Here is a 913,673-nt window from a genome sequence, read left to right on the forward strand (position 1 = left end):
GGTGTTGAGGGTGATCAGCAGTTCCTTGAAGGACGGCAGCATCAGCGTGACTTCGGTCTGGCCCGAGGCCGAGCGCAGCGTGCTCATGCGCCAGGTCTGCCCTTCGAAATCTATGTCTTCGACCGTGTCCAGCACGCGGTTGCGCAGGGTGGGTGCCGGCGTGGGCGAGCGGTACAGGAGCTGGCCGCGCTGCCAGACCAGCAGCGTGGGCGTGAAGCGGATGTCGTCGTCTCCGTCGCCGTACTCATGGCGCAGGGCCGTGTCCAGCGCGGCCAGGCTGTGCTGCTGGCGGTCCGGAAGGTCGGCCAGGTCCTCGGCCACAGCCATGACGAGTTCGTAGACAGGCTTGCTGACGAGCAATTCATTGTGGAAGTGGGCCATGTAGATGGCTGCCACCAGCAACGCGGTCCAGATCGCGGTGAGCACGCCCATCTGGGCCAGCAGCATCCGCCGGCCCAGTGTCGGCCGCAGCCAGCGGCGCCATCTCGGGCTGGCCTGTTGCCCCTGCAGAGTGTGCGATGTCATGGTCAGGACAGGGGTGCCATCGGCTGCGAGTCGATGACATAGCCAATGCCGCGTACCGTGCGTATGAACCCCGGCCCGATCTTGCGGCGCAGGTTGGAGACATGGACCTCCAGCGCATTGCTGCCGTTGGCGCTGCCGCCCGGGATGACTTCCTCCTCGATGCCGCTGCGCGTGACCACGCGGTCCATGCGCCGCAGCAGCAGGGCCAGCAGGTCGAATTCGCAGCGGGACAGCTCGACGTTCTGGCCTGCAACGCTGACACGGCGCGTGGGCTCGTGCAGCGACAGGCCGCGCAGATGCAGCGTGCCGTCGCCCTGCCCATAGCTGCGGCGTGCCAGGGCGCGCACGCGTGACACCAGTTCGGCCAGGGCAAAGGGCTTGACCAGATAGTCATCGGCGCCGCTGTCCAGGCCGTGCAGCCGGTCGTGCAGGCTGTCGCGTGCGCTCAGGATCAGCACGGGCAGGCGGCGCCATTCGCGGCGCAGGCGCGTGAGCAGGCTGATGCCGTCGCCATCGGGCAGGCCCAGGTCCAGCAACACCATCTCGAAGCTTTGCTGCTCCAGCGTGCGCAGCGCATCGGACAGGCGGCGCACCCAGACCACGTCCATGGCGTGATCGCCCAATGCGATGCGCACGCCATTGCCCAGATCCAGATCGTCCTCCACCAGCAGCAGTCTCATCGTGTATTTCCTGTGCCGCTCCCATGCCGCGGACCGGCGCCTGCGGGAGGGCTGCCGCGAGTATCGGTCAAGGCGGGGACGATGCGCTTCAGCATCCCTTCAGGAAAGCCGGGGCAGGTCTTCAGGCTGGTTTGCCACAGTGGCCCGCTCGACAACTCCCACGAAGGCAAGGCACGCATGCCAAGACTCTCCCGCTGTTCCTTGCTGAGCCGTCTGGCGGTGCTGTGCGCGTTGGCTGCCTGGATACTGGTCGTGGCGGGTTTGCGTGCCTCGGCTTTGCCAGAGCACAGGGCTGCGGCGCCAGGCGCGCGGCCAGCGGCGGCCGGGCATGAGCCCGGAGCACTGCCTGCCGTGCGGGCGCTTCAGGGATTCAAGGGGCTGGCGCGCGGAGCGTCAGCGCATCGATGGCGCGCAGGTCGTCGTCGCTGAGCGTGCCGGCGGCCTGGCGCAGCTTGAGCTGGCCCAGCAGCACCTGGTAGCGCGCCAGGGCCAGGTCGCGCTGGGTTTGGTAGAGCTGGCTTTGCGCGTTGAGCACGTCGATGTTGATGCGCACGCCGACCTCGTAGCCGAGCTTGTTGGCGTCCAGCGCGCTCTGGCTGGACGCCAGCGCGGCCTCCAGCGCCTTGACCTGGGCCTGGCCCGACTGCACTCCGAAGAAGGCCGTGCGCGTGCTCTGCTCCACGTTGCGCTGGGCGTCGTCCAGCTGTGCGCGCGCCTTGTCTTCCAGCGCCAGGGTTTCCTTGATGCGGTTTTGAACGGCAAAGCCGGCAAACAGCGGCAGGTTCATGACCACGCCCACGCTGGCGGCATTGGTGCGGTAGCTGGTGCCGATCTGCGGCGTGACCGAGCCATTGGGATAGCGGTTGACCACGTAGCCGGCCTGCAGGTCCACGGTGGGCTTGTGGCCGGCCTCGGCTTTCTTCGTTTCCAGCTGGGCAATGTCCAGCGCCAGGCGGGCCTGGCGCAGCTGGGGCTGGCCTTGCAGTGCGGTGTCCACCCAGGCCTGGGCGTCGGAGGGCATCAGGGCCGGCAACTGCAGCGGCTGGGCCAGGGGGCGGGGCACGGTGCCCACGGCGCCAACGATCTGGTCCAGAACCAGGCGCTTGACGCGCAGATCGTTCTCGGCGGCGATTTCCTGCGCGCCGGCCAGATCGAACCGGGCCTGGGCTTCGCGCGAGTCGGTGATGGTGGCAGTGCCGACCTCGAAGTTGCGCTTGGCGAATTCCAGCTGCTGTGCAATGGCGGCCTTCTGTGCCTTGACCACGGCCAGGCTGTCCTGGGCGCCGAGGACATCGAAGTAGGCCTGGGCCACGCGCACCAGCAGGTTCTGCTCGCCGCTGTCCAACTGGGCGCGCGCCACGTCCACGCCGCGCTGGCCCTGGTCGTAGGCGATCTTGTTGGCCGGGCGGTACAGCGGCTGCTGGGCGCTGAGCTGCAGGTTCTGCTGGGGCGAGCGAAAGCTCCCCGGCAGCACGCTGACTTCCACATGCGATGTGTTGGCGCCCGCCTGCAGGCCCACGCTGGGCAGAAGGCCCGAGCGCGCCTGCTCGGCACGGCTGGCGGCGGCCTGGGCGTCGGCCTGCTGGGCCTGCCACTGGGCGTCGTAGCCGCGTGCCCTGGCGACCAACTCCGACAGGCTCTGGCCCGTGGCCGATGAGGCTGTCACGGCGGGCAAGCCCGAGGCCGGGGCGGCAGGGACGGTGGACTGGGCCAGAGCGGTTCCCATGCCGCAGGCACACAGCAGCAAGGCAATCTGGCGAAGGGGCCAGGCGTGTGGGCGGGGCGGGGCGTAAGCGACAGGGGCAAGGGGCCGAAGCAGGGGCATAGAGGTCCTCGAATCAAAACACAGTCGTCACGAAGCACCGGGGACGGCGGGTTGGCCGTGTCCCGGGCTTCTTTTGCGTCTTGCCGCTCAGTAGCGCGGCACGCCTGGGTCGCGCTCGCGCGACCAGGCATCGATGCCTCCGCTGATATTGGCCACGGTCTCGAAGCCGTTGTTCATCAGGAAGGCAGCGACATGCATGCTGCGTGCGCCGTGATGGCACAGGCAGGCTGTGGGGTGATCCGGATCGAGTTCCTGCAGGCGCGAGGGAATCTCGCCCATGGGGATGCAGCGCAGCTCGAAGCCCTCGGGGCGTACGCTGGCCTGGGCCACTTCCCAGGGCTCGCGCACGTCCAGCACCAGGGGCAGGGCATCGGAGCCGCTGGAGTGCTGGTTCAGCCAATCGTTGAGTTGCGCGGGAGGCACTTGGGGAAGCATCGGAAAGATCCTTGCGGAATGGAATGGGGTTGCGGCAGCGGCCATGGTCCTGCGGGCATCGGCCGCTGCAGAGGGTTTCAGAACGTGAAGCGCGAAGGCTCTTCGAAATTGGCCAGGCGGGCGGTCACCACGTCCCAGGGCTGGCTCGTCTCGAACTGGTGGCCGTTCTTGCGCACCAGCGTGAAACGCATCATGGGCAGCTGGCCGACGATGGCCGCCAGGCGGCCGCCGTCGTTGAGCTGGGCCAGCAGGGCCTGCGGCACCTGGGCGACCGAGCCGCTGAGCACGATGGCGTCGAACTGGCCCAGGGCAGCCGCTGCCGTGGCGCCATCGGCCAGCTTGACCTCGGCATTGGTGATGCCGGCGCCCAGCAGGTTTTCGCGGGCCATCTCGGCCAGCTCGGGCACGATTTCCAGCGTCACGACTTCCTTGGCCTGGGCGGCCAGCAGGGCGGCCATGTAGCCCGAGCCGGCGCCGATTTCCAGCACGCGGTCGGTGGGCTTGATCTTCAGGTCCTGCAGCATGCGCGCCTCGATGCGCGGGGCCAGCATGCACCAGCCCTTGGCGGCGGCTTCCTCGGCCGGGGCGACCAGGGGGATTTCCAGGTCCATGAAGGCCAGGCCGGCATGCTCGGGCGGCACGAAATTCTCGCGGTGCACCTTGCCCAGCAGCGCCAGCACTTCTTCATCAAGCACGTTCCAGGGGCGGATCTGTTGCTCGATCATGTTGTAGCGCGCGTGCGCTTGGGCGCTGTGGTGTTCGGGCAGGCTGTTCAGGGGCAGGCTCATGGGGTATCTCCGGAGAAAGACTTGTCAGGACAAACCTTTGATTCTACGAGTCTCGCGGCAGGGTGGGGGCGCTGGCGGCGCCTTGGCCGGGGGCCGCGTCGTGCCGGTTGCCGTTCCACAGACGCCGCAGCCACTGGGAGAAGTCGTCGAGGTAGCAATAGACCACGGGCACGACCACCAGGGTCAGCAGGGAGGAAGTCACCACGCCGCCGATCACCGACTGGCCCATGGGCGCACGCTGCTCGGAGCCCTCGCTGAGCGCGAAGGCCAGGGGCACCATGCCGAAGATCATGGCCAGCGTGGTCATCAGGATGGGGCGCAGCCGCACGCGCGCCGCCAGCAGCAGGGCCTGCTCGCGCGGCAGGCCGTCGCGGATCTGGCCGGTGTCCGGGTCGCTGTGCGGCCCGCGCGCACGGATGGCGAAGTCCACCAGCAAGATGGCGTTCTTGGTGACCAGTCCCATGAGCATGACCACGCCGATGATGGAGAACATGGACAGGGCCGAGCCGAACATCATCAGTGCCAGCACCACGCCGATCAGCGTCAGCGGCAGCGAGGTCATCAGCGCCAGCGGCTGCAGGAAGCTCTTGAACTGGCTGGCCAGGATCATGTAGATGAAGATGATGGCCAGCGCCAGGGCGGACACCGCATAGCCGAACGATTCGTTCATGCTCTTGGTGGCGCCGCTGAACTGCGTGCGGTAGCCGGGCGGCAGGGCGATGTCGGCCAGGGCCTTGCGGATGTCGGCCGAGACCTCGCCGCTGGAGCGCAGGTAGACGTTGCCGCTGAAGGCGACCTCGCGCGTCATGTCGCGGCGGTTGATCTGGCTGGGGCCGGTGCCGGGCGTGACGGTGGCCACCTGGTTCAGCCGCACGATGCGCATGTTGCCGTCGCCGGAGGTGGAGGGCAGGGCGAAGGGCAGGCGCTCCAGGTCCTGGGGCGTGCTGCGCGACTCGGGCGCCAGGCGCACCTTGACGTCATAGGTCTGGTCGTCGCTGGCGCGCCAGTTGCCCACGGTCTGGCCGGCCACCCAGGTGCGCAGCGCGGCGGCCATGGAGCCTACCGACAGGCCCAGGTCGGCGGCCGCATCGCGCCGCACGGTGATGTCGATCACGGGCTTGTCGGGCTTGAGGCTGCTGTCCAGGTCCACCAGTCCGGGAATGCCGCGCAGGCGTTCCATCACCACGCGGTTCAGGCGCTCCAGCTCGCCCAGGTCCGGGCCCTGCAGCGAGAATTCGACCTGTTTTTGCCCGCCCACGGGCTCGCGCTGGCCCACATGGGTGACGGTGATGCCGGGCACGCTTTGCATCTGCTCGCGCAGCACGCCCGACAGTTCGTCACCGCTGCGCTGGCGCAAATGGCGGTCCAGCAGGCGGATGTAGATGCTGGCGTATATCTTGCCCTGGGCCGTGCCGGTGTTGATGGTGGCCAGCGTGTAGCGGACCTCGGGCAGGGCGCGGATGATGGCATCGACCTGGCGGGCCTTGGCCTCCGTGGCCTCGATGGACGAGCCCACGGGCGTGTTGAAGCTCACCGTGGTCTCGGAGAAATCGGCCTTGGGCACGAATTCCGTGCCCAGCAGCGGCACCAGGAAGATGCTGGCCACGAAGATGGCCAGCGCCGCCGCCAGCGTGGCGATCTTGTGGCGCAGCGCCCAGCCCAGCACGTCCTGGTAGAAGTGGGACAGCGAGTCGGTGGCGCGCTCGAACCAGGCCGTGACCCGGCCCAGCGTGCGGTCGTAGAGGCTGCGGCCGCGCTGCTCGCCATGGGCGTGGATGGTCGGGTCGTGCCAGACGCTGGACAGCATGGGGTCCAGCGTGAAGCTCACGAACATGGAGATCATCACGGCCGCCACGATGGTGATGCCGAATTCGTGGAAGAACTTGCCGATGATGCCGCCCATGAAGCCGATGGGCAGGAACACCGCCACGATGGACAGCGTGGTGGCCAGCACGGCCAGGCCGATCTCCTGCGTGCCGTCGAGCGCGGCGGCATGCGCGTCCTTGCCCATCTGCACATGGCGCACGATGTTCTCGCGCACCACGATGGCGTCGTCGATCAGCAGGCCCACGCACAGCGACAGCGCCATCAGCGTGATCATGTTGATGGAGAAGCCGAACCAGTACATGAACAAAAAGGTGCCGATCACCGCAATGGGCAGCGTCAGCCCCGTGATCACCGTGGAGCGCCAGGAGTTCAGGAACAGGAAGACGATGAGCACCGTCAGTGCCGCGCCCTCGATCAGCGTCTGGCGCACGTTGTTGACGGCCACGCGGATGGGGCGGGCGCTGTCGGCAATCGGCTCCAGCCGCACGCCGGCCGGCACTTCGGCGGCGATCTCGCGCAGCGTGGCGTTCAGGCCGTCCACGACTTCGATGGTGTTCTCGTCCTGGGCCTTCTGCACGGACAGCAGCAGGGTGCGGCTGCTGTTGTACAGGGCCACGGTCTCCAGTTCGCCCGCGCCGTCCTGCACGCGGGCCAGCTGGCCCAGCCGCACGGGAGCGCCGCCGCGCTGGGCGACGATGATGCGCTCGAAGTCCTGCGGGCGCTTCATGCGTGCGTCGATCTGCACCACGCGCTCCTGCTCGCGCGAGCGGATGGCGCCCAGCGGCAGGTCCTGGTTCTCGCTGCGCACGGCGTTCACGATCTGTTCGGGCGTGATGGCATAGGCTTCCAGCGCCTCGGGCTGCAGGTAGATGTTGATCTCGCGCGGCGTGGCGCCCACCAGGTTGACGGCGCCCACGCCGCGCACGTTCTCCAGCCGCTTCTTGAGGACCTGGTCGGCCCAGCTGGTCAGCGCGACGGCATCGGGCGCCTTGGCGCCGGCATCGGCCTGGGGCAGCACGGCCACGGACCAGATGGGCGAGCTGGCCGGATCGAATCGCAGCACGCGCGGCTCCTTGACCTCGTCGCGCAGGGTGGGGCGCACCGAGGCCACCTTCTCGCGCACGTCTTCGGCAGCGCGGCGGCCATCGACATGCAACTGGAATTCGATGATGACGACGCTGGTGCTCTCATAGCTGCGCGAGGTCAGCGCGTTGATGCCGGCAATGGAGTTGACGCCTTCCTCGATCTTCTTGGTGACCTCGGACTCCACGATCTCGGGCGAGGCGCCCGGATAGTCCACCGTGACCACGACCACGGGGAAGTCCACATTCGGGAACTGGTCCACCTTGAGTCGCTGGTAGGAAAACACACCCAGCACCATGAGGGCCAGCATGAGCATGGTGGCGAACACAGGGTTGGCCAGGCTGACGCGCGTGAACCACATGGTCAGCGGGCTCCGGGGGCTGGCGCAGCCTGGGGCTGCGGGGCCTGCTGCATTTGCTGCATCTGCACCGCCGTGCCTGCGCGCAGGCCGCCCACACTGCCGGCCAGCACCCTGTCACCGGCCTGCAGGCCGGTGGACACGGCAATCCAGGTGGCCCCATCCTGCGCGCTCTGGCTGCCCAGCGTGACCGGGCGGTGCTGCACGCGCAGCAGGCTCTTGTCCGCTTCGGACTCGCCCGCCGGCTGCAGCAGCTGCACATAGGGCTGGGGCTGGTCGGTGCGCACGGCGGTCAGGGGCACGGCCAGCTGTTCGGTCTGCCCCGTGACGATGCTGCCCTGCAGGTACAGGCCCGGGCGCACGATGGGGATGGATCTGCCGGCGGCGCCTGCGTTGACCGGTGCAGCCTGCACACGCAGATAGACGGCCACGCTGCGTGAACCTGCCTGGGCGCTGGGGTTGATGCGTACCACGCGCGCGGGCACGGCGGCCACATCGTCGCCCGCGCCCTGGACCTGCAACAGGGCCTGCTGGCCGACCTGCACACGCACCGAATCGGCGGGCGCGAGCTGGGCCACCACCTCGAGCTCGGAGGGATCGACGATCTCCAGCACCCGCGTTTCCACGCCCACGCGCTCGCCGTCCTGCACCAGACGCTGGGCGACCTGCCCGTCCATGGGGCTGCGCAGCACGCTGTCGGTCACGCTCTTGCGTGCCACATCGGCGGCGGCCTGGGCGGCGGCCAGGTTGGCGCGGGCGGCGTCAAGATTGGATTGGGACGTGGCCAGTGCCGTGGTCGAGATGAAGCCCTGGGTGACCAGGGCCTGGTTGTTGTCGTGCTGGCGCTGGGCCAGCTGCAGCTGTGCCTGGGCCGCGTCGGCCTGCTGGCGGGCCTGCCGCCAGCGGGCCTCGACCTCGGTGGCGTCCACGCGGGCCAGTTCCTGGCCCTTGCGCACGCTGTCGCCCTCGCGCACCTGCAGGCCGCGCAGCTCGCCGGCCACATAGGCCTTGACCACGGCGCTGCGCACGGCCTGCACCACGCCGCTGACGGGCACGGTCAATTGCAACTGGCGCGGCTGCAGCTGCACCACCTCCTGCGGGCCCACGCGCACCGGCATCTCGCGCGGCTGGGTGGCCGCGGCAATGGCGGCCTGCTTACTATGCCGGGTGGATGCGGCGCGCCATGCGCTGGCGCCGATGGCGATCAGTAAGGCCAGGCCGATCAGCCAGCCGGTGCGACGCTTCATGGTGTGGGCGGGGAGGAGGGTGGTGTGGTGGCTGCAAGGGGCTGGCACATGCCATGCAGCAGGTAGTCGATCTGGGATTCCAGAAACCGCTCGGGATCGAAGTCGCCGTGCGGCAGGCAGCCGCCCAGCGAATGCTTCCAGATCATCAGGAACATCATCGGGGCGACCACGCAGTGCACGGACAGGTCCAGATCCATGGGCCGGAACTCGCCGCGCTCCACGCCGCGCTGCAGGATGCGCCGGATCAGCTCATGGCCTGGAAGAACCACCTCCTGGTGATAGAACTGCGAAAGCTCGGGAAAATTACCCGCCTCGCTGAGCATGAGCTTGGTGATGCCCGACGCCTTGGTGCTGCCGATGCGCTCCCACCAGGACTTGAAGCAGTAGCGCAGCAGATCGGTGGACGGTGCGCAGTAGTTGTCGAGCTCCTCGCTCCACTCGCCGAAGCGGCCCGCGATGCTGTGGCGCACCACGGCCTTGAAAAGCTCCTGCTTGCTCGCGAAATAGAGGAACAGCGTGCCCTTGGAAACCCCGGCCCGGGCGGCGACCTCTTCGACGCGGGTGGCGGCGTAGCCCTTTTCCACGAAGAGGTCGAGCGCGGCTTCCAGCAGCTCGCCCGGACGCTCGTGCTTGCGGCGGCTGCGCTTTCCGGAAGGCTCGGCGGGGGCGGGGGAAGAGGCGGGGGAGTCGGTCACGGAAAATTAATGACTGATGGGTTAGTTATCGTAACCGCAGAACCGTTCGTCGTCACCTGGCTTGTGCATGGGCTAACCTGTAGGCACAACGGCCTGCATGCATTGCGTGTGGTCATTTTTTCGATTTCTCACAGAAAAGGCGCATATGACGACTGAAACCATTTATCTGGGCGGCGGCTGTTTCTGGTGCACCGAAGCCGTTTTCGACCGCGTGCGCGGCGTGAGCGACGTGCAAAGCGGCTACGCCAATGGCGATCTGGACGATCCCAGCTACGAAGACATCTGCACCGGGCAGACCGGCCATGCCGAGGTCATCCGCGTGCAGTTCGACCCTGCTGTGATTCCGCTGCGCGACCTGTTGACCGTGTTCTTCGGCACGCACGATCCGACCACGCTCAACCGCCAGGGCAACGACGTGGGCACGCAGTACCGCAGCGCGATCTACACCACGAATGACCATCAGGCGGAGGTCGCACGTACGCTGATCTCCGAGCTGGCCCAGGCGGGCGCGTATGACGCTCCCATCGTGACCGAGGTCCAGCCCCTGGCCAGCTACTGGCCCGCAGAGGACTATCACCAGGACTACTTCCTGAACCATCCCAGCCAGGGCTACTGCGCCTTCGTGGTGGGGCCCAAGGTGCAGAAATTCCGAGGTGCCTTTGCGCGCTGGGTCAAGCAATGAGCCCAGGTGGGCGGGTTGTGTAAGCGGTTGTGATTTGCGGGCATAATGCAACCCGGTTGCGATAACGGTGTCCTGTCGCGCTCTGCAGCCCGCTCTTGCATTGCCCATGTCATCGCCGACTCCCTCCCCCTTGCTCTTGCCTTGCGGCATGCGTTCGACCCGCGCCATGCGGGCCGTGCTGGCGCTGTGGGAGGCGCGCGCCGATGCGCTGTTGAGCGAGGCGGATGTGGAAGCCGCCCTGCATGCCCAGGGCGTGCAGGTCAACCGCGTCACCGTCTACCGGCTGCTGGACCGGCTGGCCGCAGCCGGCGTGTTGCGCCGCAGCGTGGATGCGGCACGCGTGGCCCGGTACGGCAGGCCCCTGCAGGGCGCGGCCTGCGAAGGCGACGCCGCTGCGCACTTCGAGTGTGCGGATTGCCACAGCGCCTTTCGTCTGGGCGGCGAGGCAGGCGGGGGCGGTGAGCAACTGCAGGCCGCCTTGCTGCAATTGCGGCAGGCGCTGGCAGCCAGCGGCCTGCAGGGCCAGGCCATCGATGTGTCGGTGACGGGGCGGTGCCAGGTCTGCAGCGGCACCGGGCACTCCCGGAATGATCCGTCCGTGTGAGGTGGCCGTCTTCCCCTTTTTCTCTTGCATAGCCCTTCAGGATCTCGCATGACTTTTTCCCCCTTCCGTTCCGTTTCCCTGATCCTGGCCGCTGTCTTTCTGGCCGCTGCGGCCCAGGCGCACGATCACGGCCAAGACCATGACCATGCCAAGACCCCGGCGGACGCCAAGGCACAGGGTGGACCGGTGCAACTGGATGCCCATGCCCGTGCCGACATGGAGCGCCACCGCTTGATGGCCAAGGCCCACGAGGCCGCCGCACAGTGTCTGGCGGCAGGGCGTGACCATGCGCAATGCCACAAGCAGCTGCAGGCCGACTGCAAGGGCCTGGCGCTGGGCAAGTTCTGCGGCATGCGCCATGCGCATTGAGCGCGGCATTGCCCGCCGTGCACTGCTGTGAGCAGTCGCCCGTCTTTGTGACGGGATGCTGGAACCTGCCCCGCCAATTGGCGCATACACTCTGCGCTGCCTGACCCGCTCCTGATTCATCCATGCCCTTCAAACTCCCGAGTCGCCACTCGCCTGCGCCCGCCTCACGGCTTGCGTTGCGCGGTGCCGTGCCGAATCGGGGTTGGCTTTTGGCCTGGTTGCTGGTCTGGTCCATCGCACTGGCGCCGTTGCTGGGCCAGATGCACCGTGTGGTGCATGCTGGCGGCCTGGCCTCGGCCACGGCCCATGGCCCGGTCGAGGTGGTGGCCACCTCCTGCGCTGCACCCGTCGACTGGGTGCACGCGCTGTTCTCGGGCCACGGCCCGGCGGACTGCCAACTGCTGGACCAGTTGCACGAAGGCATGGCGGGGCCACCGCCCGCCGTGGCGCTGCCGCCTTTCTGGGGCGAACAGGCCGAGCCCGCCCAGCCGCCCATCGTGCGCGATGGCCGCGTGCTGGCGGCTTTCTTCGATGCGCGTGGTCCCCCGCATCCCATCACTGCCCGCCTGGCGGCTTGAACCTTGGGCGGCGGCGCTGCATGCGCCCGCCCATTGAAGCTGTTTGCGCGCGCCTTCCTGCATTGCACGCAAGAGGCGCTGTGCCCAGGTTGGACAGATCCTGAATGCATATCCGATCGGATGGCTGCGTGCGCCTGCATGGCGCACCCCGGTTGTCCGTTTCCGACGCCATTTTTTGCAGCGCCCGCATTCCCACGTCCCCGGGCCGTGGCCGGCCGCTGCCGGGAAGACCAGTGATGAGAGTGACAACAAAGCAATACCACCAGGACGCCAAGGTGCAGGGGGAGAGGATGAAGCTGCGCCCGCTGCTGCAGCAACTGCTGCTGGCGGGCGTGCTCGGCCCCGCGATGGCAGGGCTGGCCATGGCAGCAGAGCCTGCGGAGGCTGGAGTCGCCGCCGCGCCCGGAACTGCCACCGGCGCCCAGGCGGATGCCCCGCGCAGCGACACGCCTGTGCTCAACGAGGTGACGGTCAAGGCCAGCGGCCTGGGCCTGACCTCGGCCGATATGTCCACGCCAGCCACGGTGCTGGAAGGCGATGTGCTGACGCTGCGCCAGGCCGCCACGCTGGGCGAGACGCTGGACGGCGAGCCCGGCATCCACGCCAGCCATTTCGGTGCGGGCGCAAGCCGCCCCATCATCCGCGGCATGGACGGCCCGCGCGTGCAGATCCTCAGCGATGGCTCGGAGCTGCATGACGCCTCCACCATCAGCCCCGACCATGCCGTGGCCAGCGAGCCCATGCTGGCCACGCAGATCGAAGTGCTGCGCGGCCCTTCGGCGCTGATCTACGGCGGCGGCGGTGCCATGGGCGGCGTGGTCAACATCCTGGACGACAAGATCCCCACGTCCATTCCCAAGAACGGCATCACGGGCTCGGCCCAGCTGCGCGGCAGCACGGGCGCGGGCGAGACGGCCGGCGCGTTCTCGCTGACGGGCGGCGCGGGCCAGTTGGCCATCCATGCCGAGGGCATGGCGCGCGATGCCGGCGACTACCGCGTGGGCAGCGGCTGGGCGCCCAACGGCCAGTCGCAGGGGCGCGTGGGCGGCAGCTTCAACCGCACGGATACGGGCAGCCTGGGCCTGTCCTGGATCGGCACGCAAGGCTACCTGGGTCTGGCCTACACGCGCCAGACCGCGCGCTATGGCCTGCCGGGCCACAACCACAGCTTCGAGGGCTGCCACACCCATGGCGACCATCTGCACTGCGGCGGCCATGACCACGGCGACGAGGACGGACATGACCATGGCGACGAAGAACACGATCACGACCATGGCAGCGTGCCGGTGGTCGACCTCAACAGCGAGCGCTGGGATCTGCGCGGCGAATGGCGCAATCCGACGGCAGGCATTGCGGCGTTGCGCGTGCGCGGCGGCTGGACCGACTACCGCCATGACGAGATCGAGGACGGCCAGGTCTCGACCACCTTCAAGAACCGCGCCCATGACCTGCGCGTGGAGGCCGAGCTGGAGCCCATCGCCGGCTGGCGCGGCGTCATCGGCCTGCAGACCGTGCAGCGCAAGTTCAGCGCCGAGGGGGAGGAGGCCTATGTGCAACCCACCGAAACCCGCCGCAACAGCATCTACCTGCTGGAGGAATACCGCTGGCAGGACTGGCGCTGGCAGGCTGCGCTGCGCCATGAGCGCCAGACCGTGGATGCCCAGCAAAGCGCCATCTCTCGCAGCCACAGCGGCACATCGTTCTCGCTGGGCTCGGTGTGGAAGTTCACCCCGGGCTACAGCCTGTCGGCCTCGCTGACGCAGGGCAACCGCCTGCCCACGGCCGAGGAGCTGTATGCCAATGGCCTGCACATGGCCACATCCACCTATGAGCGCGGCAATCCCGACCTCAAGCGTGAACGCTCCCAGGCACTGGACATAGGCCTGCGCAAGACCTCGGGCGACACCACGTTCAGCGTCAATGCCTTCCACCATCGCGTCAAGGGCTACATCTACGGCGCCACGCTGGACGAGCATGACGGCCTGCAACTGCTGCAATACACCCAGGCCGATGCACGCTTCACCGGCGTGGAGGGCCAGGTGCGCCAGAAGCTGTCGCGCCAGTGGGGCGTGACCCTGTTCGGTGACGCCGTGCGTGCGCGGCTGGAAGACGGCTCCGCCTTGCCGCGCATTCCCGCGGCGCGCGTAGGCCTGCGCGTGGACACCTTCTACAAGGGCTGGGATGCCCAGGCCGAGTGGGTGCAGGTGCTGCGCCAGAACCGCGTCACCGCCTACGAGACCGAGACGGACGGCTACGGCATGCTCAACCTCTCGGCCAGCTACACGCTGCGCACCTCGGGTGGCACGCCCTGGCAGTTCTTCATCAAGGGCAACAACCTGACCAACCGCCTGGCCTTCGCCCACACATCGTTCATCAAGAACGCTGCGCCGCTGATGGGGCGCAATATCACCGTGGGCGTCAAGGTGTCGTTCTAAGGCGGGTTGCCCGCGCTGCGCTCCCGCGCCGTCTGCTACAGGTAATGCTGCAGATGGCGCAGGGCGCGTGCGCTGTCGACGCCTATCCACTGCACCACTTCGGTCTCGGCACGGCCCGCGCGCAACCACTGCACGATGGCCGTGTTGCGCAGCACCTGCGGCCCGACCCGGTGCAGCGGCGCCTTCTGGGCAGAAGCGGGCTGGGCCGCATGGGCACGCTGTATCAGCTGCGAGGCCACATGGAACAGCACGCGCACCGACAGCGGCTGCCCCTCGCGCGAATAAAAGACCGGGGCATCGGGTTGAACGGCCTCCGGCCCGCGCTGGCCGGCGCTGAAACCTTTCCAGTCCTGCAGCGCCTTCACCACCGTTTCCGACAGATCCAGCGTGCGCTGCTGCGCGGCGCGTGCGCCATCGATATGCAATTGACAGGGAAGGCCATCGCCTGGGATGGCGCATTGCACATCGCGCCAGCACAGGCCGCGCACCTCCTCGGGCGCCAGCGCCAGTTCGTACAGCAGCAGCAAGATGGCGCGGTCGCGCGCCGACTGAAAGCCGTCGGCCACCGGAATGTGGCGGGGCAGGGCATTCCACAGCGGAGCGGGAAGGCAATGGCCCTGGCCGTCTTCGGCAGGGGGGCGCTCCTGTGGCGCCAGCCCTGCGGCGGGATTGGCGCTGACCCAGCCGTGGTCCAGCGCATGGTCGTAGATGCGTTCCAGCAGGCGCCAGTAGCGCCTGCGCGTGACCTCGCTGATGCGGCGGCCGGGCTGGTGGCCCGACAACTGGCCTTCGCGCGGGCGCAGGAAATTCTGGACATCCACGGCGGTGGCCTGTTGCCAGGCGCGGGCCTTTGCATTGACTTTGCCTTTCGGCGTGGTGGGGGAGGGGGAACTTTCTCTGGCTGGCATGCCAGCATCGCCCAGACTGCGCAGCCAGGCACGCCATACCTTTTCGTAGCCGCTGTCGGGCGCCGTGTCCAGGGCATCCCAGCCCTTGGTGCCCTCGGTTTCCAGCCAATGCCGGAACAGGGCCAGTCCGTCGGGGACAGTGGACGGCGGCTTGCCGGCAGCGGGTGCCTGGGATGGTGATGAAGTCATGGGCGTCTAGAGCAAAACGAATCAACCAATAGGGATGTTTAATGTAACTTACATGAAGTTGAGTGGCAACCTTGTTATCGGCTGATGAATGTCAGTGGCGACAAGTCGCCAGAAAAGGGGGCTGTTCGGCATGAATCTGAGCCTTGGCACGTCCGTGGAGGCTGGCCGGGCCTTCGAGGCCCGGGACGATGCCTGAACGAGGCAGGGCCGGGTCTGCGGCGCATAATCTGCGCGCGCCGCAAGCCTGCGCAGGCGCAGCTTCCCGGTCCTGCTTCAGTGAACTCTCCCGTCTTTGCCTCCCTCATCCCTGTCATTCTTTGCATAGGCGCAGGCTTTCTTGCCGCCCGGCTGGCCTGGGTGCGTGCCACAGCCATCAAGGATTTGTCCAACCTTGTGTTTCTGGTGCTTACGCCGGCGCTGTTGTTTCGCACCATGGGTGCGGTGCGGGTACAGGAGCTGGACTTTCAGCCCGTGGCCCTGTATTTCCTGGCGACTGCTCTGATCTTCGTGGTGTCCATGGTGCTGGGCGGCTTTTCCACGCGCTCGGCCGCGCGGGGGCTGGCCAATATGTTCAGCAACACCGTCATGATCGGCGTGCCGCTGGTGGGGCTGGTCTACGGGGAGGAAGGGCTTGTCACGTTGTTCACCCTGGTCTCGCTGCATGCGCTGATCCTGCTGACCGCAGCCACCATCGTGTTCGAGCTGGCCGAGGCCCACGAGCGCCAGCGCTGCGGCCAAAGCGCACCGCGCCCCATGTGGCGCACGGTGCTGCAGGCCGTGCGCAACGGCATCGTGCATCCTGTGCCGCTGCCCATACTCGCCGGCCTGCTGTTCGCACAGACCGGTCTGGCTCTTCCTGGCGTGGTGGATCGCTCCCTGCAGGTCTTGGGCCAGGCACTGGGCCCCATGGCGCTGCTGCTGGTGGGCGTGACCCTGGCCTATACCAAGGTGGGCCAGAACCAGCGCGAGGCCGTGGGCATCGCGCTGGTCAAGAACCTGGTGCATCCGCTGCTGCTGCTTGCGCTGGCCTGGGCCTTCGGCCTGGGTGGCCTGCCCGTGGCCGTGATGTTCACGGCGGCGGCGCTGCCGGTGGGCGCCAATGTGTTCCTGTTCACGCAGCGCTATGGCGTGATGCAGGACGAGGTGTCCGCCAGCATTGCGGTGTCCACGGCGCTGGCCCTGCTTACCGTGCCGCTGATGCTGTGGCTGGCCCAGCGTCTGCCGGGCTGATGGGTTTCAGCAGCGCCAGCAATCGAGGGGATCAGGGCGCCAGGCGCTGGCGCAGCCAGGTTCCAGCTTCAAGCTGGTAGCAAAGGCGGTCGTGCAACCGGCTCTTGCGGCCTTGCCAGAATTCCCAGCGCTCGGGTACCAGCCTGAATCCGCCCCAATGTGGCGGGCGTGGCGGGTTCAGCAGGAACTGCGCGCCGTACTTGGCTGCATTGGCCACCAGCACGCTGCGCCCGCTGATGACCTGGCTTTGCGGGCTGGCCCAGGCGCCAATGCGAGAGTCCAGCGGGCGGCTGTTGAAGTAGGCGTCGCTTTCGGCCTCGCTGACCTTTTCCACCCGACCTTCGATGCGCACCACGCGCTCCAGCTCCACCCAGTGAAACTGCAGCGCGGCAAAGGGGTTGCCCGCCAGTTGCTGGCCCTTGCGGCTGTCGTAGTTCGTGTACCAGACCAGGCCGCGCTCGTCATAGCCCTTGATGAGCACGATGCGTGTGCTGGGCCGCAGGTCGCCGCCCACGGTGGCCAGCGTCATGGCATTGGGCTCGGGCACCTGGGCGCTCAGGGCTTCCTGCAGCCATTGGTCAAACTGCTGCAGCGGATCGGCCAGGGAGGCCGATTCGCTGAGTTCCGCGCGCTCGTAGCTTTTGCGCAGATCGGCGATCGAGGTGGAAATGCTGCTCATGGCCTGCATTGTGCCTGCGCCCGACCTTCCATTTGCTGCGCTAGAGTTGCGCATGCTCAGAGACTTCAAAGGCCGCCCCTGCGTGCTCATCCTCGCCTCGGGCCGTGGCGAGCGTTTCCGCGCGTCGGGCGGCGCCATGCACAAGCTCGCCGCCCCGCTGGGCGGCAGCACCGTGCTGGAACACACACTGGCCGCCGTCCGCGCCAGCGGCCTGCCCTGGCATCTGGAAGATGCGGGCCACCCCGGTATGGGCGATTCGCTGTCTGCGGCCGTGCGTGCCACAGCCGATGCGCCAGGCTGGCTGGTCTTGCCGGCCGATCTGCCGCTGGTGAGTCCACAGACCTTGCTGAAAGTGGCCGATGCATTGCATGCGGGGGCCCGAGCCGCCCAGCCTGTCCATCAAGGCGAGCGTGGACATCCCGTGGGTTTCGGCGCCGCATGCGGCGCGGCGCTCATGGCGTTGAGCGGAGAGAAGGGCGGGGCGCCTGTGCTGAAGGCGCTGCGCGAAGCCGGACATGTGGTTCAGGTCGATGTGGACGATGCTGGTGTGCTCACCGACATCGATACGCTGGACGATCTGGCGCGCGCTGAGGTGTTGCTGCAGAACCGGCCTGAAGTGGGCTGAATTCAGGCTTCGCCGTCTGCCGTAGCGGGGCCGCCTTCGGTCGCTGGGTCGGCTTGGCTGCCTTGGCAATAACCGCGCAGTTTGAGCAAGGCCCGATACATCACCTCCCGTTCCTCCTGCGTCAGCGCCAGCAGAGCAGCGGCCTGGTGTTGCCGGGCCACGGGCATCACCTCGTCATGCAACTGCCGGCCCGCAGGCGTGATGGAGCACAGGATCTTCTTGCGTGGAGTGGAGCCTTGCGCCAGCAGGGCCACCAGGCCGCGTTCCTCGAGCAGCCGCAGCGCCCGGCTCACCAGGGCCTTGTCCGAAGTGGATTGCACCACCAGCGCGCTGAACGGCAACTCGCCTGCATGCGCGACAAGGGCCAACAGCCGCCACTCCGAAACCGTCAAGCCCGCCGTATCGGCATAGGGCACGGTGATGGTGCGCCGCAGCGCATTGCCCACCTGGCTCATCAGCGTGGTCAGAAAGGCATCGACGGTCAGGCTGCTGCCTGCCTCGTCAAGGTGGGTCCAGGGATTGCCTGCGGGCGTGCTGGGCACGGGGAGAGGAGAAGGTGGGATGGACATGTTCCCATCAATTGTTTCACAGGCTGCCTGACGTTTGTCTTGTGGAATTTCTTTAGAGAAATCAATAGAGGTCAATTGGTGTTTTCGGTAAGTTGATCCATCAACTTACTGGAGAAAATCGTCATTGATTCTTTTAAGGATCAATGTTTCATGGGTAAATCATATGAATTCATCCCATAGCCAGCCCCAGCTGCCATGCCCGTATCTGACCGATGCATGTCCGCGCTTTCAAAGGAGCCAGTGATGACCCCCCATCGTCGGCAAGGCCTGACCATTGCAGCATTGGCTTTTGCCACCGCTGTCTGTGGTCCGGCATTTGCACAGGACTACCCCGCCAGGCCGATCACCGTGGTGGTCGCCTATCCCGCAGGTGGTGACACGGACGCCATGGCGCGCCTGTTCGCCGAAAAGCTCACGGTGCGTCTGCGCCAGCCCGTGGTGGTGGACAACCGGCCCGGGGCGGGCGGCACCGTGGGCAACAACCTGGTTGCGCGGGCCGTGCCCGATGGCTACACGCTGCTGTTCACGCCCAACCCCTTCACCATCGCCCCCATGGTGATGAGGCTCCCTCCTGCCGCGACCTATGACCCCTTGAAAGGTTTCGCCCCCGTGGTGCAGACCGCCAGCCAGGCCGTGCTGCTCGTGGCCCATCCCTCCACGGGATTCAAAAGCGTGGCCGACATGGTGGCTGCGGCCAAGGCCGGCAAGACGCTCAGCTACGCCAGTCCCGGCGCAGGCTCGCCCATGCACATAGGTGCCGAGTGGCTGAACCGCGCTGCCGGAGTGAGCATTCAGCATGTGCCCTATCGCGGCGTGGCACCGGCCGTCAACGATGTGGCAGCGGGCCATGTAGGACTGGCCTACGTCACGCTGGGGCCGGTGGCCCAGTACATCCAGGCGGGCAAGCTGCGCGCGCTGGCCGTGACCGACCCGAAGCGTTCGCCCCTGCTGCCCGATGTGCCTTCGCTGGCGGAACTGGGCTACAGGGACATCGCCGCGGGTGCCTGGAATGGCTTCTTCGCGCCCAAGGGCACGCCGGCCGCCGTGGTGCAGACCTTGAACACCCATCTCAACGAGATCCTCAGGATGCCGGAGGTGGCGGCAAAGATGGCCACCTTCGGTGCCGTGCCCGTGGGCGGGTCGCCGCAGGTGCTGGCCGATGTCAACGCTGCCGACTACGAGCGCCTGGGCAAGGTGATCCGCGAACTGGGCATCACCGCTGAATGACATGAATACCTCGAATTCCACGCTGGGCCGCGAGACGGCCCAGGTCACGGCGCTGTCCAAGGTACTAGGTCGTGCCCAGTACGCGGGCGACCTCAAGCTGCCGGGCATGCTGCATGCCAAGCTGTTGCGCAGCCCCTATCCGCATGCGCGCATCGTGCGCATCGACATTGCTGCAGCGCGTGCGCTGCCCGGTGTGAAAGCCGTGCTGACCGGGGCAGATGCACCGCGCACGCCCTGGGGCGTGAGCCACAAGGAGCGGCGCATCCTGGCCGATGGCCTGGTGCGCTTTGCGGGGGAAGAGGTGGCAGCCGTGGCTGCCGCCACAGAAGAGATCGCCCGCGATGCGCTGGACCTGATCGAGGTCGAGTACGAAGAACTGCCCGCCATCCTGTCGCCCGAGGAAGCCCTGGATGAAGAAGCGCCCGGCGTTCATCCGGGCCGGGGCAACATCGCCCACGAGATCCGCTTCGAGCGCGGCGATGCAGATGCCGGATTCGCCGCAGCTGATCTGGTTCACGAAGCCACGTACACCACGCATGCGCAGTACCCGGGCTACCTGGAACCCATGGCCACCCTGGCCTCCATCGACGCCGATGGCCGCCTGTTGGTACAGACCTCCACGCAGTCGGTTTTCCTGGCGCGTGCCCGGCTGGCGGCGGCGCTGGAGCTGCCGGTGTCCGCCATCCGCGTGGTGCAGGCCACCACGGGCGGCGGCTTTGGCGGCAAGATCGTCGAGGACGACAACCAGCTCGTGGCGGGCCTGCTGGCCATGCGCACCGGGCGGCCCGTGCGCCTGGTCAACAACCGGCTGGAGGACTTCCTGGCCTGCTGCTCCAGCGTCCCCGAGCGCATCACGCTCAAGCTGGGCATGGCGGGTGATGGCCGCATCCTCGCCAAGCAGGTGCACATCGTTGCCGAGTGCGGTGCCTATGCGGGTCTGTCGGCCGAGGTCATGCACGTCAGTGCCATGCGCAGCGACAACATGCACAGGCAGGGCAACGTCCGATCGCACGCCACCCTGGTCTATACCAACAACCCGCCGCACGGCGCGTTCCGCGGCTTTGGCGGTACGCAGATGCTGTTCGCGCTCAACAGCCACATCCACATCATGGCCGAGCAGCTGGGGCTGGATCCGGCCGAAGTCCACAAGCTCAATGCAGTGCAAGCCGGCGACGTGACAGTGCATGGCTGGAAGATCGGCAGCGCCGGCCTCAAGGAGTGCATAGACCAGGCCACCGATGCCATCGACTGGCGCGGCAAGCGCGCCCGCCCCCGCCAGGCCCTTGGCGCCCGCCGCAGGGGCGTGGGCATGGCCGCGGCCATGCATGTCAGCGGCAACCGCACCATGGGCAACTGGGACGGCTCCACCGTGGTGGTGCGCATCCATGAGGATGGCCAGGTGCTTGTGCTCAGTGGCGAGTGCGACATGGGCCAGGGCGCGGCCACCATGCTCAGCCAGATCGTCGCCCATGAACTCACGCTGCCGTTGTCGCAGGTCCGCGTGGCCGCACCCGACACGGACAGCACGCCCTTCGCCATAGGCTCGCTGGCCTCGCGCGTGACCATGGCTGCAGGCAATGCCGCCATAGGTGCCGCGCAGGCGGCCCGCAGCAAGCTGCTGGCCCTGGCCGCCGTCGTGCTGGAGGCGCAGGTCGACGACCTGGAGCTGGCCGATGGTCAGGTGCGCGTGCGCGGCACCGACCGTGCGGCAGGCATGGCCGAGCTCGCTCGCCAGCACATCTGGCGCCATGGCGGCGAGGGCATACAGGTCAGCCACACCTGGGATGCCCAGACGCAGATGCACGACGCCCAGCTGCACGGCAACATCGCGCCGGCCTATTCCTTCGCGGCCCAGGCAGTGGAGGTCGAGGTCGATACGGAAACCGGCCAGGTCCTGGTGCTTGACAGCTATGTGGCCGACGACTGCGGCAAGGCGCTGAACCCCGTCGCCATCCATGGGCAGACCAACGGGGCCACCGTCCAGGCCATGGGCTGGGCCCTTTACGAGCAACTGCACCTGGAAGGCGGGCGCCTGGCCAACGGCAACTTCGCCGACTACACCATGCCAACGGCCGACGCCGTGCCCTTGCTGCGCGGCGGCTTTGTCGAGTCCAACGACCCCAACGGCCCCTATGGCGCCAAAGGGGCCAGCGAAACCGCCATCCTGCCGGGAGCGCCTGCCATCGCCAACGCCGTGTACGACGCCATCGGCGTGCGCATATGCGATCTGCCGATCACGCCCGAAAAAATCCTGGCGGCGCTGCGCGCACGCGCCGAGGAGGGCCGTCATGCATGACTTCGACTTCCTGGAGCCCACCTCGGTGGCGGAGGCCAGCCGGTTGCTGGCCGAACTGGGCGAGGACTGCCGCGTGATCGCCGGCGGCACGGCCTTGATGCTGGGCATGCGCCAGCGCATGCTCGCGCCCACGCACCTGGTCTCGCTGGCTGGCATCGATGCGTTGCGCGGCCTGGACTTCGACCCGGTGCGTGGCCTGCGTATCGGCGCCCTGGTGCGCCATGCCGAACTGGCGGCCTCGCCGCTGGTGTCGCATCACTATCCTGTCCTTGCCGGCATGGCGCAGCGCATGGCCAACCCGCAGGTGCGCAATCAGGGCACGGTGGGCGGCAATCTCTGCTATGCCGACCCCTCCACCGACCCGCCCGGCTGCCTGATGGCATTGGGCGCCCAGATCGTGCTGGCCAGCTCAAGAGGCGAGCGCCTGTTGGACATCGAGGACTTCCTGGTCGACTACTACGCCACGGCGCTGGAAGGCGACGAGATCGTCAGCGAGATCCGCGTGCCGCCCATGGGGCAAGGAGACGACCGGCGCAGCGGTGTGTACACGCGCTTTCTGCGCACAGCGGCCGAACACCGGCCGCTGGCCAGCGTGGCCCTGGTGGCGCACACCGCCGGGGGCATCTGCCGCGACGCGCGTCTCGTCGTGGGCGCCTCTACGCCCATACCCGTGCGCCAGCGGCGCGCCGAGGGCTTTCTTGAAGGCCGTGCCCTCACTTGGGCCTTGGCGGCCGAGGCGGGTGACATCGTCGCGGCCGACATCACACCGGTTTCGGACCTGCGCGGCTCGGCGGATTTCCGCCGAGAAATGGTGCGCGTCAACGTGCGGCGCACCGTGGCCGAACTGTTTGGCCTGGACCTGGCACTGGAACAAGGAGAGCTGGCATGAGCCGACATCGCATCGAATGCACCGTCAACGGCGAGCCCTGCAGCGTGGACGTGCCTGCGCGCCGGCTGCTGTCGGATTTTCTGCGTGATGACCTGCACCTGACGGGCACCAAGCGCGGCTGCGAGACGGGCGTGTGCGGCGCCTGCTCGGTGCTGCTGGATGGCGAAGTGGTGAAGTCCTGCCTGCTGCTGGCCGTGCAGGTCCAGGGCCGCGCGCTCACCACCATCGAAGGCCTGGCCGACCGTATTGCTGGGGGTGCGGGCGCAGACCCGTCACAACGGCTGCACCCGCTGCAGCAAAGCTTCATGCAATGCGGCGGCCTGCAGTGCGGCTACTGCACACCGGGCTTCATCATGGCCGCCTGCGATCTGCTGGGGCGCAACCCCCTTCCCGGCGCGGACGAAGTTCGCCATGGCCTCAACGGCAACCTGTGCCGTTGCACGGGCTACACCCAGATCGTGGAATCGGTCCTTGTGGCCGCGGAGAAAATGCATGGAAATTGAGAAAACCCTGACTGTTTCGGCATCGCGAGAGCGGGTATGGGCGTTGTTGCTCGATCCCCAGGTCATGGGAGGTGCCGTGCCGGGCATGCAGTCCATCGAAGTGGTCAGCCCCACCGAATACGTGGCGGTGATGCACCAGAAGATCTCCTTCATCAGCGCCAGATTCAAGCTGCGCACACGCATCGTCGAGCAACGCGCTCCCGAGTATCTGCGCGTGGAAGGAACGGGAGAAGACACCTCGGTGGCCAGCTCGCTCAAGCAGCGCAGTGAAATCTTCCTGAGCGCCACGCCGGACGGAGGCACCGAGCTGCGCATCAAGATCGACGTGGACCTGCTGGGCCGTCTGGGCGCCTTCGGCCTGAGCGTGATGAAGACCAAGGCCGACCGAATATGGGAGGAGTTTGGTAACAATCTGGCCGCGCGGCTCGAAGGCGGGGGAGGGGAGCCCGCTGCGGGCAAGGCGACCATGCAGGCGCCTGCACCTGTCGCGCCCGCGCCGGCCTCCGAGCCAGCCGGGGAAACGGTGGTGCAAGCCCGGAATTCGCCAGCACCAGCGCCAGCTTCGGAGCTCTCCTCCACGGCCCAAGACCTGCGGGGCCGTGGCTGGTGGGGGCGGCTAATCGGCAGCTTGAGCGGAGAGGGCAGCGCGGGCGCTGCCGACACCATTCATGTCGAGCTGCGCCGTGGCGATACCACGGTCAGCGTCCAATGGCCGGGCGCGCGCGCCGAGCAGTGCGCGGCGTGGCTGCGCGACTGCCTGCGCTGAACGCAGACCCGGCCGAGCACATCATCCGCGCGTGATCACCGCACAGGCCAGGCGCGCCCCGGAATTGCCGGTGGGCTGCGTGGTGTAGTCGTCAGGGTCCTTGTGCACGATCAGGCCGCGGCCCACCACGCTGTTGGGACTCTGATCCAGTGCCAGGCCGCGCGAAACGAAATCTATGCTGGCCATGCCTTGCGCGTCGGACCGCAGGCTGGGCAGATCCCCTGCGTGGTGGACAGCGGAATCGAAGCGGCCATGGGCGTGGCCGGTGGGGTTGAAATGGCCGCCCGCGCTCAGGCCATCAGGGCTGGAGCAATCGCCTTTCTCATGGACATGAAAGCCATGCTCGCTGTTGGGCGCCAGCCCCTGAACCGAGCCCTGAACGCGCACGCTGCCATCGGCCTGGGCAGTGAACTGCAGGCTGCCGCTGACCTTGCTGCCTTGCGTGGGCTGCAGCTGGGCCATGGCCACGTTGCGGGCGGCAGGGGCTGCGGTGACGGCTGCCGGGGTGGACGCCGCGGCTGCGGCAGGAGGCTTGGCCTGGCTGCCGCAGGCCCCAAGGGCCAGCACCATGCCGGTTGCCATCAGCAGCTTCACGGCGGTGGACGGGGTGGATGGGGAAGCGTTCAAACGCATGGTGGCAATCTCCTGGTTGATATCCGTGCTGGAAAAGTTGTGAGGCGCATTGCGCGCAGCCGCCATCTTGCAGCGTGCAATACGGTGGATATGTCGGAGAGGGCAGCGTTGTGCGCCTGCGCGCATCAGCGTATCAATCGCATCAAAGCGTCAGCGCGCGGCTTGCGCACCCGCTTCAGGCTGGCCCGCGTAGCTGAGCAGGCGCTGCAAGGCGCGGTCCCGGATGCCGAGGCGCTTGAGTTCATCGAAGGTTGCGCGCGCATAGTCATGCGTGCTGCCATAGATGCCCTTGGCCTCGCTGAAGATGCGGCGATAGTCTTCGGGCGCCAGCTCGCCCGTGTGATTGGGGCTTTGCCGGGACAGCGTGAACGCCAGCGCCTGCACCGTGCCCTGGCCGGTGCGGCAGGGCAGCCAGCGTGGGTCATAGACGGCATTGGCCATCTCGCGCTGCCACAGCTTTCTCATGACGTCATGGCCGTGGTGCCGGGGAATGCGGAACACCATGCCCTGGCAACTGCCGCCGGACAGCATGCCAAAGACCAATCCAGGATTCTGGGGCGTGCCGCGGTTGATGGTGCTCCACATCTTCAATGCCCGGTGCCAGCCAAAGACACGGGCCGTGCGGCGTTCGCAGAAATCGAAATCCGGCCGCCAGATCAGCGAGCCGTAGCCAAAGATCCAGAGGTCATCGCTTCCGCCCCATCGGTGCAGCGCCTCGTCCAGCATGGGCTGGGACTCTCGGCGGGCAAATGAGAATTCTGGCAGGGCGGACATGGGCGCTGTGGCGTGAAGGAACAATGACGTTTTAACGCCTGTCGGCCCAAACGGTGCACAAGCGCCTGCGTTGCACTTGCACGGCCGGTCTTTTGTCTCTGCGGCGCCACAGTTCGTGCCGGGTGGCATCACGGGGCTTGGGCGGTGCGCAGGGTCGTTGGCGGCGGCCCTCTACAATCGGCCGGTTTTTCGCAGTCTTTCTGGTTTCCTTCAACAGTTCATTCACGGAGAGTGCTTCATGTCCTTCAGTCAATCCGACGACGACAGCCAACAACGTTTTGCCCTGGGCTTTTTGTTTGCGCTGATTGCGCTCGTCGTCTCCACGGTCGTGGGTGTCGTGGTCTACCAGCGCGGTATTGCGCATGGTCCTGCAAAGACGACAACCGGCGCCACACCTGTGCCGGCGATGGCGCCTGTGGTCCTGGAGGAAGACGTGGCGCGTGTCGTTGTCGAAAACGGCGTGGTCAAGTTCTACTTCGCATCGGCCAAGGCCGAGCTGGCGGCTGGCGCCAATGAAGCGCTGGCCGATGTGGTGGCTGGTGTGCAGGGCGGCAAGCGCGCCGTGATCTCTGGATACCACGACGCCACCGGCAGCGCCGAACTCAACGCCGAACTGGCCAAGAAGCGCGCCCTGGCAGTCCAGGCTGCCCTGTCGGCACTGGGCGTGGCCGAGGAAAAGGTCGAACTCAAGAAGCCCGAACAACTGCAGGCCGATGGCAGCAATGCCCAGGCCCGCCGGGTGGAAGTGATCCTGGTGGATTGAACCGAATCAGCAGTGCGGCTGGCAGCAGCCGCAGCTAAAAACAAAGGCCCGGAGCGATGAACGCTCCGGGCCTTTGTTTTTGGGGCTGCGTGGATCAGGAATTGCGCAGGGGATCGAACTTCTCGCCGCCAGCTGGCTGCACGCCGGCATGGGCGCGTGAGTTCTCCTGTATGAGTTCTATCTTGTAGCCGTCCGGATCCGTCACAAAGGCAATCACCGTGGTGCCGCCCTTGACGGGGCCGGCCTCGCGCGTCACGTTGCCGCCGGACGCCTTGATCTTCTCGCAGGCGGCATAGGCATCAGGCACGCCAATGGCGATATGGCCGTAGGCCGTGCCCATGTCGTAGGACTCCGTACCCCAGTTGTAGGTCAGCTCGATCTCGGCCTGGCCAGGGTTGCCGCCCTCGAAGCCCAGGAAGGCCAGCGAGTACTTGTACTCGGGGTTCTCTGAGGTTCGCAGCAGCTGCATGCCAAGAACCTGGGTGTAGAAATCGATGGAACGCTGGAAATTGCCAACGCGCAGCATGGTGTGAAGGATTCGCATCCACGGATTGTGCCGGGATTTGGCGGTCTCTTCACGCGCTCGGCCATGGGGTGAGGTCGCTTCAGCCCCACCGCGGCATCGGTCGCGGGCTCCTGCCCGGGCGCGTGCATCTCATCCACAGACTCCCGTGTGGTCCGGATGCTTGGCCTGCAACGCATTCAACCACCGATTCAACTATCTGTTGAATTCTAGGAGTGCTCCCTAGGACTGACGCCCGAATTCGCAGCAATTGGGCCAAAAAATCAGACAAATCTTAGATTTTGAAGTGGAAAAATCAGATTAATCCAATTAAATCCTAGTGCGCCACTGCCTAGAATAGGAATGTTCTTCTTGCTAATTTTTTGAGTCATGAAAAATTTCGTCTTGCGGATACTGATTGCCGATGACCATCCGGCAGTTCTGGCAGGCATAGAAAGTGTTTTGGAGGAAAAAAATGAGATAGAGATTGTGGGTCGAGCGAAAAACTCCACGGAAATCATCAATTTTCTCAGGCAGAACGAATGCGATGTGCTGGTGACTGATTATTCAATGCCCGGCGGAACCTATGGTGACGGCCTGGTCATGCTGAATGTCATCCGGCGACGATTTCCCGGCGTCAAGATCGTGATGCTGACCATGATTGAGAATATTGGGATCATCAAGTCGCTTGCCAATCAGGGGATCTACAGGATAGTCCATAAAACAGATTCTTTGGGGAGCCTGGTGCCGGCGATCTATGCGGCATACACAGATGGTCAATTCATTTCGCCGAGCGCAAGCAAACTGCTTGGCGGCGAATGGCTCGGGGCGGTACGAACATCGATAGAACTGTCAAAGCGTGAAGAGGAAGTTCTGCTCCTTTTCATTTCTGGAATGACAGTGTCTGAAATAGCGAAAAAACTCTATCGCAGCATCAAGACGGTCAGTACGCACAAGGTGGCGGTCATGAATAAACTGGGCATCCGCAAGGACATTGACCTCATTCGCTATGGAATAGAGATGGGATGGATTGATGCCAGAAAATAGTCCCGATCATGGCAAAAGAATGATCGTTGCCACAAACGATCCGATGGCCCCATATTGGATACAGCAATGTTGCAAACAGCAAGGAATTTTTCACGGCATTCAATGGATCAGCAATACGGATGAGCTTCTGGCGGAACTGAAGAAATCCAATGCGGATGCGGCCTTTGTGGATATGGATTTCATCGGCGAAAAGCTGATGAGGTTCCTCAATGATCTGGCACTGTCTGAAGTGGATGTTCCCATCATCCTTGTCAGCAGCTGCGAACCAAGAATATTCCATGCGGTCGCTGACTATGCCCGGAGCCTGGCACTCAACATCGTCTGTGCAATATCTCGCTCCAGAATGGCAAGAGAGGTGCCGGTCAACGGGGATTTCCTGCTGCGTATCCTGGGGCGGACCAAGACGGAGGGTCAGCCCAGGACGATCTTGCCGATCCCGAGAGCAAGGTTGACGAACGCTTTGCACAGCGGCGAAATCGTTGCCCATTTTCAACCCTTGCATCATGCAGGCTCGGGCAGGATCATCGGGGCGGAAGCCTTGGCCCGGTGGCCTATTTCGGCCACGGAACTGTTGCCACCTGCTGCGTTCATGAAGGCCATCGGAGACCATGGATTGATGCATGAGCTCACTCTCCAAATGCTCCTGCAGTCCATCTCTTTCATCAAATCGGCAGCACCTTCAGGGCAGTTCATCTGCAGCATCAATGTATCCGCCTCCCTGGCGGCATCCTGGGAGTGGATGGATTCGGCATTGCGCGTGATCAGGGATGCAGGTGTCTCCCCTGAAAATATCGGTTTTGAGGTGACGGAAGATGGGGCGGATGATCTCGACAAGTCTCTGGGCGGTGTCATTGCGAATTTACGAATGAGTGGCTTTCAGTGCGCAATGGATGACTTTGGCGTGGGCGGCTCGACCCTAGGGCGCCTGCTTAGCGTTCCTTTCAACCAGATCAAGATTGACAAGGCTTTGCTGCATGCTGCAAGAAACCAGGCCCATGCAAAGAGAGTGCTGAGCAAAGCGGTGTCGCTTGCGAAAGATGTTCGGGCACAGGTGGTTGTTGAGGGAGTGGAGGACGTTGATGATCTGGGAATGATCAGGAGGATGGATGCCGATGTCGCCCAGGGATTCTTGTATTCCAGAGCACTTTCCTGCAAAGATTTTATCGACTACATGAGGCGATCATTGGCCTGAGCAATGGCTGTATATCGATGTCCAGATGGAAATCCATAAAAAAGAAATTGCAGAAAAGGAAGATCTTCTGCTTCTGGCTAGATATAACAAGAGACTGCTTTTTGGTGGGGGGCTGATCTTTTCTTTCCTTGTGATCATTGTCGCGTTATTTGCGGCATCGTTCGAGTTCAATGATTTCATGGAGGAAAGAAGGTCAATTTTTCAGAACAAGAGAACTAGAATTCTGGTGGAGATAGAAACAAAGCAGGTCATCATGATGCGTGGAATAATCGCATCAGAATTGCTTTGGGGGCAAGCGCATATATCGCAACCGGCGGGAGTTGGCAGGCCGGGCGCTATGATCACGGGTGTGAGTCCGGTGGTTTTGCTCGAGGATAAGGGCGACAAGCCTGCATGCAGGCGATACAGGGATATGCTGGAGGAGCTTGCATACCTGGCAAACTCGAGTTTTCTTCAGGATGGAAGAGCCATATCTGTATATGCCTTCAGTCCGGATGGCGGGTTCATCGGTGCTCTCCTGCCTCAGATTCCAGATGAGCCTGAGCGGGAACGGATGCTTTTGGAGCTTCAGCAACAGATTGCCGGGCTGCCGAAAGACAAAGGCGTTCCACTTCATTCCGGACAAGTGCGCCACCCCATTTGGCTTCCCCCGACCAAAAGTATTCTGACGGGTGAAATGTCGTTCCAGGTTGTTGTTTCTGCATTCCACAGGGGTAAGCCATTTCTCACCGTGGTGAGTGACATGCCTACCCAGCATATTGAGAATCTGATGCAGCAAGGTGAGGATAGAAGTTCCTTTCTGATCATGGACTCCCAGGGGAGCGTTGCCCTGGGTGTTGAACCAGAGGGCTACAGCAAAGCGGATTTCTTTGATATTGAATCATCGAAATTCCAAGGCAACCTGGTGAGCCGCTATCTTCTGTTCAAGTATGGTGCTGTATACAAGGATGGTTTTTTTCATTACTACTCGAGGATATCGAATACAAACATGATTCTGCTCCACGTGTTTTCGTGGAAGGATGCGGTTTTTCTAAAGGGAAAATCGTTCGTATATTTGATTCTTTCGTTGATATTCATTGTCTTGTTCTGGTGTTTTTTGATATATTTCTACGAAAAGGTATTTATTCCAATCTATGAAAAGGCAAAGAATGTTTTCGATACCGAGCAGCTGAGTCGAACCATTATTGCCATGGCTCCTTACGGACTTGGTCTTCTTGATTTCAAGGAGAAAAAGATGCTGTTGGAAAACAGCATGATGTTCAAATACAAGGAGAGTGCAGTACTGCGTGGCCCGGTCCCTGGCGAGCTATTGATCGGCTATTTCCACAGAGTTTATGTGGAGAAATATCTTGGTGGCGGGAAAAGTGACTATGTGCCCGTGTCCAGCGAGGTGGTGATTTCCAACGATGGAACCATTGCAGAGCTCTCCATGATCATGGTGAAGGCAAAATACCAAGGTCGGAACGTGCTGTTGTGCGGGTTTGCCGATATCACGGCTCACAAGCAGGTCCAAAGAAGCCTGGAGGATGCAAAGAAGGCTGCGGAAGAGGCAAACCATGAAAAATCATCTTTTCTCGCCGTAATGAGCCACGAGATACGCACTCCACTCAATGCGATACTGGGGAATCTGGAAATACTGGGAAGAAGCATTCTGTCCATGGAGCAGAAAACACGGCTGGACATCATTTCGAATTCCTCACATTCTCTTTTGTCTCTGTTGAATGATGTCCTCGATTTCTCGAAGGTCGAGTCTGGTCAGATGAGTGTCGAGATGGCCGGATTCGATCTCAAGTCTGTGATCAGGCAGGTGGCATCCATCTATAAACCCTTGGTGACAGAGGCAAAAATTGAATTTTCCCTGACCATCGATGATTCGCTGAAGTCTGGATATCTTGGCGATGCTGAGCGCATCAAGCAAATACTCAACAATCTTCTCAGCAATGCCTTGAAGTTCACCAAGAGTGGAAAAATAGAGGTATATGCATCCGACAGATCCGGCGAGCTGAACATCAAGGTATCCGATACTGGAATAGGTATTCATCATTCGCAGCATGCGTTCATCTTCGATGCATTCAAGCAGGCCGGTTCGGAAATCGCCACGAAGTTTGGAGGAACCGGACTTGGGCTGACGCTGTGCCAGCGGATGGCCCACCTCATGGGAGGGGAGATCCGGTTTTCAAGTGTCCTTGGAAAAGGCAGCATTTTCGAGCTGGTGCTGCCCGCATACCATGCGCAGCCCGCATCATCCGCTGTCGCTTGGGAGGATGGCGATGTCCTGCTTTCGGAGGACGAGCGAGAGGATTTCTCGGCAAGGATTCTGGTGGTGGATGACCACCCTGTTAACAGAATGCTGTTGCTGGATCAGCTGAGGATCATTGGGTATGAGGCCGATTCTGCAGAAGGAGGGGAATCTGCCTTGAGCATGCTGGCACAGCTGGCCTATGACCTGGTTCTAACCGACCTGCAGATGCCCGGCATGAACGGTTATGTGCTTGCACAGCACATCCGTAAGGATTACCCCGGGATTAGAGTGGGGGCAATAACGGCAAACGCAGGCAAGCATGAAAGGGATAAATGTGCCAAATTCGGTATATCTGACATCATCGTCAAACCAGCCTCCCTGAAAAGCATCAAGGAATTCATTGATAGAAATATCGGCAAGTCCGGGGTTTGCCAAGTGGATGCATTGCCGGCAAGAACAAGCAAGATTTCTGGCTACCGTGACATTCTTGTCTCAACAACACAAGCATCCTTGATCTCCTTGAAGAAATCCTTGGAAAAAAGAGATCTCGTGGCTGTGCATAGGGAAATTCATGCCATGAAGGGGGCATTTGCAGTGGCAGGGTTCAATGACATAGTCCAGGCGCTTGATAGGATTTCTTCTCTTGTCAATGCGCGAGATTTTCGAGCGGTCGATGTGGAGCTCGTGAATTTCATGGACGTTCTGAAAGATTTGTGAGAAAGGTTGAAAGCCGGCTGGTGTCAGGTTATTCATATTTACGCGCAATGGACTATAAAAAATACCTGAAAATATCCGTATTGTTGGCGGACGATCATCCTGGGATAATATCAGGTGTCAGGCATGAATTGTCTGGTGAGTCAGAAATTGCATTGAATGGGAGTGTTTCAAATTCAACCGATCTGATTAAAAAGCTGGAAGAGGGAGGTTTTGATGTGCTTGTATCCGATTACTCCATGCCGACCGGGCAATATGGAGATGGACTGCATCTATTCGGATATATATCGAGAAGATTCCCAAAATTGGGTCTGGTGGTCCTGACCATGCTGGATAACTCGGCAATACTGCAGGCTCTGGGTCGTGTCTCGAACATCAGTATTGTCAGCAAGGCCGATCCGGTGCTGCATCTTGTTCCCGCGATCCACGCGGCATTCACTGGCGGAGTTTATTTTTCGCCAGCCATCGCCGAGCGGCTGGAAAGAGGTGGTGCGGGCGGGTTGGGCGGAGTGCAGGGGGAGAGAAGAGTGCCTGCCGAGCTGAGCCCCAAGGAGTCCGAGGTAGTCCGGTTGTACGCTGCTGGCCTGCGCATTGATGAAATTGCAGCCAAGCTCAACAGGAGCAAGAAGACCATCAGCACGCAAAAAGTCAAGGCCATGCAAAAGCTCGGCATAGAGCGAGACATAGACCTTATGAAATATGCCTTGGAATGTGGGTGGGTGACATCATCGAGATCTCAATGATGCATGTTCATTCCACCTTCAGTGCCTGTATGTCCTGGATGACTGCTTCAAGCTGGAGCTCCAGCAGCGAGAGCGAATGTCTGTGATATGCCAGCCCATCATGGCCCATGCGGCTTTCCAGGTCGGCGCACCGTATTGACAACTCGACCAGATCAAAGAATCTCAGTGAGCCAGACAGGTTGTGAAGCTCTCTTTGCACATCTTCGCAGTTTGGGCTGGATTTGATGGTTGCCAGAGAAGAGCGCGCAGATTCCAGGAAGGCATTTCTGATGGTTGGCGCAATTTTCTCGAAATGAACGACTTCGTCAGTCGGCAGGAGGCTGTCGGGGTTGGCATGCGTTGAATGGATCGCCATCGTCAGCGCATCAAAAATCCCCTGCGGTGAATGCCAGGATACCGCGATGATGCGGGCATTGATCACTCTGGGCTGCATGGGATGGCTGGCTTCACATTCGATGATGCGTGCCGCTCCTGCCACCAGGCGGTTTTCGTCCTTGGCATTCCATAAAGTCTTCGGCCCGCACAGCACGACAACGTGGAACTTCTGTAGCCGATCCTGGCGAATCGCGGTGGGATGGCGGCATGCCGTGGTCACCAAACCCCACTCCTTGAGCAAAGGGAGCAGATGGGCGTGCTGATCGTCGCATGACGAGATGAACAGAATCTGCTGTCCTGAAAATGGCAGATGGGGCCGCAAGAGTGCATCTGCGACAGGTGTCGTTCCAAAGGCGGTCGGTAGCTTGTCAGGACGGCGTGCGGTGGGGGCACTGTCCAGGGCGGAGATCTGTTTTGTCATGGAAGGCCGAACGTCGGGGGCCGGTCTCTACAGCGAGAAATTTCAAGATGCAGATCAGGCCGACTGATTGAACCACGGCATCCATCCACAGTGCATGTCTAAGGGCATGTGCGCGTGCTTGCCGCGATTGCACGGGGCCAGGCCTGGGCAATGCCGCCCTGCAGAAGTGCAGGCACGCCAATTCAGGTGCACGTTCCAGGTGGGGCCAGAATGAAAAAAGCCTGCAAGTGACTGCAGGCTGTTTTCATGGAGGCGTTTATCCAGGGCTTCAGATGGCGAACTGGGCGCGATCCTTGTCCTTGATCCAGGCGGGCGGCTTGCCGCGTCCGGTCCAGGTGTCACCTGTCTCTGGATTGCGGAACTTGGGGGCCACGGTGGAGGAGGCGCGGCGTGCCGTGAAAATGTCGTCGGCTGTCAGGCCGTAATCCTGAACCAGACCGCGAATCTTGGCGATCACATCACTGACTTCTTGCTTGCGTGCTGTCTGGATCTGGGCCTCAAGTGCTTCGCGCTGCGCCAGAAGTTCTTTGTATGTGTTGCTCACGGTAGTTTGCCTTTCATGGATTGAAGCGCGAATATTAACTGTTTTTTAAGAACCGGTTTGCATGCTTTCGATTATTTCCCCCTATGACCACCATTGCCCGTCCCGAATGCGTTCAAACTGCCAGGTAAACCTTGGGTAAAGAGCCGTTGCGCAGTATGGCGCTGTATGTTCTGCGGGTTTTCAAAATCCTGTGCACCCTCGCTTTCGGGCTGGGCGGAACTGGATAAGCCGTGACTCCGGGTTCTTGGCCGGCGGTGCTGGTATTGAGCGATGCAAGGGCCGCGATTTACCCAAACTCCGGTGCGGATTCGGAATCCTTCAAGTCCAGTCTGTACGCTGCTTGCCAGATGAGATGCGAACAAATCAGAGGGTGTGGCCGTCCCGTCGACGTGCCTTGTGCAAGCGTCTGGATTTTTCTGTGCAATGCTGTTTATTTGTACAGTATGATGCAGTCATGAGCATCGATCAGATCGCCTTCGCACTCCCCGCAGCCCTTGCCGTCTGGCTGTCCCAATCCCGTTCCGCCGCGCTTCGGCGATGGGCCTGCCTCTTCGGCCTGGGGGGCATGCCGTACTGGATTTACAGCGCGCTGTCTGCCGGGCGCTGGGGCATGTTGGCCTTGGCCTGCGTGTTTGCGCTGGGGTGGCTTTGGGGGCTGTGGGTGCATTGGCTGACTCCCCGGCGGCGTGTGGCCATGGATTCGGGCCTTGGCACGATCCAGATCACGCCGGGCACCCGCTGATGCTAGGGGTTGCAGCCAGCAGCCTTGCGTGGTGCCGATCCTGCAGACGAGCATGTGTTTTGCAGGCGCTGCGCATGATGCGTTCGTGAATTTCAAGCGTTCTCACTGGAATTTGATGCAGGTAAAAGCCGAGTGTTTTGCTGGGTTGGTGTGATTTTCGAGCCGACGCGTTGAACGCCTGGACGGGCTGCGATCTCTATGCCCGGCCGTGCATGGCTGAAAGATCCGGACCGGAATTGCTGCAGCGTGTTCTGCCCTCCTGTGCACTGCGGTGGTGCACTCCTTTTCGCTCTTGGTGCAGGCTCACTGATCAGCCTGCTGCGCTGTGCTTTCGTGGATATTTCCGATGGATGAGTTTGGTCTTGTGCATAAAAAGCCACGGAAATCCGCAGTCTGTGCGGGTGCCAGGATGGCGGCACGCTGGCAGCGGCGAGCAAGTGCGAGGCATAGAATCGTTTGCATACAACAGGCAGCCAGCCATCCGACTTGCCTCTAAAAACCACGTGAAATAGCCCACCCCGCCGGCGGTGGGCTTTCTTTTTCGGGCCCTGCTGCGGCGTGCCTGACGCCTGATTTTTCAGTGCGCACCTATGGTTTGCACCTGTTGTCAACCACAAGGTTTGCACACGATGAAATTCACTCTCAACCAACAAGAGGTCGAGATCCAGGGCGTCAGCCCGGAGACGCCGCTGCTTTATGTGCTGCGCAACGACATGCAGCTCAATGGCCCCAAGTTCGGCTGCGGCCTGGGCGAATGCGGCGCATGCGCCGTGCTGATCGACGGCAAGGTGGCACGTTCCTGCTCCGTTCCCGTGAGCGTGGTCCAGGGCATGAAGGTCACGACGCTGGAAGGCCTGTCCCAGGACGCGACCCAGGCCGAGCACGCCCGGGTGGCGCGTGACTGGGAAGCTGCCCATCCGGCCGCCGTGCCGGGAATGCCTGCCGGCAAGCCGTCGGCTGACACGCATGGCAAGACCGTCCACACACTGCACCCCGTGCAGCAGGCGTTCATCGACGAGCAGGCCGCCCAGTGCGGCTACTGCACCAACGGCATGGTCATGGCCCTGGTGGCCTTGTTCGACCACAAGCCCGCGGCCACCGACGAGGAAGTCACCCAGGCCCTGTCCGGCCACCTGTGCCGCTGCGGCACGCATGTGGAAATCATGCGGGCCGCCGCCCGCGCCCGCGTGCTGATCGCTCAGGGAGGTGCAGCATGAGTGCATCCAACCCCCTTCAACTGACGCGCCGCAACCTGCTCAAGCTGGGCGGCATGGTCATGGTCAGCTCGGTGGCAGCCGCTGGCCTGGTGGCTGAAAGCACGGGTACGGCGCCCGCCGTGGCCGGCGCCTTCCCCATACCCCCCATCGACCGGGTGAGCAGCTTCATCGCCATTGGCGCGGACGGCAGCGTCACGGCCTACCACGGCCACGTGGACCTGGGCACGGGCATCCGTACCTCGCTGGCGCAGCTGGTGGCCGATGAGCTCGATGTGGAGTTCGAACGCATCACCATGGTGCTGGGCCACACGGGCCGCACGCCCAACCAGGGCCCGACCATTGCCAGCAACACCATCCAGGTGGATGCCATCCCCATGCGCAAGGCCGCCGCGCAGGTGCGCCAGCTGCTGCTGGGCCTGGCTGCCGAGAAGCTGCAGCAGCCCGTGTCCGCACTGACCACGTCCAAGGGCGCGGTGGTGGCCAAGGGCGGGCGACGCATCGGCTACGGCGAACTGGCCCAGGGCCAGGACCTGAACATTGCGCTGGACAAGGAAGTGCCGCTGCGCACCGGCGGTTTCAACTACATCGGCAAGTCCGTGCAGCGCGTGGACATTCCGGCCAAGGTGCTGGGCGCGCTGGCCTATGTGCACGATGTGCGCGTGCCGGGCATGCTGCACGGCCGCGTGGTGCGCCCGCCCTATGGCGGTGCCGATGCGTCGGCGCCGCTGGGCAGCAGCCTGATTTCGGTGAACGAACAGTCCGTGGCGCATCTGCCGGGCATCGTCAAGGTAGTGGTGCAGGGCGATTTCGTGGGCATCGTGGCCGAGCGCGAAGAGCAGGCCATTGCCGCCATGCGCCAGCTGGAGGTGAAGTGGAAGGACTGGGCCGGCGTGCCCGACCTGTCGCTGAACGCCATGCACGACACCCTGGTCAAGCACGAGAAGACCGACCGCATGCTGCGCGAGGACGCGGGCATTGACGAGGCCTTCTCGGGCGCCAAGAAGGTGATCGAGGCCGACTACGTCTGGCCTTACCACCTGCATGCCTCCATCGGCCCGTCCTGCGCCGTGGCCGAGGTGTCCGCCAGCCAGATCCAGGTCTGGACCGGATCGCAGAACCCGCACGACGTGCGCAAGGACATCGCCACGCTGACCGGTATGGCGGCCGACCAGATCAATGTGACGCGCCTGGAAGCCTCGGGCTGCTACGGCCGCAATTGCGCGGACGACGTGGCATCCGACGCCGTGCTGCTGTCGCAGGCCGTGGGCCGCCCGGTGCGCGTGCAGCTGATGCGCGAGCAGGAAGCCGCCTGGGAGCCCAAGGGCACGGGCCAATTGATCCGCGTGCGCGGCGGCCTGGACGAGAACCATGCCGTGCTGGGCTATGAGCTCAAGACCTGCTACCCGTCCAACGACGCGGCGGCCCTGGCCCTGATCCTGACGGGCAAGGTGCCCAACAAGCCCAAGGTGCTGCAGATGGGCGACCGTACGGCCATCCCGCAGTACGAGTACCCCAAGATGCGCGTGGTCTCGCAGGATGCGGCGCCCATCGTGCGCGCTTCGTGGATGCGCGGCGTCTCGGCCCTGCCCAACGTCTTTGCCCATGAATGCTGGATCGACGAATGCGCCTACCTGGCCGGTGAAGACCCGCTGGCCTACCGCCTGCGCTACCTGAAGGACCCGCGCGCCGTGGCGCTGACGCACGCTGCGCACAAGCAGGCCGGCTGGCAGGACGGCCCGGCCCACCGCAACCCCGCGCCGGCCGACCAGCGTCTGGTCAAGGGCCGCGGCTTTGCCTATGCCCGCTACTACCACAGCAAGTTCCCTGGCTACGGCGCGGCCTGGGCCACCTGGATCTGCGACGTGACCGTGGACCGCGAGACCGGCGTGATCAAGGTGGACAAGGTCTTCGTGGCCCATGACTGCGGTGAGATGGTCAACCCGGCCGGCGTGCGCCACCAGGTGCACGGCAACATCATCCAGTCCACCAGCCGCGTGCTCAAGGAGTACGTGACCTTCGACAGCAAGGGCGTGACCTCGCTGGACTGGGGCGGCTACCCCATCCTGCGCTTTGACGAGCTGCCCGAGATCGACGTGCAACTGGTCGAGCGCCCGGGCGAAGACCCCATGGGCGCGGGCGAATCGGCCTCCGTGCCCAGCGCCGCCGCTGTCTCCAACGCCGTGTTCGACGCCACCGGCGTGCGCCTGCGCGAAGTGCCGTTCACCCCGGCACGCGTGCTGGCCGCACTCAAGGCACAGGCTGCCGATGCAGCCCCGGCCGACAAGGCACAGAACTGAGAGCGGAGGACCGGAACATGCACACACTCAAGAAAATCACCCTCGGCGTGGTCGGCCTGGCCGCCGTGGCCGGCGCCGCCTTCTGGCTGGCCACGGGCCGCAGCGAAATCGCGCCTCTGCAGCAGATCCCGGTGCAGGAATTCAGCCAGCAGCAGATCGACCAGGGGCGCCGCCTGGCGCACATGGGCGACTGCGCTGTCTGCCACACGGCACCGGGCGGCCAGCGCAACGCAGGCGGCCTGGCCATGCCCAGCCCCTTCGGCACCATCTACTCGACCAACATCACGCCCGATGCCGAAACCGGCATCGGCCGCTGGTCGTACGAGGCCTTCGAGCGCGCCATGCGCCATGGCGTGGACCGCGAGGGCAACTACCTGTACCCCGCCTTCCCGTACACGGCATTCACCCGCGTGACCGATGAGGACATGAAGGCGCTGTACGCCTTCCTGATGACCGAGCCGGCTGTCTCCAACGAGGCACCCAAGACCGCGCTGAACTTCCCGTTCAACGTGCGCCGTGGGCTGGCCCTGTGGAATGCGCTGTACCTGGAGCCGGGCGAGCAGCCCGCGCCCGCCAACCAGTCGGGCGAGTGGATTCGCGGCGCCTACCTGGTCGAAGGCCTGGGCCACTGCGCGGCCTGCCACTCGCCGCGCAACCAGTTCGGCGCCGAGAAAAAGGGTGCCGACCACCTGGCCGGCGCCTTCATCGACGGCTGGGATGCGCCCGCGCTCAACGACAAGGCCGTGGCTCCGCTGCCCTGGACGCGCGAGGACCTGGTCCGCTACATGCAGACCGGCTTCTCGGAGCGCCACGGCGTGGCCGCCGGCCCCATGGCGCCCGTGATCGAAGGCCTGTCCCACCAGTCGGCCGAGGACATCAACGCCATGGCCACCTACCTGATGTCGTACCGCAAGCCCGTGGCAGACGCCGCTGGCGCAGGGGACGCCCAGGCCCTGGTGAAGGAAAAGACCGAGGTTGCCAAGCTGCCGGTCGACGCCCAGGGCTACCGTCTGTACCAGGGCGCCTGCATGGCCTGCCACCGTGCCGATCCCAGCGGCGTGCTGGCCGGCAGCAGCTTCGGCGTGCGCCCCCAGCTGTCGCTGAACACCAACCTGTACAGCGACTCGCCGACCAACGCCATCCACGTGGTGCTCAACGGCATCACGCAACCGGCGCGCCCGCAACTGGGCACCATGCCCGCCTTCCGCCACAACCTCAGCGACGATCAGATCGCCACGCTGCTCAACACCATGCGCAGCCAGTACGGCCTGCAGCCCTGGGCCGGCCTGAGCGACAAGGTCAAGGCCCTGCGCGAGGAAACACGCCCCGGCAAGGTGGCGGCGCACTGAGGCTGCGCTGCGTCATCTGCGCAGCCTGTGCGCTGCGCTAGGATGGCAAGGGACCGCTGTGCCCACAGCGGTCCCTTTTTTTATGGTGACCCGCAAGATGACAAGCCACATACCCGATTTCCCCCTGCTGACCGGCGCCAACCGCCAATGGCTGGATGCACGTGCCCAGGCGCTGGATGCCGGCAACGGCGAGGCCACGGCCGCCGTCGTGCCCTATCTGGCCGAAGCCGGGCTGCTGGGCCACGGCTTGGCTGATGCCTTGGGCGGGCAGGGCGGCCGCGCCGGCAATGCCATCGAGGCGATTGCCCAGGTGGCCGCGCACTCCATGTCCGCCGCCTTTGCCTTCTGGGGCCAGCGCGTGCTGATCGAGATGCTGGCGAACACCGGCAATGCGGCCCTGCGCGAGCGCTGGCTGCCCGCGCTGCTGGCGGGCGAGGCGGCCGGTGCCTCGGGGCTGTCCAACATCATGAAATTCCTCAGCGGGCTGGAGGCACTCAACATCCGCGCCACGGCCCGGGAAGGCGGCGGCTGGCTGCTCAACGGCAGCGTGCCCTGGTGCACCAACCTGCGCGGGCCGCGCTTTCTGGCCGCCATTGCCGTGGCGCGTGACGACGGCGCGCCGCCCATGATCGTGGCCCTGCCGTCCGATCGTCCCGGCCTGGAGCGCTCGCCGGATCTGGAGTTGATTGCCCTGCGCGGCACCAACACCGCCGCCTTGCAGCTCAAGGACGTGGCCATCACCGAAGACGATCTGCTGGCCGAGCGCGCCGGCGGATTCCTGCCGCGTGTGCGGCCGGCCTTCCTGGGCATGCAATGCGGCCTGTCCATCGGGCTGGCGCGCGCGGCCTGTGCGCAGGCCGCCTCGCGCATGGGGCAGGGCGGGCATGTGCTGCAGCAGCCGCTGGACGATACCCGCAGCCATCTGGAGCAGGCGGTGGCGGCACTCAAGGCCGGTGTCGAGGCCGGCGATTTCGTGGAGGCGCCCGAGCGGCTTTTCGCGCTGCGCCTGGCCCTGCACGACTGCGTGCAGCAGGCCATGCAGCTGGAGCTGCAGACGGCCGGTGGCCGCGCCTACAGCCTGGATGCGGACGATGGCTTTGCCCGCCGCTGGCGTGAATCGGCCTTCATCCCCATCGTCACGCCCAGCGTGATCCAGTTGCGCGCCGAGCTGCAAAAACTGCAAAAGCTCGGCGCCTGACGGCTCAGCCCGCCTTGGCAGCGGGCTGCAGCGCCGGCTCCAGCGCCGTGTCCAGCAGCAGCAAGGCGGTTTGCACTGCAGCCAGCAGCCGTTCGCGCGGCACGCCATCGCGGGCCTGCACGGAGATGCCGTGCAGTTGCGTGGCATAGAAATCCCCCAGCGCCTGCACGTCGGTGCCGGCGCGCAGCTCGCCTTCATCCAGCGCGCGCTGAAGGCGGTCGATCAGGGACTGCGTGCGCTGGCGGCGGTGTTCGGCCAGCCAGGCGGCGACTGCCTCGTTTTCCTCGGCGCAATTGGTGGCGGCGGTGACCACCATGCAGCCCAGCGGATGGGCATCGTCCGTGTAGGTGGCCACGGCATCACGCAGCACGCGGGCCAGGGCGTCGCGCACGCGCGGCTCCTGGGCCATGGCGCGGTCGGCAAAGCCGCCATCACCGGCCTCGTAGCGCTGCACGGCCTCGCGGAACAGGTCCTGCTTGCTGCCGAAGGCCGCATAGATGCGCGCTGACGCAATGCCCAGCGCCTGCACCAGGTCAGCCATGGACGTGCCCTCGTAGCCGCGCCGCCAGAACGCCAGCATGGCGCGCTCCAGCGCCTGGTCTCGGTCAAATTCCCTGGGTCTTCCGGCCATCTTCCTCATCCTTCTCAACAGTCAGGGCGGCATCTTAGCGGCGCCGTGATGCTGTCTTGCATCGGCTTCGCAAAAGCAGCCGCGTTGGCGTGATACTATTCTTTGTCGATCAGCAAACAATAGCTCAACGCAAGGAAACCACATGCAGACCATCAAGGGCCCAAGCCTTCATCTGGCGCAGTTCGCCGACAACAAGGCGCCGTTCAATTCCCTGGAAGACATCGCGCGCTGGGCAGCCGGCGTAGGCTTCAAGGGCCTGCAGATTCCCGCCTGGGACCAACGCCTGTTCGACGTGGCCACGGCCGCCAGCAGCCAGACCTATTGCGACGATGTCAACGGCATGCTGGCCTCGCACGGCCTGGTGGCCAGCGAGCTGACCACACACATCTTTGGCCAGCTCGTGGCCGTGCACCCGGCCTACGACGCCATGTGCGACAGCTTTGCGCCCGAGGCGCTGCGCGGCAATCCGGCCGCACGCACGGCCTGGGCGCTGGAGCAGCTCAAGCTGTCGGCCAGTGCATCGCGCCGCATGGGGCTGAGCGACATGGGCACGTTCTCGGGCTCGTTCGCCTGGCCCTATCTGTTCCCGTTTCCGCAGCGCCCGGCCGGCCTGATCGAAACCGCCTTCGAGGAGCTGGCGCGCCGCTGGCGCCCCATCCTCGACGCCTGCGACGAGCAGGGCGTGAACCTGTGCTACGAAATCCACCCCAGCGAAGACCTGCACGACGGCACCAGCTTCGAGCGCTTCCATGAGCTGGTGGGGCAGCACGCGCGCTGCAAGATCCTGTTCGATCCCAGCCACTTCGTGCTGCAGCAGCTCAACTACCTCGACTACATCGACATCTACCGCGAGCACATCCGCATGTTCCATGTGAAGGATGCGGAGTTCCTGCCCAGCGGGCGCCAGGGCATTTACGGCGGCTATTCCTCGTGGCTGGAGCGGGCAGGGCGCTTCCGTTCGCTGGGCGACGGGCAGGTGGACTTCAAGGCCATCTTCTCCAAGTTCGCCCAGTACGACTACCAGGGCTGGGCCTCGCTGGAATGGGAGTGCTGCCTCAAGGACCAGGAAGACGGTGCGCGCGAGGGCGTGGACTTCATCAACCGCCACATCATCCGCGTGACCGACAAGATCTTTGACGACTTCGCCGGCGCCCCCGTGGACCAGCGCCAGATCAACGCCATGCTCGGCATCGCCTGAGCACGCCCGCAGCCAAAGAACCTCAAAAAGAATCCAACAATGAACGCTTTCACATCGAACGCCCTGCGCAAGCAGGAAGACCAGGCCCACGAGTTCTCGCACGACTACGTGCGCATCGACGGCCGCCGTATCCACTGCATCACGGCCGGGCAGGGCGCGCCCGTGCTGCTGATCCCGGGCTGGCCCCAGACCTGGTATGCCTGGCGCCACGTCATGCAGGCGCTGGCGGCGCAGGGCTTCCAGGCCGTTGCCGTCGATCCGCCGGGCACGGGCTTTTCCGACCGGCCCGACACCGGCTACGACACGGGCTCCATCGCGCTGACCCTGCACCGCACCATGCTGGCGCTGGGCCATGAGCGCTACCAGGTCGCCGGCCACGACGTGGGCATGTGGGTGGCCTATGCGCTGGCCAGCGACCAGCCGCAGGCCGTGCAGTCCCTGTCGCTGACCGAGGCCGTGATCCCTGGCCTGGCTCCCGAGCCCAGCATCTTTGCGCCGCCAGAGCAGAACATCTTCCTGTGGCACTTCATGTTCAACCAGCTGGCCGACCTGCCCGAGACCCTGATCGCGGGGCGCGAGCGTGCCTACCTGGAATTCATGTTCAACCGCTGGTCGTTGCGGCGCGACCGCGTGGCCGTCGACGTCTATGTCGATGCCTATGCGGCGCCCGGTGGCCTGCGCGGCGGCTTTGCCTACTACCGCGCCATTCCCGAAACCATCCGCCAGAACCGCGAGCGTGCGCTGCGCCCGCTGGCCATGCCCGTGCTGGCCATTGGCGCCGAGCATGCCACGGCCGATGCGCCGCTGGCCACGCTGCGCGGCCATGCCGATGACCTGTCGGGCGTGATCGTGCCGGGCTGCGGCCACTTCATCATGGAGGAAGCCGCCGAGCCCTTCATCGCCGAGCTGCTGCCCTTCCTGCAAAGAACGCTGTGACCATGGGCCTGGACGCTGACATTGCGCGCTATCTCGCCGAGCTGGCGCAGGCAACCCAGGCCCCGCCCACGCCGCCCACGCTGGCGGCGCTGCGCGAGGCCACCGACGCCGGGCTGCGCGCCCTGCACGGCCCGGCCGAGGCCATGGCCCGCACCGAAGACTTCACGCTGCCCGCGCGCGACGGTGCGCCGCTGCGCGTGCGCATCTACCGGCCGCTGGCCTCGGACACACCCACGCCCCAGCCCGCCCTGGTCTTCGCCCACGGCGGCGGCTGGTGCCTGGGTTCGCTGGAGGTCTACGACAACCCCTGCCGCGCACTGGCCATGGCAACGGGCGCCGTCGTGGTCTCGGTGGACTACCGGCTGGCGCCCGAGCACCGCTTTCCCGTGCCGCTGCATGACTTCTGCGATGCCATTGCCTGGACCTTTGAGCAGGCCGATGCGCTGGGCCTGGACCGCAGGCGCATCGGCGTGGCCGGAGACAGCGCGGGCGGCAACCTCGCGGCCGCCGCCTGCCTGCTGGCGCAGGAAAAGCAAGGCTGGGGAGCGGCGGGCGCACCGGCCATCGCCCACCAGCTGCTGCTGTACCCGGCCCTGGACGCGGCCATGGACTCGCCGTCGTTCCACCAGTTTGGAGAGGGCCACTACCTCACGCGTGCGGCCATGGAGTACTGCTATGGCGCGTACCTGGGCGATGCGGCATCGGGGCGGCACGAACTCGTCTCTCCGCTGCGCGCCGAACACCTGGCAGGCCTGCCCCAAGCCACGGTGATCAGCTGCGAATACGACCCGCTGCGCGACGAGGCCGAAGCCTATGCGCTGCGGCTGGCGCAGGCCGGTGTGGCGGTGCAGGCCGTGCGCCTGCCCGGCATGGTGCACGCCTGCATGCACATGCTGGGGCTGGCGCCGGCATCACGCCGCCTGTTTGACGAAGCGGGTGCCGCCGTGCGCCAGGCTTTGGGCACGGCCATCGGCTGAGGGTTGCCGGGTGCAGGTCAGGCCTGTGCCAGGAACACGGCCACCAGCGCATTCGCATGGCCGTGCCCCATCTGGTGCTGGGCCTTGAGCCAGCCCACCAGTTCCATGTGCTTGCGGGTGTCCTGCTGTTGCAGCAGGTCCATCCAGTGCGCAATCGGCTGGCCGTAGGTCTTCTCGATGGAAGGGAAATACGAGGCCGGTCCCTTGACCTTGCTTGTCTCCGTCATGGCGCTTGTCCTTTTTCTGTGATGCGGGTGGCAGATTGTGCCGCTGGCGCTGTCCGGGCCGGCAGGCAGGGTCAGGTCAGGAACAGCACGTCCTTGTGCTGCGGCGCAGGGGGCAGCACCTCGCCGGTCAGCTCGCGCAGCGTGGCCTCGATCATCTGCGACATGGCGTCCAGCGCCAGGTCGTTGGGTGCCGTGCCGAAGGGCTCCTCCAACTCGGCGCCCAGCGCCTCCAGCGCAAAGAAGGTGTAGGCGATGAAGGCCACGATCACCGGCGTCATGAAGCCGATGGAATCCACCAGGCCGAAGGGCAGCAGCAGGCAGTACAGGTAGATGGTGCGGTGGATGATCACCGCATAGGTGAAGGGGATGGGCGTGCCCGCAATGCGCTCGCAGCCGCCCAGTGCCTCGCCCAGCTTGCACAGCGGCGCCTCCATGGCGGGCACCAGCACGGGCTGCAGGCTGCCGTCGTGGCGGCGCGCCTGCAGCCATTCGCCGGCCATGAGCAGCAGCACGGCAGGCTTGAAGCGCGCCGTGGCCAGGCGTTCGCAGTCGGCGGCGGGCAGCAGGCGGCGCATGTCGGCCGCGGCATCGGTGCCGCGCAACTGGTGGCGCAGCGCGTGCACAAAGGCCGCCAGCACCATGGCCAGGGCCGGGGCGTGCTGCGGTGCGTCGGTCAAGGTCCGGGCCTGGCGCACCAGAGAGCGCGTCTCGTTGAGCAGGGTGCCCCACAGCGTGCGCGCCTCCCAATAGCGCGCATAGCTGGTGCTGTTGCGAAAGCCCAGGAAGATGGCCAGCGTCAGCCCGATCAGCGAAAACGGCACGAAGTTCAGCGGCACCTTCCACGCGAACAGCTGGCCGTGCAGGGCCGTGACCAGCACGGCGAACAGGGTGGCGGCCATCAGCTGGGGCAGGATGTCGGGCAGCACCGAGCCGCGCAGCACGAAGAGCATGCGCAGCCAGTGGGGGCGGGGCCGGATGATCATGAAAGCTTGTTCCGTGATGGAAAAGAGGGCGCAGCAGCCCCGCAACTCTAACCGCCCCGCGCAGTCAGTGCGCCACCTGCGCGCCACTTGTGCGCCACTTGTGCGCCAACCTGTACGCGCTGGCTGCGGCTTCAAAGATCGCTGCCGTGGCTGTCGTGGTTGCCGTCTGGCTGGAGAAGGGCCTGTGCCGTGACCGCTGCTGCCTGCTCCGCCTGCCATGCCGTGCGCATGGAAGAGGGCGCCACCGTTGCGCGCGGGGATGGCTGGCTGGTGATGGTGCCCAGGCTGATGAAGCCGGCCAGGTGCTCGCCCTCGCGCAAACCCAGCGCTGAATGCAGGGCCGGGTCAAAACAGCGCTCGCCACTGAGCACGATGGCACCAAAGCCCAAATGGTTGGCGGCATTGAGGAAGTTGCCCAGGGCCGCGCCCGCGGCCAGCCATTGCTCACGCACCGGCACGCGCGAGCGCGGCCGGGGCGAGATGATGAAGGCGATCAGCGCCGGCGCGCGCGTTGCATGCTCGCGCGCACGGCGGATATCGTCGGCCGGGGCCAGCGGGTCGCGGCGCAGTTTTTCCTGCTCGAACAGGCAGGCCAAGGCCTCGCGCTGGTGGGCGGGAAACTCCAGAACCCGCCAGGGGTGCAAGGCACCGTGGTCCGGAGCGCATAGCGCCGCCTCGATCATCAGGTCCATGTCGCCGCCGGCCAGGCCCGGCATGGCCAGCCGCCTGGGCGAGACGGAGCGCCGCGCCAACAGGGGCGCCAGGCCCGCCCGCTTGCGCGTGTCGGCAAAGCAGTGCTTGAGTGCATCCACCGCCTGGGCGAACTGCCGGGCCCAGGCCAGCACCTGTTCGCCTTCCTGCGTGAACCCCTGGAAGGGTCGGCCCGCGCGCACCAGCGCGTGGCCGAACTCCGCCTCGGCCGAGCGTATGGCCTGGGCCAGCGTGTTGTCGGAGATGCCGCAGGCCTGCGCTGCGCGCGCCCAGTCACGCTCGCGGTCCAGGGCCAGCAGATGGGGGATGTATTTTTGCGTCAAGTCGGTTCTCCAGCACAGCCCGGCGGACTCCGGCGGGCTCCGAGGGGGCGAAGTGCTCCATGAATGGCTTCGTTATATCCGAAAAAATACAATGAAATCCGTCACTCCAGCTTGAACCGAGGCCTGGTGCGGCTTGCGGGCCTGCCGCGATGGCGGGGGCTTGCTTTGGTATGTGACAGGTGCATGTGCCCTTGCCGAACTGCGGGATTGAACCGATTGCGCAGGCACCGGCACTACAATCTCCGGCCATGTTGCATGCCATCCGGAGCCTATCCATGCGGAGTGCCTTGCTGCTGCTCATCATGGTGGCGCAGCTGCTGATACCGCTGCTGCACAGCCATTTCGGCACTCCGAACCAGGCCGGCCTGCACATCCATGCGGCGCCGTCGCGCGTGGCCGACTCGCATTTCCACCTGTTCGTGGCCCACGGCTCCTTCACCGATGTGGATGAAGACCATGTCGAGCCTTTCGAGGTCGATGTGCAGGACGCCATACAGCCGCTGGACCTGCTGCCCATGCCCTTGCTGGCCGTGGTCGGCCTGGTCTTGCTCACCCTGGGCCTGCGTGCCGCGCGCATGCGCTGCATTGCGCCCCGGCCCGCCCTGCCGCTGCAGCCCATGCGCCTGAGTCCGCGCTGGCGCGGGCGCGTGATACGGCCTTCTCCCGCCCAGGCACCGCCCCTGGCTTCCTGACCTCCCCGGCCTGGTCCACAGGCCCGCCTCAGTCCTTCTTCGCCCGCGCGCCGCGAACCGCCTGCGCGTGGACGGCGTTCGTCTTTTTTCCCGGAGTCAGGAATGATGTTTTCCCCATGGCTGCTGGCCGGCGCACTTGCGCTGCCAGCCGTCGGCATGGCCGCCCAGGCCCAGGCCGCACCCGCAAGCCCGTCCAATCCCCCGTCCGCATCCGTTGCCTTGTCCGCCGAACAGGCACAGGCGCTGGGCGTGCGTTTCGAACCCATTCAGGCGGCACAGCGCATCGAGGTCTCGGCCCACGCGCGCGTCGTGCTGCGGCCCGATGCCCAGGCCGTGGTGGCCGCCCCCTATGCGGGCGCGGTGCCGCGCGTGCTCGTGGCCCTGGGCCAGACGGTGCGCACCGGCCAGCCGGTGGCGGTGTTCACCAGCCCGCAGCTGTATGAGGCGCGGCGCGCGCTGCTGGAGGCCGAGTCCCAGTCGCGCCTGGCACGCCAGGCCCTGGCGCGCGACCAGGCGCTGCATGAGGACGGCATCATCGCCGCCAGCCGCTGGCAGGCCACGCAGGCCCGCGCCGCCGAGGCCGCGGCCATGGCACAGGCGCGGCGCGCCGAACTGGCCGCCAGCGGCCTGCAGTTCGTGGGCAACGAGGCGCACCTGGTGGCGCCCCGCGCAGGACTGGTGACCGAGGTGCTGGCGGTGCCGGGCGCGCGCGTGGAGGCCTCGGCGCCGCTGCTGCGCGTGGCCGACCCCAAGGCGCTGGAACTGGACCTGCTGCTGGGCCGCGAGGTGCCGCTGCCCGGCGTGGGCGACCGCGTTCAGGTGGCGGCGCGCGGTGCGCAGGGCAAGGTGGCTGGCATGGCCCCGGTCGGTGATGGATCGGCCGGCATGCGGGTGCGCGTTGCGCTGGAACGCGCTGGCGACCTGCGCGTGGGCGAAAGCGTGACCGCGTCGCTGGCCCTGTCTGGTGCGGACGCCGGGCCTTCCGGTGGATCTACCGGTGGCTTTGGCGGTGCACGCCTGCGCGTGCCCGCTGCGGCGCTGGCGCATTGGAACAACCGCACCGGCGTCTTCGTCGCCACCGGGCAGGGGGCACGCTTCATGCCGCTGTCCGTGGAGGCCAGCGACGAGGCCACGGCCGTGGTGCGCGGCACGCTGCCGCCCAAGGCGCGCATTGCCGTGACGGGCATTGCCGCGCTCAAGGGCCTGCTGGGCGGGGGTGAGTGATGCTGGCGCGCCTCATCGATTTTTCGCTGCGCCAGCGCGCGCTGGTGCTGATGGCCGCCTGCGCGCTGGCCCTGGCCGGTGCCTGGGCCTATGTGCACCTGCCCATCGATGCCTTCCCCGACATCTCGCCCACCCAGGTCAAGGTGATCCTGAAGGTGCCCGGCATGACGCCCGAGGAGGTGGAGCAGCGCGTCTCCACGCCTGTCGAGCAGGAATTGCTGGGCCTGCCGCACAAGACCATGGTGCGCTCGGTGTCCAAGTACGGCATCAGCGACGTGACCGTGGATTTCAGCGAGGGCACGGACGTGTACTGGGCGCGCCAGCAGGTGTCCGAGCGGCTGGCCGGCCTGCAGCGCGAGCTGCCCGCCACGGCCGAAGGCGGGCTTGCCCCCATCACCACGCCGCTGGGCGAGATGTTCATGTTCACCATCGACGGTGAGCAATGGTCTCTGGCCGAGCGCCGCCATGTGCTGGACTGGGTGATTCGCCCTGCGCTGCGCACCGTGGCCGGCGTGGCCGACGTGAATGCCCTGGGCGGCATGGTGCGCGGCTACGAGGTGATCCCCGACCCCGCCCGGCTGCGGGCGCGCGGCGTGACGCTGGACCAGCTGCGCCAGGCGCTGGAGGCCAACAACCGCAACGACGGCGCAGGCCGGCTGGACCGCGGGGAAGAGCACTGGGTGGTGCGCGTGGAAGGCGGCGTGCGCGGGCTGGACGACCTGCGCGCCATTGTCGTGGCGCCCGCCCATGAGGGGCGCGTTGCCGCCACCGTGGGCGATGTGGCCACCGTGCGCCTGGGCGAAGCCACGCGCAACGGCGCCGTCAGCCGCGACGGGCGTGGCGAAGCCGTGCAGGGCCTGGTGCTGGGACTGCGCGGGGTGGATGCGCGCAGCCTGGTGGACGCCGTGCAGGCGCGGCTGGACGAACTGGCTCCCCGGCTGCCCAAGGGCATGAGCACCCAGGTCTTCTACAACCGGGGCGACCTGGTCTCGCGCGCGGCGGGCACCGTGGTGCGCGCCCTGGTCGAGGCCAGCGTGCTGGTGCTGGTCACGCTCTACCTGTTCCTGGGCGGGCTGCGTGCGGCCCTGGTGGTGGCGGCCACGCTGCCGCTGTCCATGCTGGCCACCTTCCTGCTGATGCGCCATGCGGGCCTGACGGCCAACCTGATGAGCCTGGGCGGCCTGGCCATCGCCCTGGGCATGCTGGTGGATGCTGCGGTGGTGGTGGTGGAGAACATAGAGACCGCGCTGGCGAATGAGTCTGCCGGCGCAACGGCCATCGAAACGGCAGGCAGCTCCCCGCCGCAGGACCGGGCCGTGCTGATCCGCCAGGCGGTCTCGGCGGTCTCCGTGCCCATGCTGGCCGGCGTGTCCATCATCGCCATTGTGTTCCTGCCGCTGCTCACGCTGCAGGGGCTGGAGGGCAAGCTGTTCGCGCCCGTGGCGCTGACCATCGTGCTGGCGCTGGGGGCCTCGGTGCTCATCGCCTTCACCGTGGTGCCTGCGCTGGCCTCGCTGCTGCTGCGCTCGCATGGCGGCGATGAACCCTGGCTGATGCGGCGCGTGGCCCGGGGCTTCGAGCGCATGCAGCGCTGGAGCCTGGCCCACCGGCCTGCGGTCTTCGGCATCGCCGGGGCATCGCTGGCCGGGGCGGCCGTGCTCTACCTGTCCGTGGGCAAGACCTTCATGCCCACCATGGATGAGGGCGACATGATCGTGCAGCTGCAAAAGACGCCCTCCATCTCGCTGGCCGCTTCGCTGGACATGGACGGGCGCGTGCAGCGCGCGCTGCTGGAGCAGGTGCCCGAGATCCGCTCCATCGTCGCGCGCACGGGCTCGGACGATCTGGGCCTGGACCCCATGGGCCTGAACGAGACCGATACCTTCCTGGTGCTGCGCCCGCGCGAGGAGTGGCGCGGCAGCAAGGAAGACATCGCCGAGGCCATACGCCACGTCATGCAGGGCTTTCCGGGGCTCATCTACGGCTTCACCCAGCCCATAGAAATGCGCGTCTCCGAAATGCTGACCGGCACGCGCGGCGACGTGGCCATCAAGATCTTCGATCCCGACCTGGCGCGGCTGGACACAGCCGCCCAGGCCGTGGCCGCGCGCATGCGCGCGGTGGCCGGGGCCTCCGAAGTCATCGCGCCCAGCAACAGCGGCGTGCAATACCTGCAGGTGGCGCTCAACCGCGCGGCGCTGGGCCAGTCCGGGCTCAGTGGCGATGGCCTGCAGGCGCAACTGCGCGCCCTGGTGGAAGGCGAGCGCATTGGCATCGTGCCCGAAGGCGTGGCGCGCACGCCGCTCATCCTGCGCGGCGGCACGGCGCTGCGCCAGTCGCCCGAAGGCCTGGCCGGGCTGCTGGTGACGGCGGCGGACGGCAGCAGCTGGCCATTGACCTCCCTGGCCACGCTGGCGGCCCGCGACGGCCCCGTGCGCGTGGACCACGAAAACGGCGCACGCTTCGCCGTGGTGCAGGTCAACGTCGAAGGGCGCGACCTGGCCAGCTTTGTGCGCGATGCCCAGGCGGCCGTCGCCGGTGATGCCGGCCTCAAGGACATGCGCATCGTCTGGGGCGGCCAGTTCGAGAACCAGCAGCGCGCCGCCGCGCGGCTGGCGCTGGTGGTGCCGCTGGCGCTGGGCGCCATCTTCGTGCTGCTGGTGCTGACCTTCCGCTCGCCCAGGCAGGCGCTGCTGGTCATTGCCAACATCCCGTTCGCGCTGGTGGGCGGCATGGCGGCGCTGAGTGCGGCGGGCGAGTACCTGTCGGTGCCTGCCTCCGTGGGCTTCATCGCGCTGCTGGGCATTGCGGTGCTCAACGGCGTGGTCCTGGTCTCTCACTTCAACAACCTGCTGGCTGCGGGCCAGCCCCTGTCCCAGGTGGTGCGGCACGGCGTGCGCGACCGGCTGCGGCCCGTGCTGATGACGGCCTGCATCACCGCGCTGGGCATGGTGCCGCTGCTGCTGGCCAGCGGGCCGGGCTCGGAGATCCAGCGGCCGCTGGCCATCGTGGTGGCGGGCGGGCTGGTCAGTTCCACGGCGCTGACCCTGCTTCTGCTGCCCTTGCTGTTCGAACGCTTCGGCCTGCCGCGCCGCCAGAGGAAGGCCCGGCCATGAACGCCACCCGCACCCACACCACTTCCCCCCACTGCAGGGCGCAAGGCCTTGCCGGACTCTCTTTCAGGAACATGCCCATGAAACCCCTGCTGCATGCCTGGGCCGCTGCCTTGCTGTGTGCCTGCGCTGTCCAGGCCCAGGCCCAAAGCCATCTGCCGCCCGAGGCCGCCGTGCGCGAGGCCGTGGCCCGCTCTCCTGCCGTGCAGGCGGCCGACGCCGCGCAACGCGGCGCTGCGGCGCGCGCCCAGGCCCTGCGCGCCGGCCCGCATGAAACCGTGGTGCGCGCCAGCGGCCAGCGCCGCTGGGTGCACGACGGCTCGGGCCAGCGCTTTACCGAGGGGCAGATCGCCGTCGAGCGCCCCCTGCGCCTGGGTGGCAAGGCCGAGTCCGATGCGCAGCTTGCCGAAGCGACCCAGGCCGCATCGCGCGTGGCGGCCCAGGATGTACGGCACGAAGCCGCACGCCAGTTGCTGGCGCTGTGGTTTGCCGCACAGCGCGCAGGCCAGGCGCAGCAGACCGCCCGGGACAATGCCGACGCTGCCGCCGAACTGGCCCGCGTCACCGAACGCCGGCTGCGCGCAGGCGATGCCGCCAGGCTGGACGCCGAACTGGCCGCCGCCGAGCACGCGCGCATGCAGGCCGCGCTGGCAACGGCCCAGGCCGCGCACCAGGCGGCCCAGGCCGACCTGCAGGCACGGTTTCCGGGCCTGGAGGCTGCCCGGGCGAAGGAGGGGGAGGCTGCGCCACCGCTGCTGGATCTGCCACCGCTGCCCGATCTGCCACCGCAGCCACCGGCCCAGTTGCGCCTGCGCTACATAGAGCACAGCCACGAATACCTGCTGGCCCAGGCCGAGGAAACCCTGGCACTGCGCCAGGCCCGCCGTGCCGACCTGGAGCGCCGGCCCGACCCCACCGTGGGCGTGTTCGCCACCAGCGAGCGGGGCGGCAGCGAGCGCATCGCGGGCGTCAGCCTGTCCGTGCCCCTGGGCTCGGTGCACCGCCAGGCCCAGGCAGACCAGGCCCTGGCCGATGCCGACGCCGCGCTGTCCCGCCGCCTGGCGGCCGAGCGCCGCCTGGGCGCGGAGTTCGACGTTCTCTGGAGCCTGCTTGCCGGCAAGCGTGCCGCCGCCCAGGCCCAGGCCCGCGCCGCCACGCTGCAGCAGGGCGCCGCCGACCGCGCACTGCGCGCCTACCGCGCCGGTGAATCGGGCCTGACCGAACTGCTGGCCGTGCGCCGCACCCTGGCCGAAGCGCTGCTGGCCGAACGCCTGGCCCGCAGCGAGGCGCTGGAGGGCGACAGCCGCTTGCGGCTGGATCTGCATGAGCTGTGGGATTTTGATGACTGAGCGAGCAGAAGCCGCTGCGGATTTCTCAGGCAACTCCAGACTTGCTCTGCGCCTGGCCCAGCGTCGCAATCAACTGCCCGTACATGGCATCCACGGCCGCCGAGCCCTGCGAGGCCTTGCTGCGCAGGGCCGACACTTGCATGGACACCAGCGGCGGCAGCTCGAAGCCGGCCGGCAGGTTTTGCAGCACCTGCAGGTGCGGGGGCACGCTGCAGCGCGTGAACACGGCCACGGCCAGGCCGCTTTCCACGGCGGCCAGCTGGCCGGCAAGGCTGGAGCTGTGATAGACCACGCGGTGCGCGCGCCGCTGGGCCGCCAGGCTGGACAGCGCGGCCGTGCGCGCCAGGCTGGCGGCCTCGTAGACGGCAATCGGCAGGGGATTCTTCCTCCACACCTCGTGCTGCGGCGCGCCCACCCAGACCAGGGGCTCGTGGAACAGCAGGCGCCCGCGCTGGGGCCTGTCGCGCGAGACCAGGGCCAGGTCCAGCGTGCCGCGCACCACCTGCGGGATCAGCGCGGTGGACTGCTCGCAGGTCAGCTCGATCTCCACGCCCTGGTAGCGGCCTGCAAAGCTGCGCAGCACCGGCGTCAGATAGGTGGATGCGTAGTCGTCCGGCACGCCCAGCCGCACGCGTCCGGACAGGTCGGGGCCGAACAGGGCCGCCTGCGCCTGGGCTTGCAGCTCCAGCATGCGCCGCGCATAGCCCAGCAGCTCGGCGCCTGCGGGCGTGAGCTGCAGATGGCGAGGGCCGCGCAGCAGCACGGGCCGGCCCAGGGTGGTCTCCAGCTTCTTGATCTGCATGCTCACGGCGGCCTGTGATCGGTGCAGCAGCGGCGCGGCAGCCGAGAGCGAGCCCGCATCCACCACGGCCACCAGGGCGCGCAGCCAGTCGATCTGCAGGTCGGGGTGGTTCACGGCATGCTCCATGGATTCGAATATCGAATACTAAACCTGCAAACTATTTGCTTTACGAGAATTTCCTGCCACGAGACGATCGTGGCCATGCAAGACAGAACCCATTCGTTACAGGCCGCATCCGTAGCCTCCACCGCGCCCGCTCCCGCTCCCGCGCCCGCGCAAGCCGCTTCCACAGCGCAGGAGACACGCGGCCAGTGGCTGATGATCGCGGGCGGCGTGCTGCTGGGCACGGTCGGCGTATTTGTGGAAGAAGCCCGCCAGCACCCGTTGGTCACCGTGCTGTTTCGCTGCGCCTTCGGCGCGCTGGCGCTGCTGGCCTGGGGCCTGGCGACCGGCCGCGTGCGGGAGTTGCGCGTACGCGGCAGGAGCTGGCCGGTGGTGTTGGCCACCGGCGTCCTCATGGTGCTGAACTGGGCGCTGTTCTTTGCGGCCATACCGCGCACCTCCATTGGCGTGGCCACCATCGTGTTCCACATCCAGCCGGTGTGGATCATGCTGTTCGGCACCCTGGTGCTGCGCGAGGCCGTGGCGCCACGGCAGGCGATGGCCGTGCTGGCGGCGTTGCTGGGACTGGTGTTGACCACGGGGCTGCTGGGTGGCGATGCGGCGGCCTGGGGACCGGACCATGTGTCCGGACTGCTCATGTGCCTGGCCGGCTCGCTGTGCTATGCGGCCGTGACCATCCTGGCCAAGACCGAGAAAGTGGTCACGCCGTTTGCGCTGGCCTGGTGGCAGTGCGCGGTTGGCACCGTGCTGCTGCTGTGGGTGCCGCTGGTTCATGGCTGGCCGCAGGCGCCGTCATCCTGGGCCTGGCTGGCAGGGCTGGGCGTGCTGCACACGGGCCTGGCCTACGCCATTCTCTTTGCGGGCATGGCCCGCCTCACGCTGGGCCGCATCGCCGTGCTGCAGTACGTCTATCCGTTGACGGCCATCGTGCTGGACTGGGCCCTCTACGGGCGCGCGCTGGGCGCCGTGCAACTGGCCGGTGTGGGCCTGATGGCCGGGGCGCTGTTGGTGGTCAAGGCCCGACAGCTGCGATGAGCCGTGCGGGCGATGAGCCGTGCGGGCCTTGTGCGCAGGGCCTACTCCTTGCCCAGCGCCTTGTACTGCTCGTACAACTCGTCGGCCAGCCGGCGCAGGGCGCGGCCTATGGCTGCGTACTCGTACTCGTTGAGGTTGGCCAGCGAGGCACGGCCGGAAGGCCGGTCGGACCCGAAGCCCCGGCCCGGCAGCAGCACGATGCCGGTCTCGTCCGCCACGCGGAACAGCATGTCGCCCGTGGACGACTGCTGCACGGCCCATTGCGAGAAGGCCTCGCCGTAGAGCCGGCAGGTCACGTTCTGCAGGTCGATCAGCGTGTAGTAGTTGACCGAGTTGGGGTTCTCCAGCGGGGGCATGCCCAGCTCGCGGTACAGCGTGGCCTCGCGGCGGCGGATCAGCTGCTTGAGGGCCTGCTTGTAGGCGTCCGCTTCATCCATGAGCGCAAACAGCGAGAACAGCACCATCTGCACCTGCTGCGGCGTGGACAGGCCGGCCGTGTGGTTCAGCGCCACCACGCGGCTGTCGGCCACCAGGCGGTCGATGAACTTGAGCGAGCGCACATCGGGCAGCAGCGAGCGGTAGCGGTGGTCCAGCGCCTTCTTGGCGGACTCGGGCAACTGCGTCAGCGCATGGTCGAACACGTTGTCCTTGTGCGCCGCGATCACGCCCAGGCGCCAGCCCGTGGCCCCGAAATACTTGGAGAACGAATACACCAGCAGCGTGTTCCGGGGGCAGACCGAGAACAGGGACTGGAACTCATCGGCAAAGGTGCCGTAGACATCGTCGGTGAGGATCAGCAGGTCGGGCCGCTGCTCGGCCACGATGGCGCGCACGCGGTCCAGGCTGCGCTGGTCCATCTTCACGGACGGCGGGTTGCTGGGGTTCACGCAGAAGAAGATCTTGACGTCCGGGTCCTTGAGCTTGTCCAGCTCGGCGTCGGAGTACTGCCAGCCGTTGTCGGGGTCGGCGTGGATGGGCACTTCCTTGAGGTCGTACTGGGCCAGTTCGGGAATCTCGATATACGGCGTGAACACCGGCATGCCGATGGCCACCTTGTCGCCGGCCTTGAGCAGGCCGCTGATGCGCAGGCTCTCGAAGATATAGGCCATGGCCGCCGTGCCGCCCTCGACCGCGAACAGGTCCACCGACTCGGGCGGCACGGCGCCGCCTGCCATCTCGCGCACGATGTACTGGCGCACGATCTGCTCGCTCACGGTGAGCATGCGCGGCGGCACGGGGTAGTTGCAGCCCAGGATGCCGTCCACCATCTCGTGCAGGAAGGCGGCGGGGTCCAGCCCCAGTTGGTCGCGCACATAGCTCAGCGACTTGCCCAGGAACTTGACGCCCTCCTGGTCGCGGTGCTCGGCGATGAAGCGCTCGAAGCGCCCCTCGATGCCGTCGAGCTTGGCCAGCCCGCCCACGCCCACCGTCATGTAGGAATACGACAGCTCCGACTCCGCCGCCGCGAACAGCCCCAGCCGGAAGAAGGCCCGGCGCGGCGTGGTCGCCAGGAAGTTGGGATTGCCGCGCCCCGCATTGAGCATGAGGCGGTTGGCCTTGCCCGAGGCCACCTTGATCAGTTCGTCCTTGAGTTCGAACGGGCTCAAATTCGCCAGACTCCGATAATCCTTGCTCATTGCGCAGCTCCTTGTGATGGTCCTTGGTGGTCCTTGGGGATCGGTCAGGGGTGATCAGGGGTGATCAGGCAAAGGCGATGACCAGCGGCCCCAGCAATGTGAGGAACACATTGGCCAGCGCATAGGTGATCGCGAACGGTGCCGTGGGAATCGAGTTGCCGGCCTTGTCCAGAATCTCGCCAAACGCCGGGTTGGCGCTGCGCGCCCCCGACAGCGAGCCCGCGAACACGGCCACGTTGTCATAGCGCAGCACGTACTTGCCGAACAGCATGGCGATCAACAGCGGCACGATGGTCACCACCACGCCCAGCAGGAACAGCGTCAGGCCCTGCTGCATCACCGTGGTCACGGCCTGCTGGCCTGACTGCAGGCCCACCATGGCCACGAAGCCGGCCAGGCCCAGGTCGCGCAGCAGCGTGGAGGCGGCCGTGGGCATGTTGCCGAAAGTGTGCTTGCGGCTGCGCCACCAGCCGAACAGCAGGCCCGCCAGCAGGGCGCCGCCGCCGCTGCCCAGCGTGATGGGAATGGAGCCCAGGCGCAGCACCAGCAGCCCGATCAGCAGGCCCACCGTGATGCCCAGGCCGTGGAAGACAAAGTCCGTCTTGTCGCTGGGCACGATGATGGGGCCCACCGACTGCGCAGCCTTCTGCACATCCTGCGGCGTGCCGAACAGCGTCACCACATCGCCCGGCATGACCATGGTGGCCGGCGCAATCGGCACCGGCGTGCCCGCGCGCATCAGCGCCACTGCGTACACGCCGTGCTTGAACTCCTGCGACAGGCTGTCCAGGATGTCCTTCACGCTGCGGTTCAGGTACTGGTTGTTGGAGATGGCCACGTCGCGCCGCACCATCACCACGTCCATGCCCTCGGCGCCCTGCAGCTCCTCGCCCACCGAGGCGCCCAGCGCCACCACGGCCGCGCGCCGGCCCACCAGCAAGATGATGTCGCCGGCCTCCAGCGCCAGGCTGCCGTCCACGCCCACCATCGCGTTTTTGCGCTGTATGCGCTCCACCGTGACCGTGCCGCCGTTGGCGGTGGCGCTGGCTTCCAGCTCCGCCACGGTGCGGCCTGCCTGTCCCACGCGGAAAATGCGGCCCACCAGATCCGGCACGGCCGGTGACTCGCCGGTTCCGTACACGCGCACGCCCTTGAGCAGCTCCTGCTCGGCCTGAATCGCGTCCTCGCGGATCTTGCGGCCCGTCAGCCACTGCAGCACGTTCACGCACATGATGATGGCGCCGAAGGAGCCGAAGATATAGGTCACCGCATAGCCGATGGCCACATTGGCCTGCATGCGCTGCACCTCGTCGGGCGCCAGCCCCAGCTTCTCGATGGCCGAGCCCGCCGTGCCGATGATGGCCGACTGCGTCAGCCCGCCCGCTGCCAGCCCCGCCGCCAGCCCCTTGTCCAGATGGAACACCCGGGCGATCACCACCACCGTGACCAGCCCCGACACGGCCACCACCAGGGCCATCAGGATCTCCTTGACCGACTGCCGCCCCAGCGAACGGAAGAACTGCGGCCCGCTCTCGAAACCCACGGCATAGATGAACAGCGCAAACAGCACCGCCTTGATGCCCGAATCAATGGTCACCCCCACCTGGCTGATCAGCACCGCCGCCAGCAGCGACCCCGCCACGCCCCCCAGCTGGAACGACCCGAACCTGAACTTGCCCACCCAGTAACCGAGCGCCAAGGCCGCGAACAGCGCGATTTCCGGAGCCTGATGAAAGATGCTTCTGAGAAAGTCCACAGCCACCTCTGCTTCTGGGTTGAGGTCCACGGCGGTGCAAGGCAACGAGGAAACGGGAACGGCTGCCCGCGAAGGGCAGGGGGCTTGCGTGCGCGTGGACCTGGGGGAAACGGTGTGTCGCTATTAGAAAATGCCTATCGATATCTGATGAATGCGGCGGTTTTCGTATTCATCAATATTCAATTGGATATGGCGTTTCCATTGGCTTGCTTGAATCAGTATCTTGTGGAAAACAGAGCCACTATTCATGACAAAAAGGAGTGGCGATGTAGGACTTGGCCGTCAGCCTGGAGGCGGCTTATATCGTAGGAACTGGACAGGCAGGGCTGCACGGGCCGCCCTGCGCCTGGGCAGACCCTGTGCCATTCACGCTCTCAAAAAATATCCGGCTCCGGCACAGCGCTCCCAAAACCCGTCTCCAGAAAATCAAAATCGCATCCCTCATTGGCCTGCAGGATATGGCGGCCGAACAGCCAGCCATAGCCGCGCTCGTAGCGCGCGGGCGGGGTCGTCCATGCGGCGCGGCGGGTGGCGAGTTCTGAGTCGCTGACCTCCAGGTGGATGCGGCGGGCGGGCACATCCACCGTGATGCGGTCGCCCGTGCGCACCAGGGCCAGCGGCCCGCCCACGGCGGATTCGGGTGAGCAATGCAGCAGGCAGCCGCCGTAGCTGGTGCCGCTCATGCGGGCGTCGGACAGGCGCAGCATGTCCTTCACACCTTGCTTGAGCAGCCTGGTGGGAATGGGCAGCATGCCCCATTCGGGCATGCCCGCGCCCTTGGGGCCGGCGTTGCGCAGCACCAGGATGTCTTCGCCGTTCACATCGAGATGGGGGTCGTCCACGGCCTGCTTGAGGCTGGGGTAGTCGTCGAATACCAGGGCGCGGCCCGTGTGGCGCAGCAGGTGGGGGGCGCAGGCGCTGGGCTTGATGACCACGCCGTCCGGCGCCAGGTTGCCGCGCAGCACGGCCAGCGCCCCTTCGGCGTAGATGGGGCTGGACAGGGGGCGGATCACGTCGTCCTGGTGGACCTGGCTGCCCGCAATGTTCTCGCCCAGGGTCTTGCCGTTGACCGTCATGGCCCCGGTGTCCAGATGCGGGCGGATGCGTTCCAGCAGGGCGCGCAGGCCGCCTGCATAGAAGAAATCCTCCATCAGATAGCGGTCGCCGCTGGGCCGGATGTTGGCGATCACGGGAACGCGGCGGCTGAAGGCGTCGAAGTCATCGAGGCTGACCGGATGGCCCGCGCGCCGCGACATGGCGATCAGGTGAATGATGGCGTTGGTGGAGCAGCCCATGGCCATGGCGCAGGCAATGCCGTTCTCGAAATGCGCGCGCGTGAGCATGCGGGCGGGCGTGAGGCCTTCCCACACCATCTGCACGATGCGGCGGCCGCACTCGGCGCTCATGCGGATGTGGTTGGCGTCGGCGGCCGGGATGGACGAAGCGCCCGGCAGCGCCAGGCCCACGGCCTCGGCAATGCCCATCATGGTGGCCGCCGTGCCCATGGTCATGCAGGTGCCGTGGCTGCGGGCAATGCCGGCTTCCATCTCGCGCCAGGCCTGCTCGTCCAGCCGGCCGGCGCGGCGTTCATCCCAGAACTTGAAGGCGTCCGAGCCCGAGCCCAGCATCTGCCCCTTCCAGTTGCCGCGCAGCATGGGGCCGGCCGGCAGGTAGATGAAGGGAAGGCCCATGGAGATCGCCCCCATGGTCAGCCCCGGCGTGGTCTTGTCGCAGCCGCCCATGAGCACGGCGCCGTCCACCGGGTGGCTGCGCAGCAGCTCCTCCGTCTCCATGGCCAGGAAATTGCGATAGACCATGGTCGTGGGCTTGACCATGCTTTCCGACAGCGAGATGGCCGGCAGCTCCAGCGGAAAGCCGCCCGCCTGCAGCACGCCGCGCTTGACGTCTTCCACGCGCTGCCTGAAGTGGGCATGGCACTGGTTGGCATCGCTCCAGGTGTTGACGATGGCGATCACGGGCTTGCCCATCCAGTCCTCGTAGCCATAGCCCATCTGCAGCACGCGCGAGCGGTGGCCGAAGGAGCGGAAATCATCGGGAGCAAACCAGCGTGCGCTGCGCAGGGATTCGGGGGAACGTGTCATGGTTGTGGGGCTCCTCAGTAGCTGCCGGCAGTGGATGCGGGCCCTGGCAGGTTCGCGGCCAGCGGCCCTTTCCTGAAGCGCGCCGCCGCTGCATCCAGCCCGTCGCGCAGCAAGAGCGTGTCCAGCGCCACGGCCACGAACTGCGCGCCCAGCTCCAGGCATTCGCGCGCCCGTGCCTCGTCCACCATCAGGATCCCCGGCGCCTTGCCGCAGGCGCGGATGCGGGCAATGGCCTGGTCGATGGCCCGGTTCACCACAGGGTGGCGCGCCTGGCCCGGATAGCCCAGGCTGGCCGACAGGTCGGCGGGGCCGATGAAGATGCCGTCCACGCCATCGACGGCCGCAATCGCCTCTATCTGCTCCAGCGCCTCGGCCGTCTCCACCTGCACCAGCAGGCACAGCTCGTCGGCCGCACGTGCCACATAGTCGGCCGTTCGCCCGAAGTTGGCCGCGCGAGTGGAACCGCCCATGCCGCGCATGCCCTGGGGTGCATAGCGCATGGCGCGCACGGCATCCCGCGCTTGATGCGCGTTCTGCACAAAGGGCAGCAGCAGGGACTGGGCGCCCAGGTCCAGGTAGCGCTTGATCAGCACCGCATCGTTGCAGGCGGGCCGCACCACGGCATGCACGGGCAGGGCGCCCGGTGCGGGCAGGGCGGCGGCCACGGCCTGCAGCTGGCCCAGCATCAGCGGCACGTCGGTGGGCGTGTGCTCGGTATCGAGCAGCACCCAGTCGTAGCCAGCGCCGCCGATCATCTCGCAGACAAAGGGGGAGGGAATGGTGGACCACAGGCCGATCTGCGGGCGGCCTTCGCGCAGCGCGCGCTTGAACGTATTGGCGGGCAGCATGCTCATGGGGACTCTCCTGACGCTGTTCATTGGACCTGGATGTTTCCCTTGCGCACCACCTCGCTCCAGCGCGCCACCTCGGCGGCGATGAAGCTGGCGGCCTGGGCGGGCGTGCCTGGCGTGGGCTCGTTGCTCATGGCGGTCAGGCGGGCCACCACCTCGGGCTCGGCCAGGAGGGACTGGCAGGCCTGGTTGAGCCGCTCCACCACATCGGCCGGCATGCCCGGCGGCCCCGCCAGGCTGGTCCATGAATAGTTGACGACCTGCGGCTGGCCGGCCTCGGCCATGGTGGGCACATCGGGCAGGGCCGCCAGGCGCCGCTCGCCTGCCACGGCCAGCGCACGCAGCTTGCCCGCCTGCGCAAAGCCCACGGCCGAGGTGGCGGGCACGAACAGCAGGTCTGCCTGGCCGCCCATCACATCGGTCATGGCGGGCACATCGCCCTTGTAGGGAACGTTGTTGAAGCTCACGCCGGCCGCCTGGCGCAGCAGCTCCGTCGTCACATGGCTGGACGAGCCAATGCCCGTCAGCGCCACATTCACCGTGCCTGGGCTGGCCTGGGCCAGGGCCACCACATCGGCCACCGAAGCGATCTTCAGCCTGGGCGAGGCCAGCAGCAGCATGGGCACGCGCCCCAGCATGGCAATGTGCGTGAAATCCCGCCGCGCGTCGTACCTCACGTTGGAATTGACCAGCTGGTTGATGGCATGCGTGCCCGGCCCGCCAATCACCAGCGTGTAGCCATCGGCCCGCGCCCGCGCCACGGCCTCGGAGGCCAGAGAGCCATTCACGCCGGGCCGGTTCTCCACCACCACGGGCTGGCCCAGGCGCTGCGACAGGCGCTCTCCCACCAGCCGGCCCACCACATCGGTCTGGCCACCGGGAGGGAAGGGAATCACAAGGGTGACAGGCCTGACCGGCCAGGCGGCCTCGGCCTGCGCGTGCGCGGCAGTCAGGATCGATGCTGGAGCCAGGGCCGCAGCCAGCAGGCGCGCCATGGCGCTGCGGCGGTTGGAAAGGGAAGGACGCATGCTTGTCTCCTCTTGAATGATTGCGCAATCATTTCAAGCAAAGGCAGCGTTCTCCATTCGGACGTACGAGGGGAAACAATCAGACCGTGCTGATGGACATCATCGTTAACATGACCACGCAATCATCCTCAAGCCGCCTCTCCATCGCCATTCCAGGCAAAGGCCCCGCATGACCCTCCGCACCCTGCGCAACGCCAATGCGCCCACGCTCAAGGACCTAGCCCGCATTGCCGGCGTGTCGCCCATCACCGCCTCGCGCGCGCTGCACCGGCCTGAACTGGTGGCCGAGGCCACACGGCTGCGCGTGGCGCAGGCCGTGGAGCAATCGGGCTACGTGCCCAACTCCCTGGCGGGCGGGCTGACCTCGCGCCAGACGCGGCTGGTGGCGGCCATCGTGCCCTCGGTAGGGCACTCGCTGTTTTCCGACATGCTCGATGCGCTCATCCACACCCTGGCCGCGCAGCGCTATGAAACCACGCTGGGCATCTCCAGCTATGACCCGGAGCATGAGGAAACCTGGCTGGCCGCCATGCTCAGCCGCCGGCCGGACGGCATTGTGCTCACCGGCACCGAGCACACGGCACGCACGCGGCGCCTGCTGGTCAATGCCGACGTGCCCGTGGTCGAACTCTGGGACTACCAGCCCCATCCGCTGGACATGGTGGTCGGCTTCTCGCAGGAAGACGCGGGCCGCGCCGCCTTCCGCCACCTGGCCGCCTGCGGCTACCGGCGCCCGGCCATCCTGCGCGCCGATGACAGCCGCGCCGCCCGCCGCGCCCTGGGCTTCACCCGCGCCGCCGCGGAAGCCGGTGCCCCGGTTCCTGCGCAAATCGTCTTCTCGGAAGCCATCCCCCAATCCGGCCGTGGCCGCGATGCCCTGAGCGCCCTGCGCGCCCAGGCACCGGAGGCCGATGCCGTCTTCTGCAGCTCCGATGCGCTGGCGCAAGGCGTGCTCTCCCACGCCCACGCGCTGGGCCTGCGCATGCCCGAGGAATTCGGCGTGCTGGGCTTTGGCGACCAGGCCCTGGCGCTGGACGCCTGGCCCGCCCTGTCCACCGTGCGCGTGGACGGCGCCGCCATCGGCCGCCTGGGCGCAGAGGCACTGATTGCGCGCATGGCCGGTGGCGTGGCGGCGGTAGCGCAGGATGTGGGGTTTGAGGTGGTGGGGAGGGGGAGTACGCGGGGGCACCAAGATGCGCGCTGAACGCCAGCGTGAGGCGATGGCCGGGCAGCGGCAGGAAGACCGGCTTTATCTCAGTATCAGCAAGACGCCGCGCTTGTCCATAACCGGGCCCAGCCCAGGCCCAGCAGGCCGGCGCCCAGTACCAGCCAATGCTCGCCGGCAAGGCCGGGCCGGATCCTGTTCCCCTGCCATGAGCGCGGGCGCCAGGGCGACGGCGGTCCGGCCCGGGCGCCTGCGCCAAGGGTAGGCGTATTACGACGCACAGGAAGGCGTTGGCCCGATGGCTGTACCTAGGGCCACACCGCATCCTGAAGGCGTTACGGACCAAAGCCCCACCATGAACACAGAACTGCTGGACCCCCCACGTACCGAACTGGCCGCTGGCGCAGGCACGCTTGAGCCTTCTTTCCTGCATGTGCCGCTCTACGAGCGCCTGGCCAACCATCTGCCCACCGAACAGGAGCGCCAGGCTGCTGCGGACTTCCTGCACGGCGTGATCGCCGAGACCTCTGCCGATGCCGATGGCCTGCCGGACAACCCGGAGCACCTGACCGACTGGATGCGTGCCAATGTCGAGAAAGTGCACGCCCAGTACCAGGCCTACCTGGCAGAGCGCAAGGCGGGTGCGGCACGCCGCTACTTCGGCAACCGCGCACATGCCCTGTACTTCCTGCGCAATGTGGCCCCTACCAAGCTGGTGGACGGTTCCTGGCTCTACGGCCTGTGCGCGCACGCGGGCAACTCACGCATGTCGGACCTGGTCACCACCTATGTGGAAGAACTGGGCGACGGCATGGCCGACAAGAACCACGTCAAGCTCTACCGGGAACTCCTGGCCAGGTATGGCCTTGATCCCGTGGAGGACCTGCCCGACGAGCTGTACCGGCAGGGGCTGGTACAGCTGGCGTTGGGCTGGAATGCGCAGCAGTTCCTGCCCGAGATCGTGGGATTCAACCTGGGCTATGAGCAATTGCCGCTGCACCTGCTCATCACCGCCTACGAACTCAATGAACTGGGAATAGATCCCTACTACTTCACGCTGCATGTGACCGTGGACAACGCCGACACCGGCCATGCCCGGCGCGCCTGCATTGCCGCCTGGGAGAACGCGCCGCGCATTGACGATGGCGGCGAATACTGGCGCCGCGTACGCGCAGGCGCCCGGCTGGCAGACACGGGCACCAGCACACTGGACGTGATCAGGTCGTTCGACATCGAAGCTGAGGTGGTGCGCATCCTGGCGCGCAAATCGCCTTCCGGGCATGGCGCGCACTCGGACTTCTGCAAGGTGGCCGGCCGCAGCGTCAATGACTGGCTGTCCCGTCCGCAGGACATGCCTGCCTTCTTGGCCGCGCTGGAGCAGGCACGCTGGATACAACGCAATCGGCCTGCTGAGGAAAGCCGCTTCTGGCAGCTGCTGCAGGGCGAGCGGGCAGAGATGTTCGGTGTTTTCTCTCCCTATGAGCTGCAAGTCATTCATGACTGGCTGCGTGGGCCGGCCAGTGCGGATGGCGCCTCCTTCGAATCCGTGGCCGAGCCCGGCAAACCGGCGCGGCGCATGAGCTTTCGCGTGGCCGAACGCCTGCGCACATCCCGTGGCGCGCGGCCGGACCCGGGCCGCAGCGCGCAGGAACTGGACACCGACCTGATGCTCTTCGAGCAGCGCTACCCCATGCTAGATCCAGCAGCCCAGCATGAGTTGCTGGTACAGGCCATGTCACCGGGCCTGCACTGGACGCCCCTGGGCCTGCGCGCCACCCGCCTGTTCCTGGGCCGTTAGGCCATTCGACCCCTCTTTACCTACCCGGGAAAAATCATCTGGTCATTGGGCAAGACTGGCTTGCTCTTTGACCCATTCCCGGCTTTTGCCTCGCACGCACCAGGCGGGATTCTTTACCCAGTCTGTGAAATAAATGGTGGGGTGGTCTTCCAGAATATTGCAGCGTGTATAGCCTAATTTTGGCATGGCATAGTATTGCAAAGGAGTTATTACAAGAAGACAAGTAATCATGATCACTACTCCCGTGATTGTGGTAATCGTGAAAATGCGCTCTGAGATTTTCAGGATACTTGATCTGCAAGGAATTGATCTTTGTACAAGAAAAATAATTCCTGTGATTGACATTATTGGGAAATACGCCACTAGCAAACTGGATGGTGTAATTCTTACGGATGGAGCGGAATTTTTCAGATCAATTATTGTGTTTAGAAATGAGTATTTTGTACTCCATATTGATAGTGCTGAAACCAATAGAAGGGAAGGAATGCCATGGATTAAAGATTTTCTGAACTCGGTCAGATTATTTTCTTCCACTTAAATGTCCATATTTTTTTGGCTAATAGGTGCCAGCAGATTGCTGGACTTTCCCGAGAGTTTGTCTTGTTTTTCTTCTTTTGCTTCTGTTGCTTAACTCTCTCAGGTTGATGGCGCTATCTCTGATTTCCCTTTGTCATACCACCACTCAGGTGGATACGCCTTGGACGACATTTCACCGAGATCCATGGTCCGAATCATTGGGCAGGCGAGCTTGCTCATTGACCCATTCCCGGCTTTTGCCTCGCACACACCAATCGGGATTTTTGACCCAGTCAGTGAAATATATGGTGGGATGATCTTTCAGAATGTTGCACCGCGTATAACCAAGCTTTGGCATGGCATAGTATTGCAGAGGGGTGATGACAAAGAAACAAAGAAGCACAACGCCAGTCCCTGTGAATACTGAGAAGGCAAAGATACGCTCCGCTATTTTTAAAGTGGGCTCTTTGCAGGGAATTGATTTTTGTATCATGGCAATAATTCCTGTGACTGAAATTACTGGGAAATATACAATTGCCAGATGAAGTGGTGTAATTCTCACTGACGCAGAAGAACTCTTTAAGTCAATGATGGTGTTGAGAAAGGAGTATTTTATGCTCCAGATTGATAGAGCCAAAATCAGTAAAAATGATGAAATACTCCATATTAGAGATTTTCTGATTTGGGCTATGTCTGTTGCTTGCATTTAAGTTCCTGCTAATTTTTTAATAAGCGCTAGCCTATTGATTAGGGTGAACAGGTACGCGTCATTGGCCAGCATGGAGGCGGGGATGGTCCAGGGTTTGCCGGCATTGGGGCTGGCCGTCTGCGTCCAATACCGGCCCAGGGCGCTTTGGGCCAGGATGGCGCGCAGGCTGGCCTCCAGGCGTGGGTCATTGCGCGACCTGTCTTGCAGGACGCCTATGAACTCTTGCGGCGTGAGTACCACCACGTCCACCTGCTGGCTGTCCATGGCACGGGTGATCTGCCTGTTGAAGGCCTTTTCATAGCTGATATACGGGCGGGTGAGATCGGTGGATGTTGCCATGGCCTGCAAGCGAATGGTTAATGGAATGAATAAGGAAATGGTGGTTTGCCAAATGCCAGAAAAATCACAAACGCAGGCCTACCTCGGTCCTGTGAGAAATCAGGTCCGATCAAGGTATGGGAGTGGGAATTGCGCGTTCGCAATCATTCCCAAGGCCAATGTCAATCAATGGCCTGGGAATTCCGTTGTGGGAGTCAGGCTATTTGATTTCTTGGGTATCTGGAAGTCAAGCAGAAAGGCTTGTGGCTGATTATTTTCAGATTATTCCTAGATGCATATACGAGATGCATGCCTTGAGTGCAGTCGATATGGATTTGGAATGGGGAAGAGGGCGGTGACAAGGCTTTGCCAGTCAATACAGCCATTTGCCCCAGTGGACGCAGGCCATCCGACACCGCCGTGCTGCAGGCCTTTGCGGCCACAGGCACGGCGCCGTGGCGATACGGACATGAAGACCCGGTACAAGGAAACCGCGCGCAGCGCGGCTGGCGTTCCATATCATCGAGTTCTGCGCGGGCCTGGCGGCGCAGCACCAACGGCAACAGCCGGCCGCCATCATCCAGCCCGTTCACAACCTCGTATATCCATGACAGCCAGTGAAAGATTGAAGGCCTGGGCACGACGCATCAAGCGCGATGGCGTCACCCTGTGGTTTGCCTGCAAGAGCCCCCAGACGCCCTGGTACGGTAGGGCCTGCTCACACTAATGTGGGGTCGCGAAGCTGCCTGCCAGCCCGCCAATCAAGGCGCGCGACGCCGTGCGTGTGCCCACACGCACAAGGAGCGCAACGCCGAGTGGCGGGCTGGCAGGCAGCTTCGCTTCGGGTTGCCCGGCTGCGGGGCCGTCTGCGGCGTTGCACGCGCTTGCAAGGCACGGGCCTTGCTGCGCACGTGCGCCTTGCATACGACCCCGCAGCCGGGCAACGCGATCCCCAGATTAGTGTGAACAGGCCCTAAGACCCTGGGCGCCTTCGTAGTCGCCTACGCCCTGAGCCCCATCGACCTGATCCCTGACTTCATCCCCGTGCTGGGCTATGTGGATGACGTCCTGCTGCTGCCCGCGCTGATCTGGCTCACCGTGCGGCTGCTTCCCCCGGCCGTGCTGGCCGACAGCCGCCAGCAGGCCGAAGCCTGGATGCAGGCCCAGGGCCGCAAGCCCCGAAGCCATGCCGGAGTCGCCTTGGTGGTGGGCGTCTGGCTATGCGTTTGCGTGGGGGCCTTCCTTGTGTTCCGAGGGCGCTGGGGTCTTTGAGCGCGGAGCCTTGTCGGGCTGAGCGGCGGCGGGCGGGCAACACAAGGATGCGGGAGCTGTGCCTGAGCGCTGTATCATCTCGCCCAGGTGCTGAACACACCTTCACAGGCGGTCCCGCCACACTCCCGAAAGCAGTTGGACGTACTCACAGGAGGCCTCATGGCTGCTTTCTTTGCGGGCGTATCAATGCCCGAACCCTCTCCCAATCCTTTGCGTGGTCCCGTGCTTCGAGCACATGGGCATTCCTTTGCGTCAGCCGCCAAGCGTGCTCATTGAGGAGTTGCCATGCTGTACTTTCAACTTTCCGAGCCGGAGTACAACAGCCTGCGGCGCGTGCAGGATCAGTTGGGGCTGATTTCCAGTTTGATTATTGGCGCTTATCCGGGGCATGCCTTGGAGCCGGTGACTCCTGGGCAATTGCTTGCATTTATTCAGGCGCAGGAAGAGGCGCTTGAGGGGGTGATGGGGTGAGTTAGTGAGCGCGGGGTGGTGCGGGGGACAGATTGACTGGGGTGCTGTACTGGGAGGCCACGCTTGAGATGCGTGGCCTTTCTGGGTGGTTTGGGGGCTGCTAGCGGAGTTTGGAGCACGTGGACAGTCAGTCTCTTGAGGCCTGCTCTCGGCCAGGAGCAGCTGGTCGCTGCGAGTAAAAGCGGACGCTCATCTAAGCTCAGGGGTGTGCCCCCGATAGACAGAGCGTCCCTTGCAACGATGGGCTAGTCATTTATCATCTTCTCCGCAAGGCGCTCAAGATTATCGAAGCGACCATCGCTACGTCCTTTATACAAGTAGCTTTGTTGAGGGCTTGGACGTAGGCACTGAGCCACCGTTGCCCCCAAGGCACGGCCTGTGGCGCCAGATAGCCTAAATCCTGGATGGCCGAAGCAGCGGCCATCATTGACGGTGATTTTTCCATAGGCAATTTCGGAAAGAACTAAGCCGATGCTTACGTCGCCAGACGCGACATAGCAGAAATTGAACTCAGACGTTTCATGGTTGAAGAATATCTCAGCAGGCGCCGTGAACAGCATGAGGTCAGAGGCCAGATTTCTCAGGTGAGACCTTTCTTTTTCCTTTTGCGGGTGTACGCACATGTCACTTTGCACTTTACTGATAACGGCAGAAGAGAACTGCTGTGGGTTTTCGCGGACGTAGAAGTAAGAGCAACCGAGTAGGAACGCAAACGCCAGCACAGGTACGTTTTTCTCATGTATCAAGTCGGCAAATTCCTTCACCTTACGCTCTGCAGACCAACGCTTGTGGTAGAAGTATTTAATCAGAACATAGTAATGCGCGATAAATTGAACGTTTTGTGCAATTGCCGGCGAATGTTTTGAAAAAACGCTGAGTAGCCTTTCGACCTCTTGCTGAGGTAGGTTATATAAGTAGTCTTCGCGAAGGGCCTCAACGTAGTGTCTAAATGCCCTATCTGGAGCGCCATGAGTTCGATGTTGTTCGGCTACAGCAACAATAGGCGTAACCTCGAGCTCTTGGCTCGCTGCCCACGCAAATAGACTTCGAATGTTTCCTACATTCTTCCGTTCTCGAATTGATCCAAGAATGTTTACGTCGAGCAATAGCAATCGATTGAGAGGCGAGACAGGGGTAAAACGATCCGGCTCAGTAGAAGGAAGTCCCATAAAGGGCGATCCAACAAAAATTGGAACTTCGTCGGCGGAAGAATTAATACATCCCAAAGTTATTGAATCGGAATGCCAGACTGTATGATATTGAAGCATATGCATTCTAAAAATGGATAATGACCGGCCCCGTTTTGGGCTGCTATAGATCAATTATCAATTAATGACCGCTTTGTGGAGAAAAGTTGACCGGCTGGTTAGGGTCGGTCTGCGACAGTCTCGGATCGGCCAGTAGCAGCCAATCAGGCTAAGGGAAATCAGTCGTTAACCATTTGAATTAGCAGTCCAGTCATCTACGCTGACTCAATGAACAGTTGGGATTATTACGAGAATTCAACTGAGAATTTGAAAGGGTGCGATGTCAATCCAAGATACCGACCCTTCTTATTAAGCGTAAAGTAGACGGTAAACCCTGTGTAACTATATTCGTTTTTATTTCTGTCTGCCTCAAAACCAAGTTCCACGCGAAAGTCAGCGTCCTTCTCTGATTGAAATGGACCAACAACTATCGAGTTGAGAAACCATTCCCCACTGTCTTTCATAAAAGACTCCAGTAGTGCAATCGATTTTTTCTTTATTAAAAAATATTCAGAAATTATTATCTTCGCGTCTTCAAGAGCCACGATACTTGGCGCCTCATCGGTACCATAAAGAAATAACTCTGTCCCATCTTCTGTTTGCGAAAACCATGCATTTGTTCCTTTTTCTTTTTTCAATTTATCAAGATCAAACATGCAGAGGTGATTTTAGTAGTAAAAGATGAAGAATAATACATTGCACTGGCCCCTAACGCCATACAAGTCTAGTCGGCGCTCTTTCTATGCCTTCACAATGACTGCTTAACGGCGGCCCAATGAAGGTCTCCTGTGGGTCGGTCTGAGACATTCGCAGATTGGCCAGGAGTCGATGGCAGTCGCAAGAAGAATCGTTTACTCAGCGCTTGAGGGAACTATTAGCGGCCAGCAAGCCATTAAGCTCGTCCATTTTTAACCAAGGCCTTTTGCGATGCAGCATTCTGTGGCAGTTGGAACAAACCAACGCTAGGTCTTCAATCTTGGTTTCTTCACCACCTTCGTGAAGCTCACTTATTGGTTTCGTATGATGGGCCTCAATAAAACCACGCCCAACTTCGCCGTAAATTTCAAGAAAATCAAAGCTGCAGCACGCGCATTTGAGTGAGCCGACCCTGGCCATTGCCTGCGCTTTTGCTTGCCTGATCAACGTCTGATTGCGCTCTCTGGCCAAGTGAAGCTTCTCTTTAAATTTCCCCTCCGGAAAGCCGGTACGTATTACAGGCCTATCAGGGTCCAGCCTGTTTGCTTTTTCCTTGCCCTCCGCGAGGACAAACAGGTCATCAATAAAATCATCTACTTCAGTAAAAATCTGTGGGATCGATATCTGCACGTTAGTGGAAAGAAAAATCTCTGCAAAGTATGCCCTACGCTCTTCATTTTTTTTGTCGTGCTTACTTGGCGAGTAACGCCAGTGCAAAAAAGATTCGCCGTGTGATTTTACAACATGGTGGATTTCAGCAATTGGACCAGATTTAGACTCGGGAAACAGGACAACATAAAAGTTATCACTATTTCGCCAATCGATTAGAATAATCCAAATGCCCTTCCCCGCAGAATTTTTGAATAAAAACGCGCCTTCGCATGGGCGATCGTTGGCCCACTGATGAAATCCCGAAAGATTTTTCTGCTTTATGTGTTTTTCAAGATGGTACTTTCCAATTTCCTCGTGCCCTGTCTTTACAAGCAGACTCGCTATTTTTTTGGCTGTTTGAACTTGCATCTAACTCCCCAGATCGCGAACGTACTGTAGATAACACTAAGCATCAGGTTATCTTGAACCTGTGGTCTAAATTGGCATGTAAAAGACGCAGCAAGGGGCTTGCAGCGAAGCTCTGTGTTATACGCCACCAATGAGACATGAATCCAATTCGGTGATGCAGGTAGCCGCCCTTCTGTCGTAGTCGCACACGGTGACTAGAGCAGGTCCACTTGCCAATTTTTTTAAAACACTAACTATAACTGAGACAGGACAGACCGATATGCATTACGCATAGATGTTTATTCATTGAATGACCACTTTGCGGCTTTTACTTATGTGTCAACTGAGGGTCGAAAGCAGGCCATCTACAAAATCAATTCTCATCCCCAACCCCAACCATCTCCCGTGTCCCCCGACACCCCGCACCAAACGCCGAACACCCCCAAAACGCCTTCCCAGCCGCAGGCCCTCGCTTAGCAACCCTCTTAACCATGGCTTTCCCGCATTGAGGACAGCCGGGTATTGGGGCAGCAGCCGGTTGCACTGTGTCAAAAGCAGGCTCCGTCTTGACGGGCTCGACCACAGGCACAGGGCTCGCCAAAGGTGCAGAAGTCCGGGCCTTGGTTGTTGAAGCCGCTCCTGTCTGGGCCTTTGCTTCCTTCAGCAATTTCATGAGCGCGGCGCCGTCCATGAGGTGGATATTTCTCCCCGCAGCAAAGGCCACAGCCTCCTGAGTAAACCGGCCAGAAGTCACCACAAAGCCGGCAGCGGCCCCATCAGCCGCCATGACGCCATATAGCTCGCGTACCGTGGAAACGCCTACCTTGAAGGCTTTCCACTGCTTGCATTGCACCAGTGTCTTTTCGCCATTCTTCGAGAGGACCAGGTCCACGCCACCATCGGGCCCGCCGCCACCGGTTTCCTTGACGCTGTAGCCGCGCCGCCGAAATCCCTCACCTACCAGCGTTTCAAACTCTCGCCATGACATGTTCTGCAGCGCATCCGCGCTGGAGCTGGCCGAGGTGGTTTCGAACAACCGGCTGCGGCGGCGCTTGCGCACGGCGGAAATGGCCGCGCCGGCCAGGCAGATGAGGGGCAGGATGTACTGGCCACCGGTAGCCAAGCCCTGCCATATGGCCGTGGTGGCCAATTGGCCTATTTGCTGCGGGTTTTGCGCTGCAGGCAGGGGACGGATGGCAATGGAGTGCAACACCATGTAGCTGGTGAGTGCCAATGCAATGCCGGCCCACCAGGGCAGCATGGCGATCAGATCCATGAGGTCTTCTGCCGTGCTGGTCTTTCGTTTTCTTGCCACTCCTGCGCCTCCATCGTGCAAATTGCCGAACATTTTGCAACATTTATGGGTGAGGCGAATTCCTGTGCCAATGGGTGCGGTGAAATCAAGAGAAATTGACACTGATGGTGTCTTCTGGTTGGCAATGAAAGTGCGCAATGCGCTATTGATTGCATAGCAGGTGGTGTATGCCTGGTCTGCGAAATTCCTTGCCTTGTCATTTGGGGCAATGGATTGATCGTGCTCATTGCCATGGGTCGCGCAGGGGACAGGCGCCATTGGGTGTGTGAGAGCAATCCGGTTGCTGTCCTTATCCCCAGTGCTGTATGAATTTGTGTCACTTGTTTGGGGGACATACAGGGCCATGGCGGCTACCTAGCATCCGGTCGACTGGAGCGCAAAAGTAGGGCGGGCGATGACTGCGGTGCGGTCATTTCTTCAACGCCGCCGCTTGTTTGCACACCGATTCGAGGCCGAATCCGGCCTTTCACCTTCAGGAGCCTTCGCCATGTCCGACGCTGCAAATTCAACGAATGCCTTCACTCCGTCTGCCGATATCTACAAGGGAATCTCCGTTCTCAGTTCAGAGGACTGGATCGGGCTGACGACGTTCTTCGAGTCTGCAGTCACCGACAACCCGACCACCACGGAGCTGATGCGCGCCATGCTGGGCATGCAGAAGCAGGATGCTTTCAGGCCGGAGTTTTCCGAAGCGGTGGAGCTGTTCGTCACGCTCAAGGGTGTCGGCCAGAAGTTCAAGGCCGATGTGCAGGACAAGATGCTGACCCTTGCCGACGATATCGTTCAGTACAACGATGTGGCGGCAACCACCTATGAACGGCTGATCGAGCTGGTGGACCGTTTCGATCTGGAGGGAGTGCCCACCCCATCGGCGGAGCCGGCGGTGGAAGCGAAATGGAAGGCCCTGGTCAAGGTTTGGGAAAGCGATACGCCCAGCGGGCGGTCGGAGCAGATCAAGCGCAATTTCAGCAGCGCGCTGGAGCAGTTGATTGAAGACGCCAATGCGCGCTCGGTGCGTGCCTTCGCGCTGCAGAACTCCATTCTTGACAACGGCAACGGAATACTGATGCGCCTGAATGCCTGCAAGACCGCATTCAATGGACAAAAGCAGAAGTTCACGACCACGCTGGGCGCCGAGGGTGCTGCCAACCAGAAGCTGAAGGCCGCTGTGGAGAAGCTGGAGAACGATTTGAAGGCCCTGCGCCGCAAGGAAAAGGATGAAGTCATCGTGCTGTCCACGTCTCCGGCCTATCTGGCCATTCCGCTTTTCGGGCCGCTGATTCTGGCGGGGGTGGATATCGGTGTGGGTGCGGACCTTGCGGTCACGCGCAGGAAGATTGCCGAGAAGGTCGATGAGGTGAGAACCATCCAGGCCACGATGGCCACGAACGAGCGCTTCATCGGCTACTACAACCGAAGCAATGATCGCTTTGACAGTATCAGCAAGAGCATTGAAGACCTGGGTCCCAAGCTCAAGACGCTGGGCGAGGCATGGCGTGCGATTTCTGCCGATCTGGGCAACATACACAAGGTCTTGAGCACCACCGGCCGCAAGTCCCTGCAAGGGGAAAACTGGTTCAGCCTGACGGTGGTGCTGGGCACGGCCAAGAAGGGCTGGGCGCGTGTCGCCGGACAGGCAGACCATTTCCGCCGTTTTGGCGGCACGCCCAAGAAGGCGCAGAGCGTGGACCAACTGGTGGAGCTTGCCAGCAAGAAGGCAGCCTGAGCGATCTGCTCCGGCCTTTGTCCAACCGCTGCACAGGTGCAGTGCCTTACCTGGAACCACCCGCCATGACTTCAGCAATGACTCCCGCGCTCACTGCCGCGATGACTCCCATTGAATTGCGAACCCTGATCGATCGCTACCGAGCCGAGGGCCTGGTGCCGCCAGGGCCGCTGGTCTGCAGCGGTGGCCGGGCGCCGGACGGCAGCTTCAATCCCTTCGGCATCGTGGCCGATCTGGTGGTGGACCTGAAGGTGTTGCTGGACGAGGCCGACGCGGCTGGCCTGCAGGCGCTGGACATCCATGCCGATACCGTGGTGGTGCCCGAGGGGTTCGACAGGCGGCTTGACGGTGCGGTGCGGCGGCTGACGGTGGTTGCCCGCCGCATTGTTTCCGAAGGCACGACGGTGCTGCGCATGCTGCATGACGAGGACAACGAGCTCAGCAGGGTGCGCATTTTCGTGGAAGCCGTGGAGGGCCGGTTCACGCTGTACGGCGGCCCCACGCGCGACACCCCTTATGCGCTGGAGGAGGCCTGGGACACGGTGGCGCGGCCACAGTTCAGCAATTTCCTGTGGCAGGACAACCGGGCTGTGGTGAAGCACACCCCCGTGCCGCCCGGCCTGCTGGAGCATGGCGAGCCGATGCACAGGGTGCTGGCCGCGCTGTTTGCCCTGAGCGCCGACATGGCAGGCAGGCCCGGCCACAGCGTGGCCGAGCTGGCGTTGTGCCATGAGGCGCTGGCCTGGATCACGCGTTGGTCAGGGGTCGAGTCCGGGTTTGGCGAGTTGATCCAGGCGGCGGGTTCGCTGCAGCGTCTGCTGCCGGTCATGGGCGTTGACGGGCTGGCCAGGCCGATTCCTGATCTGAGCGCCGGCAGCTACCTGTCGCTGGCCAAGGCCCGGCAGGAGGTGATGGCGGCCATGGAGGCCCACCTGCGCAGCCTGCGCGCCAGCGGCGAGCTGGCAGGTGCCGTGGGCAGCGTCGCGCAGGCGTTTGCCGACCGGGATACCTTGGACCTCAAGACGCTGGAGGCACGTTGCACCGAGCTGGAGCAGCGGTTGATTCAGCAGATCGAGGCCCTTGACCGCGCCGCACGCACGGTGCGCCAGGAGGAGCTTGAAGCGGAACTTGCCGCCATGCGGCTCAAGCTTGAAAGCGACGTTGCCCAGATCGTGCGCACCGTGAAGATGAGCCTGGAAATCGCCTTTGGCGTCATCGCAGTCGCGGGCAGCGTGGCCGCCCTGTGCGTGGGCGTGCCGCCCGACCCGAAGGCGCTGACCGAGACCGGTCAGAAAGGCGTGCTCGGCCTGAAGGATTTGTACGGGCAGGCCAAGACGCTTGGCGGCAGCATAGACGGCCCGCTCAAGGCGCTGAAGGCCCTGGGCCAGTCGTTTGCCATTCCACTGCAATGGGCCAGGCACAACTCCAGCACGCACATGAATCTGGTGGATCCCGCCAAGGGCGCATTGAATGCGGTGCTGCCGGTGATCCGTGGGCCGCTGGGCGGGCTGGATGTCGAGGGGATTTCCCGGGAGCTGGGCGACACCATGCGTGCACTTGCGCTCATGCCGGATGCCAATGAAGCCAAGGCCGCCTGGACGGTGCTGGAAAACGATGCAGTCAACAGGCTGGATCTGGTGCTTGCCACGGAAGGCACCGAGGCGGCCGTGCGCAACGCTGCCAACACCCTCAAGACACAGGTGCAGAAAGTGGCCGTCTATGGCCGCCTGCTGGCAGAGCAAAGCGCATCCAAGAATGCCATTGCCCGTGAGCTTGCCACGCTCAAGCTGGAGTACGTTGCGGTGATCGGCAAGCGCAAGCGCCTGCAGGCGCTGGAGCAGCAGGCGTTGACAGAGCTGGAGCGCAGCGCGCGGCTGCAGGGGGAAATCACCCTCAGGGCAGAAAGTGCGCGCCGCGGTTTCTTCGTGGACTGCTTCGGGGTCCGCGCCGCACAGGCCTACGAGACCGGCAAGCAGCCCGGCCACCGTCTGTCGATGCCGGGCACGGCCGCTGCCATGGCAGATGCACACGCCACCCTGCTGGCAGACCACGCCAGCGCGCAGGCGGCCAATGCCAGAACCCAAGGGGATCTGCGGCGGGAATTGCGGGTCACTGACGTCGCGCTGCTGCAGCAGCTGGCGCATGGACAGCCCATCAGCCTGTCCATTGCCACCAGCCATCCGGCACTGGCCAGCTACCGCCGCATCCGCCTTTCGTCGGTGCAGGCCTGGCTGGAGTTTGCCGATGCCTCGGCCCAGCGCATCAATATCGACATGGTGACCGGCAGCGACTTTCACGACAGCACAGGCAACGGGGTCGAGAGGCTTTTCTGCTCGCCCCTGAAGATCAACTTCACCTACGCCGGCGACCAGATCGAGTTCTCGCAGCATCTGGGAGACGTCTGCCCGACGCCGTTCACGACGTGGCTGATCGAAGTGCTGGAGCCCCGACAGATGCCGGCAGCGCCTCGGGCCCTGCGCCTGTTGATGGCCGGCACTGCCGCCAAATGAGCCGGCTTCTGTGGCTGCCCGCCGCTGCCACGGCGCTGTGCTGCGGTGGCGCTCTGGCATCAAGCTGCCGCGTCGAAGCCGAGCCCGCGCGTGAGCCAGTCGCAAGGCAGGTATGGACCGATATCGCCGAGTTCTCGTTCCTGACCGGGCTTGATCTGGACGATGCCAGCGGCCGCATGACGCTGGTAAGGAGCCTGGAGAGCATGCAGTCGTTCCCTGCGCTGAAGGCGGCATCGGCCGCTTGGGGCACGCTGCGTGCCCGTATCGACGGGCTGGCCGACACGGTGCAAAAGCTGGGGCAGGCCGTCGGGCGTTTGCAGCAGCTGTGTGACCAGCTGGATGCCGTTTCGCTGACCCCCGACGCACCGCTGGACGAGGCCCGATGGAATGCGGGTGTCGCAGCCGTCGAGACGGAGATGGATACGGCCATTGCGGCGGCTGCACCCGTCGTGGCGCAGCTGGAAAGTCATGCCTCGCTGCTTCGCGTGGCCGCCGCGCACCATGCCAGGCAGCCGCCACCGGCAAACGCGGTGGTCCGCCTTGGGCCCGCGCCGCAGGCGATGGCAACGGAATTCAGCAACCTGGCATTGCGCTGGCGGGCCGTGGCCTCCGACCTTGCAAATGCTCGCCGCATCTTGCCGGTGAGGCCGGTGCGCGGCTCGTCCGCGCCCCTGATCGCCATGACGGCCGCCATGCGGGAACTGGCACGGATCTACGCCGAGGCGCACGCGCTCTCGGCCCAGCGGCTCAGCGATGCGGATTTTCGACGCTACGAGACGGGCGACTACCTGTACGACCAGTGCCCCATGCTCAAGGACCGCCAATGGGTCGGGCTGCAAAACCTGTATTGGAGCGAAAGGCGCAATGCGGTAGCGCTGCTGCAGGGCACGGGCCTTGTGTCTCCCCCCGGGCTGTACAACCTCAAGCCATGGCAGATTTCCGTCCCGGCCATGATTCTGGGCGCCGACAGATGGAGGTTCATGCGCACCGGCAAGGGCTACTGGCTTGTCCAGAATGCGGCGTTCGGACCGGGCACCATGGCGCTCGATGTCACCAGCGTGGCCGGGAAACCGCATCTTGAGCTGAAGATGACGGCGTCGGCGGGAGACTCCCCACGCTTCAGCGGCCAGCAATGGCGCTGTGCGCCCAGTGACCTGCCGGGCCAGTTCCATCTCTACAACCGCTTCCTGTCGGATGCCGTCGTGCTGGACACGGCCAATGACAATGGCATTGCCGTCATGCTGCCGGCCACCAGCCGCTCCTCTGGCCAGTATTGGCGCGTGATCGAGCGGTAAGAGGTACTTGGGGGCAGGACCCCTTGATCTCAACCGCACTTGAGGTTGCATGCTCCAGGCTTCTCGTCGCCATGGCACTGCGCCATGGCCGGCGCAGACCCTGCAACCAAGAAGCATCCATGCCCCATCAAGATTCCCTCACGCTGGACGATCAGGTCCGGCCGACGACCACCGAGAGCTGGTCCATCCTGTCCTCCCCCTACCGCCTGACGACGATCGGCATCGTCTCGCTGGTGGCCTTGATTGCCTTTGAGGCCCTGGCCGTGGCCACCGCCATGCCGGCCGTGGCCCGCGCGCTCGATGGGGTGCCGCTGTATGCGGTTGCCTTTGGCGTGACCCTGGCCACCAGCGTGGTGGGCATGACGGTGGCGGGCGGCTGGTGCGACGCGCGCGGGCCGGCGGCGCCGCTGTGGTCTGGCATGGCGTGTTTTGTGGCGGGGCTGCTGCTGGCGGGCTTTGCGCCGTCCATGCCGGTGTTTCTGGCGGGGCGGCTGGTTCAGGGGCTGGGGGCCGGTGGCATGTCGGTGGCGCTGTACGTGCTGGTGGGCCGGCGGTATCCCGAGGCACTGCGGCGGCGCATTTTTGCGGCGTTTGCCACGGCCTGGGTGGTGCCCGCGCTGGTGGGGCCGGCGTTGAGCGGCCTGGTGGTGGAGCACCTGGGCTGGCGCTGGGTATTCCTGGGCGTGCCCCTGCTGGCCTTGCCGGCCGGGGCGATGCTGCGCCCGGCGCTCCAAGGCCTGGGCGGCCATGGCCAGGGCATGCAGGGCGGTGTGCGGCGCGGGCTGTGGGCCCTGGGCGCGGCCACGGGCATCTGCCTTCTGTATGTGGGCGGGCAGAGGCAATCGGCGGGCGCCTTGGGGGCGGTGGCGGTGGCCGCGGCCTTGTCGCTGGTCTGCACCTGGAAGCTCTTGCCGGCCGGCACGCTGCGCGCCGGGCGCGGGCTGCCCAGCGTGATCGCCCTACGCGGGCTGGTGTTTGCAGCATTCTTCGGGGCCGAGGCGTTCCTGCCGCTGGTGCTGGCGCGCGAGCACGGGCTGTCAGCGCCCATGGCGGGGCTGGTGCTGAGCGCGGGTGCGCTGGGCTGGTGTTCCGCCTCCTGGTACCAGGGACACAGCCGCAACGGGTGGAGCCGTCACCGCTTCCTGCGCGTGGGCACCAGCGCGGTGCTGGCGGGCGTGCTGCTGACGGCATCGGTGGCCTGGCCGGCCGTGCCCGTGTGGGTGGCGGTGGGGGGCTGGATCGTGTCGGGGCTGGGCATGGGCCTGCTGTCGGCAAGCCTGTCGGTGCTCACGCTGTCCATGTCCGCGCCTGGCGAGCAGGGCGCCAACAGCTCGGCCCTGCAGCTGTGCGAGGCCATTGCCGTGGCGGCCACCCTGGCCATTGGCGGATCGCTGTTCGCGGCCTTGCTGGAGATTTCGGCCCAGGCGGCCTATCTGGCGAATTTTGGGGTTGCGGCCGGGGCGGCGGTGCTGGCGGCGGTGATCGTGGGGCGAACGGATACGCGGCAGGTGTTTGTGGGGTGAGGAGGCAGGAGGCTGATCCAGCCGCAGGAGTGGGTATCCACAGTCTTTTTAGTGCCATGGGGTGGCGGGGCCTGGGCTCGGGTTTGGCGCAGGCACCGCTGCGCGGACGGGGCGCCGATCACTCACGCGATTGAGCGGCAGAAGGAGCGACAAACCGTGGGCTATCATCATCCGTCAGGTCCATCCGCGTAACAGCCGTCTGTTGCGCTGGCAGTGCGGCCTGCAACGTCTGGAGAGCGGCTATGACCACCACTACGCACTATGAGAACGCCAATTTTCTGCGTGAACTTGCGGAGAACCTGCCACGTATCCTCCCCACCAGTGGCTCCGACAAGATGGAGCTGCTGCAGCGCCTGGCGGATGAGGAACTGGCCCAGGCGGAATATGACGATTGGGTGCGCGCGAAGGTGGCAGCCGCCCGTTCGGACAAACAGACCGGGATGAGTACGGATCAGGTGCGGCAACTCCTGCGGGCTCGTGCCGAGGAGTTGCGTGGTGGCGCATAGGGTCGACTGGCGTCCGCCTGCAATTGAGGATATGCGGGCGCTTTTTGAATATTTGCTCGAGCATGCTTCGCTGTGGGACGCGGAGAACGTCACGGAGCAAGTGCTGCGCTCCACAGACCGCCTTGCCGAGTTTCCGCGCTTGTATGAAGCCGATCCGCGCTATGGCGATGGTGTCCGCCGCGTCAGTGTTGCCGGTCAGAACCTTTTGTATGAAGTGGATGACCAGGCGCAAACTGTCAATATCCTCGCCGTAGTTGGGCAACGCCAGCAACCTCGGCTGAGGAAGTGCTGATCGCCCGAATGGGGTCGGCAATGCACCCGGCCGACTTGATGCCGCATCCCTACGCCCCGTCTCCTCACCGCAATTTGAAGATGGCCTTGTTCGTGTTGAATAGGGAGGAACGCCCGGGACAGGGTCGTCGATTCTGTCTCTGTAGGACGTGTGCGCAGGGGCTGGCGCGCCCCGGGACCACGCCTTGCCCCGTGGCGCCTGTGCTGTGATGGCGGCTTGTCCAACCAACGCACAGGAGAAACACATGTCCGAGAAAACCGCTTCCGTCCATTGGGAAGGTGCAGGCAAGACCGGCCAGGGCCGCATCAGCACGGAGACCGGCGCGCTCAAGGACCATCCCTACGGATTCGGCAGCCGCTTCGGGGATGACCGCAAGGGAACGAATCCCGAGGAGATCGTGGGCGCCGCACATGCGGCCTGTTTCACGATGGCCTTTGCCTTTGCCTGCGAGAAGGCGGGCATCGCCACCGAGATGCTGGACACCACGGCCAAGGTCCGGCTTGCCAAGGATGGCGAGGGCTTCAAGATCGACCGCATCGCCCTCACGCTGCAGGCCAAGGTGCCCGGCATCGACGATGCGCAGTTTCAGAAAATCGCCCAGGAGGCCAAGTCCCAGTGCCCGCTGTCCAAGGCGCTGGCAGGCGTGCCCGAGGTGACCTTGGCGGCGACGCTGCTGCATTGAACGCGCAGGCCCTTTGGGCCTTTGCCGCGCGGTGACGCGGCCTCAATCCTCCAGTACCAGCCTTCCCCGCATGGGCAGCGCATGCGAGGGATACGAGCAGAAGTAGGTATAGCTCTCGCCCTTGCGCAGGCGCGCCACGGGGAAGGTGACCGAGGCATGCTCACCGCCCGACAGCATTTGCGTGGCGGCGATGACGCGTGCGTCGGCGTGGTCCACCCAGGCCCGGTCGGGGCCGGCGCGCAGGCCGTTGGCGATCACGGCGTCGATGTCGGCGCTGCGGGCCAGCACCCAGTTGTGCCCGGCTTCCTGCCAGGGCTTCCTGCCGGTGTGGACCAGGTGGACGGTGAAGTTCTCGCAGCGCACGCTGACGCGGATTTCGGCCAGGCTGAAGCGTTTGCCGGGCTGGCCTTCAATGGTGGTTTCGCAGGCGGGATGGGCCACGCTGGATGCGGGCGTGGGGTGGGCATGCTGGGCCTGGGCGTTCAGGCAGAAGGCGGCCAGCAAGGCAGCGGCGGCGGTGATGCGGGTATGCATTCGGAATCTCCAAAAAAGCGGATGGATCTGGAATCGGGGACCGGGCTCAGGCCGCAGCCGTCAGCCCGTCTACGATGACCTGGGGAAGGCCCTGGGAGCAGGGCTCCACCCGGGCCTGCACGCCGTAGACGTGGGCCAGCAGGGCGGGGGTGATGGCCTGGGCGGGCGGGCCGTCGGCCAGCAGCTGGCCTTGCTTGAGCACGATGACGCGGTCGGCGTGGCGCAGGGCGGCGCCCAGGTCGTGCAGCACGACCAGGGTGGTCATGCCGTGGCGGCGCGTTTGCTCGCGCACCAGCTGCATGACGTGGAACTGGTGGTTGAGGTCCAGGGCGGACAAGGGTTCGTCCAGCAGCAGCACGCGCGGTTCGCGGATCAGGGCCTGGGCCAGGCCTGCAAGCTGGGACTGGCCGCCAGACAGCTCATCCAGGTGGCGCATGGCCAGGTGGGCGATGCCCAGGTGCTCAAGCAGGGCGGCAGCCTGGGTGACCGCATCCGGGGAGCCGGCCTGCTGCGGGCGCGTGGTGTGTGGCGAGGCCTTGCGCGCGGCCAGCAGTGATTCGATGACGCGCAGGTGCACGGCGGCCGGCAGGGCCTGGGACAGGTAGACGATGCGGCGCGCGCGCTCGGCCAGGCTGGCGTGCTGCAGTTCCTGGCCTTCCAGCGTGATGCTGCCCTGGGCGCGCACCAGGCCGGCCAGGGCACGCAGCAGGGTGGACTTGCCGCTGCCGTTGGGCCCCAGCACCACGGTGAGCGTGCCGGCGCGCAGCGGGGCGATGTCCAGCGATTCGATGACGCGTCGGCGCCCGTAGGCGACGCTGAGACCCTCGATCTGCAGACCATCTTGCGTGAGAGGTGGCAGATAGGTGGGTGCGAAGTGCGGGGTATTCAGGGAGGTGTTCAGGGTGGTGCTCATGTCCGCCCCCGCGTGCGCAACACGATGGCCAGAAAGAAGGGAATGCCCACCAGCGAGGTGACGATGCCCACCGGGATGATCACGCCCGGGATCAGCGTCTTGGACGCCACCGAGGCCAGCGACAGCACCAGCGCGCCGATGAGGGCGGCGGCGGGCAGGTAGAAGCGGTGGTCATCCCCCACCATGCGGCGCGCGATGTGCGGTGCCACCAGGCCGATGAAGCCGATGCTGCCCACAAAGGCCACGGACAGCGCGGCCAGCAGGCTGATGTGCAGCAGGGCGCCCAGGCGCAGTCGGCGCACGTCCACGCCAAAGCTGGCGGCACGGTCCTCGCCCAGGCGCAAGGCGGTGAGGCGCCAGGCGTTGAGCAGCGAGAACGGCAGCACCAGGGCCAGCGCGGCGGCCAGCCCGGCCACCTTGGGCCAGGTGGCGCGCGAGAGGCTTCCCATGGTCCAGAAGACCAGGCCCTGCAGTGCCTCGGCCGTGGCCACGAACTGGAGCAAAGAGACCAGGGCGTTGAAGCTGAACACCAGGGCAATGCCGAACAGCACCACGCCCGATGCGCTCATGCCGCCCCAGCGCGCCACCAGGTCCAGCAGCAGGGCCGAGGCCATGGCGAACAGGAAGGCGTTGGCAGGCACTGCCCAGGCCGTGGGCACGCCGGGCAGGCTCCAGTCCAGCACGATGGCCAGGGCCGCGCCAAAGGCGGCGGCCGAGGACAGGCCCAGCGTGAACGGGCTGGCCAGCGGGTTGGCCAGCACGGTCTGCATCTCGGCGCCGGCCAGGCCCAGGGACAGGCCCACGGCCACGGCCATCAAGGCGTAGGGCAGGCGAATGTCCCAGACGATGACGCGCAGCGCAGGCGGCGCCTGGTCGGCATGGCCCAGGGTGGCGATCAACTGGTCCAGCGCCAGCCCGGAGGGGCCGGTGGTGAAGTCCAGCAGCAGCGCGCCCACGATGGCCGCAGCCAGCAGGGCCAGCACCAGCACGCGCATGGCGGTCAGGCGCCGGTAGCCCCTGGCCAGCGGTGCTGCATTGGCGGCCGGGCTGGCGAGCTCCACGGGCAGGTCGGCGGCCATGTTCATCGCGCGGCTCCGCTGGCCGCTGTGGCCGCTGCCTTGGCAGGTGCATCGCCCCAGAAGGCGCCGTGCATGGGCAGGACGGGCAGGAAGCGGCGGTTGATCTCGTCCAGTGTGGCCTGGGGATCGATGTCGCCAAAGCGCTCTGGGTAGAACCACTTGGCCATGGCCTCGATGGCCAGGATGTTGGTGGGCGCGTCGTAGAAGTTGTGCCACAGGCCGTGGGCGCGGCCCTGGCGAACGGCGCTCAGCACCTCGAAACCGGGGCGCGCGGTCAGCGTCTGCAGGCTGGCCGAAAGGTCGGCCGGCGCCACGCCGCTGCCGGCCTTGAGCATGAGGCGGTTGCTCTGCGGGCGGCTGCCGGTGGCGATGTAGACCTCGGGGTCGGCGGCGATCAGGGCTTCCTGGTGCATGTCGCCTATGGCGCCGGGCACCTTGCCGGCCGCGACGTTGATGCCGCCGGCCGCCTCGATGAATTCGCCCATGTTGCCCTTGCCCACGGTGTGGCAGCAGCCGTCCCAGACGCCGGCCAGCAGCTCGGCGAAGACGCGCGGGCGCTGGCTGGTGGGAATGCCCTCCACCCGCTGGCGCACCTGCTGCAGGTGCTGCTCGTAGAAGCGCGCATAGGCCTCGGCCTGTTCCTCGCGGTGCACGGCCTTGCCCAGGATGCGCATGCTGGCCAGGGTGTTGCGCACGGGCTGGGCGCGAAAGTCGATGAAGACCACGGGCACGCCGGCCTTCTTGAGATCGTTGACCAGGCCGCTCTGGCGCCCCGGACCATGTCCGCCCAGGCCGAAGATGGCGATGTCGGGCCGGGTGGAGACCGATTGCTCGGCGCTGACGCTGTCTTCCGAGGTGCGGCCGATGACCGGGATGCGGTCTATGGCCGGGAAGCGGCGCCGGTAGTCGGCATAGCCGTTGGGGTCGGCGAAGGGCAGCTCGCCCTGCCACCCGGCGATGCGGGCCAGCGGCTGGTCACCCTCGATCAGGGCCAGGGCGTAGAGGAAGCGGCCCTCGCCCAGCAGGATGCGCTCCACCTTGGCGGGGATTTCGACCGTGCGGCCGACGATGTCGACCACGGTGGCGGCCGGTGCATTGGCAGCGGTGCCGGCAGGCGAGGCCGCAAGCGCGGAGGCGGACAGCAGGGCGGCGGCGCAGGCTGCGGCCAGCGCCAGCAGGGCGCGGCGTGTGGTGAGACGTTGGATGGATGTCATGGTGTGGCCCCTGCTCAGAAGGACAGGTCCAGGCCCGCCGTGTAGGTGCGGCCCGCGCCCGGCACGCCGTAGAGCTGGAAGCCGTCCAGCGAGGCGCCGATGCGGCTCCAGTAGAAGCGGTTGGTGAGGTTGTTGATGTTGAAGCGGGCCGTGAGCTGGCGGTTGATGCGCCAGCTCAGCGCCAGGTTCTGCACGAAGTAGCTGGGCGCTTTCTCGTGGTCGGCCACATAGATGGGGTGCACGCCGTTGGGACCGTTGACGGTGCTGGACGTATTGTTCTGGCCGCCCACCATGACGTTGTCCGTATAGCGGCGCTCGCCCACGTACTGCGCGCCCCAGCTCAGGGTGACGGCGGGCGTGACCAGGAAGGAGGTCCAGACGCTGCCGCTCCAGTCGGGCACGTTCCTGGCCTCGGCACCTTCGTTCGCGCCCTTGGTGAGGCGGCTCTTCAAGTGGGACAGGCCGGCGTACACCGACCAGCGCGGCGTGATCTCGCTCTGGGCGCCCAGCTCGAAACCCTGCACCCGCTTGGCGGGCAGGGCGCGCACGGGCGAGACGCTGTCGGGGCTGTACTCCCACGATTCGCTCAGCTCGGTGCGGAACACGGCGCCGGTCAGCGACAGGCGCCCGCCCAGCACGTCCCACTTGCTGCCTGCCTCCCAGGTTCGTGACAGGGCCGGCGCATAGGCCAGCTGGGCGGCCGTGCCGTAGACGCCGTTGTTCGTGGTCACGCCCATGGCCGAGGGCTGGGCCGCGCGGCTGTAGGAGACATAGATGGAGCCCTCGCTGGCCGGCTTGTAGACCAGGCCCAGGCGGCCGCTGAGCGCGCCGTCCGTGCGGCTGGCGCCGCCGTTGTTCGCCTGCCAGCGGTCGTAGCGCAGCGCCGTCTGGGCCTGCCAGCGCGGCGAGAAGGTGATGGTGTCGTTCACATACACGCCCGCGTTCTGCACCGTGGCGCGCGCGCTGCCCGCGCCCACCACCGTGGGCGTGCCCGGGAAGATGGTGGCCGGGTCGGCCATGTCGAAGCCCAGCGTCCCGGTGGGCAGGTCCATGCTGCGCTCGCGGTCGCCATAGGTCTCGCGGTACAGCTCCAGCCCTGCCGTGAGGTCGTGCTTGAAACCTGCCGTCTCGAAACTGGTGCGCACATCGGTCTGGTTGTTGGCGATGGTGTAGCGCTTGGACACGGACACCGAGGCCAGGCGCAGCGAGGCATTGGCGCCCGTGGTGTCCACCAGGCCGTAGTCGCCATAGGACAGGATGCCGCCCGGCGCCGTCACCAGCCCGCCCAGGCCCACATAGCCCAGCGAGTTCTTGCTGCTGCCGCTGTTGAAGCGCGCGGGCGCCAGCACGCTCCAGTTGTCCGAGCGCTCGTAGCGGAACTGGTTGCGCACCGTGGTCGTGGGCGAGAGGTCATGCTCCACGCGGGCCGTCGCCATATCCGTGCGCGACTGCTGGGTGTAGAGGTTGGAGGCGCCGTACCAGGCATTGCGCGGCACGCCCGGCATCAACTGGCCGCCCGTGCCGCGCTGAATGGGCAGGCCGCCATCGGGCATGTTGTCGTCCACCTGGTGGAAGACGTTGACCACGGTGCGCGTGGAAGTGCCCAGGCCGTGGGCGAACGAGGCTGCCACGCCGTAGCGGTCATAGTCCACCACGTTGCGGCCGGCCACGTCGTTCTGATGCTTCATGAGGTTCAGGCGCACGGCGCCGGTCTCGCCCACGCTGCGGTTCAGGTCGGCCGTGGCGCGGCGGTAGCCATCGCTGCCCACGCCCACCGAGCTGTTGTAGAACGTGTCGCGCCTGGCTTCCTTGCTGACCAGGTTGACGCTGCCGCCCACGGCGGACACGCCAGACTCCACCGAGCCTGTGCCCTTGTAGACCTCGGCCTGCTCCAGGTTGAAGGTGTCGGTGCGGCTGGCCATGCCGCCGTCGCGCACGCCGTCGATGGTGATGGCCTGCTCGGCCGAGAAGCCCCGGATGGTGAAGAAATCTCCCCAGCCCAGATTGCCCTCGCCCGAGGTGAAGGTGATGCCGGGCACGTTCTGCAGCACCTCCTGCAGGCTCTGGGCGTTTTGCTCGCGGATCAGCTCGGCCGGCACCACGTTGATGCTTTGCGGCGTGTCGCGCAGCGGCTGGGTGAGCTTGGGCGACTGCACGGCGGCGGGCTGGTAGGCAGGCGCCTCACGCGTGGAGCGGACCTCGACCGTGCCCAGGGGCGATGCCGGAGCGGCCGCAGTCTGGGCCACGGCCAGGGTGGAGAAGGCGCCCAGCGTCAGCGCAAGGCTGGTGGACAGGGCCGGAGGGAAACTGTTGGAGTGCTGAGAAGACATGGCGACGAATCACTAGAATGAAAATCGTTCTTATTGACGAGCAGGACTCTAGTGACGCGACAGCGCAGACAGGGCAGCGACCGCCGGGCAAATGCAATGCTCCATTGCACAGGCTGCCGCCACAACATTCCATTACAAAACGCCGTGCGCCAATGCAATCCATGAGCGCACCAGCCGCCGCATCCCCGGCCGCCCAGGGTCCGCGCATCCTGGTGGTGGACGACGATCCCGACATCCGCGAGCTGCTGTGCGACTACCTGCGCGCCTCGGGCATGCGCCCGGCCGCCGTGGGTGACGGCCAGGCCATGTGGGACTGGCTGGGCCGGCATGCGGCCGACCTCATCGTGCTGGACCTGATGCTGCCCGGCACCGACGGCCTGGCCCTGTGCCGCAGCCTGCGCGAACGCACCCACATCCCCGTGGTCATGCTCACGGCGCGCGGCGCCTTGCTGGACCGCATCCTGGGCCTGGAGATGGGGGCCGACGACTACCTGCCCAAGCCCTTCGATCCGCGCGAGCTGCTGGCGCGCATCAAGGTGGTGCTGCGCCGCGTGGCCCAGGCACCGGCGCCGGCCAGCGAGCCGGAGCATCTGCCCGTGCTGCGCTTTGCCGGCTGGACGCTGGACATGCGCGCGCGCGAGCTGCGCTCGCCCCAGGCCGTGCTGGTGCCGCTGGCCCAGTCCGACTACCGCGTGCTCTGCGCCCTGGCCAGCAACCCGCACCGCACGCTGAGCCGCGACTACCTGGCCGACCATGTGTTCGGTCGCGAGCGCCAGGCCCAGGACCGCGCCATCGACGTCTGCGTCAGCCGACTGCGCCAGCACCTGGAAGACCCCGCGCGCCAGGCCAGCCTGATCCGCACCGTGCGCAACGCCGGCTACGTGCTGACCTGCGATGTGGTGCCGCAGGCATCGTGATGGCTTGGGCACAGACCGGCGCGCTGCTGCGACGCCTGTGGCCGCAGACGCTGTCGGGGCGCGTGGCCCTTATCCTGGTGGCCGGCATGCTGGCCGCCCAGGCGCTCACGGGCACCATCTGGTGGGAAAGCCGGCGCAGCCAGCTCCTGGAAGTGCCGTTGCGCCTGCTGGGCGCGCGCGCCGCTGATTCGCTGCTGCTGCTGTCCTCGCTGCCGCCCGAGGCGCGCGCCGCCGCCGTGGGCACGCTGAGCACGCAGGGCTACCAGCTGGCCCTGCTGGACGGCGCCCAGGCGCGGCACCTCATGGACCGCCAGCAGACCGACGCTGCCGATGCAGCCGACGTCATGGCCGGCGAGTTGCTGGCCGATGTGCTGGCGCGGCGCGTGGGCGCTGTCGTGCCTTTTCACCTGCTGGCGCTGGAGCTGCATGGCGGCGCAGAGACCCTGCTCACTGCCCATGAGCCCGAAGCCCATGTGCGCATGCTGCTGGGCCTGGGCAACGGCCAGTGGCTGCAGGTGCAGGCGGTGGAGGGCGAGGCTGGCTACCCCGTCAGGCCCTATTGGGCGTTGGCCGACTATGTGCTGCGCATCTACCTGCTGCGCATCATCGTGGTCGTGGTGGTGGCCCTGCTGGCCGTGCGCCTGGCCATGCGCCCGCTGGCGCGCATGGCCAGCGCGGCCGACGCGCTGGGCAAGGACCTCAAAAGCCCGCCCCTGCCGCTGGACGGCCCGCGCGAGGTGCGCCAGGCGGCCCAGGCCTTCAATGCCATGCAGCAGCGCATCGCCGATGGCGTGGCCGAGCGCACGCGTTTCTTTGCAGCCGTCTCGCACGACCTGCGCACGCCCATCACGCGGCTGCGCCTGCGCTCGGAAATGCTGGAGCCCGAAGCCCTGCGCGACAAATTCCGCCGCGATCTGCAGGAGATGGAAGCCATGGTCACCGCCACGCTGGACATGCTCACCGGCGCCGACGCGCGCGGCGAGCACCAGGCGCTGGACATCAACGCCCTGGTACAGGGCGTGGCCCAGGACCTGGGCGAGGCGCATGGAGTGCACATCCCCATCACGGGCCGCGCCCTGGGCCCGCTCGATTGCTATCCCCACAGCCTGCGCCGCTGCCTGCAGAACCTGCTGGAGAACGCGCTGCGCTATGGCCGCGACGCCGAACTGCGCATCAGCGACAGCGACGATTTGCTGCGCATCGACGTGCTGGACCGGGGGCCGGGCATTGCCCAGGAGCAACTGGCCCAGGTGCTGGAGCCGTTCTACCGCCTGGAGGCCTCGCGCAACGCGGGCTCTGGCGGGTTTGGCCTGGGCCTGTCCATTGCCGATGCCGTTGCCAAGGCGCACGGCGGGCGCATTGTGCTGGCCAACCGCGAAGGAGGTGGTTTGAAAGCGGTGTTACATTTACCGCGCTCCAATGGGCGGGCGTACTGACCGACACGCAACAAACCTCTTTATGTGCTTCCTGAAACGGGCCTTTTATGGCCTTTTGCTCTTGTGCGCCTGTGCCGGCAACGGCTTTGCGACACCGCTTTTCATTCAAAGCGGTACCTGGATTGTGGATTCCGAGCTCAATGGCCTGCCGGGCAGGGGCATGGCTATCGACGTGCAAAACCAGCACTTGGTCATGCAGGTCTACAACTACAACCGCGCGGGTCGGCCCACGTTCCATCTGGCTTCCGGTCCGCTCAATGGTCTGCAATTCAAGGGCCCCCTGAGCCAGTACCGGGGAGGCCGGTTCTTTGGCAGCGGTGAACGCGTAGGCTGGGAGGATGAGGTGGCCGGCGAGGTGCGTATCCGGTTCGAAAGCTCCACCTCGGGCTTTATCCAGTTTCCCGGCGAGCCGGAGGTGGCCATGTCTCGCTTTCGTTTCGACGCCGAGCCCGAGGGATTTGCTCTGAAACCGGGCTCGTTAGAGGGTTGGCTGGCCATGGAGTACGACGAACAGGGTAGCCCGTATGCCGCATGGCATTTGGAACTGAGGCAGGGCGCCGGTCCTGATAAAAAACTGTCGCTGACAGTGGCATCCGCCCCGGTGATCGAAAAATCCATGTCCACCGTCAACCCTTGTACCCTGAAGAAGGACGGCTGGATACGGTGCGATGTCATGTTCGAGCAGGGAGAGTCTTGGCAAAGGCCTGCGGTATTTGAAATCAGAAGATCCGTGAATGGACTGGAGGGTTTCATTACCCGCACTGCATTGCCAAATTTGATCAGAAAGCTGCGCGGGAATAAATATCATTTCTACGATGACGCTAATTCTGTAGACCATCGGCTGGTACATACAAAGAATCTGCATGGCAAGTACACCTATGTGCCGGAGCCCGGCACTTGGATCGTTAGCAGCGAACTCAACGGCAAGCCTGGGCGTGGAATGGCGCTGGACTGGCAAAACGGAGTAATTGTCATGCAGGTCTACAACTATGAAGAAAATGGTGACCCCAGTTTCCATCTGGGGGTTGGCAAGGTTTCCGATAATCCATCATCTGGGACCGGCACTATGGATGTCACGACTCGGCTGAAACGCTACGCCGGTGGGCGTTACTTTGGTAGTGATGGCATGAGCGGTCATGAGGACGCCGATGTGGGCGAAGTACAAATGGTCTTTCTGTCGCCTCTGAAGGGTCGGGTGAAATTTCCTGGGGAGTCTTGGAAGGATATGGAAAAATTTCAGTTTGGCTATGGAGAAAAAAATCCGCAGGCGCTTCTCGGGATATGGGCTTTGCAAAATGTGTTGGACCAAAGATGGTGGCTGGAATTGTTCAAGGTTGAAGGAAAATATGCCTTAGGTCAAAGTGTGATGTGCCATTTTGATGACCCCGATGAGAAAATTTTAGAATATCGTGGAACCGTTCGTTGTGTGACGAATTATCAAAATGAAGATTTTCAGCAAATTTTCACTTTTGATTTTTCACCCGAGTACCGGGCAGTTCCCGCATTCTCGTATCAAAGATCTTATGGAAAAACTCATTTCCCAGAGAAAGGATTTGCTGTGCAGGTTTTCGATAAAAATCGTACTCCCATAGGATTTGACAGTATTCTCCATTGAGAAAATCAGGGCATCTAAAGTCATCTGCGATGCCTGGATTTGGCGGACTTCCGGTCAACCCACCATTTGGTGGACAAAGGCACCAGCTGCCAAAATTTAATGGGCAGATTTAGGCCATAAAAGAATCATCATGAATTTTTTGAAACAGGCATTTTATGGCTTCGTACTTTTGTGCGCCTGTGCCACTAACGGCTTTGCGACCCCCATTTTCATCCAAAGCGGCACCTGGATCGTGGACTCCGAGGTCAATGGCCTGCCGGGCCGAGGCATGGCCATTGACGTGCAGAACCAGCATCTGGTCATGCAGGTCTATAACTACAACCGCGCAGGCCAGCCCACGTTCCACCTAGCCTCCGGTCCTCTCAATGGAGTGCAATTCCAGGGCCGGCTGGTTCAATATCGTGGTGGCCGCTTTTTTGGTAGCGGCGAACGCGTAGGCCGGGAGGATGAGGTGGCCGGCGAGGTGCGTATCCGGTTCGAAAGCTCCACCTCGGGCTTTATCCAGTTTCCCGGCGAGCCGGAGGTGGCCATGTCCCGCTTCCGGTTCGATGGAGTGGCCGATGGGTTTTTGCTCAAGCCCGATTTCCGCGAGAGCTGGGTGGCCATGGAGTTCGATGAGGCCGATCGACCCACATCGGCATGGCATATTGACATGTACCGCGATCCTGCGAACGGGGACGTGGAGTCTCTGCTGCTGGCGTCCTCCCCCTGGTATGAAAGCTCTCTGGCCACCTCCAATCCTTGTACCTCCATGGGCTCCGGCGGATGGGTGCGGTGCAACGTCACCTTCGAGCGCGGCGCACCCGAGCAGCAGCGCGCCGTCTTTGAAATCCGCAAGTCTGTGCACGGCCTTGAAGGTTTTGTTACACGAGCGGCCTCGCCACAGACGCGCACCAGGCTGCGTGGCAGCAAATACGCCAGCTACGACGCCGCCGCTGATGTGAGCCACAGGATGTTGCACCAAAGGTTCCAGGGAATCCGCTTTAGCGAAATGCGCGATTCCGGCATGCACTTTTATGTGCCAGAGCCTGGCACCTGGATCGTCAGCCAGGAGCTCAACGGCAAGCCTGGACGCGGAATGGCCATCGATGTCCAAAATGGCAACTTTGTCATGCAGGTCTACAACTATGAAAGCAATGGAAGCCCCAGTTTTCACTTGGCTGTGGGGAAGATGACGTACGACCTCCGAATGGGTGTCGGAACCACGGCCAGTCCCGATGTCAAGGCCCGGCTCAAGCGTTATGCGGGAGGCCGCTATTTTGGGGGCCCTGCCCTGACCGGGCGGGAAGTGGCCGATGTGGGCGAGGTCCAGCTCGCCTTTCAATCCCCTTTGCGGGGCCAGATCAAGTTTCCTGGGGAAGACTGGGTGGCCATCGAGAAATTCCAGTTCGGTTATGGCGCGGCCAACCCGGAGGCGCTTTTGGGACTCTGGGCTTTCCAGGCCATGGGTGAAGGAAATCTGATGTTCGAGCTGAGTCGGGTGGAAGGGGAGTTTGCCAAAGGCGACAGCGCGAGCTGCCACTACTATCAACGTGAGCCTGGCGACTCGGAGTATCCCGGAATCGTGCGCTGCTACCTCCGGTTCCTGGGATCGCCGACCAGCCAGTTCATCTTCAACTTTGATGCATCTGTCGAGAACCGTGCCGTGCCGGCCTTTTCCACCTACCAATCCATGGGGTTCACCTACTATCCCCACAAGGGATTTGCGGTCCAGGTGCGGGACAAAAATGGCACGCCCATAGGATTCGATCGCGTTCGCCATTGAAGGGCGCCCGGGCTGCTGCACCCACCTGGCAATTGCGCTGCGCAAGCAAGTGCATCTATCGCTGGGCGACCTCATGAGGCAGTTCCTGGAGATCGCCCCCAAGCTCAGCCGCAGCGCTCTGCATCGATGCCTGCAGTGGCATGGAATCAGCCGACAGCCGGCAATGCCGATGCTACGAAGGCGCGGAAAGTTCGAAGAAACGACGTTGGGCTCCGCGCATATCGATAGTGCAGGAATGAAGATCTCCAGCGGCAACTGGATCGCCACTGCCAGGCGGCCATCATCGCTGCGCGCGGTGCCATCGCGTTCGCCTGTGGTGCGGATCTTGCCGGGGTAGTGTGCTTGTTAGCCATGAGGACATGGAGATTCCTTGGATCGTGGGTGGAAAGCTAGAGGCTGGTGCGATTGTGGCGACGGCATGCCGGGCCATCGCGGCCTTGCGTGCGGTTTTGTATGGTCTCGGCCGGTATACACCTGCGATACAAATGCCCTGCCAGGCAAGGTGTGCCAGCTATTGCGCGGCGAAGCTTTGCTGGCATTCCCCGCAGATCAGGTTCAGCCCCGGCTTGCCCCAGACATTGACGGGCGCCGCGCAACCGCCGCACCGGTACTTGACGCGCAGGGACTTGTTGAAGGGCTGCACGGTGGTCTCGCCTGTGGTGGAGCCCGGCACCGCCACCGAGGTGCCCACGGGCCGTACGGCTTCGGCCAGGGCGGGCACGGATGACATGGGCGGCTGGGTGCCCTGCATGCCCTGGAGCTGCGTGGCCATGCTCCACTGGCCCGTGACCACATGCTCGATGGCCGGGAAGCGGTCGTACCAGCTCAGTTGGAAGCGCGTGGTCAGCAACTGCTCGCAGGCCGCGAGGAAGGGGCCGCCTGCCATGGCGTAGTCGGCCATCATGTCGCCCGTGCGCCGGCCGCCCGGCCGGCCCGTGGACGAGGGCATGAGGCCCAGCGATTCCAGCTTGTCCGCCCATTCCTCGTTGTGATACCGCGCGCGGCCCGGCTTGCCGAAGTGGTGCTGCCACAGGTGCGTCATCTCATGCACCAGGGTCTGCAGCGTCTCGATGATGGGCACGGCCGCGAAGTAGGCGGGGTTGAGCGCAATCTCGTCCGTGGTGCTGCCATCCAGCGACGCAAAGCGCGCCGCAGAGAAGTAACCGCAGGTGCGTTTCTCGCGCTGCAGCGTGATCAGGCAATGGGGCAGGGCATCGTCGAACAGGCGCTGGTTGAAGTGCTCGTAGGCCTGCTGCAACTCGGAATAGGTTTCGCGCGTGGGGACTGCGCGCGAAGAGGCAAGGGAAGATGCAAGGGAAGAGGCAGTGGCCGAGAGCATGGCTGGATTGTGCAATACAGTCATGCCGCCATTGGCGAGTTTCAGGGCGATCCGTCCTGCACGTTCAACGCCTGCCCAATCGCATAAAACTGCCCACCCGCCACGTAGTGCAGGCTGCGCAGCGCGGGGTCGGCGTTCTCGAAGTGCCAATGGCCGTCCCGGAATACGCGGGTGTCGGACCAGGCGCCCACGATCTCGCCGATGAACAGGTCGTAGGTCTGCTGGTTGTGGGGCTCGGGGATCAGCCTGCAGGCCAGCCAGCCGGCGCAGCCGTCCACAAAGGGCAGGTCGAACCCTTCCATGCCGAACAGTTGAACGCCGCTGATGGCGAGCTTGCCGGCATCGGTGGAAAGGGTGCGCGTGCCGACCTGGTGCGTGAGCTGCAACTGGGCGGCCGTGGGCACCTGGATCACGAACATGCCGCTGTGCTCGACCAGGGCGCGCGTGGCCGTGGCCTTGTCCAGCACCACGGTGAGCTTCGGGGGCGCAAAGTCCAGCGCGCAGCACCAGGCTGCGGCCATGACGTTGTCCATGCCGCCGTGGCGTGCCGAGACCAGGACGGTGGGGCCGTGGTTGATCAGTCGGTAGGACTTGGCGAGATCGACCGGGGCAATATGCGGGTTCATGCAATGGTTCCTGAAGGGTTCTGTTTTTGCGCGTGCAGGCGCCGGGCTCATTCGGCCAGCGCCTCGGAACCCACGATATGGACACCGGGCCTGGCGTTGACAGCTGCCTCTATCAAGGCATGGGCGATGCGGTGTGCGGGGTTGAGCCGCCAGCGCCGGGGCAGCAGCGGGCCCAGGGCGCCAAGAACGCCGACCATGGCGCGCTCGCCCGCCCGGTGCTCGGTGCGCGGGCCGCTGATCAGGCCGGGGCGCACGAAGGTGAGGGAGGCAAAGCCTTGCGCCTGCAGGTCACGCTCGAGTTCGCCCTTGACGCGGTTGTAGAAGATGCGCGAGCCGGCGTCGGCGCCCATGGCCGAGTTCAGCACATAGGTGGGCGTGCCGTGGCGCCGCGCCAGCTGTGCGGCCAGCAGCGGGTAGTCATGGTCCACGCGCTGAAAAGCCGGCTGGCTGCCGGCTTTCTTGATGGTGGTGCCCAGGGTGCAGACCAGGGCATCGGCCCGCCACCAGTCGGCGCCTTCGGGCAGGTGCTCGAAATCGACGATGGGGGCGAGCAGCCTGGGATGCGCCGGCAGCGCCCGGCGTACCGGGGCCACGACACGGGTGATGCGGCTGTCGGCCAGGGCCTGTTGCAGCACCTGGCTGCCCACCAGCCCCGTGGCGCCCACGATCAGCAGTTGCATGGCTTGGTCTTTCGCTTGGTCATTCGATGGGGACGCAAGTCAGCCAGTGTGCCGCAGATCGTGGGGCGGATGGCCGGCTCAGGCGGCCACTGGCCAGTCCGTGTAGCCCTGGGCACCGCCGCCGTAGTAGGCCTCGTGCGGGGCCACGGCCAGTTCCTTGCCATGGCGCAGGCGGGCCACCAGGTCGGGGTTGGCGATGAAGGGGCGGCCGATGGCCACGGTGTCGATCAGGCCCTTGGCGCGGCGGTCCATGGCCAGTTCCAGGTCATAGCCGTTGTTGCCCATGTAGGCGCCGTCAAAGAGCTTGCGCAGCGCGTCCAGGTCCACGCCCGGCGGCAGTTCGCGCGAGCCGCCGGTGGCGCCTTCCACGACGTGCAGGTAGGCCAGGCCGAAGCGGTTGAGCTGGGGGATGAGGTAGCCGTAGAGGGCCATCACATCGCTGTCCAGCGGCGTGTTGCCGGCGTTGGGCGTGACGGGCGACAGGCGGATGCCCACGCGGTCGGCGCCCCAGACCTTGGCCACGGTGTCGGTGACTTCCAGCGTCAGGCGGGCGCGGTTTTCGATGCTGCCGCCATAGGCGTCGCTGCGGTGGTTGGTGGAGTCGCGCAGGAACTGGTCGAGCAGGTAGCCGTTGGCCGAGTGCACTTCCACGCCGTCAAAGCCTGCACGCTTGGCGCATTCGGCCGCATGGCGGTATTGCTCGACGATGCCGGGGATTTCGCTGGTTTCCAGGGCGCGGGGCATGGACACCTCGGCCACGCCGTTGGGCGTGAAGGTGACGCCTTCGGCCTTGATGGCAGAGGGGGCGACAGGGGCCACGCCACCGGGCTGCAGGTCCACGTGCGAGTAGCGGCCCACGTGCCACAGCTGGGCCACGATCTTGCCGCCGGCCGCATGTACGGCGTCGGTGACCTTCTTCCAGCCGGCGACCTGTTCCTCGGTCCAGATGCCGGGGGTCAGGTTGTAGCCGCGGCCCTGGGCCGAGATGTTGACGGCTTCGCTGATCAACAGGCCTGCGCTGGCACGCTGGGCGTAGTAGGTGGCGTGCAGTTCGGTGGGCACGCCGTCGTCACCGGCGCGGCTGCGGGTCAGCGGGGCCATGACGAAGCGGTTGGCGAGCGACAGGCCGCCCAGTTGGGTGGGGGAGAACAGATCGGTGTGAAGGCTGTGGTCGGTCATGGTGTGCAGTGGTGGTGGTTGAACAAAAAGGAGGAGGGATGGGCGAAGGGTGAAAGGTTTGAAGTTGACCAGTCGTCTACAAAAAAGACAAATAAAAAGCAGCGTCCAGGCCTGCTCAGCCCAGCAGCCGCTTCGTGGAAACAAGGGCTGCGGCAAAGGGCTCCTCATGCCGGCCCAGCTTGGACAGCAGGGAGGCACCCAGCCACAGCTGGTACAGCGATTCGGCCAGCGTGGGGGCATCCATGGTGGAGGTGATGGAGCCGTCGGCCTGGCCTGCGCGCACGCAGTCGGTCAGGCGGGTGATGATGGCGTCGGTGCCGGTGCGCAGCACCGAGCGCATGTCGTCGGACAGGTCGCAGACCTCGGGGCCCAGCTTGACCACCAGGCACTGGCCTCCTGCATGGGCCGAGCATTGTTTCTGTGTCCAATGGCGGAAGTAGGTCATCAGCCGGGAGATGGCCGGATCGGGCGTCTCCATGAGCGCATCGATCTTGGCCAGGTACTCGTCGAAGTACTCCTGCAGCAGGGCCTGGCCGAACTCTTCCTTGGACTTGAAGTAGTAGTAGAAGGAGCCCTTGGGCACGCCCGCGGCCGCGACGACCTCGGCCAGGCCGACGGCCGTGTAGCCTTTCTGGGTCATCAACGCCTTGGCCACATCAAGGATGTGCTGGCGTGTTTCCTGTGCGGGTTTCTTCATGGGATCGAAGTCTAACGCAAAAACCGACCAGTCGTCTACAAACTTTGTTCCAGCGTCATTCCGGCGGTCGCAACGCCTGTGCCGTCGGGCAAGTGACCCGGCCGGATGACGCGCGCAAGGCCCATCCTGTCGCTCAGAAAGTCGATCAAGGCCCGGGCGGCGCCGGACTGGAAGCGGTTGGGCATGTACAGCATGAACATGCGGCCCTGGTTGATGCTGAATTCGTAGTCCTGCATGGCCAGCACGACGCGGCCATCTTCCACCTGGCGGCGCACCATGTAGTCGGGCACCAGCCCCACGCCCAGGCCGCCGGTGATGCAGTCGCACAGGAAAGGGTAGCTGCGCGACATCAGCGTGGGCGTGATGTCCAGCTCCTCCAGCGGCTGGCCGTTCCGCGCAATCTGCAGGCGCACCTTGCCGCTTTCGCCGCCCGATGTGATGAGCGGCGTGCGCGACAGCTCGGACGGGGTCTCCGGCAGGCGGTGGCTGCGCAGCCAGTCGCTGGAGGCGCACAGGCTGTAGCGCACCGGCCCCATGTCGCGCGCCACCAGCATGGGCGGCGGGTCGGACATGACGCGGATCGCGATGTCCACGCTGTCCTTGAGCAGGTTGTCGATGAAGTTTTCCAGGCGGATGTCCAGCACCACCTGCGGATGGGCGCGCTTGAACTCGATCAGCCACGGCGCCATGACCAGGTGGCCGTAGCCGGTGGGCACGCTCAGCCCGATCTTTCCCGAGATGTCGTCCGTGCTGCTTTGGGCCAGCTCGCGCACCAGCTCGGTCTCGTTGAGGATGTTGCGCGCATGGCGGTAGATGCGCTGTCCGACCTCGGTGGCCTCCACGCCCTGGGGCGTTCTGCGCAGCAGCGATGCGCCCAGGGACTTCTCCAGCCGGGCCAGGTGGTAGCTCACGTTGGCCCGCGACATGTTCAAGAACTTTGCCGCCTGGCTCAGGTTTCCGTGTTCGATGATCTGGACAAGGATGTTGAATGCCAGGAGATCCATGCGTTGCGGTCCAAGGGGGTGTCAATATTGTTTGACATGATGTCAACCGCCGCCGCCATTGTCAAAGAGGGTGCGCTGGGCAGAATGGGCCAGCCAGAACACATAAACATTCAAGGAGACAAGATGGCAGACATCACAAAAAGACAGGCGTTGGCCAAGGGCATGGCGCTGGGCGCCATCGGCGTGGCTGCGTTCGCATCGCTGTGCGGCGCGGCGCAGGCCAATACCGATACCGGCGCCTGGCCCGACAGGCCGATTCGCCTGGTCGTTCCCTTCCCGCCGGGCGGGCCCACCGATGGCGCGGCGCGCGTCTACGCCGAGGCGCTGGCGCGCCAGCTGGGCCAGCCCGTGGTGATAGAGAACAAGCCCGGCGCATCGGGCGCGGTGGCGGCAGGCCAGTTCCGCACGGCAGCGCCTGACGGCTATACGCTGATGATGATGGTCACGCCCACCATCATGGCGCCGCATTTCTTCAAGAACGTCAAGTTCCACCCGGCCACGGATTTCGCCTCGGTCACCAAGATCTATGACTTGCCCAATGTGATTGCGGTCAATGCGCAGTCCTTGCCCAAGGTGACGGACCTCAAATCGCTGTTCCAGTACGCCAAGGCGCAGCCCGCCACGCTGGACTACACCAGCTCCGGCGCGGGCAGCTCGGGCCACCTGAGCATGGAACTGATGAAATCCGCCAAGCTGCACACCATGCAGCACGTGGCCTACAAGGGCAGTGCGCCTGCCATGAACGACACGCTGGGCGGCGTGGTGCCGGTGATCTATGCGGACATGGTGTCTGCGCTGCCCCATATCCGCAGCGGGCGGCTGAGGGCGCTGGCGGTGGGCACGCCGCAGCGCGTGAAGGCGCTGGACGGCGTGCAGACCATGGCCGAGCAGGGCTTTGGCGGCTATGAGGCATCGTCCTGGGGCGGCCTGGTGGCACCCAAGGACACACCGCGCGCCATCATCGACAAGCTCAGCGCCACCTCGCGCCAGCTGCTGGCCACCGACGAGGTGCGCGACCGTTTCGAGAAAATCGGCGTGACGGCCGCCTACCTCAACCCCCAGGACACCGAGGGCCTGATCCGCAGCGACTACACGCGCTGGGGCGAGGTGGTGCGCACCAACGGCCTGGGTGCGGAGTGAATCCATGGCCATGAGTCCTATCCCTGTGCAATCCATGTTCCGGCCCCTGCGGGCTGTGCGTTCCCTGGCCGATGTGGAGGCCATCGAAAGCCAGCCCATGGCCGGGCTGATCACGGCGCAAACGGTCTACGACCTCTTTTGCAACTCCGCGCGTGAGCACGGCCAGGGCAGGGCGCTGAGCTTTCTACCCCAGGCCGGCAGCGTGGATGACGCCCGGCACCTGAGCTATGCCGAACTGCTGGGCAAGATTCACCAGACGGCCAACGCCCTGCATGCGCTGGGCATGGGTGCCAGCGACACGGTGGCCATCCTGCTGCCCGGCTGCATGGAGTACCACTTTGCGCTGTGGGGCGGCGAGGCGGCGGGCATCGTGCAGCCCATCAATCCTTTGCTGAGTGCCGAGAAGATCTCTGCCCTGATGCGGACCACGGGCGCGCGCTTTCTGATCGCCTGGGCGGACGAGGACGATGCCGGCATCCGCGAGAAAGTCACGGCGCTGGATGCGGACCTGGCGCATGTGCTCTGGGTCTCGCATGAAGGCCGGGTTCCCCAGGGGGATGGACAGCGCTGGCCCGCCAGCGATCTGAACGCCGCCCTGGCCGCCCAGCCCTCCGACCGGTTGGTGAGCGGGCGCCAGCCCCAGGCCGGCGACGTGGCGGCCTACTTCCATACCGGGGGCACCACGGGTGCGCCCAAGATCGCCGTGCAGACGCATGGCGCCCAGGTCTACACCGCCTGGGCCAGCGTGCAGATGCAGGGCTTGAACACGGCCGACCGCACCATCAACGGCTACCCGCTGTTCCATGTGGCGGGCGTGCTGCCGGGCTCGCTGGCCTGCTTCTCGGCCGGGGCCCACGTCATCATTCCGACCACGGGGCTGTTTCGCAACAAGGCCGTGATTGCCGGCTTCTGGCACATGGCGGCACAGTGGAAGCCCACGCTGATGTCGGCCGTGCCCACGGTGCTGGCCGCGCTGGTGGAGGTGCCGCTGCAGCGGGCCGATGTGTCCTCCATCCGCTACTTCCGCACGGGCGCCGCGCCGCTGTCGCCCGAGGTGGCGGCGCGCTTCAAGGCGCACAGCGGTTTTCATGTGCACGAGAGCCTGGGCATGACCGAGATGACGGGCATCTCCACCATCACGCCGCCCGGCCTGCACGCGGCGGCCGGCCATGTGGGCCTGCGCCTGCCGTTTGCGCGCCTGGCCGTGCGCCGCATGGAGCCGGACGGCAGGCCATCGGGCCAGGAAGCGGCGGCCGGCGAAACCGGCATGGTGGTGTTCCAGTCGCCCAACCTGTTTTCCGGCTACCTGGGCGGCATCGCGCCGTCCAGCTACCTCACCGATGACGGCTGGCTGATCACGGGGGACCTGGGCTCGGTCGGCGAAGATGGCCTGCTGCGGCTGCGCGGGCGTTCCAAGGACGTGATCATCCGCAGCGGCCATAACATCGATCCGCAAGTGATAGAGCAGGCGCTGGAGCGCCATGCCGCCGTCAAGGCCTGCGCCGCCGTGGGCGCGCCCGATGCCTATGCGGGCGAGGTGCCTGTGGCCTTTGTCGCGCTCCAGCCCGGCGCCCAGGCCGATGAGACCGAACTGCTGGCCTTTGCCGCAGCCGGCGTGGACGAAGCGCCCGCGCGCCCGCGCTATGTGCGCATCATCGATGCGCTGCCCACCACCAACGTGGGCAAGGTCTACAAGCCGCGCCTGCGCAGCATGGCTGCGGAAATCTACGCCCGCACCCTGGTGGCCCAGGCGCATGAGCGCATGGGCCTGCCGCTGCCGCCCGCGGCCAGCACCACGCACGCGGAGGGCGAGGGCTTTGTGCTGCGCCTGGCCAGGGCGGCTGACCGGAGCCCTTGGGAGCAGTCCGCCGAGGCGCTGGCCTTCACGGGCGAGCCGGTGCGCATCGAGGATGCCGCCTGAACGCTGGGCCGGACCCCATTGCAGCCACCTGGTGAACTGCGCCGGAGCGGTGTGCAATGCGCATAGAATGCAAACCATTCGCATTCAATAATCAATGCGGCGACATGCGGCCGCACCCCACTCCCAAGCACGTTCATGCCGTCGGCCCGTTATGGCGCCGATGGCTGTTTTTTTGTCCTTTGAGGAAGCTGCAATGAAGAAACACTGGATTCTTGTCTCCGCACTCCTGGCCGCCAGCGGCGCCAGCCAAGCCCACCAGATCTGGCTGGAGCAACCTGCCGGCGAAACCGCCGTAATCCGCTTTGGCGAGTTTGGCGACAACCTGCGCGAGACATCGCCGGGCCTGCTCGACAAGTTCGGCAAGCCCGTGGCCACCCTGGTGTCTGCCCAGGGCGAGAAGGCGGCCGATGGCCGCAAGACCGGCACTGGCTTTGCGCTGCCCTTCAAGGCCGGCCAGGGCGACAGCATCGTGGCCGAGGATGCCGGCTACCCGCTGTACACCAGCAAGAAGGGCGAGCAGGAACTGCGCAACTGGTACCACCCGGCCGCGCGCCTGATCACCGGCTTTGCCGCCCAGGCCCCGCGCCTCACGCTGGATGTCGTGCCCTCGGGCAAGGCCGGCGAGTTCAAGGTCATCTACAAGGGCCAGCCGCTGCCCAAGGCCAAGGTCGTGCTGACCGTGCAATCGGGCTGGAGCAAGGAAGCCCATGCCGACGAGCAGGGCCTGGTGCAGTTCGACATGCCCTGGAAGGGCACCTACGTGGCCGAAGCCACGCACGACGAGCGCAGCGGCGGCGAGCGCACCGGCCCGAACGGTGCAGAAAAATACGACGGCGTGCACTACGTGACCTCGGTCACCTACGTCAAGCCTGATGGCGTCGCCGCCATCCCGGCCGGCCCTGCAGCCAAGCCCAACAAATAGGCACTGCGGTCCTGCACGGCCCGCACCGCCCCGCACCGGCCGGTGCGGGGCACCGGTTTCCATGGCGTCCGGGCCTGCAGGCATACGGGCGCGACGCCAGCCACCAGGCAGGGCTCAGGGCAGGAACGGTGACGACAGCAGCCGCAAGCCAATGGAAAACCACCGCTCCTGCGTGCTGCTGCCCGCGCGGTTGCCGTAGGTGGCATCGACCTGCACATGATTGGGAACCAGCCAGTAGCGCAGGCCCATCTGGTAGAAGGGCTTGCCCTGGTTCTGGCCGAATGTCTCGGCAATCAGCCAGGTGCTCTGGCTCAATTGGGCCTCGGTGGCCAGGCCCCAGGTCATGAGGTTGCGATGCGCCTGCGCCGTGCGCAGCCAGCCCACGTTGGTGTGGAAGAACAGCCGGTCATCGCGCAGCGAGAACGTGACGGGCACATAGGCGTACAGGTCTCCCCGGCCCTGGCCCTCGTCATTCGGATGCCGGGCATTGCCCACGGCCAGGCCCCAGCCCCAGCCATTGGGCTGCAGTTCCTTGAACAGGGTCTTGCCCTGGATCACCACATCCGTGGTCCGGCTGCTGCCGTCCTCTCGCGTGCGTGCCGCGCCCAGCGTCAGCTCCAGATTGCCCGTGAAATTGCAGGCCGGCTGGGCCCAGAACTCCGTGCTGTCCTTCTTGGACTTGACCCAGCTTTCCAGCTGGCAGGACTTGGCATCGACGATGCGGGCATCATCCGTGATCATGGGCCGGGCTGCATGGGCCGGGCTGGTGCCGAGACAGGCTGCCAGGCCCAGGGCTGCCGCCGTCCAAAGGGAGTGGGAATTGCGCATGGCCCGCCATCCTAAAGCCGAAAAATGACGCCACCAGAACATTGTTGTGCCAGGAGCGCCACAACAACGGCTGTGCACGGATTTCCCCCATATGGCCCATATGGCCCTATATGCCCTTATATGGCTGGCACATCTAGGCACAGACGCAGACCCGCCATCTGGCCGGGCATGTTGGCCAGCGGCAGCTGAAGCTCCGTCAGCAGCATGGCCTGCTGCATGGGATGCTGAAACGGATAGAACGCCGCCGCACCGCCACGGATGCGCCACTCGTGCGGACTGGCCTGCAGCCGGGTGAACGTGGCCACCGCCAACGCCGCCATTCCCCAGGGATTGGCGGCCGCGCGGTTGAGCCGACCATCGCCAAACTGCGTCAGGCACACATCCCCGGACAGATCGCGCTGGGGAACTGCGTCCCCGCACACATACAGCCGCTCCGTGCCTGCCTTCGCAACGTACTCCCACTCATGGTCCCAAGGCAGGCGATAGCCCGTGGCGGCCAAAAAGCGCTGCGCTTCCCCTTGCGTGACATAGGCGGGAAACGGCCCGTCCTCGCTGGAGAAATCAGGCCGCTCCAGCCCATCGCACAGCTCCACATGCTCTTCAATCACCCACTCGAACGTGGGAAAGCGGCCCATCAGAAATGCGGGCACATACACGGGACCCGCCTCCTGCGCTGCATGAACCACTGGCGCAATCAAGGACCAGTCCTCAGCAGGGATCGAATCGCGCAGCTTATCCAACCGCTGCGCCGTTGCGCCGTAGGTGAAATCGCCGCCCAGGACCAGGGTCAGCGTTGTCTCATGCTGCGCGTCGTAAAAGCAAGGAACCTCCCATGCCGCGCCCTCAGCAGGTTCCGTAGAGACGAATGGTTTGGCGAACTCGAAGCCGCGCGGCAGCCCCTCCAGAATGGCTTGGGCAATCTCTGCGCGGCGGGAGGGCAGTGTGGATTGCCAGGATTGGGGGCTGGCGAGTTCAGGGATGGTGTGCATGGTCGGGACAAAAATCACATGACTTCAAACAGATGAAATTTGATGCTGTGCGGATTTTTGCCGAAATCTCCAGGCAGTTCGCCACGCATGGTCAGATCGCACCTCTTGTCTTGCCTGAAAACATCCATCTCGTAGCCCCAGCCTCCGTAATTCAATCGATAGACCCTGATTGAGGAATTTTCATCGTCGGCACAAATTTCATCTTTTTCCAGAACGAGCTGGCTACCTATTGGAGGAGGTGCAAGCGAGGTGAAATCGTCTTTGCCGAGATGATTTTCCAATGCTTCAAAAGCCTCATCCATTTGCAGTGGGCTGATACCGAAGTGGGCTTCAAGGGTTTTCAGATCTTGTTGAAAGAATGCGGTCGCCAGCAAGCGGATGGATTTCTCTGCGGTCTCCAGATTGAGTGTATGAAGATTTGGGTCGTATTCATATGAATGGGTAGATGCCATGTCTGGGATCTTAAATAAAGATTTTAGAACCATTGGTGGAAATTATTTCAATATATGGCCCGTGGCTACCAATATTTGTTTTATTTTTCTAAGCTTCCTGTTACTCCTTCTCGCCAGTACTGCAGATATTTCAGTGAAGTCATTTTCAACAGCCTTGGAGGAGATTTTTCTGTTTTTCATATCATCGATTATTGCGGCATTGGTTTCAAATGTAAGGGCTAGAGGGTTTTCCTTGTGGTATGAAAATCTACAAACGCATAGATCATTAATGATGAGTGCACCATCGGATTTTTTGTTGTCAAGGAACAATCTCATGTTGGCTGGCTTATTAATCATCTTAAGGATGGTGGATAACCTGAATCCATGGAAATCAAGGCCGCTGCTCCATATTTTCCCTTTGAACGTGTATATCTTGAAGTTGATTCCCTGGTTTTTATTCACTATGGAATAATATTTCTCGAATAATTCATGGTCATCCGGATCTCCCTCTCTGGAAAACCCCTTGGATGCCAGGTCTTCTATGCTTTCTGGCACCGTTGCTGATGTTTCAACATTCAGACATATTTCTCCAAATAAATATTTGTTTAAAATAATTCTTATCTTTTGGTAATCGATTGTCATAATGGAAGGGTTATGTATCCAACTGTATGGGCTTCAATAATACATTTGCCTTTTGCAAAGGTATCGTGTGGCAGCAAAGAAATTCAGGCAATCGGCTCTGATTCTTAAGATGTTCAGTCCCGCAGTGAGATGCCACGACCAGTAGTCCAAGAGTGGGCCGTGGTGCGGCCCAGGCCCCTTGGCCCTGTTCGTCGGTGATCCAGTGGCGACCGATCTGGTCGCACTGGTACCAGTAGGTGCTGTGCTCTTCGCCCGCTCCCTGAATGGTGGCCAGCGGCACAAAGCTCCCCGGCTCGTAAATATAGAGCGCCTGTCTTGTACCTCGCTGGCTGTGCACCATGAGGTCGCCATCCCAAAGGTAGTGGGTACTGCAGAAGGCATCGCTTTTGGCGACACATCGGCCCGTGGGGTCGTAGGCGTAGCGGGTGGCCTGGGTGACGCCGTGGCGCGTGGTGTTCGATTCGACGAGCTGGTGGTCTGCGTTCCAAGTTAGGTCCAGCACTTCCTGGGTGCCGGTCTTTTGGTTGCCGCGGGTGCGGCGGGTGACGTTGCCGCGCACGTCGTATTCAAAGTGCAGGTCCTGGTATAAGCGCAGGCGGCATACTAGGTCTGCGGATATGAATTATGGCAATGGTTCCAGTGAGATGCACGTAGCTTATATTTATGTGTCAATCTGGTGTTGCCCAAAGATCGGCGGATAGGTTATGAATAAACCTGGAGGCAATGGGTTTGCTTAGTTTTTGATGTACTAAGGTTTGGGTATCTGAAAAAACAAGGCCAAAAGTTAGAGTCCCCTGAAAACCACGATAGCTAGATACTCCTTGAGCATAGAAAGCTACCTGTTTGAGAATAAAATCGCCGTCCATATGGATGGAGTTATCTTTAAAGATTCGATTATAGTTGTCTTGATTTTCATAGATCAACGCAATGCTATGCTTCTCGTTTTCTTCAATCTAGCTATTTCTTGCATTTATAGCTGCTGCTTCAGTATCCTCTTCGTATTCTTCGTCTTGCTCTGCAAGATGAGGTCGTTCAAAGATTCGATGCTCCTGAAGCCAAGCATCGAAAGAAGGATCATTGGGAGATTTTCCAATGAATGAAACGAGAATTTTTCCATCCATAGAATATGAGATTCTATTTAAGGTTGAGATTCTTTGCGTCGAATTTGTTAATCTTTCTTATTCTTATGGTTTCTATGCCTTTCCACTTGTTTTTATAGAATATGATAATTATGTGGTTGTCCTTTTGATACGCTTGGACAAGGTCTTCCTGATTCTTGCTGACTGATTTTCCCAATTTTTCTTCAACCTGTGATTTGTCCATTGCAAAAGCGAGGTTGAATGGATTTTCTTTTTCAAAGCCTTTATTGATATCGAATGATTCAAAAGTGAACCAGCCATCCCCAATAGGTGGGGAAAGATATTTTTCCTTGTATGAATCTGTGGGGTCAAATTCCATGGAAATCAATTTGTCTTTGGTTTTTATTCTTGTTGTTGAATCTCCCTTTGGCATCTTTTTTATGTCATTCTCGAGAAGAAATGATTCAAAATCATCACTTGTCGAATTATGGCCCAGGAAGGATAGCAATCTTTCGGTATTCATCATATTTCCTTATGTTGATGGTAATTTTGGCTTCACGGCTTTATGGGATAAAGCCATGTCTTCGACATATTCGTCAAAATCAAAATCCTTTAGCTCTTCCACTGATTGCATGTACTCTTCAAGGTATCCATGGTCTTTCCCTTTCATCGCTTTTCTAGTGGCTTCTGTATCACGTTTGAAAGCGTCCTTCAGTCCTTTCGAGTTCCCCTGAATCAAAGGCTTGTTCTTGCTGCCATATGCTCGGCACTCTTTGTGAATATCTTCAGGGACAGTGATGGTCGGCGCATTATTGTAGACTCGTTGAGAACCGAATTTGCTGCTTTTCTGACAGGCTGTCCCATATGCCGTTTTCGACCAATAGATCTTTTGCCGCTTGCTTGAGAGCCCCTCCGGACGGGACATGAGCCGCATTCAGTTCTCCAAGTTTTTTAGGTGCCTTGTTGTAGGTCGATCTTTTACCGCAATCCCTGTGCTTCTTGGGCTTGCCTTTATCTTTTCCACCACCTTGCCCATCTGCCTTCTTTGCCGCAGCTTCTTCAGCCTCTTTGGCTGCTTTTTGTGATCCAGCTTCTGCCGCTTCGCGGCCGGCGTTCTTGCCTACGGCCTCTGTTGCCGCTGCTGCTGCCTTCTTCCCATACTTGGCTCCGGTGGCCGCCATCCCCGCGCCCGGGATCATGGCTGCCGCGCTCAAGGCAGCGTTGACTTTATCGCCCTCGGCAAGATAGATCAAAGCGTTGGCGCCGTCGGCAATTTCGCCTACGCCGGGGATGAGGCCCACGACATCCAGACCTGTGTGCACAACGTCGCTGCCTCAGCGCTGCCACCAGCTTTTTTCCTGGGCCACGGGCTTGATGGCGGGAGCCGTGGCTCCGTGGAGGTTGGGGGCCGTGTCGGGGATGACCAGTCCCGAGGTGTTGCCTATCGGCCCTGGAGAAGGGTAGGCGTTGGGCTTGACCTGTGCAGTTTGTGACTGCGCTGCAGGCCGTTGTTTTTCTGGTGGCCATGGCGCTTCAGGGCTTCTTCCAGTTCATCCAAATCTTGTCGCCGGTGCGCACGATGGCCCGGCCATTGACGTAGACGGTTTTGCTGTGGTCGATTTTGTGATGTTGGTTTGGCTAACCAAGCTATTGCCGTGCCCGGGTTCATCACCTATGACTTTGTCGACATAGCTCTAGTTGTGAAAGTAGACGGCGTGCCCTGCAGGAAGACATTGGGGTGCACTGTCTGTGCTGGTTCATCTGGTGCTTGATGGGGGGCTGACCTGACGCCTGGACCGATAGCTGAGGGTGGGCGATGTTGATCTGGTGCAGATGACCCGGGCCATAGAACGCCAGTGCAGGGTGCGGCCATCCGGCATCCGGATGTGGGTGCGGTTGCCCAGTTCGTCATAGCCGTGCGAGAGGCTGCGCTGCAGTTTCTGGCGGGCCTGGCCTGTGGCATTGCCCAGAGCCTGCAGGGTCTGGGTCTCGCTGAGCAAATGGCCCACGGGGTCATAGGCAAAGGCCAGGTGGGAGGCGGCGTTGCCGGCCTGGGTCAGGCGGCCCAGGGCGTCGTAGCGGTAGGTGGTTTCTTCCACGGGGCCGGTGTGGCCCATAGCGCGCTTGGCCAGCAGACGGCCCAGGGCGTCGCGCTCGAAGCAGGTGACCTTGCCGGGCCCGGCGTCGCTGCCGCCAGCTTCGATGACGTGGGTCAGTTCACCGGCGGCGTTGTAGATGTAGCGCTGCCAGCGGCCGTCGAAGCCGACTTCGTCGGTGAGCTGGTCGCGCAGGTCGTAGCGGAAGTAGGTGCGGGCGTGGTTCTCGTTGTCCAGGGCGATGAGACGGCCGGCTTGGTCGTAGTGGTAGGTGAGGCTGCGGCCTGCGGCGTCAATCCGGGTGAGCGGGCGGCCCATGCCGTCGTAGGTGTAGCGGGTGCTCTGGCCCATGGGGTCGGTGTAGGCCAGCAGGTGGCCTTCGCCGTTCCAGGCGTAGAGGTGGGTCGGGGTGGCGGGCTGGCTGCCTGGGGCTGCGGGGCTGGATGGCTCGATGACACGTATCAGCTGGCCCGCATCGTTGTATTCGTAGCGGGTCTGCTGGCCCAGCGCATCGGTGCGCAGCACGGGCTGGCCCAGGGCGTCGTAGGCGAAGCGCGTGGTCTGGCCCGAGCAGTCGGTGTAGGCCACAAGGCGGTCGGCCTCATCCCAGGCCAGGCGCTTGGAGCCTCCCTTGGCGTCAATGACTTCCACGGTGCGGCCCCGGGCGTCATGGCGGTAGCGCGTGGTGCGGCCCAAGGGGTCGGTGGCCTGCACAAGGTGGCCGCGGCCGTCGTATTCCTGATGCCATTCGTGGCCCTGGGCGTCGCGCAGCGTGGTGACCAGGTCCAGCGGGTTGTATTGCAGCGTGGTGGCATGGCCCATGGCGTCGATGATCTGGACCAGGTTGCCGCGTGCATCGCGGCGCAGGGTGGTGCGGCGGCCCAGGGGGTCTATGCGGCCTGTGGAGGCGCCGGTGGCATCGGTGGGGGTCTGCTCGATGATCTGTTCGGGCGTGCCTTCCGCGATGACGGTGGCGATGATGTTGAAGCGCGCATCCCAGTGGTAGGCGGTGGTGCGGCCCAGGCCGTCGGTGTGGCGCGTTACACGCTCATGGGGCAGGTAGGTGAAGCGGTCGTCGTCCTGGCCGGGCACCGGCGTGTCGGCGCACCAGGAGCGCAGCACGCGGCCCTGGGGTCCTTCGATGTCGTACTGGGCGAAGTAGCGATGCCCGCTGGATTTGCGGTAGCTCACCAGCACGCCGGAGCGCCAGGCGTATTGGCGGTAGGGCTGGCTGCCGTGGTGCGTGGAGATGAGCTGGCCCTGGGCGTCGTAGGCGTACTGGGCCAGGGTCTGCGGGGCGTGCTCCGGGGCATGCAGGACCACGGCAGTCAGGCGGGCGCCGGCAAAGGCGTCCAGCGGCAGTGTGCCTGGCGCGCTCCAGTGCAGGTGCAGGCGGCGGCCTGCGGTGTCGCTCAGGCCGGCGAGCAGGGGGCGGGCAAAGGGTGTGTGTGGCTTGCCCTGTGTGGCGGGGGCCGCACCCTGGCCTGCGGCGTAGCGTGCACTCCAGGTCTGCGTTGTGGCGGGTTCGTCCGAGCCCAGGGCGTATTTCCAATGCAATTGCACGGTGTTGCCGTCGCGGTCCTGGAGCGCGGCCAGCGGCAGGCGCCATTGCTCGGGTGCTTCGCGGCGGAAGAGGCGGGACAGGCCTTCCTTGTAGGTGATGGCCCAGAGGTCGGGTTCGGGGTGGCTGAGCGTGAACTTTTCATAGATGTCGAAATGCTCGGCTCCCACGGCCAGGGAGGGCAATGTGACGTACAGGCCTGTGTCGTCTGCCAGCACGCACCGCGAGTGGCAGATCAGATTCTGTAGTCAATAAAAATGACCATTTCTTAGCAGCTGCCTCTGGAATTAATTACTCGGAGAGAATTGCTGTTATGGAGTTATATTGGAAAAACTGTGAAACTTAAATGCGTAGTAAGGCTTAAAAATATAAAAGAAGCCGTTTTTATGATTTTGATGAATTATCTGGTAATACGGATTTGATATTTTCCTGTGCATGCAGTGTTATTCTGGCCAGTTGCCAATCTATTAAGCTGAAAACTGCCTGAATTATAATATTTGATGGTAGCCGCCAATACAGCGAAAAAAGCGTTTCGCTATCTGCTCTTCTGTCGAAGGGTATTGCCATTTTTCTCATCACTACATCAGGACTTTCCCCAAATGACAGGCGAAAAGGAAGCAGACCTTCATATCCGAAGGATCCGAGATCTCCTCGTCTTTTGTATGTAATGGCACTTATTGCATTTTTTGATGAATTCTTGCTGCCATCATTCATTTTTTTCAGGTAAATTATAATCCCTTGAGATCTGCTGAGAGATGAAAATTCTTCAGGGCAGTCATAGTCATCAATAGACTGATGTAGCCCATGTTTTGAAAAAAAATCCAGCACTTCCGGAGCATCGTATGCTTTTCCCAAATGAATGCTGCCAATCATGTCTGGGAACGATGCTGCTGCCGTATCAAAATTTGGTTTCAGCATAACCTTGTCATGTATATTTTTTTTTCTTATATGGACGTGAGCTAAGCATGAACTACCTTTTCCCATGAATCCAAAATTGACAATCAGGTCGTATATGTGAAAAAGCTCCACAGGAGTATCGTAAATTATTCTGCTAGCTATTGGATCTCCAAAAAAGGTGTACGCGGGATCATTTTTCTTTGTCTCCATTGTGATGCCCGACAGAAAACTGCCCTGAAATCCTTGATAGGTTTGTACGCCATTGGCGAAGAAGGCAATCTGCTCAAGCACAAACGGGTCAGAGAAGGTTATTTGCTCTGAGTGCGTTAGTTCATAATCCTCCCTTTTCTTGAAAATGAGGCAAAATCCATTCCGTTCTGATCCAATGATCAGCGAATCTTTGGACTTTTGATTTAATTCGTATTCGGCATCTGTATCCTCCTTGTCATCTGCGTCTTCTAGTAACTCCAATTCTTCCACTGTCATCGGGCGATCATGGATGTTATATTCTTCAAGAAAATCTTCCAAACGCTGATCTTTTGAAGAGCAACCAAGGAAATTAATTAGCGCCGAAGAAATTATGGAAGATGGGGTTTTCATGATCTGAGGCGGTTTATCTGATTTTTAGCAAGTCAGATTACTAGATATGGACGCATAAATATCCTGCTTAATCAGGGGCAAAGTCCATGTTTTCTTTTGCCATTTGTAGGAACGCCAAGCTGAAAGAATTCCAATTTATCCTCTTCGAAAGCGACTGTCCATACAACTCCGTCAAGAAAATAATTATCAATCTCCGGCATTCTGCGCTTAAGTTGTCCCAGTTTTTTTTCTATCGCATCCCTGCTGTCATTTGCGCTTAAACCATAAGGTAAAGGTCCGGTGTAAATTCCATTCTTTCCGACATCTCCAGATATTCTAATTTCAAGTTGACTAAATATGAATGCGCCTTCACTTTTGGGTGCTATTCCATTTCCTTTTGCATCGATTTCGAATGACATTGAAAGACCTTGTCCTTTTATTGGGATAAGCGTTTCCAATGACCGTCCTATTTTCGGTCGACTCTTAATGCCATTTTTGGTTAAAAACTCGTCGAACGGTTCATGCGTGCTACTATGGCCTAAAAAAATCATCAGTTCTATTGCATTCATTTCTTTGCCTTTGTTCCGTTGGTGATGGCGTCCTGAATATATTGATCCCAATTCATGTTTCTCAACTCTTGAGCAGCTTTGTCATAGGCATCCTTGCATCCATGATCCTTGTTTTCCATAGCCTTGGAGATGGCATCTGTATTCCTTTTTACAGCTTCATTGAGGTTTCCCGCATCCTGAGAGATTCTTTCAGGAGTGTTTTTATACCGCCAAGTTTGTCCTTCAGCATGAATATCTGGAGGAACAGCAATTGTTGGTGCATTGTTTCGGACAGATTTTCTGATTTCTGAAGCTTGAGCATCGCTAATTTTCACACCAGAATCCCTTAGTTCATTGATCTTGTTTTCGGCAGCTTTTTCGAGAGCGGCACCTGAAGGAGTATGGTCTTTCTCTAGCCCGCTGCCTTTGAGCGATTTTTTGTCGTTGTAAGGCACCTTTTTTCCACAGTCCTTGTGCCTTTTGGGCTTCCCTTTGTCCTTTCCTCCACCCTTACCGTCTGCTTTCTTTGCACCTGTTTCCTTGGCAGCCTTCCCTGCGGCTTCTTCGCTTGCTTCTCGTCCTATTTTTTTTCCTGCAGCCTCTGTTGCCGCTGCTGCTGCCTTCTTCCCATACTTGGCCCCGGTGGCCGCCATCCCCGCGCCCGGGATCATGGCTGCCGCGCTCAAGGCAGCGTTGACTTTATCGCCCTCGGCAAGATAGATCAAAGCGTTGGCGCCGTCGGCAATTTCGCCTACGCCGGGGATGAGGCCCACGACATCCAGACCTGTGTGCACAACGTCGCTGCCCCAGCGCTGCCACCAGCTTTTTTCCTGGGCCACGGGCTTGATGGCGGGAGCCGTGGCTCCGTGGAGGTTGGGGGCAGTGTCTGGGATGACCAGTCCCGAGGTGTTGCCTATCGGCCCTGGAGAAGGGTAGGCGTTGGGCTTGACCTGTGCAGTTTGTGACTGCGCTGCAGGCAGTTGTTTTTTTCTGGTGGCCATGGCGCTTCAGGGCTTCTTCCAGTTCATCCACATCTTGTCGCCAGTGCGCACGATGCCCCGGCCATTGACGTAGACGGTCTTGCTGTGGTCAATGTCGTGGCTGATGCGCATATTGGTCTGGCTGACCACGCCCTTGCCTTGTCCGGGTTCATCGCCCATGACGTTGTCGACATAGCTCTGGTTGTGCAGGTAGACAGGCTTGCCTTGCAGGAAGACGTTGGGAGAGCACTGCCTGCTCTGGTTCATCTGGTGCGTGATGGGGTAGGGCACCGGGACGCCGTTCTTGCTCGGTGTCAGGCATACATCTGGGGTGAGCGAAACGATGCGAAACCGCCCGTCCTTGGATGCGATGTTTTCGTCAGCCACGGCGTGCCTCCTGTGGTTTCGCGCGTTCGCTGGCTGCGCGCTGCATTTCGGCATCCAGTTCCATGCCTGTGCCTTTGGGCCAGGTGCCCAACTCCAGCTGCCTGACATCTGTCTTGGCGCTGATGATTGCCCGCCTGACGGTAGTCACAGTGCCGGTTGCCAAATCCAGGATCACCGTGTCTATGTTCATGGGCGCAAACATCACCACGCCCACATTCAGGCGTACCAGCAGTTGCAGCTCCTGCGTGGGTAGCTTGAAGCGGAAAATGCCCTGGTATTTGTCGGCTGGAATGAGGTTCAGGAGCATGACCTCTTCGCCACCCTGCGGGTAGTCGATCTGCTGGTCTTCCGGCGCACAGTTCCAGTAGCGGTAGTCATGATCCAAAGGACTTTTGGGCCACTGGGATTGCTTCCATGCGTCGTCATGCGTGCCAGCGAGGGAAACCCGAGGACTCCACCAGCGTCCGATGGCGCCCACGCCTACGACCGGATAGTCCTGCTGTCCGTCATAAGGCTGGTTCAAGGCCTCAATCTGCGGCGCTGCGTAGTGCTGCGCGGACTGGGGCTGCTGCTGTGTGTGGATTTCCAGTTTCGCAATGGCTTTGTCGGCGTCGTGGACCGCCTCGGGAAGCCTGCCGCAACCAATCGGATTGGGCGTGTAGAAGGCGGGGAGCGCGTCATGCGCCTGTTGGGCGATCTCGCGTTGGGACTTTGTGGTCCTGACGTCGTCCCTGTCATCCAGAAACTCCTGCAGAAGTTGCTCCTGGCGAATGACATTGGGGCCCCCGAAGGCCAGCTCATAGCACAGCGGCACCTGAGTGACCGGTTTCGGGGCGCCGGGACGCAGCGCTCCGAGGCTGGTCAGAGAGCGCTCGAATTGCCGCGGTCCGGTGACCTGAAGCGTTTTGATGATGCTGTCTGCAAACCTGAAGCCGGCCGGCCACCGCTCATGAGGCTTGCCGTCTGGCGTATATGCAAAGGCATTGGTGAGGATGACATCGCACTTTGGCTTGTAAGGAGCAAGATCGCTTTCCTGCAGCACGCTGCTGATGTTCACGTTTGCGTAGAACTCGTCTGCGGTGCAAAGCGGTGTCTGTTGCTCGGGCGGCAGGACAGTGGGCTCTATGAGATCGCCATTTTTCTGTACCGCGCGCAGCGTGTAGGAGATGCGGCTGACCATGACGTGAAAGATCTCGCCATGTGGGTCCACATGCTGGAAGTACTGGCTGGGCCAGGGCGTGTGGTTGACCACCTCCGGCAAGGGGGCGGACTCCACCGGACTGGGCATTGCGTGGGAAGGGCGCTCCATTCGGGACTCCTCAGTTCAGGTCAATACGCTTGGAGTCGAGGCCGATGTGCTTGCTGCCGACCACGTCGATGTTCTTGCCATTGATGGTGATCGTGCCGTCGCTTTTCATTACCAAGCTGGCAGCGCCCACGGTGATTGAGAGCTCGTCGCCGGCCTGAATGGCGTAGCGCTTTCCTACCGTGGTCTGCTGGTTGCCCTGGACCCTGACGGAACGGTCCACCAGCACCGTCGTGCTCTGGCTCAGCCCCACATTCACCACCATGGCCGCGCCCACGTTGACGTTGTAGGCGGCGCCGATGTTCACCATCTTGGCCAGGCCCACGTTCTGCATGTAGGCCAGTCCGATGGTCTCTGTCTTGAAGCTGCCCACCTTGATCGACCAGTTGTTGCCGATCTTGTCCTTCTCGTTGCGGCCTATGGTCTTGCTGCGGTTCTTGCCGATGGAGATGTTCTCGTCGATGCCAACGTCTTCATTGCGGTTGTCGCCGATGCTGATCTTCTCGTTGTGGTCCACCCGCTCCGTGCGGTTGTTGTGCACGGTGATGGTCTCGTCACGGTCCACGGTCTCGGTGCGGTCGCGGTGGATGACGTTGGTCTCGTCCCGGTCGATGGTCTTGCGCCGGTCGTTGCCCACCCATTTGTCCTCGTCGTTCTCGACCTCGGTGAGCTGGTCCTTTTGCGCATGCAGCCAAAGCTGCTCTTGCCCAGCCTTGTCCTCGAAGCGGATGGCGTTGGCGTCGCCCTGGCCGTTCTTCATGCCCGCGCCTGGGGCGCCGCCCTTGCTCGACCGGGTCTTGATGCCCGATTGCGTGGCGTTGGCCGGCAGTGCCCAGGGCGGCATGTTGGAGGCGTTGTAGACGCAGCCCATGACGATGGGGTGGTCAGGATCCCCGTTGAGGAAGTCCACGATGACTTCCATGCCGATGCGCGGGATGTGCACGGCGCCAAAGCCCGGCCCGGCCCAACTGGTGGCCACGCGCATCCAGCAGCTGGAGTTCTCGTTCATGCCGCCGATGCGATCCCAGTGGAACTGCACCTTGACGCGGCCGTACTGGTCGCACCAGATCTCTTCGCCTGCGGGGCCCACGACGACGGCGGTCTGCGGGCCCGTGGTACGTGGTTTGGCGGTGATGCGCTGGGGCTTGAAGGGAAGGCTGGTGGGCTGGGCCTGGAGCACGAATTTCTGCACCGACCCTTCGCCGCTGCCGCCGTCGCTGACGCGCGGGTTCTCCTCGAAGGCATAGTCGACCGCCGTGACCAGGTAGGCCTGGTTCTGGTCGCCGCGCGGATAGTTGTCCAGCGTGAAGGTGTAGCCCGGCGCCATGGCGCGGTGGTTGGAGCGGCCCTGCACCGTGCTCTGGCGCGTGAGGCTTTGCTGCAGGCGCACGCGGATATAGTCCTCGCCGTCGCCGGTCTCGGTGTAGCCGCCCGGCCATTCGTAGATCTCGTAGGCGTCGTGCGCGTGGCCGGGCGGGTTGCGGCGCATGTTGGACAGCTCGGCGCGGGGCTTCTTGAAGTCGTAGTCGTCGTTGTAGTGCCGGCCAGGCTTGACGCGCTGGTGCAGTTCCCAGGCGTGTATGCATTCCTCGCGCGCCACGGCGGCCTTGCCCGGCGGGTGGAAGGGGATGACGGCGCCGCCCTGCAGCGGGTCGTGCGAGGCGATGACATCGTCGCCCAATGTCAGCACATGCTGGCCCGCGCTGTGCTGGTGGTAGTAGCAGATGCCCTCGTGCTCCATGAGGCGCGAGACGAACTGGAAGTCCGTCTCGTTGTACTGCACGCAGTACTCCCAGGTGCGGTAGGAGCGCGTCAGGCGCTGCTGCATGGGGTGGCCGTAGATGCCCAGGACCTCGTTGATGATGTCCGGCACCGTCTTGTTCTGGAAGATGCGGAAGTCGCTGCGGCGCGTGGCCAGCCACAGCCAGGGCGACAGGCGTGCGCGGTACAGGAAGTTGCGGTGCTCGTCCTGGCCGCGCATGCCGAAGGCAGTGACCAGGCCGTCGATGTAGCGCTTGCCGCCGTCCTGGGTCTCCACCACCACGGTGGCGCCCTTGCCCAGCAGGGCCTTGGGGTCGATGCTGTCGTCCTCGCTGAGCAGGTCGATCTCCAGGGCGAACAGATGACTGATTTCCTCGCGCCCCTGCAGCCGGCGCAGCTGCAGCTGGTCTGCCAGGGGGGTGTTGATGGTGACTCTGCGTGTCATGGTGTCGGATCTCGCGGTGCTTGGGGTGGAAGAGGGGTCGGGGCTTCAGGCCTGGATGGCAGGGCCTGGGTGCGCCGGTCGATGAAGGGCTTGCATGGGGTGGCTGGAAGGTCCTTTGCTGCTATCGGGCTGCGTACACCAGCCCCGGACGGGCGCCGTCGGCGTCATCCTGGGCGCCATCCATGACAGGGGCGCTGTCGAAGGACTGGCCCAGCGCAACGAACTGGTAGTTGCCGCGCCGGTCTGTGAAAACCGCCAGACCGTCCGGCGTCAGGGCTACGTTGAACCAGTCGTTGTCTGTTCCGGGCTGGTCCGGGCCCAGCGTGTGGGACTGGCTCCGGGCCAGCACGCTGCCGGCCAGGCTTGCCTGGTTCAACACCCGGGTCTGCCGGCCATCCGCGCCATACAGCCGCAGCTCCCCGGTGGCTTCGACCTTAACTGGCGTAGCGAGGGCAACCCGCATCTGGTCGGTGCTGGACGAGCAGCCCGCTGCCAGCGCGCTGGCAGCCATGACTGCACAAGTCACGAAACGGGCGGGGGTCAGGTGCGGTGGCATGGCGGCAAGGGCTTGTGGGTCTAGCGCGACGCCTGCGCGGTGCGGCTGCGATCCAGGTGGAGCACGGCGGCGTCCAGCAGCGGGTCGCCGCCGGCCTGGATGGAGGCGGTGAAGGCCGCGTCCACGGGCACGCGCAGGCGCGGGGTCACGCCTTGGGCCTGTGCGGCGGGGTTGTTGCCGCCAGAGGGGCCGGTTTCTGCGAGCAGGGGGACTTGCACGATGAAGCCGGCCGGCAGGTGCACGCGCGTGGCGGGGCCGGTGGCGCCAGCCGTGGCGCTGGTGGCGACGATGTCGGCACGCTGGCTGTGCTGCAGCCAGGCGGCGAACAGTTCGCAGGGGCCTGCGCAGCCCGGGCCTGTGAGCACGGCGATGGGGGCCGTGAAGGGCGTGCCCGAGGCGGCCAGCGGCAGCTGGGCCGGCAGGCCCAGGCCGCCACGGCTGCGCCAGACGCGGGCGGCGGGGTCGAACAGGCGCTGGGCGGCGTCCTGCATGCGCAGCGGCTTGTCGCGTGTGTAGAGCGAGGCCAGCATGTGGGGCAGCAGCTGGTAGGCGTCGTCGCCCCGGTGGGCGCGCAGGTCGATGACCAGGCCCGTGACCCTGGCCTGGGTGGCTGCGGCAAGGGCGCCCTCCCAGCGGTTGAGCTGGCCGGTGGCGCCGTCGGCAAAGCTGTCGAGGGCGATGTAGGCCAGGTTGCCGCCCTGGGCGCTGCGCAGCAGGAAGGAGGCGAGGGCGGGCTCGGCCGCAGCCAGGGCCGTGGTTGCGGCGGGGGCGGCGTCCAGGCGCAGGGTCTGTTCCTGGCTGGCCGGGGGCGCGCCGGCTGCGGTGCGCAGGCTCAGCGTGGCGGGCGTGCCCAGGTCCAGCGCCAGCAGGTCGGCGCGGCGGGCGTCGGCACCGGCGCGCAGCGAGGCGGGGGCAATGCGGTCCAGGTAGCGAGCCGGGCTTTCCCCTTCGATGGCGAGGATGTCGCTGCCAGGCTGCAGGCCCGCCTTGGCGGCGGCAGAGCCTGGCGCCACGCCGGTGATGGCGATGCGGCCGTCCTCGCGCAGCCAGGTGCGCGGCATGGGCAGGTTGACGCTGCCGCGTGCCAGCAGCTGCGGGGACAGGCCCCGGTCTGTGCGGGCAGGCCAAGCCTGGCCGCCGGGCAGCAGAACGCGGTACTGGCCATCGCCCAGGCGCTGGCCCATTTCTGCCAGGGCCTGGGCCTGTGCGGCGCTGTCGCCGCGCTCGGCGGCGGTCTGCAGGCGCTGGCCGTAGTCGGCACGCAGCTTGCCGGCATCAAAGCCGCTGGCAGCGGCCAGCGGGTGGCGCTCGGCAATGAGGCCGATGAGGGCCTGGGCCGCATCGCCCGCGCCCAGGCGGGACAGGTCGATGTCCTGCGCGGGCTGGACGGCATGGAAGGCCAGGGCGATTTCCCGGGCGCGGTCGAAGCGCAGGCCCTGCGGCTCCAGCGTGACCACGGTGTAGCCGCGCGGCAGGGTGACCATGGGGTCGTCGGCGGTGAACAGGCGCCCGTCGGCGCCAAAGCCGGAAGGGAAGCGCTGCGTGGCATCGCTGGCCCAGACCAGCAGCTTGCCGCCCGTGGGCTCCAGGATGTCGCCGCTTTGGCGCGGCCATTCGGTGCGCACGGAGCTGGCGCGCAGCATGGCGTGCTGCTCTATGGCGTCCAGGCTGCGCCGGCCCGCGCGCTGGGGCACGTCGGCGTGGACGGACAGGGCGAAGATGCGCACGCCCCGGCCACCGGGGCGCGCGCGGCCGGTGGACAGGTCATAGGTCGTGCCTTCGGGGTCGCTGGGCAGTTCGATGGCCACGCCGGTGCTGTCGCCGCGCGGCAGGGCCAGCCATTGCGACTTGGCTGGCGCCACATGGGCGGCCTGGCGCTGCACGAGGTACGGCCCCTGGTCCATGAGCGCGACCACGGCCTGGCCGCGCCGGGCGCTGTCGGTCCAGGCATCGCCCAGCACGGCCATGACGCGGCGTGGGCCGCCCTGGTCGTCCTGCACGGGGGCGGCGCCGGAGGGCGGCGACTGTGCCGCCTCGGGCTGGGCCTGGTTGCGGTCCCACCAGGCACGGGCCTCGCTGGCGGCACCTGTGGCCGCGTTGGTGGCCGTGCTGGCTGCGCTGCGGCCGGCCTCCAGCGCCTGCTCGCCGGCCGTGGCGGCGCCCGAGGCCCGCTGCACGGTGTCGGCAGCCTGGCCGATGGCGCCCAGGTCCAGCGCCTGCGCGGCCGGGGCGGCCAGCAGCGCGGCTGCAATCACTGCCGTGGTGGCGCGTGGAAGACGGCGCCCGCTCATGCGGGTTCCGCAGCGCGGGTGCGCACGTCCAGCGTGAAGTCGTCGCCGCTGGCGCCGGCGTGCAGGCTTTGCAGTTCCTGGCCTTCCACGGTGGCCTGCAGGAAGTGGGTGGCCATGCGCGGCAGCAGGTTCTGGGTGAGGATGCCGTCCACCATGCGCGCACCGGACTCGACCTCGCTGCAGCGGCGGCGCACCAAGTCCACGGCGGCTTCGTCGAAGCTGAACTGCGCGCCGTGGCGCTCTTCGATGCGCCGCTGTATGCGCAGCATCTGCAGCCGGATGATCTGCTCCAGCATGGCGTCGGAGATGGGGTAGTAGGGCACGACGGTCAGGCGGCCCAGCAGCGCGGCCGGGAAGGTCTGCAGCAGCGGCTGGCGCACGGCCTGGGCCAGGCCTTCCGGCGTGGGCGCCAGGTCCGGGTCGCGGCACATGTTGGCGATCAGGTCCGAGCCCACGTTGGAGGTCAGGATGATGACGGTGTTCTTGAAGTCGATGTAGCGGCCCTCGCCGTCCTCCATCCAGCCCTTGTCGAAGACCTGGAAGAACATCTCGTGCACGTCGGAGTGGGCCTTTTCGATTTCGTCGAGCAGAACCACGCTGTAGGGGCGGCGGCGCACGGCCTCGGTGAGCACGCCGCCTTCGCCGTAGCCCACGTAGCCCGGTGGCGCGCCCTTGAGGGTGGAGACGGTGTGCGCCTCCTGGAACTCGCTCATGTTGATGGTGATGAGGTTCTGCTCGCCGCCATACAGGGCTTCGGCCAGGGACAGCGCCGTCTCGGTCTTGCCCACGCCCGAGGGGCCGGCGAGCAGGAACACGCCGATGGGCTTGCCCGGGTCGTCCAGCCGCGCGCGCGATGTCTGGATGCGGCGCGTGATGGCCTCCAGGCCGTGGCGCTGGCCGATGACGCGCTTCTCCAGCGTGTCTGCCAGCGAGAGCACGGACTGCACCTCGTCACGCACCATGCGGCCAACGGGAATGCCGGTCCACTCGGCCACGACGGCGGCGACCACGCCGGCATCGACCACGGGCTGCAGCAGCGGGGCATCGCCCTGCAGCTCGGCGAGCTGGCGGCGCAGCGCTTCCAGCGCGGCCACGCTGGGGGGCTCGGCAGGTTCGGTTGCGGTGGCTTCGGCGGCCGTTTCCGGTGCCGCAGCGGACGGGTCTGCGGCGGCGCCGGTGGAGAAGACGGGCGGCTTCAGGCCCATGAGGGCGGCCTCGGTTTCCAGGATGCGGCGGGCCAGCGCGCTTTCCTGGCCAAAGCGCTCGGCCAGCGTGGCCTGGCGCTCGCGCAGGCCGGCCAGGTCGGTTTCCAGCGCCTGCAGGCGCTCGGCCGTGGGCAGGCCGAGGGCGGCCTCGCGCAGCAGCACTTCCTGCTCCACGCCCAGGGCCTCGATGCGGCGCTGCACGGCTTCCAGCTGGGCGGGCGTGGCATGCAGGGCCATGGCCACGCGCGAGCAGGCCGTGTCCAGCAGGCTGACGGCCTTGTCGGGCAGCTGGCGCGAGGGAATGTAGCGGTGCGACAGGCTGACGGCCGCGGCCACGGCGTCTGCGGCAATGCGCACCTGGTGGTGGTTTTCCAGCTTGGCGGCCACGCCGCGCAGCATGTCCACGGCGCGGGGCTCGTCGGGCTCGTGCACCTGCACCAGCTGGAAGCGGCGGGTCAGGGCCGGGTCTTTTTCGATGTATTTCTTGTACTCGGCCCAGGTGGTGGCGCCGATGGTGCGCAGCGTGCCGCGCGCCAGGGCGGGCTTGAGCAGGTTGGCGGCATCGCCCGTGCCGGCCTGGCCGCCCGCGCCCACCAGGGTGTGGACTTCGTCGATGAAGAGCACGATGGGCGTGGTGCTGGACTGCATGGCGTCCAGCAGGCCGCGCAAGCGGTTCTCGAATTCGCCCTTCATGCTGGCGCCGGCCTGCAGCAGGCCGACGTCCAGCACGCGCAGCTCCACGCCCTGCAGCGGCGGCGGCACATCGCCCTGGGCGATGCGCAGGGCCAGGCCTTCGACCACGGCGGTCTTTCCCACGCCGGCCTCGCCCACCAGGATGGGGTTGTTCTGGCGGCGGCGCAGCAGGATGTCCACCATCTGGCGCACTTCGTCATCGCGGCCCGTGACGGGGTCCAGTTCGCCCGCCTTGGCGCGGGCCGTCAGGTCCACCGTGTACTGCTGCAGCGCACCGCCCTGGCCGGGTGCGGCGCCCGTGGCCTGGCTCGCTTCGCCCGGCGTGCCTTCCAGCCCGCTGCCATCGGCCGCGCGCATGCGTGCCTCGGGCGAGTCGGGCAGCAGGCGGGCGAAGGCATCGCTGAGCGCGGGCTCGGAGATCTTGTCGAATTCGCGCGAGATGGAGCGCAGCTCATTGGCCAGCGAGCGCGTGCGCACCATGCCCGACAGCAGATAGGCGCTGCGGATCTGGCTGTCGTTGAACATCAGCGTGGCATAGACCCAGCCGCGCTCGATGGCGGTCTCTATGTGCTCGGAGAAGTCGCTGATCGAGGTGGCGCCGCGCGGCAGCTGGTCCAGGCGGCGCAGCACATCGGCGGCCAGGCGGTCGGAGGCGATGTCGAAGTGGCGCAGGATGCGGATCAGGTCGCAATCGTTTTCCTGCAGCAGCTGGTGCAGCCAGTGCACCAGCTCCACATAGGGATTGCCGCGCAGCTTGCAGAACACGGTGGCGCCTTCCAGCGACTTGAACAGCAGCGGGTTGAGCTTGCCGAAGAGGGATTGGCGGCTGATTTCTGTCATGGGTCTTGGGTGCGGAAAAAGAGTGGATGAATGGGGGCCGGGCATGCCGGCTAGCGGCGGGGGCGGACTTCGACCTTGTGGCCCTTGGCCTGGCACTGCGCCAGCAGCCGGTCGACCCAGGCGCGTTCGACGAGGAAGCTGCTGCCGGTGATTTCCTGCGCCGTTTCACGGACGTCGGCGGCGAGGTGGATTGCCTTGGCTTCGGACAAGGCATCGCCATCCCATTGCGCTTCATCCGGCGATGGTTTGGCGGTGAAGCGGCGCTGTCCCAGATTGGCGATCTGGCCGCCTTCGAGCCAGACCATCCAGACCGACGAGCGCGCAGGGACTGCGCTGCGGTTGTGTTGTTGCACGAAGCAAAAGCGCTGGAGGGCTGAAGGCTTTCCGGGGCCAGTCGATGCCTGGCGGCTCTTCAAATAGATACGCAGGGCGGCTGGAGAAGGAATCAGGGATTGCGCCGGACGCGAGAAATCGGAAGCCCGCCCGCTTTCAGGCGCTGCCAGCAAAGGCAGGGCCGATCCCGCCAGGGTGGCCAGCAGACACCTTGCGAGCAGGCGACGGCCTTGCCTGACACGGCATGGGCCGGGAAAGCGGTTGCGTCCGATATGCGGCATGCGGCTATCGGGCAGGAGTCACTTTGATGGTGCGGCCCTTGGCCTTGCACTGCGCCAGCAGCATGTCCACCCAGGCGCGTTCGACGAGGAAGCTGCTGCCGTAGATTTCCTGGGCCGTTTCCCGCACGTCGGTCGCGAGCTTGATGGATTTCATTCTTGCCAGGCTTTCACCATCCGCTTTGGCGTCTTCTTTCGTCAGCGTTTTGGGCGAATAGAGATGCCAGCCCATATTGACGATCTCGCCGCCATTGAGCCAGACCATCCACACGTTCGGCTCGGGATCGGACGGATGGTCGGGACGCTGCTGCACGAAGCAAAAGGTATTGCTCTGGCGGGCTCTTTGGGTTTCCCAGACTTCATCCTTGAACTTCAGGTATTGCCGCAGCGCAGTTATGGACGCGACTCTTTCCTGCGCAGGCCGAGAGTAGTCGGCAGCCGTCGGCTGGGTTTGCTGGCTGCTGATTTCAGCCGGCGATGCCGGTGGCGGCGATGATTCGGAGGCTTGGGCACCTATCAAGCAGGCGCTCACTGCAATGGCAGTGGCAAGGCTGGCCATTGGAAAATGGCGATGCGGTTTCAAAGCGCTTGATCCGGTATGGGTTGGTGACATGGAGTGCCCTCCTTGGTTTTCGATGTGTTTGGGGATCAGTCGCGTTTGCGCAGCCGGGCATGTGTGTAGAACATGTTTCTAGCCAGCGCGGCGTGCTGAATGAAGTCGGCACCGGGAGAGCTGGATTTCGCAGTTCTCCAGGCGAACAGGCCTGTGGGGGTAGGGTCTGGCGGCACCGCGCCGGTGGCAACGTCCAGGGCCGCCTGCACAAAGTCCAGATAGGCCTTGCGTTTGGGATGCAGGCCGTTGTTGGCGTTGTCCACATAGTCGCGGAGGTTCTTGGCAATGTCGGGACCCAGCTTCGGATAGACGTTGAAGCCATGGAATTGGACCGATCCCCGGTCATCCGCCATGACGATGTCCTCGACGCTGGTGGCACCGCGGGCCATGAAGTCTTCAGGCTTTCCGCTTTTCAAGCGGTTCTCGATGACTCGGCGCATCCATTGCATTCCGGTTTTCACGTTGTCGAGATTCCAGGCCAGTGAGGTGTCGCCCGGCGAGACGCTTTCCGCCAGGAACAGCCTTGCCAGCATCCCCTCCGTCGTGCTCTCCGCAGGCAGCGAAATGCTCTTCTCCACCTGCACGGTGATGGCTGCGGGCATGACGCTGAGCCCGCTTCCCTGCACCGCCACGATGCTGAGCTTGGTGAGCCCGGGCTGCTGCGCCACGAAGTCGAATTGCCAGCTGTCGGCGCGGGCGTTGTGTACGGGGGGCTGGGCCGCAAGAATGCTGGGCGCATCGATCCTGGCGCCCAGCTTGTAGGTCTTTGCGACGGCCTCGATCTTGACGCGCAGGCGGTTGCCTTCGACCAGTGTCAGCGTGGAAGGGACCGGGGCGTTGTGCGGGAACTTGATCTGTACGGTGGGCATGTGTGCGAGCAGGGAAGTGGTGATTCAGTGGTTCGGTGATTCAGTGGTTCGAGGGCTGGGGCCGGGGCGCCGGCCCCGCACGGGCTGGCGGCGCTGGCGCAGCCAGGCTTCGGGGTCCAGGCGGAAGTCGCGCGCGTCCTGGGCGGGCTCGGCGTGGGTGAGCCAAGTGGTCCAGCCCAGCTGGGTGCTGCTGCCCAGCCGGGCGGCAGGCACTTCCCGGCGGCGCAGCACCAGCACGTAGTCCCAGGCGAATTCGATGCCCAGGTAGTTGCGCACCCAGTCCACCAGGGTCTGGAACAGTGCGGCCTGGGGCAGCAGCTGCTGGTATTGCGCCAGGCCCAGCGGGCCGAGCACCAGGCGGAACTTGCTTTGTGCATCGGGCACGCGCGAGCCCACGACGGCGTCCACGCCCAGGCGCGAGTTGCAGGGGCGGCCCTGCAGCCGGGTCTGCTGCTCGGGCTCCAGCTCCAGGTGGTGCAGGCAGTTTTCTTCCAGCTTCACGGGAATCTGGAAGTAGTGCGACAGGGCCTGGCACAGGCCTTCGGGGTTGCGCGTCCAGCGGGTCAGATGGCCGGCCATGAAGCGCTTGGCGTGGTCTGGCACGTCGTCGCGCGCGCGCTGGCTGGGCAGGCCGGCGCCTATGAAACTGTCTATGTAGCGGCCAAAGGGGTCTTCGCCCGGGCGGTCCAGTGATGCGGTGGGCTGTGCGTCCGACCAGGCGCGGAACAGCAGCAGCAGCATGCGGTGGTGAAAGATGTCGGAAAAGCGTGCCAGCGTGGCGTCGTCATGCTGGCGCAGGCGCTCGCGCACGTATTCGGTGATGTGCGTGGGCAGCGGTCCGTTGGGGCCGTAGAGGCCGAAGTTCCAGACCGTCATGCGCTCGGGCTCGCCGGCGCGCGAGGGCAGGATTTCTGCAATGGTGGCGGGGGCGAAGGCCAGCGACGGGTCCTGGCCCAGGCGCAGCGGCTCGTCCTTGGGGCGCGTGGCCTGGCCCAGGCGCGGCAGCGCGGGATGGCGTGCCTGCAGGTAGCGCAGGCTGTGCATCAGGTCGAACTGGTAGGGCTTGGCGCTCAGGCGCTGCCAGAACAGGCGCGCCCGGGCGTCGTCGGGCCCGGTGGCCTGCACGGGCGCACGCGCGGGCGCCGGAGCTGGAGCCGGAGCCGCCGACTGGAGGTGCTCCGGTTCGGGCAGGGGGGCGTGGGCGGCGTTGCTCATATGCCGGGCCTTTGTCCGGGGCGCGGAGTCCAGCGCGCGACGGGGCCGCGCTGGCGCGAGTGCAGCTGCAGCTCGGTGAAGCTGTTGACGCCCACATGGCGGGCGAAGAATCGCTCCAGCACATTGGACAGGGGCCAGGGGCTGACACCGGCCATGGCCGGCTCGTCCACGCTCAGGTGTACGCCCACGCCGCGGCCGTAGACCAGTTGGCGGTGCTGGGGCAGGCGGCGCGTGATGGGTTCGATGCGCATGCCCTGGATGGCGGCGATCTGCCCGGCCAGCTGGTGGTTGCCCAGGTCCAGGTACAGGCGCAGCAGCTCCTGCAGCGTGGCCGCGCCTTCCTCGTCGGACAGATCGGTCATGGCCAGGTAGTTCAGGCTCAGGTGGGAGATCAATCGCCAGGTCAGGCCTCCGTCGGCCACGGCGGGGATGGGCGCGCTGGGGCCGGCGATGGCGCGGGCCCATTCCACGGGTGCCGATTCCTGCAGTGCAAAGTCGCCGCCCGGCTGGTTGACGCGCATGAGCAGGGGCAGGTCGCGATTGGTGCACAGGGTATGCATGGACAGCTGCTTGAGCTCGTCGGAGAACGGCGCCTCGCGCTGGTCCACCAGCGAGATGAAGACTTCCGAGCCCAGGTACTGCGTGCGCGGGCCGCTGCGCAGGCTGCGTTCGGAAAACAGCCGGGGCTCGCGCCGCGTGGTGAAGTAGGCCTGCTCGGTGGAGTGCAGGCCGTGAGTGGATGCGTACAGCGGCGCAAATTCACGGTCCTGCGTCTTGCCTTCGTGGTGCCCGGTGACGGCCTGCACGCCGTAGACCTCGAAGTCCAGCGGCCGCATGCGGTCGGCAACGACGTGGTATTCGTGCACGTTGGAGGCCACGTGCAGGCGGTCCGCCGTGTACTCGAACAGGTTGATGGCCGGAATGCAGTGCATCAGCAGCTTGGCCGCGTCGATCTGCGGCTCCAGCGTGGGCGCGGCGCGGCGCAGCAGCAGCGTGATGCCCACGCCGTCGTGGGCAATGCGGCGCATGCTGCGCGACAGGCCGTTGATCGAGAAGAACCGCTGCCGCGCGGGAAACGCGAAGTACTCGTGCAGCAGCCGGTGGCCCTGGAAGGCGCGGTGCGAATAGGGAATCAGGGCCTGTTCGCTGTCATGGCCCTCGGCGCGCAGCGCATCGGGCGGGAGCACGTCCCAGACCTGGCGCGGGTCCTGCGGGTGGTGGACCACGATGGCCAGCGTCTGCGTGTGGATGAGCTCCTGCAGATGGGAAGCGACGACGTCGCCCGCATGGATATACACCCACAGCTGGTCCAGCGCCACCTGCATGCACTGCGAGGCATCCAGCGTGGCCAGCTGCAGCCGCAGGTGGCCGCCGGCCTCGCCCAGCTGGGGCACCAGCGCATGGGGCAGGTCCAGCGCCGGGCCGCCCAGGCGGGCCTGGCGTATCTCCAGCGGCCACAGCGTCAGCGGCCCGCCGGTGCGGAAATCGCAGATGGTCTGCTCTTCCTGCACCTTGTGGGTGCGCAGCACGCTGCCCGAGGGCAGGGTGAATCCATCGACCAGGTTGCCTTCCTTGGCACTGGGCTTGAGCTGGACCACCACCATGGATGGCGTGGGCGCCAGGTAATGGGGGCAGACCATTTCCAGCATGCGCTGGGACAGGCGCGGGAACTCCGCGTCCATCTTCAGCTGGATGCGTGCGCTCAGAAAGCTGAAGCCCTCCAGCAGGCGCTCCACATAGGGGTCGGCCACATCGGTGTCGTGCAGCGAAAGACGGCCCGCGACCTTGGGAAAGGCGGCAGCGAACTCGGCGCCCAGCTCGCGCAGATAGGCCAGTTCGCGGTTGTAGTACTCGACGAGGCGGGGATTCATGGTGTGTGTGGCGGCGTCCGGGCTCAGGCCCTGAGGTTTTGCAGCGAGACCTGGCCGGTCTCCAGGTCCAGGCTGGTCTTGAGCAACAGCTCCAGCGGATAGGGCATGGACCAGAACTGGCAGCGGATCTCGAACTGCAGCGTGTTGTGGTGGTTGAGCTGCTCGGTGGAGGCCAGCAGCGTCACGGCCAGCGTCTTGGGCAGGATGCGCGGCTCGAAGGCCAGGATGCTTTCGCGGATGCTGCGCTCCACATGGCCCCAGTCCAGCTCGGACAGCAGCTGGCCGGCCAGCGGCGGCATGCCGTAGTTGATGACCGAGCGCTGCACATGCTCCAGCCCCTCCATCTCCACGTGGTCCCAGGCATCACGCGCATTGAGCAGCCAGCCCAGGTCGCGCAGCAGGGCCTCGCGCAGGCGGGATTCGTTCACGAAGACCGCATCGGGCCGCTCGGTGCGCAGATGGGGCTCATGGTCGGTCAGCCGGTCCAGCAGGGCGGGCTGCAGCCGGTCCTTGGCTGCGGTCGCCTGGTTCTGGCGCGTGCGCAGCGTGGGCATGGGGTTGAGGGGACTGGGGCGCATGGCTTGTTTCTTCAGGAACCGGCCGGCCGGGCAGCCGCCAGGGGGGTCACGGGCTCCTTCGCCTTCAAAGCCGGGTCTTGGCGGCAGGCGGAAAGAGGGCGCGAACGTGCGGAGAAGATCTGCACGATCTGCTCCTTGTCATCGGTGGACACCTTCATGCAGGCGCAGCCATAGCCGTAGCTGCCATGGCCGGTACGCACCCAGTCACGGTTTGCAAAGCGGGGCCAGTCGCCCTGGGCCTGGTGGCCGCCCTGCACGCCAACGGTCCAGTCGGTATCGCGATCGGTCAGCGAGGCATTGGCGGGCGTGGGGTTGTCGAACCAGCCGCAGCGCAGGGCATTGGCCAGGCCGTGGCTGGAGGCCGATGCAGGCCACGGGCCCAGGCACAGCAAGGCGGCCAGCAGCGAGCACGGGCAGCGCAGCGCTTGCGGGGACGCGGGGGCGACTGTTCCGTGCATGGCCTGCTCCGTCATCGCGTGGGGGTGTCCAGCGCCAACTGGCGTACCTGCAGCATGGGAAAGTCCTCGGAGTCGGTGACCCAGGTGCGCTGGCCGTGGCCGGCCACGTGGCCTGCGGATTCGTCAGGATCGGAGGCATCTGTGTCCAGCGGGCTCCACTGCGTGCGGCGCGACATGCGGACGGCATCGTCATCGCCGGGCGCCAGCGGATAGCGCGCGGGCATGAAGCCCTGCAGCGCGCCGCCCTCGCGCAGCGTGACCTCGCAGGGCAGCCAGATCAGGTCGCGCAGGTCCTGCACGGGCTCGAAGCCGATCTGTGCAATGGCGTCGAAGGGCAGCCAGTAGTAGCTGCCGTGCGCCAGCAGCTCGCAGACGGGGCCCAGGCGGGTATCGCTGTCGGCCAGCCATTCGAAGCGGTGCTCGCCCATGTGGCCGGCCGTGGCGGGCGCTTCGTCCAGGGCGCGGGCGCGCAGGTCCTGGGCAGCTGCTCCTTCATGGGCCAGGGCGTCGATCAGGCAGGCCAGCCATTGCGCGGGCTCGCCCATGAGAAAGGGCTTTTTCTTGCCGGCGAAGACCTCGGCGCGCAGCACTTCGCAGCGGATGGCCTCGCGGTATGCGCGCGCCATGGGCTCGCACGAAGGGTCGAGCTGCGCGCACAGCTGCAACTGCTCCAGCGCCTTTTGCCATTCGCCCAGCACGCACAGCAGCTGGAAGTAGTAGACGCGCAGGGGCGCCGAGGCCGGGGCCTGGCGGATCTGGTCCTTCAGGGCCTTGAGTTGCTCGTCCAGGGAAAGCTGTGAGGTGAAGCTGGGCAGGGGCATGGTGAAAACGCAGGAAAAAGAGAGGGGCGGGGTGCGGCTGCGCCCCGGTCAGTCGTCGTAGGAGCGGCAGCCCCAGCGCACGGCGTCGGGCGCCTCGCCGGCCACATGGCCGATGACGATGCGCGGTGGCGTCTCGTCCAGGCCCTTTCTGAGCGGCATGGCGCGTGCGTACTGGGCGGGCAGCTCGCCAAAGCCTTCAAGATCCCAGCTGCTGCGCGCCTGCGGCCGGGCCTTGGTGCGCTGGACCAGCGCCTGCAGGCTGCCCGTGGCGTGCGCCGCGACAATGCTGCCACTGCCGCCGCGCACGGTGATGGAGGACACCTGCGTGCCATCGATCTCCAGCGGCGTGGCAAACAGGTAGAGCAGGTCCAGGCTTTCGCCGGGCGCGCGGTCCACCACGGTCACGCCCTGCGCGCGCAGGCGCTGGGCCAGCGCTTCGTCGCGGCCATCGGGAAACTCGATGCGGCAATGCAGGGCGTCGGTGAACAGGGTGGAGATGTCCGCTGCCGCTGCCGCCGTCGTTGTCGTGGCGGGGGCGGCCTGCACCGTGGCGCAGGCCGTGCCGGCCAGCAGCAGGGTGAAGAAGGTTTTGGAACAGGCGTTCATGGCGTGGCTCAATGGGCGCATCAGGGATGGCGGTAGATCTTGAAAGCGGGCTTGTGGGTGCGGTAGCCGGGGCCTGCCCAGAAGCCGTTCTGCTTGAAGTCCGAGATCCAGACGCTTCCGTCGAACATCTGCATGTGGCCGGCGGGCGATGAGGTGAAGCCCTGCATCACCGCCACATCGCCTTTCTTGTAGCCACCTTCGGGCATGGCGTCGTAGCGTGTGAAGCCGGCGGCCACCAGGCTGGTGCCGTAGTCCTTGGCATCACGCGTGCGCTGCAGTGCGATGCCGCCAGCGCCGATCGCATCGCGCACATAGCGCGCGCAGTAGCCGGCAGAACTGGCGCGGGCATTGGTCTGCAGGGTGGCGACGGCGTTGTCTACATTCCAGGGCATGAAAAGCCTCTCTGAGTTGGGTCCTGGAGGGGAAAGCTTCTCCAGGCCTGTTTCTTGTTATGGGGCCTGGCCCTGGTGCGAGCGTGTCGGCACCAGGAGCCAGGTGGACAGACAGTCTTACTTCGCGCCCTGCTTCACGGAAGGCAGCTTGGACACCAGGCGCAGCGACACCGTCAGGCCTTCCAGCTGGTAGTGGGGGCGCAGGAAGAACTTGGAGGTGTAGTAGCCGGGGTTGCCCTCGACTTCCTGCACCTGCACCTCGGCGGCGGCCAGGGGCTTGCGGGCCTTGGTTTCCTGCGAGGAGTTGGCCGGGTCGCCGTCCACGTAGTTCATGATCCAGTCGTTGAGCCAGCGCTCCATGTCGGTGCGCTCGCGGAAGGAGCCGATCTTGTCGCGCACGATGCACTTGAGGTAGTGCGCGAAGCGGCAGCAGGCGAACATGTAGGGCAGGCGCGCCGACAGGTTGGCATTGGCCGTGGCGTCGGAGTCGTAGTACTCGGCGGGCTTGGCCAGCGACTGGGCGCCGATGAAGGCGGCCACGTCCGAGTTCTTGCGGTGCACCAGGGGCATGAAGCCGTTCTTGGCGAGCTCGGCCTCGCGGCGGTCGCTGATGGCGATTTCCGTGGGGCACTTCATGTCCACGCCGCCGTCGTCGGTGGGGAAGGTGTGGGCCGGCAGGTTGTCCACCGCGCCGCCCGATTCCACGCCGCGGATGGAGGTGCACCAGCCGTAGTACTTGAACGAGCGGTTGATGTTGACCGCCATGGCGTAGGCCGAGTTGGCCCAGCAGTACTTGCCGTGGTCGCCGCTGTCGGTCTCTTCCTCGAAGTCGAATTCATCGACCGGGTTGGTGCGCGCGCCGTAGGGCAGGCGTGCCAGGAAGCGCGGCATGGCCAGGCCGATGTACTTGGCGTCGTCGGACTCGCGCAGGCTGCGCCAGGCGGCGTACTCGGTGTTGGTGAAGATCTTGGTCAGGTCGCGCGGGTTGGCCAGCTCCTGCCAGGATTCCATCTGCATGATGGCGGGCGCCGCGCCCGAGATGAAGGGGCAGTGGGCCGCGGCAGCCACCTTGGCCATTTCACCGAGCAGCTCCACGTCCGGCGGGCTGTGGTCGAAGTGGTAGTCGCCCACCAGGCAGCCGAAGGGCTCGCCGCCGAACTGGCCGTATTCCTCTTCGTACACCTTCTTGAAGACGGGGCTCTGGTCCCAGCCCACGCCCTTGAAGCGGCGCATGTTGCGGTGCAGCTCCTTCTTGGAGATGTTCATGACGCGGATCTTGAGCATCTCGTCCACCTCGGTGTTGGTCACCAGGTGGTGCAGACCGCGCCAGGCGCCTTCGAGCTTCTGGTAGTCGTCGTGGTGGATGATGCGGTTGATCTGCTCGGACAGCTTGCGGTCGATCTCGGCAATGATGGCCTGCACCGTCTGGTAGGCATCGTTGGACAGCGTGATCGCCGAGCCCAGGGCCTGCTGGGCCAGCGTCTGCACGGCCGCTTCCACGGCTTCGCGGGCCTGGTCGGTCTTGGGCTTGAATTCCTTTTGCAGCAGGCTGCCGAATTCGCTGCCGGCCAGCGCCTGGGTCGATTGTTCGAGTTGGGTTGCGGTATTCATGACGTGCTTGCCTTCCTGATGTGCTGCCTCAAGCCTCGGATGCAGGGCCCAAGGCCTGCGGGGCAGTGATGTTGGGCGCGGCGGCCAGCGACTTGAGCAGCGCAGGGTCCTTGAGCACCTTGCCGATCAGCTCCTCGGCGCCCTGCTTGCCGTCCATGTAGGACAGCAGGTTGTGCAGCTGGGTGCGTGCCTCCAGCAGCGAGTTGAGCGCGCCCACGCGCCGCGCGATGGCGGCGGGGGAGAAGTCCTCCATGCTCTCGAAGCTCAGGTCGATGTTGAGCTTGCCCTCGCCCGTCAGCGTGTTGTCCACCTGGAAGGCGACGCGGGGCTTGATGGACTTCATGCGCGCATCGAAGTTGTCGATGTCGATTTCCAGGAACTTGCGGTCGGCGATTTCGGGCAGCGGATCGACGGGCTTGCCCGACAGATCGGCCAGCACGCCCATCACGAAGGGGATCTGCACCTTCTTTTCCGAACCGTAGATCTCGACGTCGTACTCGATCTGCACGCGCGGCGCACGGTTGCGCGCGATGAATTTCTGACCACTCTTGCCGGTTTTGGTGAGCGACATGCGGGTGTTCCTTTCAAGAAAAAAATGGGTCGCAGAAGTAAAAAGCCTGGAGTCCCGCCTTGCGGCGGACCGAAGGGCTGAGGGCGCAAGAGGCCGTGTGGAAACGGTCAAAGCCGTGGAAAGGCGCAGATGTCATGGGGACGCTGGCTCCTTGAAGTCGAAGTCCGGCTCCAGCAGATCAGTGCAGGCTTCGCAATAGAGGTAGGACACGGAGCGTTTGCTCTCTGTGGTTCCCCAGCCGGTGCCGTCATCGATGGCCAGCCGGAATTCGCGGCCACCCTTGAAGCGCACGACGGCACTGGCGCTGCAACTACCGGTTTCATAGGCACGCGCGTAATTAAACTGGCTGCTGGGCCTGGCGTGGCGCAGGAAATAGCGCACACGCTTTTCGTCAATGCGCAGTGAATCGCAATGGATATTCGGATCTTCGCTTTTGGCGGCGCTGACCGGGATCGTGATGCGCTCTATGACGGGCTTGGAGCGTGTATCCGCAAAGGCCGCCACGGCGAAGCCAAACGCTACGGCGAGACACCATTTCATTGCCATGTCGCGGTCTCCGCTTCGGTAACGTTCTTGTAGCTGACTGCCGGGTGGCGATGAATTTCGGTTCCCGGAATCTGCAGGCTGTTCTTCAGCTCTTCCACCAGATAGCTCAACGCGCTTTGCTGAGGCCCGTTCACTGCCTCGTAGACGGCGTTTTCGTTGATGAACTCCTGCTGCTTCTTGGGCGTGAGATTCGGGGGCATCTTTTTGCTCGGAGGCAACGACGCGATGCCAACGATTTCAATGCCGATGCTGTCCAGGTTGGAGGGGTAGCGCTCAGGGACGCTCTTGGTCATCTCTGTGCGGCTAATAGCCTTGGGGCCGCTCTTGCTGTACTGCTTGATCTCCGCTGCAGTACACCGATGCTCTGCCAGGCAGCGTGCGCGCACATTGCCAACGTGGTTGGTCCGCCGATACAGCGAAGCTGTCTGGTAGATCGTGCCCTGCTTGCTGATGAGGAAGTGCGCCCCGTTGGCGCCAGGGACCAGGTAGCTGTTGAAAACAGCCTGCTCCGTGGAGGAACCCGTCTGGTGGACGATGATCCCTCGGACCGTGGGCATGGCCGCGCGCTCAATGGCCGTGGTGCGTCGCGGCAGGATGCGTGCGTTGTTGATCACCATCCCGTTCTTGTCGACTTCAAGCATTGCTTGCATCCTTTCGTTTAAACAGCGCCTCGTTCTTGGCGGTGGCCCTCATGTCTGCTGCTCCTGCAGGTGGGCGCCCGTGATCACTTCCACCTGGGCCAGGCTGTCGGGCGACAGTTCGCGCAGGATGTCCATGAAGCCCATGCGCATGAAGCGGGCGGCGCGGCGGATGAGCAGGGGGGCGGGGTTGGAGGGCTCGGTGCGCTCCACGAAGGCGGCGATTTCCAGCAACTGGGCAATCGCCTGTTCGCGGTTGCGTGCCGGGGTGTGGGGGGTGCCGGGCGCGGGCTGGGATGCCAGGCCGTCCCCGGTGCCGGCCTGTGCGGCCGGATCGGTTTCAGCGGCCGTGTCGGCGTCGCCTGTGGACTGGGGCAGCCATTGACCGAGGGCCAGCAGCAGCTGGCGCAGGCCGTCGAGCTCGGGCTGCTGGTGGCTGGGCAGGTGCTGTTCGCAGCAGGCGCGGATCCGGTCGAGTTCCTGCAGCGCGGGGGTGACGGCCAGCAGGGTTTCGTGGCCCTCGGCATGTGCGCGGGCCGAGGCCATGCGCAGCTCGTCGGCGGTCAGGTGCGGCAGGTCCTCGGGCACGTTGCCCCTGGCCATCAGTTCGGCGTCGCGCACGCTGATCTGGCCCAGGGCGCCGCGCAGGAAGTCGGCGTTGCGCAGGTCGCGCACAAAGCCCGTCACGTCCGACAGGGTGCCCAGGGCGTTCATGCGCATGAAGTAGTCGTCGCCGTCCTCGGGCAGGGGGTGGACATGCTCCCAGTGGCGCTCCAGCAGGGCGGCGCACAGCTGCAGGCCCTGCAGCGTGCCGGGCAGGCCGTGCAGGATGGTCCAGGCACGGCACAGCAGCACGGCCACGCGCAGGTCCTTGGTGCGCTGCATCAGGGCCGAGGCCTGGCGCTCCACGTCGCGCCAGTCCGGTGGCTCGGCGGGGATGACGGTGTCGCCGAACTGCTGTTCGACCTTGCCCTGCGCAGCGCTTTCCATGGACTGGAAGTCGTTGTCATAGGTGAGGTCCGGGCCGCAGGGGGGCTCGGCGGAGGTCTCGGTCAGCAGGTCCTGGATATTGGCCATGGGCGGGATTCGATGTGGCTTGGGGTTTGGTGTGCAGGGGCCGTGCGCTCTGTGCGGGTTCAGGCGCCCTTGAACAGCCGGGTGAACAGGCGGCGGTGCAGCACTTCGTGCTGGACCACTTCGTCAGGGGCGTGGCGCGGCGTGGCCGAGATCCACCAGACGGAGGTGGTGGAACCGGGGCGCATGCAGGCGCGCCAGTCCATGCGCGGCAGGCGCGCGGCGTTGCCTTGCGAGGCGCCCATGTCGAGGTCGGCCAGCAGGCTGTGGATGGAGGTGCTGTCCGGCGCGCTGCGCTCCTGCTGGAACGGCCATTGCAGGGTGGCCAGCCGCTCGTCGAGCTGCTGGGCCGACAGGGGCAGGCGTCGCGCGTCGATGAGCGCATCGCGTGCGCCGCTCAGAAAGCGTTCGATGTCCTGGTCCGACGCCGGCATGCCGGAGCTGCCGTCCACCGTGGCCATGATGGCCAGCGGAAAGAGCCGGCCGATGCGGTCGGAGCTGGGGCCAATCACGCCCACCATGGACTGGCCCAGGATGGAGGCAGGGCACAGGAAGAACCACAGCGGCGAGTGCACGAAGCGCGTGGACCAGCCATCGGCCGCATCGCTGCGCAACTGGTCCATGCCGTTGCGCAGCCATTCGTCCCAGCGCATGGTCAGTGCGTGGGGCATGCGCCGGCCGACGAAATCGCCCTGGCTGGGCAGCTTGCCCCACCAGGCGGCGCATGGCCGCTGGACAGTCATGGCGTTCACAGCCGGTCCGGACATTCGAATTCCTCCATGGCCTTGAGCCGGAATGGGTTGAGAACGCTGCTGGTGGTGACTTCCATGCGCAGCTTGCGCCCGTCGATGGTGAAGATGGCCGTGAAGCGCTCGGGCGAGTTGCCCGGCAGGATCTGGGCGCGGTCGAACAGGCGGTGCAGGGCCCAGGGGCCTTCGGTCACGATGCCGGTGTTCTGCGCGCCGGCCGCCGTGATCTGCAGCCGGGCCTGGCCGGTGCCGCGCGTGCCGGGCCAGGAGACGGCCTTGGGGATTTGCGGGCCGTGCTGGTAGCGCACGATCTCGCCGTCCACGTCCAGCACCATCTGGGAGATGGAGGCGTCCATGTCCAGCGGCTTGATCTCCAGCCGGATGCCGGGCGTGTTGCCGCCTGCGCGGAAGAACACGTCGCGGATGGAGGCCGCGCGCTGGAAGGCGGCCAGCGAGGCAGAGCCCCCCACCGGCGTGCCGTCCACACCCTGCTTGAAGGTCCAGGGCACGGTGGAGATGTCCACCATGGTCTGCAGCTGGGTGCGGAAGAACTCGTCCATGGTGCCGCCGGTGGCGAACAGGCGGGCGAAGTCGTCCGTGGTCACGTCGCGCGTGGCGCTGCGCGTGAAGGGGTAGCGGCCCAGGATGGCTCGGCGGCAGAAGTCGCCGATGGTGGCGTTGAGGTTGCCGCCCAGCGTGCTGCGCACGCTGCTTCCCACGAAGGACGAGGTGGAGGTGGCCAGGGCCTCGTACATGCTGTTGAGCGGAGGCGGCACGCGCTTGGCCTCCGAGCGCACTTTCTCCAGCGTGCCGCTCAGCGAGGGAGGCACGCCGCCGCCCTGGATCACCTGCTGGCGCGCCGAGGCGATGACGGCCGCCGCCTCGTTGAGCACCTGCAGGCTGGCGGTGATGGGCGCCGGGCCCGAGCCGTTGCTGGTGGCAAGGCGCCGGTATTCGCGGAAGCGGAAGTCCACGATGTCGGCCTCCAGCGTGCCGGTGGCCAGCATGCCGCCCACGTTCAGCGGCTTGCCGGTCAGGCGGCTGAGCTGGTGCTGTTCCTCGCGGATGCGCTGCAGTTTCTCGCCCAGCCAGCTGCTGGTGCTGCCCGAGCTGCCGCCTTCCTGCTGGTCCGGGCGGCGGGCCAGCGTGGTCTCGCGGGCCACGGCGCGGATGAACTGCTCCAGGCTGGAGTTGGCGGACGAGTACAGGCGGGCCTGCTCGCCGGCCTGCTCCAGCGAGGCCGTGCGTATGGGGCGGATGTCGGCCAGGAAGGTTTCCCACAGGCGCGCGTACTCCATCAGGTACAGGCGCTTGACCTCGTTGGCCAGTTGGCCCGTGAGCACTTCCTGGGCCACGCTGCGCCGGCCTTCGGCCTGGCCCAGCACCCAGGTTTCCTCCTTGGCCAGCAAGGTGGTGACCTTGGGCAGCTCGTGCAGGAAGAGGCCGTGGTAGCCGTCATAGGTGAACAGGCCGCTGATGCCCTGGGTGAGCGGCTTGCCGCTGGCACGCGCAAAGACCTGGGGCGCCTCGGGTCCGCTGGCACGCACCACGCTGAAGTCGGGCGGCAGCTTGTCGCCGGTGTTCAGCAGCTGCTTGAGGCGGCTGTAGGCACGCTGGGCGGGCGACATCTGGGCCAGGCGCTGGCGCACTTCGGCGACCAGGTTGGCGTCGATGGGCTGGGCGGAGACCACCACGCGGCCGTCGATGAGGCGGTCCAGGTGCTCGGACAGCTGGTCCACCAGGCCGGCCTGCACCAGATGCTGGGGCAGGGTGTTTTCCCAATCGCTGCGCAGCCAGGCCTTGACGAAGGTGGCGTCGAAGTGGTCGGGCTCGTAGAGCATGAGATAGGCCTTGAGCGTTTCGTAGCTGGCCTCGGGGCTGCCGGTGCTGACCTGGCGCAGCGAGCGCGCGACATGGCTGCTCAGGCGCGGCAGCCAGGCGTCTTCCAGCAGGCGCAGGTAGGTGGCGTGGGCGGCCGTCTGCACCTTGGGCACCTGCAGCAGGCCCCAGCGCCAGCCCAGCGGGGCCGATTCCTCGAAGCGGCTGCTCTGCGCCACGCGCGCCGCGTGGTTGAGCATGGGCACCAGGGCGACCACGTTGTCGGGATCGGTGGCCTTGGATTCCTCCACGGCCTGGCGCAGCGTGCCGGCGTTGTCGGCCACTTCGTTCAGGTAGCGCTGGTTGTTCTCGTAGCTCAGCGTCCAGGCCAGGGCCGCGCCGCCCAGGGCCAGCAGCAGGGCGCACAGGCCGGCGGCCTGCAGCAGGCGCAGCTGGCGCTCTTTCTTGGCGTTGCGCCCGGTCAGGCCGGACTCGTTGAACATCACGTCCTTGAACAGCGACTCCAGGAAGTAGCTGCGGCCCTGCTGGGGCACGGCATCGGCCGGCAGGCGGCCGCGCAGCGCAAAGCGGCGCGACAGGGCCGACATCACGCGGTCGAAGGGCATGCCCTCCTGCGTGCCGCTGGTGAAGTAGACGCCGCGCAGCAGCGGCTTTTCCTTGAAGCGCGAGGCGGAGAACGCCGCATCCAGCGTGTCGCGCACCACGTCCTTGAGGCCGGCAAACTGCTGGGGCAGGGCGTAGAGCAGGCTGCGGCGCGCAAGATCGGGCTCGGTCATCAGCCGCTGGGGCAGCAGGCGGTTGATCTGGGCGACCAGGGCGTCGAATTCCTCCATGTACAGGGCGCTGGCGGCCTGCGGGTCGCTGGCGGGCGAGCGCTGGGTCTTTTCGTCATAGGGGTAGGTGAAGCCCCAGACCTGGGCGCGCTCCTCGCGGCTCATGGCGCCGAAGAACTCGTTGAAGCCCGCCAGCAGGTCGCTCTTGGTGACCAGCACGTAGACGGGAAAGCGGATGGTCAGCTCCTCGCACAGCTCGCTCAGGCGCAGGCCGATCAGCTGGGCCAGCTGGGCACGCTCGGTATCGCTGCTGCTGAGCAGCTCCTGCACGCTGAGCGTGACGATGACGCCGTTGACCGGCTGGCGTCCGCGAAAGCGCCTGAGCAGCTGCATGAAGCCCTTCCAGGCAGCCTTGTCCTGCTCCGCATCGCTTTCCTGGGTGGTGTAGCGGCCGGCCGTGTCCAGCAGCACGGCCTGGTCGGTGAACCACCAGTCGCAGTTGCGCGTGCCGCCCATGCCGGGGATGGCGCGCTTGCCGAACTGGGCCGCCAGCGGGAAGTCCAGCCCCGAGTTGATCAGGGCCGTGGTCTTGCCCGAACCCGGCGAGCCGATGATCAGGTACCAGGGCAGCTGGTAGATGTAGCGCTTGTTCCAGCGCCCGAACAGGCCGCCTTCGGTCTGGCCGAAGCGGGTCTTGCTCAGCGTGTCGAGGGCTTCCTTGAAGCGGGACTCCAGCTCGGCCACTTCCTCGGAGCCGGCGGCGGGCGTGCCGTCCGCCTCGCGCGGCGAGGTCAGGCGGGACAGGCCGGTCATGAGGTGCTCGTTCATGCGCTGTGCACGCCACCATTTCAGCAGCAGGCGCAGGAACCAGAGGATGAACAGGCCGGCGATCAACCACCAGCGCACGGTGGGGCTGCCCAGCGGCTGGTAGGGCTGGATGAAGACGAGGGGGCCGACGAACCAGATGAGCAGGCTCAGGGCCACCAGGCCCAGAAGCTCCAGCATGTAGCGGTTGAACAGCCATGAGGCGATGCGACGGATCATGGGGGTCAGTTCCTGGTCTCGGGTGCGGCAGGCAGGGCCTGCAGTTGCTGGTCACGCTGCTGGGGCGCGACCAGCAGGACGATTTCCACCCGCCGGTTCAGCGCCCGGCCTTCGGCCGTGTTGTTGGGGGCGACGGGGTCGCTGTCGGCACGGCCCTCGGCATGCAGGCGCTGGCGGTCGCGCAGCGAGCCGCCCAGCATCTGGGACACGGCCTGGGCGCGCTCCTGCGACAGGTTCCAGTTGGACGGGAAGCGCGCCGTGCGGATGGGCAGGTTGTCGGTGTAGCCATTGACGATGACCTTGCCCGGCACTTCGTCCAGCGCCGCGGCCACGCGGTGGATGACCTGCACGTAGCGGGGCTTGACGACGGTGGCGGCCGGGTCGAACAGGCCGTCGCCGCGCAGGATGACGGTGCTGCGGTCGGCTTCGTCGCGCACGCTGACCAGGCCTTCGCGGATTTCGGGCTCCAGGAATTGCCGCAGCCGCGGCTTGATGGTGGCCACGGTGGCAGCCGCCGAGGTGCGCGGGAACCGGATCTCGTTGATGGCGGCGAACAGATCGTCCGAGCTGTTGGACAGCCGGTAGCTGAACCACAGGTAGATGAAGAACGCCAGCAGCAGCGTGATGGCTGCCGCCACCCACAGCGGCACCATGGCCCAGGGCGGCGAGGCCAGGCGCTGCACGCCGCGCCAGTGCACGGACAGCAGGCTGCTGCGGTCGCCGCGCGTCGATTCGATGAGCTGCAGCAGGCGCGCCTTGAGCGTCTCCAGCTGGGCGCGGCCGTTGTCGATCACGCGGTAGCGGCCTTCGAAGCCCAGCATCACGCAGTAGTACAGCAGCTCGATGAGGTCGATGTGCTGGTGCGGCGTCTGCACCAGCCGGGCCAGCAGCTGGAAGAACTTCTCGCCGCCCCAGGTTTCGTTGTGCAGGGCCACGAGCAGGCTGTAGTGAGGCCAGATACCTGCGCTGCCCCAGGGCGTCTGGGCGGCGGTTTCGTCGAGCACGGTGCAGATGCAGTAGCGCGCGCCGATGATGGTTTCCATGGGCACGCCGCTGGCGCCGGCACGCTGCTCGAACTCGCGTATGTGTTCGAGCAGCAGCTGCTGCAGCGCGCGCGGGTCTTCGTTGGTGACCATGGCGCGGATCTGGGGGATGAGGTTCAGCAGCTGGTTGGCGGCGGCCACCAGCGGGTTGCCGCCGCTGACCACGTCGGGCAGGTTGGAGCGCAGCGGCTCCTGACCGGCAGGCGCGGTTGCGCCGCTGGCTGCGCCTTCGGCTCGGCCCGCGTCGCCGTCTCTCCCCCAGGGCATTTGGTGGCTGATGTTGGAACTGTTCATGTCGGAAGATGCGTCGCGCCGTCAGCGGCGGATGGCCCAGAACTCCAGCTGCAGGTCGGGGAATTCACCGGAGACGTGCATGGCAAGGCCGCCGGAGCTTTGCAGCTGGTTCCACAGGTCGTGCGTGGTGTCCACCTCGAAATAGTTGTAGCCCGCGTGGTAGGGGATCTCGCGCGGGGCGATGGGCAGCGGCCGCAGCGTGACGCCGGGCAGGTGCAGGTTCACCAGGTCGCGTATGCGCTCCACCGGGCCCAGCTTGGTCTGGGTGGGGAAGTGGGTGCGCAGGAATTCCGGCGTGGTCTGGGCATGGGCGGCCAGCACGAAGTCGCAGGTGGTCAGCAGCTCGGTGGACGGGATCAGCGCCACGCGCACGCCGTACTGGCGGTCGTGCAGCGGGATCTGGATGGCGTTTTGCTCCAGCACCGAGGACAGGCTGCGCCGCAGCTCCAGCATCAGTGGCGGAAAGCTGCGCCGCAGGTCGTCGTGGTCATAGACGGGCAGCACCTCGGGGCGGCGGCGCTCGTGGTCGAAGGTGGTCAGCTCGGCGGCCAGGCGCAGCAGTTCCTCGAACAGGCGCTCGGGGTGGATGCTGCCGGTGCGCACCCAGTGCTGGGCGGCGCCCGTCCAGTGGTTGATGAGCTGCAGCAGCAGGAAGTCGCCGACCTCGCCGATGCCGCCGCGCTCGGGCTGGATCATGCGCTGGGCCAGAACCTCGCCGCGCTGGCGCAGCAGGCCGTGGATTTCCTTGCAGAAGGTGTTGAGCACCGAGCTGGGCCCGTTGTTGACCACGGTGGGAATGAAGCCGGGCTCCAGCAGCACGCCGCCGCTGGCCTGGCGCTCGACCACATGGGCCACGGGCAGGCTGACCCAGCCTTCGGTCAGCTCGTGGGCGGGGCGCAGGCTCAGGCGCAGCCGGCCCAGCTGCACCTCGGCGGGCTGGGCGCCCACGTCGTTGCTGTCCGCCACTTCGGTCACGTCACTGAGATAGCGCGCGGGGCTTTGCGTGCCTTCGCCAAAGGTGACCTCGCTGCCCGACAGGCGGCGCAGCGGCAGGGCCAGGTGCACCACCACGTCCTTGAGGTCCTTGCCGATGTCCAGCGGGGTGGGCGCCTCGTCGTCGCCCGGCAGCTGGAACGGCGTGCCGTCGGGCAGCACGCCGTGTGCCGAGCGTATGCCCAGCTTGCCCATGCGCAGCAGATCGGTGTCCAGCTCCAGTTCCGAGAAGCCCCAGAAAAAGGGCTGTCCCGGCAGGCTGCGCGACTGCAGTTGCCGGAACAGGAAGCGCTCCTGCTGCTGGAAGTGCTGGGGCCGAAGGAACATGCCTTCGGCCCAGATGACTTTGCGTTGCCAGACCATGGTGGATAGATGTGCGTTTATTGGGATGCGGGTTGGATGCGCACGGTGACCTCCTCGCGGGTCAGGTGCACCTGGTAGCGCACGGGCTGCAGCTTTTCGGTGGAGCCCATGCCCCACCACCGCCTGCGCAGCTCCACGGAGTTGGGCGCGGCGGCCGAGGCGCGCCAGGTGCTGCGCTCCAGATCGCGGTAGGCGGCGAACAGGCCGAAGGCGCGCACATCGGGGTTGCCCTTGCGCTCAATCACCTGGCGTTGGCCGGGCGCGATCAGGAATTCCTCGCGCCGCACGAAGTCGCTGCCCAGCTGGCCGTCGTCCTTGTCCTGCAGGTCGAAGAAGCCGGCGCGGTCGAAGGCGGCGGAGGCGCGCAGCTCGTAGATGCGCAGCAGCACGGGCTTGGGGATGCCTTCGCGGTCGGGGTTGATGTCCATGTCGGCCACCACCTCGAACACGGCGGCGGGCACGGCCGTGGGCGCCACTTCAGGCGCGCGGCTCAGGGGATTGAGGGAGCCGCAGCCGGCCAGGCCGGTCGCCATTGCCGTGCCCAGGCCCAAGGCGCCCAGCGTTTGCAGCGCCTGACGGCGCGCTTGCGGTACATGCGGTGCATGCGATTTCCACATGGCTTCTCCTGTCTCGATATCAGTCATTGGTGTCACGCGGGCAGATCCACACCGTCAGCGCGCTGAGGTTGTCCTGGTGCGGATTGCCGCTGGATACGACGCGGTCGACCATGCGCTGTATCCATTCGTCGGGGCGCTGGCTCGCGGCCAGCAGCTGCTCCATTTCCGACTCGTGCATGCCTTCCCACAGGCCGTCCGAGCACAGCAGGAAGACATCGCCGGGCTCCAGGGCCACGGCGGCGGAGCGGATGCTGGGCGGCACCTGGCCTTCGGCACCGATGGCGCCGGCCAGGACGTTGCGGTTGGGCAGGCGGCGCGGGTCGTTCTCTTCGTACAGGCCGGCGTGCAGCAGCTGCTGCACCAGGCTGTGGTCTTCGGTGCGCAGGTGCATGCGGCCTGCGCGGAACCAGTACAGGCGCGAGTCGCCCCAGTGCGCCCACAGGGCGCGGCCCTGCCCGGGGTCGATGCACAGCACCACCACGGTGGCGCTCATGTGCATGCGCGAGGCCGAGGTGGACTGCTGGCCGCTGACGCGGTGCTCCGCCTGGGAAATCAGGGAGGCCAGGCTGGCAGGGGCGAACAGCGGGTTCTCCCGGAAGCCCTCCAGCACGGCCTGGACCGTGAGCTGGGCGGCAAGTTCGCCATGCCCGTGCCCGCCAGCCCCATCGGCCAGGGTGCAGCACAGGCCGCCGGCGCCCAGGTCCATCAGGCCCATGGCGTCTTCGTTGCTGGAACGCCTGCCGCTGTGGGATGCGCTGGCCACCTGGATGCTGTAGCGGTGGCCGTCTCCGTCGAGGTAGGCGATCACGGCTGGCCTTTCACGGACTGCTCGGCGTTTTCGTAGGCCTCGACGAAGGTGCGGCCCGAGAAGGCCATCAGATCGTCCTCGGCATGGCGGCGCAGCACGTCGAAGTTGTGCTTGTAGTCGTCCCACAGCGCAGCCTTGCGGCCATTGGTCAGCAGCTTGTCCAGCAGGCCGGGGTTGGTTTCGGTGCGGCGCTCCAGCTCGGTCGGATCGAACCGGGTCAGGGCCTCGGCATAGGCGGCGCGGATGCCGGCCATCAGGGCCAGCTGGTGCACGTGCAGATCCTGGAAGGCGTCCTGCATGGCGGGCAGCGGCTTCATGAAGCCCGGGAAGGTCTGGTGGACCATCTGCATGAGCACGCCCTCGGAATTGGGCAGGAACTTGAGCGGATTGTTGGCGCCCGTGGCAATGATGGTGACGCCGGCACGGAACTCGCGCTTGATCTCGGAGCGCGCCGCCAGCAGGTCGATGGTGCCCTGCACGGCAATGCGCAGGGCTTCGCCGAAGGTGCGCATGAATTCGGGCGTGACCTCGAAATGGGTCTTGGCCGGGTTCAGGCCCGCGCCTTCCATGAAGGCCGTGGCCAGGGCCTGCAGGTCGGCGTGGGCGGCGCTGGCGGCCGGCTGGGGCTGCACCGGAGCATCGACAGGCGCGGCGGTGCAGGGCAGGGTGCCGACGGGAATGGCGGCGGCGCCCTGGCCGAGGATGCTGGAGGCTGCGTTGAAGTGGGCGCTGGAGCTGGTGTTGGCGGGAGCGGTGGCAGCGCTTGCGGCAGAAACGATGGCTGGCGCAGCTTGGCCTGCGCCGGACTGGAAGATGTTCAGGTCCAGCCCGTTGGTGGGCAGCAGTCCGTCGAGCACGACGGGCTCGGCGGGGATTTCGGGGGCCGTCGCAGCAGCGGGGGCCGTGGCCATCGGTGCAGCAACTGGTGCAGCGGCAGGTAAGGGAGCTGATACGGCAACTGGTACGGCAGCTGGTGCGGCCTGAACCTGTACAGGTTGCTGTGTCTGCGCCGCAGGCGCCAATGACTGCTCCAGGCCGGCCGGCTGGGCCGGCGCCGCTGCACCCTGTGCAGCAGGCTGCGCAGGCGGCTGCATGCGCGGCAGGTTGAAGGCCTGGCCCAGCTCGGAGCCCCGGCCCGATGCCTGTTGCAGCGGCGCTGCGTCGCCGGGCAGGCCGCCCTGGTCGAACAGCGCGAGCGGATCGAGCTTTTGCGATGCCTCGAAGCACGAAGGCAGGCCGGTATGGGAGGCGTCATGCAGTGCCTCGGTGCTCAGGCCCTTGAGGGGAAGCGTTTGGACCATGCCGTCATGGCGCTGATGAATCAGCTCGCCCTTGCCGTGCGAGGGCAGGCCGGCCCAGCCTTCTTCCTGCTGCCGAGCCTGCTCGGGCGGCGGTGCAAAGGGGTCGAAATCATTGGGAATCAGCAGCGGGCGGTGCTGCGGCCTGGCCGGCTGCGGCATCGCCATGGCCGCTTGCTCGGGGGGGATTGCACTCTCGGCAGAAGGCGCAGGCGGGGTCTGGATGTCATCCAGGCTCAGCGCCGTCAGGCCTTCCCAGGGATCGGCGATGCCGGCGGCGGCTGGAGGCAGAACGTCTGCCAGTGGCGCAGCTTCTGCCGGCCCCGTTGCTTGCGACTGCAGGGGGTTGTCAACTGCGGGGGGCTGCTGGATCGGTGGCTGCGGGATTGCCGTGACCGGCGAGGGAACCGATGGCGTTGAGGGTGCTGAGGACGCAGAAGGTGCTGAGGGCGTCACAGCCGCTGCAAATGCTGCGCTGGCAGGCGCCGGCACGGCTGCACCGGGCGAGGCCGGTGCTTCGAAAGGGGTGCCCGGCGCCACGGCGGCCAGGGTGTAGGCGCCGATGCGGATGCGCGCGCCCAGTGTCAGGGCCACTTCCTGGCCCGAGCGCACGGGCTGGTCTGCCACCCAGATGGGATCACGCTCGCTCAGGTTCGCAACAAAGGCTCCCTCGGAATCGAGTCTGACCATGGCGTGCACGCGCGCCACGGAAGCGTCCGGATCCGAGATGATGAGCTTGTTCTGGCCACTGCGTCCGATCGTGCCGCCTGCCATGCCGAATACGGCATGCCAGTGGCGGTCGACCGCAACGCCATCGTGGTCCACGACCCTGAGTTCGATTTTGTCCATGGAGTCTTAGGCTAGGCAGTTTTCAGGAAGCGTCGGGGGCCTCGGCAGGCCTCAGGAGGCCTTGCGCGCGGGCGCCGGGCGCTTGTTGCGCAGCGCGGCGCGGGCATTGTTGAATTCCCGGCCCCAGGTGGGATGGCCCTTTTCGGCCTCGGTCAGCTGGAAGGTGGGGTCCAGGGCCAGGGCCATGTCGAAGTGCTGCCGGCAGGGCTTGCGGCGGCCTTCCACGCAGTGGCTGAAGGCGATGTACTTGAGCGCCTTGACCTGGCTGCTCATCGGCAGCTCCTGCGCGGTGGACAGGGGCGTCAGGGCCGTGATGGCATCCTCGTAGCGGCCATCCACGTAGAGCTGGATGGCCTCGACCAGCTCCTGCTCCTTGATCACCACCGGGTCCACGGGCTTGACGGGCTCGACAGGCGCCTGCACGACGGGCGGTGCTGGCTCGGGCTCCACCGGCTTGGGTGCGGTTTCGCAGGCGGCCAGCCCGAAGGCAACGGCAAGGGCAAGGGTCAGGCGCTGGAGGGAGTGAGGGATATGCATGGACATGGTCATCGGGCATCAAAGTCATGGGAAAGGGTCACCGACTGGCCGTCGGTGATGCGGATCACCTGCCGATAGCTCTCGAAGCCGGGGTTGCGCAGTTCCACCGTGTGGGAGCCTGGCGCCAGCTTGAGCAGCACGACGGGAGGGGTGACGCCGGACGGCTTGCCGTTGATCAGCACGTTGGCCCAGGGGCTGACCCTCAGGCGCAGGTTGTGATCCGTCCGTGGCGTCTCAGGCCGTGCGGCCAGTGCGGCGGAGCGCACCGGGGCCGAGCCCGATGTCAGTGCGGTGATCGATGTGATCACGCGGCTGTTCAGTGCAAAGCCGCCGGCCGTGGGCGCTGCGGGTGCCACGCGCAGCCGTTGGGCGGCAGGGCAGCGCTGGGTCCAGCGTTCCTGGGCGCGGCTGTAGGCGTCCCGCCACGGCGTACCCGTGGTCTCGTAGGCCTGCAGCGCAAAGCCGGGGTGGGCGGCGAACGCGGCGTCGAAGGCGGCCTCGCAGCGCGCCCATTCCTTGTGCGTGCAATAGGTGTAGGCCAGGTACTTGTGGGCGGAGGCCCGCTCCATGGGATCCGCCAGCCCGCCAAACAGCGCAGCCTGCAGCGCACGCTCAGCCTGGGCCAGGTCGCGCGCCTCGAACAGCGCAATGCCCTGCGCCAGCTGCGGGCGTCCTGCCGAGCCGGTTTGGGCCGGCGCGGCCTCCTCGCATGCCGCCTGGGAATGCGCCAGGCAGGGCAGGCCGAGCACTGCAGTGCACAGCATCCATCGCCAGCGGTGGTTCATCAGTCGAGCCATGCGCCGCGCTCATTCGAAAAGATGGTTCACGGTCACCGACTCGCCCTTGGTGACCGTGATGGTCTTGGTCACCGTAGAGGCCGCACCCGGGTTGCTGATGTCGATGCGGTACTCGCCCTCCGGCAACTCCATCTGGGTCAGCGGCGGGCTGGTCCGTGCCGGGGCGCGGTTCACGGAGACATAGCCCCAGGGCACGACCCGGAACACCACCTTGCCCGTGGCCGCTGCGGGCTTGGCGGGGCGGGCTTCGGTCTTGGGCGGCTCGGTGGGCAACGGCTCGGGCACCGCGGCCACCGTGACGGGGGCGACGGGCGCGCCCTGCTCGGGCTGGGAAGGGGGGAGTTCAGCCAGCGCGGTCTGCTCCGGCGGGGTCATCGGCTGCACCTGCTCCGTGGAGGCCAGCGAGGCCTCATTGAGCAACTGCTTGAGCAGCGCCTGGGCCTCGGTGCGGTGCTGTCCTTCGGGGAAGCTGTCCAGGTAGTCCTGCAGGCGGGCCAGGCTGGACTGGCTTTGCGCCTGCTGCCATGCCAGGCTGTCGCGTGCTGCCAAGGTCTTGGCACGGGCCTGGTCCTGGGAATGGTCGTACCACAGCACGCCGCCGCCCGCGATGGCCGCCAGCACCAGGGCGCCGATGGCCATCGGCACGGCCATGCCGCTGCGCCTGGCCTTGGGCACTGCCTGGACGGCAGCGGCCGGAGGCTGCACCCCTGCGGGCGCGCCCTGAACGGCGGGTGCGGAGGCGGGCTGTTGGGATGCAGGCGCCTGCGCCTGAACCGGGGGCTGCGCAGGCTGAGCGGGGGGCAGTGCCTGGTCGATGTCGATGTACGGACCGTTGTCCAGGCCCATGGGATCGGCGGCAGATGCCTGAGGCGTCATCTGGGGCGCGGCTGCGGCTGCAGATGGCTGGACAGGGCCGCCTGTTGCCAAACCCCCAGGCGCGGTGGGAGCGGGCGGCACCGGTGCGACCGTGGCGACAGGAGGGACCGGTGCAACAGATGCAACAGGCGGGACCGCAGGCACGGGCATGGCTGTGGCCGCGGGCGCTGCCTGCGGCGCTGCTGCAGGAACGAAGATTTCCGTGATCGGCACGAAGCGCGGCGCCTGCACGGCTGCTGACTGGGTGGCCATGGCGGCCTGTACGGACGCAGGCGGCGTGATCGGGATGTAGATGGGGCTGGGCTCCCCCGGCGCAGGCGCTGTCCGGGCGTCGGTGGACAGGCCCAGCAGGCTGCGCAGCTCGGCAATGGATTGGGGGCGGTCCTGGGGGCGCACGGCCAGCGCCCGTTGCATGCCCTGCAGAAAAGCGTCGGAGTAGCCCGGGACCTGTTCGGAGGTCAGCGGCTGCATGGGATCGGTGACCATGCGCGCGACCGAGGTGGCCGGGATGCGGCCCGTGGCGGCCTGGTGGATCAGTGCGCCGACCTGGTAGATGTCGGTCCACGCGCCCTGGGGCATGGCGCCGTCGTCCACGTATTGCTCGATGGGCGCAAAACCGGGCTTGAGCACCATGGTCAGCGCCTGGGTCATGTCGCCGATGATGCGGCGCGCGGCGCCGAAATCCAGCAGCACGGGGCTGCCATCGCGCTGCACGAAGATATTGTCCGGCGCGATGTCGCGGTGGAAGCAGTCTTGCGCATGCAGCACTTCCAGCACGTCCAGCAAGGGGACCAGCAGCGCGCTGAGCCCGGCCTGATCCATGCGGCCGGACGATGCCTTCAGCACCTGGCCCAGCGTCTGGCCCTCGTAGTGGCGCATCACCATGTAGGCCGTGCCGCCGGCTTCGAAGAATCGGTAGACATGCACCAGGGTGGGGTGGGAGAAGCGCGCCAGCAGGCGGGCCTCGTTGATGAAGCTGCGCAGCCCGGCGTCGAAGGCGCCACGATGCTGCGAGCGCACATGCACCTGATGGGAGCTTTGCCGACCGGCCAGTGCCGAAGGCATGTACTCCTTGATCGCGACCTCGCGGTCCAGCGAGAGGTCACGGGCCTTGTAGACGATGCCGAAACCGCCTTCGCCGATGACATCGAGCACGCGGTATTCGCCAATCTGGACACCTGCCGGAAGGCAGTTGGTCGAACATGCTGCTTCGCTATCCATGCAATCCCACCCAAGATGTTGTTTCACACGCTGGCGGGCGAGGTCTGTCGCAGTGCCAGGGTGCCGAATCTGTTCGAGGCCATTGGACAAGCACAAAGCCGGCATCGCACCGGCAATCTGTCTATGCAACCGCTGGTTTTCCTCGATCAGCCAATTGTCTGAAGCCGGGGGCCAAAGACGAACGTCATGGACTCGTCATGAATACAAGATCGTATTTCAATCGGACTCCGAATGCGGCGTGAGTGTAGCTTGAGTTCTGCAAAAAGCCATGACACGTATCGAATGGATAAGCGATGGATACATTTTTTTTCAGATGTATCGGCCGTAACAATTCAGTCGGGCCAATTGTTTGTATTTTTCCGATCTTATCCACTATCATCGCGGCTCCAACAAAGGAGGGCGGTTCACGACAGTGAGGATTGCAGGCGATTGTCAATACATTCCTTGACCATCCAGGGTATGCGCCGCACTGATCTGAATCACATGTTCAGTGAATCGGTTTCGTGCGCTCTGCCCGGGAGTGGTTTTCCCCTTTGTTCGCGTGTGAACCATCCGATGCAGTCGGTCTATTGGGTTGCATGCGAACGTTTAATCCATTAATTCGAGAGGTGTGCAATGTCCGTTGATATGTTCATGAAGGTCGAGGGCGCCAGTGGCGAATCCCAGGATTCCAACCACAAGGGCTGGACCGACATCGACTCCTTCACCTGGGGCGCGACCCAGCCCAACACCATGGCCAGCGGCGGCGGTGCCGGCGCCGGCAAGGTGAGCTTCCATGACCTGAACGTCATCGCCAAGGTGGACAAGTGCTACCCCGCCGTGCTCAAGCACTGCGCCACGGGCAAGCACCTGGGCCAGGTCGACATCTCGCTGTGCAAGGCCGGTGGCTCGCAGATCGAGTTCACCAAGATCACCCTGACCGACGTCATGGTGACGAACGTGACCGTCAGCGGCGCCAACTCCTCTGACACCGTGACTGTCAACTACTCGTTCCAGGCTGCCAAGGTCAAGACCCAGTACTGGGAACAGACCAACCAGGGCGGCAAGGGCGCCGAGAGCCAGATGGGCTTCAACATCAAGGAAAACCGCGAAGCCTGAGTCTTCTTGCGCAGGCTTGCTGCTGCGGCAAACCCGCGTCGGATGCATCCGGCGTGGGTTTGCCGTGGATGCGCGGGAATATGGCCTCCATCCATCGATGGAGGCTTTCCAGTATGGAAAGCTGGAATCGAGCGGTGGATGGAATATCGGGCAGGACGTGCCTTGTCTCTGCACGCGCAAGGCCGCTGCTAGCAGATTCACATGTCAGTTCCTTGACAGAAAGCCGCCTTCCATTCCTGTCAGAGGCTGAATGCCTCAATATCTTGCAATATTTAACAAATACACAAACCCATGGCCGCAGGCATGGGGAAATTGATGTGCTCGTTGCACCAGGTGTGTGCAGAAACTCTCTGGAAAAAATGGATTGGCGCAAATATGCGCAGGATTACCGCGAGTGGGTTCCTGTTGGTGTTGGTCCAGTCACTTTGAATGCCTGGTGCCGGGGGTTGCCAAACGCTATGGTGTGTATGGCCTTTGCGGCGGCAAGTCGCGGAGCATACACGAAGATCGGCCGTTGTCGAGGATATTCTTGTAGGTCCAATTATTAAAACGCAATTCGTTTCTTTAATAAATCCCACTGCCAACTTGTGTACAAGAAAGAGTACTAAATGCGTGAATGGACCATTGCCCATTGCCTGATCGCAAATCAGGCAATGGTATTGCTGCTGCGGTCAGCGTATACCCTGTCTTCGGCCATGCGCGAGTCCGGTGTCGAAGGCAAGGCCTGGCCCTTCTTCAGGGCTCCGGGCATGTCGTTGCCAGGCCTTGGCGGCGGCCAGCGGCAAGGCCTGCGTGCTCCAGCGGGCGCGGCAGTCGCATGAGCATCGCGGTTGTTTCCTCGCCGGTGTGCGAGACGCGCCAGGGGCCTGCGAGCAGCGCGCATTCGCTGGCTGCGCAGATCTACGCCTGCCTGAAGAACGACATCTTCGATTTCCGTCTGCTGCCTGGCGACCGTTTCAGCGAAGGCGAGATCGCCACGCGCATGCAGGTCAGCCGCACGCCCGTGCGCCAGGCGCTGTTCTGGTTGCAGCGCGATGGCTATGTGGATGTGCACTTCAAGAGCGGATGGCAGATCAAGGCCTTCGACTTCAAGTACTTCGAGGATCTGTACGAGGTGCGCACCCTGATGGAGACCAGCGCCGTGGCCAGCCTGGTGGGCGAATCGCTGCAGTCATTGCAGCCGCTGCGCGAAGTCTGGTGCGTGCCCGAGGAGCAGCGCGAGACCGACCCCGCCGTCGTGGCCTCGCTGGACGAGGCCTTCCATACCGGCCTGGTGGCCGCGACCGGCAACCAGGAGATGGCGCGCATCCACCTGGACATTACAGAGCGCATCCGCATCATCCGCCGCCTGGATGTGATCAAGCTGCCGCGCGTCTCGGCAACCTATGACGACCATGCCGCCATTCTTGCCGCCATCGAGGCCGGCGATGCCGCGCTGGCCCAGTCCTGCCTGAAGCAGCACATCGCCGACAGCCGTGCCGAGGTCAAGCGCATCACCTTCTACATGCTGCAGACGGCGCGCGAGCGCTACGGAGCCCTGCAGCAGACGGCCTGATGGTCGGGATGTGTGGAACGGGCCTCTTCGGAGGCCCTTTTTCATGGGCGCACGGCTCGCTGGGCGAAGGCGGGCGTGCATCCGGCCCGGCAAAGGCTGCAAGTCGCGGGTAAGCGGCCCGCTTATCCCTGCATTGCGGCGGCGGCGTCCCGGTAGTCTCCCTGCCAAACCGTGGACGGGCCCTGCGCCCGCACCATCCGCAAACTTACAGGGAAGAGAACATGAGCATCAGAACCGACAACCTGAATGTGCAAAGCCTGTTGGCCCGAGCCCAGTCCAGGCTCAACAGCAGCACCACGGCGCAGACGGCTTCGGACTCGGCCATCAAGAAGAGCGATGCGCAGGCCGGCGCCACGAAGACGGACAGCACCAAGACGGAGACCACCGAAGCGGAGAAAGTCCGCAAGCTGGCGCCTTCGCTGTCCAAGGCGCACGAGCGCATTGCGGCCCAGGCCCAGGCGGGCTCTACCTCGCTGTCGGCGCTGGGGCAGTTCAAGTCGTCCCTGGTGGATCTGGCCACGGCGGGCAAGGAGATGGCGGCCCTCACGGCGACCAGCACCACCCAGTCGGTCCAAGGTGCGCTGGAAAAGCTGGTGGCGCGCTACAACGCCAGTGCGGCCAAGGGCAATGCCAGCGCGGCCGCCGGCTCCACCACCGATGTGGGGGCCACCCGCGCGCTGCGCGAGCTGCGTGCGGCCATCATGAGTGTCACGGGCAGCGCGACTTCGCCCAGCCTGGCCAGGATCGGCATCGTCCAGCGCCAGGACGGCACGCTGGCGGTGGACGCCAAGGCCCTGGAAAAGTCCATGGCCACAGATCCCGCAGGCGTGACCTCGGGCCTGGCCGGCATTGGCAAGGCGGTGGAAAACAGCGCCAACGATGCACTGTCCACGGGCAGCCGGCTGAGTTCGTCCATGGCAAGCCTGGGCGACCGGGTCAAGGCGCTGCAGCAGCAGCAAAGCGCCGTGGTGGCGACGGCCGAGAAGCTCGGCGATTCCCTGGTCGGCTCGGCCAACTGGAATCGCATGGTGCTGGACGCCTACCTCAAGAACTAGTTTTCGCCGCGTTTCCGTCCCGCATCCTGTTTCCCCATCATGAAAAATCTGCGCATAGGCCTTCGTCTCGGAGGCGGTTTCACCATTCTTTTGCTGATCATGCTGCTCATCAGTGTCACCAGCATCGTCAGCATGGGGCACATGGCCCGCTCGACCACGGAAATCACCGAGGTAGCCCTGGCCAAGGAGCGGATGATCAGCGACTGGTTCCGCAACATCCACTCGGGTTCGCGCCGCACAACGGCCATTGCCAAGAGCAGCGATCCCTCGCTGGCCACCTTCTTCGCCGAAGACGCAGCCGAGTCCTCGCGCCAGTCCAGCAAGCTGCAGGACCGCATCGAGCCGCTGCTGCAGACCCAGGAGGAAAAGGACATCTGGGTCGAGATCAAGAAGGCGCGCGCCGGCTATCTGGCGGGCCGCGACGTGGTGACCAAGGCCAAGGCCGAGGGCCGCGCCGAAGACGCCGAGCGCCTGTTCACCCAGCAATACCAGCCCGCCACGCAGCGCTATATCGACATGGTCCAGCGCCTGCTGGACATGCAGCGCGCGGCCATCGACAGCTCCGCCGCCGATGTGCTGGTGCGCTTCTCGGCCAGCCGAGCCGCCATCATCACGGTGGTCTCGCTGGCCTTTGTGCTGGGCGCGTTGGCCGCCTGGTGGATCACGCGCGGCATCACCAGGCCGCTTGCCGAGGCCCTGCGCGTGGCGCGCACCGTGGCCAACAACGACCTGACCAGCCGCATCACCGTCGATTCGCGCGATGAAACGGGCCAGTTGCTGCAGGCGCTGCGCCAGATGAACGACAACCTGGCCCAGGTCGTGGGGCAGGTGCGCTCGGGTGCCGACAACATTGCCACGGCTTCGGGCGAGATCGACGCGGGCAACCAGGACCTGTCCTCGCGCACCGAGCAGCAGGCCAGCTCGCTGGAGCAGACGGCCGCTGCCATGGAGGAGCTGACCAGCACGGTCAAGCAGAACGCAGAGAACGCGCGCCAGGCCAATCAGCTGGCCGCTTCGGCGTCGCAGACAGCCGTGCAGGGCGGCAAGGTGGTGGCGGGCGTGGTGGACACCATGGGCGGCATCAGCGAGTCCAGCCGCAAGATTGCCGACATCATCGGCGTGATCGACTCCATTGCCTTCCAGACCAACATCCTGGCGCTGAACGCCGCCGTGGAAGCGGCGCGTGCCGGCGAGCAGGGCCGCGGCTTTGCCGTGGTGGCCGGTGAGGTGCGCGCGCTGGCGCAGCGCAGCGCCTCGGCGGCCAAGGACATCAAGGACCTGATTGCCGACTCGGTCTCCAAGGTGGAGGCGGGCACGCGTCAGGTGGCCGAGGCCGGACGCACCATGGACGGCATCGTGCAAAGCGTGCAACAGGTCAGCGACCTGGTGGCCGAGATCACCGCCGCCAGCCAGGAGCAAAGCAGCGGCATCAACCAGGTGCACCAGGCGATTTCCCAGATGGACACGGTGACACAGCAGAATGCGGCGCTGGTCGAGGAGGCGGCCGCTGCAACCGGCTCGCTCAAATCCCAGGTGCACCAGCTGGCCGCTGCAGTGAGCGTATTCCGTATCGAGGGCGCGGCGTCTGCTCGTCCGGCGGTGGCCCCAGCCCCGGCCCCTGCCGGGCGTGCACAGCCTGCGGCAGCGCAGATGCGCGCTCCTGCCAGGCCGCTGGCCGCGCCTGCGGCTGCTGCGTCCCCGGGTGCACCCGCCGCCAAGCCTGCAGCCGCCAAGCTGCCGGCCTCCCGGCAGTCCGTGCCCGCCACTGGCAAGGACGATGGGGACTGGACCTCGTTCTGAGCCCGGCCAGGTTACTTGGGGGCGCCCAGCTCGTACTTGGAGCCCTCTCCCTGGCCGTCGGTGATGGCGGCGGCCTGGCCAGCGGCCGGATTCACGCCGCCTGCATCTTCCTTGTTGGTGGCACCTGACCCGCTTGCCGGTTCAGACGCCCGGGCGGGCAGCGGCGCGGCAGCCGGCAACGGCTCATGCGGGTCGCCCTTGGCATGGGGCATGACCTGCTCGGCCGTGATCACGGGCTGGCCCAGCAGGGGCTTGTCCGGTGGCGGCTGGTTGAAGCGCGGCACTTCGGCCATGGGAAATCCCGCGCGCTGCGACGAGGTCTCGCCCGAGCAGGCGGCCAGCGTCAGCAAAGAGCTTGCGGCGACGCCCAGGGCCAGCCGTCTGGCAAGTGTCGTGGTATGCACAAATTCATGGGGCATGGTTGTTCTCCGGTGGTCTATCTTCCGGCCGACATGCTCCCACGCGCCCAGGGCTGGTGGCGTAGGTCCATGCCGGATTCCCGGTCGCCGACCACCGCAATCCTTGCTCAGGGCTGGCTGCCGCTGGCCTTCCACGATCCGTCGGACTGCTTGCAGAACCAGAAGCGCCAGTTTTCCGAGGTCTTTTTCAGGCGCACATCGGCCGACAGCAGGCGGCAGCTTCCGGCCGTCCCGGTCTGCACGGTCTGCTGCGGCTGCAAGGCCAACGTCACGCGCTGGTTGGTTCGGTTCGGGCCGCTGGTCCATTCGGTCACGGAGCCGTCGGCGGCCTCGTTGAGCACCTTGGCCACGGCGGCCTTGGCATCGGGCAGGTCCCTGGCGGGAATGCGCGCGGCGATGGTGTCGTTGAGGAAGATCGAAGCCGCAGCGCTGGCGCTGGTGGACACCAGCGAAGCGGCAGCGGCCAGCGATGCGACGGTGATGGCAAAGGTTTTCATGCAATGGGTCCTGGAAAGTGGGCCGACGCCCGCAGCGGGGTGCCGGAAGGAGAGTATCGGGCCATGTTAACGGCTGCAATGGCGCCTGCGGGCGTCGCGCGCCGCCGAAACCAGCGCAAGCTGCGCCACAGTGCTGCCGAGGGCTGCGCAAAACGTTTACAGTCCTTGGCGGATTTCCCCGTCCCTTCCTGCCAGAAACTCCACTGCATGCCACGATCCTCCCGCAATCAGAGCACCCAGCGCTTTGCCATTCCATGGACACTTGTTGCCGGCTTTGGCGCGGCGGCACTGGCCACCCTGGTCATTGCCTTCGTCAATTTCAGGGCGTCTGAGACGCGAGGCCAGGCCGTGGTGGCCATGGACCGCACGACACTGGCCATGCGCCAGCTCAGCCAGCTCAATGCTTCGCTCAAGGACGCTGAGACCGGGCAGCGCGGTTTTCTGCTCACGGGCGACCCGGCCTACCTGCAGCCCTACCAGCAGGCACGCGATGTGCTGATGCAGCAGCTGGAGGCGCTCAAGGCGCGCACTTCCAATGACTCCGACCAGCACCGGCTGCTGGCGCAGATCGAGGAGATATCGGCCCAGAAGCTGCGCGAGCTGCAGGAGACCATAGACCTGCGCAAGTCCGGCGATCTGGACGCCGCCATGGCCCTGGTGCGCCTGGACGTGGGCAAGAACGCCATGGACCGGCTGCGCGAGCTGATCGACGACCTCTACACGCACCAGACACGGGAGCTGGCCCAGCGTCGCCAGCTGTGGGTGGAGGCATCCACCACCTCGACCTACTATTCCTGGGGCGGCTCCCTCATCCTGCTGGGCCTGATCCTGGCATCGGCCGCGCTGACGGTGCGCGAGTACCGCGTCAAGGCGCGCCAGTCGTGGGTGACGTCCGGTCTTTCCGGCCTGGGGCAGCAGTTGCAGGGAGACCACCGGCTGGAAGACCTGGGCCAGAAGGCGCTGGAGTACCTGGCCAACTATTTGCGTGCCGATGTGGGCGCCGGCTATGTGGTGGACTGCGCCGATGGCGGGTTGCGCCTGTTCGGCGGCTATGCCCTGCCGCGCGAGCGACTGCAGCAAAAGCTGCTGCCCGGCGAGGGGCTGGCGGGCCAGGCGGCCGCGTCGCGCAAGCTGCTGCATGTCAGCGATGTGCCTGCCCAGCATTTGCAGATTTCCTCGGGCACCGGCCAGTCCAGCCCCTTGCAGCTGATGCTGGTGCCCGCCATGGAAAACGGCGAAGTGTTCGCCGTGATCGAACTGGGCTTTCTGCGCCCCGTGGGCGAAGCCGAGCGCAGCCTGCTGGAGCGCGCCTCCGAATCGCTGGCCGTGGCCATTCGCTCGGGCCTGGACCGTTCGCGCCTGGAGACCTTGCTGGAGGAAACGCGCCGCCAGTCGGAAGAGCTGCAAGCCCAGCAGGAAGAGCTGCGCGTGAGCAACGAGGAGCTGGAGCAGCAAAGCCGCATCCTGCAGGAGTCGCAGACCCAGATGGAGCACCAGCAGACCGAGCTGGAGCAGACCAATGCCCACCTGGAAGAGCAGACCCAGCAGCTGGAGTACCAGCGCGAGCAGTTGCTGCGCGCCCAGGGCGCGCTGACCGACAAGGCCCGCGAGCTGGAGCTGGCCAGCCAGTACAAGAGCGAGTTCCTGGCCAATATGAGCCACGAACTGCGCACGCCGCTGAACTCCACCCTGATCCTGGCCAAGCTGCTGGCCGACAACAGGCCGGGCAATCTGCAGGCCGAGCAGATCAAGTACGCGCAGACCATCCACGCCGCAGGCAGCGACCTGCTGGCGCTGATCAACGACATCCTGGACCTGTCCAAGATCGAGGCCGGCCAGGTCACCGTGGTCGCCGAGCCCGTGACCATTGCCACGGCGCTGCAGACGCTGATGGAGCCGCTGCGCCCGATTGCCCGCGAAAAGGGCCTGGAGCTGACCTGGACGGTGGACCCGGGCGTGCCCGCCACCATGCAGACCGATCCCATGCGGCTGGCCCAGGTGCTCAAGAACCTGTTGTCCAACGCGCTCAAGTTCACGGCCAAGGGCTCGGTGGGCCTGCAGGTGTCCTGCGCGCCCCAGGGCATGCTGTCTTTCGCGGTGCGCGATACCGGCATCGGCATTGCCGAGCAGCAGCAGCAATTCATCTTCGATGCCTTCCGCCAGGCCGATGGCAGCACGCACCGCAAGTTCGGCGGCACGGGCCTGGGCCTGTCGATATCGCGTGATCTGGCGGGGCTGCTGGGCGGCACGCTGACCGTCTCCAGCACGCCTGGCCAGGGCAGCGTTTTCACACTGACCGTGCCCGTGAGCCTGGAGTCGGCCGAGTCCGGCCCGGCCACGGCCACGACTGCCGCACCGCAGCCTCAGCCGCAGGGGCTGCGAGAGGCCTTGGCAGCGTCGTCCGTGCCCGTGCTCGCAACGGCCAACGTTGCGCCCGCCGCACCTGCGTTCGCGCCGCCCATGTCGCCTGCCATGGCACCTGCCGCGTCGGCGGCAACGGACGCCCTGCGCAAGAGGGGTCAGAGCGGGCGCCGCATCCTCGTGATCGAGGATGACCTGCGCTTCGCGGACATCCTGTCGGAGCTGGCACGCGAGATGGATTTCGAGTGCGACGTGGCCAATACGGCGTCCGACGGCCTGTCCATGGCGGCCGACAATCAGCCCAACGCCATCGTGCTCGATATCAACCTGCCCGATTTCTCGGGCCTGGGCGTGCTGGACCAGCTCAAGCGCAACCCGGCCACGCGCCACATTCCCGTGCACGTGGTCTCGGTCGCGGACTATTCGCAGGAAGCCATGGGGCGGGGTGCCGTCGGCTACGCGCTCAAGCCCGTCAAGCGCGAGGAACTGGTCCACGCCCTGCAGCGGCTGGAGGCCAAGTTCACCCAGGACCTGCGCCGCGTGCTGGTGGTGGAGGATGACGAGCGCCAGCGCGAGAGCGTGCGCCACCTGCTCAGCCGCAGCGATGTGGACATCGTCTGCGCGGGCACGGCGGCGGCCGCGCTGGATCATCTGCGCGGCTCCACATTCGACTGCATGGTGATGGACCTGAACCTGCCTGACATCAGCGGCTACGAGCTGCTGCAGCGCATGACGGACCAGGACGATGTTTCCTTCCCGCCTGTCATCGTCTACACGGGCCGGGCGCTGTCGCGCGATGAAGAGCAGCAGCTGCGGCGCTTTTCCAAGTCCATCATCATCAAGGACGCGCGCTCGCCCGAGCGCCTGCTCGACGAGGTCACGCTGTTCCTGCACCAGGTGGAGTCGGAGCTGTCGGCCGAGCACCGCCAGATGCTGCAGGTCGCGCGCAGCCGCGAGTCTGCGCTGGAAGGGCGCACGGTGCTGGTGGTGGAAGACGATGTGCGCAACGTGTTTGCGCTGTCCAGCATCCTGGAGCCCACGGGCATCCGCGTGGAGATCGCGCGCAACGGGCGCGAGGCGCTGGAGGCGCTGGAGTCTCGCGGCGCGGCGCAGGCCGGTATCGACCTGGTGCTGATGGACATCATGATGCCCGAGATGGATGGCTACACCGCCATGCGCGAGATCCGCAACCGGCCGCAATGGCGCCGCCTGCCCATCATCGCCCTGACCGCCAAGGCCATGAAGGACGACCAGGAGAAATGCCTGGCCGCCGGTGCCAACGACTACATCGCCAAACCGCTGGACGTGGAAAAGCTGCTGTCGCTGGTGCGGGTGTGGATGCCCAAGTAGCAAGGAGGACGCGATGCCTCAGCTGAAAAATAGCCCCCACGCTCCCCTTGCTGCGCAAGGTCCGCTGCCCCCCAAGGGGGCCGCTTTTTCATCTTGGGGCGGCCCGGCGATGAAAAATGGCCCCCACGCTCCCCTTGCTGCGCAAGGTCCGCTGCCCCCCGAGGGGGCCGCTTTTCATCTTGGGGCGGCCCGGCGATGAAAAAAGCCCGCACCGCCGACATCGAGCAGCGCCTGCTGATCGACGCCATCTACCACCGCTACCACTACGACTTCCGGGGCTATGCCCAGGCCTCGCTCAAGCGGCGCCTGCAGACGGCCCTGGTGCAGTTCGGCTGCCAGACGCTGTCGCAGCTGCAGGACCGCGTATTGCATGATGCAAGCGTGTTCCCGGCGCTGCTGGAATACCTCACGGTCCAGGTCAGCGACATGTTCCGCGACCCGAGCTATTTCCGGGCGCTGCGCACCGAGGTGGTGCCGCTGCTGCGCACCTATCCCTCGCTCAAGGTCTGGGTGGCCGGCTGCAGCGCGGGCGAGGAGGTGTATTCGCTGGCCATCCTGCTGGAGGAAGAGGGCCTGCTGGACCGCACCCTGATCTATGCCACCGACATCAATCCGCATGCGCTGCGCGCGGCCGAGCAGGGCGTGTTCGACATGTCGCGCGTGGCGGCCTTCACCGACAACCATGCGCGCTCGGGCGGGCACAGCTCGCTGTCGCACTACTACACGGCGCGCTACGGCCGCGTGGTCTTCGACAAGGGGCTGCGCGAGCACATGGTGTTCTCCGACCACAGCCTGGCCACCGACAGCGTGTTCGCCGAAATGCACCTGGTGTCCTGCCGCAACGTGCTGATCTATTTCGAGCGCGAGCTGCAGGACCGGGCGCTGGGCCTGTTCCGCGATGCGCTGTGCCATCGCGGATTCCTGGGGCTGGGCTCCAAGGAGTCGCTGCGGTTTTCAGGGCATTCGGAGGCCTTCGAGGACTTCGTGCTCGAGGACCGCATCTACCGCAAGAAGGCCGGGCTGTGATGCCCGTGACCACGAACACACCCGCCTCCGACGCCGCCACAGCCTACGAGGCCATCGTGATCGGCGGCTCGGCCGGCGCGCTCGACGCGCTATCGGTGGTGCTGCCCGCGCTGCCGGCCAGCCTGCGCGCCTCGGTGCTGGTGGTGCTGCACCTGCCGCGCGATCGCCGCAGCCTGCTGGCCCAGCTCTTCGGCCCGCGCTGCGCCGTGCCGGTGCGCGAGGTGCAGGACCAGCAATGGATCGAGCCTGGGTGCCTGTACTTCGCCCCGGCCGACTATCACCTGCTGGTGGACAGCGGCCCCCGGCTGGCGCTGTCGCTGGATGCGCCCTGGCATTTTTCGCGGCCCTCCATCGACGTGCTGTTCGAGTCCGCTGCGGATTGCTATGGCGAGCGGCTGCTGGCGGTGCTGCTGTCCGGCGCCAATGACGACGGCGCGCAGGGCATGGCCAGCGTGCACGCCGCCGGTGGCCTGGCCGTGGTGCAGGCGCCCGACGGCGCCCGCATGCCCACCATGCCGCTGGCGGCGCTGGCCCGCGTGCCGCAGGCCCAGGCGCTGGCGCCCGAAGGCATTGCCTCCCTCATTGCATCGCTGCACCGCCAGGGAAGGCTTTGAATGTCCAGCCGGCACGCCCCCACAAGACTAAATACCGAGAGAGAATCCATGCCCCATACAGATCGCGTCAAATGCTTGATCGTCGATGACATCGCCGAGAACCTGATCGCCATCGAGGCGCTGCTGCAACGCGACGGCATCGAATTCCTCAAGGCCCAGTCCGGCCCCGAGGCGCTGGAGCTGCTGCTCAACCACAGCGACGTGGCCCTGGCCCTGCTGGATGTGCAGATGCCCGAGATGAACGGTTTCGAGCTGGCCGAGCTGATCCGCGGCAGCGAGCGCACGCGCCATATCCCGCTCATCTTCATGACGGCCGGCTCGCGCGAGCACAACTGGCAGTTCCGTGGCTATGAGAGCGGCGCCGTGGACTTCCTGTACAAGCCCATCGATCCCCACATGCTGACCACCAAGGCCAATGTGTTCTTCGAGCTGCACCAGCGCAAGCAGGCACTGGCCCATCAGCTGCAGGAACGCACTGAGGCGCTGCGCATCAACGAGATGTTCATGGCCGTGCTCAGCCACGACCTGCGCACGCCGCTGCAATCCATCAAGGCCGCCGCCACGTTGCTCACGCGCCAGCCCGATACGGGCAAGGTGGCCAGCATGGCCGAGCGCATGCTCAGCAGCAGCCAGCGCATGTCGCGCATGATCGAGGACCTGCTGGACGTCACCCGCATCCGCCAGGCGGAAGGCCTGCCGCTGTCACCGCGGCCTACCAGCTTGCAAGCGCTGCTGCAGCGCACGCTGCAGGAAGTGGAGACGGGTTTTCCGCAGCGGCGCCTGGACAGCGAGATGCTGGGCAATCTCGATGGCACCTGGGATGGCGAACGCCTGTGCCAGGTGCTCACCAATCTGGTGGGCAACGCCATGCACCATGGCGATCCGGCGCAGCCTGTGCAGGTGACGGCCGATGGCAGGCAGGACCATTGCGTGGTCATCACGGTGCGCAACGGCGGCACCATTCCTGCGGAGCTGATGCCTACCCTGTTCAACCCGTTTCGCGGAGGAGAGCGCAAGCCGGGCCAGCACCAGGGCCTGGGCCTGGGGCTTTTCATCGCGCACCAGATCGTGCGTTCGCACAACGGGCGCATCGATGTGCACTCCGCCGATGGCGTGACCAGCTTCAGGGTGGAGTTGCCGCGCGAGATGGCAGCGGGAGGCTCCAAGGCCGTGCTGTGACGGCGGGAGCCGATGGACCGGCAGGCCGGTCTCGGGAAAATGGGCTCAGTGGACGGGCCTGGTGTGCAGCGCTTCCTGTATGGAGTCCAGCAGCGTTTCCAGGTCCTCGATCTCGAAGGGCTTGAGCAAGGTCCGCACCTGGGGACCCCAGGCGGCCGGGTAGGGCCCCAGATCGTAGCCGGAGCACAGGATGATCCAGCGCTGCGCATCGGCCTGCAGCAGCTGCCGCGCCAGATCGGTGCCGGACAGGCCCGGCAGACTGACATCGGAGACCACCACGTCGAAAGGCTGGCCCGCATCCAGTTCCAGGGCCTGCTCGGCAGTGGCGCAACTGGTCACGAAACGGGATTCGCTCTCCATCAGCAGGCCAATGGTTTCTCGCAGGTCGGCATTGTCTTCAACGTACAGGATTCGCATATCTCTTTGTTGCAGTGCGTCATGCTGCTATCAAAAAGGCAGCATGGACGAGGGCTGATCATCCACACCCGCCGCCCTCCATCACGTAGGACAGCATGCAAACTTGGTCGACGGTTGCCTTCTGTGCGCGCCAGGCGATGGATTGTGCAATACAAAGGCAAGTCCCACGAACGGCCTGTGCGATCTCAAGTCTGGGCAGTGGGCAGGGGATCCAGCACATGCCTTTGCACGGGCAGGAATTCACCGGCCTGCCGCGAATAGTCCCAGCGCGTGAGCTGCCGGCGCCAGTCCTGGCCTGTGGCGCCATCCCGATGCTCCAGGGTGAACAGGCTGTTGGGCGCATGGGCGCGCAGCCGCACCGAGACCGCGGTGCCCGCCTGCGCTGCCCACAGCCCGGGCAGGGGCTGGACCAGGCCGGGGTCATGCCCATGGCCCGAGAGCACCAGTTGCGCTCCGGCATCGCGCCAGCGGGCCAGGGCCTGCGCGGCGCGGTGAGGACGGTGGCTGCGGTCCTCTTCGTGGGCCGCAGCCAGCGGGTGGTGGCTGACGACGATGCGCCAGTCGGCGGGGCTGGCCTGCTCCAGGCGCTGCGCCACGTGCAGGATCTGCCCGGCCGACAGGCTGCCGCGCTGGTGGCGCCACCAGCGTGTGGTGTCCACGCCGATCACGCAAAAGCCTGGCACGGCGCACCAGGGCTGCAGTTCGGAATCGATCCAGCGCACATAGCGGTCGTGGGCGTGGCCACCCAGCCGTTCCCACCAGGCGAGCAGCGGCAGGTCGTGGTTGCCGGGCACCACCAGTCGCCGGGGCACGGAAAGGCTGTCGAGAAACTCCCGCGCCTGGGCAAATTGCGCGGCCGTGGCGCGCTGGGTCAGGTCGCCGGAGACCACCAGCAGCGTTACCGGCAGCCGGGCCGCCAGTCTGGCCACGGCGGCGCACACGGCCTGATCGTGGGCGCCGAAATGCAGGTCCGACAAATGCATGAGCAAGGCCATGGGCGCTCCTTGTTCCTCATTCGGCGGTCAGGAGGAGGCGGGCTCTGCCGGGGCAGGCACCACCAGCCACAGCGGCTTCTCGCCCAGGCGAAAGCGGATGGGCGGCGCCATCCATTCGCGTTCGCCATCGAAGGCCACCTTCATGCGGCGAGGACGCCGTCCTGCTGGCTCCGCCACCAGCTCGGTACAGGCCAGGCTGGCGACGGCATCGTCCTGGGCCAGCCGTCCCATCACCGCATTCCAGACCACGCGCGCCGGGGCCTCGCTGGCCTGGGGCAGCAGCAGCACGGCGGCCAGATGCCGGCCATCGGCCACGGCGCGGGCCTCGTCAATCCCCACGCGCTCCAGCTGCAGCGGGTTGTTGCCGACGAACAGGGTGGTGGCCAGGTGCTCCTGCTGCTGCAACGGCGCATCCCGGTCGGGGCGCAGGGCCACGCGCCAGCGGCGCACGCTGCCGCCGCGCAGGATGCTCCAGATGGAGGCGGCAATGGCCACCAGCCGGGTGCGGCCGAAGCGGGTGGACGCGCGTTCGCGTTCGTCGAGCAGGCGGGGGTACAGGCCCAGGCTGGCGTTCACCAGGAAAAGCCGTTCGTTGACCAGGCCCACGTTCACGGCCCGCATCTGGCCGGCCTGCAGCGCCTGGAGAATGTCCTGCACGGCCTGGGCGGGCTCCAGTGACAGCGCCTGCTCGCGGGCGAAGTAGTTGAAGGTGCCCAGCGGCACCACGCCCATGGGCACGCCACGCGACCAGGCAGCCGAGGCCACGGCATTGATGGTGCCGTCACCGCCGGCGGCCACGACCAGGCCGCCGTCCCTGCGTGCACTGTCCACGGCGCTGGCGGCCAACTGCACGATGTCGGCCCTTGCGCCCGGCACATGCCAATGCACGCTGCGCTGCTGCAGCGCCGGCACGCCGGTCAGGCGGGCGCGCAGCTGCTCCAGGTCGGCGCCGGGGCGCAGCGGCACGATCAGGTGGATGGGGCCGGCGGGATCAAGCCTGGGCGGCTGGTTGTCGCAAGATGAGGGCGTCATGGAAGGAAGCGGGCTGGAACAGGCGCCGATTGTTCCGTGGATGGCACCTGCCGGTGCACCGGAACATGCAAGCGGTGCGCGTCAGCCAAAGCCGACAGTCTGCGGGCTGCTGACTGTACCGGCTCACTCGCGCCAGGGGGCGCGGTAGTCCAGCATCTGCGCCAGCGGCACGGGCCGCTCGAACAGATAGCCCTGCGCATGCTCGCAGCCGAGCTCGTGCAGCAGCTGCGCCTGGGCCTGTTCTTCCACACCTTCGGCGACCACCTTGACGCCAAAGCCCTGGGCAATGCGCAGCACGGCGGTCACGATGGCTTTGTCGGACTCGGAAGCCGGCAGCTGGCCCACAAAGCTCTGGTCGATCTTGATACAGTCAAAGCGCAGTCGGCTCAGGTAGGCCAGGGACGAGTAGCCGGTGCCGAAGTCGTCGATGGCGATCTTCACGCCCAGCGCGCGGATGGCGGCAATGCGCTGCAGCGTGGCGTCGCTGTCGTCCAGCAGCATGGACTCCGTCAGCTCCAGGGTCAGCACCCGGGCGGGCAGGCCGCTGGTGGCCAGCGCCTGCTCCAGCGTGCAGGCGAAGTCGGACTGGATCAGCTCGCGCGCCGACATGTTGACGTGCAGCTCGAAGTCGGCCGGCAGGTGCGCAAGGTGCAGGGCAATATCGTGCGCCGCCGTGCGCAGCACCCATTCGCCGACGCTCAGGATCAGGTCCGACTCCTCGGCCACCGGGATGAATACGCCCGGCGGCACCCTGCCGCGCGTCGGGCTTTCCCAGCGCACCAGGGCCTCGGCACCCACCATGCGGCCCGTGGCCAGATCCACCACGGGCTGGTAGAAAACGCGCAGTTCGTTGCGCTCCAGCGCCTGGCGCAATTCCATGGCCAATTGGGTGCGGCCCAGCATTTTCTGCGCCAGGCCTGGCTCGAACAGCACAAAGGGCTGCGCTGCGCCAGCATTGCGCTGCGCCTCGCCCAGCGCAATGCTGGCGTTGCGCAGCCACTCGGGCAGCGCGCCCGGCAGCAGCTCGCCGCTGACGGCGCCCGCGCAGGCGCGCAGCACGATGTCGTCCTTGCCCACGGAAAATGGCTGGTCGAAGATCTCCAGCAGGTGGCGGCATTTGTCCTGTACCTGCAGCGGCGTGCACTCGTGCAGCCACAGCACGGCGAATTCATTGCTGGCCGTGCGTGCCAGCAGGGCCGGAAATTGCAGATGGTGGTTGAGCAGCCGCTCGGCCACGGCCCGCAGCAACTGCTCGCCCGTGCCATGGCCCACATCGTCGCGCACGCTGCGGAAATTCTGCAGCTCCAGCAGGCACAGCGCGGCAGGGACGGGCGCGCCGGCGTTGGCGGCCGCGTCGGCCCGCTCGATCAGGCCGGCGCGCGTGAGCAGCTGCGTCAGGCTGTCGTACTGCAGCAGGGTGCGCATGTGCTCGAAGGATTCCTGCAGCCGCTGCGCCATGTTGTGGAATGCCGAGACCAGGGACGAGGTTTCCACCACGGACGTGTCCGGCAGCGCCTTCACCGCGCTCCAGTCACCCTGGGCCAGGCGGTTGGCCGCGTCGGCCGTCACGGCCAGGGGGCGCAGCGCCCTGCGCAGGCACCACAGGCCCAGCGCCAGCCCCAGCAAGGCCAGGCCGAAAGCCAGGAAAAGGGTCTGGCGGCTGTCCTCCCGCATGCTGCTGACCAGATCGGACTCGGGCTGCAGCACCAGGATCCGCCAGTCGATGCCGCGCACATCGTGGAAGGGGGTGACCTGCCCGTGGTAGATCTGGCCCTGCTCCGTGAAGCTCAGGTTGATGACACGGTCAGGGCCTGTCCGGGCTGGCGTCGAGCCCTCGCGCGCATGCCCGGGCAGGTGCTCGGGAAGCCGGGCTGCCAGCGAGCGCAGCGCCAGGTCGGGGCTTTCGGACAGGCGCAGGCGCACGGGCGGGTCGTAGGGGCCTTCGCGGCGTTTCAGCACCGACAGCTCGGAGGAGTGCGCCACCATGTAGCCCTGCGCATCGACCACGGCGATATGGCCATTGCCGCGCAGGGGCTCGTCGCGCAGAAAGCGGTTCATGCTGCTTAGCCGCACATCGGCGGCCAGCACGCCGGCCAACTGGCCGGACACACGCACCGCAGTGGCTGCGGAAATCGTGGCATCACCCCGGTCCCCCGTCACCGTGTAGATGGGCGACCAGTGCGGGCCGTCTTCGCGAATGGCGGGCTGGTACCAGGGACGCACGCGGGGGTCGTAGCCGGCAAGGCTGGACATGGGCGGGCCCGGCTGCAGTCCCTCGAAAATCTGCAAGGTTCCCTGGGTGCTGCGGTCCTGAAGAATAAGGCGGTAGTGGCCATCGGGCTCCAGCCGCACCCCCGTGTATTCGCCTTGCACGCCTCCAAAGCTCAACAGGCTGATCTGGTGGTGCTGGGCATAGAGCTCGGTGAATGAGCGTGTCAGATAGCCATAGATGGGCCGCAGGTCTCCGGGGGTGTAAAGCGCCTGCCGAGCCACGGTCTCGGCCAGGGCCTGCTGCACGCGCAGCGGAGTCTCCAGATAGTCGGCCAATTGGTGGCGCGTGGTGGTGGACAGGGAGTCGAGCAGCCGCAGACTTTCGCGATTGATGAGCTGGTCCACCTGGCGCTGCTGCCAAGCCGCCAATAGCCCGGCCGTGACCACAAACACCGCAATGAAGGGGGCCGTGACTGCCGTGCGAAGTGAGAGCCGAAAGGCGGGCATGCAGAGGTTTCCGTAGCGTGCGCCGGGCAGCCAAGGGCCGGGTCTGCCTGCGACAGCGGCCATTGTGCAGTGCCTCGGCAGACTTTCGCGGCAGCGGTCGCCCCCTGTGCAGGAGCTCTCCTGTGGGTGATAGGAAAAATTGTCGATAAATGATTTTCAGTAGAAAAAATGAATACTGAACGGTCATTTGCAGCAACGCAAAGGCATGGTCAGTGCGTCTGCAATGCCTTCCATTGCCGCACTCCTTTTACATATCCGTTTACAAATTGATCTTCATTACATGTAGACATCACATGTAATGGTTGCTATGGTATCCGCATGGAACAAAAGACATCAGCCCACTACCAGCGTCTGCACCGGCAACGGCTGCGCGAGCAGGGGCTGGTGAAAAAGGAGGTCTGGATTCTTCCAGAGTACGGTGCTGCATTGCAGCAATTGGAAAAGCAAATGCGCGTGTCCGGCTTGCAACCGGATTCAATGGTTCTCATCCACAAGGAGGGCAGCATGGACAACAGCAGACAGGCATATCGGGATATTCACGCCTTGGCGGGCGATCTGCAGCAATCAACGCTGGTGCAGGGCGGCCGGCTCCATATCGAGGTGCTTGAAGGCGCGGACGCCAGTCTGCTCATCAGCCTGCCCGAATTCGGCGATCTGCCGGTCCACGTGGCCCTGTCGGGCGACCAGCTCGTGGTGGAGGCCTTTCTCTGGCCCGCCGACCAGGTGCACGACCGCGCCGGCCTCAACGAGCAGATGCTGCGCCTGCAAAAGCTGTTTCCCTTCACCACCATGGCGCTGGAACCCCAGGCCCATGGCGGCGAGGGCTATGTGATGTTCGCCGCCCTGCATGCCAGCAGCAGCGAGGGCGACATCATTGCCGAAATCCTCACCCTGGCCGACAGCGTCATCCAGGCCACCGAGGCGCTGGCCCACTATCTGACCCCTGCGCCGGTGCCCGCGCCAGTGCAGGCCTGAAGCCTGCCCGTTGAAGACACTGAGCCCCAAGGAGATCATCATGACCATCTGGAACAAGCTGGTGACCGCGTTGCGCGGCGCAGCGCACGAGGCCGGCGAGGCGGTGACAGACAGCCAGGCCCTGCGCATCCTGGACCAGGAAATCCGCGATGCCGACAGCGACCTGAACAAGTCCAAGGAAGCGCTGGCCGACATCATGGCCAAGCAAAAGCTGGCGGCCGGCAAGCTCAAGCAGACCCAGGAACGCATTGCCGAGTACGAGGGCTATGCCGTCAAGGCGCTGGACACCAGTGACGAGGCGCTGGCGCTGGAAGTGGCCGGCAAGGTCTCCGTGCTGGAGACGCAGCGCGACGAGGAGCAATCTCAGCTGGATGCCTACACGCAAAGCGTGGAGCAGCTGCGCGTGGCCATACAGACGGCGCAAACGCATATCAAGCGCCTCAAGCAGCAGGCCGACACCGTCAAGGCCACGGAAAGCGTGCAGCGCGCCCAGGCCACGGTGGCCGGCCGCTATGCAGGATCGCAGACGCGCGTGCAAAGCGCGCTGGATTCGCTGGAACGCATCAAGCAAAAGCAGGCCGAGCGCGGTGCGCGCATGGAAAGCGCGGCCGAGCTGGCGCGCGACAGCAGCGAAGACGCGCTGGATGCCAAGCTGCGTGCCGCCGGCATCACGCCCCAGGCGGGCAATGCGCAATCGGTGCTGGAACGCCTGAAGGCGCAGCGCGCAGCCGCTGGCGGAAAAAGCGCTTGATGCGCGGCCGTGGTCCGGGCAGGCTGCGTCGTGCCCGCCGTCCTGGCTGCCGGGTTTGAAGGGAGGAGATAAAACATGTCTGCATTCCTGCAATACGCGTTCGGCTTTCCGACCTTCATCTTCGGCGCCTTGCTGCTGTTCATGCTGCTGTACTGGCTGATCGCCATGCTGGGCCTGCTGGAGGTGGACTCGCTGGACCACTGGGTGCTGTTCGACGGCAGCGACCATGCGCACGGCGTGGAGCACTCGGCCAGCGCGCTGGCCGGGCTGCTGCTCAAGGTGGGCCTGGGCGGCATTCCGCTCACGGTCATCCTCACCGCGCTGTTCCTGCTGTCCTGGCTGGCTTCCTATGTGCTGTGCCATTTCGTGCCCATGCCCCAGGGCTGGACCCTGGTGAACCTGCTGACCGGCACCTTGGTGGCCGTGGCGGCTGCCGTGCTGGGCTTTGCCGCCACGGTGCTGGTGCTGCGCCCGCTGCGGGGCATCGTCAACAAGGCGGCGCCTGCAGAGGAGCCCAAGGTGCTGCTGGGCCGCACCGGCCTGGTGCGCAGCGCCGTAGTGGACGGCACGCAGGGCTACGGCAGCGTGGAGGACGGCGGCGCCGGTCTGAACGTGCAGATGCGCTCGCCCGAGCGCGCACTGGGCCGGGGCACCGAGATCGTGCTCATCGAGCACCTGCCCGAGCACAACGCCTGGCGCGTGGTCAGCAAGGCCGAGTTCGACGGCACCGAGCTGCCGCGCTAGCTCCAGGAATTTCCAGGAATTCCTTCCTATTCGTTCCCATTGATTCCCATTGGCCCGGGCGCCCGTGCGGCGGGCGCGGCCTTTGCGTTTTTCAGCGTTTTCACAGATAGCAATTCACAGGGGAGATTCGCATGAACATGAGCAACATGGAGTGGTACATCGTCGCCGGGGTGGTGATCGGTTCCGTCTTCGTCGTCATCCTCGGGCTGTTCGCCCTGGTCAAGGCCTTCTACATCAAGGTCCCGCAGGGCACGGCGCTGATCATCAACGACACCACCTCGCAGCCCAAGGTCAAGTTCACGGGCGGCCTGGTGCTGCCGGTGATCCACAAGAAGGAATTCATGCAGATCTCGCTGCTGACGCTGGAGATCGACCGGCGCGGCAAGGAAGGCCTGATCTGCCGCGACAACATGCGCGCCGACATCACCGTGGCCTTCTACCTGCGGGTCAATGAAACGGCCGAGGACGTGCTCAAGGTGGCCAAGGCCATCGGCGTGGACCGGGCCTCGGACAAGACGGCCGTCAACGACCTGTTCAACGCCAAGTTCTCCGAGGCGCTCAAGACCGTGGGCAAGCAGATCGAGTTCGTGAAGCTGTTCGAGAACCGCCAGGATTTCCGCGACCAGATCATCCATGTCATCGGCAACGACCTCAACGGCTATGTGCTGGAGGACGTGGCCATCGACTATCTGGAACAGACTCCCAAGTCCTCGCTGGACCCCAACAACATCCTGGATGCCGAAGGCATCCGCAAGATCACCGAGCTGACGGCCAACCAGAACATCGTCACCAACGAGCTCGAGCGCAACTCCGACCTGGCCATCACCAAGAAGAACGTGGAGACCAAGGAAGCCATGCTGGCGCTGGAGCGCCAGCAGGCCGACGCCGAGGCCCGCCAAAAGCGCGAGATCGCCACCATCCAGGCCCGCGAGCAGGCCGAGACCCAGAAGGTGCAGGAAGAAGAGCGCCTGAAGGCCGAGCAGGCCCGCATCCAGACCCAGGAGCAACTGGACATCCGCGAGGAAAACCGCCAGCGCGAAGTGGCCGTGGCCCAGCAAAACCGTGAGCGTGCGGTGGTGATCGAGGTCGAGAAGGTCACGCGCGCCAAGGAGCTGGAGATCGTGGCCCGCCAGCGCGAGGTGGAGCTGCAGCGCATCGAGAAGGAAAAGGCCATCGAGGTCGAGAAGGCCAACATCGCCAACGTGGTGCGCGAGCGCGTGGTGGTGGAAAAGTCCGTGGCCCAGGAAGAGGAACGCATCAAGGAAGTGCGCGTGGTCTCCGAGGCCGAGCGCATGAAGCAGGTCACCGTGCTGACTGCCCAGGCCCAGGCCGAGGAAGACCTGGTGCGCCAAGTCAAGAAGGCGGAGGCCGAAGAGGCCGCCTCGCGCCACAAGGCCGTGGAAGTCACGACCATGGCCCAGGCCGAGCTGGAGGCGGCCAGCAAGACCGCCGAGGCCAAGAAGAAGCTGGCCGAGGCCATCGAGGTCGAGCGCGCCGCGCCCGGCCTGGCCGATGCCAAGGTGCGCGAAGTCACGGCCGCCGCCCTGGAAAAGGAAGGCCTGGCGCAGGCCAGGGTGATCGCCGAGAAGATGATGGCCGAGGCCAAGGGCCAGCAGGAAAAGGGCCTGGCCGAGGCGCGCGTCATCGAGGCCACGGCCGACGCCAACGAAAAGCAGGGCCTGGCCGATGCCAAGGTGCTGGAAGAGCGCCTGCTGGCCCAGGCGCGCGGCGAGGCCCAGGTGGGCGCGACCAAGGCCTTGGTCACCCGCGACGTGGGCACGTCCGAGGCCGATGTGCTGCGCGACAAGCTCTTCGCCGAGGCCAAGGGCCTGACCGAGAAGTTCACCGCGCTGGCCTCGCTGTCCGACCAGGCGCGCTCGCATGAGGAGTTCCGCATGCAGCTGGAGAAGAACTTCGAGCAGGCGCTGGCCGCCATCGAGGCCAACAAGAGCGTGGCGAAGGACCAGTCCGAGGTGCTGTCGGCCGCGCTCAGCAAGGCCAACATCGACATCGTGGGGGGCGAGGGAGCCTTCTTCGACAACTTCGCCAAGGCGCTGTCCGTGGGCAAGGCCGTGGAAGGCGTGGCGGGCAAGAGCCCCATCGTGCAGGACCTGATCAGCAAGTTCCTCAGCGGCAAGGGCGGCGCATCGCTGCTCAACGCGCTGGGCGACGGCAAGGGCCTGCCGCCCACGCAGAGGGTCGACTGAACGGTCGATTCAACGGCCGCCTGAACGGGGCGGCCGCCCGGCCGCTCCCTCCGCCGGCTGCCCAGCCTCCCGCATCCGCATTCGTCTTCGCCTGCCTGCCTGCCCGCTCGTCTGCCGGCCGGCGGGGAAAGGCGTGAATGGTCCCTGACACGCGAAAGCCCGTGACGCCCATGTCCCAACCGTCCCCATCGTCCACACCGTCCTCACCGCCCCTCTCTCCCGACACTGCCGCCTCCGCCGTGGACCAGGCAGTCGCCAGCGGCGGCTCCTACGAAGTGCTGGCCAAGCGCCTGGACGGCCAGGGGCAGGCGCTGGAGGCGCTGGTGCGCCAGCTCAACGAGGAGCGGCTGGAGGAATTCGGCCGCAGCCAGATGGAAGTCATCGGGCGCATGCGCGTGCGCACCGAAAACAACTGCCTGGGCCGCGACATCGCCCAGGTCGGCGGCTACCTGCTGTTCGGCTACAACGTCTTCATGGGCCTGAAGCAGTCCACGCGCGTGGAAGACGTGTTCGGCCTGTACCGCCTGCACGAGGGAGAGCAGGGCTACGAGGTCACTCCCGTGGACCTCAAGGACAGTTTCCTGGGCATACAGAGCTTCGTGCAGGACTTCCAGGAGCTGTACGCCTACTACAAGAACACGCGGCTGATGCAGCTGGCCGTGCGCGACGGCAAGCTGTTGGCGAGCTTCCAGATCGGCGAGCGCCTGTCCGATGTGCGCGTGTTCCGCTGGTCCGTGCCCGTGGACGGCCAGCCCATACGCTACATAGACAACCGCGGCGAGCGCGACATCGAACTGCCTGCGCCCCATGACTTCGAATGGCAGCGCGCCGGGCGCGAGCAACTCGTGCAGGGGCGCCACCCGCACATCAACGTGCTGGACAAGGTCTTCGTCGAGACCCTGGGCGGCACGCTGACCATCAAGGTCGAGAACAACACCAACGACGGACTGGGCATCTACAGCGAGCCCGTGCAGGAGAAGAACCAGTCGCTGGACGACGCCGTGTTCGAGTACGCCGCCGTCGGCAGCCTGATCCTGCTGAAGATCCTGCCCTACCGCGAAGAGCAGTGGCGCTACCTGATCTTCAATACCGTCTCCCGCCAGGTGCTGCGCATGGATGCCATCGGCGCGGCCTGCATCCAGCTGCCGCAGGACCACGGCATCATCTTCCCGGGCGGCTACTACCTGCAAAGCGGGGAGAACCGCTCGTTCGAGCAGAACATGCAGGGCATGCGCTACCGGCGCAGCATCCGATCGCCCAACGGCGAGGACGTGCTCTACGTGTTCTACGAGCCCGAGAGCGGGCGCATGGCGCTGTTCAAGTACAACCTGATCGAGCGCGCCCTGCAGCCGCCCATCATCGGCCACGGCCATGCGCGCATGGACGACGGGCGCATCGTCATCTTCGCGGCCGAGAGCAACGAAGCCTCGCGCGTGCACCCCATGCAGGTCTGGCGCACGCCCTTCGCCTCGGACGACTACGCGGCGCGCCAGCCGCAGCGCGACAGCTTCCTGGGCCGCATCGGCAATGCCGAGCTGGTCAGCGGCATCTCGGACCTGTACAGCGTGCGCAAGGAAATCGCGGCCACCGAGGTCTCGCTGCCGCGCTACGAGCGCCTGATCGACGCCGCGCGCCGCCTGTTCGAGCGCTACCACTGGCTGGGCGCGCCGCAGCTCAAGGGGGTGCACGAGACCCTGCTGGGCATCGTCGCCACGGGTGATGCGGTCATCGACGAGTACGAAAAGGTCGAGAGCATCCGCAATGCCTCGGCCAAGGCCATGGGCGAGGTGTCCGGCCGCCATGGCCGGTTGCTCAAGCAGTTGCGCCTGGCGGACTGGAAGGGCATTGGCGAATACGTGGATGCGCTCACCCAGCTGGGCCAGCTGCGCGGCCAGCTCATGGCCACGCGCGACCTGCGCTATGTGGACCAGGCCGCCATCGACACCATGGTGCAGGGCGTCAACGAGGCCCAGGCCGATGTCTCCCAGCGCACGGCCGCCTTCATTGCCACCGACGAGGCCATGCAGCCCTATGCCGAGCAGCTGCAGGCGCTGGACCAGGCTGCGCAGGCGGCAGCCACGGTGGCGCAGATCAACGAGCCGCTGGCGCGCATGGCCGACATGGCGGCCGCGCTGGACATGCTGTCCGAGCTGATGGGCAGCCTGTCCATCGACGACGCCACGCAGCGCACCCAGGTGGTGGACCGCATCTCGGCCGTCTATGCGCGCCTGAACCAGGTGCGTGCACGCGCCGAGCAGCGCAGGTCGGGCCTGGGCGGTGCCGAGAACGTGGCCCAGTTCGCGGCCCAGCTGGCGCTGTTCTCGCAAAGCATCGTCAGCGCCCTGGGCCTGGCGCAGACGCCCGAGAAATGCGACGAGCAGCTGGCGCGCCTGCTGGTGCAGCTGGAGGAAATCGAAAGCCGCTTCGGCGAGCACGAGCAGTTCCTTGGCGACATCATGGCCAAGCGCGAGGAAGTGCTGGAGAGCTTCGAGGCGCGCCGCCAGTCGCTGCAGGACGAGCGCCAGCGCAAGGCGCAGGGCGTGCTGGACGCGGCCCTGCGCATCGTGCAGAGCCTGCCCAAGCGCACCGAGAAACTGGCCAGTGCCGACGCGCTGCATGCGTTCTTTGCAGGCGATCCGCTGATCGGCAAGCTCAAGGAGCTGTCCCAGCGCCTGCGAGAGCAGCTGCACGACCCGGTCAAGGCCGACGATATCGACGGCCGCGTCAAGAACCTGCGCGACCAGGCGTTTCGCGCGCTGCAGGACCGCAGCGAGCTGTACGAAGGCGGCGGCGCCATCATCCGCCTGGGCCGCCACCGCTTCAGCGTGGGCAACCAGGAACTGGACCTGACCCTGCTGCCGCGCAACGGCGCATTGTTCCTGCACCTGGTCGGCACTGAGTATTTCGAGCCCGTGGACAACCCCGAGCTGGCCGCTTTGCAGGCCTACTGGGATGCCTCCACGCCGGCCGAATCGGCAGACTTCTATCGCGGTGAATACCTGGCCCTGGAAGTGGTGCAGGCCGCACGCCAGCGCCGTGACGGCTGGAGCGAGGCCCGGCTGGCCCAGTTGCTGCCCGACGAGGCGGCGCTGACCCAGGCCATCCGCGAATTCTCCGCGCCGCGCTACCGCGAAGGCTATGAGCGCGGTATCCACGACCATGATGCGGCCCGCATCCTGCAGGTGCTGCTGCCCCTGCGCGATGCCGCCGGCGTGCTGCGCTTTGCGCCCGACGCCCGCGCGCTGGCCCTGCTGTTCTGGAGCGCACAGGCCCAGGTGCAGCAGCCGCAGCTGGCTGCCGCCATGGCGCAGTGGCCGCTGCGCGCCCAGCAGGCCCAGGCCATGCAGCAGATGTTCGGCAGCGAGGCCGAGCAGCTGAGCCTGCGCGCCGACATTGCCGAGCGCCTGCGCGCCTATGCCGACGAGCGGGGCCTGCTGCGCGACCTGCTGCCAGGACAGGCGGCGCCCGCAGACAGCGATATCGACAGCCTCATCCACGGCGCCGCCGACTACCTGCAGGCCGAGCTGGCGCAAAAGGCCGTGCGCTTTTCCTTCTCCAGCTACAGCCAGTCGGCCATTGCCGCACTGCAGGCCGCCGTGCAGCAGCAGGCCCAGCCGCTGCAGCGCTGGGAGGAAATGCAGGCCTACTGGCAGGGCGAGGATCGGCACGACAAGCCTTTGGCGCCGCTGGACCAGCGCTGGCGCAGCGCGCTGCACTGGCTGCAGACCGCCTGCCGCGCGCTGGACGACGGGCAAGGGCAGGCCTGGCTGGCCTATTGCGGCGAAGCCGCCGCCTGGCTGTGCTGCGCCGGCCCACTGCCCTGCAAGGTCAGCAATGTGGACCTGCGCCATGAAGTGCCGGGCCTGCTGGGCCAGCATCCGCGCATTGCGGACGGCCGCATGTGGCTGCAGATCGACGACCTGGGCCAGCGCGCCGCGCGCCATTTCCGCAGCTTTGTCCCCGAATTCGGCCGCTACCAGGCGCTGCGCCAGCAGCTGCTGCAGGACTGGCGCTCGCGCGTGCGGGTGGACGAATTCAAGGCCCGGCCGCTGTCGTCCTTTGTGCGCAACCGGCTCATCAACGAGATCTACCTGCCCGTGATCGGCGACAACCTGGCCAAGCAGATCGGCGTGGCTGGCGAGAACAAGCGCACGGACCAGATGGGGCTGCTGATGATGATCTCGCCGCCCGGCTACGGCAAGACCACGCTGATGGAGTACGTGGCCAACCGCCTGGGCCTGATCTTCATGAAGATCAACGGCCCGGCGCTGGGCCACTCGGTGCGCTCGCTGGACCCGGCCCAGGCGCCGGACGCCACGGCGGCCAAGGAGCTGGAAAAGCTCAACCTGGCGCTGGAGATGGCCAACAACGTGATGCTGTACATCGACGACATACAGCACACGCATCCCGAGTTCCTGCAGAAATTCATCTCGCTGTCGGACGGCACGCGCCGCATCGAGGGCGTGTGGAAGGGCCAGACCCGCACCCACGACATGCGCGGCAAGCGCTTTTGCGTGGTCATGTCGGGCAATCCGTACACCGAGTCGGGGGAGGTCTTCAAGATCCCCGACATGCTGGCCAACCGTGCCGACATCTACAACCTGGGCGATGTGCTGGGCGGCATGCAGGAGGTGTTCAAGCTCAGCTACATCGAAAACAGCATGACCTCGAACGCTGTGCTGGCGCCGATGGCCACGCGCAGCCTGCAGGACCTGTACCTGCTGCTGGACAAGGCGCAGGGCAGGGATGTCTCGGGCAACGCGCTGTCGCACGACTATTCATCGGCCGAACTGCGCGAGATCGAGGCCGTGCTGGCCCGCATGGTGCAGGTGCGCGAGCTGGTGTTCAAGGTCAACCAGCAGTACATCCAGAGCGCCGCGCAGGACGACGGCTACCGCACCGAGCCGGCCTTCCGGCTGCAGGGCAGCTACCGCAACATGAACAAGCTGGCCGAAAAAATCACCCCGGTGATGAACGACCAGGAAATGCAGCAGATGCTGGCCGACCACTACCAGGGCGAAGCGCAGATGCTGACCACGGGCGCCGAGGAGAACCTGCTCAAGCTCGCCGAGCTGCGCGGGCAGATGAGCGACGAGGACAGCGCCCGCTGGCAGCAGATACGCCAGCAGTTCCTGCGCCGCCAGGCCGCAGGCGGCGCCAATGCCGACGCCGCCACGCGCGTGACGGCGCAGCTGGTCGACCTGGTCGCCGCCACGCGCGAGGTGGCCCAGTCGGTGGCCCAGCCCCAGCAGCAGGCGATGCAGGAAGGCGCCGCCGAACAGTCCCAGCTCCTGCAAGCGCTGCAGGCACTGCTGGCCCGGCTGCTGCAGACGCAAAGCGCCGCAGGCGACTCGCTGCACGGCATACGCGAGCTGATGGCGCAAAGGGCGGCCAGCGAGCCCGCCAGCACCCAGGCCGGCACCCCGTCAGAGGTGCAGGCCGCCCAGGACCGTCAGGCCCTGGTCCACATGCTGGGCCAACTGCTGACCCGGTCGCTGGCCCAGTCCCTGGAGCCCGTGGTCACGCACCTGGACCAGGCCCGCCGCCAGCAGCTGGGCTTGCACCGCGTGCTGATGCAGGTGGCCACGCGCATGCAGGAGCAGATCGATGCCCAGCGCGCGGGCCGTCCCGTGCCGGCTGCGGGCGCCATACGCTCCGAGGAAATCGACAAGGCCTTCGAGCGCATGCAGCGCGGCGACATGCCGCCTGCGGCCTAGGCGCTGCGCCGAGGCCGGGGCAGGGCCCATCGGCAAAGGCTGGGGCGCCTTGCTGGCGCTGCCTTTGCATGGGCCGGGGCCCTCGCACGTCTGCATGCGCTGATCCGTCATCGGACAACCCGATGTCCCGGACGTTGGACCATCACCTACAACCCGGGGCGCGTCCCGAACCGATGCTTGGAGTGGCGTGTTCGCAGCAGTGTGCACGCCCCACGAAGAGCCAACCCGATGGACGCCCCATGGAACACAACACCCAGCTTTCCGTTTCGCGCAGGGACCTGCTGATTGCAGGTGCCTCCACGGCTGCGGCAACGGCCGTGCCTCGATCGGCCGGCGCGCAAGTGCAGCCTCCCTCCATCCCCGAAGGGGTCCAACTGCCCGTCACCCTGCAGGTGAACGGCCAGGAACACCGCCTGGACCTGGACACCCGCACCACGCTGCTCGACGCCTTGCGCGAGCACCTGCACCTGACCGGCACCAAGAAAGGCTGCGACCATGGCCAGTGCGGGGCCTGCACGGTGCTGGTGAATGGCCGGCGGGTGGTGTCCTGCCTGAGCCTGGCCGTGATGAACCAGGGCACCGCCGTGACCACCATCGAAGGCCTGGGCACGCCGCAATCCCCGCACGCCATGCAGGCCGCCTTCGTGCGGCACGACGGTTTCCAGTGCGGCTACTGCACGCCGGGGCAGATCTGCTCTGCCGTGGGCATGCTCGACGAGATCCGGCAAGGCATGCCCAGCCATGCCAGCGAAGACATCGTGGCCCAGCCCCTGGTGTCGGCCCATGAACTGCGTGAACGCATGAGCGGCAACCTGTGCCGCTGCGGGGCGTATTCCAACATCGTCGATGCCATCACCGAAGTGGCGGTGGAGGGGCGGACATGATTGCCTTCACCTACGAACGCGCCCAATCCCCCGCGCAGGCTGCCGCCGCCGTGGCGGCCCGGCCGGGCGCCCGCTTCATCGCCGGGGGCACGAATCTGCTGGACCTGATGAAGCTGCAGATAGAAACCCCCGTGCATCTGGTCGATGTGAACGGCACCGGCATGGATACCGTGGAGTCCACCGCGCAAGGCGGGCTGCGGATTGGCGCATTGGTGCGCAACAGCGACCTGGCCGCCCATGTGCGCGTGCGCCGCGACTACGGCGTGCTGACGCGCGCCCTGGTGGCCGGCGCCTCGGGCCAACTGCGCAACATGGCCACCACAGGCGGCAATCTGCTGCAGCGCACGCGCTGCCCGTATTTCTACGACACCAATATGCCGTGCAACAAGCGCGTGCCGGGCAGTGGCTGTTCGGCCATTGCCGGCGTGAGCCGCCAGCATGCGGTGATCGGCGGCAGCGAGGCCTGCATTGCCACCCACCCCAGCGACATGGCCGTGGCGCTGCGCGCGCTGGACGCCACGGTGGAAACCATCCAGGCCGACGGCAAGGCCCGCGTCATCCCCATTGCCGACTTCCACCGGCTGCCCGGCAGCACGCCGCATGTAGAGACGGCCTTGCAGGCCGGCGAACTGATCACCTCCGTCACCCTGCCGCCGCCGCCGGGCGGCACGCACATCTATCACAAGGTGCGTGACCGCGCCTCCTATGCCTTTGCGCTGGTGTCGGTGGCCGCCATCGTGCAGCGCGACGGCAGCGGGCGCGTGGCCCTGGGCGGCGTGGCGCACAAGCCCTGGCGAGTGGAGGCGGCCGAAGCGTTGATGCCGCAGGGCGCCAAGGCCGTTGCCGACCGCCTGCTGGCGGGCGCCCGGCCCACGCAGGACAACGCCTTCAAACTCACGCTGGCCGAGCGCACCCTCGCCGCCGTGCTGCATCAGGCCAGGAACTGACGCCATGAAATTCGACACCCCCGCAACGGTCAATCCCATTGACCAGCTCAAGATCATCGGCCAGCCGATGAACCGCATCGACGGCCTGCTCAAGACCACCGGCACGGCGCCGTATGCCTATGAGCGGCATGACGTGGTCCAGCACCCGGCCTATGGCTATGTGGTGGGCTCGGCCATTGCCAAGGGCCGCATCCGCAGCATCGGGCTGGCGCAGGCAAGCCGCGCGCCCGGCGTGCTGGCCATCGTCACCGCACAGACCGCTGGCAAGCTGGGCCAGGGCAAGATGAACACCGCGCCGCTGCTGGCAGGCCCCCAGGTGGCCCACTACCACCAGGCCGTGGCCCTGGTGGTGGCGGAAACCTTCGAGCAGGCGCGCGCTGCCGCGCAATTGGTCCGTGTGGACTACGAGCCCGTGGCTGGCGCCTATGACTTGGCCAAGGCCAGGGACTCCGCCGTGCCACCCGACAGCATCAATGGCGATGCGCCGGACACGGCCATTGGCGATTTCGAAGGCGCCTTCGCCTCTGCCCCCGTGAAGGTGGACGCCACATACACCACGCCAGACCAGTCGCACGCCATGATGGAGCCCCATGCCACGCTGGCCGCATGGAAGGGCGACCAGCTCACGGTATGGACCTCGAACCAGATGATTGCCTGGGGGCAGGGCGAGCTGGCAAAGACGCTGGGCATTCCCAAGGACAAGGTGCGCCTGGTCTCGCCATTCATCGGCGGCGGTTTTGGCGGCAAGCTGTTCCTGCGGGCCGATGCACTGCTGGCCGCATTGGGCGCCCGCGCGGCAGGCCGGCCCGTCAAGGTCGCACTGCAGCGCCCGCTGATGGCCAACAACACCACGCACCGCCCGGCCACCATCCAGCGTGTGCGCATCGCGGCAGGGCAGGACGGCAGGATCACCGCCATCGGCCACGAAAGCTGGTCGGGCGACCAGCCCGGAGGATCGGCGGACGGTGCCGTGGACCAGACCCGCCGCATGTATGCCGGCACCCATCGCATGACCGCCACCCGCCTGGCCGTGCTGGACCTGCCCGAGGCCAATGCCATGCGCGCCCCCGGCGAAGCCACGGGGCACATGGCCCTGGAAGTTGCCATGGACGAGCTGGCGGAAAAGCTCGGCATCGATCCCGTGGAGCTGCGCATCCGCAACGACACCCAGGTGGTGCCGGACAGCGGCAAGAAGCCGCAACCCGAGGCGAAGGAGGGCACCCCTGCCCAGGAGCACAAGCCGTTTTCCCGCCGTGAGTTCGTGCAGTGCCTGCGCACGGGCGCCGAGCGCTTCGGATGGAGCCAGCGCAATCCCCAGCCGGCCCAACGGCGCGAAGGGCGCTGGCTGATCGGCCTGGGCATGGCCGGCGCCTACCGTGGCGCGCCTGTCATGAAGTCCGCCGGCCGCGTGCGCCTGGACAGGCAGGGCATGCTCACCGTGGAAACCGACATGACCGACATCGGCACGGGCAGCTACACCATCATTGCCCAGACGGCGGCCGAGATGCTGGGCCTGCCGCTGCAGCAGGTGCGCGTGCGGCTGGGCGACTCCGGCTTTCCCGTGTCTGCCGGCTCGGGCGGGCAATGGGGCGCGGCCAGTGCCACCTCCGGCGTCTATGCCGCCTGCGTGAAGCTGCGCGAGGCCGTGGCGCGCAAGCTGGGCATGGACCCGGGGACGGCCGAATTCGCGGATGGGCATGTGCAGGCGGGCGGCAAGCGCCGGGCCCTGGCCAGCGCTGCCGGCGACGGCGACCTGACGGCCGAGGATGCCATCGAATTCGGCGTGCTCGACAAGAAGATGCAGCAGTCCACCTTTGGCGCGCACTTCGTGGAGGTCGCCGTGGACGCATTCACTGCAGAGGTCCGCGTGCGGCGCATGCTGGCCGTTTGCGCGGCCGGCCGCATCCTCAATCCCAAGACGGCCCGCAGCCAGGTCATCGGCGCCATGACCATGGGCGTGGGCGCGGCCCTGATGGAGGAGCTGGCCGTGGACACGCGCCTGGGCTTGTTCGTCAACCACGACCTGGCGGGCTATGAGGTGCCCGTGCATGCCGACATCCCGCACCAGGAAGTGATCTTTCTGGACGAGGTCGATCCCATGGCCTCGCCCATGAAGGCCAAGGGCGTGGGCGAGCTGGGCATCTGCGGCGTGAGCGCGGCCATTGCCAACGCCATCTACAACGCCACCGGCGTGCGGGTGCGCGACTACCCGATCACGCTGGACAAGCTGCTGGCAGGCCTGGGGAGGCTGGCATGAGAGGGCACTGCACCTGAGGCAGCCCGCTCAGGCCCTGGATTCTTGATGAACGAAGGCCGGTCACCTCTGGGTGGCCGGCCTTTTTGCATGTAGCCATCAATAGAACGCATAGCTTGCGCGTCCGTCGGCATTGGCCTGGAGAGGCTGGCGTGGAGATACTTTTTGCACTGGGAAATGTCGGCGCTGTGCGCTCCGAACGCAGGCCACCCCCAGTTTCCCCACAACAGAACCTGGCCTGGGTGCAAAGCGCCTGCCAGGGCAAAGAGACAACCTGCTCCGACAAGGACTTGTATGAAAGATATCCGCAAGACGATGGACGAGGGCGCCATGGCGCCGTTCCAGTGGCTCGCCGTGGCCATCTGCATCCTGCTCATCATGCTGGACGGCTTCGATGTGCTGGTGATGGCCTTCACCGCCTCGGCCGTCGCTGCCGAGTGGAAGCTCAACGGGGCGCAGCTGGGCGTGCTGTTCAGTGCCGGGCTGATCGGCATGGCCATAGGCTCGCTGTTCCTGGCGCCCGTGGCCGACCGCCGTGGCCGGCAACCCGTCATCGTGCTGTGCCTGGTCGTGGTGTCCGTGGGCATGCTGCTGTCTGCCGCAGCGCGCAGCTATGTGGAACTGGCAGCCCTGCGCGCCATGACGGGCGTGGGCATTGGCGGCATGCTGGCCAGCGTGGGGGTGATCACCTCGGAGTATTCATCGAACAAATGGCGCAGCACGGCGATTGCGCTGCAGGCCACGGGCTATCCGATTGGCGCCACGCTGGGCGGGCTCATGGCCGCCTGGCTGCTGGCACACCATGGCTGGCGCTCGGTCTTTGTGTTCGGCGGCCTGGCCACGGCGCTGATGGTGCCCATCGTGCTGTGGCGGCTGCCGGAGTCGGTGGACTTTCTGTTGGGCCGCCGCCCGGCACGTGCGCTGGAAAAGCTCAACCGGCTGATGGCGCTGATGGGCCATCCTGCCTTGCTGCAGCTGCCTGCACAGGCCGGCGGCGAAGTCCGGCAGGGCAACACCGTGGCTGCCCTGTTCAGGAACGGCCTGGCGCGCCCCACGCTGATGCTCTGGGCCGGCTTCTTCCTGCTGATGTTCAGCGTCTATTTTTCGCTGAGCTGGACGCCCAAGCTGCTGGTGCAGGCCGGCCTGTCGGCACAGCAGGGCGTGACGGGCGGCGTGCTGCTCAACCTGGGAGGCATTGCCGGCGGCAGCCTGTTCGGCCTGCTGGCAGTGAAGGTGAGGCTGCGGCATCTGGCCATGGGCAGCCTGCTGCTGAATGCCTTGTTCACCGCGCTGTTCGGCCTGGCCTCGGCCAGCCTGGGCTGGGCGTTCGCCGCAGCGGTAGGCGTGGGCGTGTTCCTGTTCGCCTCCATGGCCGGGCTGTACGGGCTGGTGCCGGCCACCTATCCGGCCCAGGTGCGCGCCACCGGCATGGGCTGGGCCATAGGCATTGGGCGCATAGGCGCCATCGTGGCGCCCACCATGGCCGGCCTGCTGCTGGACGGTGGCTGGCAGCCTGCCTCGCTGTACTACGTCTTTGCCTTGCCGCTGATTGCCGCGGGGCTGGCCGTGTGGGCCACGGGCGCCGGCCGCACCCTGGCGCCGATGGGTGGCGCGCTGCGAGCGCCTGGTGCTTGATCCTTGAACCCCTATCCGTGAGCACGCGCCCAAGCGCAGGAGAAACACTTCCATGGCATTGGACAAACCCTATCTCGACGTACCGGGAACCACGGTCTTCGACGCCGAGCAATCCCGCCAGGGCTACTGGCTCAACCAGTTCTGCATGTCGCTGATGAAGGCCGAGAACCGCGAGCGCTTTCGGGCTGACGAGCGCGCCTATCTGGGCGAATGGGCCATGACGGCCGAGCAAAGACAGGCCGTGCTGGACCGCGACCTGAACCGCTGCATTGCGCTGGGTGGAAACATCTACTTCCTCGTGAAGATCGGCGCCACCGACGGCGTCAGCGTGCAGAACATGGTCTCGACCATGAGTGGCATGAACGAGGAGGACTACCGCCAGATGATGCTGGGCGGCGGACGCAGCATCAATGGAAACCGCTACCTGCATGAGCAGGAACGACAAGAAAAAGGCATCTGATGGCACGCATCACCGCATCCGTCTACACCTCGCATGTGCCCGCCATCGGCGCGGCCATGGACCTGGGCAAGGCGGGCGACCCCTATTGGCAGCCGCTGTTCAAGGGCTTCGAGCACTCGCGCCAATGGCTCAAGGACAACAAGCCCGACGTGATCTTCCTGGTCTACAACGACCACGCGACCGCGTTCAGCCTGGACTTCATTCCGACGTTTGCCATCGGCACGGCCGCTGAATACCAGCCCGCCGACGAAGGCTGGGGCCCGCGCCCCGTGCCCAAGGTCGTCGGCCATCCGGGGCTGGCCAGCCACATTGCGCAGTCGGTGATCCAGCAGGACTTCGACCTGACCATCGTCAACAAGATGGACGTGGACCACGGCCTGACCGTGCCGCTGTCGCTGATGTGCGGCGAGCAGGACGCGCGCACGGGCGCCTGGCCCGGTGATTCCGTTTGCCGTCAACGTGGTGCAGTACCCCGTGCCGTCGGGCCAGCGCTGCTTCAACCTGGGCCGGGCCATCCGCCGGGCCGTGGAAAGCTTCGACGAAGACCTGAACGTGCAGATCTGGGGCACGGGCGGCATGAGCCACCAGCTGCAGGGCGCGCGTGCGGGCCTGATCAACAAGGAGTGGGACAACCGCTTCCTGGACCTGCTGATCGAGAACCCTGCCGGCCTGGCCAAGATGCCGCATATCGACTACGTGCGCGAGGCTGGCTCCGAAGGCATCGAGCTGGTGATGTGGCTGATCGCGCGCGGTGCCATGGCCGATGTGGATGGCCCCGCGCCGCTGCCCAAGGTCAACCACCGCTTCTACCATGTGCCCGCGTCCAATACGGCCGTGGGACACCTCATCCTGGAGAACGCTGCATGAGCCGGCCTTGCGTGGTACTTCTGCCGGGCCTGCTGTGCGACGAGGCGGTCTGGCACGAGCAGCAGGCGGCCCTGTCCTTTGCCGGTGTTGCCGAGTGCATTGTTCCGTCCTATGGCGCGGCGGCCACCATCGAAGACATGGCGCGCCTGGTGCTGGATGGCGTGGCGGCCGAGCGGTTTTCGCTGGCGGGCCATTCCATGGGCGGGCGCGTGGCCCTGGCCATTGCCGGCATGGCTGCCCAGCGCGTGGAGCGGCTGGCCTTGCTGGACACCGGCATGGACCCCATCGCTCCGGGCGAGGCCGGCGAGAGCGAACGCGCCAAGCGCATGGCGCTCTTGCAGATCGCCCGGCACAGCGGCATGCGCGAGATGGGCCTGCAATGGGCGCGCGGCATGGTGCATCCGGACCGGCTCGATACGCCGCTGTTCAGTGAGGTGCTCGACATGGTGGCGCGCTTCACGCCCGAGGTGTTCGCCGCGCAGATCAATGCCTTGCTGAACCGCCCCGATGCGAGCGATGGGCTCAGGCAGCTGCGCTGCCCGACCCTGCTGGCCTGCGGTCGTCAGGATGCCTGGAGCCCGCTGTCACGCCATGAGCGCATGCAGGCCCTGTGCCCGGGCGCCGAGCTGGTGGTGATCGAGGACAGCGGCCATATGAGCACCATGGAGCAGCCGCAGCAGGTGTCGCGGGCACTGCTCGACTGGATGGGGCGCTGAGCGAGCGCTGCGCTCAGGCTAGGCCGGCAGATCGCCCACGGCCCGCCGGCAGGCCTGCATGAACAGCTCCAGGTCCTGCGAGGCCGTGCTCAGCGCACGCGTGGCCAGCCCGATGCGCCTGCGTGTGGAAGGCAGGTCCACGGGCACGATGGACAACTGCCCTCCGTGGTCATCCTGCAGGGCCTGTCCGCGCGAGGCCAGGGCCAGCCGGCCCGTCTGCAGCACAAAGGCCAGCGTCATGGTCGGGCTGCTGGCGCGCAGGCTGGCGCGCGGCGGCTCCAGGCCCTGGCTGCGGAACAGCTGGACCATGGCGCGGTCGGCCGGCGTGCCGGGCAGGGGCGACACCCAGGGCCATTGCAGCAAGTCCTCCAGAACCAGCTGGCCGCAGCCAAGGCAGGCATGGCCGGCCGGAGCCACCACGACCAGGTCATCGTCGAACAGGTGCAGCTGGCGTACCTCATCGGAGGGCATGTCGGCGCGCAGGGCGCCAGCGATGGCGTCGATGTCGGCGCTCAGCAGATGCTGCACCAGGCTCTCGTAGGTGCCGTCCACGATGCTGACCTCGATGTCCGGGTGGCTGACGGCCAGGCTGTCGACAGCGCGCGGCAGGAAGATTCCCACCGACAGCGGCAGCACGCCGACCACCACGCGCCCCCGGATCTCGCCGCGCCAGGCGGAAATATCGCTGTCCATGCCGCGCACCTCGGCCAGGGCCAGCTTGACACGGCGCAGCAGCGCTTCGCCGGACGGCGTCAGCTGCGTGCCGAAGGCCAGCTTGTAGAACAGCTGCATGCCCAGACTGGTTTCCAGCCCCTGCAGCGCCGCATGCACGGCGGGCTGCGTCAGGCCCAGCCACTGCGCGGCCAGGGATTCGCTGCCGCAGTCGGCAATGGCCATGAGGGCGCGCAGCTGGCCTGCCGGCACGGTCTCGGCAAAACGCTCGGGCAGGGGAGGGCGCCTGGCCGCCAGCGTGGCGGCGGCCTGGGCGTCGGCCGCGCCGCTGCCCAGATGCTGGAGCATGGCCTCGATGCGGGCGGCCAGCTGGCTGCCCAGCGGGGTCGGCATCATGCCGCGCGCACCGCGGATGAACAGCGGCATGCCGCAGGCCTCTTCCAGTTGCAGTACCGAACGCGCCACGGCCGGCTGAGAAAGATGCATAGCCTGGGCGGCCCGCGTGGTGCTACCGTGGCGCACCACGCCCAGCATGGCGCGCATGGCTCGCAAATGGCCTGCCAACTCGGGAAAACGCGAGGGATTGCTGCTGGCCCAGGGGGCAAGAGAATGGTTCATTGAAAGGCGCTTCGCGGTACGTTGGAAGAACGTGTTTTGATTGTCCCATAAGAAAAACGCATTGATGGCCGTTGCTCCGGCATTGGCCGGATCGGTGCCGGCATGGAATGCTTGGTGCCTGGATCAAGACAGCCCATCGCAGGCTGCGGATTCCGGGGAGACAAGAAACATGAACCATGAAATCGACCGGCTGCTGGCCCGCCAGGCCTGCATGGATCTGGTGCTGCGCGCTGCTGCCTTTGCGGATGCCGGTGATGCCCAGGCCCTGGCCCGGCTGTTTGACGAAGACGGCCAGCTGCAACGGCCCGGCGGCGAGGTACTGGGCGGGCGCACGGCCATCGCCGCTGCGTACTCCCGGCGTCCCGCGGGCCGCATGACCCGGCATCTGGTCACCAACACGCTGGTGGAACTGCAAGGCCCGGACCGCGCCAGCGCGCGCAGCCATGTGCTGCTGTGGTCCTGCGACGAGGCCGATGCCATCACGCCGCACGGCCGCCCGGCACAACCGCGCCAGCTCGTAGGCGAGTTCGATGACACCTTCGGCCGCAGTCCTGAAGGCCATTGGCTGATCACGCGCCGCGTGGCGCGCTTCGTCATGTACCGGGACCTCCCGGGCGCCTGAAGAGCAGGGCGCCCAGCCGCTTTCTCCCATTTCCCCGTGCCCGCCACTCTCGCCTTTCTCAAGGCGCAGCGTTGCGGCGTGCCGATTCCGCAACGACGACGACAGGAGACACAAGCATGAAACGCACTCTCAAGAGCATTCCCCACCCCCCAGCCAAGCGCCAACTGCGGGCTTGTCTGGCCCGCCTCGCCCCGCTCGCCATGCTGGCAGCAGCAGGCGGCGCCCAGGCCCAGACCGCCTCATCGGTGACGCTGTACGGCCATCTGGACACCGGCATCGAGCACCTGACGAATGTGCAAGGCGGCGGATCGCTGACGCGCATGCCCGGCCTCACGGGAACGGCACCGTCGCGCTGGGGGCTGCGCGGCAGCGAGGATCTGGGCGGCGGCCTGAGCGCCGTCTTTGCGCTGGAGTCAGGCTTTGGCCCGGATGCCGGCACCTTCAACCAGGGCGGGCGGGGCTTCGGGCGCCAGGCCTGGGTGGGGCTGTCCGGAGGCTGGGGCAGTGTCTCGCTGGGGCGCAACTACACCATGCTGTACTGGGCATTGTTCGATGCCGACCTGCTCGGCCCCAACGCCTTCGGCCTGAGCAGTCTGGACAGCTACATCCCCAACACGCGCACCGACAACTCCCTGGCCTACCGGGGACGCTTCGGCGCCTGGAGCCTGGGCGCCGCCTACAGCCTGGGACGCGATGCCGTCAACGCCGGCCCCAGCCCGGCCGGCACCAACTGCGCCGGCGAATCGGCCACGGACAGGCAGGCCTGCCGCCAGTGGTCGGCCATGCTGAAGTACGACACCGCGCCCTGGGGCTTTGCCCTGGCCGTGGACGAGATGCGCGGCGGCGCCGGCGCATTTGCAGGGCTCACGCGCTCGGACCTGAAGGACCGCCGCATCATGCTCAACGGCTATGCCGCGCTGTCACCCACCATCAAGCTGGGCGCCGGCCTCATGCGCCGCGACAACGACGCGGCCCAGGTGGCCTCGGCCAGCAACGGCGCCACGCCGCGCAGCACCCTGGCCTGGGGCGGCCTGTCCTGGTCCCCCAGCGCCGCCATCGTGGTCGATGGCCAGCTGCAGCAACTGCGCTATGCCCAGGGCGGCGACCGCTCCACTTTGCTGGCCCTGCGCGCCACCTACAGGTTCTCCAAGCGCACTGCGGTCTATGCCCAGGCCGCGCGCATTGACAACGGACAGCGCCTTGCCATCTCGGTCAGCTCGGCCGCAGCCGGCGGCAGCCCGCTGGTGGGCGCATCGCAGACCGGCCTGATGCTGGGCATGCGCCACTCGTTCTGAAACCGAAGGCAAATACAACAGGCCAGCTGGGCAAGTCGGCAATTTCCTGGCGCAGTTCGGCGAGCAGCCCGGCGTCGTCGCCGGGTGTGCGATGGCTGCGGCCATCGGCCCAGCCTCACCGCGCCCAGGCAGGTCGCGCACAGGCGAGCGCAATCCACTTTTTTCTGCGGCGTACCGCACGGCTTCCTTGAGGATTTCGTTCTCCAAGGTTGTCTTGCCGAGCACGCGCTGCAGCTTGGCTATTTCCGCACAGACACCGACAGCGGACTCCTTGATATCCGTACATGCCGAGTTGTGGACCGGAGATGTGCTCACGCGCATAAGTAGCAATTTCCTCAAATTAATAGAAAAATTTAATTCATATTTGATTAAATTGATATCTATGATGCAGCCATCGGATCAATTTTGGCATTCAATGGCAGCATGTGGCTGCGCCGATCCGGCCAGTTCAGGGTGACGCGGGACAGCGCAGGGCAGGGGGGCTGAAAAGTCGCAAGCCCCATGCTCTGCGCCAAGCCAGGTCAAGCCTGCATGGCGAACTCAACTCCATCGTCCTGGTCGAGGGCGAGAGCACAGTGGAAGGAACAACAATGAGACTCCAGATCAGACAAGCCTACAGTTTTGGTGCCGCTCTCCTGCTGGTTCTTGGCGCAGCCACCATTGGCGCAGCCATCATGAGCAACCGCAGCAGCGCTCTTGCCGACGAAACCGCCGCCAGGCGATACCAGTCGTACCTGCTGGCCGATGAGTTGCGGCAAAGCTCTGACGACCTCACCCGACTGGCACGCACCTACGTGGCCACCGGTGACGCCAAGTGGGAGAAGCAATACATCGAGATTCTGGATATTCGCAATGGCAAGCTGCCACGGCCTCAGGCCTACGAGCGGATCTATTGGGACTTCCGGGCAGCCGATGCGCAAAACGTGCGTCCCGCAGGCGAAACGGTGCCGCTGCTTGATCTGATGAAGCGGGCCGGCTTTGCAGACAACGAACTCGCCAAGCTGGCCGAAGCCAAGGCCAACTCAGATGATCTGGTGCGCACTGAAACCATCGCCATGAACATGGTGAAGGGCCTCTATGACGACGGCAAAGGTGGGTTCACGCGCCAAGCTGAACCCGACAAGGCCAAGGCTCTGGGGATGATGCACGACTTGGCGTACCACCAGTACAAAGCCAAGATCATGAAACCCGTGGACGAGTTCCTGATTCTTCTCGATGAGCGCACGTCAGCACAGCTGGCCGCAGCCGTGGCGGCGCGGCAGCAATGGTCGAAACTTGCCATGGCCTCGACGGCATTGCTCATCGTGAGCCTGCTCGCCGGGCTCCTTTATCTGCGTCGTCGCACCAGCGCCGTGCTTGGCGACGTCAGTCGTGTGGCATCGGGCATTGCGGCAGGGGAGCTTGATCAGTCGATCGATCTCGGAGTGAGGGGTGAAGAAGGTGACCTGCTGCGCACTATGGGCAGCATGCAGCAGCAATTGTCTAGCGTGGTGGGCGCCATTCGCAGTGGTGCCGACAGCGTGGCGACAGCCAGCTCCGAGATTGCACAGGGCAACCAGGACCTGAGCCAGCGCACCGAAGAGCAAGCCAGTGCCCTGCAACAAACGGCCGCCACGATGGAGGAGCTGGGCACCACCACCCGCAACAACGCCGACAACGCCAAGCAGGCCAATCAACTCGCTCAGGGCGCCTCGGCCGTCGCTGCGCAAGGTGGCGAGGTGGTCGGCAAGGTCGTCACCACGATGCAAGGCATCAGCGACAGCAGCCGCAAGATCGGCGACATCATCGGCGTGATCGACGGCATCGCCTTCCAGACCAACATCCTGGCGCTCAACGCAGCCGTCGAGGCGGCCCGCGCAGGTGAGCAGGGCCGCGGCTTCGCCGTCGTGGCGTCTGAAGTGCGCAGCCTCGCGCAGCGCAGTGCTGAGGCTGCCAAGGAAATCAAGGCCCTGATCGGCCGTAGCGTCGAGCAGGTGGAGCAAGGCACCGTGCTGGTGGACGAGGCCGGCAAGACCATGGGCGAGATCGTCGCCTCAATCCAACGCGTGAGTGACATCGTGGCCGAGATTACCTCGGCCAGCGTCGAGCAGAGCTCCGGCATCGGGCAGGTCGGCGAGGCCGTCAGCCAGATGGACCAGGTGACGCAGCAGAACGCGGCGCTTGTGGAAGAGAGCGCTGCCGCCGCAGAGAGCCTGAAGGGCCAGGCCCAGAAACTGGTGCAGGCCGTGGCGGTGTTCAAGCTGTCGCATGAAGGACTTGGAAGCTCGACCCACGCTGCGGCCCCAGCGGCCAACGCTGCTGCCGTCGAGCGTCGCGGCCCGGACCGTGCCAAGAACATCGCCCGGCCGGCATTCAAGGCGAAGGCTGCTGCAGCCCCAGCATCGACCTCTGAGTCGAGCCGGCTCGCTATCGCACCTGCCAAGACCGGCACTGACGACTGGACGTCGTTCTGAGCGCGGCTCGCCGCGCCAGAACCCGCCCGCAATCTCCAAGGAGTCGAAGATGACCGCCATGATTGAAGAGCGCCCAACGGTAGCACCGGTTACAGCGCAGACGACAGCCGCCTCATCAACCCGGGCTGCCAAGGCAGTGGCCTCCATGCCCAACGAGTTCCTCAGCTTCCGCCTGGGTGGCGAGGAATACGGCATCGACATCCTGCGGGTACAGGAGATCCGCATCATGAGCAGCGCCGAGATGGGGTTGATGGAGGCCGCGATGCTTTGATTGATACGATGTATATTATGTTAAATCACAGTTGCGATTAACACTGTCCAAACCCAGGTAAGGCACTCTTCCTGCACCAGGCCTGCCTGTCTTCCGCCTCTTTTTTTTCAGCTGTTCAACCCTCTTCCCAGGCTCTCCAGTTCCTGCCTCAACAACAACTCCGTCTCCTGCGGTTCGAATTGGCGTTGCAGCAGCGGGATGGTGAAGACGTAGCGTGCGTCGTGCACGCCGTGGGTTTCATCGCGGCGCAGGACGTAGGCCAGTTGCAGGCGGGCCAGGGATCGGCGCAAGGCCTGGGCCTGGCCGGTTGCGCCGTGGGCCTGGACCAGGGCGTCGAGCGCGGTCAGGCTGGTGTGACCTTGCTGGGCCGTGTGATAGACGGCGATGCGGTCCAGGCGGCAGGCCTGTTCGTCGGTGCTAAGGCGGCCCCAGCCGACCAGCGCATCCTGTACGGGCTGGGATTCCAGCGCCTGGCGCAGGTGGCGCTCTTCGATCACGCGTTCGTCGGGCCCCAGGGCTTGCAGGCATTCCTGGCAGAGGATGGCAACCAGATTGGCCCGCCTGCCGCTGGCCTCGATCAGGCGTTCGGCCAGCGCGTCGTTGGCGTAGCCCACGCGCAGCCTGCGCAGCGGCTCGGTGGCCAGTGCCTGGCAGGCGGATGGCTCCAGGCCACCGATGGCCAGGATGTCGCCGAAGTTGCGCAGCGGCGACTGGTAGTCGAGCAACGCGGCCGCATAGAGATCCCAGAATCCAGCCAGCATGAACCAGCAACGGCCCTCCTCGCTGAGCGCGCGCAAGGCGCTGAGCTGGGGATAGCCGTTGCGGGCCTCATCGCGGAAGAACAGGTCGGCCTCGTCGATCAGCAGGTACAGCCGCCTGCCCTGCGATTGCGACTGCAGGTGTTCGATGATGGCCTCCAGCGGTGTCTCCACGGGCAGGCCGAACTGGGTGGCCAGGCGCGGCGTAAGGCGGTGGTCGCGCAGCGAGAGGTAGTGGCAGGCAATGGACGGATGCTCCTGCAGGCGCCGTTGCACCGCCTTGAGCAGGCTGCTTTTGCCGAGCTGGCGCCCTCCCACGACCAGGTAGTTGGCAGGTTCGCGGTTGAGTACGCGCGCCAGCAGGCGCTCGCGGCCGAAGAACACGTCCTCGCGCGTCACGCCGCCGCGCGTCTGGTAGGGCGAGATGCGCGTGACCTGCAGCTGCGCGGCCAGCAGCCGCAGCAGCACCTGCGCGGGCTCGCCGCCCATCGGGGTTGTAGCGGGGCAAAAGTATGGCGGTGCCTATGAACAGCGTGAACAAGGCCAGCAGCGCGGCGCGCCAATAGGATCGGGGCAGCTGCAGAAGGCGGGCCGGGCCGCTCATGCCTGCAGCACTGCCATTGCGGCTTCGCGGGCGATGTCGCAGCGCCAGTGCAGGTGGGCGCCCTCGCCCGCTCCGCGCACCTGCAGCAGGTTGCCCCAGAACAGGCGCCGCAGCACGGCATCCTGCAGATAAGGCCGCGCACGGCCCAGCGATGCCGCATCCACCAGGCTTCGCAATTGATCGCGTGCGGCCGGCTCCTGCGCCAGGGGCAGCAGGGTCTGCCACAGGCGCGCACTGGCCACCAGATGGGCGCGCAGCAGTGGCGAGTGCACGGCAGCGATGCCCACACCCTGCTCCACCAGCCATTGCAGCGCCTCCTCGAAGAGCGCGGGATGCCCGCCCGTCAGGGCCTGCAGCGCCTCGATGACCTCGACCGGCCAGGCTGTTGCCGGCCAGCGCTGGCGCGCCATCAGGGCCAGGTCTTCCAGCGTGGGATCGGGCCAGTGGGCCACCTGGCCGATGTTGAGCAGCGACAGGTCACCGCTGCGGTACTTGAGGTCGGCCAGCGCCTCGCTGCCGCACAGCAGCAGGTGCAGGCGGCCGCTGTGCATTTCGCTGAGGCTGCGCAGAATGCCGGCCAGTGTCTCGCGCAGTGCGGCCGTGCCCTGCTCGAAGCGGCTGACCAGGCAGAACAGCCGGCCGCCGGCCAGCAGGCGCTTTTCCAGCAGGGCCTCGAATTCGTAGTCCGAGCCCACTTCGCCCAGCCCGCATTGCCGGCCCAGGGCCGCAAAGTAGTCGGCCGGGGCCGTGCTCACGCTGTACGGCGGCCAGCCGGTCGCGCGAGCGCGGATTGGGCAGGGAAACCCCATTCCTCCAGTTGTTGACGGCTTCCCGGCTCAGCCCGATCTCGGTGGCCACCCCCGAAGCGCTGGCACGGATGCGGCGCATGTACAGACCCAGAAGATGGCCGAAATCCTCGTGAACGCCTGCGGCCACGGCGGGGCCCTGCTCGATTGCGGTGGGCTGCATCAGCGTTGGCCCTGCTCAAAAAGACGGCGCCTGATGGCGCATGTCCATCCTGCGGTGACGACGGTCGGTATCCACATCCTGTTCACCCTCTCCTGGGAGTTTGCCGGATCTTGTGCAATTTGTTTCATTTTGCCGAGCGCGGATTGTCTCAGGATGCGGCATCCCCGCCACCCTGCCCCGCAAACTCCCGCCGCGCGCCGGCCATGCGGTACAGCGGCAGCACCACCGCCAGCACCAATCCCAAAGCCAGCCAGAGCCACAGTCCCTTGCCTCTGAAGGCCAGGGCCGCAATGACGGTGAAGGCCACGGCCTCGCACAGCCCGCGAAAGCCGGCCCGCAGCATGAACAGCCCCACGATGCCCTGCACGGGCGACACGCCGCTCTTGCGCAGGCTGGCCATGGTGTCCAGCAGGGCCTGCACGGATTCCTGGGCCTGGCGGTCACGCTCCTGGTCCCGCTCGCGCAGCCGGGTGATGGCCATGGGCTGGGCCGGATTGGTGAGGGCGGTGCCGTCGGCGCCCTCTTCCTGGCCGGGCTGCGGGTAGACCTCGCCATCCGTATCGACCAGCACCTGGCGCTCCGGGTAACGGGACAGCCAGGCGTGGTGGCTGACCCATTGGCCAGCATCGAAGTGGTAGCGCTCGCTCTCGCCCACCTGGTCGTAGAAGACATGCAGCACCGCCGCCTGCAGGCCGTGCTGGAACAGCGTCTCCAGCAATCGCCAGGGCATGCCGGCCGTGGTGCGGGTGTCAAAGCCCAGCTCCAGGTGCTGGGGGTGGCCCAGGGCGCTGGCATTGGCCCAGTCGTCATCCCACAGCGCGGATCGGTCCAGGGCGGGGTCCAGCTCATGGATCCAGCGCTCGGCCTGCTCCCAGGACTGCCGGGCCAGGTACTGGCAGATCAGTTGCACGCGGCGCAGCTGCAGGGGCGTATCGAAGAAAAGATAGAGGTGATGGACGTTGCTGGACATGGCGGGGCCTGAGGCGTTTGCAGGAATGCCGCGATTGTTCAATTGCAGCCGCCAGCCGGCCCTCCCAGGCCTGTCCAGCACGCGGCTGGCAGGCGCTCCCACCGGTTGACATTCTGTCCACTGCAAGAAGCGGGATGCAGGCGCTGCGGCGGCGTCCTAGACTGCGGCAATTGCCCACAGCGCCCATATTGCCAACCGCGCCCATACCGCCAACCCCGCCCGCCATGCTCAACCTCGGTCTTTTCGACAACGAAGCTTGCGAATCCGCCTCGCCCTGCCACTGGACGCAGATGGAGCACCAGCTCGATGAGCAAGGCTGCGCGCGCCTGCCCGGCCTGCTGGATGCGCAGCAGTGCCGCGACCTGGCCGCTCTTTACGCAAGGGAGGATGGCTTTCGCTCCCGCATCGTCATGGCACGCCACGGTTTCGGGCGCGGCGAGTACCAATATTTCGACTACCCCTTGCCACCGCTGCTGCAGCGCCTGCGCGAGCAGCTGTATCTGCGCCTGGCGCCGGTGGCCAATCTCTGGAACCAGCGCATGGGGCTGGAAGTGCGCTATCCGGACCGGCTGCACGACTTCCTGGCGCGCTGCCACGCGCAGGGCCAGTTGCGGCCCACGCCGCTCATCCTTCAATACGGTGCGGGCGACTACAACTGCCTGCACCAGGATGTCTATGGAGAGCATGTGTTTCCGCTGCAGGTGGTGCTGCTGCTGTCGCGGCCCGGGCGGGACTTCACGGGTGGCGAGTTCGTCATCACCCAGGCCGATGGCGACCGGCAGCGGGCCGATGTGATGGCACTGGACCAGGGCGATGCCCTGGTCCTGGCCGTGCGCCACCGGCCCGTGCCCGGGCGGCGCACCGGCTACCGCCGCGTGGCCATGCGCCATGGGGTCAGCCGCATCCACAGCGGCCATCGCCATACCGTGGGGCTGATCTTTCATGACGCACTTTGATGGATGGCCGGTATGAGCACGCTGGATCTTTTCGCCGATGAACATCCCACCGGGGCCGAATCCATAGGCCCCCAATCCGTGGTGCTGCGCGGCCATGCCCTGCCCCATGCCGCGCAGTTGCTGGAGGCGGTCGAAGGCATTGCGGCGCAGGCGCCGCTGCGCCATCTGGTCACGCCGGGCGGCTTCACCATGTCGGTGGCCATGACCAACTGCGGCGCGCTGGGCTGGACCAGCGACAGGCGCGGCTACCGCTACAGCGCCATCGACCCACTCAGCGGCCAGCCCTGGCCGGCCATGCCGGCCCTGTTTGTACGGCTGGCGGGCGAGGCGGCCGCTGCGGCGGGGTTCGATGGCTTTGTGCCCGATGCCTGCCTCATCAACCAGTACCTGCCCGGCACCCGGCTTTCCCTGCACCAGGACCGCGACGAGCGCGACCTGGGCGCGCCCATTGTCTCGGTGTCCCTGGGCATGCCGGCCACTTTTCTGTTTGGAGGACTGGCGCGCGCGGACAGCACGGCCAGGGTGCCGCTGCAGCATGGCGACGTGGTGGTCTGGGGCGGTGTGGATCGGCTGCGCCACCACGGCGTGTTGCCGCTCAAGGACCAGCCTCACCCGCTGCTGGGCGGGCGGCGCATCAATCTCACTTTTCGCAAGGCGGGCTGAATGGTTGGACGGTCTGAAATGGATAGGCTCAACAGCCAGGATCGCTTCGCCCGCCTGGATTGGGCGCGGATTGCCGCTGAGCTCGATGCCGAAGGCCATGCCCTGCTGCCGCAGTTGCTGACTGCGGATGAAAGCCGCGCCTTGGCCCGCGAGGCGGCCGCCGCGTCTGGCCTGCCGCCCTGCGTGCAGGCATGGCGCCCGGTGCTGTACGGGCATCTGCTGGCCCTGGCCAACCGCTGGCGCGAACACATGGGCATGCAGCCTGGGTTGCCGGGCTGCTTCGAGGATTTCATGCGTCCGGGCCGGCAAGCAGGCCAAACGCAGCCGCAGCCACAGCCACATCTGCTGCGCGTGCCGCAAGCGGGTCATGCCCCGCTGCGTTCATACAGCGAAGGTGCGGCGGTGTTTCCGCTGCAGCTGGTGGTGCTGCTGTCCCGGCCGGGCCAGGATTTCGAGGGCGGCGAATTCATGATGACCGAGCAGCGCCCGCGCATGCAATCGCGCCCCATGGTGCTGCCGCTGGGCCTGGGGGATGCGGCCATCATCGCCACGGGGCCGCGCCCGGTGCGCGGTGCGGCAGGCTTTTACCGCGTGCACCTGCGGCATGCCATCAGCCGCGTTCACCGTGGCGAGTGGCTGGGTCTGGAGCTGCTTTTGCACGACGTGCCCCAGGCGCCAAAGGCTCTGCAAACAGAGCGCTGGCTATAATGCCGCGCCTGCAAAGGCATCCGTGCAACAGGTGTCCGCATGCCAGCCATGGGGATGAAACGGGAACAAGGTGACTGCCAGCAAATGCTTTTTGCGCTGCCGGCACAGGCCTTGGCTGCCCCCGCAACGGTAAACAAGTCAAGGCGCTCCATGCCTGTCCCGCCAGACTCCGCAACCCTGCGGAGGGGCGATGACAGGCTGTCACTGGTCCATGGCGTGGTCTGCAACATGCAGCTTCTGCGGGTGGATTGGGAAGACGGAGAGCTGGGCGGAAGGCATGTCCTTGCGCCGCTTGTGAGCCCGGAGACCGGCCTGCTGCGTTTCGCGCCTGCTGTGCAGGCGTTTTCTTGACTGTCTGCGGGGTGCGGATGGCAACGTCCTGCTCCCCTTCCTCCCACGCTGGCTGGAGAGGTGGCAGTGCCTTGCTTTCGCATCAGACGGTCGAAGACCGATGTTCGAAATGCATTCTTCCTTTTCCAGGGTTTCCAGCGCTCGCGCTGCCCAGTCCCTTTCCGTGCGGCTGAGCCCGCTGGCCCTGGCCTGCGCCTTCATCTGCCTGCCGGCGCAGGCTCAAACCCAAACGCCCACGCCAACGCCAACGCCCCCATCAACCGCCCTGCCCGAGGTCCAGGTCACCGGCCAGGCCGAACGCATCGGCCAGCAACTGGCCCAGCCTGCGCGCTCTGCCAGCCATACCGGCGTCTCCAACCAGGAAGTGCCGGCCAGCGTGGATGGCGTCTCTGCCGAGCAGATGCAGGAGCGTGGCGACTACGCCCTGGTGGACGCCGTCACGCGCACCGTGGGCCTGACGGCCAGCAGCACGCCGGGCAACGGCGGCCTGGCCTTCAGCAGCCGTGGCTTTGCGGGTGTCAATTCCGTGGGCGTGGCCGAAGACGGCATGGTGCTGGGCGTGGCCGCCGGCACCACGGCCTATCCGGGGGACAGCTGGGGCTACGAGCGCATCGACGTGCTGCGCGGCCCGGCCTCGCTGATGTATGGCAGCGGCACCATGGGCGCTACCGTCAACGCCATCCGCAAGCAGCCCAGCCGCACCAGCTCGGCCGAGGTGCTGGTGGGCGCAGGCACGGACGACACGCTGCGCCTGGGCCTGGGCGTGACCGGCGCCCTGGGCGCCTATGCCAGCTACCGCATCGACAGCTACACCGCACGCAGCGCAGGCGAGCGCGCTCTGGACCAGTCGCGCAACGGCAAGTTCATGAGCGCGCTGCGCTTGGAGCCCACGAGCGACCTGCAGATCGACCTGATTGCCGACCGCAGCGTGCAAAAGCCCAGCCGCTACTGGGGCACGCCGGGCCTGGACGGCAAGGTGGTGGAGTCGCTGCGCGACCGCAACTACAACGCCGAAGACAGCGTGCTGCGCTATGCCGACGAGCGCCTGCGCGCCAAGGTGCAATGGAAGGCCAATGACTGGCTGACGGTGCGCAACGAGCTGTACCACGTGAAGTCCGACCGCCACTGGCGCAACATCGAAGCCTACGCGCTCAACCCCGCCACCTGGACCGTGGGCCGCTCCGACTACCTGGAAATCCTGCACGACCTGGAGCAGACCGGCAACCGCCTGGGCCTGAACGTGGACCGGGGCTCGCACAAGATCGCCATGGGCTGGGAGGCCGCGCGCATCAACCTGCGGCTATCCAACAACTCGCCCTATGGCGGCTCGTCCACGGTCTCGGCCTGGGACCCCGTGCATGGCAGCTGGGCCAGCCCCGATGCCACGGCAGCCAAGACAGAAACCGGCGTGACCCAGCATGCCCTGTACCTGGAAGATGCCTGGCGCATCAGCGACCGCTGGCTGGCCATGGCCGGCCTGCGCCGCGATGTCTACGACTTTGCCAGCCACTCGCTGGTGGGCGGCACGGATTTCAACAAGACGCTGGCCGCTACCTCCTGGCGCCTGGGCCTGACCTATGAGCTGGCCCGCAACACCCATGTCTATGGGCAGATCAGCTCGGGACACGATCCCGTCAACAGCCTGGTCTCGCTGAACCTGGCCAACACGGCTTACGCGCTGAGCAAGGGCCGCCAGGCCGAGATCGGCATCAAGCAACAGGTGGCCGGCGGGCGCGGCGAGTGGACGCTGGCCGTGTTCGACATCAAGAAGGACAACATCATCACGCGCGACCCCGACCGCCCGGCCATCTCCATCCAGGGCGGCAGCCAGTCCTCGCGCGGCGCCGAGTTCACCGCCGCCTTCCAGGCCACGCCCGCCCTGCGCGTGGAGGGCAACCTATCCTATGTGGACGCCCAGTTCGACAAGCTCATCGAGGCTGGCGGCAACCGCGCAGGCAACCGTCCGCAGAACGTGGCCAAGACCACGGCCAACCTCTGGGGCCACTACCGCGTGGGCGCCTGGCAGGCCTCGCTGGGCCTGCGCTACGTGGGTGACCGCTTTGGCAACAACGCCAATACCGTGAACCTGCCCGCCTACACCGTGGCCGACGCCGCGCTGAGCTGGCAGGTGGACCCGCGCACCACCCTGAGCCTGATCGGCCGCAACCTGGCCGACAGGGTCTATGTGGGATCGAGCTACGGCAGCCAGTTCCTGGTCGGGCAAGGCCGCCGCTTCGAGATCGCGGCCCATATCCGGTTCTGATGGCCATGGCGCGCTCCAAAAGCCTCCACGGCCTGTGCGCTGGCGCCCTGGCGGCCACCCTGCTGCTGGCCGGCTGCTCGCGCAGCGATTCCGGCACCACCAGTGAACTGCCGGCACCGGCTGCCGCACCGCAGGCGGCCGTGACCGTCAATGTCTGCGGCAGCCCCGTGACCTACGCCAACGCACCGCTGCGCGCCGTGACCCATGACGTGAACATCACCGAGATGTTTCTCTTTCTGGGCCTGGGCGATCGGCTGGTGGGCTACAGCGGTATCACGCAGGCCAAGCAGATCGACCCGGCCTTCCAGGCCCAGCTGGCCCGCGTGCCGCGGCTGGCCGAACGCGAGATGAACCTGGAGGCCATCCTGGGCGCCTCGGCCGACTTCGTCTTCGGAGGCTGGAGCTACGGTTTTCGCCAGGGCCAGGTCACGCCCGAGGTGCTGCAGCGCCACGGCATTGCCTCGTATGTGTTGTCCGAATCGTGCATCCGCGTGGGGCCGCGCAGCCAGGTGGCGCTGGAAGACGGCCTGACCGACCTGCGCAACCTGGGCCGCATCTTCCGCATCGACGCCCATGCCGAGCAACTGGCGCAGGGGCTGGAGCGCGACCTGAAGGACCTGCGCGAGCGCATGCAGGGCGTGCGGCAGCGGCCTTCGGTCTTTGTCTACGACAGTGGCCAGGACATCCCCGTGACCGTGGGCCGCTACGGCATGCCGCAGGCCATGATCGAGGAAGCGGGCGGGCGCAACATCTTCGACGACATTCCCAGCAACTGGCCTGCAGGCAACTGGGAGGACGTGGTGCAGCGCAACCCGCAGTGGATCGTCATCATCGACTACGGCCAGCCCCATGCCCAGGGCAAGATCGACTTCCTGCTGGCCAAGCCCGAGCTGGCCGGCGTCGATGCCATCCGCGAAAAGCGGTTTTTCGTGATGACCTATGCCGAGGCCACGCCCGGCCCGCGCAATATTGCGCGGACCCGCGCCCTGGCGCAGGCCCTGCACCCCGACCGCATGCCGGCGCCCAGCCATGCGGCCAACTGATTCCCGCTGGCCCAGGCGCCCGGGCGCCGCCCGCCTCTGGTGCCTGCTGCTGTTCGCGGCCCTGTTGTTGGTGATGACGCTGGCCATCACTTGGGGGCCAGTGGACATGCCGGCGGGCACGGTCTGGCGCATTGCCTGGAGCCGGCTGCTGCAGGTGCTGGGCATGCAGCCGCCGCCACTGGAGGGCATCACGCCGCAGCACCAGCAGATCGTCTGGCTGATCCGCATGCCGCGCGTGCTGCTGGCGGCCCTGGTGGGCGCGGGGCTTGCCGTGGTGGGCACCATCATGCAGGCCATGGTGCGCAATCCGCTGGCCGATCCCTATCTGCTGGGCGTGTCCTCTGGTGCGTCGGTGGGCGCCGTGGCCGTGCTGGCCTTCGGTGCGCTGGCCTCGGCCGGCATGTACGCCCTCACGGCCGGGGCCTTTGCAGGGGCGCTGGCGGCCACCGTCGCCGTCTACCTGCTGGCGCGCTCCCAAGGCCGCATCCATGCCACGCGGCTGATCCTGGGTGGCGTGGCCATCGGCTATGTGCTGGCAGGCGTGACCAGCCTGATCACCCTGTCATCGGGCCAGCGTGACCTGGCCAATGCCCTGCTGACCTGGACGCTGGGCAGCCTGGCCGGCACGCAGTGGGAGGAACTGGGCATTCCCGCTGCCGTGCTGGCTGCGGGAATGCTCTGGCTGGGGCTGCAGACGCGCCCGCTCAACGCCCTGCTGGCCGGTGACGAGGCCGCCGCCACGCTGGGCGTGGACACGGCACGGCTGCGGCGCGCACTGTTCCTGGCGGTGTCGCTGCTCACGGGCACCATGGTGGCGGTCAGCGGCGCCATCGGCTTTGTGGGACTGATCGTGCCGCACGCCGCGCGCATGCTGGTGGGCACGGACCACCGGCGCGTGCTGCCCGTGGCCGCCCTGGCCGGCGCCCTGCTGCTGGTGCTGGTGGATCTTGTTGCGCGCACGGCCTTTGCGCCCATGGAACTGCCCGTGGGCGTGATCACCTCGCTGATCGGCGGACCCTTCTTCGTCTGGATGCTGGTGCGCCAGCCGGTGCAGGGAGGGCGCGGCCCATGAAGCTGCAAGCCCAGGACCTGTGCTGGAGTGCCGATGCCCGGCGTGCCGACGCCCGGCGCATCGTGGAACAGGCCAGCCTTGCCCTGCACAGCGGCGAATGCGTGGGGCTCATCGGCCCCAACGGCAGCGGCAAATCCACCCTGCTGCGCATGCTCTACCGAGTGTTGCGGCCCGACGCAGGCTGCGTGCTGCTGAACCAGCGCGACATCCGGGACATGACGGCGCGCGAGTTCGCGGCCCAGGTCTCGGTCCTGGCGCAGGAGGCGCCGCAGAGCTTTGACTTCACCGTGCGCGAAGCCGTGATGATGGGCCGCATCCCCCACCAGTCCCCCTGGGCGGGCGACAGCGCCGAGGACCTCGCCTGCATGCGGCAGGCGCTGGCCCAGGTGAATGCCTTGGCGCTGGAGGAGCGGCGTTTCTCCAGCCTGTCCGGCGGCGAGAAGCAGCGCGTGCTCGTGGCCCGCGCGCTGGCCCAGCAGCCACGGCTGATGCTGCTGGACGAGCCCACCAACCACCTGGACATACGCCATCAGCTGGAGTTGATGTCACTGGTCAGGCGCCTGCAGATCAGCAGCATCGTCGCCCTGCACGATCTCAATATCGCCGCCCACTACTGCGACCGTCTCTATCTCATGGAACAAGGCCGCATCGTTGCCCATGGCACACCGGCCCAGGTACTGACCCCTGCCACCATCGGCCAGGTCTACGGCGTGGCTGCCGAGGTGGACATCCATGCCGCCACCGGCCGGCTGCGCATCAGCTTCATTCCCGATGAACTCCTCTGAAAAATCCATCCCGCCCGGGCCCGACGCCGTGATCGTGCTGGGCCGTGGCGGCACGGGCGCAGCCTCGCGCCAAAGCCTCATCGAACTGGCCGATGCCTTGCGCCAGACGCTGGAGCCGGCCTGCAAGGTCGTCACATCGTTCGTGGACAAGGCCGCACCCTCGCTGCCCGATGCGCTGCAGCAATGCCTGCCGGCGCGCTCCATCGTCGTGCTGCCCCTGTTCTCGCCCGACGAGCCTGCCCTGCTGCGCTGGCTGCACAAGCTGGCCATGCGCTGGCGCTCGCAGTTGCCGGACCAGGGCGTGCAGGTGCGGTTTGCCGACCATCTGCTGGGTGCTGCGACCATGCCCGCGCTGCTGCTGTCTCAGATGGCCCAGGCCCTTCAGGCCCCAGACATTGCCGAGACCGCTGGCGACCAATGGCAGCACGATCCCCAGGCCTGGTCCCAGGTGCCGGACCACCAGCACCACGCCCTGGTCTGCACGGGGCCGCGCTGCACCGCCCTGGGCGCCGTGGCCGTCTGGCAAAGCCTGGGCGAGGCCGTGCAGGCCAGCAGCGAACTGCGTGCCAGGCTGCGCCTGCTGCAGACCAGCTGCCAGTACCCCTGCAACCATGGCCCGCTGGCCATCGTCTATCCGGACGGCGTCTGGTACGGGCGGCTCAAGGCCGAGAATGCCGCCGAAGTGATCGAAACCCATGTGCTCTCGCGGCAGGTCTGCGCGGAGCACCATGTGCACGGGCCTGTGGAGCTGGGAACGCAGGCTTCGTGAAGTCTCAGGGCTGTGCCGCCTCCAGCTCGGCCAGCCTCACCGCCACAAAATCCCGCAACGCACGCACCAGCGGCGTGAACTGCCTGCGGCTGGGGGCGACCAGGAACAGCGGAACGCACTCGGTCGTCCAGTCGGTGCACAGCGCAAGAAGGCGGCCCCGGGCCAAGTCCTCGGCCACGTCGAAATACGATTTGTAGGCAATCCCCCGCCCGGCCACGGCCCAGCGCCGCACGGCATCTCCGTCATTGGCCACATTGCGGCCGCGCACCCGGACATGGACCGGCTCAGGTACGGCTGCCCCCTGCCCTGCCGGCCAGAAGCTCCAGCGGTCGTGCACTTCCTCGCCCAGCATGAAGCACAGGCAGTCATGGCCGGCCAGGTCGTGGGGGGTGGCGGGTGCGCCGCGTTCCTGCAGATAGGAAGGCGCGGCGCAGAGCACGCGGCGGTGCGTGTCCGACAGCGGCAAGGCCACCAGGCTGGAATCCTGCGGCCTGCCATAGCGAAAAGCCGCGTCCACAGGCTCGCTGTAGACATTGGCAGCGCGGTCGGACAGGTGCAGGCGCAGATCCACGCCCGCGTGCTGGCTCTGGAATTCGTCCAGCCAGGGCATGAGCACGTTGCGGCCCAGGTCGGAGGGGGCGGCCAGTTGCAGCGTGCCGCGCAAAGCGGCCTGGCCGCCAGCCAACTGGTCGCGCACCTGGCGCAGGCCGGCCAGCGCGGGGCGGCAGTGCTCCAGAAACAGCTCGCCCTCCTGCGTGAGCCGCAGGCTGCGCGTGGAGCGCACGAACAGGGTCACGCCCAGCTCTGCCTCCAGCCGCTTGAGCGCTGCGCTGGCCGCAGCCGGGGTCAGGTCCAGGGCACGCGCAGTGGCCGAGAGGCTGCCGCTGTCTGCGGTGCGCACGAAGATATCCAGGTCTTGCAGGCTTTTCATGGGCATTCGCCAGGCTTTGATTTTCAAAAACTATTTGAAGCTTAGTCCAACGAGAAAGCCATTTGTCGTGCTTGCGCCAACTGGGCGCAGGGCCTGGGATGGAAGCCGGCTTCCATCCTTTGGCAGCGGATCTTGGCGCCGCGGCAACCGTAGTATGGTTGCCGGCATGCAGCTCAAACATTTCGCCGGAGCCCTGGCTGGCAGCCTTGTGTTCGTCACAGCCACGGCAGGGGTCACCGCAGCCAAGACCCCCTCTTATCCCGATGCCGATGCCAGCGACCCCGCAAAGCTGGGCTGGATGGTGGGCTCGCCGCCGCCGCCGGACCGCATGCTGCGCTTCGACGACGGTTCCTATTTCCAGTTTCCCGCCATGCGCTGGAGCGTCTCGCACTTTCGCCAGCTCATGCCCACGGTGAATGTGTCGCGCGGCCTGGCGCCTGCAGCGCCGCTGGCCCAGGCGTTGCGCGAAGACATCGACGAGTTGCGCTTCACGCCATTGGGTGCCAGCCAGCCCATGACCTGGCGCGATTCGCTCAAGGCCAACTACACCGACGGCATCGTGGTGCTGCACAAGGGCCGCGTGATCTATGAGCGCTACTTCGGCGTGCTCAAGCCCGAAGGCCAGCACGGCGCCATGTCGGTGACCAAGTCCTTCGTCGGCACGCTGGCGGCCATGCTGGCTGCCGAGGGGCAGCTCGACCCCTCGCGCCGCGTGTCGGAATACGTGCCCGAGCTGGCGGCCTCGGCCTTCGGCAATGCCACGGTGCGCCAACTCATGGACATGACCACGGGCATACGCTTCAGCGAAGACTATGCGGACCCGCAGGCCGAGGTCTGGGCGCATGCAGCGGCCGGCAACCCGCTGCCCAAGGCCAAGGACTACACCGGGCCGCGCAGCTACTACGAATTCCTGCAGACCGTGAAGCCCGAAGGCGTGCACGGCAAGGCCTTCGGCTATCGCACGGCCAATACCGATGCGCTGGGCTGGGTGCTGGCGCGCGTGAGCGGCCAATCGGTGGCCGATCTGCTGTCCGAGCGCATCTGGAGCCGCCTGGGCGCCGAGCAGAATGCCTACATGTCGGTGGACTCCACGGGCACGCCCTTTGCAGGCGGCGGCCTGAACCTGGGCCTGCGGGACCTGGCGCGCTTTGGCGAGATGCTGCGCAACCGGGGCCAGTTCAACGGCCAGCAGATCGTTCCCGCAGCGGCCGTGGACGATATCCGCCGTGGCGGCGATGCGGCGGCCTTTGCCAAGGCCGGCTACAAGCTGCTGCCGGGCTGGACCTATCGCAACATGTGGTGGGTCACGCACAACGCCCATGGCGCCTTCGCGGCGCGCGGCGTGCATGGCCAGACCGTCTACATCGATCCCAAGGCACAGATGGTGATTGCGCGCTTCGCTTCCCACCCGGTGGCTGGCAATGCGGCCAATGACCCGACCTCGCTGCCCGCCTACGAGGCGCTGGGCAGGCTGCTGGCCGGGGAGCGCTGAGGCGCTGAAGGGGCGCGAATTTCCCGCATAGGCTTCGGCGGCCAGGGGGCACCGCCTGCAAGGACGCGTATTGTCAAGAAAATTTGCTAACGTATGTAGCATCTTCTTGCAATAAGTAATTCTTCTATGTTCCAGTCCCTGCGTGCGCGACTCATCGCGCTCAGCGTGGCCATCGTCACCGTGGCCATGCTGGCCCTGGCCATTGCCAACTTCCTCACGGTGCAGCGCCATGTGCTGTCCACCCTCGACGACCAGAGCCGCCAGCTCGTGAACGCCCAGGCCCAGGTTCTGGGCGAATGGGTGGCGACCAAGCGCCTGCTGACCCATACCCTGGCGCAGGCGGTCGATACGCCGGAGCCGCGTGCCGTGGTCCAGGCGCTGCGCGACGGCGGCGGCTTCTCCGACGCCTATTTCGGCTACACCGACAAGCGCATGTTCTTCCTCAACGAGATGGCTGCCGACTACGACGTGACGGCCCGTCCCTGGTTCAGGCAGGCGCTGAAGGAAGGCCGGCCCATCGTGACGGCGCCCTATCTGTTTGTCTCTCCTCCCGAAGTGGGCGTGACCTTTGCCGAGCCCGTGGGCCCGGCCGGCAATCCCGTCGCCGTGGTCGGCACTGACGTGCTGCTGACCACCGTGGTGCGCACCGTGGGCGCCATCCGGCCCACGCCGGGCAGCTTTGCCTTCTTGGTGGATGAGGCGGGCGCCATCGTCACCCATCCCGATCCGGCACTCACGCTCAAGCCCGTCTCCGCGCTTTCGCCCCAGTTGCGTGCCGACGCCATCCAGGCCCTGCCCAAGGCGGACACCGGCATGCGCACGGCCGTCGGCGGCAAGGACTTCCTGCTCTACGGCCAGGGCGTGCCCGGCACGAACTGGCAACTGGTGGTGGCCGTGCAGCGCGACGAGGCGCTGTCCGCGCTGGGTTCGCTGCTCAAGGTGTCGGGCGCCATCGTTGCCATTTCGCTGATCCTGGCGATTGCGCTGCTGGGCGCCGTCATCGCCCGCGTCACGCGCCGGCTGGCCGTGGTGCGCGATGCGCTGGAAGACATCGCCTCGGGTGACGGCGATCTCACGCGCCGCCTGTCGGTGCAAGGCAATGACGAACTGACGCAGATCGCACGCGCGTTCAACCACTTCACCGACAAGATCGCCTCGGTGCTGGTGCGCATCCGGGAATCGTCCGAGACCGTGCGCCATGCCTCCACCGAAATCGCCAGCGGCAACCAGGATCTGTCGGCACGCACCGAGCAGCAGGCCAGCTCGCTGGAGGAAACGGCTGCCGCCATGGAGCAGCTCACGGCCACCGTGCAGCACAACGCCGAGAATGCGCGCCAGGCGCGCCAACTGGCCAGCAGCGCCTCGGACATCGCCACGCATGGCGGCACCGTGGTGGACCAGGTGGTTCGCACCATGGGCGGCATCGAGCAGTCCTCGCACCGCATCGCCGACATCATCGGCGTGATCGACTCCATAGCCTTCCAGACCAACATCCTGGCGCTGAACGCCGCTGTGGAAGCGGCCCGCGCCGGCGAACAGGGCCGCGGCTTTGCCGTGGTGGCCTCCGAAGTGCGCACGCTGGCCCAGCGCAGCGCCACGGCTGCCAAGGAAATCAAGGCGCTGATCGACGACTCCGTGGGCCAGGTCGATGCCGGCAGCCGGCTGGTGCAGGACGCGGGCGCCACCATGGGCAAGGTGGTGGAAAGCGTGCAGCGCGTGACCGCCATCGTCACCGAGATCAGCAATGCCAGCCAGGAACAGAGCACGGGCATTGCCGAGATCGGCACGGCCGTCAGCCAGATGGACCAGTCCACCCAGCAGAACGCGGCCCTGGTCGAAGAGGCCACGGCCGCCGCCCAGTCGCTGCAGCAGCAGGCCGCGCAACTGGCGGATGTGGTGGCGGGGTTTCGGCTCCAGTCCTGACCGGGCCCAGCCAGGGGCGCAGGCCCTGACTGCTAGCCCCGCCTGTCCTTGAGGCGCGTCATGGAGCGGCGCGCCGCAGACAGGCTTGCGCGCCGGCCCACGGGCAGTCCAGCACCCGCCTCGGGCACGGCCGCACCGGCCAATCGCTGCTGCGCCTGCAGCAGGCTGCGAAGGTCCGCTGCCCGCTCCTGCGCCAGGGCGGCCGCATTCTGGGCGGTCTGCAGCTGGGAATGCAGGCTCAGCTGCTCCTCCTCGCTCTTTTCATAGCGGCTTTGCAGCTCTGCAAGGCGGGTCGCTGCCTTGCGCTCCTGCTCGGTGGCGGCCTTGCGCGCGGCCGCCAGTTCCTGCCGCGCACGATCCACCTCATTGAGCATGTGGCGCTCATTGCCCGCGTACTGCTCGGCCATGCGCTGGCGCTCCAGCGCGGCGGACTGCATTTCCTCGCCATGCTTTTGCTGCAACGCCTCGCGCTGGCGGGCGGCTTCGGCCAGCGCATCGCGCATTTCTTCCAGGCGTTCGTCGCGGTCCTGCAGCTGCTGCTGCATTTCATCCAGCCGGCGCGACAAGTCCTGCGACTGGGCCTGGGCCACTTGCAGGGCCTGGTCCATGGCCTCTTTCTGCGCTTGCATGGACGCCTCGCGCCGCGCCATTTGCTCCTGCTGCTCCTGCAGCTCGGCCTGCGTGGCCTGTGCCGCTTCCTCACGGGATTGCAGGGCGGCGCGGGCGGCCTCCATGGCCTCTTCCTGGGCAGCGTCCCACAGCTGCTGCGCCAGGCGCTGAACGGGATTGGGCACCGACGACGGCAGCAGCTCGCCCTGCCCTGCCGCCACGCCCAGGCGCTGGCCCAGCGTGGCAAACCAGGTCTCCAGCATGGGGCTGACGGTATTCGGCGAGCCCCGGCCAATGTGCTGGCGCACGCGCTCGATGGTCGGCCGCAGGCCCTGGGCGATCAGGGCGTCTGCCGCGGCCCAGACATCGGCTTCCTGCACGCCACGGGTGGATGTTTTCTGCATATCGTGAACTATTTCCAAGATTACCAACGATAAGTGATTGTTATCGTGACTTATTTTAATACTACGTAATACATCATATGTGTCATGTATTAAATATTACATATGAAATTTTCATACAGTATGGATACGTACATTACACGGCTTTGCCCAGGCAAAAACGCCGCTGCAGCCCTCTGGAAAGCTTGAAAACTGAACTTTGCATGGCCTGCATGGCCGCAGGCTCCGCGGCGGGCGGCCATGCTGCGCCGGGCGACAATCCACAGATGCGCAACGGCCCCTTTTCGCTGATTCCCCAAGACCAGCCTCCGGAAGACACACGGCAAGGCCGCACCCTGCCCTCTGCGGGGCTGGAGCCTGCCGCCCAGCAGGCCGTGCGCGAGTTGCTGCGCGAGGGCGAATCCACCAACACCAGAAACAGCTACCAGAGTGCGATGCGCTACTGGGCCGCCTGGCATGCGCTGCGCTTTGAGCGGCAGATGCAACTGCCGCTGGATGTGCCCTGCGTGCTGCAGTTCATCATCGACCACGCCCAGCGGCAGACCGGCGCGGGCCTGGCCAGTGAAATGCCGGCGAACATGGACCGCGCCCTGGTCGAGGCCGGATACAAGGCCCGCGAAGGCCCCCTGTCGCACAACACGCTGGTGCACCGCATGGCGGTGCTGTCCAAGGCCCATCAGGTGCACGGTTTGGCCAATCCTTGCCAGGACGGCGCGGTGCGCGAGCTGATGTCGCGCACGCGCAAGGCCTATGCGCGGCGCGGCGAGCAGCCCGCCAAAAAGGATGCGCTGACGCGCGACCTGCTGGAGCAATTGCTGCAGACCTGCGATGACAGCCTGCGCGGCCGCCGTGACCGCGCCCTGCTGCTGTTCGCCTGGTCCAGCGGCGGGCGCCGCCGCTCGGAGGTGGCCGGGGCCGACATGCGCCACCTGCGCGCCGTGGGGCCGCAGGAATTCATCTACACGCTGGCGCACTCCAAGACCAATCAGTCCGGGCGGGATGTGCCCGAGAACCACAAGCCCGTCACCGGGCGCGCGGCCCAGGCGCTGGCCGATTGGCTGCGTGCCGCCGCCATACAGGAAGGGCCGATCTTCCGGCGCATCCGCAAGGGCGGCCATGTGGGCGAGCCCCTGTCGCCAGCGGCCGTGCGCGACATCGTGAAGCAGCGCTGTGCGCTGGCGGGCGTGGAGGGCGATTTCTCGGCGCATTCCCTGCGCTCGGGCTTTGTGACCGAGGCCGGGCGCCAGAACGTGCCCCTGCCCGACACCATGGCGCTGACGGGGCACAGCAGCGTCAATACGGTGCTGGGCTATTTCCGTGCGGATTCCGCGTTGAGCAACCGTGCGGCCCGGCTGCTCGATGCCGGCGACGACGATGCGGCCGCCGCCGCGCAAGGCAGCGGCCGGCCGCAATCCTGAGTCGCTGGCTCAAAAGAGCTCAAACTCTCAAAAAGCTCACTCCTGTACCGAGGTCCGCGTGCCGCTCAGGCCCAGCTTGCGCAGCAGTGTGGTGTCGGCCTCCACATCGGGGTTGCCGGTCACCAGCAGCTTGTCCCCGTAGAAGATGGAATTGGCGCCGGCCATGAAGCACAGGGCCTGCACGGCGTCGCCCAGTTGCTGCCGGCCCGCCGACAGGCGCACGCGCGCCGTGGGCATGGTGATGCGGGCCACCGCGATCACGCGCACGAAGTCCAGCGGATCGACAGGCTCGCTGTCCGCCAGCGGCGTGCCGGGCACGCGCACCAGGCTGTTGATGGGCACCGACTCGGGATGCGGATTGAGATTGGCCAACTGGGCGATCAGGCCCGCGCGGTGCACGGGCGCCTCGCCCATGCCGATGATGCCGCCGCAGCACACGCTGATGCCTGCGCCGCGCACGGCCTTGAGCGTGTCCAGGCGGTCCTGGTACTGGCGCGTGCTGACCACGTCCTGGTAGTACTCGGGCGCCGTGTCCAGGTTGTGGTTGTAGTAGTCCAGGCCCGCTTCGCGCAGCGACTGCGCCTGGTGGGGCTGGAGCATGCCCAGCGTGGCGCAGGTCTGCATGCCCAGGCCCTTCACGGCGCCGATCAGCTCGTTCATCTTCTCGATGTCGCGGTCCTTGGGCGCGCGCCAGGCCGCGCCCATGCAAAAGCGCGTGGCGCCGGCATCCTTGGCCGCCTGGGCGGCGCGCGTGACTTCATCCACGCTCATGAGCTTTTCTGCCTTGACGCCGGTGTCGAACTCGGCCGCCTGCGGGCAGTAGCCGCAGTTCTCGGGGCAGCCTCCGGTCTTGACCGACAGCAGCGTGGCCAGTTCGATATCGCCCGCAGGCCAGTGCTCGCGGTGCACGCTGTGGGCCTGGAACATCAGGTCCATGAAGGGCTTGTCCAGCAGTTCCTGGATGGCCTGCACGCTCCAGGCGCCTTCAAACGGCAGCGTGTCGCTTTTGGAGGGGCGTGCATGCCATTGCAGGGGGCTGCCGGCCGCAGGCTGTGCGGAGGTGGCGGAAGTCGTCGGGGTGGTGCTGCAGGCGGTCATCAAAAACTCCTCTGTGGGTCTGCTCTTTTCATTCTGATGAGCAAAAAAAGCCTTGGGAATGAAAAAGCCGGCTCCTTGGCAAAAATAGTTGCCCCGTTTTCATGGCCTGCAAAAAAAGCGAACTTCGCTTATTTTTGAGCGATTTTGGGCATGTTTTGGCAGAAGTTCTTCTCGATGACTTCTTCTTGCCGCAAGCACGCAGCCATTGGCGGTCAACATCGCTCAATTGTCCGATGAGCGCTTCAAAAGATGCGTGGACAGGCGCGGCAACGGATTCCCAATACCTGCCAGATGCCTCTCCAAAACGACCACAATGGGTGCCCGCCGTCGTCGCCACAGCGGCTTTCAGCCCTGCCGGCCTGCGGCTGAACCGCTTCCCTCTGCTTTCGCCGCTTTTGCTCAGATTTCCCTCACATGTCCCTGCGCTCCCTGGAATTTCCTACCGATCACGGCAAGCCGCTGCTGCTCTCGCGCGAGCAGCAGGCCATCCTGGCGCATGAGGGGCGTTCGGCCATCGTGGCTGCGCTGGCGGGAGTGGGCAAGACCACGACGCTGGCCTGCAAGGTGGTCCAGGCCTGCCGCAGCGGCCAGGCGCAGCGCATTCTGGTGCTGGCGTATTCGCGCTCCGGCGTGGCGGCCTTCCATCACCGGCTGCAGCAACTGGTGCGCGAGGTGCCGCCCCAGGTGCAGATCACCACGGTGGAGCGCTGGGCGGCCCAGCAGATCCGCCGCCGCGACCCGGCGGCTCACTTTCTGGCCGACCGCGTGGCGCTGCAGGCCCGTGTGCGCGAGGCCCATGATGCGCTGCGCGAGCGACTGGCCTGGCAGCCCGACCCTTTGTTCGAGCAGCCCGGCGATCTGGATCTGGACGCCTTCTGGGACTTCAACCTCAGCGCCAAGAAGTCGTTGCTGCCCCAGCGCCTGGCCGAGGAAGGAATGGGACTGGCGAGTTTCTGCGAGGAGTATTTGCTCGACTACCGCCTGGCCTGCCTGTTCTTCGAGTACGAGCGCCGCCGCATCGACCACTGCGGCGACCCTCTGTACTACGCCGAAGGCGACTGCAGCCATGCACTGGCCAGCGACGCCCTGCAGGGCCAGGCGCTGGACCTGCCGCGCTACGACCTGGTGGTGTTCGACGAGATGCATGACCTGGATCCGGCCTCGCTGCAACTGCTGCGCGCCCTGGTCGGAACCAGCGGCTGCGCCTTCCTGGGCGCAGGCGACTTCAACCAGCACATCGAGGCGCAGGCCTGGTCCGTGTTCCGCGACAAGCTCCACCAGCTCGATGACTTCCTGCCACAGGCCACGGCCACGCTGGCGCTGACCCAGTCGCGGCGCTTTGGCCCGCAGATCGCCAAGGCGGTCAATGCGCTGTTCAACGTTGGCCTGACTGCGGCGCCCACGCGCTTCAGCACCGTGCACCAGCTGCAGCACTCCGACGACAGCGAGTGCATTGACCAGCTGCTGCAGATCCAGGCCAGCCTGGCACGTGCCACCGAACCCGCTGCGCCGGGCGAGCCGCCTTCTGGCAGCGCGCGCAATCCCTCGCTGACCGTGATCCTGCGCCACGAGCAGGACGCCTGCGCGCTGGAATGGGCCATCCACCGCGCCGGCAAGTCCGCCAGCTTCTACGGCTTCAAGCGTTTTTACCTGCAGCGCGAGATTGCCCTGCTGCTGGGCCTTTGCTATGCACATGGCATGCAGGCGCTGTCCTGGAAGGCCGAGACCAGCGTGCTGGGCAGCGAGATCCTGGCGGCCTTCGTGGAAGGTGCGCTGTTCTACGGCAAGGGCAGCGTGGATGGTGCCGACATGGCCGATCCGTCAAGCCGCCATACGCTGGCCCAGCGCATGGCGGGCGAGATGCTGCACAACCCGCAGATCATCTGGCGATTCCTGGGAAACCAATCCAGCCTGCAGGGCGGGCAACGCAACTTCCAGGCCTTTGGCAGCTTCTTGCAACTGCCTCTGGCGCTTCAGTCAGACGCACGCAGCCTGCTGGAGCAGGCCGATGTCTGGGGCCTTTTTGCTGGCGTGGCCCTGTCGCAGGCCCAGACGGCGGCATTGCGTCAGCGCGTGAAGGCTTTCATGGATTCGGTGGCGGGCATGGCCGTACCCGACATGCTGGCCCAGGTGGCAGCCATGGCCACGCGCTTCGAGCGTGCCGTGCGGACCGAGCGCGGATTCGACTTCCATCTCAGCACCATCGAGGAAGCCAAGGGCAAGGAGTACGACCACGTCGCCCTGCCCTTCATGGAGCCTGGCCGCTTTCCGGCGACGGCCCCGCACGCGCTGGCCTTTCTGGAGCGCAACCGCCTGTACGTGGCCATGACGCGCGCCAGAAAAAAGCTGTGGCTGCTGGAACATGTCCAGCGGCGCGTACAGCCTTTTGCCTGAGGCGCCTCAGCCCAGCGCGGCGATCACCTCGGCCGGCGCCTGCACCAGCTCGATCAGCACGCCCTCGCCAGCGATCGGGAACTCGTCATTGCTCTTGGGGTGCAGAAAACAGATGTCGTAGCCGGCCGCGCCCTTGCGAATGCCGCCGGGCGCAAAGCGCACTCCCTGCTCCGTCAGCCACTGCACGGCCAGCGGCAGGTCGTCGATCCACAGGCCGATATGGTTCAGCGGCGTGGTGTGGACGGCGGGCTTCCTGTCGATGTCCAGCGGCTGCATGATGTCCACCTCGACCTTGTGCGCGCCCTGGCCCATGGCCAGGATGTCTTCGTCCACGTTCTCGCGCTCGCTCTGGAAGGTGCCGGTCTGGGTCAGCCCCAGCATGTCCACCCACAGGCGCTTCATGCGCTGCTTGTCGGTGCCGCCGATGGCCACCTGCTGTATGCCCAGAACCCGGAAAGGACGCTGTTCGCTTGCCACTGTCTCGCTCCTGTTGATGTATGAAGAATCACATTGTGGAGGCAAACCGGGGCACGCAAGGCGCAGCGGGCAATGCCGCCATGGGGCTCAGAACTCCCCCAGCACCCAGCCGCTGATCACCGCAAAGTACTCGCGCAGCCAGGCGTTGGCGCGGATCGTCGCCGGCGTGGGCGCGCCCACGGTGAAGGCCTGGCCGTAGCCGCTGCGCTCGGCGATCCAGCCCGCGCGCAGCGTGTGGAAATCGCTGGTGACGATGGCAATCGCCGCGTCCGGGGCCACGCCGCGCTCCTGCAGCAGGGGCAGGCTCCACGCCAGGTTCAGCGCCGTGCTGGTACTGCGCTGCTCCATCAGCAGGCGTTCTGGCGCAATGCCGTGGCGTTGCTGCAGATAGCGCGCCATGACGGCGCCCTCGCTCTCGCTTTCCCCAAAGTCCACGCCGCCGCTGGTGACCACCAGCGCCTTGGGCTGGCTTGCAGCCAGTTCGGCGGCGCGGTCCAGCCGCTGGGCCAGCGTCAGCGACGGTTGTCCCTCACGCGTGGCGCTGCCCAGCACCACGATGGCCTGCACCGGCTGGTCAGGGGCCAGCCGGGAAGAAGCAGACAGCAGATGTGCCCAGAACAGCAGCAGGCTGGCCAGCCACATCGCCAACGCCGCCCAGCCCAGCCACCAGGCGCGCCGCAGCCAGGCACTGGCACGCAGCCTGCGCGCAATGGCCGCGCGCCAGAAGCTGCACGCCATGAACAGCAGGCCCAGCACCGCTGGCAGCGTCACGCCCAGATTGAACATGCCGCGTGCCATCAGCACCACGGCATCGCCCAGCAGCACGGCGCCAGTGATCAGGCCCAGCCACTGCAAGGGCTCCAGCCGCCGAATGCCCGCGACGGCGTTGCGTCCGGGCGCTGGCCCGGGCGCGGCAGAGAGCTTGTGCAACAAGCGTCCTCAGTTCCAGCGCTGGTTGGGGCCGCCGGCGCAGGACCACACGATGACGGGCTGGCCCGGCCGGGCATTGCCGCCTTCGATGTCCAGGCACTTGTTGGCAAAGCGGCTGCGGATCTGTCCACGGCTCCAGTCCCATTTCTGGTTGGGCTGGTTGCGGCATTGCCAGGCGATCACGCGCGCGCCATTGCGCGTGCTTCCGTCGGCGACGTCCAGGCACAGGTCGCCCACGCGCATCTCGCCATCACGCGTCAGCGTGAAACGCTGGTTTTCACCGCCGCTGCAGTGGTACACGATGAGGCCGTTGCCCGGGCGCAGGCCGCCCGACACATCCAGGCACAGGCCGTTCTGGCCCCGCACCTCCCGTCCGCCCCACGACGGGTAGCCGGGCTGATGGCCCGGGTAGCCCGGATAGTGGTCATCGTTCCATTGCTCTTCACGCTCACGTTCGCGGTCCTTGTCGCGCTTGTTCGCCAAAATGGCGGCGCCGGCAATGGCTGCCACGGCGGCACCGGCGATCCATGCGCCCGTGTTGTCGCTTCCGCCTTCCTGGCCCTGCGCGCCCTGGGGCAGGCCGGTCAGGATGCGAAAGCGCCCGCCGCAGCCACCCTTGACCCACATCTCCCGGCGGCCCAGGTCATAGCCCCAGTTCTGGTTGTAGCTGCAGTTGCCCGCCAAGGTCTCGACCAGTTGCACCTGCTGCGCGTCGTCGGGCAGGCTGTAGGTCTGATAACGACCGTTGGACATGAGCTGCACCGTCTCTTCGCCTGCATGCGCAGGCAGAACCGGCAGGATGAAGCTGCTGGTCAGCAGGACGGAAATGCATTTATTGATTTGCATGGGATTTCTCGGGCTGCGTTGATCTGAGGGGCGGCTACGCGCAGCAACCGGCCTTTTCTTTCAGGCCAAGAATGCAGCCACCGCCTCTTTCCAGGCTGTGGAGTTTAGCCAAGCAATTTGTAGGATTGCGCCAGATTCTGGCAAGGCTGGCTCAAATCATTGCCTGTTGAATCCCGCCACCCCCGCCCGAAACTCCCCACTCCCATACACCGCCGACACCAGATCCTCATCATCCAGCCGCTGCTCCACGACGATGCGCCTCAGGCTTTCCTTGACCGCTGACTGGGTGGTTGCCGACAAGGCCATGAGCTGCTCGGCCAGCGCCTGTGCCTGGGTCTGCAACCGATCTGCCGGCACCACCGTATGCACGAACCCGCAGGCCTCGGCCTGCTCGGCTGACAGGTAGTCCGCCAGCAGCAGCATGCGCTTGACGCGTGGCACGCCCAGGCTGGCCACCAGGCGGGCAATGTTGCGTGACGACAGCGTGTTGGATAGCGTCTTGGCAATCGGCGCACCGAAGCGCGAGCCGGTGCTGCAGATGCGAAAGTCGCAGGCCGTGGCCAGGGCCAGGCCGCCGCCCACGGCCCAGCCGTCGATGACGGCAATGGTGGGCACGGCGATGCGCTCCACGGCGTCGATCACGCGCTCCACGAAGGCTTCATAGGCAATGCCTTGCTGGCCGTCATGGAAGTCCTTGAAGTAGGCGATGTCCGTGCCCGAGATGAAGGATTTGCCGCCCGCACCGCGCAGCATCACGCAGCGGATGGCCGGGTCGGCCTGGCAGCGCTCCAGGGCCGTGAGCAAGGCCTCGTACATGGGCATGCTCATGGCGTTGTGGCGTTCGGGGCGGTCGATGAGGATCTCGGCCGCGCCCCCGGCGTGAACGGTCAGCGCCACGGATTCATGCAGGGCGGTGCTCATGCGGCGGCTTTCAGGGCACGGAGTTCGGCCATGATTTCCGCGTTGTGCTCGCCCAGCAGGGGCGGATGGCGGCGCACCTGCTGGGGGGTGCCGAGCATCTTGACGGGAAAGCCGATGTTCTTGACCTTGCCCTCGATGGGGTGGTCGATCTCCATGCACATGCCGCGGTGCCGGCCATGCTCGCCCTCGAAGGCTTGCGGATAGGTGAGCAGCGGGCCGGCGGGAATTCCGGCCTCCAGCATGCGGTCCACCCAGTCGGCGCTGTCGTGGTGGGTCAATTCCGCTTCCAGCTCGCCTATCAGTGCCTCGCGGTGCTTCAGGCGCAGCGCCACGGTGGCGTAGTCGGGGTGCTCGAGCAGATCGGGGCGCTCGATCAGCGCGCACAGCCTGGCCCAGAGTTTCTGGTTGGTGGCGCCCATGACGAAGTAGCCGTCGCGCGCCTTCACGGCCTGGTAGGGGGCGCTCATCTTGTTGCTGGTGCCCAGCGGCGCAGGCGGCACGCCGGTGCCCCAGTATTCGGACATGTCCCAGATCGAGAAAGCCATGGCCGAGTCGAACAGCGAGGCGTCTATGTGCTGGCCCTGCCCCGTTTTCTGCGCGCCGATGTAGGCGGCCAGCAGGCCGTAGGTGGCGAACAGCGCGCAACCGATGTCGGCCACGGGCACGCCGGCCTTGACGGGTTTCTCTCCCTTGTAGCCGGTGACGCTCATCACGCCCGACATGGCCTGGGCCATGAGGTCGAAGCCCGGGCGCTGGGCCCAGGGGCCGCTCTGGCCGAAGCCCGAGATGCTGACATAGACGATGCGCGGATTGATGCGGCGAATGCTTTCGTAGTCGATCTTCAGGCGCTGGACCACGCCTGGCCGGTAGTTCTCGACGATGACATCGGCTGTTGTGGCCAATTGGTAGAAGGCCTCACGCCCCTCCTCGCTCTTGAGGTCCAGCGTCAGCGACCGCTTGTTGCGGTTCATGTTCAGAAAGCCCATGCTGTCCGGGCCCTTCATCTTGAAGCCCATGGCGCCGCGCGTCTGGTCGCCGGTGCCCGGAGGCTCGACCTTGATGACATCGGCGCCCAGGTCGGCCAGCAGCATGCAGGCAAAGGGCCCGGCCATGACCTGGCTGACGTCAAGCACGCGTATGCCTTGCAGGGGCAGTTGTTGCGGGTTGGATTGGGGATTGCTCATGCCGGGTCCTCAGCTTTCTTCGGTCACTTTTGCGGCGCGCACCACGTCGCCCCACTTCTTGTATTCGGCAGCCATGAAGGCCGCGAACTTGTCCACGGAGCCGCCGCCGTCCTCCACGCCGTATCCGTCGAAGCGGCTGACCAAGTCGGGCATGGCCAGCACGCGGTTGATGTCGGCATTGATGCGCTGGGCCAGTTCCCTGGACATGTCGCGCGGGCCGACGACGCCGTACCAGCTCGATGCGTCAAAGCCCTTGAAGCCCTGCTCGTCCATGGTGGGCATGGCCGGGAATCCCTTGGCACGGTTCACGCGGGTCTGGGCGATGCCGTGCATTTTTCCGGCGCGCACCTGGGCAGTGGCGGCCGTCATGGTGTCGAAGCTGAAGTCGATCTGGCCGCCGATGAGGTCGGTCTGCATGGGGCCGGAGCCCTTGTAGGGCACGTGGATGCTCTTGACGCCGGCCGCCATGTTGAACATTTCGGCCGCCAGGTGCTGTACCGAGCCCGTGCCCGACGAGCCGAAGCTGATCTTGCCGGGGCTTTTGCGGCACAGCTCCACCACCTCCTGCACCGAGCCATGGCTGTTCCTGCTGCTGGTCACCAGGATGTGGGGCGTGGCGCCGATGAGGGCGATGGGCGCGTAGTCCTTGAGCGGGTCATAGGTGATGGATTTGAAGATCTGCGGCGAGATGGCATGGGTGTTCACATGGGCCATCAGCAGGTTGATGCCTTCGGTGAAGCGCGTCCTGGCGAAGTACTCGGCCGCCAGCGAGCCGGTGGCGCCGGGCTTGTTCTCCACGACCACGGGCCGGCCCCAGACCTCGGACAATTTCTGGCCCACGATGCGCGCGAACACATCGGTGCCGCCACCGGGCGCCCAGCCCACCAGGATCTTGACGGGGCCCTTGGGCAGGTCGGAGCCCGGGGGCGAGGCCCCTGCCCAGGGAGCGGCCAGCGCGGCGGCGCCGGCCGCGATGAAGTCGCGGCGTCTCATGTCTGTCTCCTGCACATCGTTGTTGTGCAGCCACTGTCGCCGCGCGCCGGATTCGCCGCAAGCCTGTGGAACGCATGCCTGGTTTCGCCATATGCGAAACCGTGACGCTCTCAATTCGCCTCGGAGGCGGGATGCAGCAGCGCCGCCACCACGTTGTGCAATGCCTGTTGCTGGGCCTGCCCTTCGATGAAGGACAGCACATAGCTGCGCTCGTGCCAGTCGCCTTCCAGCGCGGCCCAGCCCAGCTCCGGCCCGGGGTGGAAGCTGCGCAGCACGCCTGGCGGCATCAGGCCCACGCCCAGGCCTTCGCGCACCAGGGCCAGCATGGTGTCGAAGCCGCTGACCGTGAAATCATTGCGGAACACCCTGCCCCGGCTGTGATGGGCACGGCGCAGGGCATTCAGGATGGCCGAGCCCCGGCCCAGGCTGACGATGCGGCACTCCAGCAGCCGGTCCAGCTCCACGGGCTGGTCGCCGAAGCTGAAATGCCTGCGGCTGTAGACCAGCACCAGGCTGTCGCGCCGGTAGTCGGCGCGCGGCAGGTCCACGAATCCGCTGGTTTTCTCGAAGATGCCGATGTCGATGACCTTGTCGCGCAGCAGTTGCTGGACGATGCGGCTGTTTTCTTCCATCACCTGCAGCGTGATGTGGGGATAGCGGCGCTGGGTGGCCGCGATGTCGGCGGCCAGGAACTGCAGGATGACCGACTTGGGCGCGCCGATGATGATGCGGCCGTCACGGCCGCGGCCCAGGGCCTGGGCATCGCCCTCCAGGCGATCGACCAGGTTGCCGATCTGGCGGATATGGGCCAGCAGCTTGAGGCCGGGCTCGGTGGCCTGCACGCCATGGGGCTGTCGCTTGAACAGGCGCGTGCCGAGCTGGGCCTCCAGATCACTGAGCCGCCGCGAGGCCGCCGCCACCGCCAGCTGCAGCCGGTCGGCAGCGCGCGAGATGCTGCCCTCCTCGGCAATGGCCAGCACGAGCTGCACGGTGGTGGAGTCGATCTTCATCATGGCGGCGGCCTTCTCGTCTGGCTTCTCGTCTGGCTGGAGGGCGACGATTGTGCCGCAGCGCCCCGCTGCGTCCCACCGGCCCTTTCGTCAGGCTTTGCGCAGAGCCTTGGCCTGGCGGGCCAGCGCCGTGATGCGGCTCCAGTCGCCCTGCTCCAGCGCATCCGTGGGCACCAGCCAGGAGCCGCCCACGCAGACCACATTCTTCAGGGCCAGGAACTCCTGGGCATTGGCCGGCGACACGCCGCCCGTGGGGCAAAAGCGCACATCGCCGAACGGACCCTGCCAGGCCTTGAGCATGGCCGTGCCGCCCGCCTGCACGGCTGGGAAGAATTTCAGCTCGTTGAAGCCGTCGGCCTGGGCGGCCATGATCTCGCCGCTGGTGGCCACGCCGGGCAGCAGCGGCAACTGCAGGTCCTGGCAGGCCTGGCCCAGTGCGCTGGTGTAGCCGGGGCTCACGGCAAAGCGCGCGCCAGCATGGGCACAGGCGCGCGCATCGGCTGCGCTGCGCACGGTGCCGGCGCCGACGATGGCCTCGGGCACGGTGCGTGCAATGGCCTCGATGCTGGCCAGGCCCTGGGGCGTGCGCAGCGTGACTTCCAGCACGCGGATGCCGCCCGCGACCAGGGCCTGGGCCATGGGAACGGCATGCGCGAGGTCGTTGAGAACGATGACCGGGATGACCGGCGCGTCCTGCATGAGCTCCAAGGCCGTCAGTCGTTGATCCATGTGCAAGCTCCCTCTTCTGCGCTGAGCGCGTGGCGCCGGAATCCGGCAAACAGTTCGCGGCCGAAACCCCGGCCATTGGCTTGGCGCAGCGCCCGGGGCATGGTGGCCACCAGGCGTTGCTGCCATTCGGATTCATCGACCAGCACGGCCAGGGTGCCGGCCACGGCGTCCAGGCGCACCAGGTCGCCATCGCGCAGGCGCGCCAGCGGCCCGCCCACGCAGGCCTCGGGCGAGACGTGGATGGCCGCAGGCACCTTGCCCGAGGCGCCGCTCATGCGGCCGTCCGTGACCAGGGCCACCTTGTAGCCCTTGCCCTGCAGCACGGCCAGGGGCGGAGTGAGCTTGTGCAGCTCGGGCATGCCATTGGCGCGCGGCCCCTGCCAGCGCACAACGCAGATGACATCGCGGTCCAGTTCGCCGGCCTTGAAGGCCTGCTGCAGCGCTTCCTGAGAGTCGAAGACGCGTGCGGGCGCCTCGACCACATGGCGGTCCTCGGGCACGGCGCTGACCTTGATCACGCTGCGCCCCAGGTTGCCGGACAGCAGCTTGAGCCCGCCCGTGGCGCTGAAGGGCGCATCGGCCGGGCGCAGCACGGACAGGTCGCCGGAGACTTCGGCCGCGTGCCAGGCCAACTGGCCGTTGTCCACGGCCGGAATGCGCGCGAACTCCTGCAGGCCATCGGGCCGCACGGTGAGCACATCGCCATGCATGAGGCCGGCCTTGAGCAACTGGCCGATCACATAGCCCGGACCGCCTGCGGCCTGGAACTGGTTCACGTCGGCGCTGCCATTGGGATAGACGCGGGCCAGCAGCGGCACCACGCCCGAGAGCTCGGAAAAATCGTTCCAGTCGATGGTGATGCCCGCAGCGCGCGCCACCGCCACCCAGTGGATCAGGTGGTTGGTGGAGCCGCCCGTGGCCAGCAGGGCCACCATGGCGTTGACGATGCAGCGCTCGTCCACCACGCGGCCGATGGGGGCGAAGCGCTTGTTCCTGGTGATGGCCAGCACGCTGCGCATGGCCTCGCGCGTGAGCAGTTCGCGCTCGCCGTCGGCCGGGTTGATGAAGGCCGTGCCCGGCACGTGCAGGCCCATGGCCTCCAGCAGCATCTGGTTGCTGTTGGCTGTGCCGTAGAAGGTGCAGGTGCCTTCGCCATGGTAGGCAGCCGATTCGGCGGCCAGCAGCTCCTTGCGGCCCACCAGGCCCTGCGCGGCCTGTTCGCGCACCTTGGCCTTGTCGCCGTTGGACAGGCCCGAGGTCATGGGTCCCGCCGGCACGAAGACCGTGGGCAGGTGCCCGAAATGCAGGGCGCCGATCAAGAGGCCGGGCACGATCTTGTCGCAGATGCCCAGCATCAGCGCGGCGTCGAATACGTCGTGCGAGAGCGCTATGGCCGTGCCCATGGCAATGGCATCGCGGCTGAACAGGCTCAGCTCCATGCCGGGCGCGCCCTGGGTCACGCCGTCGCACATGGCGGGTACGCCGCCGGCGACCTGCGCCGTGGCGCCCAGCCTGCGCGCCTCGTCCTTGAGGATGTCGGGATAGCGTGCCAGCGGTGCGTGGGCCGACAGCACGTCGTTGTATGCGGTGACGATGGCGACGTTGGGCGCCTTCTCCTCCACGATGCGTATCCTGTCGCCGCCTGGAATGCCCGCAAAGGCATGCGCCACGTTGGCACAGCCCATGGACTGCGCGCCGGGCGGGCGCGCGGCCATGGCGTCCACCTGTTCCAGGTAGGCGGCACGTGATTCGGCACTGCGCTCGCGGATGCGGCGCGTGACCTGGTCGACGATGGGGTGGATGGTGCTCATGGGGTGTCCTGCGGATGCGCTGATGCGCGTTTTCTCTGTGTCGCGTTGTCTTTTTGGTGGATGTCGGCCGGGGCATCCCTCCCAGGTGCGTCCGGCCCTGAATCGAAGCTTACTTCACTGCGCGCGCCTGCTTGACGGCGGCCTGTACCTCATCCCAGGTACCCTGGCCCACGGTCTTGGCAATGCCGGCATTGACCGTGGCGAGCTTGTCGCGCATGCGTCCCACCTCGGCGGCGGGCAGCTCGTTGACCTGCATGCCCTTGGTCTTGATATCGGCCAGGGCCTTGGCCGCTTCCTCGCGCGTGTCCTTGCGCTCGAACTCGCGGCTCTTGACGGCGGCGTCCTGCAGCACCTTCTTCTCGGCCGGTGTCAGCGTGTCCCACCACTTCTTGCTGACGGTGACGATCCAGGGGCTGTAGACGTGGTTGGAGATGGTCAGGTACTTCTGCACCTCGTAGAACTTGCTGGACAGCACGGTGTTGAACGGGTTTTCCTGGCCATCGACGGCGCGGGTTTCCAGCGCGGTGAACAGTTCGGAGAACGGCAGCGGCACGGCGTTGGCGCCCAGGGCCTTGAAGCTGTCGAGGAAGACGTTGTTCTGCATCACGCGCAGCTTCACGTCGGCCAGATCTTCCAGCTTGGCGATGGGGCGCTTGTTGTTGGTGAGGTTGCGGAAACCGTTCTCCCAGTAGACCAGGCCCACCATGCCCTTGGGCTCCAGCGTGGCCTTGACCTTCTCGCCCACGGGGCCGTCGAGCACGGCGTCGGCCTCCTTGGTGCTGCTGAACAGGAACGGCGTGTCCCAGACCGCCATCTCGGGCGACAGGCCGACCAGGGTGGCGGTGGAGCCGACCATCATCTCCTGGGCACCGCCGATCAGCGCCTGCTGCATCTGCGTGTCCGATCCCAGCGAGGCATTGCCGATGGCGCGCACCTTCATCTTGCCGCCCGTGGCCTTTTCGACCTCCTTGGCAAAGAAGCGCGCCGCGCGGCCCTGGTTGGAGTCATCGACCAGGCCGTAGCCGAAGCGCACGATGCGCGGCTTGAAGTCCTGGGCCATGGCCTGGCCCGTGGCGGCCAGCGTGGTGATGGCGGCCATCAGGCCGGCGAGTGCAAAGGGAATACGCATGTTCATCTCCTTGGGTTGTAGTGGGGGGTCAGTGCATCCAGCGCAGAGGCGCCAGGATGATTTGCGGAAAAATCACGAAAAGCACGGCAAGCAGCACATAGACCATCAGGAACGGGTTCGTGCCCTTGATCACGGTCTCCATGCGCAGCCGGCCCACGCCGGCAATCACGTTCTGCACCGTTCCGACGGGCGGCGTGATCAGGCCGATGCAGCCCACGTAGATGAACATGAAGCCGAAGTAGATGGGGTCGATGCCCGCCTTGACGGCCAGCGGCGCGCACACGGGGCCGAAGATCAGGATGGTCGGCGTCAGGTCCATGGCCGTGCCCACCACCAGCAGGAACAGCATCATCGTGGCCATGAACAGCATGGGGTTGCCCAGCAGGCCGGAGAAGCTGTCGGCCAGCATGTTGGGCAGGTCGGCCAGGGTGATCATGTAGGCCGTCACCGTGGCGGCGCCACACAGCAGCATGACCACGGCCGTGGTCTTGGCGGCGGCCAGGAACACGGCGTACAGACGGCTCCATGTCATCTCGCGGTAGATCACCATGGACACGAACAGCGCGTAGACGGCTGCGACCACGGCCGCCTCGGTGGGCGTGAACACGCCGCCCTTGAGGCCGCCCAGGATGATGACCGGCATCATCATCGCCCAGAAGCTCTTGGCCAGTGCCTTCAGACGCGGGCCCCAGGCCATGCGCTCGCCGCGCGACAGGTCGAACTTGCGGGCGATGGACCACCAGGCAAAGATCAGGAAGACGCCCATGATCAGGCCCGGCACCACGCCCGACAGGAACAGCTTGCTGATCGAGGTGTTGGTCGTCACGCCGTAGATCACGAAGGGCATGGACGGCGGAATGATGGGCGCAATGATGCCGCCCGAGGCCAGCAGGCCCGCGCTGTAGCTGTCGGGGTACTTTTGCTCGCGCATCATGGGCAGCAGGATGGTGGCCAGGGCGGCAGTATCGGCAATGGCCGAGCCGCTCATCGAGGCCAGCAGCACGGCGGCGCCAATGGCCACGTAGCCCAGGCCGCCACGGATATGGCCCACATAGGCGCGCGCCAGGTCGATGATGCGGCGCGACAGGCCTCCCGCGTTCATCAGCTCACCCGCCAGGATGAAGAAGGGCACGGCCAGCAGCGGGAAGTTGTCGAAGCCGGCCTGCAGGTTCTGCGCAAGCAGCTGCGAGTCGAAGAAGTCCAGATGCCACATCAGCGCCACGCCGGTCAACACCAGCGCCTGGGCAATGGGCATGCCGATCACCATGCCGCCGATCAGCACGGCCAGAAAGATCAGGGTCACAACCATGGTGCCTGCTCCTTACTCGACCGAAGTCTCGCCATGGTTTTCTGCCGGCGCGCCGCGGCGCAGGTCGCGCAGCGACACCAACAGCAGGCCCACGGCCAGCACCAGGGTGGCCGCAGCGCCCAAGGCCAGCGGGTAGCCCAGCACCGTGCTGTAGCTGTTCAGCCCGGCCTGCACCTGGGCCCATGAGCCCCACAGCAGCAGGCCCATGCAGACCAGGACCAGCGCCTGCGACACCCAGAACAACACCTTGCGCGCGCCAGGGCCCACGCGGGATGTCACAAGGTCGAAGCCCAGGTGGCTGCCCTCGAAAGCGGCCACGATGGCCCCAATGGCCACCAGCCAGACGAAGAGCAGGCGCGAGATTTCCTCATAGGAAACGATGCTGGTATGAAACACATAGCGCAGCACCACGTTGACGAACACGGCAATGACCATGCCGGCCAGGGCCAGCACCATCAGCACCTCGGCAAAGTGCTGCAGGCGCGGCTTGGGCCGGACTGCGGGGGAATCGGATTGCATGGTTTTTGTCTCCTGGCGTTATGGGTTCTGGGAGAGAGGGGCGGCCTGCGGCGCCGGATGGACCAGCCAGTCCTGTGCGCGATGCACGATGTCGGCCAGCGGCAGCGTGGCGTCCACGGACAGCACGGCGCGCTCGCCTGCCGGGCTTTCCAGCGTGGCGAACTGGTTGGCCACCAGCTCGGGCGAGAAGAAGTGGCCGGCGCGCTCCTGCACGCGCTGCAGCGCCGTGCCGTAGTCCAGGTCCAGAAAAACGAAGCCCACGGCGCCGGCCGGGCCGGCGGCACGCAGGCGGTCACGGTACTTGCGCTTGAGGGCCGAGCAGGTCAGCACCACGCCCTGCCCCGGCATGGCCTGGGCCAGCAGCCGTGCCAGCCGGTCCAGCCAGCCGCTGCGGTCGTCGTCGGTCAGGGGGATGCCAGCCTGCATCTTGCGGATGCTTTCCTCGGCATGGTGGGCATCGCCCTCGTGCAGGGTCCAGCCCAGGGCATCAGCCAGGGCCTGCCCCACGCTCGACTTGCCGCAGCCGGAAACGCCCATGACGACCAGCGCCCGTGGGCGGCTGCCTGCGGCGGTGGCGTCGGTTGTTGTTGGGATAGCGCTATCCATGTTCTTGCAAAAATTGGCAGACCAGGGTCTGCCTTGGATTTCGGTGTGCTTCAGAGGCCTTCGTCCGGGTTTACACGCAGGACTGCGGGCCTTCGAATGATTGGGATAGCGCTATCATAATCTCCAACCCTCTCGCCACCGACCTAGGACATTCCCTTGGCCCGCCAGATTCCGCCTGCATCTCCAGAATCGTCCTGCGCCGATCCTTGCGACCCGGCCCTGCCCGCCACGGGCCGCGCCCGTTCGTCGCGGGCCAGCGGACGCATAACGCTCAGCGATGTGGCACAGGCGGCCGGCGTCAGCCCCATGACGGTCTCACGCGCCCTGCGCGGCGAGCGGCGCGTGGACCCCGCCCTGGTCGAGAAAATCCGCGCCGCCGCCGCGCGCATGGGCTACGTGCCCGACCCTGCCGCGCGCGCTTTGGCCTCCCAGAAAAGTGCCCAGGTGCTGGTGCTGGTGCCCATGCTGTCCAACACCTTGTTCGTGGACCTGATCGAGTCTGTGCACAAGGTGCTGTTCGCCGCCGGCTACCACGCGCTGATCGGCGTGACCCACTATGACCGGGCCGAAGAGGAGCAACTGCTGCGCACTTACCTGCCCATGCGCCCTGCCGGCCTGCTGCTCACCGGCTTTGACCGCAGTCCCGCTGCGCGCGAACTCGTGCAGGCCAGCAAGGTGCCCTGCGTGCACCTGATGGAGCTGGGCGGCGAGCCGGGCACGCCCAGCGTGGGGTTTTCGCAGGCCGAAGCCGGAGCCGCCATCACGCGGCATCTGATGGAGCGCGGGCACAAGCGCATTGCCTTTTGCGCAGGCCAGCTCGATGCCCGCGTGATGCAGCGCGCCTCTGGCTACCGCCAGGCCCTGCAGGACGCGGGCCTGCACGACCCGGCCCTGGAACTGCTGTGGCCCCGCCCCACTTCGATGGCGCTGGGCGCCGAGCTGCTGGACGCCGCCCTGCGGCTGGATCCATCCGTCGATGCCCTCTTCTTCTGCAACGATGACATTGCCCAGGGCGCCCTGCTCGAAGCCCTGCGCCGCGGCATCCGCGTGCCGCAGCAGATCGCCATCGCCGGCTTCAACGACCTGCCCGGCAGCGACCAGATGGTGCCGCCACTGACCACCATCCGCACGCCGCGCGGCCATATCGGAACCGAAGGCGCGCGCATGCTGCTGCAATTGATGCGCGGCGAGGCCTTGCCATTGCACAGCCTGGATCTGGGATATGAGCTGGTGGTGCGGCAAAGCAGTTGAAGCGACAGTGGAAATGAAAAGGCCGGGTCTGCTGCCCGGCCTTTTATCTGGTCGACGCCTGCGGCGCAGGAATCACGCGGACATCACTCGAATTCCAGGATCACATCATCCACGGCCAGCGAGTCGCCCTTGCCGGCGCTGATCTTGCTGACCACACCGTCCTGCGACGCGAACAGGATGTTTTCCATCTTCATGGCCTCGATCACGGCCAGCTTTTCGCCGGCCTGCACCTTCTGGCCCGGCTGCACGGCCACGTCCACCAGCAGGCCCGGCATGGGCGACAGCAGGAACCTGGACAGGTCCGGCGGTGCCTTGTAGGGCATGAGCCGGTGCAGTTCGCCGCCGCGCGGCGACAGCACCAGGGCGTCGATCTGCGTGCCGTTGTGGATGACGCGCAGGGCCAGCGGGTTCCTGGCCGTGCCGCGCTCGACCTGCGCCGTGAAGGGCTTGCCGTTGCAGCTGCCCTGCACGCACATGGCGCGCATCGGCGTCTCGCTGCGGAAGGTGTAGGGCTTGCCGTCCACGGTGACGGTGCTGGCGCGGCTTTCCGCGTCGAAGTCGGAAACCTGCACCTCGCGGTACTGGTGCTTGCCATCGGCCCCCAGCACGACCACGCAGTAGTCGGCCGAGACCTTGAGCTCATGACCGCGCATCTGGCCGCTGATGGTGGCGGCGCGCGCGCGGTAGCGGCGGTTCATGTGGCCTGCCAGGGCGACCAGGAAGTCGGGGTCGCCGTGCGGCACATCCTCGGCGTGGAAGCCGTGGGCGTAATGCTCGGCAATGAATCCGGTGTTGAACTCGCCGCTCTTGAACTTGGGATGGGCCAGCAGCGCGGCCTGGAACGGGATGTTGGAGCTGATGCCCCGGATCACGAAGGCGTTGAGCGCCTCGCGCATCTTGGCGATGGCGTCGTTGCGGTCGCTGCCGTGCACGATGAGCTTGGCGATCATCGAGTCGTAGAACATCGGGATTTCGCCGCCTTCATACACGCCCGTATCCACGCGCACGCCGTGCAGGTGGCCGGTGTCGGCCTGCCACATGGTCTGCTCGGGCGGCGAAAAGCGCACCAGGCGGCCGGTGGACGGCAGGAAGTTGCGGAACGGGTCCTCGGCGTTGATGCGGCACTCGATGGCCCAGCCATCGCGCTTGACGTCTTCCTGAGCGATGGCCAGCTTCTCGCCAGCGGCCACGCGGATCATCTGCTCGACCAGATCCAGGCCGGTGATGCACTCGGTCACCGGATGCTCCACCTGCAGGCGGGTGTTCATTTCCAGGAAGTAGAAATCCTGGTCCTTGCCCACCACGAACTCCACCGTGCCCGCGCTCTGGTAGCCCACGGCCTTGGCCAGGGCCACGGCCTGCTCTCCCATGGCGCGGCGCGTGGCGTCGCTGATGAAGGGGGACGGCGCCTCTTCGATCACCTTCTGGTGCCGGCGCTGGATGGAGCATTCGCGCTCGTTCAGGTAGATCACGTTGCCGTGGCCGTCGCCCAGCACCTGGATCTCGATGTGGCGCGGCTCCTGCACGAACTTCTCGATGAAGATGCGGTCGTCGCCAAAGCTGTTGCGTGCCTCGTTCTGGCAGCTGGCAAAGCCCTCGAAGGCTTCCTTGTCGTTGTAGGCCACGCGCAGGCCCTTGCCGCCGCCGCCGGCGCTGGCCTTGATCATCACGGGGTAGCCGATGCCCTTGGCGATTTCCACGGCGGCGTCGGGGCCGGCGATGGGATCGTTGTAGCCGGGGATGGTGCTCACGCCCGCCTTGTCGGCCAGCTTCTTGGAGGCGATCTTGTCGCCCATGGCCGCGATGGCCGCGTGCTTGGGGCCGATGAAGGCGATGCCCTCTTCCTCCACGCGCCGGGCGAAGGCCTCGTTCTCGGACAGGAAGCCATAGCCCGGGTGCACGGCCTGCGCGCCGGTCTGCTTGCAGGCGGCAATGATGCGGTCGGCCTGCAGGTAGGACTCGCGGCTGGGAGCGGCACCGATGTGCACGGCCTCGTCGGCCAGCTTGACGTGGCGTGCCTCGCGGTCCGCATCGGAGTACACCGCCACGGTCTGTATGCCCATCTTGCGGGCGGTGGCGATGACGCGGCAGGCAATCTCGCCGCGGTTGGCAATCAGGATCTTCTTGAACATCTTCTTAGCCCATTCTTGGAACTAAATCATGGGAACCGGAGCTGTCGTCAGCTTCGCTGTCCCTGTTTTGCGCTTCGCCAGCACTGTCAGTAACCGGCGCGACCAACGCGAGGGACACCTAGGAAGGGCCGCCCCGCACCGAGGGTGTCGTCCCCCTCCCTCGCGAAGCGAGTTAGAGAGGGGGAAGCGGCGGAGCCGCTCAGGGGGTGCTTCACAAGGGGATGTTTCCATGCTTGCGCCACGGATTTTCCAGCTGCTTGTTCTTGAGCATCTGCAGCGAGCGGCAGATGCGCTTGCGCGTCTCATGCGGCTGGATCACATCGTCGATGAAGCCGCGCGCTCCTGCCACGAAGGGGTTGGCGAAGCGGGCCTTGTACTCGGCCTCGCGCGCTGCCAGCTTGGCGGGGTCGTTCTTGTCCTCGCGGAAGATGATCTCCACGGCGCCCTTGGCACCCATCACGGCGATCTCGGCATGGGGCCAGGCCAGGTTGACGTCGCCGCGCAGGTGCTTGGAGGCCATCACGTCATAGGCGCCGCCGTAGGCCTTGCGAGTGATGACGGTGATCTTGGGCACCGTGGCCTCGGCATAGGCGTACAGCAGCTTGGCGCCGTGCTTGATGATGCCGCCGTACTCCTGGCTGGTGCCGGGCATGAAGCCGGGCACGTCCACGAAGGTGACCACGGGGATGTTGAAGGCATCGCAGAAACGCACGAAGCGCGCGGCCTTGATGGAGCTCTTGATGTCCAGGCAGCCGGCCAGCACCAGGGGCTGGTTGGCGACGATGCCCACGGTCTGCCCGTCCATGCGCGCAAAGCCCGTGAGGATGTTCTTGGCGTAGTCGGGCTGCAACTCGAAGAAGTCGCCGTCGTCCACGGTCTTGAGGATCAGCTCCTTCATGTCGTAGGGCTTGTTGGCGTTGTCGGGCACCAGGGTGTCCAGCGACTTGTCGGCGCGGTCCACGGGGTCCGAGGTGTAGCGCACGGGCGCCTTCTCGCGGTTGTTCAGCGGCAGGTAGTTGTAGAGGCGGCGCAGCATCATCAGCGCCTCCACATCGTTGTCGAAGGCCATGTCGGCCACGCCGCTGCGCGTGGTGTGGGTGATGGCGCCGCCCAGCTCCTCGGCCGTGACTTCCTCGTGCGTCACGGTCTTCACCACTTCGGGGCCGGTGACGAACATGTAGCTGCTGTCCTTGACCATGAAGATGAAGTCCGTCATGGCCGGCGAATACACGGCGCCGCCCGCGCAGGGGCCCATGATCATGGAGATCTGCGGCACCACGCCGCTGGCCAGCACGTTCTTCTGGAACACGTCGGCATAGCCGCCCAGGGAGGCCACGCCTTCCTGAATGCGGGCGCCGCCCGAGTCGTTGAGGCCGATCACAGGCGCGCCGACCTTCATGGCCTGGTCCATGATCTTGCAGATCTTCTCGGCATGAGTCTCGGACAGCGCGCCGCCGAAGACGGTGAAGTCCTGGCTGAAGACGAAGACCAGGCGGCCGTTGATCATGCCGTAGCCGGTGACCACGCCGTCGCCGGGGATCTTGCTGTCTTCCATGCCGAAGTCGGTGCAGCGGTGCTCGACGAACATGTCCCATTCCTCGAAGGTGCCGTCGTCCAGCAGCAGCTCGATGCGCTCTCGCGCCGTGAGCTTGCCCTTCTTGTGCTGTGCGTCTATGCGCTTTTGGCCGCCACCCAGGCGGGCCTGTTCGCGCTTTGTCTCCAGTTGATCCAGGATGTCTTGCATGCTGCGATTCCTCTAACGTCTAACGGTAAGGTTTGTCTGGTCTTGTCTTGTCGGCCGTCACTGCGGCGCCGCCACGGGGCCTGCCTGCGCCTGCAGCAGATTTCTGGCGGCCGTGCTGGCCGCGATGCGCCCTGCTGCCACGTCGGCCTGCAGCTGGGGCAGCAGCGCCCGCACCTGCGGATGCTGCCGGAAGGCCTGCTTGAGGCCGGAGTCGATGCGCTCCCACATCCAGGACAGCGCCTGGCGTTCGCGGCGCAGCGCCAGGCGCCCGTTGGCCTGCTGCAGGCGGCGGAATTCCTCCACCGCACCCCAGAAACCTTCAACGCCCTCCTTCTTGAGCGCGCTGATGGTGATGACCTGGGGCTGCCAAAGGCGCTCGTCGTGGTGGGCATGCTCGGGGTTGCCGTGCATGCCCAGCAGGCGCAGGCTGGAGGTGATCTGGGCCTGGGCGCGCGTGGCGGCATGCGGGTCGATGTCGGCCTTGTTGATGACCACCAGGTCGGCCAGCTCCATCACGCCCTTCTTGATGGCCTGCAGGTCGTCGCCCGCATTGGGCAGTTGCAGCAGGCAGAACATGTCGCACATGCCCTGCACGGCGATCTCGCTCTGGCCCACGCCCACGGTCTCGACGATGACCACATCGTAGCCAGCCGCCTCGCAGACCAGCATGGCCTCGCGGGTTTTCTCGGCCACGCCGCCCAGTGTGCCGCTGCTGGGGCTGGGGCGGATGTAGGCATCCGGATGAACGGACAACTGCTCCATGCGCGTCTTGTCGCCCAGGATGGAGCCGCCCGACACGGTGGACGATGGGTCGATGGCCAGCACCGCCACGCGAAGGCCGCGCCCAATCAGGAACAGGCCCAGCGTCTCGATGAAGGTGCTCTTGCCCACGCCCGGCACGCCGCTGATGCCCAGGCGGAAAGATCCGCCCGTATGCGGCAGCAGGGCCGTGAGCAGCCCATCTGCCGCAGCGCGGTGATCCGTGCGCGTGGATTCCAAAAGGGTGATGGCCTTGGCCATCGCCCGGCGCTGAACGGCAGGGTTGCCGTTCAGGATGCCGTCTTGCATTTGCTCGGGAGTCACTGCGGCGGGCTCAGAGGCTGTTGGCCTGGCGGATCTGCTCGAGCACGTCCTTGGCGCTGGCCGGGATGGGTGTGCCCGGGCCATAGACGCCCTTGACGCCGGCGTTGTAGAGGAAGTCGTAGTCCTGCGCGGGAATCACGCCGCCCACGAAGACGATGATGTCGTCCGCGCCCTGGCGGCGCAGTTCCTCGATGATGGCCGGCACCAGGGTCTTGTGGCCTGCCGCCAGCGTGGACACGCCCACGGCGTGCACGTCGTTCTCGATGGCCTGGCGCGCGCATTCCTCGGGCGTCTGGAACAGCGGGCCCATGTCCACGTCGAAGCCCAGGTCGGCAAAGGCCGTGGCCACCACCTTGGCGCCGCGGTCATGGCCGTCCTGGCCGAGCTTGGCGATCATCACGCGCGGGCGGCGGCCCAGCTGTTCGGACGATGCGTCGATTTCGACCTTGAGCTTTTCCCAGCCCTCGGCCGAGTCGTAGGCTGCTGCATACACGCCGGTCACCTTTTGCGTATCGGCGCGGTGGCGCCCGAAAACCTTCTCCAGCGCATCCGAGACCTCGCCCACCGTGGCGCGCAGGCGCACGGCCTGGATGGACAGGTCCAGCAGGTTGCCCTCGCCGCTTTGGGCGGCCTGGGTCAGGGCCTGAAGGGCGGCCTCGACCTTGGCGGCATCGCGGCTGGCCTTGATCTGGTTCAGGCGCGCGATCTGGCTGTCGCGCACCTTGACGTTGTCCACCTCGAGGATGTCGATGGCGTCTTCCTTGGCCAGCTTGTACTTGTTGACGCCGACGATAACGTCCTTGCCCGAGTCGATGCGCGCCTGCTTCTCGGCGGCGGCGGCCTCGATCTTGAGCTTGGCCCAGCCCGAATCCACGGCGGCGGTCATGCCGCCCATGGCCTCGACCTCCTCGATGATCTTCCAGGCGGCGTCGGCCATGTCCTGGGTCAGCTTTTCCATCATGTAGCTGCCGGCCCAGGGGTCGATCACATTGGTGATGTGGGTCTCTTCCTGGATGATCAGCTGCGTGTTGCGCGCAATGCGGGCCGAGAACTCGGTGGGCAGCGCGATGGCTTCGTCAAAGCTGTTGGTGTGCAGGCTCTGCGTGCCGCCGAAGACGGCGGCCATGGCCTCGATGGTGGTGCGCACCACGTTGTTGTAGGGGTCCTGCTCGGTCAGCGACCAGCCGGAAGTCTGGCAGTGCGTGCGCAGCATCAGGCTCTTGGCCTTCTTGGCGCCGAAGCCCTTCATGATGCGGCACCACAGCAGGCGGGCCGCGCGCATCTTGGCGATTTCCAGATAGAAATTCATGCCGATGGCCCAGAAGAAGGACAGCCGGCCCGCGAAATCGTCCACATCCATGCCCTTGGCCGTGGCGGTCTTCACGTACTCCTTGCCGTCGGCCAGCGTGAAGGCCAGTTCCAGCGCCTGGTTGGCGCCCGCCTCCTGCATGTGATAGCCCGAGATCGAGATCGAGTTGAACTTGGGCATGTTCTTGCTCGTGTACTCGATGATGTCGCCGATGATGCGCATCGACGGCTGGGGCGGGTAGATATAGGTGTTGCGGACCATGAACTCCTTGAGGATGTCGTTCTGTATGGTCCCCGACAGCTGGTCCTGGGCCACGCCCTGCTCCTCGGCCGCCACCACGTAGCCGGCCAGCACGGGCAGCACGGCGCCGTTCATGGTCATGGACACGCTGATCTTGTCCAGCGGGATCTGGTCGAACAGCACCTTCATGTCCTCGACCGAATCGATGGCCACGCCGGCCTTGCCCACGTCGCCCGTGACACGCGGATGGTCGCTGTCGTAGCCCCGGTGCGTGGCCAGGTCGAAAGCCACCGACACGCCCTGCCCGCCGGCGGCCAGCGCCTTGCGGTAGAAGGCATTGGATTCCTCGGCCGTGGAAAAGCCCGCGTACTGGCGAATGGTCCAGGGCCGGCCCGCGTACATGGTGGCCTGCGGGCCGCGGATGTAGGGCTCGAAGCCTGGCAGGCTATCCGTATGGGGCAGATCCGCCGTGTCGGCCGCCGTGTACAGCGGCTTGACGTCGATGCCGTCGGGCGTGGTCCAGTGCAGTGCCTGGATGTCGCCCCCTGGAGCGGCCTTGGCGGCCGCCTGGGCCCATTTCTGCAGGTCGGCAGTTGCGAATTCCTGGCCGTTCTGCGCTGTCGGATGGTCTTGTCTCATGTTCTCAGGCTCGTGAATGACAGGTGCCCTTGAGGGCATGCCCCAGAGCTGCCGCAGTTTACATCATTCATAATTATTCATTCAAAATATCTTTGCCGATACAATCCGGGCCACATGTCGACAAACACCCTCACTCCCCGCGCGCTCTACGAACAGGTGGCAGAGAAGCTGCGCCTGCGCATCTTCGCGCACGAACTGGCGCCTGGTGACTGGATCGACGAACTGAAGATTGCCGAGGAATACGGCATCAGCCGCACCCCGCTGCGCGAGGCCCTGAAGGTGCTGGCCGCCGAGGGCCTGGTCACCATGAAGGTGCGCCGCGGCGCCTATGTGACCGAGGTGTCGTCCAAGGACATTGCCGATGTCTATCACCTGCTGAGCCTGCTGGAATCCGATGCCGTGCAGGTCGTGGCCGAATCGGGCAGCGATGAGGAACTTGCCGCCCTGCAGCAGACCCATGAGGAACTCAAGGCGCAGATGCGCGATGCAGACCGCTTCTTCGAGCTCAACGAGAGCTTTCACATGCAGCTGCTGCAGATCGCCGACAACCGCTGGCGCAACCAGCTGGTGGCCGACCTGCGCAAGGTCATGAAGCTCAACCGCCACAAGTCGCTGTTCAAGCAGGGCCGCATCGAGGACTCGCTGGCCGAGCACGAGACCGTCATGCAGGCCCTGCTGCGCCGCGATGGCGCGGCCGCCGCGCAGGCCATGCGTCAGCACTTCAGAAACGGTCTGGCTGCAGCGTCCTGAACTCGGGTTCATCTGAACCCTGGCTGGCTGGGCAACAGTGGCGACGTAGGCGGGCATGCGGCTCCTGGTTCGCTTCAGGCGCATCGCCCGAGAACGCTGCAGTGCAGCATAAACCTCGCCGCCAACTCCGCACATGTCCGAAGCTGACGCCGGGGCCTGCGGTAACCGGCAGCTATCATCAGCGGCACCATCCACTTCGGTCCGCACCTCTTCGCATGAGCATCCAAGATCCAGCCCGCGCCCCTTCCCTGGCCATGAGCCTGCCTGCCGATGCCAGCATGGCCACGGCCGCCACCCTGGTGGAAATGCTGGCCCTGCGCGTGCAGCAGACGCCCGCAGGCGAGGCCTATCGGGCCTATGACGAGGATGCGCGCAGCTGGAAGTCCCTGAACTGGGCGCAGACCGGCGAGCGCGTGGCCCTGTGGGCGCAGGCCCTGGCCGCGCAGGAGCTGGCACCGGGCTCGCGCATTGCCATTCTTTTGCCCAACGGGCTGGATGCCATGTCCATCGACCTGGCCAGCCTGCGCTGCGGCCATGTGCCGGTGCCCCTGCATTCCATAGACAACGCAGGCAGCATTGCCTACATCCTGGCCAATGCCCAGGTGTCCATGCTGTTCGTGGCACAGCAATCCACCTGGGACAAGATCTGCGCCACGGGCCAGGCCCTGCCCGCGCTGCGCAAGGTGGTCGTGGCATCGGCCAAGCCGGCTTCCCGGGCCGCAGAGCCTGAAACCGAAGGCGATGCCGCCGTCCTGGAGGCCCTGGGGCAGATCCCCGTGCAACCGCTGGCCCAATGGCTGGCTGAGGGCGGCGCAGTCCCCCTGCCCCCGCCTCCCTCTGCCGGGGACCTGGCCGCCGTCGTCTACACCTCGGGCACCACGGGCAAGCCCAAGGGCGTGATGCTCACGCACCGCAACGTGGTCTCCAACGTACAGGCCGTGATGCAGCGGCTGCAGCCGCGCAGCGATGATGTTTTCCTGTCCTTCCTGCCGCTGTCGCACACCTTCGAGCGCACGGCAGGCTACTACCTGGCGATGGCCGTGGGCGCCTGCGTGGCCTATGCGCGCTCCGTGGCTCAGCTGGCCGAGGATCTCAAGACCCAGCGTCCCACGGTGCTGGTCTCCGTGCCGCGCATCTACGAGCGCGTGCACGCCAAGGTCATGGAGGCGCTGGCCCGTGCACCGCTCAAGGCCCAGCTGTTCGAACTGGCCCAGGCCAGGGGCTGGCAACGCTTTTGTGAAACACAAGGCATTGCCGATGCGCAGGCGCCCCAGCCCGACGTGCCGGGCTGGATGCAATGGCTGCCCTGGCCCGTGCTCAACCATCTGGTGGCCAAGCCGCTGCTGGCCCAGTTTGGCGGGCGTGTGCGCGTGGCCGTGAGCGGTGGCGCGCCGCTGTCGCCCACGATTGCGCGCTGTTTTCTCGGCCTGGGCCTGCCGCTGATCCAGGGCTACGGAATGACCGAGACCTCGCCCGTGGTCTGTGCCAACACGCTGGAGGACAACCACCCGGCCACCGTGGGCCGCGCCCTGCCGGGCGTGGAAGTGCGCATTGGCGAGAATCGGGAACTGCAGGTGCGCGGGCCCTGCGTGATGCGGGGCTACTGGCAACGCCCCGAAGACACCGCCAAGACCTTCACAGACGACGGCTGGCTGCGCACCGGCGACCAGGCCGTGATCGAGGATGGGCGCGTGCGCATCCAGGGCCGCATCAAGGAAATCATCGTCACCTCCACCGGCGAGAAGATTCCACCGGCCGACCTGGAGCTGGCCATCACCGGCGACCCGTTCTTCACCCAGGTCTTTGTCGTGGGCGAAGACCGCCCCTTCATCGCCGCCGTGGCCGTCATCGAGCGTGGTGAATGGCAGGCCATGGCCCAGCGCCTGGGCCTGGATCCCGAAGATCCCAAGAGCCTGAACCACGCCGCCGCCGAGCGTGAAGCGCTGGCCCGCATCGAGAAACAGGTGGCCAGCTTTGCCCGCTATGCGGTCCCCCGTGCCGTGCACCTGGAACTGGAGCCCTGGACCATTGAGAACGGGCTGATGACGCCCACCCTCAAGCTCAAGCGCAACAACCTCATGGCGCGGTTTGAATCGCAGATTGCCGCCATGTACACCAAGCCCGCCGAGCGCTGGCAAGGCCGCAACAGCGCGGGGTGACCCCCAGCCCTTGACAAGCCGCCGCCGGAAAACGGCGGCTTTCCTTATTTCTGATTTGAAAATGAAATTATGTAAGTTACATTGACTTGATCAAAAAGAAGGCAAGAGCGCCCTGTCCGCGCTCTTGCCTTGCCCGCTTCAGGCAACGGCCAATGCCCTGCCGGCGGGCGCCATGCCGATCTCCTTGAACTCGCTGATCCTGAACGTGGCCACCGCCTGGGCCAGCACGCGGGCCTGTCGCTCCAGGCTGGCAGCTGCGGCGGCAGACTCTTCCACCAGGGCAGCGTTTTGCTGCGTGACCTGGTCCATCTGGGAGACCGCCTCGCTGATCTGTCCCAGGCCGCCGCTTTGCTCCACGCTGGCGGCCGAGATGGCCTCAATCAACGACGCCACCTCGCGCACCTGGGATTCGATGGCGTCCATGGCCTTGCCGGCTTCCCGGACCTGGTTGCCGCCCATTCGCACCGTCTCGGTGGAGGCCATGATCAGCGCCTTGATTTCACGCGCCGCTGCGGCGCTGCGTTGGGCCAGGGAGCGCACTTCTCCGGCCACCACGGCAAACCCCCTGCCCTGCTCGCCCGCCCGCGCGGCCTCCACCGCTGCGTTGAGCGCCAGGATATTCGTCTGGAAGGCGATGGAATCGATGACGCCCGTGATCTCGGCAATCTTTCCACTGCTGGCCGAGATTTCGTCCATGGTGCCCACGACCCTGGCGACAGCGCCACCGCCCACGCCCGCCACCTCCTTGGCACGCACGGCCAGGGCGCTGGCCTGCCGCGCATTCTCCGAACTCTGGCCCACATTGCCTGCCAGCTGCTCCATGGAGGCCGCCGTCTCCTGCAGGCTGGAGGCCTGGTGTTCGGTGCGGCTGCTCAGGTCCTGGTTGCCTGCCGCGATCTGGCTGGATGCCGTGGTCACCGACTCCACCCCGCGCCGCACATCGCCAACGATGCTGGCCAGCGATTCGCGCATGGCACTCATGGAGCGCAGCAGGTCGCCGACTTCGTCGCGCCCCGTGGCCTGGATCTCGGAAGCCAGATCGCCCTGCTCGATGTGCCTGGCCACCTCCACGGCGGACTTCAGTGGAACGGTGATGGAGCGCGTGACCACATAGCCCAGCGCCACGGCGAGGATGACAGCGGCCGCGACAAAGCCGTAGATCAGCATCTGCGACTGCGCCAGAACCTGGCGGGAGTCCGCATACACATCCTCGGATGCCTTGAGCTGCAGCTCCACCAGTTCGCCGATCTTGGCGCTGATGGGGTCTACGCTGGCATACAGCGCGCCATCGAACTCGTCCAAGCTGCCGGCCCTTTTTCCATCCAGCGTCTTGAGCCGCTGCAGCAGCCGGTCGATGCTCTGGTTGGCAGGTGCGAACAGCGCCTGCGCCTGGCTGGCCAGCACGGCCTCCTGCGAGGTCAGCTGTGTGGACGAATAGCTGCGCCAGGCCGCGTCGATCGCGGGCAGCGTGCCGGAAATGCTCGCCGCTGCCTCCTGCGCCGTGATCAGGCCGGCATTCGCCTTGTTGACCGTATCTATGACGTTGACGGCGTAGGCGTCCGCAATCTGCTTGAGCTGCTTGAGCGGAACCACGCGGTCCTGGTACATGGTCTGCGTGCCCGAGAACACATGGCCCAGCGCCCTTGCGCCGACGGCGCCCACGGCCATCAGGCAGATCAGCAGAACAAGAAAAACACCGGTAAGCCGGGTACCGATACGCACATCGCCGAGTTTTTTCATCGCAGATCCCTCTGTCCCCGTGACGCCATCGGTATAGGCCATCGCTATCGCATCCAGGCAGTCACATTGCTTGCCTTATCGGTAGCAACCGCCGGTTTCTTGAGAGTCAAAAATCAATAAGTTCCATAGGAGTTGCGACGCTCGCGGCTACCGCCCCGCAGGCAAGCCCCCTTCCCCATCCGTGTTGCAGAGCCAACCCTCTCAAAGTCCGAACAGCCTTTTCATGTAAGTTACATTGAATGTCTTGAAAAACGGCCCGGGAAAACACGGGCCATCTCACTGGATCAGACGTAGACGTCGACCACGCCGCCCAGCCCGGGCGCCTTGCCGCCCTTCGATGGGGATTGCGATGGGTTCTCGGCGGCCTGCTGCTGCTCGCGCTGCTTGTCGAGCTGGGCCTGCTGCCTGGCGCGCATCAGCGCCTCGATCTGGTTTTGCACCATCATGATCTGCGTCTGCAGCAGCTTGGACTTCTGTTGCTTGGCCTTGGCGTCGATGTTCTCGGAGGCCACTTCCTTGAGCGCCTGCTGCAGCTCCTTGAGCTTGCGCTGCAACGCAGCGATGTCATTGCCGCCGGAGGATGAAGCGGCTCCCGAGGCGGAAGCCGAGGTGGAGGATGAGACTTGCATGCCCCATACATCGACCACTGGCGGGCGAACTGAAGACCCAAAACGCCCCACCCCCGGCCGCCATCACCCCAGCCAGTGCCGCAGCGCACCCGCCGACGCAATGCCGATCAGCACCGTCGGCAGAATGGGCAGCTGGCTGGCCGCCACCAGCGTCACCACCAGGGCCAGCAGATCGGCCGGACGCTCGGACACAAACGCCGGGGCAATCACCGAGATCAGCACGCAGCCCGGCAGGCTTTCCATCACGTACTGCATGCGCGGGCTCAGCGTGCGCCCGCGCAGCAGCAGGTAGCCGATCACCCGCGTGAAATACGTGCTGCACGCCATGAGCACCAGCGTCAGCAAGGTTGTGGCTTCCATCGCTCAGCTCCTGGGCGCCAGCAAGGCCGCGCAGATCAGGCCCGAGACGGCGCCGGCCGCCACATACCAGGCGCCAGGCACCAGCTTGTAGACCAGGGCCGCCGTCAGCAGGCTCACCAGCCAGGGCCGGCAAGGTCTGACGCCCTTCCACATGCCGCGCAGCAGCACCAGAAACACGGCAGTGAACGCCATGTCGAAGCCGTACTGCTCCAGGTCGCCAATGCGCGGCCCCAGAAAGGCACCGGCCGCCGTGCACGACACCCAGGCCATGTACAGGCCTGCCGACACGCCCATGTAGTAAGGCAGGCTCACGCGCCGCGAGGCACTGCGCTGGGCGTCTGCCAGGGCCAGCGCCCAGCTTTCGTCGCACATGAAGAACAGGGCCGGCAGCGCACGGCGCCTGGGCAGATGGCGCAGATAGGGCGCCAGCGCCGCACCCATCAGGATGTGCCGGCAATTGACCAGGAACGACATGGCGACGATCAGCAGCACATGCGGCGGCGAGGTCCACAGCCGTATGGCCGTGAGTTCCGAGCCGCCGCCGAAGTTCATCCCGGTCATGAGAGGAACCTCCAGCGGTGCCAGCCCCTTTTGCACGGCCTGCGCGCCCAGCACCAGGGCAAAGGGCACGAAGCCCAGCATCACGGGAATCGCATCCCTGAAGCCACGAAAGGCCTCGGAACTGCGGGAGACGGAATCTGCCGAAACGGCAGCGGGGGAAAGTGGAATGGATGAAGACATGGAGAGCGGCGATTGTCGGCCTGTGCCGCTGGAATTTGCTGCCGATTCATGCTTCCACCAGCCATTTTACGGATGTTTATGCCGATTTATTGGAGCAACTGGAAATAATCTGCCGCACACAGGCTGATCAAAGCATTTCCATGGCTGGCGGCGCTCCTCGGATGGCCGCGCCTGCCCTCCAGGCATTTCACGAAACCCAACGGCCATTGGCTCCCGCCATGCTGCAGTGCGTCGCAAACGGCTGTGCCGGCCAGGGCGGCAGCGGGACCATGAAGCCCTCCTCACTTCGCTTCACCTGAAAGGTTCCCCATGCGCACTTCCGACTTCACCCGCTTCATCGCCCTGGCCGCCCTCAGCCTGGGCCTGGCCGGCACCGCCCTCGCCCAGGACGCAGCGCCCTCCTCCACTGCTGCCCCCACCGACCTCAGCCGAGCCCAGGTGCTGGCCGACCTGGAAATGTGGCACCGCGCCGGACTCACCTATGTCTCGGACCGCGAGATCGATGTCCGCTCCACCGAATACCAGCGCGGCCTGGAGCGTTACCAGCAGTTGCGCGCCAGCCCCGCCTACCGCGAGGCCGTGGCTAGGCTGGAGAAAGGGCATGCGGTGGCCCAGGACAAGTGAGCGTTGTCGGTGTGGCCGGTGGTCGAACAGGGGTCAGGAAGCCACCGGCCCGATGGAAAACCCTTGCCTCGTCCCCGGCACCCGCGAGCCATGCGGCCATTCGGTGTTTCTGCAATAATTGCCGCAACAATCATTGCGCAGTCAATCATTTCACTTGCAAGACACCATGACCCAGCCACCCCTGCCCAACGGCCTGCAGCCCTCGGACTTCTACAGCCCTGGCAGCTACACGCCCTTCGAGAGCGTGGGGTTCCTCATGCGCAAGGTGCTCAGCTCCATCCTCCAGCAGGCGGATGCGCAGTTGGCCGAGCATGAGCTGACCTATGTGCAGTGGCTGCCGCTGTACAAGCTGCTGCTGTGCAGCGACGCCACGAATGCCGGCATGGCACGTGACCTGGGGCTGGACCCGGCCTCCATCACGCGGGCGCTGGACCGGCTCGAATCCAAGGGCATGCTGCGGCGCGAGCGCTCCACGGTGGACCGGCGCGTGGTCAAGCTGGTGCTGACCGATGAAGGCCGCGCCATGGCGGCCAAGGTGCCGCAGGTGCTGTCCAGCGTGATGAATGCCCATATGGCCGGCTTCAGCCATGACGAGTCGCGCCAGCTGCTGGACATGCTGCGCCGCCTGCTGGCCAATGGCGATGCGATGCGCGCGCCGGAAGCTGCGCCGCCAGCCCCTGCGCCTGCCACGCCCGCGGCCTGACAGCGCCAGCCCCTTTTTCCGCCCCGGTTTCCGATTTCCTGATTCTTGACCCCCAACAGGCAGACCACCATGCCCAACTCCTTTGTTTCCGTGTCCGCCGCGCCCCGCCGCGTGGCCGCCGCAGCGGCCACCCTGTGCGCCGCGCTGGCCCTGGCCGGTTGTGCTTCCCAGGGCCCGGCCCATGAGCCGCTGGCCCGGCTGGGCGCCTCCGACCTGGGTCTGACGGCCCAGTCCGAGACAGGCGCCAATACCAGCCTGCCCGCCGCCGATTGGTGGAAGTCCCTGGGCGATGCCCAGTTGGACGGCCTGATCGCCCAGGCGCTGCAGGGCAGCCCCAGCCTGGCCATGAGCCGCGCCCGCTTCGACAAGGCCGCCGCCCTGGCCACGGCCACCAGCACGGCCACCGATGTGCGCGGCACGCTCGGCGTCGACGCCACGCGCCAGCACTACAGCGCCAACGGCCTGGTGCCTGCTCCCATTGCCGGCCATACCTACAACACCGGCAACCTGCAGGCCGGGCTGAGCTGGACGCCGGATTTCTTTGGCCGCCATGCGGCCGACCTGCAGGCCGCCCTGGGTCAGGCCCGCGCCGCCAAGGCCGACAGCGCCGCCGCTGCCAACCAGCTGGCCGCCCAGGTGGCGCGCAGCTATGTGGCGCTGGCCCGGCTGATTGCCCAGAAGGAGGTGGCCGGCCGCACGCTGACCCAGCGCCAGTCTCTGCTGGAGCTGAGCCAGCAGCGCACGCGCGCCGGGCTGGACAGCCAGGTGGAGTTGACCCAGGCCCAGGCCGGCCTGCCCGATGCCGGCACCCAGATCGAGATGCTGGACGAGCAGATCACGCTGGCGCGCCGCACCATCGCCGTGCTCTGCGGCCAGGCGCCCGAGGCGCAGCTGCAGCTGGCGCCCCGTCTGGCCGCGCTGCAGATCCAGGCCATGCCCGGCCAGTTGGGCGCAGACCTGCTGGGCCGCCGCCCCGACGTGGTGGCCGCACGCTGGCGCGTGGAGTCCGCAACGCAGGGCATAGAGAGCGCGCGGGCGGATTTCTATCCCGATATCAACCTGACGGCCTTCATCGGCCTCAATGCCGTCGGGCTGGACAACCTGTTCAAGGGCAGCTCGCGCCAGATGGGCGTGACGCCCGCGCTGCGCCTGCCCCTGTTCGACGGCAAGCGCCTGCGCGCCCAGTTGCGCGGCACGCAGGCCGACCTGGACACCGCCATTGCCCAGTACAACGGCGTGGTGCTCGATGCGGTCAAGGAAGCGGGTGACGCCATCACTTCCGTGCAATCGCTGGTGCGCCAACAGCAGCTGCAGGCCGAGTCGCTGGAGAAGGCCGAACGCGCCTACGACTTTGCCGTGCAGCGCTACAAGGCCGGCCTGGCCAGCCAGGTGACGGTGCTCAACACCGAGACCCAGGTGATCACCCAGCGCCGCCTGGACGTGGACCTGCGCGCCCGTGCGCTGGACACGCGCGTATCGCTGATGAAGGCCCTGGGCGGCGGCTGGACCGATGGCACGGATGCCGTGCAGGTCAGCCAGCACTGAGATCGCAACCCGCACAGGAACCCACCGCACTCTTGACCCTCCACCGGGCAGACCGCCAGCCAGCGTGACAGACCGCCAGCCCCCTGCCCCGGCCGCACAACCACATTCACAGATAACAAAGCGCCGAACACCATGACCGATACCAACAAGCAAGCATCCAATGCACCCGCTGCCGCAGCCTCGCCCGTGGCCAACCCGCAGGGCCGCCGCAAGGGCCTGACCATCGTGGCCGCCGCCGTCGCGGTGGCCGCCGTCGCCTGGGGCGGCTGGCACTGGATGGTGGCCCGCAACTACCAGACCACGGACAACGCCTATGTAGCGGGCAACGTGGTGCAGATCACGCCGCAGGTCGGCGGCACGGTGATCAGCATCGGCGCCGACGACACCGACTACGTCAAGCCCGGCCAGCTGCTGGTGCAGCTGGACTCGGCCGATGCCCTGGTCGCCCTGTCCCAGGCCGAGTCGCAGCTGGCCCAGACCGTGCGCCAGGTGCGCACGCTGTACGCCAACAATGCCCCCCTGGTCGCCCAGGTGGCCCAGCGCGAGGCCGATCTGGCCCGCCTGCAGGCCGATGCCGCCCGCGCCCGCGAGGATGTGGAGCGCCGCCGCCCGCTGCTGGCCACGGGCGCCGTGGGCAAGGAGGAGTTCGACCACGCCCAGTCCCTGGCCCGCACGGCCGGCAATGCCGCCTCGGCAGCCGAAGCCGCCGTGCGCGCCGCCAAGGCGCAGCTGACGGCTGCCGAAGCCCAGACCAAGGGCAGCAGCGCCGAAGAGCACCCCAGCGTGATCGCCGCCTCCGCCAAGGTGCGCGAGGCCTATCTGGCGCTGCAGCGCACGCGCCTGGTCTCGCCCGTGGAAGGCTATGTGGCCAAGCGCGGCGTGCAGCTGGGCCAGCGCGTGGCCTCGGGCGCTCCCCTGATGACGGTGGTGGGCCTGCACAACCTCTGGGTGGATGCCAACTTCAAGGAAAGCCAGCTGGCCCAGCTGCGCATAGGCCAGAAGACCGAGCTGACGGCCGATGTGTACGGCGACAAGATCAGCTACCACGGCACCGTGGTGGGCATGGGCGCAGGAACCGGCGCGGCCTTCTCGCTGCTGCCCGCGCAAAACGCCACCGGCAACTGGATCAAGGTGGTGCAGCGCGTGCCCGTGCGCATTGCCCTGTCGCCGGAAGACCTGGCCCAGCACCCTCTGCGCGTAGGCCTGTCGATGGAGGCCAAGGTGGACGTGCGCGACCAGCAGGGCGAAGTGCTGGCAACCGCCACGCGCAATGCCCCCGTGGCCCAGACCTCCATCTACGACATGGCATTGCCCCAGGCGGAGGAACGCATCGCCCACATCGTGGCAGGCCAGAACGTGGCGCCGCTCAAGCAGCTGCCCGAGCTGCCGCCCGTCGCCATGGCCGATGCCCAAGACAGGGCACAGGGCAAGGCGCCAGCCGCCGTGGCCTCCGCGCCGGTTGACGCGCAGGCCATGCAGTCCAGGTAAGCAGGCATCGCTCCCCCGCCTTCCCAGAACCTACGCGGACTGCCTATGACTTCCTCTACCACCGCCGTGCCGGAGCCGGCGCCGCCGGTCGCCCCCTCGGCGCCGCCGGCCATGCCTGCACGGCCGGTCCCGCTCAAGGGCGCCCAGTTGGCCCTGGGTACGCTGGCCCTGTCGCTGGCCACCTTCATGAACGTGCTGGACTCGTCCATCGCCAACGTCGCCATTCCGGCGATTTCCGGCGACGTGGGCGTCAGCCCCAGCCAGGGCACCTGGGTGATCACCAGCTTTGGCGTGGCCAACGCCATCTCGGTGCCGCTCACGGGCTGGCTCACCCAGCGCTTCGGCGCCGTGCGCCTGTTCACCATGAGCGTGCTGCTGTTCGTGCTGACGTCCTGGCTGTGCGGCTTTGCCTCGTCGCTGGAGACGCTGGTGCTGTTCCGCGTGCTCCAGGGCCTGGTTGCCGGCCCCATGATCCCGCTGTCGCAGACGCTGCTGCTGTCCAGCTATCCCCCGGCCAAGGCCGGGGTGGCCCTGGCGCTGTGGGGGATGACCACCCTGGTGGCCCCCGTGGTCGGCCCGCTGCTGGGCGGCTGGATCACGGACAACATCTCCTGGCCCTGGATCTTCTATATCAATGTGCCGGTGGGCTTACTGTCGGCCCTGATGACCTGGAGCATCTACCGCAGCCGCGAGACCCCCACGCGCAAGCTGCCCATCGACTCCGTGGGCCTGGCCCTGCTGGTGCTGTGGGTGGGCGCGCTGCAGCTGATGCTGGACAAGGGCAAGGAGCTGGACTGGTTCGCCTCGGGCGAGATCATCACGCTGTGCGTGCTGGCCATCGTGAGCTTCGTGGTCTTCCTGGTCTGGGAGCTGACCGATGCCCACCCCGTGGTGGACCTGCGCCTGTTCATGCGCCGCAATTTCGCGGCCGGCACGGTGGCGCTGTCGATTGCCTACGGCCTGTTCTTCGGCAACGTGGTGCTGCTGCCCCTATGGCTGCAGCAGTGGATGGGCTACACCTCCACCACGGCCGGCATGGCATTGGCGCCGGTGGGCATCTTCGCCATCATCCTGACACCGCTGGTGGGCCGCAAGGTCACGCAGTGGGACCCGCGCAGGATGGCCACGGGCGCCTTCATCGTGTTCGCCCTGGTGCTGTGGATGCGCTCGCGCTTCACGGTGGAGACGGACTTCATGCACATCCTGGTGCCCACGCTGATCCAGGGCGCGGCCATGGCCTTCTTCTTCATTCCGCTGACCACGATCACGTTGTCGGGCATTTCGCCGGACCGTATCCCGGCCGCCGCCGGCCTGAGCAACTTCGTGCGGATCACGGCGGGCGCCATGGGCACCTCCATCGCCACCACGCTGTGGGAAAACCGCGCCGCGCTGCACCACGCCCATCTGACAGAAGGGCTGGTCCAGGGCCAGGGCGTGTTCGGCGTCACCCTGCAGGGACTGCAGGCCGCAGGCCTGAGCCAGGCGCAGGCGCTGGCCCAGATCAACCGGCTGGTGGACCAGCAGGCCTACACGCGCGCCGCCGACGACATCTTCCTGGCGTCGTCCGTGCTGTTCCTGGTGCTGATCGTGCTGATCTGGATGACCAGGCGCCCTGCGGGCCATGCCGGCGGTGCCGAGGCGGCCGGCGCCCATTGATGACCGGCCTCCGGGCCATCACCACAAGGAGCTGCCTGCAGGGGCAGCTCCTTTTTTGTTTACATGACGACACGCAAGGCGCCTTGAACGGGGCCGCCAAGACCACCATCTCGATAGGGCTGCGCCATCGGTTCCATGATGGCGGCGGCCTGAACACCGACGGAGCACCGTGAAAACAACCCGCATCTTCCGCGCCCCGATTGCCGACTACTCCCAATCGCCCCAATCGTCGGCCGGGCGCTTTCGCAACATCCATCCCCGCCCGGCCAATGCCCCCCAGCCCGACGCCAAGGTGATGTGGGACTTCTTCTTCAACAAGCCCAAGAACACCGAGCCTGCGGCGCCCCTGCCCGTGCAGCGGCTCACCCCGGCCGACCTGGCCGCCGCGCCCGAGCGCAGCCTGTATCGCCTGGGCCACTCCACGCTGCTGATGAAACTGCGCGGCGGCTGGTGGATCACCGACCCGGTGTTTGCCGAGCGCGCCTCGCCCTTTTCCTTCATCGGCCCCAAGCGCTTTCATGCGCCGCCCATCGCCCTGCATGAACTGCCCGCGCTGCGCGGCGTGGTGCTCTCGCACGACCACTACGACCATCTGGACCGTGCCACCATTCGCGCCCTGGCGCCCCGGGTCGACTTCTTCCTGTGCACGCTGGGCGTGGGCGACCGGCTCATGGCCTGGGGCGTGGCCCCCGAGAAGGTGCGCCAGTTCGACTGGTGGCAGGACGTGCAGGTGGACGGCCTGCGCTTCACGGCCACTCCGGCCCAGCATTTCTCGGGCCGGGGCCTGCGCGACGGCAACCGCACGCTGTGGGCGTCCTGGGTCATCGAGGACCTGGCAAGCGCCGACACGCTGCGTGTCTTCTTCAGCGGCGACGGCGGCTATTTCGACGGCTTTGCGGAAATCGGCCGGCGCTTCGGCCCCTTCGACCTCACGCTGATGGAGACCGGCGCCTACGACCCGCACTGGCCCTATGTCCACATGCACCCGGCCCAGACCGTGCAGGCCCACCGCGACCTGGGCGGACGCTGGCTGCTGCCCATTCACAACGGCACCTTCAGCCTGGCCATGCATGCCTGGTGGGACCCCTTCGAGCGCGTGCTGGCCCTGGGCGCCGAGCACGGCATTGCCGTGGCCACCCCCATGATGGGCGAGCGCGTGGACCTGGCCGCCCCCCATGCAGGCGAGCGCTGGTGGCGCGCCCTGGTATCTGAGGTCACGCAGGACGGGGCCGCGCCGGCACCCCGGCCCCAGCCGCGATAAACGCGTTTTTGCTGCATTGCGTCATCGGCCTACGCGGGCCGGCATGCATCTGGCTAAAGTGGAACCGGCAAGTGGATCTGGCAGGTAGATCCGGCAAATGGATCCAGAGCTTCAGGAGCGCACATGGCAAACCGCAAATCTTCCAAGGCCGCTTCGGTGGCCCGTCAGGCCACCGATCTGGCCATTGCCGCGCCGCAGGTGGTGGCGCACAGGCTCACCCGCATGGCGCTGGCCGGGGCCAATCCCTCCGCACGGGACCGGCGCGAATTCACGCGCATGGTGTCCGAGAAACAGACAGCCTTCCACCAATCCTGGGCCGCCATGGGCCTGCAGTCCATGGTCGCCAGCCAGGCCCTGATGCAGGCCTGGATGCGCATGTGGTGGATGCCCTGGAGCGCCTCCACCTGGAATGGGGGCGCACTGGCATTGCAGGCCTCGCAATGGAGCAACGCCATGTGGGGCGTGGTGGGCAAGGGCATGGCGCCCGTACACCGCACTGCAGTGGCCAACGCCCGGCGCCTGGCGCGCGGCTGATCCACCCATATCAAACCCGCTTCATTGACTGGAGCGGCACGGCGCGGCAGGGCTGATGCGGGGGCGAGGTTCAGGTATCCTCGCGGCCTTCGTTCCGTTTTGCTGCGCTGCCGCATTTCCAGGCATGGACTCCATGCAGAGACTGAAAACACGGCCGCGGCAGGCGGATTTCCCCCTTTCTGCCATCGCTTTGCCAGTCTTCCCCGGAGTTCTCTGATGACACACAAGGCCCCGCCAACCGGCCAGGGCCTGCACGGTCAAGACGACCTGCAGCGCAATCTCACCAACCGCCACATCCAGCTCATCGCCATCGGCGGTGCCATCGGCACGGGCCTGTTCATGGGCTCGGGCAAGACCATCAGCCTGGCGGGTCCGTCCATCGTCTTCGTCTACGCCATCATCGGCGTGATGCTGTTCTTCGTGATGCGGGCCATGGGCGAGCTGCTGCTGTCCAACCTGCAGTACCGATCCTTCATCGATTTCTCGGCCGATCTGCTGGGGCCCTGGGCGGGCTTCTTCACGGGCTGGACGTACTGGTTCTGCTGGATCGTCACGGGCATTGCCGACGTGATCGCCATCTCGGCCTACTCGCAGTTCTGGTTCCCCGACCTGCCCCAGTGGGCCCCGGCCATTGCCTGCGTGGGCCTGCTGCTGGGCCTGAACCTGCTGACGGTGAAGCTGTTCGGCGAGATCGAGTTCTGGTTCGCCATGATCAAGATCGTGGCCATCGTGGCCCTGGTGGCAACGGGGCTGTACATGGTGGGGGCCGCCTTCGTCTCGCCTGCGGGGCGTGCGGCCAGCCTGTCCAACCTCTGGAACGACGGCGGCATGTTCCCCAACGGGATGATGGGCTTTTTCGCGGGCTTCCAGATCGCCGTGTTCGCCTTCGTGGGCATCGAGCTGGTGGGCACCACGGCGGCCGAGGCCAAGGACCCCGAGCGCACGCTGCCGCGCGCCATCAATTCGATTCCCGTGCGCATCATCGTGTTCTACGTGCTGGCCCTGATCGCCATCATGGCCGTCACCCCCTGGCGCGACGTGGTGCCGGGCAAGAGCCCGTTCGTGGAGCTGTTCGTGCTTGCAGGCCTGCCGGCCGCTGCGGGCGTGATCAATTTCGTGGTGCTGACCTCGGCCGCCTCGTCGGCCAACAGCGGCGTGTTCTCCACCAGCCGCATGCTCTACGGCCTGGCGCTCAAGGGCGATGCGCCCAAGTCCTTCCACCGGCTGTCGCGCAGCAGCGTGCCCTCGCGCGGGCTGCTGTTTTCCTGCACCTGCCTGCTGGCCGGCGCCTTCCTGATGTGGGTGGTGCCCGATCTGGTGGAGGCCTTCACGCTGGTGACCACGGTATCGGCCATCCTGTTCATGTTCGTGTGGTCGCTGATCCTGCTGTCCTATATCGCCTACCGGCGCCAGCGCGCGGCCCTTCATGAGGCTTCGCGCTACAAGATGCCGGGCGGCGTGGCCATGTGCTGGGCCTGCCTGGCGTTCTTTGCGGCCATCCTGGGCCTGCTCACCCTGCAGGCCGACACGCGCCAGGCGCTGGTGGTGACGCCGGCCTGGTTTGCCCTGCTGGCCATTGCCTACCAGTTCGTGCGCCGCCGGGCATCGAGCCAACCCTCGGGCAGCTGCGCTGAGCCTTCCAGCGCCCTGCCGGGCGCCGTGGCCAAGCCGCGCTGACCTGGTTTCTGGCCGCCCCCTGCGCTCCGGGGCGGCCTTTGCACGGAGGCGCCGCACCCCGTGCTCCCTCTCAGCGCCCTGCCGCCCCCCGTCATTTTGTGCACCAGACTTGTGCACAACGCCTCAGGCGTGTCCAGCGATTAGATAACGCGTGAACAAAAAACAACTGTCTTTACGTGAAGAGAAATATGTAGATACAAATCGTTATCATTCGCACCTTGATTTTTAACCCATACGGAACTTTACAAAGATGGTCAGAATCTCGGTGCTCCGCCCTCTTCCACTTTGCGCTGCCCTGGCATGCACAGCCATGGCCCATGCCCAGACGGCCGACAGCAAGGCCGACACGTCCTTGTCCACGGTGGTGGTGACCGCCTCGGGCACGGCCGTGGACATCAAGGAGGCGCCGGCCAGCATCAGCGTGATCACGCGGGAAGACATCGAGCGCAAGCCCGTCACCAGCATCGGCGAGCTGCTGTCCACCATTCCCGGCGTGACTGGCGGCCTGTCGGGCACGGGTGCCCAGTCCAAGATCAAGCTGCGCGGCCTGCCCGAGAAGTACACGCTGATCCTGGTGGACGGCAAGCGCCAGGGCAACTCGGCCGGCATCAACTACCGCGACGACCTGGGCTCGCAGGATCTGGACTGGATCTCGCCCGAGATGATCGAGCGCATCGAGGTAGTGCGCGGCCCCATGTCCTCGCTGTACGGCTCGGACGCCATGGGCGGCGTGATCAATATCATCACGCGCAAGATCGGCAAGCGCTGGAGCGGCTCGACCACGCTGAACTACAGCAAGCCCTCCGACGGCGACCGCGGCGACACGCGCCAGCTGGGCTTCAACATCAGCGGCCCGCTGTCCGACAAGTTCGGCCTGCGCCTGGGCGGCAACTACACGGACCGCGCTGCCGACGAGAGCACGGGCGGCTTCCCGGGCACGTACCAGTCCACGGCCGGCTCGCGCAAGCAGAACCTCAACGCCCTGCTCAACTGGCAGCTCACGCCCGACCAGGTGATCGGCATCGAGGCCGCGCAAGGCATCCAGCGCGCCACGGGCTCCGACGCGCGCACGGCGTCGGGCGACCAGGTGGTCTATCCCTGGGGCCTGAGCAAGCTGGAGCAGACCAAGTTCGGCCTCAGCCATGACGGCCGCTGGGGCGACCTGACCTCCAAGCTCAACCTCGTGCACAACAAGTACGAGGACAAGGGCGACACCATCGGCAACAACTCCAAGGAAACCACGCTGGACGGCCGCATCGACAAGCCGTTGAAGCTGTGGGGCCTGGACCAGGCCATGACGCTGGGCATGCAGTGGCGCCGCGAGTCGCTGGACAACCGCGACACCATCGGCCTGGCTCCCATCGACTACGCGGGGCGCCCGGTCTCGGGCTCGGGCCTGAGCGCCACCACCTGGGCGCTGTTCGGCGAGGACCAGATCTTCCTGCGCGACAACCTGGCGCTGACGCTGGGCCTGCGCATGGACCACCACCAGAAATACGGCAACAACTGGAGCCCGCGCGCCTACCTGGTCTACCACCCGGCCTCGGAGTGGACGGTGCGCGGCGGCGTCTCGCGCGGCTTCCGTGCGCCCAACCTGAAGGAAAACTCGGCCAGCGCCGCCACGCAATCCGGGGGCAACGGCTGCCGCAGCCTGGCCGGCATGGGCTGGACCAGCACCAGCGTCAACGCCGACGGCACGCGCGGCTGCTACATGGCCGGCAACCCCGACCTGCAGCCCGAGACCAGTACCAACTTCGAGCTGGGCACGAGCTGGGACCGCAATGGCTGGGCGCTGGGTGCCACCTACTTCCACACCAACTTCAAGAACAAGATCGACTACCAGCCGCTGGGCTTCTACAACGGCTTCTGGTGGACCCGCATGGCCAACGCCCAGCGTGCCCGCACGCGCGGCCTGGAAGGCTTCGTGAACGTTCCCCTGGCAAAGGGCCTGACCTGGAACACCAACATCACCAAGATGTTCGAGTCCAAGAACCTGAGCACGGGCGCCTCGCTGCTGGCCGTGCCCGAGCTGTCCATCTACTCGTCGCTGCAGTGGCAGATCCGCCAGGGCTGGTCCGCCATGTTCAGCGCCCGCCACGTGGGCAAGGAAGTCGTGACCACGGGCACGGCCACCACCTTCGCCAAGGCCTATACGACGTTCGACGTGTCCATGAACTACAACGTGACCGACACCCTGACCCTGCGCGCCGGCATCATCAACCTGGCCGACAAGGAAACCCGCACCATCGGCGCCAACTACGACAACGGCGGCCGTACCTACTTCGTGGGGATGACGGCGCGGTTCTGATGGCGCGGTTCTGATAGCGCGTTATCGGCCCTTGCGCTGACCCAGACAAAGCGCCCGTTGTGACGGGCGCTTTTTTCATGGAGAGGAGCAAAGCCTCACTCCCAGACACCGCCCTGCGCAGGGGGCTTGCGCGTCAGCAATTCCTCGTCTGTCAAGGGCCGGCCTGTCCAGACATTCACCTTCGAGGCGCCGGCTGCATTGGCCAGCTCGCGCAAGGCCCTCAGTTCCACCTGGGTGAATCCGCCCTCGGGGTTGCCCAGCGGATGGATGACGATGTGCGGGGAGGCCGCCAGCCAGGCACGCCGATGCATGCGCCTGAGCTGGTACTTCAGAAGCTGCTCGGCCAGGATGAAGTCCGATATCAGCGAACGCGGGTGGGCGAAGGGATTGACGACTTCGGCAGGCTCCGATGCAGCCGCGAGCCTGGCCTGCGGGCCGGCCGCGAGAATCCGGCGCCGGGGCGGCGGACTCAGGGCCAGCTCGGGAACCTCCGAGAGGGTCTGCCCGGTCTTCGGATCCTTCAGCGTCAGGCGCTCGGGAGAAATCTGTACGTAGATGAGTGATATGAAGGCAGAGAGCATGGATATCCATCAATCGATTTTCTGAACCACGGTCTGGCCCGGCAGCAAGGCCCGGCCATCCCCGCTGCGCGGCAGCATGGGCGCGACAGGCTGGCCGGTCTGGCGGTCCAGCAGCAGCGAATGCGCCTCGCCCGGCGCGAACAGATGGCCTTCGCCCCACTGCCGCAACGCCACGATCACCGGGAACAGCTCAAGGCCCTGGGCCGTGAGCACGTATTCCAGGTAGGCCGAGCCTTCGGCGGCCGGTCGGGTTTCGAGGATGCCGGCCTCCACCAGCCGGCGCAGCCGGTCGGCCAGGATATTGCGGGCCGCGCCCAGGCTGCGCTGGAAATCGCCAAATCGGCTGATGCCGTCAAAGGCATCGCGCACGATGAGCAGCGACCAGCGGTCGCCGATCACATCCAGGGAGCGGGCCACCGGACAGGGCTGCGGTGTGTCAGGACGGATGTCTTCTTTCATGGCGCTATTTTGGTTGCATTTCAAAACTGGTTCAACTAGCATCAAACCAGTTTTGTTTTGCAACCGGATTCAACCCATGAACGCCTTCCCTGCCCCGGACACGGTCCGCATGCCGCGCAGCCTGGTGCTGCTGTTCGCCGCTGCCAGCGGCCTGAGCGTGGCCAATGTCTACTATGCCCAGCCGCTGCTGGAGGCGCTGGCGGCCGACTTCGGCATCAGCCATGCGGCCGTGGGCGGCGTGGTCACCGCCACGCAGGCCGGCTGCGCGCTGGCGCTGGTGCTGCTGGTGCCGCTGGGCGACCGGCTGGAGCGGCGGCGGCTCATGCTTTTGCAGTTGCTGGGCTTGGTGCTGGCCCTGGCGGCAGTCGGCACCGCGCGTTCGGCCGTTCTGCTGCTGGCGGGCATGCTGGCCGTGGGCCTGCTGGGCACGGCCATGACGCAGGGGCTGATCGCCTATGCGGCCAGCGCCAGCCAGGCGCATGAGCGCGGGCGCGTGGTGGGCGCAGCCCAGGGCGGGGTTTTCATCGGCCTGCTTTTGGCGCGCGTGTTTGCCGGCGCCGTGGGCGACCTGGCCGGCTGGCGTGGCGTCTATGCCTGCTCGGCCCTGCTGATGCTGGCCCTGGCCTGGCCCCTGTGGCGGCAACTGCCCCGGCTGGCGGTGCCCTTGCATGCACCCAGCTACACGCAGCTGCTCGCCTCCATGCTCCAGCTGCTGCGCCAGGACCGCATGCTGCGCACACGCGGCATGCTGGCCCTGCTGATGTTTGCCACCTTCAACATCTTCTGGAGCGCCCTGGTCCTGCCGCTGAGCGCACCGCCCTACAGCCTGTCGCTCACGGCCATCGGCGCCTTTGGCCTGGCCGGCGTTGTGGGCGCACTGGCAGCAGCCCGTGCCGGGCACTGGGCCGACCAGGGTTTCGCGCAGCGCACCAGCCTGCGCGCGCTGGTGATCCTGCTGCTGGCCTGGGTGCCGATTGCGCTGCTGGAGCAGTCGCTGTGGGCGCTGGTCGCCGGCATCGTGCTGCTCGACCTGGGCGGCCAGGCCCTGCATGTGACCAACCAGAGCCTGATCTTTCGCAGCAACCCGCAGGCGCACAGCCGGCTGGTGGGCCTGTACATGCTGTTCTATGCCGTGGGCAGCGGGCTTGGGGCGCTGATTTCCACCAATGCCTACGCGCGGTTTGGCTGGCACGGGGTCTGCGTTGCGGGGGCGGCGTTCAGCCTGGCGGCACTGGTGTTCTGGGCCATGACACGGGAGACGGCTGCCCAGGCCAGCGTTCCCGCCTAGACCCGGCTCACCAGCTCCGAAGGCACCCGGCCCAATGCCTTGCGGAACATGGTGGAAAACGCGCTGGGGCTGTCATAGCCCAAATCCAGCGCCACCTGGGTGACCGATGCGCCCGCAGACAGCCGCGACACCGCCGCCAGCAGGCAGGCCTGCTGGCGCCAGGCGCCAAAGGCCATGCCTGTGTGCTGCTGGAAAAACCGGCTGAAGGTACGCAGGCTCTTGTTCAGCGCCTGCGCCCAATCCTGGGGCGTGGCGCGGATGCTGGGCTGGGCCAGGAACTGCTTGCACAGGGCGGCCAGCTTTTCGTCGCGGGGAATGGGCGCGAACAGCGGCAGGCTGCGGGCCGAGGCCAGCTCGTGCAGCACCAGCGTGACCAGGGCGCCGTCGCGGCCCGCTTCGTCGTACAGCGCCGGCAGGTCGGCGCAGGACAGCAGCAGCTGGTGCAGCAGCGGGGTGACGACCAGGGCCTCGCAGTGCACACCCGGGCGGGGCGCAGCAGCCGGTTCGATGTACAGGCTGCGCGTGCTCACGCCCTGCATGCGCACGCTGTGCGGCTTGCTGGCCGGAATCCACACGCCGCTATAGGGCGGGATGGTCCAGGCGCCGTCGTCGGTTTCCACTTCCATCAGCCCGCTCATCCCGTAGAGAAACTGGGCACGCCGGTGGCTGTGCGTGGGCAGCAGCGTGCCAGGCGTGTAGTCGGTGCCGATGGCCAGCACATCACGCGCCACGGCGTCCACGGAATGCAGCGGGATGTTGAGCATGGGAATGTCCGGAAAACAGCCAACAGGCTTTGGCAGGAATTCGAGGATTATTGACCCATCCGCGAAAGCAGGCCAAACCGCGGCATCCTAAGGTTCAGTCCTTGCTCGTTTTTTCCAAAGGACTGTCTGTGTTCCCTCTCCTGCTGCTGGCTTTCGGTGTGCTTGCCGGCGTGACCACCGTGCTCTTCGGCTTTGGCGGCGGCTTCGTGGCCGTTCCGCTGCTTTATGCGCTGCTGACCTCCATCCACGGCGCGGACTCCGCCGTGGGCCAGGCTGCCATGCACATTGCCGTGGCCACCTCCACCTGCGTGATGATTTTTGGCGCCTCCATGGCCACGCTGCGCCAGCACCGCGCGGGCGCCCTGCCCTGGGATCAGGTGCGGCCACTGGCTGGCTTCATCGCGGCCGGCGCCGTGGCGGGCGCGGCGGCCGCCACCTGGATCAGCGGGGAATGGGTGCGCTGGGCCTTCATCGCCTACCTGGCCCTGACCATCGCCGACGCGCTGCTGCGCCCAGGCTTCGTGCACGGCACCGCCGCCGGCATGCAGCCCATGGGCCGGCAGGCCGCCGCCACGGCGGGCCTGGCCATTGGTGCGATCGCGGCCTTCCTGGGCGTGGGCGGCAGCGTGATGACCGTGCCGCTGATGCGCCGGCGCGGCGCCAGCATGGCGGCCGCCACGGCCATGGCCAGCCCGCTGTCCCTGCCCATGGCCGTGGCGGGCACCGCTGCCTACATGCTGGCATCGCGGGGCGCGGGGCTGGGCCCCTGGCATGTGGGCTATGTGGACCTGCAGGCCTTTGCGCTGCTGACGGTCGGATCGTGGACGGGCATCAGGCTGGCGGCCCCGCTGATCGGCCGCATTCCCGATGCCCTGCATGCCAAGGCCTACCTGGCCCTGCTGGGCCTGGTGCTGCTGGTCATGATCGTGGCCTGAGCGCTGCGCTCAACCCTCCTGGAAGATCGCCTCGATCCGGGTCTCGAACACCCGGGCAATGGCGAATGCCAGCGGCAGGCTGGGGTCGTAGCGACCCGTCTCGATCGCATTCACGGTCTGGCGCGACACGCCCAGCAGGTCCGCCAGCGCAGCTTGGCTCCAGCCGCGCTCGGCGCGCAGTTCACGGATGGTGTTTTTCATCGCAGGGCCGCCCCAAGATGAAAAGGCACCCCCTCGGGGGGCAGCGGACCTTGCACAGCAAGGGGAGCGCGGGGGTCATTTTTCATGGGAGGGGCACTTTGGCGGAACAGCTCATCGGCTGCGCAGCCAGTGAGCCACCGAAGCCGCCACCCAGAGCGCACCCATCAAGGGCCACACCATGAACATGCTGAGCTTGGGAAAACCTGCCATTTCCAGGAATCCGTAGGTGAAGGTGATGCCGGCCGTACCCGCCGCCGCAATCGCCAGCTGCTCCAGCATGGACTTGCGCAGGAACTCGTCGGTATCGCGCACCAGGCGCACGATGGCCCGCACGGCCAGCGCAAACGCCAGCATGGGGCTCAGCAGCAGCGCCGTACGCAGGGCCCCGGCCTGCATGTCGGCGCTGAGCAAAAGCGCCCCCACAAGCAGCGCCATGTAGAGCAGCAGCGCAAATCCCAGCTCCTTCTGGTAGCGGCGGTTGGTGACCGTTGTTTGATTCATGGAAGTCTCTCGCAATGTGTAAAGGATGCTTGACATTGTGCGATGCCATCCGCGGACATGTCAAGCAAGCTTTACATCGACACTGAACGCCCCGCCGTACAATCGCCGCCGTTGGTGCCAGCAGCCCCAGGGGCTGCGGTTAAACGGGAAACATGGGGCGGCCAGATAAAGCCGCCCGCATGTACTGCCCCCGCAACAGTGAGTGAAACGCCGCGTGCATGGCACCGGCCCCCGCCAAACCCGTGCCACTGGGCGTACAGCCCGGGAAGGCCTTGGCGAGTGCGTCACCAGTCTGGATACCGGCCAACAGGCGGCCGGCCGCGCATGCAGCGCAGCCGGTCTTTGTGGTTTCCGTGCCGGCGGGGTCGCTGGCGCGCAACTGGCTCGCATCCATGCACACCCTCGCCCTCGCGCGCGCCCCTGGCGCCGCTCTTCGCTCGCCCTCGGCGTTCCCCGTACTGCGCACGTTGTCCGCCCTGGCTGCGGCCTCGCTGCTGGCCTGCCAGGCCCATGCACAGGCACAACTGGCACAACAGGCGCAGCGGGCACAGACCTCCCAGCTCGATACCGTGGTCGTCACCGCCTCGCGCAGCGAGCAGCCCCTGCGCACCGTCACGGCCGACATGACCGTGATCGACGCCGAGACCATTGCCCGCAGCGGCGCCACGGGCGTGGCCGACCTGCTGGTGCAGGTGCCGGGCGTGCAGATCAACCGCAACGGCGGGCCGGGCCAGGTCACGTCGGTCTACCTGCGCGGCACCAGCAACCAGCACACTGCCGTATTCATCGACGGCGTGCGCTACAGCTCGCAGGAGCTGCAGGGCGGCGCGGTCTGGTCCACCCTGCCGCTGGCGCAGATCGAGCGCATCGAAGTGCTGCGCGGCCCGGCCGCCGCCATCTATGGCTCAGACGCCATGGGCGGCGTGATCCAGATCTTCACCAAGCGGGCGGACGGCCAGACCCGCGCCTATGCCGAGGCCGGCATAGGCAACCAGGGCACCAGCAAGCTGGCCACGGGATTTCAGGGCGGTGCCAACGGCTTCACCTACGGGCTGAACCTGGCTGACGAACGCAGTGACGGCTTCGACGTCTACCCCGGCAACACCTTCTCGCCCAACCCGGACAAGGATGGCTACAGCAACACCTCGCTGGGCCTGAACGCGGGCTACAAAACGGGCATCCACCAGATCGATGCCAGCCTGCTGCACAGCCGCCTGCGCACCCACTACGACCAGAGCCCGCCGCCGTTCGACGACTACGACGTGGTCAAGAACACCACCGGCAGCCTGCGCTGGCAGGCCGGCTGGAACGCCATGTACAAAAGCGTGGTCCAGGTCTCCCATACCGACAGCCAAAGCGACCGCCACACCCAGTCGCCCGAAAGCGCCAAGGGCCGCTCCACCAACTACCTGCTGCAGAACCTGTTCACGCTGGGCCAGCACCGTTTCAACATCGACCTGGAGCGCCGCGAGGACAAGCTGGACACGCAATACGCCTGGACGCAGAACACCGACAGCCGGCGCGTGCAGAACTCCCTGTCGGCCGGCTGGCGCCTGACGGAGGGACGCCACCAGTTCGACGCCAACCTGCGCCACGACCAGGTGCGCGACCAGCAGAACAAGACCACGGGCGGCCTGGGCTATGGCCTGCAGATCGACGAGCGCTGGCGCTGGGTGGCATCGGCCGGCACGGCCTTCCGCACGCCCACGCTGTACGAACGCTTCACGGGCCAGGCGGCGGCCGACCTCAAGCCCGAAAGCAGCACCAACGTGGAAACCGGCCTGCACTATGCGGCCGGTGCCAACCGCCTCTCGGCCGTGGTCTACCGCAACAAGTTCAAGAACCTCATCACCTACGACTGGAACAGCGCGGTTCCCTGCAACTGCTACCGCAACTGGCAGAGCGTGGAAATCACCGGCCTGACGCTGTCTGGCGGCACGCGCCTGGGCAGCGCCAACCTGGGCGCCTCGCTGGACTTCATGAACCCCGAGAACCTGGAGACCGGCAAGCTGCTGCCCTACCGCTCCAAGCGAATGCTCAAGCTCAATGCCGACACCCAGGCAGCCGGCTGGACGCTGGGCGGCGAAGCGCAGCTGTACAGCGGCCGCTACGCAGACGAGGCGAATACCTTCAAGCTGGGCGGCTACGGCGTGGTCAACCTCTACGCCCAGCGCCAGTTGACCAGGCAATGGACGCTGCTGGCCCGGGTCAACAACATCGCCGACCGCGACTACGCCCCCACGCGCGGCTATGCGAACGCAGGCCGCACCGTGTTCGTCAGCGTGCGCTGGACTCCCCTGCCCTGACCCCATGCATCTGCTTCTGCGCCTGCTTTCGCGCCTGCCCCGCATCCTGCTGCTGACCGCCGCCCTGGCCTGCGCAGGTGGCACGGGCAACGCCTTTGCGCAAAAGGCGGCGGATGGGGGAACGGGCGGGGCAACCACTGCCTACACCGTCACCGACATGCGCGGGCGCCAGGTGCGCCTGGAGCGGGTGCCGCAGCGCATCGTCTCGCTGCTGCCCTCGCTGACCGAATCGCTGTGCGCGCTGGAGGCCTGTGAGCGCATCGTGGGCGTGGACGAATTCTCCAACCACCCGGCCCGCGTGGCCGCTCTGCCCAAGCTGGGCCACACCTTTGCCCCGCTGGTTGAGGCCACCGTGCGGCTCAGGCCCGACGTGGTGCTGATGGCGTATTCCGCACCCGTCATCGCACAGCTGGAGCGCTTCGGCATTCCTGTGCTGGCGCTGGACGCCAACGACATGGCGCAGCTGGAGCAGGTACTGCACAAGCTCGACCAGTTGCTGCAGGTGCAGCGCGCCAACGCCCTGCTGGCGCGCATGCAGGCCGAGGTGGACCAGCAGGCCAAGGCGCTGGCTGCGCACACGCCCGCCGGGCAGAAGGTGTATTTCGAGGTGGACGCCACGCCTTATGCGGCGGGGCCGGACTCCTTCATAGGCCAGTTGCTGCAGCGCCTGGGCGCGCGCAATGTGCTGCCGCAGAACCTGGGTCCCTTCCCCCGCATCACGCCCGAATACGTGCTGCGCCAGCAGCCAGAACTCATCATCCACACGCCGCAGACGCCATCGGCCAGCTTTTCCACCCGCCCAGGCTGGAGCCGCATGCCCGCCGTGCGCTCGGGCCGCATCTGCGCATTGGACCTGGTCGAGACGGACGTGGTCTCCCGCCCCGGCCCGCGCCTGGGCGAGGCGGCGCGGGCGCTGGCCCGCTGCCTGGAGATGCGGGGCACGGCGCCGCGTTGACTTCTCTGGCCTGATTGACCCGCTTGGCCTGCTTGGCCGATGACTTGCCTACTCCAGCACCACGGCCGTGCCGCTGGCAGACACCATCAACATGCCGTTGCCCTGGCCCAGCACTTCGTAATCCAGGTCCACCCCCACCACGGCATTCGCGCCCAGTTCCTGGGCGCGTTCCTCCAGCTCCTTGAGCGCAATCTCGCGCGCCCGCTGCAGCTCACGCTCATAGGTAGCCGAGCGCCCGCCCACGATGTCGCGCAGCCCGGCAAACAAGTCCTTGAACACATTGGCGCCCAAAATTGCCTCGCCCGCGACCACGCCGCAGTAGCGGGTGATGCGGCGGCCTTCGATCTGGGGGGTGGTGGTGATGATCATGAGAAATCCTCGGTGAAGATGTTGAAGATGGATTTTGGCCGCCCAGCCTGCGCGAGCCCAACGCAAGGCAGGCCTGCAAGCTGCAGTCTGACATAGGCCTGCGCTATCATCTTTCGCCTTCAGATCTCGGAAGGTGGTTTCAAAAAATTCAATCGCGTGCAGGAGCCATTGGGACTCATCTCCATCTAGGTAGCGAAAAAATCAATGCGAGACCCACCTATTCGGCTCCACCCGCGTCGCAGCGCCCCATGGCAGTGCAAGGCGCCGCAAGCCGCAACATCTTCCCCGCGCCCCAGGCTTGCACGATCGATCCGGCACGATAGGTTCGGCAAGCGCGCGCCCCATCAGCCCCATAATCTGGCTTCAAAAATTTCGCACCCCCTATGACACAGTCCCTCAAAGAACTCCTTGCGGCCAAGGCCGCGCTGGACATGGAAATTGCCAAGGCCCGCACCTCGGCGGCCGACGCTGCCCTGTCCAAGGTCCAGAAGCTGGTGACCGATTTCGGATTCACCCAGCAGCAAGTGTTCCCCTACATCCCAGCAAAAACCAGCGCACCGGCGAAGTATCGCGATCCGTCTACAGGAGCAACGTGGACAGGTCGCGGCAAGCCTCCGAACTGGATCAAGGACCAGGATCGCGACGACTTCCTCATCGAACGCAAACCCGAGGCGGCCCAAGGCCCGTTCCTCGCAGAAATGGCGGCAGCGGCAGCTCGCAACTGAAGGCGCTGCACACGGCGGCACGCAGGATGCCGTGCGGTGCGGTGGGGTTCCGATGCGAAGGAATCTGTGCCGTCCGAAAAAAAGCCCTCTGAGCATTCAGCGGGCTTTTTTTCCGGCCTGGCGCCGGCAGCGTAGTCACTGCCGGCATCTTTCGATGGCGTGCATCGCGCTCCGGCATGGGGGACCAGCCGGGCCTTTGCGGCACCGCCAGCCCTCAGGCGTGGCTGACGGGGCAGCTGCCTGCCTTGCCCATGATGCTGTCCGCGGGCGCCTGCGCGCGGTCATTCAGGCCGTAGTCGCGCAGCACCTGGGTGACGCGCACGCGGTAGTCCTTGAAGATCTTGTCGCGGCCGGCGCGCTGGGCGCTGAGGTGGGCTTCCACGTTGCGCCACTGGACGACGGCTTCCTCGTCGCGCCAGGTGGTGACGGACATGACTTTCTCGGGGTTGAGCGTGCTCTGGAAGCACTCCACGGAGATGAATCCCTCCATGGGCTTGAGCATGGGGGTGAGCTTGTTGACCAGGTCCACATAGGTCTGGTTCTGGCCGGGCAAGGCCTGCAGTTCGAACAGTACGACAACCATCTTCAACTCTCCTTTTTTCGGGAACAGAGATTCCGGCGCCGCGCAGCGCGGCTCCGGCGTGGGGGGAAATGGGTGAATGGGCGGCGCCGCAGGTTCAGCGGCTGCGCTCCAGGTTGGCCAGCCAGGCGGCCAGCACATCGCGCGCGGCCAGCGCCAGCAGGCCGCCGTATTTCTGGGCATCGGCGCGCAGGGTGCGCGGGTCCACCTGGGCCATGCCGAGCTCGCAGGCATGGCCGACCAGCCAGCGCTCCAGCCGGGCCGCGTCGGCCTCCAGATGGAATTGCAGGCCCAGCACCTGCGAGCCGACTGCGAAGGCCTGGTTGGCGCCGATGGCGGTACCGGCCAGGTGCACGGCGCCTTCGGGAATGTCGAACTGGTCGCCATGCCAATGGAGCACGGGCACGCCGTCCAGCCTGGACAGGGGCGAGGCCAGGCCGGCATCGGTGAGCGTGAGCGGCGAGAAGCCGATTTCCTTGACGCCCAGCGGGTAGACCCTGGCGCCCAGCGCGCGCGCAATGAGCTGCGCGCCCAGGCAGATGCCCAGCAGCGGCTTGCCGCTGTCCAGCCAGCGGCGTACGGCCGCCAGCTCCTGGGCGACGAAGGGATAAAGCGCCTCGTCATAGGCACCTATGGGGCCGCCCAGCACGACAAGCAGGTCGGCACGGCCCAGGTCCAGGGTGTCAAGCTCGCCGATGCTGGGATCGACGTACTGCACTTCGTAGCCGCGGCTGGCGAACTCGGCATGCAGGGTGCCCAGGTCTTCGAAGTGGATGTGGCGCAGCGCGATGGCTTTTTTCATGGGAGGAACTCAGGTGGATACAGGAGGGTGGCTTGGAACGTGCGGAGCCAGTCAGGCGCCGGGCTTGAGATCGACGTGGATATGGCCTGCCGAGGGGAAGGTGCAGCAGGCCAAGGCATAGCCGGCTTCCTTTTCCCTGTCGCTGAGGCAAAAGTCCGCCTCCAGCCGTGAACTGCCTCCCGTGATGCGGATGCGGCAGCTGCCGCAGATGCCGGCCCGGCATTGGCTGCGGATGGCAATGCCCACGCCCTCCAGGATTTCGAGCAGGCTTTTGCCGGACGCGGCTTCGACAATCTGCCCGCTGTGCGCGATCTGCAGCTGGCATGCCTGCGCGGTCTCGCCTGGCTGGGCCGTGGATGCGGCAGCCGGCGTGAAGGCCTCGATGTGCTGTATGGCACCGGGAAAGCAGGCCCGCGCATGCTCGCGAAAGGTTTGCGCAAAGGCGTGGCCACCGCAGATGACCACGGCCTGGGGCTGGCCCAGCGCCAGCAGGGACTGCGGCGAGGGGCGGCCCGGCACGAAGGGGCCGTGGGCGGCAATGTCTTCACGCGTGATGTGGATACGCAGGTCGAACCAGGGGGCCGTTTCGCACAGCTGCTGCAGCTCCTGCAGGAACGGAATGTCGGCCACGCGCGCAAAGCACAGCAGCAGCGTGGTGCGGGGTACGCGCTGGCCCTGCTGTTGCAGCCGGTCCAGTTCGCGCAGCAGCGCCAGCGGCAGGGTCAGGCCGATGCCGCCGGCCAGCATGACCAGGGAGTCCAGGCCCAGCACCAGGTCGGCCGTGATGTCACCGGCCACGTGGCCGAGCGGCAGCGTGGAGCCTGCGCGCAGCACCGCATGCATGTGGTCGGAGACGCTGCCCCGGCCCGAGCTTTTGACGGCAATGTCGAACTGGCCGGCACCGTCGTGCTCGCTGCAGGGCTCGTAGCGGGTGATGGAGTACAGCCGCTGCTGCATGGTGCCACTGGCGTCTGCATGCTCGATGGCCACATGCCGGCCGGGCCGCAGGCCGCCGAGGAATTGCTCCGAGGCGCCCTGCACGCGCAGGGTGTAGACCATGACGCCGCCCGCCTCTGCCCGTGCAGCGGCGCAGCGCGCGAGCATGCTGCCTGCCTGGAGGGCGGCGCTCATGCCTGCATCTCCTCGAGGACCGACGACACCAGCGCCACGCTGCCGCCCAGGTTGCGGCCTGCCAGGCCGATGCGGTCGATCAGGCTTTGCACCGAGTCGGTGTAGACGCCGATCTCGTTGCTGTCGCCCACGTCGTGCAGGATGTCGCGCGCATGCGGCATGCCGACCATGGTGAAGACGGTGGACCAGGCGCCCAGTTCGTTGTTGGCGAACATCTGCACGGTCTTGAGGATGATGGAGCGCAGGTAGCTGCGCTCGCGGTTGCTCAGGCCCTGGACGATGTCGGTGGCCACCGAGCTGAAGACGCTGGAGTGGCTCCATTCGTCCACGGCGTGGGTGCGCGTGACCTCGTGGCAGATGGGCTGGATGCTGCGGTCCTCGGCCATGGTCTTGAGGTAGTCGGTGATCAGGGTCTCGCTGGCGCAGGCAATGGCGAAGCGGGCCAGGCGGCGTTCCCATTCCGCGCCGCACTGCGCCAGCACGCCGTTGCGCCAGCCGACGAGGTTGAAGTCCGCGTAGTCCAGCGGCGCCAGGCCGCGCATCTCGTAGATGTAGTTGCAGGCCATGATGGACATGCGGGTGTGCAGGGCCTCGTCCAGCAGGGCCTGGGACATGACGTCCTGCAGCAGCGCGCGGTTGGCGCTGGGCGGCGGGGTCTTGATGATGTCCTCGCAGGCCGGCGTGACCACGTTGCACTCGATGTAGATGGTCTTGAGGTTGTAGATGCCCCAGGCGTAGGACAGGCATTGGTCGCGCAGGTGCTGTGGCGCCTCCACCCATGCCTGGTGATCGCGAAACGGCAGCAGCGAGGCGGTGAAGTCCTGCCGGGCGGGGTCGAACGCCAAGCCGCAGTAATCAGGCAGGTCCTGATTCACGGCCGCTCTTGACTTCCAGAGCAGGGACAGCTTTTTGAGCGCATCGCGCACGGCGTCATCTGTCCGAGAGATATCGAGATTCATTTTTCAACTCCGTGTGATTGAACTTGATTGATCTGAGTCAAATCGCCTATTCCCTCCCCCCGCTTTCTCCATCCGCCGCAATCACCAATGGCGCCGCAAATGGCACTGCAATTGACGCTGCAGATGGCAGATACGTTGTCATGGATTTCTTCACTCTGTCATATTCCACCTTGAATCAATCTCCCCGACTGCAGATTGCGGATGATTCCTGGCGGTATTGGATCTCATGACTTTCAACGTCTGGCGGCGAATTCTATGGAGAGAGCGTGGATTCAAACAGACCTATTTTCGCCAATGAACCAGACCGCTTTTTCAACCGTTTACATTGGCATGCCACCTTAATTGGTCTGCTCACCCGCTGAAACATGGTCGGAATCAAGGCAGCTGCACTTTGTAGACTGCCCATTACCGATGCGCCCTGGTTTCCAAATCCTTCCATAACCCGGGTGCTGCCGATTCCCGTGCTTCAGCGCCTCCAAGACAGCCAATGCGACATGGACGATTTATCGCTCCCCAGAATCAATTCCCTGGATCTTCAACAGGCAGACAGCGAGGCCTGGGATGCCATCGCGGCCGAGCGGATTCGCCAGTCGCGCTCGATTGAATTGATTGCCTCTGAAAACTTCGTGAGCCGCGCGGTGATGGAGGCGCAGGGCTCGGTGCTGACCAACAAATACGCAGAGGGCTATCCCGGCGTGCGCTACTACGGCGGCTGCGCCAATGCCGATGCCGTGGAGAACCTGGCCATTGCGCGTGCCAAGGCGCTGTTCGGCTGCGCGCACGCCAACGTGCAGCCGCACTCGGGCAGCCAGGCCAACCAGGGCGTGTACCTGGCGTTCCTGGAGCCCGGCGACAAGATCATGGGGCTGGACCTGCGCTCGGGCGGGCACCTGACGCACGGCTCCAGCGTGAGCGTGTCGGGCAAGTGGTTCCAGTCCATCAGCTACGAGGTGGACGCCCGCTCCCAACTCATCGACATGGACCAGGTGCGGCGCATTGCGCTGAAGGAGCGGCCCAGGCTCATCATTGCCGGTGGCTCGGCCTATTCACGGCAGATGGACTGGGCCGAGTTCCGGCGCATTGCCGACCGGGTGGGCGCCATCTTCATGGCCGACATCGCGCACGTGGCGGGGCTGGTGGCCGCAGGCGTGTTCCCCTCGCCCGTGGAGCACGCCCATGTGACCACGACCACCACGCACAAGACGCTGCGCGGGCCGCGCGGCGGCATGATCCTCTCGGCCGACGCCGAGATCGCCAGACGCATAGACGCCGCCGTGTTTCCGGGCCTGCAGTCCGGGCCGCTGATGCATGTGGTGGCGGCCAAGGCGGTGGCGCTGGGCGAGGCGCTCAAGCCCGCCTTCCGTACCTATGCGCGGGCCGTGGTGGACAACGCCCGCGTGCTGTGCGACCGGCTGTCGCAGGGCGGGCTGTCCGTGGTGTCCGCAGGCACGGACTGCCATCTGGGCGTGATCGACCTGCGCCCCTGGGAGCTGACGGGCAAGGCCGCCGAAACGGCGCTGGAGCAGATCGGCATCACGGTCAACAAGAACGCCGTGCCCGGCGATGGCGCGCGGCCACTGGTGACCTCGGGCATCCGCGTGGGCAGCGCGGCCTGCACCACGCGCGGCATGGGCGCCGACGAGTTCCGCGAGATCGGCGACATGATTCTTGCCACGCTGGGCGGCATACGCAGCGGCACCATGAACGCGCGCACGCTCAAGTCCATCCACGAAGGCGTGTCCGACCTGACCGGGCGCTTTCCCCTGCCCTACTGAGGCATGCAGCGCCCGGCTTCTCCCAACCTGTCAGGGTTTTCGCAGCGCGTTGGCCAGGCGCAGCACGGCGGCCTCGATCTCGTAGGCCGTGAGCGAGGCATAGCCCAGCAGCCAGCCCGGCTGCCGCTGCTCGCCCGCGTACAGGCGGCTGAGCCCCTGCAGCAGCACGCCCGCCGCGGCGGCGCGGCGGATGGTGTCTTCCTCGGACCAGCCGGGCTCCAGCAGGCAGGGCACCTGCATGCCGCCCTGGGGCCGTGGCGCGGTGACGATGCCGGCCAGGTGCCTGCCTATGGATTCGAGGATGACCTCGCGCCGCCCCGCATACAGCTTGCGCATGGCCCGCACGTGGGAGTTGTAGTGGCCGTCCTCCATGAAGCGCGCCAGCGTCAGCTGCTGGATCTGGGGCGTGTGCCCGTCCATGATGCTGCGCGCCTGGACAAAGGCGCGCACCAGCTCCTGCGGCAAGGCCATGTAGCCCATGCGCAGGCCCGGGTACAGGGTCTTGCCGAAGGTGCCGATGTAGATGGTGCGCGCGTGCTTGTCCAGGCCTTGCACGCAGGCGGTGGGCATGCCGTCGTAGTGGAATTCGCTGTCGTAGTCGTCCTCGATGATCCAGCGCCCGCGCTCGAATGCCCAGCGGATCAGGTCCAGCCGCCGCTCCAGCTGCATGGTGACGCCCGTGGGGTACTGGTGCGATGGCGTGACATACACGCAGGTGGCGCCGCTGCGGTCGGCGTGCAGCAGGTCGGTGCGAATGCCTTGCGCGTCCACGTCGATGGGCAGGACCTTGGCCTCGGCCGACTCGAAGGCCTTGCGGGCGCCGAAGTAGCCCGGGTTCTCCAGCAGGATGGGCCGGCCCGCATCCACCAGCAGCTGCGCGCACAGGAACAGCGCCTGCCGCGTGCTGCTGAGCACCACGATCTGCCCGGCCTCCACCTTGGCGCCGCGCTCCAGGTTGAGGTAGGTGGCAATGGCCTTGCGCAGCGGCTCGGCGCCCTGCGGGTCGCCGTGCAGCAGGACGCTGGCCCGGTAGTCCTTGAGCGCCTGCCGCTGCAGCCGCTCCCAGACATCGGTGGGAAAAGTGCGCGTCTCGGGCAGGCCGGTGGCAAAGGCCCGAATGGTCTGCTGGTCGGCGATGCCGCCGCCATCGACGATGGCCTGGCCGCGCCGGCTCAGGCCGGCACCGGCCCTTATGGCACCGACAGCACCGGCAGCACCAGCCGCACCGGCCGCATGGGCGCTGCGCTCGTGCTCGGGCAAGCGGCCGCGCCGCGCCGCCCGGCCCCGCAGCTCGGTGCCGATGGTCTCGGAGACATAGCTGCCCGATCCCTGGCGCCGCACGATGAAGCCGTCGCGGTGCAGCTGGGTGTAGGCGTTCTCCACCGTGTCGCGGGCAATGCCCAGCGAGTCGGCCAGCGAGCGCGTGGCCGGCAGTTTCAGGCCCGGCAGCAGCGCGCCATCCAGGATGAGCGCACGCATGGCGCGCTGCACCCGCTGGTGCAGGTCCAGCTGGCGCAGGTCGGCATCTCCCATGCGGATCTTCAGGGTCTCAAGCTCGAAGGTCTTGCTCATGCGGTCTGCCGCCTTTCATCTCATTGCACCTCTTTGGCAGGCCATTGTACTGACGTAAATGCTGCGCGCCCATTGCAAAGTGGTCTGCAACAAGAGAGCGAAGTGTATGGATCATTCAGTCCACTTCGGCGCTCAAATACCCCTTTCCCAAGACAGCCAGGAATCCAACCCCCAAGGAAAACGAGAAGACCATGCCTTCATCAGACACACACTCACCCCTTCGCTTCAGCGACCTCATCCACCCCGTTGTGGCCGGGCTGATCTCGGTCATCGTCAACTACGGCGGCACCTTCATCCTGGTGTTCCAGGCCGCCAAGGTGGCCGGCCTGAGCCCGGAACTCACGGCTTCGTGGGTGTGGTCGATTTCGATTGGCGTGGGCGTCACCGGGCTGGTGCTCAGCTGGCTCTCGCGCGAGCCCATCATCACGGCCTGGTCCACGCCGGCCGCCGCCTTCCTGGTGACGGCCCTGGCCACCACGCCGTATGCCGAGGCCGTGGGCGCCTATGTGGTGTCGGCCGCGGCCTTCGTGGTGCTGGGACTGTCGGGCTGGTTCGAGCGCGTGATCCGGCTGATTCCGCCCGGCGTGGCCTCGGGCCTGCTGGCGGGCATCCTGCTGCAGTTCGGCATCAAGGCCTTTGGCGGCATGAGCGTGGACCCGGTGCTGGCCGGCCTGTTGATCGTGGCCTATGTGCTGCTCAAGCGGCTCACGGCGCGCTATGCGGTGGTCGGCATCCTGGCGCTGGGCCTGGCGTTCCTGCTGGCGCAGGACCGTGTGGACCTGTCCGGGCTGCAGCTGCAATTCGCGGCGCCCGTGTTCACGCGGCCGGAATTCACGCTCAACGCCCTGCTGAGCGTGGCCCTGCCGCTGTTCCTGATCACGCTGACCGGCCAGTACATGCCCGGCATGCTGGTGCTGCGCAACGACGGCTTCAGGACCAGCGCCAACCCCATCGTCACGCTGACGGGCCTGGGCTCGCTGCTGATGGCGCCGTTCGGCTCGCACGCCTTCAACATCGCCGCCATCACGGCCGCCATCTGCACGGGCAAGGAGGCGCATGAAGAGCCGTCCAGGCGCTGGATCGCAGGCATCGCTGCGGGCGTGTTCTACATCCTGGTGGGCGTGTTCGGCGTCACGCTGGCGGCCGTGTTCATGGCGTTCCCGGCCACCTTCATCACCACGCTGGCGGGTCTGGCGCTGCTGGGCACCATCGGCGGCAGCCTGGCCAATGCGCTGGCCGACGCCAAAACCCGCGAGGCCTCGCTGATCACCTTCCTGGCCGCCGCCGCCAACATTTCCATGCTGGGCATAGGCGGCGCCTTCTGGGGCCTGGTCATCGGTCTGGTGGCTCATGCCGTGCTCAACGGCCAGTGGCCGCGCCGGGCCGCCCGCAGCGAGGCGGGCACCGGCAACGTGCCCGCCGCCGATGCCGCCATCAAAAGGAGCTGAAACCATGCTTGCGACACAAGACACCACCGGCGGCACCGCCCAAGCCGCCGACACCCTGACCCGCCACGACCAGCACGGCCGCTACCCCCAGGCCGAGACGGTGGACGATTTCCGGCACAACCTGGCCACCGTGCAGGCGCGCATGACCGCTGCCTGCCGCCGCGCAGGGCGCGACCCGGCCAGCGTGCGCCTGCTGCCCGTGAGCAAGACCAAGCCCGAATCCAGCCTGCGCCTGGCCCACGCGGCGGGCTGCCGCATGCTGGGCGAGAACAAGGTGCAGGAAGCCTTCGGCAAATGGGAGGCCATGCAGGACCTGGCCGATCTGCAGTGGTCCGTCATCGGCCACCTGCAGACCAACAAGGCAAAGCTCGTGGCACGCTTTGCCAGCGAGTTCCAGGCGCTGGACAACCTGCGCGTGGCCGAGGCGCTGGACCGCCGCCTGCAGGCCGAAGGCCGGGCGCTGGACGTGTTCGTGCAGGTCAACACCTCGGGCGAGGCCAGCAAGTACGGCCTGCCGCCCGACGAGGTGCAGGGATTCCTCCAGGCCCTGCCCGCCTTCAGTGCGCTGCGCGTGCGCGGCCTGATGACGCTGGCCCTGTTCTCCAGCGAGGCCGAGCGCGTGCGCCAGTGCTTCGTGCTGCTGCGCAGCCTGCGCGACCAGCTGCGCCAGGGCGCGCCGGCGGGCATCTCGCTGGATGAACTGTCCATGGGCATGTCCGGCGACTTCGAGATCGCCATCGAGGAAGGCGCCACCGTGGTGCGCGTGGGCCAGGCCATCTTCGGCGCCCGCGCCCAGCCGGACAGCTTCTACTGGCCCGCCGGCGGCCCTGATCCCGCCGCCCTGGCGCTGCCCTGAACGCGCCCCCTCGCCACCCTTTTCGATTCAACCCTGACCCCGCTTGAGGACCTTGACATGCAAAAAGCCATGCAACCCCTTGATTCCCGCCTGATGAAGGCCTATGCCCGCCAGCCCGTCTCCTTCGTCCGTGGCCGTGGGGCCCGGCTCTGGGACGAGCACGGCACCGAATACCTGGACGCCATTGCGGGCGTGGCCGTGACCGCCCTGGGCCACGCGCACCCGGAGATCGCCGCCGTGATCGCCGAGCAGGCCGGCCTGCTGCTGCACACCTCCAACGTGTTCCGCATCGACTGGCAGGAACGCCTGGGCCAGCGCCTGTGCGCCCTGGCCGGCATGGAGACGGCCTTTTTCTGCAACTCCGGCGCCGAGGCCAACGAGGCCGCGCTCAAGCTGGCGCGCCTGCACGGCCACCGCAGGCAGGTGGCGCGGCCGCAGATCCTGGTGATGGACAACGGCTTTCACGGCCGCACGCTGGCCACGCTGTCGGCCACGGGCAACCCGGCCAAGCAGCGCGGCTTCGAGCCGCTGATGCCGGGCTTCGTGCGCGTGCCCTATGACGACATCGCGGCCGTGCACCACGCCGCCGCCCAGCATGGCGACATCGTGGCCGTGCTGATCGAGCCCGTGCAGGGCGAAGGCGGCATCCGCCTGGCAAGCCCCGACTACCTGCGCCAGCTGCGCAGCCTGTGCGACCGGCATGGCTGGCTGCTGATGCTCGACGAGATCCAGACCGGCCTGGGACGCACCGGCGCCTGGTTCGGCCACCAGCACGCGGGCATCGCCCCCGATGTGATGACCCTGGCCAAGGCCCTGGGCAACGGCATTCCGATCGGCGCCTGCCTGGCACGCGGGCCTGCGGCCGACCTGATCTCGCCCGGCCAGCATGGCTCCACCTTTGGCGGCAACCCGCTGGCCTGCCGCGTGGGCTGCACGGTGCTGGACATCATGGAGACCGAGGACATCCCCGGCCGCGCCAGGCAACTGGGCCGGCGCCTGCTCAACGGCCTGCAGCAGGCGCTGCACGGCCACCCCGACGTGCTGGCCGTGCGCGGCCAGGGCCTGATGGTGGGCATCGAGCTGAACCGCAACTGCCAGGACCTGGTGGGCCGCGCGCTGGCCCAGCAGCGCCTGCTGATCACGGTGACGCGCGAATCCACCATCCGCCTGCTGCCGCCGCTGATCTGCGACGAGCGCCAGATCGACGACATCGTCGCCCGCGTGGCCTGCCTGCTGGAGCCGGCCAGCGCCGCGCAGGCAGGCGCACCCGCCGCAGGCCAGCTGGCGGCTGCATGACCATCCCTCCCTACAGCCCTTGCCCCAATACAGGAACCATTCACCCATGTACGACGCATCCCTGACCCTGGCCGACTTCGACCTGCAGCTGGCCAAGGCCATCCAGAGCGAGAAACGCCGCCAGGAAGACCATGTGGAACTCATCGCCTCCGAAAACTACGCCAGCCCGCTGGTGATGGCGGTGCAGAACTCGGTCTTCACCAACAAGTACGCCGAGGGCTACCCCGGCAAGCGCTACTACAGCGGCTGCGAGAACGTGGACGTGGCCGAGCGCCTGGCCGTGGAACGCGCCATGGCGCTGTTCGACTGCGACTACGCCAACGTGCAGCCCCATGCCGGCGCCCAGGCCAATGCCGCCGTGTTCCTGGCGCTGGCCCAGCCCGGCGACACCGTCATGGGCATGAACCTGGCCCAGGGCGGCCACCTGACGCATGGCAACCCGTCCAACTTCTCGGGCCGCCACTACCGCATCGTCCCCTACGGCCTGGACCCCGCCACGGGCCTGATCGACTACGACGAGATGGAGCGCATCGCCCTGGAGCACCGGCCCCGCATGCTCATCGGCGGCTTCTCTGCCTACTCGCGCCACAAGGACTGGGCCCGCATGCGCGCCATTGCCGACAAGGTGGGCGCCGTGTTCTGGGTGGACATGGCCCATGTCGCAGGCCTGGTGGCCGCGGGCGAATACCCCAGCCCCCTGCCCCACGCGCATGTGGTCACCAGCACCACGCACAAGACGCTGCGCGGCCCGCGCGGCGGCCTGATCCTGTCCAAGGGACAGGACGAAACCTTCAACCGCCGCCTGAGCTCGGCCGTGTTCCCCGGCGTGCAGGGCGGGCCGCTGATGCATGTGATCGCCGCCAAGGCCGTCGCCTTCAAGGAGGCGCTGCAGCCCGGGTTCAAGGCCTATCAGCGCCAGGTGCTGGCCAACGCCCGCGCCATGGCCGCCGTGATCCAGCAGCGCGGCTACCGCATCGTCTCGGGCGGCACGGACAACCACCTGATGCTGATCGACCTGTCCGACCGCAGCTACACCGGCAAGGATGCCGACGCCGCGCTCAGCGAAGCGCACATCACCACCAACAAGAACACCGTGCCCAACGACCCGCGCTCGCCCTTCGTGACCTCGGGCCTGCGCATAGGCACGCCCGCCGTCACCACGCGCGGCTTCGGCCAGGCGCAGTGCGAACAGCTGGCCGGCTGGCTGTGCGATGTGCTCGATGCGCTCGATGCGCTGGACGCGCAGGAAGGCGCCCGCTTTGCCAAGGTGGCGGCGCAGGTGCGCGATCAGGTGACGGAGCTGTGCAGCCGCTATCCGGTGTACGGATAGCCCGCGCGCAGCCGTGGTGGATCAGGGGTTGGGGTTGGCGCAGGCGCCGTCCATCCCCGCCATCTCCGCCAGCTTCTGCATGCGCGAGCGCTGGTCCAGGCAGGCCTGGTGCTGGGCTTCGGCCGCCTTTTGCTGGGCCAGCTTCGCGGCCTTGACGCGCTCGGCCTGCAGCTGGGCGATGCGCTCGCGGATCTGGGGCATGGCGGCCACGGCGGCCTTTTCGCCCTCAAGAATGGCGCTGGCGCGCTGGGTGAAGTCGGCCGGGCCGATGTCCAGCACCTTGGGGCGGATGGTGATGTCGGCGCGGGCCAGCTCGGCCTGGCCCAGCTTCTGGCCCATGATGGCAATGGACTGGCCCAGGGCGCCCAGCATGTTCTCGGGCGCCTTGCCACGGGCCTTGTTGGAGATGTCCACGGCGATCACCAGATCGGCGCCCAGCTGGCGCGCGGCGTCCACGGGCACGGGGCTGGTGATGCCGCCATCGACGAAGTGGAACTTGCCGATGGCCACGGGCTGGAACACACCCGGAATGCTGCTGGAGGCACGCACCGCCTGCCCCGTATTGCCGCGCGCGAACACGGTGCGCTCGCCGTCTTCCAGCCGCGTGGACACGGCCACGAAGGGCTTGGCCAGTTGCTCCAGCGGCTTGCGGCCCACCTGTTCGTTCACATAGTCTTCCAGCTTCTGGCCCACCAGCAGGCCGCCCGAGGACAGCTGCAGGTCGCGGATCCTGGTCTCATCCAGCGCCACGGCCTTTTCCTGCAGCTCGAAGGCGTTCATGCCGCTCGCATACAGCGCCCCCACCACGCTGCCCGCGCTGGTGCCGGACACCACCGCAGGCGCAAGGCCATTGGCTTCCAGCATCTTGATGACCCCGATGTGGGCAAAGCCCTTCACGGCCCCGCCGCCCAGGGCCAGACCGATCCTGATAGGGGCCACGGGTGTGCCCGGCACGGTGGGCGTGGACTCGGGCGTGGCCGCCGAGGGGCTGGGCGGGTTGCTGCCGCAAGCGGCCAGCCCCGCCAGGCTCAGGTACACCAGTGGACGCAAAAGGGCTTGGAGGTGCATGCCGGAAGATCCTGCTGTCGGATGACGAGATTCGGGGCGGGCAGTATAGCGGCAGGGGCAAACCACCGCCGGAGACGCATCATGCTGCGGACGGCAGAGGGCGTCCTGAGGTCGCTCAGGGATGCGTGGGCTCAAACCGCTGGATTCGCGCCAGCACGTCCGCCATGGCATCGCGGGCTTCGGCAAGGTCGTAGTCGGACTGCAGGTTGAGCCAGCTTTGCGCGTCCGTGCCAAAGAAGACCGCAAGGCGCAGCGCCGTATCCGCCGTGATGCCGCGCATGCCCTTCACGATCTCGTTGATGCGCCGGGGCGGCACATCGATGGCCTTTGCCAACGCGTACTGGCTCAGGCCCATGGGTTCGAGCCACTCCTGCATCAGGATTTCTCCTGGGTGCGGCCATTTGACTTCGCGGGTCATGTTGTAGTCCTTTCAGTGGTAATCCACGATCTCGACCTGGCTGGCATGGCCATCTGCCCAGACGAAGCAAAGGCGCCATTGCTCATTGATCCGAATGCTGTACTGGCCCCTGCGGCTTCCTTGAAGAGCCTCCAGTCTGTTGCCTGGCGGAATGCGCAGGAACTCCAGGGAGGTCGCTGCGTTCAGCTGCACAAGCTTGCGCATGGCAGCGACCTCCAGGTTGGCGAACCGCGCAACGCGCTTGCCAAGCATCAATGCCTGGGTGTCTGCACATCTGAAATCGAGGATCATGGATCAATAATAACGACTCCCGTTATTAGCTGATGCTTACCCCGCCTGCAGTTAGGCCCTCTTGCATCAACTCCGGGGACTGAGCAGTTCCCGCATCCCCTGCACAGCCTCCCTCAGAAACCCCCAGACCGCCTCGATGCGCTGAACCTGCCGGGCATCCGAGGGCATGCTCATCCAGAAGGTGCGGGTGAAGCAGGCCTCGGCGGGCAGCACGCGGCTGAGCACGGGGTCGCGGTCGGCGATGAAGGCGGGCAGCACGGCCAGGCCGGCGCCGGCGCGCACGGCCTCGTACTGGGCGGTGATGCTGGTGCTGCGAAAGGCAAAGCGCTCGGGCTGGAACAGGGTGGACAGCAGCTGCAGCTCGCGCGTGAACAGCAGGTCGTCCACATAGTGGATGAAGCTGTGGTGGCGCAGGTCCTCGGTGCGCGCCACCAGCGGACGGCGCGCAAGGTATTCGCGCTGGCCGTAGAGGAACAGCCGGTAGTCCGTGAGCTTGGTGACCACGGCCGAGCCGCGCGTGGGGCGCTCCAGCGAGATGACGATGTCCGCCTCGCGCCGCGACAGGTGCAGCAGGCGCGGCAGGGCCAGCAGGTCGATGCTCAGCAGCGGATGGCGCTGCGTCAGCGCGGCCAGCTGCGGGGCCAGCAGCTGGGTGCCGAAGCCCTCCGTGGCGCCCACGCGCACCAGGCCGGACGGGCCCTGGCTGGTGGATTCCGCCGCCAGCGGCATGCGCTCCAGCCCGGCTGCGGCGCGCTGCATGGCGTCTGCCACGCCCAGCAGCTGTCGGCCGGCCTCCGTGGGCCGCCATTGGCCCGCTTCGCGCTCGAAGAGCACGGCCCCCAGCTGCTTTTCCAGGGCCTGGATGCGGCGCGACACCGTGGTGTGCTCCACGCCCAGCTGCCGCGCGGCGGCGGCCATGCTGCCGCTGCGCGCCAGCTCGCCAAAGAATCTCAGGTGGTCCCAGTCCATGGGTCGAGGCCGCCTCAGTCGGCTGCGGCGCGGCGCGCGGCCAGCGTGCTGGGCGCACGCGCCAGCTCGTCGTTTTGCCGCACCAGGACGGCCATCATGTCCATGAACAGGCCCCGCTGCTCCTGCGGCAGCGGCTCCAGCATGCGCTGCTGGGCCCGCAGCACCGAGGGCTCGGCAGCGGCCAGCAGCGCGGCGCCTTCCGCGGTGACCGACAGCAGGCGCACGCGCCGGTCGGCCGGGCTGGTGTTGCGCACCATGAGGCCGCGCGCCTCCAGCCGGTCGATGACGCTGCCAATGGTGGAGGTGTCGAAACCGATCATCCGCGCCAGCGTGCGCTGGTCCACGCCGGGCTGGCGCAGCACGGCAGACAGCGCCGCGTACTGCACGGGGGTCACGCCGAATTCCTGGGTCTCCTCCATGAAGACGGCTACCGCGATCTGCTGCAGGCGGCGGATGTGGTAGCCGGGGTAGTTTTCTAGTTCTGCGGGTTGGTAGTCCATGGCCATTGCGCTCTTTTCCGGGTCCCTGCGGGCAAGCGCAGATGTTCGCATGAACCGCGCCCTCCGTTGGCGTTGGCTGGCGGACAGGTGATTCACCCGGACACGCTGTCCACCGCCGTTTTGCCTGCATCCAGGGAAACCCCAGGCTGGCCTGATGCAAATCAACACTACACTCATCGTCAGCATACTGTTTAATTAGTCGCGACGCAGCTGACCCGCAGGCTGGCGACACGCACCACGAAGCACAGGACATCCATGAGCACCAGCATTTCTTCCCGGGCGCTGCCCGTTCTTGTGGCAGGCGGCGGCATTGGCGGCGTGGCGGCCGCGCTGGCCCTGGCGCGCCAGGGATTCGCCGTCAAGGTGCTGGAGCAGGCGCCGCAGCTGGGCGAGATCGGCGCCGGCATACAGCTGGGGCCCAACGCATTCGCGGCCTTCGACGCGCTGGGCATTGGCGAGCTGGCCCGTGGCCGCGCGGTCTATACCGACGAGATGGTGATGCACGACGCGCTCGATGAGCGGCTGGTCGGCCGCATTCCCACGGGCGAGGCGTTTCGCGCCCGCTTCGGCAACCCGTATGCGGTGATCCACCGCGCCGACATCCACACCTCGCTGCTCGAAGGCGCGCGCACCCACGGCCAAATCGAGACGCTGACGGGCACGCGCATCGAAGCCGTGCAGCAGGAGGGTGACACCGTCACCGTGCGCGACCAACACGGCCAGGTCCATGTGGGCCAGGCCCTGATCGGCGCCGATGGCGTGAAGTCCGTGGTACGCCAGCAGTACGTGGGCGATGCGGCGCGTGTCTCCGGCCACGTGGTGTACCGCGCCGTGGTGGAGAAGAACGACTTCCCCGAGGACCTGCGCTGGAACGCGGCCAGCATCTGGGTCGGCCCCAACTACCACCTGGTGCACTACCCGCTGCGCGGCGGCGAGCAGTACAACGTGGTCGTCACCTTCCACAGCCGCGAGCAGGAGGAATGGGGCGTGCGCGAAGGCAGCCGCCAAGAGGTGCAAAGCTACTACCGCGACTGCTGCCCGCGCGCACGCCAGCTCATAGACCTGCCCAAAAGCTGGAAGCGCTGGGCCACGGCCGACCGCGAGCCCATTGGCCAGTGGAGCTTCGGCCGCGCCACGCTGCTGGGCGATGCCGCACACCCCACGCTGCAATACATCGCCCAGGGCGCCTGCATGGCGCTGGAAGACGCGGTGACGCTGGGCCAGGCGCTCAAGCGCTGCGGCAACGACTGGCCGCAGGCGCTGCGGCTGTACGAGCGCTCGCGCATCGCCCGCACGGCGCGCGTGGTGCTGTCCGCGCGCGAGATGGGCCGCATCTTCCACGCCAGCGGCGTGGAGCGCCTGGTGCGCAACGACCTCTGGAAGGGCCGCACGCCCCAGCGTTTCTACGACGCCATGGAATGGCTGTACGGCTGGAAGGCCGAAACCTGCCTCGCCGAAGACTGAACACAAGGAGACCGCCATGCAAGAACTTGGCCGCCTGGAAGACCTGCCCCAGGACTACCGCGACGAACTCGCGCGCAACAACCTGGTGCCGCTGTGGCCCAGCCTGCGCAACGTGATGCCGCCGCACACGCCGCGCCCGCGCACCCAGCCGATTGCCTGGCCGTACCAGTCCATCCGCCCGCTGCTCATGCAGGCCGGCGAGCTGACGCCCATCGAAAAGGCCGAGCGCCGCGTGCTGGTGCTGGCCAACCCCGGCCATGGGCTGGAGAAGATGCAGGCCAGCTCCTCCATCTACCTGGGCATGCAGCTGCTGCTGCCCGGCGAGTGGGCGCCCTCGCACCGCCACACGCCCAATGCCGTGCGCATGGTGGTGGAAGGCCAGGGCGCCTGGAGCCTGGTCGACGGCGAGAAATGCCCCATGGAGCGCGGCGACCTGATCCTCACGCCCACGGGCCTGTGGCACGAGCATGGCCATGACGGCGACGAGCCCGTGGTCTGGCTCGATGTGCTGGACCTGCCCCTGGCCTACTACCTGGAAGTCACCTACCACGTGGACGGCCCGCGCCAGCCCGCCCTGCCCGGCCGTGGCGACCGGGCATATGCGCGCGGCGGCCTGGCGCCCACGCAGGTGTTCGCCCGCAGCGCCAAGGCCTACCCCATGCTGCGCTACCCCTGGAAGGACGCGCGCGCCGCCCTGCTGGAGCTGGCCGCCGACCGCCCCGATCTGGACTGCGTGCAGCTGGCCTACACCAACCCCGAGACCGGGGCCGACTGCGAAAACATCCTGGGCTTCTACGCGCTGATGCTGCGCCCGGGCCAGACGCTGCAGCTGCCCGCGCGCTCGCCGGCCTGCGTGTTCCATGTCATCGAGGGCGGCGCCAGCGTGGCCGCCGTGGACCGCCACTTCGACCTGGCCCCGGCCGACACCTGCTGCGTGCCCGGCTGGGCGCCCGCCACGCTGGCCAATGCCAGCGCCAGCGAGCCCGCCTTCCTCTTCCTGGCCGACGAGGCGCCTTTGCACCGAAAGCTGGGCCTCTACGAGGTCCGGCCTTGAATCCTCCGATGTCTCTTTACTCCCCCATCGCCAATACCATGACCGCCCCCCAATACCTCTGGACCCCGCCCCCCGTCCAATCCCTGCCCGTGCGCGGCAGCACGCAGCGCCTGCCCGTGAACCGCCTGTTCTTCGTGGGCCGCAACTACCACGCCCATGCCGTCGAGATGGGCCGCCCGGTGGACAAGAGCGTGGAGCGCCCCTTCTACTTCACCAAGGCTCCCTCCACCCTGACCGAGTCGGGTGCCACCGTGGCCTACCCGCCCGAGACGAACAACTACCACTTCGAGATGGAACTGGTGGTGGCCATCGGCAAGGCGGGCTTTCGCATTGCGGCGGACCAGGCCCATGAACACATCTACGGCTACGCCTGCGGCCTGGACATGACGCGCCGCGACCTGCAGCTGGTGGCGCGCGACAAGGGCCGGCCCTGGGACCTGGGCAAGGATGTGGAGCAGTCTTCGGTGGCCAGCGAGATCGTGCCCATGCCGGGCCAGGTGATCGAATCCGGCGCCATTGCACTGGCCGTCAATGGCGAGACAAAACAGCAGTCCGACGTGGACAAGCTGATCTGGAACATCCGCGAAATCATTGCCGACCTCTCGCTTTTCTATCACCTGCAGCCCGGCGACCTGATCTACACGGGCACGCCCGAAGGCGTTGGCGCCGTGCTGCCGGGCGACCGCATCACCGGCCATGTGCAGGGCGTGGGCGAGATCGCGCTCACCGTGGGCCAGCCTGAATAAGACCGGGGAGACCACCACCATGAAGCTCTACAGCTTTTTCCGCAGCGGCACCTCGCACCGCCTGCGCATCGCGCTCAACCTCAAGGGCCTGCGCGCTGACTACTTCCCCGTGGACCTGCGCGTGGACGAGCAGGCCCAGGCGCCGTTCAAGCAGGTCAACCCGCAGGGCCTGGTGCCGGCGCTGACGCTGGACGATGGCCGCACGCTGATCCAGTCGCCGGCCATCATCGAATGGCTGGAAGAGCGCCACCCCAAGCCGCCGCTGCTGCCCGCCGACCCCGAGGACCGCGCCCAGGTGCGCGCGCTGGCCGCCATCGTGGGCTGCGACGTGCATCCCATCAACAACCGCCGCATCCTGCAGACCCTGCGCCGCCAGTTCGGTGCGGACGAAGCCGCCATCAATGCCTGGTGCGCCACCTGGATTGCCGACGGCTTCGACGCCATCGAAGCCCTGCTGGCCCGCGACACGCGGCGCGGCGACTTCTGCTTCGGCCACGCACCCACGCTGGCCGATGTCTACCTGGTTCCCCAGATCGAAAGCGCACGCCGCTTTGGCGTGGACCTGGACCGCTGGCCGCTGATCAGCGCAGTGGACAGGGCCTGCGCGGCCCTGCCCGCCTTTGCGCAGGCCGCGCCCCTGGCACAGCCTGACGCCGGCTGAACCTCGCCTGAACCCCGCCGCACCTTTGCCGGCAGCCCTAACCCGCCCCGAGTCCTCGCCAGAAGGACCGGGGCATTGCAAGCAGTGAAAAAAGCAGATCCAACAGGAGACAGACTGTGAAAGCATCCCCATCCAACCGCCTCGACGCCGCCCCCTCCCGCCGCAAGGCCCTTGCAGGCGCAGCCCTGCTGCTGGCCTCCATCGCCCCGCTGCATTGCGCCTGGGCACAGGCAGGCTCCAGCAGCGCCACCAGCTTTCCCACGCGCCCCGTCACCGTGATCACGGCCTTTGCCGTGGGCAGCGGCCCTGACGCCGTGCTGCGCATCGTGGGAGAAAAACTGGCCGCGCGCTGGAAGCAGGGCGTGACCGTGGACAACCGCCCAGGCGGCGGCGGCTTTGTCGCCATCGAAGCCGCACGCCGCGCCAAGCCCGACGGCTACACGCTGCTGCAGCTCGACAGCGAACATGTCTCCGCCCTGCCCTACCTCTACAAGCAGCGCAACTTCCATCCGCTGCAGCACTTCGACCCGGTGGCGCCGCTGTTCCTCACGCCCTTCTTCGTGGCCGTGCCCACGAACTCGCCGTGGAAGAGCATGGGCGACCTGATCAAGGCGGCCAAGTCCGAGCCCGGCAAGGTCAGCTACGGCTCCTGGGGCGTGGGCAGCCCAGGCCACCTGGGCGGCGAATGGCTGGACTTCCTGACCGGCAGCAAGATGACCCATGTGCCCTACCGCGAGGTCAGCCAGCTCTACACCTCGGTGGCCAATGGCGATCCGGCCTGGAGCTTTGCCAGCCTCCCCTCCAGCCAGGGCATCTACAAATCCGGCAAGATCCGCTACCTGGCCGTGGCCGCGCCCCAGCGCATCGCCCAGATGCCCGACGTGCCCACCGTGGCCGAATCGGGTGGCCCCGCCGAGCTGATCGTGAACTCCTTCGTCTCCCTGCTGGCGCCCAAGGGCGTGGACGCCGCCCTGCGCGACAGGATCCATGCCGACGTGGTCGCCGTGCTGCAGGACCCGCAGGTGCGCGAGAAATTCGCCACCTTCGCCTTCCAGCCCATCACCTGGGAAGTGCCGGAAATGGAGAAATTCGCCAGGACCAAGGCGGACCAGTACAAGCTGCTGATCCAGAAGGCGAACATCAGCCTGGATTGAGAGCACCGAATAGACAAAGCAACGGGGCGTAGCGCCCTGTCGCCCCCGCCCCCCGGCCCCCGGCCCCCGGCCCCTCCTCCCCATATGCCCGTGCCTGCGTCGTGGCGGTTGCGGGGTTGCAGTCCTGCCGAAGGACAGGACTGCTTCGTCAACTGACTCGCCGTGATTGTCTGAACGTAGCGCGCAGCGCGAAGTGAGTTTCACGGCGAACCCCGCGACCGCCACGACGCAGGTTGCCCCGTAGCGAAGCGAAGGGGACGCGGGCATTTGGGCGCGTTTCTTTGCCGCCTTTCTTGTCGCGCGACAAGAAAGGAGGTCGGCCGCCGGGCCGAAACCCGGCCTCGAAAAACAACCGCCCGGCAGGGACCCAAAAAGAGTCGGGCTGCAATACTGAATACCTGCCAAGCCAGCTCATTGCCCAACCACTTCACCCTTGCGACTGCGGATTCGCAAACCCCGCCACCTGCTCGTAATGGCGGGCAATGGCGCGCAGCTCGTCCTGGCTGATCAGCTCGTCGATATGGCCGAAGGGCTGGCCGCCACTGAGTTCGTCGGCCTTCATGATGATGAAGTCGGGCGGCGTGGAGCGGTTGGTCAGCACCACCTGGCTGGTGGCGGGCAGGCGGCTGGCCTCATAGGCGGCCAGCAGCGCCAGCGGGTCGCCCTGCGGATCGGCGGCCAGCAGGTCGGCCAGCACGCGCGCATCGCGCATGGCCTGGGCCGAGCCGTTGGAGCCACGCGGATACATGGGGTGGGCCGCATCGCCCAGCAGGGTCACGCGGCCGAAGCTCCACTGGTCCACGGGGTCCTTGTCCACCATGGGGTACTCGAAGATGGTCTCGGCCGAGCGGATCAGGGCCGGCACATCCAGCCAGTCGAAGGTCCAGCCGCCGAAAATCTCCAGCACATCCTCCATGCGCCCGGCGCGATTCCAGTCGTTCATGCGCATCTGCGGGTCGCGGATCTCGGCCACCCAGTTAATGCGCTGCATGCCCTGGCCATCGACGTTGTCCTCGATGGGATAGATCACCATCTTGCCGGTATCGACCGAGCCGATGCGCAGATAGCTCTTGCCCGTGAGGATGGGCTTGAAGCGCGAGACCCCGCGCCAGGTGTTGATGCCGCCGAAGGCCAGCTCCTCCTGCGGATAGAACTGGCGCCGCACGGCGGAGTTGACGCCATCGCAGGCCACGACGATGTCGGCCGTGGCCGACGGCGGCACATGGCCCTGGGCATCCGGCGCGAAATGCACGGTGGCGCCATGGGCCGACTGGTCCACACGCACGCAGCGGTGGCCCGTGTGCACGGCACCCGGGCCCAGGCGCTGCACGGCGGCCTCGAAGAGAACGCGGTGCAGGCGGCCACGGTGGATGCCCAGCTCGGGTAGCTCATAGCCGGCATGGCGGCCGCGCGGCTCGCGGTAGACGAACTGGCCATAGCGGTTGAAGAACACGCTCTCCAGGTTCTCGATCGCCAGGGCCTCCAGCTGCGGCTGCAGGCCCAGGTCGCTGAGTTCGCGCATGGCATGCGGCAGCAGGGTAATGCCCGCGCCGATCTCGCGGACCTCGGGCACGGCCTCGAAGACTTCGCAGGCAATGCCTCTTTGATGCAGGGCCAATGCCAGGCACAGGCCTCCGATGCCGCCCCCCACGATCGCTACTTTCATCCGCTGACTCTCCATGCTTTCTCCAGGGGCGCTGTTGGCGCCCGCCCCGCCTACTCGGCGGTAATCCCCCGCGCCTTGACCAGATCGGCCCAGCGCCGGGCGTCCTTTTGCACCAGGGCCTTGAACTCGGCCGGCGTGCTGCCGGCCGGATCCATGCCCTGGGGCGCAAAGGCATGCCGGACTTCCTCCGACGCCAAAATCGCGCGGATCTCGCGATTGAGGGCATCGACCTGGTCCGCCGGCATGCCGGCCGGCGCAAACACGCCGTACCACATATCCACGTTCACATCGCCCGCCTTGGCCTCCTTGAGCGTGGGCACATCGGGCAGCAGCGGGTGGCGCCGCTGGCTGCCAATGCCCAGCGCGCGCAGCTTGCCGGCCTTCACATGCGTCAATGCCACATGAATGGGCAGGAACATGCATTCCACCTGGCCGCCCAGCAGGTCCGTCAGCGCCGGGCCTGTTCCGCGATAAGGGATGTGCGTGATCGATACGCCCGCCGTGCTCTTGAAAAGCTCCATCGCCATATGGTGCGGAGTGCCCACTCCCGGCGATGCGTAATTGATGCGACCCGGCGAGGCCTTGGCGGCCTTCACCAGATCGGCCGCCGTCTGATAGGCGGAGGCCGTGGGCGTCACCAAAATCAGCTGTCCCCAGCTGGTCAACGTTACAGGCTCGAGGTCCGTCAGCGGATTGAATGGCAATTTGGGATACAGCGATGCGTTCATCACCAGGGTATTCACTGTCACCAAAAGCGTCTGGCCATTGGCGGGCGAGCGCACAACGGCCTCGGTTCCGATATTTCCAGAGGCGCCCGGCTTGTTCTCCACCACCACGGGCCGGCCCTGGCGCTTGGCCAGCAAAGGCCCGATCGTTCGCGCAATCGTGTCGATTCCAGTCCCCGGAGTGAAAGGCACAATCAATTTCAGAGGCACACTCTCGGTGCTGGCGATGGCGCCTGCTACGGGTAAACCCAATACTCCCAATCCGCTTGTCTTCAAAAATTGCCGTCTGCCAACAAAATTTCGCATGTAGACCTCTTTTGTAGTTAGCATGCAAACGCATGGTAATCATGCACCAGAATGGGCACAATTGGTGGAAATCGAATGAATACTGGACATCTCTGCAAGAATACTAGACGCATATGGACACGATGACGCCTGCACCACTGCCGCTATATCAGCGCCCTGGCTTTTTGCTGCGGCGCGCCCACCAGATTTCGGTCGGCATTTTTGAAGAGCAATGCCGCCCCCTGGGACTGACGCCGCCACAGTACGGCGCCCTGGTGCTGATCGACGCCTCCCCCGGCTCCGACCAAAGCTCCCTGGCGCGCGCCATGGGCTTCGACAAGGTGACCACGCTGCGCCTGGTGCGCGGGCTGGAAGAGCGCGAGTACGTGCACCGCGCGCTGAGCACGCGTGACCGCCGCCAGCACCAGCTCACGCTCACCGAAAAGGGCCGGGCCCTGCTGGCCGCCAGCGTGCCGCTGGTGGACCAGGCCTATCACCGCCTGGTCTCTCCGCTGGAAGACGAGGAACTGCAGGAGCTTTTGCGCCTGCTGACCAAGCTGGAGTCCGGCCTGGGCGCCAGCGCCCGCGTGAAGCTGGAGCCGCTGCACAAGCCCGCCGCCCGCGCCGTACACCACTCCAGTCCCGCTGCAGCCGACCGCCTGCCGGCCACCGGTACGGACTGAGCCTTCAAGCCCTGAACCCGCATGGCCTGCGAACACCGCAGGCCATGTTTTTTTGGCGTGGCCGACTTGGCATGCCGATGTGCAAAAACGCACATGCATACTGCAAACATCTCCATTGCTTGCGAAAAACCGCACAGCTACCATGCAATGAACGCCCGGCGCACGGCATGCCGGGCCGACATCACCGCAACAGGAGACAAGCCATGAATGCATCCACGTCCGCCAAGGTTTTGGCGCCCACGGTCAAGCTGCTGATCAACGGCAAGCTGGTCGAATCCCAAAGCACCCAATGGCGCGATGTGGTCAACCCGGCCACGCAGGAAGTGCTGGCCCGCGTGCCCTTTGCCACGCCCGACGAGGTCAACGCCGCCGTCGCCAACGCCAAGGAAGCCTTCAAGACCTGGCGCAAGACGCCCATTGGCCAGCGCGCCCGCATCTTCCTGAAGCTGCAGCAGCTGATCCGCGAGAACATGAAGGAGTTGGCCGCGCTGCTGACCGCCGAACAGGGCAAGACCCTGCCTGACGCGGAAGGCGATGTCTTCCGCGGCCTGGAAGTGGTGGAGCATGCGGCCAACATCGGCTCGCTGCAGCTGGGCGAGCTGGCCAACAACGTGGCCAACGGCGTGGACACCTATTCCGTGCTGCAGCCCCTGGGCGTGTGCGCGGGCATCACCCCCTTCAACTTCCCGGCCATGATTCCGCTGTGGATGTTCCCCATGGCCATTGCCACGGGCAACACCTTCGTGCTCAAGCCCTCCGAGCAGGACCCCATGGTCACCATGCGCCTGTGCGAGCTGGCGCTGGAAGCCGGCATTCCGCCCGGCGTGCTCAACGTGGTGCACGGCGGCGAGGACGTGGTCAACGCCATCTGCGACCACCCCGACATCAAGGCCATCAGCTTCGTGGGCTCCACCAAGGTCGGCACCCATGTCTACAACCGCGCCAGCCTGGCCGGCAAGCGCGTGCAATGCATGATGGGCGCCAAGAACCACGCCATCGTCATGCCTGACGCCAACAAGGAGCAAACGCTCAACGCCCTGCTGGGCGCAGCCTTCGGCGCGGCAGGCCAGCGCTGCATGGCGCTGTCGGTGGCCGTGCTGGTGGGCGATGCGCAGAAGTGGATTCCCGAGCTGGTGGAAAAGTCCAAGACCCTCAAGGTCAGCGGCGGCACCGAGCCCGGTACCGACGTGGGCCCGCTGGTGTCCTGCGCGGCGCTGTCGCGTGTGGAAAGCCTGATCGAACGCGGCCTGGCCGACGGCGCCAAGCTGGAGCTGGACGGCCGCAAGCCCCAGGTGGCCGGCTACGACAAGGGCAACTTCGTCGGCCCCACCGTGTTCAGCGGCGTCAAGCCCGGCATGAGCGTGTATGACCAGGAAATCTTCGGCCCCGTGCTGTGCCTGGCGGCTGCCGACAGCCTGGACGAGGCCATCGAGTTCATCAACGCCAACCCCAACGGCAACGGCACGGCCATCTTCACGCAGTCGGGCGCTGCGGCGCGCAAGTTCCAGGAAGACATCGACGTGGGCCAGGTCGGCATCAACGTGCCGATTCCCGTGCCGGTTCCGCTGTTCTCCTTCACGGGCAGCCGCGCCTCCAAGCTGGGCGACCTGGGCCCCTACGGCAAGCAGGTCGTGCTGTTCTATACGCAGACCAAGACCGTCACGGCGCGCTGGTTCGACGACAGCACCACCAGCCAGGGCGTGAACACCACCATCAGCCTGCGCTGATGCATGGGTGGGCGGGCCTGGACTGATCCGGGGCAGGCCCCGGCTCTGGGATGATGGCGGCATGCGTTTTCCAATGACCGCCTCCCTCTCCCGGGGCCTGGGTGCCGCCTTGCTGACCGCCCTGGCCACCCTGCCCCTGCCCCTTCACGCGCAGGCCGGTGCAGCCTGCGACCCGGCCTCCACCGCCGCCGCCAGCCGCAATGCCTGCGCGGTCCAGGCCTTCCAGGAGGCCGACACCGCGCTCAACATCCGCTACCTGGACGTCATGCAGCAACTGCCCCAGGGCAAGCGCACGGGCCTGCGCCACGACCAGAACGGCTGGATCAAGGGCCGCACGGCACGCTGCAAGGCCGCCACGCGCGACAGCGAAACCCAGCCCGAAGGCCCGCGCCTGTACCACGAATGCCTCACGGCCGCGACACAGGAGCGCATGCAGGCGCTGGAGCGCTGGCTGCAGCACTGACCGCCGCACGCACCGACAGGTATCGACAGGCCCCCGCAGGCCCCGAAAGCCACCCCCAGAACAACAAGGGCCCCAGAGCCCAACGCAGGAGACAAGCCAGCCATGGACTTCGAACTCAACGACGACCAGCGCGCCTTTGCCGAATCGGCCCGCGCCTTTGCCCAGGCCGAACTCGCGCCCCATGCCGCGCACTGGGACCGTGAATCCATCTTCCCGCGCGAGGCCATCGCCAAGGCGGGCGAACTGGGCTTTTGCGGCCTGTACGCGCCCGAGAACGCAGGCGGCCTGCAGCTGCCGCGCCTGGACGCCACCATGGTCTTCGAGGAACTGGCCGCCGTCGATCCCTCCACCACCGCCTTCATCACCATCCATAACATGGCCACCTGGATGCTGGGCACCTGGGCCACTGACGCCGTGCGCGCCGAATGGGGCGAAGCCCTGACCAGCGGCCGCAAGCTGGCCAGCTACTGCCTGACCGAGCCCGGCGCGGGCTCGGACGCCGGCTCGCTCAAGACCCGGGCCGAACTGGCGGGGCATGAATACATCATCAACGGCGCCAAGGCCTTCATCAGCGGCGCGGGCAGCACCGACATGCTGGTGCTGATGGCCAGAACGGGCGACGCAGGCTCGGGCGCCAGCGGCATCTCCGCCTTTGCCGTGCCCGCCGACCTGCCCGGCATCAGCTACGGCAAGAAAGAAGAGAAGATGGGCTGGAACAGCCAGCCCACGCGCGTCATCAGCTTCGACAACGTGCACATTCCCGCCCAGAACCTGCTGGGCCGCGAGGGCGAAGGCTTCAAGATCGCCATGAAGGGCCTGGACGGCGGGCGCATCAACATCGCCACCTGCTCCGTGGGCGCCGCCCAGGGCGCGCTCACCCAGGCCCAGCAGTACATGCACGAGCGCAAGCAGTTCGGCAAGCCCATTGCCAGCTTCCAGGCCCTGCAGTTCAAGCTGGCCGACATGGCCACCGAACTCGTGGCCGCGCGCCAGATGGTGCGCCTGGCCGCCTCCAAGCTCGATGCCGGCGCGCGCGACGCTTCCACCTACTGCGCCATGGCCAAGCGCTTTGCCACCGATGCCGGCTTCATGGTCTGCAACGAAGCCCTGCAACTGCACGGCGGCTACGGCTACATCCGCGAATATCCGCTGGAGCGCCTCATGCGCGATGCCCGAGTGCACCAGATCCTCGAAGGCACGAACGAAATCATGCGCGTCATCATCGCGCGGCGCATGCTGGAAGGCGATGCGCCCGACATGATCCGCTGATTCATCCACATCCAGCCCGCGCCATGCCCGCCCGCCCGCTCTCCGACACCACGCTGCACCTCATAGACGCCGTGCGCGAAGCCCTGGCCGGCTGCGACGACGTGCAGGAAAAGCGCATGTTCGGCTGCCATGTCTTCATGGTCAACGGCAAGCTGTGCCTGGGCGTGGAAGACGACGAACTGCTGGTGCGGCTGCCGCCCTCGCAGCACGCGGCCGTGGCCGAGACGCCGGGCCTGCGCCCGCTCTCGTCCAAGGGCCAGATGGACGGCTACTTCTTCATCGGCCCCGCCGCCTACGCCACACGCCAGCAGTGGCAGCACTGGATTGCCCAGGCCCTGGCCTTCAACCCCCACGCCAAGGCCACGCCCCCGAAAAAGCGCAAGGCCCAGGCCAGCGAACCCGCGCCCGACGACGCAAAGACACCGCCGGCGCCCCCCGCCCCGGCCGGGCGCCGCACACGCAAGCACCCCATCTTCGGCGACGAATAAGCCCCCTTTGCAGGAGAGCCCCATGCCCATCCGCATCGTCCAGCTAGGCAGCCCCCGCCACGCCGATGAAGGCCTGCGCATAGGCACCGTGCGCCGCCCGCCGCGCGGCGTGCCCAAGGCCGAATTCGCCAGCCGCGACTACTACGACGTCTGGTACCCCGAACTCTCGCCCCAGCCCGACACCATGCACACCGCGCTCGAATCGCACCGGCTGCAGGACCACGGCCAGCAGGCCGAGGCCGACAAGCTCTGGCAGCAATTCGTGCGCAAATTCCGCAAGGAAATGGCCGAGCCCGCCGCCAGCCGCACCCTGGACCTGCTGGCCGCCCTCTCGCAGCACAGCGCCTTCGCCATCGGCTGCTACTGCGAGCAGGAGGCGCGCTGCCACCGCGGCATCCTGCGCTCCCTGCTCAAGGAACGCGGCGCCGACATTGCGAACGGTGACAAGGACACCGGCGACATGGACACCGGCGAAAACTACACCGACGACACCGGCCACTGAGACACACCACAAGCTTCACAACACAGGAGACAAGCACATGCAGATCGCATTCATCGGACTCGGCAACATGGGCGGCCCCATGGCCATCAACCTGCACAAGGCCGGCCACACGGTCAAGGCCTTCGACCTCTCCAAGGACGCCTGCGCCAAGGTCGCTGCAGAGGGCGTGAGCATTGCCGCCAGCGCCGAAGACGCCGTGCAGGGCGCAGAAGCCGTGGTCTCCATGCTGCCCGCCAGCCAGCACGTGGAAGGCCTCTTCCTCGGCCGTGACGGCGCAGCCGGCCTGCTGCAGCGCATTGCCAAGGGCGCGCTCATCATCGACAGCTCCACCATCGCCGCCGCCACCAGCCAAAAGGTCGCCAAGGCCGCACAGGCCGCAGGCATTGCCTTCATCGACGCCCCCGTCTCCGGCGGCACGGGCGGCGCCATTGCTGGCACCCTCACCTTCATGGTGGGCGGCAGCGACGCCGACCTCGAACGTGCCCGCCCCCTGCTCGAAAAAATGGGCGCCAACATCTTCCACGCCGGCGCCGTTGGCGCGGGCCAGACCGCCAAGATCTGCAACAACATGCTGCTGGGCATCCTCATGATCGGCACCAGCGAAGCCATCGCCCTGGGCGTGGCCAACGGCCTGGACCCCAAGGTCCTCAGCGAAATCATGCGCCGCAGCTCGGGCGGCAACTGGGCCCTGGAAAAATACAACCCCTTCCCCGGCGTCCACGAAAACGCCCCCGCCTCCAAGAACTACGCAGGCGGCTTCGGCACCGACCTCATGCTCAAGGACCTGGGCCTGGCCCAGGAAAACGCCATGGCAGTCAAGGCCTCCACGCCCCTGGGCGGCATGGCCCGCGCCATGTACGCCATGCACTCCATCGCAGGCAACGGCGCCCTGGACTTCTCCAGCGTCATCCGCTCCCTGCAAAAGAACGGCTGACGCCCCCGGCCCCGCCCCATCTCCCCGCCCCCAATCCCGTATGCCCGCGCCTGCGTCGGGCCGTCTGCGGGGTTGCAGTCCTGCCGCAGGACAGGACTGCTTCGTCAACTGACTCGCCGCAGTTGTCTGAACGGAGCGCGCAGCGCGCAGTGAGTTCTGCGGCGAACCCCGCAGGCGGCCCTACGCAGGTTGCCCCGCAGCGCAGCGAAGGGGTCGCGGGCATTCGGGTCGTCTTTCTTTGGCCTACGTTTCTTCGGCCGGCGTACCGGTGACGAATCAAAGAAAGGTAGGTCGGCCGCCGGGCCGAAACCCGGCCTCGAAAAACAACCACCCGGCAGGGTCAAAAACAAGAAACCCCGACCGGGGTTTTCTCTCTTCAGACCCATGGCAGCCCTACGTAAGCTGCCACCGCCAACATCCGCCATTCCACAGAACACCCGCCAGCATCCATGACCACTACACCCCCCACCTTCTCCCCCATGCCCACCGAGGAAGGCTACTTCGGCCCCTACGGCGGCCAGTTGGTCCCGCCCCACCTCAAGCAGGCCATGGACGACATCAACACCGCCTACGCCGAAATCACCAAACGCCAAGACTTCCAGCAGGAACTGGCCCAGCTCTTCGCCGACTACGTGGGCCGCCCCAGCCCCATCTTCCACGCGCGGCGCCTGTCGGAGCAGCTCGGCGGCGCACAGATCCACCTCAAGCGCGAAGACCTCAACCACACCGGCGCCCACAAGATCAACCACTGCCTGGGCGAGGCGCTGCTGGCCAAGTTCATGGGCAAGAAGAAGGTCATCGCAGAAACCGGCGCCGGCCAGCACGGCGTGGCCCTGGCCACGGCCTGCGCACTGGTGGGCATTCCCTGCGAGATCCACATGGGCCAGGTGGACATCGAGAAGGAACATCCCAACGTCACCAAGATGCGCATCCTGGGCTGCAAGCTCGTGCCCGTCACGCGCGGCGCGGCCACGCTCAAGGAGGCCGTGGACAGCGCCTTCGAGGAATACCTCACCAACCCCACGGACTACATCTACGCCATCGGCTCCGTGGTCGGCCCCCACCCGTTCCCGATGATGGTGCGCGACTTCCAGAGCATCATCGGCCGCGAGGCGCGCGAGCAATTCCAGGCCAAACACGGCAAGCTGCCCGACCATGTGGCCGCCTGCGTGGGCGGCGGCTCCAACGCCATGGGCATCTTCACGGCCTTCCTGGGCGATGCCTCGGTCAAGCTCGTCGGCGTGGAGCCCTCGGGCGAAGGCACGGACAAGCCCGGCCGCCACGCAGCCACCCTCAGCATGGGCAAGCCCGGCGAAATCCACGGCATGAAGTGCTACGTGCTGGAAAACGCAGACGGCACGCCGGCTGCCGTGCACAGCATTGCCTCGGGCCTGGACTATCCGGGCGTGGGCCCGCAGCACAGCTACCTCAAGGACCTGGGCCGCGTGCAGTACGAATCCGTCACCGACAAGGAATGCCTGGACGCCTTCATGCAGCTGTCGCGCGTGGAAGGCATCATCCCCGCCCTGGAAAGCGCCCACGCCGTGGCCTGGGCCATGCGCGTGGCGCCCGGCCTGCCCAAGGACCAGCACATCCTCATCAATCTCTCGGGCCGGGGCGACAAGGACGCCGACTACGTGGCCAAGGTGCTGGGCCTCTGAACGCAGAGCTTGCGCGGGATCAAACCGCAGCACGCGGGAGGGGGCAAAGGGCGCCCTCTCCGACAACCGCTCTCCGGGACGGTGGAGACAATGGCCCCGACCGTTGTCTTGTCCAACCCCATTCCCGGAAGGAGCCACACCCATGAAGCCTGCCCCGTTCGCACGCACCGCCGCCCTCTCCATCGCCCTGGCCCTGACCTGCGCCACCGCCGCCCTGCCCGCCGCAGCCAAATCGGTGGCCGAATGGCAGACCATCACCAGCCAGGCCAAGATCCCGCTGGAGCAGGCCATCACCCGCGCCACCCAGGCCGTGCCCGGCAAGGCCATCGAAGCCCAGCTGGACGACGGCGACGGCACGGGCCCGCGCTACGAAATCGAAGTCATCACCCCGGCCGGCGACAGCGTGGAAGTCTGGGTCAACGCCATCACCGGCCAGGCCGCCCAGCACAAGAATGACGGCGCCGCCAAGCGCAAGGACCGCCAGCGCCTGGAAAAGGCCAAGTCCACCATCGAGCAAGCCATCCAGGCCGCCACCCGCCACACACCGGGCACGCCCGTCAGCGCGGAACTGGACTCCCACTGGGGCCAGACCAGTTACCAGGTCGAAGTGCTGCAGGCCAACGGCACGCTCATGGAAGTCAAGATCGACGCCGTGGGCGGCGAAGTCATCCGGGCCAAGAAGGACTGACCCACGGTCCCAACCCGGCAGCGCGCTTCAACATGAGGCGCGCTTTTTTTTCGCCCATTTTTCGACTTTTTTGAGCCTTTCTCACCATGTCCGCAGGCCATCCGCGCCTGCAGCGCCCTTCAGGCCAACGCCACCGACACCCCCTCATCCGCAAACCGCTTCGCCGCCCTGAGCAGATAGCTCACGGCATAAAGAATGGGGTCGTCGGCCTCATCGCCATTGAGATGCTCCACCACCTCAATGGCATAGCCCAGGTTCACCGCCGTGTCGTGCAGCAGTCCCACCAGTTCCTTGTCTTCCGGCTCCAGAGAATGCGCCTCATCGGCCTTCACGTAGTAGATGCGCAGCAGATCGCGGCACACGCAATTGATGGCCGTGACCTTGTGGCGAGCGTGCAGGTCCAGCACATCCAGCGCAGCGCCCATGTGCAGGACGGCATCTATGGCGAGGTCTTCGAGTTTGGGTGGGGGTGTGGGGGCGGGAGTTGGCTGGGGCATTGGGGTTCCTGTCGAGCAGGTCTAGGTCTCCCTGGTTCACAGGACGTAGAGGGGAGCCAAATAGCAAAGCTTGGAGCTTTGCCAAGCCGTTGTCTGCCACCTTTAGTTGGAAATTTGTAAAGCGGTTGAGAGACTCTGCATGGAAGGCTGATGCACGACCAAGCCTTCTTTTTGCAAGAGTTGCAGGGTTTTGGTTTACTCCGCAGATGTGGATAGGCGAGCTGGTAGGCAGAAGCTTTCGATGGGAGCCTGCTTAGGCCAAAGGCCAGCTTCTTCGCCGCCCTCGAGTTTCGCGTTCAAAGGCTACGACTATTTGCTAGAAGCGCATGCACACCGGCCGTTGGCGGCGAGACAATCGTTCGCAACCAGCTATCCACCATAAGCAACCAAAAAATGGACATCACTCACATTCAGCGCTCGCTCTTTTACCGTTTTCAACACGTGACCGGACCAAAATGCGTCTTGGTTTCCGTTCGGTTTGGCAAAGCGCCGCCAAATGGACCGACAGTAATTCGGCTGCTCGCGATGGGTCAGACGGAAGCGACGATCCAGTTTGATCTGTCAAATCATGTGTCCGAGATACTTGCCGGAGTGGCCCGGGCAAACGATGAACTTGGAATTAGCCTTGAAGTTGAGGCGATTGAGGTCGTCCCGGACGACTATCCAGGAAGGGGACAGGCTGAGCACGTTGCCTACCGAATCGCCATGGCAGTGGGTCGAGGAGACGTATAGTTGGAGCCAGCCAAAGGCGGCCGGTCGCGACGACTCCTAGCCGTCTGTACCTCATACCCTGATTGAGCCATTCAAGGCCCTGTGCCTGAGCGGCGGCAACTGGACTACTACTAACTCTTAACCCCCTGTCAATTTGACTCAGTGGAGCCTTCGTTCTTCAGTTCAGCAAACTTAGCGGCCATGGTGGGGTTGCCACGTGTCAGCCTCTTGACGGTGAGATCTTCGGCTTTGTCGTTAGCTAGCCGCAGATTGTTGGCTGACTTGTAAAGCGCATCTTTAGTCTTTTCCAAGTCCTTGATAGCTTCGTCGATGCGCTTGACGGCTTCCTCGAAGCCCTCAGAGGCAAGGCGCCAGTTGCGGCCAAAGGAAGTCTTGAAGTCTTCCAGTTGGGTCTCGAAGCGAGTGATATCCACGTTCTGCGCTTTGACCAACGCCAGTTCAGACTTGTAGTGCAGCGAGTGCATGGCCGCATTGCGCAGCAGCGTGATCATGGGGATGAAGAACTGTGGCCGCACCACATACATCTTCGGATAGCGGTGCGAGACATCAACGATGCCGCTGTTGTAAAGCTCGTTGTCAGGTTCCAGCAGTGAGACCAGCACCGCGTATTCACAGCCTTTTTCCGCTCGGTCCTTGTCCAATTCTTTGAAAAAGTCCTCGTTCTTTTTCTTTGTAGCCGTTTGATCGTTCTCGTTTTTCATCTCGAACATGATTGATACGATCTCCGTCTGCGCACCGTCACTTTCGCGAAAGATGAAGTCGCCCTTGCTGCCGCTGCTGGCGTCGTTATCCTTCTCGAAATAAGCACGTGGGAATGCGCTGGCACGAATGCGGTTGAACTCGACTTCGCAATGCTGCTCCAGTGTCTGGCCCACCATCTTGGTCGAGAGCTTGGCTTTCATGTCACGCAGGCGCTCAATGGCTTCGTCACGGTCCTTGAGTTGGGTTTCGTACTTGTCCTTGAGCGATTTTTCGGCTAGCTCCTTTTCCAACGCGGCGCGATCCAAGTGGTTTTTAAAAAAGTCCCGTTCCTGCTGCACCTTGCCCACGGCCTCAGCAATCGCCAATTGGTGGTTGGTCGACGTCGCATCCAATTGAGATTTCAGATTTTGCAATGCCAGCTCTTTGCTGGCAGCGGCGTTCTTCAACTCGTTTTCCAACCGGGCCTGGGCCAGATCAGCTTGGGCTTTTTGTTCAATCAGGGCATGACGCAACTGCTGCGCCAGCTCGTCGCGCTGCTTCTGCGCATCGCTGATGGCATCGTTCACAGCCAACTGGCGCGCTACAACTTCGCCGTCTAACTGGGCTTTGAGTTTCAGGATTTCCGTCTCTTTGGCTGCAGCGGTCTTCTCCAGCTCAGCCTGAAGCCGCGCGTTAGCCAGCTTTTCGGAGCTTTGCTGCTCGTGTTGAGCGTGGGCCAGTTCGGCGAGCAGTCCATCACGCTCTTTTTCCAGCCCGCTCAGGGCTTGCGTCACGGCCAACTGGCTGGCCATAGCCGCCGCCTCAAGCTGATTTTTGAGGTGCTGGATTTCAGCTTCCTTCGTGGCAGTGCTGCTCGTCAATTCGCTGGCCATCCTAGCTTGTTCCAACGCGACAGCGCTTCGCTTTTCCCGCTCGGCCAACTGCAGCCGCTCGTGCAACTGCTTCTCAAGCTCTTCGCGCTGCTTGTCGAACTCGCTGTCACGAACCTGCTTTTGAATATCAGCGTAGCCAGCTTCATCAATCTTGAACGCTGTCTTGCAATGAGGGCAAATGATTTCGTGCATGGAATTTCCAAGTATGAAGAGCGTTGAAGTTATCCAGGATGTCGGATCCACTCAGAAGCAGCGATTGGGATACAGTATGTCACGGAACTCGAACTGGTGGTTGGCAGGTTGCTTCGAGGGAGTCTTTGATTGTGTTTGGTACCAAATTTCCCCTATCTCGCATACGTCCACAAGCTTTTATCGATCTTGCCCTTGCTGGTATGAGCCACTGCAGAGGAAACCCTATTGACAATGACAAGCTGTTAGCGCAACTTTGGTTACGACATCCGCGAACACAGCAAAGCATGCATGTATTTGCCTACAGTCACCTCATCAAATTTGCAATTCTGAATCACTAAGCCATTAGACTCAACATGCAACATCCTGTCGATGCAACGAGTAGCATAAACCAAAAACACTAGAGCGTTTTATGAACTCACCTTCAAAAAAAGTAGCTAAAGACAACAGTAGAAATGGGAAGACAAAAAGTAAAAGCAACTTAGAAGCTAATGACATACGCTTATAGTATCGCCACAGGCGGCAAAACCTCACTAGACACTCGAAGCTGTGCTCTCCACTCAAAATTGAGGAAGAAATACGAATTCATTCTTAAACCAGAACATTTTCACAATATGTAGATCAATTCTATTTCCGAGTTTACCAACGAGGCCTACTAGCCCGTGCAAACTGAATCCAACTAGACCGACTTCACAATGTGGTCAATAGCCTGCCGTATTTGAAAAAAAATCTCAGCCAAGGTGACTTCAATGACAACGTCAAGTGAATCCACGCCAAACACAAACTACCTAAAGTCTGCCATCTCCAAGATCTACGGCGACGAAGATGATTTTATAGTTATTGGACTCACCGGCCGCACCGGAAGCGGTTGCAGTACCGCTGCTCGAATTCTTCGGTCAAGCCGTGAATTTATTCGACACAGCCTGTTTATCGGTGACAACCCAACATCAAACGAGCAGCGAAAAGAACGGATAATATCCAAATACTTCAATACCAATTGGACTCCATTTTTATCACTACAAGTTAGATCAATTATAACTACATTTCTACTCGAAATAGAAATCAAAAATGTTCTAAATCTACTAGAGCATCCATTATTCTCAGATGAGAAAAAAATAATTTCACACATCTATTCAATGAACTCAAGGAACAATATCAACAAATAGCCGGCAAAGAAAATTCCGAAGATCAAATAAATTACTATACCGAAACTTTGCCTCAAAAATGCGAAGAAATAAGGGAAATCCTAGGGGAGAGCGGCTTCGTCCAGTTATATCAAACCATTGGCCGAAATATCCGTCTTTCGGGTAATGCCTACGAGCAGAAATTTAACGAAGGAAGGTTTTTCACTCTTGCAGAGAGGATTAATGATATTGTAAAAATAATTCATGCACATCAACAAACAATAGGAGCCCAAACATTTATTGTAATTGATGCCATCAGAAATCCTCTCGAAGCAATATTTTTCCAAGATCGCTATTCATCATTCTACCTTGCAGCTGTCTCATCTCCTGAGAATGATCGCGTCGGGCGACTACGAAGACTGAAGTATTCGGAAGATGATATCGCATCAATCGACAAGGCTGAGTACACATCTCACGATCTTAATGAGCCCGACTTTTATACGGTTCAGGACATACAAGCTTGCCTTCAACGATCAGATCTCTACATAAGTAACCCTGACGTCATATCGAAAGTAAATGAATATCAAAATTTAGCCAATCAACTCATTAGATTTGTATCTCTTATTAGAAGGCCTGGAATTGTCACCCCCAGTGCCATTGAGCGGTGTATGCAGATAGCCTACACAGCGAAACTTAATTCTGGGTGTATCTCTCGCCAAGTTGGAGCAGTTGTCACTGACGAAAACTACTCTATTCGCTCCGTTGGTTGGAATGATGCGCCGCATGGTCAAGTTCCTTGCAATTTACGCAGCAGAGACGATCTCATAAGCGGCGTTGACTCATCTGCATACAGCAATTTCGAGCGTACCGACGAAAGGTATTTAGGACATTTCATCAAAAGCACCGCACGATTCATACCAATCGATTTAAATGGCCGAAATAACGCATTCTGCTTCAAGTCGGAATACAACGAATACACGGGACATAAAAATCAAGTTCACACACGGTCACTACACGCCGAAGAGAACGCGTTTTTACAGATATCAAAATACGGTCTTGCTTCAGCTGAGGGATGTATACTTTTTACAACAGCCAGTCCCTGCGAGCTATGCGCCAAGAAGGCGTACCAGCTTGGAATTATTAAAATCTACTACATTGACCCATACCCTGGAATAGCGGTATCACACATTCTTCAAGGCGGCTCCAATAATCCTAGTCTACTGCTTTTCTCAGGCGCCATTGGCCGCGCATTTCATAGACTTTACACTCCAATAGTGGCATATAAAGATGAACTAACCGCTCTTATCAACTAACTGAAATATGAAATACCGCAATGGTCGCTTATTTATATCTATCAAACCCACCATTATCCACAATCGTTATCCATAACGTATGAAAAATTAAAAGAACCAAGCATTCAATGCTGCATTACCCTGACTCTGAAGATTAACGTATCCAATAACACCGTAGACTGATCCGCTCACCATAAATTAATCGGACCATCAAAGAATCCAGAATTAAGGGTACAAGGGTCTGAAGCAGCGAAGGGAACATATACAGGAATTCATTCAAAGCCACAACTTCCGCAAGCACTAGCTCAGTTCGAACCACCATTCCAAGCGATGTGCGAAGCATGGGAAAAATCCGAGCCGCTTTAAACTTCATCCGTACCACCTAACTGTAAGACTGAAAAATTAATTAAGAGGGAATGACAAATGCTGAATTTCTTACAAAAACTGCTACGGCTTTGCTGTGCAGGAACTGCTTTGATGTTGCTCAATGCATGCCAGACCGTCCCCTTCGAGAAGGGCGCTATCTGGTGTAACGACCCTCTAAATTATGGGCCAAATGACCCCTTTGATCGTCCGCATCTTGACGTGGCGCGTCGTGGTTATCTTTACGTTCTAGCAGCAGCTTACGTCCTTCAAAAAAATAGCGATGAAGACCACGACCATTGGTTTGTGTTGCCTTCTCGCATGAAAGAAGTAGATCATCCTCAGCGTGATTCATCGGGATTTGAGGTACGCACATTCGAGCTTCGATCTAAACCAGATGATAAAGAGCCTTCTGAGATCATCATAGCCTTCACCGGATCGAATGACAGCGCCGATTGGATACTAACGAATCTATTATTCAGTCGTGCTCAGTATGAATTGGCTAGCGACTACGTCGAAGAGACCGCCAAGCGTTACTCCGGAAAACGAATAGTCGTCACAGGATTCTCTCTTGGAGCAGCCTTAGCTGGTCACGTTACCAAGAGTGATCGCACGCGAAAGTTCGTGAGTGAGACTTGGCTATTCAACCCAAGCCCGAAGTTGTACGCGAACAACAAATACGACAAGCGCATCTGGATAGGTGCTCTGCGCGGCGAGATGTTACAAGTCATTCGTTCCCGCCCATTTGAATTACTTTGGCCTGGCATCAACCGTATAGGGGCACCTTGGCAACAAAATGCGCAAGACTACTACTTGATCTCGGCTTTTCCAATTTATGGCCACTACCGCTGGGCACTCACGCGGAATATCCTTTTCGTAGCCGATTATGCGCACCTGCAGAACCCTATCGGCCCGGTGGATCCACAACGTGCACGGGAACCTCGTGAAATCCTTGAAACTTCCAAATTCAAGGCGTGCGAGCGAGAAATGGCCCGAAGGGACCAAGTTCTTCGCAGCCAGAAAGTACAGCAGGAGAAGGCAACCGACGCTATTAAGGATGAGCAGTCATCGTCCGGCGATGCCATGTAGGCATTGGCAATTCATGGCAGTGGCAAACATCGCTACACTTAGAGTGGCTAACACCACCGATCCACGAAGCGCGCACAGATGATCGCCGCTGCCAGTTTCAGCAGCGCTTCGTGGATATCCAGTCGTCGTTCAAAGCGGATTCGCAGCTTGCCAAAGCCTGCAAACCGGCTGTGCGTCCTCTCCACCACCCACCGGTGTTTGCCCAGCCGCTCGCTGCTCTCAATGCCTCGTCTGGCAATCCGGCCAATGATGCCCCGCTGCCTCAGGTGGGCTCGGCATCGCTTGAAGTCGTAGCCTTTGTCGGCGTGCAGCTTTGCCGGTCTTCTACGGGGACGTCCTGGCAGGCCAGCAATCGCAGGAATCGCGTCCACGCACCTCTCGAACATCTTGGAGTCGTGCCGGTTCGCGCCGCTGACCAAGATCACCAGCGGGATGCCTCTGGCATCTACGACGATGTGCCGCTTGGAGCCGAGCTTTCCTCTGTCCGTGGGGTTTGGGCCCGTTTCCTGGCCGCCCGGGGGCTTGGTACCGAGGAGCCATCAATGCTGGCCCGGCTCCAATCGATCAAAAGATGCCGATGCGGGCGAATTCATCGCTAGCTGCGAACTTGTGCGCACCGGCTTTGGCAAAGGGAACGAAGGCAGGGATCAGGGGTTGTAACTGTCGCCACAGTTCTTTGCCTACGGGACGTCGTGCCATGAGGGCAACGAGCACAACTGCTTTGCGGTGGGCTCTGACCAAGTGGTGTGAGTCACTTTACGCGGTAGCCAAGTATTCCTGATGCTTAGGATTTCACTCTAATTCTTGGGTGTGATTGGCGCCACAATTGGCACCAAAACACGCCACACTTTTTTGTTGTGCAATGTCGATTTGCAGACGACTTGAACGCTTTTTCTGGCTAGTCCACCGTCCGATGAAGCCCAATCTGATTCAAGAGAAGTAGCGCATTGCTCAACTATTATCTTTGGATTGACACGCGCAGTAGTGAATTTCGTTTTTTGGCGTTTGTTTTCTTCTTTCAAAAATTCATCTGCGGATCTCTTTATTTCTTGCAAATCTTGAATTGGCGGCAAAGCATCTTCACCGGCAGACGTGATACCGGAAATCATCAATCCGACGAGTATGAATATAATTTTCATCATCATTTTTGCACCGTCAATTTACCCACATAGCGCCCTTCTGGCGTACGATGGCTAATCAAAGCCTTGTAGATCGCGTTCCACTTATTCAAATCCATGACCGTAACACATCCTTCTGATATATTTCCAAGGTGGATGAATCTGCTGTTATCCCCAAATTCGATCGGAAACCATACCTGATCTGAGCGCAGACTGGGTTCGACCTGTGTTCTATAGAATTCGGTCATATTCTTGTCGTGTGGATTTGGCGGCACAAGAATCTTATAGATTCCAGGGGGAATCGGTGTGAAGCCGCCCTCAATCGTAACTGCGCCAAGATCCGTGTTCAGTGTCACTAAAGCGCTGATGCCGTCAACAATCAAGGTGCCAGTTTGCTGTTTGTATTTCTCACCTCTCGCTCTGGAATACACCTCATCAATGGCCCCATATTTAACTATGACCTGAGCACCAGCTTGCTTTGGCGCATTTGATCCGAGATATTCTTTCGCGTTATTTTCACCAAGGCTGGCTATTTTATTCTTCTGACCTCCATCCAGAATTTTGAAATAGACGCGGTTATGAGAAATATCTGTGATTTGCAGTCTTGTATATTCCAGCAATGGAACCCAGACGCCAGATGACTTCAATGCAACTGATAACCAACCAGATGCCGGCACCTTATTGACGTAGACAATTTTTCCAATAGTAAAACCCATACTTCCTCCCTCATGATTCGTTTTCGCAAAAAATTCTGATATTGCCCTGCTTGCCACAGCATTGACTTTTTTCTGTAGTCTAGTTTGACGCAGTGGCCGCGCCAAATACGGATTCAATTTTTTACATTTCGGCATGAATGATCAGCACTTCGCTGATGCAGTGCTCTATGGATTGATCTTGACTAGCACCCAAAGTATCCTCGACTCCGCTCCGAGTCACTTCATATCGAACCCCGTCATTCGACATGAATGACGCTAGTGGCCTACCCGTCTTGAGTAGCCGCATTTGGCTATCCAGATGGGCGCTGTCGCCCATTGCTCGAAATGCTGTCTTCCATCTGCGTGCCCCAAAACGCTTGCTGGAGCTAAGGCTTTGAACGACTGCGTGGACTTGCTCCCGCATTTGCATCAAATCCTCGTACTCATACGCCTTGGTTGGAATCTTGGATAGTCGGCGCTGCGACTGAACCTGAGGGGCCTCGGCTGGACCAGTTGGGACAAGGACGAAACGGGAATAGCACACAGTTGGCATGGTTGCACCCGCACAACGCTGCGCATCCCCTCAGAACACCGGCAGGCGAGCGGCCCACATCGGGCTTTGCCCAGGCTCCACAGCGTCAACCCTGCATACAGCCCCCTGCAGCCCCTGCGCCGTATAACGTCTTGACACGCTTTTGGGCTGCAAGATGGCTGCGCACCTCCGAAATCCTTGGAACACTCTGCGCCACGCGCCGAAGAGCGAGGCAGTTCGTTGCCACGCCCCGGCCTCTGCCTGAAAGCCCACAATGCACCCCACACCACAGGCTGCAGCCTCCACGCTGCAGCCGCCCGACCGCGCGCCCGCGGATTCCTTGCCTGCCTGCGCAGAGCCCGGCCACCTCGGCCATGAACCGAAGAGCTCCCTGATTCCTCCCGCCCTGGCCTCCTCCCTTGCGGCCGCGCTGCTGGTGGCCTGCGGGGGCGGTGGGAGCGATTCAGCACCCGGCACCGGCACTGGCGGCACGGGCGCCGGCCCTGGTGGCGGAACCGGTACGGGCACCACGGCCACCCCCGCCAGCGATGAAGAAGCCGCGCGTTTCCTGCTGCAGGCGCAGTTCTCGGCCACCGACGAGGAGATCGCAGCGCTGCGCGCCAAGGGCTACGGCCCCTGGCTGGCCGAGCAGTTCGCGCTGCCCGTGGACACCACGGGCACGGCCTGGCTGATGCAGCGCGGCTACGGCGTGGCAGAGGCCGGCACGCGCTACGACAACGTTTCGTATCCCTCCGACTTCATGCTCTGGAGCCAGCTTTTCACGGAGCGCGACGCCGTGCGCAAGCGTGTGGCATTGGCGCTGTCGGAGATCATGGTGGTCTCCACCACGGGGCTGGAGCAGCCCTGGAGCATCTTCCTGGCCTCCGGCTACTGGGATCTGCTGAACCAGCATGCCTTCGGCAACTTCCGCACGCTGCTGGAGGCCGTCACGCTCAGCCCGGCCATGGGCATCTACCTGAGCACGCGCGGCAACCAGAAGGAAGACGCCCGCAGCGGCCGCCAGCCCGACGAGAACTACGCCCGCGAGGTGATGCAGCTGTTCACCATCGGCCTCTACCGCCTCAACCCCGACGGCACCGAGCAGCGCGACGGCAGCGGCAACCGCATCGATACCTATTCGGCAGCCGATGTGAGCAACCTGGCGCGCGTCTTCACCGGCTACGACTACGACACCAGCAAGAACCAGCCCACCAACCTGAGCGGCAGCACGGTGACGGGGCTGCAGCAGGCGCTGCTGCCCATGGCCTTCAACGCCGCGCGCCATTCCACGCTGGCCGCCACTTTCCTGGGCACCACCGTGGCTGCGGGCACGTCGGGGCCAGCGGCGCTGAAGGCGGCGCTGGATACGCTGTTCAACCACCCCAACGTGGGGCCCTTCATCGGGCGACAGCTGATCCAGCGCCTGGTCACCAGCAACCCCAGCCCTGCCTATGTGGGGCGCGTGGCCGCCGCCTTCGCCGACAACGGCAGCGGCACGCGGGGCGACCTGCGCGCCGTGATCGCCACCGTGCTGCTGGACCCGGAGGCGCGCGGCGCGGCAGGGCTTGCCAGCCCCCAGTACGGCCGCCTGCGCGAGCCCATGGTGCGCTTCGTGCAGTGGGGCCGCACCTTCGGGCTGCGGTCGGCACGCGGCACCTGGAAGATCGACAACCTGAGCGACCCGGCCACCCGCCTGGGCCAGAGCCCGATGCGCTCGGGCTCGGTGTTCAACTTCTTCCGCCCGGGCTACGTGCCGCCCTCCACGCCCCTGGCCACGACGGGCCAGGTGGCGCCGGAGTTCCAGATCGTCACCGAGACCAGCGTGAGCGGCTACCTGAACTTCATGCAGAACGTGATCCGCTTCGGCTACTACGTGAACGCGCCAGACCTGCCCCAAGGCGGCAGCAGCGCGGCCAACGGCTTCGACATCACCTGCAGCTATGCCAACCTGCTGCCCCTGGTGGCCGACGCCGCCGCGCTGGTGCGCAAGGTGGCGCTGCTGCTGTCGGCAGGGCAGGTATCGGCCGCCACGCAGGCGCGCATCGTGGCAGCGCTCAATGCCACGCCGGTGACGGCCACCAGCAACACCGCCACCCAGCTCAACCGCGTGGCAGCCGCCGTGCTGCTGGTGATGGCCAGCCCCGAATATCTGGTGCAGAAGTGACCGAACAAGCGACCGAACAAGTGACCGAACGTCTGCAAAGCAAAGCGATATCGCCATGAATTTCATCGACCCCGCCCGCCACACGCGCCGCGCATTCCTTCGCCGCAGCACGCAACTGGCCGCCGCCGGTACCGCCCTGCCCTTCGCCCTGAATCTTGCCGCGCTGGGCGAGGCCGCCGCCTTCGAGGCAAGCGACTACAAGGCGCTGGTCTGCGTCTTCCTCTATGGCGGCTGCGACTACGCCAACACCGTCGTGCCCTACGACAGCACCCGCTACGGGCAGTACTCCGCCATCCGCGGCGGCAACAGCGATGGCACGGCCGGTGGCATTGCCCTGGCCCGCGCCGCGCTGGGCAATACGCTGCTGCAGCCCCGCACGGCGCTGGCCGGTGGCATGCAGTACGCGCTGCACCCGTCCATGACGGGCCTGGCCGGCCTCTTCAACGCGGGCCGCGCTGCGGTGCAACTGAACGTCGGCCCGCTGCTGGTGCCGCTCACGCGGGTCCAATATGCCACCGGCGACCGGCGCAGCTACCCGCTGCCGCCCAAGCTTTTCTCGCACAACGACCAGCAGTCGGTGTGGCAGTCGCAGGGCGCAGAAGGCTCCACCCTGGGCTGGGGCGGCAACCTGGGCGACCTGGCGCTGTCGTCCAACGCCACGTCGCTCTTCACCTGTATCTCGGCCACGGGTAACGCCGTGTTTCTCTCGGGCGACCAGGCGCTGCAGTACCAGATCAGCCCGGGCGGCGCCGTGCCCATCAACGCCGTCAAGGGCACCAGCGTCTATGGATCGACCGCCGTGCGCGGCCTGTTGAGCGAGCTGGTGCAGACGGCCGGCAGCCACGCGATGGAGGCCGAGTACGCCCGCGTCACGCAGCGCTCCATCAGTGCCGAGGGGCAGATCTCTTCAGCCCTCTCCAGCGCCAGCCTGTCCACCGCCTTCCCTGCCAACAACCCGCTGGCCGACCAGCTCAAGGTGGTGGCCCGGCTCATCGCCGGACGCAACGCGCTGGGCACGCGCCGGCAGGTGTTCTTCGTCTCGCTGGGCGGGTTCGACCTGCACGACAACCTGATCGCCAACCAGCCGCAGCTGCTCGACAAGGTGAGCAGCGCCATGACGGCCTTCTACAACGCCACGGCCGAACTCGGCGTGGCCGACAAGGTCACGGCCTTCACCGCGTCGGACTTCGGCCGCACGCTGACGTCCAACGGCGACGGCTCGGACCATGGCTGGGGCAGCCACCACTTCGTGGTGGGCGGTGCGGTGCGTGGCGCGTCCTTCTATGGCGCGCCGCCGCCCATCAGCGTGGGCAACGGCAGCGGCAGCGAGGACCAGTGGCATGTCGGACAGGGGCGCCTGTTGCCCAGCACTGCCGTGGACCAGTACGCCGCCACCCTGGCGCGCTGGTTCGGCGTGGCGAATACCGAGCTGGCGGGGGTGCTGCCGCACATCGGCAACTTCGGCGGCTCGGCGTATCCCATCGATCTGGGGTTCATGGGCTGAAGCCGTGCGCGCCGGGCCTGCACGGCCGATTCGAGTCAGCCTCTGGGTGGCCCTGAGGGCGCCTTTGACAATTCCGAATTTTCAGGGACCGGGATTGCGAAGACGATGGGGCCACTCAGTTCAAGTGGAGACAAAAATGCGATTCGAATTCCGCCCAATTGCCACACCAATTGCCACCCCAATTGCCACGCTGGCCCGGCATGCACGGCATGGCTTGTTCATCGCAGCGGCCCTGTCCGGCGCGCTGGCGCAGGCGGCACCGCTGCCGTTGGACATGGCCACGACTTCCGAGCAGCGGTTTCAACTGGCCCTGGAGGCGCAGACTGCGGGTGACTACGCCTCCATGCTCGCGTTGCTGCGCCAGGCAGCCCGGGATGGCGAGCCACAAGCCCAGGAAACACTGGCATGGATTCTTCTGGCAGGCCCAACCCTGTATGGCACCGCGGTGAAAGCGGATCGCTGCGAAGCAGTGCACTGGCTGCGGCAAGCCGTGGCAAAAGGGAATCAAACGGCCAAAAGCCAGCTGGATTTCCTGAACCGCCTGCGCAATGCGCCGAGTGGCAAGATGGCTTGCACATCCGAGTGGGAAGGGTGATAGGCACAACATCCTTTTCGGATCGCAGCGCCATCCTCAAGAATGCGCTGCGGGTGCAACGCCACCGGGACCACGCCTGGAGCCCTGACCACCGCACCACGGACTTGTGTTCATCCTCGCCCTGCCTTCAACCCGCATTCAACCCGCATTCATCCCGCATTGACCAGCGCCTTTGCAAACGCCCCTTCACCCGCCACAGTCAATACCAGTTTCTGTGTCGCCCTAGTCGCAGCCACATAGAACAGTTTGGCCTCGTCCGCCGCATCTTCGCCTTCGCGCGGCATCTGCCCCACTCCTGCAACGGCCACGACCGGAAACTCCAATCCCTTGCTGGCGTGCATTGTCATCACTTTGATGGTGTCGGCCAGCGGATCGAAGTCACCTGAGCGATGTCGCACGCGATGCGGCAGTTTTCGGCGGCCAAGTGCCATGGCGCACTGGTTCATGGAGTCGTGATCGCGGCACAGGATGGCCATGTCACCCCAGGCGTGGCCTTCCTGATGCGCCGCAGCCAGCAGCTCGGCGATCTTGGCGGGTTCATCCCGCAAGCTCGGCAGGCGCACGATCAGCGGCTCCTGCCCTTCGCGGCCGCAGCTGATGGGCTGCACCAGCGGCACACCGTCCTCATCCTGGGCATTGGGTTGCAGGAACTCGGCGGCGACGCGGTTGGCGATTTGCAGAATCTGCCTGGTGTTGCGGTAGTTGATCTTGAGAATGGTCGTGCGCCCAGAGGCCTGGATTCCCACGCTTTTGAAGCTGAAGCCACGCGCCTTGCTCTTGCCATAGATGTTCTGGGCGCTGTCGTACAGGATCAACAGGCTGTTGGTTTCGGGGTCCACCATCTGGGTGACGAGCTTGAGCCATTCAGGCTGAAAGTCGTGCCCCTCGTCGACCATCACGGCCTGGTATTGCCCGGACGGAATCTGTTGCCGGTCCACGCCGCGAATCACAAACTCCACCATCTGATCAAACATGCCTGGGCCCTGAGCGGGTAGCGTCTGGCCATAGGCCACCAATTGCTGGCGACACCACTTGTGGAAGTTGCGGGCGTGCACCCGGTCGGCCAGGCCCTTGGCCGCAAACCAGGCATTGAGCTTCACGGCCAAGGGCTCGTTGTAGCAGAGCACGAGGATGGGCTTGGTCGAAGCGGTCTTGGCCAGGTGTTCCGCACGATAGCCAAGAATCATGGTCTTGCCTGAGCCGGCAACTCCGTGGATCACGCGATGCCCATCGCCCAGGCTGCGCGCGAGTTGCTCCTGCTGCAAGTCCATGACGCGCATGATGTCCGGCAGCTCGTCCGCGTCTTCCGGCAGAAGGCTGCCTTGCACCGGAACACGCACCTGCGGGAACATGATCCACCGCGTGCGCTCGAGCTGCGGCACCGACATGGCTTTGCCGAAAGCGTGGGGGAACATGTTCCACAGGCGCTGCTGAAAAGCCTCCGCATCAACGGACTCCAGCATCTCGTCCTTGCAGATAACGAGATGCGCATCAATCGTCTGGTCCAGTGCAGATTCTTCAAACTGCTTGCGCGTGATGTTGGTGAACACCACGCCGCTGCCCCAGGGAAATGCCAGCTTTCCCTGATGAGGGCCTTCGCCGTGAATGAGTTGCTGATCCCGCTCCAGTGCATTGACCACTTGAATGGCGCAGTGTCGCGCCTGAGCTGCCGGATTGATGACGACCTTGGGTCTTCCATCCACGATGAGCGTCCAGGCCTGTTTGGTCGCCTCTTGAACCGTCTCAAGCCGCCAATCCTTGGTCTCAAGAATCAGAACGCCCCTGCGTGGATGAATGACGACAAAGTCAGGATGCGTCTGCTTGGGGCCGATGGGCACGTCATACCAAAGCATGTAATCGTCTTCGAGCTTTTGCTCCAAACGCTCGGCCAGCCGTCGCTCGCCAGGCGTCATGCGCCCAACGCACGCCCCCATCGCAGGAATCAGTACCGCCACTTTCTTCTCCTCCACAGAGCGGCTGAGGATACCGCACGCACTATCTCTTCAGGAATTCGATGACTGGCCAATCCCAAGCCATCGAAAATCCGGAATTGAATTCTGAACGGCTCTCTGTTGAATTTCCTCGACTCGCGGGGAAACCAGTATGGAATTTGAAGGCGCTTCTGAAATGGCCAAGCAGATGGGCATTTGATTGTGGAAGTGATCGGCTCGGACGTATGCCTGCCATCTACGCACTCGACGACTACCGCTCTGGGCAATGCCGTAAGACTGCTGGAGGTCGAAAGGTCCAGCCATTGCGGCAACCCCGCACTTTCGCCGCAACGGCGGCGCTGCTCCGTGCAGGTGCCATAGGAGGCGACATCAGCGTTGCGGCCCGTCGCAACGCCTTCGCGCTGGACGAACCGCCCTGGATCGCCTTGGCCCCGTTGTCTTGCCTATGCCAAGCAGTCGCAGTCGTTCAGGGAGCGCCGTATTCGCTCAGTTTCTTGCTGAACTTAAAGGTCCAAAGTCGCTGCGTGCGATCGTTGACGTCATTGGTGGTAAAGCGAAGGCTCGCCGCGCCCTTGGCGCATTGGCCGTCGTTCACGATCTTGCCGTCGGCGTCCACCATGCATTTGGTGACGTTCGAGCCTTCGATTTCCTTGCCGCTGGCGTCCAGCACGGCCAGCGAAACACCGAAGTCGGTGTCGTTGGTCAGCGCCAGCGTGTAGTCATCGACCAGCGCCAGGCCTTCGGCCTTCTCGGCCACCCAGCCGGTGGCGTTCAGGTTGAAGAGCCGGGTCTTCTTGAGCGTCACGACCTTGGAATAGTCCGAGCCATTGACCGGCTTGCCAGTCAGGCTGCTCTTTTCCAGGTCGGAGCCCAGCGCGGTGATATCGGTGGCGTTGGCCGGAAACTCGATCAGAACCAGGTCGTTGAAGACTTTCTTGTCCTTGCCCGTGCCTTGCTCGATGGCGATGAATTTCCCCTTGCCCAGTGAGACCACATCACCCAGCTTGGCATTGCCGGTCTTGCCTTGGTTGTACCAGCGGCTGTCCACGGGCAAGGCAAACAGGCGGGTTTTCTCGGTGGTCGGGTCAAACTCCACCCAGCGCACAAAGCGAGCGTAGTCGCGCACGTTCTCCGACTTGCCAGTGGCGTCGGGAACGGCAGCGGTGGTGTAGTCGGCCTTGCCGTCGTCCAGGGGGCTTTGCAGGAAACCGTGCAGCTTGCCGCTGGCCACATCAATGCTCAGCCCCTCCATGCCACGGTTGGCGCGGCGCTTGGCGAGAATGGCCGGCAGATCGGCCGCGCCAGTGCCGGGCCCGTATTTCTTCTGGATGATGCCGGTCGCCGGGTCGATCTTCACGATGAAGGGTCCGTATTCGTCGGACACCCACAGCACATTGCGTGCGGCATCCACCACCACGGATTCTGTGTCCAGGCCGAATTCGCTGTAGCCCTTGGCCTTGCCGGGATAGGTGAAGGAGTCGTCCAGGACTTGCTCGCCCGTGTTGCCTGTGATGCCCCGTGGCTGCACGCGGCCGTTGGCGTTCTGTGTGGCGCTGAATCTGAGCGGCAGGGTGGAGACGAGCCTGGCTCCGTCCTTTCCGAGGGCGATCACGCCGATGGACGGAATGAAGTTGGGCGAGGGAAACACCGTGGAACTGGCAAAGCCCGCGGGATTGGAGCCGTCGGTGATCTGCGTGACCGGGCCGGTGGTCGCGTTCGGGCCGCGATCGGTGATGGCGTAGAACTCCAGCGTGCCGTCGGCACGCCTGCCCTTCAAGGCCAGGCCCGAACCGTAGGCTGGCAGAAAGCCCTTGGGGAAATCGGCCTTGGTGGCGGGGTGTTGGCCTTCGTAGGGGAAATAGAACCTGTCGTCGAACTGGACGTCCTGGCGCGTGACGATGGCGCGAATGCTGCCGACGCCGGTGGTCTGCGTCACCGTCTCGGAGCCGGCGACCTGGAGCGGGCGGGTGTCGGCGCAGGCGCTCAGCAAGGCAGCCGCGGCGGCGATCACTGCCATCAGGCAGGAAGAGGAAGTGGGGGGGCGCATGGCGAGTAGGTCTTGAGAAGAAGAGGCAAGCCTGACAAGCAGATCGGCAGATCGGCAGGCCCTGCGTGGCAAGGGCCTGCCCAAGCTTGAAGGCTTCGTTTCTGGAAAAGGCGCTGTGCCGCTCAGAACGAGTGGCTGATGCCCAGATCCACACCGGTCGAGCCGGCGTTGGCCACACCCGCAGGGCCGCCGATCAGGCCGACGCTGGCGCCGTTCTTGTTGTTCACACGCGCCAGCCCTGCGTACAGAGAGGTGCGCTTGGAGAAGTCGTAGACATATCCGATCGAATACTTGTCGGCCTTGCCGCCGCTGCGCGTGAGGGCAGAGGCGTTGCCGCTGAACTTGGCGCTGGCGTACTTGACGCGCAAGCTGCCTGGCCCCATGGGGATGGTCGCGCCCAGGTAGAAGCCGTCCACCTTCCCGGAGGTTGCGCCGTTGACGGGCTCCCACTTCAGGCTGTTGTATCCGCCATTGAGCAGGAAACTGCCGAAGTTGTACGAGGCGCCCAGCACCAGGTCTTCCAGATCGCTGGTTGCAGCGATGGCGCTGGGCGAAGCCACGGCTGCGGTACCGTCGATCCGGCCGTAGCCGATACCCACGTTCAGCGGGCCAGAGCGATAGCCCAGGTTGCCGCCTATGTACCTGCGGGCCTTGCTTGCGCCAGAGCCGGAGGCGTTCTCGTCGCCAAAGGAAACCGAGAACTGGCCATAGATACCGCCCAGGTCGCTCGGCAGAAAGTAGCCCACGGCGTTGCTGATGCGCGTGCGGTCGACCACGCCGCTTTGGCTGGCGGCGTTATAGGCAGTCTGGCGGATCGTCTGGAACAGATTGGCCTGCACACCGGTGGTGGTGTCGGGGCCCGCGAAAGCGGTGAAGATGTTGTAGCTGGGGGTGTAGTCGCGACCCAGCCGGATTTCACCCCAGGAATTGTTGCTCAGCCCGATCGTGGAGCGGCGCTCGAAGCCAAGGGAGCCGCTGCTGCCGCCAGTGCCGACGTCGGGGTTGAGGCCGCCTTCAAGCCAGAGCTGAGCTCTGTTGCCGCCGCCGAGGTCCTCCGTGCCGCGCAAGCCAAGCAGGCTGGTCTTGCCTTGGCTGGAGTTCAGTGCATTGAGCCTGTTGCTGCCGGACTTGGCAATGGTGACGCCGACGTCCACCACACCAAAAATGGTGACGGAAGATTGTGCCAAGGCCAAGCTGGAAGAAGAGGCGAAGAATGTGCCCATCGCGAGTCCCAGAATGCGCGAGCACGTTTTTTGATTTTTCATTGGCGAGATACGAACTGAACTTATTAATGAGAATGACGGTAGCCTCCTGCCACCGCTGCGGGAACTCTAGGCAACACATAAGTATTCTTCGTGACAGCTGTGCTGTGTGACATGAAAGTCACAGCAGCGGCAGTGCCTGCGGCACGTTTCCCGCAGGGAAGCCCTATCGCCGCCACCCTTCAGCCATGGCCTGCACGACGGGGCAGATCATTCATTGCCGATTTGTTTGATTCATATTCGAGAAATTGGCGAAAATATGCATTCTTTTGCCATTTTCTCAATAAGATTTTCGACTTCCATATTTTCAATGGCACATTTCGAGCGTTCGTCGACCGATTCATCGGTCATTGGGGACCCAAATTCAGCCCATTGCACAGCCAGTTCAACCCCATAGTCCCTGGGAGGGCGAAGTCCCACAAGAATTGCCGCACCGAGGACTGCAGCCTCAACATCGGTCGCACCAGCAGTCACAGCTATGATCTCCAGGCAGCATCGCCGTCCCCGCCAGCGGCGAGTTGCCCCCTCTCCTCCACCCAACGCCCCGCTCCATCCCCCCATGATCCAAGAGTCCGAAGAGATTGCCCTGCTTCGCGAGGAAAACGCCCGGCTGCGGGCGCAACTGGCGATTGCCACGGCGGGCCATGCCAGCGCCGTGCAGGGCGCGGGCGCCAGCGATCAGGACCCGTTCGATGCGCAGGTCGCGGACCAGAAGACGCTGTTCTCGGATTTCATCGAGCATCTGCCGATAGGCCTGTGCCTGGTGGGCAAGGGTGGCAAGGTGCTGATGTCCAACCCGGCCTACCGCCATTTCCTGCCGGACACCCCCATCCCTTCGCTGCTGTCGGCCGAGGAAGACCGGGGGCGCTGGCGCAGTTGGGACAAGGATGGCAAGCCCGTTCCCCGCGACCAGTTTGTGGCCGCCCGCGCGTTCCGCGGGGAGCTGGTGGTGCCGGGTGTTGACTGTGTCTATGACACGCCCCAGGGGCTCGAGGTATGGACGCGCGTTTTCGGGGTGCCGCTGCGCAATGCGGACAAGGAAGTCGTAGCCACGGCCATCGCCATTTTGGACATCGATGCGGAACGGCGGGCGCTGGACATGTTGCGCCAGAGCGAGGAAAGGCTGGATGCGCTGGTGCGCTCCTCCTCGGAGGTGCGCTACTCCATCAGTGCGGACTGGAGCGAGCTGCACCAGCTGGCAGGCGGCGGGTTCATCCCTGACACGCAGGCGTCCAACACGAACTGGCTGGAAGACTACATTCCCCCGGAGGACCGCGACCTGGTGCGCGCGGAGATCGCGCGGGCCATCCGCACGAAGACCGACTACGTGATCGAGCACCGGGTGAACCGGGTCGATGGCAGCGTGGGCTGGGCGTTCTCGCGCGCCGTGCCGCTGTTCGATGCCGCAGGCGCCATCACCGGCTGGCTGGGAGCGGCCTCCGACATCACCGAGCGCAAGCAGGCCCAGGCCGCGCTGGAGCGCTTGAATGCCACGCTGGAGGAACAGGTGGCAGAGCGCACGGCCGACCGCAACGCGCTGTGGCAGCTGTCTTCCGACATCATGATGCGCTGCACGTTCGAGGGCATCATCACTGCGGTCAACCCGGCCTGGACCGAGGTATTGGGCTGGCGTGAAGACGAGCTGCTGGGCACCACGCTTTTTCATCTCATCCATCCAGAGGATCTGGCGCGCACCATCCAGGACACGCAGGAGCTGGCCACAGGCATGGCGCATGCCCGGTTTGACAACCGGTACCGCCATCGGGACGGGAGCTACCGCTGGATCTCCTGGTCCACCCGTTCGGCGGCAGGCCGCATCAATGCCGTGGGCCGCGACATCACCTCCGAAATGGCCAAGGCCGAAGCGCTGGCCAAGGTGCAGGAGCAACTGCGCCAGTCGCAGAAGATGGAGGCGGTGGGCCAGCTGACGGGCGGTCTTGCGCACGACTTCAACAACCTGCTGGCGGCCGTCATGGGCAATCTGGAGCTGCTGCAGCGGATGCTGGCGCGCGGCCAGGTGGACAACCTCACGCGCTTCATCCATGGAGCGCAGGGGGCGGTGCGGCGCGCCGCCACGCTCACGCAGCGGCTGCTTGCGTTCTCGCGCCGGCAGATCCTGGACTCCAAGCCCACCGATATGGCCGCGCTCCTGGCCGATTGGGAGGACCTGCTGCGCAGGACCGTGGGCGCCAGCGTGGACATCGACATCGTGCCGGCAGCCCATCTCTGGCATGCGCAAATCGATGGAACGCAGCTGGAGAACGCCATCCTGAACCTGTGCATCAACGCCCGCGATGCCATGCCCGAAGGCGGCCGGCTGACCATCAGGACAGCCAATATCGAGCTTGAAGAGGCGGCAGCCCGGGAGTGGGACCTTCCGCCGGGCGGCTATGTATCGCTGTGCGTCACCGATACGGGCACCGGCATGTCTGAGCAGACCATGGCACGCGCCTTCGAGCCGTTCTACACCACCAAGCCGGTGGGCCATGGAACGGGGCTGGGGCTGTCGATGATCTACGGCTTCGCGCGGCAATCGGGAGGAGCGGTCAGGATCTTCTCCCAGCCGGGCCAGGGCACCACGGTCTGCCTGTATCTGCCCAGGTGCGACGCCGCGCCCGTTGCAGAACGCGCGGTCGATGCGGCATGGCAGGTGGTGGTTCCTGCCCAAAGGACCTTGCTGGTCGTGGATGACGAAGCCCCGATCCGCCATCTCATCGACGAGGCGCTTGTCGACCTGGGCTACACGGTGCTTGCCGTGGCCGATGCAGCCGCCGCGCTGCAGGTGCTGCGTGCCGGAACCCGGGTGGACATGCTGATCACGGACATGCGGCTGCGCGGCGGAATGAACGGCAAGCAGCTGGCCGACGAGGCACGCCTGGCCCGTTCCGACCTGCCGGTGCTCTTCATCACCGGGTTCACCGAGGCATCGCCCCTCAGCCAGGAAAACCTGCACCCCGGTACGCAGCTTCTGACCAAGCCGTTCACATTGGAGGCGCTGGCGCTCAAGGTGGCGGAGATTCTGGGCAGTACAGACGCTGTGCCATCGGACTGAGTCGTGTGGCTGGGGCCGTGGTGACCGGCAGATTCCGGGCGCCTGTCTCGCAGTTCAAACCCCGTCACATCGCATCTCCCTCGGCCCGCGTAGTGGCAATGTGGGCAGACTCGATCGGCGACGACGCAGGGGTACTGCCAAAGCGGCAAGAGCACTCAGATGTACGGCCCCAGAAACTCACGGATTCATCAAGCCTGCGAACCAGCAAAAGCCTTGCTCATCTTGAATCCGAATGCTTGTGTTTAGACCGCTGATCGTCAATTCACGCAAATTCCTAGGAAGTATCTTATTTTTCAGAAAAAATAGAAAACGACAGCAGTCTCCACTTGATCTGAAAATTCGAAAGAACTTAGACTGATAGCGCCAGTCACTGCCATGTGGCAGCAAAGGCCTATTAACATTTCAGCACAGAGGGAACTATGCCAAGTAAAATTCTGACCGGATCTATACTTTTTCTCGCATCAATCTCTGCAATGGCTCAAGATTTTCTGATAGGGAATGAGGAAATTGAAAAGAACGGCATGCCAATGGTCGCCAGAAGTATTTCTGGCAGCATGGCTGGAATGAGTGGTACCGTGACCATCAATCTAGTCAAGCTATCAAATGGATCATATCTCTACGAAACCACCAATCAAAATGATGAAGCGATTGAATTCAACAAGAGGCTGTGCGAGATATACGGAGACAAGCATCCAGAATCTCCCGGAAAAATGGTAATTGGTAGCGATGAAAGGAATATACCTCTTCACTGCGAACCAGCGTCCCCTCAAAAGGAAATGTCATTCAAACAACAATCTGACTACTATTACATGTCTGGTGGCCAATGGAACTACAGACCTGTTCTATCTCTAAGCTATGACCCTTACCCGCGTGCTGGCTCATACACAAGAGTATCTGCAAGTGCAGGCGTTGACTTTTCTGTACCAAAAGGCGGCGATCTTTCACTTGCCGTTGGAGTTCGAGGGATTCCAAATTGCTATAACAATGGTTTCACCATGGCTGGTAGCATTCCAGTAGCAAATCTGCAAGTTGCAGTTCTATGCTACATGTACCCACATTTGGCCGGCACAGGGGGAAAGGCCGTTTCTGCTCGAGCAGTTTCGGAAAGCAAATACTCAGCCAGTGAGAATGGGATAATGGAAATCTATTGAAGCAATAGCAAACCAGGTTTATGACCCCAGGAAGCCATGGTGCCTTCTTCAGCCTAAAACAGAAGAAAGTACCATGGCAACCCGTCTTTGATGATGGTGCCCGCACAACGCCGCACATCCGCACATAACTCCAGCCAGTATCCGGCCATCAACGGCTTTGGCCAATTACTTCACAGGCCGCTGATATGAACAAACCATGTCAAGATACAGTTTTTTGCGCAGTTTGTTGGCTGGCGCAGTCTTGCTGATCACCGCATGCGGGGACGCAAAAAACGCAACCGCTTGCGAAAACCATGACCTTAATCTGGTTCGAAAGAATGTACTGAAAAAACTGAAAGAGAAATTTCCTCAGTACGTATTCGATATCACCAAGGTGACGTTTTCTCCGGGAGAAAAAGTGCCTTTTTGGCACGTGGAGGCCATCACCCAATCGAATGGTAAGGAGCTGGTGGTTTTCGCCATGCACTATTGCGAAGGGTCTGTAGAGGTGACAGCCCTCAACCCCTACCACCCTTGACGGCGGTGGAGGCCATCGCCCTCACCCTCTCAATGAAAGCCTGCAGCACCGCCGCAGGCTGGTCCGCCCGCCAGGCCATAACGGCGGGCGTCATGGCCTGCTGCGGCCCGCGCAGCGGCACGAACACCACGCCGTTCATGCCCACGCGCTGCATGCAGCTGGGCACCAGGGCCACGCCCTGCTCTGCCGAGACCAGGGCCATGACGGTGAGCCACTGGCGCGCGGCGTGGCGGGTATGGGGGTGGATGCCGGCCTGCTGCAGGCAGGCGATGACGTTGTCGTAGTTGGCCGGTGCCACTTCGCGGGCGAACATGACGAAGGTGTCGCGGGCCAGTTCGCGCAGGTCGATGTCGGGCTGCTGCGCCAGCACATGCGTGGCGGGCAGGCAGCAGACAAAGGGTTCCTCGCCGATCGACAGGGTCTGCAGGCCGTCTGGCGGGTTGGCTATGTTGAGAAAGCCGCAGTCGATCTGGCCGCTGGCAATGGCCTGCAGTTGCTCGCGCGTGGACATTTCATGCAGGCAGACTTCGACCAGGGGGCGTTCTGCGCGGAAGGCGCGGCAGAAGTCGGGCACCTGGCGGTAGACCATGGAGCCGGTGATGCCCACGTCCAGCCGGCCCTGCATGCCTTCGGCCACGCCGCGCACCACGTCGGCAGCATGCTGCAGCTGGGCGAGCACCTTGCGTGCCTCGACCAGAAAGGCCTCGCCCGCAGGGGTGAGGCGCACGTTCTTGGCGTCGCGGTCCATGAGGCTGGCGCCCAGGTCCTGCTCCAGGGTCTTGAGCGCCATGCTCAGCGGCGGCTGGGTGATGCACAGGCGCTGGGCCGCGCGGCCGAAGTGGCGTTCCTCGGCCAGGGCGACGAAATAGCGCAGCAGGTGGGTCTTCATGAGGGGCGGCGGATGGGGAGCAAGCGAGATGGCATCTTGCACCATGGCTACCTCTGAAATACAGATTGATAAATCATGGGACTTCAGATGGTTCGCAGCCACAAAACCCGCGCACCTCAACTTTGAGACACCGAGGAAGGGCCGCCCCGCACCGAGGGTGTCGTCCCCCTCCGCGCAGCGAGAAGGGGGAAGGCGCGAAGCGACTCAGGGGGTCAATACGATTTAGGCAAGCCCAATACCTTTTCGGCGATGAAGCACATGATCAATTGGGGGCTGACGGGCGCCAGGCGGGGGATCCAGGATTCGCGCATGTAGCGCTCCACGTGGTATTCCTTGGCGTAGCCCATGCCGCCGTGCGTGAAGATGGCGGTTTCGCAAGCCTTGGCGCAGGCTTCGGCTGCCAGGTACTTGGCGGCGTTGGCCTCGGCGCCGCAGGGCAGGCCCCTGTCGTAGAGGAAGGCGGCCTTTTGCACCATGAGGTGGGCCGCCTCAAGCCCCATCCAGGCCTGGGCCAGCGGGTGCTGTATGCCCTGGTTCTGGCCGATGGGGCGGTCGAAGACCACGCGCTCCTTGGCGTACTGGGTGGCGCGCGCCAGGGCGGCGCGGCCCAGGCCCACGGCCTCGGCGGCGATGAGGATGCGCTCGGGGTTGAGGCCGTGCAGGATGTACGAAAAGCCCTTGCCCTCTTCGCCGATACGGTCCTGGGCGGGGATGCGCAGGCCGTCGATGAACAGCTGGTTGGTGTCCACGCATTTGCGGCCCAGCTTGTCGATCTCGCGCACCTCGATGCGTTCGCGGTCCAGGTCGGTGTAGAACAGGCTCAGCCCTTCCGTGCCCTTGCACTCTTCCACGGGCTTGGTGCGTACCAGCAGCAGGATCTTGTTGGCGACCTGGGCAGTGGAGATGAAGACTTTCTGGCCATGGACCACGTAGACGTCGCCATCGCGCACGGCGCGGGTCTGCAGCTTGAGGGTGTTGAGGCCCGCATTGGGCTCGGTGACGCCGAAGCAGGCCTTGTCCGTGCCCGCGATCAGCGGGGGCAGCCAGCGGCGCTTTTGCTCGTCCGTGCCGAAGACGACGACGGGGTGCAGGCCGAAGATGTTCATGTGCACGGCCGAGGCGCCCGACAGGCCCGCGCCCGTGGCCGAGATGGTGTGCATCATGAGCGCCGCTTCGCTGATGCCCAGGCCTGCGCCGCCGAATTCTTCGGGCATGGCAATGCCCAGCCAGCCCGCGTCGGCCAGGGCCTTGTGGAAGTCGTGCGGGAAGCCGCCTTCATGGTCCTTGCGCAGCCAGTAGTCGGCATCGAAGGGTGCGCAGGCGCGCTCGACGGCGTCGCGTATCTGTTCCTGTTCTTCGTTCCACAGAAAGTCCATGGTGTGTTCTCCGTTGCTTGTAGCTGTTCGCTTGTTGTGTCTGTGGGGTGACGGCGCTCAGGCTGCCGGTCGGCGCACGCGCTCGGGGTTCTCGCCGTACGGCGGGCTGTAGAAGACCAGCAGGCGCACGGGCTCGGCGCTGGTCACGCGGAAGATGTGCATGCAGTCCTCGGGGAAGAAGCAGGTGTCGCCGGGCTGCATGGCAAAGCGTTCCTTGCCGTCCGGGGTGTCGATTTCCACTTCGGCCGTTCCGGCCAGCAGGTAGCAGGCCTGCTCCATGCCGGGGTGGGCATGGGGCAGCGCGCCGCCGCCCTGCTCCAGCGTGCCCAGCACCAGCTCCATGTGGCGCGCGCCCACGTTGGCGGCGCTGACCAGGCGCCGGTTGACGGTGCCGTGGTGGTTGGCGGGGCTGTAGCCGGGCACGTCTTGTTCGCGGATCAGGTAGCGGGGCATGGGCGGTTTCCTTCGGTTTGTGTTTGTGCTTGCGCTTGTGTTTGTGGTGGTGTGTCTTGCAGCGCGGCAGCCTGGCTGCAGGCGCGGCTGGCCTGCAGGGCGGCCAGCTCGGCCTCGGTCAGGCCCGCGTCGCGCAGCACCTGCAGGGTGTGTTCGCCCAGGCGTGGCGCGGGGGCGGCGCGTTCTGCGGGCGGCGTGGCGCTCCAGCGCGTGGGGCTGGCCGTGGTGCGCAGCCGGCCTTCGCTGGGGTGGTCTATCTCGTGCACGAAGCCGGTGGCCTGGTGCTGGGGGTCGGCGATCAGGTCCTCGGGCGAGGCCATGGGCATGTTGGGCACGTCGGCCGCGTCCAGTAGCGTGCGCCATTCGGCGGTGGTGCGCCCTGCCATCAGCCGCGAGACTTCGGCATAGACGGCATCGATGTGCAGCGCGCGCTGGCTGTGGGTGGCGAAGATGGGCTCGGCCATGCGCTCGGGCTGGCCTATGGCGTTGAAGAAGCTGTGCCAGTGCTTGTCGTTGTAGATGAGAACGCACAGGTGGCCGTCGCTGGTGCGATAGGGCCTGCGGTGGGCCGTGAGCAGGCGCGCATAGCCGGGGCCGCCCAGCTGCGGCTCGAACGACAGGCCCGCCATGTGGTCGCCCAGGATGAACTGGCTCATGGCCTCGAACATGGGCACGACCACGGCCTGGCCCTTGCCGGTCTTCTCGCGCGCATAGAGGGCGGCAGTGACGGCGTAGACCGCGTGCAGACCGGTGACGCGGTCGCCCAGGGTCATGGGGGCATAGGCCGGCTCGCCGCCGCCGTATTGCTGCGCCAGCCAGGGCACGCCGGTGGCGCCCTGGATGAGGTCGTCATAGGCGGGCCGGGCCGCGTAGGGGCCGCGCTGGTCGAAGCCGCAGCAGCTCACGTGGATGATGCGTGGGTTGCGCGCCGCCACGTCCTCGTAGGCCAGGCCCAGGCGCGCCATGGCCTGGGGCCGCACGTTGCTGACCAGCACGTCGCAGCCTTCGGCCAGGCGCAGCAGGGCCTCGCGCGCGGCGCCCTGCTTGAGGTCCAGCACCACGGAGCGCTTGCCCTGGTTGGCCTGCAGGAAGATGTGGCCCATGGCGGGGTTGCGCATGGGGCCGACGTGGCGCATGTTGTCGCCCTCGGGCGATTCGACCTTGATCACCTCGGCCCCCAGGCCCGCAAGGATCTGGGTGGCAAAGGGGCCCATGACCACCGAGGTCATGTCCAGCACCTTCACCCCTGCAAGAGGGCCTTGCTGCCCTTGCTGCGCTTGTTCCATGCGGCTCTCCTTCACTGCGCCTCGATGCCCGCCTGCTTGACCAGTTGCCCCCAGCGGGCCATCTGGTCCTTCACATAGGTGGCGAACTCGGCAGGCGTGGCCGTGGGCCAGACCTCGAAGCCGACCTGGGCCAATTGCTCCTGCACGGCCTTGTCCTTGAGGATGGCCTGCAGCTCGGTGTTCAGCCGCTCGGTGATCTCGGCCGGCATCCCGGCCGGGCCGAAGATGCCGTTCCAGGAGGTGATGTCGAAGCCCGGCAGCGTCTTGCCGATGGCCGGCACATTGGGCAGCAGGGTGGAACCCTTGGCCGCCGTCACGGCCAGGGTGCGAACGCGGTCGGTCTTGATCGTGCCCCAGGCCGAGCCCAGGTCGGCCACGTAGACCTGGATCTGGTTGCCCATGAGGTCGGTCAGCGCCTGCGGGCTGGACTTGTAGGGCACCGAAGTGATCTGGGCGTGCGTGACGTACTTGAAGGTTTCCGAGGCCACCAGCGAGGTGCTGTTGGGCGTGCCGTAGGACAGGCGGTCGGGATTCGCCTTGGCGTAGTCGATCAGTTCCTGCACGGTCTTGGCAGGAACGGAGGGGTGGACCAGCAGCGCGAACGGCAGCTCGCCCACGCGCGCCACGGGCGTGAAGTCCTTGACGGGGTCGTACTTCAGACCCTTGACCAGCCAGGGGTTGGCCGAGTGCGAGGTGTTGGTGGTCATGAACAGGGTGTAGCCGTCCGGCTTGGCCTTGGCCACATGGTTGGCGGCAATCTGGGCATTGGCGCCGGCCTTGTTGTCCACGATCACGGGCTGCTTGAGCCGCTCGCCCAGCCGGGTAGCCACCACGCGCGCCACGGCATCGGTTCCACTGCCGGCCGCGAACGGCACGACCAGGGTGATGGGGTTGGAGGGATAGCTGCCCTGGGCCTGCGCAGCGGGCGCTGCAACGACGGCCATGGCACTGAGAGCGCCAAGGGCCAGGGCCCTGCGCAACGGGGAATGCTTCATTTGCTTGTCTCCTGTTTCCTATGGAAAGCGGCGCTGTGTATCCAGCGCTCGCCGCCATGGTGCGGGCGTCAATGATTCAAGTCCAATTCTTTAAAACCAAGCAAGGATTCGATTTATGAATCATTGAATCCTGCATCAGGCTCCATGTGTCGCCTCTTGCGCAAGGACTGCATCGGTGCGAGGCTGGCAGCCCTGCACGACACCACGCCAAGGAGTTCCGCATGTCACACACCGTCCACACCATCCGGCTGCACCGCGTCTTCAAGGCGCCGCCGCAGCGCGTGTACCAGGCCTTCACCACGGCCGCTGCCCTGGCCAAATGGCTGCCGCCCCACGGCTACATCTGCGAGGTGCCCGAGTTCGACGCCCGGGTCGGCGGGCGCTACCGCATGGCCTTCGTCAATCTGTCCACGGGCGGGCGCAGCGGCTTCGGCGGGGAGTTCCTGGACCTGGAGCCTGGCCGGCTGGTACGCCATACCGACCGCTTCGACGACCCGCAACTGCCTGGCGAGATGATCACCACCATCACGCTGCGCGAGGTGTTCTGCGGCACTGAAATGGATGTGACCCAGGAAGGCGTGCCCGCCGTCATTCCCGCCGAGGCCTGTCACCTGGGCTGGCAGGAGTCGCTGCAGTTGCTGACCCTGCTGGTGGAGGCCAGCGTGCCGGGCTGAGACCCTGCACAAGCCCCTGCTGTCACACAGCTGCGGTTGATGGATTGCGGTGCTTCGGAGGACAATGGCAGTATTGCCCGCCAACGCCTGGAGGTCCGCCATGGCCACCCCCTTTGCACTGACCGCTCAAGCCATCGATGTCCTGCCGTTTGGTGCGCGGCTGGCGGGCGCCCGGACCTGTGCCCTGTTCAAGTCCCAGGACATGGAGGTCATCCGCGTGGTCCTGCGCGCCAGCCAGTCGCTGCCGCCGCACAAGGTGCCTGGCAGCGTCAGCCTGCATTGCCTGGAAGGCGAGCTGGAGGTGATGCTCGGCGAAAGCCGCCAGTCCCTGCAGGCCGGCCAGCTGATGCACCTGCCGGCCAACATGGCACATGCGGTACGCGCCATCGAAGACACCTCCGCTCTGGTTACCATCGTTCTGTGTGACGAGTCCTGACGCCTGCCGCCTCAGCGCACGGGCAGGAACTGCATGAAGGGTCCCGCCACCAGTCCCTGCCCGTAGCCGATGAAGGAGCGCCTGTAGCGCTCGGTGGTGTAGTTGGCGATCAGGTCCAGCCGGCCGATGATCTTGCCCATCTCGCGCTCGAAGCTCAGGTTGCGCGCGTCGTCGCCCAGGTGGTTGGACAACAGCAGCGGCCCGCCAGCGGCATTGCGCCGTGAGTTGAGTATCCAGTTGGCCACTTCCACGTTGCGCGCGGCGTTGTAGATCAGCTGCGGGTCCAGCCCATGGACCAGGGTGAAGCTGGTGCGCCCGCCGTGGGCCGTGATGATGGTGTCGGCCAGCGCATGGACGAAGGCGGCCACGCGGTCGCCCTTGAAGTCGGGCTGCAGCGCCAGCGAGAGCGCGGCCACGTCCTGGGCGCCGCGCAGGTCGGCCCAGGGCTGGCGCTCGGTGATGGCGATGCGCACGTAGGCGGATGCGGCCTCGCGGCTTTCGGCGGTTTTCTTCCACTCGGCGGGGTTGCGCAGGTACAGCTTGTCCATGATGCGCATCAGGCTGTCCAGGTTCTCCTTCATGGCCAGCGTGGCCATGCGGTTGCTGTCGGACTGCACGATTTCGCTGGGCTCGAACGAGGCGCCCTCCACCTTGCCGCGCGGCGCGGGCGTGTCGGCGCAGCCCGCCGTCAGCAGCAGCGCCAGCACCGGCGCCAGGCGGCGCGCCGCACCGCCTCCCGGTCGGGGCCGGCTGTCATTCACCCCGGCTCTGCGGCCGGCCTCCCCTGGCAAGACAAGCTCAATAGTCATCCCGGAACGATAGCAGCGCGCTACCGGGGCGCCGAGGCCCGATGCCGTGTCTTACATGCCCTGGCGCCGGCAGCGTCAACCTCCCGTCAGGCAGTGTTGCTGCACCGTCCACTCATCCACCGCCGCCCCGGTGCTGCGCCAGCAGGTGGCCAAGGATCTTCCAGGTCTGGGGCTGCTCCACCATGGGCACGGGAATGCGCAGCATGCTGCCCGCGGCCTGCCTGGGCGAAAACAGCAGGCCCGGCGCCAGCAGCAGGCCCTGCGGCGCGGCATGGCGGGCCAGCACCTCCGAGTCCACGCCGCAGTCCACCCAGGCGAACATGCCGGCCTGCGGTTCGTGCGGGGCCCGGCAGTCCAGGGCTTCGAGCATGCGCAGGCAGCGGTTGCGCGCGCGGTCCACGCGCTCGCGCAGGCGGTCCACATGCTTGCGGTACTGGCCATCGGCCAGCACGCGGTGCACCACCTGCTCGCCCGGCAGCGCCGTGGTCAGGCCGCCCAGCAGCTTGAGGTCGGTCAGCCGCCGTATCAGGTCGGTGTGTGCCGCGACATAGCCCACGCGCAGGCTGCCGGCCAGGGTCTTGGAGTAGCCGCCCACCAGGAGCACGCGCTGCAGCCGGTCCATGGCGGCCAGGCGCACGGGCACGCCGGGCAGGAAGTCGGAGTAGGTGTCGTCCTCGGCCAGGTAGAAGTCGTGGCGCTCGGCAATGCGCAGCACCTCGTGGGCCACGCCGGCCGACAGGGTCTGGCCCGTGGGGTTGTGCACGGCCGTGTTCAGGATGAAAAGCCGGGGCTGGTGCTGGCGGGCCAGCCGCTCCAGCGCCTCCACGTCGGGGCCGCCGGGCAGGCGGGGCACGCCGACCACGTTCACCCCCAGGGCGTTGAGCCGGCCGAAGATGAGAAACCAGCCGGGGTCTTCCACCAGCACGGTATCGCCAGGGCGCACCAGGCTGCGCACGATGAGGTCCAGCCCCTGCGTGACACCGGCCACGGTCATCAGGTGGGCCTCGGGGTGGGCTGGCACGTCCTGGGCCTGCAGCACCGAGGCGATCTGCTGGCGCAGCGGCAGATAGCCCTGGGGCACGCCATAGGTCAGCAGGCTGGTGCCCGTGCTGCGGCCGACGGCGCGCAGGGCCGAGGCCAGCATCTCCTGGTCCAGCCATTCCGGCGGCAGCATGCCGGCGTCGCCCGAATGCTCCGTGCCTTCGCGGAACATGCTGCGCAACAGAAAGGCGGTATCGAAGGCTGCGCCCTGCTCCAGCGTGGGCAGGCCCTGGCTGGCGCGCGGCAAGGCCTGGGCCGCGCGCCGGGCGCTGACGAAGACGCCCGAGCCGCGCCGCGAATGCACCAGGCCCTGGGCGGCCAGCCGGTCGTAGGCCTGGACCACGGTATCGCGGCTGACGCCGGCCTGCTGGGCCAGCGCGCGCACCGAGGGCAGCCGCGAGCCCGCGCGCAGGCCATGGTGGCGGATGAGGCTGCCGTAGTGGTCCACGAGCTGCTCGACCAGCGAGAGATCGGAGGAGCGCAGCGGACGCCAGGGCGCAGCGGCCTGGAAAGCCGTAGCGGAGGATGCACTCGATGTCTGCGGTGTCTGCTGTGCCTGCGCTTGCTTCGGCGTGGCTGCGGGATCAAGTGTCAGGGTCATGTGGGCAGGCCAGTTGGCAAATTGTTCTGGCAAAGTGTACTGCCACTGTACCGAACACTGCCATTAGCATGGCCTGACGGCGCCGCGGCCTGCGGCATGCGCAGACAGGGCGCCGGATTCCCTGTCATGCCTGTTGCCACCATGCCCTTCGATACCGCCCACACCTCGTTCCTGCTGCCGCTGGCCATGTTCTCCTTCGTCAGCTCCGTCACGCCCGGCCCCAACAATGTGATGTTGACGGCCTCGGGCGCCACCTTCGGCTACCGCCGCACGGTGCCCCACATGCTGGGCATCACCCTCGGCGTGGTGGTCATGGTGCTGCTGGTGGGCGCGGGCCTGGGCGCGGTGTTCGAGCGCCTGCCGGTGATCTACACCGCGCTCAAGTACCTGGGCGCGGCCTACCTGGTCTGGCTGGCCTGGAAGATCGCGGGCAGCGGCGGCATCGACGGCGGCAACGCGGGTGCCCGGCCCTTCGGGTTCTGGCAGGCGGCGGCCTTCCAGTGGGTCAACCCCAAGGCCTGGATCATGGCCATCGGCGTGATTGCCACCTACACGCCGCGCGAGGATTTCTTCATCAACCTGGTGCTGGCCGCCCTGGTGCTGGGCATCGTGAACTATCCCAGCGTCAGCGTCTGGACGCTGTTCGGCAGCGCCGTGGGGCGCGCGCTGCGCTCGCCGCAGGCACTGCGCCGCTTCAACTGGTGCATGGCGGCCCTGCTGCTGCTGTCGCTGTATCCGGTGCTGGCCGACTCACACGGCTGATTCAAACGCCTGATTCACGCGGCCGATGCCCCATCCAGCGCCAGTATCTGGCGCGCCAGCGCGGTGATGCCGGCCTCGCTGAGGTCGTCGGCCTGCACCCTGCGGCGCGTGCGCCACTGCGTGAAATGCCGCTCCTGCGAGCGCTCGTAGTGCGGGTCGTAGTGCTGGGCCATGAGCTCGGAGAACAGCGGCGAGAGGCTGCGCTCATGCGCCCAGGCCTGCCAGCGCGAGATGGTCTCCTTGCCCTGCAGCTCCTTGAGCCAGCCCAGCTTGTCGGCCAGCATCTGCGGATCGTCGCCCAGGTAGGCGTAGTCGCGCAGCAGGTAGGCCAGGCGTGCCTCGGGCGTGGCATCGAGCGCAATCACGGGCGACTGGCGCATGTGCTCGACCAGCACCAGCGGCAGGGACACGCGCCCGATCTTGGCGCTCTCGCCTTCCACGTACACGGTGCGCGACGGATCGAAACTCTCCAGCTGCTGGGCCAGCAGCGTCTCGAAGTATTTCTGGCTGGGCTGCTCCACGCCGGGCAGGTTGCCCAGCAAGGAGCCCTTGTGGCTGGCATAGCCCTCCAGGTCCAGCACCTGCTCGCCGGCCTCGGCCAGGGCATGCAGCACGCGGGTCTTGGCGCTGCCGGTGGCGCCGCACAGCACCTGCAGGCGCAGCTGGGGCACCAGGCGGTCGATCAGCTCGATCACATGGCCGCGATAGGACTTGTAGCCGTTGGCCAGTTGCTGGGCATCCCAGCCGACCAGGCGCAGCCAGGTGACCATGGAACCACTGCGCAGGCCACCGCGCCAGCAGTAGACCAGCGGCTTCCAGTTGGCCGGTTTGTCGGCGAAGGTTTCCTGCAGATGGCGCGCCAGGTTGGCCGAGACCATGGCCGCGCCCAGGCGCTTGGCCTCGAAGGGGCTGACCTGCTTGTAGATGGTGCCGATCCGGGCGCGCTCCTCGTTGTCGAGCACGGGGCAGTTGATGGCGCCGGGAATGTGGTCCTGCGCGAATTCGGCAGGCGAACGGGCGTCGATCAGGGTGTCGAACTGGTGGCGGTCGGCGATGCGGATGGGCTGGCGGTGGGACACGGGCAAACGGTGATCTGGCGATCATGCGGGAGGCAGAAACAACCGGCGCCATGGCCTCTGGGGCTCATGGGCCGGCACCGGAACCAGGAAAGTGGATCGAGCCTCGACACGCACCGGCCCGCCCCGCTTCGCGCCCTGCTTGCGCGAGCCGGGCATGCGGCAGACCTTGGAAGCGGGGATTCTCGCACGCCCGCCGTGCCCGCGCACGGCTGTCAGGGCAAGGCTGTCAGCGCAAGGCAGTCACCGCAAGGCAGCGGCGACCAGGCCCTGCACGGCCGCCACGCGCTGCACCTGCTGGGGGCTGTCGTAGTTGCCCATGAAGACGGCATACACCAGCGAATGCTGGGGCACGATCACCAGCCGCTGCCCGCCCAGGCCGATGGCCATGTAGTACGCCAGGCCGGCGCGGGTCTGCCCCACGTACCAGTGGTGGCCGTAGCGCAGGCCGGGCCAGGCGTCCACGCGCGGCTGCATGGATTGCACAATCCAATGCCGGGGCACCAACGCCCGTCCCTGCCATTCACCCTGCTGCAGCACCAGCTGGCCAATGCGGGCCAGGTCGCGCGCCCGCAGGCGCAGGCCGGAGGCGGCGGCCGCCTCGCCGTTGGTGCCAGGCGTCCACTCGGCCTTGTCGATGCCCAGCGGAGCAAACAGCTTGTGCCGCGCATAGTCCAGCAGCGGCATGCCGCTGCCCTGCGCGATCAGATGGCCCAGCAGTGCCGTCGCCCCGCCGCTGTAGCACCAGCGTTCGCCAGGCGAGGCGACGATAGGCTGCTCCAGCACGTAGCGGTAGCGGTCGCTGCTGCGCTCCATGGCGATTTCGCTGTTGCGCGGGTCGGAATACGGAAGGTCCTCGTCCCATTGCAGGCCCATGGTCATGCCCAGGGCATGGGAGATGAGGATGGCGCGCCGGCGCCCATCGGCCGCCAGATCGCCGTAGGCGGGAAAAGCCTGGACAAGGGGCGTGTCCAGCGCGGGCACCTTGCCCTCGGCCAAGGCCATGCCGTACAGCAGGCCGACGATGCTCTTGCTGACCGAGCGCACATCGTGCAGGGAGTCGGCGTTGAAGGCCACCTTGCCCAGCGGCTCCCCCCAGCGTTCGTCCTCACCCTCGAAATAGCGCTCCAGCGCCAGCCGGCCGTGGCGCATCACGACGACGGCGTGCAGGTTCGCCAGTTCTCCGCTCTGCACGCCCTGGTCCAGGCGTTCGCCCAGGTCCTCGGCCAGGCCGGTGCCGGTGCCGGTGCCGGTGGAAAAGGCACCGCCCTGCCCCACGCTGGCACAGGCCGTGCAGCCCAGCGTCGCCAGGGCTGCGCCCGTCTGCAGCCATCTGCGCCTGTCGGTGCGAAAGCCGTTGTTTGTCATGTCCCTCTCCCTTGCTTAGCTAGTTAGTTACTTCGTTGCTTACGTACTTACTGCCTGGGCGAAGACCCGCTGCCGCGCGGATGGATCAGCATGCGGTCGCCGCGTATTTCCACATCGAACTGGCGCAGGAAGTTCTGGCCCAGCAGCGCATCCCTGTCCGTGCTGCCCGTATAGCCCGTACCCACGCGCAGGCCGCTGACCACCAGGGAGGCCACGCGCACCTGATCGGCCACCACCATGCGGCCGTCGCGCTCGCCATTGGCGGTGCGAAAGCGAACCGGCTCGCCGCCGTCCAGGCCTGCGCGCTCGGCCAGCGGCTCGGTCACGCCGACCATGCTGGCGCCCGTGTCCACCAGGAACAGCACGGGCTGCCCGTTGACGGCCCCTTCCACGCGGAAATGCCCGTCACGGTCACGCGCAATGGCCACCGTGCCATCAGCCTGGACCTTGACGCCGGCCGGCTTCAGGTACATCTGCATGGCCCAGTACAGCACTCCCATGACCAGCAGCCAGAACAGCAGAAAACCCAGCATGCCGCGCCGGGCGACGGACTGGACGCTGGGCTCGGCGGCCGGTGCAGAGGAAGCGGACGGGTCGGACGGATCGAACGGAGGCGGCGTGGACTTGAGGCGCATGGCAATGCAGACGGGATCGACGATGGCAGCACGGTGGCTGCACGGCGGCAGTCGCCCATTCTGCCTGCGGCCCTGCCCCGTCACGGGCAAGCCAATAGCCGCTACAGTGGGCGCCTTCATCACAGCCCGCTCCTGCCATGACCACGACCGCGCAGCCGCCCTTTGTCCTTCACTACATCTTCGACCCGCTGTGCGGCTGGTGCTATGCCGCCGCGCCCCTGGTCAAGGCCGCGCGCAGCGTGCCCGGCGTCACGCTGCAATGGCATGGCGGCGGCATGCTCACGGGCGCCCACACCCGCACCATCACGGCCGACTGGCGCGGCCATGTGATGCCGCACGACCAGCGCATTGCCGAGATGACGGGCCAGCCGTTCGGCCCTGCCTACTTCGACGGCCTGCTCAACGACCTGGGCGCCGTGCTGGACTCGGAGCCGCCCACCACGGCCCTGCTGGCCGCCGAGGAACTGGCGGGCCGGGGCCTGGACATGCTGGCGCGCCAGCAGCAGGCCCACTACGTGGAAGGCCGCCGCATCAGCGACCCCGCCGTGCTGCAGGAACTGGCCCGTGACCTGGGACTGGACGGCGAGGCCTTTGCCCAGGCCTTCCAGCGCTTGTCCGGCGCTGCCACCCAGGCGCATATCACCCAGGCGCGCGAATGGCTGAACCTGGCACAGGGCCAGGGTTTCCCGACCTTCGCGCTGGAGTTCGACCACCCCGAGGCCGAGCAGCCGGGCCAGCGCGCCATCCAGCGCATCGACATCGGTCCCTGGCTGGGAGATGCACAGGGCTGGGCAACGCAGCTGGGCGAGTGGGTGCAGCAGGTGGCGGCCATCACCGCCGGCGAGCAGACCGCGCCCCAAGGCGAGGACTGCGGGCCCGATGGCTGTGCGCTGCCCAAGAGCTGACCCGTCAACGATCACCAAAGAAAAACCGCGCCCTGGCGCGGTTTTTTCATGGAGCGCGGGCGCCCGTCAATCCATCTTGGAGATCATCACCTCACCAAAGCCGGAGCATGACACCTGGGTGGCGCCGTCCATCAGGCGGGCGAAGTCGTAGGTCACCTGCTTGCTCTGGATGGCCTTTTCCAGCGCGCTGATGACCAGATCGGCCGCCTCGCGCCAGCCCATGTGGCGCAGCATCATCTCGGCCGAGAGGATTTCGGAGCCCGGGTTCACATAGTCCTTGCCCGCGTACTTGGGGGCCGTACCGTGCGTGGCCTCGAAGCAGGCCACGGAGTCGGACATGTTGGCGCCGGGCGCAATGCCGATGCCGCCAACCTGGGCCGCCAGCGCGTCCGAGATGTAGTCGCCGTTGAGGTTGAGCGTGGCCACCACCGAGTACTCGGCCGGGCGCAGCAGGATCTGCTGCAGGAAGGCGTCGGCAATCGAGTCCTTGATGACGATGTCGCGGCCCGTGCGCGGGTTCTTGAACTTGAGCCAGGGTCCGCCGTCGATAGGCTGGGCGCCGAACTCGCGCGCGGCCAGCGCGTAGCCCCAGTCGCGGAAGCCCCCTTCGGTGAACTTCATGATGTTGCCCTTGTGGACCAGGGTCACGCTGGGCTTGTCATTGTCGATGGCGTACTGGATGGCCTTGCGCACCAGGCGCTCCGTGCCCTCGATGGACACGGGCTTGACGCCGATGCCCGAGGTCTCGGGGAAGCGGATCTTCTTGACACCCATTTCCTTGACCAGGAAGTCGATGAGCTTCTTGGCGTTGTCGCTGCGGGCCTCGTACTCAATGCCCGCGTAGATGTCCTCGGAGTTCTCGCGGAAGATGACCATGTTGGTCTTCTCGGGCTCCTTCAGCGGCGAGGGCACGCCCTTGAAATACTGCACGGGGCGCAGGCAGACGTAGAGGTCCAGCTCCTGGCGCAGCGCCACGTTCAGCGAGCGGATGCCGCCGCCCACGGGCGTGGTCAGCGGGCCCTTGATGGAGACCACGTACTCGCGAAGGGCCTGCATGGTTTCCTCGGGCAGCCAGACATCGGGGCCGTAGATGCGCGTGGATTTCTCGCCCGCGAAGACCTCCATCCACTGGATCTTGCGCTTGCCGCCATAGGCCCTGGCCACGGCGGCATCCACCACCTTGATCATCACGGGCGTGATGTCCACGCCGGTGCCGTCGCCTTCGATGAAAGGAATGATGGGCTGGTCTGGCACGTTCAACGACATGTCGGCGTTGACAGTGATCTTCTGGCCCTCGGCCGGCACCTGGATGTGCTGGAAGCGGTTCATGGGGACGGGTCTCCGTTGGCTGGTGCACGAGGCAAGAGTGAATGCCCGGAATGGGCACAAATTTGGTGCAGAAAATTCTAACGACAATCGGGTCGCCTTCCTGTCAACGGCGATACAGTCAGTGCGTTGAGCATCTGCGGTGCATCAACAATTTCGCACCGCTGTCTGGTTCAACTTGGCTTCTACCGCTTTTCTAGGAAATGGCATATATGAAAAAACTCCTCGCTGTCCTGGTCGCCGGTTCGTTTGCCGCAGGCGCCTTCGCACAGGCCGCCGCAGCACCCGAAACGCCGATGTCGGCTCCCACGGCCGCTTCCGCAGCTGCTCCCGCTCACACAGCCAAGAAGGCCAAGGTCGCCAAGAGCGGCAAGCATTCCGGCAAGAAGCACGCCAAGCGTTCCACCAAGAAGGCACACAAGGCCGTGGCCTGATCCAGGCGCCGGGATGCCCGCTGGCATCCCCTCAAAAAAAGCCCGCAAGTCAGCAATGCACTGCGGGCTTTTTGCCGCCCGCCCGGCCCTGATGGCCCGGCCAGGCCGATTTTTGCGTCCGGCCACGCGCCCCCTGCGACAGAATGTGCAAGATGACGAAGCCTTCGACACCCCTCCACACATCCCTTTCCCGCCGCGCGCTGCAGCGGTTGCTCATGGCCGCCTGCCTGGCTGGCGCCGCCGTATCGGCAGGCGCACAGCCCCAGGGCAGCCCCCAGATGAACCTGCGCCGCGTGGAGTTGACGGCCGGAATCCACCGCATCGATGCCCAGGTGGCCGCCTCGGACCGCGAGCGCGCCATCGGCCTGATGTTCCGCCAGGACATGCCCCAGCAGGAGGGCATGATCTTCGTCTTCGAGGTGCCTGCCGTGCAGTGCTTCTGGATGCGCAACACCCTGCTGCCGCTGACCGCCGCCTTCGTGGCCGATGACGGCACCATCGTGAACCTGGCCGACATGAAGCCCATGACCGAGGACTCGCACTGCTCGGCCAAGCCCGTGCGCTATGTGCTGGAGATGAACCAGGGCTGGTTCGCCAAGCGCGGCCTGAAGGCCGGCGTCAAGCTGGGCGGCAGCCTGTTCACGCCCGCGCCCGCCAAGCCATAATCACGGCCCATGCAAGCGCTTCGCTCCTCGTTCTGGCTCACCCGGCTGATATTGGCCTGGTTTGCCGTGACGCTGGGCGTTGCCGTGGCTTCGCCCCTGGTCCATCCCCAGGGATTCGAGCTGGTCTGCACGGCCAGCGGCGACGTCAAGCTGGTGGCGCTGGGCGACAGCGCAGCCCCGGGCATGGGCCACCACCAGCTTGACTGCCCCATGTGCCTGCCCGCTGGCGCACCGCCGCCGGCCCTGCCGCAGATGGCCGTGCCCCACCAGCAGCCGCTGGCCCACGCGCTGCTGCCGCTGGTGGCGGCGCACATTGCCTCCGTCACACGCGCGCCGCTGCCGGCGCGCGGCCCTCCTCCGCTGACTGCCGTGTTCTCTTGAATCGCCGCCGGGCCTGCTGATGCGCGCCCGGCCCGCCTGCGCCGCATGCGCGGCGCAAGACCCGGAGTCAGTTCGTGAATTCCCTCCCCTTCCCCGCGATGGCAGCGCCGCTGCGCCTGCCTGCAACCCTTTTTCGCCCCCATCCCCTGGCCGTAGCGCTGTGCTGCGCGCTGGGCACGGCCTGGACGCCTGGCGTGCAAGCGCAAGCGCAGGCACAGGCCGATATCCCGCTGGCTCCCGTCGAGGTCTCCGACCAGGCCACGGCCGACGCCAACGGACTGCTGCCGCTGAACAAGACCGTGGGCACGGCCAGCCGCCTGGGCCTGACAGCGCGCGAGACACCGGCCTCGGTGCACATCGTGGACCGCGCCGCCATTGAGGCGCGCGGCGCCCAGGACACGCAGGAGATCCTGCGCTCCATTCCGGGCGTCACGGCCTACAGCCCGCCCGGCAACATCGGCATCAGCTATCGGGGCTTCGGCACGGGGTCGGTCAGCCAGCTGTTCAACGGCATCAACCTGCAGTACTCCATTGCGGCACGGCCCGTGGACAGCTGGATCTACGACCGGGTGGAGGCCATTGGCGGCGCCTCCGGCTTTCTCTACGGCGCAGGCGGCGTGGGCGGCACGCTGAACTACATCACCAAGCTGGCCCAGCGCGACAGCTTCACCGAGGGCCAGCTGCGCCTGGGCAGCTACGGGCTCAAGGAAGCCTCCGTAGGGTTGAACCGCCGCCTGGGCGATGCCACTGACAGCCAGGGCACCACCCATTACCTGCGCCTGGACCTCAACCACCGCGATGCCGGCAGCTGGGTGGGCGGCACGCAGTCGCGCTCCACGCAGCTGGCGGCCTCGCTGCTGTCCGACCTGGGTGGCGGCCTCACGCACACTCTGGCCTACGAAGCCCAGCATGAGCGCGTGGACCGCCCCTACTGGGGCACGCCGCTGCTCAACCCGCTGCGCGGCCAGGCGCGCATTGACGAGGCCACCCTCGGCAAGAACTACAACAGCGCCGACGGCCTGTACGCCCAGCGCGTGCAGTGGCTGCGCTCCATCACCGAATGGCGGGCCAGCGACCGGCTCAAGCTGAGCAACACCTTCTACGCCTATGACGCGCTGCGCGACTACCGCAACGTGGAGACCTACCGCTTCACGCCCGACAACAGCGCGGTGGTGCGCTCGGCGGCGCTGCTCCAGCGCCATGACCAGCGCATGGTGGGTGACCGCATCGAAGGCAGCTACCTGGGCGAGCTGGCCGGCCGGCGCAGCGAATGGGCTTTTGGGCTGGATGTGAGCGTGAACCGGCAGACGCGCTTTCCGAACAGCCTGTCGGGCACGGTGAGCACGGTCAATCCCTACGATTTCACGACAGAGAACTTCTACGACATTCCCGGCATGGCGCCCGGCTTCAGGCCTGACCGCGACAACAAGGTCACCACCACCGCGCTCTACCTGGAAAACCGCACGGCCCTCACTCCTGCCCTGCACTTGCTGACGGCGCTGCGCCATGAACGCATCGAGGTGGACCTGACCAACCGGCGCGATGTGACGCCCGCGCTGCCCGCCAGCTACAGCCGCAGCTATAGCCCGACGACCGGGCGCGTGGGCCTGGTCTGGGATGCCACGCCCGAGGCCAATCTCTACGCACAGTTCTCCACGGCGGCCGATCCGCCGTCGGGCATGCTGATGGGCGCCTCGTTTGCCGATGCCATCAACAACACCGGGCTGACCACGGGCCGCCAGGTGGAGGCGGGCAGCAAGCTGTCGTTCTGGCAGGGCAAGGGAACGGCGGCGCTGGCGGTCTATCGCATCACGCGCCGCAACATCTCCACCCAGGACCCGCAGGACAGCACGCGCACGGTGCTGGTGGGCCAGCAGTCCTCGCGCGGGGTGGAGCTGTCCATGGGCCTGACGCCCACGCCGCGATGGTCCATCCAGGGCAACTGGAGCCATGTGGACGCGCGCTATGACAACTACCAGCAAGGCGGCGTGTCCCTGGCGGGCAAGCGACCCACGAACACGCCCGCCAGCGTGCTCAACCTCTGGACCAGCTACCGCATCACGCCGGCGCTGGAGGTCAACGCCGGGCTGCGCCGCGTGGGAGGCATCTATGCCGATGCGGCCAACACGCTGTCCTGGCCCGCCTACACCCTGCTGGACCTGGGCCTGAGCTACCGCATCGACCCGCGCATGACCGTGGTTGCACGGCTGCGCAATGCCACGGACCGCGTCTACGCCGCCAGCCTGACCAGCACCATGGCCTACCTGGGCGCGCCGCGCACGGCAGACATTTCGCTGCGCGTGGCCTTCTGAGCAGGAGACGCACCATGCGCCTTCACCTCAAACGCTGGCTGTTCCTGCTGCACCGCTGGCTGGGCATTGCCCTGTGCCTGTTCTTTGCGCTGTGGTTTGTCTCGGGCATGGTGATGATGTACGTGGGCTACCCCAAGCTCACGCAGGCCGAGCGGCTGCGCCACCTGCCGGCGCTCGATGGCAACGCCGCCCTGCTCGCGCCCGCCGAGGCGCTGCGCGCGGCCGGCATCGACGGCCCGCTCAAGGACCTGCGCCTGCATGCCGGCAGCGCCGGCCGTGCCAGCTACCTGGTCACGCCCGAGGGGCGGCGCCAGCCCGTGGCCATCGATGCGGCCAGCGGCCAGGTGTTGGGCGCCACCAGCCAGGCACAGGCCCTGGCCAGCGCGCGCGCCTTCGCGGGGGACGGCACAGGCCTGCACTACCTGGGCACGGTGGATGAGGATGCCTTCAGCCACTCGCGCGCGCTGGACATCCACCGCCCCCTGCACCGCGTGCAGATGGACGATGCCGAGGGCACGCTGCTCTACATCTCCGGCCGCACGGCCGAGGTGGTGCGCGATGCCACGCGCAGCGAGCGCGGCTGGAACTACCTGGGCGCCTGGCTGCACTGGCTGTACATGTTCAGGGGCAATGCCTTTGATGGCGCCTGGGCCGACATCGTCAACGTGCTGTCGCTGGTCGGCATTGCCGTGGCCATCACCGGCACCGTGGTCGGGGTGATGCGCTGGCGGTTCAGGCAGCCCTACCGCAGCGGCCTGCGCACGCCCTACCCGGGCCGCGCCATGCGCTGGCACCATGTGGCGGGCCTGCTGTTCGCGCTGACCACGCTGGCCTGGATCTTCAGCGGCCTGATGTCCATGAACCCCTGGCGCCTGTTCGACACGGGCACGCCGCCACTGCACATGGCCCGGTGGCAACAGGGCCCGCTGCGCCTGACCGGGGACGACGCCACGCCGCAGTCGCTGATCGCCGCGGCGGGCGGTCCCGTGCGCGAACTGCGCTGGCTGCGCACCGCAGGCCGCACCGAGGTGCTGGCCCAGCCCGCAGCCGGCACGCCCCTGGTGCTGGACAGCGCCAGCGCCGCGCCCGTGGCCCACTCGCGCGACGCCCTGCTGGACCGCGCGGCCGTGCTGATCGACGCACCCGTGCTGCGCAGCGAATGGCTGACCGCGCACGACCTGTACTGGTACGAGCGCGCCGAGCACACCATGATGGGCGGCCATGACAAGCCCCTGCCCGTTCTGCGCGTGGTCTTTGGCGATGCCGCGGCCAGCTGGGTGCACATCGACCCGCACACGGGCCAGGTGCTGGGCCGGCTGGACGGCATCCAGCGCCTCAAGCGCTGGCTGTTCGCCATGCTGCACAGCTGGGACTGGCTGCCGCTGCTGCAGCGCCGGCCGCTGTGGGATGCGCTGCTGCTGGCCTTCAGCCTGGGCGGCCTGCTGATGAGCGCCACGGGCGTGGTCATAGGCGTGCGCAGGCTGGGCCGCAAGCGCAGCCATCGCGCACAGACCACTGCTTGCCTGGAGGCGCAGCCACATGGTTAGCCGCCATACTGTATGCTTGCCGCATGCAACTCGAACAGAAATACCAGGCCCTGCTGGCCGAGGCCGAGCGCCGCAAGCTGGACGACGTGGACAGCATGCGGCTGTGCTTCCAGACCCTGTCCCTGGCTGCGCGCATCGACCGTGACTGCGCCGCGCTGCTGGCGCCGCACGGCCTGTCCGAAGGGCGCTTCGTGCTGCTGTTCCTGCTGGAATCCGCCAGCGAAGGGCTGGCCCCCAACCACCTGGCCGAGCAGGCCGGCATCACCCGCGCCACCGTGACCGGCCTGCTGGACGGCCTGGAACGCGAGGCCCTGGCCGAGCGCCTGCCCGACCCGGCCGACCGCCGCGCGCTGCGCGTGCAGCTCACCGCCAAGGGCCGCCAGCTGGCGCGCAAGCTGTTTGCCCGGCACAGCCAATGGATCGCCGGCCTGTTTTCCAACCTGTCGCCCGCCGAACGCGGCCAGTTGGGAAAGCTGCTGGCCAAGGCCGCCGCAGGCGTGGAGGCCAGCGCATGAAGGCGCCCGCCCACCGGCGCAAGGGCGCCAACCGCAAGGTCGATATCACTCCCGAACTGCTGCAGGCCCTGTCCCTGGGCGAGATCGAGACCGCCACGCTGACCGAAAGCCTGGCCGTGGACCAGGCCCGGCTGCTGCAGGCCGTCTTTCCCGACGCGTGGCCGCAACTGGAGGACACGGCGCAGGCGCTGGGCCAGCTGGGCATTCTCAAGCGCATGGAGTGCATTGGCGGCCTGCTGTGGCAGGCGCTGGGCCAGGCCGGCTGGCAGCGCTGCCTCACGCACCGCTCTGACACGGTGCGCGGCTGGGCCTGCTTCATGGCCGGTGCGCAGCCGGGCCTGACCCTGAGCCAGCGCCTGGAGCTGCTGCAGCCGCTGGCCGATGACCCGCATTTCGGCGTGCGCGAATGGTCGTGGATGGGCGTGCGCCCGCATCTGGCCAGCGACCTGCCGCAGGCCGTGGCCGAGTTGTCCCGGTGGACAAGGCGGCCCTCCGACCGCCTGCGCCGTTTCGCCAGCGAGGCCCTGCGGCCGCGCGGCGTCTGGTGCAGCCATATCGCGGCGCTCAAGCAGCAGCCGGAGATCGCCCTGCCCCTTTTGCAGCGGCTGCGCGCCGATGCCTCGCCCTATGTGCAGGACTCGGTGGCCAACTGGCTCAACGACGCGGCCAAGAGCCGGCCTGACTGGGTGCGCGCCCTGTGTGCGCAATGGCTCCAGGAATCGCCCGTGCCCGCCACGCGCCGCATCTGCGAGCGTGCGCAGCGCAGCCTCAAGGAGCGGTAGGCGCCTGCCGGCCCGCCAGCCGCTCGCAGTCGGGCTTGACGCAGCGCCCGTAGAGGATGTGGGAATGCTCCACGATGGCAAAGCCATGCGAGCGCGCCAGCAGCTTCTGGCGCTGCTCGATCACCGCATCGTGGAACTCCTGCACCAGGCCGCAGCGCGTGCAGATCAGGTGGTCATGGTGCTCGCCGTCGTCGAGTTCATAGACCGCCTTGCCCGCCGCAAAGCGCTGGTGCCGCAGCAGCCCGGCCTGCTCCAGCTGCGCCAGCACGCGGTAGACCGTGGCCAGGCTGGTGCCCCGGCCCTGGTCATGCAGCTGGCGATAGACCTCCTCGGCCGCCAGATGCCGGTCGGCCCCGTGGCGAAAGATGTCCAGCACCCACACTCGCGCCAGCGTGGCCTTCAGCCCCAGGTTCTTGAGGTCAGCGGAATCGGACATGCAGCCCTCCCGGCCGGTCAGAACTCATTGTGGATGGCCTTGTAGCCGCGCACCAGTTCGTTGTTGGTGCGGACCACGTCCTCGGAGAAATCGCTGGCGTCGGCGGGCACCTGGGCCAGCGTGGACAGGTCGGTCTCCGGGCCTATGCGCGCGGTGGACGGCACATAAAAGCCTGGCGGCAGGTGGCATCCATCGACCACGGCGTTGTAGCGCACCACGCAGCCGTCATCGACCACGCAGTTGAACAGCACGCTGTTGAAGCCGATGAACACGCCATTGCCCACGGTGCAGGGTCCGTGGACGATGGCGCGATGGGCGATCGAGGTGTGCTGCCCCACGCTGACGCGCGCGCCCGACTTGGAGTGGATCACCACCCCGTCCTGGATGTTGGAGTGGGCACCGATCACGATGGGGTCGATGTGGCCGTCCGCATCCATCTCGTCGGCACGGATCACCGCATAGGGGCCGATGAAGACGTTCTCCTCCACGATCACCAGTCCGCACAGGATGGCCGTGGGGTCCACGAAGGCGCTGGCATGGATGCGCGGCAGGTCGCCGCGCGGGTTCTTGCGGATCATCCCTTGCGCCTGTTCTTTGCGCCGCCCTGGCGGGCCTTGAAGCGCGGGTTGCTCTTGCAGATGACGTAGATGCGGCCGCGGCGGCGCACCACCTGGCAGTCTCGATGGCGCAGCTTGGCTTCCTTGAGGGACGAGAGCACTTGCATGGGAAACTCCTTGGGTTGTAGACAAACGGGGGCCGGCTCGCGGGTCATGCCCAGGACACGGCGTCGTGCGGATGCAGGCTCTCCATGTGGCGCACATGCACGCGCGGCTGGGCGTAGCTGCCTTCCAGCGCGGCCTGTATGCGGCGCGCCGCATCCTCGACAAACATCAGGTTGCGGCCGTTGAGCGCGGCAAAGGCCTGCTCGTCGGCGCGCTTGACGGCGGTCTGCACGGGCGTGCCCAGCGCCTGCTCCACGCGGGCGATCAGGGGCAGGATGCCCAGGTCGGGCGCATCACAGGCCAGGTCCACGCTGACCTGGGCCTCGCTGCGCTGGCTGTGTGCCGTGGCCAGCGTGCCGTGCCGGCGCAGCCAGGAAGCCACCTGGTCCGGCTCCACCAGCGGCTCGCCCGCAAAGGCCTGCAAAAAGCCCTGCTCCAGCAACTGGCGCGACAGTGCCGCCGAGCAGGGGCAGGTCGAGGAATAGCCCACGCCCACCTGCAGCCGCAGCTGGAACACGCCCTGCGCCAGCGTGGCGTCCAGGCGCACGGGATAGGACTTCCAGCCCGACAGATCGTGGGTGACCAGGGCGGGCCGCTGGGTCAGCAGGTCCAGCGACAGGCGCAGCCGGGCGCTGCGGCTTTGGCAGTCCAGGTGGCTGTCGATCATGGCCTGCAGCGCATGGCGCAGCGCCAGGGCAGACAGCGCGGATTCCTCGGCCAGGCTGTCCAGTTGCCGGTACAGCCGGGACATGTGTATGCCCTTGACATGGGCCGCAGGAAGATCGACCTGCACATCGGCGCGCGCATGCAGCTCGCGCCAGTAGCCGGGCTCGGCCACGGTCACGGGCAGGTCTATGCCCTGCATGCCCACCCATTGCAGCGGGCTGAGGCTGGGCGCGGGATCGGTCAGGGAAACATCGGGAAGAGGTGCAAGCATTCGGGGCTCCGGTGGCCGCGCCGACCCAGGCCGGCGCGGTATTCGTTCAATTCCAGTCGGGAAACGGGTTGTCCCATTGCACCCAGGCCTGCGGGCCCAGGGCCATTTCTGCATCGGTCAGCAGGCACTCGTCCAGGCGGGCGCGCAGCGCGTCCTCGTCCATGCCCATGCCGATCAGCACCAGTTCCTGGCGCGCGTCGCCCACGCCATCGACCCATTTGTCCAGGATGCGCTCCACGCTTTCGGGGTCGCGCGGCCAGCGCTCGGCCTCCACGGCGGCCCACCAGTGGCCGGCCGGCCCATGGCGGGCCACAGCGCCGGCCTGCGACCAGGAGCCGGCCAGCGCCGGATGGCTGGCCAGCCAGAAAAATCCCTTGGAGCGCACCACGCCCGGCCATTCGCTTTGCACCAGGCCGAAGAAGCGCCGGGGATGAAAGGGGCGACGGGCGCGGTAGACAAAGCTGGCAACGCCATAGGCCTCGGTCTCGGGCTGGTGCGTGCCACGCAACTGCTGCAGCCAGCCCGGCGCCCTGGAGGCCTCCTCGAAATCGAACAGCCCCGTATCGAGCACGCGATCCAGCGGCAGCTGGCCGAAGGACGCGATCTCCAGCCTGGCACGCGGGTTGAGCCCGCGCAGGATGGCCATGAGCCGGCTGCAGTCCTCGTCGGTGACCAGGTCGATCTTGTTGAGCACGATCACATCGCAGAACTCCACCTGCTCGATCAGCAGATCGACCACGGTGCGGCGGTCCTCCTCGCCCAGCGATTCGCCGCGCGAGCGCAGGCTGTCACGCGAGCCATAGTCGTGCAGAAAGTTGAAGGCATCGACCACGGTCACCATGGTGTCCAGCCGCGCCACATCGCCCAGGCTGCGTCCGTCCTCGCCCGCGAAGGTGAAGGTCTCGGCCACCGGCAGCGGCTCGGAGATGCCCGTGGACTCGATGACCAGCTGGTCGAAGCGGCCCTCGCCCGCCAGCCGCGCCACCTCCACCAGCAGGTCCTCGCGCAGCGTGCAGCAGATGCAGCCGTTGCTCATCTCCACCAGTTTTTCGTCGGTGCGCGACAGGTCGGCCCCGCCATCACGCACCAGGGCCGCGTCGATGTTGACCTCGGACATGTCGTTGACGATGACGGCCACGCGCCGACCTTCGCGGTTGTGCAGGATGTGGTTGAGCAAGGTGGTCTTGCCCGCGCCCAGAAAGCCCGACAGTACGGTCACCGGCAATCGGGCATGCGGCGGCTGAACCGGCGCTACGGTATGCATCATGGAATCTCTCAAGCAGGGAAAGGGAGCACGCTGCTGGCACTGCAGCCGCGTGCGGCAGGCAGGGCCTCAGGCATGCAGCGCAGTGCAGGCAGAGCACTTGCCATGCAGCTCGATGTTCGAATGGGCCAGCGCAAATGCATGGCCATGCGCCCAGCTGCCCAGGCAGCGGTTGAGCGCGTCGTCGACAAACTCGTCCACCTGCCCGCAGCTGTCGCAGATCGCAAAGGCCGAGAAGTCATGGCTGCCCTCATCCGGGTGCGAGCAGCACACATAGGCGTTCAACGACTCCAGGCGGTGGACCACGCCCTGCTCGGCCAGCTTGTCCAGCGCGCGGTAGACCTGCGTGGGGGCGCTCAGCCCGTGGTCACGCAGCTGGTCGAGCAGTGCATAGGCCGTGCGCGGTGCACCGGCCTGGCGCAGGGCGTCGAGCACCCGTTGCTGGTTGGCGGTCAAAGGGGTGGGCATGGTGATTTCCTGTTCCAGAAAACGGTTGGCGATGTTGCGCCACATCAGAATTGTGACGTTATAACATAACAAAACAACGGCTGTCAGGCAGGTTTTTACAATTAAAAAGAATATTAAGTTGCGTTTAAATATTCAACAGGATATAGTCAGCACCGTTGTCGAGACCCGTACCCAGTACCTGAGTCGGCAACCACATCTCCCGCGCAACGGCTTGCCAGCCGCTTCCTGCAGGATGTGTTTCGCGACCTTTGTCGCCCAGTTGGTCTGTAGAGCTGCAGCCAACCGAGTTCCTAGATGCTCACGCAGGCCTTTTCAAGGCTGCGAACCTGACTGAACCACATTTCAAACACCGGCATTCCCATGGGCAAGTACGTCGTCTCGCCCTCGACACACCCGACCGACTGCGGCCGCTTCCGTGCCTCCTTCTCGGTCCATCGCTCCCAGGGCAACGGCAGCTACTGCCGCGTATTCCGTTTCGACAAGGCATTCGCCTCCAGCGAAGCGGCACGGCTGTTTGCCGTCACCCAAGGCTGGCTTCAGACCTGCATGCAGCACCCGCCTGCGTGCTGATGGCCCGCTTGCTGCGAACCCCTATCCATTTCCTGCGGCGGATTGCACAGTCCTCCGCCTGCATTCCAACGGTGCGCCCGTTTGCGCACATCTAAGCAAAGAGGTTTTCCTATGACCACCAAAATCTACGTGGGCAATCTGCCCTACTCCGTGACCGACTCCAGCCTGGAAAGCAACTTCGCCGAATTCGGCAGCGTGGCTTCCGCCAAGGTCATGATGGACCGCGAAACCGGCCGCTCCAAGGGCTTCGGTTTTGTGGAGATGGCTTCTGCCGAAGTCGCCCAGGCCGCCATCACCGGCCTGCACGGCATGTCCGTGGACGGACGCTCGATTGTCGTGAACCTGGCGCGTCCTCGAGAAGAAGGCCGCAGCTCGGGTGGCTACAGCCCGCAAGGCTATGCAGGCAAGCGTGCCGACGTCGGCTATGGCAATGGCGGCCACGGCGGCGGTCGCTACTGATAGCGTCCAATTCCAAGAAAACCGGCTCTTTGGGCCGGTTTTTTTTCGCCTGCGGTTTTCCGCCGATGTCGGCATGAAAAAACCGGCCGCCCTTGCGGGCCGGCCGGTCATGCTTCAAGTCTGCCGGGGTCTGGCCCCGGCAAAGGCGAAGTGGCTTACCGCAGCGCGTCGATGGCGGCGTTGAAGGTGGCGCTGGGGCGCATCACGGCGTCCATCTTGGCCACGTCGGGCTGGTAGTAGCCACCGATGTCCACGGCCTTGCCCTGCACGGCGCGCAGCTCTTCGATGATCTTGGACTCGTTGTCCGCCAGCTGCTTGGCCAGGGGAGCGAACTTGGCGGCCAGCTCGGCGTTCTCGGTCTGGGCAGCCAGGGCCTGCGCCCAGTACAGGGCGATGTAGAACTGGCTGCCGCGGTTGTCCAGCTCGCCGGTGCGGCGCGAAGGCGACTTGTCCTCGTCCAGCAGCCTGCCGGTGGCTTCGTCCAGGGTCTTGGCCAGCAGCTTGGCGCTGTCGTTGCCGTTCTTGATGCCCAGGTCTTCCAGCGACACGGCCAGTGCCAGGAACTCGCCCAGCGAATCCCAGCGCAGGTGGTTTTCTTCCACCAGCTGCTGCACGTGCTTGGGAGCGGAGCCGCCGGCACCGGTTTCGTACATGCCGCCACCGGCCATCAGCGGCACGATGGACAGCATCTTGGCGGACGTGCCCAGTTCCATGATGGGGAACAGGTCGGTCAGGTAGTCGCGCAGGATGTTGCCGGTCACCGAGATGGTGTCCAGGCCGCGGGCCACGCGCTCCAGCGTGTAGCGCATGGCGCGGACCTGCGACAGGATGTGGATTTCCAGGCCCGTGGTGTCGTAGTCCTTGAGGTAGGTGTTGACCTTCTTGATCAGCTCGGCCTCGTGCGGACGGTAGGGGTCCAGCCAGAACACGGCAGGCATGCCGGAGTTGCGGGCACGCGTGACGGCCAGCTTGACCCAGTCGCGGATGGGCGCATCCTTGACCTGGCACATGCGCCAGATGTCGCCCTGCTCCACGTTCTGGCTCATCAACACTTCACCGGTGGCCAGGTCGACGATGTTGGCAACGCCGTCTTCCTCGATCTCGAAGGTCTTGTCGTGCGAGCCGTACTCTTCGGCCTTTTGCGCCATCAGACCCACGTTGGGCACGGTGCCCATGGTCTTGGGGTCGAAGTTGCCGTGCCACTTGCAGAAGTTGATCATCTCCTGGTAGATGCGGGCAAAGGTGGACTCGGGCATCACGGCCTTGCAGTCGTAGGGCTTGCCGTCGGCGCCCCACATCTTGCCGCCCTGGCGGATCATGGCGGGCATGGACGCATCGACGATCACGTCGTTGGGCGAGTGGAAGTTGGTGATGCCCTTGGCGGAGTCCACCATGGCCAGCGCGGGACGGTGTTCCTGGCAGGCGTGCAGGTCACGGATGATCTCTTCGCGCAGCGAGGCGGGCAGCGTCTCGATCTTCTCGTACAGCGTGGACATGCCGTTGTTGACGTTGACGCCCAGCTCGTCGAACAGCTTGCCGTGCTTCTCGAAGGCTTCCTTGTAGTAGATCTTCACGCAGTGGCCGAACACGATGGGGTGCGAGACCTTCATCATCGTGGCCTTGACGTGCAGCGAGAACAGGATGCCGGCGTCGCGGCAGTCGTCCAGTTCCTTTTCGTAGAAGTCGCACAGCGCCTTCTTGCTCATGAACATGGAGTCGATGATCTCACCGGCCTGCAGCGCGACCTTGGGCTTGAGCACCACGGTCTTGCCGCTCTTGGTGGTCAGCTCCATCTTGACGTCGCGGGCCTTGTCCAGGGTCATGGACTTTTCGCCGTGGTAGAAGTCGCCGTGCTCCATGTGCGAGACATGGGTTTGCGACCACTGCTTCCACTCGCCCATGGAGTGCGGGTGCTTCTTGGCGTAGTTCTTGACGGCGGCGGGAGCGCGGCGGTCGGAGTTGCCTTCACGCAGCACGGGGTTCACGGCCGAGCCCAGGCACTTGCCGTAGCGCGCCTTGATGTCCTTTTCCTGGTCGTTGGACGGGTTCTCGGGGTAGTCGGGCAGTGCGTAGCCCTTGCCCTGCAGCTCCTTGATGGCAGCCGTCAGCTGGGCCACGGAGGCGCTGATGTTGGGCAGCTTGATGATGTTGACATCGGGCTCCAGCGTCTTCTTGCCGAGCTCGGACAGGGTGTGGGCCACGCGCTGGTCTTCGGCCAGGAATTCGGAGAACTCACCCAGGATGCGGTGGGCCACGGAGATGTCGGCGGTCTCGACATTCACGCCGGCGGGTGCTGCAAAGGCGCGCACCACAGGCAGGAAGGCACTGGTGGCCAGGCGCGGGGCCTCATCGGTCAGGGTGTAGATGATGGTGGGTTGCTGCGTGCTCATCTCTTGTCTCAGGTAGTGAAAAAGGTAGGGGTCGCGCCGCAGGCCGTCGAACCGGGCATCCGCTAGGGGAAACGGGCCGGTGCAGCCTGACGCTGTAGGACCGTCACGCAATGCCCCGTCGCGCCAGCATGCTGCCCCGGCGTTTTCTGCAATGCGATCCCACAATACAAAATTCTAAGCGGAACCTGCCGGATTTTTTAAGTCTTGTAGAAGACTTAGGGTTTTACAGCGGCATTCAGGCCCTGTTTTCACAGGGAAACGGCTTGGAGCCCCTGCGTTTTCTGCCATGCAAAAAATGCTGTGGCGTGACGGACACGCAAGCATGGCAGAGCACCGGGCCACACCCAGAGCCGATACATCCACAACGATTCATCGTGCGCGAAGCGGCGGGCAAACTCCCCCGGCGAAAACCCCGTGATCAGGCGCTGATCAAGCGCTGTTCACGGCACACACAGGCCGGGTCGGAAACGCCCCCGGCCAGCACCGGCGTCTGGGGCAGCAATCGCACGCCAATGCCCGGGAACACGGGTAAACGTGGCGACATATTGCGCCAAATCATCTACAAAGCACGCCAATTACGCCAAATTGTCACCCATCCGCATTTATTCTGTCTTTTTGACTAGAACCACTGGACTGGAGACGATTTGAGTACCCTGGCAATCGTGATTTCACTGGCGGGACTGATGTTCCTGGCCTATCGAGGCATCTCCGTGCTGCTGCTGGCACCCCTGATGGCTGCCGTGGCCGTGCTGCTGTCCGGCGACCTGGGCCACATGCTGCCGCTGTACACCAGCACCTTCATGGGCGCCCTGGGCAACTACATGCTGCAGTTCTTCCCCGTGTTCCTGCTGGGCGCGCTGTTCGGCCAGTTGATGGCGGACTCGGGCGCGGCCACCGCGATATCGCACTGGATCATGCGCGTGCTGGGCGAGAAGCACGCCATCCTCACCGTGGTGCTGGCCTGCGCCGTGCTCACCTATGGCGGCGTGTCGCTGTTCGTGGTGGCCTTTGCCATCTATCCAATTGCCAAGTCGCTGTTCCGCGCGGCCCATGTGCCCAAGCGGCTGATACCGCCCACCATCGCGCTGGGCTCGTTCACCTTCACCATGACGGCGCTGCCGGGCACGCCGTCCATCCAGAACGCCATTCCCATTCCCTACTACGGCACGAACGTGTTCGCGGCGCCGGGCCTGGGCATCATCGGCGGCATGACCATGCTGGCCCTGGGCCTGTGGTGGCTGCAGTCGCGCGCGGCCAAGGCACGCGTGGCGGGCGAAGGCTACGGCGATCATGACGACGCTGTCGAGCAGGGCCTGCATGACGAAAGCGACCCCGCCCTGCACAGCCGCCGGGACCTGCCGCTGCTGCTGGCCCTGCTGCCGCTGGTGCTGGTGATCGCGGTCAACGCGCTGCTGACCTACGGCGTGTTCCCGCAAATGGATTTCGGCTTCCTCAAGGACCGTTTTCCTGCCGTGAACCCGGCCAAGCAGACGGGCCTGTGGGCGCTGATCCTGTCCCTGGCCGTGGCCTGCGCCGCACTGGTGCTGCTGGGCCTGGGCCGCTGGCGCAATCTCAAGGAGTCGGTGAACAAGGGCGTGCTGGGCTCCATGCTGCCCATCTTCAACACCGCCTCGGAAGTGGGCTACGGCGCCGTCATCGCGAGCCTGGCCGGCTTTGCCATCATCCGCGAGGCCGTGCTCAACGTGGCGCCCCACAACCCGCTGATCTCCGAGGCCGTGGCCATGAACGTGCTGGCAGGCATCACGGGGTCGTCGTCCGGCGGCCTGTCGATTGCGCTGTCCACGCTGGGCAAGGACTACCTGGCCATGGCCGCCCAGCTGGGCATCAGCCCCGAGCTGCTGCACCGCGTGGCCGTGATGGCGGCCGGCTGCTTCGACACCCTGCCGCACAGCGGCGCCATCATCACGCTGCTGTCCATCTGCGGCCTCACGCACCGCCAGTCGTACGGCAACATCGCCATCATGACCATTGGCGCGCCACTGCTGGCCCTGGTGCTGGTGATCACGCTCGGTACCATGTTCGGGTCTTTCTGAGGGACCAGGGCGCAGAGCGCGCGCGGGAAATACCACGGCATCGCGCCCACCACAACCGGCATATGACGTATATGCGCGGGGCGGGTGCATGGCAACAATGCATGCACGGCGATAAGGCATCGCCCCGCTTCATTCCCGCATCACCGACAAGACGACATCCGCTGCCAAAGCTGCCAGCGCCGATGTCGGGCAACAAGGCCCGAACCGCTCCCTGACCTGGAGCGGTTCGGGCCTTTTTTTGTTGGCCGGGAATCGAAGGGGCAGCGATGCCGCACGCCGCCCCCTCAACCCCTTCAGGAGCAGCAGCATGAGACACGGAGATATTTCCAGCAGCAACGATTGCGTCGGCGTGGCAGTGGTCAACTACAAGATGCCGCGCCTGCACACCAAGGCCGAGGTGCTGGACAACTGCCGCAAGATCGCGGACATGCTGGTGGGCATGAAGCGCGGCCTGCCGGGCATGGACCTGGTGATCTTTCCCGAGTACTCCACGCACGGCATCATGTACGACGCCAAGGAGATGTACGACACGGCCAGCGCCATCCCGGGCGAAGAGACCGAAATCTTCGCCGACGCCTGCCGCAGGGCCAATGTCTGGGGCGTGTTCTCGCTGACCGGCGAGCGGCATGAGGAGCACCCCAACAAGGCGCCCTACAACACCCTGATCCTCATGAACAACCAGGGCGAGATCGTGCAGAAGTACCGCAAGATCATGCCCTGGGTGCCCATCGAGGGCTGGTACCCGGGCGACTGCACCTATGTGAGCGAAGGCCCCAAGGGCCTGAAGATCAGCCTCATCATCTGCGACGACGGCAACTACCCCGAGATCTGGCGCGACTGCGCCATGCGCGGCGCCGAGCTCGTCGTGCGCTGCCAGGGCTACATGTACCCGGCCAAGGAGCAGCAGATCATGGTCTCCAAGGCCATGGCCTTCATGAACAACTGCTACGTGGCCGTGGCCAATGCGGCGGGCTTCGACGGCGTGTACTCGTACTTCGGGCACTCGGCCATCATCGGCTTCGACGGCCGCACCCTGGGCGAGACCGGCGAGGAGGAAATGGGCATCCAGTACGCCGAGTTGTCCAAGCACCTGATCCGCGATGCGCGCAAAAACGGCCAGTCGCAGAACCATCTGTTCAAGCTGGTGCACCGGGGCTACACCGGCACCATCAACTCCGGCGACGGGGACAAGGGCGTGGCCGCCTGCCCCTACAACTTCTACAGCCAGTGGGTCAACGATCCCGAGGGCACACGCGAGATGGTGGAGTCCTTCACACGCACCACCGTAGGCACGCCCGAATGCCCCATCGAAGGCATTCCGCACGAGGCGCCCAGGCACCGCTGACAGCGTCCTGCCTCCGAGCCTGCAGGCCTGGGGGCAGGCCCGCCCATGAACACGGAAAGGTGAAGAGTGAAGATGAGCACGACAACAACCACAGGCCCGCTGCACGCTCCTGCCAGCCAGGCCGCCGACCCGCTGGCGGCCTACCGCATCGAGGAAGAGCCCTTCTACCGCCCCTCGGGCCGCGAAGTGCAGCTGTACCGGCAGGCCTACCAGCACCGCATGCCGCTCATCCTCAAGGGCCCCACGGGCTGCGGCAAGACGCGCTTTGTGGAGTACATGGCCTGGGCGCTCAAGCGCCCCCTGGTCACGCTGGCCTGCAACGAGGACATGACAGCCTCCGACCTGGTGGGCCGCTACCTGCTGGATGCCGACGGCACGGCCTGGCACGACGGCCCGCTGACCCTGGCCGTGCGCCACGGCGGCATCTGCTACCTGGACGAAGTGGTGGAGGCCCGCCAGGACACCACGGTCGTCATTCACCCGCTGACCGATGCGCGCCGTGCCCTGCCGCTGGACAAGAAGGGCGAGGTGGTGCATGCCCATCCCGACTTCCAGCTGGTGGTCTCCTACAACCCCGGCTACCAGAGCAGCGCCAAGGACATGAAGCCATCGACCCGCCAGCGCTTCGCGGCCCTGGACTTCGACTACCCGGCGCCCGAGATCGAGGCGGACATCGTGGCCCACGAGACCGGCATTGCCCCGGCCACCGCTCGCAGCCTGGTCAGCCTGGCACGCAGCACGCGCGAACTGCGCCACCGGGGCCTGGATGAAGGCGCCTCCACCCGCATGCTGATCTACGCAGGCCTGCTGATGCGCGACGGCGTCTCGGTGCACGACAGCTGCGACATGACCATCACCAGCGCCCTGACCGACGACCCCGACACCGCCGCCGCGCTGCGCCAGTTGGTCGCAGCCGAGTTCGGCGCCTGAGGTCAGCACGCCATGCCAGCCCCTGCCCTTGCACTGTCCGAAGACACCCGCCTGCTCCACAGGCTGAGCTTGCTGGCCAGCGGCTTGGCGCGCCGCAGCGTCACCGTGCAGCCGCTCACGCGCGTCACGGCCTCGGCCACGACCACGGCCGCGCAGGCGCTACCCCCGCGCGCCGTGCTGACAAGCGCGCCGGCCCGCCTGCTGCTCCCGCATGGCCTGGCCGTCCAGGAAGACCGGCACGCTGCCATGGTGGCCCATGCCGCAGCCCACCTGCGCTTTTCGCCCGCCCGCCAGAACAGCGGCGCCCTCAAGCCCATGGGCCAGGCCGTGGTGGCCGCACTGGAAGATGCGCGCGTGGAACGGCTGCTGTGCCTGCAGCACCCTGGCGTGCGCCGCTGGTTCGAGGCCTGCATCGCGCCCGAGCCCGACCCATCCGACCTGGGCTTTGCCGCCTTCATGGCCCGACTGGACCGCATGCTGCTGTGGCCAGGCCGCATGGACGGCAACCACTGGATCCACAAGGCCCGTGACCTGTTCGAGGACACCGCCACGCGCCATGGCCTGGAGGACTACGCCGCATTCCGGGCCATTGCCTCCATCCTGGCCAACGACCTGGGCCAGATGCGCGTGCGCATGGACCCCCAGCACCATGCCGTGCCCAGCATCTACCGTGATGACAACAGCTATCTCTGGCAGCATCCGGAGTCGCCCCAGGGCGAGGAAGACACACTCGCGCTGCAGCAGACCGCTGCGCGCGCGGCTCCGCCTCCATCGGCCGGCGCAGGACAGCAGTCCGATGCCCAGGAAGGCCAGTCGCTGGACCTGGACCCAGGCCTGGAACTGTCGCGCCACAGCTATCCCGAATGGGACCGCAGGTCGGAGCGCCTGAAGACGGACTGGTGCACCGTCATCGACACCCTGCCCGCATGGCAGGCCGAGGCTTTGGCCGGGAAAGGCACCCAGGCCGGCAGACAGACACTGCCGCCCCTGCCGCTGCCGCCCGCGCGCCAGCTGGACCGGCGCCAGCGCCTGCGCCGCCAGTGGGAAGGCGATGACCTGGACTTCAATGCCGCCATCGAGGTCCAGGTGGACCGCCGCCTGAACCTGCGACCGGAACCTCGCCTTTTCATGCGGGCCGGCAAAGGCCCGCGCCCCACCAGCGTGCTGGTGCTGATGGACGCTTCCGAATCGGTCAACACGCCCGGCCCCCACGGCGCCAGCCTGCTGGAGCTGGAGAAACAGGCGGCCCTCATGCTGGCCGAATCGCGCGCAGGCCACAGGACCGGCGTGGACCGCCTGGCCATCCACGCCTTCTCGTCCAACACGCGCGCCGAAGTCCGCTACCTGCGCCTGCTGGACTTCGGCCAACCCTTTGCCGCAGCAGCGGCCACCCGGTTGCAGGCACTGCAGGGGCGTCATTCCACCCGCCTGGGCGCCGCCCTGCGCCACGCCAGCAGCCTGCTGGCGGCCGAGCCTGCCGGCCAGCGCCATCTGCTGGTGATCACCGATGGAGCACCCGCCGACATCGACGTGCATGACGACCGCTATCTGATCGAAGACGCGCGCCACGCCGTGCAGCAGGCCCGCGCCGCAGACATACGCATCAGTTGCCTGGCCGTGGACAGCCAGGCCGACGGCTATGTGCGCCACATCTTTGGCGGGCGCAACTACGGCATTGCCGACGACGCGCGGCATCTGCCAAGGCGGCTGTCCCAGATGGGCGCAAGGCTCGCAGCCGGCCGCTGACCACGGCAAGCGCCACAGAAATCTCGATTAACCTGAAGCCTGCAAAGAACGCACGCCAGCACCTGGCACAGAAGGAACCCATGAACGACCCCGTCAGAGTCGGCATTCTTTACTCGGCCACCGGCACCACATCGACCATCGGCCAGTCCCAGCTGCAGGGCGCGCAGCTGGCCATCGACGAAATCAACGAGGCGGGCGGCCTGCTGGGGCGTGAACTGGTCGCCGTGCGCTACGACCCGGCCTCCACGCCGGCCCGCTATGCGGCGCTGGCCGAGCAGCTCATCGTGCGCGACGGCATCAACGTCATCTTCGGCTGCTACATGTCCAGCAGCCGCAAGGCCGTCATCCCCATCGTCGAGAAGTGGAACCGGCTGCTGTTCTATCCCACGCTCTACGAAGGCTTCGAGTTCTCGGGCAATGTCATCTACACCGGCGCCGCGCCCAACCAGAACAGCGTGCAGCTGGCCGACTACATGACCAGCAGCTTCGGCGCGCGGGTCTACCTCATCGGCTCGGACTACATCTATCCCTACGAGTCCAACCGCATCATGGGCGAGCTGGTCATGCAGCACCCGGGCAGCGACAAGCTGGGCGAACACTACCTGCCGCTGGACGCCACCGAGCGCGACTACGCGGCCATCATGCAGGACATCCGCGCAAGGCAGCCGGACTTCATCTTCTCCACCGTGGTCGGCGACTCCACGGCCAGCCTCTACCGCGCCTATGCAGAGGCGGGCTTCAATCCGCAGACCATGCCGATTGCCAGTCTCACCACCTCCGAGGCCGAGATCGCCCAGATGGGTGCCGACGTGGCGGCCGGCCACTTCACGGCCGCGCCCTACTTCCAGTCCATCGATTCACCGGCCAATGCGCGCTGCCTGGCCCGGCTGCGCCAGCGCCTGGGCGACGACTGCCGGCCCAACCTGTGCTGGGAAGCCGCCTACTTTCAGATGCACCTGTTCGCCAACGCCTTCCGCCAGGCCGGCAGCGACCGCATCGGCGAGCTGCTGCCCCATCTGCTGGGCAGCGAGTTCGACGCGCCCCAGGGCCGCATCCGACTCGATCCCGGCAACCACCACACCTGGCTGTACCCGCGCGTGGGCCGCGCCAATGCCCAAGGCGGCTTCACCATCGTGCGCCAGGCCACCCGGGCCGTCTCGCCCGACCCCTATTTGGTGACCCATTCACTGGGCGACTGGACTGCCAGCCTCGGTGCCCTGGAGAACTGAGCGTGGATGCCGCACCGAACAAGGAAACCGGCAGCGCTGCCACAGGCCGGCCGCTGCTGGAAAGAAAGCCGCTGCTGCGCGCCACCTCGCCCCAGCTCAAGGAACTGCGCCAGCTGCGCATTGCCGTCGTCCACCCCGACGACGCGGACGGCCGCCTGCTGGCCCAGCAACTGCAGCGCATAGGCTGCCAGGTCCAGGCCATCTGGCCGCCCCAGCCCAGCCTGCCCGAAGGCACGGACGTGGTCTTCCTGGCCGTGCGCCCCGATCACCTGCAGTTGAACTACGCCTGGACCCAGGGCGAGGGAGAGAGCCCGCCCACCGCCATCGCCGTGGTCAACTACGAGAATCCCACCATCGTCTCCGCCGTGCTGGAGCTGCAGGTGCAAGCCATCCTGCCCACGCCCATCCGCTCCTTCGGCCTGCTGTCCACCCTGGTGCTGGCGCGCAGAAACCACAAGGAATCACGCCAGCAGCAGCAGCGCATCGCCAAGCTCCAGGCCAAGCTGCTGGGCCAGCGCCGCGTGGCCGAAGCCAAGGCCATCCTCATGCACACCCACCACATCAACGAAGACCAGGCCTACGACATGATCCGCGCCCAGGCCATGAGCCGGCGCAGCTCGGTGGAGGAGATTGCCCAAGCCATCGTGCATGCGAGCGAAATACTGTCGCTGGGCAAGGGCGTGGGCCGGTGAAGGGGCCGGGCAGAAACAACGCGGACGAATGAGGTGCTATTGGCACATCGTCATTGCGTCGGCTGCCAGGTTCAGAAACGCCGAGTATTGATGCCGTCAAGGGCGCCGCAGGCCCGTTGACTGCGCCAAGGACAAGGATGACCGGCAAGTGCTTCATTGCCTTGCAGAGGCATAGGCCCAAGCGGCCGGGATGACACAATAGCCTGATCACATCTGAGACCGTGAGAGAGCAATGACAGATACGAAAAAGTTGCAAGAAGACAGAGAATCGGAAAGCAACATGCCCAAAAATCATCTTGGGCAGAGCCCCACTCCTCCTGCTGATCTCAGCTTACAGGCCGCAGGCCCGAGTGGATCCATCGCAGGACGTGATCACAAAGCCCTGGACAGGATGAGAGCGGCCTTGAATGCAAGCATCTCTGCCTTGTCGCCTGAAGAAATTCTCGGGAATGAAACTGCCCAATCGCCACAGAGCCTTCCGGAACCTGACCTCCAATCGGCAACATCAAGCTCAAAAGGCTCATCGCAATCACCATCACCGCCGAAAGATATCAATCTATTCCAGCAGCAGGCTTCAGGTGGTTTTGAATATGCTTCGTTTCTCCATTCCTACCCGCATGGAGTAAAAACTCCTGACCAAATATCAAACCATTCCTATATCGCATCAAAAAACTCAAAGCCCGCCAGCCATGAAAACAATAAGACCCGGGACACCCATGTTTCACCAGGGATTCCCCTCATCGAGTTCAACGCAAAAATCAGAAAATCTACACCAACCACATCAAACCCTAAGATCAATGTCAAGGTCTCAGAAAATCCCATCTCCAAAAATACACCAGATAACGAGATAAAAACTCAAAAAACACCAGACAGCCCCACCAAAAAAAGCACACCAATTCAACCCATACTGCTCAAAGTACGACCCAGCGGGGTAGACACCCCACCCCGCCAACAAATAACAGGATCGACGCCGTTCAGCCACATGCTGGAGGGGCGGCGAAGGGAACAGGAAGAGCGCGAAGACAAAAGAACCGAGTACGCCAGGCGCAGCGCGATAGCTTCGGAAGCTGCACTGCGGGCAGAACGAAATCGCGCGATGGAAGCGCAAAAAGAAGCCGCCTTCTACCGTAATGAGGCCGCCCGTGCAAAGGACGAGGCAATGCTCGCCCGCAAAGGCATGTGGCTGGGACTGATGGTTGCCTTGGCTTGTGTGTCCACTGCCATCCTTGCTTACCTGATAACCGCGCCGCACCTCTGTTGAGCGGCTTTGCACCATGACCCAGTCCAGCCAGCCCCGGACAGGCCACGTCTTTACCCTCCCTAACATAATTTAGGGTTGCCTGCGCCCTGCCCCTTGACCGAACCGGCGGCCACCGTCCTCTACAGCGCCGCTGCCGCCGCACGGCGACCATCCTGCCCAGGCTGGCGACAGATGGATTGGCCGCCTTCTTAGGGATCGGAACCGCGCGATGCATGGCTGCATTTCACCTGTCACCTGCAAGCAAAGACAGGCGTGCGATGGTGCAAAGCACAAAAGCGCAGGCGCAGCAGAAACTTCAATCGAAACAATGACACACCGCGAATCCCAAGCACCCGCCGCCATGTGGCCCGTTTCACCCATGATGGACTGGATACATTTTTAGAAAAATCTTTTATTTGACAATAACTTACCTTCATCCTCCAGTCACCATGTAGCAACTTTGCTGCACCTGGCAGCTGAGCGGACTTTTAGGGCGAGTATGGCCGCGCTGGGTTCTACAGGCAAAACTGCGACGAGCAATGCTTCAGTAATAATTATCAATAATTTCCAAAGAAAGCTCGCCTGCATGCAGAAGACAAACCAGTCTAATCGCTCAATTTTTCCAAAATAAGCGTAGCGCCATTACCCGCTTGCAAAGTAACTGCTGCAACTATTCCAAAAAACTGAAGATTCAGTGTATCTCCAGCAGCGAGCGCCAAAATTGTTTCACCATCAAATCTTGAAACGGAAATCGAGGGATTCTCCGTAAGCGGAACAACTCCTGTTCCGTTCAACAAAACTCTTACTGAAACAAGTAAAGAGTTGGTGAGTTTTATAGAATACTTAATTCTATATCTGCCACTCGATTGAACGGTGAATAATGTGTTTGCACCATTAGCAAAGAAACCTGAGATGTTCTGCGACTGAGGCAATGGAATATCGGTCCCACCGAGAACCACAGCTATTACAGAACCGCTAGTGTTGTGAGCAGCCATCGAGGTGGCGGTAGTTCCTCCAGCCCCTGCTGGTCCAGTGGGGCCTGTGGGACCAAGCAAGCCAATATCACCCTGCGCCCCCGTCGGACCTTGAAGGCCCGTGGCACCAATGGGGCCTTGAGCGCCTGTCTGGCCCGCTGGGCCTTGAATGCCAATCGGACCTGTGGGGCCCGCCGGTCCTGCCTGGCCGGCGGCTCCGGTCGCGCCCGCCGGTCCTGTGGCACCAGTCGCTCCGGTTGCTCCCGTTGGACCCGGGTTCCCCACAATCGCCCCTGCTGCGCACTTGCCCAGCCGCCCCGTCGCGTCGTCATAGCAGGCCACGCTGCCAGCCTCCGTTGTATTAGACAGGTTGGGCAGATATACATCGCCTGTTTCCATCACCCGGAGCCGCTCTGCATTGCCTGCATTGTTCTTGATGACGAATCCACCATTGGCCGGTGGTGTGATGGTGATGTCGGCGCCGCCAGGAGCCGCCACTGCAGCGCCGCTCAAGACGATGGCCGCGGCGAAAGAGACAGAGCGCAGCGTGAATTTCATGGTTTTCATGGTCTGAATGTGTAGTGGCTAACGTTGTGCAGTGCGGCGCTGACGCCAAAGCGCCAGTCCCATGAGCACAGAGAGAAGGACCAACCCATACTCGCTCAGTGTGGGAATGGCCGCAGCCGATGGCCGGGACCTGCACCGATCTGCACAGTGGGCGGAACCGTCGCATTGGTGCGTACCACCGTCGCACCGGGACCCAGGTTGATGACCGCAGTGCCGCTGGCAGCCTGCAGCACCACAGGCTGACCAGGCACCCCCTCGACGGTCAGCGTCCCGAGCACGGTGAGATTTGCCCCGACAGGCAGCACAAAGGTGCGGCCCGTGCTGCTCCTGATGGTCAGGTTCTGCACGACCAGGGTGCCGCTGAGCTGGCTGGTGTTGCCCGGATCGCAGCCGTCGCGCAGCTCGATCGTGTTGTTGCCGGCATTCAGTGATCCGTTGATCTGCAGGTCACCACCCACCGACAGCGTTCCGCCACTGTTGGTGATGGCGGCGGTACTTGCGAACGTAGCCGAAGAATCGACGGTCAGCGCGCCTCCCAGGTCCAGGGTTCCTTGCATGTCCAGCGCAGAGCAGGACAGGTCCACGGCCCCGCCCGGCGGGACAACCAGAGAGCTGCCCGGTGGATAGGACCACTGGGCCGCTGCGTTGGAGGACAGCATGAGGGCCAAGCCTGCTCCACCCAGACATCGCCAAAGGGAAAACTTCATCAGACAAGTTCCGTTGAACCTGAGCGCAAGGTGCGCACAAGTGAAATGATTGAAAGTGTCAATCATTGGCAACAGAAACAAAAAGTTAAAAATTGAGTTTTTCAACCAAGAAAACATTCGCGTTTGGCACGGGAATCCGCAGCATTGACTCCAGCGGACGGGCTCTGCCGTTCCCGATTCCGGAGGCGCATCGCTAATCCATCTTCTGATTCACGGTCTCAATTGACTGCGTTTAGCAGGGCCATCGCCGCCGCCCATCATGAAGTACATCGATGGAGATAACGCCAAGCTCGAACAGGTCAATGCCGCCATCGGCGGCGCTTTAGGGGGGGCTGCGGTATGCATTAACTCGCGGACGGAACTCCGTCGAGGCTGTCAGGCTTGGTACGACGTGCTGATGCCCGCGAACTGAGGCTTCACATGGTCGGCTGATAGCAGAGTGCTTTCGCCTACAAGAGAGGCCTCTCAGCAAACCTACTTTGTCGCGGCCAGTTGGCTGATTCTCTGCATTGCGTTGTAGATTTCGCCAGCCGTATACGAAGAAATCACTTCACTGCTAACGCCAGGAACGATGGCAGCGCTTCCCTTGTCAGCGGAGGCAATCCAATGCAGTTTAAACAAAAGCTCCTTCAGATCGGCAGTTTCCATTACATCGGACATCCACCCGTGAAACTCCAGAATGACCTCCGTACGTTTATCGCCATCCTTCGCCAGCTTGCAAAGCTGCTGAAACCAAGACGCATCACGCAGGCATTCTAAGAATTCAAGCACTTCCGGTTGATATACACCCTCCTGTCCATCAACCAAGAACTCTTTCGTCGGTGCAAATGTATCACGGTAGCGGAGGAGCGCCTGCAATTCACCAGCATTGATGTCAAAATCCAACGCTGCTAACTTCTTACGCGGCCCTTTTAACCAGCGCAGCTTCACCTCATGCAAGTCGCTTGCAATGATCCGCGGAATCTGACTCACATCCTTCTCATACATCTGAATATCCTGAACGAGCAAAGGACGCGTCCCCAGTAAAGTGGTTCTGGCGGCCTCACCAGCGCGGATGATCCAATAAGCTTGTTCCTTATCTTTGGCACTGAAGCTCTTGGAACTCTGAGCAATGAACTGAATGTACTCAGCCATTTTCCAGGCCATCACCGCCCAATAGCGGTGATCTGTCAGCTTTTCTCGGGAAGGCGATTCGTCATGAATATACTCATTCCATGGACCGCTGGGCACAGTTCCGATGGCGGCAACCACTGCGGTTTTTTCACGGGTTCCCAACCATCCATAGCCATGAGCCTTGCCCCCCTCGAAAACACATAGAGCGTAGTCTTTACTGCTCTCCTCTGATTCAAAACGGACGAAGCTTCCATCTCGCACAAAAGCAGCCAGCGCCTCAAACTGTTCGGATACCTGTTTGGTTATTTTATCAACATCAATCTCATCAATTGTCAGCAGAGTTTTTTGATATTTTCCATGCCAGCCAATAGCTGCCATTGCGGCATCCAACGGCATATCCTCTGCAATCCATCCCTTGTCCTGCAGAAGCTTGGAAATCTCCTTGCCTTGCTTCTTGGCAATCTTGATATTGATTTCAGTCTGACGAAAAGCGATACCCATTGCCAATTTCCTCTGAATATTTATCGCAAGCCTTGACACAGCTTCAGGCGCACGCATGAAACGCCCTCCCAGGCGCATGCGTTCAAGTTACGAACGCAGCTTCCCGCAGACGGAATATAGCCTCAGAGCACCCTCCGGAAGTTGACGCTTTGTCCAGTCATCACCACCTGCGGATTTATTCTCAAGCGAAGCCTGCCATTCAGAAACGATCATTCCTCGGGCGCCGAAGAGTTCGAATAATGGCTCTCAGTCCTGCCGTATTTCTTGGCCGTCGCGGTGAGCGCACAAGGGCCGTGGGCCGCTCGGACGCCCTGCGTTCCGCGCAGACCTCGCTGCGTACCGCCTCCTTGCGTACCGCCTCCTTGCGTACCGACTGCTCGGCCTTGTCCTGGATGCGCCCCGACAGCATCCAGCTCCAGTCATCACTCTCAGCGCGCTTGCGGATCGCCCCCCTGGCTGATGTTCTGCTCTGCTGCGATCTGCCTCAGGCCCTTGATGCCGGCCCTGTAGTCCAGCTCGATGCGTTCCCACTGCGGAAACTGCCTGTATTCCGTGCTCATCCCTCGAAGCTGGCAGGCTTGGGACGACCACCGCAGGGCCAGGCCGCCTAGCCGGAGTAACTACCAAGTTTCAGTGATAGACACAATATACACAAATTCATACAATTTGCAGCGCGTTTGGTCATCAAACAAAAGTTCAGCAAACAGAGCTAGAGAGATTGCGCCGATCTCCAAAGTAAGGGAACAACATGTCTTCTGGGGTTTTCCGCACATGGGTGCTAGGCGGCATCTTTGCTCTTGTCACCTACACCGGCTCTGCAAGCGCACAGCTGACCTTGTCCGCGTCCCACACCGATGCCTCTTGTAACGGGGCAAACAACGGCACGGCCACTGCCCAAATCACCCAGAACGGTGTTGCGCCCTTCAGCTACTCATGGAGTCCCTCTGGAGGCACAAACGCTACCGCAACAGGGCTCATAGCAGGCACCTATACAGTTACGGTTACTGACAATAACGGCCTGCAAGGAACAGCGTCTACGACCGTTGGACAGCCTGAAACATTGTCAGGCACGCAGTCGCAGATCAATCCCGTTGGAGGCAACAACGGTAGCGCAACAGTTGTCGCGACAGGGGGAACTCCTGGCTACGCTTACTCATGGACCCCCTCCGGTGGCGCAGCGGCAACCGCGACAGGACTGGCTCCCGGTCAATATTCGGTGACCATCACAGACTCCAAAGCCTGCCAAACCACGCTGAGCTACACGCTTGTAGCTCCTGCCGCCTCAGTGCAATCAGTAAGTGTTCCCCCCGACGGAACCTATAGTGCTGGACAGAACCTGCAGTTCACTGTGACCTACAGCGCTCCCGTGACCGTCACAGCTGGCGGCTCGCCCTCAATTCCTTTGACGATTGGTTCAACTCTGCGGCAAGCGGACTTCGTCGGTGGCAGCAACAGCTCCGCCCTGACCTTCATATATACCGTGCAGCCAGGTGATGTTGACGCAAATGGAGTGACGTTAGGAACCGCTATCGATCTCAACGGGAGCACGATGACGAGCGGTGGCACCAACGTTGTGCTGAATTTGGCGAACGTAGGCGCCACGACCGGCGTACTGGTGAATGGACAGCAAAACCAGAACATCACGTTCCCACACCCCGGCGACCAAACTTTCGGCACAACGCCAACACTGACCGCGACGGCCAGCTCCAGCCTGCCGGTGGCCTTCAGCGCAAACACAACTGCGGTATGCACGGTCACCACGGGCGGCACGCTGACTTTTGTGAACACAGGCTCTTGCACCGTTGATGCGAACCAAAGTGGTAACGCAAGCTACCTGCCTGCATCACAGGTGTCTCAAACCTTCATGGTGAATGCAGCGGCACCCGGAGCCCCCACCATCGGCAACATCGCTGCAGACGACGGGCAGGCTACGGTAACCTTCACTGCACCTGCTTCCAATGGCGGCGCGCCCATCACAGGCTATACCGTGATCGCGACCCCCGTGGCCGTGCCCGGTGCGCCTGGCGTGATCACTCAGCAAGGAACGACATCCCCCATCGTCGTGGCTGGCCTGAGCAATGGCTTCACCTATAACTTCACGGTCGCAGCCTCCAACGGGACAACCGGTGCAGCCTCTGCAAGCACACAAGCCACGCCACGCAAACTGCAACTGGTGAGCGCGCCCGGCAGCGTGCCTGGCATGACCGGCATACCGTCTGCCACGATGTCCGGCGGCGGCACCACTTGCACGCTGCAACCTGGCGGCGGCTTCGGACCTGTGACCTCCACCCCACCGAACCTGCAAGCGCCCAGCGGACAATTCGCTTTCAGCGCCGAAAACTGCACCGGATCTGTGACGATGACTCTCACCTATCCCAGCGCTCTCCCCGAAGGCGTGCAGTTCCGCAAGCCCGATGGTGTCGGCGGCTGGTTTGACCCTGCGACCGCGCTGAACGTGATCGTGGACAGCGCGCGCACCACGGTGACCTACACCATCACGGACAACGGCCCTGGTGACACCAACCCTGCCGTGGGCGTGATCGCCGATCCGCTCGTGCCCGTGCTGGCAGCAGCCCCAGCAGGCGGCGCAGCAGCCGTTCCCACGCTCAGCGAATGGGGCGCCATCCTGATGTCTGCCCTGCTGGCAATATTCGGCCTGCGCCGCATGCGCCGCCAGCGCTGATGCAGGCCTGACCTGAAAAAGCAAGGCCCGCAACTGCGGGCCTTTCCTTTGTCCGGGCGTCTAAAGGCGGCGCGCGGCGATCAGCAGGCGCTCGGCCAGCGTGGGCTTTGCAGCCAATCGTCCTGCCGTTCCCAATACACCGTCGCGGCCCGTGGCCGCGCGCGCTATCAATGCCGTGCCCAGCGCACCACTCACAAGGCGGCCCATGCCACTTTCCGCGCGCCGGGCATGGCGCAGCGCCAAGAGGCCGGCACCGAGCACCAGCCAATGCTCTCCCGTGAATCCCTTGCGAGAGTCGTCCCACTTGCGCAGGTCCTGGATCTTTTCTGAAATCGCCATTCATTGCTCCTGTTGCTTCAGAGCTGTCATGGTGTGCCAGCAACAGGCTGCAGGCTGTCGGTCCCTGGGCAAGATTCCGGTGGCGAGAGTCCTACGGACGCGCAGCGAGGACCGGCTCCAGCAATCCCGCTTGATGCGCTCCCACTGCGGCGCCTGCATGTGTTCCTTGCTCATCCTGCCGAAGGTGGCAGGCTTGGTAGGCACGACGTCGAGATTTACGCCAAGTGACCATCCGTGTTTCCACGTATATCCAGATATTACTCTTGCCAGGCGCGATTTTGATAATAAATTATCAAAATCAATTACTTTGTCAAATTTTGCATCAATTGAAATATCGAGCGGCTTTCATAATAACATTTCATGCTCAAGAATTGGCATGGTGGCGCCAATAATAAATCACAGCACAGCGAGGCATAAAATGATCGAAGGCGGATGGTGGAAAGCCTATACAAAAAATGGCCGGTATATAGGAATAATCGAAGGAGATGAATTCATAGTCGGAAAAACGAGGATTTTATATAGAATAAGCAAAAACAAGCTGTATTCAACAGAAGTACCGCCTTCACTTATAGCTGACATATCAGAAAAACAAGCAATTACAACCAATGGAGAAATTCTACTCAAATTCTCAAAAACAACCAGAGAGCGAAGGCTATAAAAAACTGGACCAAGTCCAGACCAAAATAATTATTCAATCCAATCAAACAGCCGTCGCTACAGCACGAATTGGAAACTTTCGACCAAGATCAACACGCAATTGCATTCTGCGTATCAACTCTGGCGTCAAAACTCGACCTGCTGTAAGCAAGACCAAGCCTTCCCTCGATACGAAGTCTTGAGCCAAAGTCATCCCTGGCCTCAGTTCCGAACAGGGGACATTAATTGGAGCCGGGTCGGGAGCAGGGGTCGCCTGAATCACAATTTGCAAGAAAGCATCCACAACCTCTGGATCGAATTGTGCTCCTCTACTATGCGAAATGAGCGTTCTTGCCTCTGCGCAAGTTAGCGGCTTACTGCTCAAATGCCCCACCATCAGGTCATCGTAAAAATCAGCAACCGCAATTATGCGAGCACCTATTGGAATATCCTTCCCCTTTAGGCCATCAGGGTAACCTGCTCCATCGAATCGCTCATGGTGAGACCTGACTAGAGTAGCGACAAGATGCGCATCATCTATCGACAGAAGCAGCTGCTCCCCCAAACTGCTATGGTTTCTATACTTATCCAGTTCCTCATGACTTAAACTTGGGACGGGCTTGCTTAACATCCCATCGGGAAGAGTAATATGAGCGATATCATGAATGAGCGCAGCGACAAAAGCATTCTGCTGCTCTGCTTCACTTAGCTGCATAATACTTGCGGTTCGGCGGGTTAGATCCGCAACGCGTCTTGAATGTCCGGCAAGTATACCCCCTCGCCACTCAAGCAGATTTGAAAACATTCGGATCGATGCGACGAAGCTTTTTTTAAGTTTCCTATGTGCCTCCAACAATTCGTCGTCATGCTCATGGGCAGTCAGCTCAACAGTTGCATTTAGTTCTGCCAACTCCTTCGTCAGCGCTCTATTTTTTTGCTCTAGCCGAATATTCTCATAGCGTGTAATTTTTTGATCATTCAGTTGCTCAATGACAGCCAAAAATTGCTCACTATTCCAAGGTTTGACTATGTGACGGTGCAAGCCCAGCAACCGACCAAGGCCTTTCGTAATTGCCACGGGACTGCATTCCGAAAGAAAAATCACGAACAGATCAGGGGACTGCCCAACGAGATTTTCCAGCCACTGCCCACCATCCTTGTCAATTACACGCGTATTGCATATCAACAAGTCAATTCGTCCACCAGCAAACTCAGCCAACGCTTCCGGCGCACTTGCCGCCATTCGCGTATCATATCCAGCCTGACCGAGCAACAGGCCCAACCCTGAAAAATCTTCCACCTCGCAATCAACCATCAATGCTTGCAACCGCGATTGCGGCGCGAATGATTCTTGCCTCTCTCTAACATTCATTTGGTGTGCCTCCATTTGTCTTATTCGATGCATGGCCTCGCCAATATGCCATCGAAAGGCAATGTGCAGATAGAAATTCTTTACCAACACCAAATGAATGAAGATCAAATTTATCCGCTTCTCGCCACTCACTTACATCTAGCTACCATTACCCCAGTTTCGCGCAATGGATGAAATTTGCTCCAGGCAGAGCTCTCACTTGAATTCAAGGCAGTCTTGTCGGCCACGCTTGAAGCCCGGCCGCGTAGGCGGGCACCCGCGTGCGCAGCACGCTTGAGCCTGGCGCGGTCCAGCACCTGCAGCGGCGCATCAATGCCGCGCGCGGCCGAAGCATGCAGGAAGACCTGGCGCAGCCACACCATGTCATTGAGCACGGCGGCGGGCCGGCCTCGTCCTCCGTGCGCCGCTTCTTGGTGTGGCCCATCAGATCCTGCACCGTGAGCTTGGCGGCCTGGAGGTCGGCCCGACCAGAGGCCTGCAGTCGCGCGATGCCGGCCTTTTTGCAACGGCCCCACTCAGTCACGTTTTTGGCCGCACTGACATAATCCCGCAGTGGCTCCCTCACTGAAATTTTCTTGTGCACGGCCTGGCGCCTGGCCAAAAGCGTGCTCCTGGTCCCATCTCGTGCTCGCGCCTGCGCAGCCACTCATTGGCCAGCACTTTCCGACGGTAGGCCTGGCTTTCGCGGTGGACAAACGTGCCGTTCTCCATCAGCCGGATCTGTGCGGTGCAGGCAAGCGAGCAAGCCATCCGTGCGCTTGCGTGAAGTGATGCTCCCATCTGTTTTGCGACAGGTGAAGGATGTGGCAAAGCCAGCGAGAAAATCAGCAAAAACGGGGTTGGATGGCGAAGAACCAGGCAACGACGCCAGAGCAAAGAACCCAATCAGATCAATGACAAACGTAGAAAATCAAGCACCTGCCAGCATGTGGCGCATGTCCGTTGCGCCCATGATGGACTGGACTGACAAGCACTGCCGCTACCTGCACCGACTGCTGAGCCGCCATACCCTGCTGTATACCGAGATGGTGACCACGGGCGCACTGCTGCACGGTGATGTGCCACGGCATCTGCGGTTCGAGGCCGAGGAACATCCGGTGGCGTTGCAGCTCGGCGGCAGCGAGCCGTCGGATCTGGCGCAGGCTGCGCGGTTGGGAGCGCAGTGGGGATATGACGAGATCAATCTGAACTGCGGCTGCCCCAGCGAGCGGGTGCAGCGCGGTGCATTTGGCGCCTGCCTGATGAACGAGGCGCCGCTGGTGGCCGATTGCGTGAAGGCCATGGTGGATGTGGTGGACGTGCCTGTCACGGTGAAGCACCGCATCGGCATCGACAAGGACGAGAGCTACGAATTCGTGCGCGACTTCGTGGGCACGGTGGCCGATGCGGGATGCCGCGTGTTCATCGTTCACGCACGCAATGCCTGGCTCAAAGGCTTGTCTCCCAAGGAAAACCGCGAGATCCCGCCGCTGCGCTACGAGATCGTGGCCCGGCTCAAGCAGGATTTTCCGCAGCTGACCATTGCCATCAATGGCGGCATCAAGGCCGACGCCACCGTGCAGGAGCTGCTGCAGCAGGTCGATGGCGTGATGGTGGGGCGTGAGGCCTATCACAACCCCTGGTGGCTGGCCTCGTGGGATGCGCTGTACTACGGCGATGCTGGCGTGGAGCACACGCGCGAGTCCATCGAGGAGCAGATGGTGGCCTACATGGAGCGAGAGGCGCGCACGCACGGCACGCACTGGTATTCGATAGCCCGCCATATGTTGGGGTTGCGCAACGGGCTGGCAGGTGCGCGGCGCTGGCGCCAGGTGTGGAGCAACCACCAGTTCAAGCAATTGCCGCCTTCAGAGGTGATGCGGCTTGCGCGCACCAAACCGGCCGAAGCGGCGCTTGCCGCCTAGCGCGCCGCACTGCATTGCAGGAATGCCGGGGGCTGGGCGGCCGCCAGCTTACAACCATCAGTCAAGCTATCACTTAAGCGACAGCATTAGAGGGGTTTTACTACCAATTTTCTTAGCGTGCTGCTGATATATTGCACTGCAACAAATCCAAACAACCCCCTTGTATCCATGCTCTATCAGCTCTACGAAATCCAGCGCGCCATGGTCGAGCCCTTTGCCGATTTCGCGCAGGCTGCAGCCAAGCTCTACAGCAACCCCCACTCGCTGCTGAGCCAGGGTCCGATGTCCCAGCGCATGGCCGCCGGGTTCGACCTGTTCTACCGCCTGGGCAAGGATTACGAAAAGCCCGAGTTCAACCTGCGCAGCGTCGATGTCGGCGGCGTGGACGTGACGATCCGCGAGCGGGTCGAAGTGGACAAGCCGTTTTGCGAGCTGCGCCGCTTCAAGCGCTTCTCCGACGACACCGAGACACTGCAGACCATGCTGAGCCAGCCCGTGGTGCTGATCGTGGCGCCGCTGTCGGGCCACTACGCCACGCTGCTGCGCGATACGGTGCAAAGCATGCTGGGCGACCACAAGGTCTACATCACCGACTGGAAGAACGCCCGCCTGGTGCCGCTGGCCGATGGCGAGTTCCACCTCGACGACTACGTGAACTATGTGCAGGAGTTCATCCGCTACCTGCAGGGCAAGTACGGCCAGTGCCATGTGGTCAGCGTCTGCCAGCCAACGGTGCCGGTGCTGGCTGCCGTGTCGCTGATGGCCAGCCGTGGCGAGACGCCTCCGCTGTCCATGACCATGATGGGCGGCCCCATCGATGCGCGCCGCTCGCCGACCTCGGTGAACAACCTGGCGCAGAACCGCAGCTTCGAGTGGTTCGAGAACAATGTGATCTACCGCGTGCCCGAAGGCTATCCGGGCGTGGGTCGCCGCGTCTACCCCGGCTTCCTGCAGTACTCGGGCTTCGTGGCCATGAACCCGGATCGCCACGCCAAGAGCCACTACGACTACTTCAAGGACCTGATCAAGGGTGACGACGCCAGCGCCGAGCACCACCGCAAGTTCTATGATGAGTACAACGCCGTGCTCGACATGGATGCCGACTACTACCTCGAGACCATCGCCACGGTGTTCCAGGACTACAAGCTGGTCCATGGCACCTGGGAAGTGCGTTCGCCCGAGGACAAGGTTGAACTGGTGCGCCCGCAGGACATCAAGGGCAGCGCCCTGCTGACCATCGAGGGCGAGCTGGACGACATCTCCGGCTCCGGCCAGACGCGGGCTGCGCACGATCTGTGCACGGGCATTGCCGCGGATCAGCGCAGGCACCTTGAAGTGCCGGGCGCGGGACACTACGGGATTTTCAGCGGCCGCCGCTGGCGAGAGATCGTCTATCCGCAGGTGCGCGAATTCATCAGCACCCACCAGCCCGAGAGCGCCACCGCCGCCAGCGCTGCAGGCCATGCCAGCAGCCTGAGCGATGACGCGCCAACGGCCGCCGAGCAGCCACGCAAGCGTGGCGCCAAGGTGCAGGCAGGCTGATTCCCGAGCAAGCCCGCCACGCCATGTCCTCCACCGCCATGCTCGCCCGCGACGATCTGGCAGCGCGCATAGACGCCGCGCTGCCGCAGACGCAGTGCACGCGTTGCGGCTACCCTGACTGCGCCAGCTACGCCCAGGCCGTGGCCTCGGGCGAGGCTGGCATCAACCAGTGCCCACCGGGCGGCGCTGCGGGCGTGGAGCGGCTGGCCGCATTGACGGGCCGGCCCATTGTTGCGCTGAGCGCCGAGCACGGCATGGAAGCCCCGCGCACCGTGGCCGTGATCGACGAGGCCTGGTGCATCGGTTGCACCCTGTGCATCAAGGCCTGCCCCACGGATGCCATCCTGGGGGCCAACAAGTTCATGCACACGGTGATCGCAGCCCACTGCACGGGATGCGAACTGTGCATTCCCGTGTGTCCGGTCGATTGCATCGAACTGCACAACGCCAGCGGCCCGGCCACAGGCTGGTCTGCCTGGAGCCCCCAGCAGGCCGAGCATGCGCGCCAGCGCTATGTGCTGCACCGCGAGCGTGAAGTGGAGCGCGAGCGTTTGAGTGCAAGCCGGGCAGCGACGCCTCTTGCGCAGGCAGAGCAGGCAGCAGCCGACGACGCCAGCCCTCACGCCCCCTGCCCCGCACCTCCCGTGGCCGAGAGCAAGCAGGCCACCATCGCCGCCATCCTGGCCCGCGCACGTGCCCAGCGCGCGGGCGGCGGTTCATCGCCGAACGCGTGCCAGTGAAGCCCGCCAGGCGGCAGTCTGCCTTCCAGGCCAAGGCTATGCCGCCAGCGCCAGACTCTTGTAGACGCCGCATCCCCAGTACAGCCCGCCATGCTTGCAGACGAAGGACATCTTGGTCTGTACCTGTTGCGTGGCCGGGTTTCTGAAGTCGTACTCCACCCAGCCTGGGCCGCGCTCGGCCTGGGCAATGATGTCGGCCAGCAGCTGCTCACCCCGCACGCCTGGCAGCTCCTGCACGCGCACGCCCACACGCGCAGGGTTGCCGCCAAAGGCGCGGTAGCTGCCGTCGGCGGCCAGGGCGAAAACGTACATATCGCGGTCATGGAAGGGCTGGCCGGGGTCGTTTACGGCGGCCAGCAGTGCCTCGGTGGCCACTCCGCGCCGCGCCAGGCCCAGGGCCGACTCGACCAGGGCCACGGCCTCCTCCGCCGTGCCCTGCTGCAGCCGAAAGCGCGACACCGCCCCTGACAGCATCTGCGCGCGCTGCTGCAGCGCCCGGGCCTGGTCCAGCGCATGGCCCACCATCTGCGCGTTGTGCTGGGTGATCTCGTCGATCTGGTGAACGGCGCGGCTGATCTCGGCCAGACCCGTGCTCTGGCTGCCGGTGGACTGCGACAGCTCTCCCATGTGCTCGGCCACCTGGCGGATGCCTTCGGTCACTCGCTCCATACCTCGCCCGGCCGTGCGGATCAGTTCGGTGCTGTGCTCCACCTGGGCCAGCGCATCGCCGATCAGGTGGCGGATCTCGCGCGCCGCCTCGGCCGAACGGCCGGCCAGGGAGCGCACCTCGCTGGCCACCACGGCAAAGCCGCGGCCCTGCTCGCCCGCACGCGCCGCCTCCACGGCAGCGTTGAGCGCCAGGATGTTGGTCTGAAACGCAATGCCGTCGATCACGCCGATGATCTCGCGCATGCGGCCGGCGCTGCTTTCAATGGTCTCCACCGACTCCACGGCGCGGCCCATGGCCACCACGCCTTCATCGGCCGCGCCGCGCACCGCGCTGGCCTGGTGGTGGACCACGCCCACCACGTCGGCGTTGTGCTGCACGGCGCTGCTGAGCTGCTCCACGCTGACCACGGTCTGGGCCAGGTTGGTGGCCTGCAGTTCGGTGCGATCGGACAGTGCCTGGTGCTCGTTCACCAGTTGTTGCCCGGCCTGCGCCACCAGGGCCGCATTGCTGCGCACATCGGCCACCATGCCAGACAGCGAGGTCACCATGCCGCCCAGCAAGGCCTTGGGCGTCTGGACGTCGCCTGCGCCCTCCTGGGAGGCCGCAGCCTCCACGGCCACGCGCTGGCTCAGGTCTCCCTGGGCGATGCCCTGCATGGCCTGCTGCAGCAATTCGCGCTCGCCGATCACCCGCGACCAGAGCCTGTGCATGCCGCCCAGCAGCAACCCGGCCCACAGCAGCAAGGCTGCCCAAACCCAGGGCCCCAGGCCCAGCGAATCGGCCACCAACGCCAGCGCCGGTCCCGCCAATGCCCACACCGTGCATACGAGGAAGCCGGCACCTGGGCCGGATGTATGCTTACGATGCCTGCTTCCATCTTTTTCCATGCCAGCGCCTGCCTGCATAGCTGTCTGCCTCTCTTGTCATTGGTATCTGGAACTCACCGTTTGCGAGGCCCCGCCACACGAGTTGGCATGGCCCCAGTCGAGACCATGCCAGAATAGGTAACAGAATGCAAAAAAGCCAGCGTGCAGACCCGCAGTCCCCTGTGACAACGGCATGCCGAAAGCGCATCAATCCATAATGCGAGCCCATGAATCCCCTGCTCTCCCGACTCCAGCCCTACCCGTTTGAGCGTCTTCGCAAACTGTTCGCCGGGGTCCAGCCACCGGCGGGCGTGCGCCCCATCAGCCTTGGCATCGGAGAGCCCCGCCATGCCACGCCGCCCTTCATCGAACAGGCGCTGAGCGCCGACCTGGGCGGCCTGGCCAAGTACCCGGCCACCGCCGGCGAGCCCGCGCTGCGCGAAGCCTGCGCCCAGTGGGCGCGCCAGCGCTACGGCATTGCGCTGGACGCCGCCGCCCAGGTGCTGCCGGTCAACGGCTCGCGCGAGGCCCTGTTCTCCTTCACCCAGGTCGTGGTGGATGCCAGCCAGGACGGCGCGCGCGTGATCTGCCCCAACCCGTTCTATCAAATCTACGAAGGCGCCACCCTGCTGGCCGGCGCCCAGCCGTACTACGCCCCCAGCGATGCTGCGCGCAATTTCGCGGTGGACTGGGACAGCGTTCCCGCCGACGTGTGGGAAAAGACCCAGCTGATCTTCGTGTGCTCTCCCGGCAACCCCACAGGCGCGGTGATGCCGCTGGCCGAATGGGAAAAGCTGTTTGCGCTGTCCGACCGCCATGGCTTCGTGATTGCCAGCGACGAGTGCTACAGCGAGATCTATTTCGACGGCACCGCCCCCCTGGGCGGCCTGGAAGCCGCACAGCGCCTGGGCCGCACGGACTACAAAAACCTGCTGATGTTCACCAGCCTGTCCAAGCGCAGCAATGTGCCTGGCCTGCGCAGCGGTTTCGTGGCGGGCGATGCGGCCCTGATCAAGGCCTTTTTGCTGTACCGCACCTACCACGGCGGTGCCATGAGCCCCGTGGTGCAGACGGCCAGCATGGCGGCCTGGGCCGACGAGGCCCATGTCGAGGAAAACCGCCGCCTTTACCGCGAGAAGTTCAACCAGGTCACGCCCGTGCTGGCGCGCGTGATGGATGTTCGCCTGCCCGACGCAAGCTTCTACCTCTGGGCCGGCATTCCCGAATCGCTGGGCCTGGACGACGCCGACTTTGCACGCGAGCTGTATGCCGCCACCGGCGTGACCGTGCTGCCCGGCAGCTACCTGGCGCGCGAGGCCAATGGCCGCAACCCCGGCGCCGGGCGCGTGCGCATGGCCCTGGTGGCCGAGACCGCAGAATGCCTGGAAGCCGCCCAGCGCATTGCACAGTTCATAGAATCGCGCCAGCGCTGAGACAGCCCTGCGCTCCCCTTTCCTCACAAACCCTTTGATCACCAAAGCCATATGACGCAACAGCTGCAATCCATCATCGACACCGCCTGGGACAACCGTGCCAGCCTCTCCCCCGCTGCCGCCCCCAAGGAAGTGACCGAGGCCGTGGACCACGTGATCGAAGCCCTGAACAACGGCCAGCTGCGCGTGGCCACGCGCGAAGGCGTGGGCCAGTGGACCGTGCACCAGTGGATCAAGAAGGCCGTGCTGCTGTCCTTCCGCCTCAAGGACAACGTGCTGATGCAGTCCGGCGACCTGAACTTCTTCGACAAGGTCCCCACCAAGTTCGCCGGCATGACCGAGGCCGAGATCGCCGCCACCGGCGTGCGCGTGGTGCCCCCGGCCGTGGCCCGCCGCGGCAGCTTCGTTGCCAAGGGCGCGATCCTGATGCCTTCCTACGTGAACATCGGCGCCTATGTGGACGAAGGCACCATGGTTGACACCTGGGCCACCGTGGGCTCCTGCGCCCAGGTCGGCAAGAACGTGCACCTGTCCGGCGGCGTGGGCCTGGGCGGCGTGCTGGAGCCGCTGCAGGCCAACCCGACCATCATCGAAGACAACTGCTTCATCGGCGCGCGTTCCGAGATCGTCGAAGGCGTGATCGTGGAAGAGAACTCCGTGATCTCCATGGGCGTGTACATCGGCCAGTCCACCCCCATCTATGACCGTGCGACCGGCGAGACCAGCTATGGCCGCGTGCCTGCCGGCTCGGTGGTGGTGTCGGGCAACCTGCCCAAGGACAACGGCCGCTACAGCATGTACGCCGCCATCATCGTCAAGAAGGTCGATGCCAAGACACGCTCCACCACGAGCCTGAACGACCTGCTGCGCGATTGATCCGCATCCGCACCGCGCCAAAGGCGTGGTTGCGGCGCCAAAACATCCCCTGTTCAGGGGATGGAGCAAGGCATACTCTCGAGGGCGTCCCCGGCCACCAGGCAGCGGACGCCCGTTTCACGTCACAAGAGCGTGCAGACGATCCAAGAACAGCGGTAGTACACGAATTTGGGGGAAAACATGGGCACGATGGAGAGGATTTTGCGCCTGATGGGCGAGAAGCAGGCGTCCGACGTCTACCTAGCGGTCAACGCGCCGGCGCTGATCAAGATCAACGGCGAATGCGTGCCCATCAACAACCAGCTGCTGCCGCCCGACGCGCCGCGCAGCCTGCTGGCCGAGATCGTGCCGGCCGAGCGCCTGCAGGAGCTGGACGAAACGGGCGAGCTCAACATGGGCGTGCCGCTGCGCGGCGTGGGGCGTTTTCGCGTCAGCGCCATGCACCAGCGCGGCAGCTGCGCCGTGGTGATCCGCTTCATCGCCCAGCACATTCCGGCCATGGACACGCTGAACCTGCCGCCCGTGCTGGGCGAGCTGATCATGCAAAAACGCGGCCTGCTGCTGGTCGTGGGCTCCACGGGCTCGGGCAAGAGCACGACGCTGGCCTCGATGATCGATGCGCGCAACGAAAAGCTCACGGGCCACATCCTCACCATCGAGGACCCCATCGAATACCAGTTCCGCAACAAGCGCTCCATCGTCAACCAGCGCGAAGTGGGCTCGGACACGGCATCGCTGCAGATCGCGCTCAAGAACGCGCTGCGCCAGGCCCCTGACGTGATCCTGATCGGCGAAATCCGCGACCGCGAGACCATGTCCTCGGCCATGGGCTTTGCGCAGTCGGGCCACCTGTGCCTGGCCACGCTGCACGCCAACAACAGCTACCACGCGCTCAACCGCATCCTGTCCTTCTTCCCCGAGGAAATCCGCCCCACCATGCTGGGCGAGCTGTCGGCTGCGCTCAAGGGCGTGATCTCCCAGCGCCTGGTGCGCACCGTGGACGGCGGCCGCATGCCAGCCGTCGAGGTCATGCTCAACACCAAGCTGATCGCCGACCTGATCGAGCGCGGCAACTTCTCGGGCGTCAAGGAGGCCATGGAAAAATCCATGGCCGAAGGCTCGCAGACCTTTGAAGAGGCGCTGGCGCAGTTGGTCCGCTCCGGCCGCATCGACCGCGCCGAAGCCCTGGCCTTCGCCGATTCGCCCACCAACCTGATGTGGCGCCTGGAAAACGACGTGGTCAAGGCCAGCCATGCCGCGCCGTCCAGTCAGTTCGCCGAACTGGCCACCCCCGGCGAGGACGACATGCCCTCGTTCACGGAAATCATGCTGGAAGTCAAGCCGAACTGATCGGCTGGCCCCGCAGCGTTCACAATGTCGGAGCACGCTGGCGGCAGCCGGCCCTCCGACTTTTTTGTTTTTTGATTCCACCCACCATGTCCCGCACCCTGCAACTGACCGAGCAGCTGATCAGCCTGCCCTCCGTCACTCCCGAAGACGCCGGCTGCCTTGAACTCCTGGCCGATGCCCTGCAGCCCATGGGCTTTGCCTGCGAGCGCATCGACAGCGGCCCCGACAGCTTTCGCGTGCGCAACCTCTGGGCCCGGCGCTCCGGGACAGGCGCCGACCGGCCCGTGCTGGTCTTTGCCGGCCATACCGACGTGGTGCCCACCGGCCCGCTGGAACAGTGGAGCAGCCCGCCCTTCGTGCCCACGCACCGCGACGGCAAGCTGTACGGCCGCGGCGCCAGCGACATGAAGACCTCCATCGCCGCCTTCGTCGTGGCACTGGAGGAATTCCTGGCCGAGACACCGACCCCCTCCTTCGACATTGCCCTGCTGCTGACCAGCGACGAGGAAGGCCCTTCGGTGGACGGCACCAAGGTCGTGGTCGAGCTGCTGCGCGAGCGCGGCGAGCGCCTGGACTGGTGCATCGTCGGCGAGCCCACCTCGGTGGAGCGCACGGGCGACATGATCAAGAACGGCCGCCGGGGCACCATGAGCGGGCGCCTCACGGTCAAGGGCATCCAGGGCCACATCGCCTACCCGCAGCTGGCGCGCAACCCCATCCACCAGGCCCTGCCGGCCCTGGCCGAACTGGCCGCCACGCGCTGGGACGAGGGCAATGCCTTCTTCCCGCCCACCAGCTGGCAGATCAGCAACATGCATGGCGGCACGGGCGCATCCAACGTCATTCCCGGCCATGTGACCATCGACTTCAACTTCCGCTTCTGCACCGAGTCCACGGCCGAATCGCTGCAGCAGCGCGTGCACGCCGTGCTGGACCGCCACGGGCTGGAGTACGAGCTGGCCTGGACCATTGGCGGCCAGCCCTTCCTGACCACGCCGGGCACGCTGGTGAGCGCCGTGCAGGCGGCCATCCGCGCCGAGACCGGCCTGGAGACCGAGCTGTCCACCACGGGCGGCACCAGCGACGGCCGCTTCATCGCCCAGATCTGCAGCCAGGTCGTGGAGGTGGGCCCGCCCAACGCCAGCATCCACAAGATCGACGAGCACATCGTGGTGGCCGACATCGAGCCCATCAAGAACATTTACCGCCGCACGCTCCAGGAGCTGCAGCGCCAGCAGGCCATCTGAACGCGACCAAGGAGCCGACGATGACATCCGCCCCCACCCCTGCCAATATTCCCGCCATCTCGGGCAGCACCATCGCCGACCTCGTGGCATCCGGGGCCGCAGCGCTCACGGCGGCCGGCGTGGCCTTTGGCCACGGCACGGCCACGGCCGAAGACGAAGCGGCCTGGCTCACGCTGTGGAAGCTGGGCCTGCCGCTGGACAGCGAACTGGCGCCCGGCGCGCCCGAATCCCTGGCCGGCCAGGCCGTCAGCGCCCAGCAGCAGGCCGAAGTGGCCGAGCTGTTCGCAGAGCGCATCCGAACGCGCAAGCCCGCCGCCTACCTCACGCGCGAGGCCTGGCTGCAGGGCGTGCCCTTCTACGTGGACGAGCGCGCCATCGTGCCGCGCAGCTTCATTGCCGAGCTGCTGGCCGACGGCAGCATCGACGGCTGGCTGTCCGACCGCACGCGCCGCGTGCTGGACCTGTGCACCGGCAACGGCAGCCTGGCCTGCCTGGCGGCCATGGCCTGGCCCGAGGTCGAGGTCACGGGTGCCGACATCTCGGCCGACGCGCTGGCCGTGGCGCGCATCAACGTGGACCGCCATGAACTCGCCGAGCGCGTGCAATTGCTGGAAAGCGACGGACTGGCCGCCCTGCCCGGCCCCTGGGACCTGGTGCTGTGCAACCCGCCCTATGTGAATGCCGACAGCATGTCGCGCCTGCCCGCTGAATACCAGGCCGAGCCCGAACTGGCGCTGGCCGGCGGCGCCGACGGCATGGACTTCATCCGCCGCCTGCTGCTGGACCTGCCCTCGCGTCTGGCCAAGGAAGGCGTGGTCGTGCTGGAAATCGGCAATGAAAAGGACTTCTTCGAAGCCGCCTTCCCCGACCTGCCCGTGTTCTGGCTGGACACCAGCTCGGGCGACGAGCAGGTGCTGCTGATCACCCAGGAGGCACTGCGCGCCTGGACCGAAGGCGACATCGAGGCCCTGCGCCCCACCTACCGCCCCCTGGGCTGAGATGGACCTGCGGGCGCTGCGCTACTTCATCGCGGTGCTGGAGGCGGGCAGCCTCTCGCGCGCCGCGCACTCGCTGTACGTGGCCCAGCCCGCGCTCACGGCGCAGATCAAGAAGCTGGAAGGCGAGCTGGGCGCCCAGTTGCTGGAGCGCAGCCACGCCGGCGTGACTCCCACGCCGGCCGGCGCCCAACTGTACGAGGACGCACGCCGGCTGCTGTCCGACGCCGATGCGATGCGCGAGCGCATACAGCGCCTGCCGCAGGGCCCCGAAGGCTCGGTCACCATCGCCCTGCCCTTTTTGCTGACCAGCCTGCTGGCCGGCCCCGTGATCGCCAGCCTGCGCAACAGCCACCCGCGCATACGCATCTTCGTGCTTGACGACCTCAGCCTCATGGTGCAAAAGGCCATGCTGGACCGGCGCGCAGACCTGGCCATTCTTGTGGACACGGCCAGCCTGCACGACATGCAGGTGCAGCCCATGGCCGAGGAATCCATCTACGTCTGCGGCCAGGACGTCGATGGCAGCGTGGCCCCGCTGCTGCGCCCCGCGCCGGACGGCGGCCTGCCTCACATGGACTTTGCCCACGCCTGCCAGCTGCCGCTGGTGCTGCAGTCGCGCCGCTTTTCCATCCGCCAGACCGTGGAGGCCGCGGCCGACGCACGGGACCTGCGGCTGAACATCGTCCACGAACACGATTCCGCCCGCGTCATCCGCTCGCTCTACCACTGCGGCGCGGGCTTCACCTTCACGCCCGCCTGCTCGCTGAGCGATGCGCCCGCCTGGCTGCGCGAGGAAGCCAAGGCTGCGCCCACGGCCATCCAGCACGGCTGGATCGTGGCCCAGGTCACGGCGCCCGCGCTGCTGCGCCGCTACTTCCTGGCCGTGCAGGCCAACCGCAGCAGCGACCCGGCGCTGCAGGTGGTTCAGCAGGCGCTGATGGCACAGGCCCGACAATTGATCACGGCCGGCATCTGGCAGGCACGCTGGCAGCAGGCATGACGGCATGACGGCATGACCGCAGGGATCTGGGCACGGGGTCATCAGCAAATACCGCAAGGGTTGATCTGGACATCAATTTTTCTGATGCGCCTGAATCACTAAACGGTATTTCCCCGCTCCAGGCCTCTTCTGGAACAGTGCATGGCACGCCGCGCAAAACGCGCGGCTTCAGCCAAGGAATGCCATGCACGAGACATCCCGGCCCACCGCAGGCCACCCCCATTCCCACTCCCTTCCCATTCCCAATGTCGGCGAACTGGTCGCGCGCAGTTGCAGGGCCCACGGCGCGCAGCCGGCCGTGACCAGCGCCGCGCGCAGCATCAGCTATGCCGAGCTGGAGCAGCGCTCCAACCGCCTGGCGAACGCCCTGCTTGCCCAGGGCCTGTCCCGTGGCGACCGCGTGGGCATCTACCTGCCCAACTGCGTGGAAATCGTGGAGATCGAGATCGCCTGCTACAATGCAGGGCTCATCAAGGCGCCCTTCAACGCACGCCTTTCGCCGCGCGAAGTGGGCGATATCGCGGCCAACAGCGATGCCGCCGTCATCGTGACCACCTCAGCGCGCGCCGAGGCCTTCAAGCCGCACCTGCAGTCTGCCGACGTGCGCCTGCTGCTGCTGGACGGCCCCGCCGGCGAAAGCTACGAGGCCCTGCTCGCCCGCGCCAGCGACCGCTTCCAGCCCGTGGCCGTGCACGAGCACGAGGTGGCCGTGCTGCACTACACCTCGGGTTCATCGGGCGTGCTCAAGGCCGCCATGCAGACCTTCGGCAACCGCCTGGCCCAGCTGCGCAAATTCCTGATGCGCGGCGAGGGCATGCAGGCCGGCCACGTGCTGGGCCTGGTGGGGCCGGTCACGCACGCCTCGGGCATGCAGATGGTGCCGGCGCTGTGCACGGGCGCCACCATCCACTTGTTCTCAGGCTTCGAGCCGGGCGCCTTCATGGCCGAGATGCAGGCGCGGCGCGTGACCCATACCTTCATGGTGCCCACCATGATCAACATGCTGCTGGCCGAGATCGGCGGCCGCTACCGCCCCCTGCCCGACCTGCTGCGCCTGGGTTACGGCGCAGCGCCCATGGCGCCCGCACGCATCCTGCAGGCCATGGACGTGTTCGGCCCCATCCTGTCCCAGGGCTATGGCGCGGGCGAGACCACCTCCGGCGTCTGCGGCCTGACGGTGCAGGACCACCTGCAGGCGCGCGCATCGCGCCCAGAGCGGCTGGCTTCCTGCGGCCGGCCCTTCCTGGAATCCCTGGTCGAAGTGCTGGACGACGAGGGCCGCCCGGTGCCCGAGGGCGAGATCGGCGAGATCGTGGTCAGCGGCGCCGATGTCTTTGCAGGCTACTGGCGCGCGCCCGAGCTGACGGCCGAGGTGCTCAAAAACGGCCGCTACCACACGGGCGATCTGGCCCGCATGGACGAGCAGGGCTTTGTCTACATCGTGGACCGCAAGAAGGACATGGTCATCAGCGGCGGCTTCAACGTCTATCCGTCCGAGGTGGAGTCCGTGCTCTACGAACACGCCTCGGTGGCCGATGCCTGCGTGTTCGCCATTCCCGACGACAAATGGGGCGAGGCCGTGGCCGCCCACATCGTGCTCAAGCCTGGCCTGGCCGGCGACAGCGCCGCGCTGGACCGCTTCTGCGCGGAGCGCCTGGGCGGCTTCAAGCGTCCGCGCCACATCGAATTCGTGCAACAGCTGCCCAAGAACCCCAACGGCAAGGTCATGCGCCGCGCCGTGCAGGCGCCCTACTGGGCCAACCACGCCCGCAAGGTGAACTGAGATGAACGCCAAAGACACTCTCCCCGCCGCCAACGCTGCCCTGCTGGAAATGCCCTTTGAAGGCTCGGAACGCGCAGCCGGCCTGATCGACGCGCTCAACGCCTTCATCCACGGCGAACTGGCCGACCTCGCCCGCGCGCATGGCGTGGACCATGAAAACAGCGCCTCCACCGAGCTGCTGCGCCAGGTCTGGAAGCTGTCGCATGCGCGCGGCTTCTACGGCATGACCCTGCCCGAGTCCATGGGCGGCGCCGGCCTGTCCGTGCTCGATCAGGTGCTGGTCAAGGAGGCCATCTACGCCACGGGCTCGCCCTTCGCGCCCCATGTGCTGGGCGAACTCAGCGGCCCGCCGCGCATAGGCGCGCTGATCCGCAAGGCCACGCCGCTGCAGATGGAGCAGTTCATCCTGCCCGTGGCGCGCGCCGAGAAATCCATCTGCTTTGCGCTGACCGAGGCAGCGGCCGGCTCGGACGCGGGCGCGCTGGAGACGCGCGCCGTGCTGGAAGGCGACCATTACGTGCTCCACGGCCGCAAGCGCTTCATCTCGGGCTCGCCGTTTGCCGACTTCGCCGTGCTCATGGCCTCGACCGCGCCCGAGGGCAGCCCGCAGCGCGAGATCAGCGCCTTCTTCGTGGACCTGCATGCACCGGGCGTGCAGGTGGTCAGCGGCTACAAGACCATGGCCGGGCAGTCCAGCACGGGGGACATCGTGCTCGACGGCTGCCGCGTGCCCGCTGCCCAGTTGATCGGCGAGCCGGGCCGGGGCCTGGCCCTGGCGCTGGGCCGCATCACCGTCAACCGCCTGCTGCACTGCCCGGCCATGCTGGGCCTGGCCCAGGTGGCGCTGCGCGATGCGCGCGACTATGCGCTGGGGCGCCAGCAATTCGGCCGCAGCATTGCCCAGTTCCAATCCATACAGCACATGCTGGCCGACATGGCCACCGAATGGATGGCCGCGCGCGCACTGATGGTGCAGACGGCCCGCGCCATCGACGCCGGCATCGATGCGCGCGCCCAGGCCTCGATGAGCAAGCTGTTCTGCTCGGAGACGGCGTTCCGCATTGCCGACCGCGCCGTGCAGATCCATGGCGGCGAAGGCATCGTCCAGGGCCGGCGCGTGGAATTCCTGTTCCGCATGCTGCGCATGTACCGCGTGCTCACGGGCACCAGCGAGATACAGCGCAACACCATCGCCAAGGAACTGCTGGAGCGGACCGGCGCCTGAAGCTGGCCGGCATAGAAGCGAAAAGACAAGGAGACAACGCCATGCAAGACAATCCATCCCAAAGGCCGGACCGACGCCGATTCCTGCGCGCTGCGGGCGCCGCATCGCTTGCCGCAGGCCTGCCCTGGGCCACCACAGCCGCCACAGCCACCACACACGACAGCGCCTGGCCCACGCGCCCCATCAAATGGGTGGTGCCCTACCTGGCCGGCACCAGCCCCGACACGGCCGCGCGAATCGTGGCCGAGGCGCTGTCGGCCCAGCTGGGCCAGCCCGTGGTGATAGACAACCGCGCCGGCGCAGGCGGCAACATCGGCGCACGCCAGGTGGCCAAGGCGCCGGCGGACGGCTACACCCTGCTGTATTCGGGCTCGCCCATGGCCGCCGCCATGCGCATGTACAAAAGCCCGGGCTACGACGTGTTCAAGGACTTCCGCCATGTGCTGGGCATGTCGCGCTCGGACATCCTGGTCGTCGTGCATGCCGACTCTGGCATGCGCACGCTGGACGACCTGGCCGCGCGCGCCAAGGCCAAACCCGGCGCGCTGGACTATGCCTCGGGCGGCGTGGGCACGCCATCGCACCTGGGCGTGGAGATGCTGGCCTCCAGCATGGGCCTGCAGGTCAACCATGTGCCCTACAAGGGCGCGTCCGAGCTGGTCAATGCCGTGCTGGGCCAGCAGGTGGCCTTCGGCGCCCCGCTGTTTTCCGTGGCCTATCCCCAGGTGCTGGCCGGCAAGCTGGTGCCGCTGGCCATTGCCGGGCCGCAGCGCAACGCCAAGCTGCCCCAGGTGCAGACCCTGGCCGAGCTGGGCGTGCCCAATGTCAACCTCACGTCCTGGGGCGGCGTGTCCGTGCCGGCCGCCACGCCCGAGCCCATCGTCCAGCGGCTGCGCACGGCGCTGGAGGAGGTGCTCAGGCAGCCCAGGGTCATCGCCTTGCTGGAGCAGGAAGGCGGCAAGGTCGCCATCACCAGCGCCGACGCCTATGCCAAGGGCTTCGAGCGAGAGATCCAGTTCACCCAGTCCATGATGCAGCGCGTGGGCATACAGCCGATCTAGGGCCTGGTACCAGGGCTTTGCACCGTGGCCGGGCACGGGCATGGCGGGCGGCAATCCTGTCCTGGCGCAATCGCTGGGATAATCCTGCCCATTCATGATCAGCCTTCGCAACATTACCCTGCGCCGCGGCACCCGCGTGCTGCTGGACAGCACCTCCGTCTCCATCAACCCCGGTGAAAAAGTCGGCCTTGTCGGACGCAATGGCGCCGGCAAGTCCAGCCTGTTCGCCCTGCTCAACGGCAGCCTGGCCGAGGACGGTGGAGAGTTCTCCATCCCTTCGCAATGGCGCCTGGGCCAGGTCGCGCAGAACATGCCCGAGACCTCGGAGACGGCCACCCAGTTCGTGCTGGACGGCGACACCCGCCTGAGCGAGCTCAACGCCCAGCTCGCGGCAGCCGAGGCCAGCGAGGACGGCATGGCCATCGCCCATGCCCACGTGGACTTGGCCGACGCCGGTGCCCACGACGCCGTGCCGCGCGCACAGGCCCTGATCCTGGGCCTGGGCTTCAAGGTCTCCGAGCTGGAGCACCCCGTCAACAGCTTCTCGGGCGGCTGGCGCATGCGCCTGCAGCTGGCGCGCGCGCTGATGTGCCCCTCCGACCTGCTGCTGCTGGACGAGCCCACCAACCACTTGGACCTGGACGCCCTGGTCTGGCTGGAAGCCTGGCTCAAGCGCTACCCCGGCACCCTGGTCGTGATCAGCCATGACCGCGAATTCCTGGACGCCATCACCAACACCACGCTGCACATCGAAAACGCGCAGGTCACGCGCTATGGCGGGAACTACAGCAAGTTCGAGGAACTGCGCGCCCAGCAGATGCTGCTGCAGCAGGCTTCGTTCGAGCGCCAGCAGGAAAAGATCGCCCACCTGCAAAAATTCATCGACCGCTTCAAGGCCAAGGCCTCCAAGGCCAAGCAGGCGCAAAGCCGCGTCAAGCAGATCGAGCGCATGGAAAAGGTCGCGCCCATGCTGGCCAGCGCCGATTTCACCTTCGAGTTCAAGCCGCCCGCCAACCTGCCCAACCCCATGCTGGCGATCACGGACGCCGCATTCGGCTACCTGGACGACGAAGGCCAGGCGACCACCATCCTGCGCGGCGTCAACCGCTCGGTGCTGGCGGGCCAGCGCATCGGCATCCTGGGTGCCAACGGCCAGGGCAAGTCCACCCTGGTCAAGACCATCGCGCGCGAGATGAAGGCCCTGGCCGGCACCGTGACCGAAGGCAAGGGCTTGAACATCGGCTACTTCGCCCAGCAGGAACTGGACGTGCTGCGCCCCGGCGAAAACCCGATGGAGCACATGATCCGCCTGGCACGGGACACCGGCGCCACCGGCCCGCAGGCGCGCGAGCAGGACCTGCGCAGCTACCTGGGTACGTTCAACTTCAGCGGCGACATGGTCAAGCAGGCCGTGGGCAGCATGAGCGGCGGCGAGAAGGCGCGCCTGGTGCTGGCCATGATCGTCTGGCAGCGCCCCAACCTGCTGCTGCTGGACGAGCCCACCAACCACCTGGACCTGGCCACGCGCGAGGCCCTGGCCATGGCCATCAACGACTTCGACGGCACCGTCATGCTGGTCAGCCACGACCGCGCCCTGCTGCGCTCGGTCTGCGAGGACTTCTGGCTGGTCGGCCGTGGCGTGGTCGGCCCCTTCGACGGCGACCTGGACGACTACCAGCGCTACCTGCTGGAAGAATCCCGCCGCCTGCGCGAGGAAGCCCGCAAGGCCGAACAGGCGGCTGCGGCCACCAGCAAGGCGGCAGCGCAGGTGGAGCCCGCAGCAGGTGCAGCAGCTGCAGCACCTGCAGTGCAGGCCCCCGTGGCTGCTGCGCTGGCCCCGGCCCCCGCTGCCCCATACACGCCGCCGGCCGCCAGTGCCGGAGACCAGCGCGAGCAACGGCGCCTGGCCGCCCTGTCCCGCCAGCAAATGGCCGAGAAGACCCGGCCGTTCAAGAAGGAACTGGAACAGCTGGACAAGCGCCTGCCCCAGCTGCAGGCCGAACGCACGCGGCTGGAGGGCCTGCTGAGCCAGCCCATCTCGCCCGCCGAGATGGCCGAAGCAGGCCGCAGCCTCAAGGCCTGCAACGACGAGATCGACAGCCTGGAAGAACGCTGGCTGGAACTGAGCGAGCAGATCGAGCAGCTGTCGGCCGAGATGTCCGACTGATTCCAGTCGTTCCCGAAAATCAGGCGGCCCCATGGGTGCGAGGCCCTTGCTCGCACCCATGACCGTCTGCCACCAGCGTCGTCCCGCGTGAAGACGGCGCTCCACTTCGGCTCCACCCAAGTGCGCCCCTGAGGCCCCGCCCTCCCCCCCACTCCCCTCACGCCCTCGCACTCCCCCGTAGCCAGCGGAACGCATGGATCGTTCGGTTCAGGGTTTCCCCTGAATGAAAGATTTCATTCCTAAAAAATAATAAATGAAAGAGATCATTCACTTTCATTCATTCATGGAACTCCATCCCCATCCCGCCGTACAGGAACTGCTGCGCGCCAGCGTCGATGGCTCGCCCGCCGTCGCCCGGGTCGGCCGCTGGATGGCCGCGCATCCGGTCCTGGCCGTCACGCTGAGCGCCGAGGAAGTGGCCAATGCCTGTGGCGGCTCCCTGGCTGCCGTCAACCGCTTCGCCAAGCACGCCGGCTACGAAGGCTTTGCCGATCTGCGCCTGCACCTGGGCCGCCAGCTGCAACAGGCCCTGGAGCCCGTGAACAAGCTGCGCGCGGCGCACGAGCCTGCCGCAAGCGCCGTGGGAGCGCAGGCCTTCGAGCACACGCAGCGCAATCTGCAGGCGGCCGCACAGGCCTGCGACCCCGGCCTGCTCGATCAACTGGCCCAGCGCATCTGCCGCGCGCGGCGCGTCCTGTTCATGGGCTTTGGCAGCTCCCACCATGTGGCAGCCTTTGGCGCCGACGCGCTGCAGCCCTATCTGCCGCAGGTGGTGGAAGTGACCTCCGCAGGCGGATCGGAACAGGCGGTACGCCGCATGACAGGGCTGACGGAGCAGGATGTGCTGATCGCGATCTCGCTGCCGCGCTACTCACGCGAAGCGGTGGAGCTGACGGCGCATGCGCGCCAGCGGGGCGCCCTGACCATCGCCATCACCGACGAGGCCACCAGCCCGCTGGCCGACCAGGCCGACTACGCGCTGCTGGCCCCTGCCGCCCACCCTCTGCTGCCATCGTCGGTGCTGGCGGCCATGGCCATGGTCGAAGCGCTGGCCACCCAGGTCATCCGCGCCACGCCCCAGGCCGTGCGCAGCCTGGTCGAACTGTCCGAGTCGGTGCTTCCCTACCTGACACCGGACAGCAGCCCCGCTTCACCTGCGGCGAGCAAGCCGCAACCCCAGGCCCCCCATCCCGCCGCAAAGGACTCCGCATGAATGCCCCTGCCCGTTTCCGCTTTCTTTTCGCCTCGATGGCCGCCGCGGCCACGCTCGCTGCCGTGCCGGCCCACGCAGGCAAGACGCTGGATGGCATCAAGCAGCGCGGCGCCGTGGCCTGCGGTGTGCACACGGGGCGCGCAGGCTTTGCGCTGGCCGACGGCAGCGGCAACTGGTCCGGGCTGGACGTGGATCTGTGCCGCGCCGTGGCGGCCGCCACCCTGGGCGACGCCACCAAGGTGAAATTCATCCCCACCAGCGGCCAGACACGCATCACGGCGCTGCAGTCCGGCGAGATCGATCTGCTGGCACGCAACACCACCTGGACCTTCACACGCGACAACGGCCTGGGCCTGATGTGGGCGGGCATCAATTTCCACGACGGCCAGGGCTTCATGGCCAGGAAGAAACCCGGCCTGAACAGCGTCAAGCAGCTCTCTGGCGCCACCATCTGCGTGATCAGCGGATCCACCACGGAAAAGACCCTGTCGGAGTACTTTCGCGCCCACAAGCTCAACTACAAGGCGGTGGTGTTCGACAACCCCGAAGCGGCCCTGCAGGCCTTCAGCAGCGGGCGCTGCCAGGCCTATACCGGCGACCTCGGCGCCCTGGCCGTGCTGCGCGGCAAGGAACTGGCCAACCCCGACGACTACGTGATCCTGCCCGAAGTCATCTCCAAGGAGCCGGCCGGCCCGGCCGTGCGCCGCGGTGACGACGAATGGTTCGCTGTCGTGCGCTGGACACTCAACGCCATGATCGAGGCCGAGGAACTGGGCATCACCCAGGCCAATGCCGACGAGCTCAAGACCCGCTCCGACAGCATCCAGGTCAAGCGTTTCCTGGGCCAGAGCGACGACCTGGGCAAGCAGCTGGGGCTGGACAGGGAATGGGCGCTGCGCATCGTCAAGGCCGTGGGCAACTATGGCGAGAGCTATGAACGCAACCTGGGCGCCAGGTCGGGCCTGAACGTACCGCGGGGCAAGAACGCGCTGTTCACCAAGGGCGGCCTGATGATGTCGCCGCCGATGAACTGACGCGCCGAGGGCACCCTGCCATGAACGCCGCGAACGCTGTAGATGCTGTGAAAGCCGTGAATGCCATCGACACCGGGGCACGGCAGCCACCGGCCCCCACCCGGCCACGCTGGGGCCGGATGGCCTTGCAGCTCGCCATCGGCTGGCTGCTGATATTGCTGCTGGGCTGGCTGGCGCACAACGCCAGCCGCAACATGGCCGCGCGCGGCATTGCCGGGGGCTTCGGCTTTCTGGAGCAGACGGCCGGCTTTTCCATCTCCGAAGGGCTGCTGCCCTACGAGCCCGGCGACAGCTACCTGCGTGCGGTCGCGGCCGGCGTGGCCAACACGGTTCGCGCCGCCGTGCCCGCGCTCGTGCTGGCCACCGTGCTGGGCCTGCTGCTGGGCGTGGCCGCAGTGGCAAGGCATCCGCTGCTGCGCGGCGCCGTGCGCCTCTATGTCGATGTGGCACGAAATATCCCGCTGCTGGTGCAGGTGCTGCTGTGGTATTTCGCGCTGACTTCGCTGCTGCCCGACGTGGACCGGCCTCTGGCCATCGGCCCCCTGGGCTTTCTGAGCAAGGCGGGGCTGGCCCTGCCCGGCCCGGTGTACGACAGCGCGGCGGGCTGGCACTGGAGTTCTCCGCAACCGGGCATGTTCGGCATCGACGGAGGACTGGCGCTGACGCCTGAATTCCTGGCCCTGGTAGGAACCCTGGGCCTGTATGCCGCCGCCTATTGCGCTGAAATCGTGCGCGCCGGTCTGCAGGCCGTGCCGCGCGGGCAATGGAATGCTGCCTCGGCCCTGGGCATGCGCCGCAGCCAGCAGCTGCGCCTGGTCGTGCTGCCGCAGGCCCTGCGGGTGATCATTCCGCCCTATACCAACCTGGCGCTCAGCACCATCAAGAACTCCTCGCTGGCCGTGGCCATCGGCTACCCCGACGTGGTGATGGTCGCCAACACCGCCATGAGCCAGACCGGCCAGGCCATCGAATGCGTGACCATCATCGCGGTGGTCTACCTGGCCATCAACCTGCTGACCTCGCTGGCATTGAATGCCTTCAACCAGCGCAGTGCCTTCATCACACGCTAGCCGGGAAAGACCTGCCCATGAGTGCCGTACTCCGCGCACCGGCCCTGCCGGTGGCCCCGCCCCGGGTTCCGCTGGCGCAGCGCCTGCGCGCCAGCCTGTTTCCGGATGCGCTCTCCGGGCTCATCACCGCCACGCTGCTGCTGGCCGCGCTGTGGGCGGGCTGGAAACTGCTGGCCTGGGGCCTGCTCGACGCCGAAACCGCAGCCAACCCCGACACATGCCGCGCTGCGGCCGGCGCCTGCTGGGGCGTGGTGCGCGAGAAATACCGCCTGGTATTCCTGGGCCGCTATCCCGTGGCAGAGCAATGGCGCCCCGTCGCCGCCAGTCTTTGGCTGCTGGGCAGCGTGGGCGTGGCGGCGCTACCGCGCTTCTTCGGCCGCGCCGGCATGGCAATGCTGCTGGCCGGGTTGACCGGCTTTGGCGTGCTGATGGCCGGCGGTGTGGCCGGCCTGGCACCCGTGCCCAGCGATCTGTGGGGCGGCCTGCCGCTGACCCTGTTCCTTGCCGTGATCGCCTGCCTGGCCGGCGTTCCGCTGGGCATCCTGCTGGCACTGGGCCGGCGCTCCAGCCTGCCTTTGCTGCGCGTGCTCTGCACGTTGTTCATCGAAGCGGTGCGCGGCGTGCCCCTGATCACGCTGCTGTTCTTCGGGGCCTTCGTGCTGCCCATGCTGGTGCCCGCGCAATGGAGGGTGGACCCCATGGTCCGCATCGCCGTCTGCCTGGCGGCCTTCAGCGCGGCCTATCTTGCCGAGGTGTTTCGCGGCGGGCTGCAGGCCGTGCCCCAAGGCCAGGTCATGGCGGCCCAGGCCATGGGCTTCACCAGGGTGCAGGTGCTGCGCCACGTGGTCCTGCCGCAGGCGCTGCGCGTGACCATCGCGCCCACGGTGAGCAACTTCATCGGCGCGGTGAAGGACACCTCCCTGGTGGCGATCGTGAACATCTACGACATCACTGGCTCCCTGAAGATGGCCATGAGCGACCCCCACTGGATTGCGTACTTCGTGGAGATGTACATGGTGGTCTGTGCCGTCTACCTGCTCATCGGCCTGGGCATCGCCCGCTATGGCCGCTTCCTGGAATCGCGCTACGCACTCCAATGAACATGCCCCAGAACTCCCGAAAATTTTCCATTGCCGTGCACGGCGGCGCAGGCATCGTCATCCAGGGCCAGGCCGACGAGGCCCCTTACCACGCCGCGCTGGCCCAGGCGCTGGGGGCGGGCGCCGCCCTGCTGCGGCGCGGCGCCAGCGCGCTGGACGCCGTCCAGGCCGCGTGCCAGTCCCTGGAAGACTGCCCGCTGTTCAATGCCGGGCGCGGCTCCGTCTACACGCGCGACGCGCGCCACGAGATGGACGCCGGCCTGATGGACGGCAGCAACCTGCGGGCCGGCGCAGTCGCTTCCGTCAGCCAGGTGCGCAATCCGATTGCGCTGGCACGGCATGTTCTTGATGACGGCCAGTGCGTGCTCCTGGTCGGCGAGGGGGCGCAACGGTTTGCCGATGAACGCGGGCTGGCGCGGATGGATGCAGGCTACTTCGACTCTGCCGAGCGCCTGGCACAGCTGCGCCGGGTGCAGGCGCAATCCGGCCAGACCGCGCTGCTGGACCACGACGCCAGCGGACTGGCGGCGCACCCTGCTCCGCTGAACGAGAACGGCAAGATGGGCACGGTCGGCGCCGTGGCGCGCGATGTGCATGGCAACCTGGCCGCCGCGGCATCCACCGGCGGGCTGACCAACAAGCGCCCCGGGCGCGTGGGCGACACGCCCGTGGTGGGCGCAGGTTTCTACGCCGACAGCACCACCTGCGCCGTGGCGGCCACCGGAACCGGAGAGCATTTCCTGCGCGCAGCCATCGCGCACGACATCCATGCGCGCATGCGCTACCTGGGGCAAAGCCTGGAACTCGCAGCCGACGCCGCAGTGCGGGGCACGCTGACACACATCGGTGGCCAGGGCGGCGTGGTGGCCGTGGACAGCGACGGACGCGTGCACTGCCCCTTCAACAGCGCCGGCATGTACCGCGGCTACATCGTGGACGACGCGCCTGCCGTGACCCTGATTTTTGCCTGATGGACGTTTTCACCCCGGGTTGACCTGTGCCCACGCATTGCGGGCAACGAGGCGTAACAGCATCGACATTGGCCCGCCCCGCCCGTAAGCCTCTGTCAGGAAACGGATTTTTTCTCACCGCGCCAGAAATCTGTCTTCAAACTGACAGATCACCACCTCCGGGCTTGCAATTGCTTGCGTCCTGGGGCAATCCCTGAGTCAACCTGCCGCCACTGCCCCGCGTTGAACACGCAAAGGAGTGACTGCAATGACCGACATCTTTTCCCACACCGCCCTGCAGACCCGCTTTGCAGCCGCTGCGCTGGCCCAAGCTGTCTGGCCATGGGATGACCGTGACCGCAAGCGCGGCCCCCGCAGCGCTTGAAAACCGGGTCACGAAAAAGTTTCGACTTCCTTCGAAAATTTTTTAAAAACCTGTCAACCAGCTGAATCCAGCCCGCGTTAAGAGAGCAATACAGGAGAAGTTTCCATGCAAACGAACGCCATCATGTCCATCTGGCCCGAAGACGAACGCGATCGCAAGCGCTGAGGCGCTGGCTGGCGCACACGGTGCCCCAGTCTCTGACACCACCGGTCTGACGGCCTTCCGTGCAGACCCCCTCTTCCACAGAACCCGCTTCAGCGGGTTTTGTCATTTCTGGGACATTTGCCGCGGGGCTGCCCCACAAAAAAGGAGCCCGGAGGCTCCTTTGCAGTGCGAACCCTTGCAGGTTCAATGCATGTGCAGGCCACCGTTGACCGAAAAATCGGCGCCGGTGGAATAGCCGCCTTCCTCCGAAGCCAGCCAGGCGATGATCGATGCGATCTCGCTGGGCTCGCCCAGGCGCTTGACGGGGATGGTGCCCACGATCTTCTCCAGCACGTCGGGACGGATGGCCTTGACCATGTCGGTGCCGATGTAGCCGGGGCTCACGGTGTTGACGGTCACGCCCTTGGTGGCCAGCTCCTGCGCCAGCGCCATGGTGAAGCCGTGCATGCCCGCCTTGGCGGCCGAGTAATTGGTCTGCCCGGCCTGGCCCTTGGCGCCATTGACCGAGCTGATGTTGATGATGCGGCCCCAGCCCTTTTCCACCATGTCGCCCACGACCTGCTTGGTCACGTTGAACATGGAGTTGAGGTTGGTCTCGATGACGGCCTGCCAGTCTTCCGGCGTCATCTTGATGAACATGCGGTCACGCGTGATGCCGGCATTGTTGACCAGCACATCGATGTTGCCGTGCTCGGCCTTGGTCTTGCTGAAGGCTTCGACGGTGGAAGCCCAGTCGCCCACATTGCCCACCGATGCATGGAAGGTGAAACCCAGCGCCTTTTGCTCGTCAAGCCACTTCTGGAAGTCGCGCGACGGACCACAACCTGCGATGACCTTGAAGCCTTCCTTGTGCAGACGCTGGCAGATGGCCGTTCCGATGCCTCCCATTCCCCCTGTGACATACGCTACTTTTTGAGCCATTCTTCTCTCCTGTCAATCAATGGTTGCTTCAGATCAATCTATCCATGACAACCGGAACATTGACGCCGGTTATCGCCAAGGGTGCCTGAGCCTCTGGGCCCGGCCCCCTCGCATGGCTAGTATGCAGCGCGTGCGCTGCGCCCCTCTTCGGGCAGGCCCTAGTCAAGCCTAGGATCTACCCTGAAAGCTTGCTAACGTTTTCCCGGAGCCTTTCAGACGCGCTCCACGGTCATGGCCACGCCCATGCCGCCGCCGATGCACAGGCCGGCCAGACCCTTCCTGGCGCCGCTGCGCTGCATCTCGTGCAGCAGGGTCACCAGGATGCGGGCGCCCGATGCGCCGATGGGGTGGCCGATGGCAATGGCGCCGCCGTTGACGTTGACCTTGGCCGGGTCGATGCCCAGCTCCTGGTTCACCGCACAGGCCTGGGCCGCAAAGGCTTCGTTCAGCTCGAACAGGTCCACGTCCTGCGCGGTCCAGCCCGCACGCTGCAGCGCCTTGCGCGAGGCGAACACCGGGCCCAGGCCCATGGTGGCGGGGTCCAGACCGCTGGTGGCATAGGAGACAATGCGCGCCAGCGGCGTCAGGCCCAGGGCCTTGGCCTTGGAGGCGCTCATCACCACCACCGCGGCGGCGCCGTCGTTCAGGCCCGAAGCATTGCCGGCCGTCACCGAGCCGGCCTTGTCGAAGGCCGGACGCAGGCCTGCCAGCGCCTCGGCGTTGGTCTTGCGGTTGATGTACTCGTCGGCCGCAAAGACCACGGGATCGCCCTTGCGCTGGGGAATGCTGACGGGAACGATCTCATCCACGAACTTGCCGGCGTCCTGCGCGGCCGTGGCCTTTTGCTGGCTGGCCAGGGCCAGGGCGTCCTGCTGCTCGCGGCTGACGCTCTTTTCCTTGGCCACGTTCTCGGCCGTGATGCCCATGTGGTACTGGTTGTAGACGTCCCACAGGCCGTCCACGATCATGGTGTCGGCCATCTTCCACTCGCCCATGCGCTGGCCGTCGCGCGAGCCCGGCAGCACGTGGGGGGACAGGCTCATGTTTTCCTGGCCGCCGGCCACGACGATCTCGCTGTCGCCCGTGGCCACGGCCTGGGCCGCCAGCATCACGGCCTTCAGGCCCGAGCCGCAGACCGCGTTGATGGTCAGGGCCGGGGTTTCCTTGGCGATGCCGGCCTTCATCATGGCCTGGCGTGCAGGGTTCTGGCCTGCGCCAGCGGCCAGCACCTGGCCCATGATGACTTCACCGACCTGGTCGGTGCCGACCTTGGCGCGGCTCAGAGCCTCGCGGATCACGATGGAGCCCAGTTCGGTGGCGGGGATCTTGGCAAGGGTGCCGCCGAACTTGCCAACGGCAGTGCGGACAGCGGAAACGATGACGATGTCTTCCATGATGACGGACCTTTCTTTGGACTCTTGAAGGGATGCCCGGGCGCGCACTGCCGAAGCTGCGGCAGCGGCACCCTGCATTCAAGCCGCAGCGTTATTGCGCTGCAGCATCGAAACGATTGTGCCTCAGGCCTTGGCCAGCACGTAGCGGCCCGGGGCCGGCTCGATGGCCGTGTATTCCCTGCCCTTGCCGTACTGCTTTGGCGCCGCGACCAGCTTGCCGCCGTGCTCGGCCAGCCAGGGGCTCCAGTCGGCCCACCAGCTGCCCGGGTACTCGTCGGCGCCGGCCTGCCACTCCTTGAGCGTGGGCGGCAGCTGGCCGTCCTCACGCAGCCAGTAGCTGCGCTTTTTCTTGGCCGGCGGATTGATCACGCCCGCGATGTGGCCGGATGCGCCCATGACGAAACGCTTGTCGCCACCCAGCACCTGGGTCGATGCATAGGAGCCGCCCACGGGCACGATGTGGTCCTCGCGCGAGCCGTAGATATAGGCCGGCAGGCGCAGCTGGTGCATGTCGATGCGCTCGCCGCAGACGGTCAGCGCACCGGGCTGGACCAGCTTGTTTTCCAGGTAGAGGTTGCGCAGGTACCAGGCGTAGTACGGGCCGGGCAGGTTGGTGCAGTCGCTGTTCCAGTACAGCAGGTCGAACGGCGGCGGTGTTTCGCCCTTGAGGTAGTTGCCCACCACGTAGTTCCAGACCAGATCGTTGGGACGCAGAAAGCTGAAGGTCGATGCCAGGTCCTGGCCCTTCATGAGGCCGCCCTCGCCCATCTGCATTTCGCGGAAGCGCACCACGGACTCGTCGATGAAGACATCGAGGATGCCGGTGTCGCTGAAGTCGATGAAAGTGGTCAGCAGCGTGACGCTGGCCACGGGAAACGGCACGCCGGCCGGCGCCGTGGCGCGGGCTGTGGATGTCCGGGCGGCGCTGCGGCTGCCAGCCGCGCGCTTGGCTGGAGCCGCCTTGGCCGCCGGAGCAGCAGCTGCGCCATGCTCGCGGTCGTGGCGCGCCTGCAGCACGGCCAGCGCGGTGGACAGCATGGTGCCACCCACGCAAAAGCCCAGCACGTTGATCTGCTCGGCCCCCGCGATCTCGCGTGCCACGCGGATGCCGGTGAGCACGCCGTCTTCGATGTAGTTGTCCCAGGTCTTGTGCGCCAGGCTGTCGTCGGGATTGCGCCAGCTCATCACGAAGGTGCGGTGGCCCTGGCTGACGGCATAGCGGATCAGCGAGTTGTCGGGCTGCAGGTCCAGGATGTAGAACTTGTTGATGCACGGCGGCACCATGAGGAAGGGACGCTCGTGCACCTTGTCCGTCAGCGGCTTGTACTCGATGAGCTGGAACAGCTCGTTCTCGAACACCACGGCGCCTTCGGTGGTGGCAACGTTCTTGCCCACGGTGAACAGGCTCTCGTCGGTCATGGAGACATGGCCCTGGCGCATGTCGGCCAGCAGGTTGGCCACGCCCTGGGCCAGGCTCTCGCCCTGGGTTTCGATGGCCTTCTTCTGCGCCTCTGCATTGAGTGCCAGGAAGTTGCTGGGCGACATGGCCGCCAGCCACTGTTCGACAGCGAAGCGCACGCGGTTGCGGGTCTTCTCGTCGGCCTGCACGGCCTCGGCCAGGCCCATGAGCATGCGGCTGTTGAGCAGATAGGTGGCTGCGGTGGCCGCCGTCAGCGGGTTGTCGGCCCAGGATTGGGTGTTGAAGCGCTTGTCCTTGGCCAGCAGCGCCTGGGCGCCGCCCTGCTCGCACATGGCCTTGGCGCCGTCCAGGTACTGGCGCTGCAGCTCCAGCAGCTTTTCGGGGTCCAGCGACAGCGCGTTCTCGGGCAAGGCGCCGGGTTCGGGGACTGCAGCCTTCCAGGCCTGGGCCATGTCCGGCATGCCCGCGCCCTGTGCCCCCGGCATTCCCGGTGATCCCATCTGCTGCAGTATCTGCAGCGTCCGGCTCCATTGCTCGTTCCAGAATTGCTGGATGGGTTGGCCTGGCAGGCCTGCGAGTGGGTCAAAATTCATGCTGCATCCTTGTTCGCGGATGCCGTTCGCAATAGCCTGGGGCTTGCGGGGCATCCGTTTTGATTGTGACCCAGGCGAGCCCCCCGTTGCCCGGCACAGCCCTCCACAAAAACCCGTGCCCGGTGCGCCTTTTTCGAATCGACCATGTATCTCGTTGTTATCGCCTGGTTGTATGTCACGCTGATGATGGCCGTGGCCGAAGCCGCCAGCCCCACGGGCAGCATACTCGGCGCCCTGGTCACTTTCGCACTGTATGGACTGCTGCCGCTGTCCATCGTGATCTACATCATGGGTACGCCCGCGCGCAACCGAAAGCGCCATGCGCGCGAACTGGCCGAGCGCCAGGCCTGGCTGGCGCAGCAGCAGGTCTCGCAGGGCACGGCGGACGCACCGGACGCGCCCGCGCCCTCAGTCCTTCCAGATGCAGGCGGCGAATCGGCCGCTGCTGCCCAGGCGGGCAGCGTCGCGCCGGTGCGAAAAGAACCGTGAGTCGTTGAGCACCGTGCACCATGCGTCGCTGCCGTCATTGCCATGGATGGCAGTGATGCCCAGCGCCGCCAGGCGCTGGCGCGCAAGCCCGGCCAGGCTGGCCAAGTACTTGGGGGTGCCCTCGCCCGCCTGAGGTATGGCGGTGAAATGCGCGGCGGCGGCGGCGTCATGCGCGATGAAGGCAGCGCGCACCTCGGCACCGACCTCAAAGGAACGCGGACCGATGCAAGGGCCCAGCCATGCCAGGGTCTGCGGCGCCACCTGCTCGGGCGCGGTCCGGAGCTGATCGGCAAAGCGCTTGAACAGAGACTCCAGCACACCGCCTGCCAACGGCTGACCCGCATGGCCAGGCGGCATTCCGGCCAGACCGCGCCAGCCCGCATGGGCCGCGCCCACCACGGCGCCGCTGCGATGGGCCAGCAGCACGGGCAGGCAGTCGGCCACCATGATGGTGCAGACCACGCCCGAGGCGCTGGTCACGCAGGCATCGAAGGCCTGGCCCTGCACGCTGCCTGCATCCAGTGCGATGACATCCACGCCATGCACCTGCTGCAGGAACACCGCGCAGGCATCCGGCGTATCCGCACGCACGATCTCCTGCAGGCGCTGGCGGTTGGCGCGCACGGCCTGCGGGTCGTCGCCCACATGGTCGCCCAGGTTCAGGCTGCCCCAGGGCGCCGTGCTGACACCGCCTTCGCGCGAGGTGCACAGCGCGTGCACGCCGGGCGGCGCGGGCCAGTCGGGCACCAGCCAGGATGCGGGGATGGTGCCGGGGAGGTTGCCGGGGATGGAGTCAGGCCGGGCCGCGCTCATTCCGCGTCGGGGCAGGCCGAGGGATGGGCCTTCTGGAAGGCCGGCAGCGCCTCGCAGCGATCGACGATGGCCGCCAGGCGCGGCAGGCCGTCCAGGCTCACGTTGAAGCGGCGGCCGTTGAAGATCTGCGGCACCAGGCAGCAATCGGCCAGCGTGGGCGTGTCGCCCCAGCAAAACAGCGAAGGCGGCAGGCCGGCGGCCTCGCGCTCGGCGGCCAGCAGGTCCAGCTGGCGCTCGAAGGCCTCCAGGCCCGATCGCACCCAATGCACGTACCAGCCGCTCTTGGCCTCGTCGGAGACACCCAGGTTGCGCACCAGGTACTTGAGCACGCGCAGGTTGTTGAGCGGATGGATCTCGCAGGCCACCATCTGGGCCAGTGCGCGCACATGGGCACGGCCCAGGGCGTCACGCGGCAGCAGCGGTATTTCGGCATGGGTCTCATCGAGATATTCGATGATGGCCATGGACTGGGTCAGCCAGTGGCCGTCCTCGGTCTCCAGCGCCGGCACCAGCGCATCGCCGACATGCTGGGCATAGGCCGGCGCCTTGTGGTCGCCGCGCAGCAGGTGCACGGGTACGGATTCATAGTCCAGGCCCTTGATCTGCAGCGCAATGCGCACGCGGTAGGAGGCCGACGAGCGGAAGTAGGTGTGGAGCTTCATAGACCGCAAAGCATACCGTGCAGCAGCGCCGATGCATGGCACACTTGCGGCGGCGCCCAAGAGACAAGGCGCCAGAGGAACACCGACATGAGCTACGTTTTCAACCCGCCCGCCGTGGCCAGCGTACCCGTCCTGGGCCGCCCCGAGCGCTTCCCCGTGCACCGCATCTACTGCGTGGGCCGCAACTACGAAGAACACGCCAAGGAGATGGGCTTCACCGGCCGCGAGCCGCCCTTCTTCTTCCTCAAGCCTGCCGACGCCATCGTGCCCGTCGAGGCCGGCACCACGGGCACCATGCCCTACCCCACGCTGACCTCCAACCTGCACCACGAGATCGAGCTCGTCGTGGCCATCGGCAAGGCGGGCAAGAACATCCTGGCCGCCGACGCGCTGGACTACATCTGGGGCTACGCCGTGGGCCTGGACATGACGCGCCGCGACCTTCAGAACGACATGAAGAAACAGGGCCGCCCCTGGTGCATCGGCAAGGCCTTCGAGCATGCCGCACCCATCGGCCCCATCACCCCGGCAGCCGAGGCCGGCGACATCGCCAAGGCCGCGATCTCGCTGCAGGTCAATGGCGCCGACCGCCAGCGCAGCGACATCGGCAAGCTGATCTGGAACATTGCCGAGACCATCGAGCACCTGTCGGCGGCCTGGGAACTGCAGCCCGGCGACCTGATCATGACGGGCACGCCCGAAGGCGTGGCCGCCGTGGTGCGCGGTGACCTGCTGGAAGGCCGCATCGACGGGCTGAGCCCCTTGAGCGTCAAGATCGCCTGAGTTTTCTCTGAGCCTGGCGACAGGCCGGCAAGGCAGCAGGGAGCACGCTCCCCGGCCTGCCGGCCTTTGTGTTTGAACCCACGGTCCGCCGCACGGAATGCCTTACTGCCTTCCGTCTGGCGGCGCTTTCACTTTCATGGTGTCGGCATGATTTTTCGCAGCCCCATCAAGTTCTGCCGAGCCTGCGGCACGGCGGTGGTCTACCGCCTTCCTGACGATGGCGACACGCGCGAGCGCGCCGTGTGCCCGCACTGCCACACCATCCACTACGAGAACCCGCTGAACGTGGTGGGCACCATCCCCGTGACCGACGACGGCCGCGTGCTGCTGTGCAAGCGCAACATCGAGCCGCGCCGGGGCCTGTGGACCCTGCCCGCAGGCTTCATGGAACTGGCCGAGACCACGGCACGCGGCGCCCAGCGCGAGACCGACGAGGAAGCCGGCGCCGACATCGAGATGGGGCCGCTGTTTTCCATCGTGGACGTGCCCAAGGTCAGCCAGGTCCATCTGTTCTACCGCGCCCGTCTGCGCAGCGAGCAGTTCTATCCCGGCCCCGAAACCATGGAGGCCCGCCTGTTTGCGCAGGCCGATGTTCCCTGGGAAGAACTGGCCTTCCGCACCGTGCGCGTGACGCTGGAGCGCTACTTCGCCGACCGGGCTGCCGGCCTGCTGGACGCGCACCGGGTGCACTCCATCGACCTGAGCCTGTAGGCCTGCACGGCCGCCAGGCACCACCGTGCTGCACGGCGCCGGCGTACGCACTGCGGTGATGCCGGGCCATGCCCCGGTGTGGCACCGGACGGGCTGCGGGCGTGGAGCAGGCGGCGGTCCGTCACCCCTATGTCACCTTGCAGACACATTTAGTCACAAACTGGCCTCCTTCTTGCTCTTTGCATAGGGCTTTTCCCTGAGCGGAAAAGTTGGTTTACCAAACCTGAACCTGACTGCGGAGCGCCCCATGGCCACATCCCTGCCCACCGACCTGATTCTTCCCCACCTGCGGGAACTCAACCGCAACGCCGCCGACCTGCGCGAGATCCGGCTCATGTGGCGTCTCATCGAGGCTTCGGCCCGCATGCAGGCCTCGCAGCAGGGACAGGCCCTGGTGTCCATGCTGACCGACACGCGCCAGGGGTTGGAGCAGCTGGAGCAAGGCCTGCTGCAGTCGCAGCTGGCCCAGTCCGCGCAGGAAGCCATGGCCCAGCTGGGCATGCAGTCCAGCCATGCCATCGACCTGCTGGTGCGCAGCCTCTACGAGCGCACGGCCGATGTCGGCTTCCTGGCCGCCGATTCCGTGCTGTGCGAGGCCATGGCCCAGCTCGGCGATGGCGACATCCTGCTGGACATGGCCGCGGGCGGCCTGCACGCCTGGCAGGCTCCGCTGCAGCTGCACCTGCAGGCCTACCGTGCCAAGTACACGGTCTACGACGACATCCTGCTGCTGGACACCCAGGGCCAGGTCTGCGCACGCGCCCAGGCAGGCGACAAGCCGCTGCCGCCCTGCGCCGAGGGCTGGTTCCAGCAGTGCCTGCAGCAGGCCGGCCATGTCAGCCATTTCGGCGCCAGCTGCGTGCTGCCCGGCGCAGACCGCCTGATCTACGCGCAGCGCCTGCTGCATCCACGCACCATGGCGGTGCTCGGCGTGCTGTGCCTGAGCTTCGACTTCGCGGCCGAGATGCAGGCCATCTTTGCCTCGGGCGGGCCGCGCGCCCAGGTGGGACTGCTGCTGGATGCGGCTGGAGTGGTCATTGCCAGCAGCGATGACCACTGGATCGCCCCCGGCAGCCGCGTGCCCATGCACCACGGCGATGCCGTGCAGCCGCTGATCCACGCCGGCCGCACCTATCTGGTGCGTACGGCCCGCGCCCTGCCCTACCAGGGCTATGCGGGCCCCGAGGGCTGGCAGACCCAGGTCATGGCGCCGCTGGACCTGGCCTTCGCTACCCAGCAAAGGCCGCAGGTCCTGCAGGCACTGGAGCCTGCCATCGCCGAAGGACTGATGGCCCAGTCCCGGGGCTTTTGCCCGCCCCTGCACGCCATGGCACGCGCGGCCGACGACATACGCCGCGTGGTCTGGAACGGCCAGGTGCTGGCTGCCAGCCAGGCGCCGGAGTCCCCCGTGCAGGGCACGGCCCACCCGGACCCGCTGCAGGCCGTGCTGGAGCAGATGAGCGAGACCGGCGACCTGACCCATGCCGTGTTCACGCGCGCCATCCACGGCCTGCACGAGACGGCGCTGTCCACGCGGCTGCAGGAGCACACCACGCTGAACCGGCTGCTGATGGACCTGCTGGAGCGCAATCTCTACGAACGCGCCAACGATTGCCGCTGGTGGGCCCTGACGCCAGGCCTGCAGAAAGTGCTGCAAGACAACAGCGGCTGCCTGGCCCTGTCGGTACAGGCACACGACGCCGCGCAGCGTCTGCTGGAGCAGCTCAATGCGCTGTACACCGTCTATGCGCGCATTGCGCTGTATGACGCCCAGGGCCTGGTGCTGGCCTGCAGCCATGAGGACGAACCCGGTCTGCCGCTGTCACCCGGCGTGCGCGTGCAGGCCTCGGCACTGCAGGCCACCATGGCGCTGCGCGATGCCCAGGCCTATCACGTGCAGGAGCTGGACGATGGGGGCCTGCCCGTCCACGTCTACCACGCCGCATTGCGCGCCCCCTCAACCACCAATGGACATGGGCATGGGCAGGGCGCAGATCAGGGCCCCGCCATCGGCGGCATTGCCCTGCTGTTCCACACGCGCCGAGAACTGCAGGCCATGCTGCAGGCCGCTGCACCGGAGCAGTCCGAAGACGCCGGCCCCGAAGACCACGGCCTGCCCCGTTTGCCGATGGAGGCTTTCTACGTGGCACGCGACGGCCGCATCATCGCCGCCAGCCACGGCGGTCGGCCGCTGGGCAGTTGCATAGAAGGCGTGGCCGGGCTGGCAACGCTGGCCGATGGAGAGGTACGCAGCAGCATCGAGGAAATCGAAGGCCACTACTGCATCGTCGGCATGGCCGCCGGGCGAGGCTACCGCGAGTTCCGGCTGGACCAGGGCGCGGCACGCGATGCAAAGGAAAGCGCAACGGAGGACACACTGGCCGGCCTCGTCAGCCTGAGCCTGCAGCGGCTGGGCCCTGTGCATGCCGATGCGCGCAACCGCGCCCTGCGCCTGGCGCCGGCCACGCGGCTGGATGGCTCGCGTCCTGTCGCGCGTGCGCTCGCCGCGCACGGCGGCGGCGATGCGCCGGTGGAACTGGCCAGCTTCTACGTGGGCGCCAGCCTGCTGGCCCTGCGCGCGGGCGATGTCTGCGAGGCCCTGCCCGCCAGCGCCATCTCGCCCGTGGCGGCAGGGCGGCTGCCGTTTTGCGTGGGTGCACTGGCGCGGCGCAGCCAGGGCAGCGTCAGCGGCTATGTCTGGGTGTTCGACCTGGCCGCGCTGCTGCAGGGCCGGCCCGGCGTGGTCACCGAGCAGTCGCAGGTCATCGTGGTCCAGCACGGCGGCCTGCGCGTGGGGCTGCTGGTCAGCGCGCTGCAAGGCGTGCACCGGCTGCCGGCCAGCGCGCTGGTGGAATCGCCCATGCTCAGCGTGGCCTCCACGACGCCGGCCCTGGTGCGGGAGCTGGTGCATGCCGGCGCGGGCCTGCCGCTGATCCAGTGCCTGGATCCGGCTGCATTGATGCAACGGCTGCAGCCTTCGCGTGGCGCGGCGGCCAACGCAGACCGCAGCGCGGCAGCAGTGGAGCGCGAGGCGGCCTGGGATGCCCAGGCGGCATAGGGCGCGTTCCCCGGGGCCTCACAGACCCCAGTGACGCAGGCCCGGAAGCGCGGCCTGCGCCGCCTCGTAGCCTTCGTCGATGGCCTCGCGGGCGCGGTGGAAGTCCAGCAGGCCCAGGTGGGACAGGCGCGGGGCGATCACCAGCTCGGGCGGGTCGCCCGCCATGCGGCTGCGCGTGATGCGCATCTGCATGATGTTGACGCTGGTCATCACCACGTCCAGCAGCGAAGGCGGCCGGGGCGGGGGCTCGGTCTCGCGGCCTGCCTCATCGCGGTGGTGGCCGGGCATCCACCCCATCACGCCACGCTGCAGCCGGCGCATCCAGGCCGAGCCGGCCACGGCGCTGGCCTGGCCCGACAGGTCCTCGGGCGCCACGCCCTGCTCCACGGCGGGCGGGGCTTCCTCCAGCGGCGGCGCAGCGGCCATGGCGGCAGCGGGCGCCAGCGGCCGCATGTGGCGCCGCATGATGTCGGCATTGAGATCGACCGCGATCACGATGTCCGCGCCCATGGCGCGCGCCAGCGAGGCGGGCACGGGGTTGACGATGCCGCCATCGACCAGCAGCCGCCCTTCGCGCTGCACGGGCGTGAACAGGCCGGGCAACGCGATGGAGGCGCGCACGGCATCGGCGATGGAGCCCTTGCGCAGCCAGACCTCGGCACCCGAATGCAGGTCGGTGGCCACGGCGCCGAAGGGAATCTTCAGATCCTCGATGGCCGAGTCCACGAAATGCTCGCGCCAGAACGAGATCAGCTTCTCGCCCTTGAGCATGCCGCCCGCGATGTTGAAGTCCATGAAGCCGAAGACCTTGCGCATGCCCAGGCCCAGCACCCATTCCTCGAAGCGCTGCATTTCACCGGCCGCATAGGAGGCGCCCACCAGGGCGCCGATGGACGAGCCGCAGATGATGTCGGGCCGCAGGCCCGCATCCTCGAGCGCGCGCAGCACGCCGAAATGCGCCCAGCCGCGCGCCGACCCGCTGCCCAGCGCCAGGCCGACCACGGGTTTGCGCGGACTCAGCGCCATCAGCCCTGCTCCGCTGAGGCTGCAGCAGGGGGGTCACCCGCCAGCAGGGCCAGCATGCCGGCCTCGTCCAGCACGGGCACACCCAGTTCCTCGGCCTTGGCCAGCTTGCTGCCGGCCTCGGCGCCCGCGACCACGTAGCTGGTCTTTTTGCTGACCGATCCGGAGACCTTGGCGCCAGCGGCCTCCAGCATCTCCTTGGCCTGGTCGCGGCCCAGCGTGGGCAGCGTGCCGGTGAGCACCACGGTCATGCCGGCCAGGGGCTGGGCGGTCTGCTCGCGCGCCGCGCCCTCTTCCCAGTGCACGCCGCAGGCACGCAACTGCTCGACCACCTCGCGGTTGTGGGGCTGGGCGAAGAAGGTGTGGATGCTCTCGGCCACGATGGGCCCGACGTCGCGCACCTGCAGCAGTTGCTCGACGCTGGCGTCCATGATGGCGTCCAGCTGGCCGAAATGGCGGGCCAGGTCCTTGGCCGTGGACTCGCCGACCTGGCGGATGCCCAGGCCGAAGAGGAATCGCGACAGAGTGGTCTTCTTGGATTTCTCCAGCGCATCCAGCACGTTCTGGGCCGACTTCTCGGCCATGCGGTCCAGCGATGCCAGGGCCACCAGGCCCAGGCGGTAGAGGTCGGGCAGCGTGCGCACCACATGGCCGTCCACCAACTGGTCCACCAGCTTGTCGCCCAGGCCCTCGATGTCCATGGCGCGCCGCGCGGCGAAGTGCAGGATGGCCTCCTTGCGCTGCGCCGGGCAGAACAGGCCGCCCGTGCAGCGGTGGTTGGCCTCGCCCTTGGGGCGCGACACCGCGCTGCCGCAGATGGGGCATGCAGCGGGCATGCGGAAGTTGGGCACATAGGCCGGCCGGTCGCCGGGCACGCGGCCCACGACTTCGGGAATCACATCGCCGGCGCGGCGCACGACCACGGTGTCGCCGGTGCGCACGCGCTTCTTGCGGATCTCGAACAGGTTGTGCAGCGTGGCATTGGTGACGATGACGCCGCCCACGGCCACGGGCGCCAGGCGCGCCACGGGGGTGAGCTTGCCCGTGCGGCCGACCTGTATGTCGATGCCTTCCATGCGCGTGGGCATTTCCTCGGCCGGGTACTTGTGGGCCACGGCCCAGCGCGGCTCGCGCGAGACAAAGCCCAGCTGGCGCTGCTGGGCCAGGCTGTTGACCTTGTAGACCACGCCGTCGATCTCGTAGGGCAGCGTGGCGCGCTCGGCGCCCATGCGCTGGTGGAAGGCCACCAGCTCGGCCGCGCCCTTGGCAATGCAGACCTGGGGCGCCACCGGGAAGCCCCAGTCGCGCAGCGTCTGCAGCATGGCGTAGTGGGTGCCGAAGTCGGGGCCGCCCTGCGCGGCCGGCGTGATCTCGCCCAGGCCATAGGCGAAGAAGGACAGCGGGCGCTGGGCCGCAATGCCCGAGTCCAGCTGGCGCACCGAGCCTGCCGCCGCATTGCGCGGATTGGCAAAGCTCTTGCCGCCGGCGGCCTGCTGGCGTTCGTTGAGCCGGACGAAGTCGGCGCGGCCCATGTAGACCTCGCCGCGCACCTCGACCACGGGCGGCACGCCCTTGCCTTCGGGAAGGGACAGCGGAATTTTGCGGATGGTGCGGATGTTGTGTGTGACGTCCTCGCCCACCTCGCCGTCGCCGCGCGTGGTGGCCTGCACCAGGCGGCCATTCTCGTAGCGCAGGTTCATGGCCAGGCCGTCGAACTTGGGCTCGGCCACGTATTCCACGGGCGGTGCGCTTTCGGCCAGTTCCAGCTCCTTGCGGATGCGTGCGTCGAAGGCCTCGGCACCCGTGGCCTCGTTGTCGGTCTCGGTGCGGATGCTGAGCATGGGCACGGCATGGCGCACGGGCATCAGGCCGTCGAGCACGGCGCCGATCACGCGCTGCGTGGGCGAGTCCGGGGTGACCAGTTCGGGGTAGGCACCTTCCAATGCCTGCAATTGCTGGAAGACGCGGTCGTACTCGCCGTCGGGCACGGTGGGCGTGTCCAGCACGTAGTACTCATGTGCCCATTGGTTGAGCTGGGCGCGCAGCGCCTGCACCTTGGCCAGCACCTTGTCGGGGGCGGCCCCGGACTCCGGCGCCGCGGGGGCTGCGCCGGAGAAGAGATCCAGATTGTCGTTCATGGGGTTGAGGCCAGGAGCCTGTTGTGCACCAGGGGCACCGCGCCGCGTCAGCTGAACAGTCGCCGCGCCAGCATGGAGCCCGCCGACAGCTCGCGGCTGTCGAGCTTGTCATAGAGTTGTTCCAGGTCGTGCTGGATGGGGTCCAGCGCCATGGCCGGCAGCAGGTAGCCGTTCTGGTCGCAGAGCACTCCATCCATGGTCTGGCACAGGCGCTCGGCCACCTGGCGCAGCTGCACGAAGGCCTGCTCGCCGCGCGGCACCTGGGGCACGTCCAGGCTCAGCAGGAACTCGCGCACCACCGAGGTGTCCAGGTCGTCGGCCATGGCCGCCTGCGGGTCGTAGTTGAGCACCAGCACCGGCGGCATGCCGGGCGTGGGCGAAGGCAGGGCCATGCGCCCGGGCATGGAGCCCGGCAGAAAGCCCTGGCGCGATGCGTTCTGCTGCACATAGCCCGCGCTCCAGGAGGCCTGGCGTGCGCGCAGCATGAAGGTGAGCTGGGCATCGTGCTCGCTGGCGAACTGGTCGAGCTCGCGCGCACGCGCCACTTCCTGCAGCATGTCGGGCACGTCGGGCGTGGCGCCCAGCGCGTCGGCAAAGCGCTGCACCTTGGCAACGAACTCGGAGAACTCGATCTCGTTGAGCGCACCCGTGCGGTTGGCCAGCTGCACGCCGGCCTGGAAACCCAGGTAGCGCTGGCCGGGCTGCAGCGGCTCCCACTGGTGGGTGGACTGGTTCATGCCTTCGATGGCAAACGGCTTGTTGCCCGCGCGCCGCGTGGCCGGCTGGGCCTGCAGCGCCAGTTCGCCAGGCACGGCCTGGCCGACCTGCACGGGGGCAATGGCATCGATCAGCGCATCCAGGCCCGGCCGGCTGGCCGCAGCGCTGGTCAGGGCCGCGTCGTTGAGGGAAGGCTCGATGGACTGCGGTGCCAACGGGGATGGCGCAGGCACTGACGCAGATGCGGGTGCCGATGCGCTGGCGTCTTCAGCCGCCTGCAGGGCATGGGCAGCCTGCGCGGTCTGCACCGCCTGGGCTGCCTTGGCCGCCAAAGCGGCCTGGGCCTCGGCCTGGCGCTGCTGCTCTTCGAGCTGGACCAGATGGGCCAGTTCGGCATCGGTTTCGGCAAAGCGGTCCACGGCGGCAGGGCTCTGGCCCGGGGCTGCGGTGCCGAAGTCGCCCAGCACGGGCTCGCGCAGGCTGTGCGTCAGGTCCGGGCCGTGGCCCACGGTGTCCATGCCGGGTTCATGGCGCGAGGGATCGCGCTGCGCCTCTTCGACGGGGTCAGCGCGCTTGGGTGCGTTGCGGCGTGCGGACCAGCTGTTGTAGGCAATGATCAGGGCCAGCACCACAAAGCCCAGGACGGCCAGACTGATTTGCAGGTTACTCATGGAATGAAGGAATGAAACGTCGTTCCAGCAAATGGGTTCGGAAGGTTGCGGACATGCTCAGGATAGCTCAGCCATGGACAGCGCGGACTCCATGTCCACGGCCACGATGCGGGACACGCCCTGCTCCTGCATGGTCACGCCGATGAGCTGCTGCGCCATTTCCATGGCGATCTTGTTGTGGCTGATGAACAGGAACTGCGTGCCCTTGCTCATGCTGGCCACCAGCTTGGCATAGCGCTCGGTGTTGGCGTCGTCCAGCGGCGCGTCCACCTCGTCCAGCAGACAGAACGGCGCCGGGTTGAGCTGGAAGATGGCGAAGACCAGGGCAATCGCCGTCAGCGCCTTTTCGCCACCGGACAGCAGGTGGATGGTCTGGTTCTTCTTGCCGGGCGGCTGCGCGATCACCTGCACGCCCGAGTCGAGGATTTCATCGCCGGTGATCACCAGTTTGGCCTGGCCACCGCCGAACAGCTCGGGGAACATGCGCCCGAAATGCCCGTTCACGGTCTCGAAGGTGCCCGACAGCAGCTCGCGCGTCTCGGCGTCGATCTTGCGGATGGCATCTTCCAGCGTGTTCATGGCCTGGGTCAGGTCCTCGGTCTGCGCATCAAGGAAGGTCTTGCGCTCGCGCGCCAGCTTCAGCTCGTCCAGCGCCGCCAGGTTGACCGCGCCCAGGGCGGCGATCTCGCGGTGCAGCCGGTCGATCTCGCCCTGCAGGCCGTGCATGCGCACATTGGCCTCGGCAATGGACTGGGAGACGGCGGCCAGGTCGGCACCGGCCTCCTCCAGCAAGGTGGAGTACTGCTCCAGGCCCAGGCGCGCGGCCTGCTCCTTGAGCTGGAATTCGGTGATGCGCTGGCGCAGCGGGTCCAGCGCCTTCTCCAGCTGCTGGCGGCGTTCGTCGCTGGCGCGCAGCTTGTTGGTCAGGTCGTCATATTCGCTGCGGCGCGCGGCCACGGCCTGCTCGCGCTGCATCTTCAGATCCAGCGCGTCCTGCAGGCCGCCCTGGGCGGCGGCATCGGTCAGGCGCGTGAGTTCGTCCTGCGCGCGCTGCTGCTCGTCGGCCAGCGAGCGGGCCTGCTGGCTGGCCGTCTCTATGGTGCGGCTGAGTTCGCCCCGGCGCGCCTCCAGGCTGCGCCGCGAGAAGGTGGCCTCCTGGGCCTGGCGCTCCAGCGTGCGCAGCTGCTCGCGCGATTCGTTCAGGCGCCGCTCGGACTCCAGCACCTTGTCGCCCAGCTGGGCATGGCGCTCCTGGCTGTCGGCCAGCTGCATGTCCAGTTCCTCGAAGCGGGCTTCGGCCGCCACGCGGCGCTCCTCGATGTCGGACAGTTGGGCCTCGACCTCGGCCAGGTCGGCGCTGATCTGGGCATTGCGCGCGCGGGCCTGCTCGGCCAGCTGCGACAGGCGCAGGGTCTCGACCTGCAGCTCATGGGCGCGGCCTTGCGATTCGCTGGCCTCGCGCCGGGCGCTGACCAGGCGCTGCGAGGCCTCGGCATAGGCGCTTTCGGCACGCACCAGGGCCGTGCGCGATTCATCGGAGATCAGCGCCTGGGCGCGCACTTCCTTTTCGAGGTGCTCGATTTCCTGGGCGCGTGCCAGCAGGCCGGATTGCTCCGAGTCCTGCGCATAAAAGCTCACGCTGTGGCTGCTGACGGCATGGCCCGTGGGCACATAGACCGTCTCGCCGGGCCGCAGCTCGCCGCGGCGCGACAGCGCCTCTTCCAGCGTGGGCGCCGTGTAGCAGTCCTGCAGCCAGTCGCCGAGCACGGCGCGCAGGCCGGCATCGTTCACGCGCAGCAGATCGGACAGGTGCTGCCAGCGCCCCGGCGCGGGCGCGGGGGCGCCCTGCGGCGGGCTGAAGAAGGCCAGGCGCGCGGGGGGCGCATCGTGCCCGCCTGCGCCCAGGAAGCCGCGCACCATGTCGAGCCGGCCCACTTCCAGCGCGCCCAGGCGTTCGCGCAGCGCGGCCTCCAGCGCGTTTTCCCAGCCGGGCTCGATGGCAATGCGGCTCCACAGGCCCTGCATGCCGTCCAGGCCGTGCTTGGCCAGCCAGGGCTGGAGCTTGCCGTCGGTCTTGACCTTTTCCTGCAGGACCTTGAGGGCTTCCAGCCGCGCCGACAGGTCGGCATGGCGCGCGGCCTCGGCATTGACGGCCTGCTGGCGCGTGCGACGGTCCTCATCGAGCTGGGGCACGGAGTCCTGCAGCTCGTTGAGCACGGCATCGGCCATTTCAGCCAGTTCGCGGGCCTCGTCCAGCTGGGACTGCAGATTGTTGAGGCGGGCCTCGTCGGGTGTCTCCAGCGCATTGCGGTCGGCGCGCAGTCGCTCGAAGCGGGTCTCGAACTGGCGGCGCTGCTCGTCCAGGCTGCGCTGCTCGGCGGCCAGCACCTGGATCTGCTGCTGCACCTGCACCACGCTGGCGCGCTGGTCGGCATCGGCCTTCTGGGCATTGCGCAGCGCCTCTTCCAGGTCGGGCAGGCGCATGCTCTGCTCCTCGACCTGGGCGGCCAGCATCTCGGCCTGTTCCTCGGCATCCATGCCGGCGCCGTCGAGATTTTCGATTTCGGCTTCGGCCTCCTCGCGGCGGCTGTTCCACAGCAGCACCTGCTCGGACAGCTGCTGCAGCCGCTGCTGCACGCGCTGGCGGCCTTCGAGCACGTAGCGGATCTCGGCCTCCAGCTTGCCGACCTCGGCCGTGGATTCGTAGAGCTTGGCCTGGGCCTGGTTGACCTGGTCGCTGGCGTCGTAGTGGGCCTGGCGCAGGGTTTCGAGTCCGCTTTCGTTGTTGCGGATGTCGGCCATGCGCTCTTCCAGCTCGTTGACGGCCTTCAGGCCCTCCACGCGCACGCGGTCCTGCTCGGCCTCGGCCTCGGCGCGCTTGAGAAACCACAGCTGCTGCTGCTTGAGCGTGACCTGGGACTGCAGCGCGTTGTACTGCGCCGCCACCTCGGCCTGCTTCTCCAGCCGGTCGAGGTTGTTGTTGAGCTCGCGCAGGATGTCCTCCACGCGCGTGAGGTTCTCGGTGGTGGCCGAGAGTCGGTTCTCGGTCTCGCGCCGGCGCTCCTTGTACTTGGACACGCCTGCGGCCTCTTCCAGGAACAGGCGCAGCTCCTCGGGGCGCGACTCGATGATGCGGCTGATCGTGCCCTGGCCGATGATGGCGTAGGCGCGCGGGCCCAGGCCCGTGCCCAGGAACACGTCCTGCACGTCACGGCGGCGCACGGCCTGGTTGTTGATGAAGTAGCTGCTGTTGCCCTCGCGCGTGAGCACGCGCTTGACGGCGATCTCACCGAACTGGCCCCACTGGCCGCCCGCACGGTGGTCGCTGTTGTCGAACACCAGCTCCACGCTGGAGCGGCTGGCCGGCTTGCGGTGCGTGGTGCCGTTGAAGATCACGTCCTGCATGGACTCGCCGCGCAGCTCGCTGGCCTTGCTCTCGCCCAGCACCCAGCGCACCGCATCCATGATGTTGGACTTGCCGCAGCCGTTGGGGCCCACCACGCCCACCAGTTGACCCGGCAGCATGAAGTTGGTGGGCTCGGCGAAGGACTTGAAGCCGGACAGCTTGATGGAATTCAGGCGCACGATGCAGGCACAAAGCGGTCCGCGGCGAACGGACAAACAAGGAGGTGGGGAAAGAACAAGGCAGCTCGGGATGATACCGCGCGCCACCCCCTCTCAAGAATGGAAAGCGGCCCGGGCGGGGCCGCTGCGAATGTCAAGAATGGTTTGAAGGGACCTCTGGCCCCGTGCTGGCGTCCGTGCATTCCGCCACTTCGGGCCGGTGTTGCGCCGGCTGGGTCAGGCATGCGGGGCTCAAGGCCGGGGGGCGCTGCAAGGGGGCGGCCTCGCGCACCAGGGCCTCGAAGCTGCGCACGGGCACGGGCGGGCTGAGCAGGTAGCCCTGCCAGACGTGGCAGCTCTGGTCTTCGAGGAATTGGCGCTGCGCCTCGGTTTCCACGCCTTCGGCGATGACCTGCAGTCCCAGGCTGGTGCCCAGGGCGACGATGGTGCGCGCAATGGCCGCGTCGTTGGGGTCGCTGAGCACGTCGCGCACGAAGCTGCGGTCGATCTTGAGCTGGTCCAGCGGCAGGCGCTTGAGATAGGCCAGCGAGGAATAGCCTGTGCCGAAGTCATCCAGCGAGAAGCCGACACCGTGGGCCTTGAGCGTGGCCATCTTGGCGGCCGTGTCGTCCACGTCGGCCAGCAGCAGGCTTTCGGTCAGCTCCAGCTTGAGCAGGCGCGGGTTGGCGCCGTGCTCCTTGAGCGCCTGCAGCACCTGCTCCACGAAGCGCGCCTGGTGGAACTGGCGCGGGCTGACGTTGACGGCCAGCACCATGCAGGCCATTTCGGGGTCCGCCGCCCATTGCGCCAGCTGCCTGCAGGCCTCGCCCAGCACCCATTCGCCCAGTTGCTGGATCAGGCCGGTCTCCTCGGCCAGCGAGACGAAGAGCGAGGGCGGCACCAGCCCTTCGCGCGGGTGGTTCCAGCGCAGCAGGCCTTCGGCGCCCACGATGCGTCCGTGCGCCATCTGCGGCTGGTAGTACAGGACGAACTGGCTGCGCACCAGGCCCTCGCGCATTTCCTGCTCCATGGCCGTGCGCGAGCGCAGCACGGCCTGCAACTGCGGATCGAAGAATTGCAGCGTGTTGCGCCCCATGCCCTTGGCCTGGTACATGGCCATTTCGGCGCGGCGCAGCACCTCGTCGGCGCTCAGTTCCTGCTCGCCGAACAGGCTGGCGCCAATGCTCATCGTGATGTGGCAGGACTGGCCTGCCAACTGCAGCGGCTGCTGCAGCAGCGAACGCATGCGCTGGACCTCGCCTTCCAGCTGCGAGGCCGCATGCATGGAGTCCTTGCCCAGGTCCTCCAGCAGCACGACGAAGTCATCGCCGCTGTGGCGGGCCAGCGTGGCCTCGGGCCCCAGGGACTGCGCCAGGCGCTCGGCAATCATGCGCAGCAGCACATCGCCAAGCTCCAGCCCCAGGCTGTCGTTGAAGGCCTTGAAGTTGTCCACGTCCAGCAGCATGACGGCGCCGCAGCGCCCGCGCCGGCGGCTGGAGGCCAGCGCCTGCTGCAACCGGTCCACCAGCAGGCGGCGGTTGGGCAGGCCGGTGAGCGCGTCGTGGAAGGCCAGGCGGCGGATTTCCTCTTCGGCGGTCTTGCGCTGGCTCTGGTCCTGCAGGATCAGCAGGCAGCCTTCGTCCAGCAGCATGCCGCCTATCGATACGGAACGCGTGCGGCCATCGCTGCCCATGAGCTGGTATTCCTCGCAGTTGAGGGTGCCGCAGCTGTCGGACTCGCCGCTGTGCAGGCTCTGTGCCACGCGCGCCCTCGCCTGCGCGGCCTCGAAGCGGCGCTGCATGCGCAGGCGGCGGGCTTCATCGGGACACATGTTGCACCACCAGCCATCACCATCCATGCCGGCCGTGGCACCGTGGCCCGCCAGGCGCATGAATTCCTCGTTCCAGTAGGCGAAGCGGCCGTCGTCCTGAAGCATGGCCAGGCCCAGAGGCAGGCGCTGGATGACCATGCGCAGATGGCGCGATCCATCGCGCTGCATCTGCTGCAGGTGGCGCCGCGCGCTGATGTCCTGCACCAGCGCCATCAGCCGCCGGGACGGGCCATGGCCCAGCGCGGAGATATGCAGCTCCACCCAGACCAGGGTGCCGTCGCGGCGCCGCAGCTGCCGCTCGATCTGCAGCGCCCCGCGCTGGCCCGCCGTCAGCTCCTGCAGCAGCACCCGGTCGCCCTCCAGGGTTTCGGCCGCCAACAGGGCCAGCAGGGGCCGCTGGCACAGCTGCTGCGCCTCATGGCCCGTAATGTCGCAGTACCTGCGGTTCACATGCAGGACGTTGCCGCTGGCCGCATCGACCTGCACCACGCCCACGGCAGCCTGCTCGAACAGGGCCTGAAAGCGGGCATCGCTCTCACGCATGCTGCGGGAGGAGGCGCGCAGTTGGGCCCAGCTGGAAGGATGGCGCCGCCACCAGGCTGCCGCCAGCGACGCCAGCAGGGCCGACACGAGCATGCCCAGCGCGAAAAGAACCAGGGGCTGGACACGCTCGGTCCAGGACAGGGCCGTCCCCATGGGAATGAAGTTCAACCGCCACAGCCGGTCCTGGGCCTGCAGCGTCTGCTCCAGCACCACCTGGCCGGTGTCGCCCATGCCGGCCGCCTCCTGCCCGCGCTCCGGCCAGGCCGCGCCCAGGTACAGCGGCAGCGGCGATATGCCGGCCGGCGGCAGGGGCGAGGTCGGGCCTGCGTCATGCATGGCCAGCGCAAGCCGGCGCAGAAAGCCGCGTTCATGCAGGTCCTGCACCAGGTCGTGCACGCGCACGCTGACGTCGGCAGTCCCCAGAAACAGCGGCTGCGCGGCCTCCCCGTCCGGGGACTGGTGGTCCACAAGCGCAAAGACAGGCGCGCGCACCAGCACGGCGGTGGCATGCTCGCCGGGCTGCTTCAGCGCAAACGGTGCCGAGACCACGGCGGCCGCGCTGTCGCGGCTGCGCACCATGCTGGCCATGAGGCTGGGGCGGTCGTGCATGTCCAGGCCGGCAATGGACTCGTTGCCCTCCAGCGGCCAGAGATAGTCGATGAAGAAATAGTGGGGCCCGGGCCGGGCGGTGAAGGCCTGATCCTGGCCGGGCAGACCGCGCTGCGTTGCGGCCCGTGTAAAGGACAGCGCCTGCATGCCCGGCTGCGCCTGTATGCGCAGCGCCTGCGCCATGCGCGCGAAGGCCGATTGCCCCATCTCGGGAGAGGCGGCCAGCTGGTTGGCCACATGCTGGACCATGACCGCGTAGGCATCCAGGCGCATCTCCAGCGCCTGGCGGGCCGACTGGGCCTGCTGGGTATGGCGCTGCAGGTCGATACGCTCCAGCGCCCGCTGCTGCTGCAAGGCAAGCACAGCGCTCAGGCACATGCCCACCGCCATGACGGTTGCGGCTGGCCAGGCGGCCCGGATGGCTACAAGCGTGCGCTGGGCAAAAACTGACATGGAGCGGCTAAGGCGGAATAGGCGGTCACGGGAAATCGGTCCAGGAGCACGGAACCGCTCGTTGCCAGCCCCATGGCAGGTTCACCGGAAAGGGCAGTACAGGCCATGTGGAGCAGAGCGCGAGGATAAATGGATTTCGGCACGCGGCAGGCGAACAATGGATAAGACAAATCCTACAAACACCCTTCCTCTATCGTCTGCAAGCACACTTGCTGAAGGCTGGCCCGGGCAAACCCTAGAGAGCTCCGCAGGCCGGCGTGGGACTGGGGGACCGAACCGTTGCACACTCCCTCATCCATGAAATCAAAAGCAGCAATTTTGAAACGACAGTGAAACGAATGTTGCGGCGGCAGCCAGCACCGCAGTGCACACGCCCTGTGCTGGCGCGCTGCAAGGCTTGCACGGGTTTTCCCTTGATGCGGATGGCATGGCGCTTGCAACAAACCTGGCCTACTGCCATCGCCTGACACCGCAGGGGACACCGTCCATGGGCATCAACCGCCGCCAGAGGCTGCGCGCTCCGGCGATCGGCAGACCGCAAGAACAGACACAGATACGAACAACAGCACAGGAGGCCTGAGATGGGCGCGATCCCCGAAACCTTTCTTCCCCAGTTGCGCATCTCTGCCACCTACCTGCGCGGCGGCACCAGCAAGGGCGTGTTCTTTCGCCTGCAGGATCTGCCCGAGGCGGCCCGGCACCCCGGACCCGTGCGCGACGCCATCCTGTTGCGCGCCCTGGGCAGCCCCGACCCGTACGGCAAGCAGATCGACGGCATGGGCAATGCATCGTCCAGCACCAGCAAGGCCGTGATCCTGGCTCCCAGTACGCGGGAAGGCCATGACGTGGACTATCTGTTTGGCCAGGTCGCCATCGACCGGCCGTTTGTGGACTGGAGCGGCAACTGCGGCAACCTCTCGGCCGCCGTGGGGCCCTGCGCCATCCACATGGGACTGATAGATCCCGCGCGCATTCCTCGCAACGGCACGGTCACCATCCGCATCTGGCAGGCCAACATCGCCAAGACCATCGTGGCCCATGTGCCCATCACGCAAGGCCAGGTCCAGGAGACCGGCTCCTTCGAGCTCGATGGCGTGACCTTCCCGGCCGCCGAAGTGGCGCTGGAGTTCCTGGATCCCGCCGATGAAGGAGACGATGGCGGAGCCATGTTCCCGACAGGCCACCTCGTGGACCGGCTGGACGTGCCCGGCGTGGGCAGTCTGGCGGCCACGCTGATCAACGCGGGCATTCCGACCATCTTCCTGAACGCCCAGGACCTGGGCTACACGGGCTGCGAGCTGCAGGACGCCATCAACACGGACGACGAGGCCCTGGCCCGCTTCGAGGCCATACGCGCCCACGGCGCGCTGCAGATGGGGCTGATCAAGGACCTGGCCGAGGCCGCCAGACGGCAGCACACGCCAAAGATCGCCTTTGTGGCGCCACCGGCCGCCTACACGGCATCCAGCGGCAAGCGCATTGAATCGGGTGACGTGGACCTGCTGGTGCGCGCCCTGTCCATGGGCAAGCTGCACCACGCCATGATGGGCACGGCTGCCGTGGCCATCGGCACCGCAGCGGCCGTGCCGGGCACGCTGGTGAATCTGGCGGCAGGCGGCGGCGAGCGCAGCGCCGTGCGCTTTGGCCACCCCTCCGGAACGCTGCGCGTGGGCGCCGAGGCCCGTTTGGTGAACGGCCAGTGGCAGGTGACCAAGGCCCTGATGAGCCGCAGCGCACGCATCCTGATGGAAGGCTGGATCAGGGTCCCCGGTGAGGTGTTGAACGCCGCATGAATGCGCGGGCCGGGACTTCAGGCCGGGTCCGTGCTCACGCCTCGGCTGCCAGCGCCGCCCCACGCCACGCCTGGAGCTGCTCCAGCGTGTTCGTCGTGCCGCCACAGGCCACCACCAGCACGCGCTGGAAGCCTTGCAACGCAGGAGCGCGCCCGTAGGCCAGGGCCAGCGCGGCGCCACAGGCTGGCTCCACATGCAGGCGATGGTCGTCAATGAAGCGCAGGCAGGCCTGCAGCGCCTGCGCATCCGTCACCACGGCGCTGCGCACGGGGTGCACCTGCGCCAGATCGAAGGCCCTCTGGCAGACCTGGCGCGCGCCCAGCGAAGTAGCCACGCTGGTGATGCGGTCCAGCAGTACGCGGCGGCCCTGGGCCAGGGACTGCGCCAGGGAATCGGCGCCGGCCGTCTCCGCCGCGATCACGGGCACATCGGTCCAGCCATGGCGCTCCAGGCCCTGCACCACGCCGGCCAGCAGGCCGCCGCCGCCCACAGCCAGCACCACGGCGTCGGGCTTGAAGCCGGCTGCGGCCAGTTCGTCGACGAGGGTGGAATGCCCGGCCCACAGCAGCGGATCGTCAAACGGGTGGACAAAGGCATCGTCGGCACCCAGCAGGGACTGGGCCAGCGCATTGGCCTCGTCCCAGACGGTGCCATGCACGATCAGCTCGGCGCCCTGGGCGCGGATCAATGCCCGTGCATGCTCGGTCGTGGTCTGGGGAACGACCACGGTGACGGGCATCGACAGCTGCCGTCCCGCATAGGCCACGGCAATGCCGGCATTGCCGCCCGACGAGGCCACAAAGCGCTTCTTGCCCTGGCCCGCCAGGGTCTCGCAGGCATGGCCTATGCCGCGCAACTTGAATGATCCGCAAGGCTGCAGCGCGTCCAGCTTGAGCCAGATGTTCTGGCCGCTGGCCTGCCCCAGGGCATGGGATTCGATGAGGGGAGTGGAGGTGTGCAAAGGCATGGAGCGGCAGTGTAGAACCGGGCTGCCATCGCGATAATCCCCCGGTATTCCAAATATTCTTTGCGCCATGAGCACAAATCAAGCCCTGCCCCTGTTCGGAGAAATGGCCATCTTCGTCAAGGTGGTGGACACGGGCAGCTTCTCCGAGGCCGCGCGCCAGCTGGGCAGCACGCCATCGGCCACCAGCCGGGGCGTGGCGCGGCTGGAAAAGGCGCTGGGCCTGCGCCTGCTGGAACGCACCACGCGCAAGCTGCGCCTGAGCGAGGCCGGCCGCGAAGTGCATGCGCGCTGCCTGGACATGGTGGGCGCCGCGCAGGCCGTCATGGCTGCATCCCTGCTTCAGGACGCGCAGCCGCGCGGCCTGGTGCGCATCAGCGTGCCCAAGGCCGTGGGCCATACCGTGGTCCATCCCCACATGCCCGACTTCCTGGCCCTGTATCCCGAGGTCGACGTGCAAATGCGGCTGGAAGACCGCTACATGGACCTGATCGATGACCCCGTGGACCTGGCCATACGCATCACCAACCACCCGCCGCCAGGCCTCATGGGCCGCCACCTGATGGACATCGACCATCTGCTGTGCGCCTCGCCCCAGTACCTGGCCCGGCACGGCACGCCCGCGCATCCGCTGGACCTCAAGGCCCACAGCTGCATCTACCTGGGAGAGGAGCCCGGCGACGCGCACTGGAAGCTGCGCGGCCGCGGCAAGACCGTCACCGTGGCCGTGCGCGGGCGCTATGCCGCCAACCACACCGGTGTGCGGCTGGACGCCGTGCTGCAGCACATCGGCATCGCCAGCCTGCCCCGCTTCACAGCACGCGAGGCCCTGGCGGACGGGCGCATCGTGCAGGTGCTGCCGGACTGGAGCTTCCTGCCCAACTACAGCGGCCAGCTGTGGATTCTTCACCCGCCCACCAGACATCTGCCACTGAAGCTGCGCGTGCTGATGGATTTCCTGGCCGAGCGGCTGGGTGGCCATGCACCCTGATCAGTCCGGCGCCCTGAGCCTGCGCCACAGCGTGGCCCGGCTGATGCCCAGGATCTCGCAGGCGCGGCGCTGGTCGCCCCGTACCTGCTCCAGCACTTCGCGCATGCGCTGGCGCTCAGCATCGCGCCGGGCCTCGCGCAACTGCAGTTGCCGCTGCTGCGCTGGCAGGGCCTGAACGGTACCCTGCCCAGCCCCGTCGCATTCAGGAAACAGCTCCCGCAAGCGGCCCATGTCCACGCGGCCCGCGCTGTCGCGCAGGTCGTGGCGGCAGGCCAGCAGGCGTTCCACCCAGTTGTCCAGCTCTCGCGCATTGCCGGGCCAGCGGTGGCCGGATGCCAGCTCCAGCAAGGCCGCCAGCAAGGGCTCCAGCGATGGCCCTTCCGCCTGCAGCGACTGCGTGCGCAGGCGCCGCGCCAGCATGGCGCGGGCCAGGGCCTGGACATCGGCCGGGCCGCGTTCGTGCAGTCCGGGCATGTACAGGCGCAGCACGGCCAGGCGGTAGAACAGGTCACGCCGGAATTCACCGCGCTCGACCAGGGCCGCCAGATCGGCGTGCGTGGCGGCGATGACGCGCAGGTCCACCGGCACGGGCGTGGTGGAGCCCACGCGCAGCACTTCGCGCTCCTGCAGCACGCGCAGCAGGCGGGACTGCAGGGCCAGCGGCATGTCGCCGATCTCGTCCAGGAACAAGGTGCCCGTATGGGCCGCCTCGATCAGCCCGGTCTTGCCGCCGCGCCGCGCGCCGGTGAAAGCGCCTTCGTCGTAGCCGAAGAGTTCGCTCTCCAGCAGGCTTTCGCCCAGGGCCGCGCAGTTCACCGCCAGGAAGGGCTGGGCCGCGCGCCGGCTGGCGCGGTGCATGCCCTGGGCCAGCAACTCCTTGCCCGTGCCGCTGTCGCCCTGGATGAGCACGGTGGCATCGCTGGCCGCGAACTGGCGCGCCAGGCGGCGCACGCGCTGGGCGGGCCCGCTGTCGCCCGCGTAGTCTTCGATGCGCCAGCGCACGCCCGCGCCGCGCAGGCTGCGGTTGGCGCGCAGGTGGCGGTCGGCACGCTGGATGGTGGCCGGGTCGCGGCAGACCAGCAAGGCGCCCGTGAGCTGGCCGTTTTCCACGATGGGCGCGCGCCGTACCACCAGGGTGCGCATGGCCAGCTGGACCACGTCTTCACTGCCTTCGGGCTCCAGGGACTGCGACTGCAGCGCCTGTGCCAGTGCCAGCGCGGGTGCCACCTCGTCCAGCAGCCGGCCATGCAGCGCATTGGCGGGCGCGCCCAGCAGCGCGGCCATGGTGGGGTTCAGGGCCTGGATGCGGCCTTGCGTGTCCACGGCGACCACGCCGTCCTGCAACTGGCCGAGCACGGTTTCCAGCCGCTGGTGGCGGGCGCGCTCGGCATGGCGGTGGCGGGCCAGCAGCACGGCGTCACGCAGGGCCTGCAGCACGGCGCCATCGGAGTACAGCAGCACGCTGGGAATGCCGGCCTGCTCGGCCAGGTCGGCCACCAGGCCCGGCGCGACGACGGCGCCCACGCCGGCAGCCTGCAGCGCACGCACGCAGGCCTGGGCATCTTCGGGTCCGTGGTAGCTGAACTGCGCAATGCCGGCGCCGAACAGCGCGTCGAACTGGGCCAGATGCGGCGAGGGATGGTCGAACGACACCAGCCCGATGCGCGGCGTGCCGCCGGACTGGGCCAGTGCACGTGCGCTGGCCAGCGCCTGCAGCAGATCGAAACCGCGCACCTCGATCATGACGACGGGGATATCAACCCGCTCGCGCACCCAGGCGCCGCTGGCCCCTGCGGCCACCAGGGCGTCTATGGGCTCGACCGCCTGCAGCGCACGCACGGCCTGCACGGCATCGTCAAAGGCCGCGCTGACATGCTCCACGCGCACCTGGTCGCCCACGGCCAGCGACATGCGCTCCAGCACGCGGCCGATGCGGTGGCGGCCCACGGTGACGACGCGCGGCCAGGCTGCGCGGGGGCCGGAAGGGGTTGCATGCATGGAAGGCACAACTGATTCATTCATGCAACCGATTATTTCATTCATGCAACACCGCACCGGGCGAATCGATGAATGCCTGCAGAGCAGGCTTTTCAAGAAACACAAAACCCATTCACATCAACAACTTGCGATATCAAGGGTTTACCCTTTGATCCGGTGGCATTCCACTTGCAACAGGCCAGGCGTTTCAATCATTTCAAGCATTTCCAGGAGACCCCATGAACCAGCCATCCCGCCTGCCCCGCCGCACCGCCCTGGCCACCCTGCTTGCCGCCGCGCTGCCGCTGGCCGGCGTGACCTGCTCCGTCGCTGCACGGGCTGCCGGCGCCGCCGATGCCTGGCCCACCCGCCCCATTCGCCTGGTGGTGCCGTTCTCGGCAGGCGGCGCCAATGACCTGATGGCACGCTCGGCTGCCGAAGGCGCGTCCAGGATCCTGGGCCAGCCCGTGGTGGTCGACAACCGCGCGGGTGCGGGAGGCACGGTGGGCGCCGACATCGTGGCCAAGGCCCAGCCCGACGGCTACACCCTGCTGGTGAGCGCGGCCGGCGTGATCTCCAACAGCATGATCAAGAAGACCATGCCGTTCAAGGACGATGCGCTGGTTCCGGTGGCCATGATCGGCCTGGCGCCGTCCGTGATCGTGGTTCCCAAGAACGCGCCCTACCAGAACCTGCGCGATTTCGTCGAGGCATCGAAGAAGGGCCAGGGCTTCAATTTCGCCACGGCCGGCACGGGCAGCACGCCGCATTTCGTGGCCGAGATGCTGAACGTGAAGTACGGCGCCCAGCTGCAGCCCGTGCCCTACAAGAGCGGGTCGGAGAGCACGACGGCCGTGCTGGGCGGGCAGGTGGAGGGCACGTCGGAGGCCAGCATCATCGCCCTGCCCCACATCCTCAACGAAGGAAAGTTCAAGGCCCTGGCCACCACCTGGACGCAGCGCATCTCGGCCTATCCGCAGCTGTCCACCGCCGTGGAGCAGGGCTTTGCCGAGCTGCAGATCGCGCACTGGGCCGGCATCCATGCGCCCAAGGGGACGCCGCCCGCCATCCTGGACAAGCTGTCCGCCGCCGTGGACAAGGCCATGAAGGAGCCGGCCACCGTGGAAAAGCTCAAGGGCCTGGGCATCGAGCCCATCGGCGGCACGCGCGCCGAGTTCGTGAAGTTCACAGACGCTGAACGCAAGCGCCTGGGCGAGATCGTCAAGGCCGCGAACATGCAGGAAAAGTGAACCGCTTGCGCCATCACCATCGATCCCAACCGAGACAAGACACCATGAATACCCGCCGCAACACCCTCCGCCTGGGCATGGGCCTGGCCCTCAGCGCCACCGCCGCCGCTGCCGCCCTGCTCGCCGCCCCCGCCACCGCAATGGCCCAGGGCGCAGATGCCTGGCCCTCGCGCCCCATCAAGCTCATCGTGCCCTATGCGGCCGGCGGCTTTGCCGATACGCGGGCCCGCAAGATCGCCGACAAGATAGGCCAGAGCCTGGGCCAGCCCATCGTGATCGACAACCGCGGCGGCGCGGGCGGCGTGACGGGCACGGATGCCATCGCCAAGGCCACGGACGGCCATACCTTCGGTTTCGGCTCGCCGGGTCCGCTGGTGACCAATCCCATGCTGATGAAAAAGCTGCCCTACAACGCCGCACGCGACCTGCAGCCCATCATCCTGATCGAAGAGGCGCCGCTGATCCTGACCACGGCGCCCAACCAGCCGTTCAAGACCGTGGCCGAACTGGTCGCGGCAGCCAAGGGCAAGCCCGGCACGCTGACCTATGGATCGTCGGGTGTGGGCGGTGCCCACCACCTGTCGGGCGAGCTGCTGGCCTTCCAGACGCGCACGGAAATGGTCCATGTGCCCTACAAGGGCGGCGCGCTGGCGGCCACCGACCTGATGGGCGGCCACCTGGCCTTCATGTTCGAGATGGGCTATGCGGCCCTGCCCGCCATCCAGGGCGACAAGGTCAAGGCCCTGGCCGTGTCCAGCAAGCAGCGCCTGAAAGTACTGCCCAGCGTGCCCACGCTGGATGAGGCGGGCATCAAGGGCTTCGAGTCGTACAACTGGCTGGGCATGATCGCGCCGGCCAGCACGCCGCCGGCCGTGATCGAGCGCCTGAACAAGGCCGTGAACGAGGCCCTCAAGGACGCGGAGGTGCGCGCCATGATCGAGAACACGGGCGGCATGGTCATGGGCGGCACACCCCAGGCCTACGGCAAGTTCATCGAGGCCGAACGCGCCAAGTGGGGCCCGGTGATCAAGAACGCCAACATCACGCTGGACTGAGCGCCCACCCGCGCAGCACTTTTCCTCATCCGACAGAACCCTCCATGAACACCAAGCAACAACTCAAGGCCCTGGCCGAAGCGCGCCGCGGCGTGCTCGTGCCCGGCGCATTCAACGCACTGTCCGCGCGCGTCGTGGCCGATCTCGGCTTCGAGGCCATCTATGTGACCGGCGCCGGCGTGACCAATATGTGGTTCGGCCTGCCCGACCAGGCCTTCATGGGCCTGACCGACATCGCCGACCACACGGCCCGCATCCGCGACGCGGTGGATCTGCCGCTGATCGTCGATGCCGACACCGGCTTCGGCAACGCGCTCAACACCTACCACGCCGTGCGCACGCTGGAGCGCGCGGGCGCCGACTGCATCCAGATCGAGGACCAGATCAGCCCCAAGCGCTGCGGCCATTTCAATGGCAAGGAAGTGATTTCCACCGAGGAAATGCTGGGCAAGATCAAGGCCGCCGTGGACGCGCGCCGCGACCAGGGCACGCTGATCATGGCGCGCACCGATGCCTGCGCCACGCAGGGCTTCGAGGCTGCCGTCGAGCGCGCCCAGCGCTTTGCCGAGGCGGGAGCCGACATCCTCTTCGTGGAGGCCGTGACCCAGGCCGAAGAAATCCGCGCCCTGCCCCGGCGCCTGTCCACGCCGCAGCTGATGAACATGGTGATCGGAGGCAAGACGCCCATCACCGACGCGGGCGAGCTGGCAGACCTGGGCTATGGCCTGGTGCTGTATGCCAATGCCGCGCTGCAAGGCGCCGTGGCCGGCATGCAAAAGGCGCTGGGCCAACTGCGCAACGAGCGCAGGGTGGACGAGAACCCCGCTGTGGTCGCCCCCTTTGCCGAGCGCCAGCGCCTGGTCAACAAGCCGTTCTGGGACGCGCTGGAAAAGAAGTACGAGTGAAGCGCGAGCGAGGGCGCTCAGCCCCTCGCAGGCGCCTTCCACCCCTTGAGCGTCAGCTCCAGCGCCTGCAGCGCCTGCTGCAGGCGTTCGGGGGGTGCCCCTTCCTCGGCAATCCAGAATGCCGACTCCACCAGGCAGCCATTGAGCAGGCGCGACATGGCCAGCGGATTGGCCCGCACGATCACGCCGCGCTCCATGAGCTGCTCCAGGTAGCCGGCCACGAAGGCGATGCAGGCACGGTGCTGCTCGCCCTGGTCCGTGCCCGTCAGCACGGCGCGCGCATCCTGCAGCACGATGCGGCGTATCTCGCCCTCCTGCGCCATGGCCAGGTAGGCACGGCAGTAGGCCAGGAACCCCTCCCAGGGATCTGCATGGTCGGCCAGCACCTGCTCAAGGCGTGCGTCCATCTCGGCATCCATCTGCGCCACCACGGCGGCCAGCAGGCCCGGCTTGCCGCCGAAATGGTGGTACAGCGCGCCGCGCGTCAGGCCGGCCTTGGCCGTCAGTTCGTCCATGGAGGCCTGGGCATAGCCCTGGCTGCCAAAGGCCTCGCGCGCAGCCTCGATGAGCTTGGCGCGTGTCTCCTCGATCATGCTGGCCCGGCTTTTGCGCATGGCGCACTCCATTCACATACAAAACGTATGCCAATGATACGGCGCGTCATGGGCAACCCGTAGAATCGCTGACATACGCCGCGTATGTGATTGCAGCGGCCTGTCCGTCTTCCGAGGTTTCCATGTTCCACGCCTACCGCCAGCTGTTCTCCCGGCCCGGCACGGCCGCCTTTGTGCTGGCCGGTCTCCTGGCCCGCCTGCCCCTTTCCATGACGGGTATCGGCCTGATCACCATGCTGTCCCAGCAGCGCGGCGCCTACACGCTGGCCGGCGCGGTCGCCGCCTGCTTTGCGCTGTCCATCGCGGTGCTGGCGCCCCGCATCTCGGCCCTGGTGGACCGCCATGGCCAGCGCAAGGTCCTGCCCTGGGCAGCGGCCGTGAGTGCTGCCGCCATGTTTGCGCTGCTGGCCTGCGCGCATTGGCAGGGACCGGAGTGGCTGCTGCTGGTGCTGGCAGCGCTGGTGGGTGCCCTGCCCAGCATGCCGGCCATGGTGCGTGCGCGCTGGACCGTGCTGCTGCGCGGCACGCCACAACTGCAGACGGCCTATGCGCTGGAGGCCGTGCTGGACGATGTCTGCTTCATCGTCGGCCCGCCCCTGTCGGTCGGCCTGAGCATGGTGCTGTTCCCCGAGGCCGGGCCGCTGGCCGCCTCCTTGCTGCTGCTGGTGGGCGTGGCGCTGTTCGTGGCCCAGCGCCGTACAGAGCCACCCGTGGACACATCGCAGCGGCGCACGCGCCAGCAGTCGCTGGCCCGCCATCCCGTGGTACGCACGCTGGCGCTGTTCATGCTGGCCCAGGGCATCATCGTGGGCACCATCGACGTGGCCAGCGTGGCCTTTGCCACGCAGCAGGGCCAGCCGGCGGCGGCCAGCATCGTGCTGTCGTTCTATGCGCTGGGCTCCTGCGTGATGGGACTGGTGTTCGGCACGCTGCGCCTGAAGGCGCCGCTGCACCGCCAGATCGCCTGGGTGGGCGCCTCGGTCTGCATCACGGCCGTGCCCCTGCTGCTGGCCACCAATGTGTTCACGCTGACCCTGGCCGTGCTGCTGGCCGGCATTACCTTCGGCCCGACCATCACCGTGGCCATGGGCCTGGTGGAGCAGCAGGTGCCGCCCCAGCGCCTGACGGAGGGCATGACCTGGCTGCTGACCGGCATTGCCATGGGCGTGGCCCTGGGCGCGGCCGCCGCCGGCTGGGCCACCGACCTGTGGGGCGCGCGCATCTCCTTCGTGGTGGCGCTGCTGGCCGGTGCTGTCATGTGGGCCCTGGGCGTGCTGGCCGCACGCCAGGCACGAACGAAAGAGAGCCCGCCTGCCGAAGACGCAGCCGCTGCCTGCACCTGAACACGGCCCCAACGCCCGCGCCAGCCCAGACCGCTCAGGCCGTGGCCATCAAGGCCAGCAGCTCGGCCAGGCGCTGGCGCATCCACAGCGCTTCGACCCCGGGCGCCAGCCCTTCCAGCCAGAGCATGCGCACGGTCAGCGGCGGCAGCGCCAGCCCCTCGCAGGCGCGTTGCCGCAGATGCGGGCGCAGATCGCCGAACTCGGCAATATTGACCGGCAGGATGGCCCAGCCCAGGCCGTCGGCCACCATGTCGGCAATCACATAGAAGCTGTTGGAGCGCCAGACGGCGGGACTGAGCACGGTGTCCTCCACGCCCTCGATGTGCATCAGCAACTGGCGGTGCGCGGCCAGCTGCCTGCGCGTCAAGGACTCTGCGCCATCGAGCACATGGCCCTTGGCCACGCAAATGGTCTGCGGCACGCTGCCGATATGGCGCTGGGCACAGGTGGCCGGCGCAGGCGCTCGGTCGAACTGGAAGGCGACCTGGGCACGCTGCGCCGCCACATGCTCGGCCACTTCGGAGGCCGTGCCGTTCAGCACGGTCAGCTCCATGGCCGGAAAGCGTGCCGCCAGCTCCTTGAACAGCTGGGCCAGCGGCACATAGGGCAATGCCTCGTCCAGCGCAACGGCCAGGCGCGCCTGCCCGCCTGCGGCCAGGGCGCGTGCGCGGTGGTCCATGGCCTGGGCCTGGTGCAGCAGGGACCGGGCCTCCAGCAGCATGACCTCGCCTGCGGCCGTGAGCCGCACATGGCGTCCCACACGGTCGAACAGCTCCAGCCCCAGATCGGCCTCCAGCAGGCCGATGGCCGTGCTCACGGCCGATTGCGCACGGCCCAGGCGGCGCGCAGCCTCGGTCATGGTGCCGGCCTCGGCCACCGCCACGAAATGCCTCAGTCTGTCCAGTGTCCATTCCATCCATCAATTTTATTGATTGAATTAAACTTTGATAAAGCATTTTATTGATGGAAACTGCGGCTTTCATCCAAAGGAAGCTCCGGCCCACAAGGCCAGGGGCAAACAGGTGCTTTATGGCGTTCACGACGCAAACCCGGGTCCCCGCTGCGGGGCATCCCTCCAAATCTCTGGCGGCCGACCCGCGCCGCTGGCTGGTGCTGGCCATCGTCTCGGTGGCGCTGCTGCTCATCGTCATCGACATGACGGTGCTCTACACGGCACTGCCGCGCCTCACGCATGACCTGGCGGCCACGGCCTCCGCCAAGCTGTGGATCGTCAATATCTATGCCCTGGTGGTTTCCGGCCTGCTGCTGGGCATGGGCACGCTGGGCGACAGGCTCGGCCACAAGCGGCTGTTCATGGCCGGGCTGTGCGTGTTCGGCCTGGCATCGCTGTGCGCGGCCTTTGCGCCCTCGCCCGCCCTGCTGATTGCGGCGCGCGCGCTGCTGGGCGTGGGCGCGGCCATGATGATGCCGGCCACGCTGTCCCTGATCCGCCTGAGCTTTGCCGATGAGCGCGAGCGCGCGCTGGCCATCGGCATCTGGGCCTCGGTGGCATCGGGCGGTGCGGCCTTCGGCCCCGTGGTGGGCGGGCTGCTGCTGGAGTATTTCTGGTGGGGCTCGGTGTTCCTGATCAACGTGCCCATCGTGCTGCTGGCCCTGCCCCTGGCCTGGTGGCTGATTCCCGCAGGCGGCGCCACCTCGCAGCGGCCCTGGGACTTTGTGGGCTCGCTGCAGGTCATGGCAGGCCTGGTGGCAAGCACCTACGCGATCAAGGAGGCCGGCAAGCAATCGCCCGACTGGGTCCTGGCCGCCGTGACCCTGGTGCTGGGCCTGGGCTTTCTTGCCCTGTTCGTGCGGCGCCAGCGGCGCAGCAGCGACCCGCTGCTGGACTTCGCCCTGTTCCGCAACCCGGCCTTTGCCACGGCCGTGGCCTCGGCCCTGGTGGCTGCGGCCGCGCTGATCGGCATGGAACTGGTCTTCAGCCAGCGCCTGCAGTTGGTGCAGGGCCTGTCTCCGCTGCAGGCGGGCCTGGCCGTGCTGCCGCTGCCGCTGGCCGCCTTTGTTGCCGGCCCCGTCGCAGGCCACTGGCTGCCGCGACTGGGTGGGGCCCGCATGCTGCCGGCCTCCCTGTTGCTGTCGGGCCTGGGCATGGGCGGCTACCTGCTGGTCCATGACATGGGCTGGTGGCCGCAGGCGGGGGCGCTGGCCCTGCTGGGCCTGGGCATAGGCGCGGCCATGACCACGGCATCGAGCACCATCATGCAAAGCGCACCCGCAGACCGTGCAGGCATGGCGGCTTCGGTCGAGGAGGTGTCATACGAGCTGGGCGGCGCCCTGGGCGTGACGCTGATGGGCAGCCTGCTGTCGGCCGTGTACGCAGGCTCTTTGCGCCTGCCTGAGGGGCTGGGCCTGGCCCTGCCCGATTCCGTGCGCGACAGCCTGGACGAAGCCCTGCTGGCCGCCGAACAGCTGAGGCCTCAGGCCGCGCACCAGTTGACCGAACTGGCACGCACGGCCTTCGGCCAGGGTTTCAGCGCCGTGATCGCCGGCGCCACGCTGCTGCTGGTGTGCACGGCGCTGTGGACGGGGTGGCGGCTGCGCGGTCAGCGCCGCTGAACGGCGGCACCCCGGCCTCAGCCAGAAAGCAAAAAAGCCCCTTTCGGGGCTTTTTGGGCGCTGCGTGCACGTTGCGCGTGCACATTGCTGGCAGCTGCTTCGATCAGGCGAAGTTCTGCTCGGCAAACTTCCAGTTCACCAGCTTGTCGAGGAAGGTCTCGACGAACTTGGGACGCAGGTTGCGGTAGTCGATGTAGTAGGCGTGTTCCCAGACGTCCACGGTCAGCAGGGCCTTGTCTTGCGTGGTCAGGGGCGTGCCGGCGGCGCCGGTGTTGACGATGTCCACCGAGCCATCGGCCTTCTTCACCAGCCAGGTCCAGCCGGAGCCGAAGTTGCCCACGGCCGACTTCACGAAGGCTTCCTTGAAGGCGGCATAGCTGCCCCACTTTTTGTTGATGGCGTCAGCCAGGGCGCCGGTGGGCTCGCCGCCACCGTTGGGGGCCATGCAGTTCCAGAAGAAGGTGTGGTTCCAGATCTGGGCTGCGTTGTTGTAGATGCCGCCGGAAGACTTCTTGACGATCTCTTCCAGGGTCATGCTTTCGAATTCGGTGCCCTTTTGCAGATTGTTCAGGTTCACCACATAGGCGTTGTGGTGCTTGCCATGGTGGTACTCCAGCGTTTCCTGGCTGTAGTGGGGCGCCAGCGCGTCAATCGCATAGGGCAGAGGGGGCAAGGTATGTTCCATGGTGTTTCCTTCGTGGTTGAAATCTTTTAGGACGGGCCAGCACCTGTTGCGCAGAGCGCCTGCAGCGCCTGCCGTGACCGTCGCGCGGGGCCTGCATTGCGCGCATTGCTGCGAGCCCTGGCCCTCACGCACCCGAACGGGCATTGTAGGAACAAGTTCGTGACCCTGCGGCGAAAGCGCGCTCCAAATCGGCCATCTTGGCCCGCTGCCGCGAGGGTGGATGTGAATTGACCGCAATCCGGCCAATCGGCCTACACGGATACCGCCTGCCGCCCGCCACTCCCTGCACGCCGAACGCTGCACACAGCGGGCCGCAGTTCAGAGCAGGCGCGGCTGCGTCACCACCAGGTCCAGGCAGCCGTCCGCCAGTTGCGCCTGCAGCGCCGTGCCCGGTGGCGCACGGCGCGCCTCGGTCACGGGATGGCCCTCGGTATCGGTGAGCAGGGCATAGCCGCGCTGCAGCACCAGGCGCGGGTCCAGCAGTTGCAGGCGAAGCTCCATGCGCGCCAGGTGGTCCGCGCGCCTGTCCAGGCCGCGGCGCATGCCCGCAGGCAGCTGCGCCTGCAGGCCCTGCCCCGCGTGGTCCATGCGCTGCAGCCTCAACTGCATGTCATGGCGCAGGCGCTGCGCCTGGCGGCTGAGCTGCAGCCGGCTGCGCGCCAGCTGTTCGCTGGGCCGGCCCAGGCGCTGCGACGCCAGGTCAAGGCGCTGCTGCTGGCGGTCCAGCAGCCGTTGCACCCCGTCCTCCAGCCGGCCCTGCATGAGCTGCAGCGCACCCAGCCAGACGTCGCGCGGCTGACTCACCAACTCTGCCGCCGCCGTGGGCGTGGGCGCGCGCAGGTCGGCGCAGAAGTCGGCAATGGTGAAGTCGGTCTCGTGCCCCACGCCGCTGATCAGCGGCACCGGGCTTTGCACGATGGTGCGGGCCAGGCGCTCGTCATTGAAGGCCCAGAGGTCTTCGATGGAGCCGCCGCCGCGCACCAGCAAGATGGTGTCGATGTGCGGCGCGCCGGCCACCGATCCCGCGCCTTCCTGCGCCAGCCCATAAAGCCTTTGCAGCGCGTCGATCAGCGAGGCCGGCGCCTGCGCGCCCTGCACCAGGGCCGGCACCAGCACCACGGGGATGTGGGGCACGCGGCGGCGCAGCGCGGTGATCACGTCGTGCAGCGCGGCAGCCCCCGGCGAAGTCACCACGCCAATGCCGCGCGGCAGCGGCGGCAGGCTGCGCTTGCGCGCCGCATCGAAGAGGCCTTCGGCCTCCAGCTGCGCCTTCAGCCGCAGGAACTGCTCGAACAGTGCGCCCTGGCCTGCACGCTGCATGCTTTCGACGACCAGTTGCAGATCACCGCGCTGCTCGTAGACACCCAGCCGGCCCCGCAACTCGACCAGCTCGCCATCGCGCGGCGAAAAGTCCATGAGCTGGGCCGCGCGCCGGAACATGGCGCAGCGGATCTGCCCGCCGGCGTCCTTGATGCTGAAGTAGCAATGGCCGCTGGCCGCGCGCGAGAAGCCGCTGATCTCGCCGCGCACCGCCACCGGATTGAAGCGCGCCTGCAAGGCATCGCTCACGGCGCGGCACAGCGCGCCGACTTCCCAGACCAGCGGCGCCGCTGCTGGATTCATTGCGCCAAATGCACCGCTCATGCGGGCTCCCGGTCAGCATGCAGTGCAACATTCTCCACAGGCCGGCAGATGCAGCATTGAAGAGGCACTTTGGCGGTGATTTGCACAAGCAATCTCAAGAATACCTCGCAAGCATTTGATTAATAAGAGATTTTTTACTGAAACAAAGAATTCACATTTGTCACAGTGGTCATTCGCCGTCGCCGCCGCATCTGCGCAGGCAGCTTGATAACAAAGTTATCCACAGAAAATTGTGCTATATGAGCAAGCCCGAGGCCGGAAACCGGGACACCGCCCGTTGCCTGGATGCTGCGCCCGGTCACAGTTTTAGGCCGATCGCGCAGCCGGGACGCCTGGACCGGCCACATGGCTGGGCCATAATCGTCGGCTGCAGTTAAACGCGGGGGGAAAACAACTTGCTGTCGATCATACAAGCCGCAGGCTGGCCGATCTGGCCACTGATTGCCTGCTCCATCCTGGCTCTGGCCCTGGTCTTTGAACGCTTCGTGGCGCTGAAAACAGCCCGTGTTGCGCCGCCTGCCCTGTTGGGCGAGGCGATTTCCGTGTCCTCGCGCGGCCTGCCCAGTCAGGAAGTCGTGCAGCAACTGGCACAGAACTCCACGCTGGGCGAGGTCCTGGCCAGCGGGCTGCGCGCACTGCAGGCCCATCCGGACAGCAGCGAGGAAGAGCTGCGCGCGTCCATGGAAGGCGCCGGCCGCGCCGCCGCCCACACGCTGGAAAAGCACCTGAGCGCACTGGCCACCATCGCCTCTGCCGCCCCTTTGCTGGGCCTGCTGGGCACGGTGATCGGCATGATCGAGATCTTCGGCTCGCAAGGCGGCGCATCGGCCACCGGCGGCAGCAACCCCGCCCAGCTGGCGGCCGGCATCTCCATCGCCCTGTACAACACGGCCTTCGGCCTGATCGTCGCCATTCCGGCCCTGATCTTCTGGCGCTACTTCCGCGCCCGCGTCGACGGCTACCTGCTGGGCATGGAGCTGGCTTCCGAACAGTTCGTGCGCCACCTCACCCGCGTCGGCGGCAAGTGAACCAGCACGCGAGAGACCTGACATGAACTTCCGTCCCCGCCGCCGTGACGAGCCCGAGATCAACCTGATCCCGTTCATCGACGTGCTGCTGGTGGTGCTGATCTTTCTGATGCTGTCCACCACCTACAGCAAGTTCACCGAGCTGCAGCTGACCCTTCCGGTGGCCGACGTCGAGCAGCAGCGCGACCGGCCCCGCGAAATCATCGTCGCCATCGCAGCCGATGGCCGCTATGCCATCAACAAGACCGCCGTGGAAGACCGCAGCGTCACCGGCCTGACCCAGGCGCTGGCCGCAGCGGCCGTCGCCGGCAAGGACAGCGTGGTCATCATCAGCGCCGATGCCACTGCGCCGCACCAGTCCGTGGTATCGGTGATGGAAGCCTCGCGCCGCGCCGGACTGTCCCAGATCACCTTCGCCACGCAGACCTCGGCCAGCGCCGGGCGCTGAAGGCAAGGCCGCCATGCCCCGGACTGGTCCTGCCCCCGCAGCCCGGGGGCTTCGCGCGGCCTGGCGCCACCGCGGCCCGCTGGCCTGCGCCCTCTTCCCCCTGTCCCTGCTGTACCGTGCCCTGCTGGGCCTGCATCGGCTGCCCTATGCACTGGGTTTCAGGCGTGCAGGCCAGGCCGGCATTCCGGTCATCGTCGTCGGCAACGTGATTGCGGGCGGCGCCGGAAAAACCCCCGTCACGCTCGCCCTGGCCCGCCATCTGCAGGATGGCGGCTGGAACCCTGGAATCGTCTCGCGCGGCTATGGCCGCAGCACGGACGACTGCCGCGAAGCCCATCCTGACAGCGCCCCCGCCGATGTGGGCGACGAGCCCGCACTGCTGGCGCGCGCCAGCGGCGTGCCGGTCTTCGTGGCCCGCAAGCGCATCGAGGCCGTCCAGGCCCTGCGCGCCCGCCATCCCCAGGTGGATGTGGTCATCAGCGACGACGGCCTGCAGCACCTGGCCCTGGCCCGCGACATCGAGCTGTGCGTCTTCAACGACGACGGCATCGGCAATGGCTGGCTGCTGCCGGCCGGCCCGCTGCGCGAACCCTGGCCGCGCCCCGTCACCGCCGTGCTGCATGCAGGCGCAGCCCCCGACACCGACGCCCCCGCGTTTGCCATGCAGCGCCAGCTGTCCAGCGAAGCCGTCAATGCCCAAGGCGAGCGCATTCCCCTGGCGACCCTGCGCGGACGACCCGTGGAGGCCGTGGCCGCCGTGGCCCGGCCCGAGGGCTTTTTCTCCATGCTGACCCGCGAGCAAGGCCTGACGCTGGAGCATGTCCAGGCGCTGCCGGATCACTATAATTTTGAGAGCTTCCAGCGCCTGGGGCGCAACGAAGACCCGCTGGTCTGCACCGAAAAAGATGCCGTCAAGCTGTGGCGCACCCATCCCCAGGCCTGGGCGGTTGCGCTGCAATTGCAGCTGCCGGCGGATTTCTGGGCGCTGCTGGATGAGCGGCTGCAGGCACTGCGCCCCTGCCCCGCCTGACTATCATCTCCGTCTCGGCTGGCTGCCACGGCCCGCCCTTTCCCTTCAAAACACAGGATCCGCCATGGACGCCAAACTTCTCGAACTGCTGGTCTGCCCCGTCACCAAAGGCCCGCTGCGCTTTGACCGCGAGCACCAGGAACTGGTCTCGCGCAGCGCGCGCCTGGCCTACCCGGTGCGCGACGGCATTCCCGTGCTGCTGGAAACCGAGGCCCGCACGCTGGACGACGACGAGATCGAGGACTGATTTTTCCCATCACCTGCGCCGCCCCACGCCTTCGCCTCACTCCTGCACGCACCATGTCCTCCGCGCCCTTCACGGTTCTGATTCCCGCCCGCCTGTCTTCCAGCCGCCTGCCGGGCAAGCCCCTGGCCGACATTGCAGGGCTTCCCATGGTCGTGCGCGTGGCACAGCGCGCCAGCCGCAGCGGCGCCGCCCGGTGCGTGGTCGCAGCCGATGACGAAAGCATCCTCGCCGCCTGCGCCGCGCATGGCGTGGCGGCCGTGCTCACGCGCAACGACCATGCCAGCGGCAGCGACCGACTGGCCGAGGCCTGCGCGCTGCTGGGTCTCGATGGCGATGACATCGTGGTCAATGTCCAGGGCGACGAGCCGCTGATCGCCCCCGAACTCATCGACGCCGTGGCCGCCCTGCTGCCCCGGCAACCTTCGGCCAGCATGGGAACGGCGGCGCATGCCATTGACAGCCTTGCCGACTTCGTCAACCCGAACGTGGTCAAGGTCGTCTGCGATGCCCAGGGCATGGCCCACTATTTCAGCCGTGCGCCCATTCCCTTCGCGCGCGAGCATGCGGACCAGGCATGGTGGAAGACGGCATCGGCAGCGTTGGGCCACCCCGGCTTCGCACCGCTGCGCCACATCGGCATCTACAGCTATCGCGCCGGCTTCTTGCGCAGCTTCCCCCAGCTTTCCCAGGCACCCACCGAGGCACTGGAGGCCTTGGAGCAGTTGCGTGCGCTGTGGCACGGCCACCGCATCGCCGTCCATGTCACACCCCATGCACCCGGCCCTGGCGTGGACACGCGCGAGGATCTGGAGCGGGTGCGCGCCCAGCTGTCCAACCCGCCGGCCTGAATCGGCCGGCCGCTGAAAACGCACAAATGGCGATGCCGGGCATCGCCATTTGCAGCAACGCCGCCCATGCGGTTTTGTCGGACAGCAAAACGCAGGTTTTGGCGATTGCACAGGCGACAGTTTTGCCCCGTGCGTGTAAGCCAGTGTTGGCCCTGTGCGTGCTATCCTTGCCCGCGACAAAAATATGACGCATGGACTGTCCGCCCCGGTGGGCCGATCCGGCAGACAAGAATTTCTACTCTCCTCAAGGACTTCCATGAAACTGATTTTGTTGGGCGCACCCGGCGCCGGCAAAGGCACGCAAGCCGCTTTCATCTGCCAGAAGTACGGCATTCCCCAGATCTCCACCGGTGACATGCTGCGTGCCGCCGTCAAGGCCGGCACGCCCCTGGGCCAGCAGGCCAAGGCCGTGATGGACGCCGGCCAACTGGTCAGCGACGACCTGATCATCAATCTGGTCAAGGAGCGCATTGCCCAGCCCGATTGCGCCAACGGCTTCCTGTTCGACGGATTTCCCCGCACCATTCCCCAGGCCGACGCCATGAAGGCCGCCGGCGTGAAGCTGGACTACGTGCTCGAGATCGATGTGCCCTTCGATGCCATCATCGAGCGCATGAGCGGCCGCCGCTCCCACCCCGCTTCGGGCCGCACCTACCACGTCACGTTCAACCCGCCCAAGGTCGAAGGCCTGGACGACGTGACCGGCGAGCCGCTGGTGCAGCGCGAGGACGACAAGGAAGAAACGGTCAAGAAGCGCCTGGACGTCTACAGCAGCCAGACCCGCCCGCTGGTGGACTACTACCGCGCCTGGGCCGAGAAGGAAGCCGCAGCAGCCCCCAAGTACCGCGCCATCAGCGGCCTGGGCTCGGTGGAAGACATCACCCAGCGCGCCCTGGCAGCACTGGCTGAATGACGCAGGCCATGCGCCAGACCCCAGAAAAGCACCCGCCGGGTGCTTTTTTGTTGCCGGCCTGCATCTGAAGCGCCGGCGACGCCCGGAGGATCAGTCGCGCGGCTGCGCGGCCAGCGCCAGCATCATGGCAATCCGCGCCTTGGCCACGGGCAATTGGACCAGATCGGCCTCTACGGGGTCCGTGCCAAGCCCCGAGGCAACGGGCAGGCCTTCGGCGCAGCGCGTGCCCCGCCAGATCCAGACGCCTTTGTCGCGCGCACGCAGCAAGGCCGCTTCCATGCTTTCGTGAACGGTCGCATTGCCCGTGCCGGCCACCACGATGCCGCGCACGCCTGCGGCCACCAGCGCATCCACGCCGCAGGCTCGCGCCAGGGCACCGCTGAACACCACCTCGACCCAGGGCAGCTCATCCAGCGCCAGCAGGTCAGACAGAGCGGGAGCGAAAATCACCATCCGCGCAACGGGGGCAACCGGCGTGACCGGCGCATCAGGCACCAGCCAGCGCACGCGCCCTTCCTCCACCAGGGCCTGCGGGCCACCTTCCATGGAGCGCATGGCCTGCAGTCGGTAAGGGTGGACTTTTTGCACCTGGGCCGCCGCATGCACTTCGCCGCCGGCCACCACCCACACACCGCTGCGCCCGCCGCTGGCGGCCACGGTCACGGCATCGCGCAGATTCTGCGGTCCGTCGGCCAGCAGGGCCGTGGCCGGGCGCATGGCGCAAGTGAGCACTATGGGCTTGGTGGCAGGCAGCAGGCTGTGCAGCAGCCAGGCCGTCTCTTCCAGCGTGTCCGTTCCATGCGTGATCACCACGGCGCGTGTGTCCGCATCCTCCAGCGCCTGCGTGCAGGCACGCAGCAACGCGCGCCACACGGGCCAGTCCATATCCTTGCTGTCCACCTGCGCGATCTGCTGCGTCTGCACAGGCCCCAGCGCCTGCTGCTCCAGATCCGGCACGGCATCGAGCAGCGACTGCACCGTGATCTGTCCGGCCTTGTATCCCACTGCCTGCGACTGCGAATCCGCCCGGCCGGCGATGGTGCCGCCCGTGCCAAGAATCACCAACTTTGACTGCCCCACTTGCACCTCTTGGAAAACTGGTTAAAAATACAGATACTGTATAAATCATCAGATGACTTCTCTGCCTGTCATCTGAATTCAAGGACCGGACGCACGCCATGCTCGACCATCCCAAGCTCACCGCCCGCCAGCAACAGATCCTGGACCTGATCCAGGCCGCCATCTCCCGCACGGGCGCGCCCCCCACCCGCGCGGAAATCGCCAACACGCTGGGCTTCAAGTCCGCCAACGCAGCAGAGGAACATCTGCAGGCCCTGGCCCGCAAAGGCGTGATCGAACTGGTCAGCGGCACCTCCCGCGGCATTCGCCTGCGTACCGACACCGTGCGCAACATCAATGCCGCACGCGGCACCAGCTTCGGGCTGCCGCTGTCGGCCCTGGCGCCGCTGATGCTGCCGCTGGTGGGCCGCGTTGCGGCGGGCTCGCCCATTCTCGCCCAGGAACATATCGACCAGACCTATTCCGTCGAACCCAGCCTGTTCCAGGTCCGCCCGGACTATCTGCTGCGCGTGCGCGGCATGTCCATGCGCGACGCGGGCATCATGGACGGCGATCTGCTGGCCGTGCAGTCCGCGCATGAAGCCCGCAACGGGCAGATCGTCGTGGCACGCCTGGGAGATGAAGTCACCGTCAAGCGCCTGCGCCGCACCACGCAGGGCGTGGAGCTCCTGCCGGAAAACCCCGATTACCCGGTGATCCGCGTCGCTCCCGAAGAGGCCTTTGCCATTGAAGGCCTGGCCGTGGGGCTGATCCGCAACAGCATGTCCATGTAAGCCGGACGGGCAGCCCTGCACGGGTTGCCACCCCCTATTTCATGCACCGCCCAGGTGGTAGGCGCGAAGCCTTGCAGCTTCGCCCTGGGCGGAGCTTTGCCCGCAAACCGCAATCCTGCCTGTGTCCATGCCTCTTTGAAATACGCCAACAGGAGTCGTCACATGGGATTCGCTCTGCCAACACTGTCTTCTCTGTCCTTCCTGCGCCTGGCACAGGGCATTCGCCTGCCCGCCGCCGCCATGGAGCCCGCCATGCGCACCATCCAGCCCGAATCGCCTGTGCAATCCGAGCAGGCGACCATCCTGTCCTTCAGCAAGGCCCGCCGCCGCAGCCAGCAGCGGCGCAGCAAGTCAGCACGGCTGCCAGAACACAGGGATGCGCAGCTGCTGCTGCCCCTGCAACCCGAACTGCCCTCCCTTCCGGCAGATCAGGCCCTGCCTTCGGGTCTGCGCATCATCCAGCGCTCGCCGCAGGAGCAGCCCGAATGCCTGTTCATCTCGGGCCGCATGGCCGATGTCTGTGCCGCCCTGGAACGCATGGAAGCGCACGGCACGCAGACACCGGCCTGAGGTCGCCCTGAGACCAACCCGTCCACCCGGTCTGCGAGAGCCCGGGCCTGTCTCTTGCCTTGCCCAGCGGCAGGGGCTGCGCATCAGGCCCTGACAGCCGCCGGTGCAGCACTCCCCTCGCTGCGCCGATTGCGCATGCACCACGCCTGCGCCGCGGCAACGCACAGAATGCACAGCACGACGCTCAACGAAAAACGCAGTCCGCGCGCATCGGACAGCATGCCGAACAACGGCGCCACCATGCCGCCTATCGACATGGCCAGCCCCAGGGTCAGCCCGCTGGCCGTGGCCTGGTTGCGCGGCAGATAGTCCTGGGCCAGCGTGACCTGGGCGGCAAATGGAAGAAACATGCACACGCCCAGGGCCATGGTGCAGGCCAGCGCCATCCATGGCGTGGAGGCCAGGGCCAGGGCCGCCAGAGCAGGCAATGCCAGCAGGTAGCCGGCGCGGATGGCCTGCATGCGCCCCCGGCGATCTGCAAGCGTGCCCCCCAGCAAAGTGCCCACCGCCGCAGCGGCTGTGAATGAGGTCAGCGTGGCCGCTCCCATGAAGTCCGAGCCGCCCAGCTCGCGCGTCACGAACATGGGCAGGGTGGACAGCACCGTCACATAGGGAATCGACCAGCAGACGATGACCCCGCACAGCAGGAAGAAGGCGCGCCAGTGGTTGGCGGGCAATTCGCCCTGAGCCACGGCCGGGCGCCGGGTGGCGCAATGGTCCTTGGCTCCATCCCGCCAGGTACAGGCATACCAGAGCACCAGCATGGCCGCTGCAGGCAGGGCCAGCATCCAGCTGCGGTGCAAGGCGCCTGCGCCCACCACGGCCGCAGCCAGCATGGGAGCGAACGATGCCCCCGCCGTTCCGCCCACCGAAAACACGCTCATCGCCTTCTGCGAGCCGCCGCCCGCCATGCGGGCCGCCACCGTTGCGGACGGATGGTAGGCCGCGATCCCCAGGCCGCACAGCACGGCAGCCAACCAGCTGACCCAGTAGTCCGGGCTCATGCCCACCAGGGCCAGGCCCAGGGCGGCCACCACAAAGCCGGCCGGCACCATCCAGGGCCGTGGCGACCGGTCGGCATACAGGCCGAACAGCGGCTGGACCATGCTCGACAGGCCCGTGGCCGCCAGCATCAGGCCGCTGGCTTCCGTATAGCTGTAGCCGCGCTCCAGCACCATGAAGGGCAACAGCGCAGGAACCAGTCCCTGGTAGAGGTCGTTGATGGCATGCGTGCCCGTAAGCAGCCCCAGACGTGCGCGGTTCATGCCCTGCCTCCTGTCACGTCCGTCATTCTCGAAAGGGAAATCATCTCCATACCTGCCACTTTCCTGCGGATTGAAAGTGGGTCATCGTAGAAAGTGCATGATCTGCATTCCTGCTACGAAGCAACAACAATCGTCGAGAAAATGACAACCCGGCAAAGTGGCCCACTTTCCCATGCCCGCACCAGCGCCTGCCTGGATGACGTGCCTGCGGCCGCTCCATTGCCCCCGCACGGCGAGCACACGGCCCGCCCGGTCGTGGCCTTTGCCACAGACATGGCGGCCGGCGCTGCCATCGCACCGCATGCCCACCGCCGCGGCCAGCTGCTGCATGCCACCGAAGGAGTGATGCTGATCCGCGCGGATTCGGGCAGTTGGGTCGTCCCCCCGGGATGCGCCGTCTGGGTTCCACCACAGGCCCTGCACGCCATCCACATGGCCGCCGGCCCCGTGGCCATGCGCACCGTGTTCGTGGAGCCGGGGCTGCGGCCCGGCCTGTGGCAAGACTGCCGAGTGATGCAGGTCACGCCCCTGCTGCGCGAACTCGTGCTGGAGGCCATCGAGCTGCCCATGGACTACCCGCTGGGCGGCAGGGAGGAGCGTGTCATGCAGTTGATCCTCGACGAAATGGAGCGCGCCCGCGCCCTGTCCTTGCACGTGCCCATGCCCCGGCATGGCGCCCTGGCCGCCTGCTGCCGCAGCTTTGTGGACGACCCATCGCAGGACGCCGGCCTGGCCAGTTGGGCACAGCGGCTGCACATGCATCCCCGCACGCTGGCACGCCTGTTCCTGCGCGAGACCGGCATGAACTTCGGCGCATGGTGCCGCCAGGCCCGTCTTCTGCTCAGCCTGCCCCGGCTGGCCGCTGGCGCCTCGGTCCTGGAAGTGGCGCTCTCCCATGGATACGACAGTCCCAGCGCCTTCACCGCCGTCTTCCGGCGCAGCTTTGGCGCTCCGCCCAGCGCCTACCAGCGCAATCGCCCGGCGCAGGGCCGGCGTGGAAGTTCCGCCAGCATCTCCCTGTAGCGCACATGCAACAGAAAGATACCCAGTCCTCAGGAGTAAAGCCTGCGTGAAAGATAATTGATAAGCATTCTTGTTATCTTTTGCAACCGAGACCGCCACGTTGCCCATCTCGGCTTCTACGCCCGGTCTCCCCGCTTCTTTCGCACAAGCCCTCTCCGTGCACAGCCTCTACCAGAATCACCATCCCTGGCTGGAAAGCCTGCTGCGCAAGCGCCTGGGCAACCGTGACGATGCGGCCGACCTGGCCCAGGACACCTTCGTGCGCCTGCTGCGCTCGCCAGTGCCGCAGCAGGACATCCGCGAGCCCAGGCGCTACCTGGCCACCATCGCCCGCGGCCTGGTCACCGACCTGTTTCGCCGCCGCACGCTGGAGCAGTCCTATCTGGACTATCTTGCACAGCTGCCGCAGTCGCTGGCGCCTTCGCCCGAGGAGCAGGCCATCGTCCAGCAGACCCTGCTCGACGTGGACCGCATGCTCCAGGGCCTTGCACCCAAGGTGCGCGAAGCCTTCGTCCTGTCCCATTTCGAGGAACTGAGCTACCCCGAGATCGCCGAGCGCCTGGGCGTGTCGCTGCGCACCGTCAGCAACTACCTGACCCGGGCGATGGAGCATTGCTGCCTGGTCCTGGCATAGCCACATGGGCGAGGGATCTTTGGAAAGCAACGACCGACGGGCCTTGCATGAGGCCGCTGCCTGGCACGTGAAACTGCGCGGCACCGCGGTGACGCCAAGCCTGCAGCAGGCATGGACGGACTGGCACGAGGCCGACCCCGCCCACCAGCGCGCCTGGCTGCGCGTGCAATCCGTCACCGCACAGCTGTCGCATCTGCCCGCACCCTTGGCGCGCCAGGCGCTGGGCCGCCGCTCCGACCCCAATCGCCGTTCTGCGGTGCGTGCTGTGGCCCTTGGCCTGGGCAGCGGTGCCACGGCCTGGCTCGCCTGGAAAGGCGCGCCGCTCGAGCACTGGCAGGCAGCTCATCGCACCGCCACTGGCGAGCGCCGCGACCTGACGCTGCCCGACGGCTCCCTGGTGGCCCTGGATACAGCCACCTCCGTGGACGTGGCTTTCGACGACCGCCAGCGCCTGCTGCGCCTTTACCGCGGCCGCATCCTCGTCGCCACCGGGCCAGACGCACTGGGCCGCCCCTTCAGTGTGCAAACCCCGCAAGGCCATGTACTGGCCCTGGGAACGCGCTTCACGGTCCATGTCGCGGACGACGGCCTGTGCCATGTCAACGTGCAGGAAAAGACCGTGCGCCTGCAGCCCCTGGACAGCGAAGCCACCCCCACCGAGCTGCAGGCCGGGCAACACGCCGCCTTCTCGACCAGCGCCACCCAGCCACCCGCGTCTGCCGATCCCTTTGCCGCCAGCTGGCACGAAGGCGGACTGATCGCGCTGGACATGCCGCTGGGCCAGCTGATCGACGCCCTCGCCCGCTACCGGCCCGGCTACCTGGGCTGCACGCCCGAGGTGGCAGGCCTGCGTGTCTCGGGCGCCTTTCCCGTGGACGACACCGATCGCGCCCTGGCCGCGCTCGTCAGCCGCTTCCCCTTGCAGTTGAGCACCCGTACACGCTATTGGGTGCAAGTGCAGGCACGGTCTGGCGGGGATTGAGTAGGCGATCGAGGAGGCGTTCCAGTGGGCGAGCCGGCGGCCGCACGGCCTTTGCGGTCAGGCCCGCACATACGGGTGATGTACCACGTCGAAGCCCTCCTGTGCGCAAGGCGCGACAAAGTAGCTGGTGATCAGGTCGAACTGCTCATCGCTGGCCTGAAAGGGATGATCCCCCGCCGCATTGCGCGCACGCAGGCGCTGCTTGCAGACCTCATCGGGCACATCCAGGAAATGCAGGCGGTGGGAGGCACCCACCCTCTCGAACACGCTGCGCGCCCAACCTCTGCCTTCCAGCGTGTTGGCAGGAAAGTCCAGCACCACTGAAACGCCGGCATCCAGCAGCGCCTGCACATGCGCCCCCATCAATCCCTTGAGTCGCGCGCTGCAGCGCACGTAGTCGGCCACCGACTGCATCTCGCCGGGATACAAACCGGCCAGCCAGGAATCCTCGCTGACCAGCACCGTGCCGGGCTGCGCCGCCAGTTGCCGTGCCAGCGTCGACTTGCCCGAGCCGATCTTGCCGCAGACCATGTGCAGCGTGGCCGGCCGCGCAGCGCGGGAATCGGCCTGGGCGTCGTCCGCATGGCGGGACGGTTCGAAAACCTGCATATCCATCTCCTGAAAGGCTTGTAAAAACCCTGGAGGCGGAATGGAAAAACCCGCCTCTTCTGGGCGGGTTCCATGGCGCTGAAGGCCGCTGGCTAACCCACCATCCAATGGATGGTGCGAATAATCTGCGATGCGTTCAGGCGGGCCATGGCGCACAGCATAGCGCAATCAGGGCGCCTCAATGGGCCACCATCCGAACCAGCCCCAGCCCCGCAAACAGCGCGGCAACGCCCAACACCAGCGAACCCAGCGCATACAGCACGGAAGCGAGCCAGTCGCCGCGCTCGTACAGCATGCCGATCTCCAGTGCGTAGGTCGAAAACGTGGTGAAGCCGCCCAGAATGCCCGTGGTGATGAACAGCCTCGCACTCTGCGGCAGCGAAGTCTTGAGCGCAAACCACTCCACCACCACCCCCATCACGAAAGCGCCCAGCACATTGATCGCCAAGGTGCCCAGCGGATAGGCACTGCCCACCAGCCGCAGTGCAAGCAGGTTCGAACCATGCCGGAGCGCGGAGCCGAGGCCGCCGCCCACGAACACCAAAATGAAACCGTAGATACCCATGACCGTCCTTTCATCAAACAACCGGGACGGGCGCGCCGGGCAGGATCAAGACACGGCCCTGCCACCGGCAGGACACGCCCCACCAAGGCAGGAGCCATCAGCCCCTTGCAGGGCGGTTTCGGGAAGCTCCATTCCCATCGTGCAGCCAGTGCTGCGGTGGTCGAGTTTACTCCGGGCAAGCGAGCACAGGCAGCCATCCCCTGGCGGCAATACCGACCCTGCATCCCTTGCAGCGGCCTATTGGAATAACTTAATCTCAACCGATTCACCGTACCGGGATACCATCACTCCCATTCATTCACCGAGATGCATATGCGCCTATTGACTCTGACAATCGTTGCGACATTTCTGGCTTTACCTGCCGCCGCCCAGGTCTATCAATGCAAGGATGTTTCTGGAAAACTGATTTTTTCAGACAGCCCCTGCAGCAGCGACCAATCCGGCGCACTGATACAGCGCAAAAAATCGGACGATGAAATCTACCGCGAACGGGCCGAGGCCGCAGAGGCCAATGAGCGAAAGCAGCCGCGCCAGATGAACGAAATGCAGCAGCGCCAGATCGAGAGCCAGCAGCGCGTCATCGAACAGCAGGCCCGCAAGGCGAATGCTCCTGCACCGGAGCAGCTCGGCGCATCCTCCCAGTGCAAGGAGGCGCGCAAGGAGCTGGAATTCGTATCCAGCATTCGCACCCTTTCCCTGGATGAAAAACGGATACGCACCAATGCAGCAATCACCAGCGTCAATGCTGCATGCGGCTCCAATACGCCGCTGATGCAGGAACCACCGAAGCCGGTTTTCACACCGCGGGCGGCCCAGCCTGTTCCTCTATCCAGTTGCAATGGTGCACTTTGCTACGACAGCAATGGCGGAATCTACAACCGCAACGGCCAATTCATCAGTGACAGTCAAGGGCGGAGCTGCCGAATACTGGGTGGAACCATGATTGAGTGCGACTGAGCGCGGTCCATCACACTCTCGGCCTTCACCGGCTTCGCCGGCAGGTGGCAACCCCCAAGTCCCGTCCGACCAGGGGTCCGCAAGGCGTTGCAGGGTGTAATTCGCTGATACAGCTGCGCGGGCGACAGAGCGTGCCAGTGACCGGTTTCACCTGCCAGGGCTTGCCGGCATCTGCGCGGCTTGTGTAACCACGGCTGCGCGATCTGGCGCGGGCCGAAGCCTTCAGCCTCAAGCCCGGGGCTGCTTGAACGACAATGTGACCGTCGGGCCTCGGGGCCCTGGCTGCGCAAGCGTCACACAATAGTCAGGCAGGCCGGTTCAGGTAGGCGTTGATGATGCCCAGGGCAAAGCGCAAAAGCGGATCAGAACATTTGCCGACAACCTCTTGCGCGGCAACCCGGAGATAAATCAAAGGCTTATGAGAGATTCACAGGCAATGAACATCATCATTCTTGAAGAAGCCTTCTCCCTCTGATTGTCAGGATATTCTCCAAAAGCTACACCAGAACCTACACCGTATTCGGCGGGAAGCGGGTTCTGCTTCTGCTTATTCCTCAGCCTTTAGAGCGAGCAGTTGCTCAGCCGGCAGAAGCGCCTCCTCCTCCGGCTTTTCCGCTCCGCTCTGAAGTACGCCAAGCGGCGGCAGCTTGATCAGCGCGTCGGCCTGGGCGGCCGTGCCGTGCAGCCAGGCATCCCAGTCGCCAGGCTCCAGCATCACGACCCCGCGCTTTTCTTTTCCCGGCCGGTGCATCAGCGAGAGCACTGGGTGCCCGTCAGCAGGCTGCGTGATCATCGTGTAGTTCGGCACGACCTCGCCAGTCGCCGGTTCCACCCACTCCGAATACAGGCCGGCCAGGGCCGCCGCCGTGCCATCCGCGCGCCTGAACGACCACCACACGTTGCGGCTTCCAAGGCCCCAGTACGGCTCCACCCAGGACTCGACGGGGATCAGGCAGCGCTGGCCCGCGCGCCATGCCGGCGCAAACGTCCAGGACTTGGCCAACGTCTCACGGCGCGCGTTGTTCGTGCTCATCGGCTTGCCGTCGACCGTCATGGGCCGCCGCGTCTTCGAGCTGCGCGGAATCATGCCCCACTGCCCAACTTCCAGCACGCCGCCGGGCTTGATGTACGGCCCCAGGGCCAGCGGCGTGACGTGCGGCTTCCACCAGCGTGGTGGGTTCTGCGATCCCACGCGCCACATGCGCTCGATCTCGGTCTCTCGTGGGGTGTTGTAGCGATTACAGATAGCGGCCTCCGTTTGTGATGACCCAAACTACTGCCCTTCCCATCCTCACTCTCTACTTCTCTGACATCTGACCATGACAAGCGAAGCTCTCACTGACAGCCAATTGCGATCTTTGCTGAAGTACGACCCAGATACTGGCCAATTTGAGCGCCTTGTTCGCATGGGGCGCTACCAGGCCGGGACACAGGTGGGGGCAAAGATGCGAAGCGGCTACATCGCAATCCGCATCAACTTCAAGCTGTACTACGCCCATCGCTTGGCATGGCTCTACGTTCATGGGGCTTGGCCGCCCGATCAAGTCGACCACATCAATGGAGCCCGGGATGACAACAGGATCGCCAACCTTCGTTTGGCGGATCGCTTTCGCAACACTCAAAACCTTCGCTCAGCCAAGGCGGGCAACAAGTCTGGACTGCTCGGTGTCTCCCCTCACCAAAACAGGTGGCGGTCTTTTCTCCATGTGCATGGCAAGACGCATCACCTCGGCCTGTACGACACCCCGGAAGAGGCTCACGCAGCCTACGTCGAAGCGAAGCGATCGATGCACGAGGGAAACACTTTGTAGAAGTGCACGCTGACTTACGCATAGTATTACTGTATATTTATACAGTCATGAAAGTCAAAGTCACCATCCTCAGGGAAGCCGGCGCGCGTAGCTACCATCGTGGCCCGCAGCAAACGGTCAAGGGCGAACTGGACCTCAAGCACTACGAAGTGCCGGGGGAACGCAGGACCATTCCCGTGCTGCGAATCCTTGGCGACGCCCGAAACAACCAGCTTTTCGAGCCCCGGCTGATCTACGCATGCGCGGGCAAAATGAAGTTCAGCGGGCTGGAGCACTGTGACCACGCATGGCACGCGCAGGAGTGGTCCTGCGAGTTCGACTACTGATGGAGTTCGTCATGCTCAAGTACGAAGAATTTCCGACGCTGCTCACCTACCCGAAATGGCTGAACTGGCCAACACAGCAGGTGCTGCCAGGGGTGCCTGAGGACTATCGCATCGAGCAAATCCACAGCGACTGGTTCGTCGTCTGGGGTCCGGGTGACGACCGCGTGTACAGCGGCTGTGGCCCGGTCTCCGTTGACCGGTCGCCTGCCCCTTTCTGAAGCTCGCCATGCATAACCAAAACCAGATCGAACGCGGCGTAATCGCAAAAGTGCGAGGCGAAGAGATGTCTGCAGCTCAGCGGGCGCTGCCGCACCCTACGCGGGACCAACCTCAGTACATCACCAGCGAGATCAACACCCTGCTTGCCGGGCGCGTGCGCATCACATTCGAGCTGCAGATGTATGGCCACGGGCGCCACCGCTTCTGGCATTGGGTCGGCAAGGGAGCGGTGCAACTGGAGCAGCCCGCTGGCTGAGCCAAATGGACTCGCTCATCTGGGGCGGCGCGCCCACGGCGCCGGGCTGGTATGCGGTCGTGGTGGACTACGGCCGGCGCCCCTTCCCAGCGGCGCGACGCTGGTCTGGGTCGTTCTGGGACGATGAGCGCGGCATTCTTGCCTTCGACGGGCCGCACGCCGATGCCGAGGCGGCACTGGACTGGGCCATGGAGCGCTGCCCAGAGAATTGACAGGTTCGACTACTGCTTTTTCTGCACGCTAATGGATCCGTCGGCCTCCAGGAACATGCAGCGGATTTCTGATTCCTCGCAGTCTGCCTCGCGCAGCGCCTTCTCGATATCGTTGCGCGATACCCGGTGGCTTTTGCGCGCACCGTCGAAGATCTTTCCATCCCGCCCCAGCAGCACCGCCTCGCCCTCCAGCAGCTTTTCCGCACCGCGCCAGCGTGCCGTCACGAAACCCACGGCCGTATTCAACGCAATGAGGATCACGCACACCAGCAGCCCCCCAGGCAGGGACTGATCAGACCCTGTCATTGAGGGCCCTGCCGCCTCGCTCACCAACATCACCACCAGCAGATCGAATGGCGTGAACTGGCCCACGGTCCGCCGCCCCGTTATACGCATCATCAACAGCAGCAGGGCATAGACGGCCAACGCGCGAACTGCCAACTCAAACGGATGGATGTCCAAATTCCACATGCTCACGCCCCTTCATTTGCGCGCCGCCCATGGGCTACGCGCCGAGGATCGCACTGAACACTTGAAGGCCTGCCTCAACTGCCGCAATGCCTGCTGCCGCCGCGCAGGCGTCTCGGCCGCCGTGCAATCGCTGGGCACCCAGACCTCGTAGCCCGACATGCGTGCATCCGTAGCCGTGAGCATGACGCACATATCCGCAGCAAACCCCACGATGACCAGCCTGCGCGCATGCATTCTGCCCAGCAGATGCAGCAGCGGCGTGGAATGAAAGGCCGAATGCTGGGGCTTGAGAATCACCAGATCCTCCGCATCGGGCGCAAGCAGCCGAGCGATTTCACCGCGCTCGCCAGCCAAACCCTGGCAGGCGGCAAGAATGTCGCTGAACTCGCTGTGCCAAGTACCGTAGTTGTCGTTGGCGTAGATCGTAGCCACGCCCTTTTCACGAAGCCTGGCCTTGAGCCGCACAATGCGCCGGGCAGCCCGTACCGCTTCCTGCAGCAAAGGCCCGGCATTGGGAAATTGAAGCGGGTTGATGACATCCACCAGCAACAGCACCTCCGCGCTGTGAGGCACTGACGTGGGTTCTAACCACCTCGTCCTGGACATCACAGCATGGATTCGCGTTGCTGCTCCGCTCGAGATGCGCCGATGGCAGTTTCAACCTGCTTGACCTCTTCAGGGGGAGGCAGGACTGCTGGCATCCCCAAGCTCTGGATCCACAACTCGCGGCACCAACCCTTGGTGTGATACAGGTGATGATCTTCATCCTTTTCCACTCGAGCGTGAGCCTCCTTGAGGGCCTTGCCCGTTTCGCCTGTAGCCACCTCGGCGACCTTGCCCAGGAGCTCCCAGTTGGCGTGGTCCTTGGTCTCAGCGTGGACCACGCACTCGCACGCCACGAGTTGCGCTGCGGCTGCATTACCCCCCCTGAGAGCCAACTCCATCGCCTTCACCAGCGATGAGCCTATGTGCTTCACAACGTCACGGGAAGGCGAAGCTTCGTCCGGGTTGACCCCCAACAGTTCACAGGTAGTGCGCACCACGTTCTGGTGGCTGAGCGTCTCTTCGAGATACTCTTCCCATTCCTTTTTAAGGTCATCGTTCAGGGCACAGGTAAGAGCAGTTCTATACACCTGCTCACCTCCCAGTTCCGTTTCCATCATCTGCAGCAACAGATCTTTGAGCTGAGAATCGTCATATCGTGGTTTAGCCATTTGCATACTCCGATTTACAGTTGCGGTCCGGCGATGGTCGGCCAACCTTGGAGCTTGGCGCGTAAGCAGCAACTGAAGGGTATGTAGTGCTTCTCGAAAGTTACGTGTACGTCCAAGACCGTCAAAGAATGACGGGCGGAGGCACAATGGCTGCATGAGATTCATCGTGCTACTGATCATCGCTGCAGCCCTGTTCTACGGAGCGTCTCGGATTTCCCACATACAGATCGGTGAGCGCGCTACAGGCGGCTACGACGGCGCATCAATGACGCCGCAGCAACGCGTCATCCAGGCCGAGAAAGAGGCCCGAGAGGCGGCAGAAGCAGCGCGCGCCGCGGCGATGAGGCAAGCCGAGTAGCGCCGACGCCGAAGGAACAAGGCCAGTGATGTGAATCTGAATTGACATCCCGCTATATGCTACTTCTAATAACACAACAATACAAGGAATTTCAGTAAAAGAAGTCAAATTGCATGCATTAATCCATCCTATTTAAGCAATCAACAACTGGCTCCTAAAATAAGATGAGACTTCTTTCACAAGGAGTAAAAAAGTGCAATTCAAACATATCGTTTCTGCCGCCGCAATAACTCTTATTACAGGGACTTCTCACGCATGGAATTTGGTTTACTCACATGACGCTAGCGGCGCCCCTACGGCAGGGTCGCTGCAGACGCTGCGAACCGCCCTTAATAATGGCTCCAGCTTGAAGGTTCAACTCATATCGCCGAATGTGCAGACGTGGACTCTGTACTGCACTCAGCACGGCGTCAAGGCCGATGCGTCTCAAGCAGTTGTTTGCCTAAGCAATACCAATCTAGGTATGGATGTGCGAGTAGGCTCCAACTTCGGAGTGGTCGGTTTGCCTCCAAGCTCCACTAGCTATGCAGTTAATACGACTGGGCAGTTTGTTGAAACCAACATCAATCACAGCAACGGGGCAGTGGTCAATAGAGCCGTAAGCAATATTTCAATGCAGTGGTTCGTTGACTAAAAGAGGCGTCACTGCCTGACCGGTCGCGTGCACGCCATCAGCGCGGCCAAGAGCCGCACCTCGTAGCCCTCGCGGCGGTCGATCTCGGCCAGGGCGGCCTGGGTGAACTTGTCTACTGTGGCGCCAGGGCGCAGCTGCTCGGTGGGCATGGCCGGGCGCTCTGGCACCGGCTCGTCGCATGCCACCGGCACGGGCACATTCACGCGCTGCAACTCGACGCGTGTCGGCGGGGTTTGGCAGCCGGCCAGGGCCAGCAGGGAAGCCAGCACCGCGAATTGACGAATTGAGCAATTTGTCAATTTCACGGCTTCGCCCTCCCCTGCAGCCAGTTGTCCACCCGGTGCTGGGCGCTCGCACAGGCATCGCCGGGCACAGCTTGCGGCTTGGCCAGGATCTCGTCGGCGCGCTGCTCATGTGTCCGGGCTCGGGCTGCTGCGCTGGCTCGCGCGGCCTCGCCTTCTCTCTTGCGCCGGTCAGCCAGCTCGCGCAGGTCATCGACTGCATCGCTGCAGGCGGCGGCCAGGTCGCGGGCGCCGTCCCGCTGCTGGGTCATCTCGCCCACACTGGCGCGCGCGGCTGCGGCGGCGTCACGCTGGCCCAGGTAGGCCCTGGTCAGCAGCACGTTGCCAAGCAGGCTCACCAGCAGCGCGAGGACAGCGGCCGCGAGAAGTTTCGGTGTGATCCCGATCACCGCCCGCCCCTCCACCAGTACCACCACATTGCCCAGAGGATGGGGTTCATGGCCGGGCCTCGCAGTCGTAGCCATTGCGACGCTGGGCCGCGCATGCGGATGCCTCGGCGCGCTCGCGGGCATCGGGCACGCCGCAGCGCTCGAGCACCTGCCCGGCGCTGACATACCAAGCCGGCGCCATCTCGGCTTCAGCGGCAGCAATTTCGATCACGCGGCAGGCCTGGTGCACGGTGCCAGCCGGGACCACGGTGCAGCCGGCCAGTGCAAAGCCTGCGGCAATCAGGAGAGATTTCATTGGGCCTCCATACACGCGGCGTGCCGCGCCTGTTGACGGGTCCAGACGCCGCGGCAGACGCGGTTGCCCGGCGTGCTGCAGTCGTAACGCCAGCGCTTCGGGCGGCCGGCCGCATCCCATTGATATGCGATGTAGCCCTGCAGCGGCTGGGCGCTGGCCATGTAGCGGTAGGCCAAGTAGGCATTGCATGCCCCGGCATAGTCGCCAGCTCGTGTGCGCGCCAGCATCGAGGAGCCGCGCCAGGCCCCGCAGCCGTACTGGCCTGCGAAGTCCACCGCCTGGGCGAACTCGGCCGGGTGCACCAGCGTGTCGCCCAACGAATCACGCACGCAGGCGCCATACTGCTGCTCCAGCAGGTTGATGGCCAGCTCGCGCGCCCGTTCGCGGGTGATGGGCGGGTCAGCCAGGGTCACGCGCGTGCCGTCCTCGTAGCGCGTGGCGCCATGGCCGATGGTGGGCACATCGCCGCGAACCGGGATGATCGGGTCTGCGCTGAAGCCTTCTGCGGCAATCCAGGCCGCGAGAATGGCCGCGCCAATGCCCAGGCCTGCGGCTGGCATGCGGGCCGTGCTCATGGCGCGCCCCAGTCGGTTTCGGGCTCCGGCTTCAGCCCAGCTAGGCGCGCGAGGCGCTGTCGCTGCTGGGCACGCTGATAGTCCTGGCGCCACTTCCAGACCAGATATCCGGCCTGCAGCGCAATGAAGGCCAGGGACGCCACGACGAGCCAGTCGCTCAGCGGCAGGCCCCAGACCTTGAACACCCCGGTCGCGGCGGCACCCGGCGTGGCCTGCATGATTGCGCCGGCAATGTCCTGCCGCTGCTCTGCGCTCAGGTGCTGGTGGATGCCCATCAGCGCGAGCAGGGATACGAGGTATTTCTTCATGGCCCCGATGATTCCGGGGCCGGGCCGCGCTGGCGAACCCTACACGGGGGCCGCAGGCCAGCCGGCCGTGACATCGATCTGCGACAGCGCCAGGGCGTCGTCGGCCGCCGCGTCGATCTGATCCTCGATGCGCTGCCGCGTGCCCGTCAGCAGGCCGTGCACTTGGCGGTATGCGTCATCCTTGGCCCGGATGCGATCGGCCAGCACCAGGCGGTCCAGCCCACGCGCCAGCGCTGCGGCATCGATCCAGGGCGTGGCCGCCGCCGGGTCAGCCTCCAGCGCCCTCGCCTCCTCCGTCTGCACGGGCCAACTCTCGCGCTCGCTCAGGGGGTAGCCTGCGGCGATCACCTGGATGCGACCGTCGTACTCGGCAGCCAGAGCCTGGCGCAACCAAATCGCCAGCGCCTGCGCGGATGCGGGCACGACGCGCCAGACCTGCCGACCATCTATGGGCGCGGACTCGACAACAGTGCCGGTCGGGTGATGCTCGGGCATAGGCGCCGGCTCATACCACCTGTAATCGCCGAAATCGGCACCCTCAGGAATTGATGCCTGTGGGTTTGCTGCACGGACAGCCGCAATCGAATGGCCGAACGTCCCGTTGTCGTGGATATATGGCATGACTGCTACTCGAAATAGAACTCGCTGGCCCCTGTGAAGCCGGTTCCAGAGATACGGATGTATTGAGCCGTCACAGGCGTCGTCAGCGGATGCGTAGTTGTTACAGTCTCCGAAGTGCCGGAGATGGTGAGCAAATTCGTCCATGGCCCGCTGGGGCTATCGGACGATTGCAGGACACGGCCGTTGAGATAATTGACGCCCCACCCGCCGGGGGCACTGGCCGGGACAGCGCGCAGCATGACGCGCGAGACAAGTTTCGGCGCGCCAAAATCAGCCATCAACCAGTTGGCGCCGGAGTTTGAACCCCAATAGGTGTTGCTGTTGCCGTCGCTCATGCGCGCCTGCGTTGGAGGCGTGACGCCGGGATAGATGGAGCTATAGGTAAATGCCCAGGCCGTTGGCACGATCGACCCCGTTGCAGCGGCGAGGACCAGATCCCGCACGCTCATTTCACATCCTTGCCCAGCAGCAGGCCGGTCCATGTCGTGCCACCGTCATGGGTGTAGAACCCCAGGACATCACGCCCGGAAGTCGTAAGCACAGGGGCGACGCCACCAGCCCATTTGATGCCCGACCACCATGTAATGGCCGCACTGCCACCATTCGTTAGCTCGAGGATGAACGTGACCAAAGTGCCGGACGGCGAAATGCCGCTGACCGTGAATGCGGTCGCCCCGGACATCGTCTTGGAAAACATATTCCCGGACGACACGCTGATATTGTTGGCAGGCATCGAGATGCGCACCTCGCAAAGCCCCGTGATCGTGGGCGAATTGAGGTCCGCCTTCGCGGCCAGGTCCGCTTGCGTGGCAATATCCGCGCCGACCGACTTTGTGCCAAGGTGCCGCATGCCGTCAGCCCGTGATCGTCACGCGATACTGCCCGGTGGTGGGCGCGACGGCGAACGTGAACTGGGCGGTGTTCGCACCGTTGGCCACCCAGTCGCAGAGCACTCCCGCGTTGGACGAGGCTTCGCGCACGCTGACCACGATGTCCTGCGTGTTCAGGTTGTGGGTTACGCTGATGGTGGTGGCCGTGCCGTCGCCGACGGTGGCCGACATCTTGCGGGCCACCACTGCCGGGTCTACCGAGATGACACCGCCTGTAATCGAAATGCCATTGCCGGCGGTATAGCTGGCACCGCCACCGACCTGAGCGAACACCAACGCGGTGGTGCCGATGGTGATCGGGGCATCCGTCGTCATGAACCACTGGCTGTTGCCGTTGGCCGTGCCCTCGGACACGAAGACGGCCGCGCCCAACACCTCGCTGGAAGCATCGAAGTCGGTGGCGCGCGTCCATGCGCCGGCGGCGGCCAGGTAGATGCCATTGGCAGATCCCGCCGTCTGGTTCTTCACCAGAACCCGGTCGCCCGCGACCACGGACACACCATCGATGGTCTGGGTGCCGGACAACGTGATGTTGACCGTGGTGGCCGCACGCACCGGGTCTTTCCATTTGAAGCCCTGCACTGCGGCGTCGAGCTGGGCCTTGGTGATGGCGTCCTGGGCGTTGACGGCATCGCCGATGTTCGTCAGCCGGTTGCCGGAGCCGTCGAGGTGGTTTGTGATTTTCATGGCGTGTCCTCAGTTGCAGAAAGCGCGGCCGGTCAGCGGCACGCTGTGGGTGATCTGGGCAATGTCGGCATCGAGATACCGGACATCGGGGTAAAGCTGGCCGCCGAGGTTGTCGACGACAGTGATGGAGGGGTATCGCCCCAGGTTGTGGGCGATGGTCCAGACGGCGGCGAGGCTGGACTGGGTATGCGTGTAGGTCGCGCCGGCGCCGCCACCGGGTGGGCCCTGAATTCCTGGAGGCCCCTGCTCTGCTACGGTCAGAATCTCGATGTCCTCGACCTGCTCCACGAGGATCTCCTTCTCGCAAACGACGAGCAGGCCGTTCATCGTGTGACCTCCGGGCTCACGCAGCAGGAGCCTTCGGCCAGGCGTGTGACCTCGCCGCCAGGGTGGACGATCTCCAAATCGTGAACCCCACCGCTCCAGGTGATGGCGGCCGTGGTGCTGGCATCGACCAGCAGGTCCACCGTGCCGGCAGTACCTCCCAGGGCAATGCGCCCGTTCTCGGTGGTCAACTCCAGCAGCGCGGCCGTGGACTCCACCTCCTCGCGCACCTGCATGCGGGCCGTGCAGCCCGTCAGGTCGATAGGTGTCTAGTCGGGGTTGAGCCAGCGCAGGCGCCGCCGGAATGTGGCGCCTTGGTAGATCGTGAAGTTGAGCTTGGCCGGCTTGGTCATGCCCCGCAGTGTCCCGGCCAGAGCGCCCACAGGCGAACCCTAGCCGGGGGCGACATCAGATCTGACCGTTGTAGTTCCAGTTGACGCGGCCATCAATCTGGGCCTGAGCTGTCACCATCGACAAGGCACTGGCCAGTTGCTGGGCCTTTGCAGTGAGACCCACCTTCGCGGCCTCCATGCGCGCATCGTTGGCATGGGTGACGGCATCATTGTTGGTCCTCGCAACCTGGTACGTGATGTTCATCCCGGCTTCGTATTGCTTGATCTCGGACTCCCATCGACGCGCATACGATGCCGCCTGAGCCTCAGCGGCAGTTGCGCCGATGCGGTAGCCGTCGACAAGGATTGCGGACTGCCGGGCCGCGCTTTCGGCACGCGCCGTGGCGGCGGACAGGCGAGCTTTCCACCCGTCCCATTCGAGACCCTTGGCCGAGATCAGGGCCTGGTACCGGGCCACCTCGACGCGTGCCTGCTCGGCCTGGGCGCCCACCTTGGATGCATAGGCCTGCGTGAGCGCACGATAAGCGTCCACCTTCGCAGTCTCAGCTCCCACCTGGGTCTTGTAGATGTCAACCAGTGCCGTCTGTGCGTTGACCGTGGCCACGAAGGCCTTGACCTCTTCGCCGCCGGCCTGGATGCGGGCCTTCTCCAGTTCCACCAGCGTCTGGGCCGCGCCCACGCGCGCCTTGTAGATCTCGACCACCGCCATGCTCCCGTCGATCTCGGCGCGGTAGCGATCCACCAGGGACTTGTTGATGTCGGCCTTGGTCTGCTCGGCCGCCAGCATGGCCTTGTAGACCTCGACCTTGTTGAGCTCGGCCCGAATCACCGCGTCATAGGCGGCGGCATAGGCTTGGTACCCTGCCAACAGCGCCTTGTAGTGCTCAACCGCCGCGTTGAAGGCGGCCAGGGCATTGTCGGCAGTGATCTTGGCGGTCTCGAACGCCAGCATCTCCAGCTTGTAGGCGTCGTCCAGCAGCGTAGTCTCCAACTGCAGGGCCTGGGTGATGGCGTCCTTGACGTTCTGCTGCTCCATCTCAGCCTGCTTGATGGCCACATCCCGCGACAGGCCCGACAGCTTGTCGTGGAACTCGCGGCGCGCGTCAGCCAGTTGGCCCGCCAGCGCGCCACTGGGCAGCGGAAAGCCCAGAGCTTCGGCGCCGCGCAACACCTCCTGCTCGCGCGCCAGCGCCAGCGCCGTTTCGCGATCGCGCGCACGATCCCAGATCTGCTGCTCGACCGCAGGGAGGATGCCGGTGCCGCCCTGCAGACGTGCATTGAGGCTGGCCTTCAGATTGTCCAGCAGCTGTGATGCGTACTTGGCTCCCGACTGGTACTGGAACGGCGTGGGCTGCAGCACGGACAGCGTGGGGATGTCGTCCAGCTTGGCAAGCCAGTCCTCATGCAGATTCACACCTGCAAACGTGTGCGTCTGCAACTGCAGGAATTCCGGCGCACCAGGCAGCACCACATCCGGCGCATCAGGCACGGCTACGTCCCGCAACTGAGGCAGTGTCGGCGCCTGGCCGATGGTCAAGACAGGGGCCTGCCCGAAGTTAAGTGTGGGCGGCACCACATCGAACCCGTCGATGGGCACGTCCCGTATCTGCGTCGACAGCGGCCCGGGCATGTCGGCGGGCTCCACAAGCGTCGCATCGGGCAGCGCTGGCATATCCGGGATGGGCGGCAAGTTCGGCGCAGGCAGCGTCTGCCACCGAACGTCGATCTGCGAAGGCTTGTAGAGGCTGTTCCTCAGATCGTCCGTGAAAGACGCAACTTCCTTGGAGGCGGCGTCAGCCATCGCCATGCTGCGCTCGTACTTGTCCTGGACGATCTCTGCGGGTCCATTCAGATCCAATGCCATGTCAGGCTCCTACGCGACGGTTTTTCGAAGACACGGTTGCAACCTCAATGCGATCGAGCGTGAAGGCCTGGCCAGCCGGAGTGCTCAGGCCAAAGCCCAGGTAGTTCTGGCGGATGCCGCGGCCCGGCTGGCACCGCGTCTGGCCGGAGGCCACGAGGGGGAAGCTGTAGGCCCAGCGCTCCGCGTTCGGCCCAAGCACCGCGAACTGCGCGCAGCCACGCCCCCGCATGGACAGATAGACCATCTCCAGGTGCTTCTTCAGGGTCGATTCGCGTAGCGTGGCTGGCAGCCGCAGCTCGGCGACGATGGGCAGGCCGTCGTCGGTATCACCGCTGGCCAAGGCATATAGGCCAGTGGCGCTGCCGCCATGGGTCGGTGTCAACGCATGGAAATCGTGGCGCGTGTACTCGGAAACTGCGCCGCTCAGGGTGTTGCAGACGAGGGTGTTCATACGGAAATCAGGCTTTCGTCGGTGCGCACGCGCGCCGTGTGGTCCATCGGCATCTTCATGATGGTGTGCAGTTCCCGGGCGCCGGTGTCGTCGGCAACAAAGATCCAGCTGCGCAGCACCGTCTGGCGGTCCTCTGCCGTGTACTGCATGAGATTGGCGCAGACAGCGCCGGTCCAGGGGTCTACCGCGGCCGACACTGCGAAATAGTGGGGATCAGCATCTGAAATATCGATGCTGGCGACGATCTGGCCCCGGCACTGCACGAGCACCTCCCCACGATTTGTGTAGACCGTGCCCTCCAGCCTGGATGGCACCGCGAGTGGATACCAATTGCCGTCAGATGTCTGAGCGGATTCATACACCGCCGAATAGTCGCCGCGTTGAATCTTCTGAGCCTGGATCACCAACTCTGTAGTGGGATCGAAAAACAGCACCTGCAGCATCTGCCACGACTCTGCCCAGTCTCGGATGAATCCGGAGGCTGCGTATGTGAGGGTCACGCCATCTGCGACGGTTCGCGTGACAAGCAATTCGCTACTGCTTTGCCCCGCCACGCTGGGGAATGTGATGTCGTGACCATTGATGCGGATGAGCCCCCCCGGATCCGAGTAGTCGCCCGTCAGGAACAGGCCCTCATTCTCAAGCGTGATCGGCCCCCGGATCGGGTCTACACCAATCACTTCGCCTGAAAATGACTCCCGGTATGTCCAGTGCTCCAGCCTCCCGCCCCCACCCAGCAGAACCTCGAAATCCCGCCCCTTGCCGTCGTAGCCATAGGTGGCATTGCCAAAGGAGATAGGACCCATGCGGGTGCCCGTGATGTTGGGCTCCAGCTCAGTGCCGGTGTTGGTGGAAACCTCCCATCCTTCGATGCGAGAGCCGCGCTCTGAAGTGGCGACAATTGAAAGACTGGCATCGCCAACTGCCAGATCAACGAGCAGGAAATTTCCCAATACCGTGATGAACACAGCGCGCAACCGTTGGCCGTCTGCGCTGGAGGACAGCGAGTCCCATTTGACGGTGTGGCCTGCGGGAATGGGCAACGTGGCGACCAACTCCCCAACTGCGCCGCCTGGCGGGCGGTACTGCTGGCCCCACAACTCGATGCGCTGCGGTCCTCCTGCAAATTTGGCCACGGCCTGCATGATCCAAAGGGAGCCATTGGAGTGCTTGCGGAAAAATGGCAGTGGCTCGGCGTCGGATCGAAACTCAGCCACGGGGCGGCGCACGCTGTAGACACTGAATCCAGGCCCGTAGGTGCCATAGCGATAGGCGCGCATATTGGTGCCGCCCAAGGCATCGAAGCTCGGAGGGGGCGGCAACTGGAAGAAGGTGGATACCCCATCCACTCCTGTGAGGTAGAGGTCAGGCAGGCGTGTCTGGAACACGGCCTTGCCGCCGTTGTATCCGTTGACCTTGCGAACACGCCAGCGCCCGGTACAGATGCGTGTGCCAGGAACTACTTCCGGCGTGAGGATGAAGGGCTGCGGGCTCGTCCCGTTGGAGTGCGTGAGCTCCGGCACAAGATCGCCTAGCAAGTCCACCATGGTGATGCCGATCCCGCTCTCGCGCTCATTCGCCGCATCCTCCGGCCAGACCTCCATGGTGGTCGAGTTGCCGATGCGCACGATGCGATAGGCCGTGCCGTCGGGCAGCCGACCGGCCTCCACTGGATTGGGCACGACCGACACCCGCGCCATCATGCAGAAGCGGTAAAAGGCCGCCTGAGCCATGCCAAGCTGGTTGGCCGAGGCCGGCAAGCCGTGTACGCGCAGCGCCGGCGGGGCCACCGCGCCGATGGCCTGGCCGTCGGGCCGGTAGGTGTAAGGGTCCCAGATCGTCATTGAGGCACCGCCAGGTACTGCGGGATCTCGTTCACCACGCGGAACGTGGCAGCGACTTCGACCACCGGCGTCTTGAAGCGGTTGGCCGTGAGGCTGGCTGTCTGGCCGCCCGCAAAGCCGGCCACGATCTCGCCGCCTGCGATGCATACCATCGCCGGGCCTGCGCCCACACCATCGCCCAACTTCAGGTAGCGCCCCGGCGCCGCGACGGCTGATCCCGGCACGACAGGCCCAGTTTGGCGCTCCAGGTAGGCCAGTTGGTCGAACGTCGTCCCCGACAGAAACACCAGATCCTCGGCCGTGCCCACATAGATGCCATCGTCCACGGGCACGATGCCGGTGATCGGCGCAGGCATGGGCCGGAAGTCTCGCCAGTCGGCAAGGTGCGGCGCCATGGGCCGGCTGGCCCACAGCACATTGCCCTGGGCGACAAGCACGCGCCCACGCCACGCGGCGGTGATGGTGCCCACGGGGAACGGCTGAGCGCCTAGCGTGCGGCAGGGCAGCACCAGGGCCGAATTGGGGCCGCTGGCTTCAAAGCTGCTGCCCATGGCAACGCCGGCCAGATAGGCACCCTCCCCGTCCTGGCCGGAGAGGTAGACGTTCAAGGCGTAACCCTCGCGCACCGGCAGACCGTCCAGGCGCAGGCCACCGTCGGCGATCTCAATGGGTGCAGAGCTGATGGCCGGGCCTTCGAGCCGGTCAGCCAGGCGCACATGGCTGAGGTGGTAGCGGTACTGGCCCGGGTGCAACTGCCCGAAGGCCGCGTCTGGCGCGCCCAGGCCCGCCGGCGTGGGCACGCTGCGCTCCTGGTTGACCAAGCCATCGGTCACACCTTGGATCAGGCCATTTGTCCAAGTCGTGCGGCCGTCGGGAAGGTTGCAGTACCAGACCCGCTCAGGCCCAAGGGATGGGTGGATGACGTGGCGCGTGCCGTCGGGATGTATCGCTGTCAGCTGCGCGCCCACCGTGGCGAGCAGGTAGCCGCGGCCCTGGTGCAGGTTCTTGTGGCAGAGGTCGGATACCTGGGTGATGCCAGCGCGGCGTGTGACCTCGCCCGTGAGCCCGATGTCCACGTTCTCGGCCCTCAGCAGCGCATCGCCGCCCAGGCGGTGCTCAGGCAGCACGTTGTTGATGCCGCTGAATTTCTCGTAGGTCAGCATGTGTTCTCCCTGGCCACGGCAAACGCACCCAACTCCAGCGGGAAACTGGCGCGTGCGCGGACGGTTGCGGAAGGCAGGCCGGGCGTGCCCAACTCCAGGACATAGGCGCCGGCGGCCAGCAGCTGCGCGGTAGGCACCGCGATACTGGCTGTGCCCGCGCGCACCAGATCAATGCCCTCGACCTGCAGCGCCACAGCCACCGTCGGCACGCCAAGCTCCAGAGGCCGGGCGGCGCTGGCCTGCAGGCGAATGCCCGCGGCGGGCATGCCGAGCTCCAGCGCCTGCGCACCCTGTGCCTGCAGCCGGATACCTGCGCCCGGCGCGCCCAGCACCAGGGGCTGCGCGCTGACGGCTTGCACCGTCACTGCGCCGGGCCGAGCCTCCGGCGTGCCCATCTCCAGCGGGCGGCCGCTGCGGGCCTGCACAACCTGGTCGGGTGCGACCTGCTCCAGTGCAATGACTGCGAAGTCCGTGCGAACGAGGTCCAGCCCTTCGATGCCCAGGGATGCATCCAAGCCATTGCGCACGCGCAGCGCGCCCAACTCAAGCGGCTGCGCGCCTTGCGCCTCAAGCACCATCTCCGCCATAGCTCGCCCCGCTGTGACGAGATCAATGCCCGGCGGCTGCAGGGCCGTGTTGTAGCGCGCCGTGGCCTGCCCTGCGTTGACCAGATCCAGGCCTGGCGGACGCAGGGGCAGCACAATTCGCGGCGTGCCCAGCTCCATCGGCTGCGCGCCGGCTGCCAACAGCGCAGGCACGGCGACGGCTTGGCCAAAGGTCACCAAGTCAATGCCGACCGTGGCCTCGCCGGCCTCCTCGCCGTTGATGGCTGCGCCATTGATGAGCGGGTAGCTCATGAGATCAGCCCTCGACGTAGAACCCGCGCCAGTAGAACCGGCCCGAGAACCGGCCACCAGCAGCAGGCGTGTCGACTCGGAAGGTCAGGGAATCCGACAACTGCCCGCCGACAGCGATGGGGATGCGGTGGGACTCGCCGCCGGCCGTGATCTGCGACAGCGAGACCGCATTGGCAAAGCGCGTTGGCCGCGCATCGGAAAACCCGAGGTCCGAGCCAATGGAGACCGTTGGCGGCGTGCTGGCCGTCACCACACTGGCGATGAACCCGACCTCCTCGACCACGGTGCGCACGCCCTCCAGCCGCACCAGCAGGTCCACCGGCATCTGCACTGGCACCCAGTAGCCCAACGACGGATAGGTGGGGTCCAGCGGCACATGCGTGCCCATGCCCTGGAAGTCCGGCACCGCATCCGCATACACGGCGTTCGCTTGGTTGGTGCAGGCCCAGTACTGGCAGCCATCGGGTGTGCCCGGCACCACCACGTCCCCGTGGGCGAAGTTGCCCGCAGCCCAAGCCGGCGGCGTGCCCAGGTCCACGAACATTGAGCCGCCCACGATGGGCAGGCCGTTGCCCGCGCGATGCCAGTCGGACGTGGGGTTTGCCAGCAATTGCGGCCACGCGCTCTTGAGAGCGGGATAGCCGAGCGCCGCGAACCGGTCAGCGCCGCTCAGGACCTGGCCGAAGAAGCCCGACTCTTGCATCTGCATGAAGGACTCCAGCATGCCCGCCGTGAGCCGCACGCTGACCTTGGCACCAGCAGGCCAAGCCATGGGGCCGCCGGCATCCCATGGCAACTCGATCCCGCGATCTACCACAAGATTCACGCCGTCGATCTGGCGGATCCGCACCACCTCCCACTGTCCGGGCATGGTGGCGTCCGTGATGGTCGCGCGCAGGGAGCGCGTCCCGCTGGGGTTGGCAAAGCCGTCCAGGCCCGCGCCCGTGGTCACGATCGTGCCGTACCCCGGATCACCGCTGTCGTTGGTCAAGGCCGAGGCCAGCACGGTCTCGGCGTTGTTGGAAAACAGGTCCATGGCCCTGCCTCCTTACGCCGGCACCAGCGAGAAGATGCGCGCGGCGCCGTTGGACCACTGCACCACCAGGCCGCCGCCATTGGTGGCCAGCGGCAGGCCCAGCACATCCGTCACACACGCGATCAGCGGCGACGTGGCCGCCGTGCCCGTGTCCTTGTAGAGCACCACGCTGCCAATGGTCGAGCCGCTGGCCAGCGCCCCGAAATTGACATCGGCCGCATCGAACACGCCGCCCGTCACGGTCCTGCTGGCGAGCGCTTGGGCCGTGCCGATCACGGCACCCACGTCCGGTAGGAACTCGTGGGCAGCGTCGTAGACGTAGGAGCTGGGCAACAGCGCCACCTTGATGTCGTCTGCAGAGAAGTTGATGGAGCCCGCCCACATCTTCTCCGCGCCCTTCGGGTAGACCGGCAGATTGAGCCGTGCGATCTTCTTGATGTTGTTGTCCCAGGGGATGGTCACGGCGCCGCCGTTGGTGGACATGGGCAGGCCTGTCACGGTGTCCAGGAAGAACAGCACCGGCGACGTGGAAGTGTTGCCCGTGTCCTTGAAGATCACGACCGAGCCGATGGTCGAACCTGGCGCCAGTGCGCCGAAGTCCAGATCGTCCGCGTCCAGCACGCCGCCGGTGATCGTCTTGTTGAGCAGGGGCTGGGCCGTGCCGATGATCGAGCCGAGCTGGCTCACGAACTCATGCGACACGCTGAAGGCGTAGCCGCTGGGCAGCAGCGCGGCCTTCAAGGTGTCAGTGGAGGCATTGATGGAGCCGGAGAGAAGCTTCTCCATGCCCTTCGGATAGCTGGTGTTCGACATTGGAAGCTCCTGCAGGTGTTGGCTGATGCAATACCTGCAGTGTTCCGGTGCTCGGCTCTGTGGTCGAACCCTAGCCGGGGCACGCACTCCGCGAAAGTGTGCGACCAATTACATCCCATTACTCAAATAGTTAGCAAAGTAATAGTTTGCTCAATAACCAATAGAACATCGCAATTAATTCCCCACCTAATAGGGGGGATTCCAAAAATTCACAAACAAAACTCTATTAGCATGCATGACTTAACAAACTGGAGGAGTAGTTGCATATGAAATCATTCAAGATGGTGGCCGCCTCAATTGGAGCCGCTGCTGCAATGTTTGTGGCCGGTGCCTCTGCACAAAGCCATGGCGTTTTGCTGCCCATAACTATCACAAATGCGTCGGGTAACGTAGCCGATATGACCAAGGCAGCTGACAACAACCCGTACACCGCATGGAATGCCGGTGGTGGGCCTACACAGTGGATAGACATTGACCTTGGTTCAGAACGGATGTTCTCGATACTGCGCATGCTACCGATGCAAAACCCAGCGGGTCAAACGGTCCATCATGTCTGGGGGAGAAATAACGCTGGGCAGTGGTTCGACTTTGGCGAAATCGGCGGAGTCACAGAAGACAACAAGTGGATCGAATACAAAAATACCAAGGAAATTCCTGTCAGAACAATCATTCTTCAAACCACGGCAAGCCCGTCCTGGGTGGCTTGGCGCGAGTTTCAAGTGTATGACGGAGGCGCCCTTTCAACGAGTTGCCATCTCAGCCTACCCCGAGGAATGGCCGTTTATCGAACCTCTTTTGGCAGTTGCCCCGGATATACATCTAATACCATATTCCACATAAGAGATACTCGCAATCTACCAAAGGGCGCGGAAGTATATGTTTGCTCCAGTTATGGAATGGACGGTTGGAGCTGGATCGATTCAAATGGATGGCCGGCCTACGACGGGACTCAGCCGGTACAAGGACGTTGCGGATATTTCGATGGTGGGGGAGTGTTCCGACTGCGTAAAGACTACGGCGGTTAAAATAAAAGGCGCTTTGCCCTATGTTTAATTCACTATCAACTGAATATCGTAGGGCTCGGCGCCATATGCTTCACCTATCAGGTACTGCGCCAATGCACGCAGGGCATTACCGTGCCTCCGCAGCCATCTCCCGCATCTGCTGACGCAGCGCCTTGGGCGAGTTGTCCGCAATGCGGTCCGTCCGGTCCTTGCCCATCTCGCGGACCTTCTTCCAGATGTCCGGCATCTTCACGACGATGGGCTGCTCCGGATTGTTCTTGTTCCAATCGGCCAGCCGTTCGCGCACGCGCGCCAAGGCGCCCTCGTCCTTGCGGAACAGCGCATCCGCCCACTGCGCCTTGATCTCGCTGCTGGTCTGGCTGTAGAAACTCTTGGACCGCTGCATGAAGCTGTTGGCCTCCTGGATCTCGGCCACGCTCTTGGGCTGGAAGCCGGCGGCCTTGGCAATCGCCTCGGACAGCGTGGTGTCGATCACCTTGTAACCCTTGGTGTCCTTGTACATGCCGCTGGCGGCCATGTCCGCGCCCTTGAACGCATTGCGCACGGCCGTGGGCGAGACCTCCAACGCCGCGCCAGCAACGTCGCCCGTCAGCACCTTGCGCCCAGCAGTGAACCCGCGCATCACCAGATCACCGGCGGGGCCGGCCACCTCCAGCAGATCCCGCTCGCGGCTCTGCTTGGTCAACAGCAGGCCGGTGCCGGGCAGCAGGTTGCCCATGCCCAGGCGCCCGGAAACATCGATGGGCGCACCTGGCAGGCCAGAGACACCCTGCTCCAGGAACTCGGCCAGCTCCTTGCCCACGATGCCGGCGAGGGCCTCCTTGCGCCACTGCTTGGAACTGAGGTTGTAGCCCATCATCTGGCCCACGCCGTCGATCAAGTCCTCGGCGTCCTCCATGAAGGGAACGCCGCCGGCGCCGCCCATCAGCAGCAGCATGGCTAGGGCCCAGCCCACCGCGCGCTTGCCCTCTGGCCCTCCCTGCTTCCACATCCGCTGCATCAGCTCCAGGTAGCTGACGGAATAGGTCTTGAAGGTGAAGAGGGTTCCGCCCACGGCGCCGCGTGCCCAAACAGGTTTCGCGGCCTTGGAGTAGACGAACTGGGTCTCCAGCACGGCCTTGCGCGCGAAGGCGCCCGGGTCACCCATACCCTGTGCCTTGGCGATTCGGAAGGCCGCGATGAAGGTGGAGCGCCGGTTGAACTGCTCGGCCAGGGCGAAGGGCTGGCCCCACGCCACCTTGGCGCGCTCCCAGGCGTTGGACGCCGCGGCGCGCGCATCGCCCGCCCTGGTGCCGTCGCCCGAGCGCAGGCCGCCCGCGCCGCGCGCCTGGGCCATGAGCTGGTGCACTTCCTGAGGCGAGACCACGCCGTCATCTTCGGCGGACTTCAGCGCGTGAGCCAGGTCAGGTTCGTATTTCATGCCGCGCGTGCCCATGTCCTTCAAGGCCCGCGCCATCTGACCGCTGGCCGCACGAATGCCGCCGAACTGGCTGAGCCAGGGTAGCGTCACCGCAAAGGGCTGGGTCATGTTGACCACGGCAGAGGCAAGCGAGCCGCCCAGGTACTGCGCGAACAGCATGCCGCGCACGGCCTGACCCTCTTCCTGGGGATCGCGGATATAGCTGCGCAGGCCCATGGCCAGGTCCTTCAGCTCGCCCTGCTCCTTCGGGATGTCGTTGATCGCGCGATCCATGGTGCCGGCATTCAGGCCTGCCGCGCCCTGGCGCGCATTGCTGTAGATGAAGTTGGCCACCACGCGGCCCACGTCCTGGCTGTAGCCCTCGATGCCCTTGCGCTGGATCAGGCGCTTCAAGGCGCTGTGGTTGTTCTTGGTCAGCTTCAGGTATTCATCGAACACCTTGCGCGTGGCCGCGTCGACTTCCTTGCCCACGACCATGTCCTTGAAGATCTCCAGTGTCTCGGGAGTGATGCCCGCGAACAGCTTGAAGGACTGCTGGCTCATGGTGCCCTGGGTGATCACCGCGCCGGGGAAGGCCTGGGCCATCTGGATCTTGGCCAGGTTGGCGTCCTTCATGGTCTCGTACATGCCGAAGTACTGGCGGTTGCCCTCCTGGTCCACCACGTCCAGCGTGTACCGGCCGAAGCGCGACAGCGGCGCATATCCGGCGTCCTGCAGATCCTTGGCCGTGGCGGCCCGGTCCACCACCATGTTGTTCAGCTGCAGCAGCCGTTCGGCCAGGTCGGGCTTGGCCTTGGCATCCTCCTGCAGCGTGGTGGTCAGCAGCTCCAGGGCATCGGCCAGCTTGGGTGCGTCCAGCACCATGTCGCGCAGGCCGGCGTACTCGTCGCCCAGCGCGCGCATCATGTCCGCGCGGGCAGTCATGTCGATGGAGCGGTCAATGGCCGCGCGGGCTTCGCGGTACAGGGCAATCTGGTTGGGCGTGGCGCCGAACATCGTCTGCAGCTCGGCATCCGTCCAGACCGCGCCGGCCTTGAGCATCTTGCTTTCGAAGCGCGAATTCACCAGCGCTTCGTACTGGGCCAGCGGCAGACCGCGCCAGGCGCGCAGCATGCGGTCGTCCAACCGGCCAGCGCGCAGCAGCAGCTGTGCCTTGTCGTCGGCGGGCAGGTTGCCGTACTTCTTGGTCAGCTCGTCCACCAGCACGGCCTTGCCGTCCACGTCCCGACCCCACAGCAGCGTGCCCTCGAAGAGAGGCTTCGCCACAGCCTTGTTGTCGGCCGCCGAGACAGGGGTTTTACGATTCTTGCCCACCAGGTCGCCGATGGTGTCCACGCGCGGCAGCAGGCGCGGCGCCCGGTCGGCCGCATCGTTGGCAAGCATGGACACGTCATCGATGTTGCGCTGGGCGGTCTCGTAGACGGGCTTGAAGGCTGGCGCACGCTCGGCCAGGTGGCGCATGGTGCCGATGGTCTTGTCCCAGACAGAGACCTTGCCCGGGTGGGACATCGTCTTCTGGAGCTGGTCCAGAGCGCTGTCCTTGATCTCCGAAAGCCGCGAGCGGCTGAAGCTCAGGTCGTCGGCGTCTGCCTGGCGAGGATTTCCTTCATCTTCGCGCTGGCTTCCGCTGCGTCCTTCCTCAGTGATTCGATCTCGGAGTCGCTGAGCCGGTTCGTAGTGCGCGAGGTATCGGGCCTCAGACTCGGTAAGCGCGTCGAAGCCGTAGCCGGTTGCGGCACGGAATTGGTCTTCGAGGTCGCCATGTTTTTTCCGGAGGGAGGTCAGAGTTTCGGGAGAGGGCTGGATTTTTGCACTGTACTGCTTGCCGGTCAACGCGACCACGCCCACGACTTCGCCGCCGCCCTCACGAACGTGGCTGGCCAGGGCCGCAAACGTGCCGCCCTGGGTCAGGGTGTCATCCACCAGCAGGTACTGGCCTGCCGTGGTGGTGCCGGCGAAATCGACCGGCGCGAAGATCCGATCCAGCCCATCCAGGCCAGTCCGGTGCGCGCGGTTGGCCTGCACGATGCCCGTCTCCACCTCCAGGCCCAGCCGGCTAGCAAGCACCTCTGCGGCGGCCAACGGGATCTTGTTGCGCCCTGCGGCCTCCTCGGCAACCACCGGCACCACACGAGGCCTGGCATTGCCGATGGCCGCCTTCACCTGGGCCACCAGTTCGGGGGTTACCAGGCTTTGCGCCACGCGCACCGCAGCCTCGATGTCCCCCGCCTTGGCTGCCGCGTAGTCCGGGTGCTTCGACGCACTGCCCAGCGTGCTACCGATGATGGCATCCGGGGTGGCGGCTGCTGCATCGGAGCGGCTGAATGTCGGTTCAACCCGATCCAGCAGGGCACGCTGCCCGCGCTCCACGAACCCACGGGCCGGCAGGATGTACGCCTGGATGATGTCGGCATCCGACAGCTTCAAGCGCCCGAACCCGGGCACATTCGCCCGCAGCCAGTTGCGGATGGCCGCCACGGCACGCTGCACGAAATGCAACTGCGGCGTCTTCTCGGCCATCTCGGCCAGCACTTCCTCGGCCGCATGTCGCCGGCTCAGGTCCGTGACGCCACGCAGGCCATATTCCTTGATCTTGGCCGCTACCTCAGCTTGGCGCATGGCGGCCACTTGGTTGAGGATCTTGTTCAGCTCCGGGCCGAACATGCCGCGCAGGCCATGATGGCCCAGCACCTCGTGGTGTAGCACGCGTGCCGCGTCGGCGGGCGTGTTCAGCTTGCTGGCCAGCAGGTAGGCCTTGCCGCGCCAGTAGAAGCCCTCGGGCGCACCGGAGGCCCCGCCGCTGCGCTGGCGCAAATCCGCGCGCCGCGCCGCCTCCGGCACAGCCGGGTCGGACATGTCGAAGGCCACCACCACCTCGGGGCCGTTGCTCCAGCTCTTGCGGATGGCATCTACCGTCTCGCGCACCTGGCCCACGGCCTGGGCCCGCGCCGCATCGGAAAACGCCGCCGGCTCAGGCCGCATGATGCGCAGCAGGTTGGCCATCTGGTCATCGGTCAGGCCCTGACCTTCGGCCTCGCCACGACGGAATGGCAGTTCCTCGGTGCGCTCCACCGGCCCCGCCTTCAATTCGCGCGCGCTGGGCGGCGTGGCATGGGTGCGCTCGCGCACGCCCGGCACATCTTCCCAGCCAGATCCCTGCTTCTCCACCTCGCGAACGGTCACGCTCCAGACCCCCTCAACATTGGCGGGTGCGTAAGAAACGACGCGATCGAACCCGCCGCCATAGCTCTTCAAGATGTTGCCCGGGGTGTAATAGGCAGCGCGGGCTGCTTCCTCGGCTGCAGCCTTCTTGGCCAGGATGCCGCGAGGCTTCTTGGGGGCCGGCGCGGGCGCTGCGCCGCGAAGCGTGCCGACGGGCTTCTTCGTTTTCGCAGGATCCCGCACCCAGGCCCTGAACTCGTCCTGTGTCATCTGCGTGATGGCTCCGAGGCCCGTCCACCCCTTCTCATAGTTGCCAAGGTAGGCAGCCCGTGCATCGGCCTCGTCCGCCGCGCCCAGCACCACCTTGTGCTCATCGAACGAGCCATCACGGTTCACCTGGTCCACCACGAACACCGGCAGGTCCGGGTCGCTCGCGCGCTCGGTCATGAACACGTCCACATGGTCCTTGTCCGCGCCCACAGAACCCTTGAAGTAGCCGTAGTGGTTCTTCAGGGGCGGCCATTCTGGACGGCGGCGGCTGCCGGCGGGGTTCTCGATGCTGATGTCCAGGCCGTTCAGGCGGACGTGGCCCTTCTTGTAGTTGCCCGCCTCCTTCTGGGCATCGGTCGGCTCGGGCAGGTCGTTGGCCTGGCTGGTGGCCGCCTCCCGCGCGGCTGCTTCCACGGATGCAGGTGCTGCAGGTGCTGCAGGTGCTGCAGGTGCTGCAGGTGCTGCAGGTGCTGCAGGTGCTGCAGGTGCTGCAGCAGCATCGGGCATGGCGGCGGCCAGCTTCTCGCGCACCTTGGGCGCCAGATCAGCCCAGGCGCGCGTGTGGGCACCTGCGCGCGCCGGAGCATTCAGCCCCTTGGCGGCCTTCGCCACAGCCTGGCGCTCGGCCACCGGCATGCTGGTCCAGCGCTCGCTGGCGGCCAGCAGCTGAGCGCGCCGCGCCTCGTTGCCCTGTTGAGCGATGGCCACGGCCTGCTGCTGGCCCGCCGTAGGCGCTGGTGCATCAGCAGACGCTACAGCGGCAGCCTGTTCGCTGGCGCCACTTCGGCCAGGTACAGCAGGTTGCATGCCGGCAGCAGGCTGTCCGGCAACGCCACCTCGCGGCCCAGCAGACTGCGCATCTGGCGCGCGTCCTGTCGGCTCACCGCCCCCAGCCTCCGCAGCAGCCGCAGGGCCTGGCGGGCGTTCATCTGCCAGCCGTACTGCAGGTGCGGTTGAATCATTGGTTGCTCCTTGCGGTTGCATGGCGTCAGCAAGACGGAGCTGCAACTCCGCATTCAGGTTCTCCCAGCGCGCGCCGTGGAGACTTCCTTTGATGGCAGCGTTTACACCGCCCACACGCTTGGCCAGGGCCTTGCGCTCTGCGGTGGGCATGCTGGCCCAGGCCGCGCGGCCGGCATCGATGCGCTGGGCTGCTGTTTGGACTGGCGCTTGAGCCTGCGGGCCTGGCGCTGCACCTGCTTGCGCGCCATCGTGCTGAGACGAGGTGGTGCCATTGGTCAGCTCCTGCGCAGGGCCAGGACCTGCAACCGGCGCTCCCTGCGCTCCTGCTGCCGGCGAAGATTCCGCGCGCGGCGGCTGGGCTTGATCGGCTTGTGTGCCATCGATGCTTCCTTGCTGGGTGGATGGATTTGCGGATGCGGCCGGCGCGGTGGCCGGGGTCTGCTGGTCACGCTCGGCGCGGCGGCGCGACAGCTCGCGCGCCAGCTGCAGGCGCACGTTCTTGGCCTGGGCAGAGCGGAATGCGTTGGACAGGTCTTCATCTGTCCAGGTGGCCATGGCCCCGCCCTGAATCTCGCCTGTGGCAGGGTCTGCAGTGACCTGGTGCTCGGTTGCCTTCTTCTTGGCTGGCGCGCGTGCGGCTTCCTCTGCGGCCTGGGCCATGGCACTGGCCTGCTGGGCCTGCGCAGCCGCGCCGGAGTCCACGGCCAGGGCAGCAGCTGCGGACAGCGAGCCAGCAGCAGGATCCAAGCCCATTTCCTCGGAAGGACGCTGCGCGCCAATGGCAGCATCAATGCGCGTGGTATCCAGTTGCGGGGCGGGCGTGATGCCCTGCTCGCGCAGCCGGGCCTCGTCGATGACCGGCTCTTGCTGAGCGGCCAGCTGCCGCACGAATTCATCGCGCACCGTCGACAGGCCAGACGGCACTTCTCCATCGGCCTGGTTCTCGCCGACCTGCTGGAACAGATCCGGGTTGAACGCCTGATGCAATGAATCCGCCGCGGCCTTCCGGTCTTCGGGGGTCAGGGACTCGTCCTGGGCCCGCGCCAGAGCATCCCGGTACTGCTGCTGGCTCTCTGGCCGCACCATCTGGTCGATGGCGGCGCCGTAGGTTGCAACATCCGGCAGGCCCGCAGGCTCTGCGCCAGCGTCCGGGGGCTGGGCAGCAGCATCGCCCGGCTGGCCTGCAGGCACGCGCGGCTCGCGCGCCGCCCGATACCCCGCCGCGCCGCCGCCCATGGCCGCGCCAGACAGCGTGCCCAGCACCACAGCCGTATCCACGTCCTGGGACCAGTCCTTGCCCAAGGCCAGATTCTGGAAGATCTGCTCCGCCACAGACTGCGGCAACTCCTCGAGGAAACCTTCGGAGATGGCCCCTTCAATCACCTGGCGCGGAATGCTCTTGACCGCGCGCTGCTGCAGCAGCGGATTGGTGGCTGCCGTGGCCGCGTCGTCGGCGGACTGCTTGGCAATACCCTGGTTGCCCTGGGCCAGCATGGTCTCGGCATCACCAATGCCCAGGCGCTGTGCCATGCGCCCGCCTGCATACCCGAAGCCCGCCGTGGCCGCGCCCGTGGCGACCGCCGCCGCGGCCTGGCCCGGCGAGAGCAACCCGCCATCGGTTTCCTGGCGGATCTGCTCGGCGGCCGAACCCGCGCCCACCACGCCCTCACCCAGCGCGCCAGCTGCTGCAGCGCCCTTCGCACCAGCCTGGCCCAGCCGCGTTGCCGCACCCAGTGCGCGCGCCGCCACGCCGCCCGCGCCCATGGCCGGCAGCGACTCAACGACCGCGCCGACGATGTTGGACGGGTTTTCAACGGCGGCCTTGAACTTGCCGCCCAGGCCCTCGGCCTCCTGGAATTTGCGCTGGGCTTCCTTGGTGGCGTCAGAGTGCCATTCGTTGATGGCCTCGCGCGCCTGCTTGGGCCGGAATCCGACCGCGCCTCCCTCGTTCTCCAGGAGTTTGCCCGCGCGCCCGCCTGTAGCGATGTCGGCCAGGCCGACAACAGCTTCTGGCACGGCCACGGCGCCCTTGGCTGCCCACGCTGCCGCGTCGCGGACGTAGTCGGTGGCGCTGCGACTTGGCGGCTCCTTGCCATAGTCAGGATCCGCGAACGGATTCTTGCTTTGAGACTTGGCGCTCGGCGCATCGGCGCCGTAGTCGGGATCGGTGAACGGGTTCTGTGCCATGCCCCCACTCTCTCCGCGAGGAGGAGTGGGGTCGAACCCTAGCCGGGGGTCAACTCAGGCGCGTGTAAGGCTGCTCAGGAATGATCCCAATGCAGCGGCCCCATACTGGTGCACCGGATCACCCAATGGCCGTGCACTGGAGGAACGATGGAAAGCAGAGACAGGGAGCGGGACGAAGACGACGACAGCAGTCCGGCCTTGACCGTGGGCTTGGCCGCCTTGGCGCTCGTGCCGCTGGCTGTGGTGTTGGGCGTGCTGACGCTGCTGGTGCGCGGGTAACCTGGAGACTCAGCGCTTGGCCTCGTCTTCCAGCGTTTGTGCGTAGAACATAAGGTGCTCCAGAGCTACAGCGTGCGGGTCACGACCTCCCAAGGGCGATTCCCTGGCAGAGTCGTCCGGCAAGAAGACCAGAAGCACGTCGCCACAGGCTTCGTAGTCTGCGCTGAACTCGACGCCGTTGTGGGTGAAGACGCATTCGTGCATGCGGGGCATTGTCACAGGTGCGAGTTCGCGGCACCAGCGCCCAGAAACGACGAAGCCCGCTCGGGGAGCGCTTGCCCCAGGAGGAAAGCCCTCTCGAGCTACGATGGGTGCTCCTACACAACCATTCCGAGAGGGCCAAGCCGATGGAGACGCACTCGTTCGCAGGCTCACGCACGCTTGTGCAGGGCACCTACAGCCCAGACACCCACCTCCTGCGCCTGTGGTTTACGAGCAGCCCGGATCGGCCTTATGACTATCCGAGGGTGCCGGAACATATTTGGACCGGATTGAAAGCGGCGCGCTCGGCAGGCGAGTACTACAACCTTCACATTCGGGACCAGTACGGGGAGCCGCGCGCTCCAGCAAATCCATGGCGACGTCGATAGCTGCCCGAGCCCTTGCGAAATCGACGGTCCAACTGGTGTCTGGCGACAGGGGCAATTCTGGCCGGTCGGTGGCCACGCATCCGCCGTGGAAGTCGAACTCCCGGCGCGCGAGCAGCAGCACGTTGCGCACGTAGGCCAGATCGTCGGCAGCAGGCCGCGCGCCCGCTTCAGTCCGCCGCGCCGCAGCCCTCGCACGATGCGCCGCGCACAGGGCTACGCAGACCAACACAAGCGCCAGGACCAGCGCAGCAGCGAGGATGAGGATGGGAAGATGTGCCATGCCCCAGTGTCAGCGCCGGAGCGCCTAGGAACGAACCCTAGCCGTGGCACGCGCGCTCAAGCCGGGCGACTCTTGCTTGAGCCCGCAGGCCCGTCGCCAAGATGTTTCAAACTAGGCTTCCACACACGGCGCGACGAGCAGGCATCCTCAACCAACCAACATGTGAGCAAGAAACGAGGTGTTTTCGATGATTTTCATCCACAGAGCATCATGTCCACAGCGGAAAATCAAATTTAAATAAAGATTAATCCAAGGATAAACGGCTGCAGCACAAAAATAGATGCAAGCAGCTATGGGAAGCGTGGCAATTAATTTATAGAATCTAAATGTTCGTGATATTTCTCTCCTTTGAATATCCTTAAATCTAGAGATTCTTTCAATTTCATCCCTTATTGCCTTGCCGAATGTCTTCTTTGGCTTCGCAGCTTCCTGCAAATTAAATTCAAAACTATTTAGAAGATTCTCAACTTGATTCTCGTAGTGCCTAATTGTTCTTAATATTATCAAACTAGCAAACACAACGCCTGCAATACCCACTATAAATCCAGATAGCGTTGAAGCATCTTTCACGACAATAAGTACACCGAGCGATGCGGGTACTGCAAGAAGTTTGGTACCTATCTCGCCAATCGCATTATTTAACTTAGTCGTGCTCTCCAACAATCCATCAGAAATCTTTTTTCTTGCAGCATCGAAAGAAAATGAACTAACGTAAGCATGAAGGTCGTGTAGATATTTTTTTGTAGTTCGCCCCCAATTCCTTACCAAATAATCGAAATCTACATTATCATCGTCGCACTCACCAATAATTTCAGCTATCGCTGTATTCATTAAAAGTACACGCTCTTCAATTTGATGTTTAGTTTTACCATCGGATTGACTCTTAAGAGCAGCAAGCAATTTAAAGCTTGGAATATCTGAAACAACAGTGTCCACGTTTAGGTTAATTTTCAATATAGCCGCCTTTTGGGGAGATTTACCATCCGAGGGCTTCAGAAAAATTAACTTATCACCTTCATAAGCTTGATTACGATCAATCGATATTGAAACAAACGCTCGCAAACAAAATACAAAATCGACGACTTTTTTAAGTTTGAATATCTGATCAGGAACAAAAGCATCTCCGTCCCAATAGTCCAAACTCCTTATGTAGAAATTACCCCTCAATTTCCCTAAAGCAAGAGTCGGAGTATCTTGAACAAATTCCTCAAAGGTTTCAAAAAACGCACCTCTCTCTGACCCAGGAATCTTAAATTCAAACTCAACTCTTCCATTGCGTACAACTGGATCAATTGGGCTAAAGCTCTCCTCAATTTCTTGGTAGGCCGCCAGCGCTTCGGTGAGCGCTAGCGTTTCCGCAACGTCGATATTGAGCCGCTGCCCCTGCTTAAAAGGCGGCTTTCCGACGGCTCTATACAAATCGACGACTTTTTTAAACATGCTTATCTAACTCATCAATCTGTTTATCTGACAACTTAATTTTCAGATATCGTTCAGCTCTATTAAACTGGATTTTAGAATTTGCCGTAGTTCCAAAGTCAGATTTTTCAAATTTAATTTCCACATCGTCGTCTTTAAGAACGATTCTCGAATATTTTTTCAGCGACTCTTCACTTACCGGAAAGCTAGATGGTATTTTATAATCACCGCCATTAAGAGTGTCAACAAAACTATCAAAATGCCGAGATAACTCTACCGGAAATGCTCTCTCCACTTTTTGCTTAACCTCCTCAAGAGTCGCTTCTTCCCCCGCCTCCATCTTCTCCTTTAGGTAGTTGCAAACAACTTCCTTTACCTTTGAAGCGTTCGCCTTTAGGTCCGGATTATTCACGCAAAAATCATATGCCGCCTTTATAACCAATGATGTTGATCTCTTTGAAGATCGGTACAAAGCACATCCAAGTGCCTCGACAAAATAGGAGGCTGCATCGTCGGTATCTCTGCTCGATATAAATGAAAGGTATGGAATCAGCTCCAAATCCTCAAGCTCCGCCCCCTGCTCCAACTGTTTTGCTTCATCCAACTTTGAGAACAAGTAATCTGAAATTTTAATTTCCGATGCGTGACTCAATTTGGCCATATCCACCTGCTCTATGTCTACCGGAACAAAATCTTCCGTTAGGCGAATTCCTCCTTTTTGTTTAATCATTGCAATCAGCAAACCCTGGTTTCCATTTTCATACTTGTAATATCCAAATAGAATTTTGGACCCTGTTGCCAGCCTCGATTTCGTAGCCTTTTCAACAATTACATCAACGGCAGTATGCGTCAATGCCAAAAAAACATTCTCATCCGTCAAATCTGGCTCGGAAGAAACGCATGCATCAAAACTAGAGGGGAATGGCCCTCTAAAATTATCATTATTAAATCGCCCCCAAGCCAGGCTGTTTTCCCTTTTACCAAGCAATTTGGCCACACCTTCTACCAATGCAATAACTGGCGCTTGAGTCACATCCAAAGTTTTATCTCTTTTGAAAACATTAGAAACTATTTCTGTATGTTTTTCTTTATCAAACCCATGAATTACGGCATTGATGAGGGCTAAGGGCATTTGAAGGTTCCAGAGAGTTGCAACGTGTCCGAATGTAACCCATCTATCACACTTTCACCTCTACGTCTCTAGACTGCCGGCTCGGGCGTTCAGCCTCAGCTTTCCAGCCTTCTGACAAGCACCTATACTGTACAAATATACAGCACCGATAGAGGTCACACAAGTAGCAGCGAGTCGATTGGGATCAGGCTCCCATGCTAATGAGCGCGATTCGACGTGCGCACCGTAGCCACCAAAGATCAGCGACGCCTCCAAGCAATCCCTAGCGCATGGGCATCACTCGAGGTTTGTTGCGCTTCATTCTGTTTTGCATTTAGTGAGACTCAGCCCTCCTGAGTAACCCAAGACGGTGGTACGCCTCGCACCTCATACAGGCAGCCTACTGGTACATTGCCGCCAGGAGGTTCCACCTATGAGCGCCCCGGACATCAGAGCGATGGAAGACATGCTGGACCATCTTCGAGCGAAGAAGGCTTTTGCAGAGGCGCAGCTGCAGGCGTCCGAAGCGGAGGACCCTGAACTGGAATGGGACTTACGCCGAATCGAAGGCCGCATCGATGTGCTCAAGGAGATGCTGCGGGAAGCTCGTGAGTGAGCACGGCAGGGCCTGTCGCGGGCCCTGCTACATTCGCGAGCAGGAGGATGCACCGATGACCGACGAGACACAGGCAAGCAGCACTGCACGCATCAAAGCCCGGCTGCGGGAATTGAAGCAAGAGGACGAGGCTGGAGCGAAGCAGGTGGCCATGCTTCAGCAGCGACTGCGCGAGTTGGAATCCACACGCCTACGTATCCAGGGAGCGATCGCTGTCCTTGAGGAAATGCTGGAAGGGCAGGAGCGCGGGCAATGACGAGGGGCCAGCGCCACGCCCTTCTCTTGGCCATCGGCCTATCAGCCGCTTTCCCCGCCCTGGCCGCCAACATGGCCACCTGCCTGCTGGACAAGCTCCCTGGGGTGAAGAACGCGCCCGCGCATGCTGCAGCGCTGAACCTGTGTGCTCAGCAGCACCCGGACAGGTTCTTCGAAGTGCGCCGCGGCTCCGGTCGTGGCATCTTGGGCCCGAAGTCGCCAGAGCAGTGCACCCTGGACAAGGCGCGCGACACGGCATGGCAACCTGCCGCCGGGATGATCATGCGCGCCTGCGGCTGCCTGTACACGCCGAGCGCTGGCCCGACGGACATGTGCGAGCGGTATCCGCTGTCTGCCGAGATCCGCGCGCAGCACCCGCTGGTGAAGACCGACGCGGACCTGCTGAAGCTGGAGACGCACTACCGGAAGATCTACGCCGCGCACCCGGACGCCGATGCGCTATTTGCCCGGAAGGACTTCTGGGCCTGGGTGACGCAGGACAAGGCTCGGGAGAGCGCGATCACCAAGGGATCGACCGACACGGTGATCCGCACGATGAGCGAGTTCAAGGCCAATGACTGGGAGCGCGGGACCATTAAGGCCCCGCCCAGCGGAAACAATCCGTTCGCTGACCCCAACTACGGCAAAGAGCTTCTGCAGAGATAGGCTGTCATCGCGCTGCGATGACGCGTGCTGCTGCACCCTTCCCGTAGATTTCGTCAAACATGGCCGCTTGCCCTGGGTTCGCACGCAATGCAGCGATGTGATTCGCCGAGGGCTGGGCCGTGTTTCCACCATCCACCTGCTGCACCTCACCCGTGACGGCGTTGTGCCGAATGATGCTGCCCTGGCTCGTGGAACCATCGGCATTCTTGACCGCAGGCGTGACCGTGACCTTCCAGGGTGACGGATCTGCATCACCACGGATCGCGCGCATGGACTGCTGAGCCTGCTGCTTCTGCTGGGGCGTGGCATTGGGGTCGAGGAGCGTATTGCGCAGCTGCTCTTCCTGGCGCTGGGCCCGGGTCTTGAAACCGCGCGCTTCGGCCTCGCCCTGCAGGCGCTGCTGCTCGATGCCCAAGCGCATGCCTGTGCGCCCGGTTTCGCCGGCCTGCTGCATGGCCTCGCGCTGCACGCCGCCGGATTGCTGCATGTCTTCGCGCATGAGTCCTGCGTTCTGGCGCATGGTCTCTGCATCCAGGCCTGGCTGGGCCTGGCGCAGCGCCGAGTCGGTCTGCAGAGCGGCCTGGTAGGCGGCCACGGCCGGTGGCGGGCCGGACTGAGCGCCACCGCCACGGAAGCGGGCCATGCCGGCTGCCGCGAACTCGGGCCGGTTCATGATGCTGCTCGCGCCGGTTTCCAGGTTCTGGAGGTCTTTGCGTGCCTGCCAGTCGTTGCCGGAGTGGGCGACGGTTGGGGCACGGAAGCCTGGGAAGCCCAGGCGGGGCTGCTCGACCTCGGTGCGCTGGCCAGGCGTAAAGCCGCGGACTGTCGATTGAGCGGCCAGGTTCTGGGCGGCCAGGTCGTTTTGCCGGGAGGGCAAGCCGCGCGGCTGGGCGCCGAGCGCCGCGCTCTGTGCGCTGTCGCCGAAGCTGTTGCCCTGACTGAAGATCCCGGGCTGGATTTCCTGCGGCGCGGCCGAGCTGGGCGGGCCCATGGTGCTGCCGGCGGGAGGCGTGGCCTGCGGCGTTGCAACTGAGCTTGCAGGTGCCGTGGAGCGCGCGGGGCTCGCCATCGTGGAGGCGGCAGCAGGTGCTGCGGCTGCGGCGGCGCCGCCCCCGATCCCGGCGCCGACCGCAAGCCCGCGCGCGGCATTTGTTCCGGAGTTGATGGCGCCGCTGATTGCCCCACCCGTGCGCGCGAGGGCAGACGCGCCGCCGCCCAGCGCACCAGGCACAGCATTGGCCAGATTCGACACATTGCGCCCGACCTCGGTGTTCATGGGATTGGAATGGGATCCGTCAGCGGCCGGCGCCTTCGGGTAGCCGCCCAGCGGGATCTGGTCCTCAGGCCGGCCACCATTGGCGAAGAACACCTTGGGCTTGAAGCCGCGCGGCACGAATGCCTGCTCGGGTGCTGGTGTGTGGGTGGCATCGACGGCGGCCTGCAGCGCGCCAGCGCCGCCCATGGCGTGCACGGTATCGGGCGGCAAGACGAACTCACCCGGTTTCACCATGGCGGGGATGGAGTCGGGCGCCTGGTTCTGGGCCTCAGCAACAGCCGCGGCCTTGCTGCGCGGGCGGAAACCCAGTCGCGGCTGCTCTGCCGCCTGCGCTTCTCGCCGACCTGGTTGAAAGCCGAACATGATGGCTCTCCTCAAAGAATGATGGATTCGGTGACGTGAGGCTGGTCCTCACGGGTTTGCCGGCGCAAGTCGGAGTCGGGCCGGCGCCCAAAGTACCGAGTGAACTCAGCCTCTGCTGCTGCCGCGCGCGTCGGGTCGAAACCATCCGCGTCTGGCTGCGAGAAAGCACGGTGCAGGGCCCAGAGCACCAGCTTTTCATGGCTGAAGGCATGGATCTCGGGCGACTCTCCCGAGCTGCACATGGGTCGCAGCGGAAGGCGGTAGCCCTCCAACACCAGACGCCCGTCGCGCGGCGGGGCCGGCACGAGTCGGATGGATCGTTCGCCCTGCACAGCCCAGCGCATGCAATCAAGACGCTTGTGGCGCCACCCTGGCTGATGGCGGTCCAGCCATTCCGTGGAAACCAGCGTCAACTCCTGTGGTTCCCGCGCGCCGTCGATCTCGTAGGCGAGATAGGTGATCTCGTACAGGGCGGGGTGCAGCGGATAGGTGGCCTGACCTTCATTCACCGGCACATGGCAGACTTGAGGGCGCTCTACTTCCAACAGAAGCCGGCCGCGCACCGCCGCTTCAGCCACGGCCTCGTTCAGCCAGGCTGTCACCAGTTCCTCGCCCCAAAGGTAGGGCTTCACGCAGTCTTTGGAGTCGGCGCGGAAGCGGTTGATCAGATCCTGGAGCGTCATATCAGCGTGCTCCGAACTGCTCGATCAGGTTGGCCACCTCGGCGCGCATCTTGGCCTCACCCTTGCGCGCGTCGAGCTTGACCTCGTACTTCGCCGCGTATTCGGCCAGGGCGCCCTTGTCCATGCCCTCGATGGTCAGCAGCATGGCCTCTGTGGCCGCGCGCTCTTGCTGCTGCAACTGGTCCGCCTGCTCCTGGGCGGCGTGCGCTTGCTGGAGCGCAGCATCGTCCTGCTGGTCCGACGTGTCGGGCTGCTGCGCCTGCTGACCCTGCTGGGCCTCCGGCTGCAGCTGGTCCGCCTGCTGCTGGGTTGCCGGCGCGCGGCTGAATTCCACGAAGCGCAGCAGCTTGCGCGCGACGGCCTCGGGCACCAGCTTGGTGTCGCCAGGCTGCCAATGGGTGGCCGCCAGACGGTCGTGATAGGGCTTCTTGCCCGTGTATTCCAGCTTGTCGAATTTCATGATTCGCTCCGTTCATGTGAAACAAGCCGGACAGGCCGGCTTGCTGCATGGTTCATCGCCGCGAGCGCGGCTTCGATCAGGCCACGCCTTCGGGGACGCCCAGCACCACCAAGTCCAGCGCGCTGGCCTTGGCGTTGTCCGCGCCGCCCACGGTCAGGATCAGGTACGCATCCTTGGGCAGCGTGATGACCGGATTGGCGGTGGCGTTGCGCAGACGCGCCGTGGCGGCCAGGTTCACGCCAGCGCCGAAGTAGTCGTCGTCCTGCGGCACGGCCGGCACATCCACGCCGTCGGCATACTCGAAGCCGATCTTGGCAGTGACGGATGCCGTCATGCCAACGGCAACGACGACCAGGCTGTCGATCAGCTTGAAGCCAGCGGGCAGCAGGCCCAGGCGGATCTTTGTGCCCTGAATGGCGGGCGTCAGGATGTCGCCGCCCAGGGCCGCGCCGGCCGCATTGGTGGCCAGGGTGTAATGCAGGGCGCTCAGGTTGCCCCACGGCGTCGCGCCGAGGCGATTGCTGGCGGACTGCACTTTGGTGATGGTTGCCATGTTGGCCTCCGATGAAATGGTGAAGAACTCAGCGGAGGACAGGCGATCAGCCGACCGCCCGCCCTGGGGCGCGTCAGTTGCGCTCGCCGATGATGCGCACAGCCGTGTCGATGGCCGTCGCACCGTGGTCGGTGAAGTGCTTCTGGCCGTTGCCCTGCGACACCAGCCAGCGGATCTTGAAAACGCCCATGATGGCGCCGATCAGCAGCTCCAGCTTGTCGCCGTGGTCGAATTCCTTCTCAGACCAGAAGAACGGCATGCCACCGTGCTTGGACTTGCCGAAGGCCTGGGCCAGCGACTGTCCGCCCAGCAGGATCGCGCGGTCCACCGCATGGGTGGTGCCGAACGAGGCAGGGACGATGCAGCTGCTTTCCGTCTCGGTCTCGTAGGAGGCGCAGTAGCGGACAGTGTCGCCAGCATAGAAGCGGATGGGCTTGGGCATCTTGCAGATCAAGATGCCGTTCCACAGGCCCACTTCACCCAGAAACAGGGGGTGGTTGTTGGCCTTGGACGCGCGCGCCAGGGCGTTCGCCTGGAACTGGCGGAAGCCGGGGTCCTGGGCGAATGCGTGGTACTGCGCGGGGGAGACCAGCAGCACACGCAGCGGCGAATCCTCGGCCACCTTGTCCTCGGGGATCTTGATGGCGGGCGGCGGCAGAGGGATCGATTCCATCGTCGTGCGAATGCTGTCCACCACATCCATGCCGAGCACGTCGGTGGATGCAATGTCCAGCTCGCCCGCGTTGGCGGCCACGGTCTTGATGGCATCGCCGTCTGCGACGAAGTGACGATTGCGGGTAGGCGCCTTCACTTCATTGATGGCAAATTCCGCGAACTGCGGGTGGGCCTCGGTAGGCAGACGCCATTCGATGTTGTCGTGGAAGCCGCGCGCGCCGGCCAAGTGGGTCAGCATCAGCTGGTCTTGGTAGCCGTTCATCAGCGACAGCGCGATGGGCCGGCCGATGCGGCGGAATTCCACGGGGGAATTCATGTCGGTCATCGTGTCGCCGATATCCACGGGGAAGCGGACCTGGTTCACGCGCACGCGGCCGTTGTCCAACTCGATGCCCGTGCCCTTGCCCTCGGCCATGCGGCTGCCCATGATGGGATAGGCATTGGTGGGCTGCACGAAGTGGAACTCCACCTCGGAGCCCTTGCCACGCGTCAGGTCCACCGTTCGCACGATGGGCATGTCGGTGGAGGTCTGCTTGCTCAGCACGGCGCTGACGTGAGCCTCGCCCTGGGGGACGGTGCCCACCATGCGGTTCAGCGTCGAATTGCGCTGCATGGACTGAGCGAACAGCCCGGCAGCCTGGACGAATTGGGCATTCGGCGAACCGGCTGCCACATTGGTTTTTCCGGACATATGTCCTCCGTCTTGGGGAGAGGGCTGCCTCATCACGAGGTGGCCCGGGTTTCAAAAAATATTCAGCGGTTCACGCCAAGCTGTTCATCAAGGCATCGATCTTTGCCGGTGACATACCGCTCATCACGTTGAGCAGCGCCGCGGGGTTGTTGGCCAGTGCCTGCGCGCGCTCCGCTTCACTGGCACCAGCAGCCGCGCCCGTCAGTTCGGACAGACTCACCGGCACGGCCTGCTCTGCATCAGCTTTCGCCTTTGCCACGACCGCGTCCACGGCATTGGCAGGAGCGGCCGGGCTGGCTGCGGGAGAAGCGGCGGGCTTGGCACCCTTGAAGGTGCTGAAGACTTCCACGATCTCGGCGGCGGTCCCGTTCTGCAGGACATTGGCCACGGCTGCGCGCGCGAAAGCAGGCTGGGCATCCACCCACTGCTTGAACTCGGCAGAGTCGGCAATTTCGTCCGCGTCGGCGTGCGCCGCGTAGATAGCGTTGTCGTGCGCCTGCCGGGCGCTGACCTGTTCGCGCTGCTGGAGCGGCTGCATGGCCTGGGCCAGGCGCGCGTCCACCAGTGCTGCAGCACGCTGTTCCACCAGCGCAGCCACACCCTTGGCGATGCCCTCTTCCGAGAAATCGCCGAAAAGGGCCATGTCCACGCCTTGGGAGGCGGCGGCCTTGGCAATGGCCAGGTTGTTGTCGGCCGAGGTTGGCGCCGCGCCCGCTTGCTCGCGAGCCGAGGCATCCGCCTGGGCCTGTGCGAGGTTGGTTTGCTGACTGCGGGTCAACTGGTCGATCTGAGCCTTCAAGGTGGCGTTCTCGCTCTCCAGCGAATCGCCGCGCGCCTTGAACTGGTCGCGCTCGGTGCGGGCCTGAGCCAGCTTTTCAAACGGGATCGTGTAGCTGCCCGACTTGCTGGCAATGGGCGCGCCGGCCGGCTCGTCATCCTGAGCGGGCGCCGCGCCTGCAGCAGGTGCAGGAGCAGGGGTTGCTGCGACAGCGGGTGCAGCGGCAGGAGCGGGAGAAGGCGCTGCAGCAGTTTGCTCAGCGCCAGGGGTGGCGGTTGCGGGAGTAGCAGTGCTCGCGGCGTTGCTGGCTTCGGCGGTCTGGGCCGCGTCCGCGTCCAGATCCAGTTGTCCTGCAAAGGCGGATTCGAGCAGTTGCTCAGGGGTCATCGGCATGTAGGTGCTCCACATCCCCGGCTATCCGGCCGGGCCTGTTTGAAGGGGCACGCAGATTCGAGGATCAGGCCGGGGCCGAAGCCCCGACCATCACGCTCTCCAGCTGCGGGAGGTGCCGACCCATCACGGGCAGGCTTCTCGTCTCTGGCTTTCGCCTTCAACGTGGAACACAGTGTCAGGCCGCGCGCGCGCAGCATCCAACTCTGGACGGAGTGAGCCGCTATAGGTTGTCGGCAGGGGTGGCCGTCTCGATCCCCTGCATGCCGCGCGCCGGCTCCTGAGGGATTGGCGGGAATGCGGGGCTGGTGTTCTCGCGCACCTGGGCGATGTCGCCGGCCGCGCCCGGACCGCCAGACTGCGGCGCTGGGCCGCCGGCCGCAACGCCAAGCACAGGAAAGTCCGGGTCGTCGCCGCCTGGATTGGGCTTCTGGTAGCCAGCGCCCTGCATGATGGCGTCGGCAATGGGCGCGATGGCAGGATTCATGGCTACCTGGGCCCCGCCCTGCATCGCCGAGAAGGCGGCCTGCACGCCTACCTGCACAGCGTCGGCCATCACCTTCTTGATCTGGGCGTCCGTCATGCGCTCCTTCATTTCCAGCTCGCGCGCCTTCAGCTCGTGACCGGCCTTCAGCAGCGCGGCCTGCACCTCCTGCTGCACCCGCTGCTCGATCTGCTCCGGCGTCTGCTGGCCCGTTGCTGCGCGGATGGCCTCCACCACCTGCTTCTTGCGGGGCAGATCCATCAGGTCAATCAGGAATGGCAGCGCAACCACCTGGATATGCTCAGGCAGGGACTTCACCGCCTCGGACAGCGAGCTGAGCTGCTGGCCTCGGAAGCTGCTGGTGCTCGGCACGTCCTCCAGAGCGACCTTCATGCGCGTGCGCAGCACATCGTTGGACCGATAGGCCAAGCCTGTGTCGGGGTCCTCTTCGGCCTTGTTCAGCACCACGGTGCGCGGTGGGTTGAGCACGTCGCCCTCGATCACGATGGTCTGCTCCTCGTCGCCCATGTCCTCGATGATCAGCGACATCAGCAACTCGCCCACCATCGTGCGCCCGTCCTTGGTGTTGTCCATCAAGTCAGCCATGCCGATCTGGGACTGCTCCACCTGGGTGGTTTCCTGCAGTCCGCTGCGCGCGGTGCCGGCCTGGCCCTGCATGGCCGGCGTGACGGGGCTGACACGGCCCAGCGCGCGCCTGCTGTCTTCCATCAACTGGAAGTGCTGTGCATCGAGTTGGAAATCGCGGTGCACCTGAAAGCGCGCGCCCTCCTGCTGCATGTGTTCTGCGTCGAGAACAATGTCTGCGTCAGGCCTGGCCAGTTGCTGACGCAACTGCGCATCGGTCATCGCTGTGGCGCCCTTGGTCCGCTCCACTCGCTGCGAGGCCATGCCCCAGCGCAGCTTTGCCATGGTGCTGTTCAGGTTGTCCTGCGGGAAGAGCATGTCGCGCACCAGGCCGAAGGGCATGCCCGTCTGGTCTTCCCGATAGCCCCAGAACGGCACATACGGGAAATGCTGGTGCGGGTATGGCGTGGGGCCGTCATGCAGGCAGATGGGTCCAATCCAGTAGGACCGGCGCAACCGCGTGACGGTCTCGCGCGACAGCGTGCCCGCGCCCGAGGCCACGGCCAGGCGGTGCTGCTGGTTGGACTCGTCGAACTCGACCACGCGGCCGCCGCGCAGCCTCAGCACCAGCGCCGACACCCAGCGCCGATACCAGAGTTCGCACAGGCTGAGCTCGTCGGTCTCGGAGCGATACCAGGCATGCTCGCGTGGCGTCCAGGCCCGGGACACATCCAGGCCCGGCACCAAGCCCGTGGAATAGCCGCCCTCTCCCAGATAGCCGCCGTATCCGCCTGGGCCGGATGCGGAGTCCGCGCGCATGATCAGCTCGCGGTGCTTGGGGAATGCCGCTGCGACCCGGTCTTTGCGGATGAACCGCTCCCGGAGCAGCCAGTGCGCATCGGACAGGTCATCCTCCTGCGCCCGGATGTCCCACCAGATTTCATTGCGGTGCACATACCGGCAGCGGTAGGGGTAGGCGAAGGGATCGCTGGCCCGTGCAACCTCCACCCAGCCAAGGCCCACGCTCACCTGCGGCTTAAACGCATCGCTGATCGCGCGATCTGCCCGGCTGTGGCGCTCTGCCTGGTTCAAGCGGAAGTTGAGCGCATCGGCCACGTCCTGGCCGCCTGGGTCGCCGTCGGGTGTCACGCGCCAGTCCGTCCGCGTCTTGGCCTCGTAGCCGCACACGGCCGCAATCGCCGGGCCGATGATGTTCTCCTTGGCTGGCGGGATACCGAAGCGCTTCATGCGCGCGAGCAGTTCGCTGCCCAGTTGGTTGCCGTCGGCATAGTCGGCTTCCATGTCGGCCTGCCGGCGCCACGGCGGCTGCTCCAGGATGTCATCGATGATGCGGGCATATTCGTGCGGCGTCAGCGCCGCGCCCAGGTCTGCAGTGCTTGGGGGGGTTGCATAGTTCATGGCAGAGCCTCACGCGCGCCAGTCCGGCGCATCCTCTTCCTCTTCGGGCTCGGCGCGCGCGCCGTACCCATCGTCATTGGGGTTGAAGAGCCCGCTTTCCTTCGCCTGCGCCCACTGCCGCAGCGCGTCAGCGCCTTCCGTGCAGCCGTTGGACTTGTCGGGCTCATCGATGAATTTGTTCAGCGCCCGGCTGAATTTCTTGCTGTAGCCGCGCAGGCGCTCCAAGCCGAAGGCGCAGGAGTCCTTGTCGAACCAAGCGCCGCGCAGGTGCTTGCGCACCAGGTTGACGCCCGTCTGCAGCTCGGTGATGCGAGGCACCACCGTGAATTTCTGGCCAGGCATCAGGGCCTGCAGCTGCTGTTTGGTGGATCGGTTGGTGTCGCCCAGGCGCTTGTGATTCGCGTCGTGTGGCAGGAAGTGCGCGCCGAACACGTAGCCGAGGCCCTGCAGGTGGCGCACGTAGTGCCGCAGGTCTTCCTCGTGCTCTTCGTAGTAGTTGATGAAGCGGTCCTCGCCGCGCAGGGACTGCATGAACCAGATGGCCGTCCCGTCCGCGCGCCCGATATCCCAGAATGTGTAGACCGGCAGATCCAGCTCGGGCACCGAGGTGATGCCGCCGCGCTTCGTGAGCGCAACCATGGCCTTGGCGTAGTACCGGCCAGCGCTGGACTGCTGGAATGCCTCGGCCGGTGTGGACGGGTACTCCTGCCACATGCGCTCGGGCGCACCGGGGAAGTCAGCCTCCTGGGTGGCCACATACCAGGCCCGCTGTTCCAGATCGATGGTGCACTGCATCTCGACCTCGACCTGGTCGAAATAGTCGTGCTGCTCGCGCGCGACATGGACCAGGCCCGCGTCCATGCGGTAGTTGGGTTCCTGCCACCAGGCGTAGAAGTGGAAGCGGTAGTCGCGCGGGCTCAGCTTCTTGTGCGTGTAGTGCAGGGCCTCGGCCCGCTGTGACAGGTGGTAGAACTCGCCGTTGGCGCCTTCAGCCGTGCTCTCGATCACCAGGATGCCCGTGGTCGGCACGGCCGGTATGGAGCCGGTCATCACCTCCTTGGCCTTGTGCGGGAAGCGTGCCGAGATCTTGCCCAGCTCAGAAACGTGCAGCCGGTGGATGGTGCCCGAGCGCATGGACGTAGCCACGCGCACGCTGCTGTTGTTGTGGGCGAACAGCAGCTCCACGGCACTGTCGCGCGCCAGGGGGAAGCGGTCTCGAATCTCCTCGGGCAGGTTCTCGTAGGCGTACTTCACCTTGTCCCGGAAGATGGCCTCGGCCGCCTCGCGGTCGTGCGCGATGATGCCGCAGCGCTGATCCGCATTGAACAGCGCGTGGTCCAGCCACAGGATTGCGATCAGGGTGGTGAAGCCGAGTTGCCGCGCCTTCAGGATGATGTTGCGGTGCCAGAGCCGGCTGATGAACCGCTTCTGTGCGCGATTGGGCCGGAAAGGCATGGTGAAGGTGTCGGCCTCTTCCCCATCCTTGGAATCACCCTTGACCATGATCTTGTACAGGCAGCCAGAGAACAGGCGCCATTCGGGATCACGCAAGCACCGCTCCAGCTCCTCGGGCGTGTCGGGGAGCCGGTTCAGGGGAGCACTGTGTACGCGCGCGGCCACAGCCTCAATCCTCCTCGTCCGTCGGGTCTTGCTTCACCGCCAGCGTGGAGACCGCGCGCGGGCCCGTGCGCTCCGGGTCATCTGCAATGGGCGCGAAGCCGTTGCCGTTCTCCTTGGAGATGCGATGCAGCAGCGCGGCCAGAGGGTCCGACTTCTGCTGGTTGTCCTTCTCGTACAGGCCCAGGTACTTCCACAGCTTCTCGGCAAAGGCCTCCTTGCTGTGCATCAAGACCTGCAGCCCTTCCTTCGTGCGCTTCACGCCAGCATAGAGCTGGACTGCGGCAGGACTCAGGGTGCGGGTGTCCTTGATGACCTCGCGCGCATATCCATCGCCAACGCATGCAGTGCACTCTGGGTGCGGCGGCCGGTGGGGGTTGAACCCGATGCCGCCCTCCTCATCGAAATCTTCGGGCGCCTTACCTTCTGCGCGCCATGATTCGCGTGCATGGTTCATCTCGCTGACGGTGCGCTGGTAGCGGAAGTTCTCGCCCCAGCAATGGCGGCAGCATGCGACCTTGGTCTCGATCAGCTCACGCGCATCGGCTGTTGCGATCAGCCAGGCCTGCTGCAGCATGGCATCGGCAGTGATCTGCGTGCGCTCCTGCTGCTGCTTTCGGGCTTCCGCAATAGCGACTTGGATGTGAGGTTTTGACAGGTTCTCCGAGGCGATCTGCCGGGCAGTCTTGGAGCTGTAGCCGGCTCGAATCGCCGCTTGGGTTCCATTCAGGTCCACCAGGAATTCATCGATGAACTTCGACTCCCTCGCGGTCAGCGTCTGGGCATCCGTGCTCTTGGTGCGGGCGGCCTTTTTTGCCGGGGCCTTCTTCGATGCGGGTTTCGCGGTGGCGCTCGGAGGATTCTTGACCGCTGGGCGCTTCGCAGGAACGGCAGAGCCTGCGGCCTTCTTCGCGGCAGCAGGCTTCTTGGGGACTGGTTTCTTTGGAGGCTCGGACTTGCCGGCAGGACGTTGGGCCATGGCCGGAAGTGTTCCGGCATGGCCTGGGGCCGTCGAACCCTGGCCGGAGCGCCTCACGCTGGCTCGTCATTGCCTTCACGCAACCCACCGTCCCTCTATAGCTCGCCATCACATCGATGGGATAGCGTATTAATACGGCCAGATTTGCCGAGCAACTAATTCCCACTATGCATTAGTGCGATATTCAAGAATCTGCAATTCAATGGCACACTCGTAGGCTTCAATCACAAAGCAGGAGTTACTAATGGGTGACAAAGATTTTTCGCAGATCAAAGAAGTAAGGCGAATCTCTGGAGAGCATTCCGTTAACAAGTACCTACGCGCAGGGTGGAAAGTGGTCGCTGTCGCAAGCGGTGTTGATGAATCAAACTACCCCATAACGCACTACACGATGGGGTGGCTCGAAGAGGGCAAACCAGTCGAGCCGGACATCTAAGCTGCTACGCTCCTTCGAAACTGGTAGTTACGGCTATCCGCCGATAGCTACCAGCCGCTGCCGTAAATTCGGACATTACTACGGATAACTTTTTTGCACGTTACCCAACCTGGGCAGGTATGCCTCAGCCACAGGCGTGCATTTCCACTAATCTATTTCCAGCTCAGTCTGACGCTCGTCACCTTGCCTTGTTTTTTTCAGGCCCCTTACCTCACGCTCTAGTGCGCGTCGTTTAGAAATCTCCACCAGCAACTGGTCCTGCAATTCCGTGACACGCGTCAGCGCCGTGTGCTCGAGTGCAACGCCTGCCAATCCTTGGCCAAGCCGCGCGGCCTCAGGCCGAACCAGGTGCAGCACATGATCTCCAATTTCCACCATGGTCCGGCCATCGTTGAGGTGCACGATGACCACATCCCGAGCAGGCCCATGCTGGTGCACCGGGCGGTAGCACTGCTTCACCGCCGAGATCATTCCCTCGCCGCGCAGCACCTTGATGCGGTCGTCCACTGTGGTGAGGTTCAGGCCCGTCATCTTGTGGATGCGGTCGCGCGTGGGCTCCTCGCCTGCTTCGTGTAACTGGCGGATTGCCTCGTAGACCTGCGTCAGCGTGGGCACGGCCTCGACCGCGCCCGTGTCCGGATTGCCGCCGGCTGTCTTGTGGATGTGGATGGTGCTGGTGGTGGCTTGGTTCATGCGGGTTCGCTCCAGAGTGGCAGGCGTTGTGGCCATTGGCCGGATTGAAGAATCGTGTGGCGGGTGATGCGGCCCCATTCGAGTCCGTATTCCCTGTGTGCTTCGCGGCCACCGTCAACAAGGCGGTATTGGTCGTATGCGACGTGGCAGCCCTCGATGTCGGGGCGCGTGCAGCACAGTGGGAAGCCGGTGCGGTCATCCGTCTTCAGGCCCATGCCCTTTCCGAGGTTCAGGTGGGCGTGCTGGCTGTAGTCAGCGATGCCGCACCAGATGCAAGGCAGCGCGGCGACGGCGCGGCGGTAGGCTTCGCATTCCAGGATCTCGGCCTTGGGCAAGACCAAGCCCGTGCTGGCTGCACCCATCACCACGATGCTGGTGCATGCCAAGCCGGCAGTGGCGCGGGCACTGTCCATGGCGCGGGCCGCGCGCTGCGCCAGGCGCTCTTCGCGGTCCAGATTGCCGGTGCCTGCCACAGGCCATGGACTCTTGGACTTGAACGGCCTGCGTGTCAGCGCCATGGATGCGCCTCCCGCCAAGCATCCAGACGGTTCATTACCTCCCACGGGAAGGTGTCGAAGACGCCGCCGGTGGGCAACGCAGGGCGGACAGGGCAACGCTGATACAGGATGCTTGCCCCGTTCAACGCTGCCCGCGTCAGCGCGGCCTCGCCCTCTGGATTGGGGTCAGCCATCAGCGCATCCACCAAAGGCCGCCACGAAGGGTGAAGGATGAAGCTGGGCCTGCTGGTCGGGCGGTCGATCAGTTCTCGGGCCATTTCGGAGACGAGCATTACCCTCATCGGACATCCCCTTCAACATCGACCTGCACCAGGAAGCCGTGGTCGCCCATCACGCACACACGCGTGGGGCCGTACTGTTCCAGGCGGCAGCAGCGGTTTTCCGACCAGACGGAGAAGCGGTAGCGCCCCAGGATATCGGGGCCTTCAATGCGCTCGCGCATTGCGGCGCCACGCCACAGGGGCGGGTGCAGGGGCGCGGCGCGCACGGGGCCGCGCTGGCCACGGCGCGGAAGGTCGGGGCGGAAATCAAGCATGTGCACCGCCCTCCCCTGCGCTGGCATCGAAGTCCTGCACCTCCAGACCCAGCACGCGCGCCACAAAGCTCTCCAACCGGGCGCCGCGCGACTGCTTCCAGCCCGGCAGCCGGTGCACGGCATCGCAGGTGCAAAGCTGCGGCAGCGCCAGACGCATGTAGCCGGCCCAGCTGCCGCACGCTGGCGCGGGATTCTCCGCAGGGTTCTCGACGTGGTGGCCCTGGGCGCGCAGCACGGCGGCCGCGCGGTTGAAGGCCGGGTAGTTGAACTCTGGCAGGCCTGTCATCGGGCCGGCGATGTAGATGCGCTTCATGGCCGGGCCCTCCGGAAGGACCACGCGATCATTGCGGCGTCACGCTGGTGCTGATTGCTGCGGCCGGCCCAGCCGGTCAGGCGGCTGAAGGTGGCGGCATCGATCTTTGCACCGTGGGCGCTGCCGGCCTTCGCGCTGGGAGCCATACCGAAGCAGGCAATGCCGAGGCTGGCGCACAGGGTCTCGATCAGCACGCACCATGCGTCGATCTCGCCCACGTTGCGCGCCATCTTGGCCCGCGCCGCGGCACTGCCCTGGCCGGTCCACGTCTTCCGTGCCTTGCGGCTGTCCTCGAAGATCACCAGCGTGGGCGCCCTGCCCTGCAGCGTCTGCAGGATCTGCGCTGGCGCAATCTCCTCCAGCGCCTGCAGCTGGCCATCCACGATCCAGGCCAAGCCCGTATGCTTGCCCGGGTCCATGCCCAGCACCGTGATCGGGCCTTGGTGGCCAGCCGGCACCGTCACGCGCGGGGCGGCGGGCGCCACGCGAGCGCCTGCAGCTGCTGCACCACCTGCTGCTCGATGTCCACGAACAGCCGGGACTCGTCCCTTTCCAGCTCCCTGGCCCTGGCCTTGACGTACTCCCACCACCCGGGTTGCTGGGCCAGCTTGACGAGGTGCGCCACGGCTGCCGCGCTGAGATTGATTTGATGTTGCTGCCATTGATGTTCAGACGACGATGAATTCATGGGTGTCGCTGCCGTGGCTGTTGACCAGCAGCTCGCGCAGGCGGCGTTCGGTGGCGCGGTGCGCGCGAATGAAGGTACGGGCCGGGATCACCTCCAGCACCTGGCCGTAGGCCTCGCCGAACTCGACCAGGTGGCCCAGCTGCACGGCGTTCAGGCGCATCTCCTGTCCGTGGCCGTGCTTGCGGCCCAGGTCCACGACGGCCGCCAAGGCATCAGCAAACAGGCTCTGGGCCTCGGGCTCGGTGAAGACGCCCATGCCCAGCAGCGTTTCGGACAGGTTCGTGGCGTCGGCCAGGTCGCGCCAGTGCTGCACGGTCGGGGATGCGTAGCCCACGGCATGCACTGCGGCCAGGACTGCAGCAGCCAGGGGCTCGCGCTTGCGCTGGTGCAGCGGCTGCCGTTCGCTGGCCGATAGCTCCTGTGCCAGCGTGTAGGTGTAGGGCAGCCGCAGGTAGTCGCGGCTCACGGCGGAATGGATGGCGCTCATGGCTGGCTCCCCTGCTGGTGCTGCGCCACGGCCGCGGCAGCGCGGCGCTTGGCCTGACTCAGGCGCATGCGGCCGGCGCGGGCCTGGACCTGCACGGGCGTGAAACGTGCGGCCTTGAGTGCAAAGGCTTCGCGCAGGGTGGCCAGCTTGGACAGCACCTCACGCTTCGGGCCGCTGGGCATGGACTCAGGCGCCGGCAGCGCCAGGGCGGCGCGCGGGGCCGGCAGCTGCAGCTGCTCGCGCAGGTCGTCAGTCAGGCCCTCCAGCCCGCCCGGCAGCCTGCCTGCCGTGATGGCTTCCTGCACCGCGCGCGTGCGGGCTTCGGGGTCGTGCCCCAGGCTGACCTGAACCACAGGACGGCGGCGCAGTGCACGGGCCTCGCCGGTGATCCTGCCGTAGGCCTCGATGAAGGCCTGCCGGGCGCCGAACTTGTCGCCGGCATCCAGCAGCGGCGCGGCCACGGCCCAGGCCTGGGCGATCTCATCGGTCCACACCACAGTGGCCTGCTGGTCAGCGCTGGTCAGGGCCAGGGCGTAGGCCTCGGCCGGCAGCATCCGGCCCATGGCGTGGTCCACGTACTGCAGCACGGTGCCGGTGAGGATCGGGCCGCGATGCTCGGCGCGGATGCGGGCCAGGGCCAGGCGCAGCACAGGCTTGTCGATGTGGGCCAGGTCTTCCGCCAGCAGCAGTAGCGCGGCAGGCCGGACCTGCTGGCCGCTCAGCTCCATCGTGGCGCCCAGCTCCTCCAGCAGCCAGTCGGTGGCGTGGGGGTCAGACATCGATCACCTCCCCCTGGCCTTGTTCGGCACCCGCGCCTGCGGCCTGGGCAGCGCCTGCACGCTCGCGCATCAGCCGCTTGGCTTCTTCGATGGCGCCAGCGTTCGCGCTGGTCTGGTCGGCTTGGCGGGCCTGTGTGCTGGTCATCCCAACGCCGGTCTGGCACTGCGTTGCCCACTTCTCAGCGTTCTGCTGCAGCAGGCGGACGGGGTGCATCTCCCGGACGATGAAGTCTTCCTGCACACGGCGCACGTAGTGCACGGCGATGCGGGGGGCGACCTCGGCGCCAACACGGTCGATGAAGTTGCAGATCTGGCCGCCCACCGTCTGGTTCCAGACGGGCCAGCTGCGATACCGGCCCTCGTAGGCAATGGCGTATGCGATCCAGGTCTTGTGGGACTTGGTGTCCGGACCGGGGTAGCGCAGCTCAGCAGGGATCTCGTGGATGGTCCCGTTGGGTGCCGTCACACGCATCGGCTCAGCAGCAGCGTGGGGGGCTTCAGCCCCCGGCGCAATACTCTCTGCTGTAGTCTCTGAAGTAGTCTTACTTAGTTTAGATTGCGGGTTTCCTGCAGACCTGTTTGCAGCTTTCCCGCGAACCTGTTTGCGGGTTTTCTGCGAACCTGTTTGCGGGGTTCCAGCATCCTTGATTGCAGGATTCCTGCAATCTTGTTTGCAGGGGGTGTCCAGGCCTTCCAACTGGCTCACCAGCGCATCGATGCTGACTCGGAAATACAGCTTGGCGGGGATACCCCGGCGAGCCTCTTCCATGAGCCCCAGCGACAGCAGCTTCTTGCGGGCGGTCTCCTGCTCAGTGCGGCTCAGGCCGGTTTCATCCTCCCACTCCACCTGCGTCTTGAAGAACCAGCCATCGTCGTCAGAACCACGGTTGGCCCAATACACAGCCTGGGAGAGCATCAGCGCGCCAGTGATGCCAGCGCCAAGGTGAACGAACGAGCGCTGGAAGGCGATTGGGCGGTCCAGCATGGAAGCGAGATTCATGCACGCTCCCCTTGTGCCAGGCGGGCCTGGTGCTGGCCCCACAGGCCGGCAATCCACGTCACGCCCTTGCTTGTGAACTTGGCCTGCGTGAAGGCGTGGTCGCTGTGCTGGGCATGGCCAGCCTTCACCACGAAACGGCCCGCGTCCAGGTGCTGGGCCAGCGGAGTCAGCCGGCCGCCCAGGTGGTACATCACCTTGTTGTCCAGCAGAAAGGCCCGGAAGCGCTCCTCGTTCGCGCGCAGCAGCTTGCAGACCTGGCGGAAGCCCATGGCCCCGGTCTCGGCAGATGCGAAGCGGTCCACGAATTCAACCTTGGGCGCGGCCAGTGCCAGCGCGGCCTGCTGCTGCTCGATCTGCTCGGCCTGCTCCAGTGCCAGGCGCAGCGCCTCCTTCATGGTGCGTGGGACCGCCGGCGCGGCCTGGGCTTCCAGCTCCTGCCAGCGGTCCACCAGGCGCGCGGTGAACTCAGGAGACAGCTGCGCCACCACGACATAGCTGTCGCGTTTGCACAGTTGGTAGACGCTCACGGTTTGGCCGAGGTGGTTCCGAACTTCCTGCAACGCAGGGAGTTGGATCACGCCGCGCGCGCCCAGGCGCTCGATGGAGATCTTCACGTTGTCGTGGCGGGACTCCACCAGCGCGGCGATTTCTTCGCTGCTCATGGTCAGCACGGCGGCGGAAATTGCTGTGATCGCGTTCATCGGGCATGCCCTCCGAATTCGGGGGCCCCAAAGGGTCCTATGAGCGACTGCAGTCGGCTGGCAGACTGCTCCTCATGCATCAACTTCTCAGCCACCATCTGCCGATAGCTGCGCTCCCAGGTCATCACGTAGATGGCATCGCGCAGCACCGTGGAGGTGTCCGTGCCCTTCAGCACGCAGTTGCGGCGGAACTGCTCGGCCGTGGATTCGTCCACCTTGGTCTTGAGCTGGATGTCCAGCTTGCCCAGCGGGCCTGCAACGCCGCGCGCAAACATGGGCGCGCCAGCGTCTTCATCCAATTGGTCCTGGACACGCGCCAGCACGCGCTCGGCCTGCTCTGCGTCGAGGTCGGCCAGGATCACCTGGATCGCCCTGAATGCAGCCGCTTCAGCCCGGCTCAGCTTTTCGTGGGTGTCACGCATGCGGGACTACTCCTAGGAATGAATGAGAGGGATTGGCAGCAGGCATGGGAGGATGGGAATCCCACCCACCTACCCCTGCTGCTCGCCGCCGGTGTCGCGGCCAATCGAGAACAGGCGCGCGGCCTCTTCACGGGTCAGGCGCAGCTCAGCGAAGCCCACCTTGATGACGATGCGGTCCTCAAGGTCGGTGATGGAGATGGCGCGCCGGCTCAACGAGGAAGGTGCGTCGGGGAACTCGGAGAAGCTCCATGTGACCTCGCCCTCTGCAGCCCCCATACGCTTTTCCTGCGCCTCGTAGGTGCCCACCACAGCAGGAGTCACCGGCGCGGACCCCGCCGTCTGAAAGGCTTCGTAGTAGGCGATTTCAGACTCCCAGCGCTGCAGGGCTGTATTGCGGTGGCGCTGCAGGGCGCTGTGCAGGCGCTGCTGGTGCGGCAACGGGCCGGGACGCTTGACGGTGCGAGGCTTATGCATGGCCCTGCTCCTGGGGGGTGGGCTGTGCAGGTCGACGCCGTTTGCCCGGCTTTGACATTCGCCCAACAACGCCCATCACGCGGTCCGTTGTGGCTTGCGGAAGCTCATCGGGCCAGAGGTAGATGGTCTGAACCGCTCGATAGCCCATCGCTTCAGCAGCCTTCTTGGGGGTTCCGCCGAGCAGCTCGATAGCACGTTCTTTTTTCATACTTGATTGTAAACATGTTTACAGATCAGCACGCAACCGAATTTACACACCAAGGATTAAGGTGCGTCATGCTTTACGGGGAACGTCTACTTCAAGCCATGCAGAAGCGTTCGGAAACGCTTGGGCGTGAGATCGAACGCAAGGACGTTGCCAACGCGGCAGGCACGTCTGTTCAAAACATAGGCATGATCTTGACCAACGCCAAGGGCCGGGATCAGAAGCTCCGAACCGAGGCGCACGACAAAGTTGCCGCTTATCTGAAGGTGAATTCCAGGTGGCTGCTTACTGGCGAAGGTCAGATGGAGCAGACTCCCACGATCAGCGCTCCATCAGAGCTAACACCTGCCGCTGTTGAGCTGGGCGTGCTTTTTGACATGATCCCGCAGTCGGACAAGCTCAGTCGAGCAAAGGCATTCAACGCAGCGAGCACTGCCATCATGCAAGTGCTGCAAGACGTGTCCGCCAAGCCTTAAGCAGCTCCTCGTTCGGGAAGATCAAGGCTTTTACGCCCTGAGTCGTCAACTCGCGAATCCACCCCTCAATCTCTGCTTCAGCTTCACACGCACTTCGCACTCTGACGAGCGTGCGCCCTTCAGCCGCGTCCGAAAGTACTGTGTTTCCATACATGTAGCAATCATAGCCGTGACCAAAGATGTCCCACAAGCGGAATCTTCCGGACAAGTAAAAATGGCTTTTTTGTAAACTCATCTACAAATAATTGAACATCCATATGTAAACATGTTTACAATAATTTCCAACGACTCGGCACCGCACATGCGGACAGGCAGGGAAGTTGGGCACCACGGCATCGACCGGGCAAGCCCCGGTCTTTCACAAGTTGCACGCCGATGTTGCTTGCCCCACCCGAGGGGCATTCGTCCGGCGCAATGGTGCTCCTGGGCATGGGCCAGGTCAGCGCGCCGCGTCTCCGCGCGGTTGCCAGTCCGTCAAAGCACGGTTCACGGCATAGGGAAGGAACTGCGGACGTGATGCCCTGTAGAGAGTCGCGGGAGGCAGTGAAGGGTGCGCGCCAGCGCATCTGGAGCCGACGATGGAACACCGCCCGGGCATTCCAGTGACGAACGCAGTGAGATGACACCACGGAGCAAATAAACGGTGCGGCATGTTGATGCCGCGCAGCTGCTACCAGATGCAGCAGCCCCTGGCTCCGGCCAGGTCCACCAAGAAAGCGCGCACCTTGCCTACCAGGGGCGGCACGTTGAAGCTGGGCAAGGAGCAAGTTCCAGATTGAAGCCGCAGCGCGCTTTCTTGATGGCCAATCGTGACAGGCATTTGCCCGCCTGCAAGCAGTGAAAATCTAGCCACCGTCGATAGAGGGAAGCCGGGGCTTACACGGCATGCCATCATCCTTACCCTGGCCACGGGGTCGCAGAGGCCTCGCAAGCCGCAGCAGGTGGAAGCCCTGCACTTTCTTTACAAGCCGTAAAGCATTTCTTAAGAATCAGCCCTCATACTGCCTTCCACCAGATTCCGCCGAGCCCGGGAGACTTCTCCTCCCTCCCTCTCAAATCCCTTCCCCGGGCGCGCCAACACGGCATCGGCATTTTTCTTCCAAGGCCCGCAGCTTCACCGCTCGCGGGCCTTTTCGTCTGGGGACCGGGGACGCTCGCACGGACCCCAAAAAACAAAACCCGCCGAGGCGGGTTCTGGAGTTCAGCAGTTGCCCTTCTTGGCTTGGCCAGGCGGGCAACCGTGAGGATGGCTCTTGTACCCGCCACGGTAGCCATCGTCATACACAGCACAGCCGCCGAGAACAAAGACCGCAACGGCCATGGCGAAAGCGATTTTCATGTGTGACCCTTTCATAGAGTTGCGGGCAACAGTCTAAGAGCGCCGCTTCTTGGCGCATGTAAACCATTGTTGGCGACTCTGGCCTGGAAGCGCTTGCATCACGCATGCATGTGGCCCCTTAAGGGGCCGCCACAGGCACAAGGATGCTCCGCTCCCACTTTCCTCCCGCGTCCCACGCGGACACCTTGTCCAAGAAATTCATACAGGCAGGGCTTGTCGGACCTACATGACCAACCTGTCTTTGCTCGCAAGCAGAGGCCTCACAACAAGCTGAAATAGCGTCTGTCCCAAGCCCTGCAAAACCCTGCTGATGGAGGTAAGCATGAGTCAAGTTGTGCCCAGTGAGTCTTTCAATCCAGACCCGGATGCTCGCTATCACAGGAGCCTATTGGATGCTTTTCCGGTAAGGGGCAGCTACCAGCTCATACAGCTGCGAAGCAGGAGATCTCGCAGTCCCTTCCGACGTTTTTCGAAGGCTTTTTCTCGGGCGATTCGCACGCTTTTTCAATGACTTGAGGAGGATTGTGATGCGGCATATTTTCCTAACATTTTTCTGGTCTGTGGTGACCCTCATCTCTCTCTACGTCGCTGTGTTGGCCGGACCAATGTTCCCGGTCACAAGTTGAACCTCGGTTGACTACCGGGCCTATGGCTGACTCATGGTTCTCCTGGAATTCATAGGCACGCCCTGAAAGGGCACCGGACTCTTTCTTCCTCGCGCCTGCACCGTGCGGGCATTGGCAAGCTCTCAGCAACACTGACGGCTTGTGTTTTTGTGGGGTCCGCCTCGTGCGGCATTGGCCCGCCTTGCAGCAATGCAGGGCGGGCTATTTTTTGGGAATTCATCGTGAGATTCAGATTCAACCGCCTGCGCGGCGAACGCGGCCGCGTCGCATATGAGCCGCAGACCTATGCGGACTGGCGCGAAGAAGAGCGCCTCATCGCCGAGCAGGAGGTCCAGCGCCTGCAGCGGCAAGCAGCCACCACCCCGATCCCGCCCTCTGGCGGGATTGCTGTTTCTGGAGAGCCCAAATGCAACGAGTGATCCCATCCGAGCCCTTCAATCCCGATCCCGATGCGCGCTTTCTCCGCGAGGCCTCGCGTCCTGGCCCTGTTTCCGAGCCGGGCCCAGCGCCCACGCATGGTGGCTGGCTGCTGCTGTGCTTTGTCCTGCTGGTGGCCCTGGCTCTCAGCGCATGTGCCGATGCTGGCGCGGCCCAGGATCCCGTGCCCAGCGCAGCGGACGTGCAGCGCGCGCACAGCGCCGCCCAGGCCTGCCCGCCCGGTCATGCAGTCGTGTGGACCGGCCCGCAATCGATGGAATGCCTACGCGAGCTCCCATGACCAAACTCCTCGGCTTTTTCCTCTGGTCGGCCTTCTCGGCCGCCGGTTTTGCTGCTGCGGTCGCCATCTCCGGAGCACCCCTTTTCTGAACCTGGAGCACCAGCTCATGAGCCAATCCACAGACCCCATCGAAGGCGTGCGCGTCACCCACGAGATCACGTCCAACCACCACGCCCATGCCATGACGCATGTGGCTGAGCCGATCATCGAAATCCTGAGCGCCTATGGCCAGCGCAACGGCAACACGTTTGCCCTGTATGGCGGCCTGTATGCCATGGGCTGCGCCCTGGCCAGCATCGGCGCGAACCTGGAGCCCGGCGTGGATCTGCGTCAGCAGCTCGAACCCATGCTCGCCGGCTACCAGGCAATGCGCGAGTCCCAGGTCAAGGCACAGGCCCACTGATCGCCATGCCGAATCCCGAGAAGCTCAACCTCTCGCAGATCTGTGCGGCCTTCGCGCCCGTGCTCCAGCTCAGCGCCGCAAACCTCGTCGCCCTGGGCGTGCCCTTCGAGAAGGACCGCAACGCAGTGCTGATGAACGCCCGCGACCTGCCGCGCCTGGCCGATGCCCTGATCGACCAGCTCTATGCCAAGCGCGAGGAATTCCTGGCCGGGCCCACGCCGCGCGCGCCAGCGATCCGTGCGCCCGCAATCCAGCACCTGCCGGCCGACGACACCGAAGGCGGCGCGATATAGCCGATCCTCCCCTGCTCTCCCTCAAAGCCCACCACCTGGTGGGCATTTTTTTGCCTCAACCAGATAGGAGCACCCAGTGAGCAAGCTCATCAATCCCACCCTCAAATCCAGGCGCCAGGCCTTCGCCGACTTCCTGGCAAACAGCGCGCCCTTCCTGGGCGAGGAAGCCACCGAGGCCCTGAACGACCTGGTGCACGCCACCACGGAAACGGGCAAAGCTGGTTCGCTGACTCTGACCATCAAGATGAAGCCGATCGGCGGCAAGGCCGGCCAGATGGAGCTGGACACCGATGTGAAGACCAAGCTGCCCGCGCCTACGAAGGGCCGAACCATCCTCTTCACCACCCCCGACAACAACCTGCAGCGCAGCGATCCACGCCAGCAAACGCTGGATGGCGTGCGCGACGTGTCGCAGGAAACCATTGCCCAGAAGGAGCTGCGCCAAACCGCCCCAGCCCCTGAGCAGCAGCCCGGCCTGCGCGTCGTCGGCTGACTCCCATTTCCTCAACCCAGTCCCTCAAGGAGAACCCCGTGGACCTGCAAGACACCAAGACCGAAACCGCCAGCCGTGAAATCCAGGCGGCCAGCCACCAACCCGTCCGCTTTGTCGGCGCCGGCGCACCCATCGTGCTGCTCCCCGAAGGCTTCACTGCTGAAGACCCGAGCTACACGCTCGCGGCCCCGACCCGCAAGAAGGGCACGGTGCAGTTGAACGATGCCGAATCGTTTATCGCCGTGGTCAACGACCAGAAGGGTGAATCCACTCGTCTGTTCAGCACCATCGACCCGCCCACCTTCACTGCCGTGTTCAATCACATCGCGTTCGGCAGTGGCTGGGGCGATCACCAAGCTCGCTACAACGCTCCCCTCTCGCCGGAGTGGAAGGCGTGGACAGGCATGGATGGCAAGAAGGTGGGCCAGGTCGAGCTCGCGCAGTTCATCGAGAGCAACCTGGTCGATGTCGTCTACATCGCAGCCGACCCTGCCACGCGCGAACCTGGCAGCCCGGACGGCTCTACGTTGCTGGAGGTGTGCCGCACGCTGGAAGCCAAGAAGAAGGTGGACTTCAAGAGCAGCGTACGCCTCTCGGACGGCTCGACCCAGTTCACCTACGACGAAGACGTGCAGGGCAGCGCGCGCCAGGGCCAACTTCAGGTGCCCGAGCAGTTCAGCCTGGGCATTCCCGTCTTCGAGAACGGCGACAAGTGGCGTGTGGATGTGCGCTTGCGCTACCGCATCGACGGCGGCAACCTCGTCATGTGGTTGGAGCTGGTCCGTCCGCACAAGGTGGTTGAGCAGGCCGTGAAGGACCTGCGCGAAAAGATCGCCGCCGCCACCGAGCTGCAGATCCTCAACGGCGCGCCGAACACTGCGCGCAACTGATTGCGGGGGCGCCTATCTTGGGCGCCCTTTGCGAACTCCCCCGCCATGGCCACACCACCTGAAAAGGTCTGCACCACCTGCGGCGAGCCCTGGCCCGCCGACGTGGGCTTTTTCCGCGCCCTGGTCAAAAGCCCCGACGGGCTGGCCGACTAGTGCAACGCCTGCGTGTGTGACAAGTACCGCCGCTATCGCATCCGCAACCCCTCCCGCCCGCGCGCCACCGACATGCTCGCCAGTATCTGGATGCGGCCGGCGGCCCCAGCCTCAACAGCATGAACCAAGACACCGAACACCAGCCCACGCGCGCCGAGCGCGATCTGCCAGCCGCGCGCCGCGCCGCCGAACGTGCCTGCGCCATCTGGTGGGACGAGCAGAAGCCCACGCACTGCTTCGGCTGTGGCGCCGAACTGCCCGAAGACCATCACCGCGGCGATGCCCTGCCCTGCGGCCATTGACCACCACGTCCCAGAAAGGAAACCCTGAAATGACCGAATACCAGAACCTGCTGGCCCGCAAGGCCGAACTCGAAGCCCAGATCGCCCAGGCCCAGGCCGAGCGCAAAGCCGAGGGCATCGCCGCGGCCCGCGCGCTGATCCAGGAGCACGGCCTGACCGCTGCCGATGTCTTCCCGCCCGCGAAGTCCAAGGGCAGCGTGGGCGCCCCGAAGTACCGCGACCCGGCCACCGGTGCGACGTGGACCGGGCGGGGCAAGCCGCCGAACTGGATCAATGGCAAGGACCGGGCCGCTTTTGCCATTTAAGCAAACATGAAAAAGGGGCGCCACGCGCCCCAAACTATTGCAGATCGTTGATTAATTGACCTGCAGATTTTTAAAACACCGTTCAACAACTTGCCTGTTGATGGTGACAGGCCTCAATGTGCATCCTTCGCCAGCCGACCAGTCAATACCAGTGACAAAAGGATTCGTAACAGTTGTGTTTTGAGGACCAGGATTCACAGGGGTTTGAATAGTTATCTGACACGCATCCCAGCGGCGTGGCATGCTATTGCTTTGATGATAAATCGGATATGCACCATTTGGACACAAAATTCCGGTGTGAATTGCTACGCGGCCAGACTGTGCTCCAGAAGTTTTGTCGTAAAGATCAAACATTACTGGGTAAAACTTCTTGTTGTACGCCCACATCCCACCACATCCAGGCGCATCCCAAACTTCGCATATCCAGTAATTACCAACATACATATTAGAGTAGTCCCTAACCTCTGCATCTTTAGCGGCAACTGCTGACTCCAGAACTTCATATCGAGTTGCACCCACTTGCCAAGTAGGTATTGGCTCAACATAAATGGTTTTATTGTACATTTGCTGCGAATTGGCTGAAGCAGCAATAAAAGCCGCGAAAAGCAGCGCTATAAAATTCCTCATAATTCTCCCTAATTAATAGTATCAAGTACTTCATTGCAAAGTACGACGGCAATCGTATCATTTCTTAATGGAGCGGCATGAGCACAGCGCATGGGCGCTGTCCTGATACCTCCCCTCCAACTTCCAAAGCCAGCCAGCGAGCTGGTTTTTTTTCGTCCCGAGGAACCCGCCCCATGGCGACAAAGCACGTCATTTCCGTATCTGGCGGCAAAGACAGCACAGCCGTGCTGCTGCTCGCCCTGGAGCGCTGTCCGCCTGGCAGCGTGGTCCCGATCTTTTGCGACACGGGCAACGAGCACCAGGCTGTCTATGACTACCTGGCCTATCTGGAGCAGGCCCTGGGCGTGACCATCCACCGGCTGCGCGCGGACTTCAGCCGCCAGCTGCTGGCCAAGCGCATGTTTATCGCCCGTGACGTGCGCACGGGGCGCGACAAGGCCGGCCGCCGCCTGCGCTGGTCGAACAAGGCCAAGCGCCGCGCCCTGGCCGTGATGCAACCGAGCGGCAACCCGTTCTTGGACCTGTGCATGTGGAAGGGCCGTTTCCCGTCTCGCATGGCCCAGTTCTGCACTGAGGAATTGAAGCGCAACATGGCCGTAGGCTTCCAGATGGATCTGATGGACGCCGGCCATTGCGTCATCAGCTGGCAGGGCGTGCGCCGCGATGAATCCCAGCGCCGCCGCAATGCCAAGAAGTCCGAGCGCGTGGCGCCGCGGCTGCGCATCTTCCGGCCCATCGTGGACTGGACAGCCGCCCAGGTGTTCGACCTGGCCGCCTCACAGCGCGTGCAGCCCAATCCCCTCTATCTGCAGGGCATGGGCCGCGTCGGCTGTATGCCCTGCATCAACTGCGGCAAAGACGAGCTGCGCCAAATCTCCGTGCGCTGGCCCGAGCACATCGAGCGCATCGCCGAATGGGAGCGCATCGTCAGCGCGTGCTCGAAGCGCGGAGGCTCAACCTTCATGACCGACGCCCACACAGGGCAGGACCGGCGCCAGGTCTTCGCAGACCTCAATGTCTGGTCCCGCATTGAGTGGGCCAAGACCACGCGCGGCGGCCGGCAGTACGACCTGCTGGCCGGCCTGGACGAACCCCACGCATGCGCATCGGCCTACGGCCTGTGCGAGTGAACACAAACCCAGAGCCCGCACAACGCGGGCTTTTCTCATTCTGAGGAGCCGCATGCTTACCCCTCAATTTCTCCTGCCCCTCGCGGCCAAGCTGGTGATCGACCTGTTTGCCGGTGGCGGCGGCGCATCGACTGGCATTGAGCAAGCCATTGGCCGCCCGGTCGATGCCGCAATCAACCACGATGCCGACGCCATCGGCATGCACGAGGTCAACCACCCGCAGACGCGCCACTACCGCGCCGACATCCGCGAGGTGGACCCACTGTCCGTGACCAAGGGCGAGCTGGTGGGCCTGCTGCACGCATCCCCGGACTGCACGCACCACAGTCAGGCCCTGGGCGGCCAGCCGCGCAACGGGGAAATCCGCTCGCTTGCCTGGATCGTCATCCGCTGGGCCGGCAAGACCCACCCCGATGTCATCACGCTGGAGAACGTCGAGCAGATGATGCAGTGGTCCCCCCTGATTGCGAAGCGCGATCCCGCCACCGGCCGCGCCATCACGCTGGACCGCATCACGGACCCCGCCACGGGGAAAGCCACCTTCCGCGTAGCCGAACCCGGCGAGGTGGTGCCGCGTGGCAATCAGTTCCTGGTGCCGGACCCCAAGCACAAGGGCCGCAACTGGCGCCACTTCATCCAGGCGCTGCGCGACCTGGGCTACAAGGTCGAATGGCGGGTGATCTGCAACGCCACCCTGGGCTCACGCAGCACCCGCACGCGGCTGTACCTGATCGCCCGCCGCGACGGCCTGCCCATCGTGTGGCCAGCGCAGACGCACTGGAAGAATCCGAAGGCGGGCCAGAAGCCATTCCGCCAGGCAGCCGAGTGCATCGACTGGAGCATCCCCGGGCAAAGCATCTTCGGGCGCAAGAAGGAACTGGCGCCGGCCACCATGCGGCGGATCGCGCATGGCCTGGACAAGTTCGTGCTGAACAGCCCCCAGCCATTTATCGTGAACATGGCCCACGGCGGGAAGATCGAAATGCTCGACCGCCCCATGAGCACCATCGCCACGGAGAAAGGCGGCTGCCGCGCCCTGGTTTCCCCCACCCTGATCCAGATGGGCTACGGCGAAGCCAAGGGCCAGGCCCCGCGCGTGCTGGATCTGTCCCAACCCCTGGGCACGGCCGTGGCCGGCGGCATCAAGCACGCCATCAGCTCGGCACACCTGGTGCAGGCCGGGCACGGCGAGGGCAAGGACGGTGGCAAGCGCTGGAGTCACGGGGCCAACGACATCCGGGGACCTCTGGGCACGGTGACGGCTAGCGGCGGTGGGCAGAGCCTGGCATCCGCGTTCATGGTCCAGGCCAACGGCGGGTTCAACAGCACGCCGGCCCGCGACCTGCGCGACCCTGTATCGACCGTGACCACCAGCGGCAGCCAGCAGCAGTTGATCGCCGCGCATCTGTGCACGCTGCGCCGAAACAGCGTGGGCCGCGACATGCGCGAGCCCGTGCCCACCGTCACGGCCGGGGCCGAGCACCATGCCCTGATCCAGTACCACCTGTCGCCCGAGCAGGAGGCCGGCGCCCTGCGCTGCGCAGCCTTCCTGATGCGCTACCACGCAAGCGGAGGCCAGGGGGCGGACCTGCGTGACCCGATGACCACGATCACCACGCGCGACCGCCTGGCGCTCGTGACCGTGTGGCTCAAGGGCGAGCCCTGGGTGATCGTGGACATCACGCTGCGCATGCTGGTGCCGCGCGAGCTCTACAACGCCCAGGACTTCCCTGAAAACTATGTGATTGACCGCACGGCTGCCGGAAAGGTGCTGACCAAAACAGCCCAGGTCCGCATGGTCGGTAACTCCGTGAGCCCCGTGCCCATGCGGCAAATCGTCTCGCTCAACTCCCCCGAGTCCACTGCCTGGCAGCTACGCCGGGCCGCCTGATCCCTCCCACCAAGCCCGCCACGCGCGGGCCGCCGCAACAACGCGGTTCTGCGAGCGTGCCCACAACAACAAGGAGACCTGATCATGGCCAGCAAGAAGCGACACGACTGGCACGACAAGCGCGCGCCACACCGCGACGACGAACCATCCACCTGGCCCGCACCCGCGGGCCTTTTTCATTGAGGACGCCCATGTCCAAGAGCATCACTCTGAACTTTGCACCTGCCGTGCTCGGCCGCGAGCATGCCGCAGCCTACGTGGCGCTGAGCGTCAGTTCCTTCGAACAACTGGTACGTGAGCGCCAGATACCCCAGCCCCGCCAGCTGTCTGCCAGGCGCGTGGGCTGGCTGCGCGCGGAGCTCGATGACTGGTCCGCCCGGCGGCCAGCGTCTGAGCTGTTGCCACCAGAGAACACCGGCGCCCCTAAGCCCCGATGAACTCCTCCAACTTCGCATCGAGCGCTGCCAGCCATTGGCGGCGCTCTGCGTCGTACCTGTAGAGGTTGTAGTCGCCGGCCACGCCAGGGAGGACGTGGCCAAGGATCGCCTCTCCAACCTCATGTGGACAGCCCATCGACGCAAGGATGGTGCGCCCCGTCCGGCGAAGATCATGCGGTGACCAATGCGTCACGGTCAGCCGCGCCCGCCGGTGCTCGGGCTTCGTCTTGCTGTAGGGCTGCAGATAATGCACCTTGGTCTGCATGTAGGCCTGGGTCTGCCCTTTCAGCACCCCATCCCGCCCGATGCTCGGGAATAGCCATTGCCCCTCATTCGCCAGCAGACGTCGCACGATCTGCTCGGCCCGACCGAACAAAGGCACACGCAGGTCATGTGCGACCTCAACGTGTCGAATCTTCATTGCCTCCTTGGGCACGGTCCACCAAAGCACACCCCCCTCTTCCGACAATTGCTTCTTCTGCATCTGGCAGATCTCCCCGCCACGCGTGCATGTCCACAGCTGCAGCGTCAGGAAATCCCGAACCTGCTGGCTGAACATCGACAGCTCGCCACCGATCAGCGTCTTGATTTCCGCACCGCTCAGCACACGCTTGCTGGTGCCCTTGTGCTTGCCATCGCGCACTGCGCCTTTGCTGCGGAGCTTGTGGGACGTGCGTTCCGCCCACCAGTTCGGCAGACCATCAGGGATCTTCCCCGACTCCAACCCTACGCGCCACGCGGCCGCCATCTCCGTCTTCACGGACTTGGCCAGCACGGGCCGGTCAGCCAGGCCTTCAATGACGTCGTACACGAAAGAGCGCCCCACCTCGGCCACGGATGTCGACTCGCGTCCCGATATCGCATTGCGCAGCCGCTGCTCTATGTTGCGGGCACCCTTGGCCTCACGATTGACCCTGAGATACCGTGCGGCATAGTCGTCAACCAGCATGCTCAGTGTGTAAACCTGTGCAACCGGTTGCGCCACTGCCTTGCGCGCCAGCTTGCGCTCGTCTGCAGGATCCCGCCCCTGTTCACGCAAGTCCCGTGCTGCCTGCCATTCGGCTGCGGCCTGAGCAGGAGACATGGCCGGCCACTGCCCAAGCTTGACCTGCTTGAGCTTTGCCGAATCCGCCAAGCTTCTGTAACGATAGGTCCATGATTTCGTACTGGCCGATGCCTCGAGCCTCAGGCCCGGACAACCTTGTACGACAATGTGTTCGCCCTGCTTTAGGGCCTTGGCTGCACGCGCGTCAAAGAACATCTGAAGCTATACCTTGAGTGCCGGAAAAACCTACACAAAACCTATACCGAGCGGTGAAGTGTAGACGAGTCCAGGCAAGTGCAGATGAAGCACAAAGGTAAGCGCAGGAATGGAATAAATCATTTGCCGACAACCTCTTGCGCGGCAACCCAGAGATAAATCAAAGGCTTATGAGAGATTCACAGGCAATGAACATCATCATTCTTGACGACTACCAGGACGCCGTACGCAAGCTGGACTGTGCGCGGCTGCTGGAGCCGTTCAACGCCAAGGTCTTCACCAATACCGTCAAGGGTGTGGGCCAGCTGTCGGTGCGGTTGCGCGATGCGGACATCATCGTGCTGATCCGCGAACGCACGCAGATCAGCCGGCAGTTGCTGGAAAAACTCCCGCGCCTGAAGCTGATCGCGCAGACCGGCAAGGCCGGCGCCCATATCGACGTGCAGGCCTGCACCGACCAGGGCGTTGCGATTGCCGAGGGCGTGGGCTCGCCCATCGCACCGGCCGAGCTGACCTGGTCGCTGATCATGGCGGCCACGCGGCGGCTGCCGCAGTACATCGCCAACCTCAAGCACGGCGCATGGCAGCAATCGGGGTTCAAGGCGGCGTCCATGCCCGCCAATTTCGGGCTGGGCAGCGTGCTGCACGGGCGCACGCTGGGCATCTGGGGGTATGGCCGCATTGGCAGGCTGGTGGCCCACTATGGCCATGCCTTCGGCATGAAGGTTCTGGTCTGGGGCAGTGAGTCCTCGCGCCAGAAGGCCCAGGCCGACGGCTTTTCGGCCGCCGCTTCGCGCGAGGATTTCTTTGCCGAATCCGATGTGCTGTCCATGCATCTTCGCCTGCATGAGGCCACACGCGGCATCGTCACCGCCCAGGATCTGGCGCGCATGAGACCCACAGCCCTGTTCGTGAACACCTCGCGCGCCGAACTGGTGGAGGCCGATGCGCTGCTGGGCGCGCTCAACCGTGGCCGCCCCGGCCTGGCGGCCGTGGATGTCTTCGAGAGCGAGCCCATTCTCCAGGGCCACGCACTGCTGCGGCTGGAGAACTGCATCTGCACGCCGCACATCGGCTATGTGGAGCAAGACAGCTATGAGCTGTATTTCCGCGCCGCCTTCGACAATGTGGTGAACTTCGCTGCAGGCCAGCCCAGCAACATCCTCAATCCCGAGGTGTTCTCAGGCCCGGCACGCGCAGGCTGAAGGCCGGGTCAGGCGGGCACCTCTCACCCTTCACCCGCCTACCCGATCACGGATCAACGCCCCCCGCCCTGTACAGCATCGCCGCGTGCGGCACTCGCCCGGTGGGCCAGTTCGTCGGCCACGGCCTCGTAGACGGCTTGGCGCACCACCGACTCCACCTCTTCGCGCAGGCGCACGACGATGGATCGCGTCTGCTGCTGCACCACCGTGGCGATGGCATCACGCAGGCGCTGGTCCAGCACCAGGTCCACGCGCTGCATGAGGCGATGGACCAGATACTCCTCGGTGACCTGCTGCGCGTGGCTGTCCCAGATGGACTCCATGGTGGGCAATGCACAGGCGGGTGATGCCCCAAGTGCTCCAGGTGCCGCAGATGCCGGATCCGGCTCGACCCCTTGCGTGGCAGCGTCGGCCTGCACCACCGGCGCGGCAAGAATGGCATCCTCGATCGATGCGGCCGGGGCCACCTCTGGCACATCGGCCGGCTCGGCAACTTCGGCCACTTCGAGCAGACGGCTCTCCTGGGCCAGCTGCATTTCCACGGACGGCGCACTGGGCGGCAGATAGTCGGAATGCACGGGCTGCACTGCAGGCCGCGGGCCCTGTCCAGGCGGCGCAGGCTCGGCGACCATGGACCGCTGGAGTTGCAGATCCAGGGGCAGCGGCGGCAGGGACGCGGGCATGGAAACCAGGCCGCGGCGTGGCGCAAGCATGCCTTCGCTCGCCCAGGAATCGGTCTCGCCGCTGTGCGGCAGTTCGGACGCAGCGACAGCGGGCGGTTCTACCACCGGCGACTGCACTGCATCGACCGGCACGACATCGGTGAGCGTGGGAACAAAGCGTGGCGGGGTTTTGGAGGGAGCGCTCATGGCTTACTCCTTGAGGACCAGGTCATGGCGCTTGATGGAAATCCCCTGCGCCATGTAGTGCTTCCAGCGCAGCCGGGCCAGATGCCGGTCCTCCTCATCGGTGGCAGACACCACTTCAACGACACGCGCAAAGCGCTCGAATCCTTCTGGCACATCGCCGCCCAGATTCACCAGCATGTCGTGGTGCGGCGCGCTGTCCAGCCGCTCCAGCAGCACGATGGGCGAGAAGGCCACAATGCCGGCCCCATCGCCTTCGACGGCGTGGGCAAGAAAATCGGTGGGCGAGACACTCCAGAGCCTGGGCGACAAGGCCTTGAGCGACGCGGAAGATCCCAGCACCACCAGTTGCGTGCGATGCCGCAGCGCCTTGCGCGCAAGACGGCACACATAGGCCAGCTTGTCGGGCGCGTTGAAATGGAACGCCACTTCAGTCAAGCGACGCTCCTTTCGCGCAGGCCCGTGCGGATGGGGGCGATGCCATCAGGCCTGCTCCGGCTGGACTGCAGCGGCTGCCTTGCGGCGGCTGGCAGAGCCGGCCTTGGGCGCCGCAACCGACTTGGGCGCGCCGGTCCTGGATGGCGCCTTGCCGGCATCGACGCAGGCCAGCAGGTAGTGCAGCAGCAGGCCCACGGGGCGGCCCGTGCCGCCCTTGGCGGCGCCGCTCTTCCAGGCCGTGCCGGCGATGTCCAGATGAGCCCAGGGAATGTCTCCCACGAAGCGCTGCAGGAACTTGGCCGCCGTGACCGCACCACCTGCGCGGCCCGCCACATTGCCCATGTCGGCGAAATTGCTCTTGAGGCCTTCGCCATACTCCTCGTCCAGCGGCATGCGCCAGCAGGGGTCGAGCGCGGCATCGCCCGCCTGCTCCAGCGCACGGGCCAGCTCGTCGCTGGGCGAAAACATGCCGCTGCGCAGCCCGCCCAGGGCGATGACGCAGGCACCGGTCAGCGTGGCGATGTCCACCATGGCGCGGGGCTTGAAGCGGGCGGCGTAGGTCAGCGCATCGCAGAGCACGAGGCGGCCTTCGGCATCGGTGTTGAGGATTTCTATGGTCTGGCCACTCATGCTGGTGACCACGTCGCCCGGCTTGACGGCTGCGCCTCCGGGCATGTTCTCGGAGGCCGGAATGAGCCCGACCACGTTGATGGCCGGCTGCAGCTGGGCCAGCGCCTGGAACACGCCCAGCACGCTGGCGGCACCGCCCATGTCGAACTTCATCTCGTCCATTTCGGCGGCAGGCTTGAGCGAGATGCCGCCGGTATCGAAGGTAATGCCCTTGCCCACCAGCACCACGGGCGCGGAGCCCTTGGCGCCGCCGTTGTAGTGCAGCTCGATGAAGCGCAGCGGCTGCTCCGACCCCTGGGCCACGGCCATGAAGGCGCCCATGCCGAGCTTGGCGACTTCGGCGGGGCCGTGGATCTTGCAGCTGATGCCGGGCAGCTTGGCCAGGGCACGGGCTGCGTCGGCCAGCAGCATGGGAGTGGCGTGGTTGGCCGGGCGATTGGCCCATTCGCGCGCCAGGGCCATGCCTTCGGCCTGGGCCACGGCGATCTTGAAAGCGGCGGCAATGCCGCCCTTGTCCCCGCTCTTGTCGCCGGACTTGCCGGACGCGGCACTGGCGCCCGTCGCCGCGATCACCAGCTTCTTGAGCGCCACAGGCTTGGCCTGGGGCTTGGTGTGGGTATAGCTGTAGCAGGCATCGGCCGCGGCCACCACCGCTGCTGCAACAGCGCCACCCGTGGCCTCGAAGCCGAAGCACAGCACGGCCTTGCCAACGCCGCTTGCCTTGAGGGCCGAGCCTGCGCCTGCCACGGCCTGGCGTACGTCGCGGGCCGAGCCGCTGCCCGCGCCCAGCAGCACGACGCGGCGGGCGGCCACGGCCGGCAGGCCGTACAGTGCCAACTGCTTGCCGGCTGCCGTTTCGAAATCTCCGGCCTTGACCGCGTGAGCGACCAGGGTGGACAGCGCGTCGCTGCCCGTGGCCGTGGCTTCGGTCACCAGCACCAACAACAGGTCACACTTTTCACGTACTGCAGCGGCAGTCGTCAACGGCTTCAGTTCAAAGTTCATAATCGGCGTTTTCCTTTCAGCCAATGTTATTCGATTCATCCATACGCAAAGAGCTGGCCCGCAGCTTCGGTGCCACGGTCGTGGTGCTGATCACGGTCGTCATGACCATGATGCTGATCCGCACGTTGGGTCAGGCTTACAAGGGCAATGTCAGCCCTTCCGACGTTCTGCTGGTCATGGGATATACGGTGCTTGGCCAGTTGCCCACCATCCTGGGCCTGGGACTTTTCGTGGCCGTGGTCGGTTCACTGTCGCGCATGTACCGCGACAGCGAGATGGTGATCTGGTTCGCCGCAGGCCAGGGACTGGCCAGCCTGCTGCGCCCGCTGCTGCGCTTTGCCTGGCCGGTGCTGGCCGTGATCGCCGTGCTGGGCCTGGGCATCCTGCCCTGGGCCAATCAGCAGATCGAGCAGATCAAGACCCAGTTCGAGCAGCGCAGCGACATCGACCGCATCGCTCCCGGTGAGTTCCAGGAGTCTGCCGGCGGCTCGCGCGTGTTCTTCATCGACAAGGACGTGCCCAGCGCCACCGCTGCCAACAATGTGTTCATCGTGGCCAATGAGCGCGGGCGCGAGTCCGTAACCTCGGCGCGCGGGGCGCGGCTGGAAGCGGTCAAGGGCGAACGCATGGCCGTGCTCACCGATGGCCAGCGCATGGAGACGCAGACCAGCGACGGCTCGGTGAAGATCAGCGAGTTCAAGGAATACGGCACGCAGCTCGGCAGCGGCAACAATCTGGCCGCCGCCGAGGAAATGGCCGCGCGCAGCACGTACACGCATGAGCTGCTGCCGCGCACCGAACCCATCTACCGCGCCGAACTGGGCTGGCGCATAGGCCTGCCTCTGGCGGCGCTGAACTTCGTGATCCTGGGCCTGGCCGTGGCCAGCGTGAACCCGCGTGCCGGTGGCAGCGGCAGCCTCATGCTCGCGCTGTTCGCCTTCATCGTGTACTACAACCTCATGACGCTGGGCGAGAACTGGGTGGCCTCGGGCAAGCTGAGCATGCCCGCCATGACGGCCCTGCTGCACGGCGGCACGTTGCTGCTGGCGCTGCTGGTGCTGCTGGTGCGGCACAGGCGCTGGTCGCCGCGCGATCTGTGGCGCAGGCCCTGCAAGCCGACTGCCCTGGACGACGCGAAGGCGGTGCCATGATGAGAGTTCTGAGAAACCTGCTGTACCGCGACATCATCGCGGCCGTCGGCTATGTGACGCTGGCCTTCCTGGCGCTGTTCTTCTTCTTCGATCTGGTCGATGAGCTGCGATGGGTCGGGCGCGGCGGCGACAACGGCTACAAGATCACGCACGCGCTGCTTTTCGTGGTGCTGCGCATTCCCAGCCACCTGTACGAGCTGATGCCCATCACCGTGCTGATCGGCACCATCTACGTGATGGCGCGCTTTGCCCAGAGCTCGGAATTCACCATCATGCGCACCAGCGGCATGGGCCCCTGGCTGGCGCTGCGCACGCTGATGGTGCTGGGCCTGGGCTTTGTGCTGGTCACCTTCGGCACGGGCGACTACCTGGCACCTGCGGCCGAGAACGCGGGCCAGAACATCCGCGCCATCCACCTGGCCCAGCTGTCACGCGGGGCCACGGGTGCCTGGCTCAAGGAGCGCCAGGGCGATCATTCCATTGCCATCAACGTGCGTGCCATTCGCGGGCCCGGCGATTTCTCGAATGTGCGCATCTTCGACTTTGACGGCCAGGGCCGCATCTCTGCCCAGATCCATGCGGAATCGGCGCAGGTGAGCGAAGACGGAGAATCCTGGATGCTCCAGGGCGTGCAGGCCAGCCGCCTGACGGCCAAGGCCGACGGCGGCATGGTGCTGCAGCGCGAGAAAGAAGACAGCATGAACTGGAAGACGGGCATCAGCGCCGAGATGGTCTCGGCCGCTTTGCTCAAGCCCGATCGCATGTCCACCATCTCGCTGTTCCAGTATGTGCGCCACCTGGAAGCCAACGGCCAGGCTGCGCAGAAGTACGAGATCGAGTTCTGGCGCAAGGTCTTCTACCCGATGAGCTGCCTGGTGATGGTGGTGCTGGCCCTGCCTTTCGCCTACCTGCATTTCCGCTCGGGCGGCATCGCGGCCTATGTGTTCGGCGGCGTCATGGCCGGCATCAGCTTCTTCCTGCTGAACAACGTGTTCGGCTACATCGGCACGCTGCAGACCTGGTCGCCCTGGCTGACCGCTGCGGCGCCGGGCCTGCTCTACAGCCTTCTTTCATTGACGGCCTTCACCTGGCTGGTGCTGCGCCGCTAGGACCGTTGCCATGCAAAACGAGACAACATCTGCCGGCAGGACCGGACTGATCCTGCTGGCACACGGCTCGCGCGACGCCTTGTGGCGCCAACCCATCGAGGCCGTGCTGAAGGCCGTTCAGCAGACGCATCCCCAATCCCTGGCCGCCTGCGCCTACCTGGAGGCCTGCGCGCCCGACCTGCCCACTGCCGCACGCGGGCTGGTCGAGGCCGGCGCCACGCACATCACCGTGCTGCCCCTGTTCCTTGGCACGGGCAAGCATGCGCGCGAGGACATCCCGAAGCTGGTGCAGGAGATAAGCGATACCCATCCGCAGGTGGCCGTGGACCTGCAGCCGGCCGTGGGCGAGCATCCGCGTGTCACAGCCCTGCTGGCAGAACTGGCACTGGTGGCCACAGAGCCCCGTGGCGCACCGGGAAGCTGAAATAACGAATCGCTTCTTTATATAAATGCAGCATAATGGCGCGCAGCACCCTGCTGTCACCGCCATGAACCTGCACCAATTCCGATTCGTCCAAGAAGCGGCGCGCCGCAACCTCAACCTCACCGAGGCGGCCAAGGCCCTGCACACCTCGCAGCCCGGCGTCTCCAAGGCCATCATCGAGCTGGAGGAAGAGCTGGGCATCGACATCTTTGCGCGCCACGGCAAGCGCCTCAAGCGCATCACCGAACCCGGCCTGGAGGTGCTCAAGAGCATCGAGCTCATCATGCGCGAGATCGGAAATCTCAAGCGCATCGGCGAGCAGTACAGCGCCCAGGACAGCGGCACGCTGTCGATTGCCACCACCCACACACAGGCCCGTTACGTGCTTCCGCCTGCCGTGGCACGGCTGCGCGACCTGTATCCCAAGGTCACGATCAGCCTGCACCAGGCCACTCCGGCAGAGGTGGCGCGCATGGTCATCGACGAGGTGGCCGACATCGGCATGGCCACCGAATCCCTGGCCGACTACCCCGATCTCGTCACCCTGCCCTGCTACGAATGGCAGCACGTGCTGGTCATGCCCACAGGCCACCCGCTGGCGCAGAAAGAGCGCATCACGCTGGACGACATCGCCCACGAATCGCTGATCACCTACCACCCTTCGTTCACGGGTCGCGGCAAGATCGACCAGGCCTTTGCCACGCGCCGCCTGCGTCCGCGCATCGTGCTGGAGGCCATTGACTCCGACGTGATCAAGACCTATGTGCGCCTGGGCCTGGGCATCGGCATCGTGGCCGAAATGGCCATGCGCGACGACCCGGTCAATGACCTGGTCGTGCGCCCCATGGGCCACCTGTTCGGCCAGAGCGTGGCACGCGTGGCCATCAAGCGAGGTGCCTACCTGCGCAATTTCGTCTACCGATTCGCCGAACTGCTCAGCGACCGCCTGACGCGCGATCTCATCATGCGCGCCATGAACGGCCACGTGCACGACTACGAACTCTGATCCTCCGCCCCACCGGACCTGCAGTGCGGGTCCGCTCCCGCTGTCCGCTGTTTCCGCCATGACTTCTGCCACGCCCCGCACGCCCGCCTTCCCCAGCCGCCTGCCCCATGTGGGCACGACCATCTTCACCACCATGTCGGCCCTGGCCGCCGAGCACCAGGCGGTGAACCTGGGCCAGGGCTTTCCCGATTTCGGCTGCGACCCCAGGCTGGTCGATGCCGTCACGGCCGCCATGCAGGCCGGCCACAACCAGTACCCGCCCATGCCCGGCCTGCCCCAGCTGCGCCAGGCCATGGCCGACAAGATGCAGGCGCTGTACGGCCGCAGCTACGATGCGGGCACCGAGATCACGGTCACGGCCGGCGCCACGCAGGCCATCCTCACCGCCATCCTGGCCACCGTGCATGCTGGCGACGAGGTCATCGTGCTCGACCCCTGCTACGACAGCTACGTGCCCAACATCGAGCTGGCCGGCGGCGTGCCCGTGCGCGTACCGTTGACACCGGGCAGCTTCAAGCCCGACTTCGCCAAAATTGCCGCCGCCATCACGCCGCGCACCCGGCTTTTGATCATCAACAGCCCGCACAACCCCAGCGCCACCATCTGGAGCGATGCCGAGATGCTGCAGCTGCAGGAGCTGCTGGCGCCCACCGACGTGCTGCTGATCAGTGACGAGGTCTACGAGCACATGGTCTACGACGGCCGCCAGCACCAGAGCGCCGCGCGCTTTGCCGGCCTGGCGGCGCGCGCCTTCATCGTCTCCAGCTTCGGCAAGACCTACCATGTCACGGGCTGGAAGGTGGGCACCGTCGCCGCGCCGGCCGCACTCACGGCCGAGTTCCGCAAGGTCCACCAGTTCAACGTCTTCACCGTCAACACGCCCATGCAGGCGGGCTTGGCCAGCTACATGGCCGACCCCGCGCCCTATCTTCAGCTGCCCGCCTTCTACCAGGCCAAGCGCGACCTGTTCCGCCAGGGCCTGGAAGGCTCGCGCCTGCGCCTGCTGCCCACGGCGGGAACCTACTTCGTCTGCGCCGACATCTCGGCCGTGTCGGACCTGGACGAAGCCGCGTTCTGCCAGTGGCTGGTCAAGGAACACGGCGTGGCCGCCATCCCGCTGTCGGCCTTCTATGGCGACGGCTTCGACCAGCGCGTGGTGCGCTTTTGCTTTGCCAAGCAGGACAGCACGCTGCGCGCGGCACTGGATCGGCTGCGCAAACTCTGAGGTTTGTGGGCGAGCGGGCCTGCAGCCCCGGATAATGAGAAGCATTCTCGAATCCAGCTGCGGGCCTTTTGTTCCGCTCACCCATGCCCTCCTCCTCCCAGCGCTACACCACCGCGCAGCTCGACGCCATGCGCCAGCGCCACGGTTTCAGCGTGCGCTTTCTCTCTGCCGTCTCCGAAAGCGATTGCATCTTCGAGGGGCAGGTGCAGGAGCACCAGCTGCCCTCGGGCCTGCAAATGGTCAGCTCCGACATCCGCATCGACCACGGCTATGAATCCACATCCGAGCACCCGCGGCGCTTCACCGCCGTGGTCCTGCTGGACGGCCAGGCCGAGCTGCAGTTGCCGGGCGCCCGCCGTGCACTGAGCGTGACGCGCCATGCGGCGGCGGCATTCTCGTGCGGCGACACCGAGATTCTCAAGGCCACCCATGCCGCAGGCCAGACGGTGCGCGGCTTCAACCTGTCCATCGAGGCGCCCGAGGCCTGCGCCGATGCCGAACTGGCCGAGCTGCTGCACCAGGCCCTGCGGCAACCCGGCCCGCCGCTGCATGCCTGGTCGCTGCCCGAGCATCTGGCGGTGTCGCTGCGCCAGTTGCTCGATGGCGTCTGGAGCGGCAGCCTGGCCCGGCTGCACCGCGAAGGCATTGCGCTGCAGCTGCTGGCCTGCGCACTGCAGGCACATGCGCAGCCGCGGCCTGCGCCCTTGCCGCGCATCCATCCCCGGGACAGGCGCGGCCTGGAGCGCGTACGCGAGTGCATGGATGCAGCGCCGGGCCAGGCGCACAGCCTGGACGACCTGGCGCGCCTGGCCTGCATGAGCCCGACCACGCTGCGCGAGAAATTCCAGGCCGCCTACGGCCAGACCGTGTTCGGCTGGCTGCGCGAGCGCCGCATGCAGCTGGCGCGCGAGCGGCTGGCACAGGGCTGGAGCGTGCAGGAAGCGGCCGACTGCGTGGGCTTTCAGCACGCCAGCAATTTCGCCACGGCCTTTCGCCAGCGCTTCGGCCACGCGCCCAGCCAAGGCAGCCTGCGTCGCAAACCATAGGTCTGGCGTCGCCGGGAACAGGCGGCGGCGGCGCACATTTCCCACAATCCGGGCTCACGCCCAGGACCATGGAAATGATGAGCATTCGCATCCAAAACCCCGCCCCGCGACACCCCAAAGGCGCGCGGACCCCGCTGTCCCTGCTGATCTGCGCCCTTTGTGCAGCCCCTGCGCCAGCAGTCTGGGCCGCCGACGAGGACAGGCCCCCTGCCAGGAAAGGCGACACCGAACTGGGCACCGTCACCGTGCGCGCCGCCGCCGATGCCGGCACCACCGAAGGCACGGCGCGCTACACCAGCGGCGCCACAGGCACGGCCACGGGCCTGCAACTGTCGGCGCGTGAAACTCCGCAGTCGGTCAGCGTGATCACGCGCCAGCTCATGGACGATGCAGGCCAGCTCACGGTCTCGCAGACGCTGGAGGCCTCCGCCCCCGGCCTGTCGGTCAGCCGCAGCGACAGCAACCGCTACCAGTTTTCCTCGCGCGGCTTTGGCGTCAGCAACTTCCAGTTCGACGGGCTGGCCTCGCCCATCAACAGCCTGTGGAACTTCGGCGCCACCGACATGGACACGGCCTTCTACGACCGCGTGGAAATCGTGCGCGGCGCCACGGGCCTGCTCAATGGCTCGGGCGATCCGTCGGCCACGGTGAACTTCGTGCGCAAGCAGCCGCGCGAGACGGCGGGGGGCCATGCATCGCTGACGCTGGGCCGCTGGAACCTGCGCCGCGCCGAGGCCGATCTGTCCCTGCCGCTGGACCGCGAAGGCCGCGTGCATGGCCGCGTCGTGGCTGTGCAATCGGACAGCGACAGCTACGTCAGCCACTTCGGCCAGCGCAGGCAGGGCCTGTACGCCGTGGTCAGCGCGGCCCTGACGCCCGCCACCCGGCTCGTCACCAGCCTCGAATACCAGAAGAACACCAGTCCCGGCATGGGCGCCGGCTTTCCGCTGTTCTATGCGGACGGCAGCCGCACGGCCTTCGACCGCTCGGTGTCCAACAACACGCGCTGGTCGCATTTCGGCACAGAGAACACCACGGCCACGCTGGACCTAACGCACCGGCTGGACAACCGCTGGCTGCTGCGCGCCGCCTACAGCCGCAACGACGGCAACTACGACATGCGCTACGTCTACCGGGGCGGCGCGCCGGACGCCAGCACCGGCCTGGGCATGGCCAACTCCTTCATCAAGTACCGGGGCGACCGCTCGCGCGACAGCCTGCACCTCACGGCCAGCGGCCCGGTCGCGCTGTTCGGGCGCCAGCACGAGATTGCCGTGGGCTGGAACCATGTGCGCGACGACATCGACATCCGCCGCTACGCACCGCTGGGCACGCCGCTTGCCACGGACAACTTCATCGACTGGCGCAACGGCAGCCTGGCCGAGCCCGGCTGGTCCGACGTCTCCAACGGCGGCGACGACAGCCGCATGCGCCAAAGCGGCGGCTATGCCGTGGGGCGCCTGTCGCTGGCCGATGGCTGGACGGCCGTGGCCGGTGCCCGGCTGAGCCGCTGGTCCACGCGCCAGAACTACTTCGGCAGCCTGCGCGACTACCGCTACAGCAACGAAATCACGCCCTACGCCGGCCTGCTGTGGGACATCGATGCCCGGCACACGGCCTACCTGAGCTACACGGAAATCTTCACGCCCCAGAACTACCGCGACAAGCAAGGCAGCATCCTGGACCCCGTCACCGGCCAGGCCTTCGAGCTGGGCCTCAAGGGCTCCTGGCTGCAGGACCGGCTGCAGGGTTCTGCCGCGCTGTTCCAGACCCGCCAGGACAACCTGGCGCAGGACACGGGCGAATTCATCGACGGCACCACGGACCAGAAGGCCTACCGGGGAGTCAAGGGCGCCCAGGTGCGCGGCATCGACCTGGAACTCAGCGGCGAGCCGGCCCGGGGCTGGCGCCTGGGCGCCAGCTACACGCACTACACGGCACGCAGCGCCAGCGGCGCCGCCTTCAACACCACGCACCCGCGCAGCCTGGTCAAGCTCACGGCCATGCGCAGCTTCGAGGGTGCGCTGCAGGGCCTGAGCCTGGGCGGCAACCTGCGCTGGCAAAGCCGCATCTGGCAGAACGTGACCAACCCGCTGCGCCAGAGCGTGCAGGTAGGCCAGGGCAGCTACCTGGTGGTCAACCTCTCGGCCCACTACCGCATCGACCCCACCTGGTCGGCCAGCGTGCAGCTCAACAACGTGCTGGACCGCCAGTACTACAGCCAGATCGGCTTCTACAACCAGGGCTGGTGGGGCGAGCCGCGCAATCTGACGGTGAGCCTGAAGGCGGATTTCTGAGCTGCATCGGCATTGGCATCGGCATGGACATCGGCAATGCCCGCCCCACCCCGGCGCCGTAACGGGCGCTGGCCCATGCCATGGGGCGCATCGTGCACGTCCACGCACGCGCCGCAAAGCCGCATGTTCGCGGGCAGTTGCACGGCAGCGCCGGAGTCGGATTCAGCAGCGGTGCGGTCCATGCCACAGGCGAGTCCAGGAGCCTTGCGCCGTGATGGCAGGCGCAATGACGGGCGCATGTCAACGCAATCCTTCTCATTTGCCGCACAAGGCCGGACAGGTCATTCGCCCGCCGCATGACGTCCTGCCAAAACATTGATTGACGTCAAGACAGCCACCGCCCAGCATTGGCCCGCCTGAAAAATCCGCCGCTGGCCCCAGCCGCTGCGCCACCAGAACATCGACAAGGAGACATCCCCCATGCCCCGTACCCTTTCACGCAAGCAATTCCTGCGCGCGGCCGCGCTGCTTGGCGCCACGCTGCTGCCCCTGCCCCAGGCCTGGGCGGATGCCTATCCCACCCGGCCGGTCAAGCTGGTCGTGCCCTTCGCCCCTGGCGGCAATACCGATGTGCTGGCGCGCATGGTGGCACAGGGCCTGTCCGAGTCGCTGGGCCAGCCCGTGATCGTGGAAAACATCTCCGGCGCCAACGGCTCCATCGGCGCCAGCCGCGTGGCTTCGGCGGCCAATGATGGCTATACGCTGCTGTTCGGCACGGCCGGCACCCAGGCCATCAACCAGAGCCTGTACAAGAACCTGAGCGAGAAGAACCTGGGCGATTTCGAATACGTGGCCCTGGTCACCACCATCCCCAACGTGCTGGTGGTCAACGAGGCGCGCACGCCGGCCAGGACGGTGAAGGACCTGGTGGCACGCGCCGCCGCGCAAAAGACCGGCATGAGCTACGGCTCGCCGGGCAGCGGCTCCACGGTCCACCTGTCGGGCGAGCTGTTCAAGAGCGCCACCCAGCTGGACATGGTGCATGTGCCCTACAAGGGCAGCGCGCCGGCCCTGACCGACCTGCTGGGCGGCCAGATCGATTTCATCTTCGAGAACGTCACGCCCGCCCTGCCCTTCGTGCAGTCGGGCAAGCTCAAGGCCCTGGCCGTGACCTCGGAGCAGCGCCTGCCCGCCCTGCCCGATGTGCCGACCATGAAGGAAAGCGGCTACCCCGCCTTCGTGACCGGCACCTGGAACGGCGTGCTGGCACCCAAGGGCACGCCGGCCGCCATCGTCAAGCGCCTGGAAGAGGCCACGCTCAAGGTGGCGGGCCATGCCGACTTCAAGTCCAAGGTGACGGCGCTGGGCGGCGAAGTGCGCCTGCTGGACTCCAAGGCCTTCCGCGAATTCACGCGGGCCGAGTACCAGCGCTGGAATGCCATCGTTCAGACGGCGAAGCTGGAGCGGCAATAACGCCGGCTCCGGTCCCCGCCTCCGGCGCCCGCTGGCGGCGGGCCCAGAACGTCTCGTTCGCCCAGCGCGGCTCCAGCGCATAGTAGTGCTCGTGATGGCTGCGGTACGCGGCGCGTATCGGCCGGATCCACGCATCCCAGGCAGGCAACGCACCGGCGTCGCCCGCCAGGCTGCGGCGCACGGCCAGGGCGGCCTCGCTGCCGGTGACCAGGCTGTTGAGCAGGCCCTGCGATGCCAGCGGATCGAAGGACAGGCAGGCATCGCCCACGGCCAGCCAATCCGGCCCGCTGGCTGCATCCAGCCATTGCTCGTGGGCGGCGGCCACCCGCAACGGCTCCAGCACCTGGCTGCCCACGCTGCGCGCGCCCACCAGGGCCGTGCGATCGGCCATGTCCAGCAGATCCGCCGTGCTGCGCAGGCGGCGGGCTTCGGGCAGGTCGATATCGGTCTGCCAGGCAATCACGCAACTGCCATCAGGCAGATCGGCGCTGTACCACCAGCCTTCGGCATCCGACTCGATCATGGTGGTGCCTGCATGCTCATGCGATGGCGGCTCCACCCAGGCGTGAAAACAGACCAGGCGGCCGTCGCGGCGGACCTCGGCACCCGCCTGCCGGGCCACCCGGGCCGCGCGGCCCGTGGCATCGACCACGATGCGGCAGGACAGCTCCAACGGGCCGTGCGCCGGGTCGCCCTGCGCCCTATCGATCAGGCAGCGCCAGCGCATGGGTGCGCCCGGTGGCTGGTGCTGCAGGCTGCGCAGCGTGGCGGGCACCAGGCAGGGCACGCCACGGCTGCGCGCAGCCTCCAGCAGCATGGCGTCGAAACGCTTGCGGTCCAGGTGCCAGCCCGCGCCATGCGGGTCGAACAGTGCGTCCTGAAAGATGACCTCGGAGCTTCCCCACAATGACCGCCGCGACCAGGCAGGACGGTGGCCCTGTGCCGCGAACGCATCCCACACGCCCAGGTCGGACAGAATCACCCGGGCCGCAGCGGGCAGGGTTTCGCCAATGGCCCGCCCAGCCTGCACGGCGCGTCCTACCAGCGCCACGCGGCAATGCCCTGCCAGCTGCGCGGCAACGGCCGCGCCCGCCGGTCCCGCGCCCACGACGAGCACATCCAGTTCATCCGGCAGCGGCGCGGTGGCCATGGCATGCGCAGACATAGACATGGCCGCCATTCAGCGCGGCAGCACCGGGCCGCGCTGCGTCAGGGCGCGCAGCTGCTCTTCGTTGTCTGCGTCGAAGGGCTCGATGCGGGGAGGCGCTTCCTGCCCGGCCGGTTGCACGGCAGTCTTGAGCATGTGCGACGGCGCCGGGGCGATGCGGTTTTCCACCTGCATCACCGGCGGGAAGTCCTTGTCGCCACGCGGGCCCGGCCGATTCTCGATGACGCCCATGTCACCGAAGTGGCTGATCATGCGGTTGATTTCGCTCTCATAGCCTCCCTCGCCCAGGGTGCGGAACCACGACTCGCGCCGGTTGAAGGCGGCGACACGCTGCTCGCGCGGCAGTTCGGTATCGATGACCTTTTCATAGGCCTCCTGCGTCAGCACCTGGTTGGGCACGCGGGCCGGCCAGAACGTGGGCAGGTAGGGGTCGTAGCGCGGGCCGTAGCCGGCGTAGTAGCCGCTGCGGCAGCTGGCGGTGTCGGTCTGCCAGGGAACGGCCATCCAGCGCGTGAGGTCACCGGCCACCTGTGCATACAGCGGCCCGCTCTCGGACAGCGCCACGGCGGGGGTGAGCCGCGAGCCGTAGAGCTGCAGCTCGGGCGGGTTCTCGGCCGCCTCGCGGATGCGAAATGGCGCCCGGTACATGCTGGCGTGGCGCATGGGCCAGGTGATCTCGCAACCCGGGTGAAAGGCATCGGCCAGGCAGTCGTCCATGGCGGCATGGTCGAGCATGGTGGGCTGCTCCTGCAGCGGCACATCGGACAGCTGGGCCGGGTACTTCTGTCCGGGCGTCCAGTCGGAGAGAAAGTGGCCTGCGGCCCACAGGTCCAGCATCCTCAGCTGCGTGGCCGTCAGCGCCGCATGCTGGCGCGGCGTGTCGGCCGGCGGCACGGCCATGGCGTCGCCATACAGCCAGGGCCAGGGCTGGGGGGATGCGCCGTCCCGGTCAAAGCGCCGGAAGGCATTGGCCACCTGCTGGCGCAGCTCGGCCCAGGTCGTGCCCGGGCTGTTGAGCCTGGCGATCCACGCCTCGTCATCCGCACTGGCGGCGGCACCCCAGCCGAATTGGGCGGCAAAGCCCTTGTTCGCCCACTGCAGGCTGCTCTGGCGCTGGAGTATGGGCAGGATGTGCCGGCTGAAGGAGACGTGCAGCGGGAAGGCGGCCATGCCCGAGTGGATGTACACATCCTCCATCAGGTCCTTCATGGTGCGCACCGACTTCATCTGCGGGCCGTAGTTGGGCGGCGCAACCGTGACCCATGCCGCATCCACCGGCACGGAAACGCCGGCCACGACGACCTTCGCGCGCACCGGGCCGTCGGCCACATCGTCATGCCAGCCCTCGTTGTTCGCAAACGTGGTGGCCTTGGAGCCATCCACGGAGGCAGAGACGCCCCGGCCTCCCAGCACGAGAAGCTGGCCCGTCTTTTCAATGCGCAATTCGCCCAGATAAACCGGCTTGCCGCAGAAACTACCGCTATCGAATGCCACCGGGGCCGAGCCTTTGGCAATTCGGCGGGCTCCCGGTCGAATGGCCAGGCTTTTCCGGTCCTTCACCGTGGCATTGCGCAAAATCGTGGGATCGGCCGTTGCGGCTTCAGGCACGTCCAGCGCCAATTGGAATTGATACCAGGCGGCTTTGGTATTGGCCAGTTCGACTTCCCATTCGATTTCGTCCTGGTCGGCCGTGAGTTCACGCACCACCTCGCCCGCGGCGTTGTAGCCGTAGATGCGAAAGCGCGCAGCCTGGCGCTTGAGCGCGCCCTGCGCATCACGCAGGCTGCCCGGCGCCATGGGCGGCACATGCATCAGCTCGGGGCCGACATAGTACTCATCCGGGCTATTGCCAATACGCGCCACACCAATTCCCGGGTGTATGGCAGCACGCACAATGGTGGAGTCGATTCCCATTTGTCGCCCTTTCAGTTGCTGAGGCACTGATTGCAACAAATGGTATCAAAAATGCCGAGACAAAGTTAATTATCGGGAATCGACAATCCATAGCAGCGCGCAAATCGATTCATATGAACCCATTGGCGCAAAAGATGCCGAATCGCTATTGATAATGAATTGGCAAGATAAATACCGGTTCACAGCAGCACGATGTCGTACTGCTCCTGTGCCATGGCGGTCTCGGCCTGCAGCGAGATGGGTTTCTTGATGAAGTCGGACAGGCCGGCCAGGTGCTGGCTTTCCTCGTCCAGGAACATCTCGACCACCTTGGGCGAGGCCACGATGCGGAACTCGCGCGGGTTGAACTGGCGCGCCTCGCGCAGGATTTCTCGCAGCACCTCGTAGCAGACGCTGCGCACGGTCTTCACATGGCCCTTGCCCTGGCAGACCGGGCAGGATTCGCACAGCATGTGGGCCAGCGATTCGCGCGTGCGCTTGCGCGTCATCTCCACCAGGCCCAGCTGCGAGAAGCCACCCGCCATGGTCTTGACCCGGTCGCGCCCGAGCTGGCGCTTGAATTCGGACAGCACCTCGGCCTGGTGGTCGTCGCGCACCATGTCGATGAAATCCACGATGATGATGCCGCCCAGGTTGCGCAGGCGCAGCTGGCGCGCGATCTGGTGGGCGGCTTCCAGGTTGGTCTTGAAGATGGTGTCGTCGAAGTTGCGCGCGCCCACGTAGCCGCCGGTATTGACGTCCACCGTGGTCAGCGCCTCGGTCTGGTCCACGATCAGGTAGCCGCCCGACTTGAGGTCCACCCGCCGGCCCAGCGCGCGGGCGATTTCCTCGTCGATGGCGAACAGATCGAAGATGGGCCGCTCGCCGCGGTAATGCTGCAGCTTGGGCACGGCCGCCGGCATGTACTCCTGCCCGAAGGTCATGAGCAGGGCGAACTGCTCCTTGGAGTCGATGCGGATGCTCTGCGTGCCTTCGCCCACCAGATCGCGCAGCACGCGCTGCAGCAGGTTCAGGTCCTGGTGCAGCAGCGACATGGGCGGCAGGCGCACCGAGGCCTCCTTGATGCGGCTCCAGGTCTTGCGCAGGTAGCGGATGTCGTCGGCCAGCTCGGCGTCGCTGGAGTCCTCGCCATTGGTGCGCAGGATGAAGCCGCCGCCGCCGCCGGTCTCCTTGGTGCCGACCAGGCCCTGCAGCCGGGCGCGCAGGGCATCGCGCTCGCCCTGCGGGATTTTCTGCGAGATGCCGATGTGGTCGTCCTGCGGCAGCAGCACCAGCAGGCGTCCCGCAATGCTGATCTGCGTGGACAGGCGCGCGCCCTTGGTGCCGATCGGATCCTTGATGACCTGCACCATGATGGTCTGGCCCTCGAAAACCTGCTTTTCGATGGGCACGACAGGCATGTCCTTGCGCGCGAACATGGGGGCCTCGCCCCCTTCCTGCCGCTGCCAGACATCGGCCACGTGCAGGAAGGCCGCGCGCTCCAGGCCGATGTCGATGAAGGCCGACTGCATGCCCGGCAGCACACGCGAGACCTTGCCCAGGTACACGTTGCCGACCAGGCCGCGCTCCAGCGGGCGCTCCATGTGCAGTTCCTGGACGGCGCCGTTCTCGATGATGGCCACGCGCGTTTCCTGTGGCGACCAATTGATCAGAATGTCTTGCTGCATGCTGTGCCTGTGGTGTGCTTTGTCGTTTGTATTTCTCGGCCGGAGCGGCCCGGCAGACATCTTGCCGTGCCGCGCGCTGCCGTCGGCCGTGCGCGCCTGCCTGCACGCCCCTCGGGGCCCAGGTCGGGGAGCTGGCCTACAGCGCCCAGCCCAGCTCGCGCAACAGCGCCGCCGTCTCGAACAGCGGCAGGCCCATGATGCCCGAGTAGCTGCCTTGCAGCCACTGCACATGGGCCGCCGCACGGCCCTGTATGCCATAGGCACCGGCCTTGCCCATGGGCTCGCCCGAGGCCACGTAGGCATCGATCTGCTGAGCGCTCATGGCCGCAAAGCGAACCCGGGAGACCGACAGCGCAGCCAGGCGCCGCGCGCCATGCTGTATGGCCACGGCCGTCAGCACCTCATGCTCTCGGCCGGCAAGCCCCGTCAGCATGCGGCGTGCATCGTCGGCATCGGCGGGCTTGCCCAGAATGCGGCCGTCGAGCGCCACCGTGGTGTCCGAGCAGAGCACGGGAGCGGCAGCCAGCGCACGGCGCGCGTGGCGGGCCACGGCAGCGTCGAGCTTGAGTGCGGTCACGCGCTGCACGTAGTCGCGCGCTGCCTCGCCGGCCAGCTCGGCTTCCATGGCCTCGGCATCTTCGGCGATGTCGCCATCCGCATTGGGCAGCAAAAGCTCATGGGCCACGCCCAGCTGCTCCAGCAGTTGGCGGCGGCGGGGGCTTTGGGAGGCTAGGTAGATGAAGGGCGGCATGATGAAAATGAGAAATGCCTTCAGCCCTTTGTATCAAAGCGCCGAAGGCTATCAAAATCATAGTATCACGAGATCTTCCGATCCGCATGACACCGCCGCTGCCGCTATTCCCGGTGGTAGGGATGGCCGGCGTTGACCGACCAGGCACGGTACAGCTGCTCGATAAGGAGCACCCGCACCATGGCATGCGGCAGGGTCAGGTCCGACAGGCGTATGCGCTCGTGTGCGGCCTGCCTGAAGGCGGGGTCCAGACCGTCCGGGCCTCCGATGATGAGGGCCACGTCATCGCCCTCCAGCTGCCAGCCCTGCAGGCGCTGGGCCAGGGCCTTGGTCGTCAGATTGGTGCCGCGCTCATCGAGCACCACGATGCGCGTGCCGCGCGGAATGGCGGCCTCGATGCGCTTGCGCTCGGCCGCGTACAGGGTCTCGACCGTCTTGGAGCCGCGTGGCTCCGTCTTGACGGCCTTGAGCTCCACCTTGAGTTCCGGAGGAAAACGCTTGGCGTAGCCGTCGTAGGCTGTCTGCGCCCAGTCGGGCACATGCTGGCCCACGGCCACGATCAACAGCTTCATGCAGCGTCAGCCCTGAACCGCTCAGGCCTTGGCGCGGGGAGCGCGCTTGGCTGCCGGCTTGGCGGCAGGCTTGGCAGCGGCGCCGGCCTTGGCCTTGGCGGGGGCGCGGTTGACCACCACGGTCTTGATGGCCTTGGGCACCGCCGTCTTGCCGGCTGGCGACTTGGCTGCGGCCGACTTCACAGCAGCCGGCTTTGCCGCTGCGGAACGGGGTGCAGCGGCCTTGGCAGGGGCCGCCTTCTTGGCAGCGGGCTTCTTGGCGGCGGCGGAGGCTGCGCCAGAAGCGGCCTTCTTGGCTGCAGGCTTGGCAGCGGTTGCCGCCGCCTTCTTGGTTGCAGCCTTCTTGGCCTTTTCTTCCGCCTTGTCGGTGGCAGCCGAGCGCGTGGGCTTGGGAGCGCCCAGCTTCAGGCGCACAGGCGTCTCGCCCCAGATCTCTTCCAGGCGGTAGTACTGGCGGATGGCCGGCTGCATGACATGGACCACGGCCTGGCCGCAGTCCACGATGATCCACTCGCCGTTTTCTTCGCCTTCCTGGCGCGGCACGGGGAACCCGGCCTGCTTGACGGCGTCGCGCACGCTGGAGGCCAGCGCCTTGGTCTGGCGGTTGGAGGTGCCCGCAGCCACGATCACGCGCTCGAACAGCGGCGAGAGCTTTTCGGTATTGAAGACCTGGATGTCTTGGGCCTTGACGTTTTCGAGGCCGTCAACAATGGCGCGTTGCAGCTTGGTCACGTCGCGCTTGGCTGCGGAATCCGATTTGGTGGAAGTGGTCATCAGGCGGTGATCAATGGAATAGGAATGGGATCAATATAGCGCGAGCGCCGTGCGGCCCGTAGAGGGCTGGGCTGTAGCGGCGCTCCAAAATGCATGGAGTTCGCCCACAGATCGCCGGAAGATTTCGCGCCGAAGAAAGTGGAGAACGCAGCCAACGCTGCGCCTCAAGCTATTGAAATTATAGTTTTGCCGCCTATTCCCTTGCACGCGCGGATTTCGCCACGCCGCTCGGGATGGCGGCTCTCGGGCTCAAAGCCAGTCGCGGGGCACCAGGAATTGCTCCAGCAAAGCGCGCTCGGGGGTGCCGGGCGCGTCCTCGCGCTGGTAGCTCCAGCTCGCATGCGGTGGCATGGACAGCAAGATGGACTCCGTACGCCCGCCGGACTGCAGGCCGAAGTGCGTGCCCCGGTCCCAGACCAGGTTGAACTCCACATAGCGGCCGCGGCGGTAGCGCTGGAAATCGACCTGCTGCTGCCCGTAGTCCATGGCCTGGCGGCGCTCGACGATGGGAAGGTAGGACTCCAGAAAGGCATCGCCCACCGAACGCAGCATGTCGAAACTGCGCGCCTGGCCCAGTTCCGAGAAGTCGTCGAAGAAGATGCCGCCGATGCCGCGCTGCTCGTTGCGGTGCTTCAGGCGGAAGTACTCGTCGCACCAGGTCTTGAAGCGCGGGTAGAGCGTGTCGCCAAAAGGCGCCAGCGCATCGCGGCAGACGCGGTGAAAGTGCTGTGCATCTTCCTCGAAGCCGTAGACCGGCGTCAGGTCCATGCCGCCGCCGAACCAGCAGGTGGGTTCGTTGCCCGGCTGCCCTGCCGCACCTGAGCCGGCTGCAATCATTCGCACATTCATGTGCACCGTAGGCACAAAAGGATTGCGCGGATGGAAGACCAGGGACACGCCCATGGCCTCGAACGGCGCACCGGCCAGCTCAGGCCGGTGCTGCGTGGCCGAGGGCGGCAGCTGCGGCCCGCGCACATGCGAGAAGCCGCAGCCCGCGCGCTCGAACACGCGGCCGCCTTCCATGATGCGGGTGATGCCATCGCCCTGCAGACGCTCGCCGGGGCCCTTGCTCCAGGCGTCGGACAGAAAGCGTGCACCGCCCTCGCCTTCCACCTGTTCCAGCGCCTGCGTGATGCGGGCCTGCAGGCCTGTCAGGTACTCGCGCACCAGGGCCACGGGCAGCGCCTGCCCGGTCGATTGCTCTGCCATGGACTCAGTTCTTCACTGCACGGAAGCCGATGTCGCGGCGGTACTGGGCACCATCGAAATGGATGCCACGCGCCACGTCATAGACCTTTTGCTGGGCCTGCTTGACGCTGTCGGCCAGCACGGTGACGCACAGTACGCGGCCACCGCTGGTGACGGGCACACCGTCCTTGAGCTGGGTGCCGGCATGGAAGACCATGGCATCGGCGGCGTCCTGCGGCAGCCCGCTGATGGCATCGCCCTTGCGCGGGTCCTCGGGGTAGCCTGCTGCGGCCATGACCACGCCCAGCGCCGTGCGGCGGTCCCATTGCAGCTCGACCTGGTCGAGCTTGGCATCGGTGGCCGCCAGCATGACGTCCACCAGATCGCTCTTGAGACGCATCATGATGGGCTGGGTCTCGGGGTCGCCCATGCGGCAGTTGAACTCCAGCGTCTTGGGATGGCCGGATGCATCGATCATCAGGCCCGCATAGAGGAAGCCGGTGTAGGGAATGCCGTCCTTTTCCATGCCGCGGATGGTCGGCAGGATGATCTCGCGCATGGCGCGGGCATGCACGTCGGCCGTGACCACGGGCGCGGGCGAGTAGGCGCCCATGCCGCCCGTGTTCGGGCCCTGGTCGCCGTCCTTCAGGCGCTTGTGGTCCTGGCTGGTCGCCAGGGCCAGGACGTTCTTGCCGTCGCACAGCACGATGAAGCTGGCTTCCTCGCCGGCGAGGAATTCCTCGATCACCACGCGGGCGCCGCCGTCGTTGTGGGCCACGCCGTACTTGTTGTCCACGAGCATGAAGTCCACGGCGTCGTGGGCTTCCTGCAGCGTTGTCGCAACGACCACGCCCTTGCCTGCGGCCAGGCCGTCGGCCTTGACCACGATGGGCGCACCCAGTCGGTCCACGTAGGCATGGGCAGCAACCGGGTCGGTGAAGGTTTCATAGAACGCCGTGGGGATGCCGTGGCGCGCCATGAAGTCCTTGGAAAACGCCTTGGAGCTTTCCAGCTGGGCGGCCGCCTTGGAGGGGCCGAAGATGCGCAGGCCATGGGCACGGAACTCATCGACCACGCCGGCCGCCAAAGGCGCCTCGGGGCCGACCACGGTCAGCGCGACCTTCTCGGCCTGCGCCCACTCGCGCAGCGCCTGCGGGTCGGTGATGTTGAGGTTCTCCACCTTGCCGCCGGCCAGGCCCGTGCCACCGTTGCCGGGGGCCACATAGACCTTGGTCGATTTCGGCGATTCAGCCAGTTTCCACGCCAGGGCGTGCTCGCGGCCTCCGCCACCAATCACAAGAATTTTCATAGTTCAGCGTTGTGGTAGACGTCCTGTACGTCATCCAGGTCTTCGATCATGTCCAGCAGCTTTTGCATGCGGGCTGCGTCATCGCCTTGCAGGGCGATGGTGTTTTCCGGGCGCATGGTGACTTCAGCCACCTCCGGCGTCAGGCCCTTGGCCTGCAGCGCGTCGCGCACGGTTTCGAACTCGGCGGGTGCGGTCAGCACCTCGATGGCCCCCTCATCATCGGTGATCACGTCCTCGGCACCGGCCTCCAGCGCCACTTCCATGATCTGATCCTCGTCGCTTCCGGGAGCAAAGATCAGTTGTCCGACATGCTTGAACTGGAAGGACACGGAACCCTCCGTGCCCATGTTGCCACCGTACTTGCTGAAGGCATGACGCACATCCGCCACAGTGCGCACGCGATTGTCGGTCATGGTGTCCACGATGATGGCCGCGCCGCCAATGCCGTAGCCTTCGTAGCGGATTTCCTCGTAGGTCACGCCTTCGAGATTGCCCGTGGCCTTGTCGATGTTGCGCTTGATGTTGTCGGCCGGCATGTTGGCCGCCTTGGCCTTTTCCACCGCCAGGCGCAGGCGCGGGTTGGCGCTGAGATCGCCCCCTCCCGTGCGTGCCGCCACCATGATTTCACGGATGATGCGAGTCCAGACCTTGCCGCGCTTTTCGTCCTGGCGGCCTTTGCGGTGCTGGATATTGGCCCATTTACTGTGTCCTGCCACAGGCTGTCCTTTGATATTGATTTAACCTTGCGGCTGGGATTTTACTTTTGACCGCATGCTCCCCCGAGGAAACCCGAAATGGCCGCTCCACTTCTGATCGCCCGCCACTCTGCCACAGAATGCCTGCTGCTGCCCGCACTGGCCAATCGACATGGCCTGATCACCGGCGCCACGGGCACCGGAAAGACCGTGACGCTGCAGAAAATGGCGGAAGGCTTCTCCGAAATCGGCGTGCCGGTGTTCATGGCCGACATCAAGGGCGACCTGTCGGGCATCAGCCAAAGCGGCAGCACCGGCGCCAAGATGGCGGCTTCGCTGCAGGAGCGCGGCATCGAGATTCCCCAGCCCCTGGCCTGCCCCACCACGCTGTGGGACGTGTTCGGCGAGCTGGGCCATCCGGTGCGCGCCACGGTTTCGGACATGGGGCCGCTGCTGATCGGGCGCATGCTGGCCCTGAACGACACGCAGATGGGCGTGCTCAACCTGGTCTTCAAGATTGCCGACGACAACGGACTGCTGCTGCTGGACCTCAAGGACCTGCGGTCCATGCTCCAGCACGTGGGCGACAACGCCAAGCAGTTCACCACCGAGTACGGCAACATCAGTGCCGCCAGCGTGGGGGCCATACAGCGCGGGCTGGTGGCCATCGAGTCGCAGGGCGGCGACAAATTCTTTGGCGAGCCCATGCTCGACATCAACGACCTGATGCAGACCGATGCGGGCGGCAAGGGCGTGGTCAACATCCTGGCGGCCGAGAAGCTGATGAATTCGCCGCGCCTGTACTCCACCTTCCTGCTGTGGATGCTGTCCGAGCTGTTCGAGCGCCTGCCCGAGATCGGCGACCCCGACAAGCCCAAGCTGGTCTTCTTCTTCGACGAGGCCCACCTGCTGTTCAACGATGCGCCCAAGGTGCTGCTCGAACGCATCGAGCTGGTGGTGCGCCTGGTGCGCTCCAAGGGCGTGGGCGTGTATTTCGTCACGCAAAACCCGATGGACGTGCCCGACACCGTGCTGGCCCAGCTGGGCAATCGCGTGCAGCACGCGCTGCGCGCCTTCACGCCGCGCGACCAGAAGGCCGTCAAGGCCACGGCCACCACGATGCGGCCCAAGCCGGGGCTGGACATCGAGGCCGCCATCACGGAGCTGGCCGTGGGCGAGGCCCTGGTGAGCTTCCTCGATGAAAAGGGCCGCCCCGGCATCACCGAACGCGCCTATGTCATTCCACCGGGCAGCCAGATCGGTCCGATCAGCGAGGAGCAGCGCAAGGTCTTGCTGGCGCAATCGCTGGTGGCAGGTGTCTATGAAAAGGCGGTGGACCGCGAATCGGCCTACGAAGTGCTGCGCGGACGCACGGCAGCATCCGGCGACGGGACCTCGCCGGCAGGCCCTGCCGGAGCCGCACCCGCCGCCAGCGAAGGCGGCGGCGCCATGATGGACGGGCTCAAGGATCTTCTGTTCGGCACCACAGGCCCGCGCGGAGGCAAGCACGACGGCCTGGTTCAGACCATGGCCAAGTCCACCATGCGCACCATGGGCAATTCGCTGGGCAAGGAAATCCTGCGCGGCGTGCTCGGCGGCATCCTGGGCAACAAGAAGCGCTGAAGCGCTGGCGCACCGGCACTGCGCCGCATCAAACACCATAGCACCCAGCCGTTGCCATGCAACGGCTGGCGCATTTCAGGGCGCTGAAAGCCTGCGCATGCGGCTATGATCGAAACCGCCTCCATCCACTTTGCGGAACCGCACGCCATGACGACGAACAGCCCTCCCTCGCTGCCCACCTATGACGACGTTGCCGCCGCAGCCGGCCGGCTGGAGGGCGTGGCCCACCGCACCCCCATACTGCGCAGCCGCACCGCCGACGAGCTGCTGGGCGCCCAGCTGTTCTTCAAGTGCGAGAACCTGCAGCGCACGGGTGCCTTCAAGATACGCGGCGCCTACAACGCGCTGTCGCAGTTCACGCCCGAGCAGCGCAAGCGCGGCGCCCTGGCCTTCTCTTCGGGCAACCATGCGCAGGCCGTGGCCCTGGCCGCGCAGATGCTGGACATGCCCGCGCTCATCGTCATGCCCGAGGATGCGCCTGCCTCCAAGATGGCGGCCACCCGCTCCTACGGCGCCCAGGTGGTGACCTATGACCGCTTCACCGAGGACCGCGAAGCCATCTCCCGGCGCCTGGCCGACGAGCGCGGCATGACGCTGATCCCGCCGTTCAACCACCGCGACGTGATTGCCGGCCAGGGCACGGCGGCCAAGGAATTGTTCGAGGAGGTGCCCGATCTGGACTACCTGTTCGTCTGCCTGGGCGGCGGCGGCCTGCTGTCGGGCAGCCTGCTGGCAGCCGGACAGCTCTCCCCGCGCTGCAAGGTCTACGGCGTCGAGCCCCAGGCTGGCGACGATGCCCGCCAGTCGCTGCGCGCAGGCCGGATCGTGCAGATCCCCACGCCCCACACCATTGCCGACGGCGCGCAGACCCAGTCCATCGGCGATATCACATTCGCCATCATCCGCGAGCATGTCGAAGATATCCTGGCCGTGGCGGACGAGCATCTGGTGCAGGCCATGCGCTTTTACGCGGAACGCAAGAAAATCGTGGTCGAACCCACGGGTGCGCTCTCGCTGGCGGGCGCCCTGCATGGCGGGGTTGCGCTGTCGGGCGCACGCGTGGGCATTCTCATCAGCGGCGGCAATGTGGACCTGGCGCGCTACGCGCGCTTTCTGCACGACTGAACCGACCCCTGGCGCCGGCCCCAAAATACCGGCGCCCTTTTTTCCAGAAGAAAACCATGAGTACTCTGCACCTGATCGACCACCCGCTGGTCCAACACAAGCTCACGCTGATGCGCCGCAAGGAAGCCAGCACCAACAGCTTCCGCCGCATGCTGGGCGAGCTGTCCACGCTGATGGCCTACGAGATCACGCGTGACATGCCGCTGCAGGACATCGAGATCGAGACCCCGCTGGAGACCATGACCGGCAAGGTCATCGACGGCAAGAAGCTGGTGCTGGTGTCCATCCTGCGCGCCGGCAACGGTTTCCTCGACGGCATGCTCAACGTCGTGCCCGGCGCGCGCATCGGCCACATCGGCCTGTACCGCGACCCCGAGACGCTGCAGCCCGTCGAGTACTACTTCAAAATGCCCTCCGAGATGGAAGAGCGCGACGTGCTGGTCGTCGATCCCATGCTGGCCACGGGCAATTCGGCCGCCGCCGCCGTGGCGCGCCTGAAGCAGCTGAACCCGAAGTCCATCAAGTTCATGTGCCTGCTGGCCGCGCCCGAAGGCGTGGCCACCATGCAGAAGGCCCATCCCGACGTGGACATCTACACGGCCGCCGTGGACCGCCAGCTGGACGCCCACGGCTACATCCTGCCGGGCCTGGGCGACGCGGGCGACCGAATCTTCGGCACCAAGTGAGCCGCCGGGCGCTGGGCGCCTGCACCCACAAAAAAGCCGCACGATGTGCGGCTTTTTTGCTTGGCAGCGGGGACAGCGTCATCAATCCACCAGGCCCGCGTAGACGTTCTGCACGTCATCGTCGTTCTCGATGCCGGCCAGGAAGTCCTGCACTTCCTCCTGCTGCTCAGCCGACAGGCTGGCCATGCTGACCGGCGTCTTGGCCTTGTAGCCCAGCTTGGCCGACAGCACCTTGAAGCCCTGGGCCGGCAGCGCCTTGCTCACGGTATCGAGGTCGGTGGGGTCGGTGATGAACAGCGTCGTGCCCTCTTCCTCGCCGGGCTCGAAATCCTGTGCACCGGCCTCGATGGCGGCCAGTTCGGCATCGGCGCCGCCTTCGGGCTCGCCTTCGATCATGCCCACATGGTCGAAGTCCCAGGCCACGGCCGTCATCTGGCCCTTGCGGAAACACACGCGCATGTTGGGCGCCGTGCGGTTCACGTTGTCGGTCAGGCACTCGATCATCACCGGCACGCGGTTGGGGCCGTAGCCTTCATAGACCACGCGCTCGTAGTTGACGGCATCGGCACCCACGCCCGAGCCCTTCTTGATGGCACGCTCGAGCGTGTCCTTGGGCATGGAGGCCTTGCGTGCGGCTTCCACCGCCATGCGCAGGCGCGAGTTGCCTGCCGGATCGGCGCCGGCGCGCGCCGCGACGATGATTTCCTTGACAAGCTTGCCAAACAGCTTTCCCTTGGCGTCGGCGACCAGCGCCTTGCCCTTTGCTTTCCATTGCGCGCCCATGGCTGCTTTTCCCTTGCGGATTCTCTGGTGGGTAGGAGGCGCCGCCGCCCGCCCCCGCAGGGACCCGGCCCGGCGCCGAAAGAGCGCTGTTTATACACCCGCGCAAGTGGCTGCGCGGGCTTTTTGCGCAGTGGTTGACAGGTCGCCGCAGGCTCTGGTGGCGTCGTGCATGATGCTGGCTTGTGCGAAGCCCCCTGCCTGCGCTGCACCGCCGCCGACGTCAACTGCGGTGCATCCGGCTTCCCGTCTTGTCCCCTCATCACAGGAGCATCGGCATGCCGCCATCCCTATCCGCCGCCCTCGCCATCAGCACCCTGGGCCTGTCCGGCGCACTGTGGGCCGCCAGCCCCAACCTCTCCACAGAAATCGTCGCCGAAGGCCTGGAGCACCCCTGGGCCATGGCTTTCCTGCCGGATGGGCGCTACCTGGTGACCGAGCGGCCGGGCCGCATGCGCATCGTGCAGGGCGACGGAAGGCTGGGCGCTCCCCTGGCGGGCCTTCCGGCCGTGGAGGCCGCAGGCCAGGGCGGCCTGCTGGACGTGGTGCTGGACAGCGACTTCGCGCGCAACCGCCAGCTGTACTTCTGCTACTCCGAGCCCGGCAGCGGCGCCGACAGCGGCAAGAACAGCACGGCGCTGGCCAGCGCCCGGCTGTCCGACGATGCCAGCCGGCTGGAGCAGGTGAAAGTGCTGTTCTCGCAGCGCCCCAGGTACGCGAGCGCATTGCATTTCGGCTGCCGCATCGTGGAGCGCAGGGTGGACGGCAAGAGCGATGGCACGCTGTTCCTGGCGCTGGGCGAGCGCTCGCGCTACAAGGAAGAGGCCCAGAAACTGCAAAGCCACCTGGGCAAGATCGTGCGCATTGCCAAGGACGGCAGCGTACCCAGGGACAACCCCTTTGTCGGCCGCGCGGATGCCTGGCCCGAGATCTGGAGCTACGGCCACCGCAACGCCCAGGGCGCGGCGCTGGCGCCCGATGGCAGCCTGTGGATGCATGAGCACGGCCCGCAGGGCGGCGACGAGGTCAACCGGCCCGAGCCCGGCAAGAACTACGGCTGGCCCGTGATCACCTACGGCGAGAACTATGGCGGCGGCAAGATCGGCGCCGGCATCACGCGCAAGGAGGGCATGGAGCAGCCGCTGCACTACTGGGTGCCGTCGATCGCCCCCTCAGGCATGGCCTTTGTGACCAGTGACCGGTATGGGGCGCAATGGAAGGGATCGCTGGTCGTGGGCTCGCTCAAGTTCCAGCGGCTGGAGCGCCTGACGATCAGGTCCGGCAAGGTGACGGCCAGCGAGCAGGTGCTGCCGCGCCTGGGCCAGCGCGTGCGCGATGTGCGCCAGGGACCGGACGGCTGGCTTTACCTGCTGACGGACGCCCAGGGCGGGCAGTTGCTGCGCGTCACCGCCACGCCCTGAGTCCCGTCACGCGCGGCGGCTCACTGCACGGTGATGCCGTTGGCCTTGACCACGGCATCCCAGCGCTTGCGCTCGGCGGCCACGAAGCCCGTGAAGGCGGCGGAGGAACTGCCCACGGGCGTCAGGCCCAGTTTCTCCAGGCTGGCGCGCGTGGCCGGCAGGGCCAGGGCCTTTTGCACCAGGTCCTGCAGCTTCTGCACGGTCTCGGGCGCGGCGCCTGCGGGCAGGAAGAAGCCGTTCCACTCCGTCACCTCGAAGCCCTTGATGCCGCTTTCCGCCACCGTGGGCACGTCGGGCAGGTCCGGCATGCGCTTGGCCGAGGACACGGCCAGCGCCTTGAGCTTGCCGCCCTTGACATAGTTGATGCTGGAGGCGGCGTTGGCAAAGTACACATCGACCTGGCCGCCCATGACATCGACGATGGCGGGCGCCCCGCCCTTGTAGGGAACGTGGACGGCATCGAACTTGGCGTCTGCCTTGAGCAATTCCGTCGCCATCTGGGCCAGGCTGCCCGGGCCGTAGGAGGCATAGGTGAGCCTGCCGGGCTTTTGCCGCGCGGCATTCATGAAGTCGGCCAGGCTGTTGTAGGGCGAGGACGGCGCCGCCACGAGGATGTTGGGCACGCTGATGGCCTGGGACACGGCAATGAAGTCCTTGGCCGGGTCATAGGGCAGCTTGCGCAATGCGGGGTTGATGGCGAAGGACGATGCGTCATACAGCACCGTATAGCCATCGGCCTTGGCGCGCGCCACGAGGGCGGCACCAATGGCGCCGCTGGCGCCGGCCTTGTTGTCCACCACCACGGTCTGGCCCGAGACCTCGCCCAGCGCCTTGGCGATGATGCGCGCCGCATTGTCCGCACCGCCGCCGGCCGAGAACGGCACGACGACCGTGATGGCCTGCGCGGCCGGATAGTCGGCCGCATGCAGCGTGCCCTGGAAAAGTCCCAGTCCCAGGCCCAGCCCCAAGGCCAGCACCGTCATGGCGGGCCGCAGTGTCTTGATCTTCTTCACGTTTCTGTCTCCTGTTGCTCAATGGTGAAAACCTGGGCTGCGAGGCTTGCGTGCCCCGCGCCCTCAATCGAATCCGTACAGCTCGGCGGCGTTGTCCACCAGCACGCGGGCGCGCAGCGCCGCATCGGGAATCCAGCGCGACAGCAGCGCCAGCAGCAGGGGGGTCTGCGGCGGATGGGCAACTTCGGTGACATGGGGCCAGTCGCTGCCCCAGACCAGGCGCTGCGGGGCCTCGGACACCCAGGCCTGCGCCAGCGCGTCGCAGTCGGCATAGCCTGCGGCCAGGCCCGCCCGGCTGTTCAGATACGGGCCCGAGAGCTTGACCCAGGCCCTGCCCTGCTGCACCAGCCCACGGACCACGCCGAAGGCGGGCTCGTGCACGCCAGCGCCGTCAGCACTGTCAGCGAGCCGCGCCATGTGGTCGAACACAAGGGTGCATGGCAGCCGCTGCAGCAGCGCCGCATGGGCCTCGATCTGGCTGGCCAGCCAGTGCAGTTGCACATGCCAGCCCAGCGCGGCAATGCGCTCGGCCAACGGCTCCAGCATGTCCAGCCGCACGGCTGCATCGTGCTCGGTGTGCAGCGAAAAGCGGATGCCGCGAATGCCGCCGTCATGCAGCGCCTGCAACTGGGCGTCGGTGATCTCGGGGTGCACCACGGCAATGCCGCGCGTGCTTGCTGCGCCCAGCGACTGGATGGCGTGCAGCGTGGCCCGGTTGTCCGTGCCATGCGCACGCGGCTGGACGATGACGGCGCGCTCCAGCCCCATGGCGCCGCGCAGCTGCGCATAGTCGGCCGCCGTGGCATGGGCGCGCATGGCCTGCGGAGCCTCGGCCCAAAAACGCGTACCAAAGCGCGGATCGAAGACGTGCAGATGGGCGTCGCAGGCGCCTGCGGGCAGTGCCTGCATCAGCAGCCCTCTTGTGCGGCGGCCTTCAGGGCCTCGGTATGCTGGCCCAGCGTGGGCGCGGCAAAGGCCGGCGGGCCGGGCGTGCGGTCGAACTCCACGGCGCCGGCAAAGCCCCGGTAGCTGCCCAGGGTCGGATGCTCGAAACGGGTGACCATGCCCTCGGCCTGCACCTGCGGGTCGTCGAACATGTCTTCCACCGTGCGCGCCGCCGCGCAGGGCACTTCCTCACCGAACAAGGCCTCCCATTCCAGCGCGCTGCGCCCCGCCAACGCCTGGCGCAGCAGGGGCACCAGCACGTCGCGGTGCTGGGCGCGCTTGCGCACGGAGTCATAGCGCTCGTCGCCGGCCAGCTCGGGCAGCCCCAGCTTGCGGCACAGCGCCTGCCAGAAATGCGCGGTATTGGCCGAGATGTAGAGATGTCCTTCACGCGTCGGGTGGATGCCCGTGATGCCGCCGGAGCGCATGTCGCGCCCCACCTCGCGCGGCTCGCCCTCGGCCCAGACCATGCGTGCGGACTGCATGGTCAGTGCCGCGCGCAGCAGCGACACGCCCACATGCTGGCCCAGCCCGCTTTTCTCGCGCTCGTACAGCGCCGACGACACGCCGCCCGCCACCAGGGCCGAGGCGTAGTAGTCCACCACGGAGCCGTAGAGAATCTCGGGCGGCCCGCCTGCCTTGCCCTGCATGGCGCACATGCCGGTCATGGTCTGCAGCACCTGGTCGTAGCCCGCCTTGGCCTTGAGCGGCCCGCGGCTGCCATAGCCAGTGACGCTGCAATAGATGAGGCGTGGGTTGATGGCGGCCAGTTGCGCAAAACCGATGCCCAGCCGCTCGGGCACGCCGGGCCGGAAGTTGTGGACCAGCACATCGGCCTCGCGCACCAGGCGCAGCAGCACGGCGTGGTCGGCCTCATCCTTCAGGTCCAGCACCATGCCCCACTTGCTGCGGTTCACGCCCAGGAAGGCGCGGCTTTCAGCTTCCAGCGTGGACGGGTACTTGCGCAGGTTGTCGCCCACGGGCGGCTCGACCTTGATCACCTCGGCGCCCTGGTCCGCCAGCAGCGAGCAGCCGTAAGGCCCTGCGATATAGGCGCTCAGGTCCAGCACGCGCACGCCGCTGAGCGGGCCTTTCGGCCCCTGGCGTTCACCGGGCACAAAACTCATTCGTTTCTCCTGATAGGGAAGCGGGAAGGCCTGGGGCGCCTCCCGCGAGCGGCCGGGTTCAATCGGCCTGGATATTGCGGTCCTTGGCGAGCTGCTTCCAGCGCGCCACGTCGCTGCGGATCACCTGTGCGAACTGCTGCGGCGTCACGGGGTTGGCAATGGCGCCTTCGCGCAGGAAGCTGGCCTGGATGGTCGGCTTGGCCAGCACCTGGTTCACAGCCTGGTTGAGGCGGTCCACGATGTCGGCGGGCGTGCCCGCAGGCGCCAGCAGCCCCCACCACAGATCGAATTCGTAGCCCGGGATGGCCGTTGCCATGGGCGTCAGGTCCGGCGCAATGGGGCTGGGCTTGAGGCTGGTGATGCCGATGGCGCGCAGCTTGCCGTTGCGCACCATGGGCAGGATGGACGGGCCACTGGAGACCAGCATCTGCACCTGGTTGCCGATCACATCGGTCACGGCCGGCCCCTGGCCCTTGTAGGGCACATGCATGATGTCCATGCCCGGCACCATGGAGCGCATCATCTCGGTCGCGAAGTGGTTGATGCTGCCGGTGCCCGAGGTGGCGTAGTTGAACTGGCCCGGGCTGGCCTTGATGGCGCGCACCAGATCCTGCGGCGTCCTGGCCGGGAATTCGTTGTTCACGGCCACCACCAGCGGGCCCTTGGCAAACATGGCCACGGGCGCCAGGTCCTTGACGGGATCGAAGGGCATCTTGGCCTGCACCGCGGCATTCGTGGTCACGCTCGACGACACCGCCACCAGCGTGTAGCCGTCCGCCGTCGCCTTGGCCACCGAGGCCGTGCCGGTGTTGCCGCTGGCGCCGGGCCGGTTGTCCACGATCACGGTCTGCTTGAGCAGATCGCCCATTTCCTTGGCCACCTGGCGTGCGAACACGTCGTTGGAGCCACCGGGCGGATAGGGAACCACCATGGTGATGGCCTTGGACGGGAAGGCGCCCTGCGCCATCAATCCCGGCGAAGCCAGGCCGACCAGCGTGGCCACCGTTGTGGTGGCGGCCAGCGCCACCAGCCTGCGCCGCGCGCGGCAATGGGAAATGCTCATGTCTTTGTCTCCTGTACTGTTTCTTGTCATGGGGATGCCCGGCATGCGGGATGCCGGGGCATCGGATTGCCGGCCGCCCGTTCAGGCCGCCAGCAGCCCCTGTGCATGCGCCGCAGCCACGATGGCCTGGGCACGCAGCACAAAGGGCTTGTCCACCATCTTTCCGTCCACCACATAGGCGCCCAGGGCGTTGGCATCTGCCTGGCGGGCCGCCTCCACCACCTTCAGGGCGTGCCCGATTTCCTGCTCGGTCGGCTGGTAGACCGCATTGGCCAGCGCGACCTGGCTGGGGTGTATGCACGTCTTGCCCAGAAAGCCCAGGCCGCGCGACAGCCGCGCCTCGGCGCTGAAGCCGTCGCTGTCGCGGATGTCGGCAAAGGCGCCGTCATAGGCATAGATGCCTGCCTCGGCAGCGGCCATGCGCACGGCAAGCAGCACCTGGGCAATGGCGGCGGGCTCGCGCCGGTTCACGCCAAAGGGCTCGAACAGGTCGCCCAGCCCCATCTGCAGGCCGGCCACGCTGGCGTGGGCGCTGGCCAGTTCGGCAGCGCAGCGCAGGGCGCGGGGTGTTTCGATGTTGAGCAGCAGGCCAGGCGCCTGGGGCACGCCGTTGGCATCTGCCGCCTCGGCAATGCGCTGTGCGGCCTCGCGCACCTGCTGCACGGTCTCGGGCTTGGGCAGATTGATGAGGTGCACGCCTTCGCGCACCATCTCGGCGATGTCGGCTCCGAAATGCGGCGTGTCCATGGCGTTGACGCGCACGATGAGCGTCTTGCCGTGGCCCCGGCTTTCAGGGGTGAGCAGGAAGCTGCGCAGCAGGCCGCGCGCCTCGTCCTTGCGGGCCTCGGCCACCGCGTCCTCCAGGTCGAAGGACAGTGCGTCGGCCTCGCCGGCCAGGGCCTTGGCGAACAGCTCGGGACGCGATGCGGGAACAAACAGTTTGCTTCTCATGGCCCGCATTGTGGGCGGCAGAAAGCCAAGAGAAACACAGGTAATATTTGTTCAAACCACACAAATTCTTTGTTTATGGAAACCAGCTACCTGCACAGCTTCCTGCTCGTGGTGGAGACCGGCTCCATGGCCGAGGCCGCGCGGCGCCTGGACATCACGGCCGCCGCCGTGGCCCAGCAGATCCGCATCCTGGAGCGCGAGTTCGACGCCCCCCTGCTGGCCCGCGCAGGCCGCACCGTGCTGCCCACCCCGGCCGGCCACCGCCTGGCCCAATCCGCGCCGCAGTTGCTGCGCGAACTGGCCAATGCCAAGACCCATGTCAGCCAGGAAGGCACGGCCGGGGAACTGGTCATAGGCACCATCAACACGGCGCTGCACAGCCTGCTGCCCGACATCCTGGCCGGCTTCGTGAAGAAGTGCCCCGACGCCAAGGTGTTCCTGCGGTCGGCCACCACGCGCGAGCTGTACGAGGCCGTGCGGCAGGGCGAGCTGGATGCGGCGGTCTGCCTGCACCCCTCGTTCGCCCTGGCCAAGACCTTCGACTGGACACTGCTGCGCGAGGAGCCGCTGGTGCTGCTGGTGCCGCGCCAGCTGGCGCACCTGGACCCGCACACGCTGCTGCGCACCCAGCCGCTGATCCGCTATGACCGCAGCCTGGGCGGCGGCCAGATGGTGGAGCGCTACCTGCGCGCCGCGCAGATCGCTCCACAGGAGCGCTTTGAACTGAGCTCGCTGGTGGCGATTGCCATGATGGTGGACAGGGGCCTGGGCGTCTCCCTGGTGCCCGACACGGCCCTGAACCTGCCCGATGGCCAGGGCGTGGTGCGGCTGGCCCTGCCCGAGGAATCGCAGTCGCGGCGCTTCGGTGTGATGTGGCTGCGCTCTTCGGCACGCCTGCCGCTGATCCACAAGCTGGTGGAATGCGCGCGCACCGTGGTCAGGCAGCGCGGCGGTCCTCGCGCTGCCGCACGCGCAGCAACCAGGTCACCCTAGTCCGCACCTTCAGGACTCCGCCACGGCCGCCGTGGCAACCAGGTCCTGGAACCTTCGCAGCACCGCAGACGCATCGCCCACGCGCGTGGCCAGATGCAGCGGAGCGGCCAGCCCCGGGCATTGCGACAGCGTGCGGTAGGCAATGCCGTCGCTGCGCAGGCGCTGCATGGAGGCAGGCACGATGGACAGCCCCAGCCCTGCCGAGACCAGGCTCAGCGTCGCCGTCATGCGCGGCGCCTCCTGCACCACGCGCGGGCTGAAACCGGCCTCCAGGCAGGCCTTGAGAATGGCGTCGTACAGGCCCTGCCCCACCCTGCGCCGGTACAGCACGAAATCCTCCGAGGCGAGCTGCGGCAAAGGCACGGGCCGGCGCAATGGGCGTGCCAGCGCATGCCCTGCCGGCAGGGCCAGCAGCATGGGCTCCTCCAGAATCGGCACGGCCTGCAGCCCCTGGCTGCCGTGCAGGGGCGAGCGCACAAAGGCCGCGTCCAGCCGCTCTTGCAACAATGCATCCATGAGCTCGCCCGTGCCCGCCTCCTCCAGCGCCACCGCGACGCCGGGCGCCTGCTGGCGGAACATGCGCAGCACGCCGGGCACAAAGGGATGCAGTGCGGCAGAGCTGGTGAAACCCACGGCCAGCCGGCCCGTCTCGCCGCGGGCGGCACGGCCCACCACTTCGGCCAGCCCATCGGAGCGGGCCAGCAGCGCCCTGGCCTCTTCCAGCAGCGCCAGCCCCGCCGCCGTGGGCCGCACGCCGCGCGGCAGGCGCTGCACCAGCTCCACGCCCAATTCGTGCTCAAGGCCCTGCAGCAACCGCGTCAGCGGCGGCTGCTGCATGCCCAGGCGCTCGGCCGCACGCGTGATGTGGCCTTCCTCGGCGATGGCGACGAAGGCGCGCAGTTGGCGAAGCTCGGGCACATCAATACTTTCAAGGTATGGGAAGACTTCAATTGTGGCATTTGCAATCATGAATGGACGGATTTACGCTCGCGCCCCACAAACACACCTACCTGAAAGGCAACACGATGACCTGGTCCGCAAAGCAGTACACAACGTTCGAGCAGGAACGCACCCGCCCCGTGCGCGACCTGGTGGCCGCCATTCCCGATCTGCCTGGCCGCGCCGTGCGGCTGGCCGTGGACCTGGGCTGCGGCCCCGGCAACTCCACCGAGGTCCTGGCCCAGCGCTTCCCCGGGGCCACCATGACGGGACTGGACAATTCCGAGGACATGCTGGATGCCGCACGCAAGCGGCTGCCGGGCACGGCCTTCTGCCTGGCCGACATCGCCACCTGGCAGCCCGACCAGCCGCAGGACGTGATCCTGGCCAATGCCTCGCTGCAGTGGCTGCCCGACCACCAGCAGCTTTACCCGCGCCTCGTCAGCCACCTGGCCCCCGGTGGCAGCCTGGCCGTGCAGACACCGGACAACCTGGAAGAACCGGCCCACCGGCTGGCACGCGAAGTGGCCGCCAGCGGCCCATGGGCTGCCACGATTGGCGATGTGCGCCACCCCGCACGTCACAGCGCGGACTTCTACTACGCCCTGCTTCGCCCGCACTGCAGCAACGTCGATGTCTGGCGCACCACCTACTTCCACCCGCTGGCGGGCGGCCATGCCGCGGTGGTTGAGTGGTTCAAGGGTTCGGCGCTGCGCCCCTTCGTCGCGCCGCTGGACGAGGAGCAAAAGGCCGGCTTCTACGCAGCGTATCTGCAGGCCATCTCCCAGGCCTACCCCGCGCTGGACGATGGCACGGTGCTGCTGCCCTTCCCCAGGCTGTTCATCGTGGCCAGCCGCTGAAGCAGCGCGCCTTCGGCCCTCAACGCGCCGGATGCGGCTCGATGAGATCCCACAGATTGCCGTAGAGGTCTTCGAACACGGCCACGGTGCCATGGGGCTTGCGCTGGGGGTCCTGCACAAAGCGCACGCCGCGCGAGCGGTAGGCTTCGAAGTCGCGCAGGCAGTCGTCGGTCTGCAGGAACAGGAACACGCGCCCGCCCGTCTGGTTGCCCACGCGCGCGGCCTGTTCCTCATTCGTGGCACGGGCCAGCAGCAGGCGCACACCGCCGCCACCGGGAGCCACGGTGACCCAGCGCTTGCCCTCGGACAGGGCGGTGTCCTCGATCAGCACGAAGCCCAGCGCGCCCACATAAAAGCGCAGCGCCTCGTCATAGTCGCGCACGGCGACGCTCACCTGTCCTATCACCTGGGGCATGGAATCCTTTGCAGCAATGGTGCGGTCCTCGGACCACGGGGCCGCGAGGATAACGGAGCCCTGTCAATGCCCTGCCGCCCTGGCCCGTAAGCCCTGCGGCTGGCCCCACAATGGCGGCTTGCAATTGCCTCGTGAGGGACGGGAATCCATGCTGAATGCCTTGTGGCTGGGCTTTTTTCTGGTGGCGGCCGTGGCTGCGCTGGCCCAATGGCTGGTCGGCGGCCAGGCCGGGATTTTCTCGGCCATGGTGCAGGCGCTGTTTGCCATGGCCAGGCTGTCGGTCGAGGTCATGGTGCTGCTGTTCGGCACGCTGACGCTGTGGCTGGGCTTTCTGCGCATCGCAGAGAAGGCCGGCGTGGTGGAGTGGCTGGCGCGCGTGCTGGGCCCGTTGTTCGCCAGGCTCATGCCCGAGGTGCCGCGCGGCCATCCGGCCCTGGGCCTGATCACGCTGAACTTCGCGGCCAACGGGCTGGGACTGGACAACGCGGCCACGCCCATGGGCCTGAAGGCCATGCGCTCGCTGCAGGAGCTCAACCCCCGGCCCGACACCGCCACCAATGCGCAGATCCTGTTCCTGGTGCTCAATGCGTCGTCGCTGACCTTGCTGCCCGTGACCATCTTCATGTACCGCATGCAGCAGGGTGCGCCCGATCCCACCCTGGTCTTTCTGCCGATCTTGCTGGCCACCTCGGCCTCGACCCTGGTCGGCCTGCTGGCAGTGGCCGCCGTGCAGAGGCTGCCGCTGTGGAGCCCCGTGGTGCTGGGCTATCTGCTGCCGCTGGGCCTGGCGCTGGCAGGCTTCATGGCCTTTCTGGCCACGCTGTCGGCGGCCGCACTGGCCCAGCTGTCATCGCTGCTGGGCAACCTGACGCTGTTTGCCCTGATCGTGCTGTTCGTCACCCTGGGCGCCTGGCGCAAGGTCGCGGTCTACGACAGCTTCATCGAGGGCGCCAAGGAAGGCTTTGACGTGGCCAAGGGCCTGCTGCCCTACCTGGTGGCCATGCTCTGCGCCGTGGGCGTGTTCCGCGCATCGGGCGCGCTGGAGTATGCGCTGTCGGGCATACGCTGGGGGGTCGATGCCATGGGCATGGACGCCCGCTTCGTGGACGCCCTGCCCACGGCCCTGGTCAAACCCTTCTCGGGCAGCGCGGCGCGCGCCATGCTGATCGAGACCATGCAGACCCAGGGCGTGGACAGCTTCGCCGCCCTGGTGGCCGCCACCATCCAGGGCAGCACCGAAACCACCTTCTACGTCCTGGCCGTCTACTTCGGCGCCGTGGGCATACAGCGTGCCCGCCACGCCGTGCCCTGCGCCCTCATCGCCGAACTGGCCGGCGTGGTGGCGGCCATCGTGGTCTGCTACAAGTTCTTTGGGTGAAGGCACAAATGGGCGCTGCGCCTGAAGCCGGCGCGGTCCAAGGCGAGGAAGACCGAGCAAGTGCCTACGCCGGCCGCCCCGCCGCGAGGGTGTCGCACCTCTCGGGAGAAGCCGCGCAGCGGCTCAGGGGGAACTAAAGTTCCGGCATGATCGCCTCGGCATAGTCATACAGCGCCCCCAGGATCTCCTCGCCGCGCTCGTCGGCAGTTTCCGATAGCTGATCGACCATGGCAAACATCTGCTCGGCCGTGCGTGCGCCGCCCTTGCCTTCGATCAGGCAGGCCGCGCAGTGCTGCAGCCAGCGCTGGCGCTCGGCCGGGTTCAGGCTGGCGGGGAAATTGCGGGCGCGGTAGCGGAACAGCAGCTCGGTCAGGCGTGCATCGTCGAAGCCCGTGCGGTCCAGCGCCAGCTCCTGCGCGGACAGGCTGCGCAGGTGGTTCAGGCGGCGCCGGTCCTCATTGCCCACGAAACCGCCGTACAGGTCCTGGTCGGCATCCAGCCCTTCCTGCGCAGGGCGCTGGTGAACGGCACGCCACAGCGCGCTCATGTCGGGCAGGTCCCGTGCAATGGCCGCATGGCCCATGCACTGCTCCACATCGATGCCCCATTGCGCGGCCATGGCCGGGCTCAGCGTCTTGAGGCTGCCGACCACCATGGGCGACTTGTTGACGTGGATGCTCTTGATGGGCAGGCGCTGCATGCCTTCGGGCAGGTCGGCCGCGCGCGAGAACAGGCGCAGGCGCAGCGTGTCCACGTCGATGGAGGCCAGCTCGGACGGGTCCTGCGCCAGATCCCAGCAGATGATCTCGTTCTTGTTGGTGGGGTGCGTGGCCAGCGGCCACATGACGGCGATGCAGCCGCGCTCGGGCCGGATCATGCCGCTGACGTGCAGAAAGGGCCTGGCATGCGCCGGCTCGGCCGGCAGGCCCATTTCCTGCAGCACCCGGTCCTTCTTGTGCAGCGAGAAGGCGAAGTCGAACAATCTGGGCTGGACCTTGCGGATCAGTCGGGCCAGCCCGATGGTGGCACGCACGTCGGACAGGGCGTCGTGCGCCTTCTCGTGCAGCAGGCCGTTGGCGCGGGCCAGGTCCTCGAGCTTGAAGCTTGGAGATCCATCCTCCTTTTTCGGCCAGACAATGCCTTCGGGGCGCAGCGCATAGACCATGCGCACCACGTCCAGCAGGTCCCAGCGCCCGCAGCCGTTTTGCCATTCGCGCGCATAGGGGTCGATGAGGTTGCGCCAGAACATGAAGCGCGTGATCTCGTCGTCAAAACGGATGGTGTTGTAGCCCACGCCCACGGTGCCGGCCTGGGCCAGTTCCGCCTCGATGCGGGCGGCGAACTGGGCCTCGGGCATGCCCTGCTCCAGGCATTGCTGGGGCGTGATGCCGGTGATCAGGCAGGACTGCGGATCGGGCAGGTAGTCGCCTGCCGGCTGGCAATACCACATGACGGGCTCGCCGATTTCATTGAGTTCCGCATCCGTGCGGATGCCCGCGAATTGCGCGGGCCGGTCATAGCGCGGCTGGGCGCCGAAGGTCTCGTAGTCGTGCCAGAAGAAGGTATGGGCCATCGGGCGAGTATGCCTGCGAAAAAAGTGCGTCCGGACATCACAGCAAGGGTGAGCAAAGGCGCGCGCCGGAGTCGAACAGGCGCAGTGCGAAGCCCAGGTCGCGCTTGAAATGCACGCGCTGCGCCTGCTCCAGGTCCAGCTCGAACTGGCGCGCCAGGTCGCCATTGAGCTGGGGCCCGTAGGCGATGGCGCAGACTTCGTAGTTCAGGAAGAAGCTGCGGTAGTCGAAGTTGGCCGTGCCGATGATGGAGATGCTGCCGTCCACCACCAGCGTCTTGGAGTGCAGCATGCGCGCCTTGTATTCGTAGACGCGCACGCCGCAGCGGATCAGTTCGTCGTAGTAGGAGCGCGCGGCCGCCGTGACCAGGGCCGAATCGGAGCGGCGCGGCACCAGCAACTGCACATCCACGCCGCGCAGCGAGGCATTGGTGAGCGCGGCCAGCGCGGCCTCCGTGGGAACGAAGTACGGCGTGGTCAGCCAGACACGCTCCTCGGCCGCGTTGATGGCCGCAAGATGGGCGCGGTAGATGGCCTGTAGGCCGTTGTCGGGGCCGGAGGTGATGATCTGCACGGGCAGCGGGCCCTCGGGCGCGTCCGGCAGCAGCAGGTCAATGTCGGCGGGCTCGCTCTTGGGGTCCTTTTCGAGGGCGTAGGCCCAGTCCTCGAGGAACACGGTCTGCAGCCAGTTGACGATGGCGCCCTCCAGGCGCAGGTGCACGTCGTGGTAGGCATCGGGCATGACACGCGCGTTCTCTTCGTCGGTCACGTTGACGCCGCCCGTGAAGCCCACCTTGCCGTCGCACACCAGGATCTTGCGGTGGGTGCGGAAATTGATAACGGGGCGCAGGCGCCGCCCGATCCTGGAGTCATGGAACAGCGCCACCTCGGCGCCGGCTTCCTCCAACGGCCGCAGAAAGCGCCGCCCCAGCTTCTTGGAGCCCAGGGCATCCACCAGCAGGCGCACCTGTATGCCTGCGCGGGCCCGCTGTATCAGCAGGTCGCGCAGGGCCGTGCCGGTCTGGTCGGGCTCGAAGATGTAGTACTCGAGGTGGATGTGGTGGCGCGCGGCATTCACCGCGTCGATGATGGCGTCGAAGGTGGCCGCGCCACCGACCAGCAGCCGCAGGTCGGTGGCCGTGCTCACCGGAAAGTCGCTGGTGGCGGCCACCAGTCGCGCGACCTGGTGCAGGCGCTCGGGACTGCCGGGCATGCGCTCGCGCAGCCGCTGCACGCCCGAGCGCACGCGCGATGTCTTGCGCGCGCGCAGCCGCTTGATGCGCTGGCGCTTGAGCCGTTGCGGGCCGAAGAAATAGTAGATGGCCAGCCCGCCCACGGGAATCGCCGCCATGGACAGCAGCCAGCTCAGTGTGGCCACGGGTGCGCTGCGCTGCAGAAGGATCCACACCGCGACGATCACCACATAGACCGACCAGGTCACCGACAGCAGCAGCAGCGCATTCTCATGGGTCAGGTACTGACGAAACCACTCCACAAAGACTCCTTCGGGCGGATCAAAGAAAAAGCCGGCAGCCCGGGGGGCTGTCGGCTTGCGCGATGGGCATCAGGCGATGCACATCAGTCGGCGGTGGCCTCTTTGGGCTCGGCCGGCTCGGAAGCCGGGTCCTGCCTGGGCTGGGGCGTGATGTCGAGCCTGACCTCGCCCTTTTCGGCATCGTCGGCATCGACCACCCAGTCCACTTCCAGGCGGCCACCGTCGACCAGCTGCCCGAACAGCAGCTCGTCGGCCAGCGAGCGCCGGATGGTGTCCTGGATCAGGCGCTGCATGGGACGGGCGCCCATGAGCGGATCGAAGCCCTTCCTGGCCAGGTGCTTGCGCAGCGCATCGGTGAAGGTGACCTCCACGCGCTTTTCGGCCAGTTGCTGCTCCAGCTGCAGCAGGAACTTGTCGACCACGCGCAGGATGACCTGCTCGTCCAGCGGCTTGAAGCTGACGATGGCGTCCAGACGGTTGCGGAACTCCGGCGTGAACAGGCGCTTGATGTCGCCCATTTCGTCGCCGGCCTGGCGCGGGTTGGTGAAGCCGATCGAGGCCTTGTTGATGGTCTCTGCACCCGCGTTCGTGGTCATGATGAGGATCACGTTGCGGAAGTCGGCCTTGCGCCCGTTGTTGTCCGTCAGCGTGCCGTGGTCCATGACCTGCAGCAGCACGTTGAAGATGTCCGGATGTGCCTTCTCGATTTCGTCGAGCAGCAGCACCGAATGCGGCTTCTTGGTCACGGCCTCGGTCAGCAGACCACCCTGGTCAAAGCCCACATAGCCCGGAGGCGCGCCGATCAGGCGGCTGACGGCATGGCGCTCCATGTACTCCGACATGTCGAAGCGGATCAGGTCCACGCCCAGAATGTAGGCCAGCTGCTTGGCCGCTTCCGTCTTGCCCACGCCGGTGGGGCCCGAGAACAGGAAGGAGCCGATCGGCTTGTCCGGCTTGCCCAGGCCCGAGCGCGCCATCTTGACCGAGGAGGCCAGCGCCTCAAGCGCCTTGTCCTGGCCGAAGACCACGCTCTTGAGGTCGCGCTCCAGCGTCTGCAGCTTGCTGCGGTCGTCGTTGGACACGTTGGCAGGCGGAATGCGCGCGATCTTGGCCACGATGGCCTCGATCTCGGCCTTGTCGATGGTCTGCTTGCGCTGCTCCACCGGAATGATGCGCTGCGCGGCGCCGGCCTCGTCGATCACGTCGATGGCCTTGTCGGGCAGGTGGCGGTCATTGATGTACTTGGCCGACAGCTCGGCCGCAGCCTGCAGGGCGGCGGCGGCGTACTGCACGCTGTGGTGCTCCTCGAAGCGCGACTTCAGGCCCTTGAGGATGTCAACGGTCTCGGCCACCGTGGGCTCGACCACATCCACCTTCTGGAAGCGCCGCGACAGGGCCGCGTCCTTCTCGAAGATGCCGCGGTACTCGGTGAACGTGGTGGCGCCGATGCACTTGAGCTGGCCGCTGGACAGCGCCGGCTTGAGCAGGTTGGACGCGTCCAGCGTGCCGCCCGAAGCGGCGCCCGCGCCGATCAGCGTGTGGATCTCGTCGATGAACAGGATGGCGTTGGGCTTGTCCTTCAGCGACTTGAGCACGCCCTTGAGGCGCTGCTCGAAATCGCCACGGTACTTGGTGCCTGCCAGCAGCGCGCCCATGTCCAGCGAATAGACCACGGCCTCGGTCAGCACCTCGGGCACCTTGCCTTCGGTGATGCGCCAGGCCAGGCCCTCGGCGATCGCGGTCTTGCCCACGCCGGCCTCGCCGACCAGCAGAGGGTTGTTCTTGCGGCGGCGGCACAGGATCTGGATGGTGCGCTCGACCTCGTAGTCGCGCCCGATCAGCGGATCGATCTTGCCGTCCTTGGCCGCCTGGTTGAGGTTCAGCGTGAACTGCTCCAGGGGCGAGGCCTTTTCGTTGCGTTCGCCACCGGCACCCTCTTCGGATTCCGCAGGGTTCTCCGCCTTCGCAGGCTCGGGCGGCTCGCCCTTCTTGATGCCGTGGGCGATGAAATTGACCACGTCCAGGCGCGTCACGCCCTGCTGGTGCAGGTAGTAGACGGCATGCGAGTCCTTTTCACCGAAGATGGCCACGAGCACGTTGGCGCCCGTGACTTCCTTCTTGCCGTTGCCGGTCGATTGCACATGCATGATGGCGCGCTGAATCACACGCTGGAAACCCAGCGTGGGCTGCGTGTCCACTTCGTCGGTGCCCGCGACCTGGGGCGTGTTGTCCTTGATGAAGTTGGACAGGGCCGAGCGCAGGTCATCGATGTTGGCTGAGCAGGCGCGCAGCACTTCCGCTGCACTGGGGTTGTCCAGCAGGGCCAGCAGCAGGTGTTCCACGGTGATGAACTCGTGGCGCTGCTGGCGTGCTTCGACAAAGGCCATGTGCAAGCTGACTTCCAGTTCCTGGGCGATCATTGATGACTCCTTTTCGCTTGCTGGGGATTATTGACTGCAACCATAAATCAGGGCGGCCCGGGTTTATTCAACAGGCTCGAACATGGCCTGCAACGGATGGCCCGCTTTCTGGGCGGCCTGCAGCACCTGCTCGACCTTGGTGGCCGCCACATCGCGCGAGTACACGCCGCAGACGCCGCGGCCGTCGAGATGGATCTTGAGCATGATCTGGGTGGCCGTTTCGCGGTCCTTGCCGAAGAGTTCCTGCAGGACGATGATGACGAATTCCATGGGCGTGAAGTCATCGTTGAGCATCACGACCTGGTACATCTGCGGCGGCTGCACGCGCTGGCGCCGCCGCTCCAGCACCACGGCGCCGTCGTCATCGGACACGGGCCGCACTGTGGGAATGGCAGGAGGGGTCGAAGGGGGTTGGGTTGCCATGAAAATCATTCTAGCCATCGGAGCCACTGTTTTCCGGAAGGGATATGCGAGGCGTGCCTGAAGAATTCAAGCGCGGCGCCTGCCCGGGCTGGCCAGCACGCACCAAAGCAGTGCCTGCTTGCCGCCACCGGACGCTGCGCCACCTTGCGCGTCATTCGTAGACCACCTTGACCTGGGCGCTGCCCGCCTGGGCATACCAGGCGGCCAGGGCCGCGTCGCTGGGATAGAAGCGGCTGCCGTCGCCCAGGGCCAGCTCGCAGCTGGCCGAGCCGCGCTCGTCCTCGCAGACCAGTCCCAGGCGCACTTTCATGCCGCGCTGCAGCTCGCCATGCTCGCCCTGCTCCACCACGGCGGGGAACTGGCGCAGCAGGCCGACCACGTCGGGCATCTTCTCGCCCACGCTGACCTGCAGGTAGCGCGCGAAGCGGCAGCGCGCATCGGCCAGGTTGAACAGCTGCTGTGCCTTCATGCGCAGGCCACCGCTGAAGTGGTCCAGCTGCAGGCGCCCGGTGATGACGACGAATTCGTCGTCCTTGAGCAGATCGCGATAGGTATTGAGCGTGTTCTCGTCCACCGAGGCCTCGATCACGCCCGAGCCGTCATCGATCTTGAACAGGCCCAGCCGCCCGCGCTGGCCATTGATGGCGCGGAAGTCGCTGATGATGCCGGCCAGGGTCTGGGGCTCGCGGCTGTCGCGCAGCTCGGCCAGCGGTGTGCGCACGAAGCGGCGCACCTCCTTTTCGACCTCGTCGAACAGATGGCCCGACAGGTAAAAGCCCACGGCGGTCTTTTCCTGGGTCAGCCTCTCCTTCACGCCCCAGGGCAAGGCATCGGCCAGGGGCGGCTCCTGGGTGCTGGAGCCCACGGCGTCCTCGCCCATCATGTCGAACAGCCCGCCCTGGTTGGCATTGGCCAGCGTCTTGTTGGCGAACTCGAAGGCATGGTCGATGGAGGCCACCAGGGCCGCGCGGTTCAGTTCGATGGCATCGAAGGCACCGCCCTTGATCAGGGCTTCCAGCGTGCGCTTGTTCAGGCGCGTGCGGTCCACGCGCACGCAGAAGTCGGCCAGGCTCTTGAACGGCCCCTTGTCGGCGCCGCGCGGGCCCACGCCGCGGCCTTCACGGGCCGCGATGATGGCCTCGATGGCCTGCTGGCCCGTGCCCTTGATGGCACCCAGGCCATAGCGTATGACCTTGTCGGTGACGGGCTCGAAGCGGTACATGCCGCGGTTGACATCCGGCGGCTCGAAGCTGATGCCCATCTTGAGCGCGTCTTCGTACAGCACCTTGAGCTTGTCGGTGTTGTCCATTTCCACGGTCATGTTCCCGCAGTAGAACTCGGCCGTGTAGTGCACCTTCAGCCAGGCCGTGTGATAGGCCAGCAGCGAGTAGGCGGCGGCGTGCGACTTGTTGAAGCCGTAGCCCGCGAACTTCTCCATCAGGTCGAAGACCTCGTCGGCCTTTTCCTCGCTGATGCCCTGCTTGGCCGCGCCCTCGCGGAAGATCCCGCGGTGCATGACCATTTCCTCGACCTTCTTTTTGCCCATGGCACGGCGCAAGAGGTCGGCGCCGCCCAGCGAGTAGCCGCCCAGCACCTGGGCCGTCTGCATCACCTGCTCCTGGTAGACCATGATCCCGTAGGTTTCGGCCAGCACCTTTTCGACCAGCGGATGCGGATACTCCACCACTTCCTTGCCGTGCTTGCGCGCCACGAAGCTGGGAATCAGGTCCATGGGTCCCGGGCGGTACAGGGCGTTCAGGGCGATCAGGTCTTCCAGCCGGCTGGGCTTGGCGTCGCGCAGCATGCCCTGCATGCCGCGCGATTCAAACTGGAACACGGCCTCGGTCTTGCCCTCGGAAAACAGCTGGTAGGTGCGCGCATCGTCCAGCGGGATGTTCTCGAATGCGAAGTTCTCCTGGCCCTTGTGGCGCTTGATGATGAACTCGCGCGCAATCTCCAGGATGGTCAGCGTGGCCAGGCCCAGAAAGTCGAACTTCACCAGGCCCACGGCCTCCACATCGTCCTTGTCGTACATGGCCACGGCCGAGTCGCTGCCCGGCTGCTGGTACAGCGGGCAGAAATCGGCCAGCTTGCCCGGGGCAATCACCACGCCGCCCGCGTGCATGCCGATGTTGCGTGTCATGCCTTCGAGCTTCTGGGCCATTTCAATCAGTGTCTTGACGTCTTCTTCTTTGTCGATGCGCTCGGCCAGCATGGGCTCGGCCTCGATGGCGTAGGTGTACTTGTCGCCCTCCTTCTTGGGGTTGGGCGGGTACTTGAGCGTGACGTGCAGGCCAGGCTTGTTGGGAATGAGCTTGGAGATGCCATCGCAGAAGGTGTAGCTCATGTCCAGCACGCGGCCCACGTCGCGGATGGCCGCGCGCGCGGCCATGGTGCCGAAGGTGGCGATCTGGCTGACGGCGTCGCGGCCGTACAGCTGCTTCACATAGTCGATGACGCGGTCGCGGTTGGCCTGGCAGAAGTCCACGTCGAAGTCGGGCATGGACACACGCTCGGGATTGAGGAAACGCTCGAACAGCAGGTTGTATTCCAGCGGGTCCAGGTCCGTGATCTTGAGCACGTAGGCCACCAGCGAGCCGGCGCCCGATCCGCGGCCCGGACCCACGGGACAGCCGTTGAGCTTGGCCCACTTGATGAAGTCACCCACGATGAGGAAGTAGCCCGGAAAGCCCATCTTGAGGATGGTGCCGATCTCGAACTCCAGTCGCTCGACATAGCGTTCGCGCTGGGCCTCGCGCTTGGCGGGGTCGGGATAGAGATGGATCAGGCGTTCCTCCAGCCCCGCAAAGGACTCCTGGCGGAAGAACTCGTCCATGGTCATGCCTTCGGGCACGGGGAAGTTGGGCAGCTGCGGCTTGCCCAGCACCAGCGTCAGGCTGCAGCGACGCGCGATTTCCACGGTGTTGGCGATGGCGCTGGGAATGTCGGCAAACAGCGCCTGCATCTGCGCAACGGTCTTGAAATGCTGGTCGCGCGTGAAGCGGCGCACACGCTTGGGGTTGGCCAGGATCTCGCCCTCGGCGATGCACACGCGCGCCTCGTGCGCTTCGTAGTCGTCGGGGCCGAAGAACTGTATGGGGTGCGTGGCGACCACGGGCAGGTTCAGGCGATCGGCCAGTTGCACGGCGGCCAGCACATGGGCTTCGTCGTCAGGCCGGCCTGCGCGCTGCAGCTCGATGAAGAAGCGGTGCGGGAACATGCTCGCCAGCCGCTGGGCGACGGCTGCTGCGCCGGCCTCGTCACCGCGCATCAGTGCCTGGCCCACCGGGCCGGCCTGGGCGCCGGCCAGCACGATCAGGCCTTCGCCCAGCTCCTGCAGCCAGGCCCATGTGTGCACGGCCTGGCCCTTGACCACATTGCGGGTCCAGCCCCGGGCCAGCAACTCGGACAGGTTGTGGTAGCCCAGCGGGCTTTGCACCAGCACGATGATGCGCGAGATCGCGGCGCCGTTTTCGCCCTCGATCTGGATTTCCGCGCCCAGCACGGGCTTGACGCCCTTGGCCCGGCCTTCGCGATAGAACTTGACGCCGCCAAACAGGTTGTTGAAGTCTGTGACGGCCAGTGCGACCTGCCCATCCTCGGCGGCGGCCTTGACGATGGCGTTGATGCGGTTGGTTCCGTCCACGACGGAAAATTCGGTGTGCAGGCGCAAATGGACAAACATATGGGCGCCATTGTAGAAAGCTCCGCAATGCCGGGACCCGTTCGCGGCCATGCCTTTGCCGCCGCCCCCGCCTGCGGGGCGGGCATCGCAGGCCGTTACAATGCCTCGGCCCGGTTGCGGGAAAATCAGGCTTCATGCGGCCCCTCAGCGCGGCCCGCGTCCCTGCCCGCCAACCCTCTCACCGCCCTTCGATTGCCCGAGAAACGTCCACCATGCAGCGTATTCCCCTGTCCATCGTTCCCGCCGTGCTGGTCGCAGGCGTCCTGACAGCCTGCTCCAGTACGCAACAAGACCCTACTGCCAAGTGGACCCCGGACCGCATCTATACCGAGGCGCGCGACGAAGCCGCGTCCGGTGCGTTCGACAAGGCCGTTCCGCTGTTCGAGAAGCTCGAAGGCCGTGCCGCCGGCACGCCCCTGGCCCAGCAGGCCCAGCTCGACAAGGCCTATGCCCAGTACAAGAGCGGCGACAAGGTCCAGGCCACGGCCACGCTGGACCGCTTCCTGAAGCTGCACCCGGCCAGCCCCGCCACCGACTACGCCCTGTACCTCAAGGGACTGGTCAACTTCAATGACAACCTGGGCATGTTCTCCTGGCTGTCGCGCCAGGATCTGTCCGAGCGCGACCAGAAGGCCGCCAAGGACTCCTTCGAGTCATTCCGCGAGCTGGTGACGCGCTTCCCCGAGTCGCGCTACGCCGAAGACTCGCGGCTGCGCATGCAGTACATCGTCAACTCGCTGGCGCAGTACGAAGTCCATGTGGCCCGCTACTACTACGGACGCGGCGCCTACGTGGCCGCCATCGCACGCGCGCAGACCGCCGTCAAGGACTACCAGGGCGTGCCCGCCGTGCGCGAGGCCATGCAGATCCTGGTGAACTCATACGATGCACTGGGCATGACCCAGCTGCGTGACGATGCGCAGCGCGTGCTGACCGCCTCGTACGGCCAGGACTCCGACAAGGACGTCACGGCAAAGCAGAAGTCGTGGTGGAAACTGTGGTGACCTGCGGCGCAGGCTGCGCCAGCGCCTGCAGGGCCTGAACAAAGGCCGCCTCGTCCTCCAGGGTCCGCATGGGCGGCAGCGCAGCGCGCAGCCGCCGCCCATAACCCTTGGCGGTCAATCTGGGATCGCAGACCACAAGCACGCCGCGATCCGTCTCGCGCCGGATCAGGCGCCCGGCGCCCTGCTTGAGCGCCATCGCGGCCTCGGGCAGCATGTAGTCGGCAAAGGCCTGCCGGCCCACGGATTCCAGACTGCGCGACCGTGCCTCGACCAGCGGATCGTCGGGCGGCGGAAACGGCAGCTTGTCGATGACCACCAGCTGCAGCGCATCGCCAGGCAAATCCACCCCTTCCCAGAAAGTGGCCGATGCCACGAGAATGCAGCCGCGCCCCGCGCTGGCGCCCTTGCCTTCGCCTGCCGCAACAAAGCGCTCGATCAAGGTCAGCTTGGGCGCCTGCCCCTGGACCAGCACATCAAGTTCACCGAACAGCCCCAGCGACTGCTGCAGCGTGTCGCCTATGGCGTGCAGGGCACGCAGCGTGGTGGTCAGCACCAGAGTGCGGCCGCCCAGGCGCTGGGCCGCATCCAGCGCCAGGCGTGCCACCTCGGCGCTGTGGGCCGGGCTTCCTGCCTCGGCAAAAGGCCGCGGCACATAAAGCGCCGCCTGCCGCGCATAGTCGAAGGGGCTGTCCACGCGCAGCACCTGGGCCTCTCGCAGTCCGCAGGGCTCGGTGAACCAACTCAGCCGCTCGTCGTCGCCCAGCGTGGCAGAGGTGAAGATCCAGGCGGTGCCCGCTGGCGGCTCGTACGCGGCGGTGGGTGCGTTTTCCTGCGGCTCGGCGTCTTGCCCGCTTCCTTCCTGATGCTCTTGCTCTTGCGCTTGCGTCGGACCCAGCAGCCGCGTGCGCATGATGTGTGCAATGGTCAGCGGAGACTCCAGCATGCGCATCTGCTGGCTGCCCAATTCCAGCCAGCGCACCGTGTCTTGCACGGCCGCCGCCGCGAAGGTGGCCAGGCGCCGCAGCAGTTCGCTGCCGCGCTCGAGCAGCCTGCGCAGTTCGGGATCGCTGACCTGCAATTGCACCAGCGGCTCCACCAGCGCCCGCAGGCTGCGCCCCAGCGTGACCAGGGCCGTGCGCCAGCTCTGGGCGTCCAGTCCCTGCGGCGTCACGCCCTGCCAGGACAGACGTCCGCCCACAGGGGGCTTGCCTGCGGCCAGGCGCAGCTCGCGCAGTGCCTGCTCCACACGCGCCGAGAGCATCATCCAGTCGGCCATGCCGCGTGCCAGTTCCTGGCCGGCGCGCAGCACATCGCGGGCATAGCCCGTCAATTGCTGGCCCGACAGGCTCAGGCCAGCGAACTGCACGCCGGTGTCGTTGAGCTGGTGGGCCTCGTCCACCACCACCACGCCCGCGCTGGGCAGCAGTTGGGCCACACCCGAATCGCGCACGTCGAGGTCGGCAAACATCAGATGGTGGTTGATGACCACCACGTCGGCGTCCAGCGCGGTGCGGCGGGCCACGTTGACATGGCAGCCCTGCCAATGCGGGCAGTCCGAGCCCAGGCAGTTGTCGCGCGTGGAGGTGACCAGGGGCAGCGCGGGCGAGCGCTCGTCCAGCGCGGGCAGCTCGCCCAGGTCACCTGTGCGCGTGGTGCGCGCCCAGCGCTCGACCAGGGCCACGCTGCGCAGCACCTGCGGGTCCTGCGGCGCCGTGCGGCCCTGGCGCACGCGCTCCAGCCGCTCCAGGCACAGGTAGGCGCTGCGCCCCTTGAGGCGCGCCATGCGCAGCGGCATGCCCAGGGCGGCCACCAGACGCGGCAGATCCCGTGCGAACAATTGGTCCTGCAGCGCACGCGTGGCCGTGGACACCAGCACGCGCTGGCCGCTGAGCAGGGCCGGCACCAGATAGGCATAGGTCTTGCCCACGCCCGTGCCGGCCTCCACGACCAGGGTCTGGCGCTCTTCGATGGCCTGGGCCACGGCCAGGGCCATGCGGGTCTGGCCTTCACGCGGCAGGAACTGCGCCTCGGCGCGCGACAGCAGGCCTTGCGGGGCGAAGGCCGCCTGCACGGCGGCGGTCAGGGAATGCACAGGACAGGTCCGGTTGTTGAAAAAGACAGCGCCACGGGAGCCGGGCGAGCCGGCACCGGGGGCAGCGCTCCGATAATATGCGCCATGCCACTGGTGTGCCCATCCACCGCCCCAAGAGCCCACCAAACCAGAGACCATGCAGCCAGCGTACCGACTCCAAGCCGCCACAGGCATCCATCGCGGTGACAGGCAATACCAGCAAGACCAGGTGATGCTCATGGCCCACCCGTATGTCCACGGCTGCCTGCTGGGCGTTCTGGCCGACGGCATGGGCGGGCGCAGCGGCGGGCGCAAGGCCTCCGACCAGGTCATGCTCACGGCGCGCCAGCTGTTCGAGCGCTTCGAGCCGGGCAAGGAGGACTGCACAGCGCTGCTGGAGAGCATCGTGCGCGAGTCGCACACGGTGATCCGTCTGACCGCCATTTCGGCCGAGCAGGAGCCGCACAGCACCATCGCCGCCTTCGTCCTGCTGCCCCAGGGCCGCTGCCACTGGGTGCATTCGGGCGATTCGCGCATCTACCACTACCAGGACGCGACCATGGTCCACCGCACCAAGGACCATTCCTATGTGCAGTCGCTGGTGGACCGGGGAGAGCTCACCGAATTCGAGGCCCATGTGCACCCCAAGTCCAACATCCTGCTGGGCTGCCTGGGCACCGAGGCCGAACCGCCCATGAGCCACCATGTGATCGAGCGCGTGTATCCGGGCACCACCCTCATGGCCTGCAGCGATGGCGTCTGGCACTACTACACGGCCGAGGAACTGGGCACCGTGCTCAACGCGCTCACGCCGCGCGAGGCCACGGAATTCCTGATCGACAAGGCACGCGTGCGCGCCCAGGGCGGTGGTGACAACCTGTCGCTGGTGGTGCTCAAGCTCGAGGCACTGGAGCCGGTGACGGCCTGACCACCCGGACTCAGGGCGCCGCAGGCGCGGGAGGCGCAGGCAGTGGCGCTGCCTGCGGGCCGCGATCACGGGCGGCATCGGCGGCGCGGGCCTTGCGCTCGGCAGCCTCTTTTTGCTTGGCCTCGAACTGGGCGCGGGCGGCAGCTCGCCGCTCCTGCTCCTGCGCAGACTGGCGCTGCTCGATCTGCGCCTGGCGATCACGCTGGTGGCTGGCCTGCTGGGCTGCGCGCTGCTGTGCGTCCTGGGCACGCTGGGCCCTGATGGCCTGGGTGTCGCGCTGGGCGGCCGGTGGCCGCTCCTTGGCTTGCATGGACGAGGCGGCCTTCTGCGCCTTCTTGGCCTCGATATCCTCAAGGCGCTGGGCGGCGCGCTCCTTGCGCTCCTCGTCGTTGATCTGAAGCTCGCGTTCGCGCAGCGGACGATCCTGCTCACGGGCCTCTTCGCGCGCCTGCTTGAGGCAGTCTTCCACGGCAAAGCGCTGGTAGCACTCGGACTCCAGGGCCGTGCGCCGGCGCTCGATGACGGCGCGCTGGGCTGCGATGTCGGCACGGGCAGCCTTGCGTTCGGCCTGGGCCTGCCTGGCCGCCTGGCCAGGCTCCCGCGCGGCATCGGCCGCCACGGCCGGGCCCGCCAAGGCCAGGCAGGCCAGCGCGGCGCCCAAAGGAACGGGCAGTTTCTTCACAGAGGCAAAAGCAGAGGTGGGCAGTTTCAGCATGTACAGGTCCGGCAAACGACGCCAGGCGCGGCCACCTGCCTCAGGTCAGGCTGGTATCCACCACGCGGCGCTCCAGCGCCAGGAATTCCTTGGACTGCATCTCGTTCAGGCGCGAGACGGTACGGGGGAACTCATGGGCCAGCGGGCCCTCAGTGTAAAGCTGCTCGGGCGGCACGGCGGCCGAGATGACCAGCTTGACCCTGCGGTCGTACAGCACGTCCACCAGCCAGGTGAAGCGCCGCGCGGGCGACGCCATGTTGACCGGCATATAGGGCACGTCGGACAGCAGCACGGTGTGGAACTGGCTTGCGATCTCCAGGTAGTCGTTCTGCGAGCGCGGGCCACCGCACAGCTCGCGGAAGTCGAACCAGACCACGCCGCCGGCGCGGCGGCGCGCACGGATCTCGCGCGCCTCGATGTGCAGCACCGGGTCCTCGTCCTTGACCTCGGCCAGCTTGTCGAAGGTCTCGGTCATGGCCGCATCGGCCTCGGCACCCAGCGGCGTGTGGTAGAGCCTGGCGTTTTCCAGCGTGCGGCGGCGGTAGTCCGTGCCGTTATCCACGTTGACGACTTCCATGCGTTCGTTGAGCAGGTCGATGGCCGGCAGGATGCGGTCGCGGTGCAGGCCGCCCGGGTACAGCTCGTCGGGCTTGAAGTTGGAGGTGGTGACAAAGCCCACGCCGTTGGCGAACAGCGACACCAGCAGCCGGTGCAGGATCATCGCGTCCGTGATGTCGGCCACGTGGAATTCATCGAAGCAGATCAGCTTGTACTTCTTGGAGATGCGCGCACCCAGCACGTCCAGCGGGTTCTGGGTGCCCTGCAGCACGGCGAGTTCACGGTGGACCTCGCGCATGAATTCATGGAAATGCAGGCGCACCTTGCGCCTGAGCGGCACGGCATTGAAGAAGCAATCCATGAGAAAGCTCTTGCCGCGCCCCACCCCGCCGTACATGTAGACGCCACGGGGGATCTCGGGATGGTTGATGAGCTTCTTGAAGGCGTTGGAGCGGCGCTGGCGGTAGACCGTCCAGTCGTCGGCACAGCGCTGCAGCGCCTCGACGGCGCGCAGTTGCGCAGGATCACTGTGAAAGCCCTTGGCTACCAGTTCGGCCTCGTAGGCCTCTCGCACTGAAACGCTCATGCAGCATCAACCATTTGCTATGTATTCAGAAGCTGAAAGCGCTTGCAGAGCAAGCGCTTTCAGGTCTCGGATTGGCTAGATGGCTAGCCTGGCACTCAGAAGTTCAGAGTACGCTTGTCGACTGCCAGGGCAGCCTCCTTGGTGGCTTCGGACAGCGAGGGGTGGGCATGGCAGATGCGGGCGATGTCTTCGCTCGATGCCTTGAACTCCATGGCAACCACAGCTTCGGAGATCAGCTCCGAGACCATGGGGCCGACCATGTGCACGCCCAGGATTTCGTCGGTCTCGGCATCGGCCAGGAACTTGACCATGCCGGTGGTGTCGCCCAGGGCGCGCGCACGGCCGTTGGCCAGGAAGGGGAAGCTGCCGGCCTTGTATTTGACGCCCTGCTCCTTCAGCTGCTGCTCGGTGCGGCCCACCCAGGCGATTTCGGGGCTGGTGTAGATCACCCAGGGAATGGTGCCGAAGTTCACATGGCCATGCTGGCCGGCGATGCGCTCGGCCACGGCCACGGCCTCTTCCTCGGCCTTGTGCGCCAGCATCGGGCCGCGCACAACGTCGCCCACGGCCCAGACGCCGGGCAGGCTGGTCTTGCAGTCGTCATCGACCACGATGCAGCCGCGCTCGTCCAGGGCCAGGCCCACCGCCTCGGCATTGAGGCCGGCGGTGTTGGCCGTGCGGCCAATGGAGATGATGAGCTTGTCAGCCTCCAGCGCCTGGGCTTCACCCTTGGCGTTGGTGTAGGCGATGGACACGCCCTTCTTGCCGGACTTGACTTCGCCGATCTTCACGCCCAGCTCGATCTTCAGGCCCTGCTTGTCGAAGGCCTTCTTGGCTTCCTTGGCGATCTGCTCGTCCACGGCGGGCAGGAACTTGTCCATGCCTTCGAGCACGATGACTTCGGTGCCAAGACGGCGCCAGACCGAGCCCATTTCCAGGCCGATCACGCCGGCGCCGATCAGGGCCAGCTTCTTGGGGGCCTTGCCCAGGCGCAGGGCGCCGTCGTTGGACAGGATGTTCTCTTCATCGAAGGGCACGCCGGGCAGAGCGCGGGCGTTGGAGCCGGTGGCCACCACGATCTGCTTGCCCGTCAGCACTTCCTCTTCCTTGCCGGCGACCTTGATCTCGTAGCCGCCTTCGACGGCCTTGACGAAGGAGCCACGGCCGTGGAAGAACGTGACCTTGTTCTTCTTGAACAGGTACAGGATGCCGTCGTTGTTCTGCTTCACGACCGCATCCTTGCGGGCGATCATCTTGGCCACGTCCATCTCGACCTTGCCGGTGGAGATGCCATGGTCGGCAAAGTGCAGATTGGCGTGCTCGAAGTGCTCGGACGACTGCAGCAGGGCCTTGGAGGGAATGCAGCCCACGTTGGTGCAGGTGCCGCCCGGAGCGGCGCCGCCGGCGGCGTTCTTCCACTCGTCGATACAGGCCACGTTGAAGCCCAGTTGCGCGGCACGGATGGCGGCGATGTAGCCGCCAGGGCCCGCGCCGATGACGATGACGTCGAATTGCTTGCTCATTTCAGGAATCTCTTGTCTGTGATGCATGAAAAAACCCACCGCAGGGCGCGCGGCCAAGGGTGGGTTTTCGTCGTGTCGAACCCTGTGGAATTACAGGTCGAACAGCAGGCGCGAAGGATCTTCCAGCGCGTCCTTCATGGCCACCAGGCCCAGCACGGCTTCGCGGCCGTCGATGATGCGGTGGTCATAGGACATGGCCAGATAGTTCATCGGGCGCACCACGACCTGGCCGTTCTCGACCATGGCACGGTCCTTGGTGGCGTGCACGCCCAGGATGGCCGACTGGGGCGGGTTGATGATGGGGGTGGACATCATCGAGCCGAAGGTGCCGCCATTGGAGATGGAGAAGGTGCCGCCGGTCATTTCTTCAATGCCCAGCTTGCCTTCGGCAGCCTTCTTGCCGAATTCGGCAATCTTCTTTTCGATGTCGGCGAAGCTCATCTGGTCTGCATTGCGCAGGATGGGCACCACCAGGCCACGGGGCGAACCCACGGCGATACCGATGTCGAAGTAGCCGTGGTAGACGATGTCGTTGCCGTCCACGGATGCGTTGAGCACCGGGTACTTCTTCAGGGCGTGCACGGCCGCCTTGACGAAGAAGGACATGAAGCCCAGCTTGGTGCCGTGTTCCTTGGTGAAGGCGTCCTGGAACTTCTTGCGCAGATCCATCACCGGGGCCATGTTCACTTCATTGAACGTGGTCAGGATGGCGTTGGTGGACTGCGACTGCAGCAGACGCTCGGCCACGCGGGCACGCAGGCGGCTCATGGGCACGCGCTGCTCGGGACGGCCGCTGAGGTCTTCCTTGGCGGACGGAGCCGACACCTGGGGCAGCGCCTTGGTGGGCACGCCGGTGGGAATGACGGCAGCGGTGGACTGCACGCCGCCCTTGATGGCGGCCAGCGCGTCACCCTTGGTCACGCGGCCATCCTTGCCGGAGCCAGCCACGCCGGCGGCCGACAGGTTGTTTTCGGCCAGCAGCTTGGCAGCGGCGGGCATGGCGACATCACCCTTGCTGCCACCGGTGGCGGCCGCGGCTGCGGGCGCTGCAGCGGGAGCGGCTGCAGCGGCGGGGGCGGCTGCAGGAGCGGCAGCGGCCACACCGGCCACGCCTTCGGTGTCGATCTTGGCGATCAGTTGCTCGGCCACCACGGTGGCGCCGTCACCTTGCACGATCTCGGCCAGCACGCCAGCGGCGGGCGCGGGCACTTCGAGCACGACCTTGTCGGTTTCGATCTCGATGAGGATCTCATCGACTGCAACCGCTTCGCCGGCCTTCTTCTTCCAGGTCAGCATGGTGGCCTCAGCGATGGACTCGGACAGCTGGGGAACTTTGACTTCAACGATAGCCATTTGTGATTCTTTCCAAAAGTGTTCTGTACTGATACGTAGCGGGTGGGGGCTGCCTTACTTGTTCAGGACAAAACCCTTGAGCTTGGAGAACGCGCCTTCCACCAGGGCCTTTTGCTGCTCCTGGTGCAGGTGGGCGTAACCCACGGCGGGCGATGCCGAGGCAGCGCGGCCGGAGTAGCCCAGCTTCTGGCCATCGAGCATGTTCTCGTGGATGTAGTGCTGCACGAAGAACCAGGCGCCCTGATTCTGCGGCTCGTCCTGGCACCAGACGATGTCGGTGGCGTTGCCGAACTTCTTCAGTTCAGCGGCGAAAGCCTTGTGCGGGAAGGGGTACAGCTGCTCGACGCGGATGATGGCGACGTCCTTGCTTTCCTTCTCGGTGCGCTTCTTGACCAGGTCGTAGTAGACCTTGCCGGAGCATGCGATCACGCGCTTGACCTTGGCCGCGTTCTTCACGACGGCTTCGTCCTGCTCGGGGATCACGGTCTGGAAACCGCCGCTGGTGAACTCGGACAGCGGCGAGGTGGCGTCCTTGTTGCGCAGCAGCGACTTGGGGGTCATGATGACCAGCGGCTTGCGCAGCGGGCGCACCATCTGGCGGCGCAGCACGTGGAAGATCTGGCTGGCCGTGGTCGGCTGCACGATCTGCATGTTGGCGTCGGCGGCCAGCTGCATGAAGCGCTCCAGGCGGGCCGAGCTGTGCTCGGGGCCCTGGCCTTCGTAGCCGTGCGGCAGCATCAGCGTCAGGCCGTTGATGCGGCCCCACTTGACTTCACCGGAGGCGATGAACTGGTCGATCACGACCTGGGCGCCATTGGCGAAGTCGCCGAACTGGGCTTCCCAGATCACCAGGGTGTTGGGGTCGTTCGACGCATAGCCGTACTCGAAGCCCAGCACGGCTTCTTCGGACAGGATGGAGTCGATGACGGTGAACGGAGCCTGGCTGTCGGCCACGTTCTGCAGCGGGATGTAGGTGCCTTCGCTCCACTTCTCGCGCTTTTGGTCATGGATGACCGAGTGGCGGTGCGTGAAGGTGCCGCGGCCGCAGTCCTCGCCCGACAGGCGCACGGGGTAGCCCGATGCGACCAGCGATGCGAAGGCCATGTGCTCGCCCATGCCCCAGTCCACGTTGACTTCGCCGCGGCCCATGGCTGCGCGGTCGTCATAGACCTTCTTGACCAGCGCGTGCGGCGTCACGGTCTCGGGGATGGTGGTGATGCGTTCGGCCAGGCGCTTCCATTCCGTCAGCGGGATGGCGGTGTCGCCGGCGTCCGTCCAGGTCTTGCCCAGGAACGGGCTCCAGTCCACGGCGTACTTGCTCTTGAAGTTGGTCAGCACCGGGTCCACGGTGTGGCGGCCTTCGTCCATGGCGGCGCGGTAGGCCTTGGCCATGTCGTCGCCCAGCGATTCGCCCAGGCCCTGTGCGGCCAGCTTGTCGGCGTACAGCTTGCGCGTGCCAGGGTGGGCGCCGATCTTCTTGTACATCAGCGGCTGGGTCAGCGCGGGGGTGTCCTGCTCGTTGTGGCCCAGCTTGCGGAAGCAGACGATGTCCACGACCACGTCCTTGGAGAATTCCATGCGGAACTCCAGGGCCAGCTGCACGGCCAGCGCCACGGCTTCCGGATCATCGCCGTTGACGTGCAGCACGGGCGACTCGATCATCTTGACGATGTCGGTGCAGTACAGCGTGGAGCGGGTGTCGCGCGGATCGGAGGTGGTGAAGCCGATCTGGTTGTTGATGATGATGTGCACCGTGCCGCCCGTGGTGTAGCCACGGGTCTGGGCCAGCGCCAGGGTTTCCTGGTTCACGCCCTGGCCGGCGAAGGCTGCATCGCCGTGCACCAGCACGGGCAGCACCTGCTTGCCGTGCGGGTCGTCGCGGCGGTCCATGCGCGAGCGCACCGAACCTTCGACCACGGGGTTGACGATTTCCAGGTGCGAGGGGTTGAAGGCCAGCGACAGGTGGACGGGGCCGCCTGCGGTGGACACGTCGGAGCTGAAGCCCTGGTGGTACTTCACGTCACCGGCGGGCAGGTCCTCGGGGGCAGTGTGGTCGAACTCGGCGAACAGGTCCTTGGGCATCTTGCCCAGGGTGTTGACCAGCACGTTCAGGCGGCCGCGGTGGGCCATGCCGATCACGACTTCCTGCACGCCCTTCTGGCCGGCAGCGTTGATCAGCTCGTCCATGGCGACGATGAAGCTCTCGCCACCTTCCAGCGAGAAGCGCTTTTGGCCGACGTACTTGGTGTGCAGGTAGCGTTCCAGGCCTTCGGCAGCCGTCAGGCGGTCGAGGATGCGCTTTTTCCGGCTGGCATCAAAGCTGGGCTTGGTACGGCTGGTTTCCAGCTTTTGCTGCCACCAGCGCTTTTGCGTCTGGTCCGTGGCATACATGTACTCGGAGCCGATGGTGCCGCAGTAGGTTTCGCGCAGAGCGTTCATCAGCTCGCGCAGGGACATGCTTTCCTTGCCGAAGAAGGTGTTGCTCGTGTTGAACACCGTTTCCTGGTCGGCATCGGTGAAGCCGTAGAACGACGGCTCCAGCTCGGGAATTTCGGGGCGCTCGGTGCGCTTGAGGGGGTCCAGATCGGCCCAGCGTGCGCCGACATTGCGGTAGGCGGCGATCAGTTGCTGGACGGCGGTGCGCTTGCGGCCCAGCTCGGAGTCGGCGCCGGAGGCCACGACCACCTTGGTGCCGCCTTGCTTGGCGCGCTCGGCGAAAGCGTTGATGACGGGCTGGTGCGGAACGTCCTTGGCGTCGGTGCCATCGACTGCGGGCACATGTTGCAGTGCATCAAAGTACTCGCGCCAGGAATCCGGCACGCTACCGGGATTGGCCAGGTAGTTTTCGTACATTTCTTCGACGTAGGGGGCATTGCCGCCGAAGAGGTAGGTATTGCCTTGGTAGGCTTGGTAGACCGACGTCTGATCGCTCATATTGCGCTGACCTCAGCCTCCCTGAGGGAGGCATTAGCTGGTTTGTGGAACCTTCCGCGACACGGCTGTACCGATTGGCGGATGCGACTGTGGCTGGGGAAGGGCCTGGTTGCGACCGCCATTGTGCCACCGTTCAAACATCGCAGCAGGGCAGTTACCAAGTGATTACCTGAACTCTCCGGGAGTTCCCGCAGTCGCGTACATTGGCGCATCTTCCGAACGGACCGCCAGATGAACCTGCTGCCCCTACACAAACGCACTTTCATGCTGCTGCTGATTGCGGCAACCATAGGCTTCGGTGCCGTGCTCTGGGAGTTCATGGGGGCCATCTTCTGGGGCGTCGCCCTGGCCATCCTGTTTTCGCCGCTGCACCGGCGCCTGCTGGCGCGCATGCCACGGCGCACCAATCTCGCCGCCCTGTCCACCCTGCTGCTGTGCCTGGTGGTGGCCATCCTGCCGCTGGCGCTGATCGGCGCCTCGCTGGTGCGCGAGGCCTCGTTGATCTATGAGCGCGTCAACAGCGGCAACCTGGATGCAGGCACCTATGTGCAACAGATCATGGACGCCCTGCCCTCCTGGGTCACACCCTGGCTGGAGCGGTTGCACCTGGGTTCGCTGGCCGAGCTGCAGGACAAGCTGTCCAGCATCGCCATGCAGGCCTCCAAGCTGGCCGCCACCAAGGCGCTGGGCATAGGCCAGAACACCTTCGGGTTTCTGGTCGGCTTCTGCGTGATGCTGTACCTGCTGTTCTTCCTGCTGCGTGACGGACGCGACCTGACACAGCGCATCCGCATGGCCATCCCGCTGCAGTCCGATCACAAGGCCGAGCTGTCGAGCAAGTTCACCACCGTGATCCGCGCCACCGTCAAGGGCAACCTGGCCGTGGCGGCCGCCCAGGGCGCGCTGGGCGGGCTGATCTTCTGGATTCTGGGCATCCAGGGGCCCGTGCTGTGGGGCGTGGTGATGGCGTTCCTGTCGCTGCTGCCCGCTGTGGGCGCCGGCCTGATCTGGGCACCGGTGGCCATCTACTTCCTGGCCACCGGTGACATGGGCAAGGGCCTGATCCTGATCGCCTACGGCGTGCTGGTGATCGGACTGGTGGACAACGTGCTGCGCCCGCTGCTGGTGGGCAAGGACACCAAGATGCCCGACTACATCGTGCTGATCTCGACACTGGGCGGCATGGCTCTCTTCGGACTGACGGGTTTTGTGATAGGACCCGTGATCGCGGCGCTGTTCATGGCAATCTGGGACATGTTCACGCGCATGCAGCTGCAGGATGAGGAAAGGCGCCGCCAAATGGCCCAAACGGTGAACCCATCGGTGAACAAGACGGGTTTGGCGCATGCTGAATATCAGACGTCGGATGATCTGGGCCTCAAGCATGCCCCGCGCGATCCAGGCCCGCCGGCACGCTGATCCACCCCGGCCTCCGCTCCCGGGGGAGGCCAAAAACCCCATTCGGCAATTCAATCGACGCAAATGGTTCGCATTCACCCAATAGACTGTATTGATCGATGCTATTCAGCCAGCCAATGAATACCGGATTGATATAAAACAAAATATCCGAAGCCTTCAAACCAGATAATCAATTCAACTGATGAATCAGCCGGACACCGGGCCGGCAAGCCCCGCGCAGCAAGGTGCAGCGGGGAGGCCGCGCATGAATGCCACACAGGCCGACTCGGGATTAAGGGTTATTTCCCGGATTGTTTTCGGGGTGCACTCGTAGAATTTGCTTACAAGCGTCAATTTCTATTAGAAGGTACCCCACATGGTCCAATTCTCCAGACGCCAGTTCATGAAAGTGACTGGTTCGACTCTGGCCGGATCCAGCCTGGCGTTGATGGGCTTCTCGCCCACGGCCGCCCTGGCTGAAGTGCGCCAGTTCAAGCTGGCCGCCACCACGGTCACCCGCCAGACCTGCACCTACTGTTCGGTAGGCTGCGGCATCCTGATGTATTCGCTGAGCGATGGCGTCAAGAACGCCAAGCTGTCGGTGATCCACGTCGAGGGAGATCCCGACCACCCCGTCAATCGCGGAACGCTGTGCCCCAAGGGCGCATCGCTGCTGGACTTCGTCCACAGCCCGCACCGCCTGAAGTATCCCGAGTACCGCGCGCCCGGCTCCACCGAGTGGAAGCGCATGTCCTGGGATGAGGCGCTGACCCGCATCACCAAGCTGCTCAAGGACGACCGCGACGCGAACTTCGTCGAGCAAAACGACAAGGGCCAGACGGTGAACCGCTGGCTGACCACCGGCATGCTGGCCGCCTCGGCCTCCAGCAACGAAGCCGGCTACGTCACACACAAGGTGGCCCGCTCCTGGGGCCTGCTCGCACTCGATAACCAAGCACGTGTCTGACACGGCCCGACGGTGGCAGGTCTTGCCCCGACGTTTGGCCGTGGAGCGATGACGAACCATTGGGTCGACATCAAGAACGCGGACGTTATCCTGATCATGGGCGGCAATGCCGCTGAAGCACATCCCTGCGGTTTCAAGTGGGTGACCGAAGCGAAGGAGCACAACGGTGCGCACTTCATGGTGGTCGATCCGCGCTTCAACCGCTCCGCCTCCGTGGCCGATTTCTACGCCCCCATCCGGTCGGGCTCGGACATCGTGTTCCTGGGTGGCGTGATCAACTATCTGCTGACGAACGACAAGATCCATCACGAGTACGTGAGGAACTACACCGACTTCTCGTACATCGTGAAGGAGGAGTTTGCGTTCGACGAGGGCATCTTCTCGGGCTACGACCCACAGACCCGCAAGTACGACAAGTCCAGCTGGGACTATGAACTCGACGCCGACGGCTACGTGAAGGTGGACGCCAGCCTGCAGCATCCGCGCTGCGTGTACCAATGGCTCAAGCGCCACTACGCCAGCTATACGCCCGAGAAGGTGGAGAGCGCCTGCGGCACGCCCAAGGAAAAATTCCTGCATGTGTGCGAGAAGCTGGCCTCGACGGCAGTGCCGGGCCGCGCCGCAACCATCCTGTACGCACTGGGCTGGACACAGCACACCACGGGTGCGCAGATCCTGCGCACGGGCGCCATGGTGCAGCTTCTGCTGGGCAACATCGGCGTGGCCGGCGGCGGCATGAATGCGCTGCGCGGGCACTCCAACATCCAGGGCCTGACGGACCTGGGGATTCTGTCGGCTTCGCTGCCAGGCTATCTGACGCTGCCCAACGAAGGCGAGCAGGACTACCAGAAGTACATCGACGCGCGCACGCCCAAGGCCATGCGCCCGGGCCAGATGAACTACTGGTCGAACACGCCCAAGTTCCACGTGAGCCTGATGAAGGCCTGGTGGGGACCGGCGGCCACGGCCGAGAACAACTGGGCCTTCAACTACCTGCCCAAGCTGGACAAGCAGTACGACATGCTGCAGGTGTTCGACATGATGGCGCAGGGCAAGATCAACGGCTACATCGCCCAGGGCTTCAACCCGCTGGCGGCTCTTGCGAACAGCAACAATGTGCGCGAAGGCCTCAAGAAGCTGAAGTTCCTGGTGATCATGGACCCGCTGGTCACCGAAACGTCGGAGTTCTGGAAGAACCACGGCGAGTTCAACGACGTGGATTCGGCATCCATCCAGACCGAGGTGTTCCGCCTGCCCACGACCTGCTTTGCCGAGGAGGACGGCGCCGTCGTCAGTTCCTCGCGCGTGCTGCAGTGGCACTGGAAGGCGGCCGAGCCCCCGGGCGAAGCCAAGACCGACATCGCCATCATGTCGGCCCTGCACCTGCGCCTGAAGCAGGCCTATGAGAAGGACGGCGGCAAGTTCCCCGAGCCGATCACCAAGCTGTGGTGGCCGTATGCCTATGCCGATCATCCGACTTCGGAAGAGATCGCCAAGGAGTACAACGGCCGCGCGCTGGTGGACCTGTTCGACCCCAAGGACCCGACCAAGCTCATCCGCAAGGCCGGCGAGCAGCTCGCCGGCTTCGGCGAGATGCGCGACGACGGCACGACGATGGGCGGCTGCTGGATCTGGGCTGGCTGCTGGACCTCGTCCGGCAACCAGATGGCCCGACGCGACAACAGCGACCCTACGGGCATAGGCAATACGCTGAACTGGGCCTGGGCCTGGCCGGCCAACCGCCGCGTGCTCTACAACCGTGCCTCGTGCGACCGCAACGGCCAGCCGTTCAATCCCCAGCGCACGCTGATCCGCTGGAACGGCAAGGCCTGGGGCGGCGCCGACGTGCCCGACATGGGTCCGACCATGCCGCCTGAGACCACCGATCCGTTCATCATGAACCCCGAGGGCGTGGCGCGCTTCTTCGCCCGCAAGGGCATGAACGAGGGACCGTTCCCCACCCACTACGAGGCCTTCGACAACCCGCTGGGATACAACCCCATGTATCCCGACAACAAGCTGGCTGTCATCAACCCGGCCGCCCGCATCTTCGACTCCGCCAAGGATTCGGCAGGCTCGCCCAGCGAGTTCCCGCATGTGGGCACGACGTACCGCCTGACCGAGCACTTCCACTATTGGACCAAGCACGTTCAGTTGAACAACATCGTTCAGCCCGAGCAGTTCGTGGAAATCGGCGAGGCGCTGGCCAAGGAACTGGGCATCGAGACGGGCCAGCATGTGAAGGTCAGCTCCAAGCGCGGCTTCGTCAAGGCGGCCGCCGTGGTGACCAAGCGCATCAAGCCCATGAAGATCGATGGCAAGACCATCCACCACGTGGGCGTGCCCATTCACTGGGGCTTCTCGTCGACGGGCCGCAAGGGCTACATGGCCAACAACCTGACGGCATCGGTGGGCGATGGCAACAGCCTTACCCCGGAATCCAAGACCTTCCTCGTGAAGGTGGAAAAGGTTTAAGGAGCAGCTGATGTCATCAACCATGTCTCTCGATATCAAGCGTCGCTCGGCCACGACGACGCCTGCCCCCAGTGCGCGCGAAACGCACAGCGGCGAGGTGGCCAAGCTCATCGATGTCTCCAAGTGCATCGGGTGCAAGGCCTGCCAGACCGCCTGCATGGAGTGGAACGACCTGCGCGACGAAATCGGCACCTGCGCGGCCGGCGTCTATGACAACCCGACCGATCTGACGGATCAGTCGTGGACCGTCATGCGCTTTACCGAGTACGAGAACGAAGCGACCGGCAACCTGGAGTGGCTGATCCGCAAGGACGGCTGCATGCACTGCGAGGACCCGGGCTGCCTGAAGGCCTGCCCCTCGCCGGGCGCCATCGTGCAGTACAGCAACGGCATCGTGGACTTCCAGCAGGACCAATGCGTGGGCTGCGGCTACTGCGTCACGGGCTGCCCGTTCAACATCCCGCGCATCTCCAAGAAGGACCACAAAGCCTACAAGTGCACGCTGTGCTCGGACCGCGTGGCCGTCGGCCGGGAGCCTGCCTGTGTCAAGACCTGCCCCACCGGCGCCATCATGTTTGGCACCAAGGAGGCGATGAAGGACCAGGCCGAGCACCGCATCGGCGACCTCAAGCGGCGCGGCTATGCCGAGGCGGGCCTGTATGACCCGCAGGGCGTGGGCGGCACCCATGTGATGTACGTGCTGCATCACGCGGACAAGCCTTCGCTGTACAAGGGCCTGCCCGACGACCCGAAGATCAGCCCCATGGTGTCCCTGTGGAAGGGTGTGGCCAAGCCGCTGGCCATGGCCGCGCTGGGCGCAGCTGCCGTCGGCAGCCTGTTCCACTACATCACCAAGGGCCCGAACGACGTGTCCAAGGAACTGGAAGACGAAATGGACCGCAAGGACCAGGAAGCCGCTGAAAAGGAGGCCCGCCGATGAAACGCAACCCACGTGACCTGGTGCGCTACAACGCATCGGAGCGTGCCAACCACTGGGTGGTCGGCATCTGCTTCATCCTGCTGGCGCTGTCGGGCCTGGCGTTCTTCCACCCGGCCTTCTTCCCGCTCACGCAGCTGTTCGGCGGCGGGCCGTGGACACGCATCCTGCACCCCTACATCGGGGTGGTGATGGCGCTGTTCTTCATCATCATGGCGCTGCGCTTCTGGCGCCTGAACGTGGTCGAGCCGCGCGACATCAAGTGGCTCAAGAACGTCAACAAGATGATCGACGGCGACGACCACGACATGCCCGAGCAGGGCAAGTACAACGGCGGCCAGAAGCTGCTGTTCTGGGGCCTGGTCATCGGCATGCTGGCGATCACCGTGACCGGCGCGCTCATGTGGCGCGCCTGGTGGACGCTGCCCGTCAACGTGGTGCGCGCCGCCTCGGTGGTGCACGCCATCGCGGGCGTGTGGATGATCGGCCTGATCATCATGCACGTGTACGCGGCCATCTGGACCCGGGGCACCATCCGCGCCATGCTGTACGGCACGGTGACACGGGCCTGGGCCAAGCAGCACCACCGGGGGTGGTATCGCAAGATGACCGGTGATAATGACTGACACCCCCTGAGCGGCTTACGCCGCTTCCCCCTCTCTACTCGCTGCGCGAGGGAGGGGGACGGCACCCTCGGTGCGGGACGGCCCTTCCTCGGTGCCCCTCGCCTTGGGCCGCGCCAGTTTTCACAGACATGGCGTCATACTAGGCATCAGCCTGAGCACCCAGCCGCCCAGCGATCCGGGCGGCTGTTTTTTTGGGATTCATTCCAATGCAACGCATTCTTCAACCCGGCGATATCGAGTCGCTGGACCACACCAGTTTTCCGCGCGTGCTGCTGCCGCAGTTGCCGGGGCTGTTCGTCGAGCGGGCGGCGCGGCTGCGGCAGCTGGCCGAGGGCAATCCGATTGCCGACTACCTGCGGTTTGTGGCGCAGATCGTGGACGCGCAGGCCAAGGCGGCCGGGCAGCTGACGCTGGCCGAGCCCGATGCGGCGCTGATCGCGCGGGCGCAGGAGCATTCCATGCCGCTGCTGCCTGCCGCCGACCATATCGATGCCGCCTGGCATGGCGTGCTGGACCGCATGCTCGATGCCCTGTCGGGCGCCGACGGCCTGCCTGCGCCGCTGCAGCCGCTGCTGCAGGAGCTGCGCGCGCTGGACACGGCCGGGCGTGACGAGATCGCGCAGCGGCTGCTGCAAAAGGAAGTGGCGGCCCGCCACGTGGGCATGGCGCCCTTTGTGATGGCTGCGCTGCAGGTGGTGTTTGCCACGCGCGCCAGCGGCCTGAACGCACGCGACGTGCCCTATACCGATCCCGCCTCGATCTGTCCCGTCTGCGCCAGCGAGCCCGTGGCCAGCGTGTTGCGCATTGGCGGCAAGGCCGCAGGCCATCGCTACCTGCACTGCGGCACCTGCTGCACGGAGTGGCACATGGTGCGCGTCAAGTGCTCCCACTGCGAGTCGACCAAGGGCGTCGAGTACCAGGGCATCGATGGCGCCGGCGATACCGTGCTGGCCGAGACCTGCGAGGAATGCGGCAGCTACCGCAAGGTGGTCAACCAGGAAAAGGACCCGATGGCCGAGCCCCTGGCCGACGACCTGGCCTCGCTGATGCTGGACCTGCTGATGGGCGAGGAGACGCGCTTTCAGCGCGCCAGCGCCAATCCCCTGCTCTACGTGGCCTTTGCCGAGGAGCAGGACGAGGCCGGCGACGCGCTGATCGACCCCGCCACGCCTGCTGCCTGACCCTTTCGCACACCATGACCGATACCGCCGCCACCTCTGCCGCTTCCTCCACCCCGTCCGCGCTGCGCCTGCCTGCCGTGGACAAGGTGCTGCTGAGCGCCGACATGCTCGCGCTGCGCGAGCGCCACGGCCTCGATGCCTGCACCCAGGCCGTGCGCGAGACACTGGCACAGATGCGGGCCGATGCGCAGGAGCGGCTGCGGTCCGGCGAGCCCGATGCAGGCGCGCCCGGCATCACTGAGGTGATCCAGGCGGCCGGCCTGCGCCTGGCGCGGCGCTTTGCACCCCGTCTGCGCACGGTCTTCAACCTCACGGGCACGGTGCTGCACACCAACCTGGGCCGCGCCCTGCTGCCGCAGGAGGCCGTGGACGCCGTGGTGGCCGCCATGACGGCGCCGGCCAACCTGGAGTACGACCTGGAGGACGGCGGCCGTGGCGACCGCGACGACCTGATCGAATCCCTGGTCTGCGAACTCACGGGCGCCGAGGCCTGCACCGTGGTCAACAACAACGCCGCCGCCGTGCTGCTGACCCTGGCCACGCTGGCGGCCGGGCGCGAGGTCATCGTCTCGCGCGGCGAGCTGGTGGAGATCGGCGGGGCCTTCCGCATCCCCGACGTGATGACGCGCGCGGGCGCCACCCTGGTCGAGGTGGGCACCACCAACCGCACCCATGCGCGCGACTACGAAGGCGCTGTCGGCGAACACACCGGCCTGCTCATGAAGGTGCATTGCAGCAACTACGCCATCACCGGCTTCACCAAGGCCGTGAGCGACGCGGAGGTGGCATCCATTGCCCACGCGCACGGCCTGCAGATGGTGGTGGACCTGGGCAGCGGCACCCTGGTCGATCTGCGCGAATGGGGCCTGCCCTACGAGGTCACGGTGCGCGAGACCATCGAGTCGGGCGCCGACATCGTCACCTTCAGTGGCGACAAGCTGCTGGGCGGTCCGCAGGCCGGCCTGATCGTGGGCCGCAAGGACCTGATCGCCCGCATCAAGAAACACCCGCTCAAGCGCGCGCTGCGCGTGAGCAAGCTCACCCTGGCCGCGCTGGAGCCCACGCTGCGCCTGTACCTGCACCCAGAAAAGCTGGCCGAGCGCCTGACCACGCTGCGCCTGTTCACGCGCCCCCAGGCCGACATGCAGGCCCGCGCGCAGGCGCTGCAGCCGCTGGTGCAGCAGGCGCTGGGCAGCCGCTATGTGGTGGAAACCGCCGAGATGAACAGCCAGATCGGCAGCGGCGCCCTGCCCGTGGAGAACCTGCCCAGCTGGGGCCTGCGACTGCATCCGGCCGACGGTCGCCAGGCCGGCCGCCAGCTCACCCGGCTTGAAGCGGGCCTGCGCGGCCTGCCCCGCCCCGTCATCGGCCGGCTGCATGACGACGCGCTGTGGCTGGACCTGCGCTGCCTGGAGGCAGCCGACGAGCCGGCCTTCACCGAACAGCTGCCGCTGCTGCACATCGCCTGAGGACGAACGCATGATCATCGGCACCGCCGGCCACATCGACCACGGCAAGACCACCCTGGTGCGCGCGCTCACGGGCGTGGACACCGACCGCCTCAAGGAAGAGAAGGCGCGCGGCATCTCCATCGAGCTGGGCTATGCCTACACGCCGCTGCCCAATGGCGAGGTACTGGGCATCATCGACGTGCCCGGCCACGAAAAATTCGTGCACACCATGGCCGCAGGCGCCGTGGGCATAGACCACGCCCTGCTGGTGGTGGCGGCCGACGACGGCGTCATGCCGCAGACGCGCGAGCACCTGGACATCCTGCAGCTGCTGGGCGTGCGCGAAGGCACCGTGGCCCTGACCAAGGCCGACCGCGCCACGCCCGAGCGCCTGCAGCAGGTGCGTGCCGAGATCGAGTCCCTGCTGGCGCCCACGGCGCTGGCCGGCGCCCCGGTCTTTCCCACCGCCGCCGCCCAGCCCGGTGACGCGGGCGTGGCGCAGCTGCGCGAGCACCTCATGGCGCGTGCCCAGTCCATTCCCGCGCGGGCCAGCGACGGACTGTTCCGCCTGGCCGTGGACCGCAGCTTCACGCTGCCGGGCCAGGGCACCGTGGTCACAGGCACCGTGTTCGGCGGGCAGGTGAAAGTCGGCGACACGCTGGTGCACTCGGCCTCGGGCACCGAGGTGCGCGTGCGCAGCCTGCATGCCCAAAACCAGGCCAGCGAACAGGGCCTGGCCGGACAGCGCTGCGCGCTCAACCTGTCGGGCATTGCCAAGGAAGCCATCACGCGCGGCGACTGGATCGCCGACACACGGCTGCTGCAGGCCAGCGACCGGATCGACGTGCGCCTGCAACTGCTGGCCGATGCGCCATCACTGGCCCAATGGACGCCTGTGCATGTGCACATCGGTACGGCGCGCTGCACGGCCCACGTGGCCCTGCTGCAGGACCAGCCGCTGGGTCCCGGCGAGCAGGCCATCGTCCAACTGGTGCTGGACATGCCCGTACATGCCCAACCCGGCGACCGGCTCATCGTGCGCAATGCCCAGGCCAGCCGCACGATTGCGGGCGGCAGCGTCATCGACCCCTTTGCTCCCGCACGCAAGCGCCGCAGCCCCGAGCGCACGGCCTATCTGCAGGCGCTGGAATCGCTGATTGCCACCGGGGACGCCAGCGCGCTGGTGCAAGGCGCGGCGCACGGCATTGCCACGTCGCAGCTCATGCGCCTGACAGGCCGCGCATCCGTGGCCACGGACAACGGCGGGCACCGGCTGCACCGACTTCCACTGGCCGAGGGCGACACGCTGTTGCTGGGTGACGCACGCTGGACGCAGCTGCGCGGCCAGGTGCTGGACAGCATGGCGCGCTTTCACGAAAAAAACCCCGACGAGCCCGGCGTGAACGCGGCACGCCTGCGCCGCATGGCACTGTCCGGCCTGGTCCATGCAGGACATGACGCGCTGTGGAAAGGCCTGCTGCAAACGCTGCTGCAGGATGGCAGCCTGGCCGCCAGCGGCGCCTGGCTGCACCTGCCCGGCCACAGCGTGCAGCTGTCGGACAGCGAAACACAGATCGCCCAGAAACTGCTGCCGGCCATCGAAGCCGGCCGCTACGACCCGCCCTGGGTGCGCGACCTGGCACGCGACAACGCCATCGGCGAGGAAACCGTGCGCCAGCTGCTGCGCAAGCTCGCGCGCCAGGGACTGCTGTTTCAGGTGACCAAGGACCTGTTCTACTCCGCCGCCCGCACGGATGAACTCGCCGCCCTGGTGCGCGAACTGGCCGCCGCCACCCCCAACGGCGAAATCCAGGCCCACGCCTTTCGCGATGCCACAGGCCTGGGCCGCAAGCGCGCCATCCAGATCCTCGAATTCTTCGACCGCATCGGCTACACCCGCCGCCTGCGCGACGCCCACCTGCTGCGCCCCGATGTGCAGTGGACCACTGGCGCCACAGCAAGAATTTGAGGCAAGGGGCCGCTACAATGGCCAGCTTTGCTTCGCCACGGCGCCAGCAACCGGCGCGGCCCAGGGCGAGAGACACCGAGCAAGGGCCGCCCCGCAGCAAGGGTGTCGTCCCCCTCCCCCGCGAAGCGGGTAGAGAGGCGCCGTGCAACGGGGGGAAGCGGCGTAAGCCGCTCAGGGGGAGCTTCAATCCAGAAGGAAAGCATACGCACCCGGTGGTGCGCCCGGGCTTCAAACCCGGTCAGGGGCGTCAGCCGCTCCTGGGTAGGTTCGACTCCTGCTGCTTTCCGCCAATCCCCCGACTCTGATCCCAGCCAGGTTACGGCTATTGCAAGGGCACGACGATGGCCACGCGGCGGTTCTCCGCCGCATCGCTGGGCACCACGGGCATGGCGCGGCCCAGGCCCTTGACCTCGATATCCTGGCGCGCCAGGCCGGCTTCGGCCAGCACATCGGCCACGGCTTCGGCGCGGCGCAGCGACAGGCGCATGTTGTAGGCATCGCTGCCGCGATCGTCCGTATGGCCTTCCACGCGCAGCCGCTCTATGCCCACGCCCTTGAGCGCCCGCCCCAGTTCCAGCACCTTGGTGCGCGCCTGGGCACCGACTTCGGCCGAGTCAAAGCCGAACAGCAGCTTGCCCGACATCTGCAGCTCCCAGCCCTGCTCCGCCTGTGCAAAGCCCTGGCTGCGCAGCACTTGCTGCTGCTGCTCGGTCAGGCCCTGCGGCGTAGGCGGCGCCTCGGGCGCCGCCTTGCAGCCCGCCAGCGCAAGGGCCAGCACAGCGGCCGCACCTGCGCCGCACATCCGGGTCCAGCTCCGTCGTTTCAACATGTCATCCTCCTGTGACTCGTTCGGCCTGGCGCATGGCCTTGGCCTGGTACATGGCCTGGTCGGCATGGCGCATCAGCGTCTCCATGCTCTGGCCATGCTTGGGAAAAAGGGCCACGCCCGCACTGACCGAAGGCTGCAGCACCACGCCTTCGCTGACCACCAAAGGCTCATGCATGGCGGCCTCTATCTTGTCCCGCACCATCTGCGCATCGCCGCCCCCGCCCACGGGATAGAGCAGGATGGCGAACTCATCGCCGCCCAGCCGCGCGACCAGATCGCTCTCGCGCACCTGCGAGCGCAGTCTTGCGCCTACGGCCTTGAGCAGCACATCGCCCACAGCATGGCCGTACGCGTCGTTGACCTGCTTGAAGCGGTCGTTGTCCAGAAACAGCACGGCCAGCTTCTGCCCGGTTTCGGCCGCATTGTCCAGCGCCTGCTGCAGGCGCTGCTCGAAATGCAGGCGGTTGGCCAGCCCCGTGAGGCTGTCTCGCGAAGCCTGGCGCTCCAGGGCCGAGTTTTGCTGCTGCAGCCGCTCGTGGCGTGTCTGCAGCTCGGCCAGCAGGGCATTGAAGTTGTCTCCCAACTCGCGCAGTTCGGCAATGCGCGCCAGCGGCACGCGCTGGTCCATGGACCGGTCATGGCGCACGGCGTGCGCCACGCGCGCCAACTGCTGCAGCGGTTCGGCAATGTCGCGCAGCATGCGGCGCGATTGGCGCAGCCCCACATAGCCGCTCACGCCGACGCACAGCACCAGCACGATGAAGCCTGCGCCCAGAAAGCGGACCAGGCCCACGCCATCGCTGGACAGCTGCACGCTCCCGACCAGGCGGCCATCCTGGCGCACATCGGCCTCGGCGCGCGGCAGGCCTATGCCTATGGCCAGCAGTTCACCCACGCTGGACAGCGCCGAGCCGCCATGGCCCGACCACTGCACGAACGGGCGCTGCTCGGCATCGAAAACCTCGGCATGGGCCACGCCTTCGCCGCGCAGCAATTGGTCCAGCACGCGGGCAGCCTCGTCACGGTCACCGAAGACCAGCGATGCCTCGACCGTATAGGCCAGCGAACGTGCCACCAGATGCAGGTTGTTGGACAGGTAAAGACGCAGGGTGGCCACGCCGACGATGAGCAGCAGCGCGCCCGCCAGCGCAATGGCCACCGCCGCCATGCGCATGTGCGCGCGGCGGATCACGTTGCGCAGGGAGGCGCTGCCGGACAGGAACAACTTCATGGCAACGTCCTGTGGCGCGCAAGCTGCAGCACCTTGGGATTGACGCGCAGGCCGCTGCGTGCCACGGAGTCGAGGCTGACCTCGAAGCCCGCGCCCTCGCCACGGCGGCGCAGGCAGAACATGGCGCCGATGCGGCACAGCTCGCCCCGCTCGCTGATGGTCAGCAGCGGCCGTCCGGCCAGTTGCTCCATGAGCTTGCGCCAGGCCGCTTCATCGAGCTGGCCGGCATAGATGCCTTCGCATTCGGCCAGGATGCGCGCATCGGAAAGCACGACGCGCCGGACTTCCAGCCGCTGGCTGCCCACGGTCTGCGGGGCACCATTGAGCAGATCATCGGCATATTCGGTGGAGCCCACCACGCACAGCCGCAGCACCGCGCTTTCCGTGGGCCAGCGCGTGTAGCCCAGGATGCCTAAGACTGTGCGTGTCACGCCCAGCTCATGCTCGTCGGCCGATGGTTCGGCATGCGCCTGCCCCACCAGCCCCACCCAACCCGTTTGCAGCGCCAGCAGGCACACGGCCACCCAGGCCCAGGCGGGCGGCAGGCCCTTGATCCTGCCACCCATGCACCACCTGCGGGATGGGAGAAGTGAGCGCTGCGAGCGCTGTGAGCGATTTATGCGAACAGCCAACCAAGGCTCCTTGAACGGGAAATCCATGCATTGCACCACGACGGCGCATCGAAGCATTTTTTCACATATCGCCCGCCTCGGAGCACCCGGAGTGTCGCGCTGGGTCATCATCCTTTCTTAGTCGCTGCGGCACATCAAGGCGCCGCGGCAGGCAGGCGGTAGTGATAGGCGTAGAGCGGATGAAAGCCCAGGCTTTCATACAGCCCGCGCGCCACCCGGTTGGGAGCCCTCACCTGCAGCTCGGCCCATTGCGCCCCCTGCGTCCGTCCCCAGTGCAGCAGGCCGCATACCAGCGCACGGCCCAGCCCCCGCCCGCGCATTGCAGGTGCGATGACGATGTCATACAGGCCCACGCAGCCGCGCTCCAGCACGGCCAGACCGAACCCGGCCACCTCGCCCCCGACGCGCAGCGTGGCAAAGGCGGCGGGCCAGGCAATGGACTGCAGCATGTGGTGATGCGCCTGCCTGTGACGGGGCGGCACGGCGCCGGCCTCGGCAAAGCCTTGCAGCCAGGCCGCACCGGGCCGGGCATCCATGGCGAGGGTCCAGCCTTTTTCGTCCGCCGGCTGCGCCATGTCCGCCAAGGCTGCGCGCATCACGAGCGAAGGATCGGCCAGCAGGTAGCCGGCCTGCGCCAGCTGGGCATCGGCCTCGGGGCTGGCCAGGGGCGAGAGGCGGAAGACGGGCGGCAGGCCCTGGCGTTGGTAGAAGGCTTCGATCTGCGCCAGCAAGGCGCCAAGGCGGGCGCCGGGCTGATGGGCATTGGCCGAGTTGGCCCGCTTGGTATGGCCCTGCGCGGCGCGCAGCAGCCAGTCCCCGCAGAGCACGGTGCGCTGGGCTGGCCAGGCGTTGAAGCCGCGCTGCTCCACGCCGACCACCGTCTCGGGATCGCAGTCCACGGATGCGCGGTCATGAGCGAAAGACTTGGACATGCCCGCTTGTACCATGGCCGCCCGCCGTGCCCGCCCATAATATGGCGCGCCGCCGCGCTGGCGGCAGGCACTCTTTTCCACTACTGCGATCGCCCCCGTTCGCCGGATTGCTCCATGACCACAGACACCTCCCAAGCTCCCCGACTCACCTCGCTGTCCCATGGCGGCGGCTGCGGCTGCAAGATCGCGCCGGGCCTGCTGGCGGAGCTGATCGGCAAGAGCGCGCTGCCCAAGCAGTTCTTCCCGGACCTGCTGGTGGGCACGGAGACCGCCGACGACGCCGCCGTCTACCGCATCAACGACGAGCAGGCCATCGTGGCGACCACGGATTTCTTCATGCCCATCGTGGACGATCCGTATGACTTCGGCCGCATCGCCGCAACGAATGCGCTGTCCGACATCTACGCCATGGGCGGCCAGCCGCTGATGGCCCTGGCCATCGTGGGCATGCCCATCAATGTGCTGCCGCACGACACCATTGCCAAGATCCTGGAAGGCGGCGAGTCGGTCTGCCGCGATGCCGGCATTCCGCTGGCCGGCGGCCACTCCATCGACTCGGTCGAGCCCATCTACGGCCTGGTGGGCATCGGCATCGTCAACCCGCGCCAGATGAAACGCAACGCCGACGCCAAGGCCGGCGATGTGCTGATCCTGGGCAAGCCGCTGGGCGTGGGCATCCTGTCGGCCGCGCTCAAGAAGAACCTGCTGGACGAAGCCGGCTACCGCGCCATGGTGGAGGCAACCACCTTGCTCAACCGCCCCGGCACGGCGCTGGGCAAGATGGACGGCGTGCACGCGCTGACCGATGTGACGGGCTTCGGCCTGCTGGGCCACGGCCTGGAACTGGCACGCGGCGCGGGCCTGACGGCGCGCATCGACAGCCGCAGCCTGCCCGTGCTGCCCACGGTGCAGGGCTTTGCCGAGCAGGGCGTCATTACGGGCGCCTCGGGCCGCAACTGGGCCTCGTATGGCACACAGGTGGTGCTGGGCGCCGGCATCACCGATGCCCAGCGCGCGCTGCTGACCGATCCGCAGACCTCGGGCGGCCTGCTCGTATCGTGCACGCCCGATGTGGCGGACCAGGTGCTTGCGCTGTTTGCCGAACAGGGCTTTGGCGATGCAGCCATCGTCGGCCGCATGGAAGCGGGCCAGGCCCGCGTCGTGGTGGACTGAGCCAGGCAACCAGTCAAGCGAAACGGGGGCCTGGGCCCCCGTTTGCATTGCATGCCGGATGCAGCCCCCTCAGGCGGGCACTGCATCACGCCGGACAGCGGATGTCACTCGCTCACGGTCTGCGTCTTGTAGGCCGGGCTGGCCTGGATGGCGCTGTCGGTGAACGGCAGCTTGAGCCACTGGCGCGCACCGTAGGCCTTGGTGTAGTCCGCATAGTGGGCCGAGGCAGGATCGTCGGACAGCGAGAAGGTCAGGAAGGTATGGGCCTCCACTCCGGCCGCCGGGAAGCTCACCACCTGCATGTAGCTGTTGCCGTGCGGCTGCCCGTCCATGCTGTAGCCGCCCTGCTCTATCTTGTTTTCCGAGCAGGTGATGGTGAAGTAGCCCACCTCGCCGCATCCGCCATACAGCGCCGTCTTCTCTCCGCCACGCTGCGAGAACAGCACGGTGCCACGCGCCGCATCCATGGCAAAGCCGCTGGCCTGCACGGCCTTCACTGCTTCGGCGAACGCCTTTTGCAGCGCCGCCTTGGCCGTGGGCTTGATGCCGCGCGGCGTGTTGACGGGGTCGGCCGCATCGAAGGGCACGGCATACAGGTCGGCCGATTTGATCTGGCTGGCCACGCGCTTCCAGAACTCGTCCCAGACATGGGAGCCCCTGGATGCCGCCGTGCCCGTGCCGTCCCAGGCCTGCAGCGCCGTGCAGGCAGCCGATACGTCCACCGTTTCACCCGCCGAGGACACGGGGCCTGGACAGACCTGGGCCAATGCCTCGTCCTTGAAACGCGCGCTGTACACACGGCTGTCCAGCACCATCTGGCGAACGATATCGCTGGTGGCCAGCTTGCCCGGATAGCCGTCCGTGCCCGCCAGCCGCTGCAGCGCCATGGTGTGGCCCAGGCGCGTGCGCAGGCTCTGGGCAGAAGAGGTGGAGCCGAAGATGGCCGGATAGCCGGTCAGCGGTGCCGAGGCATTGGACAGCCAGTAGCTGTCGTTCATGTTGCCCACGTAGTCGCCACGCAGCAGGCTGGGCATGCGTGCCGGGCCGATGGCGCCAGCCTGCACCGAATCCGCATCCGAGCCCCAGTCGCACTGGCTGCTGCCGCCGGCCAGCACCGGCACCTGGGGCAGCGCCGCGTTGATGGCTGCCGAGGCCGGCGTGGCGCAGGCCTGCAGCTGCGCGGGCGGCACGTTGGGCACGGCGCCTATGTCGGCATACCAGACCTGGGCGTTGCCGCGTCCCGCAGCGACGGTGTTGACCCAGGGAATGGCCGACTCCTCCTTCTGGATGCGGATGAACTCGTCCAGCGACTTGGCCTGGTTCCAGCGCAGCCAGTTGCGGAAAGTGCGGTAGTTGTAGGCGTTGATGTCGCGGATGGCGAACACGCTCTGCGTGGTCCAGCCCAGCGCCGGGTCCATGGCGCCCAGGTTGACCACGGGGCCGTGCACGGTCTTGTACAGCGTGCGCGTGACCTGGTCCTGCCCGCCGGAGGCATTGCGCACGCTCACCGTGATCTTGCTGGCCTGCATGGCCTCGGTCTTGCCGTCGCGCACATAGCGGGTCGGGTCATTGGGCGCCAGCTGGTACATGAACAGGCCGAAGCGCCGCGCCGTGGACACGGTGTGGCTCCAGGCCACGTCGTTGTTGAAGCCGATCAGCACCATCGGGATACCCAGGAAGCTGGCGCCACTGACGTCGATCTCGCCCGGAATCGTGAGCTGCGATTGGTAGAAGCGGTCCGGCCCCTTCCAGTACCAGTGCGGATTGCCGAACAGCACGCTGCTGCCGCCGCCCGTGGCCTGCTGGCCGAAGCCGTACATGTTGCTGCCTATGCCCGTGGTGCCGCCCACCTGCAATGATGGCGCCACCACCTGGCCCGGCTTGAGCGCGGCCAGCTGCGTCGCGGCCAACCGGCCCTTCGCCGGCTTGGCCGAGGCCGTTGCCGCCGCAGCCGCTGCAGGCGGCACGGCATTGGCGATCTGGGCGACGAAGTTGCTGTAGCCGCCGGCCAGATTGGCCGTGTACATGCGCCGCCAGATGTCCTGGGCCGTGATGGCCTGCACCCAAGGCTGGCCCGCGCAGGCCGCATTGGTCTTGGCCCCGGCGGGGGTCTCGCGCACCACGCGGTTGTAGCCTGCCACGAAGCCATCGACCAGTTGCTTGAGCTTGTCGGGCTGGGCCTGGATCATGGCGGCCACGGCGTCATCGGAGACGACATGGCGGAAGAAGAAGTCCGAATCGATGTTGCGCGGCCGGTCGATGGTGCTGTCATAGACGGCCTGGGCATCGCCGCCGAAGTGGCGCGAACGCTCCCCGCGGTAGGTCAGGAAGGAGTCGGCCATGGTGCACAGGTTGTCCTGCGCCTGGGCATAGCCCGCACCATAGCCCAGGCCCGTCCAGTCCTTGGCCTTGATGTGCGGAATGCCCATCTCCGTGCGGCGGATCTCTGCGCTGTACTTGCTGCCGGAGCCGTCTCCCGAACCGCCGCAGGCCGCCAAGGCGGCCAGGGCTATCAATGACAAGGGTTTCCATCCACTGCGAAGCGCTGGGTGCATGCTTTGTCTCCTGGTGTTATGCGTACACAAAGGCCCCGGTCTGCCACGGGGCCCGCATCAGCATAGGAGCGAGGCAAGGCACTGCCTACCCGGCAGTTTCACTAGGAAATGTCTGATGCCCGACAGTCGATGTGGACAGCCACCCGGCTCTCCATCGGCCGGCACGGGCAGAAGACTCAGGCGGCAGATTCAGCCAGCTGGCTCAGCGCCGCCGTCATGCGCCGGTCGATCTTGCGGCTGAGCACCACCGAGGTATAGGTCTGCTGTATGCCGTCGATCAGGCCTATGCGGTCCAGCAGCGCGTCGAGCTTTTCGTTGCTCTCGCAGCGCACGAACACCATGTAGTCGTACTGGCCGCTGACGGCGGAGACCTCCTCGACCTCGGTGAAACGGTTGAGTGCCTGCATTACTGAAGTGGCCGTCTTGGGCTGCACGCGAATGCCGCAGTACGCGCGCACCGCAGACTGCTCCACGCGCGCACCCAGGCGAACGCCGTATCCGGCGATCACGCCTTCCTGCTCCAGCCGGGCAATGCGGGCCACCACCGTCGTGCGCGCCAGATTCATCTGCCGGGCCAGATGCGCGGTGGAAGCCCGCGCATTGGTCTGCAGCAGGCGCAGCAGTTGGCGGTCGGTTTCATCAAGACGGTATTCCATGCAGCTCCCTGGACGTCAACGGCAAGAGCCTATGGCGGCGGCTCGGACGTGTTCAACATTTCGGCAGATATATCCACCAATCCGGCAATTCTATGCGCTGCAAATCGTCGCTTTCATCAACAAGATCCTCGTTTCATCCGAAACCGCCGCATCTGGAGTGCATCCCCATCCCGCATCGCCCAGCAGCGACGGCACATGGGCACCACCAGGCAAGAGTAATGGCTATCAGAAACAAAAGTAACTAATTACAAATCCCCCGACACACCCCGATGCTCCGCCGCTGCATGTCACCCGGCTGGGACATCGCATAAATACTTAGCATGCATCCCATCCTTCCTTTGGCGACGCTGCTCCGCGGGCAGGGCTGCCGCCCGCGGCCGTATTGGCCGGGCTCGACGGAACACGGCAAACCGCTTGGGAAGGCGCAGCACGCATGATGGATCAGTACTTGCAAATACATGCATTTCCGCTAGATTGGCCCCGCAGGCGTAAATTTTGTGAACTCAAGTTACCCCGCATCCGTCGGCTTCCGACGCAGGGCCTGCCCGCAGTTACGCGGCTTGCCGCAGCACGCCAAAGGAGGGTTTTCCGATTTCCCGCTGCCCGCCGGACCGCTCGTTCCCCATGACAAGGGCATGCCCGGCATGCCCGACGAACGCGCGCAGTGTCCGGTGCCTCCATTCAGTCTCCACAGGGGAGACATATGTCATATCGCGCCGTATCTGGAGATCCGTGGATTTCACAAGCTGCAACGCCCTGGCGGGACAGCTTTGTGCTGGGCGGGGTGCTGTTTCTGTGCTCGGCCGTGGCGCTGGGCCTGCGCTCTCCGGGGCATCTGTCATCTCTGTGGCTGTCCAACGCCCTGCTCCTGGGCTGGATGCTGCGCAGCCCCGCCTACAGCCATAGACACTGCTGGACGGCGGCCGCCGTGGCCATGGCGTTGGCCGAATGGTTGTCGGGCAGCCCGCTTGACCAGACCCTGTGGCTGACTTTCGCCGATCTGGCAGCCGTGGCCTGCGGCTGGGTGATGATGCGGCGCCTGCCGCTGCGGGTGCGGCAGATGCGCTCCCCCTCATCGGTGCTGCACCTGGTGATGTGCAGCCTGCTTGTGAGCGTGGTCGGCGCCGTGCTGGGCTCGGTGGGCATGCACCAGCTGATGCATTGGCCCTGGCAGCCCATGATGGCCATGTGGTTCAGCAGCGAGCTGATGCACATGACCCTGTTGCTGCCCGTTCTGTTGAGCTTTCCCGCAAGCCTGGAGCCGCTGTCCTGGCGTGGCCAGCCGTTCAGGCAGATCGTGCAGGCCCTGCTGCCGCTGTTGGCCCTGGTGATCTCCGAGGCCATTGCCATCTACCTGGGCGGGCCGGGCGCGCTGTCCCTGAGCATGCCGGCCATGCTGCTGTGTGCCATGCGCTACCGGCTGTTCGTGGTCGCCCTGCTCAACCTCGCCAGCTGTGCCATCAAGCTGGCCACATTTTCAGATGTACTGCTCACCTCGCCCAGTTCCGAACTGGAGACCACGTTCTCGTTCCGCCTGGGCCTGGCCATGCTGTCCATAGGCCCGCTGGCCGTGGCCTGCACGCTCATGGCCTTCAAGGACATGCTCAGCAAACTGCGCCATGCAGTGAACCACGATGCGCTGACCGGCCTGCTGGCACGCACCAGCTTTCTGGAGCGCGCTCAGCGCACGCTGGAGCGCCTGCAGCGCGAGCACCAGTCGGGCGCCATGCTGATGCTGGACCTGGACCACTTCAAGCACACCAACGACCGCCACGGCCATGCCGCTGGCGACCGGGTGCTGCAGGAAGTCTCGGCCCGCCTGTCGCAGGCGCTGCGCCCGCATGAACTCATAGGCCGCCTGGGCGGCGAGGAATTCGCCGTGCTGCTGCCTGGCGCCGACTGCGCCACGGCCAGCGCCGTGGCCCAGCGGCTGTGCGAAGCCACGCGCGAAATCCGCATCGAGACAAGCGATGGCGCAACCATCTGCCCCACGCTGAGCATTGGCATCGCCTGCACGAACATGGCCCAGCCTCCGCTGGGTTTGAGCGCCTTGCTGCGCACGGCCGACACGGCGCTGTACCAGGCCAAGGCCAGCGGCCGGGACCGGTATTTCGTGGCGGGCGAGCGGCCGGACGAGGCCGGTACACCGGCCTTTGCCTGCGAGCATTCCGGGAGCGCCAAGGCGGCCTGACACCAGGCGCCGCCTCGGCGTTTTGCCCGCGCTCAGCGCAGGCGGCGGGCGCCGTTTCCTTCGTCGAGCTTGAAGCCCGCCACGGCCTGGGCCAGCTGCACGGCCTGTTGCTGCAGCGATTGCGCAGCCGCCGTGACCTCTTCCACCAGGGCGGCGTTCTGCTGCGTGACCTGGTCCATCTGTCCAATGGCGCTACCCACCTCGGCAATGCCACGGCTTTGCTCCTGGCTGGCGTTGCTGATCTCAGCCACCAGCGTGCTGAGCTTGCGCACGCCGTCCACGGCCTGGTCGATGGTGGTGCCCGCATTGCGCACCAGCCGGCTGCCCGTGTCGATCTGGCCCACGGAATCGTCGATCAGCGCCTTGATCTCCCGCGCCGCCGTGGCGCTGCGCTGGGCCAGCGTGCGCACCTCGCTGGCGACCACCGCAAAGCCACGGCCCTGCTCGCCGGCACGGGCCGCTTCGACGGCAGCATTGAGCGCGAGGATGTTGGTCTGGAAGGCGATGGAGTCGATCACGCCGATGATGCTTTCGATCTTGCGTGCCGACGCCTCGATGCCACCCATGGTCTGCACCACCTGGCCCACGGCCTCACCGCCCTGCGTGGCGATCTGCGAGGCGCTGGTGGCCAGCTCGCTGGCCTGGCGGGCATTGGCCGCGTTTTGCTGCACGGTTGCCGTGATCTGCTCCATGGCGGCTGCCGTCTGCTCCAGCGAGCTGGCCTGCTGCTCGGTGCGTGACGACAGGTCCTGGTTGCCGCCCGCGATCTCGGCCGACGCCATGCGCACCGATTCCGACGATTCGCGAATGCGCAGCAGCACCGTGGCGATCTTGTCCACGAACTGATTGAAGGACTGGCCGATCTGCGCCAGTTCGTCCCGGCCTGCCGCCGTGAGGCGGCGGGTCAGATCGCCCTCGCCGGAAGCAATGTCCTGCAAGGCATCGCGCGCCACGGCCAGGCGCATGAGCATCCGGCGCAGCACCACGGTCAACAGCACGGCCGTACCCAGCACGGAAAGCGCGGTGATGAAGGCGGCCACCTGCAGCAGCGCGCTTACGGAATGCGTGGCCTGTGCGCGGTCGATCACCACGGCCAGCGTCCAGGGCGTGCCCTCCACCTTGGCGGCATAGACCATCTGCGGCTCTCCATCGAGCACCAGGTCGGCACGTCCGCCCTGCTCGGCCAGGCGCTTGATCAGGGCCGCATCGAGCTCCGGTGCAATAGCCGAAGCGGGCTTGAGCGCCAGCTCGGGCCTGGCGTAGGCCAGCAGACGGCCTTCGCCGTCCATCAGAAAGGCGAAGCTCTTTTCCTGGGGGCGTATGGCCGCCACTTTCCTGGACATGGCCGCCAGCCGCACATCGGTGCCGACGACGGCCGTGATCGCGCCCGAGGCCCCGACCGGATCGACAAAGCTGATCGTCAGCTCACCCGTGCTGGCGTCTACGTAGGCTGGCGTGACGCCCGGACGGCCTTCCCGCACGGCCTGCTTGAACCAGTCGCGCTGGGTGCCGTCGTAGTTCTCCGGCATGGAATGGGTGAACACGGCACGCTTGTCCGCATGCACGAAGTAGGCGTCATCGAAGCCGCCGGCCTGCTGGCCTGCCAGCAGGAAAGGAATCGGGTCCGGCTGTTGCACCGCCGTTTTCAGCGAGCCAGTGATGCGCTGCTTGTCCTGGACCCAGTCGGTCAATGCGGCTGCATGGGCCTGCGTGAGCTGGCCGATGTTTTCGTCGATGCCGGACAGCGTGCTGCCGCGCGCCGTCCAGAAGGTGGCCATGGACAGCGCGAACAGCGCGGCCACTGTGATTGCCACGCAGATGAGGATCAGGCGGGCACGAAGTGTTTGAAACATGATGCGTAGTAAAGGCAAAAACGAGGGCTGTGGATGCCCACCGAGCCTATCCGAGACACACCGGCCGCCAGAGCTCAAAGAGTGCGTACTTGCCCTTGCAATTGCACGCTTCCTGGCTGCAGGTGATCCGCTGCCCCCTTCGAGCAAGCAGCGCTTTGCTCGCAACGCCATCGGGGCCCGAGTCGTCAGGTTTTTGCAAGTTATCGCCACATCCTGGACGGATGCATGCTATAGTGTCAATTTGTAACACAGACATTTCCCGCCCTGCAGGCGGGATCTTTTTGTCGCAAACGCCAGTGCCTTGCACCAGGGTCCTGCCGTTTGCGCCGCGCACCCTGTGTTTTTCCCTCCCTCATATTTTTGGGGTGCACCATGCGGCCTTTTCTTGCCCTTCCTGGACTGCCATGGATCCATGAAGGCCCCTGACCAGTATCGGCAGGGAGCAGGATACAAAATGTTTCATCTTGATGCAAAGATGCCGATAAGCAGGCAGACCTGTCATTCAAGGGGAGAGAAACATGAAGCGATGCATCATCAAAGTGGCCGGCGCCTGCTACACGGCCCTGTTTCCCAGCACCTGCGCAGCGGTGGCAGATGCGATGACCCGGTTTCCATACGCCACAAAAATCAGCGTCAGACTCGCCTAGACTCAGGCAACATGGGAACCTGTTCTCAAACAGGCTCTCTGACAATACGCCTGTCGTCATCCGGGTGTTGCGCGGCAGTGTAGGCTCACTTTGCCAAAAGCTCTCCCGGATTCCTTTATATTGGCAGATCAACATTCATTGATATACATGACCACAGACTACAAGACACTGCTGCAGCAGAAAGCCCAGCTCGAAGCCCAGATCGCCGAAGTGCTCAAGACCGAAAAGTCCGGAGCCATTGCCCAGGTGCGCACCATCATCGACCAATACGGATTGACCGAGGCCGATGTCTTTCCCTCGTCCAAAGCCAAGACTGGCGCTGGTTTCCGCGTGGTCGGCGTTCCCAAGTACCGCGATCCCGCAACCGGTGCGACCTGGACCGGCCGCGGCAAGCAGCCCCGCTGGATTGAAGGCAAGGACCGCACTCCCTTCGCCATATGAGATGCGGCCTGCCACGCCCTCCGGCAGCTACTAAGCTGCGACAGAGCCCGCCAAGTGCGGGCTTTTTGTTGCCAGAAGCAAGGGGTTAACCCTATTGCCCAGAAGTTACAAATTCTTCAATGTAGTGCTGATGTGTGAACCGAGAGGTGCCTGCATGTTTCGGCACCCAAGCAATCACAACAAGGGAAACAGCAGGTATCGCACAGGGAACTGTCCTACACCTGCACTCTCCAAAATCATGATGCCCACTTCATTGCAGCACCCGCAAGCCATGGGCATCCCGTCACGCAACGGCAAGGCACCAACGGCCACTGGAGCAATCCGCCACAACCACGAACCATTTTCCAGCCGAGCCAGGGAGACTATCTCCTCCCTCCCCTCTCACTGACTTACCCTGGCAGGCCCGCAAGGGCCACGGCTTTTCTCTGCAACAGGACCGCCCCCGGCGGTCCTTTTTTTCTGCACGCGCTATCGCAGGGCTGGCACAGCGTTGCCAACCTTGAACACGGCCACCATGCCCGACAGGCGCTGCGCCTGGTCGCTCAGTGCGGCCGCTGCCGCTGCGGACTCCTCCACCAGGGCAGCGTTTTGCTGCGTCATCTGGTCCAGATGGCTGACGGCCTGGTTGACCTGGCCAATGCCGTCGCGCTGCTCGGTGGAAGACGCCGTGATCTCGCCAATCATGTCCGAGACCTTGCGCACGCTGCCCACGATGTCATCCATCACCTGGCCGGCCTGGGCGACCTGGGCAGAGCCTTCCTGCGCGGCATCGACCGAGGTGCTGATCAGCCCCTTGATCTCCTTGGCGGCCTCTGCGCTGCGATGGGCCAGGGCCCGCACTTCGCCAGCCACGACAGCGAAGCCACGGCCCTGCTCACCCGCGCGGGCCGCTTCCACGGCGGCATTGAGCGCGAGGATGTTGGTCTGGAAAGCAATGGAGTCGATCACGCCGATGATGTCGGAGATGCGGCGTGCGCTGTCGCTGATGCGGTCCATGCTGGCCACCACATGGCCCACCACGGCGCCCCCGCGCTCGGCCGCCTGGGCGGCGCTGCCGGCCAGGTGATTGGCCTGGCGCGCGGTGTCGGCGGCCTGGCCCACGGTCGCGGTCAGTTGCTCCATGCTGGCGGCCGTTTCCTCCAGGTTCGACGCCGTCTGCTCGGTGCGCGAAGACAGGTTGTGATTCCCGGCGGCAATCTCGGTGGATGCAGTGGAGATCGAGTGCACGCTGTCACGCACCTCCGTCACCAGGCCACGCAGCCGTGCCGCCATGCCCGAGACCGAGCGCAGCAGATGACCGAATTCGTCTTTGCGGCTGTCCTCGGCCGACACGGTAAGGTCGCCCTGCGCAATGGCATCGGTCAGTTGCACGGCTCGCTCCAGCGGACGCGTGATGGCACGCGTCAGCACGAAGGCCAGCGCCAGTCCAGCCAGGAGAACCACGCCCTGGACAATCCAGGCCAGCACACTGGCCTGTTGGCGCGCGGCCTGGGCCTGCTCCATGGCCGCATCGCGCTGGCTGCGCTGCAGCTGCACGAAGACTTCCAGCGAGTCCACATAGCGGCCGATGGCACCCAGGTACTGTTGCTGGACGAACTCGCGGAACGCCGCGGCATCGCCCGTCAACTTGATCTCGCGGGCCCGCTTGTTCAGCGCCAGCACCTCGGCACGGATGCTGGCGATGCGCTCCAGCGCAGCCTTGTCGGCCTCGCTGGCACCCTTGACGATCTCGGCCTGCAGCTTGGTGATCAGGCCAGAGCCCTCCTTGACCCGGCCGTCGAGCAGGCGCGTCAATTCCTCATCGGTGGAGGCATTGCTGGCCAGCACCCGCTCGCCCGTGGTCTCCGTTGCGCCCTTCCATTGAATGGCCAGACCGATGCGGTTCTCATATTCGGACAGCGTCTGCATGCCCTGGTCCATGGCGCGGGCCGCCGCAAACTGTGCCCACAGCGATACCGCAAGCATCATCGCCAACAAGCCGCCCAGCGTGCCCCAAAGCTTGGCGGACACGCTCCATTGATCAAATTTCATTCGTAGAACTCTCGTCGGAAAAACTGAACAGAGGAAAGGTGAAACAACAGGCCACGCGCACTAGCGCCGGCCGTCTTCCGGTGAAAAGCCCCGCCATATCGACATGGCCCATCAATCCGGAAAAGATGACTTGCTTTTTCGTCAGAAATACCGGGAACTTGAGGCTGCGCGCGGGCAGACCCGATATCACCCGCTGTGCACAACGCGGAACAGTGCATATGCAGTGGCAAGCGCCGGTGACATCGGATGCAAAATGCAATGACGCTTGCGGCTGCCGCGCCATTGAATGCCTGGGCTTGGAAGCTGCCAGCCGCCGTCTTTCGCACCTGCAAGTGCATAACACGCTGTGGATGTGTCACTCGATACCGATCGCCTCTATGTACTGATTGCGCCGCTGAGCATTTTGCTGCTCAGTTGCACGCTGGCCGTGTGCTGGCTGGTGCAGCGTCGCCAGCGCTATCTGCTGTGGATTGCCGGCGGCTATGCCCTGGTTTCCCTGGCGCTTGCATGGCAGAGCATTGCCCCCCCCGAACAACTCCACCATTGGGCCGTGTACACAGGCGCCATGTACCTGTTTGGCACCTGGTGCTTTGCGCGCTGCATGGCGGGGCGTTACGGGGTCTCGGCCCATCCCGTGCTGGGTTTGCTCATAGGTGCGGTGGTTCTGGCCGCGCTGTACTACTACAGCCGGATCCAGGTCGATCTGTGGGTACGCGTGCATTGGCTCAACACAGGCCTGGGCCTGCTGCAGTTGCTGCCGGCGCCCGCCATGCTGCGGCGCCGGCCACCGCAGGATTGGCTGGAGAGAATGCTCTACTGGTCCTACGTGGTGTTTGCCGGCTACACCGCCGCCCGGCCGCTGCTGGTGCTGGCCCTGGGCAGCACCGACCTCAATGAGATTGCTCGCTCCACCTACTGGCTGGTGACTCTGGTCAGCACGCTGTCGTTTGCTCTGCTGTTCACCCTGATGCTGCTGGCCTGCACGGTGCGCGATGTCTTCACCGCGCTGCGCCAGGAGCGCAACCACGACTCGCTGACCAACCTGCTCAACCGTCGCGCCTTCCAGGAGGCCGCCGAGCTGCGCCTGGCCGATTCGCACATGGCGCCGGTTTCCGTGCTGATCGGCGACATAGACCACTTCAAGCGCATCAACGACAGCTGGGGCCATGACTGTGGCGACCGCGTTCTGCAGGCCGTGGCCAGGACCTTGCAGCAGCATGTGCGCAGCGACGATCTGGTCTCACGCTTTGGCGGCGAGGAATTCGTGCTGCTGCTGATGCGCACCACGCCCGAGGAGGCCGAGCGCGTGGCCGAGCGCATACGCGCTCAGCTCAGCGCGGACGGCTATGTGCTGGCAGCCGGCCAGCGGATCACCATCAGCTTCGGCATCGCCCCCGTGGCCGCCAACACCGCCCTGACCGATGCGCTGACGCGCGCCGACGCCCTGCTCTACTCCGCCAAGCAGGCAGGCCGTGACCGTGTGCACGTGGCCGCGGACCCCGGCCGCAAGCTGCCCCAGACCGCCTGATAAAGGAAGCAAGGAACGCCTTGCTCGCGCTTCCGCCCGTCAAAACTCGCTGAAAAGAAAAGCCCGCCAGGGAGTGGCGGGCTTGTTCGTCATCAAGGCAGCGTGGGCGCCTTACTTTTTCGCATCCTTCAGGGCTTCCTTCACATCGCCCAGCTTTTTCTGAGCCGTGCCTTCGACCTGCTTGGCAATGCCCTTGGCCTGCTGTTCGGGGCTGTCGATCAACTCGCCAGCCTTTTGCTGCACCTTGCCTGCGGCATCCTTGAGCGTGCCCTTGATCTGATCCGTGTTCATAGCTGCGTCCTTTGCTGCAAGAGCTTCTAAAAAAGGGATGGATCCTTGCAGACCCGACGCAACGATAAGCGCGCCCCGCAAGGACAAGCGCCAGCGCTCGGCAACGATGAGCGTGGTCTCAGGCCTACAGCCTCATCTCTTCCCCGGAGCGCGGCCTGCCGCCATGCCTGTTTCGGAGCGCAGGCGTTTCAGTGCCTCGTCCACCACCGCTTCCTTATGCGCCTCGAACAGGCCTGCCGCAGCGTCCTTGTGCTCTTGCAGCAACTGGCACAGGCGCGAAATTTCCTCTCTCAATCCCGCCGCACCCTGCTCGATCTCGGCCTGGTCGGCATCGCCGGCTTCATCCAATTCGAAGCTGCGCCGTATGCGCGCAACGATTTCTGCATTCATGGAACGGTGGCCGGCCTTTGCCGCTTCCGAGATGCGATCACGCATGCCATCCGGAAAACGGACGATGAAGCGCTCCTGGGTTTCGCTGGGAAAGGGTTTGCGTTGCATTGCGCGATGGTACCTGCCGGATGCAAATTCAGATTCATGCCTAGTTGACATGATTCCAAGTTGGCATAAAACTCGAAACGACCCGCCCGGGGGCTGTGCAAGCCCACACCCACGCCCTCGAACCACCAGCCCTGAATCCAGGACACATTGCGCAAGGACAGAACCATGCCGGACACAGACATGCCAGCCTCCGTGCATCCTGCGCAGGCCGTCGCCAGCCCGCCCGACCCGGAGACCCTGGCAACAGACGCGCTATGCCACATCAGCGCAGCGCTGAGCGTGCTGGAAATGCATGTGGAAAGATCCAGCCGCGCCATGGTGATCGGTGTCCGCGACCTGCTGCGCGGCTATCACCACAAGGCGGACCGCGCCGCTGCCGAGCAGCCGGTGGAGGCCCTGGCCAGCAGCGTGCTGCCACAAATGTCCGCCGACCTTCAGGGCCTGCTGGAAATCATTGACCGCGTGAACGACGACGAGACGGACGACCCCATCCTCTATGCCGTGAGCTACCTGCTCAGGGCGGCCAAGAGATTCTCGGATGCGGCGCCGCAGGCCTAGCAGCCTGCGCATCGCCGCTTTCCGTCACTCCTCGTTGGTCCACTCCACCCGAGCGCCCAGACTGCGCAGGTTCTCCACGAAGTGCGGATGCGCCCGGCGGATCGGCGTGGCGTTGCGGATCTCCGAGCGGCCCTCGATGCTGCTGGCGACCATGAACAGCGCAATCGCCACGCGGATGATGTAGGGGCTCTCCACCACGGCCGGCGTCAGCGGATTGCCGCCGAAGGTGACCACACGATGCGGGTCCGAAGAAAACACATGGGCGCCGAACTTGGACAGCTCGCCCGTCCAGCCCAGCGCGCCGTCGTAGATCTTGTTCCAGAACAGCGCATTGCCCTGCGCATGCACGCCCAGCGCAATGAAGATGGGCAGCAGATCCACCGGAAAGTACGGCCAGGGAGCGGCTTCCACCTTGGTAAGCACATTGCTGGTGAACGGCGTCTGCACCTTCAGCGGCCCCGAGCGCAGCGCGCGTGACCAGCCGTTCTTGTGCTCCACCTGCACGCCAAACTTGGCGAAGGTGCGGTCGATCAGCGGAAAGTTGTCCGGCGTGCTGTTGCGCACCTCCACATCGCCGCCCGTGATCGCGCCCAGCGCGAGAAAGGTGGTGATCTCGTGGAAGTCTTCCTCGAAGGTGAACTCGCCGCCGCTCAGCGGTGCGCCGCCACGCACCGTCAGCCGCGAGGTGCCGATGCCGTCGATGTCGGCGCCCATCATCACCATGAAGCGGCAGAACTCCTGCACATGCGGCTCGCAGGCCGCATTGGTCAGCATGGACTCGCCCTGCGCGGCCACGGCGCACAGCACGAAATTCTCAGTCGCCGTGACGGAGGCGTAGTCCAGCCAGTGGCGCACGGCCTTGAGCGGCTGTGCGCTGTGGATCAGCAGCGAGCCGCTGGCGCGCTCCACCTCACCTCCGAAGGAGCGGAAGATGTCCACGTGCGGATCGATCTCGCGCACGCCCAGCGTGCAGCCCTTGACGTTGTCCTCCAGCCGCGCCACGCCAAAGCGCGCCAGCAGCGGCGGCACCAGCATGATGGAAGAGCGCATCTCCTCCGGCAGGCGATGCGACGATGCATCAAAGCGCGTATCGCGATGATGCAACTGCAGCGTGCGTGTGGTTTCGTCCAGCTGCACCTCGCTGCCCAGCGTGCGGAAGATGTCCAGGATCTTGCGCACATCGGTGATGTCCGGCACGCCATACAGCCGCAGCGGCTGATCGGTCAATAGCGTGGCGCACAGGATCGGCAACACGGCATTCTTGTTGGCGGAAGGAACGACGCGGCCGCGCAAGGGCGTGCCGCCGTGGACGATGAGATTGGACATGGGGGTGCAGCGCAAGCAGCGAAAGGACAACGCGTGATTCTAGGGTTGCCAAGCCCCCCCGGCGGACCTGCATCGGCTGCGCGCACCCGCTGTTTCAACAGGTTTCTTCTCTGGATCGCCAACCCGACAACAAAGCGTCAGGCTCTGCCCTGGAGTTCGTGCCCGTAGACGATGAAGCCACGATGCTCGGCCACCTGGTCATACAGCGCACGGCCCGCTTCGTTGGAAGACTGCGTCTGCCAGTAGACACGGCGCGCTCCCGCCAGGGATGCCTGCTCGTAGACCGCGCGGATGAGCGACTTGCCTATGCCCTGCTTGCGCCGGCGTGCATCGGCAAACAGATCCTGCAAATAGCACACGGGCTCCAGCCGCGTGGTGCTGCGGTGGAACAGGTAGTGCGCCAGGCCCACCAGCTCACCCTCGCTCTCTGCCACCAGCGCAAACACCGGCTCCAGCGGATTGAGAAAGCGCTCCCAGGTCGCCTGCGTGATGTCCTCGGGCAGCGCCGTCTCGCCAGCGCGCCCGTAAAAGGCGTTGTAGCCCTGCCAAAGAGGAAGCCATTGCTGATGGTCCGCCTGTGCAACGGGCCGGATCTGAAGCGTGGGAACGGAGGACATGGAACTCCTGGCAAATGAGATGGGAATCCCGAATTCTAGGGACTGCCAGCCGCCGCAAAGCCGTTGCCGACGCGCTGCTCACACCTGTGAAGACCTGCGGACAGGCCGCACAGCGCGTGCGCAAAACACATACGCAGCGTACAGACCCGGCCTACATGCGGCCACAAACTTGACCCGCACGGAAACGCCGCGAAACCAATTGAAATAGATCCCGTCAGAGGCCGCGCTCCCCAAAGGCTTCCGAAATCACATGACGGAGATACAAGATGCATCGAGTCGTTCCCGCAGAAAGCTTCAACCCGGACCCGGATGCCCGCTACCACCGCAGCCTGCTGGAAGCCTTTCCCGTGCGCGGCGGCCAGCAGCTGTTGCTGCTGCGCATGGAGCCAAGGCCTCTGCTGGAACGCCTTTCAATGCTCGGGCTGCGCATTCTGAACCGCATCCGCAATTGAACTGGCAAGAACCACCAAACACTCCCGAGAGCTGCACGATGCGCCACCTCTTCCTCGTCTTCCTGTGGTCTGCAATCTGCGCCATCTCCTTTGCGGTGGCGATGCTGGCCAGCCCCATGTTCAGCCACGCCATCTGACAGCGGTGCCCTCTGCACCCGCATGCGCGCAGGCCCATGCGCGGCATCTCCAATGACCGCCAGTTTGCCGGCCCGCCTTTTCACAAGGCGGCCATTTCTGACCTGGGTACGAATGACGCACTACACTGCGCCAGTCCATTTGCCTGCAAAGGAGTTGCCATGAAGAAACGCAGACTGCAGATTCACCCCGTAGTGGGCGCATTGCTGATGGGAATTGCCGGCCTTACGGCCCTGCCCAGCACCTGGGCCTGCACCCGCCTTGTCTTTCTTGGTGCGAATGGCCAGGTCGTCACCGCGCGCTCCATGGATTGGAAAAGCGACATCGTCAGCAATCTCTGGGTGCTCCCGCGTGGAATGGAGCGCTCAGGCAAGGCAGGCCCCAACTCGTTGCGCTGGACGTCCAAATACGGAAGCGTCATCACCTCGGGCTATGACGTCTCCACCACCGATGGAGTCAATGAAGCCGGCCTCAACGCCAACCTGCTCTGGCTGGTGGAGTCCCAATACCCGGCCTTCGGTGCGGGCAGCAAGCCTGGCCTGACCATTGCAGCCTGGGCGCAATACGTGCTGGACAACTTCGCCACCGTCCAGGAAGCCGTTGCGGCGCTGGAGAAAGAACCTTTCACCATCGTCTCCGACAACGTTCCCGGAGAGAACCGGCTGACGACGCTGCATCTCTCGATGTCCGACGCCAGCGGCGACAGCGCCATCGTCGAGTACATCAATGGCCGGCAGGTGATACATCACGGCCGGCAATACCAGGTCATGACCAATTCACCGACGTTTGATCAGCAGTTGGCTCTCAACACCTATTGGCAGCAAGTGGGCGGCACCACCATGCTGCCCGGCACCAATCGCGCCGCCGATCGATTTGCCCGCGCATCCTTCTACGTCAACGCCATCCCCAAAAGTCAGGACCCCAACAAGGCGCTGGCCAGCGTCTTCAGCGTGATCCGCAACGCCTCGGTGCCCTACGGCCTGAATACGCCCGAGGAACCCAATATCTCGTCAACCCGCTGGAGAACCGTTTTCGACCACCAGCGCAAGCTCTACTTCTTCGAATCAGCGTTGACGCCAAATACCTTCTGGATAGACCTCAAGGCACTCGACTTCAGCCAGAAAACCGGCAAGGTTCTCAAGCTGGATCTGGGCCCAGACCAGAACCACACCTTCTCGGGCGATGCCACGCGGCAGTTTCAGGAATCATTACCGTTTCAATTTCTAGGCATCTAGGGAAAAAAAAGCGAGCAGAAACACCAAATCAACAACGGCCGCTGGCGGCCCCCAACTTTGCACGGTGCCTGCAGGCATCACAACCATGACCGTCATCGGCGGGGGCGGCGCGACGGGAGGACCTGTCAATGCAGGCCTCGGCACCGATCGGAGTTCTTCCTGCAAACCACGCCCGTCGGGTACGCCCAAGCGGAAAATCATCTGGTAGCCTGCATGCAAGCGAGGCGATCAGTGCCTCTTAGAAAGGATCAGCATGCTTTCCAGAATTTGCGCAGCTGCATTTTTCGCTGCCATCACGCTTGTACAAATGCCGGCGATCGCCCAGGCGGACGTTCCGTCCACTGCGGTGACCTTCAAGAAAGGCACGTCGGGCGCGACTGTCCAAGGCAAGCTCCAAGGCAACAAGGAGCAGGCGCGCGACTACATAGTGCGTGCGGTTGCCGGGCAGAAGATGACCGTGCACATGGAGACGAAATCCACCTCCACCTACTTCAACGTGCTGCCGCCCGGCAGCGAGGAAGCGCTGTATCGGGGCGAGGTGGCAGACGGCCCCACATGGACCGGTGCATTGCCCGCCAGCGGTGACTACCGTGTGCGTGTCTTCCTCAACCGCGCAGCCGCCCGCCAGGGCAAGTCATCGGCGTACGCGCTCAAGATTTCCGTAGTGGATTGACGTAGCGCGGTGTCCAGACGGTCCACAACCTGCTCGTCCTGCAGACACGCGCAACACATGCTCGGCTTGTTCGAATCCTGCACGGCCAGCTCAACGAAGCCGGCCAGCCTCTGACCAAGAACATGCTCCGCGACCGCGTCGACGCCGCTCGGGATGCCGCCGGCATTCCCAAGGCGCAGTTCCAGCCACGGGGCCTGCGCGCCACGGCCGCCAACACGTTGGATGACGACGGCGGGATACGGCTGGAGCACACGACGGAGCGCATGACCGCCCAGTACATCCGCCACAAGGTGGGCAAGAAGGTGAAGCCCGTTCGGTGAATTGCGGAACACGCCCAGAGTTGCGGAACGCGGCCTGGAAATTTCGGCCCCATCTTGCTACTTCTTCGATAGCAAAGAAAAAAGGCCTCGTATTGCTACGAGGCCTTGTGTTCTTTGGTGGGTCCTGCGAGATTCGAACTCGCGACCAACGGATTAAAAGTCCGATCCACCAAAATAGACATAAGATAAAAAACCTTTTATTTCAACAACTTGCAGCGATAGCCACGCGCCTAGTTTTTTCGAAATCATACCTTTTCCGCCCTATTTCTGCCTACTTTGGGCAGGTTTTGGTCATAGCAAATGGGCTGTATAGACTGCCAGCTATCAGCGCCGGAACTGACCACCATCTTGCGCTTACCGCAGAACTGTGCGCCGTGCTACGTCTCCTCAAGACCTTGGCCCGCCGGGACCGCAGCCTCGTGAATGGGGTCAACTTACACAGTACTATCAAAAACGAGTCAACTCAATGATGGACTGGATTGACTTTCGAAAAAATCATTATCTGAAAGCAGCTTAGATGTATCAACACGCCTCCCTGTAGCAACTATGCAGCACTCATCATCAAGTTGCGCTTCTTCTTGGTGCTCGGACGACTGCAAGGGAGCTGCGAACGATTGTTAGCGATTCAGTAATGAGCATCACCGACCGCTCCAGATCCAACACCCAGCAACCCCAATGAGCATCCCGTGAGAGGCCAGCCGCGACCCTAATCCAGGAGATGCGGGACGACGACTGGATATCGCCTAAAACTGGCAACACAGGTCCTCTGCGAGCGATTCTTAGCAATCTAAGAACTGATAATGTCAAAATGACTAATTAAGCGCCGCATCATTAACTTATTATGCTTTTCGTTTGAGAAATACTGAGAAAAAAGCGATTATCAATGACAAAGCAATTAGCCCAACTTCTCTTATGGTGGGTACTGCAGAGATTGTCGATATAGGAAGAACTGCATTTGTAAGGGAGACATTGCTCGTCGCTGTTCCGCCTCGGCCGTCAGAAATCTCATACTGAAATGAAATAGGGTCTGTAGCATTGACAGAAGGAGTAAAGATGATTTCTCCTACGGTCGATACTTCAATACTGCCCCCTGTTATCACGAAATTTGCTGGAGAACCCTGAGTAACTGGACTACCATTGATGCCAATAATTTGCAACGTGTCCGGATCTAAATCAGTATCGTTAGCCAAAATATTAAGTATGGTGGGCGAGTTTGGTATAGAGTATTTATCTGGGTTGGCGATAGGCGGATTGTTCTTGATCTTTGGATTTGTATAAGTCTGGAAGTTGTAAAAGCCGACAACTTCACCCAGCGCGTCAATTCCCATCCAGCGAATTTCTTTAATGTAAAGCCCTGCAGCAATATCAGCGGGAGACAACGTCACTCCAAATTTCTGAGGGGGGGCATCAAAAATATTTGTTGGATCAGACACTATTGTGCTCGTGCCATCACTTGCAAAAACTCGAATATTTGATCTCTCAAATATGTCGTTCCAATCAACAAAATCGAAGCTAAAAGCAGCAATAGCTGAGTTAGCTAGCTTGAAGGAGATACCGTTATCTAAATTCACGGCGGCATATATTCCTGGAACTGCTGGTGCTTTCGTGTTCCAGAATAGACATTCTTTAGAAAAATCCGATGCACCCGCTCCCGAGTTTAAGGCTTGGCAGTATTTTGAAGGAGACCAATTAGTGCCTGTGTTGGGACCGTAAGCCTCTACGGAAAAACCATTCCAGATGTCCGGATTGCCCGCGCTTCCGATAGGTTTCAGGTTGACAGATGAGCTGAAATCCTCATGGGTTGCGATCGTTCCGGAACCGATTGCAGATAAAAATCCTGGTTGATTGTCGATGAAGGTTGAGAACGTGGCCGCATGGCTACCCATGGTCCAAGAGAGCATCAAAAAGATGGCCGTGCTTCGGGGCAAAGATATTCCAAAACGCATGTGAACCCTTCATAGGTGGAATTTATGAAGAAGCGGAGCGTGATGGAAAATTTTCTTGTTATCAATAAGGGTTCTTGTGAAATTTTGTTAAGCAATGTTGATGTTGATCGCGAGTTATTTGTGAGCCACTAACAGTTCGTAAGAGGAAGAAGCAGATGCGAGCTAGATCAACGGACAAAGCTACTGGGAACACGAAATTCAGGGTTAACACCTATATTCGATTTCCTTTATGATGATGTGGATACCAAATGAGATCTGGATTTTTGTGTTATTTGAGAGACAAGCTGAAGCACCAATTCTTGAACATCCAAGCTCGATCTGCTAAGCAAGGTGACTTTATAAAAAAATGTTAATTTTTGAGATCAGGGGTTACGTCGTGATGACAACAAGGCATGATGAGAATGCTCTATCGATAACTAGAATTGATTATTTATCATAAATATGACAGGACAATTTAATTAGAAGCGACGCTTGTATAGCAATCTCGCATATCTCGCACATTGAAAACCCTGACCCGTTATTCAAGAGACTCCCAGCATGAGCAATAGGTATGGCTCCCCCGACATATCAGATATTGACGAAATCTACCCTCTGCGAGGACCTGTACCTGAAAAAGGGTGGGACGTATACATCACTCCCTTGGCATTTGGCCCATATATCAAGACATGCGGATCTCTGGAAGTAGGTCAATGGGGATTGATCCCACAATCGTCGATGAGCAAACGCCCTCTGAGTTTGGATGGATCCCCCATATCAACAGAGAATGCCTGCAGAGAGGCATTGGGTAATGATCCCGTATTTGGCCCACCATGGCAGGCCGGCCTGAGGTGTTTAGTTCCGGTAAACAGCTGGATAGAGACCTACTCCGGCCTGTCCAGTCGCAGTATTAGCTGGATGTTCCGTCGTGCAGACGGAAAGCCGGCCATGTTGGCGGGCATTTATAGTGAGTGGACCGATCCTGTGAGCGGAGAGATGGTTCCCAGCTACGCAATAATCACGCAGGCCGCCGACGCGCATCCTGTGCTCTCTCTCATGCACAGGCCCGGCAGGCCAAAAAGGAGCGTGGTGATGCTGGAATCTTGTGAGTGGGGTGCTTGGTTGCATGGCACCCCAGCACAGGCTGAGTCCCTGATCAAGTTGCCCGCAATGGGTTCATTGAGTAGCGGAGCAGAGAATCCAGACGAAGAGGCGCTACTGCCTCTGGAACAGCTGCGCGCATTAAAGTCAGGCGTCTGATTATATTATTCATCAATCAATAAGCGACAATTATCAAACCGCTCTCATAATACGGAAGTTGATGATAAATTTGGCTTGACGAATATATAAAATGGTGCACGCATGGAATTTAATATTAATGAAACTCTACTATTTATTGCAATACAAGTAATTTGCTTTTCATTCTTCATAATTGTCTTTTGGACATACTGCATTGCAACGGAGGAAAAAATAAAAGAATCCTTTAATATCATAGTTTTTATTATTGGAATTGCAGTATCTGGTTTGGCGGCGAAATTTTTCACATCGTAATGGATCTTATTGAAATTTTCACCACATCTTCAGAATTTGATGCGTATACTTTCTTTTAATAATAAGTAAAAAATAAGATCGCTCCGCGTCGGAACCAGCAGACTATGAAATTCCGTAAATCCGTGATTTATACGCTGCAAATAGATATGCAGGTCTCTGGTTGCTACACGGACCGGATCTTGCATGGGAATGTCGAGCTCTTCGAGTTCCAGGCAGCAACTCTCTCCGGCGCTATCCGAGATGGTTGTGCCGTCGGCGACTTGCTGCGAGGAGACGGTTTCCACATCTGGTATGGCCATGTCTGCATCGGCACCACTTCTCTGTATGCAATGCGCCACGATGCCGAAAGATTGGCGCAGCGCTTGGTCAGTCTACAGGCGCAGTTCGGTGGGTAGGCGTACTACGTTCGCCGTGAACCTGCGTAGAACTGCTGCATGCTACCGGTTCCCAGGACTACTGCTGGTTTTCATGCCACCTCTGAGCGACCGTTTCAGATCGGTAGCAGTTGCGCGCCAGCCGCACCCTGACCAAATCATCAGTGCTGCGGATAACGACCAAGCACGTCCTCGACGCCCTGATTCAGCTGTCGCATTGACAACTCAATCTCCAGATTGATGGCCTTGACCTGCTCGCGCTTGTCAGGAACCTCTCCAGCTTGCACCGTCCGGCGGAACTTGCGGAGGTCAGAGATCTTCTTGTCCAGCGCTTTGGCTGCATCATGGGCCCTGGCCAGAGGCACGTCAGCCAGTACCGCATCAGCATCCTCGCCACGCTGAACGCGGGCCTTGAACTCGTTCTCGCTGGCGTTGATTCGCTTGAGGTTCTCGTAATAGGCGTTGCTCTGGCCGTTGGCGCCGCGCGTGTTCCCATAGAGCCGCCCTGCCAGAACAATCTGATGCGGCGCCAGTTCCTCACCAGTGAAGACGGAAGTGGTCATGGCCACGGCCTTGTTCACCTCGCGGCCCACGCCGCCAGTAATCTGTTCCACCAAGTATTCGATGGCCTCTGGCGTTGGGCTGACAAAGCCGGGCCGCCATTCGTTGCCGCCCGTCGCGGCATTGGCAAGGGTAGCCAACCAGCGGTAGGGCTTCGCCGTCGAATCTTTCACACGGCTCGCGCCCGGCGTCGGGTCGTTTGAATTCCGGTCCTCTCGGTAGATCTCCCGGCCGGTCCAGTCCTTGTTGCGAACCAGGGCCAGCGCGGGGTCAAACCAGGTGGGCGATGCCATCTGCCCCAGATCCGCAGACCCACCCAGCGGGTTGTAGGCATCGAGGGCCAGTACAGCCATGTCCAGGACGTGGCCCATTCGGCTCTTGGTCGGGTCGTCGTGCACGGCCATCTCCACGATGGTGCGGCCGATGTTGGGGAACACATGGAAGCCCAGAGGCAGAGGGATGGCCACATAGTCCTGGCGTCCCAGCGGGATGATGATCGCCCGCTCCTTCACAAACTCGGGGATCTTCTTCCATTCGTCGTCAGCACCATCGCCGCCGCCCATCATCAAATACCCCGCCATGGCCGAAACCATGCCCAGGGCCACGCCACCCATCATGATCTTGCGCCCGGCAGGTCCCGCCAGCGTCTCCAGCATGCGCTTGTTGCCCTGGATCGCCGCATTCAGGAACGCAAAATGCGCCCCCACCACGGAGGTGTTGCGGCCCTTGCGGTTGAAGTTCACCGTGATGTTCTTGGCGATACTCGCGGCCTCGTGGCGGCTGATGCCCTGGTCCAGGGCAGCCTTGTAGACGCCAAGGCGCGTTGTGGCTTCCAGAGTTTCATTAAAGTCCGACAGCCAAGCCAGCAGCGCGCGACCGCCGGCGACAACCGATGTGCCCTTGCCAGCCTGGTCCAGCGCCTTCTGCAGTGCCTTGGCACGGTCCTTGGGATCGGCATGCAGATCGCGGTAGCCTGTCGTGCCGCCATCGAGCTGCAGTTGCTCCCACAGCTGCGCCCATTGGCCGGTAGGTGCGCCCTCTTCCTTGCGCTCGCGGCGCAGCTCCTTGTAGATGGCGCGCGTGTTTCGCCGGATGTTGCGGAACACCTCGGCTTGCTTCCCGGCCAGTGGCGTGGTGGACAGCTGCAACATGGCTCCCTGCAGGTCGCGCGCCAGGTTCATGACACCGAACACAGGGTTGTACTGGGTGTTGACCGAGGAGAACCACCGCGTGATCCAGGCTGCAATCCGAGTGAAGCGGTCCAGTTCCATGGCGTCCAGGTTCTTCATGGCTATGGCGAGGCGCACGGCCTTCTCGTTGCGCTCGTTGAAGACGATGTACCGATCCTTGCCGCCAATGCGCACCGTCACCACGTTGTCGCGCGCCTTGGCGCCCTGATCCACCATGGTCTTGACCAGGCCCGTATCCGGTTCCAGCGCCTTCTTCTTGGGCAGTTCCAGACTCCAAAGCTCTTTGTCAGGGTTCTGAGCGGCCAGCAGGTACATGCGCTTGACCACGTTGTTCTTTTCGCCGCGCGTCAGCGCCGCCTCTCGCTGCATGACGATGTGGCTCAGGATGTTGGTCACGCGCTCGTTCGAACCCGTGCGCCTCTTAGATGCATCTCCCTTGGTGCTGAAACCCTGGCCGATGGGGTGGGCCTTGCTGTCAGGGTGGGCTTCGTCGCGGTGCAGCGGCACATAGTGCTGGTAGGTCTTGCGCCAGGCCGACAGCGTGGCCTGATCCATGAGCCCGTAGCTCTCCAGGGTCTTCAGGGTGCCGTCGTTGATGCGGTCCACGCGCGCGGCCAGCTCGTCCAGCACCTGGCGCTGCTCGGGGCTGTAGCCGTCCATGATCGCCTTGGCCTCGGCATCGCTCATGCCAGACAGGGACAGGCGTTCCTCCTCGGTGCCGGCGAAGGCCTCCGCGCCGTTCCAGCGGTCCTGGTCGATGAGGGCCTGGCCCAGCGCCTTCTGCACCGGGCCGGTGGCCATGCCCCGGGCCTGAGCGCGCTGCAGCTGGCGGCGCAGATCTTCCACGGTCTTCGCGGCCGCATCGCGCTGGGCCTGCAGCTGCTGGGCGCCAGGGTTGCGCTCGGCCATGACACGGTTGGCCTCGGGCGCGTGGCGGGCGTGCAGAAAGCGCTCCAGCGCCTCGATGGCCACCTTGGCCTCATTCATGCGCTTGAGCAGTGGTCGCACCTCATCGCGCAAGAAGTTGCCGGCGCGCTTGGCCACACGCTTGTGGTACAGCTCCTCGCCCCGGTAGGCGTCGTTCGTCTCGCTGACAGTGCCGTTCAGGGCCTTGATGTGTTCCTGGATGCGCTTGAGATCGATGAACTTGTCCTGCCAGGAATACAGTAAGTCATCAATGGAGCGATAGCCAGTGAGGTCGGCCACCTTGTCCTGCAAACGCCCCAGGCGGCCCTTGGACTGCGCTGGAGTGGCAGCGCCGGAGGCGGCGCCGCGGCTATAGAAAACTCGGCGGCTGCGGCTAGAGTCGGTTAGAACTTGTGCGTGCCGCTCAGCAAACTCTCCCAGTAGGGAGCCTCGCTGCCTTCGATCTCCTTGGTCCTGGCCGCCCGCTCGGCGTAGAAGGGCACGCCAGACAGCCGCTCGCGCAACTGTTCGCCAGCCAGCTTCCGCTTCTGCTGGTCCGCTTCTATCCATGCCACGGCTTGCTCGGAGGGATTGTCCAACCAGGACAGCCAGTCGCTGTCTTGATAGTTGATCTCCGGTGCTGGCACGTCGGAAAGTACCGTGGTCTGCGTCATATTCGATCTGGTTGGAGGTTGGGAAAGCATTATCCGTGGCTGCCACACTCGCTGCAATCATGCGCTCCACATTCCCCACGTCATCCCCATAGACCCAGCGCAGGCCTGGCACGCCGTGACCGCCGCGCACTTGGTCGGGGTGCGGCGCCAAGTGGCGCGTGGTGCCGAACTTCAAGGCGCTGGACAGCATCTGCTCCAGCCGGCGACGCAGCGCGGTCTTGCTCAGCCCGTGAGGATCGCCGATGAAAATGCTGTCCGTGTTGTGCGCGAAGGTGGCGGCGATGCTGTACGCCATGGCACCCGAGTCCCCACGGGACAACTTGGACACGTCCAGCCACACGTCCGTGGTCGGAGGCACATCCTCCGGGTTCTCGCCAGGCCTGCCGGCCACGGCCTCCATGCCCTCGGCGGTATAGAGCATGTCGTAGACCTGCTCGCCGCCATACGGGTTCGGTTGGCGCACCGACAGAATGGCCTTCTTGCCGCCCGACATGGTGAGCGTGTACTCCTGGCGCCCGGCGATGCTGACCGGCTTGCTGACGCGGATCTCGGGGTCATGCTCGTGAGCGATGGCAGCCAAGTCCGTCTCCTGCGACCTGGGAAAGGTGAACAGGTCATCCAGCTCGGACAGCTCCTGCAGCGCGCGGCGGCCCGCGCCGCTGTCCAGGCTGAACGCAGGCTTTGCCGCCGGCGCCGAGGCGGCAGCCAAAGCGCCACGCTCCACCCAGCGGCGCGCCGGCAGGATGAAGTCGCGGATGATCTCAGCGTCCGTCATGGCGCCGCCGCGCAGCGCGGGCACATGGGCACGCAGCCAGGCGCGGATGGCGGCGACGGCGCGGCGGACAAAGCCGAGCTGCGGCTGTGTCTCGGCCATCTCTGCCAGCACCTCCTCGGCCGCGTAGCGCCGGCCCACCAGGTCGTCCAGCTCGCCATACTCCTGCAGCTTGGCGCGCACCTCGCGGGGGCGAGCCACGATGATCTGGTCCAGCACCGCATCCAGCTTCTCGCCGAAGGCGCCGCGCAGGCCGTGGTGGCCCAGCGCCTCGTGGTACAGCACGCGGGCCGCTTCCTCGGGCGTGGTCAGCTGGCTTGCCACCAGATAGACCTCGCCATCGAAGTAGAAGCCCTTGGGCACGCCCTCCGCACCCTCGGCCGCCTGCAGTCGCTCCGTGTCGCGCGCCTCCTGGGGCACACGCGGGTCCTGCAGGTCGAACACCACGTTGATGCGCGGCGCATTGGCCCAGGCCTGGCGCACTTCGTCCACGACCTTCTGCGCGCGCGCCACGGGAGCCGGCTGTGAACCGCGCACGCCCGCCGGCGCCGCGCCACCAGCGATGCGCAGCAGTTCCTGCGCCAAGTCGGCCGTCATGGTGGGCGCCACGGAACTCTCCGCGCGCTTGAAAGGCACGCCCGCCAGCTGCTCAGCCCCTTCCTCAAAGCGGGACAGCTCGCTGCGCGTGACGGACAAATCATCCTCGGGATACCAGTAGATGTTCACCTTGTGAGCCTGGTTGCCGGTTTTTCCGCCGCCCACATGCGCAAACCCGCGATAGCCCATGTCCTCCAGGTTGTAGCGAATGCCATCGAAGCGCTCCTGCAGCTCATCCGCACTCACGCCTTCGTAGCGAGACTCGGCGCGCGCCTCATCGAACAGCTGAGCGAGCGTGGTGATGCGCTCACCCGTCTCCGTGTTCTCGTCGCGGGCCAGGTCGTCCAGGACGCGCTTGGCCATCGACTGCACCTCAGGCTCCATCGGAGCATTCATGTCATACAGACGGACAGGGGAGTGCTCGGCAATCTCGTACAGCGTGGGCTCACCGCCCTGCCCTTTGCGGGTGTAACCGGCGGCGATGTCGGCGGCGTCTGTGGTGTAGAAGCCCTGTCCGTAAATGTTGAGGACGTTGCCGCGGTAGACGCCATCGTTGGTAGGACCTCCTTCGGGCAGCGGGCGGCTGGTGCCATGCAGGCGCACGCCCGTACCGCGCGTGTCACGCAGCTTGGGCCGCTGGCTCGCTGCAGGTGCTGCAGCAGTGTCTGGCCGCGCTGGCCCGGTGGAAGCCGGTTTGTCGAAAACTCCCTGCTGGCCGCTCAGCGCATTCTGCGCGTCCTGGCCCAGCTGGAAGTGCTCGGCACTGGCAGCCTGGCGCTCGGCCACTTCATTGCGCTCGCGCTCGGCCCGCGCCTGGGCTTCGGCCTGGGCATCCTCGCGTGCACGGCGCTGCTCGGCCTCTTGCTGCTGGGCCTGCTGGGCCTGGATTTCTTCGGGGGTGTAGCTGGAAAGCTCCAGCGCGGGCGCTACGGCGCCGCTGTCGGCGTCGGCTTCTTGCCCTGGGCGTTCTGCGCGATCTCCAGCAGCTGCTCGCCCTGCTCCGTCTGGCTCTTGTCGCCGTGCTTCTGGCCCTGCTGCAGCAGCACGCTCCCCAGCAGCATCGCTGCCAGGGGGTTCTCGGCTGCCTTGCGGGGCTGGGGCTTGCTGGGATTCGGTGCTTGTGTCATTGGTCTGTTGTCGCTGTGGGACGGGTTGGCCGCTCAGTGCGGCAAGGATCGCGGCAGGGCCAACCTGCTCGCCGAACATATCACCGCTGGCCGATGTCGCCAAGGCTGCGCCCATGTATGCGCGCAGGGACTCCACCAGGCGGTCGCGGCCCACGGGCCGGGTCAGGTAGTGGCCGCTGTACAGCAGGCGCAGCATGCCCACCGTCAGAGCATCGGGCACGTCGCCCGTCAGCATGTCCACCTGCTGGACGGCGTCATGCAGGGCCGCGCGCTCGCGCCGGGCCTTCTGCACAAGGCGGATGGCCTGCAGCAGGTTCTCGGTCACGTCCACCTCGGCATTGATGGCGCCGCGCTCGGCTGCCAGGCGCAGGTTGGCCCACTCGCCGGCCACGGCCTTGAGGGATTCGCCGATGGCGCGGATGTCGTTGTCGGTGGAACCGAACAGCGATTCCACAAGGTCGCCGTCGCCGTAGGCCTTGTGCACGAGGGCGGCCTGCAGGCGGGTGACGCCGGCCGGCGAGAGCGCGCCGCTGGCATCCACCATGCCGGCCACGTCCTGGCCCTGCTCCTGCAGCTTGCCGATGAAGGCGCGGGCAAAGTCCCGGTTCGCGGCACTGTTCAGGGCGCCGCTGTCGAACACCTCCAGCACGCCGCCGTCCACCAAGGCCGCGTCGGTGGCGGCCTGCTCCGTGGCGGACAGGCCCAGGGCCTGGCTTTGGCTCTTGGCGCCCATGTTGACCTGGTTGTCCTTCTCCGAATACAGGCGCACCAGCACCGGGGCCTGCATGCCAGCAATGGCGGCCGGATCGATGCCGTGCATGTCGCTGTCGGCGGCCAGCTCCTGCCGGTAGGCGTCGGCTGTGCCGCGCTCGTAGGCAGCGCGCAGGCTTGCAGTGCGGCCGTTGTTCAGGGCCTTGACCGTGCCCGGGTGCCCTGCGTCGAACAGCGGATTGACGGCGCCGTCCGCGAAGTTGGACGGCTGCACGTCGGCTGCCTCCATCACCGCATACCGGAACGGCACGCGCTGACCGTCGCTCATCACGGCCACGTCGGCCCGGCCCAGCGCCTGCGCGGCGTCGGCCTGGTCGCCCACGGCGAACACCATGGGTGCGCCAGATTCGGGGCTGCGCGAGACGCCCAGCCGCAGGTAGTCCGGGTTCTGGGCCATGCCCTGCATCTGCACCACGCTGGCCGGCCGGCTGCGGTCGCGGTTCTGGATCTCCTGCACAGGCGCGCCGGCGGCGCCAGTGCCTTCGGGGTTGGTGCCGGCGCGGCGCGTCTTCACGGCAGCCCATTCGTGCTGCAGCTGGTCCCAGATGGGCGTGCCCCGGCGCAGGGTGGCCACCTTCTCGCCGCGCTCGTGCACGAACTGGGGCCAGGTCTTGGACCGCACTGCACCAGGATCAAACGCCGGGGCCTGTTCGGCCGCAGCAGCTTCGGCGGCCACGGCGTGGGGCTCATCGCCCAGGGCTTCCAGCTCGGCCTCGCGCGCAGCATCCTGCTCCAGGCGCTGGGCCAGTGCTGCACGCTCCTCCTGCTGCACCGGGTTCAGGCCCGTGGTGCTGTCGATCACCTCCAGCTCGGCCAGGCGCGTGGCAGCCGTGGTGCTGTCCATGGATTCGGGCGTGCCATCGGGCTGCTGCACGCGTTGCTGTTCCGTCTGAGGCGCGGCCGGCGCCGCGACAGGCGCCGAGGCCTGGGCGTCCTGCACAGGCGCAGCTGCAGCGCCGTCGCGCTGGCCAGCACCTGCGGTCGTGGCCACGTCCGTGACCGTGTTGCCTTCGGCATCCTTGTAGGTCACGTCGATGACCGTGCTGCGCCCGCCGGCATCCGCCTTGGCGCCCCGATCCTTCACGCCGGCCACCACGCCCCGGGCAGCACCTGGTGCAGATCCGCCCAGCGCGCCAAGCACGAAGTTGGCGGCCGAGTCCTCGCCGATTTCCTTGCCGCTGGCCACACTCTTGGTGCCCAGGTCCGAGGCCACGCCTTCCGCCAGCTCCTGCGTGCCCTCCTCCAGCGCCGAGATGCCCGCGCCGGCCGCCGTCTTGCCGAGCACCGAGCGGCCGGCCACGCGGGCCAGCAGAGGGTCGAGCCCACCCGTCACCAGCTTGCCGGTGAAGCGGTCGCCGAACGTGGCCACCGCGCCCTGCAGCAGCGCCGAGGCGTCCTCGGCCTTGGCGCTTGTGATGCGCCGCGCCTCGTCGGGCGCCGCGCCGGCATCGATCATGCGGCGGTACAGGGGGCTGGTGTCCAGCAGCTGCTCGTGCGACTGCTTGGCGATGAACTCCCGCGCGTTCTCCACGCCCTCGCCCGCTGCCATGGCCCCGCCCACGACGCCGGCCGCGCCCGGGCTGCGCGTGGCCAGCGCCGTGGCCACCACGGGGAACATGCTGCCGAACACGTCTGCGCCCTGCATCAGGAAGCCGCGCACAGACGGGTCTTTGCCGAAGTCGATCTCGCCCTTGAGCAGATTGCCCGTGATCTGGGAGTTGGCCACCGCATCCTGCGTGGCCTGGCTGGTCGTGTCGTTGATGGCCTTCTGCGCATCGCGGCCGGCGCGGGCCAGCGTCTCGGCGCCCGGCAGGCGCACGCCCACGGCCGCGCGCTCGGCCTGCAGCTCGCGCCGATCGCGCTGCTGCTGCGTCATCGGGCCGTTGATTGCCTCGTCTGTGTCAATGCCTGGGAGGAAAGCGCCCCCGGGCATGACCGTGGCGGGGTCGCCGCCGGCGCCGCTGCGCACCGTGGCGCGAATGCCCGACTGGGCAGCCTCGGGCACGGCAGCCACGCCAGAGAGTGCGGCGCCGCCCGCACGCTTGAACACGTCAGTGACAGCATCGGCCACATAGCCCCCGATGCCCTGCGGCTTGGTCGCGGCCTTCGCGGGCGCCTCTACTTCATCGAACTGGTCGAAGGGGTTGGGTTCGTCAAACTGATCAAACGGGTTTCCAGCCATGCATTGCTCCTATGAGCTTCGCAGGCTGGCAGGCTTGGCACGCACACAGAGTCGTCGGCGAAAGTGGCCGCACCACCCCTTACACTCGCGGCCGGCCAGATGATTGGCCTTTTAAAGATGACCGGATATGACCAAGAAGACCATGTACCTCATTGCCGCAGCGGCTCTATTTTTCGCTTGGCTATTCAGATTCGAGATCGTTGCAGCAGGCAGCGGAGAAACCTCCCCGATGGCTTATCGACTTGACCGTTGGACTGGATCGGTAATGCTTGCTGTGCCCAGCGGAACCGTGAAACTTGAGGAGCTTTCACTGCCACCCGCCAATCCTTTCGATCAATTCGACAAGAAATGATTTACCTTAAATAGTTAGCCGCCGCCCCTCGGCCATACTTCGCGTCGAATTGCTCGGCCATTTTTGGATTGGATTTCAACATTTGCACGGCGGCGCTTGGGACTTTCGAGAATCTTTCCCGCTTCACGTCAGCAGCGTTGAACTTCACCAGCCCTTCGTCCACGTCCCGGATGTTGGGGTTGTCGGCCATGAACTCCCGGAAACGCTGTTCCTTGACCATGTCGCGCTTCACGGTGTCCTTGTCACCCGGGAATCGGCCGGGGATGGTTTCCCCAAATGCTTTCTGCACCTTCACCGGGTCATAGTCGTACTTGGCCTTGGCGTTATCAGCCCCGGGGGTCTGCATGATGCCCGCGCGCACCGCCCGGATCTGGGTGTCCGAAATGCTGGGGTTTGACTCGCGCGCCATGGCCTCGCGTACATCCCGCAGCTCGCGCTTGTCGTTCAGCCGCTCGCGGCGGTCCTCCATGGCAATGCCGTGCGATGCGGCAGCACGGGCATCCGCGCCGGCTGCGATGCGGCTGGCCTGGTCTGCACGGCCGTCCGCCTTGAGCTGCAGCTGCCGCTGGAAGTTGTCGTGGTTCAGCTTGTAGATCGCGCCCGGGTCCACAGTGGAGCGAAGCATGGCGTCGGCTTGCTCGGCGGTGGTGCGCACGGGCTCCAAAGGCTTGCCATCGACACCGGCCATGTTCATGACGATCCCGCCGTCCTTGCCGCGCTCGATCCCCGTGACCTTGGAGGCCCCACCCAAGCCGTACCTGTTCAGGTACTCCATGGCGGGGGCGTAATTGCCCGAGGCGAATGCCGCGACGGCCGGGCCCAGCGCCTGCTTGCGCTCTTCGGTTTCGAGCTGGGCCTTGGAGTAGCTGGTGGCCAGAGCCTTTTGCGCGGCCTCGTTGGCCTCTTTCGCATAGCCGGCCTGGTGCAGCATGAAGGCGCGCTTTTCCTGGTTGCCGAGGAAGTCCGAGAAGGTGGGCTTGCGGCGCTGTCCGTCCGCCCCCATCAGGCCCGTCTCGAATTCTTCGCCCAGCTGCTTATCCAATGCCTCGATTCCGTCGTCGCGCGCCCATGCCTTTTCCGAGCGCGCCTGCTCCTTCCCCTTGAAGACACGGTCCTCTACCTGCCCGCGTATCTTCATGCCGGCCTCGGGATCATGCTTGGCAATGGCGTCTGCCACGGACATGGAGCGCATCCGATCAATTTCAGCCTTGTTGGCTTCTGCGCCGCCTGTGAGTTGCTTGCCCATGAAGTTCGTGGTCAGACCCTGCATGGCCAGTGTCTTGGCGTCACCAGCCTCATTGCTTGCGACATAGGCATTCTTGGCCTGGTCGAAGTCGATCTTGTAGCCCTGCGCGGCCAGCCCCTCCAGTTCCTTGCCCTGCTCCTCTGTGTAGGCCTGGGACTCCGTGGGCTTTGCATTCACGGCATTGGCCACCTCAATATCTCGTCCCACTTTGGCCGTGGTGTCATAGGCCGCATTGAAGTTGTTGAAAAAATCGGCAATAGGAGAACGTCCACGGCGCATTACTTGACCTCTTTGAATTCAATACCGAGCGCGTCGTAGTCCACGCGCATGAAGCCCGACTCGTCCAACAGAACCGCATCGGGAAACCGCTCCTGCACCTCGTCGGCCATGACACCAACGTAGCGCCGCCCAGGTTCGGCCGTATAGGCGAATTCGTAGAGCGGCAGGCCTGTGCGCTCATCGACGCCGATGCGCTGCACATCGGCTTTGAGGCGCCGGTCTGAGAACACCCCGAGCTTGGCCAGCCCTGCAGCCGCGCCGCCCAGCCCGCCCAGCAGCCCGCCCACCGACTCGTTCGATTGCATGTTGGCCTGGTGGTTGGCCTGGGCGCCCCACATGCTGGTGGCGTTGCTTCCCATCTGGCCGGCCATGCCACCAGCCTGCCCGTAGCCCGAGTTCAGCCCCGCCAATCCGTTGTTCGCCGCCATCTGGGCCGCTGTGCCGAAACCCGCGCCCTGCCCCGTGGTCTGCATGCCCATGGCCGGGTAGCCGGCCAATGCGGTTTGTGCGCGGTCGGTGAGCGCCCTGCCCTCGGCACGCGCCGCCGTGCGGGCCGAGTTCTTGCCGGTGGCCATGGCCAGGGCTTCGCCAGCTGCGAGCGCGTTGGAGGCGGCGCCATATTTGCCGTCCGCAGGGTTGATGCCCATGCGCGCCATTTCCGCGTTCTGGGTGCGCTTGGAGCTTTCGTAGGCCTGGGAGACATCGGCGGCCGCCTGGCCGGCCAGCTCTTCGCGCTTGGCCTCCGTGTCGAAGGTGCGCGCATCCTCGACCATCTTGTCCTGCAGGCCCGTCAACTGGTCACGGCGCCCCAGCGCATATTCGCGGTCTTCCTGCGACTGCTCCCAGGCCTGCCGCTGGGTGTCCAGTGCGAACTGCGTCTGCTCTTTCTGCAGCGGCGCCATCTCATCCGACTGGCTCAGGATCTTCTGAATGGCAGCGTCCTGGATGCCCATGGACTTGACCTGTGCCTCGACCAGGCGCGGGTCGGGCGCGGGCGCGCTGCTGCCCTTTCCTCCCTCCAGTGTCATGCGGCCACCAGGTCGTGGGCAGAAGGCCCATTCGGGCAGAAGATCAAATTCAGTCGTGTGCCAGCGCATGCCTGCACTCCTTTTTCCACATCACAAAAATAAGCACGTCGCCGCCGTCCGGCGCCGCTCCATGTAGCCGGGCCTCCTCACGAAACCCCAGGTGCTGGTTGAAGCGACGCGCCAAGGCGTTGCTCTCGTTCACGTAGCCGCTCACGCGATCCACGCCGCACACCAGAAACGGATAGGCAAAGCAGGCGCGCAGGTAGTCGCGCACGAGCCAGCGCGCGCCGGGCTCGGCCGCGACGTGCATCCAGAGGTTGCGGCCGTTGAAGCCCTCGTAGAGCACGCCGGCCACCAGCTGGCCGCCACGGCGCAGCCCAATGGCGCGCATGTCCTGGGAACGTGCCAGGCCCGGCACCAGGCCCTGCATGAAGGGCAGCACCGCGTCGAGGTCATATTCGAGGGAATGGGGCATGCCGAGCACGGTGGCAGGCTTGGCACGCATCAGGCCGGCGGAGTGGGCCAGACAATGGCCAGCGGGTCGGCCTGGTCGGTGATGTCGCGCAGGGCCTGCCGGTAGGCAAGCCAGGGCGCCGGCATGGGCTCGCCCGTCTCCTGGGCGCGCAGCGTCACCCAGTCGCATGCGGCCAGGCGTGCATCGCGTTGGCCACGTACAGCGCTCCATGCCAGGCTATCGTCCAGTTTCCACGCCTGCTCCTGGGGATCGAAGCGGTGAAAATGGGACGGCCTGGGTGGTTTTTCGACAAGTCCCCCGCGCCAGTAATAAGCGTCGGGATCGCCCAGGGGTCCAGGGATGCGACGGTATGAGGCATTCGCGCCGGGCATCTCACGCAAGGATTTGAAAGGCGCGTTACCGCAACGCAGTATGTTGCCCGCGCTATCGATCTGAATGAAATGAATCATCGACGGCCCCCTGTTCCGACCAGATTGGCACTGAACACTTGCAACGTGCTTCCCTCAAGGTTCTGGATTTGGAGCGAATAGACGGTGACGCCGGGTGGCGGTCCAGCGTCAAACCCCGAAATCAGGGCGGATTGCTGAAAGCCTGCGGCAGCCGAAGTTCCGGCGAAGCGCAAGGCATTGCCGCCGCGCGAAATCGTCAGCCCGATGGCTCCCGAGCCGCCATTCGGCATGAAATGGGCCATGCCGATCAGCACCACGCCCGAGGCACCACTGGCGGGGTTGTCGATCCAGATGTTGCAGATGGTTCTTGTCTCCCCTGGGGCCAGCGTGAAGGGGCTGGTCACAAGATCGCTGGTCATGGACGTGACCGAGCCGCCCGCGATCTGCAGCGTGCCAATAGCCGCCTGGCCGATGTAGGCCGTGCCGATGGCCGCCGTGTCCATGAACACGCCGATGTTGTTGGACGTGATGCGCTGCAGCCGGTTGATGAAGTCGCTGGTGTTCATCGTCGTGCCGTCCGGAAACGCCACGGTGTCACCGATGCGGGCCTTGTCCTTGGTGGCCAGTGGCCCGAGCCCGCTGACCTGGGCGGCCTTGAGATTGCGCAGCCATTGCGCATCCAGGCCGTTGGCGTCCAGGATGACGTTGCCGGCGTTGTCGCGCACGGTGAGGCCGCGCGTGTCCACCTTGCGCGCCGCCACCGTGCCGTCCACCAGCAGGTCGCCGTTGAGCACGGCGGCGGGGATCACCCAGGCCGCGCCCATCCAATGCCGGGTCTGGGTGAAGCCGGCGCCGTTGGTGATGGTCACGGCATCGCCCACGATCAGGTGGTTGGTGTTGGGCGCGCTGCCGCTGTTGCCCAGGGCCTGCCAGACGGCCTGGCGTGCGGTGGCATCGCTCCAGAAGCTGCCGCTGGCCGACAGCAGCACCGAGCCGCGCAGGCCGTCCACGAGCTTCTTGCCCAGGCCGTCGATGCGCATGTTGCCCTTGAGGTAGACGTTGCGCTGCAGGTAGATGCCGTCGCCATCGACGCCGAACACCACGTCCTCGGGCCGCGGCGTGCTCATCTGGCCGGCGTTGTAGCTGGGGGAGACGATGGCGAACTTGTCCGCCATGATGATGAAGGCGCTGGAGGTCTTGCCGTTGACCTCCTCGGCCGCGATGCCGTAGCCGGCAAGGGCCCCGCCGGCCTGCACCTTGAGCGTGTACTGCGCGCGCAGGCCCTCGCTGTAGCCGGCCAGCACCGTCATCTCCTGCTCCAGCATGGCGCGGCCCGGCTTGCCGTCCTGGTAGTAGTTCCCCAGGGAGGCCTGCAGCTGCAGCACGTTGGTGGCCATGGCCCGCTGGCCGTCCGCGAACGCCGCCTGTGTGGCGCGCAGGCCTGCGCTGGCGTTGCGCAGGCTGGCCGTGACCTCGCGCACGGCCATGGCCAGGCTGCGCTCGTTGCTCTGCACCACGGTCTGCAGCTCGCGCACCTCGGCGCCGCGCTTGGCGGCCTCGTCGGCGATGGAGCGCAGCAGCTCGTCGCGGATCTCCTGCGCCAGGTGGTCGAAGCGGCTGGGGTCGTCCAGGGTCTTGGCCAGGCTCTTGAACAGGCGTGATTCGATGATGGATTGGGCGAAGCGCTCCACGGCCACCGTGGCCGACAGCCCGCCGCCCAGGTCGATGACGATCTCGCCCTCCCCCGGCGTCTTGTCGGTGGCCAGCAGCTGGGTGACGCCCTGCACCGAGCCCTGCAGGTCCAGCAGCTCGCGCAGGGTCACGCCGCGCTCGAACTCGTTGCCCCGGGCGCCGGAGCGCACTTCCAGGTGCTCGGTCACGGCCTGCATCCAGTTTGAAAGGGCCTTGTCCTGGACGTTGACCCGGGCCAGGGCCGGGAGGCGGGCCGCGCCCGTGTCGATCTTCTTGCGGTTGGTCATACGCTGCGCAGCTCCTCCGTGGTCGAGCACAGCACCACGCTGGTGACGCGGGCCGCGCCCTCGATCTCCACCTGGTGCTCCAGCCAGCGCCCGGGCGGCAGGCGCTGCGGCTGCAGGTCGGTGAACTGGGCCGTGTGCTGCAGCTGGCGGTCACCCCACAGGCGCAGCGTGATCGGGTGCTGGGCGTCCTGCAGGCCGTAGACCTTGGCCCAGGCCAGCGGCAGCTGCTGGCCATGGGTGGCCAGGCCTGTGCGCCAGCGCGCCGTGCGCAGGGCATCGCCCGTGAAGCATTCCAGGATGTCCTGGCCGCGCGCCACGTACATGAGGTCGTTGAAGCGGTCCACCCAAACCGCCGTCACACCCGCGCTGCCCAGGTCGGTATGGCCCAGCTTGGCCCCGTCCTGCGCGCTGAACGCCAGGCAGCCGCCACCGGCCCCGGCGTAGAACAGGTAGTAGACGCCCTCGTGCTCGGCCGCGAACATGGTGGATGGCTGCATGCGCTGCCAGTCCTGGCGCGCGATCAGCTGCCGCGTGACCACCTGCACGCCGCCCGGGCTGGCCAGGCACAGGCCATCTGGCGAGGCATAGAGCACGCCGCCCTGCACGGGAACGATGGAGCGGCGGGCGCTGCAGGACTGGTTGCTGTCCAGCTTGATGGCCGACATCTGGGCCGAGTGCGCACCTGTCACGAAGTACGGATTGCCGGCCGTGCCCACGAACAGCGTCTGGTCGAACACAGCCATGCCCACGATGGGCCATTCGGTCGTGACCTGGTAGTCCACGGGCCAGGCGTAGGGCACGTAGGGCTCGCAGAACGCCACGGTGTTGTCGATAAAGCCGGCCATGATGCCGTTGGGCATGCCCGTGAGCCCGCGCAGGTAGGGGTTGGCGCCCACGCTGGGCTTGTTGTCGCCCTCGTACTGGCTGTCCATGCGGTACGGCGGCGCGGCCCAGGTGAACTGCGGCTGCAGGCTGTCCAGCTCCTCGCCCTTCTTGTCATCGAGGAAGCTGGCCACGGAGATCTGCAGCTCCTGCACCAGTTGCCAGGCCGCCGCTGCGGCCGAGGCGTTGCTGCGATAGATGCGCCACTTCACGACGTGGCGCGCGGCATGCTGCTCGCCCGTCATGGCCTGGGGCCGCTGGATGGTCACGGTGTCGTTCTGGTCCACCTCCAGCATGTCGGAGATGGGCGACGGCTCGGACTCCTCGCCCCAGTCGGTCACAAAGGCCACGACGTAAAAGCGCGAGTCCACCACGCGCTCCACAGTCTTGCCCGCCAGGTCGGCCACGCCGCCCAGCTGGTCCAGCCAGGTGCCGATCACGGCCGTATCGCCCGTGGCCGCGATGTACTGGCTGGCCAGCTGAGTCTGGATGCTGGACACCAGGGTGGCGCAGCGCTGCTGGATTTCCACCAGGCGCGCGTTGAAGCTGCTGGCCTGGGCCGAAGCATCCGACTTGCTGTCGGTGTAGGCATCCTGTGCCTTGAAGAAGTTTTCCAGCTTGAGCCGGTACTGCACCCAGTCGGGGTGCTCGATGGCGTTGTTGTCCGCGTCAAAGTGGTACTGGGCCACGCTGGGCTCGGTCGGCTTGGTGGGCGCCGTGCCCGCGCCGGCCCAGGACTTGGACAGGGCCAGGTCCGCGAATTCCTTGAGCAGCTTGTCCAGCTCGCTGCGCCAGTTCGTGCATTTGCTGCCGGGCGCCACCGAGGCCTCCACCAGGTCGGCCAGCTTGGCGGCCTGGTCGGCCGTGAGCACGGTTTCACCGGAGCGCTCGCCGGCCGTGTCCGGAAACTCGTGCCGCTGCAGCGCTTCCACCAGCGCGGGCCGGCGGAACGGGTAGCTGTACGGCATGGCCGCCACCGGCACGGCCCAGCCGCTGGCCGTGCTGATGGCCCCGAGCCGCGTGGTGTCCATCTCGCAGGCCTTGGCGCGGGCGGCCGAGACCACGGCATAGAGATTCCCAGCCCAGGCGCCGGCCCCTACGGCGGTAGACAGGGACAGCCCGTAGTTGGAGGTGGCGCCGGCATAGGCCTTGCCATTGGCATCCCAGCGAATGGCCTCCTGGTGGCCCTCGTGCTGGATCACCGTGGCCAGCAGGTCCGCGCGCACCAGCTCGGCGAAGTCGCCATACAGCCAGGTCTTGGCCTCCTCGGTCGTGAACTCGTCCACCACCTGCAGGGTGACCGTGGGCTTGACCGGGCGCACCACGCCCAGCAGCCGGTCGTTGCCGCGCACGTCCAGCGCACGCGGCGCCGCGCTGCCGTCGTTGGTGGTCTGGTAGGTTCGCTCGGTGGCCTCGTCGTTGATCTGGCCCTTGACCAGGGACAGCTCCTGCACCCAGGAGCGGATGGGCGCGGCCGGGTTCTGCTGCACGGCTCCGCTGGCATCTCGCGCGAAGCGGTGCAGCGTGCGGGTGCTGGCCAGGCATGCCGAGTGGCGCCGGTCGGTGGCCAGCGGCCAGAACTCGGAGCTGGGCAGGAAGAGATTGAAGTGCTCCCGGGCGAAGTTCGCGCCCAGCGCGCGGTCGGACACGCTGGGCGCCTCGCCCGGGAATGCGGACAGCTTGTAGGTGGTCATGGCCCGCTACCGTGTCAGGCTTGGCACCAGCTCGGACAGGCCGCTACAGCACCACGGCCGCCGCCGCGATGAACAGCTCATCGAGCTGCTGCTCGCTCAGGCCCAGCGCCACGGCGACACGCGCGAGGAACGGGCTGCTGCGCTCCCAGGTCACGGTGTCGTTCAAAGCGACCTCGGCCAGCAGCTGCTCGTTGGGATCATCGATGCCGGCCATGAAGGCCTGCACCTGCTGCCACAGACCCGCCTGGATCAGCGCCGCCTTTCCCTGGGCTCGGGTGATGGTCTGAGGTACAGGTACAGGCGCAACGTCCGCCGGGTCTGGAGTATTACCGCCTGCGAGCCACGCAACGTACTCCAAATAATCAGGGTTGACGTTCGGAAATCCTGGAATGCTGCTTGTCGGAATAGTCGATACAGTTCCGTCATTGTTTCGACGGAATACGACTTTATCAGTCGAAAGTTTATATTTCTTCGAACTCGTCATGCAAATACACCCCCGCTATCTAGAACACCGGCACCAGCACCGGGGACTGCCGATGGCCCAGCCCCACCCGCATTAATACACGAGTTCCCAGCACAGAAATATTTACCCCCTGCACCGCCAACGGCTCCAGTGACCGTATTGTTAACCCACAAAATAAGAGAGAGCGACAACGCAGAAAGAAAATAGTTACTGCACACCGCATTCACCAATGTAATGGTTTGACCTTGACTATAAATTCTCCCTGAAACGGTGGCATAAAAAGCATAAGAAAAACTGCCAACTATTTTCACATTGCCTAGAGTAATATTCCCGTTATTGGAAGAATACAGCAACACATAAGGGGCTGCCCCGCTTCCGCCCAGCGTGACGTTGCTGACGTCAACCAAAGCGTTATGGTCAGCTATGACAAGATAAGCGTTGGAGTTCCCCACAGCCGCAATTAACGATAAATTCCTTATCGTTACACGGCATGTCCCAACGGAAAAGGCTGAGGTACCATTGACGGCCTCGATATTCGTAACGCCGCCGCCAGCACCTTCAAATATGAAGTTTCCCCCGAATGATGAGGATGCGCCTACGTACACACCAGAAAAGTTACCGGGTCCAATTTTGATTTGTACGGTTACGTTTGATCTGTCAATTAGGTTTGCTGTATATACCGCTTGCGCCAGGGTTTTAAATGCCCCTTGTGGGCTATCTTGCGTCCCGGAGTTTGAATCACTCCCATCAGCACGTACATAATATGTGAGTCCCGCCAAAGCATATTGACGAACCCCCAAATTTCTGCGTGCAGCGTCAACTGTAGTGGCTCCGGTACCACCGCTGACAATTGGTTGAACTCCGAAGGCACTCTGCAACCGCCATGGACCAAAGCCCAAGGCGCCCATTTTGCGACGCTCCATGACCGGGCTCTCTTCGGTCAATAGCCTCGTAATCTGATAGTGATAGCCGGCCGACGTATGCGTACGTGTCTCGACGTAGCACCACATTTCCGGCGCCCATGGGCTATTCTTGAAGTTGAACCCGTCATAAATTCGGTTCTCATCAGGCAGAAGATTCAAGTCTGTGCCGGCAGGAAGCAAGACGGGCTTCGAGGTCAGCGCATCAGTGATGCCGTAGCCCGTGGTCGTGGCGGGCTTGCCGGTGAGGTTGGCGAACTGCTTGGCCGCGTCCAGCGCTGCCTGCAGCCCGGCCACGGTTTCCATGGCCTGCGTACCCGTGTGCGTGCCCCGGTCCCGCAGTTGCGCGTCGGTCGCGTTCTTGGTGGCACCCGTCGCCACACCGCCGAGCTTTGCAGCCGCCTCGTCTGTGAAATCGTTGGCGCTCAGTCCCTTGCCTGGCACCTTGTCCACCTTGCCCTGCAGATCCGCCGCCGTGGCCATGGGCTGGGCAAACGTGGGGTTCGGGTACTGGCCCGCCAGCACGCCGCCGGCCACGCCAGTTGGCGCGCGCGCATCGGTCAGGCGCGGGTCGGCGGTCTGCACCACCTCGCGCATGCCTCCGGCCGTCATGCGCATCTCCAGCAGGTCACCCGAGTTGTAGGCCCGGGGCGTCGTGCCCTCTTGGCCACGCAGCACCGTGAGCCGGCACTCGCCGATCACCGAGTTATCGACGGACGTGACGCGCAGGATCTCGTAATCGGTTTCGAGCGAACCGTTGCGCTTGTACGCTGTCAGCACGTACCAGCCGCCGGCGGGAGGATTCAGCAGCGTGCCAGCGGCGCCATCGGACACGCGCAGCACGCCGTAGTCCAGCTCGCTGGCCGGGGCACCTGTCTGCGGCGCCGCGCGCACGTCGGCGATGAACTGGGTTTGGAAGTTGTTCAGGAACAGCTGCGGCATTTCTATTTTTCCTTGATGGGCACGATCAGCTCCACCTCTTTCGTGCGGCCGTCGTTGGTCGTGGCGGCCACGCTGATCTGGTACTTCTGGCCGCTCAGGCCGCCCGCGTAGATCCAGACCTTCACGCGCTGGCCCACGAAGGCAAAGGACGGCGGCATGGGCATGGCCGGCTGCACCTTGAGCTGCACGGAAACAATCTCGTCGCCTGGCGGAAACCAGTCGGCGAACTCGATGTCGTAGTCCTGCGTGTCTGCAGGCTGCATGGGGGAAGTGCGGAACATGCTTTGCCCCTGGTCGGTGACGTAGAAGGTGGTCATTCCTGCGGGCACGAGGAAGGTGCGGGATTCGGGCGCCTGCTCATCGAAGGGCAGGCGCTTGTGCACGGCGGGATCGATGTCGATGAAGGCCACGCCCTGGGCCTGCAGCGGCGCGCGCACCAGGCGCTGCCCACGGGCCGTGATGGCAGCCTTGGCCTGGACCAGCGCGGCCAGACGCGCCTCGACCCGCCCCTGCGTGACGACAAAGGCCTGGCCCTTGCCGTCCACAGGCGAACGCAGCCAGCGGCGCACGTAGATGCGGCCATCGGCAGAGCCACGCGCCGTGGGCGTGGATTGCACAGGTCCACGGCGCAGCAAACGCGCCTGGGGCTTGAAGCTGGCACGCGCGGTCGCGTCCACGCCAACGCGGGCCTGCACATGGGCCGTGACCGTGGCGCTGGCCCGTGCCTGGACTGCCACACGCCCGCGCACGGGAGGCAGTGTGACCTTGACGATGGCGCGGCCCGTGGCTGCCAGCAGGCTGCGCACATGGACCCGGCCCAGCACGCCCTCGACAGCTGCGCGCGCCACGGAATCGGCCGAGAGCTTGGCGTGCACGCGGCCCAGCGGGCCGGTCAGCGCAGCAGCTGGTGCCGAGTGGACCACGGCATAGGCGAGCACTCTCCCGCCGACACGCACACGGGCATAGCCCTTGGCGTCCACGCGGATGCGCACCACGGGATCGGAGGCCCGCCCGTTCAGCGCAAAGCCATTGAGTGCTCCCCTGTTCATGGCTTACAGCAGCTGCAGCGTGAAGTCGCCCGTCAGTGCCTGGCTGTCCACCAGGAACACGTCATTGATCTGCAGCGTGCGCGGCGTGGGCAGCGGCTCGGAATACATGAGAGTGGCCGTTCCATCGGTGGCCGAGTCACCTTCCATGATTCCGATGTGCGTGACCGTGACCTGGGCGCCCGTGACGGGCGGAAACTCCGCACGCACAGCGTTGTAGGTGGCGCCGTTGTTGGGCGCGGCAAAGGCGCCGGTGGGCACGCGCTGGTACCACGGTGCAGCCACCTCGGTGCCGGCGGTGAAGGCGTCGGTGGGGTCCGCCGTAAACAGGGCGAAGAAGGTGTTGCGGATGGCCGGGAAGGCCTGCTTGCGCAGCGTGGCGCTGATGATCGCGTTGGCGAGGGATGTGCTGAAACCAGCCATGACGGCTCCTATGGCTTCGAGCACTCCAGCGCCCCGATTGAAGATGTCTGCCAGGATGGCAGGCTTGGTTCACTTCTGGGCCACGGCCGTGGTGGCCGCAGCCTGGGCCTGAATGCCCAGCGCCTCGTTGTAGAGGGCACGGTGCGCCGCCGCGATGGTGGCGTTGCCGCCGAACTCGGCGTCGATGGACCAGGCCCGGAACAGCACGAAGTGCCGCAGCGCGTCCATCCAGCGCTCGGGCACGCTGGGCGTACCGTTCTCGTCGGCCAGGTCCACGGCCGCGACACCCACCATGGCGCGCACCTTGGTGCCGGCGGCCACGGGCGGATAGACCAGGAATTCCTGCGGCGTGCCCAGGTCGTGCATGTAGTGCTGCACCTCGCGGCCCGGGGAGCCCGAGCGCCAGGCGCCGGCCACGGCGTCCAGCACCCACAGGTCGGTCTTGGTGATACGCCGCTGCGTGGCGTTGGCGTTGTTCGTGATGTCGATCAACGTGAGCACGTCGGCCGGCAGCTCCTGCCGCCAGCCGGCGGCCAGCACCAGGTCGCGCGGCTGGGCCATCTGGTCGGGCCGCTGCTCGGCAAAGGCGCGCTGCGCGGCGTTGAACCAGTCCAGCAGGTCCTGGCGCGTCCAGCGGATGTGCCCCTTGTCCTGCAGATCGCGCGCTGCATCGTCCAGCAACTGGGCCACCGTCAGAGCCATGACGCCCTCCCCCGCGAGCCGCGGCTGGTGTTGGAGCGCCACACGTCGGCCGTGGCGTCATCCATGGCGCGCTGGAAGAACGCCAGGGCCACGCCGGCCTGGTCGGGCTTGTAGTAGTCCGTGCCCTCGGTGGCCAGCAGCTCGGCCTTGGCGCCCTCTCGGATGGCCTCGTGGTAGAGCGAGGCCACCTCGTCGGGCACGCTGTTGCCGCGCAGGGACGGCATCAGCGAGGCGTAGACCTGCAGCCGGCCGGTACTGCCCGTGCGCACAGTGAATTCGCGCAGGTTCGTCGTGACCAGGTAGAGCTTGCCGCGCAGCTCCTGCTGCCAGGGATCGGCCGGCAAGTCGCGCGCCTTGGCCACCTCCAGCGGGCGCCCGGCCAGCGTGGCGCGCTCCAGGCGCAGCAGCTCGGCGCCCTGGGGCAGCTCGAAGGTGTATTCGGCGAAGGCCTCGCCGGTCACGTCGGTAGGCTCCAGCCATTCCTGCCAGGCGCGCGTGGCCTTGAGGAAGGTACGCGCGGCGCGGTTCAGCGCCATATGGATGAGCGGCACCGGCGCCTTGGGGGCGGCCAGGACCAGCTCCGGCATCCAGTTCTCCCAGGAGGCCATGGTGCGATCAGCCGGTCACGTTGGAAGCGCGCGAGGCCTTGCGCACGCGGCCGGTGGGGGCCGAGTCGGATTCCTGGGGCATGCCGGTGCCGCCATCCAGGTCGTCCTCATCGTCCGGGCCCACGCCGGGCGAGAAGGTGCCGCGCGAGGACGGGGCCTTGCCGTCCTGGGCTGCGCGGCGGGCTTCGCGCTCGGCAGACAGGCGCAGGAATTTCTGCTCGGCCTCGAAGTCCTCTTCGGTCTGGAAGTTGCCGGCGCGCAGGTGCTCGGCATGGGCCTCGTTCTCGACCTCGCAGGCCAGCGGCTTGCCCTCGAAAACATAGGTGGCGCCCTTGAGGCGCACGATCAGGGTTCCGTCCTTGCGTGCGGGCAGCGAAGTGAACAGCTTCATGGTGTTGGTTCTCCGGAGTTCAAAAAGCCCCGGCAGCCGATGCCACCGGGGGAAAGCCCCTTGCGGGGCGCGCACACGCTGTCAGGCGTTCGTGTAGATCACGTCCAGGGCGAAAAGGCCTGCGGCCGTGCCAGCGCCTGTGACCTTGAGGACGATGCGGCGGTCTTCGTCCTTGGGCACCAGCTTGGCAAAGGCTGCGGGCACCAAGTGCACATAGCCGCCGGCCGCGCCCGCGTCGTTGTCCGTCACCCAGGCCCCGCCGCCGTCGTCGGCTGCCGCGCTGATGTCGCCGGCCGCATCCGCCAGGCCGATAGAGGCCTTGAAGCCCGCGCCCAGGGCGGCAGGCACGCGGATGAACAGGGACACGGGCAGCGTGCCGGCGGGCAGGATGCCGATGACGCCACGGGCGCCGACAGCGTGGTCGGCCACGGCCAGGGGCTGGCCGAAGCGCGAGCGCACCAGCTCGGAACCGCCGGGGGTGATGGGGGCCTGATGGCCTGCGGCCACGGCACTGAGTTGCTTGAAAGCCATGTCTGATTCCTTCTATTCGGTGGGGTGGATCAGCGCGATGCGGCGGCGGTATCGACGCTGTACACACCGTGGTCCTGCTTTTCGCCTTCGACCTCGAAGACGGTCTTCTTCACACCGAAGATGGACGACGTGGTGATGATGACCTGGTTGCCACGGTCGGCCGTTTCCTCGTGCCAGCCATAGCGCATGCCGGTGCCGGGCGAGCCGAAAGCGATCACGCCAGCCTGCGCACCCATGAACAGCGCGCGCGCCGTCTCCAGGTCGCCCGTGGCACCGTGGGTGTTGTGGCGAATCACGTTTCGGTGGCTGTGCAGCACCACATTGCGGTGCATGCCCAGGGCGCTCTTGAACAGCGGCGACTTGAAGCCCACGGCAGCCGCTGCGGCCTTCTGGATATCCAGCCAGCTGCCCGTGCTCGTTTCCTTACGCAGGTCGTCTTCTTGGAACTTGTGCATCACCATGACGAACACCTCTTCGCCATCGACCACGCAGGGCTGCAGGACGGGGATGTTCGTCGCACCACCGCCCTGCGTTTCCGCACGGACGATGGCGCGGTCGATCACGCCCAGAGACATCTTGTCGGTCGCGTCCAGATTGGTCACTGCCGTGGCATCGCCACCGAACAGGTGCTGGTTGGCCGTGGGCGCCGTCAGCGGGTTCTTGGCACGCCCCTGGTAGCCCAGCGGCAGGATGAAGTTGGCATTGATGCCGCGCGAGCCCGACAGGTAGGTGAACGTCAGTTCGTCCTGGAAGCGGCCCCACCAGCTGGACTGCTGCTGCTTGGCACGCACGCGCAGGTCGTGCAGCGTGCGCTTGCGCGACATGCGGCCACCCGTGTTGACGCCGCCGCGCGCCTGGTCGATGTACAGCTCATCGGTGTAGAGGCGCTGCCCTTCTTCCTTGCCTTCCAGCACATCGTCGCCCTCGACGGGCGCCATGCGCAGCTCGGCCAGGAGGTCATAGCTGATCAGGTCGCCGGCTTCGGATTCCAAATCCGTCAGCAGTTGGAGGGGGGTCTTGGCGCCCTGGCCAACGGCCGCGAAGCGCTTGCCGAAGTACGAGGCCTGCGACACATCGAGTGCCAGATTGCCGGAAAAGCGCTTGACGGCGCGGGGGCTGTTCACGCCCACCACTGTTTTGCCCATAGGAGTGCTCCTGTGTGGTAGCGAGCACTCCAGCGCCCCGGTTGAAAAATGTTCCAGCCCTCAAGATGGCAGGCTTGGTACGGGCCGCGAGGCGGCCGGCGTCTTTTTGACGGTGGTCTCAGGGGCTGCCAGGACGACCATGCGCGCGGCCTGCCCCTTCTTGAATTCCAGCTGGATGCGGGCGCCGCCCACCTCCAGCACATCGCCCATGCGCAGCTCCACGAAGATGCGGCGCGCGTCGGGGGTAGAGGAAGTGGACGGCATGGCGGCTGTGTCAGCCCAGGCGGTTGTAGCGATCACGCTTTTCCTCGGACATGCCAGCCAGCGCGCGCTCGTAATCCAAGCCCGTGAGCTTGTCCAGTTCGGCGAACTCATCGCTCACGGGATCGGCATCGCCCGCGCCGCCGGGCACGTCGGCCAGGTTGGTGACCACGGCCGAGGCGTCAGGTTTGCGCTGCACGTCCGCCGGCTTCTTTGTCGTGGCAATGCCATGCAGGGCCACCACGCGGCGGTGCCCTTCTTCCAGGAACCAGCGCATGGGCTTGTGCTCGTTGCCCGGCGCCGCGCCCAGCGCGCGCACCATGGCGTCCAGGTCCGCCTGCTTGGCCGCGTCCTTGCGGTAGTCCACGATGCCCAGTTCTGCGCTCTGGGCCGCTTCCTCGAAGAAGGTGTTGATGGTGTTGTTCCAGGCCTGATGCGTGGACTGCTGTTGCATCTCGGCCGACACCGTGGCCCGCGTCTTCATGTCGCGCAGCTGGTCGCGCTCGTCCTGCAGGCGGTCCAGCTCCGCGTCCAGCTCGGCCTGCTCCAGCTCGCCCTCGTTGAACTTGGCGCGGGCGGCGGCCACGGCGTCCTTGTTGGCCTTCACCTGGGCGTCGTAGTCGGCGGGCAACTCGGCACGGTAGCCGCCGGCTTGCTGCGCAGTCTGCGGATTCGGTGCCGGTGCTTCGGTCGGCTGCGTGGCATCGGTGGGTTCTGCGGGTGCTGCAGCAGGCGCTGCAGCGGGCGCAGCGGTGGTTTCAGTGGGCTCGGTGGGCGTGCTGGGATCGGGCTTGCCCTTGCCCGCGCCGGCGTCGTCACCCTCCTCTTCCTCTTCCGCATCAAGGGGGCCGCGCCCCAGGGCCGCCAGCGCGGCAGCGTTATCTGCCTCGGGGTCGTAGTCGTTGTCGTCGGCTTCCATGGCCTCGCGCTCGGCGTCGGATAGGAGGCGCAGGTGGTCGTCGTCGTTGGGATTGCTCATTGGGTGGAACTCCGAGATTACTGGTTGGGTTGGCCACGCAGGGGCTGCATGGACGGCATGACAGATGCCGTGATGCCGCACTGCGCGGCAATGCAGGCACCACCGGGGATGGATTCACCGGCACCAGCTGCTGCGTGCAGCGCCTCCGTGGCTTCTTCCTTGGCCTCATGAGCACTGCGAAGCTCGGACTGCAACTTGGCCATCACATGGTTGGCTTCGCTGGTCTTGGCTTGCAGGTCACGCACCAAGTCACATGCCTGTTGGTACTTTTCTGCGGCGGCACCCAAGGAAGACTGGGCCTGCGCATGAGCGGGAGTTCGACCGAGGCCCAGACTGCCCGCTACGTCGAATGCAGGGTTGAGCCGCAGCCGCAGAACCCCGCCCTTCATATAGGCCCCGGCCAGGCCGACACCCGCGCCGTCCACCGTGAACGTGTTTCGGCCACTGCCTGGGCAGTCGCACGGGCCAGCTGGCAACGCGGGTTCGTTGTGCACAGCACAGCTGGAGTCATGGGCACAGCTGCCGGATGCACAGGCGCAGCCAGCTGTCGGCGAAGTGGGTGTGCTGCAGGGAGAGGGGGCGCTATCGCCCACCGAGGGGGACAGCACGTCGAGAGCACGCTGGATGCCCTTGGCGATTTCTTCCGCACGCTTGGGAGAGTCTGCGATGGCGGTACCGGCGGCCGAAATCATGGCCAGGGCCAGCTGGCTACGGAGGGAAAGAGACTGATGCATGCGCGTGACCTGTGGTGGTTTCGATCACGGCAGGGTGGCAGGCTTGGTACGGACTCTGAGCCAAACCTACAGTAATGGATACATCATCTACGTCCAATAACCCCAATTCAGAAGGCACAGTAAAAAGATCCGCAAATTATTCCACCGGTATACAATCAACACAATAGAATACAAATTTTACCGAACGAAAAATCAATACCTGATTTATTTTTCAATAACTCATATGACCAACGAAACAAAAGAATCAAAATATCATTTGACAATCGCAGAGAAATTTGCAACGTCTTTCATTGTAATCCATATTTTTTCAATGATAGTATATCCTTTATTTAAGTCTAAATTCAATTTTACATGGATACATCAAACTTGGATGGACTGGCAAACATACAATGCCGCATTTATTGCATTAATCGCCAGCTTCATTGCCTACAAAGCAACAGTATATAATTACACAAAAGAAAGAGAAAATAATTTCTTTGCAACAAAGGCTCTGCTTCCTCATGCTCTTGATAATCTTTGCAGTTATACCAAAGACTGTGCAAAGATAAATCTCTCCTTAATTAGCAGGGCCCGAGGAGGAAGCAGTAGCAGGTCATACTTTCAGCAATACCCGAACATAATTCCAATCCCAGACAAAGACGCCATGGCAGTTTTTACTGACTGCATCAGATACTCTGATCGTAACCTTGGGAAATATTTGGCCAAGATTCTAGAAGAAATTCAAGTAATAAATGCGAGACTAGAAAGTTTGAGAGACAATGATATCAGTCATAACAACATACCAGAAGTTTCAGAAACACAATTAATGTACATTGCCGGAACAAGATTCAAACTAGAATCACTATTTCCGTTTGCAAGAAATGAGGTGAATTATTTTGAAGAACAAGAAACCAACGAAAATGGATTAAGAACTATTATTTCAACAAGACTATCAAGATAATTTTCATTATTTAGTCCAACCGTGAAATACATTTATCGATTACGGCTTTTACTTTAAACTTCAGAAAACATGAAGGAGAAAAGGCCAAGATTTAGTTAGGGTCTCAACATCAGTTGCGTGCCCTTCAGCTTTTGCTGCCATGTCCCCATACGCTGCGCGGCAGTCTTCAAATACGACTCCGAGGGCAGTGGCGTACTCAATGACGGCGGCGGGGGGAGCGCTGGCAAGTCGGCGGGCGGCATCTGCGGATTGCTCGCGCAGGCTGTCAGTGACAGCGCGCAGCTGGTCAAGATCACGGCGCAGCAGCGCCTCACGGGTCCGGGCAGCATTCAGCGCCTCCTGGTAGTTGGTGTTGATGGACTGCTCTGCCCGGCGCACGCGGGCGTCTGCCGCGCGCTGGGCTGTGCTGACAGCCAGCTTTTCACTGGTGGCGTTGGCGCGGGCCTCGGCCAGGTCGGCGCCCAGGCGCGCGCCCTGGTAGCTCCAGGCCAGGAACGCGGCTAGGCCGGCGGCGGCCAGATGGGTGATGGCGCGCACGCTCATTGCTGCACGTCCATGCATGCGGCGTGCCGAGCCTGCTGGCGAGTCCAGACGCCTCGGCAAACCTTGTTGCCGGGCGCCGAGCAATCGAAGCGCCACCGGGTGGGCTGCCCGCCCGCGCCCCACTGGTAGGCGCTGTAGCCCTGCAGGGGCTGGGCGCTCGTCATGTAGCGATAGGCCAGGTAGGACTGGCAGGCGCCGGCATAGTCGCCGGCCCGCGTCCTGGCCAGCATCGAGGAGCCGCGCCAGGCGCCGCACCCATACTGGCCCGCGAAGTCTACGGCCTGGGCGAACTCGACAGGATGCACCAGCGTGTCGCCCAGCGAATCGCGCACGCAGGCCCCGTACTGCTGCTCCAGCAGGTTCGCGGCCAGGTCGCGGGCGCGCTCCCTGGTGATGGGCGGATCTGCCATGGTCACGCGCGTGCCGTCCTCGTAGCGCGTGGCGCCGTGGCCAATGGTGGGCACGTCGCCGCGCACCGGGATGATGGGCGCGGCGCTGAATCCTTCGGCCGCGATCCAGGACGCCAGGATGGCGGCGCCGATGCCCAGGCCTGCGGAAGGCACTCGGCCCCCGCTCACGGCCGCACCTCGCATGCTGCGGCCAGCTCCTGCGCCTGGCGCGCGCGGCGGTCCTCACGCTCATTGCTCCAGCGCCACAGCAGGTAGATGACCTGCAGCACCACGTAGAGGATGGTCAGGGCCGTGGCCGTGTGGGTCATGGTCCAGCCGTTGGCGACGTTGGTGGCCACCACGGTGACCGGCGGCGCGGCCTTGGCACCCTCCACGGCCGCCGTGCGCACGATGGTTTCTCGATCCATATCAGTCCTTGTTGTCGAATTGGTTCAGCCGGCCCGACATGGCGTCGAGCGTTTGGCGGCTCTGGGCTTGGATCTGGGCCACGCGCTCGCGCGAGTCGGCCTCGATGTGGGCCACCTGCAGGCGCACGTCCTGGTCGCCCTTGATCTGCAGCGTCTTGTTGGCCAGGTCGGCCTGGGTCTTGGCCAGCTTGCGGCGCAGCTCGTCCAGCTCCATGTCGGCATCGCGGCGCACGGTGGCGGCCACGCCTTCCATCTGCTGGGCCAGCGCCGGGTTGCCGCCGGCGGCGCGCAGCTGCTCGGCCTCTGCTTCCAGCTTCTCGGCGCGGGCGTTGATCTCCCGGACCTTGGCCTGCTGCTCGGCCAGCGCCTGGCGCGCGCTCTCCTGCTGCATCTGCAGGGCCTCGGCCTGGGCCTGCATCTGCTGCTGGACCTGCTGCTGCTCCTCGGGCGTGAGGGGCTTGTTGGGGTCGCGCTCGCCGGCGAGCTTGCGCAGCTCGTCGGCCACCAGGTCGTTGTTCGGCAGGTCCGAATACTCCATGGCCAGCGTCATGATGCGGATGGCCACCTCGGGCGGCAGCCGGCCCGCCAGCTGGTTCAGGCTTTCGAACATGACCTGGCGCAGCGTGCCCGAATAGTCCTGCTCGGACACCACGAAGTCGGCCATGCTGGACGTGATGTCGTTCAGGTAGCGCACGCTCCCGTCTGGCTGGACCTCGGGCTGGTTGACCTTCACCCAGTCCAGCCGGCCCTTGTGGCCGGACAGGCGGATCACCTTCTCCTCGGTGTACCACTGCTCCACCAGGCTCAGCAGCTTCTCGCCCTGGATCTGCACAGCGAAGCGCAGGTTGTCGAAGGGCTGCGTGGTCACGACCGAGCCCTGCAGCTGGCGGGCCTCGATCGCGCGGCCACTGACGGCATTGGTGCGCCGGCCCAGGTTCTCGTCGCTGATGCCCGCGGACTTCTGGATGGCCTGGCCGTCCAGCGTCATCATCTGCACCTGGCCGGCCGCCATCTCGCTGTCACGGTGGACCTCGAACTTCTTGCCGGCCTTGTAGATCACCACGCCGTCCGGCTGGTTGACCTCCTCGCGCGCTTCGTTGATGTCATCGAAGGCGCCCTTCTCCGCAAAGATCTGGTTCGTGGACAGCAGGAACAGCGCCTTGCTGGCCCGTTTGTTCAGGTCCATCTGCAGATCGCGCACGCGGCGCACCACCCCGTAGGGCATGCGATCCCGGCCGCGCCGGTAGCACCAGATGGGCGTCAGGCTGAAACTGTTGTGGCGCATGGGCGTTGGGCCCAGGGCCAGCAGATGGCCCTCGGTGAAGACCGCGACGTGCATGCGCATGGCGACACGCTCCACGATGGAGCCGCCATGAGCGCCAACCACGGCGCGCAGCGCATGGTCCCAGGGCTCCACGAACGAGCCCTTGAAGGGGCCGCTGGTCACCACCTGGACGGACGCCGGCATGCGGAACTGGCACTCAATCAGGCGCACGCGGCGCCGCGCCTCGCTGTCGATGTTGCCGCGCCCGCCGGCCCGGTAACTGCCGCTGGTGCCGCTGACATGGCGCTCGCTGGTGTGGCCCTGGAAGAAGAACTCATCCTCGGCCCACTGCTGGGCGCTGAACTCCTCCTCGCGCAGCACGGCACGCTCCAGCACGTCGCGGCGCTGCGGATACATGGTGATGGCCACGTCTTCATCCGTCCAGCGCGTGCGGAAGAGGTAGCGCGCATCACTCAGGTCCGGCTCCATGGCCATCGAGTCCGGGAGCACATTGCGCCAGTCCTCGTACTTGTCATAGATGATGTCCTTGGTGGGGTCGTTGCGCACCCCGGAGTCCACCCAGCCCACGCCCACCTTCACCGCGTCCTCGAAGGCGCGCGAGCGGTTGAAGGTGGTGCGGTTCACGTCGCTGACGTACTTGAGCACCTTGGTCTTCACGTCTGCCAGCTGCACGTCGTCCTCGGCACGCGGCAGCACGCTCCAGTCCACGCGCGCGCGGCGCTCCGTGCCAATGAGCCAGTCGCACATCACGGCCACCTCGTTGAACACCAGGGGCACCTGGCCACGCTCCTCCAGCGTGGCCGCATCGGCCGGGTCCCACTGGTCGCCGTCGTAGTAGTCGGCGTCGATGGACATCTGCAGGCGGTTCTCGGCCTGGATCTCGCGCTCGCGGTAGTACCAGCTCAGGAGCTTGCGCAGGGTCTTGCGGGCCTCGGGCTGGTCCAGCGGGTGCGGCGGCGCCTCCTCGTCAGCGTCGAACTCCAGCGGCACGTCGTTCAGGATGCGCTCGCCCACGCCCGCGCGACGGTTGAAACGGGCCTCAAGCTGGGACATATTCGGCCCCCAGGTCCGGGATGGTCAGGGCTTCGGCCGCGATTTCCTTGCCATCGGACTTGACCACCAGGGTGCCGAACTCCTGGCCCGGGCGCTGCCATGTGGGCTCGCTGGGCATGGTCACCAGGTCGGGCAGGCCCTCGTTGACGATGGTGGCCACGCGCACCCAGTTCGGCCGGTTGGGCTCGATGCCCAGCACCTCGCAGGCCTTGATGCAGGCGCGGGCCAGGTAGGCGGGGTCATCGTAGAGATAGGCCGCGCTCTCCATCACCACGTACCAGGGTGATTTCGGGCGGTAGGCCGGGATCAGGACCAGCGCGCGCTCGGCGTTGATCCAGGTGTAGACGGCCAGCAAGTCCCCATGCTGGCGGTGAAGGTGCGCTTTGCGCAGGTCGATACATGCAGGCATGCCCGCGAAAGTGGCAGGCTTGGTACGGGATCAGCGTGCCATGCCGCCCGCGCGTCGCCTGAGAGGCACAGCGCCCGCAGTGTCGTTGTCCATCAGCGGCAGGGCCATGTTGATGTAGCGCCACACGTCTGCGCCGTGGCTGGCGTCATCGTGCAGCGGCGGCCCCGGCTCGCCCGTGCGCGGGTCGATCTGGCGCTTGTACCGGCTCAGGCAGTCCAGCAGCTTGGCGCAGCGCTGGGCATCGATGTAGGCCGAGGAGAAGATGCCGCGCGCCAGGCGGATGCCCGACTCCAGGCCCGCGCGCTCCAGCACCTCGACCTCGCGGCCCATGTCCTCCAGGATCTGCTGGGCCGTCTGCCCGGTCTTGAAGTCGCCGTGGGCGCCGTCGTGCGGCAGGAAGTCCGTGCCCCAGCGGTACGGCAGCTTCTCCATCTGCTCCACGTACCACTCCAGCGTCTTCTGGTTGTCCTGCATGAAGTTGATGACGCGGAAATCCATGGCCGTGCGCTGCACGAAGGCGATGGCCATGTTGTCGGCCCAGCCCAAGTCCCAGACCGTGTGCACGGGCAGCTTGGGGTTGTAGGGCACCAGGCACACGCGGTCGTCGTTGTACAGGCGCTCCACCTCCTTCGCGTAGATCGCGCCGGCCAGCGTGCGCTTGGGGCGGCCCTCCCAGACGTTCCAGTAGGTGTCCGGGTCGCGCTTGAAGTGCCGGCGGCGCTCCTTCTCCAGCACCTCGGGGAACCAGGGGTTGTCGCGCCAGTTGATTTCGCACAGCCAGGTGTCGCTGTCGGCGGCCTCGATGAACCGCGCATAGGTGGCGTCCGTGGCCAGGTCTGGATTGAGCGTGAGCCAGATTTCCGAACCAGGCCGGCGGATGGTCGGCACCAGCACCTCCCAGCTGCGCGCGCTGACGCTCTGGGCCTCTTCCACCCACACGATGTCGATGGCTTCATAGGACTTGATCGAGTCCACCGTGTGGCTCTGCAGGCCCGCGAACAAGATGAGCGTGCCATTGGCGCCGCGGATCTCCGTGTCCAGCACATCGTAGAAGCCGCCCAGGCCCAATGCCGCGATCTGGTCGGACAACAGGCGGTGCACCGAGTCGCGCATGGACTTCTGGATCTCGCGCGCGCACAGGATACGCAGCGGCCGATTGCTGCCCATCACCAGGAGGGCCATGGCGACGGACCAGGACTTGGCCCCGCCACGCCCGCCGTACATGACCTTGAAGCGCTTGGGCTGCCACAGGCCGCGCAGCTTGGAAGGGAACTCGACCCGAACGCGCGCGCGGTCTACCTCGTAGTCCTCGGCAAAGTCCGGCTCCGGGTCATCGCCGGCCAGCGCTGCATCCAGGGAGAGCGCGAGGGCCGTGGGCCGCGTGCTGGGTGGCGGCAGCTTCATGCGCCCTCCCCGTCGCGCGGATCGTGCTCCCGCGCCGGTGCATCCACGAAGTGCAGCTCGAAGTGACCCACGTTACCGCCGCCGTTCGGCCCCTTGCCCGCGTCCTTGTCGTTCATGCCGAAGGCTTGGCGCTCCATGTCCACCACAATGCGCAGGCTCTCGGCCAGCACCTTCATGGTCTTGGAGCGCTCCGGCAGGCTGATGACCTTCTGGTAGAGGTCGTTCAGCTTGTCCATGCCGTTGTCGTCGGGCGCGCGCAGCATCTCGCCCAGCTCCTGCAGGTAGGCCACCGTGTCCGCGTCCGCCATCTGCTCCAGCTCATCCAGCAGCGCGTTGGTGATCTTGCGTGCCCGCTGGATGTCCCGCCTGTGCGCCAGCCGGATGGTAGCCACAGCCTGCGCATTCGCGTCCACCACCTCACGTTCGGACGCACTGCGTTCCGCGCGTACCTCGCTGCGTACCGCCTCCTTGCGTACCAACTGCTCGGCCTTGTCCTGGATGCGCTCCGACAGGTCCCGGCTCCAGTCGTCACGCTTCGCGCGCTTGCGGATCGCTCCCTCGCTGATGCCCTGCTCTGCTGCGATCTGCCGAAGGCTCTTGATGCCCGCCCTGTAGTCCAGCTCGATGCGCTCCCACTGCGGGGACTGCTTCTGTTCCTTGCTCATCCTCATGAGACTGGCAGGCTTGGGACGCTATCTGCAAACGTATGATCAAGAACTGCTCTCATGCCACCACGACTATTGAAACCCATAAGCATTCAAATTTAGTGAACTTATAAAATCTCCAAAAACAAAACACATCATCCATATTCCTATATACAATCATTTATAAAACAATAATTCACACCAAATATACTAGAACGCTGAGAGAATATTAGAAATTTACTATGACTACTGATTGGCAAGAAGATGATGAGCAAGAAACACCGCCACCATTGGTTGGCCCGCCACTGCCGTCACGTGTCCATCTAAGTTGGAGCGTTCGTGCCAAATATCCTTGGACAGAGCAACGAAGAGCCATGGCTCGGATTTCAACGGAGACCAGATCGCATATTTTATTTGGCCACAAATTACCCTACGACCCTTACACGAGCAGAAATGCTCAAGAACCCTCCCAGCCTTTCAACATTATTCCTTCAGATTTTTTGCGTCGCGCAGAAAAAATGCGTCCGAAAAATCCTTCAAACACGGTCTCATCATTTTCTCAATGGATATATTCACTATATGCAAAAAATTATGGAGATAACGAAGACAAAGAAAGAGGAAAAACAGTAGAGCAATTAATCAATAGCATCAGAATATCCAATCAAACATCTATCAATAATTCCTTTCTCAAAAGCATAGGCTCAGAATGGCGACTTGTTCATAACGGCCTGCACCTCGAAGGACAAGAGCATATAGAATATTTCACCGTTGAAGACTTGAAAATAAATAATCAGCCTTTAAGAGCTTCCCCGGATCTAATATATCGCCACTCAAGACTAAATGAGACAATAATAGTAGAAATAAAAAATTCTCGGATGAATATACCTTCAAATCTATGGCCAAATATTTGGGCGCAGTTATGGTGTTACTCACAAATTGAGTTCGTAAAAAATTCGTCCAGAACGACTGTTATAGGAGAAGTTTGGGGAGAGCATAGGATTTGGATAGGCAGAGGAAAGAAAAGAGAGGAGCGAGAATCTGTCTATCTGCGAGCGTCTGAGCGTCGCGATCCCAGGAATCCTGCATTTCATCGATTTTTTCGAGCACTATTTGATATCTACAGAGGAGCGAATTAGCAAGAAAAAAGAGATATACATCGCACGTTCAACATCAAGGGGGCTGAGTGCATTCCAAAAATTACATACCGAATAACTCCTCACGGCTTCCCTTCACTCAGGGGAAGCAAGAAGCGCTCTGGAGCATCCAGCAGAAAGTCAAAAGCCCTGTCAGGTTTCGAGACCGTTCAGCCGATACCTCAGTACCGGCTTGCGGGCTGGCAGCTCTGTAAGCCGGCTTTCCACCAACCCCTCCCGCACCAGGTACAGCAGTGCCCAATCGATCTCCCCTTTGCTGCGGCCCAGGGCCAGGACCAGCTCGGAATGGAAGAACCAGCGCCCGGGGGCCTGGCGTAGAAACCGCAGCAGCACGTCGGTGCCACTGCCCGGGCGGATGACGCCCGCGGGACGCGGGTTGTTGTGCCGCGCCCCCTCCTCGTGCCAGCCCTCCAGCTGGCCAGCCATCCAGTCCATGCAGCTCAAGTAGTCACACCTTCGCGCTGTATGCCTGGGCCATTCCCTGATCGCGTAGCCATTCCGATGCTTCGGCGCTCGCGGCGCGCACCAGGTCATGGCGCCCCTGCTCCTCGCACCTCGCTATCAGGGCCAGCAGGAACTGGTGCTTCTTCGCCTTGAACGCGGCCTCTCGCAGCTCCTCCACCACCTCGCGAAGGTCGTGAATCTCCAAACGCAACGCGGCGCGGCGTTCCTCCAGCACGGCCCGGGCGCCACGCGGCCCGTTGATGCCGTCCGACAGGTAGGCGCGCTTGGACGCGGCCAGGTCGAGTTCAACCTGCAGCAGCTCGCGGCGCAGGGCGTTGTATCGGGCAATCGTGGTCATGTTCTCCCCCGGTCTCAGAAAAAAATAGGTGTTGCATTCAGCAGGCCCAGCGCCCACAGCACAGCGGCGCGGTCGCGGGCATCGATGTTCGGGGCGTAGGCCAGCGCGCGCCATGCCAGGACCTGGCGCAGATGCGCGGCCATGAACGCGGCTTCCTTGCGCGCGGCCGGTGCAGATCCCTGGTCCAGCCAGGAATGGCACGCGGCGCAGCCCCAGGCGCTGTAGTGGTCGTCGGCCTTTCTGCGCTCGCCCTTCCCGTGGATGGACAGATTGCTGTGGCAGCAAACCACCGTGGTGGTGTCGTTCGTGCAGATCCCGGGGACCAGCAGCAGGCACTGCTGACCCTTGGCCAGGGCACGAAGGCGCGGGTTGCGCTGCGCCACGGTCTTCGGCGCGGGCACGACCTGGTGCTGGTCGATGAGCGCCACAGTGGCAGCGCGCGGCCGGGCCTCGGCCATGGCGCGGGCGGCGCGGGCCTCCAGGCGCTGCTCGCGCGCCAGCTCGTGGGCGGCATGGGACGCAGGAGCGGCCCGCCGGCGGAACCCTGCCCCGCCGGACTTGAAGGCAGTGCGGCGCATCAGGGGCACACCCCGCCAATCACCTCGCCCGTGTCCGGGTGGGTCTGCTCGCGCTCCCACTCCTCAAAGGTCGCCGGGAACTCCACGTTCAGCTCGTTGATGGCGTGGGCCATCACGCGATCGATCAGGTCGCCGTACTCGCGCACGCCCAGGCTCTCCGTGCTGATGCGCTCCTGTGTGGTGGTCGTGGCGCCGCTGATCGGGTCATGGTGCGTCACCGCGCGGCTGCCCAGATACTCGGTGCGGAAGTGCTCCTTCCAGGTCGCTTTCGAGTGCCGGCGGCCATCGTGCACAACCTGGCGCGCGATCTCGGCCAGCACGAAGTCGTGATAGAAAACGCGCTGCCTGTCGGTCTTAGCGTCCTCGTGCAGACGCACGAACACCTCCAGCCGGCGGCCAGCTTCCCACTGCTGCATGCACCAGGGCGCCACGCGCTGCAGGAAATTGGCCCGGGCCTGCTCGGGGCCATCCCAACGAGCGTGAAGGGCAATCTCAGCCACGGCCACCTCCCCGCAGATCCGCCGCGCGGCGATAGGGCCAGGCCACCATGGCCGCGTCGCGGCTGTGCTCGTTGCTCGGGCCCGTCCAGCCCGTGACGGCCGCGAAGCGCCGCGCATCCAGCTTGCCACCCTTCCCTGCCGGGCTGATGCCGTGGGCAGGGATGCCCAGATCTGCGCAGTGCGCCGTGATGTCGGCGCAGCGCGCGTCCACCTGCCCCACGTTGCGCGCCATCTTGGCGCTGGCGGCGCCGGTCTTGCCGCGCGTCCAGGTGTGCGACTGCAGCCGGCTGTCTTCGAAAACGACGCGCGACGGCATGCGCGCGGCCAGCGTGCGCTCGATGTGGTGCGGCGGGATCGTCAGCAGCTCCACCAGTTGGCCATCCACGTAGACGGCCACGCCCGTGTTTGCGCCGGGGTCCATTCCAAGGATCACGCTCATGCCCGTGCCCTCCCTGGGATCAGCGCGGTGAACATGCCGCCCTCTTCCCGCCACGTCTCGTTCCTGCGGATCTGACCAATGGTGGGCTTGGAGACGCCGTAGCGCTCCGCCAGCACGGTCTCCGATTCAGCACTCGCACGGATGGCCCTCACCTTCTCAAGGTCCAGCTTGCCGCGCGCTGCCTGTTGTGCGCGGGCTATGCGCAGCCTGGTCAACGGCGTGAGGCTGCGGCCGCGCGCTTTGTCGGCGCGAGTGCCCAGCTTCATGTGCTCATAGGCCACGCATGCCGGGTCATCGCAGCCAGCACGGACTGTCTGCTGCAGGCCCAACGGACCCCGCTTGATCGTCCAGACCACGCGGCGGGCCGCCGTGGGAGGGCCGTCCGGCCCAAACCGCACCATGGGGCCGCGGCGCGGGTCGATATAGCCCGTCCAGATCAAGCACCCATCCAGAGTGCGACGGCATTTGCCCTCAATCAGCTGCAGGCGCAGCTCGTCGGGCATCACCCAATCGGCGGCCACGTAGTGAGGGAAACGGTCCAACTGAATCAGGCGGATGCGCCCTTCAGACACGAGCGCGTCAATGATGGCGCGTAGCTGAGCGCGTGCCGAATCAGACATCGTGCCGGCCAGGGCAGCGTACTGCACAGGGCCGGCTTCAATGGTGGCCAGCACCTGGTCGCGGTCGAATTCAAACCTGCGGGTCATCGGGTGTTCCTGAGAGCGAAGTGGTAGACGCCGAACCCATCAGGGCCGGAGCTTTCGGGGCGGACGCTGCCGGCGCGCACGGCTGCCTCGGCCTCGACCTGGTTGACGGAAATTTCGCGGCCTTGCTGGACCGCGTAGAAGCGGAATCCCGGCCGGTAGCGCAGCACGGCGCCGATCTTGAGCAGCTGCAGCAGCGTCATCGCGGCCAGCCCTCCATGCCCAGGGCCTGCATCGCGGCGCGGATGGACGTGCGCGTCAGCGTCTGGTCGCCGGCCTGCACGCGCGCCACGATGCGGCGGGCCCAGTCCTTGCCATCGCCCTGCGGCTCGATCTGGACGTGCACAGGCGCCGCGTTGGGCGCCGGCAGTGCCAGCCAACCGTGCTCCTCAGCGTGCGTCCTGCGCGGCGTGGCGGCCCTGCACATGGCCTCGAACTGCGGCAGATGTGGCGGGTAGTCCGGGTGCTCTGCCGTGAGGCGCGCCACAGCGGACTCGATCACGTCGGGTGTGTACTTGGCCAGCGTCGTGCGCCAGACGCGCATCGCGGCGCGCACTCCCAGGTCGCGGCCCTGGTCGTCCAACACGCCCGTGGCGAACTTGCTCAGGAACAACGACCCGTAGCAGCCCTGCATCACGAGGAACAGGTTCTTCACGGCCGGGTTCGCGGCGGCCTGGTCCGCCGGCTCTCGCGCACCATCGCGCAGCGCTGCCGGTGCCAGCGCAGAAATTTTTTGCATTGCTCAGTCCCCCACGATGGCCGCATAGGCGGCGCTGTGCTTGTTGTTGCCCCGGGTGGCGCGCTCGCCCTTCTCCCGCATGCAAGTCGCCTTCAGGTACTCCACGGGGTCCGCCGGCCGCGCCACGACCGCAGCACGCACGGCATCGACCACGATCTGGTCGCCGTAGTCCTTGACCAGCTTTCCCACGAACGAGCCGCACTGAGCCGGCGGCAGGCCTGCCTGAGCCAGCAGTGACTTGCCCGCACGCCACAGCTCGTCCTTCGTCATCTCGCCCGGGGGCTTGGCGGCGGTGCCGCCCGTAGCGTTAGCTACGGAATAAAGAGTTCCCTCTCCCTCTCTGTTCCCTCTAAGAGCGTTTTCCGCTGGAACTTGGCCGGAAGTCGCACCGTTTTCCGAGCGATTTCCGGCGGAAATCGCTTGGGGCTCCGGTGGAATTCCGTGGGGGTAGGCGCCGGAATTCCACTGCTCCGGCGTTGGAATTCCGAACAGGGGCTTGCCGGATTTCTCCCGCGCCTTGTTCTCTTTCCGCAGGCGGTCCAGGAACTTTCCGTAGGCGTGCCGCCGCTTCGCCGCACCCGCAGCCACGGCCTTCTCAGCGATCACGGGGTGGTACAGACGGCCATCGCTGCACTTCACGAAGCCAGACAGGGCCTCGGCCCGCACCTTCTTCCATTCGCGCACGCTGATAGGCATGCGGCCGTAGCCGGCCAGGTTGGCCAGCTCTACGTCGTCATCGGGCAGCGAGGCAGCGGGAATCTGGTGCCAGGCCGCGCACCACAGCAGTACGCCAGCGCGGAACGCATCACCGTTGGGCGTCGATGCAAAACGCGAGTCGCGCAGGCGCCGAACATCCAGCTCCATGTACGGGAAGTCGCTCAAGTCGCAGTCAGCGGGTACGAGGGGTTCAGGAAGCTGTTGCTCGGGCATTCCCCACCTCTTCCTCGGCCGCAGTCAGACCAAAGGTCTCCGGCGGGGCTCCAAGCGCTTCCACCAGCAGCGGATTGCCCCGCAGCTGACGCACGATCAGACTTGCTTCATGCAACGCTTCTTTCGCATGCTCTTCCAACAGCGCCTCGATGTAGGCCGGGCGTTCCATGCCCTTAGCCCGGGCCAGCGCGTCGAGAACGCGCAGGGTATTGGCGTCGCACTGCTGACGCAACTCCATGGTGTCGGAGCAGCTGGTGCGACCGGAGCCGCGGGCGAAAGCAACTATCCGTTGCGATGCACGGCGAAGCACTGACTGCGGCGAGCTGGAACGAACTTCAAGCATTGAGCCCTGCTCCTTCCACAACGTTGCGTAAGGCCGGCCGATCAGCAATTAGCCGCCCTTCGGTAGCCAACTGAATTTGGTACTGGCGACCGTCAGGTATGTGGCCTTGCTCGACCCATCCCGAGATCGAGGATTGCGCACATCCCAGAGCATGGGCAGCAAGCGCCTGGGTCTTGAAGTAGGTGATGAGTTCGGAAGGTGTCATGCCATCGATTATTCGGCATTCCGATAAATCGGTCAACGCAAAAACATCGATTTTCCGAATTTTTAAGGATGGATGATTGTGCTCATGACGCCCCCTCCAGACTTCGCTACCTTCGGCGACCGCCTACAGTGGTGGATGGCACATCGTGGCTACAAACAGAAGGAACTCGCTGAGTTGGCTGGGATGGGCCAGCCCGCCCTCAACGAATTGTTGAAAGGGAAAACCAAGGAGCCGCGCGCGTCTCACTTCCTTGGTTTGTGTCATGCCCTTGCACTTCGTCCTGAGTACCTGCTAGACGGTGAGGGGCCTCCAGAAGTTACTAACTTTGCGCAGCTCACCGGCTTGGAAGCCCAGCTTGTGATGCTCTTTCGCGGCCTCCCTGATGATGCAAAGCGCGACGCAATGCTCATCGACCTGAACCATGAGTTCAACAGTTATCAGGCCGCCAAATCTCCTCCGGCACCATCTGTTCGACTCACAGCAGCAGCTGGACCGCGCTCGCCAGCGGTGAGGAAGCCAGCCAAAAAGCTCGTAGACCAGGGCCTTTGATCAGCCGAAACGGCACTTGGCTTGCGGATGCGCTTGGCCTCGATCTTCCGCACCATCAGAGCCCTGATGCCGCTTTTCGCAAAACTATCGCCGAAAAGCAGCTCGTGAGCACAGACACAAAATAGCTCCGACAGCTCTGCAAGTTGGATTGCGGAAGGCGAAGCTATCCCTCTTTCCCAAGCCGACACCGCTTGCCTCGTCCCACCGAGGGAACTGGCCACATAGTCTTGGCTCATCCCTAGCGCCATGCGCGCACTCTTGATCCGGGCACCCAACCCCTGCATCCGCTCCGACTTCATTCAGCTTCCATTACTGTGTTTTTTAACAGTATGGCAGACAGTTACATCCGTGTCACCCGCAATCGTAGGTTGCGCAATCCTAGATTGCGGAGCGCAACGCACAGTTGCGCAACCCTGGGTTGCGTCTCTTCGGAGCACCGAACATTTCCCCAGGATAGCCATCCATGATCGCTGAAGAATTCCAAAAATAATTCGGAATTCCGATTGACAAGAAAATTCGGTGTTCCGATAATTCATCCCGTCAGCAGCAATCTCGCTGTCGACGGGCACCGCGGCATTGGCCGGGCTTGCCCCCGGTCTTTCAAAAATTGCAGCCGACGTTTGCCTCACCTGCGAGGCATCCCGGCACACGCACCAGTGGGCATGGGCCACTGCTCTGCTCTGGCAGTCCTGCCAGGCCCAGTCGGCCAAGCGCCGTAGACGGGCAATGAGGTGAGGCAAACAGGGAGGCCAAGAACAGAAACGCCCTGCGCGCAAGCGCTGACAGCTCGGAAAGAACGGGCGAAACCAAAGCGGCCTCTAACCGAGGCCGCTTTGGTTTCACGGTAGTTGCGCTCAACCGCCCCCAGAAAAGCCCGAACTGGGTTTCATCACGCTGGCGCACGCGTCGAGAATTTTTGCACGCAAAAATTGAAATCTGCTTGCATTTATGTATCATGCAAGCACTTTCACAACTTTTTAGGTGGCGCAGAATGGCAACTAAAGACACCAAAGGGAAGGCCGCCGGAGGGCTCGCCCGAGCTGCAAAGCTGTCTAAGACAGAGCTGAGCGCGCAAGCCAGCAAGGCAGCGAAAGCGAAAGCCGAGAATGCCAAGCTACCAATGGCAACACATGGCTCCGAAGACCATCCTCTTGTGCTGGGCGAGGTCAAGATCCCGTGCTACGTGCTGGAGGACGGGACACGAGTTCTATCTGAGCGCGGCTTGACTGCTGCACTCAAGATCACCCGCGGCTCTACCGCCACCGGGGACTCGCGCGTGGTGAGCTTTGCCGCCCACTCTTCCATCGTCGAGTTCAGCAAAAACGACTTGGTCGCGTCTTTGAAGAACCCAATCAAATTTCGTCGTCAAGATGCGGGGCGCATCACATACGGCTATCAGGCTGATGTGCTGGCCGACATTTGCGAAGCTGTTCTGGCGGCTCGGGCAGCAAACAGGCTGCCACCCGCTTACGAGAACATTGCAATCCAATGCGAGATCTTGGTTCGCGGCTTTGCCCGAGTTGGCATCATCGCCTTGATCGATGAGGCTACGGGTTACGAAAAGGACAGGGCCAAGGACTCACTTGCCAAGATTCTGGAAGCCTTTGTCGCCAAGGAACTCCAACCCTACGTGCGCACCTTCCCCGCCGATTTCTATGAGAACTTGTTCAGGCTGCGGGGATTGAAGTACCCCCCAGAGAACCCAAAATTCCGCCCCCAGTACTTCGGCATGCTGACTAACGACATCGTTTATGAGCGCCTGGCTCCTGGCCTGCTTGAAGAGCTAAAGCGCCAAGCAGCCAAAGATGAAAAAAAGGCGCGACTACACCAACGACTCACCCAAGAAGTTGGCCATCCGAAGCTGCGGGAGCACCTAGCGTCAGTTGTCATGGCAATGAAATTGTCTAGTGACTACCCCGACTTCATCAGCAAACTGAACCGCTTCCACCCACGCTTCGGCGACTCCTACACACTGAACCTTGATCAGCCCGATCGCTGATCTCGCAGTTCATGGCATATCCGACAACAAGGACCCTCCGTCAGTACAGAAATATGGAGTAGGTCCTTCAATCTTCAGATTTTCAGGCCCGCAGCCTCATGGCTCGCGGGCCTTTTTCATTTCCGGAGGCCCACATGAATGCACGACTCCCCTCTATCTGCTGGGCCTCCACGGCCGACGCCGAGAACGCAGCGCGCGCCGGCCGCATCGATGCCCAAGACGCCGAGCTGGACGCCTATGTCCGCGAGTACTACGGCCCGCCATTCGTGGCCGAGTTCGTGCAGGAGGCACTGCAGGCCGCGCAGTACGAGCTGGCCCAGCAGATCGCCGCCGCCAGCGAGCGCATGGGCCAGAGCCTGAGCCCCGAACACCCGCAGCTGGCCGTCATGGGCAATTCCATGGACGAGTGGCTGCGCGCCTATGCCCGCCAACGTGCCCGCGAAGACATCGCGGACCTTCAACGAAACCGCCACTGATCGAGGAGCCACCATGCACCAACGTGACGAAATCCCGAACCCGCCACCGCTGGCCTGGCTGATTGCCGTACTGCTGGGCATCAGCCTGCTCTGCCTGCAGGCAACGCTGGACGATGAGCCCGGCAAGGCGCCGCCCGCCACCGTTAGCGCGCTGGCGTGCCCCGGCATGCATGCGGAATGGCTGGACGAGAGGCAGGTGGAATGCCACCGCGAAAAGCCATGAAACTCTCCGAACTCACCGACGCCGAGAAGGTGCCCATGCTGCTCGAATTGCTTGAAGAGGCTGGGGGAAAACTGGACCGCGCCTGGCCTGCCGGCGGGCGCCGCTACCTGTCCGCCGTCCGCGAAATGCGCGGCGATCCGGAAGACCCGGAATGACCGCCCCATCCACCAAGCGCCACGCCGGCGCCGACCATCGCCCGCTGCTGCGGGCGTTTCTTTTTCCACCACCTGCGAGGTTCCCATGAACGCTGTTTCCAAGAAAGAGGCCGATGCCCTTGAACTGGTGCCGGCGGCAGATTCCACGGCCGCCCCCGCTCCCACCGCCCTTCCCACATCACTCGCGGCCAACTTCATGCTGACGCTGCAGGAACGCGGCGCAGGCCTGGAGCAGATCGAGAAGATGATGGATCTGCTGGAGCGCAACGATCGCCACGAGGCCGAGAAGGCCTACAACGAAGCCCTGGCCGCATTCAAGGCCAAGAACATCCGCATCGTGAAGCGCAAGCTGGTGGACTTTCCCAGCAAGGGCGGCAGGACCAGCTACAAACATGCCGAGTTGGACGACGTTGTGCAGGCCGTGGGCCCCGAGCTTTCCGTTCATGGCTTCGCCTGGTCGTGGAAGACGCACCAGGTCGGCCGCGACATCACCGTGGTCTGCACGCTGCGGCACCGCCTGGGCCATGCCGAGACTGTCCAACTGACGGCCCAGCCCGACGAGACAGGCGGCAAGAACGCCATCCAGGCCATCATTTCCACCACGACCTACCTGCAGCGGCACACGCTCAAGCAGATCACGGGTGTAGCCGAGGCCGGCGAGGATGACGACGGCCAGGGCGGCGCTGCTGCACCGCTCTCCAAACTGGCCCAAGGCTGGGTGGACTACATCAAGAGCGTGCGTGGAACGGACCAGTTCGACAAGGGCTGTCGTGATGGCCGCGCGGCCCTTTGGGACGACCGTGCCGGCCTCATCGCCTTCAACGCCGCAACCAGGAGCACAGCATGAGGGAAATCCTGTTCCGCTGTTCGAGCATAGGCAAGCTGATGACCGCACCCGTGAGCATCGATCCCGCACTGATCACGCCCGAGGTGGAAGCCATCCAGGCGAAGAAGAAGCGCACGGACGAAGAGAAGGCCGTGCTGGAACACCTCAAGCTGGGCACGCTCAGCGAGACCGCGAAGACCTACATCCGCGAGTTGGTGCGACAGGAGCTGTGGGGCGTGGACTTCGAGGTTTCCAGCAAATACACGGACAAGGGCCTGGCAGTCGAAGCCGAAGGCCTGGCCCTACTGAACCGCGTGCGCGGGCTGACCTTGGCCAAGAACACCGAGCGGCGCAGCGACGGCCAGATCACGGGTGAAGCCGACACCGTGGACCTGGGGCCACGCCGCTGCGGCCACGACCTGAAATGCTCCTGGAGCCTGCAGACCTTCCCGGCATTTGTGCGTGACTGCGAGGACGCCCTGTATGCCTGGCAGATGCGAGGCTACATGCGGCTGTGGGACCTGGAGCGCTGGGAGGTGAACTACGTCATGGTCAACACGCCCGAGGACCTGCTGGGCCAGCATGAACCGCAACACCTCCACCTGGTCGAGCACATCCCCGAGCACATGCGGCTGACCACATGGGCCATCGAGCGCGACCGCGCGCTGGAGGCGCAGATGGACGTGAAGCTGGAGCTGGCCAGGGCCTACTACACGCAGTGCATTGCGGAATTCGCGGCCACGCATCCCGTCCCTGGCCTGCCCGCCGCTTCGCCAGCTGCGCCCTGGCAGCCGCCGCTGGAGCTGATCGATACCCAGCAGCCCCCGCGCGTGCTGGGCCATCTGCAGGAAGATGGCCGCGCCCTGATGCTGCCAGAGGAACCAGCCGCGACCGCCGTGCCTCCAGAAACGGCACCCACGTTGAACATCGGGCAGATCAACAAGCGCCTGGGCATCTTCGACGTGAAGGCCACCACGGCCGCGGCCCTGGGCATTCCCACAGTCAAAGACCGCAGCGCCGTGCACCTGCCGGCCAGCAGCTTCACGGAATTCTGCAATGGGCTCATCGCCCATATCGCCGACGTGCGCGATAGCTTCCAAGCTCAGCCATGAGCGTTCGCAGCGTTTTCCTTGGCCTCGCGGGCATGAGCCTGCTGGCCGGCAGCACTGGCTTTGCCGGCACCTTCCTTCTGGCTGCCGCATTTGCCAACTGATAAATGTTTCTCAACAATGCCCACCCTGGTGGGCTTCAACTTTCCTAATCAACCGGAGAAAACAAGATGAACGACTACAAGACCCTGCTGCAGCAAAAGGCCGAGCTGGATGCACGCATCGCGGAAGTGATGAAGACGGAGAAGGCTGGAGCGGTGGCAGAGGCCCGCGCCCTGATTCAGCAGTACCACCTGACCGAGCAAGACGTGTTCCCCGCCTCCGGCTCCAAGGCGAAGGGCTCGGTGGGCACGCCCAAGTTCCGTGACCCCGAGACTGGAGCGACCTGGACCGGCCGGGGCAAGCCGCCGAACTGGATCAAGGACAAAGATCGCGCGGAATTTCTTATCCCGGAAAAAGCAGGCGCCTAAACGTCGAACTCGCTCAACCTACAACGAATGCGATCCTGAGTAACGCTGTCCTCGGGATCATCAACTTCGATCACCAACAAGTGATAGGGAAATTCGATTCCGACGGGTGATGAAACAGGGGGAGCAACCGCAGGTGCCTCAAATATGGGTACTCCAAATGCTTCTCCAGGTTTTGCTAGCACCACCATGCTCGCGTGCCACACATGCATAGCTTGTAGCTCAGGTTCGCGTATCCGAAGGTCCATGACGAGATCTCCAAAAAAGCTTAGCTGAATCACCACCGGCCCCTAGGCGTTTAATCCTGGGGGCCGATTAACTACGAAATCAGTACATCATGCGAAGGATTACTTACTTTCCTTGCCAGTTGTTCCTTGTTGACTAGAAGTTGAACCGGAACTAACGCTCTTGTCACTGCTTCGTTGAGCGTCGCGCTCTGTGCGCCACTTATTGAACTCGTCAGAGAACTTTTTGTAGCGATCATTTCGCCAGTTGCGGTAATCCTCATCCAAGGCGTCAACTTGTTCCTGACGCCACTGATGATAGTCAGGGTCGAACGGTTCACTTGTCCGGCCCTGACGTACATATTGCTGGTCAGAATTGCCGTAATTGTTTCCGCCCCCTCCACGATCCCAGCCTTGAGTATCTCGGCCAAAATCACTGCGTTCATGGCCGCCCCATCCGCCTTGCTGCGAATGGCGCGAGTAGCCTTGATCTTGTCGAGAACGTCCATACCCTTGGTCGCCGTATCCGCTGCCGCCGCCGTATCCGAACTCCCGACGACCAGGCGCTGGCCCGTATCCGCCGCCGTAGCCACCTTGCTGCTCGCCTTGGTACCCCTGATAGGCGGACTGCTGCCCGCCAGGGTAGCCCCTTTCGGGGTATCCACCGCCTTGCTGACTACCTGAGTAGCCGCTGCGATTTCCTTCCCACTGGCCCTCATCGCGCCACTGGTCCTGCCCGCGTCCTGCGTAGGAGCGGCGGCTTTCGTCAAACTGATCGCGTCGGCCGTTTCCGTCGCCAGAGTCCTGCTGCTGTTGACGGTTCTGACCTTGTCGGCCGTGGTCTTCATGCTGTGCCATTGCTGGTTCCTTTCATGAGCTTTGACTTCAGGCTCGGAAATTCAAGCCTGCCAAGTCTCTGAGCAATCAGCATTCCTAGCCAACATCCAAGAAACATAACCTCACATTTCTTTAACCGTGAAACATTTGCCCCCGCATTCCTTTCTATTCGTGCTTTGAAACTCAGGACCACACAGCGCGCATGGGACACCTGTCCTTACACGTCAAGCAACGAAATCTGGGGAGCCAGTCCTGCTGCCAACTTCAACGAAGCGATACCGTGGATTTGCTCCCAATTCTTTTTATAGGAGGCAAGGCAGCCGGCACGAAGACCAGCATCCCCGCCTGCCAGCTTGTCGAGTGCGTCCCCAGAGATAGTGCCGCTGCAAAGGACATCTTCTACCCAGAAGTTAAACGATACCTGCCGGGGATTCGCTTTGTATTCGGCACCAAGATCACATCGGTCCATCTGTGCTCCTTTTTTGTAGAGCCCTAATTTCACCATAAGCCTCCAATCACGGGGGCAATCCCGAAGCCGCCCGGCCCGACCGCGAGCGGCCTTTTTTTGCCCAGATTTCAAGGAGCCGCATGCTCACCCCTCAATTTCTCCTGCCCCTCGCGGCAAAGCTGGTGATCGACCTTTTCGCCGGCGGCGGTGGCGCATCGACTGGCATCGAGCAGGCAATCGGCCGGCCCGTTGATGTCGCCATCAACCACGATGCAGACGCCATCGGCATGCACCAAGTCAACCATCCGCAGACCAGGCACTACCGTTCCGACATCCGCGAGGTGGACCCGCTGGCCGTGACCAAGGGCGAGCTGGTGGGCCTGTTGCACGCATCGCCGGACTGCACGCATCACAGCCAGGCCCTGGGCGGCCAGCCGCGCAACGGGGAAATCCGCTCGCTTGCCTGGATCGTCATCCGCTGGGCCGGCAAGACCCAGCCCGATGTAATCACGCTGGAGAACGTCGAGCAGATGATGCAGTGGTCCCCGCTGATTGCGAAGCGCGATCCAGCCACCGGCCGCGCCATCACTCTGGACCGCATCACGGACCCCGCCACGGGAAAAGCCACCTTCCGCGTAGCCGAACCCGGCGAGGTGGTGCCGCGTCGCAATCAGTTCCTGGTGCCGGACCCGAAGCACAAGGGCCGCAGCTGGCGCCACTTCATCCAGGCTCTGCGCGACCTGGGCTACAAGGTCGAATGGCGGGTGATCTGCAACGCCACCCTGGGCTCCCGCAGCACCCGCACACGGCTCTACCTGATCGCGCGCCGCGACGGCCTGCCCATCGTATGGCCAGCGCAGACGCACTGGAAGAATCCGAAGGCGGGCCAGAAGCCATTCCGCCAGGCAGCGGAGTGCATCGACTGGAGCATCCCCGGGCAAAGCATCTTCGGGCGCAAGAAGGAACTGGCGCCGGCCACCATGCGGCGAATCGCGCATGGCCTGCACAAGTTCGTGCTGAACAGCCCCCAGCCATTCATCGTGAACATGGCCCACGGCGGGAAGATCGAAATGCTTGACCGCCCCATGAGCACCATCGCCACGGAAAAAGGCGGCTGCCGTGCACTGGTGTCGCCCACCCTGATCCAGATGGGCTACGGCGAAGCCAAGGGCCAGGCCCCGCGCGTGCTCGACCTTTCCCAGCCCCTAGGCACGGCCGTGGCCGGCGGCATCAAGCACGCCGTCAGCTCGGCATACCTGGTGCAGGCCGGGCACGGCGAAGGCAAGGACGGCGGCAAGCGCTGGAGCCACGGCGCCAATGAGATCCGGGGACCGCTGGGCACGGTGACGGCCAGCGGCGGTGGGCAGAGCCTGGCATCCGCGTTCATGGTCCAGGCCAACGGCGGGTTCAACAGCACGCCGGCCCGCGACCTGCGCGACCCTGTATCGACCGTGACCACCAGCGGCAGCCAGCAGCAGCTGATCGCCGCCCACCTGTGTACGCTGCGCAGGAGCAGCGTGGGCCGCGACATGCGCGAGCCCGTGCCCACGGTCACAGCCGGGGCCGAGCACCACGCACTGATCCAGTACTACCTGTCGCCCGATCAGGAGGCCGGCGCCCTGCGCTGCGCCGCATTCCTCATGCGCTACCACGCCAGCGGCGGCCAGTGGGCGGACCTGCGCGACCCCATGACCACCATCACCACGCGCGACCGCCTGGCGCTCGTGACCGTATGGCTCAAGGGCGAGCCCTGGGTGATCGTGGACATCACTCTGCGCATGCTGGTGCCGCGTGAACTCTACAACGCCCAGGATTTCCCCCCTGGCTACGTCATCGACCGGACCGCCTCCGGCAAGCCCCTGACGAAAACCGCCCAGGTCCGCATGGTCGGCAATTCCGTGAGCCCGCTGCCCATGCGCCTCATCGTGGCCGCCAACTACTCAGAGGCCTCATCCAGCTCAATGCGACGCGCGGCCTGATCACTGCTTCACCCAAAACCGGCCCGCTCAATGCGGGCCGCTTCATTTCTGCATCCACATGTCCAAGAACACACCCCAGAAGCCCTACACCCCTCCCAGCAACTGCTACCAGGGCACGGAGCTGCAACCGCATCCAGGCTTGCCCGCCTCGCGCTTCTATGCATTCACGCTGCCCAGCCGCGTAGGCGGGCATCTGTACTACCCCGCGCCCGCGCGGCGCACCGAGCCTTTCCCAGCCTGACCTGGAGTTCCGCCATGACGATGATCAACACCCCTCTCGTGCTGCTGGCACAGCAGTGCGGCGGCACCTTTCACACGCCCGGGCCGACGCGCGCAATTCGCGGCATGTGCTTCACCTTCGAGCAGTTGGAAACACTGGCGGAGCAGCTGCGCTCGAAAGCAGCTGCGTCGCCCTATACCCACCAGGCCCAGGCCCAGGCCCAGGCTCCGGAACTGGCCGCGATGCCGAATGAGTGAAACCGCGCTCACCCTAAAACAGGCAGCCGAACGACTGCAGGTTTCCTACGGAACCATCTTCGAAAGGCGGCATGAGATCGCCTTTCGCCTACCCGGATCGCGCATATGGCGCATCTGGCCATCTGCCCTTGCTGCTCTCAACAAACCTCGCAACAATGTCACCCGGCTATCGTTGCGGAACCAGGATAGTGAATGCCCATCCGCAAAGATCAAACTTCCGGAATCTGGTGGATCGATCTACGCACGCCAAGCGGCGAAAGAGTTAGACGATCTTCTAAAACGACCGAGCGCAAGGCAGCTCAGGAGTACCACGACCGCCTGAAAGCGGAGATGTGGCGGCAGGACAAGCTGGGGGAGCAGCCGCAGCGGCTTTTCGAGGAAGCTGCCGTTCAATTCCTCCGCGCCTCTGCTGGACAGAGCGACTACGACACCAAGGTTCGGCACGTCGCGTATTGGCGCACCGTCTTCGGCGGCAGGCCAATCAGCTCTTTAACAAGCGACGTCATCCTTGACAACCTGCCCACGCACTTCGTGCGCCACGGCTCCACGGTGCAGCGGCCCACATCGCAGAGCACCAAGAATCGGTACATCGCCACCCTGCGGACCCTGCTCAACATGTGCGAGAAGATGCAGTGGCTTGGCCGCGCGCCCATTCTCAGCAACTACCGGGAGCCGGCGGTTCGCATTCGGTTCCTGACCCGCCAGCAGGCCCGCACCTTCATCATGGCCTTGTCTCAGGACTGGATGCGGGACATCTGCCGCTTCGCCCTTGCCACGGGCATGCGAAGCGCAGAGATCCTCACGCTGACCTGGGACAAGGTAGATCTCAAGCGCTCCATGGCCTGGGTCAGCGCCGATGCCTCCAAATCAGGTTCCGCGCGAGTGGTCCCGCTCAACAGCGAAGCGTTGGACGTGCTGAACGCGCGCCCGAAAGGCGTCAACGTCTTCACGCGGCCTACCGGGGCACCTGTGAAGCAGGTCGATGCACGAATTCTTGCCCGGGCCTTCGCCGCAGCCGGTGTCGAGAATTTCCGCTTCCACGACCTGCGGCATACCTGGGCGAGCTGGCATGTCCAATCCGGCACGCCCTTGTTCGTCCTGAAGGAGCTGGGAGGCTGGAAGACGCTGGAGATGGTGAAGAAATATGCCCACCTGGCGCCGGAGCACCTGGCCCAGTACGCAAACGCGGTCATGTTTTGGTCAGAGCAGGCCCCCGAGGACAAGAAAAAAGCCCCTACGCTTGCGGCGTAAGGGCTTGATTTCATTGGTGTTTATTTGGTGGGTCCTGCGAGATTCGAACTCGCGACCAACGGATTAAAAGTCCGCTGCTCTACCGACTGAGCTAAAGACCCGAACCACGCTTTGCATGCATCAGATGCTGCTCAGCGAAGACATAGATTCTAGCACCAAATTTTACGCCTCAATTCTTGATGCGGCTCAGTTGATCGATGACCCAGCCTGCGGCGCACTGGCCAAAGGTGGCGGTGACGGCTACCACCGAGCCGTAGCCGTGGCAGTTGAGCGTGCCGTCGCCTTCGATGGCGCAAGAGGCATCGGGCGGGGCGACGGCCTCGCGGCTGAAGACGCAGGCGATGCCGATGCGCTTGCCTTCCTTGGGCGCGCCATGCTCGCGGCGCAGGCGGTAGCGCAGTTGGGCCAGCAAAGGGTCGTGCGTGGTGGCGCAGAGGTCTTCGATGTCCACCTTGTGCGCCAGGCGCTTGCCGCCGGCCGCTCCGACCGAAATGAAGCACTGGCGCGTGGCGCGCGCATGGGCGGCCATGGCAGTCTTGGCCTTGACCTGGTCACAGGCGTCGATGACGGCGTCCGCGTTCTGGGGCAGCAGGCGCAGCCAGTTGTCCGGATCCACGAAGTCGTCGATGCAGTGCACGCGGCAGGCCGGGTTGATCTGGGCAATGCGCTCGCGCATGGCTTCGATCTTGGCCTGGCCCACTGTGGTGGAGAGCGCGTGAATCTGGCGGTTGATGTTGGACTCGGCGACATGGTCCATGTCGATGAGTGTGAGCTCGCCCACACCGCTGCGTGCCAGCGCCTCGGCGGTCCACGAACCCACGCCGCCGATGCCCACCACGACGACGTGCGCGGCGCGGATGCGCGCGGCGCCCGGCACGCCATACAGGCGCTCCAGGCCGCCGAAGCGGCGCTGCAGGTCGGCATCAGAAAAAACAGCGCCTGCTTCAGGCGCTGTCTTGTCTTCTCCCGGAAGGGATGAAGAGACCGTGTCGTTCATCACTTGAGACTGGCGAGACGGTTCTTGGCCGCGGCTGCGGCTTCGGCGTTGGGATAGGCCTTGATCAGGTCTTCCAGCGTCTTGCGCGCGCCCTTGGTGTCCTTCATCTCGATCTGGCAGTTGGCGATGGACAGCGCCGCCTCCGGCGCCCGGCCATGCATGGGGGCTGCCGCCAGCAGCGCGCGGAAGTTGGTGATCGCGTCCTTGTAGTTGCGATTGGCGTACTGCGCATTGCCCAGCCAGAAGCGGGCCGAGGGCACGTAGCCGCTCTTGGGCCACTGGTTCAGGAAGGACGAGAATGCCGTGCCGGCTTCGGCAAAGCTGCCTGCGCGGAACTGCGCCAGCGCGGCTTCGAAGTCGCGCTTCTCAGCCGGGTCGGCCGCGAATTCCTGGCCGTCCACCGTCACCGTGACCGGCTCGAACTGGCGCAGGCGCTCGTCCACGCCCTTGGCGATGTCGCGCTGGCCGCGCTGCAGCTCGGCCACATCGCGCAGCAGCTGCTCGTTCTGGCCGCGCAGCTTGGCTTGCTCGGACTTGAGCTGCTCGATCTGCGACTGCAGTTCGAGCAGGCCACGGCGCGTTTGCGCGCTTTCCTCGGTCATGCGCTGCTGCGACTGCTGCATGCTGTCGACACGCTGGCGCATTTCGAGGATGGCGCGGCGCGCCTCGTCATCGCCGAACAGCGCGGCATGGCCGCTGGCGGCGTAGCCGGCCATCAGGCCGGCAGCCAGCAGCGTGCGCAGCGCGGTGCGATGCAGGATCGGGGAGCGCTGCATGTTCATCAACGGTAGGACAGTTCAGCGCGGCGGTTTTGCGCGTAGGCGTCTTCGGAATGGCCTTCGGAGGCAGGCTTTTCCTTGCCGTAGCTCACGGCTTCCATCTGCGCGTCGCTCACGCCCAGCAGGCCCAGCGAGCGGCGCACGGCTTCAGCGCGCTTTTGGCCCAGGGCCAGGTTGTATTCGCGGCCGCCGCGCTCGTCGGTGTGGCCTTCGATCTGGACCTTGCGTGCAGAAGACGCCTTCAGGAAGCGTGCATGGGCTTCTATCTGGGGCTGGGCGTCGGCCTTGACGACGTAGCTGTCGAAGTCGAAGTAGACGATGCGGCTGACGCCCTGGGGACCTGCCTTGTCGGCAGCCGAGCCGGTCAGGTCCACGCCCGAGATGCCGCTTTGCGAGGTGCTGCCGGTGCCGGCACCGCTGCCCTGGCCCGTGCTGGAGGCGCCCGCGTCGGTGACCGGGGTTTCGTCGAGCTTGACGCCCGAGCTGCAACCTGCCATGAGTGCGGTGACTGCAAGTGCCAGGGAAAGTCGTTTGATGGTGATCATGAAAAATCTCCGTATGTCCGGATGGACTTCGTGCTGAGTTGACTTGTTGACTGAAAAGAAATCGAGGAAGCCGGGCTATCACTGGCGCTGGAACGGACCCCAGTCGGGCTCGCGGATGTCTCCGCCCTGCCCTGCCAGCCGCGCCTTGATCTTGCCGTCCAGCGTGGTGGTCATCAGGGACTCGCGGCCCTGCTGCAGCGTGGCGTAGACGATCAGGCGGCTGTTGGGAGCGAAGCTGGGGCTTTCGTCCGCCGTGGTGTCGGTGATGGCATTCACGGTGCCGGTGCCCAGGTCCATGACGTGGAGCTTGAAGCCGCCGCCCACGCGCGAGATATAGGCAAGCCACTTTCCATCGGGGCTGACACTGGGCGAGATGTTGTAGTTGCCGGTGAAGGTGACGCGCTCCGCGCTGCCGCCGGAAGCCGGCACCTTGTAGATCTGCGGGGCGCCGCCACGGTCGCTGACGAAGTAGATGGAGCGGCCATCGCTGGAGAAGTTCGGCTCGGTGTCGATGCCGCTGCTTTGCATCAGGCGGCGGGGCTCGCCGCCCTGGGCGCTGATCAGGTACAGCTGCGAACCACCATCACGGCTGAGCGTGACGGCCAGCGAGTTGCCATCGGGAGCCCAGGCCGGCGCGCTGTTGGAGCCCCGGAAGTTGGCGACCAGGCGACGGCGGCCGCTGGCCACATCGTGCACATAGACCACGGGCTTGCGCGACTCGAAGGAAACATAGGCCAGCTGGGTGCCGGTGGGCGACCAGGCGGGCGAGATGATGGGTTCCGGGCTGGACAGGGCGGACTGCGCGTTCTCGCCATCGGCATCGGCCACCCACAGGCGGTAGTTGCTTCCTGCCTTGGTCACGTAGGCGATGCGTGTGGAGAACACGCCTTTCTCGCCCGTGAGTTTCTCGTAGATGTAGTCGGAGATGCGGTGGGCCACCAGGCGCAGGTCGCCGGTGGTGACGGCAAAGCCCTGGCCGCCCAGGTCCTGGCCCTTGACCACGTCCCAGAGGCGAAACCGCACGTCGTAGCGGCCATCGGCCAGGCGCGTGATGCTGCCCACGGCCAGGGAATCTGCGCTTTTCTGGCGCCACATGGCGACATCGGGACGCGAGGTTTCATCGAGTTGCACGCCGGCCGTGTCCACGGCGCGGAACTGACCGCTGCGCTCCAGGTCGGCCTGGATGATGGCCGAGATCTTCTGGGGCGCCTGCCCTTCTCCCTTGAATGCTGCAATGGCGATGGGCAACTGGGTCAGGCCCACGCCCGTCACTTCGACGCGGAACTGGGCCAGCGCGGGAATTGCAGGAGTGGAGGCAAGAGCGGCCAGCAGGGTTCGGCGCGAAGGGCGCGGCACGGCCGCCAGGGAGGAAGGAGAAAGGAGTCGGTCAATAGTCATTGGCATTCATCAATATCTACGGGAAGACCCCGGTACTTGCACAGGTGCGAATGTTACACACACTGGATGCGTCACGATGTAAGAACGTGCACTGTAGGGTCTGTCGGCCCAGGCTTTGTCGATCCCCGCCAGCCGCATCGGTTCCCCATGGGGCAGCCCCAGGCAAGCCCGCCGTAAAATCCGCGCTTCATGCACGCACCATCCTCACCGCCGCCGGCCCCTGCGCCGTCCGCCGCACCGGCGGCCCATGATCTCGCCAGCACCCTGACCCTGTCGCAGCGCCTGAAGCGCCTGTCCCCCTATTTTGGTGGTCAGCGCCTGGCCTGGACGATGGCCGTGGCCGCCACGCTGGTGGGTGCGGTCACCGAGCCGTTGATACCGGCATTGCTGCAGCCGCTGCTGGACAGCGGCTTCACCGACGGCACGCTGCCCCTGTGGTCGGTGCCGCTGGCCATCATCGGCGTGTTCCTGGTGCGGGGTCTGTCGCAGTTCGTGGGCCAGTACGCGCTGGCGCGCATTGCCAACGAGGGCATGCTGGCGCTGCGCAGGCGCCTGTTCGAGCGGCTGCTGGCGGCCGACATGGCCTTGTTCTCGCGCCAGTCGGCCTCATCGCTGTCCAACACCGTGGTCTATGAGGTGCAGACCGGCTCCACCCTGCTGGTGCAGGCCATGCTGGGCATCTCGCGCGATGGCTTCACCCTGGTGGCGCTGCTGGGCTACCTGCTGTATCTGAACTGGCAGCTGACGCTGGTGGTGGCCGCCGTGGTGCCGGGCGTGGCCTGGATCATGAAGACGCTGTCGCGCCGCCTGTACCGCATCACCAAGATCAGCCAGGAAGCCACGGACTCCCTGGCCTATGTGGTGGAGGAGAACGTGCTGGCCCACCGCATGGTGCGCCTGCATGGCGCGCAGCAGGGCCAGCAAAAGCGCTTTGGCGGCCTGAGCGGGCAACTGCGCAAGCTGGCCATCAAGGCCACCATCGCCTCTGCCGCGATGACGCCGCTGACCCAACTGCTGGCCGCTGCTGCCCTGTCGGCCGTGATCTGCATCGCGCTGTGGCAAAGCCGGGGCACGGGAGCCGCCGCGGCCAATGTGCAGGATGTGACGGTGGGCAGTTTCGCGGCCTTCATCACGGCCATGCTGATGCTGATTGCCCCCATCCGCCGCCTGGCCGATGTGGCCAACCCCATCACGCGCGGCGTGGCGGCGCTGGAGCGCGGCCTGCACCTGCTCGAAGGCTCGGGCGACGAGACCGGCGGCACCCAGGTGCCCGGCAAGGCGCGTGGCGAGATCGAGCTGCGCGACGTGTCCGTTCAGTTTGGCGAGGACAAGGCGCCCGCCCTGAGCCATGTGGACCTGCGCGTGCGCCCCGGCGAGGTGGTGGCCCTGGTGGGGCCGTCCGGCGCCGGCAAGACCACGCTGGTGAACCTGCTGCCGCGCTTTCTGCAGCCCACGGATGGGCAGTTGCTGCTGGACGGCACCCCCCTGCCCGAATGGGATCTGGCCGCCCTGCGCCAGCAGTTCGCCATGGTCAGCCAGGATGTGGTGATGTTCAACGACACCATTGCCGCCAATGTGGCGCTGGGTGGCGTGGAAGACGAGGCACTGCTGTGGGCGGCGCTGGACGCCGCCAACCTGGGCTCGCATGTGCGCGGCCTGCCCCAGGGCCTGCAGACGGTGGTGGGACACAACGCCAGCCAGCTGTCCGGCGGCCAGCGCCAGCGGCTGGCGATTGCGCGGGCGCTGTACAAGGATGCGCCGGTCCTGATTCTGGACGAGGCCACCTCGGCACTGGACAACGAATCCGAGCGCCTGGTGCAGGAGGCGCTGACACGGCTGATGCAGGGCCGCACCACGCTGGTCATCGCCCACCGGCTGTCCACCATCGAGCATGCCGACCGTGTGGTGGTGATGGAGCGCGGCCGCATCGCCGAGCAAGGCACGCATGCCGAACTGCTGGCGCGCGACGGGCTGTATGCCAGGTTGAGCAGGAACCACGCCACCTGAGCGGACAGGATTGGGGGCGGCCATGCCGCTTTCGCTTGCGGCTTGCAGCTGGCGGCTACCAGCTCCCGCGCGAGGGCTGGGTCTTGCGTTCGGCCTTGATGGCCTTGGTGAGTTTGTCGACCATGTATTGGCGGTCCACCTGCCTGGCGAAGTCGGCGGCGGTGAAGCCGCGCTGGTTGCGCAGGATGACGTCGGCGCCTTCGGCGATGAGCAGGTCCACCACGGCTTCGCTGCTGTACTGGGCAGCCAGCATCAGCGGCGTGGTGCCGTTGGGCGATTCGGCGTCGATGTAGGCGCTTTTGTCCAGCAGCAGCTTGATGATGTCCAGCGTTTGGGGCAGGTCGGCCGAGGTGGCGTAGTGCAGCGGTGTCCAGCCGGGGCGGTTGACATCGGCGCCCCGGCGTATGAGTTCCTTGGCCAGGTCCAGGTGGCCCTTGATGCAGGCCATCATCAGCGGCGTTTCGCCCTGCTGCGAGGCTTCGTTGACCTTGATGCCGGGGGACTTGAGCAGCACGTCGAAGACGCCCAGGGAGCCCTGGTGCAGGGCCGCAACCAGACCCGGGCGGCCGCGGGTGTCGCGCGTGTTGGGATCGAAGCCGCGAAAGATCAGGTTGACCATGGCGCGCTCGTTGTCGCTGACGATGGCACGCACGTAGTCGTCGTACTGGCTGGCATGCGCCAGCCCGGCACCGGCTGCAGCCACGGCCGTCAGGGCGCGGCCGGCCCGGGCCAGCCAGCGGCGACGGTCCACGCGGCCGACGGCCGCAGCATTCAGTCTCATGCGACAACCCCCTTGAAAAGCTGATCGAAGTTGGCACTGGTCAGGGCCGCCACCTCCTCGACCGGAATGCCGCGCACCTGTGCAATCTGCTGGGCCACGTACGGCACATACGACGGATTGTTGGTCTTTCCGCGATAGGGAACGGGCGCCAGATAAGGGCTGTCGGTCTCGATCAGCAGGCGGTCGGCCGGCACGAAGGCGGCCACGTCGCGCAGGTGCTGGGCGTTCTTGAAGGTGACGATGCCCGACATCGAGATGTAGTAGCCCAGGTCCAGCGCCGCGCGCGCGACCTCCATGGTCTCGGTGAAGCAGTGGAAGACACCGCCGGCCTGGCCTGCCGAGCCGTCCTCGCCTTCTTCGCGCAGGATGGCCAGCGTGTCGTCCGAGGCACTGCGGGTGTGGATGACCAGGGGCTTTTGCGTCTGGCGCGCCGCGCGGATGTGCACGCGAAAGCGCTCGCGCTGCCACTCCAGGTCGGCAATGGTGCGGCCGCCCTTGCGGTCTTCCATGCCGTAGTAGTCCAGGCCCGTCTCGCCGATGGCGACCACGCGCGCCAGCGCGGCGCGCTCCACCAGGTCGCCCACGCTGGGCTCGGTCATGTGTTCAGTATCGGGGTGCACGCCCACGGTGGCCCAGAAGTTGTCGTGGTCCAGCGCCAGCTGGTGCACATCGCCGAACTCCTCCATCGTGGTGCAGATGCACAGCGCGCGGGTGACACGCGCGGCCGCCATGGCCTCGCGGATCTCGGGCAGGCGGCTTTGCAGCTCGGGGAAGTTCAGATGGCAGTGGGAATCGGTAAACATGGAATCTCGTGGTTCAGAAACAGCCATGCCGACCCGGGAGCTGTCCTCCCTGTCGGCATGCGTGGCAGGCAGGTGCACCTGAAACAGGTGCAGCCATCAGACCGTCTGCGTGGCCTTGTCCGAGCTCAGCGCCGCGCCCAGGATGTTCTCGATCTTGGCCTTGAGCTCGGCGGATTTCTCGTCCTTGGGAAACTGTATGCCTATGCCCTGCGTGCGGTTGCCCGAGGCGCGTGCGGGCGTGATCCACGCCACGCGACCGGCCACGGGATAGCGCTGGGGCTCGTCGGGCAGGGTCAGCAGCACGTAGACATCATCGCCAAGACGGTACTCGCGCTGCGTGGGCACGAAGACGCCCCCTTCTGCGAACATGGGAATGTAGGCGGCGTACAGCGCGGCCTTTTCCTTGATCGCCAATTGCATCACGCTGGGACGGGGTGTGGAGGGTGCGGTGCTCATGGATGGTTTGCAGACATTGGTTCGGTGAGCGGCCGGCGCAATCGGCACCGGGCCCAGGGCCGTAGGTTAACAGGCCGGGCTTTCATGTGGCGAAAAGCGCCTGGCCATGTTCTCCCGTGCCCCGCCCTTCATGCCCGGCGCTGGCGGGCAGGCTGGCCGGACATGAGCACGCGCCGCGCCTCTGCGGCCAGGGCTTCTGCCATGAGGCCTGCGTTGAAGGGATGGTCGGCCGTGCGCGCGGCCTGGGCCAGGGTTCGCGACCATTCGGCCAGCAGGCCCATGTCCAGCGGCCGCGAAGGCAGGTCGGCCGGCGTGAAGTAGCGCGGCGCGGCGCCTGCGGCCAGCGCCATCAGGTCGTGGCAGATCTTTTGCAAGGCCTCCACGGCATGGGGCGGCGCGTAGGCGGCCAGGGCCGCCACATCGCCCTTGGCCAGCGCACGCGGCAGCTGTGACCACGACGCCATGTCGCTGCCGCCACCGCTTTGCGCCAATGCCAGTGCATCGCCGGGCCGCCCGCCTGCTGCGCGCAGCGCCACGGCGGCCGCTTCAGGGGGCACGCCCTGCGTGTCCAGCCAGGAAAGGGCCTCTTGCTGATCCGGCCAGGCCATGGTGTGGATCAGGCAGCGGCTGCGAATGGTGGGCAGCAGCTGGTGCGATGCCTCGCTGGCGAGCACGAAACGCGCATCGCCGGGCGGCTCCTCCAGCGTCTTGAGCAGCGCATTGGCCGTGATGGCATTCATCTGCTCGGCCGGATAGACCAGCACGGCCTTGCCGCGCCCGCGCGCGCTGGTGCGCTGGCAGAACTCCACGGCGTCGCGCATGGCCTCGACACGGATTTCCTTGCTGGGCTTGCGCTTCTTGTCGTCGATGTCGGCCTGGGCCTTCTCGGGCAGGGGCCAGCCCAGCGCCATCATCTGCACCTCGGGCATGAGCACGCACAGGTCGGCATGGGCGCGCACGTCGATGGCGTGGCAGCTGCCGCAGTGGCCGCAGGCGCCCTGCGGCGACGGCGACTCGCACAGCCAGGCACGCACCAGTGACAGCGACAGCGCGTACTGCCCCAGGCCCGAAGGCCCCTGCAGCAGCCAGGCATGGCCGCGCTGTGCGAGCAGGCGTGTGCGCTGTTCAGCAATCCAGGAGGTGTCGGTCTCGGCCGGCTGTGGCAGGGCTTCGTTCATGCCGCACCTCCCTGGCCGCCGACCATGATGGCCAGCCAGCCCCGGCGCACCATGACCTGCGTGATCTGCTGCCAGACCGCATGCCGGCTGGCGTTGGAGTCGATGCGGGCAAAGCGCTGGGGCGCTGCTGCAGCGCGCGACGCATAGCCCTGGGCCACGCGGGCGAAGAAGCTGCCGGGTTCGGACTCGAAGCGGTCCGGCACGCGGGCCGAGGCCAGGCGCTCGGCGGCCACCTCGGCGGGCAGGTCGAACCAGAGCGTCAGGTGGGGCTCGCGCAGCAGATCGGGCTGGGGGGCGGTGCCCGTCTGCACCATGCGCTCCAGCGTGGCCAGCGGCTGCAGGTCGAAGCCACGGCCTGCGCCCTGGTAGGCAAAGGTGGCATCAGTGAAGCGGTCGCAGAGCACGACCTCGCCGCGCGCCAACGCGGGCTCGATCACCTGCACCAGATGGTCGCGTCGCGCGGCAAAGGCGATCAGCGCCTCGGTCAGCGGGTCCATGGCGTCGTGCAGCATCAGCGCGCGCAGCTTTTCGGCCAGCGGCGTGCCGCCGGGCTCGCGCGTGAGCGTCACCGTGCGGCCCTGGTCACGGAAAGCCTGGGCCAGCGACGCGATGTGCGAGGACTTGCCGGCGCCATCGATGCCTTCGAAGCTGATGAACAGGCCGGCGGGGGTTGCATTGGTCATATGGAAAGAGAGGATACGCAAGCGCCGCGGGAACCGCAGCAGCCCTGGGGAATATCTCAGGGCTTTTGCTCAGGGCTTTTGCTGGCCGCGCTGGTAGCGGTTGACGGCGCGGTTGTGCTCGTCCAGCGAGGCACTGAAATGGCTGGTGCCGTCTCCGCGCGCCACGAAATACAGCGCCTTGGTCTGGCTGGGCTGCACGGCGGCCATGAGGGCGGCCTTGCCGGGCATGGCGATGGGCGTGGGCGGCAGGCCCGCGCGGGTGTAGGTGTTCCAGGGCGTGTCGGTCTGCAGGTCGCGGCGGCGCAGGTTGCCGTCGAATTTCTCACCCAGGCCGTAGATCACGGTGGGATCGGTCTGCAGCAGCATGCCGATGCGCAGGCGGTTGGTGAACACGCCTGCGATCTGGGCACGGTCGGCCGCGCGGCCGGTTTCCTTCTCGACGATGCTGGCCAGGGTCAGGGCCTCGTCGGGGCTCTTGAGTGGCGTGTCGGCCGAGCGCAGCGCCCAGACATCGGCCAGGCGCCGGTCCATGGCATGCAGGGCCCGGCGCAGCACGGCCAGGTCGGAGCTGCCCTTGGCATAGGTATAGGTATCGGGGAAGAACCGGCCCTCCGGCGCCACCCCGGGACGGCCCAGGGCCTGCATCAGGGCCGCATCGTCCATGCCCGCGCTTTCCTGGCGCAGGAATTCCTCGCGGGCCAGGGCTGCGCGCACCTGGCGCCAGTTCCAGCCCTCGACCAGGGTCAGCGCCTTGAGCGATTCCTCGCCACGCGCGAGCTTTTGCAGCAGCACATAGGGGGTCAGGCCCGTGGTCAGTTCATAGTTGCCGGCCTTGATCTGCCGGTCCTGCCCCGAGACGCGGAACCAGGCATACAGCAGCCGCGCATCGGTCTGCACCCCGGCCTTGACCACTTCGCGGGCGACGCCGCGCGGCGTGGTGCCGGGTTCGACCTCCAGCTCCAGCGTGGGCTGGGACAGCGGCAGGGGCTGGTTCAGCCACCACCAGCCGGCACCGGCCAGCACGGCTGCCAGCACCAGCAGCATCATCAAAGCGCGAAAGATAAAGCGCACAACCTCGGTCCAAGCAAGCAATAGAGCGGCTGATCATAATTCAGCCATGACCCAGCCTTTACTGAACGGCATCGCCCCCGTTTCCCATCTCGGCGTGATACGCGCCCTCGGCGAAGACGCCGCCCCATTCCTGCATGGCCAGCTGACCAACGACTTCGCGCTGCTCGATCTGCAGCATGCGCGTCTGGCGGCGTTCTGCACGGCCAAGGGCCGCATGCTGGCCAGCTTCATCGGCTTCAAGCGCAGCAAGGACGAGATCCTGCTGCTGTGCGACCGCAGCCTGCTGGCACCCACGCTCAAGCGCCTGTCCATGTTCGTGCTGCGCGCCAAGTGCAAGCTCAGCGATGCCACGGCCGACTTCACCCTGCTCGGCCTGGCCGGCGACTCCGCCGTGCAGGCCCTGGGCGCGGCCGCCGCACCCTGGACCAAGACGGACCACGGGGCCGCCAGCCTGATCGCCCTGCACCCGGCCGCCGGCCAGCCGCGCGCCCTGCGCGTGGCCCCTGTCGGTGCGCCCCTGCCCGAAGGCCCCGCACTCAGTGAGGCCGATTGGCTCTGGAGCGAAGTCGCCAGCGGCATCGCCACGCTGTCGGCACCCGTGGTCGATGCCTTCGTGCCGCAGATGCTCAACTACGAATCGGTGGAAGGCGTGAATTTCAAGAAGGGCTGCTACCCGGGCCAGGAGGTGGTGGCCCGCAGCCAGTTCCGGGGCACGCTCAAGCGCCGCGCCTACATCGCCCATGCCCAGCAGCCGCTGGCAGCCGGCATGGAAGTCTTCACGCCCGAGGATCTGGAGCAGGCCACCGGCACCGTGGTCCAGGCCGCCCCGGCGCCCGGCGGCGGCTGGGACGCCATTGTCTCCATGCAGATCAGCTCGGCTGAGCAGCGCCTGCTGGCCCACGCCGCCCTGGGCGAGGGCCAGCGCGCCGATGCCGCGCAGGCCGTGGCGCTGCAACTCAAGCCCCTGCCCTACGCGCTGCGCGAGGACATTTGAGATTTGGGCCTTGCACCGCCTGAGCTGCCTGCAGCTCAGGCGGTGAGCACTTTCCTCATGGTGATGTGGGGAATGCCGGCCTCTTCATAGGGCTCGCCCTCGGGCGTGAAGCCCGCGCGCAGGTAGAACGACTCGGCATGGCGCTGCGCGTGCAGCACGACTTCGCGGTCGCCGCGCTGGCGGGAGGCCTCCACCAGGCTATCCAGCACGATGCGGCCCCAGCGGCCGCCGCGCACGCTGCGGTCCACGGCCATGCGGCCGATCCTGCCCGCGCCGGGGCTGTCGCTGACCAGGCGGCCGGTGGCAATGGGCTGGCCCAGGCCGTTGTAGACCACGGCGTGGCGGGCCACGGGGTCGAACTCGTCGATCTCGATCTCGCGCGGCACGCCCTGCTCGTGCACGAACACGGCCAGGCGCAGGCGCTCGGCGTCGCGGCCCAGGTCGTTCCAGCTGCCCGATACCACGCGCACCACGCTCTGCCCGGCCTCATAGGCGGTGAGCACGTCGCGCAGCTGCTGCGGCACGGGCAGCGGCTGGCGCGTGGTGGCATCGGCGAACACATAGACCAGTTCCACGGTGTTGAGCAGTTCCATGCCCCGGAAGATGCCGGCCTCGAACAACAGCGAGGTATTGCCCTGCCTGGCACAGCGTATGCCCACATGCAGCACGTCGCCCAGCGTGGCCGATGCGTGGTAGGTGGTGGTGGCCTTCTTGACGAACAGCTCGCCGCCCAGGGCCGCGAAGGATGACTCATAGGGCATGCCCAACTGGCGCCAGTAGTCGGTGACGGCCACGTCGGCGTACATCAGGTAGTGGGCGTTGAAGACGATCTTCTGGGCGTCCACTTCGGACCAGCGCACTTCGATGCGTTGCAGCGTGCGGAAATCTTGGCGTTGCATGGGTTTTTCTCTCCTGTTGTCTTGGGTGTCTTGGATGCCCTGGCTCTCAGGCCGCGAAGGCGTCGGCCAAGGCGCGCGCCATGTCGGCATGTGCACGGCGCGCTTCGGCAATGGCGCGGCCCATCTTGACGAATTCATGGGTCACGCCCCGGTAGATCTCCAGATCCACGGGCACGCCCGACATGCGCAGCTTGTCGGCGTATTCCACGCCCTCGTCCACCAGCGGGTCGCATTCGGCCAGGCCTATCCAGGCTGGGGCCACGCCGTCCACGTCAGGCGCCAGCAGCGGGGCGAAGCGCCAGTCCTCGCGGTCGGCAGGGCTGTTGAGGTACTGGGCAAAGAACCAGGTGATGGCCGGCTCGTCAATGACCAGCCCGTGGGCGAAACGGCGGTGCGAGTCAGTGTCCTGGTGGGCCGTCGTGCCCGGGTAGATCAGCAGTTGCAGGGCCAGCTTCAGGCCTGCATCGCGAGCATGGATGGCGCAGGCTGCGGCCAACGTGCCGCCCGCGCTGTCGCCGCCCACGGCCAAGCGTGCAGGGTCGGCGCCCAGCAAGGCGCCCTGCGAAGCCAGCCATTGCAGCGCATCCCAGGCGTCGTTGTGGGCCGTGGGGAATTTGTGCTCTGGCGCGCGCCGATAGTCCAGCGAGACCACCATGGCGCCCGACAGATGGGCCAGCTGGCGGCACAGCACGTCGTGCGTGGCCACGCTGCCCACGGTGAAGCCGCCGCCGTGCAGGTACAGCAGCACGGGCAGGCCCGTGGCCGGCGTCTGGCTGCGCTCCACGGGCGCATAGAGCCGCGCAGGCAGCAAGGCGCCATCGCGCGCGGGAATCTGCAGATCCTCGACACGCGGCAGAACCGGCTTGGGAATTTCGAGCACGCCGGCCCCCGCCTCGTAGGCGGCACGTGCGCCCTCGGCGCCCAGCTGGTGCAGGGGCGTGCGCGCGGCGCGCTCCATGCGGCGCAGCACATCGCGCATCTGGTGGGTCAGGGACGCCGGCAGCGGCGTGGCATGGGAGGAGGATTCAGTCTGGGACACGTTCAGGAGCACGTTCAGGGACAGGTTCGGTAGCGACTATCGGGCAAGGCAATTCGGTGGGGCCGACCAGGCACGGCGCAGCAGGCATTGTGCCGCGAGCACAAGGCCCTGGCAGCCATGCGATGGCAGTGCACGCCCGTGCTGTCGCCCCCGTGACCGCGCAGGCGCCCTCTCAGGGTTTGCTTTGTTTGCAGTGCAGCACGCGCGGTCTAGATTCGGCGCACTCCCCCTGATCCCCACCACGGGCCGCAGCGGCCCGCAACGAGTCACCGACCATGGCTTTCATCAACTACGTCACCCAGATCCAGTTTGACTTCGGCGCCGTGCGCCTGTTGCGCCAGGAGTGCGAGCGCGTGGGCATCACGCGGCCGCTGATCGTCACCGACCAGGGCGTCAAGGCGGCCGGCGTGCTGCAAAAGGCGCTGGATGGGCTGGGCGACATGCCGCACGCAGTGTTCGACCAGACGCCCTCCAACCCCACCGAGGCCGCCGTGCGTGCAGCCGCTGCAATCTACCAGGAGCAGCGCTGCGACGGCCTGATCGCCGTGGGCGGCGGCAGCGCCATCGACTGCGCCAAGGGTGTGGCGATTGCGGCCACGCACGAAGGGCCGCTGTCGCACTACGCCACCATCGAGGGCGGCTCGCCGCGCATCACCGAGCGCGTGGCACCGCTGATTGCCGTGCCCACCACCAGCGGCACGGGCAGCGAGGTGGCGCGCGGCGCCATCATCATCGTGGACGACCACCGCAAGCTGGGCTTTCACAGCTGGCACCTGGTGCCGCGCGCCGCCATCTGCGATCCGGAACTGACCTACGGCCTGCCCGCCATGCTGACGGCCGCCACGGGCATGGACGCCATCGCCCACTGCATGGAAACCTTCATGGCAGCCGCCTTCAATCCGCCTGCCGACGGCATTGCGCTGGACGGCCTCACGCGCGGCTGGGCGCACATAGAACGCGCCACCCGCAATGGCCAGGACGCCGAGGCACGCCGCCAGCTGATGAGCGCCAGCATGCAGGGCGCCATGGCCTTCCAGAAGGGCCTGGGCTGCGTGCACAGCCTCAGCCACAGCCTGGGCGGCGTGAACCCGCGCCTGCACCACGGCACGCTCAACGCCATGTTCCTGCCCGCCGTGGTGCGCTTCAATGCCGAGGCCGAGAGCGTGCGCGCCGAACAGCGCCTGCAGCGAATGGCCCACGCCATGGGTCTGGCCTCGGGCAGCGACATTCCCGAAGCCATACGCGACATGAACGCCCGCCTGGGCCTGCCCACGGGCCTGGCCGCCATGGGCGTGGAGCGCGCCCAGTTCGCGGCCGTGATCGGCGGGGCGCTCAAGGACCATTGCCACGGCACCAACCCGCGCCTGGCCAGCGCCGACGACTACGAGCAGATGCTGGCCACCTCGCTGTGAGCCGCCGTAGCCGCTGTGAGCGGGCTCAGTGGCCGGGCGGTGACTGCTCCGGTGACTGGGCCGGTGGCGGCGCCGGTACAGACGCGGGAGCGGGAGCCGGCGCCGGCACTGCGCCGCTTTCCATCATGCGGCGCACTTCCACGGTCTGCATCAGCTGCTCGGCCATGACGGCCAGCAGCTCCAGATCTGCCGGCGAGACCTCGCGCGGTGCGTCGTCCATGATGCAGAAGCTGCCCAGCACCGCGCCGTGGCGGTTCCTGAGCGGCACGCCTGCGTAAAAGCGCAGCCGCATGGCCTGCAGTGCGGGGTTGCCGGCAAACCGGGGGTCGCGCGCTGCGTCGTGCACCACCAGGGGCTCGCCGCCGTGCACCACATACGAGCAGATGGACTGCCCGCGCGGCATCCCGGCCGATGCGGGGTCGCCCTGGTCCGCCACCAGCAGGCTGCCGGGCGTGTGCACGCGGTCGGCATCGACCCATGAGACCTGGGCCCATTTCACGTCGAAGGCATTGGCGGCCTGCTGGGCTGCCTCGTGGTACAGCGGCGGCAGGTCGGGCCCGAGCACGCCGCTGTCGCGCAGCTGGCGCACGCGCTGCTCATCGTCATCGGGAATGGGCGCGGCCAGGCCCTGGCCTGCCGCGTCGGGCAGGCGCAAGGCGTCCACCCACAACTGCAGCTCGCGCAGGCTGGACACGCAGGCGGCGGCGCCGCAGCGGCGCGCGAACTCGGGGTCGGACACCACGGCCGGCGCATTCCACAGCGCCAGCACCACGCGCAGATGCGGCCAGTGGCGGCGCACCCGCCGCATGATCTGGCGCGCCACGGTCTGGGGCTGGGCGCTGAAGACCGAGAGCACCAGCAATTGCGCCTCGGCAAGGGCCTGTGCGCCTGCATGGCCCTGCGGCAGGCCGCCGCCCTCGCCCTGCCCCAGCTGGCGCCATTGCGGATCGGCCGCCAGCGCCCAGTCCGAGCAGCTGACCACGTGGCCGCGCAGCGCCTCGCTGTGCGCCACCATGGCCGCTGCCAGGGCATCGACCTCCCAGCGCGCACCCACGCAATGGATGCGCAGGGCCCGCGAGGACAGGTCTGCGGGCGCGGGATGGCTTTCCCGCAGCTCCTCGACCAAGGCATCCATGCCGCTGGACAGGCGCAGCCGGTGCTCGGCCGTGGCCGACTCCAGGTGCTGCTGGGTGGCCAGGCGCAGCGCGGGGATCGCCACCTCGTCATAGAAGCCGGCCACTGCGGCCGAGCGTTCGTCCGCCGAGGCCCGCGCTGGCAGCCTTGCGTCCACCAGTTCATGCGCCAGCGTGACCGCATCTTCCACATCGTCGGCCAGCAGGCGCTGGTACAGCCGCTGGGCCGGACCCAGCACGGGGGAGCTGCCCAGCAGCACCTCCATGAACTGCAGCGCCGGTATGTAGCGGCCCAGCACCAGCAGGCAGACCGTGAGCGGCGTGGACAGGATCAGCCCTATCGGCCCCCACAGCGCCGTCCAGAAGGTCGCGGCCGCAATGATGGACAGCGTGGACAGGCCCGTGCTGCTGCCATACAGCCAGGGCTCGATGAGGTTGTTGCTGATCAGCTCCAGCGCCATGATCAGCCCCAGCGTCATCAGCAGCATCTGCCAGCCCGGATCCACCGCAAAGGCCAGCGCCAGCGGGAAGGCGGCAGAGATCATGGCGCCCACATAGGGAACGAACCGCATGATGGCCGCCAGCACCCCCCAGAGAATGGCGCCCGGCACGCCGATGAACCACAGCCCCGCCGCCATGGGCAGTCCATAGGTGATGTTGACCACGAACTGCATGCGCAGGTACTTGCCTATGCGCTGCGAGGCCTCGTCCAGCGCGTCGGTGGCCACATGCAGGTTGCCGCCCATCAGGCGCAGCAGCCGGTCGCGCAGGTCATCGCGGTCCAGCAGGATGAGGATCACGAACAGCAGCACGATGCCGGCCGTGGTCACGGGCTCGGCCACTCGGCCCAGCCACTGCAGCATGCGCGCCGTGGGCTTTTGCTCGGGCGACTGGATCTCCACCTTCTGCACGCGGGGCGTGGTGGCGCCGCGGGAGATCTCACGCTCCACCGTGTCATAGGTGCGCAGGGCGCCGTCCCAGGCGCTGGGCATGTTGGCATTCCTGCGCAGGCTGCGCAGCTTGTCGCGGATGGTGCTCTGGTAGGTGGGCAGGTCGGCGCTGAGCTGCTGCACCTGGCTGCCCAGATAGGTACCCATTCCGGCCAGCGTTGCCAGCGCCATGACCACCACCAGCAGCGTCGCCGCCATGCGCGGCAGGCCCCAGCGCCTGAGCCGGGAGACCGCAGGATCGAGCAAAAAGCCGAACAGCAGCGCCAGGGCCAGCGGAATCAGCAGTCCCTGCCCGAAATACAGGCCCGCGATGATGATGCTGGCCACCAGCAGGCCGGTGAGCAGGCGCAGCGCAGGCACCATGTCGGCCAGCTGTGCCAGGCCCGGCAGGGCCGAACGCACGCTGCGTGCGAAAGCCGCGTCGGCAGCGGCCGCGTTGCCGGCCGCATCGGCTGCGGCGTTCTCAGCGCCTGGTTTTCTGGAAGGCGCTGGTGTGAGGTCGGGATGTGGATTCATGGGGGGACAGGCATCAGGGCTTGGATACGTGCGTGGATGCTGCCGCACTTGCGCCCATCGTGGGATTGCACAGCGCGCTGCGGGCCGGCCCTGTCAGCGGGCACCGCAATCGCTGGAACTCCGCCGCCGCCGCTGCCACAGCGCGCCAGCTCACCAGCTCACCAGCGCACACGCACCACCGTGCCGCCGCCAGCACGCGGCGCCAGGTCCAGCGTAGCCCCTATGGCGTGGGCACGGCGGTGCATGCCTGCCAGGCCCATGCCCTGCGCCTCATCGGGTGTACGGGGCGGCAGGCCGCGGCCGTCGTCTTCCACGCGCAACTCCCAGCGCAGCTCGCGGCGCGCGCCGGGATGGGCGCCGTTCGCCCGCGCAATACCCGGCTCCAGGGGCTGCAGCACCAGCCACAGCGTGCTGGCCTGTGCGTGCTGCAGCACATTGCTCACGGCCTCCTGGGTGATGGCAAGCAGGTGCTGGGACGACTGGCCTCGAGGAAGATCGGGCAGATCGGGCAGGCCCGGCTCGGACTGCGGATCGGCCACGCTCCAGCGGATCTGCATGCCACGGCGGTCCAGCACGGGCTGCAGCCGGTGGCGCAGGCGCGCCAGGCGCACGGGCAAGGCGTCCTCCACGGCGTCCATGGCGTCCACCAGCAGGCGCAGGTCCAGCAAGGCCTGCTCCAGCAACTCCTGCGCCTGGCGCTGCCGGGTTTCGCTCGGCTCCAGCAAGGCCATGGCATTCACCAGAAGGCCGCCCACGCCGTCGTGCAGATCGGCGGCAATGCGCCGGCGCTCGGCCTGCACCTCGCGCGAAGGCCGGGGGCTGCGCCTGCGCCGCCACAGCAGCAGCCTGCGCAGGCGCGAGGCACCCATCGCACACAGCAAGGCCGTCAAGACCAGCAGGGCCAGGCTGCACAGGCGAAGCCACAGCGGAGCCTGGTCGCCCTGCTGCCAAAGCCAGGCGCAAAGCGCCAGCATCTGCAGCAGGCCCAGTGCCAGGCAGACTGCCAATGCGCGAAGGGAGTCCTTCATGGCCATGCGGTGGGAAGCGGCGGCGGGGCGGGCCGCACGGGCCCCTGGGCGCCAGCCAATCAGAACAGGCCGCGCAGCGATGCAAAGCGCACCGCCTGGGCGCGTGTGCGCACCTGCAGCTTGCGGTAGATGTTCTTGATGTGCGTGTTGACCGTCATGGCGCTGATCATCAGGCGCGAGCCGATCTCGGCGCTGGTGTAGCCGCTGGCCACCATGCGCAGCACCTCGCGCTCGCGGGTGGACAGGCGGTCTGCCTCGTCGGGCGAGCGGCGCTTGGGCTCGGCGCCCTGGGTCTTGTCGAAGCGCTGCAGCAACCTGCGCGCCAGGCTGGGAGTGACGGATGCGCCGCCATTGGCCACCTGCAGCACGGCCTGCGGGTAGTTGCCGAACCAGGAGTTCTTGACGAGGTAGCCCGTGGCACCCAGCTCGAAGGCGCGCAGCACCTGCTCGTCGTTTTCCATCACGGAGATGATGACGGCCTCGGCCGTGGGCCGCACGGTCTTCATCATGTCCAGCAGCTCGAAGCCCTCACCGTCGCCCAGGTTCAGGTCGACCAGCATCACGTCGAACTCGTGCTGGCGAATGGCCTTTCGACCCTCTCGGACACTTCCGGCCTGGGCCACGACCAGGGTGCGCGGGTCGTTCATGATTTCCTGGGCAATGACCATGCGGATGTGGGCATCGTCATCGACCAGCAGCACGCGCACGGGCTTGTCGGGCTGGCCGGCCAGATAGTCTGGCCACATGGCGGAACTCAGGCCCGTGCCCAGCATGGCCTGGGCGCGCGAGGAATCGGCGATCAGGGGACGGGCATCGGCGGGAACGTCGGATGGATTCATGCTGTTCTCCTCAAATGTCACGTCATGTATATGACGCAACCGATCACATACGCGCCTTTCACATTAAGAGAAATCGCCACCGATATCCACAATCTTTGACGAAGTTTGTGAAAGATTGCGTAGCTTGCAAATTAACACATTTGTGTGAGAAGCCGGGTCCGTACTTTCTTGATCACCTGACCGGCAGGCCTGTCGGGCCTGGCAGGCCATGCCCTTCCCGATGCCCACCATCCTCCCCTGGATCCGGGCCCATGACAGCCCCCGGTTCAACGCCTTCCTCCTGCGCCTGCACCGAGCGTATGCAATTCGATACACCGGGTTGTCTGGATGGCCCCATGCCCGCCGGATCAACGGCCTGAAGCGAAGCTGCAACTGCAAATTTTCTGTCGTTACATCTTGAAACTACCCAACTCCATTCACCTCCCAATGCCGCTGCTTTAACGCGATGCAGCCCGCCAGCCAAAGGTTTGGACGGGTAAGTACCCGCCACGTGGCTCAGCGCTCACGGCTACCCCGTACAAGAGATGGAACGGCAGGGGCACCCCAAGCACATTGGAGTCCAGACAACGAGCTGGGGTCCAGGGAGACAAGGCCGGAAACCTCCGCAAAGTGTCTGAAAAACGGGTGCTTACACACCTCTTCCTGATAGTCCGATCCTTCCAAGGAGCCATCATGAAATCGCTTGCAATTCTTTCCCTGTGCCTGATCGCAACCGCCGCCATGGCAGATCAAGACAACCGCTACAGCAGCAGCTCCAAGATCGAAATCGACGGACCCAGCGTCCAGGTCACGGTGCTGAACAGAAGCGGGGTGCTGAACATGGCAACGGGTGGCGGCAAGGCCTCCCAGAATCTGGCCAGCAATGCGGGCAATGTGTCCATCGACAACGGCGGCAGCTCTCTGCAGATCGTGGCAGCCTCGGGAACCGGCATCATGAACGTCGCCAATGGCTGGGGCGCCGTGGCCGTCAACAACCTCGCCTCCAACTACGGCGAAGTCGACGTGAATGACCTGTCGATTCAGGTCGTGGCGGCCAAGAACTCTGGCATCGTCAACTATGCCGGCAACGGCTCCACCGCAGTGCAGAACATCTCCAGCAACAACGGCTGCGTGACCTGCTACAACAATCGCTGAGCCTGGCTGCCGGGTGAAGGCAACTGCCGGACGGCCCCCGGCCAACCGGCATAGCCTTCCCGGCACCGACCCAGCCCTCCGCACCAGGAGAGCCCACCATGCATAACGCCGCCATTCTCTGCTCGGCTGCCCTGTTGGCCTGGCTCGCCCTCGGAGCGTCCTCCATCCACGCAGCCGCTCCGGGCGAAGACCCGGTGGTACTGAACAAGCCCGTGGACTATCTGAGGCTGCCGACGGCCAAGCCCACGACATCGACGGGGCTGGAAACCGTGACCGACATACCCATCAACATCAAGGCCAAGATAGCGCGCTATGAAGCCATGTCGATGAACAATGCTCCGGGCGTCGCCACAGATGCCGACGTGGTGACCACCACCACGATGAGCAGTGCCGGCATGAAGCGCACCTGCACGCAGGACATTGCCAGCAATACCAACGCAAGCGCATTCAATCGCTACGGGCCACAGACCACCAAGGACCAGATCGTGGTTCTCAAGGGTGATCTGGTCAACGTCTGCCGATAGCGCGGCCGGCGGCCAGCCATCGGGCTGTGGGCCGCCCCGCCACTCTCGTCCCATATTTCCGGCGCCGGCGCCTGTACGCGCCTGTGCCCTGGCTCGCCGTTTTCCAGCAGAGGTCCATCATGCGCAACAGCCTCCCATCGCCAGGACTTCCCCGCCACGATGCCGCGCCCCGGCCGGCAGACAGCGGCCACGCGGACTACCGAGGGGCTTGGCGCCAGCGATGGTCTGGCAGACAGGGCTGCATGCGGGTTGTCGCCAGCGCCGTTTCAGCCTCCATCGTGCTGCTGTCGGGTTGCGCGCCGCTGGATGCGCGCAAGGATTCCAAATACCTGGAAAAAGTCTATGCAGCCGACCGCCCGGTAGTGCGGCCGGTGCGCTCCATATCGAGCTTCTCCGATTCGCTGATGTGCATGGACAGGATGTTCCGCAACAGCCACATGCCCACGGTGCTGATCACCAGCAAGCAGTTGCCCGACTACACGGGCCGCGTGGCCGTGGCCGCCAAGGAGATGGTGGTCACCGCCCTGTCCCAGATGTCGCGCGTCAGCAGCGCCTTCCGCTACGTGGACTATGAGGTGGACATCGCCCGCCAGGACACGGTGCAGAACCTCACCACCATCTTGCTCAACAACAACCAGATCCAGCTGCAGCGCCCGGCCCTGTATGTGTCGGGCGCCGTGTCCTTCATGGACCAGAACGTGCTGCGCAACAACGTGGACATAGGCACCAGCGCCTCGCGCCTGGAAACCGGCTACAGCGCCAACCGCAGCGGCGCCGTGCTGGGCATGGAGCTGCACCTGGGCGACTTCCGCACGCGCACCATCATTCCGGGCCTGGATTCGGCCAACGAAGTCGTCATCGGCAACGGCAGCCAGGGTCTGGATCTGGCCGGCCGCATCGGCTCCTACGGCGTGCAGTTCAGCGTGGGCCGCGACTATGCCCAGGGCTCGGGCCCGGCCGTGCGCACGCTGGTCGAGCTGGGCATGATCGAACTGCTGGGCAAATGGTCACGCCTGCCCTACTGGCAGTGCCTGACGCTGGACCAGACCCATCCCGACTTCCAGCGCCAGCTGCGCGATTGGTATGAGGAGGGCGGGGCCGGCATCCACCAGGAGCTGGTACGCCAATCGCTGATCAGCAAGGGCTATCTGCCGCCCGACGCACCGGCCTTCACCGCAGGCAACCCGCAGTGGCGCGAGGCCATAGGGCGCTTCCAGGCCGACAGCGGCATGGTGGTCAATGGCGTGGTGGACTTCAGCACCTACGAGCGCGCACTGCGAGACTTCGTGGCCGTCAGCGCCGATGGACACATGACGCGCATCGGCTGGAACACCAAGAGCGCGGCACCGGTCACCGCTGCCGCCGAGAACGTGGCCGTGGCCACGGGCGACTACCGCTACGGCGCCCCCGCGCCCGACCGCAAGCTGGACCTGTGGCTGGAGAACATCACGCCCACGCGCACCTCCTTCGAGACGGGTGAGCAACTGTTCCTGTCCGCCACCGTGTCGCGCGCCTCTTATCTGTCGTGCTTCATGGCGGGTGCCGACGGCGAGGTGGTAAGGCTCTTGCCCAACGATGTGAACCGCTCGGGTTGGATCACGGCCGCCCAGTCCGTGCGCCTGCCCGACTGGATGAGCCCCAACCCCGGCTATGTGATCAATGCCGGCCCGGCAGGCAAGGAAGGCGTGGCCTGCTTTGCCACCGAGCAGAACATGAGCGACAAGCTGCCCCAACTGCTGCAGAACAAGGCCTTCATCGCCATCCCGGGCATGCGCACACTGGAGGATGTCAACCAGGCCATGGCTAGCGGACTGGGCGCCGACCAGTACACAGGCATGGCCCGCTTCTGGCAAGTGGTTCCGGCCCAGGCCAAGCGCTGATGCGCCTGACAACCGCCCCGTCCACGAACCCACCGGAGGCACACGCCATGCCGTCCCACGCCCACGAACCGCTGTGCGCCGCCCGTGCGCAGCGGCTCGCAACTGCGCTGCGGTTGTCCGTCAGGCTCGTGCTGGGGGGCCTGCTGGTCCTGCCGCCCGGCGTGACGCCCGCCATGCCGGCGCATGTGCAGGCTGCCGCACGCTTCACGCCGGTGGCCCCCATCCGGGTGGCAACCACCGGCCTGTTCAGCGCACAGCCCGGCACCAGCAATATCTCATCCACCTCCGACACCGCCCAGCAACGGGCCCTGTCCCAGCTACGCAGCCGCGCCGAAGGCAAGGGCGTGAACCTGGCCACGCAGCGCGAGGCGCAATGGGTGATGGGCCTGCTGGCACTGCATGGCATTGCTATGGCCCAGGACGGGCCGCAGGCCAGGCAATGGTTCGAGCGCGCGCAGCGCGCCGGCCATCCGCTGGCCAGTGCGGGCCTGGCCTGGTGCGCCATGGACGGCTGCGGCCAGCCGCCCGACCCACCGGCCGCAAGACCCTGGATCGCCCAGCTGGCCAAGACCGACCCGGCCCGCGCCCAGTACCTGGAATGGCTGCTGGCCCGGCGCCTGGCGCCGCTGTCCACGGCCGAACCCGTGGGCGAGGCCTTGGCCGTGGCTGGCACGCCCGACCAGGAACTGCTGCAGCGCGCAGCACGTTCGGGCAGCCCTGGCGCCCAATTGGAATGGGGCCTGGCCCTGCTCGCGCAGGACGAGCCCGAGGCAGCGCTGCGCCAGTTCCGCGCGGCAGCGGCGCGCTCATCCAGCGCCGCGACCAATGCACAGATGCTGGGCGAGCGCCTGCGGCCCGCAGGCCAGCTGGTGTCGGCGCAGGGCAGCTCCACGCCTGCAGCGCAGGGGCCGCAGGCCATGCAGCGCACGCCTCAGCTGAGTGGAGCGCCCAGCGAGCAGGACATCCAGGTGCGCCAGCCCGTCACGGCCCAGCAGCAATGGGAGCAGGCGCAGCGCTACCACCGCGGCGACGGCGTGCCGGCCAACTACACCGAGGCGCTGCGCCTGTACCAGCAGGCCGCATCCCACGGCCATGTGGCATCGCGTCGCATGCTGGAGCTGATCTACTCGCGCCCCGCACCGGGCGGCGGCGTGGACATCGGATGGATGCAGCAGCTGGCGCGCATAGACCCCATGACCATGCAGCCCATGGCGCCCGTCAGCCCCGCGCCCTACCGGCGCGATCCCACGCCGCTGTTCGACATGGTGCCGGCGCCCTGGCACAGGCACTGAGGCAGGAGCGAGGCGCTACAGCACCACGTCCAGGCCGGTGTCGGCCATCCAGTCCACCGGGTCCTGGCGCAGGACCATGTCGATGTCCAGGCCCAGGGCCACGCCCACTTCGCCGGGAAAGCTCACGGCCAGGGCACGCTCGTCCCACTGCGCCTCGCGCGAGCGGGCGCGCCAGGCAGCGATGTGCAGCACGCAGGCCAGCGGATCGAAGCCCGGCTGGGCCAGCGGCGCGTACAGGTGCTGCAGCGCATCGGCCAGCAGCGGCGGAAGGTTCCAGCGGCGGGCCAGGCCCGCACTGACATGGCTGTATGTGTAGCCGCACAGCCGCATTTCCAGCTCGGCGCGACGCGGGTCCAGCGGGCCGACCAGTTCGGTGATGGTGGCGGCGCGGCCGGGGTCGATCATGTGCATGGCCAGCTCCCCCAGGCCGTGCATCAGCCCTGCGGCATAGGCCGCCGTGGGGCTGGCCTGCACGGTGCCGGCCAGCGCTCGCGCCACGCGGGCGGCTTCCACGCTGTAGCGCCAGAAGGCCGGCATGGCCATGCCCGGCACGGCATGGGCGCCCACGCCCAGCGGTATGCCCCGCACGATCTGGCGCAGCTGCGCGGGCGCCAGCAGGGCCAGCGCCTCGGGAATGCCGGTGACACGTCCCGCCATGCCGAACACCGGGCCGTTGGCCTGGGCCAGCAGCCCGGCGGCCAGCGCAGGATCGGCTGCGAAGAGCTGGCTCAGCCGGCGCAGGCTGGGCTGCTCGGGCACCAGCTCGCGCAGCAGCAAGGCCACGATGCGCGGCTGCGCCGGCAGGGCCAGGGCCTGTGCCAACAGCGTCTGCAGGTCCAGTGCATGCGCAGCCATCGCGTTTCCTGCCTTGCCGTGCGCGGGACTACTTGCGGGTCTGCAGCTTGGCGAAGGCCGAGGCCATGGCCGATTGCTGCACCGGCTCGGGCGCACGGCGCTGCCCGCCCTGGCTGCCGCGGCCTGCGCTCTCGAAGCGGTTGTCACGGGGGCCGTCGCGCCGGGCCGGTGCCGCATCGAGCTTCATGGTCAGGCTGATGCGCTTGCGCGCCACATCGACCTCCAGCACCTTGACCTTGACGATCTGGCCGGTCTTGACCACCTCGCGCGCGTCCTCGACGAACTTGTGGCTCATCTGGCTGACGTGGACCAGGCCGTCCTGGTGCACGCCCAGGTCCACGAAGGCGCCGAACTGGGCCACGTTGCTGACCGTGCCCTCCAGCGTCATGCCTTCCTTGAGGTCCTTGATGTCCTCCACGCCGTCATTGAAACGGGCCACGACGAAGTCCGGACGCGGATCGCGGCCGGGCTTTTCCAGCTCGCCCAGGATGTCCTTGACGGTGATGGCACCGAACTGCTCGCTCACGAACTGCTCGGCCTTCAGGCCCTTGAGCACTTCGGAGCGGCCCATGAGCTGGTCCACGCTCTTGCCCGTGGTGGCAATGATGCGTTCGACCACCGGGTAGGTTTCCGGGTGCACGCCCGTCATGTCCAGCGGATTGTCGCCGCCGCGGATGCGCAGAAAGCCCGCCGCCTGCTCGAAGGTCTTGGCGCCCAGGCCGGCCACGTCCATCAGCTGCTTGCGGCTCCTGAAGGAGCCGTTGGCATCGCGCCAGCGCACCACCGACTTGGCCACGCTGCCCGACAGGCCCGAGACGCGCGACAGCAGCGGCGCCGAGGCCGTGTTCAGGTCCACGCCCACGGAGTTCACGCAGTCCTCGACCACGGCGTCGAGCTGGCGCGCCAGCTCGCTCTGGTTCACGTCGTGCTGGTACTGACCCACGCCGATGCTCTTGGGGTCGATCTTGACCAGCTCGGCCAGCGGGTCCTGCAGGCGGCGCGCAATGCTGGCGGCACCGCGCAGGCTCACGTCCACGTCGGGCATTTCCTGCGAGGCGAACTCGCTGGCGGAATACACAGAAGCGCCGGCCTCGCTGACCACGACCTTCTCGATCTGGCGGTCGGCCTTGCTGGCGATCTTGATCAGGTCGGCGGCCAGCTTGTCGGTCTCGCGGCTGGCCGTGCCGTTGCCGATGGCGATCAGGTTGACCTGGTGCTTTTCGACCAGGCGGGCCAGCACGGCCAGGGAGCCGTCCCAGTCGCGGCGCGGCTCGTGCGGGTAGATGGTGGTGGTGTCCACCAGCTTGCCCGTGCTGTCCACCACGGCCACCTTGACGCCCGTGCGGATGCCCGGGTCCAGGCCGATCACGGCGCGCTGCCCCGCAGGGGCGGCCAGCAGCAGGTCGCGCAGGTTGTCGCCAAAGACCTTGATGGCCACCTTCTCGGCGTCTTCGCGCAGGCGCGAGAACAGGTCGCGCTCGGTGGACAGGCTGAGCTTGACGCGCCAGGTCCAGGCCACGCACTTGCGGATCAGGTCGTCGCTGGCGCGCTTGGCGTGGCTCCAGCCCAGGTGCAGGGCAATCTTGCCTTCGGCCAGGCTGGGCTGGCCGGGCTCGGGCTCCACGGGCTGGACCAGCTTGGCCTCGAGGATTTCCAGCGCGCGGCCGCGGAACACCGCCAGCGCGCGGTGCGAAGGCACGCGGCCAATGGGCTCGTCGTATTCGAAATAGTCGCGGAACTTGGCGACCTCGGGGTCGTTCTCGTTCTTGGATTCGACCTTCTTGGAGCGCAGCAGGCCGTCTTCCCACAGCCATTCGCGCAGCTTCTGCACCAGGGCCGGGTCTTCGGCCCAGCGCTCCGACAGGATGTCGCGCACACCATCGAGCACGGCCAACGTGGTCGAGAAATCGGGGCCCGGCTTGCCGTCGTCCAGGGTGGTGGCCGGCTTGCAGAAGGCCTCGGCCTCCTTGTGCGGGTCCAGCGTGGGGTCGGCAAACAGCTTGTCGGCCAGCGGCTCGATGCCGAATTCCTTGGCGATCTGTCCCTTGGTGCGGCGCTTTTGCTTGAAGGGCAGGTAGATGTCCTCCAGCTCCTGCTTGGTGGGCGCATTGGCAATGGCCAGGCGCAGCGCGTCGGTCAGCTTGCCCTGCTCGTCGATGGCCTTGAGCACCGCGCCCCGGCGGTCCTCCAGCTCGCGCAGGTAGCCCAGGCGTTCGTCGAGCTGGCGCAGCTGAGCGTCGTCCAGTCCGCCCGTGACTTCCTTGCGGTAGCGCGCGACGAACGGAACCGTGGCTCCGCCATCAAGCAATTCGACCGCGGCACCCACCTGCTGCGGCTTGACATTCAGTTCTGCGGCGATTTGGGCAATGATTTTTTGCATTCGAGAGGCGCCCCGTGGCGTGGAATCCGGAAAAGCGGCCAAGTGTGCCACACGCGATTCGGGCCGGGCCGCTCGCGGCCGACCCGCAAATGCAAGCATTTCTTGCAGGCTAATGAATTCAAGGGCTTGCAAAATCAATCCACTGCCTGCTTTTGCCGGGGCCCTGCGGCAGGCAGGCGCCCTCTGCCACAATCACCAGCTTCGAATGCAAGACGATCTGTTCGGTTCTCCCCCACCATCGGCCCCTGCCCCGCCGCCCGCGCCTGCCGGCCGCACACCGGCACCGCGCAAGGCCGCCGGCGCCGTGCAGCTGGCGCCCCAGGCCCTGCAATGGCAGGCGCTGGCGGACCAGCTTGCGCAGGGCCTGCGCATGGGAGTCTCCACCTGGTCCTACCCGGGCTGGGAAGGCTTGATCTGGGATGGCGCCTATGACAAAAGCGTGCTGGCCAAGAAGGGACTGGAGGCCTATGGCCGGCATCCGTTGATGCGAACGGTCTGCGTGGACCGCAGCTTCTGGAGGCCGTTGACGGCCAGCCAGTACCTGGCCTTCGCGGGCCAAGTGCCGGCCGATTTCCGCTTCGTGGTCAAGTGCCCATCCGTGGTTACCGACGCGCAGGTGCGTGACGAGGACGGCAAGGGCATGTCGCTGAACCCGGTGTTCCTTCAACCCGATCTGGCCGTCGCCAGCTTCGTCGAGCCCACGCTCGAAGGGCTTGGCGAGCGGCTGGGCGTGCTGGTGTTCCAGCTCAGCCCGATGACCTGGGGCCTGCTCAGCCGCCCCACCGAACTGCTGGCGCGGCTGCAGGCCATGCTGGAGGCGGTGCGCGCGGCGCTGGCCGCCCATCCGCTGGGCGCGCAGATCATCGTGGCGGTGGAGGTGCGCGACCCGGATCTGCTGACGCCGCAGTTGGCAGATACCCTGCGCGCCAGTGGCGCCACCTTCTGCCTGGGACTGCACGGCAAGATGCCCCCCATCGAGGAGCAACTGGTTTTTCTGCGCGGGCTGTGGCCCACCCCGCTGGTCTGCCGCTGGAACCTGAACCGCGAGTTCGGTGCCTACGGCTATCCCGATGCGCAAAAGAAGCACGACCCCTTCGACGAGATCCGCACGCCCGATGCGCACACGCGCGCCATCCTCGCCAAGACCATCGATGGCATCACCAGCCGCGGGCTGCCCGCCTTTGTGACGGTGAGCAACGATGCCGAAGGCTGCGCGCCGCGCTCCATCGCGCTGCTGGCCGAGGCCGTGGTCCAGGCGGAGGCGGCCCGGGTTCAGCGCTTGCCGTAGGCGCGCTCCACGCGGGCCACGCGCAATTCATAGTGCTCGTACCAGGCGTCCTTGCCCAGTTGCTGGGCGACCAGGTGCTCGGCATCCTGCTTCCAGCGCGCGATGGATTCGGCCGTGGACCAGTAGGACACGGTGATGCCGAAACCGTCCTCGCCGCGCGTGCTTTCCGCACCCAGGAAACCCTGCTGCTGCGCGGCCAGGTCCACCATGCGCTGGGCCATGAGGCCGTAGCCATCATCGTCGTCCGGCGTTCTGCGCGACGAGAAGATGACGGCGTAGTAAGGCGGCTCGGGGGTGTTGGCAAAGGGGCTCATCGTGGTCGGGCGGCAAGTTCTGCGGGCCCGCAGAATACACCGCCCGCGCTCAGGAATTCGCCGGCTCAGAGGCGGACGGCGCCTGCACCTGCTCGCCGCCCAGCACCTTCCACAGCGTGACGCGGTTGAGCTGCTCGGACAGGCGCAGGCCGATCAGGGTCTGCTGGGCCGTGTAGAGGCTGCGCTGCGCATCCAGCACGGTGAGGTAGTTGTCCACGCCGGCCTTGAAGCGTGCCTCCGACAGGTCGAAGGCCTTCTGCGTGGCCGCGACCATGCTGGTCTGGGCGGCCAGGCGCTCGTCCCACTGCGCGCGGTCGGCCAGCACGTCGGCGGTCTCGCGGAAGGCCGTCTGCACGGCCTTCTCGTACTGGGCGATGGCGATGCGCTGGTTGGCCTCGGCCACCTGCACGCCCGCACGGTTGCGGCCACCGTCGAAGATGGGCAGGCGCACCAGGGGGATGAAGCTCCAGGTGCTGCTGCTGCCGCCAAAGAGGCCATCGAGCTCGCGGCTGCCCGATCCCACGCTGGCCGTGAGGCTGATGGTGGGGAACATGGCTGCGCGGGCGGCGCCGATGTTGGCCTCCATGGCGCGCAGGTTGTTCTCGGCGGCCTGGATATCGGGGCGCACCAGCAGCACGCTGGAGGGCAGCGGTGAAGGCACGGGCTGCAGCGCCGCCGCAGGCTGGGCGCCGGCGCGCAGCGTGGCGGCGCCGGGCAGCAGGCTGTCGGGCAGCGGACCGCCCACCAGCAACTGCAGGGCATTGCGGTCACGCTCCACCTGGGAGGTGAAGCTGGCCACGTCGCCGCGCGCCGTGTCCACCGTGGTCTGGTTCTGGGCCAGCACCAGGCCCGAAGTCGAACCTATCTCATGCATGCGCCGCGTCAGCTCGTAGGCCTTCTCGCGGCTGGCCAGGGTGTCGCGTGCCAGCTGCAGGCGGGCCTGGTCGGCGGCCAGCGTGAGCCAGGCGTTGGCCACGTCGGCCACCAGGCCGATCTGCACATTGCGCCGGTTCTGCTCGCTTTGCAGGAACTGCTGCAGCGCGGCCTCGCTGAGGTTGCGCACGCGGCCCCAGAGGTCGATCTCGTAGCTGGCAAAGCCCAGCTGGGCCGTGTACTGGGTGCTGACCGATGCCGCCTGCGTGGCGCTGGTCATGCCGGCGGCCGTGCGCGCACGGCTGGCCTGGGCCTGGGCGTTGACGCTGGGCAGCAGGTCGGCGCGCGTGATGCCGTACTGGGCACGCGCGCGCTCGATGTTCTCCACCGCCACGCGCAGGTCGCGGTTGTTGGCCAGGGCCAGCGCAATGACCTCGCGCAGCTGCCGGGACTGCACCCAGTCCAGCACGGCGGCCGCCTGCAGGCTGGCCTCGTCGGCCTGTGCCGGATTGGCTGCGGTGCTGCCCACCGTGTCGGGCACGGGCATGTCCGGCGTGCGGTGCTGCGGCGCAAGATTGCAGCCGGACAGCAGGGCCGCCAGCGCGGCCGCAGCGGCGAGGGTGGAACGGTGCATTCGGCGCCTCATGCTGCGCTCTCCTTGGTGGTATGGGGTGAGTCGGTTGCCTGCTGCGGGCTTTCTTCATCCGTGCGCGAGTGGCTCTTGAACCAGCTGCGGATCAGCAGGAAGAACACCGGCACCAGGAAGATGCCCAGCACCGTGGAGGCCAGCATGCCGCCGAGCACGGCCGTGCCGATGGCATTGCGCCCGCCCGCGCCGGCACCCGTGCCGATGGCCAGCGGAATGACGCCGAAGCCGAAGGCCAGCGAGGTCATCAAAATGGGCCGCAGGCGCAGGCGCACGGCCGAGACCACGGCGTCGAAGATGCTCTTGCCCTGCTCCTGCAACTGCACGGCAAATTCCACGATCAGGATGGCGTTCTTGGATGCCAGGCCCACCGTGGTCAGCAGGCCCACCTGGAAGTACACATCATTGGTCAGCCCGCGCGTATAGGTGGCGGCCAGCGCGCCCACCACGCCCAGCGGCACGGCCAGCATCACGGACAGCGGCACGGTCCAGCTCTCGTACAGCGCCGCCAGGCACAGGAACACGAAGAGGATGGAGATGGCGTACAGCAGCGGCGCCTGCGCGCCCGACTGGCGCTCCTGCAGCGAGGCCCCCGTCCACTCGTAGCCTATGCCGGCCGGCAGCGTGCGCAGGATGTCCTCGACGATCTCCATGGCCGTGCCCGAGCTGACGCCCGGCGCGGCGCGGCCTTCCATTTCGTAGGCCGGGTTGCCGTTGTAGCGCATGAGCTGGGGCGAACCGTAGGCCCAATAGCTGCTGGAGAAGGCGCTGAACGGCACCATCTCGCCCTTGCCGTTGCGCACCGTCCATTTGGCGATGTCCTGGGGCAGCATGCGGTGCGGCGCATCGCCCTGGATGTAGACGCGCTTGACGCGCTCGTTGTTCAGGAAGTCGTTGACATAGGTGCCGCCCATGGCGCTGGACAGCACGCTGTTGATGTCGGTGTACGACAGGCCGAGCGCGGCGGCCTTGCGGTCGTCGATGTCCAGGCGCAGCTCGCTGGCGTCCTCCAGGTTGGTCATGCGCAGATTGGTGAGCTCGGGGCGCTTGCGGGCCTCGGTCAGGAATTTTTCCTTGGCCTGCAGCAGCGCCTGGTGGCCCAGGCCGTTCATGTCCTTGATCATGAAGTTGAAGCCCGAGCTGGAGCCCAGGCCGCGCACGGCCGGCGGCAGCATGACCAGCACGCGCGCATCGCGGATGGAGGCCAGCTCCCGGGTCGCCCGGTGCGCGATCTCGGAGGCCGACTGGCCCGGCAGCGGGCGCTCCTCCCAGGTCTTCAGCCGCACGAAGGCGCGTGCCGAGGCCTGGTCGCCGTTCAGGCCAGAGACCTGGTAGAAGCTCAGCACGTCGGGCTGCCTGGCAAAGTAGTCGCGCACCTCGTCGAGCACGCCCTGCAGCCGCGTATCGGCCGCGCCCGAGGGCAGGTTGATGTTGACGAAGACAAAGCCCTGGTCCTCGTCGGGCAGGAAGGACGTGGGCAGGCGCGCCATCAGCAGCCAGACCACGCCGCAGACGGCCAGGAAGATCAGCATCATGCGCTTGGCGCGGCGCAGCGAGTACGCCACCGTGCCCTGGTAGCGCGCGGCCGTGGCGTCGAAATGGTGGTTGAACCAGCGGAAGAACCGGTCGTTCACCCCCAGGATGCCGCTGCGGATCGGGCGGTCATGCCCTGCCCCGCCCGCTGCGGGCGGCTTGAGCAGCGTGGCGCACAGCGCCGGCGTGAGCGTCAGCGCCACGAACACCGACAGCGCCATGGCCGCGACGATGGTGATGGAGAACTGCCGGTAGATCACGCCCGTGGAGCCGCCGAAGAAGGCCATGGGCACGAACACGGCCGACAGCGTCACGCCGATGCCCACCAGGGCCGGCGTGATCTCGCGCATGGACTGGCGCGTGGCCTGCTTGGGCGACATGCCCGTCTCGTGCATCACGCGCTCGACGTTCTCCACCACGACGATGGCATCGTCCACCAGCAGGCCGATGGCCAGCACCATGGCGAACATGGTCAGCGTATTGATCGAGTACCCGGCCAGCGACAGCACGCCGAAGGTGCCCAGCAGCACCACGGGCACGGCGATGGCGGGGATCATCGTGGCGCGGAAGTTCTGCAGGAAGATGAACATCACGATGACCACGAGGATCATGGCCTCGCCCAGCGCGCTGACCACTTCCTTGATGGAGGCGCGCACGAAGGGCGTGGAGTCCGAGCTGACGAAGTAGTCGATCTCGTTGGGAAAGAAGGGCTTGAGCTCGGCCAGCTTGGCGGCGATGGTGTCGGCCACGTTCATGGCGTTGGCACCATCGGCCAGCACGATGCCCATGCCCGCGCCCGGCAGGCCGTTGAGCTTGGCCTTGATGGTCAGGTTGTCGGCGCCCAGCTCCACGCGGGCCACGTCCTTCATGAGCACCACCGAGCCGTCCACGGACGACTTCAGGACGATGTCCTCGAACTGCTCCACCGTCTTGAGCTTGGTGCGCGCCGTGATGGTGGCGTTCAGCTGCTGGTCCGCCACGGCAGGCAGCGCGCCCAGCTGGCCGGCCGAGACCTGGGCGTTCTGCGAGTTCAGCGCATTGACCAGGTCCGACGGCATCAGCGCGTACTTCTCCATCTTGGCCGGGTCCATCCAGATGCGCATCGCATAGTTGGTGCCGAAGACGTTGACATCGCCCACGCCGTCCAGCCGGCCGATCACGTCGACCAGGTTGCTGGTCAGGTAGTCGCCGATGTCGACCGCGGTCATGGCCGGGTCCTTGGAGAAGAAGCTGTAGGTGACCAGGAAGTCCTGGCCGCCCTTGTTCACGAACACGCCCCGGCTCTTGACGGCGTCGGGCAGGCGGTTCACGGCGGACTGCAGCTTGTTTTGCACCTGCACCTGGGCCACGTCGATGTTGGTGCCCGGCGCAAAGGTCAGCGTGGTGCGCGCGCGGCCCGAGGCGTCGGACGTGGAGCTCATGTAGAGCATGTTGTCGATGCCCTTGAGCTGCTGCTCGATGATCTGGGTCACCGAGTTCTCGACCGTCTCGGCCGAGGCGCCCGTGTACTGCGCGCCGATGGTCACGCGCGGCGGCGCGATGTCGGGGTATTGCTCCAGCGGCAGCGTGAAGATGGACAGCGCGCCGCCCAGCATGATGACGATGGCGATGACCCACGCGAAGATGGGCCGGTTGATGAAGAACTGAGCCATGTGACGGGTTCCTGCGGCTTACCGGGCCGCAGGGGCCGGAGCCGCTGCGGGTGCAGGAGCAGGTTCAGCGGCCGCGGAAGCCTGGTCGGCAGCGCCAGGCGCGGCCGCCGCTGCCGGGCCATCAGCGGGCTTGCCCTTGCGGGCCTGGGCCTTGGCGCGCAGGTCCACCTCCACGGCACGCACCTTGTCGCCGGGCTTGATGCGCTGGAAGCCATCGACCACCACGCGCTCGCCGGCCGACAGGCCGTCCTGCAGCAGCCACATATTGCCCACGGCGCGGTCGATGTTCACGGGCCTGCGCTCGATCACGTCGTCGGCCTTGGCCACCAGCACGCTGGCCTTGCCGGTCAGGTCGCGCGTCACCGACTGCTGGGGCACCAGCAGCGCCTCGGGCGCCAGGCCCGTGGGCAGCAGCGCCTGCACATACATGCCGGGCATGAGCAGGCCCTGCGGATTGGGCACCACGGCGCGCAGCGTGACGCTGCCCGTGGTGGCATTGACGATCACGCCGGCAAACTGCAGCTTGCCCTGGTGGCCGTATTCCGTGCCATCGTCCAGGCGGATACGCACGGCGACCTTGTCGCCCTCCACCTTCTGGAAGCGCCCGGCATCCCAGTCGCGCTTGAGCTGCAGCAGCTCGCTGGTGGCCTGAGTGAAGTCCACATACATGGGGTCCAGCTGCACGATGGAGGTCAGCGCCTCCGTCTGGTTGGCCGTCACCAGCGCGCCCGGCGTCACCGTGGACAGGCTGATGCGCCCGCTGATGGGCGCCTCGATGCGGCTGTACTTGAGGTTGATGCGCGCGGTCTCCAGATTGGCCTTGGCCACGGCCACGTCCGAGTGCGACTGGGCTGCGGCGGCCTGGCTTTCTTCAAACGCCTGCTGGCTGATGGCATCGATCTTGACCAGCTCGGCATTGCGCCGCGACGTGGCCTCCAGCGTGCGGGCGCTGGCCTCGGCCTTGGCCAGGGCCGCCTGGGCGCTGGCCTCGGTGGCGCGCAGCGAGGCCGCGTCGATCTGGTAGAGCTGCTGGCCCTGGCGCACCAGGGCGCCTTCGGTGAACAGGCGCTTTTGCACGATGCCCGAGACCTGGGGCCTCACCTCGGCGGTCAGCGAGGCGCGTGTGCGGCCCGGCAGCGTGGCCTCCAGCTGCTGACTCTGCTTTTGCAGCGTGACCACGCCCACCTCGGGCGCAGCCTTGGCTGCGGCGGCGGGCGCTGCATCCTGCCTGGAGCAGGCGGCCAGGCTGGCGGCCAGTGCCAGCGCGCACAGCACGGCAGCACCGGGGCGCTTGCTGCGTGCAAGCGAGGCAGAAGGTTGTGCGTGCCCTGCGCCGGGCTGGGAATCGGAAGGCGCCGCAAGGCGCGTACTCGGCGAAAGAGGCACGTCAAAATTCATAGGAACAGCGAAGTCGTTGGGGGCATCGCACGATTGTGCAGTGCCCATATTTCTTGTTTGTAAAGTGGATGGCATGCCACCGCAGTCTCGTGGCAAGACCATCCAGGATGATGCAGGTGTCGGAGCGCGCCGACACATGCAAGTTCAATGCCATTTGCCGGTCTGTTCAGTGCCTGGCGGCGGGCGCCGTGCGCACGCGCAGCATGCTGAACACGCCCGCCATGGCCGCAAAGCAGCCCGCCACGGCCAGGGCCACGATTTCGGCATGGCCACCATGCCCGCCCGAGACGGTGAAGATGGTGGCCAGCACCACGGCCCCCAGCGTCTGTCCCGTGAGCCGCGCCGAGCTCAGCATGCCGCCGGCCGCGCCGCTGCGTGCCAGCGGCGCCGAGGTCACGATGGTGTGGTTGTTGGGCGACTGGTACAGCGCAAAGCCGCTGCCCGCCAGCAGCATGCGCCAGACCATGTCCAGGGTCGAGGGCGCATCGGGCATGGCCGCCAGCGCCCACAGGCCGCAGGCGAACATGGCCATGCCGATGCCGCCCAGCAGCCCGTCCGCATAGCGGCCGATGAGCCGGCCCGCAATGGGCGCCGTCATCACCGTGGCCAGCGGCCAGGCCGTGATCAGCAGCCCGGCCTCGATGGGCGACATGCCGTGCGACTCCAGCAGCAGGAAAGGCAGGGCCAGGTAGGCCAGCATCTGCGCGCAAAAGGCGCTCACCGATCCGCACATGGACAGCGCGAACACCGGAATGCGCAGCAGGTCCACCGGCAGCAGCGGCGCAGGCAGGCGCCACTGGCGGCGCACATACCACAGCCCCACCAGCAGGCCCGCGCCCAGCAGCCACCAGCCCGAAGGCAGGGACGACTGGGCACCGCCGGCGCGCATGCCCAGCTGCTCGCCGCCCAGGAAGATCAGGCTGAACATGAGGATGTTGAGCAGCACATCCAGCGGCGACAGCCGCGCGCCCGCGTGTGCCGGCACCGCATTGGCCGGCAGCGCCCGGCGTCCCAGCCACAGCGTGAACAGGCCCAGCGGCAGGTTGGCCGCAAACAGCCAGGGCCAGCTGGCCACCGACAAAATGGCCGCCGCCACCGAAGGCCCGGCCATGGATGCCGTGGCCACCACCAGCGAATTGACGGCCATGCCCCGGCCCAGCAAGGCACGCGGATAGATCAGCCGCACCAGGGCGGCGTTGACGCTCATCACGCCCGCAGCGCCCAGGCCCTGCAGCGCCCGCGCAGCCACCAGCGTGGGCAGCGATGTGGCCAGCATGGCTGCCAGCGAGGCCAGGGAGAACACCAGCATGCCCACCAGATACACGCGGCGGTAGCCCAGGCGTTCGCCCAGGGCCGCCAGCGGCAGCAGCAGCACCAGGCTGGCAAGCTGGTAGGAATTGACCACCCACAGCGTATGGGCCGAGCTGGCCTGCAGCTCGCGCGCCATGGCTGGCAGTGCCAGATTGACGAGGGTGCTGTCCAGCACCGACAGCGTCAGCCCCAGGATGATGACCAGCATTGCCTGGCCGCGGGGGCCGGACGCAAGTCCGTCGGGTACAGGCCCACCAGCCTCTGCTGCGGGAGCCACGCTCATGAATGGCCCTTTGCACCCACGCGGTGGGCACGTGCGCCGCCCAGCGTGATCCAGGCCAGCGCCACGCCGATCAGCGCGCCCGTGGCCATGCCCACCACCATGGGCAGGGGCTTGCCCGTGGAGAACAGGCCCACGATCTGCATGGCCGCCGCACCCGACAGCATCTGCAGCGTGCCCAGCAGCGCCGAGGCCGTGCCGGCGATGGCGCCGTGCTCCTCCAGCGCCAGCACCGAGGTCGTCGGAATCACCAGCCCCATCAGCGCGCTGGCCACGAAGTACAGGCCGATCAGCACGGCCAGCCGCTCACCGCCCAGCAGGTAGTACGACAGCAGCGACAGCATCACCAGGCCCGAGCCGGTGGCCGCCACCTTGACCACGCGCACCAGGCCGAAACGCTGGCCCAGCCAGCCCGTGAACTGCGCCGCGCCGATGAAGGCGATGGCGTTGAGCCCGAAGGCCAGGCTGTACTGGGTGGAGCTGAGCCCGTAGTAGTTGATCAGCACAAAGGGAGAGCCAGCCAGGTAGACGAAAAAGCCCGCCATGGCGCAGCCGCCGATGAAGACCAGGCCCAGGTAATGCCAGTCGCGCAGCAGCACGCCGTAGGCGCGCAGTGCGCCGGCCACGCTGCTGTCCAGCCGCGCGGCGGCCCCGCGCGTTTCCTTCAGGCCCATGAACACGGCCGCCAGGCCGATCACGGCCGCCACGGCCACGGCCCAGAACACGCCGCGCCAGCTGCTCACGGCGATCACGCCGCTGCCGGCCAGCGGCGCCAGGATGGGAGAGACGCTGAACACCAGCATCAGCAGCGACATCATGCGGGCTGCCGCATGGCCGGTGTGCAGGTCGCGCACCACGGCGCGCGGCACGGCCATGCCGGCGGCCGCGCCCAGGCCCTGGATGAAGCGCAGCACCACCAGCGTCTCGATGCTGGTGGCCATGGCGCAGCCCACGCTGGCCAGCGCGAACACGGCCAGGCCGAAGTACAGCGGCGGCTTGCGCCCCACCATGTCCGAGACCGGCCCGTACAGCAGCTGGCCCACGCCCAGCGAGAGGAAGAAGGCCGTCAGGCTGGCCTGCACCGCGCCCACCTGGGCACCCAGGCTGCTGCCGATCTGGGGCAGCGCGGGCAGGTACATGTCGATGGCAAACGGACCGATGGCCGAGAGCAGGCCCAGGATCAGCACCAGGCGCAGCGTGTGGGAATCAGGGGAAGCGGGAGAAGAAGAGGGAGAAGGCATAGACGCAGACATAGACGCGCCATTGTGGCGGCAAGCGCTGCGGGCTGCAGGGCGGTGCTCACATTTCCTGGGCAGGCAGGCCGGCGCGTGCGGCGCTGGCGGCTTGCCGTGGCACAAGTTTGCGGGGCCGCAACCCTGTTACGCTCGGATACGAGATTGCCACCACAGCAGCATAGACACCCCCCATGCACTCATCCACGCCCCTCTTCCTGCCGACCCTCAACGCATTGCCAAGGCCCCTGCTCGCCGCCCTGCTGCTGGGCACGTGCATGCAGGGCCCGGCCCATGCGGCGCCGCCGCAGGCCCGCGGTGACGCCAAGGCCAGCGCCACTGCCATGCTGGAAGTGTCCGAAGACGGCCGCGACGTGATCGACCGCCGCGCCCGCCTGCTGTGGCCGCGCTGCGTGGAAGGCATGCACTGGAATGGCAAGACCTGCGCGGGCCTGCCGGAGCTGTTCACGCACAAGCAGGCGCAGGCCCTGGCCGCCGAGCGGGCCAAGCAGGACGGCGTGCGCTGGCGCCTGCCGCGCGTCAACGAGATGCGCCGGCTGATCTCGCGCGATATACGGCCGCAAGGCCTGTCGCCCGAGCTGTTCCCGGGCGCGCCGCGCGGCTGGCACTGGACGGGCACGGCAGCGGTGAACGCACGGCCCGTCAATCCCTACAACTACAGCAACATCTCGGGCAGCGCCGGTACGCAGCTGTCGGCCCAGCAGGCCTGGGCGATTGACCTCGACAGCCTGGAGACGCGGCCCGACATGGGGCGCGGCAACCAGCTCATGGTGCGGCTGGTGCGGCCCCTGCCCTCCGCGCCGCCAGAGGAAAAGGCCGAGGCTCCCGCCAGGCCAGCCCCCCACCGGCCGGACCCGGACGAAGAGGACTGACGCTCAGGCCGCGCGCAGCGAGGCCTTGAGGCTGGCGCCCAGTTCGGGCTTGTGCGCGAACGGGTCGGTGGGGTTGCGGCCCTGCACCACATCCTCCATGCGGGTCTGGACCGAACCCAGGGCCTGCGGATGGCTGTAGATGTAGAAATGGTTGGCCGCAATGGCGTCGAAGACCTTCTGCGCCACATCGGTGGCCGTGACCTTGCCCGAGCCCACGGCCTTCTCGCTCATGGCCTGGCCGATCTTCTGGCTGGCCGTCAGCGGCTGCGCGGCCAGATGGCTGGGCCGGTTGCGCTCGCTGTGGCTGATGCCCGTAGGCACGAAGAAGGGGCACAGCACGCTGGCGCTGATCTGGTCGGAGACCAGGGCCAGGTCCTGGTACAGCGTCTCGGTCAGGCTGACCACGGCATGCTTGCTGACGTTGTAGATGCCCATGTTGGGAGGCGCCAGCAGCCCGGCCATGCTGGCCGTGTTGACGATGTGGCCCTCGAAGGACGGATCGGCCTTGGCGGCCTCCAGCATCATGGGCGTGAACAGCCGCACGCCGTGGATCACGCCCCAGAGGTTGACGCCCAGCACCCACTGCCAATCTTCCAGCGTGTTCTCCCAGACCAGCCCGCCCGCGCCCACGCCTGCGTTGTTGAACACGAAGTGCGGCGCGCCGAACTGCTGGCGCACCTCGTCGGCCAGGGCCTGCATCTGGGCTGCGTCGGACACATCCACGCGCCGCGCCAGCACGCGCACGCCCTGCCCTTCGAACTCGGCGGCAGCCTTGTCCAGCGCCTCCTGCTGCACATCGACCAGCACCAGGTTCATGCCCAGCTTCGCGCCGATGCGCGCGCACTCCAGGCCGAAACCCGAGCCCGCGCCCGTCAGCACGGCCGTCTTGCCCTTGAAGTTCTTGATCATTCCCTTGTCTCCTGGTTTTTTGTGGTGGTTCAGATCAATTTGACGAGTTGCTTTCCGAAGTTCTTGCCCTTGAGCAGACCCAGGAAAGCGGAAGGTGCAGAGGCAATGCCTTCGGCAATGCTCTCGCGCGGGCGCAGCTTGCCGGTGCCCACCAGGCGGCCCAGTTCCTGCAGCGCCTCGGGCCAGACTTCCATGTGCTCGCTGACGATGAAGCCTTCGATGCGGATGCGGTTGACGAGGATGAGCGCGGGATTGGTCATGGGCAGCGGCGTGCCGTCGTAGCCGGCGATCATTCCGCACAGCGCGATGCGCGCAAAGGCGTTGGTGCGCAGCAGCACGGCGTCGAGGATGTAGCCGCCCACGTTCTCGAAGTAGCCGTCGATGCCCTGCGGGCAGGCGTCCTTGAGCGCCTTGGCCATGGTCTTGGTGTCGGGGTGCTCGCGGTAGTCGATGCAGGCGTCGAAGCCCAGCTCCTCGGTGGCGTAGCGGCACTTCTCGGGGCCGCCCGCAATGCCCACCACGCGGCAGCCGCGTGCCTTGGCCAGGGCCGCGAACGCGCTGCCCACGGCGCCCGTGGCGGCGCTGACCACCACGGTCTCGCCGGCCTTGGGGGCGATGATCTTGACCAGGCCGTACCAGGCCGTCACGCCGGGCATGCCCACGGCGCCCAGGTAGTGCGACAGCGGCACATGGGTGGTGTCCACCTTGCGCAGCATGCCGGGCGCATCGCCATCGACCACGCTGTATTCCTGCCAGCCGCCCATGCCCACGACCTTGTCGCCAACGGCAAACTTGGGATGGCGGCTTTCCACCACCTCGCCCACGGTGCCGCCGATCATGACCTCGCCCAGCGGCTGGGGCTGGGCATAGCTCTTGCTGTCATTCATGCGGCCGCGCATGTAGGGGTCCAGGCTCAGGTAGTGGTGGCGCACCAGCACCTGGCCTTCGGCCAGCGCCGGGGTCTCGGTACTGACAAGGCGGAAATTGCTTTCCACGGCTTCGCCCTCGGGGCGGTTGTCGAGCAGGATCTGCTGGTTCACGGGCATGGGAAAACCTCCGGTGGCATCACAAACAATGGAACCAGTTCCCGGTGCTGCCGGGGCTGGCGTGTGGCATTGGGTATCTGGCAAATTCGCCGTGCGGATCAGTCCGTGGCGAGGGTTGTCTCGGCGGCGGCCGGCTTGGCCACGCGCGGCATGTACTTGAACGTTCCGGTCGCATGGCTGCACAGCCGGCCCGAGGCATCGAACACGCGCGCCTCGGTATAGGCCATGGAACGCGTGCGGTGCAGCACCACGCCCTTGGCCACCAGGGGGCCGCGCGCCGGCTGCATGAAGCTGGTCTTCATCTCTATGGTCACGCAGCCCATGTCGCGCTGCAGGCTGCGCGCGGCCACGGCCATGGTCACGTCCAGCAGGGTCATGGTGGCGCCGCCGTGGGTCACGTCAAAGGTGTTCAGGTGCTCGGGACGCGCCTCGAAGCGCAGTTCGGACTCCCCGTCCTCCATGCGGTGCAGGGTGAAACCCAGGTGGTCGACGAAGGGGATGGGGTGGCCAAAATCCAGCACGAAATTCTCCAGTTCAGATCGCAATGCAGGCGAGCATAAGGGCGCCCGAAGGCACCATGGCGCGCGGCGGCACGATCTGCGGGAAAAACTGTCACCTCGGCAGCAGCGCCACCGCGTTCAGCCGCCCACCAGGGCGCTGACGCCGCCGTCCACGGCCATCCACTGGCCCGTGATGTGCTTGCCCGCGTCGCTGGCGTACAGCAGGGTCAGGCCCTTGAGGTCCTCGTCGTCGCCCAGGCGGCGCAGCGGGGCATGGGATTTCATCTCGTCCTCGCCCAGGGTCTCGATCAGCACGCTGGCCATCTTGGTCTTGAAAAAGCCCGGGCAGATGGCGTTGACGGTGATGCCATGCACGCCCCACTCGCCGGCCAGCGCGCGCGTGAAGTTGATGACGGCTCCCTTGGAGGTGTTGTAGGCAATGGTCTTCATGCCCAGCGGGTTGCCGCCCAGGCCTGCGATGGAGGCCAGGTTGATGATGCGCCCGGTCTTGCGCGGGATCATGCTGCGCCGCGCGATCTGCTGGCTCAGCAGGAAGTAGCCGCGCACGTTGAGGTTCATCACCTTGTCCCAGGCGGCCACGGGGTGCTCCTCGGCCGGCGCGCCCCAGCTGGCGCCCGCGTTGTTGATGAGGATGTCCACCTGGCCCAGGCGCTCCAGCGTCTCGGCGGCCAGGCGCTCGATGTCGGCCTCGTTGGCGCAGTCGGCGGCAATCCAGCGGGCGTCGATGCCGGCGGCCTGCAGCTCGGCGGCGGCTTCCTCCAGGTCGGCATCCTTGCGCGAACTCAGCATGATCCTGGCGCCCGCCTCGCCCAACGCATGGGCCATCTGCAGGCCCAGGCCGCGCGAGCCGCCGGTCACCAGGGCGGTCTTGCCGGTGAGGTCGAAAAGTTGCTGCACATTGCGAGTCATTCGTCTGTCTCCTGGTCCGGGTCTTGTGTGCCGGTCATGGGTGGAATGGAGGGCGGCCCTCCCTTGCCGGGACGGCCTGCAGCGGCGATTGTGCAAGCCGCCCCGCCGTGCCGCATGTCACATGCGTGTCCGGCCCGTCAATCCCCGAACAGCGAGCGCGTGCCGCCCCAGGCCGCACCCTCGATCTCCAGCATGCGCAGCTTGGTCAGCGCACCTGCGCCGCCCGAAAAACCGCCCGGCTGGGCGCCGGCGGCCAGCACGCGGTGGCAGGGAATCACGGGCGCGAAGGGGTTGAGGCCCAGCGCCTGTCCCACGGCGCGCGACAGGCCCACCTCGCCCAACTCGCGCGCGATCTCGCCATAGGTGCGCGTATGGCCGGGAGCGATGGCACGCGTCAGCTCGTAGACGCGGCGGTGAAATTCCGACACGCCGTGCCAGTCCAGCGCCAGCCCGGCCAGATCCGGCAATGCCTCGCCTGCGGGCAGCATGCGCCGTGATCGCAGATCGGGCAGCACCGGGCCGTCACGCAACTGCTGTGCGCTGGGCGCGAGAGGCTCCACAGTCCATTCGCCATGGCCCGCCATCAGCACCTGCACGCCGGCGATGGCCTGTGCCACGCTCACCGGCAGGTCCTCGGCCCGCGCCGCTGCGGCGTAGCTGCCCGGTCTGCGCAATTGCACGCCGCGCAGCATGCGCGTGCGCGTGGCGGCCGGGCCGTCCACCTCGGGCAACTGAAAGGCCACCAGGCCGCAGGCGCCCCAGGCCACGCCGCAGGGCCCCACGCGCGTGGCAAACAGCGCGTGGCCCGTGGCTTCGGGGTCCCAGGCCGGGCTGCCCGTGGTCGATTCGTTCTTCATGGCGATGGTTTTCTCCTTGCAGGCGATTGTGGCCGCACGACTGCAGCCGCTGCCCGGCAGCGACCCCACCGGGATAACACTGTAAAAAAACACCTGAAAAATACTGGATGTGCAGCCAGTTAATACTGTATATTTCGCCAGTCATCATCCTCATCTCGTGAACCATGGACATGCAAGAAGCCGCCTTCACCGTCACCTTGTGTGACTACCCCAACCTGCCCGAGCAGGAACGCAACAAGGCCGAGGCACGCTATGCCCGCGTGCTCGAACGCCAGCTCGGCAGCGCCGAGCAGGTCAGTGAAACCCTGTACCTGGTAGAGGGCCTGGAAGACACGCCCCCTGAAGAAATCAGCGACGACGCCAAGCTCGCCTTCGCCCGCTGGATGAAGGCTGCGCGCGCCGCCACCGAGGCCGGCATGCAGGGCCTGGGCGACGGCGAATGCAGTTTCTTCGAGGTGCGGCGCGGCTGGCGGCATTGAGCCTGCCCGCAGCACGGCTGAATGGGGCCTGAAACCAGGTTTGCCCGGGTTTGCCTGGGCTGGGCCCCAAACTGCATACACTGGCAGACCTTTTCGTCGGCCCCTGCCTGGTTCCAAGCGGTTCCACCGGGCATGCCCGGCACCCCTGCCAGACACAGCCCTTCCCATGCAAGCCCTGCTCGACGCCATCGCCCGGATGGCCCTGCCCTCCGACGCCCAACGCATCTTCCACGGCCGTGGCGGCCTGTACCCGGGCTGCGAGCATCTGGTGCTCGATGCCTTTCCGCCCGTGCTGGTGCTCACCAGCTTCCAGCCGCTGGACGAAGACGCCCTGGCCGCCATCGGCACGGCGCTGTCACTGCGCTGGAGCGAACTGGCACCGGGCCAGCCCCTGAACTGGGTCTACCAGCTGCGCCAGCCCGCCGCGCCCGCCGAAACCCGGCTCATGGCCGGCGAAGTGCCAGACCCGCACATCGTCACCGAGGCCGGCACGCGCTACCGCGTGCAGGTGCTGCGCGGCCAGAACCACGGCCTGTTCCTGGACATGGCCGAAGGCCGGCGCTGGGTGCACGCGCATGTGGCCAACCATCCCGAGCACCGCCATGGCATCAAGGTGCTCAACCTGTTCGCCTACACCTGCGCCTTTTCGGTGGTGGCCCTGCAGGCCGGCGCGCGCCATGTGATGAACATGGACATGGCCCAGGGCGCGCTGGCCACGGGCCAGCAGAACCACCGGCTCAACGATCTGTCGGGCGCCAGCTTCCTGGCCCACGACATCTTCAGCAGCTGGGGCAAGATCACGCGCGGCGGGCCGTACCACCTGATCGTGGTGGACCCGCCCAGCTACCAGAAGGGCAGCTTCGTCGCCACCAAGGACTATGCCCGCCTGATGCGCCGCCTGCCCGACCTGCTGCGCCCCGGCGGCCATGTGCTGCTGTGCCTGAACGCGCCCGAGATGGGCACGCAGTTCCTGACATCGCAGATGCAGGAAGTGGCCCCCGAGCTGGAGTTCGTCGAGCGCCTGGCCAATCCGGCCACCTTCGCCGACATCGACGCCGAGCGCAGCCTCAAGGTGCTGGTCTACAGGGCGCCCGCAACCCCCGCAACACCCGCAGCGGCCGACACGGCTTCCTGACCCGCCCGGCCCTTGAGCGCACGGCGCCCCGCATAGACGGCGGCCGGGCCCAGTTCGCGCTCGATGCGCAGCAGCCGGTTGTACTTGGCCGTGCGGTCGGCGCGCGACAGCGAGCCGGTCTTGATCATGGCGCACTGGGCGGCCACGGCCAGGTCGGCAATGCTGGTGTCCTCGGTCTCGCCCGAGCGGTGCGACATCACCACGCCATAGCCCGCGCCATGCGCCAGGCGCAGCACGTCCCAGGTTTCGGTCAGCGTGCCGATCTGGTTGATCTTGACCAGGATGGCGTTGCCCACGCCCCGGCCAATGCCGCCCTCGAACAGGCCGGGGTTCGTGCAGAACACATCGTCGCCCACCAGCTGGCAGCGTCCGCCCAGGCGCCGGCCCAGGGCCTGCCAGCCCTCGATATCGTCCTCGGCCATGCCGTCCTCGATGGAGACGATGGGGTAGTGCTCCACCAGTTGCGCCAGGTAGTCCACCTGCTGCTGGCGGCTGCGCACCAGGCCCTCGCCCGCGTAGCGGTAGCCGTCCTCGCCATGGAATTCACTGGCCGCAGGGTCCAGGGCCAGGGCGATGTCCCTGCCGGGGCGCAGGCCGGCGCGCTCGATGGCGGCCATCAGGTAGTCCAGCGCCTCGGGCGCGCTGCGCAGGGCGGGCGCAAAGCCGCCCTCGTCGCCCACGTTGACGCTGTGGCCTGCGGCCTTGAGGGCATGGCGCAGCGTGTGGAAGACCTCGGCGCCCATGCGCAGCGCCTCACCGAAGCTGTCCGCCCCCACCGGCAGCAGCATGAACTCCTGGAAGTCCAGCGGATTGTCGGCATGGGCGCCACCGTTGATGACATTGATCATGGGCACGGGCAGCACGCGCGCCTGGGCACCGCCCATGTGCCGCCACAGCGGCATGCGCTGGCTGGCCGCCGCCGCGCGGGCCACGGCCAGCGACACGCCCAGCAGCGCGTTGGCGCCCAGCCGGCTTTTGCCGGGCGTGCCGTCCAGCGCCATCATGGCCGTGTCGATACGGCCCTGGGCGTCTGCCTGCATGCCGATCAGCAGATCGCGCAGCTCGGTGTTGACGGCCTGCACCGCCCCCAGCACGCCCTTGCCCAGGTGGCGCGAGGCATCGCCGTCGCGCCGCTCCAGCGCCTCATGCCGCCCCGTGGAGGCGCCCGAGGGCACCAGGGCCAGGCCGCGTGCGCCGTCCTCCAGCTCGACCTCGACCTCCACGGTGGGATGGCCCCGGCTGTCCAGCGCCTCATGGGCCGCGATATCGGTGATCTGCATGGAAACTCCTTTTCGTCAAGAAATTGAACTGTGCAAAGGAGCTGGCAAGCCTGCAAAACTCCAATGCACAGGCACCCATACTAGAAATCACGACGATGCGGGACAATGCAGTTTTTCTGCCCATGCGTCAGTTTTTCTGACGAATTGATTGCCATGAGACAACTGCCACCGCTGGCCGCCCTGCGCGCCTTCGAGGCCATTGCCCGCACCGGCTCGGTGACCCGCGCGGCCGAGGAACTGTGCCGCAGCCACGGCGCCATCAGCCGCCACCTGCGCCTGCTGCAGGAGCACGCGGGCGCGGCGCTGTTCGAGAAAGAAGGCACGGGCCTGCGCCTGACCGAGGCCGGCGCCGCCTTCCATGCCTCGGTGCGCACGGCCTTCGACCATCTGGAGGCCGCCTATGCCCAGCTGGCGCGCGACGCCCAGGCACCGGGGCTGCATGTAGCCTGCAGCGCCACCTTTGCCATGCGCTGGCTGGTGCCGCAGCTGGCGGTGTTCTACCGCAGCCACCCGCATATCCGCATCCGCCTGTCCATGACCTCGGCGCGCGAGATGCGCCACGAGGGCGCCGACCTGATCATTGCCTGGGACCTGTCCACCTACGGCGAGGCCGACCGCCACCGCGCCATCGAACTGGCGCCCGTGCACTTCGGCGCCGTGTGCACGCCGGCCTATGCCCGGCGCCGGCCCGCCAACCGCGCGCGCATTGCACATGAGTACACGGCCAGTGCCTGGAACCAATGGGAAGCCCTCACGGGCCAGCCCGTGGCCCTGGGCGAGACGCAGGCGTTCCCGCACACCCACCTGTGCATAGAGGCAGCACTGTCGGGCCTGGGCGTTGCCCTCGTGGAGCAGCGGCTGATCGCACGCGAGCTCCAGGAGGGGCTGCTGGTGGCGCCCCATGGCTTCGTGCCCTTCGAGGGTGGCCTGCGCGCCGTGCCCGCTGCAGGGCGTGCGCTGCCGGCCCAGGCGGGGGTCTTCATCGAATGGATGCGCGGCGCGCTGGCCGCCGTGCCGGCATAGGCCGGACGGCCTAAGCCCTGCCCCATTCGCGCAGGCGCCGGTACAGCAGCCCGCGCGAGACGCCCAGCATGCGGGCGGCCTGCGAGATATTGCCCTGGCAGCGGGCCAGGGCCTGCTCGATCAGCTCGCGGCTGGCCTCGCCCAGGGAGGACGGTGCCTCGGACGGCGCCTCGGCGGGCGGCGGCAGGGCCTCGATGGCCGGCAGCCCCTCTTCGACCTGGGAAGATGCCTCATCCAGCCTCGCCTCCATCCACAGCGTCAGCCCCGTGGGCAGCATCTGCGGGCGCGCCTGGCCGTGGTGGGCCAGCTCCAGCAACTGGTTCAGGCCCAGGCCGAAGACTTCCTCTGCCGCCAGCCCCTCGGCGGGCCGGCGCGGGCAGTCGAACAACTGGGCGCCCACGCCGTTGAACCACCGCACCATGCCTTCGCCATCCACGGCGGCCAGCCCTTCCAGCGGCGTGCCGAACATGCTGCGGCTGGACTGGAAGCGCAGCAACAGGTGCATGCGGGCGGCGCCCACCAGCAGCCGGTTCTCGATGCAGGTGGCGTACATGTGGGCCATGGCGCCTGCGTCGAAGCGAAAGGGGCCCGCCTCGCTGCTCAGGTCCAGCATGGCCACGGTGCGCCCGCTGGCATCGCGCACGGGCGCGGCCGCGCAGTGCAGCGAGGCCAGGCAGCGAAAGAAATGCTCGCCGCCACGCACATGGCAGACCTCGCCCGTGCGCACGGCCACGCCGGGTGCGCCCGTGCCCACGGCATCCTCGGCAATGTTCACGCCCACGCGCGCGGCCGTCAGCAGCAGCGGGCCGTCGCCCGGCGTGGGGCGCGAGGCGATCAGCACCACGCCCTCGCTGCAGGTGAGCATGGCGCGCGCCTGGCTGCCCGCGATCACGGTTTCGAGTTCGGCGATGGGGTCGCGCGCCGCCTCGATCAGCGCGCGGTTGTGGGTCAGCAAGGTGGCCGTGCGGATCTTGCTGACCGGGTCGAAGCTGATCTTCTCGTCGGGGCTGCGGCTGGCGCCCAGGCAGCGCGTCCAGGACTGCAGCACGGGCTCGGACACCAGGCCCGATGGGCGCTCGCCGCGCTCGAAATAGCGCTCGCGCGCCAGCGCCACCCGGTCCTGGCGCGAGGCATAGAAGGGGTTGGAGGGCAGTGGGGCGGGAGGCGGCTGTTGCATGACGGACATCAAAACTGCCGCGATTGTTGTTCCGCCACGGCACAGGACAGCACTAGGGAAATCACCCGTGTTGGAACGGATTGCCGGGCTCGGTAACCTCGGGCATCGCCACAGGCCCGCCCGCAATGACACGCTCCCCCCACAGCACAAGACACCCCCGGCCCGCCCTGCCCACCCTGGGCGCCGCACTGGCCTGCACGCTGCACGCCCTGCCCGCCCAGGCGGCAAACGCAGCGCAGGACTCCAGCGAGGCCCTGCTCGCCCCCGTGGTCATCACGGCCAGCCAGCCCGGCGCCGGCCCCGACCTGTGGCGCGCCACCGCCGCCATCGACAGCGTGGACGGCACGGTGCTGCGCGAGGGGCAGATGCAGGTCAACCTGTCCGAAAGCCTGGCGCGCGTGCCGGGCCTGGTGGTGCTGAACCGCCAGAACTTCGCCCAGGACCTGCAGATCTCGGTGCGCGGCTTCGGTGCGCGCTCCACCTTTGGCGTGCGCGGGCTGCGCCTGTACGTGGACGGCATCCCGGCCGGCGCGCCCGACGGCCAGGGCCAGGCCGCCAACTTCACGCTGGGCAACGCCGCGCGCCTGGACGTGGTGCGCGGCCCGGCCGCCGTGCTCTACGGCAACAGCGCAGGCGGTGCGCTGCTGCTGTACACCGAAGATGGCGAGGAACCGGGCCTGTGGCGCAGCGGCATGGCCATGGGGCCGGACGGGCTGTGGCGCCTGTCCACCCAGCTGCGCGGCACGATCGGGGGCGGAAAGCCGGACCAGGCGGATGGCGGCTCCGCCCCATGGCGCTATGCCATCCACATCGAGCGCTTCGCCACCGACGGCATGCGCCCCCAGTCGGCCGCCGACCGCAGCACGGCCCACATGAAGCTGTCACGCAAACAGGGCGACGACCAGTGGCTGCTGCAGTACCAGGAGCAGCGCTCCAGCGCCCAGGACCCGCTGGGCCTGACACGCGCGGAGTTCGAGGCCGACCCCGGCCAGACCACGGCCAGCGCGCTGCGCTTCAATACGCGCAAAAGCGTGCGCCAGCGCCAGCTGGGCGCCGCCTGGCAGCACCAGTTCGGCGCGGGCCAGCGCCTGGAACTCATGGCCTATGCGGGTACGCGCTCCGTGCTGCAGTACCAGTCCATTCCCGTGGCCACGCAGGCACCGCCCTCGCATTCAGGCGGCGTGATCGACCTGGACCGCGACTACGCGGGCATGAACCTGCGCTGGCGCAGCACCTACGAGGATGTGGCTGGCGGCCGGCTGGACTGGTCGGCGGGCCTGGCCTACGACTGGCAGGGCGAGACCCGGCGCGGCTACGAGAACTTCATCGGCAGCCAGCTCGGCGTGCAGGGCCGGCTGCGCCGCGACGAACGCAACCAGGCGCGCTCCGCCGACCCCTATCTGCAGGCCGAGTGGAGCACGCAGAGCCTGGCCCTGAGCGCCGGCCTGCGCCAGGCGCGCGTGCGCTTCCGCTCCGAGGACCACTACATCACAGCCGGCAATGGCGACGACAGCGGCAGCATGGCCTGGCGCGGCTGGCTGCCCTCGCTGGGCCTGCGCGTGAACCTGCTGCCGGAGCTGGTGGCCCACGCATCGGTGGGCCGGGGCATGGAAACGCCCACGCTCAACGAAGTGGCCTACCGGCCCGGTGGCCAAAATGGCATGAACAGCGGCCTGAACACCGGCCTGGCCGCCAGCGCCCACAACACCGTCGAGGTCGGCCTGCGCGGGCGCCACGGCAACGCGGGCTGGAACCTCACGCTGTTCGAGACCCATACCCAGCGCGAACTCACCGTACTGTCCAACACGGGCGGGCGCGCCACCTACCAGAACGCAGGCCGCACGCTGCGCCGGGGGCTGGAATTCTCGGGCAACGCCCAGTGGGGGCCGCTCACGGCCAGCACCGCCCTGACCCTGCTGCAGGCCCGCTACCGCGACAGCTTCCTGACCTGCGAGGCCACGCCCTGCACCACGCCCACCGCCCCGGTGGACGCAGGCGCACGCCTGGCCGGCACCGCGCCGCGCCGCCTGTGGAGCGAGCTGGCCTGGCAGCTGTCGCCGCAATGGACCTGGACCGTGGACATGCTGCACAGCGGCCCCGTGGCCGTGAACGACCGCAACACCGACCGCGCGGCCGGCTACACCGTCTGGGGCTCCAGCCTGCGCTGGTCACGGCAATGGCAGCAGTGGAGCGCCCAGACCTTTGTGCGGCTGGACAACCTGTTCGACCGGCGCTATGCAGGGTCGGTCATCGTCAACGAGGGCAACCAGCGGTACTTCGAGCCGGGCGCAGGACGCGGGCTGTCGGCCGGGGTGACGGTCAGCCGGACGTTCTGAGCTGTTCCACGGCGGTACACATCCGCCCCCGGGAAAGTCCGAATGTTGTGACCGAAGGCCGCTTTTTTTATCGTCTCCCACATGGTGCCCTTGCCCCCAGCGCCATGCACGCAAAAACAAACCACACAGGAGACGAGACAACATGAAGACCCACGTGCTTTCCTCCACGCTGCTGGCCGCCGGCCTGGCGCTGGCCCTTCCCGGCGCCACGCTGGCACAGGCCGGCCTGCCAAGCAAAGGCTCGCCCGAGCACATACGCGCCGTCACCTCGCGCATCGACTCGCAGAGCATCCGCGACAACGCGCGCAGCTCCAAGGACTGGCCCAGCTACGGCATGGACTACAGCGAGACGCGCTTTTCCAAACTCAGGCAGCTGGACACGGCCAACGTGAAGCGGCTGGGCCTGGTCTGGTCGTATGACCTGGAATCCACGCGCGGCGTGGAGTCCACGCCCGTGGTGGTCGATGGAATCATGTACGTCACGGCCAGTTGGAGCGTGGTGCATGCGGTGGACGTGCGCACCGGCAAGCGCCTGTGGAGCTACGACCCCGGCGTGGACCGAGCCAACGGCTTCAAGGGCTGCTGCGACGTGGTCAACCGGGGCGTGGCGGTCTACAAGGGCAAGGTGTATGTGGGCGCCTTCGATGGCCGCCTGGTGGCGCTGGACGCGGCCACGGGCCAGAAGGTCTGGGAGCAGGACACCATCATCGACCGCGCCTTCTCGTACACCATCACGGGCGCACCGCGCGTCATCAAGGGCAAGGTGCTGATCGGCAACGGCGGCGCCGAGTACGGCGTGCGCGGCTATGTCACGGCCTATGACGCCGAGACCGGTGCCCAGCAGTGGCGCTGGTTCACCGTGCCCGGCGATCCGTCCAAGCCGTTCGAGAACGAGGCCATGGCCCGCGCCGCCAAGACCTGGGACCCGGCCGGCAAGTGGTGGGAGGCCGGTGGCGGCGGCACGGCCTGGGACACCATGGCCTATGACCCCGAGCTCAACCTCATGTACATCGGCACGGGCAACGGCTCGCCCTGGGCGCAAGCCAAGCGCAGCCCGGCCGGTGGCGACAACCTGTACCTGGCCAGCATCGTGGCGCTGAACCCCGATACGGGCGAGTACGTCTGGCACTACCAGGAAACGCCGGGCGACAGCTGGGACTTCACCTCCACCCAGCCCATGGTGCTGGCCGACATCAAGATCGGCGGCAAGCCGCGCAAGGTCATCCTGCATGCGCCCAAGAACGGCTTCTTCTTCGTGATCGACCGCACCAACGGCCAGTTCATCTCGGCCAAGAACTTCGTCGACGTGAACTGGGCCAGCGGCTACGACGCCAAGGGCCGCCCCATCGAGACACCGATTGCGCGCAGCGGCGACCGCGCCCGCGACGTGATTCCCAGCCCCTTCGGCGCGCACAACTGGCATTCCATGTCCTACAGCCCCGACACGGGCCTGGCCTACCTGCCGGCCCAGCATGTGCCGCTGACCCTGCAGGACAACAAGAACTGGAAGTTCAACGGCGGCTCCCTGCCCGAGCCGCACAGCAATATCGGCTGGAACACGGCCACGCTGGTCAACATGGAGCCGCCCAAGAGCACGCCCTTCGGCCGCCTGATCGCCTGGGACCCGGTGGCACAGAAGGAGCGCTGGCGCGTGGAGCATGCCTCGCCCTGGAACGGCGGCACGCTGGCCACGGCGGGCAACTTGGTGTTCCAGGGCACGGCCGACGGCCGCTTCGTGGCCTATGACGCGCGCAACGGCAAGAAGCTCTGGGAAAAGCCCACGGGCACGGGCGTGGTGGCCGCACCCATCACCTATGAGGTCGATGGCCGCCAGTACGTCTCCATCGCCGTGGGCTGGGGCGGCGTCTACGGCCTGGCCGCGCGCCACACCGAGCGCAAGGGCCCGGGCACGGTCTACACCTTCGCGCTGGACGGCAAGGCCGAGGCGCCTGCCTTCGTCGCCTACCAGCAGGGCAAGCTGCTGCAGGGCGTGCCCTACGACAAGAGCCTGGTGGCCGAAGGCACGGCCCTGTATGTCAGCAACTGCGCCTTCTGCCACGGCGTGCCCGGCGTGGACCGCGGCGGCAACCTGCCCAACCTGGGCTACCTGGACCCGGCCTATATCGAGCACCTGGACAAGTTCATCTTCAAGGGTCCGGCCATGTCGCGCGGCATGCCGGACTTCACGGGCAAGCTGAGCATGGAAGACGTGGAAAAGATCAAGGCCTTCATCCAGGGCACGGCTGACGCGGTGCGGCCCAAGTAGCCAGCGCAAGCCGCCCTCCTCCCCCTCCCCCAACCTCCCATTCCCCTCCCCGGCCCTGCTGTCCTGCAGCAGGCCTGGGCAGGGCTTTGCCTGAAAACACCGGACCGGACTCTTCGCCATGCCATCCAAGCCCTTCACCCGCGCATCCCTGGCCCTGGCAGCCATGGCCGCATGCGCCACCTTCAATGCCCACGCCGTCGATATCGACGCGGGCGACTACACCGCCCTGCCGCGAGGCACCACGCTGGGCATGGTCTATTACCAGCACGCCACGCGCGACCGCCTCTATGCCAATGGCGACCAGGCGCCCATACGGCCGAGGCTGACCTCGGACATCGGCATAGCGCGCGGCGTGCACTTCATGAAGCTGGGCGACTACGTGATCGACCCGCAGTTCCTGCTGCCCTTCGGGCGCCTGTCGGCCTCGCGCGATATCGCGGCCATGGGCAGCAACACCGGCGTGGGCGACCTGATGCTGGCCGCCACCCTGTGGCTGACCAAGCCCGGCGACAAGGAGCACTTCGGCATCACCCCCTTTGTCTGGCTGCCCACGGGCCAGTACAACCGCAACGACCCGCTGAGCCTGGGCGAGAACCGCTGGAAGGCGGCCCTGCAGGCCGGCTGGATCAAGCCGCTGGGCAAGCGCGTGACCATGGACCTGGCGGCCGATGTCACCGTCTTCGGCAAGAACGACGACTTCGGCGCCCAAAGCGCCACGCTCAAGCAAAAGGCGCAGTTCCAGTTCCAGGGCCTGCTGCGCTACCACCTGTCGGAGACCTCGGACCTGCGCCTGGGCCTGTCGCACCTGACGGGCGGCGAGACCCAGGTCAACGGCGTGTCGCAAGGCGACCGCCAGTCCACCACCAAGGTCTCTTTCGGCGGCGCGGTCTTTGTCGCGCCGAAGACGCAGCTGCTGGCCACCGTGGGCCGCGACCTGCATGTGCGCCAGGGCTTCAAGGAGAACGCCCGCATCAACCTGCGCCTGCTGCAGGTTTTCTGAATCCACACCCCCTGTCCCCTGTCCACCACCAAGGAGCACGCCATGAACCTCAGCGACATCCAGCACCAGATCACCGAACGCGCCAGCGCCTTCCTCAACCGGGGCACGCATGACCTCTTCATCGACGGCCAATGGGTGGCGGCCCAGACCGGCCAGCGCCTGTCCACCGTCAACCCGGCCACCGAGGCCGTGCTCGCCGAAGTCGCCAGCGCCGGCCCGGCCGACGTGGACCTGGCCGTGCGCGCCGCGCACCGCGCGCTGCACCTGGGCCCCTGGGGACGCATGCGCCCCGTGGAGCGCGAGCGCCTGATGCTGCGCCTGGCCGACCTCATGGAGACCCATGCCCAGGCCCTGGCCGAGGTCGAATCGCTGGACAACGGCAAGTCCGCCGCCATTGCGCGCGCCGTGGACATCGCCATGGCCATCGACTCCATCCGCTACATGGCCGGCTGGGCCACCAAGATCGAAGGCATGACGCACGAGCACTCCGTGCCCTTCGCGCCCGAGGCCCAGATGTTCACCTACACCCGGCGCGAGCCCGTGGGCGTGGTCGCCGCCGTCGTGCCCTGGAACTTCCCCCTGCTCATGGCCAGCTGGAAGCTGGCGCCCGCGCTGGCTGCCGGCTGCACCCTGGTGCTCAAGCCCGCCGAGCAGACGCCGCTGACCGCGCTGATGCTGGCCGAGCTGATCCAGGAAGCGGGCTTTCCGCCCGGCGTGTTCAACGTCGTCACGGGCGACGGCCCCGGCACGGGTGCGCCCCTGGTCTCGCACCCGCTGGTCAACAAGGTCAGCTTCACGGGCTCGACCGAGGTAGGCAAGCTCATCGGCCATGCCTGCATGGACAACATGACGCGCATCACGCTGGAGCTGGGCGGCAAGTCCCCCGTCATCGTGCTGGATGACTGCGACCCCGCCACGGCGGCGGCAGGTGCGGCCAATGCCATCTTCTTCAACCATGGCCAGGTCTGCTGCGCGGGCTCGCGCCTGTACGTGCACAAGAGCATGTTCGACCGCGTGGTGGCCGACGTGGCCGACCAGGCCGCCCAGCTCACCCTGGGCCATGGCCTGGACCCCCGCGCGCAGATGGGCCCGCTGGTCTCGCAGGAGCAGATGGAGCGTGTCTGCAGCTACATCGACATAGGCCGCAGCCAGGGCGCCGAGGTGGTGACGGGCGGCGCCCGCGCCGGCCAGCGCGGCTACTTCGTGCAGCCCACGGTGATGACCGGCGTGCAGCACGACCACCGCGTGGCCCGCGAGGAAATCTTCGGCCCCGTGCTCGTGGCCATGCCCTATGACGACCTCGACGAAGTCGCCGCCTGGGCCAACGACACGCCCTACGGCCTGGGCGCCAGCATCTGGTCCAACAACCTGTCCAAGGTCCACCGGCTGATCCCCAAGATCCAGTCCGGCACGGTCTGGGTCAACTGCCACAGCACCCTGGACCCGGGCATGCCCTTCGGCGGCTACAAGCAGTCCGGCATGGGCCGCGACATGGGCCGCACCGCGCTGGATGCCTACCTGGAGACCAAGTCGGTGTTCATCAATCTGTGAGGGGGTGCGGCGGGCTGCCCCCGGGCCCGCCTGCTCCTGCTCTACGGCGTTTCCGAATACCCCTTGGGCCATCCCCCCGGCCGGTCACAACACTCCTCCCAGCCCAGCTTGCGCGAGGTGTGGCCTATGCCGGGGTTGAAGGTGTTGGTGGGGTCCAGTTCACGGTAGAAGCCTGCCAGCGCGGGCTTGGCCACGTAGAGGTGGCCCACGTTGTGCTCGGCCGGATACTCGGCGCGGCGCGCGTCCAGCAGTTCCCACATGCGGTGCTCCATGGCCAGCGGGTCCACGCCCTTCTTGACGATGTAGTCCTGGTGGAAGACATGGCAGAAGAAGTGGCCGTAGTAGAGCTTGTGGACCATGTCGCGCTCGACCTCGGCGGGCAGTTGCTCCACCCATTCGCGGTCGTTGCGGCGCAGGGCCACGTCCAGGGCCACGATGTCCTCGACCTGGGCGCGGTGCACCTCGCGGTAGCGGATGGCAGCGCCCGCGATGGCGAAGCGGTGCAGGAAGGCCTTGCGCCCCTCGTCGGCATCGCACTCGAACCAGCCGCCCGTGGTGCTGCCGCTGAAGTGCCGCGTGAGGAATTCACGCGTGGCCTCGGCCGTGTCGTTGGACACGCGCACCAGCAGGTGGTGCTCATAGCGGTCGCGCCACTGGCGCATGCGCGCGGGCAGGTGGCTGGGCAGCAGGTTGGTCAGCGCCTGGATCACGCGGTCGGTGACGCCGCGCAGGCCGAAGCGTTCGAAGAAGCCGTCCACGCGGCTCTTGAGGGCGAAGGCGGCCGGCACCCTGGCCGTGCCGAAGCGGTCGATCAGCAGGAAGGTGTCCTTGCCGTATTTCTCGCCGATGTCGTAGGCCGTGCGGTGGATGTACTCGCCGGCGATCGGCAGGCGCGGCAGCGCGGTCAGCAGCTCGCGGCGCACGGCCGTGAGGTCGTCGGGCGAATTGCTGCCTATATAGAAGACGGTGCTGGGCTCCTTGGGGAAGGTGTCCAGCCGCACGGCGAACAGGCACAGCTTGCCGGCCGAGCCCGAGGCCTCGAACAGGCGCGAGGGGTCGGCATTGAAGCGCGCGGGCGTATCCTCGTCCACGGCGCGCACGGCATCGGCATAGCGCGGGTCGGAGGCGGCGCGCTGCGCATCGTGGGCGATGTCGGACTCGGTGTAGTCGCCGTTTTGCAGCCGCGTGAGGATTTCCTCGGGCGTGCGGCCCAGGGCGATGCCCAGGTGGTTGACGAGTTCCAGCGAGCCGTCGCCGCAGACGCGCGCGTACAGCGCCAGTTCGGTATAGGCCGGGCCGCGCCGCACCAGGGCGCCGCCCGAGTTGTTGCAGATGCCGCCCAGCACCGAGGCGCCGATGCACGACGAGCCGATCACCGAATGCGGCTCGCGCCCCAGCGGCGCCAGCGCCTGCTCCAGCCGGTCCAGCGTGGCGCCGGGCAGGCAGACCACCTGGGCGCCGCCGCCAATGACCTGCACGCCGGTGATGCGCAAGGTGTTGATGAGCACGATCTCGCGGTCGTAGTCCGCGCCGTCGGGCGTGGAGCCGCCCGTCAGGCCCGTGTTGGCGGCCTGCATGATGACGATACGCCCGGCCGCCACGGCGGCCTGCACCACCTTCCACTGCTCCAGCAGCGTCGCGGGCCGCACCACGGCCAGCACCGGGCCCTCGCCCGTGCGGTGGCCCTTGCGGAAGCGGCGCGTGGCCTGGTCGTCGGTGAGCACATGGGCCGCGCCCACGGCCTGGCGCAGCTGCTGCAGCAGGGTTTCGCGGGACACCTGGGGCATGGCGGAGATGGCCGGCGCGCTCATGCTTCGCGCACCAGCAGGTCACCGGTGATGTCTGCCACCTTGCTGACGCTGGTCAGCGTCATGGCCACGCGCATCTCCTTTTCCAGCAGCTCCAGCAGGTGCTTGACGCCGGCCTCGCCGGCAGCGGCCAGCGCGTAGATAAAAGCGCGGCCGATCATGGCGCAGTCGGCGCCCAGGGCGATGGCGCGCACCACGTCCAGACCGTTGCGGATGCCGGAGTCGGCCAGGATCTTGATCTGGCCCTTGACCGCATCGGCAATGGCCGGCAGCGCGCGGGCCGAGGACAGCACGCCGTCGAGCTGGCGGCCGCCATGGTTGGAGACGATGATGCCGTCGGCGCCAAAGCGCACGGCGTCCTTGGCGTCCTCGGGGTCCAGGATGCCCTTGATGACCATGGGTCCCTTCCAGAAGGCGCGTATCCATTCGAGGTCCTTCCAGGAAATGGAGGGATCGAAGTTGGCGCCCAGCCAGCCGATGTAGTCGGCCAGGCCCGTGGGGCTGCCCCGGTAGGCCGAGATGTTGCCCAGGTCATGCGGGCGGCCCAGCAGGCCCACGTCCATGGACCAGGCCGGATGCGTGACCGACTGCCAGTAGCGGCGCATGGCGGCATTCGGGCCGCTCATGCCCGAATGCGCATCGCGGTAGCGCGCGCCGGGCACGGGCATGTCCACGGTGAAGACCAGGGTGGAGCAGCCGGCCGCCTGGGCACGCTCCAGCGCGTTCTGCATGAAGCCCCGGTCCTTGAGCACATAGAGCTGGAACCACATGGGGCGCTTGATCTTGGGCGCCACCTCTTCGATGGGGCAGACCGAGACCGTGGACATGGTGAACGGAATGCCATGGGCGTCGGCCGCGCGCGCGGCCTGCACTTCGCCGCGGCGGCGGTACATGCCCGTCAGGCCCACGGGCGACAGCGCCACGGGGATGGACAGTTTCTCGCCGAACAGCTCGATGCTGGTGTCCAGCCGGCTCATGTCCTTGAGCACGCGCTGGCGCAGCGCCACGGCGGCCATGTCCTCGACATTGCGGCGCAGCGTCTGCTCGGCATAGGCGCCGCCGTCGATGTAGTGGAACAGGAAAGGCGGCAGGCGCTTTTGCGCCGCCGCACGGTAGTCGGAGGTGGAGGAGATGATCATGATGGGTGTCTCATGTCTTTCGTATCAGGTCTGAAGTGGGCAGCAGCGCGGGCGCGGCGTCCAGAGGCAGCCGCATGGAGCGCTCGCGCCGCGCGCGGTCCTCGTCCAGGCGCTGGATGGTGGTGCGCACATGCTCCAGGTGCTCGCCGATGCATTCGCGGGCGCGCTGCGGGTCGCCGTCCAGGATGGCCTGCATGAGGCTCTGGTGCTGCACGGTCAGCTCCTGCAGGGTCTGGGGCGCGCTCAGGCGGAACATGTCGTGGCGGTTGCGTTCCACCGTGGACAGCACCACGGTGAACAGGCTGTGCATGACCTGCACCAGCACCAGGTTGTGCGAAGCCTCGGCAATGGCCAGGTGGAACTGCGCGTCGGCGCGCGCCGCCAGCTCGGCGTGGCCGCTTTGCTGGTGCTGGATCATCACCTCGAAGCAGCGCTGGATATGGTCCTTGTCCTGCGGCGTGGCGCGCTGGGCGGCCAGCCAGGCCGTGCTGGTCTCCAGCGCGTGGCGGGTTTCCAGCACGTCGTAGCGGTAGTGGGAATCGGACTCCATCAGGCCGGCCAGCGGCCGCATGGCGTCCTTGAGCCAGTCCGCAGGCTCGGCAGCCGGCGCCGGCTCCTGCAGGTAGGTGCCATCGCCGCGCCGCGCCACCAGCACGCCCTGGCTGGTGAGTTTCTGTATGGCCTCGCGCACCGAGGTGCGCGAGACGCCCAGCTCGGCCGCCAGTTGCCGCTCCGCGGGCAGCCGCTGTCCGGGCTGCACTCCGCTGGCCTGCACCAGGGCAAGCAATTTCTCGACAACTTGATCGGCAACGCGCATGGGGATTCTCAGAATTGGTTTTCAGTGATTCACGGCGCTATGCGCCAGCCTCATCGCATGAAACCCGCACTGCCCAAGCCAGGGACACCGAGCAAGGGCCGCCCCGCCGCGAGGGTGTCGTCCCCCTCCCCCGCGAAGCGGGTAGAGAGGGGGAAGGCGCGCAGCGACTCAGGGGGTGTTTCATGTCAATACCCCGGAATCATCCACGTAAACACATAGGCTTGCAGCGTCGTGATCACCCCGATGATCACGGCGAACATCAGGCTGTGCTTGACCGTGAAGCGGAACAGGTCCGACTCACGCCCTGCCAGGCCCACGGCTGCGCAGGCAATGGCGATGGACTGGGGCGAGATCATCTTGCCCGTCACGCCGCCCGTGGTGTTGGCCGCCACCGTGAGCACCTGGGGCAGGCCCAGCTGCTGCGCCGTGGTGGCCTGCAGCGCGGCGAACAGCGCGTTGGCCGAAGTGTCCGAGCCCGTGAGGAACACGCCGATCCAGCCCAGGAAGGGCGAGAAGAACGTGAACGCCTGGCCCGTGTGTGCCAGCGCCAGGGCCAGCGTGGCCGACAGGCCCGAGTAGTTGGCCACGAAGGCGAAGGCCAGCACCATGCCGATGGAGTAGATCGGCACCGCCAGTTCCCTGAAGGTCTCGCCCAGCGTGGCCACGGCCTTGGCGGGAGACAGGCGCGTGAAGGTGATGGTGATCAGCGCCGCGATCAGGATGGCCGTGCCGGTGGCCAGCAGCCAGTTGAAGGTGTAGACCGCGCCGTAGGGCGCAGCGGCGGCCACGACGGGGGGCGTCTTCTCCACCAGGTTGTGCAGGAAGGGCACGGGGATGTTGATGACGGTGGAGGCCAGCGGGCCGCCTGCGGCGAACAGCGCCTTGAAGGGCTTGATGCTCCAGATCGTCACCATGGCCGTGAGGATGATGAAGGGCGACCAGGCCTTGATGACGGCGCCGGCCGTCAGCGGTGCACCGGAAGCGGCGGCGGGAGCCTTGACCGCCGTGGCTGTCTTCGCAATGGCAGCAGCCTTGCCGCCCTCGCCTTCCGTGTCGAACCGGAAGATGCGCTTGGGCTGCCAGACCTTGAGGAACAGCGTCAGCGCCACCAGCGAGACGATGGCCGAGGTGATGTCCGGCAGCTCGGGGCCGATGTAGTTCGCCGTGAGGAACTGCACCACGGCGAAGGAGCCGCCGCCCACCAGCACGGCAGGCCAGGTTTCCTTGACGCCGCGCCAGCCGTCCATGATGGCCATCAGCCAGAACAGCACGAGCACGGTCATGAAGGGCAGCTGGCGGCCGGCCATCTGGCCGATGGCGAAGGCATCCACGCCCGAGACCTGCCCCGCCACGATGATGGGAATGCCCATGGCGCCGAAGGCCACGGGCGCCGTGTTGGCGATCAGGCACAGGCCCGCCGCATAGAGCGGCTTGAAGCCCAGGCCCACCAGCAGCGCGGCCGTGATGGCCACGGGCGCGCCGAAGCCGGCCGCGCCCTCCAGGAAGGCGCCGAAGCAAAAGCCCACCAGGATGAGCTGCAGCCGCTGGTCGGGCGTGACCGACAGGATGGACGAGCGGATCACGTCGAACTGCCCCGTCTTGACCGAGATCTTGTAGAGGAACACGGCCGCCACGATGATCCAGGCGATGGGCCACAGGCCGTAGAAGAAGCCGTACACGGCCGAGGCCAGTGCCGCGCTCACGGGCATCTTGTAGAACAGCAGTGCCACGCCCAGCGCCAGCGCCACGGTGACGGTGCCAGCCTGGTAGCCCTTGAGACGGAACCTGGTCAGCGCCAGGAAGAAAAAGATGATGGGAATCAGCGCGATCAGCGCCGAGATCCAGATGTTCCCGGCGGGATCGTAGTTCTGCTGCCAGATGGTTTGCATGACCGTGTCTCTAGATGATGGGGAGGGCGCGGTAAGCGCCCCTTGTCGGCCACTCCCTCTCGTTGCAGCGTTGGCATGCGGTGCGATCCGCACAGGATGTCTGCTGGCTGGCTGCAACGGTGTCTGGGAGTGTTCCCCGCGCTGGCGCCTTGTGGGCCATTGGCAAATTGGTCCAACCAATTAAACCAAAATTCAGACCATTGCGCGAAGTGGTGCGATTCTCAGAGCTTTCAAGTGGGCAGATGAACAGGGTAAACACCTAAAAGAGTGCAGATAGTGCACCAGGATATTTATTGGTCATACCAATAATTGATATTTTGGTGCAACGCATGTTCAAGTCCCCGGCCAAGCAAGGTCCCAGGCGGTGCACAAACGCAGCGCACGCGGGAAAAAGATCGGCGGCCGCGCTGTGCCGGCAGGTCCGCCGCTCAAGCCTGACGCTCCCCAACGGAAAAGCCCGCTCCCTACAATGCAGCCTCAGCGGTCGGTGTACCGCCCTTGTACCTTCGGCGCCCGGGTCAGCCCCGGGCGCCTTATTAAACCGCCGTGTATCCGGACGGCGGTGGCTGATTGAACGGAGCCCATCCATGAACCACATTCCTGCGCGCCGCTCGGCGCTGCGCCAGGCGGCTGCCTGCGTGCTGGCCGCCTCCACCCTGTCCAGCCTGCCTGCGCTGGCCGCCGAACCCGCCGTGCTGCGCGTCTCGGCCATCCCGGATGAAGCTCCCACCGAGCTGCAGCGCAAGTTCGAGCCGCTGGGCAAGTACCTCTCGGCACAGACCGGCATGAAGGTGGTGTTCACGCCCGTGACCGACTACGCCGCCGTGGTCGAGTCGCTGGCCACACGCAAGCTGGACCTGGCCTGGCTGGGCGGCTTCACCTTCGTGCAGGCCAAGATCCGCACCAACGGCACGGCCATTCCCATCGTGCAGCGCGAGGAAGACGCCAGGTTCACCTCCAAGTTCATCACGGCCAACCCCGCCATCAAGACCCTGGCCGACCTCAAGGGCAAGAGCTTTGCCTTTGGCGCGCCCTCGTCCACCTCGGGCAGCCTGATGCCGCGCTTTTTCCTGCAGCAGGACGGCATCAACCCCGAGAAGGACTTCAAGACCGTGGCCTTCTCCGGCGCGCATGACGCCACCGTGGCCTTCGTGGCCGCAGGCAAGGCCGAGGCCGGCGTGCTCAACGCATCGGTCTGGGACAAGCTGGTGGAGAGCAAGAAGGTCGATACCAGCAAGGTGCGCGTGTTCGCCACCACGCCGCCCTACTTCGACTACAACTGGACCGTGCGCGGCGACCTGGACCCGGCCCTGGTCAAGAAGCTGACCGACGCCTTCCTGGCGCTGGACCCGGCCAAGCCCGAGCACAAGGCCATCCTGGAGCTGCAGCGCGCCGCGCGCTTCATTCCCACCCAGGCCTCGAACTACGAAGGCATCGAGGCCGCCGCCAAGTCGGCCGGCCTGCTCAAGTAAGCCGCGGCAGGCGTAATCCATGAGCTTTGAACTGCAAGGCGTGGGCCTGACCCACGCCGGCGGCGGCATTGCGCTGCGCGGCGTGACGCTGGCCGCACGCCAGGGCGAAGCCATTGCGCTGATCGGCCCCTCGGGCGCGGGCAAGACCACGCTGCTGTCCGTCATCGGCACGGCGCTGGCGCCCAGCCAGGGCCGGCGCAGCGTGCTGGGCGACGAGGTGCCTGCGTCCAGCGCGGGGGCTCCCCGGCTGCTGCGCGCGCGCATCGGCACGGTGCACCAGGCGCCGCCCATACCGCCGCGCCAGCGCGTGGTCACGGCCGTGCTGGCCGGGCGGCTGGGCCGCTGGCCGGCCTGGAAGGCGCTGGCCTCGCTGCTGTACCCACAGGACACCGCTGGCGCGCGCGAGGCCCTTGCCCGCGTGCAGCTGGCAGACAAGCTGTTCGCGCGCTGCGACCAGCTCTCGGGCGGGCAGCTGCAGCGCGTGGGCATTGCCCGCGTGCTCTACCAGCAGGCCGAGCTGATCCTGGCCGACGAGCCCGTGGCCGCGCTGGACCCGGCCCTGGCCCTGTCCACCGTGCAACTGCTGGTGCACGAAGCCGCCGCGCGCGGCGCCACCCTGGTGGCCAGCCTGCATGCCGTGGACCTGGCGCTGGCCTGCTTTGCGCGCATCGTGGGCATCCGCGATGGCGCCATCGCCTTCGACCTGCCGGCGGCTGAAGTCACGCAGGAACACCTGCGTGCGCTGTATGGGTCCGAGCATGCTGGCGATGATCCCTCCCGCCCTGCGTGGACACCCGCGCCCGCCGCCTTTGCCGCACCGCTGTCCGCATCCGCATGCCGTTGAGTTCCGATCTGCACGCGCTGCGTGATCCCGCCGCGCCCCGCCGCCTCGGCGCCCTGGTGCTGGCCGCCGTCGTTCTGTGGCCGCTGTTCCAGGGCGCGGGCGTCAGCCTGGGCGCGCTGTTCGATCCCGGCAACCTGCAGGTCATAGGCCGCTTTCTGGCCACCTTCCTGCCGCCCGAGACCGGGCGCGAATTCCTGGGCTACCTGGGCCGCGCCACGCTGGAGACCCTGGCCATTGCCACGGCCGGCATGGCCCTGGCGTTTGTGCTGGCCGTGCCGCTGGCCTACCTGGTCACGGGCGCCGCGCGCGAGCGGCGGGCGCTCAACCCCGTCACGCGCGGCCTGCTCACCATCCTGCGCGGCGTGCCCGAACTGGTCTGGGCCCTGGTCTTCGTGCGCGTCTTCGGCCTGGGGCCGGCCGCTGGCGTGCTGGCCCTGGGCCTGACCTATGGCAGCATGCTGGCCAAGGTCTATGCGGAAATCCTGGAATCGGCCGACCCCGCACCCGCGCGTGCCCTGGCGCAGGCCGGCGCGCGCCGGCCGCTGGCCATGCTCTACGGCCTGCTGCCCCAGGCCGCGCGCGAGCTGACCTCGTACACCGTCTACCGCTGGGAGTGCGCCATACGCGCCTCGGTGGTCATGGGCTTTGTGGGCGCGGGCGGCCTGGGCCAGCTCATGGACCAGGCCATGAAGATGCTCAACGGCGGCGAGGCCAGCACCATCTTGCTGACCTTCATGCTGCTGGTCTGGGGCGCCGACCTGCTCTCGCGCGGCCTGCGCCGCGCGCTGGACACGCCACCCGCCGCGCGTGCCAGCGCGTGGGGCTGGCGCAGCGCCCTCACCTGCGCCGCCCTGGCGCTGGGCGTGGCCGCCAGCTTTGCCATGCTGGAGATGGACCTGCCCTCGCTGTTCACCGGCGCGGCGGGCCGGTCCATGCTGGAGTTCGTCATCAGCTTCTTCCCGCCCGACACCAGCGCCGAATGGCTGCGCAAGGTGGCCGTGGGCGTGTGGGAGACGCTGGCCATTTCCGTGGTCGGCACCCTGCTGGCGGCCGTGCTGGGCCTGCTGCTGGCGCTGCCGCGCTGGCGCGCCCCCTGGAGCCTGGTGCTCAACGTGCTGCGCTCCGTGCCCGAGCTGGTCTGGGCCACCATCACCGCCCTGGCCGTGGGCCTGGGCCCGTTCGCAGGCGCGCTGGCGCTGGCGCTGCACACGGCCGGCGTGCTGGGGCGCCTGTATGCCGAGGCCCTGCAGAACCAGCCCGCCGCCCCCACCCAAGCGCTGCGCCTGTCCGGCAGCGGCCGTGCCATGGCCTTCCTCTACGCGACGCTGCCCGGCGCCGCGCCGCAGTTGCTGGCCTATACGCTGTACCGCTGGGAGATGAACATCCGCATGGCCGCCATCCTGGGCTTCGTGGGCGCGGGCGGGCTGGGGCAGTTGCTGTACTTCGAGCTGTCGCTGTTCCACTATGCCCAGGCCAGCACCGTCATCATCGCCATGCTGGCGCTGTCCGTGGCTGTGGACTGGGCCAGCGCGGCGCTGCGCAGGCGCATGGGTTAGGTGGCGGGGGCCGCGGCGCCGTCACCCTCCACCTCGACCAGGTAGTCGATCAGCGCCCGCAGCTTCAGCGGCACATGGCGCGTGGGCGCATAGACCGCATGCACCACGCGCGGCGCGTACTTGCCGCACAGCGCCCAGCCCGGCAGCACGGGCGCCAGCTGCCCGGCCTGCAGCGCCGCCTGCGCCGCAAAGTCCGCTACCACGCCGATGCCCTGCCCCTGCTGCAGCGCCTGGATGATGCCCAGGCTGCTGGCAATGGTGATGGGCGTATTCACCAGCAGACGCGTAGCGGGCGCGGCCGGCTGGTGCCCAGCGCGCTGCGGACGCAATTCGACCTCGTTCTGGAACTGGCCGTAGCCCAGGCTGATGAAGGGATGCGCCAGCAACTGCTCAGGCGCACCGATGGCCTCATGCCGCGCCAGGTAGCCGGGTGTGGAGACCAGCACATAGCGGATGGTCTTGAGCGGCCGCGCCACCAGCCCCGGCGCGATCTGGCCCGGCACGCTGATGCGCAGGCCCAGGTCCAGCCCCTCGGCCACCAGGTCCACCATGCGGTCCGTCATGTCCACCTGCACCTGTACCTCGGGCCAGCGCGCGCAAAAGCCCGGCAGCAGTGGTGACAGCCAGAGATCGCCCAGCACGGCCGGCGCGCTGATCTTCAGCAGCCCGCGCGGCTGCTGGCGCAACTGGCCCGCCAGCGCCTGCACGGCCTGGGCATCCTCCACCAGCCGCAGGCAGGCCTGATGGATCTCGGCCCCCGCCTCGGTCAGCGACAGCGAGCGCGTGGTGCGCTGCAGCAGCCGCAGCCCGAAATGCGCCTCCAGCCGCCCCACGCTGCGGCTCACGGCCGAGGTCGTCAGCCCCAGCTGCCGGGCCGCGCCCGCAAAGCTCTGGTGCTCCACCACACGGGCGAAGACCAGCATTTCATCCAGGGGCATGGCGGTATCGGGCAAGGCGCTACTCCGGTCTTTGTTGCATGGCAGGCAATATTAATTTGAATGACTCATGGATTGTTGATTGATTGCAAGGTCCGCAAGATACGGCCATGCGCTCCATACCGAAGCGCGCCCAGGAATCGACACCATGTCCCACAGCCCCAGCCTCACCTCTGCAACCTCAACCGCACGGCCCCGAACCAGCCAGGGCGGCACCTGGCGCATGCTGCTGGCCATGGCGCTGTCGGGCACCATCGGCCTGCTCGTCGTGGAAAGCGCGCTGCCGCCGCTGCTGGTCGTATTCGCCCGGTGCGTGCTGGGCGCACTGGGCCTGGGCCTGTGGCTGGCCTGGCGGCGCGAATGGGTCGCCCCTCAAGGCCGGGAATGGCTGTGGCTGGCCGGCGGCGGCATCGCCCTGGTGCTCAACTGGGTCGCCCTCTTCAGCGCCTACCACTACAGCTCCATCGCCGTGGCCACCGTGGTCTACCACGTGCAGCCCTTCATGCTGCTGGCTCTTTCGGCGCTGCAGGGCGAGCCCGTTGAACGCCGCAAGCTGCCCTGGCTACTGCTGGCCCTGCTGGGGGTGGCACTGAGCAGCGGCCTGGTCGGGCTGGATGGCATGGGTGCATCGCATGCTGGAACAGGCGCGTGGATAGGCGTGGCCCTGGCCCTGCTGGCCGCCGCTCTCTACGCAGGCACCACGGTCGCCACGCGCCGCCTGGGCCACATGCCCTCGGCCCAGATCGCCATGCTGCAGATGCTGGCGGGCGGACTGGTGCTGAGCCTGTGGGCCCTGCCGCTGCTCACCCATATCGCCGCAACCAGCCCTCAATTGCTGTCAGCGCGCGCCGCCTCCATGGTGCTGACCCTGGGACTGGTCCATACGGCCTTCATGTACACGGTGATGTATGCCGCATTCCAGCGGCTGCCGGCGCCCGCCATTGCGGCACTGTCCTTCGTCTACCCCGCCATGGCCTTGCTGGTGGATCTGGTCTGGTTTGGCGCCGTGCCGTCGGCGGCGCAGTGGGTCGGGATGGGCTGCATTGTGGTGGCGGTGCTGGGGCACCGGCTCACGGGCCAGTCCTAACGGTCCAGCGCAAACAAGCCGAACGTAATCTGGTGCGAACGCCCAGGTTTTCCGGAGCAGGATCAGAATCGTTTTCGGCCTGATCGGAAAAACATGATCGACATCAAAACCCCAAAACCATCATCCTCGTCACGAGAAATCCACTACCCCAATAGCGGATTACAAAAATAGACGAGAGAGTTCAAATTTACCATGCGGAATAGTATGCACCTGCGAAATTCGTGCAATAGAGTAACTGCAGGATCAGAGACAAAGGTCTTTGCCCCAAGATCCTGGAGTTACCACGGATTTTAAGGAAACCAGATCAACCGGAAACTGTCAATCATCAATTTTTCTTGATGATGTAGCTGGGGCTGGTAACAATGTTCGCATAAGGATCAATCCTCATGCAATTGGAGGATGAGGGGTTTGTGCTCAGAGTCGTCCATCCGGCAGGACCTGGCTCACAGGCCTCAAGCTGGTAACCCGAGGGCGCATTGCTGATGAAGGCATGTGTCGTGTTCAGAGCCCACGTGATACCGCCTACACTACTGTGCAGTGTGCACTTTCCGCCAACAGCTTTCTTGACCCAATGCCCCGGCGCAGGATTGGCTCCATTACACTCAGTTCTTGTCTGCAACGTATATCCGCCATCCAGCCACATATAGGCATGGTTTTGCAGCAACAACGGTGGCTGTCCATTTTCGTTGATGAAGTAGGCTACGATTTTATGCCTTTTCCCATCACGTTCGGCATATGGCACATCCAGAGTTCCACTGAAACCGTGCACACCGGAGTCTCCGCATATATTTCCTACCGCCTGCTCGCGTGGGATATTTGCATGCAAAGCACCTAGGAATTTATTATCTGCACTACCGCTCCAGAAGTGAACCCATCCGGAAACGCCAGGCGTTGCCGGATTACACGCCCATCCTTCTATGTGAGCGCCATCGGTATAGGTATTGGACGTGGAACCGATCCACCCTTCCGCCAATGCATTCGACGACAAGAAAGAAGCAAAAACTACCGCACAACCAACATATGCAATCTTCATTACGGAAATCTCCTCAAGTACAATAATTTTAAAACCACACCGACTTAATTTTATTTTTTCAACTCCTTTCATTTCATGCGCTCAGTATATTTTCCCATATACCATTCCCACTGAGTTTCAAAAATTATTTGGCACACTCACTTAAGACACCGAACAAGCATCATTGCTCTGTCGTATTTTTCTCAACTGCGTCGAGGCGACAAGCCTAACTCGGTATGAAGATTTTTGCAAACCCCCATTTTTTCCCTGGACAAACAGTTAGCAAGCCAATAATTATCCAACATGCAAAATAAGCACTCACTCACCACAATACAATCTATAGCCTTGACTGTGGGTGCCACAAGCACGAATGCAATGCAAGCCCCATTCACTCATCGTTTCCTTACCAAAGGCGAAGTGGGGGTATCGAGGGCGAATGGCACGACCATGCATCTCACGTCCCTCATGGAGATGGTCATGTTGACGAAAGAGATTCTCTATGAATACGATCGGTGCGATCGACGAAGAGATACAACATCTCACTTTCAGGCCAGCCAATGACATGGGCATCTGCCGCAAATATGGTGGTGCACTGCCTCAGTTCGCCGGGCACAACAATAGGACAACTGATTTCCCGGGGCGACGAGGTTATGGCAAGCGCCTTGTACCGTATGCACATTTCACCATGCCCTCCCACGTGCATCTCTTCATCTTGCTCTCCCGCTGAATGTGGCTCTACGCACGATCTCTACGCAGAGGGGCGGCACGGATACTTCGCGTGCCGGATCCGGTGCGTGCCCGATCCAGCCTGCCGCACTTTCCTTTATCTATCCGGCCATGATATTGCTGGTAGACCTGACCCGCTTCACCGTCGGGCCATGGGCCACGCAATGGGCCGGCATGGCCAGCACCATGGCAGCAGTGCTGGCGGCCGGCTGGTGGAAATAACTGAAAGCCGACACCCCAAGACTGCGTTGCGGGAACACCAGGACAATCTGAGCCAGCCATAGAAACCGTTGAAATCTCTGAACCTTCTTGGTGACCACCGGCTTCCAGGCAAAAGCCAATACTTATAAAGGCCCGTCCATGTTCTGCCTGAAGCGAAATCCCCCGTCTGAGGCCGCGTGCTGCGCGGCGCCGCCGCCCTTGCCTCTTGCTCGCCGCCATGATGCTGGACAAGCTGCCCCTTCTGCCCAGGATCGCTGCTTTAATGGCGCCCAATGGCTGCTGTCCGGACGTTCTGCGCGCTGGCTGATGGGTCTTCTTCAAACCTGTTAGCAAGACGACTGCAAAAGCTCAGGCCCGGATGCAACTTCCCGGCCTGCGAAAGCGTCCTTGACAGACTGGATATCAGGTACCGGCACCATATCCAGGACTGCACCTGCGGCTTGCAAGGCGAAATTTATCTAATACAACTAGACGTGAACCGACAATAGGTTGTTTGCAGATTTGAGCCTGGACATCAGGACGACGCCTCCGATGTCGCTGTGCAATCTCTGCCTGTTGTAGGTGCTGCCAGATAGAAAAGGCATTAGTCCACTCGGCTGAGTTCAGGTACGCCCAGCCATAGTCTCATTCGCGAAGCATCCACTGAATGAACTTCTCGACCTTGCCATTGGTCTGCTGCCGGCGCATCCAATTGCGGCGCTTTCATGGGTCACCGCGCAGGCCGGTGCACTTCGCTGCCGCTGGGCGTGACGGAATGCAGGACATTTCTGCGATTCATCAATCCTTCATGAACCCAAGTCAATTGTTTCAACATATTTCAATCAACAAAGTCTGTCGTACATTTCGAATTATTTCTATCTAATAAACCTGTATGCTGTGCCGGTTTTCCAGCCAGCCGCAACCAACCAGTCGGAATAAAGAGGGAGAAATAATTGGCCACTATCGAAAAAGGATTGATGGTAGACAAAAGCGTCGAAGTCAAGACCTATCCGTCCATAGAGCACGGCGCTTTGCTGTCCGTCACATCCATCGTGCTGCACCGCACTGACTCGTCCACAGCCGCCAGCGTGCTCAATGCCTACAAGAGCGGCCAGAAGACGGGGGCGCACTTTCTGATCGAGAAGGACGGCAAGATCTACCAGACGGCCAGCCTTGAGCGCATCTGCTGGCATGTGGGAATTCTTCAGCCGCGCTGCGTCAACGAGAGCACCTGCGATCCCACGGAACTCAAGAACATCAATGCCCTGCTGCACCAAAAGGGCCTGAGCTTCAGCAAGCGGGCCAAGAATGTGTCATCGCACGAGAACACAAAGGCCTATCCGTTGCGTTATCCGGCCAACAGCGACTCCGTGGGCATCGAGGTGGTGGGCCGCTTCCTGCCATCGACCAAGGATTACGAGGCGCCCACCCAATCGCAGCTGTTCCAGACCAAATGGCTGACCCAGCAATTGGTGGACCACTACAAGCTCAAGCTGCTGTCCGATGTCTACTCCCACGGCGCCATTGCCCGCAAGGAAGCGACCGAAGGCGCCCAATTGCTGCGCTACATCTTCACGGGAGCCTGAGCCATGCCATCCAGCCAGCTTTTCAACAATCCCTCTCGCAGCCTGCGCATTGCCGCCTGGGCTGCCGTGATGCTGTGCCTGCATGCGCCGCTGCAGGCCTCATCTACATCCACATCCACGCCCACGCACAAACACGCGGCCAAGGCGGCGCCCATTTCCGTCATCGGCCCGGTCACCCGTTCCGTAGGCACGGGCGAGACCATGGGCTGCGAGAAAGTCAGCCTGGACGCCACCGACGTGGCCCGCTATTTCGCGACGGCAAAGCAAGTCTCGGCTGGCAGCTTCCACGAGGAATCCATCATCCTGCCCTGCAGTTTCAGCGGACGGCTGCTGCGCTCGGGCAAGGTCTATGAATGGAACATCAACGCCGCCGGCGCCGGCTACCTGCGCAGTGAAGATGGTGAACAGGACCTGCGCTACCTGTGCCGCAAGGCCTGCGAGAAGGCATTGCCGCAGTTGACGGGGCTTTGACCTGTTGTTCAGACATTGTCTGCACGGGCGTCTTATCGCTCCCATTGAGTGGTGCCCCATCCTCCTGTCAAACACAGCGGATACGATGGCGCCTCCCACAATATTCCCAACAGACCATGGAACGACTGATTTCCCAAGGAATGCATGCCCTCAGCCAGGGCGACCACGCGCGAATGCATGCGCTATGGTCTGGCACCACGGTTTTCAGCCATCTGGACAATGAAGCGATTGCCAGCCTCTTGGCCAGCATTCGGGCCACTGCCGAATCAGGCCAGGGTAGCGAATGGTCATGGCTGATGCTGTGCCTGGTGTATCTCGATTCCAGTGACCAATTCACCGAGGACCGCAGTGCGGCATTGCGCCAGGTCGGCGAATGGGCGCAGCGCGCACTGGCAATGTCACCAGGCAATGCCTATGGACACCGCTATTTGGGCAGTGCCCACTATTGGCTGGACGAACCCGAGCCCGCGCTGGCCGCCTACCGCAAGTCGCATGCCTTGCAGCCCCAGGTGGACTTGCAAGCCCGCATTTTCGAGATGGAGCATGCCGTGCCCTGGCGCAGCATCTTTTCCTATCCCGAGTTGGCTGATAGCCCGGCGGCACCCGACTACTACACGGCCGGCGTGACCGTGGGCAAGTGGAAGCGCCCCGACACGGATGCAGCGGCCCTGCAGGAAATCGAGCGCCTGCAGACCACACTCTACGAACGCTGTCTGGAGCGCTTCGCCAGCACCGGCACGCCGGCAAACGGCCAGGAGGCCGCGCCCACCGCGCTGGACATCCACACCTATGCCATGTGCTGCAACAACCTGGGCGTGCTGTACAACGCGCAGGAACAGTACGAGCAGGCGGCCGCCGTCCTCGAAGCCGGGCTGCAGCAGACCTGTTTCCAGGCCCTGCTGGAAAACCTGCGCCATGCCTATCGGCAACTGGGGAACCGCAAGCAAGCCACCGACCTGTCACTGCTGCTGATGGAGGACTACGCGCTTGATACCGGTCTGTATCTGGACTGCGCGCAGACCGCATGCGCCTATCTCAACGAGACCAGCCACCACCAGGACGTCCTCGACATCGTGGCCGAAGCCGAACGCCGCTATGCGCAGCTTTCGCCGCAGCAACAGCAAGCGCCATGGGAAGTTCGCAGCATGAGCTTCGTTCATGCGCACAAGGTCACCGCCCTCAGGGCCCTGGGCCAGCTCAAGGCCTCGCACCTTCAGCCTGAACTGGTCGAGATCGCCCTGCGCCACGATCCGGACGATGCCCAATTGCTCGGCATACGCGCCCACATGCAGGGAGCCCGGCAGCAGGTGGGTGGAAAAGGCCGATTCTGGTCGCGCCTGTTCGGCTGAGCCACACCGGGCGACCGGGCCACCAAGAAACGTAGGGCACCCAAGATGCTGGCAACCCTCAAAAGACTCCCAGCGCCAGCCCCGCCCCCATCGCCTCCCCCAACGCCCGGCACTGCTCCAGCTCAGCTGCGGCAATCCGCTTGGGTGCCAGGATGGCTTCGGTGGTCTGGGCGTGGGTGCAGATGATCAGGGGCTCAGCCACGGGCTTGAGGCGCCAGCCGGTGGCGATGCGGGCGATCTGGCGGGCCGCATTCTGGCCGTCGCTGCCCGCGCAGATGAGGCTGGCATAGGGCCGGCCATTGAGGTGATCCAGCGCCGCGTAGTAGCTGCGGTCGAAGAAGTCCTTGAGCTGGCCGCTGATGGCGGCCAGGTTTTCCGGGGTGGCGAAGAGGTAGCCGTCGGCGGACAGCACATCGTCGGGGCCGGCCTCTGAGGCATGCAGCAGGCGCACCTGCACGCCCTGGCCTTCGGCCGCTGCGCCGTCGCGCGCGGCCTCGGCCATCTGGCGGGTGCCGCCGGTCATGGAGTGGTAGACGATCAGCAGGGTCTTGCTTGCGTTCATGCCTCAAGCATAGAGCGCGGCCCGCCCAGCCACCGCGCCGACCTCAGAAATCCATCGATGCCGACACCACGAAGGTGCGCGGAATCATCGGCGAGACAGCGCCCCAGGACGTGACACCGGCCCAGGCCTTGCGGTCGGCCACGTTCTGCACCGTGGCGCGCAGCGTGGTCTTGCGGCCTGCGATGCGGGTGGCGTAGCGCAGGCCCAGGTCGGTGCGTGTCCAACCCGGGATGCGCAGGCGGTTGGCCTGGTCCACGAACTGGGCGCCGGTGTAGGCAAGGTCGCCGACCAGGGTCAAGCCTTCCGCGGCGGGCACATCCCATTCCACGCCCAGGTTGGCCAGCAGGCGCGAAGTGCCGATGGGCCGGTTGCCCACCAGCGCAGGCGTGGCCGAGCGCGTGATCTCGGGCTTGAGCCAGGTCACGCCACCGAGCAGGCGCAGGCCGCGCGCGGCCTCGCCGTAGGCATACAGCTCCATGCCCAGGTTGCGCTGCTCGCCGTTGGTCTTGTAGACGCCCTGATCCAGGCCGCCACTGGGTTTTTCAATGCTGAACAGGGCGGCCGTGGCCATGAAGCTGCCGAAGTCGTACTTGCTGCCCACTTCGTACTGGCGGCTCTTGTAGGGGCGCAACACCTCGCCGTAGTTGCTGGCGGCGGGCGGGGCGATGTCGCCCTTGCTCAGGCCTTCGATGTAGTTGGCGTAGAGGCTCCAGTTGGGCGCCTGGCGCCAGACCACGCCCACGGCGGGCGTGGTCACGCTCTCGTCGTAGACATTGGCGGTGCCGCCTGTGAGCACGTTGTAGTTGGTGGACTTGATGGCCTGGTGGCGCAGGCCCAGCGACAGTTGCAGCCGGTCCTGCAGCAGCGAGAGCGTATCCACCAGGGCCAGGCTGGTGTTGCGGTTGTCATGAATGCGCGGAATGGCCGAAGGCCGCGCAATGCTTTGCGGCGCATGGGCAACAGGCGCATAGATGTTGGACGCCACCGCCGAGCCCGCCTGCAGCGCACGATGGAAATCCTCGCGGTAGCTGGCCAGCTGCAGCGTGACCGAATGCTTGACACCGGCCAGCGCAAAGCGCGAGCGCAGGCCAGCGTCGATGGTGCTGCGGTCCACGTCGAACACCGCATAGGTGGGCGTGATGCTGGTGGCACCCGCAGCACTGGTCAGGCGCGGGGCGGAGTCATAGATGCGGTCCACATTGGCGCGCGACTGGCCGATGTTGGCGAACAGCGTGAGCTGCTGCGTGAGGTCCAGCTCGGTGCGCAGCAGCACGGCGCGCTCGCGATTCCTGGACCATTCCCAGGGCTGGGTCACGTTGAGTGTGCCGTCGGGCGCAGCAGGCATGGAGGAGAGCCCCGTGGGCATGATGGGCCGGCCCACGCCGTCGATGCGCTCGTCCTGCGAGAGCAGGTCCAACGTGGCGCGGAAGCGCTCCACCTCGTAGTCCAGCGCCACGGCCAGCACATGGCCGTCGGTGCTTTGATGGTCCATGGACGTATCGCCGCCGTACTTGCTGGCGTTGACGCGGATGCCGTACTGGGCCTCGTCGCCAAAGCGCCGGCCCACGTCGGCATGGGCACGCCAGAGGCTGTCCGAAGTCCAGCCCGTGGTCAGCCGCGCCACGTCTTCGTTGGCGCGCTTGGGAGCGATGTTGATCACCCCGCCCACGGAGCCGTTGGGCGACATGCCGAACAGCAGCGCGCCGGGCCCCTTGACCACCTCGATGCGGTCCACGTACTCGGTGCGCACGCGGTAGTTGGGGGCAATGCCGTAGATGCCGTCAAAGGCGATCTCGCCCGAGTTGCCTTCCCAGATCGGAAAGCCCCGGATATAGAGGTTGTCCACGTTGCCGCCCGGCAGCACGGTGTAGCGCACGGAAGGGTCGCGGTTCACCGCCTCGGCAATGGTGCCGGCCTGCTGGTTGCGCACGGCCTCGGACGTGTAGCTGGTGGTGCTGAACGGCGCCTGCATGTTGCCGGTATTGCCCAGCACGCCCAGGCGCACGCCCTTGGCCACCTGCCCGCCGGCGTAGGGTGCGGGCAGCAGGCTCACATACTGGTCACCGGCCGTCACGGTGATCTCGGACAGGCGGTGCGCATTCTCAGGCGCGTTGGCCGCAGCGGGAAGCAGCGTCAGCGTGCCGCCCTCGATGCGGCCCTGCAGGCCGCTGTCCTGCAGCAATGCCGCCAGGCCCTGGCGCACATCGTGGCTGCCGTTGAGCGCCGGGGCCTGCCGGCCCTGCACCAGTTCGGAGGAGTAGGTGAGCTGCAGCCCCGCCTGGCGCGCAAACAGGCTCAGCGCCTGGGCCAGCGGCTGGGCCGGCACGTCGAAGGACACCGATTGCGCGGCGGCCAACTGCAGTTGCAGGCCCAGCACCAGGCCTGCACATGCATGAAAAACCGCTGTGCGGCGGAGGCGGAATCGGAATCGGAATCGGGAGGACTTGGGAGCGGACATAAGGACTTTCTGGAAGACAGGCTCATTGCGAATCGCCGGCACAGGCAGGGCGCCCGGCCTTTCATATGCAAATACGAGTCACTCCCAAAAACCCTGAAAAAAACTTCACGGCTCCGCGCGCCCGCCGCGCCGCGCAATCCGCAGGCCGCCGTCGTCCAGCACGCTGACCTGCACCGGGGCGAACTGCGGCAGCCCGCGCAACCATCGCTCGGTCTGGGCAATGCGCACATGGCCGCTGATGGCCAGTTGCGCCGCGCCCTCCTCCACCACCAGGCGGCGCCGCGTGTAGCGGCCCAGACGGTGGACGACGCGGCCCAGCGGCTCCTGCTCGAAGACCAGTTCGCCCTCGCGCCAGGCCGCGGGCCGTTGCTGGAGCTGCGGCTGCCAGGCAGCGCCGTCGGTATCTCCTGCCCCGCCGTCCAGGGGAATGCGCAGCGACTGGCTGTCCTGCAGCAACTGGCTGCGCCCGGTGGCCGCATGCTCCACCCGCACCTGGCCCGACTCCACCTGCACGCGCACCGCATCGGGCTCCAGTTCCACACCAAAGCGCGTTCCCAGCACGGTCACGCGCAAGGGGCCGGCCTCCACCACAAAGGGCCGTGCCGCATCGCGCGCCACGGCAAAGAAGGCGGCGCCTTCCAGCAGCCGTGCCTGTCGCAGGTCGGCACGGTAGGTCAGCGCCACGCGGCTGGCGGCGTCCACGCGCAGCACGCTGCCATCGGGCAGCTCCAGGCTGCGCTGCACACCCGTGGCGCTGGCCAGTTCACCTTGCCACAGCACGCGGCGGCTCCACATCTGCCAGGCGGGCCAGGCCGCGCAGGCCATGCCGGCCACGCCCAGCAATGCGCCAAGGGCACGCCGCCGCCGCTTTCTGGAAGAGGCCTGCAAGCCCGCCTCCACCCCGCCGCGCCAGCGCAGCAAGGCGGCTTCCAGGCAGGCATCGGCCTGCATCAGGTCACGCTCCACGGTGTTCAGGGAGACCTGCAGGCGCCGGGCGATGTCGGCCTGCCGCTCGCCATGCAGGCGGTGGGCCAGCAAGGCGGCCTGCATGCGCTCGGGCAAGTCTGCAATCGTGCGCTCCACCACGGCCAGTGCCTGCCGGTACATGGCGCGGTCGGCCACATCGCCTTCGGCCTCGGGCTGCAATTGCGCCCAGTCGTCCATGCAGCGCTGCTGCGCACCGCGCTGGCGCAGCCTGTCTATCGCCAGATGCTTGGCCGTGGCAAACAGGTAGGCCCGCGCGGCTTCGAGCGTGGGCGAACTGCCATCGGGCAGCTGCGGCGGCGCATCGGCCAGGCGCAGCCAGGTTTCCTGGGCCAGCTCCTGCGCCTCATCACGGCTGCCGGTCTTGCCGGCCAGATAGGACACCAGTTGCTGCTGGCAGGCACAGAAAAGCTGGTGCCAGCGCGCAGCGGTCCAAGAAGCGGAAGGGGTGGGCATGGCCGGGGGGAGGTGATGAATCGACAACGAGAATGACTATCATTCTAATTTCGTTTGATCCAGGCTGGCTCGGCGGACTGGCCATCGAAGGCAAACTGTCCACCCGTCAACATCCGGACCACATGCCCATGATCTTCCTGGCGATCACGTCTACCGGCTTGGCACAGGCACTTCTCGCCGCCACCGAAAACGACGCCATCTGGTGCGGCAGCGATGCGATTTCCGAGGCCGACTACGCCGCCCGACAATGGCCCAACCTCAGCCGCTTTGCCTACTCACTGGAGGACCGCGTTTTGATCGACGATGCCGTGTCCACCATTGAGGAACACCATCCGGGGCAGACGGTCTGGGTCGAGGCCACGGCCGTGCGGTAGCGAAGTCTCGGCCCCGCTACCACTTCAACGCCGCCACCCGCAGCGCATCCACCGCCATATCGATGAACGCCCGCACGCGGTGCGCGGCATGGCGCCCTTCCCGGTGCACCACATGAATCGGTAGCGGCGGACGCTCGAAGGGCTCCAGCACCAGGCGCAGTGCGCCGTCCTGCACGGGTTTGGCGATCTGGTAGAGCGGCAGGCGCGTGATGCCTTGCCCGGCCAGGGCGCAGTCTGCCGCAGCCTCGTTGGTCATGGACATGAGGCGCGGCTGCAGGCGCACGGCCAGGGCCTTGTCGCCTTCGAGAAACCGCCATTCGGGCGTGGAGGTGAGGCCGGATGCGGTGATGGTGGTGTGCTGCGCAAGCTCCTCGGGCCGCTGGGGTACGCCGTGGCTGGTCAGGTATGCGGGCGAGGCACACAGCACCTGCCGCACGCTGCCCACGCGGATGGCCTGCAGCGAGGAATCGGGCAGATCGCCGATGCGCACGGCCACGTCCACGCCCTCGTCCACCAGGCTGACCACGCGGTCCACAAACCAGCAGTTGACGTCCACCTCGGGAAACCGGCCCAGGTAGTCGTGCACCACGGGCAGCACGTGCATGCGCCCGAAGTTGACCGGCGCCGTGAGCGTGAGCCGGCCGCGCGGTGCGGCATGGGCACTGGCGGCATGCTCGTCGGCCTCTTCCAGCTCGGCCAGGATGCGGCGGCAGCTGTCGGCGTAGGCGGTGCCGGCCTCGGTCACGCGCACGAAGCGCGTGGTGCGCGTGAGCAGGCGCACGCCCAGTCGCTCCTCCAGGTCGGAAACCGCGCGCGTCACCACCGAGGGCGAGACCTTGAGCCGGCGTGCGGCCGAGGCGAAGCCGCCCGTGTCCACCACTGCGAGAAATGCCGTCATGGACTGGAAGCGATCCATCTGTGCCTGCCTTGTCTGTGTCGTGTATCTGCCCGGCTGCGGGCGGCCCGCGCAGGACTGCCCAGGTTTGCCCAGGTTTGCGCCGGCGCTTTGTTCGCGTTCCGGCAAGAGTGACTTGCCGCCGCCAGGGATTCTAAAGATGCGGGCGGAGAAGGAGGATACGTCCCGTGGCGCCGACAACCGGCGCCTTCACCAACCCCAAGGAACCGCAATGAAGCTCTACCACTTTCCCCTGTCCGGCCACGCCCATCGCGCCCGCCTCTTCCTCGGCCTGCTGGGCGTGGAGCATGAGCTGGTCCACGTGGACCTGGCCAACGGTGCGCAGAAGAAGCCCGAATTCCTGGCGCTGAACCCGCTGGGCCAGGTGCCGGTGCTGGACGACAACGGCACGGTGATTGCCGACTCCAACGCCATCCTGGTCTATCTGGCGCGCAAGCTGGACCGCCAGGACTGGATGCCTCTGGGCGCACAGTCCGAGGCCGAGATCCAGAAATGGCTGAGCATCGCCGCCGGCCCCATCGCCTTCGGCCCGGCGGCGGCCCGGCTGGTCACGGTGTTCAAGGCGCCCTTCCAGGCCGAGGAAGTGATAGCCCGCGCCCACGCCATCCTCGCCAAGATCGAGGCGCAATTGACCACCCGCCCCTTCCTCACCGGCGGCACGCCCACGATTGCCGACGTGGCCCTGTACAGCTACATCGCCAGCGCGCCCGAGGGCAATGTGGACCTGCAACCCTACCGCGAAGTGCGCGCTTGGCTGGGCCGCATCGAGGCGCTGCCGGGCTTTGTGGCATTCGCCCAGACACCGGCCGGCCTGCGGGCCTGAGTGCCTGAGCCACACCTCACCTGAAACCCCGGCAAAGGAGCGCACCATGCACCCGCAACCCCTGCAAAACCCCGCCTCGCCCTGGCATGCGGGCGAACTGGCGATCCAGCAAAGCGTTGGCGTCGTGGGCCGCATGGACATGCCGGGACGCAAGTTCCTGCGGCCCTTCCTGCTGGACCAGCACCGCGAGTTCTATCCGCTGCTGCATTTCGTGGTGCTGGGCAGCGTGGATGCGCAAGGCGACGCCTGGGCCACGGTACGGGCTGGTGAGCCGGGCTTCCTGCACTCTCCCGACCCGCTGACCCTGCATGTGGCGGCGGGCCGCGATGCGGCCGACCCGGCCGAGCCGGGCCTGGCCGATGGCCATGCCGTGGGCCTGCTGGGCATGGACCCCATGACGCGCAGGCGCAACCGGCTCAACGGCACCGTGCGGCGCAAGACAGGCGTTGATGGGGCGGGCGCCTTCGACATCGGCGTGGTCCAGAGCTTCGGCAACTGCCCGCGCTATATCCAGAACCGCAGCGTCCGGTTCGTCCGGCCTGCGGACGAGCCCACGCAGGTGCCGGCGGTCGAACTGGCATCGCTGGACCCGCGCGCGCGGGAGCTGATTGCGCAGGCGGATACGTTCTACGTGGCGTCCTACGTTGATGGGGAGGATGGCCTGCGCCAGGTCGATGTCTCCCACCGTGGCGGCAAGCCGGGCTTTGTGCGGATCGACGCCGATGGAACGCTGACCATCCCCGACTTCTCGGGCAACCTGTTCTTCATGACGTTGGGCAACTTCCTGGTCAATCCCAAGGCGGGCCTGCTGTTCATCGACTCCGAAACCGGGGAAATGCTGCAGATGACGGGCGAGGCCAGCGTCATCCTCGACTCCCCGGAAATCGCGGCCTTCGAGGGCGCCGAGCGCCTGTGGACCTTCAAGCCCCGCCGCATCGTGCGCCGGCCCGACGCCCTGCCGCTGCGCTGGAGCATGGCGGCCGACGGCTGGTCGCCCCACCTGCAGATGACCGGAAGCTGGGCCGATGCCAGCCAGCGCCTGGCCGCCGCCCGGCTGGGGCGGCAGTGGCGGCCGTTCCGGGTGGCGCAGGCCGTGGATGAGAGCTCCACCATCCGCTCGCTCTACCTGGAGCCGGCCGATGGCATGGCCACGGTGGCTCCCCTGGCCGGCCAGCACCTGCCGCTGCGCCTCACGCTGGCGGACGGCAGCCACCTGCAGCGCACCTATACGCTGTCGCTGGCGCCTTCGGACGGGCGCTTGCGCATCAGCGTCAAGAGGCAAGGCCGCGCATCCAGCCATCTGCATGGCCTGAAGCCCGGCGATCTGGTCGAGGCCCGCCCGCCCGCTGGCAGCTTCACCGCAGATGCGGCCCTGCGCCGACCCGCCGTGCTGCTGGCCGCGGGCATAGGCATCACGCCCTTGCTGGCCATGCTGCGCCACATCGTCCACGAAGGCCGGCGCACCCGCAGCCTGCGGCCCACCTGGCTGTTCCAGGCGGCTCGCACGCGCAGCGAACGGGCCTTTGACACGGAGATTGCCGAACTGGTGAAGGCCGGCAATGCCGAGGTGCGCTGGGTGCGAACGCTCAGCCAGCCCGGCACGGCAAAGGCCGGCCGAGACTACGACCATGAGGGCCACATCGACATGGCCCTGTTGAAAGCCACCCTGCCCTGGGACGACTACGACTTCTACCTCTGCGGCCCGGACGCCTTCATGCAGGCCACCTATGACGGCCTGCGCGAACGCAACGTGCCCGACGAGCGCATCCACGCAGAAGCCTTCGGTCCCTCGGCCCTGAAGCGCTCCATGGCCGGTGCAGCCCCCGCCGCCGAACTGCGGGCACCCGCCACACAGCCTGTCCGCATCATCTTTGCCGACTCGGCCAAGGAAGCGCGCTGGAAGCCCGGCAACGGCAGCCTGCTCGAAGTAGCCGAGGCGCGAGGCCTGGAGCCCGCCTTCGGTTGCCGGGGCGGCAGCTGCGGCGACTGCCGCACGCGTGTGCTGCAGGGCGGGGTGACCTATGCCTCGCCACCTTCCTTCGCCGTGCCAGCGGGCGAGGCCCTGATCTGCTGCGCCGTGCCTGCGCAGGGGCCGGGGGAGGCTTTGCATCTGGCGTTGTGAGGAGCCTGTCTCTGCGCGCTTTCCACATCAGGACATACCGACGGCAAAAGGCACATCAGCGATTGCTGCCCAATGCCTCGCTGCATCTAGCTTTCTATCTGGACGAGTATCGATTCATCAAGCTCTATGACTTCAAACAGGCCCTGACCCCGCTCATAGACCTCCCCTGACAGGAACCGAACCACTTTCTGGCCGATGTGCATGCACATCTCCACGACAAAGCCATCTGCATCCCGGCGCATGTCTTTTATCCGCACAAGACCCAAGGGCAACTCAGCCAGCAGTCGGTCACGGTAACCAATGGATGCAGGCACGCCGGGACCCGACTCAGACGCCTCTGGAGTCACAAGGTACAGGCCGTGAAACCCGCTGCCATCCTCGATACGGGAAAGCATTGACCAGACACGTCCGTCCACCAGTTGGATCCAAATCTCGATGAACTGGAGATAGGGCACCTGCGGATGGCTCCAGACTGCTTCGCCAGGTACCCAGTGCTGCCGACCTGATTCATCCATATCCCAGCGGCCGCCTACGGCCAACGCCATCTCGCAAGCTCGCCAGCCCACAATCACCTGCTGGTCGAGATCCTGAAAGGACGGGAACTGGCGCGGCCCCATGGGCTGGATGGAGCTCCCGGGGGCCGGCTCGTTGTCGTCGATATGGACTACCGCGAACCCTTCCTGCTCACTCGGCGGCTCGAACATGGCAAACACGCTGCGAATGGCCTGCTCCGGCACTTGGTGATCGGCTCGCCGCTGCGTGTTCCTCCGCAAGGCGGTCTGCAAATCGGCTTTGAGCCAAATACAGACTACGGGCACGCCATGTGATCTGGCAATCTGAATGGCACGCATCACGATGCACCGTCTTCGGAAGGGCGGCATCAAAGAACACCGCATCACCACCCAACGCTGCGGCGTTCTGTTGAATCCAGCTGCTCTTGCCTGCAGCTTGCACCCCCACCACCACATAGAGCTTGGTCGCGGGCGAGCTGGCAGACAGTGCTTTGTCCAAGTCCCGGTACGCCAACTCCCATGCGGCAGCACTGCGTTCCGGGGTGAACAGGCGACCTTGTTCGGTTTCCAAATAGTGGTCTGGATTGATGTGCTTTGTAGTGTCCATGGTGAGCTGCAAGATTCTGGATCACTGTAGCTGGGCACGGCGCCGTACCGTCCGCAGACAAACGAACCCGCCATGCAAAACGGCCTTGATCGATACACTCGCTGCAATTCCTGCGCCCTCGTACACGCCGCAAATCCAAAGCCCTGCCCATGCAACTCACCAACTGCCTGCTCCGCCTGTCGCCCTTGGTCCTCACCTGCCACATAGGCCTGGCCTGCGCACAGATCACCACGCCCTCAGCAGGCACCTATGTGCGCAAGGGCGGGGGTGGCGATCTGGTGGTGCGGGCCAATGGCAAGTTCCATATCCAGACCGTCGGTGCCAACGGCCATACCTGTGAGCTGGAAGGCACCATCACCAACGGCCGGGCCAGGATGGCGAATTCGGCCTGCGCCGTGGACTTCACGCCTGCCGGTCAGCGCGTCGGGGTCGACACGGCCACCGTCGAGGCATGCCGGGACTTCTGCGGCATGCGGGCCTGGTTTGGCGGCGATTACCTTCGGCCCACACCCGGCTGCACGGACAAGGCCATTGCCGCATCGCGCAGAAACTTCAAGCGCGCGTACGACGCCAAGGACTACCGCCTGGCGCTGACCACGCTGGCGCCGGTGCTGCAGGACTGCGATGAGGTGCTGACCGGCGTTACCAAGGGCTGGCTGCGCAACGACCTGGCGCTGGCGCAGCTTCGCTCGGGCGATGCAGCCGCCTGCCGCCAGACCCTGGCCCCGCTGGCCGAGGAAGCCGGCAAGACGGATCAGGAACTGCGCGAGGCCTATCCACCCACCGATGCCGATGTGGTGCTGCCCATGCTCAAGGCTGCGCGCACCAATCTGCGCTTGTGCAGTTGAGGCGGTGCCATCGCCATGAAAGATCCCGCATCGCCCAACGCAGGAATCTCCGGGCATTTCCGGCGTGAGGCGAAGTGGATGCTGTGGGTGCTGGTGGTGCTGCCCTTGGCGCTGACAGCATTGGCGGTTTGGCTGGGTCCGCTGGTCCTGAACCATGTGGAGAGAAGCAAGTGCTTGGATGCGGGCATGCAGGCTTCCCAGGAAAAGCGCAAGTGCGAGCAACGATAGAGAGAAGGAGCTGCCGCTCAAAGCCTGATCGAACCAAATCCCTGAAATACTGGCCTACTCTTGGCCCCTTTTTTGTTTGCACGACAGGGCCCTTCATCAGGGCCATGCACACGCCTTTACATGACCGATATCCGCCCCGCCCACTTTCCCGAAGACCTCGACGCCGTGGTCCGCATCTTCCGGGAATACGTGGCCAGCCCCACCGTGAGCCTGGACTTCCAGGACTTCGAGACCGAGTTCGCCGCCCTGCCCGGCAAGTACGCCGCACCCGAAGGCTGCGTGCTGCTGGCCTGGAAAGACGGCCAGCCCGTGGGCTGCGCCGCCCTGCGCCAGGTGGATGCGCAGACAGGCGAAATGAAGCGCGTCTACGTGCGCCCCACGGTACGCGGCGAGAACCTGGGGCGGCGACTGGTGGAAGGCATCCTGGACGCTGCGCGCCACGCAGGCTACACCCGCATCTGCCTGGATGTGCTGCCCGAGTTCCAGGCCGCGCAGCGGCTGTATGAGTCCCTGGGTTTTGTGGATGCAGAGCCGGTGAGCTTCAATCCCGTGCCGGGCACGCGTTATCTCGGACTGGATCTTTGAGGCATGCACCCTCCGGCAGGCGGCCTTCAGCACCTGCAAGGCTTCCGATGCGCTGACACCCGGTCCCTGAGTCCTCGTCTGCAAGCATTCGGCACGATAAGACCTTAGCCCAGACCCCGGTCCAACAGCCTGCCCGCAAGCGCAGCGGCGGTACGGACCCCCTCTCCCCGCATCCTTCACCGCAAATGCCCGTGGCCGAGCCGGGCAGCCTGTGCTTGTGCCCCGTGAATACCGCCCATGGCGAATGGCGCTGCCTGGGACCAAACGCTCATTGGCAGCATATCTATTCACCTGGCATTTCAACCTGATTTTAGGAATTGTCCTAAGGATAATTCTGAAAATGATCTGCGGGCGACTTCTTTGATTGACCTCGTGCAGGCCATGAAATCAAATGAGGACTCTTGGCACAGCAAACATCAGAAACCCGCTTGGACACTGACAGCGGATTATTCGCCTGCTTGCAACCACTCATTTCCGTCAAATTGCCTTTATTGATCAAGGCGCATTGACTGGAATCATCGATTCCGCTTCTGATCCAGCGTCTCCATACACCATGCCAGCCTCCATTGCCGCCACCTTCTATCAGATCGGCTATGCCGACATGCTTGCTCGCCAAATGGAGCGAAAACAGATCGATGCCATTGTGCTGACGCCACAGGAATACGCAGACATACTGAGCGACAAGGCGCGCAACAATCCTCGCCTGGCGGCCACGCTCCATGCCATGCTGGCCCACAGTGCGCTTGGGCGATACTGGACACACACCGCCAGCCCGAATGCAGGCAAACCCTGGGTCGCTCCCGCCTCCCTGATGGTCAGCGACGCGTACCTGATCACCAAAACGCTGATTGCATTGGGCCTGGCCGGTGCCCGCTCCTATATCAAGACAACCGCCACAGGCACCTATATCATCATCACAGGCTACGCGGGACTTCGCCGCCAGTTGCTGCAAGGCACGCGATTCCTTGCCGCCAATCCACGCATGGTCCAGATGGGCCTGGGTATTCGCGGTCTGCAGAATGTGGCCAAGGGCGGGTTCCTTCTGAGCCTGGTGGTGGGCACCGGGATAGAGACACTGGACTTCATCTTCAATGACGAGAAGACCATGCATGATCTTGTGGGAGGGATTGGGGTGGAGGCGGTCAAGGCGGGATTGGCGACGATGGTGGGTTTGACCGCGGGAATGACGACTGCAAGCATGATATCTGTTGCCGTACTGCCCTTAGCCATCATGGCTGCAATGATTCTTATTACCAGTCTCGCACTGAATTCCGCTGACGAGCGCTGGCAGATAAAGCAAAACGTTATCAAGGCTATAAAATCCACGCCAAATGATAAAGCGCAGGGATTTTACCGGATTAACACAAGCCATCCAGATTGGAGCAACATTCAGTCAAGGAATCCTTCAAACAAAAATAACGAAACACTCTATATTTCCGGAAAAAACAGTGAAGGCATATTGTGCAAATTAAGCCACAGAAGATAAAAATGCATGATATTCAAAGCATCAGAAAAAACGCCTATATCGGTATCTTACTGACCACCCTGGCATTATTATCTTGCGTCTTCCTCATTAATGAAACAATTATAACAACAACCCATGAAATCAAAACGCTGGCACCAGTCGTTCGAATATGGCCAATGGCGCCTTTTTCGGCTCTTTGCTTACCATTTCTCTTATCATTGACTTTGCTATATATCGTAAAAGCCATTCCTTGCAAGCAACGCATGCAAACAAAGACAGAAGGCATATTAATCAAATCACTTATTTTATGCTTTATCTCGGCATTATTCTGTCTTTTATTTCTAGCCCCGCTTCAATACAAGGCAATGCCAAAACTAGGCTACACCCATTGCAACCTCCTACAAGGCCATCCAAACATGTATTTCACAGACTGGGTAAAAACCCCCGAATGGTGCGTTCGCGGAAAAACCAGGGAATGGGTCAAGGAGCAGGCCAGGCTCTCCGGCAACCTTGAAAATCCCTGAAATAAAAAAAGCGCAGACCACATGGTCCGCGCTTTTTTTGCATCCTCCGGCAGCCGTGCTGCCAACTCCCTCAGAACGCCTCTTCACTCATCTGCGCGCAAGTCATGTCGCGCTCACGCACGACCTTGAGCCAGGCGCCGATCTTCGGCAGCTCGTAGCCGAAGAAGTAGCGCATGGCGGCCATGCGGCCAGCGTTGGCGGGTTCGGCCAGGGTGGCGTCCTTGGCGAGTACGGCCAGGGACACGTCCAGCCAGGTCCAGGCCAGCACCGTGTGGCCAAAGGCCTGCATATACGGCACGGCATTGGCCAGGGCCTGCTGCGGGTCATCGGTCGCCCATGCGGCCTTGGTGGTGGCGCCGACTTCCTGCAGCGCCTTGGCAAGTTCATTGGCATGGCCGGCCAGTTCGGGCCGGGCCATGGCGCGCTGGATGGTGTCGTTGATGCGCGTGGCCAGCAGCTGCAGGCCCTTGCCGCCTTCCATGAGCACCTTGCGGCCCAGCAGGTCCATGGCCTGGATGCCGTGCGTGCCTTCGTGGATCATGTTCAGGCGGTTGTCGCGCCAGTATTGCTCCACGGGGAAGTCGCGCGTGTAGCCGTAGCCGCCGTGGATCTGGATGGCCAGGGAGTTGGCCTCCAGGCAGAACTCGCTGGGCCAGCTCTTGGAGATGGGGGTCAGCACTTCCAGCAGCAGCCGGGCCTCGGCCACGGATTCGGGCGTGCCGGTGTGCTGCTCATCGACCAGGCGCGCGCAAAACAGGTTCAGCGCCAGCGCGCCTTCGCAATAGGACTTTTGCGCCAGCAGCATGCGCTTGACGTCGGCGTGCTCGATGATGCGCGACTGGGGGCGCGTGGCATCCTTGCCGGCTGCACCCGGCGCCCCCTTGATCGGCCGGCCCTGCGGGCGGTTCTGCGCGTAGTCCAGGCTGGCGTGGTAGCCCGCAATGCCCAGCATGGTGGCGGCCATGCCGATGGAGATGCGGGCCTCGTTCATCATGTGGAACATGCATTTGAGGCCCTCGCCGGGCTTGCCGACCAGGTAGCCCACGGCCCCGGCGCCGCCGCGCACGGGAAAGCGCCCTTCCCCGAAGTTCAGCAGCGTGTTGGTGGTGCCGCGCCAACCCAGCTTGTGGTTGAGGCCGGCCAGGGCCACGTCGTTGCGCTCGCCGGTGAGTTGGCCTTCGGTGTCCACGAGCTTCTTGGGCACGATGAACAGCGAGATGCCCTTGACGCCGGGCACGGGCTTGCCGTCCGGCCCCGGGATCTTGGCCAGCACGAGGTGAACGATGTTCTCGGTCAGCTCATGGTCGCCCGCGCTGATCCACATCTTGTTGCCCTTGAGGCGGTAGCGCGGGCCCAGCGCATCGCTCTCGAAGTCGGCGCCATCGGGCTCGGCGCGGGTGGCGATATCGCTCAGCGAGGAACCGGCCTGGGGCTCGGACAGGCACATGGTGCCGGCCCAGCGGCCGTTGAATTCGTTGGCGGCGAAGACCTGTTTTTGCATGTCCGTGCCGTGGGCCATGATGGCGTTGGCATTGCCCGAGGTCAGCATGTTGGAGCCGATGCTGATGGAGGCCGCCGCGAAGAAGCTGTTGGCGGCCGCCTCCACCGTATAGGGCAGCTGCATGCCGCCGATGTCGTAGTCCTGGGAGGCGCTGAGCATGCCCGAGTCGGCATAGGCCTGGCGCGCATCGTGGGTGCACCGGGGCAGGATGACTTTCTCGCCATCGAACTGCGGCTCCTGCGTGTCCACGGTGCGGTTGAAGGGGGCGTATTTCTCGCGGGCGATGCGCTCGCAGGTGTCGAGCACGGCATCGAAGGTGTCGCGCGAATGGTCGGCAAAGCGCTCGCGCTCGCCCAGCGCATCGGCGCGCAGCCATTCATAGAGCAGGAAATCGATGGTGGAACGCAGGCGCATGGTGGGGTCCGGAATCAAAAAAGAAGCCGCAGGCGCCGCCAGAGGGAGCGCGTGCGGCCAACAGGAGTAACGGGAACAGGCGGTGGCGGCCGCAGCCGCCACCTGTACTTACAGCACTTCGAACACGCCGGCGGCACCCATGCCGCCGCCGATGCACATGGTCACGCAGACACGCTTGGCACCGCGGCGCTTGCCTTCGATCAGGGCGTGGCCGGTCAGGCGCTGGCCCGAGACGCCGTAGGGATGGCCCAGGGCGATGGCGCCGCCGTTGACATTGAGGCGGTCGTTGGGGATGCCCAGCTTGTCCCGGCAGTACAGCACCTGCACGGCAAAGGCTTCATTGAGCTCCCACAGGTCGATGTCCTGCACCGTCAGGCCCAGCTTCTTGAGCACCTTGGGCACGGCGAAGACGGGGCCGATGCCCATTTCGTCAGGCTCGCAGCCGGCGACGGCAAAGCCCAGGAAGCGGCCGATGGGCTTGAGATTGTTGCGCGATGCATAGTCCTCGCTCACCACCACGCAGGCGCCTGCGCCGTCGGAGAACTGGCTGGCATTGCCGGCCGAGATCACACCGCCGGGCAGCGCGGGGCGGATGCCCGAGATGCCTTCCTTGGTCGTGCCCTCGCGCACGCCCTCGTCCTTGCTGCAGGTCACTTCCTTGGTGATCAGGCCGCGCACCTTGTCGGCCACGCCCATGGTCACGGTGATGGGGGCGATCTCGGCATCCAGCAGGCCGGCCGCCTGGGCCGCGCAGGCCTTTTGCTGGCTGGCGGCGCCGTATTCGTCCATGGCGTCACGGCCGATGCCGTAGCGCTTGGCGACCTGTTCGGCGGTCTGCAGCATGCTCCAGTAGATCTCGGGCTTTTGCTTGGCCAGGGCCAGGTCCTGGATCATGTGCAGGTTCATTTCCTGCTGCACGCAGGAGATGGATTCCACGCCGCCGGCCACGTAGACATCGCCCTCGCCCGCGATGATGCGCTGCGATGCGGTGGCAATGGTCTGCAGGCCCGAGGAGCAGAAGCGGTTGATGGTCATGCCCGACGCAGTGATGGGCAGGCCGGCCTTGAGCGCGATCTGGCGCGCGATGTTCATGCCGGTGGCGCCTTCGGGGTTGGCGCAGCCCATGATCACGTCATCGACGGCGGCGGGGTCAACGCCTGCGCGCTGCACGGCGTGCTGCACGGCATGGCCGCCCAGCGTGGCGCCATGGGTCATGTTGAAGGCACCCTTCCAGCTCTTGGCCAGGGGGGTGCGGGCGGTGGAAACGATCACGGCGGATGTCATGGATATTCCTTGTATGGCGGGTTTGCGGTGGTTCGCAAAAAGTTCGTGCGCCGCACGTCTCAGCTGAATTGCTTGCCTTCGGCCGCCAGCTTCGCCAGCAGCGGCGCGGGCTGCCAGAACTGGGCATCGTCGTTGGGGTTCTTGGCAAAGCGGTTCATGGCCTGGACCACGTTGAACAGCCCGACCTCGCCCGCGTAGTGCATGGGGCCGCCGCGCCAGATGGGAAAGCCGTAGCCGGTCAGGTAGACCATGTCGATATCGCCCGACTTGCCGGCGATGCCGTCTTCCAGGATGTGGGCGCCTTCGTTGACCAGGGCGAAGACCAGGCGCTGGACGATTTCCTCATCGGAGATCTTGCGCGGGGTGATGCCCAGCTCCTTGCGATGCGACTCGATCATCTGGTTGACCAGCTCGGACGGGATGGCGTCGCGCTTGCCCGCCTGGTAGTCGTACCAGCCCGCACCGGTCTTCTGGCCGAAGCGGCCCAGCTCGCACAGCTTGTCGGCCGTGCGGCTGTACTTCATGTCGGCGCGCTCGACGGCGCGGCGCTTGCGGATGGCCCAGCCGATGTCGTTGCCGGCCAGATCGCCCATGCGGAACGGGCCCATGGCGAAGCCGAACTTCTCGATCGCCTTGTCCACCTGGGCGGGCGTGGCGCCTTCGTCCAGCAGGAATCCGGCCTGGCGCGAGTACTGCTCGATCATGCGGTTGCCGATGAAGCCGTCGCACACGCCCGAGACCACGGCGGTCTTCTTGATCTTCTTGGCCAGCTTCATCACGGTGGCCAGCACGTCCTTGGCGGTGTGCTTGCCGCGCACCACTTCCAGCAGCTTCATCACGTTGGCGGGGCTGAAGAAGTGCATGCCCACCACGTCCTGCGGGCGCTTGGTGAAGGCGGCGATCTTGTCCACGTCCAGCGTGGAGGTGTTGGAGGCCAGGATGGCGCCGGGCTTGGCCACTTCGTCCAGCTGCTTGAACACGGTTTCCTTGACGCCCAACTCCTCGAACACGGCCTCGATGATGAGATCGGCATTCTTGAGCGCGTCATACGACAGCGTGGTGCTCAGCAGGGCCATGCGCTGGTCGTACTTTTCCTGGGTGAGCTTGCCCTTCTTGACCTGGGCTTCGTAGTTCTTGCGGATGGTGGCCACGCCACGGTCCAGCGCTTCCTGTTTGGTCTCCAGGATGGTCACGGGGATGCCCGCGTTCAGGAAGTTCATGGAGATGCCGCCGCCCATGGTGCCGGCACCGATGACGCCCACGGTCTTGATCTCGCGCACTGGCGTGTCCGAGGGCACGTCGGCGATCTTGGAGGCCGCGCGCTCGGCCATGAACAGGTGGCGCAGCGCGCGCGACTCGGGCGACCACATCAGTTGCATGAAGGCTTCGCGCTCCAGGGCCATGCCTTCGTCAAACTTCTTGCGCGCGGCGTTCTCCACCGTGTCCACGCAGCGGGCCGGGGCCGGGTAGTTCTTGGCCATGCCCTTGACCATGTTGCGTGCGAACTGGAAGTAGGCGTCGCCCTGAGGATGCTTGCAAGGCAGGTCGCGCACGCGCGGCAGCGGACCACCCGCCGCGTGCTTGTCGGCCACTTCCAGCGCAAAGGCCTTGGCCTCGTCCAGCAGGGACTCGGGCGAGGCGGCCATCTTGTCGAACAGCTTCTGGCCGGGGATGGAGGCCAGCAGCTCGCTCTTGACGGGTTCGCCGCTGACGATCATGTTCAGCGCGGTCTCCACGCCCAGCACGCGCGGCAGGCGCTGCGTGCCGCCTGCACCGGGCAGCAGGCCCAGCTTGACTTCAGGCAGGGCCACCAGGGTGCCGGGAGCGGCCACGCGGTAGTTGCAGCCCAGCGCCAGCTCCAGCCCGCCGCCCATGCAGACGGTATGGATGGCGGCCACCACGGGCTTGCTGCCCTGGTCCAGGGAGTTGATCAGCGAGACCAGGTGCGGCTCGCGATACGCCTCTTCCTTGCCGAACTCGTTGATATCGGCACCGCCCGAAAAAGCCTTGCCGGCACCCGTGATGACGATGGCCTTGACGGCCGGGTCGGAATAGGCCTTGTCCAGCCCCTCGACGATGCCCCGCCGCGTGGATAGTCCCAGGCCGTTGACCGGCGGATTGTTCAAGGTGATGACGGCGATGGCACCGTCCACTTTGTATTCAGCAGTCATGCTGTTGTCCCCTATGCGATAGAAAAAGAACGATCGTGCGATTTTGATTGTAAAAAAAACGCGGGCCGGCGCCACTGCGGTTTGTCCCAAGCGGGACAAGCGCCGTGGTCCGGGCCGCCTGCCGGGCAGCATGCCCAGCCTTGTACGGCATCAGACCTCCAGCCACTCCTTGCGCACCTTCTGATCGGCGCGCAGCCCGTCGGGCGTGCCGTCGAAGACGATGCGCCCATGACCCATGACCAGGGCCCGGTCCGAGATGCTCATGGCAATGGTGAGCTTTTGCTCGATCAGCAGCACGGACACGCCGCGCTGCTTGATCTTTTGCAGGTACTCGCCCACCAGCTCGACGATCTTGGGCGCCAGGCCCTCGGTGGGCTCGTCGATGATGATCAGGTCGGGGTCGCCCATCAGCGTGCGGCACAGGGTCAGCATCTGCTGCTCGCCGCCCGACATCACGCCGGCCTCGGTGTGCTGGCGCTCCTTCAGGCGCGGGAACATGGCGTACATGTCGTCGAAGCCCCAGCGGCTGTCCCGGCCCTTTCCCTTCTGTCCCAGCAGCAGGTTCTGGTGCACGGTGAGATTGGGGAACACGTCGCGGCTCTCGGGCACGTAGCCCAGGCCCAGGTGAGCGATCTCGTAGGCCTTTCTGCCAGTCAGGCTCTGGCCCTTCCACTCCAGCGCGCCCTCCCAGTGCACCAGTCCCATGATGGCCTTGGCCGTGGTGGAGCGGCCCGAGCCATTGCGCCCCAGCAGCGCGACGATCTCGCCGGGCTGTACGGAAAATTCCACGCCATGCAGCACATGGCTTTTGCCGTAGTAGGCATGCAGGTTGTTGATGTTCAGCATCCGCGCTCCCTCAATGTGCACCAGCTTGTTGATCCGCCACGGACGAGCCCAGATAGGCCTCCTGCACGCGTGGATTGGCACGCACGGCCTCGGGCGTGTCGTAGGCGATGACTTCGCCGTAGACCACGACGGCGATCTTGTCGGCCAGGCCGAAGACCACGCCCATGTCGTGCTCCACGGTCAGCAGCGTCTTGCCTTCGGTGACCTTCTTGATCAGCTGGATGAAGTGGGCCGTTTCGCTGTTGCTCATGCCGGCCGTGGGTTCGTCCAGCAGGATGACGCCGGCGCCGCCGCCGATGGTGATGCCGATCTCCAGCGCGCGCTGTTCGGCATAGGTCAGGTTCACCGCCAGCGTGTCGCGCTTTCTGTGCAGGCCGATCATCTCCATCAGCTCATCGGCGCGGGCGTTGGCATCGCGCAGCTTGGACAGGAAGCGCCAGCAGCTGTAGCGGTAGCCCAGGCTCCACAGCACGCTGCAGCGCAGGTTTTCGAACACGCTGAGCTTGGGAAAGATGTTGGTGATCTGGAAACTGCGCGACAGCCCCATGCGGTTGATTTCATAGGGTTTCTTGCCGTCGATGCGCTGGCCGTTGAGCAGCACCTGGCCGCTGGTGGGCTCGAAGCGGCCGCTGATCAGGTTGAACAGCGTGCTCTTGCCCGCGCCGTTGGGGCCGATGATGGCCACGCGCTCGCCGGGCTTCACGGCCAGTTGGGCGCCGCGGATGATCTCGGCCTTGCCGAAGCGCTTGTACAGGTCGCGCAGCTCCAGCGCGTAGGTGGCCTCGCCGGTCGCGGCAGCGGCGGCAGTGCCTGGTCGTTCGATTGCAATGCTGGACATGGTTCAGCCCTCCCCGCGCTTGATGGCTTCTTCGATCTCTTCCTGGATACGCTCCCAGCGCCGCAGGCACCAGCGCCGGGCCACTTCCAGCAGGCCCAGGCCCACGACGAAGACGGCAACGGCCACGGTCCAGGTGGAGGCCGAGCTGGTATCGAGCTGCACGCCCATGAACGAGACCTGGGAACCCAGGGCCGCGTTGAGCTGCAGGTGGTAGATCATCTCGACGATGGCGGCGCCGCCCACGATCATGACCAGGGCGCTGGCGGCGATGGCCAGGTAGGGCTGGGCCAGCCGGCGCCACTTGCCGAAGCGCGCCACGCGCAGGTTCATCATGATCAGGCTGGCAACGCCACCGGGCGCATACATCACCATCAGCAGGAACACCAGACCCAGGTACAGCAGCCAGGCCTTGGTCAGCTCCGACAGCAGCACCGAGGCCAGCACCAGCAGCACGGCGCCGATGATGGGTCCGAAGAAGAAGGTGGCGCCGCCCAGGAAGGTGAACAGCAGGTACGAGCCCGAGCGCATGACGCTCACGCTGTCCATGGCCGTGATGATCTCGAAGTTGATGGCCGCAAGCCCCCCGCCCACGCCCGCGAAGAAGCCCGCGATGATGAAGGCGAAGTAGCGCACGCGCTGCGTGTTGTAGCCCACGAACTCCACGCGCTCGGGGTTGTCGCGCACGGCGTTGAGCATGCGCCCCAGCGGCGTGCCCGTGAAGGCGAACATGGCGGCCGTGCAGACGAAGCAGTAGGCGGCGATCAGGTAGTACACCTCCATGCCCGAGCCGAAGGTCAGCCCGAAGAAGGGCTTGCCGTAGACGCGGTCGGTGGTGATGCCGCCCTCGCCCCCGAAGAACTCGGGGAACATCAGCGCCATGGACGCCACCAGCTCGCCGATGCCCATGGTGATCATGGCGAAGGTGGTGCCCGACTTCTTGGTGGTCACATAGCCCAGCAGGGCCGCGAAGAACATGCCGCCCAGGCCGCCGATGACGGGAATCAGCACCAGCGGAATGCCCCAGTCGCCGGAGCTGGCCCGGTTCATCGCATGGATGGCGATGAACGAGCCCAGCCCCGTGTAGACCGCATGGCCGAAGCTCAGCATGCCGCCCTGCCCCAGCAGGATGTTGTAGGACAGGCAGATGATGATGAGATAGCCGATCTGGCTGAGCATGGTCAGCGCCAGGCTGCTGGTGAACACCAGCGGCGCGACGATCAGCGCCAGGGCGAAGGCGCCCCAGATCAGGATGCGGCCGATGTTGAGCGGCTGGAAGCTGTAGTGGCGCCCCGCGCCCGCAGCCCCTGAAGCGCCCGAAGCGCCTTTTGCGGCAGTGGATGTCATGGTCGTTTTGGTGATCGAGGACATGGTGTCAATCTCCCCGCGTGCCCAGGAGGCCCTTGGGCCGGAAGATGAGGATCAGCACCAGGAACAGGTAGGGCAGGATGGGCGCGACCTGGGAAATGGTGAGTTTGAGCAGCGGCCAGCCGAAGGTCTGCTCGCCGACCGGGCTGCCCAGCGAGGTCAGCAGGCTGGCCAGCGACCAGTCGATGGCCACGGCAAAGGTCTGCACGACGCCGATCAGCAGCGAGGCCACGAAGGCCCCCGCCAGCGAGCCCATGCCGCCGACCACCACCACCACGAAGATGATGGAGCCGACCGACATGGCCATGGCCGGCTCGGTCACATACGTGTTGCCGCCGATCACGCCGGCCAGCCCCGCCAGCGCGCAGCCGCCGCCGAACACCATCATGAACACGCGCGGCACGTTGTGGCCCAGCGCCTCCACCATCTCGGGGTTCTTGAGCGCGGCCTGGATGACCAGGCCGATGCGCGTGCGCGTCAGCAGCAGCCAGACGGCCACCAGCATCAGCATTGCCACCAGCATCACGAAGGAGCGCGAGCGCGGGAACTGCGTGCCGTACAGCGTGAACAGCGGGCCCTGCAGCGCGGGCGGCAGGCCGTAGGGCACGGTGCCCCGGCCCCAGACCAGCTGCACCACCTCGAGGATGAGGTAGGACAGGCCGAAGGTCACGAGCAGTTCTGGCACATGGCCGTACTTGTGCACGCGGCGCAGGCTGTAGCGCTCGAACATGGCGCCCAGCGCGCCCACCAGCAGGGGCGCAACGAACAGCGCGCCCCAGAAGCCGATGATGCCGCTGAGCGTGTATCCGAAGTACGCGCCCAGCATGTAGAAGCTGGTGTGGGCGAAGTTGAGCACGCCCATCATGCTGAAGATCAGCGTCAGCCCCGAGCTGAGCATGAACAGCAGCAGTCCATAGCTCACGCCGTTGAGCAGCGATATGGTGAAGAACTCAAGCGTCATCGAAAGGCCTTGGTTTCGGTGCGTTGGGGACAGGAGGCGGTGCGTGCCGGTCTCAGGACGGGCGCTTCATCTGGCAGGACGTGGGCGTGCTGGCCACGTAGGGCTCGTAGTACTTCACCGGGGCGAAGGTGTAGCCCGTGTTCTCGGCGTCATAGGGGTTCTTGCCGCCGGCCTTTTCCCAGCGCGTGATGTACAGGCCCTGCTGCAGCTGGTGGTCGGACTTGCGCATCTCCACTTCGCCGTTGAAGCTCTTGAGCTTCATGCCCTCCAGCGCGGCGGCCACCTTGACGGGGTCAGTGCCGCCGGTCTTGGCAAAGGCCGCATCCAGCAGCGCGAACACGTGGTAGATCGAGCTTTGCGTGAGGTCGTCGTTCATCTTCTTCTTGAACTCGGCCATCAGCGGCTGGATGGCCCCCCCCATGTTGTAGTGGCCGTAGCCCACGGTGTAGACCTTGCCGTCGGAGGCCGCGCCCATGGCCGTGGGCGAGCCCGAGCCGAAGGCGTAGTAGGTGTAGAACTTGACGTTGTTCAGGCCCGCGTCGTTGGCCGCCTTGAGCAGCAGCGACAGGTCAGAGCCCCAGTTGCCCGTGATCACCGTATCGGCGCCCGATTGCTTGATCTTGGCGATGTAGGGTGCGAAGTCGCGCACCTGGGCCAGCGGCGCGAAGTCATCGCCCACCACCTGCACGTCGGGCCGCTTGGCCTTGAGCATTTCCTTGGCGTACTTGGAGACCTGCTGGCCGTGCGAGTAGTTCTGGTTGATCAGGTAGACCTTCTTGACCTCGGGCACGTCCTTCATATAGGTCGTCAGCGCTTCCATCTTCATGGAGGTGTCCGCATCCAGGCGGAAGTGCCAGTAGCTGCACTTGCTGTTGGTCAGGTCCGGGTCCACGGCCGCGTAGTTGAGGTAGACGACTTCCTTGCCCTTGTTGCGCGCGTTGTGCTTTTCCAGCGCATCCATGATGGCCAGGGCCGGGCCCGAGCCGTTGCCCTGCACCACGTAGCGTGCGCCCTGGTCCATGGCCGAGCGCAGCACGGCCGTGGTCTCCTGCGGGCTGAGCTTGTTGTCCAGCGGGATGATCTCGAACTTCACGCCCGAGGCATTTTTCTTGTTGAACTCCTCGGCCATCAGCTGGAAGGTCTTGAGCTGGTTCGTGCCCACGGCGGCCATCAGGCCCGACAGCGGGTCGATCCAGCCGATCTTCACCGTCTCGCCTTTTTGCGCCCAGGCGCCCGAGGCACAGGCCAGCATGGCCGAGGCGGCCACCGAATGCACGATCCACTTCATTTTTCTGTCTCCTTTTTCCGGTTGATTCGGATATCTGTATTGGCGCCAGACTAACGCCTGAATGACAATTTCCCTTCGGGGAATGCCTTAGAAACTATCGCGCATGCGACTTCGCCGCAGTCCGGGACACATTGGCGACAGATCGTCATCGATCAGCCCATGAACCCGTGTTTTGACCGATTTCAGGCAAAAGAAAGGGGCGCCTCGCGCCCCTTGCGAAGTCAGCCTGCCTGCCTGGGCGTCATGAAGGACGCTTCATCTGGCATGAGGTGGGGGTACTGGCCACATAGGGCTCGTAATATTTCACGGGCACAAAGGTGTAGCCGGTGTTCTCCGAGTCCATCGGGTACTTGCCGCCGGCCTTTTCCCAGCGCGAGATGAACAGGCCCTGCTGCAGCTGGTGGTCGGTCTTGCGCATCTCGACTTCGCCGTTGAGGCTGTTGAACTTCATGCCCTCCATGGTGGCCGCCACCTTGGCCGGGTCCGTGGTCTTGGCGCGCAGGAAGGCCTGGTCCAGCATGGTCAGGCCCGAGTACAGCGAGCCGGTGTACATGTCGTCGTTGAACTTGGCCTTGTAGCCCTTGGTGATGCGGTCCAGCGGGCCGGGCAGGTTCATGTGGCCGTAGCCCACCATGTAGACCTTGTCGGCGGCGGCCGCGCCCATGGCCGTGGGCGCGCCCGTGGCGATGGCGTAGTAGGTATAGAACTTGACGTTGTTCAGGCCCGCGTCGCTGGCGGCCTTGATCAGCAGCGCCAGGTCCGAGCCCCAGTTGCCCGTGATCACCGAGTCGGCGCCCGATTGCTTGATCTTGGCGATGTAGGGGGCGAAGTCGCGCACCTGGGCCAGCGGCGAGAAGTCGTCGCCCACGATCTCCACATCGGGGCGCTTGCGCTTGAGCATCTCCTTGGCGTATTTGGAGACCTGCTGGCCATGCGAGTAGTTCTGGTTGATCAGGTAGACCTTCTTGACCTCGGGCACGTCCTTCATGTACGTGGTCAGGGCCTCCATCTTCATGGAGGTGTCCGCATCCAGGCGGAAGTGCCAGTAGCTGCACTTGCTGTTGGTCAGGTCCGGGTCCACCGCCGCATAGTTCAGGTAGACGACTTCCTTGCCCTTGTTGCGCGCGTTGTGCTTTTCCAGTGCGTCCATGATGGCCAGGGCCGGGCCCGAGCCATTGCCCTGGAAGACGTAGCGCACGCCCTGGTCCATGGCCGAGCGCAGGGCCGCCGTGGTTTCCTGCGGGCTGAGCTTGTTGTCGATGCCGATGATCTCGAACTTCACGCCCGAGGCCGTGCCCTTGTTGAGCTCCTCGGCGATGTACTGCAGGCTCTTGAGCTGGTTGGAACCCAGCGCGGCCATGAGGCCGGACAGCGGGTCGATCCACGCAACCTTCACCGTCTCGCCCTTCTGGGCCATGGCGCCCGTGGCGCAAGCCAGGGCCAGGGATGCCGTCAATGCCTTGATCGCAAACTTCATGAAGCGTCTCCTCTTGTGGTGGTTTCTGGGCGAGGCTCAGGGTAATGGTCCCCTTGCCCCGCACCGATCGGTGATTGCCCCTAGCGGCTATCGCCGACGAGACTCGGACCGGCCGCCCCTATCAGCACATGCCCCCGCATGCCCTGGCACGGCGGCTGGCCCGCAGCGGCTCACAGCCCCGGCAGCCGGTAGCCGGCCAGTTGCTCGCGCAACCGGGTCTTGAGCATTTTTCCGGTGGCGCCCAGCGGGATGGCATCGACGAAGACCACGTCGTCGGGGATCTGCCACTTGGCGGTCTTGCCTTCGTAGAACTTGAGCAGTTCCTCGCGCGTGACCTCGGCACCGGGCCTCTTCGCCACGGCGACGATGGGGCGCTCGTCCCACTTGGGATGCGGCATGCCGATGCAGGCGGCCATGGCCACGGCCGGATGGGCCATGGCGATGTTCTCGATGTCGATGGAGCTGATCCATTCGCCGCCGGACTTGATCACGTCCTTGCTGCGGTCGGTGATCTGCATGAAGCCGTCCGGGTCGATGGTGGCCACGTCACCCGTGGGGAACCAGCCGCGGCCCTGCGCGTCCTTGATGAGCGGGCTTTCGCCCTTGAAGTAGCTGTCCACGATCCAGGGGCCGCGCACCAGCAGGTCGCCGTAGCTCTTGCCGTCCCAGGGCTGGTCCGTTCCATCGCTGCCCACGATGCGCATGTCCACGCCGTAGATGGCGCGGCCCTGCTTTTGCAGGATCTTCATCTGCTCGTCCTTGGGCAGCTGCAGCTGCTTGTTCTTGAGCGTGCACAGCGTGCCCAGCGGGCTCATCTCGGTCATGCCCCAGGCATGCAGCACCTCCACGCCGAACTCGTCCTGGAAGGCCGTGATCATGGCCGGCGGGCAGGCGGAGCCGCCGATGACCGTGCGCTTGAGCGTGGAAAACCGCAGGCCGCCCGGCCTGATGTGGCCCAGCAGCATCTGCCAGACCGTGGGCACGCCGGCCGCGTAGGTGACGCCCTCGGCCTCGATCAGCTCGTACAGCGACTTGCCGTCCAGCGCCGGGCCGGGGAACACCAGCTTGCAGCCCGTGAGCGCGGCCGAGTAGGGAATGCCCCAGGCGTTGACGTGGAACATGGGCACTACGGGCAGCACCGAGTCACGCGCCGATATGCACATCACATCGGGCAGCGCGGCCGCGTAGGCGTGCAGCGTGGTGGAACGGTGGCTGTAGAGCACCGCCTTCGGGTTGCCCGTGGTGCCGCTGGTGTAGCACATGCTGGAGGCCGTGTTCTCGTCGAATTCGGGCCACTGGTACTGGTCGGACTGGCCGGCAATCCAGGCCTCGTAGCTGACCAGGCCCGGAACGCCGCTGTCGGCAGGCAGGCGGTCCGCATCGCACAGCGCCACCCACTGGCGCACCGTGGGGCACTTGGCATGCACGGCCTGGATGATGGGCAGGAAGGTCAGGTCAAAGCACATGACGCGGTCTTCCGCGTGGTTGATGATCCACGCCACCTGGTCGGGGTGCAGGCGAGGATTGACCGTGTGCAGCACGCGGCCCGAGCCGCTGACGCCGAAGTACATCTCCATGTGGCGGTAGCCGTTCCAGGCCAGCGACGCCACGCGGTCGCCGGGCTGCAGGCCCAGGCCGTCCAGCGTGTTCGCCAGCTGGCGCGAGCGCCGTGCCAGGTCGCGGTACGTATAGCGATGGATATCGCCCTCCACCCTGCGCGAGACGATCTGCGCATCGCCATGGTGGCGGTCGGCGAAATCGATCAGCGACGAGATCAACAGTGGTTGGCTTTGCATCAGACCCAGCATCTATAGGCTCCTAAGGTGATTGAACTTCGTGAACGTCGTGAACTGCGGACCGCGGATTCGCGCAAGGCCAAGGCCCTGGTGCGCGATGCCGCTGCCCGCATGGAGGGTGGCTCAGGCCGGCGCCCTGGGTCCGATCCCCGCAGGGACAGGCGCATCGTTTTTCCGGCATGGTTGACGCATTGTCTTGTCGCAACTCGGCAGCGTCTTCGCATGCTCGTATGGGATATACCCTAGGACGATGCTGGAGGCATGCGCTGCGTCATGCCACAGCGTGTTCGTGGACGGCGTCTTGTCGTTGCCGAAGATCCAGTATCCAGTCTGCGATGGCGAATCCACTGTCACGCGAATGCTTGAGCCGGCGCGAAACACATGCGCGAATTTCTGGATCTCTACGCGCAGCAGTTCGGGCTTGCCCGACACCATGGGCACGTCCTTGTCCCGCGTGAACGCGCCCCACGGCCTCAGCGTCGTGGAGCGCGCCGTGTCCAGGGCACGCTTGGACGCACGCAGCCAGCCACGCTGCACGAACATCTCCTGCCCGTCCGGCCGCACCTCGGACACGGTGACCTGGATGTCGGTGTTGGCGGCCGTGGCGCTGAGCCACAGGTCGGCCGAGCCTTCGCCATAGAAGCTCAGGTCCTGCGGCAGGGCTGCCGTGGTGAAGACCAGTTGGCCATCCTTTTCCGACGCGGGCACGGCGGGCCAGCCTTCGGCCGCCGGGTTGTTCACCTGCGGACTCAGGGCCGGATAGCGGTAGCTGGACGAAGCCGTGCCTGAGGCGGGTGCGCTGTCGCCCAGGGCCTGGCCGGGCTGCATCCACAGGCGCAGGGGCTTGACCTGGACAGGCAGCCGGTCAAACCGTGCCTCGCCCGTGGGCATGAGCTTGGCGCCGCCATTGGGGGCCTTGGCGTCCGTGGTCTGCATCTCCTGCAGCAGGCGCACGCGCGGCTCCTTGTCGAAGCCGTTGTCCTCGCCCTTGACGAAGCGCGCCAGGAAGCGCTTCAGCGTCTGGTCGATATGGTCCGAGGTGATGTTCGTGTGGTGGTCGCCGTTGGAGCTGACCAGCCACATCCTGTCGGGCGCAATGGTGTCCTCGTAGTAGCCCGAGCGCGGGCCGATCTGCTCGTCCTGCCAGGACTGCGTGCCCAGCGTGGGGATATTGATCTTGCCGCTTTGCAGCATGGCGCTGCGCTCCAGGTACAGGCCATCGGCATAGGGGTTGTCCAGCCACTTGATCAGGTCCAGCTCGGGCCGCTTGATCTTCTCGATGTTGTCGGCCACGGTCTTGGCGCATTCCGTGTCGCCGCCGTTCTTCACGGCCAGGTCGGCGGCCGTGCGCCAGATGCGCGGGAAGCCGTTCCACCACTGCGCCGGAAAGCCGATGTTGGCAATGCCGCCCGGATAGCCCACGTCCCGGTAGGGATCGCCCACATTCTTGCTGGGCGTGATCGCCATCAGCCCCTTGGGCCGGTGCGCCGCCACCCACAGCTGGTTGTAGCCCGAGTACGAGTAGCCGATCATGCCGATGCGGCCGTTGGACCAGGCCTGCCGCCCGGCCCACTCGATGGCGAAGGCCCCGGCCGCACCTACGCTGGCGTCAAACACCTTGTCATCCCCCGTGGAGCAGCCCGTGCCCGGCACGTTCAGCCCCATGACCGCATAGCCTTCCTTGGTCCAGGGACTGCTGATGTTGGGGTACGAGCCCGAGATATAGCCGTCGTACTCGACCAGCAGCGGGAACGGACCCTGTCCCTCGGGCAGCAGCAGCGAGTAGCGCATCCTGCTGCCGTCCGGCAGGGTGATGTAGCCCGATTGCTGGCCCGGCCCCATGGGCGCGGGCATGCCGGACGATCCCCCTCCGCAGGCGGCCAGGCCCACGGCGGCGGCCGCAATGGCCCCCGCCAGCGGCCAGCGCCAGGCCTGTGTGAAAACGGTCTTGGCTGTCATGGGTACCTGTCTCCTTCGTTGTTGTTGGCTATCTCTCGGGGCTTGCCGCGGCAAGCCCCTGCTCGCTCATCTACTCGCGCATCTGCTCGCTCACTGCAGCCGGATGCTGGTCGCGCCCAGCTCGGCGTCGAAGACCAGGCTGGACGGCCAGGGCTTCCATGTCTGGCCCAGGGCCGCGTTCTGCGGGTCGCCCGTCTGCATGAAGGCCTTGAGGCTGGCCATCATGGCGTTCGACAGCGCCAGCCGCCCCGGTGCATTGGCCGTGCTGTTGGTCACGCGGGAGAACACGGATGGCCCGAAGTTGCCGAAGAGAAACGGCAGATCGAACGCATGGGCCGCACCGTAGACCGTGTTCCAGGGCGCGGGCTGGCGCGCCCAGTCGAAGCGGTAGCTCCAGACCTCGGCCTGCCGGGTGCGCAGCGTATTGAGCAACTGGTCGCGGCTGGGATCGGCGAACAGATGGGTCAATTGCGCCATGCGGGCGTTGTAGCCGGTGACCGGCGTATCGACGGGCAGGTAGGCGGCATCGATGATGTCGGCCAGGCCCGGCGCGTTGGGCGACTGCGCGTCGAAGGACTGCATCATGCGAAAGCGCGCCGCATCATCGATCCTGAAGCCCGGCTTGCCGCCCAGCGCAGCCAGCAGGGGCGCGAACAGCTTGCCCTCCTCGGCCGTGTAGCCGGCCATCACAGGCATGCGGTTGTACTGGCCCGCAGCCAGCGCGGCCATGGGGTCGGGGGGCAGCAGCAGGCCGTCGGGAATCGGCCCCGCGCCCGTCAGGCCCTTGGCCACCAGGGTCTGCAGCAGCACGCGGGCGTCCTTGCCGCGCAGGTAGGCCGCGATCTGCGCCGGTGTCCAGCCGGCAGCCACCGTGGCCGCAGCCGCCACATCGGCAGCCAGCCCATCGGCCACCATCAGATGGGCCAGCAGCAGCGCGGACTGGGTGGCGTAGGCCGAAGCCGGCTTGAGCGTGGCCAGCACGCCGGCCGGCAGGTTGGACGGCAGCGACAGCCCGCCGCTGATGGGCACCAGCCTGTGGAACAGGCCGCGCGCCGACTCGGCCGCCAGCAGCGCCAGCACATTGGTGGCACCCGCCGACTGGCCCATGAGCGTGACATTGCCCGGATCACCGCCAAAGCCCGCGATATTGCGCTGCACAAAACGCAACGCCTGCAGATTGTCCAGCAGCGCGAAGTTGCCCGTGGCCGGCGCGCCGACCTGCATCTGCGGCATGTGCATGTAGCCCAGGATGTCCAGCCGGTAGTTGGCCGTGACCACCACGGCATTGGCGGCGCGTGCCAGGGCCGCGCCGTCATACAGCGGATCGGCCGTATAGCCCGAGATGGCGCTGCCGCCGTGGATGAACACCAGCACCGGCAGCTTCTCGGCGCCGCTGGCCGGGCGCCAGATGTTGAGCGTCAGGCAGTCCTCGCTGCCCACGGGCTGGCCCAGGGTGGAGGCAATGGTGTCGTCGAAGCGGTTGTTGGCGCCCGGGCCGTACATGCGCCCGATCTGCAGGCAGGCGTTGCCGAACTGGCGCGCCTCGCGCACGCCCTCCCAGGCCTTGGGCTCGGCCGGCGGCTGCCAGCGCAGCGCGCCCACGGGCGCCTGGGCAAAGGGCACGCCCTTCCAGTAATAGGTGCCCGTGGCGGCGCCGTCGTCCACGCCACGCAAGGGGCCGTAGGCCGTCTCGCGCAGTTCGGGACCTCCGCCGCCCGAGCCGCCGCAGGCCGCGAGCCACAAGGCCATTGAAGCCACGGCCAGGCGTATGCCGCCAGCCATCCACCGCTGTCCTGTGCGCATGCTTGTCTCCTATGATTTTGGGGTTTCCCGTATGGGCCGTGCCCGGCCCTTGGGCCACACTGCGCAGTCGTTCGCCGCGCTGCAAAAATTCTAGGAACAGCGCGCCCGCACGCCGCTATCGCAACCAAGCCAAAAAAGTGACTTCAGAACGCAAAAGGCGCCCCGGACGGCCCAGGAAAACCCGGCCATGACAACGCAGCGCAGCAGCTCCGCCGCATGGGTGCGGGGCATCCTGGACATGATGGCCGCCGAGGGGCTGGCCGTGGAAAGGCTGAGTGAGGAGGCCAACATCGACCTTGCCGCACTGCAGCATTCGCAGACCCGCATCGATGTGGACCGCGTGAGCCGGCTGTGGGAGCTGGCAGTGGCGCAGTCGGCCAATCCCACGCTGGGCCTGGACCGGCAGCTGGCCGCGCGCCACGGCAACATCGACCTGGTGGGCTACTCGCTGGCTTCGAGCCCGCACCTGCTGGCGGGCTTTCGTGACCTGGAGCGCCACATGGCCGTGATCTCGGACGCCACCGCCTTCACGCTGGAGCGCGATGCGCGCGGCCACTGGCTGTCCATACACCACATCGGCGCCACGCGCGCCGTGCCACGCCAGCGCGTGGAGTTCGCCGTGCTCACGCTGCTGGTGCTGTGCAGCTGGCTGACGCGGCGCGATGTCCAGCCGCTGGCCGTGGAATTCATGGCCCAGGCGCCCTTGCCCCTGCACGAGGCCCGCTACCGACAGGCCTTCGGCCTGCTGCCGCGCTTTGGCGAGCGCGCCAACCGCTTCCTGCTGTCGCAAGACGACCTGCTCGCGCCCATCCCGACGCACAACCCCGAACTGCTGGCCCTGCACGAAAAACTGGTCGAGTCCGAGCTGGACCAGCTGGGCCAGGCCGGCGTGGGCGCCCGCGTGCGCCATGAGATTGCGCGCCTGCTGCCCCAGGGCGAGCCGCGCCGCGAGGAAGTGGCCGCAGTGCTGGGCCTGACCGACCGTACCTTGCAGCGCCGCCTGCAGGCCGAGAGCACCAGCTACCAGCAATTGCTGGATGACACCCGCCGCGAGCTGGCCCGGCAGTACCTGGGCGAGCCGCGCCACAGCCTGGCCGAGGTGGCCGACCTGCTGGGCTTCGTGGACCAGAGCAACCTCTTTCGCGCCTGCCGCCGATGGTTCGGCATGCCGCCGGGCCAGTACCGGCAGCAACTGCGTGCGTGAATGCATGCGGTGAATGCGCGCATGAACCTTGCGTCCCACGGGGCATAGGCGCTGGGGGACAATTCCCGCATGAACCTGCACGCTGCCGCCGAAGGCCGGGCTCCGGTGACCTCCCCGCGCCCTCCCATCTCCTGGCAAGACGGCTTCGCCGCCCTGGGCCCGGACTTCTTCACCCATCTGCGCCCCACGCCGCTGCCCGAGCCGCACTGGATCGCCACCAGCACCGGCACTGCCGAGCTGCTGGGCCTGGACCCGCAATGGCTGGCCTCCGATGAGGCCCTGCAGGCGCTCACCGGCAATACCGTGCTGCCCGGCAGCCATCCGCTGGCCAGCGTCTACAGCGGCCACCAGTTCGGTGTCTGGGCCGGCCAGCTCGGCGACGGCCGTGCCATCTTGCTGGGCGAGACCGCCTCGGGCCAGGAAATCCAGCTCAAGGGCGCGGGCCGCACGCCCTACTCGCGCATGGGCGACGGACGCGCCGTTCTGCGTTCGTCCATCCGTGAATTCCTGTGCAGCGAAGCCATGCACGCCCTGGGCATTCCCACCACGCGCGCGCTGAGCGTGACCGGATCGCCCGCCCCCATTCGCCGCGAAGAGATCGAGACCGCCGCCGTGGTGGCGCGCGTGGCGCCCAGCTTCATACGCTTTGGCCACTTCGAGCACTTTGCGGCGCGCGACCAGATGGCGCCGCTGCGCCAGCTGGCCGACTACGTGATCGACCGCTACTACCCCGAATGCCGCACGGCCGAGGCACTGGCCGGCAACGCCTACGCCAACTTCCTGCAGGCCGTGAGCGAGCGCACGGCGCGGCTGCTGGCGCACTGGCAGGCCGTGGGCTTTTGCCATGGCGTGATGAACACCGACAACATGAGCATCCTGGGACTGACCATCGACTACGGTCCCTTCCAGTTCCTCGACGCCTTCGACCCCGGCCATATCTGCAACCACAGCGACACCCAGGGCCGCTACGCCTTCAACCGCCAGCCCCAGGTCGCGTACTGGAACCTGTACTGCCTGGGCCAGGCCCTGCTGCCGCTGATCGGCGAAGAGGAGCTGACCATTGCGGCGCTGGAGTCGTACAAGCAGGTGTTTCCGCAGGCCTATGGCTCTCTCATGCTGCGCAAGCTGGGCCTGCCCGAAGATGCTCCCGGCACGCCGCCTGCCGAGGCGCGCTTTGCCGCCCTGGTGAACCCGCTGCTGCAGCTCATGGCCGACAACGCCGTGGACTACACCATCTTCTTCAGCCGCCTGACCGATGCCGTGGCCACAGCCGGCGGCACAGAGCCCGACCTGGAGCCCGTGCGCGACCTGATGCTGGACCGGCCCGCCTTCGACGCCTGGGCGGCAGGCTACGTACGGCAGCTTGCGACCGTGGATGGCACGGCAGCGGCCGCGCTGATGCAAGAATCGAATCCGCGCTTCGTGCTGCGCAACCACCTGGGAGAAATCACCATCCGCGCAGCCAAGCAGGGCGACTTCACCGCGGTGCGCCAGCTGCTGGCCGTGCTGCAGACCCCGTTCGCACCCCACGCCGAGCATGCCGAATGGGCAGGCTTCCCGCCCGACTGGGCTTCCTCCATCGAGATCAGCTGTTCATCATGAGCTTTCCCATCCACAAGACCGAGCAGGAATGGCAGGCCGAGCTGCAGGCCAAGGGCGCCGAGCCCGCCGCCTTCCAGGTGACGCGCCACGCGGCCACCGAGCGCCCCTTCACAGGCCGCTATGAGCAGTTCTGGGCCGATGGCAGCTACCACTGCATCTGCTGCGGCGCCAAGCTGTTCGACTCCGATACCAAGTTCGACGCCGGCTGCGGCTGGCCCAGCTTCGACCGCGCCATCCCAGGCGCCATCACCGAAATCGTGGACCGCAGCCATGGCATGGTGCGCACCGAGACCGTCTGCAGCCAGTGCGGCGCCCACCTCGGCCATGTGTTCCCCGATGGTCCCTCCGACACAGGGCTGCGCTACTGCATGAATTCCGCGTCGCTGGAATTCGAGCCGCCCAAGGCCTAGGCCCCAGGCCCGCAAAAACCCCAGCCGGCGCGGCCCTGCACCGATGCCGGGCCGCGCCGGCTGCGCCACAATGCGCCTGCCAAGCGCTCAGGCACCATGCCTGACTCCAAGCCCATCGAAATCTTCCAATGAAGTTACTGATCGACTTTTTCCCCATCATCCTGTTCTTCGTCGCCTTCAAGGTCTGGGGCATCTACACGGCCACGGCCGTGGCCATCGTCGCCACCATCGCGCAGATCGCCTACCTGCGCGTGCGCCATGGCAAGGTCGAGCCCATGCAATGGGTCAGCCTGGGCGTGATCGTGCTGTTCGGCGGCGCCACCTTGCTCGCCCACAACGACACCTTCATCAAGTGGAAGCCCACGGTGCTGTACTGGCTCATGGGCGGCGCCCTGGTGATTGGCCAGCTGGTGTTTCGCAAGAACCTGCTGCGCTCTGTCATGGGCGCGCAACTGCAACTGCCGGACAACGCCTGGCGCACCATGAACTGGAGCTGGGCAGCCTTCTTCGCGGTGATGGGCGCGCTCAACCTGGTCATCGCCTACCGCTTCGACACCGACACCTGGGTCAACTTCAAGCTGTTCGGCGGCATGGGGCTGATGCTGGTCTTCGTGATCGGACAGGCCATCTACATGAGCCGCTTCATGCAGGAAGACAAGGGCGAGGCAGCCGCCGCCACGCCCGACGCCCTGCCCCCGTCCGGCGTGCAACAGGACAAGCAGCCATGAGCGCACCCGCCCATCCACTGCCCATCACCGCCGAAGCCATGCAGGCCGTGCTGCGCGAGCGCCTCGCCCCCGATCACCTGGAAGTGATCGACGAAAGCCACCAGCACGCCGGCCATGTGGGAGCCAACGGCACCGGCTTCGGCACGCATTTCCGCGTGCGCATTGCGTCACCTTTGTTTCAAGGCAAGCCGCGCGTGGCACGCCACCGCCTTGTGTATGATGCGCTGCAAGAATTCATTGACCAGGGCGCTCACGCAATCGCCATCGAGGTTCTTTGAACTTTTACAGGCTCCGAAGATTCGGAGCCTGTTGCGTATCCACGCTATAGAATCAATTTTTCCTTCATCTCTGGAATTCGCATGAAAAAACAGCTTCTGACCAGCCTGGTGACTGCCGCCGTGCTGAGCACCGCAGCCCTGTCCGCCTCGGCCCAGAACATCGCCGTCGTCAACGGCAAGGCTGTGCCCAAGGCACGCGCCGAAGTGCTCAAGCAGCAGATCGAGCAAAGCGGCCGCCCCGTCACGCCCGAGATGGAAGGGCAGATCAAGGAAGAAGTCATCGCCCGCGAGATCTTCATGCAGGAAGCCAACAAGCGCGGCCTGGCCAACAGCGAAGCCTACAAGCAGCAGATGGAACTGGCCCGCCAGACCATCCTGATCCGTTCGCTGTTCGAAGACTTCCAGAAGAAGAACCCCGTGACCGACGCCGAAGCCAAGGCCGAGTACGACAAGGCCGTCGCTGCCAACAGCGGCAAGGAATACAAGGCCAGCCACATCCTGGTCGAGTCGGAAGACCGCGCCAAGGCCATCATTGCCGAGATCAAGGCCGGCAAGAAGTTCGAAGACATCGCCAAGAAGGAGTCCAAGGACCCCGGATCCGGCGCCCGTGGCGGTGACCTCGACTGGGCCAACCCCGGCAACTACGTGCCCGAGTTCTCCGAAGCCCTGATCAAGCTCGAAAAGGGCGGCATGACCCAGGAGCCGGTCAAGAGCCAGTTCGGCTACCACATCATCCGCCAGGACGACGTGCGCCAGGCCGAACTGCCCAAGTTCGAGGAAGTCAAGCCCCAGATCGTGCAGCAGCTGCAACAGCAAAAGCTGGCGCAATTCCAGGAATCGCTGCGCGAAAAGGCCAAGATCCAGTAAGATGCTTTCGTGTCGGCGGTTTTTGCCGTCGGCCTGACCATCACCAGCCCGCCTTGTGCGGGCTCTTTTTTTGCCCCCAGGCAAGGTGGCCGCCAAAGAAAAAAGCTGCCCCTGGGGGCAGCCCGATTCAAGCCTGATTCATCCTGTCCCGGCGCCCACGGCACCGGAGACCAGGCCATCGTGCTTCTCAGAACTGGTAGAGCGCGGTCAATCTGACCGTGCGACCCTCTCCGTACTCCACGGCCGAGGAACGCGACTGCTCGCCCAGGCGCTGGCGCACGCCGGCCACATAGGCCTTGTTGCCGATGTTGTCGAGATTGAGCCGGAGCTTCCATTGCCGGTTGAGTTCATAGCCGACCATGGCGCTGTGCACCCAGTAAGCGGACAGCTTGCCGTCGCCGGCCGAGGTGACATTGCGCGTGCCCACGAAGCGCGCGCCATAGCCCACCGTCCAGCCCTGCGGCAACGCATAGGTAGTCCACAGGTTCAGCGAATGGCGCGGCGTATTGCCCAGCGCCTGGCCCACACGCGCAGGCTCGTTCAATGACTTGAGGGTCTTGCTGGCCATGAAGGTGTAGTTGGCGAAGACATCCCATTGCGGCGTCACCTTGCCTGCGGCACCGAGCTCCAGCCCGCGCACGCGCTGCTCTCCGGCTAGCAGATAGCTGCCATCGGCCATCTGCTCTCGGGCATTGGTCTTGTCCACCTGGAACAGGGCGCCGGTCAGCGCCAGCTGGCGGTCCAGCACATCCCACTTGGTTCCCAGTTCCAGGCTGGTGTTCTTCTCGGGTGCCAGCGAGGCCGTGGCCGCATCCAGGCCCGAGCCCGTGGAGACCAGGAATTCGGCGGAAGGGTTGAAGGCCGTGCCGTAGGCCAGGTAGATGCGGCCGTTGTCGGCGGGCTTGAAGCTCAGGGCCGTGCGGCCGCTGAGCCGGCCGTCGGAGCTGTCCACCGCGGTGCGCACGCCAGCGGCCGTTGTGGCGTTGGAGCGCCCGTCGATCCAGTCATAGCGCAGGCCCAGGTTCAGATCCCAGCGCGGACCCAGCGCAATGGAGTCGATGGCATACAGCGCGCGGGTGTCCAGGCTGGTCTCGTTCCTTCCGCTGTTTTGCAAGTCCGTCGTGCCCGTCCAGTATCCGGGCGGACGGGCCAGCGGATAGCCGCCGGCCGGGAACTGCCGGTTGATGTTGTAGGAAGAGGTGGTACGGTCATAGGTCTCGCGTGCGATCTCGAAGCCCGTGATCAGCGTATGCCCCAGCACGCCTGTGTCGAAGCGCTGGGTCAGGTTGGTCTGGTTGATCCACAGGGTGGTGGCCGCATCGCGGCCATAGGCCTGGGGCCCTGCGGGCCGGTAGTAGCCAGGCTGCATGCCCCGGAGATCGACATGCGAGGCAGAGATCACGGTATCGCGGCTAAGCCGCGAGTAGCGCGAGAGGTTCTGCAGCTTGGCGCCCGAGGCGAAGTCATGCTCGATCTTCGCGGTCAGGGCATCCTGGCCGATCTTTTCCCGATCAAGGTTGCGCCAGCCGAAATAGGCATTGCGCGAGACGCCATCGAGCATCTTGCCGCGAAAGGCCGGCACGCCATAGTCGGGAAGATTGTCATCGCTCTGATGGAAGAAGCCGAGGGTCAGGCGCGTGGGCGAATTCAATCCCAGGGCCAGCGAGGGCGCCACGCCCCAGCGCCGCTTGAAGATGGTGTCGCGCCCGGCCACGTCGCTGTCATGGCCCATGAGGTTCAGGCGCATGGCGGCCTTGCCGCCAGCCAGCACCCTGTTGGCGTCGAGCGTGACGCGCCGGTAGCTGCCCGTGCCCAGGCCAGCGTCGGCCTCGGTGAAGTCATGGGCCTTGGGCTGCTTGCTGATCATGTTGATGCTGCCGCCCGAGGTGCCCGCGCCGCCGAAGACCGAGTTGGGTCCCTTGATGACCTCGACGGATTGCGTGTTGAAGAGATCGCTTCGGCTCTTCTGCCCGCTGTCGCGCAGCCCGTCGATCTGCAGGTTGGCGTTGGCGCTGAAGCCGCGGATGTTGATGCTGTCGCCCGAGCCTGCACCGCCCTCGCCCGCATTGAAGGTGATGCCGGATACATTGGACAGCGCCTGCTGCAGGCTCAGGGCGTTTTGCTCCTGCAGCACCTGCCCGGGCACCACGGTGATGGTCTGCGGCACATCCAGCAGCGGCTTGGCGTATTTGGCCGATTCGGATGCCTCGGTGCGCGAGCCGGTGGAGCGCTGCCCGGAGACGGTCAAGGGCGCCAACTGCACCTGACGCTCATCGGCAGTGGCGTCCTGCGCATAAGCGGGCGTGACCAGCGCCGCAGCGAACACCGAAAAAAGGCACGACTGGGGGCCGGAGACGAAGGGTCGAGATAGCAAATGTGCTGTGCGCATGGCAAAGATCCACGTTGAAAATGGGAATCATTTGCAACGCAGCCTTTCCAAAGCAATCAGACCCGTCTGAATCTGGCGCATCACCCCTGGTTTCAGGCGTTTTCACTTGCGCCGATCAGCGCGCTCCAGCCTCCTGCAGCAGGCGCTCCACCTCATGCTGGCTGCGCTGGCGGGCGTGGACGACGGCGGTCACGCCATCCTTGTCGGGCAGATTGAGATCGGCCCTGGCCGCGATCAGCTGGCGGACGATGTCCTGGTAGCGCGGGCCTCCGTCGCCCAGCAAAACGGCTTCGAGCAGGCAGGTCCAGCCCAGCCGGTTCACATGGTCGGCCCGTACACCGGCAGCCAGCAAGGCCTGCACGGTATCGACGTGGCCGCGCTCGCAGGCCGGGATCAGCGCCGTGCCGCCGTAGCGGTTGGTGCTTTGCAGATCGGCGCCGTACGACAGCGTCATGCGCAGTATCTCCAGGCGGCCCAGGGCACCGGCCAGCAGATAGGCACTGTCCTGCAGGTCATTCTTGAGATTGGGGTTGGCCCCATGGACCAGCAGCGAGCGCGCGACTTCCACATGGTTGCCGCGCACGGCCAGCAGCAGCGGCGTATTGCCCTGCCGGTCACGCACATCGACAGGTGCGCCGCGCTTGAGCCAGTCGCGTACCTGCAGCGCCTCGCCGGCCTGGGCGGCCGCCAGCAGCGCGGGGCCGAATTCCGGGCGATTCACCGCACCCTCCTGCGCCCTGGCCGCATCGCGGCCCTCAGCGGCTGTGGCCACAGCCTGCGCCTCCTGCGCCTGCGTCTCTTGTCCCTGCGCATCCGCCAGTCCCGCGGCAAGACAGGCCGTCAGGATTGCAGCGTGCCGGACATGGGCGCCGGATCGGGAAACAGCATGGTGCATACAAGCCCTCCTGGAAAACACGGTTGTGCGGCAAGCGTAAGGCAAGCTTGCCCGGTTGCGCATGAAGCCGGGGCGTCGCACGTCAGTTTCATTCAGGAACTATAGCTACATCGCCTGATCCCACGCGCTTTCCCCGGGCTTGCGCCGGAAAGTCTTCGCGCGCCAGCCTTTCTCAAACGAAAGGAGACCTGTTCCCGTGTCTTGCAACAAAAGCCGTGCCGCCCGCTGGATGGCCGCAGCCGCCACCGCCCTCGCCGTCCTCACCACCACCCTGGCCCCGGCCGTCGCCCATGCGCGCGAGTTCGTCAGCGTCAAGGGCGCCAGCGTCAATGTGCGGCAGCAGCCCACCACGCGCTCGGCCACGCTGTGGGAACTGGGCAAGGGCTATCCGCTGCAGGTGGTGCAGCGCAAGGGCCAGTGGCTGCGCGTCAGGGACAACGAGAGCACGCTGGGCTGGGTGCATGCGCCGCTGACCGGCAAGACCCCGCACATGGTGGTGACCGGGCGCACCGCCAATCTGCGCGCAGGCCCGGGCCAGAAACACCGCGTGGTGGGCAAGCTGGCTGAGCTGGAGGTGGTGCGCACGCTCAAGAAGCAGGGCTCCTGGGCACATGTCCAGCGCGACAACGGCCAAAAGGGCTGGGTGGCGCGCAGCCTGACCTGGGGCTGGTGAACCAGGCGCTGCGCCGAACGTTCAGCCGTTGACCACGACCTGCGCGCGCGGCGCATAGCCGTGGTTCAGCGGACCGTGGCCGGCGCCCGTGAACACATCGGCACCGGCCGCAATCGCGCCCAGGATGTACTCGCGCGCCTGGGCCACGGCCGCCTCCAGCGGCAGGCCCAGCGCCAGGTGCGAGGCAATCGCCGAAGACAGCGTGCAGCCCGTGCCGTGCCCATTGTGCGTGGCAATGCGCTGCGACTGCAGGCGCAGCCGCTGGCCGTTGCCATGGCCCAGCAGGTCCACCACCAGATCGCCCGACAAGTGCCCGCCCTTGAGCAAGGCGGCCGGCGCGCCCAGCGCCAGGAGTTCCTGCACGGCGCCGTCCAGTGCGTCTATGCCGTCAATGGAGTGGCCCAGCAGCAGCGCGGCCTCGTCCAGATTGGGCGTGACCACGGTGGCCAGGGGGAACAGTTCGCGCACCAGCACGGAGGCGGTTTCCGGGGCAATCAGCCGGTCGCCGCTGGTGGCCACCATCACGGGGTCCAGCACCACGTTGCGCAGCTGGTGGCGGCGGATGGCATCGGCCACCACCTGCACCACCTCGGGCGTGGCCAGCATGCCGATCTTGACGGCGTCGGCGCCGATGTCCTCGACCACCGCATCGATCTGGCCGCGCAGTATGTCCACGGGAATGCCGTGGATGCCGCTGACGCCCAGCGTGTTCTGCACGGTGATGGCCGTGATGGCCGTCATGCCGTAGCAGCCCAGGGCGCTGCAGGTCTTGAGGTCGGCCTGTATGCCGGCGCCGCCGCCGCTGTCGGAGCCCGCGATGATGAGCACGCGTGCATAGCGCTTGCGCGCGGCGGGAGCCGGTTCGGTGGATGCGGCGGTCGAAGGGGAGTGGTCGGCAGTCATGGGCGAAAATTATCACCCATGCGCATGGTCAATACCGGCAGCTGCGGGATGTGCTGTAATGCCTGCTGACGGACGAAACAGGGGTGTCCCGTCGGTGAAACAGGGCCTGGCCCGCCTCGCCGATGCGTGACTGAGAAACACCCTGGGGCCCCGGGGCGACCAGCCCCCTGCCGCACAAGCCTGCACCACAGGCACCTTGCCGCGCAGCGCCCCTGCACCCGATCCAGGTCATGCTGGCGTGGGGAGTTTCAATCAATCGGGGTGGTACGCCGCGTTTTGTCCAGCACATGCCCTGTGCGCGGACAGCCGGCCGGCAGTCCCACGGGCATGGGCGCACTTGACCACCAGATGCACATGTCCGTTCTACAAGCTTCTTCCCGCATCGCCATTCTGGGCGGCGGCCTCATGGGCCGGCTGCTGGCATTGGCGCTGGCCCGTCGCGGCCACGGCATCGCCGTATACGACGCCCACGGCCCCGAAGGCGATGGCGCAGCGGCCCGCGTGGCCGCCGCCATGCTCGCGCCCCTGGCCGAATCGGCCATCACCGAGCCCGGCGTGGTGCGCATGGGCCAGCACGGCCTGACGCGCTGGCCCGAACTGCTGGCCCAGCTCGATGCGCCCGTGTTCTTTCAGCAAAACGGCACCCTCATCCTCTGGCACCGCCAGGACGCTGGCGATGCCCAGCGCTTTTTCGGCCTGCTGGAGAAAAACCGCCGCATCAACCCCAGCCTTCCCGCGCTGCAGCCGCTGGCCGACCAGGCCCTGCACGACTGCGAGCCCGCGCTTGAGCGGCGCTTCGCCCAGGCCATGTACCTGCAGGGCGAGGGCCAGCTGGACAACCGCCAGCTGCTGGCCTCACTCCACGCCACGCTGACCCGCCTGGGCGTGGAGCAGCACTGGAACCAGCCGCGCGAGCTGGCCGACTTCCGCCCCGGCTCGCCGGGCCAGCCCGACTGGGTGCTGGACTGCCGGGGCCTGGGCGCACGCGGCCAGTGGCCTGCGCTGCGCGGCGTGCGCGGCGAGGTGGTTCGCATCCATGCGCCCGAGGTCACGCTGCAGCGGCCCACGCGCCTGATCCATCCGCGCTACCCGATCTACATTGCGCCCAAGGAGGACCACCTCTTCGTCATCGGCGCCACCGAGATCGAGTCCGACGACATGTCGCCGGCCAGCGTGCGCTCCACGCTGGAGCTGCTGAGTGCCGCCTACACCGTGCATCCGGGTTTTGCCGAGGGCCGCATCGTCGAGATCGCCACCCAGTGCCGCCCCACCCTGCCCGACAATCTGCCGGCCGTGCGCTGGAGCGCGCCGCGCGTGATGGAGGTCAACGGCCTGTACCGCCATGGCTTCATGATCGCGCCGGCCATGCTGGACGTGGTGCTGGAGCTGCTCGACGGCGGTGATTCCGAACTGGCCCGCCGCTTCGATGTTCCCGTCGAACATGCGCCATCGCAGCACAAGGCAGCCGCCTGAACGGCACGCACGGCACTTTCACGCACAACAGACCGGACATGCACGCAGGGCCACCAGCCCCGGCCCTGCCTAAGATCGAACAAGCCCCCGTACCCGCCTTTCGTTTCCCCCTGCCGCCATGAACATCACCATCAACCAGCAAGCGACCGAACTGAGCGACGGAGCCACCGTGGCCGACGCGCTGGCCCAGCTTGCGCCGCGCCCGCCCTTTGCCGTGGCCATCAACACCGTCTTCGTACCCAAGGCCCGCTATGCCGAGCAGGCGCTGAACGACGGCGACCGCCTCGAAGTGATCTCGCCGGTGACCGGCGGCTGATGCCCCATCCGACTCTCCCATTGCCTCACGCCATGACGACTTCCGCCCCTTCCTCCGACGACAGCCTGGTCCTGTACGGCCAGCGCTTTGACAGCCGCCTGCTGCTGGGCACCTCCCGCTACCCCTCGCCCGCCGTGCTGGAAGCTGCCGTGCAGCGTGCCCGCCCCGCCATGGTCACGGCCTCGCTGCGCCGCCAGGGCAGCAATGCCGCCGAGACCGGTGCCAGCTTCTGGGAATTGCTCAAGAAGCTGGCCGTGCCCGTGCTGCCCAACACGGCCGGCTGCATGACCGTGCAGGAAGCCGTGACCACGGCCCAGATGGCACGCGAAGTCTTCGAGACCCCCTGGATCAAGCTGGAGCTGATCGGCGACGACTACACCCTGCAGCCCGACACGCTGAACCTGGTCGAGGCCGCCTCCATCCTCATCAAGGACGGCTTCCAGGTCCTGCCCTACACCACCGAGGACCTGGTGCTGTGCCAGCGCCTGGTGGATGTGGGCTGCCAGGCCGTCATGCCCTGGGCGGCGCCCATCGGCACGGGCCGCGGCCCCGTCAACCCCTATGCCATGCAGACACTGCGTGAGCGCCTGAAGGTGCCGCTGATCGTGGATGCGGGCCTGGGCCGCCCGTCCCATGCCTGCCAAGTCATGGAGTGGGGCTATGACGCCGTGCTGCTGAACACGGCCGTGGCCCTGTCCGAAGACCCGGTGGCCATGGCCGGCGCCTTTGCCGATGCCGTGAATGCCGGCCACGCCGCCCACCGCGCCGGCGCCATGGCCGAACAATCGGCCGCCCAGCCCAGCACGCCCGTGCTGGGCACGCCGTTCTGGCACCACGGCTGAGGAGACCGGCCATGAGCAACGACTCCATCCAGTCCTGGGCAGATGCCATCGTGCGCCTGCACGGCGCCACCTTCGCCCCTGAAGGCTCCGCCCTGCCCTCCCAGCCCGTGCCGCAGGCACAGCGCCAGGAGCCGGCCTATCTTGCGGCGCTGCAGGCCTGCAGCGCGCTGGGCTTCATCGCCATCGACGCCGAGACGCTGGCCTGCGCCTGGCAGGCGCAGACGCTGCGCAGGGGCCGCTTCGAGGCCACGCTATGGCCCGACGATCCGCGCGACTTCGGCCTGGAGGGCGCCGATCCCGCACTGGCCTTCCCGGACTGCCCAAGGTCCCTGGGCCTGTACGGCGTGCTGCCCGATGCGCAATGGGTGGGCCGCATGGCCCGCGCCGGTGTGCCCACCGTGCAATTGCGCTTCAAGTCCGAGGACCGCGACGCCATCGCCCGCGAAGTGCGCGCCGCCGTGGCCGCCGTGGAAGGCACGGGCGCCCTGCTCTTCATCAACGACCACTGGCGCGAGGCCATCGATGCCGGCGCCTATGGCGTGCATGTGGGCCAGGAAGACCTGGATGCGCTGGCCGGTGCCGACCTGCAGGCCATCCACGCCTCGGGCCTGCGCCTGGGCGTGAGCACGCATGGCTATGCCGAAATGGTGCGCGCCCATGCGGTGCAGCCCAGCTACATCGCGCTGGGCGCCGTCTTTCCCACCACGCTCAAGAAAATGGCCACGGCTCCGCAGGGCCTGGCGCGCCTGGGCGCCTATGTGCGCCTGATGCAGCGCTATCCGCTGGTGGCCATCGGCGGAATCTCGGCCGACCAGTTCCCGGCCGTGCGCGCCACGGGCGTAGGCTCGGTGGCCGTGGTGCGGGCGCTGGTCAATGCCGAGGATCCAGAAGCGGCGGCGCAGCAGTTGCTCGCAAGCATGCACGCTGCCGACTGAGGTACTGGCCAAGTGCCAAGGCAAAAAGGGAGCATGTCAGGCTGTGTAAAAAGTCTTCAGCTGTCCTAGTCGCGATGCCCTCCAGGAGTTAGCCTTGAGGGCATCGTTGTTTGTGGAGCAGCTCTACGGCCCGCCGCAGTGGAGAGAGCCGGCACAAGCCGCCCTGTTACCAGTAATGCTCGATGAGTTTGTCGCGCCAGATGCCCTTGTCCGCGTCATCGACGGCTGGATTGCCGCTTTACCCATGGCTTATCTGGGCTTTGCCAAGTCCATCCTCCAACGCATGGGCGCGCCGCCATATGACACTGCCGATCTGCTGCGGCTCTATCTCCAGGGCTATCTCAACGCGACACGTCCCTTTCGCTCTTTGAGGCGCGAGTGCCACCACAACGCCGAGTGCATGTGGCTGCTCGGTCGCCTGGCTCCAGACTACAAGACCATCGCCGAATTCCGCCGAGGCAATCTGCAGGCATTGGTTTCCACCAGTGCTGCCTTCGTGCAGTTCGCCCGCACGCAGTGCTTGATCGCCCCGACGACTGTGGCCATCGACGGCTGCAAGGTGCAGGCCGTCGCCTCAAGCAAAGCCATCGTCGGCCCGCGCCGGGCCTGGTACAAAAAGCCCAGTGCAATGCCCAGCAGATAGAGAGATACCTCGCCTTACTCGAAGAATCGGCCCGGCAGGAGACGTCAACGCCCGGGCAGGGCATTCGTGTGTGCAAGGCTTTGGCATAACTGCAGGCCAACAGCGAGGCAACTGCAGGCTAGGCAAAGGCCCTGGCCGCCAGTGGCAAGACCATGTACATCACCATCGAGTCCGATGCCCAGGTCATGCAAAGCCTCAACAGTGTGCCGGGCTACAACCTGCCGACCGCTGTGGAGGCCGAGAGCCACCTGATAGTGGCCCACGAGGGCTGTGCCGATGCCAACGATCAGAGGCAGATCCAGCCAATGGCCCAAGCCGCAAGCGATGTACTGCTAGCACCCTGCACCGCTGATGCGGGTTATGCCAATGCAGCGCAGATCACCGCACTGCAAGCCCAGGGCATACGGTGTTATGTGCCGGCCAAGCGCACGATCAACAACCAAACTGGAGGGCGCCGCAGCGGCCTGCCTCCTTGGAGTACGGATCGATGAGAGCTATCAGGCCTGCTCATGGCACCACTTGATCCATCGATTCCAAGCACTCACTCTTGTGTGTGCACTTGTTGGACTGCGGCTGGGCTAGGCTGATTTGCTTCATGGGTGATGAGTATGGTCGCCGTCGCTCAACGCAAGCACGTCTCGCATGGATTCTTGCAGACCCTCTTTAGCGTGCGCACTCCCTCGCATTCGAGAAACCAGGACGATGCCCAATAATCCTGAAATGACAGCATCTGAGCGCGCGCCTGCAATTCCTAGGAGAACTCTGATTTTCCAAAAAGGACTTGCCAAGCGATAGGCATGTGGAAAAAAATAAATCTCAGTTGCAAATCTCCAGGGATCCAGGATTTTGGTCCGACGCTCACTGTCATCCCGAGAATAGAGATTCTTACCGACGCAACAAATCTGCCCCTCATCATTTTGGGCGCCAAAGACGGCGTCTCCTTTTCGCTTAAGCGCCGTCAGCGGATGCTCGATTCTTCAGAAGCCTCGGAGTAACAAGCAACTCCAAACCGCATACTACCTGCAGGGAGAGGTCAAGTTTAATGAAAACGGAACATAGTATTCTCATCTGCCATTCGCCTGAGGAAGCGTTTCAGGTAAGCCTCAACGTTGCTAAATGGCCCGAAATTTTCCCTCCCTGCCTGGAAGCCAACGTCCTTTCGGAAACGGAGACGGAGCAGGCTATCGCGCTAACAGCCCTGGCCAACGGTCAAATCCTATCCTGGCAGTCGGTCCGGCAGATTGATCGCAAGCGTCGCTTAATCAAATTTCGCCAAAGTAAACCTTCACCCTTGGTCAAGTCGATGGTGGGCTCCTGGACCTTCGACCCGCTCCCCAAAGGCTGCAAGATTAGCCTGATGCATGAATTCGAGATCGCAGATCAGGTGAAAGGATTCGTTCCTGAAGTCGAGACCAAAGAACAAGCGATGCAATTCATGGAACGGAGTATCGAGGCAAACAGCAACCGCGAGCTATCTGCAATTGCAAAGCACTTGGATCAGAAAGCCTGGTATCACAGTTTCTCGGAGACCATGATTTTCTATGCCCCCAAAAACCTCATTCTAGACCTGATCTGGGACGCAGAAGAATGGCCGAACTTGCTGCCGCACTGTTCGAATATAAGAATGATTTATTCCGATAGCGTGAACCAAGAGTTTGTTATGACCGTAAATGTTACCAATGGGACTGAAGAGATTCGGAGCATTCGCAGGAAAGATGTCGACGCGATTTCATACTTCCAGCCCTCTCCCCCAGAGGTTCTCCTGGAACATCGTGGTTCGTGGACATTTTCGTCTGTGAACGAAGGCTCTGGGATAGCGGTCACCTCGTACCATGAGGTACTACTCAATCCTTCACTCTGGGCCGCGAAAGGATCGCGGAACGACGCCAAGCAAAAGGTCGAAACCGCGATCAATCTTAATAGTTTCGGCACTATGAAGGCCATCAAATCAAGGTTGGAAGGCAGATCAAATGCGTAATGCAATAGTGACTGGCGGAAGCCGCGGCATTGGCTTATCGATAGCGCAGAGCCTCTTAAACGCAGGCTACAACGTTGCAATAGTCGGGCGTAGTCAGTCCAATCTCGATGCCGCCGTGAAACAGCTCTCTGGGACGGGTCGGGAGGTAATCGGAATACGATGCGATGTAACAGATTCCGATGAAATTACCCAAATGACATCGTCCGCTGTCGAAAAACTTGGTCCTATCAAGGTTCTCGTGAACTGCGCGGGTCGCAGCGGCGGCGGTGTGACGGAGAATATCGATAATGAGTTATGGCTATCTGTTATCAATACAAACCTGAATTCTGTTTTCTTCGTAACGAAAGAGGTTCTCAGGTCCAAGGCAATGGGCGCTGGCGGTGCCATTATCAATATTGCTTCAACAGGGGGCAAGCAAGGAGTTGTGCATGGTGCCCCCTATAGTGCTTCGAAGCATGGTGTTATTGGGTTCACCAAAGCACTTGGATTGGAGCTCGCGCGCAAAAGGGCAGACATCACCGTCAATGCAGTGTGCCCGGGCTTTGTCGAAACCGAGATGGCCGCGACGGTCCGTCAAAACTACGCGAAGCTCTGGAGCGTCACCCCCGAGGAAGCCAAGCGACGGATTGAGGAACGTGTGCCGCTCGGACGGTACATCGAACCCGGCGAGGTCGCCAGCATGGTTATCTACTTGGCATCCGACCAGGCGCGCGGGATCACGGCCCAGGCAATGAATGTCTGCGGCGGTCTTGGAAATTACTAATTCAAGAGGGTTTATGAAAAAGAAGCGTGTGGCCGTCACGGGCCTGGGTGTCATTGCACCCAACGGATGCAATGTTGAAGATTTCTGGACCGCAACGTGCAATGGCAGAAGTGGTGTGCGGCCAATCACGACTTTCGATGCTTCACCGTTCAAGGCCAAGGTGGCCGGGATCGTCGAGTACTTCGACGAGGAAGACTGCGAGGTCTCTGCCGCTTCTCAGGCTGGATATGATCGTTATGTCCTGTTCGCTCTGGCCGCTGCCTCGGAAGCAGTCAATATGGCCAAGCTCGATTTCGACAAACTTGATCCTCATCGTATCGGAGTTTGCGTTGCAACCGCTATCGGTGCGACGAAGTATCTGGAAGAAGAATTTCTGCACCTCACGGATGGCGGGCATGGTGACGTCGATGCGGAAAAGGCGTCACCAGTACTGCTGTCAGGCCTTGGCTTTCACGTCGCATCTACGGAGATCGCCCGTCGCTACGGCGCATCCGGACCGGTCTCGACATTGGCAACGGGCTGCACGGGCGGTATTGACGCTGTCGGCGAGGCGTTGGATATGATCCGGTCCGGCAATGCGGACATTGTCATCGCGGGAGCGTCAGATGCACCGATAACTCCTATCGCGCTCGGTGCTTTCGATATCATCGGCGCCGTTACCAATGATCGGAACGACAAGCCCGAATCCGCCTCCCGGCCATATGATGCATCGCGCAGCGGCTTTGTACTCGCCGAGGGCGCTGGAATATTCATTCTGGAAGACATGGAACACGCGATTGCTCGCGATGCACATATTTTCGCGGAAATCTCTGGTTTTGGGTCGACATGCAACGCCCATCATATGACAGACCTCAAACCTGATGGCGAGGATTTACATCGGGCCATGATTTTGAGTCTTGCCGATGCGGGGGTTGCTTTCTCAGAGATTTCGCATGTCAATGCTCACGGAAGTTCGACGCCACAGAATGACATCAACGAAACCAATGCGATCAAGCGAACCTTCGGAGACTATGCATATCGCATACCTGTTACCTCCATAAAGTCGATCGTAGGGCATGCTCTGGCGGCGGCCAATGCAATTGAGCTGGTCGCATCTATACAGTCGATTGTCCACCAAGAGGTTCCACCGACGCTCAATCTGCACCAGCCCGACCCAGCCTGCGACCTCGACTATGTACCCGGCAAGGGGCGGCCGGCGGTGCTGGGACATATTCTCAAGGACGCAAGTGGCTTCTCCGGAATTCATAGCGCCTTGATCATCTCGCAAATCGTCCCCTAACGCAGAGGATTGCATAACCATGGAGCGTAATGCTGTCATCACGGGCATTGGAGTCATCTTACCTGGCATACGAACCAAGGAAGATCTCTGGACATCCCAATCAAATTCCAGCATCTTTTTCAGGCAGGTCTCAAAAAATATCAGCGGAGCCAGCATCGACCCATCCGAATTCAAGGGAGAGATTTCAGGCCGAACGGCCATAAAGATCGACGTTTTCACAAGCTATGCTCTAATCGCAACTCAGTCAGCAATTGCAGATGCTGGGATAGATATAGAGATAATCGACAGGCAAAGAACTGGCGTGTTTGTCGGAAACTGTTTTGGCGGCTGGCAATTCACGGAACGCGAGTTGCGGAAACTATATCTCCAGGGGCCACGAGCTGTCAGCCCATTCCAAGCCACCAGCTGGTTTCCCACTGCACCTCAGGGACAAATCAGCATCCTTCACGGTCTAAAGGGCTTCAGTAAGACCTATATGGCTGATCGAATGAGTAGCCTCTTATCTGTAGCGGCAGCAGCAGCAAAGATCCGCTCAGGTATCCTGGATGTGGCAATCGCTGGTGGGACTGAAAGCACCAACACCGGTTTTATCTATGCCGGCCTCGACTTCGTTCCGTCAGCGCACGCGGTGGATGGCAGCAAACACGGGTTTCGAATTTCTGAGGGCTCGACATTCCTCGTGCTCGAAGAGGAGGAGGCAGCGCGACGGCGCGGTGCCCGAATCTATGCCCGCATAGGCGCTTTCTCACAGGCCAACAGCCCGAGCAAGGCGGACCGATACCCTACGGATGCCGATGCATTCCGCCGCACGATGCGTTCCGTGATCGGTAATCGTCAGCCGGAGATCGTGATCTCGGACGCAAGCGGTCTCGATTGCGTCGAGAACGCTGAACATGAGGCCATCGCCAACATCGCCTCGAAGTCGATTATTGCTCGCCCCAAAGAACGTATCGGCCACACCTTCGGTGCGGAAAGCGCAGTCGACATCGCGTTTGGCTGCCTTATGCTTGAAAAGCAGCAGCAATCTCCGCATATCATCGGTCAACCAGTCTCGATTGAACGTATTGTCATAAATGCCGCTGCCATGGGTGGCGGAGTCGCAAGCCTAATCATTGAGCATGGGAGCACATCATGAAAGATCATGTATCCATTGAAGCAATCGTGATTAATTCCTTGAAGGCCCTTGTCGAAAGCGAGGGGTTGAAAGTCGAGATCACGCGGACAAGTATTATGGCAGATGACCTTGGGGTTGACTCCACAGAGTTGGTTTTCATCCTCCTCGAAATCGAAAAGCAAACAGCTCAAGCGTTGAAAGACATTGACTACGGCCGGATTAGCACCGTTGGCGATCTGATTGATGCAGCCCAAGAGGCTGCCGGTGTATAGGTTTGACCAGCAACCTAGCTAGGCCCTGCGGCTTCTCGATTACAGCTGTTGCAGAAGGGAGCTCTGACCAGTGCCTTGTACGTTTAACTTCTATAAGTCCGTCTCAGAGGTTGGCCTGACTGAATCCACATATCGGGCAGGACAACTGATCGCTATCGCCTCAAGTGCGAAATTGGAGCTGCAGGGCTACGCCCAGCCTAGCTATGAGGCGATGGTGATCAGCAGCCGTCGAAATAGCATTGCTCAGCCTGCAGCGCTCAACTTTCGGACCCAGATCATCAGGCGTGGATATGGCGGGCGGCCCATGGCCGATGCGCCCAGCATCTTGCTGGTGACTTTGTGCTTGATGCGAGCGGCCGATCAGAGCCAATTCCTGAACCAGTTCGACCGCGCTTTGTCATTCATTAAGGGAAAACCAGGATTTTTCACATCACGCCTTTTCCGCGAATGCGACGCCATCGACCTGATCAGGTTCGTCAACATAGCTCATTGGTCCGACCTGAATAGATTTCAATGCGTTTTCCGCAATCCTGCGTTCCACAAGATCGTGAGTACGACCTTTCGCCCGACCAGCGAATTGATGTTGGCGGAAATTCCATCGACTTCGAAACACAAACTCCAATGATGCTTGCACGTATAGATATACTGACATCAGCTCAGATCGAGGAATGCTCCTCGCGTTGGCTTGAGCAGACCAATGAGGCTCTAAAAACCAGAAGCATAGATGCCGCTTGCCTTCTGAAAGTATTTAGACGCGTCAATCTTCCGGGGTACGCAGCAGTCAGCATCGCAATTATTAATGAACCGCCTGACGACATGGCATTCAATTCTGTTGACCAGGGGCTAGGAGCTGCAAATCTGTTCAGGCCCGTCGACCGCTGCCACGGACCTTGCTTTGTCGGCGACGTCCGTGAGCGAATGATAATTGTGAACCCGTATCGCATTTCCATCGAGGAAGCGCCCGCCAATGCCGAAATGTGGCTTGAGACGGCCACGATGATGAAAGATAAGCTTGGCTTTATGTCGGCAACCCTCTTCCAGACTATTACGCCTGGTCAGGGCGATTATCACTTTGTCAGCATGGCCGAATGGGCATCGGAGGATGCTTTTCTCTCGATATTTGGCGGCGAAGACTACCACGCCATCGTCGCCCCCTATCAAGAAAAATTTCAAATTTGCTTCGCTCGCACGGCCTATGCCAGCGAGGACGACACTTATTCTCCGCATGCGGTGATGACAGGAAAATCTTCATGATCATGGCACTTGACTTCATCCAAAGTGACCACCCTGCCGAAGCTGCTTCCATCTGGAACCTTATTGCGACGTATTTTTCGGGATGTGATGGTTTCGACAGGGCTCAGCTGGTCAAGGTCGATCAGGAGTATCAAACACGTTCGCGGTATGCGTTTGCCAGCCTTTGCAAATGGTCATCCGCGTCGGCATGGATCGCAGCGCGTGACCGAGCGCGACAGGAGCTCGCCATCATCGAGGCCCTACGCTCTGGAAAGGTCAGGTTCTTTGGCCATACCATGAGGCTCGTCGATGGGGACGACTATATTTTCTCCTCGGATACAAAACGATGCATATTGCTCGATGTCATTTATATTCCGAACGCGCGCGTCAATAACTACGAAGAAATGTGGAACCAGTGCAACGCGTACATGCGGACACAGCCCGGCTACATCAACGCATCGCTCTACCAAAATCAATCCGACGCTGATGAAGTGAAATTCATCAATATTGCGGAGTGGAATCGAACCAACGACCTTATCGACGCAACGCACACAAATCGATTCAGCGAAATTGTCGCTGACTTCAAAGAAGATTTCGCCCTCTATTTTTCTCATCGTTTGAGCATCGGACCTAAGCGCCTTCTCGGGGAGAGCGGCGCATGAATTATCTTATTGAAATTGTGCGAAGCAATGCGCAATTTAAGGACTACTGGCTCGCACGAGCTGACGAGCTTAATGCCATGAGCGCCGGCATTGTTATGGAGCTTTACTCGTTCAACGAGGATATCCGAAACGCGGACTATAGCCATTTGTCGATATTGAAGTTCGATTCACCAGAGCAGCGAGCAGATTTTCTATTTCATCCGACACGTCTGTTGGAACAGAAATTCGGGACTGACAGCATCGAGTGCGATCTCGATATCGAGATCGGATTACTTAGTGACGCGGCCAGCGGACACGTTTTCTTGATCAATCCATTCGAGATCCAGCAGGAAGACATCCCCGCTGTGCTCGACATGTGGCACAAAGCAAAGGGGCACATGATTGCCCATGAGGGCTTCATAAATGCCAGACTTTTCCGATCTAGTGATCCATCGGCTAAATACGGCCTCGTCAACGTGGCACATTGGCGGTCGTCAAAGTCGTTTAAGGATGCGCTCAACGACCAGGCATATGACAGCCATCGTGAACGATCCCTGAACTACAAGTTGCATCCGTCGCTCTGCAAATTCGAAGCCAGATTCCCCACTTAGCAGGGAATCTTGGTCACAATTAAACCAGCACATATCCACACAGGAAATGAAAATGGCGAAATCCTTAGCTCTAATAACAGGAGCCAGCCGTGGCATTGGAAATTCGCTAGCATGCGCATTTGCTGAAGATGGCTTCAACATTGTCGCGGTTGCGCGGGATGGGGAGAAACTTGAGCAGCTTGCGGAAAAGTTGAAGCGTGAGCACGGAACCAAAGTCATTCCGATCACAGTCGATCTAACTGATAATATAGCCACCGCAACTCAGATTGAAGCGGTGCTCTCAAAAGAAAAGCAACTGGATGTACTGATCCATTGTGCTGGGATCTTCCGCTTTGGCACTGGAGATCTGAGCGTGGCCGATTTTGAGCTCATGCTCAGAACCAACGCAATAGCGGCCCATAATATCACAAAAATCAGTCTCCACTATCTTCGACAGGCAAAGAAGGCCCATATTTTCGCCGTCGCCTCAATAGCAGGCATGGAGCCATTCGCACCGGTAGGCGGATATGCTGCGAGTAAACATGCACTGGTTGGCTACGCCCGTTCAATTGCCCGACAAGAGATATTGAACGGCATTCGAACGACCGTGATCTGCCCTGACGTGGTGAACACCGAAATGGCCTCCGGCAGTGGCATGACACCAGAACAGATGATTAAATCGGAGGATATTGTCCGAGCGGCTCGTTTTGCCATGTCATTGTCTGACGCCGCAACACTAGAAACCATCACTATTGGATGCCGGCCGGTTCACGGCAGCATCCGTCATCAATTGTGAATTCAACCGGTCAATGCAACGCAATAACTACACTTGGTGCAAGTAGTGCTGGCAGGAAGCAACGATCATGGATTTACATCACCAAAACACTGAAGGCGATGAGGAAGATCGCTGTAGCAAGGGCGAGACCCTGCACCAGATCGGCAAGCTATCGGCCTATCCATTGTCCGCCTTCGCGCCACCCCGCATCTTTTACAGAATTTCTGGCGTGGCTGGCATTTTTAACCCCCGATACCGGATCACGGCAGGAGAAAGTAATGCAGCTCTTATTCAAAATTCTGGCGATTATTGGATCGGCTATGTTCGCGGGCGTCATGCTCGCTATCGGCGTGATCCTGGGTGGCTACTGGAAAAATTTGCCGCCCGCTGAATTTTTAGATTGGTTTGCGCAGCACAGTGGCCTAGTCATGCGCGCAATCCCATTGGTCGTCATCCCGACCTTGATCGGTCTGGTCGGCGCATTCTGGTACGACTCGAAAAAACCTGCCACGCGCTGGCTTTGGCTTGCGTCCCTCGCCTGCATCGTCGTTGTCCTAGGCTTCACAATTACCTATTTCATGCCGATCAATACCGCCTTCGCCAGCAAGGTGGTTGCGATTGATCAGGTAGCCGCGATGCTCGAATCCTGGCTTCTACTCCACAATATCCGCATTGCCCTCGCATTGGCCGCATCGGTGCTGGGAATCTTGGCTATCAACCACTAAAGAGAAACACGATGCTCAGAATTATTCACCCGATTGCCGGTCTGGTCGCCATCCTCACAATAGCGACGTTCTGGCTCTCAACAGCCATTTCCGAATTATTCGCCTCCCAGGCCACGATGATTTTCATCAAGACGGCTATTCCCTGGGGCTTCATCCTGCTGGTGCCAGCCCTTGCCGCCACGGGCTGCTCCGGCTTCCTCCTATCGAAAGGGCGACGACAAGGGTTGGTCAATACCAAACTCAAACGCATGCCCTTCATCGCTGCAAATGGTCTGCTGCTACTGATACCGGCGGCATTTTTCCTTGCGTCCAAGGCAAAGGCTGGCGAGTTCGATATTGCGTTCTATGCGGTGCAGGCACTAGAACTGGCTGCTGGCGCGTTGAATATCACCCTGCTGGGCCTGAGCATGCGCGATGGGATAGCGCTTACGCAATGGCGGCGCAAAAAGGTATCTTCCAGCGCTACGCATAGGAGCATTCGCAAGTGAACCGGCTTGAATCGCCCCAGGAATCGAGGAGGCTCCTTCAAATGCTCCACCGAGGTTGTTGAGCGCCCCGTGCGCATGGTCCTTGAAAGTGAGGACCTTCATCGACGAGCAGTGCAAGCGCTTCGGGTTCAAGCCGATCTGCAAGGCCTCGCAGATTGCCCCGTCGGGCTACTGCCGCCGTGCGGCGCGTCTGCGCAATCCGGCACTGTTGCCAACCAGAACGCAGCGCTATGCCAGCCTGGCACCGCAGATCGGGCGCGTCTGAACCAGCAATTTTCAGGTCTACGGCTATCTCGCAAGGTCTGACGGCAAACGCGTTGCGGTGGCGCGCCAGTCAGGCCATACCTGCCTGAATCACACCAACTAACCTCCACGAATGCCGGGGCGATTCACTTTCTAGCCCGAGCAGGCAGACTATTTACACAGCCTGACGTGCTCTCTTTTCGATGCACACCGTTCAGTCCTTGGACGGCTCCTTGCCGTCACCCTGCGGCGACGGAGCCTGTGGCGTGGTCCGAAAGGCCGGGTCGGTCTCGCGCGACAGCAGCATGTCCACCGAGCGGCTCAAGGGCTCGTCCAGGCCACGGTGATCGCGAAGGGTTTCGGGCGGTTGCAGCTCCCAGTTCTCCAGCGCCAGATCCATGCTCAGCGGCGCCTTGAGATTGTGCTCGCTGAAGCCCACGGGGCCTGAGCCGGGCGCCGACAGCACCACGGGCGGAAAGCGCGAAGGCACGTCCACCGTGGGCAGTTCATCCTCGCCCAGCGCGGTGAGGTCTATGTCCAGCAGCGGTGCCGCCGCATCGTGGATGAAGGACGGCGTCTCGCTCAGCGGAACGGCACGCACCTGGCCGGCAGGCAGCTGGCCTGCCTGATCCAGGTCGAAGTCCAGCGGCTGCATTTCAAACTGCAGCGGCGCGGACAGGGAGTCCGGCGCGCGGCTGTCGGCAGCCTTCTCACCGGCTGTACCGGAGACCACCGACAGCGCCTGCGTGTCCATGGGCGTGAACTCCAGGCCCGGATCCTGCGGCGACAGGGAAGAGGCAGCCTGCTGCGGTGCGGCCTCTACCGGAGGCGGTTGCAGCTCGGCCATCCAATCCACATCCATGAAGGCGGCAGCGGCGGCCGGTGCGGGAGCGGGTTCCGCGGCCGATGCGAGGACGGCTGCGCCGGCCGTGGCTGCGCCGGCTGCGGCCGTGCTCGCCACCATGCGCGGCGTGGTGCGCTCGCGCGGGCCGGGCTCGCCGCGCGTTCCGGCGGGCGAGGTGCGCGCGATGGACAGCAGCAGCAGCAGGTCATCGAAAGCGGCCAGGTCGAAGGGGGCTGGCGCATCGGGGTCGGGTGCACCGTCCTGCTTGAACAGGTAGTGCGCCAGGCAGTCCTCGACCTCGTCCACAGGCCACAGCGCCTCGATGCGTGCCAGCTGCTCGGGATAGCCCTGCAGCAGGCTGCTGCCCTTGTCGGTGAAGCCCGGCATGGCCGGCACGCGGGCATTGAAATGCTTGGCAAAGCGGGCGCGCAGCTGGTCGAAGTCGTCTCGGCGGCTCAGCGTGTAGTACAGGTGCAGCAGCTCCAGATAGGCCAGCGGCGAGGAATCCTCATGCGTGGCGATGTGCGAGCGCAGCAGCTCGATGGCCTGCTGGTGCTCGCCCACCGAGATGAAGAATTCCGCCTGCTGCTGCACGTCGAACATTTCGCCGGGCTGCACCATGCGCCGGGCCTTGATGGCCTCGGGCGCAGGCGAGCGCGCTGCGGTCTTCTCGCCCTCCGGCTCGGGCAGCTCGGCCTGCACGGACACAGGCACGGGAATGGTGGCCGGGCCGAAATCGCCGGGGTCCACGTCCTCATGCAGCTCGTACGTCACGCCAGGGCGCATCTGCGCGCCGCGCTGCACATAGGGCGAGGCCAGGGTATCCGGGCCACGGCGATCATCCGGCGACGGCGCAGGCCGGTGTTCACGCAGGCTGGGTGCCATGGGCCGCGTGGGCCGATGGGGGTCCAGGGAATGCGGCAGGGTGTTGATCCCGTCATCGTGCGAATGCGGCGGGCTCGACGGCACGGGGTCCTGCGACGAACGCTCCACCGATTCCCGCCAGGCATCCGGCTCGCGCGAGAACAGCGAGGCGCCCGAGCGCATTTTCCAGGCCATCCATGCGATCACGGCCACGGCGGCGATCAGCGCCAGCAGCAGCGCATTGAACAGCCACGACGAGCCGCCCGACTCCTGGCGCATGGCCTCCAGTTCGGCCCGTAGCTGGGCCAGTTGCCCACGGTCGGCGGTGTCGCGCTTCTTGAAGGCCGCCATTTCGGCCTCCAGCGCCTGCACGCGCTTGTTGGCCTCGGCCAGCTGCTCGCTGCCCGCATCGAACATGGGAGCCGCAGATGCGGCGCCGCCCTCGGGTGTCCCGGGTGTTCCGGCTGCGCCAGCGGCGCCCGGGGTGCCGCCCGTGCCCAGCCATTCCTCCACCGGCTCCATGCGCAGGCGCGGTTCTATGCGCAGGCCCGCCTGCAACTGCCCGGCCTGGGCCTGGGCGGTCACGCCCACGGGCGGCCTGGATTTCTCGGCCGCCGCCTTGGGTTTGGCCTGGGGCCTTGGCTGTGTCTTTGGCTTGGACTGGGGTTTCGGTTCCTTGGCAACGGGCACCGCTGCGGACCTGGAATCGGCCCGGGCGCTGCGGCCAGCGGCCGGGCGGGAGGAAGTCGAAGATGGGTCGGAAGCAGCACCCGCTGCCCCCGCTGCACCTGCAGCACCGGCACCCGCGGCCGCCAGCGCCGGTTGGGCTGCCGCCAGTTCCCGCACATTGATGGGCTGATTGCCCGTGGCATCCACCGACTCGGGCAGCTGCGCCAGCAGCGTATAGCTGCGGCTGATGCCGCCGCCTTCGCAGCCGGCCCAGAGCTTGAGCGTCACCACAGGCTCGTCCACTGTGTAGCTGGCCTGCACACGAACGGCCTTGCCCGATGTGGTCGGGCTGACGCGCACACGCGAGGATTCGATGGGCCTGTCACCGGCCAGCAGCTCGGCGCGCACGCAGGAGCTGCCGGCGTCATTTCCGCTATCGGGCTGCAAGCCCACCACCAGGTCGAACGGAGCGCCCAGCACCACGTTGCCCCGGGGACTGCCCAACGACAATGCGGACGCGTTCCAGGCCATGGAGGACAGGGCGACGCCGAGAATGGTGCTACAAATTCTCACATCAGCCTTTCTTTGAACGCTTGCATTTTTGCATAGACACCTGTAGGACACCTCCTCTATGTACATGATCCAAAACAACATTTCTCCTATCAGGAACGTCGGATTGATAGGCGCAGGCATCATGGGGCAAGGCATTGCCCAGCTGGCCGCCCAGGCAGGCGCCGGCGTGCTGCTGCAGGACGCTCGCCCGGGCGCTGCCGCGCAAGCGCAGCAACAGCTGTTTGCGCTGTGGGACCTGCTTGAGAAGAAACAAAAAATAACAAGTGAGCAGGCCGCAGATTGCAAGGCCCGGGTGACGGTGGCGGACGGTCTCGATGCGTTCAGGAACTGCGACCTGGTGATCGAGGCCATCGTCGAGCGCATGGATGCCAAGCAGGCGCTGCTGCGCGAGCTGGAGGCCATCGTTGCGCCCGGGACCCTCATCGCCAGCAATACCTCGGCCCTGTCCATCACCACGCTGGCCACGGCGCTCGAGCACCCGCAGCGCTTTGCCGGCTTTCACTTCTTCAACCCGGCGCCGCTGATGAAGGTGGTGGAGATCGTGCGCGGCCTGGCCACGGACGAGGCCACCTGCGCCGCGCTGGCACAGTTCGCGCGCAGCTTCGGCCACACGCCCGTGCGTGCGCAGGACACGCCGGGTTTCCTGGTCAACCACCTGGGCCGCGGCTATGTGACCGAGGCGCTGCGCATCGTGCAGGAAGGCATTGCCGACTTCGCCACCATCGACCGCATCCTGCGCGAGCAGGTGGGCTTCAAGCTCGGCCCGTTCGAGCTGATGGATCTCACCGGCCTGGATGTCACCCATGCCGTGATGGAGCACATCTACCACCAGTACTACCAGGAGCCGCGCTACCGCCCCAGCCCCATTGCCGCGCAGCGCGTGGCGGCCGGCCTGCTGGGCCGCAAGACCGGCCAGGGCTTTTACCGCTATGCCGAAGGCCGCGCCGAGCAGCCTGCCGAGCCTGCCGTGCCGCAGGTGCAGACGCTGCCACCGGTCTGGGTGTCGGCACGCGCGGCCCGGCGCAACGAGATCTACCAGTTGCTCAAGAGCCTGGGCGCGCGCATTGAAACCGCGCAGGCACCGACCGAGCAGGCCTTGATCCTGGTGGCGCCGCTGGGCCTGGACGTGACCACGGTGGCTGCCGTGGAGCGGCTGGACTGCACGCGCACCATGGGCATCGACATGCTGATCGCCGACACCGACACGCGCCGCCGCGTGCTGGCCACCACGCCGGCCACGCGCACCGACATGCGCGACGCCGCCCATGCGCTTTTTGCCAGCGACGGCAAGGCCGTGAGCGTGATCCGCGACAGCGGCGGCTTCGTCACGCAGCGCGTGGTGGGCTCCATCGTCAACATCGCCAGCGACATCTGCCAGCAGGGCATCGGCAGCCCGGCCGACCTGGAAAAGGCCGTGACCCTGGGCCTGGGCTATCCCATGGGCCCGCTGGCCATGGGCGACCGCTGGGGGCCCACCAACATGCTGGAGGTCCTGTTCAACCTGCAGACCGTCTACGGCGATCCGCGCTACCGCCACAGCCCCTGGCTGCGCCGCCGTGGCGCGCTGGGGCTGAGCCTCACGCACGAGGAGCCATAAGCCCTGCAAAGCCGGCGACCCGACGCACGACGGGTCGCCTTTTTTTCGCTGCCCTGCCCCGTTTTCGGCAGGCCCAGACACCGAAGTGACAGACCCGCCGGCGGCATGCTGCGCCGCGGCGGTCCCACACGCGACAATGTGACCGTCATCAGTCACGCAAAAGACAGGCCATGGACGACCCGATTCTTACCATCGAAGAACGTGAAGCGATCAATTCCGGTCGCTGGTTTTCATCACTTTCTCCATCGCTTCGGCACGACATTCTTCGATGCGCTTACGTCAAACGGTTCAAAGATGGCACGCTCATCTGCGCACGCGGAGAACCGCCCGAGGAATGGATCGCCTGCGCCCGGGGTGCGGTGCGCGTGAGCTCCACCTCGATCACGGGCAAGCAGATCACGCTGGACTACGTGGAGCCGGGCATCTGGTTCGGCGACGTGGCCATCCTGGACGGGGACAAGCGCACGCACGATGCCTATGCGCACGGCGAGACCACGCTGCTGTGCGTGTCCAAGACCGACTTCAAGAAAATCCTGTCCATGCATGTGGAGTTCTCGGAAGCCATGCTGCGCCTGCATGCGCGGCGCATCCGCCAGCTCTACGGCCTGGTCGAGGACCTCAACACCCTGCCGCTGCGCGCGCGCCTGGCCAAGCAGCTGCTGCACCTAGTGCGCAGCTATGGCGTGACCAGCCTGTCGGATGGCAGCGAGATCCGCATCGGCCTGCACCTGGCGCAGGAGGAACTGGCGCAGTTGCTGGGCGCCTCGCGCCAGCGCGTGAACCAGGAACTCAAGGCCATGGAGCGCGAGAACGCCATCCGCATCGAGCCGGGCGGCCTGGTGGTCTGCGACCGCGACACGCTGCTGCGCATCGCCGCGCCCGACGCCTGAACCTGCGCGGCCCGCGCCGCGCCCCCTCCCCTTTTCTTGCACCGACCGGACGCTCTCGCCGGCCGGTGCCTTGCCGCGCCCGTGCTGCGCGGCTGTTCCCGTTTGTTGAACCGATTCTCGAACCGATCACAGGACTGACTGCCCCATGAGCACTTTCGACCATTTCGTAGGCACACGCGCCGTCTCCGACCAGCACGCATTCGACGTGCCCGCGCTCACCGCCTGGATGCAGGGCCATGTGCAGGGCTTTGCCGGCCCGCTGCAGGTGGAGATGTTCAAGGGCGGCCAGTCCAACCCCACCTACAAGCTGATCACGCCCGGCCGCAGCTACGTGATGCGCTCCAAGCCCGGCCCCGTGGCCAAGCTGCTGCCCTCGGCCCATGCCATCGAGCGCGAGTTCCGCGTGATGAAGGGCCTGGCCGGCACCGACGTGCCCGTGCCCCACATGTATGCGCTGTGCGAGGACGAGTCCATCATCGGCCGTGCCTTCTACATCATGGAGTGCATGGAAGGCCGCGTGCTCTGGGACCAGTCCCTGCCCGGCATGGAGCCGGCCCAGCGCGCCGCCATCTACGACGAGATGAACCGCGTGATCTCGGCCCTGCACACCGTGGACTTCGCGGCCCAGGGCCTGGCCGACTACGGCAAGAGCGGCAACTACTTCGAGCGCCAGATCGGCCGCTGGAGCAAGCAGTACGTGGCCTCGGTCACCCAGCCCATCCCCGAGATGGACCAGCTCATGCAGTGGCTGCCCGCCCACATGCCGGCCAGCGCGCTGGATGCCTCGCGCGTGTCCATCGTGCACGGCGACTTCCGCCTGGACAACCTGATGTTCCACCCCACCGAGCCGCGCGTCATCGCCGTGCTGGACTGGGAGCTGTCCACCTTGGGCCACCCGCTGGCCGATTTCAGCTACCACTGCATGAGCTGGCACATCCCCGCCACGCTGGGCCGGGGCATCGCAGGCAAGGACCTGGCGGCCCTGGGCATTCCCGGCGAAGAGGAATACATCCGCCGCTACTGCGAGCGCACGGGCCTCAAGGACGTGGACACGCTGCGCGCCGACTGGAACTTCTACATGGCCTACAACATGTTCCGCATCGCGGCCATCCTGCAGGGCATCGCCAAGCGCGTGGAAGCCGGCACGGCCTCCAGCGCCCAGGCCAAGGCCTCCGGCGACACCGCCCGGCCCATGGCCGAGCTGGCCTGGTCCTTCGCCCAGCGCAGCTGAGCCATCCAGACCGCCCCCATCACTCACCGATCACCCCGTTTCCACCACAAGCGACAAGCCAAGAGAAGGAGCGCATCCATGGACTTTGAATATTCGCCCAAGACCAAGGACCTGCAGGAACGCCTGCTGAAGTTCATGGACGAGCACATCTATCCCGGCGAAAAGGACTATGCCGCCGAGATGGAAGCCAACACCGCCGCAGGCAAGCGCTGGACGCCGCTGCAGACCATCGAGAAGCTCAAGGTCAAGGCCCGGGAGCAAGGCCTGTGGAACCTGTTCCTGCCCGTGGACAGCGCCGAGGCCGCTGGCTACAAGGGCGGCGGCCTGACCAACCAGGAATACGCGCCGCTGGCCGAGATCATGGGCCGCGTGCCATGGTCCAGCGAGGTGTTCAACTGCTCGGCGCCCGACACCGGCAACATGGAAACCATTGCGCGCTACGGCAGCACCGAACTCAAGGAGCGCTGGCTCAAGCCGCTGCTGGACGGCAAGATCCGCTCGGCCTTCGCCATGACCGAGCCCGAGGTGGCCTCCTCCGACGCCACCAACATCTGCACCCGCATCGAGCGCCAGGGCGACGAGTACGTGATCAACGGCCACAAGTGGTGGATCTCGGGTGCCGGCGATCCGCGCTGCCAGGTCTTCATCACCATGGGCAAGACCGACCCTGATGCGCCCAAGCACTCGCAGCAAAGCATGATCATCGTGCCCGGCGACGCGCCCGGCATCCGCATCGTGCGTCCGCTCAACGTCATGGGCTATGACGATGCGCCGCACGGCCACATGGAGATGTACTTCGAGAACGTGCGCGTGCCCGTGGGCAACATCCTGCTGGGCGAGGGCCGTGGCTTCGAGATCGCCCAGGGCCGCCTTGGCCCCGGCCGCATCCACCACTGCATGCGCCTGATCGGCCTGGCCGAGCGCGCGCTGGAGCTGATGTGCAAGCGCGCCAGCTCGCGCATCGCCTTCGGCAAGAGCGTGGCCCAGCAGACCGTGACGCAGGAACGCATCGCCGAGGCACGCTGCCGCATCGACATGGCGCGCCTGCTCACGCTCAAGGCCGCCTGGCTGATGGACATCGCCGGCAACAAGGTGGCACGCAGCGAGATCGCCATGATCAAGGTCGTGGCCCCCAGCATGGCCTGCCAGGTCATCGACTGGGCCATGCAGGTGCACGGCGGCGGCGGCATGAGCGACGACTTCCCGCTGGCCAGCGCCTACGCCCACGCGCGCACGCTGCGCTTTGCCGACGGCCCGGACGAAGTGCACCGCAACGCCATCGCCAAGTGGGAGCTGGGCAAGTACGGCGCCTACGGCAAGGATGCCGGCGTGCCCATCACGCGCGGCAGCTGAGCAGGCTTCAAGCCTGAGGTCTCAGGCCGCACACCCGGCAGGACCGGGTGGCGGCCCTGGCCCTTCCCTCTCAGCCAGGTGGCAATGCCCCCTGGCTTTTTTGTGCCTGTCTTTCCGGCATTTCAGTGCCCATGGCAGGCGCCTCCCACCCCCCGCCCAGCGCCCGGTACAGCGCCACGCGCGCCTGCAGCTGCAGCAGGCGCTGCAGCACGGCATCGTCCTGGGCCGCGTACAGCGTGGTCTGGGCCTGCAGCAGGGACAGCAGGCTTTCCGCCCCGGCCTTGTAGCGCAGCTCGGCCAGCGACACGGCCTGGCGGGCCTGGGCCAGCACCTCGGCCTGGGCCTCGGCCTGGGCCTTGAGGCCGTGGACGGCGTTGAGCGCCAGGTCCACATCGCCATAGGCCGCGACGATGGACTTGTAATAGCCGGCCAGCAGCTCCTCGCGCCGGGCCTGGGCGCCATCGCGCTCGGCCGCCAGCCGGCCGCCGTCGAAGATGGGGCCGGCCAGTCCGGCCAGCAGCGAATACACGGGCTCGCGCAGCCAGTCGCTGGCGCGCCCAGCGCTGGTGCCTGCACTGCCCGTAAGGGTCAGCCGGGGCCACAGCGCTACGCGGGCGGCCTGCAGGTTGGCGCTGGCGGCGGTCAGTTGCGCCTCAGCACTGGCAATGTCAGGCCGGCGCTGCAGCAGCTGCGTGGGCAGGCCTGCGCCGATCTCGGGCAGTTGCAGGGCTTGCAGCGAATCCGTGGCCAGCGCGGGGCGGCGTGCCTGGCCCAGCAGCACGGCCAGCGTGGCATCGGCATCCTCGCCCTGGCGGCGCAGCGTGGCCAGGGCCTGGCGCTGGCTGGCCACCAGGCCGCGCTGCTGGGCCAACTCCAGCTGGGTGGCGGCGCCTGCGCGCGCGCGGGACTCCACCAGGCCCAGCAGCCGCTCGGCATTGGCCACGTTGCGCGCCGCAATGGCCTGGCGCTCGCGCAGCGCCACGGCCTGCAGCCAGCCATGGGCCACCTGGGCGGTGACCGTGAGGCGCACCGTGTCCTGGTCAAACCGGCTGGCCTGCCAGGCCGCCGCCGCCGCATCGCGCGTGGCGCGGTTGCGGCCCCAGAAGTCCACCTCATACGAGGCCGTCAGCGCAGCGCCGTAGACGCTGGCCTGCCCGCCCGCCACCTGTGCATGGTTCATGCGCTGGGCGCGCAGCTCGCCGCTGAGCGACGGCAGCAGCGCCGCGCCTGCCTGGCGCGTGGCCGCCTCGGCCTGGCGCACGCGGGCCATGGCGGCAGCCATGTCCAGGCTCTGGTCCTGGGCGGCCTGCACCATGCCGCCCAGCTCCGCACTGCCAAAGGCCTGCCACCACTGGGGTGAGACGGAGGCAGGGACGGCTTCGCCCTGCTGCTTCCACGAAGCGGCCAGCGCAGGCGCTGTCCTGTCCGGCACCGTCTGCTGCACGGCGCAGCCGCCCAGGGCAAGCAGCGCGAGAGCGATGCAGCCCAGGCTCGCATTTCCCAGCGTCTTGTCGTTCATGTCTTTCATCTCACTCTCCCGCCAGCGCACGCACCGGGTCCAGCCGCGCCGCCGTCTTGGCAGGCATGTAGCCGAACACCAGGCCCGTCACCACGGCGCAGGCAAAGGCGCCCAGCATGGCGCGCACCGAAAACACCACGGGCACGCCCGCCACGATGAGCACCACGCCCACGGCCAGGCCGGCCAGCAGGCCCACCGTGCCGCCCACGAAGGTGACCAGGCTGGCCTCGGTCAGGAACTGGCGCAGGATGTCGCGCTGGCGCGCGCCCGTGGCCATGCGGATGCCGATCTCGCGCGTGCGCTCGCGCACCGTCATCAGCATCACGTTCATCACGCCGATGCCGCCCACCACCAGGGAGACGGCGGCAATCAGGCCCAGCATCACCGCCATGCTCTGGCGCGTGGCCGCCTCGGCCTGGATGCGCGCGGCCGCGTTGCCGATGCCGAAGTCCTCGCGCCCGCCGTGGCGCGCCAGCAGCAGCTTGCGCATGGCCTCCTCCGCCTCGTGCACCACGTCGGAGGACATGGCCTCGATCACCACATAGTCGGGCTGGGTCTGCGACTGGTAGACGCGCGCCCGGCCCGAGCGGTAGGGAATGAAGACCATGTCGTCATAGTTCTGCGCGCCCGAGTCCGCGCCGCGCTCGCTCATCACGCCGATGACCTCGAAGGCCGACGTGCCGATGATCAGCTGGCGGCCCAGCGGGTTGGGCGTGTCGGGGAAGAAATGCTGGTGCGCCTTGTGGCCCAGGACCACCAGGGGCGCCAGGTCGCGGTCCTCGGCCTCGGTGTAGTAGCGGCCCTGGGCCACCTTCCAGTGGTGCACCAGGGGCATTTCCTCGCTGGCGGCGAACACGTAGATCTGCTTGTCGGCCTTGCCGTAGCGCACGGTGATGGGGTCGCCGATCACGGGCATGACGCGCCGTATCTCGGGCAGTTCGCGCACGGCGGCCAGGTCTTCCTCGGTCATCTGCCCGGCCGGCCCGCCCGTGGCCGGCGGCTTGCTGCCCATGTAGAGGATGGCCGTGCCCATGGTCCCCATCTGCTCGACCACCTTGCGCCGCGCGCCCTCGCCAATGGCCAGCATCACAATCACCGAGGCCACGCCGATGACGATGCCCAGCAAGGTCAGGCTGGTGCGCACGCGGTTCATGCGCATGCCGCGCCAGGCGCTGCGCGCGGCCTCGAACAGCTCGGCCAGCCAGGGCGCGCCGGCGCTGCCGCGCTGCGGCGTGAGCGGCAGGGCAGCGGCGCCCGCATTCGCCGCATTTGCCGCATTCACCGCGTTGGCGGCATCGTCGCGCCGGCTGTCGCTGGTGATGCGGCCGTCGCTGATCTCGATCACGCGGCGCGCCTGGGCGGCCACAGTGCGGTCGTGGGTGATGAGGATGATGGTGTGGCCCGCATCGGCCAGCTCTCGCAGCAGGGCCATGACCTCGGCGCCGCTGTGCGAGTCCAGCGCGCCCGTGGGTTCGTCGGCCAGGATGATCTGGCCGCCGTTCATCAGCGCGCGCGCAATCGACACGCGCTGCTGCTGCCCGCCCGACAGCTGGTTGGGCCGGTTGCCCAGGCGCGAGCCCAGGCCCAGGCGCTCCAGCAGCGCACGGGCGCGCCGCACGCGCTCTTCCTTGGGCAGGCCGGCGTAGATGGCGGGCATTTCCACGTTCTCGCTGGCGCTTTCGCTGGCGATCAGGTGGTAGCCCTGGAAGACGAAGCCGAAGGCCTCGCGCCGCAGCCAGGCCAGCGCGTCCGAGTCCAGCGTGGCCACGTCCTGGCCCTGGAAGTGGTAGCTGCCCTCGCTGGGCCGGTCCAGGCAGCCCAGGATGTTCATCAGCGTGGACTTGCCCGAGCCCGAGCTGCCCACCACGGCCACGAACTCGCCCGCGCGTATCTCCAGGTCGATGCCGTGCAGCACGGTGACGGCGGGCTGGCCGCTGTCGCCGCCGCCGTAGTGCTTGGTGATGCCGCGCAGCTCTATCAGCGGTGCGGTCAGCGGCGCGCCGGCCTGCATGCCCTGCGCCATCACCATTGCAGCCACCGCGGGCCACGGTCCAGAGGCGTCTCGCCGACGATGACGCGCTCGCCTTCCTTCAGGCCCTCCAGCACCTCGGCCTGGTGGCGGCTGCGCACGCCCAGGCGCACGGTGCGCTGCTCGGGCTGACCCTTGGCGTCCAGCACGCGCACGGTCTGCGTGCTGCCTGCCTTCTCGGCCGTCTCTGCCTTCTCTGCCTTTTCCGCCTTGCCAGTCGTTCCCGCCTTGTCGGCCACGGCCATCAGCGGCACGGTGAGTGCCTGCGCGGCCTGGCCGGTGACGAAGACCACCTGGGCCGTCATCTGGGGCATCAGCTCGGCGTCCTCGTTGTCCACATCGAACAGCACGGTATAGGCCACGGCCTTGGTGGCGGGCGCAGGCGCCTGGCCCGCATTGCCGCCGGCCGGCGCCTGGCTGGTAGAGGGCGAAGGCAGCACCTGGCGCACCTTGCTGGACCAGCGCCGGGGCCTGGCCTGGTCGGCGCCGCCCAGCGTGGTGAAGTACACCGGCATGTCGTCGCGCACGCGGCGCACGTCGGCCTCGGACACTTCGGTCCACACCGTCATGGCCGACAGGTCGGCAATGCGCAGGATGTTGGGCGTCTGGTAGGTGGCGTTCAGCGTCTGGCCCTCGCGCGCCTCCACCGACACCACGGTGCCCGCCATGGGCGCGTAGATGCGCGTATAGCCCAGGCGCGCCTCGTCGGCCTTGAGCGTGGCCTGGGTCTGGTCGATCTGGGCCTTCAGGTGCTCCATGCGGGCACCGGCGGCGGCCAGGTTGGCTTCTGCGGTCTGCAGGTCTTCCTCGCGCGTGGCCCCGTCGCGGGCCAGCTGGCGCTGGCGCGTGAGCTGCTGCTCGGCCAGCTTGCGCAGCGCCTGCTGCTCGGCCAGCTGGGCGCGCAGGCCGGCCAGCGAGGCACGCCCCGCATCCACCGTGGCGCGCTGCACGCTGGGGTCGATCTCCACCAGCAGTGCGCCCTTTTCCACCTGGGCGCCGGGCTCCACGCGCAGCCGGGTGACCTGGCCCGACACCTGGGCGCCCACGTCCACATAGCGGCGTGGCTGCAGCGTGCCGATGGCCGTGACGGTGGACTCGATATCGGTGCGTGCCACGGTCTCGGTCTGATAGGCCACGGCAGGCCGGCTGGACCACCAGGCGGCCGCGCCCCCGGCCGCCGCCAACAGGACCACCGCCACGGCGATGGCTTTCCAGCGTTGCTGCGTGCGCGTCATGCTTGCCTCCCGATCACACACACCCCGAACTGGAACGAAAGCAGGAAACTCATCTGAAAAACCCCGTAATGCCGAAACTGAAAACAATCCACGCCAAATCCGCCACGGCAAGCACGCCAGCCAACCAGGCCAGCCGCGCCGCCCAGCGCGCATGGGCGCTGATCAGGGCCACGGCCATCAGCGCGCCGGCGGACACAAAGCCCAGCCAGGCCACCGTGCCCACCGTGCCGCCCCAGCCCGAGACAACGGGCACAAGGGCCAGCGCCAGCAGCGCCGTGCCCAGGCCGCGCAACTGCGGGCCACGGCGGGCCGGCAGCTCGCGCGCGCCGGTCAATTGTTCGTAGTGGCGGTCCATGGCAAAGGCCAGGGCCGCCATGCCTGCAAAGGCCAGGGCCAGTGCGGCCAGGGATGCGTGCAACGTGCTCATGCCTGCACCTCCGAGGGGCCGGCCACGGCGGCCTGCCCCTTGGCCGTCCTTGCCTTGGCGGCGGCACCCGCGCCACGCCGCACCAGCCAGCGCCAGGCCCAGGCGGCCGCCAGCCCCGTGGCCAGGCACAACAGCTCCACCCCGGCGCTTTCCCAGTCGCCCTCCAGCATGTGGGCCGACAGCGGCTCGCCCACGGTGATCCAGTTGAGCAGCGGCAGCAGCAGGCACAGCATGGCCAGCAGGCCCATCTGCTGGCGCCAGGCCGTGGCTGGCGCGCAGGCCAGCGCATGGACCAGCGCCAGGCCCCACAGCCCGAAGAACACGGCCAGCTCCCAGTCATCGCGGTGCGCCAGGCCGACGGGCACCAGGCGGTTGGCCCACAGGTAGCCGATGCAGCCCAGGCCCAGCCCGGCGATGGCCGCCACGTTCAGGCCCTCGATCAGCCGGTACACGCGCGCCGTGGCGCTGCCGAACTCGCCCTGGTGGCGGCTGCGGCGCTTGACCATGAAGAGGATGGCGCCCGTGGCCATCATGGCCGCGCCCGCCAGGCCGCACAGGAAGTACAGCCACTTCATGGCCAGCCCGCCGAACTTGACCATGTGCAGCCCGCCCATGACCGCCTGGGCCAGCGAGGGGGCGCCGCCGTCGGCACCGCCGGGCAGGCGTACCTGCAGCACCTCGCCCGTGGCGGCCGAGAACATGGCCATGCCCGAATTGGGGCTCAGGCGCTGATGCGCACGGTCATCGCTGTTCCAGCCGTAGACGCCGATGCGTGCCGAGGCATCGCCGGGATGGTCGATGACCACCGCGCGCACCGCCTGGCCCATCAGCTCCTGGCCGCGCCGTGCAAACGGCTCCAGATCGGGCACCGCCAGGGGCTTGCCGGACAGCGCGGGCGGCCCGGCCTCGTTCATGTCGGCGATGAAGGCCGTGCGGGCGGCCTGGTCCGTGCCATAGACCGTCCAGACGCCAACGGGCATGAAGCTCAGGCTGGAGATGGCGATGCCGGTATAGGCAATCATGAACTGGAAGGGCAGCGTCAGCACCGCCACGGCGTTGTGCGCGTCCAGCCAGCTGCGCTGGCCCTTGCGTGCGCGAAAGGTGAAGAAGTCCTTGAAGATGCGCTTGTGCGTGACCACGCCGCTGACCAGGGCCACCAGCATGGCCATGGCGGCAATGCCTATCACCCACAGCCCCACCTGCCCGGCATGCAGTTCATAGTGGAAATCCACGAAATGGTTGCCGCCCATGGTGGCGCGCGCGGCGCCGTGGCCGTGGCCGGCCCCCATTTCCTCGCCCGTGGCGGTGTCCAGCTCGGCATCGGCGTACTGGCGGTTGGCGTCGAACCAGTAGACACGCAGGTCGCCGCCGCCCTTGTCGTCGGACGGCCAGATCTCCCACATCTGCGCGCCCTGGTGGTGCTTTTGCATGTAGGCCGCGCCCCAGGCCAGGCGCTGGCCCAGGTCCGCACCCTGCCCGGCCGGCGCGGCGGCGCGCGCTGCCGCCTCGGCCGCCTCCTCGGCATGGTGCTCGGGCGTCATCCAGTGCGTGATGGCTTCCTGGAACACGGCCAGCGAACCCGTGAGGAACACCGCGAACAGCAGCCACGAAAACCACAGCCCGCACCAGGTATGCAGCCAGGCCTGGGCCTGGCGGAAACCGCCCGTGGCAGCGCCGCTGCCGGGGACCTTGCTGATCTGCTCCTTTTCCATCTCAGCCTCCCGCGCCATTGCGCGCCAGCAGCAGCGCGGCGCCGCCCATCAGGGCCGCAGGCACCAGCAACCCCAGCCAGACCCGGCCCGCCGAAACCGGCGAGAACGCCCAGATCACCGCCAGCGCGTGCAGCGCAAAGCTCCACTGCATGCCGGCGATCACGGCATCGACACGCGCGCCGGGCAGCGCAGCGGCCAGGAAGGCCGCCAGCGCGCTGGCCAGCGCATAGCCGCCGAAGACGGCGGCCAGCAGGCGGGACAGGACAAGCAGGCCCGGATGGGTGGGTTTGGCGGAATGGCCGGATTGGCCGGATTGGCCGGATTGGCCGGATTGGCCGGATTGGCCGGAATGGGAGAGGGACATGTAGTGGGTTGTTCAGAAAAGCGGCAATGCAAATGCCGAAAGCAATGGCCGTGACGGCCCTCCTGATACATGACAAACGAGATTGAAAAAAAGGCCAGCCGCAATGGACAGCAGCCTGGGTGGTTGCCGGCCTACGCCCGGTGTTGCTGTGCCCGCCCGCAGGCCGGCATGGGGCTGGCGCTCACCCTGCACGCGGAGTGCGGTGAAGGAGGCGGACAAATCCATGGGGCTGGATCATAACCGCGCAAAGAAGAATCATTCTCAATGAACGCAACGCATGCCGGGCTCTTTCAGCGGTCCCTGGGCCATTCCTGAAAGGGCGAGATGGCAAGGTGCAACGGGCCGCAAAGCGACTTTGCGCACGCCGCACGCGCTATCATCCGCACCAGCCCCCTGTCACGGGGCCGGTGCTTCAAAACACCCATTTAGTAAGCGGTGCTGCCTCCCCGAAAGCGAGGCCTTATCACGTCTGAATTCCGGGCTGTGGACGCTCGTCCACGCCCCTGCGGTTTCGGGCGGGATGGGGCTACCCGTAAGGGCGTCCGCACATCTTGCTGTGTGTTTTGAACATCCCGTCCACCTGTTTCGTGCTTCAAAACGCGGAGTCGGTGGTTTCAGTCTCAGTAAGGAGCACGGAAACATGACTGCCGTTTCTCTGGCACTCGCCTGCGCGCCCTCTTTTGGCGCCGCCCTTTCCACACGGAGGGCCCAGGCATGACCCCCGCCCAGCCCAAATCCGCCACGGACAGCCACACCACCCGGCAGCTGTCCAATGCCCTCACCCAGGTGGACCATCTTGTGCAGCAAGGCTGTGCAGAAATCTCCTCCATCGCCCAGTTGGCCCTGGCATGGCTGGAGACGCCCAAGGGCCATCGCCACATGGACGTGGTGGCCCGCGCCCTGCAAAGCATCCGCGACAGCGCCGAGACGCTGGCCGACTACGCCGGCACCGAGGCCCAGGCCATGGGCTGCGGATTCGAAGACGCGGCCGAGATGCGCCGCGCCGAAGCGGCCGAGGCAGCCGCCAAGGCCATGGCGCAACTGCTCGGATGCCGCACCCATGAGCCGGTGCGCCCGCAGGGCTGAGGCATGGCCATGGACAAGGACACCCCCAGGACACAGCCCCCCAGCCTGCACCAGTTGACCAGCGCCATCACCGAGATCCACGGCAGCGTGCAGGAAAACTGCACCGAGATCTCGGCCCTGGCGCAACTGGCCCTGGCGGCAGTGCATGCACCGCAGGAGCACCACAGCCAGCAGGCCCTGGCCCATGCGCTGCGCGCCATCCGCGACAGCGCCGACCTGCTGGCCGGCCATGTGAAGGTGGAGGCCCGGCGCGTGGTGTAGCCCCATCCGCAGCCTACCCCGCGATGACTCTGCAAGGCCGCTGGCTCCGCAATGGGCGCCAGCGGCCTGCACCGCCGTCCTCAGCTGCTGCCGCGCCAACTCCACCCCATCCTCACAGGGAAAGCTTCACCACTTGTAGTTCAGCACCGCCATGGCCTGGCGCGGCGTGCCGAACTGGCCCTGGCCGTCGATGTTGACGTAGTACTTCTTGTTGAAGAGGTTGTTCAGGTTCAGCTGCAGCGAGAGCCTGGGGCTGAAGGCATAGCGCGCCATGAGGCTGGCGGTGGCGAAGGATTTCTGCTCGAAGACCAGGTCATTGCCCGCCACGAAGACGCTGGCGCGGGTGCGGCTTTGCCATTGCAGGCCGCCGCCCACGGTGAGCTGATTCCACCCACCGGGCAGGCGGTAGGAAGTGAACAGCTGGGCCTGGGTCTTGGGCGCCCAAGCGTTGATGGACAGGCCCTGGGCGTCACGCGCGACGGTGTGGGCAATGCCGGCCGACAGGTTCCAGCCCGTGGCCAGCTCGCCCGAGACCTGGGCCTCGAAGCCCTTGCTGGTCACGCCCTTGGCGCCGTAGTAGGCGAAGTCGGTGGTGCCGGGCACGACCTGGCCTTCGTCCAGCTGGGCCACGTTGTCCTGCTGGATGCGGAAGACGGACAGCGAGCTGTTGAGCCTGCCGTTGAGGTGCTCGCCCTTGATGCCAATCTCGAAGCTCTTGCCCGCCACGGGGTCCAGGTAGCTGCCGCCGCGGTCGCGGTAGTTCTGGGGCTGGAAGATGTCGGTGTAGCTGGCATAGGCCGAGAAGCCTTCGCTCAGGTCCAGCACCAGGCCTGCGTAGGGGATGAAGACGTTGTGGTCGCGCACCTCGCTGAGGCTGCGCACCTTCCAGCTGCTCTGGCGCCCGCCCACGATGAGCTTGACCGGATCGGCCAGCGACAGGCGCAGCGCGCCGTACAGCGCGTCCTGGCGCGTGTGGTCCAGGCTGCTGGTGGTCAGCGGCCCCCAGGTGGGCTCGGCATAGGAGCCGTCCCATTGGTAGTAGTTGCCCACGTCCTGCAGGGGGCTGGTGCGCGCATGGCCGGCCTTGTGTTCGCGGGCACGGCTGCTGGTCAGGCCGACAACGGCCTCATGGCGGCGCCCGCCCAGTTCCCAGCCGCCCGTCACCTGCAGGTCGGCGCTGTTTTGCTGGAAGCTGTATTCGGAGTAGTTGGGCAGGGCTGCCATGCCCAGGCCGGTGGTGATGTCGGGCTGGCGCATGAGGTACAGCAGCTTGGCGTCGTAGGCGCTGTCGCGGTGCACGAAGTTGGCCTTGAGCTTCCAGTCGTTGCCGAAGCGGTGCTGCAGATTGGCGAAGATGCTTTTGTTGGTGCTGTTCCAGCGCGTCCAGTTCGCAGCCGTGGTCTTGGAGGTGCTCCAGTCGGCCGGCATGCCGTTCGTGAAGACCAGCGGCAGGCCGCCCCAGGTCGAGCCGGTGGGCCGGTTGGCCTGGTAGTCGGCGCCCACGCTGAGCGTGGTGTCGGGCGTGAGGTCGGCATCGATCACGCCGTAGAAGACCTGCTTGCGCGCGTGGTAGAGGTCCACATGGGAGTCGCGCTCTTCGGCCATGCCGGCGACGCGTGCGCGGATGCGGCCGTCCTGCGTCAGCGGCATGGACAGGTCCACCGTGCCGCGATGGTGGTTCCACGAGCCCACGCTGGCCGAGGCCGAGCCCGTGAACACCTTGCTGTTGGCGTGCTTGCGCACCATGTTGATGGAGGCCGACGGATTGCCCGCGCCCGTGAGCAGGCCCGTGGCGCCGCGCACCACTTCGACGCGGTCATAGATGGTGGTGTCGTTGCCCGATTCGCCGTAGAACGACAGGCCGATGGAGGTGGGCACGCCGTCGTACTGCAGGTTGTCCACGTAGAAGCCGCGCGAGTAGAAGTCCGAGCGGTCGCTGTCCGAGCTGACGACATGGATGCCGGTGACGCTGCGCATGGCGTCGTTGAGCGAGAGCAGGCCCTGGTCCTCGATCTGCTGGCGCGTGAGCACGCTGACGGACTGCGGCGTGTCGCGCAGCGACAGGCTCAGGCCCGTGGCCGCCGCCGTGGCCGGCGTGGTGTAGGAGCCCGAGCCTTCGGTAGTGGGGCTGGCCTGGGCCGAGGCCGTGACCAGCACGGTCCTGAGTGTCTGGGAGGACGGCGCGCCTGCCGCACCCGCAGCACCCGCCGCGCCGGAGGTGGCCGGCACCACGGGCATCTCGCGCAGGGTGTAGCCGCCGCCGGCCGAGCGCACGGCCGCCAGCGGCGTGCCCAGCAAGGCGCGGTCCAGTGCCTGCTCCACGGTGAAGCGCCCGCTCACGCCGCCGCTGCGCAGCCCTTCGGTGACGGCCGAGCCGAAGGTGACCAGCACGCCGGCCTCGCGCCCGAGCTGGTTGAGCACGCTTTCCAGCGGGCCGGCGGCAATGTCGTACTGGCGTTGCTGCGAAGCACCGGCAGCCGGCTGCGCCCAGGCCTGTGCCGGAGCCAGGGCGCCTGCGGCAGCCAGCCCCGCCAGCGTGCCCGCGCACAGCACCTGCAGCGCCAGCGCCACCGGACGCAACGCCGGGGCCGCCTGGGATGGGCGGACAGTGGGGGCGGCAGCCTGCCGCATGGAGTTCTGGCGCATGGTCTGAGGGCGCATGGAAAGGCCTTGTTGCAATGGTTGTAGAGAAGCGTTGGCGCACGCTGCGGTGCGCTCCTGTCTCTGTTGACAGCCATCGCCGGCAAATCAGCTCAAATTTTTTTCAGGAAAGTGCGAAGGCCTTCATGCCGGCCGTGCCGCTCATGCCTTGCCCGCCCCGGCAGGCCGCACCATCACCCAGTAGCGCGAGAAGGAGTGGATTTCCACGGGCAGCGAGGAAGTCAGCGCGGCCAGCACGCGGTCGGTGTCGGCCAGCGGATAGGCGCCGGAGACGTGCAGGCCGGCCACGGCCGGGTCGCAGCCCAGGCGCCCGCGCCGGTAGCGGCCCAGCTCGGCCAGGAAATCCTCCAGCCGCATGCGCGAGGCCACCAGCATGCCTTCGGCCCAGGCGCTGGCCGCCGTGTCCAGCGCGCCGGAGTGCACGGCCTGCTGGGCCGTGAACGTGCCCTGCTCTCCCGCATTGATGCGCTGCGCGGCATGCGGGGCATGCGCGGGCCGCAGTTGCACGGCGCCTTGCAGCACGCCCACTTCGATGCCGGGCTCGCGCTCGCGCACCGTGAAGCGCGTGCCCAGGGCCTGGACGGCGCCCATGGCGGTCTGCACGATGAAGGGCCGGTGCAGGCTGTCCGGCGCGGTCTGCACGAGGATTTCGCCACGCACCAGCTCCAGCACGCGCTCGGCTGCGCCGTAGCGCAGGTTGAGGGCGCTGCCGGTGTTGAGCAACACGCTGCCGCCATCGGGCAGCGGCAGCCGGCGCTGCTCTCCCACGGCAGCCACCTGGTCGGCCGTCCAGCCGCGCCAGGCCTGCGAGCGCACGACGGCTGCGGAGCCTGCGCCCGAGACCAGCAGCACGGCCAGCGCCTGCACCGCACGGCGCCTGCCGGCCGAGCCGGGTGCGGCCAATGCGGCCCGCGCCAGCGGCATGGGGATGCCGGCCATCTGGCTGCCCATGGATTCGATGCGCTGCCAGGCGGCCTCATGCTCGGGGCTGGCCGCACGCCAGCGCTGCAGGCCATCGTGCTGCCGGGCCTGGGCCTGGCCGGAGTTCAGTTGCAGCCACCATTGCACGGCCTGGCGGGCCACTTCGGCAGAAATGGGGGAAGAAGCGGAAGGGAACGCCTGCATGCCGCCTACTCCGGGAAGAAGCAGCGCATGGCCGCCTTGGCCAGATGCCGCTTGACGGTGGAGACGGAAATCCCCAGCTCGGCCGCGATCTCGCCATGGCCGAGCCCTTCGAGCTGGGCCAGCAGGAAGGCCTGCTTGGCCAGCGCGGGCAGGCGGCCCAGGCGGCGGTCTATCTCCACCAGGGTCTCCAGCACCATGAGCCGGACCTCGGGCGGCGGCGCCACGGGCTCGGGCATGGCGGCCAGGGCATCGAGATAGGCCTGCTCGATGGCGCGGCGGCGCACCTGGTTGATCAGCAGGTTGCGGGCAATGGTGGTCAGGTAGGCGCGCGGCTCCTGGAGCTGGTCCAGCCCCTTGGCGCCCAGCACCTTGAGGAAGGTGCTCTGCGCCAGATCGGCCGCGTCGAAGGCATTGCCCACCTTCTTGCGCAGCCAGCCCTGCAGCCAGCCGTGGTGGGCCAGGTACAGGGATTCGACATGGGCGGACAAGGAAGGCGATGGGCTGGACACGCGGCGACCCGAGATTGAGAATAATTCTCAATTATAGGCAACTGCGCCCCTCTTGCGGCCCAGCTCTGCCGCCTGCTGCTGCAGTCCGTTCCTCCTGGCCGTGTTTCAGAACTTGCCGCGCAGGGTGAGCGTCGCGCTGCGCGGTGCGCCGTAGACATTGCCCCAGGCCGGCGCGCCTATGGTCTGGTAGTAGGTCTTGTCGAACAGGTTGGCCACGCTCAGTGCCACGGACCAGTTGCGGTCGATGCGGTAGCCCAGGCGGGCAGACCACACGGCATAGGCTGGCTGCACGTCGGTGATGGCTCCCACCGCGCGCGAGCTGGCGGTCTGGAAGTTGACGCCGCCGCCCACGTTCCAGGCGCTCCATTCGCCCGGCAGGCGGTAGTCGCTCCAGACCCGCAGCATGTGCTTGGGCGTGTAGGTGCTGGCGAACTCCACGCCGGCATTGGAGGTGTTGTCCAGGTACTTGAAATGGCTGAAGGTGTAGCCGGCAAACAGCTGCCAGCCGCGCGCCACCTCGCCGCTGATCTCGGCATCCAGCCCCTGGCTGCGGACCTTGCCCACGGAGACATAGCAGTAGGTGCTGGCCGAGCAGGGGTTGACCAGGTCCTCTTCGGCGCGGTTCTTCTGGTCGATGCGGAACAGGGCCACGGCCGCGTTCACCCTGCCGTCCAGCAATTCGCCCTTCATGCCCACTTCCAGATTGCGCCCCTTGATGGGTGCCAGCAGGTCGCCGGCCGCCGTCACGGCGTTCTGGGCCTGGAAGATGTCGGAGTAGCTGGCATAGGCCGACCACTGGTCATTGAGCGCATAGACCAGGCCGCCATAGGGCGTGATGACGCCACTTTCCTTGTACGGGTCGTTGTAGGCCTCGCCCGTGTTGCGGTAGTTGCTGCTGCCCGTGAAGCGGGTGACGCGGGCGCCGCCGATCAGGGTCAGCGCATCGGTGAGGCCCAGCCGCGCCACGCCGTAGGCGCCGGACTGGGTCATGCGGGTGCGGCTTTCATCGCCACGATAGCGGTTGGCCAGGAATTCCGCGCGGGACGGCTCGCGGATGGCGGCGCTCGGGTCGAACACGTTGTTGGGCAGGCCCATGCGGATCAGCGAATAGTCGCTGTCGTTGACCATGCGGCCCGTGTTGGCACCAAAGCTCAGCGAATGCCGGCGGCCGAAGGCGTCGAATTTGCCGTCCACCGCCACGTCCAGGGTCTTGTTGTCGGTGGTGACATCGAACAGGCCGGCATACATCTCGTTGCCCGCCAGCGTGGCGGGATTGATCGCCCCCAGGGCGAAGGCGTACTTCATGTCGTGCTTTTCCCGGGTGTAGCCCGCCGTGGCCTTGACGGTCCAGTCCGCGTTGAAGCGGTGCTGCAGCTCGGCAAACAGCGATGTCTGCTCGCTGTCCCAGCGGTTCCAGTCCGCGCCCAGGAAGGTGGAGCGCGGCAGCCGCAGGTCTGCCCCGTCGGCATAGCGCGGCAGGCCCTGGAAGAACGGCGTGGAGCGCAGCCGCTCGTGGGTGGCGCCCACCGTCAGCCGGGTCTGGGAGCTGAGGTCGTACTCCAGCACGCCGTAGAGCACTCCGGTGCGGCTGCTGGCCACGTCGTAGAAATAGTCGCGGCTGTTGAGGCTGGCGACCACGCGCCCGCGCAGCGTGCCGGCCTCGTTGAGCGGGCCCGTGGCATCGATCTCGCTACGCAGGTTGTTCCAGGAGCCCGCACTGGCCGATACCTCCAGCTGGCGCTCTGCCAGGGGGCGCTTGCGCACCATGTTGATGGCGGCGCTGGGCGAGCCCGCCCCCTGCAGCAGCCCCGTGGCACCGCGCACCACTTCCACGCGGTCCAGCGTGGCGGCGTTGCTGGTGAAGTTGTCGGCCTGCGGGTAGTAGAAGGCGCGGTTCACACCATCGAACTGGTAGGTATCCACGCGGAAGCCGCGCGAGTAGACATAGCGCCCGCCCATGGGGCTGTCGTACATGGTGATGCCCGTGGTGCTGGCCAGCACGTCGTCCACGGTGTGGAGGTTCTGGTCGTCCATGCGCTGGCGCGTGATCACGCTGATGGACTGGGGGATATCCTTGATCGCCTGCTCGCCCTTGCCCACCGTGACCGCGCGGGCCACGTAGCTGCCCGTGCCTTCGCTGGTGGCGCTGCGCTCGGCGCGGGCCGTCACCTGCACTTCGTTCAGGACCGTGGTGGAACCGGCGCCAGCGCCGGCCGGTGCGGCCTGCCTGCGCAGCGTGTAGCTGCCATCGCTGCGCGCCACCATGTCCAGCCCGCTGCCGGCCAGCAGGCGCTGCAGCGCCTGCTGCGGCGCGTAGTGGCCGGACAGGGCCGGGCTGGTGAGCCCTTCGGTCAGCGCAGGATCGAAGGACAGCGAAATGCCCGCCGCCGTGGCCACGCCGGCCAGCGTGCGGCCCAGCGGCCCGGGCGCAATCTGGTAGGTCTGGGCTGCGGGAGCGGGTGTGGGAGCAGGTGCCGGTTCGGCCGCCTGCCCGGCGCCTGCGGCCAATGCCATGCCCAGCAGGGCCAGGCGGGCGGCATGCGCCAGGGGATGGAAGACGGGATGCGGCATGGGTACGGCAGGCATGGAAATCGGTCCTTGGAGGCGGTGAAGAAAAAAGCTCTTTCCCCGTTGCCAGCCGAGATCCGAAAAAGTGTCACCCTGCCTCGATTTTTTTAGTTCCTGGCGACCACGGTGATCCAGTAGCCGCGCATGCGCGTCTGCACGTCGACGGGATAGGTGGAGGCCAGCATGGTCAGCGTCCGGTCCGTATCGCCCAGCGGAAAGGAGCCGGACACGCGCAGCGCGCGCACCTCGGGCGCGCACTGCAGCAGGCCGGGCCGGTAGCGCGACAGTTCGGCGCAGAACGCGGCCAGCGGCATGGCGTCGGCCATCAGCATGCCGTGGGTCCAGGCCGTGGCCTCGGGCTGCAGGGGCTGGGGCGAGGTCACCTCCCCCGCTCGCAATACCGTTTGCTGACCGGCTTGAACGACCAGCGCTGGGCTGGCGGCGCCGCGCAGCGTCACTTCCACGGCGCCCTCGGTCACGGCCAGGCGCACGGGGCCGCCGTCCGCCCTGCCCCCCTCTTGCCGCACGGTGAAGCGGGTGCCCAGGGCGCGCAGCCGGCCATGGGCGGTATCCACGACAAAGGGGCGGTGCGGTGTGGCGGTATCGGCCGCCGTTTCTATGGAAATCGCGCCCTGGCGCAGGGTGAGCAGGCGCAGTGCGCCATCAAACCGGATGTCCACCGCGCTGGCCGTGTCCAGAAGGAGGCGGCTGCCATCGGCCAGATGCTCGGTGCGGCGCTCGCCGGTGGCGGTGCGCAGGTCGGCGCCCCAGCCGCGCTGGTCCGCCGCACTCCATACCAGCCAGCCTGCCGGCGCCACGGCCAGCAGCGCGGCCAGCCGGGCCACGGCGGCGCGGCGCTGGGCGCGGTGGCTTCGGGGCCGGTCCAGCGCCGGCATGGCCAGCGCTGCAGGCAGGCCGCCCAACTTGCCCAGCAGCCGCTCGGCGCGCTCCCAGGCCAGGGCATGCTGTGGCTCGGCCTGGCGCCAGCGCTCGCAGGCGGCGCGGTCGGCGTCGGTGGCGCCGCTGTCGTGCAGGCGCATCAGCCATTCGGCGGCCTCGTCGAGCACGCGCGCTTGCAGGGGCGTCTCCATCACGCCATTGCCACCAGGCATTGGCGAAACGCCTGGGCCATGTAGCGCTTGACGCTGGTGAGCGAGACCTCCAGCTGCTGCGCGATGTCCTCGTACTTCATGCCGTCCAGCTGGGACAGCAAAAACGTGCGCCGCACGATGGGCGGCAGCGCGTCCAGCATGGCGTCTATCTCGTGCAGGGTCTCCAGTACCAGGGCGCGCTGCTCGGGCGACGGCGCCACGGGCTCGGGCAAGGCGGCCAGGGCTTCGAGGTAGGCGCGCTCCAGCGCCTGGCGCTTGTACCAGTTGACGATCACGCCCTTGGCCACCGTGGTCAGGTAGGCACGCGGCTCCTGCACACCGGCCAGGTCGCGCACGCCCAGGATGCGCACGAAGGTGTCCTGCGCCAGGTCCGCCGCATCCGCCCCGTTGCCCAGCCTGCGGCGCAGCCAGCCCTGCAGCCAGCCATGGTGGGCGGCATAGAGGGCGGAGATTTCGCGGTGCAAGGGGCTGGAGGCGGCGCTGGAGGCTGGGGCGGATGGCATGGTAGGACCCGATGGCTTGAAGGCGGGAGTCACCATCAAACAAGAATCATTCTCAAATCATTGTAACCAGCGGAATCACTTGCCTAAGAGTGCCATCAGGCGGACCATCCAAAGGCGACCAGAGTGGCTGACATCCAGCTGCTGCGCCGGATCGGTATCATTTAGAAACAATCAATCATCAGCTCAGCATCCATCAGGAGAGCGAACCATGTTCGAAACGCGGGTAGCAGGCACGGCAGGACAACAGGCGCTGTGGAGCACGCTGGACAAGGCCATGGCGCTGGCGGAATTCACGCCCGAAGGCCGGCTGATGCGCGCCAATGCCAACTACGAGGCCATCCTCGGCTATCCGGCCACGGGCGCTGAAGGTCTGCTTCACAGCGATCTGTGCACGCAGGCCCAGGCCGACCCGGCCGCCTACGGTCAGTGGCGCCAGCGCTGGGGCGCGGGCGAGACGGTTTCGCGCGTGGGAGAGCACCGGCGCCGCGACGGAAGCACGTGCTGGCTGGAGGCCACCTATGCGCCCGTGCTCGATGCGGCCGGCGCCCTCAGCCATGTGCTGTGCATTGCCACCGATGTCTCGGCCCGCATGCTGGCCGACCGCCGGCGGCAGGAGCACATGCGGCGCCTGTCCCTGGTGGCCGATGCCACCGATGCTGCCGTGGTGATCGCCGATGGCAACTGGACCATCAGCTATGTGAATGCGGGCTTCAGCCGCATGTTCGGCTGGACCAGCGAGGAAGTGGTGGGCCGTGCGCCCATCGCCCTGCTGGTGCCCCATGCCTCGCCCGAGTTCACGGCCGCCTACCGTGCCGAGCTGGACGCGGGCAAGCCCGTGTACCGCGAGGAGATCCTGGTGGGCAAGGACGGCGAGCGCTACTGGGTCAGCGCCCAGGCCAATCCCGTGATGGGGCCGGACGGGCGGCTGCAGACCACGGTGACGGTGATCACCGACATTACCGAAGCCAAGATGCATGAGGTGCTGCAGCGGCGCGCCCTGGAGGCCATGGCCCGCGACCAGCCGCTGACCGAGGTGCTGGACCTGGTGTGCCGCGAGGTCGAGCGCATTGCGCCCGATATCGCGGTCTCGGTGCTGGAAGTCGATGACCAGAACCGCCTGCATCCGCTGGCCGCGCCCAGCCTGCCGGCCTCCTATTCGGCGGCGCTGGACGGCGTGCCCATCGGCCCCAATGTCGGCTCCTGCGGCGCGGCGGCCTTTCACAACCGGCCCGTGCTGGTGGGCGACATCGCCACCGACCCGCTGTGGGCCGACTACAAGCACCTCATCCTGCCGCTGGGGTATACGGCCTGCTGGTCCACGCCCATCTGCGGGCTGCAGGGCGGCGTGGCCGGCACCTTTGCCTTCTACTACCGCCATTTCAACCGGCCCGGCCCCGATCCCTTCCACCAGCGGCTGGTGGAGGCCTGCACCGACCTGTGCGCGCTGGCGCTGGAGCGCGAGCAGGCACGCCGCCGCATCCGGCAGCTGGCCTTCTACGACGGGCTGACCACCCTGCCCAACCGCAGCCTGCTGCTGGCCCAGGCCGAGCAGGCGCTGTCCGTGGCTTCGCACGAGGGCCACGAGCTGGCCGTGGTCTTCATCGACCTGGACCGTTTCAAGCAGGTCAACGATTCGCTGGGCCACCCGGCCGGCGACCGGCTGCTGTGCAGCGTGGCCCAGCGCATTCAGGCGGAGCTGCGCACGGGCGACATTGCCGGACGGCTGTCGGGCGACGAGTTCGTCATCGTGCTGCCACACTGCGGCGGTGCGCAGGCGGCCGAGGTGATAGAGCGGCTGCAGTCGGCACTTGGCGAGCCCTGCATGATCGACGACGTGTCCCTGGCCAGCACGGCCAGTTGCGGCATTGCCGTGTTTCCCGCCGACGGGCGCGACATGGAGACCCTGCTGCACCGCGCCGACATGGCCATGTACCAGGCCAAATCCGGCGGGCGCGGGCTCTACAGCTTCTTCAGCCCCGAGATGAACCGCCTGGCCCAGGAGCGCCTGGTGCTGGAGACGGCGCTGCGCGATGCCCTGCGCAGCGGCGGCCTGCGACTGCACTACCAGCCCCAGCTCGACCTGAAGGACGGGCGCCTCTACGGCGTGGAGGCCCTGGCGCGCTGGAGCCATGCGGAATTCGGCGAGATCTCGCCCGCACGCTTCATTCCGCTGGCCGAGGAATGCGGCCTGATCGGCGAGCTGGGCACCTGGGCACTGCGCGAGGCCTGCCGCCAGCTGGGCGAGTGGCGCAGCCGGGGCATCGACGTGCCGGCCATGTCGGTCAACCTCTCGCCCACCAGCTTTCACAACCTGGACCTGCCGCGCATGATTGCCGACACGCTGGAGCACAACGCGCTCAAGCCGCAGGACCTCACGCTGGAGATCACCGAAAGCCTGCTGCTGGACACCAACCCGGGCACCATGCGCACGCTGCAGGCCGTGCATTCCCAGGGCGTGCGCCTGTCCATGGACGACTTCGGCACGGGCTACTCCAGCCTCAGCTACCTGCGGCGCCTGCCGGTCAGCGAGCTCAAGCTGGACCGCAGCTTCGTCGCCGACCTGGAGCACGACGAGGCCGCGCAGGCGCTGAGCAACGCCATCCTGGGCATAGGCCGCAGCCTGCACCTGACCGTGGTGGCCGAGGGCGTGGAGACGGCAGCGCAGAACACCATCCTGCGCGAACAGGGCTATCCGGTGGCACAGGGCTATCTGTTCTCTCGCCCGCTGCCGGCCGCTGATCTGGAACGGTGGCTGCAGGCCTCGAGCGCGCAGGCCGGCCTGGCGACGGACGTGTGAGCGGACATGTGAACGGGCATGTGAACGGGCATGTGCGCGGACCAGGCCATGCGCGCGGAGACCTTGGCCGGCAAAAGTAACAATCCGCAATAAATATTCGGACTGGACCTATTTTTCCCTAAGCCTCGCCGGCAAGTGACCGATATCTGCGGCATGGCGGCGGCTGAGTGTCGGCCCCGCTGATCGCCACAGATCGCCACCGTTTCCGCCGACTCCCAGCCCCAGCCGCTCATCCGCTTTCGCTCTTCGCCATACGGCACTCCCCCACCATGATGTTTTTCCGCAATCTGAAGCTGGCCCCCAAGCTGCTGGCCTCCTTCATCGCCCTGCTGCTGCTGACCGCAGGCCTGGGCCTGTTCTCCGTGGTCCAGCTGGACCGCGTCAACCAGACCGCCACCGACCTGGCCCACCACTGGATGCCTGCCGAGCGCGTGCTCCTGGAGATGCGCTACCAGCTGCAGCGCTACCGCTCGCAGACCATGCAGCATGTGCTGGCCACCTCCATGGAAGAGATGGCCGTCTACGACAAGAACATGCCCGCGCTGTGGTCCGAGCTGCTGAAGAACCAGCAGGCCTTCGAGCGCTATGCCAATACGGCTCGCGAGCGCGAGCTGATGGCCGGCATCAAGGACGACCTGGGCCAGTACGCGCAGCACACGGCAAAGATCGTGGACCTGTCCCACGCCCTGCGCACCGACGAGGCGTCCGAGCTGCTGCGCGGCGATTCGGTCAAGACCAGCCGCGCCATCAACAGCAAGCTCGATGAACTGATCAAGCTCAACGCCCAGGGCATCGAAGATGCCAACCAGGCCGGTGACGACATCTTCACGGCTGCGCGCTGGTGGGTGATCGCCCTGCTGGTGGGCGCCGTGGTCTTCGGCCTGGCCATGGCCCTGCTGATCGCCCGCAGCGTGGCGCGCCCCCTGCAGCAGGCCGTGAGCCTGGCGCAGGCCGTGGCCGCAGGCGACCTGGGCAGCCGCATCGAGGTGCATGGCAAGGACGAGACCGGCCAGCTGCTGCTGGCCCTGCAGCACATGAACGAAAGCCTGCAACGCATCGTGGGCCAGGTGCGCCAGGGCACGGACTCCATCGCCACGGCCAGCGGCCAGATCGCATCGGGCAACCAGGACCTGTCGGCCCGCACCGAGGAGCAGGCCAGCTCGCTGGAGCAGACCGCCGCCTCCATGGAGGAGCTGACCTCCACCGTCAAGCAAAACGGCGCCAACGCCCAGCAGGCCAACCAGCTGGCCGCCGCCGCGTCCCAGGTCGCCGTGCGCGGCGGAACGGCCGTGGCCCAGGTGGTGCAGACCATGTCCGCCATCAACGATGCCTCGCGCAAGATCGTGGACATCATCGGCGTCATCGACTCCATCGCCTTCCAGACCAACATCCTGGCGCTGAATGCCGCCGTGGAAGCGGCCCGCGCCGGCGACCAGGGCCGGGGCTTTGCCGTCGTCGCCTCGGAAGTGCGCACCCTGGCCCAGCGCTCGGCCGCCGCCGCCAAGGAGATCAAGCAGCTCATCGACGACTCGGTGGGCAAGGTCGAGGAAGGCAGCGCCCAGGTCGATTCGGCCGGCAAGACCATGGAGGAGATCGTGGCCAGCGTGCGCCGCGTGACCGACATCATGGGCGAGATCTCGGCCGCCAGCCATGAGCAGACGGCCGGTATCGAGCAGGTCAACCAGGCCGTCACGCAGATGGACCAGATGACCCAGCAGAACGCGGCCCTGGTCGAGGAATCGGCGGCGGCCACCGGCGCCCTGCAGGCCCAGGCCAAGGCGCTGGCCGAGGTGGTGAGCGTGTTCAAGCTCTCGCCGTCCACCGGCATGCTGGGCAGCAGCCGCGGTGTCAGCCACGCCGCCGCCGTGGCAGCGCCCCGCCAGACACCGGCGGCGCCCCGTCCGCATCTGGCGCCTGCCGCTCCCAAAGGCGCTGTGCCCGCACGCGCATCGGCCGCCCTGCCTTCTGCAACTGGTGCGGCCGGTGCACCCCCTGCTCCGGCAGGCGCCGCGCGCCCGGCCCAGCCGGCGCAGCCGGCCCGGCCTGCCGTGACCGCACCTGCCAGGGCCAAGGCCAAGGCGGCCAGCACGGCCTCCGACGACGATTGGGAAACCTTCTGAACCAGGTTTTCGCCCGCCCCGCCGGGGGCGGACACACCGGCCAAGGCCCGACCAGCTCCTGCTGGCCGGGCCTTTTTTCCGGGCGCCTCGCAGGCGGATCACGCCCCTGCCATGGCCAAGCCCTTCAAATCTGCCATGATCGACCGCTGCAAGCCCTTGTTTTGAAAGCCCTCGCCAGTCTGCCGCCCTCCCGCAGCCCCGCGCGACAGGCGCTTGGCCCGGCACGGTGCCCCAGCATGAGAAAATCGGCGATTCAGCCAAGAACACATTCATCAGAAGACGGAACACATCATGGAAGCAGAACGCATCAACCTCATCGGCAACACCCTCGAAGATCTGTCGCAGCGGACGGCAGATCTACGGAGGTATCTTTGACTACGATGCAAAGTACGAACGACTGCGCACGGTAAATGCCTCGCTGGAAGATCCCAGCGTCTGGAACGACCCCAAGAAGGCCCAGGAACTGGGCAAGGAAAAGAAGCTGCTCGACAGCGTCGTGCTGACGCTGCAAAAGCTCACCACCGAGCTGGCCGACAACGCCGAGCTGTTCGAGATGAGCAAGGAAGAAGGCGATGAGACCGGCCTGCTCACCATCGAGGGCGAGACCGCCAAGCTGCAGCCCCTGATCGAGGAACTGGAGTTCCGCCGCATGTTCGGCAAGGAAGCCGATCCGCTGAACTGCTTCGTGGACATCCAGGCCGGCGCCGGCGGCACCGAAGCCTGCGACTGGGCCGGCATGCTGCTGCGCCAGTACCTGAAGTACGCCGAACGCAAGGGCTTCAAGGCCACGGTCGAGGAAGAGACGCCGGGCGACATCGCCGGCATCAAGAGCGCGACCATCCACATCGAGGGCGAGTACGCCTACGGCCTGCTGCGCACCGAAACCGGCGTGCACCGCCTGGTGCGCAAGTCGCCCTTCGACAGCTCGGGCGGCCGCCACACCAGCTTTGCCTCGCTGTTCGTCTATCCCGAGATCGACGACTCGATCCAGATCGAGATCAACCCCTCGGACGTGCGCACCGACACCTACCGCGCATCGGGCGCCGGCGGCCAGCACATCAACAAGACCGACTCGGCCGTGCGCCTGACGCACATCCCGACCGGCATCGTCGTGCAATGCCAGGATGGCCGCAGCCAGCACAGCAACCGCGACGTCGCATGGCAGCGCCTGCGCTCCAAGCTCTACGAGCACGAGATGCAAAAGCGCATGGTGGAGCAGCAAAAGCTGGAGGACACCAAGACCGATGTGGGCTGGGGCCACCAGATCCGCTCGTACGTGCTGGACAACAGCCGCATCAAGGATTTGCGCACCAACGTCGAAATCTCGGCCACCCAGAAGGTGCTGGACGGCGACCTCGACGCTTTCATCGAAGCCTCGCTCAAGCAAGGCCTCTGATTTCAAGCCCCTGGGCGGCACCGGCCGCACAGGGGCTTGGACTCTGTCCCCTGATATTGGCATAGGAAGGAATCTGTATGCTGCAACTGCGTGACGGGCAGGCCCCTGCCACCGCCATCCACCGCGCCGACTACCAGGCTCCTGCCTGGTGGATCGACACCGTGGACCTGACCTTCGATCTCGATCCGGCCAAGACCCGCGTGCTCAACAAGATGCGCGTGCGCCGCAACACCGAGGTGCCGGCGCAGCCGCTGCGCCTGGACGGCGATGAACTGAACCTTGCGCGCGTGCTGGTCAACGGCGGCGGTACCTCGTTCAAGATGGACGGCGACCAGCTCGTGCTGGAGAACCTGCCCGAGGGCGGCGACCCCGTCGATCTGGAAATCTTCACCACCTGCGCGCCCGCCAAGAACACCAAGCTCATGGGCCTGTATGTGAGCCAGGGCACGTTCTTCACCCAGTGCGAGGCCGAGGGTTTCCGCCGCATCACCTATTTCCTGGACCGTCCCGACGTGATGGCCATGTATACCGTGACGCTGCGCGCCGACAAGACCGCGTACCCGGTGCTGCTGTCCAACGGCAACCTGGTCGAGCAAGGCGCGCTGGAAGACGGCCGCCACTTCGCCAAGTGGGCCGATCCGCACCGCAAGCCCAGCTACCTGTTCGCCCTGGTCGCCGGCAACCTGGTTGCGCGCGAGCAAAAGATCAAGAGCCGCGCAGGCCGCGACCACCTGCTGCAGGTCTTCGTGCGCCCCGGCGACCTGGAGAAGACCGAGCACGCCATGAACTCCCTCATGGCCAGCGTGGCCTGGGACGAGGCCCGCTTCGGCCTGTCCCTGGACCTGGACCGCTTCATGATCGTCGCCACCAGCGACTTCAACATGGGCGCCATGGAGAACAAGGGCCTGAACGTCTTCAATACCAAGTACGTCCTGGCCAGCCAGTCCACGGCCACCGACACCGACTACGCCAACATCGAGTCCGTCGTCGGCCACGAGTACTTCCACAACTGGACCGGCAACCGCGTCACCTGCCGCGACTGGTTCCAGCTGTCGCTCAAGGAAGGCCTGACCGTCTTCCGCGACCAGGAATTCAGCATGGACATGGCGGGCAGCCCCTCGGCACGCGCCGTCAAGCGCATCGAGGACGTGCGCGTGCTGCGCACCGCCCAGTTCCCCGAGGATGCAGGCCCCATGGCCCACCCGGTGCGGCCCGACAGCTACATCGAGATCAACAACTTCTACACCGTCACCATCTACGAAAAAGGTGCCGAGGTCGTGCGCATGCAGCACAACCTGGTGGGCCGCGAAGGCTTCGCCAAGGGCATGAAGCTGTATTTCGAGCGCCATGACGGCCACGCAGTGACCTGCGACGACTTCGCCCAGGCCATGGCCGACGCCAACCCCGACAGCGAACTGGCCCGGCGCCTGGACCAGTTCAAGCGCTGGTACAGCCAGGCCGGCACGCCACAGCTGCGCGCCGAAGGCAGCTATGACGCGGCCGCCCGCACCTACACGCTGACCCTGAGCCAAAGCTGCGCGCCCACGCCCGGCCAGGCCGAGAAGCTGCCCTTCGTCATCCCCGTGCAGATGGGCCTGCTGGGCCAGGACGGCCGCGCGCTGACCCTGCGCCTGCAGGGCGAAGATGCGCAGGCAGCCGGCGACAGCCGCCTGCTGGTGCTGTCCGAACCCAGCCACAGCTTCGTCTTCACCGACGTGGACCAGGAGCCCGTGCCCTCGCTGCTGCGCGGCTTCAGCGCCCCCGTGGTGCTGCAGCACAGCGACAGCGATGCCGCCTTGCTGACCCTGCTGGCCCATGACAGCGATGCCTTCAACCGCTGGGAAGCCGGCCAGCGCCTGGGCCTGCGCATCGCGCTGCAGGCCATTGGCGACACCTCCATCACGGCAGACGCCAGCGGCCAGATCGCCGCTGCCCTGTTGCCCTCCTCCTTCGTCGAGGCCATGCGCGGCGTGCTGCGCCATCCGCAGCTGGATGCAGCCTTCAAGGAACTGATGCTGACCCTGCCCGGCGAAAGCTACATTGCCGAGCAGCTGGCCGTGGTCGATCCTCAGCGCGTGCACGCCGTGCGCGAAGCCATGCGCCAGCAACTGGCCACCGAACTGCAGCCCGACTGGCAGCAGGCATGGCAGGAGCACAGCGACACCGGCGCCTACCGCCCCGACCCCGTCAGCTCCGGCCGCCGCGCCCTGTCCGGCATGGCACTGTCCATGCTGTGCCTGGCCGCGCGCGCCTCGGGCGACACGGTCTGGCCCGGCAAGGCGCTGCAGCGCTTCAAGGACGCAGGCAACATGACCGACCGCATGAGCGCCCTGACGGCACTGGTGCAAAGCGGCCACCCGCTGGCCGCCCAGGCCCTGGCGCGTTTCCACAAGCTGTTCCAGCACGATGCACTGGTCCTGGACAAGTGGTTCGCGCTGCAGGGCGGCGCCTGCGACCGTGGCGGCAACGTGCTGCCGGCCGTCAAGCAGCTGATGAAGCACCCCGACTTCCAGATCAAGAACCCCAACCGCGCGCGCAGCCTGATCTTCAGCTACTGCAGCGCCAATCCCGGCGCCTTCCACCGCGCCGACGCGGCGGGCTACGTGTTCTGGAGCGAGCGCGTCATCGAGCTGGACGCCATCAACCCCCAGGTCGCCGCCCGCCTGGCGCGTGCCCTGGACCGCTGGAGCAAGCTGGCCGAGCCCTACCGCACCGCTGCACGTGAAGCCATCGCCCGCGTGGCGGCCCGCGCCGAACTCAGCAACGACGTGCGTGAAGTCGTCACCCGCGCCCTCGCGGATTGACGAGCCACCCCCTGAGTCGCTTCGCGCCTTCCCCCTTGCAGGGGGACGACACCCTCGGTGCGAGGCGGCTCTTCCTCGGTGTCCCTGGCTTGAGCAGCGCCGGTTTTATGCTGCAAGCCAGGAATCACTGAAATGCTGTTCATCAGCAGATGCATACGCCATGCCGCATCTGCTCCCGGATTTTTAGGAGTTGAACCCATGAAGAAAAACGTCAGCCTGACCCGCTACCTGGTCGAGCAGCAACGCGTGGACGGCCTCATCCCCGGCCAGCTGCGCCTGCTGCTGGAAGTCGTGGCACGCGCCTGCAAGCGCATCAGCCAATCCGTCAACAAGGGCGCCATCGGCGACGTGCTGGGCACGGCCGGCAGCGAGAACGTGCAGGGCGAAGTCCAGAAGAAGCTGGACATCATCGCCAACGAGGTGCTGATCGAGGCCAACGAATGGGGCGGCCACCTGGCAGCCATGGCCTCCGAGGAAATGGAAGGCATCTACCTGGTGCCCAACCGCTACCCGCACGGCGAGTACCTGCTGATGTTCGATCCGCTGGACGGCTCGTCCAACATCGACGTCAACGTCTCCATCGGCACCATCTTCAGCGTGCTCAAGAAGCCCGAAGGCCACCCCGGCGTGACCGAGCAGGACTTCATGCAGCCCGGCACCCAGCAGGTCGCCGCCGGCTACTGCATCTACGGCCCGCAGACCACCCTGGTGCTGACCGTGGGCGACGGCGTCTCCATGTTCACGCTGGACCGCGAGCAAGGCTCCTTCGTGCTGGTGCAGGAAAACATCCGCATCCCCGAGGACACCAAGGAATTCGCCATCAACATGTCCAACATGCGCCACTGGGACACCCCCGTCAAGCGCTACGTGGACGAATGCCTGGCCGGCGTGGAAGGCCCGCGCGGCAAGGACTTCAACATGCGCTGGATCGCCTCCATGGTGGCCGACGTGCACCGCATCATGACCCGCGGCGGCATCTTCATGTACCCCTGGGACCGCCGCGAGCCCAACAAGCCCGGCAAGCTGCGCCTGATGTATGAAGCCAACCCCATGGCCTGGCTGGTCGAGCAGGCCGGCGGCGCCGCCACCAACGGCAAGCAGCGCATCCTCGACATCCAGCCCACGCAGCTGCACGAACGTGTGAGCGTCATCCTCGGCTCGAAGAACGAAGTCGAAAAAGTGACGCAATACCATTCCGAGGCATGAATTTGCCGTTATAATCTTTTTCTGTCGCCGGTGTAGCTCAGTTGGTAGAGCAGCTCATTCGTAATGAGAAGGTCGAGGGTTCGATTCCTTTCTCCGGCACCAAACAGGAAGCCCCTGGTTCGCAAGAGCCAGGGGCTTTTTTCATGCTGCCGCGGGCATACCCCCCTGCGTCCTGCCGGTAGGAGCGCTGCCAGCCCTCTGTCGCGCAACGGCTCGCAGGCAGGGCCGGCCTCTGCCATTGCTTCGGGTCGCAGCCGGGACCCGTCATTTGCCGCCTGCGCCGCCTGCAGCCCGTTCGGGCGAAATACACGCAGCGGTCCTGCTTCCAACCTCCATCACACGTGACCTGCCGGCGCCGGACGGAAAAAGGGCTGCGGGCCCGTGCACGCGCAGGAACGCTCGGCAGCCGATATGAACTTGATGCCGGCAACGGAGCGTCCCATACAAATACCTATTTCCAGTGATATACCACTTTCCGTGCGTCTCCTATGATCGCGGCTTCCTCTCATTTCAGCGATATTCATTGGAGCAAATGGTATTAATGAAAATGAAAAATCATTTCAACAAGAATCTCATTTGCGAGAATAGTCGATAAACGTTTTCAGGAAAAGCTATTGAAAACACCTTCTTGAGACAAATAAATAGCCAACAACCATCGCCAATGGCTATTGACGCTCCCCACTCCCCTGACAGGACGCTACGACACGTATTTCCCAGGGGAGACGGATGCGTTCGCATTGCGAAGCAGCGAATGGTGCCGTCAGTAATTTTTCTTGAAATTTCTTAACAATTCGTAGATATTCGCCCTGTCCGATTGACCCGTCTTTCGTTTTCCCGCTTTCCCACCCAAGCCATGCCATTTTCCGGCCATACCCCACCGCCCGACGTACATGCACAACCGTTTTGCATTACAAGGCAAGACAGGGAAAATCTGCATGGACACAGGGCATGCGCCATATGGCTCACCGGTCTTTCCGGATCTGGCAAATCGACAATCGCGAATGCGCTGCAGGCCCGCCTGCATGCCGCCGGCAGACGCACCTATGTGCTTGATGGCGACAACATCCGCCAGGGCCTGAACCGCGATCTGGGCTTCTCCAACGAAGACCGTGCAGAGAACATCCGCAGGGTTTCAGAGGTCGCACGGCTGTTCGTGGATGCGGGAACCATCGTGATCGCCGCCTTCATCTCCCCTTTCCGGGCCGAGCGCGATGCTGCACGGGCCTTGTTCGACAAGGGCGACTTCTTCGAGATCTTCGTGGATGTCCCCCTGTCCGTCGCCGAGCAGCGCGACCCCAAGGGCCTGTACAGGAAAGCGCGCCGCGGCGAGCTGCGCCAGTTCACCGGCATCGACTCTCCTTACGAGGCCCCCCCGGCTCCGGACCTGGCCTTGGCCACGCACCAGCTCAGCATCGCTGCCTGCGTCTCGCGCATACAGGCGCTGCTGCAGATGGAGCAGGCGGCCGAACCAGGCCCGGCAGCATGTGGCGTGGTGCCGCTGGTGAACTCACCCCTGCCGCTGGCCAAGGCACTGCAATGAATGCCAGGGCCATTCCGTCTTGCACACCTGCCGACGCATGCGCCGACGCACCCTTGTTTGCCCGGCTGGAGGCCGAGGTACGGCTGCAGGGACTGCGGGACGAGGTCGATGCGCTGCTGTCCTCACACTGGTGTGACCATGTGAACCACCGCGGCTACGAAGGTGCATGGCGCGTGGTGCCGCTGCGCTGCCAGCGCCAGCATGTGGCGGCCCACCCCCTTCTTCAGAGCTTCTCCATCGAGGCGCCTGACGAAGAATGGGACGATCTGCCCTCGCTGCAGCACAGCCCGGCGATGCGCGAGGTGCTGGACCAGTTGCAATGCCCGCTGCGCTCCGTGCGCCTGATGCAGCTGAAGGCCTGCTCATCCATCAAGCCGCATCGCGACCATGGCTTGAGCCTGGAGCATGGCCAGGCGCGACTGCACGTGCCCGTCTACACACACCCCGATGTGCGATTCATCGTGGAAGGCCTGGAGATCCCCATGGCCCCAGGAGAGCTCTGGTACTTCAATGCCGACGCCACGCATGAAGTGCTGAACCAGAGCACGCAGGACCGCACCCATCTGGTCATCGACTGCATTGCCAACGCCTGGCTGGCCGACCGCATCGGCAAGGGGCAGGCCTATGCATGAGCTGCAGGTCGCTTTTGCCGCACTGATCGCAAGCCCGTCGCAGCAGGCCTTGTTTGAGCGGGCTGGAAGTGTGGAATCGGTGCTCGCCCAGTTGCGGCTGCTGTGGCGTCTTCACGGCTGGGGCGATGCCCGGCTCATCCAGACTCTGGAGCAGTTGAGCAAGGAGGCTGCCGTGCCAGCCACCGCGCTGCTGGCCGGTGGCTGGCTTCCACACAGGTATGAGGCACGCACGCGCAGCATCCAGTGGTGCCTGCCGGACGGTCCTGCCACCGAGCCGTTCCATGACGAGTACATCAGCCGCTGCCTGCAGCGCAGGCTGCTGAATCAGTTCATCCGGCCACGCACGCCGCTGGCCGAGCTGTGCGCAGCCAGCGCTCCCAGGCGCTGGGGCCATCGGCCTGCCGGCTTCATCTTCCACCTCTCGCGCTGCGGCTCCACCCTGGTCTCGGGCAGCCTTTCCGAGCTGGACAGCACGCTGGTTCTGTCGGAGCCGCCGGTGTTCACCGAGTTGCTGCTGGACACCTCGCTGGACCGTGCGCAAAAGCGCGAGGGCATTGCCGGTCTGGTGTCGGCAATCACCGTCGCCGTGCCTGGGCGCCATGACCTTGTGGTCAAGTGGAATGCCTGGGACATCTTCCAGTGGGAGCTACTGCAGGACCTCTACCCCGAGGTGCCCAGCCTGATGCTGGTGCGCGATCCTGTGGAGATCCTGGCCTCGCACCACAGGCAGGCCGGCCGGCACATGTCAGGCGACCCGTCGCTGGCTGGCGCCAGTCCGGTGTTCTGTTGCGGCAGGAGCAGCCAACCCTTTGTCTCTATGCTCGACCATCGCATGCGCGTGCTGCAGGCACTGATGGAGCAGATGCGGGGCCTGCACGAAAGCCAGGGCGTTCCTGTGCTGCACTACAGCCAGCTGGGTGCCGGGGCCATGGAGCAGATAGCCCGGCGCTTCGGCCTTCATGCGAGCGAGGCCGCACGCCAGCGCATCGCCGTGCGCCTCAGCCAGCATGCCAAGGCGCTGGACCAACGCTTCTCGCCTGATGGGCAGGACAAGGCAGCCGTCTTTGGCGCAAGCGATCGCCAGGATATCGAAGCGCGCCTGGGCCCGCTGCACGCACAGCTGCTGCAGTGCGCACAACCCCTGATGGATGCGGAGGCCCTGCATGCTGCTTGAAGCGCTGCGCCCCCCCGGCCTGTTCACCCGTCCCGCTGAACCCGAAGACCGCAACTTCCAGCGCGCACTGTTTCTCTCCGCGCGCCCGCACCTGCAATCCCTGCCACTGCCCGGGGCCGCCCTCGCCCAGCTGCTGGACCAGCAGTACGACTTCCAGCAGGCCGACTACCAGCGCCGCTTTGCCGGCGCACCCCGCCTCATCGTGCAGGAAAGGGGCGTGCCCATAGGCGCACTGACGGTGCATGACAACGGAGCGGACCTGCACATCGTGGACATCGTGATCACGCCTGCCGTACGCGGACAAGGATACGGCGCGGCTCTGCTGCGCTGGGTGCAAGGCAGTGCCGCCGTGCTGGGCCGCCGGGTCACGCTGAGCGTCGATGCAGCCAACCACGGCGCGCAAAGGCTGTACGCCCGGCTGGGCTTCGCGTCATCGGGCATCGATGCCGTTCAACTGGGCATGGCCTGGCATCCGCCTGCCGCCTGAACACCTTCATACCCCTCCTGCACCCCCACAAAGCGATAACAGAAAGGCAACGCTTCCATGGAAAACTTCATTGGAGAAATCCGCTTGTATCCCTATGGCTGGCCTCCCAAGGGATGGGCGATGTGCGCCGGACAGATTCTGGCCATCAACCAGAACCAGGCACTGTTCTCGCTGCTGGGTACGCAATTCGGCGGAAACGGCAGCACTACCTTCGCGCTTCCCGATCTTCGTGGCCGGGTCGCACGGCACACGGGCGGCGGCTTGCAGCAAGGCTTGCCCGGTGGCGTGGAAAGCGTCACCTTGGTCGCCAACAATCTTCCCCAGCACACCCACTTCGTCATGGCAAGCACGGACAGCGGGGATGCGCCCGCGTTCAGCAACAACAGCATGGCCACGGCCACGCTCGTGGCCACCAGCGCCCCCACCAATTTCTATGCACCAGGCACCGCTGGCCAGCAGCCGATCGCGCCGGCCAGCGTCTCCAACACCGGCGGCAATCAGCCGCACGAGAACTGCCAACCCTCGCTGGTGCTGACACCGTGCATCGCGCTGACCGGCATCTACCCTTCGCGCAACTGACACGCGCCCACAGGAATACGCAATGGACTATTACCTTGGAGAGATCCGCCTGTTCGCAGGCAGTTTTGCACCCGCAGGCTGGCACCTGTGCGATGGCGCGACGCTCAACATCTCTGAATACGACGCCCTGTACTCGCTGCTGGGAACGATCTACGGAGGAGACGGGCAAACCACCTTCAAGCTGCCGGACCTTCGATCCCGCGTGCCCGTGGGGCAGGGAGCAGGCCCGGGGCTGACCAGTCGCGCCGTGGGTCAGCAGTTCGGAGTGGCACAGGTCTCGCTCACGACAAACCAGATCCCCACCCATTCCCACGGTCTTGTCGCCAGCACCTCCCTGGCTACCGCAGCACAGGCCACAGGGCTGGTGCCTGCACAAAACGGGTCCGATCTCTTCTATGCGCCACAGCCGGTGGCAGGGGCCAACCCACAGACCATGGCACCCGCATCGGTCACGGTCGCAGGCAACAGCCAACCGCACGACAACATCATGCCCAGCATGGCGATGAATTACATCATTGCGCTCTACGGCATCTACCCCTCCAGGAACTAGGACAGCACAATGGACGCTTTCATCGGCGAAATTCGCCAATTTCCGTTCAACTTCGCCCCCAAGAACTGGGCGCTGTGCAATGGCCAGTTGCTGGCCATCCAGTCCAACCCCGCATTGTTTTCCATCATCGGAACCTTCTATGGCGGCAACGGAACCACAACCTTCGGCCTGCCCAATCTGATAGGCCATGTCGTCACCGGAGCCGACCCGCAGCAGTCCTGGAACATCGGCTCCACGGAAGGCACTGATTCCGTCACGCTGCTGACCACTGAAATGCCCCAGCACAACCATTTGCTGACCGGGCTGAACAATCCAGGCACCCAGGCAGCGCCTGACAGCACGTCCTACCTGACGTTCGACGGTCGGGGGGGTACTGGGGTCGTGCGGTACATGCGAACCAACGGCACGCCCAGCGCCGCCATGGCTCCCAACATGCTGACTCCGGCCGGAGGCAACACCGCGCATGAGAATCGCCAGCCCTTTCTCGTGCTGAACTTCTGCATTGCGTTGCAAGGCGTCTTCCCCTCACGTAACTGACGTGCCGCAGCCCATGCCACGCACACTGCATTTCATCTCTGGCCTGCCGCGCTCGGGCTCCACGCTGCTCGCGGGCATCCTGCGGCAGAACCCGCGCTTTCACGCCGCGATGAGCAGTCCCGTGGCGGGGCTGGTCAACGGCGCCCTCGAGCAGATGGGCGCCGGCAGCGAATCCCACGCCTTCTTCGACGAGGCCCGGCGCAAGGCCATCTGCCGGGCCATCGTCGATGCCTACTATGCCGGCCAGCAGCAGCCCGTCCTCTTCGACACCAACCGCCAGTGGACGGCACGCATGCACCAGCTCGTGGAACTGGTGCCCGACTTCAGGATGGTGTGCTGCGTGCGCAATCCGGCATGGGTCATGGACAGCTTCGAGACCATCTACCGCAGGAACCCCTTCGACTACAGCCGCATGTTCAACGCGGCCTCGCGCCAGACGGTGTACAGCCGCTGCGAGTCGCTCATCCATGTGGCCGGTGCCGTGGGCAGCGCATGGACCGCGCTCAAGGAAGCCTACTACGGCGAGTTTTCCGAGCGCCTGCTGATCGTGGACTACGACCTGCTCACCCAGCACCCCCGGCGCACGGTGGAACTCATCTACCAATTTCTCGGCGAAGAGGCCTTCGCCCACGACTTCAATGCCGTCGAGTACTCCGAAAGCGAGTTCGACCTGCAACTGGGCGTCAAGGGCCTGCACGACGTGCGCCGGAAGGTGGCCTTCAAGCCGCGCCGCAGCATCCTGCCGCCCGACCTGTTTGCCAGGTACCAGGCCATGGACTTCTGGCAGGACACCACCGGCACCTCGGCCCACATCATCGCCAGCAAGAGAGCGTCCGCGACGGACACCGAAACACAGAGAGGAACACCATGATAGGCACCACATTCCTTGGCGGCTTCTCCGCCGCACTGCTTCCGCTGGGCCTGCTGGGTTCCGCAGGCCCGGCAGCGGGCTCGTACCTGCGCTCGTACCTGAGATCGCCCCAGGACTATGGCGAGCAGACCGCCCTGCCCCTGTCCCGCAGTGCCGCGCCGGCGCGCGACCTGCGGCCTCGCCCCCCGGGAGAGCTGGAGATCGTCGTGGCGTCGCCCGTCAGCGAACTGGTGATCGTGGACTCTGCCGTGCAGGACCGGGCCGTGCTGCAGCGTGCGCTCAAGCCCGGCGTGCAGATGGTGGAGATCGATGCCTCGCGCCCCGGCCTGCCCCAGTTGGTCCAGGCCCTGGCTTCGTTCAAAAATCTGTCAGCCATCCACGTGGTCTCGCATGCCGAGGCCGGCGTGCTGCTGCTGGGCAGCAGCCGCATCACGGCCGAAAGCGTCAAGGGCGAGATCGAATCGCTGGCCGCACTGCGCAATGCCGTGCGTCCCGGCGGTGACCTGCTGTTCTACGGCTGCGATCTCGCAGCCACGCCCGAAGGCGAGCAACTGCTGGACATCGTGCAGCATGCAACGCAGCTGGACGTGGCGGCGTCCAGCAATGCCACAGGCAACCTGGCCCAGGGTGGAGATTGGCAGCTGGAGGTGCGGCGCGGCCACGTCGATACGCAGCTGGCGTTTTCGGACAAGGCTCTGGCTGATTTCTCGGGCGTGCTGCTGGCCAGTGACGGACCAAAGTCTTTCTCCAGCTTCAGCGTCAACAGCCTCGATCTAGTCCAGACGGATTTTCGCGTCTCCGCCTGGGACAGCACACATACACAACTGGGACTGCAAATATATTCAGCTGCGCCCTTCGCCGCCTACATCCAGAACGGAGGGACTGCGACCGGCACCTACTTCTATCTCAGAGCGGACGATATCAACACCACAAAGTTCGAGCTGACGGGCCTGTCAGCCGGTGAATATGGTGCCGTCAGCCAGTTCACCAACGTGCGTATCGTGGGGATGCTGGCATCCGGTGGCACGGTCACGTCCAGCACCATCAACGGCAGCGCCACGCCAGGAGAAGCGTTCACCTTCACGGCAACCCAGCTTGCCGATTTCAGTGGCAAGAAACTCAAAGGCTTCAAGCTCTATGTGGATTGCGGCGGGGACGGTGGCGCCTGCCCGGCAAACAAGTTCGCCGACTTCGAATTCCGCGGCTTCACGATCGCAGGGGCGCAGAACTCGCCACGCATCTCCATTGACCACATAAGCCTGACAGGAGCCACGGGAACAGGCGGAGCGTTCAAGATAGGTGACACCGTCACGGCACGCTGGAACAACACTGCCAGCGGAGACTACAACGCCACACCGATCACAGGCGTCAACTTCGATTTGTCCCAGTTCGGTGGCGGCGCTTCGGTGGCGGCTCTCAATTCTGCAGGCATCTGGACAGCGACCCATTTGCTGTCGGCTGGCGCCATCGATGCCACGAATCGCAACGTATCCGTCACGGCAAGCAACAGCAATGGTCCCGCAACAACGGCAGGCACGAACAATGCCACGGTAGACACCATTGCTCCTGTCGTCACCCCTGGCAACATCGCCCTGTCGGGAGCGTCCGGCGTGGGCGGCGCCTTCAAGGCCGGTGACACCGTGACCGCCCAGTGGAACAACACTGCTGCGGGCGACAACAACACTGACACCATCAGTGCAGTGTCCATCAACCTGTCCGCCTTCAACGGCCCGGTGGCCATACCGGCCACCAACGCCGCCGGGATCTGGACAGCCACCCACCCGCTCCAGGCTGGCGTTGCAGGAAACAACCTCAATGCGAGCATCAGCGCCGCGGATAACGCCGGCAACATCACCACCACGGCAAGCACCGCCAACGCCACCGTGGACACCCTGATCCCCACCGTCAGCAGCATCGCCGTCAGCGGCTCGCCAGCCCCGGGCGATGCCAGCGTGGCGTTCACGGCAACCTTCAATAAGCCAGTCACCAACATCTCCACCGACGACTTCACCCTGATCGGTACGGGCACGGCTTCAGGCACCATATCCAGTGTCTCGGCCAGCACGGGCAGCTCCGTCAACGTCAACGTTTCGGGCATCACGGGCACCGGCACCATCAAGATCAACCTGAACGGCAGCACCAACATCGCCGACAGCGTGGGCAACGGGCCGCCTGCGTCCTTCAACAGCGGCGGGACTCACACGGTCGCCGTTCCGGTGGCCCCCGGTGCTCCCACGGGTGCCACGGCCACGGCCGGCAATGCCCAGGCCTCCATCACATTCGCTGCCCCGGCCAGCAACGGCGGTTCGGCCATCTCCACCTATAACGCAGTGGCCAGCGGGGGCGGAGGCCAGACCGGATACTGCACGGGGCCGACAGCCTGCACCATCACCGTGCCCGGCCTGACCAATGGCATCAGCTACAGCTTCAACGTCACGGCCACCAACGGCGCCGGCCTGACCAGCGCAGCAGCCACGACCAATACCGTCATCCCCAAGGGCACGCAGACCATTACCTTCGCCAATCCCGGCGCCCAGAACTTCGGCACCACGCCGACACTGGCGGCCAGCTCCAGCGCAGGGGCCAGCTATCCGGTGACCTTCGCCTCGTCCACCATGGGCGTGTGTACCGTCACTCCGACAGGCGCACTGACCTTCGTGACCGCAGGCACCTGCACCGTTGCAGCCGACCAGGCCGGCGATGCCGCCATCGGCGCCGCACCCCAGGTCGCGCAGAGCTTTGTCGTGAACGCCGTCGCCCCCGGTACGCCCACCATCGGCACGGCCACGGCCGGCAATGCCCAGGCCACGGTGAGCTTTACCGCGCCCGCCTTCACGGGGGGTGCAGCCGTCACCTACACCGCCACATCCAACCCGGGGGGCATCATGGCGACGGGCAGCAGCCCGATCACCGTGCCCGGCCTGACCAACGGCACGGCCTATACCTTCACAGTGACCGGCGCCAACTCCGCAGGTACCGGCACGCCCTCGGCCACATCCAACCAGGTAACGCCCAAGGCCACGCAAACCATCAGCTTTGCCAACCCCGGTGCACAGAACTTCGGCACCACGCCGACACTGACGGCAACCTCCAGCGCGGGCGCCAGCTATCCGGTGGCCTTCACGTCATCCACCACCGGCGTATGCACCGTCACTCCGACAGGCGCGCTGACCTTCGTGAGCGCGGGCACCTGCACCATTGCAGCCGACCAGGCCGGCGATGCCGCCATCGGCGCCGCACCCCAGGTCACGCAGAGCTTTGCCGTGAACGCCGTCGCCCCCGGTGCGCCCACCATCGGCACGGCCACGGCCGGCAATGCCCAGGCCACGGTGAGCTTTACCGCGCCCGCCTTCACGGGGGGTGCAGCCGTCACCTACACCGCCACGTCCAACCCGGGAGGCATCACGGCGACGGGCAGCAGCCCGATCACCGTGCCCGGCCTGACCAACGGCACGGCCTATACCTTCACAGTGACCGGCGCCAACTCCGCAGGTACCGGAACGCCCTCGGCCACATCCAACCAGGTAACGCCCAAGGCCACGCAAACCATCAGCTTTGCCAACCCCGGTGCACAGAACTTCGGCACCACGCCGACACTGACGGCAACCTCCAGCGCGGGCGCCAGCTATCCGGTGGCCTTCACGTCATCCACCACCGGCGTATGCACCGTCACTCCGACAGGCGCGCTGACCTTCGTGAGCGCGGGCACCTGCACCATTGCAGCCGACCAGGCCGGCGATGCCGCCATCAGCGCCGCACCCCAGGTCACGCAGAGCTTTGCCGTGAACGCCATCGCGCCTGATATCCCCGCCATCGGCACCGTCACTGCCGCAGACGCCCAGGCCACGGTGAACTTCACGGCCTCCGTGGGCAGCGGCGGTGCACCCATCTCCGGCTACACCGTGACCGCCACGCCAGTGGCGGCACCCGGTGCACCCGCCGTGACAACGCAGACGGGCACGGCATCGCCCATCGTCGTGACGGGTCTGACAAATGGATTTGTCTACAACTTCATCGTCAAGGCCACCAACGGCGCACAGACCAGCGCGGACTCCGCAGCGGTACAAGCCACGCCGCGCAAGCTGGAGCTGGTGGGCGCACCAGGCAGCGTGCCCGGCATGTCCGGCACGCCAACAGCGACGCTGTCCGGCGGCGGTGCCACCTGCACGCTGCAGGCCACCGGCGGCTTCGGCCCTGCAGCGTCCACACCGCCAGGCCTGCAGGCGCCCAACGGCCAATTCGCCTTCACGGCCGAGCAGTGCACGGGCGCCGTGACGATGACCCTGGTCTACCCCAGCCCGCTGCCCGTGGACGTGCAGTTCCGCAAGCCCGACGGAGCAGGAGGCTGGTTCGACCCCACAAATGCAGCCACCTCGCTGAACGTGGTCCTGAACGCTGCCCGCACCACGGTCAGCTACACCATCACCGACAACGGTCTGGGCGATACCAACCCGGCCACGGGCTCCGTCAGCGATCCGTTCGTTCCCGTGGTGGCTGCCGTGGCACCCGGAGGCGCGCAGGCCATTCCCTCGCTGGGTGGATGGGCGCTCGCAATGCTGTCCGGGCTGTTGGGAGGCCTGGCCCTGCGCAGCAGGAAGGTGTTCACGGCCCGGCGCTGACACGCGGGCCGCCCGGGAGCACGGCAGGCCCTGGCTCGCAAGAGCCAGGGCCTGCCGTCCAGAGCCCGAGCCCCCTCAGCGCAGAGGCTGCAGCAAGGCGGCGATTCCCGAAAACAGCGCCGCCATAAAGCTTTTTCTTAAGCTTTGATGGGCATACTGACGGCATCCGCTTTCCGCCGAGCCTGAGGTCTTTCTCCTCCCTCCCTCTCAATACTTCTCAGGCACGCCCCCAGGGCATCGGCTTTTCCATACCCAGGCCCGCAATCACCCGGCTCGCGGGCCTACTCCTGTGCCCACCGGCCACAGTCGGTACAGCAATGCCGACCGCCACATAGAGCACCCCCAGGATGGCCCTCAGGTTCCGCGTGCCGAACCAGGTCGCGGCCATGCAGGGATACAGCGCGATGCAGCTGCCGTTGGCAGTGCCGAACTGGCCAGGGCGATGAAGCCCGTGTCAGGGCCCACAGCCCGCACAGCAAGGCCAGGCCAGGCACACGGAAAGCACCATCAGAAAGCGCAGCGCCCCATCCTGTCGCCCACTCGGCCCAGCAGCAGGATCCCAATGACATTGCCCATGCCGATCAGCCGGTTGCACTGCACTGCAGGCAAGCCTTACTGCCGAGAACACGACCACGGCGTATTGGCACAAGGCCCACAGACTTTCGACGATACGTCTTGAACCAAGACCAACCGGCCGGGATTGGGCTTGTTCGTCTCCAACAGTGAAGCAATTCGCATGGACTGTTCAAGACCATTGACACGGCCAATTGCTTTGCGTCAACCACAGAAAGAGCACTTGGATCTGATGGATTACCCGAACATCAAAGTCGATGCTGATGAAAATACGGAAATCAGGTGCATAGAGATCCACAGATGCAGAGCGGGTGTAAGATGCCGTGAGCATCACTCGATAACCTTGCACTATCTTGAGAGAAAAAACAACCACCCATAGAGAATACAAAGGTTTCCTTACGATATTCTCATTGATATCTCTTATCTATGGGATCTGGATATATGGCAATTGGCCAGGAAATCTGGGCAATGACAGCATGGCCGCCTTGATGGAGGCAACAGATAAAACAGGAAATATATCGGTTGGAAAAACAGCGATATGGATAGGCTTTATCAAGCTGGCACTGGCACTGAACAGCAGTATTGGCACGATCACAACACTGCAGATGATGGTTTCTGCATTCGTTTTCTCCAGAATAATCCACTACATTTACAATAACCACGGAATACTGCGATCTGCCATATTTTTTGCTTTCTTTGTTGCAACACCTCACATCCTGAACTTTTCCGGGATGCTCTACCCGGACGGACCATTTGCCATTTGCGGAATTGGATTTATCTTCGAAATATGGATATGCCTGAGGCGTTCTAAAGTCACATCCTTCTCCGCTTTCGTTATTTTTCTATGCATGCCTTTCGCCATCTTCGCGAGGTCGAATGGGATAGTATTATTGATACCTTTTATATATCTTTTATTCAAAACAGATCGATTCGGCCGCATCATTATCGCCACAATCGGCATTTTCTGGACTCTGACATCCACGTTCCTGACTCTGCATCAAGCAGGAAAGCCACAAGAGGCCACTTATCCATTGGTTATTTTCGAGACAGCCAACTTTGTTCAACCACGCCCGTTTTCCGTGGCCTTCGGCCTGCCTGCATACAATGTCTCCAAGACCACCGTCGAAGTACTTGAAAAATACGGTGGCATTCAGAAATTCAACGATTGGTACGATCGAGACTACTGGGATTCTCTTGTACACCAACCGAACTCACCGAACGTTCTTACAATACTCCCAGAGGACAAGGAGATCCTGATCAAGGAGTTTTCCAGATACAATCTCTGGCACAATATTCCCGCATTCCTGTCAAGCCGGGTCAATGTCTTTATGGTTTCCGCCTTGGCTGATGGCCACTTTCCCACGGCAGAGACAAAGAGCTATGTTCTGAAGAATTTCCAGGATTATTATTCAGAGCTGTCGCCCCCTCCATTTCTTAGCAAATGGATCACCTTTCTCAATTCCATTTCATGGAAATACAGGTTTATTCTCTGGTCACCTTTTTTCGGCATGGCCATGCTGGCTGTTGCCACCATAATGGCATGGAAACGCTTGAAGGCCGACCATCTGGTTATCTATGCTTCTCTAATTCTGCAGTTGTTCGCGATTTTTCTCTTCTCCAGCGCCGGGGAATACAGATATCTATTGACCTACTTCCTGCTCCCGATAGCTCTTTACCCGATGATCTGCGATTTACGCCGCAGCGCCCCTGCGACAACGAAGATGTCTTGATCTGGAGGCAATCGCCTTTCCACGCACCAGCCCACATCGACATCACACAGAGAAGCTTCTCACAGGCGCAAGATTGGCGTGACCGGCAGCCTTCGACATAGCGTGGCCAGGCCCACTGCGTCCTCAAAATCGATCACGCTGCGGCCATCCGTGCTAGCCGCTCGCCATAGAGCTTTTTTCGAGCTTTGATGGGCATACTGACGGCATCCGCTTTCCGCCGAGCCTGAGGTCTTTCTCCTCCCTCCCTCTCAATACTTCTCAGGCACGCCCCCAGGGCATCGGCTTTTCCATACCCGGGCCCGCAGCCATCTGGTTCGCGGGCCTGCCTGTCAGCCCCTGCCATCACGCCCGGCGCATTCGGCACGCCACACCGCAAGAGCCGACAGCGCGGCACTGCCACCCGCCAGCAGGATGGATGGCGTATAGCCACCCCAGACATCGAACAGCCAGCCTGCCAGGCTGCCCCCAGCCACGGCAGCAATGCCGACCGCCACATAGAGCGCCCCCAGGATGGCACCCAGGTTCCGCGTGCCGAACCAGGTCGCGGCGACAGCCGGATACAGCGCGATGCAGCCGCCGTTGGCCGCGCCGAACACCAGCGCGAAACCGGACAGTGCCACGAAGCCTCGCGCCATGGCCCACAGCCCGCACAGCACTGCCAGGGACACGGTGAGCACCAGCAGAAAACGCAGCGCCCCCATCCTGTCGCCCAGCCGGCCCAGCGCAAGGCGCCCCAGCACATTGCCCACGCCGATCAGCCCGATCAGCCCATTGGCCTGAGCGACAGACAACCCCTGCTGGCGTGCCAGCGGGTTGATGTGGATCAGCGCCAGGAACAGGCCGATGGAGCCCAGAAAGATGGCCGCGAAATACCACCAGAAACGGGCCTGCCGCGCCGCCTGGGCCAGGTCCATGCCCTGGGCGGACTGCCCGGCGGCAGGGTCACCCGAAGGCGGCACGCCGTCGGGATGCAGCCCCAGCTCCTCAGGCCGGCCGCGCAGGACCGCCGCCGCCAGGCCAGTCAGTGCGATGGCTGCGGCATATACCTGCATTGTCAGTTGCCAGGACGGGTGCTCCATGAGTGCGCCCGCCACCACGGGGCCGAGCAGCGTGCCCAGCCCGGTGCCCGCCAGCGCGATGCCGGAGGCAGAACTGCGCCACAGCACGAACCAGCGCGCAATGGTGGAGACGGCGGGCACATACACCAGGCCCACGCCCAGGCCGACCAGAATGCAGAAGGCGCCCAGGAACAGCACCAGCGATGAGGACAGCAGGCTGCTGGCCACAAAGCCCAGCGCCAGCAGCACGATGCCGGCCGAGGTGACGGTGCGTACCGAGGTCCTGTCGCTCCAGGCCCCCGAGAACACGCCCACGCCGTAGTAGATCAGGGCAGTCAGGGAAAAGATGGAGGCCGTGGAAAAACTGCTGGCGCCAAACTGGGTCTGAATGCTGGCAAAAAACGCCCCGAACGAATAGGCCGCGCCAAAGATCAGCGCCAGCAGCACATGGACGGCGCCCACGATGTACCAGCCCCGGAAAAGTCTGCCTCGCCTCATTTGCATCTCCTTGGTATGGGATGACTTTAGTTGTCTATACATGCTTAGACATTAGGTATCAACCCCAGGAATACAGAGCAAAGAGCGAAATTGCAAGGACGGCGCACCTGCAAGGCCGGCAGCATTCCATAGCCGGTGTATGGGAGACAAGGCGTTGTTCAGAGGGACGGCCGCAAGGGTGCATGGGCTGGGGCCATCGCCTGTGGCAATCCATGCCTCCTTGCGCCCAGCCGCTGAGCATCTATGATCGCCACGAAGAATCGTTTTCTTCCTGCATCCGTTCACGGGCTGCATTCTCTCCATGCGCAGATCTTCTCGCCGACAGCTTCCCTCGCCCGCCCGCACGGTACCGGGCACCGTGCCCGGCGTTTTGCAGCGCTTGGCTTTCTGGAGCCTCATTGCAATCTTGGCGTGCGCCCTAGGCACTCTTTCCGTGGCTCATCCGGCTGCCACAGCTCTCACAGTCACTGCATTGGTCAGTTGCGGAGCATGGTCGAACAACCGCGAGAAAACCAGATTGCAGGCGCTTGCCGCCACCCGCAACGGCGAGTCGATCTGCGGCTTCGCCCGTTCCTTCGATTTGCGCAGCACAGATCCTTTGGTAATCCGCGCTGTGTATGAACAGCTTCAGGAAGAACTGCTCAGCTACCAAAAGAGCTTTCCTGTCCGCGGATCCGACCGGCTTGAGGAAGAGCTCGGCCTGGACGGTGATGATCTGGACATGAGCGTTGCGACAGCCATTGCACGTCGCTCGGGCAGGTCACTGGAAGGCACGCAGTCCAACCCCTACTACGGCCGCGTCATGACTGCATCCGATCTTGTGTATTTCTTCAACGGCCAGTCTGAAGTGGCACCGCAGGCCACCGCATTTCACTGACGACGGTACCTTGCTCAAAGCACGGCACAGACCGCTGCAGCGCCCTCAGGAAATCACATTCCGAATGAACCGCGTCACGCCTTCGTGCAGGTTCACGTAGGCGTAGTCCTGGGCGCTGCCGTAGATGGCGTAGTCGCCGGCCTCGATGGTCATGGGGCCTTCGCTCAGGTCTACCAGCAGGCGGCCTTCGACCACGACGATCATCTCGTGCCAGCCTTCCGGGTCGGGTTCGGCCTGGTAGCGTTCGCCGGGGCCCAGGGACCAGGACCACAGCTGAGCCTCGCGCGTGGCGGGCACGCTGCCCAGCAGCATGGCTTGGCTTTCGGGCCGGGTGCCGCGCCAGGCCATGGCGTCCATGCGCAGGCGCTGCGCGGCCGGGTCGCTGACGATTTCTATGAAGCTGGCGCCCAGCGCATCGGCCAGCCGATCCAGGCTGGACAGGCTGATATTGGTGTCGCCGCCTTCCAGCTGCACGACCATGCGCCGGCTCAGGCCTGCGGCCTCGGCCAGGGCCGCCTGGCTCAGTCCTGCACGCTGGCGAAGGCGGCGCAGGTTTTCGCTGACGAAAGCCAGGACATCGGAGCGCTCGCCAGCGCTGTGCAATATATTTCTCATATGATCTGCGCAATATGTTGCACACGTCATCTTCTCACAGTTCGCGCACGCCGCTGCTCAGCCGGCAGGAGCTGGCCCTGATCGCCGTCACCATGGTCTGGGGCGGCACTTTTCTCGTGGTCCATCTGGCCATGCAGCACAGCGGGCCGCTGTTCTTTGTGGGCCTGCGCTTCGTCACGGCGGGTCTGATCGGGCTGCTGGTGTTCCGCAAGGTCATGGCCGGGCTCACGCGCACCGAGCTGGTCGCAGGCACGGCCATCGGCGCCAGCATCTTTCTGGGCTATGGTCTGCAGACCTTCGGCCTGCAGACCATCAGCAGCAGCAAGTCGGCGTTTCTGACCGCCTTGTATGTGCCCATCGTGCCCCTGCTGCAATGGCTGGTGATGGGCAAGCCGCCGCGATTGATGAGCTGGATAGGCATCGGCCTGGCCTTCACGGGCCTGGTGCTGGTGGCGGGGCCCGAGTCCGGGGGAATGGAGTTGAACGTGGGCGAGATGGCGACCATGCTGAGCACGCTGGCGATTGCGGCCGAGGTGCTCCTGATCGGGCATTTCGCGGGCAAGGTCGATGCGCGGCGCGTGACCACGGTGCAGTTGCTGGCGGCCGGCACCATGGCGCTGCTGGCCATGCCCGTGGCTGGCGAGTCGGTGCCGGATTTCTCGTGGATCTGGCTGACGGCCGCCGTGGCCATGGCCTGCGCCAGCATCCTGATCCAGCTGACCATGAACTGGGCCCAAAAGTCCCTGTCGCCCACGCGTGCGACCGTGATCTATGCCAGCGAGCCGGTCTGGGCCGGCATCGTGGGACGCATGGCCGGCGACCGGCTGCCGGGGCTGGCCATCCTGGGGGCAGTGCTGATCGTGGGCGGAGTGCTGGTCAGCGAGCTGCGCCTGGGCAGGCAATCACCCAAGCCGTAACGCACCCCGGCTGCGCCCCCGGCGTGCTGGGCCGCACCTGTCCAACCCTGCCGCAAGGCCACAGGCGAATTGCTGCGCAGGACAAACAGCGGGGGGCATGCCAACCGCCTTGAAAGCCAGGTCAGGACACTTCTCAGAAGCTCTTGAAAAACGGTATTTTCATAATCAATCAGAAACATCCGATCTCAAATAACCCATTCCTAGGATAAATCCCATTTATTCAATAATCCTAAGACGACTCTGAAAATCCGATTCCCATCAAAAAAATCGATACAGAACCCAATCAACCCTTTAGATTCCGATTTTGAAAACAGGCAAGCCATTCATCGGCTTGATGGTCATTCAATTCAGGAACTCATGAAAGGGCGATGGAATGCAAAAGCATGGCACGGGGAATCGACGGAAATTGGCCGGCTTTACGGCGGCAATGGCAGCCAGCTGCACAATCGTTTTGGGGACGGGTGGCACCGCATGGGCCGCCTCGGCAGGGCAAGGTCGCGGCTATGCGCTGGAAGCGAAGGCCGGCGTTTCATTGGTAGACCTCGGGCTGGATATCCCGCTGGTAGATACCGGACTGCAAAGTGCGCCGCCGGCGTTCAATGTCTCCGGGAAAATGCTTGCTGCAGACATCGGGACCGCCACCGACAGCTTGATTTCATTGAAGGCGGGGGTGCTTTCGGCAAGCACCGGGAGCTCGCTGGCGCAAAACCGCGTTGAAACAACCGCAGGCATCAGCGACGTCAACCTGTCAATCGCTGGCGTCGTGGCCATCAAGGCCGATGTGCTGCAGTCCCAAGTGCAGGCAACCTGCGTCAATGGCGCCGTCCAGCCCACCGGGGCCGCGACCATCGAGAATCTGGGCATCTCCGTGCTCGGCGTCCCCATCTCAATTCCACTGAATCCATCCCCCAATACCGGACTGAATGCCGGAATCCTGGAAATCGTTTTCAATGAGCAAACTCCCGTGGATGGGGGAATGGAAGTCAATGCCCTGCGCATTGGCGCAAAAATACCCACCTTCGCCGACGTCAACCTCGTCTTCGGCCATTCGCAAGCCTCGCTTGCCGACTGCACCGCAGTGGAAGGGGATACCACGCCACCTGCGGTAGACATCACCACGTCCCCGGTGATCAATGCAGGCAACCAGGACGCCTACATCGTCGCAGGCAGTTGCACCGCGGGCGATGGCAATGTGAAGGTGACCATCGGCACGGCCCCAAAGTTCGTGGCCATGACGACGGCCTGCAATGCAGCCGGAGCCTGGACGGCACCGGCTGCCAATGTGGCCAGCCTGCCCCAGGGTCCGGTGGACATCACGGCCATCCAGACCGATGCGGCCGGCAACACCGGCACGCGAAGTGTCATCACCACCAAGACCACAGCCGCAGCCACGGACACGACGGCACCCGTGGTCGCGGTAGTCAACGCAGCCGCGATCAATGCCGGCAATGAGCACGGCTACACCGTCTCGGGCACCTGCACGGCCGGCGATGGCGATGTCAGGGTGAGCATCGGCACGGCGCCCAACTCCGTGGAAGCCATCGCAGCGTGCGGCAGCAACGGCCAATGGACCACTGCCGCCACCGACCTGGGCGGGCTGCCTGCGGGCACGGTGCCCATCCAGGCCAGCCAGACCGATGCGGCTGGCAATACAGGGACCGCCAATGTCTCCGTCACCAAGGCAGACACCACGCTGCCTGTGGTCACAGTGGGCACCGCGCCCCAGATCAATGCCGGCAACCAGGGCGCCTACATCCTCTCTGGCACCTGTACAGTCGGCGCAGGCAACGTCACGGTGACCATAGGCACGGCGCCCGACGCGGTGGTGGCCACTGCGCCCTGCGACAGCAATGGCGATTGGACCACCCCCGCCACCGACGTGAGCGCACTTCCTGCGGGCACGGTGGGCATCCATGTGGCTCAGACCAATGCCGCCGGCAATTCGGGCACGGCCGATGCCACGGTCACCAAGGTCGATACCACGCCGCCCACCACGCCCTCGGTCACGGTAGTGAATCCTCCCCCGATAGACGCGGGCAACCAGGGCGGCTACATCCTCTCTGGCACCTGCACGGCCGGCGGTGGCAGCGTGACGGTGACCATCGGCACGGCACCCAAGGCCGTAGTGGTGACCGTGCCCTGCGATGGCAATGGCCACTGGACCACTCCTGCCACGGACGTGAGCGGCCTGCCCAAGGGATCGGTGACCATCACGGTCACCCAAACCCAGGCGACGGGCGATGTCGACTCAAGCACTGCGACCACCATCAAGACCACGCCTGGCGCGGGCGATGCCCCAGGCAGCGACTCCGTCGCAGCCATCCCCGTGGGCGGGGCCTGGGCCTCCCTGCTCCTGCTGGGCGCGGCGGCGCTGGGACTGCGCCGCCGTGGCAGGCAGCCGGGCCCGCAGTGCTCCGGGCGGCACCACGATTGACGTAGTTGCCACCATCAAAGGCGCCACGGCCGTGGCGCCTTTTTGCATTGGGCCTGCGCAAGGCATGGGGCGGCCTTGATGCGGCCTTGATGGCGTTGTGCGCAAACACAATCCGCCCTTGAGGCAGCCGTCCCTAGAGTCAAGGCCTCACAACAAATGGCTTCCCGATGAAGCCGCGCCGCCATGAGACCTGTCGCCATCCTCCAGCACGAATCCACCCAGGGCCCCGGCGTTCTGCGTGAACACCTGGAGCAGCAGTGCATTCCCTACCGAATGTTGCAGCCCGCCCTCGATGGAAGAGCCCCTGTGCATGCCGCCGACTACAGCGGCATCGTGGTGCTGGGCAGCAACCATTGCGTCAACGAGGGCTTGCCCTGGATGGAGGATGAACAGTCCCTGCTGGCCGACGCGCTGCGGCATGACGTTCCCGTGCTCGGCCACTGCTTCGGCGCGCAGATGCTGGCGCGCGCCATGGGCGCCAGGGTCTGGCGCAACCCCTGCCCCAACATTGGCTGGAGCCGCATCTGGGTGACGGCCGCCGCCCAGCAGCTCATGGACCTGCCGCGCGAGGCCACGATCTTCCATTGGCACTACGACACCTTCGAGATCCCGCGCGGCGCCGTGCGCACCATGTACGGCAGCCACTGCCTGAACAAGGGCTTTCGCCACGGCCGGCACTGGGCATTCCAGGGCCACATGGAAGTGACCGCCGCCAGCGTGGCTGCCTGGTGCGCCGAAGGCCATGACGAGCTGCTGCGCGCACGCGGCCCCGCGGCGCAGACCGAGAGCGAGATCCTGCGCCACCTGGACCTGCGCATTCCCGTGCTGCACGCCCTGGCCCACCGCACCTACCGGGCCTGGACGTCACAGCTGCAGCGGCCCGTGGTCGTGCCCCTGAGCGCGGCCAGCCGGTAAACCTTCCAGGCCAGGCAATCCCTGGTGAATACCCTGGGTGCGCTTGACGCAGCTTTTGCGTGCAGGGAAACTTTCGATACGAAATAGAAAACTTTCGAATCGAAAGAATCCATGCAGGAACAAGGCAACAGTTCACTCAAGCGCAGGCTGCAGATCGTGGAGCTGGCGCGCAAGACCGACGAGGTGCGGGTCGAGGCGCTGAGCGTGCTCTTCGGCGTCTCCACCGTCACCATCCGCAACGACCTGCACTACCTGGAGCAGCAGGGCTATGTGGTGCGCGCCTTCGGCAAAGCGCGCTACAACCCGGCCCTGCTCAAGACGGCGGCCGAGCTGCCTGGCGCCCACGCCGCCGCACAAGGCCCGGCACAGGCCCAGGTGGCCCAGGGCGCCCTGGGCTGGATTGAAGACGATGCGTCCGTCTTTCTTGGCGGTGGCCGCATCACCCACCGCGTGCTGCCGCTGCTGGCCAGCCGCCAGGGCATTGCGCTGACGCTGCACGACCTGTCCATGGTGGCGACGGCACGGCAGTTTCTCGATTGCGCCATCCACGTCACGGGCGGCTCGCTGGCCGGCGACGAGCCCTGCCTCATCGGCCCCGGCGCTGAAACGGGCCTGCGTGGCCGGCCGCTGGACATCTGCCTTTTCGAGATCTGCGGCATCGACGAGCGCAACCGCCTGCTGTGCCGCGACCCGGGCGCCGCGCGGCTGTACGCGGCAGCCGTGGAGCACAGCGCCAAGGCCGTGGCGCTGGCACTGGATCTGGACAGCACCTCGGGCGGACACCCGGTCTGTGACATCGCTCAACTCGACGGCCTGTGCGCGCACCAGGACATGGAGCCCGGCGCCTTCGATCTGCTAGAACGCCACCGGCTGCAGGCCACCCACAAGGCCGAGGGCCGCATCGAGTTCGCCAGAAGCTGAGTTTTTCCACAACGACAGAGGGAGGGAGACCGCCATGGACCGCAACACGTTTCTCCGGCGCATGCTGGCCGGCGCATTCACATTCGGCCTGCCGGCCAGCCCGGCGCTTGCACAGCCGGGCCCCGGCCCCGCGCGCACCCTCGGCGTGTCCCTGCTCACGCAGCAGCACCCGTTCTACCTGGAGCTGGCCCAGGCCATGCAGCAGGAAGCCGCGCGGCAGGGGCTGAAGCTGGACCTGAGCATTGCCAACCAGGACCTGGGCAAGCAGATCTCCGATGTGGAGGACTTCGTCAGCAAGAAGGTCGATGCCATCATCCTGTCGCCCGTGGATTCACGCGGCGTCAAGGCCGCCGTGCTCAAGGCCGCTGCCGCCCGCATACCCGTGATCACCGTGGACATTGCGGCCAGCGGGGTGGAAGTGGCCTCGCACGTAGCCACCGACAACCGCGCCGGCGGCGTGCTCGCCGGCCAGCTCATGGCCCGCGCCACGGGTGGCAAGGGCCAGATCGGGGTGCTGCACTACCCGTCCATACAGTCCGTGGTCGATCGCGTGGAGGGCTTCAAGTCGGCCATCGCGGCCTTCCCCGGCATGAAGATCGTCTCGGTACAACCCGGCATCACACGCGCCGAGGCCCTGTCCGCATCGCAGAACATGCTGCAGGCCCACCCCGACCTGGCAGGCATCTTCGGTTTTGGCGACGATGCGGCCCTGGCCGCGCTGGCCAGCGTCAAGGCCGCCAGAAAGCTGGAGCAGGTGAAGATCGTGGGCTTTGACGGCATGGCCGAGGCCCGCGCAGCCGTGGACCGCGAACCGGCCTTCGTGGGCGTGATCCGCCAGTACCCCGACCAGCTGGGACTGCAATCCGTGGCCCTTGCCGCGCAATTGCTGTCGGGCAAGCCGGTGGAAAAACTCCACCCCGTGCTGCCCGGCGTGTACACGGCTGCCGCCAGGTAAATGGACCTGCGGAGCCCGCCATGCCAGGCCCCACTGCACACAGCCACCCAGGCCGTGCCATGCTCGCCGCCGTTGCGCCGCCCCCCATGCTCGAAGCCCGGGCGCTGGCCAAATCCTTCGGCGCCGTGCAGGCGCTCAAAGGCGTTTCCTTCCGCCTGCGCGCAGGCACGGTGCACACGCTGCTGGGCGAGAACGGGGCCGGCAAATCCACCCTGCTCAAGATCCTGGCCGGCGTACACCGGCCCGATGGCGGACAGCTGCTGGTGGCCGGCGCCCAGGCCCGGCTCGGCAGCCCCGGCGATGCGCAGCGCCACGGCATCGCCATCGTTCACCAGGAGCTGAGCCTGGCGCCCAACCTCAGCGTGGCGGACAACCTGTTTGCCGCGCGCCTCCCGCAGCGGGCCGGCTGCGTGGACCGCCGCGCACTGCGCCGCGACGCCGCCGCGCTGCTGGCCCGACTGGGCATGGACCTGGACCCCGACGCGCAGGTGGCCGACCTGTCCCTGGCCCGGCGCCAGCTGGTGGAGATCGCCAAGGCGCTGTGCCAGCCCGCGCGCATCGTCATCATGGACGAGCCCACGTCCTCGCTCAGCGACAGCGAGGCGCAGATTCTCTTCACCCTCATCGCCCGCCTCAAGGCCGAGGGGCGCGCCATCATCTATGTCTCGCACCGCATGGACGAGATCATGCGCATCTCCGACGAGATCACCGTCATGCGCGATGGCAGCTCCATCTGCACCCTGGCGCGGGACGAGACCGACATCGGGGCGCTGATCGCGCTCATGGTCGGACGCCAGATGCAGGACATCTATCCGCCGCGCGGCCCCGCCCCTGACCGCAGCACGCGCGCCCTGCTACAGGTCCGCGGGCTGGGCCTGGCCGGGCGCTTCGAATGCATCGACTTCGAGGTCCACGCGGGCGAGATCGTGGGCTTCTTCGGGCTGGTGGGCTCGGGCCGGTCCGATGTCATGGATGCGCTGTTCGGCATGCACCGCTGCACGGGCAGCATCCTCCTGCACGGCCGGCCGCTGCGCCTGCGCTCGCCGGCCGACGCCATCGGCCAGGGCATGGCCTTCGTGACCGAGAACCGCAAGGAACAAGGCCTGGTGCTGGACCAGTCCGTGCAGCACAACATCTGCATGGTGCAGGTGCACAGCGGGCGCGGCGGCGCACTGCTCACCGACGAGGCCGCCGAGCAATCGCTGGCCCGCGCCTGCGTGCAGCGGCTGAAGATACGCGTTGCCGGCCTGCACCAGCCCGTGCGCCAGCTGTCGGGCGGCAACCAGCAAAAGATCGTGTTCGCCAAATGGCTGGCCATGCGGCCCCGGCTGCTGGTGCTGGACGAGCCCACGCGCGGCATCGACGTGGGCGCGAAGTTCGAGATCTACGCCCTGATCCGCGAGCTGGCAGCGGCCGGCACCGCCGTCATCCTGGTGTCGTCGGAACTGCCCGAGGCACTGGCCCTGAGCGACCGGCTGCTGGTCATGCGCAACAAGCGCCTGGTCCAGAGCCTGGACACCCTTCATCTGCGCCAGGAGACCGTGATGGCGCACGCCACCGGAGCAGGACTGCCATGAACCATTCCGACCTGGGCCTCCCCGCCACGGGCGCGCCCGAAGAACGCCTTCCCGGCGACCGGCGGTATGACGGCAGGCATGGCTGGCGGCATGCCTGCAAGCCGCTGCGGCGCCATGCCGGCACGCTCATGGGCCTGGCCGGCCTGGTGGCGCTGTTTTCCCTGCTGTCGCCCGCCTTTCTCACGGCCGGCAACCTGCTCAACGTGCTGCTGCAGGTGTCCATCATCGCCATCGTGGCCTTCGGCATGACCTATGTGCTGCTGCTGGGCGAGATCGATCTCTCGGTGGGATCGGTGGTCGCCCTGGCCGGCAGCGCGGCCGGCCTGATGCTGGGCCAGGGCCTGGCGCCTGCCCTGGTGCTGCCCGCCGTGCTGCTGTGCGGCCTGCTGCTGGGCGCGGTCAACGGCTCGCTGTCGGCGCTGCTGCATCTGCCGTCCTTCATCGTGACGGTGGCGACCATGGGTATCTTCCGGGGGCTGGCCTATATCGTCTCGGGCGGCATGCCGCAGCCGGTGGACAGCGAAGCCTTTTTGTGGATCGGCAATGGCGAGCTGCTGGGCATGCCCGTGCCCATCTGGATACTGGCCGCGCTGCTGGCCGCCAACCACTTCGTGCTGGCCCGTACCGTCTTCGGCCGCAAGACCTATCTGGCAGGCGGCAATGCCGAGGCGGCCACCTATGCGGGCATACGGGTGGGGCGGCTGAAGATCGCCATCTTCATGCTGTCGGGGTTGATGGCGGCCGTGGGCGGCCTGCTGCTCACCTCCCGCCTGTACTCGGCCCAGCCCAACGCGGCCATGGGCTGGGAGCTGGACGCCATTGCCGCCGCCGTGCTGGGCGGCACGCGCCTGGCCGGAGGCCACGGCAGCGTTGCGGGCACCTTGATAGGGGCGCTGATGATCGGCGTCATCAACAACGGCATGAACCTGATGAGCGTGCCCTACTTCTATCAGCTCATCGTCAAGGGCAGCGTGATTCTGGTGGCCGTGTGCATCGATGTGCACAGCAGGCGCAGGCGCTGACGCATGGGCCGGCGGTGCAGCGAACGGCGCACGGGGTTTGATTCCAAAGGGAGGGAGAGCATGCAATCCATCATGACCATGGGCGAGATCCTCGTCGAAATCATGGCCGAGCGAAAAGGCCAGAGCTTTCGCGCGCCGGGGCCGCTGGCCGGGCCCTACGCCAGCGGGGCGCCCGCCATCTTCATCGACCAGGTGGCCCGGCTGGGCCACCCGGCCGCCATCATCGGCTGCGTGGGCGACGACGATTTTGGCTGGCTCAACATCGACCGGCTGCGCCGCGACGGCGTGGACACCAGCGCCATCGCCGTGTGCCAGAACGCCGTCACGGGCAGCGCCTTCGTCACCTACCGCGACGACGGCGAGCGCGACTTCATTTTCAACATCACCAACAGCGCCTCGGCCCAGCTGCAGCCCGAGCAGGTCAACCAGGCCGTGCTCAAGGACTGCGCGCATTTCCACGTCATGGGCTCGTCGCTGTTCTCGTTTCGCATCATCGATGCCATGAAGAAGGCCATCGAGATCGTCAAGGCCCAGGGCGGCACCGTGTCCTTCGACCCGAACGTGCGCAAGGAGATGCTGCGCATCCCCGAAATGCGCGAGGCCCTGGCCTACATCCTGGAGTTCACCGACATCTTCCTGCCCAGCGGCCACGAGGTCACCCAGCTGGCCCGCTCGGCCGACGAGGCCGGCGCCATCGCCGAGATCTTCGCGCGCGGCGTGCGCGAAATCGTGGTCAAGCGCGGCGCCGACGGCTGCAGCTACTTCAGTGCCGACGAGCGCATCGACCTCGACGCCCTTGCCGTGGACGTGGCCGACCCCACGGGCGCGGGCGACTGCTTCGGCGCCACCTTCATCGCCTGCCGGCGCCTGGGCAAGACCGCGCTGCAATCGCTGCGCTACGCCAATGCGGCCGGCGCGCTGGCAGTCTCCAGCAAGGGGCCGATGGAGGGCACATCCGGCTTTGCCGGGCTCGACGCGCTGCTGGCACAACAGCCGCAGCACCTGCGGCATGCGGTGATGGAGGGCTGAAACCATGCTCACCCACCTCACCCGTCTGGCACAGTCACGCTGCGGGCAGGCGCCAGCAGCCGCTGGCGGCGCGAACGGCGCACTCGGCATCTACTCCATCTGCTCGGCCCATCCCCTGGTCATCGAGGCGGCCATGCACCAGGCGCTGGACGACGGCACGCCGCTACTCGTGGAGGCCACCGCCAACCAGGTCAACCAGTTCGGCGGCTACACCGGCATGCAGCCCGCCGACTTTCGCCGTTTCGTGCTGGCCATTGCCGACCACTGCGGCCTGCCGCCAGACCGCGTGCTGCTGGGCGGCGACCACCTGGGCCCCACGGCGTGGACGCATCTGCCTGCCGCCGAGGCCATGGAACTGGCGCAGGACCTGGTACACGCCTATGCGGCGGCCGGCTTCGTGAAGCTGCACCTGGACGCCAGCATGGCCTGCGCAGACGACCCCCAGGCGCTGGACGACGAAACCGTGGCCCGCCGCGCCGCACTGCTCTGCCAGGCGGCCGAGCAGGCCAGCACCTGCCCCGCACCCGGCCCGGCCTACGTGATCGGCACCGAAGTCCCCGTGCCCGGTGGCGCCGCGCATGCGCTGGAGCATGTGGAAGTCACCGCGCGCGCCGACGCCCAGCGCACGCTGCAGGTGCACCGCGACGTCTTCGCGCAGCAGGGGCTGGACGCTGTCTGGCCGCGCATCATCGCGCTGGTGGTGCAGCCGGGCGTGGAGTTCGATCACACGCGCGTGGTGGACTACGCGCCAGCCGGGGCAGCCGACCTCCGGCAGTTGCTGCGCCAGCATCCGCAACTGGTCTTCGAGGCCCACTCCACCGACTACCAGCGGCCCGAGGCCCTGCGCCAGCTGGTGCAGGACGGCTTTGCCATCCTCAAGGTCGGGCCCGGCGCCACTTTTGCGCTGCGCGAGGCGCTGTTCGCGCTGGCCGCCATCGAGGAGCAGCTTGTGGACGCACCCCAGCGCTCCCACCTGCCTGCCGTGCTGGAGTCCGCCATGCTGGGCCGCCCCGCCAACTGGGAGCGCTACTACCGCGGCGAGCAGCCCGATCCCGGCGCCCAAAGGCTGCTGCGCATCTACAGCTACAGCGACCGCATCCGCTACTACTGGGCCGACCCCACGGTGAACGCCGCCGTGGTGCGGCTGCTGGACAACCTGTCCGCCTGCACCCTGCCCGAGAACATGCTCAGCCAGTTCCTCCCCGCCCAATACCAGGCCGTGCGCGCCGGGCGGCTGGCGCCCTCGCCCCACGCGCTGGTGCTGGACCGCGTGCGCGAGGCGATCAGGCCGTATGCGGCGGCCTGCGGCCACAGCCTCACAGCTGCCCCGCCTCCCCCCTGATCAAATCCCACACGCTTTGCGCCACGGGCGACAGTTCGCGTTGGCGGCGGCGCACCAGCATGATGTCGCGCTGCACGCGCGGCAGCAGGGGGCGGCTGGCAAGGGCGTCGGGGGCGGCGCCACTCGCGGGAATTCGCCATGTCTGCGGCACGGCCAGTTCCGGCACCACGCTCAGGCCCAGGCCCGCCTGGAGCATGCAGAAGATGGTGGTGGTGTGGCCGACTTCCTGGACCACGGCGGCCTCGGCGTCGTGGGCCTGCAGTGCGGCGTCGATCAGGCGGCGGCTGCCCGAGGCGTGGTCCAGCAGTACCAGCGGCTGGCCGGCCAGGTCGCTCCAGGCCACCTGGCGCTTGCGGGCCAGCCGGTGCGTGGCCGGGCAGACCAGGCAAAAGGGCTCGCTGAGTATGGTTTCGCAGTGCAGGTCGTCGCGGCCCTGCGGGTCGATGACCACGCCGAAGTCCACCTCGCCGCTGCGCACGCTTTGCAGCACATCGCTCTGGATGCGGTCCAGCAGCAGCAGTTCGATGCCCGGCGCCTGCTCGCGGCAGCGCGCAATGCAGCGCGGCATCAGGTGGGCCGACAGCGTGGGACTGCTGGCCACGCGCACCTTGCCCAGGCGCTGGGTGGCCAAGCCGCTGACTTCGAGCAGGCATTCATCCAGCGCGTCCAGCACGCGCGTGGCATGGCCCTGCAGCAGGCGGCCGGCGTCGGTCAGCTCCACCTCGCGCGTGGTACGGTGCAAAAGCTGCACGCCCAGGGCCTGTTCCAGCTCGGTGACATTGCGGCTGACGGCGGGCTGGGTCAGCGCCATCAGCTCGCCGGCGCGGCTGAAGTTGCGGCTTTCCGCCACGGCCAGGAAGGCGCGCAGCTGGCGCAGGCTGATATTCATACGGAAAAATTATAAAACCATCAGATAAATCCATTTCTCTTTTCAATGGCCGTGGCGTCCAATCGGGGCCTTGCAGCCTGGCTGCACGAACCGATAGTTAGTTGGAGAGAGTTTTCCCATGGCACGCCCCCGCTTCGCCCCTGACAATTTCACGCTGATGCTGCTGTCCACCGTGGCACTGGCCAGCTTCCTGCCCGCCTCGGGCGCCGTCTCGCAATGGCTGGAGGTGGCGACCACGCTCATGGTCAGCCTGCTGTTCTTCCTGCACGGCGCCAAGCTCTCGCGCGAGGCCATCTTTGCCGGCATAGGCCACTGGCGCCTGCACCTGACCATCTTCGCGGCCACCTTCGTGCTTTTCCCCCTGCTGGGCTGGGCGCTGCGCCCCGTGCTGGAGCCCCTGGTCACGCCCGAGATGTACATGGGCGTGCTCTTTCTGTGCACGCTGCCGGCCACGGTGCAGTCGGCCATCGCCTTCACGGCCATGGCGCGCGGCAACATGCCCGCTGCCGTGTGCAGCGCATCGGCCTCCACGCTGATGGGCATCGTGATCACGCCCATCCTGGTCAGCATGCTGCTGCACAAGAGCGCCGAAGGGGGCGACGCGCTGCAGGCCATCGGCAAGATCGCGCTGCAGCTGCTGCTGCCCTTTGTGCTGGGCCATCTGCTGCGGCCCGTGATCGGCGGCTTCATCTCGCGCCATGCCAAGCGCGTGAAGTTCGTGGACCAGGGCTCCATCCTGCTGGTGGTGTACACGGCCTTCAGCGCCGCCGTCATCAGCGGCCTGTGGCAGCAGACGCCCCTGCCCGCGCTGCTGGGCCTGCTGCTGCTGTCGTCCATCCTGCTGGCCCTGGTGCTGGTCATCACGTCATGGACGGCGCGCCGTCTGGGCTTTTCCAAGGAGGACGAGATCACCCTGGTGTTCTGCGGCTCCAAGAAGAGCCTGGTCAGCGGCGTGCCCATGGCCAAGGTGCTGTTCGAGTCCAGCGCCGTGGGCGCCATCGTGCTGCCGCTGATGATCTTCCACCAGCTGCAGCTCATGGTCTGCGCCGTGCTGGCCCAGCGTTATGCACGCCGGCCCATGCACCCCGAGGCGATCGAGGAGGGCGCCGTGCCCGCCAGCGCTGCGCCGGCCGCCAAGGCCGGAACGGCGCCGGCCAAATAAGGCGCAGGCGCGCTCCCATCACAAAAAAGCCTGGCTCTCGCGCCAGGCTTTTTTGCATCTCAGCCCTTCAGGGCCAGGTTGTTGAGCTTGTCCAGCCGTTCAGGCCAGCTTCCCTGCTGCGCCGACTGCAGCAGGATGCGCGTCCAGGCGATCCAGGCGTCCCACTGCACGCGCTTGTCCCAGGCATTGCCCCAGCCGCTGAAGCACTGCAGCGCGCTGGTGGCTGCGCGCGCGGCGTCGTCGGCGCGGCCGGCAGACAGGTAGAGCTGGGCCAGCACCATCTGCGGCTCGCCCACCCAGGGGTTCAGGCGCACGGCGCTTTCCAGCACGGCCGTGGCGGCGTCCAGCTCCACCAGCGGCTGGTCCAGCTGGATCACCGACCAGTACAGCGACACGGCAGCGGCCTCGTCGCCGGGCGACAGCTGCCGGCTGCAATGGTCGAACACCGGCGGCAGCGGCAGCTGGGCGCGCAGCGCCGGGTGCTGCAGCGCACGGCCCAGGTCGCTGATCTGGCTGAGCATGCGGCTGGCAGGCCGCATGGGACCGGGCCACAGCGAGGCTGCCCAGTACACGCCCTGCTGCCGCTGGTTCTGCACCTGCGGGAACTGCGAATAGATGTCTTCCTGCCAGCTGAACCACTGCTCCATGGCATCGGCCATGCTCACGATGGTGAAGGCCGCCACCTCATAGGCGCTCAGGCGCTGGCTGCGGCCGGCGGATTCCAGCGCCATGGAGCCGTCTTCGGCCAGGTCGCCGGCCAGGATCTTCTGCATGAACTGCGTGCGGCTCATGGTGCAGAACAGGTAGACCAGGTGCTCGGCGCCCTCGCCCACCAGCTCGCGCAGGCGGCCGCGCTCGCTGCCCGCGTCGAACTTGACCAGGTCCACGAAGGCGTTGCCGTAGACGCTGTGCAGCAGGCCCAGCAGGCGCACGTCGCGCGGCTGGCGCCACAGCGCCAGCGAACGGGCCACGCCCGCCAGGTGGTGGCGGAAGGTGCCGGCCTTGTGCCAGTCCTGGCCCACGCCGCGCGCCAGCACCACGGGCAGCACGGGGGCGAGGTCGGCATCCCTGCGCAGCCATTCCTCGTCGAGCAGGTCCTGGGCGCGCGTGAACAGCGCCTCGTCAAGTGTCTGGAACAGTGTCGGGACAGGCAGGCTCATGCAGGCACCTCCATGGCAGCGGCGGGCCGCTGGGTATATTGCGCCACCCAGCCCGCCGTATCGGCGAACAGGCGCAGCGCCTTGATGCGCCGCGTGGCGGTCAGCGTGAAGCGGTGCTCCACGCCGGCCGGTATGCGCAGGTAGTCGCCGGGCTGCACGCGCAGCACGCGCTCTTGGCCGCCGGCATCGAAGAAGCCGAACAGGCCTTCGCCTTCGAGGATGTAGCGCACCTCGTCATCGGCATGGGTGTGGGGCTTGTCGAAGCGCTCCAGCGCCTCGTCCAGGCCCGGGGTGCCTGGGTGCAGCACGACCAGGTCCATGCTGTGGTAGCCATGGGCCACGCATTCGTCCACCACCAGCATGCCCACGGCCTGGACCACGGTGGCCTTGCCGCCGTCATCCAGCTGGGCCTGCGCCAGCAGCGCGGCCAGGCCGGGCTCGGGCGCCAGCGGACGGTGCTGCCATTGCACGCCGATGGCGGCCACGAAGTCCGCGTCGGAAACCCGGTGGGATGCGAGGGCGCCCATGGTCTTACCAGGCCGCCGTGTAGGCGCCCTTGAACTGCGTGTCGATGAACTGGCGCACCTCGGGCGATTGGTAGGCCTTGACGAAGGCCTGCAGGCCCGCGTCCTTTTCATGGCCGGCGCGCGTGGCGATCAGCACGGTCACGTACGGCGTGTCCGTGGCTTCCAGCGCCAGCGAATCCTTTTGCGGCGACAGGCCTGCGGCCACGGCATAGCTGCTGTTGACGGCGGCGGCGTCCAGATCGTCCAGCGAGCGCGCCAGCTGGGCGGCCTCCAGCTCGACGAAGCGCAGCTTCTGCGGATTGGCGGTGATGTCCAGCACCGAGGCACGGGCGCCCGCGCCGGTCTTCAGTTCGATCAGCTTTTGCGCGGCCAGCACCATCAGTGCGCGAGAGCCGTTGGTGGGGTCGTTGGGGATGCCCACGCGCGCACCGCTCTTGAGGTCGGCCAGGCTTTTGATCTTCTTGGAGTACACGCCCATCTGCTGGTTGACCGCACGGGCCACGGGCACGAGCTTGTAGCCGCGGTCCTTGTTCTGGGCGTCCATGAAGGGCTGGTGCTGGTAGATGTTGGCATCCAGCTCGCCCTGCGACAGCGCCGCATTGGGCTGGATGAAGTCGCCGAACTCGACCAGCTTCACCTTCAGGCCGTTCTTCTCGGCCACTTTCCTGGCCACCTCGGCGATCTGGGCATGCGGGCCCGAGGTCACGCCGATGGTGACCGAGCCGTCGGCCGCATGGGCCGGCAGCGCGGCCATTCCCGCCAGGGGCAGGACGGCAGCCAGGGCCAGCGATTGAAGCAATGCGCGCTTTTTCATGGAATCCCTCTTTCAGACAATCTCGCGGCAGCTTGCCGCCCCGGCCACGCCAGCCGCGCCGGCCGCCGGGGTGTTTGGATCAGCGGTGGCTGAGCCTGCGCACCGCCCAGTCGCCCAGGCTCTGGATGGCCTGCACGAAGAAGATCAGGATGATGACCACGGCCAGCATCACGTCGGGCAAAAAGCGCTGGTAGCCGTAGCGGATGCCCAGGTCGCCCAGGCCGCCGCCGCCAATGGCGCCGGCCATGGCCGAGTAGCCGGTCAGGCTCACGAAGCTGATGGTCAGGCCCGCCACGATGCCGGGCAGCGCCTCGGGCAGCAGGATCTTCCAGACGATCTGGCCCGTGGTGGCGCCCATGGACTGGGCCGCTTCCACCAGGCCGTTGTCCACCTCGCGCAGCGCGGTCTCCACCAGGCGCGCCACGAAGGGGGCTGCCGCAATGGTCAACGGCACCACGGCCGCCCAGGTGCCGATGGACGAGCCCGTGATCAGACGCGTCAGCGGGATGATGGCGACCAAAAGGATGATGAAGGGCGTGGAGCGCAGCGCATTGACGATCCAGCCCACGATCTTGTTGGCCGGGCCGTTCTGCAGCACGCCGCCGTGGTCGGTCAGGCGCAGGAACACACCCAGGGGAATGCCGATCAGGCCGCCCACCAGGCCCGAGACGCCGACCATGATGATGGTCTCCCACAGCGAGCTGACGAACAGCTCCAGCATCATTTCCGAAAAATTCTCAAACATCGCTCAATCCTTGGTGGAAACGATCTGCACCTGCACGCCGGTGGCGCGCAGATGGTCCACGGCGGCATCGATCTTTGCCGCGTCGCCGCTGGCGAAAACGGCCAGCGAGCCGAAGGTCTGCTCCTGGATCTCGTCGATCTGGCCATGCAGGATGGACAGGTCCAGCCCCAGCTCGCGGATCAGGTGCGACAGGATGGGCTGGTAGGCGCTCTCGCCCGCATACGACAGGCGCAGCAGCCGGCCTTGCTGGCCCGGCGCCAGCTGGGCGGCCAGCGCATTCACGCGCACGGCCACCGACTCGGGCAGTTGCTGGGGCACGATCTCGTCGATCAGGCTGCGCGTGATGGCCTGCTGCGGGCGCGTGAACACGTCGATCACGGGGCCCAGCTCGGCAATCTCGCCGCCGTCGATCACGGCCACGCGGTCGGCGATCTGCTTGATCACCTGCATCTGGTGCGTGATCAGCACCACGGTCAGGCCCAGCTCGCGGTTGACCTTGCGCAGCAGGTCCAGGATGGAGCGCGTGGTCTCGGGGTCCAGAGCCGAGGTGGCTTCGTCCGACAGCAGCACCTTGGGGTGGCTGGCCAGCGCGCGCGCAATGCCCACGCGCTGCTTTTGCCCGCCCGAGATCTGCGCCGGATAGCGGTCGCGCAGCGCGCTCAGGCCCACCAGGTCCAGCAGCGGGTCCACGCGCTTCTTGATGTCGTCGGCCGACATGCCCGCCAGCTCCAGCGGCAGCGCGGCGTTGTCGAACACCGTGCGCGAGGACAGCAGGTTGAAATGCTGGAACACCATGCCGATGTCGCGGCGCGCCGTGCGCAGCTCGGCATCGCTGAGCTGCATCAGGTCACGGCCGCCCACCAGCACCTGGCCGGAGGTCGGGCGGTTGAGCAGGTTCAGGCAGCGCACCAGCGAGCTTTTGCCCGCGCCGCTGCGGCCGATGATGCCGAACACCTCGCCCGACTCGATCTGCAGGTTGATGCCCCGCAAGGCATGGACGGGCCCGGTGGGGCCCTTGTAGGTCAGGGAAAGATCCCGAATCTCGATCATGAAAAAACGCCACGGCGCAGGACGGCCTGGGGACGCCGCTGCGCATTGTTGGGAAGTGGGAGCAAATATAGGTTGCGCGTATAAAAACGCAAACTATAAAAAAATAAAGTAATAAGAAGCTCCGGTTATGCCCAGGACTTCACTACTTTCTGCACAACCCTCAACTATGCCTGAATGTGGACACGCCCTTGCCCTGCCGGGCTATGCGCGGCGCCACGGAGCACTGCGGCAAGGCCCTTCTTGCGCCGGCGTCTGATTGACAGTGCGGCCGGCACGCTGCCGTCGCGGCCTGGCGGCCCTGGCCCGCTCCTGCTTTTGACGATGGCAAGCACCCTCCGCTGCCGCCGCGCTGACGCCAGAAGCAGCCTTTGCTGACAGGCCGCGCGGCATGCGCCCTCCTACAGTGGGCTCAACCCCACAGGAGAAGAGCGCCATGCGCCCAGAACAACACTCCGGCGCCGGCAGCCAGGCCGGCGCGGCTCCCTTGTCGCGGCGCGGCTTTCTGCAGGCCGCCAGCATCGCAGGCGTCAGCGTCTGGGTAGCGCCGCTGGCCAGCCAGGCCTATGCAGCCCTCTTTGAAGACCGCGTCCTGGGCAGCGTGGCCCGCGAGCCGGCCACGCAGCTGCCGCGCATGCGGCTCGATGGCCGCTCCAAGGTCATGGGCGCCAAGGTCTTCGCCCGCGACATCCGCGCACGCGACATGCCGCACTGGCCCCAGCAGCAATCCCATGCCTTCATCGTGCGCACCACGCTGGCCGACCGGCTGTTCGACGGCATGGACCTTTCCGCACTGGACGGCGAGCTGGCGCCCGACCGCGTGGTCACCGCCGAAGACCTGGCGCGCGACGGCCTGGCCTTTCCCGAGTTCTATGGCGAGGACATGCTGCTACCCGCAGGCAAGACCCCCGCCTACCTGGGCCAGGCCGTGGCCATCCTCATCTACCACGACTTCGCGCGCTTTCGCTTTGCCAAGGAAAGGCTGCAGGCCACGGCCGGCGTCATCCGCTACGGCCGCATCACAGGCGCGCTGGACCGTCCACCCTGGGGCGTGTTCCGCTATGTGCGCCAGGGCGGCGCCACGGCCTTTGACGACGACGTGTTCTCCAGCCTGCGCGATGCCCCGCTGTTCCCCGCCGAACGCAAGCCGCTGGTCTGGCCGCAGATCTCCAAGGCCGACGCGGTCACGGCACGCGGCCTGCGCGCGGCCGAGCAGATCGCCCAGGAACTGGCCACGCCGCCGGCCGACTGGCTGGTGCTGCAGCGCCACTACGCCACGCAATCGGTGGACACGGCCGCGCTGGAGCCCGACAACGCCAACTGCTGGTATGACGCGGCCACGCAAAGCCTGCACATGGTGCTGGCCACGCAATCGCCGCACGAAGTGGCCGAATGGGCAGCGCAGATGGTGCAGGCCAGCAGGTTCCCGCTCAAGCGCCTTTTCGTGCACCCGTGCTACACGGTGGGCTACGGCTCCAAGGACCACGCGCCCATGCCCTACTACGGCCTGGTCTGCGCGCTGTATGCGGACGGCAAGCCCGTGCGCCTGGCCAATGACCGGTTCGAGCAGTTCCAGTCCTCGCTCAAGCGCCATGCCTTCGAGATCGACTACACCATGGCCATCGACAGGAAGACCGGCCTCTTCCAGAGCCTGGTGGCCAGCATGACGGCCAATGGCGGCGGCCGGGCCAACTTCTCGCCCTCGGTCGCCATGGTGGGCGGCACGGCGGCGCAGTCCATCTACTACTTTCCCAAGAACGACATCACCGCCGTGGCCCTGGCCAGCCGCGCGCTGGACGCGGGCTCGGCACGCGGCTACGGCACGCTGCAGAGCATGGCGGCCACCGAAATGATGGTGGACGAAATCGCCGAACTGCTGCAGATCGACCCCATCGAGCTGCGCCTGCGCAACGTGCTGACCTCGGGCGCCAAGAACACCCAGGGCGCCATTGCCGCTGGCGCCCTGCGCGCCGACGAGGTGCTGGAGCGCGCCCGCCGCCACCCGCTGTGGACCGAGCGCGCCAAGCGCAAGACCGCCTACGAGGCCAGCCACCCGGGCCAGCGCTACGGCGTGGGCTTTGCCTGCGTGCAAAAGGACTTCGGCACGGGCGGCGAGGCGGCCTTCGCCCGCATCGAGATATCGCCCCAGGGCCGCGTGCTGCTGCACCACTCGGGCACCGAGATCGGCACGGGCATGGGCACCTCGCAGGCCCAGCTGTGCGTGCAATGGTTCGGCAAGCCCGCCGACGAGCTGCAGACCGCCTGCCTGGACTGGCCGGAGCTGCCGCTCAAGGCCGAGGGCGACAACTACACCATGCCCCAGGCCGACCAGGACCGCTTCGCCACCCGGCCGCTGTGGACGCCGGTCTACGCCTCGCCGGCCAGCGCCAGCAACTCGGCCTACTACTACAGCCACGCCACCAGCGAGACGGCGCGCGTGGTCTTCGAGCACGGCCTGTGGCCGGCCGCCGTCGCCATCTGGAGCCAGGGCACGGGCGGCGGCCAGAAGGCGCCCTACGTGGTGCGCCGCGAGGACGCGCGCTGGGTCAACGGCATGCTCACGGCCAACGGCATGCAGCCGCTGTCCCTGCAGGCCCTGGCCCAGAAGGCCCATGCCATGCAGCTGGTCACGGGCGCCGTGGGCCATACCTTCAACCGCTGGCAATGGGCCGAGGCCGACTTCGACATCCTGGGCACCAGCGCGCGCCGGCCGCTTGACGCGCTGGCCGTGCGCCTGGGCAGCGCGCCCGATGCCGGCGCCGTCACGCCTGCCCCTGACACCACCGACACGCCGCAGGCGGCCACGCCCGTCGAGGCCTCTGTCACCGCGCGGCGCAGCGCCGCCGGCTACCGCATGATTGCGCGCCGCAACCTGTTCTATCCGCCCATGCAGCGCAACAACGCGGGCGTCACCTACTACAGCGCCAATGCGGCCCTGGTCGAGCTGGCGGTGGACACGGGCACGGGCGCGGTCGAGCTGCTGGCCCACCACTCCATCATGGAGTGCGGGCGGCCCATCGTGCCCGAGCTGGTGCACGGCCAGCTCGAAGGCGGCATCGCCATGGGCATAGGCCATGCGCTGTACGAAACCATGCCGCTGTACGAGGGCGGCCCCGGCGACGGCAACTGGAACTTCCACCGCTACCACCTGCCGCGCGGCAGCGAGGTGGCGGTCTGGAAGCAGACGGCCGAGCTGCTGCCCCCGCTGTCCGACACCGACCCACCCAAGGGCATTGCCGAGGTGGTGATGATTCCCATCGTCGCCGCCATCGTCAACGGACTGCACCACGCCATTGGCAAGCGCTTCCACGACCTGCCCGTGACCCCGCAAAAGATCAGGGAGGCACTCGCACCATGAGCCTTGTCCCGCGCCCCTTGTCGCTGACCGTCAACGGCCAGAGCGTCGGCCCCATGGACGTGCCCGAAGGCATGCCCATGATCGACTTCCTGCACGAATACCTGAACCTCACCGGCTCGCGCCTGGGCTGCGGCATCGGCGAATGCCGGGCCTGCACCATCATCGTGGACGGTCCCGAGGGCAGCCGCGAGATGCGCACCTGCATCACCGGCGCCCACTACTTCCAGGGCCGCAAGGTCCGCACCATCGAAGGCATTGCCGACCCGGCCGGCGCGGACACCGCGCCCCCATCAGCCCCGGGCGCCTCGGGTACCTCGGGCCAGCCGCGCAAGGTCATCGCCATCAGCCCCGTGCAGCAGAAGTACCTGGAGCATTTCAGCTTCCAGTGCGGCTACTGCACGCCGGGCTTCGTCATCGCGGCCACGGTGCTGGTCGAGCGCCTGGCCAAGGCGCCCATCCGCGCGGCCGATGTGGAACAGGTCGTGGGCGAGGCGCTGCAGCCCCACCTGTGCCGCTGCACCGGCTATGTGCGCTACTACGCGGCCGTGAAGGACCTGGTCCTGAACACGCCCGGGCTGACCTTGAAAGGATGAGCGCCATGTCCGCCGCCGACCCCAGCGCAGCCGCCCCCACCGGTGCCACCGCCGCCACCGCCGCGCCACCTGCCGACTACAGCGGTGCCCGCCCCCCGCCACCGCGCAGGCCCAGGCGCCGCTGGCGCGGGCTGCTGCTCATCCTCCTGCTGCTGGCCGTGCTGTTTGCCATTGCCGCCGTCTGGGGCAACCGGCCCCATGTGCCGCAGCGCGAGCCGCAGGCCGTGCACCGCAGCCCCCAGCAGCTGGCGCAGGGCCTGTACCTGGCGCGCGCCGCCGACTGCATGGCCTGCCATGACGGGGTGGGTGGCATGGGTGGCGCCCGGGAAGGCCAGCCCTTTGCGGGCGGCAAGCCCCTGCCCACGCCCTTCGGCACCCTCTACGGCACCAACATCACCCCCGACCCGGACCACGGCATAGGCCGCTGGACGGCCGAGGAATTCCACGCCGCCGTCACCCGCGGCACGGCGCCGGGCGGGCGCCAGCTCTACCCGGCCATGCCCTATGCCTCCTACCACCTGATGAGCCGCGAAGACTCGGACCTGATCTACGGCTACCTGATGAACATCCGGCCCGTGGCCCAGCCCAACACCAAGCCCGCCCTGCCCTTCCCCTTCAACCTGCGCGTGCTGATGTTCGGCTGGAAGACGCTGTTCCTGTCCAGCGCGCCGCTGCCCGTGGGCTCGCAGGGCCAGAGCCCGGCCTGGCTGCGCGGGCAGTACCTGGGCAATGTCATGGGCCACTGCGCCGAATGCCACACGCCGCGCGGCATGTTCGGCCAGATGCAGAAGGACCACTGGCTGCAGGGCGGCACGCTGTCCCTGTTCACGGCCCCCGGCATCACCGCCGAAGCCCTGGCCGCACGCGGCTGGACGCGCGAGGGCATGGCCCAGTTCCTGCAGACGGGCTTCTCAGCCCACGGCAGCGCATTCGATGAAATGCACGAGGTCATCGCCAACAGCACCCGGTACCTCACGGCCGAGGACATGACGGCGCTGTCCACCTTCCTGCTGGGCGACAACCCGCCCGCGCCCCAGCCCCTGCCGGCCGCCGTGTCCCCGGATTCCGGCACCGGCAACGGCGCGGGCACGCTGGACGCGGGCCGGGGCCACTACATGGCGCTGTGCGCCAGCTGCCACGGCAGCGAGGGCCTGGGCCGCAGCCTCACCATGCCCCCGCTCAAGGGCAACAGCACCGTGCGCCAGGCCGACGCCCGCAACCTGGTGCTGGCCATCCTCGTCGGCCTGCCCAAGCACCCGGCCACCCAGCAGGGCCCCACGCCCCTGCCCGGCATGCCCGGCTTCATGCAGGAGCTGACCGATGGCGAAGTCGCTGCCCTGGCCAACTACACCCGCACCACCCTGGGCGGCCAGCCCGCCGACGTGACGGCCGCCCAGGTGGCCGACCTGCGCAGCGCAGCGGGCAAGGCGGGGCACAGGGCTGCGCCCTGAACCCCCGGGCGGTTCTGCAGACCCCGCCCCGTATGCCCCCGCCTGCGTCTTGCACGCTTGCGGCGGTTGCGGGGTTGCAGTCCTGCCGAAGGACAGGACTGCTTCGTGAACTGGCTGTGATCACAGCCCGAAACCCCGCCCATTGTTTCCACCACGGAACCAACCGCGTTCCACCACCCTCCTTTGCCAGCCGCCCCTGTCTCCCTAGAGTGAAAGCAAAAGGAGACAAGCATGTTCGAAGCCAATCTATTCCAGGGCCAGCGCGTCCTGATCACCGGGGGCGGCACGGGGCTGGGCCTGGCCATGGCGGCCAAGCTGGCGGAACTGGGTGCCGAGCTGCACCTGTGCGGCCGGCGGCGCTCCGTGGTGCAGCAGGCCTGCGAGATGCTGAACAACGACACGGGCGCGCAGGCCTTTGCGCATGAACTCGACATTCGCCAGCCCGAGGCCGTGCACACCGTCATCGACCGCATCTGGGCCGAACACGGCCCGCTGACGAGCCTGGTCAACAACGCGGCCGGCAACTTCGTCAGCCGCACCGAGGACCTGAGCATCAACGGCTTCCATGCCATATCGGACATCGTCTTTCGGGGCACCTTCTACGTCACCCAGGCCGTGGGCCGCCGCTGGATCGCCGAAGGGCTGCCGGGCTCGGTGCTGTCCATCGTCGTCACCTGGGTGGACACGGGTTCGCCCTTCGTCGTGCCCTCGGCCATGTCCAAGGCCGGGCTGGACGCCATGACCAAATCGCTGGCCGTGGAATGGGGTCCCAAGCGCATACGGTTCAACGCGATTGCACCGGGCGTGATTCCCACCCAGGGCGCCAGCCAGCGCCTGCGCCCCAGGATCGACGGCAACGAGGACTCGGCCGACCGCCGCCGCCTGGACAACCCCACGCGCCGCCTGGGCACGGGCGAGGACATCGGCAACATGGCCGCCTTCATCCTGGCCCCGGGCAACACCTGGCTCAACGGCCAGACCATCACGCTGGACGGCGGCGACGCACTGGCCAACGGCGCCTACTTCACCGAATACCAGGCCTGGGACGATGCCGACTGGGCGCGCGCCCGGCAGATGGCCAAGGCCGCCAACCAGCCCAACGTCAACGATGGGGAGCAGGAGGCCACGCCCACATGAGCACCGCCGCCACGCCCCATTCCACCCTGGTCTTCGAACAGCGCACGCTGACCGGCGCCGCCCAGCAGCAGCGCGGCCGCCAGCTGGCCCAGGGCCTGCGCAGCCTGGGCCTGGCCGAAGGCGACGTGCTGGCCGTCTTCCTGCGCAACGGCATCGAATACGCCGATGTGGTCCATGCCTGCCGCATTGCGGGCATCTACTACTGTCCCATCAACTGGCATTTCACGGCCACGGAGATCGACTACATCCTGGCCGACAGCGGCGCCCGCGGCCTCATCACCAGCCAGGACCTGCTCGACGGCCTCAAGGGCGAGCTCTATGCGGACCTGCCCCGGCGCGTCGCCCACGCACGCGAGCCGGAACTGGACTACGAAACCTGGCTGGCCGCCCAGGCACCCTACGACGGCCCGCTGGTCGCGCCGCGCGGCCACATGGCCTATACATCGGGCACCACGGGCCGCCCCAAGGGCGTGCTGCGCAAGGCGTTTCCCGTGGAGGAACTGCCCCGGCGCCTGGCCGTGAACCAGGCGCTGATCGCCACCGCCTACGGCCTGCAGCCCGGCGCGCGCACCCTGCTGACCGCGCCCATCTACCACAGCGCGCCCAGCCTGTACTTCCAGAACGCGCTCATGCTCAGCGAGCTGGTGGTGCTGGAGCAGCGCTTCGACCCCGAGCGCTTCCTGCAGCTGGTGCAGGAGCACCGCATCGACACCGCCTACATGGTGCCCATCATGTACGTGCGCCTGCTCAGGCTGCCGCGCGAGGTGCGCGAGCGCTACGACATCTCCTCGCTGCGCTTCATCGCCTCCACCGGCTCGCCCTGCGCGCCCGAGGTCAAGAAGGCCATGATCGAGTGGATGGGGCCCATCATCAACGAGACCTATGCCTCCAGCGAGTCGGGCCTGGTCACCTTCATCGGCTCGGCCGACGCCCTCACCCACCCCGGCAGCGCGGGCCTGCCGCTGCAGGATGCCGAGGTCCGCATCCTCGACAGGCAGGGCCAGGCCCTGCCCACGGGCGAGGTGGGCCTGATCTACGTGCGCCAGCCCGCCTATGCCGACTTCACCTACAAGGGCAACGAAGAGGCCCGCCGCAAGATGGACCAGGGCGGCCTCATCACCCTGGGCGACATGGGCTACCTGGACGAGGAAGGCTTTCTCTACGTCTGCGACCGCGACTCGGACATGGTGATCTCCGGCGGCGTGAACATCTACCCGGCCGAGATTGAGAACGAGCTGCTCAGGCACCCCGGCATAGCAGACTGCGCCGTCATCGGCGTGCCCGATGCCGAGTACGGCGAACGGCTGCTGGCCCTGGTCGAGCCCGGCCAGTCAGGCACACTGCCCGAGGCGGAACTGAAAGAATGGCTGCGCGGCCGGCTGGCGGCCTACAAGCTGCCGCGCAGCTTCGTCTTCCAGCGCCTGCCCCGCGACGACAACGGAAAGATCGCCAAAAGAAAGCTGCGCGACGCCCACTGGGGCGCGACGCAGCGCAAGATCTGAACCCGCCAACACCGAAAGAGAAGGAGACAACGCATGAACAAGGCCATCGCATTGCTGCTTGCCGCTGCGGCCACCGCAGCCGCAGCCCCCGGGTTCGCCCAGTCCGACTACCCCAGCAAGCCCATCAAGCTCATCGCCCCGTATGCGCCGGGCGGCTCGGTCGACGTGCTGGCCCGCACCCTGGCCACGCACCTGTCCACGGAGCTCAAGCAGTCCGTGGTCGTGGAGAACCGGCCGGGCGCCAATACCATGATTGCCGCCTCGGCCGTGGCGCGCTCGCCCGCCGATGGCTACACCCTGCTGCTGGCCAGCAATGCCAGCATGGTCCTCAACCCCCTGCTCTACAAGAAGCTGAGCTACAACCCCGACCGGGAGCTGAAGCTCACCAACATCCTGGCCGAGGCCCCGCTGGTGCTGGTCACCAACAGCCAGACCGGCATCAAAAACGTGGCCGACCTCAAGGCCTACTCCAAGGCCCACGCGGGCAAGCTCAACTACAGCTCGGTCGGCCTGGGCAACCCGCTGCAGCTGACCACCGAGCTGATCAAGTCCCGCCTGGACGTGGCCGCCACCCACATTCCCTTCAACGGCAGCGCCCCGGCCCTCACCGCCCTCATGGCCAACGACACCCAGCTCATGGTGGACGTGGCCGGCACCTCCCTGCCCCACATCAAGGCCGGCAAGCTGGTGGCCATTGCCACCACCGGGCCCGAGCGCTCGCAGTTCCTGCCGCAGACGCCCACCATTGCCGAATCGGGCGTGCCGGGCTTCAGGGCCTCCACCTGGTTCGGCATTGCCGTGCCCGCAGGCACGCCCGCGGACGCGCGCAACACGTTGCAGGCCGCTGTCAACAAGGTCATGCTCAACCCCGAGTTCGCCAGCGCCCTGGGCAACCAGACCCTGGCCGCCAGAAAGCCCCAGACCCAGGCCCAGCTAGACGACTTCCTGGCCGCTGACGGCCAGATGTGGCGCAAGGTGATCGCCGACAACGCGATTGCGCTGGAGAACTGAAGACCGAAAAGGTGATGAACTAAGGGCCTAAGGACCTAAGGGCCGGACACCTCGGCCTGCTCCACGAAGCGCAGCAGGCTGGCCCTGAGGAACTCGGTCATCACCTTGACGGCATGCGAGGGCCGACGGTCCTCGGCCGTGATGATGTACAGCCGGTCACCCAGGCCGGACACCGTCCAGTCCGGGCACACGCGCTGCACCGCGCCCGATCGCAGCTCGTCCATCACCATGTAGTTGGGCAAGGTGGCCACGCCGCTGCCCCGGAGCATGGACTGCTTGAGGAAGGGGAAATGCTCGCTGGTGATGCAGGGCTCGCACTTGAGTGCAATCTCCTGCTGCCCCTTTTTCACCGAGACGGCATAGGTCTTGCCGTCGCCGGGCGGCGTCAGCAGCACGCCGTGGGGAATCTCGGCAGGGTCGTGGAACGGCCGCGCCTTGGCATAGGCGCTGCTGGCATACAGGCCAAAGCCCACCGGCCCCAGGTCGCGCGCCACCAGGTGCTCCTGCACGTCGCGCGCCACGCGCACGGCCACATCCACCTGGGCGCTCATGGGATCGCTCACCCGGTTGGAGAACAGCACGCGGATGCGCACCTGCGGGTGCCGCTTCTGGAACGCCAGCAGCATGTCGGCCAGGTACAGCTCGCCCAGGCCCGTGGGAATGCTCAGCCGCACCGAGCCCGTCACCACATGCTGCAGCGCGTCGATGGCGCCCTGCGCCGCCTCCACCTCCTGGATGATGCTGCGCCCGTGCTCGTACAGCACCTCGCCCGCCGCCGTCAGCAAAAAGCTGCGCGTCGTGCGGTGCAGCAGGGTCACGCCCAGCGCCGTCTCCAGCGCCTTGAGCTCCTTGCTCACCTTGGAGCGCGTGATGTCGCGCTTGCGCGCCGCAGCGCTGAGGCTGCGCGCGTCCACGATCTCTACGAAATTGCGGATGAGGTTGATGTCCATGGCTTGAGAGCGGCAGGTCAGGCGGTCGGCCTTGTGCGCGGCCGCAGGCAACGCGCCCGGACCGCCACCCCCGGACTATGGCACCGTCACGACGCCTGGCCCCGCCACCCGTGGGCGCCGGGACACAGGGCTTTCCCCGGTGCCCGCCGCATCAGTCCAGGCTGATCTGCGACGAAGCGGCCACCTGCTTCCAGGTCGTCACATCCTTGAGGATCACCGCGCCGAACTGCTCCGGCGTATTGGCCACCACCGTGCCGCCCAGCTCCGCCAGGCGCTGGCGCAGTTGCGGATCGGCCAGGGCCTGCACGCTGGCCTTGTGCAGCTTGTCGCGGATGTCCTTGGGCAGGCCCTTGGGTGCCAGCAGGCCGTTCCAGGCCTGCACGGCATAGCCGGGCACGCCGGACTCGGCAAAGGTCGGCACATCGGGCAGCTCGCTGCTGCGCTGGGCCGTGGCCACGGCCAGCGGGCGGATCTTGCCGGACTTGATGTGCGGCAGCGAGGCCGGCAGCGGCTCCCACAGCATGGACACCTGGCCGCCGATCAGATCGGTGAACGCCGGGCCTGCACCGCGGTAGGGCACATGCATGATCTGCACGCCCGCCTTGGCCTTGAACAGCTCCATGGCCAGATGACCCAGACCGCCCGCGCCCGAGGACGCATACGACAGATGGCCCGGCTGCGCCTTGGCCAGCGCGATCAGCTCCTTCAGATTCGCCGCCTTGACCGAGGGATGCACGCTGAGCACGCCCGGCACCGTGATCACCTGGGTGATGGGCGTGAAATCCTTCACCGCGTCATAGGGCAGCTTGGTGTAGACGGCCGGATTCGTGCCGTGCGTGCTGGACGTGGCGCCCAGCAGCGTATAGCCGTCCGGCTTGGCATCGGCCACGAAGCGCGTGCCCAGCGAGCCACCGGCACCGGCCTTGTTCTCCACGATCACCGAGGCGCCCAGCACCTTGCCCAGCTGCTGCGCGAACAGGCGGTTCACCACATCGGCCGTGCCGCCGGGCGGAAACGGCACGATCAGGCGGATGGGCTCGGCCGTGGGCCAGCCGGCATCGGCTGCCAGGGCCGACTGCGCGGGCGCCAGGGCGCCCAGGGCCAGGGCCGCCGTGGTTGCAGACAGGCTGCGGATCATGAAATTGCGGCGTTGCATGAGATTTTTCTCCTCGTTGAAATTCTTCGGGACCAGCACCGGCCAGTCATCGGCCAGTGACCCGCCAGTAACCCGCCAGTCATCGGCCCAGGCGCTCCAGCCAGGCCAGCACCCGGCCCAGCACCTCGTCGCCATTGGTGTCCAGCATGCAGAAATGCGAATTGCCGGTGATGCCTGCGGCCGGCAGGTCCAGCACCTCGGCGCGGCCGCCCAGGCGGCGCAGCAGCTGCCAATACACATCGGTCTGCGCGCGGTACTTCTGCCACTGCGGGCTGTGCGCGAAATGGTCGCCCCACACCGCCAGGTGCGGGATGGCCGAGGCAGGCGTGAAAGCATCCGCCCCCTGCTGCCCTTCTTGCACCACCGGCATGCCCGTAGGCTCCACGCCCACCACGGCGCGCACCAGGTGCGGCTTGCGGATGGCCGCATGCGCGGCAAAGCCACCGCCCTGGCTGTGGCCCATCACCACGCAGGGGCCGAACTGCTCCAGAAGCGCGTCATAGGCCGCCATGGCCATGGCCTCATGCCCCAGCCAGCGCGGCACCATCTGCCGCACCAGGGCACCAAAATTCTCATGCGGAAACCGCTGGCCGACGAAGGGCTCGCCCACACCGTCGCCCGAAGGCGCGCCATGGCCTATGCGAAACAGCGTCCACGCCTCCTCGGCACTGCGGAACACGGGCGCCTCGGCATAGATCTCGGGGAACATCGCCCAGCCCGCGCGGCCGCGCTCCACGGCATCGCAGACCACCACGTCGTGGCCGGCCTCCAGCAGGCGCCACAGCCAGCCCTGGCGCCCATCGGGCGTGGACTCCCACTGCGCCCCGGTCATGCCGCCGCCATGCCACAGCAGCACGGGCAGAGGGCTGCGCGGACGCGCAAGCCGGTACTCCATGGCGTACATCTGGCCAACGGCATAGCTGCCATTCATGTCCAGCGGCCGCTCGCCACCATTGCGCACCACTTCCCTGTGCTGGATCGGCAGATCCCGCACCGTGCGCTGCGCACCGCCAATGAAATGGCTTTGCATCTTCCTGAGGCAAACTTCAGGCATAACAGGGCTTCTCTCGCATGCCGCCATGCTAGGCATGCCCCGCCTTGGTGCTGTGCCGATTGCGGCGGGGCTGTGCCGGATCAGCACAGCCCTGCACCCACCCTACCCATGCACGAACTCAACCTCAAACTGCTGCAGGACCTGCAGGCCCTGGCCGACACCGGCAGCCTCTACAAGGCCGCCGAGCGCCGCCACATCACCCACCCGGCCTTCGGCCGCCGCATCCGCGCGCTGGAGGAATGGGCGGGCACGCCCCTGGTCGAGCGCGGCCACCAGTCCACCACGCTCACGGCAGCCGGCAAGACGCTGCTGGCCTCGGCCCATGAAGTGCTGGGCATCCTGGAGCAGACCCACGGCCTGCTGCAGCGCCCGCACCGCACGCGCGACGAAACCATCACCATCGCGGCCGGCCGCACGCTGTCGCACACCGTCCTGCCGGGCATCATCACCGCCCTCAACCAGGCCATGCCCCAGCTGTGCTGGAAAGTGGTCACCACCAGCCTGGACTACGGCGTGGAAATGCTGCTGCAAGGCAAGGTGGACCTGCTCATGTGCCACGCACAGCCGGCCATCGAAGGCAGCCTGCAGGGCCACCACCTGGCCTGGCTGCCCGTGGGCCAGGACACGCTGATCCCCGTCAGCATCCCCCTGGTCCCGCAATTGCCCAAGTACGCCCTGCCCGCCCACGGCGGCGGCCCGCTGGTGCCCTACCTGGACTACGCGCAAAGCATGTCCCTAGGCAAGATCCTGCGCAGCCACCTGCACGAACTGTGCGACACCACGCGCCTGCGCACCGTCTACGAGGCCGACCTCGCCGACTCCCTGCACGCCATGGTCCACCAGGGCCTGGGCCTGGCTTGGCTGCCGCTCACCCTGGTCAAGACCGACCTGACCGAGGGCCGCCTGGCCCGCGCGGCCGGGCCCGACAAGGACGTGCCCATCAACGTGCGGCTGTACCGCCGGCCTGCAGCGCAGAGCAAGCCGCTCACGCGCAGGGTGTGGGCGGGGTTGGAGAATCTCTATGGGAGGAGTCAGAAGTCGTGAGGCGTGCGGGCCAACCCATGCGACTTCGCTGTTGCGGCTCTGAACGTCTGTAAATTTGAACGCCGCGCGCACTTGTTCACCCTGCCGGGCGATTGCTTTTCGAGGCCGGGTTTCGGCCCGGCAGCCGACTGCCCTTTCTTGATTCGCCAAGAAAGGTCAGATCAAAGAAGGCGACCCGGATATCCGCGACCCCTTCGCTTCGCTGCGGGGCAACCTGCATCGTGGCGGCTGCGGGGTTCGCCGTGAAACTCGTTGCGCGCTGCGCGCTTCACTCAAACATCACGGCGAGTCAGATGACGAAGCAAGCCTGTCCTTCGGCAGGCTTGCAACCCCGCAACCGCCACGACGCAGGCGCGGACATACGGGAGGGGGAAGAGGCAGCAGGCGCAGGCAGCGGGCGCGCCCAGGACTTTCCCCTTGGCCCCGCTGCAGCCTTGAACTAGCATGGCCTGCACCGTCCCGGCCGGGGCGGATCTTCCTTGGGCATCGATGAGCTTTCCCGTTCAGATTCTGATCCGAGTCCCCTGCCCTCCGGGCGCCTGCATCTGCGAGCACGACGCTCTGCTCGCCGACTCCATGGCCGACCAGCGCATCCTGCGGCTCACAAGGGAAGAGGAAAAACGCCTGCTGCATCGACTGGAGCAGATCACCAGCCTGCAGGACCTGCGCCATGTGGAGCAGCGCATGTATGAGCAGCTTGGCATCAGAGTGCGCATCGAGCCCGGCGCCAGCGAAGTGCGTACGGTGCGCGGCATACAGATTGAAGTTCAGCCCATGCGCGGGCTGTGCAGCAAGACGCGGCAGGCGATTCCTGCGGCGATTCGGCGGGGGATGGAGAGGACGCCGGAGGTGGCGTTTGAGTTGTTGGATGAGGGGGGATTGTTTGGGTGAGGGTTTTGGCGGTTGGTGGGGAGCGGGTTGCGGTTGTGAATTCAACCGGTCGATGCAACACAATGACTGCACCTGGCGCAAGGAGTGCTGGCCATGAAGCAACGACCTCGGATCTACTACACCGAAGCACAGAGTGCGGGAATCTTGGAGAACAAGTCGCTCATGAAGTCCATGAACGCGATGGCCCGTGTGGGAAGCAAGCGGTTTGCGACGTAGACAATCTGAACAGGCACATGCGGGGCGGTATGTGCCAGCAGGATGCGCTGCAACGCCCCGCTTTTCAGCCCCCCCTCAAATAACCACGCGGGACCGTGTCCAACCCCCAAACCGGCGATGACCGCTTCGCGAACCGCGTCGGGCGAGTTGACCCTCAACCGGCCTGAAACCGGAACTTCGGCGTCACGGAAACGCCATGTCGTACCGGACGACAACAAGGTGTAGACCACACAGTCGTGGTCACGCAGTTCATCGGGCGTCTGTGGCTCTCCGCGTTTGGCCAGATAGCCCTTGCTGGCAACGAACACCCGCTCGTAGGAGCCGACGCGCCGAGCTCGCAGCGCACTGTCTTCAAGATGTCCAATGCGAATGGCAAGTTCAGTCCCCTCGTTGACGAGGTCCACGTAGCGATCACTGATTTGCAGATCCAGGGCCAGCCTCGGGTAGCGCTCCAGAAACGCGGGGAGGTGGGGCATCACGAAGGTGTGTGCCAGTGAGGTGGGACAGGCCACGCGCAAGAGCCCTGATGGATCGACGCTGTCTCGGAACGAGGATTCCGATTCGTCCACGGCATCCAGGATGCGCCGCGCGTCGGCGTAGTAGCGCTCACCCTCCGGCGTCAGGGAGAGCTTGCGTGTGGACCGGTGCAGCAGCCGTGTCTGCAGATGTTCTTCCAGCGCCGCCACGTAGCGGCTCACATTGGGTTGTCCCAAGCCCAGGTCGCGCCCCGCAGCAGAGAAGCTGCCTGTCTCCACAGCACGGGCGAAGCAGTTCATCCAGAGCAGTCGGTCCATGTTTTCCCTTCAATTCATGCCAATTTTGCATGAAATATATTGAGAACCCATATCTTATTTATTTCAAGACATGAATGCACATTACTCCCAGGCGGCCGCGGTTGGTCGTCACCCCAAGGAGAATTTCATGTCACGTCTGCAAGGCAAACGCACCCTCATCACCGGCGGCACCAGCGGTATCGGCCTGGAGACCGCCAGGCAGTTTCTGGCAGAAGGTGCCCGTGTCATCGTGACCGGAGTCAATCCGGATTCGATCGCCAAGGCCCAGGCCGAACTCGGCCCAGAGGTTCCGGTGCTACGCGCAGACTCGGCCAGCGTCGCCGCACAGAAAGAACTGGCTCAAGCCGTAAAGGACCGCTTTGGCCAGTTGGACGTCGCCTTCCTCAACGCCGGCGTGTCGGTCTGGCGCCCCATCGAGGAATGGACGGAAGAGATGTTCGACCGCTTGTTCGATGTCAATGTCAAGGGGCCGTACTTCCTGCTTCAGTCCCTGCTGCCGGTGTTCGCCAATCCCGCTTCCGTGGTACTGACCACGTCCATCAGCGCCCATGCCGGTGCGGATCGCTCGTCCGTCTACGCCGCCACCAAGGCAGCGTTCCTGAACATGTCCAAGACGCTGTCAACCGAACTGCTCGGGCGTGGCATCCGTATCAACGCGGTCAGTCCCGGCCCCGTCGAGACACCGCTGTACGACAAGCTGGGCATCCCCGGCGCCTACCGTGAGCAGATCAACAAGGACATCGTGGCAACCATCCCGCTCGGCCGCTTCGGAACCTCCGAGGAGGTGGCCAAGGCTGTGCTGTACCTGGCGTCCGACGAATCCCGCTGGACGGTGGGCTCTGAAATCGTGCTCGATGGCGGCCGCCTGCTCAACCGCTGAGGACGCAGCGTGTGCGGTGTGTCACCGCCTGTGGCTACCGCACCCCCACTTCGAAAGAGCCTCATGATCGAGCCCTGCCTCACCCTCGTCAGCCATCCGCTATGCCCCTTTGTCCAGCGAGCGGCGATCGTCCTGCTGGAAAAGGACGTTCCCTTTGACAGGATCACCATCGATCTGGCCGCCAAGCCCGCCTGGTTCCTGGACATGTCGCCGAACGGCAAGGTTCCGCTGCTGCGCGTGCGCCAGCAAGACGCAACGCAAGCCGTGATCTTCGAGAGCATGGTGATCTGCGAGTACCTCGAAGAGTCGCAGGGCGGCACACCGATGTATCCACGCGACGCACTGGCGCGTGCCCGCCAGCGGGGCTGGGTCGAGTTCGGCACCGCGACACTTGCGGACGCTTGGCAGTTTCTCAACGCCATCGACCGCGCGGCTGCAGATGCCAAGCAGGCAGCGTTCCGGCACCGCCTCCAGCAATTGGAAGCGGTGCTCGGGTCGGGGCCCTATTTCGACGGCACCGCGTTTGGCATGGTGGACGCCGTCTTCGCTCCTGTTTTTCGCTACTTCGACAGCCTGGATCCGGCGGTGTCGCACGCCATCTTCGAGAACCTGCCTCGCGTGTCGGCATGGCGCAACGCACTCGCGCTGCGACGCAGCGTCATCGATTCCGTGGGAAGCGACTATGCGCAGCGGTTCAGGCAGCACCTGCGTGAGCACGCCGCGCTGCTCGCCGGCTGACCCGTGGGGATTCAGGGCTCCGTGGCCCGCAGTTCGTCGTGAAGCCAGTCCACCAGCTTCACCACATCGGGGCGGCGGCTGAGGTGGGGAGCTGTCCAGGACACGAGCCGGTTGGGGCCGCGCACAAAGCCCATGGGAGCCACCAGGGTGCCGCTCATCAAGTCGTCGCGCACCAGCATGCGCGGCACATTGGCCATGCCCAGGCCGCATCGCGCGCCCTGGATAAGCAGGTAGAAATGCTCGAACGACTGGTCCACCCGCAGGTTCTGGTCTGGCTGCGTGCTGCAGCGAGCCCAGTCGGCCCAGGCGGTCGGGCGGGTGCGGGAAACCATGAGCTGTGCCCGCGCCAGGTCTTCGAAGGACGCGATGCGGTTCTGTCGCAGGTATTCAGGCGAACACACCGGCCCGATCCACTCGTGCGCGACGTCTGCCCGCACGGCGTCCCGGGGCGGTTCGATCGACGACAGCCGGATCGCCACACTGACGTTGTCGTGCGCAAAGTCGATCGGCCCGTGGCTCATGTTGAAGCGCAACTCCACCTCGGGGTGGGCTTGCTTGAAGCGACCCAGCCTGGGGATGAGCCAGTACATCATGATCGACTCCGAGCAGGCCAGGGTCAGCGGGCCCGGCTTGAGCTGCTCGACGCTGGACTGGATCAGTCCGAAACCTTTCGAGAGGCCCTCTGCCAGACGCTGCCCTTCGCCGGTCGGCATGGCCCCCTGCGCCGTGCGCTGCAAAAGCGCCAGACCCAGCGTGTCTTCCAGCATCCGGATGTGGCGGCTGACCGCGCCATGCGTGACCGACAGCTCCTCCGCCGCCGCGCTGAAGCTGCGCAGGCGCGCCGTCGCCTCAAAGGCCCGCAGAGCGTTGAGCGAGAGGCGGTGGGGGGCGGTCATGGATGCACTTTCCTACTAAGGGTCAACCTGGGTGCCGTGTGAGTTTAATTAACAGCACACCGAAATCATATCGTTTTACACAAAGAACGATGGCTCTTATCGTTCAATCCGGTTTCAAAATTAACTCACAGCCCGATGACCAAGAACACCACCCGCGCCGAATTCACCGCGCGCTACTTCGTCGAAAGCTCGGTCTCGTCCGAGAAGGTTGCGCAGGTCATCGCCGGCGAACAGTCCAGCGGCACCTTCCTCTCGTTGCCCGGCGAGACGGACGAGCTCAAGGAACGCTCTCGCGCCCGTGTCACGCGCGTCGAGCCGCTCGCCCCTGCGCTTGAGCCCACGCTGCCCAGCGCCTATGTGGATCGTCAACCGCACGGCGGGGTGTTCCATCGGGCCGAGATCGACATCGCGTTTCCGGTGGCCAACGTCGGCGCCAACCTGCCCAGCCTGCTGGCCACGGTGGCGGGCAACCTGTACGAACTGGGCGAGGTCACCGGTCTGCGCCTGCTGGACCTGGACCTGTCGCCCGACTACGCCGCCCAATTCGCCGGCCCGGCCTTTGGGGTGTCCGGCACCCGGCGGATGGCAGGGGTCCACGGCCGGCCGCTGATCGGCACCATCATCAAGCCCAGTATCGGCCTCACGCCTGGCCAGACCGGCGAACTGGTCGACTCGCTGTGCGCAGCCGACATCGACTTCATCAAGGACGACGAACTGATCGCCGATCCACCGTATGCGCCGTTCGACGAGCGCCTGCGGGCCGTTATGCCGGTGTTGCAGCGCCATGCAGACCGCCTGGGCCGCATGCCGATGTACGCAATCAACATCTCCGGCTCCATCGACGAGATGCTGCGCCGCCACGATGCCGTGCTCGCAGCAGGCGGCACCTGCGTGATGGTGAGCGTCAACTGGGTGGGCTTCGCCGGGGTGGAACACCTGCGCCGCCACGCCCAGTTGCCCATCCACGGCCACCGCAACGGCTGGGGCGCGTTCACACGGCACCAGGGGCTGGGCTTCTCGTTCCAGGCTTACCAGAAGCTGTGGCGCCTGGCGGGCGTGGACCACCTGCACGTCAACGGCCTGCGCAGCAAGTTCTGGGAGCCGGACGACTCGGTCATCGCCTCGGCACGCGCCTGCCTGTCGCCCTGGGCCGGACACCAGCCGCTGATGCCGGTGTTCTCGTCGGGCCAGTGGGCGGGCCAGGCGCCGGACCTGTACGCGGCTCTGGGTTCAGTGGACCTCATGCACCTGGCCGGCGGCGGCATCATCGGCCATCCCGACGGCATCGCCGCCGGGATGGCCAGCATGCGTGAAGGTTGGGAGGCGGCGGTGGCGGGCATCGGCCTGGACACCTACGCCAAAACGCACCCCGCACTCCAGCGGGCAATGGCGCACTTTGCCGTGCGGTGAACGATGACTTCGACTGACAAGCCCCAAGGGCTGAAGCTCGCGTTCTACGGCGACGACTTCACCGGCTCCACCGATGCGCTGGAGGTCCTGGCTTTCAGCGGGCTGCGCTGTGCCCTCTTCCTGTCGGTGCCCAAGTCGGCGCAGATGGCTGCGTTGGGCGGCTTCGATGCCATCGGCGTGGCCGGCGCCAGCCGGGCGATGACGCCGCAGGAGATGGATGCGCAGCTGCCCGACGTATTGAGTGGGCTCGCCGCCCTGGCGCCGCAGATCGTGCACTACAAGGTGTGCTCCACCTTCGACAGCGCGCCAGCGGTGGGCAACATCGGCCGGGTCATCGAACTGTCTCGGGCGGCCTTCCCGCAGCCCGTGGTGCCGATTGTCGCCAGCACGCCGGCACTGGGTCGCTACTGCCTGTTTGGCCACCTGTTTGCGCGATCGGGTACCGACGGCGAGGTGTACCGCATCGACCGCCACCCGATCATGAGCGTGCACCCGGTGACGCCGATGCAGGAGTCCGACCTGGCCCGTCACCTGGAAAAGCAGGCGCCACTGGCTATCGGCAACGTGCCGCTGACCTGGCTCGACACCCAGTCGCCGGCCGAACTGGCGCAACGCATCCGCGCCATGGCGCCAGCCCGGCAGGCGGTGGTGATCGACGGCCTGAGCGCCGGTCACCTGACCACCACGGGCGACAGCCTTCAGCAGATGGCTGCGGGGCTAAAAGCGCCCCTCTTTGTTGTCGGCTCGTCCGGTGTCGAGTACGCGTTGACACAGTCTTGGCAGGGAGAGACGGCTGCGTCGGGCGACCGCTACGGCAGCTTCGGCGCCGTCGACCAAGTGCTGGTCGTCTCGGGCAGCGCCTCGAAGCTCAGTGCGATGCAGATCGAGGCGGCGCTGGACGCCGGCTTCCGCGAGGTGGCGATCGATGTCGAGGCGCTGACCATCGGCCCGGACACCGCCGCCACCGAGGCGCGCCTCGTGAGCGAGGTGGTCAGTGCGCTGGCCGGCGGCGCCAGCGTGGTGATGCACACCGCACGCGGCCCGTCAGATCCGCGCGTGGCCCGCTTGATCCAGGGCCTGCAGGTGCTGGGCGCCAGCCCGGAGCAGGCGCGCCACCAGAGCGGGCGCCTGGTCAGTGAACGACTGGGCATCGCGGTGGAAGCCATCGTTCGCCGCCACCGGCTGCGACGACTTGTGCTCTCGGGCGGCGACACGTCCAGCCGCATCACACAGGCCCTCGGCCCCGACGCCCTGGAGATCCGCGCGCGCCTGTCGCCCGGCGCACCGCTGTGTGCCGTCCTGTCCACACAGTCCCACCTGAGCGGGCTGGAGCTGGCCCTCAAGGGCGGTCAGATGGGCGCTCCCGACTACTTCGTCCGTGCGCTGCGGGGCAGCGCCGGGGACGCCTAATGCATTGATCCATTCACACAAAACCACCCAGGAGACCTGTCTTGCCATCCATCCACACTCCACACCGCGTCGCGGTCGTCACCGGCGGCGCCATGGGCATCGGCGCCGAAGTCTGCCGGCGTCTGGCCGCCGCAGGCTTTGCCGTCGTCGTCGCTGACCGCGACGAGACGGCCGCCGAGACCACCGCCGCGGACCTGCGCGCCGGCGGTGCGACCGCCGAGGCCCAGGCCATCGACGTTGGCGTCGCCGAATCGGTCGACAGCGCCTTCGCCGCCATCGAGCAGCGCCACGGACGCTGCGACGTGCTGGTCAACTCGGCCGGCATCGCCAAGGTCCATCCCTTCCTGGAATTTCCGGACGACAACTTCGCGGTCACCATGGCCGTCAACGTCAACGGCACCTTCCTGTGCAGCCAGCGCGCAGCGCGCCTGATGGTGCGAAACCATTGGGGCCGTATCGTCAACATCGCCTCGGTGGCAGGCATGCGCGCCGTCGGCACCGGGCGGACTGCCTACGGCACCTCCAAGGGCGCTGTGATCGCGCTGACCCGCCAAATGGCAGTAGAGCTGGCCGAAAAGGGCGTGACGGCCAACGCCGTGGCGCCCGGTCCGGTGGACACACCGATGACCCGTGTGCTGCACACCGCGCAATTCCGTCGGGAGTACGAGAACGCGATACCGATGAACCGATACGGCACCGTGGGCGAAATCGCAGCGGCCGTGATGTACCTGGTGTCCGAGGACGCAGGGTTCGTGACCGGCGTGACCCTGCCGGTCGATGGCGGCTTCCTCGCCTCTGGCGCACGGGGCATCTGAACCTTCACTTTTCCACACTGAGAGGAGACTCCATGAAAAAGCGCAACTTCATAGCGGGCGCTGCGATCGCACTCGCCACACTGACCGCCATTCCGGCCATGGCCCAGCAAGTCAAGGCCCGAATGGGCCATGTCTTCGCTGCCAACAGCACCATGGACCAGGCTGCGCAGGAATTCGCCAAGCTCGTGGGCGAACGCACCAAGGGCCGGATCGGCATCATGGTCTTCCCGGCCAACCAACTGGGCGGCGAGCAGGCACAGGCGCGCGAGCTGTCGCGCGGCTCGTTGGAGCTGGCACTGCTGAACCCCGGTTCGCTGGCCGGCCTGAACCCGCTGCTTGACATCCACTACCTGCCCTACATCGCATCCGACTTCAAGCAGGTAGACGCCATCTTCTACAACCCCAAGGGCGTTCTGCAGACGACGCTGCGCGAGACGCTGGCCAAGCAAAACATCGAGACGCTGGGCTTCTTCGAGCTCGAGTTCCGCGCGGTGACCAACTCCAGCCGTCCGGTGGAGAAGCCGGCTGACCTGAAGGGCCTGAAGCTGCGGGTTCCAGGGTCGGCTGCGATCAAAGGCTTTTTCGAGGAAGCCGGCACCCAGGTGGTTGTGATGCCGTTCCCCGAGCTGTTCACGGCGCTTCAGCAAAAGACGGTGGACGGCCAGGACAACGGCGCCAGCATCACCTACGAATCGCGCCTGTTCGAGACACAGAAGTACATGACGCTGACCAACCATGTCTATGCCATGGGTACGGTGGCATCGAGCTCGAAGTTCTGGTCGGCGCTGTCCGAGGCCGAAAAGAAGATCCTGACCGACACCGCCGCCGAGGTGACCAGCAAGCAGATCGAAAAGAGCCGCCAACTCAACGCAGACTTCCTGAAAAAGATCGAGGCCGGTGGAATCAAGATCGTCCGGCCATCGGCGCAGGCCATGGCCGAGTTCGAGAAGCTAGGCCAGGGCGTATGGGGAAAGCTGTCGAATACCTACGGTGCTGAACGCATCGCTGCCCTGCGCCAAGAGGCTGCGGCTGCTCGCAAATAGTGAAGGAGGGGCCCATGTCCGTCAGCAAACGCGCCAGCACGTGGCTCTTTTCGGTGGAACGCCACGCGTTCCTGGCCGAGAAGTGGATTTGCATCATCTCGCTTGTCGCCATGCTGGTGGGCATCTGCTTCAGCGTGGCGGTGAGGTATTTCAGTCTCCACCTGCCCGACGCCGGTGAAATCGCCATCTACGCCATGGCCCCACTCACTTTCGTCGGTGCAGCAATGTGTACCTGCACAGGGACGCACATCGCGGTGGACATCATCGAACAGGTCAAGCGCCCGTGGGTCCGCCGGACCGGTCGGGTGTTCACGGCGCTCACCATGATCGTCTTCGGCGCAGTCTATTTCTGGACAGCACTGGGCTTCTTTCAAAGCGCGTTGAGCTCCGGCGAGCGAGGCCTCGATATGGGCATTCCTGTCGCGATTCCCACTTTCTTCTTCCCGCTCGGCATGGCGCTGGTTGTGCTGCATGCCTTGGCCGAGCTGCTCCGTGCCGCAGCCAATCAACCATCGGTTGCCAAGGAACACCCATGATCATCGGTCCAGCTCTCATCCTCATTCTGTTGTTAGGCGTGCCCGTCGGTGTGGCCTTCACCTTGTTGGTGATGGTCAATGCCGAACGGTGGAACATCGACTGGTCGGTGCTGCCCTCCATCACCTATGACACCGTTACCGTCTTTCCGCTTCTGGCGATTCCGCTTTTCCTGCTGGGTGGACAGCTCATGAGTCATGGGGGGCTGATCCGGCAGCTCACCGCTGTCTGCGATGCACTCATCGGCAGGCTACAGGCCCACCTGGGCCATGTGATGGTGCTGGCCAGCGCCCTGATGGGCGCCATCACCGGATCGTCGGTGGCGACTGTGGCAGCGATGGGCAGTACTGTCGGCAAGGAAATGATCGAACGCGGCTACTCGCCCGGCTACACCGCGGCGCTCAATGCGTCTGCGGGATTGCTCGGCGTGCTCATCCCGCCGTCGATTCCGTTGATCCTGTACGGCTCCATCGTGGGAGTCTCGATCACCGAGCTGTTCATGGCCTCCATCGGGCCCGGGATTGTCATGATGCTGGCCTTCATGATCGTGCACGCCGCGCTCGCCCGCCGCGTGCTGCCGGGTGGCAGGGAAAAGCTGGCGACAGTGCATTCCGGTGAACCCGCCCGTAACTGCGCTGCCGAGCCCGGCTCGCGCACCAGCGTGCTCGTGAGAGCCGTGCCCGCGCTCATGCTGCCGGTGCTGGTGCTGGGAGGCATCTACACGGGCATCTTCACGCCCACCGAGGCGGCAGCGGTGGCGGCGCTCTATGCGCTGCTGATCACGCTATTGAGCAGGGCCGTCCGCGTGCGCGACATGGAGAAGATTTTCCTGAGCGCCGCACTGTCCGCCGCGGCGATCCTGGTGATCATCGGCTTCACCAGCATCTTCAACCGTGCCATGGTGCTGGAGCAAGTACCGCAGTCGATAGCGATGTGGGCTACCACGGTGACCGACAGCCCGATCATCTTCCTCCTGGTGGTGAACATCATCCTGCTGGTCGTCGGCATGTTCATGGAAACCAATGCCGCAACCCTGCTCATGGGGCCGCTGCTGGCGCCGACTGCAGCAAAGTTCGGCATTGATCCGATCCACTTCGCCATCATTTTGGTGACCAACATCGAGCTCGGGCTGCTCACGCCGCCGCTGGCCGCGAACCTCTATGTTGCGGCACGAACAAACAAGGTACCGATCATCGACCTGCTTCGAAACCTGGGCTGGTTCCTGATGGCGTGCCTGGTCGTGATGGCAATGATCACCTACGTTCCGCAGCTGCCCCTTTGGTATCGATTTTTCTAAGCCGCGATGCCTCTCATGGGGCGATGCGTACTGCGGGCAAGATACCCCATTGGGAGGGGCTGCACTGTGGAGGTAGTGACTGGTAGGCACCTGCCTCAAGTCCATCCGGCAGCCCCCATCTTCTTGAACGCCCTGCCAATCAGCTACGCAACTCGTAGTATCTGCGTCAAGAAAAACCGGCAAGCATCATCCCTTTCTGAAGGAGATGCAATGTCAGACGCCAATGGAATGCTTCGTGGAGAGTCGAACCCATGAGGCACATCCCCCCATCCCCTCCCCCCGAAAACACCCACGCCCAGAAGCTCGCAACAGCGCTGCACGAAATGGACCGCTTCGTGCAGCAAGGCTGTGCCGAGGTTTCCGCCCTGGCCCAGTTGGCGCTGGCCTGGCTGGAGATCCCCGAGGGCCATCAGCGGCTGGACGTGGTGGCGCAGGCGCTGGTGACCATTCGCAACAGCGCTGAATCGCTGGCGGAGTTCGCGGGCAGTGAAGCCCGGGTGATGAACTGCGAGTACGAGGACCAGGCGGAGGTGCGCCGCAGCGAGGCGGCCAAGGTGGCTGCCGAAGAGGCCGGGCATGTGTACACCGTGGTGGGGCCTGGGGCGGCGCGCGGCGTCAGGTAGTCCCGCAGGTACTGGGTCTGCGCCCCGTTGCACCTTGCCCGTCCGTCTATCCCTTGCGCGTGCGAAACAGCAGCCACAGCAGATACACCCCGCCCAGCAGCCCCGTCACCAGCCCGATGGGCAGATGCAGGCGCACGGGTGCCCACTGGCTGAGCATGTCGGCCGCCAGCAGCAGAACGGCGCCCATGGCTGCCGCCGTGAACAGGGGCACGTCGGGCGACAGCCCCAGGCGCCTGGCCACCTGGGGCGCGGCCAGCGCGATGAAGGCGATGGGCCCCGCCGCTGCGGTGGCGATGGCGGTCAGGGCCACGGCAGCCATCACCATGGTGAGCCGCGTGCGCGGCACGTTGACGCCGAGCTGGGTGGCGGCATCGTCGCCCAGCTCCAGCAGGTTGATGCGGCGGGCGCACCACAGCACGACGGGCACGATGGCGATGAAGCCCAGCGCGGCGGGTATGACATGCGCCCATGTCCGCGCGCTGAGCGAGCCGGCCAGCCAGCGCTGCGCGGCGACGGCCCGGTCCAGGTCCCCCATGACCAGCAAGATGGTGTTCAGGCCCGAGAGCGTGGCCCCCACGCCTATGCCCACCAGCACCAGCCGGTAGCCGCCGCCAGCACGCCGCCCCCCGGACAGCGCAAGCACGACCGCCGCCGTGGCCATGCCCGACAGCACGGCGGCCAGCGATGTCCACAGCGGCCCGGCGTCACCCAGCACGATGAGCGCAATCGCCCCGCTGGCCGCGCCGGTGGTGAAGCCGATCACGTCCGGCGAGCCCAGCGCGTTGCGGGAGATGGACTGGAAGATGGCGCCCGCCATGCCAAGCGACGCGCCCACGAAGACGGCCGTGAGGACACGCGGCAGCCGCACCCGCTGCACGATGCGCTCTGCTGCGGGGTTGGAGCCCGTGCCCAGCAGGCTGTCGAGCACTTCGGCGGAGCTGAGGGACAGGGTTCCCGTGCCCAGCAGCAGCACACCCAGCACCAGGGCCAGCACGACCAGCGCCATGCCCACGGCCAGCGGCCTGGGCCGCCAGAGAAACGAACAGGCTCCCCAGCGCACAACGGATGTGTTCACGGAGGTCTTCATAGCCTGCTCAACCGGTATCTGCACGCCACCCAGACAAAGAACGGCCCGCCGATCAGGCAGGCGACGATGCCCGCAGCCACTTCGGCAGGTGCCGCGACGACACGGCCCAGCACATCGGCACCCAGCAGCAGCACCGCCGCGTAGAGCGCGGACAGCGGCAGTATCCAGCGGTAGTCCGGCCCGCACGAGAGGCGTGCAAGATGCGGCGCCACCAGGCCGACGAAGGCGATGGGCCCCACGGCCGCCGTGGCGGCCCCGGCCAGCAGCATGACCGCCAGGCAGGCCAGTTGCGCGGTGGCGCGCACATTGACGCCCAGCGCCAGGCCCACGTCATGCCCCAGCGCCATGGCGTTGAGCTGGCCGACGATGGCCCAGGCCGCCGCCAGCCCCGCCGCCACGGCGGCCGCCAGCACGGCAGCGCTGGCATAGCCGCTGCCCTCCAGGGAGCCGGCCGCCCAGTGGCGGAAGCCGTCGAAGACTTCCGGGGGCGCGTTGAGCAGGATGATGCCGGCGCTGGAGGTGAGCATGACCGACAGGCCGGCCCCGGCCAGGACCAGGCGCACCGGGTGCGCGCCCGCGCCCCGGGACTGGCCGAACGCGAAGACGGCAGCGCCCGCCAACCCCGCGCCGGCAAAGGCGCACCAGACGTACTGGAGCACGGACGTCAGGCCGAAGGCCGTCATGCCGATGAGCACGGCCAGCGCCGCACCCGCGTTGACGCCCAGCAGGCCCGGCTCCGCCAGGGGATTGCGGGTGACGGCCTGCATGAGCGCGCCGGCCACGCCCAGCGCCATGCCGGCCAGGATGGCCACCACGGTGCGGGGCATGCGCAGCAGGCTGACGATCAGGTGCTGGTCATCACGCAGGTCCGGAGCCCGCAGCGCGCCGAGGATGTCGGCCAGCGCAATGTCGCGCGAGCCGACGGTGATGCCGAGCACGGCGATGATGGCCAGCGCCAGCAGCCCGCCTGCAAGGCCCAGCCAACGCCTGCAGTGCAGGGGAGCGCGCGGAGCACGCGAGGCAGGCCGCGCCGCCGCGCCTTGGAGCCGTGCACGCATGGCTCAGCGGAAATGGCTTGCCACGGCGTCGACCATCTGCTGCCCCGAGTAGTAGTCGATGCGAAACGAGGTCGGGCCCAGCGGATAGACGCGCCGCCCGGCAACGGCGGGCAGGTTGGCCAGCAGCGGATCGTCCAGGAAGGCCTGCACATCGCCCTGCGAGGCGCCGAGCAGGAAGACGGAGTCGCCGGTGATGGCGGCCGAGAGATTCTCGCGGGAGATGAATTCGAAGTCCGAGGCGCGTGTGACCTGGGCGGCCAGCGCGGGCGGCAGGCCCTCCACCTTGAAGCCCAGTGCGGCCAGCAGCCGCGCATGGGGGCTGGCGGTGCGGCCTATGGAGTAGCTGCCGGCCAGGTTGTAGGCGACGATGCTGACCGGCTGGGCCGGGGGCGTGATGGAGGCGGCGGTCTGCGCCACATGGGCATCGAAGCGGGCAATGGCTGCGGCGGCCTGCTTCGCATGGCCCGTGATGCGGCCCAGCTCGGTGGCGATGTCCTGCCAGGACTGGCTGGAGTAGTCGACCACGACCATGGGCACGCCCTGCGCCTGCAGTTCGGTGCGGTGCTGGGCCACGCTGTCGGCCCCGGTGGCGGAGGCCACCAGCAGGTCGGGGCTGGCGCCGATGGCGGCCTCGATGTCGAATTGCAGGTTGCGGTAGAGCACCTGCACGCCGCGCTTGTCGGCAACCGCGGCCCATTGCGAGAAAAAGCCCTTGTCGTCGGTCATGCGGCTGGGCGTGGTCGCGGCGGTCGCGACGACCGGCGCATCGATGGCCAGCAGGATGCCGGTCACGCTGGGAGAGGTGGAGACGATGCGCCGGGGCAGCGGTGCGTGGTCTGCGTGTGCTGCAGCCGGCGTATCCGATGTATGTGACGCATGCGATGTATCCGACGTATGCGGTGCGGCGCCCGCCACGGGAACGGCGGCGCGTGGAAACCATGCGAAACAGGCCAGCACGGCCAGGGCGGCAAGTTGGAGTCTGTTCATCTCGATCCGAAGCGACGGGGCCAGGCGCCAGGGCGGCGTCTTCAGCATATTCCGTATTGTAGAATTCATTCCACATTGCAAACACCGAAGGACCTATCGATTGTGGGAAATGACCGGCCATGACGCAGCGCCTGAGTGCTGATGCGGTGACGCTGCGCTACGGCGAGCGCACGATTTCGCAGGGCCTGTCCCTTGCCATTCCCGATGGCTCCTTCACCGTCATCGTGGGGCCGAATGCCTGCGGCAAGTCCACCCTGCTGCGCGCGCTGTCGCGGCTGCTGGTGCCGGTGGCCGGGCAGGTCATCCTGGATGGCCGGCACATCTCGCAATTTCCCGCCAAGGAGGTGGCGCGGCGCCTGGGCCTGCTGCCGCAAAGCGCGATGGCGCCCGATGGCATCACGGTGGCGGACCTGGTGGCGCGGGGGCGCTACCCCCATCAATCCTTCCTGAGGCAGTGGACGGACGCGGATGAGCAGGCCGTCGCCGAGGCCATGCAGGCCACCGATGTGGCAGCGCTGTCCGACCGCCTGCTGGACGAGCTGTCAGGCGGCCAGCGCCAGCGGGTGTGGATTGCGATGGTGCTGGCGCAGCAGACGCCGATCCTGCTGCTGGACGAGCCCACGACGTTCCTGGACATCGCCCACCAGATCGAGCTGATGGAGCTGCTGGCGGATCTCAACGATGCCGGCCGCACGGTGGTTGCGGTGCTGCACGACCTCAACCAGGCCTGCCGCTATGCCTCGCACCTGATCGCCATGCGCGACGGGCGCATTGCCGCGCAGGGCGCGCCCGGGGCGATCTTCACGGAGCAGTTGGTGCAGGAGGTGTTCGGCCTGCCGGCCGTGATCATGGCAGACCCTGTGTCGGGGACGCCCCTGGTGGTGCCCAGGGGGCGCAGGGCCGTGAATGCCGTGGAGCGCGCCGCAGGGAACTGAGGCGCCCGGGCATTCTTCCCGGCGCGGCTTTCAAGGCGAATCTGCGCTGAAGGCCCGCCCGCCCGTGGACTGGTTGATCAGGCTGGCCTCGCGGAACAGCGCGACCCGGTCTTGCGGCGACTTGAGCTGGCCCAGGTCCGAGACGGTGGTGACCGCGCAGACGATTTCATGCTGCGCATCGAACACCGGCGCCGCCTGGCCCGTGACGTTGGACAGCAGGTGGCTGGTCATCTCGGACCAGCAGCGCTCGCGCACTTCGTCGAGCACGGCCTTGGCCGGCGGCTTGCCACGGAAATGGGCGGGCTGCTGGCGCCGTGCGGCGTCGATGGTGGCCTTGGGCAGGAAGGCCTGGAACACCAGGCCGCAGGCGGTGTTGTCTATGGGCAGGATGTCGCCCAGCGCCAGCGGGTTGATCGAGAAGTAGGCGCTGCGGTACCAGCGCACCAGGGTCGGCCCGCGGTCGGTCCAGATGGCCACGCCGCCGCTGAGCGCATGGCTGTGCGTCAGCGCCTTCATGCGCTGCGCCGCAATCTCCACCGCATCCACACGCTTGAGCGCGCCAATGCCGATGCTCAGCGCCGCGCTGCCCAGGTCGTAAAGGCCGCTGGCGGGGTCCTGCTTGGCCAGGCCTTCCTTGACGAGGCTTTGCAGGTAGCGGTGGGCCGTGGAGCCCCCCGTTCCCGTTCGCCGGGCCACCTCGCCCAGCGCCAGCTCGCTTTCGGCCTTGGCCAGGACCATGAGAAACCGGGTGGCGATGGAGACGGACTGGATGGTGCCGGAGCGCTTCTCGCCGGCTGTCGTCTGAGGTGTTGTTGTTTTCAAGGGCTGGGCTTTCTTGCCTGTACCAGGCGCATCGCAGGTGGGGGCGCAGGCGCCGCCGGTGTCGATGATACCGGCTCTGCCGAAGGCTCTGCACAGGTGCGCGCACACCATTTCGCCGCTGTTTTTTTCTTCCGCATGTGGGAATGCATTCCCTACTGTGGAATTTCAATGCATGATGGCGACCTTTGAAAAATACGAATCATTCTCATCAAAGGAAGATGCTGTGAAGCTGTGTTTCCATCGCAGGCTCCCGTCCCGGGCGGGCGCCATCGCACTCTCTACCCTGATGGCGCCGGCCGGCGCCTTCGCTCAGGGCACATCGGGTTCCGGGGGGGAATCCAACGCGCTTGAAGCGGTCGTGGTCAGCGGAGAAAAGGTCAGGCGCGAACTCAAGGACACGGCCTCCTCCGTGTCGGTCAAGGCCGGCAAGGACCTGGCCCGGCAGGAGTCCGGCAATGCCTCGGTCCACGAGGTGCTGCACGACGTGCCCAACGTGGTCTACACCGACACGGTGGGCGCGCCCATCATCCGCGGGCAGGACACGCAGGGCCCCAACAACGGCCAGAACGTCTTCTGGGGCGGCACGGTGCCGCGCGCCACCATCAACCTGGACGGGCACTACCTCAACTACAACCAGATGTTCTTCGGCGCGACCTCGGTCTGGGATGTGGAGAGCATCGAGGTGTTCCGCGGCCCGCAGACCACCTCGCAGGGTGCCAATGCCATTGCGGGCGCCATCGTCGTGAACACCAAGGACCCCAGCTTCAAGCGCGAAGGGGCCTACCAGCTGGAGGCGGGCGACTACCACTCGCGGCGAGCGTCCATCGCCGTCTCCGGCCCCGTGGGCGAGGAGCTGGCCGCGCGACTGGCCGTGGACTACTCTGGGCGCGATACCTTCATCGACTACACCAATCCGCAGTTCCAGCGGGGCCAGGCCGATCAGGATTTCCGCGCGCTGAACGCACGCATGAAGTTCCTGTGGCTGCCCAGCAGCGTTCCGGGCCTGGAGGCCAAGTTCACCTATTCCCACAACGACAGCAACCGCCCCAGCCAGGAGGCGGCGTCCGCTCCGTTCACCGCGCTGGAGCACTGGACGACGACCATGCCCAGCTGGAAGCAGAAGACCGACACCGGCATCCTCGACCTCAGCTACGAGCTGGGCAACGGCGTGCGGCTGGTCAACCAGTCCCAGTATTCGCGCTCGTCCGTGCAGCGCTACACGGGCATTCCCGGCGAGGGCGATGCCGATATCCGCCAGAACAATGTCTCCAATGAGTTCCGCGCCCTGGTGGGCAGCGACAAGGACCGCCTGAGCGGCTTCGGCGGCGTCTACTACGCGCGCACCGGCACGGACGAAAGCCTGCTGCTGCGCGGCCTGTCCGCCTTCGACGACACGAAGAAGAACCTGGGCGTCTTCGGCGAGCTGAACTGGCGCCTGGCCGACCGCTGGACCCTGACCAGCGGCCTGCGCTACCAGCAGGACGAGGTGGTGCGCACCGGCACTTCGGTGCTGGCACCCACCGCCCTCGACTACACGAAAACCTTCTCGGCACTGCTGCCCAAGCTGTCCCTGGCCTATGCCGCCACACCGCGCTGGACCGTGGGCGCGCTGGTCAGCCGGGGCTACAACCCGGGCGGTGTGTCGCTGAACCTCACCAGCCGGCAATGGGCGTATTTCAAGAAGGAGTCGATCTGGAACTACGAGCTGTTCAGCCGTGCCAGCCTGCTCGATGACCGGCTGATGCTCAACACCAACCTGTTCTACATGGACATGCGGGATGCGCAGTACAACATCCCCGTGGTCATCTCCCCGGGCGTGGCCCAGTCCTACACCATCAACGCGGAGAAGGCCCATGCCTACGGCTTCGAGCTGGGCGCCGACTACCGCGCGCTGGACAACCTGCGGATCAAGGCCGGCGTGGGCGTGCTGCGCACCCGCATCGAGGAGATGGGCAGCAACCCCGGCTACGAGCACAACCGCTTCGCCCGCTCGCCCGGCTACAACCTGAGCCTGGGCGTGAGCTGGGACGCCAGCCCCCGGTTCAATGTCTCCGGCCAGGTGCGCCACCTGGACGGCTACTACTCCGATACCGCCAACACGCGCGCCTATGCGGTCGGCTCCAACACCATCGCCGACCTGCGCATGACCTATGCCTACAGCGCGCGCGTGCAGCTGTGCGGCTATATCAAGAACGTGTTCGACAGGCGCGCACCGACGTACCTGCAGCAAAACCGCGGCATCGGCGGCATCGAGGCCAGCATGACCGCGCCGCGCATGATCGGCGTGGGCGTGCGCGGAACGTTCTGAGATGGGAATGACAGCAGACATGACACCCCGCAAACCCCTGCACATCGGCCTTTCGCTGGCCCCCACCTGGCTGAGCGGCGACGCCTGGCGGCGGCCCGGCAGCAATATCGAAGGGCTGTACTCCAGCGACTTCGCCCTGGACCTGGCCCGGCGCGCCGAGGCCGCGCACCTGGACTTCGTCTTCCGCCCGGACGTGAGCTTTCTGCCCATGGAGGCGCTGGAGACGGGCGCGGGCTTCGCCAGCCTGGACCCCACGGTGCTGATGGCCGCGCTGGCGCGCGAGACCTCGCGCATCGGCCTGGTGTCCACGGTATCGACCACGTTTTTCCCGCCCTATGCGGTGGCGCGCCAGCTGCAGTCGCTGCACTGGATCAGCAACGGCCGCGCCGGATGGAACATCGTCACGGCCCTGCAGGGCCACGAGAACTTCGGGCTGCAGGCCATGCCCGATGCCGATGAACGCTATGCGCGGGCCGCAGAGTTCACCGACGTGGTGCGCCGGCTGTGGGCCAGCTTCCCCAACGAGGCCTTGAAGATCGACCGGCACAGCGGCCGCTACGCCGACGCCTCGCTGGTCCACCCCATAGACCACGAGGGACCGCACCTGAAGGTGCGCGGCCCGCTGAACCTGCCGGAGTTCGGCGGCCCGCGCATTCCGCTGGTGCAGGCGGGAGCATCCAGCACCGGGCGCGACTTTGCAGCATCGGTGGCAGACATCGTCTTCGCGCCCACGCCGGACCTGGACGCGGCGCTGGAGCTGCGCCGGGACCTGTCTCGGCGCGCACAGCGCCATGGCCGCCAGGCGCGGGATGTGCGCCTGCTGCCCGGCCTGAGCCTGTACCTGGCCGACACCCGCGAGCAGGCCCGGGAGATGTTCCAGCAGACGCACGGCCGGATGGACAGGGGCCGCAAGCTGGCATCAATCAAGGCCATGGTCGGCCTGGACCTGACGGACTGGCCCGCAGACCGGCCGATCACCGCAGCCGACCTTCCGCCGCCCGTTGCAACCCCGTCCAGCCGCACGCATGCGGGCCTGCTCAGGCGCCTGATGGAACGCGAGTCATTGCGCATCGACGAGCTGCTGCAGCGGCCGGAAATCCTCTCCGCCGCGCACTGGCAGGTGGTCGGCACGGTGGACGATGCCGTGGCGCAGATCACCGAGTGGAGCGCCGCCGGCGCCATCGACGGCTTTCTGGCCGCGCCCGGCGGCTCCGTCGAGTCCCTGCATTGCGTGCTGGAGCAACTGGTGCCGCGCCTGGTGGAGGCCGGCCTGTTCCGCTCCCGCTACACGGGCACCACGTTCATGGAGCACCTCGACGAGTCGAGGTAGGGGCTGCTCCCTGCCCTCGCCGGGCCTTCACTGCGCCCGCGTGTCGGAACCGCCATCGGGCTCGAACGCAAAGCCCACGCCATAGACGGAGCGAATCCACTCATGGCGGTCGTCCGCCGCCTTGAGTTTCTTGCGCAGGTTCTTGATGTGGCTGTCGATGGCGCGCTCGTTCACGTCCAGCGTGTCTGCGCAGGCCAGCTCCAGCAGCTGTGCGCGCGAGTACAGGCGGCCGGGCTGGCGCATCAGGGCCTGCAGCAAGGTCAGCTCCCGCTTGGTCAGCGGCAGCACGCTGCCGTTGAGCATGGCGCGGCCCTGCTCGGGCAGCAGCGTCAGGCGTTGCTGAGCGGGGCCGGGGCCGGCACTGCGGCGCAGCACGGCCTTGACGCGGGCCACGACTTCGCGCGGGGCGAAGGGTTTGCAGATGTAGTCGTCGGCACCGAGCTCCAGGCCCAGCAGGCGGTCCATTTCCTCGACACGCGCGGTGAGCAGGATGACGGGGCTGGCGCTGTGGGGGCGGAACTGGCGCAGGATGTCCAGGCCGTCCAGCCCCGGCAGCATGATGTCCAGCACGGTGAGGTCGGGCGGGGAGCGCAGCATGCGGTCCAGCGCCTCGCGCCCGTGGCGGATGTGCTCGACTTCGTAGCCTGCATGGCGCAGGTAGTCGATGACGATGGCGGCCATGTCGGTTTCGTCTTCGACCAGGAGGATGCGGGCAGGCTTCATGGCGCGGGATTTTCCAGCAAGGGCAGCCACAGCGTGATGCGCAGGCCGCCCAGCGGCGAGGCAGCGGCCTCGATGCTGCCGCCATGGGCCTGGACGATGGTGCGGCAGATGGCCAGCCCCAGGCCGGAGCCGCCCAGGCCGTCGCCGTCGCGCACGCGGGAGGCGTCCACGCGATAGAGGCGGTCGAACAGGCGCGGCAGGTGCTGGCTGGCCACGCCGGGAGCCGTGTCGTCCCAGCACAGCTGCAGCATGCTGCGGCCCTGCAACTGGACGATTTCGGCAGACACCTGCAGCCGCCCGCCCGCAGCCGTGTAGCGCAGGCTGTTTTCCAGCAGGTTGGCAAACACCTGGTGCAGCCGGTGCGGGTCGCCCTGCACCAGCGGCGGCGGAACGCGCGCGGCCAGCTGGTCCACGGTGGAGCGGTCCAGGCCGATGCCGACTTGCTCGAAGCCGGGCCGCGCGCCGTCCAGCGCCTCGCCCAGCAGGGTCAGCACATGCACGGGCACATGGCCCGAGCCGTGCAGGGCCTGCGGGTCGTCCAGGCTCACGCGCAGGTCGCTGACCAGCCGTATCAGCCGCATGATCTGCCGGTGCAGGCGCAGCGCCATGCGGTCGTCCATGGGCAGCACGCCGTCCTGCACGGCCTCGACCTCGGCGCGCATGGTGGACAGCGGTGTGCGCAGCTCATGCGCCACGTCGGCCAGCCAGCGCTGGCGCGAGGCCTCCATGGTGGCCAGTTGCACGGCCATGTCGTTGAAGGTTTCCGCGAGGCGGGCCAGTTCCGCATCGCCCCTGATGGCCACGCGCGTGTCCAGCCGCCCGGCCGCAATGCCGCGCAGGCCGTCGACAAAGGCGGTCAGCGGCTCCAGCCAGCGCCGCGTGAGCCAGGCCGACAGCAGCAGCGCCAGCAGCAGGCCGGCCAGCCCGGTCCAGGCCACAAAACCCATCTGCTGCGCGAGGAAGGCACGGTCCAGGTCGCGCTGCATGCCCTGCCCGGTCTGCACGGGGGACAGCACGATCTCGCCAATGGCCTGCCCGTTGGCGGCGCGCAGAACGCGGTGCGCCGCACCGGGCTGCGGCGCCATGCCGGAGATGAGCTGGCCCTGGGCATCCAGCAGGCCCACGCGCGCCCACGGGCCGCCGAAGGGGCGGTCCGGCGGCGGGCCGGGGCGGTCTGTACGGTCTGTACGGTCGGAGCGATCTGATCGATCTGAGCGATCGGCACGCTCTCCGCCTTCCGGCCCAGGTGGCGGCGGAAACTCCGGGCCAGGCCCCGGACCGTGGCTTCCCTCAAAACCAGGCCTCGGCTCCGGCATGGGCATGGGCATGGGGGGCCGTGGCCCGGGCTCGCCCGCAGGAAAGCCCCGGCCCATGCCTGCGCCCGGGCGCACCATGTCGCGCCAGAAACCGGGGTTGGCGCGCGCCGCATCCCAGCCGCCGTTTTGCTCGTGGTGCTGCACCAGCCGCTCGGCCAGCCCGTCCATGCCGGTCAGCTCCACCTCGGCCATGTACGGGCCCAGGCCCCGTTGCAGGCCCAGGCGCGAGAACCCGAGAAACACCAGCAGCAGGGCCACCAGCAGCACGGCCAGGGCGAAGAAGGCCTTGTGCTGCAGCTTCAGGCGCGGGAGGCGGAGGCTCATTCAGTTGCTGCGTCAGACGGCAATGCCGATGGATATCGTGGCGGTGTGGCCATTGGTGGTGTCTCCGGTGAAGGTGGGCGTCTGCCAGGCGATCTGCTCGCTGGTGTTGTCGCCGAAGACATTGTCCGATGTCACGCTGACCCGCGACAGGTTGGAGACGCTGGCGCTGTAGCCGCTGACACCGGCATAGACGGCGCTGGCCACGTCCTTGGGCATGGCCATCTGCGAGGTCAGCAGCTTGTTGGTGTAGCTGCCGGCCGTGTTGAGGCTGCGGAACACCTCGAAGTGCATGTGCGGCCAACGCCCGTCATAGCAGCCCGGGAAGATGGTCACAAAGGTGCATTCGCCATTGCTGTCCGTCGCCTGCACGCCGCGCAGGAAGTTCTGGTTGAGCAGGTCGGTGGAGTACAGCGAATACTCGCCCTCGCGGGTGCAATGCCACAGGTAGATGGCATAGCCTTCCAGCGGGCTGCAGTTGGTGCCGACGTTGACCAGGGTGATCTTGAGCGTCAGCGGCAGGCCCGCAGCCGTGCCGCTCATGCCGCCAAAGCTGCTGCGCAGGTCGCTGCGCACCACGCCGCTTTGCGACAGCACGTTGACCAGGCTGCCGCGCGAGCCGTTGGAGCCGTCGGCGGGGTAAGGGCCTTCGGTTTCCGTGGGATCGACCATGCAGGTGCCGGTCGTGGTTCCAGTACCTGTGCCCGTACCCGTGTCTGTGCCCGTTCCTGTTCCTGTTCCGGTTCCGGTGCCCGTACCGGTTCCTGTCGAATCACTGGAATCACCACCGCCGCCACAGGCGGACAGAAGCGCCACGGCGCCGCCAGAGGCCATCAGGCCCAGCATGCGGCGCCGGTCGAACAGGCGGCGCGCCATGACTTGCAGATCGTGCTGAAGGCCCAGGTCGTGGGCATCTTGAGAGTGGTTCATGGGGATGGCTTTTTCATGAGGGCCTGTGCGCAGGCCCGTGGGGTTGCAGACAGCCCGGCGGCGTGGCCCGCCGGGCCACGCGATCACTGCTGCGGATGGGGCGGCGGCCCACCTGCGCCGGGCCCTCCAGCCGGCATGGCCACCAGCTGCCCGTTCAGGCTGCGGCAGGTGCCGGCCAGCGTCTTGCCATCGGGCATGGTCAGCGTCACGCTGTCGCCCTCGGCCTTGCCCTGGCAGGCCGTATAGGCCTCGGGCGGCGGCGACGGCGGATTGCCGTGCCCCCCGTGGCCCTGCGCATGGCTGCAGGCCGCCGCGAAGGCCGCCAGCGCCAGCACCAGTGCCGGGCGAATGCGTGAAGCGTTGGTTTGCGAGAAATCAATCATGGTCTTTTCCTGGAGTTGCACAGGAATTCTTGCGACCAATCTGGGGGGAAATTGGGAGAAGTGGACGTGGGTTCTGCAACATCGTCTGATGGCTGCACCCGGCTTACATTGCCTGCGGACAAGGCGTACGTGAACTCCTTGCCGTTGTCCACCATCAGCTTGTTGATTCCCATCGGGCAAGGCACCTGCGACACAGGACAGGCCCGGCGGCCGTGGCAGGACCCTGCTTATTTGGACACTGCCTGATAAGCGGCCTGCACCGCGCGCACAAGGGAAGGATGCAGGACTCCCAACTTGGGCGTCTGTCCATGGGGAGCTGCAGGCGGCACTGCAAACCACTCTGCCGTATACGGCAGATCCAGGGCCTGCTTGAGATTGAATTTCGTGTCATAGCTCAACCCGGCAGCCGCATAGGCCACGGGATTGCGCTCGCGCAGGATGGCGAACTCGCCCTTGTACAGCGTGGTAGTGCGCTGGCTGGTGCCGTAGGCGACTCGTACCGTGAACTGCGGAGCATCGTCATCGAAGACCACCAGGATCAGCGCGGGCCGAGGCTTGGGCCCGGGAATGATGTCTTGCGGGAAATAGCACCAGACGATGTCGCCCGCCGTGGGCTCATCCCACCAAGGTGCGGTCACAGCGTCTCCAAGTCGAACAAGCTCGACTTCACCGAGCGTTGCTCACCTTGCGGCACTTTTTTCTTGATTTGCCTGACCTGGGCTGCCGTCAAGGGGCCGTCATCCGCCTCGTACTGCGGCAGCATGCGTACGGCAAGCTCATGCAGCGCACGGTGTATCGCCTGCGTTTCATCAACACCAAGATGCTCGGCCAGGCGCTTGGCGGTTTCTCGCGTGACGCCGGTGGCGCTGTCCACTGCGCGGTAGCGGAAGGCAATCTGGTTGGCGTTTGTGCGGGTCGGCATACTCAACTCCTTTGGATATATCAAAGATATCCACCCTGCCAGTACATGTCAACGATGCCCATGAATCGACCATGCCTCGGGCATGTCGGCAAAGCGGTACCACCCGGACCTTTTCACACCCATCTGAAGACTGCCTGCGCGGCCGTGGGGCCTTGCGCGCAAGGCAGCAGCGCGTTCAGAAACTTCGCCCGCAGGGATACAGCCGACCAGACCAGGGCCATCCGGACTTACTCCAACACGACATTGGCCTTCTTGACCAGGCGCGCAAAGCGTTCCTGCTCGGAGCGCAGGAACTGGGCTGCCGCCTCGGGGCTGTTGAGCACGGTGTATTCGTCGCGCCGTGCAAAGCCGGCCTTGACCTCGGGGTCGGCAAAGGCGGTGGCGATGCCGTCGTGCAGGCGGCGCACCTGGGCGGGCGGCATGCCCTTGGGGCCGATGGCGGCCACCCAGCCGGCGATGTCCACGCCGGGAAAGCCCTGTTCGGCCACGGTGGGCACATCGGGCAGCGACGCCACGCGCTCGCGACCCATGATGCCGATGGCACGCAGCGCGCCGGATTTGAGGTGCGCCTGCGCCGTGCCCACGGCGATCACGCCGAAGTCCACCTGCCCGCTGAGCAGGTCCACCACCATCTGGCCCACGCCCTTGTAGGGAATGTGGCGCGCCGTGGTGCCGGCCGCGTCCAGAAAGACTTCGGCCGCGAGGTGGAAGATGGTGCCGTTGCCGGACGAGGCGTAGTTGAGGTCGCCGGGCCGCGCCTTCATGAGCGCCTGCAGTTCGCGCGCATTGCGCGCCGCCACCTTGGGGTGGACGACCAGCACGAAGGGAGAGCCGCCGACGATGGACAGCGGCGTGATGTCGGCCAGGCTGTCGTAGGGCAGCTTCTTGAAGACGCTGGGGTTGACGGCGTGGTTGTTGGAGATGAAGGCGATGGTGTTGCCATCGGCCGGCGCCTTGACCAGCATCTGCGTTCCCGTGATGCCGCCCGCGCCCGGCAGGTTCTCTATGACCACGGGCTGGCCGCCCAGCGAGCGCACCAGCGCAGTCTGGGCCGAGCGCACGATGGTGTCGGCGCCCGAGCCGGCCCCCACGGGCAGGATGACGCGCAGCGGCGTGCCATTTTGGGCGCGCACGCCCAGGGCAGCGGCCCCCAGCGATGCGCCGGCCAGGGCCAGCAGGGTGCGGCGGCGGGTGGGATGGGACGAGTGCATGGGGTTGTCTCCTTTTTGTGTTGTCTCATGCGCGCCGGGGTGGTTTTTCTGCGGCCTTCGGCGCCCGGGGATGGCTGTCAGGTCCGTGATGCAAGGGCTCCGAGGATTTCTTCGGTGTGCTCGCCAATCCCGGCCAGCGGCATGCGCACGCCGGGGCGGTGGCCGTTCATGAGCAGGGGCAGCAGCACCACGTCGGTCTGGCCGCCGTCTTCGGTCTGCATGGAAGCCAGGCCGCCGCTTTGGCGCAGGTGCGGGTCGTCCACCAGTTGCTCGGGCCGCGTGATGGGCGCGTAGGGAATGCCTGCGGCCTCCAGCTGCGGCGCGAGCCGGGCCGATTCATGGCTGGCCAGGATGGAGCCCAGCTCGGCCAGCAGTTGGGGGCGCACGGCCACACGGGCGGCGTTGTCGGCGTATTCGGGGCGCTGCAGCAGGTCGGCGCGGTCCAGCACGCGGCACAGGGTGGCGAACTGCTTGTCGCTGACGGCGCCGATGAACAGCTGCTCGCCACCGGCCAGGGTGAACACGTCGTAGACGCTCCAGGCCGATACGCGCGAGGGCATGGGCGGCGGTGCCTCGCCCGTCATCAGGTACTGCTGCATGTGCTGGGAGGACAGGAAGACGCAGTTCTCGAACAGCGCGCTTTGCACCTCCTGGCCGCGCCCGGTGCGCTCACGCTCGCGCAGGGCGGCGAGCACGCCGATGGCGCCGAACATGCCGCCCATGATGTCGTTGACGCTGGTGCCCGCGCGCAGCGGCCGGCCCACGGGGCCGGTCATGTACGACAGGCCTCCCATCATCTGCACCACCTCGTCCAGCGCCAGGCGCTTTTCGTAGGGGCCGGGCAGAAAGCCCTTGTGGCTGACGTAGATGAGACCGGGCGCGCGCTGCGACAGCGTGGTGTAGTCCAGGCCCAGGGACTGCATGAGGCCGGGGCGGAAGTTCTCCAGCACCACATCGCTGCCAGCGGCCAGCTCGGCAGCGGTGGCGCGGCCCGCTTCGGTGGTGATGTCCAGCACCACGCTTTTCTTGTTGCGGTTGAAGCTGCGGAAAAAGCCGATGCCCAGGCCGGGCAGCGTGCGCGTTTTGTCGCCGCCCGGTGGCTCGACCTTGATGACTTCGGCGCCCAGGTCGGCCAGGATCATGCCGCAGGTGGGGCCCATGACCATGTGGGTGAATTCGATGACGCGGATGCCGGACAGCGGCAGCAGGGGTTCGGTGGCCATACAGGTGTGCTCGTGGGAAGGTAAGGGGTTCATGCAGCGGCAGGGGCTGCGTCGGCTTTGACGCTGCGCGGCAAGCCCGCGCGCCACAGCGCGCCGTGCAGGCTTTCGCCGGCCAGCCAGGCGGCCACCTTGGCGCGCAGGCGCAGCAGGGCCTCGATGTCCAAGCCCGTGTCGATGTCCATGGTGTCCAGCATGAAGGCCAGGTCTTCGGTGGAGGCATTGCCGCTGGCGCCGGGCGCATGGGGGCAGCCGCCGATGCCGGCCAGCGTGGCGTCGAAGCGCGTGACGCCGGTTTGCAGTGCGGCATGCACATTGGCCAGGGCCAGGCCGCGCGTGTCGTGGAAGTGGCCGCACCAAAAGCGTTCGCCCGCAATGCGCCGCGCCTGCTCGAACAGCGATTGCACCTGGCCCGGCCCGCCATGGCCCACGGTGTCGGCCAGGCTGACGCGGTCGGCCCCCGCGTCCAGCAGGGCCTGCATGCAGCGCAGCACCTCGGCCGGCTCCACCCTGCCCTGCAGCGTGCAGCCGAAGGCCGTGCCAATGCCGCCTTCGATCAGCATCTTCGAACCTGCAGCATCGCGTGCGGCACGCATGCGGGCCACCTCGGCCACGACCTCATCGGGCGTCTTGCGCAGGTTGGCCAGGCTGTGGGCATGGCTGGCCGACAGCGGCACCAGCATCAGGTCGGCCCCGCTGGCAAGGGCGCTTTCGGCACCACGCATGTTGGGCACCAGCACGGAGACGAACAGGCCCGGCAGCGTTCGGGCATAGGCCACCAGCTCGGCCGTGTCGGCCAGTTGGGGCAGCAGGCGCGCAGGGACGAAGGAGCCGACTTCGATCTCGCGCTGGCCGGCAGCGTAGGCATCGCGTATCCATTCCTTCTTGCGCTCGGTGGACAGCACGGTCTGGATGCTTTGCAGGCCATCGCGCAGGCCGACCTCGCGGATGACGGCGGACTGCAGGGCACGGATGGGTTCTGGCATGGGAAGGTTCGCGTGGGGTGGTTTGTCTTGAATGGCACTTTAGACATTCCCACCAGCGTGCAGAAGCGATAATTTTTCGCCTCAGAGTTTCCCGAATGGAAATCCATAACCGCCATGAAAGATCTGGACCTGACCACCCTGCGGCTCTTTGTCGCGGCCTGCGACCTGGGCAACATCGCCCGCGCGGGCGAGCAGCAGCACATCGGCTCATCGGCCATCAGCAAGCGCATGGCGCTGCTGGAAGAGCAGGTGCAGGCCCCGCTGCTGGAGCGCCACCGCCGGGGCGTGGTGCCCACGGCAGCCGGGCTGATGCTGCTGGAGCATGCACGCGCCATGCTGGCCAGCGCCGACCGCGCGGCCCGCGACATGGCCGCCTATCAGCACGGCGTGAAGGGACAGGTGCGGATACTGGCCTCGGTCTCGTCGATTGCCGAGTCGCTGCCCGATGACATTGCGGCCTTTCTGCAAAAGCCCGAGCACGCGCAGATCCGCGTGGACATCGAGGAGCTGACCAGCAGCGAAATCATCCGATCCATCCGCGAAGGCCTGGCCCTGGTGGGCGTGTGCTGGAACGCGGCCGATCTGGAGGGCCTGCAGACCCTGCCCTACCGCTGCGACACCCTGGCCGTGGCCGTGCCGGCCGGCCACCCGCTGGCCTTGCGCGACAGCTGCAGCTTCAGCGAAACGCTGGATTGCGAGCATGTGGGCCTGCCCGCCTCCACGGCCGTCTACACCATGCTGGCGCGGGCGGCGGCCATCATCGGCCGGCCCATCAATTACCGCGCCGTGGTCAGCTCCTTCGACGCCACGATCCGCTGCGTGCGCGCCGGCCTGGGCGTGGCCATCATGCCCAGGGAGATCCTGGGCATGGCGGGCCCCGGTCAGGGTGTGCAGGGCGCGCAGGGTGTGCACATGGTGCCGCTCACCGATGCCTGGGCGCGGCGGCAGTTCGCCATCTGCTTCAGGGACGGCAGCCGGCTATCGCCTGCGGCGCGCACGCTGGTGGACTATCTGGCCGGGTGCGCCCAGGCGGGCTGAGCCGGCCTTGGGAGTTATCACGATTAATTGAAGTTTGCGTGATACATCCGCTACAGGGTCCCTCCAACAATGGGATCCATGAACACCGCCCTCATCACCCCCCAACCGGCACAGCCCAAGGATGGCCAGCGCATCCACCCGCTGTGGCTGCGCCTGACGCATTGGCTCAATGCGCTGGCCGTGGTCATCCTGGTGACCAGTGGCTGGCGCATCTACAACGCGGCGCCGTTCTTTGATTTCACCTTTCCGGGCTCGATCACTCTGGGCGGCTGGCTGGGCGGGGCGCTGCAATGGCATTTCGCGGCCATGTGGCTGCTGGTGTTCAACGGGCTGCTGTACCTGCTGCTCAACATCGCCAGCGGCCGGTGGCTGCGCAAGTTCTTTCCCATCACGGTGCAGGGCGTGCGGCAGGACTTGGTGTCCGCCCTCAAGGGCCGGCTCTCGCATGCCGACCCGGCCCGCTACAACCATGTGCAAAAGCTGGCCTACCTGTTCGTGGTGCTGGACCTGGTGGTGATCGTGCTGTCGGGCCTGGTGCTGTGGAAGTCGGTGCAGTTCCCGCTGCTGCGCGAGCTGCTGGGCGGCTATGAGTCCGCAAGGCGCGTGCACTTCTTCGGCATGGCTGCGCTGGTCGCCTTTGTGGTGGTGCACCTGGCAATGGTCGCCCTGGTGCCCCGGACCTTCCTGACCATGATCCACGGCCGTGCGCCCAAGACACCATGAAAATCTTCAAAGCCCCTTCCCTGCCCGGCGTCGATGGCGAGGCCGTGGTGCGCGAGGCACGCTCGCTGATCGTCCGCAAGCTCGACCAGCCCGCACGCCGCGCCTTTTTGCAGCGATCGCTCACGCTGGGCGGCCTGTCCCTGCTCACGGGCTGCAGCATCAGCGATGACAGCCACGTCGAGGCCGCGCTCAATCAGGTATCGCGCTTCAACGACCGCGTGCAGGGCCTGCTGTTCAGCCCCACGCGGCTGGCGCCCACCTATTCAGCAGCCGAGATCACGCGCCCCTTCCCCTTCAATGCCTACTACGGCGAGGACGAGGTGCGCGAGGTGGACGAGGCCAGCTGGCGCCTGGAAGTGACCGGCATGGTCGCCGATCGCCATGCCTGGAGCCTGGCCGAGCTGCGCGCCATGCCGCAGGAAGAACAGATCACGCGCCATATCTGCGTGGAGGGCTGGAGCGCCATAGGCCGCTGGGGCGGCGTGCGTTTCGCCGATTTCCTGCGCCATATAGGCGCCGACACCAGCGCCAAGTACGTCGGCTTCAAGTGCGTGGACGACTACTTCACCAGCATCGACATGGCCACGGCCCTGCATCCGCAGACGCTGATGGCATTGACCTACGACGGGCAGCCCCTGCCGCCCAAATATGGCTTCCCGATGAAGCTTCGCATGCCCACCAAGCTGGGCTACAAGAACCCGAAGCACGTCCAGGCCATGTTCGTCACCAACACCTACTCCGGCGGCTACTGGGAAGACCAGGGCTACAACTGGTTCGGAGGCAGCTGAGCGGCCTCACAAGCCGCTGTGCCGCCAACGAAGGTGCGAGGCCGGGCCATGCAAGGCCGGCCGATTGTGCAACCTGCAAACCGCTAATCCAAAGGAAGACTCAAATGACCAAGTTCACCACCACCGTGCTCGCCGCCTGCCTCGCCCTGGCCGGCGCCACCTCGGCATTCGCTGCGGATGAGATGTCCAAGGACGGCATGTCCAAGGGCGCAATGACCAAGGATTCCATGTCCAAGGATGGGATGAAGAAGGACTCCATGTCCAAGGACGGGATGAAGAAGGATTCCATGTCAAAGGATGGAATGAAGAAGGACTCCATGCACAAGGACGGCATGCACAAGGATGGCATGTCCAAGGACGCAATGAAGAAGGACTCCATGGGCAAGGACGGAATGTCCAAGTAAGCCGGGGAACTCGCCTGTCCCGGCCGATGCCGCCCGGGCGGCCGGGCTGGCGGGGCTGCCGGCCATGGGACCAGGCGCAAAGCCGGGTCCTTTCTGTGCACCCCCCATGCCCGCTCCGAGGCAAGAGCGGGCTGGCAGACCTCAGCGGCGCTGCGGTGGGCGCTGGCCCGGGGCGCCGCCGGAGCGTTGCTCAATATGACGGAACGTGAGACGGCCCTTGTTCAGGTCATAGGGCGACATCTCGAGCGTGACCTTGTCGCCGGCCAGCACGCGGATGCGGTGCTTGCGCATTTTTCCGCCGGTATAGGCGATGAGCTGGTGGCCGTTTTCCAGCGTTACGCGGAAGCGGGAATCAGGCAGCACTTCGTCTACCCGGCCTTGCATTTCGATCAGTTCTTCTTTAGCCAATGGGACTCCTGTGAGTACATGTTGAAAGGGGTGCGTCGCCGCAAGTTGCCGGTGCAGCACCATGCTGCGGCCTTGGGCCAGCGCAGGATGACCGCTGCACACAGGCAGCGGATCATCGGAAAAAAGGGAAAGAGGCCCCTGCAGGTGGCAGGGAGAGTGCGGGCCCGGGGAAGGGTGTTGGACCCGCGTGGTGCTCGCCGAAGGGAGTGACAGTTGCGGACTTCGTCACAGTGGGCGGCCAACGGCAGTCCGGGGACTGCAAGAATGTCAGACGGGCACTGAGGAGGCGAACAACAAGGACAGCACCTCCAGCAGTATAGGTCAATTGCCGGACCCGCGTTGAAGCGGCGCCGGGTACCGCACCTGTAAGGGGCGGCATTTTCCCTGCCGCGACTGGGGCAATTCGCAGTCGAACCGGAAGAAGTGCCCTCTCTTGGTGGTTGCCGCGGCATCGAAGCGGCCGCCGTCGGCCCGCCTCATGCCTTTCACCTATCCCAGCTTGGGCAGCAGGTTGAACAGCAGCACCATCAGCAGGCCCACAAAGGACACGATGGACTGCACCACGGTAATGGTCTTGGTGGCCTCGCCCATGCTCATGCCGAAGGACTCCTTCACCATCCAGAAGCCCGCGTGGTTGGCATAGTTGAAGAACAGCGAGCCGCAGCCGATGGCCAGCGCCAGCAGCGGCACGTTCAGCGAAGGATCGGAGGCCGCCAGCGGCGCCAGCAGGCCAGCCGCGCCGACGATGCCCACGGTGGCCGAGCCGGTGGACACCGACAGCAGCATGGCGATCATCCAGCCCAGCACCAGCGGAGGCAGGGCGAACTGCTGGGTCATGTGGACGATGGCATCGCCCACCTTGGCGCTGGTCAGGATCTGCTGGAACGCACCGCCGCCCGCAATGATGAGCATGATGCCGGCGATGGGCTTGAGGCTCTGGCCCAGCGCGTCGCGCAGCTTCTCTGCATCGGCGCCGCGCAGATAGCCCAGGGTGATGGAGGCAAACACCACGCCCAGCAGCATGGCCACCAGCGGATTACCCAGGAAGGCCGCCGCATGCAGCAGGCCCGAATCCTTGGGCAGCAGCACCTCGGCCAGCGCATGCACCAGCATCAGCAGCGCGGGCAGCAAGGCGCACAGCACGCCCATGCCGATGCTGGGCGCACTGCCCTCCCCGCCTTCCTTCTTGCCTGATGTGAACTGCTCCAGCAGGGCTGCATCGGGGCGCGTACTCATGCGCGGCGTGATGAAGGCGCCGTACAGCGGGCCACCCAGCACCATGGCGGGAATCACGGCCAGAAAGCCGTACAGCATGGTCGGGCCGACCGTGGTGTGCAGCGTGGCAATGGCGGTGAGCGGGCCGGGGTGCGGCGGCACCATGCCGTGCATGGCGGCCAGCGCGGCGATCACGGGCACGCCCACATAGACATAGGCCGATCCCTTGAAGCGCTCATTGCTTTCCAGCTTGCGCGCCACGCTGAAGATCAGCGGCAGCATGACCACCAGCCCCACCTCGAAGAACATGGGAATGCCGATCACGAAGGCCACCAGGGTCATGGCCCAGGGAATCATGCGCTCGGACGTGCGCTGCAGGATGGCACCGGCCAGCCGCTCGGTGGTGCCGGAGTCCGCCAGGATCTTGCCCAGCATGGCGCCCAGGGCAATCACCACGCCCACCGCTCCCAGCGTCTTGCCGGCCCCGTTGGTGAGGTTCTTGACGATCTCGCCCGGCGCCATGCCGGTGGCAAAGCCCACGCCGATGGAAACCACCAGCAGCGCCAGCAGGGGATGAAGATGGATGCGCGAGACGATCAGCGCGACCAGAACCAGCACGCTGGCCAGCGCGATGAGCAGCAGTTGGGTATCGAATGAAGACATAGGAGGCTTGGAGTTGTGTTTTTATGATGGACGCCCGCACGCTGGGATGCATGCGGTTTCCAATCGCTGCAAATCCTATGCCTGGCACCGGAAGCAAGCTGTAGGTTCCGGGCTTGTTCACACGGGCAGCCGCTACGCGCAGCGGGGCAACTCAACTGCCAAGACAAAGCTCATAGACCGGCAAACCATCGGCGCCTTTCGGATCGCACAGCCACAGACCCTCAAAGAAATGGTGATCCTGGTCGGCCAGGCGGTCTTCCACCGCGAAATGCAGTTCATGGAGCAGCTCTGATGGCGTAGGCGCCGCTGTGCGGCGTATCTGCACTACTTCGGAGATCTTCAGCCACTCACCGGTTATCCCTCGTTGTATCCCTCGTTGTTCGTAGTTGAAGATGATGTTCAGGCTGGAAATCGGCAAGCGGGCCAGCAACGCCTTTTCATTGAAGTCGCATCCAACGTCTTCGTGATACTCGCGCAGCGCAACTTCCATCAACTGTGCGTTGCCAGGCAGGGTCGCCTGGAAGGACCAGTACAGATCGGTCAACAGCTTTTCAGGAGGTCGCATATGCATCTCAAGGGAATGAAGGGACGCGTGCCAACAGATGTGCTGCGCTCTTGTTCCAGTGGCTACTAAACACGCACGCTAGGCCTGATCGCAGCTTACTTTGCAAAGCCCATCTCGGAATGGCGAAGCCCATGGTTCTCTTTTGGCCCCTGCAAGGACAACCTCGCTGCAGCGCCAGCAAGGTGCACTGAAGCAAGCCTGGAAAGCGGCCAAGGCCAGGGCCTCAGCCGCCAAACGCCTGGCTGCCACAAAAGCTTCAAATCTCCGTCACCGCACCGTCACGCGCAGCGGGTGCAATGTAAACGTTTTCAAGAAATCGTTTACAGCCATGAGCATCACCGAGGTTGCACGCCGCGCGGGCCTGTCCGTCGCCACTGTTTCGCGGGTTTTCAACTCGCCGGAGGTGGTCAATGCGCAAACGCGCAGCACGGTGCTGCGCGTGGCGCAGGAAGTGGGCTATGTGGCCAATGCCAGCGCCCGCACGCTGCGCACGCGCAGCAGCAAGGTGCTGGGCGTGGTGCTGCCCACGCTCACCAATCCGGTGTTTGCCGAGTGCCTGCAGGGCATTGCCTCGCAGGCGGCGCTGCGCGGCTATGCGATTTCGCCCTGCACCACCGAATACGACCACGCCGGTGAAGACGCGGCCACCACGCGGCTGCTGGCCAGCGGGGTGGATGCGCTGGTGCTGGTGGTCTCCAACCCTGGCGATTCGGCGGCGCTGGCGCGTGTGCGCCAGGCCGGCAAGCCCTATGTGCTGGCCTATCACCACACCCATGAGCATGCCTGCGTGGGCGTGGACAACACGGGCGCCGTCAGGGAACTGGTGCTGCGCCTGGCTGCGGCAGGCCACAGCCGCATCGGCATGGTCACGGGCCAGTTGCAGGCGTCCGACCGCGCCCAGCAGCGCTGCCGCGGCTATGCGCTGGGCATGCAGGCCGCAGGCCTGTCGCCGCTGCCGGTCTGGGAGGTGCCCTTTGCCGCCACCGCCGTGCAGATGCTGCAGCACCACCTGGCCGAGCAGGCCCCGCCCACGGCCATTGTCTGCAGCAACGATCTGCTGGCGATACGCACCATCCGCGCGGCATCGCTGGCCGGGTTCCGCGTGCCTGCGGACCTCAGCGTCGTCGGCTTTGACGGGATTGCCATGGCGGGCGATCTCACGCCTTCGCTGGCCTCGATTTCCCAGCCCAACCACGAGATCGGCTCGGCCTGCGTGCGCCTGCTGTGCGATGCGCTGGCGGGCAAGAAAACCCTGGCCGCGCAAGACAGCCTGTGCCTGCCGCATGGCTGGCGCAGCGGCGAGTCCTGCCGGCTCTGAAACCAACAACAGCGGCCCGCGCAAGCCAAGGCCGCGCCCTTCCCTTTCCCACGCCCCCCAACCTCTTCGAGTACGCACCATGAAACTGACTGCCCTCCCCTTCAAGCTCTCCTTCAAGCGCCTTGCCCTGCTGGCCGCCACCACCGCCGTCTGCGGCACGGCGCTGGCCCAGAGCGCCATCTGCTACAACTGCCCGCCCGAATGGGCCGACTGGGGCACGCAGATCAAGGCCATCAAGGCCGATACCGGCATCACCGTGCCGCCCGACAACAAGAACTCGGGCCAGTCGCTGGCCCAGTTGGTGGCCGAGAAGGCCAGCCCCGTGGCCGATGTGACCTACCTGGGCGTGACCTTTGCCATCCAGGCGCAGAAAGACGGTGTGGTCGCCGCCTACAAGCCCGCCAACTGGGACCAGGTTCCCGCCGGCCTCAAGGACCCCAAGGGCGAGTGGGTGACCATCCACTCGGGCACGCTGGGCTTCATGGTCAACAAGGCGGCACTGGGCGGCAAGCCCGTGCCGCAGTCCTGGGCAGACCTGCTCAAGCCCGAATACAAGGGTCTGGTGGGCTACCTGGACCCGGCCTCGGCCTTCGTGGGCTATGTGGGCGCCGTGGCCGTGAACCAGGCCATGGGCGGCACGCTGGACAACTTCCAGCCCGCCATCGACTACTTCAAGAAGCTGCAGAAGAACGAGCCCATCGTGCCCAAGCAGACCTCGTATGCGCGCCTGCTGTCGGGCGAGATCGGCATCCTGCTGGACTACGACTTCAACGCCTACCGCGCCCGCTACAAGGACAAGGCCGACGTGGACTTCGTGATCCCCAAGGAAGGCACCGTGGTCATGCCCTATGTGATGAGCCTGGTGAACAAGGCGCCGCACACGGACAACGGCAAGAAGGTTCTGGACTATGTGCTGTCCGACAAGGGCCAGTCCATCTGGGCCAACGCCTACCTGCGCCCCGTGCGCGACGTGGCCCTGCCCAAGGAGGTGGCCGGTCATTTCCTGCCCGCCAGCGAGTACGCACGCGCCACCTCGGTGGACTACCAGAAGATGGCCGATGTGCAAAAGGGCTTCTCCACGCGCTACCTGCGTGAAGTGCGTTGAGCCAGGCGGACTGCATCGTGGGCATTTCCTCCCAAGCGCCAGGCGACTGGCGCGCCCGCGCGCTGCTGCTGGCCTGCAGCGCGCCGGCCGTGGCCTTCTTCGCCGCGTTCTGGCTGCTGCCGGCCGGCCTGCTGCTGGCGCTGCCGGCGCGTGAAGGCTGGCGCACCTACTTCGCCACGCTGACCGACGCGCTGTATCTGCAAAGCCTGCTGCAGACGCTGGCCCTGTCGCTGGCCGTGACCCTGGCCACGCTGCTGATCGGCGCGGTGATGGGCATTGCGCTGGCGCGCCACCGCTTCACGGGGCGCGGCCTGCTGCTGTCGCTGCTGACGCTGCCGCTGTCGTTTCCGGGCGTGATCATCGGCTTTTTCATCATCCTGCTGGGAGGGCGCCAGGGCGCGCTGGCCGATCTGTCGGTGGCCCTGGGCGGCGAGCGGATCACCTTCGCCTACGGGCTGCTGGGCCTGTTCCTGGGCTACCTGTACTTCTCGCTGCCGCGCGCCATTGCCTCCTACACGGCAGCGGCCGAGGCGCTGGACCCGCACCTGGAAGAGGCCGCGCGCTCGCTGGGCGGCAATGGCTGGCGCGTGGCGCGCGATGTGTGGTGGCCGCAGCTGCTGCCCACCACGCTGGCCTGCGGCGCCATCGTGTTCGCCACGTCGGTCGGCGCCTTCGGCACGGCCTTCACGCTGTCGAGCAAGTTCGAGGTGCTGCCCATCACCATCTACAACGAGTTCACCAACTACGCCAACTTCGCCCTGGCCGCCAGCCTGTCGATCAGCCTGGGGCTGATCACCTGGCTGGTGCTGTGGCTGTCGCGGCGCTGGGCCGGTCCGGCCGCCACAGGAGTCTGACCATGCGGACCACACAAAAAAATAGCCCCCACGCTGCCCTTGCAGCGCAAGATCCGCTGCCCCCCGAAGGGGCCGCTTTTTGCCTTGGGGCGGCCCGGCGGCCAAAAATGCCGCCGCTGATGTGGCTGGTGACGGCCACCGTCACCCTGTTCATGCTGGCGCCCATGCTGCTGTCGGTGCTGGCCGGGCTGGTGCAGAACTACGGCCAGGGCCTGGCCAGCGGCTTGACCACGCGCTGGCTGGCCGAGGTCTGGGCCGGCTACGGCAATACCGTGCTGATGTCGCTGCTGCTGGCCTGCGCCTGCGTGGCCATGACCTTGGTGCTGGGCGTGCCCTGCGCCTATGCGCTGGCGCGCAGCCGCTCGCCCTGGGCCCGGCATTTCGAGGAGCTGCTGACGCTGCCCGTGGCCATTCCGGGCCTGGCCAGCGCCCTGGCCCTGCTGCTGGCCTATGGCAGCGTGGCCGCCTTCCGCCAGAGCTTTGCCTTCATCCTGGTGGGCCATGTGGTGTTCACCCTGCCCTTCATGGTGCGCATGGTGGGCTCGGCGCTGCGCCGCCAGGAGCTGGTGGCGCTGGAGGAGGCTGCGCGCAGCCTGGGCGCCTCGTTCACGCAGCGCTTCCTGGGCGTGCTGGTGCCTGCCGTGCTGCCCGCCATCGTGGCCGCCTGCCTGATGGTGTTCACCCTGTCCATGGGCGAGTTCAACCTGACCTGGATGCTGCACACGCCGCTGACGCGCACCCTGCCCGTGGGCCTGGCCGACAGCTATGCGTCCATGCGCATCGAGGTGGGCTCGGCCTACACCCTCATCTTCCTCATCGTCATCCTGCCCGTGATGTGGCTGCTGCAGGCGCTGGGGCATTTCATCGAGAAGCATTATGGAAAGTAACAGCGTCGCCATCGACATCCGGCAATGCGCCAAGACCTATGCCGACGGAACGCGCGGCCTGCAGGCCACCGACCTGCGCGTGGAGCCCGGCGAGGTGCTGGCCCTGCTCGGCCCCTCGGGCTGCGGCAAGACCACGCTGCTGCGCATCATCGCGGGGCTGGAGACGCCGGACGCGGGCAGCCGCATCGCCTTCGGCGACACCGACGTCACCCGCGTGCCCATAGAAAAGCGCCAGGTGGGCATGGTGTTCCAGCACTACGCGCTGTTCCCGCAGATGAGCGTGCAGGCCAACATAGCCTACGGCCTGCGCATACGCGGCGTATCCGAGCAGGAGCAGCGCCGCGTGGTGGGCGAACTGGTGGATCTGGTGCGCCTGAACGGCCTGGAGCACAAGCGCCCGGCCGAACTGTCCGGCGGCCAGCGCCAGCGCGTGGCCCTGGCCCGCGCCGTGGCATCGCGCCCGCGCGTGCTGCTGCTGGACGAGCCGCTGACCGCGCTGGACGCCAAACTCAAGGAAACCCTGCGCGACGAGCTGGCACAGCTGCTGCGCCAGCTGCGCATCACCGCCGTCCATGTCACGCACGACCAGCAGGAGGCCATGGCCATTGCCGACCGCATGGCCGTGATGCAGGCAGGCCGCATCCTGCAGGTGGGCGACGGTGAGAGCCTGTACCGCCGCCCGGCCCATCCCTTTGTCGCCACCTTCCTGGGGCGCGTGAACCAGGTCGAACGCAGCGAAGACGATGCGCGCAGCAACCGGCTGGCGCTGGCCGGCATGGAGCTGGCCTGCCCGGCCGAATGCACGGGCGCAGCCCGGCTGCTGCTGCGCCCTGAAGACATCGAGGTCTGCGCCGCCGGCACGCCGGGCGCCGTGCCCGCATCGGTGGCGCGCCGCGTCTTCCTGGGCGACCGCCTGCAGCTCACGCTGGAGCTGGCGGGCCACACGCCGCTGATGGCCGACGTGGCCCGCGACCATGCCGCGCAATCGGGCGACCGCGTGGCCTTGCGCATCGCCCCCCACCAATGGATGCCCAACCATGCCCACGCCTGAAAGCCATCGCACTTCCCGCCCCTCCATGACCACCTTCCTGGCCCAGCTCACCGACCTGCATATCCGCGAACCCGGCCGCCTGACCTACCGCCGCATCGATACCGCCCAATACCTGGAGCGCACGGTGCAAAGCGTGCAGGCCCTGCCCCAGCCACCGCATGCCCTGGTGATCACCGGCGACCTGACCGACTTCGGCCGGCCCGCCGAATACGCCCACCTGCGCAGCCTGCTGGCACCGCTGGGCACGCTTCCCATCTACCTGCTGCCCGGCAACCACGATGACCGCGACGCGCTGCGCACCGCCTTTCCCGAGCACACCTGGCTGCGCAGCGAAGGCTTCATCCAGTACGCGGTGGACATCGGCGATCTGCGGCTGATCGCGCTGGACACTGTGGTGCCCGGCCACAGCGAGGGCGCGCTGTGCGAGGAACGCCTGCAATGGCTGGAGCTGCAACTCACCGCCAGCGAGGGCCGCCCCGTGGTGATCGCCATGCACCACCCGCCCTTCGAGACCCTGATAGGCCACATGGACAAGATCGGCCTGCTGCAGGGTGCGCAGGCACTCGAAGACCTGGTGCGCCGCCACCCCAACGTGCAGCGCGTCATCTGCGGCCACCTGCACCGCAGCATCCAGGTCGCCTTCGGCGGCACGGTGGCCATGACCTCGCCCGCGCCCGCCCACCAGGTCTGCCTGGACCTGGCGCCCGACGCCGCATCGGCCTGGACGCTGGAGCCGCCCGGCTTCATGCTGCACGCCCTGCCGCACGGCGGCCGACTGGTCAGCCATGCCGTGGCCAGCGGGCAATTCGACGGGCCGCACCCGTTCTGGGATGCGGACGGGCGGTTGATCGACTGAGCCCGAGGACACACCAACCCAGCCCCGGCGAAAGCCGGGGAGAATATCCGCCATGGATACAGCCAACATCAAGGGCCGCCTGGACTTCCTGCGCGAGGCCGAAAAACTCAAGAGCGTGCTGCGCAGCGCCCACACCTCCACAGGCCGCACCGAAAGCACGGCCGAGCACAGCTGGCGCCTGTGCCTGATGGCCATCGCCTTCGAGGACCAGTTCGCACAGCTGGACATGCTCAAGCTGCTCAAGCTGTGCGTGATCCACGACCTGGGCGAGGCCATCCACGGCGACATCCCTGCCGTGGAAAAGAACCTGCACCCCGACAAGAGCGAGCAGGAAAAGGCCGACCTGCTGCACCTGACCCGCTCGCTGCAGCCCGAGCACCGCGACGCCATCATGGCCCTGTGGCAGGAGTACGAAGACGCCGCCACCCCCGAGGCCCGCGCCGTCAAGGCCCTGGACAAGCTGGAGACCATCCTGCAGCACAACCAGGGGATCAACCCGCAGGATTTCGACTACGGCTTCAACCTGGGCTACGGCAGGAAGTACACGGGCGCCGATCCTCTGTTCGCCCAGGTGCGCAGCCTGCTCGACGAGGACACGCGCCAGAAAATGGGCGCCGCCGCGCAGGACGCCAGCGCGACCTAGCTGCGCCAGCGCCCCTGTGGCCGCGTCAGCGGCCCGCGCCGACCCGCTGCCGCCGCCCCAGCCCCATCCATCCGATGGCTGCGGCCAGCAGGCTCAGGACCACAAGGGCTGTGTGCTGCAGCGTCGGCACGGGGGTCACCTGGCCACCGCCGGGGAAAGCTGCCACCGTATTGATGGACGCGGAAGCCATGCACGGCACCGTTCCCACGACCTGCCCTGCTTGCATGCACTGCACCGACGGGTCCCCGGCATCCACGGTGGCCACATTGGTAATGGTTGCGGGCGCCGGGTTGGACACGTTGGCCATCACGGTGAAAACCAGCGAGTCTCCTGCCGCGAACACGGGCACCGTGACTGCCAGCGATCCGGAGCCTGACGCCACGGGACATGGCGTGCTGGCGCCGGGCGTACAGGTCCAGGTGGCGCGCTCCAGTCCGGCAGGCAGGCTGTCGGCAATCTGCGCTTGGGTGGCGGCCACGGTCCCCGTATTCCTGACGGTGATGGTGTAGCGCACCTCCTGCCCCGCCTGCACCTGGCCTGCGGGCGAGATGCTGTGGGTCAACGACAGGGCAGGATGCACGGCCTCCCTGTGCCAGGACATGACGTTCTGGTTTTGCACGGGCGCCCCGGTCCACGCAACCGACACGCCGTTGCCGGGTATCTCGTAGGTCCCCAAACAGGTGTCGCTTTCCCCCGAATAACTGACCTGCTGGGATGTTTCCGAGAACAAGGAAGCGCACATCGCGTTGTTCATGGCACCCACCTGTTCCGTGGCCATTTCAAACCGGCTCAGCATATCCACATCATTGGTAGATCCACCCGGGCCAATTTGATTGATGGAGCGGTGCGGATTGTTTCCCGTCAGCCAGCGTTGAAGGTGGATTCTGTTTCTCACGATATTGGACCCACTGTCCGTGGAAACCCTGAATATGAATGCGCGCACATCCGGATCGGAACTGCTGTAGGTGTTCAATCCGTCCGAGAAACTATAGGAAATCACCAGCGCCCTTATTTCGCTCTCGTCCAGATTGGGCTGCAAGGGTGCGGCCGTTTCAAACCAGCCGGCCAGGCGGGCGGTCCTCGGAAAATCCTGGCATGAGCCGTGAGACCCCAGGGGACAGGCCGTGCGATCCTGGAAATCCGAGTAGGAGGTTCTCATCTCCCCGTAGTAACGGGTCACTTGCGCGCTGGCGGGGGGGCAGGCCGAGAGTGCTGCGCCGGCCATCAAGGCAGCCATGAGGGCGTGATTTTTCATAGAACTCCCAGTGATAGATAGATTTACGCTATCAAGGTATCACTGGTATTGAACTTTAAAAATCACCAATCCCCTACAGCCACCATCCAATGACAAATATTTGCAATCCCGCCATTGGAATTGAACTCCAGGTTGTCGTCCTGCCTACTTTTCAACGGAGAACGCAGATGAATGCCGAACTGCATAACACCCCATCTACCCCCAATATCTTTTTTGATTGGAATGCACAATACCCAATTTGAATCGAATCTATTGTGACAAACGTTTCAAACAGTAAATGACAGTGATGGATGGCGGTAGATGCGAACCTGGAACGCCGAGGACGGCACCCTCACCGATCCACAGGCAGCGCCAGCGTCTCCTTGACCTCTTCCATCACCACATAGCTGTGCGACTCGGCCGGCACGGGCAGTTTCTTGAGGATGTCGCCCAGCAGGCGGCGGTACTCGCGCATGCCGCCCAGGCGGGCCTTGACCAGGTAGTCGAAGCTGCCCGAGACCAGGAAGCACTCCAGCACGTCGGGCACGTGCAGCAGTTCCTGGCGCACCTTGTCGAAGACCTCGCCCGACTTGGACGAGAGCTTGATCTCCACGAACACCAGCAGCGTCTTGCCCAGCGCCTCGGGCGAGAGGTGGGCGTGGTAGCCCGTGATCACGCCATCGCGCTCCAGGCGGCGCACGCGCTCCGAGCAGGGCGTGGCCGAGAGGCTGACCTGCTCTGCCAGTTCGGTCATGGAGATGCGGCCGTCCCGCTGCAGGATGTCGAGGATCTTGCGGTCGGTGCGGTCGAGCACGCGGTTTTCACTTTTGGCGGCCATGGCTGCGATTCCCGGGGCTTATCAATCACTGGAGAGTAGCAATATTTCAGTGGTTTCCACTGCCTCATCGTCAATAGACTTTGATTTCATCTTGTTGACCTGGCGGTGAATCGTATGAAAGTCCTTGTTCTTGGCGGCGGTGTCATCGGCGTGACCAGTGCGTACTACCTGGCGCGCGCCGGTGCCGAGGTCACGGTGCTGGACCGGCAGGATGCGCCCGCGTCCGAAACCAGCTTTGCCAACGCGGGCCAGGTCTCGCCCGGCTACTCCACGCCCTGGGCGGCGCCCGGCATTCCGCTCAAGGCCCTGAAGTGGATGCTGCAGGAACACGCGCCGCTGGCCGTGCGCCTGGACGGCAGCCTGTTCCAGCTGCGCTGGATGGCGCAGATGCTGCGCAACTGCTCTGCCCAGCGCTATGCCGTCAACAAGGAACGCATGATGCGCGTGGCCGAGTACAGCCGCAGCTGCCTGCAGCAGTTGCGCGCCGACACCGGCATTGCCTACGAGCAGCGCACCGGCGGCACCTTGCAGCTGTTCCGCACCCAGGCCCAGCTGGACGCCGTGGGGCGCGATGTGGCCGTGCTGCGCGAATGCGCCGTGCCCTTCGAGCTGCTGGACCGCGACCAGCTAGCCCAGGTGGAGCCCGCCCTGGCCCAGGCGCGCGACCGGCTGACGGGCGGCCTGCGCCTGCCCAAGGATGAGACCGGCGACTGCCACCGCTTCACCAATGAATTGGCCCGCATCGCCACCGGTCTGGGCGTGGAGTTGCGCTTCAACCAGAACGTGGATGGCCTGGTGGTCGAAGGCGGCCGCATTGCCGGCGTGCGTGTGAATGGCGAACTGCTGACCGCCGACCGCTACGTGATGGCCTTCGGCAGCTACTCGCGCCAGGCGCTGGAGCCGCTGGGGCTGGACCTGCCCGTCTACCCCGTCAAGGGCTATTCGCTCACCGTGCCGCTGGGCAACCCGGCGCTGGCGCCGCAGTCCACGGTGCTGGACGAGACCTACAAGATTGCCGTCACCCGCTTTGACGACCGCATCCGCGTGGGCGGCATGGCCGAGCTGGGCGGCTTCGACCTGCGCCTGGACCCGCGCCGCCGCGCCACGCTGGAGCTGGTGGTCAACGACCTGTTCCCGGGCGGCGATGTGGCGCGCGCCAGCTTCTGGACCGGGCTGCGGCCCATGACGCCGGACGGCACGCCCATCATCGGCGCCACGCGCTATTCCAACCTGTTCCTGAACACCGGCCACGGCACGCTGGGCTGGACCATGGCCTGCGGCTCGGGCCGGCTGATCGCCGACCTGATCACCGGCCGCAGCCCCGAAATCAGCACCGACGGCCTGGCCCTGGACCGCTACACGCACCGGCCGGCCCGGCACCTGGGGGGCAGCTCCACCCCCGTGTCCGCCTGAGCGTACTGAGCGCGGCCGGGCGGCGCCCCCACTTCAATGCGCCGAGAACCCCAGCAGGTACTCGTAGCTGAGGCTGGTGGTGCGCGCATCGCCGGAGACAGGCAGCCGCACGATGGCCAGCAGCTGGTTGAGCCCGGCACGCGGCAGCACGGTCACCAAGCCGTCGGCATCGGTTGCAAGTGGCGGACCGCTTTCTCCCAGCGACACGCGCACGCCGGCCCGGGGCTGGCCGTTCAGCAGCACCTGGAATTGCTGGGGCTCGCCCGCGTGGGGCGAGCGGCGGGTCTTGGCGATGATCTCCAGGGTCTGGCCCAGCTTCTCGCGGGTGACCGGGCCCCATTCGAGGATGGTCTTGTGGAACTTGAGCGCATGCACGCCGCTGGTGGCACCGGGGTTCTCGGTCATGGGCTTTTCAAGCATCGGCCCCTCGCCCACGCGGCTGAAAAAGCCGTTGTCGAAATGCGCGGCCAGCAGCGCGGCCTTGCGGGCCGGCGTGGCGCGGGCGCCGCCGGGCACGGGCTGCACGGCCACGTCGATGCGGCGGCCGCGCGTGTCATAGGCTTCAACGCTCTTGAGCTTGCCGGCCGCAAAGTTCTCCAGCTTGCCCTCATGGCCGCCGAACTGCACGGTGTAGGCGCCGTCGGCGTCGGGCTCCAGCCAGACGTTGTGGGCCTGGGCCAGCGGTGCGCAGGCCAGCAGCGCAGCGAACGCTGCGGCGGTGAAGGGATGGCGGGCTGTCATGTACGTGTTTCTCATTTGGGGTTTCCTCAAAACTGCGTCTGCACGCCGACCTTGAGCGTGCGCGGCGCGCCGGGCGCGAACAGCGACACGCCGCGGATGACCGAGGCCGACGTGGCATAGGCCTTGTCCCCCAGGTTGGAGACCACGGCGTAGATGCGGCTGCGCGCCGAAGGCAGGCGCCAGCTCAGGCCCAGGTCCCAGGTGGCGTAGCCGCCATAGAAGACGCTGTTGTCGGCGGTGACGGCATAGCGGCCTACGCGGCGCCAGGTGAGCGTGCCCTCCCACTGCGCCAGCGGGCGCCAGGCCAGGCCCACGGTGGCGGTCTGCCGGGGCACGCCGGCCACCTGGTTGCCGACCAGGGCCGGGTTGCCGTTCTCGGTCACGCGCGAATGGGCGCTGCCCCAGGCCACTTGCAGGTCCAGGTTCTTGCGCACGGCCCACAGCGCGCTGGCCTCCACGCCCGTGCGGCGCGTTGCGCCGAAGTTCTCATAGACGCCGGGCGCCACGCTGCGGATCTCGCCCGAGGACTGCAGGCGATAGGCGGCCACATCCAGCACCAGGCCCGGCATGGGCTTGATCTGCGCGCCCACTTCAGTCTGGCGGAAGATGTTGGGATCGAGCTGCGCGGCGCCCAGCGCGTACTTGGCGAAATCGCTGGCCAGCGCAAATCCTTCGGACCAGCTGGCGCGCAGCAGCACACCCGGCGCCACCTGCGAGCGCAGGCCCAGCTTGGGGCTGGCATGCGAGGTGCGCGCCAGCGGGCCGCAGGGGTCGCTGCCCGCCTCAGGGCCGTTGGGACGGCAGCCGCCCGTGAAGCGATCCCAGCGCAGGCCGGCGGACAGCTGCAGCAGGCGGTGAACGGGCGCATCCACCTCGGCAAAAGCCGAGAGGGTGTTGAGCCTGGAATTGCGGTCATCCAGGGCAGCGCCCGTGCGCTCGCGCCACTGCAGGCCGTCGTAGAACTGGTAGTCGGTGGACTCACGCACGGCCTCCAGACCCGCCACCCAGTTGATCGGGGTCAGCGCCGTGGCATGGCGGCCATTGAGGCTGGTGCCTGCGCCGTAGACGGCGCGGTCATAGCTTTCCTCGCGCTGGCGCCACTGCAGTGCGTCGATGGGCCGGCTGAACCAGCGCGTGAAGCTTTGCTGCGTGGTGTAGGCATAGCCCAGCCAGGTCAGCCGTGGCGAGAGCGCGTACTGCACATCGGCGCGCAGCGTGGCGAAGTTCTTGCGCGTGCCATCGTTCATGGCGCGCGGATCGATGCCACGCGGATCGCGTGCGAACTGCCCCGCCGTCAGGTACGAAGGCGAGTCGCCCTCGCCGTGGTGCAGCCGTGCCGACAGCGCCACTTCCAGCTGCGACGAGAGCCGCTTGCTCCAGCGCAGGGATGCCGTGCTGCGCTGCATTTGCGACTGCGCGCGGAAACCGTCCGTGCGGTAGTGCTGGGCCGCCAGGCTCAGGAACTCGCCATCGCCCGGCTTCAGCCCCAGCGCCGCCTGAGCGTCCAGCGTGCCGTGCGAGGCCAGGCTCACGTCGGCCTCGCGGTAGGGGGTGTAGTCGCCCTGCTTGCGCGTCTCTATCGCCATCAGCCCTGCGCGGTTGAAGTTGCCGTACAGCGCCGACACCGGCCCCTTGTAGATGCTGATGCGCTCCATCTCCAGCGGCACGATGACGCCCAGGTCCACATAGCCGTCGGCATGCGACATGGCCTCGTTCAGGGGAATGCCGTCCAGCACCACGCCCACGTCGCCGCCGTGCCCGCCCCCGCCGAAGCCGCGCATGACGATGGCGTCACCCACGCCGGACAGCTGGTAGTTCTGCACATTCATGCCCGGCACCTGGCGCAGCAGCTCCTGCGGATGGCTGACATGGGCGTTGGCGATGTCCTCGGCCTCGATCACGCTGGTGGTGTAGGCGGCCGAGGCGCCGCGCGCGGTCTGGCCCTTGACCTCGACAGGCTGCAGGCTGGCCGTGGCGTCGCCCGCCTGCTGTGCACCGACATGGGGAATGCAACCCAGACCCAGCAGGCCAGCTGCTGCAATCTGGTGCACGGCAAGGCGCCGGGAAGGGGAATTCAGGGGATGTGTCATGCGTTTCCAGGAGTTGTATGAAGAAAAAAGCAAACTTCATACCGACCTGCATGACAGGGGCTGCGCAAGGCGCCCGGCCCCGGACTGGCTCAATCGTCGTGCGAATGCGGATGGTGGTGCGCGTGATCGTGCCCGCCAGGCTCTGCCCTGCGCACCATCACCACGTTGAGCTGGCCGTGGTGCACGCCGCGCTCGGCCGTGATGGTGTCGGCAAAGCGCCGCACGGCGCTGGCCGGGCCGCGCAGCATGACGGTTTCAATGCATTGCTCGTGGTCCAGGTGCACGTGCGTGGTGGCCATGTGCAGCTCATGGCGGTCGTGCTGCAGGCTGGCCAGGCGCTCGGACAGATCGCGCTCGTGGTGGTTGTAGACATAGGACAGGTTGGCCACGCACAGGCCGTCGGCGTCCTCGCGCTCGCGCACCTGGGCCAGGTGGGCACGCAGCACGTCGCGTATGGCTTCGGAGCGGTTGTCGTAGCCGCGCGCGGCGATCCAGCCGTCGAAATCACGGGCCAGGTCGTCGTCGATGGAGATGGTGAAGCGTTCCATGGGCAGCACAAGTGAAGGGAAACAGGAAGATGGCGGCAACAGCGGGGCAGGCGCAAAAGACAGGCATCACGCCGGATCTGCCGGCCATTGTCCGGCCATCCAGGCCCTTGCCCCACATGCCTCACATGCCCCCCATGCAACAGCCGCGCCAATCACTGTCGGTACGGACTGGCAATAGCGACAAACCACCACGGTCATGCTTTGTTCACATTCGCGCCATATCCGGTTACGCTGATCGAGGATGCGCGGTGCGCACCGTCGATCGCTGAAAGGGGCGCGGCATGCAGTATTCATTCGATCAGCTTCTGGACATGCTGCTGTCCCTGCTGGAGGCTGCGCCCGCCTGTTCTTCTCGCGACCAGGCCTTCGAACAGCTGCGCACGCTGTGGCTGCAGACCCACACCTATTTCGCGGCGCCCGAGTCCGAGCTGCGCCGCATCGCCGGCCGCCGGCTGGTCGAACCCCATGGCTGGAAGGACCTGGACAAGGACCCCTGCTACCTGGACCACGATCCCGGCAACGGCAGCGCCCTGCGCATCTACCTGCACCGCGATGGTGGCATGGTGATACAGCGCCTGCAGGGCGACGGCCGGCAGATCCTGTTCTCGCGCCTGGGCATGCAGCTGCAGCCTGCCAGCTGAGCCCGCGCCCCGCCAACCCATCCCACGCTCAGGCGTAGGCCAGGATGTCGGCCAGCGGCCTGCGCGCCTTCTGCGGGCGCAGCGTGCCGGCCGCGTGGCCCACGGCCACCAGCATCACGGGCAGTTCGTGGGCCTGCAGGCCAAAGCCCGCTGCCAGCAGTTCCGCATCGAATCCCACCATGGGGCAGCTGGCCAGCCCCAGGCCCTGGGCGGACAGCATCAGCGTCATGGCCGCCAGCGAGGCCGAGCGCACGGCCTCGTCGCGCTGCAGCTGCAGGTTGTCCGCATGCGCGGCATGGGCCTGCGCCACCCAGCCATCGGCCGTGCGCTGGCTCATCACGCCGCTGTCCACGCTGGGCTGCAAGAACTCCGCCAGCCGCGCATGGGCGGCCAGCGTGCCGCAGACGATGAAGACGGCAGAGGCTTCCTCCACCTTCTGCTGCCCATAGGCGGCGGCTTTCAGGCGCGCCTTGGCCTCGGGTGTGCGCACGGCAATGAAGCGCCAGTTCTGCAGGTTGTAGGCCGACGGGGACAGCGAGGCCTGGGCCACCAGCGCGGCCAGGGTTTCGTCGGCCAGCGGGCGGCCGGGCTCGAAACGGTCTGCGGAAACGCGCGAGGCGATGGCCTGGGCGACGGGCATGGAAGCAAGATCGGAAGAAGTCATGTGAAACGCTCGATTGAAAAAAGGAGAAGGCCCGGTGCAAGCGGCTCAGGCGCCGCGCGAAGCCGACCACTGCACCACCAGCACGCTGGCCAGCACCACCAGCAGGCCCAGGAAGGACATGCCCGTCATGGACTGCGACAGCAGCGCCCAGCCCAGGACCACGGCCGTGAGCGGGCTCAACAGGCCCAATGACGACACGGCCACCGAAGGCAGGCGCCCGATGCCGCGAAACCACAGCACATAGGCCAGCAGCGCGCCGGCCAGGCACAGGTAGGCATAGGCGCCCAGCTGGGTGAGAGACAGCGCGGGCAGCGGCGCATCCACCCACCAGGCCAGCGGCAGCAGCATCAGCCCGCCAAACAGCAGTTGCCAGCCCGTCAGCGCCAGCACCGGCAAGTCCACGCGCCAGCGCCGCGTCAGCCACGTGCCGGCCGCCATGCACACCGCACCCGCCAATGCCGCCGCCATGCCCACGGGCTCGAACACCGTCTGCGGCGACAGCAGCAGCACTGCCATGCCCGCAATGCCCGCAACGGCGGCCCACAGCGTCAGCCGCGCGGGGGAGCGCCCGTCCACCCCCCAGGCCAGGGCCATCACCAGCAGCGGCTGCACGGCGCCCAGCACGGCCGCCAGCCCGCCCGGCAGCCGGTAGGCCGCCACGAACAACAGCGCCTGGAACACGCCGATGTTCAGCGCGCCCAGCACCAGCAGCCGCCACCAGCCCGAGCCCACGGGCAGCCGCCGCGTGAACAGCACCAGCAGCAGCCCGGCCGGCAGCACGCGGATCAGCGCAGCCGTGAACGGACGGTCTGGCGGTAGCAGTTCGGAAGTGACGATGTAGGTGGAGCCCCAGATGGCGGGCGCCAGCGCGGTCAGCAGGATGTCGCGCCAGGACAGGGCGGGGCTGACAGAGGACGCGGAAGAAGAGGATGGCGAGGAGGACATGGCATTTATCTTCAATTCAAGACAAATCCATTATGCACGACTTATCTTAAAATCAAGACAAATGCCGAAACCCACCCTCCCCCGCCTGCCCGACCGGGTAGACACCATCCTCGAACAATGGGCGCGCGAACGCCCCGACCTGGACGCCAGCCCCATGGGCCCCATAGGCCGCATCAAGCGCTGCGCCGCCCTGCTGGAGCAGCGGCTGGAAGAGTGCTTTGCCCGCTTCGGCATGACCATGTGGGAATTCGACGTGCTGGCCACGCTGCGCCGCTCGGGCGCGCCCTTCTGCCTCACGCCCACGGCCCTGTTTTCCACGCTCATGGTCACCTCGGGCACCATGACCCACCGCATGAAAAGCCTGGAGACGCGTGGCCTGGTGCAGCGCCTGCCCAACCCGCAGGACGCGCGCAGCATGCTGGTGCAGCTCACCGACCAGGGGCTGGAGCTGATAGACCGCGCCGTGGAAGCGCACCTGGACAACGAGCGCGCCATGCTGGCGCCCATGCCCGTTGCCGAACTGGCCGCGCTGGACCAGCGGCTGTCCCAGCTGCTGCGCGTGCTGGAGGGCGGGCCTGACGAGGGCACTCGCCCTGCCCCCTGAACTGGCGTATATCCAGGTCATTGGGACTGGCGACGGTCGTGGTGCTCACGCCCTTCGTCATGACCCGGGAACGCTTTTGGCAAAAGAGGTGCTTCCCTTGAAGCACGTCGCAGGCACCCAGCCGCTTCTCGATACGCCATGGCAGGAATTGCTTACGCGCATGTCTCAAGACCTGCGCAACAGCCCGCATCCTGGACTCGGATGGGCAATGCCAGAAAATCCTGATCACGCAAGCGCGACCCACAGAAGACCATTGGCTTTCCCACAATCTGCTGCAAAAACCTTGGTGTCGAATTTTTGTAGCCAGATGTAATGATTTCACCAAAGATTTCCACTAAGATGTCCATTCCAACGGTGAAATGGCGATAACAGATTCTCAAACGACTTTGATACTCCCTCAACGCACCACACCATCTTGATAATGGTTTACTAATCTCCCGCCTTGGATACAAAAGGCTGCCACAGGCTGAATGCGCGCGATTTTCAATCGTCCAATGTTCAGGCTTTTTCCGGCTGATCCTTTACCGCACAATTTTCACACGAATGGCATGACGTCAGTTTACTCAGGCGGTAAACAGGCGGTTTAGCGAGTTATTCAATCTTTCAAACGGCACTGTGCAAAGCAGTCTCGCCGAGGCTTCGGCGTGGAATAGCCCTATGGCATCGGCGCATAACAAATGGGAGACATACCATGGATAGATCGGAAATAGTTTTAGCAAATAGCGAATGCCATCTCGATGCTGCGCATCCAATAGCAGATGAAGTCATCGCGTCTGCGCTCACTGCGCGCGAAATCGATGTACTCGAAGCGATGGCCAAAGGCCTCGGCTGCAAGGACATTGCGCACACGCTGGGCATCAGCGAACACACGGTACGCAAGCACCGCAGCAATATGTGCACGCGGCTGGGCCTGCGCAATGCCGTAGAACTCGTCACGCATGCCAGGCGGCAAGGCTGGTTGAGCGCTGCCCGCTCACCGCTCCCTCTGTCTCCCCGCGAGCAGGAGGTGATGGTGCACGTGCTGGCGGGCCAGACCAGCAAGGAGATCGCACGTTCGCTTTACCTCAGCGACTTGACCGTGCGCAAACATCGCGAAAACATTCTGCGCAAACTGGGCCTGACAAGCACCGCCCAGTTGCAGACATTCGCGCCAACGGCAACTCGCAATGGCGGCGACACCTGATATCCAGGCCAGCGTGTATCGCCTGTCCGTACCCACGGAATACGACATTGGAAGTATTCCACCCTCCTGGTGCAATTGGGCATGATGAGTCCAACGAATCGCGGACATTGACTTTCGCGACTTTGGATCAACCGGAGGGTGAGCAATCTCCTTATGACGGCTTCAGCAGACACCATTGCATTTCAGGTTTGCGCGGCTGAGATGGAATATCCGCGCGAGCCTTGAACGACTGCTGAAGCTCATATCTCTTCGCCTTTTAGTCTTTACGCCTTTTAGTTTCTTCGTCTCTACGGTCCGCATCCGTCGAGGCATCTTCCCGGCACCCACGTGTCGGATCCTTGCACGCGACTCAAAGGAGTATCCCGCCATGAACCATTCTTCGCGGTCACCCCCTGCGATTTCTCCCAAGCACTCCATGCCTTAGGCCCAATACCGGGCAATCATTCTCATTGGCAAAGAAAAGCGTTCATGACTTCAAACCTCATGTCGCTCCCTATCCATTCAATTTCAGGAATTGCAAGCCATGTCAGATCAAGCCATGTTCAGCCAGTTGTACAACGCCCTTGTCGATAATCTCGGCACCCCGAATTTCCAGTTGCTTGGCACCCCCAAGGACTTCAGCTGGGGCACGGCTCCGACCGGGCAATGGGACCCGGCGGCCTATCAGGTCGTGAGCGGCATGCCGCAGTGGTCTCCGATCGGTCAGTACGGCAGCCTCGATGCAACGCTCTTCGACGCCGTCCGTCAGATCTTCGGTCACGTGACATTCAAGGTCAGCCCCGAGCAGCAGGCCAATCAGACGGAGCTGGCCAACCTGTGCGTCCAGAAAAGCAATGCGATGGCCAAGGCCAACAGCGACATGAACCAGTTCTACCTGAGTTCAAAGCAGAACGGCGGCTTGATATTCGCGGCCCGCTACCCTGACATCAGCACGTGGATCAACAACGCGCCGGAGGCTGCTGCCTACATTACGACCATCCAGGCGGCCACCAACGCCTACAACCAGGCGGTCAAGATGAAGATGGAGCTGGAGCGGGCCAGCATGCCCAGCGATCTGCAGCGCGCCATCGACATGATGCAGATTCCGTCGGGCGACCCTGCCTCAAACAACGCACCGGCAGGCTGGACCAAGGTGCCAGATGGCGCGGGCATCCTGCGCTGGCAGCCGGACTTCCACATCGACACGACGGGCGCGGACTGGCGCGCAGCGCTCAGCAATGGCAGCGCAGGCGCGTTCTCGATCGCGATGAAATCTTCGCAATCGAGCAGCGACTTCAAGTCCTCGTTTGCCAAGGGCTCGACCAGCGTTGGCAACTTCTTCTGGAGCGTCAACGCATCGGGCGGCTGGAGCAAGTCCGACCTGTTCAACCAGGACTCGAGCTCGGCAGTGAAGATCAGCTGCGAGTCCTCCACGCGCGTGAAGGTGAATCCGGGCGACTGGTACCCGGGCGGCTTCATGAGCGAACTGGCCAAGGCCCAGCAGGGGCCGAACGGCCAGGGCTACACCATCGTCGCCCCGTGGGTGGCAAACGGCGGCCCGGGATCGAGCTCCCTGTTCGGCCCGAACGGCATCGTCGCGGCACGGGTGTCCGAGCTGCTGGTCGTCTACAAGCCTTCGTTCGAGATCACGATGAGCGCCAACACCTATCAGCAGAACAAGCAGGCCTTCGAGGGCAGCGCGGGTGTGCGCATCGGGCCCTTCACCTTCGGTGGCACGGGCGGTCACCAGTCCGAGTACACCAAGAGC

Annotated in this window: 822 protein-coding genes, 4 tRNA genes, 7 pseudogenes and 3 riboswitches (2 of these 836 only partly in view); of the genes and pseudogenes, 398 read left to right on the plus strand and 435 right to left on the minus strand. The window is 65.7% G+C overall.

Annotation, left to right across the window (positions count from 1 at the left end):
- The 8 genes from AAN986_RS12720 to AAN986_RS12755 all read right to left on the minus strand — a co-directional run.
- Positions 1–525: the beginning of an ATP-binding protein gene (locus tag AAN986_RS12720; RefSeq protein ID WP_047217027.1), read on the minus strand. 900 nt of this gene lie to the left of the window's left edge; 525 of the gene's 1,425 nt are visible here — the first part of the coding sequence; it begins with the start codon at positions 523–525; its stop codon lies beyond the left edge, outside the window.
- Between the two features lie 2 nt (positions 526–527).
- On the minus strand, positions 528–1,205 hold the full coding sequence (locus AAN986_RS12725) for a response regulator (protein WP_013802240.1): 678 nt from the start codon (positions 1,203–1,205) through the stop codon (positions 528–530).
- 370 nt (positions 1,206–1,575) lie between these two features.
- Positions 1,576–3,030, minus strand: coding sequence for a TolC family outer membrane protein (locus tag AAN986_RS12730; RefSeq protein WP_349335688.1), 1,455 nt, complete (start codon positions 3,028–3,030; stop codon positions 1,576–1,578).
- Positions 3,031–3,117: 87 nt separating this feature from the next.
- Positions 3,118–3,465 carry a rhodanese-like domain-containing protein gene (locus AAN986_RS12735; protein ID WP_012205782.1) on the minus strand — a complete coding sequence of 116 codons (348 nt, stop codon included), beginning with the start codon at positions 3,463–3,465 and terminating at the stop codon, positions 3,118–3,120.
- Between the two features lie 77 nt (positions 3,466–3,542).
- Positions 3,543–4,253, minus strand: coding sequence for a protein-L-isoaspartate O-methyltransferase (locus AAN986_RS12740; RefSeq protein ID WP_016447088.1), 711 nt, complete (start codon positions 4,251–4,253; stop codon positions 3,543–3,545).
- A gap of 43 nt (positions 4,254–4,296) precedes the next feature.
- Complete coding sequence (locus tag AAN986_RS12745) at positions 4,297–7,524, minus strand: efflux RND transporter permease subunit (protein ID WP_047217029.1); 3,228 nt, start codon at positions 7,522–7,524, stop codon at positions 4,297–4,299.
- A gap of 2 nt (positions 7,525–7,526) precedes the next feature.
- On the minus strand, positions 7,527–8,768 hold the full coding sequence (locus AAN986_RS12750; RefSeq protein WP_047217030.1) for an efflux RND transporter periplasmic adaptor subunit: 1,242 nt from the start codon (positions 8,766–8,768) through the stop codon (positions 7,527–7,529).
- Complete coding sequence (locus AAN986_RS12755) at positions 8,765–9,463, minus strand: TetR/AcrR family transcriptional regulator (RefSeq protein ID WP_016447085.1); 699 nt, start codon at positions 9,461–9,463, stop codon at positions 8,765–8,767. Before AAN986_RS12755 ends, AAN986_RS12750 begins: the two co-directional genes overlap by 4 nt.
- A 145-nt stretch (positions 9,464–9,608) precedes the next feature.
- On the opposite strand from AAN986_RS12755, the gene msrA reads away from it, so the two are divergent.
- The 5 genes from msrA to AAN986_RS12780 all read left to right on the plus strand — a co-directional run bounded on the left by msrA (position 9,609) and on the right by AAN986_RS12780 (position 14,131).
- Positions 9,609–10,145, plus strand: a complete 537-nt coding sequence (gene msrA / locus AAN986_RS12760; RefSeq protein WP_016447084.1) for a peptide-methionine (S)-S-oxide reductase MsrA — start codon at positions 9,609–9,611, stop codon at positions 10,143–10,145.
- Between the two features lie 148 nt (positions 10,146–10,293).
- Positions 10,294–10,749 (plus strand): transcriptional repressor, encoded by a 456-nt coding sequence (locus tag AAN986_RS12765; RefSeq protein ID WP_047217031.1) that lies wholly within the window; start codon positions 10,294–10,296, stop codon positions 10,747–10,749.
- A gap of 48 nt (positions 10,750–10,797) precedes the next feature.
- Positions 10,798–11,118, plus strand: coding sequence for a hypothetical protein (locus tag AAN986_RS12770; protein ID WP_349335689.1), 321 nt, complete (start codon positions 10,798–10,800; stop codon positions 11,116–11,118).
- 209 nt (positions 11,119–11,327) lie between these two features.
- Positions 11,328–11,696, plus strand: a complete 369-nt coding sequence (locus AAN986_RS12775; RefSeq protein ID WP_223275282.1) for a hypothetical protein — start codon at positions 11,328–11,330, stop codon at positions 11,694–11,696.
- A 236-nt stretch (positions 11,697–11,932) separates the two neighbouring features.
- The gene (locus AAN986_RS12780) at positions 11,933–14,131 is read left to right on the plus strand and encodes a TonB-dependent receptor (RefSeq protein WP_026062337.1); all 2,199 of its coding nucleotides are present in this window, start codon (positions 11,933–11,935) and stop codon (positions 14,129–14,131) included.
- Positions 14,132–14,166: 35 nt separating this feature from the next.
- On the opposite strand, the gene AAN986_RS12785 is transcribed toward AAN986_RS12780, so the two are convergent.
- Positions 14,167–15,228, minus strand: coding sequence for a tyrosine-type recombinase/integrase (locus AAN986_RS12785; RefSeq protein WP_047217032.1), 1,062 nt, complete (start codon positions 15,226–15,228; stop codon positions 14,167–14,169).
- A gap of 276 nt (positions 15,229–15,504) precedes the next feature.
- Between AAN986_RS12785 and AAN986_RS12790 the strand changes: the two genes are divergently transcribed.
- A complete protein-coding gene (locus AAN986_RS12790) occupies positions 15,505–16,458 on the plus strand; it encodes an AEC family transporter (RefSeq protein ID WP_047217033.1) in 954 nt (317 codons plus the stop codon).
- 31 nt (positions 16,459–16,489) lie between these two features.
- Here the strand turns inward: AAN986_RS12790 and pdxH are convergent, their stop codons facing one another.
- Positions 16,490–17,137 (minus strand): pyridoxamine 5'-phosphate oxidase, encoded by a 648-nt coding sequence (pdxH, locus tag AAN986_RS12795; protein WP_017405177.1) that lies wholly within the window; start codon positions 17,135–17,137, stop codon positions 16,490–16,492.
- A 52-nt stretch (positions 17,138–17,189) separates the two neighbouring features.
- Here pdxH and AAN986_RS12800 point away from each other — a divergent pair, with 52 nt between their 5' ends.
- Positions 17,190–17,762: a nucleotidyltransferase family protein gene (locus AAN986_RS12800; protein WP_034369173.1), complete on the plus strand. Its 573-nt coding sequence runs from the start codon at positions 17,190–17,192 to the stop codon at positions 17,760–17,762.
- A 2-nt stretch (positions 17,763–17,764) separates the two neighbouring features.
- On the opposite strand, the gene AAN986_RS12805 is transcribed toward AAN986_RS12800, so the two are convergent.
- Positions 17,765–18,331: a MarR family winged helix-turn-helix transcriptional regulator gene (locus tag AAN986_RS12805; protein ID WP_013802266.1), complete on the minus strand. Its 567-nt coding sequence runs from the start codon at positions 18,329–18,331 to the stop codon at positions 17,765–17,767.
- A gap of 243 nt (positions 18,332–18,574) precedes the next feature.
- On the opposite strand from AAN986_RS12805, the gene AAN986_RS12810 reads away from it, so the two are divergent.
- The 5 genes from AAN986_RS12810 to AAN986_RS12830 are packed head-to-tail and all read left to right on the plus strand — an operon-like array spanning position 18,575 to position 24,012.
- The gene (locus tag AAN986_RS12810) at positions 18,575–19,558 is read left to right on the plus strand and encodes a tripartite tricarboxylate transporter substrate binding protein (RefSeq protein ID WP_047217034.1); all 984 of its coding nucleotides are present in this window, start codon (positions 18,575–18,577) and stop codon (positions 19,556–19,558) included.
- Between the two features lies 1 nt (position 19,559).
- Positions 19,560–21,854: a xanthine dehydrogenase family protein molybdopterin-binding subunit gene (locus tag AAN986_RS12815; protein WP_047217035.1), complete on the plus strand. Its 2,295-nt coding sequence runs from the start codon at positions 19,560–19,562 to the stop codon at positions 21,852–21,854.
- Positions 21,847–22,743, plus strand: coding sequence for a xanthine dehydrogenase family protein subunit M (locus tag AAN986_RS12820; protein ID WP_047217036.1), 897 nt, complete (start codon positions 21,847–21,849; stop codon positions 22,741–22,743). The genes AAN986_RS12815 and AAN986_RS12820 overlap by 8 nt, the downstream gene beginning before the upstream one ends.
- Positions 22,740–23,246 carry a (2Fe-2S)-binding protein gene (locus AAN986_RS12825; protein WP_016447071.1) on the plus strand — a complete coding sequence of 169 codons (507 nt, stop codon included), beginning with the start codon at positions 22,740–22,742 and terminating at the stop codon, positions 23,244–23,246. Before AAN986_RS12820 ends, AAN986_RS12825 begins: the two co-directional genes overlap by 4 nt.
- Positions 23,236–24,012 carry an SRPBCC family protein gene (locus AAN986_RS12830; protein WP_151019512.1) on the plus strand — a complete coding sequence of 259 codons (777 nt, stop codon included), beginning with the start codon at positions 23,236–23,238 and terminating at the stop codon, positions 24,010–24,012. The genes AAN986_RS12825 and AAN986_RS12830 overlap by 11 nt, the downstream gene beginning before the upstream one ends.
- 21 nt (positions 24,013–24,033) lie before the next feature.
- Here the strand turns inward: AAN986_RS12830 and AAN986_RS12835 are convergent, their stop codons facing one another.
- Positions 24,034–24,645, minus strand: a complete 612-nt coding sequence (locus AAN986_RS12835) for a superoxide dismutase family protein (protein WP_046985507.1) — start codon at positions 24,643–24,645, stop codon at positions 24,034–24,036.
- A gap of 150 nt (positions 24,646–24,795) precedes the next feature.
- The gene (locus tag AAN986_RS12840; protein WP_047473238.1) at positions 24,796–25,419 is read right to left on the minus strand and encodes a gamma-glutamylcyclotransferase; all 624 of its coding nucleotides are present in this window, start codon (positions 25,417–25,419) and stop codon (positions 24,796–24,798) included.
- Between the two features lie 238 nt (positions 25,420–25,657).
- Between AAN986_RS12840 and AAN986_RS12845 the strand changes: the two genes are divergently transcribed.
- Positions 25,658–26,182, plus strand: a complete 525-nt coding sequence (locus tag AAN986_RS12845; protein WP_016447067.1) for an OmpA family protein — start codon at positions 25,658–25,660, stop codon at positions 26,180–26,182.
- Positions 26,183–26,276: 94 nt separating this feature from the next.
- Here AAN986_RS12845 and gloA read toward each other — a convergent pair whose 3' ends face one another.
- Positions 26,277–26,726, minus strand: coding sequence for a lactoylglutathione lyase (gene gloA, locus AAN986_RS12850; RefSeq protein ID WP_026062330.1), 450 nt, complete (start codon positions 26,724–26,726; stop codon positions 26,277–26,279).
- 348 nt (positions 26,727–27,074) lie between these two features.
- Here gloA and AAN986_RS12855 point away from each other — a divergent pair, with 348 nt between their 5' ends.
- The 4 genes from AAN986_RS12855 to AAN986_RS12870 are packed head-to-tail and all read left to right on the plus strand — an operon-like array spanning position 27,075 to position 32,622.
- A complete protein-coding gene (locus AAN986_RS12855; protein ID WP_016447065.1) occupies positions 27,075–27,731 on the plus strand; it encodes a response regulator transcription factor in 657 nt (218 codons plus the stop codon).
- 19 nt (positions 27,732–27,750) lie between these two features.
- Positions 27,751–28,923: an EAL domain-containing protein gene (locus AAN986_RS12860; protein ID WP_047217038.1), complete on the plus strand. Its 1,173-nt coding sequence runs from the start codon at positions 27,751–27,753 to the stop codon at positions 28,921–28,923.
- A gap of 25 nt (positions 28,924–28,948) precedes the next feature.
- Positions 28,949–31,882: a hybrid sensor histidine kinase/response regulator gene (locus AAN986_RS12865; RefSeq protein ID WP_017405167.1), complete on the plus strand. Its 2,934-nt coding sequence runs from the start codon at positions 28,949–28,951 to the stop codon at positions 31,880–31,882.
- 47 nt (positions 31,883–31,929) lie between these two features.
- On the plus strand, positions 31,930–32,622 hold the full coding sequence (locus AAN986_RS12870) for a response regulator (RefSeq protein WP_016447062.1): 693 nt from the start codon (positions 31,930–31,932) through the stop codon (positions 32,620–32,622).
- 7 nt (positions 32,623–32,629) lie between these two features.
- On the opposite strand, the gene AAN986_RS12875 is transcribed toward AAN986_RS12870, so the two are convergent.
- Both AAN986_RS12875 and AAN986_RS12880 read right to left on the minus strand, forming a co-directional pair.
- On the minus strand, positions 32,630–33,418 hold the full coding sequence (locus AAN986_RS12875; protein ID WP_241150305.1) for an Hpt domain-containing protein: 789 nt from the start codon (positions 33,416–33,418) through the stop codon (positions 32,630–32,632).
- A 268-nt stretch (positions 33,419–33,686) separates the two neighbouring features.
- On the minus strand, positions 33,687–33,962 hold the full coding sequence (locus tag AAN986_RS12880) for an H-NS histone family protein (protein ID WP_016447060.1): 276 nt from the start codon (positions 33,960–33,962) through the stop codon (positions 33,687–33,689).
- 454 nt (positions 33,963–34,416) lie between these two features.
- Between AAN986_RS12880 and AAN986_RS12885 the strand changes: the two genes are divergently transcribed.
- The 5 genes from AAN986_RS12885 (at position 34,417) to AAN986_RS12905 (ending at position 40,765) form a co-directional block, all read left to right on the plus strand.
- On the plus strand, positions 34,417–34,704 hold the full coding sequence (locus AAN986_RS12885) for a hypothetical protein (RefSeq protein ID WP_016447059.1): 288 nt from the start codon (positions 34,417–34,419) through the stop codon (positions 34,702–34,704).
- Between the two features lie 629 nt (positions 34,705–35,333).
- Positions 35,334–35,921, plus strand: coding sequence for a (2Fe-2S)-binding protein (locus AAN986_RS12890; RefSeq protein ID WP_047217039.1), 588 nt, complete (start codon positions 35,334–35,336; stop codon positions 35,919–35,921).
- Positions 35,918–38,218 carry a molybdopterin cofactor-binding domain-containing protein gene (locus tag AAN986_RS12895; protein WP_047217040.1) on the plus strand — a complete coding sequence of 767 codons (2,301 nt, stop codon included), beginning with the start codon at positions 35,918–35,920 and terminating at the stop codon, positions 38,216–38,218. Before AAN986_RS12890 ends, AAN986_RS12895 begins: the two co-directional genes overlap by 4 nt.
- A 17-nt stretch (positions 38,219–38,235) precedes the next feature.
- Positions 38,236–39,567, plus strand: coding sequence for a cytochrome c (locus tag AAN986_RS12900; RefSeq protein ID WP_013802284.1), 1,332 nt, complete (start codon positions 38,236–38,238; stop codon positions 39,565–39,567).
- 82 nt (positions 39,568–39,649) lie between these two features.
- Positions 39,650–40,765, plus strand: a complete 1,116-nt coding sequence (locus tag AAN986_RS12905; protein ID WP_047217041.1) for an acyl-CoA dehydrogenase family protein — start codon at positions 39,650–39,652, stop codon at positions 40,763–40,765.
- Positions 40,766–40,769: 4 nt separating this feature from the next.
- On the opposite strand, the gene AAN986_RS12910 is transcribed toward AAN986_RS12905, so the two are convergent.
- Positions 40,770–41,396: a TetR/AcrR family transcriptional regulator gene (locus AAN986_RS12910; RefSeq protein WP_047217042.1), complete on the minus strand. Its 627-nt coding sequence runs from the start codon at positions 41,394–41,396 to the stop codon at positions 40,770–40,772.
- A 142-nt stretch (positions 41,397–41,538) separates the two neighbouring features.
- On the opposite strand from AAN986_RS12910, the gene AAN986_RS12915 reads away from it, so the two are divergent.
- The 3 genes from AAN986_RS12915 to AAN986_RS12925 are packed head-to-tail and all read left to right on the plus strand — an operon-like array spanning position 41,539 to position 44,507.
- Entirely contained in the window at positions 41,539–42,594 is a 1,056-nt protein-coding gene (locus AAN986_RS12915) for a sugar phosphate isomerase/epimerase (RefSeq protein ID WP_043820442.1), read from the plus strand.
- A gap of 39 nt (positions 42,595–42,633) precedes the next feature.
- A complete protein-coding gene (locus tag AAN986_RS12920; protein WP_047217043.1) occupies positions 42,634–43,530 on the plus strand; it encodes an alpha/beta hydrolase in 897 nt (298 codons plus the stop codon).
- Between the two features lie 2 nt (positions 43,531–43,532).
- The gene (locus AAN986_RS12925) at positions 43,533–44,507 is read left to right on the plus strand and encodes an alpha/beta hydrolase (RefSeq protein ID WP_047217044.1); all 975 of its coding nucleotides are present in this window, start codon (positions 43,533–43,535) and stop codon (positions 44,505–44,507) included.
- Positions 44,508–44,524: 17 nt separating this feature from the next.
- Here the strand turns inward: AAN986_RS12925 and AAN986_RS12930 are convergent, their stop codons facing one another.
- The 3 genes from AAN986_RS12930 to AAN986_RS12940 all read right to left on the minus strand — a co-directional run bounded on the left by AAN986_RS12930 (position 44,525) and on the right by AAN986_RS12940 (position 46,751).
- Positions 44,525–44,734 (minus strand): DUF4287 domain-containing protein, encoded by a 210-nt coding sequence (locus AAN986_RS12930; RefSeq protein ID WP_013802290.1) that lies wholly within the window; start codon positions 44,732–44,734, stop codon positions 44,525–44,527.
- Between the two features lie 71 nt (positions 44,735–44,805).
- The gene (locus AAN986_RS12935) at positions 44,806–45,717 is read right to left on the minus strand and encodes a bestrophin family ion channel (protein WP_047217045.1); all 912 of its coding nucleotides are present in this window, start codon (positions 45,715–45,717) and stop codon (positions 44,806–44,808) included.
- A gap of 131 nt (positions 45,718–45,848) precedes the next feature.
- A complete protein-coding gene (locus tag AAN986_RS12940; protein WP_082138026.1) occupies positions 45,849–46,751 on the minus strand; it encodes a nitroreductase in 903 nt (300 codons plus the stop codon).
- 275 nt (positions 46,752–47,026) lie between these two features.
- Here AAN986_RS12940 and AAN986_RS12945 point away from each other — a divergent pair, with 275 nt between their 5' ends.
- From AAN986_RS12945 to AAN986_RS12960, 4 genes are all read left to right on the plus strand, one after another.
- Entirely contained in the window at positions 47,027–47,443 is a 417-nt protein-coding gene (locus tag AAN986_RS12945; RefSeq protein WP_012205745.1) for a hypothetical protein, read from the plus strand.
- A gap of 102 nt (positions 47,444–47,545) precedes the next feature.
- On the plus strand, positions 47,546–48,667 hold the full coding sequence (locus AAN986_RS12950) for an efflux RND transporter periplasmic adaptor subunit (RefSeq protein WP_047217046.1): 1,122 nt from the start codon (positions 47,546–47,548) through the stop codon (positions 48,665–48,667).
- Complete coding sequence (locus AAN986_RS12955; RefSeq protein ID WP_047217047.1) at positions 48,667–51,783, plus strand: CusA/CzcA family heavy metal efflux RND transporter; 3,117 nt, start codon at positions 48,667–48,669, stop codon at positions 51,781–51,783. Before AAN986_RS12950 ends, AAN986_RS12955 begins: the two co-directional genes overlap by 1 nt.
- A gap of 77 nt (positions 51,784–51,860) precedes the next feature.
- Complete coding sequence (locus tag AAN986_RS12960) at positions 51,861–53,129, plus strand: TolC family protein (protein ID WP_343740206.1); 1,269 nt, start codon at positions 51,861–51,863, stop codon at positions 53,127–53,129.
- Between the two features lie 25 nt (positions 53,130–53,154).
- On the opposite strand, the gene AAN986_RS12965 is transcribed toward AAN986_RS12960, so the two are convergent.
- Positions 53,155–54,057, minus strand: coding sequence for a LysR family transcriptional regulator (locus tag AAN986_RS12965; RefSeq protein ID WP_047219893.1), 903 nt, complete (start codon positions 54,055–54,057; stop codon positions 53,155–53,157).
- Between the two features lie 75 nt (positions 54,058–54,132).
- On the opposite strand from AAN986_RS12965, the gene AAN986_RS12970 reads away from it, so the two are divergent.
- Positions 54,133–55,089: a DMT family transporter gene (locus tag AAN986_RS12970; protein ID WP_047219892.1), complete on the plus strand. Its 957-nt coding sequence runs from the start codon at positions 54,133–54,135 to the stop codon at positions 55,087–55,089.
- 41 nt (positions 55,090–55,130) lie between these two features.
- Here AAN986_RS12970 and AAN986_RS12975 read toward each other — a convergent pair whose 3' ends face one another.
- The 5 genes from AAN986_RS12975 to AAN986_RS12995 form a co-directional block, all read right to left on the minus strand.
- Positions 55,131–56,726, minus strand: coding sequence for a bifunctional aspartate transaminase/aspartate 4-decarboxylase (locus tag AAN986_RS12975; protein WP_047219891.1), 1,596 nt, complete (start codon positions 56,724–56,726; stop codon positions 55,131–55,133).
- A 64-nt stretch (positions 56,727–56,790) separates the two neighbouring features.
- Complete coding sequence (gene aspT / locus AAN986_RS12980; RefSeq protein WP_205626944.1) at positions 56,791–58,482, minus strand: aspartate-alanine antiporter; 1,692 nt, start codon at positions 58,480–58,482, stop codon at positions 56,791–56,793.
- A 374-nt stretch (positions 58,483–58,856) separates the two neighbouring features.
- Positions 58,857–60,584: an L-arabinonate dehydratase gene (gene araD / locus AAN986_RS12985; protein ID WP_349335690.1), complete on the minus strand. Its 1,728-nt coding sequence runs from the start codon at positions 60,582–60,584 to the stop codon at positions 58,857–58,859.
- Positions 60,585–60,598: 14 nt separating this feature from the next.
- Positions 60,599–61,438 (minus strand): HpcH/HpaI aldolase/citrate lyase family protein, encoded by an 840-nt coding sequence (locus tag AAN986_RS12990; protein WP_349335691.1) that lies wholly within the window; start codon positions 61,436–61,438, stop codon positions 60,599–60,601.
- A gap of 20 nt (positions 61,439–61,458) precedes the next feature.
- Complete coding sequence (locus tag AAN986_RS12995; RefSeq protein WP_349335692.1) at positions 61,459–62,463, minus strand: tripartite tricarboxylate transporter substrate binding protein; 1,005 nt, start codon at positions 62,461–62,463, stop codon at positions 61,459–61,461.
- Between the two features lie 169 nt (positions 62,464–62,632).
- Between AAN986_RS12995 and AAN986_RS13000 the strand changes: the two genes are divergently transcribed.
- The 3 genes from AAN986_RS13000 (at position 62,633) to AAN986_RS13010 (ending at position 65,964) form a co-directional block, all read left to right on the plus strand.
- On the plus strand, positions 62,633–63,667 hold the full coding sequence (locus AAN986_RS13000) for a LacI family DNA-binding transcriptional regulator (RefSeq protein ID WP_349335693.1): 1,035 nt from the start codon (positions 62,633–62,635) through the stop codon (positions 63,665–63,667).
- A 316-nt stretch (positions 63,668–63,983) separates the two neighbouring features.
- Entirely contained in the window at positions 63,984–65,426 is a 1,443-nt protein-coding gene (locus tag AAN986_RS13005; RefSeq protein ID WP_349335694.1) for an iron-containing redox enzyme family protein, read from the plus strand.
- Between the two features lie 229 nt (positions 65,427–65,655).
- A complete protein-coding gene (locus AAN986_RS13010; RefSeq protein ID WP_175403275.1) occupies positions 65,656–65,964 on the plus strand; it encodes a hypothetical protein in 309 nt (102 codons plus the stop codon).
- Between the two features lie 171 nt (positions 65,965–66,135).
- Here the strand turns inward: AAN986_RS13010 and AAN986_RS13015 are convergent, their stop codons facing one another.
- The gene (locus AAN986_RS13015) at positions 66,136–66,648 is read right to left on the minus strand and encodes a hypothetical protein (RefSeq protein WP_349335695.1); all 513 of its coding nucleotides are present in this window, start codon (positions 66,646–66,648) and stop codon (positions 66,136–66,138) included.
- On the minus strand, positions 66,649–66,990 hold the full coding sequence (locus AAN986_RS13020; RefSeq protein ID WP_349335696.1) for a hypothetical protein: 342 nt from the start codon (positions 66,988–66,990) through the stop codon (positions 66,649–66,651). It lies immediately after the preceding gene.
- A 960-nt stretch (positions 66,991–67,950) separates the two neighbouring features.
- Here AAN986_RS13020 and AAN986_RS13025 point away from each other — a divergent pair.
- Positions 67,951–68,241: pseudogene (locus AAN986_RS13025) on the plus strand (DUF1232 domain-containing protein); the annotation flags it as partial.
- Between the two features lie 285 nt (positions 68,242–68,526).
- Complete coding sequence (locus AAN986_RS13030; RefSeq protein ID WP_349335697.1) at positions 68,527–68,712, plus strand: hypothetical protein; 186 nt, start codon at positions 68,527–68,529, stop codon at positions 68,710–68,712.
- Between the two features lie 245 nt (positions 68,713–68,957).
- Here the strand turns inward: AAN986_RS13030 and AAN986_RS13035 are convergent, their stop codons facing one another.
- The 4 genes from AAN986_RS13035 to AAN986_RS13050 all read right to left on the minus strand — a co-directional run bounded on the left by AAN986_RS13035 (position 68,958) and on the right by AAN986_RS13050 (position 73,314).
- Complete coding sequence (locus tag AAN986_RS13035; RefSeq protein WP_349335698.1) at positions 68,958–69,881, minus strand: hypothetical protein; 924 nt, start codon at positions 69,879–69,881, stop codon at positions 68,958–68,960.
- Between the two features lie 323 nt (positions 69,882–70,204).
- The gene (locus tag AAN986_RS13040) at positions 70,205–70,615 is read right to left on the minus strand and encodes a hypothetical protein (protein ID WP_349335699.1); all 411 of its coding nucleotides are present in this window, start codon (positions 70,613–70,615) and stop codon (positions 70,205–70,207) included.
- A 199-nt stretch (positions 70,616–70,814) separates the two neighbouring features.
- Positions 70,815–71,675, minus strand: coding sequence for an HNH endonuclease (locus AAN986_RS13045; RefSeq protein WP_349335700.1), 861 nt, complete (start codon positions 71,673–71,675; stop codon positions 70,815–70,817).
- A 352-nt stretch (positions 71,676–72,027) separates the two neighbouring features.
- Positions 72,028–73,314 carry a restriction endonuclease gene (locus AAN986_RS13050; RefSeq protein WP_349335701.1) on the minus strand — a complete coding sequence of 429 codons (1,287 nt, stop codon included), beginning with the start codon at positions 73,312–73,314 and terminating at the stop codon, positions 72,028–72,030.
- A gap of 142 nt (positions 73,315–73,456) precedes the next feature.
- Between AAN986_RS13050 and AAN986_RS13055 the strand changes: the two genes are divergently transcribed.
- From AAN986_RS13055 to AAN986_RS13085, 7 genes are all read left to right on the plus strand, one after another.
- Entirely contained in the window at positions 73,457–74,695 is a 1,239-nt protein-coding gene (locus AAN986_RS13055) for an alpha-xenorhabdolysin family binary toxin subunit A (RefSeq protein WP_349335702.1), read from the plus strand.
- Positions 74,696–74,760: 65 nt separating this feature from the next.
- Complete coding sequence (locus tag AAN986_RS13060) at positions 74,761–77,205, plus strand: hypothetical protein (protein WP_349335703.1); 2,445 nt, start codon at positions 74,761–74,763, stop codon at positions 77,203–77,205.
- On the plus strand, positions 77,202–78,500 hold the full coding sequence (locus AAN986_RS13065; RefSeq protein ID WP_349335704.1) for a hypothetical protein: 1,299 nt from the start codon (positions 77,202–77,204) through the stop codon (positions 78,498–78,500). Before AAN986_RS13060 ends, AAN986_RS13065 begins: the two co-directional genes overlap by 4 nt.
- A 119-nt stretch (positions 78,501–78,619) precedes the next feature.
- Positions 78,620–80,023 (plus strand): MFS transporter, encoded by a 1,404-nt coding sequence (locus tag AAN986_RS13070; RefSeq protein ID WP_349335705.1) that lies wholly within the window; start codon positions 78,620–78,622, stop codon positions 80,021–80,023.
- Between the two features lie 242 nt (positions 80,024–80,265).
- Positions 80,266–80,529: a plasmid stabilization protein gene (locus AAN986_RS13075; RefSeq protein WP_349335706.1), complete on the plus strand. Its 264-nt coding sequence runs from the start codon at positions 80,266–80,268 to the stop codon at positions 80,527–80,529.
- Positions 80,519–80,821: a type II toxin-antitoxin system RelE/ParE family toxin gene (locus AAN986_RS13080; RefSeq protein WP_071956011.1), complete on the plus strand. Its 303-nt coding sequence runs from the start codon at positions 80,519–80,521 to the stop codon at positions 80,819–80,821. Before AAN986_RS13075 ends, AAN986_RS13080 begins: the two co-directional genes overlap by 11 nt.
- Positions 80,822–81,065: 244 nt before the next feature.
- Positions 81,066–81,503 (plus strand): OsmC family protein, encoded by a 438-nt coding sequence (locus tag AAN986_RS13085; RefSeq protein ID WP_034393960.1) that lies wholly within the window; start codon positions 81,066–81,068, stop codon positions 81,501–81,503.
- Positions 81,504–81,545: 42 nt separating this feature from the next.
- Here AAN986_RS13085 and azu read toward each other — a convergent pair whose 3' ends face one another.
- Genes azu through AAN986_RS13110 form a run of 5 tightly spaced genes read right to left on the minus strand, consistent with a single transcriptional unit; the run spans position 81,546 to position 87,573 of the window.
- Positions 81,546–82,037 (minus strand): azurin, encoded by a 492-nt coding sequence (azu, locus tag AAN986_RS13090; protein ID WP_052862769.1) that lies wholly within the window; start codon positions 82,035–82,037, stop codon positions 81,546–81,548.
- 46 nt (positions 82,038–82,083) lie between these two features.
- The gene (locus AAN986_RS13095; protein WP_162233984.1) at positions 82,084–82,950 is read right to left on the minus strand and encodes an ABC transporter ATP-binding protein; all 867 of its coding nucleotides are present in this window, start codon (positions 82,948–82,950) and stop codon (positions 82,084–82,086) included.
- A complete protein-coding gene (locus AAN986_RS13100) occupies positions 82,947–84,035 on the minus strand; it encodes an iron ABC transporter permease (protein ID WP_047219739.1) in 1,089 nt (362 codons plus the stop codon). Before AAN986_RS13100 ends, AAN986_RS13095 begins: the two co-directional genes overlap by 4 nt.
- A complete protein-coding gene (locus AAN986_RS13105; protein ID WP_047219738.1) occupies positions 84,032–85,243 on the minus strand; it encodes an ABC transporter substrate-binding protein in 1,212 nt (403 codons plus the stop codon). The genes AAN986_RS13100 and AAN986_RS13105 overlap by 4 nt, the downstream gene beginning before the upstream one ends.
- A 14-nt stretch (positions 85,244–85,257) precedes the next feature.
- Positions 85,258–87,573 (minus strand): TonB-dependent siderophore receptor, encoded by a 2,316-nt coding sequence (locus tag AAN986_RS13110; protein ID WP_047219737.1) that lies wholly within the window; start codon positions 87,571–87,573, stop codon positions 85,258–85,260.
- Between the two features lie 152 nt (positions 87,574–87,725).
- Between AAN986_RS13110 and AAN986_RS13115 the strand changes: the two genes are divergently transcribed.
- The 4 genes from AAN986_RS13115 (at position 87,726) to AAN986_RS13130 (ending at position 93,306) form a co-directional block, all read left to right on the plus strand.
- Positions 87,726–88,490, plus strand: coding sequence for a response regulator (locus AAN986_RS13115; protein ID WP_013802320.1), 765 nt, complete (start codon positions 87,726–87,728; stop codon positions 88,488–88,490).
- Complete coding sequence (locus tag AAN986_RS13120; protein ID WP_047219736.1) at positions 88,490–89,926, plus strand: ATP-binding protein; 1,437 nt, start codon at positions 88,490–88,492, stop codon at positions 89,924–89,926. The genes AAN986_RS13115 and AAN986_RS13120 overlap by 1 nt, the downstream gene beginning before the upstream one ends.
- A 22-nt stretch (positions 89,927–89,948) precedes the next feature.
- Entirely contained in the window at positions 89,949–91,541 is a 1,593-nt protein-coding gene (locus tag AAN986_RS13125) for a hypothetical protein (protein WP_034367101.1), read from the plus strand.
- Positions 91,542–91,671: 130 nt separating this feature from the next.
- Positions 91,672–93,306 carry a hypothetical protein gene (locus AAN986_RS13130; protein WP_034367077.1) on the plus strand — a complete coding sequence of 545 codons (1,635 nt, stop codon included), beginning with the start codon at positions 91,672–91,674 and terminating at the stop codon, positions 93,304–93,306.
- A gap of 511 nt (positions 93,307–93,817) precedes the next feature.
- Here the strand turns inward: AAN986_RS13130 and AAN986_RS13135 are convergent.
- The 6 genes from AAN986_RS13135 to AAN986_RS13160 form a co-directional block, all read right to left on the minus strand.
- Positions 93,818–94,645, minus strand: coding sequence for a SprT-like domain-containing protein (locus AAN986_RS13135; RefSeq protein WP_047219791.1), 828 nt, complete (start codon positions 94,643–94,645; stop codon positions 93,818–93,820).
- Positions 94,646–94,686: 41 nt separating this feature from the next.
- A complete protein-coding gene (locus AAN986_RS13140) occupies positions 94,687–95,271 on the minus strand; it encodes a flavin reductase family protein (protein WP_047219792.1) in 585 nt (194 codons plus the stop codon).
- A gap of 47 nt (positions 95,272–95,318) precedes the next feature.
- Positions 95,319–95,951, minus strand: a complete 633-nt coding sequence (locus tag AAN986_RS13145) for an NAD-dependent dehydratase (protein WP_047219793.1) — start codon at positions 95,949–95,951, stop codon at positions 95,319–95,321.
- Positions 95,952–96,029: 78 nt separating this feature from the next.
- Positions 96,030–97,130, minus strand: coding sequence for an alkene reductase (locus tag AAN986_RS13150; protein ID WP_047219794.1), 1,101 nt, complete (start codon positions 97,128–97,130; stop codon positions 96,030–96,032).
- A 115-nt stretch (positions 97,131–97,245) separates the two neighbouring features.
- Entirely contained in the window at positions 97,246–97,827 is a 582-nt protein-coding gene (locus tag AAN986_RS13155; protein WP_016447017.1) for a TetR/AcrR family transcriptional regulator, read from the minus strand.
- 35 nt (positions 97,828–97,862) lie between these two features.
- The gene (locus AAN986_RS13160) at positions 97,863–98,831 is read right to left on the minus strand and encodes a LysR family transcriptional regulator (protein WP_047219795.1); all 969 of its coding nucleotides are present in this window, start codon (positions 98,829–98,831) and stop codon (positions 97,863–97,865) included.
- A 123-nt stretch (positions 98,832–98,954) separates the two neighbouring features.
- Between AAN986_RS13160 and AAN986_RS13165 the strand changes: the two genes are divergently transcribed.
- The 3 genes from AAN986_RS13165 to AAN986_RS13175 all read left to right on the plus strand — a co-directional run bounded on the left by AAN986_RS13165 (position 98,955) and on the right by AAN986_RS13175 (position 102,814).
- Positions 98,955–99,971 carry a tripartite tricarboxylate transporter substrate binding protein gene (locus AAN986_RS13165; protein ID WP_047219796.1) on the plus strand — a complete coding sequence of 339 codons (1,017 nt, stop codon included), beginning with the start codon at positions 98,955–98,957 and terminating at the stop codon, positions 99,969–99,971.
- A gap of 10 nt (positions 99,972–99,981) precedes the next feature.
- Positions 99,982–101,892, plus strand: coding sequence for an AMP-binding protein (locus AAN986_RS13170; protein ID WP_349335707.1), 1,911 nt, complete (start codon positions 99,982–99,984; stop codon positions 101,890–101,892).
- A gap of 193 nt (positions 101,893–102,085) precedes the next feature.
- Positions 102,086–102,814 (plus strand): DUF4198 domain-containing protein, encoded by a 729-nt coding sequence (locus AAN986_RS13175; protein ID WP_046239311.1) that lies wholly within the window; start codon positions 102,086–102,088, stop codon positions 102,812–102,814.
- 114 nt (positions 102,815–102,928) lie between these two features.
- Here the strand turns inward: AAN986_RS13175 and AAN986_RS13180 are convergent, their stop codons facing one another.
- The 43 genes from AAN986_RS13180 to AAN986_RS13390 form a co-directional block, all read right to left on the minus strand.
- A complete protein-coding gene (locus AAN986_RS13180; protein WP_017405129.1) occupies positions 102,929–103,642 on the minus strand; it encodes a hypothetical protein in 714 nt (237 codons plus the stop codon).
- Positions 103,643–103,758: 116 nt separating this feature from the next.
- Positions 103,759–104,631 (minus strand): hypothetical protein, encoded by an 873-nt coding sequence (locus AAN986_RS13185; RefSeq protein ID WP_047219800.1) that lies wholly within the window; start codon positions 104,629–104,631, stop codon positions 103,759–103,761.
- Between the two features lie 14 nt (positions 104,632–104,645).
- Positions 104,646–105,083, minus strand: a complete 438-nt coding sequence (locus AAN986_RS13190; RefSeq protein ID WP_047219801.1) for a hypothetical protein — start codon at positions 105,081–105,083, stop codon at positions 104,646–104,648.
- 42 nt (positions 105,084–105,125) lie between these two features.
- Complete coding sequence (locus AAN986_RS13195; RefSeq protein ID WP_156180104.1) at positions 105,126–105,704, minus strand: hypothetical protein; 579 nt, start codon at positions 105,702–105,704, stop codon at positions 105,126–105,128.
- A 10-nt stretch (positions 105,705–105,714) separates the two neighbouring features.
- Positions 105,715–106,263 carry a hypothetical protein gene (locus tag AAN986_RS13200; protein WP_349335708.1) on the minus strand — a complete coding sequence of 183 codons (549 nt, stop codon included), beginning with the start codon at positions 106,261–106,263 and terminating at the stop codon, positions 105,715–105,717.
- 109 nt (positions 106,264–106,372) lie between these two features.
- Positions 106,373–106,627 carry a hypothetical protein gene (locus AAN986_RS13205; protein WP_156136077.1) on the minus strand — a complete coding sequence of 85 codons (255 nt, stop codon included), beginning with the start codon at positions 106,625–106,627 and terminating at the stop codon, positions 106,373–106,375.
- Between the two features lie 211 nt (positions 106,628–106,838).
- Positions 106,839–107,306: a hypothetical protein gene (locus tag AAN986_RS13210; protein ID WP_156180108.1), complete on the minus strand. Its 468-nt coding sequence runs from the start codon at positions 107,304–107,306 to the stop codon at positions 106,839–106,841.
- Between the two features lie 286 nt (positions 107,307–107,592).
- Positions 107,593–108,084: a hypothetical protein gene (locus AAN986_RS13215; RefSeq protein ID WP_349335709.1), complete on the minus strand. Its 492-nt coding sequence runs from the start codon at positions 108,082–108,084 to the stop codon at positions 107,593–107,595.
- A 456-nt stretch (positions 108,085–108,540) separates the two neighbouring features.
- Positions 108,541–110,658 carry an RHS repeat protein gene (locus AAN986_RS13220; RefSeq protein ID WP_052862779.1) on the minus strand — a complete coding sequence of 706 codons (2,118 nt, stop codon included), beginning with the start codon at positions 110,656–110,658 and terminating at the stop codon, positions 108,541–108,543.
- Positions 110,659–110,824: 166 nt separating this feature from the next.
- Positions 110,825–111,937, minus strand: coding sequence for a hypothetical protein (locus AAN986_RS13225; RefSeq protein ID WP_082138188.1), 1,113 nt, complete (start codon positions 111,935–111,937; stop codon positions 110,825–110,827).
- A 71-nt stretch (positions 111,938–112,008) separates the two neighbouring features.
- Positions 112,009–112,485, minus strand: coding sequence for a hypothetical protein (locus tag AAN986_RS13230; RefSeq protein ID WP_080650110.1), 477 nt, complete (start codon positions 112,483–112,485; stop codon positions 112,009–112,011).
- On the minus strand, positions 112,482–113,465 hold the full coding sequence (locus tag AAN986_RS13235) for a hypothetical protein (RefSeq protein ID WP_349335710.1): 984 nt from the start codon (positions 113,463–113,465) through the stop codon (positions 112,482–112,484). The genes AAN986_RS13230 and AAN986_RS13235 overlap by 4 nt, the downstream gene beginning before the upstream one ends.
- A 6-nt stretch (positions 113,466–113,471) precedes the next feature.
- Positions 113,472–113,831 (minus strand): DUF4150 domain-containing protein, encoded by a 360-nt coding sequence (locus tag AAN986_RS13240; RefSeq protein ID WP_016447004.1) that lies wholly within the window; start codon positions 113,829–113,831, stop codon positions 113,472–113,474.
- On the minus strand, positions 113,824–115,140 hold the full coding sequence (locus AAN986_RS13245; RefSeq protein ID WP_047219956.1) for a DUF2169 domain-containing protein: 1,317 nt from the start codon (positions 115,138–115,140) through the stop codon (positions 113,824–113,826). Before AAN986_RS13245 ends, AAN986_RS13240 begins: the two co-directional genes overlap by 8 nt.
- A gap of 10 nt (positions 115,141–115,150) precedes the next feature.
- Positions 115,151–117,343, minus strand: a complete 2,193-nt coding sequence (gene tssI, locus AAN986_RS13250) for a type VI secretion system tip protein VgrG (RefSeq protein ID WP_133073825.1) — start codon at positions 117,341–117,343, stop codon at positions 115,151–115,153.
- Between the two features lie 121 nt (positions 117,344–117,464).
- Complete coding sequence (locus AAN986_RS13255) at positions 117,465–117,719, minus strand: hypothetical protein (RefSeq protein WP_349335711.1); 255 nt, start codon at positions 117,717–117,719, stop codon at positions 117,465–117,467.
- 200 nt (positions 117,720–117,919) lie between these two features.
- Positions 117,920–120,190, minus strand: a complete 2,271-nt coding sequence (locus AAN986_RS13260) for a S41 family peptidase (RefSeq protein WP_349335712.1) — start codon at positions 120,188–120,190, stop codon at positions 117,920–117,922.
- Entirely contained in the window at positions 120,187–122,928 is a 2,742-nt protein-coding gene (gene tssH, locus AAN986_RS13265) for a type VI secretion system ATPase TssH (protein ID WP_047219153.1), read from the minus strand. Before tssH ends, AAN986_RS13260 begins: the two co-directional genes overlap by 4 nt.
- A 50-nt stretch (positions 122,929–122,978) precedes the next feature.
- Positions 122,979–123,542, minus strand: a complete 564-nt coding sequence (locus tag AAN986_RS13270) for a hypothetical protein (protein ID WP_082138128.1) — start codon at positions 123,540–123,542, stop codon at positions 122,979–122,981.
- Positions 123,543–123,546: 4 nt separating this feature from the next.
- Positions 123,547–124,152: a hypothetical protein gene (locus AAN986_RS13275; RefSeq protein ID WP_241150419.1), complete on the minus strand. Its 606-nt coding sequence runs from the start codon at positions 124,150–124,152 to the stop codon at positions 123,547–123,549.
- Positions 124,153–124,187: 35 nt separating this feature from the next.
- Entirely contained in the window at positions 124,188–125,021 is an 834-nt protein-coding gene (locus AAN986_RS13280; protein ID WP_047219155.1) for a hypothetical protein, read from the minus strand.
- Between the two features lie 24 nt (positions 125,022–125,045).
- Positions 125,046–126,236 (minus strand): type VI secretion system baseplate subunit TssG, encoded by a 1,191-nt coding sequence (gene tssG / locus AAN986_RS13285; RefSeq protein ID WP_047219156.1) that lies wholly within the window; start codon positions 126,234–126,236, stop codon positions 125,046–125,048.
- Positions 126,233–128,107 (minus strand): type VI secretion system baseplate subunit TssF, encoded by a 1,875-nt coding sequence (tssF, locus tag AAN986_RS13290; RefSeq protein ID WP_047219157.1) that lies wholly within the window; start codon positions 128,105–128,107, stop codon positions 126,233–126,235. Before tssF ends, tssG begins: the two co-directional genes overlap by 4 nt.
- 23 nt (positions 128,108–128,130) lie before the next feature.
- Positions 128,131–128,685, minus strand: a complete 555-nt coding sequence (gene tssE, locus AAN986_RS13295) for a type VI secretion system baseplate subunit TssE (RefSeq protein ID WP_016453373.1) — start codon at positions 128,683–128,685, stop codon at positions 128,131–128,133.
- A gap of 11 nt (positions 128,686–128,696) precedes the next feature.
- On the minus strand, positions 128,697–129,143 hold the full coding sequence (locus AAN986_RS13300) for a DUF4087 domain-containing protein (protein ID WP_047219175.1): 447 nt from the start codon (positions 129,141–129,143) through the stop codon (positions 128,697–128,699).
- Between the two features lie 11 nt (positions 129,144–129,154).
- The gene (locus AAN986_RS13305) at positions 129,155–129,964 is read right to left on the minus strand and encodes a type VI secretion system accessory protein TagJ (protein WP_047219158.1); all 810 of its coding nucleotides are present in this window, start codon (positions 129,962–129,964) and stop codon (positions 129,155–129,157) included.
- Positions 129,965–130,012: 48 nt separating this feature from the next.
- On the minus strand, positions 130,013–130,570 hold the full coding sequence (locus AAN986_RS13310) for a hypothetical protein (RefSeq protein WP_047219159.1): 558 nt from the start codon (positions 130,568–130,570) through the stop codon (positions 130,013–130,015).
- Positions 130,571–130,590: 20 nt separating this feature from the next.
- A complete protein-coding gene (locus AAN986_RS13315) occupies positions 130,591–130,962 on the minus strand; it encodes a hypothetical protein (protein WP_013802359.1) in 372 nt (123 codons plus the stop codon).
- Positions 130,963–131,079: 117 nt separating this feature from the next.
- A complete protein-coding gene (gene tssC / locus AAN986_RS13320; RefSeq protein WP_012205676.1) occupies positions 131,080–132,573 on the minus strand; it encodes a type VI secretion system contractile sheath large subunit in 1,494 nt (497 codons plus the stop codon).
- A gap of 28 nt (positions 132,574–132,601) precedes the next feature.
- Positions 132,602–133,144 (minus strand): type VI secretion system contractile sheath small subunit, encoded by a 543-nt coding sequence (gene tssB / locus AAN986_RS13325; protein ID WP_013802360.1) that lies wholly within the window; start codon positions 133,142–133,144, stop codon positions 132,602–132,604.
- Positions 133,145–133,276: 132 nt separating this feature from the next.
- Complete coding sequence (locus AAN986_RS13330; protein WP_047219160.1) at positions 133,277–133,690, minus strand: hypothetical protein; 414 nt, start codon at positions 133,688–133,690, stop codon at positions 133,277–133,279.
- Complete coding sequence (locus tag AAN986_RS13335; RefSeq protein WP_047219161.1) at positions 133,681–134,331, minus strand: N-acetylmuramoyl-L-alanine amidase; 651 nt, start codon at positions 134,329–134,331, stop codon at positions 133,681–133,683. The genes AAN986_RS13330 and AAN986_RS13335 overlap by 10 nt, the downstream gene beginning before the upstream one ends.
- Before the next feature lie 48 nt (positions 134,332–134,379).
- Positions 134,380–135,405, minus strand: coding sequence for a type VI secretion system protein TssA (gene tssA, locus AAN986_RS13340; protein WP_017405326.1), 1,026 nt, complete (start codon positions 135,403–135,405; stop codon positions 134,380–134,382).
- A gap of 59 nt (positions 135,406–135,464) precedes the next feature.
- Entirely contained in the window at positions 135,465–136,169 is a 705-nt protein-coding gene (tagF, locus tag AAN986_RS13345) for a type VI secretion system-associated protein TagF (RefSeq protein WP_016446987.1), read from the minus strand.
- Positions 136,151–139,807, minus strand: coding sequence for a type VI secretion system membrane subunit TssM (tssM, locus tag AAN986_RS13350; RefSeq protein WP_016446986.1), 3,657 nt, complete (start codon positions 139,805–139,807; stop codon positions 136,151–136,153). Before tssM ends, tagF begins: the two co-directional genes overlap by 19 nt.
- A 5-nt stretch (positions 139,808–139,812) precedes the next feature.
- Positions 139,813–141,144, minus strand: coding sequence for a DotU family type VI secretion system protein (locus AAN986_RS13355; RefSeq protein ID WP_043790650.1), 1,332 nt, complete (start codon positions 141,142–141,144; stop codon positions 139,813–139,815).
- 21 nt (positions 141,145–141,165) lie between these two features.
- The gene (gene tssK, locus AAN986_RS13360) at positions 141,166–142,500 is read right to left on the minus strand and encodes a type VI secretion system baseplate subunit TssK (RefSeq protein ID WP_016446984.1); all 1,335 of its coding nucleotides are present in this window, start codon (positions 142,498–142,500) and stop codon (positions 141,166–141,168) included.
- A 17-nt stretch (positions 142,501–142,517) separates the two neighbouring features.
- Positions 142,518–143,117: a type VI secretion system lipoprotein TssJ gene (gene tssJ / locus AAN986_RS13365; protein WP_016446983.1), complete on the minus strand. Its 600-nt coding sequence runs from the start codon at positions 143,115–143,117 to the stop codon at positions 142,518–142,520.
- Positions 143,118–143,136: 19 nt separating this feature from the next.
- A complete protein-coding gene (locus tag AAN986_RS13370; RefSeq protein ID WP_047219162.1) occupies positions 143,137–143,925 on the minus strand; it encodes a protein phosphatase 2C domain-containing protein in 789 nt (262 codons plus the stop codon).
- Positions 143,922–146,072: a type VI secretion system-associated FHA domain protein TagH gene (gene tagH / locus AAN986_RS13375; protein WP_047219163.1), complete on the minus strand. Its 2,151-nt coding sequence runs from the start codon at positions 146,070–146,072 to the stop codon at positions 143,922–143,924. The genes AAN986_RS13370 and tagH overlap by 4 nt, the downstream gene beginning before the upstream one ends.
- Positions 146,073–146,123: 51 nt before the next feature.
- Positions 146,124–146,609, minus strand: coding sequence for a TssQ family T6SS-associated lipoprotein (locus AAN986_RS13380; RefSeq protein WP_223275220.1), 486 nt, complete (start codon positions 146,607–146,609; stop codon positions 146,124–146,126).
- A gap of 8 nt (positions 146,610–146,617) precedes the next feature.
- A complete protein-coding gene (locus AAN986_RS13385) occupies positions 146,618–147,406 on the minus strand; it encodes a PEGA domain-containing protein (protein ID WP_016453383.1) in 789 nt (262 codons plus the stop codon).
- A gap of 9 nt (positions 147,407–147,415) precedes the next feature.
- A complete protein-coding gene (locus AAN986_RS13390) occupies positions 147,416–149,503 on the minus strand; it encodes a serine/threonine protein kinase (protein ID WP_047219164.1) in 2,088 nt (695 codons plus the stop codon).
- Positions 149,504–150,118: 615 nt separating this feature from the next.
- Between AAN986_RS13390 and AAN986_RS13395 the strand changes: the two genes are divergently transcribed.
- The 5 genes from AAN986_RS13395 to AAN986_RS13415 all read left to right on the plus strand — a co-directional run bounded on the left by AAN986_RS13395 (position 150,119) and on the right by AAN986_RS13415 (position 155,011).
- The gene (locus AAN986_RS13395) at positions 150,119–150,601 is read left to right on the plus strand and encodes a type VI secretion system tube protein Hcp (protein ID WP_016446977.1); all 483 of its coding nucleotides are present in this window, start codon (positions 150,119–150,121) and stop codon (positions 150,599–150,601) included.
- A 608-nt stretch (positions 150,602–151,209) separates the two neighbouring features.
- Positions 151,210–151,422, plus strand: a complete 213-nt coding sequence (locus AAN986_RS13400) for a hypothetical protein (RefSeq protein WP_156179953.1) — start codon at positions 151,210–151,212, stop codon at positions 151,420–151,422.
- Complete coding sequence (locus AAN986_RS13405; RefSeq protein ID WP_016453385.1) at positions 151,419–152,156, plus strand: GntR family transcriptional regulator; 738 nt, start codon at positions 151,419–151,421, stop codon at positions 152,154–152,156. Before AAN986_RS13400 ends, AAN986_RS13405 begins: the two co-directional genes overlap by 4 nt.
- Before the next feature lie 221 nt (positions 152,157–152,377).
- A complete protein-coding gene (fliD, locus tag AAN986_RS13410; RefSeq protein ID WP_047219165.1) occupies positions 152,378–153,211 on the plus strand; it encodes a flagellar filament capping protein FliD in 834 nt (277 codons plus the stop codon).
- Between the two features lie 39 nt (positions 153,212–153,250).
- Positions 153,251–155,011 (plus strand): methyl-accepting chemotaxis protein, encoded by a 1,761-nt coding sequence (locus AAN986_RS13415; protein ID WP_047219166.1) that lies wholly within the window; start codon positions 153,251–153,253, stop codon positions 155,009–155,011.
- An 11-nt stretch (positions 155,012–155,022) separates the two neighbouring features.
- Here the strand turns inward: AAN986_RS13415 and AAN986_RS13420 are convergent, their stop codons facing one another.
- The gene (locus AAN986_RS13420; RefSeq protein ID WP_016446973.1) at positions 155,023–155,430 is read right to left on the minus strand and encodes a hypothetical protein; all 408 of its coding nucleotides are present in this window, start codon (positions 155,428–155,430) and stop codon (positions 155,023–155,025) included.
- 107 nt (positions 155,431–155,537) lie between these two features.
- Positions 155,538–155,927, minus strand: coding sequence for a hypothetical protein (locus AAN986_RS13425; RefSeq protein WP_017407005.1), 390 nt, complete (start codon positions 155,925–155,927; stop codon positions 155,538–155,540).
- A 207-nt stretch (positions 155,928–156,134) separates the two neighbouring features.
- Here AAN986_RS13425 and AAN986_RS13430 point away from each other — a divergent pair, with 207 nt between their 5' ends.
- The 4 genes from AAN986_RS13430 to AAN986_RS13445 all read left to right on the plus strand — a co-directional run bounded on the left by AAN986_RS13430 (position 156,135) and on the right by AAN986_RS13445 (position 162,457).
- The gene (locus tag AAN986_RS13430; protein ID WP_043790655.1) at positions 156,135–159,638 is read left to right on the plus strand and encodes a response regulator; all 3,504 of its coding nucleotides are present in this window, start codon (positions 156,135–156,137) and stop codon (positions 159,636–159,638) included.
- A 195-nt stretch (positions 159,639–159,833) separates the two neighbouring features.
- The gene (locus AAN986_RS13435; protein WP_016446970.1) at positions 159,834–160,664 is read left to right on the plus strand and encodes a CheR family methyltransferase; all 831 of its coding nucleotides are present in this window, start codon (positions 159,834–159,836) and stop codon (positions 160,662–160,664) included.
- Positions 160,664–161,278, plus strand: a complete 615-nt coding sequence (locus AAN986_RS13440; protein ID WP_016446969.1) for a chemotaxis protein CheB — start codon at positions 160,664–160,666, stop codon at positions 161,276–161,278. The genes AAN986_RS13435 and AAN986_RS13440 overlap by 1 nt, the downstream gene beginning before the upstream one ends.
- Positions 161,279–161,326: 48 nt before the next feature.
- Positions 161,327–162,457 carry a hybrid sensor histidine kinase/response regulator gene (locus AAN986_RS13445; protein ID WP_016446968.1) on the plus strand — a complete coding sequence of 377 codons (1,131 nt, stop codon included), beginning with the start codon at positions 161,327–161,329 and terminating at the stop codon, positions 162,455–162,457.
- 45 nt (positions 162,458–162,502) lie between these two features.
- On the opposite strand, the gene AAN986_RS13450 is transcribed toward AAN986_RS13445, so the two are convergent.
- From AAN986_RS13450 to AAN986_RS13465, 4 genes are all read right to left on the minus strand, one after another.
- Positions 162,503–162,874 carry a response regulator gene (locus tag AAN986_RS13450; protein ID WP_016446967.1) on the minus strand — a complete coding sequence of 124 codons (372 nt, stop codon included), beginning with the start codon at positions 162,872–162,874 and terminating at the stop codon, positions 162,503–162,505.
- Positions 162,875–163,059: 185 nt separating this feature from the next.
- On the minus strand, positions 163,060–163,869 hold the full coding sequence (locus AAN986_RS13455) for a metallophosphoesterase (protein ID WP_016446966.1): 810 nt from the start codon (positions 163,867–163,869) through the stop codon (positions 163,060–163,062).
- 27 nt (positions 163,870–163,896) lie between these two features.
- The gene (locus AAN986_RS13460; RefSeq protein WP_016446965.1) at positions 163,897–164,901 is read right to left on the minus strand and encodes a diacylglycerol kinase family protein; all 1,005 of its coding nucleotides are present in this window, start codon (positions 164,899–164,901) and stop codon (positions 163,897–163,899) included.
- A 123-nt stretch (positions 164,902–165,024) separates the two neighbouring features.
- Positions 165,025–167,682, minus strand: a complete 2,658-nt coding sequence (locus tag AAN986_RS13465; RefSeq protein ID WP_349335713.1) for an EAL domain-containing protein — start codon at positions 167,680–167,682, stop codon at positions 165,025–165,027.
- Positions 167,683–168,123: 441 nt separating this feature from the next.
- On the opposite strand from AAN986_RS13465, the gene AAN986_RS13470 reads away from it, so the two are divergent.
- From AAN986_RS13470 to AAN986_RS13525, 12 genes and pseudogenes are all read left to right on the plus strand, one after another.
- The gene (locus tag AAN986_RS13470) at positions 168,124–168,594 is read left to right on the plus strand and encodes a YjfI family protein (RefSeq protein ID WP_223275219.1); all 471 of its coding nucleotides are present in this window, start codon (positions 168,124–168,126) and stop codon (positions 168,592–168,594) included.
- Positions 168,595–168,634: 40 nt separating this feature from the next.
- Positions 168,635–169,345, plus strand: a complete 711-nt coding sequence (locus tag AAN986_RS13475) for a PspA/IM30 family protein (RefSeq protein ID WP_016446962.1) — start codon at positions 168,635–168,637, stop codon at positions 169,343–169,345.
- A 75-nt stretch (positions 169,346–169,420) separates the two neighbouring features.
- Positions 169,421–170,089 carry a hypothetical protein gene (locus AAN986_RS13480; protein ID WP_047219168.1) on the plus strand — a complete coding sequence of 223 codons (669 nt, stop codon included), beginning with the start codon at positions 169,421–169,423 and terminating at the stop codon, positions 170,087–170,089.
- Positions 170,090–170,220: 131 nt separating this feature from the next.
- A complete protein-coding gene (locus AAN986_RS13485; protein WP_046987718.1) occupies positions 170,221–172,296 on the plus strand; it encodes a hypothetical protein in 2,076 nt (691 codons plus the stop codon).
- Positions 172,297–172,466: 170 nt separating this feature from the next.
- Positions 172,467–178,013, plus strand: coding sequence for a DNA repair ATPase (locus AAN986_RS13490; protein ID WP_241150420.1), 5,547 nt, complete (start codon positions 172,467–172,469; stop codon positions 178,011–178,013).
- Positions 178,014–178,252: 239 nt separating this feature from the next.
- A complete protein-coding gene (paoA, locus tag AAN986_RS13495) occupies positions 178,253–178,897 on the plus strand; it encodes an aldehyde dehydrogenase iron-sulfur subunit PaoA (protein WP_047219170.1) in 645 nt (214 codons plus the stop codon).
- Positions 178,894–179,844 carry a xanthine dehydrogenase family protein subunit M gene (locus AAN986_RS13500; RefSeq protein ID WP_047219171.1) on the plus strand — a complete coding sequence of 317 codons (951 nt, stop codon included), beginning with the start codon at positions 178,894–178,896 and terminating at the stop codon, positions 179,842–179,844. The genes paoA and AAN986_RS13500 overlap by 4 nt, the downstream gene beginning before the upstream one ends.
- Before the next feature lie 4 nt (positions 179,845–179,848).
- Positions 179,849–182,101 (plus strand): aldehyde oxidoreductase molybdenum-binding subunit PaoC, encoded by a 2,253-nt coding sequence (paoC, locus tag AAN986_RS13505; protein WP_047219172.1) that lies wholly within the window; start codon positions 179,849–179,851, stop codon positions 182,099–182,101.
- Between the two features lie 291 nt (positions 182,102–182,392).
- Positions 182,393–183,733 (plus strand): MFS transporter, encoded by a 1,341-nt coding sequence (locus tag AAN986_RS13510; protein WP_047219173.1) that lies wholly within the window; start codon positions 182,393–182,395, stop codon positions 183,731–183,733.
- 52 nt (positions 183,734–183,785) lie between these two features.
- Positions 183,786–184,193, plus strand: coding sequence for a protocatechuate 4,5-dioxygenase subunit alpha (ligA, locus tag AAN986_RS13515; RefSeq protein ID WP_016453399.1), 408 nt, complete (start codon positions 183,786–183,788; stop codon positions 184,191–184,193).
- Positions 184,193–185,060: pseudogene (locus AAN986_RS13520) on the plus strand (class III extradiol dioxygenase subunit beta). Before ligA (AAN986_RS13515) ends, AAN986_RS13520 begins: the two are co-directional and overlap by 1 nt.
- A complete protein-coding gene (locus AAN986_RS13525; RefSeq protein WP_047218694.1) occupies positions 185,057–185,776 on the plus strand; it encodes an alpha/beta hydrolase in 720 nt (239 codons plus the stop codon). The pseudogene AAN986_RS13520 and the gene AAN986_RS13525 overlap by 4 nt, the downstream one beginning before the upstream one ends.
- 18 nt (positions 185,777–185,794) lie before the next feature.
- Here the strand turns inward: AAN986_RS13525 and AAN986_RS13530 are convergent, their stop codons facing one another.
- Entirely contained in the window at positions 185,795–187,066 is a 1,272-nt protein-coding gene (locus AAN986_RS13530; RefSeq protein WP_047218693.1) for a LysR family transcriptional regulator, read from the minus strand.
- A 169-nt stretch (positions 187,067–187,235) separates the two neighbouring features.
- Here AAN986_RS13530 and AAN986_RS13535 point away from each other — a divergent pair, with 169 nt between their 5' ends.
- Both AAN986_RS13535 and AAN986_RS13540 read left to right on the plus strand, forming a co-directional pair.
- A complete protein-coding gene (locus AAN986_RS13535) occupies positions 187,236–187,688 on the plus strand; it encodes a nuclear transport factor 2 family protein (RefSeq protein ID WP_047218692.1) in 453 nt (150 codons plus the stop codon).
- 116 nt (positions 187,689–187,804) lie between these two features.
- Positions 187,805–188,983, plus strand: coding sequence for a porin (locus AAN986_RS13540; protein WP_047218691.1), 1,179 nt, complete (start codon positions 187,805–187,807; stop codon positions 188,981–188,983).
- 22 nt (positions 188,984–189,005) lie between these two features.
- Here AAN986_RS13540 and AAN986_RS13545 read toward each other — a convergent pair.
- Positions 189,006–189,232, minus strand: a pseudogene (locus AAN986_RS13545) (IS3 family transposase); the annotation flags it as partial.
- A 341-nt stretch (positions 189,233–189,573) separates the two neighbouring features.
- On the opposite strand from AAN986_RS13545, the gene AAN986_RS13550 reads away from it, so the two are divergent.
- Entirely contained in the window at positions 189,574–191,436 is a 1,863-nt protein-coding gene (locus AAN986_RS13550) for a methyl-accepting chemotaxis protein (protein ID WP_047218690.1), read from the plus strand.
- A 49-nt stretch (positions 191,437–191,485) separates the two neighbouring features.
- A pseudogene (locus AAN986_RS13555) lies at positions 191,486–191,659 on the plus strand (chemotaxis protein CheW); the annotation flags it as partial.
- A 155-nt stretch (positions 191,660–191,814) separates the two neighbouring features.
- Here AAN986_RS13555 and AAN986_RS13560 read toward each other — a convergent pair.
- From AAN986_RS13560 to AAN986_RS13570, 3 genes are all read right to left on the minus strand, one after another.
- Complete coding sequence (locus AAN986_RS13560; RefSeq protein WP_047218681.1) at positions 191,815–192,954, minus strand: AAA family ATPase; 1,140 nt, start codon at positions 192,952–192,954, stop codon at positions 191,815–191,817.
- 111 nt (positions 192,955–193,065) lie between these two features.
- Positions 193,066–193,824, minus strand: coding sequence for a hypothetical protein (locus AAN986_RS13565; RefSeq protein WP_349335714.1), 759 nt, complete (start codon positions 193,822–193,824; stop codon positions 193,066–193,068).
- Between the two features lie 362 nt (positions 193,825–194,186).
- Positions 194,187–195,008, minus strand: a complete 822-nt coding sequence (locus AAN986_RS13570; protein WP_047218680.1) for a hypothetical protein — start codon at positions 195,006–195,008, stop codon at positions 194,187–194,189.
- A gap of 224 nt (positions 195,009–195,232) precedes the next feature.
- Between AAN986_RS13570 and AAN986_RS13575 the strand changes: the two genes are divergently transcribed.
- The 8 genes from AAN986_RS13575 (at position 195,233) to AAN986_RS13610 (ending at position 203,618) form a co-directional block, all read left to right on the plus strand.
- Positions 195,233–195,964, plus strand: a complete 732-nt coding sequence (locus AAN986_RS13575; protein WP_047218679.1) for a 2OG-Fe(II) oxygenase — start codon at positions 195,233–195,235, stop codon at positions 195,962–195,964.
- Between the two features lie 12 nt (positions 195,965–195,976).
- Complete coding sequence (gene alkB / locus AAN986_RS13580; RefSeq protein ID WP_047218678.1) at positions 195,977–196,627, plus strand: DNA oxidative demethylase AlkB; 651 nt, start codon at positions 195,977–195,979, stop codon at positions 196,625–196,627.
- A gap of 18 nt (positions 196,628–196,645) precedes the next feature.
- A complete protein-coding gene (locus AAN986_RS13585) occupies positions 196,646–197,335 on the plus strand; it encodes a 2OG-Fe(II) oxygenase (protein WP_047218677.1) in 690 nt (229 codons plus the stop codon).
- Between the two features lie 12 nt (positions 197,336–197,347).
- Positions 197,348–197,666: riboswitch (cobalamin riboswitch) on the plus strand.
- Positions 197,667–197,786: 120 nt separating this feature from the next.
- Positions 197,787–199,949, plus strand: coding sequence for a TonB-dependent receptor (locus tag AAN986_RS13590; protein WP_047218675.1), 2,163 nt, complete (start codon positions 197,787–197,789; stop codon positions 199,947–199,949).
- Entirely contained in the window at positions 199,949–200,992 is a 1,044-nt protein-coding gene (locus AAN986_RS13595; protein WP_047218674.1) for an ABC transporter substrate-binding protein, read from the plus strand. Before AAN986_RS13590 ends, AAN986_RS13595 begins: the two co-directional genes overlap by 1 nt.
- Positions 200,979–202,064 carry an iron ABC transporter permease gene (locus AAN986_RS13600; RefSeq protein ID WP_013802411.1) on the plus strand — a complete coding sequence of 362 codons (1,086 nt, stop codon included), beginning with the start codon at positions 200,979–200,981 and terminating at the stop codon, positions 202,062–202,064. The genes AAN986_RS13595 and AAN986_RS13600 overlap by 14 nt, the downstream gene beginning before the upstream one ends.
- Positions 202,061–202,849: an ABC transporter ATP-binding protein gene (locus tag AAN986_RS13605; protein WP_047218673.1), complete on the plus strand. Its 789-nt coding sequence runs from the start codon at positions 202,061–202,063 to the stop codon at positions 202,847–202,849. The genes AAN986_RS13600 and AAN986_RS13605 overlap by 4 nt, the downstream gene beginning before the upstream one ends.
- The gene (locus AAN986_RS13610) at positions 202,836–203,618 is read left to right on the plus strand and encodes a (2Fe-2S) ferredoxin domain-containing protein (RefSeq protein WP_241150384.1); all 783 of its coding nucleotides are present in this window, start codon (positions 202,836–202,838) and stop codon (positions 203,616–203,618) included. The genes AAN986_RS13605 and AAN986_RS13610 overlap by 14 nt, the downstream gene beginning before the upstream one ends.
- A gap of 4 nt (positions 203,619–203,622) precedes the next feature.
- On the opposite strand, the gene AAN986_RS13615 is transcribed toward AAN986_RS13610, so the two are convergent.
- Complete coding sequence (locus AAN986_RS13615) at positions 203,623–204,549, minus strand: LysR family transcriptional regulator (protein ID WP_179217879.1); 927 nt, start codon at positions 204,547–204,549, stop codon at positions 203,623–203,625.
- A 166-nt stretch (positions 204,550–204,715) separates the two neighbouring features.
- On the opposite strand from AAN986_RS13615, the gene AAN986_RS13620 reads away from it, so the two are divergent.
- Together AAN986_RS13620 and AAN986_RS13625 are read left to right on the plus strand one after the other, a co-directional pair.
- Positions 204,716–206,041 (plus strand): serine hydrolase, encoded by a 1,326-nt coding sequence (locus AAN986_RS13620; protein WP_179217880.1) that lies wholly within the window; start codon positions 204,716–204,718, stop codon positions 206,039–206,041.
- A 126-nt stretch (positions 206,042–206,167) separates the two neighbouring features.
- Complete coding sequence (locus tag AAN986_RS13625; protein WP_047218670.1) at positions 206,168–207,964, plus strand: methyl-accepting chemotaxis protein; 1,797 nt, start codon at positions 206,168–206,170, stop codon at positions 207,962–207,964.
- A gap of 32 nt (positions 207,965–207,996) precedes the next feature.
- On the opposite strand, the gene AAN986_RS13630 is transcribed toward AAN986_RS13625, so the two are convergent.
- A complete protein-coding gene (locus AAN986_RS13630) occupies positions 207,997–208,977 on the minus strand; it encodes a DNA-binding protein (RefSeq protein ID WP_047218669.1) in 981 nt (326 codons plus the stop codon).
- 263 nt (positions 208,978–209,240) lie between these two features.
- Between AAN986_RS13630 and AAN986_RS13635 the strand changes: the two genes are divergently transcribed.
- On the plus strand, positions 209,241–210,392 hold the full coding sequence (locus tag AAN986_RS13635) for a site-specific integrase (protein WP_047218699.1): 1,152 nt from the start codon (positions 209,241–209,243) through the stop codon (positions 210,390–210,392).
- A gap of 36 nt (positions 210,393–210,428) precedes the next feature.
- Here AAN986_RS13635 and bioB read toward each other — a convergent pair whose 3' ends face one another.
- Positions 210,429–211,490 (minus strand): biotin synthase BioB, encoded by a 1,062-nt coding sequence (gene bioB / locus AAN986_RS13640; RefSeq protein ID WP_047218668.1) that lies wholly within the window; start codon positions 211,488–211,490, stop codon positions 210,429–210,431.
- Between the two features lie 414 nt (positions 211,491–211,904).
- Between bioB and AAN986_RS13645 the strand changes: the two genes are divergently transcribed.
- Entirely contained in the window at positions 211,905–213,884 is a 1,980-nt protein-coding gene (locus AAN986_RS13645; protein WP_047218667.1) for a UvrD-helicase domain-containing protein, read from the plus strand.
- A gap of 6 nt (positions 213,885–213,890) precedes the next feature.
- Here AAN986_RS13645 and AAN986_RS13650 read toward each other — a convergent pair whose 3' ends face one another.
- The 13 genes from AAN986_RS13650 to AAN986_RS13710 all read right to left on the minus strand — a co-directional run bounded on the left by AAN986_RS13650 (position 213,891) and on the right by AAN986_RS13710 (position 226,279).
- On the minus strand, positions 213,891–214,361 hold the full coding sequence (locus AAN986_RS13650) for a VOC family protein (protein WP_026062485.1): 471 nt from the start codon (positions 214,359–214,361) through the stop codon (positions 213,891–213,893).
- Between the two features lie 87 nt (positions 214,362–214,448).
- Positions 214,449–215,291 (minus strand): YdcF family protein, encoded by an 843-nt coding sequence (locus tag AAN986_RS13655; RefSeq protein ID WP_047218698.1) that lies wholly within the window; start codon positions 215,289–215,291, stop codon positions 214,449–214,451.
- Positions 215,292–215,300: 9 nt separating this feature from the next.
- On the minus strand, positions 215,301–216,137 hold the full coding sequence (locus AAN986_RS13660; RefSeq protein ID WP_047218666.1) for a lectin: 837 nt from the start codon (positions 216,135–216,137) through the stop codon (positions 215,301–215,303).
- A gap of 156 nt (positions 216,138–216,293) precedes the next feature.
- Positions 216,294–217,058: an enoyl-CoA hydratase gene (locus AAN986_RS13665; RefSeq protein ID WP_047218665.1), complete on the minus strand. Its 765-nt coding sequence runs from the start codon at positions 217,056–217,058 to the stop codon at positions 216,294–216,296.
- The gene (locus tag AAN986_RS13670; RefSeq protein WP_047218664.1) at positions 217,055–218,242 is read right to left on the minus strand and encodes a CoA transferase; all 1,188 of its coding nucleotides are present in this window, start codon (positions 218,240–218,242) and stop codon (positions 217,055–217,057) included. The genes AAN986_RS13665 and AAN986_RS13670 overlap by 4 nt, the downstream gene beginning before the upstream one ends.
- 9 nt (positions 218,243–218,251) lie before the next feature.
- Positions 218,252–219,235: a tripartite tricarboxylate transporter substrate binding protein gene (locus AAN986_RS13675; protein WP_047218663.1), complete on the minus strand. Its 984-nt coding sequence runs from the start codon at positions 219,233–219,235 to the stop codon at positions 218,252–218,254.
- Between the two features lie 110 nt (positions 219,236–219,345).
- Positions 219,346–220,248 carry a LysR family transcriptional regulator gene (locus AAN986_RS13680; RefSeq protein ID WP_046238537.1) on the minus strand — a complete coding sequence of 301 codons (903 nt, stop codon included), beginning with the start codon at positions 220,246–220,248 and terminating at the stop codon, positions 219,346–219,348.
- A gap of 87 nt (positions 220,249–220,335) precedes the next feature.
- Positions 220,336–220,974 (minus strand): bifunctional 4-hydroxy-2-oxoglutarate aldolase/2-dehydro-3-deoxy-phosphogluconate aldolase, encoded by a 639-nt coding sequence (locus tag AAN986_RS13685; protein WP_046238536.1) that lies wholly within the window; start codon positions 220,972–220,974, stop codon positions 220,336–220,338.
- Entirely contained in the window at positions 220,959–222,785 is a 1,827-nt protein-coding gene (edd, locus tag AAN986_RS13690) for a phosphogluconate dehydratase (RefSeq protein ID WP_016453429.1), read from the minus strand. The genes AAN986_RS13685 and edd overlap by 16 nt, the downstream gene beginning before the upstream one ends.
- Before the next feature lie 109 nt (positions 222,786–222,894).
- Complete coding sequence (locus AAN986_RS13695; RefSeq protein WP_016453430.1) at positions 222,895–223,914, minus strand: TRAP transporter substrate-binding protein; 1,020 nt, start codon at positions 223,912–223,914, stop codon at positions 222,895–222,897.
- A 28-nt stretch (positions 223,915–223,942) separates the two neighbouring features.
- Complete coding sequence (locus AAN986_RS13700) at positions 223,943–225,223, minus strand: TRAP transporter large permease subunit (RefSeq protein ID WP_016446058.1); 1,281 nt, start codon at positions 225,221–225,223, stop codon at positions 223,943–223,945.
- A gap of 12 nt (positions 225,224–225,235) precedes the next feature.
- Entirely contained in the window at positions 225,236–225,742 is a 507-nt protein-coding gene (locus tag AAN986_RS13705; protein ID WP_016446057.1) for a TRAP transporter small permease, read from the minus strand.
- Between the two features lie 18 nt (positions 225,743–225,760).
- Positions 225,761–226,279 (minus strand): gluconokinase, encoded by a 519-nt coding sequence (locus AAN986_RS13710; protein ID WP_016446056.1) that lies wholly within the window; start codon positions 226,277–226,279, stop codon positions 225,761–225,763.
- Between the two features lie 225 nt (positions 226,280–226,504).
- On the opposite strand from AAN986_RS13710, the gene AAN986_RS13715 reads away from it, so the two are divergent.
- Complete coding sequence (locus AAN986_RS13715; RefSeq protein ID WP_046983925.1) at positions 226,505–227,599, plus strand: LacI family DNA-binding transcriptional regulator; 1,095 nt, start codon at positions 226,505–226,507, stop codon at positions 227,597–227,599.
- Positions 227,600–227,682: 83 nt separating this feature from the next.
- Here AAN986_RS13715 and AAN986_RS13720 read toward each other — a convergent pair whose 3' ends face one another.
- The 4 genes from AAN986_RS13720 to scpA form a co-directional block, all read right to left on the minus strand.
- Positions 227,683–229,731 (minus strand): acetyl/propionyl/methylcrotonyl-CoA carboxylase subunit alpha, encoded by a 2,049-nt coding sequence (locus tag AAN986_RS13720; RefSeq protein WP_043791906.1) that lies wholly within the window; start codon positions 229,729–229,731, stop codon positions 227,683–227,685.
- 211 nt (positions 229,732–229,942) lie between these two features.
- The gene (locus AAN986_RS13725) at positions 229,943–231,475 is read right to left on the minus strand and encodes an acyl-CoA carboxylase subunit beta (protein ID WP_047218661.1); all 1,533 of its coding nucleotides are present in this window, start codon (positions 231,473–231,475) and stop codon (positions 229,943–229,945) included.
- Between the two features lie 57 nt (positions 231,476–231,532).
- Positions 231,533–232,543: a methylmalonyl Co-A mutase-associated GTPase MeaB gene (gene meaB, locus AAN986_RS13730; RefSeq protein ID WP_016446052.1), complete on the minus strand. Its 1,011-nt coding sequence runs from the start codon at positions 232,541–232,543 to the stop codon at positions 231,533–231,535.
- A 25-nt stretch (positions 232,544–232,568) separates the two neighbouring features.
- Entirely contained in the window at positions 232,569–234,746 is a 2,178-nt protein-coding gene (gene scpA / locus AAN986_RS13735; RefSeq protein ID WP_047218660.1) for a methylmalonyl-CoA mutase, read from the minus strand.
- Positions 234,747–234,860: 114 nt separating this feature from the next.
- On the opposite strand from scpA, the gene AAN986_RS13740 reads away from it, so the two are divergent.
- A complete protein-coding gene (locus AAN986_RS13740) occupies positions 234,861–235,496 on the plus strand; it encodes a GntR family transcriptional regulator (RefSeq protein WP_016446050.1) in 636 nt (211 codons plus the stop codon).
- Positions 235,497–235,711: 215 nt separating this feature from the next.
- Positions 235,712–237,655, plus strand: a complete 1,944-nt coding sequence (locus AAN986_RS13745; protein WP_017405621.1) for a long-chain fatty acid--CoA ligase — start codon at positions 235,712–235,714, stop codon at positions 237,653–237,655.
- Positions 237,656–237,793: 138 nt separating this feature from the next.
- On the opposite strand, the gene AAN986_RS13750 is transcribed toward AAN986_RS13745, so the two are convergent.
- The 4 genes from AAN986_RS13750 to AAN986_RS13765 form a co-directional block, all read right to left on the minus strand.
- On the minus strand, positions 237,794–239,395 hold the full coding sequence (locus tag AAN986_RS13750) for a methyl-accepting chemotaxis protein (protein WP_047218659.1): 1,602 nt from the start codon (positions 239,393–239,395) through the stop codon (positions 237,794–237,796).
- A gap of 284 nt (positions 239,396–239,679) precedes the next feature.
- Positions 239,680–240,024 carry a FlxA-like family protein gene (locus tag AAN986_RS13755; RefSeq protein ID WP_047218658.1) on the minus strand — a complete coding sequence of 115 codons (345 nt, stop codon included), beginning with the start codon at positions 240,022–240,024 and terminating at the stop codon, positions 239,680–239,682.
- A gap of 63 nt (positions 240,025–240,087) precedes the next feature.
- Positions 240,088–240,384, minus strand: a complete 297-nt coding sequence (locus tag AAN986_RS13760) for an AzlD family protein (RefSeq protein WP_047218657.1) — start codon at positions 240,382–240,384, stop codon at positions 240,088–240,090.
- Between the two features lie 3 nt (positions 240,385–240,387).
- Complete coding sequence (locus AAN986_RS13765; protein WP_047218656.1) at positions 240,388–241,125, minus strand: AzlC family ABC transporter permease; 738 nt, start codon at positions 241,123–241,125, stop codon at positions 240,388–240,390.
- On the opposite strand from AAN986_RS13765, the gene AAN986_RS13770 reads away from it, so the two are divergent.
- The 10 genes from AAN986_RS13770 to AAN986_RS13815 all read left to right on the plus strand — a co-directional run bounded on the left by AAN986_RS13770 (position 241,116) and on the right by AAN986_RS13815 (position 252,921).
- Entirely contained in the window at positions 241,116–241,424 is a 309-nt protein-coding gene (locus AAN986_RS13770; RefSeq protein WP_156179857.1) for a hypothetical protein, read from the plus strand. The genes AAN986_RS13765 and AAN986_RS13770 overlap by 10 nt on opposite strands.
- A 10-nt stretch (positions 241,425–241,434) precedes the next feature.
- Complete coding sequence (locus tag AAN986_RS13775; RefSeq protein WP_047218655.1) at positions 241,435–241,749, plus strand: DUF4148 domain-containing protein; 315 nt, start codon at positions 241,435–241,437, stop codon at positions 241,747–241,749.
- A gap of 166 nt (positions 241,750–241,915) precedes the next feature.
- On the plus strand, positions 241,916–242,452 hold the full coding sequence (locus tag AAN986_RS13780) for a MarR family winged helix-turn-helix transcriptional regulator (RefSeq protein ID WP_013802445.1): 537 nt from the start codon (positions 241,916–241,918) through the stop codon (positions 242,450–242,452).
- A gap of 69 nt (positions 242,453–242,521) precedes the next feature.
- Entirely contained in the window at positions 242,522–243,997 is a 1,476-nt protein-coding gene (locus AAN986_RS13785) for an efflux transporter outer membrane subunit (RefSeq protein ID WP_349335715.1), read from the plus strand.
- Between the two features lie 132 nt (positions 243,998–244,129).
- Positions 244,130–245,485, plus strand: coding sequence for an efflux RND transporter periplasmic adaptor subunit (locus AAN986_RS13790; protein ID WP_349335716.1), 1,356 nt, complete (start codon positions 244,130–244,132; stop codon positions 245,483–245,485).
- Positions 245,486–245,530: 45 nt separating this feature from the next.
- Positions 245,531–247,141, plus strand: coding sequence for a DHA2 family efflux MFS transporter permease subunit (locus AAN986_RS13795; RefSeq protein WP_016453441.1), 1,611 nt, complete (start codon positions 245,531–245,533; stop codon positions 247,139–247,141).
- Between the two features lie 169 nt (positions 247,142–247,310).
- The gene (locus AAN986_RS13800; RefSeq protein WP_043791985.1) at positions 247,311–248,402 is read left to right on the plus strand and encodes an MBL fold metallo-hydrolase; all 1,092 of its coding nucleotides are present in this window, start codon (positions 247,311–247,313) and stop codon (positions 248,400–248,402) included.
- A gap of 123 nt (positions 248,403–248,525) precedes the next feature.
- Positions 248,526–248,936 carry a polyhydroxyalkanoate granule-associated phasin gene (locus AAN986_RS13805; RefSeq protein ID WP_349335717.1) on the plus strand — a complete coding sequence of 137 codons (411 nt, stop codon included), beginning with the start codon at positions 248,526–248,528 and terminating at the stop codon, positions 248,934–248,936.
- Between the two features lie 216 nt (positions 248,937–249,152).
- Positions 249,153–250,613: a D-serine/D-alanine/glycine transporter gene (cycA, locus tag AAN986_RS13810; RefSeq protein ID WP_349335718.1), complete on the plus strand. Its 1,461-nt coding sequence runs from the start codon at positions 249,153–249,155 to the stop codon at positions 250,611–250,613.
- A gap of 310 nt (positions 250,614–250,923) precedes the next feature.
- Positions 250,924–252,921, plus strand: a complete 1,998-nt coding sequence (locus tag AAN986_RS13815) for a TonB-dependent receptor (RefSeq protein WP_349335719.1) — start codon at positions 250,924–250,926, stop codon at positions 252,919–252,921.
- Between the two features lie 95 nt (positions 252,922–253,016).
- On the opposite strand, the gene AAN986_RS13820 is transcribed toward AAN986_RS13815, so the two are convergent.
- The gene (locus tag AAN986_RS13820; RefSeq protein WP_349335720.1) at positions 253,017–253,502 is read right to left on the minus strand and encodes a rod shape-determining protein; all 486 of its coding nucleotides are present in this window, start codon (positions 253,500–253,502) and stop codon (positions 253,017–253,019) included.
- A gap of 9 nt (positions 253,503–253,511) precedes the next feature.
- Positions 253,512–253,961: a helix-turn-helix domain-containing protein gene (locus tag AAN986_RS13825; protein WP_096916226.1), complete on the minus strand. Its 450-nt coding sequence runs from the start codon at positions 253,959–253,961 to the stop codon at positions 253,512–253,514.
- 76 nt (positions 253,962–254,037) lie between these two features.
- Between AAN986_RS13825 and AAN986_RS13830 the strand changes: the two genes are divergently transcribed.
- Positions 254,038–255,249, plus strand: a complete 1,212-nt coding sequence (locus tag AAN986_RS13830; protein ID WP_349335721.1) for an MFS transporter — start codon at positions 254,038–254,040, stop codon at positions 255,247–255,249.
- Here AAN986_RS13830 and AAN986_RS13835 read toward each other — a convergent pair.
- Positions 255,246–256,013, minus strand: a complete 768-nt coding sequence (locus AAN986_RS13835) for a helix-turn-helix transcriptional regulator (RefSeq protein ID WP_013802455.1) — start codon at positions 256,011–256,013, stop codon at positions 255,246–255,248. The genes AAN986_RS13830 and AAN986_RS13835 overlap by 4 nt on opposite strands.
- A gap of 128 nt (positions 256,014–256,141) precedes the next feature.
- Between AAN986_RS13835 and AAN986_RS13840 the strand changes: the two genes are divergently transcribed.
- Entirely contained in the window at positions 256,142–256,948 is an 807-nt protein-coding gene (locus AAN986_RS13840) for a sulfite exporter TauE/SafE family protein (protein WP_349335722.1), read from the plus strand.
- Between the two features lie 9 nt (positions 256,949–256,957).
- Here the strand turns inward: AAN986_RS13840 and AAN986_RS13845 are convergent, their stop codons facing one another.
- Entirely contained in the window at positions 256,958–257,149 is a 192-nt protein-coding gene (locus AAN986_RS13845) for a helix-turn-helix transcriptional regulator (RefSeq protein ID WP_013802457.1), read from the minus strand.
- Positions 257,150–257,260: 111 nt separating this feature from the next.
- A complete protein-coding gene (locus tag AAN986_RS13850; RefSeq protein WP_012205557.1) occupies positions 257,261–257,650 on the minus strand; it encodes a hypothetical protein in 390 nt (129 codons plus the stop codon).
- Between the two features lie 95 nt (positions 257,651–257,745).
- Positions 257,746–257,973: riboswitch (cobalamin riboswitch) on the plus strand.
- Positions 257,974–258,042: 69 nt separating this feature from the next.
- Between AAN986_RS13850 and AAN986_RS13855 the strand changes: the two genes are divergently transcribed.
- Positions 258,043–259,956, plus strand: coding sequence for a TonB-dependent receptor (locus tag AAN986_RS13855; RefSeq protein WP_047218645.1), 1,914 nt, complete (start codon positions 258,043–258,045; stop codon positions 259,954–259,956).
- A gap of 4 nt (positions 259,957–259,960) precedes the next feature.
- On the plus strand, positions 259,961–260,911 hold the full coding sequence (locus AAN986_RS13860; protein WP_047218644.1) for a helical backbone metal receptor: 951 nt from the start codon (positions 259,961–259,963) through the stop codon (positions 260,909–260,911).
- A gap of 48 nt (positions 260,912–260,959) precedes the next feature.
- Here the strand turns inward: AAN986_RS13860 and AAN986_RS13865 are convergent, their stop codons facing one another.
- A complete protein-coding gene (locus AAN986_RS13865) occupies positions 260,960–261,280 on the minus strand; it encodes a heavy metal-binding domain-containing protein (RefSeq protein WP_012205554.1) in 321 nt (106 codons plus the stop codon).
- A gap of 383 nt (positions 261,281–261,663) precedes the next feature.
- Between AAN986_RS13865 and AAN986_RS13870 the strand changes: the two genes are divergently transcribed.
- Positions 261,664–262,005: an H-NS histone family protein gene (locus tag AAN986_RS13870; protein ID WP_016446025.1), complete on the plus strand. Its 342-nt coding sequence runs from the start codon at positions 261,664–261,666 to the stop codon at positions 262,003–262,005.
- A 214-nt stretch (positions 262,006–262,219) separates the two neighbouring features.
- On the opposite strand, the gene AAN986_RS13875 is transcribed toward AAN986_RS13870, so the two are convergent.
- The 4 genes from AAN986_RS13875 to AAN986_RS13890 form a co-directional block, all read right to left on the minus strand.
- Complete coding sequence (locus tag AAN986_RS13875) at positions 262,220–262,588, minus strand: antibiotic biosynthesis monooxygenase (protein WP_012205544.1); 369 nt, start codon at positions 262,586–262,588, stop codon at positions 262,220–262,222.
- Between the two features lie 94 nt (positions 262,589–262,682).
- Positions 262,683–263,387 (minus strand): glutamine amidotransferase, encoded by a 705-nt coding sequence (locus tag AAN986_RS13880; RefSeq protein ID WP_047218643.1) that lies wholly within the window; start codon positions 263,385–263,387, stop codon positions 262,683–262,685.
- Positions 263,388–263,438: 51 nt separating this feature from the next.
- Positions 263,439–264,518 carry a 2Fe-2S iron-sulfur cluster-binding protein gene (locus AAN986_RS13885; RefSeq protein WP_047218642.1) on the minus strand — a complete coding sequence of 360 codons (1,080 nt, stop codon included), beginning with the start codon at positions 264,516–264,518 and terminating at the stop codon, positions 263,439–263,441.
- Positions 264,515–265,477 (minus strand): diiron oxygenase, encoded by a 963-nt coding sequence (locus tag AAN986_RS13890; protein ID WP_012205541.1) that lies wholly within the window; start codon positions 265,475–265,477, stop codon positions 264,515–264,517. The genes AAN986_RS13885 and AAN986_RS13890 overlap by 4 nt, the downstream gene beginning before the upstream one ends.
- Before the next feature lie 494 nt (positions 265,478–265,971).
- On the opposite strand from AAN986_RS13890, the gene AAN986_RS13895 reads away from it, so the two are divergent.
- The gene (locus AAN986_RS13895) at positions 265,972–267,252 is read left to right on the plus strand and encodes a serine hydroxymethyltransferase (protein WP_241150382.1); all 1,281 of its coding nucleotides are present in this window, start codon (positions 265,972–265,974) and stop codon (positions 267,250–267,252) included.
- Between the two features lie 30 nt (positions 267,253–267,282).
- Here AAN986_RS13895 and AAN986_RS13900 read toward each other — a convergent pair whose 3' ends face one another.
- Positions 267,283–268,824: a PLP-dependent aminotransferase family protein gene (locus tag AAN986_RS13900; RefSeq protein ID WP_047218640.1), complete on the minus strand. Its 1,542-nt coding sequence runs from the start codon at positions 268,822–268,824 to the stop codon at positions 267,283–267,285.
- Between the two features lie 191 nt (positions 268,825–269,015).
- Here AAN986_RS13900 and AAN986_RS13905 point away from each other — a divergent pair, with 191 nt between their 5' ends.
- From AAN986_RS13905 to glyA, 4 genes are read left to right on the plus strand one after another with little or no spacing between them, the layout of a single operon-like run.
- The gene (locus AAN986_RS13905) at positions 269,016–270,272 is read left to right on the plus strand and encodes a benzoate/H(+) symporter BenE family transporter (RefSeq protein ID WP_047218639.1); all 1,257 of its coding nucleotides are present in this window, start codon (positions 269,016–269,018) and stop codon (positions 270,270–270,272) included.
- Positions 270,273–270,276: 4 nt separating this feature from the next.
- Positions 270,277–271,128 carry a YggS family pyridoxal phosphate-dependent enzyme gene (locus AAN986_RS13910; RefSeq protein ID WP_047218638.1) on the plus strand — a complete coding sequence of 284 codons (852 nt, stop codon included), beginning with the start codon at positions 270,277–270,279 and terminating at the stop codon, positions 271,126–271,128.
- Between the two features lie 57 nt (positions 271,129–271,185).
- Positions 271,186–272,424, plus strand: a complete 1,239-nt coding sequence (locus AAN986_RS13915) for an aspartate aminotransferase family protein (RefSeq protein ID WP_209669350.1) — start codon at positions 271,186–271,188, stop codon at positions 272,422–272,424.
- 46 nt (positions 272,425–272,470) lie between these two features.
- Positions 272,471–273,754, plus strand: a complete 1,284-nt coding sequence (glyA, locus tag AAN986_RS13920) for a serine hydroxymethyltransferase (protein WP_349335723.1) — start codon at positions 272,471–272,473, stop codon at positions 273,752–273,754.
- Positions 273,755–273,775: 21 nt separating this feature from the next.
- Here the strand turns inward: glyA and AAN986_RS13925 are convergent, their stop codons facing one another.
- The 5 genes from AAN986_RS13925 to AAN986_RS13945 form a co-directional block, all read right to left on the minus strand.
- Complete coding sequence (locus AAN986_RS13925) at positions 273,776–274,822, minus strand: patatin-like phospholipase family protein (RefSeq protein WP_047218637.1); 1,047 nt, start codon at positions 274,820–274,822, stop codon at positions 273,776–273,778.
- A 115-nt stretch (positions 274,823–274,937) separates the two neighbouring features.
- Positions 274,938–275,240 (minus strand): HigA family addiction module antitoxin, encoded by a 303-nt coding sequence (locus AAN986_RS13930; protein ID WP_043791964.1) that lies wholly within the window; start codon positions 275,238–275,240, stop codon positions 274,938–274,940.
- Between the two features lie 12 nt (positions 275,241–275,252).
- A complete protein-coding gene (locus AAN986_RS13935; RefSeq protein WP_047218636.1) occupies positions 275,253–275,531 on the minus strand; it encodes a type II toxin-antitoxin system RelE/ParE family toxin in 279 nt (92 codons plus the stop codon).
- Positions 275,532–275,597: 66 nt separating this feature from the next.
- Complete coding sequence (locus tag AAN986_RS13940) at positions 275,598–276,500, minus strand: LysR family transcriptional regulator (RefSeq protein WP_013802476.1); 903 nt, start codon at positions 276,498–276,500, stop codon at positions 275,598–275,600.
- Positions 276,501–276,514: 14 nt separating this feature from the next.
- A complete protein-coding gene (locus tag AAN986_RS13945) occupies positions 276,515–277,051 on the minus strand; it encodes a MarR family winged helix-turn-helix transcriptional regulator (RefSeq protein ID WP_012205532.1) in 537 nt (178 codons plus the stop codon).
- A 204-nt stretch (positions 277,052–277,255) separates the two neighbouring features.
- Here AAN986_RS13945 and AAN986_RS13950 point away from each other — a divergent pair, with 204 nt between their 5' ends.
- From AAN986_RS13950 to AAN986_RS13970, 5 genes are all read left to right on the plus strand, one after another.
- On the plus strand, positions 277,256–278,464 hold the full coding sequence (locus tag AAN986_RS13950) for a 3-hydroxybenzoate 6-monooxygenase (protein ID WP_047218634.1): 1,209 nt from the start codon (positions 277,256–277,258) through the stop codon (positions 278,462–278,464).
- A gap of 16 nt (positions 278,465–278,480) precedes the next feature.
- Positions 278,481–279,518: a cupin domain-containing protein gene (locus tag AAN986_RS13955; protein WP_047218633.1), complete on the plus strand. Its 1,038-nt coding sequence runs from the start codon at positions 278,481–278,483 to the stop codon at positions 279,516–279,518.
- A gap of 38 nt (positions 279,519–279,556) precedes the next feature.
- Entirely contained in the window at positions 279,557–280,264 is a 708-nt protein-coding gene (locus AAN986_RS13960; protein ID WP_047218695.1) for a fumarylacetoacetate hydrolase family protein, read from the plus strand.
- 19 nt (positions 280,265–280,283) lie between these two features.
- Positions 280,284–280,925: a maleylacetoacetate isomerase gene (maiA, locus tag AAN986_RS13965; protein WP_047218632.1), complete on the plus strand. Its 642-nt coding sequence runs from the start codon at positions 280,284–280,286 to the stop codon at positions 280,923–280,925.
- A gap of 116 nt (positions 280,926–281,041) precedes the next feature.
- Positions 281,042–282,079 (plus strand): tripartite tricarboxylate transporter substrate binding protein, encoded by a 1,038-nt coding sequence (locus AAN986_RS13970; protein WP_047218631.1) that lies wholly within the window; start codon positions 281,042–281,044, stop codon positions 282,077–282,079.
- Between the two features lie 427 nt (positions 282,080–282,506).
- Here the strand turns inward: AAN986_RS13970 and AAN986_RS13975 are convergent, their stop codons facing one another.
- Complete coding sequence (locus tag AAN986_RS13975; protein ID WP_043791955.1) at positions 282,507–283,745, minus strand: flavin-dependent oxidoreductase; 1,239 nt, start codon at positions 283,743–283,745, stop codon at positions 282,507–282,509.
- A gap of 50 nt (positions 283,746–283,795) precedes the next feature.
- Positions 283,796–284,776 carry a tripartite tricarboxylate transporter substrate binding protein gene (locus tag AAN986_RS13980; RefSeq protein WP_016446007.1) on the minus strand — a complete coding sequence of 327 codons (981 nt, stop codon included), beginning with the start codon at positions 284,774–284,776 and terminating at the stop codon, positions 283,796–283,798.
- A 122-nt stretch (positions 284,777–284,898) separates the two neighbouring features.
- Here AAN986_RS13980 and AAN986_RS13985 point away from each other — a divergent pair, with 122 nt between their 5' ends.
- From AAN986_RS13985 to AAN986_RS14025, 9 genes are all read left to right on the plus strand, one after another.
- Positions 284,899–285,438, plus strand: coding sequence for a MarR family transcriptional regulator (locus tag AAN986_RS13985; protein ID WP_241150404.1), 540 nt, complete (start codon positions 284,899–284,901; stop codon positions 285,436–285,438).
- A gap of 203 nt (positions 285,439–285,641) precedes the next feature.
- Positions 285,642–287,165: a CoA-acylating methylmalonate-semialdehyde dehydrogenase gene (locus AAN986_RS13990; protein ID WP_012205523.1), complete on the plus strand. Its 1,524-nt coding sequence runs from the start codon at positions 285,642–285,644 to the stop codon at positions 287,163–287,165.
- 73 nt (positions 287,166–287,238) lie between these two features.
- On the plus strand, positions 287,239–287,628 hold the full coding sequence (locus AAN986_RS13995) for a lysozyme inhibitor LprI family protein (RefSeq protein WP_241150405.1): 390 nt from the start codon (positions 287,239–287,241) through the stop codon (positions 287,626–287,628).
- Positions 287,629–287,730: 102 nt separating this feature from the next.
- Complete coding sequence (locus tag AAN986_RS14000; protein WP_047218999.1) at positions 287,731–288,897, plus strand: acyl-CoA dehydrogenase family protein; 1,167 nt, start codon at positions 287,731–287,733, stop codon at positions 288,895–288,897.
- A gap of 23 nt (positions 288,898–288,920) precedes the next feature.
- Positions 288,921–289,385 carry a TfoX/Sxy family protein gene (locus tag AAN986_RS14005; RefSeq protein ID WP_047219000.1) on the plus strand — a complete coding sequence of 155 codons (465 nt, stop codon included), beginning with the start codon at positions 288,921–288,923 and terminating at the stop codon, positions 289,383–289,385.
- Between the two features lie 22 nt (positions 289,386–289,407).
- Complete coding sequence (locus AAN986_RS14010) at positions 289,408–289,887, plus strand: DUF488 family protein (protein WP_047219001.1); 480 nt, start codon at positions 289,408–289,410, stop codon at positions 289,885–289,887.
- 37 nt (positions 289,888–289,924) lie between these two features.
- Positions 289,925–290,821, plus strand: a complete 897-nt coding sequence (gene mmsB / locus AAN986_RS14015; RefSeq protein ID WP_047219002.1) for a 3-hydroxyisobutyrate dehydrogenase — start codon at positions 289,925–289,927, stop codon at positions 290,819–290,821.
- A gap of 449 nt (positions 290,822–291,270) precedes the next feature.
- Positions 291,271–292,482, plus strand: a complete 1,212-nt coding sequence (trpB, locus tag AAN986_RS14020; RefSeq protein WP_047219003.1) for a tryptophan synthase subunit beta — start codon at positions 291,271–291,273, stop codon at positions 292,480–292,482.
- 142 nt (positions 292,483–292,624) lie between these two features.
- The gene (locus AAN986_RS14025; RefSeq protein ID WP_016454747.1) at positions 292,625–293,170 is read left to right on the plus strand and encodes a PepSY domain-containing protein; all 546 of its coding nucleotides are present in this window, start codon (positions 292,625–292,627) and stop codon (positions 293,168–293,170) included.
- A gap of 119 nt (positions 293,171–293,289) precedes the next feature.
- Here the strand turns inward: AAN986_RS14025 and AAN986_RS14030 are convergent, their stop codons facing one another.
- A complete protein-coding gene (locus AAN986_RS14030; protein WP_047219004.1) occupies positions 293,290–293,667 on the minus strand; it encodes a hypothetical protein in 378 nt (125 codons plus the stop codon).
- 393 nt (positions 293,668–294,060) lie between these two features.
- Here AAN986_RS14030 and AAN986_RS14035 point away from each other — a divergent pair, with 393 nt between their 5' ends.
- Positions 294,061–294,399, plus strand: coding sequence for a hypothetical protein (locus tag AAN986_RS14035; protein WP_156179908.1), 339 nt, complete (start codon positions 294,061–294,063; stop codon positions 294,397–294,399).
- Positions 294,400–294,527: 128 nt separating this feature from the next.
- On the opposite strand, the gene AAN986_RS14040 is transcribed toward AAN986_RS14035, so the two are convergent.
- Complete coding sequence (locus AAN986_RS14040; RefSeq protein ID WP_047219005.1) at positions 294,528–296,165, minus strand: DUF2130 domain-containing protein; 1,638 nt, start codon at positions 296,163–296,165, stop codon at positions 294,528–294,530.
- 1,210 nt (positions 296,166–297,375) lie between these two features.
- Here AAN986_RS14040 and AAN986_RS14045 point away from each other — a divergent pair.
- Positions 297,376–298,599, plus strand: coding sequence for a hypothetical protein (locus AAN986_RS14045; protein ID WP_206424545.1), 1,224 nt, complete (start codon positions 297,376–297,378; stop codon positions 298,597–298,599).
- Positions 298,600–299,001: 402 nt separating this feature from the next.
- Positions 299,002–300,030: a hypothetical protein gene (locus tag AAN986_RS14050; protein WP_156179911.1), complete on the plus strand. Its 1,029-nt coding sequence runs from the start codon at positions 299,002–299,004 to the stop codon at positions 300,028–300,030.
- 47 nt (positions 300,031–300,077) lie between these two features.
- On the opposite strand, the pseudogene AAN986_RS14055 reads toward AAN986_RS14050, so the two are convergent.
- The 3 genes and pseudogenes from AAN986_RS14055 to AAN986_RS14065 form a co-directional block, all read right to left on the minus strand.
- A pseudogene (locus tag AAN986_RS14055) lies at positions 300,078–300,744 on the minus strand (IS5 family transposase).
- Between the two features lie 83 nt (positions 300,745–300,827).
- Positions 300,828–301,169: a hypothetical protein gene (locus AAN986_RS14060; protein ID WP_349335273.1), complete on the minus strand. Its 342-nt coding sequence runs from the start codon at positions 301,167–301,169 to the stop codon at positions 300,828–300,830.
- A 2-nt stretch (positions 301,170–301,171) separates the two neighbouring features.
- Positions 301,172–301,999 carry a hypothetical protein gene (locus tag AAN986_RS14065; protein WP_156179917.1) on the minus strand — a complete coding sequence of 276 codons (828 nt, stop codon included), beginning with the start codon at positions 301,997–301,999 and terminating at the stop codon, positions 301,172–301,174.
- 650 nt (positions 302,000–302,649) lie between these two features.
- On the opposite strand from AAN986_RS14065, the gene AAN986_RS14070 reads away from it, so the two are divergent.
- From AAN986_RS14070 to AAN986_RS14080, 3 genes are all read left to right on the plus strand, one after another.
- Positions 302,650–304,539 (plus strand): DUF1800 domain-containing protein, encoded by a 1,890-nt coding sequence (locus AAN986_RS14070; RefSeq protein ID WP_047219007.1) that lies wholly within the window; start codon positions 302,650–302,652, stop codon positions 304,537–304,539.
- 55 nt (positions 304,540–304,594) lie between these two features.
- Positions 304,595–306,043, plus strand: a complete 1,449-nt coding sequence (locus AAN986_RS14075) for a DUF1501 domain-containing protein (RefSeq protein ID WP_047219008.1) — start codon at positions 304,595–304,597, stop codon at positions 306,041–306,043.
- A gap of 136 nt (positions 306,044–306,179) precedes the next feature.
- Positions 306,180–306,638, plus strand: a complete 459-nt coding sequence (locus AAN986_RS14080) for a sel1 repeat family protein (protein WP_016454741.1) — start codon at positions 306,180–306,182, stop codon at positions 306,636–306,638.
- A 149-nt stretch (positions 306,639–306,787) separates the two neighbouring features.
- Here the strand turns inward: AAN986_RS14080 and AAN986_RS14085 are convergent, their stop codons facing one another.
- The 3 genes from AAN986_RS14085 to AAN986_RS14095 form a co-directional block, all read right to left on the minus strand.
- A complete protein-coding gene (locus AAN986_RS14085) occupies positions 306,788–308,551 on the minus strand; it encodes a 3'-5' exonuclease (protein WP_043824731.1) in 1,764 nt (587 codons plus the stop codon).
- Between the two features lie 505 nt (positions 308,552–309,056).
- Entirely contained in the window at positions 309,057–310,637 is a 1,581-nt protein-coding gene (locus AAN986_RS14090) for an esterase-like activity of phytase family protein (RefSeq protein WP_047219009.1), read from the minus strand.
- Positions 310,638–310,759: 122 nt separating this feature from the next.
- Positions 310,760–311,860: a porin gene (locus AAN986_RS14095; RefSeq protein WP_016445990.1), complete on the minus strand. Its 1,101-nt coding sequence runs from the start codon at positions 311,858–311,860 to the stop codon at positions 310,760–310,762.
- Between the two features lie 598 nt (positions 311,861–312,458).
- On the opposite strand from AAN986_RS14095, the gene AAN986_RS14100 reads away from it, so the two are divergent.
- From AAN986_RS14100 to AAN986_RS14110, 3 genes are all read left to right on the plus strand, one after another.
- The gene (locus tag AAN986_RS14100; protein ID WP_047219010.1) at positions 312,459–314,951 is read left to right on the plus strand and encodes a PAS domain S-box protein; all 2,493 of its coding nucleotides are present in this window, start codon (positions 312,459–312,461) and stop codon (positions 314,949–314,951) included.
- A gap of 473 nt (positions 314,952–315,424) precedes the next feature.
- Positions 315,425–316,102 carry a hypothetical protein gene (locus AAN986_RS14105; RefSeq protein WP_349335274.1) on the plus strand — a complete coding sequence of 226 codons (678 nt, stop codon included), beginning with the start codon at positions 315,425–315,427 and terminating at the stop codon, positions 316,100–316,102.
- Between the two features lie 196 nt (positions 316,103–316,298).
- Complete coding sequence (locus AAN986_RS14110; RefSeq protein ID WP_082138123.1) at positions 316,299–316,619, plus strand: hypothetical protein; 321 nt, start codon at positions 316,299–316,301, stop codon at positions 316,617–316,619.
- On the opposite strand, the gene AAN986_RS14115 is transcribed toward AAN986_RS14110, so the two are convergent.
- The 5 genes from AAN986_RS14115 to AAN986_RS14135 all read right to left on the minus strand — a co-directional run bounded on the left by AAN986_RS14115 (position 316,600) and on the right by AAN986_RS14135 (position 321,618).
- On the minus strand, positions 316,600–317,553 hold the full coding sequence (locus AAN986_RS14115; protein ID WP_043791744.1) for a LysR substrate-binding domain-containing protein: 954 nt from the start codon (positions 317,551–317,553) through the stop codon (positions 316,600–316,602). The two genes, AAN986_RS14110 and AAN986_RS14115, sit on opposite strands and share 20 nt — an antisense overlap.
- A gap of 167 nt (positions 317,554–317,720) precedes the next feature.
- Positions 317,721–318,884, minus strand: a complete 1,164-nt coding sequence (locus AAN986_RS14120; protein WP_016454642.1) for an acyl-CoA dehydrogenase family protein — start codon at positions 318,882–318,884, stop codon at positions 317,721–317,723.
- A gap of 57 nt (positions 318,885–318,941) precedes the next feature.
- Entirely contained in the window at positions 318,942–319,337 is a 396-nt protein-coding gene (locus AAN986_RS14125; protein ID WP_012205502.1) for a cupin domain-containing protein, read from the minus strand.
- Positions 319,322–320,623, minus strand: coding sequence for a CoA transferase (locus AAN986_RS14130; RefSeq protein WP_047219011.1), 1,302 nt, complete (start codon positions 320,621–320,623; stop codon positions 319,322–319,324). Before AAN986_RS14130 ends, AAN986_RS14125 begins: the two co-directional genes overlap by 16 nt.
- 11 nt (positions 320,624–320,634) lie before the next feature.
- Positions 320,635–321,618 (minus strand): tripartite tricarboxylate transporter substrate binding protein, encoded by a 984-nt coding sequence (locus tag AAN986_RS14135; protein WP_046986438.1) that lies wholly within the window; start codon positions 321,616–321,618, stop codon positions 320,635–320,637.
- 221 nt (positions 321,619–321,839) lie between these two features.
- Between AAN986_RS14135 and AAN986_RS14140 the strand changes: the two genes are divergently transcribed.
- The gene (locus tag AAN986_RS14140; RefSeq protein ID WP_047219012.1) at positions 321,840–322,292 is read left to right on the plus strand and encodes an SRPBCC family protein; all 453 of its coding nucleotides are present in this window, start codon (positions 321,840–321,842) and stop codon (positions 322,290–322,292) included.
- A gap of 100 nt (positions 322,293–322,392) precedes the next feature.
- On the plus strand, positions 322,393–322,728 hold the full coding sequence (locus AAN986_RS14145; RefSeq protein WP_016445980.1) for a cupin domain-containing protein: 336 nt from the start codon (positions 322,393–322,395) through the stop codon (positions 322,726–322,728).
- 11 nt (positions 322,729–322,739) lie between these two features.
- Here the strand turns inward: AAN986_RS14145 and AAN986_RS14150 are convergent, their stop codons facing one another.
- Together AAN986_RS14150 and AAN986_RS14155 are read right to left on the minus strand one after the other, a co-directional pair.
- On the minus strand, positions 322,740–323,519 hold the full coding sequence (locus AAN986_RS14150; protein WP_047219013.1) for a hypothetical protein: 780 nt from the start codon (positions 323,517–323,519) through the stop codon (positions 322,740–322,742).
- Positions 323,520–323,649: 130 nt separating this feature from the next.
- On the minus strand, positions 323,650–325,179 hold the full coding sequence (locus AAN986_RS14155; protein ID WP_047219014.1) for a PLP-dependent aminotransferase family protein: 1,530 nt from the start codon (positions 325,177–325,179) through the stop codon (positions 323,650–323,652).
- A gap of 126 nt (positions 325,180–325,305) precedes the next feature.
- On the opposite strand from AAN986_RS14155, the gene AAN986_RS14160 reads away from it, so the two are divergent.
- A complete protein-coding gene (locus AAN986_RS14160; RefSeq protein ID WP_047219015.1) occupies positions 325,306–325,941 on the plus strand; it encodes a LysE family translocator in 636 nt (211 codons plus the stop codon).
- Between the two features lie 14 nt (positions 325,942–325,955).
- Here the strand turns inward: AAN986_RS14160 and mnmH are convergent, their stop codons facing one another.
- From mnmH to AAN986_RS14175, 3 genes are all read right to left on the minus strand, one after another.
- The gene (mnmH, locus tag AAN986_RS14165) at positions 325,956–327,020 is read right to left on the minus strand and encodes a tRNA 2-selenouridine(34) synthase MnmH (protein WP_047219031.1); all 1,065 of its coding nucleotides are present in this window, start codon (positions 327,018–327,020) and stop codon (positions 325,956–325,958) included.
- A gap of 240 nt (positions 327,021–327,260) precedes the next feature.
- Positions 327,261–328,385 (minus strand): serine hydrolase, encoded by a 1,125-nt coding sequence (locus tag AAN986_RS14170; protein WP_349335275.1) that lies wholly within the window; start codon positions 328,383–328,385, stop codon positions 327,261–327,263.
- Between the two features lie 47 nt (positions 328,386–328,432).
- Entirely contained in the window at positions 328,433–329,140 is a 708-nt protein-coding gene (locus AAN986_RS14175; RefSeq protein WP_047219017.1) for a TIGR02281 family clan AA aspartic protease, read from the minus strand.
- 17 nt (positions 329,141–329,157) lie between these two features.
- Here AAN986_RS14175 and AAN986_RS14180 point away from each other — a divergent pair, with 17 nt between their 5' ends.
- Positions 329,158–329,925: a DsbA family protein gene (locus tag AAN986_RS14180; protein ID WP_016445973.1), complete on the plus strand. Its 768-nt coding sequence runs from the start codon at positions 329,158–329,160 to the stop codon at positions 329,923–329,925.
- 66 nt (positions 329,926–329,991) lie between these two features.
- Here the strand turns inward: AAN986_RS14180 and icd are convergent, their stop codons facing one another.
- Positions 329,992–331,254 carry an NADP-dependent isocitrate dehydrogenase gene (icd, locus tag AAN986_RS14185; protein ID WP_012205489.1) on the minus strand — a complete coding sequence of 421 codons (1,263 nt, stop codon included), beginning with the start codon at positions 331,252–331,254 and terminating at the stop codon, positions 329,992–329,994.
- 209 nt (positions 331,255–331,463) lie between these two features.
- On the opposite strand from icd, the gene AAN986_RS14190 reads away from it, so the two are divergent.
- From AAN986_RS14190 to AAN986_RS14220, 7 genes are all read left to right on the plus strand, one after another.
- On the plus strand, positions 331,464–331,685 hold the full coding sequence (locus AAN986_RS14190; protein ID WP_016445972.1) for a hypothetical protein: 222 nt from the start codon (positions 331,464–331,466) through the stop codon (positions 331,683–331,685).
- 215 nt (positions 331,686–331,900) lie between these two features.
- Positions 331,901–332,350: a DUF192 domain-containing protein gene (locus tag AAN986_RS14195; RefSeq protein ID WP_016445971.1), complete on the plus strand. Its 450-nt coding sequence runs from the start codon at positions 331,901–331,903 to the stop codon at positions 332,348–332,350.
- A gap of 9 nt (positions 332,351–332,359) precedes the next feature.
- Positions 332,360–332,731 (plus strand): hypothetical protein, encoded by a 372-nt coding sequence (locus AAN986_RS14200; RefSeq protein ID WP_013802509.1) that lies wholly within the window; start codon positions 332,360–332,362, stop codon positions 332,729–332,731.
- 98 nt (positions 332,732–332,829) lie between these two features.
- A complete protein-coding gene (locus tag AAN986_RS14205) occupies positions 332,830–335,043 on the plus strand; it encodes a TonB-dependent siderophore receptor (RefSeq protein ID WP_047219018.1) in 2,214 nt (737 codons plus the stop codon).
- A 14-nt stretch (positions 335,044–335,057) separates the two neighbouring features.
- Positions 335,058–336,590 carry a PepSY domain-containing protein gene (locus AAN986_RS14210; protein ID WP_047219019.1) on the plus strand — a complete coding sequence of 511 codons (1,533 nt, stop codon included), beginning with the start codon at positions 335,058–335,060 and terminating at the stop codon, positions 336,588–336,590.
- A 23-nt stretch (positions 336,591–336,613) separates the two neighbouring features.
- Complete coding sequence (locus AAN986_RS14215) at positions 336,614–337,105, plus strand: MarR family transcriptional regulator (RefSeq protein ID WP_012205483.1); 492 nt, start codon at positions 336,614–336,616, stop codon at positions 337,103–337,105.
- A complete protein-coding gene (locus AAN986_RS14220; protein ID WP_047219020.1) occupies positions 337,102–337,887 on the plus strand; it encodes a DNA alkylation repair protein in 786 nt (261 codons plus the stop codon). The genes AAN986_RS14215 and AAN986_RS14220 overlap by 4 nt, the downstream gene beginning before the upstream one ends.
- Here the strand turns inward: AAN986_RS14220 and fur are convergent.
- The 6 genes from fur to AAN986_RS14250 all read right to left on the minus strand — a co-directional run bounded on the left by fur (position 337,874) and on the right by AAN986_RS14250 (position 341,759).
- Positions 337,874–338,323 carry a ferric iron uptake transcriptional regulator gene (fur, locus tag AAN986_RS14225; protein ID WP_047219021.1) on the minus strand — a complete coding sequence of 150 codons (450 nt, stop codon included), beginning with the start codon at positions 338,321–338,323 and terminating at the stop codon, positions 337,874–337,876. The genes AAN986_RS14220 and fur overlap by 14 nt on opposite strands.
- Positions 338,324–338,340: 17 nt before the next feature.
- On the minus strand, positions 338,341–338,901 hold the full coding sequence (locus tag AAN986_RS14230; RefSeq protein ID WP_016445965.1) for a hypothetical protein: 561 nt from the start codon (positions 338,899–338,901) through the stop codon (positions 338,341–338,343).
- Positions 338,898–339,047 carry a type B 50S ribosomal protein L36 gene (gene ykgO, locus AAN986_RS14235; RefSeq protein ID WP_013802515.1) on the minus strand — a complete coding sequence of 50 codons (150 nt, stop codon included), beginning with the start codon at positions 339,045–339,047 and terminating at the stop codon, positions 338,898–338,900. Before ykgO ends, AAN986_RS14230 begins: the two co-directional genes overlap by 4 nt.
- A 44-nt stretch (positions 339,048–339,091) precedes the next feature.
- The gene (folE2, locus tag AAN986_RS14240) at positions 339,092–339,982 is read right to left on the minus strand and encodes a GTP cyclohydrolase FolE2 (RefSeq protein WP_016445964.1); all 891 of its coding nucleotides are present in this window, start codon (positions 339,980–339,982) and stop codon (positions 339,092–339,094) included.
- A gap of 46 nt (positions 339,983–340,028) precedes the next feature.
- The gene (gene zigA, locus AAN986_RS14245; RefSeq protein WP_047219022.1) at positions 340,029–341,249 is read right to left on the minus strand and encodes a zinc metallochaperone GTPase ZigA; all 1,221 of its coding nucleotides are present in this window, start codon (positions 341,247–341,249) and stop codon (positions 340,029–340,031) included.
- A gap of 66 nt (positions 341,250–341,315) precedes the next feature.
- Entirely contained in the window at positions 341,316–341,759 is a 444-nt protein-coding gene (locus tag AAN986_RS14250; protein WP_017405058.1) for a Fur family transcriptional regulator, read from the minus strand.
- A gap of 315 nt (positions 341,760–342,074) precedes the next feature.
- On the opposite strand from AAN986_RS14250, the gene AAN986_RS14255 reads away from it, so the two are divergent.
- Both AAN986_RS14255 and AAN986_RS14260 read left to right on the plus strand, forming a co-directional pair.
- A complete protein-coding gene (locus AAN986_RS14255; RefSeq protein ID WP_016445961.1) occupies positions 342,075–342,284 on the plus strand; it encodes a hypothetical protein in 210 nt (69 codons plus the stop codon).
- A gap of 111 nt (positions 342,285–342,395) precedes the next feature.
- Positions 342,396–342,743: an RNA-binding protein gene (locus AAN986_RS14260; protein WP_016445960.1), complete on the plus strand. Its 348-nt coding sequence runs from the start codon at positions 342,396–342,398 to the stop codon at positions 342,741–342,743.
- Positions 342,744–342,898: 155 nt separating this feature from the next.
- Here the strand turns inward: AAN986_RS14260 and AAN986_RS14265 are convergent, their stop codons facing one another.
- Positions 342,899–345,133, minus strand: coding sequence for an NADP-dependent isocitrate dehydrogenase (locus tag AAN986_RS14265; protein WP_016454629.1), 2,235 nt, complete (start codon positions 345,131–345,133; stop codon positions 342,899–342,901).
- A 110-nt stretch (positions 345,134–345,243) separates the two neighbouring features.
- Here AAN986_RS14265 and AAN986_RS14270 point away from each other — a divergent pair, with 110 nt between their 5' ends.
- The 8 genes from AAN986_RS14270 to AAN986_RS14305 all read left to right on the plus strand — a co-directional run bounded on the left by AAN986_RS14270 (position 345,244) and on the right by AAN986_RS14305 (position 354,390).
- On the plus strand, positions 345,244–345,756 hold the full coding sequence (locus AAN986_RS14270; protein ID WP_156179923.1) for a hypothetical protein: 513 nt from the start codon (positions 345,244–345,246) through the stop codon (positions 345,754–345,756).
- 21 nt (positions 345,757–345,777) lie between these two features.
- Positions 345,778–347,187, plus strand: a complete 1,410-nt coding sequence (locus tag AAN986_RS14275) for a GntP family permease (RefSeq protein WP_016454628.1) — start codon at positions 345,778–345,780, stop codon at positions 347,185–347,187.
- A gap of 307 nt (positions 347,188–347,494) precedes the next feature.
- Complete coding sequence (locus AAN986_RS14280; RefSeq protein ID WP_043791758.1) at positions 347,495–348,532, plus strand: aliphatic amidase; 1,038 nt, start codon at positions 347,495–347,497, stop codon at positions 348,530–348,532.
- 72 nt (positions 348,533–348,604) lie between these two features.
- Entirely contained in the window at positions 348,605–349,462 is an 858-nt protein-coding gene (locus AAN986_RS14285) for a CbbQ/NirQ/NorQ/GpvN family protein (protein WP_047219023.1), read from the plus strand.
- A gap of 12 nt (positions 349,463–349,474) precedes the next feature.
- A complete protein-coding gene (locus AAN986_RS14290) occupies positions 349,475–351,208 on the plus strand; it encodes a VWA domain-containing protein (RefSeq protein ID WP_047219024.1) in 1,734 nt (577 codons plus the stop codon).
- A gap of 80 nt (positions 351,209–351,288) precedes the next feature.
- Positions 351,289–352,437: a transporter substrate-binding domain-containing protein gene (locus AAN986_RS14295; protein ID WP_047219025.1), complete on the plus strand. Its 1,149-nt coding sequence runs from the start codon at positions 351,289–351,291 to the stop codon at positions 352,435–352,437.
- Between the two features lie 2 nt (positions 352,438–352,439).
- On the plus strand, positions 352,440–353,129 hold the full coding sequence (locus tag AAN986_RS14300) for an ANTAR domain-containing protein (protein WP_047219026.1): 690 nt from the start codon (positions 352,440–352,442) through the stop codon (positions 353,127–353,129).
- 232 nt (positions 353,130–353,361) lie between these two features.
- Complete coding sequence (locus AAN986_RS14305; RefSeq protein ID WP_156179926.1) at positions 353,362–354,390, plus strand: hypothetical protein; 1,029 nt, start codon at positions 353,362–353,364, stop codon at positions 354,388–354,390.
- Between the two features lie 584 nt (positions 354,391–354,974).
- Here AAN986_RS14305 and AAN986_RS14310 read toward each other — a convergent pair.
- The 3 genes from AAN986_RS14310 to AAN986_RS14320 are packed head-to-tail and all read right to left on the minus strand — an operon-like array spanning position 354,975 to position 356,569.
- Positions 354,975–355,901 (minus strand): hypothetical protein, encoded by a 927-nt coding sequence (locus AAN986_RS14310; protein WP_277422867.1) that lies wholly within the window; start codon positions 355,899–355,901, stop codon positions 354,975–354,977.
- Positions 355,902–355,928: 27 nt separating this feature from the next.
- Positions 355,929–355,994 (minus strand): hypothetical protein, encoded by a 66-nt coding sequence (locus AAN986_RS14315; RefSeq protein WP_241150409.1) that lies wholly within the window; start codon positions 355,992–355,994, stop codon positions 355,929–355,931.
- A gap of 11 nt (positions 355,995–356,005) precedes the next feature.
- Positions 356,006–356,569, minus strand: a complete 564-nt coding sequence (locus tag AAN986_RS14320; protein ID WP_349335276.1) for an IPTL-CTERM sorting domain-containing protein — start codon at positions 356,567–356,569, stop codon at positions 356,006–356,008.
- A gap of 307 nt (positions 356,570–356,876) precedes the next feature.
- On the opposite strand from AAN986_RS14320, the gene AAN986_RS14325 reads away from it, so the two are divergent.
- Positions 356,877–357,029, plus strand: a complete 153-nt coding sequence (locus AAN986_RS14325; protein WP_156179801.1) for a hypothetical protein — start codon at positions 356,877–356,879, stop codon at positions 357,027–357,029.
- Between the two features lie 62 nt (positions 357,030–357,091).
- Here the strand turns inward: AAN986_RS14325 and AAN986_RS14330 are convergent, their stop codons facing one another.
- Both AAN986_RS14330 and AAN986_RS14335 read right to left on the minus strand, forming a co-directional pair.
- Entirely contained in the window at positions 357,092–358,231 is a 1,140-nt protein-coding gene (locus AAN986_RS14330; protein WP_349335277.1) for a hypothetical protein, read from the minus strand.
- A gap of 428 nt (positions 358,232–358,659) precedes the next feature.
- Positions 358,660–358,791 (minus strand): hypothetical protein, encoded by a 132-nt coding sequence (locus tag AAN986_RS14335; protein ID WP_277422849.1) that lies wholly within the window; start codon positions 358,789–358,791, stop codon positions 358,660–358,662.
- A 656-nt stretch (positions 358,792–359,447) separates the two neighbouring features.
- Between AAN986_RS14335 and AAN986_RS14340 the strand changes: the two genes are divergently transcribed.
- Positions 359,448–360,914 (plus strand): IPTL-CTERM sorting domain-containing protein, encoded by a 1,467-nt coding sequence (locus AAN986_RS14340; RefSeq protein WP_349335278.1) that lies wholly within the window; start codon positions 359,448–359,450, stop codon positions 360,912–360,914.
- Between the two features lie 60 nt (positions 360,915–360,974).
- Here AAN986_RS14340 and AAN986_RS14345 read toward each other — a convergent pair whose 3' ends face one another.
- A complete protein-coding gene (locus tag AAN986_RS14345) occupies positions 360,975–361,253 on the minus strand; it encodes a hypothetical protein (RefSeq protein ID WP_016445950.1) in 279 nt (92 codons plus the stop codon).
- Between the two features lie 130 nt (positions 361,254–361,383).
- Between AAN986_RS14345 and AAN986_RS14350 the strand changes: the two genes are divergently transcribed.
- The gene (locus AAN986_RS14350; RefSeq protein WP_156179803.1) at positions 361,384–361,911 is read left to right on the plus strand and encodes a hypothetical protein; all 528 of its coding nucleotides are present in this window, start codon (positions 361,384–361,386) and stop codon (positions 361,909–361,911) included.
- A 42-nt stretch (positions 361,912–361,953) separates the two neighbouring features.
- Here the strand turns inward: AAN986_RS14350 and AAN986_RS14355 are convergent, their stop codons facing one another.
- Positions 361,954–363,369 (minus strand): HD domain-containing phosphohydrolase, encoded by a 1,416-nt coding sequence (locus tag AAN986_RS14355; RefSeq protein WP_241150353.1) that lies wholly within the window; start codon positions 363,367–363,369, stop codon positions 361,954–361,956.
- Positions 363,370–364,154: 785 nt separating this feature from the next.
- On the opposite strand from AAN986_RS14355, the gene dusA reads away from it, so the two are divergent.
- From dusA to rsxB, 3 genes are all read left to right on the plus strand, one after another.
- Entirely contained in the window at positions 364,155–365,165 is a 1,011-nt protein-coding gene (gene dusA, locus AAN986_RS14360; protein ID WP_080649856.1) for a tRNA dihydrouridine(20/20a) synthase DusA, read from the plus strand.
- Between the two features lie 168 nt (positions 365,166–365,333).
- Positions 365,334–366,707 carry a polyhydroxyalkanoate depolymerase gene (gene phaZ, locus AAN986_RS14365; RefSeq protein WP_016445947.1) on the plus strand — a complete coding sequence of 458 codons (1,374 nt, stop codon included), beginning with the start codon at positions 365,334–365,336 and terminating at the stop codon, positions 366,705–366,707.
- 23 nt (positions 366,708–366,730) lie between these two features.
- Positions 366,731–367,447, plus strand: a complete 717-nt coding sequence (gene rsxB, locus AAN986_RS14370) for an electron transport complex subunit RsxB (RefSeq protein ID WP_047218110.1) — start codon at positions 366,731–366,733, stop codon at positions 367,445–367,447.
- Between the two features lie 36 nt (positions 367,448–367,483).
- On the opposite strand, the gene AAN986_RS14375 is transcribed toward rsxB, so the two are convergent.
- Entirely contained in the window at positions 367,484–369,022 is a 1,539-nt protein-coding gene (locus AAN986_RS14375) for a methyl-accepting chemotaxis protein (protein WP_047218111.1), read from the minus strand.
- A gap of 188 nt (positions 369,023–369,210) precedes the next feature.
- On the opposite strand from AAN986_RS14375, the gene dapC reads away from it, so the two are divergent.
- The 15 genes from dapC to AAN986_RS14450 all read left to right on the plus strand — a co-directional run bounded on the left by dapC (position 369,211) and on the right by AAN986_RS14450 (position 387,511).
- The gene (gene dapC, locus AAN986_RS14380) at positions 369,211–370,416 is read left to right on the plus strand and encodes a succinyldiaminopimelate transaminase (protein WP_047218112.1); all 1,206 of its coding nucleotides are present in this window, start codon (positions 369,211–369,213) and stop codon (positions 370,414–370,416) included.
- 51 nt (positions 370,417–370,467) lie between these two features.
- Positions 370,468–371,292 (plus strand): 2,3,4,5-tetrahydropyridine-2,6-dicarboxylate N-succinyltransferase, encoded by an 825-nt coding sequence (dapD, locus tag AAN986_RS14385; protein ID WP_012205450.1) that lies wholly within the window; start codon positions 370,468–370,470, stop codon positions 371,290–371,292.
- A 180-nt stretch (positions 371,293–371,472) separates the two neighbouring features.
- Positions 371,473–372,642 carry a PilT/PilU family type 4a pilus ATPase gene (locus AAN986_RS14390; RefSeq protein ID WP_012205449.1) on the plus strand — a complete coding sequence of 390 codons (1,170 nt, stop codon included), beginning with the start codon at positions 371,473–371,475 and terminating at the stop codon, positions 372,640–372,642.
- 86 nt (positions 372,643–372,728) lie between these two features.
- Complete coding sequence (gene dapE / locus AAN986_RS14395; protein ID WP_047218113.1) at positions 372,729–373,889, plus strand: succinyl-diaminopimelate desuccinylase; 1,161 nt, start codon at positions 372,729–372,731, stop codon at positions 373,887–373,889.
- A 20-nt stretch (positions 373,890–373,909) separates the two neighbouring features.
- The gene (gene prmB / locus AAN986_RS14400) at positions 373,910–374,887 is read left to right on the plus strand and encodes a 50S ribosomal protein L3 N(5)-glutamine methyltransferase (RefSeq protein ID WP_047218114.1); all 978 of its coding nucleotides are present in this window, start codon (positions 373,910–373,912) and stop codon (positions 374,885–374,887) included.
- 1 nt (position 374,888) lies between these two features.
- Positions 374,889–375,887 carry a LysR family transcriptional regulator gene (locus AAN986_RS14405; protein ID WP_047218115.1) on the plus strand — a complete coding sequence of 333 codons (999 nt, stop codon included), beginning with the start codon at positions 374,889–374,891 and terminating at the stop codon, positions 375,885–375,887.
- Positions 375,888–376,071: 184 nt separating this feature from the next.
- Complete coding sequence (locus AAN986_RS14410) at positions 376,072–377,670, plus strand: AMP-binding protein (protein ID WP_349335279.1); 1,599 nt, start codon at positions 376,072–376,074, stop codon at positions 377,668–377,670.
- 1 nt (position 377,671) lies between these two features.
- Positions 377,672–378,895 (plus strand): acyl-CoA dehydrogenase family protein, encoded by a 1,224-nt coding sequence (locus AAN986_RS14415; protein ID WP_047218117.1) that lies wholly within the window; start codon positions 377,672–377,674, stop codon positions 378,893–378,895.
- 41 nt (positions 378,896–378,936) lie between these two features.
- Positions 378,937–379,956, plus strand: a complete 1,020-nt coding sequence (locus tag AAN986_RS14420; protein ID WP_013802547.1) for a tripartite tricarboxylate transporter substrate binding protein — start codon at positions 378,937–378,939, stop codon at positions 379,954–379,956.
- A 94-nt stretch (positions 379,957–380,050) separates the two neighbouring features.
- Complete coding sequence (locus tag AAN986_RS14425) at positions 380,051–382,123, plus strand: ATP-binding cassette domain-containing protein (protein WP_047218118.1); 2,073 nt, start codon at positions 380,051–380,053, stop codon at positions 382,121–382,123.
- A 253-nt stretch (positions 382,124–382,376) separates the two neighbouring features.
- Positions 382,377–383,336: a MurR/RpiR family transcriptional regulator gene (locus AAN986_RS14430; RefSeq protein ID WP_047218119.1), complete on the plus strand. Its 960-nt coding sequence runs from the start codon at positions 382,377–382,379 to the stop codon at positions 383,334–383,336.
- Positions 383,333–384,370, plus strand: coding sequence for an amino acid ABC transporter substrate-binding protein (locus AAN986_RS14435; RefSeq protein WP_047218120.1), 1,038 nt, complete (start codon positions 383,333–383,335; stop codon positions 384,368–384,370). Before AAN986_RS14430 ends, AAN986_RS14435 begins: the two co-directional genes overlap by 4 nt.
- 119 nt (positions 384,371–384,489) lie before the next feature.
- Complete coding sequence (locus AAN986_RS14440; protein WP_349335280.1) at positions 384,490–385,440, plus strand: ABC transporter permease subunit; 951 nt, start codon at positions 384,490–384,492, stop codon at positions 385,438–385,440.
- A 17-nt stretch (positions 385,441–385,457) separates the two neighbouring features.
- Positions 385,458–386,540 carry an amino acid ABC transporter permease gene (locus AAN986_RS14445; protein WP_047218122.1) on the plus strand — a complete coding sequence of 361 codons (1,083 nt, stop codon included), beginning with the start codon at positions 385,458–385,460 and terminating at the stop codon, positions 386,538–386,540.
- Positions 386,537–387,511, plus strand: a complete 975-nt coding sequence (locus tag AAN986_RS14450; protein WP_047218123.1) for an isoaspartyl peptidase/L-asparaginase — start codon at positions 386,537–386,539, stop codon at positions 387,509–387,511. The genes AAN986_RS14445 and AAN986_RS14450 overlap by 4 nt, the downstream gene beginning before the upstream one ends.
- 712 nt (positions 387,512–388,223) lie before the next feature.
- On the opposite strand, the gene phbB is transcribed toward AAN986_RS14450, so the two are convergent.
- The 3 genes from phbB to AAN986_RS14465 all read right to left on the minus strand — a co-directional run bounded on the left by phbB (position 388,224) and on the right by AAN986_RS14465 (position 392,368).
- The gene (gene phbB, locus AAN986_RS14455; protein WP_026062290.1) at positions 388,224–388,961 is read right to left on the minus strand and encodes an acetoacetyl-CoA reductase; all 738 of its coding nucleotides are present in this window, start codon (positions 388,959–388,961) and stop codon (positions 388,224–388,226) included.
- A gap of 212 nt (positions 388,962–389,173) precedes the next feature.
- Positions 389,174–390,355, minus strand: coding sequence for an acetyl-CoA C-acetyltransferase (locus AAN986_RS14460; protein WP_047218124.1), 1,182 nt, complete (start codon positions 390,353–390,355; stop codon positions 389,174–389,176).
- A 123-nt stretch (positions 390,356–390,478) separates the two neighbouring features.
- Positions 390,479–392,368 (minus strand): alpha/beta fold hydrolase, encoded by a 1,890-nt coding sequence (locus AAN986_RS14465; protein WP_017405032.1) that lies wholly within the window; start codon positions 392,366–392,368, stop codon positions 390,479–390,481.
- A gap of 144 nt (positions 392,369–392,512) precedes the next feature.
- Between AAN986_RS14465 and AAN986_RS14470 the strand changes: the two genes are divergently transcribed.
- Positions 392,513–392,857: a hypothetical protein gene (locus tag AAN986_RS14470; RefSeq protein ID WP_074922300.1), complete on the plus strand. Its 345-nt coding sequence runs from the start codon at positions 392,513–392,515 to the stop codon at positions 392,855–392,857.
- Here the strand turns inward: AAN986_RS14470 and AAN986_RS14475 are convergent.
- Together AAN986_RS14475 and maiA (AAN986_RS14480) are read right to left on the minus strand one after the other, a co-directional pair.
- Positions 392,777–393,670, minus strand: coding sequence for a polyphenol oxidase family protein (locus AAN986_RS14475; protein ID WP_047218126.1), 894 nt, complete (start codon positions 393,668–393,670; stop codon positions 392,777–392,779). The genes AAN986_RS14470 and AAN986_RS14475 overlap by 81 nt on opposite strands.
- Positions 393,667–394,332, minus strand: coding sequence for a maleylacetoacetate isomerase (maiA, locus tag AAN986_RS14480; RefSeq protein ID WP_016445924.1), 666 nt, complete (start codon positions 394,330–394,332; stop codon positions 393,667–393,669). Before maiA (AAN986_RS14480) ends, AAN986_RS14475 begins: the two co-directional genes overlap by 4 nt.
- Before the next feature lie 87 nt (positions 394,333–394,419).
- Between maiA (AAN986_RS14480) and AAN986_RS14485 the strand changes: the two genes are divergently transcribed.
- The 3 genes from AAN986_RS14485 (at position 394,420) to AAN986_RS14495 (ending at position 398,884) form a co-directional block, all read left to right on the plus strand.
- On the plus strand, positions 394,420–395,115 hold the full coding sequence (locus AAN986_RS14485; protein ID WP_016445923.1) for a fumarylacetoacetate hydrolase family protein: 696 nt from the start codon (positions 394,420–394,422) through the stop codon (positions 395,113–395,115).
- Between the two features lie 147 nt (positions 395,116–395,262).
- On the plus strand, positions 395,263–395,826 hold the full coding sequence (locus AAN986_RS14490) for an NUDIX hydrolase (protein ID WP_016453500.1): 564 nt from the start codon (positions 395,263–395,265) through the stop codon (positions 395,824–395,826).
- 247 nt (positions 395,827–396,073) lie between these two features.
- On the plus strand, positions 396,074–398,884 hold the full coding sequence (locus tag AAN986_RS14495) for a chemotaxis protein CheW (RefSeq protein WP_047218127.1): 2,811 nt from the start codon (positions 396,074–396,076) through the stop codon (positions 398,882–398,884).
- Positions 398,885–398,902: 18 nt separating this feature from the next.
- Here AAN986_RS14495 and AAN986_RS14500 read toward each other — a convergent pair whose 3' ends face one another.
- The 5 genes from AAN986_RS14500 to AAN986_RS14520 all read right to left on the minus strand — a co-directional run bounded on the left by AAN986_RS14500 (position 398,903) and on the right by AAN986_RS14520 (position 410,433).
- Entirely contained in the window at positions 398,903–399,910 is a 1,008-nt protein-coding gene (locus AAN986_RS14500; RefSeq protein ID WP_016445920.1) for a patatin-like phospholipase family protein, read from the minus strand.
- Positions 399,910–402,045: an NAD-dependent DNA ligase LigA gene (gene ligA / locus AAN986_RS14505; RefSeq protein WP_349335281.1), complete on the minus strand. Its 2,136-nt coding sequence runs from the start codon at positions 402,043–402,045 to the stop codon at positions 399,910–399,912. Before ligA (AAN986_RS14505) ends, AAN986_RS14500 begins: the two co-directional genes overlap by 1 nt.
- Before the next feature lie 47 nt (positions 402,046–402,092).
- A complete protein-coding gene (locus AAN986_RS14510; RefSeq protein WP_016445918.1) occupies positions 402,093–403,433 on the minus strand; it encodes a cell division protein ZipA C-terminal FtsZ-binding domain-containing protein in 1,341 nt (446 codons plus the stop codon).
- Between the two features lie 57 nt (positions 403,434–403,490).
- Positions 403,491–407,018, minus strand: coding sequence for a chromosome segregation protein SMC (smc, locus tag AAN986_RS14515; RefSeq protein ID WP_047218129.1), 3,528 nt, complete (start codon positions 407,016–407,018; stop codon positions 403,491–403,493).
- A 133-nt stretch (positions 407,019–407,151) separates the two neighbouring features.
- Positions 407,152–410,433, minus strand: coding sequence for an EAL domain-containing protein (locus AAN986_RS14520; RefSeq protein WP_047218130.1), 3,282 nt, complete (start codon positions 410,431–410,433; stop codon positions 407,152–407,154).
- A 581-nt stretch (positions 410,434–411,014) separates the two neighbouring features.
- On the opposite strand from AAN986_RS14520, the gene prpF reads away from it, so the two are divergent.
- The gene (gene prpF / locus AAN986_RS14525) at positions 411,015–412,226 is read left to right on the plus strand and encodes a 2-methylaconitate cis-trans isomerase PrpF (RefSeq protein WP_047218131.1); all 1,212 of its coding nucleotides are present in this window, start codon (positions 411,015–411,017) and stop codon (positions 412,224–412,226) included.
- Positions 412,227–412,260: 34 nt separating this feature from the next.
- Here the strand turns inward: prpF and AAN986_RS14530 are convergent, their stop codons facing one another.
- Positions 412,261–413,193 carry a pyridoxal-phosphate dependent enzyme gene (locus AAN986_RS14530; protein WP_349335282.1) on the minus strand — a complete coding sequence of 311 codons (933 nt, stop codon included), beginning with the start codon at positions 413,191–413,193 and terminating at the stop codon, positions 412,261–412,263.
- A gap of 67 nt (positions 413,194–413,260) precedes the next feature.
- On the opposite strand from AAN986_RS14530, the gene AAN986_RS14535 reads away from it, so the two are divergent.
- Positions 413,261–414,181 carry a LysR family transcriptional regulator gene (locus AAN986_RS14535; RefSeq protein ID WP_349335283.1) on the plus strand — a complete coding sequence of 307 codons (921 nt, stop codon included), beginning with the start codon at positions 413,261–413,263 and terminating at the stop codon, positions 414,179–414,181.
- Here AAN986_RS14535 and prpR read toward each other — a convergent pair whose 3' ends face one another.
- Entirely contained in the window at positions 414,182–416,179 is a 1,998-nt protein-coding gene (gene prpR / locus AAN986_RS14540) for a propionate catabolism operon regulatory protein PrpR (RefSeq protein WP_047218180.1), read from the minus strand. It abuts the gene before it with no gap.
- A 218-nt stretch (positions 416,180–416,397) separates the two neighbouring features.
- Between prpR and AAN986_RS14545 the strand changes: the two genes are divergently transcribed.
- From AAN986_RS14545 to AAN986_RS14555, 3 genes are read left to right on the plus strand one after another with little or no spacing between them, the layout of a single operon-like run.
- A complete protein-coding gene (locus tag AAN986_RS14545; protein ID WP_047218134.1) occupies positions 416,398–417,408 on the plus strand; it encodes a tripartite tricarboxylate transporter substrate binding protein in 1,011 nt (336 codons plus the stop codon).
- Between the two features lie 44 nt (positions 417,409–417,452).
- Positions 417,453–418,463: a tripartite tricarboxylate transporter substrate binding protein gene (locus AAN986_RS14550; RefSeq protein ID WP_047218135.1), complete on the plus strand. Its 1,011-nt coding sequence runs from the start codon at positions 417,453–417,455 to the stop codon at positions 418,461–418,463.
- Positions 418,464–418,507: 44 nt separating this feature from the next.
- On the plus strand, positions 418,508–419,368 hold the full coding sequence (locus tag AAN986_RS14555; protein WP_017405020.1) for an isocitrate lyase/PEP mutase family protein: 861 nt from the start codon (positions 418,508–418,510) through the stop codon (positions 419,366–419,368).
- 17 nt (positions 419,369–419,385) lie between these two features.
- Here AAN986_RS14555 and AAN986_RS14560 read toward each other — a convergent pair whose 3' ends face one another.
- Positions 419,386–419,982 carry a TetR/AcrR family transcriptional regulator gene (locus AAN986_RS14560; RefSeq protein ID WP_026062285.1) on the minus strand — a complete coding sequence of 199 codons (597 nt, stop codon included), beginning with the start codon at positions 419,980–419,982 and terminating at the stop codon, positions 419,386–419,388.
- A 122-nt stretch (positions 419,983–420,104) separates the two neighbouring features.
- On the opposite strand from AAN986_RS14560, the gene AAN986_RS14565 reads away from it, so the two are divergent.
- Positions 420,105–421,325 carry an MFS transporter gene (locus tag AAN986_RS14565; protein ID WP_017405018.1) on the plus strand — a complete coding sequence of 407 codons (1,221 nt, stop codon included), beginning with the start codon at positions 420,105–420,107 and terminating at the stop codon, positions 421,323–421,325.
- Between the two features lie 34 nt (positions 421,326–421,359).
- Here the strand turns inward: AAN986_RS14565 and AAN986_RS14570 are convergent, their stop codons facing one another.
- Positions 421,360–422,241, minus strand: a complete 882-nt coding sequence (locus AAN986_RS14570; protein ID WP_047218136.1) for a LysR family transcriptional regulator — start codon at positions 422,239–422,241, stop codon at positions 421,360–421,362.
- A gap of 113 nt (positions 422,242–422,354) precedes the next feature.
- On the opposite strand from AAN986_RS14570, the gene AAN986_RS14575 reads away from it, so the two are divergent.
- The gene (locus tag AAN986_RS14575) at positions 422,355–423,899 is read left to right on the plus strand and encodes an MFS transporter (RefSeq protein WP_017405017.1); all 1,545 of its coding nucleotides are present in this window, start codon (positions 422,355–422,357) and stop codon (positions 423,897–423,899) included.
- Between the two features lie 103 nt (positions 423,900–424,002).
- Here AAN986_RS14575 and AAN986_RS14580 read toward each other — a convergent pair whose 3' ends face one another.
- Positions 424,003–424,584, minus strand: coding sequence for a Fe-Mn family superoxide dismutase (locus tag AAN986_RS14580; RefSeq protein WP_016445904.1), 582 nt, complete (start codon positions 424,582–424,584; stop codon positions 424,003–424,005).
- A 318-nt stretch (positions 424,585–424,902) separates the two neighbouring features.
- Positions 424,903–426,228, minus strand: coding sequence for an exodeoxyribonuclease VII large subunit (xseA, locus tag AAN986_RS14585; protein ID WP_349335284.1), 1,326 nt, complete (start codon positions 426,226–426,228; stop codon positions 424,903–424,905).
- Positions 426,229–426,623: 395 nt separating this feature from the next.
- Between xseA and AAN986_RS14590 the strand changes: the two genes are divergently transcribed.
- The 6 genes from AAN986_RS14590 to adk all read left to right on the plus strand — a co-directional run bounded on the left by AAN986_RS14590 (position 426,624) and on the right by adk (position 430,742).
- Positions 426,624–427,256, plus strand: a complete 633-nt coding sequence (locus AAN986_RS14590) for a MotA/TolQ/ExbB proton channel family protein (RefSeq protein WP_016445902.1) — start codon at positions 426,624–426,626, stop codon at positions 427,254–427,256.
- Between the two features lie 22 nt (positions 427,257–427,278).
- The gene (locus tag AAN986_RS14595) at positions 427,279–427,704 is read left to right on the plus strand and encodes a biopolymer transporter ExbD (RefSeq protein WP_012205405.1); all 426 of its coding nucleotides are present in this window, start codon (positions 427,279–427,281) and stop codon (positions 427,702–427,704) included.
- A 13-nt stretch (positions 427,705–427,717) separates the two neighbouring features.
- The gene (gene lpxK / locus AAN986_RS14600; protein ID WP_047218138.1) at positions 427,718–428,734 is read left to right on the plus strand and encodes a tetraacyldisaccharide 4'-kinase; all 1,017 of its coding nucleotides are present in this window, start codon (positions 427,718–427,720) and stop codon (positions 428,732–428,734) included.
- A gap of 64 nt (positions 428,735–428,798) precedes the next feature.
- Positions 428,799–428,981, plus strand: a complete 183-nt coding sequence (locus AAN986_RS14605) for a Trm112 family protein (RefSeq protein ID WP_016445900.1) — start codon at positions 428,799–428,801, stop codon at positions 428,979–428,981.
- A 53-nt stretch (positions 428,982–429,034) separates the two neighbouring features.
- A complete protein-coding gene (gene kdsB / locus AAN986_RS14610; RefSeq protein ID WP_047218139.1) occupies positions 429,035–429,829 on the plus strand; it encodes a 3-deoxy-manno-octulosonate cytidylyltransferase in 795 nt (264 codons plus the stop codon).
- A 256-nt stretch (positions 429,830–430,085) separates the two neighbouring features.
- Positions 430,086–430,742: an adenylate kinase gene (adk, locus tag AAN986_RS14615; RefSeq protein WP_016445898.1), complete on the plus strand. Its 657-nt coding sequence runs from the start codon at positions 430,086–430,088 to the stop codon at positions 430,740–430,742.
- Between the two features lie 90 nt (positions 430,743–430,832).
- On the opposite strand, the gene AAN986_RS14620 is transcribed toward adk, so the two are convergent.
- Entirely contained in the window at positions 430,833–431,804 is a 972-nt protein-coding gene (locus tag AAN986_RS14620) for an asparaginase (protein ID WP_241150359.1), read from the minus strand.
- 116 nt (positions 431,805–431,920) lie between these two features.
- On the opposite strand from AAN986_RS14620, the gene lexA reads away from it, so the two are divergent.
- Entirely contained in the window at positions 431,921–432,595 is a 675-nt protein-coding gene (gene lexA / locus AAN986_RS14625) for a transcriptional repressor LexA (RefSeq protein ID WP_016445896.1), read from the plus strand.
- A gap of 162 nt (positions 432,596–432,757) precedes the next feature.
- Positions 432,758–433,165: a hypothetical protein gene (locus AAN986_RS14630; RefSeq protein WP_047218141.1), complete on the plus strand. Its 408-nt coding sequence runs from the start codon at positions 432,758–432,760 to the stop codon at positions 433,163–433,165.
- An 83-nt stretch (positions 433,166–433,248) separates the two neighbouring features.
- On the opposite strand, the gene AAN986_RS14635 is transcribed toward AAN986_RS14630, so the two are convergent.
- The gene (locus tag AAN986_RS14635; RefSeq protein WP_017405012.1) at positions 433,249–434,430 is read right to left on the minus strand and encodes an MFS transporter; all 1,182 of its coding nucleotides are present in this window, start codon (positions 434,428–434,430) and stop codon (positions 433,249–433,251) included.
- Between the two features lie 141 nt (positions 434,431–434,571).
- Here AAN986_RS14635 and AAN986_RS14640 point away from each other — a divergent pair, with 141 nt between their 5' ends.
- The 3 genes from AAN986_RS14640 to AAN986_RS14650 all read left to right on the plus strand — a co-directional run bounded on the left by AAN986_RS14640 (position 434,572) and on the right by AAN986_RS14650 (position 437,069).
- Positions 434,572–435,453, plus strand: coding sequence for a helix-turn-helix transcriptional regulator (locus AAN986_RS14640; protein ID WP_047218142.1), 882 nt, complete (start codon positions 434,572–434,574; stop codon positions 435,451–435,453).
- Between the two features lie 157 nt (positions 435,454–435,610).
- Positions 435,611–436,087: a sigma-70 family RNA polymerase sigma factor gene (locus tag AAN986_RS14645; protein ID WP_017405010.1), complete on the plus strand. Its 477-nt coding sequence runs from the start codon at positions 435,611–435,613 to the stop codon at positions 436,085–436,087.
- Between the two features lie 4 nt (positions 436,088–436,091).
- Positions 436,092–437,069 (plus strand): FecR domain-containing protein, encoded by a 978-nt coding sequence (locus AAN986_RS14650; RefSeq protein ID WP_047218143.1) that lies wholly within the window; start codon positions 436,092–436,094, stop codon positions 437,067–437,069.
- Between the two features lie 57 nt (positions 437,070–437,126).
- Here AAN986_RS14650 and AAN986_RS14655 read toward each other — a convergent pair whose 3' ends face one another.
- Together AAN986_RS14655 and crcB are read right to left on the minus strand one after the other, a co-directional pair.
- Entirely contained in the window at positions 437,127–437,678 is a 552-nt protein-coding gene (locus tag AAN986_RS14655; RefSeq protein ID WP_046239633.1) for an ATP-binding protein, read from the minus strand.
- Positions 437,679–437,856: 178 nt separating this feature from the next.
- On the minus strand, positions 437,857–438,243 hold the full coding sequence (gene crcB, locus AAN986_RS14660; protein ID WP_016445889.1) for a fluoride efflux transporter CrcB: 387 nt from the start codon (positions 438,241–438,243) through the stop codon (positions 437,857–437,859).
- 81 nt (positions 438,244–438,324) lie between these two features.
- Positions 438,325–438,388: riboswitch (Fluoride riboswitch) on the minus strand.
- Between the two features lie 167 nt (positions 438,389–438,555).
- Between crcB and AAN986_RS14665 the strand changes: the two genes are divergently transcribed.
- A complete protein-coding gene (locus AAN986_RS14665; RefSeq protein WP_047218181.1) occupies positions 438,556–439,200 on the plus strand; it encodes a DUF4124 domain-containing protein in 645 nt (214 codons plus the stop codon).
- Between the two features lie 547 nt (positions 439,201–439,747).
- Here the strand turns inward: AAN986_RS14665 and AAN986_RS14670 are convergent.
- Positions 439,748–440,446, minus strand: coding sequence for an SOS response-associated peptidase family protein (locus AAN986_RS14670; protein ID WP_349335729.1), 699 nt, complete (start codon positions 440,444–440,446; stop codon positions 439,748–439,750).
- 73 nt (positions 440,447–440,519) lie between these two features.
- Here AAN986_RS14670 and AAN986_RS14675 point away from each other — a divergent pair, with 73 nt between their 5' ends.
- The 5 genes from AAN986_RS14675 to AAN986_RS14695 are packed head-to-tail and all read left to right on the plus strand — an operon-like array spanning position 440,520 to position 442,024.
- On the plus strand, positions 440,520–441,011 hold the full coding sequence (locus AAN986_RS14675) for an HNH endonuclease signature motif containing protein (RefSeq protein WP_349335285.1): 492 nt from the start codon (positions 440,520–440,522) through the stop codon (positions 441,009–441,011).
- A 47-nt stretch (positions 441,012–441,058) separates the two neighbouring features.
- A complete protein-coding gene (locus AAN986_RS14680; RefSeq protein ID WP_047473943.1) occupies positions 441,059–441,337 on the plus strand; it encodes a hypothetical protein in 279 nt (92 codons plus the stop codon).
- Between the two features lie 11 nt (positions 441,338–441,348).
- A complete protein-coding gene (locus AAN986_RS14685) occupies positions 441,349–441,555 on the plus strand; it encodes a hypothetical protein (protein WP_349335286.1) in 207 nt (68 codons plus the stop codon).
- 8 nt (positions 441,556–441,563) lie between these two features.
- Positions 441,564–441,812 carry a hypothetical protein gene (locus tag AAN986_RS14690; protein ID WP_349335287.1) on the plus strand — a complete coding sequence of 83 codons (249 nt, stop codon included), beginning with the start codon at positions 441,564–441,566 and terminating at the stop codon, positions 441,810–441,812.
- 5 nt (positions 441,813–441,817) lie between these two features.
- Complete coding sequence (locus AAN986_RS14695; RefSeq protein ID WP_349335288.1) at positions 441,818–442,024, plus strand: hypothetical protein; 207 nt, start codon at positions 441,818–441,820, stop codon at positions 442,022–442,024.
- A gap of 9 nt (positions 442,025–442,033) precedes the next feature.
- Here the strand turns inward: AAN986_RS14695 and AAN986_RS14700 are convergent, their stop codons facing one another.
- From AAN986_RS14700 to AAN986_RS14710, 3 genes are read right to left on the minus strand one after another with little or no spacing between them, the layout of a single operon-like run.
- Positions 442,034–442,495 carry a YetF domain-containing protein gene (locus AAN986_RS14700; RefSeq protein ID WP_349335289.1) on the minus strand — a complete coding sequence of 154 codons (462 nt, stop codon included), beginning with the start codon at positions 442,493–442,495 and terminating at the stop codon, positions 442,034–442,036.
- 12 nt (positions 442,496–442,507) lie between these two features.
- Entirely contained in the window at positions 442,508–443,050 is a 543-nt protein-coding gene (locus AAN986_RS14705; RefSeq protein ID WP_349335290.1) for an isochorismatase family cysteine hydrolase, read from the minus strand.
- 50 nt (positions 443,051–443,100) lie between these two features.
- On the minus strand, positions 443,101–443,709 hold the full coding sequence (locus AAN986_RS14710) for a hypothetical protein (protein WP_046985151.1): 609 nt from the start codon (positions 443,707–443,709) through the stop codon (positions 443,101–443,103).
- A gap of 154 nt (positions 443,710–443,863) precedes the next feature.
- Between AAN986_RS14710 and AAN986_RS14715 the strand changes: the two genes are divergently transcribed.
- Positions 443,864–444,067 carry a hypothetical protein gene (locus AAN986_RS14715; protein WP_017406852.1) on the plus strand — a complete coding sequence of 68 codons (204 nt, stop codon included), beginning with the start codon at positions 443,864–443,866 and terminating at the stop codon, positions 444,065–444,067.
- Positions 444,068–444,709: 642 nt separating this feature from the next.
- On the opposite strand, the gene AAN986_RS14720 is transcribed toward AAN986_RS14715, so the two are convergent.
- From AAN986_RS14720 to AAN986_RS14805, 18 genes are all read right to left on the minus strand, one after another.
- The gene (locus AAN986_RS14720; RefSeq protein ID WP_349335291.1) at positions 444,710–445,006 is read right to left on the minus strand and encodes a hypothetical protein; all 297 of its coding nucleotides are present in this window, start codon (positions 445,004–445,006) and stop codon (positions 444,710–444,712) included.
- Positions 445,003–445,341, minus strand: a complete 339-nt coding sequence (locus tag AAN986_RS14725) for a hypothetical protein (RefSeq protein ID WP_349335292.1) — start codon at positions 445,339–445,341, stop codon at positions 445,003–445,005. Before AAN986_RS14725 ends, AAN986_RS14720 begins: the two co-directional genes overlap by 4 nt.
- Positions 445,342–445,438: 97 nt before the next feature.
- On the minus strand, positions 445,439–445,687 hold the full coding sequence (locus AAN986_RS14730; RefSeq protein ID WP_126313318.1) for a hypothetical protein: 249 nt from the start codon (positions 445,685–445,687) through the stop codon (positions 445,439–445,441).
- Positions 445,684–446,262, minus strand: a complete 579-nt coding sequence (locus tag AAN986_RS14735; protein WP_349335293.1) for a lysozyme — start codon at positions 446,260–446,262, stop codon at positions 445,684–445,686. The genes AAN986_RS14730 and AAN986_RS14735 overlap by 4 nt, the downstream gene beginning before the upstream one ends.
- Entirely contained in the window at positions 446,259–446,570 is a 312-nt protein-coding gene (locus tag AAN986_RS14740; RefSeq protein WP_013802597.1) for a hypothetical protein, read from the minus strand. The genes AAN986_RS14735 and AAN986_RS14740 overlap by 4 nt, the downstream gene beginning before the upstream one ends.
- A gap of 39 nt (positions 446,571–446,609) precedes the next feature.
- On the minus strand, positions 446,610–447,065 hold the full coding sequence (locus AAN986_RS14745) for a hypothetical protein (RefSeq protein WP_349335294.1): 456 nt from the start codon (positions 447,063–447,065) through the stop codon (positions 446,610–446,612).
- 131 nt (positions 447,066–447,196) lie between these two features.
- Positions 447,197–447,640 (minus strand): discoidin domain-containing protein, encoded by a 444-nt coding sequence (locus AAN986_RS14750; RefSeq protein ID WP_349335295.1) that lies wholly within the window; start codon positions 447,638–447,640, stop codon positions 447,197–447,199.
- Entirely contained in the window at positions 447,637–448,041 is a 405-nt protein-coding gene (locus AAN986_RS14755) for a hypothetical protein (RefSeq protein WP_349335296.1), read from the minus strand. The genes AAN986_RS14750 and AAN986_RS14755 overlap by 4 nt, the downstream gene beginning before the upstream one ends.
- A gap of 4 nt (positions 448,042–448,045) precedes the next feature.
- Complete coding sequence (locus tag AAN986_RS14760) at positions 448,046–448,768, minus strand: head decoration protein (protein WP_349335297.1); 723 nt, start codon at positions 448,766–448,768, stop codon at positions 448,046–448,048.
- Between the two features lie 9 nt (positions 448,769–448,777).
- Complete coding sequence (locus AAN986_RS14765; protein WP_349335298.1) at positions 448,778–449,095, minus strand: hypothetical protein; 318 nt, start codon at positions 449,093–449,095, stop codon at positions 448,778–448,780.
- Entirely contained in the window at positions 449,092–449,328 is a 237-nt protein-coding gene (locus AAN986_RS14770; RefSeq protein ID WP_349335299.1) for a hypothetical protein, read from the minus strand. Before AAN986_RS14770 ends, AAN986_RS14765 begins: the two co-directional genes overlap by 4 nt.
- A 172-nt stretch (positions 449,329–449,500) precedes the next feature.
- The gene (locus AAN986_RS14775) at positions 449,501–451,309 is read right to left on the minus strand and encodes a hypothetical protein (RefSeq protein WP_349335300.1); all 1,809 of its coding nucleotides are present in this window, start codon (positions 451,307–451,309) and stop codon (positions 449,501–449,503) included.
- Position 451,310: 1 nt separating this feature from the next.
- Positions 451,311–451,760, minus strand: coding sequence for a hypothetical protein (locus tag AAN986_RS14780; protein ID WP_047468315.1), 450 nt, complete (start codon positions 451,758–451,760; stop codon positions 451,311–451,313).
- Entirely contained in the window at positions 451,757–453,604 is a 1,848-nt protein-coding gene (locus AAN986_RS14785; protein WP_349335301.1) for a hypothetical protein, read from the minus strand. The genes AAN986_RS14780 and AAN986_RS14785 overlap by 4 nt, the downstream gene beginning before the upstream one ends.
- Positions 453,601–454,767: a hypothetical protein gene (locus AAN986_RS14790; RefSeq protein ID WP_349335302.1), complete on the minus strand. Its 1,167-nt coding sequence runs from the start codon at positions 454,765–454,767 to the stop codon at positions 453,601–453,603. Before AAN986_RS14790 ends, AAN986_RS14785 begins: the two co-directional genes overlap by 4 nt.
- Positions 454,761–455,624: a hypothetical protein gene (locus AAN986_RS14795; RefSeq protein ID WP_349335303.1), complete on the minus strand. Its 864-nt coding sequence runs from the start codon at positions 455,622–455,624 to the stop codon at positions 454,761–454,763. Before AAN986_RS14795 ends, AAN986_RS14790 begins: the two co-directional genes overlap by 7 nt.
- A gap of 4 nt (positions 455,625–455,628) precedes the next feature.
- Positions 455,629–456,660, minus strand: a complete 1,032-nt coding sequence (locus AAN986_RS14800) for a hypothetical protein (RefSeq protein ID WP_349335304.1) — start codon at positions 456,658–456,660, stop codon at positions 455,629–455,631.
- 12 nt (positions 456,661–456,672) lie between these two features.
- Positions 456,673–457,473, minus strand: coding sequence for a hypothetical protein (locus tag AAN986_RS14805; protein WP_349335305.1), 801 nt, complete (start codon positions 457,471–457,473; stop codon positions 456,673–456,675).
- A gap of 266 nt (positions 457,474–457,739) precedes the next feature.
- Here AAN986_RS14805 and AAN986_RS14810 point away from each other — a divergent pair, with 266 nt between their 5' ends.
- Entirely contained in the window at positions 457,740–458,498 is a 759-nt protein-coding gene (locus tag AAN986_RS14810) for a discoidin domain-containing protein (RefSeq protein WP_349335306.1), read from the plus strand.
- A 106-nt stretch (positions 458,499–458,604) separates the two neighbouring features.
- Here AAN986_RS14810 and AAN986_RS14815 read toward each other — a convergent pair whose 3' ends face one another.
- Positions 458,605–466,500: a PLxRFG domain-containing protein gene (locus tag AAN986_RS14815; protein ID WP_349335307.1), complete on the minus strand. Its 7,896-nt coding sequence runs from the start codon at positions 466,498–466,500 to the stop codon at positions 458,605–458,607.
- A gap of 147 nt (positions 466,501–466,647) precedes the next feature.
- On the opposite strand from AAN986_RS14815, the gene AAN986_RS14820 reads away from it, so the two are divergent.
- Positions 466,648–466,779, plus strand: coding sequence for a hypothetical protein (locus AAN986_RS14820; protein ID WP_349335308.1), 132 nt, complete (start codon positions 466,648–466,650; stop codon positions 466,777–466,779).
- Positions 466,780–466,788: 9 nt separating this feature from the next.
- On the opposite strand, the gene AAN986_RS14825 is transcribed toward AAN986_RS14820, so the two are convergent.
- The 4 genes from AAN986_RS14825 to AAN986_RS14840 form a co-directional block, all read right to left on the minus strand.
- Entirely contained in the window at positions 466,789–466,983 is a 195-nt protein-coding gene (locus tag AAN986_RS14825) for a hypothetical protein (RefSeq protein ID WP_349335309.1), read from the minus strand.
- Positions 466,984–467,208: 225 nt separating this feature from the next.
- Positions 467,209–467,649 (minus strand): hypothetical protein, encoded by a 441-nt coding sequence (locus tag AAN986_RS14830; protein ID WP_349335310.1) that lies wholly within the window; start codon positions 467,647–467,649, stop codon positions 467,209–467,211.
- 147 nt (positions 467,650–467,796) lie between these two features.
- Positions 467,797–469,089, minus strand: coding sequence for a hypothetical protein (locus AAN986_RS14835; protein WP_349335311.1), 1,293 nt, complete (start codon positions 469,087–469,089; stop codon positions 467,797–467,799).
- Positions 469,082–470,200 carry a nucleoid-associated protein gene (locus tag AAN986_RS14840; protein WP_349335312.1) on the minus strand — a complete coding sequence of 373 codons (1,119 nt, stop codon included), beginning with the start codon at positions 470,198–470,200 and terminating at the stop codon, positions 469,082–469,084. Before AAN986_RS14840 ends, AAN986_RS14835 begins: the two co-directional genes overlap by 8 nt.
- A 412-nt stretch (positions 470,201–470,612) precedes the next feature.
- On the opposite strand from AAN986_RS14840, the gene AAN986_RS14845 reads away from it, so the two are divergent.
- The 3 genes from AAN986_RS14845 to AAN986_RS14855 are packed head-to-tail and all read left to right on the plus strand — an operon-like array spanning position 470,613 to position 471,716.
- Positions 470,613–470,795 (plus strand): hypothetical protein, encoded by a 183-nt coding sequence (locus AAN986_RS14845; protein ID WP_047218050.1) that lies wholly within the window; start codon positions 470,613–470,615, stop codon positions 470,793–470,795.
- Between the two features lie 55 nt (positions 470,796–470,850).
- Positions 470,851–471,051 carry a hypothetical protein gene (locus AAN986_RS14850; RefSeq protein WP_349335313.1) on the plus strand — a complete coding sequence of 67 codons (201 nt, stop codon included), beginning with the start codon at positions 470,851–470,853 and terminating at the stop codon, positions 471,049–471,051.
- Positions 471,048–471,716 (plus strand): hypothetical protein, encoded by a 669-nt coding sequence (locus tag AAN986_RS14855; protein WP_349335314.1) that lies wholly within the window; start codon positions 471,048–471,050, stop codon positions 471,714–471,716. The genes AAN986_RS14850 and AAN986_RS14855 overlap by 4 nt, the downstream gene beginning before the upstream one ends.
- A gap of 4 nt (positions 471,717–471,720) precedes the next feature.
- On the opposite strand, the gene AAN986_RS14860 is transcribed toward AAN986_RS14855, so the two are convergent.
- The 9 genes from AAN986_RS14860 to AAN986_RS14900 all read right to left on the minus strand — a co-directional run bounded on the left by AAN986_RS14860 (position 471,721) and on the right by AAN986_RS14900 (position 482,669).
- Positions 471,721–473,355, minus strand: a complete 1,635-nt coding sequence (locus AAN986_RS14860) for a hypothetical protein (RefSeq protein ID WP_349335315.1) — start codon at positions 473,353–473,355, stop codon at positions 471,721–471,723.
- Positions 473,356–473,366: 11 nt separating this feature from the next.
- A complete protein-coding gene (locus AAN986_RS14865) occupies positions 473,367–474,038 on the minus strand; it encodes a hypothetical protein (RefSeq protein ID WP_349335316.1) in 672 nt (223 codons plus the stop codon).
- A gap of 1 nt (position 474,039) precedes the next feature.
- A complete protein-coding gene (locus AAN986_RS14870; RefSeq protein WP_349335317.1) occupies positions 474,040–474,498 on the minus strand; it encodes a hypothetical protein in 459 nt (152 codons plus the stop codon).
- A gap of 76 nt (positions 474,499–474,574) precedes the next feature.
- Positions 474,575–475,051, minus strand: a complete 477-nt coding sequence (locus AAN986_RS14875; RefSeq protein ID WP_272206819.1) for a hypothetical protein — start codon at positions 475,049–475,051, stop codon at positions 474,575–474,577.
- A gap of 73 nt (positions 475,052–475,124) precedes the next feature.
- Positions 475,125–476,417, minus strand: a complete 1,293-nt coding sequence (locus AAN986_RS14880) for a DUF4043 family protein (protein WP_349335318.1) — start codon at positions 476,415–476,417, stop codon at positions 475,125–475,127.
- A gap of 70 nt (positions 476,418–476,487) precedes the next feature.
- The gene (locus AAN986_RS14885; protein WP_349335319.1) at positions 476,488–477,588 is read right to left on the minus strand and encodes a hypothetical protein; all 1,101 of its coding nucleotides are present in this window, start codon (positions 477,586–477,588) and stop codon (positions 476,488–476,490) included.
- A gap of 220 nt (positions 477,589–477,808) precedes the next feature.
- A complete protein-coding gene (locus AAN986_RS14890) occupies positions 477,809–480,073 on the minus strand; it encodes a hypothetical protein (protein WP_349335320.1) in 2,265 nt (754 codons plus the stop codon).
- A gap of 9 nt (positions 480,074–480,082) precedes the next feature.
- Positions 480,083–481,693: a terminase gene (locus AAN986_RS14895; protein ID WP_349335321.1), complete on the minus strand. Its 1,611-nt coding sequence runs from the start codon at positions 481,691–481,693 to the stop codon at positions 480,083–480,085.
- A gap of 4 nt (positions 481,694–481,697) precedes the next feature.
- The gene (locus AAN986_RS14900; protein ID WP_349335322.1) at positions 481,698–482,669 is read right to left on the minus strand and encodes a terminase small subunit; all 972 of its coding nucleotides are present in this window, start codon (positions 482,667–482,669) and stop codon (positions 481,698–481,700) included.
- Between the two features lie 244 nt (positions 482,670–482,913).
- On the opposite strand from AAN986_RS14900, the gene AAN986_RS14905 reads away from it, so the two are divergent.
- Entirely contained in the window at positions 482,914–483,105 is a 192-nt protein-coding gene (locus AAN986_RS14905) for a hypothetical protein (protein ID WP_349335323.1), read from the plus strand.
- Positions 483,106–483,252: 147 nt separating this feature from the next.
- Here AAN986_RS14905 and AAN986_RS14910 read toward each other — a convergent pair whose 3' ends face one another.
- The 13 genes from AAN986_RS14910 to AAN986_RS14970 form a co-directional block, all read right to left on the minus strand.
- On the minus strand, positions 483,253–483,798 hold the full coding sequence (locus tag AAN986_RS14910) for a hypothetical protein (protein ID WP_349335324.1): 546 nt from the start codon (positions 483,796–483,798) through the stop codon (positions 483,253–483,255).
- Entirely contained in the window at positions 483,795–484,316 is a 522-nt protein-coding gene (locus tag AAN986_RS14915; RefSeq protein WP_349335325.1) for a hypothetical protein, read from the minus strand. The genes AAN986_RS14910 and AAN986_RS14915 overlap by 4 nt, the downstream gene beginning before the upstream one ends.
- Complete coding sequence (locus AAN986_RS14920) at positions 484,307–484,588, minus strand: hypothetical protein (RefSeq protein WP_133073508.1); 282 nt, start codon at positions 484,586–484,588, stop codon at positions 484,307–484,309. The genes AAN986_RS14915 and AAN986_RS14920 overlap by 10 nt, the downstream gene beginning before the upstream one ends.
- A 5-nt stretch (positions 484,589–484,593) precedes the next feature.
- Complete coding sequence (locus AAN986_RS14925; protein WP_349335326.1) at positions 484,594–484,851, minus strand: hypothetical protein; 258 nt, start codon at positions 484,849–484,851, stop codon at positions 484,594–484,596.
- On the minus strand, positions 484,844–485,164 hold the full coding sequence (locus AAN986_RS14930) for a DUF4406 domain-containing protein (protein WP_026062991.1): 321 nt from the start codon (positions 485,162–485,164) through the stop codon (positions 484,844–484,846). Before AAN986_RS14930 ends, AAN986_RS14925 begins: the two co-directional genes overlap by 8 nt.
- Entirely contained in the window at positions 485,161–485,649 is a 489-nt protein-coding gene (locus tag AAN986_RS14935; protein ID WP_349335327.1) for a hypothetical protein, read from the minus strand. The genes AAN986_RS14930 and AAN986_RS14935 overlap by 4 nt, the downstream gene beginning before the upstream one ends.
- Positions 485,625–485,852, minus strand: a complete 228-nt coding sequence (locus AAN986_RS14940) for a hypothetical protein (RefSeq protein WP_349335328.1) — start codon at positions 485,850–485,852, stop codon at positions 485,625–485,627. The genes AAN986_RS14935 and AAN986_RS14940 overlap by 25 nt, the downstream gene beginning before the upstream one ends.
- A complete protein-coding gene (locus tag AAN986_RS14945; protein WP_349335329.1) occupies positions 485,833–486,339 on the minus strand; it encodes a hypothetical protein in 507 nt (168 codons plus the stop codon). Before AAN986_RS14945 ends, AAN986_RS14940 begins: the two co-directional genes overlap by 20 nt.
- Positions 486,336–487,118, minus strand: a complete 783-nt coding sequence (locus tag AAN986_RS14950; protein ID WP_016454791.1) for a hypothetical protein — start codon at positions 487,116–487,118, stop codon at positions 486,336–486,338. Before AAN986_RS14950 ends, AAN986_RS14945 begins: the two co-directional genes overlap by 4 nt.
- Positions 487,111–488,118 carry a hypothetical protein gene (locus tag AAN986_RS14955; protein ID WP_349335330.1) on the minus strand — a complete coding sequence of 336 codons (1,008 nt, stop codon included), beginning with the start codon at positions 488,116–488,118 and terminating at the stop codon, positions 487,111–487,113. Before AAN986_RS14955 ends, AAN986_RS14950 begins: the two co-directional genes overlap by 8 nt.
- A complete protein-coding gene (locus AAN986_RS14960; RefSeq protein ID WP_349335331.1) occupies positions 488,115–488,819 on the minus strand; it encodes a phage antirepressor KilAC domain-containing protein in 705 nt (234 codons plus the stop codon). Before AAN986_RS14960 ends, AAN986_RS14955 begins: the two co-directional genes overlap by 4 nt.
- Positions 488,816–489,241, minus strand: a complete 426-nt coding sequence (locus AAN986_RS14965) for a hypothetical protein (RefSeq protein ID WP_349335332.1) — start codon at positions 489,239–489,241, stop codon at positions 488,816–488,818. Before AAN986_RS14965 ends, AAN986_RS14960 begins: the two co-directional genes overlap by 4 nt.
- Before the next feature lie 69 nt (positions 489,242–489,310).
- On the minus strand, positions 489,311–489,715 hold the full coding sequence (locus AAN986_RS14970; protein WP_349335333.1) for a hypothetical protein: 405 nt from the start codon (positions 489,713–489,715) through the stop codon (positions 489,311–489,313).
- Positions 489,716–490,021: 306 nt separating this feature from the next.
- Here AAN986_RS14970 and AAN986_RS14975 point away from each other — a divergent pair, with 306 nt between their 5' ends.
- From AAN986_RS14975 to AAN986_RS15010, 8 genes are all read left to right on the plus strand, one after another.
- Entirely contained in the window at positions 490,022–490,396 is a 375-nt protein-coding gene (locus AAN986_RS14975) for a hypothetical protein (RefSeq protein WP_349335334.1), read from the plus strand.
- 2,371 nt (positions 490,397–492,767) lie between these two features.
- Positions 492,768–493,079: a hypothetical protein gene (locus AAN986_RS14980; protein ID WP_349335335.1), complete on the plus strand. Its 312-nt coding sequence runs from the start codon at positions 492,768–492,770 to the stop codon at positions 493,077–493,079.
- Between the two features lie 106 nt (positions 493,080–493,185).
- Positions 493,186–493,482 carry a hypothetical protein gene (locus tag AAN986_RS14985; RefSeq protein WP_034395063.1) on the plus strand — a complete coding sequence of 99 codons (297 nt, stop codon included), beginning with the start codon at positions 493,186–493,188 and terminating at the stop codon, positions 493,480–493,482.
- A gap of 5 nt (positions 493,483–493,487) precedes the next feature.
- Positions 493,488–493,775 (plus strand): hypothetical protein, encoded by a 288-nt coding sequence (locus AAN986_RS14990; protein ID WP_349335336.1) that lies wholly within the window; start codon positions 493,488–493,490, stop codon positions 493,773–493,775.
- A 76-nt stretch (positions 493,776–493,851) separates the two neighbouring features.
- Positions 493,852–494,268, plus strand: coding sequence for a hypothetical protein (locus tag AAN986_RS14995; RefSeq protein ID WP_349335337.1), 417 nt, complete (start codon positions 493,852–493,854; stop codon positions 494,266–494,268).
- 38 nt (positions 494,269–494,306) lie between these two features.
- Complete coding sequence (locus AAN986_RS15000; protein ID WP_349335338.1) at positions 494,307–495,158, plus strand: YfdQ family protein; 852 nt, start codon at positions 494,307–494,309, stop codon at positions 495,156–495,158.
- A gap of 272 nt (positions 495,159–495,430) precedes the next feature.
- Positions 495,431–495,613 carry a hypothetical protein gene (locus AAN986_RS15005; RefSeq protein ID WP_349335339.1) on the plus strand — a complete coding sequence of 61 codons (183 nt, stop codon included), beginning with the start codon at positions 495,431–495,433 and terminating at the stop codon, positions 495,611–495,613.
- Between the two features lie 29 nt (positions 495,614–495,642).
- Positions 495,643–495,918 (plus strand): H-NS histone family protein, encoded by a 276-nt coding sequence (locus tag AAN986_RS15010; RefSeq protein WP_349335340.1) that lies wholly within the window; start codon positions 495,643–495,645, stop codon positions 495,916–495,918.
- Between the two features lie 51 nt (positions 495,919–495,969).
- On the opposite strand, the gene AAN986_RS15015 is transcribed toward AAN986_RS15010, so the two are convergent.
- Positions 495,970–496,545 (minus strand): hypothetical protein, encoded by a 576-nt coding sequence (locus AAN986_RS15015; protein WP_349335341.1) that lies wholly within the window; start codon positions 496,543–496,545, stop codon positions 495,970–495,972.
- Positions 496,546–496,718: 173 nt separating this feature from the next.
- On the opposite strand from AAN986_RS15015, the gene AAN986_RS15020 reads away from it, so the two are divergent.
- The 3 genes from AAN986_RS15020 to AAN986_RS15030 all read left to right on the plus strand — a co-directional run bounded on the left by AAN986_RS15020 (position 496,719) and on the right by AAN986_RS15030 (position 500,003).
- A complete protein-coding gene (locus tag AAN986_RS15020) occupies positions 496,719–497,675 on the plus strand; it encodes a phosphoadenosine phosphosulfate reductase family protein (RefSeq protein WP_349335342.1) in 957 nt (318 codons plus the stop codon).
- Between the two features lie 52 nt (positions 497,676–497,727).
- Positions 497,728–499,566: a DNA cytosine methyltransferase gene (locus AAN986_RS15025; protein ID WP_349335343.1), complete on the plus strand. Its 1,839-nt coding sequence runs from the start codon at positions 497,728–497,730 to the stop codon at positions 499,564–499,566.
- Between the two features lie 191 nt (positions 499,567–499,757).
- Complete coding sequence (locus tag AAN986_RS15030) at positions 499,758–500,003, plus strand: AlpA family phage regulatory protein (RefSeq protein WP_012205378.1); 246 nt, start codon at positions 499,758–499,760, stop codon at positions 500,001–500,003.
- Here AAN986_RS15030 and AAN986_RS15035 read toward each other — a convergent pair.
- On the minus strand, positions 499,990–501,264 hold the full coding sequence (locus AAN986_RS15035; protein ID WP_349335344.1) for an integrase arm-type DNA-binding domain-containing protein: 1,275 nt from the start codon (positions 501,262–501,264) through the stop codon (positions 499,990–499,992). The genes AAN986_RS15030 and AAN986_RS15035 overlap by 14 nt on opposite strands.
- A 188-nt stretch (positions 501,265–501,452) precedes the next feature.
- On the opposite strand from AAN986_RS15035, the gene AAN986_RS15040 reads away from it, so the two are divergent.
- The gene (locus AAN986_RS15040) at positions 501,453–502,469 is read left to right on the plus strand and encodes a D-2-hydroxyacid dehydrogenase family protein (protein ID WP_016445887.1); all 1,017 of its coding nucleotides are present in this window, start codon (positions 501,453–501,455) and stop codon (positions 502,467–502,469) included.
- Positions 502,470–502,522: 53 nt separating this feature from the next.
- Here AAN986_RS15040 and AAN986_RS15045 read toward each other — a convergent pair whose 3' ends face one another.
- Genes AAN986_RS15045 through AAN986_RS15055 form a run of 3 tightly spaced genes read right to left on the minus strand, consistent with a single transcriptional unit; the run spans position 502,523 to position 505,408 of the window.
- Positions 502,523–503,338 carry a hypothetical protein gene (locus AAN986_RS15045; protein WP_047218144.1) on the minus strand — a complete coding sequence of 272 codons (816 nt, stop codon included), beginning with the start codon at positions 503,336–503,338 and terminating at the stop codon, positions 502,523–502,525.
- A 3-nt stretch (positions 503,339–503,341) separates the two neighbouring features.
- Positions 503,342–503,773 (minus strand): DNA polymerase III subunit chi, encoded by a 432-nt coding sequence (locus tag AAN986_RS15050; protein ID WP_043790566.1) that lies wholly within the window; start codon positions 503,771–503,773, stop codon positions 503,342–503,344.
- Positions 503,774–503,818: 45 nt separating this feature from the next.
- Positions 503,819–505,408 (minus strand): leucyl aminopeptidase, encoded by a 1,590-nt coding sequence (locus AAN986_RS15055; protein ID WP_047218145.1) that lies wholly within the window; start codon positions 505,406–505,408, stop codon positions 503,819–503,821.
- A 23-nt stretch (positions 505,409–505,431) separates the two neighbouring features.
- Between AAN986_RS15055 and lptF the strand changes: the two genes are divergently transcribed.
- The 8 genes from lptF (at position 505,432) to AAN986_RS15095 (ending at position 515,079) form a co-directional block, all read left to right on the plus strand.
- On the plus strand, positions 505,432–506,559 hold the full coding sequence (lptF, locus tag AAN986_RS15060) for an LPS export ABC transporter permease LptF (RefSeq protein WP_047218146.1): 1,128 nt from the start codon (positions 505,432–505,434) through the stop codon (positions 506,557–506,559).
- Positions 506,559–507,668, plus strand: a complete 1,110-nt coding sequence (gene lptG, locus AAN986_RS15065; protein ID WP_034363881.1) for an LPS export ABC transporter permease LptG — start codon at positions 506,559–506,561, stop codon at positions 507,666–507,668. Before lptF ends, lptG begins: the two co-directional genes overlap by 1 nt.
- A gap of 10 nt (positions 507,669–507,678) precedes the next feature.
- The gene (locus AAN986_RS15070; RefSeq protein WP_016445881.1) at positions 507,679–508,092 is read left to right on the plus strand and encodes a CbiX/SirB N-terminal domain-containing protein; all 414 of its coding nucleotides are present in this window, start codon (positions 507,679–507,681) and stop codon (positions 508,090–508,092) included.
- A gap of 64 nt (positions 508,093–508,156) precedes the next feature.
- Positions 508,157–509,098 (plus strand): CysB family HTH-type transcriptional regulator, encoded by a 942-nt coding sequence (locus AAN986_RS15075; RefSeq protein WP_016445880.1) that lies wholly within the window; start codon positions 508,157–508,159, stop codon positions 509,096–509,098.
- Between the two features lie 58 nt (positions 509,099–509,156).
- Entirely contained in the window at positions 509,157–510,323 is a 1,167-nt protein-coding gene (locus AAN986_RS15080) for a pyridoxal phosphate-dependent aminotransferase (protein WP_016453527.1), read from the plus strand.
- Positions 510,324–510,406: 83 nt separating this feature from the next.
- Entirely contained in the window at positions 510,407–511,369 is a 963-nt protein-coding gene (locus AAN986_RS15085; protein WP_017407655.1) for a helix-turn-helix transcriptional regulator, read from the plus strand.
- A gap of 77 nt (positions 511,370–511,446) precedes the next feature.
- Positions 511,447–513,666 carry a TonB-dependent siderophore receptor gene (locus AAN986_RS15090; protein WP_241150357.1) on the plus strand — a complete coding sequence of 740 codons (2,220 nt, stop codon included), beginning with the start codon at positions 511,447–511,449 and terminating at the stop codon, positions 513,664–513,666.
- A 420-nt stretch (positions 513,667–514,086) separates the two neighbouring features.
- Entirely contained in the window at positions 514,087–515,079 is a 993-nt protein-coding gene (locus AAN986_RS15095) for a tripartite tricarboxylate transporter substrate binding protein (protein WP_047218148.1), read from the plus strand.
- Here AAN986_RS15095 and AAN986_RS15100 read toward each other — a convergent pair.
- From AAN986_RS15100 to AAN986_RS15140, 9 genes are all read right to left on the minus strand, one after another.
- Positions 515,015–516,250 (minus strand): FAD-dependent monooxygenase, encoded by a 1,236-nt coding sequence (locus tag AAN986_RS15100; RefSeq protein WP_241150358.1) that lies wholly within the window; start codon positions 516,248–516,250, stop codon positions 515,015–515,017. The genes AAN986_RS15095 and AAN986_RS15100 overlap by 65 nt on opposite strands.
- 9 nt (positions 516,251–516,259) lie before the next feature.
- Positions 516,260–518,161 carry a LodA/GoxA family CTQ-dependent oxidase gene (locus AAN986_RS15105; RefSeq protein ID WP_047218150.1) on the minus strand — a complete coding sequence of 634 codons (1,902 nt, stop codon included), beginning with the start codon at positions 518,159–518,161 and terminating at the stop codon, positions 516,260–516,262.
- A 179-nt stretch (positions 518,162–518,340) separates the two neighbouring features.
- Positions 518,341–519,828, minus strand: coding sequence for a ribonuclease G (gene rng, locus AAN986_RS15110; protein ID WP_016453532.1), 1,488 nt, complete (start codon positions 519,826–519,828; stop codon positions 518,341–518,343).
- A gap of 136 nt (positions 519,829–519,964) precedes the next feature.
- Positions 519,965–520,579, minus strand: coding sequence for a Maf family protein (locus AAN986_RS15115; RefSeq protein ID WP_047218151.1), 615 nt, complete (start codon positions 520,577–520,579; stop codon positions 519,965–519,967).
- Between the two features lie 104 nt (positions 520,580–520,683).
- Complete coding sequence (gene rlmH, locus AAN986_RS15120; RefSeq protein WP_047218152.1) at positions 520,684–521,151, minus strand: 23S rRNA (pseudouridine(1915)-N(3))-methyltransferase RlmH; 468 nt, start codon at positions 521,149–521,151, stop codon at positions 520,684–520,686.
- A gap of 21 nt (positions 521,152–521,172) precedes the next feature.
- Entirely contained in the window at positions 521,173–521,925 is a 753-nt protein-coding gene (rsfS, locus tag AAN986_RS15125; protein ID WP_047218153.1) for a ribosome silencing factor, read from the minus strand.
- 249 nt (positions 521,926–522,174) lie between these two features.
- On the minus strand, positions 522,175–523,134 hold the full coding sequence (gene hemF, locus AAN986_RS15130; RefSeq protein ID WP_047218154.1) for an oxygen-dependent coproporphyrinogen oxidase: 960 nt from the start codon (positions 523,132–523,134) through the stop codon (positions 522,175–522,177).
- A 4-nt stretch (positions 523,135–523,138) separates the two neighbouring features.
- Entirely contained in the window at positions 523,139–524,422 is a 1,284-nt protein-coding gene (gene purD / locus AAN986_RS15135) for a phosphoribosylamine--glycine ligase (protein ID WP_047218155.1), read from the minus strand.
- Complete coding sequence (locus AAN986_RS15140) at positions 524,419–525,138, minus strand: YebC/PmpR family DNA-binding transcriptional regulator (protein ID WP_012205357.1); 720 nt, start codon at positions 525,136–525,138, stop codon at positions 524,419–524,421. Before AAN986_RS15140 ends, purD begins: the two co-directional genes overlap by 4 nt.
- Before the next feature lie 78 nt (positions 525,139–525,216).
- Between AAN986_RS15140 and AAN986_RS15145 the strand changes: the two genes are divergently transcribed.
- From AAN986_RS15145 to upp, 3 genes are all read left to right on the plus strand, one after another.
- On the plus strand, positions 525,217–526,740 hold the full coding sequence (locus AAN986_RS15145; RefSeq protein WP_212645681.1) for a helicase HerA-like domain-containing protein: 1,524 nt from the start codon (positions 525,217–525,219) through the stop codon (positions 526,738–526,740).
- A gap of 147 nt (positions 526,741–526,887) precedes the next feature.
- A complete protein-coding gene (locus AAN986_RS15150; protein WP_026062217.1) occupies positions 526,888–527,865 on the plus strand; it encodes a threo-3-hydroxy-L-aspartate ammonia-lyase in 978 nt (325 codons plus the stop codon).
- 56 nt (positions 527,866–527,921) lie between these two features.
- On the plus strand, positions 527,922–528,551 hold the full coding sequence (upp, locus tag AAN986_RS15155; RefSeq protein ID WP_012205354.1) for a uracil phosphoribosyltransferase: 630 nt from the start codon (positions 527,922–527,924) through the stop codon (positions 528,549–528,551).
- A gap of 81 nt (positions 528,552–528,632) precedes the next feature.
- Here upp and AAN986_RS15160 read toward each other — a convergent pair whose 3' ends face one another.
- Positions 528,633–529,334 carry a YebC/PmpR family DNA-binding transcriptional regulator gene (locus AAN986_RS15160; RefSeq protein WP_016446881.1) on the minus strand — a complete coding sequence of 234 codons (702 nt, stop codon included), beginning with the start codon at positions 529,332–529,334 and terminating at the stop codon, positions 528,633–528,635.
- Positions 529,335–529,609: 275 nt separating this feature from the next.
- Between AAN986_RS15160 and AAN986_RS15165 the strand changes: the two genes are divergently transcribed.
- Positions 529,610–530,752: a PQQ-dependent sugar dehydrogenase gene (locus AAN986_RS15165; protein WP_047218157.1), complete on the plus strand. Its 1,143-nt coding sequence runs from the start codon at positions 529,610–529,612 to the stop codon at positions 530,750–530,752.
- 20 nt (positions 530,753–530,772) lie between these two features.
- On the opposite strand, the gene AAN986_RS15170 is transcribed toward AAN986_RS15165, so the two are convergent.
- The 5 genes from AAN986_RS15170 to AAN986_RS15190 all read right to left on the minus strand — a co-directional run bounded on the left by AAN986_RS15170 (position 530,773) and on the right by AAN986_RS15190 (position 535,851).
- Positions 530,773–531,765, minus strand: coding sequence for a tripartite tricarboxylate transporter substrate binding protein (locus AAN986_RS15170; protein ID WP_016453538.1), 993 nt, complete (start codon positions 531,763–531,765; stop codon positions 530,773–530,775).
- A gap of 63 nt (positions 531,766–531,828) precedes the next feature.
- A complete protein-coding gene (locus tag AAN986_RS15175) occupies positions 531,829–532,674 on the minus strand; it encodes an amidohydrolase family protein (RefSeq protein WP_047218158.1) in 846 nt (281 codons plus the stop codon).
- Positions 532,674–533,837, minus strand: a complete 1,164-nt coding sequence (locus AAN986_RS15180) for a CoA transferase (RefSeq protein ID WP_047218159.1) — start codon at positions 533,835–533,837, stop codon at positions 532,674–532,676. Before AAN986_RS15180 ends, AAN986_RS15175 begins: the two co-directional genes overlap by 1 nt.
- A gap of 58 nt (positions 533,838–533,895) precedes the next feature.
- A complete protein-coding gene (locus AAN986_RS15185) occupies positions 533,896–534,900 on the minus strand; it encodes a tripartite tricarboxylate transporter substrate binding protein (RefSeq protein WP_047218160.1) in 1,005 nt (334 codons plus the stop codon).
- A gap of 81 nt (positions 534,901–534,981) precedes the next feature.
- On the minus strand, positions 534,982–535,851 hold the full coding sequence (locus tag AAN986_RS15190; protein ID WP_047218161.1) for a CoA ester lyase: 870 nt from the start codon (positions 535,849–535,851) through the stop codon (positions 534,982–534,984).
- 75 nt (positions 535,852–535,926) lie between these two features.
- Between AAN986_RS15190 and AAN986_RS15195 the strand changes: the two genes are divergently transcribed.
- Positions 535,927–536,844: a LysR family transcriptional regulator gene (locus tag AAN986_RS15195; RefSeq protein ID WP_016446874.1), complete on the plus strand. Its 918-nt coding sequence runs from the start codon at positions 535,927–535,929 to the stop codon at positions 536,842–536,844.
- Positions 536,845–536,853: 9 nt separating this feature from the next.
- Here the strand turns inward: AAN986_RS15195 and AAN986_RS15200 are convergent, their stop codons facing one another.
- Positions 536,854–537,762, minus strand: coding sequence for a LysR family transcriptional regulator (locus AAN986_RS15200; protein WP_206424524.1), 909 nt, complete (start codon positions 537,760–537,762; stop codon positions 536,854–536,856).
- 107 nt (positions 537,763–537,869) lie between these two features.
- Here AAN986_RS15200 and tam point away from each other — a divergent pair, with 107 nt between their 5' ends.
- Positions 537,870–538,643 carry a trans-aconitate 2-methyltransferase gene (gene tam, locus AAN986_RS15205; protein WP_193616005.1) on the plus strand — a complete coding sequence of 258 codons (774 nt, stop codon included), beginning with the start codon at positions 537,870–537,872 and terminating at the stop codon, positions 538,641–538,643.
- 19 nt (positions 538,644–538,662) lie between these two features.
- Here the strand turns inward: tam and AAN986_RS15210 are convergent, their stop codons facing one another.
- The gene (locus AAN986_RS15210; protein WP_013802649.1) at positions 538,663–539,058 is read right to left on the minus strand and encodes a VOC family protein; all 396 of its coding nucleotides are present in this window, start codon (positions 539,056–539,058) and stop codon (positions 538,663–538,665) included.
- Between the two features lie 148 nt (positions 539,059–539,206).
- On the opposite strand from AAN986_RS15210, the gene AAN986_RS15215 reads away from it, so the two are divergent.
- Positions 539,207–540,436, plus strand: a complete 1,230-nt coding sequence (locus AAN986_RS15215) for a spore maturation protein (protein WP_047218163.1) — start codon at positions 539,207–539,209, stop codon at positions 540,434–540,436.
- A 133-nt stretch (positions 540,437–540,569) separates the two neighbouring features.
- On the opposite strand, the gene sbcB is transcribed toward AAN986_RS15215, so the two are convergent.
- The 5 genes from sbcB to dnaE form a co-directional block, all read right to left on the minus strand.
- Positions 540,570–542,009, minus strand: coding sequence for an exodeoxyribonuclease I (gene sbcB, locus AAN986_RS15220; RefSeq protein WP_017404791.1), 1,440 nt, complete (start codon positions 542,007–542,009; stop codon positions 540,570–540,572).
- Positions 542,010–542,046: 37 nt separating this feature from the next.
- Positions 542,047–543,501, minus strand: coding sequence for a cardiolipin synthase (gene cls, locus AAN986_RS15225; RefSeq protein ID WP_047218164.1), 1,455 nt, complete (start codon positions 543,499–543,501; stop codon positions 542,047–542,049).
- 83 nt (positions 543,502–543,584) lie between these two features.
- The gene (gene clpA / locus AAN986_RS15230; RefSeq protein WP_016446866.1) at positions 543,585–545,921 is read right to left on the minus strand and encodes an ATP-dependent Clp protease ATP-binding subunit ClpA; all 2,337 of its coding nucleotides are present in this window, start codon (positions 545,919–545,921) and stop codon (positions 543,585–543,587) included.
- Positions 545,922–545,984: 63 nt separating this feature from the next.
- A complete protein-coding gene (clpS, locus tag AAN986_RS15235; RefSeq protein ID WP_016454840.1) occupies positions 545,985–546,362 on the minus strand; it encodes an ATP-dependent Clp protease adapter ClpS in 378 nt (125 codons plus the stop codon).
- Positions 546,363–546,495: 133 nt separating this feature from the next.
- The gene (gene dnaE / locus AAN986_RS15240; RefSeq protein WP_047218165.1) at positions 546,496–550,029 is read right to left on the minus strand and encodes a DNA polymerase III subunit alpha; all 3,534 of its coding nucleotides are present in this window, start codon (positions 550,027–550,029) and stop codon (positions 546,496–546,498) included.
- Between the two features lie 212 nt (positions 550,030–550,241).
- Here dnaE and AAN986_RS15245 point away from each other — a divergent pair, with 212 nt between their 5' ends.
- Positions 550,242–551,033 carry an outer membrane protein assembly factor BamD gene (locus AAN986_RS15245; RefSeq protein WP_016454842.1) on the plus strand — a complete coding sequence of 264 codons (792 nt, stop codon included), beginning with the start codon at positions 550,242–550,244 and terminating at the stop codon, positions 551,031–551,033.
- On the opposite strand, the gene AAN986_RS15250 is transcribed toward AAN986_RS15245, so the two are convergent.
- The gene (locus AAN986_RS15250; protein ID WP_047218166.1) at positions 550,996–553,125 is read right to left on the minus strand and encodes an ATP-dependent DNA helicase; all 2,130 of its coding nucleotides are present in this window, start codon (positions 553,123–553,125) and stop codon (positions 550,996–550,998) included. The genes AAN986_RS15245 and AAN986_RS15250 overlap by 38 nt on opposite strands.
- A gap of 136 nt (positions 553,126–553,261) precedes the next feature.
- Here AAN986_RS15250 and AAN986_RS15255 point away from each other — a divergent pair, with 136 nt between their 5' ends.
- Positions 553,262–554,032, plus strand: coding sequence for a protein phosphatase 2C domain-containing protein (locus tag AAN986_RS15255; RefSeq protein ID WP_047218167.1), 771 nt, complete (start codon positions 553,262–553,264; stop codon positions 554,030–554,032).
- Positions 554,033–554,042: 10 nt separating this feature from the next.
- Here the strand turns inward: AAN986_RS15255 and AAN986_RS15260 are convergent, their stop codons facing one another.
- From AAN986_RS15260 to AAN986_RS15280, 5 genes are all read right to left on the minus strand, one after another.
- Positions 554,043–554,747 (minus strand): hypothetical protein, encoded by a 705-nt coding sequence (locus AAN986_RS15260; RefSeq protein ID WP_047218182.1) that lies wholly within the window; start codon positions 554,745–554,747, stop codon positions 554,043–554,045.
- A 40-nt stretch (positions 554,748–554,787) separates the two neighbouring features.
- A complete protein-coding gene (gene zapE / locus AAN986_RS15265) occupies positions 554,788–555,891 on the minus strand; it encodes a cell division protein ZapE (protein ID WP_016446859.1) in 1,104 nt (367 codons plus the stop codon).
- A gap of 95 nt (positions 555,892–555,986) precedes the next feature.
- On the minus strand, positions 555,987–557,414 hold the full coding sequence (gene lpdA / locus AAN986_RS15270; protein ID WP_017404783.1) for a dihydrolipoyl dehydrogenase: 1,428 nt from the start codon (positions 557,412–557,414) through the stop codon (positions 555,987–555,989).
- 90 nt (positions 557,415–557,504) lie between these two features.
- On the minus strand, positions 557,505–558,767 hold the full coding sequence (gene odhB, locus AAN986_RS15275) for a 2-oxoglutarate dehydrogenase complex dihydrolipoyllysine-residue succinyltransferase (protein WP_016454845.1): 1,263 nt from the start codon (positions 558,765–558,767) through the stop codon (positions 557,505–557,507).
- 54 nt (positions 558,768–558,821) lie between these two features.
- Positions 558,822–561,701 (minus strand): 2-oxoglutarate dehydrogenase E1 component, encoded by a 2,880-nt coding sequence (locus AAN986_RS15280; RefSeq protein WP_016446856.1) that lies wholly within the window; start codon positions 561,699–561,701, stop codon positions 558,822–558,824.
- Between the two features lie 231 nt (positions 561,702–561,932).
- On the opposite strand from AAN986_RS15280, the gene AAN986_RS15285 reads away from it, so the two are divergent.
- The 8 genes from AAN986_RS15285 (at position 561,933) to AAN986_RS15320 (ending at position 572,995) form a co-directional block, all read left to right on the plus strand.
- The gene (locus AAN986_RS15285; protein WP_016446855.1) at positions 561,933–563,120 is read left to right on the plus strand and encodes an AI-2E family transporter; all 1,188 of its coding nucleotides are present in this window, start codon (positions 561,933–561,935) and stop codon (positions 563,118–563,120) included.
- Between the two features lie 355 nt (positions 563,121–563,475).
- Positions 563,476–566,541: a formate dehydrogenase-N subunit alpha gene (gene fdnG / locus AAN986_RS15290; RefSeq protein ID WP_156179807.1), complete on the plus strand. Its 3,066-nt coding sequence runs from the start codon at positions 563,476–563,478 to the stop codon at positions 566,539–566,541.
- Between the two features lie 10 nt (positions 566,542–566,551).
- Complete coding sequence (gene fdxH, locus AAN986_RS15295) at positions 566,552–567,481, plus strand: formate dehydrogenase subunit beta (protein WP_012205325.1); 930 nt, start codon at positions 566,552–566,554, stop codon at positions 567,479–567,481.
- Positions 567,478–568,104 (plus strand): formate dehydrogenase subunit gamma, encoded by a 627-nt coding sequence (locus tag AAN986_RS15300; RefSeq protein ID WP_349335345.1) that lies wholly within the window; start codon positions 567,478–567,480, stop codon positions 568,102–568,104. Before fdxH ends, AAN986_RS15300 begins: the two co-directional genes overlap by 4 nt.
- A 206-nt stretch (positions 568,105–568,310) precedes the next feature.
- Positions 568,311–569,285 (plus strand): formate dehydrogenase accessory protein FdhE, encoded by a 975-nt coding sequence (gene fdhE / locus AAN986_RS15305; RefSeq protein ID WP_016446852.1) that lies wholly within the window; start codon positions 568,311–568,313, stop codon positions 569,283–569,285.
- Positions 569,286–569,299: 14 nt separating this feature from the next.
- On the plus strand, positions 569,300–570,754 hold the full coding sequence (selA, locus tag AAN986_RS15310; RefSeq protein ID WP_047218169.1) for an L-seryl-tRNA(Sec) selenium transferase: 1,455 nt from the start codon (positions 569,300–569,302) through the stop codon (positions 570,752–570,754).
- Between the two features lie 10 nt (positions 570,755–570,764).
- Positions 570,765–572,705, plus strand: a complete 1,941-nt coding sequence (gene selB, locus AAN986_RS15315) for a selenocysteine-specific translation elongation factor (protein ID WP_046985513.1) — start codon at positions 570,765–570,767, stop codon at positions 572,703–572,705.
- A 194-nt stretch (positions 572,706–572,899) separates the two neighbouring features.
- A tRNA-Sec gene (locus AAN986_RS15320) sits at positions 572,900–572,995 on the plus strand.
- Positions 572,996–573,027: 32 nt separating this feature from the next.
- On the opposite strand, the gene AAN986_RS15325 is transcribed toward AAN986_RS15320, so the two are convergent.
- The 4 genes from AAN986_RS15325 to AAN986_RS15340 form a co-directional block, all read right to left on the minus strand.
- A complete protein-coding gene (locus AAN986_RS15325) occupies positions 573,028–573,534 on the minus strand; it encodes an OmpA family protein (protein ID WP_016446849.1) in 507 nt (168 codons plus the stop codon).
- Position 573,535: 1 nt separating this feature from the next.
- Positions 573,536–574,765, minus strand: a complete 1,230-nt coding sequence (locus AAN986_RS15330; protein ID WP_016446848.1) for a diguanylate cyclase — start codon at positions 574,763–574,765, stop codon at positions 573,536–573,538.
- On the minus strand, positions 574,762–575,331 hold the full coding sequence (locus AAN986_RS15335; RefSeq protein WP_016446847.1) for a YfiR family protein: 570 nt from the start codon (positions 575,329–575,331) through the stop codon (positions 574,762–574,764). Before AAN986_RS15335 ends, AAN986_RS15330 begins: the two co-directional genes overlap by 4 nt.
- A 200-nt stretch (positions 575,332–575,531) precedes the next feature.
- Complete coding sequence (locus AAN986_RS15340; RefSeq protein WP_047218171.1) at positions 575,532–576,344, minus strand: GNAT family N-acetyltransferase; 813 nt, start codon at positions 576,342–576,344, stop codon at positions 575,532–575,534.
- A 99-nt stretch (positions 576,345–576,443) separates the two neighbouring features.
- Between AAN986_RS15340 and selD the strand changes: the two genes are divergently transcribed.
- Positions 576,444–577,502: a selenide, water dikinase SelD gene (gene selD, locus AAN986_RS15345; protein WP_016446845.1), complete on the plus strand. Its 1,059-nt coding sequence runs from the start codon at positions 576,444–576,446 to the stop codon at positions 577,500–577,502.
- 104 nt (positions 577,503–577,606) lie between these two features.
- Here selD and AAN986_RS15350 read toward each other — a convergent pair whose 3' ends face one another.
- Together AAN986_RS15350 and AAN986_RS15355 are read right to left on the minus strand one after the other, a co-directional pair.
- The gene (locus tag AAN986_RS15350; RefSeq protein WP_047218172.1) at positions 577,607–580,057 is read right to left on the minus strand and encodes a penicillin acylase family protein; all 2,451 of its coding nucleotides are present in this window, start codon (positions 580,055–580,057) and stop codon (positions 577,607–577,609) included.
- Positions 580,058–580,233: 176 nt separating this feature from the next.
- Positions 580,234–580,713, minus strand: coding sequence for an Lrp/AsnC family transcriptional regulator (locus AAN986_RS15355; RefSeq protein ID WP_016446843.1), 480 nt, complete (start codon positions 580,711–580,713; stop codon positions 580,234–580,236).
- A gap of 703 nt (positions 580,714–581,416) precedes the next feature.
- On the opposite strand from AAN986_RS15355, the gene AAN986_RS15360 reads away from it, so the two are divergent.
- Positions 581,417–582,904, plus strand: a complete 1,488-nt coding sequence (locus AAN986_RS15360) for a GGDEF domain-containing protein (RefSeq protein ID WP_047218173.1) — start codon at positions 581,417–581,419, stop codon at positions 582,902–582,904.
- 32 nt (positions 582,905–582,936) lie between these two features.
- Here AAN986_RS15360 and AAN986_RS15365 read toward each other — a convergent pair whose 3' ends face one another.
- Entirely contained in the window at positions 582,937–584,757 is a 1,821-nt protein-coding gene (locus AAN986_RS15365; protein WP_047218174.1) for a methyl-accepting chemotaxis protein, read from the minus strand.
- Positions 584,758–585,551: 794 nt separating this feature from the next.
- Here AAN986_RS15365 and AAN986_RS15370 point away from each other — a divergent pair.
- Positions 585,552–585,845, plus strand: a complete 294-nt coding sequence (locus AAN986_RS15370) for an H-NS histone family protein (protein WP_016446839.1) — start codon at positions 585,552–585,554, stop codon at positions 585,843–585,845.
- A gap of 468 nt (positions 585,846–586,313) precedes the next feature.
- Here AAN986_RS15370 and AAN986_RS15375 read toward each other — a convergent pair whose 3' ends face one another.
- Entirely contained in the window at positions 586,314–587,876 is a 1,563-nt protein-coding gene (locus tag AAN986_RS15375) for a methyl-accepting chemotaxis protein (RefSeq protein WP_016446838.1), read from the minus strand.
- Between the two features lie 352 nt (positions 587,877–588,228).
- Between AAN986_RS15375 and AAN986_RS15380 the strand changes: the two genes are divergently transcribed.
- Positions 588,229–589,404 carry a GGDEF domain-containing protein gene (locus AAN986_RS15380; protein ID WP_227468596.1) on the plus strand — a complete coding sequence of 392 codons (1,176 nt, stop codon included), beginning with the start codon at positions 588,229–588,231 and terminating at the stop codon, positions 589,402–589,404.
- A gap of 111 nt (positions 589,405–589,515) precedes the next feature.
- Here the strand turns inward: AAN986_RS15380 and AAN986_RS15385 are convergent, their stop codons facing one another.
- Positions 589,516–589,695: a CsbD family protein gene (locus tag AAN986_RS15385; protein ID WP_016446836.1), complete on the minus strand. Its 180-nt coding sequence runs from the start codon at positions 589,693–589,695 to the stop codon at positions 589,516–589,518.
- Positions 589,696–589,827: 132 nt separating this feature from the next.
- Complete coding sequence (locus AAN986_RS15390) at positions 589,828–590,193, minus strand: Arc family DNA-binding protein (RefSeq protein WP_047218175.1); 366 nt, start codon at positions 590,191–590,193, stop codon at positions 589,828–589,830.
- A 165-nt stretch (positions 590,194–590,358) separates the two neighbouring features.
- Between AAN986_RS15390 and AAN986_RS15395 the strand changes: the two genes are divergently transcribed.
- On the plus strand, positions 590,359–590,751 hold the full coding sequence (locus tag AAN986_RS15395) for a hypothetical protein (RefSeq protein WP_046985518.1): 393 nt from the start codon (positions 590,359–590,361) through the stop codon (positions 590,749–590,751).
- A 24-nt stretch (positions 590,752–590,775) separates the two neighbouring features.
- On the opposite strand, the gene AAN986_RS15400 is transcribed toward AAN986_RS15395, so the two are convergent.
- Both AAN986_RS15400 and AAN986_RS15405 read right to left on the minus strand, forming a co-directional pair.
- Positions 590,776–592,077, minus strand: coding sequence for a UDP-N-acetylglucosamine 1-carboxyvinyltransferase (locus tag AAN986_RS15400; RefSeq protein WP_047218176.1), 1,302 nt, complete (start codon positions 592,075–592,077; stop codon positions 590,776–590,778).
- A 137-nt stretch (positions 592,078–592,214) separates the two neighbouring features.
- A complete protein-coding gene (locus AAN986_RS15405; protein WP_016446832.1) occupies positions 592,215–592,694 on the minus strand; it encodes a GNAT family N-acetyltransferase in 480 nt (159 codons plus the stop codon).
- A 266-nt stretch (positions 592,695–592,960) separates the two neighbouring features.
- Between AAN986_RS15405 and AAN986_RS15410 the strand changes: the two genes are divergently transcribed.
- From AAN986_RS15410 to AAN986_RS15425, 4 genes are all read left to right on the plus strand, one after another.
- A complete protein-coding gene (locus tag AAN986_RS15410; RefSeq protein WP_043790552.1) occupies positions 592,961–593,146 on the plus strand; it encodes a hypothetical protein in 186 nt (61 codons plus the stop codon).
- Between the two features lie 296 nt (positions 593,147–593,442).
- The gene (locus tag AAN986_RS15415) at positions 593,443–594,516 is read left to right on the plus strand and encodes a linear amide C-N hydrolase (protein ID WP_016446829.1); all 1,074 of its coding nucleotides are present in this window, start codon (positions 593,443–593,445) and stop codon (positions 594,514–594,516) included.
- A gap of 253 nt (positions 594,517–594,769) precedes the next feature.
- Complete coding sequence (locus AAN986_RS15420; protein WP_016446828.1) at positions 594,770–595,189, plus strand: hypothetical protein; 420 nt, start codon at positions 594,770–594,772, stop codon at positions 595,187–595,189.
- 122 nt (positions 595,190–595,311) lie between these two features.
- Entirely contained in the window at positions 595,312–595,509 is a 198-nt protein-coding gene (locus tag AAN986_RS15425; protein ID WP_047218177.1) for a hypothetical protein, read from the plus strand.
- 115 nt (positions 595,510–595,624) lie between these two features.
- Here the strand turns inward: AAN986_RS15425 and AAN986_RS15430 are convergent.
- Both AAN986_RS15430 and AAN986_RS15435 read right to left on the minus strand, forming a co-directional pair.
- Positions 595,625–595,704, minus strand: a tRNA-Ser gene (locus tag AAN986_RS15430).
- A gap of 644 nt (positions 595,705–596,348) precedes the next feature.
- Positions 596,349–597,455: an Ig-like domain-containing protein gene (locus AAN986_RS15435; protein WP_349335346.1), complete on the minus strand. Its 1,107-nt coding sequence runs from the start codon at positions 597,453–597,455 to the stop codon at positions 596,349–596,351.
- Positions 597,456–597,992: 537 nt separating this feature from the next.
- On the opposite strand from AAN986_RS15435, the gene AAN986_RS15440 reads away from it, so the two are divergent.
- Both AAN986_RS15440 and AAN986_RS15445 read left to right on the plus strand, forming a co-directional pair.
- Positions 597,993–598,691, plus strand: a complete 699-nt coding sequence (locus AAN986_RS15440; protein ID WP_349335347.1) for an SOS response-associated peptidase family protein — start codon at positions 597,993–597,995, stop codon at positions 598,689–598,691.
- 395 nt (positions 598,692–599,086) lie between these two features.
- Positions 599,087–599,377 (plus strand): hypothetical protein, encoded by a 291-nt coding sequence (locus AAN986_RS15445; protein ID WP_349335348.1) that lies wholly within the window; start codon positions 599,087–599,089, stop codon positions 599,375–599,377.
- A 140-nt stretch (positions 599,378–599,517) separates the two neighbouring features.
- Here AAN986_RS15445 and AAN986_RS15450 read toward each other — a convergent pair whose 3' ends face one another.
- The gene (locus tag AAN986_RS15450) at positions 599,518–608,136 is read right to left on the minus strand and encodes an LPD38 domain-containing protein (RefSeq protein WP_349335349.1); all 8,619 of its coding nucleotides are present in this window, start codon (positions 608,134–608,136) and stop codon (positions 599,518–599,520) included.
- A 127-nt stretch (positions 608,137–608,263) separates the two neighbouring features.
- Here AAN986_RS15450 and AAN986_RS15455 point away from each other — a divergent pair, with 127 nt between their 5' ends.
- The gene (locus tag AAN986_RS15455; RefSeq protein WP_349335350.1) at positions 608,264–608,488 is read left to right on the plus strand and encodes a hypothetical protein; all 225 of its coding nucleotides are present in this window, start codon (positions 608,264–608,266) and stop codon (positions 608,486–608,488) included.
- Between the two features lies 1 nt (position 608,489).
- Here the strand turns inward: AAN986_RS15455 and AAN986_RS15460 are convergent, their stop codons facing one another.
- The 18 genes from AAN986_RS15460 to AAN986_RS15545 all read right to left on the minus strand — a co-directional run bounded on the left by AAN986_RS15460 (position 608,490) and on the right by AAN986_RS15545 (position 625,605).
- On the minus strand, positions 608,490–610,013 hold the full coding sequence (locus AAN986_RS15460; protein ID WP_349335351.1) for a hypothetical protein: 1,524 nt from the start codon (positions 610,011–610,013) through the stop codon (positions 608,490–608,492).
- On the minus strand, positions 610,013–611,041 hold the full coding sequence (locus tag AAN986_RS15465; protein WP_349335352.1) for a tail fiber domain-containing protein: 1,029 nt from the start codon (positions 611,039–611,041) through the stop codon (positions 610,013–610,015). Before AAN986_RS15465 ends, AAN986_RS15460 begins: the two co-directional genes overlap by 1 nt.
- Before the next feature lie 49 nt (positions 611,042–611,090).
- The gene (locus AAN986_RS15470; RefSeq protein ID WP_349335353.1) at positions 611,091–611,546 is read right to left on the minus strand and encodes an N-acetyltransferase; all 456 of its coding nucleotides are present in this window, start codon (positions 611,544–611,546) and stop codon (positions 611,091–611,093) included.
- Positions 611,546–611,965 (minus strand): tail fiber assembly protein, encoded by a 420-nt coding sequence (locus tag AAN986_RS15475; RefSeq protein ID WP_349335354.1) that lies wholly within the window; start codon positions 611,963–611,965, stop codon positions 611,546–611,548. The genes AAN986_RS15470 and AAN986_RS15475 overlap by 1 nt, the downstream gene beginning before the upstream one ends.
- Entirely contained in the window at positions 611,962–613,884 is a 1,923-nt protein-coding gene (locus AAN986_RS15480) for a DUF1983 domain-containing protein (RefSeq protein WP_349335355.1), read from the minus strand. The genes AAN986_RS15475 and AAN986_RS15480 overlap by 4 nt, the downstream gene beginning before the upstream one ends.
- On the minus strand, positions 613,881–616,460 hold the full coding sequence (locus AAN986_RS15485; RefSeq protein WP_349335356.1) for a hypothetical protein: 2,580 nt from the start codon (positions 616,458–616,460) through the stop codon (positions 613,881–613,883). Before AAN986_RS15485 ends, AAN986_RS15480 begins: the two co-directional genes overlap by 4 nt.
- A gap of 43 nt (positions 616,461–616,503) precedes the next feature.
- Positions 616,504–616,674, minus strand: coding sequence for a hypothetical protein (locus tag AAN986_RS15490; RefSeq protein WP_349335357.1), 171 nt, complete (start codon positions 616,672–616,674; stop codon positions 616,504–616,506).
- Positions 616,675–616,940: 266 nt separating this feature from the next.
- Positions 616,941–618,785 carry a hypothetical protein gene (locus AAN986_RS15495; protein WP_349335358.1) on the minus strand — a complete coding sequence of 615 codons (1,845 nt, stop codon included), beginning with the start codon at positions 618,783–618,785 and terminating at the stop codon, positions 616,941–616,943.
- Positions 618,786–618,787: 2 nt separating this feature from the next.
- Positions 618,788–619,834 carry a hypothetical protein gene (locus AAN986_RS15500; RefSeq protein ID WP_349335359.1) on the minus strand — a complete coding sequence of 349 codons (1,047 nt, stop codon included), beginning with the start codon at positions 619,832–619,834 and terminating at the stop codon, positions 618,788–618,790.
- Positions 619,835–619,837: 3 nt separating this feature from the next.
- Entirely contained in the window at positions 619,838–620,254 is a 417-nt protein-coding gene (locus AAN986_RS15505; RefSeq protein WP_047218288.1) for a hypothetical protein, read from the minus strand.
- A 69-nt stretch (positions 620,255–620,323) separates the two neighbouring features.
- Positions 620,324–620,956, minus strand: a complete 633-nt coding sequence (locus tag AAN986_RS15510) for a DUF6682 family protein (protein ID WP_043793181.1) — start codon at positions 620,954–620,956, stop codon at positions 620,324–620,326.
- A complete protein-coding gene (locus tag AAN986_RS15515) occupies positions 620,947–621,564 on the minus strand; it encodes a hypothetical protein (RefSeq protein WP_349335360.1) in 618 nt (205 codons plus the stop codon). Before AAN986_RS15515 ends, AAN986_RS15510 begins: the two co-directional genes overlap by 10 nt.
- 7 nt (positions 621,565–621,571) lie before the next feature.
- On the minus strand, positions 621,572–621,955 hold the full coding sequence (locus AAN986_RS15520; RefSeq protein ID WP_349335361.1) for a hypothetical protein: 384 nt from the start codon (positions 621,953–621,955) through the stop codon (positions 621,572–621,574).
- A gap of 81 nt (positions 621,956–622,036) precedes the next feature.
- Positions 622,037–622,486 (minus strand): hypothetical protein, encoded by a 450-nt coding sequence (locus AAN986_RS15525; RefSeq protein WP_349335362.1) that lies wholly within the window; start codon positions 622,484–622,486, stop codon positions 622,037–622,039.
- 29 nt (positions 622,487–622,515) lie between these two features.
- Positions 622,516–623,631 carry a N4-gp56 family major capsid protein gene (locus AAN986_RS15530; protein ID WP_180317235.1) on the minus strand — a complete coding sequence of 372 codons (1,116 nt, stop codon included), beginning with the start codon at positions 623,629–623,631 and terminating at the stop codon, positions 622,516–622,518.
- A 60-nt stretch (positions 623,632–623,691) separates the two neighbouring features.
- Positions 623,692–623,931 carry a hypothetical protein gene (locus tag AAN986_RS15535; protein WP_349335363.1) on the minus strand — a complete coding sequence of 80 codons (240 nt, stop codon included), beginning with the start codon at positions 623,929–623,931 and terminating at the stop codon, positions 623,692–623,694.
- A complete protein-coding gene (locus AAN986_RS15540; RefSeq protein ID WP_349335364.1) occupies positions 623,906–624,871 on the minus strand; it encodes a hypothetical protein in 966 nt (321 codons plus the stop codon). The genes AAN986_RS15535 and AAN986_RS15540 overlap by 26 nt, the downstream gene beginning before the upstream one ends.
- A gap of 17 nt (positions 624,872–624,888) precedes the next feature.
- Positions 624,889–625,605, minus strand: a complete 717-nt coding sequence (locus AAN986_RS15545; protein WP_349335365.1) for a hypothetical protein — start codon at positions 625,603–625,605, stop codon at positions 624,889–624,891.
- Between the two features lie 223 nt (positions 625,606–625,828).
- Here AAN986_RS15545 and AAN986_RS15550 point away from each other — a divergent pair, with 223 nt between their 5' ends.
- Positions 625,829–626,545 (plus strand): hypothetical protein, encoded by a 717-nt coding sequence (locus tag AAN986_RS15550; protein ID WP_349335366.1) that lies wholly within the window; start codon positions 625,829–625,831, stop codon positions 626,543–626,545.
- A 60-nt stretch (positions 626,546–626,605) separates the two neighbouring features.
- On the opposite strand, the gene AAN986_RS15555 is transcribed toward AAN986_RS15550, so the two are convergent.
- The 7 genes from AAN986_RS15555 to AAN986_RS15585 form a co-directional block, all read right to left on the minus strand.
- Positions 626,606–627,088 carry a hypothetical protein gene (locus tag AAN986_RS15555; protein ID WP_349335367.1) on the minus strand — a complete coding sequence of 161 codons (483 nt, stop codon included), beginning with the start codon at positions 627,086–627,088 and terminating at the stop codon, positions 626,606–626,608.
- Entirely contained in the window at positions 627,085–627,666 is a 582-nt protein-coding gene (locus AAN986_RS15560; protein ID WP_349335368.1) for a glycoside hydrolase family protein, read from the minus strand. Before AAN986_RS15560 ends, AAN986_RS15555 begins: the two co-directional genes overlap by 4 nt.
- The gene (locus AAN986_RS15565; protein ID WP_349335369.1) at positions 627,663–627,905 is read right to left on the minus strand and encodes a hypothetical protein; all 243 of its coding nucleotides are present in this window, start codon (positions 627,903–627,905) and stop codon (positions 627,663–627,665) included. The genes AAN986_RS15560 and AAN986_RS15565 overlap by 4 nt, the downstream gene beginning before the upstream one ends.
- Before the next feature lies 1 nt (position 627,906).
- Positions 627,907–630,243, minus strand: coding sequence for a hypothetical protein (locus AAN986_RS15570; RefSeq protein WP_349335370.1), 2,337 nt, complete (start codon positions 630,241–630,243; stop codon positions 627,907–627,909).
- Positions 630,230–630,598, minus strand: coding sequence for a hypothetical protein (locus AAN986_RS15575; protein ID WP_349335371.1), 369 nt, complete (start codon positions 630,596–630,598; stop codon positions 630,230–630,232). Before AAN986_RS15575 ends, AAN986_RS15570 begins: the two co-directional genes overlap by 14 nt.
- Before the next feature lie 84 nt (positions 630,599–630,682).
- Entirely contained in the window at positions 630,683–632,056 is a 1,374-nt protein-coding gene (locus AAN986_RS15580) for a PBSX family phage terminase large subunit (protein ID WP_349335372.1), read from the minus strand.
- The gene (locus tag AAN986_RS15585; protein ID WP_349335730.1) at positions 632,053–632,721 is read right to left on the minus strand and encodes a hypothetical protein; all 669 of its coding nucleotides are present in this window, start codon (positions 632,719–632,721) and stop codon (positions 632,053–632,055) included. Before AAN986_RS15585 ends, AAN986_RS15580 begins: the two co-directional genes overlap by 4 nt.
- 221 nt (positions 632,722–632,942) lie before the next feature.
- On the opposite strand from AAN986_RS15585, the gene AAN986_RS15590 reads away from it, so the two are divergent.
- Positions 632,943–633,836: a hypothetical protein gene (locus tag AAN986_RS15590; RefSeq protein WP_349335373.1), complete on the plus strand. Its 894-nt coding sequence runs from the start codon at positions 632,943–632,945 to the stop codon at positions 633,834–633,836.
- Between the two features lie 150 nt (positions 633,837–633,986).
- Here AAN986_RS15590 and AAN986_RS15595 read toward each other — a convergent pair whose 3' ends face one another.
- The 11 genes from AAN986_RS15595 to AAN986_RS15645 are packed head-to-tail and all read right to left on the minus strand — an operon-like array spanning position 633,987 to position 639,094.
- On the minus strand, positions 633,987–634,289 hold the full coding sequence (locus AAN986_RS15595; protein WP_349335374.1) for a hypothetical protein: 303 nt from the start codon (positions 634,287–634,289) through the stop codon (positions 633,987–633,989).
- Positions 634,290–634,302: 13 nt separating this feature from the next.
- Positions 634,303–634,656, minus strand: coding sequence for a hypothetical protein (locus AAN986_RS15600; RefSeq protein ID WP_349335375.1), 354 nt, complete (start codon positions 634,654–634,656; stop codon positions 634,303–634,305).
- Between the two features lie 14 nt (positions 634,657–634,670).
- Positions 634,671–635,234, minus strand: coding sequence for a nuclease domain-containing protein (locus AAN986_RS15605; protein ID WP_349335376.1), 564 nt, complete (start codon positions 635,232–635,234; stop codon positions 634,671–634,673).
- A complete protein-coding gene (locus AAN986_RS15610) occupies positions 635,234–635,734 on the minus strand; it encodes a recombination protein NinB (protein ID WP_349335377.1) in 501 nt (166 codons plus the stop codon). Before AAN986_RS15610 ends, AAN986_RS15605 begins: the two co-directional genes overlap by 1 nt.
- Positions 635,727–636,173, minus strand: a complete 447-nt coding sequence (locus AAN986_RS15615; protein WP_349335378.1) for a hypothetical protein — start codon at positions 636,171–636,173, stop codon at positions 635,727–635,729. Before AAN986_RS15615 ends, AAN986_RS15610 begins: the two co-directional genes overlap by 8 nt.
- Positions 636,170–636,880 (minus strand): hypothetical protein, encoded by a 711-nt coding sequence (locus tag AAN986_RS15620; RefSeq protein ID WP_349335379.1) that lies wholly within the window; start codon positions 636,878–636,880, stop codon positions 636,170–636,172. Before AAN986_RS15620 ends, AAN986_RS15615 begins: the two co-directional genes overlap by 4 nt.
- Complete coding sequence (locus AAN986_RS15625; RefSeq protein ID WP_349335380.1) at positions 636,877–637,080, minus strand: hypothetical protein; 204 nt, start codon at positions 637,078–637,080, stop codon at positions 636,877–636,879. Before AAN986_RS15625 ends, AAN986_RS15620 begins: the two co-directional genes overlap by 4 nt.
- Positions 637,077–637,616, minus strand: coding sequence for a hypothetical protein (locus tag AAN986_RS15630; RefSeq protein WP_349335381.1), 540 nt, complete (start codon positions 637,614–637,616; stop codon positions 637,077–637,079). Before AAN986_RS15630 ends, AAN986_RS15625 begins: the two co-directional genes overlap by 4 nt.
- A 3-nt stretch (positions 637,617–637,619) precedes the next feature.
- Entirely contained in the window at positions 637,620–638,546 is a 927-nt protein-coding gene (locus AAN986_RS15635) for a DUF1376 domain-containing protein (protein ID WP_349335382.1), read from the minus strand.
- Positions 638,524–638,889 carry a hypothetical protein gene (locus AAN986_RS15640; RefSeq protein ID WP_349335383.1) on the minus strand — a complete coding sequence of 122 codons (366 nt, stop codon included), beginning with the start codon at positions 638,887–638,889 and terminating at the stop codon, positions 638,524–638,526. Before AAN986_RS15640 ends, AAN986_RS15635 begins: the two co-directional genes overlap by 23 nt.
- Positions 638,882–639,094 (minus strand): Cro/CI family transcriptional regulator, encoded by a 213-nt coding sequence (locus tag AAN986_RS15645; protein ID WP_349335384.1) that lies wholly within the window; start codon positions 639,092–639,094, stop codon positions 638,882–638,884. Before AAN986_RS15645 ends, AAN986_RS15640 begins: the two co-directional genes overlap by 8 nt.
- Before the next feature lie 84 nt (positions 639,095–639,178).
- Here AAN986_RS15645 and AAN986_RS15650 point away from each other — a divergent pair, with 84 nt between their 5' ends.
- The 8 genes from AAN986_RS15650 to AAN986_RS15685 all read left to right on the plus strand — a co-directional run bounded on the left by AAN986_RS15650 (position 639,179) and on the right by AAN986_RS15685 (position 644,901).
- Positions 639,179–639,643 carry a helix-turn-helix domain-containing protein gene (locus AAN986_RS15650; protein WP_349335385.1) on the plus strand — a complete coding sequence of 155 codons (465 nt, stop codon included), beginning with the start codon at positions 639,179–639,181 and terminating at the stop codon, positions 639,641–639,643.
- Between the two features lie 991 nt (positions 639,644–640,634).
- The gene (locus AAN986_RS15655) at positions 640,635–641,642 is read left to right on the plus strand and encodes a P63C domain-containing protein (RefSeq protein ID WP_349335386.1); all 1,008 of its coding nucleotides are present in this window, start codon (positions 640,635–640,637) and stop codon (positions 641,640–641,642) included.
- Between the two features lie 134 nt (positions 641,643–641,776).
- Positions 641,777–642,118, plus strand: a complete 342-nt coding sequence (locus AAN986_RS15660) for a hypothetical protein (protein ID WP_349335387.1) — start codon at positions 641,777–641,779, stop codon at positions 642,116–642,118.
- A 13-nt stretch (positions 642,119–642,131) separates the two neighbouring features.
- Complete coding sequence (locus tag AAN986_RS15665) at positions 642,132–642,341, plus strand: hypothetical protein (protein ID WP_349335388.1); 210 nt, start codon at positions 642,132–642,134, stop codon at positions 642,339–642,341.
- Positions 642,338–642,496, plus strand: a complete 159-nt coding sequence (locus tag AAN986_RS15670) for a hypothetical protein (protein ID WP_349335389.1) — start codon at positions 642,338–642,340, stop codon at positions 642,494–642,496. Before AAN986_RS15665 ends, AAN986_RS15670 begins: the two co-directional genes overlap by 4 nt.
- Before the next feature lie 85 nt (positions 642,497–642,581).
- Positions 642,582–643,343: an ERF family protein gene (locus AAN986_RS15675; RefSeq protein WP_349335390.1), complete on the plus strand. Its 762-nt coding sequence runs from the start codon at positions 642,582–642,584 to the stop codon at positions 643,341–643,343.
- A complete protein-coding gene (locus AAN986_RS15680; RefSeq protein WP_349335391.1) occupies positions 643,340–644,434 on the plus strand; it encodes a hypothetical protein in 1,095 nt (364 codons plus the stop codon). Before AAN986_RS15675 ends, AAN986_RS15680 begins: the two co-directional genes overlap by 4 nt.
- Positions 644,435–644,601: 167 nt before the next feature.
- On the plus strand, positions 644,602–644,901 hold the full coding sequence (locus AAN986_RS15685) for an H-NS histone family protein (RefSeq protein WP_349335392.1): 300 nt from the start codon (positions 644,602–644,604) through the stop codon (positions 644,899–644,901).
- Positions 644,902–645,217: 316 nt separating this feature from the next.
- Here AAN986_RS15685 and AAN986_RS15690 read toward each other — a convergent pair whose 3' ends face one another.
- The gene (locus AAN986_RS15690; protein WP_349335393.1) at positions 645,218–645,970 is read right to left on the minus strand and encodes a hypothetical protein; all 753 of its coding nucleotides are present in this window, start codon (positions 645,968–645,970) and stop codon (positions 645,218–645,220) included.
- Between the two features lie 206 nt (positions 645,971–646,176).
- On the minus strand, positions 646,177–646,464 hold the full coding sequence (locus AAN986_RS15695; protein WP_349335394.1) for a hypothetical protein: 288 nt from the start codon (positions 646,462–646,464) through the stop codon (positions 646,177–646,179).
- A gap of 83 nt (positions 646,465–646,547) precedes the next feature.
- Here AAN986_RS15695 and AAN986_RS15700 point away from each other — a divergent pair, with 83 nt between their 5' ends.
- The 4 genes from AAN986_RS15700 to AAN986_RS15715 all read left to right on the plus strand — a co-directional run bounded on the left by AAN986_RS15700 (position 646,548) and on the right by AAN986_RS15715 (position 650,114).
- A complete protein-coding gene (locus tag AAN986_RS15700) occupies positions 646,548–648,386 on the plus strand; it encodes a DNA cytosine methyltransferase (protein WP_349335395.1) in 1,839 nt (612 codons plus the stop codon).
- Between the two features lie 58 nt (positions 648,387–648,444).
- A complete protein-coding gene (locus AAN986_RS15705; RefSeq protein WP_349335396.1) occupies positions 648,445–648,627 on the plus strand; it encodes a hypothetical protein in 183 nt (60 codons plus the stop codon).
- Positions 648,628–648,641: 14 nt separating this feature from the next.
- Complete coding sequence (locus AAN986_RS15710) at positions 648,642–648,863, plus strand: hypothetical protein (RefSeq protein WP_349335397.1); 222 nt, start codon at positions 648,642–648,644, stop codon at positions 648,861–648,863.
- Positions 648,864–649,055: 192 nt separating this feature from the next.
- A complete protein-coding gene (locus tag AAN986_RS15715) occupies positions 649,056–650,114 on the plus strand; it encodes a site-specific integrase (RefSeq protein WP_313281427.1) in 1,059 nt (352 codons plus the stop codon).
- A 25-nt stretch (positions 650,115–650,139) separates the two neighbouring features.
- Here AAN986_RS15715 and AAN986_RS15720 read toward each other — a convergent pair.
- The 5 genes from AAN986_RS15720 to tolB form a co-directional block, all read right to left on the minus strand.
- Positions 650,140–650,215: transfer RNA gene (locus tag AAN986_RS15720), tRNA-Lys, on the minus strand.
- 68 nt (positions 650,216–650,283) lie between these two features.
- The gene (locus tag AAN986_RS15725; RefSeq protein WP_047218277.1) at positions 650,284–651,111 is read right to left on the minus strand and encodes a tRNA threonylcarbamoyladenosine dehydratase; all 828 of its coding nucleotides are present in this window, start codon (positions 651,109–651,111) and stop codon (positions 650,284–650,286) included.
- A complete protein-coding gene (gene ybgF / locus AAN986_RS15730) occupies positions 651,111–651,893 on the minus strand; it encodes a tol-pal system protein YbgF (protein ID WP_047218276.1) in 783 nt (260 codons plus the stop codon). Before ybgF ends, AAN986_RS15725 begins: the two co-directional genes overlap by 1 nt.
- The gene (gene pal / locus AAN986_RS15735; protein ID WP_016446824.1) at positions 651,893–652,435 is read right to left on the minus strand and encodes a peptidoglycan-associated lipoprotein Pal; all 543 of its coding nucleotides are present in this window, start codon (positions 652,433–652,435) and stop codon (positions 651,893–651,895) included. Before pal ends, ybgF begins: the two co-directional genes overlap by 1 nt.
- A 78-nt stretch (positions 652,436–652,513) precedes the next feature.
- Complete coding sequence (tolB, locus tag AAN986_RS15740; protein ID WP_016446823.1) at positions 652,514–653,833, minus strand: Tol-Pal system beta propeller repeat protein TolB; 1,320 nt, start codon at positions 653,831–653,833, stop codon at positions 652,514–652,516.
- Between the two features lie 189 nt (positions 653,834–654,022).
- Between tolB and msbA the strand changes: the two genes are divergently transcribed.
- Complete coding sequence (gene msbA, locus AAN986_RS15745) at positions 654,023–655,840, plus strand: lipid A export permease/ATP-binding protein MsbA (RefSeq protein ID WP_016452860.1); 1,818 nt, start codon at positions 654,023–654,025, stop codon at positions 655,838–655,840.
- A gap of 55 nt (positions 655,841–655,895) precedes the next feature.
- On the opposite strand, the gene AAN986_RS15750 is transcribed toward msbA, so the two are convergent.
- The 6 genes from AAN986_RS15750 to mltG all read right to left on the minus strand — a co-directional run bounded on the left by AAN986_RS15750 (position 655,896) and on the right by mltG (position 660,812).
- Positions 655,896–656,621 carry an ankyrin repeat domain-containing protein gene (locus tag AAN986_RS15750; RefSeq protein WP_016446821.1) on the minus strand — a complete coding sequence of 242 codons (726 nt, stop codon included), beginning with the start codon at positions 656,619–656,621 and terminating at the stop codon, positions 655,896–655,898.
- Positions 656,618–657,424, minus strand: coding sequence for a TatD family hydrolase (locus AAN986_RS15755; RefSeq protein ID WP_016446820.1), 807 nt, complete (start codon positions 657,422–657,424; stop codon positions 656,618–656,620). Before AAN986_RS15755 ends, AAN986_RS15750 begins: the two co-directional genes overlap by 4 nt.
- Positions 657,425–657,520: 96 nt before the next feature.
- The gene (locus AAN986_RS15760) at positions 657,521–657,880 is read right to left on the minus strand and encodes a PilZ domain-containing protein (RefSeq protein WP_016446819.1); all 360 of its coding nucleotides are present in this window, start codon (positions 657,878–657,880) and stop codon (positions 657,521–657,523) included.
- Positions 657,881–658,008: 128 nt separating this feature from the next.
- The gene (locus AAN986_RS15765) at positions 658,009–659,058 is read right to left on the minus strand and encodes a DNA polymerase III subunit delta' (protein ID WP_016446818.1); all 1,050 of its coding nucleotides are present in this window, start codon (positions 659,056–659,058) and stop codon (positions 658,009–658,011) included.
- Complete coding sequence (tmk, locus tag AAN986_RS15770; protein WP_016446817.1) at positions 659,055–659,741, minus strand: dTMP kinase; 687 nt, start codon at positions 659,739–659,741, stop codon at positions 659,055–659,057. Before tmk ends, AAN986_RS15765 begins: the two co-directional genes overlap by 4 nt.
- Before the next feature lie 69 nt (positions 659,742–659,810).
- Entirely contained in the window at positions 659,811–660,812 is a 1,002-nt protein-coding gene (gene mltG / locus AAN986_RS15775; RefSeq protein WP_016446816.1) for an endolytic transglycosylase MltG, read from the minus strand.
- Positions 660,813–660,858: 46 nt separating this feature from the next.
- Between mltG and AAN986_RS15780 the strand changes: the two genes are divergently transcribed.
- Complete coding sequence (locus tag AAN986_RS15780; protein WP_047218275.1) at positions 660,859–661,806, plus strand: folate-binding protein YgfZ; 948 nt, start codon at positions 660,859–660,861, stop codon at positions 661,804–661,806.
- 35 nt (positions 661,807–661,841) lie between these two features.
- On the opposite strand, the gene AAN986_RS15785 is transcribed toward AAN986_RS15780, so the two are convergent.
- Both AAN986_RS15785 and AAN986_RS15790 read right to left on the minus strand, forming a co-directional pair.
- Entirely contained in the window at positions 661,842–662,705 is an 864-nt protein-coding gene (locus AAN986_RS15785) for a YbgC/FadM family acyl-CoA thioesterase (RefSeq protein WP_047218274.1), read from the minus strand.
- Between the two features lie 46 nt (positions 662,706–662,751).
- Positions 662,752–663,756, minus strand: coding sequence for an alpha/beta hydrolase (locus AAN986_RS15790; RefSeq protein WP_047218273.1), 1,005 nt, complete (start codon positions 663,754–663,756; stop codon positions 662,752–662,754).
- A 263-nt stretch (positions 663,757–664,019) separates the two neighbouring features.
- Between AAN986_RS15790 and AAN986_RS15795 the strand changes: the two genes are divergently transcribed.
- Positions 664,020–665,156 (plus strand): iron-containing alcohol dehydrogenase, encoded by a 1,137-nt coding sequence (locus AAN986_RS15795; protein ID WP_016446813.1) that lies wholly within the window; start codon positions 664,020–664,022, stop codon positions 665,154–665,156.
- Positions 665,157–665,181: 25 nt separating this feature from the next.
- Here the strand turns inward: AAN986_RS15795 and AAN986_RS15800 are convergent, their stop codons facing one another.
- From AAN986_RS15800 to AAN986_RS15810, 3 genes are all read right to left on the minus strand, one after another.
- Positions 665,182–667,755 (minus strand): AI-2E family transporter, encoded by a 2,574-nt coding sequence (locus tag AAN986_RS15800; RefSeq protein ID WP_047218272.1) that lies wholly within the window; start codon positions 667,753–667,755, stop codon positions 665,182–665,184.
- Positions 667,756–667,913: 158 nt separating this feature from the next.
- On the minus strand, positions 667,914–668,783 hold the full coding sequence (locus AAN986_RS15805) for an ATP-binding protein (RefSeq protein WP_223275273.1): 870 nt from the start codon (positions 668,781–668,783) through the stop codon (positions 667,914–667,916).
- 59 nt (positions 668,784–668,842) lie between these two features.
- Positions 668,843–669,622, minus strand: a complete 780-nt coding sequence (locus AAN986_RS15810) for a response regulator transcription factor (protein WP_016446810.1) — start codon at positions 669,620–669,622, stop codon at positions 668,843–668,845.
- Between the two features lie 672 nt (positions 669,623–670,294).
- Between AAN986_RS15810 and AAN986_RS15815 the strand changes: the two genes are divergently transcribed.
- The 4 genes from AAN986_RS15815 to AAN986_RS15830 all read left to right on the plus strand — a co-directional run bounded on the left by AAN986_RS15815 (position 670,295) and on the right by AAN986_RS15830 (position 674,452).
- Entirely contained in the window at positions 670,295–670,756 is a 462-nt protein-coding gene (locus AAN986_RS15815; RefSeq protein WP_016446809.1) for a hypothetical protein, read from the plus strand.
- 98 nt (positions 670,757–670,854) lie between these two features.
- Positions 670,855–671,280, plus strand: a complete 426-nt coding sequence (locus tag AAN986_RS15820; protein WP_016446808.1) for a hypothetical protein — start codon at positions 670,855–670,857, stop codon at positions 671,278–671,280.
- A gap of 242 nt (positions 671,281–671,522) precedes the next feature.
- Entirely contained in the window at positions 671,523–673,160 is a 1,638-nt protein-coding gene (locus AAN986_RS15825) for a DUF4384 domain-containing protein (protein WP_034363952.1), read from the plus strand.
- Between the two features lie 47 nt (positions 673,161–673,207).
- Positions 673,208–674,452 (plus strand): SEL1-like repeat protein, encoded by a 1,245-nt coding sequence (locus AAN986_RS15830; RefSeq protein ID WP_047218271.1) that lies wholly within the window; start codon positions 673,208–673,210, stop codon positions 674,450–674,452.
- A gap of 15 nt (positions 674,453–674,467) precedes the next feature.
- On the opposite strand, the gene AAN986_RS15835 is transcribed toward AAN986_RS15830, so the two are convergent.
- Both AAN986_RS15835 and AAN986_RS15840 read right to left on the minus strand, forming a co-directional pair.
- Positions 674,468–675,307 (minus strand): HDOD domain-containing protein, encoded by an 840-nt coding sequence (locus AAN986_RS15835; protein WP_016446805.1) that lies wholly within the window; start codon positions 675,305–675,307, stop codon positions 674,468–674,470.
- 28 nt (positions 675,308–675,335) lie between these two features.
- Complete coding sequence (locus AAN986_RS15840; RefSeq protein ID WP_047218270.1) at positions 675,336–677,687, minus strand: Tex family protein; 2,352 nt, start codon at positions 677,685–677,687, stop codon at positions 675,336–675,338.
- Between the two features lie 205 nt (positions 677,688–677,892).
- On the opposite strand from AAN986_RS15840, the gene AAN986_RS15845 reads away from it, so the two are divergent.
- Positions 677,893–678,975 carry a DUF72 domain-containing protein gene (locus tag AAN986_RS15845; protein WP_047218269.1) on the plus strand — a complete coding sequence of 361 codons (1,083 nt, stop codon included), beginning with the start codon at positions 677,893–677,895 and terminating at the stop codon, positions 678,973–678,975.
- Here AAN986_RS15845 and AAN986_RS15850 read toward each other — a convergent pair.
- From AAN986_RS15850 to AAN986_RS15875, 6 genes are all read right to left on the minus strand, one after another.
- Positions 678,960–679,289 carry an antibiotic biosynthesis monooxygenase gene (locus AAN986_RS15850; RefSeq protein ID WP_016446802.1) on the minus strand — a complete coding sequence of 110 codons (330 nt, stop codon included), beginning with the start codon at positions 679,287–679,289 and terminating at the stop codon, positions 678,960–678,962. The genes AAN986_RS15845 and AAN986_RS15850 overlap by 16 nt on opposite strands.
- A 49-nt stretch (positions 679,290–679,338) precedes the next feature.
- Positions 679,339–680,808 (minus strand): efflux transporter outer membrane subunit, encoded by a 1,470-nt coding sequence (locus AAN986_RS15855; protein ID WP_047218268.1) that lies wholly within the window; start codon positions 680,806–680,808, stop codon positions 679,339–679,341.
- Positions 680,805–683,993 (minus strand): efflux RND transporter permease subunit, encoded by a 3,189-nt coding sequence (locus AAN986_RS15860; RefSeq protein ID WP_047218267.1) that lies wholly within the window; start codon positions 683,991–683,993, stop codon positions 680,805–680,807. The genes AAN986_RS15855 and AAN986_RS15860 overlap by 4 nt, the downstream gene beginning before the upstream one ends.
- A gap of 18 nt (positions 683,994–684,011) precedes the next feature.
- A complete protein-coding gene (locus AAN986_RS15865; protein ID WP_349335398.1) occupies positions 684,012–685,391 on the minus strand; it encodes an efflux RND transporter periplasmic adaptor subunit in 1,380 nt (459 codons plus the stop codon).
- Between the two features lie 166 nt (positions 685,392–685,557).
- Positions 685,558–686,985 carry an MFS transporter gene (locus tag AAN986_RS15870; protein ID WP_026062877.1) on the minus strand — a complete coding sequence of 476 codons (1,428 nt, stop codon included), beginning with the start codon at positions 686,983–686,985 and terminating at the stop codon, positions 685,558–685,560.
- Positions 686,982–688,223, minus strand: coding sequence for a multidrug effflux MFS transporter (locus AAN986_RS15875; protein WP_034363958.1), 1,242 nt, complete (start codon positions 688,221–688,223; stop codon positions 686,982–686,984). The genes AAN986_RS15870 and AAN986_RS15875 overlap by 4 nt, the downstream gene beginning before the upstream one ends.
- Positions 688,224–688,408: 185 nt before the next feature.
- Between AAN986_RS15875 and AAN986_RS15880 the strand changes: the two genes are divergently transcribed.
- Positions 688,409–689,107: a DUF1566 domain-containing protein gene (locus AAN986_RS15880; RefSeq protein WP_047218265.1), complete on the plus strand. Its 699-nt coding sequence runs from the start codon at positions 688,409–688,411 to the stop codon at positions 689,105–689,107.
- 3 nt (positions 689,108–689,110) lie between these two features.
- On the opposite strand, the gene AAN986_RS15885 is transcribed toward AAN986_RS15880, so the two are convergent.
- The 5 genes from AAN986_RS15885 to AAN986_RS15905 form a co-directional block, all read right to left on the minus strand.
- Positions 689,111–690,016, minus strand: a complete 906-nt coding sequence (locus AAN986_RS15885; RefSeq protein WP_047218264.1) for an SDR family oxidoreductase — start codon at positions 690,014–690,016, stop codon at positions 689,111–689,113.
- Between the two features lie 29 nt (positions 690,017–690,045).
- Complete coding sequence (locus AAN986_RS15890; RefSeq protein ID WP_047218263.1) at positions 690,046–691,062, minus strand: NADP-dependent oxidoreductase; 1,017 nt, start codon at positions 691,060–691,062, stop codon at positions 690,046–690,048.
- A 98-nt stretch (positions 691,063–691,160) separates the two neighbouring features.
- Entirely contained in the window at positions 691,161–691,583 is a 423-nt protein-coding gene (locus AAN986_RS15895; RefSeq protein ID WP_016446794.1) for a PaaI family thioesterase, read from the minus strand.
- Positions 691,584–691,700: 117 nt separating this feature from the next.
- On the minus strand, positions 691,701–692,492 hold the full coding sequence (locus tag AAN986_RS15900; protein ID WP_047218262.1) for an SDR family oxidoreductase: 792 nt from the start codon (positions 692,490–692,492) through the stop codon (positions 691,701–691,703).
- Between the two features lie 137 nt (positions 692,493–692,629).
- Entirely contained in the window at positions 692,630–693,349 is a 720-nt protein-coding gene (locus tag AAN986_RS15905) for an MGMT family protein (protein WP_047218261.1), read from the minus strand.
- 164 nt (positions 693,350–693,513) lie between these two features.
- Between AAN986_RS15905 and AAN986_RS15910 the strand changes: the two genes are divergently transcribed.
- On the plus strand, positions 693,514–693,828 hold the full coding sequence (locus AAN986_RS15910; RefSeq protein WP_013802728.1) for a hypothetical protein: 315 nt from the start codon (positions 693,514–693,516) through the stop codon (positions 693,826–693,828).
- A gap of 166 nt (positions 693,829–693,994) precedes the next feature.
- The gene (locus AAN986_RS15915) at positions 693,995–694,963 is read left to right on the plus strand and encodes a class I SAM-dependent methyltransferase (protein ID WP_016446791.1); all 969 of its coding nucleotides are present in this window, start codon (positions 693,995–693,997) and stop codon (positions 694,961–694,963) included.
- Here the strand turns inward: AAN986_RS15915 and eno are convergent.
- Entirely contained in the window at positions 694,909–696,243 is a 1,335-nt protein-coding gene (gene eno, locus AAN986_RS15920) for a phosphopyruvate hydratase (protein ID WP_047218260.1), read from the minus strand. The genes AAN986_RS15915 and eno overlap by 55 nt on opposite strands.
- A gap of 105 nt (positions 696,244–696,348) precedes the next feature.
- Between eno and AAN986_RS15925 the strand changes: the two genes are divergently transcribed.
- Positions 696,349–697,266, plus strand: a complete 918-nt coding sequence (locus tag AAN986_RS15925; protein ID WP_047218259.1) for a LysR substrate-binding domain-containing protein — start codon at positions 696,349–696,351, stop codon at positions 697,264–697,266.
- A 10-nt stretch (positions 697,267–697,276) separates the two neighbouring features.
- Here the strand turns inward: AAN986_RS15925 and AAN986_RS15930 are convergent, their stop codons facing one another.
- Positions 697,277–698,443 (minus strand): helix-turn-helix domain-containing protein, encoded by a 1,167-nt coding sequence (locus AAN986_RS15930; RefSeq protein WP_241150364.1) that lies wholly within the window; start codon positions 698,441–698,443, stop codon positions 697,277–697,279.
- A gap of 125 nt (positions 698,444–698,568) precedes the next feature.
- Here AAN986_RS15930 and AAN986_RS15935 point away from each other — a divergent pair, with 125 nt between their 5' ends.
- The 4 genes from AAN986_RS15935 (at position 698,569) to AAN986_RS15950 (ending at position 705,596) form a co-directional block, all read left to right on the plus strand.
- Positions 698,569–700,779, plus strand: coding sequence for a TonB-dependent receptor (locus AAN986_RS15935; RefSeq protein WP_047218257.1), 2,211 nt, complete (start codon positions 698,569–698,571; stop codon positions 700,777–700,779).
- A 142-nt stretch (positions 700,780–700,921) separates the two neighbouring features.
- The gene (locus tag AAN986_RS15940; protein ID WP_047218256.1) at positions 700,922–703,045 is read left to right on the plus strand and encodes a PQQ-dependent dehydrogenase, methanol/ethanol family; all 2,124 of its coding nucleotides are present in this window, start codon (positions 700,922–700,924) and stop codon (positions 703,043–703,045) included.
- Positions 703,046–703,163: 118 nt separating this feature from the next.
- Positions 703,164–704,045, plus strand: coding sequence for a transporter (locus AAN986_RS15945; RefSeq protein ID WP_047218255.1), 882 nt, complete (start codon positions 703,164–703,166; stop codon positions 704,043–704,045).
- Between the two features lie 42 nt (positions 704,046–704,087).
- Positions 704,088–705,596, plus strand: coding sequence for an aldehyde dehydrogenase family protein (locus AAN986_RS15950; RefSeq protein WP_047218254.1), 1,509 nt, complete (start codon positions 704,088–704,090; stop codon positions 705,594–705,596).
- A 41-nt stretch (positions 705,597–705,637) separates the two neighbouring features.
- On the opposite strand, the gene dld is transcribed toward AAN986_RS15950, so the two are convergent.
- The 4 genes from dld to lldP all read right to left on the minus strand — a co-directional run bounded on the left by dld (position 705,638) and on the right by lldP (position 711,249).
- On the minus strand, positions 705,638–707,407 hold the full coding sequence (gene dld / locus AAN986_RS15955) for a D-lactate dehydrogenase (RefSeq protein WP_047218253.1): 1,770 nt from the start codon (positions 707,405–707,407) through the stop codon (positions 705,638–705,640).
- Positions 707,404–708,543, minus strand: a complete 1,140-nt coding sequence (gene lldD, locus AAN986_RS15960) for an FMN-dependent L-lactate dehydrogenase LldD (RefSeq protein ID WP_016452885.1) — start codon at positions 708,541–708,543, stop codon at positions 707,404–707,406. The genes dld and lldD overlap by 4 nt, the downstream gene beginning before the upstream one ends.
- A gap of 10 nt (positions 708,544–708,553) precedes the next feature.
- Entirely contained in the window at positions 708,554–709,360 is an 807-nt protein-coding gene (gene lldR, locus AAN986_RS15965; RefSeq protein ID WP_016446781.1) for a transcriptional regulator LldR, read from the minus strand.
- 185 nt (positions 709,361–709,545) lie between these two features.
- Positions 709,546–711,249: an L-lactate permease gene (gene lldP / locus AAN986_RS15970; RefSeq protein WP_047218252.1), complete on the minus strand. Its 1,704-nt coding sequence runs from the start codon at positions 711,247–711,249 to the stop codon at positions 709,546–709,548.
- 587 nt (positions 711,250–711,836) lie between these two features.
- Here lldP and AAN986_RS15975 point away from each other — a divergent pair.
- Genes AAN986_RS15975 through AAN986_RS15985 form a run of 3 tightly spaced genes read left to right on the plus strand, consistent with a single transcriptional unit; the run spans position 711,837 to position 715,121 of the window.
- A complete protein-coding gene (locus AAN986_RS15975) occupies positions 711,837–712,721 on the plus strand; it encodes a putative selenate ABC transporter substrate-binding protein (protein ID WP_016446779.1) in 885 nt (294 codons plus the stop codon).
- Between the two features lie 19 nt (positions 712,722–712,740).
- A complete protein-coding gene (locus AAN986_RS15980) occupies positions 712,741–713,565 on the plus strand; it encodes a phosphonate ABC transporter ATP-binding protein (RefSeq protein WP_034363970.1) in 825 nt (274 codons plus the stop codon).
- Entirely contained in the window at positions 713,556–715,121 is a 1,566-nt protein-coding gene (locus tag AAN986_RS15985) for an ABC transporter permease subunit (protein WP_047218297.1), read from the plus strand. The genes AAN986_RS15980 and AAN986_RS15985 overlap by 10 nt, the downstream gene beginning before the upstream one ends.
- On the opposite strand, the gene AAN986_RS15990 is transcribed toward AAN986_RS15985, so the two are convergent.
- Positions 715,118–716,059 (minus strand): LysR family transcriptional regulator, encoded by a 942-nt coding sequence (locus AAN986_RS15990; RefSeq protein WP_046984853.1) that lies wholly within the window; start codon positions 716,057–716,059, stop codon positions 715,118–715,120. The genes AAN986_RS15985 and AAN986_RS15990 overlap by 4 nt on opposite strands.
- A gap of 145 nt (positions 716,060–716,204) precedes the next feature.
- On the opposite strand from AAN986_RS15990, the gene AAN986_RS15995 reads away from it, so the two are divergent.
- Positions 716,205–717,143 carry a DMT family transporter gene (locus AAN986_RS15995; protein WP_046984851.1) on the plus strand — a complete coding sequence of 313 codons (939 nt, stop codon included), beginning with the start codon at positions 716,205–716,207 and terminating at the stop codon, positions 717,141–717,143.
- Positions 717,144–717,468: 325 nt separating this feature from the next.
- Here the strand turns inward: AAN986_RS15995 and AAN986_RS16000 are convergent, their stop codons facing one another.
- Positions 717,469–718,248 carry a hypothetical protein gene (locus tag AAN986_RS16000; RefSeq protein WP_227468592.1) on the minus strand — a complete coding sequence of 260 codons (780 nt, stop codon included), beginning with the start codon at positions 718,246–718,248 and terminating at the stop codon, positions 717,469–717,471.
- Positions 718,249–718,654: 406 nt separating this feature from the next.
- Between AAN986_RS16000 and AAN986_RS16005 the strand changes: the two genes are divergently transcribed.
- The 4 genes from AAN986_RS16005 (at position 718,655) to AAN986_RS16020 (ending at position 722,488) form a co-directional block, all read left to right on the plus strand.
- Positions 718,655–718,882 (plus strand): hypothetical protein, encoded by a 228-nt coding sequence (locus AAN986_RS16005; RefSeq protein WP_151019911.1) that lies wholly within the window; start codon positions 718,655–718,657, stop codon positions 718,880–718,882.
- Between the two features lie 1,177 nt (positions 718,883–720,059).
- Complete coding sequence (locus AAN986_RS16010; RefSeq protein WP_016446773.1) at positions 720,060–720,668, plus strand: peptidoglycan recognition family protein; 609 nt, start codon at positions 720,060–720,062, stop codon at positions 720,666–720,668.
- Between the two features lie 3 nt (positions 720,669–720,671).
- Positions 720,672–721,139: a hypothetical protein gene (locus tag AAN986_RS16015; protein ID WP_016452892.1), complete on the plus strand. Its 468-nt coding sequence runs from the start codon at positions 720,672–720,674 to the stop codon at positions 721,137–721,139.
- 296 nt (positions 721,140–721,435) lie between these two features.
- Positions 721,436–722,488 (plus strand): hypothetical protein, encoded by a 1,053-nt coding sequence (locus AAN986_RS16020; RefSeq protein WP_241150363.1) that lies wholly within the window; start codon positions 721,436–721,438, stop codon positions 722,486–722,488.
- Positions 722,489–722,546: 58 nt separating this feature from the next.
- Here the strand turns inward: AAN986_RS16020 and AAN986_RS16025 are convergent, their stop codons facing one another.
- The 3 genes from AAN986_RS16025 to AAN986_RS16035 form a co-directional block, all read right to left on the minus strand.
- On the minus strand, positions 722,547–723,050 hold the full coding sequence (locus tag AAN986_RS16025; RefSeq protein WP_013802753.1) for an NAD(P)H-dependent oxidoreductase: 504 nt from the start codon (positions 723,048–723,050) through the stop codon (positions 722,547–722,549).
- 43 nt (positions 723,051–723,093) lie between these two features.
- Positions 723,094–725,427, minus strand: a complete 2,334-nt coding sequence (locus tag AAN986_RS16030; RefSeq protein WP_241150362.1) for a TonB-dependent receptor — start codon at positions 725,425–725,427, stop codon at positions 723,094–723,096.
- Between the two features lie 186 nt (positions 725,428–725,613).
- Positions 725,614–726,948: a sigma-70 family RNA polymerase sigma factor gene (locus tag AAN986_RS16035; RefSeq protein WP_349335399.1), complete on the minus strand. Its 1,335-nt coding sequence runs from the start codon at positions 726,946–726,948 to the stop codon at positions 725,614–725,616.
- 32 nt (positions 726,949–726,980) lie between these two features.
- Here AAN986_RS16035 and AAN986_RS16040 point away from each other — a divergent pair, with 32 nt between their 5' ends.
- The gene (locus AAN986_RS16040; protein ID WP_241150361.1) at positions 726,981–727,322 is read left to right on the plus strand and encodes a hypothetical protein; all 342 of its coding nucleotides are present in this window, start codon (positions 726,981–726,983) and stop codon (positions 727,320–727,322) included.
- Positions 727,323–727,338: 16 nt separating this feature from the next.
- Here AAN986_RS16040 and AAN986_RS16045 read toward each other — a convergent pair whose 3' ends face one another.
- On the minus strand, positions 727,339–728,238 hold the full coding sequence (locus AAN986_RS16045; RefSeq protein WP_047218247.1) for a LysR family transcriptional regulator: 900 nt from the start codon (positions 728,236–728,238) through the stop codon (positions 727,339–727,341).
- A gap of 211 nt (positions 728,239–728,449) precedes the next feature.
- Here AAN986_RS16045 and AAN986_RS16050 point away from each other — a divergent pair, with 211 nt between their 5' ends.
- Positions 728,450–729,061, plus strand: coding sequence for a glutathione S-transferase (locus AAN986_RS16050; protein ID WP_047218246.1), 612 nt, complete (start codon positions 728,450–728,452; stop codon positions 729,059–729,061).
- A gap of 46 nt (positions 729,062–729,107) precedes the next feature.
- Positions 729,108–731,183, plus strand: a complete 2,076-nt coding sequence (locus AAN986_RS16055) for a pyridoxamine 5'-phosphate oxidase family protein (protein ID WP_047218245.1) — start codon at positions 729,108–729,110, stop codon at positions 731,181–731,183.
- A gap of 86 nt (positions 731,184–731,269) precedes the next feature.
- On the opposite strand, the gene AAN986_RS16060 is transcribed toward AAN986_RS16055, so the two are convergent.
- Complete coding sequence (locus AAN986_RS16060; RefSeq protein ID WP_241150370.1) at positions 731,270–731,896, minus strand: hypothetical protein; 627 nt, start codon at positions 731,894–731,896, stop codon at positions 731,270–731,272.
- 36 nt (positions 731,897–731,932) lie between these two features.
- Positions 731,933–732,376 (minus strand): annotated as a pseudogene (locus AAN986_RS16065) (hypothetical protein); the annotation flags it as partial.
- 75 nt (positions 732,377–732,451) lie between these two features.
- Between AAN986_RS16065 and AAN986_RS16070 the strand changes: the two are divergent.
- From AAN986_RS16070 to AAN986_RS16090, 5 genes are all read left to right on the plus strand, one after another.
- Positions 732,452–733,150 carry a hypothetical protein gene (locus AAN986_RS16070; protein ID WP_046238377.1) on the plus strand — a complete coding sequence of 233 codons (699 nt, stop codon included), beginning with the start codon at positions 732,452–732,454 and terminating at the stop codon, positions 733,148–733,150.
- A 15-nt stretch (positions 733,151–733,165) separates the two neighbouring features.
- Positions 733,166–733,378, plus strand: a complete 213-nt coding sequence (locus AAN986_RS16075; RefSeq protein ID WP_026062350.1) for a hypothetical protein — start codon at positions 733,166–733,168, stop codon at positions 733,376–733,378.
- Between the two features lie 120 nt (positions 733,379–733,498).
- On the plus strand, positions 733,499–733,963 hold the full coding sequence (locus AAN986_RS16080; protein ID WP_016446760.1) for a GNAT family N-acetyltransferase: 465 nt from the start codon (positions 733,499–733,501) through the stop codon (positions 733,961–733,963).
- 553 nt (positions 733,964–734,516) lie between these two features.
- Complete coding sequence (locus AAN986_RS16085; RefSeq protein WP_047218244.1) at positions 734,517–735,449, plus strand: hypothetical protein; 933 nt, start codon at positions 734,517–734,519, stop codon at positions 735,447–735,449.
- A gap of 2 nt (positions 735,450–735,451) precedes the next feature.
- Complete coding sequence (locus AAN986_RS16090; protein WP_156179813.1) at positions 735,452–735,952, plus strand: hypothetical protein; 501 nt, start codon at positions 735,452–735,454, stop codon at positions 735,950–735,952.
- Between the two features lie 70 nt (positions 735,953–736,022).
- Here AAN986_RS16090 and AAN986_RS16095 read toward each other — a convergent pair whose 3' ends face one another.
- The 12 genes from AAN986_RS16095 to AAN986_RS16150 form a co-directional block, all read right to left on the minus strand.
- On the minus strand, positions 736,023–737,867 hold the full coding sequence (locus AAN986_RS16095) for an acyl-CoA dehydrogenase (protein WP_047218295.1): 1,845 nt from the start codon (positions 737,865–737,867) through the stop codon (positions 736,023–736,025).
- A 108-nt stretch (positions 737,868–737,975) separates the two neighbouring features.
- A complete protein-coding gene (locus AAN986_RS16100; protein ID WP_016446755.1) occupies positions 737,976–739,151 on the minus strand; it encodes an acetyl-CoA C-acyltransferase in 1,176 nt (391 codons plus the stop codon).
- A gap of 59 nt (positions 739,152–739,210) precedes the next feature.
- Positions 739,211–741,322 carry a 3-hydroxyacyl-CoA dehydrogenase NAD-binding domain-containing protein gene (locus AAN986_RS16105; protein WP_047218243.1) on the minus strand — a complete coding sequence of 704 codons (2,112 nt, stop codon included), beginning with the start codon at positions 741,320–741,322 and terminating at the stop codon, positions 739,211–739,213.
- Between the two features lie 150 nt (positions 741,323–741,472).
- The gene (locus AAN986_RS16110) at positions 741,473–742,168 is read right to left on the minus strand and encodes an ABC transporter ATP-binding protein (RefSeq protein ID WP_016446753.1); all 696 of its coding nucleotides are present in this window, start codon (positions 742,166–742,168) and stop codon (positions 741,473–741,475) included.
- A 10-nt stretch (positions 742,169–742,178) separates the two neighbouring features.
- The gene (locus tag AAN986_RS16115; RefSeq protein ID WP_013802770.1) at positions 742,179–743,006 is read right to left on the minus strand and encodes an ABC transporter ATP-binding protein; all 828 of its coding nucleotides are present in this window, start codon (positions 743,004–743,006) and stop codon (positions 742,179–742,181) included.
- Positions 743,007–743,009: 3 nt separating this feature from the next.
- Complete coding sequence (locus AAN986_RS16120) at positions 743,010–744,374, minus strand: branched-chain amino acid ABC transporter permease (protein WP_017405243.1); 1,365 nt, start codon at positions 744,372–744,374, stop codon at positions 743,010–743,012.
- Positions 744,375–744,378: 4 nt separating this feature from the next.
- A complete protein-coding gene (locus tag AAN986_RS16125; protein WP_017405244.1) occupies positions 744,379–745,332 on the minus strand; it encodes a branched-chain amino acid ABC transporter permease in 954 nt (317 codons plus the stop codon).
- A gap of 52 nt (positions 745,333–745,384) precedes the next feature.
- Positions 745,385–746,620, minus strand: coding sequence for a branched-chain amino acid ABC transporter substrate-binding protein (locus tag AAN986_RS16130; protein ID WP_312839905.1), 1,236 nt, complete (start codon positions 746,618–746,620; stop codon positions 745,385–745,387).
- Positions 746,621–746,861: 241 nt separating this feature from the next.
- A complete protein-coding gene (locus AAN986_RS16135) occupies positions 746,862–748,097 on the minus strand; it encodes a branched-chain amino acid ABC transporter substrate-binding protein (RefSeq protein ID WP_047219572.1) in 1,236 nt (411 codons plus the stop codon).
- Positions 748,098–748,267: 170 nt separating this feature from the next.
- Entirely contained in the window at positions 748,268–749,905 is a 1,638-nt protein-coding gene (locus AAN986_RS16140) for a 3-(methylthio)propionyl-CoA ligase (protein ID WP_016446749.1), read from the minus strand.
- Between the two features lie 111 nt (positions 749,906–750,016).
- Complete coding sequence (locus AAN986_RS16145) at positions 750,017–751,852, minus strand: CocE/NonD family hydrolase (protein WP_017406451.1); 1,836 nt, start codon at positions 751,850–751,852, stop codon at positions 750,017–750,019.
- A gap of 90 nt (positions 751,853–751,942) precedes the next feature.
- Positions 751,943–753,655 (minus strand): carboxylesterase family protein, encoded by a 1,713-nt coding sequence (locus AAN986_RS16150; RefSeq protein ID WP_047219571.1) that lies wholly within the window; start codon positions 753,653–753,655, stop codon positions 751,943–751,945.
- Positions 753,656–753,842: 187 nt separating this feature from the next.
- Here AAN986_RS16150 and AAN986_RS16155 point away from each other — a divergent pair, with 187 nt between their 5' ends.
- The 6 genes from AAN986_RS16155 (at position 753,843) to AAN986_RS16180 (ending at position 758,744) form a co-directional block, all read left to right on the plus strand.
- Positions 753,843–754,859 (plus strand): AraC family transcriptional regulator, encoded by a 1,017-nt coding sequence (locus AAN986_RS16155; protein ID WP_016446746.1) that lies wholly within the window; start codon positions 753,843–753,845, stop codon positions 754,857–754,859.
- Positions 754,860–754,928: 69 nt separating this feature from the next.
- The gene (locus AAN986_RS16160; protein WP_349335400.1) at positions 754,929–756,461 is read left to right on the plus strand and encodes a protein adenylyltransferase SelO; all 1,533 of its coding nucleotides are present in this window, start codon (positions 754,929–754,931) and stop codon (positions 756,459–756,461) included.
- Positions 756,458–756,871 (plus strand): peptide-methionine (R)-S-oxide reductase MsrB, encoded by a 414-nt coding sequence (msrB, locus tag AAN986_RS16165; RefSeq protein WP_016446744.1) that lies wholly within the window; start codon positions 756,458–756,460, stop codon positions 756,869–756,871. Before AAN986_RS16160 ends, msrB begins: the two co-directional genes overlap by 4 nt.
- A gap of 128 nt (positions 756,872–756,999) precedes the next feature.
- Positions 757,000–757,599: a septation protein A gene (locus tag AAN986_RS16170; RefSeq protein ID WP_017406454.1), complete on the plus strand. Its 600-nt coding sequence runs from the start codon at positions 757,000–757,002 to the stop codon at positions 757,597–757,599.
- The gene (locus AAN986_RS16175) at positions 757,596–757,877 is read left to right on the plus strand and encodes a BolA family protein (RefSeq protein WP_013802780.1); all 282 of its coding nucleotides are present in this window, start codon (positions 757,596–757,598) and stop codon (positions 757,875–757,877) included. The genes AAN986_RS16170 and AAN986_RS16175 overlap by 4 nt, the downstream gene beginning before the upstream one ends.
- A gap of 81 nt (positions 757,878–757,958) precedes the next feature.
- A complete protein-coding gene (locus AAN986_RS16180; protein ID WP_016446742.1) occupies positions 757,959–758,744 on the plus strand; it encodes a peptidylprolyl isomerase in 786 nt (261 codons plus the stop codon).
- 187 nt (positions 758,745–758,931) lie between these two features.
- On the opposite strand, the gene AAN986_RS16185 is transcribed toward AAN986_RS16180, so the two are convergent.
- Complete coding sequence (locus tag AAN986_RS16185) at positions 758,932–761,133, minus strand: TonB-dependent siderophore receptor (protein WP_047219569.1); 2,202 nt, start codon at positions 761,131–761,133, stop codon at positions 758,932–758,934.
- A 115-nt stretch (positions 761,134–761,248) separates the two neighbouring features.
- Positions 761,249–762,028: an ankyrin repeat domain-containing protein gene (locus AAN986_RS16190; protein ID WP_017406456.1), complete on the minus strand. Its 780-nt coding sequence runs from the start codon at positions 762,026–762,028 to the stop codon at positions 761,249–761,251.
- A 196-nt stretch (positions 762,029–762,224) separates the two neighbouring features.
- On the opposite strand from AAN986_RS16190, the gene AAN986_RS16195 reads away from it, so the two are divergent.
- The gene (locus tag AAN986_RS16195) at positions 762,225–762,701 is read left to right on the plus strand and encodes an SH3 domain-containing protein (protein WP_047219568.1); all 477 of its coding nucleotides are present in this window, start codon (positions 762,225–762,227) and stop codon (positions 762,699–762,701) included.
- 21 nt (positions 762,702–762,722) lie between these two features.
- Here the strand turns inward: AAN986_RS16195 and thiD are convergent, their stop codons facing one another.
- The gene (gene thiD / locus AAN986_RS16200; RefSeq protein ID WP_047219567.1) at positions 762,723–763,604 is read right to left on the minus strand and encodes a bifunctional hydroxymethylpyrimidine kinase/phosphomethylpyrimidine kinase; all 882 of its coding nucleotides are present in this window, start codon (positions 763,602–763,604) and stop codon (positions 762,723–762,725) included.
- A gap of 354 nt (positions 763,605–763,958) precedes the next feature.
- On the opposite strand from thiD, the gene AAN986_RS16205 reads away from it, so the two are divergent.
- The 18 genes and pseudogenes from AAN986_RS16205 to AAN986_RS16290 all read left to right on the plus strand — a co-directional run.
- Positions 763,959–765,077: an FAD-dependent oxidoreductase gene (locus AAN986_RS16205; protein ID WP_082138165.1), complete on the plus strand. Its 1,119-nt coding sequence runs from the start codon at positions 763,959–763,961 to the stop codon at positions 765,075–765,077.
- 118 nt (positions 765,078–765,195) lie between these two features.
- A complete protein-coding gene (gene thiS, locus AAN986_RS16210) occupies positions 765,196–765,393 on the plus strand; it encodes a sulfur carrier protein ThiS (RefSeq protein WP_012205130.1) in 198 nt (65 codons plus the stop codon).
- A 32-nt stretch (positions 765,394–765,425) separates the two neighbouring features.
- Positions 765,426–766,235: a thiazole synthase gene (locus AAN986_RS16215; protein ID WP_016452920.1), complete on the plus strand. Its 810-nt coding sequence runs from the start codon at positions 765,426–765,428 to the stop codon at positions 766,233–766,235.
- An 11-nt stretch (positions 766,236–766,246) separates the two neighbouring features.
- Positions 766,247–767,170, plus strand: coding sequence for a thiamine phosphate synthase (gene thiE, locus AAN986_RS16220; RefSeq protein WP_047219566.1), 924 nt, complete (start codon positions 766,247–766,249; stop codon positions 767,168–767,170).
- 94 nt (positions 767,171–767,264) lie between these two features.
- Positions 767,265–767,813, plus strand: coding sequence for a transposase (locus AAN986_RS16225; protein WP_047219565.1), 549 nt, complete (start codon positions 767,265–767,267; stop codon positions 767,811–767,813).
- Positions 767,814–767,965: 152 nt separating this feature from the next.
- Positions 767,966–768,304, plus strand: coding sequence for a transposase (locus AAN986_RS16230; protein WP_047219564.1), 339 nt, complete (start codon positions 767,966–767,968; stop codon positions 768,302–768,304).
- 551 nt (positions 768,305–768,855) lie between these two features.
- Complete coding sequence (locus tag AAN986_RS16235; protein ID WP_047219563.1) at positions 768,856–769,791, plus strand: SRPBCC family protein; 936 nt, start codon at positions 768,856–768,858, stop codon at positions 769,789–769,791.
- Positions 769,784–770,554, plus strand: a complete 771-nt coding sequence (locus AAN986_RS16240) for an SDR family NAD(P)-dependent oxidoreductase (protein ID WP_047219562.1) — start codon at positions 769,784–769,786, stop codon at positions 770,552–770,554. The genes AAN986_RS16235 and AAN986_RS16240 overlap by 8 nt, the downstream gene beginning before the upstream one ends.
- 13 nt (positions 770,555–770,567) lie before the next feature.
- Positions 770,568–771,833, plus strand: coding sequence for a beta-ketoacyl-[acyl-carrier-protein] synthase family protein (locus AAN986_RS16245; RefSeq protein ID WP_047219561.1), 1,266 nt, complete (start codon positions 770,568–770,570; stop codon positions 771,831–771,833).
- A gap of 19 nt (positions 771,834–771,852) precedes the next feature.
- Positions 771,853–772,968 carry a beta-ketoacyl synthase N-terminal-like domain-containing protein gene (locus AAN986_RS16250; protein ID WP_047219560.1) on the plus strand — a complete coding sequence of 372 codons (1,116 nt, stop codon included), beginning with the start codon at positions 771,853–771,855 and terminating at the stop codon, positions 772,966–772,968.
- Positions 772,965–773,219, plus strand: coding sequence for a hypothetical protein (locus AAN986_RS16255; protein ID WP_047219559.1), 255 nt, complete (start codon positions 772,965–772,967; stop codon positions 773,217–773,219). The genes AAN986_RS16250 and AAN986_RS16255 overlap by 4 nt, the downstream gene beginning before the upstream one ends.
- Positions 773,220–773,732: 513 nt before the next feature.
- Positions 773,733–774,473, plus strand: coding sequence for a hypothetical protein (locus AAN986_RS16260; RefSeq protein ID WP_241150449.1), 741 nt, complete (start codon positions 773,733–773,735; stop codon positions 774,471–774,473).
- Positions 774,470–775,114: an antibiotic biosynthesis monooxygenase gene (locus AAN986_RS16265; RefSeq protein WP_047219556.1), complete on the plus strand. Its 645-nt coding sequence runs from the start codon at positions 774,470–774,472 to the stop codon at positions 775,112–775,114. Before AAN986_RS16260 ends, AAN986_RS16265 begins: the two co-directional genes overlap by 4 nt.
- On the plus strand, positions 775,111–775,704 hold the full coding sequence (locus tag AAN986_RS16270) for an antibiotic biosynthesis monooxygenase (protein WP_047219555.1): 594 nt from the start codon (positions 775,111–775,113) through the stop codon (positions 775,702–775,704). Before AAN986_RS16265 ends, AAN986_RS16270 begins: the two co-directional genes overlap by 4 nt.
- 52 nt (positions 775,705–775,756) lie before the next feature.
- Entirely contained in the window at positions 775,757–776,479 is a 723-nt protein-coding gene (locus tag AAN986_RS16275; RefSeq protein WP_082138164.1) for an SDR family oxidoreductase, read from the plus strand.
- A gap of 257 nt (positions 776,480–776,736) precedes the next feature.
- Positions 776,737–777,183, plus strand: a complete 447-nt coding sequence (locus tag AAN986_RS16280) for a DUF1772 domain-containing protein (RefSeq protein ID WP_047219554.1) — start codon at positions 776,737–776,739, stop codon at positions 777,181–777,183.
- A gap of 11 nt (positions 777,184–777,194) precedes the next feature.
- Complete coding sequence (locus tag AAN986_RS16285) at positions 777,195–777,671, plus strand: hypothetical protein (protein WP_047219553.1); 477 nt, start codon at positions 777,195–777,197, stop codon at positions 777,669–777,671.
- A gap of 124 nt (positions 777,672–777,795) precedes the next feature.
- Positions 777,796–777,933, plus strand: a pseudogene (locus AAN986_RS16290) (IS3 family transposase); the annotation flags it as partial.
- 195 nt (positions 777,934–778,128) lie between these two features.
- Here the strand turns inward: AAN986_RS16290 and AAN986_RS16295 are convergent.
- Entirely contained in the window at positions 778,129–780,801 is a 2,673-nt protein-coding gene (locus AAN986_RS16295; protein ID WP_349335401.1) for a hypothetical protein, read from the minus strand.
- A gap of 121 nt (positions 780,802–780,922) precedes the next feature.
- Between AAN986_RS16295 and AAN986_RS16300 the strand changes: the two genes are divergently transcribed.
- The 4 genes from AAN986_RS16300 (at position 780,923) to AAN986_RS16315 (ending at position 785,935) form a co-directional block, all read left to right on the plus strand.
- Positions 780,923–782,461: a 3-hydroxyacyl-CoA dehydrogenase gene (locus AAN986_RS16300; protein WP_047219725.1), complete on the plus strand. Its 1,539-nt coding sequence runs from the start codon at positions 780,923–780,925 to the stop codon at positions 782,459–782,461.
- A gap of 170 nt (positions 782,462–782,631) precedes the next feature.
- A complete protein-coding gene (locus tag AAN986_RS16305; protein WP_012205125.1) occupies positions 782,632–783,351 on the plus strand; it encodes a Crp/Fnr family transcriptional regulator in 720 nt (239 codons plus the stop codon).
- Between the two features lie 145 nt (positions 783,352–783,496).
- The gene (locus tag AAN986_RS16310) at positions 783,497–784,582 is read left to right on the plus strand and encodes a phosphotransferase (protein WP_016446719.1); all 1,086 of its coding nucleotides are present in this window, start codon (positions 783,497–783,499) and stop codon (positions 784,580–784,582) included.
- A gap of 78 nt (positions 784,583–784,660) precedes the next feature.
- Positions 784,661–785,935, plus strand: coding sequence for an acyl-CoA dehydrogenase family protein (locus tag AAN986_RS16315; protein WP_016446718.1), 1,275 nt, complete (start codon positions 784,661–784,663; stop codon positions 785,933–785,935).
- A gap of 70 nt (positions 785,936–786,005) precedes the next feature.
- Here AAN986_RS16315 and AAN986_RS16320 read toward each other — a convergent pair whose 3' ends face one another.
- Genes AAN986_RS16320 through AAN986_RS16345 form a run of 6 tightly spaced genes read right to left on the minus strand, consistent with a single transcriptional unit; the run spans position 786,006 to position 793,221 of the window.
- Positions 786,006–787,463, minus strand: a complete 1,458-nt coding sequence (locus AAN986_RS16320) for an efflux transporter outer membrane subunit (protein WP_047219726.1) — start codon at positions 787,461–787,463, stop codon at positions 786,006–786,008.
- A gap of 1 nt (position 787,464) precedes the next feature.
- On the minus strand, positions 787,465–789,477 hold the full coding sequence (locus AAN986_RS16325) for an ABC transporter permease (RefSeq protein ID WP_047219734.1): 2,013 nt from the start codon (positions 789,475–789,477) through the stop codon (positions 787,465–787,467).
- On the minus strand, positions 789,477–790,718 hold the full coding sequence (locus AAN986_RS16330; protein WP_017405378.1) for an efflux RND transporter periplasmic adaptor subunit: 1,242 nt from the start codon (positions 790,716–790,718) through the stop codon (positions 789,477–789,479). Before AAN986_RS16330 ends, AAN986_RS16325 begins: the two co-directional genes overlap by 1 nt.
- A 49-nt stretch (positions 790,719–790,767) precedes the next feature.
- Positions 790,768–791,145 carry a DUF3325 domain-containing protein gene (locus tag AAN986_RS16335; protein WP_016450743.1) on the minus strand — a complete coding sequence of 126 codons (378 nt, stop codon included), beginning with the start codon at positions 791,143–791,145 and terminating at the stop codon, positions 790,768–790,770.
- On the minus strand, positions 791,142–792,857 hold the full coding sequence (locus AAN986_RS16340) for a PepSY-associated TM helix domain-containing protein (RefSeq protein ID WP_047219727.1): 1,716 nt from the start codon (positions 792,855–792,857) through the stop codon (positions 791,142–791,144). Before AAN986_RS16340 ends, AAN986_RS16335 begins: the two co-directional genes overlap by 4 nt.
- Before the next feature lies 1 nt (position 792,858).
- On the minus strand, positions 792,859–793,221 hold the full coding sequence (locus tag AAN986_RS16345) for a DUF3649 domain-containing protein (RefSeq protein WP_349335402.1): 363 nt from the start codon (positions 793,219–793,221) through the stop codon (positions 792,859–792,861).
- Positions 793,222–793,935: 714 nt separating this feature from the next.
- Between AAN986_RS16345 and AAN986_RS16350 the strand changes: the two genes are divergently transcribed.
- Both AAN986_RS16350 and AAN986_RS16355 read left to right on the plus strand, forming a co-directional pair.
- A complete protein-coding gene (locus AAN986_RS16350; RefSeq protein ID WP_047219728.1) occupies positions 793,936–794,307 on the plus strand; it encodes a hypothetical protein in 372 nt (123 codons plus the stop codon).
- A gap of 3 nt (positions 794,308–794,310) precedes the next feature.
- Positions 794,311–794,568, plus strand: coding sequence for a hypothetical protein (locus tag AAN986_RS16355; protein ID WP_046241588.1), 258 nt, complete (start codon positions 794,311–794,313; stop codon positions 794,566–794,568).
- A gap of 126 nt (positions 794,569–794,694) precedes the next feature.
- Here AAN986_RS16355 and fhuE read toward each other — a convergent pair whose 3' ends face one another.
- The 6 genes from fhuE to AAN986_RS16385 all read right to left on the minus strand — a co-directional run bounded on the left by fhuE (position 794,695) and on the right by AAN986_RS16385 (position 803,046).
- Positions 794,695–797,229 (minus strand): ferric-rhodotorulic acid/ferric-coprogen receptor FhuE, encoded by a 2,535-nt coding sequence (gene fhuE, locus AAN986_RS16360; protein ID WP_047219729.1) that lies wholly within the window; start codon positions 797,227–797,229, stop codon positions 794,695–794,697.
- A gap of 141 nt (positions 797,230–797,370) precedes the next feature.
- A complete protein-coding gene (locus tag AAN986_RS16365; RefSeq protein ID WP_047219730.1) occupies positions 797,371–798,354 on the minus strand; it encodes a FecR domain-containing protein in 984 nt (327 codons plus the stop codon).
- A 5-nt stretch (positions 798,355–798,359) separates the two neighbouring features.
- Positions 798,360–798,842, minus strand: a complete 483-nt coding sequence (locus tag AAN986_RS16370) for a sigma-70 family RNA polymerase sigma factor (protein ID WP_043791465.1) — start codon at positions 798,840–798,842, stop codon at positions 798,360–798,362.
- A gap of 126 nt (positions 798,843–798,968) precedes the next feature.
- Positions 798,969–801,449 carry a TonB-dependent receptor gene (locus AAN986_RS16375; RefSeq protein WP_047219731.1) on the minus strand — a complete coding sequence of 827 codons (2,481 nt, stop codon included), beginning with the start codon at positions 801,447–801,449 and terminating at the stop codon, positions 798,969–798,971.
- Positions 801,450–801,538: 89 nt separating this feature from the next.
- A complete protein-coding gene (locus tag AAN986_RS16380; protein ID WP_349335403.1) occupies positions 801,539–802,543 on the minus strand; it encodes a FecR domain-containing protein in 1,005 nt (334 codons plus the stop codon).
- Positions 802,522–803,046 (minus strand): sigma-70 family RNA polymerase sigma factor, encoded by a 525-nt coding sequence (locus tag AAN986_RS16385; protein ID WP_047219770.1) that lies wholly within the window; start codon positions 803,044–803,046, stop codon positions 802,522–802,524. The genes AAN986_RS16380 and AAN986_RS16385 overlap by 22 nt, the downstream gene beginning before the upstream one ends.
- A gap of 208 nt (positions 803,047–803,254) precedes the next feature.
- On the opposite strand from AAN986_RS16385, the gene AAN986_RS16390 reads away from it, so the two are divergent.
- The 16 genes from AAN986_RS16390 (at position 803,255) to AAN986_RS16465 (ending at position 826,661) form a co-directional block, all read left to right on the plus strand.
- Positions 803,255–805,843: a GGDEF and EAL domain-containing protein gene (locus AAN986_RS16390; protein WP_047219769.1), complete on the plus strand. Its 2,589-nt coding sequence runs from the start codon at positions 803,255–803,257 to the stop codon at positions 805,841–805,843.
- A 269-nt stretch (positions 805,844–806,112) separates the two neighbouring features.
- Positions 806,113–807,963 (plus strand): methyl-accepting chemotaxis protein, encoded by a 1,851-nt coding sequence (locus tag AAN986_RS16395; protein WP_016452942.1) that lies wholly within the window; start codon positions 806,113–806,115, stop codon positions 807,961–807,963.
- Positions 807,964–808,254: 291 nt separating this feature from the next.
- Positions 808,255–809,359, plus strand: a protein-coding gene (gene prfB, locus AAN986_RS16400; protein WP_133073275.1) for a peptide chain release factor 2 whose coding sequence is annotated in 2 segments (ribosomal slippage) — positions 808,255–808,335 and positions 808,337–809,359 — 1,104 coding nt in all. Because the reading frame shifts where the segments join, the coding sequence is not laid out codon by codon here.
- 77 nt (positions 809,360–809,436) lie between these two features.
- Positions 809,437–812,163, plus strand: coding sequence for an aminopeptidase N (pepN, locus tag AAN986_RS16405; RefSeq protein WP_047219768.1), 2,727 nt, complete (start codon positions 809,437–809,439; stop codon positions 812,161–812,163).
- A 198-nt stretch (positions 812,164–812,361) separates the two neighbouring features.
- Positions 812,362–813,369 carry a class 1 fructose-bisphosphatase gene (locus AAN986_RS16410; protein ID WP_012205101.1) on the plus strand — a complete coding sequence of 336 codons (1,008 nt, stop codon included), beginning with the start codon at positions 812,362–812,364 and terminating at the stop codon, positions 813,367–813,369.
- A gap of 26 nt (positions 813,370–813,395) precedes the next feature.
- A tRNA-Thr gene (locus AAN986_RS16415) sits at positions 813,396–813,471 on the plus strand.
- Positions 813,472–814,222: 751 nt separating this feature from the next.
- Entirely contained in the window at positions 814,223–814,909 is a 687-nt protein-coding gene (cysC, locus tag AAN986_RS16420) for an adenylyl-sulfate kinase (RefSeq protein ID WP_016450619.1), read from the plus strand.
- The gene (locus tag AAN986_RS16425) at positions 814,906–815,541 is read left to right on the plus strand and encodes an aspartyl/asparaginyl beta-hydroxylase domain-containing protein (RefSeq protein ID WP_047219767.1); all 636 of its coding nucleotides are present in this window, start codon (positions 814,906–814,908) and stop codon (positions 815,539–815,541) included. The genes cysC and AAN986_RS16425 overlap by 4 nt, the downstream gene beginning before the upstream one ends.
- The gene (locus AAN986_RS16430; protein ID WP_034364005.1) at positions 815,534–816,715 is read left to right on the plus strand and encodes a hypothetical protein; all 1,182 of its coding nucleotides are present in this window, start codon (positions 815,534–815,536) and stop codon (positions 816,713–816,715) included. Before AAN986_RS16425 ends, AAN986_RS16430 begins: the two co-directional genes overlap by 8 nt.
- Positions 816,705–817,202, plus strand: coding sequence for a GNAT family N-acetyltransferase (locus AAN986_RS16435; protein WP_047219766.1), 498 nt, complete (start codon positions 816,705–816,707; stop codon positions 817,200–817,202). Before AAN986_RS16430 ends, AAN986_RS16435 begins: the two co-directional genes overlap by 11 nt.
- 57 nt (positions 817,203–817,259) lie before the next feature.
- Entirely contained in the window at positions 817,260–817,781 is a 522-nt protein-coding gene (locus tag AAN986_RS16440; RefSeq protein ID WP_034364006.1) for a tail fiber protein, read from the plus strand.
- Between the two features lie 22 nt (positions 817,782–817,803).
- Positions 817,804–818,331 carry a tail fiber protein gene (locus AAN986_RS16445; protein ID WP_047219765.1) on the plus strand — a complete coding sequence of 176 codons (528 nt, stop codon included), beginning with the start codon at positions 817,804–817,806 and terminating at the stop codon, positions 818,329–818,331.
- Between the two features lie 9 nt (positions 818,332–818,340).
- A complete protein-coding gene (locus AAN986_RS16450) occupies positions 818,341–818,868 on the plus strand; it encodes a tail fiber protein (protein WP_034364007.1) in 528 nt (175 codons plus the stop codon).
- A 13-nt stretch (positions 818,869–818,881) separates the two neighbouring features.
- A complete protein-coding gene (locus AAN986_RS16455) occupies positions 818,882–819,739 on the plus strand; it encodes a sulfotransferase (RefSeq protein ID WP_034364027.1) in 858 nt (285 codons plus the stop codon).
- A complete protein-coding gene (locus AAN986_RS16460) occupies positions 819,736–824,358 on the plus strand; it encodes a DUF4347 domain-containing protein (RefSeq protein WP_244386167.1) in 4,623 nt (1,540 codons plus the stop codon). The genes AAN986_RS16455 and AAN986_RS16460 overlap by 4 nt, the downstream gene beginning before the upstream one ends.
- A gap of 1,049 nt (positions 824,359–825,407) precedes the next feature.
- Complete coding sequence (locus AAN986_RS16465) at positions 825,408–826,661, plus strand: hypothetical protein (RefSeq protein ID WP_047219954.1); 1,254 nt, start codon at positions 825,408–825,410, stop codon at positions 826,659–826,661.
- A 329-nt stretch (positions 826,662–826,990) separates the two neighbouring features.
- On the opposite strand, the gene AAN986_RS16470 is transcribed toward AAN986_RS16465, so the two are convergent.
- Positions 826,991–828,217 (minus strand): MFS transporter, encoded by a 1,227-nt coding sequence (locus AAN986_RS16470; protein ID WP_047217328.1) that lies wholly within the window; start codon positions 828,215–828,217, stop codon positions 826,991–826,993.
- A 301-nt stretch (positions 828,218–828,518) separates the two neighbouring features.
- Between AAN986_RS16470 and AAN986_RS16475 the strand changes: the two genes are divergently transcribed.
- The gene (locus AAN986_RS16475) at positions 828,519–829,094 is read left to right on the plus strand and encodes a hypothetical protein (RefSeq protein ID WP_016448072.1); all 576 of its coding nucleotides are present in this window, start codon (positions 828,519–828,521) and stop codon (positions 829,092–829,094) included.
- 45 nt (positions 829,095–829,139) lie between these two features.
- On the opposite strand, the gene AAN986_RS16480 is transcribed toward AAN986_RS16475, so the two are convergent.
- A complete protein-coding gene (locus AAN986_RS16480; RefSeq protein WP_026062195.1) occupies positions 829,140–829,709 on the minus strand; it encodes an XRE family transcriptional regulator in 570 nt (189 codons plus the stop codon).
- A gap of 14 nt (positions 829,710–829,723) precedes the next feature.
- On the opposite strand from AAN986_RS16480, the gene AAN986_RS16485 reads away from it, so the two are divergent.
- The 9 genes from AAN986_RS16485 to AAN986_RS16525 all read left to right on the plus strand — a co-directional run bounded on the left by AAN986_RS16485 (position 829,724) and on the right by AAN986_RS16525 (position 840,821).
- On the plus strand, positions 829,724–830,626 hold the full coding sequence (locus tag AAN986_RS16485; protein ID WP_016448074.1) for a DMT family transporter: 903 nt from the start codon (positions 829,724–829,726) through the stop codon (positions 830,624–830,626).
- A gap of 976 nt (positions 830,627–831,602) precedes the next feature.
- On the plus strand, positions 831,603–833,060 hold the full coding sequence (locus AAN986_RS16490; protein ID WP_227469599.1) for a hypothetical protein: 1,458 nt from the start codon (positions 831,603–831,605) through the stop codon (positions 833,058–833,060).
- A 183-nt stretch (positions 833,061–833,243) separates the two neighbouring features.
- The gene (locus tag AAN986_RS16495; RefSeq protein WP_016448076.1) at positions 833,244–833,975 is read left to right on the plus strand and encodes a type 1 glutamine amidotransferase; all 732 of its coding nucleotides are present in this window, start codon (positions 833,244–833,246) and stop codon (positions 833,973–833,975) included.
- A 111-nt stretch (positions 833,976–834,086) separates the two neighbouring features.
- Positions 834,087–834,896: a DeoR family transcriptional regulator gene (locus tag AAN986_RS16500; RefSeq protein ID WP_046985480.1), complete on the plus strand. Its 810-nt coding sequence runs from the start codon at positions 834,087–834,089 to the stop codon at positions 834,894–834,896.
- Positions 834,897–834,930: 34 nt separating this feature from the next.
- Positions 834,931–835,851 (plus strand): substrate-binding domain-containing protein, encoded by a 921-nt coding sequence (locus tag AAN986_RS16505; protein ID WP_047217327.1) that lies wholly within the window; start codon positions 834,931–834,933, stop codon positions 835,849–835,851.
- Between the two features lie 59 nt (positions 835,852–835,910).
- Complete coding sequence (locus AAN986_RS16510) at positions 835,911–837,428, plus strand: sugar ABC transporter ATP-binding protein (protein ID WP_164474681.1); 1,518 nt, start codon at positions 835,911–835,913, stop codon at positions 837,426–837,428.
- Complete coding sequence (locus AAN986_RS16515) at positions 837,425–838,450, plus strand: ABC transporter permease (protein ID WP_047217325.1); 1,026 nt, start codon at positions 837,425–837,427, stop codon at positions 838,448–838,450. The genes AAN986_RS16510 and AAN986_RS16515 overlap by 4 nt, the downstream gene beginning before the upstream one ends.
- A 60-nt stretch (positions 838,451–838,510) precedes the next feature.
- Positions 838,511–839,479 carry a sugar kinase gene (locus AAN986_RS16520; RefSeq protein ID WP_047217324.1) on the plus strand — a complete coding sequence of 323 codons (969 nt, stop codon included), beginning with the start codon at positions 838,511–838,513 and terminating at the stop codon, positions 839,477–839,479.
- Between the two features lie 4 nt (positions 839,480–839,483).
- Positions 839,484–840,821, plus strand: coding sequence for a D-tagatose-bisphosphate aldolase, class II, non-catalytic subunit (locus AAN986_RS16525; RefSeq protein ID WP_047217323.1), 1,338 nt, complete (start codon positions 839,484–839,486; stop codon positions 840,819–840,821).
- On the opposite strand, the gene AAN986_RS16530 is transcribed toward AAN986_RS16525, so the two are convergent.
- Positions 840,796–841,710, minus strand: a complete 915-nt coding sequence (locus AAN986_RS16530; protein ID WP_046985485.1) for a LysR family transcriptional regulator — start codon at positions 841,708–841,710, stop codon at positions 840,796–840,798. The two genes, AAN986_RS16525 and AAN986_RS16530, sit on opposite strands and share 26 nt — an antisense overlap.
- A 118-nt stretch (positions 841,711–841,828) precedes the next feature.
- Between AAN986_RS16530 and AAN986_RS16535 the strand changes: the two genes are divergently transcribed.
- A complete protein-coding gene (locus tag AAN986_RS16535) occupies positions 841,829–842,872 on the plus strand; it encodes a bile acid:sodium symporter family protein (RefSeq protein ID WP_047217322.1) in 1,044 nt (347 codons plus the stop codon).
- A 59-nt stretch (positions 842,873–842,931) separates the two neighbouring features.
- Here AAN986_RS16535 and AAN986_RS16540 read toward each other — a convergent pair whose 3' ends face one another.
- The 5 genes from AAN986_RS16540 to AAN986_RS16560 all read right to left on the minus strand — a co-directional run bounded on the left by AAN986_RS16540 (position 842,932) and on the right by AAN986_RS16560 (position 847,168).
- Entirely contained in the window at positions 842,932–844,032 is a 1,101-nt protein-coding gene (locus tag AAN986_RS16540; protein ID WP_047217321.1) for a DUF6817 domain-containing protein, read from the minus strand.
- Positions 844,029–844,559 (minus strand): cupin domain-containing protein, encoded by a 531-nt coding sequence (locus tag AAN986_RS16545; RefSeq protein ID WP_012205013.1) that lies wholly within the window; start codon positions 844,557–844,559, stop codon positions 844,029–844,031. Before AAN986_RS16545 ends, AAN986_RS16540 begins: the two co-directional genes overlap by 4 nt.
- Before the next feature lie 4 nt (positions 844,560–844,563).
- Positions 844,564–845,373, minus strand: a complete 810-nt coding sequence (locus tag AAN986_RS16550) for a MetQ/NlpA family ABC transporter substrate-binding protein (protein WP_047217319.1) — start codon at positions 845,371–845,373, stop codon at positions 844,564–844,566.
- A gap of 79 nt (positions 845,374–845,452) precedes the next feature.
- Positions 845,453–846,118 (minus strand): methionine ABC transporter permease, encoded by a 666-nt coding sequence (locus AAN986_RS16555; protein WP_012205011.1) that lies wholly within the window; start codon positions 846,116–846,118, stop codon positions 845,453–845,455.
- Positions 846,119–846,121: 3 nt separating this feature from the next.
- Positions 846,122–847,168 carry a methionine ABC transporter ATP-binding protein gene (locus AAN986_RS16560; RefSeq protein WP_047217318.1) on the minus strand — a complete coding sequence of 349 codons (1,047 nt, stop codon included), beginning with the start codon at positions 847,166–847,168 and terminating at the stop codon, positions 846,122–846,124.
- Between the two features lie 433 nt (positions 847,169–847,601).
- Here AAN986_RS16560 and AAN986_RS16565 point away from each other — a divergent pair, with 433 nt between their 5' ends.
- The 6 genes from AAN986_RS16565 to AAN986_RS16590 all read left to right on the plus strand — a co-directional run bounded on the left by AAN986_RS16565 (position 847,602) and on the right by AAN986_RS16590 (position 856,217).
- Complete coding sequence (locus AAN986_RS16565; RefSeq protein ID WP_047217317.1) at positions 847,602–850,523, plus strand: molybdopterin cofactor-binding domain-containing protein; 2,922 nt, start codon at positions 847,602–847,604, stop codon at positions 850,521–850,523.
- The gene (locus AAN986_RS16570) at positions 850,520–851,116 is read left to right on the plus strand and encodes a (2Fe-2S)-binding protein (RefSeq protein WP_047217316.1); all 597 of its coding nucleotides are present in this window, start codon (positions 850,520–850,522) and stop codon (positions 851,114–851,116) included. The genes AAN986_RS16565 and AAN986_RS16570 overlap by 4 nt, the downstream gene beginning before the upstream one ends.
- Before the next feature lie 5 nt (positions 851,117–851,121).
- Positions 851,122–852,567, plus strand: a complete 1,446-nt coding sequence (locus AAN986_RS16575; RefSeq protein ID WP_052862646.1) for a cytochrome c — start codon at positions 851,122–851,124, stop codon at positions 852,565–852,567.
- Between the two features lie 231 nt (positions 852,568–852,798).
- On the plus strand, positions 852,799–853,704 hold the full coding sequence (locus tag AAN986_RS16580) for an SDR family oxidoreductase (protein ID WP_013802852.1): 906 nt from the start codon (positions 852,799–852,801) through the stop codon (positions 853,702–853,704).
- Complete coding sequence (locus tag AAN986_RS16585) at positions 853,701–855,206, plus strand: acyl-CoA synthetase (protein ID WP_047217315.1); 1,506 nt, start codon at positions 853,701–853,703, stop codon at positions 855,204–855,206. The genes AAN986_RS16580 and AAN986_RS16585 overlap by 4 nt, the downstream gene beginning before the upstream one ends.
- Before the next feature lie 33 nt (positions 855,207–855,239).
- Positions 855,240–856,217, plus strand: a complete 978-nt coding sequence (locus tag AAN986_RS16590; protein ID WP_012205004.1) for a tripartite tricarboxylate transporter substrate binding protein — start codon at positions 855,240–855,242, stop codon at positions 856,215–856,217.
- Positions 856,218–856,252: 35 nt separating this feature from the next.
- Here AAN986_RS16590 and AAN986_RS16595 read toward each other — a convergent pair whose 3' ends face one another.
- The 3 genes from AAN986_RS16595 to AAN986_RS16605 all read right to left on the minus strand — a co-directional run bounded on the left by AAN986_RS16595 (position 856,253) and on the right by AAN986_RS16605 (position 859,353).
- Positions 856,253–857,167 carry a LysR family transcriptional regulator gene (locus tag AAN986_RS16595; protein WP_016448094.1) on the minus strand — a complete coding sequence of 305 codons (915 nt, stop codon included), beginning with the start codon at positions 857,165–857,167 and terminating at the stop codon, positions 856,253–856,255.
- A gap of 151 nt (positions 857,168–857,318) precedes the next feature.
- Positions 857,319–858,323 carry a tripartite tricarboxylate transporter substrate binding protein BugE gene (locus AAN986_RS16600; protein ID WP_013802855.1) on the minus strand — a complete coding sequence of 335 codons (1,005 nt, stop codon included), beginning with the start codon at positions 858,321–858,323 and terminating at the stop codon, positions 857,319–857,321.
- 79 nt (positions 858,324–858,402) lie between these two features.
- Entirely contained in the window at positions 858,403–859,353 is a 951-nt protein-coding gene (locus AAN986_RS16605) for an alpha/beta fold hydrolase (RefSeq protein ID WP_047217314.1), read from the minus strand.
- A gap of 132 nt (positions 859,354–859,485) precedes the next feature.
- Between AAN986_RS16605 and AAN986_RS16610 the strand changes: the two genes are divergently transcribed.
- Positions 859,486–860,421, plus strand: a complete 936-nt coding sequence (locus AAN986_RS16610) for a LysR family transcriptional regulator (RefSeq protein WP_013802857.1) — start codon at positions 859,486–859,488, stop codon at positions 860,419–860,421.
- A 489-nt stretch (positions 860,422–860,910) separates the two neighbouring features.
- Positions 860,911–861,312, plus strand: a complete 402-nt coding sequence (locus AAN986_RS16615; RefSeq protein ID WP_016453631.1) for a hypothetical protein — start codon at positions 860,911–860,913, stop codon at positions 861,310–861,312.
- Positions 861,313–861,428: 116 nt separating this feature from the next.
- Here AAN986_RS16615 and AAN986_RS16620 read toward each other — a convergent pair whose 3' ends face one another.
- Positions 861,429–862,322, minus strand: coding sequence for a LysR family transcriptional regulator (locus AAN986_RS16620; RefSeq protein ID WP_047217313.1), 894 nt, complete (start codon positions 862,320–862,322; stop codon positions 861,429–861,431).
- A gap of 127 nt (positions 862,323–862,449) precedes the next feature.
- Between AAN986_RS16620 and AAN986_RS16625 the strand changes: the two genes are divergently transcribed.
- Positions 862,450–863,202, plus strand: coding sequence for an SDR family oxidoreductase (locus AAN986_RS16625; RefSeq protein WP_034394814.1), 753 nt, complete (start codon positions 862,450–862,452; stop codon positions 863,200–863,202).
- A 63-nt stretch (positions 863,203–863,265) separates the two neighbouring features.
- A complete protein-coding gene (locus tag AAN986_RS16630) occupies positions 863,266–863,940 on the plus strand; it encodes a glutathione S-transferase family protein (protein WP_047217312.1) in 675 nt (224 codons plus the stop codon).
- A gap of 11 nt (positions 863,941–863,951) precedes the next feature.
- Here the strand turns inward: AAN986_RS16630 and AAN986_RS16635 are convergent, their stop codons facing one another.
- Positions 863,952–864,836, minus strand: a complete 885-nt coding sequence (locus tag AAN986_RS16635; protein WP_047217311.1) for a LysR substrate-binding domain-containing protein — start codon at positions 864,834–864,836, stop codon at positions 863,952–863,954.
- 135 nt (positions 864,837–864,971) lie between these two features.
- Between AAN986_RS16635 and AAN986_RS16640 the strand changes: the two genes are divergently transcribed.
- The 7 genes from AAN986_RS16640 to AAN986_RS16670 all read left to right on the plus strand — a co-directional run bounded on the left by AAN986_RS16640 (position 864,972) and on the right by AAN986_RS16670 (position 871,968).
- Positions 864,972–866,246 (plus strand): ribulose-bisphosphate carboxylase large subunit family protein, encoded by a 1,275-nt coding sequence (locus AAN986_RS16640; protein WP_046983538.1) that lies wholly within the window; start codon positions 864,972–864,974, stop codon positions 866,244–866,246.
- Between the two features lie 3 nt (positions 866,247–866,249).
- Complete coding sequence (locus tag AAN986_RS16645) at positions 866,250–867,656, plus strand: four-carbon acid sugar kinase family protein (protein ID WP_047217310.1); 1,407 nt, start codon at positions 866,250–866,252, stop codon at positions 867,654–867,656.
- Positions 867,657–867,697: 41 nt separating this feature from the next.
- Positions 867,698–868,471 (plus strand): SDR family NAD(P)-dependent oxidoreductase, encoded by a 774-nt coding sequence (locus tag AAN986_RS16650; RefSeq protein ID WP_016453642.1) that lies wholly within the window; start codon positions 867,698–867,700, stop codon positions 868,469–868,471.
- Between the two features lie 32 nt (positions 868,472–868,503).
- Positions 868,504–869,514 carry a TRAP transporter substrate-binding protein gene (locus AAN986_RS16655; protein ID WP_046983537.1) on the plus strand — a complete coding sequence of 337 codons (1,011 nt, stop codon included), beginning with the start codon at positions 868,504–868,506 and terminating at the stop codon, positions 869,512–869,514.
- Between the two features lie 14 nt (positions 869,515–869,528).
- Positions 869,529–870,050, plus strand: a complete 522-nt coding sequence (locus AAN986_RS16660; RefSeq protein WP_016453644.1) for a TRAP transporter small permease subunit — start codon at positions 869,529–869,531, stop codon at positions 870,048–870,050.
- A complete protein-coding gene (locus AAN986_RS16665; RefSeq protein WP_016453645.1) occupies positions 870,047–871,345 on the plus strand; it encodes a TRAP transporter large permease in 1,299 nt (432 codons plus the stop codon). The genes AAN986_RS16660 and AAN986_RS16665 overlap by 4 nt, the downstream gene beginning before the upstream one ends.
- Before the next feature lie 251 nt (positions 871,346–871,596).
- Entirely contained in the window at positions 871,597–871,968 is a 372-nt protein-coding gene (locus AAN986_RS16670; RefSeq protein WP_047217309.1) for a hypothetical protein, read from the plus strand.
- 46 nt (positions 871,969–872,014) lie between these two features.
- Here the strand turns inward: AAN986_RS16670 and AAN986_RS16675 are convergent, their stop codons facing one another.
- Genes AAN986_RS16675 through fepB form a run of 3 tightly spaced genes read right to left on the minus strand, consistent with a single transcriptional unit; the run spans position 872,015 to position 875,100 of the window.
- Positions 872,015–873,055, minus strand: coding sequence for an iron chelate uptake ABC transporter family permease subunit (locus AAN986_RS16675; RefSeq protein WP_047217308.1), 1,041 nt, complete (start codon positions 873,053–873,055; stop codon positions 872,015–872,017).
- Positions 873,052–874,113 (minus strand): iron ABC transporter permease, encoded by a 1,062-nt coding sequence (locus AAN986_RS16680; RefSeq protein WP_047217307.1) that lies wholly within the window; start codon positions 874,111–874,113, stop codon positions 873,052–873,054. The genes AAN986_RS16675 and AAN986_RS16680 overlap by 4 nt, the downstream gene beginning before the upstream one ends.
- A gap of 3 nt (positions 874,114–874,116) precedes the next feature.
- The gene (gene fepB, locus AAN986_RS16685) at positions 874,117–875,100 is read right to left on the minus strand and encodes a Fe2+-enterobactin ABC transporter substrate-binding protein (RefSeq protein WP_047217339.1); all 984 of its coding nucleotides are present in this window, start codon (positions 875,098–875,100) and stop codon (positions 874,117–874,119) included.
- A 119-nt stretch (positions 875,101–875,219) separates the two neighbouring features.
- On the opposite strand from fepB, the gene AAN986_RS16690 reads away from it, so the two are divergent.
- Positions 875,220–876,035: an ABC transporter ATP-binding protein gene (locus tag AAN986_RS16690; RefSeq protein ID WP_047217306.1), complete on the plus strand. Its 816-nt coding sequence runs from the start codon at positions 875,220–875,222 to the stop codon at positions 876,033–876,035.
- A 30-nt stretch (positions 876,036–876,065) separates the two neighbouring features.
- Here the strand turns inward: AAN986_RS16690 and AAN986_RS16695 are convergent, their stop codons facing one another.
- Positions 876,066–876,857, minus strand: a complete 792-nt coding sequence (locus AAN986_RS16695) for an IclR family transcriptional regulator (protein WP_156179765.1) — start codon at positions 876,855–876,857, stop codon at positions 876,066–876,068.
- A 358-nt stretch (positions 876,858–877,215) separates the two neighbouring features.
- Between AAN986_RS16695 and AAN986_RS16700 the strand changes: the two genes are divergently transcribed.
- Together AAN986_RS16700 and AAN986_RS16705 are read left to right on the plus strand one after the other, a co-directional pair.
- On the plus strand, positions 877,216–879,165 hold the full coding sequence (locus tag AAN986_RS16700) for a TonB-dependent receptor (RefSeq protein ID WP_241150314.1): 1,950 nt from the start codon (positions 877,216–877,218) through the stop codon (positions 879,163–879,165).
- A 19-nt stretch (positions 879,166–879,184) separates the two neighbouring features.
- Positions 879,185–880,495: an NtaA/DmoA family FMN-dependent monooxygenase gene (locus tag AAN986_RS16705; RefSeq protein WP_047217303.1), complete on the plus strand. Its 1,311-nt coding sequence runs from the start codon at positions 879,185–879,187 to the stop codon at positions 880,493–880,495.
- A gap of 27 nt (positions 880,496–880,522) precedes the next feature.
- Here the strand turns inward: AAN986_RS16705 and AAN986_RS16710 are convergent, their stop codons facing one another.
- The 9 genes from AAN986_RS16710 to AAN986_RS16750 all read right to left on the minus strand — a co-directional run bounded on the left by AAN986_RS16710 (position 880,523) and on the right by AAN986_RS16750 (position 888,507).
- On the minus strand, positions 880,523–881,218 hold the full coding sequence (locus AAN986_RS16710; protein ID WP_012204984.1) for a response regulator: 696 nt from the start codon (positions 881,216–881,218) through the stop codon (positions 880,523–880,525).
- Entirely contained in the window at positions 881,215–882,858 is a 1,644-nt protein-coding gene (locus tag AAN986_RS16715) for an ATP-binding protein (protein WP_047217302.1), read from the minus strand. The genes AAN986_RS16710 and AAN986_RS16715 overlap by 4 nt, the downstream gene beginning before the upstream one ends.
- A gap of 12 nt (positions 882,859–882,870) precedes the next feature.
- Entirely contained in the window at positions 882,871–883,785 is a 915-nt protein-coding gene (locus AAN986_RS16720) for an intradiol ring-cleavage dioxygenase (protein ID WP_047217301.1), read from the minus strand.
- A gap of 83 nt (positions 883,786–883,868) precedes the next feature.
- Positions 883,869–884,168, minus strand: a complete 300-nt coding sequence (locus AAN986_RS16725) for a hypothetical protein (RefSeq protein WP_016453656.1) — start codon at positions 884,166–884,168, stop codon at positions 883,869–883,871.
- A gap of 227 nt (positions 884,169–884,395) precedes the next feature.
- Positions 884,396–884,806 carry a hypothetical protein gene (locus AAN986_RS16730; RefSeq protein WP_043791292.1) on the minus strand — a complete coding sequence of 137 codons (411 nt, stop codon included), beginning with the start codon at positions 884,804–884,806 and terminating at the stop codon, positions 884,396–884,398.
- Positions 884,803–885,090 carry a hypothetical protein gene (locus tag AAN986_RS16735; RefSeq protein WP_016453658.1) on the minus strand — a complete coding sequence of 96 codons (288 nt, stop codon included), beginning with the start codon at positions 885,088–885,090 and terminating at the stop codon, positions 884,803–884,805. The genes AAN986_RS16730 and AAN986_RS16735 overlap by 4 nt, the downstream gene beginning before the upstream one ends.
- 227 nt (positions 885,091–885,317) lie before the next feature.
- Positions 885,318–886,301, minus strand: coding sequence for a tripartite tricarboxylate transporter substrate binding protein (locus AAN986_RS16740; protein ID WP_349335404.1), 984 nt, complete (start codon positions 886,299–886,301; stop codon positions 885,318–885,320).
- A gap of 77 nt (positions 886,302–886,378) precedes the next feature.
- Entirely contained in the window at positions 886,379–887,524 is a 1,146-nt protein-coding gene (locus tag AAN986_RS16745; protein ID WP_349335405.1) for a CaiB/BaiF CoA-transferase family protein, read from the minus strand.
- Positions 887,525–887,553: 29 nt separating this feature from the next.
- Positions 887,554–888,507 (minus strand): hydroxymethylglutaryl-CoA lyase, encoded by a 954-nt coding sequence (locus AAN986_RS16750; protein WP_349335406.1) that lies wholly within the window; start codon positions 888,505–888,507, stop codon positions 887,554–887,556.
- Positions 888,508–888,621: 114 nt separating this feature from the next.
- On the opposite strand from AAN986_RS16750, the gene AAN986_RS16755 reads away from it, so the two are divergent.
- The 4 genes from AAN986_RS16755 to AAN986_RS16770 all read left to right on the plus strand — a co-directional run bounded on the left by AAN986_RS16755 (position 888,622) and on the right by AAN986_RS16770 (position 891,460).
- Complete coding sequence (locus AAN986_RS16755; RefSeq protein ID WP_013802887.1) at positions 888,622–889,545, plus strand: LysR family transcriptional regulator; 924 nt, start codon at positions 888,622–888,624, stop codon at positions 889,543–889,545.
- A gap of 78 nt (positions 889,546–889,623) precedes the next feature.
- Positions 889,624–890,268, plus strand: coding sequence for a cytochrome b/b6 domain-containing protein (locus AAN986_RS16760; protein ID WP_191625505.1), 645 nt, complete (start codon positions 889,624–889,626; stop codon positions 890,266–890,268).
- Positions 890,265–891,056 carry a molybdopterin-dependent oxidoreductase gene (locus AAN986_RS16765; protein WP_016448118.1) on the plus strand — a complete coding sequence of 264 codons (792 nt, stop codon included), beginning with the start codon at positions 890,265–890,267 and terminating at the stop codon, positions 891,054–891,056. Before AAN986_RS16760 ends, AAN986_RS16765 begins: the two co-directional genes overlap by 4 nt.
- 104 nt (positions 891,057–891,160) lie before the next feature.
- Positions 891,161–891,460: a pentapeptide MXKDX repeat protein gene (locus AAN986_RS16770; protein WP_016448119.1), complete on the plus strand. Its 300-nt coding sequence runs from the start codon at positions 891,161–891,163 to the stop codon at positions 891,458–891,460.
- Between the two features lie 141 nt (positions 891,461–891,601).
- Here the strand turns inward: AAN986_RS16770 and infA are convergent, their stop codons facing one another.
- The 3 genes from infA to AAN986_RS16785 form a co-directional block, all read right to left on the minus strand.
- Positions 891,602–891,868, minus strand: coding sequence for a translation initiation factor IF-1 (gene infA / locus AAN986_RS16775; protein ID WP_016448120.1), 267 nt, complete (start codon positions 891,866–891,868; stop codon positions 891,602–891,604).
- A gap of 489 nt (positions 891,869–892,357) precedes the next feature.
- Complete coding sequence (locus AAN986_RS16780; protein ID WP_047217297.1) at positions 892,358–893,746, minus strand: gluconate:H+ symporter; 1,389 nt, start codon at positions 893,744–893,746, stop codon at positions 892,358–892,360.
- 151 nt (positions 893,747–893,897) lie between these two features.
- Complete coding sequence (locus AAN986_RS16785; protein WP_047217296.1) at positions 893,898–894,311, minus strand: hypothetical protein; 414 nt, start codon at positions 894,309–894,311, stop codon at positions 893,898–893,900.
- A gap of 328 nt (positions 894,312–894,639) precedes the next feature.
- Here AAN986_RS16785 and AAN986_RS16790 point away from each other — a divergent pair, with 328 nt between their 5' ends.
- The 7 genes from AAN986_RS16790 to AAN986_RS16820 all read left to right on the plus strand — a co-directional run bounded on the left by AAN986_RS16790 (position 894,640) and on the right by AAN986_RS16820 (position 901,025).
- Entirely contained in the window at positions 894,640–895,629 is a 990-nt protein-coding gene (locus AAN986_RS16790) for a LacI family DNA-binding transcriptional regulator (RefSeq protein WP_047217295.1), read from the plus strand.
- A gap of 79 nt (positions 895,630–895,708) precedes the next feature.
- Complete coding sequence (locus AAN986_RS16795; protein WP_016448127.1) at positions 895,709–896,734, plus strand: ABC transporter substrate-binding protein; 1,026 nt, start codon at positions 895,709–895,711, stop codon at positions 896,732–896,734.
- Positions 896,731–897,588: an ABC transporter permease subunit gene (locus AAN986_RS16800; protein WP_047217294.1), complete on the plus strand. Its 858-nt coding sequence runs from the start codon at positions 896,731–896,733 to the stop codon at positions 897,586–897,588. The genes AAN986_RS16795 and AAN986_RS16800 overlap by 4 nt, the downstream gene beginning before the upstream one ends.
- Positions 897,589–897,707: 119 nt before the next feature.
- Entirely contained in the window at positions 897,708–898,475 is a 768-nt protein-coding gene (locus AAN986_RS16805) for an ABC transporter permease subunit (protein WP_034398390.1), read from the plus strand.
- Positions 898,465–899,526, plus strand: a complete 1,062-nt coding sequence (locus tag AAN986_RS16810) for an ABC transporter ATP-binding protein (RefSeq protein ID WP_016448130.1) — start codon at positions 898,465–898,467, stop codon at positions 899,524–899,526. The genes AAN986_RS16805 and AAN986_RS16810 overlap by 11 nt, the downstream gene beginning before the upstream one ends.
- The gene (locus AAN986_RS16815) at positions 899,513–900,382 is read left to right on the plus strand and encodes a phosphodiesterase (protein ID WP_047217293.1); all 870 of its coding nucleotides are present in this window, start codon (positions 899,513–899,515) and stop codon (positions 900,380–900,382) included. The genes AAN986_RS16810 and AAN986_RS16815 overlap by 14 nt, the downstream gene beginning before the upstream one ends.
- A gap of 52 nt (positions 900,383–900,434) precedes the next feature.
- On the plus strand, positions 900,435–901,025 hold the full coding sequence (locus AAN986_RS16820; RefSeq protein WP_047217292.1) for an HD domain-containing protein: 591 nt from the start codon (positions 900,435–900,437) through the stop codon (positions 901,023–901,025).
- A gap of 25 nt (positions 901,026–901,050) precedes the next feature.
- Here AAN986_RS16820 and AAN986_RS16825 read toward each other — a convergent pair whose 3' ends face one another.
- Both AAN986_RS16825 and AAN986_RS16830 read right to left on the minus strand, forming a co-directional pair.
- Positions 901,051–902,280: an IPTL-CTERM sorting domain-containing protein gene (locus AAN986_RS16825; RefSeq protein WP_047217291.1), complete on the minus strand. Its 1,230-nt coding sequence runs from the start codon at positions 902,278–902,280 to the stop codon at positions 901,051–901,053.
- A gap of 331 nt (positions 902,281–902,611) precedes the next feature.
- Positions 902,612–903,097 (minus strand): winged helix-turn-helix transcriptional regulator, encoded by a 486-nt coding sequence (locus tag AAN986_RS16830; protein ID WP_012204957.1) that lies wholly within the window; start codon positions 903,095–903,097, stop codon positions 902,612–902,614.
- Positions 903,098–903,211: 114 nt separating this feature from the next.
- On the opposite strand from AAN986_RS16830, the gene AAN986_RS16835 reads away from it, so the two are divergent.
- Positions 903,212–904,510: a D-amino acid dehydrogenase gene (locus AAN986_RS16835; RefSeq protein ID WP_047217290.1), complete on the plus strand. Its 1,299-nt coding sequence runs from the start codon at positions 903,212–903,214 to the stop codon at positions 904,508–904,510.
- Between the two features lie 33 nt (positions 904,511–904,543).
- Here the strand turns inward: AAN986_RS16835 and AAN986_RS16840 are convergent, their stop codons facing one another.
- From AAN986_RS16840 to nikR, 3 genes are all read right to left on the minus strand, one after another.
- The gene (locus tag AAN986_RS16840; RefSeq protein ID WP_047217289.1) at positions 904,544–905,251 is read right to left on the minus strand and encodes a DUF4198 domain-containing protein; all 708 of its coding nucleotides are present in this window, start codon (positions 905,249–905,251) and stop codon (positions 904,544–904,546) included.
- Positions 905,252–905,277: 26 nt separating this feature from the next.
- Positions 905,278–907,341, minus strand: a complete 2,064-nt coding sequence (locus AAN986_RS16845) for a TonB-dependent receptor (RefSeq protein ID WP_047217288.1) — start codon at positions 907,339–907,341, stop codon at positions 905,278–905,280.
- An 89-nt stretch (positions 907,342–907,430) separates the two neighbouring features.
- Positions 907,431–907,889: a nickel-responsive transcriptional regulator NikR gene (nikR, locus tag AAN986_RS16850; RefSeq protein WP_047217287.1), complete on the minus strand. Its 459-nt coding sequence runs from the start codon at positions 907,887–907,889 to the stop codon at positions 907,431–907,433.
- A 281-nt stretch (positions 907,890–908,170) separates the two neighbouring features.
- Here nikR and AAN986_RS16855 point away from each other — a divergent pair, with 281 nt between their 5' ends.
- Positions 908,171–908,530, plus strand: a complete 360-nt coding sequence (locus tag AAN986_RS16855) for a hypothetical protein (RefSeq protein ID WP_016448140.1) — start codon at positions 908,171–908,173, stop codon at positions 908,528–908,530.
- A 28-nt stretch (positions 908,531–908,558) separates the two neighbouring features.
- Here the strand turns inward: AAN986_RS16855 and AAN986_RS16860 are convergent, their stop codons facing one another.
- Together AAN986_RS16860 and AAN986_RS16865 are read right to left on the minus strand one after the other, a co-directional pair.
- Positions 908,559–909,194 (minus strand): nitroreductase family protein, encoded by a 636-nt coding sequence (locus tag AAN986_RS16860; RefSeq protein ID WP_047217286.1) that lies wholly within the window; start codon positions 909,192–909,194, stop codon positions 908,559–908,561.
- A gap of 45 nt (positions 909,195–909,239) precedes the next feature.
- Entirely contained in the window at positions 909,240–910,139 is a 900-nt protein-coding gene (locus AAN986_RS16865; RefSeq protein WP_206424514.1) for an EamA family transporter, read from the minus strand.
- Between the two features lie 61 nt (positions 910,140–910,200).
- Here AAN986_RS16865 and AAN986_RS16870 point away from each other — a divergent pair, with 61 nt between their 5' ends.
- The 3 genes from AAN986_RS16870 to AAN986_RS16880 all read left to right on the plus strand — a co-directional run.
- A complete protein-coding gene (locus tag AAN986_RS16870; RefSeq protein WP_012204944.1) occupies positions 910,201–910,743 on the plus strand; it encodes a MarR family transcriptional regulator in 543 nt (180 codons plus the stop codon).
- Positions 910,744–911,434: 691 nt separating this feature from the next.
- Positions 911,435–911,926 carry a LuxR C-terminal-related transcriptional regulator gene (locus tag AAN986_RS16875; protein WP_047217285.1) on the plus strand — a complete coding sequence of 164 codons (492 nt, stop codon included), beginning with the start codon at positions 911,435–911,437 and terminating at the stop codon, positions 911,924–911,926.
- A gap of 523 nt (positions 911,927–912,449) precedes the next feature.
- Positions 912,450–913,673 carry the 5' portion of a hypothetical protein gene (locus AAN986_RS16880; RefSeq protein WP_047217284.1) on the plus strand. 90 nt of this gene lie beyond the right edge of the window, so 1,224 of the gene's 1,314 nt are visible here — the first part of the coding sequence; it begins with the start codon at positions 912,450–912,452; its stop codon lies off the right edge, out of view.

Origin of the sequence: Delftia sp. DS1230 (assembly GCF_040112715.1) — a bacterium.
GTDB classification, from domain to species: Bacteria; Pseudomonadota; Gammaproteobacteria; order Burkholderiales; family Burkholderiaceae_C; genus Comamonas; species Comamonas tsuruhatensis.

Bases quoted from the DNA above. Each gene is read 5' to 3' on its own strand.
- AAN986_RS14825 (WP_349335309.1), bottom strand. From the start codon at position 466,983: ATGCACGAATGCGTCTTCACCCACAACGGCGTCGAGTTCAGCGCAGAC.
- AAN986_RS13525 (WP_047218694.1), top strand. From the start codon at position 185,057: ATGAGCCGGCCTTGCGTGGTACTTCTGCCGGGCCTGCTGTGCGACGAG.
- AAN986_RS15900 (WP_047218262.1), bottom strand. From the start codon at position 692,492: ATGACTCGCAATGTGCAGCAACTTTTCGACCTCACCGGCAAGACCGCC.
- AAN986_RS16615 (WP_016453631.1), top strand. From the start codon at position 860,911: ATGAGCTTTCCCGTTCAGATTCTGATCCGAGTCCCCTGCCCTCCGGGC.
- AAN986_RS15695 (WP_349335394.1), bottom strand. From the start codon at position 646,464: ATGGTGAAATTAGGGCTCTACAAAAAAGGAGCACAGATGGACCGATGT.
- AAN986_RS15455 (WP_349335350.1), top strand. From the start codon at position 608,264: ATGACCAAGAAGACCATGTACCTCATTGCCGCAGCGGCTCTATTTTTC.
- AAN986_RS15045 (WP_047218144.1), bottom strand. From the start codon at position 503,338: ATGAGCGCTCCCTCCAAAACCCCGCCACGCTTTGTTCCCACGCTCACC.
- AAN986_RS12945 (WP_012205745.1), top strand. From the start codon at position 47,027: ATGCGGAGTGCCTTGCTGCTGCTCATCATGGTGGCGCAGCTGCTGATA.
- AAN986_RS13420 (WP_016446973.1), bottom strand. From the start codon at position 155,430: ATGCCCCATGAATTTGTGCATACCACGACACTTGCCAGACGGCTGGCC.
- AAN986_RS13070 (WP_349335705.1), top strand. From the start codon at position 78,620: ATGCCCCATCAAGATTCCCTCACGCTGGACGATCAGGTCCGGCCGACG.
- AAN986_RS14220 (WP_047219020.1), top strand. From the start codon at position 337,102: ATGAAGGCGCCCGCCCACCGGCGCAAGGGCGCCAACCGCAAGGTCGAT.
- AAN986_RS14425 (WP_047218118.1), top strand. From the start codon at position 380,051: ATGATCAGCCTTCGCAACATTACCCTGCGCCGCGGCACCCGCGTGCTG.
- AAN986_RS14690 (WP_349335287.1), top strand. From the start codon at position 441,564: ATGCATAACCAAAACCAGATCGAACGCGGCGTAATCGCAAAAGTGCGA.
- AAN986_RS14470 (WP_074922300.1), top strand. From the start codon at position 392,513: ATGTATCTCGTTGTTATCGCCTGGTTGTATGTCACGCTGATGATGGCC.
- AAN986_RS16710 (WP_012204984.1), bottom strand. From the start codon at position 881,218: ATGAAGCCTGCCCGCATCCTCCTGGTCGAAGACGAAACCGACATGGCC.
- AAN986_RS16490 (WP_227469599.1), top strand. From the start codon at position 831,603: ATGGAAGTCAATGCCCTGCGCATTGGCGCAAAAATACCCACCTTCGCC.
- AAN986_RS15395 (WP_046985518.1), top strand. From the start codon at position 590,359: ATGCCGGACACAGACATGCCAGCCTCCGTGCATCCTGCGCAGGCCGTC.
- AAN986_RS13705 (WP_016446057.1), bottom strand. From the start codon at position 225,742: ATGCAATCCGATTCCCCCGCAGTCCGGCCCAAGCCGCGCCTGCAGCAC.
- AAN986_RS14820 (WP_349335308.1), top strand. From the start codon at position 466,648: ATGGAAAGCAGAGACAGGGAGCGGGACGAAGACGACGACAGCAGTCCG.
- AAN986_RS15505 (WP_047218288.1), bottom strand. From the start codon at position 620,254: ATGGCTGGTTTCAGCACATCCCTCGCCAACGCGATCATCAGCGCCACG.
- AAN986_RS13845 (WP_013802457.1), bottom strand. From the start codon at position 257,149: ATGAAAAACACCATCCGTGAACTGCGCGCCGAGCGCGGCTGGAGCCAA.
- msrA (WP_016447084.1), top strand. From the start codon at position 9,609: ATGACGACTGAAACCATTTATCTGGGCGGCGGCTGTTTCTGGTGCACC.
- AAN986_RS13540 (WP_047218691.1), top strand. From the start codon at position 187,805: ATGAAACGCACTCTCAAGAGCATTCCCCACCCCCCAGCCAAGCGCCAA.
- AAN986_RS13425 (WP_017407005.1), bottom strand. From the start codon at position 155,927: ATGAAAACCTTTGCCATCACCGTCGCATCGCTGGCCGCTGCCGCTTCG.
- AAN986_RS14140 (WP_047219012.1), top strand. From the start codon at position 321,840: ATGTCACACACCGTCCACACCATCCGGCTGCACCGCGTCTTCAAGGCG.
- AAN986_RS15010 (WP_349335340.1), top strand. From the start codon at position 495,643: ATGACCGAATACCAGAACCTGCTGGCCCGCAAGGCCGAACTCGAAGCC.
- AAN986_RS16670 (WP_047217309.1), top strand. From the start codon at position 871,597: ATGAGGCACATCCCCCCATCCCCTCCCCCCGAAAACACCCACGCCCAG.
- selB (WP_046985513.1), top strand. From the start codon at position 570,765: ATGATCATCGGCACCGCCGGCCACATCGACCACGGCAAGACCACCCTG.
- AAN986_RS13260 (WP_349335712.1), bottom strand. From the start codon at position 120,190: ATGAGCGGGCGCCGTCTTCCACGCGCCACCACGGCAGTGATTGCAGCC.
- AAN986_RS14570 (WP_047218136.1), bottom strand. From the start codon at position 422,241: ATGGAATGGACACTGGACAGACTGAGGCATTTCGTGGCGGTGGCCGAG.
- AAN986_RS14890 (WP_349335320.1), bottom strand. From the start codon at position 480,073: ATGAACTATGCAACCCCCCCAAGCACTGCAGACCTGGGCGCGGCGCTG.
- sbcB (WP_017404791.1), bottom strand. From the start codon at position 542,009: ATGGCCCATACCTTCTTCTGGCACGACTACGAGACCTTCGGCGCCCAG.
- AAN986_RS14035 (WP_156179908.1), top strand. From the start codon at position 294,061: ATGGACATCACTCACATTCAGCGCTCGCTCTTTTACCGTTTTCAACAC.
- AAN986_RS13900 (WP_047218640.1), bottom strand. From the start codon at position 268,824: ATGAGCAAGACCTTCGAGCTTGAGACCCTGAAGATCCGCATGGGAGAT.
- AAN986_RS13960 (WP_047218695.1), top strand. From the start codon at position 279,557: ATGACCGCCCCCCAATACCTCTGGACCCCGCCCCCCGTCCAATCCCTG.
- selD (WP_016446845.1), top strand. From the start codon at position 576,444: ATGACCACAGACACCTCCCAAGCTCCCCGACTCACCTCGCTGTCCCAT.
- AAN986_RS14475 (WP_047218126.1), bottom strand. From the start codon at position 393,670: ATGAGCGCGGCCCGGCCTGACTCCATCCCCGGCAACCTCCCCGGCACC.
- AAN986_RS13145 (WP_047219793.1), bottom strand. From the start codon at position 95,951: ATGCAACTGCTGATCGTGGGCGCCACGGGGCTGGTGGGCAGCCAGGTG.
- rsfS (WP_047218153.1), bottom strand. From the start codon at position 521,925: ATGACCACTTCCACCAAATCGGATTCCGCAGCCAAGCGCGACGTGACC.
- AAN986_RS14580 (WP_016445904.1), bottom strand. From the start codon at position 424,584: ATGGAACATACCTTGCCCCCTCTGCCCTATGCGATTGACGCGCTGGCG.
- AAN986_RS16805 (WP_034398390.1), top strand. From the start codon at position 897,708: ATGTGGCTGGTGACGGCCACCGTCACCCTGTTCATGCTGGCGCCCATG.
- AAN986_RS14805 (WP_349335305.1), bottom strand. From the start codon at position 457,473: ATGTCGAACACCAGCTATCCGAAGGGCATGGAGAAGCTTCTCTCCGGC.
- AAN986_RS16305 (WP_012205125.1), top strand. From the start codon at position 782,632: ATGGACGACCCGATTCTTACCATCGAAGAACGTGAAGCGATCAATTCC.
- AAN986_RS13790 (WP_349335716.1), top strand. From the start codon at position 244,130: ATGACCGATACCAACAAGCAAGCATCCAATGCACCCGCTGCCGCAGCC.
- AAN986_RS15690 (WP_349335393.1), bottom strand. From the start codon at position 645,970: ATGAAGACCACGGCCGACAAGGTCAGAACCGTCAACAGCAGCAGGACT.
- AAN986_RS12745 (WP_047217029.1), bottom strand. From the start codon at position 7,524: ATGTGGTTCACGCGCGTCAGCCTGGCCAACCCTGTGTTCGCCACCATG.
- AAN986_RS14745 (WP_349335294.1), bottom strand. From the start codon at position 447,065: ATGCCCGAGCATCACCCGACCGGCACTGTTGTCGAGTCCGCGCCCATA.
- AAN986_RS15490 (WP_349335357.1), bottom strand. From the start codon at position 616,674: ATGGCCGGCATCGATGATCCCAACGAGCAGCTGCTGGCCGAGGTCGCT.
- AAN986_RS15030 (WP_012205378.1), top strand. From the start codon at position 499,758: ATGTCCAAGAGCATCACTCTGAACTTTGCACCTGCCGTGCTCGGCCGC.
- AAN986_RS15645 (WP_349335384.1), bottom strand. From the start codon at position 639,094: ATGACACCTTCCGAACTCATCACCTACTTCAAGACCCAGGCGCTTGCT.
- odhB (WP_016454845.1), bottom strand. From the start codon at position 558,767: ATGGCTATCGTTGAAGTCAAAGTTCCCCAGCTGTCCGAGTCCATCGCT.
- araD (WP_349335690.1), bottom strand. From the start codon at position 60,584: ATGACACGTTCCCCCGAATCCCTGCGCAGCGCACGCTGGTTTGCTCCC.
- pal (WP_016446824.1), bottom strand. From the start codon at position 652,435: ATGATCACCATCAAACGACTTTCCCTGGCACTTGCAGTCACCGCACTC.
- AAN986_RS16445 (WP_047219765.1), top strand. From the start codon at position 817,804: ATGGACTATTACCTTGGAGAGATCCGCCTGTTCGCAGGCAGTTTTGCA.
- AAN986_RS14095 (WP_016445990.1), bottom strand. From the start codon at position 311,860: ATGGGCACATTCTTCGCCTCTTCTTCCAGCTTGGCCTTGGCACAATCT.
- AAN986_RS15945 (WP_047218255.1), top strand. From the start codon at position 703,164: ATGCCATCCAAGCCCTTCACCCGCGCATCCCTGGCCCTGGCAGCCATG.
- AAN986_RS15375 (WP_016446838.1), bottom strand. From the start codon at position 587,876: ATGAAATTTGATCAATGGAGCGTGTCCGCCAAGCTTTGGGGCACGCTG.
- AAN986_RS16450 (WP_034364007.1), top strand. From the start codon at position 818,341: ATGGACGCTTTCATCGGCGAAATTCGCCAATTTCCGTTCAACTTCGCC.
- AAN986_RS16115 (WP_013802770.1), bottom strand. From the start codon at position 743,006: ATGTCCAGCATTGCAATCGAACGACCAGGCACTGCCGCCGCTGCCGCG.
- AAN986_RS14305 (WP_156179926.1), top strand. From the start codon at position 353,362: ATGACAGATACGAAAAAGTTGCAAGAAGACAGAGAATCGGAAAGCAAC.
- AAN986_RS16815 (WP_047217293.1), top strand. From the start codon at position 899,513: ATGCCCACGCCTGAAAGCCATCGCACTTCCCGCCCCTCCATGACCACC.
- nikR (WP_047217287.1), bottom strand. From the start codon at position 907,889: ATGGAACGCTTCACCATCTCCATCGACGACGACCTGGCCCGTGATTTC.
- AAN986_RS12845 (WP_016447067.1), top strand. From the start codon at position 25,658: ATGTCCTTCAGTCAATCCGACGACGACAGCCAACAACGTTTTGCCCTG.
- AAN986_RS14125 (WP_012205502.1), bottom strand. From the start codon at position 319,337: ATGCCCCGCTACCTGATCCGCGAACAAGACGTGCCCGGCTACAGCCCC.
- AAN986_RS12825 (WP_016447071.1), top strand. From the start codon at position 22,740: ATGAGCCGACATCGCATCGAATGCACCGTCAACGGCGAGCCCTGCAGC.
- lexA (WP_016445896.1), top strand. From the start codon at position 431,921: ATGCTCGACCATCCCAAGCTCACCGCCCGCCAGCAACAGATCCTGGAC.
- fepB (WP_047217339.1), bottom strand. From the start codon at position 875,100: ATGAACAGACTCCAACTTGCCGCCCTGGCCGTGCTGGCCTGTTTCGCA.
- glyA (WP_349335723.1), top strand. From the start codon at position 272,471: ATGTACGACGCATCCCTGACCCTGGCCGACTTCGACCTGCAGCTGGCC.
- AAN986_RS14195 (WP_016445971.1), top strand. From the start codon at position 331,901: ATGGCCGCCTGCCTGGCTGGCGCCGCCGTATCGGCAGGCGCACAGCCC.
- AAN986_RS16280 (WP_047219554.1), top strand. From the start codon at position 776,737: ATGCAGCTCTTATTCAAAATTCTGGCGATTATTGGATCGGCTATGTTC.
- AAN986_RS15450 (WP_349335349.1), bottom strand. From the start codon at position 608,136: ATGGCTGGAAACCCGTTTGATCAGTTTGACGAACCCAACCCCTTCGAC.
- AAN986_RS13275 (WP_241150419.1), bottom strand. From the start codon at position 124,152: ATGTCACCAACCCATACCGGATCAAGCGCTTTGAAACCGCATCGCCAT.
- AAN986_RS15820 (WP_016446808.1), top strand. From the start codon at position 670,855: ATGCATAACGCCGCCATTCTCTGCTCGGCTGCCCTGTTGGCCTGGCTC.
- AAN986_RS15595 (WP_349335374.1), bottom strand. From the start codon at position 634,289: ATGGACTGGATGGCTGGCCAGCTGGAGGGCTGGCACGAGGAGGGGGCG.
- AAN986_RS16105 (WP_047218243.1), bottom strand. From the start codon at position 741,322: ATGACTGCTGAATACAAAGTGGACGGTGCCATCGCCGTCATCACCTTG.
- AAN986_RS16780 (WP_047217297.1), bottom strand. From the start codon at position 893,746: ATGTCTTCATTCGATACCCAACTGCTGCTCATCGCGCTGGCCAGCGTG.
- AAN986_RS16190 (WP_017406456.1), bottom strand. From the start codon at position 762,028: ATGCACCATGCTGTTTCCCGATCCGGCGCCCATGTCCGGCACGCTGCA.
- AAN986_RS14335 (WP_277422849.1), bottom strand. From the start codon at position 358,791: ATGAGCACGGAATACAGGCAGTTTCCGCAGTGGGAACGCATCGAGCTG.
- AAN986_RS13600 (WP_013802411.1), top strand. From the start codon at position 200,979: ATGCGGCCAACTGATTCCCGCTGGCCCAGGCGCCCGGGCGCCGCCCGC.
- AAN986_RS14060 (WP_349335273.1), bottom strand. From the start codon at position 301,169: ATGAAAATTATATTCATACTCGTCGGATTGATGATTTCCGGTATCACG.
- dnaE (WP_047218165.1), bottom strand. From the start codon at position 550,029: ATGTTTGTCCATTTGCGCCTGCACACCGAATTTTCCGTCGTGGACGGA.
- AAN986_RS14710 (WP_046985151.1), bottom strand. From the start codon at position 443,709: ATGGCTAAACCACGATATGACGATTCTCAGCTCAAAGATCTGTTGCTG.
- AAN986_RS16475 (WP_016448072.1), top strand. From the start codon at position 828,519: ATGCGCAGATCTTCTCGCCGACAGCTTCCCTCGCCCGCCCGCACGGTA.
- AAN986_RS13885 (WP_047218642.1), bottom strand. From the start codon at position 264,518: ATGAGCGCCGCCCTCCAGGCAGGCAGCATGCTCGCGCGCTGCGCCGCT.
- AAN986_RS13595 (WP_047218674.1), top strand. From the start codon at position 199,949: ATGGCCATGGCGCGCTCCAAAAGCCTCCACGGCCTGTGCGCTGGCGCC.
- AAN986_RS12905 (WP_047217041.1), top strand. From the start codon at position 39,650: ATGGTGACCCGCAAGATGACAAGCCACATACCCGATTTCCCCCTGCTG.
- AAN986_RS14815 (WP_349335307.1), bottom strand. From the start codon at position 466,500: ATGGCACAGAACCCGTTCACCGATCCCGACTACGGCGCCGATGCGCCG.
- AAN986_RS15195 (WP_016446874.1), top strand. From the start codon at position 535,927: ATGGAAACCAGCTACCTGCACAGCTTCCTGCTCGTGGTGGAGACCGGC.
- AAN986_RS13990 (WP_012205523.1), top strand. From the start codon at position 285,642: ATGAATGCATCCACGTCCGCCAAGGTTTTGGCGCCCACGGTCAAGCTG.
- AAN986_RS15525 (WP_349335362.1), bottom strand. From the start codon at position 622,486: ATGGCTTTCAAGCAACTCAGTGCCGTGGCCGCAGGCCATCAGGCCCCC.
- AAN986_RS13380 (WP_223275220.1), bottom strand. From the start codon at position 146,609: ATGCATATCCCTCACTCCCTCCAGCGCCTGACCCTTGCCCTTGCCGTT.
- AAN986_RS16160 (WP_349335400.1), top strand. From the start codon at position 754,929: ATGAACCTGCACGCTGCCGCCGAAGGCCGGGCTCCGGTGACCTCCCCG.
- AAN986_RS12920 (WP_047217043.1), top strand. From the start codon at position 42,634: ATGAACGCTTTCACATCGAACGCCCTGCGCAAGCAGGAAGACCAGGCC.
- AAN986_RS15055 (WP_047218145.1), bottom strand. From the start codon at position 505,408: ATGAACTTTGAACTGAAGCCGTTGACGACTGCCGCTGCAGTACGTGAA.
- AAN986_RS12785 (WP_047217032.1), bottom strand. From the start codon at position 15,228: ATGACTTCATCACCATCCCAGGCACCCGCTGCCGGCAAGCCGCCGTCC.
- AAN986_RS16790 (WP_047217295.1), top strand. From the start codon at position 894,640: ATGAGCATCACCGAGGTTGCACGCCGCGCGGGCCTGTCCGTCGCCACT.
- AAN986_RS14545 (WP_047218134.1), top strand. From the start codon at position 416,398: ATGAACCAGCCATCCCGCCTGCCCCGCCGCACCGCCCTGGCCACCCTG.
- AAN986_RS16300 (WP_047219725.1), top strand. From the start codon at position 780,923: ATGTACATGATCCAAAACAACATTTCTCCTATCAGGAACGTCGGATTG.
- zapE (WP_016446859.1), bottom strand. From the start codon at position 555,891: ATGAGCGTTTCAGTGCGAGAGGCCTACGAGGCCGAACTGGTAGCCAAG.
- AAN986_RS13085 (WP_034393960.1), top strand. From the start codon at position 81,066: ATGTCCGAGAAAACCGCTTCCGTCCATTGGGAAGGTGCAGGCAAGACC.
- AAN986_RS14265 (WP_016454629.1), bottom strand. From the start codon at position 345,133: ATGAGCACGCAGCAACCCACCATCATCTACACCCTGACCGATGAGGCC.
- crcB (WP_016445889.1), bottom strand. From the start codon at position 438,243: ATGGGTATCTACGGTTTCATTTTGGTGTTCGTGGGCGGCGGCCTCGGC.
- pepN (WP_047219768.1), top strand. From the start codon at position 809,437: ATGCTGCAACTGCGTGACGGGCAGGCCCCTGCCACCGCCATCCACCGC.
- AAN986_RS16005 (WP_151019911.1), top strand. From the start codon at position 718,655: ATGAATACGATCGGTGCGATCGACGAAGAGATACAACATCTCACTTTC.
- AAN986_RS16440 (WP_034364006.1), top strand. From the start codon at position 817,260: ATGGAAAACTTCATTGGAGAAATCCGCTTGTATCCCTATGGCTGGCCT.
- tagF (WP_016446987.1), bottom strand. From the start codon at position 136,169: ATGTCCGGACCGGCTGTGAACGCCATGACTGTCCAGCGGCCATGCGCC.
- AAN986_RS15590 (WP_349335373.1), top strand. From the start codon at position 632,943: ATGACTACTGATTGGCAAGAAGATGATGAGCAAGAAACACCGCCACCA.
- xseA (WP_349335284.1), bottom strand. From the start codon at position 426,228: ATGAGCGGTGCATTTGGCGCAATGAATCCAGCAGCGGCGCCGCTGGTC.
- AAN986_RS14700 (WP_349335289.1), bottom strand. From the start codon at position 442,495: ATGTGGAATTTGGACATCCATCCGTTTGAGTTGGCAGTTCGCGCGTTG.
- AAN986_RS13385 (WP_016453383.1), bottom strand. From the start codon at position 147,406: ATGGCTCGACTGATGAACCACCGCTGGCGATGGATGCTGTGCACTGCA.
- AAN986_RS14260 (WP_016445960.1), top strand. From the start codon at position 342,396: ATGACCACCAAAATCTACGTGGGCAATCTGCCCTACTCCGTGACCGAC.
- tssH (WP_047219153.1), bottom strand. From the start codon at position 122,928: ATGACAGAAATCAGCCGCCAATCCCTCTTCGGCAAGCTCAACCCGCTG.
- AAN986_RS15605 (WP_349335376.1), bottom strand. From the start codon at position 635,234: ATGCGCCGCACTGCCTTCAAGTCCGGCGGGGCAGGGTTCCGCCGGCGG.
- tssA (WP_017405326.1), bottom strand. From the start codon at position 135,405: ATGGCCAATATCCAGGACCTGCTGACCGAGACCTCCGCCGAGCCCCCC.
- AAN986_RS14770 (WP_349335299.1), bottom strand. From the start codon at position 449,328: ATGCAGGTGCGCGAGGAGGTGGAGTCCACGGCCGCGCTGCTGGAGTTG.
- AAN986_RS14490 (WP_016453500.1), top strand. From the start codon at position 395,263: ATGATTTTTCGCAGCCCCATCAAGTTCTGCCGAGCCTGCGGCACGGCG.
- AAN986_RS16495 (WP_016448076.1), top strand. From the start codon at position 833,244: ATGAGACCTGTCGCCATCCTCCAGCACGAATCCACCCAGGGCCCCGGC.
- AAN986_RS14870 (WP_349335317.1), bottom strand. From the start codon at position 474,498: ATGAAATTCGACAAGCTGGAATACACGGGCAAGAAGCCCTATCACGAC.
- AAN986_RS13995 (WP_241150405.1), top strand. From the start codon at position 287,239: ATGACCGCCTCCCTCTCCCGGGGCCTGGGTGCCGCCTTGCTGACCGCC.
- pdxH (WP_017405177.1), bottom strand. From the start codon at position 17,137: ATGAGCAGCATTTCCACCTCGATCGCCGATCTGCGCAAAAGCTACGAG.
- AAN986_RS15950 (WP_047218254.1), top strand. From the start codon at position 704,088: ATGAACCTCAGCGACATCCAGCACCAGATCACCGAACGCGCCAGCGCC.
- AAN986_RS12960 (WP_343740206.1), top strand. From the start codon at position 51,861: ATGAAACCCCTGCTGCATGCCTGGGCCGCTGCCTTGCTGTGTGCCTGC.
- AAN986_RS12970 (WP_047219892.1), top strand. From the start codon at position 54,133: ATGCAAGACAGAACCCATTCGTTACAGGCCGCATCCGTAGCCTCCACC.
- AAN986_RS14130 (WP_047219011.1), bottom strand. From the start codon at position 320,623: ATGGAACAAGCGCAGCAAGGGCAGCAAGGCCCTCTTGCAGGGGTGAAG.
- AAN986_RS13180 (WP_017405129.1), bottom strand. From the start codon at position 103,642: ATGCGCAATTCCCACTCCCTTTGGACGGCGGCAGCCCTGGGCCTGGCA.
- AAN986_RS13575 (WP_047218679.1), top strand. From the start codon at position 195,233: ATGCTCAACCTCGGTCTTTTCGACAACGAAGCTTGCGAATCCGCCTCG.
- AAN986_RS13755 (WP_047218658.1), bottom strand. From the start codon at position 240,024: ATGCAAGTCTCATCCTCCACCTCGGCTTCCGCCTCGGGAGCCGCTTCA.
- AAN986_RS14780 (WP_047468315.1), bottom strand. From the start codon at position 451,760: ATGAACACCCTCGTCTGCAACACCCTGAGCGGCGCAGTTTCCGAGTAC.
- AAN986_RS14080 (WP_016454741.1), top strand. From the start codon at position 306,180: ATGCGATTCGAATTCCGCCCAATTGCCACACCAATTGCCACCCCAATT.
- AAN986_RS16125 (WP_017405244.1), bottom strand. From the start codon at position 745,332: ATGACGCTTGAGTTCTTCACCATATCGCTGCTCAACGGCGTGAGCTAT.
- AAN986_RS14200 (WP_013802509.1), top strand. From the start codon at position 332,360: ATGCAAGCGCTTCGCTCCTCGTTCTGGCTCACCCGGCTGATATTGGCC.
- AAN986_RS13175 (WP_046239311.1), top strand. From the start codon at position 102,086: ATGAAGAAACACTGGATTCTTGTCTCCGCACTCCTGGCCGCCAGCGGC.
- AAN986_RS15035 (WP_349335344.1), bottom strand. From the start codon at position 501,264: ATGTTCTTTGACGCGCGTGCAGCCAAGGCCCTAAAGCAGGGCGAACAC.
- cycA (WP_349335718.1), top strand. From the start codon at position 249,153: ATGACACACAAGGCCCCGCCAACCGGCCAGGGCCTGCACGGTCAAGAC.
- AAN986_RS16765 (WP_016448118.1), top strand. From the start codon at position 890,265: ATGAAAATCTTCAAAGCCCCTTCCCTGCCCGGCGTCGATGGCGAGGCC.
- AAN986_RS14945 (WP_349335329.1), bottom strand. From the start codon at position 486,339: ATGAGCGCCATCCATTCCGCCGTGAGCCGCGACTACCTGCGGCTGCCC.
- thiS (WP_012205130.1), top strand. From the start codon at position 765,196: ATGAACATCACCATCAACCAGCAAGCGACCGAACTGAGCGACGGAGCC.
- AAN986_RS16345 (WP_349335402.1), bottom strand. From the start codon at position 793,221: ATGTCCCTCTCCCATTCCGGCCAATCCGGCCAATCCGGCCAATCCGGC.
- AAN986_RS16040 (WP_241150361.1), top strand. From the start codon at position 726,981: ATGACTATCATTCTAATTTCGTTTGATCCAGGCTGGCTCGGCGGACTG.
- AAN986_RS15210 (WP_013802649.1), bottom strand. From the start codon at position 539,058: ATGCCCCAGGTGATAGGACAGGTGAGCGTCGCCGTGCGCGACTATGAC.
- AAN986_RS16510 (WP_164474681.1), top strand. From the start codon at position 835,911: ATGCTCGCCGCCGTTGCGCCGCCCCCCATGCTCGAAGCCCGGGCGCTG.
- AAN986_RS14070 (WP_047219007.1), top strand. From the start codon at position 302,650: ATGCACCCCACACCACAGGCTGCAGCCTCCACGCTGCAGCCGCCCGAC.
- AAN986_RS15570 (WP_349335370.1), bottom strand. From the start codon at position 630,243: ATGTCCCAGCTTGAGGCCCGTTTCAACCGTCGCGCGGGCGTGGGCGAG.
- AAN986_RS15925 (WP_047218259.1), top strand. From the start codon at position 696,349: ATGCAGTTTTTCTGCCCATGCGTCAGTTTTTCTGACGAATTGATTGCC.
- AAN986_RS14085 (WP_043824731.1), bottom strand. From the start codon at position 308,551: ATGACGCCTGGCGAGCGACGGCTGGCCGAGCGTTTGGAGCAAAAGCTC.
- AAN986_RS15165 (WP_047218157.1), top strand. From the start codon at position 529,610: ATGCCGCCATCCCTATCCGCCGCCCTCGCCATCAGCACCCTGGGCCTG.
- alkB (WP_047218678.1), top strand. From the start codon at position 195,977: ATGAGCACGCTGGATCTTTTCGCCGATGAACATCCCACCGGGGCCGAA.
- AAN986_RS13720 (WP_043791906.1), bottom strand. From the start codon at position 229,731: ATGTTCAAGAAGATCCTGATTGCCAACCGCGGCGAGATTGCCTGCCGC.
- AAN986_RS14090 (WP_047219009.1), bottom strand. From the start codon at position 310,637: ATGCGCCCCCCCACTTCCTCTTCCTGCCTGATGGCAGTGATCGCCGCC.
- AAN986_RS14290 (WP_047219024.1), top strand. From the start codon at position 349,475: ATGCCAGCCCCTGCCCTTGCACTGTCCGAAGACACCCGCCTGCTCCAC.
- AAN986_RS15335 (WP_016446847.1), bottom strand. From the start codon at position 575,331: ATGGGTGGCAGGATCAAGGGCCTGCCGCCCGCCTGGGCCTGGGTGGCC.
- AAN986_RS13390 (WP_047219164.1), bottom strand. From the start codon at position 149,503: ATGGATAGCGAAGCAGCATGTTCGACCAACTGCCTTCCGGCAGGTGTC.
- AAN986_RS12820 (WP_047217036.1), top strand. From the start codon at position 21,847: ATGCATGACTTCGACTTCCTGGAGCCCACCTCGGTGGCGGAGGCCAGC.
- AAN986_RS15765 (WP_016446818.1), bottom strand. From the start codon at position 659,058: ATGAACGAAGCCCTGCCACAGCCGGCCGAGACCGACACCTCCTGGATT.
- AAN986_RS16410 (WP_012205101.1), top strand. From the start codon at position 812,362: ATGAAGAAAAACGTCAGCCTGACCCGCTACCTGGTCGAGCAGCAACGC.
- AAN986_RS13110 (WP_047219737.1), bottom strand. From the start codon at position 87,573: ATGTCTTCTCAGCACTCCAACAGTTTCCCTCCGGCCCTGTCCACCAGC.
- AAN986_RS15760 (WP_016446819.1), bottom strand. From the start codon at position 657,880: ATGAGCACCGCACCCTCCACACCCCGTCCCAGCGTGATGCAATTGGCG.
- AAN986_RS12925 (WP_047217044.1), top strand. From the start codon at position 43,533: ATGGGCCTGGACGCTGACATTGCGCGCTATCTCGCCGAGCTGGCGCAG.
- upp (WP_012205354.1), top strand. From the start codon at position 527,922: ATGAGTACTCTGCACCTGATCGACCACCCGCTGGTCCAACACAAGCTC.
- AAN986_RS16425 (WP_047219767.1), top strand. From the start codon at position 814,906: ATGAATGCCAGGGCCATTCCGTCTTGCACACCTGCCGACGCATGCGCC.
- AAN986_RS15715 (WP_313281427.1), top strand. From the start codon at position 649,056: ATGCCCATCCGCAAAGATCAAACTTCCGGAATCTGGTGGATCGATCTA.
- AAN986_RS13400 (WP_156179953.1), top strand. From the start codon at position 151,210: ATGCGTGAATGGACCATTGCCCATTGCCTGATCGCAAATCAGGCAATG.
- AAN986_RS13050 (WP_349335701.1), bottom strand. From the start codon at position 73,314: ATGGCCCTGTATGTCCCCCAAACAAGTGACACAAATTCATACAGCACT.
- AAN986_RS15020 (WP_349335342.1), top strand. From the start codon at position 496,719: ATGGCGACAAAGCACGTCATTTCCGTATCTGGCGGCAAAGACAGCACA.
- AAN986_RS15370 (WP_016446839.1), top strand. From the start codon at position 585,552: ATGACCACAGACTACAAGACACTGCTGCAGCAGAAAGCCCAGCTCGAA.
- AAN986_RS13115 (WP_013802320.1), top strand. From the start codon at position 87,726: ATGCAATCCATGAGCGCACCAGCCGCCGCATCCCCGGCCGCCCAGGGT.
- AAN986_RS15105 (WP_047218150.1), bottom strand. From the start codon at position 518,161: ATGGGAATCGACTCCACCATTGTGCGTGCTGCCATACACCCGGGAATT.
- AAN986_RS16260 (WP_241150449.1), top strand. From the start codon at position 773,733: ATGCGTTTTCCGCAATCCTGCGTTCCACAAGATCGTGAGTACGACCTT.
- AAN986_RS13480 (WP_047219168.1), top strand. From the start codon at position 169,421: ATGTCTGCATTCCTGCAATACGCGTTCGGCTTTCCGACCTTCATCTTC.
- AAN986_RS13980 (WP_016446007.1), bottom strand. From the start codon at position 284,776: ATGCGAAATTTTGTTGGCAGACGGCAATTTTTGAAGACAAGCGGATTG.
- AAN986_RS13950 (WP_047218634.1), top strand. From the start codon at position 277,256: ATGAGCACCAGCATTTCTTCCCGGGCGCTGCCCGTTCTTGTGGCAGGC.
- AAN986_RS14760 (WP_349335297.1), bottom strand. From the start codon at position 448,768: ATGAAAATCACAAACCACCTCGACGGCTCCGGCAACCGGCTGACGAAC.
- AAN986_RS16205 (WP_082138165.1), top strand. From the start codon at position 763,959: ATGTCCGTTCTACAAGCTTCTTCCCGCATCGCCATTCTGGGCGGCGGC.
- AAN986_RS13630 (WP_047218669.1), bottom strand. From the start codon at position 208,977: ATGCAGAAAACATCCACCCGTGGCGTGCAGGAAGCCGATGTCTGGGCC.
- AAN986_RS15090 (WP_241150357.1), top strand. From the start codon at position 511,447: ATGAGCATTCGCATCCAAAACCCCGCCCCGCGACACCCCAAAGGCGCG.
- AAN986_RS15255 (WP_047218167.1), top strand. From the start codon at position 553,262: ATGCAGCCAGCGTACCGACTCCAAGCCGCCACAGGCATCCATCGCGGT.
- AAN986_RS13665 (WP_047218665.1), bottom strand. From the start codon at position 217,058: ATGAGCACCGCCCTGCATGAATCCGTGGCGCTGACCGTTCACGCCGGG.
- AAN986_RS15520 (WP_349335361.1), bottom strand. From the start codon at position 621,955: ATGAAGCTGTTCACTTCGCTGCCCGCACGCAAGGACGGAACCCTGATC.
- AAN986_RS15385 (WP_016446836.1), bottom strand. From the start codon at position 589,695: ATGAACACGGATCAGATCAAGGGCACGCTCAAGGATGCCGCAGGCAAG.
- AAN986_RS16860 (WP_047217286.1), bottom strand. From the start codon at position 909,194: ATGACTTCTTCCGATCTTGCTTCCATGCCCGTCGCCCAGGCCATCGCC.
- AAN986_RS14440 (WP_349335280.1), top strand. From the start codon at position 384,490: ATGGCCTTGCAGCTCGCCATCGGCTGGCTGCTGATATTGCTGCTGGGC.
- AAN986_RS13185 (WP_047219800.1), bottom strand. From the start codon at position 104,631: ATGCACACCATCCCTGAACTCGCCAGCCCCCAATCCTGGCAATCCACA.
- AAN986_RS15785 (WP_047218274.1), bottom strand. From the start codon at position 662,705: ATGCAACGCCAAGATTTCCGCACGCTGCAACGCATCGAAGTGCGCTGG.
- AAN986_RS13075 (WP_349335706.1), top strand. From the start codon at position 80,266: ATGACCACCACTACGCACTATGAGAACGCCAATTTTCTGCGTGAACTT.
- lpxK (WP_047218138.1), top strand. From the start codon at position 427,718: ATGCCCCGGACTGGTCCTGCCCCCGCAGCCCGGGGGCTTCGCGCGGCC.
- AAN986_RS14010 (WP_047219001.1), top strand. From the start codon at position 289,408: ATGCCCATCCGCATCGTCCAGCTAGGCAGCCCCCGCCACGCCGATGAA.
- AAN986_RS13055 (WP_349335702.1), top strand. From the start codon at position 73,457: ATGTCCGACGCTGCAAATTCAACGAATGCCTTCACTCCGTCTGCCGAT.
- AAN986_RS13815 (WP_349335719.1), top strand. From the start codon at position 250,924: ATGGCCCATGCCCAGACGGCCGACAGCAAGGCCGACACGTCCTTGTCC.
- AAN986_RS14345 (WP_016445950.1), bottom strand. From the start codon at position 361,253: ATGGCGATTTCAGAAAAGATCCAGGACCTGCGCAAGTGGGACGACTCT.
- AAN986_RS15080 (WP_016453527.1), top strand. From the start codon at position 509,157: ATGACTTCTGCCACGCCCCGCACGCCCGCCTTCCCCAGCCGCCTGCCC.
- AAN986_RS12770 (WP_349335689.1), top strand. From the start codon at position 10,798: ATGACTTTTTCCCCCTTCCGTTCCGTTTCCCTGATCCTGGCCGCTGTC.
- AAN986_RS15890 (WP_047218263.1), bottom strand. From the start codon at position 691,062: ATGCCCGTGAACCAGCAGATCCTGCTCGACAACCGCCCCGAGGGCGAA.
- AAN986_RS15580 (WP_349335372.1), bottom strand. From the start codon at position 632,056: ATGAAGCTGCCGCCACCCAGCACGCGGCCCACGGCCCTCGCGCTCTCC.
- AAN986_RS14410 (WP_349335279.1), top strand. From the start codon at position 376,072: ATGCACGAGACATCCCGGCCCACCGCAGGCCACCCCCATTCCCACTCC.
- AAN986_RS16055 (WP_047218245.1), top strand. From the start codon at position 729,108: ATGCACCCGCAACCCCTGCAAAACCCCGCCTCGCCCTGGCATGCGGGC.
- AAN986_RS14930 (WP_026062991.1), bottom strand. From the start codon at position 485,164: ATGAAGCGCATCTACATCGCCGGCCCGATGACAGGCCTGCCAGAGTTC.
- AAN986_RS15145 (WP_212645681.1), top strand. From the start codon at position 525,217: ATGGCCGCTCCACTTCTGATCGCCCGCCACTCTGCCACAGAATGCCTG.
- AAN986_RS15245 (WP_016454842.1), top strand. From the start codon at position 550,242: ATGCAGCGTATTCCCCTGTCCATCGTTCCCGCCGTGCTGGTCGCAGGC.
- AAN986_RS16755 (WP_013802887.1), top strand. From the start codon at position 888,622: ATGAAAGATCTGGACCTGACCACCCTGCGGCTCTTTGTCGCGGCCTGC.
- tssM (WP_016446986.1), bottom strand. From the start codon at position 139,807: ATGATCCGTCGCATCGCCTCATGGCTGTTCAACCGCTACATGCTGGAG.
- AAN986_RS16365 (WP_047219730.1), bottom strand. From the start codon at position 798,354: ATGCAGGCGTTCCCTTCCGCTTCTTCCCCCATTTCTGCCGAAGTGGCC.
- AAN986_RS14050 (WP_156179911.1), top strand. From the start codon at position 299,002: ATGCTGAATTTCTTACAAAAACTGCTACGGCTTTGCTGTGCAGGAACT.
- AAN986_RS16580 (WP_013802852.1), top strand. From the start codon at position 852,799: ATGTTCGAAGCCAATCTATTCCAGGGCCAGCGCGTCCTGATCACCGGG.
- AAN986_RS14655 (WP_046239633.1), bottom strand. From the start codon at position 437,678: ATGCAGGTTTTCGAACCGTCCCGCCATGCGGACGACGCCCAGGCCGAT.
- AAN986_RS12930 (WP_013802290.1), bottom strand. From the start codon at position 44,734: ATGACGGAGACAAGCAAGGTCAAGGGACCGGCCTCGTATTTCCCTTCC.
- AAN986_RS15285 (WP_016446855.1), top strand. From the start codon at position 561,933: ATGAACCTGCTGCCCCTACACAAACGCACTTTCATGCTGCTGCTGATT.
- AAN986_RS14950 (WP_016454791.1), bottom strand. From the start codon at position 487,118: ATGTCTGACCCCCACGCCACCGACTGGCTGCTGGAGGAGCTGGGCGCC.
- bioB (WP_047218668.1), bottom strand. From the start codon at position 211,490: ATGACCGCCTGCAGCACCACCCCGACGACTTCCGCCACCTCCGCACAG.
- AAN986_RS15530 (WP_180317235.1), bottom strand. From the start codon at position 623,631: ATGGGCAAAACAGTGGTGGGCGTGAACAGCCCCCGCGCCGTCAAGCGC.
- AAN986_RS13610 (WP_241150384.1), top strand. From the start codon at position 202,836: ATGAACTCCTCTGAAAAATCCATCCCGCCCGGGCCCGACGCCGTGATC.
- AAN986_RS15460 (WP_349335351.1), bottom strand. From the start codon at position 610,013: ATGCGCCGTGGACGTTCTCCTATTGCCGATTTTTTCAACAACTTCAAT.
- AAN986_RS13000 (WP_349335693.1), top strand. From the start codon at position 62,633: ATGACCCTCCGCACCCTGCGCAACGCCAATGCGCCCACGCTCAAGGAC.
- AAN986_RS15330 (WP_016446848.1), bottom strand. From the start codon at position 574,765: ATGAAGTTGTTCCTGTCCGGCAGCGCCTCCCTGCGCAACGTGATCCGC.
- AAN986_RS13700 (WP_016446058.1), bottom strand. From the start codon at position 225,223: ATGGTTGTGACCCTGATCTTTCTGGCCGTGCTGATCGGCGGCATGGTG.
- AAN986_RS15860 (WP_047218267.1), bottom strand. From the start codon at position 683,993: ATGGCTCAGTTCTTCATCAACCGGCCCATCTTCGCGTGGGTCATCGCC.
- AAN986_RS12735 (WP_012205782.1), bottom strand. From the start codon at position 3,465: ATGCTTCCCCAAGTGCCTCCCGCGCAACTCAACGATTGGCTGAACCAG.
- AAN986_RS14310 (WP_277422867.1), bottom strand. From the start codon at position 355,901: ATGAAATTCACGCTGCGCTCTGTCTCTTTCGCCGCGGCCATCGTCTTG.
- tssE (WP_016453373.1), bottom strand. From the start codon at position 128,685: ATGCGCCCCAGTCCCCTCAACCCCATGCCCACGCTGCGCACGCGCCAG.
- lpdA (WP_017404783.1), bottom strand. From the start codon at position 557,414: ATGAGCAAGCAATTCGACGTCATCGTCATCGGCGCGGGCCCTGGCGGC.
- AAN986_RS13670 (WP_047218664.1), bottom strand. From the start codon at position 218,242: ATGAGCAATCCCCAATCCAACCCGCAACAACTGCCCCTGCAAGGCATA.
- AAN986_RS12765 (WP_047217031.1), top strand. From the start codon at position 10,294: ATGCGTTCGACCCGCGCCATGCGGGCCGTGCTGGCGCTGTGGGAGGCG.
- AAN986_RS14065 (WP_156179917.1), bottom strand. From the start codon at position 301,999: ATGCCGAAATGTAAAAAATTGAATCCGTATTTGGCGCGGCCACTGCGT.
- AAN986_RS15280 (WP_016446856.1), bottom strand. From the start codon at position 561,701: ATGAGCGATCAGACGTCGGTCTACCAAGCCTACCAAGGCAATACCTAC.
- AAN986_RS13855 (WP_047218645.1), top strand. From the start codon at position 258,043: ATGCACACCCTCGCCCTCGCGCGCGCCCCTGGCGCCGCTCTTCGCTCG.
- AAN986_RS14765 (WP_349335298.1), bottom strand. From the start codon at position 449,095: ATGAACGGCCTGCTCGTCGTTTGCGAGAAGGAGATCCTCGTGGAGCAG.
- AAN986_RS15365 (WP_047218174.1), bottom strand. From the start codon at position 584,757: ATGTTTCAAACACTTCGTGCCCGCCTGATCCTCATCTGCGTGGCAATC.
- AAN986_RS15465 (WP_349335352.1), bottom strand. From the start codon at position 611,041: ATGACACTGGAGGGAGGAAAGGGCAGCAGCGCGCCCGCGCCCGACCCG.
- AAN986_RS15975 (WP_016446779.1), top strand. From the start codon at position 711,837: ATGAACCACATTCCTGCGCGCCGCTCGGCGCTGCGCCAGGCGGCTGCC.
- AAN986_RS15795 (WP_016446813.1), top strand. From the start codon at position 664,020: ATGGCTTTCATCAACTACGTCACCCAGATCCAGTTTGACTTCGGCGCC.
- AAN986_RS14190 (WP_016445972.1), top strand. From the start codon at position 331,464: ATGAAAAAACTCCTCGCTGTCCTGGTCGCCGGTTCGTTTGCCGCAGGC.
- AAN986_RS14105 (WP_349335274.1), top strand. From the start codon at position 315,425: ATGGCTCAAGATTTTCTGATAGGGAATGAGGAAATTGAAAAGAACGGC.
- AAN986_RS16010 (WP_016446773.1), top strand. From the start codon at position 720,060: ATGGTAGACAAAAGCGTCGAAGTCAAGACCTATCCGTCCATAGAGCAC.
- AAN986_RS15070 (WP_016445881.1), top strand. From the start codon at position 507,679: ATGCAAAACGAGACAACATCTGCCGGCAGGACCGGACTGATCCTGCTG.
- AAN986_RS15615 (WP_349335378.1), bottom strand. From the start codon at position 636,173: ATGAGCGTGATCCTTGGAATGGACCCCGGCGCAAACACGGGCGTGGCC.
- AAN986_RS12805 (WP_013802266.1), bottom strand. From the start codon at position 18,331: ATGTCCATCCCACCTTCTCCTCTCCCCGTGCCCAGCACGCCCGCAGGC.
- AAN986_RS13780 (WP_013802445.1), top strand. From the start codon at position 241,916: ATGACCCAGCCACCCCTGCCCAACGGCCTGCAGCCCTCGGACTTCTAC.
- AAN986_RS13465 (WP_349335713.1), bottom strand. From the start codon at position 167,682: ATGGCCGCTGTCGCAGGCAGACCCGGCCCTTGGCTGCCCGGCGCACGC.
- AAN986_RS15175 (WP_047218158.1), bottom strand. From the start codon at position 532,674: ATGCAGGCACTGCCCGCAGGCGCCTGCGACGCCCATCTGCACGTCTTC.
- AAN986_RS16320 (WP_047219726.1), bottom strand. From the start codon at position 787,463: ATGAAAGACATGAACGACAAGACGCTGGGAAATGCGAGCCTGGGCTGC.
- AAN986_RS13330 (WP_047219160.1), bottom strand. From the start codon at position 133,690: ATGGCAATGAAATGGTGTCTCGCCGTAGCGTTTGGCTTCGCCGTGGCG.
- AAN986_RS14460 (WP_047218124.1), bottom strand. From the start codon at position 390,355: ATGGAAGACATCGTCATCGTTTCCGCTGTCCGCACTGCCGTTGGCAAG.
- AAN986_RS15935 (WP_047218257.1), top strand. From the start codon at position 698,569: ATGACACGCTCCCCCCACAGCACAAGACACCCCCGGCCCGCCCTGCCC.
- AAN986_RS15025 (WP_349335343.1), top strand. From the start codon at position 497,728: ATGCTTACCCCTCAATTTCTCCTGCCCCTCGCGGCCAAGCTGGTGATC.
- cysC (WP_016450619.1), top strand. From the start codon at position 814,223: ATGCCATTTTCCGGCCATACCCCACCGCCCGACGTACATGCACAACCG.
- AAN986_RS15825 (WP_034363952.1), top strand. From the start codon at position 671,523: ATGCGGGTTGTCGCCAGCGCCGTTTCAGCCTCCATCGTGCTGCTGTCG.
- AAN986_RS16550 (WP_047217319.1), bottom strand. From the start codon at position 845,373: ATGAAAAAGCGCGCATTGCTTCAATCGCTGGCCCTGGCTGCCGTCCTG.
- AAN986_RS14665 (WP_047218181.1), top strand. From the start codon at position 438,556: ATGCGCCTATTGACTCTGACAATCGTTGCGACATTTCTGGCTTTACCT.
- AAN986_RS14565 (WP_017405018.1), top strand. From the start codon at position 420,105: ATGTTCCACGCCTACCGCCAGCTGTTCTCCCGGCCCGGCACGGCCGCC.
- AAN986_RS14430 (WP_047218119.1), top strand. From the start codon at position 382,377: ATGAAAGAGATCATTCACTTTCATTCATTCATGGAACTCCATCCCCAT.
- AAN986_RS15755 (WP_016446820.1), bottom strand. From the start codon at position 657,424: ATGTTTACCGATTCCCACTGCCATCTGAACTTCCCCGAGCTGCAAAGC.
- rsxB (WP_047218110.1), top strand. From the start codon at position 366,731: ATGTCCTCCACCGCCATGCTCGCCCGCGACGATCTGGCAGCGCGCATA.
- phbB (WP_026062290.1), bottom strand. From the start codon at position 388,961: ATGGCTCAAAAAGTAGCGTATGTCACAGGGGGAATGGGAGGCATCGGA.
- AAN986_RS16380 (WP_349335403.1), bottom strand. From the start codon at position 802,543: ATGCCTGGTGGCAATGGCGTGATGGAGACGCCCCTGCAAGCGCGCGTG.
- AAN986_RS15555 (WP_349335367.1), bottom strand. From the start codon at position 627,088: ATGAGCGTGCGCGCCATCACCCATCTGGCCGCCGCCGGCCTAGCCGCG.
- AAN986_RS14980 (WP_349335335.1), top strand. From the start codon at position 492,768: ATGCAACGAGTGATCCCATCCGAGCCCTTCAATCCCGATCCCGATGCG.
- AAN986_RS15700 (WP_349335395.1), top strand. From the start codon at position 646,548: ATGCTCACCCCTCAATTTCTCCTGCCCCTCGCGGCAAAGCTGGTGATC.
- AAN986_RS13890 (WP_012205541.1), bottom strand. From the start codon at position 265,477: ATGAATCTCGATATCTCTCGGACAGATGACGCCGTGCGCGATGCGCTC.
- AAN986_RS14675 (WP_349335285.1), top strand. From the start codon at position 440,520: ATGACAAGCGAAGCTCTCACTGACAGCCAATTGCGATCTTTGCTGAAG.
- AAN986_RS16605 (WP_047217314.1), bottom strand. From the start codon at position 859,353: ATGCAAAGCCATTTCATTGGCGGTGCGCAGCGCACGGTGCGGGATCTG.
- AAN986_RS13955 (WP_047218633.1), top strand. From the start codon at position 278,481: ATGCAAGAACTTGGCCGCCTGGAAGACCTGCCCCAGGACTACCGCGAC.
- AAN986_RS16620 (WP_047217313.1), bottom strand. From the start codon at position 862,322: ATGGACCGACTGCTCTGGATGAACTGCTTCGCCCGTGCTGTGGAGACA.
- AAN986_RS14735 (WP_349335293.1), bottom strand. From the start codon at position 446,262: ATGAGCACGGCCCGCATGCCAGCCGCAGGCCTGGGCATTGGCGCGGCC.
- adk (WP_016445898.1), top strand. From the start codon at position 430,086: ATGAAACTGATTTTGTTGGGCGCACCCGGCGCCGGCAAAGGCACGCAA.
- AAN986_RS13925 (WP_047218637.1), bottom strand. From the start codon at position 274,822: ATGCACCTCCAAGCCCTTTTGCGTCCACTGGTGTACCTGAGCCTGGCG.
- AAN986_RS14985 (WP_034395063.1), top strand. From the start codon at position 493,186: ATGAGCCAATCCACAGACCCCATCGAAGGCGTGCGCGTCACCCACGAG.
- AAN986_RS16085 (WP_047218244.1), top strand. From the start codon at position 734,517: ATGCCAGCCTCCATTGCCGCCACCTTCTATCAGATCGGCTATGCCGAC.
- AAN986_RS16255 (WP_047219559.1), top strand. From the start codon at position 772,965: ATGAAAGATCATGTATCCATTGAAGCAATCGTGATTAATTCCTTGAAG.
- AAN986_RS13765 (WP_047218656.1), bottom strand. From the start codon at position 241,125: ATGTCTTCATCCATTCCACTTTCCCCCGCTGCCGTTTCGGCAGATTCC.
- kdsB (WP_047218139.1), top strand. From the start codon at position 429,035: ATGTCCTCCGCGCCCTTCACGGTTCTGATTCCCGCCCGCCTGTCTTCC.
- AAN986_RS16725 (WP_016453656.1), bottom strand. From the start codon at position 884,168: ATGATTGATTTCTCGCAAACCAACGCTTCACGCATTCGCCCGGCACTG.
- AAN986_RS13870 (WP_016446025.1), top strand. From the start codon at position 261,664: ATGACACAGTCCCTCAAAGAACTCCTTGCGGCCAAGGCCGCGCTGGAC.
- AAN986_RS16460 (WP_244386167.1), top strand. From the start codon at position 819,736: ATGATAGGCACCACATTCCTTGGCGGCTTCTCCGCCGCACTGCTTCCG.
- AAN986_RS13775 (WP_047218655.1), top strand. From the start codon at position 241,435: ATGCGCACTTCCGACTTCACCCGCTTCATCGCCCTGGCCGCCCTCAGC.
- AAN986_RS15545 (WP_349335365.1), bottom strand. From the start codon at position 625,605: ATGCATCAGTCTCTTTCCCTCCGTAGCCAGCTGGCCCTGGCCATGATT.
- tssJ (WP_016446983.1), bottom strand. From the start codon at position 143,117: ATGTGGAAATCGCATGCACCGCATGTACCGCAAGCGCGCCGTCAGGCG.
- AAN986_RS13430 (WP_043790655.1), top strand. From the start codon at position 156,135: ATGCCACGATCCTCCCGCAATCAGAGCACCCAGCGCTTTGCCATTCCA.
- clpA (WP_016446866.1), bottom strand. From the start codon at position 545,921: ATGATCGCCCAGGAACTGGAAGTCAGCTTGCACATGGCCTTTGTCGAA.
- AAN986_RS15930 (WP_241150364.1), bottom strand. From the start codon at position 698,443: ATGCAACAGCCGCCTCCCGCCCCACTGCCCTCCAACCCCTTCTATGCC.
- AAN986_RS15480 (WP_349335355.1), bottom strand. From the start codon at position 613,884: ATGACCAACCGCAAGAAGATCGACACGGGCGCGGCCCGCCTCCCGGCC.
- AAN986_RS15340 (WP_047218171.1), bottom strand. From the start codon at position 576,344: ATGGTACAAGCGGGCATGTCCAAGTCTTTCGCTCATGACCGCGCATCC.
- AAN986_RS13140 (WP_047219792.1), bottom strand. From the start codon at position 95,271: ATGAACCCGCATATTGCCCCGGTCGATCTCGCCAAGTCCTACCGACTG.
- lptG (WP_034363881.1), top strand. From the start codon at position 506,559: ATGAGAGTTCTGAGAAACCTGCTGTACCGCGACATCATCGCGGCCGTC.
- AAN986_RS16375 (WP_047219731.1), bottom strand. From the start codon at position 801,449: ATGCCTGCCGTACCCATGCCGCATCCCGTCTTCCATCCCCTGGCGCAT.
- AAN986_RS13045 (WP_349335700.1), bottom strand. From the start codon at position 71,675: ATGCAAGTTCAAACAGCCAAAAAAATAGCGAGTCTGCTTGTAAAGACA.
- AAN986_RS16390 (WP_047219769.1), top strand. From the start codon at position 803,255: ATGTTCGAAACGCGGGTAGCAGGCACGGCAGGACAACAGGCGCTGTGG.
- AAN986_RS13470 (WP_223275219.1), top strand. From the start codon at position 168,124: ATGGACAACAGCAGACAGGCATATCGGGATATTCACGCCTTGGCGGGC.
- dapE (WP_047218113.1), top strand. From the start codon at position 372,729: ATGTCCCGCACCCTGCAACTGACCGAGCAGCTGATCAGCCTGCCCTCC.
- dapD (WP_012205450.1), top strand. From the start codon at position 370,468: ATGACGCAACAGCTGCAATCCATCATCGACACCGCCTGGGACAACCGT.
- AAN986_RS16275 (WP_082138164.1), top strand. From the start codon at position 775,757: ATGGCGAAATCCTTAGCTCTAATAACAGGAGCCAGCCGTGGCATTGGA.
- eno (WP_047218260.1), bottom strand. From the start codon at position 696,243: ATGCAGATCACCGATATCGCGGCCCATGAGGCGCTGGACAGCCGGGGC.
- AAN986_RS14990 (WP_349335336.1), top strand. From the start codon at position 493,488: ATGCCGAATCCCGAGAAGCTCAACCTCTCGCAGATCTGTGCGGCCTTC.
- trpB (WP_047219003.1), top strand. From the start codon at position 291,271: ATGACCACTACACCCCCCACCTTCTCCCCCATGCCCACCGAGGAAGGC.
- AAN986_RS15680 (WP_349335391.1), top strand. From the start codon at position 643,340: ATGAGGGAAATCCTGTTCCGCTGTTCGAGCATAGGCAAGCTGATGACC.
- AAN986_RS16645 (WP_047217310.1), top strand. From the start codon at position 866,250: ATGACTTCGACTGACAAGCCCCAAGGGCTGAAGCTCGCGTTCTACGGC.
- AAN986_RS15420 (WP_016446828.1), top strand. From the start codon at position 594,770: ATGCTTTCCAGAATTTGCGCAGCTGCATTTTTCGCTGCCATCACGCTT.
- AAN986_RS16335 (WP_016450743.1), bottom strand. From the start codon at position 791,145: ATGAGCACGTTGCACGCATCCCTGGCCGCACTGGCCCTGGCCTTTGCA.
- AAN986_RS13940 (WP_013802476.1), bottom strand. From the start codon at position 276,500: ATGGACTGGGACCACCTGAGATTCTTTGGCGAGCTGGCGCGCAGCGGC.
- AAN986_RS16340 (WP_047219727.1), bottom strand. From the start codon at position 792,857: ATGGAAAAGGAGCAGATCAGCAAGGTCCCCGGCAGCGGCGCTGCCACG.
- AAN986_RS14255 (WP_016445961.1), top strand. From the start codon at position 342,075: ATGGGCAAGTACGTCGTCTCGCCCTCGACACACCCGACCGACTGCGGC.
- tolB (WP_016446823.1), bottom strand. From the start codon at position 653,833: ATGACTATTGACCGACTCCTTTCTCCTTCCTCCCTGGCGGCCGTGCCG.
- AAN986_RS16660 (WP_016453644.1), top strand. From the start codon at position 869,529: ATGTCCGTCAGCAAACGCGCCAGCACGTGGCTCTTTTCGGTGGAACGC.
- AAN986_RS13985 (WP_241150404.1), top strand. From the start codon at position 284,899: ATGACGCCTGCACCACTGCCGCTATATCAGCGCCCTGGCTTTTTGCTG.
- ybgF (WP_047218276.1), bottom strand. From the start codon at position 651,893: ATGAACATGCAGCGCTCCCCGATCCTGCATCGCACCGCGCTGCGCACG.
- AAN986_RS16845 (WP_047217288.1), bottom strand. From the start codon at position 907,341: ATGACACATCCCCTGAATTCCCCTTCCCGGCGCCTTGCCGTGCACCAG.
- AAN986_RS16675 (WP_047217308.1), bottom strand. From the start codon at position 873,055: ATGAAGACCTCCGTGAACACATCCGTTGTGCGCTGGGGAGCCTGTTCG.
- AAN986_RS13020 (WP_349335696.1), bottom strand. From the start codon at position 66,990: ATGGCAACATCCACCGATCTCACCCGCCCGTATATCAGCTATGAAAAG.
- AAN986_RS13760 (WP_047218657.1), bottom strand. From the start codon at position 240,384: ATGGAAGCCACAACCTTGCTGACGCTGGTGCTCATGGCGTGCAGCACG.
- AAN986_RS15445 (WP_349335348.1), top strand. From the start codon at position 599,087: ATGAAATTCCGTAAATCCGTGATTTATACGCTGCAAATAGATATGCAG.
- AAN986_RS16045 (WP_047218247.1), bottom strand. From the start codon at position 728,238: ATGGATCGCTTCCAGTCCATGACGGCATTTCTCGCAGTGGTGGACACG.
- AAN986_RS14510 (WP_016445918.1), bottom strand. From the start codon at position 403,433: ATGAGTAACCTGCAAATCAGTCTGGCCGTCCTGGGCTTTGTGGTGCTG.
- AAN986_RS15725 (WP_047218277.1), bottom strand. From the start codon at position 651,111: ATGAACGACACGGTCTCTTCATCCCTTCCGGGAGAAGACAAGACAGCG.
- AAN986_RS16150 (WP_047219571.1), bottom strand. From the start codon at position 753,655: ATGCGCACAGGACAGCGGTGGATGGCTGGCGGCATACGCCTGGCCGTG.
- AAN986_RS14180 (WP_016445973.1), top strand. From the start codon at position 329,158: ATGACCACGACCGCGCAGCCGCCCTTTGTCCTTCACTACATCTTCGAC.
- AAN986_RS12840 (WP_047473238.1), bottom strand. From the start codon at position 25,419: ATGTCCGCCCTGCCAGAATTCTCATTTGCCCGCCGAGAGTCCCAGCCC.
- AAN986_RS13160 (WP_047219795.1), bottom strand. From the start codon at position 98,831: ATGGATCTCCTGGCATTCAACATCCTTGTCCAGATCATCGAACACGGA.
- AAN986_RS16315 (WP_016446718.1), top strand. From the start codon at position 784,661: ATGGACTTTGAATATTCGCCCAAGACCAAGGACCTGCAGGAACGCCTG.
- AAN986_RS14170 (WP_349335275.1), bottom strand. From the start codon at position 328,385: ATGACAAACAACGGCTTTCGCACCGACAGGCGCAGATGGCTGCAGACG.
- AAN986_RS13820 (WP_349335720.1), bottom strand. From the start codon at position 253,502: ATGCTCTCTGCCTTCATATCACTCATCTACGTACAGATTTCTCCCGAG.
- AAN986_RS12870 (WP_016447062.1), top strand. From the start codon at position 31,930: ATGGACTATAAAAAATACCTGAAAATATCCGTATTGTTGGCGGACGAT.
- msbA (WP_016452860.1), top strand. From the start codon at position 654,023: ATGCACGCACCATCCTCACCGCCGCCGGCCCCTGCGCCGTCCGCCGCA.
- AAN986_RS14730 (WP_126313318.1), bottom strand. From the start codon at position 445,687: ATGAAATCTCTCCTGATTGCCGCAGGCTTTGCACTGGCCGGCTGCACC.
- AAN986_RS15880 (WP_047218265.1), top strand. From the start codon at position 688,409: ATGCACTCATCCACGCCCCTCTTCCTGCCGACCCTCAACGCATTGCCA.
- AAN986_RS14715 (WP_017406852.1), top strand. From the start codon at position 443,864: ATGAGATTCATCGTGCTACTGATCATCGCTGCAGCCCTGTTCTACGGA.
- AAN986_RS15810 (WP_016446810.1), bottom strand. From the start codon at position 669,622: ATGAATCCATCCGACGTTCCCGCCGATGCCCGTCCCCTGATCGCCGAT.
- AAN986_RS16170 (WP_017406454.1), top strand. From the start codon at position 757,000: ATGAAGTTACTGATCGACTTTTTCCCCATCATCCTGTTCTTCGTCGCC.
- AAN986_RS14330 (WP_349335277.1), bottom strand. From the start codon at position 358,231: ATGGGTATCGCTTTTCGTCAGACTGAAATCAATATCAAGATTGCCAAG.
- AAN986_RS12990 (WP_349335691.1), bottom strand. From the start codon at position 61,438: ATGAGCATGCTGCCCGCCAATACGTTCAAGCGCGCGCTGCGCGAAGGC.
- AAN986_RS16130 (WP_312839905.1), bottom strand. From the start codon at position 746,620: ATGAAGTGGATCGTGCATTCGGTGGCCGCCTCGGCCATGCTGGCCTGT.
- AAN986_RS14030 (WP_047219004.1), bottom strand. From the start codon at position 293,667: ATGCCCCAGCCAACTCCCGCCCCCACACCCCCACCCAAACTCGAAGAC.
- AAN986_RS16050 (WP_047218246.1), top strand. From the start codon at position 728,450: ATGAAGCTCTACCACTTTCCCCTGTCCGGCCACGCCCATCGCGCCCGC.
- AAN986_RS14965 (WP_349335332.1), bottom strand. From the start codon at position 489,241: ATGCGTGACACCCACGAAAAGCTGAGCCGGGCTGAAGCGGCTGCATTC.
- AAN986_RS13270 (WP_082138128.1), bottom strand. From the start codon at position 123,542: ATGCCGCATATCGGACGCAACCGCTTTCCCGGCCCATGCCGTGTCAGG.
- AAN986_RS16140 (WP_016446749.1), bottom strand. From the start codon at position 749,905: ATGCTGGGTCTGATGCAAAGCCAACCACTGTTGATCTCGTCGCTGATC.
- AAN986_RS13170 (WP_349335707.1), top strand. From the start codon at position 99,982: ATGAGTCCTATCCCTGTGCAATCCATGTTCCGGCCCCTGCGGGCTGTG.
- AAN986_RS15015 (WP_349335341.1), bottom strand. From the start codon at position 496,545: ATGAGGAATTTTATAGCGCTGCTTTTCGCGGCTTTTATTGCTGCTTCA.
- AAN986_RS13975 (WP_043791955.1), bottom strand. From the start codon at position 283,745: ATGAAAGTAGCGATCGTGGGGGGCGGCATCGGAGGCCTGTGCCTGGCA.
- AAN986_RS16185 (WP_047219569.1), bottom strand. From the start codon at position 761,133: ATGCGCACAGCACATTTGCTATCTCGACCCTTCGTCTCCGGCCCCCAG.
- AAN986_RS13945 (WP_012205532.1), bottom strand. From the start codon at position 277,051: ATGCGAACATCTGCGCTTGCCCGCAGGGACCCGGAAAAGAGCGCAATG.
- AAN986_RS12965 (WP_047219893.1), bottom strand. From the start codon at position 54,057: ATGGAGCATGCCGTGAACCACCCCGACCTGCAGATCGACTGGCTGCGC.
- AAN986_RS15685 (WP_349335392.1), top strand. From the start codon at position 644,602: ATGAACGACTACAAGACCCTGCTGCAGCAAAAGGCCGAGCTGGATGCA.
- AAN986_RS13620 (WP_179217880.1), top strand. From the start codon at position 204,716: ATGCAGCTCAAACATTTCGCCGGAGCCCTGGCTGGCAGCCTTGTGTTC.
- fliD (WP_047219165.1), top strand. From the start codon at position 152,378: ATGAGCATCAGAACCGACAACCTGAATGTGCAAAGCCTGTTGGCCCGA.
- AAN986_RS16875 (WP_047217285.1), top strand. From the start codon at position 911,435: ATGGATAGATCGGAAATAGTTTTAGCAAATAGCGAATGCCATCTCGAT.
- AAN986_RS16590 (WP_012205004.1), top strand. From the start codon at position 855,240: ATGAACAAGGCCATCGCATTGCTGCTTGCCGCTGCGGCCACCGCAGCC.
- AAN986_RS15865 (WP_349335398.1), bottom strand. From the start codon at position 685,391: ATGAATTTTGACGTGCCTCTTTCGCCGAGTACGCGCCTTGCGGCGCCT.
- AAN986_RS16025 (WP_013802753.1), bottom strand. From the start codon at position 723,050: ATGAACGCAAGCAAGACCCTGCTGATCGTCTACCACTCCATGACCGGC.
- AAN986_RS12750 (WP_047217030.1), bottom strand. From the start codon at position 8,768: ATGAAGCGTCGCACCGGCTGGCTGATCGGCCTGGCCTTACTGATCGCC.
- AAN986_RS13225 (WP_082138188.1), bottom strand. From the start codon at position 111,937: ATGAAAACCCCATCTTCCATAATTTCTTCGGCGCTAATTAATTTCCTT.
- AAN986_RS16355 (WP_046241588.1), top strand. From the start codon at position 794,311: ATGGCCATGGACAAGGACACCCCCAGGACACAGCCCCCCAGCCTGCAC.
- AAN986_RS14830 (WP_349335310.1), bottom strand. From the start codon at position 467,649: ATGGCACATCTTCCCATCCTCATCCTCGCTGCTGCGCTGGTCCTGGCG.
- AAN986_RS16020 (WP_241150363.1), top strand. From the start codon at position 721,436: ATGCTGTGCCTGGTGTATCTCGATTCCAGTGACCAATTCACCGAGGAC.
- fhuE (WP_047219729.1), bottom strand. From the start codon at position 797,229: ATGCGCCCTCAGACCATGCGCCAGAACTCCATGCGGCAGGCTGCCGCC.
- AAN986_RS13645 (WP_047218667.1), top strand. From the start codon at position 211,905: ATGTCCCTGCGCTCCCTGGAATTTCCTACCGATCACGGCAAGCCGCTG.
- AAN986_RS15710 (WP_349335397.1), top strand. From the start codon at position 648,642: ATGACGATGATCAACACCCCTCTCGTGCTGCTGGCACAGCAGTGCGGC.
- AAN986_RS14420 (WP_013802547.1), top strand. From the start codon at position 378,937: ATGCAAGACAATCCATCCCAAAGGCCGGACCGACGCCGATTCCTGCGC.
- AAN986_RS16385 (WP_047219770.1), bottom strand. From the start codon at position 803,046: ATGCCATCCGCCCCAGCCTCCAGCGCCGCCTCCAGCCCCTTGCACCGC.
- AAN986_RS13865 (WP_012205554.1), bottom strand. From the start codon at position 261,280: ATGATCATCACCACCACCCCCCAGATCGAAGGCCGCCGCATCACCCGC.
- AAN986_RS13455 (WP_016446966.1), bottom strand. From the start codon at position 163,869: ATGGCCTTGCTCATGCATTTGTCGGACCTGCATTTCGGCGCCCACGAT.
- AAN986_RS14415 (WP_047218117.1), top strand. From the start codon at position 377,672: ATGAACGCCAAAGACACTCTCCCCGCCGCCAACGCTGCCCTGCTGGAA.
- AAN986_RS12950 (WP_047217046.1), top strand. From the start codon at position 47,546: ATGATGTTTTCCCCATGGCTGCTGGCCGGCGCACTTGCGCTGCCAGCC.
- AAN986_RS16545 (WP_012205013.1), bottom strand. From the start codon at position 844,559: ATGGGCGCCCTCGCATCCCACCGGGTTTCCGACGCGGACTTCGTGGCC.
- fur (WP_047219021.1), bottom strand. From the start codon at position 338,323: ATGTCCGATTCCGCTGACCTCAAGAACCTGGGGCTGAAGGCCACGCTG.
- AAN986_RS14435 (WP_047218120.1), top strand. From the start codon at position 383,333: ATGAATGCCCCTGCCCGTTTCCGCTTTCTTTTCGCCTCGATGGCCGCC.
- AAN986_RS14855 (WP_349335314.1), top strand. From the start codon at position 471,048: ATGACGAGGGGCCAGCGCCACGCCCTTCTCTTGGCCATCGGCCTATCA.
- AAN986_RS14550 (WP_047218135.1), top strand. From the start codon at position 417,453: ATGAATACCCGCCGCAACACCCTCCGCCTGGGCATGGGCCTGGCCCTC.
- rlmH (WP_047218152.1), bottom strand. From the start codon at position 521,151: ATGAAGCTGTTGATCGTGGCCGTGGGCCAGCATGTGCCCGACTGGGCG.
- AAN986_RS13860 (WP_047218644.1), top strand. From the start codon at position 259,961: ATGCATCTGCTTCTGCGCCTGCTTTCGCGCCTGCCCCGCATCCTGCTG.
- AAN986_RS14905 (WP_349335323.1), top strand. From the start codon at position 482,914: ATGGGTGACAAAGATTTTTCGCAGATCAAAGAAGTAAGGCGAATCTCT.
- AAN986_RS13500 (WP_047219171.1), top strand. From the start codon at position 178,894: ATGATTGCCTTCACCTACGAACGCGCCCAATCCCCCGCGCAGGCTGCC.
- AAN986_RS12810 (WP_047217034.1), top strand. From the start codon at position 18,575: ATGACCCCCCATCGTCGGCAAGGCCTGACCATTGCAGCATTGGCTTTT.
- AAN986_RS16095 (WP_047218295.1), bottom strand. From the start codon at position 737,867: ATGCGCCTGCGTTCCACCATCGATTTCCTGCTCTATGAATGGCTGCGC.
- AAN986_RS14750 (WP_349335295.1), bottom strand. From the start codon at position 447,640: ATGAGCGTGCGGGATCTGGTCCTCGCCGCTGCAACGGGGTCGATCGTG.
- AAN986_RS16035 (WP_349335399.1), bottom strand. From the start codon at position 726,948: ATGCCCACCCCTTCCGCTTCTTGGACCGCTGCGCGCTGGCACCAGCTT.
- AAN986_RS13805 (WP_349335717.1), top strand. From the start codon at position 248,526: ATGGCAAACCGCAAATCTTCCAAGGCCGCTTCGGTGGCCCGTCAGGCC.
- AAN986_RS15425 (WP_047218177.1), top strand. From the start codon at position 595,312: ATGCTCCGCGACCGCGTCGACGCCGCTCGGGATGCCGCCGGCATTCCC.
- AAN986_RS15485 (WP_349335356.1), bottom strand. From the start codon at position 616,460: ATGACCACCTACAAGCTGTCCGCATTCCCGGGCGAGGCGCCCAGCGTG.
- AAN986_RS16830 (WP_012204957.1), bottom strand. From the start codon at position 903,097: ATGGCCGCCAAAAGTGAAAACCGCGTGCTCGACCGCACCGACCGCAAG.
- AAN986_RS13625 (WP_047218670.1), top strand. From the start codon at position 206,168: ATGTTCCAGTCCCTGCGTGCGCGACTCATCGCGCTCAGCGTGGCCATC.
- AAN986_RS13795 (WP_016453441.1), top strand. From the start codon at position 245,531: ATGACTTCCTCTACCACCGCCGTGCCGGAGCCGGCGCCGCCGGTCGCC.
- paoA (WP_047219170.1), top strand. From the start codon at position 178,253: ATGGAACACAACACCCAGCTTTCCGTTTCGCGCAGGGACCTGCTGATT.
- AAN986_RS13165 (WP_047219796.1), top strand. From the start codon at position 98,955: ATGGCAGACATCACAAAAAGACAGGCGTTGGCCAAGGGCATGGCGCTG.
- AAN986_RS16740 (WP_349335404.1), bottom strand. From the start codon at position 886,301: ATGCACTCGTCCCATCCCACCCGCCGCCGCACCCTGCTGGCCCTGGCC.
- tssI (WP_133073825.1), bottom strand. From the start codon at position 117,343: ATGACACGCAGAGTCACCATCAACACCCCCCTGGCAGACCAGCTGCAG.
- AAN986_RS14555 (WP_017405020.1), top strand. From the start codon at position 418,508: ATGAACACCAAGCAACAACTCAAGGCCCTGGCCGAAGCGCGCCGCGGC.
- AAN986_RS13910 (WP_047218638.1), top strand. From the start codon at position 270,277: ATGCTTGCGACACAAGACACCACCGGCGGCACCGCCCAAGCCGCCGAC.
- AAN986_RS14785 (WP_349335301.1), bottom strand. From the start codon at position 453,604: ATGACGATCTGGGACCCTTACACCTACCGGCCCGACGGCCAGGCCATC.
- AAN986_RS12830 (WP_151019512.1), top strand. From the start codon at position 23,236: ATGGAAATTGAGAAAACCCTGACTGTTTCGGCATCGCGAGAGCGGGTA.
- tmk (WP_016446817.1), bottom strand. From the start codon at position 659,741: ATGACCAATGCAACCCCCGCCGGCCTGTTCATCAGCTTCGAAGGCATC.
- AAN986_RS16175 (WP_013802780.1), top strand. From the start codon at position 757,596: ATGAGCGCACCCGCCCATCCACTGCCCATCACCGCCGAAGCCATGCAG.
- AAN986_RS14845 (WP_047218050.1), top strand. From the start codon at position 470,613: ATGAGCGCCCCGGACATCAGAGCGATGGAAGACATGCTGGACCATCTT.
- AAN986_RS16680 (WP_047217307.1), bottom strand. From the start codon at position 874,113: ATGCGTGCACGGCTCCAAGGCGCGGCGGCGCGGCCTGCCTCGCGTGCT.
- AAN986_RS12875 (WP_241150305.1), bottom strand. From the start codon at position 33,418: ATGACAAAACAGATCTCCGCCCTGGACAGTGCCCCCACCGCACGCCGT.
- AAN986_RS16080 (WP_016446760.1), top strand. From the start codon at position 733,499: ATGACCGATATCCGCCCCGCCCACTTTCCCGAAGACCTCGACGCCGTG.
- AAN986_RS13130 (WP_034367077.1), top strand. From the start codon at position 91,672: ATGAATTTTTTGAAACAGGCATTTTATGGCTTCGTACTTTTGTGCGCC.
- AAN986_RS16240 (WP_047219562.1), top strand. From the start codon at position 769,784: ATGCGTAATGCAATAGTGACTGGCGGAAGCCGCGGCATTGGCTTATCG.
- AAN986_RS13570 (WP_047218680.1), bottom strand. From the start codon at position 195,008: ATGTCCAGCAACGTCCATCACCTCTATCTTTTCTTCGATACGCCCCTG.
- AAN986_RS16565 (WP_047217317.1), top strand. From the start codon at position 847,602: ATGCGCCCAGAACAACACTCCGGCGCCGGCAGCCAGGCCGGCGCGGCT.
- AAN986_RS16075 (WP_026062350.1), top strand. From the start codon at position 733,166: ATGAAAGATCCCGCATCGCCCAACGCAGGAATCTCCGGGCATTTCCGG.
- AAN986_RS14075 (WP_047219008.1), top strand. From the start codon at position 304,595: ATGAATTTCATCGACCCCGCCCGCCACACGCGCCGCGCATTCCTTCGC.
- AAN986_RS16560 (WP_047217318.1), bottom strand. From the start codon at position 847,168: ATGATCGAGATTCGGGATCTTTCCCTGACCTACAAGGGCCCCACCGGG.
- AAN986_RS15635 (WP_349335382.1), bottom strand. From the start codon at position 638,546: ATGCCCGAGCAACAGCTTCCTGAACCCCTCGTACCCGCTGACTGCGAC.
- AAN986_RS15550 (WP_349335366.1), top strand. From the start codon at position 625,829: ATGACCAACGAAACAAAAGAATCAAAATATCATTTGACAATCGCAGAG.
- AAN986_RS12955 (WP_047217047.1), top strand. From the start codon at position 48,667: ATGCTGGCGCGCCTCATCGATTTTTCGCTGCGCCAGCGCGCGCTGGTG.
- ykgO (WP_013802515.1), bottom strand. From the start codon at position 339,047: ATGCAAGTGCTCTCGTCCCTCAAGGAAGCCAAGCTGCGCCATCGAGAC.
- AAN986_RS15565 (WP_349335369.1), bottom strand. From the start codon at position 627,905: ATGGATCGAGAAACCATCGTGCGCACGGCGGCCGTGGAGGGTGCCAAG.
- AAN986_RS16665 (WP_016453645.1), top strand. From the start codon at position 870,047: ATGATCATCGGTCCAGCTCTCATCCTCATTCTGTTGTTAGGCGTGCCC.
- AAN986_RS14325 (WP_156179801.1), top strand. From the start codon at position 356,877: ATGAAGTACATCGATGGAGATAACGCCAAGCTCGAACAGGTCAATGCC.
- AAN986_RS14005 (WP_047219000.1), top strand. From the start codon at position 288,921: ATGCCCGCCCGCCCGCTCTCCGACACCACGCTGCACCTCATAGACGCC.
- AAN986_RS14160 (WP_047219015.1), top strand. From the start codon at position 325,306: ATGCCTGTTGCCACCATGCCCTTCGATACCGCCCACACCTCGTTCCTG.
- AAN986_RS13105 (WP_047219738.1), bottom strand. From the start codon at position 85,243: ATGACATCCATCCAACGTCTCACCACACGCCGCGCCCTGCTGGCGCTG.
- prmB (WP_047218114.1), top strand. From the start codon at position 373,910: ATGACATCCGCCCCCACCCCTGCCAATATTCCCGCCATCTCGGGCAGC.
- AAN986_RS13880 (WP_047218643.1), bottom strand. From the start codon at position 263,387: ATGAAAAAAGCCATCGCGCTGCGCCACATCCACTTCGAAGACCTGGGC.
- AAN986_RS15410 (WP_043790552.1), top strand. From the start codon at position 592,961: ATGCATCGAGTCGTTCCCGCAGAAAGCTTCAACCCGGACCCGGATGCC.
- AAN986_RS13015 (WP_349335695.1), bottom strand. From the start codon at position 66,648: ATGCAAGCAACAGACATAGCCCAAATCAGAAAATCTCTAATATGGAGT.
- AAN986_RS14530 (WP_349335282.1), bottom strand. From the start codon at position 413,193: ATGCCTTTGCACACCTCCACTCCCCTCATCGAATCCCATGCCCTGGGG.
- tssB (WP_013802360.1), bottom strand. From the start codon at position 133,144: ATGTCGCTCACCAAAACCGGCAAGAGTGGTCAGAAATTCATCGCGCGC.
- AAN986_RS13830 (WP_349335721.1), top strand. From the start codon at position 254,038: ATGAACGCCTTCCCTGCCCCGGACACGGTCCGCATGCCGCGCAGCCTG.
- clpS (WP_016454840.1), bottom strand. From the start codon at position 546,362: ATGGCTAGAATGATTTTCATGGCAACCCAACCCCCTTCGACCCCTCCT.
- AAN986_RS15185 (WP_047218160.1), bottom strand. From the start codon at position 534,900: ATGAGCATTTCCCATTGCCGCGCGCGGCGCAGGCTGGTGGCGCTGGCC.
- AAN986_RS16640 (WP_046983538.1), top strand. From the start codon at position 864,972: ATGACCAAGAACACCACCCGCGCCGAATTCACCGCGCGCTACTTCGTC.
- AAN986_RS16585 (WP_047217315.1), top strand. From the start codon at position 853,701: ATGAGCACCGCCGCCACGCCCCATTCCACCCTGGTCTTCGAACAGCGC.
- AAN986_RS15515 (WP_349335360.1), bottom strand. From the start codon at position 621,564: ATGGCCTCCTGGGAGAACTGGATGCCGGAGCTGGTCCTGGCCGCCCCC.
- AAN986_RS13685 (WP_046238536.1), bottom strand. From the start codon at position 220,974: ATGGATCAACGACTGACGGCCTTGGAGCTCATGCAGGACGCGCCGGTC.
- AAN986_RS14970 (WP_349335333.1), bottom strand. From the start codon at position 489,715: ATGCATAAGCCTCGCACCGTCAAGCGTCCCGGCCCGTTGCCGCACCAG.
- AAN986_RS16070 (WP_046238377.1), top strand. From the start codon at position 732,452: ATGCAACTCACCAACTGCCTGCTCCGCCTGTCGCCCTTGGTCCTCACC.
- AAN986_RS16870 (WP_012204944.1), top strand. From the start codon at position 910,201: ATGCCGAAACCCACCCTCCCCCGCCTGCCCGACCGGGTAGACACCATC.
- ligA (WP_349335281.1), bottom strand. From the start codon at position 402,045: ATGAACGACAATCTGGATCTCTTCTCCGGCGCAGCCCCCGCGGCGCCG.
- AAN986_RS12780 (WP_026062337.1), top strand. From the start codon at position 11,933: ATGAGAGTGACAACAAAGCAATACCACCAGGACGCCAAGGTGCAGGGG.
- AAN986_RS16465 (WP_047219954.1), top strand. From the start codon at position 825,408: ATGGCCGCCTTGATGGAGGCAACAGATAAAACAGGAAATATATCGGTT.
- AAN986_RS15630 (WP_349335381.1), bottom strand. From the start codon at position 637,616: ATGCAAAAAATTTCTGCGCTGGCACCGGCAGCGCTGCGCGATGGTGCG.
- AAN986_RS15355 (WP_016446843.1), bottom strand. From the start codon at position 580,713: ATGGAATACCGTCTTGATGAAACCGACCGCCAACTGCTGCGCCTGCTG.
- AAN986_RS13190 (WP_047219801.1), bottom strand. From the start codon at position 105,083: ATGGCATCTACCCATTCATATGAATACGACCCAAATCTTCATACACTC.
- AAN986_RS15585 (WP_349335730.1), bottom strand. From the start codon at position 632,721: ATGAGCAAGGAACAGAAGCAGTCCCCGCAGTGGGAGCGCATCGAGCTG.
- AAN986_RS13435 (WP_016446970.1), top strand. From the start codon at position 159,834: ATGAAAAAAGCCCGCACCGCCGACATCGAGCAGCGCCTGCTGATCGAC.
- AAN986_RS13245 (WP_047219956.1), bottom strand. From the start codon at position 115,140: ATGGAGCGCCCTTCCCACGCAATGCCCAGTCCGGTGGAGTCCGCCCCC.
- mmsB (WP_047219002.1), top strand. From the start codon at position 289,925: ATGCAGATCGCATTCATCGGACTCGGCAACATGGGCGGCCCCATGGCC.
- AAN986_RS16570 (WP_047217316.1), top strand. From the start codon at position 850,520: ATGAGCCTTGTCCCGCGCCCCTTGTCGCTGACCGTCAACGGCCAGAGC.
- AAN986_RS14835 (WP_349335311.1), bottom strand. From the start codon at position 469,089: ATGTTTAAAAAAGTCGTCGATTTGTATAGAGCCGTCGGAAAGCCGCCT.
- AAN986_RS14880 (WP_349335318.1), bottom strand. From the start codon at position 476,417: ATGTCCGGAAAAACCAATGTGGCAGCCGGTTCGCCGAATGCCCAATTC.
- AAN986_RS14040 (WP_047219005.1), bottom strand. From the start codon at position 296,165: ATGCACGAAATCATTTGCCCTCATTGCAAGACAGCGTTCAAGATTGAT.
- AAN986_RS14840 (WP_349335312.1), bottom strand. From the start codon at position 470,200: ATGCCCTTAGCCCTCATCAATGCCGTAATTCATGGGTTTGATAAAGAA.
- thiD (WP_047219567.1), bottom strand. From the start codon at position 763,604: ATGACTGCCGACCACTCCCCTTCGACCGCCGCATCCACCGAACCGGCT.
- AAN986_RS13485 (WP_046987718.1), top strand. From the start codon at position 170,221: ATGAACATGAGCAACATGGAGTGGTACATCGTCGCCGGGGTGGTGATC.
- prpF (WP_047218131.1), top strand. From the start codon at position 411,015: ATGGGCGCGATCCCCGAAACCTTTCTTCCCCAGTTGCGCATCTCTGCC.
- AAN986_RS15510 (WP_043793181.1), bottom strand. From the start codon at position 620,956: ATGGCTCTGACGGTGGCCCAGTTGCTGGACGATGCAGCGCGCGATCTG.
- AAN986_RS13155 (WP_016447017.1), bottom strand. From the start codon at position 97,827: ATGAAGAAACCCGCACAGGAAACACGCCAGCACATCCTTGATGTGGCC.
- AAN986_RS14120 (WP_016454642.1), bottom strand. From the start codon at position 318,884: ATGGACTTTCTGTGGAACGAAGAACAGGAACAGATACGCGACGCCGTC.
- AAN986_RS14915 (WP_349335325.1), bottom strand. From the start codon at position 484,316: ATGGCGCTGACACGCAGGCCGTTCAAGTCCAAGAGTCCATGGCCTGTG.
- zigA (WP_047219022.1), bottom strand. From the start codon at position 341,249: ATGATGCATACCGTAGCGCCGGTTCAGCCGCCGCATGCCCGATTGCCG.
- AAN986_RS13440 (WP_016446969.1), top strand. From the start codon at position 160,664: ATGCCCGTGACCACGAACACACCCGCCTCCGACGCCGCCACAGCCTAC.
- AAN986_RS12740 (WP_016447088.1), bottom strand. From the start codon at position 4,253: ATGAGCCTGCCCCTGAACAGCCTGCCCGAACACCACAGCGCCCAAGCG.
- AAN986_RS13725 (WP_047218661.1), bottom strand. From the start codon at position 231,475: ATGCAAGACATCCTGGATCAACTGGAGACAAAGCGCGAACAGGCCCGC.
- AAN986_RS16715 (WP_047217302.1), bottom strand. From the start codon at position 882,858: ATGAGCCTCCGCCTCCCGCGCCTGAAGCTGCAGCACAAGGCCTTCTTC.
- AAN986_RS15665 (WP_349335388.1), top strand. From the start codon at position 642,132: ATGCACCAACGTGACGAAATCCCGAACCCGCCACCGCTGGCCTGGCTG.
- AAN986_RS13745 (WP_017405621.1), top strand. From the start codon at position 235,712: ATGAGCATCCAAGATCCAGCCCGCGCCCCTTCCCTGGCCATGAGCCTG.
- AAN986_RS16500 (WP_046985480.1), top strand. From the start codon at position 834,087: ATGCAGGAACAAGGCAACAGTTCACTCAAGCGCAGGCTGCAGATCGTG.
- AAN986_RS16530 (WP_046985485.1), bottom strand. From the start codon at position 841,710: ATGAATATCAGCCTGCGCCAGCTGCGCGCCTTCCTGGCCGTGGCGGAA.
- AAN986_RS14485 (WP_016445923.1), top strand. From the start codon at position 394,420: ATGAGCTACGTTTTCAACCCGCCCGCCGTGGCCAGCGTACCCGTCCTG.
- AAN986_RS15830 (WP_047218271.1), top strand. From the start codon at position 673,208: ATGCCGTCCCACGCCCACGAACCGCTGTGCGCCGCCCGTGCGCAGCGG.
- AAN986_RS16690 (WP_047217306.1), top strand. From the start codon at position 875,220: ATGACGCAGCGCCTGAGTGCTGATGCGGTGACGCTGCGCTACGGCGAG.
- AAN986_RS14800 (WP_349335304.1), bottom strand. From the start codon at position 456,660: ATGGACCTGTTTTCCAACAACGCCGAGACCGTGCTGGCCTCGGCCTTG.
- AAN986_RS14685 (WP_349335286.1), top strand. From the start codon at position 441,349: ATGCTCAAGTACGAAGAATTTCCGACGCTGCTCACCTACCCGAAATGG.
- AAN986_RS12815 (WP_047217035.1), top strand. From the start codon at position 19,560: ATGAATACCTCGAATTCCACGCTGGGCCGCGAGACGGCCCAGGTCACG.
- AAN986_RS16330 (WP_017405378.1), bottom strand. From the start codon at position 790,718: ATGACGCGCACGCAGCAACGCTGGAAAGCCATCGCCGTGGCGGTGGTC.
- tssK (WP_016446984.1), bottom strand. From the start codon at position 142,500: ATGGTCTGGCAACGCAAAGTCATCTGGGCCGAAGGCATGTTCCTTCGG.
- AAN986_RS13305 (WP_047219158.1), bottom strand. From the start codon at position 129,964: ATGCCCCTGCCCAGCTTCACCTCACAGCTTTCCCTGGACGAGCAACTC.
- AAN986_RS14210 (WP_047219019.1), top strand. From the start codon at position 335,058: ATGCGCCTTCACCTCAAACGCTGGCTGTTCCTGCTGCACCGCTGGCTG.
- AAN986_RS14960 (WP_349335331.1), bottom strand. From the start codon at position 488,819: ATGAACGCGATCACAGCAATTTCCGCCGCCGTGCTGACCATGAGCAGC.
- AAN986_RS12865 (WP_017405167.1), top strand. From the start codon at position 28,949: ATGGAAATCCATAAAAAAGAAATTGCAGAAAAGGAAGATCTTCTGCTT.
- AAN986_RS15085 (WP_017407655.1), top strand. From the start codon at position 510,407: ATGCCCTCCTCCTCCCAGCGCTACACCACCGCGCAGCTCGACGCCATG.
- AAN986_RS13445 (WP_016446968.1), top strand. From the start codon at position 161,327: ATGCCCCATACAGATCGCGTCAAATGCTTGATCGTCGATGACATCGCC.
- AAN986_RS16525 (WP_047217323.1), top strand. From the start codon at position 839,484: ATGCTCACCCACCTCACCCGTCTGGCACAGTCACGCTGCGGGCAGGCG.
- AAN986_RS14790 (WP_349335302.1), bottom strand. From the start codon at position 454,767: ATGCTGACCTACGAGAAATTCAGCGGCATCAACAACGTGCTGCCTGAG.
- AAN986_RS16395 (WP_016452942.1), top strand. From the start codon at position 806,113: ATGATGTTTTTCCGCAATCTGAAGCTGGCCCCCAAGCTGCTGGCCTCC.
- AAN986_RS15350 (WP_047218172.1), bottom strand. From the start codon at position 580,057: ATGCACCCAGCGCTTCGCAGTGGATGGAAACCCTTGTCATTGATAGCC.
- AAN986_RS14640 (WP_047218142.1), top strand. From the start codon at position 434,572: ATGACAACCCGGCAAAGTGGCCCACTTTCCCATGCCCGCACCAGCGCC.
- AAN986_RS15540 (WP_349335364.1), bottom strand. From the start codon at position 624,871: ATGAGCAATCCCAACGACGACGACCACCTGCGCCTCCTATCCGACGCC.
- AAN986_RS13095 (WP_162233984.1), bottom strand. From the start codon at position 82,950: ATGAGCACCACCCTGAACACCTCCCTGAATACCCCGCACTTCGCACCC.
- AAN986_RS15855 (WP_047218268.1), bottom strand. From the start codon at position 680,808: ATGAGGCGCCGAATGCACCGTTCCACCCTCGCCGCTGCGGCCGCGCTG.
- AAN986_RS14155 (WP_047219014.1), bottom strand. From the start codon at position 325,179: ATGACCCTGACACTTGATCCCGCAGCCACGCCGAAGCAAGCGCAGGCA.
- AAN986_RS13695 (WP_016453430.1), bottom strand. From the start codon at position 223,914: ATGCGTATTCCCTTTGCACTCGCCGGCCTGATGGCCGCCATCACCACG.
- AAN986_RS13895 (WP_241150382.1), top strand. From the start codon at position 265,972: ATGGACGATTTATCGCTCCCCAGAATCAATTCCCTGGATCTTCAACAG.
- AAN986_RS16245 (WP_047219561.1), top strand. From the start codon at position 770,568: ATGAAAAAGAAGCGTGTGGCCGTCACGGGCCTGGGTGTCATTGCACCC.
- AAN986_RS16535 (WP_047217322.1), top strand. From the start codon at position 841,829: ATGGCACGCCCCCGCTTCGCCCCTGACAATTTCACGCTGATGCTGCTG.
- AAN986_RS14115 (WP_043791744.1), bottom strand. From the start codon at position 317,553: ATGGTGCAAGATGCCATCTCGCTTGCTCCCCATCCGCCGCCCCTCATG.
- AAN986_RS14000 (WP_047218999.1), top strand. From the start codon at position 287,731: ATGGACTTCGAACTCAACGACGACCAGCGCGCCTTTGCCGAATCGGCC.
- AAN986_RS14975 (WP_349335334.1), top strand. From the start codon at position 490,022: ATGCAGAAGCGTTCGGAAACGCTTGGGCGTGAGATCGAACGCAAGGAC.
- tam (WP_193616005.1), top strand. From the start codon at position 537,870: ATGACCTGGTCCGCAAAGCAGTACACAACGTTCGAGCAGGAACGCACC.
- AAN986_RS13120 (WP_047219736.1), top strand. From the start codon at position 88,490: ATGGCTTGGGCACAGACCGGCGCGCTGCTGCGACGCCTGTGGCCGCAG.
- prpR (WP_047218180.1), bottom strand. From the start codon at position 416,179: ATGCATGCAACCCCTTCCGGCCCCCGCGCAGCCTGGCCGCGCGTCGTC.
- AAN986_RS16610 (WP_013802857.1), top strand. From the start codon at position 859,486: ATGCACGAACTCAACCTCAAACTGCTGCAGGACCTGCAGGCCCTGGCC.
- AAN986_RS13590 (WP_047218675.1), top strand. From the start codon at position 197,787: ATGTTCGAAATGCATTCTTCCTTTTCCAGGGTTTCCAGCGCTCGCGCT.
- tagH (WP_047219163.1), bottom strand. From the start codon at position 146,072: ATGGACAAAATCGAACTCAGGGTCGTGGACCACGATGGCGTTGCGGTC.
- AAN986_RS15115 (WP_047218151.1), bottom strand. From the start codon at position 520,579: ATGCCGCCCTTCATCTACCTAGCCTCCCAAAGCCCCCGCCGCCGCCAA.
- AAN986_RS15160 (WP_016446881.1), bottom strand. From the start codon at position 529,334: ATGGGCGCGCAATGGAAAGCAAAGGGCAAGGCGCTGGTCGCCGACGCC.
- AAN986_RS14560 (WP_026062285.1), bottom strand. From the start codon at position 419,982: ATGCGCAAAAGCCGGGCCAGCATGATCGAGGAGACACGCGCCAAGCTC.
- AAN986_RS15325 (WP_016446849.1), bottom strand. From the start codon at position 573,534: ATGTTGAAACGACGGAGCTGGACCCGGATGTGCGGCGCAGGTGCGGCC.
- dusA (WP_080649856.1), top strand. From the start codon at position 364,155: ATGACAAACGTAGAAAATCAAGCACCTGCCAGCATGTGGCGCATGTCC.
- AAN986_RS13605 (WP_047218673.1), top strand. From the start codon at position 202,061: ATGAAGCTGCAAGCCCAGGACCTGTGCTGGAGTGCCGATGCCCGGCGT.
- AAN986_RS16230 (WP_047219564.1), top strand. From the start codon at position 767,966: ATGTACATCACCATCGAGTCCGATGCCCAGGTCATGCAAAGCCTCAAC.
- AAN986_RS14680 (WP_047473943.1), top strand. From the start codon at position 441,059: ATGAAAGTCAAAGTCACCATCCTCAGGGAAGCCGGCGCGCGTAGCTAC.
- maiA (WP_016445924.1), bottom strand. From the start codon at position 394,332: ATGAAGCTCCACACCTACTTCCGCTCGTCGGCCTCCTACCGCGTGCGC.
- AAN986_RS16595 (WP_016448094.1), bottom strand. From the start codon at position 857,167: ATGGACATCAACCTCATCCGCAATTTCGTAGAGATCGTGGACGCGCGC.
- AAN986_RS16540 (WP_047217321.1), bottom strand. From the start codon at position 844,032: ATGAGCCTGCCTGTCCCGACACTGTTCCAGACACTTGACGAGGCGCTG.
- AAN986_RS15750 (WP_016446821.1), bottom strand. From the start codon at position 656,621: ATGAGACTGAATGCTGCGGCCGTCGGCCGCGTGGACCGTCGCCGCTGG.
- AAN986_RS14295 (WP_047219025.1), top strand. From the start codon at position 351,289: ATGAACGACCCCGTCAGAGTCGGCATTCTTTACTCGGCCACCGGCACC.
- AAN986_RS16350 (WP_047219728.1), top strand. From the start codon at position 793,936: ATGACCCCCGCCCAGCCCAAATCCGCCACGGACAGCCACACCACCCGG.
- AAN986_RS13395 (WP_016446977.1), top strand. From the start codon at position 150,119: ATGTCCGTTGATATGTTCATGAAGGTCGAGGGCGCCAGTGGCGAATCC.
- AAN986_RS14465 (WP_017405032.1), bottom strand. From the start codon at position 392,368: ATGAATTTTGACCCACTCGCAGGCCTGCCAGGCCAACCCATCCAGCAA.
- AAN986_RS16720 (WP_047217301.1), bottom strand. From the start codon at position 883,785: ATGAACCACTCTCAAGATGCCCACGACCTGGGCCTTCAGCACGATCTG.
- AAN986_RS16515 (WP_047217325.1), top strand. From the start codon at position 837,425: ATGAACCATTCCGACCTGGGCCTCCCCGCCACGGGCGCGCCCGAAGAA.
- AAN986_RS13195 (WP_156180104.1), bottom strand. From the start codon at position 105,704: ATGACAATCGATTACCAAAAGATAAGAATTATTTTAAACAAATATTTA.
- AAN986_RS13750 (WP_047218659.1), bottom strand. From the start codon at position 239,395: ATGAAAAAACTCGGCGATGTGCGTATCGGTACCCGGCTTACCGGTGTT.
- AAN986_RS15980 (WP_034363970.1), top strand. From the start codon at position 712,741: ATGAGCTTTGAACTGCAAGGCGTGGGCCTGACCCACGCCGGCGGCGGC.
- AAN986_RS14650 (WP_047218143.1), top strand. From the start codon at position 436,092: ATGGGCGAGGGATCTTTGGAAAGCAACGACCGACGGGCCTTGCATGAG.
- AAN986_RS14230 (WP_016445965.1), bottom strand. From the start codon at position 338,901: ATGATCCGCAAGAACCCGCGCGGCGACCTGCCGCGCATCCATGCCAGC.
- AAN986_RS14635 (WP_017405012.1), bottom strand. From the start codon at position 434,430: ATGAACCGCGCACGTCTGGGGCTGCTTACGGGCACGCATGCCATCAAC.
- AAN986_RS14100 (WP_047219010.1), top strand. From the start codon at position 312,459: ATGATCCAAGAGTCCGAAGAGATTGCCCTGCTTCGCGAGGAAAACGCC.
- AAN986_RS16235 (WP_047219563.1), top strand. From the start codon at position 768,856: ATGAAAACGGAACATAGTATTCTCATCTGCCATTCGCCTGAGGAAGCG.
- AAN986_RS15805 (WP_223275273.1), bottom strand. From the start codon at position 668,783: ATGAAGGACTCCCTTCGCGCATTGGCAGTCTGCCTGGCACTGGGCCTG.
- AAN986_RS16110 (WP_016446753.1), bottom strand. From the start codon at position 742,168: ATGCTGAACATCAACAACCTGCATGCCTACTACGGCAAAAGCCATGTG.
- AAN986_RS13530 (WP_047218693.1), bottom strand. From the start codon at position 187,066: ATGAACCATTCTCTTGCCCCCTGGGCCAGCAGCAATCCCTCGCGTTTT.
- AAN986_RS12730 (WP_349335688.1), bottom strand. From the start codon at position 3,030: ATGCCCCTGCTTCGGCCCCTTGCCCCTGTCGCTTACGCCCCGCCCCGC.
- AAN986_RS16745 (WP_349335405.1), bottom strand. From the start codon at position 887,524: ATGGCCACCGAACCCCTGCTGCCGCTGTCCGGCATCCGCGTCATCGAA.
- AAN986_RS15260 (WP_047218182.1), bottom strand. From the start codon at position 554,747: ATGCTGAAACTGCCCACCTCTGCTTTTGCCTCTGTGAAGAAACTGCCC.
- fdxH (WP_012205325.1), top strand. From the start codon at position 566,552: ATGTCATCAACCATGTCTCTCGATATCAAGCGTCGCTCGGCCACGACG.
- folE2 (WP_016445964.1), bottom strand. From the start codon at position 339,982: ATGCTTGCACCTCTTCCCGATGTTTCCCTGACCGATCCCGCGCCCAGC.
- AAN986_RS13915 (WP_209669350.1), top strand. From the start codon at position 271,186: ATGCAAAAAGCCATGCAACCCCTTGATTCCCGCCTGATGAAGGCCTAT.
- AAN986_RS14955 (WP_349335330.1), bottom strand. From the start codon at position 488,118: ATGAATCTCGCTTCCATGCTGGACCGCCCAATCGCCTTCCAGCGCTCG.
- AAN986_RS13030 (WP_349335697.1), top strand. From the start codon at position 68,527: ATGCTGTACTTTCAACTTTCCGAGCCGGAGTACAACAGCCTGCGGCGC.
- AAN986_RS15190 (WP_047218161.1), bottom strand. From the start codon at position 535,851: ATGAGAAGCAAACTGTTTGTTCCCGCATCGCGTCCCGAGCTGTTCGCC.
- AAN986_RS14205 (WP_047219018.1), top strand. From the start codon at position 332,830: ATGGCAGCGCCGCTGCGCCTGCCTGCAACCCTTTTTCGCCCCCATCCC.
- AAN986_RS15660 (WP_349335387.1), top strand. From the start codon at position 641,777: ATGAATGCACGACTCCCCTCTATCTGCTGGGCCTCCACGGCCGACGCC.
- AAN986_RS16145 (WP_017406451.1), bottom strand. From the start codon at position 751,852: ATGACAGCCAAGACCGTTTTCACACAGGCCTGGCGCTGGCCGCTGGCG.
- AAN986_RS14250 (WP_017405058.1), bottom strand. From the start codon at position 341,759: ATGTGGCGCAACATCGCCAACCGTTTTCTGGAACAGGAAATCACCATG.
- AAN986_RS15885 (WP_047218264.1), bottom strand. From the start codon at position 690,016: ATGATCAAGAACTTCAAGGGCAAGACGGCCGTGCTGACGGGCGCGGGC.
- AAN986_RS16630 (WP_047217312.1), top strand. From the start codon at position 863,266: ATGATCGAGCCCTGCCTCACCCTCGTCAGCCATCCGCTATGCCCCTTT.
- AAN986_RS13675 (WP_047218663.1), bottom strand. From the start codon at position 219,235: ATGAGACGCCGCGACTTCATCGCGGCCGGCGCCGCCGCGCTGGCCGCT.
- AAN986_RS16155 (WP_016446746.1), top strand. From the start codon at position 753,843: ATGACAACGCAGCGCAGCAGCTCCGCCGCATGGGTGCGGGGCATCCTG.
- AAN986_RS15415 (WP_016446829.1), top strand. From the start codon at position 593,443: ATGAAGAAACGCAGACTGCAGATTCACCCCGTAGTGGGCGCATTGCTG.
- AAN986_RS13315 (WP_013802359.1), bottom strand. From the start codon at position 130,962: ATGCCCTGGAATGTAGACAACGCCGTCGCCACCCTGCAGACCAATGCC.
- AAN986_RS14445 (WP_047218122.1), top strand. From the start codon at position 385,458: ATGAGTGCCGTACTCCGCGCACCGGCCCTGCCGGTGGCCCCGCCCCGG.
- AAN986_RS14575 (WP_017405017.1), top strand. From the start codon at position 422,355: ATGGCGTTCACGACGCAAACCCGGGTCCCCGCTGCGGGGCATCCCTCC.
- AAN986_RS16810 (WP_016448130.1), top strand. From the start codon at position 898,465: ATGGAAAGTAACAGCGTCGCCATCGACATCCGGCAATGCGCCAAGACC.
- tssC (WP_012205676.1), bottom strand. From the start codon at position 132,573: ATGAATACCGCAACCCAACTCGAACAATCGACCCAGGCGCTGGCCGGC.
- AAN986_RS15835 (WP_016446805.1), bottom strand. From the start codon at position 675,307: ATGGCTGCGCATGCACTGGACCTGCAGACGCTGTTGGCACAGGCCCTG.
- AAN986_RS13450 (WP_016446967.1), bottom strand. From the start codon at position 162,874: ATGCGAATCCTGTACGTTGAAGACAATGCCGACCTGCGAGAAACCATT.
- AAN986_RS15800 (WP_047218272.1), bottom strand. From the start codon at position 667,755: ATGAATCCACATCCCGACCTCACACCAGCGCCTTCCAGAAAACCAGGC.
- AAN986_RS15640 (WP_349335383.1), bottom strand. From the start codon at position 638,889: ATGCTTGAAGTTCGTTCCAGCTCGCCGCAGTCAGTGCTTCGCCGTGCA.
- selA (WP_047218169.1), top strand. From the start codon at position 569,300: ATGACCGATACCGCCGCCACCTCTGCCGCTTCCTCCACCCCGTCCGCG.
- AAN986_RS16310 (WP_016446719.1), top strand. From the start codon at position 783,497: ATGAGCACTTTCGACCATTTCGTAGGCACACGCGCCGTCTCCGACCAG.
- AAN986_RS15705 (WP_349335396.1), top strand. From the start codon at position 648,445: ATGTCCAAGAACACACCCCAGAAGCCCTACACCCCTCCCAGCAACTGC.
- AAN986_RS14215 (WP_012205483.1), top strand. From the start codon at position 336,614: ATGCAACTCGAACAGAAATACCAGGCCCTGCTGGCCGAGGCCGAGCGC.
- AAN986_RS13660 (WP_047218666.1), bottom strand. From the start codon at position 216,137: ATGCAAATCAATAAATGCATTTCCGTCCTGCTGACCAGCAGCTTCATC.
- AAN986_RS14940 (WP_349335328.1), bottom strand. From the start codon at position 485,852: ATGAATTCATCGTCGTCTGAACATCAATGGCAGCAACATCAAATCAAT.
- AAN986_RS13355 (WP_043790650.1), bottom strand. From the start codon at position 141,144: ATGAACAGTTCCAACATCAGCCACCAAATGCCCTGGGGGAGAGACGGC.
- AAN986_RS12835 (WP_046985507.1), bottom strand. From the start codon at position 24,645: ATGCGTTTGAACGCTTCCCCATCCACCCCGTCCACCGCCGTGAAGCTG.
- AAN986_RS13935 (WP_047218636.1), bottom strand. From the start codon at position 275,531: ATGATCCTCGATTTCAGATGTGCAGACACCCAGGCATTGATGCTTGGC.
- edd (WP_016453429.1), bottom strand. From the start codon at position 222,785: ATGAGCACCATCCACCCCATCGTCGACCAGGTCACGCGCCGCATCCGC.
- AAN986_RS16265 (WP_047219556.1), top strand. From the start codon at position 774,470: ATGATCATGGCACTTGACTTCATCCAAAGTGACCACCCTGCCGAAGCT.
- AAN986_RS12900 (WP_013802284.1), top strand. From the start codon at position 38,236: ATGCACACACTCAAGAAAATCACCCTCGGCGTGGTCGGCCTGGCCGCC.
- AAN986_RS14110 (WP_082138123.1), top strand. From the start codon at position 316,299: ATGTCAAGATACAGTTTTTTGCGCAGTTTGTTGGCTGGCGCAGTCTTG.
- lldD (WP_016452885.1), bottom strand. From the start codon at position 708,543: ATGATCATCTCCTCCACCTCCGACTACCGTGCGGCGGCGCAAAAGCGC.
- paoC (WP_047219172.1), top strand. From the start codon at position 179,849: ATGAAATTCGACACCCCCGCAACGGTCAATCCCATTGACCAGCTCAAG.
- AAN986_RS13770 (WP_156179857.1), top strand. From the start codon at position 241,116: ATGAAGACATGGAGAGCGGCGATTGTCGGCCTGTGCCGCTGGAATTTG.
- icd (WP_012205489.1), bottom strand. From the start codon at position 331,254: ATGAACCGCTTCCAGCACATCCAGGTGCCGGCCGAGGGCCAGAAGATC.
- AAN986_RS16505 (WP_047217327.1), top strand. From the start codon at position 834,931: ATGGACCGCAACACGTTTCTCCGGCGCATGCTGGCCGGCGCATTCACA.
- AAN986_RS16760 (WP_191625505.1), top strand. From the start codon at position 889,624: ATGAACACCGCCCTCATCACCCCCCAACCGGCACAGCCCAAGGATGGC.
- AAN986_RS13125 (WP_034367101.1), top strand. From the start codon at position 89,949: ATGTGCTTCCTGAAACGGGCCTTTTATGGCCTTTTGCTCTTGTGCGCC.
- meaB (WP_016446052.1), bottom strand. From the start codon at position 232,543: ATGCAAGACGGCATCCTGAACGGCAACCCTGCCGTTCAGCGCCGGGCG.
- AAN986_RS13850 (WP_012205557.1), bottom strand. From the start codon at position 257,650: ATGAATCAAACAACGGTCACCAACCGCCGCTACCAGAAGGAGCTGGGA.
- AAN986_RS13135 (WP_047219791.1), bottom strand. From the start codon at position 94,645: ATGCTCTCGGCCACTGCCTCTTCCCTTGCATCTTCCCTTGCCTCTTCG.
- maiA (WP_047218632.1), top strand. From the start codon at position 280,284: ATGAAGCTCTACAGCTTTTTCCGCAGCGGCACCTCGCACCGCCTGCGC.
- AAN986_RS14875 (WP_272206819.1), bottom strand. From the start codon at position 475,051: ATGGCAACCATCACCAAAGTGCAGTCCGCCAGCAATCGCCTCGGCGCG.
- AAN986_RS13310 (WP_047219159.1), bottom strand. From the start codon at position 130,570: ATGAACGCCTGTTCCAAAACCTTCTTCACCCTGCTGCTGGCCGGCACG.
- AAN986_RS16855 (WP_016448140.1), top strand. From the start codon at position 908,171: ATGCAGTATTCATTCGATCAGCTTCTGGACATGCTGCTGTCCCTGCTG.
- AAN986_RS16865 (WP_206424514.1), bottom strand. From the start codon at position 910,139: ATGTCCTCCTCGCCATCCTCTTCTTCCGCGTCCTCTGTCAGCCCCGCC.
- AAN986_RS12800 (WP_034369173.1), top strand. From the start codon at position 17,190: ATGCTCAGAGACTTCAAAGGCCGCCCCTGCGTGCTCATCCTCGCCTCG.
- AAN986_RS14500 (WP_016445920.1), bottom strand. From the start codon at position 399,910: ATGGCGCTGAGTCCGCGCAAACCCGTGGTCGGCCTGGCGCTGGGCAGC.
- AAN986_RS15495 (WP_349335358.1), bottom strand. From the start codon at position 618,785: ATGCCGCAGCTGTTCCTGAACAACTTCCAAACCCAGTTCATCGCCGAC.
- AAN986_RS15095 (WP_047218148.1), top strand. From the start codon at position 514,087: ATGCCCCGTACCCTTTCACGCAAGCAATTCCTGCGCGCGGCCGCGCTG.
- AAN986_RS12910 (WP_047217042.1), bottom strand. From the start codon at position 41,396: ATGGCCGGAAGACCCAGGGAATTTGACCGAGACCAGGCGCTGGAGCGC.
- AAN986_RS14595 (WP_012205405.1), top strand. From the start codon at position 427,279: ATGAACTTCCGTCCCCGCCGCCGTGACGAGCCCGAGATCAACCTGATC.
- AAN986_RS14520 (WP_047218130.1), bottom strand. From the start codon at position 410,433: ATGTCAGTTTTTGCCCAGCGCACGCTTGTAGCCATCCGGGCCGCCTGG.
- AAN986_RS12855 (WP_016447065.1), top strand. From the start codon at position 27,075: ATGAAAAATTTCGTCTTGCGGATACTGATTGCCGATGACCATCCGGCA.
- AAN986_RS15150 (WP_026062217.1), top strand. From the start codon at position 526,888: ATGACGACGAACAGCCCTCCCTCGCTGCCCACCTATGACGACGTTGCC.
- lldP (WP_047218252.1), bottom strand. From the start codon at position 711,249: ATGCAAACCATCTGGCAGCAGAACTACGATCCCGCCGGGAACATCTGG.
- AAN986_RS13210 (WP_156180108.1), bottom strand. From the start codon at position 107,306: ATGAATACCGAAAGATTGCTATCCTTCCTGGGCCATAATTCGACAAGT.
- AAN986_RS13040 (WP_349335699.1), bottom strand. From the start codon at position 70,615: ATGTTTGATCTTGATAAATTGAAAAAAGAAAAAGGAACAAATGCATGG.
- AAN986_RS15780 (WP_047218275.1), top strand. From the start codon at position 660,859: ATGACCCAGCCTTTACTGAACGGCATCGCCCCCGTTTCCCATCTCGGC.
- AAN986_RS15995 (WP_046984851.1), top strand. From the start codon at position 716,205: ATGTCCCACAGCCCCAGCCTCACCTCTGCAACCTCAACCGCACGGCCC.
- azu (WP_052862769.1), bottom strand. From the start codon at position 82,037: ATGCATACCCGCATCACCGCCGCCGCTGCCTTGCTGGCCGCCTTCTGC.
- AAN986_RS13615 (WP_179217879.1), bottom strand. From the start codon at position 204,549: ATGAAAAGCCTGCAAGACCTGGATATCTTCGTGCGCACCGCAGACAGC.
- AAN986_RS12890 (WP_047217039.1), top strand. From the start codon at position 35,334: ATGAAATTCACTCTCAACCAACAAGAGGTCGAGATCCAGGGCGTCAGC.
- purD (WP_047218155.1), bottom strand. From the start codon at position 524,422: ATGAAAATTCTTGTGATTGGTGGCGGAGGCCGCGAGCACGCCCTGGCG.
- AAN986_RS16100 (WP_016446755.1), bottom strand. From the start codon at position 739,151: ATGACATCCGCCGTGATCGTTTCCACCGCCCGCACCCCCCTGGCCAAG.
- AAN986_RS12915 (WP_043820442.1), top strand. From the start codon at position 41,539: ATGCAGACCATCAAGGGCCCAAGCCTTCATCTGGCGCAGTTCGCCGAC.
- AAN986_RS16270 (WP_047219555.1), top strand. From the start codon at position 775,111: ATGAATTATCTTATTGAAATTGTGCGAAGCAATGCGCAATTTAAGGAC.
- AAN986_RS13280 (WP_047219155.1), bottom strand. From the start codon at position 125,021: ATGCCCACCGTACAGATCAAGTTCCCGCACAACGCCCCGGTCCCTTCC.
- AAN986_RS15905 (WP_047218261.1), bottom strand. From the start codon at position 693,349: ATGAAGAACGAATCGACCACGGGCAGCCCGGCCTGGGACCCCGAAGCC.
- AAN986_RS12725 (WP_013802240.1), bottom strand. From the start codon at position 1,205: ATGAGACTGCTGCTGGTGGAGGACGATCTGGATCTGGGCAATGGCGTG.
- AAN986_RS15940 (WP_047218256.1), top strand. From the start codon at position 700,922: ATGAAGACCCACGTGCTTTCCTCCACGCTGCTGGCCGCCGGCCTGGCG.
- AAN986_RS15870 (WP_026062877.1), bottom strand. From the start codon at position 686,985: ATGAGCGTGGCTCCCGCAGCAGAGGCTGGTGGGCCTGTACCCGACGGA.
- AAN986_RS15985 (WP_047218297.1), top strand. From the start codon at position 713,556: ATGCCGTTGAGTTCCGATCTGCACGCGCTGCGTGATCCCGCCGCGCCC.
- AAN986_RS13230 (WP_080650110.1), bottom strand. From the start codon at position 112,485: ATGAATGCAATAGAACTGATGATTTTTTTAGGCCATAGTAGCACGCAT.
- AAN986_RS16485 (WP_016448074.1), top strand. From the start codon at position 829,724: ATGTTGCACACGTCATCTTCTCACAGTTCGCGCACGCCGCTGCTCAGC.
- AAN986_RS12885 (WP_016447059.1), top strand. From the start codon at position 34,417: ATGAGCATCGATCAGATCGCCTTCGCACTCCCCGCAGCCCTTGCCGTC.
- AAN986_RS16250 (WP_047219560.1), top strand. From the start codon at position 771,853: ATGGAGCGTAATGCTGTCATCACGGGCATTGGAGTCATCTTACCTGGC.
- AAN986_RS16285 (WP_047219553.1), top strand. From the start codon at position 777,195: ATGCTCAGAATTATTCACCCGATTGCCGGTCTGGTCGCCATCCTCACA.
- AAN986_RS15435 (WP_349335346.1), bottom strand. From the start codon at position 597,455: ATGCGTTTTGGAATATCTTTGCCCCGAAGCACGGCCATCTTTTTGATG.
- AAN986_RS15180 (WP_047218159.1), bottom strand. From the start codon at position 533,837: ATGAGTTTTGTGCCCGGTGAACGCCAGGGGCCGAAAGGCCCGCTCAGC.
- AAN986_RS16455 (WP_034364027.1), top strand. From the start codon at position 818,882: ATGCCACGCACACTGCATTTCATCTCTGGCCTGCCGCGCTCGGGCTCC.
- AAN986_RS14495 (WP_047218127.1), top strand. From the start codon at position 396,074: ATGGCCACATCCCTGCCCACCGACCTGATTCTTCCCCACCTGCGGGAA.
- AAN986_RS14860 (WP_349335315.1), bottom strand. From the start codon at position 473,355: ATGTTCGGCTTTCAACCAGGTCGGCGAGAAGCGCAGGCGGCAGAGCAG.
- AAN986_RS14320 (WP_349335276.1), bottom strand. From the start codon at position 356,569: ATGCTGTCCTCCAACGCAGCGGCCCAGTGGTCCTATCCACCGGGCAGC.
- AAN986_RS14885 (WP_349335319.1), bottom strand. From the start codon at position 477,588: ATGCCGATGACCCCTGAGCAACTGCTCGAATCCGCCTTTGCAGGACAA.
- AAN986_RS16430 (WP_034364005.1), top strand. From the start codon at position 815,534: ATGCATGAGCTGCAGGTCGCTTTTGCCGCACTGATCGCAAGCCCGTCG.
- AAN986_RS16655 (WP_046983537.1), top strand. From the start codon at position 868,504: ATGAAAAAGCGCAACTTCATAGCGGGCGCTGCGATCGCACTCGCCACA.
- AAN986_RS15475 (WP_349335354.1), bottom strand. From the start codon at position 611,965: ATGATTCATTTCATTCAGATCGATAGCGCGGGCAACATACTGCGTTGC.
- AAN986_RS13035 (WP_349335698.1), bottom strand. From the start codon at position 69,881: ATGGGACTTCCTTCTACTGAGCCGGATCGTTTTACCCCTGTCTCGCCT.
- AAN986_RS16135 (WP_047219572.1), bottom strand. From the start codon at position 748,097: ATGAAGTTTGCGATCAAGGCATTGACGGCATCCCTGGCCCTGGCTTGC.
- AAN986_RS13710 (WP_016446056.1), bottom strand. From the start codon at position 226,279: ATGGGCGTTTCCGGCTGCGGCAAGTCGAGCGTGGGGCAGGCCCTGGCT.
- AAN986_RS13905 (WP_047218639.1), top strand. From the start codon at position 269,016: ATGCCTTCATCAGACACACACTCACCCCTTCGCTTCAGCGACCTCATC.
- AAN986_RS15850 (WP_016446802.1), bottom strand. From the start codon at position 679,289: ATGAGCCCCTTTGCCAACACCCCCGAGCCGCCTTACTACGCCGTCATC.
- hemF (WP_047218154.1), bottom strand. From the start codon at position 523,134: ATGGCAGAGCAATCGACCGGGCAGGCGCTGCCCGTGGCCCTGGTGCGC.
- lldR (WP_016446781.1), bottom strand. From the start codon at position 709,360: ATGCGCGTTGCCGATCAAGTTGTCGAGAAATTGCTTGCCCTGGTGCAG.
- AAN986_RS16600 (WP_013802855.1), bottom strand. From the start codon at position 858,323: ATGCAACGCCGCAATTTCATGATCCGCAGCCTGTCTGCAACCACGGCG.
- AAN986_RS12935 (WP_047217045.1), bottom strand. From the start codon at position 45,717: ATGATCATCCGGCCCCGCCCCCACTGGCTGCGCATGCTCTTCGTGCTG.
- AAN986_RS13065 (WP_349335704.1), top strand. From the start codon at position 77,202: ATGAGCCGGCTTCTGTGGCTGCCCGCCGCTGCCACGGCGCTGTGCTGC.
- AAN986_RS16480 (WP_026062195.1), bottom strand. From the start codon at position 829,709: ATGAGAAATATATTGCACAGCGCTGGCGAGCGCTCCGATGTCCTGGCT.
- AAN986_RS14450 (WP_047218123.1), top strand. From the start codon at position 386,537: ATGAACATGCCCCAGAACTCCCGAAAATTTTCCATTGCCGTGCACGGC.
- AAN986_RS15650 (WP_349335385.1), top strand. From the start codon at position 639,179: ATGACGCCCCCTCCAGACTTCGCTACCTTCGGCGACCGCCTACAGTGG.
- AAN986_RS16015 (WP_016452892.1), top strand. From the start codon at position 720,672: ATGCCATCCAGCCAGCTTTTCAACAATCCCTCTCGCAGCCTGCGCATT.
- AAN986_RS15360 (WP_047218173.1), top strand. From the start codon at position 581,417: ATGTCATATCGCGCCGTATCTGGAGATCCGTGGATTTCACAAGCTGCA.
- AAN986_RS16795 (WP_016448127.1), top strand. From the start codon at position 895,709: ATGAAACTGACTGCCCTCCCCTTCAAGCTCTCCTTCAAGCGCCTTGCC.
- AAN986_RS14375 (WP_047218111.1), bottom strand. From the start codon at position 369,022: ATGCAGGCAGGCGCTGGCATGGAAAAAGATGGAAGCAGGCATCGTAAG.
- AAN986_RS13535 (WP_047218692.1), top strand. From the start codon at position 187,236: ATGAACCATGAAATCGACCGGCTGCTGGCCCGCCAGGCCTGCATGGAT.
- AAN986_RS16785 (WP_047217296.1), bottom strand. From the start codon at position 894,311: ATGCGACCTCCTGAAAAGCTGTTGACCGATCTGTACTGGTCCTTCCAG.
- scpA (WP_047218660.1), bottom strand. From the start codon at position 234,746: ATGAGACAAGACCATCCGACAGCGCAGAACGGCCAGGAATTCGCAACT.
- AAN986_RS14630 (WP_047218141.1), top strand. From the start codon at position 432,758: ATGGGATTCGCTCTGCCAACACTGTCTTCTCTGTCCTTCCTGCGCCTG.
- AAN986_RS15620 (WP_349335379.1), bottom strand. From the start codon at position 636,880: ATGACCCGCAGGTTTGAATTCGACCGCGACCAGGTGCTGGCCACCATT.
- AAN986_RS15005 (WP_349335339.1), top strand. From the start codon at position 495,431: ATGAACCAAGACACCGAACACCAGCCCACGCGCGCCGAGCGCGATCTG.
- AAN986_RS13550 (WP_047218690.1), top strand. From the start codon at position 189,574: ATGAGACTCCAGATCAGACAAGCCTACAGTTTTGGTGCCGCTCTCCTG.
- AAN986_RS16000 (WP_227468592.1), bottom strand. From the start codon at position 718,248: ATGAAAGGAGTTGAAAAAATAAAATTAAGTCGGTGTGGTTTTAAAATT.
- AAN986_RS13415 (WP_047219166.1), top strand. From the start codon at position 153,251: ATGAAAAATCTGCGCATAGGCCTTCGTCTCGGAGGCGGTTTCACCATT.
- AAN986_RS16705 (WP_047217303.1), top strand. From the start codon at position 879,185: ATGACACCCCGCAAACCCCTGCACATCGGCCTTTCGCTGGCCCCCACC.
- AAN986_RS16575 (WP_052862646.1), top strand. From the start codon at position 851,122: ATGTCCGCCGCCGACCCCAGCGCAGCCGCCCCCACCGGTGCCACCGCC.
- AAN986_RS16520 (WP_047217324.1), top strand. From the start codon at position 838,511: ATGCAATCCATCATGACCATGGGCGAGATCCTCGTCGAAATCATGGCC.
- AAN986_RS14850 (WP_349335313.1), top strand. From the start codon at position 470,851: ATGACCGACGAGACACAGGCAAGCAGCACTGCACGCATCAAAGCCCGG.
- AAN986_RS15440 (WP_349335347.1), top strand. From the start codon at position 597,993: ATGAGCAATAGGTATGGCTCCCCCGACATATCAGATATTGACGAAATC.
- AAN986_RS16840 (WP_047217289.1), bottom strand. From the start codon at position 905,251: ATGACAGCCCGCCATCCCTTCACCGCCGCAGCGTTCGCTGCGCTGCTG.
- AAN986_RS13490 (WP_241150420.1), top strand. From the start codon at position 172,467: ATGTCCCAACCGTCCCCATCGTCCACACCGTCCTCACCGCCCCTCTCT.
- AAN986_RS14605 (WP_016445900.1), top strand. From the start codon at position 428,799: ATGGACGCCAAACTTCTCGAACTGCTGGTCTGCCCCGTCACCAAAGGC.
- AAN986_RS14810 (WP_349335306.1), top strand. From the start codon at position 457,740: ATGAAATCATTCAAGATGGTGGCCGCCTCAATTGGAGCCGCTGCTGCA.
- AAN986_RS13835 (WP_013802455.1), bottom strand. From the start codon at position 256,013: ATGCTCAACATCCCGCTGCATTCCGTGGACGCCGTGGCGCGTGATGTG.
- tssF (WP_047219157.1), bottom strand. From the start codon at position 128,107: ATGAATCCCCGCCTCGTCGAGTACTACAACCGCGAACTGGCCTATCTG.
- AAN986_RS15500 (WP_349335359.1), bottom strand. From the start codon at position 619,834: ATGAACAGGGGAGCACTCAATGGCTTTGCGCTGAACGGGCGGGCCTCC.
- AAN986_RS14795 (WP_349335303.1), bottom strand. From the start codon at position 455,624: ATGAGCTACCCGCTCATCAATGGCGCAGCCATCAACGGCGAGGAGGCC.
- AAN986_RS13930 (WP_043791964.1), bottom strand. From the start codon at position 275,240: ATGACCCGCGAAGTCAAATGGCCGCACCCAGGAGAAATCCTGATGCAG.
- lptF (WP_047218146.1), top strand. From the start codon at position 505,432: ATGTTATTCGATTCATCCATACGCAAAGAGCTGGCCCGCAGCTTCGGT.
- AAN986_RS16635 (WP_047217311.1), bottom strand. From the start codon at position 864,836: ATGACCGCCCCCCACCGCCTCTCGCTCAACGCTCTGCGGGCCTTTGAG.
- AAN986_RS12895 (WP_047217040.1), top strand. From the start codon at position 35,918: ATGAGTGCATCCAACCCCCTTCAACTGACGCGCCGCAACCTGCTCAAG.
- AAN986_RS14865 (WP_349335316.1), bottom strand. From the start codon at position 474,038: ATGACGCTCCAGGATCTGATCAACCGCTTCCGCGCCGACTCCAAAGAC.
- AAN986_RS14135 (WP_046986438.1), bottom strand. From the start codon at position 321,618: ATGAAGCATTCCCCGTTGCGCAGGGCCCTGGCCCTTGGCGCTCTCAGT.
- AAN986_RS13460 (WP_016446965.1), bottom strand. From the start codon at position 164,901: ATGACGCCCTCATCTTGCGACAACCAGCCGCCCAGGCTTGATCCCGCC.
- AAN986_RS14145 (WP_016445980.1), top strand. From the start codon at position 322,393: ATGGCCACCCCCTTTGCACTGACCGCTCAAGCCATCGATGTCCTGCCG.
- AAN986_RS14280 (WP_043791758.1), top strand. From the start codon at position 347,495: ATGAGACACGGAGATATTTCCAGCAGCAACGATTGCGTCGGCGTGGCA.
- AAN986_RS16120 (WP_017405243.1), bottom strand. From the start codon at position 744,374: ATGTCCTCGATCACCAAAACGACCATGACATCCACTGCCGCAAAAGGC.
- AAN986_RS16835 (WP_047217290.1), top strand. From the start codon at position 903,212: ATGAAAGTCCTTGTTCTTGGCGGCGGTGTCATCGGCGTGACCAGTGCG.
- tssG (WP_047219156.1), bottom strand. From the start codon at position 126,236: ATGAGCAACGCCGCCCACGCCCCCCTGCCCGAACCGGAGCACCTCCAG.
- AAN986_RS14920 (WP_133073508.1), bottom strand. From the start codon at position 484,588: ATGCTCGTCTCCGAAATGGCCCGAGAACTGATCGACCGCCCGACCAGC.
- thiE (WP_047219566.1), top strand. From the start codon at position 766,247: ATGAGCAACGACTCCATCCAGTCCTGGGCAGATGCCATCGTGCGCCTG.
- dapC (WP_047218112.1), top strand. From the start codon at position 369,211: ATGAATCCCCTGCTCTCCCGACTCCAGCCCTACCCGTTTGAGCGTCTT.
- AAN986_RS14925 (WP_349335326.1), bottom strand. From the start codon at position 484,851: ATGCTTGATTTCCGCCCCGACCTTCCGCGCCGTGGCCAGCGCGGCCCC.
- AAN986_RS15915 (WP_016446791.1), top strand. From the start codon at position 693,995: ATGCAAGCCCTGCTCGACGCCATCGCCCGGATGGCCCTGCCCTCCGAC.
- AAN986_RS14695 (WP_349335288.1), top strand. From the start codon at position 441,818: ATGGACTCGCTCATCTGGGGCGGCGCGCCCACGGCGCCGGGCTGGTAT.
- AAN986_RS13510 (WP_047219173.1), top strand. From the start codon at position 182,393: ATGAAAGATATCCGCAAGACGATGGACGAGGGCGCCATGGCGCCGTTC.
- AAN986_RS13100 (WP_047219739.1), bottom strand. From the start codon at position 84,035: ATGAACATGGCCGCCGACCTGCCCGTGGAGCTCGCCAGCCCGGCCGCC.
- AAN986_RS15875 (WP_034363958.1), bottom strand. From the start codon at position 688,223: ATGCCTTCTCCCTCTTCTTCTCCCGCTTCCCCTGATTCCCACACGCTG.
- AAN986_RS15100 (WP_241150358.1), bottom strand. From the start codon at position 516,250: ATGTCTATGTCTGCGCATGCCATGGCCACCGCGCCGCTGCCGGATGAA.
- AAN986_RS13785 (WP_349335715.1), top strand. From the start codon at position 242,522: ATGCCCAACTCCTTTGTTTCCGTGTCCGCCGCGCCCCGCCGCGTGGCC.
- AAN986_RS12995 (WP_349335692.1), bottom strand. From the start codon at position 62,463: ATGCGTCCTTCCCTTTCCAACCGCCGCAGCGCCATGGCGCGCCTGCTG.
- AAN986_RS15075 (WP_016445880.1), top strand. From the start codon at position 508,157: ATGAACCTGCACCAATTCCGATTCGTCCAAGAAGCGGCGCGCCGCAAC.
- AAN986_RS14755 (WP_349335296.1), bottom strand. From the start codon at position 448,041: ATGCGGCACCTTGGCACAAAGTCGGTCGGCGCGGATATTGCCACGCAA.
- AAN986_RS14910 (WP_349335324.1), bottom strand. From the start codon at position 483,798: ATGAACCAAGCCACCACCAGCACCATCCACATCCACAAGACAGCCGGC.
- msrB (WP_016446744.1), top strand. From the start codon at position 756,458: ATGAGCTTTCCCATCCACAAGACCGAGCAGGAATGGCAGGCCGAGCTG.
- AAN986_RS16625 (WP_034394814.1), top strand. From the start codon at position 862,450: ATGTCACGTCTGCAAGGCAAACGCACCCTCATCACCGGCGGCACCAGC.
- AAN986_RS14285 (WP_047219023.1), top strand. From the start codon at position 348,605: ATGAGCACGACAACAACCACAGGCCCGCTGCACGCTCCTGCCAGCCAG.
- AAN986_RS14175 (WP_047219017.1), bottom strand. From the start codon at position 329,140: ATGAAGGCGCCCACTGTAGCGGCTATTGGCTTGCCCGTGACGGGGCAG.
- AAN986_RS13235 (WP_349335710.1), bottom strand. From the start codon at position 113,465: ATGGCCACCAGAAAAAAACAACTGCCTGCAGCGCAGTCACAAACTGCA.
- AAN986_RS16215 (WP_016452920.1), top strand. From the start codon at position 765,426: ATGACGACTTCCGCCCCTTCCTCCGACGACAGCCTGGTCCTGTACGGC.
- AAN986_RS15400 (WP_047218176.1), bottom strand. From the start codon at position 592,077: ATGTCCAATCTCATCGTCCACGGCGGCACGCCCTTGCGCGGCCGCGTC.
- AAN986_RS13585 (WP_047218677.1), top strand. From the start codon at position 196,646: ATGGATAGGCTCAACAGCCAGGATCGCTTCGCCCGCCTGGATTGGGCG.
- AAN986_RS15040 (WP_016445887.1), top strand. From the start codon at position 501,453: ATGAACATCATCATTCTTGACGACTACCAGGACGCCGTACGCAAGCTG.
- AAN986_RS16180 (WP_016446742.1), top strand. From the start codon at position 757,959: ATGAAAAAACAGCTTCTGACCAGCCTGGTGACTGCCGCCGTGCTGAGC.
- AAN986_RS14775 (WP_349335300.1), bottom strand. From the start codon at position 451,309: ATGGCATTGGATCTGAATGGACCCGCAGAGATCGTCCAGGACAAGTAC.
- dld (WP_047218253.1), bottom strand. From the start codon at position 707,407: ATGAGCGCGCCGGCCATCTCCGCCATGCCCCAGGTGTCCCGCGAAACC.
- gloA (WP_026062330.1), bottom strand. From the start codon at position 26,726: ATGCGAATCCTTCACACCATGCTGCGCGTTGGCAATTTCCAGCGTTCC.
- AAN986_RS14740 (WP_013802597.1), bottom strand. From the start codon at position 446,570: ATGAAGAAATACCTCGTATCCCTGCTCGCGCTGATGGGCATCCACCAG.
- AAN986_RS13005 (WP_349335694.1), top strand. From the start codon at position 63,984: ATGAACACAGAACTGCTGGACCCCCCACGTACCGAACTGGCCGCTGGC.
- AAN986_RS15215 (WP_047218163.1), top strand. From the start codon at position 539,207: ATGCTGAATGCCTTGTGGCTGGGCTTTTTTCTGGTGGCGGCCGTGGCT.
- AAN986_RS13300 (WP_047219175.1), bottom strand. From the start codon at position 129,143: ATGCACGGAACAGTCGCCCCCGCGTCCCCGCAAGCGCTGCGCTGCCCG.
- AAN986_RS16825 (WP_047217291.1), bottom strand. From the start codon at position 902,280: ATGAAAAATCACGCCCTCATGGCTGCCTTGATGGCCGGCGCAGCACTC.
- AAN986_RS12860 (WP_047217038.1), top strand. From the start codon at position 27,751: ATGATCGTTGCCACAAACGATCCGATGGCCCCATATTGGATACAGCAA.
- AAN986_RS12975 (WP_047219891.1), bottom strand. From the start codon at position 56,726: ATGAGCAAGGATTATCGGAGTCTGGCGAATTTGAGCCCGTTCGAACTC.
- AAN986_RS15910 (WP_013802728.1), top strand. From the start codon at position 693,514: ATGGACATGCAAGAAGCCGCCTTCACCGTCACCTTGTGTGACTACCCC.
- AAN986_RS15600 (WP_349335375.1), bottom strand. From the start codon at position 634,656: ATGACCACGATTGCCCGATACAACGCCCTGCGCCGCGAGCTGCTGCAG.
- AAN986_RS13475 (WP_016446962.1), top strand. From the start codon at position 168,635: ATGACCATCTGGAACAAGCTGGTGACCGCGTTGCGCGGCGCAGCGCAC.
- AAN986_RS13150 (WP_047219794.1), bottom strand. From the start codon at position 97,130: ATGACCGACCACAGCCTTCACACCGATCTGTTCTCCCCCACCCAACTG.
- AAN986_RS16770 (WP_016448119.1), top strand. From the start codon at position 891,161: ATGACCAAGTTCACCACCACCGTGCTCGCCGCCTGCCTCGCCCTGGCC.
- fdhE (WP_016446852.1), top strand. From the start codon at position 568,311: ATGCAACGCATTCTTCAACCCGGCGATATCGAGTCGCTGGACCACACC.
- AAN986_RS15625 (WP_349335380.1), bottom strand. From the start codon at position 637,080: ATGACGCTGCTGCAGCTGCTCAAGATCGGCGCCGTGCTGCGCTACCGG.
- AAN986_RS14270 (WP_156179923.1), top strand. From the start codon at position 345,244: ATGCCCCGTCGCGCCAGCATGCTGCCCCGGCGTTTTCTGCAATGCGAT.
- AAN986_RS13060 (WP_349335703.1), top strand. From the start codon at position 74,761: ATGACTTCAGCAATGACTCCCGCGCTCACTGCCGCGATGACTCCCATT.
- AAN986_RS14390 (WP_012205449.1), top strand. From the start codon at position 371,473: ATGGGCACGATGGAGAGGATTTTGCGCCTGATGGGCGAGAAGCAGGCG.
- AAN986_RS14535 (WP_349335283.1), top strand. From the start codon at position 413,261: ATGAGCACAAATCAAGCCCTGCCCCTGTTCGGAGAAATGGCCATCTTC.
- AAN986_RS13875 (WP_012205544.1), bottom strand. From the start codon at position 262,588: ATGGTTGTCGTACTGTTCGAACTGCAGGCCTTGCCCGGCCAGAACCAG.
- AAN986_RS13680 (WP_046238537.1), bottom strand. From the start codon at position 220,248: ATGATGAAGATCGACTCCACCACCGTGCAGCTCGTGCTGGCCATTGCC.
- AAN986_RS16435 (WP_047219766.1), top strand. From the start codon at position 816,705: ATGCTGCTTGAAGCGCTGCGCCCCCCCGGCCTGTTCACCCGTCCCGCT.
- AAN986_RS15990 (WP_046984853.1), bottom strand. From the start codon at position 716,059: ATGCCCCTGGATGAAATGCTGGTCTTCGCCCGTGTGGTGGAGCACCAG.
- AAN986_RS13560 (WP_047218681.1), bottom strand. From the start codon at position 192,954: ATGGGCGGCGAGCCCGCGCAGGTGCTGCTGCGGCTGCTGGCCGCGCAG.
- AAN986_RS13405 (WP_016453385.1), top strand. From the start codon at position 151,419: ATGAGCATCGCGGTTGTTTCCTCGCCGGTGTGCGAGACGCGCCAGGGG.
- AAN986_RS15300 (WP_349335345.1), top strand. From the start codon at position 567,478: ATGAAACGCAACCCACGTGACCTGGTGCGCTACAACGCATCGGAGCGT.
- phaZ (WP_016445947.1), top strand. From the start codon at position 365,334: ATGCTCTATCAGCTCTACGAAATCCAGCGCGCCATGGTCGAGCCCTTT.
- AAN986_RS14025 (WP_016454747.1), top strand. From the start codon at position 292,625: ATGAAGCCTGCCCCGTTCGCACGCACCGCCGCCCTCTCCATCGCCCTG.
- AAN986_RS14900 (WP_349335322.1), bottom strand. From the start codon at position 482,669: ATGGCCCAACGTCCTGCCGGCAAGTCCGAGCCTCCAAAGAAACCAGTC.
- AAN986_RS15655 (WP_349335386.1), top strand. From the start codon at position 640,635: ATGGCAACTAAAGACACCAAAGGGAAGGCCGCCGGAGGGCTCGCCCGA.
- AAN986_RS13335 (WP_047219161.1), bottom strand. From the start codon at position 134,331: ATGCTTGAAGTCGACAAGAACGGGATGGTGATCAACAACGCACGCATC.
- AAN986_RS15675 (WP_349335390.1), top strand. From the start codon at position 642,582: ATGAACGCTGTTTCCAAGAAAGAGGCCGATGCCCTTGAACTGGTGCCG.
- AAN986_RS15390 (WP_047218175.1), bottom strand. From the start codon at position 590,193: ATGCAACGCAAACCCTTTCCCAGCGAAACCCAGGAGCGCTTCATCGTC.
- AAN986_RS16470 (WP_047217328.1), bottom strand. From the start codon at position 828,217: ATGAGGCGAGGCAGACTTTTCCGGGGCTGGTACATCGTGGGCGCCGTC.
- AAN986_RS16555 (WP_012205011.1), bottom strand. From the start codon at position 846,118: ATGTTTGAGAATTTTTCGGAAATGATGCTGGAGCTGTTCGTCAGCTCG.
- AAN986_RS15815 (WP_016446809.1), top strand. From the start codon at position 670,295: ATGAAATCGCTTGCAATTCTTTCCCTGTGCCTGATCGCAACCGCCGCC.
- AAN986_RS16820 (WP_047217292.1), top strand. From the start codon at position 900,435: ATGGATACAGCCAACATCAAGGGCCGCCTGGACTTCCTGCGCGAGGCC.
- AAN986_RS16325 (WP_047219734.1), bottom strand. From the start codon at position 789,477: ATGGCGCAGGGCATGCAGGCCGGCGCGCCGCTGACCGCACCGCTGATA.
- AAN986_RS13825 (WP_096916226.1), bottom strand. From the start codon at position 253,961: ATGAAAGAAGACATCCGTCCTGACACACCGCAGCCCTGTCCGGTGGCC.
- AAN986_RS16090 (WP_156179813.1), top strand. From the start codon at position 735,452: ATGCATGATATTCAAAGCATCAGAAAAAACGCCTATATCGGTATCTTA.
- AAN986_RS15405 (WP_016446832.1), bottom strand. From the start codon at position 592,694: ATGTCCTCCGTTCCCACGCTTCAGATCCGGCCCGTTGCACAGGCGGAC.
- AAN986_RS15840 (WP_047218270.1), bottom strand. From the start codon at position 677,687: ATGCAAAAAATCATTGCCCAAATCGCCGCAGAACTGAATGTCAAGCCG.
- AAN986_RS13740 (WP_016446050.1), top strand. From the start codon at position 234,861: ATGTCGACAAACACCCTCACTCCCCGCGCGCTCTACGAACAGGTGGCA.
- AAN986_RS15470 (WP_349335353.1), bottom strand. From the start codon at position 611,546: ATGCGTGCCAAGCCTGCCACCGTGCTCGGCATGCCCCATTCCCTCGAA.
- AAN986_RS13635 (WP_047218699.1), top strand. From the start codon at position 209,241: ATGCGCAACGGCCCCTTTTCGCTGATTCCCCAAGACCAGCCTCCGGAA.
- AAN986_RS15670 (WP_349335389.1), top strand. From the start codon at position 642,338: ATGAAACTCTCCGAACTCACCGACGCCGAGAAGGTGCCCATGCTGCTC.
- AAN986_RS16735 (WP_016453658.1), bottom strand. From the start codon at position 885,090: ATGCCGACCCGCACAAACGCCAACCAGATTGCCTTCCGCTACCGCGCA.
- AAN986_RS15845 (WP_047218269.1), top strand. From the start codon at position 677,893: ATGCAAGACGATCTGTTCGGTTCTCCCCCACCATCGGCCCCTGCCCCG.
- AAN986_RS14405 (WP_047218115.1), top strand. From the start codon at position 374,889: ATGGACCTGCGGGCGCTGCGCTACTTCATCGCGGTGCTGGAGGCGGGC.
- AAN986_RS16750 (WP_349335406.1), bottom strand. From the start codon at position 888,507: ATGCCAGAACCCATCCGTGCCCTGCAGTCCGCCGTCATCCGCGAGGTC.
- ligA (WP_016453399.1), top strand. From the start codon at position 183,786: ATGGCATTGGACAAACCCTATCTCGACGTACCGGGAACCACGGTCTTC.
- AAN986_RS13010 (WP_175403275.1), top strand. From the start codon at position 65,656: ATGATCACTACTCCCGTGATTGTGGTAATCGTGAAAATGCGCTCTGAG.
- rng (WP_016453532.1), bottom strand. From the start codon at position 519,828: ATGCAGCAAGACATTCTGATCAATTGGTCGCCACAGGAAACGCGCGTG.